The organism is Pseudomonas sp. B14-6 (assembly GCF_013260315.1).
Lineage (GTDB): Bacteria > Pseudomonadota > Gammaproteobacteria > Pseudomonadales > Pseudomonadaceae > Aquipseudomonas > Aquipseudomonas mandelii.
The window spans coordinates 5,179,320-6,102,065 of record NZ_CP053929.1; the positions used below are offsets into that span (position 1 = coordinate 5,179,320).

801 protein-coding genes, 7 tRNA genes, 3 rRNA genes, 1 other RNA gene and 43 pseudogenes (2 of these 855 running past the window's edge) are annotated in these 922,746 nt (G+C 58.8%); 466 read left to right on the forward strand and 389 right to left on the reverse strand.

Annotation, left to right across the window (positions count from 1 at the left end; translation table 11 throughout):
• From HP062_RS23595 to HP062_RS23625, 7 genes and pseudogenes are all read left to right on the forward strand, one after another.
• Positions 1–767: pseudogene (locus HP062_RS23595) on the forward strand (NAD(P)/FAD-dependent oxidoreductase) (it extends 516 nt beyond the left edge of the window).
• A 364-nt stretch (positions 768–1,131) separates the two neighbouring features.
• Positions 1,132–2,265 carry an ABC transporter substrate-binding protein gene (locus HP062_RS23600; RefSeq protein ID WP_010464151.1) on the forward strand — a complete coding sequence of 378 codons (1,134 nt, stop codon included), beginning with the start codon at positions 1,132–1,134 and terminating at the stop codon, positions 2,263–2,265.
• A gap of 168 nt (positions 2,266–2,433) precedes the next feature.
• Entirely contained in the window at positions 2,434–3,348 is a 915-nt protein-coding gene (locus HP062_RS23605; RefSeq protein ID WP_010464150.1) for a branched-chain amino acid ABC transporter permease, read from the forward strand.
• Between the two features lie 3 nt (positions 3,349–3,351).
• Positions 3,352–4,635 (forward strand): high-affinity branched-chain amino acid ABC transporter permease LivM, encoded by a 1,284-nt coding sequence (gene livM / locus HP062_RS23610; RefSeq protein WP_010464149.1) that lies wholly within the window; start codon positions 3,352–3,354, stop codon positions 4,633–4,635.
• Positions 4,632–5,507: an ABC transporter ATP-binding protein gene (locus HP062_RS23615; protein WP_010464147.1), complete on the forward strand. Its 876-nt coding sequence runs from the start codon at positions 4,632–4,634 to the stop codon at positions 5,505–5,507. Before livM ends, HP062_RS23615 begins: the two co-directional genes overlap by 4 nt.
• The gene (locus HP062_RS23620) at positions 5,504–6,220 is read left to right on the forward strand and encodes an ABC transporter ATP-binding protein (protein WP_077748934.1); all 717 of its coding nucleotides are present in this window, start codon (positions 5,504–5,506) and stop codon (positions 6,218–6,220) included. Before HP062_RS23615 ends, HP062_RS23620 begins: the two co-directional genes overlap by 4 nt.
• An 842-nt stretch (positions 6,221–7,062) precedes the next feature.
• A complete protein-coding gene (locus tag HP062_RS23625) occupies positions 7,063–7,830 on the forward strand; it encodes an SDR family oxidoreductase (RefSeq protein ID WP_010464142.1) in 768 nt (255 codons plus the stop codon).
• A 133-nt stretch (positions 7,831–7,963) separates the two neighbouring features.
• Here HP062_RS23625 and HP062_RS23630 read toward each other — a convergent pair whose 3' ends face one another.
• The 7 genes from HP062_RS23630 to HP062_RS23660 form a co-directional block, all read right to left on the reverse strand.
• A complete protein-coding gene (locus tag HP062_RS23630; protein WP_077748936.1) occupies positions 7,964–9,091 on the reverse strand; it encodes an AGE family epimerase/isomerase in 1,128 nt (375 codons plus the stop codon).
• A 165-nt stretch (positions 9,092–9,256) separates the two neighbouring features.
• A complete protein-coding gene (locus tag HP062_RS23635; protein ID WP_154502824.1) occupies positions 9,257–9,829 on the reverse strand; it encodes a HupE/UreJ family protein in 573 nt (190 codons plus the stop codon).
• A gap of 29 nt (positions 9,830–9,858) precedes the next feature.
• The gene (gene ureG, locus HP062_RS23640; protein ID WP_010464137.1) at positions 9,859–10,473 is read right to left on the reverse strand and encodes an urease accessory protein UreG; all 615 of its coding nucleotides are present in this window, start codon (positions 10,471–10,473) and stop codon (positions 9,859–9,861) included.
• Between the two features lie 23 nt (positions 10,474–10,496).
• On the reverse strand, positions 10,497–11,171 hold the full coding sequence (locus tag HP062_RS23645) for an urease accessory protein UreF (protein ID WP_077748939.1): 675 nt from the start codon (positions 11,169–11,171) through the stop codon (positions 10,497–10,499).
• Complete coding sequence (gene ureE / locus HP062_RS23650) at positions 11,168–11,668, reverse strand: urease accessory protein UreE (protein ID WP_010464135.1); 501 nt, start codon at positions 11,666–11,668, stop codon at positions 11,168–11,170. Before ureE ends, HP062_RS23645 begins: the two co-directional genes overlap by 4 nt.
• A 268-nt stretch (positions 11,669–11,936) precedes the next feature.
• Positions 11,937–12,569 carry a TetR family transcriptional regulator gene (locus HP062_RS23655; protein WP_010464134.1) on the reverse strand — a complete coding sequence of 211 codons (633 nt, stop codon included), beginning with the start codon at positions 12,567–12,569 and terminating at the stop codon, positions 11,937–11,939.
• A 174-nt stretch (positions 12,570–12,743) separates the two neighbouring features.
• Entirely contained in the window at positions 12,744–13,241 is a 498-nt protein-coding gene (locus HP062_RS23660) for a hypothetical protein (RefSeq protein WP_077748940.1), read from the reverse strand.
• A 385-nt stretch (positions 13,242–13,626) separates the two neighbouring features.
• On the opposite strand from HP062_RS23660, the gene HP062_RS23665 reads away from it, so the two are divergent.
• Positions 13,627–15,702 carry an AsmA family protein gene (locus tag HP062_RS23665; protein WP_172792101.1) on the forward strand — a complete coding sequence of 692 codons (2,076 nt, stop codon included), beginning with the start codon at positions 13,627–13,629 and terminating at the stop codon, positions 15,700–15,702.
• Positions 15,703–15,804: 102 nt separating this feature from the next.
• Here HP062_RS23665 and HP062_RS23670 read toward each other — a convergent pair whose 3' ends face one another.
• Together HP062_RS23670 and HP062_RS23675 are read right to left on the reverse strand one after the other, a co-directional pair.
• Positions 15,805–16,335 carry a bacterioferritin gene (locus tag HP062_RS23670; protein ID WP_010464129.1) on the reverse strand — a complete coding sequence of 177 codons (531 nt, stop codon included), beginning with the start codon at positions 16,333–16,335 and terminating at the stop codon, positions 15,805–15,807.
• Positions 16,336–16,463: 128 nt separating this feature from the next.
• Positions 16,464–17,366 (reverse strand): LysR substrate-binding domain-containing protein, encoded by a 903-nt coding sequence (locus tag HP062_RS23675; RefSeq protein WP_077748943.1) that lies wholly within the window; start codon positions 17,364–17,366, stop codon positions 16,464–16,466.
• A gap of 117 nt (positions 17,367–17,483) precedes the next feature.
• Between HP062_RS23675 and HP062_RS23680 the strand changes: the two genes are divergently transcribed.
• The 3 genes from HP062_RS23680 (at position 17,484) to HP062_RS23690 (ending at position 19,426) form a co-directional block, all read left to right on the forward strand.
• Positions 17,484–18,122, forward strand: coding sequence for an FMN-dependent NADH-azoreductase (locus HP062_RS23680; protein ID WP_010464126.1), 639 nt, complete (start codon positions 17,484–17,486; stop codon positions 18,120–18,122).
• Positions 18,122–18,427 carry a multidrug efflux SMR transporter gene (locus HP062_RS23685; protein ID WP_077748944.1) on the forward strand — a complete coding sequence of 102 codons (306 nt, stop codon included), beginning with the start codon at positions 18,122–18,124 and terminating at the stop codon, positions 18,425–18,427. The genes HP062_RS23680 and HP062_RS23685 overlap by 1 nt, the downstream gene beginning before the upstream one ends.
• Positions 18,428–18,535: 108 nt before the next feature.
• A complete protein-coding gene (locus HP062_RS23690; RefSeq protein WP_077748945.1) occupies positions 18,536–19,426 on the forward strand; it encodes a triacylglycerol lipase in 891 nt (296 codons plus the stop codon).
• A gap of 43 nt (positions 19,427–19,469) precedes the next feature.
• On the opposite strand, the gene HP062_RS23695 is transcribed toward HP062_RS23690, so the two are convergent.
• On the reverse strand, positions 19,470–20,357 hold the full coding sequence (locus HP062_RS23695; protein ID WP_010464117.1) for a DMT family transporter: 888 nt from the start codon (positions 20,355–20,357) through the stop codon (positions 19,470–19,472).
• Positions 20,358–20,454: 97 nt separating this feature from the next.
• Between HP062_RS23695 and HP062_RS23700 the strand changes: the two genes are divergently transcribed.
• The 4 genes from HP062_RS23700 to HP062_RS23715 all read left to right on the forward strand — a co-directional run bounded on the left by HP062_RS23700 (position 20,455) and on the right by HP062_RS23715 (position 27,449).
• Positions 20,455–21,237: a helix-turn-helix transcriptional regulator gene (locus tag HP062_RS23700; protein ID WP_172792102.1), complete on the forward strand. Its 783-nt coding sequence runs from the start codon at positions 20,455–20,457 to the stop codon at positions 21,235–21,237.
• Between the two features lie 148 nt (positions 21,238–21,385).
• Entirely contained in the window at positions 21,386–25,819 is a 4,434-nt protein-coding gene (locus tag HP062_RS23705; RefSeq protein ID WP_256665926.1) for a dermonecrotic toxin domain-containing protein, read from the forward strand.
• Between the two features lie 64 nt (positions 25,820–25,883).
• A complete protein-coding gene (locus tag HP062_RS23710; RefSeq protein WP_010464113.1) occupies positions 25,884–26,189 on the forward strand; it encodes a PsiF family protein in 306 nt (101 codons plus the stop codon).
• 246 nt (positions 26,190–26,435) lie between these two features.
• Positions 26,436–27,449, forward strand: a complete 1,014-nt coding sequence (locus tag HP062_RS23715) for an AI-2E family transporter (RefSeq protein ID WP_010464112.1) — start codon at positions 26,436–26,438, stop codon at positions 27,447–27,449.
• A 59-nt stretch (positions 27,450–27,508) separates the two neighbouring features.
• Here the strand turns inward: HP062_RS23715 and HP062_RS23720 are convergent, their stop codons facing one another.
• Positions 27,509–28,783, reverse strand: coding sequence for an Hsp70 family protein (locus HP062_RS23720; RefSeq protein WP_077748947.1), 1,275 nt, complete (start codon positions 28,781–28,783; stop codon positions 27,509–27,511).
• A gap of 294 nt (positions 28,784–29,077) precedes the next feature.
• Here HP062_RS23720 and HP062_RS23725 point away from each other — a divergent pair, with 294 nt between their 5' ends.
• Complete coding sequence (locus HP062_RS23725) at positions 29,078–30,025, forward strand: DnaJ C-terminal domain-containing protein (protein WP_010464109.1); 948 nt, start codon at positions 29,078–29,080, stop codon at positions 30,023–30,025.
• Positions 30,026–30,048: 23 nt separating this feature from the next.
• Positions 30,049–30,354: a chaperone modulator CbpM gene (locus tag HP062_RS23730; RefSeq protein ID WP_010464108.1), complete on the forward strand. Its 306-nt coding sequence runs from the start codon at positions 30,049–30,051 to the stop codon at positions 30,352–30,354.
• A gap of 141 nt (positions 30,355–30,495) precedes the next feature.
• On the opposite strand, the gene HP062_RS23735 is transcribed toward HP062_RS23730, so the two are convergent.
• Positions 30,496–31,623: a sensor histidine kinase KdpD gene (locus tag HP062_RS23735; protein WP_172792103.1), complete on the reverse strand. Its 1,128-nt coding sequence runs from the start codon at positions 31,621–31,623 to the stop codon at positions 30,496–30,498.
• Positions 31,624–31,860: 237 nt separating this feature from the next.
• On the opposite strand from HP062_RS23735, the gene HP062_RS23740 reads away from it, so the two are divergent.
• Entirely contained in the window at positions 31,861–37,146 is a 5,286-nt protein-coding gene (locus tag HP062_RS23740) for an NEL-type E3 ubiquitin ligase domain-containing protein (protein ID WP_172792104.1), read from the forward strand.
• Positions 37,147–37,208: 62 nt separating this feature from the next.
• Here the strand turns inward: HP062_RS23740 and ureC are convergent, their stop codons facing one another.
• The 11 genes from ureC to urtA all read right to left on the reverse strand — a co-directional run bounded on the left by ureC (position 37,209) and on the right by urtA (position 47,448).
• Complete coding sequence (ureC, locus tag HP062_RS23745; protein WP_010464104.1) at positions 37,209–38,909, reverse strand: urease subunit alpha; 1,701 nt, start codon at positions 38,907–38,909, stop codon at positions 37,209–37,211.
• Between the two features lie 139 nt (positions 38,910–39,048).
• Positions 39,049–39,354 carry an urease subunit beta gene (locus HP062_RS23750; protein WP_154502842.1) on the reverse strand — a complete coding sequence of 102 codons (306 nt, stop codon included), beginning with the start codon at positions 39,352–39,354 and terminating at the stop codon, positions 39,049–39,051.
• A complete protein-coding gene (locus tag HP062_RS23755; protein ID WP_010464097.1) occupies positions 39,354–39,887 on the reverse strand; it encodes a GNAT family N-acetyltransferase in 534 nt (177 codons plus the stop codon). The genes HP062_RS23750 and HP062_RS23755 overlap by 1 nt, the downstream gene beginning before the upstream one ends.
• Positions 39,888–39,893: 6 nt before the next feature.
• Positions 39,894–40,427: a GNAT family N-acetyltransferase gene (locus HP062_RS23760; RefSeq protein ID WP_010464096.1), complete on the reverse strand. Its 534-nt coding sequence runs from the start codon at positions 40,425–40,427 to the stop codon at positions 39,894–39,896.
• A 9-nt stretch (positions 40,428–40,436) separates the two neighbouring features.
• Positions 40,437–40,739 carry an urease subunit gamma gene (ureA, locus tag HP062_RS23765; protein ID WP_007907366.1) on the reverse strand — a complete coding sequence of 101 codons (303 nt, stop codon included), beginning with the start codon at positions 40,737–40,739 and terminating at the stop codon, positions 40,437–40,439.
• A 158-nt stretch (positions 40,740–40,897) separates the two neighbouring features.
• Positions 40,898–41,737: an urease accessory protein UreD gene (locus HP062_RS23770; protein ID WP_010464093.1), complete on the reverse strand. Its 840-nt coding sequence runs from the start codon at positions 41,735–41,737 to the stop codon at positions 40,898–40,900.
• A 30-nt stretch (positions 41,738–41,767) separates the two neighbouring features.
• Complete coding sequence (gene urtE, locus HP062_RS23775) at positions 41,768–42,466, reverse strand: urea ABC transporter ATP-binding subunit UrtE (protein WP_077748951.1); 699 nt, start codon at positions 42,464–42,466, stop codon at positions 41,768–41,770.
• A gap of 105 nt (positions 42,467–42,571) precedes the next feature.
• Positions 42,572–43,441, reverse strand: a complete 870-nt coding sequence (urtD, locus tag HP062_RS23780; RefSeq protein ID WP_010464089.1) for an urea ABC transporter ATP-binding protein UrtD — start codon at positions 43,439–43,441, stop codon at positions 42,572–42,574.
• Positions 43,438–44,517, reverse strand: coding sequence for an urea ABC transporter permease subunit UrtC (gene urtC / locus HP062_RS23785; RefSeq protein WP_172792105.1), 1,080 nt, complete (start codon positions 44,515–44,517; stop codon positions 43,438–43,440). Before urtC ends, urtD begins: the two co-directional genes overlap by 4 nt.
• Positions 44,517–46,019 carry an urea ABC transporter permease subunit UrtB gene (gene urtB / locus HP062_RS23790; RefSeq protein WP_102594498.1) on the reverse strand — a complete coding sequence of 501 codons (1,503 nt, stop codon included), beginning with the start codon at positions 46,017–46,019 and terminating at the stop codon, positions 44,517–44,519. The genes urtC and urtB overlap by 1 nt, the downstream gene beginning before the upstream one ends.
• A 163-nt stretch (positions 46,020–46,182) precedes the next feature.
• Positions 46,183–47,448, reverse strand: coding sequence for an urea ABC transporter substrate-binding protein (urtA, locus tag HP062_RS23795; RefSeq protein WP_010463931.1), 1,266 nt, complete (start codon positions 47,446–47,448; stop codon positions 46,183–46,185).
• Between the two features lie 292 nt (positions 47,449–47,740).
• On the opposite strand from urtA, the gene HP062_RS23800 reads away from it, so the two are divergent.
• Positions 47,741–52,288, forward strand: coding sequence for a DUF4329 domain-containing protein (locus tag HP062_RS23800; protein WP_172792106.1), 4,548 nt, complete (start codon positions 47,741–47,743; stop codon positions 52,286–52,288).
• Between the two features lie 60 nt (positions 52,289–52,348).
• On the opposite strand, the gene HP062_RS23805 is transcribed toward HP062_RS23800, so the two are convergent.
• The 11 genes from HP062_RS23805 to cbiE form a co-directional block, all read right to left on the reverse strand.
• Positions 52,349–53,359 (reverse strand): iron ABC transporter permease, encoded by a 1,011-nt coding sequence (locus tag HP062_RS23805; protein WP_102594500.1) that lies wholly within the window; start codon positions 53,357–53,359, stop codon positions 52,349–52,351.
• Positions 53,356–54,303, reverse strand: a complete 948-nt coding sequence (locus tag HP062_RS23810) for an ABC transporter substrate-binding protein (RefSeq protein WP_172792107.1) — start codon at positions 54,301–54,303, stop codon at positions 53,356–53,358. Before HP062_RS23810 ends, HP062_RS23805 begins: the two co-directional genes overlap by 4 nt.
• On the reverse strand, positions 54,300–55,088 hold the full coding sequence (locus tag HP062_RS23815) for an ABC transporter ATP-binding protein (RefSeq protein ID WP_172792108.1): 789 nt from the start codon (positions 55,086–55,088) through the stop codon (positions 54,300–54,302). The genes HP062_RS23810 and HP062_RS23815 overlap by 4 nt, the downstream gene beginning before the upstream one ends.
• A 196-nt stretch (positions 55,089–55,284) precedes the next feature.
• Positions 55,285–56,664 (reverse strand): PepSY domain-containing protein, encoded by a 1,380-nt coding sequence (locus HP062_RS23820; RefSeq protein WP_172792109.1) that lies wholly within the window; start codon positions 56,662–56,664, stop codon positions 55,285–55,287.
• Positions 56,665–56,794: 130 nt separating this feature from the next.
• The gene (locus HP062_RS23825; RefSeq protein WP_083375153.1) at positions 56,795–58,912 is read right to left on the reverse strand and encodes a TonB-dependent copper receptor; all 2,118 of its coding nucleotides are present in this window, start codon (positions 58,910–58,912) and stop codon (positions 56,795–56,797) included.
• An 84-nt stretch (positions 58,913–58,996) separates the two neighbouring features.
• Positions 58,997–59,446: a DUF2946 domain-containing protein gene (locus HP062_RS23830; RefSeq protein WP_145310668.1), complete on the reverse strand. Its 450-nt coding sequence runs from the start codon at positions 59,444–59,446 to the stop codon at positions 58,997–58,999.
• Positions 59,447–59,467: 21 nt separating this feature from the next.
• Positions 59,468–59,947, reverse strand: a complete 480-nt coding sequence (locus HP062_RS23835) for a copper chaperone PCu(A)C (protein ID WP_010463921.1) — start codon at positions 59,945–59,947, stop codon at positions 59,468–59,470.
• Positions 59,941–60,393, reverse strand: coding sequence for a DUF2946 domain-containing protein (locus HP062_RS23840; RefSeq protein ID WP_172792110.1), 453 nt, complete (start codon positions 60,391–60,393; stop codon positions 59,941–59,943). Before HP062_RS23840 ends, HP062_RS23835 begins: the two co-directional genes overlap by 7 nt.
• Positions 60,394–60,677: 284 nt before the next feature.
• On the reverse strand, positions 60,678–61,412 hold the full coding sequence (locus HP062_RS23845) for a cobalt-precorrin-6A reductase (protein ID WP_172792111.1): 735 nt from the start codon (positions 61,410–61,412) through the stop codon (positions 60,678–60,680).
• Positions 61,409–62,506: a cobalt-precorrin-5B (C(1))-methyltransferase gene (locus HP062_RS23850; RefSeq protein WP_083375149.1), complete on the reverse strand. Its 1,098-nt coding sequence runs from the start codon at positions 62,504–62,506 to the stop codon at positions 61,409–61,411. The genes HP062_RS23845 and HP062_RS23850 overlap by 4 nt, the downstream gene beginning before the upstream one ends.
• Complete coding sequence (gene cbiE, locus HP062_RS23855) at positions 62,499–63,710, reverse strand: precorrin-6y C5,15-methyltransferase (decarboxylating) subunit CbiE (RefSeq protein ID WP_154913226.1); 1,212 nt, start codon at positions 63,708–63,710, stop codon at positions 62,499–62,501. The genes HP062_RS23850 and cbiE overlap by 8 nt, the downstream gene beginning before the upstream one ends.
• 241 nt (positions 63,711–63,951) lie before the next feature.
• Between cbiE and HP062_RS23860 the strand changes: the two genes are divergently transcribed.
• From HP062_RS23860 to HP062_RS23890, 7 genes are all read left to right on the forward strand, one after another.
• Positions 63,952–64,623: a hypothetical protein gene (locus tag HP062_RS23860; RefSeq protein ID WP_010463916.1), complete on the forward strand. Its 672-nt coding sequence runs from the start codon at positions 63,952–63,954 to the stop codon at positions 64,621–64,623.
• 162 nt (positions 64,624–64,785) lie between these two features.
• Positions 64,786–66,093: a precorrin-3B synthase gene (cobG, locus tag HP062_RS23865; protein WP_172792112.1), complete on the forward strand. Its 1,308-nt coding sequence runs from the start codon at positions 64,786–64,788 to the stop codon at positions 66,091–66,093.
• Positions 66,086–66,712, forward strand: a complete 627-nt coding sequence (locus HP062_RS23870) for a precorrin-8X methylmutase (RefSeq protein WP_172792113.1) — start codon at positions 66,086–66,088, stop codon at positions 66,710–66,712. The genes cobG and HP062_RS23870 overlap by 8 nt, the downstream gene beginning before the upstream one ends.
• Positions 66,712–67,443, forward strand: coding sequence for a precorrin-2 C(20)-methyltransferase (locus HP062_RS23875; protein WP_010463910.1), 732 nt, complete (start codon positions 66,712–66,714; stop codon positions 67,441–67,443). The genes HP062_RS23870 and HP062_RS23875 overlap by 1 nt, the downstream gene beginning before the upstream one ends.
• Positions 67,443–69,146 (forward strand): precorrin-3B C(17)-methyltransferase, encoded by a 1,704-nt coding sequence (gene cobJ, locus HP062_RS23880; RefSeq protein WP_172792114.1) that lies wholly within the window; start codon positions 67,443–67,445, stop codon positions 69,144–69,146. The genes HP062_RS23875 and cobJ overlap by 1 nt, the downstream gene beginning before the upstream one ends.
• Positions 69,147–69,489: 343 nt before the next feature.
• Positions 69,490–74,322 carry a TcdA/TcdB catalytic glycosyltransferase domain-containing protein gene (locus tag HP062_RS23885; RefSeq protein ID WP_172792115.1) on the forward strand — a complete coding sequence of 1,611 codons (4,833 nt, stop codon included), beginning with the start codon at positions 69,490–69,492 and terminating at the stop codon, positions 74,320–74,322.
• Positions 74,319–76,694: a hypothetical protein gene (locus tag HP062_RS23890; RefSeq protein WP_172792116.1), complete on the forward strand. Its 2,376-nt coding sequence runs from the start codon at positions 74,319–74,321 to the stop codon at positions 76,692–76,694. The genes HP062_RS23885 and HP062_RS23890 overlap by 4 nt, the downstream gene beginning before the upstream one ends.
• Before the next feature lie 75 nt (positions 76,695–76,769).
• Here HP062_RS23890 and HP062_RS23895 read toward each other — a convergent pair whose 3' ends face one another.
• A complete protein-coding gene (locus tag HP062_RS23895) occupies positions 76,770–77,366 on the reverse strand; it encodes a MarC family protein (protein ID WP_010463905.1) in 597 nt (198 codons plus the stop codon).
• 258 nt (positions 77,367–77,624) lie between these two features.
• Between HP062_RS23895 and HP062_RS23900 the strand changes: the two genes are divergently transcribed.
• Both HP062_RS23900 and HP062_RS23905 read left to right on the forward strand, forming a co-directional pair.
• Complete coding sequence (locus HP062_RS23900) at positions 77,625–78,416, forward strand: hypothetical protein (protein ID WP_172792604.1); 792 nt, start codon at positions 77,625–77,627, stop codon at positions 78,414–78,416.
• 57 nt (positions 78,417–78,473) lie between these two features.
• The gene (locus tag HP062_RS23905; protein WP_172792117.1) at positions 78,474–79,196 is read left to right on the forward strand and encodes a hypothetical protein; all 723 of its coding nucleotides are present in this window, start codon (positions 78,474–78,476) and stop codon (positions 79,194–79,196) included.
• Between the two features lie 21 nt (positions 79,197–79,217).
• Here the strand turns inward: HP062_RS23905 and HP062_RS23910 are convergent, their stop codons facing one another.
• The 13 genes from HP062_RS23910 to gcbA form a co-directional block, all read right to left on the reverse strand.
• Positions 79,218–82,004 (reverse strand): hybrid sensor histidine kinase/response regulator, encoded by a 2,787-nt coding sequence (locus HP062_RS23910; RefSeq protein ID WP_154913238.1) that lies wholly within the window; start codon positions 82,002–82,004, stop codon positions 79,218–79,220.
• Between the two features lie 99 nt (positions 82,005–82,103).
• A complete protein-coding gene (gene purD, locus HP062_RS23915; RefSeq protein WP_083375139.1) occupies positions 82,104–83,399 on the reverse strand; it encodes a phosphoribosylamine--glycine ligase in 1,296 nt (431 codons plus the stop codon).
• Positions 83,400–83,584: 185 nt separating this feature from the next.
• Positions 83,585–85,192 (reverse strand): bifunctional phosphoribosylaminoimidazolecarboxamide formyltransferase/IMP cyclohydrolase, encoded by a 1,608-nt coding sequence (gene purH, locus HP062_RS23920; RefSeq protein WP_145310646.1) that lies wholly within the window; start codon positions 85,190–85,192, stop codon positions 83,585–83,587.
• Positions 85,193–85,272: 80 nt separating this feature from the next.
• Positions 85,273–85,593: a DNA-binding transcriptional regulator Fis gene (gene fis / locus HP062_RS23925; RefSeq protein WP_007907419.1), complete on the reverse strand. Its 321-nt coding sequence runs from the start codon at positions 85,591–85,593 to the stop codon at positions 85,273–85,275.
• The gene (gene dusB / locus HP062_RS23930) at positions 85,590–86,600 is read right to left on the reverse strand and encodes a tRNA dihydrouridine synthase DusB (protein WP_010463890.1); all 1,011 of its coding nucleotides are present in this window, start codon (positions 86,598–86,600) and stop codon (positions 85,590–85,592) included. Before dusB ends, fis begins: the two co-directional genes overlap by 4 nt.
• 185 nt (positions 86,601–86,785) lie before the next feature.
• Entirely contained in the window at positions 86,786–88,003 is a 1,218-nt protein-coding gene (locus HP062_RS23935; protein WP_172792118.1) for a DUF3426 domain-containing protein, read from the reverse strand.
• A gap of 30 nt (positions 88,004–88,033) precedes the next feature.
• Entirely contained in the window at positions 88,034–88,912 is an 879-nt protein-coding gene (prmA, locus tag HP062_RS23940; RefSeq protein ID WP_010463886.1) for a 50S ribosomal protein L11 methyltransferase, read from the reverse strand.
• A 278-nt stretch (positions 88,913–89,190) separates the two neighbouring features.
• Entirely contained in the window at positions 89,191–90,549 is a 1,359-nt protein-coding gene (gene accC, locus HP062_RS23945; protein WP_010463885.1) for an acetyl-CoA carboxylase biotin carboxylase subunit, read from the reverse strand.
• 17 nt (positions 90,550–90,566) lie between these two features.
• Positions 90,567–91,028: an acetyl-CoA carboxylase biotin carboxyl carrier protein gene (gene accB / locus HP062_RS23950; RefSeq protein WP_010463882.1), complete on the reverse strand. Its 462-nt coding sequence runs from the start codon at positions 91,026–91,028 to the stop codon at positions 90,567–90,569.
• A 24-nt stretch (positions 91,029–91,052) separates the two neighbouring features.
• Positions 91,053–91,508 (reverse strand): type II 3-dehydroquinate dehydratase, encoded by a 456-nt coding sequence (gene aroQ, locus HP062_RS23955; RefSeq protein WP_010463880.1) that lies wholly within the window; start codon positions 91,506–91,508, stop codon positions 91,053–91,055.
• Between the two features lie 131 nt (positions 91,509–91,639).
• The gene (locus tag HP062_RS23960) at positions 91,640–93,391 is read right to left on the reverse strand and encodes a protein-disulfide reductase DsbD (protein WP_010463878.1); all 1,752 of its coding nucleotides are present in this window, start codon (positions 93,389–93,391) and stop codon (positions 91,640–91,642) included.
• Positions 93,392–93,479: 88 nt separating this feature from the next.
• Entirely contained in the window at positions 93,480–95,426 is a 1,947-nt protein-coding gene (locus tag HP062_RS23965; protein WP_172792119.1) for a methyl-accepting chemotaxis protein, read from the reverse strand.
• 52 nt (positions 95,427–95,478) lie between these two features.
• The gene (gene gcbA, locus HP062_RS23970) at positions 95,479–97,149 is read right to left on the reverse strand and encodes a diguanylate cyclase GcbA (protein WP_010463874.1); all 1,671 of its coding nucleotides are present in this window, start codon (positions 97,147–97,149) and stop codon (positions 95,479–95,481) included.
• 288 nt (positions 97,150–97,437) lie between these two features.
• On the opposite strand from gcbA, the gene HP062_RS23975 reads away from it, so the two are divergent.
• The 7 genes from HP062_RS23975 to HP062_RS24005 all read left to right on the forward strand — a co-directional run bounded on the left by HP062_RS23975 (position 97,438) and on the right by HP062_RS24005 (position 104,993).
• On the forward strand, positions 97,438–98,505 hold the full coding sequence (locus HP062_RS23975; RefSeq protein ID WP_010463871.1) for a DUF2333 family protein: 1,068 nt from the start codon (positions 97,438–97,440) through the stop codon (positions 98,503–98,505).
• A gap of 3 nt (positions 98,506–98,508) precedes the next feature.
• Positions 98,509–99,066, forward strand: a complete 558-nt coding sequence (locus tag HP062_RS23980) for an NUDIX hydrolase (RefSeq protein WP_172792120.1) — start codon at positions 98,509–98,511, stop codon at positions 99,064–99,066.
• A 178-nt stretch (positions 99,067–99,244) separates the two neighbouring features.
• Entirely contained in the window at positions 99,245–99,616 is a 372-nt protein-coding gene (locus tag HP062_RS23985) for a translation initiation factor Sui1 (protein WP_010463867.1), read from the forward strand.
• 223 nt (positions 99,617–99,839) lie between these two features.
• Positions 99,840–101,753 (forward strand): arginine decarboxylase, encoded by a 1,914-nt coding sequence (gene speA / locus HP062_RS23990; RefSeq protein WP_010463866.1) that lies wholly within the window; start codon positions 99,840–99,842, stop codon positions 101,751–101,753.
• 232 nt (positions 101,754–101,985) lie between these two features.
• Positions 101,986–103,305 (forward strand): type VI secretion system Vgr family protein, encoded by a 1,320-nt coding sequence (locus HP062_RS23995; RefSeq protein WP_172792121.1) that lies wholly within the window; start codon positions 101,986–101,988, stop codon positions 103,303–103,305.
• Entirely contained in the window at positions 103,302–104,099 is a 798-nt protein-coding gene (locus tag HP062_RS24000) for a DUF4123 domain-containing protein (protein WP_145310629.1), read from the forward strand. Before HP062_RS23995 ends, HP062_RS24000 begins: the two co-directional genes overlap by 4 nt.
• 18 nt (positions 104,100–104,117) lie before the next feature.
• Complete coding sequence (locus HP062_RS24005) at positions 104,118–104,993, forward strand: alpha/beta hydrolase (RefSeq protein WP_172792122.1); 876 nt, start codon at positions 104,118–104,120, stop codon at positions 104,991–104,993.
• On the opposite strand, the gene HP062_RS24010 is transcribed toward HP062_RS24005, so the two are convergent.
• Positions 104,987–106,336, reverse strand: a complete 1,350-nt coding sequence (locus HP062_RS24010; protein WP_172792123.1) for an MATE family efflux transporter — start codon at positions 106,334–106,336, stop codon at positions 104,987–104,989. The genes HP062_RS24005 and HP062_RS24010 overlap by 7 nt on opposite strands.
• 63 nt (positions 106,337–106,399) lie before the next feature.
• A complete protein-coding gene (locus HP062_RS24015; protein ID WP_010463857.1) occupies positions 106,400–106,693 on the reverse strand; it encodes a hypothetical protein in 294 nt (97 codons plus the stop codon).
• A gap of 235 nt (positions 106,694–106,928) precedes the next feature.
• On the opposite strand from HP062_RS24015, the gene HP062_RS24020 reads away from it, so the two are divergent.
• The 5 genes from HP062_RS24020 (at position 106,929) to HP062_RS24040 (ending at position 111,205) form a co-directional block, all read left to right on the forward strand.
• Entirely contained in the window at positions 106,929–107,231 is a 303-nt protein-coding gene (locus HP062_RS24020) for a MazG-like family protein (protein ID WP_172792124.1), read from the forward strand.
• Positions 107,231–107,980 carry a methyltransferase domain-containing protein gene (locus tag HP062_RS24025; protein ID WP_172792125.1) on the forward strand — a complete coding sequence of 250 codons (750 nt, stop codon included), beginning with the start codon at positions 107,231–107,233 and terminating at the stop codon, positions 107,978–107,980. The genes HP062_RS24020 and HP062_RS24025 overlap by 1 nt, the downstream gene beginning before the upstream one ends.
• Before the next feature lie 12 nt (positions 107,981–107,992).
• Positions 107,993–108,610 (forward strand): DUF4136 domain-containing protein, encoded by a 618-nt coding sequence (locus HP062_RS24030; RefSeq protein ID WP_010463851.1) that lies wholly within the window; start codon positions 107,993–107,995, stop codon positions 108,608–108,610.
• Between the two features lie 54 nt (positions 108,611–108,664).
• Positions 108,665–109,222, forward strand: a complete 558-nt coding sequence (locus HP062_RS24035; protein WP_010463848.1) for a DUF4136 domain-containing protein — start codon at positions 108,665–108,667, stop codon at positions 109,220–109,222.
• A 141-nt stretch (positions 109,223–109,363) separates the two neighbouring features.
• Complete coding sequence (locus tag HP062_RS24040) at positions 109,364–111,205, forward strand: pilus assembly protein TadG-related protein (protein WP_172792126.1); 1,842 nt, start codon at positions 109,364–109,366, stop codon at positions 111,203–111,205.
• Here the strand turns inward: HP062_RS24040 and HP062_RS24045 are convergent.
• The gene (locus HP062_RS24045; protein WP_172792127.1) at positions 111,175–113,934 is read right to left on the reverse strand and encodes an ATP-binding protein; all 2,760 of its coding nucleotides are present in this window, start codon (positions 113,932–113,934) and stop codon (positions 111,175–111,177) included. The two genes, HP062_RS24040 and HP062_RS24045, sit on opposite strands and share 31 nt — an antisense overlap.
• Positions 113,931–114,371, reverse strand: a complete 441-nt coding sequence (locus HP062_RS24050) for a TadE/TadG family type IV pilus assembly protein (RefSeq protein WP_010463843.1) — start codon at positions 114,369–114,371, stop codon at positions 113,931–113,933. Before HP062_RS24050 ends, HP062_RS24045 begins: the two co-directional genes overlap by 4 nt.
• Positions 114,372–114,446: 75 nt before the next feature.
• Here HP062_RS24050 and HP062_RS24055 point away from each other — a divergent pair, with 75 nt between their 5' ends.
• The 3 genes from HP062_RS24055 to HP062_RS24065 all read left to right on the forward strand — a co-directional run bounded on the left by HP062_RS24055 (position 114,447) and on the right by HP062_RS24065 (position 116,872).
• Complete coding sequence (locus HP062_RS24055) at positions 114,447–114,917, forward strand: prepilin peptidase (RefSeq protein WP_077748982.1); 471 nt, start codon at positions 114,447–114,449, stop codon at positions 114,915–114,917.
• Positions 114,918–115,041: 124 nt separating this feature from the next.
• The gene (locus tag HP062_RS24060) at positions 115,042–115,824 is read left to right on the forward strand and encodes a response regulator transcription factor (RefSeq protein ID WP_102595315.1); all 783 of its coding nucleotides are present in this window, start codon (positions 115,042–115,044) and stop codon (positions 115,822–115,824) included.
• A 754-nt stretch (positions 115,825–116,578) separates the two neighbouring features.
• The gene (locus HP062_RS24065; RefSeq protein WP_172792128.1) at positions 116,579–116,872 is read left to right on the forward strand and encodes a hypothetical protein; all 294 of its coding nucleotides are present in this window, start codon (positions 116,579–116,581) and stop codon (positions 116,870–116,872) included.
• A 92-nt stretch (positions 116,873–116,964) separates the two neighbouring features.
• Here HP062_RS24065 and HP062_RS24070 read toward each other — a convergent pair whose 3' ends face one another.
• The 8 genes from HP062_RS24070 to cpaB are packed head-to-tail and all read right to left on the reverse strand — an operon-like array spanning position 116,965 to position 124,440.
• Positions 116,965–117,234: a DUF3613 domain-containing protein gene (locus HP062_RS24070; protein WP_010463836.1), complete on the reverse strand. Its 270-nt coding sequence runs from the start codon at positions 117,232–117,234 to the stop codon at positions 116,965–116,967.
• Positions 117,235–117,244: 10 nt separating this feature from the next.
• Positions 117,245–117,958, reverse strand: coding sequence for a tetratricopeptide repeat protein (locus HP062_RS24075; protein ID WP_172792129.1), 714 nt, complete (start codon positions 117,956–117,958; stop codon positions 117,245–117,247).
• Between the two features lie 10 nt (positions 117,959–117,968).
• Positions 117,969–118,859, reverse strand: coding sequence for a type II secretion system F family protein (locus tag HP062_RS24080; RefSeq protein ID WP_083375128.1), 891 nt, complete (start codon positions 118,857–118,859; stop codon positions 117,969–117,971).
• Positions 118,856–119,740, reverse strand: coding sequence for a type II secretion system F family protein (locus tag HP062_RS24085; RefSeq protein ID WP_172792130.1), 885 nt, complete (start codon positions 119,738–119,740; stop codon positions 118,856–118,858). The genes HP062_RS24080 and HP062_RS24085 overlap by 4 nt, the downstream gene beginning before the upstream one ends.
• A gap of 10 nt (positions 119,741–119,750) precedes the next feature.
• Complete coding sequence (locus HP062_RS24090; RefSeq protein ID WP_010463832.1) at positions 119,751–121,031, reverse strand: CpaF family protein; 1,281 nt, start codon at positions 121,029–121,031, stop codon at positions 119,751–119,753.
• The gene (locus tag HP062_RS24095) at positions 121,028–122,218 is read right to left on the reverse strand and encodes a pilus assembly protein (protein WP_154502920.1); all 1,191 of its coding nucleotides are present in this window, start codon (positions 122,216–122,218) and stop codon (positions 121,028–121,030) included. Before HP062_RS24095 ends, HP062_RS24090 begins: the two co-directional genes overlap by 4 nt.
• Positions 122,215–123,477 carry a type II and III secretion system protein family protein gene (locus HP062_RS24100; protein ID WP_010463830.1) on the reverse strand — a complete coding sequence of 421 codons (1,263 nt, stop codon included), beginning with the start codon at positions 123,475–123,477 and terminating at the stop codon, positions 122,215–122,217. The genes HP062_RS24095 and HP062_RS24100 overlap by 4 nt, the downstream gene beginning before the upstream one ends.
• A gap of 21 nt (positions 123,478–123,498) precedes the next feature.
• Positions 123,499–124,440, reverse strand: a complete 942-nt coding sequence (cpaB, locus tag HP062_RS24105) for a Flp pilus assembly protein CpaB (protein WP_172792131.1) — start codon at positions 124,438–124,440, stop codon at positions 123,499–123,501.
• A gap of 326 nt (positions 124,441–124,766) precedes the next feature.
• Between cpaB and HP062_RS24110 the strand changes: the two genes are divergently transcribed.
• The gene (locus tag HP062_RS24110) at positions 124,767–124,976 is read left to right on the forward strand and encodes a Flp family type IVb pilin (RefSeq protein WP_154502926.1); all 210 of its coding nucleotides are present in this window, start codon (positions 124,767–124,769) and stop codon (positions 124,974–124,976) included.
• Positions 124,977–125,044: 68 nt separating this feature from the next.
• On the forward strand, positions 125,045–125,455 hold the full coding sequence (locus HP062_RS24115; RefSeq protein ID WP_010463827.1) for a response regulator: 411 nt from the start codon (positions 125,045–125,047) through the stop codon (positions 125,453–125,455).
• A 107-nt stretch (positions 125,456–125,562) separates the two neighbouring features.
• On the opposite strand, the pseudogene HP062_RS24120 reads toward HP062_RS24115, so the two are convergent.
• Both HP062_RS24120 and HP062_RS24125 read right to left on the reverse strand, forming a co-directional pair.
• Positions 125,563–126,416, reverse strand: a pseudogene (locus tag HP062_RS24120) (MaoC family dehydratase).
• Positions 126,417–126,418: 2 nt separating this feature from the next.
• A pseudogene (locus HP062_RS24125) lies at positions 126,419–127,770 on the reverse strand (3-oxoacyl-ACP reductase).
• A 222-nt stretch (positions 127,771–127,992) separates the two neighbouring features.
• Here HP062_RS24125 and HP062_RS24130 point away from each other — a divergent pair.
• Positions 127,993–129,270 carry an acetyl-CoA C-acetyltransferase gene (locus tag HP062_RS24130; protein WP_077750209.1) on the forward strand — a complete coding sequence of 426 codons (1,278 nt, stop codon included), beginning with the start codon at positions 127,993–127,995 and terminating at the stop codon, positions 129,268–129,270.
• Here HP062_RS24130 and HP062_RS24135 read toward each other — a convergent pair.
• Positions 129,257–130,285, reverse strand: a complete 1,029-nt coding sequence (locus HP062_RS24135) for a bile acid:sodium symporter family protein (protein ID WP_077750210.1) — start codon at positions 130,283–130,285, stop codon at positions 129,257–129,259. The genes HP062_RS24130 and HP062_RS24135 overlap by 14 nt on opposite strands.
• 84 nt (positions 130,286–130,369) lie before the next feature.
• On the opposite strand from HP062_RS24135, the gene HP062_RS24140 reads away from it, so the two are divergent.
• Positions 130,370–131,161 carry a helix-turn-helix transcriptional regulator gene (locus HP062_RS24140; RefSeq protein ID WP_083375120.1) on the forward strand — a complete coding sequence of 264 codons (792 nt, stop codon included), beginning with the start codon at positions 130,370–130,372 and terminating at the stop codon, positions 131,159–131,161.
• 165 nt (positions 131,162–131,326) lie between these two features.
• Here HP062_RS24140 and HP062_RS31585 read toward each other — a convergent pair whose 3' ends face one another.
• Together HP062_RS31585 and HP062_RS31590 are read right to left on the reverse strand one after the other, a co-directional pair.
• Positions 131,327–132,094 carry a methyl-accepting chemotaxis protein gene (locus tag HP062_RS31585; protein ID WP_370655161.1) on the reverse strand — a complete coding sequence of 256 codons (768 nt, stop codon included), beginning with the start codon at positions 132,092–132,094 and terminating at the stop codon, positions 131,327–131,329.
• A 138-nt stretch (positions 132,095–132,232) separates the two neighbouring features.
• Positions 132,233–133,273 (reverse strand): annotated as a pseudogene (locus HP062_RS31590) (cache domain-containing protein); the annotation flags it as partial.
• A gap of 446 nt (positions 133,274–133,719) precedes the next feature.
• Here HP062_RS31590 and HP062_RS24150 point away from each other — a divergent pair.
• Together HP062_RS24150 and HP062_RS24155 are read left to right on the forward strand one after the other, a co-directional pair.
• Positions 133,720–134,613 (forward strand): PA4780 family RIO1-like protein kinase, encoded by an 894-nt coding sequence (locus HP062_RS24150; RefSeq protein WP_010463815.1) that lies wholly within the window; start codon positions 133,720–133,722, stop codon positions 134,611–134,613.
• Positions 134,614–134,750: 137 nt separating this feature from the next.
• Positions 134,751–135,968, forward strand: coding sequence for an MFS transporter (locus tag HP062_RS24155; RefSeq protein ID WP_172792133.1), 1,218 nt, complete (start codon positions 134,751–134,753; stop codon positions 135,966–135,968).
• On the opposite strand, the gene cueR is transcribed toward HP062_RS24155, so the two are convergent.
• The 3 genes from cueR to HP062_RS24170 all read right to left on the reverse strand — a co-directional run bounded on the left by cueR (position 135,922) and on the right by HP062_RS24170 (position 139,316).
• Positions 135,922–136,335 (reverse strand): Cu(I)-responsive transcriptional regulator, encoded by a 414-nt coding sequence (gene cueR / locus HP062_RS24160; protein WP_010463810.1) that lies wholly within the window; start codon positions 136,333–136,335, stop codon positions 135,922–135,924. The two genes, HP062_RS24155 and cueR, sit on opposite strands and share 47 nt — an antisense overlap.
• Positions 136,332–138,725, reverse strand: coding sequence for a heavy metal translocating P-type ATPase (locus HP062_RS24165; protein WP_172792134.1), 2,394 nt, complete (start codon positions 138,723–138,725; stop codon positions 136,332–136,334). Before HP062_RS24165 ends, cueR begins: the two co-directional genes overlap by 4 nt.
• A 207-nt stretch (positions 138,726–138,932) precedes the next feature.
• Positions 138,933–139,316 carry a hypothetical protein gene (locus HP062_RS24170; RefSeq protein WP_010463805.1) on the reverse strand — a complete coding sequence of 128 codons (384 nt, stop codon included), beginning with the start codon at positions 139,314–139,316 and terminating at the stop codon, positions 138,933–138,935.
• Between the two features lie 147 nt (positions 139,317–139,463).
• Here HP062_RS24170 and HP062_RS24175 point away from each other — a divergent pair, with 147 nt between their 5' ends.
• On the forward strand, positions 139,464–139,661 hold the full coding sequence (locus HP062_RS24175) for a cation transporter (RefSeq protein WP_010463804.1): 198 nt from the start codon (positions 139,464–139,466) through the stop codon (positions 139,659–139,661).
• 219 nt (positions 139,662–139,880) lie between these two features.
• On the forward strand, positions 139,881–141,077 hold the full coding sequence (locus HP062_RS24180; RefSeq protein ID WP_102595216.1) for a multidrug effflux MFS transporter: 1,197 nt from the start codon (positions 139,881–139,883) through the stop codon (positions 141,075–141,077).
• Between the two features lie 8 nt (positions 141,078–141,085).
• Here HP062_RS24180 and HP062_RS24185 read toward each other — a convergent pair whose 3' ends face one another.
• The 3 genes from HP062_RS24185 to HP062_RS24195 all read right to left on the reverse strand — a co-directional run bounded on the left by HP062_RS24185 (position 141,086) and on the right by HP062_RS24195 (position 142,749).
• A complete protein-coding gene (locus tag HP062_RS24185) occupies positions 141,086–141,259 on the reverse strand; it encodes a hypothetical protein (protein WP_010463800.1) in 174 nt (57 codons plus the stop codon).
• Positions 141,260–141,409: 150 nt separating this feature from the next.
• Positions 141,410–142,423, reverse strand: a complete 1,014-nt coding sequence (locus HP062_RS24190; protein WP_102595215.1) for a zinc-binding alcohol dehydrogenase family protein — start codon at positions 142,421–142,423, stop codon at positions 141,410–141,412.
• Between the two features lie 32 nt (positions 142,424–142,455).
• Positions 142,456–142,749: a putative quinol monooxygenase gene (locus tag HP062_RS24195; RefSeq protein WP_010463795.1), complete on the reverse strand. Its 294-nt coding sequence runs from the start codon at positions 142,747–142,749 to the stop codon at positions 142,456–142,458.
• A 117-nt stretch (positions 142,750–142,866) separates the two neighbouring features.
• On the opposite strand from HP062_RS24195, the gene HP062_RS24200 reads away from it, so the two are divergent.
• A complete protein-coding gene (locus tag HP062_RS24200) occupies positions 142,867–143,796 on the forward strand; it encodes a LysR family transcriptional regulator (protein ID WP_010463794.1) in 930 nt (309 codons plus the stop codon).
• A 297-nt stretch (positions 143,797–144,093) separates the two neighbouring features.
• A complete protein-coding gene (locus HP062_RS24205; protein ID WP_172792135.1) occupies positions 144,094–144,828 on the forward strand; it encodes a helix-turn-helix transcriptional regulator in 735 nt (244 codons plus the stop codon).
• A 97-nt stretch (positions 144,829–144,925) separates the two neighbouring features.
• Here the strand turns inward: HP062_RS24205 and HP062_RS24210 are convergent, their stop codons facing one another.
• From HP062_RS24210 to HP062_RS24220, 3 genes are all read right to left on the reverse strand, one after another.
• Positions 144,926–145,879 (reverse strand): adenosine deaminase, encoded by a 954-nt coding sequence (locus HP062_RS24210; protein WP_010463790.1) that lies wholly within the window; start codon positions 145,877–145,879, stop codon positions 144,926–144,928.
• Positions 145,880–145,961: 82 nt separating this feature from the next.
• A complete protein-coding gene (locus tag HP062_RS24215; protein ID WP_077750218.1) occupies positions 145,962–146,927 on the reverse strand; it encodes an isopenicillin N synthase family oxygenase in 966 nt (321 codons plus the stop codon).
• Positions 146,928–147,070: 143 nt separating this feature from the next.
• Positions 147,071–148,153 carry a BMP family ABC transporter substrate-binding protein gene (locus tag HP062_RS24220; RefSeq protein ID WP_010463786.1) on the reverse strand — a complete coding sequence of 361 codons (1,083 nt, stop codon included), beginning with the start codon at positions 148,151–148,153 and terminating at the stop codon, positions 147,071–147,073.
• 297 nt (positions 148,154–148,450) lie between these two features.
• On the opposite strand from HP062_RS24220, the pseudogene HP062_RS24225 reads away from it, so the two are divergent.
• The 6 genes and pseudogenes from HP062_RS24225 to HP062_RS24250 all read left to right on the forward strand — a co-directional run.
• Positions 148,451–149,296, forward strand: a pseudogene (locus HP062_RS24225) (calcium:proton antiporter); the annotation flags it as partial.
• 213 nt (positions 149,297–149,509) lie between these two features.
• Entirely contained in the window at positions 149,510–149,758 is a 249-nt protein-coding gene (locus HP062_RS24230) for a hypothetical protein (protein WP_172792136.1), read from the forward strand.
• A 739-nt stretch (positions 149,759–150,497) separates the two neighbouring features.
• Positions 150,498–153,557, forward strand: coding sequence for a hypothetical protein (locus HP062_RS24235; protein ID WP_172792137.1), 3,060 nt, complete (start codon positions 150,498–150,500; stop codon positions 153,555–153,557).
• 198 nt (positions 153,558–153,755) lie between these two features.
• Positions 153,756–154,079: a hypothetical protein gene (locus tag HP062_RS24240; RefSeq protein WP_172792138.1), complete on the forward strand. Its 324-nt coding sequence runs from the start codon at positions 153,756–153,758 to the stop codon at positions 154,077–154,079.
• On the forward strand, positions 154,060–154,539 hold the full coding sequence (locus tag HP062_RS24245; RefSeq protein ID WP_172792139.1) for a response regulator: 480 nt from the start codon (positions 154,060–154,062) through the stop codon (positions 154,537–154,539). Before HP062_RS24240 ends, HP062_RS24245 begins: the two co-directional genes overlap by 20 nt.
• On the forward strand, positions 154,536–155,759 hold the full coding sequence (locus HP062_RS24250) for a hypothetical protein (RefSeq protein WP_172792140.1): 1,224 nt from the start codon (positions 154,536–154,538) through the stop codon (positions 155,757–155,759). Before HP062_RS24245 ends, HP062_RS24250 begins: the two co-directional genes overlap by 4 nt.
• A gap of 216 nt (positions 155,760–155,975) precedes the next feature.
• Here HP062_RS24250 and HP062_RS24255 read toward each other — a convergent pair whose 3' ends face one another.
• Positions 155,976–156,671, reverse strand: a complete 696-nt coding sequence (locus tag HP062_RS24255; RefSeq protein WP_172792141.1) for an SOS response-associated peptidase family protein — start codon at positions 156,669–156,671, stop codon at positions 155,976–155,978.
• Between the two features lie 99 nt (positions 156,672–156,770).
• On the opposite strand from HP062_RS24255, the gene HP062_RS24260 reads away from it, so the two are divergent.
• Together HP062_RS24260 and HP062_RS24265 are read left to right on the forward strand one after the other, a co-directional pair.
• Complete coding sequence (locus HP062_RS24260; RefSeq protein ID WP_172792142.1) at positions 156,771–157,202, forward strand: LexA family transcriptional regulator; 432 nt, start codon at positions 156,771–156,773, stop codon at positions 157,200–157,202.
• A pseudogene (locus HP062_RS24265) lies at positions 157,189–158,468 on the forward strand (Y-family DNA polymerase). Before HP062_RS24260 ends, HP062_RS24265 begins: the two are co-directional and overlap by 14 nt.
• A gap of 53 nt (positions 158,469–158,521) precedes the next feature.
• Here the strand turns inward: HP062_RS24265 and HP062_RS24270 are convergent.
• Complete coding sequence (locus HP062_RS24270; RefSeq protein WP_172792143.1) at positions 158,522–159,748, reverse strand: hypothetical protein; 1,227 nt, start codon at positions 159,746–159,748, stop codon at positions 158,522–158,524.
• Positions 159,735–159,944, reverse strand: coding sequence for a hypothetical protein (locus tag HP062_RS24275; protein ID WP_172792144.1), 210 nt, complete (start codon positions 159,942–159,944; stop codon positions 159,735–159,737). The genes HP062_RS24270 and HP062_RS24275 overlap by 14 nt, the downstream gene beginning before the upstream one ends.
• A 517-nt stretch (positions 159,945–160,461) precedes the next feature.
• Between HP062_RS24275 and HP062_RS24280 the strand changes: the two genes are divergently transcribed.
• From HP062_RS24280 to HP062_RS24335, 12 genes and pseudogenes are all read left to right on the forward strand, one after another.
• Positions 160,462–160,890, forward strand: coding sequence for a hypothetical protein (locus tag HP062_RS24280; protein WP_172792145.1), 429 nt, complete (start codon positions 160,462–160,464; stop codon positions 160,888–160,890).
• Positions 160,891–161,246: 356 nt separating this feature from the next.
• Positions 161,247–161,591, forward strand: a complete 345-nt coding sequence (locus tag HP062_RS24285) for a hypothetical protein (RefSeq protein ID WP_256665946.1) — start codon at positions 161,247–161,249, stop codon at positions 161,589–161,591.
• 2 nt (positions 161,592–161,593) lie between these two features.
• Complete coding sequence (locus HP062_RS24290) at positions 161,594–163,441, forward strand: P-loop NTPase fold protein (RefSeq protein ID WP_172792146.1); 1,848 nt, start codon at positions 161,594–161,596, stop codon at positions 163,439–163,441.
• Between the two features lie 57 nt (positions 163,442–163,498).
• A complete protein-coding gene (locus HP062_RS24295) occupies positions 163,499–164,203 on the forward strand; it encodes a hypothetical protein (protein ID WP_172792147.1) in 705 nt (234 codons plus the stop codon).
• A gap of 1,041 nt (positions 164,204–165,244) precedes the next feature.
• Positions 165,245–165,982: an abortive infection family protein gene (locus HP062_RS24300; protein WP_172792148.1), complete on the forward strand. Its 738-nt coding sequence runs from the start codon at positions 165,245–165,247 to the stop codon at positions 165,980–165,982.
• A gap of 398 nt (positions 165,983–166,380) precedes the next feature.
• Positions 166,381–166,749, forward strand: coding sequence for a phosphonate transporter (locus tag HP062_RS24305; protein WP_172792149.1), 369 nt, complete (start codon positions 166,381–166,383; stop codon positions 166,747–166,749).
• The gene (locus HP062_RS24310; RefSeq protein ID WP_172792150.1) at positions 166,746–168,035 is read left to right on the forward strand and encodes a sensor domain-containing diguanylate cyclase; all 1,290 of its coding nucleotides are present in this window, start codon (positions 166,746–166,748) and stop codon (positions 168,033–168,035) included. Before HP062_RS24305 ends, HP062_RS24310 begins: the two co-directional genes overlap by 4 nt.
• 64 nt (positions 168,036–168,099) lie before the next feature.
• Positions 168,100–168,249, forward strand: coding sequence for an ATP-binding cassette domain-containing protein (locus HP062_RS24315; protein WP_172792151.1), 150 nt, complete (start codon positions 168,100–168,102; stop codon positions 168,247–168,249).
• Between the two features lie 365 nt (positions 168,250–168,614).
• A pseudogene (locus HP062_RS24320) lies at positions 168,615–168,719 on the forward strand (transposase); the annotation flags it as partial.
• 305 nt (positions 168,720–169,024) lie between these two features.
• Positions 169,025–170,017, forward strand: a complete 993-nt coding sequence (locus HP062_RS24325; RefSeq protein WP_172792152.1) for a TerC family protein — start codon at positions 169,025–169,027, stop codon at positions 170,015–170,017.
• A gap of 371 nt (positions 170,018–170,388) precedes the next feature.
• On the forward strand, positions 170,389–170,961 hold the full coding sequence (locus tag HP062_RS24330) for a TetR/AcrR family transcriptional regulator (RefSeq protein ID WP_172792153.1): 573 nt from the start codon (positions 170,389–170,391) through the stop codon (positions 170,959–170,961).
• Entirely contained in the window at positions 170,958–171,935 is a 978-nt protein-coding gene (locus HP062_RS24335) for a DMT family transporter (protein ID WP_172792154.1), read from the forward strand. The genes HP062_RS24330 and HP062_RS24335 overlap by 4 nt, the downstream gene beginning before the upstream one ends.
• A gap of 160 nt (positions 171,936–172,095) precedes the next feature.
• Here the strand turns inward: HP062_RS24335 and HP062_RS24340 are convergent, their stop codons facing one another.
• The 8 genes and pseudogenes from HP062_RS24340 to HP062_RS24375 form a co-directional block, all read right to left on the reverse strand.
• Positions 172,096–172,278, reverse strand: coding sequence for a DUF2256 domain-containing protein (locus HP062_RS24340; protein ID WP_084317986.1), 183 nt, complete (start codon positions 172,276–172,278; stop codon positions 172,096–172,098).
• Positions 172,275–173,813, reverse strand: coding sequence for a cryptochrome/photolyase family protein (locus HP062_RS24345; protein ID WP_172792155.1), 1,539 nt, complete (start codon positions 173,811–173,813; stop codon positions 172,275–172,277). The genes HP062_RS24340 and HP062_RS24345 overlap by 4 nt, the downstream gene beginning before the upstream one ends.
• A 25-nt stretch (positions 173,814–173,838) precedes the next feature.
• Positions 173,839–174,144, reverse strand: coding sequence for a DUF6482 family protein (locus HP062_RS24350; protein ID WP_084317984.1), 306 nt, complete (start codon positions 174,142–174,144; stop codon positions 173,839–173,841).
• Between the two features lie 14 nt (positions 174,145–174,158).
• Positions 174,159–174,869 carry an SDR family NAD(P)-dependent oxidoreductase gene (locus tag HP062_RS24355; RefSeq protein WP_172792156.1) on the reverse strand — a complete coding sequence of 237 codons (711 nt, stop codon included), beginning with the start codon at positions 174,867–174,869 and terminating at the stop codon, positions 174,159–174,161.
• 33 nt (positions 174,870–174,902) lie between these two features.
• Positions 174,903–175,460, reverse strand: a complete 558-nt coding sequence (gene folE, locus HP062_RS24360; protein ID WP_172792606.1) for a GTP cyclohydrolase I FolE — start codon at positions 175,458–175,460, stop codon at positions 174,903–174,905.
• An 81-nt stretch (positions 175,461–175,541) separates the two neighbouring features.
• Positions 175,542–175,988 (reverse strand): thiol-disulfide oxidoreductase DCC family protein, encoded by a 447-nt coding sequence (locus HP062_RS24365; RefSeq protein ID WP_172792157.1) that lies wholly within the window; start codon positions 175,986–175,988, stop codon positions 175,542–175,544.
• A gap of 62 nt (positions 175,989–176,050) precedes the next feature.
• Positions 176,051–176,746 (reverse strand): annotated as a pseudogene (locus HP062_RS24370) (transposase); the annotation flags it as partial.
• A 228-nt stretch (positions 176,747–176,974) separates the two neighbouring features.
• Positions 176,975–177,745, reverse strand: coding sequence for an alpha/beta fold hydrolase (locus tag HP062_RS24375; RefSeq protein WP_172792158.1), 771 nt, complete (start codon positions 177,743–177,745; stop codon positions 176,975–176,977).
• 155 nt (positions 177,746–177,900) lie between these two features.
• Here HP062_RS24375 and HP062_RS24380 point away from each other — a divergent pair, with 155 nt between their 5' ends.
• Both HP062_RS24380 and HP062_RS24385 read left to right on the forward strand, forming a co-directional pair.
• A complete protein-coding gene (locus HP062_RS24380) occupies positions 177,901–178,356 on the forward strand; it encodes a MarR family winged helix-turn-helix transcriptional regulator (RefSeq protein WP_172792159.1) in 456 nt (151 codons plus the stop codon).
• Between the two features lie 184 nt (positions 178,357–178,540).
• Positions 178,541–178,945: a nuclear transport factor 2 family protein gene (locus HP062_RS24385; RefSeq protein ID WP_109636002.1), complete on the forward strand. Its 405-nt coding sequence runs from the start codon at positions 178,541–178,543 to the stop codon at positions 178,943–178,945.
• 42 nt (positions 178,946–178,987) lie between these two features.
• On the opposite strand, the pseudogene HP062_RS31210 reads toward HP062_RS24385, so the two are convergent.
• The 3 genes and pseudogenes from HP062_RS31210 to HP062_RS31215 all read right to left on the reverse strand — a co-directional run.
• Positions 178,988–179,128 (reverse strand): annotated as a pseudogene (locus HP062_RS31210) (helix-turn-helix domain-containing protein); the annotation flags it as partial.
• 37 nt (positions 179,129–179,165) lie between these two features.
• A protein-coding gene (locus HP062_RS24390) for an IS3 family transposase (protein WP_372242693.1) occupies positions 179,166–180,385 on the reverse strand; the annotation gives its coding sequence in 2 pieces (ribosomal slippage) (positions 179,166–180,040 and positions 180,040–180,385; 1,221 coding nt in all).
• A 72-nt stretch (positions 180,386–180,457) separates the two neighbouring features.
• A pseudogene (locus HP062_RS31215) lies at positions 180,458–180,691 on the reverse strand (AraC family transcriptional regulator); the annotation flags it as partial.
• A 63-nt stretch (positions 180,692–180,754) separates the two neighbouring features.
• Between HP062_RS31215 and HP062_RS24395 the strand changes: the two are divergent.
• From HP062_RS24395 to HP062_RS24440, 10 genes and pseudogenes are all read left to right on the forward strand, one after another.
• Positions 180,755–181,225, forward strand: a complete 471-nt coding sequence (locus HP062_RS24395; protein ID WP_162556193.1) for a hypothetical protein — start codon at positions 180,755–180,757, stop codon at positions 181,223–181,225.
• Positions 181,226–181,639: 414 nt separating this feature from the next.
• Positions 181,640–181,921 (forward strand): hypothetical protein, encoded by a 282-nt coding sequence (locus tag HP062_RS24400; RefSeq protein ID WP_172792160.1) that lies wholly within the window; start codon positions 181,640–181,642, stop codon positions 181,919–181,921.
• Complete coding sequence (gene gorA, locus HP062_RS24405; RefSeq protein ID WP_109629134.1) at positions 181,918–183,279, forward strand: glutathione-disulfide reductase; 1,362 nt, start codon at positions 181,918–181,920, stop codon at positions 183,277–183,279. The genes HP062_RS24400 and gorA overlap by 4 nt, the downstream gene beginning before the upstream one ends.
• Positions 183,280–183,336: 57 nt before the next feature.
• Positions 183,337–183,492: pseudogene (locus HP062_RS24410) on the forward strand (glutamate-5-semialdehyde dehydrogenase); the annotation flags it as partial.
• Between the two features lie 17 nt (positions 183,493–183,509).
• Positions 183,510–183,836, forward strand: a pseudogene (locus HP062_RS24415) (LysR substrate-binding domain-containing protein); the annotation flags it as partial.
• Positions 183,837–183,972: 136 nt separating this feature from the next.
• Positions 183,973–184,602, forward strand: a complete 630-nt coding sequence (locus HP062_RS24420; RefSeq protein WP_172792161.1) for a glutathione S-transferase family protein — start codon at positions 183,973–183,975, stop codon at positions 184,600–184,602.
• 199 nt (positions 184,603–184,801) lie between these two features.
• Positions 184,802–185,722, forward strand: coding sequence for a LysR family transcriptional regulator (locus HP062_RS24425; RefSeq protein ID WP_109629139.1), 921 nt, complete (start codon positions 184,802–184,804; stop codon positions 185,720–185,722).
• Positions 185,722–186,633, forward strand: coding sequence for a LysR family transcriptional regulator (locus tag HP062_RS24430; protein WP_172792162.1), 912 nt, complete (start codon positions 185,722–185,724; stop codon positions 186,631–186,633). The genes HP062_RS24425 and HP062_RS24430 overlap by 1 nt, the downstream gene beginning before the upstream one ends.
• A 147-nt stretch (positions 186,634–186,780) precedes the next feature.
• The gene (locus tag HP062_RS24435; RefSeq protein ID WP_256665951.1) at positions 186,781–187,503 is read left to right on the forward strand and encodes a DJ-1/PfpI family protein; all 723 of its coding nucleotides are present in this window, start codon (positions 186,781–186,783) and stop codon (positions 187,501–187,503) included.
• A gap of 481 nt (positions 187,504–187,984) precedes the next feature.
• On the forward strand, positions 187,985–190,057 hold the full coding sequence (locus HP062_RS24440; RefSeq protein ID WP_172792163.1) for a pyridoxamine 5'-phosphate oxidase family protein: 2,073 nt from the start codon (positions 187,985–187,987) through the stop codon (positions 190,055–190,057).
• A 20-nt stretch (positions 190,058–190,077) separates the two neighbouring features.
• Here HP062_RS24440 and grxC read toward each other — a convergent pair.
• Positions 190,078–190,340: pseudogene (gene grxC, locus HP062_RS24445) on the reverse strand (glutaredoxin 3).
• A gap of 81 nt (positions 190,341–190,421) precedes the next feature.
• Here grxC and HP062_RS24450 point away from each other — a divergent pair.
• The gene (locus HP062_RS24450) at positions 190,422–190,961 is read left to right on the forward strand and encodes a cupin domain-containing protein (protein ID WP_109629145.1); all 540 of its coding nucleotides are present in this window, start codon (positions 190,422–190,424) and stop codon (positions 190,959–190,961) included.
• A 570-nt stretch (positions 190,962–191,531) separates the two neighbouring features.
• On the opposite strand, the pseudogene HP062_RS24455 reads toward HP062_RS24450, so the two are convergent.
• The 6 genes and pseudogenes from HP062_RS24455 to HP062_RS24480 form a co-directional block, all read right to left on the reverse strand.
• Positions 191,532–191,987 (reverse strand): annotated as a pseudogene (locus HP062_RS24455) (DUF1348 family protein); the annotation flags it as partial.
• A gap of 735 nt (positions 191,988–192,722) precedes the next feature.
• Complete coding sequence (locus HP062_RS24460; protein ID WP_172792609.1) at positions 192,723–193,196, reverse strand: DoxX family protein; 474 nt, start codon at positions 193,194–193,196, stop codon at positions 192,723–192,725.
• Positions 193,197–193,216: 20 nt separating this feature from the next.
• Positions 193,217–193,984 carry a DNA-binding domain-containing protein gene (locus tag HP062_RS24465; protein ID WP_172792164.1) on the reverse strand — a complete coding sequence of 256 codons (768 nt, stop codon included), beginning with the start codon at positions 193,982–193,984 and terminating at the stop codon, positions 193,217–193,219.
• Positions 193,981–194,835, reverse strand: coding sequence for a DUF692 domain-containing protein (locus tag HP062_RS24470; RefSeq protein WP_172792165.1), 855 nt, complete (start codon positions 194,833–194,835; stop codon positions 193,981–193,983). Before HP062_RS24470 ends, HP062_RS24465 begins: the two co-directional genes overlap by 4 nt.
• A 28-nt stretch (positions 194,836–194,863) precedes the next feature.
• The gene (locus HP062_RS24475) at positions 194,864–195,136 is read right to left on the reverse strand and encodes a DUF2282 domain-containing protein (protein ID WP_172792166.1); all 273 of its coding nucleotides are present in this window, start codon (positions 195,134–195,136) and stop codon (positions 194,864–194,866) included.
• Between the two features lie 36 nt (positions 195,137–195,172).
• Complete coding sequence (locus HP062_RS24480) at positions 195,173–195,310, reverse strand: hypothetical protein (RefSeq protein WP_172792167.1); 138 nt, start codon at positions 195,308–195,310, stop codon at positions 195,173–195,175.
• Between the two features lie 75 nt (positions 195,311–195,385).
• Here HP062_RS24480 and HP062_RS24485 point away from each other — a divergent pair, with 75 nt between their 5' ends.
• Both HP062_RS24485 and HP062_RS24490 read left to right on the forward strand, forming a co-directional pair.
• Entirely contained in the window at positions 195,386–195,958 is a 573-nt protein-coding gene (locus tag HP062_RS24485) for a sigma-70 family RNA polymerase sigma factor (RefSeq protein WP_172792168.1), read from the forward strand.
• The gene (locus tag HP062_RS24490; protein WP_172792169.1) at positions 195,955–196,596 is read left to right on the forward strand and encodes a DUF1109 domain-containing protein; all 642 of its coding nucleotides are present in this window, start codon (positions 195,955–195,957) and stop codon (positions 196,594–196,596) included. Before HP062_RS24485 ends, HP062_RS24490 begins: the two co-directional genes overlap by 4 nt.
• 101 nt (positions 196,597–196,697) lie before the next feature.
• Here the strand turns inward: HP062_RS24490 and HP062_RS24495 are convergent, their stop codons facing one another.
• Positions 196,698–197,720, reverse strand: coding sequence for a DUF4238 domain-containing protein (locus HP062_RS24495; protein ID WP_172792170.1), 1,023 nt, complete (start codon positions 197,718–197,720; stop codon positions 196,698–196,700).
• 48 nt (positions 197,721–197,768) lie between these two features.
• On the reverse strand, positions 197,769–198,032 hold the full coding sequence (locus HP062_RS24500) for a hypothetical protein (protein WP_172792171.1): 264 nt from the start codon (positions 198,030–198,032) through the stop codon (positions 197,769–197,771).
• Between the two features lie 467 nt (positions 198,033–198,499).
• On the opposite strand from HP062_RS24500, the gene HP062_RS24505 reads away from it, so the two are divergent.
• The 7 genes and pseudogenes from HP062_RS24505 to HP062_RS24535 all read left to right on the forward strand — a co-directional run bounded on the left by HP062_RS24505 (position 198,500) and on the right by HP062_RS24535 (position 206,283).
• Positions 198,500–198,841 (forward strand): hypothetical protein, encoded by a 342-nt coding sequence (locus HP062_RS24505; protein ID WP_172792172.1) that lies wholly within the window; start codon positions 198,500–198,502, stop codon positions 198,839–198,841.
• Positions 198,842–198,940: 99 nt separating this feature from the next.
• Positions 198,941–200,197 (forward strand): TolC family protein, encoded by a 1,257-nt coding sequence (locus HP062_RS24510; RefSeq protein WP_172792173.1) that lies wholly within the window; start codon positions 198,941–198,943, stop codon positions 200,195–200,197.
• Positions 200,194–201,678 (forward strand): efflux RND transporter periplasmic adaptor subunit, encoded by a 1,485-nt coding sequence (locus HP062_RS24515; RefSeq protein WP_172792174.1) that lies wholly within the window; start codon positions 200,194–200,196, stop codon positions 201,676–201,678. The genes HP062_RS24510 and HP062_RS24515 overlap by 4 nt, the downstream gene beginning before the upstream one ends.
• Positions 201,675–204,832, forward strand: a pseudogene (locus tag HP062_RS24520) (efflux RND transporter permease subunit). The gene HP062_RS24515 and the pseudogene HP062_RS24520 overlap by 4 nt, the downstream one beginning before the upstream one ends.
• Positions 204,829–205,044 (forward strand): annotated as a pseudogene (locus HP062_RS24525) (heat-shock protein HtpX); the annotation flags it as partial. The pseudogenes HP062_RS24520 and HP062_RS24525, both read left to right, overlap by 4 nt.
• Before the next feature lie 126 nt (positions 205,045–205,170).
• Complete coding sequence (locus HP062_RS24530) at positions 205,171–205,488, forward strand: hypothetical protein (protein WP_172792175.1); 318 nt, start codon at positions 205,171–205,173, stop codon at positions 205,486–205,488.
• A gap of 414 nt (positions 205,489–205,902) precedes the next feature.
• Complete coding sequence (locus HP062_RS24535) at positions 205,903–206,283, forward strand: histone-like nucleoid-structuring protein, MvaT/MvaU family (RefSeq protein ID WP_172792176.1); 381 nt, start codon at positions 205,903–205,905, stop codon at positions 206,281–206,283.
• A gap of 493 nt (positions 206,284–206,776) precedes the next feature.
• Here HP062_RS24535 and HP062_RS24540 read toward each other — a convergent pair whose 3' ends face one another.
• The gene (locus HP062_RS24540) at positions 206,777–207,034 is read right to left on the reverse strand and encodes a DUF6555 family protein (RefSeq protein WP_172792177.1); all 258 of its coding nucleotides are present in this window, start codon (positions 207,032–207,034) and stop codon (positions 206,777–206,779) included.
• A gap of 207 nt (positions 207,035–207,241) precedes the next feature.
• Here HP062_RS24540 and HP062_RS24545 point away from each other — a divergent pair, with 207 nt between their 5' ends.
• Positions 207,242–207,493, forward strand: coding sequence for a hypothetical protein (locus HP062_RS24545; protein WP_172792178.1), 252 nt, complete (start codon positions 207,242–207,244; stop codon positions 207,491–207,493).
• Positions 207,494–207,598: 105 nt separating this feature from the next.
• Positions 207,599–207,939, forward strand: a pseudogene (locus HP062_RS24550) (CinA family protein); the annotation flags it as partial.
• Positions 207,940–208,121: 182 nt separating this feature from the next.
• Here the strand turns inward: HP062_RS24550 and HP062_RS24555 are convergent.
• A complete protein-coding gene (locus tag HP062_RS24555) occupies positions 208,122–208,427 on the reverse strand; it encodes a helix-turn-helix domain-containing protein (protein ID WP_172792179.1) in 306 nt (101 codons plus the stop codon).
• Positions 208,428–208,454: 27 nt separating this feature from the next.
• Here HP062_RS24555 and HP062_RS24560 point away from each other — a divergent pair, with 27 nt between their 5' ends.
• The 6 genes and pseudogenes from HP062_RS24560 (at position 208,455) to HP062_RS24585 (ending at position 213,039) form a co-directional block, all read left to right on the forward strand.
• Complete coding sequence (locus HP062_RS24560) at positions 208,455–209,504, forward strand: hypothetical protein (RefSeq protein WP_256665956.1); 1,050 nt, start codon at positions 208,455–208,457, stop codon at positions 209,502–209,504.
• A 40-nt stretch (positions 209,505–209,544) separates the two neighbouring features.
• Complete coding sequence (locus HP062_RS24565; protein WP_256665957.1) at positions 209,545–209,991, forward strand: hypothetical protein; 447 nt, start codon at positions 209,545–209,547, stop codon at positions 209,989–209,991.
• A 107-nt stretch (positions 209,992–210,098) separates the two neighbouring features.
• Positions 210,099–210,406, forward strand: a pseudogene (locus tag HP062_RS24570) (late control protein); the annotation flags it as partial.
• 1,128 nt (positions 210,407–211,534) lie between these two features.
• Entirely contained in the window at positions 211,535–211,948 is a 414-nt protein-coding gene (locus tag HP062_RS24575) for a hypothetical protein (RefSeq protein WP_172792181.1), read from the forward strand.
• Complete coding sequence (locus HP062_RS24580; protein ID WP_172792182.1) at positions 211,941–212,537, forward strand: MbcA/ParS/Xre antitoxin family protein; 597 nt, start codon at positions 211,941–211,943, stop codon at positions 212,535–212,537. Before HP062_RS24575 ends, HP062_RS24580 begins: the two co-directional genes overlap by 8 nt.
• 4 nt (positions 212,538–212,541) lie before the next feature.
• The gene (locus HP062_RS24585; RefSeq protein ID WP_172792183.1) at positions 212,542–213,039 is read left to right on the forward strand and encodes a hypothetical protein; all 498 of its coding nucleotides are present in this window, start codon (positions 212,542–212,544) and stop codon (positions 213,037–213,039) included.
• 108 nt (positions 213,040–213,147) lie between these two features.
• On the opposite strand, the gene HP062_RS24590 is transcribed toward HP062_RS24585, so the two are convergent.
• Complete coding sequence (locus tag HP062_RS24590) at positions 213,148–213,342, reverse strand: hypothetical protein (RefSeq protein ID WP_172792184.1); 195 nt, start codon at positions 213,340–213,342, stop codon at positions 213,148–213,150.
• A 259-nt stretch (positions 213,343–213,601) separates the two neighbouring features.
• On the opposite strand from HP062_RS24590, the gene HP062_RS24595 reads away from it, so the two are divergent.
• Entirely contained in the window at positions 213,602–213,856 is a 255-nt protein-coding gene (locus HP062_RS24595) for a DUF1652 domain-containing protein (protein ID WP_172792185.1), read from the forward strand.
• Between the two features lie 63 nt (positions 213,857–213,919).
• On the opposite strand, the gene HP062_RS24600 is transcribed toward HP062_RS24595, so the two are convergent.
• The 3 genes from HP062_RS24600 to HP062_RS24610 all read right to left on the reverse strand — a co-directional run bounded on the left by HP062_RS24600 (position 213,920) and on the right by HP062_RS24610 (position 216,202).
• Positions 213,920–214,525: a hypothetical protein gene (locus HP062_RS24600; RefSeq protein ID WP_172792186.1), complete on the reverse strand. Its 606-nt coding sequence runs from the start codon at positions 214,523–214,525 to the stop codon at positions 213,920–213,922.
• 142 nt (positions 214,526–214,667) lie between these two features.
• Positions 214,668–215,546: a hypothetical protein gene (locus HP062_RS24605; protein ID WP_172792187.1), complete on the reverse strand. Its 879-nt coding sequence runs from the start codon at positions 215,544–215,546 to the stop codon at positions 214,668–214,670.
• 17 nt (positions 215,547–215,563) lie between these two features.
• A complete protein-coding gene (locus HP062_RS24610; RefSeq protein WP_172792188.1) occupies positions 215,564–216,202 on the reverse strand; it encodes a hypothetical protein in 639 nt (212 codons plus the stop codon).
• Positions 216,203–216,510: 308 nt separating this feature from the next.
• On the opposite strand from HP062_RS24610, the gene HP062_RS24615 reads away from it, so the two are divergent.
• A complete protein-coding gene (locus HP062_RS24615) occupies positions 216,511–217,416 on the forward strand; it encodes a DUF808 domain-containing protein (protein ID WP_172792189.1) in 906 nt (301 codons plus the stop codon).
• Positions 217,417–217,451: 35 nt separating this feature from the next.
• Here the strand turns inward: HP062_RS24615 and HP062_RS24620 are convergent, their stop codons facing one another.
• The 4 genes from HP062_RS24620 to HP062_RS24635 all read right to left on the reverse strand — a co-directional run bounded on the left by HP062_RS24620 (position 217,452) and on the right by HP062_RS24635 (position 223,753).
• Positions 217,452–218,621, reverse strand: a complete 1,170-nt coding sequence (locus tag HP062_RS24620; protein WP_172792190.1) for a tyrosine-type recombinase/integrase — start codon at positions 218,619–218,621, stop codon at positions 217,452–217,454.
• A 257-nt stretch (positions 218,622–218,878) separates the two neighbouring features.
• Entirely contained in the window at positions 218,879–219,439 is a 561-nt protein-coding gene (locus HP062_RS24625; RefSeq protein ID WP_172792191.1) for a hypothetical protein, read from the reverse strand.
• Between the two features lies 1 nt (position 219,440).
• Complete coding sequence (locus HP062_RS24630) at positions 219,441–221,639, reverse strand: hypothetical protein (protein WP_172792192.1); 2,199 nt, start codon at positions 221,637–221,639, stop codon at positions 219,441–219,443.
• Positions 221,640–221,641: 2 nt separating this feature from the next.
• Positions 221,642–223,753 (reverse strand): hypothetical protein, encoded by a 2,112-nt coding sequence (locus HP062_RS24635; RefSeq protein WP_172792193.1) that lies wholly within the window; start codon positions 223,751–223,753, stop codon positions 221,642–221,644.
• 136 nt (positions 223,754–223,889) lie between these two features.
• Between HP062_RS24635 and HP062_RS24640 the strand changes: the two are divergent.
• Positions 223,890–224,135 (forward strand): annotated as a pseudogene (locus HP062_RS24640) (calcium:proton antiporter); the annotation flags it as partial.
• Positions 224,136–224,259: 124 nt separating this feature from the next.
• On the opposite strand, the gene HP062_RS24645 reads toward HP062_RS24640, so the two are convergent.
• The 3 genes from HP062_RS24645 to HP062_RS24655 all read right to left on the reverse strand — a co-directional run bounded on the left by HP062_RS24645 (position 224,260) and on the right by HP062_RS24655 (position 226,868).
• Positions 224,260–225,618 (reverse strand): 8-oxoguanine deaminase, encoded by a 1,359-nt coding sequence (locus tag HP062_RS24645; protein WP_077750219.1) that lies wholly within the window; start codon positions 225,616–225,618, stop codon positions 224,260–224,262.
• A 187-nt stretch (positions 225,619–225,805) separates the two neighbouring features.
• A complete protein-coding gene (locus HP062_RS24650; protein ID WP_172792194.1) occupies positions 225,806–226,492 on the reverse strand; it encodes an SDR family oxidoreductase in 687 nt (228 codons plus the stop codon).
• Positions 226,493–226,517: 25 nt separating this feature from the next.
• Complete coding sequence (locus HP062_RS24655; protein ID WP_172792611.1) at positions 226,518–226,868, reverse strand: MerR family transcriptional regulator; 351 nt, start codon at positions 226,866–226,868, stop codon at positions 226,518–226,520.
• Between the two features lie 83 nt (positions 226,869–226,951).
• Between HP062_RS24655 and HP062_RS24660 the strand changes: the two genes are divergently transcribed.
• On the forward strand, positions 226,952–227,425 hold the full coding sequence (locus HP062_RS24660; protein ID WP_172792195.1) for a hypothetical protein: 474 nt from the start codon (positions 226,952–226,954) through the stop codon (positions 227,423–227,425).
• 39 nt (positions 227,426–227,464) lie between these two features.
• Here the strand turns inward: HP062_RS24660 and HP062_RS24665 are convergent, their stop codons facing one another.
• The 6 genes from HP062_RS24665 to HP062_RS24690 all read right to left on the reverse strand — a co-directional run bounded on the left by HP062_RS24665 (position 227,465) and on the right by HP062_RS24690 (position 233,974).
• Positions 227,465–228,391, reverse strand: a complete 927-nt coding sequence (locus tag HP062_RS24665) for an ABC transporter permease (RefSeq protein WP_102595209.1) — start codon at positions 228,389–228,391, stop codon at positions 227,465–227,467.
• Positions 228,391–229,497 (reverse strand): ABC transporter permease, encoded by a 1,107-nt coding sequence (locus HP062_RS24670; RefSeq protein WP_172792196.1) that lies wholly within the window; start codon positions 229,495–229,497, stop codon positions 228,391–228,393. Before HP062_RS24670 ends, HP062_RS24665 begins: the two co-directional genes overlap by 1 nt.
• Before the next feature lie 11 nt (positions 229,498–229,508).
• Positions 229,509–231,074 carry an ABC transporter ATP-binding protein gene (locus HP062_RS24675; RefSeq protein ID WP_077750223.1) on the reverse strand — a complete coding sequence of 522 codons (1,566 nt, stop codon included), beginning with the start codon at positions 231,072–231,074 and terminating at the stop codon, positions 229,509–229,511.
• A gap of 532 nt (positions 231,075–231,606) precedes the next feature.
• Positions 231,607–232,188: a YigZ family protein gene (locus tag HP062_RS24680; protein ID WP_102595206.1), complete on the reverse strand. Its 582-nt coding sequence runs from the start codon at positions 232,186–232,188 to the stop codon at positions 231,607–231,609.
• 7 nt (positions 232,189–232,195) lie between these two features.
• Positions 232,196–232,846 carry a TetR/AcrR family transcriptional regulator gene (locus HP062_RS24685; RefSeq protein WP_010463768.1) on the reverse strand — a complete coding sequence of 217 codons (651 nt, stop codon included), beginning with the start codon at positions 232,844–232,846 and terminating at the stop codon, positions 232,196–232,198.
• A 207-nt stretch (positions 232,847–233,053) separates the two neighbouring features.
• Complete coding sequence (locus HP062_RS24690) at positions 233,054–233,974, reverse strand: LysR family transcriptional regulator (protein WP_010463766.1); 921 nt, start codon at positions 233,972–233,974, stop codon at positions 233,054–233,056.
• Between the two features lie 139 nt (positions 233,975–234,113).
• Between HP062_RS24690 and HP062_RS24695 the strand changes: the two genes are divergently transcribed.
• The 13 genes and pseudogenes from HP062_RS24695 (at position 234,114) to HP062_RS24755 (ending at position 254,744) form a co-directional block, all read left to right on the forward strand.
• Complete coding sequence (locus HP062_RS24695; RefSeq protein WP_010463764.1) at positions 234,114–235,463, forward strand: aspartate aminotransferase family protein; 1,350 nt, start codon at positions 234,114–234,116, stop codon at positions 235,461–235,463.
• Between the two features lie 65 nt (positions 235,464–235,528).
• Entirely contained in the window at positions 235,529–237,022 is a 1,494-nt protein-coding gene (locus tag HP062_RS24700; protein ID WP_010463762.1) for a CoA-acylating methylmalonate-semialdehyde dehydrogenase, read from the forward strand.
• Positions 237,023–237,649: 627 nt separating this feature from the next.
• Positions 237,650–239,188: ribosomal RNA gene (locus tag HP062_RS24705) — 16S ribosomal RNA — on the forward strand.
• Positions 239,189–239,311: 123 nt separating this feature from the next.
• Positions 239,312–239,388: transfer RNA gene (locus HP062_RS24710), tRNA-Ile, on the forward strand.
• A 10-nt stretch (positions 239,389–239,398) separates the two neighbouring features.
• Positions 239,399–239,474: transfer RNA gene (locus tag HP062_RS24715), tRNA-Ala, on the forward strand.
• 238 nt (positions 239,475–239,712) lie between these two features.
• Positions 239,713–242,604, forward strand: a 23S ribosomal RNA gene (locus HP062_RS24720).
• Positions 242,605–242,762: 158 nt separating this feature from the next.
• A 5S ribosomal RNA gene (gene rrf / locus HP062_RS24725) occupies positions 242,763–242,878 on the forward strand.
• The 16S, 23S and 5S rRNA genes sit together here with 2 tRNA genes alongside, the layout of an rRNA operon.
• Positions 242,879–243,034: 156 nt before the next feature.
• Positions 243,035–246,487 (forward strand): exodeoxyribonuclease V subunit gamma, encoded by a 3,453-nt coding sequence (recC, locus tag HP062_RS24730; RefSeq protein WP_172792197.1) that lies wholly within the window; start codon positions 243,035–243,037, stop codon positions 246,485–246,487.
• Positions 246,484–250,172: pseudogene (gene recB / locus HP062_RS24735) on the forward strand (exodeoxyribonuclease V subunit beta). The gene recC and the pseudogene recB overlap by 4 nt, the downstream one beginning before the upstream one ends.
• Positions 250,169–252,280 (forward strand): exodeoxyribonuclease V subunit alpha, encoded by a 2,112-nt coding sequence (recD, locus tag HP062_RS24740; RefSeq protein ID WP_102595236.1) that lies wholly within the window; start codon positions 250,169–250,171, stop codon positions 252,278–252,280. The pseudogene recB and the gene recD overlap by 4 nt, the downstream one beginning before the upstream one ends.
• 113 nt (positions 252,281–252,393) lie before the next feature.
• Complete coding sequence (locus tag HP062_RS24745) at positions 252,394–252,969, forward strand: YfiR family protein (protein WP_172792198.1); 576 nt, start codon at positions 252,394–252,396, stop codon at positions 252,967–252,969.
• Entirely contained in the window at positions 252,966–254,234 is a 1,269-nt protein-coding gene (locus tag HP062_RS24750) for a diguanylate cyclase domain-containing protein (protein ID WP_077747329.1), read from the forward strand. The genes HP062_RS24745 and HP062_RS24750 overlap by 4 nt, the downstream gene beginning before the upstream one ends.
• Before the next feature lie 6 nt (positions 254,235–254,240).
• Positions 254,241–254,744: an OmpA family protein gene (locus HP062_RS24755; protein WP_172792199.1), complete on the forward strand. Its 504-nt coding sequence runs from the start codon at positions 254,241–254,243 to the stop codon at positions 254,742–254,744.
• On the opposite strand, the gene HP062_RS24760 is transcribed toward HP062_RS24755, so the two are convergent.
• The gene (locus HP062_RS24760) at positions 254,741–255,676 is read right to left on the reverse strand and encodes a LysR family transcriptional regulator (protein WP_172792612.1); all 936 of its coding nucleotides are present in this window, start codon (positions 255,674–255,676) and stop codon (positions 254,741–254,743) included. The genes HP062_RS24755 and HP062_RS24760 overlap by 4 nt on opposite strands.
• Before the next feature lie 174 nt (positions 255,677–255,850).
• Between HP062_RS24760 and HP062_RS24765 the strand changes: the two genes are divergently transcribed.
• Both HP062_RS24765 and mmsB read left to right on the forward strand, forming a co-directional pair.
• Positions 255,851–257,377 (forward strand): CoA-acylating methylmalonate-semialdehyde dehydrogenase, encoded by a 1,527-nt coding sequence (locus HP062_RS24765; protein ID WP_102595234.1) that lies wholly within the window; start codon positions 255,851–255,853, stop codon positions 257,375–257,377.
• 10 nt (positions 257,378–257,387) lie between these two features.
• Complete coding sequence (gene mmsB / locus HP062_RS24770; protein ID WP_172792200.1) at positions 257,388–258,275, forward strand: 3-hydroxyisobutyrate dehydrogenase; 888 nt, start codon at positions 257,388–257,390, stop codon at positions 258,273–258,275.
• Positions 258,276–258,493: 218 nt separating this feature from the next.
• Here mmsB and HP062_RS24775 read toward each other — a convergent pair whose 3' ends face one another.
• Entirely contained in the window at positions 258,494–258,838 is a 345-nt protein-coding gene (locus tag HP062_RS24775) for a cupin domain-containing protein (protein ID WP_007946320.1), read from the reverse strand.
• 519 nt (positions 258,839–259,357) lie between these two features.
• On the opposite strand from HP062_RS24775, the gene HP062_RS24780 reads away from it, so the two are divergent.
• From HP062_RS24780 to HP062_RS24830, 11 genes are all read left to right on the forward strand, one after another.
• The gene (locus HP062_RS24780; RefSeq protein WP_172792201.1) at positions 259,358–259,927 is read left to right on the forward strand and encodes an acyl carrier protein; all 570 of its coding nucleotides are present in this window, start codon (positions 259,358–259,360) and stop codon (positions 259,925–259,927) included.
• An 8-nt stretch (positions 259,928–259,935) separates the two neighbouring features.
• Positions 259,936–261,210 (forward strand): beta-ketoacyl-[acyl-carrier-protein] synthase family protein, encoded by a 1,275-nt coding sequence (locus tag HP062_RS24785; protein ID WP_172792202.1) that lies wholly within the window; start codon positions 259,936–259,938, stop codon positions 261,208–261,210.
• Position 261,211: 1 nt separating this feature from the next.
• Positions 261,212–262,270: a beta-ketoacyl synthase gene (locus HP062_RS24790; protein WP_172792203.1), complete on the forward strand. Its 1,059-nt coding sequence runs from the start codon at positions 261,212–261,214 to the stop codon at positions 262,268–262,270.
• Positions 262,267–263,562 (forward strand): beta-ketoacyl synthase, encoded by a 1,296-nt coding sequence (locus HP062_RS24795; RefSeq protein WP_172792204.1) that lies wholly within the window; start codon positions 262,267–262,269, stop codon positions 263,560–263,562. Before HP062_RS24790 ends, HP062_RS24795 begins: the two co-directional genes overlap by 4 nt.
• Entirely contained in the window at positions 263,559–264,776 is a 1,218-nt protein-coding gene (locus HP062_RS24800) for a beta-ketoacyl synthase N-terminal-like domain-containing protein (protein WP_172792205.1), read from the forward strand. The genes HP062_RS24795 and HP062_RS24800 overlap by 4 nt, the downstream gene beginning before the upstream one ends.
• Positions 264,777–264,821: 45 nt before the next feature.
• Entirely contained in the window at positions 264,822–267,692 is a 2,871-nt protein-coding gene (locus HP062_RS24805; protein WP_172792206.1) for an aminotransferase class III-fold pyridoxal phosphate-dependent enzyme, read from the forward strand.
• Positions 267,693–267,701: 9 nt separating this feature from the next.
• Positions 267,702–268,439 carry a 3-oxoacyl-ACP reductase family protein gene (locus HP062_RS24810; RefSeq protein WP_172792207.1) on the forward strand — a complete coding sequence of 246 codons (738 nt, stop codon included), beginning with the start codon at positions 267,702–267,704 and terminating at the stop codon, positions 268,437–268,439.
• On the forward strand, positions 268,436–269,200 hold the full coding sequence (locus HP062_RS24815) for an SDR family NAD(P)-dependent oxidoreductase (protein ID WP_172792208.1): 765 nt from the start codon (positions 268,436–268,438) through the stop codon (positions 269,198–269,200). Before HP062_RS24810 ends, HP062_RS24815 begins: the two co-directional genes overlap by 4 nt.
• 2 nt (positions 269,201–269,202) lie before the next feature.
• Complete coding sequence (locus tag HP062_RS24820) at positions 269,203–270,501, forward strand: DUF1302 family protein (protein ID WP_010463724.1); 1,299 nt, start codon at positions 269,203–269,205, stop codon at positions 270,499–270,501.
• Between the two features lie 69 nt (positions 270,502–270,570).
• Positions 270,571–271,407 (forward strand): outer membrane lipoprotein-sorting protein, encoded by an 837-nt coding sequence (locus HP062_RS24825; protein ID WP_010463723.1) that lies wholly within the window; start codon positions 270,571–270,573, stop codon positions 271,405–271,407.
• 33 nt (positions 271,408–271,440) lie between these two features.
• Positions 271,441–274,056, forward strand: coding sequence for an RND family transporter (locus HP062_RS24830; protein ID WP_083375103.1), 2,616 nt, complete (start codon positions 271,441–271,443; stop codon positions 274,054–274,056).
• A 64-nt stretch (positions 274,057–274,120) separates the two neighbouring features.
• Here the strand turns inward: HP062_RS24830 and HP062_RS24835 are convergent, their stop codons facing one another.
• From HP062_RS24835 to HP062_RS24845, 3 genes are all read right to left on the reverse strand, one after another.
• On the reverse strand, positions 274,121–274,531 hold the full coding sequence (locus HP062_RS24835; RefSeq protein WP_154914016.1) for a MerR family transcriptional regulator: 411 nt from the start codon (positions 274,529–274,531) through the stop codon (positions 274,121–274,123).
• Positions 274,532–274,730: 199 nt separating this feature from the next.
• Complete coding sequence (locus HP062_RS24840) at positions 274,731–275,306, reverse strand: NAD(P)H-dependent oxidoreductase (RefSeq protein WP_077747337.1); 576 nt, start codon at positions 275,304–275,306, stop codon at positions 274,731–274,733.
• A gap of 55 nt (positions 275,307–275,361) precedes the next feature.
• Entirely contained in the window at positions 275,362–276,252 is an 891-nt protein-coding gene (locus HP062_RS24845) for a LysR substrate-binding domain-containing protein (RefSeq protein ID WP_010463719.1), read from the reverse strand.
• Between the two features lie 209 nt (positions 276,253–276,461).
• Here HP062_RS24845 and HP062_RS24850 point away from each other — a divergent pair, with 209 nt between their 5' ends.
• The gene (locus HP062_RS24850; RefSeq protein ID WP_010463718.1) at positions 276,462–277,226 is read left to right on the forward strand and encodes a sulfite exporter TauE/SafE family protein; all 765 of its coding nucleotides are present in this window, start codon (positions 276,462–276,464) and stop codon (positions 277,224–277,226) included.
• Here HP062_RS24850 and HP062_RS24855 read toward each other — a convergent pair.
• Positions 277,216–277,530, reverse strand: coding sequence for a putative quinol monooxygenase (locus HP062_RS24855; RefSeq protein ID WP_169856493.1), 315 nt, complete (start codon positions 277,528–277,530; stop codon positions 277,216–277,218). The two genes, HP062_RS24850 and HP062_RS24855, sit on opposite strands and share 11 nt — an antisense overlap.
• Before the next feature lie 161 nt (positions 277,531–277,691).
• On the opposite strand from HP062_RS24855, the gene HP062_RS24860 reads away from it, so the two are divergent.
• The 8 genes from HP062_RS24860 (at position 277,692) to HP062_RS24895 (ending at position 286,423) form a co-directional block, all read left to right on the forward strand.
• Positions 277,692–278,282, forward strand: coding sequence for an NAD(P)H-dependent oxidoreductase (locus HP062_RS24860; RefSeq protein WP_172792209.1), 591 nt, complete (start codon positions 277,692–277,694; stop codon positions 278,280–278,282).
• A 136-nt stretch (positions 278,283–278,418) separates the two neighbouring features.
• Positions 278,419–279,330 carry a LysR family transcriptional regulator gene (locus HP062_RS24865; protein ID WP_145309814.1) on the forward strand — a complete coding sequence of 304 codons (912 nt, stop codon included), beginning with the start codon at positions 278,419–278,421 and terminating at the stop codon, positions 279,328–279,330.
• A 103-nt stretch (positions 279,331–279,433) separates the two neighbouring features.
• The gene (locus tag HP062_RS24870; RefSeq protein WP_083375098.1) at positions 279,434–280,327 is read left to right on the forward strand and encodes an NAD-dependent epimerase/dehydratase family protein; all 894 of its coding nucleotides are present in this window, start codon (positions 279,434–279,436) and stop codon (positions 280,325–280,327) included.
• Positions 280,328–280,532: 205 nt separating this feature from the next.
• Complete coding sequence (locus HP062_RS24875) at positions 280,533–281,978, forward strand: SulP family inorganic anion transporter (RefSeq protein WP_172792210.1); 1,446 nt, start codon at positions 280,533–280,535, stop codon at positions 281,976–281,978.
• Positions 281,979–282,249: 271 nt separating this feature from the next.
• Positions 282,250–283,599, forward strand: coding sequence for a gluconate:H+ symporter (locus HP062_RS24880; protein WP_172792211.1), 1,350 nt, complete (start codon positions 282,250–282,252; stop codon positions 283,597–283,599).
• A gap of 15 nt (positions 283,600–283,614) precedes the next feature.
• Positions 283,615–284,475 (forward strand): MurR/RpiR family transcriptional regulator, encoded by an 861-nt coding sequence (locus tag HP062_RS24885; protein WP_172792212.1) that lies wholly within the window; start codon positions 283,615–283,617, stop codon positions 284,473–284,475.
• Between the two features lies 1 nt (position 284,476).
• Positions 284,477–285,934, forward strand: coding sequence for an amidohydrolase family protein (locus HP062_RS24890; protein ID WP_172792213.1), 1,458 nt, complete (start codon positions 284,477–284,479; stop codon positions 285,932–285,934).
• A 120-nt stretch (positions 285,935–286,054) separates the two neighbouring features.
• Positions 286,055–286,423 carry a glyoxalase superfamily protein gene (locus tag HP062_RS24895; RefSeq protein ID WP_010463700.1) on the forward strand — a complete coding sequence of 123 codons (369 nt, stop codon included), beginning with the start codon at positions 286,055–286,057 and terminating at the stop codon, positions 286,421–286,423.
• Positions 286,424–286,540: 117 nt separating this feature from the next.
• On the opposite strand, the gene HP062_RS24900 is transcribed toward HP062_RS24895, so the two are convergent.
• Positions 286,541–288,460, reverse strand: a complete 1,920-nt coding sequence (locus tag HP062_RS24900) for a methyl-accepting chemotaxis protein (RefSeq protein ID WP_172792214.1) — start codon at positions 288,458–288,460, stop codon at positions 286,541–286,543.
• A gap of 263 nt (positions 288,461–288,723) precedes the next feature.
• On the opposite strand from HP062_RS24900, the gene HP062_RS24905 reads away from it, so the two are divergent.
• Positions 288,724–289,395 carry a histidine phosphatase family protein gene (locus HP062_RS24905; RefSeq protein WP_042932398.1) on the forward strand — a complete coding sequence of 224 codons (672 nt, stop codon included), beginning with the start codon at positions 288,724–288,726 and terminating at the stop codon, positions 289,393–289,395.
• A gap of 26 nt (positions 289,396–289,421) precedes the next feature.
• Complete coding sequence (locus HP062_RS24910) at positions 289,422–290,285, forward strand: phosphatase PAP2 family protein (RefSeq protein WP_172792215.1); 864 nt, start codon at positions 289,422–289,424, stop codon at positions 290,283–290,285.
• Here HP062_RS24910 and HP062_RS24915 read toward each other — a convergent pair.
• From HP062_RS24915 to HP062_RS24975, 14 genes are all read right to left on the reverse strand, one after another.
• A complete protein-coding gene (locus HP062_RS24915; protein WP_172792216.1) occupies positions 290,236–291,675 on the reverse strand; it encodes a glycosyltransferase family 39 protein in 1,440 nt (479 codons plus the stop codon). The genes HP062_RS24910 and HP062_RS24915 overlap by 50 nt on opposite strands.
• A gap of 84 nt (positions 291,676–291,759) precedes the next feature.
• Positions 291,760–292,347: a ribosomal protein S5-alanine N-acetyltransferase gene (gene rimJ, locus HP062_RS24920; RefSeq protein ID WP_172792217.1), complete on the reverse strand. Its 588-nt coding sequence runs from the start codon at positions 292,345–292,347 to the stop codon at positions 291,760–291,762.
• Positions 292,348–292,404: 57 nt separating this feature from the next.
• Complete coding sequence (locus HP062_RS31225) at positions 292,405–292,632, reverse strand: sensor histidine kinase KdpD (RefSeq protein WP_256665963.1); 228 nt, start codon at positions 292,630–292,632, stop codon at positions 292,405–292,407.
• Positions 292,629–293,426, reverse strand: a complete 798-nt coding sequence (locus HP062_RS24925; RefSeq protein ID WP_256665964.1) for a HAMP domain-containing sensor histidine kinase — start codon at positions 293,424–293,426, stop codon at positions 292,629–292,631. Before HP062_RS24925 ends, HP062_RS31225 begins: the two co-directional genes overlap by 4 nt.
• A gap of 9 nt (positions 293,427–293,435) precedes the next feature.
• Positions 293,436–294,893, reverse strand: coding sequence for an ATPase domain-containing protein (locus HP062_RS24930; protein ID WP_154502998.1), 1,458 nt, complete (start codon positions 294,891–294,893; stop codon positions 293,436–293,438).
• Positions 294,890–295,324: a hypothetical protein gene (locus tag HP062_RS24935; RefSeq protein ID WP_245006803.1), complete on the reverse strand. Its 435-nt coding sequence runs from the start codon at positions 295,322–295,324 to the stop codon at positions 294,890–294,892. The genes HP062_RS24930 and HP062_RS24935 overlap by 4 nt, the downstream gene beginning before the upstream one ends.
• Positions 295,325–295,569: 245 nt before the next feature.
• On the reverse strand, positions 295,570–296,976 hold the full coding sequence (locus tag HP062_RS24940; RefSeq protein ID WP_172792218.1) for a DUF2252 domain-containing protein: 1,407 nt from the start codon (positions 296,974–296,976) through the stop codon (positions 295,570–295,572).
• Between the two features lie 96 nt (positions 296,977–297,072).
• Complete coding sequence (locus tag HP062_RS24945; protein WP_077747352.1) at positions 297,073–297,480, reverse strand: hypothetical protein; 408 nt, start codon at positions 297,478–297,480, stop codon at positions 297,073–297,075.
• Positions 297,477–298,169: a DUF433 domain-containing protein gene (locus tag HP062_RS24950; RefSeq protein ID WP_077747353.1), complete on the reverse strand. Its 693-nt coding sequence runs from the start codon at positions 298,167–298,169 to the stop codon at positions 297,477–297,479. Before HP062_RS24950 ends, HP062_RS24945 begins: the two co-directional genes overlap by 4 nt.
• Before the next feature lie 308 nt (positions 298,170–298,477).
• The gene (locus HP062_RS24955) at positions 298,478–298,735 is read right to left on the reverse strand and encodes a hypothetical protein (RefSeq protein WP_077747354.1); all 258 of its coding nucleotides are present in this window, start codon (positions 298,733–298,735) and stop codon (positions 298,478–298,480) included.
• 34 nt (positions 298,736–298,769) lie between these two features.
• A complete protein-coding gene (locus HP062_RS24960) occupies positions 298,770–299,153 on the reverse strand; it encodes a DUF6124 family protein (RefSeq protein WP_172792219.1) in 384 nt (127 codons plus the stop codon).
• Positions 299,154–299,545: 392 nt separating this feature from the next.
• A complete protein-coding gene (locus HP062_RS24965) occupies positions 299,546–299,713 on the reverse strand; it encodes a hypothetical protein (protein ID WP_172792220.1) in 168 nt (55 codons plus the stop codon).
• Positions 299,710–300,435, reverse strand: coding sequence for a zeta toxin family protein (locus tag HP062_RS24970; RefSeq protein WP_077747356.1), 726 nt, complete (start codon positions 300,433–300,435; stop codon positions 299,710–299,712). The genes HP062_RS24965 and HP062_RS24970 overlap by 4 nt, the downstream gene beginning before the upstream one ends.
• 178 nt (positions 300,436–300,613) lie before the next feature.
• Positions 300,614–301,537: a hypothetical protein gene (locus HP062_RS24975; protein ID WP_172792221.1), complete on the reverse strand. Its 924-nt coding sequence runs from the start codon at positions 301,535–301,537 to the stop codon at positions 300,614–300,616.
• A 417-nt stretch (positions 301,538–301,954) separates the two neighbouring features.
• On the opposite strand from HP062_RS24975, the gene HP062_RS24980 reads away from it, so the two are divergent.
• From HP062_RS24980 to HP062_RS25025, 10 genes are all read left to right on the forward strand, one after another.
• Complete coding sequence (locus HP062_RS24980) at positions 301,955–302,887, forward strand: NAD-dependent epimerase/dehydratase family protein (protein ID WP_010463668.1); 933 nt, start codon at positions 301,955–301,957, stop codon at positions 302,885–302,887.
• A 62-nt stretch (positions 302,888–302,949) separates the two neighbouring features.
• On the forward strand, positions 302,950–305,763 hold the full coding sequence (locus HP062_RS24985) for a bifunctional glycoside hydrolase 114/ polysaccharide deacetylase family protein (RefSeq protein WP_172792222.1): 2,814 nt from the start codon (positions 302,950–302,952) through the stop codon (positions 305,761–305,763).
• On the forward strand, positions 305,741–309,334 hold the full coding sequence (locus HP062_RS24990; RefSeq protein WP_172792223.1) for a tetratricopeptide repeat protein: 3,594 nt from the start codon (positions 305,741–305,743) through the stop codon (positions 309,332–309,334). Before HP062_RS24985 ends, HP062_RS24990 begins: the two co-directional genes overlap by 23 nt.
• A gap of 28 nt (positions 309,335–309,362) precedes the next feature.
• Positions 309,363–309,881, forward strand: a complete 519-nt coding sequence (locus HP062_RS24995) for a hypothetical protein (RefSeq protein WP_010463662.1) — start codon at positions 309,363–309,365, stop codon at positions 309,879–309,881.
• A 5-nt stretch (positions 309,882–309,886) separates the two neighbouring features.
• The gene (locus HP062_RS25000; RefSeq protein WP_256665966.1) at positions 309,887–311,254 is read left to right on the forward strand and encodes a PelD GGDEF domain-containing protein; all 1,368 of its coding nucleotides are present in this window, start codon (positions 309,887–309,889) and stop codon (positions 311,252–311,254) included.
• The gene (locus HP062_RS25005; protein WP_010463659.1) at positions 311,232–312,221 is read left to right on the forward strand and encodes a lipopolysaccharide assembly protein LapB; all 990 of its coding nucleotides are present in this window, start codon (positions 311,232–311,234) and stop codon (positions 312,219–312,221) included. The genes HP062_RS25000 and HP062_RS25005 overlap by 23 nt, the downstream gene beginning before the upstream one ends.
• Positions 312,218–313,732, forward strand: a complete 1,515-nt coding sequence (pelF, locus tag HP062_RS25010; protein ID WP_172792224.1) for a GT4 family glycosyltransferase PelF — start codon at positions 312,218–312,220, stop codon at positions 313,730–313,732. Before HP062_RS25005 ends, pelF begins: the two co-directional genes overlap by 4 nt.
• On the forward strand, positions 313,733–315,103 hold the full coding sequence (pelG, locus tag HP062_RS25015; RefSeq protein ID WP_010463655.1) for an exopolysaccharide Pel transporter PelG: 1,371 nt from the start codon (positions 313,733–313,735) through the stop codon (positions 315,101–315,103).
• Positions 315,104–315,296: 193 nt separating this feature from the next.
• A complete protein-coding gene (locus tag HP062_RS25020; RefSeq protein ID WP_172792225.1) occupies positions 315,297–316,253 on the forward strand; it encodes an enoyl-CoA hydratase/isomerase family protein in 957 nt (318 codons plus the stop codon).
• Between the two features lie 37 nt (positions 316,254–316,290).
• Positions 316,291–316,713 (forward strand): organic hydroperoxide resistance protein, encoded by a 423-nt coding sequence (locus HP062_RS25025; protein ID WP_010463651.1) that lies wholly within the window; start codon positions 316,291–316,293, stop codon positions 316,711–316,713.
• Between the two features lie 118 nt (positions 316,714–316,831).
• Here HP062_RS25025 and HP062_RS25030 read toward each other — a convergent pair whose 3' ends face one another.
• Complete coding sequence (locus HP062_RS25030) at positions 316,832–317,209, reverse strand: DUF6124 family protein (protein WP_010463649.1); 378 nt, start codon at positions 317,207–317,209, stop codon at positions 316,832–316,834.
• Between the two features lie 520 nt (positions 317,210–317,729).
• Here HP062_RS25030 and HP062_RS25035 point away from each other — a divergent pair.
• The gene (locus tag HP062_RS25035; RefSeq protein WP_077747361.1) at positions 317,730–318,266 is read left to right on the forward strand and encodes a dihydrofolate reductase family protein; all 537 of its coding nucleotides are present in this window, start codon (positions 317,730–317,732) and stop codon (positions 318,264–318,266) included.
• 340 nt (positions 318,267–318,606) lie between these two features.
• Here the strand turns inward: HP062_RS25035 and HP062_RS25040 are convergent, their stop codons facing one another.
• The 10 genes from HP062_RS25040 to HP062_RS25085 form a co-directional block, all read right to left on the reverse strand.
• Complete coding sequence (locus tag HP062_RS25040) at positions 318,607–319,446, reverse strand: DUF4062 domain-containing protein (RefSeq protein ID WP_154911907.1); 840 nt, start codon at positions 319,444–319,446, stop codon at positions 318,607–318,609.
• A 112-nt stretch (positions 319,447–319,558) separates the two neighbouring features.
• Positions 319,559–319,621 carry a KTSC domain-containing protein gene (locus HP062_RS31230; RefSeq protein ID WP_256666185.1) on the reverse strand — a complete coding sequence of 21 codons (63 nt, stop codon included), beginning with the start codon at positions 319,619–319,621 and terminating at the stop codon, positions 319,559–319,561.
• A 244-nt stretch (positions 319,622–319,865) separates the two neighbouring features.
• Positions 319,866–320,258: a transfer-messenger RNA gene (ssrA, locus tag HP062_RS25050) on the reverse strand.
• A gap of 115 nt (positions 320,259–320,373) precedes the next feature.
• Entirely contained in the window at positions 320,374–320,625 is a 252-nt protein-coding gene (locus HP062_RS25055; RefSeq protein WP_010463560.1) for a hypothetical protein, read from the reverse strand.
• A gap of 366 nt (positions 320,626–320,991) precedes the next feature.
• The gene (locus HP062_RS25060; protein WP_010463558.1) at positions 320,992–321,267 is read right to left on the reverse strand and encodes a hypothetical protein; all 276 of its coding nucleotides are present in this window, start codon (positions 321,265–321,267) and stop codon (positions 320,992–320,994) included.
• Positions 321,268–321,473: 206 nt separating this feature from the next.
• Positions 321,474–324,284: an FAD-binding and (Fe-S)-binding domain-containing protein gene (locus HP062_RS25065; RefSeq protein WP_154503026.1), complete on the reverse strand. Its 2,811-nt coding sequence runs from the start codon at positions 324,282–324,284 to the stop codon at positions 321,474–321,476.
• The gene (locus HP062_RS25070; RefSeq protein ID WP_172792226.1) at positions 324,281–324,952 is read right to left on the reverse strand and encodes a lactate utilization protein C; all 672 of its coding nucleotides are present in this window, start codon (positions 324,950–324,952) and stop codon (positions 324,281–324,283) included. The genes HP062_RS25065 and HP062_RS25070 overlap by 4 nt, the downstream gene beginning before the upstream one ends.
• A complete protein-coding gene (locus HP062_RS25075) occupies positions 324,952–326,406 on the reverse strand; it encodes a LutB/LldF family L-lactate oxidation iron-sulfur protein (protein WP_172792227.1) in 1,455 nt (484 codons plus the stop codon). The genes HP062_RS25070 and HP062_RS25075 overlap by 1 nt, the downstream gene beginning before the upstream one ends.
• Positions 326,403–327,227, reverse strand: coding sequence for a (Fe-S)-binding protein (locus HP062_RS25080; protein ID WP_172792228.1), 825 nt, complete (start codon positions 327,225–327,227; stop codon positions 326,403–326,405). The genes HP062_RS25075 and HP062_RS25080 overlap by 4 nt, the downstream gene beginning before the upstream one ends.
• A gap of 151 nt (positions 327,228–327,378) precedes the next feature.
• The gene (locus tag HP062_RS25085) at positions 327,379–329,073 is read right to left on the reverse strand and encodes a lactate permease LctP family transporter (RefSeq protein ID WP_077747381.1); all 1,695 of its coding nucleotides are present in this window, start codon (positions 329,071–329,073) and stop codon (positions 327,379–327,381) included.
• A gap of 262 nt (positions 329,074–329,335) precedes the next feature.
• On the opposite strand from HP062_RS25085, the gene HP062_RS25090 reads away from it, so the two are divergent.
• On the forward strand, positions 329,336–330,103 hold the full coding sequence (locus tag HP062_RS25090; protein WP_010463546.1) for a GntR family transcriptional regulator: 768 nt from the start codon (positions 329,336–329,338) through the stop codon (positions 330,101–330,103).
• Positions 330,104–330,152: 49 nt separating this feature from the next.
• Here the strand turns inward: HP062_RS25090 and smpB are convergent, their stop codons facing one another.
• Positions 330,153–330,635: an SsrA-binding protein SmpB gene (smpB, locus tag HP062_RS25095; protein ID WP_007900551.1), complete on the reverse strand. Its 483-nt coding sequence runs from the start codon at positions 330,633–330,635 to the stop codon at positions 330,153–330,155.
• 118 nt (positions 330,636–330,753) lie between these two features.
• Here smpB and HP062_RS25100 point away from each other — a divergent pair, with 118 nt between their 5' ends.
• Genes HP062_RS25100 through HP062_RS25110 form a run of 3 tightly spaced genes read left to right on the forward strand, consistent with a single transcriptional unit; the run spans position 330,754 to position 332,906 of the window.
• Positions 330,754–332,157, forward strand: a complete 1,404-nt coding sequence (locus HP062_RS25100) for a sodium-dependent transporter (RefSeq protein WP_010463541.1) — start codon at positions 330,754–330,756, stop codon at positions 332,155–332,157.
• A 7-nt stretch (positions 332,158–332,164) separates the two neighbouring features.
• Positions 332,165–332,599: a type II toxin-antitoxin system RatA family toxin gene (locus tag HP062_RS25105; RefSeq protein ID WP_010463538.1), complete on the forward strand. Its 435-nt coding sequence runs from the start codon at positions 332,165–332,167 to the stop codon at positions 332,597–332,599.
• A complete protein-coding gene (locus HP062_RS25110) occupies positions 332,592–332,906 on the forward strand; it encodes an RnfH family protein (protein WP_102593595.1) in 315 nt (104 codons plus the stop codon). Before HP062_RS25105 ends, HP062_RS25110 begins: the two co-directional genes overlap by 8 nt.
• A 61-nt stretch (positions 332,907–332,967) precedes the next feature.
• Here the strand turns inward: HP062_RS25110 and HP062_RS25115 are convergent, their stop codons facing one another.
• Complete coding sequence (locus tag HP062_RS25115; RefSeq protein WP_010463534.1) at positions 332,968–333,495, reverse strand: outer membrane protein assembly factor BamE; 528 nt, start codon at positions 333,493–333,495, stop codon at positions 332,968–332,970.
• Positions 333,496–333,592: 97 nt separating this feature from the next.
• On the opposite strand from HP062_RS25115, the gene fur reads away from it, so the two are divergent.
• Positions 333,593–333,997, forward strand: a complete 405-nt coding sequence (gene fur / locus HP062_RS25120) for a ferric iron uptake transcriptional regulator (protein ID WP_003197684.1) — start codon at positions 333,593–333,595, stop codon at positions 333,995–333,997.
• 75 nt (positions 333,998–334,072) lie between these two features.
• Here fur and recN read toward each other — a convergent pair whose 3' ends face one another.
• Positions 334,073–335,746, reverse strand: coding sequence for a DNA repair protein RecN (recN, locus tag HP062_RS25125; protein WP_145309772.1), 1,674 nt, complete (start codon positions 335,744–335,746; stop codon positions 334,073–334,075).
• Between the two features lie 239 nt (positions 335,747–335,985).
• Here recN and grpE point away from each other — a divergent pair, with 239 nt between their 5' ends.
• The 8 genes from grpE to HP062_RS25165 all read left to right on the forward strand — a co-directional run bounded on the left by grpE (position 335,986) and on the right by HP062_RS25165 (position 346,452).
• Positions 335,986–336,552, forward strand: coding sequence for a nucleotide exchange factor GrpE (gene grpE, locus HP062_RS25130; protein ID WP_077747384.1), 567 nt, complete (start codon positions 335,986–335,988; stop codon positions 336,550–336,552).
• 103 nt (positions 336,553–336,655) lie between these two features.
• Positions 336,656–338,572: a molecular chaperone DnaK gene (gene dnaK / locus HP062_RS25135; RefSeq protein ID WP_077747385.1), complete on the forward strand. Its 1,917-nt coding sequence runs from the start codon at positions 336,656–336,658 to the stop codon at positions 338,570–338,572.
• Positions 338,573–338,869: 297 nt separating this feature from the next.
• A complete protein-coding gene (dnaJ, locus tag HP062_RS25140) occupies positions 338,870–339,994 on the forward strand; it encodes a molecular chaperone DnaJ (RefSeq protein WP_010463516.1) in 1,125 nt (374 codons plus the stop codon).
• 10 nt (positions 339,995–340,004) lie between these two features.
• The gene (gene dapB, locus HP062_RS25145) at positions 340,005–340,808 is read left to right on the forward strand and encodes a 4-hydroxy-tetrahydrodipicolinate reductase (RefSeq protein ID WP_010463514.1); all 804 of its coding nucleotides are present in this window, start codon (positions 340,005–340,007) and stop codon (positions 340,806–340,808) included.
• A gap of 258 nt (positions 340,809–341,066) precedes the next feature.
• The gene (gene carA, locus HP062_RS25150; RefSeq protein WP_010463512.1) at positions 341,067–342,203 is read left to right on the forward strand and encodes a glutamine-hydrolyzing carbamoyl-phosphate synthase small subunit; all 1,137 of its coding nucleotides are present in this window, start codon (positions 341,067–341,069) and stop codon (positions 342,201–342,203) included.
• Between the two features lie 121 nt (positions 342,204–342,324).
• Positions 342,325–345,546 (forward strand): carbamoyl-phosphate synthase large subunit, encoded by a 3,222-nt coding sequence (gene carB / locus HP062_RS25155; protein ID WP_172792229.1) that lies wholly within the window; start codon positions 342,325–342,327, stop codon positions 345,544–345,546.
• Positions 345,543–346,019, forward strand: a complete 477-nt coding sequence (gene greA / locus HP062_RS25160; RefSeq protein ID WP_010463507.1) for a transcription elongation factor GreA — start codon at positions 345,543–345,545, stop codon at positions 346,017–346,019. Before carB ends, greA begins: the two co-directional genes overlap by 4 nt.
• A gap of 28 nt (positions 346,020–346,047) precedes the next feature.
• Positions 346,048–346,452, forward strand: coding sequence for a hypothetical protein (locus tag HP062_RS25165; RefSeq protein WP_010463505.1), 405 nt, complete (start codon positions 346,048–346,050; stop codon positions 346,450–346,452).
• A gap of 9 nt (positions 346,453–346,461) precedes the next feature.
• On the opposite strand, the gene HP062_RS25170 is transcribed toward HP062_RS25165, so the two are convergent.
• Positions 346,462–346,770 (reverse strand): YhbY family RNA-binding protein, encoded by a 309-nt coding sequence (locus HP062_RS25170; protein WP_008057408.1) that lies wholly within the window; start codon positions 346,768–346,770, stop codon positions 346,462–346,464.
• 105 nt (positions 346,771–346,875) lie between these two features.
• On the opposite strand from HP062_RS25170, the gene rlmE reads away from it, so the two are divergent.
• From rlmE to HP062_RS25270, 21 genes are all read left to right on the forward strand, one after another.
• The gene (gene rlmE, locus HP062_RS25175; protein ID WP_008005470.1) at positions 346,876–347,505 is read left to right on the forward strand and encodes a 23S rRNA (uridine(2552)-2'-O)-methyltransferase RlmE; all 630 of its coding nucleotides are present in this window, start codon (positions 346,876–346,878) and stop codon (positions 347,503–347,505) included.
• A 202-nt stretch (positions 347,506–347,707) separates the two neighbouring features.
• Complete coding sequence (gene ftsH / locus HP062_RS25180; RefSeq protein WP_010463496.1) at positions 347,708–349,621, forward strand: ATP-dependent zinc metalloprotease FtsH; 1,914 nt, start codon at positions 347,708–347,710, stop codon at positions 349,619–349,621.
• An 8-nt stretch (positions 349,622–349,629) separates the two neighbouring features.
• A complete protein-coding gene (gene folP / locus HP062_RS25185; RefSeq protein WP_172792230.1) occupies positions 349,630–350,481 on the forward strand; it encodes a dihydropteroate synthase in 852 nt (283 codons plus the stop codon).
• A 16-nt stretch (positions 350,482–350,497) separates the two neighbouring features.
• Positions 350,498–351,835: a phosphoglucosamine mutase gene (glmM, locus tag HP062_RS25190; protein ID WP_172792231.1), complete on the forward strand. Its 1,338-nt coding sequence runs from the start codon at positions 350,498–350,500 to the stop codon at positions 351,833–351,835.
• 66 nt (positions 351,836–351,901) lie between these two features.
• A complete protein-coding gene (gene tpiA / locus HP062_RS25195) occupies positions 351,902–352,657 on the forward strand; it encodes a triose-phosphate isomerase (protein WP_010463491.1) in 756 nt (251 codons plus the stop codon).
• 4 nt (positions 352,658–352,661) lie between these two features.
• Complete coding sequence (secG, locus tag HP062_RS25200) at positions 352,662–353,045, forward strand: preprotein translocase subunit SecG (protein WP_010463489.1); 384 nt, start codon at positions 352,662–352,664, stop codon at positions 353,043–353,045.
• 22 nt (positions 353,046–353,067) lie between these two features.
• Positions 353,068–353,153: transfer RNA gene (locus HP062_RS25205), tRNA-Leu, on the forward strand.
• 96 nt (positions 353,154–353,249) lie between these two features.
• Positions 353,250–353,326: transfer RNA gene (locus tag HP062_RS25210), tRNA-Met, on the forward strand.
• Positions 353,327–353,464: 138 nt separating this feature from the next.
• Entirely contained in the window at positions 353,465–353,923 is a 459-nt protein-coding gene (gene rimP, locus HP062_RS25215) for a ribosome maturation factor RimP (protein WP_010463487.1), read from the forward strand.
• A 47-nt stretch (positions 353,924–353,970) separates the two neighbouring features.
• Complete coding sequence (gene nusA, locus HP062_RS25220; protein WP_010463485.1) at positions 353,971–355,452, forward strand: transcription termination factor NusA; 1,482 nt, start codon at positions 353,971–353,973, stop codon at positions 355,450–355,452.
• A gap of 27 nt (positions 355,453–355,479) precedes the next feature.
• Positions 355,480–358,008, forward strand: coding sequence for a translation initiation factor IF-2 (infB, locus tag HP062_RS25225; RefSeq protein ID WP_010463483.1), 2,529 nt, complete (start codon positions 355,480–355,482; stop codon positions 358,006–358,008).
• Positions 358,009–358,167: 159 nt separating this feature from the next.
• Positions 358,168–358,569: a 30S ribosome-binding factor RbfA gene (rbfA, locus tag HP062_RS25230; RefSeq protein ID WP_007942872.1), complete on the forward strand. Its 402-nt coding sequence runs from the start codon at positions 358,168–358,170 to the stop codon at positions 358,567–358,569.
• 3 nt (positions 358,570–358,572) lie between these two features.
• Positions 358,573–359,490 carry a tRNA pseudouridine(55) synthase TruB gene (gene truB / locus HP062_RS25235; RefSeq protein ID WP_010463480.1) on the forward strand — a complete coding sequence of 306 codons (918 nt, stop codon included), beginning with the start codon at positions 358,573–358,575 and terminating at the stop codon, positions 359,488–359,490.
• A 117-nt stretch (positions 359,491–359,607) separates the two neighbouring features.
• Entirely contained in the window at positions 359,608–359,877 is a 270-nt protein-coding gene (rpsO, locus tag HP062_RS25240) for a 30S ribosomal protein S15 (RefSeq protein WP_003176135.1), read from the forward strand.
• Positions 359,878–360,072: 195 nt separating this feature from the next.
• A complete protein-coding gene (pnp, locus tag HP062_RS25245; RefSeq protein ID WP_010463478.1) occupies positions 360,073–362,178 on the forward strand; it encodes a polyribonucleotide nucleotidyltransferase in 2,106 nt (701 codons plus the stop codon).
• Positions 362,179–362,306: 128 nt separating this feature from the next.
• Positions 362,307–362,382, forward strand: a tRNA-Thr gene (locus tag HP062_RS25250).
• Between the two features lie 111 nt (positions 362,383–362,493).
• Positions 362,494–363,348 (forward strand): integrase arm-type DNA-binding domain-containing protein, encoded by an 855-nt coding sequence (locus HP062_RS31235; protein WP_256665975.1) that lies wholly within the window; start codon positions 362,494–362,496, stop codon positions 363,346–363,348.
• The gene (locus HP062_RS31240) at positions 363,345–363,764 is read left to right on the forward strand and encodes a site-specific integrase (protein ID WP_256665976.1); all 420 of its coding nucleotides are present in this window, start codon (positions 363,345–363,347) and stop codon (positions 363,762–363,764) included. The genes HP062_RS31235 and HP062_RS31240 overlap by 4 nt, the downstream gene beginning before the upstream one ends.
• Positions 363,761–364,504, forward strand: coding sequence for a hypothetical protein (locus HP062_RS25260; protein ID WP_172792232.1), 744 nt, complete (start codon positions 363,761–363,763; stop codon positions 364,502–364,504). The genes HP062_RS31240 and HP062_RS25260 overlap by 4 nt, the downstream gene beginning before the upstream one ends.
• A 121-nt stretch (positions 364,505–364,625) precedes the next feature.
• On the forward strand, positions 364,626–364,829 hold the full coding sequence (locus HP062_RS25265; RefSeq protein WP_172792233.1) for an AlpA family transcriptional regulator: 204 nt from the start codon (positions 364,626–364,628) through the stop codon (positions 364,827–364,829).
• Positions 364,830–364,835: 6 nt separating this feature from the next.
• A complete protein-coding gene (locus HP062_RS25270) occupies positions 364,836–365,789 on the forward strand; it encodes a replication initiator protein A (protein WP_172792234.1) in 954 nt (317 codons plus the stop codon).
• Between the two features lie 531 nt (positions 365,790–366,320).
• On the opposite strand, the gene HP062_RS25275 is transcribed toward HP062_RS25270, so the two are convergent.
• The 5 genes from HP062_RS25275 to HP062_RS25295 all read right to left on the reverse strand — a co-directional run bounded on the left by HP062_RS25275 (position 366,321) and on the right by HP062_RS25295 (position 369,679).
• Positions 366,321–367,076 carry a DUF2971 domain-containing protein gene (locus tag HP062_RS25275; protein ID WP_172792235.1) on the reverse strand — a complete coding sequence of 252 codons (756 nt, stop codon included), beginning with the start codon at positions 367,074–367,076 and terminating at the stop codon, positions 366,321–366,323.
• A 152-nt stretch (positions 367,077–367,228) separates the two neighbouring features.
• The gene (locus tag HP062_RS25280; protein WP_172792236.1) at positions 367,229–367,621 is read right to left on the reverse strand and encodes a hypothetical protein; all 393 of its coding nucleotides are present in this window, start codon (positions 367,619–367,621) and stop codon (positions 367,229–367,231) included.
• A 582-nt stretch (positions 367,622–368,203) separates the two neighbouring features.
• Complete coding sequence (locus HP062_RS25285; RefSeq protein WP_172792237.1) at positions 368,204–368,518, reverse strand: hypothetical protein; 315 nt, start codon at positions 368,516–368,518, stop codon at positions 368,204–368,206.
• Positions 368,515–369,444, reverse strand: coding sequence for a site-specific integrase (locus HP062_RS25290; protein ID WP_172792238.1), 930 nt, complete (start codon positions 369,442–369,444; stop codon positions 368,515–368,517). The genes HP062_RS25285 and HP062_RS25290 overlap by 4 nt, the downstream gene beginning before the upstream one ends.
• Positions 369,437–369,679, reverse strand: a complete 243-nt coding sequence (locus tag HP062_RS25295) for a hypothetical protein (protein ID WP_172792239.1) — start codon at positions 369,677–369,679, stop codon at positions 369,437–369,439. The genes HP062_RS25290 and HP062_RS25295 overlap by 8 nt, the downstream gene beginning before the upstream one ends.
• 636 nt (positions 369,680–370,315) lie before the next feature.
• Between HP062_RS25295 and HP062_RS25300 the strand changes: the two genes are divergently transcribed.
• The 4 genes from HP062_RS25300 (at position 370,316) to HP062_RS25315 (ending at position 374,351) form a co-directional block, all read left to right on the forward strand.
• Positions 370,316–370,645, forward strand: coding sequence for a hypothetical protein (locus HP062_RS25300; RefSeq protein WP_172792240.1), 330 nt, complete (start codon positions 370,316–370,318; stop codon positions 370,643–370,645).
• A complete protein-coding gene (locus HP062_RS25305) occupies positions 370,642–372,579 on the forward strand; it encodes a hypothetical protein (protein WP_178119849.1) in 1,938 nt (645 codons plus the stop codon). The genes HP062_RS25300 and HP062_RS25305 overlap by 4 nt, the downstream gene beginning before the upstream one ends.
• A 795-nt stretch (positions 372,580–373,374) precedes the next feature.
• Complete coding sequence (locus tag HP062_RS25310; RefSeq protein WP_172792241.1) at positions 373,375–373,794, forward strand: hypothetical protein; 420 nt, start codon at positions 373,375–373,377, stop codon at positions 373,792–373,794.
• A gap of 47 nt (positions 373,795–373,841) precedes the next feature.
• Positions 373,842–374,351, forward strand: coding sequence for a hypothetical protein (locus HP062_RS25315; protein ID WP_172792242.1), 510 nt, complete (start codon positions 373,842–373,844; stop codon positions 374,349–374,351).
• Positions 374,352–374,509: 158 nt separating this feature from the next.
• On the opposite strand, the gene HP062_RS25320 is transcribed toward HP062_RS25315, so the two are convergent.
• From HP062_RS25320 to HP062_RS25330, 3 genes and pseudogenes are all read right to left on the reverse strand, one after another.
• Entirely contained in the window at positions 374,510–374,767 is a 258-nt protein-coding gene (locus HP062_RS25320; RefSeq protein WP_172792243.1) for a bacteriocin immunity protein, read from the reverse strand.
• Positions 374,768–374,771: 4 nt separating this feature from the next.
• Positions 374,772–376,129 (reverse strand): annotated as a pseudogene (locus tag HP062_RS25325) (S-type pyocin domain-containing protein).
• A gap of 121 nt (positions 376,130–376,250) precedes the next feature.
• Complete coding sequence (locus tag HP062_RS25330) at positions 376,251–376,814, reverse strand: recombinase family protein (protein ID WP_172792244.1); 564 nt, start codon at positions 376,812–376,814, stop codon at positions 376,251–376,253.
• A gap of 194 nt (positions 376,815–377,008) precedes the next feature.
• Between HP062_RS25330 and HP062_RS31245 the strand changes: the two genes are divergently transcribed.
• From HP062_RS31245 to HP062_RS30830, 4 genes are all read left to right on the forward strand, one after another.
• Complete coding sequence (locus HP062_RS31245; RefSeq protein ID WP_256665977.1) at positions 377,009–377,371, forward strand: hypothetical protein; 363 nt, start codon at positions 377,009–377,011, stop codon at positions 377,369–377,371.
• 494 nt (positions 377,372–377,865) lie between these two features.
• Positions 377,866–378,270: a hypothetical protein gene (locus HP062_RS25340; protein WP_172792245.1), complete on the forward strand. Its 405-nt coding sequence runs from the start codon at positions 377,866–377,868 to the stop codon at positions 378,268–378,270.
• 315 nt (positions 378,271–378,585) lie between these two features.
• Complete coding sequence (locus HP062_RS30825; protein ID WP_218585108.1) at positions 378,586–379,050, forward strand: hypothetical protein; 465 nt, start codon at positions 378,586–378,588, stop codon at positions 379,048–379,050.
• A 50-nt stretch (positions 379,051–379,100) separates the two neighbouring features.
• Positions 379,101–379,622, forward strand: a complete 522-nt coding sequence (locus tag HP062_RS30830; RefSeq protein WP_218585109.1) for a hypothetical protein — start codon at positions 379,101–379,103, stop codon at positions 379,620–379,622.
• An 88-nt stretch (positions 379,623–379,710) separates the two neighbouring features.
• Here HP062_RS30830 and HP062_RS25350 read toward each other — a convergent pair whose 3' ends face one another.
• Together HP062_RS25350 and HP062_RS25355 are read right to left on the reverse strand one after the other, a co-directional pair.
• The gene (locus tag HP062_RS25350; protein WP_172792246.1) at positions 379,711–380,235 is read right to left on the reverse strand and encodes a hypothetical protein; all 525 of its coding nucleotides are present in this window, start codon (positions 380,233–380,235) and stop codon (positions 379,711–379,713) included.
• 360 nt (positions 380,236–380,595) lie between these two features.
• A complete protein-coding gene (locus tag HP062_RS25355) occupies positions 380,596–380,916 on the reverse strand; it encodes a hypothetical protein (protein ID WP_172792247.1) in 321 nt (106 codons plus the stop codon).
• Positions 380,917–381,828: 912 nt separating this feature from the next.
• Between HP062_RS25355 and HP062_RS25360 the strand changes: the two genes are divergently transcribed.
• Entirely contained in the window at positions 381,829–383,163 is a 1,335-nt protein-coding gene (locus tag HP062_RS25360; RefSeq protein ID WP_172792248.1) for an O-antigen ligase, read from the forward strand.
• Positions 383,164–383,253: 90 nt separating this feature from the next.
• Here the strand turns inward: HP062_RS25360 and HP062_RS25365 are convergent, their stop codons facing one another.
• The 3 genes from HP062_RS25365 to HP062_RS25375 all read right to left on the reverse strand — a co-directional run bounded on the left by HP062_RS25365 (position 383,254) and on the right by HP062_RS25375 (position 387,070).
• Positions 383,254–384,321 carry a hypothetical protein gene (locus tag HP062_RS25365; protein ID WP_172792249.1) on the reverse strand — a complete coding sequence of 356 codons (1,068 nt, stop codon included), beginning with the start codon at positions 384,319–384,321 and terminating at the stop codon, positions 383,254–383,256.
• A gap of 2 nt (positions 384,322–384,323) precedes the next feature.
• A complete protein-coding gene (locus tag HP062_RS25370; protein WP_218585110.1) occupies positions 384,324–385,775 on the reverse strand; it encodes an MBOAT family protein in 1,452 nt (483 codons plus the stop codon).
• Positions 385,776–386,029: 254 nt separating this feature from the next.
• Positions 386,030–387,070 carry a hypothetical protein gene (locus HP062_RS25375; RefSeq protein WP_172792250.1) on the reverse strand — a complete coding sequence of 347 codons (1,041 nt, stop codon included), beginning with the start codon at positions 387,068–387,070 and terminating at the stop codon, positions 386,030–386,032.
• A gap of 314 nt (positions 387,071–387,384) precedes the next feature.
• Here HP062_RS25375 and HP062_RS25380 point away from each other — a divergent pair, with 314 nt between their 5' ends.
• A complete protein-coding gene (locus tag HP062_RS25380) occupies positions 387,385–387,690 on the forward strand; it encodes a DUF6388 family protein (protein WP_077747454.1) in 306 nt (101 codons plus the stop codon).
• 90 nt (positions 387,691–387,780) lie between these two features.
• Here HP062_RS25380 and nadC read toward each other — a convergent pair whose 3' ends face one another.
• Entirely contained in the window at positions 387,781–388,629 is an 849-nt protein-coding gene (gene nadC / locus HP062_RS25385) for a carboxylating nicotinate-nucleotide diphosphorylase (protein ID WP_172792251.1), read from the reverse strand.
• A 283-nt stretch (positions 388,630–388,912) separates the two neighbouring features.
• On the opposite strand from nadC, the gene HP062_RS25390 reads away from it, so the two are divergent.
• The 4 genes from HP062_RS25390 (at position 388,913) to HP062_RS31595 (ending at position 394,938) form a co-directional block, all read left to right on the forward strand.
• A complete protein-coding gene (locus HP062_RS25390) occupies positions 388,913–391,120 on the forward strand; it encodes a DUF1631 domain-containing protein (RefSeq protein WP_154503034.1) in 2,208 nt (735 codons plus the stop codon).
• Between the two features lie 64 nt (positions 391,121–391,184).
• Positions 391,185–391,760 carry a 1,6-anhydro-N-acetylmuramyl-L-alanine amidase AmpD gene (gene ampD / locus HP062_RS25395; RefSeq protein WP_010463469.1) on the forward strand — a complete coding sequence of 192 codons (576 nt, stop codon included), beginning with the start codon at positions 391,185–391,187 and terminating at the stop codon, positions 391,758–391,760.
• Positions 391,757–392,593, forward strand: a complete 837-nt coding sequence (gene ampE / locus HP062_RS25400) for a regulatory signaling modulator protein AmpE (RefSeq protein WP_010463467.1) — start codon at positions 391,757–391,759, stop codon at positions 392,591–392,593. Before ampD ends, ampE begins: the two co-directional genes overlap by 4 nt.
• A 1,640-nt stretch (positions 392,594–394,233) precedes the next feature.
• Positions 394,234–394,938: a methyl-accepting chemotaxis protein gene (locus HP062_RS31595; RefSeq protein ID WP_371857853.1), complete on the forward strand. Its 705-nt coding sequence runs from the start codon at positions 394,234–394,236 to the stop codon at positions 394,936–394,938.
• A 48-nt stretch (positions 394,939–394,986) separates the two neighbouring features.
• Here HP062_RS31595 and HP062_RS25410 read toward each other — a convergent pair whose 3' ends face one another.
• Both HP062_RS25410 and cra read right to left on the reverse strand, forming a co-directional pair.
• Complete coding sequence (locus HP062_RS25410) at positions 394,987–395,763, reverse strand: TatD family hydrolase (protein ID WP_172792253.1); 777 nt, start codon at positions 395,761–395,763, stop codon at positions 394,987–394,989.
• A gap of 3 nt (positions 395,764–395,766) precedes the next feature.
• Complete coding sequence (cra, locus tag HP062_RS25415) at positions 395,767–396,762, reverse strand: catabolite repressor/activator (RefSeq protein ID WP_010463461.1); 996 nt, start codon at positions 396,760–396,762, stop codon at positions 395,767–395,769.
• A gap of 291 nt (positions 396,763–397,053) precedes the next feature.
• On the opposite strand from cra, the gene ptsP (HP062_RS25420) reads away from it, so the two are divergent.
• The 4 genes from ptsP (HP062_RS25420) to HP062_RS25435 all read left to right on the forward strand — a co-directional run bounded on the left by ptsP (HP062_RS25420) (position 397,054) and on the right by HP062_RS25435 (position 404,314).
• Positions 397,054–399,915 carry a phosphoenolpyruvate--protein phosphotransferase gene (gene ptsP / locus HP062_RS25420; protein WP_010463459.1) on the forward strand — a complete coding sequence of 954 codons (2,862 nt, stop codon included), beginning with the start codon at positions 397,054–397,056 and terminating at the stop codon, positions 399,913–399,915.
• Complete coding sequence (gene pfkB, locus HP062_RS25425) at positions 399,915–400,856, forward strand: 1-phosphofructokinase (RefSeq protein ID WP_172792254.1); 942 nt, start codon at positions 399,915–399,917, stop codon at positions 400,854–400,856. Before ptsP (HP062_RS25420) ends, pfkB begins: the two co-directional genes overlap by 1 nt.
• An 11-nt stretch (positions 400,857–400,867) precedes the next feature.
• Complete coding sequence (locus HP062_RS25430) at positions 400,868–402,607, forward strand: PTS fructose-like transporter subunit IIB (RefSeq protein WP_172792255.1); 1,740 nt, start codon at positions 400,868–400,870, stop codon at positions 402,605–402,607.
• 165 nt (positions 402,608–402,772) lie between these two features.
• The gene (locus HP062_RS25435) at positions 402,773–404,314 is read left to right on the forward strand and encodes an alkaline phosphatase (protein ID WP_102593602.1); all 1,542 of its coding nucleotides are present in this window, start codon (positions 402,773–402,775) and stop codon (positions 404,312–404,314) included.
• A 131-nt stretch (positions 404,315–404,445) separates the two neighbouring features.
• On the opposite strand, the gene HP062_RS25440 is transcribed toward HP062_RS25435, so the two are convergent.
• Together HP062_RS25440 and HP062_RS25445 are read right to left on the reverse strand one after the other, a co-directional pair.
• The gene (locus HP062_RS25440; RefSeq protein WP_172792256.1) at positions 404,446–406,974 is read right to left on the reverse strand and encodes a sulfite reductase flavoprotein subunit alpha; all 2,529 of its coding nucleotides are present in this window, start codon (positions 406,972–406,974) and stop codon (positions 404,446–404,448) included.
• 231 nt (positions 406,975–407,205) lie between these two features.
• Positions 407,206–409,520, reverse strand: a pseudogene (locus HP062_RS25445) (TonB-dependent receptor).
• A 206-nt stretch (positions 409,521–409,726) separates the two neighbouring features.
• Here HP062_RS25445 and HP062_RS25450 point away from each other — a divergent pair.
• Both HP062_RS25450 and HP062_RS25455 read left to right on the forward strand, forming a co-directional pair.
• On the forward strand, positions 409,727–410,407 hold the full coding sequence (locus HP062_RS25450) for a Fe2+-dependent dioxygenase (RefSeq protein WP_077747399.1): 681 nt from the start codon (positions 409,727–409,729) through the stop codon (positions 410,405–410,407).
• Positions 410,404–411,180 carry a tetratricopeptide repeat protein gene (locus HP062_RS25455; protein ID WP_145307008.1) on the forward strand — a complete coding sequence of 259 codons (777 nt, stop codon included), beginning with the start codon at positions 410,404–410,406 and terminating at the stop codon, positions 411,178–411,180. Before HP062_RS25450 ends, HP062_RS25455 begins: the two co-directional genes overlap by 4 nt.
• Positions 411,181–411,255: 75 nt before the next feature.
• Here the strand turns inward: HP062_RS25455 and HP062_RS25460 are convergent, their stop codons facing one another.
• Entirely contained in the window at positions 411,256–412,419 is a 1,164-nt protein-coding gene (locus HP062_RS25460; protein WP_010463443.1) for a type III PLP-dependent enzyme, read from the reverse strand.
• Between the two features lie 1,070 nt (positions 412,420–413,489).
• Here HP062_RS25460 and HP062_RS25465 point away from each other — a divergent pair.
• A complete protein-coding gene (locus tag HP062_RS25465; protein WP_256665982.1) occupies positions 413,490–414,959 on the forward strand; it encodes a DUF2599 domain-containing protein in 1,470 nt (489 codons plus the stop codon).
• Positions 414,960–415,020: 61 nt separating this feature from the next.
• On the opposite strand, the gene HP062_RS25470 is transcribed toward HP062_RS25465, so the two are convergent.
• Genes HP062_RS25470 through HP062_RS25485 form a run of 4 tightly spaced genes read right to left on the reverse strand, consistent with a single transcriptional unit; the run spans position 415,021 to position 418,471 of the window.
• Positions 415,021–416,178 (reverse strand): betaine/proline/choline family ABC transporter ATP-binding protein, encoded by a 1,158-nt coding sequence (locus tag HP062_RS25470; protein ID WP_172792257.1) that lies wholly within the window; start codon positions 416,176–416,178, stop codon positions 415,021–415,023.
• Complete coding sequence (locus HP062_RS25475) at positions 416,175–416,828, reverse strand: ABC transporter permease (RefSeq protein WP_010463438.1); 654 nt, start codon at positions 416,826–416,828, stop codon at positions 416,175–416,177. Before HP062_RS25475 ends, HP062_RS25470 begins: the two co-directional genes overlap by 4 nt.
• A gap of 12 nt (positions 416,829–416,840) precedes the next feature.
• Complete coding sequence (locus tag HP062_RS25480; RefSeq protein ID WP_172792258.1) at positions 416,841–417,734, reverse strand: glycine betaine ABC transporter substrate-binding protein; 894 nt, start codon at positions 417,732–417,734, stop codon at positions 416,841–416,843.
• 20 nt (positions 417,735–417,754) lie between these two features.
• A complete protein-coding gene (locus HP062_RS25485) occupies positions 417,755–418,471 on the reverse strand; it encodes an ABC transporter permease (RefSeq protein WP_010463434.1) in 717 nt (238 codons plus the stop codon).
• 364 nt (positions 418,472–418,835) lie between these two features.
• Here HP062_RS25485 and HP062_RS25490 point away from each other — a divergent pair, with 364 nt between their 5' ends.
• From HP062_RS25490 to HP062_RS25510, 5 genes are all read left to right on the forward strand, one after another.
• Positions 418,836–420,419 carry a peptide chain release factor 3 gene (locus tag HP062_RS25490; protein WP_010463432.1) on the forward strand — a complete coding sequence of 528 codons (1,584 nt, stop codon included), beginning with the start codon at positions 418,836–418,838 and terminating at the stop codon, positions 420,417–420,419.
• A gap of 377 nt (positions 420,420–420,796) precedes the next feature.
• Positions 420,797–422,182 (forward strand): DUF6002 family protein, encoded by a 1,386-nt coding sequence (locus HP062_RS25495; protein ID WP_010463428.1) that lies wholly within the window; start codon positions 420,797–420,799, stop codon positions 422,180–422,182.
• Between the two features lie 14 nt (positions 422,183–422,196).
• Entirely contained in the window at positions 422,197–423,231 is a 1,035-nt protein-coding gene (locus HP062_RS25500; protein WP_256665983.1) for a hypothetical protein, read from the forward strand.
• A complete protein-coding gene (locus HP062_RS25505) occupies positions 423,224–424,408 on the forward strand; it encodes an MFS transporter (RefSeq protein ID WP_172792259.1) in 1,185 nt (394 codons plus the stop codon). Before HP062_RS25500 ends, HP062_RS25505 begins: the two co-directional genes overlap by 8 nt.
• Before the next feature lie 179 nt (positions 424,409–424,587).
• Positions 424,588–424,839, forward strand: a complete 252-nt coding sequence (locus HP062_RS25510; protein ID WP_154503056.1) for a hypothetical protein — start codon at positions 424,588–424,590, stop codon at positions 424,837–424,839.
• Between the two features lie 177 nt (positions 424,840–425,016).
• On the opposite strand, the gene HP062_RS25515 is transcribed toward HP062_RS25510, so the two are convergent.
• From HP062_RS25515 to HP062_RS25555, 9 genes are all read right to left on the reverse strand, one after another.
• Positions 425,017–425,997: a peptide ABC transporter ATP-binding protein gene (locus tag HP062_RS25515; protein WP_010463420.1), complete on the reverse strand. Its 981-nt coding sequence runs from the start codon at positions 425,995–425,997 to the stop codon at positions 425,017–425,019.
• On the reverse strand, positions 425,997–426,965 hold the full coding sequence (locus tag HP062_RS25520) for an ABC transporter ATP-binding protein (protein WP_010463418.1): 969 nt from the start codon (positions 426,963–426,965) through the stop codon (positions 425,997–425,999). The genes HP062_RS25515 and HP062_RS25520 overlap by 1 nt, the downstream gene beginning before the upstream one ends.
• 10 nt (positions 426,966–426,975) lie before the next feature.
• Positions 426,976–427,905 carry an ABC transporter permease subunit gene (locus HP062_RS25525; protein WP_370654429.1) on the reverse strand — a complete coding sequence of 310 codons (930 nt, stop codon included), beginning with the start codon at positions 427,903–427,905 and terminating at the stop codon, positions 426,976–426,978.
• Between the two features lie 7 nt (positions 427,906–427,912).
• Positions 427,913–428,923 carry an ABC transporter permease subunit gene (locus HP062_RS25530; protein WP_038978933.1) on the reverse strand — a complete coding sequence of 337 codons (1,011 nt, stop codon included), beginning with the start codon at positions 428,921–428,923 and terminating at the stop codon, positions 427,913–427,915.
• Positions 428,924–428,995: 72 nt separating this feature from the next.
• Entirely contained in the window at positions 428,996–430,591 is a 1,596-nt protein-coding gene (locus tag HP062_RS25535) for an ABC transporter substrate-binding protein (protein ID WP_077747406.1), read from the reverse strand.
• Between the two features lie 78 nt (positions 430,592–430,669).
• Positions 430,670–432,088 (reverse strand): OprD family porin, encoded by a 1,419-nt coding sequence (locus HP062_RS25540; protein WP_010463411.1) that lies wholly within the window; start codon positions 432,086–432,088, stop codon positions 430,670–430,672.
• A 172-nt stretch (positions 432,089–432,260) separates the two neighbouring features.
• On the reverse strand, positions 432,261–433,862 hold the full coding sequence (locus HP062_RS25545; protein ID WP_010463409.1) for an ABC transporter substrate-binding protein: 1,602 nt from the start codon (positions 433,860–433,862) through the stop codon (positions 432,261–432,263).
• 307 nt (positions 433,863–434,169) lie between these two features.
• Complete coding sequence (locus tag HP062_RS25550; RefSeq protein WP_083375031.1) at positions 434,170–435,795, reverse strand: ABC transporter substrate-binding protein; 1,626 nt, start codon at positions 435,793–435,795, stop codon at positions 434,170–434,172.
• A gap of 1,387 nt (positions 435,796–437,182) precedes the next feature.
• A complete protein-coding gene (locus tag HP062_RS25555) occupies positions 437,183–438,526 on the reverse strand; it encodes a hypothetical protein (RefSeq protein ID WP_172792260.1) in 1,344 nt (447 codons plus the stop codon).
• Positions 438,527–439,014: 488 nt separating this feature from the next.
• Between HP062_RS25555 and HP062_RS25560 the strand changes: the two genes are divergently transcribed.
• Complete coding sequence (locus tag HP062_RS25560) at positions 439,015–439,383, forward strand: DUF6124 family protein (protein WP_172792261.1); 369 nt, start codon at positions 439,015–439,017, stop codon at positions 439,381–439,383.
• Between the two features lie 309 nt (positions 439,384–439,692).
• Positions 439,693–439,881: a hypothetical protein gene (locus HP062_RS25565; RefSeq protein ID WP_172792262.1), complete on the forward strand. Its 189-nt coding sequence runs from the start codon at positions 439,693–439,695 to the stop codon at positions 439,879–439,881.
• Positions 439,882–440,052: 171 nt separating this feature from the next.
• Here the strand turns inward: HP062_RS25565 and HP062_RS25570 are convergent, their stop codons facing one another.
• The gene (locus tag HP062_RS25570) at positions 440,053–440,769 is read right to left on the reverse strand and encodes an SIMPL domain-containing protein (protein ID WP_010463403.1); all 717 of its coding nucleotides are present in this window, start codon (positions 440,767–440,769) and stop codon (positions 440,053–440,055) included.
• A 343-nt stretch (positions 440,770–441,112) separates the two neighbouring features.
• On the opposite strand from HP062_RS25570, the gene HP062_RS25575 reads away from it, so the two are divergent.
• The 4 genes from HP062_RS25575 (at position 441,113) to HP062_RS25590 (ending at position 445,751) form a co-directional block, all read left to right on the forward strand.
• Positions 441,113–442,375, forward strand: coding sequence for an ATP-binding protein (locus HP062_RS25575; RefSeq protein WP_010463401.1), 1,263 nt, complete (start codon positions 441,113–441,115; stop codon positions 442,373–442,375).
• Positions 442,368–442,928, forward strand: a complete 561-nt coding sequence (locus HP062_RS25580; RefSeq protein WP_007901386.1) for a response regulator transcription factor — start codon at positions 442,368–442,370, stop codon at positions 442,926–442,928. Before HP062_RS25575 ends, HP062_RS25580 begins: the two co-directional genes overlap by 8 nt.
• A gap of 96 nt (positions 442,929–443,024) precedes the next feature.
• Positions 443,025–444,752, forward strand: coding sequence for an ABC transporter ATP-binding protein/permease (locus HP062_RS25585; protein WP_010463398.1), 1,728 nt, complete (start codon positions 443,025–443,027; stop codon positions 444,750–444,752).
• A gap of 252 nt (positions 444,753–445,004) precedes the next feature.
• Positions 445,005–445,751, forward strand: a complete 747-nt coding sequence (locus HP062_RS25590; protein ID WP_010463396.1) for a FadR/GntR family transcriptional regulator — start codon at positions 445,005–445,007, stop codon at positions 445,749–445,751.
• A gap of 42 nt (positions 445,752–445,793) precedes the next feature.
• Here HP062_RS25590 and HP062_RS25595 read toward each other — a convergent pair whose 3' ends face one another.
• Positions 445,794–446,192 carry a hypothetical protein gene (locus tag HP062_RS25595; protein ID WP_077747409.1) on the reverse strand — a complete coding sequence of 133 codons (399 nt, stop codon included), beginning with the start codon at positions 446,190–446,192 and terminating at the stop codon, positions 445,794–445,796.
• A 124-nt stretch (positions 446,193–446,316) separates the two neighbouring features.
• Between HP062_RS25595 and HP062_RS25600 the strand changes: the two are divergent.
• Positions 446,317–446,499 (forward strand): annotated as a pseudogene (locus tag HP062_RS25600) (FCD domain-containing protein); the annotation flags it as partial.
• A gap of 140 nt (positions 446,500–446,639) precedes the next feature.
• Here HP062_RS25600 and HP062_RS25605 read toward each other — a convergent pair.
• The 3 genes and pseudogenes from HP062_RS25605 to HP062_RS25615 form a co-directional block, all read right to left on the reverse strand.
• Entirely contained in the window at positions 446,640–446,984 is a 345-nt protein-coding gene (locus HP062_RS25605) for a hypothetical protein (protein WP_154911877.1), read from the reverse strand.
• 280 nt (positions 446,985–447,264) lie between these two features.
• Positions 447,265–447,455: pseudogene (locus HP062_RS25610) on the reverse strand (hypothetical protein).
• A gap of 14 nt (positions 447,456–447,469) precedes the next feature.
• A complete protein-coding gene (locus tag HP062_RS25615) occupies positions 447,470–448,771 on the reverse strand; it encodes a phospholipase (protein ID WP_172792263.1) in 1,302 nt (433 codons plus the stop codon).
• Between the two features lie 236 nt (positions 448,772–449,007).
• On the opposite strand from HP062_RS25615, the gene kdgD reads away from it, so the two are divergent.
• The 4 genes from kdgD (at position 449,008) to garD (ending at position 454,521) form a co-directional block, all read left to right on the forward strand.
• Entirely contained in the window at positions 449,008–449,919 is a 912-nt protein-coding gene (kdgD, locus tag HP062_RS25620) for a 5-dehydro-4-deoxyglucarate dehydratase (protein WP_010463384.1), read from the forward strand.
• 58 nt (positions 449,920–449,977) lie between these two features.
• The gene (locus HP062_RS25625) at positions 449,978–451,423 is read left to right on the forward strand and encodes an aldehyde dehydrogenase family protein (RefSeq protein ID WP_010463382.1); all 1,446 of its coding nucleotides are present in this window, start codon (positions 449,978–449,980) and stop codon (positions 451,421–451,423) included.
• Positions 451,424–451,588: 165 nt separating this feature from the next.
• Positions 451,589–452,956 (forward strand): MFS transporter, encoded by a 1,368-nt coding sequence (locus HP062_RS25630; RefSeq protein ID WP_010463380.1) that lies wholly within the window; start codon positions 451,589–451,591, stop codon positions 452,954–452,956.
• Positions 452,957–452,967: 11 nt separating this feature from the next.
• The gene (garD, locus tag HP062_RS25635) at positions 452,968–454,521 is read left to right on the forward strand and encodes a galactarate dehydratase (RefSeq protein WP_010463378.1); all 1,554 of its coding nucleotides are present in this window, start codon (positions 452,968–452,970) and stop codon (positions 454,519–454,521) included.
• Between the two features lie 207 nt (positions 454,522–454,728).
• On the opposite strand, the gene HP062_RS25640 is transcribed toward garD, so the two are convergent.
• Positions 454,729–455,235, reverse strand: a complete 507-nt coding sequence (locus HP062_RS25640; protein ID WP_172792264.1) for a hypothetical protein — start codon at positions 455,233–455,235, stop codon at positions 454,729–454,731.
• Positions 455,236–455,481: 246 nt separating this feature from the next.
• Here HP062_RS25640 and HP062_RS25645 point away from each other — a divergent pair, with 246 nt between their 5' ends.
• The gene (locus HP062_RS25645) at positions 455,482–456,423 is read left to right on the forward strand and encodes an AEC family transporter (protein ID WP_010463375.1); all 942 of its coding nucleotides are present in this window, start codon (positions 455,482–455,484) and stop codon (positions 456,421–456,423) included.
• 101 nt (positions 456,424–456,524) lie between these two features.
• Here HP062_RS25645 and HP062_RS25650 read toward each other — a convergent pair whose 3' ends face one another.
• From HP062_RS25650 to gatC, 6 genes are all read right to left on the reverse strand, one after another.
• Positions 456,525–456,905 carry a carboxymuconolactone decarboxylase family protein gene (locus tag HP062_RS25650; RefSeq protein WP_010463373.1) on the reverse strand — a complete coding sequence of 127 codons (381 nt, stop codon included), beginning with the start codon at positions 456,903–456,905 and terminating at the stop codon, positions 456,525–456,527.
• Positions 456,902–457,960, reverse strand: coding sequence for a calcium/sodium antiporter (locus HP062_RS25655; RefSeq protein ID WP_077747414.1), 1,059 nt, complete (start codon positions 457,958–457,960; stop codon positions 456,902–456,904). The genes HP062_RS25650 and HP062_RS25655 overlap by 4 nt, the downstream gene beginning before the upstream one ends.
• 50 nt (positions 457,961–458,010) lie before the next feature.
• Positions 458,011–458,385, reverse strand: a complete 375-nt coding sequence (locus HP062_RS25660; RefSeq protein WP_102594410.1) for a septal ring lytic transglycosylase RlpA family protein — start codon at positions 458,383–458,385, stop codon at positions 458,011–458,013.
• Between the two features lie 148 nt (positions 458,386–458,533).
• Positions 458,534–459,979, reverse strand: coding sequence for an Asp-tRNA(Asn)/Glu-tRNA(Gln) amidotransferase subunit GatB (gene gatB / locus HP062_RS25665; protein ID WP_172792265.1), 1,446 nt, complete (start codon positions 459,977–459,979; stop codon positions 458,534–458,536).
• Positions 459,980–459,989: 10 nt separating this feature from the next.
• Positions 459,990–461,441 (reverse strand): Asp-tRNA(Asn)/Glu-tRNA(Gln) amidotransferase subunit GatA, encoded by a 1,452-nt coding sequence (gene gatA, locus HP062_RS25670; RefSeq protein WP_077747416.1) that lies wholly within the window; start codon positions 461,439–461,441, stop codon positions 459,990–459,992.
• A 16-nt stretch (positions 461,442–461,457) separates the two neighbouring features.
• Positions 461,458–461,745 (reverse strand): Asp-tRNA(Asn)/Glu-tRNA(Gln) amidotransferase subunit GatC, encoded by a 288-nt coding sequence (gene gatC, locus HP062_RS25675; protein ID WP_007901429.1) that lies wholly within the window; start codon positions 461,743–461,745, stop codon positions 461,458–461,460.
• Between the two features lie 210 nt (positions 461,746–461,955).
• Between gatC and mreB the strand changes: the two genes are divergently transcribed.
• The 8 genes from mreB to tldD all read left to right on the forward strand — a co-directional run bounded on the left by mreB (position 461,956) and on the right by tldD (position 473,278).
• Positions 461,956–462,993, forward strand: a complete 1,038-nt coding sequence (gene mreB / locus HP062_RS25680) for a rod shape-determining protein MreB (protein ID WP_002555108.1) — start codon at positions 461,956–461,958, stop codon at positions 462,991–462,993.
• 188 nt (positions 462,994–463,181) lie between these two features.
• Positions 463,182–464,267: a rod shape-determining protein MreC gene (gene mreC, locus HP062_RS25685; RefSeq protein WP_372242829.1), complete on the forward strand. Its 1,086-nt coding sequence runs from the start codon at positions 463,182–463,184 to the stop codon at positions 464,265–464,267.
• A complete protein-coding gene (gene mreD, locus HP062_RS25690) occupies positions 464,267–464,758 on the forward strand; it encodes a rod shape-determining protein MreD (protein ID WP_010463359.1) in 492 nt (163 codons plus the stop codon). The genes mreC and mreD overlap by 1 nt, the downstream gene beginning before the upstream one ends.
• A 43-nt stretch (positions 464,759–464,801) precedes the next feature.
• Positions 464,802–465,398, forward strand: a complete 597-nt coding sequence (locus tag HP062_RS25695; protein ID WP_172792266.1) for a nucleoside triphosphate pyrophosphatase — start codon at positions 464,802–464,804, stop codon at positions 465,396–465,398.
• A gap of 57 nt (positions 465,399–465,455) precedes the next feature.
• The gene (rng, locus tag HP062_RS25700) at positions 465,456–466,913 is read left to right on the forward strand and encodes a ribonuclease G (RefSeq protein WP_010463355.1); all 1,458 of its coding nucleotides are present in this window, start codon (positions 465,456–465,458) and stop codon (positions 466,911–466,913) included.
• Positions 466,914–466,988: 75 nt separating this feature from the next.
• Positions 466,989–470,792, forward strand: coding sequence for a YhdP family protein (locus HP062_RS25705; RefSeq protein WP_172792267.1), 3,804 nt, complete (start codon positions 466,989–466,991; stop codon positions 470,790–470,792).
• Between the two features lie 178 nt (positions 470,793–470,970).
• Positions 470,971–471,831 carry a carbon-nitrogen hydrolase family protein gene (locus HP062_RS25710; protein WP_172792268.1) on the forward strand — a complete coding sequence of 287 codons (861 nt, stop codon included), beginning with the start codon at positions 470,971–470,973 and terminating at the stop codon, positions 471,829–471,831.
• A 4-nt stretch (positions 471,832–471,835) separates the two neighbouring features.
• On the forward strand, positions 471,836–473,278 hold the full coding sequence (gene tldD / locus HP062_RS25715) for a metalloprotease TldD (RefSeq protein WP_154503114.1): 1,443 nt from the start codon (positions 471,836–471,838) through the stop codon (positions 473,276–473,278).
• Positions 473,279–473,327: 49 nt separating this feature from the next.
• Here tldD and yjgA read toward each other — a convergent pair whose 3' ends face one another.
• Complete coding sequence (yjgA, locus tag HP062_RS25720; protein WP_010463348.1) at positions 473,328–473,852, reverse strand: ribosome biogenesis factor YjgA; 525 nt, start codon at positions 473,850–473,852, stop codon at positions 473,328–473,330.
• Positions 473,853–473,960: 108 nt separating this feature from the next.
• On the opposite strand from yjgA, the gene pmbA reads away from it, so the two are divergent.
• The 6 genes and pseudogenes from pmbA (at position 473,961) to HP062_RS25750 (ending at position 479,318) form a co-directional block, all read left to right on the forward strand.
• Positions 473,961–475,307 carry a metalloprotease PmbA gene (gene pmbA, locus HP062_RS25725; RefSeq protein ID WP_010463346.1) on the forward strand — a complete coding sequence of 449 codons (1,347 nt, stop codon included), beginning with the start codon at positions 473,961–473,963 and terminating at the stop codon, positions 475,305–475,307.
• A 248-nt stretch (positions 475,308–475,555) separates the two neighbouring features.
• Entirely contained in the window at positions 475,556–475,969 is a 414-nt protein-coding gene (locus HP062_RS25730; protein ID WP_077747419.1) for a FagA protein, read from the forward strand.
• On the forward strand, positions 475,944–477,326 hold the full coding sequence (locus HP062_RS25735; protein ID WP_172792269.1) for an aspartate ammonia-lyase: 1,383 nt from the start codon (positions 475,944–475,946) through the stop codon (positions 477,324–477,326). The genes HP062_RS25730 and HP062_RS25735 overlap by 26 nt, the downstream gene beginning before the upstream one ends.
• Positions 477,327–477,353: 27 nt before the next feature.
• Positions 477,354–477,781, forward strand: a pseudogene (locus HP062_RS25740) (hypothetical protein).
• A 1-nt stretch (position 477,782) separates the two neighbouring features.
• Positions 477,783–478,394: a superoxide dismutase gene (locus HP062_RS25745; protein ID WP_083375016.1), complete on the forward strand. Its 612-nt coding sequence runs from the start codon at positions 477,783–477,785 to the stop codon at positions 478,392–478,394.
• Positions 478,395–478,424: 30 nt separating this feature from the next.
• The gene (locus tag HP062_RS25750) at positions 478,425–479,318 is read left to right on the forward strand and encodes a ZIP family metal transporter (protein ID WP_010463335.1); all 894 of its coding nucleotides are present in this window, start codon (positions 478,425–478,427) and stop codon (positions 479,316–479,318) included.
• An 8-nt stretch (positions 479,319–479,326) separates the two neighbouring features.
• Here HP062_RS25750 and HP062_RS25755 read toward each other — a convergent pair whose 3' ends face one another.
• From HP062_RS25755 to HP062_RS25800, 10 genes are all read right to left on the reverse strand, one after another.
• Positions 479,327–479,602: an HPr family phosphocarrier protein gene (locus tag HP062_RS25755; protein WP_010463334.1), complete on the reverse strand. Its 276-nt coding sequence runs from the start codon at positions 479,600–479,602 to the stop codon at positions 479,327–479,329.
• A 15-nt stretch (positions 479,603–479,617) separates the two neighbouring features.
• Complete coding sequence (gene rapZ / locus HP062_RS25760; protein ID WP_010463332.1) at positions 479,618–480,475, reverse strand: RNase adapter RapZ; 858 nt, start codon at positions 480,473–480,475, stop codon at positions 479,618–479,620.
• 2 nt (positions 480,476–480,477) lie between these two features.
• Positions 480,478–480,942 carry a PTS IIA-like nitrogen regulatory protein PtsN gene (ptsN, locus tag HP062_RS25765; protein ID WP_056742951.1) on the reverse strand — a complete coding sequence of 155 codons (465 nt, stop codon included), beginning with the start codon at positions 480,940–480,942 and terminating at the stop codon, positions 480,478–480,480.
• A gap of 12 nt (positions 480,943–480,954) precedes the next feature.
• Positions 480,955–481,263: a ribosome hibernation-promoting factor, HPF/YfiA family gene (hpf, locus tag HP062_RS25770; RefSeq protein ID WP_007941242.1), complete on the reverse strand. Its 309-nt coding sequence runs from the start codon at positions 481,261–481,263 to the stop codon at positions 480,955–480,957.
• A gap of 74 nt (positions 481,264–481,337) precedes the next feature.
• On the reverse strand, positions 481,338–482,831 hold the full coding sequence (locus HP062_RS25775) for an RNA polymerase factor sigma-54 (RefSeq protein ID WP_010463324.1): 1,494 nt from the start codon (positions 482,829–482,831) through the stop codon (positions 481,338–481,340).
• 184 nt (positions 482,832–483,015) lie between these two features.
• Positions 483,016–483,741, reverse strand: a complete 726-nt coding sequence (gene lptB / locus HP062_RS25780) for an LPS export ABC transporter ATP-binding protein (protein WP_010463322.1) — start codon at positions 483,739–483,741, stop codon at positions 483,016–483,018.
• Positions 483,741–484,289: a lipopolysaccharide transport periplasmic protein LptA gene (lptA, locus tag HP062_RS25785; RefSeq protein WP_042932376.1), complete on the reverse strand. Its 549-nt coding sequence runs from the start codon at positions 484,287–484,289 to the stop codon at positions 483,741–483,743. Before lptA ends, lptB begins: the two co-directional genes overlap by 1 nt.
• Positions 484,276–484,848 (reverse strand): LPS export ABC transporter periplasmic protein LptC, encoded by a 573-nt coding sequence (gene lptC, locus HP062_RS25790; protein ID WP_010463318.1) that lies wholly within the window; start codon positions 484,846–484,848, stop codon positions 484,276–484,278. The genes lptA and lptC overlap by 14 nt, the downstream gene beginning before the upstream one ends.
• Before the next feature lie 7 nt (positions 484,849–484,855).
• A complete protein-coding gene (locus HP062_RS25795; RefSeq protein WP_007941249.1) occupies positions 484,856–485,380 on the reverse strand; it encodes an HAD family hydrolase in 525 nt (174 codons plus the stop codon).
• Positions 485,380–486,354, reverse strand: coding sequence for a KpsF/GutQ family sugar-phosphate isomerase (locus HP062_RS25800; RefSeq protein ID WP_010463314.1), 975 nt, complete (start codon positions 486,352–486,354; stop codon positions 485,380–485,382). Before HP062_RS25800 ends, HP062_RS25795 begins: the two co-directional genes overlap by 1 nt.
• Positions 486,355–486,631: 277 nt before the next feature.
• Here HP062_RS25800 and HP062_RS25805 point away from each other — a divergent pair, with 277 nt between their 5' ends.
• The 10 genes from HP062_RS25805 (at position 486,632) to hisC (ending at position 494,585) form a co-directional block, all read left to right on the forward strand.
• Positions 486,632–487,441 (forward strand): ATP-binding cassette domain-containing protein, encoded by an 810-nt coding sequence (locus HP062_RS25805; RefSeq protein ID WP_010463312.1) that lies wholly within the window; start codon positions 486,632–486,634, stop codon positions 487,439–487,441.
• Positions 487,441–488,238, forward strand: a complete 798-nt coding sequence (gene mlaE / locus HP062_RS25810) for a lipid asymmetry maintenance ABC transporter permease subunit MlaE (protein ID WP_010463310.1) — start codon at positions 487,441–487,443, stop codon at positions 488,236–488,238. Before HP062_RS25805 ends, mlaE begins: the two co-directional genes overlap by 1 nt.
• Entirely contained in the window at positions 488,238–488,705 is a 468-nt protein-coding gene (mlaD, locus tag HP062_RS25815) for an outer membrane lipid asymmetry maintenance protein MlaD (RefSeq protein WP_010463308.1), read from the forward strand. The genes mlaE and mlaD overlap by 1 nt, the downstream gene beginning before the upstream one ends.
• Positions 488,706–488,716: 11 nt before the next feature.
• Positions 488,717–489,370 (forward strand): phospholipid-binding protein MlaC, encoded by a 654-nt coding sequence (locus tag HP062_RS25820; RefSeq protein ID WP_010463306.1) that lies wholly within the window; start codon positions 488,717–488,719, stop codon positions 489,368–489,370.
• Positions 489,367–489,672, forward strand: a complete 306-nt coding sequence (locus HP062_RS25825; protein ID WP_010463303.1) for a lipid asymmetry maintenance protein MlaB — start codon at positions 489,367–489,369, stop codon at positions 489,670–489,672. Before HP062_RS25820 ends, HP062_RS25825 begins: the two co-directional genes overlap by 4 nt.
• 114 nt (positions 489,673–489,786) lie before the next feature.
• The gene (locus HP062_RS25830; protein ID WP_007912386.1) at positions 489,787–490,026 is read left to right on the forward strand and encodes a BolA family protein; all 240 of its coding nucleotides are present in this window, start codon (positions 489,787–489,789) and stop codon (positions 490,024–490,026) included.
• A gap of 22 nt (positions 490,027–490,048) precedes the next feature.
• The gene (gene murA / locus HP062_RS25835; RefSeq protein ID WP_010463300.1) at positions 490,049–491,314 is read left to right on the forward strand and encodes a UDP-N-acetylglucosamine 1-carboxyvinyltransferase; all 1,266 of its coding nucleotides are present in this window, start codon (positions 490,049–490,051) and stop codon (positions 491,312–491,314) included.
• 128 nt (positions 491,315–491,442) lie between these two features.
• The gene (hisG, locus tag HP062_RS25840) at positions 491,443–492,078 is read left to right on the forward strand and encodes an ATP phosphoribosyltransferase (RefSeq protein WP_007901570.1); all 636 of its coding nucleotides are present in this window, start codon (positions 491,443–491,445) and stop codon (positions 492,076–492,078) included.
• Between the two features lie 126 nt (positions 492,079–492,204).
• The gene (gene hisD / locus HP062_RS25845) at positions 492,205–493,530 is read left to right on the forward strand and encodes a histidinol dehydrogenase (RefSeq protein WP_077747426.1); all 1,326 of its coding nucleotides are present in this window, start codon (positions 492,205–492,207) and stop codon (positions 493,528–493,530) included.
• Between the two features lie 2 nt (positions 493,531–493,532).
• Positions 493,533–494,585 (forward strand): histidinol-phosphate transaminase, encoded by a 1,053-nt coding sequence (gene hisC / locus HP062_RS25850; RefSeq protein ID WP_169856353.1) that lies wholly within the window; start codon positions 493,533–493,535, stop codon positions 494,583–494,585.
• A 74-nt stretch (positions 494,586–494,659) separates the two neighbouring features.
• On the opposite strand, the gene HP062_RS25855 is transcribed toward hisC, so the two are convergent.
• The 4 genes from HP062_RS25855 to algW form a co-directional block, all read right to left on the reverse strand.
• A complete protein-coding gene (locus HP062_RS25855) occupies positions 494,660–495,049 on the reverse strand; it encodes a hypothetical protein (RefSeq protein WP_172792270.1) in 390 nt (129 codons plus the stop codon).
• A gap of 280 nt (positions 495,050–495,329) precedes the next feature.
• Positions 495,330–496,058 carry a DUF4198 domain-containing protein gene (locus HP062_RS25860; protein WP_010463290.1) on the reverse strand — a complete coding sequence of 243 codons (729 nt, stop codon included), beginning with the start codon at positions 496,056–496,058 and terminating at the stop codon, positions 495,330–495,332.
• 12 nt (positions 496,059–496,070) lie between these two features.
• Positions 496,071–498,176, reverse strand: a complete 2,106-nt coding sequence (locus HP062_RS25865) for a TonB-dependent siderophore receptor (protein ID WP_172792271.1) — start codon at positions 498,174–498,176, stop codon at positions 496,071–496,073.
• 86 nt (positions 498,177–498,262) lie between these two features.
• A complete protein-coding gene (algW, locus tag HP062_RS25870) occupies positions 498,263–499,423 on the reverse strand; it encodes a Do family serine endopeptidase AlgW (RefSeq protein WP_010463285.1) in 1,161 nt (386 codons plus the stop codon).
• Between the two features lie 102 nt (positions 499,424–499,525).
• On the opposite strand from algW, the gene HP062_RS25875 reads away from it, so the two are divergent.
• The 4 genes from HP062_RS25875 to cysN all read left to right on the forward strand — a co-directional run bounded on the left by HP062_RS25875 (position 499,526) and on the right by cysN (position 503,847).
• Entirely contained in the window at positions 499,526–500,284 is a 759-nt protein-coding gene (locus HP062_RS25875; protein ID WP_172792272.1) for a Nif3-like dinuclear metal center hexameric protein, read from the forward strand.
• A 247-nt stretch (positions 500,285–500,531) separates the two neighbouring features.
• On the forward strand, positions 500,532–501,449 hold the full coding sequence (cysD, locus tag HP062_RS25880; protein ID WP_172792273.1) for a sulfate adenylyltransferase subunit CysD: 918 nt from the start codon (positions 500,532–500,534) through the stop codon (positions 501,447–501,449).
• 104 nt (positions 501,450–501,553) lie between these two features.
• Entirely contained in the window at positions 501,554–501,895 is a 342-nt protein-coding gene (locus tag HP062_RS25885; protein ID WP_010463279.1) for a four helix bundle protein, read from the forward strand.
• A gap of 53 nt (positions 501,896–501,948) precedes the next feature.
• Positions 501,949–503,847, forward strand: coding sequence for a sulfate adenylyltransferase subunit CysN (gene cysN, locus HP062_RS25890; protein WP_010463277.1), 1,899 nt, complete (start codon positions 501,949–501,951; stop codon positions 503,845–503,847).
• A 179-nt stretch (positions 503,848–504,026) separates the two neighbouring features.
• Here cysN and HP062_RS25895 read toward each other — a convergent pair whose 3' ends face one another.
• The 3 genes from HP062_RS25895 to HP062_RS25905 are packed head-to-tail and all read right to left on the reverse strand — an operon-like array spanning position 504,027 to position 507,428.
• On the reverse strand, positions 504,027–504,929 hold the full coding sequence (locus HP062_RS25895; protein ID WP_077747431.1) for an acyltransferase: 903 nt from the start codon (positions 504,927–504,929) through the stop codon (positions 504,027–504,029).
• Positions 504,930–507,029 (reverse strand): phosphate acetyltransferase, encoded by a 2,100-nt coding sequence (gene pta / locus HP062_RS25900; RefSeq protein WP_010463273.1) that lies wholly within the window; start codon positions 507,027–507,029, stop codon positions 504,930–504,932. It lies immediately after the preceding gene.
• 60 nt (positions 507,030–507,089) lie between these two features.
• Positions 507,090–507,428, reverse strand: coding sequence for a DUF3565 domain-containing protein (locus tag HP062_RS25905; protein ID WP_042932938.1), 339 nt, complete (start codon positions 507,426–507,428; stop codon positions 507,090–507,092).
• On the opposite strand from HP062_RS25905, the gene HP062_RS25910 reads away from it, so the two are divergent.
• The 3 genes from HP062_RS25910 to HP062_RS25920 all read left to right on the forward strand — a co-directional run bounded on the left by HP062_RS25910 (position 507,397) and on the right by HP062_RS25920 (position 509,780).
• Positions 507,397–507,882 (forward strand): peptidylprolyl isomerase, encoded by a 486-nt coding sequence (locus HP062_RS25910; RefSeq protein ID WP_010463269.1) that lies wholly within the window; start codon positions 507,397–507,399, stop codon positions 507,880–507,882. The genes HP062_RS25905 and HP062_RS25910 overlap by 32 nt on opposite strands.
• Positions 507,883–508,005: 123 nt before the next feature.
• Positions 508,006–508,488 carry a glutathione peroxidase gene (locus tag HP062_RS25915; RefSeq protein ID WP_010463268.1) on the forward strand — a complete coding sequence of 161 codons (483 nt, stop codon included), beginning with the start codon at positions 508,006–508,008 and terminating at the stop codon, positions 508,486–508,488.
• Positions 508,489–508,676: 188 nt separating this feature from the next.
• The gene (locus HP062_RS25920; protein ID WP_154911870.1) at positions 508,677–509,780 is read left to right on the forward strand and encodes an NADH:flavin oxidoreductase; all 1,104 of its coding nucleotides are present in this window, start codon (positions 508,677–508,679) and stop codon (positions 509,778–509,780) included.
• Between the two features lie 117 nt (positions 509,781–509,897).
• Here the strand turns inward: HP062_RS25920 and HP062_RS25925 are convergent, their stop codons facing one another.
• A complete protein-coding gene (locus tag HP062_RS25925) occupies positions 509,898–511,097 on the reverse strand; it encodes a glycosyltransferase family 1 protein (protein WP_042932370.1) in 1,200 nt (399 codons plus the stop codon).
• Between the two features lie 40 nt (positions 511,098–511,137).
• Entirely contained in the window at positions 511,138–511,890 is a 753-nt protein-coding gene (gene cysZ, locus HP062_RS25930) for a sulfate transporter CysZ (protein WP_010463261.1), read from the reverse strand.
• Between the two features lie 314 nt (positions 511,891–512,204).
• Here cysZ and trxB point away from each other — a divergent pair, with 314 nt between their 5' ends.
• Entirely contained in the window at positions 512,205–513,167 is a 963-nt protein-coding gene (gene trxB / locus HP062_RS25935; protein ID WP_010463259.1) for a thioredoxin-disulfide reductase, read from the forward strand.
• A 158-nt stretch (positions 513,168–513,325) separates the two neighbouring features.
• Here trxB and HP062_RS25940 read toward each other — a convergent pair whose 3' ends face one another.
• From HP062_RS25940 to HP062_RS25990, 11 genes are all read right to left on the reverse strand, one after another.
• Positions 513,326–514,609, reverse strand: coding sequence for an FAD-binding oxidoreductase (locus tag HP062_RS25940; RefSeq protein WP_172792274.1), 1,284 nt, complete (start codon positions 514,607–514,609; stop codon positions 513,326–513,328).
• Positions 514,610–514,759: 150 nt separating this feature from the next.
• The gene (locus HP062_RS25945) at positions 514,760–515,593 is read right to left on the reverse strand and encodes a transporter substrate-binding domain-containing protein (protein WP_077747458.1); all 834 of its coding nucleotides are present in this window, start codon (positions 515,591–515,593) and stop codon (positions 514,760–514,762) included.
• Positions 515,594–515,639: 46 nt separating this feature from the next.
• A complete protein-coding gene (locus HP062_RS25950) occupies positions 515,640–516,368 on the reverse strand; it encodes an amino acid ABC transporter ATP-binding protein (RefSeq protein WP_010463253.1) in 729 nt (242 codons plus the stop codon).
• Positions 516,369–516,437: 69 nt separating this feature from the next.
• Entirely contained in the window at positions 516,438–517,412 is a 975-nt protein-coding gene (locus tag HP062_RS25955; RefSeq protein WP_077747437.1) for an amino acid ABC transporter permease, read from the reverse strand.
• Between the two features lie 128 nt (positions 517,413–517,540).
• Positions 517,541–518,791, reverse strand: a complete 1,251-nt coding sequence (locus HP062_RS25960) for an aspartate aminotransferase family protein (protein ID WP_172792275.1) — start codon at positions 518,789–518,791, stop codon at positions 517,541–517,543.
• 272 nt (positions 518,792–519,063) lie between these two features.
• Positions 519,064–519,402, reverse strand: a complete 339-nt coding sequence (locus HP062_RS25965; RefSeq protein WP_172792276.1) for a HopJ type III effector protein — start codon at positions 519,400–519,402, stop codon at positions 519,064–519,066.
• Positions 519,395–519,691 carry a DUF1244 domain-containing protein gene (locus HP062_RS25970; protein WP_008150700.1) on the reverse strand — a complete coding sequence of 99 codons (297 nt, stop codon included), beginning with the start codon at positions 519,689–519,691 and terminating at the stop codon, positions 519,395–519,397. Before HP062_RS25970 ends, HP062_RS25965 begins: the two co-directional genes overlap by 8 nt.
• Positions 519,692–519,788: 97 nt before the next feature.
• Positions 519,789–520,160: a dihydroneopterin triphosphate 2'-epimerase gene (gene folX / locus HP062_RS25975; RefSeq protein WP_007970304.1), complete on the reverse strand. Its 372-nt coding sequence runs from the start codon at positions 520,158–520,160 to the stop codon at positions 519,789–519,791.
• Between the two features lie 2 nt (positions 520,161–520,162).
• Positions 520,163–520,738 (reverse strand): GTP cyclohydrolase I FolE, encoded by a 576-nt coding sequence (gene folE / locus HP062_RS25980; protein WP_172792277.1) that lies wholly within the window; start codon positions 520,736–520,738, stop codon positions 520,163–520,165.
• Between the two features lie 22 nt (positions 520,739–520,760).
• Positions 520,761–521,471 carry a dihydromonapterin reductase gene (folM, locus tag HP062_RS25985; RefSeq protein ID WP_010463235.1) on the reverse strand — a complete coding sequence of 237 codons (711 nt, stop codon included), beginning with the start codon at positions 521,469–521,471 and terminating at the stop codon, positions 520,761–520,763.
• An 81-nt stretch (positions 521,472–521,552) separates the two neighbouring features.
• On the reverse strand, positions 521,553–522,122 hold the full coding sequence (locus tag HP062_RS25990; RefSeq protein WP_010463233.1) for an antibiotic biosynthesis monooxygenase: 570 nt from the start codon (positions 522,120–522,122) through the stop codon (positions 521,553–521,555).
• A 210-nt stretch (positions 522,123–522,332) separates the two neighbouring features.
• Between HP062_RS25990 and HP062_RS25995 the strand changes: the two genes are divergently transcribed.
• Positions 522,333–523,292, forward strand: coding sequence for a MerR family transcriptional regulator (locus HP062_RS25995; RefSeq protein WP_102594611.1), 960 nt, complete (start codon positions 522,333–522,335; stop codon positions 523,290–523,292).
• 2 nt (positions 523,293–523,294) lie between these two features.
• Here HP062_RS25995 and HP062_RS26000 read toward each other — a convergent pair whose 3' ends face one another.
• Together HP062_RS26000 and HP062_RS26005 are read right to left on the reverse strand one after the other, a co-directional pair.
• Entirely contained in the window at positions 523,295–523,900 is a 606-nt protein-coding gene (locus tag HP062_RS26000; protein ID WP_010463228.1) for a hypothetical protein, read from the reverse strand.
• 54 nt (positions 523,901–523,954) lie between these two features.
• A complete protein-coding gene (locus tag HP062_RS26005; RefSeq protein WP_010463226.1) occupies positions 523,955–524,434 on the reverse strand; it encodes a PAS domain-containing protein in 480 nt (159 codons plus the stop codon).
• Positions 524,435–524,533: 99 nt separating this feature from the next.
• Between HP062_RS26005 and HP062_RS26010 the strand changes: the two genes are divergently transcribed.
• On the forward strand, positions 524,534–524,989 hold the full coding sequence (locus HP062_RS26010; protein WP_172792278.1) for a flavodoxin: 456 nt from the start codon (positions 524,534–524,536) through the stop codon (positions 524,987–524,989).
• On the opposite strand, the gene HP062_RS26015 is transcribed toward HP062_RS26010, so the two are convergent.
• Positions 524,970–525,866, reverse strand: a complete 897-nt coding sequence (locus tag HP062_RS26015; protein ID WP_172792279.1) for a LysR family transcriptional regulator — start codon at positions 525,864–525,866, stop codon at positions 524,970–524,972. The genes HP062_RS26010 and HP062_RS26015 overlap by 20 nt on opposite strands.
• Before the next feature lie 96 nt (positions 525,867–525,962).
• On the opposite strand from HP062_RS26015, the gene HP062_RS26020 reads away from it, so the two are divergent.
• From HP062_RS26020 to HP062_RS26040, 5 genes are all read left to right on the forward strand, one after another.
• A complete protein-coding gene (locus HP062_RS26020; RefSeq protein WP_172792280.1) occupies positions 525,963–526,349 on the forward strand; it encodes a CidA/LrgA family protein in 387 nt (128 codons plus the stop codon).
• The gene (locus HP062_RS26025; protein ID WP_172792281.1) at positions 526,339–527,052 is read left to right on the forward strand and encodes an LrgB family protein; all 714 of its coding nucleotides are present in this window, start codon (positions 526,339–526,341) and stop codon (positions 527,050–527,052) included. Before HP062_RS26020 ends, HP062_RS26025 begins: the two co-directional genes overlap by 11 nt.
• 103 nt (positions 527,053–527,155) lie before the next feature.
• Positions 527,156–527,938, forward strand: coding sequence for a class II aldolase/adducin family protein (locus HP062_RS26030; RefSeq protein ID WP_010463216.1), 783 nt, complete (start codon positions 527,156–527,158; stop codon positions 527,936–527,938).
• On the forward strand, positions 527,938–528,840 hold the full coding sequence (locus HP062_RS26035; RefSeq protein ID WP_010463214.1) for an alpha/beta fold hydrolase: 903 nt from the start codon (positions 527,938–527,940) through the stop codon (positions 528,838–528,840). Before HP062_RS26030 ends, HP062_RS26035 begins: the two co-directional genes overlap by 1 nt.
• A 110-nt stretch (positions 528,841–528,950) precedes the next feature.
• Positions 528,951–529,862 (forward strand): SDR family oxidoreductase, encoded by a 912-nt coding sequence (locus HP062_RS26040; protein ID WP_010463212.1) that lies wholly within the window; start codon positions 528,951–528,953, stop codon positions 529,860–529,862.
• Between the two features lie 41 nt (positions 529,863–529,903).
• On the opposite strand, the gene HP062_RS26045 is transcribed toward HP062_RS26040, so the two are convergent.
• Both HP062_RS26045 and HP062_RS26050 read right to left on the reverse strand, forming a co-directional pair.
• The gene (locus tag HP062_RS26045; protein WP_145306943.1) at positions 529,904–530,167 is read right to left on the reverse strand and encodes a bacteriocin immunity protein; all 264 of its coding nucleotides are present in this window, start codon (positions 530,165–530,167) and stop codon (positions 529,904–529,906) included.
• A 1-nt stretch (position 530,168) separates the two neighbouring features.
• On the reverse strand, positions 530,169–532,481 hold the full coding sequence (locus HP062_RS26050; protein ID WP_256665988.1) for an S-type pyocin domain-containing protein: 2,313 nt from the start codon (positions 532,479–532,481) through the stop codon (positions 530,169–530,171).
• A gap of 665 nt (positions 532,482–533,146) precedes the next feature.
• Between HP062_RS26050 and HP062_RS26055 the strand changes: the two genes are divergently transcribed.
• From HP062_RS26055 to HP062_RS26070, 4 genes are all read left to right on the forward strand, one after another.
• The gene (locus tag HP062_RS26055; protein ID WP_042932362.1) at positions 533,147–534,940 is read left to right on the forward strand and encodes a DUF1302 domain-containing protein; all 1,794 of its coding nucleotides are present in this window, start codon (positions 533,147–533,149) and stop codon (positions 534,938–534,940) included.
• Between the two features lie 23 nt (positions 534,941–534,963).
• Positions 534,964–536,331, forward strand: coding sequence for a DUF1329 domain-containing protein (locus tag HP062_RS26060; protein ID WP_102594599.1), 1,368 nt, complete (start codon positions 534,964–534,966; stop codon positions 536,329–536,331).
• Positions 536,332–536,471: 140 nt separating this feature from the next.
• Positions 536,472–539,027: a LuxR C-terminal-related transcriptional regulator gene (locus tag HP062_RS26065; RefSeq protein WP_172792282.1), complete on the forward strand. Its 2,556-nt coding sequence runs from the start codon at positions 536,472–536,474 to the stop codon at positions 539,025–539,027.
• Positions 539,028–539,414: 387 nt separating this feature from the next.
• On the forward strand, positions 539,415–542,912 hold the full coding sequence (locus HP062_RS26070) for a dermonecrotic toxin domain-containing protein (RefSeq protein ID WP_172792283.1): 3,498 nt from the start codon (positions 539,415–539,417) through the stop codon (positions 542,910–542,912).
• Positions 542,913–542,964: 52 nt separating this feature from the next.
• Here the strand turns inward: HP062_RS26070 and HP062_RS26075 are convergent, their stop codons facing one another.
• On the reverse strand, positions 542,965–543,768 hold the full coding sequence (locus HP062_RS26075; RefSeq protein ID WP_154503164.1) for an IclR family transcriptional regulator: 804 nt from the start codon (positions 543,766–543,768) through the stop codon (positions 542,965–542,967).
• A 165-nt stretch (positions 543,769–543,933) separates the two neighbouring features.
• Here HP062_RS26075 and hmgA point away from each other — a divergent pair, with 165 nt between their 5' ends.
• Genes hmgA through maiA form a run of 3 tightly spaced genes read left to right on the forward strand, consistent with a single transcriptional unit; the run spans position 543,934 to position 547,194 of the window.
• Positions 543,934–545,238, forward strand: a complete 1,305-nt coding sequence (gene hmgA / locus HP062_RS26080) for a homogentisate 1,2-dioxygenase (RefSeq protein WP_102594597.1) — start codon at positions 543,934–543,936, stop codon at positions 545,236–545,238.
• A gap of 3 nt (positions 545,239–545,241) precedes the next feature.
• Positions 545,242–546,546: a fumarylacetoacetase gene (gene fahA, locus HP062_RS26085; protein ID WP_010463193.1), complete on the forward strand. Its 1,305-nt coding sequence runs from the start codon at positions 545,242–545,244 to the stop codon at positions 546,544–546,546.
• Between the two features lie 12 nt (positions 546,547–546,558).
• Positions 546,559–547,194, forward strand: coding sequence for a maleylacetoacetate isomerase (maiA, locus tag HP062_RS26090; RefSeq protein ID WP_145306935.1), 636 nt, complete (start codon positions 546,559–546,561; stop codon positions 547,192–547,194).
• 113 nt (positions 547,195–547,307) lie between these two features.
• Here the strand turns inward: maiA and HP062_RS26095 are convergent, their stop codons facing one another.
• Entirely contained in the window at positions 547,308–548,111 is an 804-nt protein-coding gene (locus HP062_RS26095) for a SirB1 family protein (protein WP_010463189.1), read from the reverse strand.
• Positions 548,112–548,294: 183 nt separating this feature from the next.
• Here HP062_RS26095 and HP062_RS26100 point away from each other — a divergent pair.
• Positions 548,295–549,313 (forward strand): annotated as a pseudogene (locus HP062_RS26100) (Glu/Leu/Phe/Val dehydrogenase dimerization domain-containing protein).
• 176 nt (positions 549,314–549,489) lie between these two features.
• On the opposite strand, the pseudogene HP062_RS26105 reads toward HP062_RS26100, so the two are convergent.
• Positions 549,490–549,729: pseudogene (locus tag HP062_RS26105) on the reverse strand (YebG family protein); the annotation flags it as partial.
• Between the two features lie 355 nt (positions 549,730–550,084).
• Between HP062_RS26105 and HP062_RS26110 the strand changes: the two are divergent.
• Entirely contained in the window at positions 550,085–550,585 is a 501-nt protein-coding gene (locus HP062_RS26110) for a phosphate-starvation-inducible protein PsiE (protein ID WP_172792284.1), read from the forward strand.
• Here the strand turns inward: HP062_RS26110 and HP062_RS26115 are convergent.
• From HP062_RS26115 to HP062_RS26125, 3 genes and pseudogenes are all read right to left on the reverse strand, one after another.
• Positions 550,582–550,899 (reverse strand): DUF3509 domain-containing protein, encoded by a 318-nt coding sequence (locus HP062_RS26115; RefSeq protein ID WP_010463182.1) that lies wholly within the window; start codon positions 550,897–550,899, stop codon positions 550,582–550,584. The genes HP062_RS26110 and HP062_RS26115 overlap by 4 nt on opposite strands.
• 216 nt (positions 550,900–551,115) lie before the next feature.
• Positions 551,116–552,416 (reverse strand): annotated as a pseudogene (locus HP062_RS26120) (HAAAP family serine/threonine permease).
• Positions 552,417–552,478: 62 nt separating this feature from the next.
• Positions 552,479–553,855, reverse strand: a complete 1,377-nt coding sequence (locus tag HP062_RS26125; RefSeq protein WP_077750196.1) for an L-serine ammonia-lyase — start codon at positions 553,853–553,855, stop codon at positions 552,479–552,481.
• 135 nt (positions 553,856–553,990) lie between these two features.
• On the opposite strand from HP062_RS26125, the gene HP062_RS26130 reads away from it, so the two are divergent.
• The 8 genes from HP062_RS26130 (at position 553,991) to HP062_RS26165 (ending at position 562,227) form a co-directional block, all read left to right on the forward strand.
• Positions 553,991–554,938 carry a LysR substrate-binding domain-containing protein gene (locus HP062_RS26130; protein ID WP_010463175.1) on the forward strand — a complete coding sequence of 316 codons (948 nt, stop codon included), beginning with the start codon at positions 553,991–553,993 and terminating at the stop codon, positions 554,936–554,938.
• Between the two features lie 213 nt (positions 554,939–555,151).
• The gene (locus HP062_RS26135) at positions 555,152–555,559 is read left to right on the forward strand and encodes an HPF/RaiA family ribosome-associated protein (protein WP_010463173.1); all 408 of its coding nucleotides are present in this window, start codon (positions 555,152–555,154) and stop codon (positions 555,557–555,559) included.
• A gap of 265 nt (positions 555,560–555,824) precedes the next feature.
• Positions 555,825–556,130 (forward strand): DUF3649 domain-containing protein, encoded by a 306-nt coding sequence (locus HP062_RS26140; protein WP_010463172.1) that lies wholly within the window; start codon positions 555,825–555,827, stop codon positions 556,128–556,130.
• The gene (locus HP062_RS26145) at positions 556,127–557,707 is read left to right on the forward strand and encodes a PepSY domain-containing protein (RefSeq protein ID WP_172792285.1); all 1,581 of its coding nucleotides are present in this window, start codon (positions 556,127–556,129) and stop codon (positions 557,705–557,707) included. The genes HP062_RS26140 and HP062_RS26145 overlap by 4 nt, the downstream gene beginning before the upstream one ends.
• A complete protein-coding gene (locus HP062_RS26150) occupies positions 557,708–558,031 on the forward strand; it encodes a DUF3325 domain-containing protein (RefSeq protein WP_077750199.1) in 324 nt (107 codons plus the stop codon). It begins immediately after the preceding gene.
• Positions 558,031–558,594, forward strand: coding sequence for an RNA polymerase sigma factor (locus tag HP062_RS26155; RefSeq protein ID WP_172792286.1), 564 nt, complete (start codon positions 558,031–558,033; stop codon positions 558,592–558,594). The genes HP062_RS26150 and HP062_RS26155 overlap by 1 nt, the downstream gene beginning before the upstream one ends.
• Positions 558,591–559,580 (forward strand): FecR family protein, encoded by a 990-nt coding sequence (locus HP062_RS26160; RefSeq protein ID WP_172792287.1) that lies wholly within the window; start codon positions 558,591–558,593, stop codon positions 559,578–559,580. The genes HP062_RS26155 and HP062_RS26160 overlap by 4 nt, the downstream gene beginning before the upstream one ends.
• A 217-nt stretch (positions 559,581–559,797) precedes the next feature.
• Positions 559,798–562,227 (forward strand): TonB-dependent receptor, encoded by a 2,430-nt coding sequence (locus HP062_RS26165; protein ID WP_172792288.1) that lies wholly within the window; start codon positions 559,798–559,800, stop codon positions 562,225–562,227.
• A gap of 118 nt (positions 562,228–562,345) precedes the next feature.
• Here the strand turns inward: HP062_RS26165 and HP062_RS26170 are convergent, their stop codons facing one another.
• The gene (locus HP062_RS26170; protein WP_172792289.1) at positions 562,346–563,221 is read right to left on the reverse strand and encodes an AraC family transcriptional regulator; all 876 of its coding nucleotides are present in this window, start codon (positions 563,219–563,221) and stop codon (positions 562,346–562,348) included.
• Positions 563,222–563,359: 138 nt separating this feature from the next.
• On the opposite strand from HP062_RS26170, the gene HP062_RS26175 reads away from it, so the two are divergent.
• Positions 563,360–564,262, forward strand: coding sequence for a DMT family transporter (locus HP062_RS26175; protein WP_172792290.1), 903 nt, complete (start codon positions 563,360–563,362; stop codon positions 564,260–564,262).
• Positions 564,263–564,283: 21 nt separating this feature from the next.
• Here the strand turns inward: HP062_RS26175 and HP062_RS26180 are convergent, their stop codons facing one another.
• From HP062_RS26180 to HP062_RS26195, 4 genes are all read right to left on the reverse strand, one after another.
• Positions 564,284–564,793: a DUF2165 family protein gene (locus tag HP062_RS26180; RefSeq protein WP_172792291.1), complete on the reverse strand. Its 510-nt coding sequence runs from the start codon at positions 564,791–564,793 to the stop codon at positions 564,284–564,286.
• Positions 564,794–564,935: 142 nt separating this feature from the next.
• Positions 564,936–565,910: a D-glycerate dehydrogenase gene (locus tag HP062_RS26185; protein ID WP_077750202.1), complete on the reverse strand. Its 975-nt coding sequence runs from the start codon at positions 565,908–565,910 to the stop codon at positions 564,936–564,938.
• A gap of 696 nt (positions 565,911–566,606) precedes the next feature.
• Positions 566,607–566,984, reverse strand: coding sequence for a DUF6124 family protein (locus HP062_RS26190; protein ID WP_172792620.1), 378 nt, complete (start codon positions 566,982–566,984; stop codon positions 566,607–566,609).
• 336 nt (positions 566,985–567,320) lie between these two features.
• Positions 567,321–568,289 carry a LysR family transcriptional regulator gene (locus HP062_RS26195; protein WP_077748258.1) on the reverse strand — a complete coding sequence of 323 codons (969 nt, stop codon included), beginning with the start codon at positions 568,287–568,289 and terminating at the stop codon, positions 567,321–567,323.
• Between the two features lie 279 nt (positions 568,290–568,568).
• On the opposite strand from HP062_RS26195, the gene HP062_RS26200 reads away from it, so the two are divergent.
• The 4 genes from HP062_RS26200 to HP062_RS26215 all read left to right on the forward strand — a co-directional run bounded on the left by HP062_RS26200 (position 568,569) and on the right by HP062_RS26215 (position 573,512).
• On the forward strand, positions 568,569–570,080 hold the full coding sequence (locus tag HP062_RS26200; protein ID WP_102595395.1) for an efflux transporter outer membrane subunit: 1,512 nt from the start codon (positions 568,569–568,571) through the stop codon (positions 570,078–570,080).
• 175 nt (positions 570,081–570,255) lie between these two features.
• Entirely contained in the window at positions 570,256–572,448 is a 2,193-nt protein-coding gene (locus HP062_RS26205; protein WP_010463144.1) for an FUSC family protein, read from the forward strand.
• On the forward strand, positions 572,438–572,638 hold the full coding sequence (locus HP062_RS26210) for a DUF1656 domain-containing protein (RefSeq protein WP_007896379.1): 201 nt from the start codon (positions 572,438–572,440) through the stop codon (positions 572,636–572,638). The genes HP062_RS26205 and HP062_RS26210 overlap by 11 nt, the downstream gene beginning before the upstream one ends.
• 25 nt (positions 572,639–572,663) lie before the next feature.
• The gene (locus tag HP062_RS26215; protein ID WP_010463139.1) at positions 572,664–573,512 is read left to right on the forward strand and encodes an HlyD family secretion protein; all 849 of its coding nucleotides are present in this window, start codon (positions 572,664–572,666) and stop codon (positions 573,510–573,512) included.
• Positions 573,513–573,540: 28 nt separating this feature from the next.
• Here the strand turns inward: HP062_RS26215 and HP062_RS26220 are convergent, their stop codons facing one another.
• The 16 genes from HP062_RS26220 to yaaA form a co-directional block, all read right to left on the reverse strand.
• Positions 573,541–573,939, reverse strand: coding sequence for a hypothetical protein (locus HP062_RS26220; protein WP_010463136.1), 399 nt, complete (start codon positions 573,937–573,939; stop codon positions 573,541–573,543).
• Positions 573,940–574,061: 122 nt separating this feature from the next.
• Positions 574,062–574,886 (reverse strand): SDR family oxidoreductase, encoded by an 825-nt coding sequence (locus HP062_RS26225; RefSeq protein ID WP_172792292.1) that lies wholly within the window; start codon positions 574,884–574,886, stop codon positions 574,062–574,064.
• 33 nt (positions 574,887–574,919) lie between these two features.
• On the reverse strand, positions 574,920–575,384 hold the full coding sequence (locus tag HP062_RS26230) for a multidrug transporter (protein ID WP_083374963.1): 465 nt from the start codon (positions 575,382–575,384) through the stop codon (positions 574,920–574,922).
• A 201-nt stretch (positions 575,385–575,585) separates the two neighbouring features.
• A complete protein-coding gene (locus HP062_RS26235; protein ID WP_010463132.1) occupies positions 575,586–577,037 on the reverse strand; it encodes a mannose-1-phosphate guanylyltransferase/mannose-6-phosphate isomerase in 1,452 nt (483 codons plus the stop codon).
• Positions 577,038–577,251: 214 nt separating this feature from the next.
• On the reverse strand, positions 577,252–577,905 hold the full coding sequence (locus HP062_RS26240) for an alginate O-acetyltransferase AlgF (protein WP_042932354.1): 654 nt from the start codon (positions 577,903–577,905) through the stop codon (positions 577,252–577,254).
• A 17-nt stretch (positions 577,906–577,922) separates the two neighbouring features.
• The gene (locus HP062_RS26245; RefSeq protein WP_010463127.1) at positions 577,923–579,098 is read right to left on the reverse strand and encodes an alginate O-acetyltransferase; all 1,176 of its coding nucleotides are present in this window, start codon (positions 579,096–579,098) and stop codon (positions 577,923–577,925) included.
• 11 nt (positions 579,099–579,109) lie between these two features.
• Complete coding sequence (locus HP062_RS26250) at positions 579,110–580,675, reverse strand: MBOAT family protein (RefSeq protein ID WP_077748261.1); 1,566 nt, start codon at positions 580,673–580,675, stop codon at positions 579,110–579,112.
• A 195-nt stretch (positions 580,676–580,870) separates the two neighbouring features.
• Positions 580,871–582,004, reverse strand: a complete 1,134-nt coding sequence (locus HP062_RS26255) for a mannuronate-specific alginate lyase (protein WP_010463124.1) — start codon at positions 582,002–582,004, stop codon at positions 580,871–580,873.
• Between the two features lie 11 nt (positions 582,005–582,015).
• Positions 582,016–583,476 (reverse strand): alginate O-acetyltransferase, encoded by a 1,461-nt coding sequence (locus tag HP062_RS26260; protein ID WP_010463122.1) that lies wholly within the window; start codon positions 583,474–583,476, stop codon positions 582,016–582,018.
• A gap of 10 nt (positions 583,477–583,486) precedes the next feature.
• Complete coding sequence (algG, locus tag HP062_RS26265) at positions 583,487–585,076, reverse strand: mannuronan 5-epimerase AlgG (RefSeq protein ID WP_102595392.1); 1,590 nt, start codon at positions 585,074–585,076, stop codon at positions 583,487–583,489.
• 26 nt (positions 585,077–585,102) lie between these two features.
• Entirely contained in the window at positions 585,103–586,590 is a 1,488-nt protein-coding gene (locus HP062_RS26270; RefSeq protein WP_010463117.1) for an alginate export family protein, read from the reverse strand.
• Positions 586,587–587,993, reverse strand: a complete 1,407-nt coding sequence (gene algK / locus HP062_RS26275) for an alginate biosynthesis TPR repeat lipoprotein AlgK (RefSeq protein ID WP_010463115.1) — start codon at positions 587,991–587,993, stop codon at positions 586,587–586,589. Before algK ends, HP062_RS26270 begins: the two co-directional genes overlap by 4 nt.
• Before the next feature lie 9 nt (positions 587,994–588,002).
• Positions 588,003–589,172 (reverse strand): alginate biosynthesis protein Alg44, encoded by a 1,170-nt coding sequence (locus HP062_RS26280; protein ID WP_010463113.1) that lies wholly within the window; start codon positions 589,170–589,172, stop codon positions 588,003–588,005.
• Between the two features lie 36 nt (positions 589,173–589,208).
• A complete protein-coding gene (gene alg8 / locus HP062_RS26285; protein WP_370654476.1) occupies positions 589,209–590,690 on the reverse strand; it encodes a mannuronan synthase in 1,482 nt (493 codons plus the stop codon).
• A gap of 227 nt (positions 590,691–590,917) precedes the next feature.
• Positions 590,918–592,234 (reverse strand): nucleotide sugar dehydrogenase, encoded by a 1,317-nt coding sequence (locus HP062_RS26290; RefSeq protein WP_010463110.1) that lies wholly within the window; start codon positions 592,232–592,234, stop codon positions 590,918–590,920.
• Positions 592,235–593,042: 808 nt separating this feature from the next.
• The gene (gene yaaA, locus HP062_RS26295; RefSeq protein WP_010463107.1) at positions 593,043–593,822 is read right to left on the reverse strand and encodes a peroxide stress protein YaaA; all 780 of its coding nucleotides are present in this window, start codon (positions 593,820–593,822) and stop codon (positions 593,043–593,045) included.
• Positions 593,823–594,087: 265 nt separating this feature from the next.
• Between yaaA and HP062_RS26300 the strand changes: the two genes are divergently transcribed.
• The 6 genes from HP062_RS26300 to HP062_RS26325 all read left to right on the forward strand — a co-directional run bounded on the left by HP062_RS26300 (position 594,088) and on the right by HP062_RS26325 (position 599,443).
• Positions 594,088–595,212, forward strand: coding sequence for a polysaccharide deacetylase family protein (locus tag HP062_RS26300; RefSeq protein ID WP_042932353.1), 1,125 nt, complete (start codon positions 594,088–594,090; stop codon positions 595,210–595,212).
• Between the two features lie 347 nt (positions 595,213–595,559).
• Positions 595,560–596,954, forward strand: a complete 1,395-nt coding sequence (locus HP062_RS26305; protein ID WP_145306896.1) for a PhoH family protein — start codon at positions 595,560–595,562, stop codon at positions 596,952–596,954.
• 238 nt (positions 596,955–597,192) lie between these two features.
• Entirely contained in the window at positions 597,193–597,666 is a 474-nt protein-coding gene (moaC, locus tag HP062_RS26310) for a cyclic pyranopterin monophosphate synthase MoaC (RefSeq protein WP_059406245.1), read from the forward strand.
• Positions 597,663–597,905 (forward strand): molybdopterin converting factor subunit 1, encoded by a 243-nt coding sequence (gene moaD / locus HP062_RS26315; RefSeq protein WP_010463101.1) that lies wholly within the window; start codon positions 597,663–597,665, stop codon positions 597,903–597,905. Before moaC ends, moaD begins: the two co-directional genes overlap by 4 nt.
• A 1-nt stretch (position 597,906) precedes the next feature.
• Positions 597,907–598,359, forward strand: a complete 453-nt coding sequence (gene moaE / locus HP062_RS26320; protein WP_102593963.1) for a molybdopterin synthase catalytic subunit MoaE — start codon at positions 597,907–597,909, stop codon at positions 598,357–598,359.
• A 307-nt stretch (positions 598,360–598,666) separates the two neighbouring features.
• Positions 598,667–599,443: an ABC transporter substrate-binding protein gene (locus tag HP062_RS26325; RefSeq protein WP_010463099.1), complete on the forward strand. Its 777-nt coding sequence runs from the start codon at positions 598,667–598,669 to the stop codon at positions 599,441–599,443.
• A 75-nt stretch (positions 599,444–599,518) separates the two neighbouring features.
• Here the strand turns inward: HP062_RS26325 and HP062_RS26330 are convergent, their stop codons facing one another.
• The 5 genes and pseudogenes from HP062_RS26330 to HP062_RS26350 all read right to left on the reverse strand — a co-directional run bounded on the left by HP062_RS26330 (position 599,519) and on the right by HP062_RS26350 (position 604,814).
• Positions 599,519–600,145 carry a transcriptional regulator gene (locus HP062_RS26330; RefSeq protein ID WP_010463098.1) on the reverse strand — a complete coding sequence of 209 codons (627 nt, stop codon included), beginning with the start codon at positions 600,143–600,145 and terminating at the stop codon, positions 599,519–599,521.
• Positions 600,146–600,235: 90 nt separating this feature from the next.
• On the reverse strand, positions 600,236–601,363 hold the full coding sequence (locus HP062_RS26335) for an FAD-binding oxidoreductase (RefSeq protein WP_154911848.1): 1,128 nt from the start codon (positions 601,361–601,363) through the stop codon (positions 600,236–600,238).
• A 148-nt stretch (positions 601,364–601,511) separates the two neighbouring features.
• Positions 601,512–602,459 (reverse strand): ornithine cyclodeaminase family protein, encoded by a 948-nt coding sequence (locus tag HP062_RS26340; RefSeq protein WP_172792293.1) that lies wholly within the window; start codon positions 602,457–602,459, stop codon positions 601,512–601,514.
• A 126-nt stretch (positions 602,460–602,585) separates the two neighbouring features.
• A pseudogene (rhlB, locus tag HP062_RS26345) lies at positions 602,586–604,072 on the reverse strand (ATP-dependent RNA helicase RhlB).
• 85 nt (positions 604,073–604,157) lie between these two features.
• Complete coding sequence (locus tag HP062_RS26350) at positions 604,158–604,814, reverse strand: alpha/beta hydrolase (protein WP_010463094.1); 657 nt, start codon at positions 604,812–604,814, stop codon at positions 604,158–604,160.
• 468 nt (positions 604,815–605,282) lie between these two features.
• On the opposite strand from HP062_RS26350, the gene HP062_RS26355 reads away from it, so the two are divergent.
• The 6 genes from HP062_RS26355 (at position 605,283) to HP062_RS26380 (ending at position 611,714) form a co-directional block, all read left to right on the forward strand.
• The gene (locus HP062_RS26355) at positions 605,283–606,314 is read left to right on the forward strand and encodes an amino acid ABC transporter substrate-binding protein (RefSeq protein ID WP_010463093.1); all 1,032 of its coding nucleotides are present in this window, start codon (positions 605,283–605,285) and stop codon (positions 606,312–606,314) included.
• A gap of 65 nt (positions 606,315–606,379) precedes the next feature.
• Positions 606,380–607,561 (forward strand): amino acid ABC transporter permease, encoded by a 1,182-nt coding sequence (locus tag HP062_RS26360; protein ID WP_010463092.1) that lies wholly within the window; start codon positions 606,380–606,382, stop codon positions 607,559–607,561.
• 10 nt (positions 607,562–607,571) lie between these two features.
• Positions 607,572–608,669, forward strand: coding sequence for an amino acid ABC transporter permease (locus HP062_RS26365; protein WP_083374957.1), 1,098 nt, complete (start codon positions 607,572–607,574; stop codon positions 608,667–608,669).
• A gap of 10 nt (positions 608,670–608,679) precedes the next feature.
• Complete coding sequence (locus HP062_RS26370) at positions 608,680–609,444, forward strand: amino acid ABC transporter ATP-binding protein (protein ID WP_010463090.1); 765 nt, start codon at positions 608,680–608,682, stop codon at positions 609,442–609,444.
• A gap of 313 nt (positions 609,445–609,757) precedes the next feature.
• Positions 609,758–610,417, forward strand: a complete 660-nt coding sequence (locus tag HP062_RS26375; protein ID WP_010463089.1) for a FadR/GntR family transcriptional regulator — start codon at positions 609,758–609,760, stop codon at positions 610,415–610,417.
• Positions 610,407–611,714: a CynX/NimT family MFS transporter gene (locus HP062_RS26380; RefSeq protein ID WP_010463088.1), complete on the forward strand. Its 1,308-nt coding sequence runs from the start codon at positions 610,407–610,409 to the stop codon at positions 611,712–611,714. Before HP062_RS26375 ends, HP062_RS26380 begins: the two co-directional genes overlap by 11 nt.
• A 1-nt stretch (position 611,715) precedes the next feature.
• Here the strand turns inward: HP062_RS26380 and HP062_RS26385 are convergent, their stop codons facing one another.
• The 7 genes from HP062_RS26385 to HP062_RS26415 all read right to left on the reverse strand — a co-directional run bounded on the left by HP062_RS26385 (position 611,716) and on the right by HP062_RS26415 (position 618,961).
• Positions 611,716–612,366, reverse strand: a complete 651-nt coding sequence (locus HP062_RS26385; RefSeq protein ID WP_172792294.1) for a DUF1120 domain-containing protein — start codon at positions 612,364–612,366, stop codon at positions 611,716–611,718.
• A 74-nt stretch (positions 612,367–612,440) separates the two neighbouring features.
• The gene (locus HP062_RS26390; RefSeq protein WP_010463086.1) at positions 612,441–613,061 is read right to left on the reverse strand and encodes a DUF1120 domain-containing protein; all 621 of its coding nucleotides are present in this window, start codon (positions 613,059–613,061) and stop codon (positions 612,441–612,443) included.
• Positions 613,062–613,143: 82 nt separating this feature from the next.
• Entirely contained in the window at positions 613,144–614,286 is a 1,143-nt protein-coding gene (locus tag HP062_RS26395; RefSeq protein WP_172792295.1) for a DUF1120 domain-containing protein, read from the reverse strand.
• 10 nt (positions 614,287–614,296) lie between these two features.
• Positions 614,297–616,762 carry a fimbria/pilus outer membrane usher protein gene (locus HP062_RS26400; RefSeq protein ID WP_172792296.1) on the reverse strand — a complete coding sequence of 822 codons (2,466 nt, stop codon included), beginning with the start codon at positions 616,760–616,762 and terminating at the stop codon, positions 614,297–614,299.
• Positions 616,763–616,879: 117 nt separating this feature from the next.
• Positions 616,880–617,596 carry a fimbria/pilus chaperone family protein gene (locus tag HP062_RS26405; protein WP_010463083.1) on the reverse strand — a complete coding sequence of 239 codons (717 nt, stop codon included), beginning with the start codon at positions 617,594–617,596 and terminating at the stop codon, positions 616,880–616,882.
• A 46-nt stretch (positions 617,597–617,642) separates the two neighbouring features.
• Positions 617,643–618,266: a DUF1120 domain-containing protein gene (locus HP062_RS26410; RefSeq protein ID WP_010463082.1), complete on the reverse strand. Its 624-nt coding sequence runs from the start codon at positions 618,264–618,266 to the stop codon at positions 617,643–617,645.
• A gap of 182 nt (positions 618,267–618,448) precedes the next feature.
• Entirely contained in the window at positions 618,449–618,961 is a 513-nt protein-coding gene (locus HP062_RS26415) for a DUF1120 domain-containing protein (RefSeq protein WP_256665998.1), read from the reverse strand.
• Positions 618,962–619,315: 354 nt separating this feature from the next.
• Between HP062_RS26415 and HP062_RS26420 the strand changes: the two genes are divergently transcribed.
• The 4 genes from HP062_RS26420 to HP062_RS26435 all read left to right on the forward strand — a co-directional run bounded on the left by HP062_RS26420 (position 619,316) and on the right by HP062_RS26435 (position 621,897).
• On the forward strand, positions 619,316–619,948 hold the full coding sequence (locus HP062_RS26420; RefSeq protein ID WP_077748275.1) for a response regulator transcription factor: 633 nt from the start codon (positions 619,316–619,318) through the stop codon (positions 619,946–619,948).
• Between the two features lie 102 nt (positions 619,949–620,050).
• Positions 620,051–620,521 (forward strand): nuclear transport factor 2 family protein, encoded by a 471-nt coding sequence (locus tag HP062_RS26425; protein ID WP_172792297.1) that lies wholly within the window; start codon positions 620,051–620,053, stop codon positions 620,519–620,521.
• A gap of 40 nt (positions 620,522–620,561) precedes the next feature.
• Entirely contained in the window at positions 620,562–620,873 is a 312-nt protein-coding gene (locus tag HP062_RS26430) for a GIY-YIG nuclease family protein (RefSeq protein WP_172792298.1), read from the forward strand.
• A gap of 88 nt (positions 620,874–620,961) precedes the next feature.
• Positions 620,962–621,897, forward strand: a complete 936-nt coding sequence (locus HP062_RS26435; RefSeq protein ID WP_172792299.1) for a glutathione S-transferase family protein — start codon at positions 620,962–620,964, stop codon at positions 621,895–621,897.
• A 71-nt stretch (positions 621,898–621,968) separates the two neighbouring features.
• Here HP062_RS26435 and HP062_RS26440 read toward each other — a convergent pair whose 3' ends face one another.
• Together HP062_RS26440 and yejK are read right to left on the reverse strand one after the other, a co-directional pair.
• On the reverse strand, positions 621,969–622,319 hold the full coding sequence (locus HP062_RS26440; protein WP_010463076.1) for a glutaredoxin family protein: 351 nt from the start codon (positions 622,317–622,319) through the stop codon (positions 621,969–621,971).
• Positions 622,319–623,323, reverse strand: a complete 1,005-nt coding sequence (yejK, locus tag HP062_RS26445) for a nucleoid-associated protein YejK (RefSeq protein WP_010463075.1) — start codon at positions 623,321–623,323, stop codon at positions 622,319–622,321. Before yejK ends, HP062_RS26440 begins: the two co-directional genes overlap by 1 nt.
• 394 nt (positions 623,324–623,717) lie before the next feature.
• Here yejK and HP062_RS26450 point away from each other — a divergent pair, with 394 nt between their 5' ends.
• On the forward strand, positions 623,718–623,999 hold the full coding sequence (locus tag HP062_RS26450; RefSeq protein WP_007905514.1) for an HU family DNA-binding protein: 282 nt from the start codon (positions 623,718–623,720) through the stop codon (positions 623,997–623,999).
• Positions 624,000–624,206: 207 nt separating this feature from the next.
• Here HP062_RS26450 and rlmF read toward each other — a convergent pair whose 3' ends face one another.
• The 5 genes from rlmF to HP062_RS26475 form a co-directional block, all read right to left on the reverse strand.
• Positions 624,207–625,229: a 23S rRNA (adenine(1618)-N(6))-methyltransferase RlmF gene (gene rlmF, locus HP062_RS26455; RefSeq protein ID WP_010463074.1), complete on the reverse strand. Its 1,023-nt coding sequence runs from the start codon at positions 625,227–625,229 to the stop codon at positions 624,207–624,209.
• Positions 625,230–625,477: 248 nt separating this feature from the next.
• Positions 625,478–628,324, reverse strand: a complete 2,847-nt coding sequence (locus HP062_RS26460; RefSeq protein WP_010463073.1) for a valine--tRNA ligase — start codon at positions 628,322–628,324, stop codon at positions 625,478–625,480.
• Positions 628,325–628,589: 265 nt separating this feature from the next.
• A complete protein-coding gene (locus tag HP062_RS26465) occupies positions 628,590–628,976 on the reverse strand; it encodes a hypothetical protein (RefSeq protein WP_010463070.1) in 387 nt (128 codons plus the stop codon).
• Positions 628,977–628,984: 8 nt separating this feature from the next.
• On the reverse strand, positions 628,985–629,413 hold the full coding sequence (locus HP062_RS26470; RefSeq protein ID WP_102593949.1) for a DNA polymerase III subunit chi: 429 nt from the start codon (positions 629,411–629,413) through the stop codon (positions 628,985–628,987).
• Between the two features lie 60 nt (positions 629,414–629,473).
• On the reverse strand, positions 629,474–630,964 hold the full coding sequence (locus tag HP062_RS26475; protein ID WP_154503203.1) for a leucyl aminopeptidase: 1,491 nt from the start codon (positions 630,962–630,964) through the stop codon (positions 629,474–629,476).
• Positions 630,965–631,271: 307 nt separating this feature from the next.
• Between HP062_RS26475 and lptF the strand changes: the two genes are divergently transcribed.
• The 8 genes from lptF (at position 631,272) to pdxJ (ending at position 639,688) form a co-directional block, all read left to right on the forward strand.
• A complete protein-coding gene (gene lptF, locus HP062_RS26480) occupies positions 631,272–632,390 on the forward strand; it encodes an LPS export ABC transporter permease LptF (protein WP_010463065.1) in 1,119 nt (372 codons plus the stop codon).
• A complete protein-coding gene (gene lptG / locus HP062_RS26485; protein WP_172792300.1) occupies positions 632,383–633,444 on the forward strand; it encodes an LPS export ABC transporter permease LptG in 1,062 nt (353 codons plus the stop codon). The genes lptF and lptG overlap by 8 nt, the downstream gene beginning before the upstream one ends.
• A gap of 171 nt (positions 633,445–633,615) precedes the next feature.
• Positions 633,616–635,415, forward strand: coding sequence for a translation elongation factor 4 (gene lepA, locus HP062_RS26490; RefSeq protein WP_042932348.1), 1,800 nt, complete (start codon positions 633,616–633,618; stop codon positions 635,413–635,415).
• Positions 635,416–635,420: 5 nt separating this feature from the next.
• The gene (gene lepB / locus HP062_RS26495) at positions 635,421–636,275 is read left to right on the forward strand and encodes a signal peptidase I (protein ID WP_010463058.1); all 855 of its coding nucleotides are present in this window, start codon (positions 635,421–635,423) and stop codon (positions 636,273–636,275) included.
• A gap of 184 nt (positions 636,276–636,459) precedes the next feature.
• Complete coding sequence (rnc, locus tag HP062_RS26500; RefSeq protein ID WP_010463056.1) at positions 636,460–637,149, forward strand: ribonuclease III; 690 nt, start codon at positions 636,460–636,462, stop codon at positions 637,147–637,149.
• Positions 637,142–638,044 (forward strand): GTPase Era, encoded by a 903-nt coding sequence (era, locus tag HP062_RS26505; protein ID WP_010463054.1) that lies wholly within the window; start codon positions 637,142–637,144, stop codon positions 638,042–638,044. The genes rnc and era overlap by 8 nt, the downstream gene beginning before the upstream one ends.
• Before the next feature lie 166 nt (positions 638,045–638,210).
• Positions 638,211–638,894 carry a DNA repair protein RecO gene (gene recO, locus HP062_RS26510; RefSeq protein ID WP_010463052.1) on the forward strand — a complete coding sequence of 228 codons (684 nt, stop codon included), beginning with the start codon at positions 638,211–638,213 and terminating at the stop codon, positions 638,892–638,894.
• A gap of 47 nt (positions 638,895–638,941) precedes the next feature.
• Positions 638,942–639,688 carry a pyridoxine 5'-phosphate synthase gene (pdxJ, locus tag HP062_RS26515; RefSeq protein ID WP_172792301.1) on the forward strand — a complete coding sequence of 249 codons (747 nt, stop codon included), beginning with the start codon at positions 638,942–638,944 and terminating at the stop codon, positions 639,686–639,688.
• Between the two features lie 129 nt (positions 639,689–639,817).
• Here pdxJ and mltF read toward each other — a convergent pair whose 3' ends face one another.
• Complete coding sequence (mltF, locus tag HP062_RS26520; protein WP_010463047.1) at positions 639,818–641,278, reverse strand: membrane-bound lytic murein transglycosylase MltF; 1,461 nt, start codon at positions 641,276–641,278, stop codon at positions 639,818–639,820.
• A 274-nt stretch (positions 641,279–641,552) separates the two neighbouring features.
• Between mltF and purL the strand changes: the two genes are divergently transcribed.
• Positions 641,553–645,449, forward strand: a complete 3,897-nt coding sequence (gene purL / locus HP062_RS26525; protein ID WP_172792302.1) for a phosphoribosylformylglycinamidine synthase — start codon at positions 641,553–641,555, stop codon at positions 645,447–645,449.
• A 5-nt stretch (positions 645,450–645,454) separates the two neighbouring features.
• Positions 645,455–645,766: a YqfO family protein gene (locus HP062_RS26530; protein WP_102595436.1), complete on the forward strand. Its 312-nt coding sequence runs from the start codon at positions 645,455–645,457 to the stop codon at positions 645,764–645,766.
• An 81-nt stretch (positions 645,767–645,847) separates the two neighbouring features.
• Here the strand turns inward: HP062_RS26530 and nagE are convergent, their stop codons facing one another.
• The 7 genes from nagE to HP062_RS26565 all read right to left on the reverse strand — a co-directional run bounded on the left by nagE (position 645,848) and on the right by HP062_RS26565 (position 654,510).
• Positions 645,848–647,563, reverse strand: coding sequence for an N-acetylglucosamine-specific PTS transporter subunit IIBC (gene nagE, locus HP062_RS26535; RefSeq protein WP_172792303.1), 1,716 nt, complete (start codon positions 647,561–647,563; stop codon positions 645,848–645,850).
• Between the two features lie 46 nt (positions 647,564–647,609).
• Entirely contained in the window at positions 647,610–650,126 is a 2,517-nt protein-coding gene (gene ptsP, locus HP062_RS26540; RefSeq protein ID WP_172792304.1) for a phosphoenolpyruvate--protein phosphotransferase, read from the reverse strand.
• 35 nt (positions 650,127–650,161) lie between these two features.
• Positions 650,162–651,172 (reverse strand): SIS domain-containing protein, encoded by a 1,011-nt coding sequence (locus tag HP062_RS26545; RefSeq protein ID WP_372242830.1) that lies wholly within the window; start codon positions 651,170–651,172, stop codon positions 650,162–650,164.
• Entirely contained in the window at positions 651,165–652,271 is a 1,107-nt protein-coding gene (nagA, locus tag HP062_RS26550) for an N-acetylglucosamine-6-phosphate deacetylase (RefSeq protein ID WP_077748285.1), read from the reverse strand. Before nagA ends, HP062_RS26545 begins: the two co-directional genes overlap by 8 nt.
• Before the next feature lie 31 nt (positions 652,272–652,302).
• Positions 652,303–653,034: a GntR family transcriptional regulator gene (locus HP062_RS26555; RefSeq protein WP_010463034.1), complete on the reverse strand. Its 732-nt coding sequence runs from the start codon at positions 653,032–653,034 to the stop codon at positions 652,303–652,305.
• Between the two features lie 356 nt (positions 653,035–653,390).
• Positions 653,391–653,894, reverse strand: coding sequence for a murein L,D-transpeptidase family protein (locus tag HP062_RS26560; RefSeq protein ID WP_083374948.1), 504 nt, complete (start codon positions 653,892–653,894; stop codon positions 653,391–653,393).
• A gap of 64 nt (positions 653,895–653,958) precedes the next feature.
• Positions 653,959–654,510 carry an NUDIX hydrolase gene (locus HP062_RS26565; RefSeq protein WP_010463029.1) on the reverse strand — a complete coding sequence of 184 codons (552 nt, stop codon included), beginning with the start codon at positions 654,508–654,510 and terminating at the stop codon, positions 653,959–653,961.
• A 218-nt stretch (positions 654,511–654,728) separates the two neighbouring features.
• On the opposite strand from HP062_RS26565, the gene HP062_RS26570 reads away from it, so the two are divergent.
• The 5 genes from HP062_RS26570 (at position 654,729) to purT (ending at position 658,108) form a co-directional block, all read left to right on the forward strand.
• Positions 654,729–655,328 carry a CoA pyrophosphatase gene (locus tag HP062_RS26570; RefSeq protein WP_010463027.1) on the forward strand — a complete coding sequence of 200 codons (600 nt, stop codon included), beginning with the start codon at positions 654,729–654,731 and terminating at the stop codon, positions 655,326–655,328.
• 54 nt (positions 655,329–655,382) lie between these two features.
• Complete coding sequence (locus HP062_RS26575; protein WP_007944857.1) at positions 655,383–655,907, forward strand: gamma carbonic anhydrase family protein; 525 nt, start codon at positions 655,383–655,385, stop codon at positions 655,905–655,907.
• The gene (locus HP062_RS26580) at positions 655,904–656,119 is read left to right on the forward strand and encodes a DUF1289 domain-containing protein (protein WP_010463023.1); all 216 of its coding nucleotides are present in this window, start codon (positions 655,904–655,906) and stop codon (positions 656,117–656,119) included. The genes HP062_RS26575 and HP062_RS26580 overlap by 4 nt, the downstream gene beginning before the upstream one ends.
• 236 nt (positions 656,120–656,355) lie before the next feature.
• The gene (locus HP062_RS26585) at positions 656,356–656,823 is read left to right on the forward strand and encodes a preQ0 transporter (RefSeq protein ID WP_010463021.1); all 468 of its coding nucleotides are present in this window, start codon (positions 656,356–656,358) and stop codon (positions 656,821–656,823) included.
• Between the two features lie 103 nt (positions 656,824–656,926).
• On the forward strand, positions 656,927–658,108 hold the full coding sequence (purT, locus tag HP062_RS26590; protein WP_172792306.1) for a formate-dependent phosphoribosylglycinamide formyltransferase: 1,182 nt from the start codon (positions 656,927–656,929) through the stop codon (positions 658,106–658,108).
• A 104-nt stretch (positions 658,109–658,212) separates the two neighbouring features.
• Here purT and HP062_RS26595 read toward each other — a convergent pair whose 3' ends face one another.
• The 3 genes from HP062_RS26595 to HP062_RS26605 form a co-directional block, all read right to left on the reverse strand.
• Complete coding sequence (locus tag HP062_RS26595; RefSeq protein ID WP_010463018.1) at positions 658,213–659,526, reverse strand: MFS transporter; 1,314 nt, start codon at positions 659,524–659,526, stop codon at positions 658,213–658,215.
• A 308-nt stretch (positions 659,527–659,834) separates the two neighbouring features.
• A complete protein-coding gene (locus HP062_RS26600) occupies positions 659,835–661,067 on the reverse strand; it encodes a transporter associated domain-containing protein (RefSeq protein WP_145306856.1) in 1,233 nt (410 codons plus the stop codon).
• Positions 661,068–661,079: 12 nt separating this feature from the next.
• Positions 661,080–661,892 carry an inner membrane protein YpjD gene (locus HP062_RS26605; protein WP_172792307.1) on the reverse strand — a complete coding sequence of 271 codons (813 nt, stop codon included), beginning with the start codon at positions 661,890–661,892 and terminating at the stop codon, positions 661,080–661,082.
• Positions 661,893–662,102: 210 nt separating this feature from the next.
• Between HP062_RS26605 and ffh the strand changes: the two are divergent.
• From ffh to HP062_RS26660, 11 genes and pseudogenes are all read left to right on the forward strand, one after another.
• Positions 662,103–663,478 (forward strand): annotated as a pseudogene (gene ffh, locus HP062_RS26610) (signal recognition particle protein).
• A 249-nt stretch (positions 663,479–663,727) separates the two neighbouring features.
• On the forward strand, positions 663,728–663,979 hold the full coding sequence (rpsP, locus tag HP062_RS26615) for a 30S ribosomal protein S16 (protein ID WP_010463010.1): 252 nt from the start codon (positions 663,728–663,730) through the stop codon (positions 663,977–663,979).
• Positions 663,980–663,984: 5 nt separating this feature from the next.
• Positions 663,985–664,521, forward strand: coding sequence for a ribosome maturation factor RimM (gene rimM, locus HP062_RS26620; RefSeq protein ID WP_010463008.1), 537 nt, complete (start codon positions 663,985–663,987; stop codon positions 664,519–664,521).
• On the forward strand, positions 664,503–665,276 hold the full coding sequence (gene trmD / locus HP062_RS26625) for a tRNA (guanosine(37)-N1)-methyltransferase TrmD (protein ID WP_154503229.1): 774 nt from the start codon (positions 664,503–664,505) through the stop codon (positions 665,274–665,276). The genes rimM and trmD overlap by 19 nt, the downstream gene beginning before the upstream one ends.
• 45 nt (positions 665,277–665,321) lie before the next feature.
• The gene (gene rplS, locus HP062_RS26630) at positions 665,322–665,672 is read left to right on the forward strand and encodes a 50S ribosomal protein L19 (RefSeq protein ID WP_003175895.1); all 351 of its coding nucleotides are present in this window, start codon (positions 665,322–665,324) and stop codon (positions 665,670–665,672) included.
• 99 nt (positions 665,673–665,771) lie between these two features.
• Positions 665,772–666,668 carry a site-specific tyrosine recombinase XerD gene (gene xerD, locus HP062_RS26635; RefSeq protein ID WP_172792308.1) on the forward strand — a complete coding sequence of 299 codons (897 nt, stop codon included), beginning with the start codon at positions 665,772–665,774 and terminating at the stop codon, positions 666,666–666,668.
• Between the two features lie 314 nt (positions 666,669–666,982).
• Positions 666,983–667,714 (forward strand): bifunctional protein-disulfide isomerase/oxidoreductase DsbC, encoded by a 732-nt coding sequence (dsbC, locus tag HP062_RS26640; protein ID WP_010462985.1) that lies wholly within the window; start codon positions 666,983–666,985, stop codon positions 667,712–667,714.
• Between the two features lie 133 nt (positions 667,715–667,847).
• Positions 667,848–669,152 (forward strand): homoserine dehydrogenase, encoded by a 1,305-nt coding sequence (locus HP062_RS26645; RefSeq protein WP_010462982.1) that lies wholly within the window; start codon positions 667,848–667,850, stop codon positions 669,150–669,152.
• Positions 669,153–669,260: 108 nt separating this feature from the next.
• Positions 669,261–670,670 (forward strand): threonine synthase, encoded by a 1,410-nt coding sequence (gene thrC, locus HP062_RS26650; protein WP_172792309.1) that lies wholly within the window; start codon positions 669,261–669,263, stop codon positions 670,668–670,670.
• A gap of 121 nt (positions 670,671–670,791) precedes the next feature.
• The gene (locus HP062_RS26655; protein ID WP_172792310.1) at positions 670,792–672,147 is read left to right on the forward strand and encodes a transporter substrate-binding domain-containing protein; all 1,356 of its coding nucleotides are present in this window, start codon (positions 670,792–670,794) and stop codon (positions 672,145–672,147) included.
• 162 nt (positions 672,148–672,309) lie between these two features.
• Complete coding sequence (locus HP062_RS26660) at positions 672,310–672,597, forward strand: DUF3509 domain-containing protein (RefSeq protein ID WP_010462977.1); 288 nt, start codon at positions 672,310–672,312, stop codon at positions 672,595–672,597.
• A 169-nt stretch (positions 672,598–672,766) separates the two neighbouring features.
• On the opposite strand, the gene HP062_RS26665 is transcribed toward HP062_RS26660, so the two are convergent.
• Together HP062_RS26665 and HP062_RS26670 are read right to left on the reverse strand one after the other, a co-directional pair.
• Complete coding sequence (locus tag HP062_RS26665) at positions 672,767–673,726, reverse strand: TIGR02285 family protein (protein ID WP_172792311.1); 960 nt, start codon at positions 673,724–673,726, stop codon at positions 672,767–672,769.
• A pseudogene (locus HP062_RS26670) lies at positions 673,674–674,872 on the reverse strand (CaiB/BaiF CoA transferase family protein). Before HP062_RS26670 ends, HP062_RS26665 begins: the two are co-directional and overlap by 53 nt.
• Positions 674,873–675,019: 147 nt before the next feature.
• Here HP062_RS26670 and HP062_RS26675 point away from each other — a divergent pair.
• From HP062_RS26675 to HP062_RS26685, 3 genes and pseudogenes are all read left to right on the forward strand, one after another.
• Positions 675,020–675,562, forward strand: a complete 543-nt coding sequence (locus HP062_RS26675) for a YaeQ family protein (RefSeq protein WP_008151638.1) — start codon at positions 675,020–675,022, stop codon at positions 675,560–675,562.
• A gap of 66 nt (positions 675,563–675,628) precedes the next feature.
• Complete coding sequence (recJ, locus tag HP062_RS26680; RefSeq protein ID WP_077748292.1) at positions 675,629–677,338, forward strand: single-stranded-DNA-specific exonuclease RecJ; 1,710 nt, start codon at positions 675,629–675,631, stop codon at positions 677,336–677,338.
• Positions 677,339–677,605: 267 nt separating this feature from the next.
• A pseudogene (locus HP062_RS26685) lies at positions 677,606–678,711 on the forward strand (NADH:flavin oxidoreductase/NADH oxidase).
• 208 nt (positions 678,712–678,919) lie between these two features.
• Here HP062_RS26685 and HP062_RS26690 read toward each other — a convergent pair.
• Positions 678,920–680,545 carry a glucan biosynthesis protein D gene (locus HP062_RS26690; RefSeq protein WP_077748293.1) on the reverse strand — a complete coding sequence of 542 codons (1,626 nt, stop codon included), beginning with the start codon at positions 680,543–680,545 and terminating at the stop codon, positions 678,920–678,922.
• Positions 680,546–680,936: 391 nt separating this feature from the next.
• On the opposite strand from HP062_RS26690, the gene HP062_RS26695 reads away from it, so the two are divergent.
• Positions 680,937–681,122: a hypothetical protein gene (locus HP062_RS26695; RefSeq protein WP_010462962.1), complete on the forward strand. Its 186-nt coding sequence runs from the start codon at positions 680,937–680,939 to the stop codon at positions 681,120–681,122.
• Positions 681,123–681,180: 58 nt separating this feature from the next.
• On the opposite strand, the gene HP062_RS26700 is transcribed toward HP062_RS26695, so the two are convergent.
• Complete coding sequence (locus HP062_RS26700) at positions 681,181–681,690, reverse strand: Bro-N domain-containing protein (RefSeq protein ID WP_145306848.1); 510 nt, start codon at positions 681,688–681,690, stop codon at positions 681,181–681,183.
• A gap of 440 nt (positions 681,691–682,130) precedes the next feature.
• Between HP062_RS26700 and HP062_RS26705 the strand changes: the two are divergent.
• Together HP062_RS26705 and HP062_RS26710 are read left to right on the forward strand one after the other, a co-directional pair.
• Positions 682,131–683,383 (forward strand): annotated as a pseudogene (locus tag HP062_RS26705) (ATP/GTP-binding protein).
• A gap of 2 nt (positions 683,384–683,385) precedes the next feature.
• Complete coding sequence (locus tag HP062_RS26710) at positions 683,386–684,012, forward strand: RloB family protein (RefSeq protein ID WP_172792312.1); 627 nt, start codon at positions 683,386–683,388, stop codon at positions 684,010–684,012.
• A gap of 44 nt (positions 684,013–684,056) precedes the next feature.
• On the opposite strand, the gene HP062_RS26715 is transcribed toward HP062_RS26710, so the two are convergent.
• The 8 genes from HP062_RS26715 to HP062_RS26750 form a co-directional block, all read right to left on the reverse strand.
• A complete protein-coding gene (locus HP062_RS26715) occupies positions 684,057–685,541 on the reverse strand; it encodes an APC family permease (RefSeq protein WP_169856294.1) in 1,485 nt (494 codons plus the stop codon).
• A 228-nt stretch (positions 685,542–685,769) separates the two neighbouring features.
• On the reverse strand, positions 685,770–687,194 hold the full coding sequence (locus HP062_RS26720; protein WP_172792313.1) for a gamma-aminobutyraldehyde dehydrogenase: 1,425 nt from the start codon (positions 687,192–687,194) through the stop codon (positions 685,770–685,772).
• A gap of 177 nt (positions 687,195–687,371) precedes the next feature.
• Positions 687,372–688,196 (reverse strand): ABC transporter permease, encoded by an 825-nt coding sequence (locus HP062_RS26725; protein WP_172792314.1) that lies wholly within the window; start codon positions 688,194–688,196, stop codon positions 687,372–687,374.
• On the reverse strand, positions 688,186–689,133 hold the full coding sequence (locus HP062_RS26730; protein WP_077748299.1) for an ABC transporter permease: 948 nt from the start codon (positions 689,131–689,133) through the stop codon (positions 688,186–688,188). The genes HP062_RS26725 and HP062_RS26730 overlap by 11 nt, the downstream gene beginning before the upstream one ends.
• Before the next feature lies 1 nt (position 689,134).
• Complete coding sequence (locus HP062_RS26735) at positions 689,135–690,172, reverse strand: ABC transporter ATP-binding protein (RefSeq protein ID WP_010462946.1); 1,038 nt, start codon at positions 690,170–690,172, stop codon at positions 689,135–689,137.
• A gap of 235 nt (positions 690,173–690,407) precedes the next feature.
• Entirely contained in the window at positions 690,408–691,559 is a 1,152-nt protein-coding gene (gene ydcS / locus HP062_RS26740) for a putative ABC transporter substrate-binding protein YdcS (RefSeq protein ID WP_172792315.1), read from the reverse strand.
• A gap of 82 nt (positions 691,560–691,641) precedes the next feature.
• The gene (locus HP062_RS26745) at positions 691,642–693,129 is read right to left on the reverse strand and encodes a gamma-aminobutyraldehyde dehydrogenase (RefSeq protein WP_077748302.1); all 1,488 of its coding nucleotides are present in this window, start codon (positions 693,127–693,129) and stop codon (positions 691,642–691,644) included.
• Positions 693,130–693,228: 99 nt separating this feature from the next.
• Positions 693,229–694,143 (reverse strand): LysR family transcriptional regulator, encoded by a 915-nt coding sequence (locus tag HP062_RS26750; RefSeq protein WP_010462940.1) that lies wholly within the window; start codon positions 694,141–694,143, stop codon positions 693,229–693,231.
• A 176-nt stretch (positions 694,144–694,319) separates the two neighbouring features.
• Here HP062_RS26750 and HP062_RS26755 point away from each other — a divergent pair, with 176 nt between their 5' ends.
• From HP062_RS26755 to HP062_RS26825, 15 genes are all read left to right on the forward strand, one after another.
• Positions 694,320–695,042: a tellurite resistance TerB family protein gene (locus HP062_RS26755; RefSeq protein ID WP_083374935.1), complete on the forward strand. Its 723-nt coding sequence runs from the start codon at positions 694,320–694,322 to the stop codon at positions 695,040–695,042.
• A 263-nt stretch (positions 695,043–695,305) separates the two neighbouring features.
• Positions 695,306–696,928 carry a methyl-accepting chemotaxis protein gene (locus tag HP062_RS26760; RefSeq protein WP_010462936.1) on the forward strand — a complete coding sequence of 541 codons (1,623 nt, stop codon included), beginning with the start codon at positions 695,306–695,308 and terminating at the stop codon, positions 696,926–696,928.
• Positions 696,928–697,464 carry a chemotaxis protein CheW gene (locus HP062_RS26765; RefSeq protein WP_172792316.1) on the forward strand — a complete coding sequence of 179 codons (537 nt, stop codon included), beginning with the start codon at positions 696,928–696,930 and terminating at the stop codon, positions 697,462–697,464. Before HP062_RS26760 ends, HP062_RS26765 begins: the two co-directional genes overlap by 1 nt.
• A complete protein-coding gene (locus HP062_RS26770) occupies positions 697,461–698,720 on the forward strand; it encodes a protein-glutamate O-methyltransferase CheR (protein ID WP_172792317.1) in 1,260 nt (419 codons plus the stop codon). The genes HP062_RS26765 and HP062_RS26770 overlap by 4 nt, the downstream gene beginning before the upstream one ends.
• Positions 698,717–699,400: a chemotaxis protein CheW gene (locus HP062_RS26775; protein ID WP_010462930.1), complete on the forward strand. Its 684-nt coding sequence runs from the start codon at positions 698,717–698,719 to the stop codon at positions 699,398–699,400. Before HP062_RS26770 ends, HP062_RS26775 begins: the two co-directional genes overlap by 4 nt.
• Positions 699,397–701,697: a hybrid sensor histidine kinase/response regulator gene (locus HP062_RS26780; RefSeq protein ID WP_172792318.1), complete on the forward strand. Its 2,301-nt coding sequence runs from the start codon at positions 699,397–699,399 to the stop codon at positions 701,695–701,697. The genes HP062_RS26775 and HP062_RS26780 overlap by 4 nt, the downstream gene beginning before the upstream one ends.
• Positions 701,694–702,704 carry a chemotaxis response regulator protein-glutamate methylesterase gene (locus HP062_RS26785; RefSeq protein WP_172792319.1) on the forward strand — a complete coding sequence of 337 codons (1,011 nt, stop codon included), beginning with the start codon at positions 701,694–701,696 and terminating at the stop codon, positions 702,702–702,704. The genes HP062_RS26780 and HP062_RS26785 overlap by 4 nt, the downstream gene beginning before the upstream one ends.
• Positions 702,705–702,752: 48 nt before the next feature.
• Complete coding sequence (locus HP062_RS26790; protein ID WP_010462924.1) at positions 702,753–703,754, forward strand: diguanylate cyclase domain-containing protein; 1,002 nt, start codon at positions 702,753–702,755, stop codon at positions 703,752–703,754.
• A 271-nt stretch (positions 703,755–704,025) separates the two neighbouring features.
• Complete coding sequence (gene prfB, locus HP062_RS26795) at positions 704,026–705,120, forward strand: peptide chain release factor 2 (RefSeq protein WP_172792320.1); 1,095 nt, start codon at positions 704,026–704,028, stop codon at positions 705,118–705,120.
• 101 nt (positions 705,121–705,221) lie between these two features.
• Positions 705,222–706,724, forward strand: a complete 1,503-nt coding sequence (lysS, locus tag HP062_RS26800; protein ID WP_010462916.1) for a lysine--tRNA ligase — start codon at positions 705,222–705,224, stop codon at positions 706,722–706,724.
• 102 nt (positions 706,725–706,826) lie between these two features.
• Positions 706,827–707,543, forward strand: coding sequence for a TetR/AcrR family transcriptional regulator (locus HP062_RS26805; RefSeq protein WP_172792321.1), 717 nt, complete (start codon positions 706,827–706,829; stop codon positions 707,541–707,543).
• Positions 707,544–707,700: 157 nt separating this feature from the next.
• A complete protein-coding gene (locus HP062_RS26810; RefSeq protein ID WP_010462911.1) occupies positions 707,701–708,261 on the forward strand; it encodes a hypothetical protein in 561 nt (186 codons plus the stop codon).
• Between the two features lie 36 nt (positions 708,262–708,297).
• Entirely contained in the window at positions 708,298–709,575 is a 1,278-nt protein-coding gene (locus HP062_RS26815; RefSeq protein WP_010462909.1) for a flavohemoglobin expression-modulating QEGLA motif protein, read from the forward strand.
• Between the two features lie 148 nt (positions 709,576–709,723).
• Entirely contained in the window at positions 709,724–710,638 is a 915-nt protein-coding gene (locus tag HP062_RS26820; protein ID WP_154503267.1) for an alpha/beta hydrolase, read from the forward strand.
• Complete coding sequence (locus tag HP062_RS26825) at positions 710,635–710,964, forward strand: hypothetical protein (protein WP_010462905.1); 330 nt, start codon at positions 710,635–710,637, stop codon at positions 710,962–710,964. Before HP062_RS26820 ends, HP062_RS26825 begins: the two co-directional genes overlap by 4 nt.
• Before the next feature lie 195 nt (positions 710,965–711,159).
• On the opposite strand, the gene HP062_RS26830 is transcribed toward HP062_RS26825, so the two are convergent.
• From HP062_RS26830 to HP062_RS26840, 3 genes are all read right to left on the reverse strand, one after another.
• Positions 711,160–711,948 (reverse strand): OmpA family protein, encoded by a 789-nt coding sequence (locus tag HP062_RS26830; RefSeq protein ID WP_172792322.1) that lies wholly within the window; start codon positions 711,946–711,948, stop codon positions 711,160–711,162.
• 55 nt (positions 711,949–712,003) lie between these two features.
• Positions 712,004–712,417, reverse strand: coding sequence for a DUF4398 domain-containing protein (locus HP062_RS26835; RefSeq protein ID WP_010462902.1), 414 nt, complete (start codon positions 712,415–712,417; stop codon positions 712,004–712,006).
• A 376-nt stretch (positions 712,418–712,793) separates the two neighbouring features.
• Positions 712,794–713,138 carry a hypothetical protein gene (locus tag HP062_RS26840; RefSeq protein ID WP_010462899.1) on the reverse strand — a complete coding sequence of 115 codons (345 nt, stop codon included), beginning with the start codon at positions 713,136–713,138 and terminating at the stop codon, positions 712,794–712,796.
• A gap of 214 nt (positions 713,139–713,352) precedes the next feature.
• Here HP062_RS26840 and ppc point away from each other — a divergent pair, with 214 nt between their 5' ends.
• The 7 genes from ppc to HP062_RS26875 all read left to right on the forward strand — a co-directional run bounded on the left by ppc (position 713,353) and on the right by HP062_RS26875 (position 720,685).
• Positions 713,353–715,983, forward strand: coding sequence for a phosphoenolpyruvate carboxylase (ppc, locus tag HP062_RS26845; protein ID WP_077748312.1), 2,631 nt, complete (start codon positions 713,353–713,355; stop codon positions 715,981–715,983).
• Between the two features lie 289 nt (positions 715,984–716,272).
• Complete coding sequence (gene adk, locus HP062_RS26850) at positions 716,273–716,920, forward strand: adenylate kinase (protein WP_010462894.1); 648 nt, start codon at positions 716,273–716,275, stop codon at positions 716,918–716,920.
• A gap of 93 nt (positions 716,921–717,013) precedes the next feature.
• Positions 717,014–717,688 (forward strand): tRNA (adenosine(37)-N6)-threonylcarbamoyltransferase complex dimerization subunit type 1 TsaB, encoded by a 675-nt coding sequence (tsaB, locus tag HP062_RS26855; RefSeq protein ID WP_010462892.1) that lies wholly within the window; start codon positions 717,014–717,016, stop codon positions 717,686–717,688.
• Positions 717,689–717,966: 278 nt separating this feature from the next.
• Positions 717,967–718,272 (forward strand): hypothetical protein, encoded by a 306-nt coding sequence (locus HP062_RS26860; protein ID WP_010462890.1) that lies wholly within the window; start codon positions 717,967–717,969, stop codon positions 718,270–718,272.
• Positions 718,272–719,132 carry a DUF72 domain-containing protein gene (locus HP062_RS26865; protein WP_172792323.1) on the forward strand — a complete coding sequence of 287 codons (861 nt, stop codon included), beginning with the start codon at positions 718,272–718,274 and terminating at the stop codon, positions 719,130–719,132. The genes HP062_RS26860 and HP062_RS26865 overlap by 1 nt, the downstream gene beginning before the upstream one ends.
• Positions 719,133–719,165: 33 nt before the next feature.
• The gene (locus tag HP062_RS26870; protein WP_145306828.1) at positions 719,166–719,987 is read left to right on the forward strand and encodes an oxaloacetate decarboxylase; all 822 of its coding nucleotides are present in this window, start codon (positions 719,166–719,168) and stop codon (positions 719,985–719,987) included.
• A 2-nt stretch (positions 719,988–719,989) separates the two neighbouring features.
• Positions 719,990–720,685, forward strand: a complete 696-nt coding sequence (locus tag HP062_RS26875; RefSeq protein ID WP_172792324.1) for an extensin family protein — start codon at positions 719,990–719,992, stop codon at positions 720,683–720,685.
• Positions 720,686–720,701: 16 nt separating this feature from the next.
• On the opposite strand, the gene HP062_RS26880 is transcribed toward HP062_RS26875, so the two are convergent.
• Complete coding sequence (locus tag HP062_RS26880; RefSeq protein WP_172792325.1) at positions 720,702–721,322, reverse strand: energy transducer TonB; 621 nt, start codon at positions 721,320–721,322, stop codon at positions 720,702–720,704.
• Between the two features lie 93 nt (positions 721,323–721,415).
• Here HP062_RS26880 and HP062_RS26885 point away from each other — a divergent pair, with 93 nt between their 5' ends.
• Positions 721,416–722,198, forward strand: coding sequence for a class I SAM-dependent methyltransferase (locus HP062_RS26885; RefSeq protein ID WP_010462878.1), 783 nt, complete (start codon positions 721,416–721,418; stop codon positions 722,196–722,198).
• 108 nt (positions 722,199–722,306) lie between these two features.
• Here the strand turns inward: HP062_RS26885 and HP062_RS26890 are convergent, their stop codons facing one another.
• Entirely contained in the window at positions 722,307–722,951 is a 645-nt protein-coding gene (locus tag HP062_RS26890) for a TetR/AcrR family transcriptional regulator (RefSeq protein WP_102593520.1), read from the reverse strand.
• A gap of 93 nt (positions 722,952–723,044) precedes the next feature.
• Here HP062_RS26890 and HP062_RS26895 point away from each other — a divergent pair, with 93 nt between their 5' ends.
• The 3 genes from HP062_RS26895 (at position 723,045) to HP062_RS26905 (ending at position 728,153) form a co-directional block, all read left to right on the forward strand.
• Positions 723,045–724,145 carry an efflux RND transporter periplasmic adaptor subunit gene (locus HP062_RS26895; protein ID WP_172792326.1) on the forward strand — a complete coding sequence of 367 codons (1,101 nt, stop codon included), beginning with the start codon at positions 723,045–723,047 and terminating at the stop codon, positions 724,143–724,145.
• Positions 724,146–724,151: 6 nt separating this feature from the next.
• Positions 724,152–727,217: an efflux RND transporter permease subunit gene (locus tag HP062_RS26900; protein ID WP_145306825.1), complete on the forward strand. Its 3,066-nt coding sequence runs from the start codon at positions 724,152–724,154 to the stop codon at positions 727,215–727,217.
• 546 nt (positions 727,218–727,763) lie between these two features.
• The gene (locus HP062_RS26905) at positions 727,764–728,153 is read left to right on the forward strand and encodes a DUF6124 family protein (protein WP_077748318.1); all 390 of its coding nucleotides are present in this window, start codon (positions 727,764–727,766) and stop codon (positions 728,151–728,153) included.
• A 69-nt stretch (positions 728,154–728,222) separates the two neighbouring features.
• Here the strand turns inward: HP062_RS26905 and HP062_RS26910 are convergent, their stop codons facing one another.
• The 3 genes and pseudogenes from HP062_RS26910 to plsB form a co-directional block, all read right to left on the reverse strand.
• Positions 728,223–728,912 (reverse strand): DUF4197 domain-containing protein, encoded by a 690-nt coding sequence (locus HP062_RS26910; RefSeq protein WP_172792327.1) that lies wholly within the window; start codon positions 728,910–728,912, stop codon positions 728,223–728,225.
• Between the two features lie 28 nt (positions 728,913–728,940).
• Positions 728,941–729,339 carry a YbaY family lipoprotein gene (locus HP062_RS26915; RefSeq protein WP_010462866.1) on the reverse strand — a complete coding sequence of 133 codons (399 nt, stop codon included), beginning with the start codon at positions 729,337–729,339 and terminating at the stop codon, positions 728,941–728,943.
• 54 nt (positions 729,340–729,393) lie between these two features.
• A pseudogene (plsB, locus tag HP062_RS26920) lies at positions 729,394–731,894 on the reverse strand (glycerol-3-phosphate 1-O-acyltransferase PlsB).
• A 167-nt stretch (positions 731,895–732,061) separates the two neighbouring features.
• Between plsB and HP062_RS26925 the strand changes: the two are divergent.
• Complete coding sequence (locus HP062_RS26925) at positions 732,062–732,271, forward strand: cold-shock protein (RefSeq protein WP_010462862.1); 210 nt, start codon at positions 732,062–732,064, stop codon at positions 732,269–732,271.
• 121 nt (positions 732,272–732,392) lie between these two features.
• Here HP062_RS26925 and HP062_RS26930 read toward each other — a convergent pair whose 3' ends face one another.
• From HP062_RS26930 to HP062_RS26945, 4 genes are all read right to left on the reverse strand, one after another.
• On the reverse strand, positions 732,393–732,770 hold the full coding sequence (locus tag HP062_RS26930; protein ID WP_010462860.1) for a hypothetical protein: 378 nt from the start codon (positions 732,768–732,770) through the stop codon (positions 732,393–732,395).
• Positions 732,771–732,845: 75 nt separating this feature from the next.
• A complete protein-coding gene (locus HP062_RS26935) occupies positions 732,846–733,655 on the reverse strand; it encodes a putative RNA methyltransferase (protein WP_172792328.1) in 810 nt (269 codons plus the stop codon).
• On the reverse strand, positions 733,655–734,806 hold the full coding sequence (dapE, locus tag HP062_RS26940; protein ID WP_010462857.1) for a succinyl-diaminopimelate desuccinylase: 1,152 nt from the start codon (positions 734,804–734,806) through the stop codon (positions 733,655–733,657). The genes HP062_RS26935 and dapE overlap by 1 nt, the downstream gene beginning before the upstream one ends.
• A gap of 196 nt (positions 734,807–735,002) precedes the next feature.
• Positions 735,003–737,594, reverse strand: a complete 2,592-nt coding sequence (locus HP062_RS26945; protein WP_010462855.1) for a glycosyltransferase — start codon at positions 737,592–737,594, stop codon at positions 735,003–735,005.
• A 217-nt stretch (positions 737,595–737,811) separates the two neighbouring features.
• Here HP062_RS26945 and tcdA point away from each other — a divergent pair, with 217 nt between their 5' ends.
• Complete coding sequence (tcdA, locus tag HP062_RS26950) at positions 737,812–738,624, forward strand: tRNA cyclic N6-threonylcarbamoyladenosine(37) synthase TcdA (RefSeq protein ID WP_010462854.1); 813 nt, start codon at positions 737,812–737,814, stop codon at positions 738,622–738,624.
• Positions 738,625–738,712: 88 nt separating this feature from the next.
• Here the strand turns inward: tcdA and HP062_RS26955 are convergent, their stop codons facing one another.
• The 4 genes from HP062_RS26955 to HP062_RS26970 form a co-directional block, all read right to left on the reverse strand.
• Positions 738,713–739,117: a SufE family protein gene (locus tag HP062_RS26955; RefSeq protein ID WP_010462851.1), complete on the reverse strand. Its 405-nt coding sequence runs from the start codon at positions 739,115–739,117 to the stop codon at positions 738,713–738,715.
• A complete protein-coding gene (locus HP062_RS26960; RefSeq protein ID WP_169856273.1) occupies positions 739,114–740,319 on the reverse strand; it encodes an aminotransferase class V-fold PLP-dependent enzyme in 1,206 nt (401 codons plus the stop codon). The genes HP062_RS26955 and HP062_RS26960 overlap by 4 nt, the downstream gene beginning before the upstream one ends.
• A 148-nt stretch (positions 740,320–740,467) precedes the next feature.
• Positions 740,468–741,502 (reverse strand): 2,3,4,5-tetrahydropyridine-2,6-dicarboxylate N-succinyltransferase, encoded by a 1,035-nt coding sequence (dapD, locus tag HP062_RS26965; protein ID WP_172792329.1) that lies wholly within the window; start codon positions 741,500–741,502, stop codon positions 740,468–740,470.
• A 33-nt stretch (positions 741,503–741,535) separates the two neighbouring features.
• Positions 741,536–741,844, reverse strand: coding sequence for an arsenate reductase (locus tag HP062_RS26970; protein ID WP_229801834.1), 309 nt, complete (start codon positions 741,842–741,844; stop codon positions 741,536–741,538).
• A 265-nt stretch (positions 741,845–742,109) separates the two neighbouring features.
• On the opposite strand from HP062_RS26970, the gene HP062_RS26975 reads away from it, so the two are divergent.
• Positions 742,110–743,753 carry a Na+/H+ antiporter gene (locus HP062_RS26975; protein WP_172792330.1) on the forward strand — a complete coding sequence of 548 codons (1,644 nt, stop codon included), beginning with the start codon at positions 742,110–742,112 and terminating at the stop codon, positions 743,751–743,753.
• Positions 743,754–743,776: 23 nt separating this feature from the next.
• Here the strand turns inward: HP062_RS26975 and HP062_RS26980 are convergent, their stop codons facing one another.
• From HP062_RS26980 to map, 4 genes and pseudogenes are all read right to left on the reverse strand, one after another.
• Positions 743,777–744,520 (reverse strand): M12 family metallopeptidase, encoded by a 744-nt coding sequence (locus HP062_RS26980; protein WP_172792331.1) that lies wholly within the window; start codon positions 744,518–744,520, stop codon positions 743,777–743,779.
• 369 nt (positions 744,521–744,889) lie between these two features.
• Positions 744,890–746,089 carry a succinyldiaminopimelate transaminase gene (gene dapC / locus HP062_RS26985; RefSeq protein WP_010462840.1) on the reverse strand — a complete coding sequence of 400 codons (1,200 nt, stop codon included), beginning with the start codon at positions 746,087–746,089 and terminating at the stop codon, positions 744,890–744,892.
• 122 nt (positions 746,090–746,211) lie between these two features.
• Positions 746,212–748,913: pseudogene (locus HP062_RS26990) on the reverse strand ([protein-PII] uridylyltransferase).
• Positions 748,914–748,963: 50 nt separating this feature from the next.
• On the reverse strand, positions 748,964–749,746 hold the full coding sequence (map, locus tag HP062_RS26995) for a type I methionyl aminopeptidase (protein WP_010462836.1): 783 nt from the start codon (positions 749,744–749,746) through the stop codon (positions 748,964–748,966).
• Positions 749,747–750,119: 373 nt separating this feature from the next.
• On the opposite strand from map, the gene rpsB reads away from it, so the two are divergent.
• From rpsB to ispD, 23 genes and pseudogenes are all read left to right on the forward strand, one after another.
• The gene (rpsB, locus tag HP062_RS27000) at positions 750,120–750,857 is read left to right on the forward strand and encodes a 30S ribosomal protein S2 (protein WP_007907989.1); all 738 of its coding nucleotides are present in this window, start codon (positions 750,120–750,122) and stop codon (positions 750,855–750,857) included.
• Between the two features lie 190 nt (positions 750,858–751,047).
• Positions 751,048–751,911, forward strand: coding sequence for a translation elongation factor Ts (gene tsf / locus HP062_RS27005; protein ID WP_010462832.1), 864 nt, complete (start codon positions 751,048–751,050; stop codon positions 751,909–751,911).
• 209 nt (positions 751,912–752,120) lie between these two features.
• Positions 752,121–752,864: a UMP kinase gene (gene pyrH, locus HP062_RS27010; protein ID WP_003172271.1), complete on the forward strand. Its 744-nt coding sequence runs from the start codon at positions 752,121–752,123 to the stop codon at positions 752,862–752,864.
• The gene (gene frr / locus HP062_RS27015) at positions 752,861–753,418 is read left to right on the forward strand and encodes a ribosome recycling factor (RefSeq protein ID WP_010462824.1); all 558 of its coding nucleotides are present in this window, start codon (positions 752,861–752,863) and stop codon (positions 753,416–753,418) included. The genes pyrH and frr overlap by 4 nt, the downstream gene beginning before the upstream one ends.
• A 13-nt stretch (positions 753,419–753,431) precedes the next feature.
• Positions 753,432–754,187 carry a polyprenyl diphosphate synthase gene (uppS, locus tag HP062_RS27020; protein ID WP_010462822.1) on the forward strand — a complete coding sequence of 252 codons (756 nt, stop codon included), beginning with the start codon at positions 753,432–753,434 and terminating at the stop codon, positions 754,185–754,187.
• On the forward strand, positions 754,187–754,993 hold the full coding sequence (locus HP062_RS27025; RefSeq protein ID WP_010462821.1) for a phosphatidate cytidylyltransferase: 807 nt from the start codon (positions 754,187–754,189) through the stop codon (positions 754,991–754,993). The genes uppS and HP062_RS27025 overlap by 1 nt, the downstream gene beginning before the upstream one ends.
• Positions 754,990–756,180, forward strand: a complete 1,191-nt coding sequence (ispC, locus tag HP062_RS27030; protein WP_010462818.1) for a 1-deoxy-D-xylulose-5-phosphate reductoisomerase — start codon at positions 754,990–754,992, stop codon at positions 756,178–756,180. The genes HP062_RS27025 and ispC overlap by 4 nt, the downstream gene beginning before the upstream one ends.
• A gap of 53 nt (positions 756,181–756,233) precedes the next feature.
• Positions 756,234–757,586, forward strand: a complete 1,353-nt coding sequence (rseP, locus tag HP062_RS27035) for a sigma E protease regulator RseP (protein WP_010462816.1) — start codon at positions 756,234–756,236, stop codon at positions 757,584–757,586.
• Positions 757,587–757,660: 74 nt separating this feature from the next.
• On the forward strand, positions 757,661–760,036 hold the full coding sequence (gene bamA, locus HP062_RS27040) for an outer membrane protein assembly factor BamA (protein ID WP_077748329.1): 2,376 nt from the start codon (positions 757,661–757,663) through the stop codon (positions 760,034–760,036).
• Positions 760,037–760,081: 45 nt separating this feature from the next.
• A complete protein-coding gene (locus tag HP062_RS27045; RefSeq protein ID WP_010462812.1) occupies positions 760,082–760,585 on the forward strand; it encodes an OmpH family outer membrane protein in 504 nt (167 codons plus the stop codon).
• Positions 760,586–760,588: 3 nt separating this feature from the next.
• Entirely contained in the window at positions 760,589–761,644 is a 1,056-nt protein-coding gene (lpxD, locus tag HP062_RS27050; protein ID WP_077748330.1) for a UDP-3-O-(3-hydroxymyristoyl)glucosamine N-acyltransferase, read from the forward strand.
• Positions 761,645–761,752: 108 nt separating this feature from the next.
• Positions 761,753–762,193 (forward strand): 3-hydroxyacyl-ACP dehydratase FabZ, encoded by a 441-nt coding sequence (fabZ, locus tag HP062_RS27055; RefSeq protein ID WP_008154051.1) that lies wholly within the window; start codon positions 761,753–761,755, stop codon positions 762,191–762,193.
• Positions 762,190–762,966, forward strand: coding sequence for an acyl-ACP--UDP-N-acetylglucosamine O-acyltransferase (gene lpxA, locus HP062_RS27060; protein ID WP_010462807.1), 777 nt, complete (start codon positions 762,190–762,192; stop codon positions 762,964–762,966). The genes fabZ and lpxA overlap by 4 nt, the downstream gene beginning before the upstream one ends.
• A 2-nt stretch (positions 762,967–762,968) precedes the next feature.
• Positions 762,969–764,099 carry a lipid-A-disaccharide synthase gene (gene lpxB, locus HP062_RS27065; protein ID WP_145307565.1) on the forward strand — a complete coding sequence of 377 codons (1,131 nt, stop codon included), beginning with the start codon at positions 762,969–762,971 and terminating at the stop codon, positions 764,097–764,099.
• Between the two features lie 11 nt (positions 764,100–764,110).
• The gene (rnhB, locus tag HP062_RS27070) at positions 764,111–764,737 is read left to right on the forward strand and encodes a ribonuclease HII (RefSeq protein ID WP_010462803.1); all 627 of its coding nucleotides are present in this window, start codon (positions 764,111–764,113) and stop codon (positions 764,735–764,737) included.
• Between the two features lie 76 nt (positions 764,738–764,813).
• Positions 764,814–768,335 carry a DNA polymerase III subunit alpha gene (gene dnaE, locus HP062_RS27075; RefSeq protein WP_172792332.1) on the forward strand — a complete coding sequence of 1,174 codons (3,522 nt, stop codon included), beginning with the start codon at positions 764,814–764,816 and terminating at the stop codon, positions 768,333–768,335.
• A gap of 139 nt (positions 768,336–768,474) precedes the next feature.
• On the forward strand, positions 768,475–769,422 hold the full coding sequence (locus HP062_RS27080; protein WP_010462799.1) for an acetyl-CoA carboxylase carboxyltransferase subunit alpha: 948 nt from the start codon (positions 768,475–768,477) through the stop codon (positions 769,420–769,422).
• A gap of 133 nt (positions 769,423–769,555) precedes the next feature.
• Positions 769,556–770,883, forward strand: a pseudogene (gene tilS, locus HP062_RS27085) (tRNA lysidine(34) synthetase TilS).
• Positions 770,884–771,157: 274 nt separating this feature from the next.
• On the forward strand, positions 771,158–772,789 hold the full coding sequence (locus HP062_RS27090) for a CTP synthase (RefSeq protein WP_010462795.1): 1,632 nt from the start codon (positions 771,158–771,160) through the stop codon (positions 772,787–772,789).
• Positions 772,790–772,794: 5 nt separating this feature from the next.
• Entirely contained in the window at positions 772,795–773,640 is an 846-nt protein-coding gene (gene kdsA / locus HP062_RS27095) for a 3-deoxy-8-phosphooctulonate synthase (RefSeq protein ID WP_010462794.1), read from the forward strand.
• A gap of 156 nt (positions 773,641–773,796) precedes the next feature.
• A complete protein-coding gene (gene eno / locus HP062_RS27100) occupies positions 773,797–775,086 on the forward strand; it encodes a phosphopyruvate hydratase (RefSeq protein ID WP_010462792.1) in 1,290 nt (429 codons plus the stop codon).
• 171 nt (positions 775,087–775,257) lie between these two features.
• Positions 775,258–775,536: a cell division protein FtsB gene (ftsB, locus tag HP062_RS27105; RefSeq protein ID WP_008028992.1), complete on the forward strand. Its 279-nt coding sequence runs from the start codon at positions 775,258–775,260 to the stop codon at positions 775,534–775,536.
• Positions 775,533–776,240, forward strand: coding sequence for a 2-C-methyl-D-erythritol 4-phosphate cytidylyltransferase (gene ispD / locus HP062_RS27110; protein ID WP_010462788.1), 708 nt, complete (start codon positions 775,533–775,535; stop codon positions 776,238–776,240). Before ftsB ends, ispD begins: the two co-directional genes overlap by 4 nt.
• Positions 776,241–776,376: 136 nt before the next feature.
• Here the strand turns inward: ispD and HP062_RS27115 are convergent, their stop codons facing one another.
• Positions 776,377–777,273 carry a LysR substrate-binding domain-containing protein gene (locus tag HP062_RS27115; protein ID WP_172792333.1) on the reverse strand — a complete coding sequence of 299 codons (897 nt, stop codon included), beginning with the start codon at positions 777,271–777,273 and terminating at the stop codon, positions 776,377–776,379.
• Between the two features lie 107 nt (positions 777,274–777,380).
• On the opposite strand from HP062_RS27115, the gene HP062_RS27120 reads away from it, so the two are divergent.
• The 8 genes and pseudogenes from HP062_RS27120 (at position 777,381) to rpoS (ending at position 784,514) form a co-directional block, all read left to right on the forward strand.
• Positions 777,381–778,493, forward strand: coding sequence for an S-(hydroxymethyl)glutathione dehydrogenase/class III alcohol dehydrogenase (locus HP062_RS27120; protein WP_010462785.1), 1,113 nt, complete (start codon positions 777,381–777,383; stop codon positions 778,491–778,493).
• A gap of 8 nt (positions 778,494–778,501) precedes the next feature.
• Positions 778,502–779,346, forward strand: a pseudogene (fghA, locus tag HP062_RS27125) (S-formylglutathione hydrolase).
• A gap of 43 nt (positions 779,347–779,389) precedes the next feature.
• On the forward strand, positions 779,390–779,863 hold the full coding sequence (gene ispF, locus HP062_RS27130) for a 2-C-methyl-D-erythritol 2,4-cyclodiphosphate synthase (RefSeq protein ID WP_010462780.1): 474 nt from the start codon (positions 779,390–779,392) through the stop codon (positions 779,861–779,863).
• Positions 779,860–780,918: a tRNA pseudouridine(13) synthase TruD gene (truD, locus tag HP062_RS27135; RefSeq protein ID WP_077748334.1), complete on the forward strand. Its 1,059-nt coding sequence runs from the start codon at positions 779,860–779,862 to the stop codon at positions 780,916–780,918. The genes ispF and truD overlap by 4 nt, the downstream gene beginning before the upstream one ends.
• Positions 780,906–781,655: a 5'/3'-nucleotidase SurE gene (surE, locus tag HP062_RS27140; protein ID WP_077748335.1), complete on the forward strand. Its 750-nt coding sequence runs from the start codon at positions 780,906–780,908 to the stop codon at positions 781,653–781,655. Before truD ends, surE begins: the two co-directional genes overlap by 13 nt.
• Positions 781,656–781,696: 41 nt before the next feature.
• Entirely contained in the window at positions 781,697–782,332 is a 636-nt protein-coding gene (locus HP062_RS27145) for a protein-L-isoaspartate(D-aspartate) O-methyltransferase (protein WP_010462773.1), read from the forward strand.
• Positions 782,333–782,543: 211 nt separating this feature from the next.
• Positions 782,544–783,401, forward strand: a complete 858-nt coding sequence (locus HP062_RS27150; protein WP_083374911.1) for a peptidoglycan DD-metalloendopeptidase family protein — start codon at positions 782,544–782,546, stop codon at positions 783,399–783,401.
• A 105-nt stretch (positions 783,402–783,506) separates the two neighbouring features.
• On the forward strand, positions 783,507–784,514 hold the full coding sequence (gene rpoS / locus HP062_RS27155) for an RNA polymerase sigma factor RpoS (RefSeq protein ID WP_010462770.1): 1,008 nt from the start codon (positions 783,507–783,509) through the stop codon (positions 784,512–784,514).
• 474 nt (positions 784,515–784,988) lie between these two features.
• On the opposite strand, the gene fdxA is transcribed toward rpoS, so the two are convergent.
• Positions 784,989–785,312: a ferredoxin FdxA gene (gene fdxA, locus HP062_RS27160; protein WP_008154011.1), complete on the reverse strand. Its 324-nt coding sequence runs from the start codon at positions 785,310–785,312 to the stop codon at positions 784,989–784,991.
• Between the two features lie 142 nt (positions 785,313–785,454).
• The gene (mutS, locus tag HP062_RS27165) at positions 785,455–788,022 is read right to left on the reverse strand and encodes a DNA mismatch repair protein MutS (RefSeq protein WP_172792622.1); all 2,568 of its coding nucleotides are present in this window, start codon (positions 788,020–788,022) and stop codon (positions 785,455–785,457) included.
• Positions 788,023–788,233: 211 nt separating this feature from the next.
• Between mutS and HP062_RS27170 the strand changes: the two genes are divergently transcribed.
• From HP062_RS27170 to recX, 25 genes and pseudogenes are all read left to right on the forward strand, one after another.
• Positions 788,234–788,968: an XRE family transcriptional regulator gene (locus HP062_RS27170; RefSeq protein WP_077748338.1), complete on the forward strand. Its 735-nt coding sequence runs from the start codon at positions 788,234–788,236 to the stop codon at positions 788,966–788,968.
• 496 nt (positions 788,969–789,464) lie between these two features.
• Positions 789,465–789,812: a phage holin family protein gene (locus tag HP062_RS27175; protein WP_010462762.1), complete on the forward strand. Its 348-nt coding sequence runs from the start codon at positions 789,465–789,467 to the stop codon at positions 789,810–789,812.
• 131 nt (positions 789,813–789,943) lie between these two features.
• Positions 789,944–790,528 carry a hypothetical protein gene (locus tag HP062_RS27180; RefSeq protein ID WP_172792334.1) on the forward strand — a complete coding sequence of 195 codons (585 nt, stop codon included), beginning with the start codon at positions 789,944–789,946 and terminating at the stop codon, positions 790,526–790,528.
• Complete coding sequence (locus HP062_RS27185; RefSeq protein WP_010462758.1) at positions 790,525–790,707, forward strand: DUF2635 domain-containing protein; 183 nt, start codon at positions 790,525–790,527, stop codon at positions 790,705–790,707. Before HP062_RS27180 ends, HP062_RS27185 begins: the two co-directional genes overlap by 4 nt.
• A complete protein-coding gene (locus HP062_RS27190; protein WP_010462756.1) occupies positions 790,707–792,203 on the forward strand; it encodes a phage tail sheath subtilisin-like domain-containing protein in 1,497 nt (498 codons plus the stop codon). Before HP062_RS27185 ends, HP062_RS27190 begins: the two co-directional genes overlap by 1 nt.
• Before the next feature lie 80 nt (positions 792,204–792,283).
• Complete coding sequence (locus tag HP062_RS27195) at positions 792,284–792,631, forward strand: phage tail tube protein (RefSeq protein WP_109628232.1); 348 nt, start codon at positions 792,284–792,286, stop codon at positions 792,629–792,631.
• Positions 792,628–792,924 carry a phage tail assembly protein gene (locus tag HP062_RS27200; RefSeq protein ID WP_172792335.1) on the forward strand — a complete coding sequence of 99 codons (297 nt, stop codon included), beginning with the start codon at positions 792,628–792,630 and terminating at the stop codon, positions 792,922–792,924. The genes HP062_RS27195 and HP062_RS27200 overlap by 4 nt, the downstream gene beginning before the upstream one ends.
• A 184-nt stretch (positions 792,925–793,108) precedes the next feature.
• A complete protein-coding gene (locus HP062_RS27205) occupies positions 793,109–794,932 on the forward strand; it encodes a hypothetical protein (protein WP_256666019.1) in 1,824 nt (607 codons plus the stop codon).
• On the forward strand, positions 794,919–796,154 hold the full coding sequence (locus HP062_RS27210) for a DNA circularization protein (protein WP_172792337.1): 1,236 nt from the start codon (positions 794,919–794,921) through the stop codon (positions 796,152–796,154). Before HP062_RS27205 ends, HP062_RS27210 begins: the two co-directional genes overlap by 14 nt.
• Before the next feature lie 2 nt (positions 796,155–796,156).
• Positions 796,157–797,200 (forward strand): phage baseplate assembly protein, encoded by a 1,044-nt coding sequence (locus tag HP062_RS27215; RefSeq protein WP_010462746.1) that lies wholly within the window; start codon positions 796,157–796,159, stop codon positions 797,198–797,200.
• Between the two features lie 74 nt (positions 797,201–797,274).
• Positions 797,275–797,784, forward strand: coding sequence for a phage baseplate assembly protein V (locus HP062_RS27220; protein ID WP_010462745.1), 510 nt, complete (start codon positions 797,275–797,277; stop codon positions 797,782–797,784).
• Positions 797,784–798,182 (forward strand): phage GP46 family protein, encoded by a 399-nt coding sequence (locus HP062_RS27225; RefSeq protein WP_172792338.1) that lies wholly within the window; start codon positions 797,784–797,786, stop codon positions 798,180–798,182. Before HP062_RS27220 ends, HP062_RS27225 begins: the two co-directional genes overlap by 1 nt.
• Positions 798,172–799,197 (forward strand): annotated as a pseudogene (locus HP062_RS27230) (baseplate J/gp47 family protein); the annotation flags it as partial. The gene HP062_RS27225 and the pseudogene HP062_RS27230, both read left to right, overlap by 11 nt.
• Before the next feature lie 4 nt (positions 799,198–799,201).
• A complete protein-coding gene (locus HP062_RS27235; RefSeq protein WP_010462739.1) occupies positions 799,202–799,801 on the forward strand; it encodes a YmfQ family protein in 600 nt (199 codons plus the stop codon).
• Positions 799,802–799,812: 11 nt separating this feature from the next.
• The gene (locus tag HP062_RS27240) at positions 799,813–800,964 is read left to right on the forward strand and encodes a hypothetical protein (protein WP_010462737.1); all 1,152 of its coding nucleotides are present in this window, start codon (positions 799,813–799,815) and stop codon (positions 800,962–800,964) included.
• Positions 800,961–801,476 carry a phage tail protein gene (locus tag HP062_RS27245; RefSeq protein WP_145307551.1) on the forward strand — a complete coding sequence of 172 codons (516 nt, stop codon included), beginning with the start codon at positions 800,961–800,963 and terminating at the stop codon, positions 801,474–801,476. The genes HP062_RS27240 and HP062_RS27245 overlap by 4 nt, the downstream gene beginning before the upstream one ends.
• 125 nt (positions 801,477–801,601) lie before the next feature.
• On the forward strand, positions 801,602–802,696 hold the full coding sequence (locus tag HP062_RS27250; protein ID WP_145307549.1) for a phage tail protein: 1,095 nt from the start codon (positions 801,602–801,604) through the stop codon (positions 802,694–802,696).
• Positions 802,697–802,703: 7 nt separating this feature from the next.
• Positions 802,704–803,263: pseudogene (locus tag HP062_RS27255) on the forward strand (tail fiber assembly protein).
• A gap of 39 nt (positions 803,264–803,302) precedes the next feature.
• Positions 803,303–804,514, forward strand: coding sequence for a carbohydrate-binding protein CenC (locus HP062_RS27260; protein ID WP_145307545.1), 1,212 nt, complete (start codon positions 803,303–803,305; stop codon positions 804,512–804,514).
• An 11-nt stretch (positions 804,515–804,525) separates the two neighbouring features.
• Entirely contained in the window at positions 804,526–804,930 is a 405-nt protein-coding gene (locus HP062_RS27265; protein WP_172792339.1) for a phage tail assembly chaperone, read from the forward strand.
• 3 nt (positions 804,931–804,933) lie between these two features.
• Positions 804,934–805,497 (forward strand): glycoside hydrolase family 19 protein, encoded by a 564-nt coding sequence (locus tag HP062_RS27270; RefSeq protein WP_172792340.1) that lies wholly within the window; start codon positions 804,934–804,936, stop codon positions 805,495–805,497.
• Entirely contained in the window at positions 805,479–806,015 is a 537-nt protein-coding gene (locus HP062_RS27275; RefSeq protein ID WP_172792341.1) for a lysis system i-spanin subunit Rz, read from the forward strand. The genes HP062_RS27270 and HP062_RS27275 overlap by 19 nt, the downstream gene beginning before the upstream one ends.
• Positions 806,016–806,095: 80 nt before the next feature.
• Complete coding sequence (locus tag HP062_RS27280; RefSeq protein ID WP_010462721.1) at positions 806,096–806,596, forward strand: CinA family protein; 501 nt, start codon at positions 806,096–806,098, stop codon at positions 806,594–806,596.
• A gap of 83 nt (positions 806,597–806,679) precedes the next feature.
• The gene (recA, locus tag HP062_RS27285) at positions 806,680–807,732 is read left to right on the forward strand and encodes a recombinase RecA (RefSeq protein WP_007907270.1); all 1,053 of its coding nucleotides are present in this window, start codon (positions 806,680–806,682) and stop codon (positions 807,730–807,732) included.
• An 8-nt stretch (positions 807,733–807,740) separates the two neighbouring features.
• Complete coding sequence (gene recX, locus HP062_RS27290; protein ID WP_010462714.1) at positions 807,741–808,208, forward strand: recombination regulator RecX; 468 nt, start codon at positions 807,741–807,743, stop codon at positions 808,206–808,208.
• A 56-nt stretch (positions 808,209–808,264) separates the two neighbouring features.
• Here the strand turns inward: recX and HP062_RS27295 are convergent, their stop codons facing one another.
• Positions 808,265–809,383: a TIGR00730 family Rossman fold protein gene (locus HP062_RS27295; protein WP_083374902.1), complete on the reverse strand. Its 1,119-nt coding sequence runs from the start codon at positions 809,381–809,383 to the stop codon at positions 808,265–808,267.
• Positions 809,384–809,861: 478 nt separating this feature from the next.
• On the opposite strand from HP062_RS27295, the gene HP062_RS27300 reads away from it, so the two are divergent.
• Positions 809,862–810,056, forward strand: coding sequence for a hypothetical protein (locus HP062_RS27300; protein WP_010462709.1), 195 nt, complete (start codon positions 809,862–809,864; stop codon positions 810,054–810,056).
• Here HP062_RS27300 and HP062_RS27305 read toward each other — a convergent pair whose 3' ends face one another.
• The gene (locus HP062_RS27305) at positions 810,057–810,482 is read right to left on the reverse strand and encodes a PA3611 family quorum-sensing-regulated virulence factor (protein WP_008153984.1); all 426 of its coding nucleotides are present in this window, start codon (positions 810,480–810,482) and stop codon (positions 810,057–810,059) included.
• A 184-nt stretch (positions 810,483–810,666) separates the two neighbouring features.
• On the opposite strand from HP062_RS27305, the gene HP062_RS27310 reads away from it, so the two are divergent.
• The 3 genes from HP062_RS27310 to HP062_RS27320 all read left to right on the forward strand — a co-directional run bounded on the left by HP062_RS27310 (position 810,667) and on the right by HP062_RS27320 (position 812,722).
• Positions 810,667–811,425 (forward strand): tRNA-uridine aminocarboxypropyltransferase, encoded by a 759-nt coding sequence (locus tag HP062_RS27310; RefSeq protein ID WP_145307539.1) that lies wholly within the window; start codon positions 810,667–810,669, stop codon positions 811,423–811,425.
• A 208-nt stretch (positions 811,426–811,633) separates the two neighbouring features.
• The gene (gene erdR / locus HP062_RS27315) at positions 811,634–812,284 is read left to right on the forward strand and encodes a response regulator transcription factor ErdR (protein WP_010462704.1); all 651 of its coding nucleotides are present in this window, start codon (positions 811,634–811,636) and stop codon (positions 812,282–812,284) included.
• Positions 812,285–812,359: 75 nt separating this feature from the next.
• Positions 812,360–812,722, forward strand: coding sequence for a diacylglycerol kinase (locus tag HP062_RS27320; protein ID WP_010462702.1), 363 nt, complete (start codon positions 812,360–812,362; stop codon positions 812,720–812,722).
• Here HP062_RS27320 and HP062_RS27325 read toward each other — a convergent pair.
• Positions 812,719–813,645, reverse strand: a complete 927-nt coding sequence (locus tag HP062_RS27325; RefSeq protein WP_010462700.1) for a LysR family transcriptional regulator — start codon at positions 813,643–813,645, stop codon at positions 812,719–812,721. The genes HP062_RS27320 and HP062_RS27325 overlap by 4 nt on opposite strands.
• Positions 813,646–813,767: 122 nt before the next feature.
• On the opposite strand from HP062_RS27325, the gene fpr reads away from it, so the two are divergent.
• Positions 813,768–814,547, forward strand: coding sequence for a ferredoxin-NADP reductase (gene fpr, locus HP062_RS27330; RefSeq protein WP_003443014.1), 780 nt, complete (start codon positions 813,768–813,770; stop codon positions 814,545–814,547).
• Between the two features lie 132 nt (positions 814,548–814,679).
• Here the strand turns inward: fpr and tsaA are convergent, their stop codons facing one another.
• The 6 genes and pseudogenes from tsaA to rimO form a co-directional block, all read right to left on the reverse strand.
• On the reverse strand, positions 814,680–815,378 hold the full coding sequence (tsaA, locus tag HP062_RS27335; protein ID WP_010462693.1) for a tRNA (N6-threonylcarbamoyladenosine(37)-N6)-methyltransferase TrmO: 699 nt from the start codon (positions 815,376–815,378) through the stop codon (positions 814,680–814,682).
• 184 nt (positions 815,379–815,562) lie between these two features.
• Positions 815,563–816,332: pseudogene (locus HP062_RS27340) on the reverse strand (SDR family oxidoreductase).
• A gap of 191 nt (positions 816,333–816,523) precedes the next feature.
• Positions 816,524–816,994 (reverse strand): DUF1456 family protein, encoded by a 471-nt coding sequence (locus HP062_RS27345; RefSeq protein ID WP_083374900.1) that lies wholly within the window; start codon positions 816,992–816,994, stop codon positions 816,524–816,526.
• Positions 816,995–817,069: 75 nt separating this feature from the next.
• Positions 817,070–817,780, reverse strand: coding sequence for an rRNA pseudouridine synthase (locus tag HP062_RS27350; RefSeq protein WP_172792342.1), 711 nt, complete (start codon positions 817,778–817,780; stop codon positions 817,070–817,072).
• Positions 817,781–817,971: 191 nt separating this feature from the next.
• The gene (locus tag HP062_RS27355; RefSeq protein WP_010462685.1) at positions 817,972–818,445 is read right to left on the reverse strand and encodes an acetyltransferase; all 474 of its coding nucleotides are present in this window, start codon (positions 818,443–818,445) and stop codon (positions 817,972–817,974) included.
• A 113-nt stretch (positions 818,446–818,558) separates the two neighbouring features.
• The gene (gene rimO / locus HP062_RS27360; protein WP_010462684.1) at positions 818,559–819,896 is read right to left on the reverse strand and encodes a 30S ribosomal protein S12 methylthiotransferase RimO; all 1,338 of its coding nucleotides are present in this window, start codon (positions 819,894–819,896) and stop codon (positions 818,559–818,561) included.
• Between the two features lie 289 nt (positions 819,897–820,185).
• Here rimO and HP062_RS27365 point away from each other — a divergent pair, with 289 nt between their 5' ends.
• Positions 820,186–822,087, forward strand: coding sequence for a potassium transporter Kup (locus tag HP062_RS27365; protein ID WP_172792343.1), 1,902 nt, complete (start codon positions 820,186–820,188; stop codon positions 822,085–822,087).
• Positions 822,088–822,292: 205 nt separating this feature from the next.
• Here HP062_RS27365 and HP062_RS27370 read toward each other — a convergent pair whose 3' ends face one another.
• Positions 822,293–822,619 carry a DUF3077 domain-containing protein gene (locus tag HP062_RS27370; protein WP_010462680.1) on the reverse strand — a complete coding sequence of 109 codons (327 nt, stop codon included), beginning with the start codon at positions 822,617–822,619 and terminating at the stop codon, positions 822,293–822,295.
• Positions 822,620–823,145: 526 nt separating this feature from the next.
• On the opposite strand from HP062_RS27370, the gene HP062_RS27375 reads away from it, so the two are divergent.
• From HP062_RS27375 to HP062_RS31600, 3 genes and pseudogenes are all read left to right on the forward strand, one after another.
• Positions 823,146–823,436 carry a type II toxin-antitoxin system Phd/YefM family antitoxin gene (locus HP062_RS27375; RefSeq protein ID WP_145307532.1) on the forward strand — a complete coding sequence of 97 codons (291 nt, stop codon included), beginning with the start codon at positions 823,146–823,148 and terminating at the stop codon, positions 823,434–823,436.
• Positions 823,437–823,447: 11 nt separating this feature from the next.
• Entirely contained in the window at positions 823,448–823,735 is a 288-nt protein-coding gene (locus tag HP062_RS27380) for a type II toxin-antitoxin system RelE/ParE family toxin (RefSeq protein ID WP_038979200.1), read from the forward strand.
• A 159-nt stretch (positions 823,736–823,894) separates the two neighbouring features.
• Positions 823,895–824,016: pseudogene (locus tag HP062_RS31600) on the forward strand (MarR family transcriptional regulator); the annotation flags it as partial.
• 96 nt (positions 824,017–824,112) lie between these two features.
• Here HP062_RS31600 and HP062_RS27385 read toward each other — a convergent pair.
• From HP062_RS27385 to HP062_RS27400, 4 genes are all read right to left on the reverse strand, one after another.
• Entirely contained in the window at positions 824,113–825,408 is a 1,296-nt protein-coding gene (locus HP062_RS27385; RefSeq protein ID WP_172792344.1) for a virulence factor family protein, read from the reverse strand.
• Positions 825,408–828,050, reverse strand: a complete 2,643-nt coding sequence (gene mprF / locus HP062_RS27390) for a bifunctional lysylphosphatidylglycerol flippase/synthetase MprF (protein WP_169856256.1) — start codon at positions 828,048–828,050, stop codon at positions 825,408–825,410. The genes HP062_RS27385 and mprF overlap by 1 nt, the downstream gene beginning before the upstream one ends.
• Before the next feature lie 279 nt (positions 828,051–828,329).
• Positions 828,330–828,406: transfer RNA gene (locus HP062_RS27395), tRNA-Met, on the reverse strand.
• Positions 828,407–828,612: 206 nt separating this feature from the next.
• Positions 828,613–828,689: transfer RNA gene (locus HP062_RS27400), tRNA-Met, on the reverse strand.
• Positions 828,690–828,990: 301 nt separating this feature from the next.
• Here HP062_RS27400 and dinB point away from each other — a divergent pair.
• Positions 828,991–830,052 (forward strand): DNA polymerase IV, encoded by a 1,062-nt coding sequence (gene dinB / locus HP062_RS27405; RefSeq protein ID WP_010462672.1) that lies wholly within the window; start codon positions 828,991–828,993, stop codon positions 830,050–830,052.
• Positions 830,053–830,135: 83 nt separating this feature from the next.
• Here dinB and HP062_RS27410 read toward each other — a convergent pair whose 3' ends face one another.
• The 4 genes from HP062_RS27410 to HP062_RS27425 all read right to left on the reverse strand — a co-directional run bounded on the left by HP062_RS27410 (position 830,136) and on the right by HP062_RS27425 (position 834,910).
• On the reverse strand, positions 830,136–831,089 hold the full coding sequence (locus tag HP062_RS27410) for a hypothetical protein (RefSeq protein WP_077750278.1): 954 nt from the start codon (positions 831,087–831,089) through the stop codon (positions 830,136–830,138).
• Positions 831,090–831,106: 17 nt separating this feature from the next.
• Positions 831,107–832,822 (reverse strand): proline--tRNA ligase, encoded by a 1,716-nt coding sequence (locus HP062_RS27415; protein WP_010462669.1) that lies wholly within the window; start codon positions 832,820–832,822, stop codon positions 831,107–831,109.
• A gap of 130 nt (positions 832,823–832,952) precedes the next feature.
• A complete protein-coding gene (locus HP062_RS27420; RefSeq protein WP_010462667.1) occupies positions 832,953–834,512 on the reverse strand; it encodes an AmpG family muropeptide MFS transporter in 1,560 nt (519 codons plus the stop codon).
• Positions 834,513–834,556: 44 nt separating this feature from the next.
• Positions 834,557–834,910 carry an MGMT family protein gene (locus tag HP062_RS27425; RefSeq protein ID WP_077750279.1) on the reverse strand — a complete coding sequence of 118 codons (354 nt, stop codon included), beginning with the start codon at positions 834,908–834,910 and terminating at the stop codon, positions 834,557–834,559.
• Between the two features lie 163 nt (positions 834,911–835,073).
• On the opposite strand from HP062_RS27425, the gene HP062_RS27430 reads away from it, so the two are divergent.
• Positions 835,074–836,081 (forward strand): DUF481 domain-containing protein, encoded by a 1,008-nt coding sequence (locus tag HP062_RS27430; protein WP_042932327.1) that lies wholly within the window; start codon positions 835,074–835,076, stop codon positions 836,079–836,081.
• Positions 836,082–836,190: 109 nt separating this feature from the next.
• Here HP062_RS27430 and HP062_RS27435 read toward each other — a convergent pair whose 3' ends face one another.
• The gene (locus HP062_RS27435; RefSeq protein ID WP_002554837.1) at positions 836,191–836,400 is read right to left on the reverse strand and encodes a cold-shock protein; all 210 of its coding nucleotides are present in this window, start codon (positions 836,398–836,400) and stop codon (positions 836,191–836,193) included.
• 354 nt (positions 836,401–836,754) lie between these two features.
• Here HP062_RS27435 and dcd point away from each other — a divergent pair, with 354 nt between their 5' ends.
• Together dcd and HP062_RS27445 are read left to right on the forward strand one after the other, a co-directional pair.
• Entirely contained in the window at positions 836,755–837,321 is a 567-nt protein-coding gene (gene dcd / locus HP062_RS27440) for a dCTP deaminase (protein ID WP_010462661.1), read from the forward strand.
• A 106-nt stretch (positions 837,322–837,427) separates the two neighbouring features.
• A complete protein-coding gene (locus HP062_RS27445; protein WP_010462659.1) occupies positions 837,428–837,637 on the forward strand; it encodes a hypothetical protein in 210 nt (69 codons plus the stop codon).
• 112 nt (positions 837,638–837,749) lie between these two features.
• Here the strand turns inward: HP062_RS27445 and pdeM are convergent, their stop codons facing one another.
• The 10 genes from pdeM to HP062_RS27495 form a co-directional block, all read right to left on the reverse strand.
• A complete protein-coding gene (gene pdeM, locus HP062_RS27450; RefSeq protein WP_172792345.1) occupies positions 837,750–838,409 on the reverse strand; it encodes a ligase-associated DNA damage response endonuclease PdeM in 660 nt (219 codons plus the stop codon).
• Positions 838,409–840,895, reverse strand: coding sequence for a ligase-associated DNA damage response DEXH box helicase (locus HP062_RS27455; RefSeq protein WP_172792346.1), 2,487 nt, complete (start codon positions 840,893–840,895; stop codon positions 838,409–838,411). The genes pdeM and HP062_RS27455 overlap by 1 nt, the downstream gene beginning before the upstream one ends.
• A 196-nt stretch (positions 840,896–841,091) precedes the next feature.
• On the reverse strand, positions 841,092–841,856 hold the full coding sequence (locus HP062_RS27460; protein ID WP_010462652.1) for an ABC transporter ATP-binding protein: 765 nt from the start codon (positions 841,854–841,856) through the stop codon (positions 841,092–841,094).
• A gap of 13 nt (positions 841,857–841,869) precedes the next feature.
• Positions 841,870–842,988 (reverse strand): succinylglutamate desuccinylase/aspartoacylase family protein, encoded by a 1,119-nt coding sequence (locus HP062_RS27465; RefSeq protein ID WP_154912956.1) that lies wholly within the window; start codon positions 842,986–842,988, stop codon positions 841,870–841,872.
• A gap of 29 nt (positions 842,989–843,017) precedes the next feature.
• On the reverse strand, positions 843,018–843,728 hold the full coding sequence (locus tag HP062_RS27470) for an ABC transporter permease (protein WP_077750283.1): 711 nt from the start codon (positions 843,726–843,728) through the stop codon (positions 843,018–843,020).
• Entirely contained in the window at positions 843,725–844,453 is a 729-nt protein-coding gene (locus HP062_RS27475; protein ID WP_077750284.1) for an ABC transporter permease, read from the reverse strand. Before HP062_RS27475 ends, HP062_RS27470 begins: the two co-directional genes overlap by 4 nt.
• Positions 844,454–844,509: 56 nt before the next feature.
• The gene (locus tag HP062_RS27480; RefSeq protein ID WP_010462646.1) at positions 844,510–845,292 is read right to left on the reverse strand and encodes a transporter substrate-binding domain-containing protein; all 783 of its coding nucleotides are present in this window, start codon (positions 845,290–845,292) and stop codon (positions 844,510–844,512) included.
• A gap of 318 nt (positions 845,293–845,610) precedes the next feature.
• Positions 845,611–847,299, reverse strand: a complete 1,689-nt coding sequence (locus HP062_RS27485) for an ATP-dependent DNA ligase (RefSeq protein ID WP_172792347.1) — start codon at positions 847,297–847,299, stop codon at positions 845,611–845,613.
• On the reverse strand, positions 847,296–848,330 hold the full coding sequence (locus HP062_RS27490) for a ligase-associated DNA damage response exonuclease (protein ID WP_154912954.1): 1,035 nt from the start codon (positions 848,328–848,330) through the stop codon (positions 847,296–847,298). The genes HP062_RS27485 and HP062_RS27490 overlap by 4 nt, the downstream gene beginning before the upstream one ends.
• A 192-nt stretch (positions 848,331–848,522) precedes the next feature.
• A complete protein-coding gene (locus HP062_RS27495; protein ID WP_172792348.1) occupies positions 848,523–850,973 on the reverse strand; it encodes a penicillin acylase family protein in 2,451 nt (816 codons plus the stop codon).
• 179 nt (positions 850,974–851,152) lie between these two features.
• Here HP062_RS27495 and HP062_RS27500 point away from each other — a divergent pair, with 179 nt between their 5' ends.
• On the forward strand, positions 851,153–851,710 hold the full coding sequence (locus HP062_RS27500) for a cysteine hydrolase family protein (RefSeq protein WP_083374892.1): 558 nt from the start codon (positions 851,153–851,155) through the stop codon (positions 851,708–851,710).
• Between the two features lie 121 nt (positions 851,711–851,831).
• Here HP062_RS27500 and HP062_RS27505 read toward each other — a convergent pair whose 3' ends face one another.
• The 4 genes from HP062_RS27505 to HP062_RS27520 are packed head-to-tail and all read right to left on the reverse strand — an operon-like array spanning position 851,832 to position 853,557.
• Positions 851,832–852,041, reverse strand: coding sequence for an SEC-C metal-binding domain-containing protein (locus HP062_RS27505; protein WP_007906737.1), 210 nt, complete (start codon positions 852,039–852,041; stop codon positions 851,832–851,834).
• Positions 852,038–852,532: an LEA type 2 family protein gene (locus HP062_RS27510; protein WP_010462638.1), complete on the reverse strand. Its 495-nt coding sequence runs from the start codon at positions 852,530–852,532 to the stop codon at positions 852,038–852,040. Before HP062_RS27510 ends, HP062_RS27505 begins: the two co-directional genes overlap by 4 nt.
• Positions 852,533–852,578: 46 nt before the next feature.
• Positions 852,579–853,055, reverse strand: coding sequence for a YchJ family protein (locus tag HP062_RS27515; RefSeq protein ID WP_083374889.1), 477 nt, complete (start codon positions 853,053–853,055; stop codon positions 852,579–852,581).
• Positions 853,056–853,059: 4 nt separating this feature from the next.
• Positions 853,060–853,557 carry a DUF6231 family protein gene (locus HP062_RS27520; RefSeq protein WP_010462634.1) on the reverse strand — a complete coding sequence of 166 codons (498 nt, stop codon included), beginning with the start codon at positions 853,555–853,557 and terminating at the stop codon, positions 853,060–853,062.
• Positions 853,558–853,746: 189 nt separating this feature from the next.
• On the opposite strand from HP062_RS27520, the gene HP062_RS27525 reads away from it, so the two are divergent.
• From HP062_RS27525 to HP062_RS27540, 4 genes are all read left to right on the forward strand, one after another.
• Entirely contained in the window at positions 853,747–854,442 is a 696-nt protein-coding gene (locus HP062_RS27525; protein WP_083374888.1) for an OmpA family protein, read from the forward strand.
• A 90-nt stretch (positions 854,443–854,532) separates the two neighbouring features.
• Positions 854,533–855,246: an OmpA family protein gene (locus tag HP062_RS27530; RefSeq protein WP_010462630.1), complete on the forward strand. Its 714-nt coding sequence runs from the start codon at positions 854,533–854,535 to the stop codon at positions 855,244–855,246.
• A gap of 147 nt (positions 855,247–855,393) precedes the next feature.
• A complete protein-coding gene (locus HP062_RS27535; RefSeq protein WP_010462628.1) occupies positions 855,394–855,672 on the forward strand; it encodes a DUF1145 domain-containing protein in 279 nt (92 codons plus the stop codon).
• The gene (locus HP062_RS27540; protein WP_010462626.1) at positions 855,665–856,423 is read left to right on the forward strand and encodes a collagen-like protein; all 759 of its coding nucleotides are present in this window, start codon (positions 855,665–855,667) and stop codon (positions 856,421–856,423) included. Before HP062_RS27535 ends, HP062_RS27540 begins: the two co-directional genes overlap by 8 nt.
• 121 nt (positions 856,424–856,544) lie before the next feature.
• Here HP062_RS27540 and HP062_RS27545 read toward each other — a convergent pair whose 3' ends face one another.
• Positions 856,545–857,009: a CopD family protein gene (locus HP062_RS27545; RefSeq protein WP_083374886.1), complete on the reverse strand. Its 465-nt coding sequence runs from the start codon at positions 857,007–857,009 to the stop codon at positions 856,545–856,547.
• A gap of 99 nt (positions 857,010–857,108) precedes the next feature.
• Between HP062_RS27545 and dinG the strand changes: the two genes are divergently transcribed.
• The 5 genes from dinG to pdxH all read left to right on the forward strand — a co-directional run bounded on the left by dinG (position 857,109) and on the right by pdxH (position 865,083).
• The gene (dinG, locus tag HP062_RS27550) at positions 857,109–859,253 is read left to right on the forward strand and encodes an ATP-dependent DNA helicase DinG (protein WP_077749573.1); all 2,145 of its coding nucleotides are present in this window, start codon (positions 857,109–857,111) and stop codon (positions 859,251–859,253) included.
• 96 nt (positions 859,254–859,349) lie between these two features.
• Complete coding sequence (locus HP062_RS27555; protein WP_172792349.1) at positions 859,350–861,848, forward strand: beta-galactosidase; 2,499 nt, start codon at positions 859,350–859,352, stop codon at positions 861,846–861,848.
• A 197-nt stretch (positions 861,849–862,045) separates the two neighbouring features.
• Positions 862,046–863,191, forward strand: coding sequence for a serine hydrolase domain-containing protein (locus tag HP062_RS27560; protein WP_077749571.1), 1,146 nt, complete (start codon positions 862,046–862,048; stop codon positions 863,189–863,191).
• Between the two features lie 113 nt (positions 863,192–863,304).
• Complete coding sequence (locus tag HP062_RS27565; RefSeq protein WP_172792350.1) at positions 863,305–864,411, forward strand: OmpA family protein; 1,107 nt, start codon at positions 863,305–863,307, stop codon at positions 864,409–864,411.
• A gap of 24 nt (positions 864,412–864,435) precedes the next feature.
• Positions 864,436–865,083: a pyridoxamine 5'-phosphate oxidase gene (gene pdxH / locus HP062_RS27570; RefSeq protein WP_010462613.1), complete on the forward strand. Its 648-nt coding sequence runs from the start codon at positions 864,436–864,438 to the stop codon at positions 865,081–865,083.
• Positions 865,084–865,088: 5 nt separating this feature from the next.
• Here pdxH and HP062_RS27575 read toward each other — a convergent pair whose 3' ends face one another.
• Positions 865,089–865,325: a hypothetical protein gene (locus tag HP062_RS27575; protein ID WP_077749569.1), complete on the reverse strand. Its 237-nt coding sequence runs from the start codon at positions 865,323–865,325 to the stop codon at positions 865,089–865,091.
• 166 nt (positions 865,326–865,491) lie between these two features.
• On the opposite strand from HP062_RS27575, the gene HP062_RS27580 reads away from it, so the two are divergent.
• On the forward strand, positions 865,492–865,956 hold the full coding sequence (locus HP062_RS27580) for a glycine zipper 2TM domain-containing protein (protein ID WP_010462609.1): 465 nt from the start codon (positions 865,492–865,494) through the stop codon (positions 865,954–865,956).
• A gap of 321 nt (positions 865,957–866,277) precedes the next feature.
• On the opposite strand, the gene HP062_RS27585 is transcribed toward HP062_RS27580, so the two are convergent.
• From HP062_RS27585 to nhaA, 3 genes are all read right to left on the reverse strand, one after another.
• Entirely contained in the window at positions 866,278–866,508 is a 231-nt protein-coding gene (locus tag HP062_RS27585; protein WP_172792351.1) for a hypothetical protein, read from the reverse strand.
• Positions 866,505–867,692: a colicin E3/pyocin S6 family cytotoxin gene (locus HP062_RS27590; RefSeq protein WP_172792352.1), complete on the reverse strand. Its 1,188-nt coding sequence runs from the start codon at positions 867,690–867,692 to the stop codon at positions 866,505–866,507. The genes HP062_RS27585 and HP062_RS27590 overlap by 4 nt, the downstream gene beginning before the upstream one ends.
• A 120-nt stretch (positions 867,693–867,812) precedes the next feature.
• Positions 867,813–869,000: a Na+/H+ antiporter NhaA gene (nhaA, locus tag HP062_RS27595; RefSeq protein ID WP_010462602.1), complete on the reverse strand. Its 1,188-nt coding sequence runs from the start codon at positions 868,998–869,000 to the stop codon at positions 867,813–867,815.
• Positions 869,001–869,237: 237 nt separating this feature from the next.
• On the opposite strand from nhaA, the gene HP062_RS27600 reads away from it, so the two are divergent.
• On the forward strand, positions 869,238–870,335 hold the full coding sequence (locus HP062_RS27600; protein ID WP_172792623.1) for a PLP-dependent cysteine synthase family protein: 1,098 nt from the start codon (positions 869,238–869,240) through the stop codon (positions 870,333–870,335).
• A 115-nt stretch (positions 870,336–870,450) separates the two neighbouring features.
• On the opposite strand, the gene HP062_RS27605 is transcribed toward HP062_RS27600, so the two are convergent.
• From HP062_RS27605 to HP062_RS27615, 3 genes are all read right to left on the reverse strand, one after another.
• Entirely contained in the window at positions 870,451–872,064 is a 1,614-nt protein-coding gene (locus HP062_RS27605; protein ID WP_077749565.1) for an NAD(P)/FAD-dependent oxidoreductase, read from the reverse strand.
• Between the two features lie 94 nt (positions 872,065–872,158).
• Positions 872,159–872,812 (reverse strand): COG3650 family protein, encoded by a 654-nt coding sequence (locus HP062_RS27610; protein ID WP_010462597.1) that lies wholly within the window; start codon positions 872,810–872,812, stop codon positions 872,159–872,161.
• Positions 872,813–872,993: 181 nt separating this feature from the next.
• Entirely contained in the window at positions 872,994–873,593 is a 600-nt protein-coding gene (locus HP062_RS27615; RefSeq protein ID WP_172792353.1) for a short chain dehydrogenase, read from the reverse strand.
• A 105-nt stretch (positions 873,594–873,698) separates the two neighbouring features.
• On the opposite strand from HP062_RS27615, the gene HP062_RS27620 reads away from it, so the two are divergent.
• A complete protein-coding gene (locus tag HP062_RS27620) occupies positions 873,699–874,613 on the forward strand; it encodes a LysR family transcriptional regulator (RefSeq protein WP_172792354.1) in 915 nt (304 codons plus the stop codon).
• A 120-nt stretch (positions 874,614–874,733) separates the two neighbouring features.
• Here HP062_RS27620 and HP062_RS27625 read toward each other — a convergent pair whose 3' ends face one another.
• The 9 genes from HP062_RS27625 to HP062_RS27665 form a co-directional block, all read right to left on the reverse strand.
• Positions 874,734–875,228, reverse strand: coding sequence for a DoxX family protein (locus tag HP062_RS27625; RefSeq protein WP_077749563.1), 495 nt, complete (start codon positions 875,226–875,228; stop codon positions 874,734–874,736).
• Entirely contained in the window at positions 875,225–875,986 is a 762-nt protein-coding gene (locus tag HP062_RS27630) for a DUF2063 domain-containing protein (RefSeq protein ID WP_172792355.1), read from the reverse strand. The genes HP062_RS27625 and HP062_RS27630 overlap by 4 nt, the downstream gene beginning before the upstream one ends.
• Positions 875,983–876,837, reverse strand: a complete 855-nt coding sequence (locus HP062_RS27635; RefSeq protein WP_172792356.1) for a DUF692 domain-containing protein — start codon at positions 876,835–876,837, stop codon at positions 875,983–875,985. Before HP062_RS27635 ends, HP062_RS27630 begins: the two co-directional genes overlap by 4 nt.
• A gap of 26 nt (positions 876,838–876,863) precedes the next feature.
• Positions 876,864–877,172 carry a DUF2282 domain-containing protein gene (locus HP062_RS27640; RefSeq protein WP_010462585.1) on the reverse strand — a complete coding sequence of 103 codons (309 nt, stop codon included), beginning with the start codon at positions 877,170–877,172 and terminating at the stop codon, positions 876,864–876,866.
• A 302-nt stretch (positions 877,173–877,474) separates the two neighbouring features.
• Positions 877,475–878,176 carry an ABC transporter ATP-binding protein gene (locus HP062_RS27645; protein ID WP_010462583.1) on the reverse strand — a complete coding sequence of 234 codons (702 nt, stop codon included), beginning with the start codon at positions 878,174–878,176 and terminating at the stop codon, positions 877,475–877,477.
• Positions 878,177–878,944, reverse strand: coding sequence for a high-affinity branched-chain amino acid ABC transporter ATP-binding protein LivG (gene livG / locus HP062_RS27650; RefSeq protein ID WP_010462581.1), 768 nt, complete (start codon positions 878,942–878,944; stop codon positions 878,177–878,179).
• Positions 878,941–880,197, reverse strand: a complete 1,257-nt coding sequence (locus HP062_RS27655) for a high-affinity branched-chain amino acid ABC transporter permease LivM (protein ID WP_010462580.1) — start codon at positions 880,195–880,197, stop codon at positions 878,941–878,943. The genes livG and HP062_RS27655 overlap by 4 nt, the downstream gene beginning before the upstream one ends.
• Positions 880,194–881,117 (reverse strand): high-affinity branched-chain amino acid ABC transporter permease LivH, encoded by a 924-nt coding sequence (gene livH, locus HP062_RS27660; protein ID WP_010462578.1) that lies wholly within the window; start codon positions 881,115–881,117, stop codon positions 880,194–880,196. The genes HP062_RS27655 and livH overlap by 4 nt, the downstream gene beginning before the upstream one ends.
• Positions 881,118–881,349: 232 nt before the next feature.
• Positions 881,350–882,477, reverse strand: coding sequence for a branched-chain amino acid ABC transporter substrate-binding protein (locus tag HP062_RS27665; protein WP_010462576.1), 1,128 nt, complete (start codon positions 882,475–882,477; stop codon positions 881,350–881,352).
• 350 nt (positions 882,478–882,827) lie between these two features.
• Here HP062_RS27665 and HP062_RS27670 point away from each other — a divergent pair, with 350 nt between their 5' ends.
• A complete protein-coding gene (locus HP062_RS27670) occupies positions 882,828–883,133 on the forward strand; it encodes a DUF2288 domain-containing protein (protein WP_010462574.1) in 306 nt (101 codons plus the stop codon).
• 298 nt (positions 883,134–883,431) lie between these two features.
• Here the strand turns inward: HP062_RS27670 and HP062_RS27675 are convergent, their stop codons facing one another.
• Positions 883,432–885,627 (reverse strand): hypothetical protein, encoded by a 2,196-nt coding sequence (locus HP062_RS27675; protein WP_077749561.1) that lies wholly within the window; start codon positions 885,625–885,627, stop codon positions 883,432–883,434.
• Positions 885,628–885,824: 197 nt separating this feature from the next.
• Between HP062_RS27675 and HP062_RS27680 the strand changes: the two genes are divergently transcribed.
• The gene (locus tag HP062_RS27680; protein WP_172792357.1) at positions 885,825–886,730 is read left to right on the forward strand and encodes an NAD(P)-dependent oxidoreductase; all 906 of its coding nucleotides are present in this window, start codon (positions 885,825–885,827) and stop codon (positions 886,728–886,730) included.
• On the opposite strand, the gene HP062_RS27685 is transcribed toward HP062_RS27680, so the two are convergent.
• Together HP062_RS27685 and HP062_RS27690 are read right to left on the reverse strand one after the other, a co-directional pair.
• Positions 886,683–888,893: a bifunctional diguanylate cyclase/phosphodiesterase gene (locus HP062_RS27685; protein ID WP_154503399.1), complete on the reverse strand. Its 2,211-nt coding sequence runs from the start codon at positions 888,891–888,893 to the stop codon at positions 886,683–886,685. The two genes, HP062_RS27680 and HP062_RS27685, sit on opposite strands and share 48 nt — an antisense overlap.
• Before the next feature lie 131 nt (positions 888,894–889,024).
• Positions 889,025–889,390: a YkgJ family cysteine cluster protein gene (locus HP062_RS27690; protein ID WP_172792358.1), complete on the reverse strand. Its 366-nt coding sequence runs from the start codon at positions 889,388–889,390 to the stop codon at positions 889,025–889,027.
• Positions 889,391–889,748: 358 nt separating this feature from the next.
• Here HP062_RS27690 and HP062_RS27695 point away from each other — a divergent pair, with 358 nt between their 5' ends.
• Positions 889,749–891,098 carry an MFS transporter gene (locus HP062_RS27695; RefSeq protein WP_010462564.1) on the forward strand — a complete coding sequence of 450 codons (1,350 nt, stop codon included), beginning with the start codon at positions 889,749–889,751 and terminating at the stop codon, positions 891,096–891,098.
• Positions 891,099–891,275: 177 nt separating this feature from the next.
• Here HP062_RS27695 and rapA read toward each other — a convergent pair whose 3' ends face one another.
• The gene (rapA, locus tag HP062_RS27700) at positions 891,276–894,122 is read right to left on the reverse strand and encodes an RNA polymerase-associated protein RapA (protein WP_010462562.1); all 2,847 of its coding nucleotides are present in this window, start codon (positions 894,120–894,122) and stop codon (positions 891,276–891,278) included.
• A gap of 218 nt (positions 894,123–894,340) precedes the next feature.
• Here rapA and HP062_RS27705 point away from each other — a divergent pair, with 218 nt between their 5' ends.
• The 3 genes from HP062_RS27705 (at position 894,341) to ccoM (ending at position 895,174) form a co-directional block, all read left to right on the forward strand.
• Positions 894,341–894,682 (forward strand): hypothetical protein, encoded by a 342-nt coding sequence (locus tag HP062_RS27705; protein WP_010462560.1) that lies wholly within the window; start codon positions 894,341–894,343, stop codon positions 894,680–894,682.
• A 72-nt stretch (positions 894,683–894,754) separates the two neighbouring features.
• Positions 894,755–894,916: a hypothetical protein gene (locus tag HP062_RS27710; protein ID WP_007935839.1), complete on the forward strand. Its 162-nt coding sequence runs from the start codon at positions 894,755–894,757 to the stop codon at positions 894,914–894,916.
• Positions 894,917–895,060: 144 nt separating this feature from the next.
• Positions 895,061–895,174: a cytochrome c oxidase subunit CcoM gene (gene ccoM, locus HP062_RS31355; protein ID WP_010462558.1), complete on the forward strand. Its 114-nt coding sequence runs from the start codon at positions 895,061–895,063 to the stop codon at positions 895,172–895,174.
• A 631-nt stretch (positions 895,175–895,805) separates the two neighbouring features.
• On the opposite strand, the gene HP062_RS27715 is transcribed toward ccoM, so the two are convergent.
• Entirely contained in the window at positions 895,806–897,281 is a 1,476-nt protein-coding gene (locus HP062_RS27715) for an inorganic phosphate transporter (RefSeq protein WP_010462556.1), read from the reverse strand.
• Positions 897,282–897,657: 376 nt separating this feature from the next.
• Positions 897,658–897,858, reverse strand: coding sequence for a hypothetical protein (locus HP062_RS27720; protein ID WP_007935837.1), 201 nt, complete (start codon positions 897,856–897,858; stop codon positions 897,658–897,660).
• 679 nt (positions 897,859–898,537) lie between these two features.
• Here HP062_RS27720 and pcaR point away from each other — a divergent pair.
• From pcaR to pcaC, 11 genes are all read left to right on the forward strand, one after another.
• Positions 898,538–899,380, forward strand: coding sequence for a pca regulon transcriptional regulator PcaR (gene pcaR / locus HP062_RS27725; protein WP_010462552.1), 843 nt, complete (start codon positions 898,538–898,540; stop codon positions 899,378–899,380).
• A gap of 128 nt (positions 899,381–899,508) precedes the next feature.
• Positions 899,509–900,855: an MFS transporter gene (locus tag HP062_RS27730; RefSeq protein ID WP_010462550.1), complete on the forward strand. Its 1,347-nt coding sequence runs from the start codon at positions 899,509–899,511 to the stop codon at positions 900,853–900,855.
• A 282-nt stretch (positions 900,856–901,137) separates the two neighbouring features.
• On the forward strand, positions 901,138–901,995 hold the full coding sequence (locus HP062_RS27735) for a CoA transferase subunit A (protein WP_010462548.1): 858 nt from the start codon (positions 901,138–901,140) through the stop codon (positions 901,993–901,995).
• Positions 901,995–902,774 carry a CoA-transferase subunit beta gene (locus tag HP062_RS27740; RefSeq protein ID WP_010462546.1) on the forward strand — a complete coding sequence of 260 codons (780 nt, stop codon included), beginning with the start codon at positions 901,995–901,997 and terminating at the stop codon, positions 902,772–902,774. The genes HP062_RS27735 and HP062_RS27740 overlap by 1 nt, the downstream gene beginning before the upstream one ends.
• Complete coding sequence (gene pcaF / locus HP062_RS27745) at positions 902,771–903,976, forward strand: 3-oxoadipyl-CoA thiolase (protein ID WP_172792359.1); 1,206 nt, start codon at positions 902,771–902,773, stop codon at positions 903,974–903,976. Before HP062_RS27740 ends, pcaF begins: the two co-directional genes overlap by 4 nt.
• 35 nt (positions 903,977–904,011) lie before the next feature.
• Complete coding sequence (gene pcaH / locus HP062_RS27750) at positions 904,012–904,716, forward strand: protocatechuate 3,4-dioxygenase subunit beta (protein ID WP_010462543.1); 705 nt, start codon at positions 904,012–904,014, stop codon at positions 904,714–904,716.
• Position 904,717: 1 nt separating this feature from the next.
• Positions 904,718–905,284, forward strand: a complete 567-nt coding sequence (pcaG, locus tag HP062_RS27755) for a protocatechuate 3,4-dioxygenase subunit alpha (protein ID WP_077749557.1) — start codon at positions 904,718–904,720, stop codon at positions 905,282–905,284.
• 186 nt (positions 905,285–905,470) lie between these two features.
• The gene (locus HP062_RS27760; protein WP_010462539.1) at positions 905,471–906,775 is read left to right on the forward strand and encodes an MFS family transporter; all 1,305 of its coding nucleotides are present in this window, start codon (positions 905,471–905,473) and stop codon (positions 906,773–906,775) included.
• Positions 906,776–906,820: 45 nt separating this feature from the next.
• Complete coding sequence (locus tag HP062_RS27765) at positions 906,821–908,185, forward strand: 3-carboxy-cis,cis-muconate cycloisomerase (protein WP_172792360.1); 1,365 nt, start codon at positions 906,821–906,823, stop codon at positions 908,183–908,185.
• Positions 908,186–908,196: 11 nt separating this feature from the next.
• Complete coding sequence (gene pcaD, locus HP062_RS27770) at positions 908,197–908,988, forward strand: 3-oxoadipate enol-lactonase (RefSeq protein WP_010462535.1); 792 nt, start codon at positions 908,197–908,199, stop codon at positions 908,986–908,988.
• A 10-nt stretch (positions 908,989–908,998) separates the two neighbouring features.
• On the forward strand, positions 908,999–909,391 hold the full coding sequence (gene pcaC, locus HP062_RS27775) for a 4-carboxymuconolactone decarboxylase (RefSeq protein ID WP_010462533.1): 393 nt from the start codon (positions 908,999–909,001) through the stop codon (positions 909,389–909,391).
• 194 nt (positions 909,392–909,585) lie between these two features.
• Here the strand turns inward: pcaC and HP062_RS27780 are convergent, their stop codons facing one another.
• The 7 genes and pseudogenes from HP062_RS27780 to HP062_RS27810 all read right to left on the reverse strand — a co-directional run bounded on the left by HP062_RS27780 (position 909,586) and on the right by HP062_RS27810 (position 919,657).
• Positions 909,586–910,398, reverse strand: a complete 813-nt coding sequence (locus HP062_RS27780) for a methyltransferase domain-containing protein (protein WP_172792361.1) — start codon at positions 910,396–910,398, stop codon at positions 909,586–909,588.
• A 21-nt stretch (positions 910,399–910,419) separates the two neighbouring features.
• A pseudogene (locus tag HP062_RS27785) lies at positions 910,420–910,784 on the reverse strand (DUF1641 domain-containing protein).
• Positions 910,785–910,811: 27 nt separating this feature from the next.
• Complete coding sequence (locus HP062_RS27790; RefSeq protein WP_172792362.1) at positions 910,812–912,002, reverse strand: FAD/NAD(P)-binding oxidoreductase; 1,191 nt, start codon at positions 912,000–912,002, stop codon at positions 910,812–910,814.
• A gap of 190 nt (positions 912,003–912,192) precedes the next feature.
• Positions 912,193–913,451: pseudogene (locus HP062_RS27795) on the reverse strand (OprD family porin).
• Between the two features lie 438 nt (positions 913,452–913,889).
• Positions 913,890–915,350, reverse strand: a complete 1,461-nt coding sequence (gene emhC, locus HP062_RS27800) for an efflux RND transporter outer membrane subunit EmhC (protein ID WP_010462522.1) — start codon at positions 915,348–915,350, stop codon at positions 913,890–913,892.
• Positions 915,347–918,496, reverse strand: a complete 3,150-nt coding sequence (gene emhB / locus HP062_RS27805) for an efflux RND transporter permease subunit EmhB (RefSeq protein WP_172792363.1) — start codon at positions 918,494–918,496, stop codon at positions 915,347–915,349. Before emhB ends, emhC begins: the two co-directional genes overlap by 4 nt.
• A gap of 3 nt (positions 918,497–918,499) precedes the next feature.
• Entirely contained in the window at positions 918,500–919,657 is a 1,158-nt protein-coding gene (locus HP062_RS27810) for an efflux RND transporter periplasmic adaptor subunit (protein ID WP_010462517.1), read from the reverse strand.
• Positions 919,658–919,922: 265 nt separating this feature from the next.
• Between HP062_RS27810 and emhR the strand changes: the two genes are divergently transcribed.
• Positions 919,923–920,555 carry an efflux system transcriptional repressor EmhR gene (gene emhR / locus HP062_RS27815; protein WP_010462515.1) on the forward strand — a complete coding sequence of 211 codons (633 nt, stop codon included), beginning with the start codon at positions 919,923–919,925 and terminating at the stop codon, positions 920,553–920,555.
• Between the two features lie 249 nt (positions 920,556–920,804).
• On the opposite strand, the gene HP062_RS27820 is transcribed toward emhR, so the two are convergent.
• Positions 920,805–921,854: an alkene reductase gene (locus HP062_RS27820; protein WP_010462513.1), complete on the reverse strand. Its 1,050-nt coding sequence runs from the start codon at positions 921,852–921,854 to the stop codon at positions 920,805–920,807.
• A 23-nt stretch (positions 921,855–921,877) separates the two neighbouring features.
• Positions 921,878–922,746: the 3' portion of an MFS transporter gene (locus HP062_RS27825; protein WP_172792364.1), read on the reverse strand. 298 nt of this gene lie beyond the right edge of the window; 869 of the gene's 1,167 nt are visible here — the last part of the coding sequence; its start codon lies beyond the right edge, outside the window; its stop codon occupies positions 921,878–921,880.

Here is a 922,746-nt window from a genome sequence, read left to right on the forward strand (position 1 = left end):
CTGCTCGACAAGCGTGCCGGCACGATCAATCCGATGGCTTACACCACGGGGCTGGCCAAAGCGGCCATCAGCCTCGGGGCCAACTGTTCGATCATTCTCCGGTGACCCGACTTGAACGTCAGGGCCAACGCTGGTCGGTGCAAACCGCTCAGGGATCAGTGCTCGCCGAGCAAGTGGTCATCGCCTCCAACGCTTATACCGAAGGTGACTGGACGGAGTTGCGGCGCAATTTCTTCCCCGGTTATTACTATCAAGTGGCGTCGGTCCCGCTGACCGAAGACGCCGCGCAGCAAATTCTGCCCGGCGGCCAGGGTTCCTGGGACACGCGCCAGGTACTGAGCAGTATTCGTCGCGACAAAGACGGCCGTCTGTTGCTGGGCAGCCTCGGTAACGGCAATCAGAAACCGGCCTGGTTCCTCAAGGCCTGGGCCGATCGGGTGCAGCAGCACTATTTCCCCTACCTCAAACCCGTGGAATGGGAATGCACCTGGACCGGTTGCATCGCGTTTACCCCGGACCATTTGATGCGTTTGTTCGAGCCGGCGCCCGGTTTAGTGGCAGTCACCGGTTACAACGGCCGGGGCGTGACAACGGGGACGGTGGTCGGCAAAGCCTTTGCCGATTATCTGTGTAACGGAAATCCTGAGGCGCTACCCATTCCCTTTGCCCCCATGCAGCCATTGGCCGGGGTGGGTTTGCGCAGTTGTTTGTACGAGGCCGGTTTCTCGCTGTATCACGCAGGCCAGTGCTTGCGGATCGTTATTTGATTGTTGAAATTTGTTGCTGGGAGCGGCGCTTTTTCGCGCAGCGACTAGCCTGTAAAAGGTGCGGGTTGTAGCAGTTCCGCACCAGCAGTGTGCACTTCGGTGACGCACGTTGTTACAGGCTGGTTGCACGTCGTTTGGCGCCGCGGTTGCAATGATGGCGCACGCGGGTTGCGCCTTTAAAAATAAATGGTTTCACCTTCTGCGGTTTAGACGGTTGCACGCCCAATGAAAATGGGATCGAAACAGTCGAAATAACAATAAAGCAGCGACTTTTTTCAGAATAAAAAACCGATGGCACGGCCCTTGCTCTGAGCATTCAGAGAAGTCGCAGTGCCAACTAAAAAAAACCTTGGAGCACCACCTCATGTCCCAGACGTTTTACAAGAAAGGCTTTCTGGCCCTCGCAGTGGCAACTGCGTTGGGTGTTTCTGCGTTTGCACAGGCTGATGTGAAAATCGGTGTGGCGGGTCCGATGACAGGTGCCAACGCGGCATTTGGCGAGCAGTACATGAAGGGTGCACAGGCTGCAGCCGACGCGGTCAACGCGGCGGGCGGCGTTAACGGGGAAAAAATCGTACTGGTGAAGGGCGATGACGCCTGCGAACCGAAACAGGCTGTGACGGTCGCCAAGGACCTGACCAACCAGAAAGTCGCCGGCGTAGTCGGTCACTTCTGCTCCTCGTCGACCATCCCGGCCTCCGAGATCTACGACGAAGCGGGCATCATTGCAATCACTCCGGGTTCCACCAACCCAGCGGTTACCGAACGCGGCCTGAGTGCCATGTTCCGTATGTGCGGGCGTGACGATCAGCAAGGCATCGTGGCCGGTGACTACATCGTCGACGTGCTCAAGGGCAAGAAAGTCGTTGTCCTGCACGACAAGGACACCTACGGCCAAGGCCTGGCGGACGCTACCAAGGCCCAACTGGAAAAACGCGGCGTGAAGCCTGTGCTGTATGAAGGCCTGACCCGTGGCGAGAAAGACTTCAGCACCATCGTCACCAAGATCCGCGGCGCTGGCGCCGATGTCGTCTACTTCGGCGGTCTGCACCCGGAAGCCGGTCCTCTGGTCCGTCAACTGCGTGAGCAAGGCCTCAAAGACGTCAAGTTCATGTCCGATGACGGCATCGTGACCGACGAACTGGTCACCACTGCTGGCGGTCCGCAATTCGTTGACGGCGTACTGATGACCTTCGGCGCCGACCCACGCCTGCTGCCAGACAGCAAAACCGTGGTGGACGAGTTCCGCAAGAAAGGCACCGAGCCTGAAGGCTACACCCTGTACGCCTACGCTTCGGTCCAGACCCTGGCCGCAGCTTTCAACGGCGCCAAGTCCAACAGTGGCGAGAAAGCCGCCGAGTGGCTGAAGAAAAACCCGGTCAAAACCGTGATGGGCGAGAAGACCTGGGACGCCAAGGGCGACCTGAAAGTCTCCGACTACGTCGTTTACGAGTGGGACAAGGACGGCAAATACCACCAGCTGGAAAAACAGAAGTGATATGACCTGATCTGCCCGGTGCCTGTTGCACCGGGCAGTCTATGAACATGTCTGTGCAGTACCTGTCTTTTCTCGTAGAGCTGCACACAACCGTGTTGCCCCGGCGGCTGAACCCTGGTCCGTTGCACCCGGCTTCTGTGCAGTCTCTCAAATGCGTGAGATTGCGTTATGGATGGTATTTTCCTGCAGCAACTGGTCAACGGCCTGACCCTCGGGTCGGTCTATGGCCTGATCGCCATCGGCTACACAATGGTCTATGGCATCATTGGCATGATCAACTTCGCCCACGGCGAGGTTTACATGATTTCCGCTTACCTCGCGGCAATCAGTCTGGCTCTGCTGGCGTACTTCGGTATTGAATCCTTCCCGCTGTTGATGCTCGGCACCTTGATCTTCACCATCGTGGTCACGGCGGTGTATGGCTGGGTCATCGAGCGCGTCGCCTACAAGCCCCTGCGCAACTCCACCCGGCTGGCACCGCTGATCAGCGCCATCGGGATTTCGCTGATCCTGCAAAACTATGCCCAGATCGCCCAAGGTGCCAAGCAACAGGGCGTTCCGACCTTGTTGACGGGGGCCTGGCGCGTCGAAATCGGCACCGGCTTCGTGCAGTTGACCTACACCAAGGTGTTTATCCTGATTGCCGCATTCGCCGGCATGGCCCTGCTGACCTACATCATCAAGTACACAAAGCTCGGCCGCATGTGCCGCGCCACCCAGCAAGACCGCAAGATGGCCTCCATCCTGGGGATCAACACCGACCGCGTGATTTCCTACGTGTTCATCATCGGTGCAGCGATGGCGGCCCTGGCCGGCGTGCTGATCACCATGAACTACGGCACGTTCGACTTCTATGCCGGCTTCATCATCGGCATCAAGGCGTTCACGGCCGCGGTACTTGGCGGCATCGGCTCGCTGCCTGGTGCGATGCTTGGCGGGATCATTCTCGGGATCTCCGAGTCGCTGTTCTCAGGTTTGGTCAACTCGGACTACAAAGACGTTTTCAGCTTCTCGCTGCTCGTTCTCGTTCTGGTCTTTCGGCCCCAAGGCCTGCTCGGCCGTCCTCTTGTGTCGAAGGTGTAAGCGATGTCTTCAACCACTAAAAAAACCATTGATCTCAAAAGAAGCCTGGTTGACGCGATTCTTGCCGGCCTTGTCGCCCTGATTGTGTTCGGCCCGATTGTCGGCGTGGTCCTTGACGGCTACGGCTTCAATCTGGAAACGACCCGGGTGGCCTGGATTGTCGCCATCGTCATGGCTGGCCGGTTTGCCCTGAGCCTGTTCCTGCAAACGCCCAAGGGTCTGAAAATCCTTGAAGGCTTTGAAAGCACTGGTTCCGGGGTTCATGTACTGCCGCCTGATTACAAATCCCGCCTGCGCTGGATCATCCCGCTGGTGATCCTCGTTGCCGTGGTGTTCCCGTTCTTCTCCAACTCCTACCTGCTGGGCGTGGTCATTCTCGGGCTGATCTACGTATTGCTCGGCCTGGGCCTGAACATCGTGGTCGGCCTGGCCGGCCTGCTCGATCTGGGTTACGTGGCGTTCTACGCCATCGGTGCCTACGGCCTGGCGCTGGGTTATCAATACCTCGGCCTGGGTTTCTGGACGGTGCTGCCGCTGGCGGCAATCACCGCGGGCCTTGCCGGTTGCATCCTCGGGTTCCCGGTGCTGCGATTGCACGGTGACTACCTGGCGATCGTGACCCTGGGATTCGGTGAAATCATTCGCCTGATCCTCAACAACTGGTTGTCCCTGACCGGCGGCCCGAATGGCATGGCGGCTCCATTGCCAACCTTCTTCGGTCTCGAGTTCGGCAAGCGCGCGAAGGAGGGGGGCGTCCCGTTCCATGAGTTCTTCGGCATCGCCTATAACCCGGACGTGAAGTATTACTTCATCTATGCGGTGTTGTTCCTGGTGGTGCTGGCCGTGCTGTACATCAAGCATCGTCTGGTCAAGATGCCGGTCGGCCGCGCTTGGGAAGCCTTGCGTGAAGACGAAATCGCCTGCCGCTCCATGGGCCTGAACCACGTACTGGTCAAGCTCTCGGCGTTCACCATCGGTGCCTCGACGGCCGGCCTGGCCGGGGTGTTCTTCGCCACGTATCAAGGCTTCGTCAACCCGACCTCGTTCACCTTTTTCGAATCGGCGCTGATCCTCGCCATCGTGGTCCTCGGCGGAATGGGTTCGACCATCGGCGTGGTGATTGCAGCCTTCGTGCTGACCGTTGCCCCGGAACTGCTGCGCGGCTTTGCGGAATATCGCGTGCTGCTGTTCGGCGTGCTGATGGTGTTGATGATGATCTGGCGACCGCGCGGCCTGATTCGGATCAGCCGTACCGGTGTGACGCCGCGTAAAGGAGTAGCGCCATGAGCGAAGTCGTACTCTCGGTCGAGAAGCTGATGATGCACTTCGGCGGCATCAAGGCGTTGAGCGATGTCAGCCTCAAGGTGCATCGCAACTCGATCTTTGCCCTGATCGGCCCCAACGGCGCCGGCAAGACCACCGTGTTCAACTGCCTGACCGGTTTCTACAAGGCCTCCGGTGGCAGGATCGAACTCAATACCCGCGGCGAACGCACCGATGTCATCCAGCTGTTGGGCGAGTCGTTCAAAGCCACGGATTTCGTTTCGCCGAAAAGCTTCATCACCCGGATGCGCTACAAAATGTTCGGCGGCACCCACCTGGTGAACCGTGCCGGGCTGGCGCGCACCTTCCAGAACATTCGCCTGTTCAAGGAAATGTCGGTACTTGAAAACCTGCTGGTAGCCCAGCACATGTGGGTCAACCGCAACATGTTGGCCGGCATCCTCAATACCAAGGGCTACCGCAAGGCCGAAAGCGACGCGCTGGACCACGCCTTCTACTGGCTGGAAGTCGTGGACCTTGTGGACTGCGCCAACCGTCTGGCCGGTGAACTGTCCTACGGCCAACAGCGCCGCCTGGAAATCGCCCGGGCCATGTGCACCCGGCCGCAGATCATCTGCCTCGACGAACCGGCGGCCGGCCTCAACCCTCAGGAAACCGAAGCGCTGAGCGCGATGATCCGTTTGCTGCGCGACGAGCACGATCTGACCGTGGTGCTGATCGAACACGACATGGGCATGGTAATGAGCATTTCCGACCACATCGTGGTGCTGGACCACGGCGTCGTCATCGCCGAGGGCGGACCTGAAGCGATTCGCAACGACCCAAAAGTGATTGCGGCCTATCTGGGCGCTGATGAAGAGGAAGTGGTGCTATGAGTCAACCCATCCTCGAACTCAAGGATCTGGATGTGTTTTACGGGCCGATCCAGGCTCTGAAAAAAGTCTCGCTGCATATCGAAGAAGGTGAAACCGTCAGCCTGATCGGCTCCAACGGCGCCGGTAAATCGACCTTGCTGATGTCGATCTTCGGCCAGCCGCGAGCGGCTAGCGGGCAGATCATTTATCAGGGCGTGGACATCACCCACAAGTCGTCGCACTACATCGCGTCCAACGGCATCGCTCAGTCGCCTGAAGGCCGACGGGTGTTCCCCGACATGACCGTCGAGGAAAACCTGCTGATGGGCACCATCCCTATCGGTGACAAGTACGCTTCCGAGGACATGCAACGCATGTTCGAGTTGTTTCCACGGCTCAAGGAGCGCCGTAACCAGCGGGCCATGACCATGTCCGGCGGTGAGCAACAGATGCTCGCCATCGCTCGTGCGTTGATGAGTCGGCCCAAGCTGCTGTTGCTTGATGAACCGAGCCTTGGACTGGCGCCGATCGTGGTGAAACAGATCTTCGCGACCCTGCGGGAACTGGCGAGTACCGGCATGACCATCTTCCTGGTCGAGCAGAACGCCAACCACGCGTTGAAGCTGTCGGACCGGGCATACGTGATGGTCAACGGCGAGATCCGCATCACGGGCACCGGCAAGGAGCTGCTGGTCAACGAGGAAGTGCGTAACGCCTATCTCGGCGGGCACTGACACGCTGCCGAAATATCCACAGCCCCGACGAGCAATCGCCGGGGCTTTTTTACACCTCGAATACACCACGAATCCTCCTGTGGGAGCGAGCCTGCTCGCGAAAGCGGAGTGCCAATCGACAGGTGTTTCACTGGCCCACCGCTTTCGCGAGCAGGCCCGCTCCTACAAGGGCCAAGTGTGCTTTCCGGAAATTGTGGAAAACAATATTCACAAGCTCTCAAAGCGCGACATAAAGCCGCTGCAAATAGTTGTTTTGTCACGCTTTTGACTTGTCCCCGTTTACTGTGGAGCTGGCTGTGAATAACGTGGGAGTAGCTGTCTGAGAGCCTTTGAATCCGTGGCTTGCAGCGATGTGGTTGTTTTTTGATCAGGCGTTTTTGCTTGACCCGGAACAGGCTTTGTCAACCTTTTTGTTGGATGGCAAAGTGGCTGGAAATGTAATGGGCCAGCCTGTGGATAAGTCTGTGGTTAAACTCTGGAAAGACTCGGCTGAGGGCCGTAGTTACTGGCTTGGCGCCATCGTCGGTTTGCCCATCACATCGTGCAAAATGCCATGGGCTACACAGCTGGTACCCGAGGGTCAAGCAAAAAACTTTGTAATCTACCCGCAAAGCCTTGTGGATAGCGGCTTGCAGGTTTTCCACTTGCCCCCGGAAACTGTGGACCGGCCTGTGGATAAGGTGCGTGTACATGGCTGCAAGCCACGGTGCCTGTGGCTTTGGAAGGACTGGTTGTTTTTTGTACAGTTTTTGCGGCGGTTGCCGCTGTGGGCAAGGCCGGGCATGCTGCCAGCTGATTTTCTATTCCAATGGCTGTCGATCAGCCGAAGCAAGGAGAACACGATGTCCAACACCCTGTTTATTACCGGCGCGACCTCTGGTTTTGGTGAAGCCTGTGCCCGTCGTTTTGCCGAGGCCGGCTGGAAACTGGTGCTGACAGGCCGTCGTGAAGAACGCCTCAATGCCCTGTGCGCCGAGTTGTCGAAGCAGACCGAGGTGCATGGCCTGGTGCTCGACGTGCGTGATCGCAAGGCCATGGAGGAGGCGATCGCCAACTTGCCGCCGTCCTTTGCCAAGCTGCGCGGGCTGATCAACAACGCCGGTCTGGCGCTGGGCGTTGACCCGGCACCTAAGTGCGATCTCGACGATTGGGACACCATGGTCGACACCAACATCAAAGGCCTGATGTACGCCACTCGCCTGCTGTTGCCACGCCTGATCGCCCACGGCCGCGGTGCCGGTATCGTCAACCTCGGCTCCGTCGCCGGCAACTATCCGTACCCGGGCAGCCATGTTTATGGTGGGACCAAAGCATTCGTTGGCCAGTTCTCGCTGAACCTGCGTTGCGACCTGCAAGGCACTGGCGTGCGTGTCAGCAATATCGAGCCGGGCCTATGCGAGAGCGAGTTCTCGCTGGTGCGTTTCGCCGGTGACCAGGAGCGCTACAACGCGACCTACGCCGGTGCCGAGCCGATCCAGCCGCAGGACATCGCCGATACCATTTTCTGGGTGCTTAATGCCCCGGCGCACATCAACATCAACAGCCTCGAATTGATGCCGGTGAGCCAGACGTGGGCCGGGTTTGCGATTGAGCGTAATGCCAAGGGTTAAGACCGCATAACGGCTTTCGCGGGCAAGCCGCGCTCCCACAAGACTTGTGTTGAATCGTCATTTCGCGAACGACAAAAAACCTGTGGGAGCGGCGGTGCGGCGATCCGATTTGCCCGCGATAGCTATCTGTCAGTCAGCCGAGATAATCGACCAGCCCTCGATAGCAAGTGGCCAAGTGATAAGGCGTGGTCGATGGCATGTCCTTGCGGCTGACTTCGCCCTGCTCGTCGCGACATTCATACCACCCTCCCGCATGCAAAAAGCGTTGCTGCAATGCCTGCAATTGGCGTTGCACCGAGCCTTCGCTATTTGGACGCAAGGTCAGGGCGCGCAGGTATTCAGCCTGGGCCCAGATGCGTTGAGTGGCATCCTTGGCAGAGCCATTCAGATCGAGCATCGCCGTCACCGCACCCGTTTGTGGATCAACGCCCAGTTGTTCGGTGAGTACAAACGCGCGCTCCAGCGAAGCATGCAGTTTTGAGCCGTGCAGCAGTGGCGAAGACTCCAGCAGGAAATACCACTCGAACTGATGCCCCGGTTCAAACCAGTTATCCACAGCGCCCAGCGGTTTTTCCATCAGCACGCTGTGGTGCGGGTCAATAAAACGCTTCTGCATGGCTGTGCATAACTCGACCAGCGCGCGCTGTACGGCGATGTCTTCTCGCACCGACAGGGTCGCGAGGAAAGCTTCGGCCAGATGCATCAAGGGATTTTGCAGGGGGCCGGAGTCGAGCGAGGACCAGTCGCGGTCGAGGCTGGCTTCGTACAGGCCGTCGCCTGTGGCGAAGCGCTGCGCCAACACTTCCAGTGTCGCGTTGAGGACCGATTCCACTAGCGGCTCGCGCACCTTGCCCCAGTAATGGGCGCAGGCGAACAGGATAAAGGCGTGGGTGTAGAGGTCTTTGCGCTGATCCAGTGGCGCACCTTGCGGGTCGATGCTGTAGAACCAGCCACCGTGCTCGGCGTCGTGAAAATGCTGTTGCAAGGAACGGAACAGCGCCGCGGCGCGTTCCTCGGCGGCCGGCACCTGGCCGATCAGGCTGGAAAACAGATACAGCTGCCGCGCGCAGGCCATCGCTCGATAGCGTTGGGGCGGCAGCGGTTGATGCCCGGCGTCCAGCGCTTCATAAGGCAACGCCATGTCGGCATTCCAGCCGGGGCCTTGCCAGAGCGGCACGATCACGTCCTGGAAATGCTGTTGCACCGAGGCGAACAGAGCGGTCAATTCAGGCTGGGAGGCAGAGCGGGAAACAGGCGGCATTGGCTGGCGTCGTCACGGCAGGGTTGATTGCGCGACATGTTAGCAGGCCTGAGAGATGCGGTGTCTGTCAGGCCGTCTTCGCGAGCAGGCTCGCTCCCACAGGTGTACGCATTCCAATGTGGGAGCGAGCCTGCTCGCGAAGGGGCCATCACAGGCAATAAAAGATCAACCTGCGAGCAACCACGCACCAGTCGCCGCCGAAGCCGCACCGGCCAATCGAACCAACGGCGCCGCCGCTTGCGGCAACACGCGCACCACGGCATAACCCGCAGCATGCAACGCCGCCGTCGCCGCCACAAACCCTGCGGCATACGCCCAAGGGCTCGACATGTCCGGCAACTCCAGCCCATGGGCCACACCATGGAACAGCGCAAACAAAGCCGTCGCACCGACTGCCATGCTCAGCGGCGGACGCACGGCCAGGGCCACGGCCAGGCCCAGCGCCAGCACCGACGCCGCAATGCCGCCTTCCAGCGCCGGCAGGTTCAATCCTTCAAAACCCAGCAGTCCTCCAATCAGCATGGTGCCCACGAAGGTGCACGGCAGCGCCCAGCGCGCGGCGCCTTTTTGCTGCGCCGCCCACAAACCCACCGCCACCATCGCCAGCAAGTGATCAAGGCCGCCAATCGGGTGGCTGATGCCGGCGATCAAACCGTTGTCGCCGTGACCCGGGTGCGCGAAGGCGATGGCCGGGGTCAGCAGCAGGGCCAGGGTGCCCAGGATGCGTTTCAGTGTCATGGATAAGCTTCCTTGTTGATAAGTCGTGATCAGGCTGCGGTCAGCAGGCCTTGGCGTTCGATGAAGGCGATGATTGCTTCCAGGCCCAAGCCGGTTTTCTGATTGCTGAAGACAAACGGCTTGCCGTTGCGCATGCGCGTGGTGTCGCTGTCCATCAGTTCCAGCGACGCGCCCACCAGCGGCGCGAGGTCGACCTTGTTGATCACCAGCAAGTCGGACTTGCAGATCCCCGGCCCGCCCTTGCGCGGCAGCTTGTCGCCCGCCGAAACGTCGATCACGTAAATGGTCAGGTCGGACAGTTCCGGGCTGAAGGTCGCCGACAGGTTATCGCCGCCGGACTCCACCAGAATCAGATCCAGCCCCGGAAAGCGGCGGTTCAGTTGATCCACCGCTTCGAGGTTGATCGAGGCGTCTTCGCGGATCGCCGTGTGCGGGCAGCCGCCGGTTTCCACGCCGATGATGCGCTCAGGGGCCAGGGCTTCGTTGCGCACCAGGAAGTCGGCGTCTTCGCGGGTGTAGATGTCGTTGGTGACGACGGCCAGGTTGTAGCGGTCGCGCAGGGCCAGGCAGAGCGCCAGCGTCAGGGCGGTTTTACCGGAACCGACCGGTCCGCCGATGCCGACGCGCAGGGGTTGTGTGTTCATGTGATTCTCCAAGTAAAAAGGCCCTAGGAACGGAACAGACGGCTGTACTGGCGCTCATGGGCCATGCACGCCAGGGACAGGCCGAACGCGGCGCTGCCGTAGTGTTCGGGGTTGATTCGGGTGGCGTCCTGCTGGGCTTGTTGCAGCAGTGGCAGCAGTTCGCTGGTCAGGCGTTGCGCGGCTTGCTGGCCCAGCGGCAGGGTTTTCATCAGCACCGCCAATTGATTTTCCAGCCAGCTCCAGAGCCACGCCGCCAGCGCATCTTGCGGGCTGATCTGCCAGGCGCGAGCGGCAAGCGCCCAGCCGAGGGCCAAATGCGGCTCAGGGCGCTGCTGGAGAAAGGCGCGGGCCGGCGCATCGAGTTCCGGCAAGCCGTTGAGCAGTTGTTGCAATGAATAGCCCATCTGTCGGCTTTCCTGATGCAGCTCGCGGGTTTCCCGGCTGGCACGATGTTCTTCGCAGCGTTGCAGCAACTGGCCCCAGTTCTCATCAACGGCAGCGGTGCAATGGGCGAGCAGCAGCGGCGCTTCGAAGCGTGCCAGGTTCAGCAACAACTGATCGCTGATCCAGCGTCGCGCGCTGTCTGCATCGTTCACCCGGCCGTTATCCACCGCCATCTCCAGGCCTTGCGAATAGCTGTAGCCGCCAATCGGCAGTTGTGGACTGGCCAGGCGCAACAGCGCCCAGGCCGGGTTCATAACCGGACGCCGAACTGGTGCAATTTCGGCGGGTAGTTGAAGTCCTCGTCGCCGTGGCGGGAATGGTGATGGCCGCCCCCATAGGCGCCGTGTTCCGGCTGGAACGGTGCCTCGATGTTGTCGACGTTGGCCTCCAGCTGTTCGAGCATGGCCTTGAGTACGTAATCATCGAGCAGGCGCAACCAGCCATCACCGACTTGCAGGGCGACGTGGCGATTGCCCAGGTGATAGGCCGCGCGAGTCAGTTCGAACGCGTTGGCGCACGTAACATGCAGCAATTGTTCGGGGCGGGCGCAGACGCGGACGATGCGCCCATCTTCGGCTTGCAGGCACTCACCGTCATACAGTGGCGGCTGACCGCGCTCCAAAAACAAACCGACGTCCTCGCCTTCGGCACTGAAACAGCGCAAACGGCTTTTGCTCCGGGCCTCGAAAGTCAGGTGCAACTCGGCGGCCCAGACGGGTTGAGGGTCGATTCTGCGATGAATCACCAGCATCGGAAGGCTTCCAGCAATGGACGATGTTCAGGCTAGAGCAAGGGGCTTGCCAATCGGGCGATACGTAGGAAATACCTGTCGGAGCGTAGTGGGTGGCTCAGGCTGTTGCGGGATTTTGAACTGGAATGGTGCGGGGATTTTTCGGTGGCACCAAATTGATGCCTTGACTGGTTTTGTGGACGTGAGCCTGCTCGCGATAGCGTCGGCACAATCAACATTTGATGTGGCTGACATTCCGCTATCGCGAGCAGGCTCGCTCCTACAGGGTTTATTCAGTGCTGCCGAGGCCTTGCCAATGCTTGAGGCCGATGAAGATGAAGCGCAGTTGTTGAGTGATTTTTGCCTGTGGCGTCAGGTGCTCAGGCAGCGCCTCGGCCGGTGGATCGATAATGTCCGGCAAGGTCGCGAACACACTTTTGACGATCAGGTCCGCCATGACGCTGAGGCCGGCGATGTCCAGATGCTGCAATTTCGGCATCAAGGACAGGTCGGCCGCGAGGTCCGAGCTGATGTCTTCCCGCAGGCGACCAATGGCCTGGCGCACGGGCAGCGATCCGCCGTACTGCTCCCGGGCCAGAAACAGGAACTGTGAGCGATTGGCCGAGACCACGTCGAGAAAGATCCGAACCGAAGCGTCAATGATGCCGCCCATGACGAACTCGTTATGGCGCACCAGGCGAATGGTCTCGCGAAAGGTCTGGCCGACTTCGCTCACCAGTACCAGGCCCAGTTCGTCCATATCGGCGAAATGCCGGTAGAAACCGGTGGGCACGATGCCGGCGGTTTTCGCCACTTCGCGCAGGCTCAGGCTGCCGAATCCTCGACCACATTCCATCAGGTGACGGGCAGCGTCCATCAGGGCGTTGCGGGTTTGTTGTTTCTGTTCGGCGCGGGGCAGCATCGCAAGGGTGTTTTTCTGGACAGGGACAGCGGCGCACTCTAGCAAATCGGCTTCGCTGGCGTCGAACGACTATCGGGGGATCAAGCGGGGATGTACAACTTCCAATGAGGCAAAACCCTATAAAGTCAAAAGCCCAATCCGGGGATTGGGCTTTTTTTCAGGGCCGCCATGGGCTCAGCTCACAGCGCTGTTGCGTTCGATGACACGGTCACCACCACCTTCGGCGAGTGTTTGGCCTGGAGTGCGGTCGGAACCATCGGCAGCCAGTGTTTGACCTGGGGTGCGGTCGGAACCATCGGCAGCCAGTGTTTGGCCTGGGGTGCGATCGGAACCATCGGCAGCCAGTGTTTGGCCTGGAGTGCGGTCGGAACCATCGGCAGCCAGTGTTTGACCTGGGGTGCGGTCGGAACCATCAGCGGCGAGAACCTGGCCTTGTGGCGTTTTGTCATAACCGTCTTCAGTGATCAGGCCTTTTTCTTTCAAGCGATCATTGCCACCTTCGGCAAGGGTCTGGCCTTGTGGAGTGCGGTCGGAACCATCGGCAGCGACGGTTTGGCTGAACACCGAGCGGCTGTCTTTGACTTGTGGAGTGGCCTGGTCAGCAGCAGGCAGAGCGAAAGCGGTGCTGGCCAGCATTGAGAGGGTAAGGCTAAGCAGTAATTGGCGTTTCATGATGGGTTGCTCCTTGGGGGGCGATAAAGTGGGTACGAGGGCAATGCTACTCTCGATAAGTCGATATAAAAGTTCATAAACGCAATGGTAATAATCAACGGAATTGATTGTTCTGCCGAAGCGCTCTAGAACGGGTGTCTCCGGCGATCGCTTTTGCACTGGAGTGGGTATTTTCGACCCACTGATGCCGCACAAAAGTGCGGGGGCGGTAACGCTGGATTCGGGGGCAGTCTCTCCCCGGTCGATTATTTGAGGATTAATCGATGTTTCGGTTAAACCTGCGGGCCGTTTTTCAGTCGTAGATTCCATGGCAGGCCGGTTCTGGCCTGTCGTTTCACACGTGCGTCGCAGTCAGGGCGCTCAGTCGTATCAGGAGCCCTGTGCAATGACGCGCACTCGTAAAATTGTTACCTGGACCTTCGCCAGCCTGATTGTCTTGCTGGCGGTATTGGTTCTGATCATCGCGTTCTTCGATTGGAACCGGATCAAACCGCCCCTTAACGCCAAAGTTTCTGAAGAGCTGCATCGTCCGTTCGCCATTAATGGCAACCTCGCGGTGGTCTGGCAGCGCGAGCCCGACGAGGGCGGTTGGCGGGCGTGGGTGCCGTGGCCGCACGTGGTGGCCGAAGACCTGAGCCTGGGCAACCCGGACTGGTCGAAAAAACCACAGATGGTCACCCTCAAACGCGTCGAGCTGCGTATTTCACCCTTGGCATTGCTGGCGCAACGGGTGGTGATCCCGCGTATTGACCTGACCGAGCCGAATGCCGACCTTCAGCGCCTGGCCGATGGCCGTGCCAACTGGACGTTCCAGTTCGACCCCAAAGACCCGAACGCCGAGCCTTCGAGCTGGGTGGTGGATATCGGTGCCATCGGCTTCGACAAGGGCCACGTCACCCTCGACGACCAGAACCTCAAGACTCAGCTCGATGTGCTGATTGATCCGTTGGGCAAACCCATTCCATTCAGCGATATCGTCGGCGACAAAGCCGCAAAAACCGCGCAGGAGAAAGGCGCGGCTCCCCAGGATTACGCGTTCGCGCTGAAGGTCAAAGGCCAATACCACAATCAGAAACTCGCGAGCGAAGGCAAGATCGGCGGGTTGCTGGCATTGCAGGATGCGGCCAGGCCGTTCCCGCTCCAGGCGCAAGTGAAGATCGCCGATACCAGTGTCGAACTGGCCGGAACGCTGACCGATCCGCTGAACCTCGGCGCCCTGGACCTGCGCCTGAAACTGGCCGGTACCAGCCTGGGCAATCTCTATCCGCTGACCGGTGTGACGCTGCCGGATACGCCGCCCTACGAGACCGACGGGCATTTGATCGCCAAACTGCATGAGCCGGGTGGTGCGGTGTTCCGCTATGAAGCATTCAACGGCAAGATCGGCGAGAGCGACATCCACGGCAGCCTGGCCTATGTCGCCAGCCAGCCGAGGCCGAAACTCAGTGGTTCGCTTGTTTCCAACCAACTGCTGTTCGCCGACCTGGCCCCGTTGATCGGCGCTGACTCCAACGCCAAGCAAAAGGCCCGTGGCGGCGAAAGCAAGCAGCCGACGGACAAGGTGTTGCCGGTCGAGGAGTTCAAGACCGAGCGCTGGCGTGACATGGACGCCGACGTCGAATTCACCGGCAAGCGCATCATCCACAGCGAAAAATTGCCGTTCAATGACCTCTATACGCACCTGGTGCTGACCGACGGTGTTCTCAGTCTGGAGCCTCTGCGTTTCGGCGTGGCGGGCGGCAACCTGGATGCGCAGATTCGCCTCAATGGCCGCACCGAGCCGCTGGAAGGCCGGGCCAAACTGACCGCGCGCAAGTTCAAGCTCAAGCAGCTGTTCCCGACCTTTGAACCGATGAAAACCAGTTTCGGCGAACTCAACGGTGATGCCGACATCACCGGCCGTGGCAACTCGGTGGCCAAGCTGCTGGGCAGCGCCAATGGCAACCTGAAAATGCTGATCAACGATGGCGCCATCAGCCGCGAGTTGATGGAGCTGGCCGGGCTCAACGTCGGCAACTATGTGGTGGGCAAGATCTTTGGGGACAAGGAAGTGAAGATCAATTGCGCGGCGGCCGACTTCGATATCAAGACCGGTTTGGCCACCACCCGACTGTTCGTCTTCGATACCGAGAACGCGATCATCTATATCGACGGCACGGCGAACATGGCGACGGAGCAGCTGGACCTGACGATCACCCCGGAATCCAAAGGCTGGCGGTTGATTTCGTTGCGCTCGCCGCTATACGTGCGGGGCAAGTTCATCAAGCCGGATGCGGGCGTGAAGGCGGTGCCGCTGATTTTGCGTGGCGCCGGGATGGTTGCATTGGGCGTGATTGCAGCGCCAGCGGCGGGGCTGTTGGCGTTGGTGGCACCGAGTGGGGGTGAGCCGAATCAGTGTGCGCCATTGTTGGAACAGATGAAGGCAGGCAAGGCGCCGGTGACCGTTAAACCAACGAAATAATGGGGTGTCAGTGTGGCTGCCTTCGCGGGTAAGCCTCGCTCCTTCAGGAGAATACTAAACCTGTAGGCGCGAGGCTCGCCCGCGAAGGCGATCTGAAAGGCGCTAAAGATCTTTCAGAATGTCAGCCATGTCATCCGCATGCTCTTCTTCCTGAGCCAGGATGTCTTCAAAGATGCGCCGGGTGGTCGGGTCTTTTTCGCCGATGTACTGAATGATCTCGCGGTAGCTGTCGATGGCAATCCGCTCGGCGACCAGGTCTTCGTAGACCATCTCTTTAAGGGAATTGCCCGCCACATATTGCGCGTGGGAGTTTTTCGACAGCAAGTCAGGGTTGAACTCCGGCTCACCGCCCAGTTGCACGATGCGCTCGGCCAGTCGGTCGGCGTGCTCGGCTTCCTGGGTTGCGTGCTCGAGGAACTCGTCGGCCGCGACGTTGGCTTTCAAGCCGCTGGCCATGAAGTAGTGGCGCTTGTAGCGCAACACGCAGACCAGTTCCGTGGCCAACGACTCGTTCAGCAGGCGCAATACTTCTTCACGGTCAGCGCTGTAGCTTTCGGTCACCGCGCCGTTCTCGACGTTCTTGCGGGCCCGTTCGCGAAGGGTGGTTACGTCAGACAAATGCATGTCACTCATCTCGTTCTCCTGGAGGCTAATCCGGTTTGCGTCACCTTCTGGGGAAGTGATCGCTACTTAAGGTGTGAGTGATGAGCGCGGCGAAAAGTTTTATGCCATTTGTCCATCGTAAAAAGCGCCCGAAATGGTCACGCCAACCCATGCCCGGACAGCAGCGCCTCCTCGCGCAGCCACGCAAAAAACGCCCGCACCGGCGGATGCCGTTCGCGTCCCGGCACACAGAGTGCGCTATAGCCGGCGCCATCGACCTGGACCTCGCCCCGGTAGGCGACCAGTAAACCGTTGGCCACGCTTTCCGACACCAGGATATTGCTCGCCAGCACCAGCCCCTGCCCGGCGATCGCGGCTTGCAGGGCGTAATGCTCTTCGTCGTATTCACGGACCGCCGGTTGCCCTGTCAGCCAACTTTCGCCGGACTGCGCGCACCAGGCCGCCCAGCCGTGGGCATAGAGTTTGGAGTTGTGCCAGCGCACGCTGATCAGCGTGGGTACCCGCTCAGCCGCCAGGGCCACCTGCCCGGGCGAGCCATAGACGCCGAACGATTCGTCGAACAGGCACAGCCCATAAAGGTTCGGGTAATCACCCAGGCTGTAGCGCACCACCAAATCGACGCTGGCGTCCTGATGCAGATCGATGACTTCGCAGTGGGTGTCCAGGCGCAGGTTGATGTTCGGATGGCGGGCGTAAAACCGACCCAGACGCGGCACCAGCCACAACGCCGCGAAGGCCGCCGTGGTGGAGATCGTCAGGCTCGCGCCGCTGCGTTGCGGGCGCAGGGTGTCGACGCTTTGCGCCACTTCCAGCAGCGCGCCGTGCAGGCTGCGGAACAACCGTTCGCCGCCGTCGGTGAGGCGCACCTGCCGTGGCAGCCGCTCGAACAGCGGCACGCCGAGCCAGTTCTCCAGCGAACGAATCTGGTGCGACACCGCTGTGGGCGTCACCGAAAGTTCTTCGGCGGCGGCCTTGAAACTCAGCAGGCGCGAGGCGGATTCGAAGGCGCGCAGGGCGGTGAGCGGCAACGAGGCAAACATTCAAATACTCCATGGATGAAATGGATTCATCCAGACTGATTTCTACTCAGTTGAAGAAGGGCGGCTGTGAGCTTCAATCTGCGAGCCACAGGCAGTTTAGCCCTTAAGGAGATTCAGATGAGCAAGATTCTTGCGATCCATGCCAGCCCCCGTGGCGAGCGTTCCCATTCCCGGCGTCTGGCGGAAGTGTTTCTTGGCGCTTGGCAAGCGCGACATCCTCAGTCGCAGCTGACTCGCCGGGAAATCGGTCGGGCATTGATACCGCCGGTTAACGAGGCCTTTGTGGCCGCGGCCTTTTACCCCGAGCCCCAGGCGCGTCCCTTGTCGATGCAGGCCGACCTGGCGTTCAGCGATGAGCTGGTCGGCGAGTTGCTCGGTCACGATTTGCTGGTGATTTCCACGCCGATGCACAACTTCAGCGTACCCAGCGGCCTCAAGGCCTGGATCGATCAGATTGTGCGGCTCGGGCTGACGTTCAATCACACCCTGGACAATGGCGTGGCGCAGTACGAGCCGTTGGTGCACGGCAAAAAAGCCTTGATCGTCACCAGTCGCGGCGGCTTCGGTTTCGGGCCGGGCGGCGAGCTGGAGGCGATGAACCATGCCGATCCGTTGCTGCGCACTGCGCTGGGGTTCATCGGCATCACCGACATCACCGTGGTGGCCGCCGAAGGCGAAGAGTCGGCCGAGCGCACGTTCGAGATTTCGCTGGCCGAAGCCGAGCAGCGTTTGCTGACGCTGGCCCGGGAGTTCTGATGGCCTGGCTGTTTCTGCTGATCGCCGCCGGGTTCGAAGTTACCTTCGCCATGGGCATGAAGTACGCCGAAGGCTTTACCCGGCTCTGGCCATCGCTGATCACGGTGGCGGCCGCCGTCGGCGGGATTTACTTCCTGACCCTGGCCATGCGCGAGTTGCCGGTGAGCATCGCCTACCCGATCTGGACCGCCATCGGTTCACTGGGCACGGTGTTTCTCGGCTTTGCGCTGCTGGGTGAAAGCTTGACGGCGATCAAACTGGTGTCGGTGGGGCTGATCGTGGCAGGCGTGGTGGGGCTGAAGTAGGGTGGATGTCATAGACTGGTCGTCGAGTTGTCATCTTGGGTGACGATGCTTGGCTGACGTCTTGCATCGCGCCTTGCTTCATCTCACCGATCACAAGGATGTCCGTCCATGTCGCAAGGTTCTGCCACGCGTTATCCGTTGGTGCTGGTCCCGGGAATGCTCGGGTTTATCCGTCTGGTGCTGTATCCGTACTGGTACGGGATCATTTCGGCGTTGCGCCGGGGTGGGGCGACGGTGTTTGCGGTGCAGGTCTCGCCGCTCAACTCCAGCGAGGTGCGCGGCGAGCAGTTGCTGGCGCGGATCGAGGAGATTCTGCGGGAAACCGGGGCCGAGAAGGTCAACCTGATCGGCCACAGCCAAGGCTCGCTCACAGCCCGTTACGCGGCCGCCAAACGTCCGGATCGCGTGGCGTCCGTCACGTCGGTCGCAGGGCCGAATCATGGCTCGGAGCTGGCGGATTATCTGGAAAAGCATTACCCGGCCGACACGTTCAAAGGACGGGTTCTCAGCGTGTTGTTGCGCTGGATCGGCGCGTTGATGAGCCTGCTGGAAACCGGCTATCGCGGGCCGAAGTTGCCTGTGGATATCCCGGCTTCACACCATTCGCTGACCACTCAAGGCGTGGCGCTGTTCAATCAGCGTTATCCACAGGGCCTGCCTGAAACCTGGGGCGGGCACGGGCCGGAAGAGGTCAACGGCGTGCGCTATTACTCCTGGTCCGGGACGTTGCAACCGGGCAAGACGGACCGCGGCGGTAACCGGTTCGACGGCACGAACCGCAGTTGCCGGCTGTTTGCCAGAACCTTTGTGCGCGAAACCGGGCATTGCGACGGGATGGTCGGGCGTTACAGCTCGCACTTGGGGACGGTGATTGGCGATGAGTATCCGATGGATCACTTCGACATCGTCAATCAGTCGCTGGGGCTGGTGGGGAAAGGGGCGGATCCGGTGCGGTTGTTTGTCGAGCATGCGGCCCGATTGAAAGCGGCTGGCGTGTAAACGTCAGTTGGACCGCGTTATCGTTCTTCGCGGGCAAGTCGGGTCAGGCAACGCTGACCTTACGGCCCAACACGGTAGTCCAGCGCTCCGAAAGCACCACCCCACCCAGCGTCAACACCCCACCCACCAGGTGATACATCGCCAACTGTTCATTCAGTACCACCGCCGCAATCAACGCCGTAATCAACGGCAGCAAATTGAAAAACAGCGTGGTCCGGCTCGGTCCCAGGCGCACCACGGCCTGCATCCACGCCAATGGCGCCAGCATCGAAGCCAGCAAACAGGCATAAAGCACCAGCGGAATATTCTGCAAGGTCGGTCCGACCTTCGGTGAAGCGACAAACAGCGGAAACAGCACCACCACCGCCACCAGCACCTGCAAATACAACAACACCAGTGGCGGCAAGCGCAGCTGCCATTTTTTCAGCAGCGTGCTGTAGATCGCGTAGGCCAGCGTGGCGATCAGCATCATCGCGTCGCCCAGGTTCACGCCGTGCTCAAGCAGTGCGCCGAGGCTGCCGGACGACACCACCACCAACACGCCGGCGAACGACAACACCGCGCCGGCCAATGCGCCCGCAGTCAGGCGCTGACCGAGGCTGACGATAGCCATGGCCAGCGACATCAAGGGCATCAGCGACAAGATGATCCCCATGTTGGTAGCTGTAGTCAGCGTTGCGGCGAAGTACGCCAGGCTCTGATAGACGGCCATGCCGAGCACGCCAAGGATGAAAATCTTGCCCAGGTTCGGGCGAATCTGCGGCCAATGCGCGATCACCGGTTTGAGCATGAACGGCGTGAACAGAATCCCGGCCAGCAGCCAGCGATAGAAGCCGATTTCTGCGGGGAAGATCGCGCCGACCGCCAGTTTGTTGATCACGGTGTTGCCAGCCCAAATGAAAATGGCCAGCAGGGGATAAGCGTATTGCATCAGAAAAACCATCAGCGTTAGTGAGGAGCGATTATCCGCCTGTCTGGATGCAAGCCTATACTTCAATCCAGACAACCTGCCCTTGATGACGGACAGCATGACCAGTAAACACATCGACCTGCTCGAGTTCGCAGAATTGCCGTCCCCGGTCTATTTCCGTTATGCCGACTTCGACACCCATGAATATGCCTCGACCCACCGTCACCCGTGGGGCACCCTCGAGTATTCGGCCAACGGTGTGTTGCACATGGAAATTGGCAGCAGCCGCTTCATGTCGCCGCCGCAATACGCGGTGTGGGTGCCGCCACAGACCGAGCACAGTTTCTACAGCAATCAACCGATCAACTATCGCGCGGTCTGCCTGGCGCCGGTGTTGTGCACCGCGTTGCCACAACAAGCGTGCACGCTGGCAATCAGCGACATTCTCAAGGCGATCCTCAAGGACTTCGCCGCCCGCGACGTGAAAATTCCCGACCACGATGCGGACAAACGTCTGGCGCAGGTGTTGGTGGACCAGTTGCAACTGGCACCCATCCAGGAGTGTTATTTGCCTTACGCCAGCAGCTCGGGATTGCTCGTAATACTTGAAGCCCTGCAAGCCGAGCCCGGGGACAATCGGCCATTGGCGCACTGGGCTGCGCAGATTCATGTCAGCGAACGCACCTTGGCGCGGCAGTTTGTCCGTGAGCTGGGCATGAGTTTCGGCGAGTGGCGGCAACGCTTGCGTTTCCTCGCGGCGATCGAAGCGCTGGACAATCAACGCAGCATTCAAAACATTGCCTTCGACATGGGTTACAGCACCGGTTCGGCATTTATTGCGATGTTTCAACGTCAGGCCGGGTGTACGCCTGAGCAATATCGTCGGCAACGAATTATCTGAGATAAATAAGTCAGTGGATGTTAGAAGTTTTAAGTGGTGAAGTTTCTTACAGGCTAATCGGAATTGAACTTCATTTGATTGAGTGATTAACGTTGTACGCTAGTTGCATAAGCCGTTTCTGTTCAGCAAACTTATGCAGAGTATCAATGTGACCACTTCAATCCGGATCGATGAAATATCAGCAACCGCAATACAACAAAAAAGCAAACATCACGAACTTATAAAAAATGCTATCCCGGAATGGATGCGCCAAACTTCACCCCACAGAATCAGCGCGTTAAAAACCGTGATAGCCCCACTTCCGGAATGGATTAGCACCGCTTCACCGATGCAGCTCGCAGCCCTGCAGCGCGCCTCGGAGGAAAGCTGGCGGGCACAAAACGATGTCGACCAGATGCTGAGCGAGACGCAAGATGTCTACGCCTTTGCTGAACCGCTGCTTCGTCAGGCGCTGAAAGATCAATACGGTGTAGACGTCGATGTAAAGGAAACTTTCTTGCAGTTGTTTTCTCCGCCCCATTTATCCCCTTGGGCCAACAATTTCAATAACGGCGTGGAATCGCGCATTGTTTCGTTGCTGGATGCGGCATTACATAATTTTTCGGATAAAGAAGTATTAACTTCTGATTCGCAGTTTATTACCCGGCCGGACAAATCGAATCGATTCGATATAACCGGTGTTCGTTACAACATGAGTGTCGACCAATTCAAGACACTTTGCCGCACTCTGGATATCGGCGCTCACTATAAAGCCCATCTTGAAGGCTATGTGCGCCCTGTCGACGGGCTGGTGCGTAGTGTGGTGCAGCAAACAGTCATAAAAAGCCAAAAGGCTGCGTTAAAAGCAGCCCTGTATCTGGCCAGCCTTAAAAATGACATCTCGGCCAGTGGCTACCTGGCCGTACAAAGCCTGCTCAAGGATATTAAAGCGTGGAAGATGGATGGCCTTCCCGTTCATTACTATCAGCTGAAAATTCTCGATGTCCAGTTGAGAGGCATCGTGCTGATCGCCCCTGATCTGCATATCCACGACAGCGCCGCCCGGCGAGTCATTGTCTATGTGCCACATGACCCGGAGCATCCACTGAAAGAGTACGCCTCGAAGGCCGAGTTCGCCCGTGAGCTCACTCGCCAATTGCGGGATGCCCCAAGGAATTCCACAAACAGTTATCAGCAGTTCTTCAGCCGTTTTGTCGACCATCAACAACGGGGGCGCTTCTTCTCGGCACTCAATGCCGCGCTGGTGGAAATAACCCAACACGACAAAGTTCCGGGCGTCGATCAGCCGGTATGGCGCGAAACGCCCATCGAGAATCCGCGCCTGCACTTTGAGCACGTTCGGTTCGAGAACGACATCCATACCTTTTTTACGGGCGACCCTTGGCTTTATCTCTACCAGCAACAGCAAAACAAAATCCTGAACGACGCCCGGGAGATGGTCATTTCGACGCAAGATGCCGATCGTATGGAGCGTTGGGCGTGGTTCGACAACCTGGAAAAAATGCTTTCCGACGTCTTCAATGCCGCGTTAATGGTGGTGGGGCCTTTCATACCCTTTGTGGGCGAGGTAATGATGGGTTACATGGTTTATCAGTTGGTCAGCGAGGTCGTCGAAGGCATTGTGGATTTGGCTGAAGGTCTCTATCTGGAAGGGGCCGAGCACATCATTGGGTTTGTCGAAAGCCTGGTCCAGTTGGTGGCCTTCGCCGGCGGCATGAAAATCGGCAGTGAGGTGGTACTGCCCAAGTTGTCATCGTTCATCGAGTCGACAACACCGGTCACGCTCGCCAACGGCGCCAAACGCCTGTGGAGCCGCGACCTTGAGCCCTATCAAAAACAAAACCTGACCCTGACTGCGGATTCAAAGCCTGATGAAACCTGGCTGCACCGGCATGAGGGCAAGCCGATTCTCAAGCTGGACACCCGGCACTTCGAACTGACGAAAGATCCACAGAACGGTAAACACAGGGTTAAACATCCGACCCGCTCCGACGCCTATCAACCCGTGGTGGAGAGCAACGGCGAAGGTGCCTTCGTGATTGAAGGCGAGCAACCCCATAGGTGGGATGACTCGACCTTGATGGCGCGACTCGGCCCGGACATGGGTGAACTGGCCGATGCCTACGGCGACATCCGCACGGTCAGCCAGACCGATGCCAGTGCGATCCGCCAAATGTATGCCGACAATGAGCGGCCATCGCCGTTGCTCAGCGATACCGTGACCCGGTTTCGTATCGACCGTGACATCCAGACCTTCATCGAGCAGATGGGCAGCGAGCGTGCGCAAGATTACTCAAGCGCCGATCCCGAGATGCAATTTCAGCTGCTCGATGGTCTGTGGCCCGGCAATGCTATTGAGCTGGTAGACGCCAGGGGCGAAGTGCTTCGGGTCATCGGTCGCGCGGGCGGGCCGGGTGTCCAGATAAACAGCAATCGTCTGGCTGACGTCGATCTGCTCAAGACGCTGTTATCGCACCTGGATGAAGCACAACTGAACACCTTGTTGGACGTCGAGTTCCATATCACGCCCAGCACGCTGGAACTGAACGCCAAAAATCTGCGGGCCGAGTTGGCGATACGGGCCAGGAGCAAGCGCACGTCGCTGTTCAACGCACGTTATCGTCGTGTCGAAGCTGCCACGAGTGACAGCGCAAAAACGATCCAGGCCCAAGTGCCGGGCCTGCCTGGCACTGTCGCCCGGGAGTTGCTGTCCATCGCCACGCCCTCCGAAGTCCAGGCGATTGAGCGCGGGCAGTTGCCCGCAAGGCTGGAAAACCTCGCGCGTTGGGCGCTGCGAGACGTGCGCATGAGCCGTGCTTATGAAGGTTTTTACCTCGACTCGGTCGACAGTCCCGACATGGACCGGCTGGCGCTGCACTCCCTTGAGCATCTTCGCGGCTGGAATCCCGATGTGCGCATTGAGGTCCGACGGTTCGAGTACGACGGAACCCTGCTCGACAGTATCGGCCAGGACGACGCAGGGATTCGCCGTACGCTCGTCGAGCTTCATGACTCGACATTCGTCGCTTATGACGAAGACGCAAATGCCCTGCATTCGGGCATGGATCTGTTTTCCGCTATTTTGCAGGCGTTGCCGGACGCCGAGCGTAACGCGCTGAACATCTATATCGGCCAGGGGGCCAAACTGAAGCTGGCCCTGCGCGACAACGCATTGCAGCCCTATCAGTTGCTGAAGGTGCTGGACGGTCTGCCGGTTCTTGATCCGCTCACTTACGATCCTCAATTGATGCGCCTGCGTGGTGGCTCGCCGGGCGCGGGCGGCGAACGTGCAGTCCTGGAAGACATCGGCGGCCAATACAGCGACCTGGTCACGGTAGCGTTCCATCCTTCTGTTTCGGCATTCAAGCGATTCGATTATCTGCGCGGCCTGAAACTGATTCACGACAGCCTTCCACAGGATTATCTTTTCGACCTTTTCGAGGCGCTGAACGCAGCCAATGCGACCGGAGAGGCCGGGCCAGGCCTGCGGATCGTCCAAAGTATCGAGGCGTTGCCTGATCTGCAGAAGCTGATGCTGCCAGAGCAGTTCAACGCGTTGACCGGGCGCCTGTTTACCAAAGAGGGCCTGGTGCCGCTCACGGAACTGGAACGAAACCTGGGGTTGAATGCGCGCAATCTGGAACAGACCGGGCGGGCCAATGCCTACCAGGCGCTGTTACATTCAGTCCGGGAGAACGGTGTAACGCCAAGTCCGGAGCTGGCTGATTTAAGCAGCTATGGGGAGTGGTTTTCCCAGGCTGTGGTCGAGACCGAAGGGCCGGTTCAGGTATCGCCTCAAACCATGGCCAACTTGAAAATGGCGCAGGACGCGATCTATCGAGCCAAGGAGCTCCTGCCGTTATCGGGGAATCAGTTGCCAAGCATGTGGGAAAACGGCGGTTCGGCGATTGCCAAAATCAAAGGCCTGCGAGGGATGGACCTTGAGGAGGGCGGGTTCTCCGCAAAACTGACCACCGCTGAGGCCGCTCGCAAAGCCATTGATATCAAGGGCGGGAATTGTTCGGAGAACTCGAAGGTCACGTTTTCGATTCTCGCCAGCCAGCCCCGGACGTCCAGCATTCACATTGTCAGGGCCACCCGTTTTGATCATCAATATGTAGTGATAGGAGATGATCTGAGCAATCTTGATGCTCTGGTCGTCGCTGACTCGTGGCCGGAATTTCCCGCAGCGCACTTGGCCAGCAATGCACACTTCAATTTCGAAATGCCGCCGGTGACCACACTGACCCCCGGGCCGGCCGTGGCCGAGTACGCCTTTATCAATGAAGCCGCGCCAGGGCCGGCGGTATTGCCTGCGGTTTCCGAGGCGAACACGTTCCGGCAGATAAAAATCAACAAGCTCTATGAGGAGGGTGCGGCATATGCCCAATGGACGTCGTTGCGTGAGCTTGGACAGACTTATGCGGTCGAGGGGGCACGCCGGTCTTGTTCGAGCGGATGCCCGCGTCGGTCATTGATAACCGGGTTGATGCTTATCAGCGATACCGGGAAGCCTTTAAAGATCTTCTGGAATCGGAGGCTGATTGAGGGCCATCGGTTGCGTCGGTGGATGAATGTGTAACAGGGGTTGTCTACACTCCAGATTGAGGCCGCGCCCCTCGGTGCGGCAACAAGGAGAAAACTCCATGATGATGTTGCGTGTCCCTTTGTTGATGATCGGTTTGCTGCTTAGTGCCCAGGGCTTCGCCGCCACTGAGCAACAGAACAAGATGACCACCTGCAACGCTGACGCTACCGCGAAAGGCCTCAAGGGCGACGAGCGCAAAGCCTTCATGAGCACCTGCCTCAAGGCGGCACCGGCCGCCAATGACGCCAAGACCTTGACCCCTCAGCAAGAGAAAATGAAAACCTGCAACGCCGATGCGGCGACCAAAGCGCTTAAGGGTGACGAGCGCAAAGCGTTCATGAGTGATTGCCTGAAGAAAAAATAAATAACTGAGTCATAACGGGCGGCAGATTGTGGTGGCTGTGAGGGCCCCTTTGCGAGCAAGCCCGCTCCCACAATGGAACTGTGTTCGCAGGACTGATGTGGGAGCGAGCCTGCTCGCGAAGGGGCCAGCATGGCCGCTATAAAAAATCGCCCACGCCCCACTAAGGTCGCCCTACACAATCCCTAGTGCTGGCCTGCGAACGCTGGCAGACTGCCAATCCTTTTACGTCGTTCGTTTTGAGGCTGTATGCCAACGTTTTCTCAACGCCACGTTTTGCTGCTGATCAGTTGGGTCATCATCTTTGGTGGTTTGCTGCTGGTGATCCCGCTGCGACTGCTGCCTAGCCTGCTGGCCGGGTTGCTGGTGTTCGAACTGGTCAACATGCTCACCCCGCAGTTGCAGCGGCTGATCGAAGGTCGACGCGCGCGCTGGCTGGCGGTGGCGTTGCTGGGGACGTTAGTGGTCAGCGTGTTGACCCTGATTTTTGCCGGCGCCATCAGCTTTTTGCTGCACGAGGCGGAAAACCCGGGCGCATCGCTCGACAAATTCATGCACGTGGTTGACCGCGCGCGCGGGCAGCTGCCGCCGTTCATCGACGCCTATCTTCCGGCCAGTGCCGCGGAGTTTCGCGTGGCCATCGGCGAGTGGATGAGCAAGCACCTGAGCGACTTGCAACTGGTCGGCAAGGACGCGGCGCACATGTTTGTGACGCTGCTGATCGGCATGGTGCTCGGGGCGATCATCGCCTTGCAGCGCATACCGGACGTGACCAAGCGTAAGCCGCTGGCTGCCGCGTTGTTCGACCGCCTGCACCTGCTGGTCCAGGCGTTTCGCAACATCGTCTTCGCCCAGATCAAGATTTCCCTGCTCAACACCTTCTTCACCGGGATCTTCCTGGCGGTGATCCTGCCGATGTTCGGCGTCCAGCTGCCGCTGACCAAAACCCTGATCGTGCTGACCTTCCTGCTCGGTCTGTTACCGGTGATCGGCAACCTGATGTCGAACACGCTGATCACCATCGTCGGCTTGTCGCTGTCGATCTGGGTCGCCATGGCGGCGCTGGGTTATCTGATTTTTATCCACAAGCTCGAATACTTCCTCAACGCGCGCATTGTCGGCGGGCAGATCAGTGCCAAGTCGTGGGAGTTGCTGCTGGCAATGCTGGTGTTCGAGGCCGCGTTCGGCCTGCCGGGGGTGGTGGCGGGGCCGATTTATTACGCGTACCTGAAGAGCGAGTTGAAGCAGGTGGGAATGGTGTAACCACCCCATGATCGTTCCCACGCTCTGTGGTGGGAACGATCACTTCCTCGGGTTGCGAATCAGTCCATCGTGCCGTAACGCTTCATCGCCTCGATCGCCAACCCGCTGCCGATGCTGCCGAAGATGTTCCCTTCCACATGCCGCGCATTCGGCAACATCGCCGACACGCTTTGGCGCAGCGCCGGAATGCCGCTCGAACCGCCCGTGAAGAACACCGTGTCGACCTGATCGACCCGCACGTTGGCGTCGTTCAGCAGTTGGGTCACGCTGTTGCGCACGCGCTCCAGCAGGTTGTCGATGGCCGACTCGAACAGTGCGCGACTCAGCTCAACGCTCAAGCCCGGCTCGATGCGGTCCAGCGGCACATGGCGGCTGTCGGCGTGGGTCAGCTGGATCTTGGTTTCTTCTACTTCCATGGCCAGCCAGTGTCCGGCGCGCTGGTCGATCAGCTTGAACAGGCGATCGATACCGCCGGTGTCTTCGATGTCGTAGCGCATGCTGCCCAGGGCCAGGGTCGACTTCTGCGAGTACACCGAGTTGATGGTGTGCCAGGTCGCCAGGTTCATGTGGTGGCTGGTGGGCATGTAGGCGCCGCTCTTCATGCGGCTGCCGTAGCCGAACAACGGCATCAGGCCTTGCAGGCTCAACTGCTTGTCGAAGTCGGTCCCGCCGATGTGCACGCCGCCGGTGGCGAGGATGTCGTCGTGACGGTTGTCGTGGGTGCGGCGCTCCGGGGACAGGCGCACCAGCGAGAAGTCGGAGGTACCACCGCCGATGTCGACGATCAGCACCAGCTCTTCCTTTTCGATGGTCGACTCGTAGTCGAATGCCGCCGCAATCGGTTCGTACTGGAACGACACATCCTTGAAGCCGATGGCGCGCGCCACGTCCACCAGGGTGTTCTCGGCTTCCTGGTCGGCCATTTCGTCGTCATCGACGAAGAACACCGGGCGGCCCAGCACCACTTCCTCGAATTCCCGACCGGCGGCCGTCTCGGCGCGCTTCTTCAACTGGCCGATAAACAGCCCGAGCAGGTCCTTGAACGGCATCGCCGTGCCGAGGACGCTGGTGTCGTGCTTGATCAGCTTGGAGCCCAGCAGGCTCTTGAGCGAGCGCATCAGCCGGCCTTCGTAGCCTTCCAGGTACTCGTGCAGCGCCAGCCGACCGTACACCGGGCGGCGTTCTTCCATGTTGAAGAACACCACCGACGGCAGGGTGATCTTGTCGTCCTCCAGCGCGATCAGCGTTTCCATGCCGGGGCGCAGCCAGCCGACGGTGGAGTTGGACGTGCCGAAGTCGATACCACAGGCACGGGCTGGAGATGCGTTTTTCATGACTTTCAGGTTCCGGTTAAAAAACGGCCGCGCAGTGTATGTCAGTGCGGCGCAGATTCGAAGGCCGACTATCCGCTAAATACACCAATGGCGCCTTGATAAGATGGCCGGATGCCCCAAACTTGTCTGCATTGAGCCTGGCAGCCATCGGACGGTCGCAAGAACCGCCCACTGCTGCCGATAAACTTCTGACGCGCTACCCGGTCACAAACTTGAGATCGGTCAACCCGGCGCCTGGAAATACGCGCAGACTACGGTGACGGCGCGATATCGATAACGGATGGTGATCCTTAGATGGACTTCAAAGACTATTACAAGATTCTCGGTGTGGAACCGACCGCGGACGATAAGACGATCAAGGCGGCTTATCGGAAACTGGCGCGCAAATACCACCCCGATGTCAGCAAGGAAAAGGACGCCGAGGCCAAGTTCAAGGACGCCTCGGAAGCTTATGAAGCGCTGAAAAGTGCCGACAAGCGCGCCGAATATGACGACTTGCGCAAATACGGCCAGCACGGCCAACCGTTCCAGGGGCCGCCAGGTTGGCAGGGCCGTGGCGGCGGTGGGTTCGGCGGTGGTCAGGACACGGGCGATTTTTCGGACTTCTTCAGTTCGATCTTCGGCAACCGTGGTCCGGGTTTTGGTGGTGGACAGTCGGGCCGCAGTGCCGGGCGCCGAGGGCAAGACGTGGAAATGGAACTACCGATTTTTCTGGAAGAAAGCCTGTCGAACGAGTCGAAGAAGGTCTCCTTCCAGGTGCCGCAGTACAACGCGGCCGGCCAGCACGTCAGCAACACCAGCAAAAGCCTGAACGTGAAAATCCCGGCCGGTGTGACCGACGGCGAGCGCATCCGCCTCAAGGGCCAAGGGGCGCCGGGCATCGGTGGCGGGGCCAACGGCGATCTGTTCCTGATCATTCGCTTTGCGCCGCACCCAAAATTCGACGTCGAAGGCGAGAACCTGATCATTACCTTGCCGCTGGCGCCCTGGGAGTTGGCGCTGGGTACCGAAGTCGCCGTGCCTACACTGACCGGCAAGATCAACCTCAAGGTCCCGGCCGGCAGCCAGAACGGCCAGCGCATGCGCGCCAAGGGGCACGGTCTGCTGAACAAGGCGGGCGAGCGAGGCTACCTGTTCGTGCAATTGAAAGCCGTGATGCCCAAGACTTCGAGCGACGAGGTCAAGGCGCTGTGGGAAGAACTGGCGAAAAAAGCCGCTTTCGACCCGAGAGAAAATTTCTGATCCAAGAGACGGAGTAGCCCATCATGAGCAAGCCCCTGATCGTTCAACTGGACATGGCAGAATTCTGTGAGGCGACCGAGCTGTCGGACGTCTACGTGATCGAAATCGTCGAGCACGGCATCCTCGAACCTCAGGGCAAGCAGCCCAAGGATTGGGTTTTCAACGATTACGAGCTGGCTCTGGCCAAGCGCGCCGCCAAGCTGCGGCGCGATCTGGAGCTGGAGTGGGAAGGCGTCGCCCTGGCGCTGGACCTGCTTGAAGAGGTCCAGCAGCTGCGGGCGGAGAATCGCATGCTCAAGCAGCGGTTGGGGCGGTTGGTCGTCGAGTAGTGTTCTGCTGGTTTTGTGTCGTTTGACACGGCTCCTTCGCGAGCAGGCTCGCTCTCACATTGGATCGGGTTCTTCCAGAAGGAATACGGTCAACTGTGGGAGCGAGCCTGCTGGCGATGAACGATGACGCGGTCCGTGGTATTAAACCTTGCGCGGCAACACCACGGTAAACAGCGTGCCGTCCGCTTCGCTGGAACTGACCTCGATCGTCCCGCCGTGTGCATCGACCACTTCCTTGACGATAAACAACCCCAAACCAAGGCTGGTGGAGGGTTGGCCGAGCTGCTCGTCAGCGCTGCGCACCAGCGGATCGAATATCGTGCCGATCGCTTCCTCGGGGATCGGAGCGCCATAGTTATGCACCGTGAGGCGAACCGTGTCCGGCTCGCCCGTCAGGGTCACCGTCACGTCACGCTTGTTCAACCCATGCTGCAAGGCGTTGCCGACCAGGTTCTGCAACAGTTGACTCACTCGTCCGGCATCCCAGGCGCCTCGGGTGTCACCCTTTACGTGGACCGTCGGATCGCACTCGGGGTTACCGGCGCAGGCTTCGGCAATCGCCGCATGGGCGGCATCGGCCAGGTCCATGGGGGCCCGTTCGATCGGCAGGCTTTTACCCAGGCGACTGCGCACCAGCTCCAGTAAATCGCCTACCATCGCCGCCATGTGCCGCGCGCCGTGCTTGATATTGACCGCGCAGGTCAGCGCATCGCCTTCAAGCTTGGCTTTGCGCAGCAGTAATTCGGTGGACATGCTCACCGCTTGCAAGGGCGCCCGCAGGTCATGCCCCAGGATCGCCAGAAAGATATCCCGCGAACGATTGACCTGCTCGGCGTAGGCCGCGGTGGATTCGGCGAGTGCTTCGTCAATGGCTTCGTTGAAACGGATCATGTCCTGGAAATAGGCCATGTCCGGAGACGCCAGGCTGTCGACCCACAAACGGATGACGCAGGCACGCAAATGACGGAATTCCGATGTCATCTGTACCAGATCAAACCCCACGGTATGCCGCAGTTCGCCATGACTGGCACCGGCCTCGTCCAGGCTCGGGGTTTTTTCCGGGCCTTCGCCCTTGGCCTTGGCCATCTGTTCGCTGGAGGTTTGCGCGGTGGTCATGTCACGCGCGGCGGCCAGCAAAATGACCTTGGCGTGATCGCGCAGGGCGACCTTGTCCATGTGCTCGGCCGCCGGGGTAATGGTGCTGGCGAACTGCTCCCATTCATCGACGATACGGTCTACGTGTTGCCTGATGAAATCGGGTAGGCGCATGTCCGGTTTCCTGATGGGAATTCTGGCGCATCTTAGCCCCTTTGCTGTCCGCTAAAAACTACCATTACGCGGGGGAGCACTTTTGTACGGGGTTCGGGTGGTAATTGCCTGTTTTTTTGATTCTTAAATCGAATGCGACGTTGATGTATTCGTGATTTTGGCGTTGTTTTTTGAGCTTTTGTTTTCGTCGCCAGCCAATAATCTGGTGGTTCAATTCGTCGCATAAGGATTTGCGAAATGAGTGAACGTTCGGACAGCCCGGGTCGGCCAGCCATTGCCGGGCAGGCAAGAGAAGTGAATAACAATGTGTATCGTGATTATCTGCTGGGCAAACTGCCCGCGCCGGTCAAAGACGCGCCCACCTCACGCCTGGTTGCCTTTGCCCATTCGAAACCGGAGTTTCCTGAGTGGTATTTGAATTCAAGCGCCATTGATCGCCAGTACCTCAAGGAGTTGATCGACGAGCGCTGGCGCCTTCAGGGGCCATTGGACGCGGCGCTGAAGAATGTACAGCAGGACATTCTTGCCTTCGCCGAGCCCTTGCTGGTCCAGGCTTTGAAAGAGCATTTGAACCTGGAACTGGACGTCAACGCGACGCTGATTCGGCTGTACGTCCCCGCCAATCTGGCTATTGGCATCGATACCCATGCCAGTCGGCTCAGGCAATCATCATTGCTGGAAGCGGCCCTGCACAATTTCGAGGCCCCCGAAACGCAGGAGGGCGCGTTTCGCGATGGCTCGGGCATCTTCATCAGGGACGACGAAAACGAACTTCAGCGGCATACGCTGACGGTCGAAAGATTTGCCGCCCTGTGCCGCACGCTCGATATCGGTGCGCACTATCAGCGTCACATCAAGGCATTGCTGATGCCCGAAGAGGTGACGGCCAGAGCGAACGTCGTGCAGCAATGCACGGCCAGTGAAAAGGCCGCGTTTCACGAATCGGCGCTGATCGCGTATCTGAAAAAAGACATCACGTCCTATGGCTACGGGAAACTCCGGCAGATTCGTGACAACGAACAAGGCATTTTGATGGGCCGTCGGCCCCTGCAGTGCCACCGGCTGGCGATTATGGGGTTCAGGCTGTCCGGCATTGTGTTGTTCAGTGCAGTGGCGGACCCTTCGAAAATCAAACGGGTTTACGACGCGCTGATTCCACAGCATCAACGAACGATGCTGGAATGGTCGCGACGTCTGACACTGCTCCCGGGGCAGGAGTTTGATCAGTTCAAGTTGCTCCAGGCGTTTTTCGCCAATGGCCCCAGCGGTCTCGTTGAGGCCATGTTGCAACGGGACGATGCTTATCAACAAAGTCGTCTGGAGGGGACGCTGATTGCGTATGTCCCCGATGATCCCGACCACCCCTTCAAGGAATACGAGTCCTTCACTGACTTCATGAAGGCGCTGACGAGCCAGTTGCGCTCGCCGAGTTATCAACAGTTTTTCAGCCGTTTTGTCGCGCAAAAAGACCAGGGCAAGTTTTTTGCCCGGGTTCGCGAGCGCCTCTCGACCTTCACCTGGAAACAGCGCGAGCCGCTGGACATGGGGCCGTGGTGGCGGGAGAGCGCCGTTGAAAATGCCAACGCAGAGCCTGTCACCCATATCATTTCGGGCGATCTCTGGGCGCAAACAAGACTTTGGCGCAGGGAAAAAGCGATTGCCGATGCGCGGCACATCGCCGTGCCGACCGGCGATGAAGACGCCACCACCCGTTGGAACCGGCTGATCAGCTATCTGAACATCGGCTGGAACGTGTTCAATTTCGGCGCCATGCTGGTGCCCGGCCTGGGCGAAGCGATGCTGGCCGCCATGGTCGGGCAGATGGTCCTGGAAACCCTGGAAGGCTTCGAAGACTGGAGCAAGGGCGACAAGGAAGACGCGGCGTCCCATCTCACCGGCGTCATGATCAATTTCGCGCAGTTGGCCATTATGGGCGCCGGGCATGTCTTGCCGGCCGGTGCGGCGGCGTCGGTCAAACCATCGGCGTTTATCAACCGGTTGAAAAAGGTTGATCTGGCCAACGGCCAGACGCGCCTCTGGAAGCCGGACCTTTCACCCTACGCCCATGACATGGTGTTGCCCGCCGAGGCGAAGCCAAGCGAGCAGGGTCTGTATCGGCACAGCGAAAAGGACTTCCTCAAGCATGAAAACCAACACTTCGAAGTGATCAACGATTCACGCACCGGCCAGCCACGCTTGCAACATCCGGCCCGGCCACAGGCTTATCAGCCAACACTGGAGCACAACGGTGGCGGCGCGTGGAAAACCGAACTCGACCGTCCCATCGAGTGGGACAAAACCACCCTCATGCGGCGCCTGGGCCCGACGGTCGAGGGCTTTTCTGATAACACCCTGGAGCATATTCGTCTCGTCAGCGGCATGGAGGAGGACGAATTGCGTCGCTTGCATGTGGTCAGCGAACCGCCGCCCGCGTTGCTGACCGACACGATCGAACGCTTCCAGGCCTGGGCCGAAGTGCAAAAACTACCCGGGCAGATAAGGCTCAACGAGGTTCCGCAAGCATTCGTCGAGCAGGTGCCCCGCTTGCTGGTTGAATGGCCCGGATGGCCCGAGCAAAAAGGCATCGAGCTGTTTGACGGCCCTGGGCATAGCGGGCGCTCGATCAAATTCGGCAACGTCGATGCTCTGCCCGCAGACACGCTGAAGATAAGTCGTGCCGAGGTTCGTTCAGGGAAACTGCCGGAGCGTGCCGTGAAGTTTGCGAACGAGGCCGATATCCACGCGCTGCTCGGGCAGGGCATTTCAACGGACGAGCAAACCCGCATCGCTGCCTTGAAAAACCTGCTGGCCGGGCGAGCAGACAGTCGCCGCGCAGCTCTGTTTGACGCGCTGAGTCGCCGTTTGCAGCAAACCGACAACCCGCAGGTGCAGGTGCTTCAGGATGCGTTCAATGGGCTCCCCGCTGCGGTAGCCCGGGAACTGCTCGCCGACATCGAGCCGCAAGACCGGCTCGACATCACCGAGCCGTCGCGCATCCCCTTGCGACTCAGGGAGCGGGTAAGAGTGGCCTTGCGGGCCATACGAACCGCGCGCGCTTATGAAGGGCTCTTTCTCGACGCGTCGCTCGGTGTGGACACCGAGCGGCTGGCGTTGCACTCGATGCAGGCGCTACCCGGCTGGCCCGAAAACGTGCGGATCGAAATCCGTGAGTTTTCATTCGATGGCCCGTTGCGCGACAGCGTCGGCCCGACGGACGCCACCCACCGCAGAATCCTGGTCAGCGAGGACGGCCAATACCAGGCGCGCGATACCGATGATCTGCAATTGCACGGGGCCGATGATTTATACGCGTCGGTGTTGCATGCCTTGCCGGATGCCGAGCGAAACGCGCTGGGGTATCACGTCAACCAAGGTGCCACGCTCAAGTCCGCCATTCAAAAAACGCCATTGCCACGGGACAGGTTCAGCGCGCTTCTGGGCGATAACCCTGTACGCAAACCGGCGTATGACCCCGTCACGATGCGCCTGCGTGGCGGCATGCGCGGGGTGGCTCATGGGCTAAGTCGAATCAACGAACCCATGACGCCGCAAGAGCGGGTGCGAGTTGTCCGCCCCGGATGGACGGAGGCCGAAGCCTTGGCCTATCTGCAGATGAGTGGCAGCGAACTCAGTCTGGAGCAGAGGGCCAGCGCACTCGAAGCGGAATTCGATCGGCTCAACGCCAATTTTCAACGCTGGTTGAAATCGCCGACCGAAGCGTACAGCTTCACGCCTGCCGGCGTCGCCGAATGGCAAGCCAGAAACGCTTTATACAAAGAGATCAGGGAATGCTGGCAGCACACCGGGTTGCGCCACGTGGATTCATTCGGTCATCTGCAGGGCGTTGTGCTCGACCTGGAAAACATCCCGCTGGGGCGTCATCTGCGCACCATGCCTGCCCTGGAAGGTAATTTCGATCACGTCACGCGCCTCAATCTGACCCTGTCCGAATTGACCGACGCACACAGTTCCTTTCTCGATCATTTTCCCCGCTTGCGTTCGCTCAACCTCAACGGCAATGCGTTCTCCGCTGTTCCCGGTGCCATCCGCCGCATGCGCGCGCTGACGGAACTCAACATGCGAGGCAACCGTATTGTCCTGGATGCACAAGGCGTCGCGGACCTGCGCAACCTGACACGACTGGAGGTCCTGGACCTGTTTGGCAATCCGTTGGGGCAAGTCCCGGATATTGGCGGCATGAGAAGGTTGCATACGCTGATCCTGGCGGACACCGGCGTGCACACCTGGCCGCAGGGGCTGTTCGCACAACCGCGGTTCCGGCATTTTTTCCTGGATTTGCAGCGCAACGAAATCACCCACATTCCGGCAGTGCCCCCTGGCTCCGCTCAGGCGGAATTGCTGGCGCGCACCTTGCTGAGCCGAGAGCCGCAGTGGTTGGCCGAGGCCAATCTGCAAACGCTCAGGGACTACATCGAGTCCATCGGCATGGACCCCGATCGACCTTATCCTCCCCGTGGTGTGCGTGACAGTCTCGACTGGGAGGAGGGCATGACACGGCCGGAATGGGTGGCGAAGCAAGCGGTCTGGAACAGTGTCGAGGATGAGCGCGGATCGGTCGGTTTTTTCAACGAAATCCGCAAACTCACCGAGTCGGGGCACTTCAAGCACGACCTCGGGTTTCGGGTCGATATGACCGCCAAGGTCTGGCGCATGCTCGAGGCGATGTCGAAAAATACCGAGCTTCGGCAAAAACTCTTCACCATGAGTACGGTGCCCACAACGTGCGTCGATGCGGGCGCGCAGCTGTTCAATGCCATGGGCCTGGAGGTGCTGATTCATGAAGCCTATGAGTTGGCCAATCCTTCGCTGGTGGAGGGTGAACTGGTCACGCTGGCGCGAGGCAAGTCACGTCTGGATGAACTGAGCAGGATTGCCCGCAAAACCATTTCCGAACGCGAGGCGATGGGCGAGGAGTTCAGGCGTGTCAATGCCATGGGGGAGGTGATGGGCACGATCGATGAGGTGGAAGTTCACCTGGCGTTCATGACCGATCTTGCCGAACGGCTGGACTTGCCCTGGCAGTCTCGAAACATGCAGTTCCGAGGGATCGCGGGTGTCACCTCGGCGATGACCGACAATGCTTACCTGCGTGTGCTCGACCTTGAGGAAGGTGAGCTGCTCGGTGATTTGCTTGTCGAGCAGCCGTTCTGGTCATCCTATGTCGAGGGTGTCAACCGACGGGCTTTCAAAGTGTTCAGGCGCCGGATCGATGCCACGACAGACTTCTATATGGCCTTGGACCAGCGTGCGAACGACACAACGCTGACCCTTGAGCAAAAGGCTCGGCTGAAGGAAGCGCTCAGGGTGCTCGGCGCGGAACTGAACAAGCCGGAAAGCGACTTTGCACCGGGACGCATCATGACCGATGCGCAATACGCTGCTGAGTTGAAGACGATCGATGAAGAGCAAAAGGCGTTGCTCAAAACCTTCACCCAACAGGCGATCGACCGGGCAAAACTGCAAAGGGTAGAACTGCCCTTTGTCGTGCAGCCGGACAGTTGATTGCACCTGTTTTCCCCGGGGCTGGTACGCCAGGCCCCGGGTTTGTCAGGCAGACAGAACGGTCAAAACAGGAAGTATCGCTGGGCCATCGGCAGCACATCGGCGGGCTCGCACCACAGCAGGACACCGTCGGCCTTGACTTGATAGGTCTGCGGGTCGACATCAATGGTCGGCAGGTAGTCGTTGTGGATCAAGTCGGTTTTCTGCACCTCGCGGCACCCTTTGACCACTGCGATTTTCTTCTTCAAACCCAAGGCCTCGGGAAGACCTGCTTCTTGGGCTGCCTGGCTGATGAAGGTCAGGCTGGTGGCGTGCAACGAGCCGCCGTAGCTGGCAAACATCGGACGGTAATGCACCGGTTGCGGCGTCGGAATGGAAGCATTGGCATCGCCCATCAAGCTGGCCGCAATGGCCCCGCCCTTGAGGATCAAGGTCGGCTTGACGCCAAAAAACGCCGGACGCCAGAGCACCAGATCCGCCCATTTACCCACTTCCACCGAGCCCACCTCATGGCTGATGCCATGGGTGATCGCCGGGTTGATCGTGTACTTGGCGATGTAGCGTTTGGCGCGGAAGTTGTCGTTGCCTTCGCCATCCCCGGGAAGCGGGCCGCGCTGCTTTTTCATCTTGTCGGCGGTCTGCCAGGTGCGCGTGATGACTTCGCCGACACGGCCCATGGCCTGGCTGTCGGAGCTGATCATCGAGAACGCGCCGAGGTCATGCAGGATGTCTTCGGCGGCGATGGTTTCGCGACGGATACGGCTTTCGGCGAAGGCCACGTCTTCGGCAATGCTTGGGTCCAGGTGGTGGCAGACCATCAGCATGTCGAGGTGTTCGTCGATGGTGTTGCGGGTGAACGGCCGGGTCGGGTTGGTCGAGCTCGGCAGCACGTTGGCAAAGCCGCAGGCCTTGATGATGTCCGGGGCATGACCGCCCCCCGCGCCTTCGGTGTGATAGGTGTGGATGGTGCGGCCCTTGAAGGCGGCGAGGGTGGTTTCGACGAAGCCCGACTCGTTGAGGGTGTCGGTATGGATCGCCACCTGCACATCGTACTGGTCGGCGACGTTCAGGCAGTTGTCGATGCTCGCCGGGGTGGTGCCCCAGTCTTCGTGCAGCTTGAGGCCGATGGCGCCGGCCTTGACCTGCTCGATCAACGGCTCCGGCAGGCTCGCGTTGCCCTTGCCGGTAAAGCCAATGTTCATCGGGAATGCATCGGCAGCCTGGAGCATACGCGCCAGGTGCCACGGCCCGGACGTGCAAGTGGTGGCGTTGGTGCCGGTGGCCGGGCCGGTGCCGCCGCCGATCATGGTGGTGACGCCGCTCATCAATGCTTCTTCGATCTGTTGCGGGCAGATGAAATGGATGTGTGTGTCGATGCCGCCAGCGGTGAGGATCATGCCTTCACCGGCAATGACTTCGGTGCTGGCGCCGACCGCGATGGTCACGTCCGGCTGGATGTCCGGGTTGCCGGCCTTGCCGATGGCGGCGATGCGGCCGTCTTTGAGGCCGACGTCGGCTTTGACGATGCCCCAGTGGTCGATGATCAGCGCGTTGGTGATCAAGGTGTCGACCACTTCGGCGGCCAGTAATTGACTCTGCCCCTGGCCATCACGGATGACTTTGCCGCCGCCGAATTTCACTTCTTCGCCGTAGGTGGTGAAGTCTTTTTCCACTTCGATCCACAGCTCGGTATCGGCCAGACGGACCTTGTCACCGACGGTGGGGCCGAACATGTCGGCGTAGGCCTGACGGGAAATCTTCATTCGTTCGCCTTGAGATTCAATTGAATTTGAAATCGTTCGCTGCGCTCACTCTCGCGAGCAGACTCGCTCCCACAGGGGAATGCGATCAGCTGTGGGAGCAAGCCTGCTCGCGATGGGGTCGGTGCAGACACCGCATTCCTTAGAGGTCACCCATGATCCTGCCGGCAAACCCGAACACCCGACGATGCCCGGCCAGGTCCACCAGCTCGACCTCGCGACTCTGTCCCGGCTCGAAGCGCACGGCGGTGCCGGCGGGGATGTTCAGGCGCATGCCGCGACTGGCGGGGCGGTCGAAGGTCAAGGCGTCGTTGGTTTCGAAGAAGTGGTAGTGCGAGCCGACCTGGATCGGCCGGTCGCCACTGTTGGCCACTTTCAGGCTGACAGTGCGACGGCCAACGTTGAGTTCGATGTCGCCGGGCTGGATCTGGTATTCACCGGGAATCATCAGTGGGCTCCCTGAAGAATCTTGTAGTAGAGGGCGGTCGGTTTGTACTGGCCGCTCGGGTCGCAGGCGTAATCAGGGATTTGACCTGCCTTGGTGTAACCCAGGGCCTTGTAGAAGTCTTCGGCGGGGGAGCCGGCTTCGGTGTCGAGATAGAGCATGCCGCGCTTGTGCTGGAGCGCGGCCTGTTCCAGCGCGCTCATCAATTGTTGGCCCAGGCCGCGGCGGCGCGCATGTTCGCGCACCAGCAGTTTCTGCACTTCGGCACGGTTCAGGCCGTTGGCTTTCTGGCACAGGGTCAGTTGCACACTGGCCTGCACTTGCTCGTCCTTGACCACCACCCACAGCAGTACGTTGCCCTTGTTCAGGTTGTCCTGAACCTCATCGAAATAGGCGCGGGCCTGAGTGGCGTCCAGATTGGCCATGAACCCGACACTGGCGCCATAGCCGACGGCGTCGAGCAGCAAATCAATCAAACCCTGACGATAGTGCGCAAAGCTTTCAACATTGACGCGGCGCAGTTGGGCAGCGTTCATCGGCAATTACTCCTTGTTGGCGGGCGGCGGCTCCGCGCCAGGATTGAGGGTCAGTTGCATGAAGGTCAGGTCCAGCCAGCGGCCGAACTTGGTGCCCACCTGCGGCATTTGCCCGGTGGTCACGAAACCGGCCCGTTCATGCAAACGGATGGAAGCGGCGTTGCCGCTTTCGATGGCAGCGACCATGACATGTTTGTCGCAGTCTTTGGCGCGCTCGATCAGCACCGTCATCAATTGCGGGCCGAGACCGTTGCCACGCTGGTCGCTACGCACGTAGACCGAGTGCTCGACGGTGTGGCGGAAACCGTCGAACGGCCGCCAGTCACCAAATGAAGCGTAGCCCAGCACACTGTTATCGCCGTCGACGATCACCAGGATCGGATAACCCTGGGCTTGCCGGGCGCTGAACCATGCCTGACGGTTGCCCAGGTCCACGGCCTGTTCGTTCCAGATCGCCGTGGTGTTGAGCACGGCGTCGTTGTAGATGTCGCGGATCGCCGGCAGATCGGCGTGCAGCGCGTCGCGGATGTGATAGGTCATGACGCGTCCTCAGGCGATGGGTTGGTGAACGGTGACCAGTTTGGTGCCGTCGGGGAACGTCGCTTCGACCTGGATCTCCGGGATCATTTCCGGGATGCCTTCCATCACTTGTTCGCGGCTGAGCAGGGTGGTGCCGAAGTGCATCAGTTCGGCCACGGTCTGGCCGTCACGCGCGCCTTCGAGCAGCGCAGCGGAGATGTAGGCCATGGCTTCCGGGTAATTGAGTTTCACGCCGCGCGCCAAACGCCGCTCGGCCACGAGGCCTGCGGTGAAGATCAGCAGCTTGTCTTTTTCGCGTGGGGTCAGGTCCATCGTTTGGAATCCATCAGGGCAGTTAAAAAGGTCATTGGAACTGTGAGTACAAACCTTGTGGGAGCGAGCCTGCTCGCAAAGGCGGCGGGCCAATCAGCATCTATGTTGAATGACACCGCGCCTTCGCGAGCAGGCTCGCTCCCACATTGGAAAGTGTTTCAGGTGCTCCATATTCTGGGTGGGACCGCTTCCCTGCCGAGCAACGCAGGTCTCAGCAACCGCCACAAATCAATCATCCAGCCCCGCGCCAACAGCGCCTCACTGGCCAGACACCGAGCCACCAGAAGCCCCGGCAATTGCGTCAGATCCCCGCGCACTTCATTGGGCAGCGAGCGACAGGTTTCCAGCAGTTCGCTATCGATCTCACCCGTGACCAGCAACGTCGCAAACACCGGCTGCCCATCCAGGCCAATCGGCGAGTCGAGCAGCCCGTCATCCCCGACAATGCGCTGGCGTTCGTGCCAGAGCAACTGGCCGTCGCGGCGGATGTCCAGTTGCGCCTGAAAATGCCCGAGGTCGAAGCGCTCGCCACTGGCCGGGCGACCCAGCGCCACGACGTCCCAGTAAAACAGCCGGGCGTCGCCCTCCAGATCAATCGAGGTGCCGAGTTCGGCCTGGGCGTCGCTGAAGATAATCGTCTCTTGCGGCAGCCATTCCAGTGTTGCACCGCACGCCACTTTCAACGTCAGCTGCTGATAGGCGGGCCCCGCCGCGCGATACCATTTGGCAGCGCCCGGGCTGGTGATTTGCGCCCAGGCATCCGGGCCGACGCTGGCCGAGATGTCCAGTCGATCACCGCCTGCGATGCCGCCCGGCGGATGAACGATGATGTGCTGGCACACTTGCGGCCCTTCGGCATACAGGTGCTTCTGCACCCGCAGCGGGCCTTTATGTCGGCGCTGGACCGGTCGCGTGCTGTCGCCGAACCGGGCGTAGCCCAATTCCAGCTCGGCATGCCAGCTCGGGGTAAACAGGGCAGTGGGGAGAGGTAAGTTCATGTCTTCTAGTTATCGTCAGGACGCTTCAGATTAGATCGTAACCAGACCGCGTACACCCTCGGCTTCCATATTTTCGCCGCGACCTTGCTGCACGATCTCGCCGCGGGACATCACCAGGTACTGGTCGGCCAGTTCGGCGGCGAAATCGTAGAACTGCTCGACCAGCAGAATCGCCATGTCGCCCCGGGCCGCGAGCTTCTTGATCACCACGCCGATCTCCTTGATCACCGACGGCTGGATGCCTTCGGTGGGCTCATCGAGAATCAACAGCCGTGGACGGCTGGCCAGTGCGCGACCAATCGCCAATTGCTGCTGTTGGCCGCCGGACAAGTCACCGCCACGCCGTTGCTTCATTTGCAGCAATACCGGGAACAGCTCGTAGATGAAGGCCGGCACTTCCTTAGCCTCAGAACCAGGAAATCGCGAAAGACCCATCAGCAGGTTTTCTTCCACGGTCAGGCGGCCGAAAATTTCGCGACCCTGAGGCACATAGGCGATCCCGGCATGCACCCGCTGGTGCGGCTTGAACGTGGTGATCGGTTTGCCTTCCCAGTTCACCGCGCCTTCCTTGGCCGGCAGCAAACCCATCAGGCATTTGAGCAGGGTGGTCTTGCCCACGCCGTTGCGCCCCAGCAGGCACGTCACTTCACCGACCTTCACGTCAAACGTCAGGCCCCGCAGAATGTGGCTACCACCGTAATACTGGTGCAGTTTGTCGACTTGCAGCATCTTCAAATTCCCCTCAAATCCCTGTAGGAGCGAGGCTTGCCCGCGAAGGGGGCCTGGAGGCCGCCAAAAGCTTCGCGGGCAAGCCTCGCTCCTACGGGAGCAAAATCATCTTCCGAGATAAACCTCGATTACACGCTCGTTTTCCTGCACCTGTTCCAGCGACCCTTCGGCCAGCACGCTGCCCTGGTGCAACACGGTGACGTGGTCGGCAATCGAGCCGACAAAACCCATGTCGTGCTCCACCACCATCAGCGAATGCTTGCCGGCCAGGCTTTTGAACAGTTCGGCGGTGAACTCGGTCTCGGCATCGGTCATGCCCGCCACCGGCTCGTCGAGCAGCAGCAGTTGCGGGTCTTGCATGAGCAGCATGCCGATCTCAAGAAACTGCTTCTGGCCGTGGGACAACAGGCCCGCCGGGCGATTGACCGAGGCCGTCAGGCGAATGGTTTCCAGCACCTCGCTGATGCGATCTTTCTGTTCGCCACTGAGGCGAGCCCGCAGGCTGGCCCACACCGACTTGTCGGTTTTCTGCGCCAGCTCCAGGTTCTCGAACACGCTCAAGGCTTCGAACACCGTCGGCTTCTGGAACTTGCGGCCGATGCCGGCCTGGGCAATCTGCACTTCGCTCATCGACGTCAGGTCCAGGGTTTCACCGAACCAGGCTTTGCCGTGACTGGGGCGAGTCTTGCCGGTGATGACGTCCATCAGCGTGGTCTTGCCCGCGCCGTTGGGGCCGATGATGCAGCGCAATTCGCCGACGCCGATGTACAGGTTCAGAGCGTTGAGCGCCTTGAAACCATCGAAGCTGACGCTGATGTCTTCCAGGGTCAGGATCGTGCCGTGGCGTGTGTCCAGGCCAGGGCCGACACGTTGCCCCAGGCCGATGGCATCGCGGCTGCTGCCGGCATCCTTGTTGGGCTCCACAGGAAAAAATGCCGGTTCGAGCATGAATTCAGCCGTCGCAGTGACTCTCATTGCTCACCTCTCTTTTTCAGCAGACCGATCACGCCTTTGGGCAGGTACAAGGTCACGACGATGAACAGAGCTCCGAGGAAGAACAGCCAGTATTCGGGGAATGCCACGGTGAACCAGCTCTTCATGCCGTTGACCACACCAGCGCCGAGCAGCGGACCGACCAGCGTGCCGCGACCACCGAGGGCCACCCATACGGCCGCTTCAATGGAGTTGGTCGGCGACATTTCACTCGGGTTGATGATTCCGACTTGCGGCACGTACAGTGCGCCGGCCAGACCACACAGCACCGCACTCAAGACCCAGACAAACAGCTTGAAACCCCGCGGGTCGTAGCCGCAGAACATCAGGCGGTTTTCCGCATCGCGCAACGCGGTCAGCACCCGGCCGAACTTGCTCTGCGCCAGGCGCCAACCAATAAACAGACTCGCCACCAGCAACACCACCGTGGCGAAAAACAGCACCGCGCGCGTGCCCGGCTCGGTAATGCCAAAGCCGAGAATGGTGCGGAAGTTGGTGAAGCCGTTGTTGCCACCAAACCCGGTTTCGTTGCGGAAAAACAGCAGCATCCCGGCGAAGGTCAAGGCCTGGGTCATGATCGAGAAATACACGCCCTTGATCCGCGAACGGAAGGCGAAAAACCCGAAGACCAGCGCCAGCAACCCCGGCGCCAACACCACCAGGCACATCGACCAGAGAAAGCTGCTGGTGCCGGTCCAGTACCACGGCAGTTCGGTCCACGACAGGAAGGTCATGAACGCCGGCAAGCCATCGCCTGAGGCCTGGCGCATCAAGTACATGCCCATCGCATAACCGCCGAGGGCGAAGAACAGGCCGTGACCGAGGGACAGCAGGCCGGCGTAGCCCCAGACCAAATCGAGGGCGAGGGCGACGATGGCGTAGCAAAGGATTTTTCCCACCAGCGTCAGGGTGTAGGCCGAGACGTGGAACACACTGTCCGGCGACAACAGTGAGAACAGCGGCAACGCCAGCAGCAGAACCAGAATCACCGCGCCAACAGCGATGGTGACTTTGGGGCCGGCCTTTTGGCTGGCCGTGAGCATCAGGGGCTGGTTCATCAGTCGATCACCCGTCCTTTCAGTGCGAAGAGGCCTTGCGGACGCTTCTGGATGAACAGAATGATCAGCGCGAGGATCAGGATCTTGCCGAGCACGGCGCCGATCTGCGGTTCGAGAATCTTGTTGGCGATGCCCAGGCCGAACGCGGCCAGGACACTACCGGCCAACTGACCGACACCGCCGAGCACCACCACCAGGAACGAGTCGATGATGTAGCTCTGTCCAAGGTCCGGGCCGACGTTGCCGATCTGGCTGAGCGCTACGCCGCCGAGCCCGGCAATGCCGGAGCCGAGGCCGAACGCGAGCATGTCCACGCGCCCGGTCGGCACGCCGCAGCACGCGGCCATGTTGCGGTTCTGGGTGACGGCGCGCACGTTCAAACCCAGGCGCGTCTTGTTCAGGAGCAGCCAGGTCAGCACGACCACGAACAAGGCGAAGGCGATGATCACGATGCGGTTGTACGGCAGCACGAGGTTGGGCAGCACTTGTATCCCGCCCGAGAGCCAGGCCGGGTTGGCCACTTCGACGTTCTGCGCGCCGAACACCAAACGCACCAGCTGAATCAGCATGAGGCTGATGCCCCAGGTCGCGAGCAGGGTTTCCAGCGGGCGGCCGTAGAGGTGACGAATCACCGTGCGCTCCAGCGCCATGCCGATTGCGGCAGTGACGAAAAACGCCACCGGCAACGCGATCAGCGGGTAGAACTCGATGGCTTGCGGGGCAAAGCGCTGGAACATCAGCTGCACCACGTAGGTCGAGTACGCGCCGAGCATCAGCATTTCGCCGTGGGCCATGTTGATCACGCCGAGCAGACCGAAGGTGATCGCCAGTCCCAGGGCGGCGAGCAGCAGGATCGAGCCCAGGGACATGCCGCTGAACGCTTGCCCGAGGATTTCGCCGATCAGCAGTTTACGTTTGACCTGGGCCAGGCTGGTTTCGGCAGCGGTGCGCACGCTGGCGTCTGTTTCAATGCCCGGCTCCAGCAGGCTTTCGAGGCGGGTGCGGGCCAGCGGATCGCCGGTTTCGCCGAGCAGGCGCACCGCCGCGAGGCGCACGGCCGGGTCGGTGTCGACCAGTTGCAGGTTGGCCAGCGCCAGGCTCAGGGCTGCGTGGACGGTTTCATCTTTTTCGCCGGCCAGTTGTTGGTCGAGGAATTTCAGCTGGGCCGGTTTGGCACTTTTCTGCAATTGCTGCGCGGCGGCCAGACGGATTTTGGCGTCGGCGGCGAGCAATTGGTGGCTGGCCAGCGCGGTGTCGATCAGACCCCGCAGACGATTGTTCAGGCGCAGGGTTTTGGCTTGGCCGTCGACGGTCAACTCGCCTTGTTGCAGGGCGTTGATCAGTTCGATGCGGGCAGGATCGGGCTGCGCAGCCCAGGACTCCAGAAGCTTGGCTTGCTGCACGGGATTGGCGGCGACGAAGTCTTCGGCGTCGCCGGAATGCGCGGCCATCGGCAGTAAGAGCGCGAGTGCAAAGATCAAGCGGTAAAGGGCGGTGGGCATATGTAAGGCCTTGCGCGGGCTAAATGTAGGAGTGAGCCTGCTCGCGATAGCGGTCTATCAATCAACAGGTCTGTTGTCTGTCCCACCGCTATCGCGAGCAGGCTCACTCCTACAGGGATTTGTGTCGGTCCTGAATGAAGTGCTCAGGCCGACATCCAGTGACTCAGTTGCTCTTCACCGCATAATCCGGCTTCTTGTCGTTACCCGAAATGAACGGGCTCCAAGGCTGGGCACGGATCGGCCCTTCGGTCTGCCACACGACGTTGAACTGACCGTCGGCCTGTATTTCGCCGATCATCACGGGCTTGTGCAGGTGGTGGTTGGTCTTGTCCATGGTCAGCGTGTAACCCGACGGCGCGGCAAAGGTCTGGCCGGCGAGCGCTTCGCGGACTTTGTCGACGTCGGTGGATTTGGCTTTCTCAGCCGCTTGCGCCCACATGTGGATGCCCACGTAAGTGGCTTCCATCGGATCGTTGGTCACCGCTTTGTCGGCGCCCGGCAGGTTGTGTTTCTTCGCGTAGGCTTTCCAGTCGGCCACGAATTTCTTGTTCGCCGGGTTCTCGACCGACTCGAAGTAGTTCCAGGCCGCGAGGTTGCCCACCAGCGGTTTGGTGTCGATGCCGCGCAGTTCTTCTTCGCCGACCGAGAACGCTACAACCGGAACGTCAGTCGCTTTCAGGCCCTGGTTGGCCAGTTCTTTATAGAACGGCACGTTGGAGTCGCCGTTGACGGTGGAAATGACCGCTGTCTTGCCTCCGGCCGAGAATTTCTTGATGTTGGCCACGATGGTCTGGTAATCGCTGTGGCCGAACGGGGTGTAGACCTCTTCGATGTCCTTGTCCGCTACGCCTTTGGAGTGCAGGAACGAGCGCAGAATCTTGTTGGTGGTGCGCGGGTAAACGTAGTCGGTGCCCAGCAGGAAGTAACGCTTGGCGCTGCCGCCTTCTTCGCTCATCAGATACTCCACCGCCGGGATCGCCTGTTGGTTCGGCGCGGCACCGGTGTAGAACACGTTCGGCGACATCTCTTCGCCTTCGTATTGCACCGGGTAGAACAGCAAGCCGTTGAGTTCTTCGAACACCGGCAACACCGATTTACGCGACACCGACGTCCAGCAACCGAACACCACGGCGACCTTGTCCTGGGTCAGCAACTGACGACCCTTCTCCGCGAACAGCGGCCAGTTCGACGCGGGGTCCACGACCACCGGTTCCAGCATCTTGCCGTTCACGCCGCCCTTGGCGTTGATCTCGTCGATGGTCATCAACGCCATGTCTTTGAGCGAGGTTTCGGAGATCGCCATGGTCCCGGACAACGAGTGCAGAATACCGACCTTGATGGTCTCGGCGGCCTGGACGGTCCAGGTCATGCCCATCGCGGCAATGCTTGCCGTGAGTGTGAAAGCCTTGATCAAGCTACGACGCTTCATTGTGCGATCTCCATGAACATTAGAATTTTTTCTGGGTTGGCAGATGCGGACTACTGAAGGGTCTTTAGCAAGGGCTGTGCCTGTTCGGAAAAGGCAGGGAAATATTGAAATAGAGCCCTCGGTGAACGTGATGACGCACCAGACTGGGGCTTGATGAAGGCGCGGGTGCACCGCCGTGCGCAGCATTGGTGCCGGGTGCGGCAAAGCAAAAAAAACGGTAGCGATATATATGTACCACCTGCCGCGCTCCGGGATCTTGATCATCGTGGCTTCTCAGTTGAGTGAGCAGCGCATGAACGGCATCTCTATCAGTACACCTTCAGCACCCCGACGCGGGGCAACCTTTCCTGCCCTGGGGCCGACCTTCATCAGCGCGGATGACGCGGCCTACTGGGCTCACCGGCAGATCGGCGCGCGCCATGACAAGACTTACGGCGGTGTGATCTTGCAGCGTGGCGACGGAAAATTTCAGCCCACATTGCCGGTGGCGGGAAGGATGAGGCATTTCGATTTCGACTTTCTGTCATCTTCTGAAAACCCCCAAGAGCTGTTTGCCCCACCCGGCTACAGGGGCGCGGCGTATTACTTGTCCCACGCGGCCAGTCACGCTGACGTCCAGCGTATTCATCCGCGCTGGACGACTGAGCAGATCACGTTGAGCCTCGGATTTTTTTCCAGAGCACATCTCCTGAGTCACATGCAGGACCCGGGCGCCTATGGCCAGCGTCATTATTTGTCGGGGCCGGATGGCTCGTTGATCAAGTACGAGTCCACTCAGCCGGCAGAAGAGGAAGAACTCATTGAGCTGGGCGTCAAGGCTTTCGGGCCGTTCTCCGACGTTGAGCAACTGATTCAGAAAGTCGCCCAGACCGGCACCCTGAGCGTACTGGTAGCCAATGCACCGTGGGGAGGCGTGCGAGGAAACGTGCCGACGAACTGGACGCTCGGTACGGCTGCGGTGAGAAGTTCGACGTCTGTACAGCCGTTTTTTTGTGCGGTGTTCGACCAGGTGGACAAGGCCATCGAAGCGGCCGCCGCCACGGTAACCGCATCCACCGGCAGCGTTTATCTGGGGTTTGTCGTGACCTCTGCCGGCAGCGCGCAGTGCATGGCGACCTATCCGGTGCTTTCCAGCGATCCGGCAGCCGAACTGTTCAAGTCCTTCCCGATGAATGCCGATCGCACGCTGGAGCGCCTGCTCGATTTCGACCTGAACGGCGTCTACTTCATGCCGCAGGGTGATGCGTCTCAGAGCGCCGGCGAGCCCTGGCTTTATGAGCGCTTTTTTTCACCGCAGGAGTTGGCTACGGGCATCAGGTTTTCGCTGGAAGATGTCCACCGGCAGGAGTACCCGGACTACCTCAAGGTGTACGCCCGGACCCGGGACGGCGCCGTGTTGCAATACCGACCTTCGGCGCACCTGCGTGAAGTACCGCTGGAGGACAGCGCGGATCTCAACGTGCGACTGAAGACCGGTACGCTCAAGCCTGCGGATTACATCGGACAGGTGGCAGCGGCTGGCGAGCTGACGGTGCTGAAGGACAGCGCGCTTTGGGATGTTGTCGGGATCGTGGGGCCTGACTGGCAACCCTATGCCCGGTCGAGGCGCTTGAGTCCCGCTTTCCTCATGGCGGACGATGCCGCCCGTTTTGCTCATGAATATATTGGCAGCCGGCGTGAACAGGGCTTCGTCGGGATGGTTTTGCAGGATCGAAACCAACGTTTCGTCGCCACCGAGCCGGTGTTTGCCGCAAAACGGTTTGCACTGGACAGGCTCTGCCCCCTCGACGCTACCGGGGCACCGATCGTGTTGGTCGAGGGTCACTCTTTTCATGGGCTGTACGCCTCGCGTTGGCAAGCGGATGCCGGAGCCATTGTGCGTACTGACTTGCAAGAGCAACTGATCCACGCACAAATGTTCACCACCGAAGACATTCGCTCGGTGTTCGACAAGCGTGCGCATGTTGTTGATTTCTACCTGTCCGGCTCGGCCGACGCCCTGTTGGTTTACAGCCCCGATGTATCGAAAGTGGCGGCTCGCAACCGCCTGCAACAGCGGGCGGCCGTACTCGCCGATGGCAAAACGCTGATAGACCAGGAGCTGGCGGCCGGCACACTTGAGCCCAGTGCAGTGGTCGACGAACTGGCCGGCACCGGCAGATTACGCGTGGTGGTCGGCAGCGACGTGTGGGGGCCGCGGGGAACGGTGCTGGGTGATCAGTCAAATAACGAGGCCGCCCGCACAGTCATTGCCGCTCCCGTGCTGGGGGCGATTTTTACCAGTGCCGAAGACGCCGTGTTGAACGCCCGCCATCGTGCCCGGCTCGACTACCGCGCAGCCGCGGCGGGTTGGGGATTCATCCTCAAGCACAAGGCGCGCGAGGAGTACGTGGCAACCGAAACGGTTACGCCGAGGGGCCTGGGAGCGCTGAATCAGGCGAGCGACTTTGGCGCTCCGGTATTGATCGACGAGTTCAGGACCCTCGGGCTTTATTACGCGGCAAGCTGGATGCCTAAAGGGTTATCGACCACGGAGGCCTGGTTTGCCCGGCATTTTGCGTCCATCAGCGATTTGGCTGCAGCGATCTACGACGACAAGGGCACGCAACGTCTGACGCATTTTCAGGACCTGAACATTTTTATCGCAACACTGGATGGGGCATTGTTGCGTTACCAGTACTCGGCCTCCTCAACACAACTCGACAATCAGGGTGTGCAGCAACTGACGTCAGCATTAGGCAAGGACACACGACCCTATGCCAACGTCATTCAAATGCTCGCCAAGGCCGGAGAACTGAAGGTGCTGCGCACCAGTGAGCTGTGGGACGAGCCGGGGAGTGTCGGACCTGACTGGACACCTTTCGTGCAGATCCAGCGGCGAGCCCTCAGCCCGGTCTTTGTGTCGCAGGACGATGCCGCGGGCTATGCGCTGGCGCAGTTGGGCTCACGGCGTGAGCGGGTCTACGGCGGCCTGGTGCTGCGTCGCGCCGATGGCTTGTTTGTCGCAACGTTGCCGGTGGCCGTGGAGGTCGAGAACTTCCCTGCCAACTGGATTCGTCTGGATGAATTGATTGAACAGGGTTTGTTTCTGACCGGGAGTACGGTCGTCGCCCGGTACCATTCCAGAATCCCGATCGAACCGATTTTCGCGCTGTCGAACCGCGAGCGGGACGTGTACCAGGCGATGTTTTCCACGGATTTTCTGGCGGACATTCTGACCGGCTCCGGGGGTTCCCCGTCTCTGTCGCCCGGCAAGGAATACCTGCTGGGGCTCGACGGCAGCCTGATCAGCTACACCCTCAGTGCAAGCGCCAGCGAAAAGCAACTCGCTCGGGCATTGGCGCCACCCAGCCAATTGCAGCGCCGGCATACCCCGATAGAACTGCAGATGCGCAACGGCACGCTAACACCGAGCGAGTATGTCAATCAGGTTGCAAGGGCCGGCCGGTTGCAAGTGATTCGGGGGAGCCGACTGTGGGGCGAGGCCAGGCAACTGTCGCACTGGAGTGCTTATCCGGGGATTATCTCGTCGGACGTGCATCGATTTGCCATTACCGAGCCGGCGCTCAGCCCGGTCTTCACGCAGGTAGACGATGCCATGCGCCATGTCCATCGCACGGTAGGCGCCCGTGCCAGCCTGATGTTCGGCTTTGTGCTCAAGGGACTGAACGGTGAACGGTACGTGACGACGCTGCCGATCGACGGGCGGCAAGGGCATCTCACGGTCGAGCGGGTATTTCCCCAAGGGTTGCTACCGTTGGGGTATCGAGTCGAGGGCATTTATTTGTGTCCGTCGACAAGCCCGGGACGATTGCCCCATGACGTGACGCAGAGCTTCATCTCGCCTCGAGACCTGTCCTACGGGCTGGGCGCTGTCGGTGTGCGCACGGCTGAAGGATCCACGTACCTCAACGTCTACATCTCCTGCGCCGACGGCGCCTTGTTGCGCTATGCCCCCAGGGCCAAGGCACCTGAGTGGACCCTGTTTCATGCCACGGTGGCCTACGAGAAAATCCTGCAATCAGGCCGGGAATCGCTGATTGACTACCTGCGCAAAGTCATCGCCAACGGTGAGTTGCAGGTCGTGGTGCGCAGCGCTTTCTGGTCGCCGCTCAGGGTTGATGCCCAGGGTGTCAAAACCGGCATCGAGCTGATCAAGTGGGAGCAGGACAACCGGTTTGCGCTCGGCCCCGTCTTCGCCCATGCCGATGATGCGGCTCGCTTGGCGCAGCGATTGATTGGCGAGTACGTCGGCCAACCGTATCTGGGTGGCGTGCTGATCCATCAGGCGTCTTCTTCGTTCGTGGCCGTCGAGCCGCATGAGGACGGCGTCAACAGTGGGGCTGCCAGTACGCTGTTTTACTCAGGGCCGGGTGGGCCCATTGCACCGGTCACGGTGCCGGGTGCGCAGCCTTTGCCGTTGCCGGTTTTTCCGCAGGACTACAAATGGGCGGCTGTTCATCAGTTCTACAAACGCTTCAACCTGTTCGTGAAGGACCCCACTGCGTCTGATCGATTACTGATGGATAACCTGGCCTTGGCCGACCTGTGGTTCTGCAGAGATGTTGTGAAAAAGAGCGGTGTCTCCGGGGGCTGTTGCTATTTCACCGGTCGTGGCGGGGCCCTGTTCAAATTCACCCCCAGCTTCTCGCCACAGGAAACGGCCTTGTTCAACGAGGAGGCGAAGGACGGGGTCGCTGCGTACCTCGCCGCGCTCGCCAGTGTCGGATTGCTTGAGGTACTGGACACCGATGGTTACTGGCAACGTCGCGGGCGATTGAATGCGACCTGGCAGCCCCCTGTGCAACCGGCGACGAAGCCAGATCGTGACGAACTGTGAAGTGCAGCGTTCATTGATCTGAGCGCAGGATGAGCCGTGCCCCCCTCCGGTTGGCATGGCTCAGCGACGCTGCATGAGACCGATGAAAAACAACCCGCCAATCGCCGCCGTGGCCACGCCAATCGGCAAGTCCTCGGGGGCGATCAGGGTGCGCGCGGCGACGTCGACCCATACCAGAAACACGCTGCCCAGCAATACACACGCCGGTAACAATCGCCGGTGCTCGGCCCCGACCAGTCGACGGGCAATGTGCGGCACCATCAGCCCGACAAACCCGATCGACCCGCTGATCGACACCAATACGCCGGTCATCAGCGACGCAATCAGAAACACCCGCAAGCGCACGGTACGCGCATTCAAGCCAAGGGTGACGGCGGTCTGTTCGCCGGCCATCAGCGCATTCAACGGTCGGGCCATGCCTAGCAGCAAGACCAATCCCAGCAACACGCTGGCGGCCGGCACCGCAAGCAACTCCCAACGCGCCAACCCGAGCCCGCCGAGCATCCAGAACATCACCGCCGAACTCGCCCGGTGGTCGCCGAGGAACAGCAGCAAATTGGCAATCGCCATCATCACGAAAGACACCGCCACGCCGCACAGCAGTAGCCGGTCACTGTCCAGACGACCGTTGCGATTGGCGATCATCAGCACGGTCAACATGCTCAGCAGCGCGCCGATAAACGCCGCGATCGGCAAGGTCAGCAGGCCGACGATTTCACCGACGTGCAGCACCACAATCACCGCGCCAAGGGTCGCACCGGAAGTGACCCCGAGCAGGTGCGGGTCGGCCAATGGATTGCGCGTCACCGCTTGCAGCACCGCGCCGATCAGCGCCAGGCCAGCACCGACCAGCGCACCGAGCAGCATGCGCGGCACGCGGATCAGCCAGACAATGTGTTCCTGCCCTGCAGTCCAGCTCACTTCACCCACACCGAACACCTTGTGCAGCAAGATCCGCCCCACCACGTCCACCGGAACCCGCGCCGGACCGAAGCCCAGCGACACCACGCACGAGACCAGCAACAGCGCGGCGAGCATCACCAGCAGCAAGACATAGCGACGATCCATCATTCGCCGTGGAAACCTTTGGCCAGGGTTTCAACCGCCAGCACGTTGTCGATGCCCGGCGTGGCCTGCACATACGGAATCACGATGAAACGCTGGTTCTTGATCGCGTCCACCGATTGCAGCGCCTTGTTGCTGAGCAGGAATTGCTCCTTCTGTTCGGCGGTGACTTCGCCGTAGTCGACGATCACGATCACCTGAGGGTTACGCTCGACCACGTCTTCCCAGTTGACGCGGGTCCAGCTCGCCTCGACGTCGTCCAGAATGTTGCGCCCGCCCGCGGCGTCGATCAGTGCCTGCGGCATGCCGAGGCGGCCGGACGTCATGGCGCGGTCTTCGCCACTGTCGTAAAGGAAGACCCGAGGTTTATCGGCGGGCAGACCCTTGCGCACCTCGGCGACTTGCGCCTGCATTTTGGCGATCAAGGCATTGGCGCGGTCCTGCACGTCGAAGATCTTGCCGAGGTTGCGCAGGTCGTTGTAGGTGTCTTCCAGGCTGGCCGGTGGACGCTTCATGACAAAGGCGCAGGACTCGGTCAGCTCGTAGACATTGATGCCCAGCGGTTGCAACGTTTGAGGCGTGAGGTCGCCACCCACGCGCATGCCGTAATCCCAACCGGCGAAGAAGAAGTCGACGTTGGCATTGAGCAGGGTTTCCACCGACGGGTATTTGGCTGCCAGCTCGGGCAAGCCGTCGAGGATGGTCTGCATTTCGGGCGTGACTGACTTCCAGCCGGACACGCCGCTGTAGCCGGCCATGCGCGGTTTGAGGCCAAGGGCGAGCATCATCTGGGTCATGTTGATGTCGTGGCTGACCGCGTGTTTCGGCGCCTGCGTGAAGGTCACTTCGCGGTTGCAGCTCTGGATCGTCAACGGGTAGTTCGTGGCCTCGGCCAGCGCGTGGGCACTGCCCAGCAACAGCGTGAAGCAAAGCAGGGAACGCAAAGTCATGGTTGGGTTATCCAGGTAATTCGTGGGTAGCCGTGCAAGGGGTGTTCATCGATCAGCGCTTCGACGCCGAACACGTCGCGCAGCAGCGGGGCGCTCAGGACTTCTTTCGGCGTGCCGCTGGCGACGATGCGACCGTGATGGATCACGTACAAACGATCGCAGAAAGCGGCCGCCAGATTGAGGTCGTGGATGCTGGCCAGGGTGCCGATTTTCAGGCGTTTGACCAGCTGCAACAGTTCCAGTTGATAGCGTGGGTCGAGGTGGTTGGTCGGCTCGTCGAGGATCAGCAATTGCGGTTGCTGGGCCAGGGCGCGGGCGAGGATCACACGTTGTTTTTCACCGCCGGAGAGGGTGGCGAAGGCGTGGTCTTCGAATCCTTTTAGGCCGACGGACTCCAATGCTTGAGTTGCCAGATTCCGGTCTTCAATCGTGTCGCCACCGAACAGGCCTTTGTGCGGCGTGCGGCCCATGGCGACCACCTCGTCGACGGTCAGGCCGAAGGCATCGGGGAACTCCTGCAACACCACGGCGATGCGTTGGGCGCACCAGCGCGAGGATTGCTTCCAGACGTTATGGTGGTCGAGCCGGACCTCGCCGCTCTCGGGCTTGCTGAAGCGATAAGCGCAGCGCAGCAGGCTGGTCTTGCCGCTGCCGTTGGGGCCGATCAACCCGACGAACTCACCGGCGGCCACCTGCAGGGACGCCTCACGCAGCTGGAACTGGTGATGGCAGTGGCCGTGGCCCAGGGGTGTCCAAGCGAGGTTTGAGAGGTTAAGCGAGGTCATGCAGTTGCTCTGAGAGAGTGGGTGATGCTGATGACGCCATTACGGGCAAGCGCGCTCCCACAGGGATCGCGCAAATCCTGGGGAGCGAGCCTGCTGATCAAAACACTGTATTTGAGTTATACAGTAACACTAAAGATGATGCCGAGCTAAGCGCGGCAAGTCTACAGATTCGTCTAAATCGCTCATCTCGCCTGCTTCATGAAGAAGGTGAGGCCGATTCAGTTTGCCGGGTGAATCGCGAAAACAGCACGCGATCCAGCACCCACACCACCACCAGCGAAGCCCCCACCAACGGAAACGCCACGGCCAGAGCGAACATGATGACCATCGCGGTTTTCCATCTCGGCAGGTCGTGGCGCAGCGGTGGAACACCGAACTTGCCTTGTGGACGCCGTTTCCACCAGATCACCACGCCGCTCACCGCGCTGAGCAAAATCATCAGGCAGATCAGCAGCACGACGATCTGGTTGAACACGCCAAACATCTTGCCTTCGTGCAACATCACGCCGATCTCTGTGGCGCGGGCGACGGTCCCGTATTGCTCGTAGCGCACGTCGGCGAGGACATCGCCGGTGTACTGGTCGACATGCAAAGTGGCGTCATTGCGCGGGTCGTCCGCGAACACGGCGATGGTGAACACGCCGGTGTCGGTGGTCGGGAAGGTGATGCTGTAACCCGGCTCGACCTTGCGTTGCACGGCGATGTTCTGCACGTCTTGCAGGCTGATGGTCGGTGCGGCGGGGCCGGCTTTGGCGCCATCGTGGGCCATGTGTTCGGCGTGGTCGCCGGACATCGGCATCGGCGTGTTTTCCATCGCCCATGGCACGGTCTGGCGAGTGGCAGTGTTGAGGCTGCGGGCCTCGACATCGGATTTGGGCACGTTGTCCCACATTGCCGCCGGAAACACGTTCCACACCTGCGCATATTTCTGGCCCCAGAACCCGGTCCAGGTCATGCCGCTGAGCAGCATCACCAGCAGCAACGATGCGCCCCAGAACCCGGCCACAGCATGCAAATCACGCCACAGCACACGACCGCGACTGGTCAGGCGCGGCCACAAAATACCGGCCGCCTGGCCACGCGGCCACCACAGGAACACGCCGGAAACCACCAGCACCACGCCCCAGCCGGCCGCCAGTTCGACCAATCGATCACCGACGGTGCCGATCATCAATTCACCATGAATCGCTCGCGCCACCGCTTGCAGATTCTTCTTGGCGTCTTGCTCGCCAAGGATGTCGCCCTGATAGGGATCGACGAATACGTTGAGTTCGCTACCGCCATTGATCACGACAAACTGAGCGCTGCGCTCGGCGTTGACCGGCGGCAGGTACTGTTTGATCGTGGCGTGTGGGTACACCTGTTTCACCCGTTTGAGCAGGTCGTCGGCCGGGATGCTGTGATGCCCGGCCGGTACGTTCATCAGGCTGCCGTACATCATCGGATCGAGTTGCGGCTTGAACAGGTAGATGACGCCGGTCAAGGCCAGCATCACCATGAATGGCGCGACGAACAGACCGGCATAGAAATGCCAGCGCCAGGCCAGGTTGTAGAAATTTACTTTGGGCTGTTTCATCACGTGTGCTCCGCTTTGGCATGGTTCTTTTAGTTGTTTGTTTTGCGGTTGCTGCGCAACCGATCGCGAGCAGGCTCGCTCCCACAGGTTCTCCACTGTCCATGTGGGAGCGGGCTTGCCCGCGATACTCTTAGAAGCTCATGTCCACCTTGGTCCAGAGCGTTCGCCCCGGTTCTTTGATGGCCTGCGGGTCATTGGCCGGGTAGCCAAAACCGGCGTTGCCGGCCAGGTTCAAATGCTCGGCGTAAGCCTTGCCGAACAGGTTGTCGACGCCACTGCTGACCTTCCAGTTTTTGTTGATACGGTAGGCGCCATTGAGCGAGAACACGCCAAAACCGGAGGTCTTGTCGAAGTCCTTGCCGACCACGTTGCCCTTGTTCTGGTCGATGCGGTTTTGCGCCGCGACCACTCGCCACAGGGCACCGGCACTCCAGTTGTCTTCGCTGTAGGTCAGGCCGAAACGCGCGTCCAGCGGCGGCATTTGCGGCAATGCGTTGCCATCGCTGCTGTTCTTGCCCCAGGCGTAGGCCAGGGTCGCGTCGGCCTTCCAGTTGCTGGTCAGCTGGTAGGCCGCGCCGAGTTCGCCGCCCATGATTCGCGCGTCGATGTTCTGCGCCTGGGAGGTGGTGCCCATCATGGTCGGGGTGTAGTTGAACAAGATGTAATCGCGCACCTGGCCGACATAACCCGAGGCCCAGGCTTCGAGGTCCTCGGTCTTGTATTGCAGGCCGAAATCGAGCTGGGTGGTTTTTTCAGGCTTGATCGAATCGAAGGCATTCACCGATCCGGCGGGGCCGGACTTGGGCGAAAACAGTTCCCAGTAATCGGGGAAACGCTGGGTGTGACCGAGGCCGGCGTAGAGGGTGGTCGGGCTGTCGGCGAGGTCATGCTCGTAGCGCAGGAAGCCGCTTGGCAATGTGTCGGCGCGGGTTTCGTCGGCGGTCGGGTTGGGGCGAGTCATCATCCCGGAACCGGTGGTCTGCCGGTAATCCTTGGCCGATGCACGGTCCAGGCGTGCACCAGTAATCAACCGGTCACGGTCGGCGGCGTACCAGGTCAGTTCGCTGAACACGCCATAGTTATGGAAGTCGGCGTCCTTGGTATACGGCAGGTCCTTGTAGGTATCGACGCCCATGCTGCCGCGTTGGCGATGCTCGTTGGTCTGCGCATCGATGCCGCTGATCAACTGCACATCGGCCCAGCGCCAAGTCGCCTTGATCCGCGCGCCGAGGGTGCGGCGGTCGACGTTGGAAGCCATTGGGCCGGCCATCATCCCGGTGCCCGATGGCGTGCGCAGCGTGTAGTTGTCCATCACGTGGTCGGCGTAGTTGTAGTAGATCTGCGCTTCGACCTTGTCCAGCACCTCGCCGATGTTCGATTTTTCGAACCGCAGGCCCAGGCTTTCACGCTTGAATTGCGAGCCGTCCATGCCGCGCCCGGCGTAACGCGCTTCACCATCGCCCTTGCCGGCGGTCAGCTCCAGCAGGGTGTCGGCGTCCGGCGTCCAGCCGAGCGCCACATCGCCGTTCCACTTGTCGTAGCGCGACGGCACGGTGTCGTTGTTGCCGTCCTTGTAGTCGTCGGCGTGCGCGGTGTTGCCGATCACGCGCACGTAGCCCAGCGGCCCGCCGGCAGCGGCGTCCACCACTTTGTCAAAACGGCCGTTGGAGCCGGCCAATACGCTGGCGTTCACGCGGGTACCGAGTTCGCCGAAGCTTTCCGGTTCACGCTCGAACAAGATCGTGCCCGCCGATGCGCCCGGTCCCCACAGTACGGTTTGCGGACCTTTGATGACGGTGAGTTTGTCGTAGGTTTCCGGCGAGATGTAGGAGGTGGGCGCGTCCATCCGGCCGGGGCAGGCGCCGAGCAATTGGCCGCCGTTGGTGAGGATGTTCAGTCGCGAACCGAACATGCCGCGCAGCACCGGATCACCGTTGGTGCCGCCGTTGCGTACCAGGGCGAAGCCGGGGATGGTTTTCAGGTAGTCGCCACCGTCGCTGGCCGGAACGGGTTGGCGCGGGTCCTTGGGGTTGGTGACGATGGTCAGCGGCGAACTCGGCGCAATGGCGGTGATCACCGTCGGGCTCAGTTCTTCACCGTGGCCCGCGTGTTCGTTGGCCAGCACCGTGGATGTCAGCAATGCGCTGCAAAGGACGGCGGTGGCGTGCCTGAAACGAATACTCGATTCGTTCGGGGCAAAAGAAGCTTGGGCAGGGCTCAAGCGTGTGTCAGCAGCAAACCTGGACATGACAATTTCCATCGAACAGTCATAAACGACACGGCGGACAGCCTGTGGCTGTCCGCAAAACCGTGTGAAATCAGAGGTGCGTGTTTACGCGACGATGGGTGGGGCGCGGGTTCGGGCGCCGGGGAAGACGGTGTGCCGGGCATGGCCCAGGCGAGGGGAGGGAGTGGTAAAGGTGGTGGCTGTTGGTGTGTCGAACGCGACGAAGGTCTGGCCGCCGGTCAGCGCCGGGCAATTGAACAGCAGGCTGCAATAGCCGCATTTTTCCCAGAGCGCGTGGTGCGAGGCCTTGGGCGGGCAGTGCTCGGCGGCGGGTTGCGCGCCGTGGTTGGCGTGCTCCATGGCCGACATGTCCATGCTCATGTCCATCGACATGCTCATCGACATCGACGAGGCGCGTTGATCCATCGGCATCGACTGAGAAATCAGCGGGCCGATAAAGATCATCAGCATGGCGAACAGGCTGATCCAGCTGCCGTGCGTCAGGCTTGACGACTGACGACGGTGTGCGGATGACCTGGCGCTAAGCGGGCGCATGGGTGTGTTCAGCTCAGTGATTTACTGGGCGTGGGTGTGCATCTGCATGACTTCTGGTGGCTTCTTCTGCACCGCGACTTCGACCGTCACGTCACCGGATTTTTCGAAGTGCAGGGTCAGCGGGAAACGCTTGCCGTCGCTCAGCAGGCTGCGGTCTTTCAGATTCACCAGCATCACGTGATAGGCCATTGGCGCAAACGTGACGTTGCCACCGGCAGGAATCTCGACGCTCGGCACTTGCTGCATTTTCATCAGGTCGTTTTGCATGATGTGCTCATGCAATTGCGCTTCACCGGCAATCGGCGAGTCGACGCTGAGCAGACGGTCGGCGGCTTTTCCGGTGTTCTGAATAACAAAATAGGCCGCTACGGTTGGCGCGTTGGGCGGCAACTCCTGGGACCACGGGTGAGCGATCTGCAGTTCGCCGACCTTGTATTCGTGGGCATTGGCAAAGCAGGCAGGCAGCAGCAACGCAGCCAGAACGATGAGTTTGTTCAACATGGCAGTTCTCCAGAGCGATTCAAGACGCAGTTCAATTGCGAGAAGGAATCACACGAGAGGGGACGCGCGGGGTTGAGGCTCGGCCATTGCTGGCGCGGGGTGGGGGTGTCGAGAGCGGTGGCAGGCACGCTTCGATTGGCTTCGAAACGAGCGAAATACAGTTGTGGCGCATGCCCCGGCAACGCCACCAACGGCGCGGAACCTGAACAGCACCAGCAATGTTGCATGTTGGAATGGTCGTCGTTCTGCGGGGCTTTTTGCTCAAGGTCGCCCAGGGAAATCGCCACCATCTTCGTGCCGCTGGACGTACAGAAACTGCCCCACAACAATTGCTCGGCGGGTGATTTCGCCGACTGCGCCATGGCTCCGGTCATCGGCATGGCGAGCATGTTGAACAGCACTGCGAAGCAGGCGATCCAGGCAATTGCTAGCCGTTGTCGGGACATGGGACAAAATCCGTTGGGTGGGCGATCAGTCGCGGCTATTTAGCCTGATCAGGGCCGATAAGTAAAAAAGCGGCGTGCGGTGTGGTGTCGCAGTGCACGTTCAAAAGAGTGTAGCGGCTATGATTCGAAATGCCGGATGAATTGCGGTCGGCATACAACCCTGTGGCGAGGGAGCTTGCTCCCGTTGGACTGCGCAGCTGTCCCCTTTTTTTGGGGGGGGATTAAGGCCGCTACGCCCGAACGCGGACCGGCCCAACGGGAGCAAGCTCCCTCGCCACAATTACTTAGGCGTCCGGCAGATTGCATTCCGCCAGTGCAGCAAACAACTCACTCACCGATCCAAACTCCCGATCCACACCCGGCAACACCGGCCGCTGCAACACAATCACCGGCACCCCACGCTCCCGCGCCACTTCCAGTTTCGGTTCGGTCGCGGTGCTGCCGCTGTTCTTGCTGATCAGCACATCAATCTGCCGACGTTCAAACAGCTCCCGTTCATCCTCGATCAGAAACGGCCCGCGCGCGCCGATGACTTCGCAGCGTTCGTTGCCCGGGTAAGCGTCCAGGGCGCGCAAGGTCCAGAATTGCTCCAGCGGAATTTCGTGCAGGTGCTGCAACGGTTCGCGGCCGAGGGTGAACAGCGGTCGGCGGAAGGGTTTCAGGGCTTCGATCAGTTCGGCCCAATCTTTGACGTCGCGCCAGTCGTCCCCGGCCTGTGGCTGCCAGGCAGGGCGGCGTAACGCCCAGCATGCAATGCCGCTCAGCTGCGCGGCGGCCTTGGCGTTGTGGCTGATTTGTGCAGCGTAGGGGTGGGTCGCGTCCAGCAGCAGATCGATCCCTTCATCGCGAATGAACTGCGCCAGGCCTTCGGCACCGCCGTAGCCGCCAACGCGCACCTGGCAGGTCAGGTCCGTCGGCACGCGACCGACACCGGCCAGGCTATAGATGTGTTCCGGCCCTAGCGTGCGGGCGATGGCCAAGGCTTCGGTCACGCCGCCCAGCAGCAAAATACGCTTCATTGAAAAGCCCCTGCATGGCCGACAATTCCGCCCTGGCGATCGATGGCAAAGACTTCAACCTGAACCTGCGCCGGCACCACGCTGCGGGCGAAGTCCAACGCGTGCTGACACACCGCATCTCCAAGGGCGATGCCCGCCGCGCTGGCCATCGCCAAGGCTTGCTGGCTGGTATTGGCGTCGCGAATGCCTTGCTGCAGCGCCTTGTCGGCGCCCATTGTGGCGGCCCATTCGGCCAGTTGCGGCAGGTCGATGCTGGAATGCCGGCTGTGCAAATCCATGTGCCCGGCCGCCAGTTTGCTGATCTTGCCGAAGCCGCCGCACAGGCTGAGTTTATCCACCGGCACTTTGCGCAAGTGTTTGAGCACGGCGCCGACGAAGTCGCCCATTTCGATCAGGGCGATTTCCGGCAGGTCGTAGACGCGGCGCATGGTGTCCTCGCTGGCGTTGCCGGTACAGGCGGCGATGTGCAGGTAACCGTTGGTTTTGGCCACATCGATGCCCTGGTGGATCGAGGCGATGTAAGCCGCACAGGAAAACGGCCGGACGATGCCGCTGGTGCCGAGGATCGACAACCCGCCCAGAATGCCCAGTCGTGGGTTCATGGTTTTCAAGGCCAGCGCCTCGCCGTCCTCGACGCTGACCGTGACCTCGAAACCGCCGCCATAGCCGAGTTCTTCGGCCAACAACGTCAGGTGCTCGGTGATCATTTTGCGCGGCACCGGGTTGATTGCCGGCTCGCCGACGCCCAGCACCAGCCCCGGCCGGGTGACCGTGCCGACGCCACGCCCGGCGCTGAAACGGATACCCGGCTCGTCGCGCAGTCGCACCTGGGAATACAGCAACGCGCCATGGGTCACGTCGGGGTCATCCCCGGCATCCTTGATCGTCCCGGCTTCGGCGCCGTCGTCGATCAGGCGGCAGAATTCCAGGCGCATCCGCACCTGCTTGCCCTTGGGCAGCACGATCTCCACGGCGTCAGCGCTCATCCCTCCCAATAACAAACGGGCCGCTGCCAGACTGGTCGCGGTGGCGCAACTGCCCGTGGTCAGGCCGCTGCGCAGCGGGGCGGGTTGTTCGGCGGTTTCGTCACGCATCGAGGGGCTTCGTCACGTCCAGCAAGGTAATCGGCAGCGCCTGACGCCAGGTGTCGAACTCCCCCAGCGGCTGGGCCTGGGCAACGTGAATGCGGGTCAGCTCGCCGCCGTGGCGTTCGCGCCAGGTCATCAGGGTGACTTCGCTTTGCAACGTGACGGCGTTGGCGATCAATCGGCCACCGGGTTTGAGTTGCGCCCAGCAGGTGTCGAGCACACCTTCACGGGTGACCCCGCCACCGATAAAAATCGCATCCGGGAGTTCGAGCCCGGCCAGGGCCTGCGGCGCACTGCCGCGAATCAATTGCAGACCGGGCACGCCGAGGGCATCGCGATTGTGTTCGATCAACAGCTGCCGACCTTCATCGGCTTCGATGGCCAGCGTGCGGCAACTGGGGTGGGCGCGCATCCATTCGATGCCGATCGAGCCGCTGCCGGCGCCGACATCCCACAGCAGTTCGCCGGGTACCGGGGCCAGGCGCGCAAGGGTGATCGCGCGGACGTCGCGTTTGGTCAGTTGACCGTCGTGCTGGAAGGCCGAGTCTGGTAGGCCGGCCAGTCGTGAGAGCCGCGGGGTGTCCGGCGCGGCGATGCATTCGATGGCGATCAGGTTCAGATCGGCGACCGCTGGATCGTTCCAGTCATTGGCCACCCCATCGATGCGCCGTTCGTTTGCGCCGCCCAAATGTTCCAGCACGCTGAGACGGCTCGGACCGAAACCGCGTTCACGCAACAATGCCGCAACGGCGGCCGGGCTTTGGCCATCGTTGCTCAGCACCAGCAAACGCACGCCGCTGAACAACTGCGCGTTCAGTGCGGCGAGGGGCCGGGCTACCAACGAAAGCGTCACCACCTCCTGCAAGGGCCAGCCCATTCGCGCCGCCGCGAGTGAACAGGAGGAGGGCGCGGGCTGGATCAGCATTTCAGCGTCAGGCACTTGCCGGGCCAGGCTGGCGCCGACGCCGAAGAACATCGGATCACCGCTGGCCAGCACGCAGACCGGTTCGCCACGCAGCGCCAGAACGGGGTCAAGGGAAAACGGACTGGGCCACAACTGCCGCTCGCCACGAATGCACGCTGGCAACAAATTCAGTTGCCGCTGGCCGCCGAAGATTCGCGAGGCGCCCAACAGGGCGCGACGGGCATTCTTGCCCAGGCCCTTGAAGCCGTCTTCACCGATTCCCACAACCGTTAGCCAGGGTGCCATGCCGTTCCTTAATCCAGGGTTCATGTTCAAGGGCGGCATGATAACGCGGCTTCTGTTATCTGGCGCTGCTCCATTGCCGGAGCAGGCGGCGTTTTTTTGAAAACTTATGTGGTTGAAAACTTGTTTGGTGTTGGGTTGGTTTTGTTATTTTTGTTTTTGGGTCAAGTTTAAAATTTGCTGTAAGGCATGCTTGATTTGTTTTCGAATAACTACTTTTCAAGTTAGATGGATAGTCGCCTTTATGGCGTTAATGGATATGGATATGACTGTGATAACGGATGATATGAAACATAATGCAGCCTTGGTGGGGGATATCTTGCTGACCGGTGTTCAAGGACAGTCGCGCGAGGATTATCGTTTCGCATTGAATTGTACTTATCTGGCACAGCGGCAAGCGGACAATACTTACAACAGCGCAATCCGGCCCGGGCGCTGGATCGATTATTACGCTGATGTACTGTGGTCGCATGGCTGGAATCGTGATCATCCGCCGATTGAGCATGTTCAAACGCAGTTTTATGGAAGTGTGCGGCAGGTCTGGTCGAAGCTGGCTTCTCCGATTCTCAGCCGTGACCAGGTGGAAGGGGTGAATCTGGGACTTGCTGCACTGGAAAAAGACGTTGAACTGTTAAAGAAGGTCAAGGGGGTGAGTGGAAAGGCCTTCGACTTTAAGATAATGCCGATTAGCTACAACGCAAATGGGGATATGGAGTTAGTGGTCAGTAATATCAGGTTCATCAAGTCAAGCATGAATACCGAATACCTTTTTTGGGATATATCGCAAGTCATGAATCAGCTGGATGTCCTGGCTCGAAAGGTGGTGATCTCACGGAGGGTGATGGACGCTCGTCGATCCAGCGTGGAAGAGGCGCTGGCAGGCATTAAATTCAACTTCGAGGACTATGAGCTGTAAACCGCCCAAGGGACGGGGCAGTCGTTACGCTTTCGGATGGCCTGAAACACGAATTCCGACCGGCAGGCATTTTCATGCGCTCGGGCAAAGCAGGCATAATGGCGACCTTTCGCCCACCACGGCGCTGCCAGCCAGCCGGTCCATCCCTTGAACGAACGCCCGATGTCCACCGTTTTACGCCCCTCGGCCTGTCCGGGGTTGTTGCGTATCGTCCAGGCACTGGACGGCGGCATCTGCCGGATCAAGTTGAATGGCGGTTCGATCAGCGCGGCTCAGGCCGAAGCGGTGGCGAATGCAGCCGAGCATTTCGCCGGCGGAGTGATCGAGGCAACCAACCGCGCCAACCTGCAGATTCGCGGGATCGGCAGTGAGCACGCTGCCTTGATCGACAGCCTGATGGCGGCCGGACTCGGCCCGACCAGCGCGGCGGGCGATGACGTGCGCAATCTGATGCTCAGCCCCGGCGCCGGCATTGATCGGCAGATGCTGATCGATACGCGCCCGCTGGCCGAACAGATCCTCGCCACGCTGCAAAGCGATGAACGCTTTCACGACCTCAGCGCCAAGTTTGCGGTGCAACTGGATGGCGGCGAAGGGCTGGCAATGCTCGAACACTCGCATGATCTTTGGTTGTCCGCTGCTGAGCGCGACGGTGAGCGAGTGTTTGTGTTCGGCCTGGCGGGTTGCCTTGTCGACCTGCCCGCAGGCGCGGTGTCGCTGGAGCAGGGGCATGCGCTGGTAGTTGCAGTGCTGGAGCTGTTTCTGGAGCTGGCGCGCCCCGAGCAGACTCGCATGCGACACCTGCTCGCCGAATGTTCGCTCGACGTGTTTCTCGCGCGTCTCGCCGAGCGAGTGCCGTTGATGCCCATCGAGGCGTGGCGGCGCGAGGCAAATCCAGATGCGTTGCACATCGGCGCTCATCCACAGCGTGATGCCGGTCGTGTCTACATCGGCGCAGTGCCGCCGCTGGGCCGCCTCAACCCAGCGATGCTCCGAGGCGCTGCACAACTGGCCCGCGAACAGGGCGACGGCACGCTGCGTTTCACGCCCTGGCAAAGCCTCTTGGTGCCCGGCGTCCATGGCAGCAAGGCGCCTCACGTTATCCACAGCCTTGAACACCTCGGCCTGCGCTGCTCGGCCGACGATGCCCTGGCGCATCTCATCGCCTGCACCGGCTCGACCGGCTGCGGCAAAGGCCTGGCTGACACCAAGGGCGATGCCCGGCAACTGGCGGCGCTGTTGCAACGTCACGGCCAGACGCTGAACGTGCACCTGTCCGGCTGCCCGCGTTCCTGCGCGGCGGCGCACATCGCGCCGGTCACGTTGCTGGCGGTTTCTTCCGGTCATTACGACCTCTATTTTCGCGATACAGCGCAGCCGGGTTTCGGCGCGCTGCACGCACGCAATCTTACTATTGAAGCGGTCGCGGCCTTGCTCGACGCCCGCTCACGGAGCTCCTTAGATGCTTGATTACATCCGCGACGGTCAGGAGATCTATCGCAACTCCTTCGCGATCATTCGTGCCGAGGCCAACCTCGAGCGAATCCCGGCCGATCTGGAAAAACTCGCGGTGCGGGTGATCCACGCCTGCGGCATGGTCGACGCCATCGACGGCCTGCAATTTTCGCAGGGCGCGGGCATGGCCGGGCGTGAGGCGCTCGCCGCCGGCGCGCCGATCCTGTGCGACGCACGGATGGTCAGCGAAGGCGTGACCCGCACGCGGTTGCCGGCCAACAACGAAGTGATTTGCACCCTGCGAGATGAAAGCGTCCCAGCGTTGGCCCGAGAGTTGGGCAACACCCGTTCCGCCGCCGCCCTGGAGCTGTGGCGTCCGCATCTGGAAGGCAGCGTGGTGGTGATCGGCAACGCCCCGACCGCGCTGTTCTATTTGTTGGAAATGCTCGATGCCGGCGCCCCCAAGCCGGCGCTGATCCTCGGCTTTCCGGTCGGCTTCGTCGGCGCTGCCGAATCAAAGGCGGCGCTGGCGGCCGACAGTCGCGGCGTGCCGTTTGTCATCATGCAAGGCCGGCTGGGCGGCAGCGCCATGGCCGCCGCCGCCGTCAATGCCCTCGCCACGGAGATTGAATGATGCAGCAGCCTGGACGCTTGATCGGCCTGGGCGTCGGCCCCGGTGACCCGGAGCTGATTACCGTCAAAGCCCTGCGCTTGCTGCGCGAGTCACCCGTGGTGGCGTACTTCGTCGCCAAGGGTAAAAAGGGCAACGCCTTCGGCATCATCGAAGCGCATTTGCAGGACGCACAAACGCTGCTGCCGCTGGTGTATCCGGTGACCACTGAAGCGTTGCCGGCGCCGCTGTCTTATGAGCAAGTGATCAGCGATTTCTACGATGCGGCGGGCGAAGAACTCGCTGCGCATCTGGATGCCGGTCGCGACGTGGCGGTGATCTGCGAAGGTGATCCGTTCTTCTACGGCTCCTACATGTACTTGCACGATCGTCTGGCCGAACGATACGAAGCCGAAGTGGTGCCGGGTGTGTGCTCCATGCTCGGCGGCGCTTCGGTGCTGGGCGCGCCGTTGGTGTATCGCAATCAGAGCCTGTCGGTGCTCTCGGGCGTATTGCCGCACGAGGACCTCAAGCGTCGTCTGGCCGATGCCGATGCGGCGGTGATCATGAAGCTGGGACGCAACTTTCCCAAGGTCCGTCAGGTGCTCGAAGAGCTGGGGCTGGCGGAGCGGGCGCTGTACGTCGAGCGCGCGACCATGGCCAATCAGAAGATCGTGCCGCTGGATCAGGTCGAGCCGATGTCCTCGCCGTACTTCTCGTTGATCATCGTTCCCGGCGAACGGTGGCAAGGTTGATGGCCCGTCCAGTTCCGGCGATTGTCATTCTTGGCAATGGCAGCCTCGCGACCGCACGCAAGATCCAGCAGGTCTACCCCGGCGCCTTGATTCATGGCCTGGCCGGACGGGTTGAAGGCGCGGACCGTGTCTATCACGAGTTTGGCGCGACCGTGCGTGAGTTCTATCAGCAGGACACGCCGATCATTGCCTTGTGTGCGGCCGGGATCGTGATCCGCACCCTGGCGCCGTTACTGCTGGAGAAGGGCGCCGAGCCACCCGTGCTGGCCGTGGCCGAAGACGGCAGTGCCGTGGTGCCGCTGCTGGGTGGCCTCGGTGGCGTGAACGTCATGGCGCGGGAGATTGCTGCCGGTCTTGAGGTGGCAGCGGCGATCACCACCAGCGGTGAACTGCGCTTCGGCACCTGCCTGCTCAATCCACCCAGCGGCTACGCCCTCGGCGATCTGGAACTGGGCAAACGTTTTGTCTCGGATCTGCTCGCCGGCCAAAGTGTGCGCATCGAAGGCACCGCGCCGTGGCTGGCGCAAGCGCAGCTGCCGGAAGATCCGCAGGCGCCGTTGTCGATTCATGTCGGCAGTGCCGAGCGCACGCCGGCGGCCAATGAATTGCTGATCTACCCGCGCAGTGTGCTGGTGGCGGTGAACGCCGAGGTGGCGGATCTGCCGAACGCGATTCGCGGCGCGCTGCATCAGGCAAACATCGCCGTGCAATCGCTGGCGTGCCTGCTGGCCAGCGATCTGCACATGGCCAACCCTGCGTTACGCGACGCGGCGCTTGAGCTGGGTGTGCCGCTGCGGTTTGCCTCGGTCAGCGGCGGCGTCAGCGAGCTGGCCCGCGACACCGCGCCGAACGCTACCGTCGTGGCGGCGGATACGGGCATCGCGATCGCGGTGGCCAGTCAGCCACTGGAGGTTGCACAGATCGGGCGTGCGCGCGGTCGTCTGGCCGTGATCGGCCTGGGCCCTGGCGCCGCCGAACTGATGGTGCCGGCGGTGAAGGATGAACTGGCGCGCGCCAATGACGTGCTGGGTTATGAAACCTACGTGCGCATGGCCGGGCCATTTCGCGAGGATCAAGTGCTGCATTGCACCGACAACCGCGAAGAAATGCAGCGCGCTCGCCACGCCTTTGAACTGGCGGCCCAAGGGCGGTCGGTGGTGGTGGTTTCGTCGGGAGATCCGGGCGTATTCGCGATGGCGGCCGCCGTGCTCGAAGCGCTGCACGAGTCGAGTGAGCCAGGTTGGCACAACGTCGATCTGGAGATTCTTCCAGGCGTCTCCGCGTCCCTGGCAACGGCCGCCCAGGCCGGCGCGCCATTGGGGCACGACTTCTGCGTGATGTCCCTGTCGGACAACCTCAAGCCTTGGGCAATCATCGAGAAGCGGCTGGACCTCGCGTCTCAGGCCGACCTGGCGCTGGCGTTCTACAACCCGATCTCGCGGTCGCGTCCTTGGCAACTGGGTCGGGCACTGGAGATTGTCGCGCAGCACCGCACCGCTGAAACGCCAGTGGTGTTGGGGCGGGACATTGGTCGTCCAGGCCAGACATTGCGTGTCACCACGCTGGGTGATCTGACCCCCGATCAGGTCGACATGCGCACCATGGTGCTGGTCGGCTCTTCCACCACCTGCGTGTTCCCGCGTGCCGAGGGTGGCCAGTGGGTGTATACGCCTCGTTGGTACGGCGACAAGCCAGCCGGGTAAGTCTTGGCGGCCAGCGATGCTGGCCGCAGTTCCGCCCCCCTTCCAGTGCGTAAGATTTTTCACCGCGCATCGACCGAAAGATTCCTTGATGCCCGCCGTACTTTAACTGGGCTCACCCGGAAAGTGCGTGCGAGTGCCTCAGACAATTCAATATCCGCGTTTCATGTTCTGATACAACCGACGCAGGCCGTTTGATTCGCGGCTGTGCGCAGTGTGTTAGTAACCGTTTCCGACAAAGATAAAAGTTACACTTGTTTGTCCGGCTTAAGTGTAATTAATTAATTGCGCTGTTGTTGGATTGAGGTTGTTATTTTTATCGCATAGTATTTTTTGGGTGGGCAGCTTGGGCAGTTTTTTGCCTGCTGTTTCTGTGGTTAGCGTATTAGCAATGCCAGTGCTTTCGGCGCTGGTTTTAAATATCAGTTCAGGTTCGCAAACATCGACGGATGGCGTGTGCGCGACGCTGTGGGCTACGTGTATTCAAGTTTGTTATAAGGGCATGGATGTGATGAATCAATATCAGGGATCAAACACGGCGGGTAAGTCGTTTCTTCAGTATTTCAGACTCGATGATATTCAAGCACTCTCGAACGAGTTTCGCGCCGCGCCGGAATATGAAGCGCTGGTTGGCTATTACTCAGCGTGCGCAAAAGATCAGCCATGGGCTGACCAGATGGCGCCATTGTTATTGCTCAAAGAGACGCTCGACTCACTGATTGGCCAGCGCGCCGGACCGATTTCCGCCGCGTTGGCCGACCTCTCTGCGCGGCTTGAAAACTATACAAACCGGCTGGTCCAGACCGTGCGAATGTTGAATCCGGTTGCGTCCGAAGTGCCGAAAATAATGCACTTCGTTTGGGTCGGCGGGAGCGCGGTTGGCGCTATTCAGCGAGACTACATCAATATATGGAAGGCGGTCATGGTCAAGGAAGGCCATACGTTCAACCTCTGGTACGACAGTGATGCAGTACTGGCCTTCGAGATGAATCGAGTGATCCTGGAAAGTGCCAGGGCGCATGCCATGGAGTCAGGGGGAGCCACTATCGCCACGCCTGTGGAGCTGGCCCGGATGATCGAACATCGAGCCCGGGTGCTGAAAATGCAAATGTCGGCTCACCTCAGGCAGGAGCGCTGGGCCGGAAAGGCGGATGAAGCGCGTATTGATCTGATGGTTCGCGCCTATGGCAAGGACGAGGCCACCCTCATTGCGTTCAGACAAAAATGCCTGGACAGCCACTTGGCCATGGTTGATCAACATCTGCGGTTACGCGACGTGCGTGAAGTCTTCAAAGAACACCTTTTATGGGACGTCTATGAACGCGAAGTGGCAGGGCGAGGCAACTTTGCTGCGGCCAGCGATGTGGTTCGCCTGCAGGTCGAAGCACTGGAGGGCGGTCGTTACAGTGACGTGGATTACTTGCCGCAACTGAAAAACGTATTGGGCGGAGTCGATATTACGGCGTTCGATGAAAGTGCACGAATTGGCGTATTACAACTCCTGCTCAATAACAACGAATCGCTGATGCCTGGGCGCGACCCCAGTCGATACCCTGACCGCACAATGAGTATTCCTGAACAGCACAGGACAGCATTAAGCGAGTTTGCACTGCTGGGTCCGGGGCCCTCCGACATATTTTCTGCGCCGGGGAATAGTCAAACGCCCACGGACGGTATTCGCATGGCCGTCCAGATCAACAGTGAAATGAACTCTCATATCGTCGCGCATGCCGGCGCTGGCTCGACCCAGGCGATTATCGAGTTGATCAGGTTCAACTACGACTTCCTGTCAGAGTTTGAGTCTCGATTGAACGCGACGGCTGTGGACTGGAGCGACAGTGCAGCCGTACAAGATATTCTCGTGGCGATGGTGAATGAAAAGATTGCCGAGGTGCCTGGACTGTCGAAAACGCGCCGAGGGTATTTAGGCAAGCTGGTTAGCGCCATTGGCGCTTACTACAGTGACGGTATTCGTTATGAATCCCGTGGGACCATTGATTTGACCGGGCCTGGAGCGGCGATTACAGGGCTTGAGGAGTATGTGGAAAAGCATCTCCTGTTTGATGGGAAAAACGAAATACGAGACCGATTGAAATTGTCGGATGGTTACAACGTGGCCACCGAAGAAGAGAAGGTTTCTGGCTGGACGATCAACGCTACACCGCAAGAATGGCTGCAAAAAGAACAAGCAAACTGGGCCAACGGCAAATTACAAACACGTTATCAGGGGACTTTTTCAGAGCTGTTGAAAGGGCGCACCATCAGCTTCGAAAAAGGCTGGCCGATCATGGAAGGGCGCCCGGTTTTGTTGACCGCCATCCTGCAGCGCTGGATGGATGAGTTGGGGGAGCCCTTCATCCGTGCGATGAACGAAAAGCTCAGCGGTGAGTTGAATTTCGCTAAACCTTTTTCCCTGGACTTTGATGACCGGCAAAGGATTCTGAACCAGCCTGTAGCCGAGCTACCGGTTTCCCATGGTTTCTATCCGATTGGCAATCTGAATGAAATGATCGTTCGCATCGGTCATGGGACTCTGCCGCTCGATCAGTTGAGTCCGGTACATCGGGTGGTGCTCGGTGGCCTTTTCGGCGCATCGACGCTGGACGAAACCGGTTTCGCCGACGCCTGGCAGCAGCTCGGCGCGCTCGCGGAAAGTACGGCCGACCGGGGTATATCCGAGCGGTACATGTCTATCGAGCAGGTGTTGCTTTCGCTCAAAAGTCCCGAGTTCGAAACGGCGTTTGCCGCCGTCAAAACGCCAGTTGACTCCTCCACGGAGAGCGCTCAGGTACTCAAGATTCTTTCATTCGAGAATTCGTTGACGCTTCGTCAATGGGGCGAGAGCGTGGCTCGCATCAGGCACCAGACGGACTACGAGCTACGCCGATACATTCTCCAGCGCAGTGCCTCGGTGCGAAAAACGCTCCTGGAGGCGGGCGCGTCAATGGCCAAGTTAATGCCTCAGGGGTTGCTGGTCAGGGGCGATGGCGACCCCGGAAGACGCTGTTATCCACTGGCGCTGCTGATGGCGGCGGCGACTCATCAGGGCCGCGATGCGGTACAGGCACTGAGCGGCAGACTGGCCAATGCGCATTTCTCGCCCGGTGAAAGTGATACCCATGCATTTCTTCAGGCGCTCGACGAATTGCGCGCCATACCCCAGGCTGATTTTGGCGACAAGCTCGGCACGTTGAGTTTCGATGGCATCTTTGAGGTGTTGGCGGCTAAACCTGCACCTTGCACGTTGATGCTCAATACCGAAAACCATTCAATGATGGTGGCCAGGACCGGGACGGCCGAACACAGTAGCTGGTCTTTCTACGATCCCAATTTCGGTGTCTTTGGTTTCGATCGGATAGACCACCTCAAGCTTGGGATGAAGGCCCTGTTCAACACGTCCGACCTGGCCAGGCAGTATGCGATCGAGTCGACGGATCGCTCGCCCTTCAATGTGATCGAGCTGGACGGCGATCGCCTCGCCAGCAAGCACTTACCCTCGGAACTGCCAGTGTCGAAGCTGTTGGGCAATGAATCCTTGAGCTCAGGAAAAAGCATCGCACCCTGGTCCCATCACGCCCAATTACGCTCACGCGCGCTGTCTGAAAATGCGCGATTGGGACGGGGTCTTTCCGAACGGGATGCCAGCGTCTGGGCGAGCAAAATCGATCAGGTGACAAACCGGGTGAGATCGGCGAACGGACTCGGGAGCGAGTACGTCCCGGTGTTCGCAACCCTGCAGGCTCAACCGGATGACGGTTACGCACTGTCGTTCATGGACATCAAAACGCAACAGATCCGCGTGGTGAAAACCAACGAACCGTTTCTCGGGCGAATCAAGTCGTTCCTGGACACGAGTATCGAGTACCTGGCCGGCAGCAACGATGGACATAAACCTGTTGATCCAACGGATGTTTCCGAGGGTAGCCGGCTGAGTTTTGCGTTTGGTTTCCAGGCGTTGATCACCGAACTTCGAAACCGCGATCAACTGGCGCAGCCTGGAACAGAATCGAACCTGGCCGTCGCCGTTCGCCTTCATGGCTACCTGGGCCATGCACAGTTAGTCCACGGTATCGGCCTCGACACGCTGCAAATGGCGAACCTGGTTCGACAGCTGGTGAACGCCGAGCGAGCGATAGCGGTCAGGACCGCTTCGGCGGGCGGGCGACTCCTGGCGCGAATCGCTGGCCCGGGGTTGGGGCAGGTATTGGGCGTGGTCAATATCGGTTTTGATATTTACGAGTTCTACAACGCCGAAAACCACGAGCAGCAAGCGCGTTTCGGCACTCAACTGCTGTTCGATGTCAGTGCGCTTGTGCTCGACGGCGTTGCGCTGGTAGTCGGCGGGACGGCGGGTGCGGTCGCAGGTTTTCTGTCGGTACCATTGCTTGGCATCGGAATCGGCGTCACGGCGATTGCCGGCAATCTCGGGCAAATCATGGACAAGGCAGAGAAAGTTGCCGAATTGTTTACCCGGTTCAAAACGGCGTACAGCCCGCAGGCTTTCTCGGTCAAGCAAGGGGTCGTATCGATCATGCCCGAGTCGGTGGTGGACACGGTTGATCTTCGCGAAGGGGTCATCGTGTTCGGCAGCCAGGGGCTCTTTCGCTCGCTGGGTGGCTCGGGGCTCCCACGGCCCGATGGGAACAAACAGAACGCTATTGTCGTTCGAGAAAGCATGGGGCTGCCAAAACAGGTCGCGATTCCTGGCCCGCGTGTTCATGGTCGATTTAACGCTGTGCCGGCAGAATCGGCCTTGCTGCTTCCGGGTACTCCAAAGTGTTATTACGGTTACGAGTATCAACTGGGTTCCGATCCGCAGGTCTTTGAGTGGAGCAACCTGCTCCTGAACGTTGTCGGCGGCTCGAGCGTCCTGCCTCGTAAGATGTATCCGCAATATGACGTGTTGCGTGAACTTGAAGCCAGGGAGGAAGGTTTTTTCTTCACCCACGCCAGACCTTTCCCGCACATCCTGTACAAACTCAACCCTGTCTATGAGCCCACGACCATTACCGTGCGCGTTGGAAATGAAACCCGGGCGCTGTACGTTCCTGAATTACCGCGAGAGATGCGGGGCAAGGTTTCTTACCGCATCGACACGCTAAGGGGGCTTACTCCCTCGCACTTAAACCAGGACTCGTGTCGGTCCATCTCAGCGCACTTCCCGGTGACGGAAGCGTGAGCTGGGTGTTGAGCGCCGACTGGATCACGCCACAACACATCAGTGTCGGCGCGGCGGGGTTGAACATCGACGGTATCGAGCTGAGCATCGAGGCCGACATCGACGTATATGTTCGAACAAAGAACCTCGAAACCTACCGTGTTGACCGCGAACATCGGCAACTGTACCTGGCGTCACTTCAAGCGGCTGACGGACATTACTCGCAGGCGGAGCTTGACCGTTTGAAGGTGCTTCACCGGCAGCAGCGCATGGGCAATGCCTTAATTCCTGCGGGCAAGTTTCTGCTGCCTTTTGGCAATCCAGAAAAGCCGCAATACACCGCCGGTTGGTACGACGTGGCAAAGGAACGGTTCGTTTATGGCCGTCAATTCCTGGGTCCGGTCAGCGAGAAACTTCAACTGGCGGCAGTGCAAGACGATAACGCTTACTTCTATCACCCGGATCAACCCCTGATATGGCGCGTCAATGCCGTCACAGGTTTGACTACTTGGCGCTACAGCGTTTTCAATCGTGGAAGTGAAGAGGCGCAGATCATTGGCTGCCTTGATCGGGGCGCTGGCGTTGTTCAAGTCACTCAGCGGGTACGCCTGAGCAAGACCCAGCGTTACGTGGTGATTTATCTGATTCACGGCGAGGAAATCTCGTTGGTTTCGGTATCGAGCGAACCACCGGACTATTTCGATACCTTGAAGGACGTCATTGCCCTGTTACAGCAGGTTGATATTGCGGTTGTTACTGAAGGCGCCGACGCCGAACGGCAAACGTCCTGGAGGCCTGCGTCCTTTGTGACGGTAACGTCCGGCGACCTCGACAAGCCGTCGCTGCCGAGATGGATCAACGGGCAGAGCCACCAGCTCCTGACCCCGCACTTGCCCGTCAGCGAAACCGCCTCGACGCTGCCCCAGATAAGCTTGCTGCCACCGAATGATCCTGATGCTGCAGCGTTCCTGTTTCACGACGCACACAGTCAAAACCTCTATCACCAACCCTTTACCGGCGATGAGGCACAACGGGTGCCATTGCCAGGCAGCGTCAAGCTCAGGATCAGCGACGGCGGGTACCTGGTCGTCAATGAGTCCGGGCTGATGTTTGACGTTCGTCAGGACGCGAGCTTTTTCCTTAGCGGCGTGACGGGGGATTGGCTGGATGCCCATCCATTGTGGATGAGCGATCTGGAGGCCCTTGGCAAGGAGCATGCGGTTTCGCTGATTTCGCTTTCCGGATTATCGGACGTCACCGGCCAGGTGCCTGTCTACGCGCGCTACCTGAACAACAAGCTGTTGGTAACCGACCTGATGGCTGAAAAAGGTTGCCGTCTGTTGTCCGTCACTCGTGATGGCAAGCACGCCTGGTTACTTGGCCTGAGCAGCGGCCACCTTTATCGTCAGGCGTTTATCGAGCCTGAGCAGCTGAGCCGCGCGTTCGGCAGTGGCAGGCGGCTGATCAATGCCGACGCGCTGCCACTACCAGAAAAGGTCTGGGGAACCTGGGCATTTTCTGACGTGCTGCCTTACGGCACCGGTTTGCGGGGCCGCACTCGGGACGGGGTCAATTTCGAACTGATTGAAGGTGAGCCGGCCCGAATCATCAGTGTCGAGAACGCCTGGTCTTATCGTTACAGGGAGTCGCCTGAAGCGCTGACAAAACGCCTGAACGATTTAGTGTCCGGTCAGGCTCATGCGCCTTTTTTGCCGATTGGCCACTCGACCAACCGCTACGCGTATTACGTACCCGAACTCAATCGTGTCTTTGAGGTTAACGGCAGAGCGGATGGACAGTGGGCAAACTTCCTCGGGACGAAACAAGGGAGTGTTCCGCTGTTGTTTGATCCGGTGGACGGCGTGATCTTCAACCGCAATACAAAAGAGGTTGTGTGGGTGGCGGCGAACAAGGCCAGTCGAGAGGGGGATGTCATGACGCTGGAGATCGCGGGAGAGGTAAAAGACCTGCTGGCTCTGGTGCCCGACGGTGTCAGTTCATTGATTCTGGGAGGCGCTGAAACGGGGTCGATTTACCACGTGTCGGAGACCGCCTGGCAGCACCTCGATTGCATCGTGGTCGATTGCACTGACTGGCCGGACATTGACGCCATACCCTCGCGGCTGATTCTGGCGACCGGAGCGCAGGATGACTGGCGTGTCGATCGGGCAGACAACCATCTGCTGCTCACCGACCCCGACAACGGCAGCAGCCTGGTTTTCCGTTCGGCACAATCTGAGGAGTGGGCATTGGCCCAGTCGCTGAACCTGAGTGTGCAAGTTCTTGGCAATACGCTTGAGGTCAGCGTCCATGAACTGTGGCAAACGATGTTCGATCTTGGGGAAAGCAGCCTTGAGTTAAAAGTGCTCGTCGAGAAGTTGAGTTCGGTCTAAAAAACCGAGGGTGGAGATCCGGGTTCCGAACGTTTCGCAACGTTGTCAATTCACAACGTTGCGCTCCCTGGCTGATCAGGGCACCAGGTAACCTTTTACGCCCGTGAAGATAATCTGTGCCGCCAGCGCGCACACAAACAATCCCATCAGCCGGCTGACAATCTGCAAGCCCTGGTCACCGAGAATCCGTTCGATGCGGCTGGACAAATAAAGGACCACGCCAACCGTAAAGCTGGCCAGGGCAATGCTGAGAATGGCCGTGAGTTTGTCGTCCCAATGTGGCTGGCTCACGCCCATAACCAACAAGGCACCGATGGTGCCGGGGCCGACCGTCAATGGAATCGTCAGCGGGACGATCGTCACGTCCTGCTGCACATTGTCGGTCTGCACCGCCGACTTGCCTTGGGCCATGCCCAGTGCCGAGATAAACAGCACGCTGCCGGCGCCGATGCGGAACGCGTCCACAGTGATGCCGAAGACACTGAAAATCACCCGTCCGAACAAGTACAGCAGGACGCTGGACACCAGCGTGGCGGTGGCCACTTTCCAGGCCAGTCGACGTTGTTCCTTGCGTGAATAACCGCGGGTCAGGCTGATGAAGCAGGACAACACGAAGAACGGGCTGTAGAGCACCAGCATCTTCAGGTAAACGCTGAATAACACGTGGAGCATGGTTTCGGCTCGCATCAGGAGTGAGGATGACGAGGAGTCTATCAGTCAGTTAATTGCTTGTGGGTGTGAGTTGTGACAGGCGCGTCAGTTAATTTTGCGATTGGGTGTTTTTATTAGTTGCTTGGGTGTTGTTGTAACTTATGTTTATTGAATGGATATGGTGTTACAGGTTTTAGTTTGTCGTTGTTCGTTTGTTTGGTTATTGTTTTATCGCAAGTTCATGAGGAACTTGTCTGGTATTTTTATAAGGAATTCATTGTGTATAATCAAGCTATTCGTGAAAGTTATGTTACTGCCTGTATTGAAGCGATTGAAGCGTGTGATATCGACGAGCAGATCATTATCCGCCCTCGTGGTCTTATGGTTGTGGGCGACGAGATCGAAGCACCGTCGAAAGGCTCCGTTGTGGGTGAAGGCACGTTGGGTTTTTCTGGCAAGCTCAGTGCTGAAAACAAGTCGGACGCTCAAAACGCCTTTCTCTTTGCATCCCGTGCAGCGAACAAACTATACCCTGAAGAACATCAGGGCAAAGAGTGGTACTTGCGGTTCCGGGAAGTCATGACCCTCGCAGGCTGGACGCCTGTCAGCAAGTACTACAGCGATCTGCACGTCAGCGGCACCAGCGTCCGCATGGACAAACTGGTGCTGGAGATTCTCGGTGCGGTGGTTGCCGGCGTTGCATTGCCTGGTCCGACGACTGCGTTGATGCTCAAGGTGGCGGGTGATGCGATCGCGGCCCTGCAAAAGCGTGACACGGCTGCCCTGACTGTTTATGAGCGAAATCTGCTGGAAAATGGCGTCGGGGGAATCTCGGCAGGTGCGTGTGTCGAAGTCGAGGGTGAGGCAATCATGGCCGTGGGTGCAGTGCGTTTTCTTCGCAAGAACAGTTCCACCCAAGTAATGTTTACGGATGTGGATATCCGAAATGTGAACCTGTATCGCGGCGAAACGGTATTTGCCAAAAATACATTGGTCGCTGATGCAGTCCGTGAGTCCATCAAGAGCAAACTTGTTCCACATAAAGACCAGATCGTAGACATTGATATCTAATTGATCTAAATCGGCAGCCGGTTGTCGGCTGCCTTTTTTATTGTCGAGGGAGTTGATATGAGTTGCGAATATTCTGTGTTGATCGTTGGCGCTTGTGTCGTGATTATTCCGGCTGCGGATGGGGCGGCGCAATATAAGGATCTGGTCGATTCCGTGTTGCTGGCGCAATTGATTGCCAATAAGAAGATTGAAAAAGCCCCGGATGTCGACTGGTACAACGCTTATGTGGAATTTCTGGATGACTACTGGCTGCGACGTACAAGAGCGCGACAGGAATGGCTGATTACCCAGGACAGTGTCGAGTCTGTCAGCGACTGGGTCATTGCAGCGATTTCACTAGGTGCTGTGGATAAAGGAGGCGCTACGGCGGCAACAGTGCAGCGGCTGGCAAGGTTGTCCGGCAACGAGCCCGCAATGGGTTTGCTGCGCGATCACATGCAGAAAATATCCACGGACGAGTCGGGTGATGTTCTTGCGCCCGCAAAGGCTGTGCGTTTGCTGGTGGTTATAGCGCAGACGCCGACATCGCTCACAAGTGTGTACATCGAGCTTAAGACCCGCCAGATCATCAGTGCCAATCCGCTGGCCCAGCGACATCTGGCCGAGGATGTACAGGGCAGCGTTTGCATGCGCTGCGCCAGTGCTGACTTGTCCGGAATCCTCTACGGCCCCGTGCGCGACGCCATTGCCTTGAAGATCAGCGACAGGTATCAGGACAACGTCGCGATGTTGACGTTGACCGATGATGCTTCGACCATGGAGATCTGCGCAGCAGATTGAGTCATGCCGGCGTTGATTGCCCTACACGCCTGCCTGGAGCGTGGAGGTCGTGCGATTCTGCTGATCACGCTGGGCAACCCAATGCTCGATCAGATCGCGCAGTTGCGACAGCTCGACCGGTTTGGCCATGTGCCCGTCCATGCCGGCCTGGCGTGCGCGCTCTTTGTGCTCGGCGAGGATGTGCGCGGTCAACGCCACAACCGGGGTGCGAATCCGCTGGTTGCCGACTTCCCAGGCACGTAACTGCTGGGTGGCAGAGAAGCCATCGAGGATCGGCATTTCACAGTCCATCAGGACGAGGTCATAGCGCTGGGCTTTCATTGCCTGCAAGGCTTCTTCGCCATTGCTGGCGGTGTCAGGTTGCAGGTTGAGCTTGCCGAGCATGCCGCGAATCACCTTGGTCGAGATGTTGTTGTCTTCAGCCACCAGAATGCGGAAATCACTCGGAACCTTGACCGGAAGCGTCGGACCGGAGGGCTGGTACGGCGAGACGGTCGGGCCCTTGTTGCGCTGGTTCAGTTCGTCCGCCAGCGTGGTCTTGAGGGTGTAGCCAGCCACCGGTTTGGCGAGGATGCGTTTGATCCCGGAGTTGCGTGCGATGATCTTGCTCGGCGCGTTGCTGATGCCAGTGAGCATGATCAGCAGAATGTCGTGGTTCAGGCTCGGGTCTTCCTTGATCTTGGCCGCCAGTTGCATGCCGGTCATGCCGGGCATGTTCTGGTCGAGCAGGACCACGTCGAAATAATCGCGCAGGTGAGCTTTGGTGCGCAGCAATGCCAGTGCCTCTTTACCGGACGGCACGGCACTGACGTTCAGGCCCCAGGCGCTGCATTGCTGCACCAGCACTTTGCGGCACGTGTCGTTATCGTCCACCACCAGCACACGCGCACCTTGCAGCGGCCCGTCGAGGTCGGAGGTCGGGTGCTCGAGACGATCAGGGTCCAGCGGCAGGGTCAGCCACAACGTGCTGCCTTGGTTGGCGCCAATCTTGATGCCGAATTCGCCCTGCATAAGGCGGATCAACTGACGGGCAATCACTAGCCCCAGGTTGCCGCCCAGGCTGGTTGCCGAGAGAAAATGTTTGCTGTGCAGCTCGGCGTGCATCAGTGCGTCGCGTTCTTCGGCCTCCATCGGCACGCCGCTGTCTTGCACGGCGATGCGCAGGCGCGGTTGGGCGCTGCGTTCGTCAAGCGCGACGACGATCAGGATCTCGCCCTCGTCGGTTTTCTTCAGGGCGTTTTCCAGCAGGCTCAGCAAGGTCTGGCGCAGACGCGTCGGGTCGCCGCTGATGACGCGTGGCACTTGCGGCTGGATGAAACTGATCAGCTCGACGTTCTGCTGTTCGGCCTTGGCGCGGAAGATGCTCAGGCAGTCTTCGATCAAGGCATTGAGATCGAATTGAACGTCGTCCAGTTCTATCTGCCCGGACTCGAGCTTGGAGATGTCGAGTATCTCGTTGATCAGGGTCAGCAATTCGTTGCCGGCGCTGTGGATCGTCTGCACATAGTCACGCTGCTTGACCGACAACGGTGTGCCCAGCAGCAGTTCAGTCATGCCCAGTACGCCGTTCATCGGGGTACGGATTTCGTGGCTGATCTTCGCCAGGAACTCGGCCTTGGCGTTGATCTCGGCATTGCTGGCCGCCAGGTCGCGACTGACGCTGAAACGATCTTCGGTGATGCTGCGCTGACGTTCGCTCAGCGCAATGCTCATCAGCACGCCGCTGATGCAGATAAACCCCAGCAGCGTCATGATCAAGCCCTGCGGCGCGACCAGCGTCAGCCCCAGCAGGGCAGGCAACATGATCAGCGTGCCAATGTTGAACACGACCATCGCCGCGACGAACAGGCGCGCCGGGCGATAACCTTTTTGCCAGTGATAGGCACTGACGAACAACATGCTAAGACCTGCCAGGGCGACCAGGGCGTAGGTCATGATGTTCAGCGGCAGCGTATTGACGAACAGCAGCAGCAAGCCGCACATCACGATGAACAGAATGTCACCCAGCAGCAGCTTGTTCAGCGGGTGCGGGCCGAGTGGCGCAAAGAAACGATAGGCGAACATCAGGCCGCACGGCGCCGTCAGCAGCAGGGCGAGGTAGGCGCCGGGTGTCTGCACCGCGTGCCAGTTTGGCAGCCAGGGCCCCGCCAGATTCAGCAACAGCAGCAGGCTGAGCATCAACAGTGCTTCGCATGCGGCCAGCCAGAGACTGCTGCGCGAGCGCGTATAGGCGTAGCGGACGAGGCTGTGCAGGATCAGCATCCCGAGGCAACCGAACAGAAGGCCGTAAATCAGCATCTGGTTCTGATTGGCCGCGGTCATGATCGCCGATTGCAGGGTGATGTACGGCCGTAACTGGTGTTCGGACACCAGCCGCAGGTAGACGTCGAGGGGTTTGTCGCTTTGTGGCAGCGGCAACATGAATTCGCTGCTGGGCAGGGGACGGTCAGCCTGGGGCTGCCCGGTGCCGGTGTTCAATTGATCGATCAGCGTGTCGCCGTCGAGCACGTACAGATTGAGGCGCGACAGGTCGGGGGCGAACACTCGCAGCAATTGCTCGTGTTTGCCGGGTGCGAGCCGGAAGCGCAGCCACAATGCACCTTCGGGCTCGGCCGCGGTGAGGCGGTCAAGTTCGATGGGGCTGAATTGATTGGTGTAGCGCGCGGAACGGATGTCGCTCAGCTGCAGGTCGCCCTGTTCGTCAAGCAATACCGCCCAGCCACTGCCTTGCGCGGCCTGGGCCGGGAGCATGCAGAGCAAGGTCAGCAGCGTGACAGTGAAACCTATGGCAATCCTGAGCCAGCGCACGGCGAAATCCCTTCGTAGGTTGATGCCAGATTATAACTATGCGCGGCGCCGGAACAGTCCGGCAAGGGCCTGAAGCACAAGCCCTGCCGAACGGATCGCTTATTCCTGATTTTCGCCACGTTCGCGGGCAATGGCACGGTAACCAATGTCCTTGCGATAGAAACAGCCTTCCCAATCAATCTTTGCCGCCAGTTTGTAAGCCTGTTGCTGGGCAGCATCAACGCTGGCGCCCATGGCGGTAGCGCAAAGCACACGACCACCGGCGGTCACCACTTGACCGTCCTTGAGCGCAGTGCCGGCGTGGAAGACTTTGCCTTCCAGTGCGGCGGCTGCATCCAGGCCGTTGATGGCGACGCCTTTAGCGTAGTCGCCAGGATAGCCGCCAGCCGCCAGCACGATGCCGACGCTCGGACGTGGATCCCATTGCGCTTCGACCTTGTCCAGGGCTTGCGCCAGGGCCGCTTCGACCAGCAACACCAGGCTCGACTGCAAACGCAGCATCACCGGTTGGGTCTCAGGATCACCGAAACGGCAGTTGAACTCGATAACTTTTGGGTTACCAGCCTTGTCGATCATCAGGCCGGCATACAGGAAACCGGTGTAGACGTTGCCTTCATCGGCCATGCCGCGCACGGTCGGCCAGATCACCAGGTCCATGACGCGCTTGTGGACTTCAGCGGTCACGACCGGGGCAGGGGAGTAGGCACCCATGCCGCCGGTGTTCGGGCCGGTGTCGCCGTCGCCGACGCGTTTGTGGTCCTGGCTGGTGGCCATCGGCAGTACGTTCTTGCCGTCGACCATGACGATGAAGCTGGCTTCTTCGCCGTCCAGGAACTCTTCGATCACAACGCGCGAGCCGGCGTCGCCGAATGCGTTGCCCGCGAGCATGTCGCGCACAGCGTCTTCCGCTTCGGCCAGGGTCATGGCAACGATCACGCCTTTACCGGCGGCCAGGCCATCGGCCTTGATCACAATCGGCGCACCTTTTTCACGCAGATAGGCCAGGGCCGGCTCGATCTCGGTGAAGTTCTGGTAATCGGCGGTCGGGATCTTGTGGCGAGCCAGGAAGTCCTTGGTAAAGGCTTTCGAACCTTCCAACTGGGCCGCACCGGCCGTCGGGCCGAAGCAATCCAGGCCACGGGAGCGGAACAGGTCGACGACGCCAGCGACCAGCGGCACTTCCGGGCCAACGATGGTGAGGGAAACGTTTTTCTCCGCGAAATCTGCAAGCTGCTCGAGGGCCAGCACGTCGATAGCGACGTTCTCGCACTTGGCTTCAATGGCGGTGCCGGCGTTGCCCGGGGCAACGAATACTTTCTGCACACGCGGATCCTGAGCCACTTTCCAGGCCAGGGCGTGTTCACGGCCACCGCTGCCAATGATCAAAACATTCATTTCAAAAACCTCGGATGACGCTAATTCTGTGGGGGCAGCCTGAGCTGCCTGGCTAACGGTACGCGGCATCCGCCACCACCGAACCTGTAGGAGCGAGGCTTGCCCGCGAAGGGCTCGCCTCGGTCTTGTTGATACACCGTGGCGAGCCCTTCGCGGGCAAGCCTCGCTCCTACAAGAGCGAAAAATCAGTGACGGAAGTGGCGCATGCCGGTGAAGACCATGGCGATGCCGGCTTCATCAGCAGCGGCAATCACTTCCGCATCACGCATCGAGCCACCCGGCTGGATCACCGCGGTGATACCGACCTTGGCCGCGTTGTCCAGGCCGTCGCGGAACGGGAAGAACGCATCGGAGGCCATCACCGAGCCTGCCACTTGCAAACCGGCATGTTCAGCCTTGATCGCGGCGATACGGGCGGAGTTCACGCGGCTCATCTGGCCAGCGCCGACGCCGATGGTCTGACGGTTCTTGGCGTAGACAATGGCGTTGGATTTAACGTATTTGGCGACTTTCCAGGCGAAGATCAGGTCGTTGATTTCCTGCTCGGTCGGGGCACGCTTGGTCACGACTTTCAGGTCGTCGGCGCTGATCATGCCGATGTCGCGGCTCTGTACCAGCAAACCGCCGTTGACGCGTTTGTAGTCCCAGGCAGCGGCGCGATCAGCCGACCACTCGCCGCAGGCCAGCAGGCGCACATTGGCTTTGGCCGCCACGATGGCGCGGGCTTCTTCGCTGACGCTAGGGGCGATGATCACTTCGACGAACTGACGCTCGACGATGGCCTTGGCGGTTTCAGCATCCAGCTCGCGGTTGAAGGCGATGATGCCGCCGAACGCCGACTCGGTGTCGGTGGCGTAAGCCAGTTCGTAAGCCTGACGGATACCGCCTTCTGCGTCCGGGCTGACCGCAACGCCGCACGGATTGGCGTGCTTGACGATCACGCAAGCCGGCTTGACGAAGCTCTTCACGCATTCCAGCGCGGCGTCGGTGTCGGCCACGTTGTTGTACGACAGCTCTTTGCCCTGCAGTTGGGTCGCGGTGGCGATACCGACTTCGGCAGGCTTGGCTTCCACGTAGAACGCCGCGCTCTGGTGCGGGTTCTCGCCGTAGCGCATTTCCTGAGCCTTGACGAACTGGCTGTTGAACGTGCGCGGGAACTCGCTGCGACCGGAGGTCGAGAGGGTGTCAGCGGCCTGGTTCACGGTGCCCATGTAGTTGGCGATCATGCCGTCGTAGGCCGCGGTGTGTTCGAAGGCCTTGAGCATCAGGTCGAAACGCTGAGCATAGGTCAGGCCGCCAGCCTTGAGGCCTTCAAGGACGCTGGCGTAGTCGCTGGCATTGACCACGATGGCCACGTCTTTATGGTTTTTTGCCGCCGAGCGGACCATGGTCGGGCCGCCGATGTCGATGTTTTCGATGGCGGTCGGCAGGTCGCAGCCTGGCTTGTTGATGGTGGCCTCGAACGGGTACAGGTTGACCGCGACCAGGTCGATCGGCTTGATGCCGTGCTCGTTCATGATGGCGTCGTCGATACCGCGACGACCGAGGATCCCGCCGTGGATTTTCGGGTGCAGGGTTTTCACCCGACCGTCCATCATTTCTGCGAAACCGGTGTAGTCCGCGACTTCCACTGCGGCAACACCGTTGTCGCGCAGCAGCTTGAACGTTCCGCCGGTGGAGAGAATCTCGACGCCCAGGGCTTCAAGCTCTTTGGCGAATTCGAGGATCCCGGTCTTGTCGGAAACGCTGATCAAGGCGCGGCGGATCGGCAGGCGGGTAGTCTGGTCGGTCATTTCAATTTCCATCAAAAGCAAAGGAGTCAGCAAAAAGGCGACCGTTTTTACGCGGGCGCCTTTCTGGTTTGATTGAATGCTTACAGCAAATCGTACTGCTTGAGTTTCTTGCGCAGCGTGCCTCGGTTCAACCCGAGCAGCTCGCTGGCCTTGGTCTGGTTGCCCTTGACGTAGTTCATCACGCACTCGAGCAGGGGCGCCTCGACTTCGGAGAGCACCAGGTTGTACACATCCGTGACGGCAGCGCCCTCAAGGTGGGCGAAATAATTGTGCAGCGCCTTCTCGACACTCCCGCGAAGGGTCTGACCTTCTTCGCTCGGCGTATTGAGGTGCTGTTTCAAATTCACGTTGTCGCTCACGGGTGTTGTTCCACTCACTAAAGTCTCGGTCATCATCGTCATGCGGCCACCCCTTCTCCGTCCCCTGTCAGGCTCTTGTAACGTTCGGCGAAGAAGCCCTGAACGTTGGCGCATTGTGCTTCCGTATCTTCCAAACGATTGAAGTGGGCGCGAAACTCCCTGGCGCCCGGCAAGGTTGCGAGATACCAGCCCACATGCTTTCGAGCGATACGGACGCCCATCACGTCTCCATAGAAGACATGCAGTGCAGCCAGATGCTCTAGCAGAATGCGTTCCACCTCGATCAATTCCAGCGCCGGGAGTTTTTCGCCGGTACGCAGGAAATGATCGATCTCACGAAAAATCCACGGCCGCCCCTGGGCGGCCCGGCCTACCAGCAGGCCATCGGCACCGGTCGCATCGAGCACGTACCGGGCCTTCTCGGGTGAATCGATGTCGCCGTTGGCAAAGACCGGCATCGACACCGCCTGCTTGATCGCGGCAATGGTGTCGTACTCGGCTTCACCGGTGTACAGGTCGGCACGGGTGCGGCCATGAACCGCCAACGCCGTAATGCCCGCTTGCTCGGCGATCTTCGCCACCGTCAGACCGTTCTTGTTGTCCCGGTCCCAGCCGGTGCGGATCTTCAAGGTGACCGGCACATCAACCGCAGCCACGACGGCTTGCAGGATCTCGGTCACCAATGCTTCATCCTTCAACAGCGCGGAACCGGCGGCCTTGTTGCAGACCTTCTTCGCCGGACAGCCCATGTTGATGTCAATAATCTGTGCGCCCAGTTCGACGTTGGCCCGGGCCGCATCCGCCAGCATCTGTGCATCACCCCCGGCGATCTGGACCGAGCGGGGCTCGGGATCACCTTCGTGGATCATGCGCATCCGCGATTTGCGGGTGTTCCACAAGCTCATGTCGCTGGTGACCATTTCCGAGACTACAAGCCCTGCGCCCAGTCGCTTGCACAGCTGACGAAAGGGCTGGTCGGTGACGCCCGCCATGGGGGCGAGGATCAAGCCGTTGTGCAATGTATATGGACCGATGCGTACCGCCGACATAGGACTTCCCTGTTGTGGGGCCGGATCATGAGAGTTCGAAAAAGGGTTGGCATGATACCCGCTCTCGATGACTGGATAAAGGCTGAATTGAACAAAATCTGAACAGTAATTCTGTTATCGCCAGCGGTTTGGTATGAGCGGTCAAAGTCAGAAATATGCCGTCAATGCCGTAACACTGAAGCGTTTCACTCGGGCGAATGAAAGCTCAGGCTGTAATTCACCGCTTTGGAGCCTGGATCGAGGATATCCAGTGCGATGTGGATCGGCGTTTGCGGCGGCATCTCTGCCAAGCCTTCGAGGTCGCCGTTGAGGTACTCGCCGGGTTTGAAGCGCCGGCTGGCGATCAGGTGGCCGTTAAGGTCGGCGAAGCGCAGTTCCAGCAGCGGGAAGGGCTGGGAGAAGGGCGCGCGGTTGTAGATGATCGCATCCACCACCAAGGCACCGTTGAAGTCGGGGTGACTGCGGACCACCAGGTTGCTGCTTTTGATTTTCGCGATATCAACTTTCGATGGCACCGTGCAGCCGACTTGCGGGCACAGTTGCTGGAACCATGGACGGTATTGATCCTGGCGCGCCAGTTCGTCGAAGTGGTAAGCGATGTATTGGCCGGCGAGAGCACCGGCACCGATCAGGACCAGCAGCAGCCAGAAAAGCCGTCGGCCCCAGGGGGAGCGACGTTTTTGCCAATCCAGTTGCAGCGGATCGTCGGTCAGGTCCTGCAGGGCGTCGGCACGTTCGGTCGACTCGCTGCGTTCGTGTCGCTTGCGCAGAGGGGCAATCGGGGGCAGGTCGTCGTCAGGTGCATCGGTTGCCGACAGGCGATCATGGTGCAGGGGCGTGTCGAGCGGATCATTCAGGCGCAGTTGCGGCACCTGGGGCTCGTCGTCCAGATCAACCGGTTCCAGCGAGAATGACGGTTCGGTGCGCGAGTGCTTGCTCGGTACTGGCTGCGTTTCCCGTGGTTCGGCTTCGACCGCCTGGGCACGATCGGCCGCCGATTCGCTGAAGAGACTGTCGGACCAGGGTTCATCGTCGTGCTCGACAGAGTCGCGGCGAGCACTGAGACCGTTTTCGCGGTGCTGGCCGAATTGCGTGGTGGGCTGGATTTCCCGCTGTTCGAGCCGGGCGAGTTCTTCGTCCAGGTCCAGGCTGTCCAGATCCATTTCGGCGGCGGACCATTGCTTTTGGCTGATGGCGCGCTGTACCGGCGGTTCGACAATGGCCGGGGCTACCGGCTGGACAGTTTCCTTGGCGCCCCGTTGCTCAAGCAGCTGCTTGGCGGCGTTGAACACCTGCAAGCACGAGCCGCAACGAACCACTCCACGGGCCACGCTCAATTGAGCATGGCTGACGCGGAAGCTGGTTTGGCAATGCGGGCACTGGGTGACGAAGCTGTCGGTCATGCGGCGATCCGGTTTATGCAGGCGTTCATTCTAGCGCCGACGGCCAGTGATGCGCACCCAGCCATCGCGATTGGCGATCGGGTCCAGATCGAAATCTTGAGCGTAGGCTTTGGCGACTTCTTCGCCTTGCTCGGCGAGGATGCCCGACAACGCCAGACGACCGCCAGGCTTGACCAGGCTGGACAATTGCGGCGCCAGGGACACCAGCGGTCCGGCCAGAATGTTGGCCACCAGCACATCGGCTTGAACCTGTGGCAGATCTTCCGGCAGGTACAGCGGGAAGAGCGCGTCGGCAATATTGTTGCGCCCGGCGTTGTCGCGGGAAGCTTCCAGCGCCTGCACGTCGATGTCGGTGCCGACGGCTTCCTTGGCGCCCAGCAGCAGGGCGGCAATCGCCAAAATCCCCGAGCCGCAACCGAAGTCGAGGACGTGGCAGTCCTTGAGGTCCTGACCATCGAGCCATTCCAGGCACAGTGCAGTGGTCGGGTGGGTGCCGGTGCCGAACGCCAGGCCCGGGTCGAGCAGAATGTTCACAGCGTCGGGTTCAGGGGCAGCGTGCCAGCTTGGGACGATCCACAGGCGTTGACCGAAGCGCATTGGCTGGAAGTCGTCCATCCAGCTGCGTTCCCAGTCCTGGTCTTCGATGACTTCGCTGTGATGCTCGGGCAGCGGGCTGCCGGTCAGCAACTCAAGATGAGCCAGCACACTGGCCGCTTCAGTGCCGCCTTCGAACAGGGCCAGCAGATGAGTGTGCGACCATAACGGCGTGGTGTTGAGTTCAGGTTCGAAGATCGGCTGATCTTCGGCGTCCATGAACGTCACCGACACGGCGCCCACTTCAAGGAAAGCGTCTTCGTAGGTTTCGGCTTGTTCTGGGCTGATGGCGAGACGGACTTGCAGCCAAGGCATGGCGGGCACCTTTGAAAAATATTGATTGCAGCCTAGCGGGCTGCGAGAAGCGCGCAAGTTTACGCGAGCGCGCGGCAGAAGACGACAAGGCCGACACTGGTATGCAGTTTGTAGGAGCGAGGCTTGCCCGCGAAGCGCGATGACGCGGTGACGCGGTGACGCGGTGAGTCTGCAATACCTCGGCGTATGGTTCGCGGGCAAGCCTCGCTCCTGCAGGAGTTGTAACCTCCAGAAACAACAAAGCCGCCCGAAGGCGGCTTTGTTGGACGGGCTAAAGCTTAATGCTTGTCGCCAGCCAGCTTGTGTTCCAGGTAGTGGATGTTGATACCACCTTTGCAGAAGCCTTCATCGCGGACCAGGTCGCGGTGCAGCGGGATGTTGGTCTTGATCCCGTCGACAACGATTTCGTCCAGCGCATTGCGCATGCGCGCCAATGCTTCGTCACGGGTTGCGCCGTAGGTGATCAGCTTGCCGATCAACGAATCGTAGTTCGGCGGAACGGCATAACCGCTGTACAGGTGCGAATCGACGCGAACGCCGTTGCCGCCTGGAGCGTGGAAATGCTTGACCGTGCCTGGGCTCGGCATGAAGGTTTTCGGGTCTTCGGCGTTGATCCGGCATTCCAGGGCATGGCCGCGGATAACCACGTCTTCCTGGGTGTACGACAGCTTGTTGCCAGCGGCGATGCTGAGCATCTCCTTGACGATGTCGATGCCAGTGACCATTTCCGAAACCGGGTGCTCAACCTGAACGCGGGTGTTCATTTCGATGAAATAGAACGCGCCGTTCTCGTACAGGAACTCGAAAGTACCCGCGCCACGGTAGTTGATGTCGATGCAAGCCTTGACGCAGCGTGCGAGGACTTCAGCCCGTGCCTTCTCATCGATGCCCGGTGCCGGCGCTTCTTCGAGAACCTTCTGGTGACGACGTTGCAGCGAGCAATCGCGGTCGCCCAGATGGATGGCGTGACCCTGGCCGTCGGAAAGCACCTGGACTTCCACGTGACGTGGGTTAGTCAGGAATTTTTCCAGATAGACCATCGGGTTACCGAACGCCGCGCCTGCTTCGGTGCGGGTCAGTTTGGCGAAGGAGATCAGGTCTTCTTCTTTATGCACAACGCGCATGCCGCGACCACCACCGCCGCCAGCGGCTTTGATGATCACCGGGTAACCGACTTCGCGACCGATGCGCAAAGCGGTTTCTTCGTCTTCAGGCAACGGGCCGTCGGACCCCGGAACGGTTGGAACGCCAGCAGCGATCATGGCGTGCTTGGCCGATACCTTGTCGCCCATCAGGCGAATGGTGTCGGCTTTCGGGCCAATGAACGCGAAGCCGGAGTTCTCGACCTGTTCAGCGAAATCAGCGTTTTCCGCAAGGAAACCGTAGCCTGGGTGAATGGCGGTGGCGCCGGTCACTTCGGCCGCGGCGATGATGGCCGGAATGTGCAGGTAAGAGTGGGCGGCCGAGGCCGGACCGATGCAGACGGATTCGTCTGCCAGGCCCAGGTGCATCAGCTCTTTGTCGGCCTTGGAGTAAACGGCGACAGTCTTGATGCCCATCTCTTTGCAGGCACGCAGGATCCGCAGGGCAATCTCACCGCGGTTGGCGATCAGAACTTTTTCCAACTTCGCAGTCATCAAAGTTTCTCCGCGTTTCAAACGATGGTGAACAGCGGTTGGTCGTACTCAACCGGCTGGCCGTCTTCGACGAGGATGGATTCGATCACACCGCTGGTTTCAGCTTCGATGTGGTTCATCATCTTCATGGCTTCGACGATGCACAGAGTGTCGCCTTTCTTCACGGTCTGGCCGACTTCAACGAAGGACGGCGAGCTTGGCGAAGATTTGCGATAGAAGGTGCCGACCATCGGCGAACGGGCAACGGTGCCGTTCAGCACTGGCGCGACGGGAGCCGCAGGCGCTGCAGCGGCAACCGGAGCAGCAGCCACTGGCGCAGGCGCCTGTGCATGCATCGGAGCCGGTGCGTAGAACTGCTGAGCCGGGGTCTTGCTATGACGGCTGATGCGTACGGACTCTTCGCCTTCCTTGATCTCGAGCTCGTCGATGCCGGACTCTTCCAGCAGTTCGATCAGTTTCTTAACTTTACGGATATCCATGAATCATCAACTCCCAAGGGTCGGTCAGGGGCGTATAGCTTGTTGTTCAAGCTGTTCCAGGGCGGCCTCCAGGGCCAGTCGATAACCGCTGGCGCCAAGGCCGCAGATCACTCCCACCGCTACGTCGGAGAAGTAAGAGTGATGGCGGAAAGGTTCGCGTTTGTGCACGTTAGACAAATGCACTTCGATGAATGGGATGCTCACCGCCAGCAGCGCGTCACGTAATGCGACACTTGTGTGCGTAAAAGCTGCTGGGTTGATCAGAATGAAGTCCACACCTTCGCCTTTTGCGGCGTGGATGCGGTCAATCAATTCGTACTCGGCGTTGCTTTGCAGGTACAGCAGATGATGGCCGGCTTCACGGGCACGGCGTTCCAGGTCCTGGTTGATCTGCGCCAGTGTCGTAGCGCCATAGGTGCCCGGTTCGCGGGTGCCGAGCAAGTTCAGGTTGGGTCCGTGCAGAACCAATAGCGTCGCCATCTGCTGTTCCTTGTTATCTGTGTGCAGTTGTCAGAACCCGGCGACTATGCCGCAAAGCCTTTGTGACTGTCCAGTTCTATGCAAAAGCCAGCACGATGGCCGATGTTTGCGCGAAATATGTGACCGGCCTGTTAAATCCGGTCATTTGCTTTCGCAACACGTTCGGCGAAGTCTGTCGCGCTGATCTCGCCGATCACTCGCACATCGGCGCGTTCGACACCGTCCTTGCCGAAAAACATCAGGGCCGGAGGGCCGAACAGTTTGTAGCGATCGAGCAGGGCACGTTGTTCGGCGTTGCTGGCAGTGATATCGAAACGCACGAGGCGATAGCCTTTCAGGCGTTCGATGACGGTGGCGTCGTTGAGCACTTCGCGTTCGATGACTTTGCAGCTGATGCACCAGTCGGCGTACCAGTCGAGCAGCAGCGGGGTGTTGGCGGATTTGGCCTCGGCGAGGACGCGATCCAGGTCTGCCGGGGTGCTGATGGTTTGCCAGGCGCTGGTGTTTTGCGGCTGTTCGGTGCCGGCAATGATGCGCGGTTGGCCAATCGGGTTGAACGGGTCGGTCTGCCCGCTGAACGCCCCGAACCAACAGGCCAGTGCGTAAAACAGCAGAAACATCCCGAGCAGTTGGCCGAGGCGTTTTCGTGGCGGTTTGTAGACGAATTCCAGCGCGCCCATGAACAAGCCGACGCCACCGGCCAGCAAACCGATCAGCAGCAAGGTGATTTGCCCCGGCAATACGCGACTGACCAGCCCGATTGCCAATCCCAGCAACAACACGCCAATGGCATTTTTTACATAGACCAGCCACGGCCCGCTTTTCGGCAGCCAGGCTGCGCCGCCGGTGGCCACGAGTAACAACGGCGCCCCCATGCCGAGGCCGAGCATGAACAGTTTCAAGCCTCCCCCCAGTGCATCGCCGCTGGCGCTGATATAAAGCAATGCACCGGCCAGCGGCGCCGAGACGCAAGGCGACACCAGCAGGCTGGACACCACGCCCAGGACCGCGGCGCCCCATAACGAACCGCCTTCGGTACGCCCGGCGATCCGGTCCAGGCGACTGCTGATGGCATGTGGCAGCTTGAGTTCGAACACGCCAAACATCGCGAGGGCAAACACCGCAAAAAACATCGCGAACGGCACCAGCACCCACGCCGATTGCAGACGCGCCTGAAGGTTGAGCTGGGCGCCGAACATTCCCATCAACGCACCCAGCAGGGCGAAGCAGGCGGCCATGGGCAGTACATACGCGAGCGACAGATTGAAACCGCGCAACCCACCGATCTGGCCGCGCAAAACCACGCCGGAGAGGATCGGCAGCATCGGCAGTACGCACGGGGTGAAGGTCAGGCCCAGACCCGCAAGGAAGAACAAGGCGAGCTCGCGCCAGCTCCAGCTCTGGGCCGTGGCGGGCGTCGTTGCGCCAATGCCATCAATGTTCAGTCGTTCGGTTTCGGGCGGATAACACAGGCCTTTGTCGGCGCAGCCCTGATAGGTCACGGCCAGCGTGAAGGCGCGGGGATCGGTGCGTGGCACTTCGACGTCGAGCACGCCGTGATAGACCTCGACGTCGCCAAAGTACTCATCGTGCTTTTGTTCGCCCTTGGGCAATTGCGCCGCGCCAAGGCCAACTTCGGCCGGTTCGGCGCGAAACTGAAAGCGGTGCCGATAGAGGTAGTAACCCTCGGTGGCGACAAAACGCAGCTTGATCGATTGCGGCGTGCTGTCGACCAGGCTCAGCTGAAATGCCTCGCGCACCGGCAGGAAGTCGGCACTGTTGTTGATCGAGCCCAAGGTGGAACTGGGTCGACTCTCCAGCAACCCGGCGGCGTTTGCCGGCAGGGCGAGCACTAAAAGCAGCAGGCAGAGCAAACGGCGCATGACAATCTCGCGTATCGGAATTGGGGGCATGATAGCGGACAGTCGCGCGGATTGCCCCGCCCCTGTAGGAGCGAGGCATGGCGGTCTATCAGACGCGGAAGGCTTGAACGGCGGTATGCAAGCGTGCGCCCAATACCAGCAGGTTCTCCCCTTGTACGCGCCCCTCGCCAATGCGCAACAAATTATCCCCACCCAATTGGTGAATTCGCTCACTGTGATCACGGATCTCACTGACCGCACCACTCTGCTGCGCAGTGACATCGGCAATGCGCACGGCGGTGTCGGAAATGGTCTGGATCGCCCCGACGATTTTATCCAATGCACCGTCGGCAGCCTGAGCCTGATTGGCCGTGGCTTCGGCGTGTTCGACCTGGGCGCGCATGCCTTCCACCGATTGCCGCGCGGCGGTTTGCAGGCCGGCGATCAAGGTCTGGATCTCTGCGGTGGCCCCGGCCGTGCGTTGCGCCAACGAGCGAACCTCTTCCGCCACCACCGCAAACCCACGACCCATTTCCCCGGCGCGGGCGGCTTCGATGGCGGCGTTCAGGGCCAGCAGGTTGGTCTGGTCGGCAATCGAGCGGATGACCGTCAGCACGCCGCCGATGGTCGCCGATTCTTCTGCCAGGTGTTCGATCATCTGCGCATTGCCTTGCACTTCACCCACCAGCGCATGCAGGCCGGTGAGGCTCAGGCCGATAACTTTCTGGCCATGCTCGACCGCGATTCCGGCATGACGACTGGCGTCGGCGGCCTGGCTGGCATCGCCAGCAACTTGTTGGATCGTTGCTTCCAGTTCGCCGAGAGAATCGCGGATCAGCGCGGTGTCGCCGGCCTGATGTTCGGCACCGCTGTGCAAGTCGTTGCTCAACTCGGCCAAAGTGCGGCTACTGCCGGCGACCTGCTCGGCATTGAGACGAATAGTCCCGACCAGGTCCGCCAGGTATGCGCGCAAGCGGTTGAGCGAGGCTTCAATGTCATGCAGTTCGCGATTGGTCTTGCCCAATTGAATTTCCTGGCTGAAGTCGCCTTCGGCCCAGGTCGACAGGGCCGGAGCGAGGTTGGTCAGTGTCCGGGCCAGCTTGCGTTGCAAGGTGTCGATCAACAAGGCGATCAGCAGAATCAGGCCGATCATCACGCCCTGCATCAAGCGTACTTCGCCCTGGATCTGCCCGTGCTGGGCGCGGACCACCGGCTCCAGTCCGGCAATGGCGTGCTGTACGTCGGCGATCTTCAGGTGCGTCGCGGTGCTGAGGTCGGTGCGTTTCTGGATTTGCTCGCGAGTGCGCGCCAGTTCAGCGGGGTAACGCGTCAGCAAGCTGTTGAGTTCCCGTTTGAGGGCGACACCGGCATCTTCGGCGACGGTTTTTTCGGTGTTCTCCAGCCCCATCATCGCGGCGAAATCATCGGTGCCGGATTCGCTGCTGGCGGCCACCCCGAGCAGCGGCAAGGCGCCTATCAGCTCGGACTGCGCACGAATGCTGGCGACTTCGCGTTCGACATCGGCGGCCAGTTCACTGCGACCGCTGCTGACCAGTTTGTCCCGCGCCAGCGACAGTTTGCCCAGGTGCTGGGACGCGGCGAGCAAGGGCGCGAGGTACGCTGCGTTCCCGCTGGCGTATTGGCTGAGCTGATCGAGGCTGGCGCCGAGTTCACGTTCAGCTTGCAGCAGCAAGGCTTGAGGGTCCCCGGCAAGTTTGCCGGCAGCCAGCAGGTCGGTCTTGCTGAATTCACTCAGGTTCGACAGGCTCGGACGCAAGGTGTCGGCCAGGGCTGGCGGTAATTCACCGAGTTCCTTTTGCAGGCTGTCGATGGCCTGGCTGGCGCTGCTCAGGCGCAGGGCATCGCCGCTGGCGAGATAATCCTCGACGTTGCGCGCCACTTCATTTTGAAATTGCTGGGACAAACCGAGGTAACGCTCCATCAGCAGATAGGGGCGTTCGAGGGCTTTTTGCGACCACCAGAGCGTCGCGCCAAGGGCCACGCACACGGCGACTAAAAGGAGGGTGTTGAGATTGGTCAGCAGCTTCAGGCGCATCGCGGGTCTACCAACGGCAGAATGGTAAGCGCCTGAAGTTATTGCGTTTCTGTTACAGGGTTATGACCGAATGGGTCCATTCCGATGAAAAAGTGGCACTTTGCTTTGATGTCCGCGCAGCCTGCACGCGGTTGCGTCCACCGTCCTTGGCGCGGTACAGCGCTTCGTCCGCCTGGCTGGCCATCATCAGGCTGTCGGAGTGGTCGCACAGCTCCACCACCCCGGCGCTGAACGTGCACCACAAATCCTGGGGCTGGGCCGGGTAGTGGATTTCGGCAAACCGCTGACGGATTTCATCGAGCACTCTGTGGGCCGCTTCGAGATCGGTGTCCGGCATGACGATGGCGAATTCCTCGCCACCGTAGCGGCCGATGAAATCTGTTTTGCGCAACCGCTGCTTGAGAAACAGCGCCAGGCTCTTGATGACCCGGTCGCCCATGGGGTGGCCGTGGCTGTCGTTGACCCGTTTGAAGTGGTCGATGTCGAGCATCGCAAAACTCAACGGCTTGCTCTCGCGGCGGGCGCGGAAGCTGCAGTCCTCGAGCAATTGCAGGATGTGGGTGTGGTTGTACAAACCGGTCAGGCTGTCGCGCACCATCCGTGCTTTCAGATTGCGTGCCCGCGCCGCGCGGTTGCGCACAGTGGTGATCAGGTGCCGCGGCTTGATCGGTTTGGTCAGGAAGTCGTCGCCGCCTTCGCTCATGGCGTCGAGTTGCTTGTCCAGATCATCTTCGGCGGACAGGTAAATGATCGGTACGCTCACGTAGCGGTCGTTGTGCCGGATCACCTTGGCCAGTTCCGTGCCGGTGCAGGTCGGCATGTACATGTCGAGGATGATCAGGTCCGGCTGAAAGTCCGCCAGTTCGGCCATGGCCTGAATCGGGTCGATCAGGGTGCGCGTGACGATTCCGGCGCTGTTCAGCAGGCGCTCGGTGTGCAAGGCCTGAGCGCGGGAGTCGTCGATGATCAGCACTTTATAAGGTTCGTACTGGGCGACACAGGTCAGGACTTCGATCTTCTCCAGCAGGCTCGAGGCTTCGAGGGTGCCGGTGAGAAACTCCTGGCCACCGGCGCGCACGGCGGCGAGGCGGGTCGGGGTGTCTGTTTCGAGCAAGCTGAAGAACAACAGCGGTAAAGGCTCATCCAGTCCGACCTGGGCTTCGGCGGCCAGTTTCAGGCCGATGCCGGCGCCACTGAAGTCCACGTCCATGACGATGGCGGCGGGCAGGCGCTCGATCATAGAGGAGCGAAACGCCGCGACGCTGTCCAGGGATTGGGCGCTGAGCCCGAAAAATTCCAGCTGCTTGGCCAGGCGCTCGGCGCGGTCGTGATCCTGCAACATCACGTAGATCGGCTTGCGCAGCGGTGGCAGAAAGGTTTGTTCGAGCTGATCGCCGTGGCGCAGGCCGGTGCGCGACAGGCGCTGCATCAAGCGATTGAGGTCGGTGATCAGGCCACTGCTCAGGCGTCCGCGATTGGCGTCGACAGCCTCCAGCGACTGGCCGATGTGACGCGCCAGTTGCGTGTGTTCCGGTTGTTCGAAACGTTCGGCAAAGCGCAGCAGGCGCAGGTTGGCCTCGCTCAGTTCCGACAAATCGGTGTTGGACCACTCGCTGCGTTGCAGGCGCTGCCATATCTCAAGAATCTGACGTGCCTGATGAATTACCCGCTGGGCAAAGTGGTGCTTGAGGCGCTCACGGCTGGGGTCTTCTGGCTCGGTCATATCCTGACTACTAGTTAGGGTGCATGCTGAGATCGACTGGTGGCTCTATGCTAGCACCTCTTTTCAATCCCATGAGCATCGTGTGTCAATAATCTGCAAAGCGGCCTTATTCAGTTTCTGACTGGATGGTCGCATAGGCTCGCGGCTGTGCTTCATTTATAGTGGCCCCTGATCGCGGTCATTGTAAGTCCCGCCATTTCCCGCAGGATTTAATGCGCGGCAAACGAGGCACGATGGCGTAGGGTTGTGGTCGAACCGATGAACTCAAGTGATTGAAAGGATATCGCCATGCTGGACTGGAAGAATCGCGCGGGCAGCGCGCCTGAACGTGCCGCTGAACCGAAATCGGCCACCCGCAGTTACGTCGGCGGTCTGTTGTTCAGCCGGGCGCTGGCGACGCTGATTGGCCTTTACCTGCTGGTGACGATCGGGCTGGGCTGGTATTGGAGCCAGGAGCCGGCACTGTTCCCGGTTCAACAGAATGCGCAAGTGGCGGCCGAGAAAGAAGGCAAGCAAATGGTGGTCGGGTACACCACGGTGGAAACCCTCAAGACCGTCGCTGGTACATTGCTGAGCAAGCCAGGTGGCTATATTTCCAACGACCGTTTCCCGCCGGGTCTGTGGATGGACAATACGCCGAGCTGGGAATATGGCGTGCTGGTCCAGGTTCGCGACCTGAGTCGTGCAATGCGTAAGGACTTCGCCCGTTCCCAGTCGCAGTCCACCGAAGACGCTGACCTGGCCAAGGCCGAGCCGCGTTTCAACTTCGACAACAAGAGCTGGGTGCTGCCCTCCAGTGAGTCCGAATACCAGGAAGGCATCAATTCCCTGAGCCGTTACCAGGCACGCCTGTCCGACCCGAGTCAGAAAAGTGCGCTGTTCTATGCCCGCGCCGACAACCTGAACAACTGGCTGGGCGATGTCGGCACCCGTCTGGGTTCGCTGTCGCAACGGCTGTCGGCCAGCGTGGGCCGAGTCAAACTCAACACCGCGCTGAAAACCGAAGTCCTGGCGCCGGGTCAGGTGCCACAGGTCGATGAAGAAATCGTCGAAACCCCGTGGATGCAGATCGATAACGTGTTCTATGAAGCCCGCGGCCAGGCCTGGGCGCTGTCCCACTTGCTGCGCGCCATCGAAGTCGATTTCGCCGATGTGCTGGCCAAGAAGAACGCCACGGTCAGCGTGCGTCAGATCATTCGTGAGCTGGAAGCCTCGCAAGAGCCGGTCTGGAGCCCGATGATCCTCAACGGCAGCGGCTTCGGTGTGCTGGCCAACCATTCGCTGGTCATGGCCAACTACATCTCCCGTGCCAACGCGGCAGTGATCGATCTGCGTCAATTGCTCAATCAGGGCTGAGTCATGGTCGATAACGCCAAAGAGGCTGCCCATCGCGCGGCCTCGGATGCCGAACACATCGCCTGGGTCGACGAACAGGACAACCTGCTCGGCGCCCTGGTCCGTTCTGACCTGCGCGATCGGGGGCTGATCGGGCGTGGCACCTACATCATGCTGTTCAACTCGGTCGGTGAACTGTGCGTTCACCGTCGAACCCTGAGCAAAGCCATTTACCCCGGTTACTGGGATGTGGCGGCGGGCGGCATGGTGCTCGCCACCGAGACGTACGTCGAATCGGCTGCCCGTGAGCTGGAAGAAGAGTTGGGCGTGAGCGGTGTGGAATTGACCGCCCATGATCACTTCTTCTTCGAGGACACCGGCAATCGTCTCTGGTGTTCGGCGTTTTCGGCGGTGTGGGACGGCCCGTTGATCCTGCAACCGGAAGAGGTGCTGGAAGCGCGTTTCATCCCCATCGAGCAGGTCATGCTGGAAATCCAGCAAAAGCCTTATTGCCCGGACTCCCTGGCCGCGTTGAAGCGTTATCTGCGCGCCCTTGGGAAGGGCGTCGCAAAAGAGCAGTAAATTGGCGCCGATTGGCTCTTAGCAAGTCGGCTTTTTGCCGTTACACTGCGCGACCTTTTCAAACTGAGCCAGCGTTGTCTGGCCCAGTAGCGCTGCCCCTGCCTGAGTGGGGCTTCGCGGTCGATGGCAGCTTCCCAAGTTGCCGCGACCAGTCTTTGTCCTCCCAAGAGGATTGCCGGTGGCCAAAAAAGCCGCATCCTTCGCCGCCCTTGGTGGCCTGGTATTTTCCACCGACGCAGGTCGTCATTGCCCGGATTGCAGTAAACCGGTGGACGCCTGCATCTGCAAACAGACCGTTATCCCGGCTGGCGACGGCATCGCTCGCGTGCGTCGCGAAAGCAAGGGGCGTGGCGGCAAGACGGTGACCACCATCACCGGCGTGCCGTTGGCGGAAGAAGCGCTCAAGGACCTGGCCACCACGTTGAAGAAACGCTGTGGCACCGGGGGTGCGTTGAAAGACGGAATCATCGAAATCCAGGGCGATCATGTCGAGCTACTCTTGGCTGAACTGATCAAGCTGGGTTTCAAAGCGAAGAAGTCCGGCGGCTAGCAGCCTCTGTGAAAACCACCCTCGGCTTGATCCAGTCCTGATTCAACTCTGGCCTGGCGTCGTCTACATGGTTTTCACAGAGCCTGTTCTGACCGGTTTCTAAACTCAGCGCTGAATGTGAGGTCTATGGCCCTTGCATGCAGGCTAATCGTCATTTTCATTCTTTAGACTGCGCCGGCCTGAACCCAGGCGACGCTCTATGACTTCTTTATAGGGGACTTCAATGTCCGTACGACGCACACGCAAAGACGATGGCAGCCAATGGACAGTTGCGGACAGCCGCAGTGTTTACGGGATTCGCCATTGGGGGGCCGGGTATTTCGCGATCAATGACGCCGGTCGCGTCGAAGTTCGTCCGAACGGTCCGACCAGTTCGCCTATCGACCTCTTCGAGCAAGTCGACCAGCTGCGCAAAAGCGGCCTGTCCTTGCCGCTGCTGGTGCGTTTCCCTGACATTCTGCAAGACCGCGTGCGTCAGCTGACCGGCGCGTTCGATGCCAACATCGAGCGCCTGGAATACCAGAGCAAGTACACCGCGCTGTACCCGATCAAGGTGAACCAGCAGGAAGCGGTGATCGAAAACATCATCGCCACCCAGGATGTGTCCATCGGCCTGGAAGCCGGCTCCAAGCCTGAGCTGCTGGCCGTATTGGCCCTGGCGCCAAAGGGCGGCACCATCGTTTGCAACGGTTACAAGGACCGCGAGTTCATCCGACTGGCGCTGATGGGCCAGAAGCTGGGCCACAACGTGTTCATCGTGATCGAGAAAGAATCCGAAGTTGGCCTGGTGATCGAAGAAGCCGCTTCGCTGAAGGTCAAGCCTCAAGTCGGCCTGCGTGTGCGTCTGTCGTCCCTGGCCTCAAGCAAGTGGGCGGACACCGGCGGAGAGAAGTCCAAGTTCGGTCTGTCGGCGGCGCAGCTGTTGTCGGTGGTCGAGCGTTTCCGCGCGGCTGGCCTGGATCAAGGCATTCGCCTGTTGCACTTCCACATGGGTTCGCAGATCGCCAACCTGGCGGACTACCAGCACGGCTTCAAGGAGGCGATTCGTTACTACGGCGAACTGCGTAACCTCGGCTTGCCGGTTGACCACATCGACGTCGGTGGCGGTCTGGGCGTCGACTACGACGGCACGCACTCGCGCAACGCCAGTTCGATCAACTACGACATGGACGATTACGCCGGTGTCGTGGTCGGGATGCTCAAGGAGTTCTGCGATGCACAGAGCCTGCCGCACCCGAACATCTTCTCCGAAAGCGGCCGCTCGCTAACCGCTCACCACGCCATGCTGGTGGTGCAAGTGACCGACGTCGAGAAGCACAACGACGACGTGCCGAAGATCGACAACAAGGAAGAGCTGCCGGAGACCGTGCAGTGGCTGGTTGACCTGTTGGGCCCGACCGACATCGAGATGGTCACCGAAACCTACTGGCGCGCCACGCACTACATGAGCGACGTGGCCACCCAGTACGCCGATGGCAAGCTGACCCTGGCCGAGAAAGCCCTGGCCGAGCAATGCTATTTCGCCGTGTGCCGTCGCCTGCACAACTCGTTGAAGGCGCGTCAGCGTTCGCACCGTCAGGTGCTCGATGAACTCAACGACAAGCTGGCCGACAAGTACATCTGCAACTTCTCGGTCTTCCAGAGCCTGCCGGACACTTGGGCCATCGGCCAGGTCCTGCCGATTCTGCCGCTGCACCGTCTCGACGAAGAGCCGCTGCGCCGCGCCGTGCTGCAGGATCTGACCTGCGACTCCGACGGCAAGATCAAGCAATACGTCGACGAGCAGAGCATCGAAACCAGTCTGCCAGTCCACGGTTTGAACGAAGGCGAGGACTACCTGCTGGGTATCTTCCTGGTCGGCGCCTACCAGGAAATTCTCGGCGACATGCACAACCTGTTCGGTGACACCGACTCGGTGAACATCTACCAGAACGCCGACGGTAGCGTGTATCACGCGGGTATCGAAACCCACGACACCATCGAAGACATGCTGCGTTACGTGCACTTGTCGCCGGAAGAACTGATGACCCACTACCGCGACAAGTGCGCAAGTGCGCGCATCACTGCCGCCGAGCGCACCCAGTTCCTCGACGCTCTGCGCCTGGGCCTGACCCGTTCGTCTTACCTGTCTTCTTGAGGTAAGGCACTGGTCTCATCAGGTTGTCGGAAAATGTTCCGCGCGCTGCGGAAATTTCAGATGACCTGGTGGGACGCCTCCCTGAATTCAAGCGAAATGGCTCACATCCTCGCTATCCAAGCGACGTGGTCCTTTTTTCGCGTAGGTCATTTCCTAAGTTGTACTTCGGCTCTCTACTCGGCCAACTCTCTCGGAGAGAATCCCCGGCCGCCCCTCCTGTAGAGAATCGCCGATGTTCGATCCAGTCAACGAGCCGCCATTTCGTCTGGATGTAGAGGGTCTGCCCGACCCCGTTGAGGTCTTGGCCTTTACCGGCAGTGAAGCGATCAGCGAACCCTTTGTGTTTGACGTGGATCTGCTGATCGAAGACCCGACACTGGACCTGGCAAGCCTGCTGTACCGTCCAGCCTTTTTGCATTTCGGGCCGCCGGGGACCGGTTTTCACGGGCAGTTGCATGAGCTCGTCCAGACGGGTCATGGTGCTGCGCCCAGGCTTTGCCGTGTGCGCCTGAAGCCGAAACTGGCTTGCCTGGCCCAGCGTTTCAGCCAGCGCATCTTCAGCAACCGTTCAGTGCCCGAAATCCTCGCCCAGGTGCTCAAGGAGCATGGCATTACCGGTAAGAATCGGCGCTTTGACTTGAGCGGCGATTACCCGCCGCGTGATTTCTGCACGCAGTACCGGGAATCGGATCTGCAGTTTCTCCAGCGCCTGTGTGCCCAGGAACGGCTCCATTACCACTTCGAGCATCACCCGCGCGGGCACTGTCTGGTAGTTGGTGATAGGCAGGGGCCCTTTCAGCAGGGCGCCGAGATGGTTTTTGCACCCGACCCCGAACAGCCTGGGGTGCGCCGCTTCAAGGTTCACGGCAACACGCAGGCGGGCGAAGGTCAGACGAATTTGACCACGTTGCGCAGCGGCCAGCGGGTTCTGCTGTCCGGCCATCCGTGTACGGACTGGAACCGTCGCTGGCTGTTGATCCAGGTCGAGCATCAGGGTGGGCAGACACCGGGGTTTGCCTACGGCAACAAGATCCACGTTGCCGGGGCGGTACCGCTTGCGGCGCCTCATTCGGTCATGAACCCCAGGATGCACAGCCTGCAGCGGGCGTGGGTGGTCGATGTCGATGAGCCGCAACCCGATTCAACCAGGCCCGTTGCCGTGCAATTTGACTGGGTCTATCAGGGCGAAGGCGCTGCGCCCAGCCACTGTTGGCTGCCATTGGCGCCGGAGTTGGGCGGCGCGCATGCCAAGCCGTTGAGAGAAGGCGCGCAGGTACTGGTGAGCTTTATCGAAGGCGATCCGGATCAACCGTTAATCACCGGGTATCTTCCCGGCCCCTCTTTCACCCACGCGTCAGGCTTGTCTGAACCTCCACCCACCACGACAACAGATGCCGACACTGCCAGCGTCGGATTGCTGCGTTTGTTGCAATCCAGCGAACCGATCGTGCTGCTGTGTCTGTTGCCTGGCGGGGGTAGTTTCAGCCATTGCGCGCAAGCCTTTTGCACCTGCCGGGCCGCGACAAGGCTTGGCCAGAGCGGTGCGGCATGATCGTCGCTCAGGCGCCGGACTCAACCGCACAATGGCTGTTGCTCGACGTACCGGGGCAGCCCCGCGCCGGCGCGAGGCTGATCCAGCAGTTTGCGCAGGCCCGACGGTTCTGGCTGTTCGATAGCACCGAGTTGCAGCCGTTACGCGAGCACGGTCCGGTGTTGGTCGACCTCAAGGGATGCCCGGCGCTGGCCGAGCTGTGCCTGCGCGAACCGCACCTCTGGAGCGGTTTGTTATTGGTCAGTGAGGCTTCGCCGTCGCAGTTGCTCGAGCATTTGCGTCGCATGCTGACCGTCACTTTTGGCCTGCATCACCGTGCTTTGTTGAGTTACTACAACCCCCACACCGCCAGTTACTTTTTTGATGCTTGCGATGCCCTGGAATTGAGTCGCTGGCTGGGGCCGATCAGTCAGTTGCGCTGGTTCGGCGGAACCTGGGCCGACCGGGCAATCGGCAGTCAGGGTTGGCAGCAGTTGTTCAATCCCGGGCTTGCCGTCAGCCCGTTGGCCATCGAAGAAAACCTGACGCCCCGGCAGCGTGACACCTTGCAAACCTGCCTGCTTGAACAGCACGTCTGGCATTGGAGCCGGTCCACCGGGACCGACTACAACAGTCTGTGGGCCCTCGTGCAGGAAGGGCTGGCGCTGGGTTTCAGCGAACGCCCGGTGCTCGATGGCTGGTTATGGCTACGCTTGCAGTATCCCGACGCTTCACCCGTGCAGCCGCTACCGGGTATCACTCAGCAGGAACGTCTCGATAGCTTGCGCAATCTATGGCAGAACGATCAACCCTGAACACGAGGTTCGACATTGATGGCGAGCACAACGCGCTGGCTGTTCGGCCTGACCATGGGCATTTGTTTGCTGACCGTGATAACGGCGTGTTCACCGCTGAAAATGCTCAATGCGCTGACCCCCGACAGCACGTTCGACAAGACCGAAGGGATTGCCTATGGCGATGATCCGCGGCAGAAACTCGATGTGTATGTGCCTCGTCACCCTCCGGAGAATGCCCCGGTGGTGGTGTTTTTCTACGGCGGCAGCTGGAACAGCGGTTCACGCAGTGATTCCTCTTTTGTCGGCGAGGCGCTGGCGTCGCGCGGAGTGGTTGCGGTGCTGGCGGACTATCGACTGTATCCACAGGTACGCTATCCCTTGTTCCTGGAGGATGGCGCTAAAGCCGTGGCCTGGACTCACGATCACATCCACAGGTTTTCCGGTGACCCGCAACGGTTGTACCTGATGGGCCACAGCTCCGGGGCCTATAACGTCGCGATGCTGGCGTTGGACCCCGGTTTGCTGGGGGCCGTGGGGATGTCGCCGCACGATCTGCGCGGCTGGATCGGTCTGGCCGGGCCTTATGATTTCCTGCCCATCCAGAATCCGGACGTGCGGCCCGTGTTTTTCTGGCCGGATTCTCCGCCGCAGTCGCAACCGATCAATCTCGTCAGTCGAGGCGCGCCGCCGGCGTTGTTGATGGCTTCGCGCGACGACGATCTGGTCAACCCGACGCGTAACACTGGCGGCCTGGCGCGCAAGCTGCGCCAGGCCGGAGTGCCGGTTCAGGACTTCTATTTCGCCCGCACCGGCCACGCCACGCTGGTGGCGACACTGTCTCGGCCCATGCGGGGTTTGGCGCCGGTGCTGGATGAGGTCAGCGCCTTCATCAGAGCCACGCCGACTCAGTAAACCTTGCCCGCGAACCAGCCGTCGTTCTTGCGCAAGTACCAGGCGAAAGCACCGAGGGTCAGGCTGCGCAGCAACATGAACAACAGGAACGTTATCCACAGCCCATGGTTGCCAAAACCTTGCAGTGCCCAGGCGAACGGCAGCAGCAGAACGACCGTCAGCAGCATGCCGTTGCGCATTTCCCGGGCCCGCGTGGCGCCGATGAACAGTCCGTCGAGCAGGTAACTCCACACGGCAATCAGCGGCAGCGCGGCGAGGTAGGGCAGGTAGATAAACGCGGTGTCGCGCACACTCTGGATGTCGGTCTGCATCTCAATGAACAAATGCCCGGCGAAGGCGAACAGCACGACAAAACCCAGGCTCGCCAGCAACGACCAGCCGCAGGCGACCACCAATGAGCGACGCAGCGCCTCTCGATCGCGCGCGCCGATGGCATGCCCGCACAGGGCTTCCACGGCATGGGCCAGACCGTCCAGCGCGTGGGCCGTCAGTAGCAAGCCGTTGAGCAGCAGGGCGTTGGCGGCGACGGTGGCATCACCGAGCCGTGCGCCCTGCACGGTGATCAGGAAAAACACCGATTGCAACGCCAGGCTGCGGATGAAAATGTCGCGGTTGACGGCCAGCAGTGGCCGCCAGCTCTGCCACAGCGCCAGCGCGGCCCAGGCGATGTGGCCGGGATAAGCGCGCAGGGCTTTGCGGGTCATGAACAGGCCGATCAGGGCCCCGGTCCATTCGGCGATCACCGACGCCCGGGCTGCACCGACTACGCCCCAGTCCAGTCCGAGCACGAACCACAGGTTCAGCGCGATGTTCACCAGGTTGGTGCTCAGCAGAATCGCCAGCGGGGCCCGGGCGTTCTGGGTGCCCAGGAACCAGCCGACCAGGGCATAACTGGCCAGCGCCGCCGGCAGGCCGAATAGCCTTGTATGGAAAAATTCGCGGGTGAGTTGGTCAAGCTCGGCGGAGGGTTGCATGAAGTGCAGCGCGACGCCGCTCAACGGAACGCCCAATGCGCCCAAGACAATCGCCAGCCCCATCGCCAGCAACAAGCCCTGCAACAAAATCTGCCGCAACGCCGCGCCATCCCCGCGCCCGGCGGCCTGGGCGGCAAAACCGGTGGTGCCCATGCGCAGAAAGCCCATGCCCCAGGCCAGAAAGGTATACAGGCTGGCCCCGACCGCGACGGCGCCCAACTGATGGGCGTGGGGCAGGTGGCCGATGACGGTACTGTCGACCAGTGCCACCAGCGGAACGGAAATGTTCGAAAGAATCATCGGCGCAGCCAGCGCCCAGACCCGACGATGGGTAGGGCGGTCGCGCCAGTCGGCAATCAGGTTGGACATGCAGGCTCCTTGAGGAGCGGGCATTGTAGCGGGAGGTGTCGTACTAATGTGGGAGCGGCGGTGTCAGTGGATGATCCAGCTCAGCAGCCAAAGGCCCAACACCAACCAGATAATCCCCATGATGATCGACGCATTCATGAACGCCCGGATCGCCGACCACAACAGCATCAGCCCCAGGATCAGCGCAATGATGCTGATGATCGATGTGTCCATGCCCAGTGCCCGGGACAAGCCTTCGACAAAATTGCTGCCGGCATGGCTCAGCAGGTTGAACAAGCCGCTGAGGCCATCAACGATAAACCGGATGACCGAACCGAGTGCCTGGCCGAGCCATTCGAAGAAACTTTCTACCTGCATGTCGTGAACGTCCTGATGTAAGTGGTGGCGTGCTTGCCGGACTTGGGCCATGGATTACGGTGCCGAGTTCTCCACAAGCATAGAGCGTTGCATCGACCCTGTGGGAGCGAGCTTGCTCGCGATGGCGTTTTGTCAGTCAACATCCGGGCTGGATTAAGTCCGCGCTCTCACATTCAACTGCCCACTTGCCATCCCCGGTCATCCCCCCGAAGCTATACGCCTTCAGGAGAGCCCGATGAACCTTGTTGAACTGACCGAACGCCTGCACGCCATCCGTGACCGCAACGACTGGCGGCAATTTCACAGCCCGAAAAACCTGGCCATGGCCGCGAGCGTGGAAATGTCCGAGCTGGTGGAGATTTTCCAGTGGCTGACCGAAGACCAGTCGCGCCAGTTGCCGGTGGACAAACTGGCCCACGCCGGGCAGGAAGTGGGTGACATCGTCCTCTATCTATTGCTGCTGTGCAGCGAGTTGGGGCTGGACATGAATGAAGTGGTACGCAACAAACTCGCTGACAGCGAAAAGAGGTTCAGCTGATGAGCGATCGTCATTTCGATCAACTGGCGACCCGGTTTGCCGAAAAAATCTACGGCGGGGCGAAAGGTGCGATCCGCCTGGCGGTGCTTCAGGCCGACCTGGCCGAAACCCTGCCGGACCGGCCGCTGCGCGTGTTGGATATCGGCGCGGGCCTGGGCCACATGTCGTTGTGGCTGGCCCAGCGTGGCCATGACGTCACGCTTGCCGAACCCGCCGAACCGATGCTCGAAGGCGCCCGCCAGCGGTTCGCCGACGCCGGGCAGAGCGCCACGTTCATTCAGGCACCGTGGCAGGAATTGCTCGGCCAGCTCACCGAGCCCTATGACCTGGTGCTGTGCCATGCCGTGCTGGAATGGCTTGCCGAACCCCATGCCATCCTGCCGGTGCTGCATCAACTGACCAAACAGGACGGCTGGCTCTCCCTGGCCTTCTACAACCGCGACGCGCTGATCTACCGCAACCTGCTCAAAGGCCATTTCCGCAAGATGCGCAAGAACGACATGGCCGGCGAGAAGCAGAGCCTGACCCCGCAGCAACCTCTCGATCCGCGCGAACTGGCGGCGCAACTTGAGGGCCTGTGGCAGGTCGAAACCCAGAGTGGGGTGCGGGTTTTCCACGACTACATGCCAGTGGAATTCCAGGCCCGCGCCGAACTCGTGGACTTGCTCGAAATGGAGCTGGCCCACCGCCGTCACCCGAGCTTTGCCGGGCTTGGGCGCTATTTGCACTGGATCTGTCGGCCGGTCTGATCGGAGCGCAACATGAAAAGTCGTTCAGGGTTACTGGTGATCTGTCTCGGGTTGGCGGCCTGCCAGGGCAGCAATCCCTATGTGGCGACCTCCAAGCCCTTGCCGCCGGCACCGCCTCAGGCGGCCAACACCTTCGACCGCAGCGCCTACCCGGCACCGCCGCGTGACTATGGGCGTTACCGCAGCTGGGCCTGGCTCAACGGGCAGCTGCCACCGGGCAGCGCCTGGGCAGACTCGGCCCAGGTCGCCGAAGCGGTCAGCAACGCCCTCGATCAGCGCGGCCTGCGTCCGCTGCACGACAACACCCGCCCGGCCGACCTGTTTGTCAGCGCCGATCTGCACCTGGAAACCCGGTTGCGCCAGGTTCGGGACGACTACGGTTATTACGGCGGTGGTTATGGCGGCTACAACCGCTACGGCACCGGTTATGGCATGTACAACACGGTGCCGATCGTGCGCACGTATCAAGAACAGGTCGTGGTGGTGCGAGTGGATCTGTTCGATGCGGGCACAGGCCAGCCAGTGTGGAGTGCCAGCGCCGAAACCGGCAGTCGGGGCAGTCAGAGTGAGCGTGGCGATGCGATACGTGAGGCTGTGGAAAAGGCCATGTCGGCGTATCCTCCCAGTTAACTTCTCACGTTGAGAGGGCGTTCACAGGTTCATGTCTTCAACCGGAGAACCATCATGATCCGTCGTTTCGCTTTACTGGCTGTGGCCGCGCTGCTCAGTGCCTGCGCCGCCAACCAGGTCAATAATGACTTCGATGCCAGCCGCGACTTCGCCGCCTATCGCACCTGGAGCTGGAAAGAACCTGCACTGCAATATCGCCCCGACGACCCACGGATCAAGAGCGACCTGACCGAACAGCGCATTCGTCAATCGGTGGCCGATCAACTGGATCAGCGTGGCCTGCGCCCGGCCGCCGCTGGCAGCAAGGGTAATTTGGACGTCCAGACTTACCTGATCGTCGAAGAACGCCAGCAACAGGTGACCACCAACTATGGCGGCGGTTGGGGTAATCCATGGAATGGCTACTGGGGTGCGCCGATGTACAACGAAACCCGCAGCGTCAGTTACAAGGTGGCGACCATCCAGATCGATTTGCTCGATGGCAAGGACGGCAAACTAGTGTGGCGTGGCAGCGATGAGCAATTGCTCAGCCGCACGACGAACCCCGCTGATCGCAGCAATGCGATACGCGAAACCGTCGCACGAATCCTCGCCAACTATCCACCGCACTGACCATCCACCCAGCCTGAAACACAAGCCCGCTCCCACAAACGGTTGTGGGGTGGCTTGTTGCCAGCAGCCTTGCCCAGCGTTGTCTACACTGTTTTTCCATGGAGGTAACCCCCCGACGGTTCACCGGCAAAGGAGTGCATGATGTCTCCACGCTTGCAATTTTGCGGCCCGTCCCGGCAACGGGGGGCGATAGGCTTGATGGCGGCGCTGACATTCGCATTGGCGCTGGTGTTCCTGCTGGTGGTGATCGACAGCGGCCGGCTCTACCTGGAAAAGCGCAACCTGCAGCGCGTCGCTGACATGGCCGCGCTCGAAGCCGCCACCCGTGGCGGCGACTGCGGCGTCGGTACAACCGCGCTCATCTACGCCACTGCCAGCGCCCAACGCAATAATTTCACCGTGCCCGGCGCGGATCGCACACTGGCCGTTGCCTGTGGTGCGCTGACCGTCGGCGCCAACAACCTTCGGGTTTTCGGCGTTGACCCGAGCAAAAGCGAAGCCATCCGCGTGATCGCCAGCCATGGGGTGCCGCAAAGTCTCGTCGGTGGAATCGGCGCAATGTTCGGGGGCGCACCCGCCAACTCGACCATCACCCTCAGCGCCACTGCGGTGGCCGGGCTGCCGGGGCCGCCGGTCGCCCAACTGACCATTCGCAGCACCCTGGTCGACGTCAATTTGTTGAACGGCTTCCTTTCCGCGCTCGCGGGAGCGTCCATCAACCTGCCTGTCGCGAGTTGGAACGGGCTGTTGGGCGCCGACATCAACTTGCTTAAATACATGGACCAGTTGGCCATTGACCTGCAGGTCACGGCAGGCGATTACACGGGGCTGCTCGGTGCTCATGCCACCGTGGGCCAGTTACTTCAGACCGCTGCCACGGTGGCGCGACTCAATGGGGCGACGGCGGACGTGCAGGCCGGTTTCGACAGCTTGGCCATCGCGGTCGTCAGCCCGCTCAAAGTGCATTTGGGGGACCTGTTGAAAATGCAGACAGGCACCACGTCTGCCGGCCTGAACGCCAACGTGAACGCGCTTCAACTGGTGCAGGCCTTTATCGAACTCGGCAACAGCAAGAGCGCCGTGGCAGGCACCATTCCGGTGAATCTGCTGGGGCTTGGCGTCGGGGCCAGCGCAAAGATCAAAGTCATCGAACCCCCGCAGTGGTCGGCGGTGGGCAATCCCGCACTGGCAAAAATGGCGCCCTTGGGCGCCAATCGAATCTATGTGCGCACCGCTCAAGTCCGGGTGCTGGTGACATTGGATTTGTCATTGGTCACCGGTCTGCTTGGCGCGGTGACGGGGACTTTGTCCGTGGTCACCGGGTTGCTCGGGCTCGACTTGTACGTGTTGCCCAGCCCCAACCTGGACGTCAGCCTGGAAGCCGGTGGCGGCAACAGTTACGTCACCGATTACACCTGCCCCAGCGAAATCAATAAAAGCCTGACCGTGAATACCACGACCACCGTGGCTGAATTGCGCGTTGGAAGGGTCAATGCGGACTGGGATTCATCGTCCGTGCCCCTGACGGTCACGCCGGTCACCCTGCTCGATATCCGCAAGGCGGGTGTACCCTTTTCCGGCGGTGGCGCTGAGCTGCAAATTTACAGTCCCGTGCTGCCGGCCAATGCCACCTCGACGTTCATCAACCCGCCGAAAGTGGGTTTGCCCCCGTCGGATCCGCCATACACCTTGACTGCTACCAACGCGGTTTCCGGATTGTCGCAAACCGTCAATGACGTGAACCTGATCGTCCACGCGCCGTCATTCACGCCCAACTTCCTGTTGGCCGCGACCTTCGAATTATTGAAAACACTGCTCAATGGCGTGATGTTGTTGCTGAAGACGACACTTGAATCAATCCTCGGTCCGCTGCTGGATAACCTGCTCGACACGCTTGTGAAAACCCTGGGAATCGAGGTCGGGAAAATCCAGGTCGGTGCCAACCTCAGTTGTTACTCCGGGCGGCCGGCGCTGGTGATCTGATCCACGGGGACCACCGGCAACTCAATGCAAAACAGCGCACCCTGCTCCGAGTTACGCACACTCAGCCGCCCCTCCATGTTCTCGATGATGCCGTAACTCACCGACAACCCCAGCCCGGTGCCGATGCCCACCGGTTTAGTGGTGAAAAACGGCTCGAAAACCTTCTCCATCAACCTCGGATCTATCCCGCCACCGTTGTCCTCGACCCATATCCGCACGCATCGCTCATCCCGTTCGGCGTATAGCGCAATCCACGGATTGAACTCACGGTCGGCTTCGCGTTTGCTCAGCAGCGCATCCCGGGCGTTGACCATCAGGTTGATCAGCACTTGCTCCAACTGGTCGATAAAGCCGCGGACCTGCACGGCAAAACCAATCTCGCCGATGCGCAATTCAACCCCTTTGCCGCGCATGCCTTCGGCGAGCAGCGACAGCGTGCCTTCGATCGCGTCGGCCGGGTTGAACGGTTGCTGCTCGATGTCCGAGCGACGGCCAAACACGCGCATATGATCAACCACCCGTGCGGCGCGCTGGACCTGTGAATCGATGCGGTTGAGCTTGTCTTTCAAGTAATCGATCTGCACGTCGCCATTGTTCAAGCGCTTGAGCACATTGACGATGGCCATGCGCATCACGTTCAGCGGCTGATTGATTTCGTGAGCGAGTCCCGTGGCCATTTCGCCGAGGGTGGCCATTTTCGCGCTCTGGGTGAGTTGCTGCTGCGAGCGGCGGACTTCGGTGTTGTCGCGGCCGACTGCCTGCACTTCCAGCAAGCGACCCTCGGCGTCGAACACGCCGCGGTCCGACCAGACCCACCAGGCGTGTTCCCGCCCCGGCAGTTGCAGATAGATTTCAGCGGTACTGACCGGGGCTCGAGGCGTCAGTTGGCTGAGTCGCAGCACGAATGCCTGGCGCTGATCGTCCGACATCCAGTGGCCCAGGTTCACGCCGGGCAGTTGATCGGGCTGACATTCCAGATACGTCGCCAACGGCCGGTTGCCGAAGGTCAGGGTCAGGTCCGGGCGATAGCGGCAGATCATCGCCGGGGAGTCCTCCACCAGGATTCGATAGCGCTCTTCACTCTGTTTCACCTGTTCGGTGGCGAGGGTCGCTTCGGTGACGTCCAGCCACAAGCCGACAGCTTCCACCGGCAGGCCGAGGTCGTCGCGCAACACCTTGGCTTCGTCAAGCAGCCAGTGGTACTCGCCGCGGCTGTCGCGCAACCGGTAACGGGCGCGCACCGTGCCTTCACGCAGCAGCCGTCGGGTGCGCTCGAAATAGTGCTCGCGGTCTTCTGGATGCACCCTTTCTATCAAGGCTCCTGCGGTGCAATCGGCGAGTGTCAGGCCGAGCAACGGCAGCAGGCTGGCGCTGAAAAACGTCGGCAAGAGCGCGCCTTCAACATAGCGCTGCACGTAAATAACGGCCGGCGAGCTGGCGATCAGGTTGTCCAGTCTGGCATGGGCGGTGGCGGCGTTCTGTTCCTGGTTTTTGATGTCGCTGATGTCGAGCATGAAACCCACCAGCCGGCGGTTTTTACCCATGCCAATGGCCTGGCCTTGCAGCCGATACCAGACGGGCGCTTGCTCACAGTGCCAGCGCACGCAGAGCAGCAACGGGGTGCCGGCGTCCTCCAGGGCGTGCAGTCGGCTGCGCAGTTCTTCGCGGTCGGCAGGGTGCACGTGATCGAGCCATTCGCCGAGCGTCAGGCGGGGGCACGCCAGGTTCAGCGAGCTGGCCAGCGAAGGGGCCAGTTGCATTTCGGCACTGTCGCTGAACACTTCCCACCAACCGGTGCCGAGTAGCGCTTGCAGCGATGCCAGGCGCTCCAGTTGCAAATGATGCCGATGCTCGCGCAAGCGTTCCAGCAGGGGGCTGGCGAGGGCGGCGGTGAGCTGCAACCAGTCGCCATCGTTCAATTCGGGCGCCCGCTGCTGCGCGGTGTAAAAACCGCAGAGTAACCAGGTGGCCACGCCGTGAGCATCGTAATAGGGCACCGCTAGTCCTTCGGCATGCCCGAAGATTTCTTGCAAACGCGGGTGCTCGCCACGCGCCAGGTGTTGCGGGAAAGAACCGTTCAGGCTGTCGAGCCCGGAACCCAGGCGCTGTCCGTTCTGCCACAGCATCGGTGCATCGAAGGCCGCGTAATACTGATGGATTTGCCAGCCCTGTTCCTGCTCATCAAGCAGCGCCACCGCAATGCACGGAATGTGAAAGCGCTGAGCCAATACCTGAAGCTGCTCCTGCAACACATCGGGCAGACGGGTGAGGCTGCACAGGCGCAACTGTTCGCTGATCCTGGCCGCGAGAAGCTGGTTCTGTTCGCGGCGGCACGATTGTCGACGTTCAACCAACACATCGCTGATGTCCAGCAACTGCAACAGCCAGTTGTCCACCAGTGGAAGGACCCAGCCGCGCAGGTGCAGTGGGGGCCCGCTTACGCTGTGAAAGTCCAGGTCGAGGATTTGGCCTTGCCAGTCGGCGGGGATACCTTCGATGACCAGGCTGCTGTGGGGCATCAGGTAATCGAGCAGCGGTGGTGCCTGTGTGCAGAGCGGTTGCGGGGCGAGCGTATGGCGCAATGGGCCGGTCAGGTGTAGCACCCGGCCTTCGCCATCCAGGTGCACCTGCAAGCCGACACTCGGCACGCTCAGGGTGTCCGGCGCAACCTGAGGTGGTGGCGATTGGCGGTTGAGCAGACGCCCGAAGAGTTTTTCCCCGGAATTCAAAATTGCAGGCTCGAACTGGCCGAGAGGGTCGTCGGCAGGTTAGGCACCGCGCCGATGCCCGGCAGCACCAGAAACGGCAGCACCTGGTTGAGTTTGGTGGTGGGGTAATCGATGTTGACCTTGAGCATGCCGCCGACGAAGGTGATGGTCGAATCGGTGGCGACATTGAAGTTCAGTGCGGCGGGAATCCACGCCAGTTGCCGGGTCAGTTCGGCTGAGGCTGTGGCTTGGACGTTGGCGGCGTAACCGGGCGTACCCGGGTCCACCGCCACGCTGCGACGCACCGCTTCGGCGGTCGACTGGTTGAACGACTGCATCAGCAACAGCGGCAGGCTGTAACTGACAATGGCGTAAAACACAGCGAAAAAAATCACGAACACCAAGGCGAACTCAATCGCTACGGCGCCTTTTTGCTGGCGGGGGAGGCTCGAATTCATGACTGCGTCTACCCTGACTGTCACTGCGTAATATCAGCATAGAATCATTCAGCCAAAAGGGACTTTTTTTACGCAATGCAAACTTTTGTCCTACTGATCTGGCTGACGCTTTGCGCAGCGCAGGATGCCCGCGAAAAGCACATTGCCAACTCGTTGACCCTTGGCGCGGGGGTGTTGGCGTTGGCGTTTCTGCTATGGACCGACACCACTTGGCTGGGGGCAGAAGGGGCGCAGGGCGGCTGGGCTGCTTTTCTGGCACTGGCCTTCACGTTGCCCGGTTACGCGCTGAGGCGATTGGGCGCCGGGGATGTGAAATTAATGACAGCCTTGGGTTTGGCGACGGACGGAATGCATCTGCTGGGCAGCTTTGTCGGGGCCGCGCTGGCCAGCGTGTGCTGGCTGCTGCTCGCGCCAAAAGTATGGCCTCATATGAGTCAACGGGTTAGGGAGCGTCTTCGATATTTAGGCCCTGGGCTGTCAAAAAAGCAGCCATTTGCGCCGTTCGTGCTGATGGGTTTTTCATTGGCACTGCTTTGGATTCGCTAGTCATGTTGTTCCATCCCCTCTATGTACATAGTCGGAAAGTGCGTCTACTTTTCAGATTGATAGTCGTACGGCCAGTGGCTTTCGTACAGAAACGGTCAACTGTAGACCGAGCATGGAGTGGCGCGTGAACAAATTCACCTCGGCAGTAAAAGTCCTCGTGGTTGATGATCAGGCGTTGATTGTTGAAGAACTTTGCGAGTTTCTGGAGGCGAGCGGCTATCGCTGCGTTCCCTGTGAATCGAGCAAGCAAGCCATTTCCCGTTACGGCGAAGACCTGCAAATCGGCCTGGTGCTGTGTGATTTGCATATGCCTGACATGGACGGGATTGAGCTGGTGAAGGAGTTGCAGCGGATGTCCGGCAAGCACCGGGCCTTCGAGGCGATCATGCTGACTGGGCGTGCGGACAAGCAGGATGTGATCAAGGCCTTGCGGGCAGGGATTGCCGATTATTACCAGAAGCCGATTGATCTCGATGAGTTGCTCGAAGGGGTTCAGCGACAAGAGGTGGCGTTGCAAGATCGGCAGAAGAACCTGCAGTTGGGGCATTTGAATCAGAAGCTGCAGTACCTGACTGAGTCGATCGATGATTTGTATCAGGATCTGGATAAGGTGCGGCGTGGTCCGCAGGGGGCGGATTCTTCCGGGGCTGATGTCAGTGATGTGGATCGGGTGGAGATCCCGGCGATTTTCAATCAGTTGTCGCCCCGGCAGCTGGATGTGGCGCGGTTGGTGGGGAAGGGGCAGACCAATTATCAGATTGCCTGTGAGTTGGGGATTACCGAGAACACGGTGAAGTTGTATGTGTCGCAGGTGTTGCGGTTGACGCATATGCATAATCGGACGCAATTGGCGTTGGCGTTGTCGCCCGGTAACTCCGGGATGCGCCAGCGGGTTACGGCTCACTGAGTGTGGTGGGTCGCTTTTGGCGGCCTTTGGGCCGACCATGTTCTTGGTGGTTGTGTGCATATCCATTTTTGCGGTAACGGCGGCTGGCGGTTTCGCCCTTACGGCGACTCACTTTTTTTACAAGCGCCTAAAAAAAGTAAGCAAAAAAACGCTCGCCCCAAGCGTCCGGGCCCTCGCTAAGGCTCGGCGTACCTTCGCTCCGGTATCCATCCGGGGACACTGCCCTCCGGTCTGCTTCGCGACGACCTACATGCAGCGTGTTCGACTGCGTCGAACGGCGCTGCGCGCCACTCCCCGGATGAACACCTCCACTCAGCCTCCCGAAAGGGGCGGGTGGATCAAGATCAAGAGCTGCAGGCGAGCTAACGCTCGGCCTGATGAGTGGTGAGAATCAAAAGCTGTACGCTGAATTCTTGTAGGAGCGAGGCTTGCCCGCGAAGGCGGCCTGACAGCCGGCCAATCTCTTGCAGGTACACACATTCCACTGTAGGAGTGAGCCTGCTCGCGATGGCGGCCTGACAGCCGACCATTTTTTTGCAGATGTACACCAAACCCTGTGGGAGCTGGCCTGCCAGCGATGGCGGAGTGTCAGACGACGTGAATGCCAGATGCCGGACCGCAATCGCGAGCAGGCTCGCTCCCACAGGGGGAATGTGTGTGGATTTGAGGGCTGTGTTTAATAGTGTTTAGCGTTACTTCCTGAAAGCTACAGTTTCTTGCTCCTTTGCCTACTACTACGCCAGAATCCGCCGACTTGTGCGCTTTGACCCTGGTCTTTATCGTTTCCCCCTACGATCCGCTCAATCCCAAAAAGCTCAACGAAGCCGCCGACCGCGCGCTGGATCACTACCTCAATCCGTCTGACCTCAAGGCCCCCGTCATCCGCAAGGTCAGCACTATGTTCATCGTCGCCCCCGATATCGATAACGAAAGCCTGTTGGCCCACGCTTGCGAGTCCTTGGCGTTGGCGATCCAGCAGGTCATCATGCTGGCTGAGTTGGCGGTGAATCGAGCGCTGGATAATGTGGATGTGCCGCAAGCGGTGTAGTACCGGTTAGACCGCGTCATCGTTCTTCGCGGGCGCGTCGGATCGCTGCACCGCTCACGAAGGCGATGAATCCGATGCAAGAAAGCCTGACGCTACCCCCCCGCCCCACCGTTCACTGTCCCCCCTTCCTCCTGATCGAAAAACATCGGAATCTCATGCTGATAGCTCTTCAGCCAGCGCTGCATGCTCAGCTCTCGTTCGGTCGCGGTTGAGGTCTGTGGGGTGTGTGAGGCAGCCTGGTGGCTGATCTGCAATTTCAACCAGCCTTCGGTTTCCTGTTGTTGTGGTGAGGCGGGGCCGTCGAGGGCGTTGGCGGTGAGTGGCAGGGCCAGCAGGGCGAGGTAAAGGAGGATCGGTTTCATCTGTCTGCTCCTATTGAAGGCCCGACGTCGCGACGGCGGCGACCTGGTTTGCGGGTGTCGGAGTCACCTTGGTCGGGGCCTTGAGTTTTTGTGCGCGTTCCTGGGCTTCGGTAACTTGGGCGGGGCTCAGGCCGATGCGGCTGACGAGTTCGGCGGCGCGGCTCCAGTCGTCCTGGTAAATCAGCAGCGTCACCATGTTCAACGCCGCCAGTCGATCGCTTTGCTTGAGCTCCATGGCCGTCAGGAATTCGAAGCGTGCATCGTCGACGCGCCGTTGGTTGAGGTAGACCACGCCGAGGTCGTTGCGGATTTTTTCATCGGTTGGCGCCAGTCGGGCGGCGCGTTGCAGGTGGGCCTGGGCCTGGCCGTTGTCGCCCCTGGCTGCCGCGAGCTGGCCGAGGCCGTGTTCGGCAGCGGCGGCGAGGCAGGTGCCGAGCAGGCTGCGGTAAAGTGGCTCGGCTTCGCTGCGACCCAGCAGCCGGTTTACCTTGGCCCGGCGCAAGCGCACGTCGGCGACGTTGTCGGGCAGGCTTTGCAGGTTGGCGAGGCTCGCGTGCAGTTTGCCGTCGTTGGCCATGTCATCGGCCAGGTTCAATTTCAGCTGTTCATCGGAGCCCAACTTGCTGCAACTGGCGCTTTGGGTCAGGGCGTTCCATGGCGCCTGGCCGTCGGTGGCGCAACCGCTCAACAGGAGCAAACTCAAACCGGCAATCATTGCTTTCATCGCGATCCCTCTATGAGCCAATGGCCCGGGCCAGGGCGGTGAAGCCCGGGCCGGCCAGGACGATCAATAACGCCGGGAAGAGAAACAGCATCATCACGACGGACATTTTGGCGGACATCTTGGAGATGTATTCCTGCAAGCGCGTGAGGCGCCGGTCATCGAACAGTTGCTTGAGCGCCAGTAGCGATTTCATCGCACCACCACCCTGGTGGATCAGCTGTTGAAGGATCACGCAGGTGTCCGTGAATTCGTCGACCGCCAACAAGCGGCTGGCCTTGCTCAGCTCTTCGCCCAACTCCAGGCCGGAATCGACACGGGCCAGAACCAGGCGCAGTTCGTGGGTCAATGCGGGCATCAGTTGCTTGCCTTCCTGGCTCAGCACGCGCAGCGATTGCTCGACGGCCATGCCCGATTCAAACAGGATGCGCAGCAGCGGAATGAAGGTCGATATCTCCAGGGCCAACTGTTTTTGCCGGCGTTGAGACGCGGCGGCGAGCAGGCGTTTGGGCAGCAGGTAACCGATGGCCGTGGCGAAGAGCGGGGCGATCCAGTGGTTTTGCACGCTGGGGTAGAACACGCTTTGAATCAGCAATGCCAAGGCCAGCGCCAGCACCGGCACTCCCACCTGGAACGCCGCGAACTGTGAGCGGCGGCGGGCGCTGCGCCAACCCAAGCGGTTGAGCAGGGTTTGGGTTTCGTTGTCCAGATTGACCGAACGCTGACCGATGCGGCTGTTGCCCAGCGCTTGTAGCCAATGACCCATGCGGTCGTGGTCAACAGCTTTGCCGTCCAGCCGTTGAGCCACCTGACGCGCACGCCGGCGCTGGTCCAGCAGGCTGACGAGCAGCAACAGCGCAGCCGCCATAAACAGCAGGGCACTGATCAGCAGCGGTATTTTCATACGCTGCGCAACATGCGCCAAAGCGCCAGGCTGCCCACCGCCTGCAAGCCAAACGCGCTCGCGAGCATCATTTGCCCTGAGCTGTCGTGCCACATTGCAAGCAGGTAAGCGGGGTTGGCGGCCAGGAAATAGGTGGCCAGGCCCAGCGGCAAACTGCCTAGCACCCAGGCCGTCACGCGGGTTTCACCGGTCATGGCGCTGAGCTGGCGGGCGGCCTGTTCGCGTTCACGGATCATCTTGATCAGGTTCTCCAACAATTCGCTGGCATTGCCGCCGTAGCGGTGATTGACCTTCAGGCCGAGGGCAAACAGGCGCAGTTCATCCTTCTCATACAGCTCGGCGAAGTCCGACGCGGCATCCGGCAGGCTGACGCCCAACTGCACGTTGCGTTGTACCCGGCCCATGGCCTCTTTGAGCGGGTTGTCGGCGGCATGGATAGCGCCCAGCACCGCGTCGGCCAGAGTGCGACCGGACTTCAGGCTGCGCACGGTGTGATCGAGCAACGTCGGCAGTTGTTCGATCATGCGCTTGAGCCGGCGCTGATAACGCCAGCTTATGAACAGCCGGAACGCGAGTGGCGGTACCAGCAAACACACCACGAGCCCGATCCAGCCACCGGCGGCGAAGCCGATCAACGTACCGAACGCCCACAGCAGCATCCAGCGTCCCAGCTGTTCGTTCGGGCGCCCAAGGCCCGCGCGCAGGAACGTCCGTTCCAGGCCTGCCCAAGAGATTTTTTCCACCACCAACTGCGGTTGCCCCTGGGCCAGGCGATTGAGCACGCGCTCGGTGCCAGTCTGGCGCAAGCCTTTGAGCAGCAGGCGAATCGACACGCCGAGCATGATCAGGCAAACGAGGATGAGCAACGCCGGTTTGAGCATGCCGTGAGCCTCAGTACGGTGATGGCGGGAGCGCCGACTCGCGGCGCAGTTTATCGCCGGCCGGGTTGACGGCCTCGCGCAGAAACCCGAATCCGCTGCGCCGGTCGAGCCGGAACAGCGTATTGGTGACGTAGACATCGTCACGGACGCCCACCACCTCCACCACTTCACTGACGCAGCGTCGACCATCGGGCATGCGCGTCAACTGGATGATCACGTCCAGTGCCGCGCAGATCATTTGCCGCAAGGTCTTTTCGGCAATGACGCGACCGGTCAGGCCGACCAGGGTTTCCAGGCGCAGCAGCGCATCCTGGGCGTTGTTGGCGTGCACGGTGCTCATCGAACCGTCGTGGCCGGTGTTCATTGCGGTGAGCACGTCGAGCACTTCGACACCGCGAATTTCGCCGAGGATGATCCGGTCCGGGCGCATCCGCAGGGCGTTGCGGATCAAGTCGCTGGACTTCACTTCACCGTGGCCCTCGGCATTGGGAGGACGGGTTTCCAGGCGCACGACATGCGGGTGGCCGAGTTGCAATTCGGCGACGTCTTCGATGGTGACCAGCCGCTCGTGTGGGTTGATCAACTGGCTGAGAATATTCAACAGCGTGGTTTTACCGGTGCCGGTGCCGCCGCTGATCAAGACGTTGCAGCGCTTGCCCACGGCTTCCTGGAGGAAATCGAAGATCGGCTGATCGATGGTTTGCATCGTCACCAGGTCGTTGCTCTTGAGCATGTCCTTGCGAAATTTGCGAATCGACAGGCAGGGGCCGTCGAGGGCGATCGGTGGAATGATCGCGTTGACCCGGCTGCCATCCGGCAGGCGAGCATCGACCATCGGCGAAGACTCATCGAGCCGCCGACCCAGTGGTGCGAGAATCCGTTGCATGACGCGTTCGACGTGGTGCGCATCAATGAAGCGCAAGTCACTTTGATGCAGCACACCGTCGCGCTCGATGAATACCCGGTGCGGGCCGTTGACCAGGATCTCGGTCACCGCCGGATCGCGCAGCAGCACTTCAAGCGGACCGAAACCGGTGAGTTCGTCGACCAGTTCTTCGGCCAGTCGCTCCATTTCATAACGGGAAATTGCCAGGTGCAGTCGCGCGATGTACTCGGCCACTTTGTCGGTGACGAATTGCGACAGTACCTGACGCGAACCCTCCAGCAGGTTTTTTCCGGACTCTTCGATGGCGTCGATGATGAAACGGTGCAACACCAGTTTCAGGCCTTCATGGTCGGCGTTGGCGCTCGAAGCGCGTTGCGGCGCACCGAACAGTTTTTCACTGCTCATTGCGCACCTCGAAGCCGGTTGAGCCAACCGGTCCTGGGTTTGGCCAAGGCTTCGGAGCGCTTGGCCAGACATTCACCGAGGGCCCGCAGGCCTTGGCTCAGGCCTTCGCGAGGGGCCAGTTCGAACAGGCTGACGCCCTGATTCTTGGCGTTGAGCCGCACTTCCGGGCTGTAGGCGAGGGTGGCGATGATCTCCATGCCGAAACTTTTACCCAGGGTTTCCGAGTCCGGCGCGACGTGGCGCAAGTAGCGGTCGATGAGCAATCTGGCGTGGTCTAGCTTCATGCCTTTCTCCCGCCACAGATTCAGCAGCGCGAGATTGCGGCGACAGTCGAGCACGTTCTGATCGGTGTACCAGAGCAGCTTGTCGCAATGGCTGATAAATGTGCGCAGTGCCTCGCTGTCCGGCTGGCCGGTGAGGTTCACCACAATGTGCTGGAAGTGTTGGCGCAGGGCGCTGAGCAGCATGTAAAGCTCGGCGGCGCTGGTGTGTTCCAGCGGTTCGTCGTGACTGGCGTACGCCAGAATCCGCAGTCCGTCACCGTCGCTGGTGAACGCACTGTCGATCAGCGTTGCGTCCAGCCGCCGCAAATGGCGCAGGGCATCGCCGAAGTGAAACGAGCTCTCCAGGCCGAGCAGGGCCAGGCTGTCGCCGCGTGGCAGGCCGAGGTCGAGCAGCAAGGTTTGCTGTCCGCTCTTTTGCACCACCTGCGCCATATGGTTGGCGAGCAGCGCGCCGTCGGCACTGCTTTGCACGCCATATAGCACGGTCAGGCCACCCAGGTGGGTATTTGGAGCCACCGGTGGCAGGCGTTTACTGAGACGCCGCACCAGCCCCGCGACTTCGCTGGAGCGCGAGCCATACGCGACGAAATCCCGGGCGCCGGCCCGCATCGCGTTGAGCACGAGCTGGTTGTCCATGCCGTCGCCCAGCGCGACGATGGCCAGCATCGGTTTGGCTTCAAGTGCACCCTCGATCAGGGTGCTCTGCGCCACCACGTGTTCGCGATCCAGCCCCACGAACACCAGGCTGGCGAAGGTCACGTCGACCAGCGTCAGCAGTTCGTCGAGGCTGCCGCCACCGGCACTGACGACCTGGCCCAACGGGGCGAGGGCGCCTTGCAGCCATTCAAGGTCGGTGGGGTTGCGGGTGATCGCCAGGAAGGTCTGGCTCAGGTTCTGGCTCATTGCGATAACCCGCTGCGTTTATCGAAGTTGCCGTTTTCGAGGAAGTACATGCGATAGAAACCGGGGTCGTAGTTGCGCAGTTGTTCACCGGGCAGCGACGGTAATTTCGCGTTGGCCGCCAACGGCTGCACCAAGTGCGGCGTGACGATCATCAGCAGTTCGCGCTCCTCGCGCTTGATCGATGAACTGCGGAAAAACGCACCGAGTATCGGGATGTCGCCAAGACCGGGAAATTTGTCGACCTGCGAGGCGTTTTGCGTGCTGATCAAACCGCTGATGACGAAACTTTCGCCATCGGCCAGGGAGATGCTGGTGTCAGTACGGCGGATGGTGAGCGCCGGGACTGTGGTGCCGCCGATGGTGACGCCGTTGTTGTAATCCAGCTCACTGACTTCCGGTGCCACTTTCAGGGCGATGCGTTGGTTGCTGACGACGGTCGGTGTGAGTGTCAGGCGAATGCCGAATTCCTTGTATTCGATCGAGTAGCTGTTGCTGTTGGCGCTGGGCACCGGAATCGGGATTTCACCGCCGGCCAGAAAGCTCGCGCTCTGCCCGCTGATCGCCACCAGGCTCGGCCGCGCCAGGGTGTAGGCGAAGCCGCTGCCTTCCATGGCGTTGATGATGGCGAGGAAATTACCGCCGCCGGCGACGATGTTGTACATGTCGTTGGCCAGCGGAATGCTCGGCACGGCAATGCGTGGATCGATGTTGCGCAGCGGCAGCACACGCGGTGTGACTGCCGTATTGGGCACGGTGCCGGGTGAGCCGAACAGGAAGTTCGAGTTTTTACCGTAGATCGAGGTGCTGGCCTCTTTCAGTTTGGTCCGGCTGACCTCGACGAAGCGAATATCGGTCTGCACTTGCGACGCCAGCATCGGGTCTTCGGAGGGCATCGACGCCGCGCCGGTCATCGCTGCTGTGGCCCGGCCCTGAACGAACACCATGCTTTGGCGCGGTGTGCTGGCGCAGGCGGTCCAGACCATCAGGCTGGTGGCGCCCGGCGCCATGCCGGTGAGCAGAAACGCCTGATTGCCGTTGACGCGCACGTCGGCGATTTTCGGATCGCCCACGGCCAGTCGCGTGATCGCTACCGGCGATTGCAGTTCCTGCTGCAACCCTTCACCGACTTCCAGCACCGCCGGCAGGGGCCCTAATGCAGAGCAATTGCCCGCGGCGGCGAATGTCATGCCGAGCGGTTGAGCGCCCAGCAAGGAGACACAGAGCAGGCCTTGGAACATGGACATGGAACGTCTGCGCATTTAAAGGCGTCCTTGCTCGACTCAGGGGGTTTGTTGGGAGACTTGGTTGCCGCGAATGACTTCCACGCCTGATTTGCGCGGTGCCGTGCTGCCGAGGGTAAGTGCTTTGGGGGGGCCGACGAGGGCCAGTTGGCTGAACTGCACCAGGTCGCGATCAGCCCGGGCAAGGTGGGCGTTTGAATCGTTTTCGCCGGCCCAATATTGCGCCAGGCGTTTCTCTTCGGCACTGCGCACGGCCAGGCGCAGCACCCCGGCCTGGGTCGCCAGCATCAGCCGGCTCAGCAGCGACTCGGGCACGGCGAGCACCACCGAACGGGCGTTGGTGCGCTGTGGCTCCTGCTTGAGTTGTTCTTCGTTGCTGCGCACCGGCTTGGCCGGGCGCCCATCGTTGGTCAGTCCCAGTTGTTCGCCGACGCCGAGCACCCGCAACGCGGGGATGACGACCTGAGCCGACGGCTGAACGTTGTTGGCGTCTGCACGCAGAAACAGCATCACGTCGACATAATCGCCAGGGCTCAGTTGCCCGCCGGCATTGATCACTTCATCCACCGCGACGGCGAGCGCACGTTCATCGGGCCGGATCATTCGCGACAATGCACTGCCGGCTTCGAAGCTTTCAGCGTTGAGCCAGGTGCCTGCGGTCAGTGCGCGCCACGGCGTGCGACCAATGGCCTGATCGAGTCTGGTCAGACTGCCGGCCGGGGCGGTGCGCAGTTTTTCCAGGGTCACGTCGGCGGCGGTGATTTGAACGAAGGGCGCCACATCGCGCAGCAGCACGACAACGGGTTGGCGGGTGGGATCGTCTACCGGCGCAGGTGCCGGGACAGGTGCGGTGGCGACAGCGTTCGGCGGGGTGACGGGGGCGGGGGCCGGTTGTCGACTCAGTGTCAGCCCCCAATAACCGGCAATGATGGCACCCACCAGAAAAAAACCGGCCAGACCCATGGTGACTCGGCTGTTCATCACGGCTCTCCCTTTCCTGCTGCTTGATGACTCGTAAGGTCCAACGAGATAACTTCGCAATCAGGCAGCTTTGACCTTCTAACTATTTCGCTATTTGACGTTAGCGCAGGTAGATCAAAATGCCATTACTCCTTGGAAAATATCTAACGAAAGTAAGAGGCTATCGTGCCAAACCTGGTTTTTTGGCGTCGATTGGCCGGTTAATACTTAAGTATTAATTCGTTCTTACAGTTGTTGGTAAGCGGAATGCCGACAATGCTGATGCTGGCACAGGGGAATCATGTTGCGGCCATGCAACACCCGGCACCCTCCAAGGAGAAAACGTCATGTCCCTCACTCAGTTTGTTCAGCGGCTGAAGTCTGAAGTCGTCTTCTACATCAACCTGGCGAAAGACACCGAAGGGGCTTCGGGTATTGAGTACGCCATTATCGCGGGGATGGCGGCGGTCGCGCTGGCAGCCTTCATGACGCCGATCTCGGGTTCGATTACTTCGATCTTTAACAGTATCAAGGCGGTACTGCCGGCGGCGCCTTGATCGATGCCGTTTGCCAGCGGGCCTGAGTAGTTCTAACGTCAGCGCTTAGTCCAACGCAGGAAAACCCTATGAACGCTCTCGCATTCCCACGCCAACAACTCCTTCTGGTCGATGACGAAGAGGATGCGTTGCTGGAACTGGCGGAGCTGCTTGAGGGCGAGGGCTTCAATTGCTTTACCGCAACCTCGGTCAAACTCGCCCTGAATCATTTGACCCGCCATCCCGATATCGCCCTGGTGATCACTGATCTGCGCATGCCGGAGGAAAGCGGCATGTCGCTGATCAAACGGCTGCGCGAGCACACCTCCCGCCAACATTTACCCGTGATCGTGACATCCGGCCATGCAGACATGGAGGATGTCAGCGACATGCTACGCTTGCAGGTGCTCGACCTGTTCCGCAAGCCGATCTATCACGTGCGGTTGCTGGAGACGCTCAATAACCTGTTTCCGCAGCCAAGCGCGCACTTCAATCACTGAACCAGCCCTTTTCGCGAGCAGGCTCACTGCCTCAGACGACTCGCAAACGCGGTCCCCTGCAGGCGTGAACCTCCTCGCAACGGCGATTTCACAGATGATCAACCGGTTCAGGCAATCGGCCGCCAATGTCCCACCATATGTTCAAGATCCCCCGCCCCAGCAGCTGGAAATCCCCACTGGACCCCGCCGCGCTGGCCAGCAACGTCACCTCACTCGGCAACCGCACCGGTTTCCTGAACTGCACCGCCATCTCGACATTCGCCGTGGGCAGATGCTCACTCAACGCTGCCAATGTCCGGGCCTTGTTCCACAACCCATGAGCAATGGCCGTCGGAAAACCAAACAGCTTGGCGCTCGCGGCACTCAGGTGAATCGGGTTGTAGTCCCCGGATACTTTTGCGTACTGCCGGCCGATGTCCGCCGGCGCATTCCAGCGAGCCACTTGCGTCATCTCCAGGGTTGATGCCAACACGTCCTCGACCGGTTCGCCTTCGAGCTTGACCCCGCGGCACAGCATCTGGCTTTCAGCTTCCCACAACGGCCCCAACTGATCGTCAAGCGACGTCACCAGATCGAACGTCGCACCCTTGGCATGGGGTTGCAGGTTCTGCACCTGCACGCTGACCCGAACGCGGTTGACCCCACCCATGGGGCGCAATACACGAATGCGATTGCTCAGGTGAATCAGCCCCAGCAGCGGGAACGGAAAGTCCTTGGCCGTGAGCAATTGCATCTGCAAGGCAAACGCCAGGATGTGTGGATAGGTCGGCGGCAGCAAACCGTTATCGGCAAAACCACAGACCTTGCGATACGCCGCCAGGCGTTTCGGATCGACCTCGAGCCAGCAGCGCAATCCCGTGTCGGGCAACGTGGTGCCGGTGATTTTGCGCCGTGTTGCCGCCTTCACGTACAGCCCCGTCAGGCTCGGTTCGCGGTTGAGGGTGTGCCAATCGGTGATCATGTTCATGCCCCCAGGACGCTTTGGCCGCAGACTCGCAACGCTTGCCCGGTGAACGCGCCGGTCCCCGGCTGAGCAAGCCACGCGACGGCTTCGGCAACGTCTTGTGGCAGGCCGCCCTGGCCCAAAGAACTCATACGTCGCCCGGCCTCACGGATGCCGAACGGCAGGTGCGCGGTCATCTGGGTTTCGATGAACCCCGGCGCCACCGCATTGATGCTGATGCCGCGTTGACTCAGCAGCGGCGCCCAGGCCTGGGCCAGACCGATCAGCCCTGCCTTGCTCGCCGCGTAATTGGTCTGCCCGCGATTGCCGGCGATGCCGCTGATGGACGCCAACAGAATCACCCGCCCGTTGTCATGCAAGGCGCCGCTGTCGAGCAGGGCCTTGGTCAGCACTTGCGGCGCGTTGAGGTTGACGGCGAGCACCGCGTCCCAGAATTCGGGGGTCATGTTGGCCAGGGTTTTGTCGCGGGTGATGCCGGCATTGTGGACCACGATGTCGACGCCGTCGGGCAGCAATTCGATCAGCTGCGCGGCGGCGTCTTCGGCGCAGATGTCCAGGGTGATGCTGCGCCCGCCGAGGCGCGCAGCGAGTGCATCGAGGTCGGTTTTGGCCACAGGTACGTCAAGCAGGATGACCTCGGCACCGTCACGGGCCAGGGTTTCGGCGATGGAAGCGCCAATGCCGCGCGCGGCACCCGTGACCAGCGCCTTGCGCCCGGCCAGTGGGCGAGTCCAGTCCGACACCTGCGTATCGCAAGCCTTCAAACGAACCACCTGGCCTGACACAAACGCACTTTTGGGCGAGAGGAAAAACCGTAGCGGCCCTTCGAGTTGATCCTCGGCGCCGTCACCGACATAGATCAGCTGCAAGGTGCCGCCGCTGCGCAATTCCTTGGCCAGCGAGCGACTGAAACCTTCCAACGCACGCTGTGCGCTGGCGGCGAACGGGTCGGTCAACGTCTCTGGCGCACGCCCCAGAATCACCAGGTGCGCGCTGTGATCAAGGTTCTTGATCAGCGGCTGGAAGAACTCGCGCAACTGTTTGAGCTGATCGGTATGCACCAGGTCACTGGCGTCGAACACCACGGCTTTGAGCTTGGGGCCGTGGCCGGGAATCCACGCGGTGGCCAGCGAGGGGTCAGTGCCGTAGCTGTAGATCGCATCGGTCAGGCGATTGGCAAAAGCGCTGACTTTCTCTGTCAGCGGGCCGCCGCCAATCAACAGCGCCCCTCGACAGGCCGCAGTCGGCCTGCTTGCCACCGCTCCAGGCGTACCGGAGACGGCAGTCCCATGGCCCCGACCAGACGATGGCCGATGGAGGAATTGGCGAAGTCGATATAACGGTCAGACATGGAACGCACTCCGGCAGCTGGGGTTCAAAGTGTGGACCACGAATGGCAATCAGTCGTTCGATCCACGATATAAGGCCTACGCTTGAACAGTGTAGGAGCGAAGCTTGCTCGCGAAGACGATGTTTCATTCAGAGGAGATATTGAATGTGCCGGCGCCTTCGCGAGCAAGCTTCGCTCCTGCAGGGCCGGTGTTTACATCTGATTTTTTGACAGGAGCTTTTCATGACCCAGCTGCGCCGCGTCGCGATTATTGGCGGTAACCGAATCCCCTTCGCCCGCTCCAACGGGCCTTACGCCACCGCCAGTAACCAGGCGATGCTCACCGCAGCGCTCGAAGGCCTGATCGAACGCTACAACCTGCATGGCCTGCGGATCGGCGAAGTGGTCGCGGGGGCGGTCCTCAAGCTGTCCCGAGACATGAACCTGACGCGCGAGTGTGTGCTCGGTTCACGGTTGTCCCCCGGCACCCCGGCCTATGACATTCAGCAGGCGTGCGGCACGGGCCTTGAAGCGGCGTTGCTGGTGGCGAACAAGATTGCCCTGGGACAGATCGAGTGCGGCATTGCCGGTGGCGTCGATACCACCTCGGATGCGCCGATCGGCGTCAGTGAAGGTTTGCGCAGGGTGCTGCTGCAAGCCAATCGCGCCAAGACCACCGGCGACAAACTGAAAACCTTTCTGCAGCTGCGTCCCCGGGACTTGATACCGGAGTTCCCGCGCAACGGCGAACCGCGCACCGGTTTGTCCATGGGCCAGCACTGCGAGTTGATGGCCCAGACCTGGAGCATCCCCCGCGAAGAACAGGATCAGCTGGCGCTGGAGAGCCATCGGAACCTGGCCGCGTCCTACGCCGAAGGCTGGCACAACGACCTGATGACACCGTTCCTCGGCCTGACCCGCGACAACAACCTGCGCCCGGACCTGACCCTGGAAAAACTCGCTTCGCTGAAACCGGCCTTCGAGAAAAGCGCCAAGGGCACGATGACGGCGGGCAACTCCACGCCGCTCACCGATGGCGCGTCACTGGTACTGTTGGGCAGTGAAGAATGGGCGAAGGAACGTGGCTTGCCGATCCTCGCCTATTTGCGTGACGGCGAGGCCGCGGCAGTGGATTTCGTCAACGGCGCCGAAGGGCTGTTGATGGCGCCGGTGTACGCGGTGCCCCGTTTGCTGGCGCGCAATGGCCTGACCTTGCAGGACTTCGATTACTACGAAATCCACGAAGCCTTCGCCGCGCAGGTGCTCTGCACGTTGAAGGCCTGGGAAGATCCGGAGTATTGCAAAACCCGTCTCGGCCTCGATGCGCCGCTGGGCTCCATCGACCGCAGTCGCCTCAACGTCAAAGGCAGTTCACTGGCGGCCGGGCATCCGTTTGCTGCGACCGGCGGGCGCATCGTCGCCAACCTGGCGAAGTTGCTCGACGCGGCGGGCAAGGGCCGAGGCCTGATCTCGATCTGCGCCGCTGGCGGCCAAGGGGTGACGGCGATTATCGAGCGCTGATCAGTTCGGCGTTCTGCTGCGCGATGCGTTCACGGTTGCGGTTGGCGTAGCTCTCGGCCATCACCGAGCAGACGATCAACTGCAACGGGTGATAAATCATGATCGGCAGCAGAATCAGGCCCAGGCCAGGATTGGCGCCGAAGATCAGCGCCGCCATCGGCGCACCGGCCGCGAGGGATTTCTTGCTGGCGCAGAACACCGCAGCGATCTCATCCGCCGGGCTGAATTTCAGTGCGCGAGCGGTGCGGGTAGTCATCCACAGGATGACTGCCAGCAGCATCACGCTGCCGATCAGTGCGCTGAGAATTACGCCGTTGCCCTGTTGTTGCCACATCCCCGAGACCATCGAGTTGCAGAACGCCGAGTACACCAGCAACAGAATCACCAGCTTGTCGACGATGTTGGTGTAGCGCTTGTGGCGTGCGAAGAACTTGCCGAACATCGGCCGCAACAGTTGGCCGAGCACCAGCGGCAACAGCAACATGGCGCAGAGGTCGAGCAGCGTCGACCCCAGATCGATGCCGCCAGCACCGCTGCCGACTACCAGGCTCACCAGCAACGGCGTCAGGAAAATCCCCAGCACGCTGGACAGGCTCGCGTTGAGAATCGCCGCCGGCACGTTGCCGCCCGCGCTGCCAGTCAGGGCCACAGACGACGAAATGGTCGACGGCAGGGCGCAGAGGTAGAAGAAGCCAAGCATCAACAGCGAAGGCACGTGCGAACCCAGCAGCTTGTCGCTCAGCAACCAGATCAGCGGGAACACCATGAAGGTGAAACCCTGGACCATCACGTGCAGCTTCCAGTTCTTCAGGCCATGGCTGATCTGCTCGCTGGAGAGGTTGACCCCGTGCAGGAAGAACACGAGGAACACGCCGATGTTGATCACATATTCCGCGTGCATCCCGCCACCCGTGGCGCCAAAGACCGGGAAGAAATACGCCAGCAGCGTGGCGATCAGCATGCCGCACAAGAACCAGTCGGTGACCACGCGTTTGAGGTGTTTGAAGGCATGCATAACGGCCACCGAATACATTTGTAAGAATTGATGACTTAGCCTAACGTCGGCCCTATCTGCCGTCTTGCGACATAAGGCCAATCAATGCCGGCTAACGGACAACTTTCCCTCGAACGGGCCATTCCGACGCTGAAGGCGCTACCGCGTCCGCTGTTCGCTCGGGCGGAAAGTCTGAATGCCGGGTCGTGGACGCCACCTCATCGCCACGATTGGGTGCAGTTTTCCTACGCCATCAGCGGCGTTCTCGGCGTGCACACGGCTGAGGGCAGTTTCTTTGCGCCGCCGCAGTGGGGGATCTGGATTCCGGCGGACCTCGAACACCAAGTGGTGACCTCGATGCGCGCCGAAATGCGCAGCCTTTACGTGCGCCGCGAGGACTGTGAGTGGGCCGACGGGCGTTGTCGGGTGCTGGAAGTCACGCCGCTGGCCCGGGAGCTGATCAAGCGTTTTTGCTTGCTGCCGGTGGAGTATCCGCAGGGCGATAGCCCGGAAACGCGGCTGGTGAATGTGCTGCTGGATCAGTTGGCGAATCTGCCGGAGGTGGGGTTTTCCCTGCCGTTGCCGCGTCATGAACGGCTGCTCGGGTTGTGCAATGAGCTGATCGAACGTCCGGAGCTCAGTGTGACGTTGCAGGAATGGGCGCAACGCCTGGGCACCTCGGAAAAGACGCTGATGCGCTTGTTCCAGCGCGAGACCGGGCTGAGCTTTCGCGGGTGGCGACAGCGAATGCGGTTGCTGTCGTCGCTGAGTTTGCTGGAGGAGGGCGACAGCGTGACCCATGCCGCGCTGTCTTGTGGGTATGACTCGACGTCGGCGTTTATTGCGGCGTTCAAGGGGTTGTTCGGCTTCACACCCGGTGAATTGTTCAAACAGTAATTGTGGCGAGGGAGCTTGCTCCCGCTGGAGCGCGAAGCGGTCCCAATTCAGTAAACACGCTGTATCAGGTATTCCGTGTTTACCGGTTTGCGACCGCTTCGCGGCCGAGCGGGAGCAAGCTCCCTCGCCACAGGTATCGGTTTTCGACCCGTTAGATCAGCGACCTCAGGTCCTGAAGCGACGAACCAACCCGTCCAGTTCATTCGACAGCCCGGCCAGGCTCTGCGAGTCCAGGCGCGCCGAGTTCGCCAGTTCTGCCACCAACTGCGCGTCGCCATGGATCTGGCTGATGTGCCGGTTGATGTCTTCGGCCACCTGATGCTGTTCTTCCGCCGCCGTGGCGATCTGCGTGTTCATGTCGCGAATCACATCCACCGACTCACGAATCAGCCCGAAACTGCTGCGCGCTTCACCGATGCGGGTCACCGATTGTTGCGACACTTCCAGGCTCGCATGCATCTGTTGAGTCACTTGGCTGGTGCGCTTGGCCAGGTTGCCCAGCAAGCCATCGATTTCCGCCGTGGAATCCGCCGTGCGTTTGGCCAGTGCCCGGACTTCATCCGCCACCACTGCAAACCCGCGACCTTGCTCACCGGCCCGTGCAGCCTCAATGGCGGCGTTCAGGGCCAGCAGGTTGGTCTGTTCGGCAATCGAGCGAATGGTCCCCAGGATCGACTGGATGTCGTTGCTGTCGCGTTCGAGCTGTTGCATCGACTGCGCCGACTGTTCGATTTCCTGGCTCAGGCGATCAACGCTGGTCACGGCCGCATCAATCTGTTGCTGACCTTGACGCGCCTGGCGCTGGCCACTGTCGGCGGATTCTGCCGCCTGGCTGCATGAGCGCGCGACTTCGTTGGCGGTGGCGACCATTTCATGGAACGCCGTGGACACCATGTCCACCGCCTCACGCTGGCGCCCGGCGGCTTCAGCCATGTCGCTGGAAACCTGGGTCGAGCTTTTGGAGGTGGCGAGGATCTTGGTCGCGGCACCGCCGATGCTTTGGATCAGGTTACGAATCGCCGTCAGGAACTGATTGAACCAGTTGGCCAGTTGCGCGGTTTCGTCGCTGCCACGGATTTCCAGGTTTTTGGTCAGGTCGCCTTCACCTTGGGCGATGCCTTCCAGGCCGCTGGCCACGCTGCGGATCGGTCGCACGATGACACTGGCGAAACTGGCGCCAATGATGGCGAAGAACACTGCCAGAACGGCGGCGATGATTGCGATCAGCCAAGTCAGTTGAGTCGCGGAGCTCATCACATCGTTTTGCTTGATCAGGCCGATAAAGGTCCAGCCCAGTTGCTCCGACGGCCAGACGTTGGCCATGTAGCGTTCGCCGTTCAACTCGACTTCCACCAGGCCTTTGCCGGCCTTGGCCAGTTGCGCATAACCTTCGCCGAGGCTGCTCAGGGCTTTGAAGTTGTGTTCCGGTTGTTTCGGATCGACCAGCACGGTGCCGGTGTTTTCCAGCAGCATCAGGTAGCCGGTTTCACCCAGTTTGATCTGCTTGACGATCTCGGTGAGCTGCTTGAGCGTCACGTCGATACTGACCACGCCGCCGTTGGTGCCCAATTGGTTGTCGATGGTGCGCACGGTGCTGACGTAGGTCGCATCGTCCTGGGCCCAGTAATAGGCCTCGGTGCGAAATGGTTTGCCCGGCTTGGCCTGGGCCGCCTTGTACCAGGGGCGCTGGCGCGGGTCGTAATTGTTCAGCTTCGCGTCGTCCGGCCAGGACACGTAACCGCCCGCCGCAGTGCCGAGGATGGCATAGGCGTAGGACGGATGGCTGTTGCCCAGGTCCTGCAGGAGGCTGAAGACCTTTTTGTCCATCTCGCCCTGGGGAATGCTCTCGGCGTTGGCGCTCATGTAGGTCTTGAGGCTGTCGTCGGAGTTCTTGATCAGCGGTTGTCTGGCCAGGTAGTCGACGTTCTGGCTGATGCCGTCGAAGAACAATTGCATGGCGTTGCTGACCTGACGAATTTCACGACCACTGCTGTCGACGAAATTCTCCTTGGCGTCACTGCGCAGATTCAGCACCACGAGGGGGGCGACCAGCACCACGGGCAGGCAGGCGATGATTGCAAACGCCCAGGTCAACTTCTGTTTGATGTTCATCCGCGCTCCAGATTTTTCTTGTAGGCCCACGCAGTGCAGATGACTCGCGGATTATTGGCAGCCGTAAACGTATTTGATCAACCCGGATCCCTGAGCGCGCCATCGTTTTTGTGGTCGGAACGATTGTCGGACAAATCACTCTGTCACTGAGGACTTCGGCTGAATTAATGGGAAATTGAGGCTTTGTGAGAAATATCCTACGAAGGGTGTGAATTAAGGTGTCAGCTTCTGTCGCAAATGCCCTCGCACCCCTTCGCCACACAGGGGTGCAGGCTCAGCTATGATCTCGGGCGGCCGATGACGACCGAAAGGAGTTGGCCGATTAATTCGGCACATTGTGTGCATCACGACGTTCATAGGTCGGCAACCCCTCCCCGAACGAGTGGATTGCCGTATAACGAATGACTTTCGCGTGTTTGGTAATAAAGGACCCACAATAAAAGCTGATGAAGACTCCAAAACGCATTGAACCCCTGATCGAGGACGGTCTGGTCGACGAGGTGCTGCGCCCACTCATGAGTGGTAAAGAAGCAGCTGTTTATGTGGTGCGCTGCGGTAACGAGCTACGTTGCGCGAAGGTCTACAAGGAGGCGAATAAACGCAGTTTCCGTCAGGCGGCCGAATATCAGGAAGGCCGCAAGGTGCGCAACAGCCGCCAGGCTCGAGCGATGGCCAAAGGCTCGAAATTCGGTAAGAAAGAAACCGAAGACGCCTGGCAGAACGCCGAAGTGGCGGCGCTGTTCCGTCTGGCCGGTGCCGGTGTTCGGGTGCCCAAGCCGTATGACTTCCTCGAAGGCGTACTGCTCATGGAGCTGGTGGCCGACGAGTACGGCGATGCCGCGCCGCGTCTGAACGACGTGGTGCTGGAGCCGGACCAGGCGCGCGAATATCACGCGTTCCTGATTTCGCAGATCGTGCTGATGCTGTGTACCGGTCTGGTGCACGGTGACCTGTCCGAGTTCAACGTGCTGTTGACCCCGACGGGCCCGGTGATCATCGACTTGCCGCAAGCGGTAGACGCGGCGGGCAACAACCACGCGTTCAGCATGCTGGAGCGGGACGTGGGCAACATGGCGTCTTACTTCGGCCGGTTTGCGCCAGAGTTGAAAAAGACCAAATACGCCAAGGAAATGTGGGCGCTGTACGAAGCCGGCACCTTGCACCCGGCCAGCGTGTTGACGGGCGAGTTCGACGAACCGGAAGAATTGGCCGACGTCGGCGGTGTCATACGCGAAATCGAGGCGGCACGCCTGGATGAAGAGCGTAAACAGGCGGTGCGCGCGGCAGATGACGCGCCACCGGGCAAAACCGAAGAGCCGCCTCCACCGTGGATGCAGTGATCGGTTGACGAAAACCCGGCTTCGGCCGGGTTTTTTGTAAATGCTGATCCCTAAACACTGGAGATCATTTGTGGGAGTGAGCCTGCTCGCGCCTACAGTGGATTGTTCCCTGCGACTCCCACACTCAAGGACTGAATGTGAACCCCTCCACCCGCAATGCCCAACTGATCATCGCGGCCCGTCTGGTCTCGGACTTCGGCGCCTTTCTCAACATGGTCGCCCTGGCCACTTACGTCTACCTGCTCAGCAACAGCGCCATGAGCGTTGGCATTTTCCTCGCCAGCCGGGTGGGCGGAGGGGTTTTCGCCAGCTTGATCGGCACCTCGTTCTATCGCCGCTGGGCCGGGCGCATGCCGCTGATTGCCTTTGATTTGCTGCGCGCAGGGTTGTTGGGCCTGTTGCTGGTGCTGCCGGTCGCCCAGCAAGCGCTGCTTTTACCGTTGATCGCGTTCGGCCTGGGGTTCGGCAACTCAATGTTCGCCATCGGCCTCAACAGCCAGTTGCCGCACCTGATCGAAGGCGAGCACTTGCTCAAGACCAACGCCTGGATCACCTCGGCCTCGTCGGCGGCCATGGTCGGTGGGAGCCTGGTGGCAGGACTGTTGGTGGCGGCCTTCGGCTTTGAAACGGTGTTCGCATTGAACGTGGTCACTTATCTGCTGGCCGCGTTGTTCATCCTGCCGTTGCGGTTTTCCCGACCAGCATCCGATCCCGAACAAGCCCAGCCTCGTAGTGAGTGGCACGCCTTGCGCCAGGGCTTGCGCAGTACGCCCGTGGTGGCCGCGATGCTCGCCGTCACCATGGCCGACACCTTGGGCAGCGCGGCGCACAACGTCGGCTTTCCGATCATTTCCCGGCTACTGACGCCCGAGTCGGCCAGCACCACGCTGGGCCTGATGCTGGCCGTCTGGGCGTGCGGAAAGCTGGTCGGCGCGCGAATCGCCAGTCGCCTGAAAGGGGCGGACAATGCACACCTGGAGCGGCGATTTTTCTTCGGGGTATTGCTGATGTCCTGCGGTTTTATCCTGATGTTCCAGCAGCAGACCCTCTACGGTTTGCTGTTGTTCTCGTTACCGGCCGGATTGGGTGACGGCTTCTCCGAGGTCGGCCTGATGTCGCGTCTGCAACGTGAACCGGACAGCCTGCGCCTGCCGATCTTCAGCTTGCTGACACTGCTGCAAATGACCGGTTTCGGGGTCGGCATGTTGATCGCCGCGCCGTTCTATTCGTGGTGGACGCCGGGGGCCGTGGTGCTGCTGTTCCACGGCGTTCCCCTGACCACGTTGCTGGTGGTGAAGGTGCTCGCGATCAAGGGCGAACGGGTGACGCGCAGCAGCCCGACTCCAGGTTCTTGAGGATCGGACAATCGGGACGATGGTCGCCCTGACAGTGTTCGACCAGGTCCTGCAGGGTGTCGCGCAACTGACCCAACTCGCGGATCTTCTGGTTCAGCTCGTCGATGTGCTGGCGGGCCAGGGCTTTCACGTCGGCGCTGGCCCGTTGGCGGTCCTGCCAGAGGGTCAGCAACTTTCCCACTTCTTCCAGCGAAAACCCCAAGTCCCGGGAGCGTTTGATGAACGCCAGCGTGTGCAGGTCATCGTCGCCATAAATGCGGTAGCCGCTGTCGGTGCGGTGGGCGGCCTTCAGCAAGCCGATGGACTCGTAATAACGAATCATCTTCGCGCTCAGGCCGCTGTGCCGCGCTGCTTGGCCGATGTTCATCGATTGTCCTCCAGGTCCTTGGGTTTCCAGGTTTTCAACAGTAACGCATTGCTCACCACGCTGACGCTGGACAGCGCCATCGCCGCGCCGGCCAGCACCGGGTTGAGGAAGCCGAACGCTGCCAGCGGAATGCCGATCAGGTTATAGACGAACGCCCAGAACAGGTTTTGCCGGATCTTTGCGTAGGTCTTGCGGCTGATTTCCAGCGCGGCGGGCACCAGTCGTGGATCGCCGCGCATCAGGGTGATGCCGGCCGCGTGCATGGCAACGTCGGTGCCACCGCCCATAGCGATGCCGATGTCGGCAGCCGCCAGGGCCGGGGCGTCGTTGATGCCGTCGCCGACCATCGCCACCACGCCGGTCTTTTTCAGTTCGGCGACGGTGGCGGCTTTGTCTGCCGGCAAGACTTCGGCGTGGACATTGGTAATGCCCAGCGCTTCGGCAACCACTTTGGCACTGCCGCGGTTGTCGCCGGTCAGCAAGTGGCTGCTGATGTGGCGTGCGCTGAGCTGTTGCACCGCGTGCAGCGCGCCGGGTTTGAGGGTGTCACCGAACGCGATCAGGCCCAGTACCTTTGGCTCGGGGTTTTGTTCGATCAACCAGGAGAGGGTACGGCCTTCGGTTTCCCAGGCGGTTGCGGAGTCGGCCAGATCCCCTGCGCTCAAACCGCTTTCTTCCAGCAGCCTGCGATTACCCAAGGCCAAACGACGGCTGTCGAGCGTGCCGGCGATGCCGCGACCGGTCAGCGATTGACTGTCGCTGACGTCGGCCACGGTCAAAACCCGTTCGGCGCAGGCGTCCAGAACCGCCTTGGCCAGCGGGTGTTCACTGCCGCGTTGCAGGGCGCCGGCCATTTGCAGCAGGGCGGCTTCGTCACCGTTAATGGCACTCAGATGAGCGATTCGCGGCGAACCCGAGGTCAGCGTGCCGGTCTTGTCGAACACTACGGCGCTGACTTCATGAGCGCGTTCGAGCGCTTCGGCGTCCTTGATCAGAATCCCATAGCGGGCCGCGACGCCGGTGCCGGCCATGATCGCGGTCGGCGTGGCCAGCCCGAGTGCGCAAGGGCAAGCGATGACCAGCACGGCGACGGCGTTGATCAACGCGGTTTCAATCGGCGCGCCGTACAACCACCAGCCAATCAGCGTCGCCAACGCGATCAACAGAACGGTAGGCACAAATACCTGACTGACTTTATCCACCAGCTTCTGAATCGGCGCTTTGGCGGCCTGGGCGTCTTCGACCAGACGGATGATTCGCGCCAGCACGGTTTCCGCCCCCAACGCTTGAGTGCGAACCAGCAACCGGCCTTCGCCATTGATGGCACCGCCCGTGACCTTGTCACCGGGTTGCTTGGGCACCGGCAGGCTTTCGCCGCTGATCAGCGCTTCGTCGGCGTGGCTCTGGCCTTCGACCACTTCACCGTCCACCGGGAAGCGTTCGCCGGGTTTGACCATGACCAGGTCGTTGAGGCGCAAGGCGCTGATGGCAACGTCCTGCTCGCGGCCGTCGATCACCTGAATGGCGCGTTCCGGGCGCAAGGCTTCGAGGGCGCGGATGGCGCTGGCGGTCTGGCGCTTGGCACGGCTTTCCAGGTATTTGCCCAGCAACACCAAGGCAATCACCACCGCCGAGGCTTCGAAATATAGATGAGGCATGCGCCCGGCCGCCGTGGCCCATTCATAAAGACTCAAGCCATAGCCGGCGCTGGTACCGAGGGCGACCAGCAAATCCATGTTGCCAGCCCCGGCGCGCACGGCTTTCCAGGCGGCCACATAAAAACGTGCGCCGAAAATGAACTGCACCGGCGTGGCCAGCGCGAATTGCACCCAGGCCGGGAGCATCCAGTGCACGCCAAACGGTTGCAGGAGCATTGGCAACACCAGCGGCAGGGCGAGGGCGATCGCCATGATCAACGCCCAGCGCTCACGGTGCAGGCGCTGCTGTTGCTGATCGGGTTGCGGGTGTTCGACTTCCCAGACGCTGGCGCTGTAACCGGCTTTGGTGACCGCGGCGATCAAGGTTTGCGGATCGATGTGTCCGAGCAGTTCCAGATGCGCCCGTTCGTTCGCCAGGTTGACGCTGACGCTTTTCACCCCGGGCACTTTGGCCAGCGCCCGTTCGACGCGGCCGACGCAGGAAGCGCAGGTCATGCCGTCGATGCTCAATTCCAGACTTTGCTGCGGCACGCTGTAGCCGGCCTGCTGCACCGCGTCGATCAAGGCCGGCAGGCTGTCGCCGGGCGCCTGGACCCGCGCCTGCTCGGTGGCGAGGTTGACGCTGACGGCAGAAGCGCCGATGACTTTGCTCAAGGCACGCTCGACACGCCCCGCGCAACTGGCGCAGGTCATGCCGGCAATCGGCAGATCGAACGTAGTGGATTCGGACATCGGTCGCGCTCCCTGTAGAAGATGTCTACAGGATCAACCTTGCCATGCTGGCAAGGTCAAGCGCCATGTCTCAGATCAAAAGACCTGATCGTTCCCACGCTCTGTGTGGAAATGCAGCCGGGACGCTCCGCGTCCCATTTAAAAGCCCAACGCAGAGCGTCCGTTGAGGTGTTCCCCCGCAGAGCATGGGAACGATCGGTGTGGCGATTAGTAGTCGAGAGCGGTGGGCTTCAGGTACATCCCTTCCTGCGTCATCGCAATCCGGAACTTCAACACGTCCCCGGCCTTGAGCGTGATGTTCTGCGAACCCGGTGCGAGCATGCCCGGGTTGCAACCCGGTGCCTGGCCCGGCAACAGTTTGAGGCGCAGGGACACAGTGCCCGGCGGCAGGTTGAACGAGGTGCTTTGTTCCTGGAACAGCCGCGCCGACAGTTGGTCCTGGATATAGACGCCGATCTCGCAGGAGGTCGCGACTTCGAGACGCTCGCGAGAAATGATCAGTACGCCATAGTCCTCCCCGGCGGCTTGAACCGAAGGTGTCGCGGCAAATAGGCTGAGGAAGCCAAACAGGCTGAGAGCTGACCAGCGCATGGCTGAATCTCCTGAAGTCGAGTCATTGATGCACGCAGCTTGGCCGAGCGCGACACCGATTGCCAGCCCGGCAGATTTCGGCAGAACTTGACCTTGCTATGGTGGCAAGCCCGAGACTGCTCGCAACCTCATAAAAGGAGCCACACCATGCAAGTGTTCAACGTTCAAGGCATGTCCTGCGGTCACTGCGTCAAAGCCATTACCCAGGCGCTGCAAGCCAAGGATCCTGCGGCCAGCGTGCGGGTCGATCTGGCAGCCGGGGAAGTCGGTGTGGAAAGCGCGCTGACGACCGAGCAAGTGATCGCAGCGATCACGGAAGAAGGCTACGACGCCAAACTCGCTTAAGCCCAGGCACAATCCCCTGTAGGAGCGAGCCTGCTCGCGATAGCGGTGTGTCATTCAGCGTTGATGTTGACTGGCACTGCGCTATCGCGAGCAGGCTCGCTCCTGCAGGTTTTATATTTATCCAATGATATTTAATAGTTAGCGAGCTATCGGAATGTTCAAGGCGTCCATGCGCGGCTAGACTGTCGGGCTGCCGACCCATGCCCAACTGGATGCCTGATGAACTTCCGTACCATTTTGATTCTTGGCGCCCTGAGCGCTTTCGGTCCGCTGGCAATCGATTTCTATCTGCCGGCGTTCCCGGCGATGGCACTCGCGTTCGGTACCGATGAGAAACACGTCCAGCTGACCCTGGCCGCGTACTTCCTGGGCCTGTCCCTGGGTCAACTGGCATACGGACCGGTGGCGGATCGCTTCGGGCGAAGGATTCCGTTGCTGACAGGCGTCGGGTTGTTCACCGCGGCGTCCCTGGCCTGCGCGTTTGCGCCAAATCTGGAATGGTTGATCGGCGCGCGATTCATCCAGGCCCTCGGTGGTTGCGCCGGGATGGTGATCGCCCGTGCGGTGGTCAGTGACAAATGCGATGCGGTGGGCTCGGCGAAAGTCTTTTCGCAACTGATGCTGGTGATGGGCCTGGCACCGATTCTCGCGCCCATGCTCGGTGGACTGCTGGTCAACACCACCGGCTGGCAGTCGATCTTCCTGGTGCTGACCGGATTCAGTGCACTGGCAGGGTTGGCCGTGGCAATCGGGTTGCCGGAAAGCCTGCCGGCACACGTTCCGCGTCAACCGCTGTCGGGGGCGTTGCGTCAGTACGGTCGGCTGTTGTCGGATCCGGTCTACCTCGGCCACGCCTTGACTGGCGGTATCGCCATTGCCGGGATGTTTGCCTACATCGCCGGTTCGCCGTTCGTCTTCATCAAACTCTACGGGGTCCCGGCCGAGCATTTCGGCTGGCTGTTCGGGACCAACGCGGCGGGTTTCATTCTGGTGGCGCAGGTCAACGCACGACTGCTGGCCAAGCGTGGCCCGGCATTTCTGCTGGTGCGTACCGTGTGGATTTACCTGGGGGCAGGCCTGACGCTGCTCGCCGTCAGTGCGCTGCACACCGAACAGTTATGGCCGCTGCTGATTCCGCTGTTTATCTGCATCGCCAGCCTCGGTTGCATCCTCCCCAATGCCTCGGCCTGCGCCATGAACGGGCAGGGCGCTCGCGCCGGCAGTGCGTCGGCGATGCTCGGGTGCCTGCAATTTAGCGTCGCCGCCGGAGCGGCCGCATTGGTCGGTGTTTTACACGATGGCAGCGCCGTGCCGATGGCCATGGTCATCAGCCTGTGCGGGATTCTGGTGGTGAGCGCGGCGGTGCTCACCCGGCGTTTGCAAAATGCCCGGGCATTAGCGCAAACCCAGGTCTGAGGGCGGACTCAGCCAGCGGCGCGCTGTTGTTGGCGGTCGGGAATTTGATGGGGCGCGAGCAATCGCGCTTCAAGGGTCTTGGTGAAGGCTAGCGCTTCAGCTTCGCTACGGAACGTAACAGCGTGTTGGTCCAGACGAACCTGCCACTGGGATTTAGCCACTTCTTTAATCAGGATCTTCATTGCTGAACTCTCCTCTTTTAAAAGATGTTGCGTAAAAGATTGCATCGCAGAGGTTTCGATTGTAGACCCGAATACGATCGTAATTGTGACATGGGTCAATTCTCGGACTGACGGTGTCGTCCATCCGGACGACACTTGTCTCAATCTGTTTCAGAACCCTTCGAGCACAATCTTGCCCTTGGCCTTGCCGCTTTCCAGCAGCTCATGGGCGCGTCGCAGGTTGGCCGCGTTGATGGTCCCGAAGTGCTCGCCGACCGTGGTTTTCAGCGTCCCGGTGTCGATCAGCCCGGCCACGCGGTTGAGTAAGTGGTGCTGCTCGATCATGTCCGCCGTTTCGAACAGCGAGCGGGTGTACATGAATTCCCAGTGCAGCGACAGGCTCTTGCGCTTGAGCTTGGTCACGTCCAGCGCTTTCGGATCATCGATCAGCGCCAGTTTGCCTTGTGGCGCCAATGCCTCGACCAGTTGATCCAGGTGATGATCGGTCTGGGTCAGGCTGGCGACGTGGGTCACATGGTCTACGCCTGCGCGTTTGAGTTCTTCACTCAACGGCTGGCTGTGATCGATCACCAGATCGGCGCCCAGTTCGCGTACCCAGCTCTGGGTTTGCGCACGGGAAGCGGTGCCGATGACCTTCAGCCCGGTGAGTTGGCTGGCCAGTTGCGTGAGGATCGAACCCACACCGCCCGCCGCGCCGACGATCAGCAGGCTCTGGCCTTCATCGGTTTTACCTTCGCGCACTTGCAGGCGTTCGAAGAGCAATTCCCAGGCGGTGATGGCGGTCAGCGGCAGTGCGGCGGCTTCGGCGAAACCGAGGGTTTTCGGCATATGGCCGACGATGCGTTCATCCACCACGTGCAATTCGCTATTGCCCCCCGCTCGGGCGATAGAGCCCGCGTAAAACACCTTGTCGCCAGCCTTGAACAGCGTGACTTCGCTGCCGACAGCCTTGACCACACCGGCCACGTCCCAACCCAGCACTTTCGCCGCGCCGCCTTCAGGCTGGACGTTCTGGCGGACCTTGGTGTCGACCGGGTTCACCGAGATGGCTTTGACTTCCACCAGCAGGTCGCGCGGACCGGCAACCGGTTCTGGCAGTTCGATGTCTTGCAGGGCATTGGCGTCGCTGATCGGCAACGAGGTGTAGTAGGCGATGGCTTTCATGTGGGGCTCCTGAACAGTAATAGATGAAGGGATCAAGCCACGGTGCGCAGGCGCTTGAGGTCGAAGTGCTCGAGAAAGTCGCCGGCCTTGGCGCGGAAGTTCTGTACATGGGCGCTGGCGTCATGGGCTTGCAGGGCTTCGTCGCTGCTCCAATGTTCAATCATGTAAAACGCCAATGGATTGGCCAGGTCCTGATGCAAATCGTATTGACCGCAACCGGCCTCGGCGCGGGTCGGCTCCACCAGCGCACGCAGGTGTTGTTCGAGGGCGTCTTGCTGGCCGGGTTTGGCAATGAGGGTGGCAATGGCGGTGAAAGGCTGGGACATGGTCGCTCCGCAAACAGGTTGATTTCGATGGGACAGATGATTGGCTATTTCTCTGCAAGATAAAACCCGCTAAAAGAGCAGTCTCTTTCAATATTTTTTTGATAATCGGGGCTGAGAATGCTGCGTTTCGATGACTTGCAGTTATTCGTCCGGGCTGCAGACCTGGGGAGTCTGTCGGCGGCGGCTCGGGTGATGGACATGTCGGCGGCGGTGGCCAGTGCGGCGTTGAAGCGCATCGAACAGCAACTCGGCGCGCGCTTGTTGGCGCGCTCCACCCGCAGTTTGCGTCTGACCGCCGAAGGTGAGGGCTTTCTGGAATATGCCCGGGCCGCCCTGAGCAATCTCGACGAGGGTCGTCGCTTACTGGCCAGCGGTCAGGATCAGGTCAGCGGGATTCTGCAGTTGTCGGCACCGTCGGACTTTGGCCGCAACCTGTTGCTGCCGTGGCTCGACGAGTTCCAGCGCGAGCACCCTAAACTGACCGTGCGCCTGTTGCTGGGGGACCGCATCGCCGACCTGTTCCGCCAACCGGTGGACATTGCCCTGCGTTACGGCGAGCCGGAAGACTCAAGCCTGGTGGCACTGCCCATCGCGGCGCAGAACCGCCGAGTGCTCTGCGCCGCGCCGAGTTATCTGGCCAGGCACGGCGAGCCGCGGCATCTGGAACAACTGGCGCAGCACAATTGTTTGTTGTTCATGCTCGGTAGCCGGGTCCATGACCATTGGAGTTTCCACGACGGCAAGCGCGAAGTCGGGCTGACCGTCAGCGGCGATCGCTTCAGTGACGACGCCGATGTCGTGCGGCTGTGGGCAGTGGCGGGGGCCGGGATTGCTTACAAGTCCTGGCTCGATGTCGCCGCCGATGTGCTCGCCGGCCGGTTGAAAGTGCTGATGCCGGAGTTGCTCTGTGAGCGCGCACCGCTGAATTTGCTGTGCGCCCATCGCGCCCAATTGAGTAAGCCGGTGAACCTTCTACGGGAAATGCTTGCCAGCCGATGCGCTCTTTTAGGCAGTCAATTTCCGACAATATCGGGCATCGATCATTAGTCGCAGGCAAATAGCGAAATTTCTGTCAGGAACTATCACCACCCGCGCTTTCCCAAGGGCAGGAACCGGCGGTTAACCCGCTTATACTAGCGCCCGCCTCATGTACGCACCGTCGACCTCGCGATGGCGATGGCCTAACGGTCAAGCATCCGACCTTCGGCGCACCTGCGAAGCAATGGCATGGGGGAGAAGGGGCTTTGCCCGGCTTATGGCGGTTTCCGCGTCTTGGCCGACGACACATTACTGGTCAAGATGTCTCTGAGCAGCAGACGAAACGATTCAACAGGGAGTGAATACATGGAACATGCACCTTGCATCAGCCAGATCGCCACGTTGCTGGCTGACCCCAAGCGCAGCGCAATGATGTGGGCCTTGATGGATGGCTCGGCGCGGCAGACCGAAGAGCTGGCGCTATTGGCCGGCCTGTCACCGTCTTCGGCCAGTGCACACCTGGGGCGTTTGTCCACCGGAGGTCTGTTGAAAGTCGAAATCCGTGGGCGCAAACGCTTTTTCCGCCTGGCCGCGCCTGAAGTGGGCGCGGCAATCGAAGCACTGGCCAGCGCGACGCTGGCCAGCACGCCGCAACCCGTCCCGGACGTCTTCAAACGCACCAGCCCCATTGCCAAACCTCAGGCGGCGCCATCGTCGTTGTTGCGGGCCCGACTGTGCGATGACCATTTGGGAGGCACCCTGGCCGCCGATCTTTACCAGCGGCTGCTGGATGCCGGCTGGATCGAGCAATTCGAACAGCGCGTCATGATCACCCACAAGGGTTCCACACAATTGGCTTCGCGCGGGGTGTTCATCCAGGCCCTGGCTCATCGCAACAGTCGAGTGGCCTGTGCGTGTCCCGACTGGAGCGAAAGACGCCCGCACATGGGCGGTTCGCTGGGCGCTGCGTTGTTGCAGCTGTTCATGCAGTCCGGCTGGCTGAGCCTGCCCAATGATTCGCGCGCCTTGCAGATCACGGCCGCGGGGCAGCGGGAGATCCATCGATTCGCCAAGGAAACCGAGCTGGAAATGGCGCTTTAGAGCTGTTTGATTGACTGAATCGCTAGCTGGCTGAACACAGAGCCTGTGGGAGTGAGCCTGCAACAAAGACTCTCCCACAGGGGAGCTGCGCTAAGGCTTATGGTTTTACCAACCGCGCATCCAGGCTGTTTTGCGCCAAACGCTTGGCCTGATCCTGGGTCATGCCCAGGTCGGTGTACAGCGCATGGAAGTTCTCGGTCACATACCCGCCAAAGTACGCCGGGTCATCCGAGTTCACGGTCACTTTCACGCCACGCTCAAGCATGTCGAGGATGTTGTGCTGGGACATGTGATCGAACACCCGGAGCTTGGTGTTGGACAGCGGGCACACGGTCAGCGGGATCTGCTCGTCGATGATCCGCTGCATCAAACGCTCGTCTTCGATGGCGCGCACGCCATGGTCGATGCGCTGGATTTTCAGCAGGTCGATGGCTTCCCAGATGTACTCAGGCGGGCCTTCTTCACCGGCGTGGGCGACGGTCAGGAAGCCTTCGTGGCGGGCACGATCAAAAACACGCTGGAACTTGCTCGGCGGGTGGCCCATCTCCGAGCTGTCCAGGCCGACGGCCACAAACGCTTCGCGAAACGGCAGCGCCTGGTCGAGGGTTTTCTGCGCTTCGTCTTCACTCAGGTGGCGCAGGAAGCTCAGGATCAAACCGCTGGTGATGCCCAGTTGCTGCTCGCCATCCTTGAGCGCCGCCGCGATGCCGTTGAGCACCACTTCAAACGGAATGCCACGGTCGGTGTGGGTCTGCGGGTCGAAGAACGGTTCGGTGTGAATCACGTTCTGCGCCTTGCAACGCAACAGGTAGGCCCAGGTCAGGTCGTAGAAATCCTGCGAGGTGCGCAACACGTCGGCGCCCTGGTAATACAGGTCGAGAAACTCTTGCAGGTTGTTGAAGGCATACGCCTTGCGCAGGGTTTCTACATCGCTCCAGGGCAGGGCGATCTTGTTGCGTTCGGCCAGGGCGAACAGCAACTCGGGCTCCAGCGAACCCTCGAGGTGCAGGTGCAGTTCTGCCTTGGGCAGGGCGTTCAGCCAGTCGTACATAGTCTTTTCTCATCAGGTGCAGATGGCGAGCATTCTACAGATGCCCGTAGAAACAATTAGCAAAACCTGACCAGCCGGTTCATCACACCACGGCCTGTTCCCGTCGATAGGCGTAGGTCTCGGCGAAGCGCGAGAGAAGGAATTCAGCGCAGGTAGTGGCCGGGTACTTCGCCGGGTGCGATTCGTCCTGGCAACCGGGCAGGCATTCAATGGGCGTATCGGGGTGTGGTTCGGCGAAGAATGGCATCGAGTAACGATCGACGCCCAGCGGGCTGATCACCCGGTGCGGCGTCGACAGGTAACGGTCATTGCTCCAGCGGGCCATCATGTCGCCGAGGTTGACCACGAACGTGCCTTCGATCGGCGGCGCATCGATCCATTCGCCTTTGACGTTGCGCACTTGCAGGCCACCGGCGGCGTCCTGGTACAGCAGGGTAATGCAGCCGTAATCGGTGTGGGCGCCGGCGCCTTGCTGCTCCTCGGAGCTGGCGGTATGTCGCGGCGGATAATGGATCATCCGCAGCACGCTGACCGGTTCATTGAAGCGCGTGTCGAAGAAGTCGCGCTCGATGTTCAGCGCCAGGGTCATGGCACGCAGTAGGGTTTGGGCGAGGGCCTGCATGTCGATGTAATGCTGTTCCATCAGCACTTCCCAGCCGGGCATCGAGGGATGGCGGTTGGGACCGCGCAGCGGTTTTTCCGCCAGTACTTGCGGGTGGTCGGCCGGCAGGTGCAGGCCCATGTCGAAGGTTTCTTTCAGGTCGCTGGGTTTGCTCGGGTCGAGTTGCTCGGTGGCGATGGCACCGTAGCCGCGATGGTGGCGAGTCTGGGTGATGTCGATCTTGAGCTTTTCGGCGGTGGGCAAGGCGAAGAAGCGTTGGGCATGGTCGAGCACAGCGTGGATGCGTGACGCGGAGATCGGATGCCCCTTGATGTAGAAAAAGCCCCAGTCGCGGCAGGCGCGGTCGATCTTTTCGGCAACGGACTTCCAAGCGTGTTGGTCTTCGCTATAGAGCGGGGCGATGTCGATGATCGGAAGTTGGTTCATGCGCAATTCTCAAGGACGCTGAAAATTCATTGTAGGAGTGAGCCTGCTCGCGATCGCGGCGTGTCAGTCGACATTGATAGCGTCTGACACTCCGCCATCGCGAGCAGGCTCACTGCTACAAGGTTTTGTGTTGGGTTGGGGAGCTACTTCGGAATATCGGCCTTCATCCCTTCAACGTAGTAATTCATCGACGCCAGTTCCGCATTGCTTGCCGTCGCGCCCGTCGGGATTTTTTCGGTGCCGGCCTGATCCTTGATCGGTCCGGTGAACGGGTGGAAGGCGCCGCTCTTGATGTCCGCAATGATCTGCTCGGCCTCGGTTTTCACCGCCGCTGGCACCAGGTCGCTGATCGGCAGTTCAACCGTGCCTTCTTTCAAACCGCCCCAGTAATCCTGCGATTTCCAGGTGTGGTCGAGCACGCTTTGGGTCGCTTGAATGTAATGCGGGCCCCAGTCGTTGACGATCGACGTCAGCACCGCTTTCGGCCCGAAGTGCGCCATGTCCGAAGCGTAGCCCACGGCATACACGCCGCGGCGTTCGGCCGCCTGAATCGGTGCCGGGCTGTCGGTGTGCTGGAACACCACGTCGACGCCCTGGTCGATCAGCGCGTTGGCGGCGTCGGCTTCCTTGCCCGGATCGAACCACGAGTTGACCCATACCACCTTGATCTCGGTGCCTGGGTTGTATTTGTTCAGGGCCAGTTGAATAGCGTTGATATCGCGGATCACTTCCGGGATAGGGAAGGACGCGACGTAGCCGATCTTCTTGGTCTTGGTCATCTTCGCCGCGAGGAAACCGCCGACGTAGCGACCTTCATACGTGCGCGCCAGGTAGGTGCCGAGGTTCTTGTCCTGCTTGTAGCCGGTGGCGTGTTCGAAGGTCACCTTGGGAAACTGCTTGGCGACTTTCAGGGTCGGGTTCATGTAGCCGAACGACGTGGTGAAGATCAGGTCGTAGTTGTCCTTGGCCATGTTGCGGATCACTCGCTCGGCGTCGGCACCCTCGGCGACGTTCTCCACATAGTTGGTGGTGATCTGATTGCCGAACTTCTCGGCCAGCGCCTTGCGCCCCTGTTCATGCTGATACGTCCAGCCGTGGTCACCGATCGGGCCGATATAGACGAAGCCGACTTTCAGCGGGTCGGCGGCGCTGGCGGTCAGGCTCGCGCTCAGACCAATAGCCGCGGCAACGGCGCAAAGCAGCTTCTTCAACGGACGTTTGTGCATGAATTCGAACTCCATGTTGTTGTGAGGTGGGCAGAGGCAATGCAAATTGCTGACCAACAGGACAACAAAAACGCCGAAACCGTGTAATGGCCTTCGCGGGCAAGCCTCGCTCCTACAAGAGCGACGCCAACCTGTAGGAGCGAGGCTTGCCCGCGAAGAGCCCCCAAGGCCAATAAAAGTGCACGTGTCAAACCTGCTGCCATCCACTGGTGCGCTAAGGTGTAACGAAACGTTAGCGCCGCCCCGCAGTCAGTAGCTCATCACCCTGATCGCTTCACTCGGCACAAAAGGCCCGCAATGCTCACACTCCTCAAGCAAGAAAAGTTTCTGTTGCTGGCCGTGATTGCCGCGCTCGTCGCTTATCCACTGGAACACTGGATGCTGCACAGCGGCCAGCCCATCGCGCTGACCGCTGGCCTGGTGCTGATTGCCTTCATCGTCGTCGCCTCCATGCGTGTCGCCCATCACGCCGAACTGCTCGCGGAAAAAGTCGGCGACCCTTACGGCACCATGATCCTGACCCTGGCCGCCGTGCTGGTGGAAGTGGTGATCCTGGCGATCATGATGAGTAACGAAGCCTCGCCAACCCTGGTGCGCGACACGATTTACTCGGCGGTGATGCTCGACATCAACGGCATCCTCGGCCTGGCCGCGTTGATGGGTGGGATCAAGCACGGTGAGCAGTCGTACAACGACGACTCGGCCCGCAGTTACAGCGTGATGATCCTCACCGCAATGGGCGTTTCCATGGTGGTGCCGGAGTTCATTCCCGAAGCTAACTGGAAGCTGTATTCGGCGTTCACGATTGGCGCGATGGTCGTGCTCTACACCCTGTTCCTGCGTATGCAGGTCGGGCCGCACAGTTACTTCTTCAGCTACAGCTACCCGGAAAAACGCCGCAGGAAAGTCCCGGAGGAGGAACCTGAACCGGTCAATCTGGCGCTGAGTATCGGTACGTTGGTGTTCGGCGTTGTGGTGATCGGCGCCTTGGCCGAAGTGATGTCCAAGACCCTCGACCTGGGCCTGGAAGGCACGGGTGCTCCGCCGGTGATTACGGCGATTCTGGTGGCGGCCATTTCCGCGGCGCCGGAGATCCTGACGGCATTGCGCGCGGCCTTGGCCAACCGGATGCAATCGGTGGTCATTTTCCAGACAGACCCCTCCACAGTGTCAAATCCCATGATCTCTCTTATCTGCTTCTAAGAGGCTTCAATCTAAAGGTTTTGGCAAATCAGGGCTTGCGAGAGGCATGGTGGGGCTAGCAAAGGAGATTTTATGTGGGGCGGAGAGACTCGAATAATGAGCCTGTCCATAGGGTAGCTAGGCAATGAAGCTTGTCAATTTTAGGTGAATAGCATGAACACATTTTCTTTCCGAGCAGATTGCTTGGCTGACGTACTGGATCTACTTGGTTCCACCAGAATGGAGGCATTGAGACGAGTCACCATCATCCCCGATGGGACGTTCCCGGACGTCGAAGTCGAGTTGGATTCCGGCATGACTCAAAAACAGCTCCTAAGCCTAATGGGAGGTGTCGAGGATGGCCACGTCATGAGTGAGACCTTGCGCATGTGCAATCTGCGCTCGAATCCAATGGAGCGCTGAATGAAAGCGAGACAGGAGAGGCTCTGAGGGCCTCCAAGACATCTCTGTGCGCCAAGACTAAGACTCATCGACTCCCACCACCATGCCGCTCTTGGCGCTCACACGGTACTGATGGGGCGACGTAAGCCTCCATCTGCAACCAACAAAATACCTCCTGGATGATCTGGTGTCATTCCTCGCTGACAATGAGAGGGTGGTCATTTTCCTGCTAAGCGATGGGGGAAAATCGGTCAGTATCACCCGGCTGTTTTCTCCCCATAGCGACCGGTCATTTGTGCCTTGAATCAGGGGGTGTTGGCAGTGATTGAAAACTGACCCACCCTGCCGATTGAAAAACTACCCTAGTGATGATCACGTTAGTGTGCTCGTAGAGCCTGGACGGGAGGGGAAACAGCAGCGCACCTACCAAAGCCTGCTACTGGGTAATAATGGCGAGTTGCGCAGTACTCTTCAGTCCAATTCATGACCGCTCTGAAACAGGCTCGCAGTCTTTACTGGAGTCATGGAGTTTTAATTTATGCTGGGTTATGACTCTTGCCAATCGGGCGAATATGATTTAGTGACTGGACAAAGGTAGCTCGTCATGATATCAGAAAGCCTTCATGCCCGGCCTGTTTAGGGAGAAATTCTATGCCGGTGTTGGGATGCGACGATTAGTGCGCCATATCCATCTCGTCAAGAACTGGCATGACCGCGTCTGTCTTATCGCATAGCAAAATTAACAGGTCGGAATGGAATCATGGCGAAACGAAACCCAGCTAAAAATAAGTTAAAACCGGTTAATCAAGCCAAGGCTAAACTTCGAGGCGTGATAGCTGCTGCGCGGAATGCAACTACTTACAATATTGGCGGGGCATGTAGTTACGATTTTGATAAGAGAAAAACCTATTTCACGCAGTCTTTGAATGTGAACCTCCTTTTGGCTAGGCAAGAGCTTCCGTTTAATGACTACGATGTTTTTCTAGAGTGGGCAGATACTCAGCAGGATCATTTGCTGCCAAAGTCATTTAAGGAAGTCAAACCAACGCTTTCTAGTTTAAGCTTTGTCCGTGAAACAAAAGAAATTTCTTTAATTTCTGAAGCGTTTTGGCTGTCGCACCGACTGTACCGAGAACGTGAAACAATTGCAGAATTTTTGAGGCTCAGAGGACAAATTGAAACACATTTTTGGTCAGGTGATCTCGAATCTATCTACCACCTGTTCAGAGGTATGACGGACAAGCTAGGTCAGTCAGTATGGTTAGTAGAGGCAAGGTTATCTGTAGAACAGGCATTTAAAGGCCTGGAGAGTCAAAAAAAGATTCTCGAAGAAATTCGAAAAGAGGCAGGCCGGGGATTTATCAGATTTCTATCACATCGCATGAGTATGCGAAACGAGATGGCCGTAACAACACAGCGTTTTGCCTCGAATCTCAACTCCTATATCACCTCCAGACCAAATCTAAAACCAGAAACTGCTGAGTATTTAAGGTTCAAGCTGTGTCATGAGGTTCCAGTGACAGAATCTAAAATCTGCTCAATCATAAGATTTCAACAGAATCACTCAGTAATCGACTGTTACGAGGGATTGGTAAATATTGTTCAAGCGCTAGTCGGTGCTGATGGGGGAGAGGAAACTCTCAAGGTCCTATTCAGTGCTTTACTTAGGGTTGGTGTGGACGACGACCGCATTTCGAAACTTGAGATGGTATATGGTCGGCGTGACGTCGAAGTTAGCTACTTGTCGGATATCAATGCAGCGGGACTGTTGCTGAAAGGTGAGAACAAGGCAGCCAGTAGATACGCGTTGAAAAACTTTAGGGCAAATAGCACGAAAGATATATTCCAGCTATATATTTCTGCGCAGGCACACTCTTTTAGTGGAGAACGGATTAAGGGAATAAAAGACAAGGAACGCAGGCCAGAGCACGATTATATTCGACGATTATCGAGCGTAATTGCGAAAAACGCGGATTCGGCCCGCTCATACGATTTCCTAGAGAAAACCCTCCGGAACTTTCAAATATTCCCGACTTGTAAGGCCTTTTTAGATGTCGTGCGTAGAGAACATGATCCGATCCCGTTTAGGAAAGAAAAAGCCAAACTATACTTTTTTCTTAATAATCCAAAATTTTCACCTATTGATGCCCCTTCCGGCTCTAATATCGAAAATCTTCTCTATGGAGAAAGCTCCGAGTCTGCGGTGACAGTTAAAGATTACATAAGTATTTGCCAATCAATAAAAACCGAAAGCCATGCATTGACTTCAATGGCATTCACGATTGCTGTTTTAACAGGAGCTTTTCAGCGAAGCGATCACAAACTTATTCTCGAAACTCTTTCCGCACGCAGAGTTGATGGCGAGTTTCAGTTAATTGAGCCAAGATTCAAAGTCATTGAGGTCGATTCTCTTATTTCGGTAGGGGAGACAAGAAATGCTATTCGGATATTTGGAGATGTTATTTCTACGGGTAGAAGTTACGTTGATCTCCTGCCATTCAATTCTTTAGTAAACAAGGCCGTAAAGTGGGCTGACTTGCGTCAATATTCAGATGAAATCGCTTTGCCAATACTTCTGAATCAAGTTTACAAGTTTAGTCCGAGTAACGCATTAGCTACACTTCGTCGTACGGCAGTGGATTCCTTCCTTCGCAGCAATAATTTAGATAAGCCCTCAAGCTTAGCGGATCAAATTGATCGTTTTGGTAAAGCAAACATTATTTATTTCCTGAAAAATCTATGCACGTCTTCAATTTTAGATATGTGCAAGTGCCTCGACGGTACCAAGGCTGTAGATGAAGAGCGGTTGAGAGTTCTAGGTTCCCTATTAGAATTAGATTCTCATAGTTCTGAGCTGTATGAGGGTGAGATTCTCACACTCTCCAGTAGTCTTAGAATTAGAGAGGGATTGAAAGTTGTTGATGGTAGTAGAATTCATGTTGACCTCGAAGGGATTTCAAGGTGGGTGCATGCTGAGCTTCAGGAAAGTTTATCTCGATATAAGAGTCTAGTTGAAGCTGGCGTAGGCATTGCTGAGGACATTGATGATGTGATCAAGGAGTTCATGGTTCAGTCAAGTCCAAAAGCTTATTTGGATGCTCCTAAGAGTGAAGCTGACGACATTGTTGTTTCGATGCTTTGGGAGCTGAGAGAGAGATTTCTTTTTGATAAGCCGCATGGATTGAATAGCTACCTTAGCAAGCGTGTTCGTCACAATTCGATTGCGGGATACCTAAGGGGCGCGCTAGACAAAGACTCTTTGATAACGCCAATTTCAGCGGGTAGTTATCGTGAGAATATCCATTGGCAGATGATTTTGCGAGATCGTGGCTATTCGTCACAAGATGTAAATATTACTCTAGAATTACTCCGGGATTTTGGTTCTAAGTTTGATAACATAACATCGCATCTTAAAGATTCAGTGCTTCACATTAAAAGGCCTGAATACCCGCATGGATTGATCGATCTGCCTTTACTACCTGCTGTAGTATATGTCGCACGCTCCGCATTGCAGTCGTCCAATTATGATCTCGGATCGTGGTTTGAGGTAAGTATAGCGATGTTCTGGCTTAGGCTAGAGCCTTCGCTTTTTCGTGTGAGAGAAGTGCTTTCAAAAGAATATAAAGCAAAAGTCGTCGCCTTATTTGATAACCTTCGAGCAGATCTGGTCAAAGCGCTAGGGCGTGACCGTCAATGCCACGAGTTAACGAGCGCCATCAACGACGCGTCCATCGAACTTCAAAATCTAATTGATAGGGCGGCTGATTGGTTCAATAAGCGCCAAGGTGAATTGAGTAAATATGCGTACTCTCTTAATTAAGTTATTGATATTTCGATTCAGTCTGCTTTGACTAGGCATAGAAGCTGCAAAATCGATATCGAAAAAGAAGTTTTCCAGACAATAGAGTTGAGAGCGGATGCTTTAGTTGTCGTTGCCGATATTATACTGGTAGTTATCGCCAATATTTCTGACCACTCTGGTTGTAGGGACAATGCGAAACTAAAAATTCTCGCGCGAATGAACGAAGAAAAAAATCTCATAAATTTTAGATTTGAAAGCCTAGTCGGTTCAGAAGAGATAACAGATAAGAATTTAGAAGTCATTGAAGCGACTAGGGCGGACATCAATTCTGGTGCTTATTTAGATAAGATTGCTTTGGATCGTCGTAGTGGGTTGTCTAAAGTTGCTTCCATTGTCAAGCCCGAAGCTGGAGGACGAATTGAGTTCGGATTCCAAACTCCTACATGTTTTTTTCTTGATATAGACTTGGCTCTGACAGTTGAGAGTGTAAGTTTGAATCCTTATTCTTCGGAGCCGAACAATGAGATTGTTGCTTGTTGAGGATGAGGGCCCTAAGTCCGAGAAAATCGCCTCGTGTCTCTTAGATGAGTTTCCGGGGGTCGATATCCACACTGCGAAGTCCGTACGCTCGGCGCTCAAAAAGCTGGATCAGTTTCCCTATGATTTGGTTGTTCTAGATATGTCTTTGCCTACCTTTGATATAAGTGAGGATGAACATGGCGGGCGGCCGCAAGGATTTGGAGGCGTCGAGGTAATGCGTGATATGAGTAACTACGAAATAATTGCTCCAGTAATTGTAGTTACAGCGTATGAGTACTTCTCAGTAGATAGCAGCGAAGATTTAGCGCATGGCAAGGAATCTACTCTGCCGGAACTGAAACAAGAGTTGGGCGATGAGTTTCCAGAGATTTTTGTAGACTTAATTAAGTATGATACTTTTTCTGATGAATGGCAGGCCCAGTTAGTGGCCGCTATTAGAGCCATCGTGGGGTTATTTTGAATATTTTGATCATTGACGACAATCGCGCAAAAGTATTGCCTCTTATAAAAGGAATGATTGCGCTAAATATACCTAGAGAAAATATTCATACCGCCGAATCAGCATCAGATGCGCGTTTAAAACTCCGAGTAGAAATATATGACTTGGTTGTGCTAGATCTTTGTTTGCCTGAAGTCATAGAAGACGATCCATCCCTCGATGTCGTAAAGCGATTGATCGAAGACTTGTACAGCGAAGAAAAAGAATTACTGAGGCCGAAACTCATTGTTGGTTTTTCAGCTTATGAATCTTATATTTCTGAAATACAAGGTATACAAAGCTTCGGATCGATGGTCTTCCATCATTATGATGAAAAAACAGAAAGCTGGTTGCATGGAATAATTAACTGTGTCCAGTATCTCCTCAATTTACAAGACGGGAAAGAAACTCAGCCTGAAGCTGTTGACCTATGCGTAATTGCTGCTCTTTATACCCCAGAATTTACTTCAATTCTCGATTTGCCATGGGCCTGGGGAGAGCCTGAGTTACTTGATCAGTGCACCTCAATTCGGCGAGGAAGTTTCACCTCGGGAAGAAAAACTTATTCTGTGGTAGCCGCGCACAGCCTGAGAATGGGCATGGTAGCTGCGACTATATTGGCGACTAAACTAATCGCACTATGTAAACCTAGGTTTTTAGTGATGCCTGGAATTTGCGCGGGAGTCCCTGGAAAGACTAACTATGGAGATGTATTACTCGCGAACCCTAGCTGGGATTATCAGTGCGGTAAGCGTCTTTCAAATGAAGAAGGTTCGCAATTCTACATTGCGCCCCATCAGCTTCATGTTAGTGAGGCAGTTGAATCTCGTATTTTACAGATTTCCAGGACGCCAGGGCTTTTAACACAAATAAAAAGCAATTGGCGTGGTGAAAAGCCTGATGCAGAGCTTCGGCTTCACTCTGGGCCAGTCGGATGTGGCTCCGCAGTCTTGGCTGATTACTCAATTGTGGAAGACATAATCGAAAATCAGCAAAGAACTTTGCTTGGTATTGAAATGGAAATTTACGGAGTATACAGTGCTGCCAATAGTGCACCCGAGCCCCGGCCAATTGCATTCTCAGTTAAATCTGTGTGCGATCATGCAGACAATCAAAAAAATGACACTTATCAAAAATACGCCGCGTATACAAGCGCGCAAGTCATTAAGGAGTTTTTTGAGCGATTTATGTCGGAGTTTTGATGGAAGATACACGCTTCATGTAAACGCTCAATAACTACATTTGATTTTTCTATATTGATATTATTTGTATTAATGTAGTGATTTTCTCTGTTGCACTTAGGAGGCTACTTATCGATGATTCTGGTCGATCCGCCAATTATGGGTCGGTTATGCCGCCCTACTGTGAGCGGCCGTTCAGATGGCAATGCAACATGGATCGCGAATTGTTGTGCCTAACTACTCGGGAATCAGGGGGGCGATCAGTTCAGCCCCCTGATTCCGCACGTTGCCCACCTCCGTGCCAACCGGATACCACGCGAACTCAGAAACATCCAGGCAGCACTCCCTGGCAAGCTCCTCAGCGCGTAGTGCTGAGGTATTCGGATCAACCCACTCCCGTGCATGCTCGGCGCTCAGGACAACGGGACGGCGGTCATGAATGTCGACCATTCCTTGGTCGCTATCAGCCGTGATAATCACAAAACCGTCTCGCTCGTCCGGTTCAAGCCCTGGCCGAACTTGGCCGAGTGCAGCGAAGAACATCGGGCGCTCATCCCTGAGCCTGATGAAGAACGGCTGTTTCTTTTTCGGGTCTGTTGCGTCTTTCACCCACTCGAACCAGCCATTTGCCGGCGCAAGCATCCGGCCATGTGGCCAAAGCTCCTTGAAGAACTTTCCTGTCATCACTGTCTCGACTCTGGCGTTTATTGGGTCAGGCCGCTTTCCCTTTGCCCAGAATGGCGACCATCCCCAGCGCACTTTGTCGATGCTTATCCCATCCTCCACCGGCCGAATAATTTCCACGCGGGTGGTTGGAGCAACGTTGTAGCGCTCTATCGGCCAGATGTCGTAGCCGTTGATGATGAGCTGCTTAGGCGCCAGCTCCTTGAGGTAGTGGTCCATGGAATCGTAAATCGAATAACGCCCGCACATGCTGTCACCCGTCGAAATTTTCTACATATGAGATTGACCTCAAGCGAGGCAAATCGTTAACTGTATATATATACAGTAATCCAGCGCAGAGCGTGTCTCATGAGCATCACCTTCCTAGGACCGCTATCGTCTGGCGGCGAGAAGCTCCCTTTCTATTCCTTCCAGGTACCGGCGGGTTTTCCATCCCCTGCGGCCGATCACATTGAAAAGCACATCTCACTGGATGAACTGTTCAACATCCGGGCGCCTCATGTGTACTTGGTCAAGATTGAAGGCGACAGCATGCAGGGAGCCGGCATCTATGGGGGAGACCTGGTGATCGTCGACCGTAGCGTGTACGCGGAGCACGGTGACATCGTGATCGCAGCGCTAAATTCAGAGCCCATTTGCAAGCGTCTGCATATGCGTCAGCACGAAGTGATTTTGATGTCCGAGAACCCGAAGTACCCCGCGCGGCATGTAATGGAAGGCGACGAGCTATTGATCTGGGGTTTGGTGAAGTACAGCGTGCGCAGTCATGAAAAAACCTGAACCGGTTTTTGGACTGATCGACTGCAACAGCTTCTACGCGAGCTGTGAGCGCGTCTTTCGACCAGATCTTGCCAAGACACCCATCGTAGTACTGTCGAACAACGATGGCTGCGTCATCGCCCGCTCATACGACGCGAAACCCTTCGTGAAGATGGGGGCGCCATACTTTCAGATCAAAGACCACCTTCGTCGTAACGGCGTGGTGGCGTTCAGCAGCAACTATGCGCTTTATGGGGACATGAGCGAGCGTGTGATGACCATCATCGAGTCCCTAGTACCTGCCCTTGAGGTTTACAGCATCGACGAAGCGTTTGCGGATCTCACAGGGATACCTGGCGATCTGACAGCATTTGGTCGCAAAGTCCGAGCAACGATTTTCAAGCAAACAGGCATACCTGTTGGAGTGGGGATCGCTCGTACCAAGACCCTTGCGAAATTGGCCAACCACACCGCTAAACGTCTGCTCGATAAGACCGGCGGCGTAGTGGATCTTTGCGATCAATTTAAATGCGATTGGACACTGCGTAACACTGATGTGGGAGAAGTCTGGGGCGTTGGCAAACGTATGAAGGCACACCTCGAATCTCTCGGAATCAAGACGGCGATGGACTTAGCCAACGCTGATCCAACGATGCTCAGGCAGAAGTTCAGCGTGGTCATTGAGAAGACCGCTCGCGAGCTTGCCGGTACTCCTTGCCTGGAGCTTGGGGAGGCCGACCCACCGAAACAGGAAATCTGTTGCAGTCGAATGTTTGGGACTCGCCTAACAAACATCGAGCCAATCAAGGAGGCGGTGGCGACATACACCCAGCGTGCTGCCGAGAAGCTTCGGGCGCAGAACTCTCTCTGCAAAAAGATACGAGTCAGTATCCGCACTGGAATGTTCAACCCAGAAGAAGCGAAGTATGCAAACGGCGCATTGGTCGAGCTACCGTATCCCACCAATGACGTAAGGTTGATGACGAAGGCTGCAACTGAGGCAGTCAATCGGCTGTTCCGGTTTGGGTTCAAATACAGCAAAGCAGAAGTGTTACTCATGGATCTGCGGCAGCCCGGTGAATTTACCGATGACCTGTTCGCCTATTCGCAACCTGCTGCGGTGGGCAAGGTGATGGGTGTTCTTGATGAGATTAATGGCAGGTGGGGCGGGGGACATTGCGTGCAGCAAGCGTTCCAGCAGATCCGCAATGGTCTATGCGGCGGGATTTGATGAGCCAAAGCTTTACTACAAAACTCGACCAGTTATGGATCGTCAAATCTCAATGAGATAGAGGCGTTCGAGTTGCTTACAAACATCGTGAATTTTTCGCAATGGCTTGCTAATCATCGTACCCAGACATGTAGAACGAGACCCCTAAGAGGCGCTCTAGGGTTTCGCACGCTGCTTTGCAGGCTGCCTCATTAACGTATCGAGACATTGAGTTATGGATGCCAGCTAGATGTAAAATTGCATAATCATCGAACGTTTCAACAAGCCCGCTCCGAATCATATGCTGAACTATTGGATGTGTGATCTCAAAAGTTTCTACATGCGCACCTCCGCATGGCCAGCTAGGTTCTCCAAAAGCGGTGAGGAAATCACTCGCAGCATTCTTGCCATGTTTTATTGCTTCTTCTATAGCCTCAGAGATTCTCGCATCAATCTTGGAGTCAAAAACTGTCAAATTGTCTACTGCTTGGACTATGGCATTAGGATGATATAGCTCTATATCTTCTATAGTGAGCGATTGGTCTGCCGGAAAGAGCAGTTCATCAGTGATTATGATTTTTGTATCTAAAAGCCTTTGTTCAGAGAAAGCTATTCCGGAGCAGTTGAATTGCGCATGATATAGTCCGGTCGCCAGATTCTGGATGGATTCTGCGTACTTTCTTTCATCGACTATGAGGTATACTTTTGATATGTGGCAGTTATCTTCGTCACTACCGAATAATCTAATGGCTGGCAATCGCACCTTATGAAATGACGGGCTCAATGCGTTGTAGAGTTCAATGGGACTATGGATCTCGATTGAAGTAGGCTGCCAGTACAATTTCTTACTCTGGAAGGTGACTTCTGAAGGTGAGGGGCGGATTTGGATACCTGCAATAGCATTGATCTCAGATTGGATGAACTCGATTGCGATATCCTGACTGATATCGTGGTTATGTAGATCGTCAGGTAATAGCTCCGTGTCATAGTTTCTAATGACCGGTAGAGGACTTTCCAGGGCTCCTGCACTGATCAATTCTGACTTGAGCAAGGCAATTGCAATTGGCTTGTACGGCAACCTCTTACGCAGAATGTATTCGCCGGTAGGGTAGATTCCTTCTGCTTCGAAGAGCAATGCAGCGCTATAACCGTGGCCGCAGCAATCCCCATGTATTAGGGGGTATAGCGGAGATAACCCGCCAAATTTCATTACCGAATATAAAGCAAGGAAGGCTTCCCCCTCGAAGTCCAGAAGCAGTATTTCCGCAGCATCGTAATACCATGCTGGAGCGCTTCTACAATCAGTGCTCACGTCAAGGTTATGGAAGTGATGAAGCATCCACTTAGAGTTGCTCATCTTCTTTGGTTTCTTGTAGGGCCAAGTCGAAGTAATATTCCAGGTGCTGTTTTGCCATATGCCCGGTCATGTATTCAATCATTTGATTGATGTTTGTGTGTTTCAACATGAGTCGGCGCGCGAGGCAGCGTCTTAATTCGAGGCCTTCGATGGGCCTCCTAGTATCATGCGTCTGCGGGTTTTTTGGGGCTTTCATGTCAATCACTCATTGGTTATCCAATATGAACTTGAATGAAAGTTTAGTGTGCTCGAATTGTCAAGGTGTGTTAGAGACCGAAAAAACAAAGGCTGATGTTTTTTGTTTATTAATTAGGTTGTGATTCTGTTAGCTTGTGTTTTGTCCTGGTATATAACTAATTGATTTTCCATGATGGTAAGGCTTGTCTCGCTGCACGAAAAGCGAGAAGCGTTTATTAGAAAAACAATTTTCGCTATTTCTGGGTGCGCAATAAAGAGCGGGGTATTCAAAATTTCCCGATAGTCGGTATTGTGATTGGTGCATGCCGATTTGTCTGTGGGCAAATTCTTGAATTTTGTTAAGCTATGGTCTTGTATTGCTCGTAGCTATTAAGGATAGGTACGAATATATGTTAATCAGAAATGAGTATTCAAGGTATTCCAGGTTTTTCTTTACAGAATACGAGCAAAGCGGGCCTTTCATTAATGAGGACCAATGTGGGTACAGCATCTTACAGGCTGTTCAATGGAGAACTATGGACGGAAAACCGTTAATGGTCCGAAGCATTCAGCGGATAGCGGTGGCCTGGTGTGCGCTGAGTGAGCCCAATTTGTTCCTGTGGCTAGAAGACGCTTTAGCGAGAGGGATTTTGTCTCCAGTGCTTTTTGTCTGTGCGCGATCGGGCAGCGTAACGTTGGTGGTTGATGCGGGAAGTGAGTTGGAGAGATCGGATGAGTTCAGACAGGAATGGAATGACGTTTTCGGCGTCGCAGAAGACCCTTATTGGTGGAACGTCAGTTTTGAATGTTTTGACAGGGATAGGTTCCAAGTGGAAATTATGCCAGTGATAACCGATGAATATGTGAGGAACATAAATCATCACTGGAAGCTCGGAATTCGCAGTTACGAGCCCGCAGTTCTAGTTTCTCCTGAATACGTTCGTCCTGATTATTTTATACCGTGATGTTCGTTCGACAAGCGAAAGCTACGCTATAGGCGAATGTATAGGCGCGAGCATCATGGCCCCAGCGGCACGGCATTATGCAGCTTCCTTCTCTCATCCACCTGTGTGATTGAATAGCGCTCAACAAAAGGCTCTCGGTAATCCGAAAGCCTTTTCACATGCCCCGTTTTTTGACCATCTTGATCGACAAAATTTGCAGAGTGCGACATCCCTGCATTGTCTTGACAGCAGCGCAAGCGCTGAAGGTGCCAGTGGGGGGCTGGGAGTTGCTGTGTGGCTCTACCCGGTATCACCTGATTTAGAGAAGTTGAAGTCTTTCCCAGGAATGAGCATCTGGTAGAGTTCGAGGATTGAAAATGACGGCACAAGGCCTTCATCTGACTCTTCTTCTACCTTCAGGCTTCGATCACTTCATGAGCACCTTTTCTTTCCGAGCGGACACGATTCATCACGTGTTCGAGCTGATGCTTGCGCCTGGCATGAAGGTAGTGCACCGACTCACGATTCTGCCTGACCCAATCTTCCCTGACGTCGAAGAGGAACTGCTGGCCGAGATCACCCAAGACAAGTTGATGGGGTTAGTTGCCAGCGTAGACGACGCTCACGTCATCGTCGATACGCTTCGCCAATGTGACCTGAAATCCAACCGGCTCCAGAGTGGTGAGAACCCATACGAGCTACTAAGCATCCCGGAGTTTTAGCCATGGCGAGCAGCCAATCCAACGAAGCGACCAAACTGCTGGACTATTACCTTGATGATTCTGTCGATACAGAATACGCAATTATGCTCTCTGCCCCATGGGGAGCTGGGAAAACTCACTTCATCAGGAAATATCTGGACCACCGTTCGGCTAGTCTGACCGAGGAAAAAGCCCCTTACTACCTGTATGCGAGCCTTTTCGGCGTCACGGCTATCTCTGCGATCAAAGATCAATTCTTCGCCCAGATTCATCCCCAGCTCAATTCAAAAGGTTTTCAGCTTTTCGGAAATGTGGCCTCTGGGGTCTTAGAAAAGCTTTCCGGCGCTAAGGGTGGCACTCAGGCTTTGAAGGAGTTGCTGCTGAATCTGGACGGCAAGATTCTGGTAATCGATGACCTAGAACGCTGCTCGATGAAGATCTCGGATGTCATGGGCTTCATCAACACTCTGGTCGAGCATGAGAAGCTAAAAGTGATCATCCTCGCCAACGAGATCGAGATCCCAAAAGCCCAGCGTGAAGACTACGACAGGCAGAAAGAGAAGCTTGTAGGCAAGACCATTGAGGTAAAGGCAGATCCTGCTGAGGTCCTGGACAAGCTAACGAGCGACCTGAAGTCAGGCGCTGTTAAGGAGATCGTGTCTGCTGAAAAGACTGCGTTGCTGGCCACTTTCAACGCCTCGAAGAAGCCTAATTATCGCAATCTGCGCGCCGTGCTAGCGGACTTCGAGCGCTTGGTGGGGGTAGTGGATAAGCGGCTGAGCGATGCTCCAGATGCACTGAAGCAGCTCCTGTTGTACATGACCGCGACGGGATGTGAGGCCCGCAGTGCAGACTTGAACGAGGCTATGCTCCGGCAGCTTTCGACTACCGCTTTCTCAATGGGATGGCTGTTCTCAAAATCAGAAAAAACTCCTACAGCGCAAGCCTTTGAGATGCTCAATAACCGCTACCCTGAGGTCCGTTGGGCGGACCCTATCGTCAGCCCTAAGCATCTGGCTGATCTGTTCTTCAGCGGCAAAATCGGAGTAGATGCAATCAACGAGGAGTTAGCCCGCCATCCAGATGTAGTCGGGCACGCTCATATCCCGGCATGGAGGCGTCTCTGGGATTGGTCACGCATGAGTAAATCGGAGTATGAGAAAGCCAGGGCTGAGCTGTTGAGTGAACTTGCTGAAGAAAAGCTTACTCATCCAGGTGTGATTCTGCACGTGGCAGGAATCGCCATTACCCTAGGTGGATATGGTGATCAATTGATAGGCGGCGAGGGGAACCTACTTAATTACTTCACTGAGTATGTGTCCAGGTTGGCAGACGGCGGTATGTTGATACCAAACAAGGGCGTTTATGGCTTCGACAGCATGAGCGCTGTTGGGCTCGGATACTCTTCTTATAACGACCCAGAATTCACCTCGATCTATACGATGGTGAAGGACGCCAGTGCAGAAGTTTTACGCAGGCAGTTGAAGGTAAAAGCGCAGAGCTACGTGGCGCGCCTGGCGACTGGGCCTGATAACTATTCTTCGCTATATGAGTACGGCATTGAGGACGAAAACTATGGCGGCTCACCGTTTCTGCACCATACAAAGGTGGATGATCTGGCGGATATCCTGATCGCCGATTCTCGCACCAATGACCAGCTTTTCGCCTCGCTCGTAAAGCGATACGAGCATAATCTTCAAACTGGCCAATCCCTGAAAGATGAGTACGAGTGGGTTGAGAATTTGAGGACTCATTTGATAGCAATGGCCGATGCTGACACTGCGCCGTTTGCAAAAATGCTCCGTGATCGTGTGAGCTACTATTTCGAAAAAATTGGAGAGGGAATCGGTCGGCCCGCAACCACCAGCTAACCCTCTGGCTTCGTTCGGGCGGGTGCTCTGTCCGCCCGGTTTTTACAAGGAAAGGGAATGAGCGAAATCAACGTTCCGGCTGAGCAGCGAAAGTCTATCGCCGCATTGGATATCAGCCATCTTGGCAACCTCCTCGACCAATCTCTGCGGGAAGAGCGCCTAGTCGGACTGAGCGATCTTCGTCTCTACGACTGTGGCGATTACATCGGCGAACAATTGAGGATATTTGAGAGGGCAGTGCAAGGACACGCGACAGCGAAGGCTCCGAAAAAACGTGCCCAAACGGAACAGGACGTTCGGCGAGCTGGGAGTGCATTGATTTCTGCTGTGCAGCTGATGCAGGGCAGGGTCGAACAGGAGCAAATAGAAGCTGAGTTATTTGTTGTTGATGATTACGTAGGGCAGCCTTATTTGCACAGCAATCGTCTGTCAGTGTCTGTTAGCTACCGCTGGCGTAACCAAGCCACGGAGCATTGGGAGATTGGCAGCATTAAATTCACTCATACGCATAATCTCGCACCGGCATATCTGTCTTCTCAGCCAAAGAGAAAACCTAGCGCGGCGGCTCAAGCTACAGAGAAGGAGGCTGAGTTGCATCGCGTCTGGGATCACTTGCGGCGCCTAGCCTTGCACTCTGTGAAAGAGTATTTCCAGGAGGGCGGCGACGGCAGCAAGATCCCTCAAGCCTTCCAAGCCAAACACGGTGCATACGGAGAAGGCCTGAATAACTTCAGCCTCTCGTTCTGGAACGACAAACGCTAAGTCTTTTCAGACTCATCACCTCCATTGAACGGACCAGAAGACATACAACGTGGCCAGACGTAGAAATAGGAAATCCCATCCGGATACTGCCAGCAAGCCAGATGATTTTGGGCTATTTAAAAAGGCTCGTCTTGCAGTCATTTCTGCAACCGGTGGCGTTTTCTTGGGGGCTTACACAAGCCTCATCACTGGATACGTCGGACCTTTTCTGACATCGATGGTGGAATGGACTCAAGACCACCTTCTACCGATGCCTGCTGACCAACAAATCGTTGCAGAGGCCCATTTCTTCGTTGCCAAGAAGTCCGGAACACCTCGCTCTGGCGAGGTGATGGGTGTCGCGTTGAGGGGATCGATTGCCTCAAGCCAGGCGGCGCCAGTGATTACAAGTTGTATGAATTTGGTGACGAAGTCGTATACACGAACGCTCTTCTGCACACCACGTGCCGACCTTCAGGCAAAACCAAGGTGACAATCACCCCGCGCAACGGCAATCCAGTGGTCCTGTTCAACGGCTTCATCAACGGCAGGGAGCAGGTTGAAATTGGAGGTGTTGAAGGTAGCTATGAATACGGGATGCTCACAGTTTCGTATGTAGGTACGAAAGAGCCAACCGGACCGTACAGGCCTCTCAATCAGACACCGCCCCCGCTTGCTGAAAACCGACAGTAAAAGTGTGGAAAGCTCTAGGAGGGTAGGGGCTCAGGGGCCCTTGGCTTCGATGGGGCTGAAAGAGACCGGAGGCCAGATACCGCGCACGTTGCCGGTGAGTGGGTCGATAAATCCGTGGTCGAGCTGGCCGTGTCGAGCCTCAGACACCAGAAGCAAGGGGGATAGCGAAATAAGACTGAGCGCAATCCCAAGGCACCTGTTTCACTCCTTGTCAGTTTGAGACAGAGGGGCGATCAGTTCTGGCCTTTGATTCCTGACATTGCCAAGGGCTTTGCCGACTAGATACCAATGAAAGTCGGCGACCGGTCACAAACGTGTGCGGGCTGCTATAACGGGTTGGTACTACAAGACGGTGAAGGTGCGAAAGCCATGGCTCTCATTGATGACGTTGACGGCTTGCAATCGATCTACATCAATCGTGCCACCGGAAACGGGAACGACGACGATGAGCGGGATTACCCTCTTTACCGGCAGAGCGTTCTTGATGACCCTCGTGTGGCCTCACTGGTTCCCGCGTGGGTGCGTCGTTACAGGAACTTGGATCAGTTTTGGGGGTTCATCCAGCCAAAATTTCCAAGCTACGCTGAGCGTAGGAAGTTCATCTGGGATGGAGCGCTCGTGGATTTTGCTGAATCAGATGGTGCCCACCCCTCTGATATCGTTGTTTCAGAGGCTCTGGCCCGCATTGACGCTGAGCACGTTCGGATCGCATGGACGAAAGCGCTTGAAAGGCGCTCAACCGATCCTGAGGGAGCTATCACCATGGCTCGTACTCTTCTGGAATCGGTATGCAAACACATTCTTGACGAAGCCGGAGAAAGCGACCATGAGACGACTCCTGACCTTAACAAGCTCTATAAGCAAACCGCTACGCTTCTAAATCTTACTAAGGCACAGCATGAAGAGGTTGTGTTCAAGCAAATCCTTGGTGGCTGCACAGCAGTTATAGAGGGGTTGGGGGCGCTTCGGAATCGTTTGAGCGATGCCCACGGAAAAGGAAAGGGCGGGGCGAAGGCCGCCCCACGCCATGCTGAACTGGCAGTGAATCTTGCCGGCTCGACTGCGCTTTTTTTGCTCGCCACATGGGAGGCAAAGAACGGTGATTGAGTGGGGCATTGCTCAATAAGGGGGCGGATAAATAACTTCAGCGAAGGGAGTTGCCAATTGCTGTCAGCAGCCACGGACAGAAATCGACCCAAAACAGCAATTCGAGTGCACCCAACCAACCCCAAGGTGACAGTCAGGCATTGGCTAAAATGCAGTTGGTGGGCGGCATAATAAAAATGAGTAGCTATTCTTGATTTGATAGTAGACTCTTTTTGAAACGCTTCAAAGGTGGGCGCTTGAGATATGAAACATTGGAACAGGGGGGATATTAATTTGGAAGGTGGCTATCCGTACTTTATAATTTAATGCTAGAACGGGGTTGTTGCTATATGGAAGGTTGAGTATAGCGCGTCTGGGCTTTTAAATATTAATGTTATACTTTGCGAGTGAGTGTGGAAATGAATCTTACATTCGAAGAAACATCGATACAAGCATTGTTGGGCGCGCCTGATCAGCTAGATACTCTGAATTTCGGCATAATTGGCTTTAACGACGCTTCGGAAGTTGTAATCTACAATGCTTTTGAAGCTAAAAGCGCTGCCTTACGACAGGAACGTGTTTTAGGTAAGAATTTATTTTTGGAAATTGCGCCATGCATGAATAACGCTATGGTCGCTCACAGATTTGAGAATGAAACTGCGTTAGACGTGATCATTTCTTACGTTCTGGCGCTTAGAATGCGGCCAATCCCCGTTAGGTTAAGGCTGCTTAAAGAAAGTGATGCTAGCACCCGCTTTCTATTAGTTGATCGGGCAGCTTCAAAATGATTAGTGATGAACAAGACAATGGTTCAATTGAATCAGAATATGAGGCACTACTGTCATTTATGTATCTATCGCCCGTAGGGTTGGTAAGAACCGACCCATACGGCAAGATTGACATGCTCAATCCCATGGCAACTCAATTGTTAATGCCGTTAGTTAAGTCCCTAGGACTTGAAAACTTATTTGAGACGCTTGCTTCAGTGGCGCCTGAGTTACGTAACCTTGTAACGAGTTTTAGAGAGTCGTGCGGATCAATATGTGTAAATCATAGAATCCACGTGTCGTCCGCAGCCGACGGAGGTATTGTACTCGCATGTACTATTGTAAAGGTCAACGACGAGGTACTGATAACAGTTCTGACTGATATCTCTTCTCAAGTTGCAACTGAAAGGAGACTAAGGCAGACAGACTCATGGCTGGACGCCATCTATACGATTGTTAACGATTTCGCAGTCCTCGGCTTGACCAAGGAGGGAGTAATTAATAGTTGGAGCCCTTCGGCAGAGCGTTTAACCGGTTACACGGAATCCGAGGCTATTGGTGAGACGTTGGGCCGCTTCTATAGCTTGTCCGCCTTGGAAGTTGATGTTTTGAAGGAACAACTTACATTTGCACGTGAAGAAGGTTGGCATTCACGAGACTATCTTTGCCAGCACAAATCAGGACACAATTTTTTTGCTCAAGCAATGATTGCCGTTTTGCGCGACGAAAGTGATGAGTTTTCTGGCTATACCGTTGTATTTCGAGATATCACTGAGCGAAAAGTGTCGAGTGATAATCTGGCCAATTTGCTCACTAAGGACCACCTCACAGGTGCAGTTAATCGCGCTCACTTTTTCAACTTGGCAGAGAAAGAGTTAGCTCGGGCAAGTCGATACGAGCACTCAATATCGATAATCATGCTAGACGCCGATCATTTCAAGCAAGTTAATGATAGCTGGGGGCATCCCATTGGCGACGAAGTTCTTAAGTCTATAGTCAAAATTGCTGAGGGAGTTCTTCGCCCCGGAGATACTATAGCTAGGTTTGGAGGCGAAGAATTTATCATCATGTTGCCTAAGAGTAATAGCGTCGAGGCTTCAGTGATTGCTGAGCGACTAAGGAGCAGCATTGAAGCATCTAGTGTTGATGCTGGTGATGAGGAAGTAAAAATCACAGTCAGTATTGGGTGCGCCTCGACGAGTCAATCGCGATCCACTCTAAAACAGTTGTTAGTCTCAGCAGATAGCGCGCTCTACCAAGCAAAATCTAGGGGTAGAAACTGCATAGTTGATATTGATTACTGCTAATTTATGGCATCTCGTGGGTTAACAAGAGATAGGTCGCAAAGCCATTGCTGAAGATATCGCGGATATGTGCCAGCTGCTCCCGATATCGAAGGAAAGAAGCGAGCAGCAGGCTGGCGCCATATCTGGCGGCGAGCAACAAATGCTTTCTATTACCAGGGCGGTGATGTTCTGTCCTAAGTTGTTGGTTTGGGATGAGCCGACAAAGTGGCTTTAACTGAAAATGAACGATGCTGTGCCTATATATCCTTCGATAGATCCGATCGCGTAATACGCCTGTCCCGCTATTCGAATAGAACACAGTGGAAGCCATCCAGATGGCGACCCAGGTGTTTAAGCTTCGCGTCGGGCCATCGTTTCCGTGTTGGCGGGGAAAAGCGTGACCGAAGAATCTTCGAAAGACATCTATCTAAGCTCGTTCAGGAGTTTGGAAAGATACGGATCTCTATATGCATCACTGGCCTTTGCGTTTTCTGCTGTCCAAGTAGGGGTGTGCGATCCTGCGCTTCGAGCGAAGCATCATTTCAAAGTGACCCCAGATGGAAGCCCTGATCACCATCCGCTTACAGCCTTAAACGCTGACCAGCGCTGTCGCACTACCTCGACGATAGGTCTATACCGGTTGATAATAATCGGACCGAGAACCAAGAGCGGCCATGGGCTCTGGGACGTAAGAATCGGCTCTTCATCGTAAAACCCTCTGAGGTTGTAGCTCAGGTCAACCGCCAGTGTTAGCTGATCCTCGTCTAGCTCGTTTGGATCGAACGGCCTCAAGAGTAGGCAAGCGTGCAACGTTGTTATAGATTTTCTACCTCGACATTCCGACCTTTGAGGCGGCCTCCCACATTGAAATAACTTGCAACTCTTGCGTGATTGAGAAATCCCACGTCTCTCTCTAAATTTTTTTCCACAACACCGGGTCCCTCTGACAGCGAATCGCTGCCATGTCGGAGTTGTAGTTTTCACAACTTCGACACTTAGAGGAGGGGCTCATGACTGCCCTAGAACCGTTCTTCCTGGCCGAGTTCCTCGGCACCGCCACTTGGTTGTGGCTAGTCTTTATAAGCATCGTGATAGGCCTGTTAGTCTTCGACCTCGGGGTTCTCCACCGTGAGCAGCGAGAAATCGGCGTTACTGAAAGTCTGCTGCTGTCTGCTGGCTATATCACGGCTGGCTTGCTGTTCGGCCTCTGGGTCTGGCAGGTCAAGGGTGTTGACGCCGGGATCGATTTCTACACCGGTTTTCTGATCGAGAAATCGTTGTCGATGGACAACGTGTTCCTGATGGCGATGATCTTCAGCTTCCTCTCTATCCCGCGTAGGTATCAGCACGAGGTGCTGTTCTGGGGCATTCTCGGTGTCATCGTGCTGCGCGCGATCATGATTGGCCTGGGGGCGGCGCTGATCGCCGAGTTCAGCTGGATTCTGTATGTGTTCGGCATCTTCCTGCTGTTAACTGGAGTGAAGATGTTGTTCAGCAAGGTCGATGCCCATCCAAACCTTAGCGAAAACCTGCTGGTGAAGTTCCTGCGCAAACACATGCGGGTGACCGAGCAACTGCATGAAGGGCGCTTCTTTGTCCGTCAGGCAGATGCCAGCGGCAAGTCCGTGGTCTGGGCGACGCCGTTGTTCTTAGCCTTGGTGCTGATCGAGTGTGCCGACCTGGTGTTCGCCGTGGACAGCGTGCCAGCGATTTTCGCCATCACCCAGGACCCCTTCATCGTCTACACCTCCAACATCTTCGCAATCCTTGGCCTGCGTGCGTTGTATTTCGCCCTGGCGGCTATGATTCACCGCTTCGCCTATCTCAAGTACGCCTTGGCGCTGGTTTTGGTGTTTATCGGCGGCAAGATTTTCATGGTCGGTATCATCGGCAAGATTCCGGCGGTCATCTCCCTGAGCGTGACCGTGGCTTTGCTGCTGGGCGGTGTACTGCTATCGCTTTGGAAAACCCGCGACCAGGCTTCTGCTGGCCCGCAGGTTTAGATCCAAACAAGTGGCGGCCGCCACATGAATACAGTAAACCCGGCGAGAGGGCCGGGTTTGGAGAATCGTTACCAGTTACGCTTGCAGCGGATATCGCCCAGGTTCCTCTCCCTTTCCGGGGGACTTTCCGTTACCAAGAAGAGTTGCCCTTCATAAAGGGGGACGAGGTCGATTCTGGGCTAAGCGCGATGTGGATGCAGGGCGTTGAGCTAGCGTAACGAACGTGCTGATTCGCCTAATCCTACGATTTAGTGCCGCGTTAGCATGCTGTGGCTTGTGTCGTAGCGGCCATGATTCAGGTCGTATTTGAGTACATCCAAATCTTACCGGTCAGTATAGTCAATTCCGTCCCTATGCCGGAGGGCCTTAAATTGGACAATACCCGCGAGCGCTTGATTGAATCAGCGCTGAAGCTGTTTCTGTCACAAGGTATATACATTACTGGTGTGATGGCCATCGCCGAGATGGCGGGAGTTACCAAGATGACGCTCTACAGCCATTTCCCTTCCAAGGATGCGCTGATAGTGGCTTGCCTTGAGAAGCGTGACCGATGCTGGCGTGAAGAGGTAGAGCGCACCTTGGCAGGGCATCCCGACCCGGTCTGTGGCATGCTCGCTTTTTTCGATTTGTATCAACGCTTTCTTTTGCAAGATAGCGAGCGCGGGTGCCTGTTCGTCAACAGTGCGGCTGAATTCCCCCAGTTTAGCCACCCTGTGCATTTGGCAGTGAGCAGGCATAAGCAAGGGATACGCGAAAACCTTGCTGCCTTGGCCATGAGCGCCGGTATAAGCGACCCTGACGCAGTTGCTGAGGGGCTGTTTATCTTGCTAGAGGGCAGTTTTGTCAGCGGCGCCTTGGGCCAGGATGTAAGGGTATTTGACACTGCCCGCCACGTAGCTCATTGCTGGATCCGCAAGCAGGCCCAACAGGAGCAGAGCGTATGACGCTGGGCCTATTAGCGGCCATTGCCGCCACTTTTTCCTGGTCACTGCTCTACATCTTTCCGGGGTTGGTCGGCGACTACAGCCTTTTTGATCTGGCTGTGGTGAGCTATGCCTTTGCCGGTTTAGGTAGCCTGCTTGTGCTGTTCGTTTACCGTAGCGAAGTGCGGCAATTGCGACTAAGCGACTGGGCCAGCGCCGCATTGCTGGGTTTCTTAGGTTACATCGGCTACTTCTTCCTGATCACCACTGCGGTCTTGGCAGCTGGGCCGGTGATTCCTCCGGTAATGATGGGGTCAGTACCGATCGTGCTCGCGATTGCCGGCAACATGCGAAGCTCCAGCGTGCCCTGGCGCGCCATTGCCGGGCCGCTGTTGGTCGCGGCTTTGGGCATAAGTCTGGTCAACCTGAGTGTGTTTGATTTTCGCAGCGCAACGGTGGTGCTCCCGACCGATTCGATACTGCTTGGGCTGCTCGCATCGTTAATCGCAATTGGATTTTGGACTGGTTTTGGATTGTTAAATGAAAGTGCTTTGGCTCAACGCCCAAGCATGTCTCCCATGTTGTGGTCAGCCATGCTGATCTTCATGTGCAGCGTGGAAATGCTGGCTTTCATCCCCGTTGGTCTGTACTTGAACCTGTCCCACTTCGCTAGCCATCCGAGCGGGTTAGCAGGTACTCAGGCGCTAATAGTCTGTGGATTGATTCAGGGGTTAGGGGCCACCCTTGCAGGTGCTTGGGCATGGTCAATCGCAACTCGACGTCTACCTCTGGCTCTAAGCGGGCAATTGATTGCCAGCGGAACCATTTATGCAACTACGATGGGCCTGCTCATCAATCAACGCTGGCCCTCTCCTATGGAAGCGCTTGGGACAGGGTTGCTATTCGTCGGCGTGGTATGGGCTATTCACGCCTTTTATCGCAGGCAACCACACCTCGTGACACGTGGTGGGATAACAGGCCTTGGCCAAAACTAATTCGACTGCGCCCGTATGGGCATTTGAGGTGTCCACTTTGGATTGATTTGGCATCATTGTGCTAAGTGCTGGGATCGGGAAGGGGTGTTTGGCGGACGGTTACGTTTATCCAATGTTTTGTAGCTATAAGGCACCGTGCCAAACGACCTGAATTCGAGGTTTATAAGCGTGCAGCACTTAGTCTTATATCTGGCATAAATACTCGGTTTTCAATGCGTCTGTGCCGCCGGCAACGCTCCGAGCAGTAGCGCACCTCGGCCCAGCAGCGCGCCCATTTTTTGCGCCAGGCGAAGGGCAATCCGCAGATCGCACAGGTTTTGATCGGGAGTTCACTCTTCTTCAAAACGACTCCCCGGCATCCAGTTTGGCGAGCAGTTTCTGGCCACGATCCCATAGCGCTTGCTGCTTTGATTCAGTCATGCGATCGAGGTTTTTGTAGACCATGCCCATGCGCTGATTGCTGCGCAAAAGGTCGCCGTGACGCATCAGAAAATGCCAGTAAAGCGAATTGAAAGGGCAGGCGTCGTCCGTCGTGCTTTCACCGACTTTGTACGCGCAATTACGGCAGTAGTCGGACATGCGCTTTATGTATTGGCCACTGGCGCAGTAAGGCTTGGAGCCCAGGTAACCACCATCGGCGTGCATGACCATGCCCAATGTATTGGGTAGTTCGACCCAGTCGAATGCGTCCATATAGATCGCCAGGTACCAGTCGCAAATCTGGGTCGGCGCGATGCCGGCCAGCAGTGCAAAGTTTCCGGTTACCATCAGCCTCTGGATATGGTGGGCATAGGCATGTTTCAAGCTTTGCCCGATCGCTTGGCCCATGCAATTCATCCTGGTATCGCCCGTCCAATAGAACTCTGGAAGCGGTCTGTCGTTGCCAAACAGATTGCCGTCGGCGTAGTCGGGCATCTTCAGCCAGTAGACCCCCCGAACGTATTCACGCCAGCCGATGAGTTGGCGGATAAAGCCTTCGGCTGCATTCAGCGCAATGCTGCCTGAGCAATAGGCGCCCTCCACATCGCTGCACAGCTGACGCAGATCCAGCAGGCCAATATTCAGCGCGGCGCTGATCCGCGCATGAAACAGGAAGGGTTCATCACTGGCCATCGCATCTTGGTAGTCGCCGAAGGCTGCCAGACCCCAGTCGAGGAAGTAGTCCCAAAGCGCTTGGGCATCGGCGTGGTTTACCGGGTAGTCAAAGGTTTCAACGGCACCGTAGTGGCCGGAGAAGTTTTTTGCGACCAGCGCCAGCACGTCCTGGGTTATCGCATCGGCCGAAAAGCGCATGGGCGAGGGGGCTCTTAAGCCTTTGGGAAGTGCCTTTCGGTTTTCAGCATCAAAGTTCCAGGCACCGCCGACCGGGCTACTGTCACCATTGAGCAACAAGCCACTCTTGCGTCGCATCTCTCGGTAGAAGAACTCCATACGCAGCTGCTTTTTGCCTTCGGCCCAGGACGCAAATTCTAGTCGGGTGCAGAGAAAACGAGTATCGGTATGCCACTGGATTGCCAAGCCACAATCTTTGAGCGACTGCTCCAGGCGCCAGTCACCACATTCTGTAAGGTGCAACTCATCCGGCGCTAGCAATGCGTGCCAGCGCCTCAACTCACCCGACACTGAACCGCTGTTCTGCGGATCATCGAGAGTCACGTACTGCACGCGAATGCCGCGCTGCTGCAACGCATCGGCAAAGTGGCGCATGGCGCTGAAGATGAATGTGATTTTTTGTGGGTGATGGGGCACATGGCTGGCTTCCTCCATCACCTCGACCAGCAACACCGTATCGTGCTCGGCGTCCAGGCCCTGCAAAGAGGCAAGGTCAAACGATAACTGGTCGCCCAGAACCAGACGAAGGCGGTGGGTGTTTTTCATGCGCGATGGTCCAGATGCATACGACTCACAACGGCGCCGTAAGTGAAAAGGGAATGCGCAACGAATCTATGGGGCCTTCACGTACGCCGCACATTTCATCGTGCACGCACTGCTGCACCAGCACGCAGGGAAATGGCGGAGCCAGTTGCAGTAATTCACGCAGGTGACTGACGGAACGAAGGTGCAGTGGTTTCGCGGCATCGTTGAGCAGCGTGAACTGACCGTGATCCTGCGTGACGCGCGCGACATAAAAACCACCCTCCAGCGACAGCAACTCCAGCTCACGGATTTCGCCCTTCGAAGCTAACTCGATCAACGCTTGCAGATTCAAGGTGTACTCCTTGCCTACCAGGGTAGGCGTTCTCCGGTGTAAGCAAAGAAATGACCGCTGTCGGCTGGCGCCAAGCGGTCAATCAGTGACAACAATTCTCGGGCCGCAATGCTTGCAGGCCTGGCAGCAGAGGCGCCCCGAAAGGGCTGTGACAGACTTGAAATAACAGTGCCAGGATGAAGGCTCAGCAAGCGGGTCTGAGGGCGGGTGCGTGCAAGTTCGATTGCCGCTGTTTTAATCAGCATGTTCAACGCTGCCTTGGAGGCGCGATAGGCATACCATCCACCCAGCCGGTTATCGCCAATGCTGCCGACCTTGGCGGAGAGCACCGCCATCGCGCCTTGTGTATCAAGCAAGGGAAGGAAGTGGCGCAATACAAGAGCAGGCCCGAATGTGTTGACTTGGAAGACAGCCTGAAACGCATCCACTTCAATCGCGCAATAACTTTTTTCAGGCTTGATTTCGTCGCGGTGGAGCAGGCCAGCGGCGTGCACAATCAATTGATAGGGTGCTTCGGGCGCTAATTCGATAGCAGCTCTGGCGATACTTTCAGGCTCTTCTAGATCCAATCCAGGAACACTTTTGCGCCCCAGCTCACGAACGCCTGCACAGCTTGGATCTGCCTTTAGCCATTCACAAAAAGCCGAGCCGAGTGCTCCGCTGGCGCCGATCACCAAGGCTCGGTAGCCATCGCCAAGCGAGTTCATCGTGAAAGAATTGTTCATTAGCCTCTCCCACAGAAAAGCGCGATTGCGTTGCTAGCGGCGCCCGATCAATTGCAGAAATTCCTGACGCGTGGTGGATGACTCGCGAAAGGCGCCCAGCATCACCGAGGAGGTCATCACCGAGTTTTGCTTCTCTATGCCGCGCATCATCATGCACATGTGCTGTGCTTCGATGACCACAGCCACCCCGGCGGAATCGGTGATGCGCTGGATGGCGTCGGCAATCTGCTTTGTCAGGTTTTCCTGAATCTGTAAGCGGCGGGCGAACATTTCGACCACTCGCGCAACCTTCGACAGGCCCAGGACACGTCCGGTGGGGATGTACGCCACATGCGCCTTGCCGATGAAGGGCAGCATGTGGTGCTCGCACAATGAATACAGTTCTATGTCGCGCACGATGACCATTTCATCGTTTTGTGACTCGAACAGTGCGCCGTTGATCAGCTCTTCCAGGTTCATCGTGTAGCCATTGCACAGGTACTGCATGGCTTTGGCTGCGCGTTTTGGCGTGTCCAGCAGTCCTTCTCGCTCAGGGTTCTCGCCGACGCCGACGAGAATTTCACGGTAATGCTCGGATAGAGATGGGTCCACGTTGATGTTCTCAGTGATGCTGCATTTCATGAAAGGGAAATCCCTGGCAGCAGGGGCGTGCAGGTCACTTCAGTTTTGTTTTCACAGCCGGCGGTTCGCGGGCTCTGGTGCTGGCGGCTTCACCGCACAGCGGTAATCGCGACAGCGGCGGCTGCCATCCGGATGAGGCAAGCATGCCAAATACGGGCGTACGCGGCAGAACAGGCGATATCCGACGGTAAGTAGCGGCCGGATCGCAGGCCAGGTCAGCGGTGTGGCCCAAAAGCCCAGACCGGCTGCTCGCCAGCTCCACAGCGTGGCGTCCAGGCCCTTCATCCAGCGACCATCCGCGAATCGGGCATGCAGGGATGACTGCATTTGCTCGAACGTGAACCCTAAGGCCGTTGAGTCGAAATCAGCGTCGTTGATGTCAACAAATCGTAGGCGGGTGTCTAAGGCGCGCTGGCTGAGAAATTTGATTTCCCGGGCGCAGAGCGGGCATTCGCCGTCAAAGTAAAGCGTGAGTGGCCACTGCTTTTTATTGTACATGTCAGGCAGCCTTGTATAGGTTTTGTATAACATAGGCCGAAAAATCCCGACTGACAATGGCCGTCATTCAGGTGCTCATCGTCTTCGGCCAGCACGGTATCGCGCAATGCATCCACGAGCGGCTGAAGTTGCCGGCCTGTTTGTCCAACACACCGGGCCAGCGTTGAGCGTGCAATCGGCAGGCCGGCGCGACCGAAAGTCTTCTCCTGCCGATAAAGCGGCAAGTGGTCGGCGAATTTCGCCACCATCACGTGAGGGAGCAAGCCTGTGGTCGGGATGCTTTTGTCGATGACCTGCGCAGGAACGGGTGCCTGGATCAGGGGTTCGCACTGACGGCAGGCCCATTTCCCGCACGCATGCTGCTAGATGGTCAAGACGCCGGGTGTGTAATTCAGCTTCTCGTTGAGGTCCTCGCCGATGGGCTGAAGCTGGCAGCCGCAAGCGCACTGGGTCTTATTTGGCTCGTGCTGCATCACGGTGCGCGGGAGCTGCGCAAGCAGCGGCGCACGCTAGGGCTTCTCACGTGGCTTGGCCGGTACGGCTGGCGGATTGACCGCGTTCAGCGCGGCTTCGATGGCCGCGAGGTCGGTGTCGAACAGGTCGTCTAGGAGGCTGCCTTGATCAGGGCTCAGTTGTTCACTGCGCTTGGCAAACTTGTGGCGTTTAAGGATCGCGATCTCATGGGCAAGTTGTTCATTGACCGTTTCGAGGCGGTGGATCTTCTGGCCCATCGAGTCGACCTGGGACAGCAACTGCAAAGATTATTCGACCAAGTATTCGACACATCAGTCGCTAACCTCGCGACATAACAGGCTCAAGCACTTAGGCAAAGAAAAGCCCGCGTGGGGAGCGCGGGCTAAAGGGTTTAGAAGGAGCTGGGATTAATCTAGTCAGATGCGTGTGAAAAAACTGTGAATCAAGAGCATCTGTCATTTCCAATAACAGGCCGCTGTCAATCGGTAAACCTCATGGCAGCTATTTCAAGTTTATTTTGCCGCCTTCTCAATCAGGTCAGCTACGGCCTTTGGATTGGATACCATAACAACGTGTGAGCCACCCTTGACCACGACAGTTTGCTTGGAGTGCGCACGCTCAGCCATGAACGCCAGGGCCTGAGGTGGGATGTTCTTGTCTTTGTCGCCGTAAACAAACCACGATGGAACGGTTTTCCAAGCCGGTGTGGTGGCTGCTTCATTCAAAGCAGCGACGGTGACAGGGCGCTGACCAGCAGCCATCAGCCGAGCGTCAGCTTCGGATACATCGGCAGCAAACTGTTTATGGAATTTATCCTGCTGGATGTAGAGATCTTTCCCACCGTCAGCAAGATCAACTGGTGCAGCTAGCGCAGATGCAAGCGTTCCGCCTGGGAACCGCCCAGACAATTCCGCTGCCGTTTCGCCAGCCTCTGGTGCAAACGCTGCGACGAATACCAAGCTCTTCACGTTTGAGTTGCCATAAGCAGCTTCAGAAATCACAGGTCCACCATACGAGTGACCGACCAAGACAACAGGCGTCTTGATGCTTTTGACGATGCTTGCAACGGACTGAGCGTCACTTGTAACACCACGCAGTGGATTCGCCGCTGCGATGACGGGGTAGCCGTCCTTTTCCAGAATTTTCACAACACCATTCCAGCTCGACGAATCAGCGAAAGCGCCGTGCACAAGGATCACGGTTGGCTTTACGTCAGCAGCGTGTGCAAGGCTTGCGGCAGTGATGGCGGTTGCGAGAGCCAAACCCGAGAAGATCTTTTTCATATTGATGTCTACCAGTGAGGGGGACTGCTAAATATTTTGCGCGCTAATCAATCGCTCAGGTAGTAATCGTGCGACAGATAATATTTTTTGTCAACAGCTTGCGATTGAATAGCGCACGTAATAATTTGCTTTCCTGCGTAGCAAGGGAGAAGCAGGTGACCAAGTTCAAAATTCCGGAAGACGATTTCGCGCCTCTGAATGAGTTTTTATGCTTCACGATCTACTCAACGGGACATGCGCTTACGCAGTTCTACCGTCCGATATTGGAGGCAATAGGCCTGACGTATCCGCAGTATTTGGTGATGGTGGCGCTTTGGGCAAAGGATGATCAGATCATCAAGGATCTGGGTAGCAGGCTATTTCTGGAGTCGAGCACACTGACGCCATTAGTTAAGCGTATGGAAAGCGCGGGACTTATAAGCCGCTGCCGGGATCCGAAAGATGAGCGTCAGGTGCGGGTCAAACTGACAGACAAGGGCAAAGCATTGAAGTCGGATGCACTCAAGGTTCCAGGCTGCATTCAGTCGGCAGTAGGGATGACAGCAGAAAATGTCATGGAGATTCAGGCTGCGGTTGCTGGTATCCGTGACCGGTTAATTGAGGGGAGATAACCTTATCTTGTTGGCGCTGATTGAAAATTGACCCACAAGGCATGCGGCAGGGTGTTTATGGTGCAGATCAAGACGGTTTATCGTCCTCGATACTCCTAGGGCACTTACCAACTGGTAAGTACTAGAAAAGCGCCTACCCATTATTCGACAATGACTTCTCAAAACGACCAGAGACTTAATGATCATGAATGGGCAAAACAATCTAGAATTTGCGCAGAACTTCTTACAAAAACTGGGTGCTGGAGACTCTCAAGCACTGGCGCATCTATTTGCTGAGGACGCGCGTTGGGAAATTGCGGGTGATGAGGGGGCACTGCCATGGCTTGGTAAAAAAACAGGCCGAGAGGCTATTGTTGACTTCGTAAGAGATACTGCGGCGTTGATAACAAGCGAGAGTCTCAACGTCCACGATATCCTTGCGAATGAGCATCGCGCATTGATACTTGGTGACCTTGCGTCAGTCGTAAAAGCCACGGGTAAACGTATTGAAACGTCATTTGTACTGGTGCTAGAGGTAGATGACGGATTGATTACGAGCTTTCGAATGTTGGAGGATAGCTTTACCGTATCCCAAGCCGCACGAGGCTAATAAATCTTCCTCATCGTCCGGCATATGGAAATGTCGGAGATGTTACATCCCCCGTCTCACTCTCCCAGGTGCTTCACCGTATATTTCCTTGAGTTCTTTGCTGAAAGCCGCTTGGGATTGATACCCGACTTAGGAAGTAATGTCGCTCAAACCCAAATGTGAATGGTTTAGCAGGTTGACCGCTGGACTTGCCCCTACCAAACCGGACACCAACTCCCCGTTAAATTGATGTTCCCGCTAAGCGCCTGAACTCCCTCGGTGAACGATATTTCAAGGCGCTGTGCGGATGCTGCTCGTTGTAATGCTCGAAGGCAATTGCCAGGTTGCGCAGCGCCGTTTCTCGATCCGGCTTGGGCATGTGCGCCACATAATCACGTTTGAGCGTCTTCACGAAGCTCTCGGCCATGCCGTTGCTCTGCGGGCTGCGAACTGGGGTGGTCACCGGCTGCAAACCGATCTGTCGAGCAAACAGGCGTGTCTGTTCGGCGGTGTACGCCGAGCCGTTGTCGCTTAGCCATTGCACCGGCGTAGCGGGCAGTTGATCACCAAAGCGCTTCTCCACGCTTTCCAGCATCAAGTCGCGGATATCATCGCCGCTGTACCCGGTCGGGCTCGCGACCCAGCCGATGGCTTCGCGATCACAGCAATCGAGGGCGAAGGTCACGCTCAGTTTGGCGCCGTCCTCACAACGGAACTCAAAGCCGTCCGAGCACCAACGCGTATCACTGGTTTCCACCGCAATACGGCCTTCGTGCCGACGCGGCACGCCGGGCTGTTTGATCCGGCGTTCAAGCAAAAGGTTGTGGTCACGCATCACCCGGTAAACCCGTTTCACGTTGACCGCCGGCAGCGACCGCTTTTCACGTGCACGACGCAGCAGTCCCCAGACGCGACGGTATCCATAGCTGGGCAGTTCGCTGACCTCTTGCTGGATTTCAGCGACCAGCTCAGCATCGTTCACAGGCCTGCTTCGCCGCACTTTGGGCGATACCGATTGCTTGATTCGAACCGTTAATTGCGAGCGCGCCACACCGAGACATTCGCTGACCAGCTTCACTGGTCGTCCCCCGGCAACAAGGGTGAGTGCGCAATCCATTTTCGCGACCGGGCGATCTCCACGGCCTCTTTGAGGATTTCGGCTTCCATCGTTTTCTTGCCCAGCATCCGTTGCAGTTCACGGATCTGCTTGAGCGCATCGCTCAGCTCGGAGGCAGGCACCACGGCTTCGCCAGCACTGACCGCCGACAGGCTGCCGTCCTGATACAGCTTGCGCCACAAGAACAACTGATTGGCATTGATGCCGTTGCGCCGAGCGACGACCGACACACTTTGTCCTGGCTCAAGGCTCTCGCGAACCATGGCCAGCTTTTGCTCTGGACTCCAGCGGCGCCGCCGCTCCTGGCCCAAAAGCTCCCCACTCTTGTCGTTGCTATTAGTCATAAACATAACCGTTTGCCTATCCCTTATCGTAAGGGGGAAACGGTGTCCTGTCTTTCATGGGGCTCGTTCAACCGCCAACTCCATTCGGACCTGAGTCAATAATACCCAAGGTGAAACTCCAGCCACCCGTACGAAGGCTAGCATAAACGTTGCGCGAGACATGCTTGCGGTTTCAGCGAGACCGTCAACGGTCCACTCATGCGCAGGATCCGCCAGCATGGACTGCCAATCGCGACCTAGCCGCTTATCAGACAGCAACGCCAAGGTGCATGTGTGTTGGCCATGGCTCGCGATGTGCGCGCGGAGGAATTTGACCTTAAAGTACTTTTAGCCCATGTCGATAAAGTAGGGACAAAAAAGGAGACTCTCATGGAAATCAATGCCACTACACGCGCTTCGACTAGAATCACAGAACCCGCAAATACTCCCAAGGCTGTGCCGAGCGAGGCTCCAGGTAACTCCGACCTATCGGCAGTTACCGAAGGTGTAAAAGTGACCTTGTCCGCTGAAGGGGCAGCGAAAGCGTCAAGTGAGAGTGAAAAAAATGCGGACATCGATGCTAGCAATCTGCCGGATGGTGTGAAAAAAATTCTCAAAGTGATCAGAGACATCCAAGAAAAAATTCAAAAGAAAATGGAGGAGTTGGATGCCATTAAGAACGATCACTCTCTGAGCGAAAAAGATCGTGAAGGAAAGGTTCAGGGCATTTTGGCGGAGTTAGGTATTCTCACTAGCCAGCTCACCACTACAACGAATGATCTGCACCGTACAGAAAACGAAATGAAGCTTTCGTCGTCGATGAAAAAACTTTCGAACTCCCTTTCAGCTCCGAGGGACTGACGCACAATGCCGCTGATTGACCCTTCACTACACGTCGCTGGAAAGCTGTGGAGGCGTAACCTGCTTTCAAGGCACCATCGACAGAAGGTTGGTGTACATCTCACTCGCTAATCATTGGCCCCACTGACACGGTCTAGGGCTATCGGTTGAATTGCGACCAACCCCGCCAGTTGACCCCACCGTACCCACGTCGACAGTCATGCGTAAGCGATCTCATGCTACGTATCGCTCTGGGTCTTTTGGACGGGTAGGTTGGATGCGTGTTCGCAAAGCTCTATTAACATTGTTTCACCCTGCACAATTAAGCCATGACATATCTGCCCATTCTCTAAAGCGCCTTTGTTGGTGAAACTGATCCTAGAAGCGATCAACCACTGGAGTTGTCGCAGCGTTCTCCATAACTGGGAGATTCCAATGTTCGGCACTACTCAATCCTGCCCTGGCGGCTCCTATCCGGATACTTCGATCGTTCTTCATCGTGAGCACGAAGCGGGCTTTTTGCTTCCCCAATTCATGGGAGCTTTGGCAAGCGAGGCTAGCGGATTAGGCATGACTGATATGTGCCAACCACGTTCAGACGAAGGTTTTTTTTCAAGGCTTTGTGCCTCACTGATGAAGTCGCTGAAGCTCCGGTTGTTATTCATAAATGATATTGGACAGCCGGGTGCTGTGCATTCTTACAGAGAACTGAAATGAGCCACGACTTCGATCTATTTGTCATTGGTGCCGGCTCGGGTGGAGTACGGGCTGCACGGTTTGCAGCAGGTTTTGGTGCAAAAGTAGCGGTTGCCGAAAGTCGATACTTAGGCGGCACATGTGTAAATGTCGGCTGCGTTCCAAAAAAGTTGTTGGTTTACGGTGCCCATTTTGCTGACGACTTCCAACAGGCTGAAAGCTTCGGCTGGACAGCTGGCAAGGCGAATTTCGACTGGCCATCGCTTATTGCGAACAAGAACCGTGAGATCGACCGTCTCAATGGCATCTACCGTAAGCTTTTGATTAACAGCGGCGTCACGTTGCTCGAAGGCCATGCACGATTAGCAGATGCGAACCATGTCGATGTAAACGGCCAGCGTTTCAGCGCTGAGCGGATTTTGATTGCGACTGGCGGGTGGCCGCAGATTCCGAAAATTCCGGGACATGAATATGCGATCACTTCAAATGAAGCGTTCTTCCTGGAAGAGCTGCCCAAGCGAATCTTGGTGGTCGGAGGTGGTTATATTGCTGTGGAATTCGCTGGCATTTTCAACGGGCTAGGAGCCGATACTCGGCTGCTGTATCGAGGCGATCTGTTTTTGCGAGGATTCGATCAATCAGTGCGTATTCATTTGGCAGAGGAGCTGACTAAGCGCGGTCTGCGATTAGATTTCAATACTGACATTGTCCAAATTGAGAAGCAGGCCGATGGAAGCTTGCTCGCGACGCTTAAGGATGGGACGCAATTGGAAACTGACAGCATCTTCTATGCCACTGGTCGTAGGCCAATGCTCGATAACCTGGGGTTGGAAAATACGCGCGTAGAGTTCAACGAGGCTGGCTACATTGACGTGAATGAGCACTTTGAAACTCGCGAGCCTTCCATTTTGGCTCTGGGTGATGTCATTGGCGGTGTCCAGTTGACACCCGTTGCGACAGCAGAGGGCATGGCAGTTGCCCGTCGGTTGTTCAAGCCTGAGCAGTATCGACCGGTCGACTATCGCCATATTCCAACTGCTGTGTTCAGCCAGCCAAATATTGGTACGGTAGGACTCACCGAACAGCAAGCGATTGAGCAAGGCCACAAAGTGGTGGTGTTCGAGAACCGGTTCCGACCCATGAAATTGACTCTCACCCAGTCGCCTGAACAGACGCTGATGAAGCTGGTAGTGGACGCAGAATCTGATCGAGTGTTGGGATGCCACATGGTCGGTCCGGACGCGGGGGATATCATTCAAGGCTTAGCGATTGCTCTTAAGGCGGGTGCCACCAAACGACTTTTTGATGACACTATTGGCGTTCATCCGACCTCCGCAGAAGAGTTCGTTACCCTCCGTGAGGCGGTTAGTAGCAGGTGACGGAGGATGGCGATTCCTATACATTTTGCGGCCACCTCTTGATGGTAAACCTGCTCCATGTCTCTCGCGCTCGAACAACTAGTCGCTGGTACACAGATCCCTTTCGCTGGTAGTCGTGTGACTGTCGTCAGCCCAGAACTGGCAGCGCGTTTCCAGCCGGGGGACCATTTGCTGGTAGAGCAAGTCAGTGGCGAGCTATTGCTGATCCCCCTGCACTCACGACGGCTCAGTTAGCTCAACTGGATTTTGCTTTGCTGACCTCTGACTTCGCTACGCGCATTTGTATCGATGAGTACTTCACCAACGCGAAAATCACGCCAAAGGTGACGATTCAGGTCAACTCCGTAAACACGTTGCTTGAAGTCATCCGAAACACCGCGGTCGCTACCATCCTTCCGAAACCCATCGCCATGCAGGATCGCGCTCTTCAAAAACTGGCCTTGCTCGATAAGGCGCCTCAACGTGGCGTGTCGATTCTCAGGCGGAAAAATAACTACCACAGTACAGCGGCGGTCGCGTTCATGAATTTGATGCTTGGATCCCCGGCAGTGGACTGAGAATAGAGTGCTGACCATTACTCCCAGTGAAATGCTGGATTGTAAATAATGGTAATTCCGCTGTTTGGTAGGGAAGAGCAAGATGACGCCATCGACACGATCACCGGGTCGAATCCAAAAACAACCGGAGTACGTCATGTCCCAACAACCAATCAAGCTTTATCGTCACCCATTGTCTGGCCACGCGCATCGTGTCGAATTGATGCTCTCACTGCTCGGCCAGCCAACAGAGTTGATATTTGTGGATCTGATGAAGGGCGCGCACAAGATGCCCGAATTCTTAGCGCTCAACAGCTTCGGCCAAGTACCGGTGATCGATGATAACGGCACCGTTCTAGCTGACTCGAACGCGATTCTGGTCTATCTCGCTGCTAAATACGGCAACGGTGAGTGGCTGCCCAGTGATCCCTTAGCGCAAGCAAAAGTACAACGCTGGTTGTCAGTCGCGGCCGGACAGATCAACTCAGGCCCGGCTACGGCTCGACTGATTACCGTGTTCGGTGCCGGTTACAATGCGGAAGATGCGATCAGCAAGTCCCACAGCTTGCTCACGGTCATGGAGCAAGAGTTGGGTAAAAGTAAATTCCTGGCTGGCGATAAACCGACCGTCGCTGATGTAGCAGCTTATACCTACGTGTCCCACGCCCCGGAAGGTAATGTTGCACTGACTGACTATCCTAACGTCCGTGCTTGGTTGAGCAGTATAGAGGCATTGCCAAATTTCGTTGGTATGCAACGTACTGCTACGGGCTTGCAGCAAGCTTGATCGAAATGACGGAGCTACCCGGGAAACATTCCGGGTAAGCTCTGCTGATCGTCTGCGATTTGTCTTCGAATTTTTTGCCTGTCGCGCTAGTCATCTGGACAGGGTTTGCGCGGGTCGCCATTGGCGACACTCTTGGCATTTATGTCTGCTCGCTCTCGCGTTCAGATCTTGCTGTCCCTACGCCACGGCAGAGTCGCCTATGGATCGCTTTCAAGAAATGCAGATATTCATGACGGTGGCTGAAGAAGAAGGCTTTGCCGCCGCCGCACGTCGTCTAGATATTTCACCCCCCAGCGTTACTCGTGCCATTGCTGCCATGGAGGAACGCATCGGCACTCAGCTGCTCTCACGGACCACACGTAGCCTGCACTTGACAGAGGCCGGGCAACGATACTTGGATGATTGCCGGCGAATACTCGGTGAGGTCGATGAAGCGGAGGAGGCTGCTGCTGGCAGCTACTCAATTCCATGTGGGCATCTGACTGTGACAGCTCCCGTGCTTTTTGGTGAGTTGTACATTGCGCCTTTGCTAGCTGAGTATTTGGATCAATTTCCTTCTGTACATCTCAACGCGTTACTGGTTGACCGCGTGACGAGCATGGTTGATGAAGGTATCGATGTGGCGATCCGTATCGGCCATCTGCACGAGAATAATCAGCACGGCATCAAGGTTGGCGAGGTGCGCCAAGTGATTTGTGGCACCCCCGACTATTTTGAGCGATTCGGCAGGCCCCGCCACCCTGGCGAATTAAGCTCCGCCAAAATCGTTATGTCGTCCGCGAGCCATTTGTTAAGCGATTGGCAATTTGAGAATGACGGGAATGCATTGAGCTTTCGCTTCGATCCGCGGTTGGTCGTGACCGCCAATCAAGCTGCTATCAATATTGCCTGCTTGGGCTGGGGCGTGACACGTGTGTTGTCCTACCAGGTGGCTAGTCAGGTAGCGGCCGGTGAATTGGAGGTAGTGCTCCAGGATTTTGAACCACCCGCTTTGCCCATCCAGGTTGTTTATCTTAAGAGCACTCGCGTACCAGCGAAGGTACGTACCTTTGTGGATTTCCTCACGGAACGTCTGGGATGTGATACAGCGCTTAGACCCACTGTTAAAAGTACGCTTTGATGGACCGCTATCATGAAATGCTCATGTTTGAAGCGCTCTCAGAGCGCCCAAGCCTAGCAGCGGCAGCGCGCCGTCTTAATGTCTCTGGCCCGACGGTAGTTCGCGCGATTGCCCGGTTGGAGACGCGTCTCGGAGTGCCGTTATTGCAGCGAAGCACTCGTGGAGTGTCGTTGACTGAGTCGGGTGCGGCATTCATGGCCGATTGCTCCCGCATCCTCAAGGAAATCGAAGACGCAGAAGCATCTGCGAAAGGCCTTCATGTTCAGGCCCAGGGAAATCTGACCGTGTTGCTTCCACTTCTTTTCAGCCGCTATGTGATGACGCCTTTACTCGCGAATTACATGGAGGTTTATCCCGAAGTAAAAGTATTCGCTCATTACCATGATCGTTTTCCGAACATGAACGAGGAAGGTCTTGACGTGGCAGTGCTGGTGGGACATTTGCCCAGTTCATCGTTGATCGCTAGGCCTGTTGGCCATGTTCGTTCGATCGTTTGTGGCAGTCCTGCATACCTCGAAGCCCATGGTGTGCCCGCCGAGCCGGAGGACCTCAAAAGTCATCGGTTGATTGGCATACAAGCTTATCGGGAGAAGATCCACTGGGAGTTTTCCAAACAAGGCATTCAGAACACCATTAAGGCCCGATCACGGGTCAGTTGCACCACTGTTCAAGCTGCCATGGATGCGGCTGCTCATGGTGCGGGGCTTACGCGCTGCTTGAGTTATCCAGCCTACGATTATTTGAATTGCGGTCGATTGCGCCGGGTACTGCAACCTTTCGAGCTGCCAGCGCTTCCAGTACATGTCGTTTACCGAGAAAGGCGTAGGGCCTCGATGAGAGTGCGCAGTTTTGTCGACTACATTGTCGAGGGGCTGCGCGAACATCCGGCAATGCTACCGGATGCTCTTTGAACGATCAGCGACCCACTTTGGCTAGCTGTGTCCCGTATGTGTCCAGGTTTACAGTGTTACGCGTGGAAACGTGTCTGATACCACCTTTGCTACAAACCGACAAACGCACTCCAGCATTTCAGTGAGCGAAACATTGGATTGTGTTTTGTGTTCGTTCTCATCGAAGCGATTAAAGCGGAGCATGCGTTTCAAGCAGTTTATTTAAAGCCTCACCGCGGAGATTACTACCCGATGAAACGAGTACTCATGCTGCTAGCCAATGGCGTCGAGCCGATGGAAATGGCTGCGTTTACCGACGTGCTCGGCTGGGCCGATTTGCTCGGTGATTTTCCTCTTGAGTTAGTGAATGCAGGCCTTCGTAGAAAGATCGTAACCACGTTTGGTCTTACGATTAATCCACGTTTTCTGTTGCGCGATTTGGATATGAGTAGCTTTGACGCTTTGGCATTGCCGGGTGGTTTTGAACCGTCGGGATTTTATGAAGAAGCTTTAAGTGAGCCCTTTCTGGAGACCATTCGCTATTTTGTCGAAGCCGGCAAACCCGTTGCCAGCGTTTGTGTGTCGTCGGTATGTCTGGGTGTAGCGGGCGTGTTGCGTGGCAGAAATGCGACGACCTATCACCAGGAAGGTGGAAAGCGCAAGAATCAGTTAGTGGAAACAGGTGCTCTGTTCGTCGATCGACCTGTCGTGGTTGACGACAACATCATTACTTCGAGCGGACCAGGCACGGCCACTGAAGTCGCTTTTTTGCTGCTGGAAAAACTCACAAGTTCTGAGAACGCGACGTTTATCCGTCAGAAAATGCGCTTTGCCACTCCTGATCGTAACTGGTTTGAGACGCCACAAGTTCCCGAGGCCCTTATTCAGTAATCAAAAGAGACCGAGCGACTGTAGAAGGTAATGGAGCAGCAGTTGAGCCATCACCCGTTCATTGCAGGCGAGTATTCGATCGCTGACATGGCGATCTAGCCATGGTTGCTTCAACACGAGAAACAAGGAATGCATTGGACGCCTACCCGCACATTTCCACTTGGCTAGCGAAAATCACTGAGCGTCTGGCGGTGATCCGGGCCTACGCTAAAGGAGAGGAAGTTCGCCCATCAGGTCACATCGGTGAAGATAGGAAAAAGTTCTAAAGCTGTCATAGGCACGGTCGCGGGCGACTGATGTAAATGATGTAAAGGCGCGCGGGACGCCGTTGTGTCTCGCAAAACCGTGCAGTGCTCCGACCTGCAAGACGCTGGGTTGATGGTATCTAGTGGATGTGTGGTTAGACACATCACGGGGCATCAATCAATACACGTTGGGCAGCGAGTGAACTGCACCTGTTTACGAATACGTAGAGGTGATCATGAATAAAACTGACGAGCCGGGGGGATCACCTTGGCATGCCGGTGAGCGGCACTTGCAGGAAAGCGTCGGCGTGGCGCAGCAGATGGAGCAATTTGGGCGAAAGGTTGTACGTGACTACATGCCGGATCAGCATCGTTCATTTTACAGCCAGCTCCCGTATCTAGTCCTAGGTGCTGTCGATGAAAAAGGCATTCCTTGGGCGACGTTAATAGAGGGCCCTCCAGGGTTCGTTAACTCTCCCGATTCACGCATTTTGCAAATCGACCGGGTTCCCGCGGATGGTGATCCAGTCAAAGGAGCATTAGATACCGGTGCCGCAGTCGGGCTGCTCGGCATCGATCTAAAGACCAGAAGGCGCAATCGAATGAACGGCAATATCAGCACCGTCTCATCTGGCGGTGTTGCCGTTTCTGTCGTGCACGCTTTCGGCAACTGTCCGCAATACATCCAGTTGCGAAGTGTTGAGCCGGTTAGCGTTGGTCGTTCCTCATCCGATGTTGCAGCGGAATGCCTGAGCGAATTGGACGAGGCTGCAAAAGAGATGATTCGAAAAGCCGATACATTCTTTCTCACCAGCTACGTCGACCTGGACGGCGACTCATCCAGGCGCTCGGTGGACGTTTCGCACCGCGGTGGTAACCCAGGTTTTGTCAGGGTCGAAGGCAATGTGCTGACGATTCCCGATTTTGCCGGCAATCTGCATTTCAATACGTTGGGCAACTTGTTGCTCAATCCCAAGGCCGGTCTGGTTTTTGTCGATTTCTCGTCAGGTGATGTGCTTCAGGTGGCCGGACGCACGGAGCTTATTCTTGAGGGGCCGGAAATCGCAGCATTCCAAGGTGCCGAAAGACTCTGGACCTTAACGGTGGAGCAGGTCGTCAGAAGGCGCGCAGTGCTGGCCCTGCGCTGGGCATTCGAAGGTTTCTCGCCTAACAGTTTGATGACCGGCAGTTGGGAGAAAGCAGAGGGTCGTTTACAGGCTGATACCCTGCGCGATCAATGGCGGCATCTGCGCGTGACCCGTATCGTTGAAGAGAGCAGCACCATCAGCTCTTTTTATCTGGAACCTGACGATGGCGCGGGGTTGCCGCGTTTCGAGGCGGGGCAGCATTTACCGGTACGGTTTAGCCTGGTTGAAGGGCAGCCTCCCCTTGTCAGAACTTACAGTTTGTCGAGCGCACCTTCTGACAACTTCTTCCGGATCAGCGTCAAGCGCGATGGGTTAATTTCGTCGCACTTGCACGACCAGATTCGGGTCGGGGATATCATCGAAGCCCGCGCCCCTCAGGGACGATTCACAGTGCAGGCCGATGAACATCGGCCATTGGTTCTATTGGCGGCCGGCGTGGGGGTCACGCCCCTGCTATCGATGCTGCGCGAAGTCATTTATGAAGGAGAGCGAATTCGGCGCACCCGGCCGACCTGGTTTATCCAGAGCGCGCGCAGCCTGGCGGAGCTGGCATTTCGGGACGAACTGTTTGAACTGGCGACCCGTGCGAAAGACAAGATTCGCGCCCTGCGACTTTTGAGTCAGCCCGAGCAGCACGCCCGCGAGGGCGAAGACTTCGAGTTGGCCGGTCGTGTGGATGTCGCGCTGCTCAAGGCACTGTTGCCACTGGACGATTATGATTTTTACTTGTGTGGTCCGGGCGCGTTCACCCAGGCTTTATACGATGGGCTGCGTGAATTACGCATTGGCGACGATCGCATTCACGCTGAGACTTTCGGCCCTTCGACGCTGGTGCGGTTGCGCGACCAGTTGACACCGGCAGTCGAGCAAGTCCCGGCGGCCAGTAGCCCGGTCAAAGTGCTGTTCTCGACGTCTGCGAAGGAGGCGCGTTGGGAGCCGGGAAACGGCAGCTTGCTGGAACTGGCTGAGAGTAGGGGTTTGAACCCGGACTTCAGTTGCCGCGGCGGCTCGTGTGGAACCTGTCGTACGAAGTTGATCAGCGGGCAGGTGCACTATCTGAACTTGCCCGCCGAGATGCCGGAGCAGGGAGAGGTGTTGATTTGTTGCGCAGTCCCTGCGCAGAGCAAGGAGGGCGATGCCCCCCTGGTGCTGGACTTGTAAACGAAATAACGACGGTCTGTTCATCCTGCTGGATGCGGCTGGAGAGCTTCGGCCAATCCGCCTTCGCGCTGGAGTTGGGCCAAATCGTTGTAACCTCCGACATGGCGGTCCCTATGAAAATCTCGGGGACCGTACGCCGACTACTGCGTTTCACCATTTCCTGCTTGATGTTTTGAGTTCCCACATTGGTTTCTGTGTACGGGATCCCTTTGGAGTCCAGCAGCTGCTTCGCACCATTGCAGTACGGGCAGGTACTGGTTGTATACATCGTGACTTTACGCATGAAGAGTACTCCTCGTTTTCGATTACTTTTAGGCAGCGGTTTTTTTAAGCGGGCTTGTACCGCACAGGCATTGGAGTGCTCATGAACGTTGAAAACTCGGAAGCAATCCTGCTGATTCCTGGCGGCTACTGGGTTTGGATTGATGTGGATGAGGCCAGCATCGGAGGAACAGGTACTGCTATGCGCTTCGAGTTGCCCTTGCATGCTCACAACCTGCCGTTGATGCATAGCCACGAAACAAAGCTCGTAGTGGCGCTAAGGGGGGAGCTGGATATTCGTATTGGTCGACATAGAATTGCATTGCTGCACGAGGGCGATGCCATACAACTTGAACCGGGAATTGCGCACCGCATCCATCAAGCCGGATCAACCCCGAGTATCGTTGGTGCAGTGCTCTGGCCTGGCGCAGTTGAAGGAGCTTTCCGAGAAATTGCCGCGTTGGTCGAGCGAGGCACCTATCAACGTAGCGAGATGATTCGAATCCTCTCTCGATACGGCGTGATTTGGGCTGAACAACCCCTAACAAATAGTCATCAAACAGTTGTTGTTCGACCTTTCTTCGATTTCATGCGCGAAATGCCTAGTCCGCTGGCTCATGCGCTTGAGCAAATATGGAAATAAGGGGGTGTTTTATCAATTTAGCGTTCAGGGATAGCAAGAGAAAAGAGCCCGCGGATGGCGGGCTCAGTGGCAACAACTGCATCTATTGGGGGGAGGGGGCGTGCAGTCGGTTTCCTCTAACTTCGACCTGTTGACCGATGGCAAACTCTTTGCGCGGCGAGCGCACCACTCGTTCTTCACCGGTATTGCTTCGGACAGCGTAGGCTCGCTCCTCTAGACCTGTAGCCTTTTGCACTTCCCGGCCACCGAAAATCCCTAGTGCAGCTCCGATTAATGCGCCTAAAGGGCCGCCAGCGGCTCCGCCAATTAGAACGCCAGTGCCTGCACCAAATGCTGCCCCTGCCGTAGTGTCCTCAGCTTGCGAGAGGACTTCGTCAGCGCTTGCGTGAGAGAGTGGGAACAGGGAAATTCCAATTGAGAGAGTGACTGCATAAAATTGTCTCATGCTACCTCCGATTGATTAGCATGACAGTATTAGCCATGCAGATCTGGTTAGCGTGCTAATCAACTCGCCGTCTAGCGCTGCTTTTCTATGCGTCTTCGTCAGTTAGCGCAGGTACTCCGCCCTCCTCAAAGACCCAGGTCGGAAAGGCTTGGATGGTCATCCGGGCGACGGCCCAGAGGCCAATGAAACTTTCGTTCTGACTCTTTGATGGGCATGTCGTTGATGCACGCAAAACGGTGCGCCATCAAACCGTTCTCTGCGAACTCCCAGTTTTCATTTCCGTATGAGCGATACCAATTCCCGGAATCGTCGCGCCACTCATAGGCGTATCGCACAGCAATACGGTTTTCGGTGAACGCCCATAACTCCTTGATAAGTCGATACTCCAACTCCTTATTCCATTTTCGCGTAAGGAGCGCTTGAGCCTCAGCCCGGTTGACTGCAAAATCGACGCGATTGCGCCATCTGGTGTCGGGGGTGTAGGCCAATGCGACTTTTTCCGCATCTCGACTGTTCCATCCATCTTCAGCCAGACGAACTTTGAGTGTCGCAGACTCACGGTCAAACGGTGGTAGGGGGGGCGGGTCTCAGATTCAGCCATGATGACTACTCCACATTGAGGTACATCGGGGATAAAATTTATGGTTCGCTAGAAGCTTAGTTAGGTTAGGAACGATTGGGGCATCTATCGAACATGTTTAGACTAAATAAATCAGCTGGTGTGAAAAGCGACTTCTGGAACTGATAAACCTTCAATTAATGCTCCATTGCTTGCACTCAATGTACAAGTAGGTTTTTAGTAATGATGTTAGGGTGGCGGTTTAGAGCAGTCAAAGAACCGAAAGAACTAATGCTGGTTTGGTTATGTAAGATAGGTCTAACGTAAGTTAAGCTTCGTGCTAGATAACATACAGCTGGATGGCATGCCAGCAGTTTCATCTTTCACTTAGTGCAATAGTGAGGGGGTTTACTATTCAATTGATGAGCAAAATATTATGCTGCTTCCTTGGCTGAAACAAGGTGCCCGATGGCTGCACCTTTTTCACAAAGATGACTACTGATACGGGAACGTAACCAGCGTTCACTAGGATCCGTATCTGAAGTCGCACTCCATGACATCGATAGGTCGAGCGCAAGGATGCTCAACGGAAGGGCATCCATCCGCAGGTAACCTTAGCGAATCATAGTCTTAGCTACGTAATCAGGAATGACCGCAACCATTTGCGTGTCCTCGATCAGGGTTTTTAGCGCACTATATTGCGGCACAGCCAAAACGACTTGGCGTTGCCCCAAGAGTTTCTCCATATGTGAATCGTTCACCGGATGCCCAGTCTGCGATCCAGCGAAAGTGTTCCTGCACCGCGCGCGACGATGAGCAACAGCAAGCCAGCCCAGGAAAGATGAGTCGGCCAAGCATCGGGGTAAACGAAAACCTGGATGACAAAGGTCATGCACAGCAATGCCAAGGCGGATAAACGGGTGAACAGGCCGAGCACCAGGAGCAGTGGAAATAGGTGCTCGCTGTAAGTCGCAAGGTGTGCCGCCAGTTCTGGAAAGATCAGGGGCAAGGCGTATTCCGTTCGGAACAGTTCGTAGGTACTCGGTGTAATCGTCAGAATGTCGCTGACTTTGGTGCGCCCTGACATGAAAAAAATGGCGGCGATGGCGATGCGCGCCACCAACACCAGAAACGAATCGCTGATCAGATCGCCCAATCGGGTTGTAACGCGGTTCCAAAGGCCACGCAGGGAATTGTCGTCGACAGGTGGGCGGGTGTGGATGGTATCCATGCTGTGCTCCGTTGATGGCTTCAGCAATTGGTTGTCGGGAGTTCCGCCGTTACAAACGCGTCAGCACTCACCAGGCGAATAATGAGGTTTTCCAGGTTCAGGTCGGGCTCGACACCAATGGCCCAGTCAGCAGCGACATCGAGGGGCAGGTGCGCCGCGCAGGCGTCGAGAAAGGCGCAGTCTGCGGCACTGGCAGCCTGCCAATGCACGCGGCCGGACTTGCGTGTCAGTAGTGCACCTTCACCTTGCCATTCGAGTTTTTCAGGCATTTCCCGTTGTTCACGATTGACGCACCAGATCGTGTAGGCGGGACAATCCGGCAACCAGACCCAACGGGCGGTGTCCCGTGGTTTAAGCCGCAAGTTGCCCAATTCCGTAGCGGGAATCTGCGCCAAGTCGTTCAGCCCAAGACCAGGCTCATCAGCGGTGCAATGAACCTGTGTCCAGAGCAGGTCCAGACGGGCGACGTCGCCCAGATACGGCATGTCTTGCGCGTGCTCGAATTTGTCGAGAAAGTCGGGGAAGCCCGCTCCGTAATTCAGTAAACGTGCATCTGTTGGCGGTGAAAGCCGGGCATGTATGGCGGCGGCGCTTTTAAGCCAGTCAGTGCCCACGAGGCGCTCTACGGTAGGGAAGTTGGCTAGCAACGCATCCGTCGTGCCTTTGAGTACGGTATTGCGATAGACCGCAAAGCCTGGTTGTTGGGTCAGCGAATCCATCGTGGATGATTCAGTGCCGTATAACGCATCGACGAAGGCATCCTGAAAGCTTGCGAGAGAGGGCTTCATATCGCCACCTTCATTCGCTGATTTTGCCCAAGGTTCAATAACGTCTGCGCTCGGTTGCGCTCGGCCAGTAAAACGTCGAAAGCGGGGATATGGTCGTCGCGTTCGATCAGTGTCGGACGCTGGCCGATCCGCTCGATCAGCCGCTGGTACAGTGACCAGACATCTTCGGCGACAGGGGCATCATGGCTGTCGATCAGTAACGAGGATTCACCCGGATCCTTGGTGAACCCCGCCAGATGAATCTCCATGATGGCGTCGGCCGCAAAGGCATCCAGATAATCGGCGGCGTTAAAACCCAGGTTGTGCGCACTGATGTGCACGTTGTTGACGTCCAGCAACAAGCCGCAGCCAGTCACCGTGCTCAATTCGGTGAGAAATTCCAGTTCGCTGTAGTCATGCCCGTCCAGGTGCAAATAATGGGTCGGGTTTTCGATGGCAATGCGACGTCCGAGGGCGTCTTGTGTGCGCTGGATATTGCTTGCTATACGCTGTAACGCTTCATTTGTTCGGGGAAAAGGCAACAGGTCGGGGTGGTATTGGTCGCGCCAGGCTGACCATGCCAGGTGCTCGGAAATCAGTGCCGGTTGAACGCGATCAGCGAGCTGTTTCAGGCGTTTCAAGTGCTCCGGGTCCGGCGGGCAATCAGCCGCCAGCGAAAGTGACACCCCGTGCAACGACAACGGGTGCCGGTCGCCAATGGCCTCCAGCCACGCCAAGCGGGGGCCACCACCAACCATGTAGTTTTCCGGATGAACTTCGAACCAGAGCCCTTCGACCGTGCAGTCGTGGGCCTCCTGATAATGGTTCGGTTTGAGGCCGAGTCCGGCCCCGATCTGGAATGGTTTGTTCATGATTAGTGTGTGCCCCGTGGTGTTGACGTTACATAGGTGTGAGGCTGCCGGTGCCTTTTGGCGTCTTGATGGTGGTGCAAGTACCGACTGGAACGTTTTTCCAGGCGTTCGGCTGGTAATCCATTTTGGCGGTGCCTGCGCAGGTGGTACCTGCACCGGCCTTGCAATCGTTTTGACCGGCCATGGCGACGCCGTAGCATTTTTCCATGGCGCCGGCGGCGGCTGGGGTCTCGGCGGCAATGGCGCCGGCAGCAAAGGAGGAAAAGGCAACGGCTATGGCAGCAAGCTTCAGATTGTTCATGGTTATTCTCCGGGATCATGAGGGTGGGTCGTCGCATCAGTGCAGGAGTGCGCTGTGCTTCAGATCCGAAAGGTAGTTCGCTGAGTTTTCAAATCCGGTTACAGCCATCGCAAAATATTTTTTAGAACCGCAAAATGAATCTGCTTGTTGCCTTATGGCTTTGGCGGCAAGCATGATCCATCGCCCGTTATTGGCGCTGGCGTTATGCAAGTACAGAATACTTTCATCCTCGTGTAACCAGAGTGGACGATGGAACGAACTACACATAACGACGCATTGCGCAGCCGGGAAATTCATCTTCAGACCTTGTTCCTTGCGGGCCTGGGTGGAGACGAGCGGGCTTATGGCACTTTCCTCAAGGAGCTGAGCGGTCATATTCGCGGCTTTGTTCGAACCCGACTTCAGCGACAACCGGGTGAAGTCGAGGATTTGCTGCAAGAGGTTTTACTGGCCGTCCATAACGGTCGACAAACGTACCGTGCGGACCAACCGCTGACGGCCTGGGTGTTTGCCATCACCCGCTACAAACTCACGGATTTTTTTCGTGGCAGGTCGCGCAATGAAGTGCTCAATGACTCGCTCGACGATGTGGCGGAGCTGTTTGCCGAGCCTCATCTAGAGCCGGAGCAGGCCCATCGCGACCTCGGCAAGTTACTAGAGCAACTGCCTGACCGGCAGCGTTTGCCGATTCAGCAGGTGAAGCTTGAAGGCTTGTCGGTCGCCGAGTCCGCGCAAATGACCGGGCTTTCGGAGTCCGCGGTAAAGATTGGCATCCATCGCGGGCTTAAGGCGTTGGCCGAGAGGATTAGAGGTACACGATGAAAACTGACGATCTTATTTCCATGCTGGCGACCGGTGTTACACCGGTCGACCGGCATGCGCTCGCCAAGCGTTTCGGCGTCGCGGTGCTGGTCGGCCTGATAACGGCCTTCTTGCTGGTGATGGTCATGTTCGGCGCACGTCCGGATCTGGCCGCAGTGGCGGCAACTCCGATTTTCTGGGCGAAGATTGCCTTACCCCTGTGCCTGATGGTCGGCGCGTTGAGCCAGGTTGTGCGCCTCGCGAGGCCCGGACTTACGCCTGGCGCCGGACAACTGCTGGTCATTACTGCGGTTGCAGCGGTTTGGGCCGGCGCCCTCTATGTCCTGATGACAGCAGCCCCGGACGTGCGTGCTTCGATGATCTTCGGTAAAACCTGGCGCATGTGTACGCTGAACATCACCTTGCTTTCGATTCCGGGGTTCATTGCTGTCTTTTGGGCGCTGCGCGGGTTGGCACCCACTCGCCTGAGACTGGCCGGCGCCTGCGGCGGACTGCTTTCAGGGGCGATGGCTACCATTGCTTATTGCCTGCATTGCCCTGAAATGGAAGTCCCGTTCTGGGGCGTCTGGTACTTGCTTGGCATGTTGATACCAACCGTTATCGGTGCGCTGCTCGGACCGCGCTGGCTTCAATGGTAGTGGGGTTGAAAGTCGCTAGTTATACAGCGACTCCACAACTGACCATCGTCGCAAATTTGAGATGAGTACATTATTGCCAGCTCACATCCCAGAGTGACAATTTATCGCTTTAGCTCTATTTCGGCTTGGCACTGAGAGCGATGCCAGTTCTGCCAGGTCTCCAGTTCATTTGCATAGGTCTTCGGGCAAACCAGTCTGGGTCTAATCAAGTGGATATCACCGGGGGCTTGAGCGAAGACATATCGATCAGCGTGCTCGATTATGATCTTTCGTATCAGCCCATAGGTCTTAAGATCAGGTGTCGTACCTCGGCGCCATGCTCGGTTACCGATGGACGTGTGAAGGAGGTGTTTCGGGCTCAAAGGCAGGAGTATGTCTCCGTTCTTGACTCCCCAACCGCCACCAAAGTCATAGTTTTCTGAGTCTTGGAAATTAAGACGTATTAGTGGGTTGTCTGATGTCGGCCATGACATGCCAGGCGGAGCATGCAAAATTGTCCATTTGTGTGCCGGTACACGACCTAAAGTTTTTGTTAACAAATGCCTCATTTGCCATATCCACATCCGTCTGCCGATGATGGTCTCCGCTTTTACCTGTCCGCCGCCGTCCTGTAGAGGCTCGATAGATATCTTGAAGAGGGAGAGAGCATCGTCATCCTCTGAGCCACATGCAAGCCGCTCGTTCCTTCCAACTGCCTCTTCCATATCGCGGACTGAACGTTGCATGGTCTCATCCATCAACGCTTCCAATGTCTCGTTCTGGTTACGAATGAACTGCCTAAGGCGAGCGGGAGTGCGGACATCTAAGGCAGCCGCGAAACGTACAAGCCGTCTCCAGTGTTCAGGTAAAAGGCGCTCTTCACGGACAACTCGGCGGATGGCTTCTTCAGCAGGATTTTCAAATTCACTGTCGAGCCAACGTTCGAACTCATCCGTCTCTTCTTGGCCTGCCAAGTAGGTGTAGAGATGTTGGTGGTAGGCGATTCCTTTCAGGGATTGCTCCCTCCAGAGGGGAACGTTTTCATTCTGTACTAGCAAGCGATAAGTAGGGGTTTTGCCGTTGTTCGCCCATTGTTTCAGGTAGAGCTTTGGTACGTAGTGATTGTCTTTGCGTAGTTGCGGCATTCCAAGATCTCGCAAATTTGAAGAATCCGGCCAGTGCGATCATATCTGTTACTGATGGGTGGGCTGGCTGAATTCACTCTTGGTTTTTGGAGACAACGAAACCTTTTTTGTCTGATTGTTGCCTTCCACGAAAGCCTGTAATCGACCCAAAGCCGCCCTTTGTGAAGGACAGTTGACGGAAAAAGTAAGCCATAACTCCAATGCCAGCACCAGCACCAGCACCAGCACCAGCACCAGCACCAGCACCAGCTTCGGCAACTCAGCAGCGTATGTAGGGAAAGTCCCCCGCTTTTTTGGGGGGGCATTAAGCAATATGAGTCTACCGTCCCCGAAGAGGGCGTTTCGTCGCAATGTCGTAATGTCTATACCTGATCCTACCAACTGGCTTGGTAATTGCTCGCATGGTTGTACTCACCATTCGTTGAGTAGTCGAAACGGGAGATTAGCCTTGTGGAAACGTGCTCAGCTTATCGTGGTTACCCTTGGAATTGGAGTCCTTACATTCGGTTTGGCTGTCAGCACTGTCCTTATGCAATGGCAGCTGAGATAACCAATTGACGCAACCGTTCAGGTGAAGTCCTGCGTCACGGCTGGATTGGCTTGAGTGGCGCCTAGATCTGTTTTGAACAAATTGCAGATCCAGAAACTGCATGTCAGATACTTTTGTTTAAGGTCGGTAATATTGGCTTAATTCAGGCTGTGTTTTATCGCATCACTCGGCCATTGGGGTCGACTTCATCCGATTGTAAGAGCCATTTGCAGCGACTACACTCCAGCCCATGAAACGCTATCTGCGGTTTTGCATCATCTTCATGATTAGCTTGGCGCTTCCCCTCAGTGGGATGGCGGGCGTTCAGGCACCGACAGAACCTTGCCCCATGAAAACGATGGGTATGGCGATGATGGACGACATGGCGATGGACTGCTGCACCGACATGAAAAGCCCTTCCGAGCACGGCAAACCTTGTAAGCCGGGCCAGGAATGCAAGACAGGCGGCATGCTGCAAGTCTCGATCTTCAAGCCTCCTGTAACCGTATTTAGCCCCGTAGTGATTTCCTTCTTCAGCAATTCCCTACCCGTACAGACCCCGTCCGGGGTATGGCGACCGCCTCGCGTTTGATTCCTGTCCTACATTGAGCCTCATTCCGCATTGGCGGGATGGACCAGCTGCGTGCATGTCTTTTGACTCGTGCAGTGGATGATCACAGGAATCATAAACATGAACTCCAAGTGCTATTGCACAGGTTGGTCCCTCGTGGCCGGTCTGGCGGCAAGCGTACTGGCATTGCCGAGCTTCGCTGCCGCATTGACACTCGATGAAGCGTTGCGGCTGGCCGAAAACAATGCGCCGTCGCTGACCGCACAAGACGCGAAAATTCAGGCTGCCAGCAGCGCGGCTATTCCAGCTGGTGAGCTACCTGACACCAAACTGCTACTTGGTGTTCAGAACTTCCCCATTGGCGGTCCGGATCGCTGGAGCATCGACCAGGACTTTATGACCATGCAAATGGTCGGGGTCAGGCAGGAGATGCCAAACAGCGACAAGCGAAAAGCGCGGATTGAGGTCGCTGATGCTGCCGTTGATCGCGCTGCTGCGGAGCGTCGAGTCGAACTTCTGAAGGTACGCCAGTCCACGGCTTTGGCCTGGATCAGCAGCTACTCGGTTGAGCGCAAAGATGCGCTGTTCCAGGACTTCTACAAAGAAAATCGTCTGCTGACCGATATCGTCCGGGCCCAGATTGCCGGTGGTCGCGCTCAACCCGCTGATGCGGTGACACCCAAGCAGGAAGCGGTTCAACTGGCGGAGCAACAGGACGATCTAATTCTCCAAAAAGCACAGGCCCGAGCGGCCCTCAAACGCTGGATTGGTTCCGCCGCCAACGACAAGCTTGTGGGCAGCTTGCCTGAATGGCCTGTCGAGACCTCAAGCTACTCCCATAAACTGCAACACCATCCCGAGTTGGTCGCGTTTGCGCCGATGACCCGTCAAGCGCAAGCCAAAGTTAATGAAGCGGTGTCGGAGAAGCAGTCAGACTGGAGCTGGGAACTGGATTACCAGCGCCGTGGCCGTGAGTTTGGCGATATGGTCAGCGTGCAATTTTCCTGGGACCTGCCGCTGTTTCCTGACTCGCGCCAAAACCCCAAAATTGCAGCCAAACAGGCTGAACTCAGTCAGCTTGAGGCCGAGCGCGAAGCCCTGTCTCGCGAGCACACCCAGCAACTGGAAAACGAACTGGCTGACTATGAGCGCCTGAATCGTGCTGTGCGCCGCAACCAGGAAAGCCTGTTGCCGCTGGCCAAGGAAAAGGTCGAACTCAGCATGGCAAGTTATCGCTCGGGCAAAGGCGATTTAAACGCCGTTGTTGCCGCCCGACGTGAACTCATAGAGGCCCGCCTCAAACAGATCGACGTGGAAGAGCAGCGAGCGCTGACCAGTGCGCGGCTGTATTTTGCTTATGGGGAGTCCAGCCAATGAGACTTAAAAAAGGGAACGGGGCATTGCTGGTTGGCATCTCGATGGCATTAGGTGTTGTGGGTGGTTACTGGTTCGCACATCAACGCATGAGCGGAGTACCCAATACCGCCTCGGAGCAGAGCCTCAATTCAACGGGCGAACGCAAAGCGCTCTATTGGTACGACCCCATGTACCCGCAGCAAAAGTTCGATAAGCCGGGTAAGTCACCCTTCATGGACATGCAACTGGTCCCGCAGTACGCCAGCGGCGCAGGGGACCAAGCGACTGTCAGCATCGATCCAAGTCTGACCCAAAATCTCGGCCTGCGTTTTGCGACAGTCACCCGTGGGATCTTTGATTCCAGCCTCGACGTGACAGGTGTCTTGGTGTTCAACGAACGTGATGTCGCTGTGATTCAGGCACGCACCGCTGGCTTTGTGGAGCGGGTCTACGCACATGCTCCAGGCGATGTGCTCAAAGCCAATGCGGCATTGGCGGATATTCTGGTGCCGGAATGGGCGGCTGCCCAGACAGAGTTTCTTGCGCTGAGGCGCTATGGAGATGCTGACTTGTTGGCTGCGGCCCGACAACGACTGCGGCTCACAGGGATGCCGGCAACACTGATTACTCAGGTAGAGCGCGGCGGTAAGGTTCTGCCGTACCTGACTCTTACCAGTCCCATTGCCGGTGTGCTGCAAGAGTTGAGCGTACGCACGGGGATGACCGTGGCGACCGGCGACACCCTGGCACGCGTCAATGGCTTGAGTAGTGTCTGGCTCGCGGTGGCCGTACCAGAATCGGATGCCGGATCGATCACCGTGGGACAGGCAGTCGAAGCGCGTCTGCCAGCTTTTCCAGGGACAATGCTCAATGGCAAGGTCAGTGCGATTCTGCCCGAGACCAATCCAGACAGCCGCACCCTTCGCGTGCGGGTGGAACTACCCAATCCGGACGGGCGCCTCAGACCGGGTTTGACGGCGCAGGTACGCCTGAACCGCTCGACCGAGCAAAGTGTGTTGTGGGTGCCGAGCGAAGCGGTGATTCGCACGGGCCGACGTGCTCTGGTGATGCTCGCCGCAGACGCGGGTCGCTACCGCCCTGTTGAAGTGCAACTCGGGCAGGAAAGCGATGGCAAGACGGCGATATTGAAAGGTCTGGAAGAAGGCCAGAAGGTGGTTACCTCTGGCCAGTTCTTGCTCGACTCGGAGGCCAGTCTAAAGGGCATTGTTGCAAGCTCGGAGGAAGAGTCACCGCCCAGCGCAGCAGCCTCCAGCTTTCATGAAGCGGATGGGCAGATCTTTGAGATCAACGACAAAGAAGTCACGCTTGCCCATGGTCCCTTCAAGACGCTGGGCATGCCTGGTATGACGATGACGTTCCCACTCGCTAGTCCGGCGCTGATGCAGGGCCTCAAAACGGGCGATAAGGTTCGGATTGCGGTGAGTCAGACCGATGATGGTTTGCGTGTTGAGCGCCTGGATAAATCGGGGAGCCAACCATGATCGCTGCCCTGATTCGTTGGTCAGTGGCCAACCGATTCCTGGTGCTGCTGGCGACGCTGTTTGTCACGGCTTGGGGCATTTGGTCGGTGCAGAGCACGCCCATCGATGCGCTGCCAGATCTCTCGGATGTCCAGGTGATCATCCGCACCCCTTATCCGGGACAAGCGCCGCAGATTGTCGAGAACCAGGTGACCTATCCGTTGGCCACCACCATGCTCTCAGTACCGGGAGCCAAGACCGTGCGTGGCTATTCCTTCTTCGGCGACAGCTTCGTTTATGTGCTGTTCGAAGACGGGACTGACCTGTACTGGGCGCGCTCGCGGGTGTTGGAATACTTAAGCCAGATACAAAGTCGGTTGCCGGCCAGCGCCAAACCGGCGTTGGGACCGGATGCCACGGGCGTAGGTTGGATCTATCAGTACGCACTGGTGGATCGCAGTGGCGGACACGATTTGGCACAGCTTCGCGCACTTCAGGACTGGTTCCTCAAGTTCGAACTCAAGACCCTGCCCAACGTTGCGGAAGTGGCCACCGTGGGTGGCATGGTCAAGCAGTACCAGGTCCAGCTTGATCCCCTCAAACTAGCCAGCCTCGGTATCACTCAGGCTGAGGTGACCGAAGCTATCGGCAAGGCCAATCAGGAAACTGGTGGCGCGGTGCTGGAGATGGCAGAGACCGAGTTTATCGTGCGTGCTTCCGGTTACCTTAAGACGCTCAATGACTTTCGGGCGATCCCGCTCAAGCTGGCTTCGGGAGGAGTGCCGGTAACCCTTGGCGATGTCGCCACGATTCAGTTGGGACCGGAAATGCGGCGTGGCATTACTGAACTCGACGGCGAAGGCGAGACTGTCGGCGGCGTAGTGATTTTGCGCAGCGGCAAGAATGCTCGCGAGACCATTGCGGCGGTCAAGACCAAGCTCGACGAACTGAAAAGCAGTCTGCCGGCCGGGGTGGAAATCGTCACCACCTACGACCGCAGCAAGCTGATCGACCGCGCGGTGGAAAATCTCAGCCACAAGCTCATCGAAGAGTTCATCGTCGTCGCGTTGGTGTGTGGGATCTTCCTCTGGCACCTGCGCTCATCCCTGGTGGCGATCATTTCGCTGCCGGTGGGGGTGCTGATTGCCTTCATCGTCATGCGCTACCAGGGCATCAACGCCAACATCATGTCCTTGGGCGGGATAGCCATCGCCATCGGCGCCATGGTCGATGCCGCCGTGGTGATGATCGAGAACGCCCACAAGAAGATTGAGGCTTGGCACGCGGCCAATCCGGGGGAAGAACTGAGGGGTGAACGTCATTGGCATGTAATGACCGAAGCAGCGGCAGAGGTAGGCCCGGCGCTGTTCTTCTGTCTGTTGATCATCACCCTGTCGTTCATTCCGGTGTTCACGCTGGAAGCTCAGGAAGGACGGTTGTTCGGCCCTTTGGCTTTCACCAAGACCTACGCCATGGCCGCAGCGGCGGGATTGTCAGTGACCTTGGTGCCGGTGCTGATGGGCTACTGGATTCGAGGACGAATTCCCAGTGAACATCAGAACCCGTTGAACCGGTGGTTGATTCGGATCTATCAGCCAGCCCTGGATGCAGTCTTGCGTCGACCAAAGATCACGCTGCTGGTGGCGCTAGTGGTTTTTGCCAGTGCGCTATGGCCAATGTCTCGCTTGGGTGGCGAGTTTCTCCCCCGTTGGACGAAGGCGACCTGCTCTATATGCCTTCCGCTCTGCCAGGGCTGTCGGCACAGAAAGCGGCGCAACTGCTGCAACAGACTGACCGTCTGATCAAGACTGTGCCTGAGGTCGAACACGTCTTCGGTAAAGCGGGGCGCGCTGAAACCGCCACCGACCCCGCACCGCTGGAGATGTTCGAAACCACCATCCAGTTCAAGCCGCACGAGCAATGGCGCCCAGGCATGACCCAGGAAAAGTTGGTGGAAGAGCTGGATCGAGTGGTGCGAGTTCCTGGGCTGACCAATATCTGGATACCACCGATTCGCAACCGAATCGACATGCTGGCTACGGGGATCAAGAGTCCTATTGGGGTGAAAGTTGCCGGCACCAACCTGGCGGAGATTGATGCCGCGACTCAGGCGGTCGAGCGAGTGGCCAAGGGCGTACCCGGTGTCAGTTCGGCTCTGGCCGAGCGGCTGACCGGTGGCCGCTATATCGACGTGGATATCGACCGCAAAGCCGCCGCCCGCTACGGACTGAATATCGCCGATGTGCAATCCATCGTGGCCGGTGCTATCGGCGGTGAGAACGTCGGGGAGACCATTGAAGGGCTCGCTCGTTTCCCGATCAATGTGCGTTACCCACGGGAGTGGCGTGACTCGCTCGGCGCCTTGGAGCAATTGCCGATCTACACCCCGTTAGGGAGCCAGATCACCCTCGGCACTGTGGCGAAGGTCAAGGTCAGCGACGGCCCGCCGATGCTCAAAAGCGAGAACGCACGACCCTCTGGTTGGGTTTACATCGACGTGCGTGGCCGGGACATTGCCTCGGTAGTCGCCGATCTACGCCGGGTCGTCAACGAGCAGGTCAAGTTGCAGCCCGGCATGAGCCTGAGTTATTCAGGGCAATTCGAGTTTCTGGAACGGGCCAACGCACGACTCAAACTGGTGGTGCCTGCCACGCTGTTGATCATCTTCGTGTTGCTCTATCTGACGTTCGCCCGCTTTGATGAGGCCTTGTTGATCATGGCCACGCTGCCATTCGCTCTCACGGGTGGGGCATGGTTCCTCTATCTGTTGGGATTCAATCTGTCGGTCGCCACCGGGGTCGGCTTCATCGCCTTGGCCGGTGTGTCAGCCGAGTTCGGTGTGATCATGCTGCTCTACCTGAAAAATGCCTGGGCCGAACGTGAAGACCTCGGCGACAGCACTGAGCGCGGTCTGGTTTCGGCGATTCGTGAAGGCGCCGTGCAGCGTGTTCGACCCAAGGCCATGACCGTGGCCGTCATCATTGCTGGCCTGTTACCCATCTTGTTGGGCAGCGGTACCGGCAGCGAAGTGATGAGCCGCATCGCTGCGCCCATGGTTGGCGGCATGATCACGGCGCCCTTGCTGTCCCTGTTTGTCATCCCGGCGGCCTATCGCCTGATGCGGCGACGGCACCTCAGAGTTGAACCCATCAACCCTCAAGGAAAAGTCGTATGAAGCTGACCCTGATTGCATTTACCAGCACTATTATTGCACTGTCAATTTCAGCGCAAGCAGAGGACATGCCGGGCATGAAAGTGGACGGTATGGACGGTATGGACGGTATGCAGATGAAGCAGGAAACAACGCAGGCTCAAGTCGCCACCGCCGATGGAACGATCAAGGCTATCGATACTACGAAGCGAACTGTGACCATCGCTCACGTCGCAGCAGCGATTAAGTTAGAATTCGCCCAATGAATCCGATCCATCTGTTGCTCCTGAAGCGCTGCGGTCGATACTGAGTTCTTAGCCATTCAATACTGATCAACCAACAAGAGCACACGAGACACCTGCATGAACGAGAATCTGAGCGAAGAAGAAATGCGCCAAGCGCTTTTCGGCACGACGAACAATGATGCCGTACCGGAAGCTCCTGATTTGCGAGTTACTTCAGATCAACAGCATGTCTCGAAAGCCCGGCCGGCTCCGACTTCTCGCTCTCCGAAATTGAAGGTGACGCTTCGTGTAACGGCGGAATTTGAGGGCAAAGCTGAGATGTTTGTTTACGAGGCAAGCACGCTGAGTAGCCTCATTGCTGAGCAGGAAGCGAAAGCGGAAGCGAAGAAGCGCAAGTTTAAGTACTTCGAACTGGTTTCGATTGAATCTGTTTAACTACTTTGCTCGCATCGCCTTCAATTCTCGTTTCAACCAGCAGCTGCGACAGGGCCCGTCAAAACATTATTGATGCATTTTTGAGTACCAAGCAAAGCAGTGAAAAAGCTGTAGATCGTCAAGGGCAATGGCCGAAACCAGTCAAGCGGTTCGCTCGCATAGAATGGTCGGATGGGAATTTTCCAATCTCGCCACAGTCATTTACATAACATCAACTGAAAACGACTTGCTGGTTTCCATTTTGCCTTTGTTTGTTCAGAGCGCAGTCTCCGGTATCGGGCGGTGCTCAGGATAGATGCAGTAATGAGCCGCGCAAGATCTGCTAGATTACCTTTACCACTTGGCTGGACCAGCTTTCACGTCGCGCGAAAGCAAACTTGACTAGCAGTGACCATTCGACCTGAGGAGCATTACATGTCCAAACTTGCAGAATATCGTCAGTTAGAAAAACATTTGGCCGAGCAGTTAGAGGCCCTTGAAGCATTGAAGGGTGACGCCGGACTGAAAAAAGAAATTGAATTTGAAACGAAGCTTCGCGATTTACTTGCGAAATATGGCTTCAGTCTCAAGGACGTCGTTAACCTTTTGGACCCAAAAAGCGCACGTCGGGGTGCTGGCGCTGGCACTGCCGCTGATGCTCCGAAAGCTGGGACTCGGAGAGCGCGCGAGGTGAAAATCTATGAACATCCAAAAACGGGTGAGCGCGTTGAAACAAAAGGTGGTAACCACAAGATTTTGAAGCAGTGGAAATCTGAGCATGGGTCTGCGACCGTCGAGTCGTGGCTCAAGAAGTAAAGAACGCGACTATGACCGAAGGCCCTGTAGGGCCTTTTTTCTGGTCCGAAATCGGCCTGGAATGACTGCGGTGGCTCCCAGTAGCCTCGATTTTTATGCCTGAACGTTCAGGAGAATTGATAGTCAGGCAATCAGGGATGGGTGGCGCCGCAAGCAGAATTTATAGGGAATTATAGAGCGATTATATAGAGGTGCTGGAGACGGCATCTTCACGATACTGGACGGTTAGCTACCAACGCATCATGCGACTGTTCAGGATAAAGTGGAGTTTATAAGTTGCCCGTGAATGCGCAGCGGATCCTGCTGCGCTTCCGTACGTTTAGCATCGGCCAGAGCCTTAGCTTCAGTAAAACGCTCCCAGGAAATGGCACTCGTCGAATCGTCCTCAAGTAGGCTGTAGGCGTACGCCTCCAGCCGGTCTGCTTCGAAAAAGAGGCCGCGTTACGAGCCAGTTCATCATCGCCCTGCGATACCACCGGCGGCGTCTCCTGATTCATGTTGTAACGGCCTCCGTCCAATCCACTTTGGTGGTCTCGCGCCATCTCACATCCGTCACGCCGAACCTTTCAGCCATGGGCTTGCTGAACACCCTGAGTGGTGCCTTCCCAGGTTTGGGAATAGGTGCCAGGTCCGCGTCGCAACATGCCCAATGCCAAGCATCCGCGTTCCGCATTTTTGGCGAGCGAATAACAAACGATTTCGGCTTACCATGAAGCCGGTATTCAATGACGTACAGATCAGTGCGACTCATGAGGCCCTCCTTTTGCTCATATGCAAAGGAGCAATCCGCTGATGAAAAATTCCAAAAAAAATTACCTGTTTTGGTTTTCCTGTAATGCCGTCCTTTCCGCATAAAAAGCGATTCTCCAAGGCTTCGGTCTGTCCTCTGGTCGGCTTCCCTGAACTGTCTCGAAATTAGCAGGTTCAACTGGCAAACCATGTCGAAGAGATCATCGCCATGAACACCTGTAAAAGCCTTTTCTCTCCCGACCAGGAAGCCAAGCTTCGCGCCTATGATCGCTGGCACCGAGCGCTGGACGACTGCTCGATGCGGACGGACTGTCCGGATGCCTACCATGACAAACTCTTGCGTCAGGCTGATGAAATGGACCGACTGGGTATCGTGACTTGGCAGGAGTGGCGTGACCTGCGAATTGAGGCCGATAAAGCCTACATGGAGGCTGTGGCAGGTGCGGACTACCGCACATGAATCCGAATCAGTCCAAGCCACCATGGTCATTTCTTCGCTTGCGGAGATGTGGGTATGTCCAATGCTGACCTCACTGCATCTTACCTTCGCGATCACGCATCATGATTGACGACTGCTAAGTCGTGCACGGTGGGCAAGATCGTCGCGCTGCTGTCTGAAGTCGCAGGCAGTGGCGAACTGATCTAAAGGGGTTATATGGTTTATTGGCCTGAGGCCAAACAGCGCTTATTAAATGTCAGTCCCAATACCATTGAGACATTCAACCTGACCCGCTGCGAGGGTTGCCGAGAAATGGCGTTGGGTGCGTTATGCGACAGTCCCGCGAATGTTGCTTTGGCATCAACCGGTAACCTAGGCCCGGACGATATCGACGGCATCCCGCGGGCATCATCTGTTTCGCATGGGCCTTCCAAACCGAACCTGGACAGAGCGTATTGTCCGGTCAGCCCCCTTAACGTGGGCTTCTCGACAATTGCTGTCTCAGCTTTAGCCTAATTAGCGCCAGCGGTACTTGCATCGAAGACGTTACAGCCGCGCAGCCATCCTTCGATGGCCTCTCAACCAGCACGCAGGTATGCAGTCTTGAGCGCCCCTGCTGGATCTTTTCGGAAAGTGATTGAGGCAGGGATTATTCAAGTTTATTGAGATAAGCCATCAACCGCTCCTTCCCAGACTCGCTAAGCCGATAGTAACGCTCAAGCAGCTCCGCTTCATCATGACGGTAGGCGTAGAAGTAAGCTGCGGGCAGATTCAGTTCAACTGCGACTCGTTCTATCAACTCAGGGGCTGGAACGCGTTTGCCAAGCTCGTAGCGATTCATACGCGTACTCGCCGAAGCAGGCTCAAGGCCAATGCGTATGCCCAGCTCTTCCTGCGAGAGGTTGGCACGCAACCGCGCATATTTAAGCCTAATGGATAGCGTGCTACTCGTCATGACGTCGTCTAGTAAATCAGTAGCGCCATGGTGCAATTTGCTGCTTTTCTAAATACTACCGATTTGGTAGCTTTGGCCGGCGATGGCAAATCAGTGGCTCAGAAGCGCTCAATTGGCCGTCATTCTGGAAATTTTATAGGGATACAATCCATGGTCCTTGGCCAATATTCGCTGCTAGGGCGCAGGCTGCTTGCGCTCGCAATACCTGCCGGCTGCATGTTGTTAGCAGGATGTGGGGGAGAAAGTGAGCCGCCTAGAGCTGAAAACTCTAAGGCTTCTGCAAACCCTGCGGCGGTTGACGCGAAGGCGTCTGACCAAGCGGTCTTGCAACAACTCGCTCAAGAAAACGCTCCACGCGTGGTCGTATTCCAAGATCCGGGGGTAGGAGAGCCAAATGCCTATCTTGACGCAAAGCAACCAATGACGACATTCAATCTGTACAACGCGAAACGCGATTGGGACGAGTCGCCCGAGGATATTGCCGACTCCATCGCTGATGCGTTCAATCTCCGGAAAGCAAATCCCGAGCTTTATCGGTTGGCGTCACAACGACTTTCTGAGCAGGACTCGTTTAAGAAGAAAGATCTGACAACAGCGATAGGCCTATTGGTTGGAGAGGAGGCCGAAAAATCAAAGCAGTACAATTTGGTAAAATTAAGCTCTGATGATTGGACGCCAATTTCACTGAGCAACTATGATCAGCAAGCGAAAGGTTTTCGGATAGATAACTGTTTGTTTTCGGATAAGTTGGAGTATTCCGACGAAGAGAAGCGCAACTCTACTTCTATGGCGCGGGCTCCCAAGCTTCGCTGCTACATAAATCCTGGCCCAAATTCTTACTACCTTGGCTTTCAAGGTGGTTCAGAGTTACTGCTAGATGTTCCAGATGAAGCACTTGCTCATACCTTAGAAGCTACAAGAGAAAGCTTGAAAATCGACATCTACGGCTACGTGAAGTCCGTGGAGCGAGAGCGTTTCGCCGGACAGTTCGGTCCTCAGCGGTTTGTATTGATCGGCCCACAGCGCATTGATTTAAAAGATGCCAATGGGAAGATCGTTTACTCGAAGAATATTTAATATCCGTAAAATAATGTCTTTCACAAAGGTGGCGTGTTATATGGCACTTGTAATACTAGACGGCGTCATTCAAGAAATCGGCTTCGGCTCTTATATTGATGGGCAAAGGATTATCTCGTTTGTAAAAATAAACGGAGTTCGCGTAAAAGATGTCATTTGTGATGACTACATGCGTTCATTTTTGGTGGTAGGGCGAACGGTTAAGCTCGCGTTCGTCCGTCGACTCCAGGGTGTGCATGTTTTGTACTCAGCTCAGCTTGAAGACGGTGAAGTCGTTTCCAAAGGTAAGGGACTAGCTGTCGCGTGGGTAATAATGCTTGGATTCGCTTTTTCCCTTTTGATGAGTCCAATATTCATAGCTATCTTGCGCGCAACTCACTCGATCATGGTTTCATTAATAATATTGGTGGGAGCTGGAATGGGGATTGCGTATTTCATAATGAAAGATCACTTCAAAGCCCGCAAAGCATTCAATATCACACGTTAACGAGCTTGTGGGATTGACCTCGATCGTTGCCGGCGACGCGTTGCGTCACGCGTAACGGCCTTATGTTTTTCCGCCCGCCTTGTGCGGGTATTTTTTGGATGAAATCCATAATTCCGACTTTTCGAATCGTTGCCGACGATGCGGATGTTAGGACCAAGATCAATGATCGGTTGTTGTTGCTGCGCACCTCGGACAAGCCGGGATGGACTCCGACGAATTTGAGTTTCGTATCGATGACCGAGACGGCCGGGTGGTGTTACCTCGGCGCGGCAGCTCTATCGAAATCTACATGGGTTATCCCGAAACGTCCTTGGTGCGCATGGGTCGTTACGCGGTGGACACGGCCGATGTGTCCGGCCCATCGGATACGATCGTGATCAAGGGCAAGGCCAGCGATATGCGCGGCAGCGGGAAACATTCGTTTGATTCGGGATGCCCTCACCCAGTCGTTAGCCATTTAGCACTGTAGGGTGGTCGCGTATGAAATTGATGACCCGGAAAGCGCCTCAAACCATTTAGGCACCCATTTACATCCATTTAATGACATCTATGAATTAGACGGCCCGTTGGCAGGTCGACCATCAAGAGCTGGCATAGGGTCTATCTGGACACCCCCCGCGACGCTAGCCCATGCCGAGTACGCAGAGCTTTGTCGTGCGAACGCTTCATCCCAACGACTTCCAGAGAGTTCTCCAGCAACAACCAGCATCATCAGTTGGTTCGTTGCGGCATCAAGTTCGACAAGAAGTACGTGTGCTTGGAATCTAAAATCGTATTCGGAAATCATCGTGGTGCTCAATTTTTTTGAAGATGGGGTATAAGCCGTTTGCTGATTTGATCTCACTATCTAAAGTGTGGCACAGAAACCTATACGTGCAACTCGGATTTGTACAGGTTTTGTACAGTAAGATGCATGAATTACACCTGTACTCCACCCCTTTGAAGACCAAAAGACGGTCACGCGGCGTGCGATGAAACTCACCCGCTATTAACGGCGAACTGTGGCAGGTTTCCCGCTCAGGTTGGAGCGATAGGAATAGAGAGCCCGCTATGCCAAGTCATACGCAGAGGCGTGGCATTCGGGTAGAGGCGGCCCGTTCAATCAGCTCTGGGGCCGGCACAGGCTTACCAAGCTTCTATCGATTCACGCGCGTGCTTGCGGAGGTAGGCATCAAGGCCGAATGCATATGACCAGCTCTACCTGAGATACGTGGGTACGGTGTCGCGCGTCCTTGAGCCGGATTGCTATCGCGCTACTGGTCATAGTGTTTTCTCCTAAATCAGTAGCGCCCTGGGTCGATTGTTGCTTTTCTAAAGGCTACCATTTTGGTAGTTTTAACCTAAATTTCAAACCAGCGGCTCACAAGCGCTCAAGTAGCCGTCTTTCTGAAAACCTCATAGGGAGGCGGATCACGGTCTTGGGCCAAAAAGTTGCTAATGCGCCGGTTGCTCGCCGTCACGATACCCGCTCGATTTGCATTCATAGCGGGGTGTGGCGGTGAAGGTGAGTCGCCTAACGCAATGAGTTATCTGGAGAATCAGTATGTTCGAAACTCACGAGCAAGCACGTGTGCAAAATCCTTTCTTCGTGCTTGAGGAAGGCGCACGCCGCTGGAAGTACATCTCGCAAACGTCGAATGACGAGTGGTTTTTTGTCACCTATGAAACAGCGGGGGCGGAGGGTTCTTCGCAGCAACAGTTCATGATTTCGAAGGTGCAATTCCTCTTGGATTTGGCCTCAAGAGATACGCCCGGGCAGTTCATTCATGAGGTTCAGCTCGTATCGCCCCCTTGGCTAAACCAAAAGGATAAATGGCTGATGGAGCCAATTCGGGAGATTCAGGAAGTGGACGAGCGGGTCTGTTACGAATTGATGGATGGACAGGTTTATCCATCGGCATTGCTCGGGCAGAACCGAGACCCGTTGTGGTCAAAGCGGTCAAAGGGTAATGAATAATTCCATCGAAATGCACCTCGTCACCCACTACCGATCTCTGCTCTTCACGCAGGACTACTGCGGACAGTCTACATTCGGTTTTGAATGCAATGACGGGTGGGCGAATCTCATCGAAGCGACTCTTCGGCTAACCCAGCAACATGCTGAGCTGAAGGCGCTCGACGTAAAGGTCACCCAGGCGAAAGAGAAGTTTGGTCAGCTCAGGATCTACCATCGCGGAGGGGACGAGAGCATCGGTGCCGCTTTCGAGATCGCGGAGTCGGTATCAGGTAGTGTTTGTGAGATGTGCGGGATGCCAGGTGGGGCGATATGTATTGATGGTTGGCTCCAAGCGCGATGTGGCCACCATTCGGGGCCGCATCAGATAGCTCGGGATGAAAACCTTAAGAGCGACGAAAACTACATCGCCAGCTACGTCGAGGCCGTGAACTTGATTTTGTCATTTTTCGGAGAAGGCGCAGTGCTTTGGGTACAGCAAGAACGCACCGCTTTTGCTGGTCGGCGACCTTGCGGAATGCTGGCGACGGAAGAGGGGTGTCAGACGATTTTCACTTTTCTGAATCGGTTGGAACATGGGGTTGGCGTGTGACTTTATGGAACTGATTACTGCTCCAACTGTGGTGATGGCGGATCATCCAAATCTACAGGATCATTTGCGCCGCGAACTGGAATGGGATTTCAGCCAAGGTCCTGTAGATTTGCGGTATGTGCGAAGTCTCGTATCCTCGCCGAGGTTGAGGTCGTTGTTCGTCCGTGTTTTCAGCCATTGCGCATTAGCCGAAGCTGGCGACACGTTTTTGGATTCGCGCACGCTGTTGGCGGACTACCCTCAAAAAACCATGGCTATATCGCTCACGAATTATCTGCTTTTGGAGGGCACGGTAGAGGTTGTCGATAAATACAGTCCCAGTGACGCGTCGGTGATGAAACTTCAAGTCTGGCCATTCGAGCCAGGAGATCTGAATGAGTTTGCTATGGCGGTCGCGGTGGCGTTGAGTTACACGCCTGCGGAGCTGATGGCTGAATCCAGAATCTCGGCCGCTTTAGACGATTTGGTTAGTGAATGGGGCTACTACACCGATGAATTCTGAACCACCTTTCACAGCTAAGGATTCTTGCCTTCGGCACGGCGGCACGCGTGTTGGCCAGGTCGCGCGACTAGAATGATGATGTATCAGTCGGCTGGCATATCGGCTGCTTCAAATCTCCAGCCCCACCGATGCCATTTTTTCCCAAGCTTCGTCTCGACTGTTCTCGGGTGTTTCCGCTATCAGGATCTCAAGGGAAAGCTTCTTACGCTTCCTAGGAGAGCAAGAACGAACCTCTACCAGCGGTTCCATAGCTTGTTCTACTCTCGGCTCTTCTGGGTTGATCGCTGGTTTTTTTCGTGTCATCTGAGCCTCCAGGCTTTGCTCGTACGAGTTTAGTCTCCGCTGGTTAGGAAGGGCATCAGGGTGATGGATGGCAGGGTTTGAGTGGCCCCGCTTCTCGATTCCTCCATTAGAGCTTCGGATGCAGCCTTCCTAAATCTGCTTCACGCTTAGCGGCCATCGAAAGCAGTCCAATGTGATGTGGTTCCAAGCAACCCATTGAGATCACCTGCTAAGGTTCATAGGTAAGATTTCCATTCAGCTGACCCTAGGGACGCAAGTCATGATTTCCACACTTGAGCTTCGCCACATTATTGAATGTGGCTTCCAACCCCTCTCTTGCACATGCTCGGTCAATCCGGATGGCTCATTGATGATCAAGGTATTTGATCCGACGTCGGGCCGCGTTGATCTGTTAGTCACAGGGGTGGTGACCAGTCAATTAACCTCCAGCCGAGCGATTGCAAATTTAATTGCTGAACTTCGTTCTGAAATGGAGGCACGCAATGCGGCGAGCGCAGAGGTGTACGCGAAATAGCCGCCATCCCAGCCACCGTGTTCGGTCGGAGCAGCATTTGCCGGCGACGTAATTGGGGTGGCCTCACGGTACCAAAACTGGTGCATCCAGATACTCGGGCGGGACGAGAGTGCCCAAACAGACATGTCTCATTTTCAGGTTTAGACGTCCCCACACGTCGCTTTCCCAAGGTGACCGTCTTAGAAGATCACAGTAATCGCGAAGAGAAGCTTCGAGCGCAGATAGAAATCGTGTGGCATCAATCACCAAGTTTTCCGCGTCAAACAGTTGAGAAGTATCTCTTCGAATTCGCCACCCCCCGGTGGTTTCACCCTGATGCATGATTCCGCAACGGACGTGCTTGTAGAAGAGTCTGCCGTGTTCTCGCAGCGATGAAAAATGATCAACACGGTCGAAGAAGTGGCTGAAAGCAACTCCGCTGAGACCAGACTTTGCGGAGCCAGTCCAGAAAGCCTCTAACGTTTCGATCATGAGGCACGCACATGCCATCATCGCAAAGCCGTGCTTATGCTCCTTAGACTCAAAGGGCTTGAGATAACGCTCCTGAAATCGTTGGTACACAAAATCAGCAATGCTTTCCTTGTCCTTTGCCCGTTTGAAAGCTCGGTAATCGGCGACGGTGACTGTGCTCGAAAGCGAAACATCTTGGGGGGCGCGCTTAACCATCATGAGTAGATCCGAGGAGAATTTGTGGTTTTAGGATTTACGTCGGCCAGGAGCCCTGAAGCAGAAGACTTACAGGGCGATGTTTTGAAGGCCTGAGTCGTGTGGTCGACGCGGGGCTTTGCTTCTCATTACCCACTGGTTTAAATCAGATTTGACTCAGCACACGGGCTCGGGCTTTCGTCCATAGGGTAGGAATAGGAACAAATAATAGTGATACTGCTTTCAAAAATAGTGGCAACTTCTTCCCGAACGGAGTGATCGGCTCGCTCGCAATGTGCATCGTGAATAGATAGCGATACACTCGACGTCTACTCAGAGGTAATAGTCCAGCCTGCTCCAAAATAGAAGGTCCAATTTGACCTACCATCCCAGTAACCATAATCCATAGAAGTATTAGTTCGGCGAGCAAAACGGTCGAAATTAGAATGTTGGCCACTATCGTTTTCCAGTCTTGCAGTGCCTCGAAAAATGAATCGATGTTGCTTCCGAGTGTCACGACAGTGGCAAAAATTGCGGCAATAGCAGTCAACAACCCTATGAATCTCGCGGGGTCGGGAAGTCTTACGAATGCAGCGAAGCGCGGCCCCATCGTGTCGTCGCTAGCCAAGTTCCGGATTTCCTCGCGCTCCTCCCACAGGAGTCTAATCTCCCGTGCTTTGTCTAAGAGCTTTTCTGGCGTGCATTCATAACGAGCGCACAGCCACTGTTGCTTTAAGTGCAAGCGTTCGGTAAGCGAGGTGGTAGGGCTTGCTCCGAGGCGCGTTGCGCGCACCTGTGATGATACTTCCCCCATGTGAATCGCGCATATCATCGTGATTATCAATATCGGGAGTAGAGTAGGGATGAAATCAGTAAGCATTACATTAGGAACAGTTACCAAGGCCCATAGAAGAGCTATCAAGACCGTTCCCGTCCAAATCAAACAAACCTTTGCATCTCGCCTCTGCCAAGCAGCTCTGAGCGGAACACGCTCAAATAGCTGAAAGTGTTCATCAATATCTATCTCAAGCTGCTTGATATTCATTACCATTGATCTCTGGATTAATCTTGCCTTGGGAAATAGAAATCCAAGCTAAGATCCGGATCATTTGCGCATACCTCTAAAGCGAAGTCTTTAAGAGTTTTCATGGATTTTTTCACGTAATGATCGCGGGGGTGAGGATCTATGAAGGTTTCGATGTTAGATGATGTGATTTCTTGAGTTTTTGGATGTACTAAATTATTTCTTAGCTGGAATGTTTCAAGTACGCCTTTCGCCAATAGGTCGCTTGGAGGTTCTCCAAACACTGTGAGGAATATTTTTTCAAGTTTCTTAGCAATAGGTAATCTTTCAATTTCTGCTTTGTAATATGGTTCACCCAACCTCCTCACGCCATAAAAATTGAGGAAGCCTTCCATTGCTAGACATGCGTAGAGGTGAGTCGACGTAGCTGCACGATATGAAGCTTGGTGCAAATCAGAGGTTAGGTGAAAGACGAGGCTCTCACAGGTATTTCCCTTTTTTTGGTGCCGTTTTTCGGATTTGGTGAGTCTCTTAGTGAGGGTGGCGTAGTCGCTATAGTAGTGCCATGCATTCTGATGGTGTGACATATACGCGCTGTTCCATGCGCCGCTCTCGGCCATGCTGTAAATTTCCGTTTTTTCCATTTCATCTTCATCAAAAATATTCAAGGTAAACATGATTTATTAGTTTTTAATATATTTCAATCTGTAGCGAATATTTTTTTGCAGATGTGAGCGACTAATCTCTAGTCATCTTGAAGTGTTGGTAGATCGAAGCCCGGTAAAAATTGAAGCGGAGTTTTTTTGCAGTCAGTGACGATATCACCATGGTGCAGTGAATAATCGCGTGATCGGACTTGCTGCGATGGTATGCGTCTGGGCGAATTGACTAGCCCCCTGCATTCGCTAGCAAATCGTCTATCAACTGCCGATCAGAACGTCCGGCCGCCACTGATGTCTAGGGAGTGGGCCCAAGGAGTTAACTGATGGCGAGCAGTTTTTTTGCATTATTTGACGACATAGCAACGCTGCTGGACGACATCTCCGTGATGAGCAAGGTGGCGGCAAAGAAGACGGCGAGCGTCCTCACCGATGACCTGGCAGTAAATGCGGAGAAGGTCGTTGAACTCAAAGCTGATCGCGAACTGCCGGTAGTGTGGGCCGTTCTCAAGGGATCGCTTGTTAACAAGGCTATCCTGGTCCCTCTGGCGCTTGGGTTGAACTACATCTCCCCAGTGATCGTGCACGGGCTTCTGGTCGTCGGTGGCATATACCTCTGCTATGAGGGCATCGAGTCTTTGATTGAGAAGCTCACTCCCAAAGACAAAGGGGATGGCGCGCGCAAGGTGAAGGTGCTCAGCGAAGAAGAGGCGAAGAGGTATGAAGCCAAGAAGATCAAAGGCGCAATCACTACGGATTTCGTGTTGAGCGCTGAAATCGTAGTCATCACGTTGAATGTTGTATCTGAAGCGCCTTTCCTTCAGCAAGTCGCTACTCTGAGCCTGATCGCCCTGTTGGTCACGTTTGGTGTTTACGGCCTGGTCGCCGGCATTGTCCGGATCGATGACCTGGGGTTGCGCATGAAGAAAGTCACCACCCATGGCGTCTTCGCGCAAGCGGTACGAAGCGTAGGGGGAGGGCTTATTGCTGTCGCACCCAAGCTGATGAAATTGCTGTCCTGGATAGGGACAATAGCGATGTTCTTTGTTGGGGGATCCTTTATCAGTGAAGCAGCTCTGTCCTTGCCAGATTGGTTTTTGAACGCCGATATGAAGTCGTACCTGCACGGCTACATCGCCCAAGCCGTTTTGGGCTTAGCTGTGGGTGCTGCGGTGTCTTGCACAGTAAACGATATCAAATACGCGAGATCGTCCACCAATCAAGACGCATAGCGCTCACATGGGCAGACTCGAAGGTGAAAGGACGGTCAATCAAAGATATTCATCTTCGCGCGGATGGCGGCCATGTCCTTCTCAATGTCAGTAAGCTCTTTACTGCGTAGCGCTTGATTCCCGTAAGCCTTCCTTTGATCATATTTCAATCTTTGAAGTTTATCTTCCGCGTCACCTATTTGCTCCATATTAGCTAGGGCTCTGTCCACAGATTTCCAGAAATCTATGGCTTCAAACGCATCATCGAAGTAGTGCCAGATTGAATCGCCTAATTTGTGTCCGGTTTTTTTTCGAATCCTGTTTTCTATGCTTTTAACTACCGGTACTGTGAGCATATCCATGGTTGGGCGGTTGCTCCCGAATAACTCCTTGAGATGTTCTAGTATTTCAAGGGTTATGAAACGGTGGCGAAACATCGAGAAGCAAACCCTTACATCTGTTAATCCTGCTCGTTTTGCCACCCGGCCAAAGTCTTTCGCCATTGAGTCTGCGCTGAGTGGAAGGCCGGTTTCTGTCAGGAAAAAGGACGTTGATGAGGTCGTTTTGTTCGTAGCTTCGCCGTATCTAGTAATAAAATCTTCGCGTGCATCGAGATAATATTTGACGGTCAAGGCGCCATCATTTGTAGTCTTGAATGGCCGTAATACTACTGAATCAGTGCGCAACTTTTTAGTAGGTATATATAGAATTAATGAGTTTACCACATTCAGGTTGTCATCCAGTGGCATCTCGGCAAGTTCGGATGGCCTAAGCCCGAGTCGTTTAAAGGCCCACATGATCATGACGCGCCTTTGATACAAGTATGCTTGTTGTATTAAGGTTTTTTTGTCCGAGTTATTGTATCGATGTTTATAAATACTTGGATATAACTCTGGGTCGCTTTCTAAGAAGGTCTGATCCTCGATGGCTTGAATAGATTTTCGGGGCATTGCATCTTTTTTGTGGAGGGGAGAGCTGACCTCTAAAAATGAGTCGTGATACAAATATGACTTTCCATATTTGTTCTTTTTTTCGACTACGCAAATATTCGGCGAGTCAGCTTTAAATCCTACTAGATTCCTATGATTGGTCGGGTTGCCATGAAGTTGAATCCATGACAGAAAGACGATAATGTTGCTGAGGATGGAGTTTACATAATCGTTTTGTTTCTTCGGGCTGCCGTTTTCTAATTTTTCAGCTGCGAGCGTGTATGAGAGTTCATTCATATGCTCGTCGTTGAAGTCGACGAGAGAGATCCCTTTATCATAGCAGTAACGTACATAAGGGGTCATGCCGACACAATATTGTTTTAATGTTTTGCCCGTAGTTCGTGTTGCCGAGTCAGTAAGCCAATAGTTTACTAAGGTGCACGGCTTTCCATTTGGCCAGGCTAATAAGGCAAACCATGGTTTCGTTTGAGATCCGCTTCTTCCGTTTCGTGGCAGAAGACAATTCCGATATTCCGAATAGAGCTGCCGGCCCATTATGTGTTTGCCTTTACGATTGTTAGCTTTGGTGTAGGTCTTTCTGGCTCGGATGAGATAATTTGCTTATAGGTAGACCATGATTTTTTGAGAGCTTTTTCTAACCTTTTGTAGTCCAGTTCGAGGTCCCCGTTGGTTTTCAAGATGCCCTGAACATCTCTTCTGAGTTGTAAGTAAGCATTTGCGCACAGGTTGGCGTGCCACAGTGCGTTTCGATGCGCAAGCTTATAATCAATAGGAGTGTCCGATGCACGGGCCGTTTTTGATTTTCCTGATCTGGCCAACAGAAGTGAATGCGCTTTCTCGCGAAGAGATAGAAAGTATGACCAATTGTCATTAAATGTGTGATTTCTAAAGTGGTCGTTGGGAGCAGTTTTCAGGCACGCTTTCAACGTGTTATATGAGAGTGCGGTAAACTGGCTATCAATTTCAAGCGAGCAGAAAGATTTAGCGTCTTGGAGTTGTTCTGCATTTATTGCGTGCATATTCTTTTTTTCATTTAGGATGTCTTGAAGCCAGTTGATGCGGTTCGTGGCATTCTGTAGTTTGCTCAAATTCATTTTAACCATCCTTGCCAATAATGACGGCGAGATCAGTAAACTCTGTATCCCCTGGAGTAATCGTTCTTATTTTGATTGGTTTTGCGGAGAGATGTCCTGACGCTACGGCATTTCTCACATAAGATGAGAATTTATCCGGTGCCAGCCCTGAGATTGAATCCACTTTTAGCTCTTTTAGAATTTTGCGGTATGTTGCGGCGGTTGGAGAGTCGATTCCGTTTCCCCTAGAAAATTCGATATCAATTATTTTGCTTTCGATATACCTAGCCTCCAAGTCCGACAACTCGGCACCATCTATATTTGCATCTGTGTATGCTCGCGTGTAATCAGCGTCTCGATGGGCGGCCATCCAGGCTGCCAACTCATCGCCGTGATATTTCTCATCCCAGGAAAGCGTTAAGAGAAAAAACTTGCGAAGCTCATGAATGCGAAAGTATTGTCTACGACCGTGTTTATCTAAAGGTATGTTTAGATGGTCGCAGAAATAGTCCATGCACCTAGTGATAGCTTTTCCCAACGCACCGCTCGAAGTTCCTTTGATGGGCGGGGACATACCATCATTCCATGAGGCGAAATAGAGTAAACGGGTTGGTTTAGCATCTAGACCGAAAAAGTGCTTGGCTGTAACATTTCCAATTTTTTGTAGCAGAAATACCGCCTTGTAGGTCAAATAGGGAATGGGTCGGTCGACTTCTGTTGAATATCCAAGTACTGCTGATTTTTCATTCGGTACCGTAAGCCAGCAACCGTTTGTTAGATTATTGCGAAGTACACAGTTATATGGGATTGTCGCTATCTCTCCCTCGCGCATCGGTTTCATCATGCCGAGAGCGTAGGTGCAAGCGCCGATTAAAATGTAAATTGCTTGTACTAAGGTGAGGTTGCCGGGGACGATGTCGCGACTATCTCTCTTGTTGGCCAGATTCAACCCCGCAAATTCAATGATGCTCGATGACCCCGAATTTTCGGCTGGCTTCACAGTATAATTAGCAATAAGAGCATCAAACTTTTGCTTTTTTTCTGCCGCTAAAACATTGTAATCCACACCCTCCATTCTGCTATCTATCTCGTTGGAATTCGTTAAGTGCTGGCTATATATGCCTATCAGGTCATCGCCGAAATTTATGATCCATCTCGCGGCTTCATTCAGGACTGCCAGGCCATCATTGATCTGTATAAGTCGCTGATGTTCAGATGGTGCTAGATTTTGGTTTAACTCGTTAACTACGTCTTTTGCTGTTCTTTCGATATATGGAATACATGTATGCTCGATCTGGTACCCCGCTAGGAAGTAGTCGAAAAACATACGATGTGCAAGCATGTTTTTCTCTGAAACCCGGAGATTTTCCACTTCGTCCCTGTGGCGAGCGTTTAATGTTGGATGATTGGTTAGAGTTCTGCCGCATAACAATAGTGGCTCAGAAGCCAATCCCTCTTCAAACTGTCTCAGAAATGCTCTGACTTTTTCGCTGCGAAAGCCTTCTTGCGTGTGCTGAATTAAATTGGCTAGGAATACTCTACACACAAGCGATTCGGGTTTTGGTGTGTAATCTTTATATAATCCTTCGGACCTCAATTTGTTTTTAATTCTGACAGTTGTTAGAGCATCTACATATGGCAAGGCAGATAGAGCCTTTTTGGTTGGCTTTCGATTAAATGTAAGCTTGTAAAGAGCTGTAAATAGTCTGGGAGTTATTTCAAGAGCTTCTGACCAATTATCTAAAGAAAGTTGATAAGTTAATTCTTTGATGTCTTCTGAATCCAGAAGGCTGAAGCCGAACTTTTGCGGTTCCAGTGTATCGGCGCGCAGATATATCCATGATGTCAGGCTCAGTCCCCACCGGACAGCTGCTTGCCAACTAGTAGGTCCTGGTGAGTAACCGAGGAACCCGGACCGTAGAGCGAAAGCCCATCGTTGCAAACCATGCAGGGGTATTGAGTTTTCTGGGTCTGTGAGCAGAGTATTGTTCGGTAGACGATGTGCAAAATTTACATTTATGGTTCCTTTCCATTCGCCATTTACCTGATACTCATGGCCAGCATTCTGGGTTTTCCATACATGAGAGCCAATGTCTCCTTCCAGCAACCAATCCGCTTTAATGTCGTTCACTGTGGGTTTCGGGGCGTATAGCGCACTGGCAGCCTCGATAAGTTTCTCGACGTCACTTTGTGAGTATTCACGAGTGGTATATTTGGCCATCGCTATAACCTGTCATCTTCGATGATTTTAGAGTTATATGTTTCTACAAGTCTGCGCGATTTCTGCCAAATAAATTTTAGTTGCGCCATGGATGTTCCACGAAGTAAGTCGTGGATTGATTCGTCGATGAAGCTTTCATCTGCGGAATTCACTGCGCTGGAAATTAGATGGAATAGCCCCATTAAACATTCCGGTTCAAGTTCATTGTCTCGGTGAGGTCCTGGCTCCTCCGAATTCTTATATTTTGCACAAAACACTTCTAGCGATGCTATCGCTTCTGGGGACAAGCAGAGATAGAGATCTTTATTTTTCAAAGGCCCGTTTGAGTTTTCCCCTGAGCTAAAGTCTTTAGAGTATGTGTGGTGAAATGCGTCTGAGAACGGATTGCCGTATTTATCCTCAGTTAAAATCTGAACAATGAACGCATGCAGCTGTTCGATTGTTTCAAAGTCTGATGCTGCTAATTGCCAGTCTGACCCAGCGGTTGCTAGTACGATCGTTTTTTGTTGAAATTTTCTAACGATACGGGCGTGCATCCGGTGTAGCAGCCAAGGTGGTAAGTAACAGGCTAAAACAGTATCAACCGAGTTTCCCATTACGCTTGCCATAGCGGCTACTGAAGTGGTTTTAATCCAAACAAGAATACCCTGTGTATTACGTATCCTGCTCAGACTCAATGTGTCACGGGTGATACCAGCCGCTTCGAATTGTGTTTGTTTCAGAGAAAAAAGGTTCGTGCATTCATTTGAATTCAGTGCGTTACATAGTTTGCCGACACGGCCGTAGCCATTTCTGGTCGCAACTAAAAATAGCTTTCGAGAGGTAGATGGCAGACTTCGATCGGTTTTGATTCGTAGGCGGCGGTTATTCTCCCATACTTTTTCAATCACATCTGAGGCGAGTTCCGTGAGCATGCCCCCCTTGCGCTTGTGTGCCCGTCGTTTATCGACCGTAAATGTATAATGACTTCCCGATGTAGCGGCAACGGATAACAAAAGTTTCCCATTCTTGTCGTATAAATCGGCGTCTTCTAAAGCGTCAGGGTTAAACTTCGGCTGTTCATGTATCAATATGGCAGCAGCTACCGAACAGTCCATTGTACTGAATAATCCCAACGATCTCCCAAGGATTTCAGGGAACTGAGCCCCGACAAGTGTGTTAGCAGTTTCGTTGATGAGCTTTTCTTTTATTATTTTTTGAATTCTGTGGCAGGTGGTTATGGGGGCTAAGAAGGGTATGCTTTTAAGACTTACCCAGTTAAGCTCATTCAGACTATCTGTTTCAAGAAAATAATAGTTCACGGCGGCAAGAAAAAATGCGAGTCCTCGTTCTGTGCGCGGGTCAGCGATATGAGTTGTTTTTCCATACCGGGCCTTATGCCACTTTGGATCAGCAAGAGCGCTAAGTAATTCTGTACGGGATATTTGACTGGATAACGATTTACTTAGGTCGTGGGTATTAACCATATCCTCCCAATAATCTACGCAAATTTTATGCGTTGCGGCTAATGGGGCACTTAGGCTCTTGGCTATATCGTCAAAAAAGGTCTCACTATCCTCTGTATACGAAAGATCCGTGATAAATGACTTAGGCCAAGCTAAGTCCTCAACCGCCTCAGGTGGAGGCACTGACTCATATTTCTCACCAAGAACGAGATTCGCAGCAGATTCGTTCACTGGCGTACTGGCCGGAAGTGATGCAGCAGGAACAGGGCAGGACGGGATAACACCGTCTCGCATCAGCCGTAATAGTAGGAGGCGGATATTGCCCCAAGTCGCACGGCAGGATTGCACAGTTCTTCCTGCATCAGCGGCACCTTCACCGTAGTGATGACAGTACAAGTTGAAAATGGTCATGGGCCACTGGTCTTTGACGGGCCAGTTTGGGGAGTGGCGTTTCAAAAAGCCTAATACCGAGGCAGCAGCATTTATGTAAGACCCTTCGGTGTAGAACGCCATGCCAGCTGTTAACCCTACCAAGGCTTCGCCGATCCTGCTCAGGTCGGCACTGGAGGAGTTGGCTGGCCCCGTGATGGTTCTCTTACAATGCCCGCGTCTGAAGCGGACATCATCTCGGAGCAAGATCAGCCTGTTGTCTTCGATGACAAACCTCATACGCCCACCACCCCAGAGACATTAGGGTAAACCTAGTAGGTGTTTGGACGGTGTCAAAAGCCGGTGTCACAGATAATTCTATCTATCTGAAAACGTTGATAAAAAAATAGACAGACGGTTGACAGTACGGAAAACACTTAACATCGCCATGGGCGCGTCATTGTCGACGGTGATCCTGACGGTGCCGGTGATGGAAGCGATGGCGCTCTACACTGGCCAGCCGTTTCAGATGGCGATGACCCCGGTGCAGACGGTGATGATCTTCCTCACCCTGATCGTCAGCGCAATCAACCTCAACGACGGCGAAACCAATGCCATCGAAGGCATGACCCATTTTGTGTTGTTTGCGACGTTCATCATGTTGTCGCTGCTGGGCCTCTAAACACACCACAAATCCCCTGTAGGAGTGAGCCTGCTCGCGATAGCGGCGTGTCAGTCGACATTGAGGGTGTCTGACACACCGCTATCGCGAGCAGGCTCACTCCTACAGTTTGATTTGTGTTGTATCAGACGCCGGCGATTAGCTGCCGGGCCGCCTGGCTGTGATCGGCGATCAGGCCTTTGAGATCCAGCCCTTCAACCTGCCCGTCAATCACCCGCCATTTGCCACCAATCATCACCCGATCCGCGCGATCGGCACCGCACAGCAGCAACGCCGACACCGGATCATGACTGCCGGAGAAGCGCAGCTCATCGAGCTTGAACAACGCCAGATCCGCCTGCTTGCCCACCGCCAGTTCGCCGATATCGGAACGCCCCAACAAACTCGCCGAACCCTTGGTTGCCCACCCCAGAACCAGTTCCGGGGTGATCTTCTGCGCGCCATAACGTAGCCGCTGAATGTAAAGCGCCTGACGGGTTTCGAGCATCATGTTCGACGCATCGTTGGACGCCGATCCATCCACGCCCAGGCCGAGCAACGCACCGGCAGCGGTCAGGTCCAGGGTCGGGCAAATGCCGGAGGCCAGGCGCATGTTCGAACTCGGGCAATGGCAGATCCCGGTGCCGGCGGCGCCGAGGCGGGCGATTTCGTCCGGGTTGAAGTGGATGCCGTGCGCGAGCCAGGTGCGTGGCCCGAGCCAGCCGACGCTGTCCAGATAATCCACGGTTCGCAGGCCGAAGCGTTGCAGGCAGAAGTCTTCTTCGTCGAGGGTTTCGGCCAAGTGCGTGTGCAGACGCACGTCGAGTTTGTTTGCCAGTTCGGCGCTGGCGGACATGATTTCCGGTGTCACCGAAAACGGTGAACACGGCGCCAGGGCGATCTGGATTTGCGCACCATCACCACGCTCGTGGTACTCGGCGATCAAGCGCTGGCTGTCCGCGAGGATCACTTCGCCTTCCTGCACGGTCTGCTGCGGTGGCAGGCCGCCGTCCTTTTCACCCAGGCTCATGGACCCGCGCGTCAGCATGGCGCGCATGCCCAGTTCGCGAACGCTTTCGACTTGCACGTCGATCGCGTTCTCCAGGCCTTCCGGGAACAGGTAGTGGTGATCGGCGGCGGTGGTGCAGCCGGACAGCAGCAACTCAGCCAGCGCGACTTTCGTGGCGAGGGCGAGTTTTTCAGGGGTGAGGCGGGCCCAGACCGGGTAGAGGGTTTTCAGCCACGGGAACAACGGCTGATTGACCACCGGCGCCCAGGCGCGGGTCAGGGTTTGATAGAAGTGGTGATGGGTGTTGATCAGTCCCGGCAGGATCACATGCTCGCGGGCATCGAAGACGTGTCCGCAGGGCGCGGACGGTTGCTGGCCAGCGGCGAGCACTTCGACGATCACGCCGTCTTGCACCACCAGGCCGCCACGGGCATCGAGGTCATTGGCAGTGAAAATGGCGAGGGGATTTTTTAGCCAGGTACGGGTCGCAGGCATGTTGGCCGGCTCCTCTGAAAGTGGGGTTCAGGTTAGCCAGCTCAGTGATTACCCTGTCTGCTGATCCAGGGTCGCCGCGGGGACGAGGTGCGGAGTTTCAAACAAAACCGCCTGGCCGGCAAGTCCTGCCCGACCAGACGACGCAAACCTTATGTGGAATGAAATCCTGTAGGCGCGAGGGTGGTGTTTACCAGGGAATGGTTTCGCCTCTGTAGTTCACGAAGTGATGTCCACCCTTGCCGGTGTACGCATTCACCTGATCGACCAACCCGCGCGTACTGGTTTCCACGTCGATATCGGCGCCTTCACCGCCCATGTCGGTCTTCACCCAACCCGGATGCAACGACAGCACGGTGAGTTTCTGCTCGCCCAGTTGCGTAACGAAGCTGTTGGTCATGGAATTCAGCGCCGCTTTACTGGCCTTGTACAACGCCAGCTCCGGCGCGTCCGGCATGGTCACGCTGCCCAGCACCGAGCTCATGAACGCCAGCACGCCGGTCTCCGGGCGAATCTGCCCGGCAAAACGTTGTGCCAGGTTGATCGGCGCCACGGCGTTGGTGAAGAACAATTGACCGACCTCGGCCAACGTCGCGCCGCCCGGCGTCTGAACCTCCGGCCCCTTGACCCCGGCATTCACGAATAGCAAATCGAACACTTCACCCTTGAGCTGTTGGCTCAGGGCGATGACCGCCTGCTGATCGTCCATGTCGAGCTTCTCGATCCGCACCTTGCCCAACGCCTGCAGCGCCTCGGCGTTCTGCGGGTTGCGCACGGTGGCGGTGACTTGCCAGCCGTCGGCCAGCAGGGTTTTCACCAGGCCGAGGCCCAGGCCCCGGGAGGCACCGATGATGAGTGCGGTTTTTGCCTTGGACATGAGTGGCTTCCTTGATAAGTGAGGATCATGGGCTCAGTGGACAACGCTGACCGAGCCGTTGTTGCAACTCGTGGCGCAATGCACCGAGTTCGTCCATACGGGTTTCAATCAGCTTGAGTTTGTCTTGCAGCAACTGCGTGACGGCGCTGTCAGGGTCCGGCGATTGCCATACCGTGGCAACGCTGTTGCCGATCTCGCCGAGGGTAAAGCCCAACCGTTGAGCTGTCTTGATGTACAACACCAGTTGCACCATGTCTGGCGGGTAGTCGCGATAGCCGTTGGCACTGCGTTGTGCGGCGATCAGTCCGCGCTGCTCGTAGAAGCGCAGCGTGTCGCGGCTGACGGCGCTGGCCTGGGCTAATTCACCGATGCGCATCATGACGTCTCAAGAGGGGCTTGACCCTGGAGCATACTCCAGGCTTTAGCCTTGTTGCTCCCTGAATTTATGGAGCAAGGCCGATGTGGACTTCAACGCAATATCGCCGGGTGGTGCGGGGCAGCGCCTGGTATGACTTGATCGTGACGGCAGCGTTTATCACGCCGTGGAGTTTTGCCGCGTTGCACGGGGTGTTGTTGAGTGTGAGTCAGGCGTTCGATTTGCCGGGCGCGTTGCCGCCGTTCGAGCCGATGCACATGTTGATGGCGAATCTGCTGGGGTCGATTGTGTGTGTCTGGGCGGTGCTGCGGATTCGTGATCCGCAGCAGGTGTTTGGGCGGTATGACGCGGTGGGGCGGTTTCTGTTTTCGGCTTGGCAGCTTTATGCCTTGGTCCATGGCGCCAGTTCGCTGTTGGTGATTTTTCTGATCTTTGAATTGGCGTGGGGCGTGGCTCAAGTGTTGCCGGTTCGGCAGCCTTCGCGGGCAAGTCGGATCGCCGCGCCGCTCGCTCCTACAGGTCCAGTGCCGATTTCACCGATTGCGCAAAACCTGTAGGCGCGAGACTTGCCCGCGAAGAGGCCGGCCGGGTCAACCTTAATGCCCCGCCTGCCACGGCTGCCCCAACGACACCGGCGCATACAACCGTGTGCGCACCGCGTCCCGCGACAACAGCACCAACACCACAATGGTCGCGACATACGGCAACATCGCCAACAGGCTCGACGGAATCGCCAGCCCCAACCCCTGCGCCACCAGGTGCAGGATGCTCGCGAGCCCGAACAGGTACGCCCCCAGCAGCAATCGCCACACTCGCCAACTGGCAAACACCACCAGCGCCAAGGCAATCCAGCCACGGCCGGCACTCATGTTTTCCGCCCACATCGGCGTATAGGCCAGGGACAAATAAGCCCCCGCCAAACCGGCCATCGCGCCGCCAAACAGCACCGCCAGTGCACGCACACCCAACACCGGCAAGCCCATGGCACTGGCCGCCTCCGGGCTTTCCCCGACCGCTTGTATGATCAGCCCGACGCGACTTTTCAGAATCACCCACGCTACCAGCGCAAACAACGCGAACGACAGATACACCAGCAAATCCTGCGCGAACAGCATTCGCCCGATCAAAGGTATTTCACTCAGGTAAGGAATCACCACCGGCTCAAAACCGGCCAGTGGTTTACCGACCCACGCCGCGCCGACAAACGTCGACAGGCCCACGCCGAAAATCGTCAGCGCCAATCCGGTGGCCACCTGATTGGCATTGAACACCAGCGCCACCAGCGCAAACAGCGACGACAACAGCATCCCGGCGAGCATCGCCAGCAACACGCCAAGCCACAGGTTGCCGCTGTTCAGGGCGACGATGAAACCGATCACTGCGCCAAACAGCATCATGCCTTCCTGACCCAGATTCAGGACGCCGCTTTTCTCACAGATCAATTCGCCCAGGGCCACCAACAGCAACGGCGTGCCGCAACGGACCATGGCGTAGAAAATATTGCTCAGCAGATCGATATCCATCACAGCGCTCCGGCGTGTGCAGCGGTGGCTTGTGTGCGGCGAGTCCAGCGCAGGTTCAAACGCGGTCGGTAAAGAATCAGCACGTCACTGGCCAACAGGAAAAACAGCATCATTCCCTGGAACAACTGGGTGATGGCTTGCGGCAGGTTCATGCTCATCTGCGCGCTCTCGCCGCCGATGTACAGCAACGCCATCAGCAGGCTGGAAAACAGAATGCCGATGGGGTTGAGCCGCCCTAGAAACGCCACCGTGATAGCGGCATAGCCATAACCCGGCGAGACCTGCGGCACCAGTTGGCCGATCGGCCCGGTGACTTCGCTTACTCCGGCCAGCCCTGCCAATCCGCCGCTGATCAACAGCGCCAGCCAGATCAGCCGCTTCTCGCGAAACCCGACGAAACCCGCCGCGCGCTTGTCCAGCCCGAGCACTTTTATCTGGAAACCGACAAAGCTTTTCTGCAGCAAAACCCAGACAGCCACCAACGCGAGCAGGACGAAATACACCCCGGCGTGAACCCGGCCGTCTTCCATCAACAGCGGCAAACGGCTGGCATCGCCGAACATCGCCGACTCCGGAAAGTTGAACCCGGCCGGGTCCTTCAACGGCCCATGCACGCAGAACAGCAGCAGGTTCAGCGCGATGTAATTGAGCATGATGCTGGTGAGGATTTCGTTGGCATTGAAACGCGTGCGCAACCACGCCGTCAGCCCGCCCCACGCAGCACCGGCCAACGTGCCGACCAGCAGGATCAGCACCAGCGCCCAGCGACTTTGCATAGTGATGATATTCACCGCCAGCGCACTGCCAGCCAGGGCGCCGAGCAGCAATTGGCCTTCGGCGCCGATGTTCCAGATCCGCGCCTGATACGCCACGGCCAGCCCCAGCGCGCAGAGCAAAATAGGCAAGGCTTTGACCAACAGTTCGGAGACACCATACAAGTCGCTGACCGGCGCAATCAGCAGGGTGTGCAGCGTGAGCAGCGGGTCATGACCCAACGCAATAAACAACAGCGAGCCGCAGCCCAATGTCAGGGCCGCGGCCAGCAACGGCGAGCACCACAGCATCAGGCGCGATTGCTGGCCACGGGGTTCGAGAGAAAGCAGCATGTGAAACTCCGTTAAACCGTTGCGGATGCGAGTGTTTGAGGGGCGTCGAACTGGCCGGCCATCCAGCCGCCGACATCGATCAGGCGCGTGTCGACCGTGGCCCTGAGCGGCGACAGGCGTCCGCTGCACAAGGCACCGAGCCGGTCGCTGATCTGGAACAATTCGTCGAGGTCTTCGCTGATCACCAGGATCGCCGCACCGGCATCGCGCAAGGCAATCAACGCTCGGTGAATGGTGGCGGCGGCGCCGACGTCCACGCCCCAGGTCGGGTGCGCGGCCACCAGCAATTTCGGTTGCTGAAGGATCTCGCGGCCGAGGATGAATTTCTGCAAATTGCCGCCGGACAGACTGCGGGCCGGCGCTTGGGTATCGGGTGTTTTCACGCCAAAGCGGCGGATGATTTCTGCCGCCAAGGCTTCGACCTTGGCCCTCTGAATCAGGCCGTTGCTGACCAGCCCTTGTTGAAACGCGGTGAGCAGGGCGTTGTTGGCGAGGCTCAGTTCGGGCACCGCACCGTGGCCCAAACGCTCGGCGGGAACGAACGCGAGGCCGAGGTGGCGTCGCGCATCGGGCCGCAAATCGGCGACCGGCTGCCCGCCGAAACGGATCGTCCCGTTATCGTTTCGGCTCAACCGTTCTTCACCGCTGAGCAGGGCCAGCAATTCATCCTGACCATTGCCTGCAACACCGGCGATTCCGACGATCTCGCCGCTGCGCACTTCGAGACCAATGTCCGTCAGGGAGCAGCCGAACGGGTCCGGGTTGTGCCACGACAATCCGCTCACATTCAAAAACGAGTCACCGCCGATCACCTTCGGATAATCGGTAATCAGCTCGGCGGCTTCCCCCACCATCAACCTCGCCAATTGCTGATCCGAACACTCGGACGGCACGCAATGCCCGGCCACCCGACCGCCGCGCAGCACCGTAGCGCTGTGACATAACGCGCGCACTTCACCGAGCTTGTGGCTGATGAACAGAATGCTGCAACCCTCGGCCGCGAGCCGGCGCAGGGTGATGAAGAGGTCGTCAGCCTCCTGCGGCGTAAGCACGGAAGTCGGCTCATCGAGAATCAGCAGGCGGATGTCCTGCATCAGGCAACGAACGATTTCCACCCGTTGCCGCTCGCCGATCGACAGGCTATGGACAAGGCGCTCCGGTTCCAGCGCCATGCCGTAGCGTCGGGAGACTTCACGAATTTTTGGCTCAAGCTGCTTCGGCGTGCCGGACGCCGCACCCATTGCCAGGGCAATGTTCTGCGCCACGCTGAGGGTTTCGAACAGCGAGAAGTGCTGGAACACCATGCCGATCCCCAGTGCGCGAGCCTGCGCCGGATTGCGCATGTTCACGCGGCCGCCCTGCCAGATCATTTCCCCGGAATCGGCGTGTGTGACGCCATAGATGATCTTCATCAACGTACTTTTGCCCGCGCCGTTTTCGCCGAGCAGGGCGTGGATTTCACCGGGAGCAATGCTCAGGTCGATGGCGTCGTTGGCCAGGCAGCCGGGGTAACGTTTGCTGATTTTGCGCAGTTGCAGTCGAGGCGTTTGATCGGGGATCGGCACGGGGTTGGGCATGACAGGCTCGGGTCGATAGGAGTTATGCCTGTGGATAAAGCAATTTCCTGGCCATTGAGTCAGGAAAACCGAAAATCCTTGCTGGCAAAGGCATTGAGGGCGCGGCCTCGCCATCTTTTGATCGTCGATCAAGCACTACTTAGGGGCAAAGTGCTTGATCAGGCTCTGCTTTTGCCCGTCGGGTATTGATCAAAAAACGAGCAACACACCGCAACCTATGCCGGATATAGGGCAGAGCCAGTCATGAACGGGTTATCCACAGGTTGTTCCACAGTATTTGTGCGCAAGCCGAAAGCACGGGCATAAGCACTGTGCGGCTATCTTCTAAAGGTGATAACCGACGCTAACTGTTTGTTTTTTCGTGAAATTAGTGGTTTGTATGGAATGTTGGACGAAAAATGAGCAAAGCCCGCAAAGCCGCATGACAGAAGGGTTACAGCAGGATGTGCTCAGGTTATCCACAGCCGGGTGCACAGCAGATGTGGGCATCTGAACAGGCTCGATAAAAGGGCGGTGAACGGTGTTGGTGCGATCAGTGCTGCAACACAATGCGCCCGCGACTCAGGTCGGCGAGCTGAGTTTGCAGGGTCGTGATGTGCTCTTTGCCGATCGCCAATTGCAAGTCCACGCCGTTGGCTGTGAAGGTTTCTTCCACCACCAAACCACCCGATTCAGCGACGCGCAGTTTCACCAGCGCCAACTCACCAAACGCACAGGTACAGCTCACCGGCACCCGACTGATCAGCTCGACTTTTGCCGCGCCTTGCAGGCACTTGTTGGCGCCACCGCCATAGGCCCGGGCGAGGCCGCCGGTGCCCAATTGAATGCCGCCGTACCAACGAATCACCAGCACTGCGACCTGATCACAATCCTGCGCTTCGATGGCCGCCAGAATCGGTCGTCCTGCGGTGCCGCCCGGTTCGCCATCGTCATTGCTGCGGTATTGGTCGCCGAGCTTCCAGGCCCAGCAGTTGTGCGAGGCATTCAAGTCGCTGTGCTGATCGATGAACGCCTGGGCGTCGGCAGGGCTTGCGATCGACGTGGCGAAAGTGATGAAACGGCTTTTGCGAATCTCTTCGCGGTATTCGCAAAAACCGCTGAGGGTAAAAGGCATAAGTGTCTTAGATAGCTGGCGTGAGGCCGCAGCCCTTGAGGATGATGCGGATCAGGTTGTTGCCGGCGTCTTCCATGTCTTGCTTGGTCAGCTTGGTGCGGCCGCTGACACGGCAGATCTGGGTGGCGAAGTCGGCGTAATGCTGGGTACTGCCCCACAGCAGGAAGATCAGGTTTACCGGGTCGACCGGGTCCATCTTGCCGGCGTCGATCCACGCCTGGAACACCGCCGCCCGGCCCTGGAACCAGGCGCGATAGTCCTGATTGAAATACTCGGTCAGGCATTCGCCGCCACTGATCACTTCCATGGCGAAGATCCGCGAGGCTTGCGGCTGGCGACGGGAGAATTCCATTTTGGCGCGGATATAACGCGTCAGCGCTTCGGCCGGATCATCCTCGGCAGTCAAGGTATTAAAGGTGCTGTCCCATAACTCAAGGATGTTGCTCAACACCGCCACGTACAAACCGAGTTTGTTGGTGAAGTAATAATGCAGGTTCGCCTTGGGCAACCCGGCATTCAAGGCGATGGTGTTCATGCTGGTGCCTTTGAAACCGTGACGGGCAAATTCGTCTTCGGCGGCTTTGATGATGGTCTCTTCGTTCTTCTGACGAATGCGGCTGGCGGGTTTGCCGCCGTGAGCGGGGACTTCAAAGGTCATAGGCACTTCCGGACAAGTGGATGGGTGTAGCCACTGCGTTGATAGCGCACCCACAAGCTCCAGACAAGTCCTGACGCAATAAAACCTGAACACCACAATTCCTGTAGGCGCAGTGCTTGCTCGCAAAAGCGATGTGTCAGTCGACATTAATGCAGCTGACACACAGCCTTCGCGAGCAAGCTTCGCTCCTGCAGGCTTTCGCCACTTTCAACGTGTCGCGGCCAGGCTTTCGAGGAAGCTTTCCAGCACCAAATGTGGGCGCCGGCCCTTGCGCGTGACCGATGCGAGGCTCAGGTCATAAAAACGCACGTTGGGTTTCAGCGCCCGCAATCGACCTTGCTGCACCCAGAGGCTGGCGTAATGGTCCGGCAGGTAGCCGATGAAGCGCCCGGTCAGGATCAGGAAGGCCATGCCCTCACGGTCCGAGGCACTGGCGGTGCAATTGAGCGCCTGGTAATGGGCCTGGATTTCCGCGGGCAAACGGAAGGTCGGCGCGATGGCGTCCTGGCTATTGAGGCGCTCGTCATCCAGTTGTTTATCGTCGACATAAAACAACGGATGACCGACTGCGCAATACAGCAGCGAGCGTTCGCTATAAAGCGGCTGATATTCCAGCCCCGACAGTGCGCTGGCCTGCGGCACCACGCCGACATGCAATCGACCGTCGAGCACCCCTTGTTCAACTTCATTTGGCGCGATCATGCGGATCTGAATCTGCACGTCCGGCCCGCGTTCCTTCAGTTGTGCCAGCGCGTGGGTGATGCGCATGTGGGGCAGGGTGACCAGGTTGTCGGTCAGGCCGATGGTCAATTCGCCGCGCAAGTGTTGGTGCAGGCCGTTGACCTCAGTGCGAAAACTTTCCAGCGCACTTAATAGCTGCAAGGCCGATTGATAGACCTCGCGACCTTCCTCGGTCAGGGAAAATCCGGCGCGACCGCGTTGGCATAAACGCAGGCCGAGGCGCTGTTCCAGATCGCTCATCTGCTGGCTGATGGCCGAGCGGCCGATCCCCAATACCGACTCTGCCGCAGAAAAGCCTCCGCACTCCACCACACTGCGAAAGATCCGAAGCAGGCGGATATCAAAGTCACTGACTTGCGCCAGCGGATCGGGGCGACGGCTGCTCATGCTTTAATTACTCAAAGTTTAGTGGAGGGCTGACTGAACGTTAGAAGAGTTGGATTTCACCGACTTTATCCTCGTGGCAATTTAGCTGCAAGAACGCTTTTGATCTCTATGCCGCTTATTGCCCTGCGAGGTTTTGCCCATGAACTTGCCCGAAAACGCCCGATCTCCTTTGGCCAGCCAGCTCAAGCTCGATGCCCACTGGATGCCCTACACCGCCAACCGTAATTTCCAGCGCGATCCACGACTGATCGTTGCTGCTGAGGGCAGTTGGTTGACGGACGACAAGGGGCGCAAGGTCTACGATTCGCTGTCGGGTCTGTGGACCTGCGGCGCCGGGCACACTCGCAAGGAAATCCAGGAAGCGGTTGCCAAGCAGTTGGGCACCCTCGATTACTCGCCAGGCTTCCAGTACGGCCATCCGTTGTCGTTTCAACTGGCCGAGAAAATCACCGATCTCACGCCGGGCAATCTGAATCACGTGTTCTTCACTGACTCGGGCTCCGAGTGCGCTGACACGGCGGTGAAGATGGTGCGTGCTTACTGGCGTCTGAAAGGCCAGGCCACCAAGACCAAAATGATCGGTCGTGCCCGTGGCTATCACGGTGTGAACATCGCCGGCACCAGCCTCGGTGGCGTGAACGGCAACCGCAAAATGTTCGGTCAGGCGATGATGGATGTCGATCACCTGCCGCACACCTTGCTGGCGAGCAATGCCTATTCCCGTGGTATGCCGACGGAGGGCGGTATCGCCTTGGCCGATGAACTGCTCAAGCTGATCGAGTTGCATGACGCTTCGAACATCGCCGCCGTATTCGTCGAGCCAATGGCCGGTTCCGCTGGCGTGCTGGTTCCGCCGCAGGGTTATCTGAAGCGTCTGCGCGAGATCTGCGATCAACACAACATCCTGCTGGTGTTCGACGAAGTGATCACCGGTTTCGGCCGTACCGGTTCGATGTTCGGCGCCGACAGCTTCGGTGTGACCCCGGACCTGATGTGCATCGCCAAGCAAGTCACCAACGGCGCGATTCCGATGGGTGCGGTGATTGCCAGCTCCGAGATCTACCAGACCTTCATGAACCAGGCGACGCCAGAGTACGCGGTGGAATTCCCGCACGGTTACACCTACTCCGCGCACCCGGTGGCTTGCGCCGCTGGCCTGGCTGCACTCGACCTGCTGCAAAAGGAAAACCTGGTGCAGAACGTGGCTGAAGTCGCGCCACATTTCGAAAATGCGCTGCACGGCCTGAAGGGGTCGAAAAACATTATCGATATTCGTAACTACGGTCTGGCAGGCGCGATCCAAATCGCACCGCGTGATGGCGACGCCATCGTGCGTCCGTTCGAAGCGGGCATGGCTCTGTGGAAAGCCGGGTTCTACGTGCGCTTCGGCGGCGACACCCTGCAGTTCGGCCCAACCTTCAACAGCAAGCCGCAAGACCTTGATCGTCTGTTCGACGCGGTCGGCGAAGTGCTGAACAAAATCGACTGATTTTCCCTTCTATATAGAGGCGCCCCTTGAAGGGCGTCTCGTGGACAAATTTTCAGGAGCCCCGCATGAGCCTTATCCCGCATTTGATCAATGGCGAACTGGTGACCGAAGACGGTCGCACGGCCGACGTGTTCAACCCGTCCACCGGCCAGGCCATCCACAAGCTGCCTTTGGCCAGCCGCGAAACCATTCAGAAAGCCATCGACTCGGCCAAGGCTGCGTTCCCGGCCTGGCGTAACACGCCGCCGGCCAAACGTGCTCAGGTGATGTTCCGCTTCAAGCAACTGCTGGAGCAGAACGAAGCGCGTATCGCCCAGTTGATCAGTGAAGAGCATGGCAAGACCCTGGAAGATGCTGCCGGTGAACTGAAGCGCGGAATCGAGAACGTTGAGTTCGCCTGCGCAGCGCCGGAAATCCTCAAGGGCGAGTACAGCCGTAACGTCGGTCCGAACATCGATGCCTGGTCGGACTTCCAGCCGTTGGGCGTGGTGGCGGGTATTACTCCGTTCAACTTCCCGGCCATGGTTCCGCTGTGGATGTATCCACTGGCGATCGTCTGCGGTAACTGCTTCATCCTCAAACCGTCCGAGCGCGATCCAAGCTCGACGCTGTTGATTGCTCAACTATTGATCGAAGCCGGCCTGCCTAAAGGTGTGCTGAGTGTGGTGCATGGCGACAAGGCGGCGGTGGACGCGCTGATCGAAGCGCCGGAAGTCAAAGCGCTGAGCTTCGTTGGCTCGACGCCGATTGCAGAATACATCTACGCCGAAGGCACCAAGCGCGGCAAACGCGTCCAGGCACTGGGCGGCGCGAAGAACCATGCGGTGCTGATGCCGGATGCGGATCTGGACAACGCGGTCAGCGCACTGATGGGCGCGGCTTACGGTTCTTGCGGCGAGCGTTGCATGGCGATCTCGGTGGCCGTGTGTGTGGGCGACCAGGTGGCGGATGCGTTGGTGGCCAAGTTGGTACCGCAAATCAAGGCGCTGAAAATCGGTGCGGGTACTTCCTGTGGGCTGGACATGGGGCCACTGGTTTCCGGTCAGGCTCGTGATAAAGTCAGTGGCTATATAGAAGACGGCGTTTCTTCGGGCGCGTCCCTGGTGGTTGATGGTCGTGGATTGAGCGTGGCCGGTCATGAGGAAGGTTTCTTCCTGGGTGGCTGCCTGTTCGACAACGTCACGCCAGAGATGCGCATCTATAAAGAAGAGATCTTCGGGCCAGTGTTGTGTGTGGTTCGGGTCAACAGCTTGGAAGAGGCGATGCAACTGATCAACGATCACGAATATGGCAACGGCACCTGCATCTTCACCCGTGATGGGGAAGCGGCGCGGTTGTTCTGTGATGAGATCGAAGTCGGCATGGTCGGCGTCAACGTGCCGTTGCCGGTGCCGGTTGCTTATCACAGCTTCGGTGGCTGGAAGCGTTCGCTGTTTGGCGATCTGCATGCGTATGGCCCGGATGGCGTGCGCTTCTATACCCGTCGCAAGGCCATTACCCAGCGCTGGCCGCAGCGTGCGAGCCATGAAGCGTCGCAATTCGCATTCCCTAGCTTGTAAGTAGAAGGGCAGAAGGCCGAGCCCCTTGGGGCTCGGCCTTCGTGTTTTCGGGCTTTTTTGACCTATATGACAGAAATGTGAAGATAGGTGTTGACGGCAGATTCTGGAAGTCTATAATTCGCCCCACTTCCGGCGCAGTCGAAACGGAAAACTCCTTGGTAAACAAAGAGTTACGCAGTTTTCGACAGCGAGTTGCTTCAGGTCATCGAAGTCCAGAAGGAGTTGATCAGGCGGGGTTGTTTGGCTTGGTTGACGGTTCGATCTTCTCGGTCGAAAGCGGAGAAAAAGAGGTGTTGACAGCAGCGAGTAACGCTGTAGAATTCGCCTCCCGCTAACGAGAGATCGGAAGCGCAAGTGGTTGAAGTTGCAAAGGAAACTTTGAAAACTTCTGAAAATAACCGCTTGACAGCAACAGAGGCTGCTGTAGAATGCGCGCCTCGGTTGAGGCGAAAGATCTTAACCAACCGCTCTTTAACAACTGAATCAAGCAATTCGTGTGGGTGCTTGTGGAGTCAGACTGATAGTCAACAAGATTATCAGCATCACAAGTTACTCCGCGAGAAATCAAAGATGTAACCAACGATTGCTGAGCCAAGTTTAGGGTTTCTTAAAAACCCAAAGATGTTTGAACTGAAGAGTTTGATCATGGCTCAGATTGAACGCTGGCGGCAGGCCTAACACATGCAAGTCGAGCGGCAGCACGGGTACTTGTACCTGGTGGCGAGCGGCGGACGGGTGAGTAATGCCTAGGAATCTGCCTGGTAGTGGGGGATAACGCTCGGAAACGGACGCTAATACCGCATACGTCCTACGGGAGAAAGCAGGGGACCTTCGGGCCTTGCGCTATCAGATGAGCCTAGGTCGGATTAGCTAGTTGGTGAGGTAATGGCTCACCAAGGCGACGATCCGTAACTGGTCTGAGAGGATGATCAGTCACACTGGAACTGAGACACGGTCCAGACTCCTACGGGAGGCAGCAGTGGGGAATATTGGACAATGGGCGAAAGCCTGATCCAGCCATGCCGCGTGTGTGAAGAAGGTCTTCGGATTGTAAAGCACTTTAAGTTGGGAGGAAGGGCGGTTACCTAATACGTATCTGTTTTGACGTTACCGACAGAATAAGCACCGGCTAACTCTGTGCCAGCAGCCGCGGTAATACAGAGGGTGCAAGCGTTAATCGGAATTACTGGGCGTAAAGCGCGCGTAGGTGGTTTGTTAAGTTGGATGTGAAATCCCCGGGCTCAACCTGGGAACTGCATTCAAAACTGACAAGCTAGAGTATGGTAGAGGGTGGTGGAATTTCCTGTGTAGCGGTGAAATGCGTAGATATAGGAAGGAACACCAGTGGCGAAGGCGACCACCTGGACTGATACTGACACTGAGGTGCGAAAGCGTGGGGAGCAAACAGGATTAGATACCCTGGTAGTCCACGCCGTAAACGATGTCAACTAGCCGTTGGGAGCCTTGAGCTCTTAGTGGCGCAGCTAACGCATTAAGTTGACCGCCTGGGGAGTACGGCCGCAAGGTTAAAACTCAAATGAATTGACGGGGGCCCGCACAAGCGGTGGAGCATGTGGTTTAATTCGAAGCAACGCGAAGAACCTTACCAGGCCTTGACATCCAATGAACTTTCCAGAGATGGATTGGTGCCTTCGGGAACATTGAGACAGGTGCTGCATGGCTGTCGTCAGCTCGTGTCGTGAGATGTTGGGTTAAGTCCCGTAACGAGCGCAACCCTTGTCCTTAGTTACCAGCACGTAATGGTGGGCACTCTAAGGAGACTGCCGGTGACAAACCGGAGGAAGGTGGGGATGACGTCAAGTCATCATGGCCCTTACGGCCTGGGCTACACACGTGCTACAATGGTCGGTACAGAGGGTTGCCAAGCCGCGAGGTGGAGCTAATCCCAGAAAACCGATCGTAGTCCGGATCGCAGTCTGCAACTCGACTGCGTGAAGTCGGAATCGCTAGTAATCGCGAATCAGAATGTCGCGGTGAATACGTTCCCGGGCCTTGTACACACCGCCCGTCACACCATGGGAGTGGGTTGCACCAGAAGTAGCTAGTCTAACCTTCGGGAGGACGGTTACCACGGTGTGATTCATGACTGGGGTGAAGTCGTAACAAGGTAGCCGTAGGGGAACCTGCGGCTGGATCACCTCCTTAATCGACGACATCAGCTGCTCCATAAGTTCCCACACGAATTGCTTGATTCATTGAAGAAGACGATAGAAGCAGCTTTAAGCTCCAAGCTGATAGCTCCAAGCTAACAGTTGCGCGCTCGAAATTGGGTCTGTAGCTCAGTTGGTTAGAGCGCACCCCTGATAAGGGTGAGGTCGGCAGTTCGAATCTGCCCAGACCCACCAATTTTGTTATGGGGCCATAGCTCAGCTGGGAGAGCGCCTGCCTTGCACGCAGGAGGTCAACGGTTCGATCCCGTTTGGCTCCACCATATAACTGCTTCTGCTGTTAGAGTTTAGAAATGAATATTCGGATGAATATTGATTTCTAGTCTTTGATTAGATCGTTCTTTAAAAATTTGGGTATGTGATAGAAAGATAGACTGAACGTTACTTTCACTGGTAACGGATCAGGCTAAGGTAAAATTTGTGAGTTGCTCTTAATTGAGTATTATCGAATTTTCGGCGAATGTCGTCTTCACAGTATAACCAGATTGCTTGGGGTTATATGGTCAAGTGAAGAAGCGCATACGGTGGATGCCTTGGCAGTCAGAGGCGATGAAAGACGTGGTAGCCTGCGAAAAGCTTCGGGGAGTCGGCAAACAGACTTTGATCCGGAGATGTCTGAATGGGGGAACCCAGCCATCATAAGATGGTTATCTTAAGCTGAATACATAGGCTTAAGAGGCGAACCAGGGGAACTGAAACATCTAAGTACCCTGAGGAAAAGAAATCAACCGAGATTCCCTTAGTAGTGGCGAGCGAACGGGGACTAGCCCTTAAGTGGCTTTGAGATTAGCGGAACGCTCTGGAAAGTGCGGCCATAGTGGGTGATAGCCCTGTACGCGAAAATCTCTTAGTCATGAAATCGAGTAGGACGGAGCACGAGAAACTTTGTCTGAATATGGGGGGACCATCCTCCAAGGCTAAATACTACTGACTGACCGATAGTGAACTAGTACCGTGAGGGAAAGGCGAAAAGAACCCCGGAGAGGGGAGTGAAATAGATCCTGAAACCGTATGCGTACAAGCAGTGGGAGCCCACTTTGTTGGGTGACTGCGTACCTTTTGTATAATGGGTCAGCGACTTATTTTCAGTGGCGAGCTTAACCGAATAGGGGAGGCGTAGCGAAAGCGAGTCTTAATAGGGCGTCTAGTCGCTGGGAATAGACCCGAAACCGGGCGATCTATCCATGGGCAGGTTGAAGGTTGGGTAACACTAACTGGAGGACCGAACCGACTACCGTTGAAAAGTTAGCGGATGACCTGTGGATCGGAGTGAAAGGCTAATCAAGCTCGGAGATAGCTGGTTCTCCTCGAAAGCTATTTAGGTAGCGCCTCATGTATCACTGTAGGGGGTAGAGCACTGTTTCGGCTAGGGGGTCATCCCGACTTACCAAACCGATGCAAACTCCGAATACCTACAAGTGCCGAGCATGGGAGACACACGGCGGGTGCTAACGTCCGTCGTGAAAAGGGAAACAACCCAGACCGTCAGCTAAGGTCCCAAAGTTATGGTTAAGTGGGAAACGATGTGGGAAGGCTTAGACAGCTAGGAGGTTGGCTTAGAAGCAGCCACCCTTTAAAGAAAGCGTAATAGCTCACTAGTCGAGTCGGCCTGCGCGGAAGATGTAACGGGGCTCAAACCATACACCGAAGCTACGGGTATCACTTAGGTGATGCGGTAGAGGAGCGTTCTGTAAGCCTGTGAAGGTGAGTTGAGAAGCTTGCTGGAGGTATCAGAAGTGCGAATGCTGACATGAGTAACGACAATGGGTGTGAAAAACACCCACGCCGAAAGACCAAGGTTTCCTGCGCAACGTTAATCGACGCAGGGTTAGTCGGTCCCTAAGGCGAGGCTGAAAAGCGTAGTCGATGGAAAACAGGTTAATATTCCTGTACTTCTGGTTATTGCGATGGAGGGACGGAGAAGGCTAGGCCAGCTTGGCGTTGGTTGTCCAAGTTTAAGGTGGTAGGCTGGAATCTTAGGTAAATCCGGGATTCTAAGGCCGAGAGCTGATGACGAGTGTTCTTTTAGAACACGAAGTGGTTGATGCCATGCTTCCAAGAAAAGCTTCTAAGCTTCAGGTAACCAGGAACCGTACCCCAAACCGACACAGGTGGTTGGGTAGAGAATACCAAGGCGCTTGAGAGAACTCGGGTGAAGGAACTAGGCAAAATGGCACCGTAACTTCGGGAGAAGGTGCGCCGGTGAGGGTGAAGCATTTACTGCGTAAGCCCATGCCGGTCGAAGATACCAGGCCGCTGCGACTGTTTATTAAAAACACAGCACTCTGCAAACACGAAAGTGGACGTATAGGGTGTGACGCCTGCCCGGTGCCGGAAGGTTAATTGATGGGGTTAGCTAACGCGAAGCTCTTGATCGAAGCCCCGGTAAACGGCGGCCGTAACTATAACGGTCCTAAGGTAGCGAAATTCCTTGTCGGGTAAGTTCCGACCTGCACGAATGGCGTAACGATGGCGGCGCTGTCTCCACCCGAGACTCAGTGAAATTGAAATCGCTGTGAAGATGCAGTGTATCCGCGGCTAGACGGAAAGACCCCGTGAACCTTTACTATAGCTTTGCACTGGACTTTGAATTTGCTTGTGTAGGATAGGTGGGAGGCTTTGAAGCGTGGACGCCAGTTCGCGTGGAGCCAACCTTGAAATACCACCCTGGCAACTTTGAGGTTCTAACTCAGGTCCGTTATCCGGATCGAGGACAGTGTATGGTGGGTAGTTTGACTGGGGCGGTCTCCTCCTAAAGAGTAACGGAGGAGTACGAAGGTGCGCTCAGACCGGTCGGAAATCGGTCGTAGAGTATAAAGGCAAAAGCGCGCTTGACTGCGAGACAGACACGTCGAGCAGGTACGAAAGTAGGTCTTAGTGATCCGGTGGTTCTGTATGGAAGGGCCATCGCTCAACGGATAAAAGGTACTCCGGGGATAACAGGCTGATACCGCCCAAGAGTTCATATCGACGGCGGTGTTTGGCACCTCGATGTCGGCTCATCACATCCTGGGGCTGAAGCCGGTCCCAAGGGTATGGCTGTTCGCCATTTAAAGTGGTACGCGAGCTGGGTTTAGAACGTCGTGAGACAGTTCGGTCCCTATCTGCCGTGGACGTTTGAGATTTGAGAGGGGCTGCTCCTAGTACGAGAGGACCGGAGTGGACGAACCTCTGGTGTTCCGGTTGTCACGCCAGTGGCATTGCCGGGTAGCTATGTTCGGAATAGATAACCGCTGAAAGCATCTAAGCGGGAAACTAGCCTCAAGATGAGATCTCACTGGGACCTTGAGTCCCCTGAAGGGCCGTCGAAGACTACGACGTTGATAGGTTGGGTGTGTAAGCGCTGTGAGGCGTTGAGCTAACCAATACTAATTGCCCGTGAGGCTTGACCATATAACACCCAAGCAATTTGCTGACCTGAAAGGGCACCAGATTGCGGTGTGTGAAGACGAAACGAACCGAAAGTTCGATTGTTCACAAACACCGAGATCTATCACATACCCATTCGCTGGAGCGTGTGCCGTAAGGCAAACGACCTGGCTACCGAATTTCTTGACGACCATAGAGCATTGGAACCACCTGATCCCATCCCGAACTCAGCAGTGAAACGATGCATCGCCGATGGTAGTGTGGGGTTTCCCCATGTGAGAGTAGGTCATCGTCAAGATTAAATTCCGAAACCCCTATCTGCGTATGCAGGTAGGGGTTTTGTTTTGTCCGCAGGAAAGTTCGTACAGCAACATCGGACGGCTCCCGGCTGTCACAGTCTCCCGACAATGCTAAGGTTCGGCCCTAGCTTTTGTATTTTTCCAAGGAAGCCTTTATGCCGGACGCGACGTCCCTCAGTGCTGGTTTTATGGTGGTTCACGGTAACCGCCTGGGCGAGTTGCGCAGTCTGGTGGTCAGCTGGATGCGCCGCTACCCGCTGGCTCCCTTGGAAAATGAAATCGCCCTGGTACAGAGCAACGGCATCGCCCAGTGGCTGAAACTGGCTCTGGCTGAAGACCCTGAAGAAGACGACATGGGTGGCTGCGGCATTGCGGCAGCCATCGACGTTCAACTCCCAGGCAGCTTCATGTGGCAGCTCTATCGCATGGTTCTGGGTCGTGATGAAATTCCGGTCAAATCCCTGCTCGATAAAGCTCCGCTCACCTGGCGTCTGATGCGTCTGCTTCCCCAGTTGATCAATCAACCGCACTTCGAACCGCTGCAACGCTTCCTTACCAATGACACTGACCTGCGCAAACGCTACCAACTGTCCGAGCGGCTGGCTGATCTGTTCGACCAATACCAGGTATACCGGGCCGACTGGCTTGAAGATTGGGCGGACGGTCGTCATCAATTGCGAAACGGCCGAGGCGAAGCCAAGCCCCTGACCCCAGCCAACTGCTGGCAGGCAGAGTTATGGCGGGCTCTGTTGCTGGATGTGGGTGAGCAAGGCATGGCGCAAAGCCGTGCCGGTGTTCATCAACGGTTCATCGAGCGCATCAACAGCCTCGACGTGGCCCCCAGCGGATTACCTTCCCGGGTCATCGTTTTCGGGATCTCCTCTCTCCCGGCGCAAGCGCTCGAAGCTCTCGCCGGACTGGCGCGATTCAGCCAGGTTCTGCTTTGCGTACACAACCCATGTCGTCATCATTGGGCAGACATCGTCGCCGATAAAGACCTTCTGCGGCATCAATACAAGCGTCAGGCTCGCAAGAGCGGAATGCCTGTTGTGCTTGATCCGCAAACCCTTCACCAACATGCACACCCGCTATTGGCGGCATGGGGCAAACAGGGGCGGGACTACATCAATCTGCTCGACAGCTACGACGATCCCAACAGCTACCGCTCGGCATTCCGTGATGGGCGCATCGACTTGTTCAGTGATAGCCAGCCACAGACCATGCTCAACCAGTTGCAGGACGACATCCTTGAACTGCGCCCCTTGAATGAAACCCGCGAGCTCTGGCCGCCTGTCGATCTCAATCAGGACGAATCCATTCGTTTCCACATCGCCCATAGCGCCCAGCGCGAAGTGGAAATCCTCCACGATCAGTTGCTCGCACGCTTCAGTGCCGATCCAGACTTGAAGCCTCGCGACATAATCGTGATGGTTCCGGACATCGACAGCTACGCTCCGCATATCCGTGCAGTCTTCGGTCAACTTGATCGCTTCGATCCGCGCTTCATCCCCTTCACACTGGCGGATCAAGGCCAGCGCGGTCGTGATCCGCTGCTGATTGCTGTCGAACATCTACTCAAACTGCCCGACAGCCGTTTCCCCGTCAGTGAGATCCTCGATTTGCTGGATGTTCCTGCACTGCGCGCTCGCTTCGGTGTCGAGGAACGTGACCTGCCCACCCTGCATCGCTGGATCGAAGGCGCTGGTATTCGCTGGGGAATGAATGCCGAGCAGCGCGCGGGTCTGGGTTTGCCTCAAGAACTGGAGCAAAACAGTTGGCGTTTTGGCCTGCGCCGGATGCTGCTTGGTTATGCCGTCGGCAGCGCCGCTGCTTGCGAAGGCATTGAGCCTTACGACGAGATTGGCGGTCTGGATGCTGCGCTCATCGGTCCTTTGGTTGCGCTGCTGGACGCGTTGGAGATTGCCCATCAGGAACTGACTCAACCTGCACCGCCTAAGCAATGGGGCGTCAGGATGCAAGCTTTGGTGCAGTTGTTCTTCCAGGCCAGCAATGAACATGACGACTACTTGCTGGGTCAACTTGAAGAACTGCGGGAAACCTGGCTCGAGACCTGCGAATCAGTGGGCTTGCATGATGAGCTGCCCTTGACCGTGGTCCGTGAAGCCTGGCTGGCAGGCCTCGACCAGGGCCGGCTGTCCCAGCGTTTTCTGGCCGGAGCCGTCAACTTCTGCACCTTGATGCCGATGCGGGCGATCCCCTTCAAACTCGTCTGTCTGCTCGGGATGAATGACGGAGATTACCCGCGTGCACAACCGCCGCTGGACTTTGATCTCATGGGCAGTGATTACCGCCCGGGTGATCGTTCCCGTCGCGAGGATGATCGCTATCTCTTGTTGGAAGCCCTGTTGTCGGCACGTGACCAACTCTATATCAGTTGGGTCGGCCGTAGTATTCGGGACAATAGCGAGCGCCCAGCCTCGGTACTGATTGGTCAACTGCGCGATCATCTTGCCGGTGGTTGGCGATTACAGGTCGACAGTGAAAAGCTGCTGGAATCGGTGACTCAGGAACACCCGCTGCAACCCTTCAGCGCACGCTATTTTCATGAAGGTAATGACTTGTTCAGTTTCGCAAGCGAGTGGCAGGTGCTTCATCAAGCCAGTGAACAGGCAACGGGCATCAAGCCCCTTGATGCCTATGTTCAGGAAGAGCCGCTGAGCCTCGGTCATTTGCAGGATTTCCTGCGCAATCCCGTGCGACATTTTTTCAGTCAGCGACTCAAGGTGTTCTTCGAAGCGGCTGAAGCCCCCTTGGCCGACGAAGAGCCCTTCGTACTCGACGCTCTCCAACGCTATAGCCTCAGTGACAGTTTGCTCGAAGCGGCGCTCGGGCAACTGGATCACGTCGATCATGCGCTTGAGGCCCGTGCTAAACGTTTGCAAAACAGTGGGCTCTTGCCCATGGCCGGTTTCGGCGAATGCCTGCAGCGAGAGTTGATCGAACCGCTGCCGGATCTGTTGCAGCGTTATCAACAACTCCTTACGTTGTGGCCAACGCCGCTGACTAGTGCGTTGCCTGTGAATCTGGAACTGGAAGGCCTGCGCCTGGAAGGCTGGCTCAGTGGCCTGCACCAGCGTGCGGATGGTGGCCTGTTGTCGATTACCACGATTCCCAACAGCATTGGTTCGATCAAGACCCGCAAGTGGCATCGGCTGACGCGACCTTGGGTCAATCACCTGGTCGCTTGCGCCAGCGGCATGTCGATGACCACCGCGCTGGTCGCCAGTGACGACAGTCTGCTACTGGCCCCTTTGGAGCAGGGCGCTGCACGTCATGCCTTGAGTAACCTGTTGCAAGCATGGCAAACCGGCATGCGCCAACCCCTGCCGATTGCCGTGAAAACCGCCTTCGCGTGGCTCTCTCAAACTGACCCGGCCAAAGCCGACACCGCTGCTCGCAAGGCCTATGAAGGCGACGGTCAAACCACCGACGGCGAACGCCGCGAAAGTCCGGCACTGGCACGACAGTTCGCTGATTACGACGCGCTGACCGCCGAGGAGACTTTCCCCGATTGGTGCAACGCTTTGTACAAACCGATGCTTGAAGCCCCCTGGCGTTCATTGACCAGCGAGGAGGCGTGCTCATGACCACGAAAACACCGCTGGCCCTGGCTTTTCCCCTGAGCGGCAGCCAACTGATCGAAGCCAGCGCCGGTACCGGCAAGACGTTCACCATTTCTGCGCTGTACTTGCGTCTGGTCCTTGGTCACGGTGGCGAATCGAGTGGGTTTGGGCGTGAACTCTTGCCGCCGCAAATCCTTGTGGTCACGTTCACTGATGCCGCGACCAAAGAGCTGCGCGAGCGTATTCGTACCCGACTGGCCGAAGCGGCCCGATACTTTCGTGACGAGACCCAGGCACCCGATAGCCTCATCGCGGAGTTGCGTGACCAGTACCTCCCGGAACAGTGGTCCGGCTGTGCAAACCGTCTGGACATTGCCGCGCAGTGGATGGATGAAGCCGCCGTCTCGACCATTCACAGTTGGTGCCAGCGCATGTTGCGTGAGCACGCGTTTGACAGTGGCAGCCTGTTTACCCAGACCCTGGAAACCGATCACAGCGACTTGCTGGGTGAAGTCCTGCGTGATTACTGGCGGCTGTTCTGCTATCCGATGCAAGGTGATGCGCTGAACTGGGTGCGGGGTAATTGGGGAGGGCCAGCGGCGTTATTACCGCGAGTACGTAGTTTATTCGCCAGTGAGCGTGACAGCACTGAAGGCAAGGAGCCTGCCGAGCTGATCGCCGAGTGCTTGCAGGAACGGCGACTGGCCTTGCTCGAACTCAAGATGCCCTGGCGCCAATGGGCGGACGAACTGCTTGCCATCTGTCACCAAGGTGTTGCGAGCAAAAGTGTCGATGGTCGAAAGATGCAGGCACGTTATTTCGAACCCTGGTTCGAAAAGCTCAAAGCATGGGCTGAAGATGAATCCCTTGAGCAACTGGATATCGGCACGGGCTTCACTCGCCTGACGCCTGACGGCATGGCTGAAGCCTGGAAAGGCGCCGCCCCCAGTCATCCGGGGCTGGACGCCATGCCCGGGCTCAAGGCCAGCCTCGACGGCTTGCCAACCCCCGACGCGGCCGTTCTGCAACATGCTGCGCAATGGGTCGGGGCACGGTTCGAAGAAGAAAAACGCCGCCGCGCGGAAATGGGCTTCGACGACATGTTGCTGCGCCTCGATGCGGCGTTGCAATCCGAGGGTGGTGAACGCCTGGCGACCTTGATCCGCGAACAGTTTCCGGTGGCGCTGATCGATGAGTTCCAGGACACCGACCCGGTGCAGTACCGGATTTTCGAAAGCATCTATCGCATCGAAGACAACAACCCTGAAGGCGGCCTGTTTCTGATCGGCGATCCCAAGCAAGCGATCTACGCCTTTCGTGGCGCCGACATCTACACCTACTTGCGAGCCCGCCAGGCCACCGCCGGCCGTCTGCATACCCTGGGTACGAATTTCCGTTCCAGCCATGGCATGGTCAATGCGGTGAACCATGTGTTCGAACGCGCGGAGTCCCGTGAGCTGGGGCGCGGCGCGTTTCTGTTTCGTGAAAAGAACGGTGAGAACCCGGTACCGTTCCTGCCCGTCGAGTCCCAAGGGCGCAAAGAAGTTCTGCACATCGATGGCCAGCTCGTGCCGGCTCTGAACATCTGGCACCTGTCCGCCGATCAGCCGCTGTCCGGCGTGGAATACCGACAAAAACTCGCCGCCGCGTGCGCCAGTGAAATCACTGCGTTACTTAATGGTGGCCAGGAAGGTCGGGCAGGTTTCATTGAGAAGGACATGGACTTCCGGGGCCTGCTACCCGCGGACATCGCGATTCTGGTTCGCGACGGCAAAGAGGCCCAGGCCGTGCGTGGCGAACTGTCTGCACGCGGGGTGCGCAGCGTTTATCTGTCGGACAAGGATTCGGTGTTCGCCGCTCAAGAAGCCCACGACCTGCTGACCTGGCTCAAAGCCTGTGCCGAGCCGGATGTCGAGCGACCGCTGCGAGCCGCATTGGCCAGCATCACGCTGAACCTTTCCCTGGCGGAACTGGAGCGGCTGAATCAGGACGAACTGGCCTGGGAAGCGCGGGTCATGCAGTTCCGCGGTTATCGCGAGCTGTGGCGCAAGCAAGGCGTGCTGCCCATGTTGCGGCGCTTGCTGCATGACTTCCAGTTGCCTCGATCGTTGATCGCCCGCAGCGACGGTGAACGGGTACTGACTAACCTGCTGCACCTGTCCGAGTTGTTGCAACAAGCCGCCGCCGAACTCGACGGCGAGCAAGCGCTGATTCGTCATTTGTCCGAGCATCTGGCGTTGTCCGGTCAGGCCGGCGAAGAACAGATCCTGCGTCTGGAAAGCGACGAGCAACTGGTTAAGGTCGTGACCATTCACAAGTCCAAGGGCCTTGAGTATCCCTTGGTGTTTCTGCCGTTCATTTGCTCGGCAAAACCGGTGGATGGCAGCCGTTTGCCGCTGCATTACCACGATTCAAACGGCAAGGCGCAGGTGACCTTGAAACCGACTGCGGAGTTGATCGCTCTCGCCGATGATGAACGTCTGGCGGAGGATCTGCGTTTGCTCTATGTCGCCCTGACCCGGGCGCAACATGCCTGCTGGCTGGGTGTGACCGATCTCAAGCGCGGCAATAACAACAGCTCGGTGCTGCACCTTTCTGCATTGGGTTACTTGCTCGGCGGTGGTGCCCTCTGGCCGAGTCCGCAGGTTTGAAACGCTGGCTCGAAGACCTCCAGCAGGACTGCCCGGCGCTTCTGTACGGTGATATGCCGCCAGCGACGGCCGAGCATTACCATCCGCCACGCAATGACGCGACGTTGCTTGCGCCGCTGATACCCAAGCGCAAGGCCAGTGAAAACTGGTGGATTGCTTCGTACAGCGCTTTGCGTATCGGCGACAGTCTGAGCGTAGGCAGTGACGAGGCCCCGGAGAACCCGCAGGCGCAAAAGCTCTTTGACGATGAACGTCTCGATCCGCAGGCGCCACGAGAAGTGGCCGTCGGTGGTGCCGATATCCATCGGTTCCCCCGCGGCCCCAACCCCGGCACCTTTCTCCATGGTTTGCTGGAGTGGGCCGGTGATGAAGGTTTTTCTGCTGCACCACAAGTCGTGGAAGATGCCATTGCCCGCCGCTGCAACCGCCGAGGCTGGGAAGGCTGGATCACCACGCTGAGTGATTGGTTGCAGCACTTGCTCAAGTCTTCGTTGCACCTCGGCGGGGGGCAGCCTCCGGTCGTGTTCGAGCAGCTCACTCAATACCGCGTCGAGATGGAATTCTGGTTCGCCAGCCATAAAGTCGACGTGCTCAAGCTGGATGAACTGGTGCGCCAATACACCCACAACGGCGTCGCCCGGGTCGCCGCTGAACCGGTCTCGCTCAACGGCATGTTCAAGGGTTTCATCGACTTGACGTTCGAACACGACGGCCGATATTACGTTGCCGACTACAAATCCAACTGGCTGGGCCCAGATGACGCGGCATACACCGAGCAGGCCATGGAGCAGTCGATTCTCGACAATCGTTACGACCTGCAATACGTGTTGTACCTGCTGGCCCTGCATCGCCAGCTCAAGGCGCGGCTTGCCGACTACGATTACGACCGGCATGTCGGTGGCGCTCTGTATTTGTTCTTGCGCGGCACACGGGCATCCACCCAGGGCGTCTATTTCTCCCGTCCGCCCAGAGAGCTGATCGAGCGTCTGGATCGACTCTTCCAGGGCAAGCCAGAACCCAAGGCCGAACCCGCCTGGGAACAGGGAGTATTGTTATGAGCCGCACCTTCGCCGATTTGCTGCCCACGTCATTGGCAGCCGAAACCATGGCGGATCTGGCACCCCTGAGTCGTGCCGATGACTTGTTGCTTTTACTCTCGCGCTGGGTCGAACGCGGCTGGCTGCGGGCGCTGGACAAAGCCTTCGTGGCCTTCCTCCACGAGCTTGCCCCCGACGACGATCCGTTGGTGTTGCTTGCCGCCGCATTGACCAGCCACCAACTGGGTCACGGCCATGTCTGCCTGGACCTGTTCGAGACGCTCAAAGAGCCGGATTTTGCCCTGTCGCTGCCACCCGAAGGCGATCTGCAAAGTGGTGCGATGCTGTTGCCGTCGCAACTGCTTGAGGCGCTGGATGGCGCCCATTGGTGCAAGGTCCTGGCGTCCAGCCGTCTGGTGGCTCTGGCGGTCGATGGTCGTGAGGCTGCGCAATCACGGCCCTTGGTGTTGTCGGGCAAGCGCCTGTACCTGCGTCGCTACTGGGTTTACGAAAGACGCATCGACAACGCCCTTCGCCTGCGCCTGGCTGAACACGAAACAACGCCGAATGACTTGCCCCAGCGACTCACTGGTTTATTCGGTCCAGCCAGGCCCGGCGAAGTGATCGATTGGCAGAAACTCGCCTGTGCCCTGGCTACCCGCAGTGCGTTCAGTATCGTCACCGGCGGCCCGGGGACCGGTAAAACCACCACGGTCGTGCGGTTGCTGGCATTGCTCCAGGCGCCAGCGGTGGAGGCCGGCAAACCGTTGCGAATTCGCCTTGCCGCACCCACCGGTAAAGCGGCGGCACGGCTGACAGAATCCATCAGCCAGCAAGTCCGGACGCTGGAAGTCGATGAAAACGTAAGAAACAAGATCCCCTCTGACGTGACTACCGTGCACCGCCTGCTTGGCAGTCGCCCCGGTACCCGGCACTTCCGTCACCATGCCGGTAATCGCTTGCCGCTGGATGTGCTGGTGGTGGACGAAGCCTCAATGATTGACCTGGAGATGATGGCGAACTTGCTCGACGCGATGCCGGCTCATGCCCGGCTGGTGTTGCTCGGTGACAAGGACCAACTGGCATCGGTGGAGGCCGGCGCCGTGCTTGGTGATTTGTGCCGCGACGCCGAGGCCGGTTGGTACAGTCCGCAGACGCGCCAGTGGCTGGAGACGGTCAGTGGTGAAAGCCTGCTGGCCAGCGGTTTGCAGGAAGACACTGACGCGACTCACCCCCTGGCCCAGCAAGTGGTGATGCTGCGTCACTCGCGCCGGTTCGGTGAAGGCAGCGGCATTGGCCAGTTGGCGCGATGGGTCAATCAGCAGCAACCGGAGGAAGCCCGCACGTTGCTGGCTGCTCGAAGTCACGCCGACGTGTTTTCCCTGCCCCTCAAAGGTGAGCACGACCGGGCGCTGGAACACTTGCTGCTCGAAGGCCATGGCGACGGACCGCAAGGTTATCGCCACTACCTGAGTGTGCTTCGCAGCCAGCGGCCACCGCTCGACAGCCTGCTCGAAGACTCCCGCTGGACCGATTGGGCGCGTCAGGTATTGCAAGCTTTCGACGCCTTCCAGTTGTTGTGCGCGGTACGCAAAGGGCCGTGGGGCGTGGAGGGATTGAATCAACGTGTAACCGCCGCGCTGCTCAAGGCTCGAGTGATCGACAGCGACCAGCAGTGGTACGAAGGTCGACCGGTATTGATGACGCGTAATGACTATGGCTTGGGGTTGATGAACGGTGATATCGGTATTGCCCTCAAACTGCCGGAACGTGATGGGCCTGAAGCTGGCAAGCACGTACTGCGTGTGGCGTTCCCGCGCAATGATGGCCAGGGTGGCGTGCGATTTGTTCTACCGAGTCGACTCAACGATGTCGAGACGGTTTATGCCATGACCGTACACAAATCCCAGGGCTCGGAGTTTGCCCATACGGCGTTGATTCTGCCGGATGCGCTGAACCCTGTACTGACCAAGGAGTTGATCTACACCGGGATCACCCGGGCCAAGAACTGGTTCACCTTGATCGAGCCACGGGCCGGAGTGTTTGAGGAGGCCGTGCGGCGCAAGGTCAAGCGCTTGAGCGGGTTAATGCTGGAGTTGGACGATGGGGTTGAGCCGAGCCATCGATAGGCTGGCGTGTGCGCCGGAAACTGTCCGAAGTGCCGTAGTGCACCGCCTCGCTGGGGGGTAAACGCTATGCTATCGTTGCGACATTATTTCGTAATATCGAAGAGAATCCCCGCATGAAGGTGGCTGTCTTGACGACAGGGCGCGTCGTTAGCCGCAAGCAAGTGCTGCTCGCGGGGCTCCTCTGCTTGCTGACCGGTGTCGTGTTCGCTCAATCGGAAACCCCGGTGAGCATGGCCGACCAACGTGCCAGATCGGTCACTCAGGTTGTCCTCGGGATTCTCAGTTATGCGCGCTGGCCTGTTGAGCCTGCGCAACTGCGGCTGTGCGTGGTCGGCCCCACCGAATACACCGACGACCTGGTCAAGGGCACAACCCAAGCCACCGGCCGGCCCGTCACTGTGCGCCGGCTGTTGGCCGACAATCCGTCGATCGTCGGTGAGTGCGATGCGGTGTACATCGGCAAATTGACCGACGACGAGCGCCGCCAACTCTTTGCTTCGCTGACAGGACGCCCGGTGTTGAGCATCAGCGAGAGCGATGATCAATGCACCGTCGGCAGTCTGTTTTGCCTCAGGGTCACTGATGATCAGGTATCTTTTGAGGTCAACCTCGATTCCGTCGCCCGTAGCGGCGTGCGCATTCACCCCAGTGTGCTGCAACTGTCCCGCCGCAAGCCGGCGGCGCCATGAGTCTATTCAAGCCGGGTAGTCGTCCAACGTTGCGCTCGGTCATTGGCCGGGGACATTTGATCGTCGCCCTGGTCGCCGTGGCCATGGCCAGCGTCTCGCTGACACTGCTGGGTGTATTGGCGTTGCGGGTGTATGCCGACCACAACCTGCACCTGATCGCACGCTCGATCAATTACACCGTGGAAGCCGCGGTGGTGTTCAACGACAAAGCCGCTGCCACTGAGGCCCTGGCATTGATCGCCTCCACTGAAGAAGTCGCTGACGCCAGGGTGCTGGATGAAAAAGGCCGGTTACTGGCCCGTTGGCAGCGACCGGAAAGCGGCTTGCTCTCTGATCTGGAATTGCAGATCGCCAAAGCCTTTCTGGAAAAACCCATCGACATGCCGATCGTTCATCAAGGTCGGGAAATCGGCAGCATTCAGCTCACCGGTCACGGTGGCAGCTTGATGCGTTTTCTGCTCAGCGGCCTGATGGGCATTATTCTGTGTACGGCCATCAGCGCCTGGGTCGCACTCTATCTGGCACGCCGACAACTTCGCGGAATCACGGGGCCTCTGCGAAGCCTGGCCGCCGTAGCCCACGCCGCCCGCAGCGATCGAGCCTTCGACCGGCGCGTGCCACCCGCCGATATCGCTGAACTCGACAACCTGGGCAACGACTTCAATGCCTTGCTCGATGAACTCGAGTCCTGGCAGACCCACCTGCAAAGCGAAAACGAAACCCTGGCGCACCAAGCCAGCCACGACAGCCTCACCGGATTGCCAAACCGGGCGTTTTTCGAAGGCCGTCTGATGCGTGCACTGCGCAATGCCCACAAGCTCAATGAGCGCGTGGCTGTGCTGTTTCTCGACAGTGACCGGTTCAAGGAAATCAATGACAGCTTCGGTCATGCCGCCGGCGACGCCGTGCTGGTTGCCGTCGCCAGCAGGGTTCGGGCGCAGTTGCGTGAAGAGGATCTGGTGGCGCGGCTGGGTGGTGACGAATTTGCGGTGTTGCTGACGCCGCTGCATAAAACCGAAGACGCCGAGCGGATCGCTGACAAGATCCTTGCCAGCATGGAAGAGCCCATCCCGTTACCGGGTCATACCCAGGTCCTGACTTCACTCAGTATCGGTATCGCCGTGTACCCGGATCATGGTGCCACCCCGGGCGCATTGCTCAATGCCGCCGATGCGGCGATGTACCAGGCCAAGCGCCTTTCCCGAGGTGCGCAGCACACGTCCGGGGCGGAGCACCCGGTCGCCCACGTACACACCAGGAGCTAAATTGCCGTGTTCTCATTTACCCAGCGTTCCCCGCGATTTTTCGCAATCACCTTGTTCATGGCCGTCCTGGCATTGACCGGGTGCCAGACCGCACCGCAAAAGGGGCTGACCCCGGCGCAAATCACTGTACTCAAACAGCAAGGCTTCGAGCTGACCGATGAGGGCTGGGCGTTCGGTCTATCCGGCAAAGTGCTGTTTGGCAGTGACGATGACAGCCTGAACGCCGCCAGTACCGGGATCGTCCAACAGATCGGCAAGGCCTTGCTGGGTGTCGGCATCGAGCGAGTGCGGGTCGACGGTCACACGGATGCCTCGGGCAAAGAGTCCTATAACGAACAACTTTCCCTGCGTCGCGCGAAAAGCGTCGGCAAAGTGTTGACCACGGTGGGCATGAAAGAAGAAAACATCCAACTGCGCGGTCTTGGCAGCAGTCAGCCGGTGACGTCGAACGACACCGCCTCTGGCCGCACCGAAAACCGCCGGGTATCGATCGTGGTGAGCGCCGATTAGTCGGCGAACAACATCTCCCGGCTTTCGCCCATCAACAGACTCTGATTCTGCTCGGTGACCGAACGGATGTAATCCCACAACAGGGTGATCCGCTTGAGCTTCCTCAGATCCTCCCGGCAGTACATCCAGAACTGCCGCGTGATGTTGATCTCTTCCGGCAACACCGGAAGCAAGCGCGAGTCCTGCGCCGCGAGGAAGCACGGCAGAATCGCCAATGACCGTCCTTGCTGCGCCGCCACGAATTGTGCGATCACGCTGGTGCTGCGCAAGTTGGCGCTGGCGCCGGGCAACACATTCGCCAGGTACAACAGCTCCGAGCTAAACGCCAGATCGTCGACATAACTGATGAATGAATGCTTGCCCAAATCTGCCGGGCGGCGGATCGGCGGGTGCTTGTCCAGATAATCCTGCGTCGCATAAAGCTGCAGTTTGTAGTCGCAGAGTTTGCAGCAGACGTAAGGGCCATGTTCCGGGCGCTCCAGGGCGATGACGATGTCCGCCTCGCGCTTGGACAGGCTGATGAAGTGCGGCAGCGGCAGGATGTCCACCGAGATCGCCGGGTAGGCGTCGACAAAATGGCTCAGCTGCGGGGTGATGAAAAAACTGCCGAAGCCTTCGGTGCAACCCATGCGCACATGCCCGGACAGCGCCACGCCGGAGCCTGAAACCTGTTCGCAAGCCATGTGCAGCGTGCTTTCAATCGATTCCGCGTAACCAAGCAATCGCTGACCTTCGGTGGTCAGGACAAAACCGCTGGTCCGGGACTTCTCGAACAGCAATGTACCCAATGCCGCTTCCAATGAACTGATGCGCCGCGACACGGTGGTGTAGTCCACCGCCAGGCGCTTGGCCGCGGTGCTGGCCTTGCGGGTGCGGGCGACTTCGAGGAAAAACTTGAGGTCATCCCAGTTCAATGAGCCTAACGACGTGATGTTTTTTGCATGATGGACCGGCTTTTATGTGCGTTCTTATTAGAAGTTTGCACATCTATACTCCAAAAACAGTCCGACAACCAATTCGTGACACACGCCTCATCTCAAGGCTGCTATCTCGCCTTGGCTCTCAAGATAGTTCTCTAGATAACAACAACGTCCCGGAGACCCAACATGAACGCATCGCTCACGCCAAACGAAACCACTGTGCAAACGGTCAAGCTGTTGATCGACGGCGAGTGGGTCGAGTCCCAGACCGCCGAGTGGCACGACATCGTCAACCCGGCCACCCAGCAAGTGCTGGCCAAGGTTCCGTTCGCCACCGCGCAGGAAGTGGACGCCGCGATCAGTGCTGCCCATCGCGCCTTCCAGACCTGGAAGCTGACGCCGATCGGCGCGCGGATGCGCATCATGCTCAAGCTCCAGGCGTTGATTCGCGAGCACTCCAAGCGCATCGCCGTGGTGCTCAGCAACGAGCAGGGCAAAACCATCGCCGACGCTGAGGGCGACATCTTCCGCGGTCTGGAAGTGGTCGAACACGCTTGTTCCATCGGCACCCTGCAAATGGGTGAGTTCGCCGAAAACGTCGCCGGCGGCGTCGATACCTACACCCTGCGTCAGCCCATCGGCGTCTGCGCCGGCATCACCCCGTTCAACTTCCCGGCGATGATTCCGCTGTGGATGTTCCCGATGGCCATCGCCTGCGGCAACACCTTTGTGCTCAAGCCGTCCGAACAGGACCCGATGTCGACCATGCTGCTGGTGGAACTGGCGATCGAGGCCGGCGTTCCAGCGGGCGTGCTCAACGTGGTGCATGGCGGCAAGGACGTGGTCGACGCGCTCTGCACCCACAAAGACATCAAGGCTGTTTCCTTCGTCGGTTCGACTGCGGTCGGTACTCACGTCTACGACCTGGCCGGCAAACACGGCAAGCGCGTGCAATCGATGATGGGCGCGAAAAACCACGCCGTGGTTCTGCCTGATGCCAATCGCGTACAAGCACTGAATGCGCTGGTCGGCGCCGGTTTCGGCGCAGCGGGCCAACGTTGCATGGCCACGTCCGTGGTGGTGCTGGTGGGCGCGGCCAAACAATGGTTGCCGGACCTGAAAGCGCTGGCGCAAAAACTCACCGTGAATGCCGGCAGCGAGCCGGGCACTGACGTTGGCCCGGTGATCTCGAAAAAAGCCAAACAGCGGATTCTCGACCTGATCGAGAGCGGCATCAAGGAAGGCGCCAAGCTGGAGCTGGATGGTCGCGACGTCACCGTTCCAGGCTTCGAGAAGGGCAACTTTGTCGGCCCGACCCTGTTCTCCGGCGTGACCCCCGAGATGCAAATCTACACCCAGGAAATCTTCGGCCCGGTGCTGGTGGTCCTGGAAGTCGATACCCTCGATGAGGCCATCGCACTGGTCAACGCCAACCCGTTCGGCAACGGCACCGGCCTGTTCACCCAAAGCGGTGCGGCCGCGCGCAAATTCCAGACCGAAATCGACGTTGGCCAGGTCGGCATCAACATCCCGATTCCGGTGCCGGTCCCGTTCTTCAGCTTCACCGGTTCGCGCGGCTCCAAACTGGGTGACCTCGGTCCGTATGGCAAGCAAGTGGTGCAGTTCTACACTCAGACCAAGACGGTCACCAGTCGCTGGTTCGATGACGACAGCGTCAACGACGGTGTGAACACCACCATCAACTTGCGTTAAGGAGCGGGACATGAAAATCGCTTTTATCGGTCTCGGCAACATGGGCGCGCCGATGGCGCGCAACCTGATCAAGGCCGGCCATGCACTGAGCCTGGTGGACCTGAACAAAACCGTTCTGGCGGAGCTGGAACAACTGGGCGGCAGCATCAGCGCTTCGGCACGTGAAGCGGCGCAAGGCGCGGAACTGGTGGTCACCATGCTGCCCGCCGCTGTGCATGTCCGCAGCGTCTGGCTGGGTGAGGACGGCGTGCTCGCCGGTATCGGCAAAGGCGTGCCAGCCGTGGACTGCAGCACCATCGATCCGCAGACTGCGCGCGATGTGGCAGCCGCTGCGGCCAAGCAAGGCGTGGCCATGGCCGATGCGCCAGTCTCTGGCGGTACGGGCGGTGCGGCGGCGGGGACGCTGACTTTCATGGTCGGCGCCACGCCTGAACTGTTTGCGACCCTGCAACCGGTGCTGGCGCAGATGGGCCGCAACATCGTTCATTGCGGTGAAGTCGGCACCGGGCAAATCGCCAAGATCTGCAACAACCTGCTGCTGGCGATTTCCATGGTCGGCGTCAGTGAAGCCATGGCGTTGGGCGATGCCCTCGGCATCGACACCACCGTGCTGGCCGGGATCATCAACAGTTCCACCGGGCGTTGCTGGAGTTCGGAGATGTACAACCCGTGGCCCGGCATCGTCGAAACGGCACCGGCCTCGCGCGGTTATACCGGTGGTTTCGGTGCCGAACTGATGCTCAAGGATCTGGGGCTGGCCACTGAGGCGGCACGTCAGGCGCACCAACCGGTGGTGCTCGGCGCGGTGGCCCAGCAGTTGTATCAGGCGATGAGCCAGCGTGGGGAGGGTGGCAAGGACTTCTCGGCGATCATCAACAGCTATCGCAAACCCCAGTAAGAAGTTTTCCGGGGAGTGTGATTAAAGGCTTTTGTGGCGAGGGAGCTTGCTCCCGCTGGTTCGCGAAGCGGACCTGATGCCCGTGAACGAGGTGCGTCAGATAAAACGCAGTTGCTGATTTTACGGCAGCTTCGCAACCGAGCGGGAGCAAGCTCCCTCGCCACAAGGAATGCGTATTTACCGGGAGACCACGTCGGGTGGTCTCCCGGTTTTTTGCATCAGGCAAACACGAAATACTTGCGCACGGTTTCAACCACTTCCCACGTGCCTTTCATCCCCGGCTCAATGACGAAAATATCACCGGCACGCAGATGGATCGGCTCTTTGCCTTCCGGGGTGATGATGCAATACCCCTCGCGGAAATCGCAGTATTCCCACTTCACGTATTCCACATACCACTTGCCCGGCGTGCAGATCCAGGTGCCCATGATCTTGCTGCCGTCTTCGCTGGTGTAGGCGTTGAGGTTGACGGTGTGCGGGTCGCCTTCGAGTTTTTCCCATTTGCAGGCGTCGAGCACCGGCAGCGGATGAGTGTCGCGAAGAACGGTAATAGGTGCGGTCATGTGGACTCCGGGGCAGTGGATTAGAGAACTGAAGCCGCACCCTATAGCGCCCCGCACTCGGTCAGTTGTCTGTGCTCGACACTCAGTTACCCAGAAGCGCTGTGCCGATTTGCCTGATCGGCTTCTAAATCCTCAAGGCGCATTATCTAAGGGCTAGGTTGAAAGTTATGAAGTTATAACTGTTTCTTATCCGGTTTTTATTATTGGTACGTCTGTGCTGTCAGCCAGAAGTTAATACTTTCGAGCCTCTCTCTATTTAGCCGGCGATACAGTGTGCACCCCACCATACGCAGCCTTTGTTAAGTAAATAAGTCGACAGGCATGGGGCTTCGCACCAATCGAGTGCGGTGCGCAGGCCTGTTAGGACGTCTGTCTCAAGTGGTTAAAAAACTTTGAATAGTTCGTTGACTCTCCCCTTAAGGGCAGAGTTTAGATTTCCGCCGCGTCAGAAGTTGCTGTGGGAAAAGTTACTTCTCACATACGGAATTCATGAAGCAATCACGATATAGGGAGATAGAGATGAACAATCCATTGGAGTTGGAAAACGTCATTGTCAGCACCCGCGAGATCCTCGCGCAACTGTTGGTGATGAGCGTCGATGATATCGATGAGAACAGCAGTATCGTCGAGGATCTCAGCGCCGATTCGCTGGACATCGTCGACCTGAGCTTTCAACTGGGCCGTCAGTATGGCTGCACCTTGCCCAAAACCAGCGTGCTCGATCACGCCGTCGCTGTCTGCGGCGACGCCGGCGAGTTCCTGGCCAGCGGTCGCATCACTGAAAACGGCAAGGCCTTGCTTGAACAGAGCCTCAGCGCCTACTCCCCGGATCAACTCCAGTCCGGCATGCAACCGGCGCAGGTATTTGCCGCCACCACCGTGCGCAACTGGGCGCAACAGTGCCGCAACCTCTTCAACTATCTGCCGCAGAACTGCCCCGATTGCGGCGCTCAAAAAGCCGTGCTGAACGAACGTCAGCAAGTGGTCTGTGACGCGTGCAGTGCGCGGCTGGTGCCGGCCGACGGCGACGAGGTTTCACGCCAACTGGTGGAGCAATTTGTGGCCACTCACGTCAATGAGACGGTGTAGGAGTTCTCATGCGGGCACGAGAAGTCTATGTGACCGGATTCGGTCTGGTGGCGCCCATGGCACTGGACGCCGCCACGTTGTTCGAGCGGATCTGCCAGAAGCAGTCCTGTGTTCGCGAACATCCACGGTTCAAGGCGCTGGGCTTCAACAACAGCGCTGCCGGGTTTATCGATGACGGCCAGTGGCAGCAGATCGCCGCGGGTTTCGGCGGCAATGCTGCGCTGCATCCACGGCAAAGTGTGCTGGCCGAGTTCGTCGCTCGACAAGCCATTCAGCATGCCGGTCTGACCCCGACAGCCTTTGCTCACGCCCGCAGCGGATTGTTCCTGGGGGCCAACAAGTACTGCGCGGACAGTCACGATCTGCACCGGGCCAGTCGCTGCATGGATGAGGCCGGGCGTGTCGATCTGGATCAACTGCTGGATAACCCGGCGGCGTCGAGCGCGGTCTTCGGGCGCCGGGTCGATCAGCAGACCCAGCACCTGGCCGAGATGCTCGGTATCCGCGATCACATTTCGACCCACTCCGATGCCTGCGCCGCCGGCACCATGGCGATCGGCAGCGCCTACCGGGCGATCGAGCGCGGTGAAATCGACCTGGCCATTTGCGGTGCCGTCGAACTGATGGCCAACGAGTTGCCGTACTACATGTTCAACAGCCTGGGCGCGCTGTGCCAGGCCGACCTGCCGGCAAGCGAGCAGAGTCGACCGTTCATGCCGGACCGCTGTGGCTTCGTGATCAGCGAGGGCGCGGCCATGATCATTCTCGAATCCGCCGAGCATGCGCAACGTCGCAAAGCCGCGCCGTTGGGGCACGTGCTGGGTTACGCGAATATGTGCGAGGCACAAAAAATGACCTCCAGCAGCCGGGACGGCAGCAAATACGAGGAATGCATGGAAGCTGCAATCGAAGACGCCGGGCTGCTCAGCAGCGCCGTGCAACACGTCAACACCCATGGCACGTCTACCCAGGCCAACGACAGCTGCGAGGCTTTGGCCTTGCAGCGCGTGTTCGGCGAGTGCCAGGAACATGTGACGTTCACTGCCAACAAATCGGCCATCGGTCATTCCCTGGCGGGCAGCGGCGCGATTGAAGCGGTGCTGTCATTGATCAGCCTGCGGGACGGCGTGCTGTTGCCGACCTTGAACTACGATCACGATCGCGCCGAATACCCCTCATTGAAGTTTCTCAGCGAGCCGGTGCGCCAGTCGATCAATGTGGTGATGTCCAATTCGTTCGGGTTCGGCGGCGTCAACAGCTCGCTGGTTCTGGGGAGGGCATGACATGAGCATTGCCGTTTTCATCCATTCTGCCGCCGTGCTGAACGCCGCCGGCAGCGAATGTGCCGACCTGCTCGGAACGCCACCTTCGCCGCAACCGCTGGCATTTGACGCGACGCGACGGGCATACCCGCTGCCGACACCGCGTCTGGCCAGCGATCTGTTCGACCGCAAAATCCAGCGTAGCGTCGAACCACAAGGCCTGCGGCTTTTGCATTGCACGGCGCGCCTGGCGCCCGCGCTGGCGGCCCTGCAACTGCCTCCGGCACGGATTGCCCTGACGGCGGCCATTCCAGAAGTCGACGCGCCAAGCCCTTGCTGGGACGCGGTGCAAGCGATCGGCGAGCAACCGCAAAAGCCACTGGCGCAACTGTTGGCCAATACACCGCCGCTGCATGCCCTGATGCTGCTCAACAGCAGCGTGATGGCCTACGTGGCCGAAGCGTTGCAATGCCACGGGCCGATGGGTGGGTTCTGTTCCCAGGAAAACGCCGGGCTCGATGCCTTGATCGAAGCCTGCCAGCAAATTGTCGAGCAACGTGCCGAAGCGGCGCTGGTGGTCAGCAGCAGTCCGAACCTGACGCCCGCCCTGTATCTGCGTGAACCCTATCAGGCAGACGAGCCGACTTATGGCGAAGGCGCCGCGGCACTGCTGCTCGGCTCGACGCCTTCGCGCACCAACCCGATGGCCTTGCGCATTGCCGGGTTCGCCCGGGGTTACAGCGCTGATCCGCAACGGGGCGCAGCGGTTGCCCGGCGGGTGATCGACCAGGCACTGAGCCTGGAAAAACTGTGCCTCGGTGACGTCCAGCAAATCGTCGCCAACCCCGAGGATGCGCAACTGATGAGCCTGTTCGCCGACCGACCGCAGGACGTTCGCAGCACTCATGCCATGACCGGCGATCTTGGCGCCAGCGCCTTGCTGACCGAAATCGCGCTGGCCTTGCACCTTACCCACAACGCTTCGGCGACACCGGGCTATACGCTGTTGGTCAGCCATAGCCGCGCCGGTCATTGGGGCGCCTTGCTGCTGGCCAGTGAAACCATGGAGAAGCACACATGAGTGCGACACGGATTGTGATTACCGGCATGGGCGCCGTGACCGGGTTCGGTTTCGAATGGCAGACCCTCTGGGAAAAAATGCTTGGCGCCGAACATTGCGTGCGTCCATGGCAGCCCGACGGGGTGGAAGACGGCACGTTCCCGGTGCGCTACGCCGCGGCCGTGGATATGAGCCTGTTGCCTGAGGCCCTGCAGGACCACCCGGCCTGGACCGTTGCATTGGAAAAACGCAGCCGTTTTGGCTGGGTGGCCGCCACCCAAGCAGTGAAAGACAGCGGACTTGCTCCTGAACAGCTACGTGAAGCCGCCGTGCTCTGCGCTTCGGGCGCGCCCCAACACATGCTGGCCGACATGCTGTTGACCCAGGCACCGGATGGCTGCACCCCGGGCTGGCAACACCTGATGCCCCGCGCCGGGCAGGTCAGTACCGAGGGCTCGCTGCGTCAGAGCAATGATCGACTGGCTCGGGTGATTGCCGACGGTTTGGGTTGCGAAGGCCCGGTGATCAATATCAGCAGCGCATGCGCCGGAGCCTCCCAGGCCATCGGCAATGCTTTTCAGATGATTCGTCGCGGTGAAGTGAACGTGGCGATTGCCGGCGGCGCCGATTCGGTGCTGAACCTCGACACCATGGCCGCGCTGTACCTGCTCGGCGCGGCATCGAGCGAACAGCGCTGGGGTGTCGATTTGTGCCGGCCATTCGACCGTGATCGCAGTGGCCTGATTGCCGGCGAGGGCGGTGGTTTCTTGATACTGGAAAGCCTTGAGCATGCGTTGGCGCGAGGAGCGACGCCGTATGCCGAAGTGCTCGGTTTCGGCAGCAGCCTGGACGCCTACAAAGTCACCGCCCCGCAACCCGAAGGTCGGGGCGCGGCGCTGGCGATGCAAGCCGCGCTGGACGACGCCGGCCTGCGTGCGCAACAGATCGATCTGATCAACGCCCACGGCACCTCGACGCCGCTCAATGACGTCGCCGAAACCCTGGCGATCAAAAGTGTGTTCGCCGAGCACAAGCACTACCGGTCACTGGCCATCAGCGCCAACAAGTCGCAGTTCGGGCATTTGATTGCCGCTGCTGGCGCACCCGAATGCATGATCACCGCGCTGGCGTGCCTGAACGATCTGGTCACGCCGACAGTGAACCTGCATGAGGTCGATGAGCAATGCGACCTGGACTATTGCGCCGGACAAGCGGTCAGCCGCCGGGTGGATTTTGCCTTGAGCAACTCCTTCGGTTTTGGCGGCCTCAACACTTCGCTGGCCTTGGGCAAATATCGGGAGCACGGACAATGACGGGCGCTACTGTGCGCGTTGCCATCGCCGGCAGCGGTTGCGTATTACCCAGCGGCTGGGGCGTGCAACGCTTTTGGTCAGCGGCCAGTGAAGCCCGCAGCGGTATCGCTTTGCTGCAGTCGAAACTGTTCCACAGTGAGCGCGTGAAGGCGTTCGGGCATGTCAGTGATGAAGACCATCAAACCAGTCGCCAGGACGTGGCCCAGAACCTCCAGCGTTACTGCCCGCCGGCCGTGATCTGGGGCGTCAGCGCGGTGCGTCAGGCGTTGGTCGAAGCCGGGCTTGAACCAGGCAATGACGAGCTGCGCTACGGCCTCTATTGCTGCCAGGGCGGTTATACCCATCCGTCGTTGGCGGCCTATGGCGAGTTGCTCCACGAGTGCCGCGATGAGTCCGGTGCCGACATGCGGCGCCTTGCTCAACGGGTGTTGCGGGAGCGCGCGCTCGACCCGTTCCTGGTGCTCAAGAGCCTGAGCAACGGCTTGCTCGGGGTTGTCAGTCTGGCGCTGAAACTGGAGTGCGAATGCAACGCCTACATGCAAGGCGTGGCCGGCAATCTGGCGGCGTTGCGCGAGGCATGCGCGGCGTTGCAAAGCGGTCGTATCGATGCGGCGATTGTGGTCGGCGCCGGCAGTGAACTCGATCCGTTGGCGCTGGCCGCACTGGCCGAGGCTGGCGTGATCAGCACCGACGGTTCGCAAACCTTGCGTGCATTCGATCGCCAAGGCACGGGTGGGATTGCCGGTGAAGGCGCGGCGGCATTGATTTTGCGCCGGGCCGACGATCTACCGGATGGGCCGCAGACCTGCCTGTCGGGACTCACCGCCCATCCACGACTGGGGTCGTTGAACCTGCCGGACAAGCAGGTCGATCTGCTGGTCAGCAGCGCCAGTGGCGATCCGCACAAGGACACCGACCTGGCACGGACGCTGGCCCGCGCCGGTGCCTCGCATATCACCAGTAGCGTGCCGGTGACCGGCATTCTCAGCGGCGCGCCGAGCCTGGTCGACCTGATCCTGGCCCGTCATGCACTGCAGGACCAGCGTGTGCCGCCGATCATCGGGTTGCAGCAACCGGTGGAACCGCAGCTGCCGTTTGTGCTCGGTGAGGGCCGGGACGCGGTGCTGCGCGACTGCCTGATCATCAACCGTGACGACAACGGTTTCAGCGCCTGTTACCAGCTCGACTATCAGGCGGCCGGTCAGCCGTTTTGAACGTAATGAATCGCTTCTATTTTCTGATCAAGGGATATGACTTTTATGGATTACCGCGATTACGTACGACCTAAATTCGTTGAATTGATGCAGGCCCTGGGCCTGGAATGCCAGTTCCACCGGGCGCTGGGCAGCAAGCTGTTTTACCTCGACAAACAAGGCGCAGAGGTGACCGTCACCGACTTTCTGGGCGGTTACGGTGCGGCGTTGTTTGGCCACAATGACCCGCAGTTCGTCGACCAACTCTGCGGCCTGTTGCGCGCCGATGTGCCGTTCAATGCGCAGATGTCCGTGCGTGGCGCCGCCGGTATGCTGGGGCGCGAACTCAGCGAGGCGTTCAATCGGGAGTTGAACAACAACGAGCACTACATTTCGACCTTCTCCAACAGTGGCGCCGAATCGGTGGAAATCGCCGTCAAGCATGCCGAATACCGCCGTCAGAAAACCTTGCAGAAGCAGTTCGACGAACGGGATTTCGCCCTGGCCAACCTGACCGCCAGCGACAAGGCCTATGTCGAACTGGACGTTGATGACCTCGACCTGCCCGCCGGATTGCTGCCGGAAAATCTGTCTTACGTGACCGTGCGCCAAGTGGTGGAAGCGGTGCGTCAACACAACCTCGCGCAGTTGCATGTCGAGCCGGTATTCGTCGCCCTGCGTGGCAGCTTTCACGGCAAACTGGTGAACACCGTCCAGCTGACGTACGGCAAACAGTACCGTCAGCCGTTCGCCCGTTTTGGCCTTAACGTCGAGTTCATCGATCCGCAGCAACCCCAGCAGCTCTTGGATTTGCCGGCCCGCCACACGCGGCATTGGCTTAGCCTTGAGTGGAGCGGCGAGACCTTGCAGGTACGTCGTGACGCTTTCAGCGCGATCACGGCGGTGTTGCTCGAACCGATCCAGGGCGAGGGCGGCATCAACGAGTTCGCCAACGAGTTCTACCTGGGCCTGCGTCGCCTGTGCAACGAGCAGCAATGCCCGCTGATCATCGACGAAGTGCAATCGGGTTTCGGCCGCACCGGCACTTTGCTCGGCGCCAGCCATTTCAATTTGCAGGGCGATTACTACTGCCTGTCCAAAGCGTTGGGCGGTGGCCTGATGAAAATTGCCGCGACGGTCATCCGTGCCAGCCACTACGAAAACGATTTCAGCTACATCCACAGCTCGACCTTCGCCGAAGACGATGCCTCGTGCCATATCGCCCTGTCGGCATTGCGCCGCTTGTTTGCCAACGACAGCGCGATGCTCAAGGAGGTGAACAGGAAAGGCGAATACCTCAAGTCGTCATTGCTCGAACTCAAAGCCGCGTACCCGGACGTGATTGCCGACGTGCGTGGTCGAGGGTTGCTGCTGGGGTTCGAACTGCACGACCTGACCGGCACCAGTTCGCTGGTGCAGGCGTCGGCGCAGTACAACGATGCGCTGGGTTACATCATTGCCGGCTACCTGCTGCAATTCGAATCGCTGCGGGTCGCGCCGTCGGGCAGCAACGCCAACGTGATTCGCCTGGAGCCGCCGGTGTGCATCACCTTCGAGGAAATCGACGGCTTGATCGGCTCGTTGCAAAAGGTCTGCGACATGCTGCGTCGCCGCGATGCCTTTCCGCTGGCGGCGGGTGTTTGCGCCGACAGCATCCCCGAAGTACCGGCCCGCGAGGTGAGCTTCAAGCAGCCTGAACACCTCCCAAAGCCTGACGAGAACGTTCGCGTGGTGGCGCGCGTGGCGTTCATCAATCACCTGATCGATTCCGACATGCTCAGTGATGTTGACCCGTCGCTGTCGACCCTCAGCGCCGAACAGAAGCGCGAGTTCATCAAGCGTATGGCCCCGGAGCGGCGTGCTGCGCCAATCGGCCCGGTGCTGATTCGTTCGAAACTTGGCACCGCCGTGGAATTCACCCTGTACCCGTTGTGCATGGACTCCGATGCCATGGCTGCGTACATCGCCAGTGGCGACCTGGACACCATCCGCGACGAAGTCGGTAATCGCATCCGTGATGCCCGGGCGGATGGCTGCAGTGTGGCCGGTCTGGGCATGTACACCTCGATCGTCACCAACAACTGTCAGGCGCTGAAAATCCCCGACATGGCGCTGACTTCCGGCAATGCGCTGACCATCGGCATGGGCCTGGAAGCGATCGAGCAAGGCTGCAAGCAGCAAGGCCTGGAACTGAGCCAACAGACGGCGGCGGTGGTCGGTGCGGCGGGCAACATTGCTTCGACTTACGCTTCGTTGCTGTCCACCAGTGTCGAACACCTGATCCTCATCGGCAGCGGTCGCGACGGCTCACTGCGGCGCCTGGAGAAGACCGCCCAGCTGATTTACGCCGAGGCCGCCCGCGCGATTCTCAAAGGTGTCGCCGAGCACGACCGCCTCGCCAGCCGCTTGCAGAAACTCGACGGCATCGACGCGTTGTTACAGGCCCACGGTGCTGGCGCCGACCTCGGTTTGCGAGTGCAGCGTCTGGTCGAAGAGCACCTGGGTGCGAATGCGTTCATCACGGTCAGCAATGACCTTGAGGTGCTGAAACAGGCGCGCATCGTGCTCTGTGCGGCGAATGCCCCTCAACCGTTTCTCGGTGCCGATCACTTCGCCGAAAACAGCGTGATCTGCGACATCGCGGTGCCGCTGAACGTCGATCAGAACCTCTCCGGGCAACGGGCTGACGTGTTGTACATGCACGGCGGGATTGTCCAGACCCCATTGGGCGATGGCCTGATTCGTAACGTGCGCGCCTACCTCAAGGAAGGCCAGTTGTATGCCTGCATGGCGGAGTCGGTGTTGATGGGGTTGTCCGGGATGAAACAGCACTACTCCTACGGCGATATCAGCCGCGAGCAAGTGCAGCAGATTCGTGCCCTGGCCGCGACCCACGGCTTCAGCCTCGCGCAGTTCAAGACTGACAACTCACTCTAAGGAACGGTCATGCCGAATAAAGTAGCAGTGGTGACCGGTGGCAGTCGTGGTATCGGCCGGGCGATTGTCCTGGCCCTGGCCGGCGCGGGCTATCAGATCGCATTCAGTTATGTACGCGACGAAGTGGCCGCCATGTCCTTGCGTGACGAGGTTCAGGCACTGGGCCTCGAGTGCCTGACGCTGCAATGCGATGTCAGCAGCGGCGACAGCATCAAAGGCTTTTTCGAACGGGTCGACGAGCATTTCCAGCGCGTCGATCTGCTGGTCAACAACGCTGGCATCACCCGTGACGGGTTGCTGGCGACGATGCCAAGCCGCGACATCGTCGAGGTGATCCAGACCAACCTGATCGGCACCTTGCTCTGCTGTCAGCAAGTGGTGCCGGGCATGATGCGCCAGCGCAGCGGTTGCATCGTCAACATCAGCTCGGTGGCAGCGCAGAAACCCGGCAAGGGGCAAAGCAACTATGCCGCGGCCAAGGGCGGTGTCGAAGCGCTGACCCGTGCCCTGGCAGTGGAACTGGCGCCGCGCAACATTCGGGTGAATGCGGTGGCGCCGGGCATCGTCAACACCGAAATGAGCACGGCGCTGATCGGCAGTCAGGAACAGGAAATCCAGTCACGGTTGCTGATCAAGCGTTACGCCGAACCTCATGAGATAGCCGAGGCGGTGCTGTACATCGCCGATCGCGGTTTGTACCTGACGGGTGAGGTCCTGCCGGTCAACGGCGGGTTGAAGATGCCATGAGTCGGACCATTCTGATTACCGGTGCCGCCAAAGGCATCGGCCGGGCGGTGGCAGAAAATTTTGCCGCCGACGCCGGGCACCGCTTGATCCTGCTGGATCTGGATTTACCGGAACTGCAACGCTGGGTCGACGAGCAACACGGGCAGATCAAGGCCCGTGTCGAAACCCATTCGGCGAACATTGCCGACCTGGAGGGCATGGAAGCCTTCTTCAAAATGCTCGCCAAACAGGTGGACTACGTCGATGTGCTGGTCAACAGCGCCGGCATCTGCAACGAGAACGAACCGGAAGATTTGCACAACTGGCGCAAGGTGATTTCGGTCAACCTCAACGGTACGTTCTACGTCACTTCTTTGTGCCTGCCGTTGATGCCGGACCGCGGGCGGATCATCAACATGTCGTCGATCCTCGGCCGCGCCGGCAAGGTCCGCAACACCGCGTACTGCGCTTCCAAGCACGGCATCGTCGGCATGACCAAAGCCCTGGCGCTGGACCTGGCACCACGGTTGATCACCGTCAACGCGATTCTGCCCGCATGGATCGACACGCCCATGCTGCAAGGTGAACTGGCGGCGCAAGCGGCCATTGCCGGGCTGACCCAGGAACAGATCCTGCGCAACGCCAAGAAAAAACTGCCGATGCGCCGCTTCATTCAAAGCGAAGAAGTCGCGGCGATGGTGCGTTACCTGGCCAGCCCCGAAGCGGGCGGGGTGACTGCGCAGAGCCTGGTGATCGACGGCGGTGTCGGGTTGGGAATGTAACCATGCCGGGATCACACATTAACCGTGCCGCGTGGGCGGTATTGGCCTGCATGGTCGCGCCGCCGGCGCTGGCTGAATTGACGGTCGACGACCTCAAGCCGGATTACGCCGACGCCGAGGTCGGCGTCGCCACCGCATTGCGCCTGCACGGTGACGACCAGATCACCCAGAAGGCCATGTATTTCAAGGCCAACCTGGAAGACAACTGGGACGGTGGTTACTACAAGGCCAAGGGCCGGGTGCGTTACGACGCCCGGTATGACGGCAACAATCCGTACAGCGAGCGGGCGCGGGACAAATACCGCTTCGACGCCGACTGGCGGCATTTGTACTGGGGCCAGTCGGTGGGCGACGGCGAGGTGACTGTCGGCTGGCAGCAAGTGGTCTGGGGGCGTGCCGATGAGTTGCGGGTGCTTGATCAGATCAACCCGGTGGACTATCGCGATGGCCTGACTCCGCTACTGGAAGACAGCCGGATCGCGGTGCCCATGGTGCGGTTTGCGCAACCGGTGGGCGAGTGGGAACTGGAGGCGCTGTGGGTCACCGACTTTGTGAAAAACCAGCCGCCGGTGGCAGGCAGCGAGTTCGACGCGCCGCTGTTTGCCGCGCCGGATCCTCAGTATTTCCTGCTCGATTCCAAGCCCGGCTACGACGGTGACAAGGGCTTTTCGTATGGCCTGAGCGCCAACGGCCGCATCGGTTCGGTGGACACCAGTTTCGTCGCACTGAACGCGCGCCAGCAGGACCCAGTGTACGCCGTCGAAGGCCTGGCCGATGACGGCCGCACGCGACTGGAACGCCAGTTTCCCCGTTACACCATGGGCGGCGCGGGGCTGGCGATCGACGCCGGTCACAGCATCGTAGTGCGCAGCGAAATTGCCTGGTTCGACAACTGGCGGGTGACCAATCCGACCCGCGCTTACGGCGCCGACAGCACCTCGATGGTCAAGTCGTTGCTGGGCGTCGACTACTTGCTGCGTGACTGGCTGATTTCCGTGCAGTGGCAGCAACAGCAATTGCTCGACTGGCAGGACGGCATGCTGCAAGACAAGCGCGAGCACCTGTTCACCTTATCCGCCGAGGGCACCCATTGGCAGGACCGACTCAAGAGCCGGCTGGTGGTCGCCGCCTCGCCACCGTTTAACGACGATGCGCTGTTGCAAGGCATCTTCACTTACAAACCGGTGGACTGGATCAAGCTCGGGCTGGAAGTGGATGTGTTCTTCGGCAAGCCCGACAAGCCCTTCGGCGAGTACGACAACCGCGATCAAGTGCGGCTGTCCGCCGGTTACCTGTTTTAACCCTATGACGCCTGCGTGCCCCTGGCGCATGGGCTCGACCATATTCATCTGACGAAAAGGGAAGTTCCCATGTTGCCGCTATTCAAAAGTCTGACCGCCGCCGCATTGATCCTGAGCGGCGCTTGCGCCACCGCCGCCGACGGCAAGAATGCCGATGAAATCATCCGCCAGGTGCGGGATCGAAACGACGGCAAAAGCTTCATGTCCCAAGTGTCGCTGATCCTCCACGACAAAAAGGGCAATACCCGGGTTCGCGAGTTCACTTACCTGCAAAAGGATTACCCGGACAGCGACAAATTCAGCATGTATTTCTCCGCCCCCACTGACGTGCGCGACGTGGCTTTTCATATCGAAAACCCCCACGAAACCCTGGGCCAGGAAGACAGCCAGTGGATGTACTTGCCGGTCAGCCGCCAGACGCGGCGGATCTCCACCACCGACAAGCGCGGCTCGTTCATGGGCAGCGAGTACTCCTACGCCGACCTGGACAAGATCCGGGTCAAGGATTACACCCAGACGCTGGTCGGCGAAGAACAGGTCAAGGGCCGCGACTGCTACGTGATCGAGCGTGAACCGGCGTCGCCCGAGGTGCTGGCCAAGACTGGCTACAACAAGCTGAAAGTGTGGATCGACAAGCAGAATTTCCTGGTCATGCGTCAGGACTTCTTCGACGTCAAAGGCGTGCTGGTCAAGCAGATGCGCACGCAAAAGGTCGACACCATCGACTCGATCGACAGCATCGTGTTGAGCGAAACCGAACACTTCATCGACGGCACGCGTTCGGAGATGCGCTTCAACCACCTGCAATACAACGTGCAACTGGAAGACCGTTTGTTCACCCAGACCGCCATCAAGCGCGGGCTGAAAACCGGCGATGTGCCGGACTTTGCCGTGTCTGCCCGCTAAGCACCGATCCCGACGACCCTGGAACGCATGATCATGGAAAGATACCTGAACTTCGTCGAGCGCTATGCGCGGGCGATCGTTTTCCTGCTGGTGGCGGTCACGGCGTATTTCACCTATACGCTGGGCTCGCTGATCTCCGACACCAACCCTTACTTGCTCAAGGAAACCCATCCGGCGCGCAAGACCATCATCGACTTGCAAAGCGAATTCACCGGCACGTTTGACTCGGTGATGGTGGCAATCAACAACCCGCAGACGGTGTTCAACAAGCCGACCCTCAACGCACTGTTTTCGATGTCGCAATCGGTGCGCAAGATGATCCTGGCCAACGACGCCGACAAGGAACAGTTGACGCAAATCGTTGCGAAGCACCCAGACGACAGTCGTGCACAGTTGCTGGCGCGGGACATTCTGGAGAACGGTTTTTCCCAGAACGACTACGCCCAGGCCAAGGCCCTGCGTGATTACGCCAAGAGCCAGAACTGGGATGCCCATGATCAGCTGTTCCTGACTTTTCTCGCCGAGCGAATCAACCCGATCCGTGAAATGGCGTCGATGGGCGACCTGGAAAACATCGTGCTGACCGGCGATGGCGAGTTGCTGATCCACAAGACCCTCAACGCCTACGACATGGACCCGGCGCTGGTCGAGTCGCAGATCATGGGCAACGAGCTGATGGTCGACGGGGTCGTCTCCAAGGACAAGAAAGTCGCGATGCTGGTGGCCGAGCTGGGCACCAAGCAAGACGACGCCCAGGCGCAACTGCGCGCCTACCAGATCGTGCGCGGCATTGTCGCGGACTATCAGGCAGCGCACCCGGAGTTCAAGGATGAGATCTTCATTGCCGGCATGCCGATCTTCATCGCGGCCCAGCAGGAGATCATCGACCATGACCTGGCGGTGCTGTTTCCGATTGTCTTTTTGTTGATCACCCTGCTGTTGATTTTCTTCTTCCGCAAACCGCTGGGCGTGCTGTTGCCGCTGTTCAATATTCTGTTCTGCACCATCTGGACACTGGGCCTGATGGCTTTGTTGCGGGTGCCGTTCGACTTGCTGACCAGTGTCCTGCCGGTGTTTCTGTTCACCATTTGCTGCTCGGATGCGATCCATGTGATGGCCGAGTATTACGAACAGAAAAACGCCGGTAAAAGTAACCGTGAAGCCAATCGCGAGACGCAACGGCTGATGGTGGTGCCGGTGGTGTTGACGACGGTGACTACCATCGCCACCTTCATGATTTCCACGACCAACAACATCGTCAGCATCCGCAATTTCGGCGTATTCATGTCCATCGGCCTGACGGCGGCGCTGATTATTTCACTGTTGCTGATTCCGGCCTGGATTTCGATCTGGGGCAAGGACCAGACTCCGAAAACCCTCGCTGCCGTGCACAAGGAATCGATCATTTCGCGTTATCTGGTGGCGTTCTGCGCGCGGTTGATCCAATGGCGCAAACCGATCTTGATCGTGACGCTGCCCTTGCTGATCTTGATGACGGTGTTCACCTTTCGCGTCGATATCGAAGACTCTGGCATCGCCTACTTCAAGCCCGAGAGCCATATTCGCGTTTCGGACGAGTTCATCAACCAAGCCGGGGTCGCGGGCACGGCACCGGGCTGGATCGCCATCGACAGCAAAGAGCCGCGCGGCGTGCTGACCACTGAAGTGGTGCAGTTCATCGACAAGCTCGACCACTTCATCAAGCAGCAACCGCACGTCAGTTACGGCTATTCCCTGGCGACTTACGTCAAGCGCATGAACCTGGTGCTCAACGACATGAACCCCGACTACTTGCGCGTGCCCCAGGCGCTGGAGCAGGTGACGTCGGTCAATGATGAGGGGCAGGTCGAGCGGTTCGAGGTGCCGGGCAACTCACTGATCGAGCAACACGTGATGCTGTTCGAGAACGGCGGCGGCTCGGACCTCAATAACGTGCTCAATGCCGACTATTCCAAGGCGTTGACGCTGTACACCATGACGTCGTCGGTGGCCAGCGACTACCAGGCCATGCTGGATCAGCTCGATGCCTGGTTGCTGGTGAACAAACCGGCCAATCTCGAAGTGACGCACGCCGGCACGCCGTTGATCTGGACCGGCGTGTTGCAGGAAATCACCCAGGGCCAGGTCTTGAGTTTTTCCCTGGCGTTGCTGGTGGTCACGCTGATGATGATGTATTGGCTCAAGTCGGTACGGTTGGGCGTACTCGGCATGCTGACCCTGTTGACCACCTCGGTGACAGTCTATGGCTTCATGTTCCTGTTCGGCATCGAGCTGAACATCGGTACGACGCTGGTGACCTTCCTGGTGGTGGGTGTGGTCGATTACGCGGTGCACCTGCTGTCACGGATCAAACTGTTGGTGCAGCAAGGCATTCATATCGACGCGGCCATTTTGCAGGCGATGCACAGCGTCGGCCGTTCGACCGTGGTCAACGTGGTGATTTTCTCCGTGGGATTCATGGCGCTTCTGTTTTCCGACTTCAAGCCGATTGTCGATTTGGGCGCACTGGTGGCGATGGCGCTGTTTTCCAGCGGTGTCATGACCATTCTGCTGGTGACGCTGGTGTCGCCGTGGTTCTTCGCCGCGATTGTTCCGGTAGCGCCGCTGCCGGAAAAAGATCGAGCCGCAGGGAAGCCCGCCTTGATCTGACCTGATGACCGGCAGCGCAGGCGCGCCAGTGACATGCGAGGGATCATCCTGTGCAGCAGGGTAGTCAGTTCAGCGTATTGCCCGGGTTTTTTTCGCCATAGCGGGCGATACGCTCGAACTGACATTCATCTCGGGCATCGTTGAGGTTGTTTTCGAATTCTTCGAGGCCGTTGTGCAGTTGCTGTAGAGCGCCGATCTGGGAGACCAGCTCGGCCTTTTTTTCGGCGATCGCTTTTTGCGCCATGTCCCACGGGAATTCGTCACCTTGGTAGTTGTTCAACATCAACCGCAGCTCTTTGAGCTTGAAACCCAGTTGCTGGGCGCACTTGATGAACGTCAACACCTCGACACTCTGCTGGCTGTAGATACGGTATTTGCCTTCACGCTTGGGCTCGGGCAATAGGCCGATTTCTTCGTAATGGCGAATGCTTTTGACTGTGGTGCCCGACAGCTGGGCGGCTTTGCCGATATACATAAAGATCCGTCTCGATGATCAAACAGGGCGTAGCGCGACCAGACCTCATGCCTGATCGGAGCGAATAATATAGTGAATAACATTCAATGGTTGCAGCGGCGTGTAAATGACGCGCACAGCCGACGAACGACCGCTTGAGAGGGAACGTGAGGACGGACTGACGGCGAGGGTGCGCCGTCAGCAGGCAGCGAAGGGTGCGTCAGCTACCGGCGGTAACCCGGGCCTGTTCGAGCCAGGCGTCACGCTGGGTCGACTTCGAACCCAGGATCGGCCCGAAAGTCAGGGTCTTCAACGGCTTGATGCCGCAGAACTCCAGGGTCGTCTTGCGCATCTGGTGCAGGCCGGGCATGTGATAGACCCATTTGTAATACCAGGGCGGCGTGTCCATGGTCACCAGCAGATGCGCGGTCCGGCCCTTGAGCAGTTTGTCGGGGAAGGCCTTGCCCTCACGGTATTTGAAAGCAAAACCGGGCAGGAAAATGCGGTCGAGAAAGCCCTTCATCAACGCCGGTATGCCGCCCCACCAGATCGGATAAACGAACGTCAGGTGTTCGGCCCAGGTGATATCGGCCTGGGCTTGCAACAGGTCCGGCTCCAGCGGCTGGATAGTGTTATAGCCGTGGTGCAAGACCGGATCAAAGTCCAGCGCATCCAGACGCAGCAGGCGCACGTCATGTCCGGCATCCTTGGCGGCCTGGACGTAAGTTTCGCTCAACGCCCCGCAGAAACTGTCGGTGGAGGGGTGGCCCAGAATCACGAGCATTCGTTTGCTCATCGCGTGTACTCCTGAAATGAAGCCCGCAGCATAGAGTCTGCCCCTTACGGTAGAGTCAAGGCGTTCCCGGCGTCAGTGCCTCCAGCAAGGCCCGGGCGTAACCGGGCAGGCTGTCGACATCACGGGCACAGATTTTCAAGGTGCGGTTGGCCCAGTCTTCGGGAAGAGCGCGGGTCGTGACCCCTTGTACCTGTGGCCAGCGCTCGATGGCCACCCGCGGCACGATGGCCAGTCCTGCGCCGCGCGCAACCATGCGAATGACCCCATCGAAGCCGTCGGCACGAATGCGGATCGGCATGCGCTGGCCAATGTGCAGGGCCTGTTCTTCCACGTGGATGGCCAAGGCACTGCTGGCGCCCAGGGCCACATAGTCGTGGTTCAAGGTGTCGGCGAAGGTCAATGATGGCTGGTCGGCCAAGGGATGATCAGGAGGCAGAATCAACACCAGCGGGTCCTCGCGAAACGGCCGGGTGTGCAGGTCATCGGTGTCCACCGCGTCGGACACGATGCCGAGGTCTGCCGCCCCTTGGCGCAACGCATGGGTGATGCGGGCGCTGGGCAATTCTTGAAGGTCGATGTCGAGGTTCGGATGCTCGCGCAGAAAGTCGGCGAGCAACTCCGGCAGGTATTCGGTGATCGCGGTGGTGTTGCACAGCAATCGCACCTGACCTTTGACCCCCTTGGCGTATTCGGCCAGATCCTGTTGCAGGCGCTCGGCTTGTTGCAGCAGGGCACGGGCGTGTTTCGCCAGGGCTTTGCCGGCCGGGGTGGGTGTGACACCGCGCCGGCCACGCTCCAGGAAGTCGATGCCGAGGGAGGATTCCATGGCCCGGATTCGGGCGCTGGCCGCTGCCAGGGATAAGTGGCTGCGGGCGGCACCGGCGGTGATGTTGCCAGTGTCGAGGATGTTCAGGTAGAGGCGCAGGTCGGTCAGGTCGAAGTGCATGGCAGCAACCTCTCAATATGTGTTGCCTGGAAGGGCGCTTTCGCGAGCAGGCTCGCTCCCACATTGGGAAATGTGTTTTAACTGTGGGAGCGAGCCTGCTCGCGAAGGCGTCAGTCGTAACGACGCAGTTGTCAGCCTCTTGTCAGGCAAGAGGCAGCCTCAGTATATGGCAGATTTTCAACCCGCCAATCCAGGCTCACCATGGCCCCATGAATACTCTCTCTGCGTTCTATCAAAACCTCGGTCTGACCCTTTCCTTGCTGGTGATCGCCACATTCCTGCTGGCTGGGATGATCAAAGGCGTGATCGGCCTCGGATTACCCACCATCGCCATGGGCCTGCTCGGTCTGGCTATGGCCCCGTCACAGGCTGCCGCGCTGCTGATCATCCCGGCAACCCTCACCAATGTCTGGCAACTGGCATTCGGTGGGCATTTGCTCGGTTTGATCAAACGGTTGTGGCCGATGCTCCTGGCGATCTTCATTGGCACCGGGGCCGGCACGGTGTGGATCGGCATGGCCGGTGGTCAGTGGGTGGTGCGGGCGTTGGGCGGGGCGCTGATGCTCTATGCACTGAGCGGTCTATTCCTGCCGGCCTTGCGCGTGGGTGGTCAGAGCGAACGCTGGCTTGGTCCGCTGTGTGGAGTTGTGACGGGCGTCATCACCTCGGCCACCGGCGTCTTCGTGATTCCGGCGGTGCCGTATCTGCAAGCACTGGGTTTGAGCAAGGATGAACTGGTGCAAGCCCTGGGCCTGTCGTTCACCGTCTCGACCCTCGCCCTGGCCGCCGGCCTGTTATGGCGCGGCGTCCTTGGCGGTGGTGAACTGAGTGCGTCGTTGCTGGCGTTGATCCCGGCAGTGCTCGGCATGTTGCTCGGCCAATGGCTGCGTCAGCGGATCAGCGCCGTGCTGTTCAAGCGCGTGTTCTTCATCGGCCTCGGTGTGCTCGGCGGCCATTTGCTAATCAACGGGTAGCGGAGGAAGGGCTAAGCATCTCGATGGCGCGGATATCAAAATCCCGTTCCAGGTATTCCATGCGCATGTCGCGGAACTGCTGCATGTGCGGCAGGTTCGAGTGCACGTCGAGGTGCGCCTGGGACTGCCAGATCTCGTAGAAGATAAACAGGGTCGGGTCCTGTTTGTCGCGCAGCATGTGGTACTCGATGCAGCCGGGCTCGGCGCGACTCGCTTCTACATGGCCGCGGAAAAACGCTTCGAAGGCGTCGGATTTTTCCGGGCGGGTCTTGGCGTGCAGGATGAAGCCTTGCAGTTCACTCATCAGAAATCTCCTCAAGTTCAGAATCGGCGCAAGTTTATGGCAACAATCCCCTGTCTATTCGTGCGTATTGGTCAAATGTGTTTTGCGAATTCAGCGCTTATTCCGCGCGAGGCAGCTCGTTACTCTGCCGCCATCGAATTCCTGACCTTCCGAGATTTCTCATGAAAAAAGTCCTGTTGCTCAATGGCGGTAAAAAGTTCGCCCACTCCGATGGCCGCTACAACACCACCCTGCATGACGCCGCGTTGAGCGTGCTGGATCGCGGCGGCATCGATGTAAAAGCCACCTTCATCGACGAGGGCTACGACGTTGCTGAAGAAGTCGCCAAATATCTCTGGGCCGACGTGATCATTTATCAAATGCCCGGTTGGTGGATGGGCGCACCGTGGACGGTGAAGAAGTACATCGACGAAGTCTTCACTGAAGGCCATGGCAGCCTCTACGCCAGCGACGGCCGCACCCGTTCCGACGCCTCGCAAAAATACGGCAGCGGCGGTTTGGTGCACGGCAAGCAATACATGTTGTCGCTGACCTGGAACGCACCGCAGCAAGCCTTTGACGACCCGACCGACTTCTTCGAAGGCAAAGGCGTGGACGCGGTGTACTTCCCGTTTCACAAGGCCAACGAATTTCTCGGCATGAGCGGTTTGCCGACCTTCCTGGCGGTCGATGTGATGAAACGTCCGAATATCGAGGCTGATGTGGCGCGTTATGAACAGCACCTGACCGAGGTGTTCGGCCTCAAGGCGTGAGCTCGGTTACTATCGATACCTGAAGCCAGAACCTGGAGGAGCCAGGCTTGCCGGCGAAGGCGTTTTAGCAGACGCCTTCGCCGGCAAGCCTGGCTCCTACAGAGGCCGGCGCTGAATTGATCGATGAGGGGCGTCCGTGAAAGCCAGATCCGATGAGTTGCAGATTTTCGTCTGCGTGATTGAGTGCGGGTCAATTTCCGCGGCAGCCGAACAGGTTGGGCAGACGCCTTCGGCGGTCAGCCGCACGCTGTCGCGGCTGGAGGCCAAGCTCGATACCACGCTGATCAACCGCACCACGCGGCGCATGGACCTGACGGAGGAGGGCAAGTATTTCTTCGAGCACGCCAAGCTGATTCTGGATCAGATGGACGAGCTCGAAGAACGCCTGACCTCACGCCAGCAAACCCCGTCCGGGCGTCTGCGGATCAACGCCGCCTCGCCGTTCATGCTGCACGCCATCGTGCCGTACATCGACGAGTTCCGCCGCCTCTACCCCGACATTCAGCTCGAACTCAACAGCAACGACCTGATCATCGACTTGCTCGAACAAAGCACCGATATCGCCATCCGCATCGGCGCACTGGCCGATTCAACCCTGCACGCACGCTCACTGGGTTGCAGCCCGCTGCACATCCTCGCCAGCCCGGCGTACCTTGAGCAACACGGCACGCCAACGGCGGTTGCAGACCTGGCTGGGCATGCGTTGCTGGGCTTTACCCAGAACGAGGGCCTCAACCAGTGGCCGCTACGGTATGTGCACGGTGATCGCTGGCCGATTCAGGCGTCGATCAGCGCCTCCAGCGGCGAGACGATCCGGCACCTGGCGCTGGAAGGCCAGGGCATTGCCTGTCTGTCGCACTTCATGACGATCGACGACATTCGTGCCGGTCGGTTGCAGGTGCTGCTGGCGGATTTCAACAGCGGCTATCGCCAACCGATCAACGCGGTGTACTACCGCAACTCGCAACTGGCCCTGCGCATTCAATGCTTCCTGGACTTCATTCAGGGCAAGTTGGCGGCTTATGCGAATGCGGACTTCACAGGCTGATTCGTGATCCCTGCGCAAGAGTGATTTGGGTCAGCGGGTCTGTTTCACCACGGGACGGTCCTCGATACTCAATGCATCACTTATTCACGCAGGGAGTTTCTCCATGAACGTATTCGTTACCGGCGCTGCTGGTTTCATCGGCGGCTCCATTGCCACCGGTCTTGTCCGGGCGGGCCATAAAGTCACCGGCCTGGTTCGCAACGCCGACCAAGCCACTGAACTGAGCGCAATCGGTATCATCCCGGTGATCGGCACTCTTGACGACAGCGCACTACTGGCTGAACAGGCCCGCGCCGCCGATGCCGTGATCAACGCTGCCAGCAGCGACCATCGTGGCGCGGTGGAAGCCTTGCTCAATGCGTTGCGCGGCTCCCACAAAGTGTTCCTGCACACCAGCGGTTCGAGCATCGTCGGCGATGCCTCCGGCGGTAAAGCCAGTGACGTCATCTACTTCGAAGACAACCTGCCGGAACCGACCGTCGACAAGGCTGCCCGTGTGGCCATCGACAACCTGATCCTCGCCGCGGCGAAAGACGGCGTGAACTCGGCCGTGATCTGCAACACCCTGATTTACGGCCACAGCCTGGGCGTCAATCGCGACAGCGTGCAATTGCCGCGCTTGCTCAAACAGGCGCGTAAAAGCGGTGTGGTCCGACATGTCGGCACGGGTCAGAACATCTGGTCCAACGTACACATCGAAGACGTGGTGTCCCTGTATCTGCTGGCACTGACCAAAAACGTCCCGGGGACGTTCTACTTCGTCGAAAGCGGTGAAGCGTCCTTCATCGACATGACCACGGCCATGGCTGAAGCCCTGAAACTGGGCAAGGCGCAAGACTGGCCGTTGAAAGACGCCGAAGCCGAATGGGGTTATGAAATGGCCAACTATGGCCTGGGCTCCAACAGCCGGGTGCGCGGCAAGCATGCGCGTGAATTGCTGGGCTGGGTGCCGAAACGGACGTCGGTGGTTGAATGGATTCGGGACGAGATGGTTTGAGTTCGCTTTAGACCGCGTCGCTGCAATCGCGAGCAGGCTCGCTCCCACAGTTTGATCTTCACAGGACACAGATTTTGTGTGTAACGGAGATCCACTGTGGGAGCGAGTCTGCTCGCGATTGCGTTTTCAGCAACCCGACAACTGGCCGGGTCGCCCCCGATTCCGTAACATCCGCACCCTCTCTCCCTGTCGTGTTCGATTCTCCATGAAACCAAAACGTCTGCGCGCCGATGTCCTGGCCGGACTCACCACTTCTTTCGCCCTGCTCCCCGAATGCATTGCCTTCGCGTTGGTGGCCCACCTCAATCCGCTGATGGGGCTTTACGGCGCGTTCATCATTTGCACCCTGACCGCGCTTTTCGGCGGGCGGCCGGGGATGGTGTCCGGTGCAGCGGGTTCGATGGCGGTGGTGATCGTCGCGCTGGTGGTGCAACACGGCGTGCAGTATCTGCTCGCGACCGTGTTGCTCGGAGGCCTGATCATGCTGGCATTCGGGCTGCTGAGGCTTGGCAAACTGGTGCGCATGGTGCCGCACCCGGTGATGCTTGGGTTCGTCAACGGCCTGGCGATCATCATTGCGCTGGCGCAACTCGAACACTTCAAGGATGGCGAAACCTGGCTCAGTGGCACGCCGTTGTACCTGATGACCGGGTTGGTGGTGTTGACGATGGCGATCGTTTACCTGCTGCCGCGCCTGACGCGTGCCGTGCCGCCGGCGCTGGTGGCGATCCTGAGTGTCGGGCTGGCGGTGTATCTGCTCGGCCTGCCGACGCGCACCTTGGGCGACATGGCGCACATCGCCGGCGGCTTGCCGACGTTCGCGCTGCCAGACATTCCCTGGAGCCTGGACACCCTGCGCATCATCGCCCCCTACGCGATCTTGATGGCGCTGGTCGGCCTGCTGGAAACCCTGCTGACCCTGAACCTCACCGATGAGATCACCGAAAGCCGTGGCTTCCCTGATCGCGAGTGCGTGGCGTTGGGCGCGGCCAATATGGTCTCGGGGGTTTTTGGCGGCATGGGTGGCTGCGCGATGATCGGTCAGACCGTCATCAACCTCAGTTCCGGTGGTCGTGGCCGGCTGTCCGGGGTGGTGGCCGGGGTGCTGATTCTGCTGTTCATTCTGTTTCTGTCGCCGCTGATCGAGCGCATCCCGTTGGCCGCGCTGGTCGGCGTGATGTTTGTTGTGTCGCAGCAAACGTTCGCCTGGGCGTCGTTGCGGGTGGTGAACAAGGTGCCGCTGAACGATGTGTTGGTGATTGTGGCGGTCACAGTCATCACCGTGTTCACCGACCTGGCCACTGCCGTGTTGTGCGGGATCATCATCGCGGCGCTCAATTTTGCCTGGCAGCAGGCGCGCGAGCTGTATGCCGATGCTCATCTCGAAGCTGACGGAAGCAAGCACTATCACCTGCATGGCACGTTGTTCTTTGCCTCGACTACGCCGTTTCTCAATCAGTTCGACCCCGCCAACGATCCGCCTGTCGTGACCATCGACTGCCGCCACCTGAGTTTTGTCGACTATTCGGCCATCGCCGCGCTGAAGACTTTGCGTGAACGCTACGCCAAGTCCGGCAAGCATCTGCGGGTGCTGCATTTGTCCGAGCGCTGCAAGAAGCTGCTCAAACGTGCCCGCGTGAATCACGACTGAACATCCTCCCGCCGATCGTTCCCACGCTCTGCGTGGGAATGCCTCACCGGACGCTCCGCGTCCGCTTTTTGGGACGCAGAGCGTGGGAACGATCTATGGGAGCGGATGTAAATCCGCCTGCCTGATTTTCATATCCACCGACCTGGCATACCTCTGCGCGACATCCCTTACCTCTGCACGAAAATAACTTTCACCTCGTTTGAATGTCACGCCTCGAAATGATTTAAGAGTTTCGCAACCCATTCGACGTGACCCTTTCGAGGAGTACCGCATGACCCTGTCCTTCGGCTATTGGCTGCTGGTGTATGCCGCCATCGCCATCATTGCCCTGATCGTTCTGATCGCCCGCTACCGACTCAATCCGTTCATTGTCATTACCCTGGTCTCCATCGGCCTCGCGCTGATGGCGGGCATGCCGGCGTCCGGGGTGGTCGGCGCTTACGAGGCAGGGGTCGGCAAGACCCTGGGGCACATTGCACTGGTGGTGGCGCTGGGCACGATGCTCGGCAAGATGATGGCCGAGTCCGGCGGTGCCGAGCAGGTGGCGCGGACCTTGATCGACCGTTTTGGCGAAAAGAACGCGCACTGGGCGATGGTTTGCATCGCCTTTCTGGTCGGGCTGCCGCTGTTCTTCGAGGTCGGTTTTGTATTGCTGGTGCCGATCGCTTTTACCGTGGCGCGGCGCGTGGGCGTTTCAATTCTGATGGTCGGTTTGCCGATGGTCGCTGGCTTGTCGGTGGTGCATGCGCTGGTGCCGCCGCACCCGGCAGCGATGCTGGCGGTGCAGGTGTATGGGGCGTCGGTCGGACAGACCTTGATGTACGCGATTCTGATCGGCATTCCGACCGCAATCATCGCAGGTCCCTTGTACGCCAAGTTCATCGTGCCGCGCATTCAACTGCCGGCGGAAAACCCGCTGGAACGCCAGTTCCTCGACCGTGAACCGCGCGACAGCCTGCCGGGGTTCGGCATCACCATGGCGACCATTCTGTTGCCGGTGGTGCTGATGCTGATCGGTGGCTGGGCCAACCTGATTTCCACGCCGGGCAGCGGTTTCAACCAGTTCCTGCTGTTCATCGGCAACTCGGTGATCGCGCTGCTGCTGGCGACGTTGCTGAGCTTCTGGACCCTCGGCATCGCCCAGGGCTTCAGCCGCGAATCGATCCTCAAGTTCACCAACGAATGCCTGGCGCCAACCGCCAGCATCACCTTGCTGGTCGGTGCCGGCGGTGGCTTGAACCGGATCCTGGTGGACGCCGGGGTCACCGATCAGATCGTCAGCCTGGCCCACGAATTTCACCTGTCGCCGCTGATCATGGGTTGGCTGTTTGCGGCGTTGATGAGGATCGCCACCGGTTCCGCCACCGTGGCCATGACCACGGCCTCGGGCATCGTCGCGCCGGTGGCCATCGGTCTGGGGTATCCGCACCCCGAGTTGCTGGTGCTGGCGACCGGCGCCGGGTCGGTGATTTTTTCCCACGTCAACGACGGCGGCTTCTGGTTGATCAAGGAATACTTCAACATGACCGTTGCCCAGACCTTCAAGACCTGGACGGTGCTTGAAACCATTATTTCGGTGGTGGCTTTCGCGCTGACCGTGGGTCTTTCTTACCTGATCTAACCGGAGCCGCCTGCCATGGACATCCTCTACCAGATCCGCGCCCGCCAGGATTCCTTCAGCGCCGGTGAAGGACGCATCGCGCGGCTGATGCTCAACGACGTCGGCTTTGCCTCGGCCGCCAGCCTCGATGAGCTGGCGCAGAGGGCGGAGGTCAGCACCGCCACGCTGTCGCGGTTTGCCCGCACGGTGGGCTGTCGCGACCTGCGTGATCTGCGCCTGCAACTGGCCCAGGCCAGCGGCGTCGGCAGCCGCTTCCTTGACCCGGCGGGGACGCCGGATCAGTCGGCGTTCTATGGGCAGATCGTCGGCGATATCGAGTCGACCCTGCGTCAGCATCTGTCGGCGTTCGACGAGTCGCGGTTCGCCGATGCCGTGAAACTGCTGGGCAAGGCGCGGATGATTCATGCGTTCGGCCTGGGCGGTTGTTCAACCTTGTGCAGCGATGAGCTGCAAGTGCGGCTGGTGCGATTTGGCTACCCGATTGCGGCGTGCCACGACCCGGTGATGATGCGCGTCACCGCCGCCAGCCTTGATGTCGAACGCGCGGTCATTGCCTGCTCGCTGACCGGCATCACCCCCGAACTCATCGACGCCGTCGAACTGGCCCGTAACTACGGTGCACGGATTATCGCCATCACCCGGGCCGACTCGCCGCTGGCGCAATTGGCCGATGTGCTGCTGCCGCTGCAAGGCGTCGAAACCTCGTTTATCTACAAACCGACGGCGGCGCGCTACGGCATGCTGCTGGCCATCGACGTGCTTGCCACCGAGCTCGCGCTGGCCAACCCTGAAGGCAATCAAGAACGTCTGCGGCGGATCAAACTCGCCCTGGACGATTACCGCGGCGGCGACGATCGCTTGCCGCTGGGAGACTGACATGATGTACGACACGCTGATCCGCAACGCCTTGGTCATCGATGGCAGCAACAGCCCCGGTTACCCTGCCGATGTGGCGATTCAGAACGGCCGCATCGCGCGCATCGGCGACTTGCATGAGGCGACCGCCCGCGAGGAAATCGACGCTGCCGGCCGCGTGCTGGCGCCGGGTTTTATCGACGTGCACACCCATGACGACACGGTGGTGATCCGCCAGCCGCAGATGCTGCCCAAGCTCAGCCAGGGCGTGACCACGGTGATTGTCGGCAACTGCGGGATCAGCGCGTCACCGGTGAGCCTGCGTGGCGATCCGCCCGATCCGATGAACCTGCTCGGCACCTCGGCAGCCTTCGTTTATCCGACGTTCAGCGCTTACCGCGCAGCGGTCGAAGCGGCGAACACCACGCTGAACGTCGCCGCATTGGTGGGCCACACCGCGCTGCGCAGCAACCATCTCGACGACCTGTTTCGCACCGCCACGCCTGATGAAATCAGCGCGATGCGCGAGCAGTTGCGTGAAAGTCTTGAGGCGGGCGCCTTGGGGTTATCCACCGGTCTGGCCTACGCCAGCGCGTTCTCGGCGTCCACCGACGAAGTGATGCAACTGACTGAAGAGCTGACGGCGTTCGGCGCCGTGTACACCACCCATTTGCGCAGTGAATTCGAACCGGTGCTGGAGGCGATGGACGAGGCGTTCCAGATCGGCCGGCATGCGAAATCCCCGGTGATCATTTCCCACCTCAAATGCGCGGGGGCCGGTAACTGGGGGCGCAGTCCGCAATTGCTGGCCTCGCTTGAGGAAGCGGCGAAAACTCACCCGGTGGGCTGCGATTGTTATCCCTACGCGGCGAGTTCTTCGACCCTGGACCTCAAGCAAGTCACCGATGCCCATCGCATCACCATCACCTGGTCCACGCCACACCCGGAATTGGGCGGCCGCGACTTGATGGACATCGCCGCCGAATGGAGCGTGCCGTTGCTTGACGCTGCACGCCGTCTGCAACCGGCCGGCGCGGTGTACTACGGCATGGACGAGGCCGATGTGCGAAGAATCCTCGCCCATCCCTTGTCGATGGTGGGGTCCGACGGATTGCCGGAAGATCCGTTCCCGCATCCGCGCTTGTGGGGCGCTTTCCCACGTGTGCTCGGACATTTCAGTCGCGACGTCGGCCTGTTTCCGCTGCATACCGCCGTACACAAAATGACCGGATTGTCGGCGGCACGTTTTGGCTTGAAGCAAAGGGGTGAGATTCGTGAAGGGCATTGGGCGGACCTGGTGTTGTTCGATCCGCTGAGCATTCGCGACGTGGCGGACTTCAGTGACCCGCAACAGGCGGCCGAGGGGATTGAAGGTGTATGGGTCAACGGCGTGTTGAGTTACAGCGATGGCCAGGCGAACGGGAAACGGGAAGGGCGGTTTCTGGCGCGGGAAGGGGATTTGCGTGACGGGTTTCAGTAGGCATTCCGAGAAATACGTCACAGTGATGGCACATTGCGATTAAAGAAAGCCAACGCCAAGCCGAAGCGCTGACATCCAGCCCAACTTCAACGGGTGTCTTTTCAGTCAGGGAGCAACCCAATGAGCTTCGGCAAAACCACCTCGATCCTGCGGATTTTCGACGAGGCCAAGGCATTGGAATTCTACGTCGACTTTCTGGGGTTCACGGTCGACTGGCAGCATCGCTTCGAGCCGAATTCCCCGCTGTACCTGCAAGTCTCCCGTGGCGAATGCGTGCTGCACCTGTCCGAGCACCATGGCGACGGCACGCCGGGTTCGGCCCTGCGCATCGAGACCGATGAGCTCGAGGCCTTCCAGCAGCAACTGCTGGCGAAGGCGTATCCGTTTTCGCACCCGCAGATCCAGGCCATGCCCTGGGGAAGCCAGGACATGACCATCAGTGATCCGTTCGGCAACCGGTTGGTGTTTACCAACGCGATCTGCCTGTAAAAAGCTTCATCAGTTCCTCCAAATCACCCGTGAGCGTTACGGACGGATAAATGCTCCGTAAAAATGACGAAGCCCTTTATTTAAAGGGCTTCTGCGGGGCTGGAGAGCGGCGGTGCTTTAAACCCTGAAGTGACTGACCATCATCTGCAACTGATTCCCCAACCGCGCCAGCTCAACACTGGACTTGGCCGTTTCATCGCTGGCGGCGGCGGTTTGCTCCGACACGTCGCGCACGTTGATGATGCTGCGGCTGATTTCTTCGGCCACGGCACTTTGTTGCTCGGCGGCGGCAGCGATCTGCTGGTTCATCGACTGGATGTTGGACACCGTGCGGGTGATGTTTTCCAGCGACGTGCCAGCCTTGCGGGTCAGGGCCACGCTGCTGTCGGTCAGGGCGCGGCTGTTGTTCATCACGGTCGACACTTGTTGGGTGCCATTCTGCAGACCGGCCACCAGGCCTTCGATTTCCTCGGTGGACTTCTGTGTGCGCTGGGCCAGGCCACGGACTTCGTCGGCCACCACCGCAAAACCACGACCGGCTTCACCGGCGCGCGCGGCTTCAATGGCGGCGTTGAGGGCCAGCAGGTTGGTCTGTTCGGCGACGGCCTTGATCACGTCCATGACGCTGCCGATCTTGTCGCTTTCCTGTTGCAGCACACTCATGGCTTCGGTGGAGCGCGCCACTTCAGTGGCCAGGCGTTCGATCTGGGCGATGGCTTCGTTGACCACTTTATCGCCTTCGCGGGCTTCACCATCAGCGGCGGCTGCGGCCTGGGAGGCTTCTTCGGCGTTGCGCGCGACTTCCTGTACGGTGGCGGTCATCTCGTGCATGGCGGTGGCCACTTGATCGGTTTCGATCTTCTGGCTGTTGACGCCGGCACTGGTTTGCTCGGTGACGGCGGACAGTTCTTCCGCGGCGCTCGCGATCTGGGTGACACCGTCGCGGATGCCGCTGATCAAGTCACGCAGGGTCACGCCCATGCGTGCGATGCCTTGCTGCAACACGCCGAGTTCATCGCGGCGCGTTACTTTGACGTCCTGGGACAGGTCGCCGCTGGCGATGCGTTCGACCACGGCCAGGGTGTCGCGTAGCGGGCCGGTGATCTGACGGGTGATGATCACGGCTGCAATGATGCCCACCAGCAATGCCAGCAATGTGCTGATCAACTGCAGTGTGCGCGCCTGGGCGCTTTCGGCGTCGCGACGGTCGAGCTGGATCTGATACAGCTGCTCGCTCAGGGTCACGATGGCGGCGCCCTGGTCGGTCATTTCCTTGCGCGCCTGCACGGCATCGCTGTTGGCGGCTTTATAGGCGATCAACGCGCTGCGGTAATTGCCCAGTGCGGTTTCCAGCTGACGCAGGGCATCTTGCTGGGTCTCGGCGAAATGCACGTTCAGCGGTTTCAGGCTGGCAATTGCTGAATCCAGTTGGGCGATGGCTTTTTGCTCGGTTTCGGCATTGGTGGTGGCGGTGTAGCCGCGCACTTCGTAGCGGGCCAGGATGAACGCTTCCTTGGCGGCGGTGACGGCCTGGAATTGTTCGAAACGCTGGTCACTCAGGGGCATTTGTTGCACGCGGGTGCTGATGGCGTCGATTAGCGTGCTGGCTGTTTCAGCATTGGCGGCCATGGTGTCGCGGGCGCTGTTGCCGGTGCGGTAGGCGCTGCGCATTTTGTTCAGCGACGTCTTGTAAGCGTCGATGTAAGTGCCTTGCTCTTTGAGCAGCTTGAGGTTTTCCGGGCTCTTGAACTTCGACAACAGCGATTGTTGCTGAGCGGAAAAGGCGTCAAGGGTGGTCTGTACGTTCTGAGCGGCGGTTTCGTCGCCGTTGGTCAGCATGTATTGCAGGCGAACCACACGAAGCTTGGTCAAGCCGGAGTTGAGCTGGGTGATGTCGCTCATCCAGTTGCTGCGGTCAATCAAGCCGCCCAGGCTCGTCCACCCGGTCAGGGCCAGTACGCAGGTCAGTGCCAGGACCAGGCCGAACCCCAGGCCCAGTTTCATGTTCACGCTGATGTTGCCGAACCAGCTATTCATCAAATTCCTCCAGGAACGTTGCGCTTTCGATCGTCAGTTGGCTGGAAGATTGTTGTTTTTTTAGGTGCCAGCAAGGGTGTGTAGCAGGCCTGTATCGGCAGCAATCGCGAGAGCTGAAAGGTTTTTGTCGGACTGATTCTGTAACAAGGTTTTTGTGAGCGGCTTAAGCTTTTTTTCACATGGGTTTCACCGGCTGCCGACGCGCGCCTCTCTACCCTCGCGGCTTCGAATAACAATGGTGCATGCCGGCGAGGCGGCTTGATGTGGAATTGAGACTGAGTCTGTTCGGGATAAAACGCTCAATTAACCTGAGCTGTTTGACCCGCCATCGAAACACCGTAGTGGTGCTGGCCTCGGCGCTGCTGGTCATTCCATTGATCGTATGGCTGTTGCAGCCGGCCGCTGTGCCGGACTTGGCCCATGGCAATGTGGCGGGCGCACGAACGTTGGCCACCGAATGGGCCAAAGGCGACGTCATCGTGCTGGTCCGCCATGTCGAGCGCTGCGATCACTCGAAAGCCGCGTGCCTGAGTGGCAACGATGGCATTACCGATCGCTCGCGCAGCGTCGCAGTCAGTGTCGGTGCGCGGTTCGAACAGTTGGGGTTGGACAAGACCGATATCTACAACAGCCCGATGATGCGCACGTCACAGACGGCCGGCTACATGTTCAACAAGGTCGGTGTGGGCGAGGATTGGCTGGTGAGCTGCAAGGGCACGATGCTGCGCGACGCCCTGGCGCACAAAGTGGCGGGTCGCAATTTGATCCTGGTGACCCACAGCGAATGCATGGCGCAACTTGAAAAAGACCTCAAGGTGTCGACCTCCACGCTCGGTTATGGCGCTTCATTGTTTATTTCCGCCAGAAAACCTCTGACACCGAAAATGCTCGGCTTCATTGAAGCCTCTGACTGGCGTTCGGTGACCACCGAATGAATTTTTCCTATGGATCTGGACAGACGATGCTGACTTCTTCCCGCAACCACTTTTATTGGATGAACTTCGGTATTCCGTTGGCCTGCGCGGCCCTGGTTTTCCTGATGTTCGACATGACCCGGATCGACATCGCCTTCAGTAATCTTCTGTTTGATCCGGTTGCTCAGATCTTCCCGCTCGACAAGGTTCACTTCTTCGAAAAGCTCACCCACAAGTGGGCGCGCATCATTCCGAACTGGACCGCCGAGATTGCCTTGATCGGTGCGATGCTGTCGTTTGTCTGGCCGCTGATCAACACTTCAAAGCATCCTCGCCTTGGTGGTTTTCTGGAACGGAGCAAGGCGGCATCGGTGTTGCGATTTGCCAACGAACATCGTCGGGATTTTCTGTTCGTCGTCTTCGCATTTGCCATCTGCACCGGCGTGATCCACTTCCTCAAGGCGCACACCAGCGTGTACTGCCCGATCGAAACAACCCTCTACGGTGGGAAATTGCCCCACGTGGAGTGGTACAACAACTTCCAGCTGTTCAGGGAGGCCGGTGATGGCCGTTGCTGGCCGGGTGGCCATGCTTCCGGCGGTTTTACCATGCTCGCGCTGTACTTCGTGGCTCGCCGCTACCGCTGGCGCTACTCCAAGGCGCTGATGTACGGAGCGTTGCTGCTCGGTTTCGTCTATGGCACGACACGTGTCCTGCAAGGCTGGCACTACATGTCCCACACCTTTTGGGCCGGGATCTTCGTGTGGCTGGCCTGTTTGCTGACGGCGTTGCCATTTTACGGACGAGCGCTGCTGGAGATGCCGGTGCTGCAAAAGGCTGAAGCGCCAACCGTCGAGCCGCTTATTGGTTCACAAAGTAGTAAGCCTGACGCCCCACCTTCATGCTCTTGAGCACTTTCAACGGCGCGGCCGGTTCGATTTCACCAGACATGACCGCCACGTTGCTGGGTGAGGCCGCCAGAAACTCATGCAGTTGCGCCTCGGTGTCCAGGCCCTTGAGCACTTGTCGGGTGTAGAACACGCTGGCACCGCCCACCCGTTCGTTGGCCTGGAACAGGGCGATGTGTTGCCCGTTGGCCTGCATCGTCTGGATCTGTGCAGTCAACGGCAGGAAGGACAGTTTGCGGTCCGCATGGGGCAGCGCCCATTGAGCGGCGGCCAGGTAGCTGCCGATCACCAACGCGATCACGCCAATGGCTGCGCCGCGTCGATGCCGTGCGATGTGCCCCAAAAGGTTCGAGGCCCCTTCGCGCATCTTCAGCCGCTCGAACAGAACGCCCGCATACTCCGCCGCAATCACCGCCGCCGCAGGCGTCATCGACATGAGATACACCGTGCGCTTGCTCGCCGCCAATGTCAGCATCACAAACTGCGCCACGATCCACAGGGTGAAAAACAGCAAGTAACGATTGGCCATCAAGCTTTTGCGAAAATGCCACAGCCCCAGGTACACCAGAATATTCCACGGCAGAAACGCCTGGGGCAGCTTGGCCAGGTAGTAGTAGTACGGTTCGTAATGCCCGGCCTCGACGAAGGATCCACTGAAGCGCCCGACACTGTTGGTCAGCAGCACTTCCCCCACGGCCTGCGCGCCACCACGCTGGTACAGCACGGCGAGCCAAATCATCAGCGGGATCAATCCAGCCAGCGTCAGTAAACCGGGACGCAACCAGTCACGGATTTTCAGGCGCCTGTCCATCAAGGTCTCGGCCAGCAGATAGGCGAAAATCACCACGCCCGGCATCGCCAGGCCGAGGACGCCTTTGCTCAGTGTGGCGATAGCGATTCCCGAGGCGAACAGCAGCGCGTTGCCGGGCGTCGATTGACGTTGCCCCTGAAAGAACGCCAGCAACGCCAGGGTCACGCCGAGGGCGAGCAACGCGTCTTCACCGACGCCGCGTACGTTGCTCCAATAACTGGCCATGGTTGCCAGAAAGATTCCCGCCGTCCAGGCAATCGCCTTGGGCCGGCCGAACCGCCGCAGCATCGCGTACAACAGCATCACGCTGAACAGCCCGGCGAACGCCGAGGCCAGTCGCACCGCCCACGGCGTGCCGCCAAATGCACGGATGGCGCCGGCATCGAGCCACAAGCTCAAAGGTGGTTTTTCCAGAAACGGTTCGCCGAACAAACGGGGCGTCACCCAGTCGTTGTCCAAGTGCATCTGCATGGCGATCCCGGCCACCCGGGCCTCGGTGGACCCTTGCAGTTGATGATTGCCCAAGGCAAAGAAAAACAGCAGGGCGGCCAGCAGGAACAGTGAAGTGGCGGGACGCGACATAGGCTTCTGGCTACCGAGCAGGTGGACCGGGAAGCCCGAGCATACGGTGCGAATGCTTAATGAATTGTGAACGGCCGCGAAATATTACGAGAGGCGCCTGGACCAGCGCTGTTCCGGGGTTTCAAAGCGATCATTGATCAACGCGGTCAACACGTGATCCTGCCAGCGCCCGGCGATACTCAGGTAGGCCTTGGCGTAGCCTTCACGTTCAAATCCCAGACGTTCCAGCAGCCGCGCGCTGCGTTCGTTGCCAGGGATGTAATTGGCCATGATCCGGTGCAGTTTCTGCTCATCGAACATGTAGCCGATGCCTGCTTCCAGTGCTTCCTGCATCAAGCCTTGGCCCTGACGGGATTCGTCGATGTGGTAACCGAGATAACACGCCTGAAACGCTCCGCGAGTGATGCCGCTGAAATTGCAGGCGCCGATCATCTGGCCGTTGTCCGGGTCCAGCAGCGCGAAATGCACCGCCAGGCCGGCCTCGAACGCACTGGCTTGCACCTCAAGGCGCGGACGAATGTTTTCAGCGCTGTGGTAGTCGGAGGGGCGAATCGGCGACCACCGGGCAAGGTGCCTTTGGTTGCGCCGGTAGAAATCGCTATCCAGCGCCGCCTGTTCGGGGGCGAGCACCGCCAGCGTCAAGCGTTTGCAGGGCAGGGACAACAACGGCATAGGGCGCTCCGGTTCGGGGGGATCGTCGCGCAAGCATTACGCGACCAACGGAAAAACTCAAACCGCCAGGGGCAATGTCACGATAAAGGTGCTGCCTTTGCCGTCGCCGTCACTGCTGCCGATCACCGTTCCGCCATGGGCTTCCACCAGCTCGCGCACCACCGTCAGGCCAATGCCCAGGCCTGCACCGTTGAAGCCGATGGCGTGCACGTCTTGCACGAACGGCTCGAAGATAAACGGCAAGGCTTGAGCGGAAATACCGATGCCGTCATCGCGAATGCTCATCTCCAGCACATTGTCCCGGGCGGTGACCGCCAGCGTGACATGGCCCCCGAGGGCGTGTACTTGGCCGCATTACCCAGCAGGTTGCCGAGGATTTGCGCCAGCCGCACCGGGTCGCCGTCCACCGACAGCGCGCACGTGGGCAGTTCGACGGTGAAATGCAGTTGTCGGGTGTTTATCACCGGGCGGCACACTTCGATGGCCTCGTGGATAATCGGCACCACGTCGACGATCCGGCATTCGAGGCGCAGCTTGCCGGTGCTGGCGCGGGACACGTCAAGCAAGTCATCCACCAGCCGCGACATGTGCTGCACCTGGCCCTCGATCAACGCCTGCATGCGCGGCAATTCTTCACTGGGCACCCGCACCAGTCGGCCGGCGATCATGCTGATGGGCGTCAGCGGGTTGCGCAGTTCATGGGCGACCAGCGTGAGGATGTTGCGTTGCTGCGCCAGCGTATGTTCCGCCGAGGCTTGCAGGTTCTGCGCGCTGAGGGCGGCGATCACCAATTGCGCGTTGGCCTCGCGCATCTCCAGAAACAGCCGTTGCTCTTCTTGCGAGCGATGGGGTTTTTCCGCATCCGATTGCGCCAGCAGAATGGCCAATACCAGTTGCTGATTGGCTTCGACCAATTGTTCGATTTGCTGGGCATCCACCAGCCGGTTGTTGGTATCGCTCAATTCCTTTTTCAGCGCCGCCAGCACCGCACGTGCTTCCACGGTTTTCTGGCCGAGCAGGAACAACTCACGAGCGGCGGTGGCCATCGTTTGTGCGTTCGTGCCATTGGCCTCGGTCATGGTCCTGGTTTACACCTCGTCCTTGCTGAGCTGCCGGGTGGGCCGGCCCCCGAGTAAGCCTTCCTGATCCGGCAACATTTCGCCGATCTGCAGGCCGTTATCATCGATGCTGTACAGGCGCAATTCGTCGGAGTGGGCGCTGGCCCGAACCTTGACCACCGCCATGATGCGCAACAAGCGGCTCTGCACCTCGATGTAGCGCTGGACAATGATTGCATCGGTGAGAAACGCCGTGCCGTAAGGGCTGAAACGCAGGTCGGTGTAGCGGTCTTCCAGTTCCGAGGTCAGCAACACACTGACACCGATGCTCGTCAGTGCGGTGACCATGCGCGACAGCGATTCGCGAAAGTCTTCGCGGAAGGTCGGCGCCAGCGCCAGTTCGAAACCGGACAGCGAATCGATTACCACACGGGTGGCTTTCAGTCGGCTGATCTCGCTGAGCAGCAATTGCACGATTTCGTCGATGGACAGGTCCGGCGCACGGCTGTCCACCAGACCGACCTGACCGCTCTGAATCAGCTCCGCCAGGGTGGAGTTCTGGGAGTGATTCGGGCGTTGTTCAAACACCGCGATCACGCCGGTTTCGCCATTGCGCGCGCCTTCGGCCAGGAAGGTCGCCGCCAGAATGCTTTTGCCCGACCCCGACGGCCCCGCCACCAGCAACGAATAACCACGGGGCAGGCCGCCACCAAGCATCTTATCGAGCTGCGGTACGCCCATTTTCAGGCGCTTGATCGGCAATTCCAGTGGGGCTTCAATCAGGTTGACGGCGGCGGGTGCAAACACCTTGATCCCCGACGTAGCAATTCGGAAAGTATGCAGGCCTGGCAACGTCGGCTGCCCGCGCATCTTCATGATTTCCATCTTGCGCACCATGGAGTTGCGCTGGACGCTCTGGCGCAACCAGATCAGGCCATCGGCCACGGTGAAAATCGGGTTGGTGTCGGTTTCGGTGAAATATTCGCCAATCAGGAAGGTGGTTGCCTGCCAAGTGGTCATCAACATGCCCAGTTGCTGAACGAACTGCGGCAGGTTGTTGTTGGGGTTGTCCTGTGTCTGGCTGGCCAGCACCACGGAGCGGAACGAATCGACGAACACCAGCGCCGGTGAGTGAGCCTCCACCTCGCTGACAATGCGCCGCAGCACCTCGTCCAGGTTCCCCGCCAACGTGTCGGCGGCCAGGTTGATATAGCGAATCGAATGGTTGATCGCTTCGCTGTCGAAAAAATCGAATTGCTGCTGATAGCGCAGCATCTTCAGCGGCGGCTCTCCCAACACGGTAAAAAACAGCGCCGGGCGTTGAGGCGTCGCCAGGGCGAACATCATCTGATGCGCGAGGGTAGTTTTGCCGCAGCCGGGCGGACCTGCGATCAGGTTGAACGAAAACTCCGGCAAACCTCCGCCCAGCACCTCGTCCAGTCCTGGCACGCCGGTAGCCAGTCGGTTGATAGTCACTTTGGTGCTCATGGCGAATTTTCCTGCGAAGGGGTGTCGCTCAAAGAAGGTTCCCACATGCCACGAAGCAAACGTGCGGTGAGCGAGGGCCCGATCAGCGTGGTGAGTAGCTCGTAAAAGGTGGTCAGCAACACTTCACCAAAAAACAGCGCATCGACGTCGCTTTGCTCAACAATTACGGACTTGAGGGCTGTCAGGTCCATGCCGGCCGGCACTTTGTCGCGGGTGCTGGCTAAACGCGGATGATTAGAGGCGCACAGGTGAAGGCTGCGGCGATAAAGCGCGGCAACCCCTTGCTGGCCGATGATGGGCGTGAGGGCTACTTCCATATCCCGCAAGGTTGAAATGATCGCTTGGGCGATCCTTGCGATGTCAGCGTCGGGGCCAACACGGTGCGCCAGAGAAGCAACGATCTGACGGCTCTCTTCGCTTTGCGTGGACATGGCTAACTGATATCTGATGGACAGACATCGAGGGTACACCCAATTAGGTGGTTGGACGTGATTTGCGACAGTTCCAGAGGAGACACTGGGTGAAGCCGACCGCCGCTGGTCGATCAAAAGGCAAAAAAAAGCCCGCGGGAGGGCGGGCAAACCGTAGTTTCTTGAATGAGCGGGAGCACTGTACCGGTTGGGGGTAGGTGGTGGGGTGAAGAAAAGTTCATGTGTGGATGGACCGCGTTACCCGCTTAGGGCAAATGATCTGCCGCAAAGTCTGCCTCGGAGCGAGCTTGTAACCGGCCCTTGCGGCAGGCCTGCTGGAATCGCTCAAAGTCTTGCTCATTCTGCGTTGCATAACTTTTCGCATACTTGAACAGCGCGTCGGCCAGCGCATTGCTCTTGCCGATGTAACCGCTGATCTGCGCGGCCTGCCCGGACGATTTGGCATGCGCGCGAGCGAGGGCTCGACCACAGACGCGACCATACGCGGCGAAGGTGTCCGCATCGAACGTCTCGAGTTCGGCCGAGATTTTCATGTCGCGCAATTGCCGCACGTAGAAGTGTCGACCGCTGGGGCCGGTGGTCCAACCGAGAAACAGGTCACTGGCCGATTGCATCAATCGTTGACCCTCAACCACCCGCTGACCGTTATGCCGCACTGTTGATTTCGTCTTCACGTAATCGGCCAGCACCGAGCGCCGTGCTTCCTTGAATTGCAGGAACAGCGGGAATTCCTGATCGTCGGTCAGCAAGACCACCAGACAACGGGTGCCAACACTGCCGACCCCCACCACTTTGAACGCCATGTCCTGGGCGTGAAAACGTGAAAACAACGCCCGTCGGTCAGCCTGCAGCGTGCCGGGATACTCGCGCATGAAGGCGTCGTAGATTGGCCGCCAATCCGAGTGGCGTAGCCAGTCATCATCGGCATCCAGCAATGTGGTGTTTTTGTGCAAGTGGAAAATTTCCGGCAGGTCATCGCGAATGATCAGACGACCATGGGCGTCACGTTCGCTGATTTTCGGCAGTAGCTCGGCGTGGGATCGGCCCTCGGCCTTTTCGATGGCACGCTCGATATGCTCCAGCGTTTTTTTGTTCGCCTGCTTGCGCAAGTCGTCGTAACGGATGGACTCGTACCAGGTTTCCAGCGAGCTTTGTTCGGCGCACTCGAGCATGGTTTCCTGATAAGCGCTGACCACTTCGCGGCAGACCGTCTCTTCGATCGTTTCGCCATGACGCAGATCGCGGGCGGCCACTACGATACTCGCCACCAGCCGTTTAACGTCCCACTCCCAAGGGCCGGGATGGACCTCGTCGAAGTCGTGGACGCCGAACAACAGATTGCGTTCGGGCGTGGCGAACCCGCCGAAATTCATCAGGTGGCAATCGCCGCAGATCGGTGAGGTCAGTCCCATGTTCGGCGTGGAAGCCAGGTCGTGAGCCTGCAAAAGCGCGGTGCCGCGATAAAAGCTGAAGGGGGAGACGAGCATGCGGCCGTAGCGGAGTTCGATCAGGGACTTGATTCGGCCTTCGCTTGAGGCTTTGATCAGTGGGAGCGGGTCGCGGTTGGTTTTTCCCGTGGACGCATGGGAATTGCGGGGGCAATTCTTGCGGGCGTCCTTGCCTTGCTTCAAGCGGTCTTTGAGGGTGGTCATGGGGGCTCGCTGTAGGCGGTGTGCGGATTGAGTGTAGAAGGCCATACAGAGCGCGAAATATTCGATGAAATAAAAAGCCCGATTATTAGTCGGGCTCTAAATTTTTATCTGATCAAATTTCCCGTGTGAAGGAAATTTCCACGGGACGCGGAATGCTGCGCCGCCTCTGATCAAGTTTGCTTGAGTTGTAATGGCGGGCCACCAACGCACCAAATTATGGGCCTTGTTCCAATAGGATTCGTTTCCCCAGTGTTTAGCCAAGCAAAACACGGGTAGGCCACATTCGCGAAACGCTCGTTTTTCAATATCGCCTTTTGTAAATTTATCTTGAGAGATAACGGCCCAGCCGCCTTCGTCGCTCAGTACTGAAATCCAATCAACGTCCGTGGTGTTCTGCGGAAATTTATCCTTCAGTGGCAATACCGAATGCCCGTCTGCTTTGGTCAGCTCATTTAATGCGCGGGCAAGGGCGGGGGGAAGATTGTTGTCCAGTAGGAAATTCAAGCAGCATTCCTTTGCTCAAAATTGACCGCCGCTTCAACTGCTGCAGCAGGAATCTCATAGAGAAGTGCCACACGTTTGGTGTTTTCCCCTTCTGTCTTGTAGGCGCTAAAAATTGCCGCCGTATCGATTCCCGTGTTTGCAAGAACTGGTTTCCCAAAGTTCCGGGAGGGATCCAGAACGATCGCTTTACTGCGTTTTACCGGATACCAGCGCTGAGCGGCTTCTGATCCCGTGTAATCAATGCCTTCATACAACGAAGGTTTGATGACCTGCTCAAACGCGTACTGTCGTTTGATCAGGTCGAGAAGGGATTCATCCCCTGTTTCGCTCATGACCGTGGCGAAAATACGCCGACCATCGGTTTGAAAACGTTTGCAGGTAAATGGATAGGCTTGATTGAACATCTCTTTTGCTTGCTGCGAGGCATTGCGGATGGCTTGCAGGCTTACACCGTGCTGGCGGAAGGCATGGACGAAACGAATTTCCAGGAGGTCATGAAAGCCTAGTACGCACTCATCCAGGTCGGCCAGTTCCGAGCTCCAAAGCCCCGAATGCTGAACACCATGCGCGGTATATCCGAAAAGCCAACGGCGGATATCGGCAGCTGGAATCCCCGTGTAAAGGGAGGCTTCCGCCGGTGTGTATAAGCCAATACCGACAAGGCGGCTAGGCAGTTTGATGTTTTGCATGTTGGCCTCCTTGTCATCAGGTGATTCGGCGAGGGGATTCTGGTCGTAAGGATGAACTCAAGCAACCAGTCGGGGACGAACAGCCGTTTTGTTTGTTCAGCGTAGATTTAAAGCGTGATCATCACAATCAGCTCAGAGCCGATATGGCTTGCAGGAAATTTCCGAAGAACTTGTCCTGCAATTCGCTCTTGCGACGGATCGAGGGGCCGGGAGTCAATTGAGTCGACAGAAAGTTACAGTTTATGAAACCTTCTGTTGAGTCAAAGCCCAAAAAAGGCACCTGCGATTCTCGTCAGGTGCCTTTTTTGTTACATCGACGAAACCTGCGCCTGCAATCTTCGCCCAACGACATCCATCAAATCGCAGCCATCGCGCAGCGAAGTCACCAACACCCGCGCCAGTTCACTGTGAACCCCCTCGTTCACAGCAAAACTCTCCAGCAATTGAGTTGCCGTGCGGATGCGGTAAGCCGCAGTTTCGTGCAATACGTCCAGCGGTGCTTCGGTGTCGATCAGCAGTGACGCGATGGTGCAGTCGATGCCGGTGACAGGCATGTATCGATCCATGACAAAACCTCTATTTGGTAAAAGAGCGCGACCCTCAGTGGTGGCGGGCGGACGAAACTTCCGACAAGCCATCGGGCGGGTCGAGATTGTCCAGCGCTCGGTTTACCAACAGTTCGCCCAGCACCGCCAACTGCTGAATCGCCAGTGCCACGTTGCGGCGCGAGCCTTCGAGGTCGCAGGCCAGGTCGGTGGTCATGACGTTGAGTGAGGCGAGGGTTTCGCAGGCGTGAGCGAGCAGGGTTGGCGTGTCGACGGCGGGGAGGAGGGTAAAGACGTGACTGATGGGATCGGGGTGGTTCGGGTTGCGCAGGCGTGCGCTGATGATGCGTTCGGTGGTTTCGGAGAGTTGGCTTAAATCGGGTGCGTCTGCTTCTGAAAGTGCCGCAGATTCGGGCGGATTTGGGGTGATCTTTTTCATGATGGAGCTCCTTGCGTTGGTGGGAGCTGCCAGTCCCCTGCTGTCAAACAGGATTGGGTGGCGGCTGTACGCGGGTTGACAGACCGGAAACGCAAGCATCCAGTGCACCCGAAGATGCCCCACGCACAGCCACCAGAACGGAACTGCACACGTGAAAGGATGCCGTTTTATCCGGAGGAGTGAAAGCTTGCGGTTCTTCAGCCTGTCAAAGCCGATCGCTGATTTGCAGCGATACCTGAAGGCTATCGATGCAGAACCGCTTCCGCCAGTTCATGAAAGCCGATACGAGTTGCGGGAAGTTTCCTAGGACGGACTACACGCCTCTCAGGCCCGCGTTCATACAAATAAAAAAAGCCCGGCGCTTGGCCGGGCTTCTTTATCAGAACCGTGAGTTAACCTCGTTTGGCTTCAGCTTCCATCATCACGAGGTTTTGCTGCTTGGTAGCCTCCGTCAGCACTTCACTGTAGACACGCTTTTTCTGCTCCGACTTGGCGTTACGAATAAAGTCGGCAAAGGGGCTCTTGGTGCCCTTAGTAAAACCTAGCTTGATCGATATCATGAATGTGCTCCTGATCCTAACCCGAGCTGAGCCATTAAATCGGCTCGCGTGTGTCGCTCAGGGATATGGTAGTCAATTTTATCGACCCCAGCTTTGTAGAGACGTCCCGAATTGTCGATGTGCTTGAGCAGCAAATCCACGTGAACGTTTCCGCCGTACTCTAGCTTAAGAGCATTTACCACGTCACGTGCGGCGAAATATTGATCGACGAAATGCTCTGGCCGAATTCTTCTGCCTTCGGCTTCTTCACGGGCTTTGACGAATTCCCATGCCAAGAGCGGATTTTGGTAGACGTAAAGGATTTGCACGAATCTACCCCTTCCAAGGGATCGCTCCACATTCCTTCTCGCCACATCAATATTAGAAAGTGTTCCATCCAGTACAAAAGACTGTCTCTGGTCGAAAGCACAATCTAGAATTTTTTCGACCAAAATCGACACTCCGCTTTGGAAAACCCAGGCGTTTCCTCCCGCATAGTCAGTAAATTCGCTGCGTAGCTCATCAGGGTCAATTCTAAGGATTGCTGTATCAGCAAATAGATTCACTAAGGCAATTGATGCCTCTGTCTTCCCTGCTCCTGGTGAGCCAGCCATAAATACTGACACGGGATCTTGCTCCGGAGGGTACAACAATTTGTCGGTCCGGCGCCTAGCTATGGCTTTCTTATTCGATCGCGCAAAATAGATAGCTTCGTCTCGCATGAGCTGTTCAGCAGGAGTCATTTGTTCATTCCTGTGCTAAGCAAAATGTCAGGGGGAACAGAAAACGACGACGAATCTGTTTGGACGAAAGAATAACGATTTGCTTGCAAAGCTCCAGTTCATGGCAATCGCCAAAACTTGAAGGAAATCTCCTAGGACCGTATACCGACGTTGTGCAGGCTCTCCAGTTACCGAATGCTCAATACACGATAACTTCACCCCTCCGCAAAACCCATCCAGCCTCCCCAGCCATCAACCGATACCGAACCTCGCGCATCTTCCCCGTCCTCCCGGCCCCGGCGTCCGCACTCTCATAAACCGGAAAGCGCCGCACCAGCACATTTTCCACCACCGCAAACTCATCCTCTCCCTGATAGCCCTCGGCTGCCTCGACGTCCTCACTCACCGGCGGAAGATAAATCTCGCTGAGCGATTTTTTGCGATTCGCCGAATAGGCGACGAGTTCACCCGGCAATCCGCGTCCCGGTGATCGGGCAAAGACGTAAAGCTCTGGCGAGCCATCCCGATCAAGGTCCGCCACCTCGGCCCGGACGACGTTTCCCGTCAATGGCCGTGTGAAGTCTGAATTATCGGTTTCCAGCCCTTGAGGTGAAATACGCAGCACACGGTGGTCATCGATCCCCTCCGTCGTCACATGAAACCGGATGCCCTGTAATTCAAGCGTCTGGTCAAACGGCCGAGTGCTGTCCGAGGCATCAGCGGGGCTGAGGTTCAATGAAAGGTTGTAGTTCGCCACCTCATTGCGTCGTGCGGCGTTGCGCATGAGGTACACCTGAACCGTGTACTCACCATCGGCGGGTAACGGACCCATGAAATGGTTGCCCATGATCGAGCCGTTAAACAGCGCGTAGTCCGCGCCTTTGGCGGTGATGTTGAAGTAGGCAGATGTATTGGAAGGCTTGAGGTCGACGGTCAGTATTTGGCCCGCCTTTGCACTCACTCGGTATTGCGCGGTGAGCGGGCCCTGGATGGACTGGTTGAACTCGACAGCGTCGGCGCCTTTTTCGAAAGTGACTCGTTCGACTCGTGGCGTAACTTTAGTGGCCGCTTGTGCAGACAGGGAAATAATGGCCGCAAGCGCGGCGGCAAGCCAGATGTTCATGTTTGATTTCCTGCAAGCGCGACAGCGCTCAATAGCCCGACCCAAATTGATTACAGCTCATCTGATCATATCGTGTGCTTGAAATGATGCTCCCAAGGCTTCACGCCAGCGCGCCGGTCTGATTCGCGAAGCTGAGCTGAAGCGTCGATGATGAGGAGGGCTTGAAGCCTGGCGTGAGTTCCGGTGCAGACGGAGTTTGCGGGTCAGAAGTGGCAATTGTATGACGGCCTGTAACTGATAACTGCCGTCAAATAAGTGACGATTTTAGGGGTGAATTACCGCTCGGCGATAAATTAGACAAAGTATTGACAGTGCCAATCTGATCTCCCATTATCGGCCGCGTTTTGATGGCCTTGCGCCACAAAGTTGGCGGACTTCAACCACTCGTATCCGCTCTAATGTTCAGGGAGAGATTTCATGTTTGTTGAGCGAATACTGGTGACTGGCGGTGCCGGTTTTATTGGGTCGCACCTCGTAGAAGCCTTGTTGGGCAAGGGCTACAAGGTTCGCGTGCTGGATAATTTGTCGACTGGAAAAGTCAGCAATCTACCGATGGACAATGCCAATCTGAACCTGGTCATCGGTGATGTCGCGGACGGCGCCGTAGTGGCACAAGCCATGCGCGATTGCGGTGCTGTCGTTCACCTGGCCGCAGTGGCCTCGGTGCAAGCGTCGGTGGATGATCCGGTCAGCACCCATCAAAGCAACTTCGTCGGCACCCTCAACGTGTGCGAAAGCATGGTGAAGGCCGGGATCAAGCGCGTGGTATTCGCGTCCAGCGCCGCTATCTACGGCAACAACGGCGAAGGCACGGCGATTCACGAAGACACGCCAAAATCCCCGCTCACGCCGTATGCCAGCGACAAACTGGCCAGCGAGCAATACCTCGATTTCTATCGCCGCGAACATGGTCTGGAACCGATGATCTTTCGGTTCTTCAACATCTTCGGCCCACGCCAGGATCCGTCATCGCCGTACTCCGGCGTGATCAGCATCTTTACCAAGCTGGCCTTGGCCGAGCAGTCGGTGGCGATTTTCGGCGACGGTTCGCAGACCCGCGACTTCGTCTATGTCCAGGACCTGGTGAGCATTCTCGTGCAGTCCCTGGAAGTCAGTGAACCGAGCCCCGGCGCGGTAAACGTTGGCCTGAGTCGTTCCACCAGCCTCAACGATCTGATCGCCGAATTGGGCACCGTCACCGGCAGCCCGTTGAAGGTGATTCATCACGCGCCACGTCAAGGCGACATTCGCCATTCGCGCGCCAACAACAGTCGCCTGCTGGAGCGTTTCAAGCTCCCGGAACCGACCGCCATCGGCAAGGGGCTGTCGCAGCTTATTCGCAGCCTGTAACCCGGCCGGTTCCACTGTCCGACATCCAAGCAGTATCGGTTCAGTCCATTCAAGAGTGAGTTATGGAAATCGTTTTTCGCAGGACGCGTGTCCGCGCGGCCGCTAAACGGCTGCTCGCCGCTTTAGCGTTGTTCGTGAGTGGGCCCGCTGTTCAGGCCGCAGCATTGCCGCAACCCGCCAGCGTGGTTTTCTGGTACGCCGATCAACCACCCATTTCCGAGTTGGCTCAGTTCGAGTGGTCAGTGGTCGAGCCGGGGCATCTGACCGCGGGCGACGTCAAAACCCTGCGCAAGTTGGGCAGCCAGCCGTTCGCCTACCTGTCGGTGGGCGAGTTCCATGGTGGCAAGGCCGAACTCGACAAAGCCTCTCTCACCGGGGCGGTCAGCCCGGTGCGCAATGGCGCGTGGGACAGCCAGGTCATGGACCTCGCGGCACCTGCCTGGCGTGAACATTTGTTCGGCCGAGCCAAGGCGTTGCAGGCTGAAGGCTACGCCGGGTTGTTCCTCGATACCCTCGACAGCTTCCAGTTGCTGCCGGAGTCGGCACGAGAAACACAGCGTGTGGCACTCGCCGGTTTCCTGCGGGAATTGCATCAGCGTCAGCCAAACCTGAAGCTGTTTTTCAACCGTGGCTTCGAAGTGCTGCCCGACCTCGATGGCGTGGCCGCCGCCGTTGCGATCGAATCGATTCATGCCGGTTGGGATGCTTCCGCCAAGCGTTATCGCCCGGTACCGGAAGCCGACCGCGAATGGCTGGAAACCCAGATCCAGCCGTTGCGCGCCAAAGGTATTCCGCTGGTAGCGATTGACTATCTGCCGCCGGAGCGCCGCGATGAAGCGCGCAAACTGGCCAAGCGTCTGCGCGATGAGGGCTTCATTCCCTATATCGGCACGCCAGAGCTGGACTCGATGGGCATCAGCAGCATCGAAATCCAGCCGCGCCGAATCGCGCTGCTTTACGACCCGCGCGAAGGCGATCTGGTGCGCAACGCCGGGCACACCTTGCTCGGCGGTTTGCTCGAATACCTCGGCTACCGGGTCGATTACCTGCCGGTCGACGGCTCGCTGCCGGAGCACCGTTTCAGCGGTTTGTACGCCGGGATCGTGACCTGGATGACCAGCGGCCCGCCGCAGGACGCATCGGCTTTCAATAGCTGGATCGGCAAACGTCTGGACGAACAGGTGCCGGTGGTGTTCTTTTCCGGCCTGCCGATTCAAGACCCGCTGCTGCTCAAGCGCCTGGGCCTGAACCGCTCGGCGCCGATCGGTACTCAGGCCTTGACCATCAGCTATCAGGACAAGGCGCTGATCGGCGCGTTCGAAGCCCCGGTGCAGCCCCGGTCCCGTGACCTGACCGCAATCTCCCTGCTGCCCAAAGGCCCGAAAGCCGCGTTGCTGCTGACCGCTGCCGACGGCCAGACATTTGCCCCGGTGGCGACGGCCGAGTGGGGCGGTGTTGCCCTTGCGCCGTACATTCTCGAAACGAATAACGAGCGCAGCCGCTGGATTCTCGATCCGTTCGCTTTCCTCCAGGCCAGCTTGCGCCTGCCGGTTCAGCCACGCCCCGACACCACCACCGAAAACGGCCGCCGCATCGCCACCGTGCACATCGACGGCGATGGTTTTCCGTCGCGCGCTGAAGTGCGCGGCACGCCGTATGCCGGCAAGCAGGTGCTCGACGATTTCATCCGGCCCAACCCGTTCCTGACTTCGGTGTCGATCGTCGAAGGCGAGATTTCACCGCGCGGCATGTTCCCGTTCCTGGCGCGCGAACTGGAACCCATTGCCCGTGAGTTGTTTGCCAACCCGAAAGTCGAAGTCGCCACCCACACCTTCAGCCATCCGTTTTTCATGCAGCCGGAAGTGGCGCAGAAACGTGAGAACTTCAACCCGGAATACGGCTTGAAGATGGCCATTCCGGGCTACGACAAAATCGATTTCCGCCGCGAGATTTTTGGCTCGCGCGACTACATCAACCAGCAGCTCACCACCCCGGAAAAACCGGTGAAGCTGGTCTTCTGGCCGGGCGATGCCTTGCCCTCGGCAGCGACCTTGAAGCTGGCCTACGACGCGGGCCTGAAAAACGTCAACGGCGCCGAGACCATGCTGACCAAGGCCAACCCGTCGCTGACCGGTCTCAATCCTTTGCTGCGTCCCACCGAAGGCGGCCTGCAGTACTACGCGCCGATCATCAACGAGAACCTCTACACCAACCTGTGGAAGGGGCCGTATTACGGTTTCCGCGATGTGATCGACACCTTCGAACTCACCGACAGCCCACGGCGCTTGCGCGGCCTGCACCTGTATTACCACTTCTATTCGAGCACCAAGCAAGCCTCGATCAAGGCGATGAACGAGATCTACGGCTACATGAAGGACCAGCAACCGATGTCGCTGTGGATGAGCGACTACCTCGATCGTGTGCACGGTTTGTATCAGGCCAGTCTGGCGCGCACCGCCGAGGGTGACTGGCAGGTTCGCGGCATGGACGCGCTGCGCACCCTTCGACTCGACCCGCAAATGGGCTGGCCGGACCTGCTGCGTTCGCAAGGCGTTGCCGGTGTTCGTGACTTGCCGCAAGGCCGGTATGTGGCGTTGAGCAGCGACCAGGCGTTGCTGGTGTTGCGTCCCGACCGGGATGAACGGCCGGCGCTGGAGGAGGCCAACCTGCCGTTGGTGGACTGGAAATATGTGGATGAAAAACACGTGAGCTTTTCGTTTGCCGGTCAAGTGGACCTGAGCTTCTCCGTGCGCTCGGCGAGCAGTTGCCGGGTGGAAGTGGACGGGCAAACTTTTGCAGGCAAGGCATCCGCCGGTCTGTGGACTTTTCAATTACCAATGAAGCAGGTGAGTCATGGTCAGCTCTACTGCATCTAACGCCTCAGCAACTAAAAGCCGCCGCCTGCTCAATCCCTGGGCATTGGCGGTGGTGGCGGTGGCCGTGGGCGGCCTGTTGTGGCTGACGTTCCAGCGCGAAGAAGTGTTCCAGCCGGACGGCCGTGAGCCCGATGCGGTCTCGGCCAATTACGCCGAATTGCTGCTGGCCGCGCACCCGGATGACGATCACCTGCGCTTGCAGCTGGTCGATCTGCTGATCCGTCTCGGCGACTACCCGAAAGCGCGCCTGCACCTTGAGAACTGGCCGAAACCGGTCGTTGAATTGCAGGCCTATTACCGGCTGGAACTCGATGCATTGGAAGCGGCGAAAGCCGATGATCCGATCGCGCAGAAAGCCTTGATCGAACGCCTGCAAAGCTTCGATCACCGCCTGTTGCCGCTGCCGCAATTGCACAACCTGGCCAAGCTGGCGCTGACGCTACAAGCGCCGGCGTTTGCTGCCAGCGTCTACGAAGAAATTGCTGATCGCGACCCGGCCCAGCGCATCGCTTCGCTCAAGTCCGCCGCGCAGTGGTACCTGGCCGGTGAGCAACCTGGTCGCGCCGCCGACATTTATCTGCTGCTCAAACAGGACAGCCAACAAGCGTCCGAGCGTCGCGAATACGCGCAACTGGCATTCAACAGTCTGTTGGCCGCCGGTCGCGGTGAACAGGCTGCGCGCGTACTGGCCGATGAACTGGATCAGCTCAAGGATCCGCAAACCGATTCGCCGTGGCTGGAGCAAGGCGTCGACGTTGCCGTTGGCAGCAAACGCTTTGATCTGGCGCAGCGCTTTCTGGATCAGTGGCGCGTGTTGCAGCCGGACAACCCACAAATCCTGCGCAAGGAATTCAGCATGCGCCTGGCCCTCGGCGATTTGGCCGGTGCGTGGGACAGTGGTCAGCAGCTGGTGGCTGAGCACCCGGATGAGTTGGCATTGCTCGAGCAAATGGGGCATCTGGGCGAATGGCGTGGCGACAGTCAGGCGGCCCTCGGCTACTGGATTCGCCTGCTCAAGCTGCACGAAGACCCGCAAACCCGTGAACACGCCTGGCGTCTGGCGAGTCAGCAGTTCGACTTTGACCATGCGATTCCCTTGCTCGCCGAGATCATGGAGCAACGTGCGCTGACCGACGTCGAACTCGATGCGCTGATCTACGCTCACGAATCGCGCGGCACACCGGCCCAGGCCGAAGCCTGGTTGCACGCCTACTTGCGCAAGTACCCGGCGCATCGCCTGGCCTGGACACGCCTGCTGCAGAACCTGGAAAACACCGGGCAGTTCGCACAGAAAACCGAGGTCTATCAGCGCTACTCGAAACGCTTCGCGCTGACGACGACCGAGCGCATCGACTGGGCCAATACCGACCTTAAGCTGTTTGATAATCAGGCGGCGTGGGAGGTATTGCAGGTTGATAACCGCAAGATCACCGATGAGGGTTACTGGCGCTTGCGTGCTGCGCTGGCGTGGGATCTGGAGCTCGATGACGAGCTGCAGTTTTCCCTGGAGAAACTCCTCGCGCTCAAGGGTTCGCTGAACAGTGGCGACGAGAGTCAGCTGATCACGATGTACCGCACCAGCGATCCGAAGCGGGCGCTGACCATGATGGTCGGCAGCTGGAAGCGCACCCGGGATCCGCAGCGTCTGGTTGAATCCTTGCAGCAAGCCCAGGAATTGCAGGACTGGCCGCAAGTGGTCGCGCTGCTCAAAGACGCCGAGCAATACCCGGAAGCCAACGAGCAAGCACAAGTGCTGGCGATTCGCGGTGCCTTGGCGGTGCAGCAGGGAAATATCGACGAGGCGCAGCGTTTGTACCTGTTGGGCCTGTCGCGTTTCCCGGATGACAACCTGTTCCGCGAGCGCCTGATGTGGCTGTACGTTGATCAAGGCAACACCGCCGCGCTCAAGCCTTTGCTGACGGAATGGAAACCCCAGGCGCGTCAGGACCGAATCCTCTGGCTGCCGTTCGCCAGTGCCAGCCAGATGCTCGGTCGCGATACCGAAGCGTTGGCCTGGTATCGGATGTACCTCAAGACCAGCCCACAGGATTGGCTGGTGCGTGCGGCCTACGCCGATGCTTTGGAAAGCGCCGGTTATCAGGACGCGGCCCAACGGTTGCGCCTGAAGCTGCTGCGCAGCCCCGAAGGCGAAGACATTCAGCCATCGTCCCAGCGTTATGCGATCTGGTTGCGCTTGATGGCCAGCAGTTATTCGCCGGCCAAGGCACAGCAGGAGGTGGCGAAGTGGAAAGACGGCTCGCCGGCCATGCTGCAATTGTGGTTCGAGCGGTTGCTGGCGCGTCTCGACGCGACGAACCAGGAATCGCAGAAAGACCAGTGGCTGGAGTGGGCGCGCAGCCAAGGCTTGAAGGTTCAGCGTTACGAAGAAATACAGCAGGCGCTGCGCAGCCGCAACAAGGCGCAAATCGAAACGCTGTTGGCCAGTAGCGACCTCAACCCGGCGCAACGCGCCCAGGCCTTGAGTCGTCTCGGCCGCTTCGACGAAGCTCTAGACCTCAGCCAGTCCGCGCTGGGTGACGATCAACCGGCTGCCGTGCGCGAGCAGTTGCGCCGTCAGGCTGCCGAGTTGCAGGAATTGACGCCGCAGGGCGCGCAGCTGTCCTGGCATCAACAGGATTTCGGTGGCCTGGAATTCAACACCCCGCGCCTGCAAATCGCGCACAACCTTGGCGCTCAGTGGTACGCCAATCTTGAGTTGGAGAATGGCACCTACAACAGCGATCAGCTGATCGAATCGCGCATGGGCGATGAGCGCAACGCTGCGCTGACCCTGCAACGTTCGGTGGAAGACGGCGGCTACAAACTGTTCGCCGACACCAGCCAGCGCAAGGACGACGACCGAAATGGCCTGGGCCTGTCCCGGACCTGGCAGTTGAGCGCCAGTGACCAGATCGAGACCGGTCTGGACTGGCATCGCAAAAGCGAAGACAGCGGCCTGATGCGCGCTTTCGGCCAGCACGACAGTGTGTGGGTCGGCGGTCGTCACGGGTTCTCGGCGCGGGATCAGATCAGCTGGGAAGTGGCGCAGAAATCGTTCTCGACTCGTGCGGGCGATTCCTTGGGCAACGGCCAGGCGCTGAAGATGGAATACAACCACACGCTGGAATTCGCCGGACCTAACTGGACCGTGCGCAGCGGTGTCGATTATCAGCACAACAACGTCAAGGACCGCACGCTGGAGTACCTGTCCAGCGCCAACGACGGTCCGGTGAAAAGCGTTGATGACTCGGACGATCCCGCGATCGTGACGGCCAACGATCTGCTGCAAAGCCGTTACGGCCAACTGTATGTCGGTAGCTCATGGCGTCGCGGCTTGCCGGGCGCCCTGGTGCGTACTCGCCCGCAATACACCTGGCTGGTGGACGTGACGGCGGGCTGGCAATGGCTGGATCAAACCTTCAACTACGGCATCAACACCGGGATCGGCGTCGAAGTGCTGGGCGGTGACGAATTGGCCCTCACCGTTGGCTACCAATCCGCGCCACAAGGCGGGGACGGTCAGGCGGGCGGAACACTGGGTGTGAGCTACGGCGTGCGATTCGGACGCTGATCATGAAATGTTTACGGGAGAAAAACTGATGCAAGCAATTCGTAATCTGAGCCTGGCTCTGGCAGTCCTGTTCGTCGCCGGTTGCGCCAGCTTCACCGGCGACACCAGCCCAAACTTTGCGCGTACTGCGAAGTGGGGCACCGTGCCGATGATCAACTACTCGCAAACCCCGCAAGCCGGCGAGCGTGCCGAGCAGATCCTGCTCAGCGTGCTCAGCAGCCACGGTCTGCAACCACGTGTTTACCCGGTCAGTACGCAAGGCGAACAAGCGCTGATGGACGACAACGAACGCTTGGCCGGCGCCCTCGATTGGGCACGTGATCAGAAGCTTGATTACGTGGTCGCTGGCAGCGTTGAAGAGTGGCAGTACAAGAACGGACTGGACGGTGAGCCAGCGGTAGGCATCAGCCTGCGCGTGCTTGAGGCCAGCAGCGGTCGTGTGCTCTGGAGCAAGAGCGGCGCGCGTGCGGGCTGGTCCCGTGAAAGCCTCGCCGGCACCGCGCAAACGGTGCTCGACACACTTGTTGGCGCCCTTCGGTTCGAGTGAATGCAATGAATTCTCCTCACATGGATTACAGCCTCGCGCCGCGTGCCAGCGGCCCGGTGTCTTGGCTGGAAACGCTGTTGGTCACCGGCGGGGCGATTGGCCTGGGCTTGTGGCTCACCCCGCAAGACCCGTTGCAAATGCACGCCGGTTTTCCCTGGCCGGTGCTGGCGCCGCTGCTGTTGGGTGTGCGCTACGGTTTCGTGCGCGGCTTGCTCAGCGCCAGTCTGCTGGTGATGGCGTTGTTCGCCCTGCGCTACAGTGGGCATGAAGCCTACGCCCAGCTTGATCCGTCATTCATTGTTGGCGTGCTGGTCAGCGGCATGCTGGTGGGCGAGGTTCGCGATCTGTGGGAACGGCGCTTGCAGCGTCTGCAGATGGCCAACGATTACCGCCAGTATCGACTCGACGAATTTACCCGCGCGCACCAGATTTTGCGGGTCTCCCACGACCTGCTGGAGCAGCGCGTGGCGGGCAGCGATCAAAGCTTGCGCAGTTCGTTGCTGGGCTTGCGCGACAAACTGCGGGTGATGCCGGACGAAGGCGATGCACTGGCCGCACTGGCCGACCCGATCGTGGCCATGCTCGGTCAGTACGGTGCGCTACGCGTGGCCGGGCTGTATCGCGTCGATGAACGCGAAGAGAACGTGTTGCCCGAAGCCTTGGCGACCATCGGCGTCATGGGGCCGTTGGGCACCGAAGACGGTCTGGTCAAGCTGTGCCTGGAACGCGGTGAACTGGTCAGCGTGCGTCAGGAACTGATTGATGCCGGCAGCTCGGCGCAATTCTCGTCATTGCAGGCCTGCATTCCGCTGATCGATGCCGAAGGTCGTTTGCTGGCGATTCTGGCGGTGCGGCAGATGCCGTTCTTCGCCTTCCAGGATCGCACGCTGAGCCTGTTGGCGTTGCTCGCCGGGCACATCGCCGACCTGCTGCGCCGCGACCCGCAAGTGCTGCAACTGGCCGACGCCGATGCGCAGCAGTTCACGCTGCAACTCAAGCGTTCGCTGGTGGATGTCGAGCAGCACAAACTGGCGGCCGGCCTTTTTGCCTTCGAATTGACCCGCCCCAACGATGAGCTGTCGCGCCTGTTCGAGCGCAGCCAGCGTGGCCTCGACCTGCAATTGCCGCTGCGTAATAACCGCGATCATCAGCTGTTGCTGGTGCTGTTGCCGTTGACCAGTCCGCAAGGCACCGAAGGTTATCTGGCGCGGATGAACCTGATGCTGCACGAGCACTTTGGCATTGAAAGCAGCCTCGACAGCCTCGGCGTGCGCGTGTTGCCGTTCAACCTGGAGCCTGGCTGTGAACGCAACGGGCTGCGTAATTTCCTGTTCAACGAGTGTGGCCTGAATGATCAGCAAGTGGCTGTTTAGCGGAGCCTTGTTGTTAGAGGCGGGCAGTTGGGCCAGCTTGTGGCTCACCGCGCCCGAGTTGCAACAATTGCTGGTGTTCACCCTCAGCCACGGCCTGGCGTGCGTGATGTTGTGCGCGGCCGTGTGGCTGTTGCTGCCGGCGCGCTACCGTTCGCCGCTGCCGTGGAGCCCGCTGTTTATCTTCAGCCTGGCGTTCTTCGTGCCGGTGCTCGGCGCGGTCGGCGTGGTGGCGGCGATTTTCCCGGCGCTGTACCTGCCGCGCAAACGCGACAAGCAAGCGTGGCAAGCGGTGGGCATCCCGAAACTGCCGTTCCGCGCGCAATTGCAACTGCACTCGCCGATCTTTGCCGATGGCGGTTTGCAGGACGTGTTGCGCCATGCCCCGGATCCGGATCAGCGTCTGGCCGCCCTCTTGGCGACTCGGCGCATGCCCGGCAAAGAAGCGGTGCCGATCCTCAAACTGGCCCTCGGTGACCCGAGTGACGATGTGCGGCTGCTGGCGTATTCGATGCTCGACAAGCAGGAAAGCGACATCAACCTGCACATCCAGATCGCGCTCGGCGAACTGGTCAACGCCAACGCCAAAACGGCGGGTGCGCTGCACGGCCGGCTGGCGCGCTGGTATTGGGAGCTGGCGTATCTGGGCCTGGCGCAAGGTAGCGTGCTTGATCACGTGCTGACCCAGGCCAGCGAACATGCCGAGCAAGGCTTGAAAGCGGGCGAGGGCGGTGAGCTGTTCCTGCTGGCCGGGCGCATCGCGCTGGAGCGTGGCGATGTCGAGCGTGCCGAAGTGCTGCTGAGTCAGGCTCAAGAGAACGGCATGGGCGCGGCGCAGGTGCTGCCGTTTCGCGCCGAGCTGGCGTTCGAGGCCGGTCGTTACCACGAAATTCCCGGTTTGCTCGCCCGTCTTCCCGAGGAAACCCGTCAGCGGCCGCCGTTCGCCGCATTGGTCAGGAGCTGGACATGAGTCACAAGGAACAGGCACCGGTTGCCGACATCTGTCTGCTGCTCGAAGGCACCTGGCCTTACGTGCGTGGCGGCGTTTCCAGCTGGATTCACCAGATGATCCTCGGCCTGCCGGAACTGACCTTTTCGGTGATGTTCATCGGCGGCCAGCGTCAGGCCTATCCGACCCGGCGCTACGAAATACCGGCCAACGTGCTGCACATCGAAGAAGTGTTCCTCGAAGATGCGACCCATCCGACCAACACGCACGTAGAGCCGCGCGAGGCTGACCCGCAGCAAATGCAGGATTTGTATCGCTTCCTGCATCACCCGGATGCGCCAGCCCCGGCCCTGGGCGAACGCTTGCTCGACTGCATCGCCCAGGGCCACATGACCCTCGACGACGTGCTGCGCAGCCGCGCCAGTTGGGAGTCGCTGAGCGAAGGCTATCGCCAGCATTGCGCTGATCCGTCCTTCGTCAATTATTTCTGGACCTTGCGCGCGATGCAGTCGCCGTTGCTGATGCTCGCCGAAGCCGCGCAACGGATGCCGAAGGCGCGGGTGCTGCATTCGATTTCCACCGGGTACGCGGGCTTTCTGGGTTGCATCCTCAAGCAGCGTTGGAATTGCACCTACTTGCTCAGCGAGCACGGGATCTACACCAAGGAACGCAAGATCGACCTGGCCCAGGCCAGCTGGATCGCCGAGAGTTCCGGCCAGGCGCTGAACCGCAGCCTCGATGCCGGCTCGGGTTACATCCGCACCTTGTGGGTGCGTTTCTTCGAGCGCATTGGTCAACTGACCTACAACAGCGCCGACAACATCATCGCGCTCTACGACGGCAACCGTCAGCGCCAGATCAAGGACGGCGCACTCGCGACCCGCACCCAGGTCATTCCGAATGGCATCGACCTGCCGATGTGGACCGCAGCGCTGGAATCCCGCGCTCACGGCATTGCGCCTGTGGTCGGTTTGATCGGCCGTGTAGTGCCGATCAAGGACGTGAAAACCTATCTGCGTGCGATGCGCGGCGTGATCAGCGCGATGCCGCAAGCCGAGGGCTGGATTGTCGGCCCGGAAGAGGAAGACCCGGAATACGTCAGCGAATGCCGCAGCCTGATGGCCAGTCTGGGCCTGGAAGGCAAGGTGCATTTCCTCGGCTTCCAGCGCATTCAGGACATCCTGCCGAAACTCGGCCTGATGGTGCTGACCTCGATCAGTGAAGCGCAGCCGCTGGTGATCCTCGAAGCCTGGGCCGCCGGTACGCCGGTAGTCAGCAGCGACGTGGGGTCGTGCCGCGAGTTGATCGAAGGCGGCAGTGCCGAAGACCGTGACCTCGGACACGCCGGCAAAGTGGTGGCGATTGCCGACCCACAAGCCACGTGCGCCGCGATCCTTGAACTGTTGCGCAGCCCGCGACGCTGGCAGGCCGCCCAGGCCAGCGGCTTGTTGCGGGTCAATCGTTACTACACCGAAGCCTTGATGCTGCAGCGTTACCGCGACCTGTATCAAGCCGCCATGGAGAACAGCTAAATGGCCGGTATTGGCTTTGAACTGCGAAAAATCCTTTCGCGTGATTCCTACACGGCGACCTTGCACGCCTACGTCTACGCCGGGCTGATCAGCTCCGGGCCGTGGGTGTTGTCGATCATCAGTGTCATGCTGGTGGGCATCATCAGCATCGGCCTGTTGCTGCCGAACATGCTGGTCGGGCAGTTCCTGGTGACGGTGACGTACCTGATGGCCACCTCGTTGATCCTGACGGGCGGCTTGCAGCTGTTCTTCACGCGCTTCGTCTCCGACCGCTTGTTCGAGCACAAGTACGATCAGATCCTGCCCAACCTGTTGGGGGTGTTGTTGCTGGTCACCCTCGGCGCCGGGTTGTTGGGGATCGTCGTGCTGGGCTTGTTGTTCGATGAGCCGCTGATTTACCGCGTACTGGTGTTGGCGAACTTCGTGGTGCTGTGCAACTTGTGGCTGGTGATCATCTTCCTCTCGGGGATGAAGGCCTATAACCGCATTCTGCTGGTGATGCTGGTGGGTTACACGCTGATGGTCGCGAGCGCCTACCTGTTGAGCTTTTTGCAGATGCCGGGCTTGCTGCTGGCGCTGTTGATCGGGCACAGCACGCTGCTGTTCCTGTTCCTCTACGACATCCTGCGCGAGTACCGCGCCGAGAAACTGATCGCCTTCGATTTCCTCGACCGGCGCAACGTTTTCCTCAGCCTGCTGGCCACCGGTTTCTTCTACAACCTGGGGATCTGGATCGACAAGTTCCTGTTCTGGTTCAACCCCGGCACCTCCAACGAAATCGTCGGCCCGCTGCGCGCTTCGATCCTCTACGACTTGCCGATCTTCCTCGCGTACCTGGCGATCATCCCCGGCATGGCGGTGTTTCTGGTGCGCATCGAGACCGACTTTGCCGAGTGGTACGACCGCCTGTTCCGGGCGATCCGCGAAGGTGAAACCCTGCAACACATCGGGCAACTGAAAACCGAGATGACCTTGTCGATCCGCCAGGGCCTGCTGGAAATCTGCAAGGTGCAGGGGCTGACGGCGGTGCTGTTGTTCCTGTTCGCGCCGCGCCTGCTGGAATGGCTGGGTATCTCCAGTTATTACCTGCCGCTGTTCTACATCGACCTGATCGGCGTGAGCATCCAGGTGGTGTTCATGGCGTTGCTCAACGTGTTCTTCTACCTCGACAAGCGCACCGTGGTGCTGGAGCTGTGTGTGCTGTTTGCGGTGTTGAACGCGATGCTGACGTTGTTCAGCATGTACCTGGGGCCAAGCTTCTTCGGGTATGGGTTTACGCTGTCGTTGCTGATTTGTGTATTGCTGGGTTTGCACAGGCTTTCGACGGCGCTGGAAGATCTGGAGTACGACACTTTCATGCTGTCTCGCTGACGTTACGGTTCAGGCAAAAAAGGCACTGGCGATCATCGCCAGTGCCTTTTTTTTGTCCGACTGACGTCACTTGTCAGCCGGAGTTGCGCTGCTAGGCTTGTTCAGCCGGACCTTTCCGGCATGCCCATTATCTGCTTCAGACTGTAGAACGTTGTTCGCGGGGACCACATGTTTTTCAACTGGAGGTTTTCCCATGAGACTGCAGCTATTCAATGCCGCGATCATTGTCGCCAGCATGGCGGCCACCGACCCGTCTCTCGCCGGTGAAGCATCGACCGCATCCGCTTCACCCGACAAGACCCCGTCCACCCACGCAGCAAAACAGGAGATCAAGCTCACCCGCCTCACCCCCGAGTATTGGCGCGTCACCTTCCACAATCCGCCGTACAACATCTACGGCCCCGAGACCATGCCGCAACTGAATGAGGTCGTCACGGCCATCGAGACCGATCCGAAAGTGGTGGTCGTAGTCTTCGACAGTGACGTTCCAGACTTCTTCCTCACCCACTACGACTTCGTCCCGCCGCTGACCGACACCACCAGCCTGCCCAACGGCCCCACCGGCCTGCCACCGCTGCCCGATATGCTGGTTCGCTTGAGCAAGGCGCCCGTGGTCTCGATAGTGTCCATTCGCGGTCGCGCAACCGGCGTCGGCAGCGAACTGGCCCTGGCCAGCGACATGCGTTTCGCCAGCCGCGAAAAAGCCATCCTCTCGCAATGGGAAATCGGCGCCGCCCTGGTGCCCGGCGGCGGTCCGATGGCGCGCCTGCCACGGCTGATGGGCCGTGGGCGCGCGCTGGAAGTGCTGCTCACCGGCAACGACATCAATGGCGAACTCGCCGAACGCTACGGCTACGTCAACCGTGCGCTGCCCGATGCCGAACTCGATGCATTCGTCGACACCATGGCCCGGCGCATTGCCCGGTTCGACAAACAGTCGATCGCCGACATCAAGCGCCTGGTCGACGCCGCCAGCCTGCCACCCAACGAAGCCATCGCCGCCGAATGGGACGGTTTCATCGGCTCGGTCAAACGGCCGGCGGCGCAGCAACGCATCACCCAACTGATGGAGCTTGGCCTGCAGAAAAAAGCCGACGTCGAAAAACGCCTGGCGCACTACACCGGCACCCTGGGCGAGGCCTCGAAATGAGCTCGCCGTCGTTCAATCCTGATCAGGAGTCACTGTCATGAGTGCTGCACTGGAAACCGTTCTCTACACCGCAAAAACCCACACAGTCGGCGGCCGCACCGGCACCGGCAAATCCAGCGACGGCGAGCTGGACGTCAAATTCAGCTCGCCCGGCTCGGGCAAGCCGGGCACCAATCCGGAGCAACTGTTTGCGCTGGGGTATTCCGCCTGCTTCATCGGCGCGATACAGGTGGCGGCGGGCAAGATGAAGATCAAATTGCCGGAAGACACGTCGGTGGATGCCGAAGTGGATCTGGGCAAAACCGGCGCTGGGGATTTTCAATTAGCGGTCAGGTTGAACGTCAACTTTCCCGGGTTGGAAGAGAGGGTGAAACGGGAACTGGCTGAGGCTGCGCACGAGATGTGCCCATATTCGCGGATGACGCGGGGGCATGTGTCGGTGGATTTGAAGGTGCTTTGAGTCCCGCCACCCACCGGACTAATGTGGGAGCGAGCCTGCTCGCGAATACGGTTTGTCATTCAACAACAATGTCGACTGATTCGCCAATTTCGTGAGCAAGCCCGCTCCCACAGGGGTATCAACTGCGTGGTGAAGATCTCGGCACTTCAACGTTATCCAGCATCCGATTCACCGCCAGTTCAGCCAGCATCACAATCTGCTGAATCGCCATCGCCGTGTGTCGATGCGGACCTTCCAGATACCCCGCAAAATCACCCGCCATCACACTGGCCTGGGCCAACGATTCACAGGTATGGGCGAGCAGGTCTTCGTCCTTGATATCCGGCGCAACGAGAAACATCGTGCTCGGCTTGCGGGCCATGGGGGATTTCAGGGCGCAGGGGTTCAGGTAGTGATCGAGCGCACGGTCGGCGGCTTCGTGGAGTTTTTTTGAATCGATGGATTCGTAGGGGGAAACGTCGTCCGGGGCGGGCGGGTTTGGTGTTTCTTTGATCATGGTGTAACTCCTTCTGCGTAATGGAGCTACCAATCTTTCGTTCCAAGCGAAAGGGTGGCAGCTATGCGCGGGCTGGAAACCGAGGCAGAAGGAGCCCGGCAGACCCGAAGGTCTCCCTCGCACAGCCGCCATAATGGAGAACTGCAATCAAAAAATCGCCGCAGTATCCCATTTGTTGAGCTGTTACGCCTTCAATACCTCGGGTTTCCAGGCCCGGTCGCTGATGTGCAGCGACCGACAAAGCCTATCCGCTGCGCTTCCTACCCGACAACCGCCGGAACCTGTCGGAAACGTCCCTGAAAATCACAGCGTCTGTAGGACCCAACCCGGATTTTTTGTTTAAAAATGCTTCCATGGTCAGAAGTTTCTGTCGGCCCCTGGCCTGGTTCGAAGCCCCTGCGCGAAATTTCAACCCGCCCACATTCCAGCACTCCCACGACTTCGTATAACTGCCAAGCGAAGGCGAGCCGCTTATTCGGCTTATGATCCTGCGTAAACGTCGTTTAATAAGGAGGTCCCGATGGCCACTGCACATGTTTTTATCGCCGTCAGTCTGGACGGCTTCATCGCCCGGCCAGATGGCGACATCGACTGGCTCCTGCAACGTGATGATCCAACTGAAGATCATGGCTACTCTGCCTTCATCGCCGACAAGGAGGTCATCGTGATGGGGCGGGGAAGCTATGAGAAGGTGCTGACCTTCGACACATGGTTTTACGACCGGCCCGTCGTGGTGCTTTCTGCACAGCTGGCCAATTCGCCGGTGCCCGAGGCCTTGAAGGGCAAGCTGCGTTTCTCGAACCTTGCCCCCAGGGACGCGATGGCGGAACTGGCGAGGCAGGGCGTGCATCGGGTCTATGTCGATGGCGGGCAGTTGGTGCAATCCTTCCTGCGCGATGGATTAGTCGCCGATATGGTGATTACCACTGTGCCCGTGCTGATCGGATCGGGAAGGCCATTGTTCGGAGCCCTTCAGCAGGACATTGGATTGAAACTGGTATCCAGCCGCAGCTTTCCTTCAGGTCTGGTGCAGTCCACCTATCGGTTGGCGCCATGACCCGCTCATAGTGCTAACGAGGTGGCAGGCACGCGTTTCAGGTCGCTTTGCAGCCGCCACCACCCATCCGACAGGCCCACAGGAAGGGGGTGCACTGATTCTCGCGGTGTTGACGGGACAGAACGAGAACTGGCGTATACGAGCGCATGAGCATGTGACGCGCTGGATTTTCAGGCACAAAAAAAGACGTCCGTGGACGTCTTTTTTCGTTGAAGTGGTGGACCGGGGGCGTTTGAACCCGGTCGTCAAATGCCTGTATTTCTTGGTCTTTCTTGATGTGACTATTTCAAGGGATACATGTGGGGATACACGAGTCGTCTTGCTGGGCTCTTTTGTAGCCTCAGAGCTCAATCATATCGGCGATTTGATAGCCAAGATTTGTGACTTCGTAAATTTCACCTTTGTGTCCTCTCGCGACGATGAGGCGCTGACCCTCTAGCTCGGTTATCGCTTGCTCCCATTTTGCTGTTTCGCGTCTATCATCTTGGGTAATGAGATTTTTACCATTTGTTTGGACATCAGTTCCGCTCATATGGCGTATATGCATGATCGTGCCATGAGGGTCTAGGCTCGACTCCTTGAGCAGCACTCGGGCTTCGTTGGATAAATTTGGAATCGAGGTCTTGGATTCGACGGGTTCAGCTATAGCCAAGCCTTCCGCTTTGTTAAATAAAGGATGCTCATTGACCTTTAACTGAAGGTGGCGATACAGCTTTGTTCTAAAGTCGGCCAAGCTATCGTAGCTTTCATAAAGCCCTCGACGTTGGCATTCAGACTTGAATTTTTTGACGCTTGCCACCTGGTCCAAGTCGGCCGTATCCATTGCTACAGGCTGAGATGAAAAATAGAGCATTGTCGGCTTGCCGGACTCAATGTGCCTTTCCAGTTCCTCAACGGTTCCACTTGCATAGTCGTCTGTTGGGGTACCAATTCTTGTCCAAAACACACCTACCATCAGGTCGCATTTTCCTAGAATTTGATCGTTGATGATGGCTTGCGGCTTGGAGCCCATTTCTGGAGATGAGTGCGATTCCCAGCCAACAGGAAGCAACACAATTTTGCGAGTATTCGAGTTCACCGCGTTCCATTCGTAGATCACGTCGCGAACGATTGAACGTTCGGAGGCAACGTCGCCGGGAGACGCGATCATCACATTGAAGGTTTCAGCGCTGTAGCTCATTGCACATCCTCTGTGTTGGAAGGGAGAACCGATAGGTTTGAGCTCATGGAAGGTAGCCGCACTTCCCATACCGTCAAATGGATCAACTACCTTATCTCCTCAAAACGCGTCCTCAGCATTGATATCGATCACGTATATATCGGTTGTAGTAAGAACCTTTAGACGTCGCAGACATCAACCCCTCATGAGTTGATGGGGGGACATTGCAAAAGTCTTAGGAGTGCCCCTGTTGAAAGCGAATCTTCAGTTTTCTCGAACCCGCATCGTAGCCAACGGCAGTCATCGCTTCTGAATGCGCCGCAACCATTTCGGAATAAGGGGAAATATTTATTTAAGGCCGCGCTTTGGGAGGGAGACAAATCACCAACCTCCAGATGCAACAAAACCCGCACTTGGCGGGTTTTGTCTTGCTTCGTATTTGGTGGAGCCGGGGGATTTGAACCCCCGTCCGCCAGTACTCCGCTGTCGGTACTACATGCGTAGCCGTTTCTATTAAGTTAACCCTCAGCGACCCGAAGGGCAGGGTGCTTTGGGCGAGTTGTGTAATTTTTAGCCGCTTCGTCCACAACGTACTGCACGGCGATTCTGTTCTATATGACAATCACTTTGGGTTTACAGACATCCCCTGATGATTGCTGGACCCGAAGGTACCAGGAGGGAAGGGCTAAGGCTGCTTACGCAGCGAGAGCGTATTCCCCGTAGGTTTCGTCATTGGCAACTATAGAAAGTTGCAACAGTGGATTTACGAGTTCTGTTACCAACTCGGCATGCACCTAAAGTTTCGCAACCGGCGTCGAATCCTAAACGGCCCCGAGCCTGTTGCTCGGTGAATCAAAGTGAGCAACAAGCCTGCGCATTGTACGCCAACACGCGTGAGAAGGCCAACCCGAAGGTTGGCCGCGAGTGGTTACTGGTTGGGTTCGTTGCTCAGTTTGTCAGCGCCAATGCCTGGATGGCCTCGGTGGCGCATTTTTTGTCGTCCCCGGCGGCTTTTGAAGTTTTGGCGCTGGCCAGCAGTCTTTTGATCTCCGGTGCGTTGGTGGAGGTCGCTGGTAGCGCATTCACTTTGGCTTCGAGTTCCTGCAGTTTGCTCGTGCAAAGGTCGTTGTCCGCTGCAAATACGGGAGAGGCCAACACTGCAGCAGACATGAACAAACCCGCGAGTGCGGTACGTTTCATGGATATCTCCTTGTACTGACGGTCTCGGTGCTGCCGTATGAGCGGGCGGCTCGGGCGAGTCCGAAAAATAAGCCACGATTGATTAGGGCCTACCTAAAAGACTACGACACCGCGCAGAAATTCGGTTTTTTCAGAATGGCTATGAAAAAACTGTTTGATAGTCGATGGGTGCAGTGGCACTAAAAATGGGGGCAATTGCCTCTGTATCGCGGGTGGGGTTGTTAAGTTTTAGCTGCTTGAACCGGCGTCAGATCCTGAACGGCCCCGAGCCTGTTGCTCTGTGATTCAAAGTGAGCAACACGCCCGCGCCGTGTGCGCCACCGCGGTGGATAAGGCCAACCCGAAGGTTGGCCTGGTCACACGGGATTACTTGTTGGTTGGGTTTCGCGTTTGAATTTTCTCAAGCAAACCGCTAGTGATTCCAACGCACCCCTTGTCGTCCCCTGCGGCTTGGGCTGCTTTTGCTTTGTCCAAACCGGCTTGTATGTTGTCCTTGGCGTTTTCTGATGTGGCGGGATCAGAGTCCAGTACCTGCTGAATTTGGCTTATGTTTTGTTTGCAAAGGTCTTTATCTGCCGCAAACACCGGCGAGGCCAACAGTGCGGTGGTGATGAACAATCCAGCAATTGCAGAGTGCTTCATGGGTATCTCCTTGCGCATGAGGGCTCGGTGCTGCCGGTGAAGTAGGCTGCTGGCCGAGGTGGTTATAAGCCCGTTCACAGGGCCTAGCTAAATGACTATAGCCGCATGCTGGAGTTCGGTTTTTTTTTGAAGGCGTGTCGAGAAGATTGGCGCAACAGCAGTGCATGAAAAAGGGGCGAAATCGCCCCATTTTCACCAAAGTGCCCTCAAGCCGGACGCACTTGCGTCACACGATCCACCAAGTAAACCAGACCGTGATAGTCGATCCCGCCATGTTGGCTCAGGCCGATTTCGCAGGTGCGGCTGGTGGAAATGCCTTCTGCGCAGAACTGCACGGCGTCTTTCAGGCTGCGCAGTGAGTGAGCGTTCAGTTCGGGGGTGGTGAAGCCCTTGTCCCCCGCAAAACCACAGCAGTGAATGCCCTCTGGAATGACCACGTTTTTGCTGCATTTACGCGCCAGATCAATCAGCGCCTGACTCTCGCCAAGGTGCTGGGTGCTGCAAGTGACGTGCACCGCGATCGGCGCTTCCTGCGGTGTGAAATCCAGGCGATCCATCAAATGCGTACGGATGAATCGCACCGGGTCGTAAAGGTCGAGTCGGACTTCGCCCAAATCCTGAACCAGCCGTAACGTGCACGGGCTGGTGTCGCAATAGATCGGATCGAGCCCGCCGCGACTGGCGTGCAGCAATGCGCCGATCAGTTCCTGACGTTTGTGCTCGGCCTGTTCCGCATAACCTTTGGAGGCAAATGGCTGACCGCAGCAGAGGCTGTCCTGATTGTCGGGAAAGACGACCTGGTAACCGGCTTTTTCCAGCAGCCCACGGGTTTTGTCGTACAGCGACATCTGCTCTTTATCACCCGCTGCCGGGCCCATGACCCGCGAGACACACGCCGCCAGATACACCACACGAGGGCGTTGGTCCGATACGACCGGGCTGAAGCGAATGGCTTTTTCTGGCTGCGGCATAGCGTTGGTCCACTGCGGGACCTGACCTTTGGACAACTTGGTCAACGTCGCCGACAGCTTCGCCAGACGCGGTGCGCCCAGCAGCATCCGCGCACCGTTGGCGACATGCAGGGTGAAACGCGCGCCTTGCAGTGCCGTGGCGAAATTGCCTTCAAGCCAGTTGGCGGTTTTCGTATGCGTCGCCTTGCGGCCGCGAAGCTTTTTCACCAGCTCGCCGGTGTTGATGCCTACAGGGCAACGTTGTGCACACAAACCGGTGGCGGCGCAGGTGTCGATGCCTTGGTATTCGTAGGCGGCTTCAAGTTCGGCGGTGTCGACGCCTGCGCGTTTCTTCGCCTGAATATCGCGCCAGATCACGATGCGCTGGCGCGGGCTCAGGGTCAGTCCTTTCGACGGGCAGACCGGTTCGCAGAAACCGCACTCGATGCACTTATCCACAATCTCGTCGGCGGCCGGCAGCGGTTTCAGGTGCTTGAGGTGGATCTGCGGATCTTCGCTGAGCACCACGTCCGGGTTGAGGATGCCGTTAGGGTCGAGCAGCCGTTTGAGTTGCCACATCAGTTGATAGGCATCGCTGCCCCATTCCAGCTCGACAAAGGGCGCCATGTTGCGGCCGGTGCCGTGCTCGGCCTTCAACGATCCGCCAAACTCTACCGCCACCAACTGCGCCACGTCGTCCATGAATGCCTGGTAGCGTGCGACTTCTTCCGGGTTGTTGAAGCCTTGGGTGAAGACGAAGTGCAGATTGCCTTCCAGGGCATGGCCGAAGAGGATCGCCTCGTCGTAGTGGTGTTTGTCGAACAGCTCGATCAGGCGGTTAACGCCAATGGCCAGCTGTTCCACCGGAAACGTCACGTCTTCGATGATCACAGTGGTGCCGGTTTTGCGCACCGCACCGACGGCAGGGAAGGTGTCTTTGCGGATCGCCCAAAGTCGAGCGTTTTCCACGGGGTCCTCGGTGAAGTCGACTTGTTTTTCCACCGGGAAAGAAGTCAGCGACGCCATGATCTGCGCCAGTTGTTCCTGTAGCAAAGTGGACGATGCGGCGCGGGATTCGATCAGCAAGGCGCAGGCATTGTTCGACAGCTGTTGTACGAAAGCGGGCATGCCGGGTTTGTCCTGCACCGAGCGCAGGCTGCGACGGTCCAGCAGTTCCACGGCGGACACCGGCTGGCTTTTCAGCACGGTGACGGCGTTGCAGCAGGTCTCCACATCCGGAAACACGATCAGCGCCGAAGCCTTGTTCGGGTGGTCGATGACCGTGTCGTAGGTCACCGCGCTGATGAAGCCGAGCGTGCCTTCGGAGCCCACCAGCAAATGGCTCAAGATATCCACAGGCTCGTCAAAATCCACCAGCGCATTGAGTGACAGGCCGGTGGTATTTTTCAGGCGGTACTTGTGGCGGATTCTCGCAGCCAGTTCGGCATTGGCGCGGGTTTCGCGGCCCAATGTCGCCAGACGCTCGAGCAGCGCGGCGTGGCTCTGGTGAAACGCGGCAACGCTCGCCGGATCTTCGGTATCGAGACGGCTGCCGTCGGCCAGGACCAGACGAATACCGGCCAGCGTGTGGTAGGTGTTCTGCGCGGTGCCGCAGCACATGCCGCTGGCGTTGTTGGCTACGATGCCGCCGATTTTGCAGGCGTTGATCGAGGCCGGATCTGGACCAATCTTGCGCCCGAACGGCGCCAGCCAGGCGTTGGCCTGCGCGCCGATCACGCCCGGTTGCAGGCGGATTTGCGTGCCTTGGCCGCGGATCTCGCGACCGTTCCAGTTATCCCCAAGCACGATCAGCACCGAATCGCTGATGGCCTGGCCGGACAGGCTGGTACCAGCCGCGCGGAAGGTCACCGGGACCTGGTCACGTTGCGCCAGTTTCAGTAGCGCCACCACTTCGTCTTCGGACTCGACACGGATCACCAGTTTCGGAATCAGTCGATAAAAACTGGCGTCGGTGCCGAAGGCCAATGTCGACAATGGGTCGTCGAAGCGCCGCTCTTGGGGGATCAGTTGCTGCGCATCTCGCAGGAAAGCCGCCGGTAGAGTCATTGGTCCTCCAGAATCAAAACCACCAGGTCTTTCGGACCGTGCGCACCGTAGGCCAGGACTTGCTCGATGTCGGCCGTTTTCGACGGGCCGGACACCAGCAGGGCGTTGGTCGGCATGCCTTTCGCCCAGTCGAATTCCTGTTGGACCTGATAGAAGTTATCGCGAATTTCACTGGCTTTCAGCAGGGCAAAATGCACGGGCGGAACCAGGCTCATCAAGCGCGGTTCCTCCCGTGTTGGCCAGAGAATCAGACTTCCGGTGGCGGCAATTGCGCCGAGGGTGGTGGTCAGGCTGGCCGGGGTGTCGTTGAACAGCTCGGCTTTCCACTCTTCAACCGGACGGTCGTAGGACTTGAGTGTCGGTAGATCAGGATTATTCGCCCAGTGTTGCGTGACGCGTTGCCCATGAGGCGTAGTCGGCGCGATCAACAAGCTCGGCAACTGACGGTCTCGCAACAACTGTGCGAGCAGCGCCGGCCAACCTTCGCCGGACGTGAGGTGGATCTCGGTGTGCACCGCTTCCATCAGTTTGCGCAATTGCGGGATGCGTTGCTCGGCGGTGTAGGTGTAAGGCGCAGTCACCAGCTCGACGTCGAATTCGTCGGGCACGGGCGTGGTGCCTGTCAGACTTTTCCGTAGCTTGGCGAGGATGTTTTGCTTGGAGCTCATCAACGATCTCCCTGTTTGGCCAGATGCTCACGGGCCATGTCATGCAGTGAGCGGGCAGCGGGTTTCGGTGCGCTGTGGTTTTGCGTCCACGGGCCAACATTGTTCGGTGCCAGGGCACGCAGTCGTGTGGCGAAAAAGCCGAACAGACGATACAGCGTCGGCGAGCTGTTGAGTCTGGCCCAGGCGTTCCAGATAAAACGTTCCTTGCGCGAATATTTGCTGCCCTGACCGCGCATGACTTGATGCGCACTGTCCGGGGCTTTGACGTTCTCTTCCCGCAGGCGACGCAGCAGTGCCGGGATCGGAATTTTTACCGGGCAAACTTCACCGCAAGCACCGCAGAGCGACGATGCGCTCGGATGGTCCGGGACGTTCGCCAGGCCGACCATGTGCGGGGTGATGATTTTTCCGATAGGCCCAGGGTAAACCTCCCCATAGGCGTGACCGCCAATTCGGGTGTACACCGGGCAATGATTCATACAAGCACCGCAGCGGATGCAGTTCAGGGTCTGGCGCAATTCGCTGTCGGCGAAGGCCTGGCTGCGACCGTTGTCGAGCAGGACCAGATGCACTTCCTGCGGACCGTCGAGTTCATGTTCCTTGCGCGGGCCGGAGATCATGTTGACGTAGGTGGTGATCGGCTGGCCGAGGGCCGAGCGGGTCAACAGCGATAGCAGCGGGACCACGTCGCGCAGGTTTTCCACGACTTTTTCGATGCCGGTCACCGCGATGTGCACCGGCGGCACCGTGGTGGTCATGCGGCCGTTGCCTTCGTTTTCCACCAGCAGCAAGGTGCCGGTTTCGGCCACGGCGAAGTTGACGCCAGAAACGCCGATGTCCGCTTCGAAGAATTTCTGTCGCAAGACTTTGCGACCGATCTGAATGAGTTGGTCAACGTCCTTGGTGTACTCCACGCCAAGTTTGTCGTGGAACAAGGACGCGACCTGACCGGCATTCTTGTGGATCGCCGGCATAATAATGTGTGAAGGCTTCTCGTGATCGAGCTGGACGATGTACTCCCCCATGTCCGACTCCAGGCATTCAATGCCTTGAGCTTCGAGGACATGGTTCATCTCCATCTCTTCGCTGACCATCGATTTGCCCTTGATCACTTGCCGCCCCTCGTGAGCGCGGATGATCGATAGGACGATGCCATTGGCCTCGTCCACCGTTTCCGCCCAGTGCACTGTCACACCGTTGCGGGTCAGGTTCTGTTCCAGCTGCTCGAGCAGGTCGGGCAACTTGGATAACGCACGGGCACGGACTGCATTGCCCAGCGCTCGTAAATGTTCTCTTTCATGGGCATCGCTGAAGGACGCTGCCCGTTTTGTCATCAGAGAATCCATCGCAGTACGAAAGTTGTTTCGCAGCTGCTTGTCACCCAAAGCCTTGTGAGCCCGGGTGCGAAAGTCTTCTTCCACGGCAACCGTAGGAATAATCGCGGAAGCGTTCATAGAACACCTCCGGTTCGCTGCCAAAGGAAACTGGCCAGGTGTTGGCCGCGCAACGCTTCCTTCTGTTTCTCCAGCGAGCCGTTGATGTTCATCAGGCAACCACAATCGGCACTGAGGACCTTGTGTGCGCCGGATTCCTTCAACGACCTTGTCTTGTCAGCCACCATCGCGCCGGAAATATCTGGCATACGGACGCTGAACGTTCCACCAAAGCCACAGCATTCACTTTCGTGGCTGTGGTCGACTCGCTCCACGTTGCTCAGTTGCGACAACAACTCGCGACCATGCAAGTGGGTGTTCATTTCACGCCGTGCCGAACACGAGGTGTGCAACGCCACTTTTACCGGCTCGCCGCCGTCCTTGAGCTGCACCTTGCAGACAAACAGCAGGAACTCGGCCAGTTCGTAAGTCCGGGCCGCCAGCGCCTGAACCTGCTTCAACGTCTGCGGCTCGTCTTTGAACAAGTCGGCGTAGTGTTCGCGCAACATCCCGGCACAGGATCCCGACGGCACCACCACCGGGTAATCCCCGACGAACAGCGCCAGTTGCGAGCGCGCCACGGTCCTTGCCTGCTCGGTGTAACCCGAGGTGTAGGCCGGTTGTCCGCAGCAGCTCTGCCCTTGCGGGTACTCGACACGGATACCCTCGCGTTCCAGCAAGTGAATCGCGTCCATCCCGGCTTCGGGGTAGAACAAGTCCACCACGCAGGTCCCGAACAGGTAGACCCGTGACGGTTTCTCGCTGGGGTATTGCCGAGGCTCGGGCAGTGGCGGGGCGACGCGGGTCGCATTCGGCACGGCGTTGTAAAAAAGCTCGCTCATCAGGCGTGTCTCCGGGTGGACCCGGTTATCCGTCTGCTGAGGCTGCTGAATATAGAGAGGGAAACTTTCAGCAGCCTTACAGACCGGGTTGTGAATAGCTGACGCCGGAATCGTGGTCCGGCGTCGGTTTTTTCGATGTGGCTTGTAGTCCCTAGTGCACCAACATGCCAGTGAGCCAGTAGGCCTGGATGTAGGTGATCAGGCCGACGATGGTTGCAAAGAACAGGCTGTGCTTGAGGGTGAAGCGGAACAGGTCCGATTCCTTGCCCACCAGACCGGTCGCGGCGCAGGCCACGGCGATCGATTGCGGCGAGATCATCTTGCCGGTCACGCCGCCGCTGGTGTTTGCCGCCACCAACAGCACATCGCTCACGCCGATCTGGTGCGCGGTGGTTGCTTGCAACGAACTGAACAGCGCGTTGGACGAAGTGTCGGACCCGGTCAGGAACACGCCCAGCCAGCCGAGGAATGGCGAGAAGAACGGGAATGCCGCGCCAGTGCCTGCCAATACCAGTGCCATGGTCGAAGACATGCCCGAGTAGTTGGTGACGAAGGCGAACGCCAACACCATGCCGATCGACAGAATCGGCCAGCGCAGCTCGTAGAAGGTCTCTTTCAAAGTGGTAAGACCAGTTTTGATGTTGATCTTCAGCACCAGCATCGAGATCAGCGCGGAGAAGAAAATCGCCGTGCCGGTCGCGGAAATCGGATCGAGTTTGAACACCGCTGTAATGGCGGTCGGCGCAGTCACGATCGGTGCGACCTTGATCACCATCTGATCCAGGTGCGGGATGGCGAAGTTGAACACCCAGCTGTACATCGAACCGCCGGCGGCGAACATGGCCTTGAACGGTTTCAGGGTCCAGATGGTGACCAGCACGGTGAGGATCAAGAACGGCGACCAGGCTTTGACGATTTCAAACAGGCTGTAAGGCGACGCTACGCTGGTGCGCGGCTGACCGAAACCGCCGGCGCTGGCGGTCACCACGGAGGCCGAGACGGCACCGGCGATGTGTTGGCCGGCGGCGCGTTTTGGCTGCCAGACTTTCAGGAACAGCGTCAGGGAAATCAGGCTGGCCAGGGCCGAGGTGATGTCCGGCAACTCAGGGCCGATGAAGTTCGACGTGAAGTATTGGGTGATGGCAAAGCTCAAGCCGGCCACCAGCGCAGCAGGCCAGGTTTCCCGAACGCCGCGCAGGCCGTCCATCATGAACACCAGCCAGAACGGCACGAACAGCGACAGCAACGGCAGTTGGCGGCCGGTCATGGCGCCGATCTTGAACGCGTCAATGCCGGTCACTTGCCCGGCCACGATGATCGGAATCCCCAGGGCACCGAAGGCCACTGGCGCGGTGTTGGCGATCAGGCACAGGCCAGCGGCGTACAGTGGGTTGAAGCCCAGTCCTACAAGCAGCGCGGCGGTAATCGCTACCGGTGCACCGAAACCAGCGGCACCTTCCAGGAACGCGCCGAAGCAGAAACCGATCAGCAGCACCTGCAAACGCTGGTCGTCGGTGATCGACAATACCGAGCTGCGGATCACTTCGAACTGACCACTCTTGACCGTCAGTTTGTAGAGGAACACGGCCGCGACAATGATCCAGGCAATCGGCCACAGACCGTAGGCAAAGCCATAGCCTGCGGCGGCGAAGGCCATATCGACCGGCATCTGGAAGGCAAAGATCGCAACGGCGATGGACAACGCCAGGGTGATGCTGCCGGCCACATGGCCTTTGAGGCGGAACACCGCCAACGCCAGGAAGAAAAACACGATGGGAATAACGGCCGCGAGCGCGGAAACGCCAAGGCTGCCGAGCGGGGTATAGAGCTGTTGCCAGGTTTGCATATGGGGTGGCCCCTAATTGTTGTTGGTCAGGCACTGGTCAGCGTTCTTGGATAATTGGTAATACCAATTTACAATCGCTGTTGGCTAGGGTAAAAGCCTTGTATGCGGTGTGTCAATTTGTCGCCCTGAAACTTTTGTCGAATAAGTGCTGAATAGTGGGCGTGATCCGCTTTAACAAATGCCGTCTGGTAGGTGCTGGCACAGCGCCGATAGGCCAGAATAGAGGGCCCGGCGAGCCGTCGGGACCGTGGAGAATTGAGTTATGGGGTTTGATCAGATTCGTCAGCGCCGTTTGTCTGACGATATTGTCGAGCAACTCGAGGGGATGATCCTCGAAGGCACGTTGAAGTCTGGCGAGCGCTTGCCGGCCGAGCGCGCATTGGCCGAGCAGTTCGGCGTGTCACGCCCCTCGTTGCGCGAGGCGATTCAGAAACTGGCGGCCAAAGGCTTGTTGGTCAGTCGCCAGGGCGGCGGCAATTATGTGGTGGAGTCGCTGGGTTCGACCTTCAGCGATCCGCTGTTGCATCTGCTGGAAAGCAACCCGGAAGCCCAGCGCGATCTGCTGGAGTTTCGTCATACGCTGGAGGCGTCCTGCGCCTATTACGCGGCACTGCGCGCCACGGATGTCGATCGCGAGCGGCTGACGGCGGCATTCAATGAATTGCAGGACTGCTACACGCGTCACGATGAGGTGAGCCGGGCGGAAGAGGGCGCGGCGGATGCGAAATTTCATTTGGCGATTGCCGAAGCCAGTCACAACGCTGTGTTGCTGCACACCATTCGCGGGCTGTTCGATCTGCTCAAGCGCAACGTGGTGACCAACATTGGCGGCATGTACAAGCAGCGCACGGAAACCCGCGACATGCTGATCACGCAACATCGGGAGCTGTACCTGGCGATTATCGAAGGGCGGGCGGAACAGGCGCGGGAAGTCTCCAGCCGACATATTTTGTATGTGCAGGAAGTGCTGGAAGAAGTGCGTCAGGAAGTGCAGCGCATGGCCCGGGCGGAGCGGCGCAAGGGGATGTAGCCATGATCGTCCCCACGCTCCGCGTGGGAACGATCATCAGACCGAAAGATTAATCTTCCTTGCCCTTGTTGCGCACCGCACGCTGCAACTCGCGACCGGCGTCGCGTTCGCGTTCGGTATCACGCTTGTCGTATTCCTTCTTGCCCTTGCCCAGAGCGATCTCGCACTTGACCATGTGCTTGCTCCAGTACCAGGACAGGCACACGCAGGCATAGCCTTTTTGCTGCACGGCGGCGGCCAGCTTTTCAAGCTCGCGGCGGTTGAGCAACAACTTGCGGGTGCGGGTCGGATCGGCGATGACGTGGGTGCTGGCGGTCATCAGCGGCGTAATGTGGCTGCCGAGCAGCCAGGCTTCGCCATCCTTGAGCAGCACGTAACTGTCAACCAGTTGCAGCTTGCTTGCCCGCAGACTTTTTACTTCCCAGCCGGCCAGGACCAGACCAGCCTCGAACTTATGCTCGATGAAGTAATCGTGTCGCGCCTTTTTGTTTTGCGCGATGGTCCCTGTTGGGTGTTTCTTCTGTTTAGCCATAGGGGCGGCATTATAGGGAGTTGCACGCGAGTCGGCTACGGTATCGCTACGTGCTTGAGCAGGTTGATTGAATCCCGGACAATGCGGCCTCTTTTTTGAACGCTTGGGCGTGATAACGATGTCGACAGACAAGGTTTCTGTCCACGGCAGTTGGGCTAGCCGCTGGGTCTTCATACTCGCCGCGACCGGTTCGGCCGTGGGCCTGGGTAGTATCTGGAAATTCCCGTACATGGTCGGCGTCTACGGCGGCGGCGCCTTCGTGCTGATGTTCCTGGCCTGTATCGCGCTGATCGGCGTGCCGGTCATGCTGGCCGAAACCCTGATCGGCCGCCGCGCGCGGCAGAGCCCGGCCAACGCCTTGAAGGTGCTGGCGGTGGAAGCAGGGCATTCGGGCAAGTGGTCCTGGGGCGCATTCGCCGGGATGATCACGGCGTTGCTGATCCTGTCTTTCTATAGTGTGGTCGGTGGCTGGTCGCTGGATTACATCATCGACATGGGCCGTGGCGACTTCCAGGGAGCAACGCCCGATCAGGTCGGCGCGTACTTTGGCAATGTGATCGCCGATCCGTGGCGCCTGACACTTTGGCACACGATTTTCATGCTGCTGTCTGCCGTCGTCATCGCCAAAGGCGTGGTCGCCGGGCTTGAACGCAGCCTGCGGATCATGATGCCGCTGCTCTTCGTGATGATTCTGGTGCTGCTGGGCTACAGCATGACCACCGGCCATTTCATGGAAGGCGTGCATTTCATGTTCGACTTCCACCCGGAAAAAGTCCTCGACGGCTTGTTGCCGGCCATGGGGCACGCGTTCTTCTCCCTGAGTGTGGGCGTTGGTTCGATCATGATTTACGGCGCTTACATGCCCAAGCATTCGTCGATCTCCGGCACCGTGGTCGGCGTGGCGCTGCTCGACACTTTCGTTTCCCTGGTGGCTGGTCTGGCATTGTTTCCGATTGTGTTCGCTGCGGGCTTGAACCCGAGCGAAGGCCCGGGCCTGATGTTTGTCAGCCTGCCGTTCGCCTTCGGTAACGTAGCGTTCGGCCAGTTGATGGGCGTAGTGTTCTTCGTACTGGTCGCGGTGGCTGCCTGGAGCTCGGCGATTTCCCTGCTCGAGCCGATGGTGGCTTACCTGGTCGAGCGCACGAAAGTCAGTCGCGCCTGGGTGACTTTCTGGCTGGCGTTTATCTGCTGGTTCGTGGGGTTGGGCACGGTGTTTTCCTTCAATATCTGGAAGGAAGCCAAATTTTTCGTGAACGAAGGCGGGATGTTCCATCTCTATCAATGGGGTGCCGCAGGCGGCCTGGATTTCTTTGGCGTGATCGATTTCTTCACGTCTCGGATCATGTTGCCACTCGGTGGTTTGTGTTTCGTGGTGTTTGCGGGCTGGGTGATGGGGCGTGAAGCGGTGCGCGACGAGTTGTCGGTCCGCAACCCTGCGCTGTTCGCCCTGTCCTTGTTCTTGATGCGCTATGTGGCGCCCATCGGCATTCTCGTAGTGTTTGCCGCACAGCTGTGGAAGTGACGCTGACATGACGACACACATTCAACGTTCGGCTCTGCTGCCTTACCCGGCGCAAGCGCTGTATGACCTGGTCAACGACGTGGCGCGTTACCCGGAATTTCTGCCGTGGTGTTCCACCGCTGAAGTGCTGGAAAGCACTCCCGAGCACATGCGTGCCAGCGTGGGCGTGGCCAAGGGTGGGTTGAGTCAGCATTTTGTTACCAGAAACACTTTAGTGCCCGGCCATTCGATCGAGATGAACCTCGAGGAAGGACCTTTCACCCAGTTGCATGGCATTTGGGTGTTCAAGCCGTTGGGCGAAAAGGCCTGCAAGATCAGTCTGGACCTGTCCTTCGATTACGCCGGGCCGATTGTTCGCGCAACCTTGGGGCCGCTGTTCAATCAGGCCGCAAACACGTTGGTGGACGCGTTTTGCCAGCGCGCCAAACAAATGCATGGTTGAGTCGAAGGTTGACGTCGAGGTGGTCTACGCCGCAGTTGATCGTCAGGTGCTTCTCGCAGTGTCGGTGCCAGCAGGAACGACGGTGCGCGCGGCTTTGCTGGCGTCAGGCGTTGGCGAGACCTTCGCGGAGCTGGATCTGACCCATTGCCCGGTGGGGATCTTCGGTAAAGTAATTACTGATGCGGACACTCGTCCTGTGCAGGCGGGTGATCGCATCGAGATTTACCGGCCATTGCTGGCAGATCCGAAAGAGGTTCGTCGGCTGCGTGCCGCCAAGGCTGCTGAGGCCAAGGCCCGGAATCAGTAAGCCGCCCAAGCGCCAGACAATAAAAAACCCGGACATGCCGGGTTTTTTATTGCGTCGCAAATTATTGCGGCGACGTTTCCAGCGGTTCTGGCGTCGGGACCGGAACGGTTTCTACACCGTCTACGTCCTTCTGGATCTGGTCCAGCAACGAGCCTGGCTTGACCGGTTTTTCCGGTTTCGGCTTCTCGGCGTTTTCTGCTGGTGCAGTGACTGTTGTGCCACTGTCCTTGCCGAGAATGGCTTCGTCGCGGCTCACGCCTGGCATGAAATCACCAGAGAGGCTGACAAGTTGGTCATTTGGGTTGAAGATAACGCTAATGCGTTCCTGTTGGCGTTCACCGCCACCCGGTTGCAGGCTGTACAGATAATCCCAGCGATCGGCATGGAACGTGTCGGTCAGCAGAGGGTTGCCCATGATAAACCGTACTTGCTTACGGGTCATTCCCGGGCGTAACTGGTTTATCATGTCCTGCGTGACGACATTGCCCTGCTGGATGTCGATTTTGTAAACCCCGGGGAATGAACAACCGGCGAGTGCGAGCAGTCCCACAAAGGTGAAACTGGTTAGCAAGAGCTTGGTGTTTTGCATCGGTGGGCGACTTCCACTATCTTGGCTGGGACAACGTAAACGCCGATCATACCCGCATTAAGAGAAGCTGCGAAGCAGCATCGCGAGAAAGCTGACCATGGTTGAAAATAGCGAACTACGCAAAGCCGGCCTCAAAGTGACCCTTCCACGGGTCAAAATTCTGCAAATGCTCGATTCCGCCGAGCAACGCCACATGAGTGCCGAGGATGTTTACAAGGCGCTGATGGAGGCTGGTGAGGACGTCGGTCTGGCCACGGTTTACCGTGTACTGACTCAGTTCGAGGCAGCTGGCCTTGTGGTGCGGCACAACTTCGACGGAGGCCATGCGGTCTTCGAGCTGGATGACGGCAAGCATCACGACCATATGGTCAACGTCGAAACCAGCGAAGTGATCGAATTCTTCGACGAAGAAATCGAGCGTCTGCAGAAAGCCATCGTCGATAAGTACGGCTTCGAGATGGTTGATCACAATCTGGTGCTGTACGTGCGCAAGAAAAAGTAAGCATGTCGCGCGAATTTTACATTCGCGAAACGAGCGAAGGCGACCCAAGGGTCGCCTTCGTGCTTTCTGCCGTCCTTAAATTTTTGCGGTGACGACCATTTTTTTCGCGTGAGCCAGGGATTCCTTGGTCAGATCGATGCCACCCAGCATCCGCGCTACTTCTTCGACGCGATCATTCTTGCTCAGTTTGGAAACAGCCGTGTGGGTCGCCTCTTCGCCGCGCACCTTGTGCACGAATAGATGTTGATGGCCCTGGGCGGCCACTTGCGGCAAGTGGGTCACTGTCAGCACCTGCCCGCGTTCACCGAGGCGACGTAGCAGTTGGCCAACGATCTCGGCGGTGGGGCCTCCGATGCCCACGTCCACCTCATCGAATACAAGTGTCGGCACACGTGAGGTCTGTGCGGTGATCACCTGAATAGCCAGGCTGATCCGTGACAGTTCGCCACCCGAGGCCACTTTGGCCAAGGCTTTTAATGGCTGACCCGGGTTGGCGCTGACCAGCAGCTCGACCTGCTCCAGTCCATTAGGCAGCAGTTCGTCGCTGCTGTTAGGACGTAATTCGATAGTGAAGCGCCCGCCGGGCATGCCCAGTCGCTGGATTTCCTGTTCCACGGCGCTGGCCAGGCTGTTCGAGGCTTGATGGCGCAGGTCGCTTAGTTCTCGAGCCTTCTCCTGATAATGACGGGCATAAGAAGCCAGCTCATCGCTCAGTCGCTCGATGGATTCATCGTTGGCGTTCAGGGTTTCGATTTCATCCAGCAAGCGCTGCTGCATCTCGGCGACTTCGGTCGGCTGGATGCGGTGCTTGCGCGCCATGGTGTAGATCGCATCCAGGCGTTCTTCCAGGTATTGAAGGCGTGCCGGGTCGGCGTCGAAGTTGTCGAGAAAGCGGTTGAGCTCGCCCACGGCTTCTTCGACCTGTATCTGTGCGCTGGTCAGCAGGCTGCTGGCTTCACCCAGTGCGCCGATCGAGTTATTGACGCTCGATAGACGATTGAGGCTGGCGGTCAGCGCGTTCAGGACATTCCCGGAATCACTTTCGCTGCATTGCTCGACCACTTGCCGACAGATACCCAGCAGGGTTTCTGCGTTGGTGAGGTTCTTGTGCTCCTGTTCCAGGTGTTCCAGCTCGTTTTCGCCGAGGCCGAGGTTTTCCAGCTCTTCGAGCTGATAGCTGAGCAATTGATGGCGAGCGCGCTGCTCGTCGCCGGAATTGGAGAGGCGCTCCAGCTCCTGGCGAGTCTGGCGCCAGCGTTGGGCGGCCAGATGTACCTGGCGGGCAAGATCAGTGGCGCCGGCGTATTCGTCGAGCAAGCGGCGGTGAGTGTCGGTCTTGAGCAGGGATTGGTGTTCGTGCTGGCTGTGGATATCGATCAGCAGTTCGCCGAGGGCTTTGAGGTCGCCGAGCGGGCAGGGCGTGCCGTTGATATAGCCACGAGAGCGTCCTTCGGCGGTGATGACCCGTCGCAAGATGCACGGGCCGTCGCTTTCCAGGTCGCGCTCTGCCAGCCAGGCGCTGGCTTCCGGGATGTCGACCAGGTCGAAGGTTGCAAGGATGTCGGCCTTGTCGGCGCCGGGACGGACCACGCCGCTGTCGGCACGGTCGCCCAGGGTCAGGCCGAGGGCGTCGAGCATGATCGACTTGCCGGCACCGGTTTCCCCGGTTATCACGCTCATCCCGCGATCGAGCTCGAGATCGAGATGTTCAACGATGGCGTAGTTATGTACGGACAGGTGCACCAGCATAAAGGCCGCTCCCAGGCTTTAGGTCTGGTTATTTATACAGTGTTTTATTTGCGGCTGACAATGCCCCTGAAGTGCTCGATCGCCTCGGTCTGACGAAATGCCTGGTCGTCGCGTAATCACAATGCAGCGTTTTTTGTAGGGTTAATCGCAACCCGCCCCTTGAAGCTGATTTTTGCGGCCCCATATACCGGGACAGAAGCGCGAGTTGAGCTCGCGGACGTTATTGAAAGGAGAATTCTATGGCTGACGAACAGACAGTGGATACGCAAAATCTAGACGCCGATCAGGCTGCCCCGGATTCGGGTGATGAACTGGCGGCTCGCGTACAAGTGCTCGAGGAGCAATTGGCTGGCGCTCATGATCAAGCTTTGCGTGTAGCGGCTGATCTGCAGAACGTCCGCCGTCGAGCCGAGCAGGACGTAGAAAAAGCGCACAAATTCGCCCTGGAAAAATTTGCTGGCGATTTGTTGCCGATCATCGACAGCCTGGAGCGTGGCCTGGAGTTGTCCAACCCGGATGACGAAAGCATCCGCCCAATGCGCGAAGGCATCGAGCTGACCCTGAAAATGTTCCAGGACACCCTGAAGCGTTATCAGTTGGAAGTGATCGATCCGCATGGCGAGCCGTTCAATGCCGTTCAGCACCAGGCAATGGCCATGCAGGAAAGCGCCGACGTTGAGCCGAACAGCGTGCTCAAGGTGTTCCAGAAAGGGTATCAGCTCAACGGTCGTCTGCTGCGCCCGGCCATGGTTGTGGTGAGCAAGGCCCCTGCGCCAGTTTCGCCTTCTATTGATGAGCAGGCTTGAAATTAGCCACAAGGCCCCCATTTAGAAGTCAAGCGTTTAAGTGCTACCGCAGTTAGCCACCACTGCTGCGGCAACCAAATCCAAAAGTTTCGGGAGAATAAACATGGGCAAAATTATCGGTATCGACCTGGGGACTACCAACTCCTGCGTCTCCGTGCTTGAAAACGGCGTAGCCAAAGTTATCGAAAACGCTGAAGGCGCGCGTACCACGCCGTCGATCATCGCTTACGCCAACGACGGCGAAATCCTGGTTGGTCAGTCCGCCAAGCGTCAAGCTGTGACCAATCCGCATAACACCCTGTACGCGGTGAAGCGTCTGATCGGTCGTAAGTTTGACGAAGAAGTCGTACAGAAAGACATCAAGATGGTCCCGTACAAAATCGCCAAGGCTGACAACGGCGACGCATGGGTAGAAGTGAACGGCCAGAAAATGTCGCCGCCACAGATCTCGGCTGAAATTCTGAAGAAAATGAAGAAGACCGCCGAAGACTACCTCGGCGAGCCAGTGACCGAAGCGGTCATCACCGTTCCGGCTTACTTCAACGACAGCCAGCGTCAAGCCACCAAAGACGCCGGCCGTATTGCTGGCCTGGACGTAAAACGTATCATCAACGAACCAACCGCGGCCGCTCTGGCCTACGGTATGGACAAGGCGAAGGGCGATCACACCGTGATCGTTTACGACTTGGGCGGCGGTACCTTCGACGTTTCCGTGATCGAAATCGCTGAAGTCGATGGCGAGCACCAGTTCGAAGTATTGGCCACCAACGGTGACACTTTCCTGGGCGGTGAAGACTTTGACATTCGTCTGATCGACTACCTCGTCGACGAATTCAAGAAAGAAAGCGGCATGAACCTCAAAGGTGACCCGCTGGCCATGCAGCGCCTGAAAGAAGCCGCTGAAAAAGCCAAGATCGAACTGTCCTCGAGCATGTCGACTGATGTGAACCTGCCGTACATCACTGCAGACGCCACCGGTCCTAAGCACTTGAACGTGAAAATCTCCCGCGCCAAGCTCGAAGCGCTGGTAGAAGACCTGGTTCAGCGCACCATCGAACCTTGCCGCATCGCGCTGAAAGACTCCGGTATCGACGTTGGCGCCATCAACGACGTGATCCTGGTGGGCGGTCAGACCCGTATGCCACTGGTTCAGAAGTTGGTGACCGAGTTCTTCGGTAAAGAAGCACGTAAAGACGTGAACCCGGACGAAGCCGTTGCCATGGGTGCTGCTATCCAGGGTGCCGTACTGGCCGGTGACGTGAAAGACGTTCTGCTGCTCGACGTCAGCCCGCTGACCCTGGGTATCGAAACCATGGGTGGCGTGATGACCGCGCTGATCGAGAAAAACACCACGATTCCTACCAAGAAATCGCAAGTGTTCTCGACTGCCGACGACAACCAGGGCGCCGTGACCATTCACGTGCTGCAAGGTGAGCGTAAGCAAGCGGCACAGAACAAGTCCCTGGGCAAGTTCGACCTGGCCGAGATTCCACCAGCACCACGTGGCGTGCCACAAATTGAAGTGACCTTCGACATCGACGCCAACGGTATCCTGCACGTAGGCGCCAAAGACAAGGCCACCGGCAAGACTCAGTCGATCGTGATCAAGGCCAACTCCGGTCTGTCCGAGGAAGAGATTCAGCAGATGATTCGCGATGCTGAAGCCAACGCCGAAGAAGACAGCAAGTTCGAAGCACTGGCCGCAGCCCGCAACCAGGGCGATGCACTGGTTCACTCGACTCGCAAAATGGTCGCTGACGCCGGCGATAAAGTGACGGCTGAAGAGAAGACTGCAATCGAAGCCGCTGTTGTTGCTCTGGAAGCCGCTGTCAAAGGCGACGACAAGGCTGCAATCGAAGCCAAGGTTGAAGAGTTGTCCAAAGTCTCCGCACCAGTGGCGCAGAAGATGTACGCCGAACAGGCCCAGCCTGCCGAAGGCGCGGCACCTAACGACGAAAAAGCCGAAAAAGCCGACGACGTTGTTGATGCCGAGTTCGAAGAAGTCAAAGACCACAAGTAAGTTGTTGGTCGCCCGGTTGACTGCCTTCTGGCGGTGACTGGTAGGATGTCGCCGCGCGGGAGCTTGCTCCCGCGTTGGCGTGTCTGGAGTTAGCGAATTTTTACAGCATGCGACAACGCTCGAATGCTGGCGGTATGGCCGGGAATGCTCCTGCTTCTCGAGCTGAAAGTACCGCATTGAATCAAAGACCAGGATCGTTGAATTGACGTGAGTTGGGTCCGGGCCTGTATTGGGGCTCAACGAGTTTGGCGAGGCTCAGGAGGGGTTTGCCGGACGTCCTTAAGAGTGCAAAGACTTATGGCAAAGCGTGACTATTACGAAATATTGGGTGTTGAGCGTGGGTCAAGCGAAGCAGACCTGAAAAAGGCCTACCGTCGCCTGGCGATGAAGCATCACCCGGACCGTAATCCCGATGACAAAGCGTCGGAAGAGATGTTCAAGGAGGCCAACGAGGCCTACGAAGTCCTGTCCGATTCCAGCAAGCGCGCGGCCTACGACCAGTACGGTCATGCCGGCGTCGACCCGAGCATGGGTGGCGGCGGTGCCGGATTTGGCGGTCAGAACTTCTCCGACATCTTTGGTGATGTCTTCAGTGACTTCTTCGGTGGTGGTCGCGGCGGTGCCCGTGGCGGCGCTCAGCGTGGCAGCGACTTGCGTTATACCCTGGAGCTGAACCTGGAAGAAGCGGTGCGCGGCACGACCGTGAATATCCGCGTTCCGACACTGGTCAACTGCAAGCCCTGCGACGGCTCGGGTGCCAAGAAAGGCTCCTCGCCAGTGACCTGTCCGACATGCGGCGGTATTGGCCAGGTGCGCATGCAGCAGGGCTTCTTCTCGGTGCAGCAGACCTGCCCGCGTTGCCATGGCCAGGGCAAGATCATTTCCGACCCGTGCAACTCCTGCAACGGCGAAGGCCGTGTCGAAGAGTACAAAACCCTCTCGGTGAAAGTGCCGGCCGGTGTGGATACCGGTGATCGCATTCGTCTGTCCGGCGAAGGCGAGGCGGGTGCGCAGGGTGGGCCGACGGGCGATCTGTACGTGGTGATCAATGTGCGCGAGCACGCGATCTTCCAGCGCGACGGCAAGCACCTGTTCTGCGAAGTGCCGATCAGTTTTGTTGATGCTGCGCTGGGCGGCGAGCTGGAGATTCCGACCCTTGATGGTCGAGTCAAACTGAAAATCCCTGAAGGGACCCAGACCGGCAAGCAGTTCCGTGTTCGCGGCAAAGGCGTTGCGCCTGTGCGTGGCGGTGGAGCCGGTGACTTGATGTGCCGTGTGGCGGTCGAAACCCCGGTCAACCTGGGTCGTCGTCAGCGCGAATTGCTGGAAGAGTTCCGCAGCTCGCTGGCGGATGACAACAGCCATTCGCCGAAAACCACCGGTTGGTTCGAAGGCGTAAAGCGCTTCTTCGGCGATTTGTAAGGAGACAGGCATGCGACGTATTGCAGTGATGGGCGCCGCCGGGCGCATGGGCAAAACCCTGATCGAGGCCGTGCAGCAACAGCAGGGCGCGGGTCTGACGGCGGCCATTGATCGTCCGGACAGCTCGCTGGTCGGCGCAGATGCCGGCGAACTGGCTGCGCTGGGTCGTATCGGTGTGCCGCTGTCGGGTGATCTGGATCGCGTGGTCGACGAGTTCGACGTGCTGATCGACTTCACGCACCCGACGGTGACGCTGAAGAACCTCGCGTTCTGCCGCAAGCATCACAAGGCGATGATCATCGGTACCACCGGTTTCAGCGTTGAGGAGAAGCAGTTGCTGGCGGAAGCGGGCAAGGACATTCCGATTGTCTTCGCGGCCAACTTCAGCGTCGGCGTTAATCTTTGCCTGAAGCTGCTCGACACCGCTGCCCGGGTGCTGGGTGATGATGTCGATATCGAAATCACTGAAGCCCATCATCGGCATAAAGTCGATGCGCCGTCCGGTACTGCCGTGCGCATGGGTGAAGTCATTGCCGATGCGCTGGGGCGTGATCTGAAGAAGGTGGCGGTTTACGGTCGTGAAGGCCAGACCGGCGCCCGCGCTCGCGAAACCATCGGCTTCGCCACGGTGCGTGCCGGTGACATCGTCGGTGATCACACTGTGCTGTTCGCCGCTGATGGTGAGCGTGTCGAGATCACGCATAAAGCGTCCAGTCGCATGACCTTTGCCAAGGGTGCAGTACGTGCCGCCTTGTGGCTTGATGGGCGCGAGCCGGGTCTTTATGACATGCAAGACGTGCTCGACCTGCGTTAAGAAGTGCCTGAAATCGGGTTCAAACACGGCGTTTGAGCCCGGTTTTACTCCGCCAAGCGACGTCCTGTCGCATTCTCCGGCCTTTAAGGCTCATTGGCGGTAGACCGAAAATGCCTTTTTCTGTAAGCTACAGCTTTAGTGTGTTCACTAAAAGCGCGCAGAATAATTCAGTGAATGAGCGGGGTGACGTGTCCATACGTCACTCCGCTTTTTTACACCTGCGATCGCCCTTTCAGGCTTTATTTACGGGAGGTCTTCTTGACTAAGCCAGCCATACTCGCCCTTGCTGATGGCAGCATTTTTCGCGGCGAAGCAATTGGAGCCGACGGTCAAACCGTTGGTGAGGTGGTATTCAACACCGCCATGACCGGCTATCAGGAAATCCTTACCGATCCTTCCTACGCCCAACAGATCGTTACCCTGACTTACCCGCACATCGGCAACACCGGCACAACGCCGGAAGACGCCGAGTCCGACCGCGTATGGTCCGCTGGCCTGGTCATCCGTGACCTGCCACTGGTTGCGAGCAACTGGCGTAACACGATGTCCCTGTCCGACTACCTGAAAGCCAACAACGTAGTGGCAATCGCCGGTATCGATACTCGCCGCCTGACACGCATTTTGCGTGAAAAAGGCGCGCAGAACGGCTGCATCATGGCAGGTGACAACATCTCCGAAGAAGCCGCCATCGCCGCCGCCCAGGGTTTCCCTGGCCTCAAAGGCATGGACCTGGCGAAAGTCGTCAGCACCAAAGAGCAATACGAGTGGCGCTCGACTGTCTGGGATCTGAAAACCGACAGCCACGCGACCATCGAAGCCTCCGAGCTGCCCTACCACGTGGTTGCCTACGACTACGGCGTCAAGCTGAACATCCTGCGCATGCTGGTCGAGCGCGGTTGCCGCGTGACCGTGGTGCCGGCCCAGACTCCAGCCGCTGACGTTCTGGCGATGAAGCCGGACGGCGTGTTCCTGTCCAACGGACCTGGTGATCCGGAGCCTTGCGACTACGCGATCCAGGCGATCAAGGACGTGCTCGAAACCGAGATTCCGGTCTTCGGCATCTGCCTCGGCCACCAACTGCTGGCCCTGGCCTCCGGTGCCAAGACCCTGAAAATGGGCCACGGCCACCACGGTGCCAACCACCCGGTCCAGGATCTGGATACCGGTGTAGTGATGATCACCAGCCAGAACCACGGTTTTGCGGTAGACGAAGCGACCCTGCCGGCCAACGTTCGCGCGATTCACAAATCGCTGTTCGACGGCACCCTTCAAGGCATCGAGCGTACCGACAAAAGCGCCTTCAGCTTCCAGGGTCACCCTGAAGCCAGCCCTGGCCCGAACGACGTAGCGCCATTGTTCGATCGCTTCATCAACGAAATGGCCAAGCGACGCTAATCGCTCGCCTTGATGTTGCAAAGCTTGAGGGGCGGTCCCGAACATCGGCGGCCCCCCTCAAGGCTTCACAGATTGAACAAGACGGCTTGCCGACTGACCTGCGGATTTGAGTGACAAACCCATGCCAAAACGTACAGACATTAAAAGCATCCTGATTCTCGGCGCTGGCCCGATCGTGATCGGCCAGGCCTGCGAATTCGACTACTCCGGCGCCCAGGCCTGCAAAGCCCTGCGCGAGGAGGGCTACCGCGTCATCCTGGTGAACTCCAACCCAGCGACCATCATGACCGACCCGGATATGGCTGACGCCACTTACATCGAGCCGATCAAGTGGCAGACCGTTGCCAAGATCATCGAGAAAGAGCGTCCGGACGCGCTGCTGCCGACCATGGGTGGCCAGACTGCTCTGAACTGCGCCCTGGACCTGGAGCGCGAAGGCGTTCTGGAGAAGTTCGGCGTAGAGATGATCGGTGCCAACGCTGACACCATCGACAAGGCCGAAGACCGTTCGCGCTTCGACAAGGCGATGAAATCCATCGGCCTGGACTGCCCGCGTTCGGGTATCGCCCACAGCATGGAAGAGGCCAACGCAGTGCTCGAGAAGCTTGGCTTCCCGTGCATCATCCGTCCGTCCTTCACCATGGGCGGCACCGGTGGCGGTATCGCTTACAACCGCGAAGAGTTCGAAGAAATCTGCGCCCGCGGTCTCGACCTGTCGCCGACCAAGGAACTGCTGATCGATGAATCCCTGATCGGCTGGAAAGAGTATGAGATGGAGGTTGTCCGCGATAAGAAGGACAACTGCATCATCGTCTGCTCCATCGAAAACTTTGACCCGATGGGCGTGCACACCGGTGACTCGATCACCGTTGCTCCGGCACAAACCCTGACGGACAAGGAATACCAGATCATGCGTAACGCCTCTCTGGCGGTACTGCGCGAGATCGGCGTGGAAACCGGCGGCTCCAACGTCCAGTTCGGCATCTGCCCGGACACTGGCCGCATGGTAGTCATCGAGATGAACCCGCGTGTATCCCGCTCTTCGGCACTGGCCTCGAAAGCCACTGGTTTCCCGATTGCGCGTATCGCTGCCAAGCTGGCGATCGGCTACACCCTGGACGAGCTGCAGAACGAAATCACCGGCGGCGCTACTCCTGCATCCTTCGAGCCGTCCATTGACTACGTCGTGACCAAGTTGCCACGCTTCGCCTTCGAGAAATTCCCGAAAGCCGACGCGCGCCTGACCACTCAAATGAAGTCGGTCGGTGAAGTCATGGCGATCGGCCGGACCTTCCAGGAATCCCTGCAGAAAGCTTTGCGCGGTCTGGAAGTGGGCGTTTGCGGCCTGGACGAGAAGCTCGACCTGAGCAATCCGGAAAGCATGAGCATCCTCAAGCGCGAACTGACCGTGCCGGGTGCCGAGCGTATCTGGTACGTGGCTGACGCGTTCCGCGCCGGTCTGTCGGTCGAAGACATCTTCGGCATGAACATGATCGACCCGTGGTTCCTGGTGCAGATCGAAGATCTGATCAAGGACGAAGAGAAGGTCAAGACCCTGGGTCTGGCTAGCATCGACCGCGACTTGATGTTCAAGCTCAAGCGCAAAGGCTTCTCCGACATGCGTCTGGCCAAGCTGCTGGGCGTGACCGAGAAGGCGCTGCGTCGCCACCGTCACAAGCTGGAAATCTTCCCGGTCTACAAGCGCGTTGACACCTGCGCGGCCGAGTTCGCCACCGACACCGCCTACATGTACTCGACTTACGAGGAAGAGTGCGAAGCCGCACCGACGGGCCGCGACAAGATCATGATCCTGGGCGGCGGTCCTAACCGCATCGGCCAAGGCATCGAGTTCGACTACTGCTGCGTACACGCGGCACTTGCCCTGCGCGCCGACGGTTACGAGACCATCATGGTCAATTGCAACCCGGAAACCGTTTCGACCGATTACGACACCTCCGATCGCCTGTACTTCGAGCCGGTGACCCTGGAAGACGTGCTGGAAATCTGCCGCGTCGAGAAGCCAAAAGGCGTGATCGTCCAGTACGGCGGCCAAACCCCGCTGAAACTGGCTCGCGCCCTGGAAGAAGCTGGCGTGCCAATCATCGGCACCAGCCCTGACGCCATCGACCGTGCCGAAGACCGTGAGCGTTTCCAGCAAATGGTTGAGCGCCTGAACCTGCGTCAGCCGCCAAACGCCACCGTGCGTAGCGAAGACGAAGCGATTCGTGCTGCCGCCAAGATCGGTTACCCGCTGGTGGTTCGTCCGTCCTATGTTTTGGGCGGCCGTGCGATGGAAATCGTCTACGAAGAAGAAGAACTCAAGCGCTACCTGCGCGATGCGGTGAAGGTGTCCAACGACAGCCCGGTGCTGCTCGACCACTTCCTCAACTGCGCCATCGAAATGGACGTGGATGCGGTCTGCGACGGCACCGACGTGGTGATCGGCGCGATCATGCAGCACATTGAGCAGGCCGGCGTTCACTCCGGTGACTCGGCGTGCTCCCTGCCGCCGTACTCGCTGCCTGCGCACATCCAGGACGAGATGCGCGAACAGGTCAAGAAAATGGCCCTGGAACTGGGCGTTGTCGGCCTGATGAACGTGCAGTTGGCGCTGCAAGGCGAAGACATCTACGTCATCGAAGTCAACCCGCGCGCTTCCCGTACCGTACCGTTCGTGTCCAAGTGCATCGGTGTTTCCCTGGCCATGATCGCGGCACGCGTGATGGCCGGTAAAACCCTGAAAGAAATCGGCTTCACCAAAGAAATCATTCCGAACTTCTACAGCGTTAAAGAGGCGGTGTTCCCATTCGCCAAATTCCCTGGTGTGGACCCGATCCTGGGCCCTGAGATGAAGTCCACCGGTGAAGTGATGGGCGTGGGTGACACCTTCGGCGAAGCGTTCGCCAAGGCCCAGATGGGCGCCAGCGAAGTGCTGCCGACCGGCGGCACCGCGTTCATCAGCGTGCGTGACGACGATAAGCCACTGGTTGCAGGCGTGGCCCGTGATCTGATCAGCTTGGGCTTCGAAGTGGTCGCCACTGCCGGTACTGCCAAGCTGATCGAAGCCGCAGGCCTGAAAGTGCGCCGTGTGAACAAGGTGACCGAAGGTCGTCCGCACGTGGTCGACATGATCAAGAATGACGAAGTCACCCTGATCATCAACACCACCGAAGGTCGTCAGTCGATTGCTGATTCGTACTCCATTCGTCGTAATGCCCTGCAGCACAAGATCTACTGCACCACGACTATTGCTGCTGGCGAAGCCATCTGCGAAGCGCTCAAGTTCGGTCCCGAGAAGACCGTACGCCGCTTGCAGGATCTACACGCAGGATTGAAGGCATGATCAAGTACCCTATGACCGTCCAGGGCGCGAAAGCCCTGGAAGAAGAACACGCTCACCTGACCAAGGTCGTCCGTCCGAAGCTCAGCCAGGACATCGGCACGGCCCGCGAGTTGGGTGACTTGAAGGAAAACGCCGAATACCACGCTGCCCGTGAGCAGCAAGGGATGGTCGAGGCGCGGATTCGTGACATCGAGGGCCGGATTCAGAATCAGGTGATCATCGACGTCACGACCATTCCTCACACCGGCAAAGTGATTTTCGGTACCACCGTTGAAATCGCCAACGTCGAGACTGATGAAAGCGTCACTTACCACATTGTGGGTGAGGATGAGGCTGACTTTAAACTCGGCAAGATTTCGGTGGGCTCACCACTGGCCCGCGCCTTGATTGCCAAGGAAGAGGGTGACGTGGTTGCCGTGAAAACGCCTGGCGGCGTTATCGAGTACGAGATTGTCGAAGTACGCCACATCTAAACGCAGGCGCCCGCTCCGTGCGGGCTCCATGCTTTGGCAGCTCACTCAGATGTTGTGGGTGGGCGGCTTGTGGCTGTTACACATCGGTCTGCTGCCGGTGCTGGGCCAGATTGGTCTGGCGCCGCTGCTGATTGACGAAATTGCAGGCATGCTTGATGCGCTGATGGTGGGTTTCGCCACAGCGTGTGTGATTTTTCAGGCTTTGGTGCTGATTCAGGCCGAGGGCCTTGTCAGTCTATGGCGCGATATTCGTGGGCAACTGCTGCTGATGGCGCTGTATGCGTGCGGGATGTTCTTCGCGGTGCGCGTCGGTTGGCCGGATGCCGTGCGCTGGCAGGTGTTCAGTTACCTTGTTCTGGGCTTTTCCGGGGTGGTGCTGGTGTTGCAGCCGGTGCCAGGATGGAGTGGCAGGGTGCGCGAAGCACACCCTTGACCCTTGCCATCACTTGAAGCGATGAACGTTCGACAGCTGCTTGTTGACGCTGAAGTTCTTGCGGTAAATCAGTGCCATCTTGCCGATGACCTGAACCAGGTCCGCTTTGCCGACCTTGCACAGTTCTGCAATGTTCGCCAGGCGCGACTCGCGATCGAGGATGTTGAGCTTGATTTTAATCAGCTCATGATCCGCCAAAGCGCGTTCAAGTTCGGCTAACACACCTTCAGTCAAACCGTTGTCAGCCACAATCAAAACTGGTTTCAGATGATGGCCAATGGATTTGTACTGTTTCTTCTGCTCTTGAGTGAGCGGCATAATCTGACCCCTGCGTCTGATCTTGTAAAAAGCGGCGGCCAGTTTACCCGAGCGAGTCCGGGACCGCCCAGTTAATCACGACCCGTTTTATTTTCGAGGTGGCCCGTGGCCCGTTCCAAGACAAGCCTTAAATGGCTGCAAAGACATGTCAATGATCCCTATGTGAAGCAGGCGCAGAAGGATGGTTATCGCTCGCGTGCGAGTTACAAGCTTCTGGAAGTCCAGGAGAAATACAAACTGATCCGTCCGGGTATGAGCGTTGTCGACCTGGGAGCGGCGCCCGGCGGCTGGTCGCAGGTCACCAGTCGGCTGATCGGTGGTCAGGGGCGACTGATCGCCTCGGACATCCTGGAAATGGACAGCATTCCGGACGTGACTTTCATCCAGGGTGACTTCACCCAGGACGAAGTGCTTGCTCAGATCCTCGAAGCCGTGGGTAATTCGCAGGTGGACCTTGTGATTTCCGATATGGCCCCCAATATGAGTGGTACGCCTGAGGTGGATATGCCCAAAGCCATGTTTCTATGTGAGCTGGCTCTTGATCTGGCGGCTCGGATACTCAAGCCGGGTGGTAATTTCGTGATCAAGGTGTTTCAGGGCGAAGGGTTTGATGCTTACGTGAAGGACGCTCGTCAGAAATTCGACAAGGTCCAGATGATCAAGCCGGATTCTTCCCGCGGCAGTTCCCGCGAGCAGTACATGCTGGCTTGGGGCTACCGTGGCCGTAGCGAGTAAATCGAGGTTTTTTTGCGGGTCGATAGGATTTTCGTATTTCGCCCCGTGAGCATTAGCGAATATTGTGTAGAAAGTGTTTCACAAAGGGTTACAGACGGCGCCTGCCAGAGTCGTAGGTAATGTAGTAAGTTAGGCCGGTGAATATCATGCGAAGCGCGCGCCATTAGCGGAGCTTGCTTCAGAGGGTAGTTAATTGAACGATATGGCAAAGAATCTGATCCTGTGGTTGATCATCGCGGCTGTCCTGGTGACGGTGATGAACAACTTCTCCAGCCCTAACGAGCCGCAGACCCTCAACTATTCCGACTTCATCCAGCAGGTCAAGGATGGCAAGGTCGAGCGCGTAGCAGTTGACGGCTATGTGATTACCGGTAAGCGCACCGATGGCGATAGCTTCAAGACCATTCGTCCTGCCATTCAGGACAACGGTCTGATCGGCGATCTCGTGGATAACCACGTCGTGGTCGAAGGCAAGCAGCCTGAGCAGCAAAGCATCTGGACTCAACTCCTGGTCGCCAGCTTCCCGATCCTGGTGATCATCGCCGTGTTCATGTTTTTCATGCGGCAGATGCAGGGCGGTGCGGGCGGCAAGGGCGGGCCGATGAGCTTCGGCAAGAGCAAGGCACGCCTGCTCTCCGAAGATCAGGTGAAAACCACCTTGGGTGACGTTGCCGGTTGCGACGAAGCCAAGGAAGAGGTCGGTGAACTGGTCGAGTTCCTACGTGATCCGGGCAAGTTCCAGCGACTGGGCGGCCGCATTCCACGCGGCGTGCTGATGGTGGGTCCTCCGGGTACCGGTAAAACCTTGCTGGCCAAGGCGATTGCCGGCGAAGCCAAAGTGCCGTTCTTCACCATTTCCGGTTCCGATTTCGTCGAGATGTTCGTCGGTGTCGGTGCCAGCCGTGTTCGCGATATGTTCGAGCAGGCCAAGAAACACGCACCCTGCATCATCTTTATCGATGAAATCGATGCTGTCGGTCGTCACCGTGGCGCCGGCATGGGTGGCGGTCATGACGAACGCGAGCAGACACTCAACCAATTGCTGGTTGAGATGGATGGCTTTGAAATGAATGACGGCATCATCGTCATTGCTGCAACCAACCGTCCCGACGTACTGGACCCTGCGTTGCTGCGTCCGGGCCGTTTCGACCGTCAGGTTGTGGTAGGTCTGCCGGATATTCGTGGTCGTGAGCAGATTCTCAAGGTTCACATGCGCAAAGTGCCAATGGGTGACGACGTCGCTCCTGCGGTGATTGCACGTGGTACGCCTGGTTTCTCTGGTGCCGACCTGGCTAACCTGGTGAACGAGGCCTCGTTGTTCGCTGCCCGTACCGGCAAGCGCATCGTCGAAATGAAAGAGTTTGAACTGGCGAAAGACAAGATCATGATGGGCGCTGAGCGCAAATCCATGGTCATGTCGGAGAAAGAGAAGCAGAACACCGCTTATCACGAAGCGGGTCACGCCATCGTCGGTCGTGTCGTGCCAGAGCACGATCCGGTCTACAAGGTGTCGATCATCCCGCGCGGTCGTGCGCTGGGTGTGACGATGTTCCTGCCGGAAGAAGATCGCTATAGCCTGTCCAAGCGTGCGCTGATCAGCCAGATCTGCTCGCTGTACGGTGGCCGTATCGCTGAAGAAATGACCCTGGGCTTTGACGGTGTTACCACCGGCGCGTCCAACGACATCATGCGTGCCAGCCAGATTGCGCGGAACATGGTGACCAAGTGGGGCCTTTCGGAAAAACTCGGTCCGTTGATGTATGCCGAAGAAGAGGGCGAAGTATTCCTTGGTCGCGGCGGCGGTGGTCAGGGTGCGAGCTTCTCTGGTGAGACAGCCAAGCTGATTGACTCCGAAGTGCGCAGCATCATTGACCAGTGCTACGGCACGGCCAAGCAGATCCTCACGGATAACCGTGACAAGCTCGACGCCATGGCGGATGCCTTGATGAAGTACGAGACGATCGATGCCGATCAGATCGATGACATCATGGCCGGACGTACCCCTCGCGAACCACGCGACTGGTCGGGTGGCGGCACCGGTACTTCCGGGACACCTCCGGTGGTCCAGGATGAGCGTCCGCAAACACCGATCGGCGGTCCGGCTGCTGACGTCTAAGGTTTGAAATGACTTCTGTTCAGTCCTCGACCCGGTTGCCTTGCGGCAACCGGGTTCTTGATTTGGCCCAGACGCATGTCATGGGTATTCTCAATGTCACTCCCGATTCCTTTTCTGATGGCGGCCGATACAGCCAGCTCGACGCGGCCCTGCGCCACGCCGAGGCGATGGTAGCGGCGGGCGCCACGCTGATCGATGTCGGTGGCGAATCGACCCGGCCCGGTGCAAGGGCGGTTTCGCCACTTGAAGAGCTGGAGCGCGTGGCGCCTATCGTTGAACTCATCAATCGCGAACTGGATGTGATTATTTCGGTTGATACCTCCACTCCGGCGGTCATGCGCGAAACCGCACGGCTCGGAGCGGGCTTGATCAATGATGTGCGCTCGCTGCGCCGAGACGGTGCCCTGGGTGCGGCAGCCGCCACCGGATTGCCGGTGTGTCTGATGCATATGCTCGGTGAGCCGGGCGATATGCAGGACAATCCGAGCTACGGGGACGTGACCAGGGAGGTTGGCGAGTTTCTCGCTGAGCGCGTGGCCCAGTGTGCGTTGGTGGGAATCCCTGCTGAGCGGATTATTCTTGATCCGGGGTTTGGGTTCGCAAAAACCTTGCAGCACAATCTAAGCTTGTTCAAACATATGGAAGACCTGCATGCCTTGGGGCGGCCCTTGTTGGTTGGGGTTTCGCGAAAGAGCATGATAGGTCAGGCCTTGAATCGCCCGGTTGGAGAACGCCTGTTTGGTGGTCTGGCGCTCGCGGCGCTGGCTTCGGCCAAGGGTGCGCGTATATTGCGCGTCCATGATGTAGCCGAAACAGTGGACGTGGTGCGGATGATCGCCGCAGTGGAATCAGCCGAATAAGAATGATGGAGCACTTATGAGCAAAAAATACTTTGGCACCGACGGTATCCGTGGTCGGGTCGGCGAATACCCGATAACTCCTGATTTCATGCTCAAGCTCGGTTGGGCTGCGGGCATGGCGTTCCGCAAAATGGGCGCCTGCAAGGTGCTGGTTGGCAAGGACACCCGGATCTCCGGTTACATGTTTGAGTCCGCGCTCGAGGCTGGTCTGACGTCGGCAGGTGCTGACGTGATGCTGTTGGGCCCGATGCCAACGCCGGCGATCGCTTACCTGACGCGTACCTTTCATGCTGAAGCCGGTATTGTGATCAGTGCCTCGCACAATCCTCATGATGACAACGGCATCAAGTTCTTCTCCGGAAAGGGCACCAAACTGCCGGATGAAGTCGAACTGATGATCGAAGAGTTGCTCGACACCCCGATGACCGTGGTTGAGTCGAGCAAGATCGGCAAAGTTTCGCGAATCAACGATGCCTCTGGCCGCTATATCGAATTCTGCAAGAGCAGCGTGCCGACCGGTACCAACTTCGCCGGCCTGAAAATCGTGATCGACTGCGCTCACGGCGCGACCTACAAGGTTGCACCTAGCGTGTTCCGCGAGTTGGGTGCCGAAGTCGTTGTGCTTTCTGCTCAGCCAAACGGCTTGAACATCAATGACAATTGCGGTTCGACCCATATGGGGCAGTTGCAGGCTGCGGTATTGGCCGAACACGCCGATCTGGGTATTGCCTTTGACGGTGACGGTGATCGCGTCTTGATGGTCGATCACACAGGCGCCATCGTTGATGGTGACGAGTTGCTGTACATCATCGCCCGCGATCTGCATGAGCGCGACAAGCTGCAAGGCGGCGTGGTTGGTACATTGATGAGTAACCTGGGGCTCGAATTGGCCCTGGCGGATCTGTCGATTCCTTTCGTGCGTGCCAACGTTGGCGACCGTTATGTGATCGCTGACTTGCTGGAGCGTAACTGGTTGGTAGGCGGTGAGAACTCGGGTCATATCGTCTGCTTCAATCACACCACCACAGGTGATGCGATCATCGCGGCGTTGCAGGTGCTGATGGCGCTGAAAACGCGCTCGGAAGGTCTTGCTCAGGCCCGTCAGGCGCTGCGCAAGTGCCCTCAGGTGCTGATCAATGTCCGGTTCGGCGGGGGCGCGAGTCCGCTCGACCATCCGGCGGTCAAGGAAGCCAGCGACCGTGTCACCCAGGCTATGGCCGGTCGCGGGCGCGTGTTGTTGCGCAAGTCCGGGACGGAGCCGTTGGTGCGCGTGATGGTTGAAGGCGAGGACGAAACACTGGTCCGTGGCTACGCCGAAGAGCTGGCAAAACTGGTTACTGAAGTTTCTGCCTGAATTCGGCTTGCCAGCCATGATTGTGTTGGGTAACATCTGCGCCCACTTTGACCGACGAGGTACAGCATGCGTCGCCCTATGGTAGCTGGTAACTGGAAGATGCACGGTACCCGCGCCAGCGTCGCTGAGCTGATCAATGGCCTTCGTCATCTGGCCTTGCCGAGCGGTGTTGATGTAGCGGTATTCCCGCCTTACTTGCATATCAATCAAGTGATTGATGGCTTGAACGGCAAGTCGATTTCGGTCGGCGCGCAGAACTCTGCGGTGGAAGCCATGCAAGGTGCACTGACCGGTGAAATCGCGCCGAGTCAATTGGTGGATGCAGGTTGTTCCCTGGTTCTTGTCGGGCATTCCGAGCGCCGCCAGATTATGGGCGAGCAGGACGGTGTGCTGATTCGCAAGTTCGCAGCGGCGCAGGCATGTGGCTTGATTCCGGTGCTGTGCATAGGGGAAACCCTTGAGCAGCGCGAAGCCGGTAAAACTCTAGAGGTTGTCGGGCGTCAGCTAGGCAGTATCATAGAGGAGCTGGGTGTAGGTGCCTTTGCAAATGCAGTAATTGCTTACGAGCCAGTCTGGGCCATTGGCACTGGGCTGACTGCTTCGCCGCAACAAGCGCAGGATGTGCATGCAGCCATTCGCGCTCAGTTGGCGGCAGAGAATTCTGAGGTCGCACAAGGTGTGCGGCTTCTATACGGCGGCAGCGTGAAGGCGGCCAATGCGGTCGAACTGTTCGGCATGCCGGATATCGATGGGGGGCTCATTGGTGGAGCTTCCCTGAATGCAGATGAGTTCGGTGCGATTTGTCGCGCCGCGGGAAACTGAAAAAATGCTGGAAACAGTCGTAGTCGTTTTTCATCTGCTGGGTGCATTGGGCGTAGTTGCTCTGGTATTGCTGCAGCAGGGTAAAGGTGCGGATGCTGGCGCGTCTTTCGGAGCAGGTGCTTCAAATACTGTGTTCGGAAGCCAAGGTTCCTCTACCTTTCTTAGTAAGTTTACTGCTATACTTGCCGCCGGTTTCTTCATAACCAGCTTAGGGTTAGGTTACTTTGCTAAAGAGAAAGCTCAGCAGCTGACTCAAGTAGGTTTGCCAAACCCGGCAGTGTTGGAAGTTCCAAAGCAACAACCGGCTTCTGATGATGTACCGGTGCTTCAAGAGCAAAAGTCGGCTACTCCAGCGACTGACGTGCCTCCAGCTCAAGAGCAAAAGTAAGAAGGGTTTCAAACGTAGTATTGCCGAGGTGGTGGAATTGGTAGACACGCAACCTTGAGGTGGTTGTGCCCATAGGGTGTAGGGGTTCGAGTCCCCTTCTCGGTACCAATTATCAGGAGAGCCCGCTGTTGCGGGCTTTCTTGTAGGTGGAAGGTTACATTGACCCTGTCAGGGATCGGTCGTATACTTCCGCCCCAGCTTTGTCGCGGGGTGGAGCAGTCTGGTAGCTCGTCGGGCTCATAACCCGAAGGTCGTCGGTTCAAATCCGGCCCCCGCAACCAGTTTAAGGAGCCCCTTTTAAGGGGCTTTTTGTTAGCTGGACACTTTCTACGCCGCTGTTCGACGGCGTTTCAAGGATGGGCGTTTCGCCCATTTTTTTATTTTGCATAGCATGCACATACATGCACGAGGGGGTTCAGGTGTCGAGCAAGCTAGAAGAGTTGCAGGCCTTGTTGGCCCCGGTGGTCGTGGCCCTGGGCTATGAATGCTGGGGTATTGAGTTTTCGGCTCAAGGTCGCCACTCAATGTTGCGCGTTTATATTGATAAAGAGGGCGGTGTGCTGGTGGACGATTGTGCCATCGTCAGCCGTCAGATCAGCGGTGTCCTGGATGTTGAAGATCCAATCGCCGTTGAATACACCCTTGAAGTTTCCTCGCCTGGCATGGAACGCCCGCTGTTCACTATTGAGCAGTTTGCAAAATTTGCCGGTGAACAAGTGAAGATCAAGCTGCGCTCGCCTTTTGAGGGACGACGCAACTTTCAGGGCCTTCTGCGCGGTGTAGAAGAGCAGGACGTCGTGGTGCAGGTAGAAGACCATGAGTTCCTGTTGCCGATCGATATGATCGACAAGGCCAACATTATTCCCAGTTTTGACTGAGACGCGGATCCCGCGGATCCAATGGCTTGCGAAAGGCGAGGCGTACGATGAGCAAAGAAGTACTGCTGGTTGTTGAGTCGGTATCCAATGAAAAGGGCGTACCGGCAAACGTAATTTTTGAAGCGCTGGAGCTGGCCCTGGCCACTGCTACCAAAAAGCGTTTCGAGGACGAAGTCGATCTGCGTGTGGAAATCAATCGCCACACCGGTGCTTACGAGACATTCCGTCGCTGGACGGTCGTCGAAGAAGCAGACCTGGATGATCCGGCCATCGAAACCTGGCCGAGCAAGGTTGCCGAAACGCACCCGGGCGCCCAGGTGGGTGATGTAGTCGAAGAGAAAATCGAATCCATCGAGTTCGGCCGCATTGCTGCACAGACTGCCAAGCAAGTCATCGTGCAGAAAGTTCGCGAAGCCGAGCGCGCTCAAGTCGTTGACGCTTATCGCGAGCGCCTGGGGGAAATCATCTCCGGCACCGTGAAGAAAGTGACCCGCGACAACGTGATCGTCGACCTGGGCAACAACGCTGAAGCGTTGCTGGCTCGTGAAGACATCATCTCTCGCGAAACCTTCCGGGTTGGCGTGCGCTTGCGTGCGTTGCTCAAGGAAATCCGCACCGAGAACCGCGGCCCGCAGCTGATCCTGTCGCGTACCGCGCCGGAAATGCTGATCGAGTTGTTCCGCATCGAAGTGCCGGAAATCGCTGAAGGCCTGATCGAAGTAATGGCAGCCTCCCGTGACCCGGGTTCGCGTGCCAAGATCGCGGTCCGCTCGAAAGACAAACGCATCGACCCGCAAGGCGCTTGCATTGGTATGCGCGGTTCGCGCGTCCAGGCAGTGTCGGGTGAGTTGGGCGGTGAGCGTGTGGATATCGTCCTGTGGGATGACAACCCGGCTCAGTTCGTAATCAACGCCATGTCCCCGGCTGAGGTTGCGGCAATTATCGTTGACGAAGATGCCCATGCAATGGACATCGCCGTTGGCGCAGACAATCTGGCTCAGGCCATCGGTCGCGGTGGTCAGAACGTGCGTCTGGCTAGCCAGTTGACTGGCTGGACCCTGAACGTGATGACCGAATCGGACATCCAGGCTAAGCAGCAAGCAGAAACCGGCGACATCCTGCGCAACTTCATCGACGAGCTGGAAGTCGACGAAGACCTTGCACAGGTGCTGGTAGATGAAGGCTTCACCAGCCTGGAAGAGATTGCCTACGTACCGTTGGAAGAAATGCTCAACATCGAAGGCTTTGACGAAGAAACCGTCAACGAGCTTCGCGCTCGCGCCAAGGATCGTTTGTTGACCAAAGCCATCGCTACTGAGGAAAAGCTGGCAGACGCCCATCCGGCCGAAGACCTGCTCTCGCTTGAGGGTATGGACAAGGATCTGGCGATGGAACTGGCGGTGCGCGGCGTAATTACCCGCGAAGACCTGGCCGAGCAGTCTATTGACGACCTGCTCGACATCGACGGCATTGACGATGATCGTGCCGGCAAGTTGATCATGGCCGCCCGAGCCCACTGGTTCGAGTAATTAGGCGCGGCCTGAGGAGAGAAGTGCATGACGCAAGTCACGGTGAAACAACTGGCCGATGAGGTCAAAACACCGGTAGAGCGCCTGTTGCAGCAGATGCGTGAGGCAGGTCTGCCGCACACCGCCGCCGATGAAGGTGTGAGCGATAGTGAGAAGCAGTCTTTGCTGACTCACTTGAAGAGCAGCCACAAGGCGAAAGTGGAAGAACCGCGCAAGATCACACTGCAGCGCAAAACCACCAGCACCCTGCGTGTTGCTGGCAGCAAAAGCATCAGCGTTGAAGTACGCAAGAAGAAAGTCTTCGTACAGCGCAGCCCGGAAGAAATTGAAGCCGAGCGCAAACGCGAACTGGAAGAACGTCGCGCAGTAGAAAATGCTGCTCGTCAGAAGGCTGAAGAAGAAGCCAAGCGTCGCGCCGAAGAAGAAGCGCGTCGCCAGCCTGCTGCTGCGCAATCCGCTACTAACGACGCCGTTGCAGCCCCTGCTGCAGTTGCCGAGCCAGTACGCGAAAGCGCGCCGGTTGTAGCCGCTGCTCCAGCACCGTCTGCTGACGTTCGCAACAAGCAGAACGAACAGCGCCGTCCGGACAAACCACGCGCCGACGATAACAATCGTCGTGGCAGTGGCGATGGTGAGCGCAAAAACGCTCCGCATCGTGCTTCGGTTAAAGAGAAAGCGCCTGCTCCCCGCGTTGCCCCACGTACTACCGACGAAGAAAGCGATGGCTTCCGTCGTGGTGGTCGCGGCAAGGCCAAGCTGAAGAAACGCAACGCCCACGGTTTCCAGAGTCCAACCGGCCCTGTCGTGCGTGATGTGCAGATCGGCGAGACCATCACTGTTGGCGATCTCGCCAATCAGATGTCGGTCAAGGCTGCTGAAATCATCAAGTTCATGTTCAAACTGGGTACGCCAGCGACTATCAACCAAGTGCTTGATCAGGAAACTGCTCAACTGGTAGCCGAAGAACTGGGCCACAAAGTGACCCTGGTCAGCGACACCGCCCTGGAAGATTCCCTGGCCGAGTCCCTGAAGTTTGAAGGTGAGACGTTCTCCCGTGCGCCAGTCGTGACCGTAATGGGCCACGTTGACCACGGTAAGACGTCGCTGCTCGACTATATCCGTCGTGCCAAGGTAGCTGCTGGCGAAGCCGGCGGTATCACCCAGCACATCGGTGCGTACCACGTTGAAACTGATCGCGGCATGGTCACTTTCCTCGATACCCCGGGTCACGCCGCGTTTACCGCAATGCGTGCCCGTGGTGCCAAGGCGACTGACATCGTGATCCTGGTGGTTGCAGCGGACGACGGCGTAATGCCGCAGACCATTGAAGCGGTCCAGCACGCCAAGGCTGCCGGTGTTCCACTGGTTGTTGCAGTGAACAAAATCGACAAGCCGGGCGCTGATCTCGATCGCATCCGTAGCGAGCTGTCGGTTCACGGCGTGACTTCGGAAGAGTGGGGCGGCGACACCCCGTTCGTATCGGTTTCGGCGAAAGTCGGTACTGGCGTGGACGAGTTGCTCGAAGCTGTTCTGCTGCAAGCCGAAGTTCTGGAACTGAAAGCGACGCCTTCGGCTCCTGGCCGTGGTGTGGTGGTTGAATCGCGTCTCGACAAGGGTCGTGGCCCGGTTGCAACCGTTCTGGTTCAAGACGGTACCCTGCGCCAAGGCGACATGGTCCTGGTCGGTTCGAACTATGGCCGTGTACGCGCCATGCTCGACGAGAACGGCAAGCCGATCAAAGAAGCCGGTCCTTCCATCCCTGTCGAGATCCTCGGCCTGGACGGTACCCCGGACGCTGGCGATGAGATGAGCGTGCTGTCGGACGAGAAGAAAGCCCGTGAAGTGGCTCTGTTCCGTCAAGGCAAGTTCCGTGAAGTCAAACTGGCTCGCGCTCACGCCGGCAAGCTGGAAAACATCTTCGAAAACATGGGTCAGGCAGAGAAGAAGACGCTCAACATCGTCCTCAAATCCGACGTCCGTGGTTCGCTGGAAGCGTTGAACGGTGCCTTGAACGGCCTGGGTAACGACGAAGTGCAAGTGCGTGTTGTCGGTGGCGGCGTCGGTGGTATCACCGAGTCCGACGCTAACCTGGCACTGGCCTCCAACGCTGTACTGTTTGGCTTCAACGTGCGTGCCGATGCTGGCGCTCGCAAGATCGTCGAACAGGAAGGTCTGGATATGCGTTACTACAACGTGATCTACGACATCATCGAAGACGTCAAGAAAGCCCTCACCGGTATGCTGGGCAGCGATGTTCGCGAGAACATCCTGGGTACCGCTGAAGTGCGTGACGTGTTCCGTTCGCCGAAGTTTGGCGCGATCGCCGGTTGCATGGTTATCGAAGGTGTTGTTCACCGTAACCGTCCAATCCGTGTACTGCGTGAAGACATCGTTATCTTCGAAGGCGAGCTGGAATCCCTGCGCCGCTTCAAGGATGACGCTTCCGAAGTACGTGCCGGCATGGAATGCGGTATCGGCGTGAAGAGCTACAACGACGTCAAAGTCGGTGACAAGATCGAAGTCTTCGAGAAGGTTCAGGTTGCTCGCAGCCTCTAACTCGCGCACTTCAAGGGCCACGCCAAGCCGCCGCATGCAAATGCGCGGCACCGCGTCAGGACTCTAAACGCAACGCCCGGTCTGGCTTTTGTCAGGCCGGGCGTTTGCCGCTTTCAGACCCCTCGGGTTTCACCGTGGGGCAGTAACAGGTAACAAGACATGGCAAAAGAATACAGCCGTACCCAACGTATCGGCGATCAGATGCAGCGTGAGCTGGCACAGCTGATCCGTCGTGAAGTCAAAGACCCGCGCGTCGGTCTGGTCACCATTACCGCTGTTGAAGTCAGCCGTGACGTCGGTCACGCCAAGATCTTCATCACCGTGATGGGCCAGGACAACGCCGAAGACATCGCGCAAAGCATCAAGGTGCTCAACTCAGCCGCCGGTTTCCTGCGCATGCAGTTGGCTCGTGAAATGAAGTTGCGCAGCGTTCCGCAGTTGCACTTCCACTACGACGAAAGCGTCGTGCGTGGCGCGCACCTGTCGGCCCTGATCGAGCGTGCGGTGGCTGAAGACAATCAGCACCCGGTAGCGGCTGAACCCGAAGACGCCAAGGAGTAATCGGTGGCTCAGGTCAAACGTATCCGTCGTAACGTCAGCGGTATCATTCTGCTCGACAAGCCATTGGGGTTCACCTCCAACGCCGCGTTGCAGAAGGTTCGCTGGCTGCTGAACGCCGAGAAAGCCGGTCACACCGGCAGTCTCGATCCGCTGGCCACCGGCGTGTTGCCGTTGTGCTTCGGTGAGGCCACCAAGTTCTCGCAGTACCTGCTCGATTCCGACAAGGGTTACGAAACCCTGGCGCAACTGGGCAAGACCACCACCACGGCCGATGCCGAGGGTGAAGTTTTGCAGGAGCGTCCGGTGACCGTTGGTCGCGCAGATGTCGAAGCTGTTCTGCCGAATTTTCGGGGGCAAATCAGTCAGATACCGCCGATGTACTCGGCGCTCAAGCGTGATGGCCAGCCGCTGTACAAGCTGGCCCGTGCAGGCGAAGTAGTGGAGCGTGAACCGCGTTCTGTTACTATTGCGCGCTTGGAATTGCTGGCCTTTGAAGGTGATACTGCGCGGCTTGCGGTGGATTGCAGCAAAGGCACCTATATTCGCACCCTGGTGGAGGATATCGGTGAGCAACTCGGTTGTGGCGCTTACGTGGCTGAATTGCGACGTACCCAGGCCGGGCCTTTCACGCTGGCGCAGACGGTCACGCTTGAAGAGTTGGAAGCGGTACATGCCGAAGGCGGCAACGAAGCGGTCGACCGCTTCCTGATGCCATCGGACAGCGGCCTTCTGGATTGGCCACTGTTGCAGTTCTCGGAGCACAGTTCGTTCTACTGGCTTAACGGCCAACCGGTACGAGCCCCGGATGCACCGAAGTTCGGCATGGTACGGGTACAGGATCACAACGGTCGCTTCATCGGTATCGGTGAAGTGAGCGAAGACGGGCGCATCGCGCCACGTCGACTGATTCGGTCAGAATGACCGGACGAGGGTGGCTGTTAACAGGCACGGTCACTACTCATTTTTAGATACAGGGATTTGTCCCTGGCCTGTTGAAGCTGTTTCTTTGAAACAGTTTCCTGATAAAAGGATTGCCTCATGGCTCTCGACGTTCAAGAAAAAGCTCAAATCGTAGCTGACTACCAGCAAGCTGTTGGTGACACTGGTTCGCCAGAAGTGCAAGTTGCACTGCTGACCCACAACATCAACAAGCTGCAAGGTCACTTCAAGGCCAACGGTAAAGATCACCACTCCCGTCGTGGTCTGATCCGCATGGTTAACCAGCGTCGTAAGCTGCTGGACTACCTGAAAGGCAAGGATCTGGGTCGTTATCAGGCTCTGATCGGTCGCCTGGGTCTGCGTCGCTAATAAGCGATTGCGCTAGAGGTTGGTTGTCTGTCGTGCGCCAGTGGGTTTCCCGCTGGCACATGGCAGGCTCCCAGCCTCAAGTTTTATCTGGATAGTCGTTTTACCCTGGACAGGCGTTGGGCCGATTCCCGACATTGCCCAAGAATTTCGCAAGAAGACAAGTTCCCCAAGAGCCACAAAAGAAGGTAGGACACCGTGAACCCGGTAATCAAAAAATTCCAGTTCGGTCAGTCGACCGTTACCCTCGAGACTGGCCGTATCGCCCGTCAGGCCTCCGGCGCAGTATTGGTCACCGTTGACGACGACGTCAGCGTGTTGGTGACTGTGGTCGGCGCCAAGCAAGCCGATCCAGGCAAGGGCTTCTTCCCTCTGTCCGTTCACTACCAGGAAAAGACTTACGCTGCCGGTAAGATCCCTGGCGGTTTCTTCAAGCGTGAAGGCCGTCCTTCCGAGAAAGAAACCCTGACTTCCCGACTGATCGACCGTCCGATCCGTCCGCTGTTCCCAGAAGGCTTCATGAACGAAGTGCAGGTTGTCTGCACCGTCGTTTCCACCAGCAAGAAAACCGATCCGGACATCGCTGCGATGATCGGTACCTCGGCTGCGTTGGCTATCTCCGGTATTCCTTTCGATGGCCCGATCGGCGCTGCCCGCGTTGCGTTCCACGAAAGCACTGGCTACCTGCTGAACCCGACTTACGAACAACAGAAAGCTTCGAGCCTGGACATGGTCGTTGCCGGTACTTCGGAAGCCGTGTTGATGGTTGAATCGGAAGCCAAAGAGCTGACCGAAGACCAGATGCTGGGCGCGGTACTGTTTGCTCACGACGAGTTCCAGGTGGTGATCAACGCCGTCAAGGAACTGGCCGCCGAAGCTGCCAAGCCGACCTGGACCTGGGCTCCACAGCCAGAAGCCACTGCTCTGCTGGGCGCTATCCGTGCCGAGTTCGGCGACGCGATCTCCCAGGCTTACACCATCACCATCAAGGCCGACCGTTACGCTCGCCTGGGTGAGCTGAAGGACCAGGTGGTTGCCAAGCTGTCCGGTGAAGAAGGCCAGCCTTCGTCCAGCGAAGTCAAAGCCGCTTTCGGCGAAATCGAATACCGCACCGTTCGCGAAAACATCGTAAACGGCAAGCCACGTATCGACGGTCGCGACACCAAGACTGTACGTCCTTTGAACATCGAAGTCGGTGTTCTGCCAAAGACTCACGGTTCGGCTCTGTTCACCCGTGGCGAAACCCAGGCGCTGGTTGTTGCAACACTGGGCACCGCCCGTGACGCACAGCTGCTGGACACCCTGGAAGGCGAGAAAAAAGACCCGTTCATGCTGCACTACAACTTCCCTCCGTTCTCGGTAGGTGAGTGTGGTCGCATGGGTGGCGCTGGCCGTCGCGAAATCGGTCACGGCCGTCTGGCCCGTCGTTCGATTGCAGCCATGCTGCCTGCTGCCGACGTGTTCCCATACACCATTCGTGTTGTGTCGGAAATCACCGAATCCAACGGTTCGAGCTCGATGGCTTCCGTTTGCGGCGCTTCCCTGGCTCTGATGGACGCCGGCGTTCCGATGAAGGCACCGGTTGCCGGTATCGCCATGGGTCTGGTTAAAGAAGGCGAGAAGTTCGCCGTCCTGACCGACATCCTGGGTGACGAAGACCACCTCGGCGACATGGACTTCAAAGTAGCCGGTACCGCCAAAGGTGTTACCGCGCTGCAGATGGACATCAAGATCAAAGGCATCACCGAAGAAATCATGGAAATCGCTCTGGGCCAAGCCCTGGAAGCGCGCCTGAACATCCTCGGTCAGATGAACCAGATCATTGGTCAGTCCCGCACCGAACTGTCGGAAAATGCTCCGACCATGATCGCGATGAAAATCGACACCGACAAAATCCGTGATGTCATCGGTAAAGGCGGCGCGACCATTCGTGCGATCTGTGAAGAGACCAAGGCTTCGATCGACATCGAAGACGACGGCTCGATCAAGATCTTCGGCGAAACCAAGGAAGCGGCTGAAGCAGCACGTCAGCGCGTTCTGGGCATCACCGCAGAAGCTGAAATCGGCAAGATCTACGTTGGTAAGGTTGAGCGCATCGTCGACTTCGGCGCATTCGTCAACATCCTGCCTGGCAAGGACGGTCTGGTACACATCTCGATGCTGAGTGACGCTCGCGTTGAGAAAGTGACCGACATCCTGAAAGAAGGCCAGGAAGTGGAAGTACTGGTACTGGACGTGGACAACCGCGGCCGTATCAAACTGTCCATCAAAGACGTAGCAGCGGCCAAGGCTTCGGGCGTTTAATCACCCCCGCTTGATTGCTTCAACGTTATAAAAAATGCCCCGCAGTGAAAGCTGCGGGGCATTTTTTTGTCTGTAAAACAGGGTGTGAAGTTGCTGGCTTTCGAACCCGGTGCTAGGTTTAGCCCACCGCCCGTGTAGCTCAGCCGGTAGAGCAGCGCACTCGTAACGCGAAGGTCGCAGGTTCGATTCCTGTCTCGGGCACCATTGACCAGATTCATGCAGTGCCAAGCAGTGTCATGAATTCTCATTAAGCCCGCCTAGCGCGGGCTTTCTATTTAATGCGGTGCCATCCGGTTTCATCCAAGCGCTTGTTTTGTGAGTACCTACCTGAGTACTATTAGCCCATTCAATAATCTATGGGTACTCGGCATGGCTTTGACGGCTCTGCAGGTGAAGAATGCTGCTCCACGTGAGAGGGACTATGGCCTTGCCGATGGCGGTGGCCTATTCCTTTGGGTTCGGGCGGCAGGCGGCAAGTCTTGGCGCTTCCGATTCCGTCTGGATGGCAAGCAGTCTCATATTTCCCTTGGCACCATCGACAAGGTAACCCTCGCACAGGCGCGTCAGCTTGCTTTTGAAGCTCGCCAGCTTGTGACACAGGGGCGGCATCCTGGGCTTGAGCGGAAGGTTGTGCGGGCCAAGGCGGCTATCTCTCGCGCTAATACGTTCAAGAGCCTTGCGCTGGAGTGGCACCAACATAAGTCGTCACGATGGTCGGTAGGTTATGCCACTGACGTTATGGAAGCTTTCGAGCTGGACATCTTTCCCCAAGTAGGAAGTTTGCCGCTGACCGACATTAAGCCCATGCAGTGGTTACAGGTTTTTCGCCGTATAGAGTCGCGAGGTGCTTTGGAGAAGCTGCGCAAGGTTCGGCAACGCTGCCAAGAGGTCTACCGTTTCGCGATTGCCACTGGTCGTGCTGAGTACAACCCAATCGCAGACATCGGAGGGGCACTTCAGGCACCGACCTCCCGGCACTATCCCTTCTTGCCCATTGCAGAAATCCCGGAGCTCATAGGCAGTATTCAGGCGTGTCCGGGGCATGATGTAGTTAAGATCGCCACCCGCCTGCTGATTTTGACGGGGGTGCGTACGGCTGAGCTGAGGGGGCTCCTTGGTCGGAGTTTGACCTCGATACGGCGCTCTGGCTGGTCCCTGCTGCGCGTATGAAGATGCGCCGCGCTCATCTAGTCCCACTCTCCAAGCAGGCGGTGGCGGCACTGCGTGAGCTGGAAAACATTACTGGTGGCTACACGCTCGCGTTCACTGGCCGTAACGATCCGGCAAAGCCCATGAGCGAAGCTGCAATTAACCAACTGCTGAAACGCTCCGGCTATGACGGGCGTGCCACTGGTCATGGATTTCGCCACACGATGTCCACCACTTTGCATGAGCAGGGATATCCCAGTGAATGGGTCGAAACCCAGTTAGCGCATGTGGATAAAAACAGCATACGCGGCACGTACAACCATGCTCAGTATCTGGAGGCGCGGCGAGAGATGCTTCAGTGGTATGCCGACCATTTGGATGTTTTGTCATGCAGCAGTGCCGGAGCTTCCATCGCAGGGGTGGAGAACGCCGTATGAATGATGATCTGATGCGTCTACCTGATCTGGTGTCTGAGTACGCTCGTTACTATGAGGTTGATACTCAAGAGGCTGCACACGCTCTTCATGAGCTGATCCAAGAATTGTATTTGGAGTACAGCGTGCGCCAAGGAAAAGTGGCGCTGCCCGATCACATATTCTGGGTCGGAAGGGTAGGCTCCTCTCAACGCTCAAACAGGATTTATAAACTGTTTTTTGAAGGGCTGATTAAGTACTTCGATGATTTGTGTGATCCGCTACCTGGGATTGATAAAGACCTCGTGCGTTCATACTGTGAGAGCGATTCTTCCACTAAAGACATTCCGGTCGGCCTCATATATTTGTCTAGAGTCGCCCTTGGTGAGTGGATTCTGGACGCGGGAATTGAACCCCCAGACTACATGTTGATCGGTAATGCAGATAAGGGAGCTAAAGGAAGTGAGGGAGGGGAGAAGTTTCAAGCAAAAGAGTTGGGCTCCATCAGCTTGATCCTCAACGGTTTGATTAATCTAATCAAGGAGGTTGATAAGGCTCATACCGAGCAGCCCCTTGATGATGCATCTGGGAAGCGGGCAGATACTATTAAGCGTCGTGCTTTAGGACTCCGCTCGGTACGTAAGAATTTTGATCCCTGTTTGGCAATTCTGTCGCTAGCAGAGGCTGCGGAAGTTGAAATGCCGAAAAGTCACAAGACCCTTAGGAAGTTCATGAAGGGACATTTTCAAGGTGATGAAGGTTAGTCTGCATAAGGTGTGAAAATTTCTGGCATTTCCCTGAAAAACTGGCAATTGCCACGACTCCTTGCTTGAGGTGCCATTAAATCCCTAGCCATCCAATCCGGTTCTAAGGAGACCCGTCCAAATGGCTAGTCAATCTGTCTCACCTCTACTGCTTCGCCTTCCTAGTGTCTGTGCCCTGGTGGGGCTGAGCAAATCCCAGATATATCGCCTGATTCGGGCGGGCGAGTTCCCTGCTGGGGTTTCGCTCGGCGCGAACTCCGTGGCATGGCCTGCTGAGCGTGTGAACGCTTGGATCGCTGAAAAAATTAATGCGTCACAGGGTTGATTCAGCTTGTCGTCCTTTAGGCAGCGCGTCCAAGCTGAGGCGCGTCCAGGCGAGTCCTGGGATGAGGCTACCGCTAGGCTGCGTGGAACTAGCGTAAACAAGGTTGTGGCGGAGGAGGGAGAGTTAGCTGATTTTTTTGTTTCGGCAGATGGCATCTCGACAAAAGACAGTCGTCATTTTATGGATGTTGCGCTGTTTCGCATGTCCAAGCGGGAAAGTCGTGCTGGTGAAGTCATGCGCCATGACTTGGCAGATGGATATATTGAAGTAAAAGCCGGGCCAGATGGCATGGCGTCGATCTGGGACTACGACATTGTACTGATGCTAATTTCACATTTAACCGAGTCGATGAATCTCTATAAAAGAGGTCGAGGTGCAATGCCGAGCCGTCTTTTTACGCCGCACGTCTCAGACATTCTGAAATTTTGTCAGCGTGGCGATGGCGGCAATCAGTCGAAAAGAATCGAATCAGCATTAGATCGCTTGAAAGGAACAACGATCAAGAGAGTGCTCCATCGTCCCTCACGCAATTCTAAATGCGTTACGCGCGAGGTCAAAAGTGAGAGTCTAATTAGTGGGTATCGCGTGCTTTCTGAAACCGTCAGCGGCAGAGTAGATCGAATTGAGATTGAGGCACCGAATTGGATCTATAGAGAAGTAATCGATAGTCATGGATCTGCGGTTCTTACTGTTAATCAAGACTACTTCTTGATTGATTCAGCCATCGCTCGCTTCATCTATCGTTTAGCTCGACGTGCAGCGGGAAATGACGGAGCTAAGTGGGGGTTTAAAACAATATATGAGCGAAGCGGAGTGACCTGTTTCAAGGAATTTTGTCGCATCCTACGGCGTCTCATTAGGTCTGATAACCTACCCGAATATCATTTATACGAAGAGGCTGGCCTGTCCGGGCCGCAGTTGATCATGACACGCAGGAGCACAGAACCGGGCTGTGGATAATCCGTACATTGCCCACCAACCTCCGTACATTACCCACCACCTCCTGTACATTGCCCACCAAATTCCGTCTATTGCCCACCTGAAATCTGCGTAAATGGTTGAAAATATTCAATTTAATTTGTTTTTCTCAATCTAAATCTTTAAATCGTTTAAAACAAATTTAAAACGGGTACCTCGTCAGCCGCCCGCCAGTGGTGATATCCAACGCGGCAAACAGGATGTTGTTCCATCCATCGAGGCGCAGCCGGTGAAATCGAACTCGCCAGCGTGAGATTGTGTGTACACCAATGCCGAGCCAACTGGCGATGGGGTCGATAGCGAAAACGGACAAAATCGTACGCTAAGCATTCAGCCTGTCAGGTTGAGGCCATAGCGATTGATGCCTTGCAGATGGGTAATTGCACAGACTTGCCCACCCATTTGCATTCGGCCTGACCAGTCATTTGCAAGTGCGATGCAAATACGCACCTTGACATTCGGAAGGGAGAATTTCAGGGTTAGGCCTCGACTTCGTGAGCCTTGAGTGCCCGTTCACTCTCTCAGCCCCAACTTTTTCGCCTGCAAGTAGGAAGTATAGGTGAACTCCTCGAAAAGGACTCGAAACTCAGTTGTGCTTCTGGAACCCTGGTAAAGGCGGACGTTTTCGTTCTGACCTGCCAGGACAAGGCACACAATTTCTAATGATTCCTTGTCAATATCGGGGCCAAAGTAGACGCCTTTGAGTGCTTCGACGGGATAGACGTACTGGGTTCCGGCTACGTTATGCAGCGCTCGCCATTCATTCTCATAGCACCATGGTTTCGACTTTGTACAGAAGAGTTCGACTACGTGGTCGAAGTCTTTGTTCAATAGGATGCTCGCGACATCAAGTTGAGGGAGGGTAGACAAATACTTTACAGGCTTTACTTTGGAGAATGGTTCAATCTTCGTATCAAACTCAAGACAGATTCCTCGATATCGACCTCCATAGTGCGACCACATCAGTAGGTCGTCGTTCTTCTCAGAGAAACAGGTGACCCCGCGATTCTGAAGGAACGCGTCAGTTGCTTGTTTGATCGCACCATGCGCTGCGCGTAGCAGGATCTCGCGTAGTTCTTGAGTGGTCTTCGTCTTGAATTCACGCCGCGCCTGGTCGGTGATCCTCTCTTGAGAGAGATAGGCAGCTCTTACGGCCTCCGTTTCTTCGTCTGTCGGTGACTTGATGTTGGGCGTGAGTGCACAGTCGTACGGATCATTGAAGGATAACGGCGATCCAAAGTACAGGATCTGCCCTTTGATGTTCTGCAAAGTCCGAGTTGTGACCGACTCGTACTTATAGAGACGCAACGGTGGTGGCATTCGGGGCCTAGCGTTTAGGTTAAGGTGCCGCAGAACGCGGGTTCCGAGTGAGCGAAGCGAACGGCCTTGAACCGTTTGTTAGATCGCTCTGCGATACTCTGTTAGTTGGTTGCAGATTTTTTTGCAATTATTGTTGCGCCTTCCGTATAGCTATAGCCATATCCATAGCTGTAGCAGGTTGAGGCTCCACTATTGCCGGATGAGCTGTATTTATCCCATTTGTAATTATATGCCCCAGATGCCACGGACTGGACGGCAATGACTTCGTAACCTTCTGCATTAAGCTTCTCAACGGCTGAGCTTATGTCGTTAGAAAGACGCTCTCCATCAATTTCACAGTCAGACCAACCGGTTTGTTGCCACTCTTTTTCCTTTACTGTTACTTCCTTTACGCCGCCAAAAAGCCCCTTTTTCGTTTCTCCGGTTGGAACTTTTACGGTGACCTCTTTTCCTACTGGCTTAAATTTGGCTTTGACGTAAACAACTTTGTTCAAGGTTACCTCCTAAGGTCTAACTACTATTAGATGTCATCCAATGTCGCGATGACGTGTCGTACAACGTTCCTTGTCGCCCTGTAAGTCCTTGTCTAGCTTAGAGGTGGTCGCAGCAAACGCGACATTGCTCGGGGAGAAACGCGACATGGATGACGGCGAGCCCTGCTGCCCCTAGAGCCGCAAGCAGAATCCGTGACACTACCCATTTGCCATCACCGTGTCCACCGTCCACGTTTGGCCGTTCTCTGCCGATCATGTTTACAAAGCGTGCTGGTCAAATCTGATGCAATCGTTGAAGTGCAATGGAACAGAAAGTGCGCATAAGTGGGACTGGATTAACGTACGATTTTTTCCGAATTCTGCTGGTTCCCCTAGAGGGTTTTGGCTACGCAGGCATGTCATCCATTCGAGGGGAGCCCCAACGAGCTTGCATCTTGGTGGTGGCATGATCTGCTCTAAGAGCGTGCATTACAGCTGTCGCCGTCTCATCGTTGCCCACTGCCCATGACGACATTAACGTGGAGAAGTGATCAACTTTTTCTTGCAGCATGTCGACGTGACGTTGAGCCCTGGAGGCCGTGTTCAGCGCTTCATCCCGATCTTGATCAGAGATAGCAAGAATCCCCGTAAGGCTTCCACTTCGTTGTGATGCGCTTTCGCAACGATCGCCAATGTCTCCTGATGCCTTTGCTCGATTATTCCGATCTCTGCACGTTGTTCCAGGAGCAACACTTTGTGTCGAGCTACGCTGCCTTCCAAAGTGGCATCTACCTTCGTTTTCGCTCTTTTGGCATCTATGAGCAGCAGTACCAGCACAACGGCGACAATCAAAAGTACGCCGATTACAAATAGCAGGCTGCCATTCAGCCAACTGGAGTCGATATTTATGGGTGTCATCGTAGATAGATCTCGGTAATTTCTGGACGAAAGTGCCCAAGCTCCTGAGAGACGACGCGCTTTGCTTCTTCACGTGTGAGATAGCGTTGCATCGTGCTAAGGCGTTCCTGGGCATAGCTGTGACGGAGCCCATGGGCTCCGTTGGACCAGCCGAGCGCTGTTTTTGAAGCCGCACCGAATGATTTGCTCCAGGGCTGACCGCCGCCAAGATCGTAGAACTGCTGATAGCGGACACCTCGATCCGTAACGCTACGAGCCTCTGGTAGACGTGTCGCTTCTAGGCGCTTGGCCAGGTGGATCGGAATACGTACCTCGCGGGTAAGACCCCCTTTACCGTGGACGGTGTAGGCAATGGAGTCTTCCCGGATGCCGGAAAACTTCAAAGCATGCGCAGGGCGAACATCTGGGGCTTTGTGGTGGATACGGCGCAGCGTTAGTAACTCATGGGCACGCAGGCCTGATGCATGGGAAATCTCGGTTGCTAGGGCGTTGTGTGACGACTGGCGAGCAGCGATGAGATTCACTTGCTCACTAGTGTATGACCTCGATTGCTCGGCCAATCGGCGACCTAATGTTGGCTGACCGGCCTTTCCTTTTTGGGTTGCCGGTGCGGTGCTTTTGATGACAACCAGAGTTTGACCTGGCGGGAGCTGATGAGTGACGTGCTGCATCATTGCTTGCAGAGCTTGCCGCTCCATATCCAGCGTCTTTTGGCCAACAACTTCGGCACGTTGTCGTAGATATTCGAGGGCACGAGTCGGAGTCATATCACGAAGGCTGCCCAGGCGGTGCTCTTGGAGATGGACAGTGATCTGCTTTAAGCGTTGCTCATAGTTCCGTACGGTGCTGACCGATTTGATGTAGCTGCCTTGCAGCTGCTTCATCACGGACGCTGCTTGCTTCGCCGGTTTGGCGAACTTAGCCATGCTGGCGGTTCCGATGTAGCCAGCGGTTCACGGTCGAGCGTTCGACTGTAATGCCTTTCTCGGCTATCCAGCGCTGTAACTCGCTGCCATTGCAACCTACTGCATCAAGCTGCAACAGCTCGTGTTTGTAGTTATCAAGTAATGAGCGCCGCTGGGCATAAGTTCGGGGCTTTCTCCGAATCCTAGACTCGGATTTGAGGTGCGCAGCAATGGTCTGCGCATCGAATTCGCTCATGGGGAAGCTCTCTGGTTGTGTAAGAACTTCTGACCGTTGCCGGTTCAGCGACACACCATCCGAAGATGGTTCGTTGTGTGCCTGTTCGCCCCCCTTTGCACTGGTGTGCAGGCGGGGACTGTTCACGCCTATTCGGAGTCTCCGAGCGGGTTCCTGATTAACCGTTCAGGTGCGGTTGCCCTTGTTGGTCTGGCTGACCTGGTTAGGTTGTCGTTTCTCCTCTGTTGGTCGTTGATGTTCCCGATAAATCGGTCGGGGCCAAGCCGGTTACGCGAGCGATGACGCGGCGCGTAATCGATAAGGCCCTGCCTGCGATGACGCAGAACAGGAGCCCTCTGCCATTGCCTACACCCATGAACAACACGGGCACGAGCGGCCGGGCAGGGCGGTTTTGAGCCTGATCAGCTTACGAGAGCCTAGGGGAATGACGCAATCGTTTAGGGTTGCGTTATGTTTGTTGCGCTAAATCATAGATATCAAGTAAGCCCGCTATGTAAAGCGCCGATTAGGCGCGTTACATAGCGGGCTTGTATCGATAAATTTGACGCACCATAGCAAGTGCAGTGACTTGAGTGGAGATGCAGTGGGATGCCCCCTTAGGCTGGCTACAGCCAATACAAATGAGGGAGGTGGCGAATGTCGAAACTGCAAAAAATCGCAGGAATTTTGGACGCGGCATATGAGCGGATGCCGGCGATCACTAAATGGGTCGGTTGGGCCGGCATAGTACTTGGGCCTGTTCTTGGGTTTTTCCACGTAGCGGCGATGTTTTTAATGCCCGGTGCGTATGGAAAGCGCGTCCTGGAAGAGTACGACCTTGTGCAGAGAACCGGCGATGTGCTGGTCGCTCCATTCGCCCAGTACCTGATACTCATCGGTTTCACGTTGTGCGTGCTGTGGATCGGTTTATGGGGGGTGAGGCTGGTTCTGGCTGTACGTTGGTGGCTGGTGAGGCGTTCCGCATGAGCGCCTCTGCAACCCCGGAGGGGTACGCCGGGTTCAGCTGGATATTTGCGCTTTGGGAAGATGTCGGCATGACGATGCTCGCAGCCACCCAGCCGATTTTCACCGCCCTTAACAACAGCAGTTCAACACTGGTCTTCAGCGTGGGAATCATATGGCTGATCATGATTATGCTGAGGGTGGCTGACGGCGGGCTGGCTCGTGGCCTGGCGGGAGGCGTGGTCATTTTTTTTGTCATGCTTTTAGGGATGAAACCAGCGACCGTTCAATTGCCCAGCGGGGTCTCGGTTACATTAATTGATGCGCAGGCAACGACCCTGAAAGTGGCTATGGCCGTGCATCGCATGTACAGGTCCGCTCTGGATGGCGTCCTCAGCGAACACACCATTGCGGGATCGATTGTGCCGGCACAGGCGGCAGTTGATGACATTGCAGCGAGGGGCGCGCAGATCTATCAAGGCACCGATTTGGCCCGATTGATACACGACTACAACACCAGCTGTGCACCGAGTCGGGCCGAACTGGGAGGGGCTGGGCATGCGACGAAAATTGAGGCAATGCATGCTGTCGGCCTGCTCGGCGGCGGCGGGTTGGGGATTCCTGATGAGCAAATTAGTCTGATTGCTCAAGCTAAGGCGGCGGGCGGCGGCATCACGACCTATATGACCGGATCGGCTGAGGAAAACGGCGGGTGGCTCAACTACCTTCTGGGTGGCGGTGCCGCCCGGAAAGGGATTGAGAAAGCGGTAGACCTTGGTTCGGTTCAAGCGCGCCGTGAGGCAGGAATAGCCGCATTGGGCAGCGCTGGGCCTTTTATGGGAGACCGTTACGCACTGCCGACCAAAGTCCATTGGCAAGCGCTATTCGCTGGGCAGCCGGATTCAACACCCTCGTATCTACCCATAACGTTGATTCCAGGTCAGAAGTCTCAGGTTGTCGGGGCTGATGCTAATGCGATGATGTTCCAACCAACCAGTTGCCTAGAGGCCTATAAAATTGCTCAGTTGGGGGCTGAGCAGGCCTACCTAGCCTTAGAAGAAGTTGGGGGAACAATCGCAGGTGGCCAGCGGGTAAGTGCTGAGGTGGGCGCCGTGAGCACTGCCGTGGCCTGGCAGCGTTTCATGACGCGATCACTGGAGAAAACCACCGGCCTTTCGCCGGATGGCGCCGAAGTCGGAGCTGGCATTCTTGCCAGTGTTCAAATGTTCAAGGATTGGTCTGGCTGGCTAGATCTTCAAACCCTGCTGCCGGGATACGTGCTGTTGTCAGCATGGCTGTTCTGGATCGTATTACTCGCTGCGCCGTTGGCGCTGTTGCTGGCTCCGTTGCGTGGCGTTGGAGTATTGATCAGCTGGCTCTCCCTCTTATTTTTTCCCGTGATCGCGATGCTGTTTGCGCACGCACTAATTGTGGCTGTATCCCTCGTCATGGCCGCTGTCGCCATCGGCCAGGCTGCCGCTGCTAGCGGTTGGTCTGGATCAGGTGCTGATTTTGATGCGGTACGTGGGTTTATGGGCGCGATTGCAGCCATTCTGCTGACTATTACGACCTGGATTGCATCGAGTCTGACTGGCGTTTCAGTGGGCGGCCTGGCTGGCAGCCTGACAGGGGCTATGGCCACGGCCAGTGGTGTCGGTGGGTTTGTTACACGTGCTGTGGGAACTGTTATGGCGATTAGCCGGCTAGGTGCTTTAGGCGCTGCTGGTGGCAAGGGGAGAAGTCCTGGTGGTGGTTCTGGTGGTGCGACTCCCCCACGACCGATCCCGCCAAGCCCTACAGGATCTAGCTCGGCACCACACGCTCGTCCGGCGCGAGATCCCAATGCTTCCGGTAGCGTGGCAAGGGCGTATTGGCCCACGACCCCCACTACAGATAGATCGATTGGAACGCGTCGCTCGGCTCTGATTCCACCAAAGAAGGTTCCACCGAAGCAGTGATGTTTTAGGGCAGGAGGCTCACCGGTCGAGTGAGCTGGTGCGGCGGGGGATGCGCTTGGTTAGGCACACCGCAGCGCAGGCCCATCTATCCAATTGAGTGCATTGGTTTCTGATCATGAGGGATGGGCATGTGATGCTGTGTGTCGATTTCCGACATCCTCAGCATCACCAGCTCACTCGGTCGGTGAGCCTCTTGCCCTCACTGATCATAACGGCTGACTTTCCATACTCTCCGCGGGCACTCATTATTTTTTTTCTCTTGGGTAAAACTCAGGAGGCCTTCAGAAATCCTGCAAATACCACTGAGAAACCACCTGTGCTCACAGCCATTCCTTTTAAAAGCTGCTTGAAATCTCTGTGCAACCACTGGGTTACGCAGGGGATCACAATGGGCATACAGTCAGCCCACTGTGCTGCGCTGGGAAAGTCCTGCGAGCCACTAGCAATCACACAAATTCCACTGAGAAATCACCACTATTCACAGTGGCGCCCATTACTTTCTTTTTGATGCCGTTGCCCTTCCCAGGTATCCCATCGCGACACTCTCAATTCCCATTAGGGGAACTGACGATTTTTCAGCAGCAGCGCCATGAAACCGAAAATTTCGGGTTAGCGTCGTCTCTCCAACGTAAATGAAGGGCACGTTTATGAGGCGAATGTTGGTAACGATTGTCTGTGTGGGGGCCGGATTTTGGCTGGGCGCCAATCGTCTGGTGCCGTTATGGGGACTCTGTGCGCTGGCTGTCTTAGGGGGCGGTCTGTGGGGCCTGGTGAAATGGCGTGAGGCAAAAGGGCATGACCATGATCAGGATTAGCAACGATCTAGCGCTTCTCGACCTCGATGCGCTGGACGCCATACAACGATCAGCACGACGCACGCTAGAGGCGGTCGAGCAGCATCTGGAGCGGATCAATAGTGGCCGGGCGGATCTGCAAGAATTCCAGCTGGGTGAATTGGTGTTCTATGCAGTAGAGCTGATCGACGGGGTTCTGGTTGACCCGGCACTGCCGGTCGGATTCGACACAACGAATCATCTGCTACGCGGTGAGGTGCAGCGTTCGCGCTGGTGGGATAGGCCCTTCATCGAGCGTATTGGGGCCGATCATGAAGTGCGATGCCTTGATGGTACGGCACCGGAACGCCCATCTATCTGGGGCGTGTTTGGCTCGATGGACGAGGCACTTATCTGCGCTGTGAATCGGTGGAAGCCGTAAGCCAAAAATGTAGATAATGGCAAATTGAAATCAATGGAGTGGCCACAGTGAATAAATGGAAATCGGCTTTAATTTGTATGGCGTCTTTGTCTCTCAGTGCTTGCTGGAATGACTCCTATGAGTTTGAAGGAAAGTATTTTTTGACAGAAGGTGATGAGTGCTCTGTTCCTTCCAGTCAGGGAGACAGGAAGCAATTCTTTCTGGAGATCATTCCTCAGATCAAGGATGGGAAAAAACAGTACATTGCCAAGATGCCATTGGCATCTCAAATGGGTGCGCCAATTTCGAGCAGTGAAAGCTCTGAGCCGACCGATAAAAACGAAATTATATTCAACTTCTCTAAGCCGGAAGAGAAAGGGGTTTTCTCTGGTTCTCCTGGCATAGATATGATGGTTTATGCCAAGCCGAATGCAGATAAGAGCGGCTACATCTGGATTGAGAAAATAGAAATAACTGTTGCCCGGAGAGGCCGTGTTAAGGAGGAGTCCTTAGTCGAAAGCTTAAGGAGAACTACGAACATCGGAAGCGAAGGGATTTGCTTACATAAAGTATCTTAATAGTCGATCTAGGCTTTGCGATGGGGGCGGGAGCGATGGAACCAAAAACCAACGTAAGCCCTATCCCCCGCAATAGCCAAAGAATCTCACCTCGGCCCTTCTGTTGACGCTGCGGCTATGTACCGCCTAATGCCCTGCGGGCAGGTCGAGGTATGGCCTCAGGCGTCTTTAAACCCCGGCAAGCCATTGGCCGCACGCCAAGCTTTGACCATTTGCGTGATCGCTTCCGGGGTGCATTCCTCATCAGACGCAGCGTAGTAAATCAAATCAGACCCATCCGGATGGCCTGTTAAGGCCCGAAACTGATCGAGCAGAACATCAAGTTTTTCGTCCGAGTCAGCCTCATTTTCCCTAAAAATCTCCTCCATGAATTGGATGAACTGCTCTTCGGTGTACTCAGAAATACTCTCTTTCATAGCCCTATTGACCTCGGTGTATATCGATATGGTTTTTGGGCGTAACGACCCCAAGATTGTCGACGTTGTAGACCTCACCACCTTCCGACACTTTGTCTACATGGTGAAGCTCGAATACGCCTCTGCCCCCGACCATATCCCGCTCGCGGGTTTTGGGGCATTACCAACAAGCATTCGCTTTCGATTGGCAACAATGAACTGGCTGCTTAGCTCTGAATCACTGGCTACGGCCTTCCAAAACGCCTTCCGGAATGCGTCGAAACTGGCAAAGCTTTTACCCCGGAGCTGGTCCGCAATACGAGTTGGAATCGGCGCACCAAGCCCAACCCCGGCACCGGCTAGCCAGATGCCTATAATGTCCTGCCCCTGCCCTGACACTGTGCCCGGATCGAGGCGTACGTTCATCACAATGTACAGGGGGTTTATGCCCGAATTAGCCGGGAAAACGAGGATGAAATCCTTGTAATCAGGCGGATGAATCGGGTCAACGATCATGTTATCCGCTTGTTCGGTCGGCGGATAAATCCAGATTTGCGGGGCTTGCGGTGCGGCTTCCAGTGCTGGAATCCCCAGCGTGTCGGTAGGGTTAACCGCAGGGGTCCAAATCAACGTAACGCCGTCGCCAAAATCGGCGACCTGCTGAGCGCCCTGGGCAACGAACTGCACGACCGGAATCATTTCCCAATCGCGGCGCTTCTGGGTGTTGTAACCGTAACCTTTCAGCGTGCCGTCGGCTTGTTGCTCGACATGCAACCGAACCCTTGTACGGCCTGTCTTGAGCGATTTCAGTTGGTCATCCGTGTACAGACTGCTATCGCCGAGGCTTGTCGGCCAGAGCAGTGCAACCACACCGGCCAAGGCACCGGCAGCAACACCAGCCGTGACTACGCCTGCTCCAGTCGCCGCGCCGGTGGAAGCAGTCCCCGTACCCGCAGCAACAACCGCTCCAGCGGTGCAAAGACCACCACAGGAGGCACCGGCGGTAGCCATAGCGGTTCCGCCGAGTAAGAGGGTTCCCAGTGCCGAAGGTAAGGCGCTACCACTGATTTTTTTCAGCGTGATGTTGCCTGCTGCATCCGTTTCACGGCCGCCCAATAGGGATAAGTTTCCATACTCGCTGACCGCAGCGGTAGGAATCGATCCACCGGGACGGACATAGTTGATGCTGCCATCAGGCAACTCGCAGGGCTTGGTGAAAGTGCAGCCCACCGGATCAGGTTTAGGCGCAGGCGGATTTTTAACTGGCGCCGGTTCTGACTGTCGAGTTTCGGCGATGCTGACGGGAACGGTTTTACGTGGCGTATTGCTTGGAGCAGGTCTTAAAACATTGGGGACCGGTCCTGGTCCTTGGCTACTGGCCATAGGCGCTTCCTTGTTTAGAGCAAGAAGGATAGCGATTGCGAAACAGTTCTAAAATGATGGCTGATGGCCAGTTTTGGCGGGCTCTTGTGTAAGGGAGCATTTGACGACTGTCCCGTTCTACCTATTGAGGTAAGGCACGATATAGCGTTGCTCGATGTACCCCCAGAAGACGTGCAACCTCGGACACTGACTGCCCCTTATTAATCAACAGTCGTGCATGGTCTACCTGTTCAGGAGTCAGAATAGGCTTCGGCCCAAATCGAACACCTTTGGCTTTGGCTGCCGCTCTGCCTGCACTGGTGCGCTCACCGATTAGGGAGCGCTCGAAGTCAGCAATCCCGGCGAAGATCGTTAGAACCATACGCCCAGCTGGTGACGTGGTGTCGGCCCATGGCTCAGCAAGTGAACGCAGACCTGCCCCTATGGTTTTGAGCCGTTCTGCAATGTGGAGCAGGTCTGTCGTTGACCTGGCCAAGCGATCCAGCCGCGTCACTGTCAGCACATCACCTGGTCGCAAATGATCGAGCAGCCGACCCAGTTCGGGACGGTCTCGCTTAGCCCCACTGACCTTCTCTTCAAAAATTCTCTGACAACCGTTTTGCCCTAGGGCAGTTCGTTGCTGCTCCAGATCCTGACCTTGCGTCGAAACCCGAGCGTAACCAATCTGCTGTCCTAAATTTTCCATGAAGTACCTGTCGCATATATTGTCGCAAGCAATTTACAACGTGCGACAGATTTATGCGACAGCCAAAACCTCGCAACTCCAGGGCCGGCGTGCGTGTCGCCTAACTTAGGAATTATGCGACTGTTGCGGGGTGAAGTGACAGACATCTATCGTTCATTTGGCTACATTGAGAAATGTGGAGATGGAGGAACCGTATGCTGGATAAAATGTGTGATGGTACATGGGCAATATATTGTGATGAGTGCGGAGCCTATGTTTCGGATTTTCCGGATAAAGATGATGAGGCCGAGGAGGAGGTCATTTGCCGGGACTGCTTAGACAAAGATGAGGATGAAGACCACTTGATTGCGGTAGATGACTGGCGTCAGAAGGCTGCTCACGCTCTGGAGGAGGCTTATGGGCCTTGCCCGTACGGACAGAAAGCGCTGCTCAAGTGGATTGGTGATGAGGTCATGCGTTTGAAGGCTCGTGGTGTACCTGGCGGTGAGGCTGCCACAATGGAGCTGGGATTGAGTTATTGGCAGTGGCTTGGTGATGAATCTGGTGGGCCACTTTAACTAATGTCGATGGGTGTCAGACGACAAATCCTTTAAGTAGCAAACCGGTAGTTCTGATCCTGTCCGGGTTTACCATAAACGCCAATTATGCGAAGCATTCTATACGGGCCTGAGGGGCTCTGGTGGTCAGATTTGAAGGCAGGCACTGCTTCTTACGCATCACCTGGTCCAGCTTGCTGCTCGGCGATGTAACTCACAATTAATACATCCTGCGATCCGCGCTCCTTGTGATAACCAACCACGTTGGCCAACGTCTACCGCAGCTCCCTCATCAAAATCGGGTCAGAGGATTTAGTCCACCACTAGAGATAGTGGACCCTGTTGCGCAGGGAGTGCCCAATTCCCTACCCTCCTTCACGCATTCTGAACTGGTTTTCCAGCTTTTTTCGCGCGCGCGAAAATGAGGTTTTTAACGCGAACTCAATGCGTTAACCTCGCAGGAGTCCCAGTCAGCGGCTGTTTAAGCCGCTAAAGGTCCCTCTAAGGAAGTAACCATGGCATCAGATAAAAAGCAGGCCAAACGGGCTAAGCGCGCCAAAGCGAAAGCCAAGCAGGCACGGACAGTTCGCAATGGCTCACCTCAGGGCGAGTATGTGGAAACGGTCGAGGTCGCCGAGGGAATGGTCAGCTTACTCGTGCGGATGGCAGAAGCCGAGGCAATTAGCCAAGTCGAAATGCTTACCACCTTGATCAGTGACTCGGGCATGTCCAAAGCGGAAACATTAGACGACGAAGTCGATATGCAGATCGTGCTTCTCAAGGTGTACGGAAGGAAGATCGAAGGAAGGACAGAGGATTGGATGGAAGACGCTGGATTCCTTGAAGCCTATGCACAAGCTGCACGCAGGCTCGGCCGGGAAGAACTCATCGAGGCTTGGCATGACGCTCACGACTTTTAATAGTTAGTCGCTGGAAAATCGGACCTGCCGGGACCTGTGCAGATGCGGCGCTACACGTCATGGGGCCGCGGAGGCTACCGCAGAAAATACGTGCGGTCGGCGTTGCCGAGTGTCGGCGCGGAAAGACTAGCTTTTCACGGTGAGAAATCATGGCGCCTAATGTCCTTCGGGCAGTCGAGGAACGCCTTATTTTCAGTGTACAGCCTGAGGGATGTTTCGCGCCGGAGGCTCAGCCGGAACCCTTCCCTGATAGGTCGTTTGGATTGTGATCGAGTAGTCTAGGAAGAGGCATAGAACTGAACTCATGGAGAGAAAATGCAAGAGAAGCCAAACGATCACGTTCAGGCACTGAACTACTGCGCTCACGCAATCGAAGACTTACGCGAAACCGAAAGCATGTTCCGAAGCTTGGCTCCCAAATCAGCCGTAGCGCTTCACCGCATTATCGACATGCTGCAAAGCAGCGTTAAATTCATCTTGCCGAACTGTTGCAACCTCGTTGACCCGGCAGAAATGCGGCAGGCTCATTTGGATCTTGTTCGCCTTCCCTTTCCTTGCATTGCTTTTGAAGCCCCATGGGACAAGGAAGAAGACGGCCCGGAACATATCGGCGATTTCAAACAGACACCTGCAACGAAGCGCATTGCCCTGTGCTGGGAAGCGCTCCCAGAATTCGAAATTCTGCCAGGCTTAAACAGTGAAGTCCTGAACGCTTTTCCTGAAGGCGGTGTTTTCATCTTGCCCATCTACTGGGGCCAGAACAGAAAAAATGGACCGTAACGATGGGCGGATCCTTTATCCCGTATGGAGGTGAGATCCGGGATTTAGCAATGGATCAACAGTTGCCAGCAACTCGCATTGCGCACGCCGCCAAGATCGAGGCAGGCCAAGCCAATCAGAAAGGTAAGGAGTTCAGAGCCGAGCCCTTCTATGTGCTGCCGGAGTTTTTCGAAGAAGCGGCATCAGTCTATGGCGACCGAGAGAAGGCCTACGCCCAAATCATCCTGGACTGTCACGATGAAACGATGGTGCTGATTCAGGCATGCAGCGTCATCAACTGCGCAAACGTCACAACTGCGGAGGTTGCGGCACCTGCCGCACTGAATAAAAAACGTCGTGAAAAAGGTAAGCAGCCCTTCTTTTCTTACAAGGTTTTACAGCTTACAGAAGACCGCAAAAGCAGCGGCCAGAGTGGAGCTAAAGGCCAACACAACAGCCCTCGAATGCACCTTCGGCGTGGACATTTGCGGCGACTGGAAAACAAAGTTGTTTGGGTGCGACCAGCGATGGTGAACGCTGAATCGAAGAGTGGCGTTGTATTAAAAGACTACGCGGTGCCGCAGAAACGCTGAGTGAGACAACGCGAAACTATGCCAGAAACTTCTGATAACTGGGGGTATCAGAAATCTCAGCAACCCTTGCCAAGCTGAAATCACTCATTTACTCAGGAGAAAATTCAATAGAAAACGTGTGCCCTTCCTCTCCGGGAATGAAGGCAAGGGAAAGTTTTGAAAGCTCGATAATTTGCATGTCTGAGCCATCAGGTTTCCATGATGCCTTGAAAACCCCCTCATTTGAAAACTCTAGGGTTTGATAAGCCCGATCACCATCACGAACCGTATCCCCTACGTGATTGAGCAAAAAGTGTGGAGACATGCTCGTGCTCCAGCCCGTGAAAATGTAATCAGATTGAAGATAAGCCGACGTGGACAGGTCGAGAGCAGGCTGAGCAGCCTTTTCAATGAGCAAAACAGCAGCGTCGTGAGCATCAATGAGGGTCTTACGAAGAGCCATGTTCTCGTGCTTCAGCTCGTCGAGCTGAGTCTGCAAATGCCGAATCCGACTCTTAAGTCCAGGGTATTGAACAGCTGCCGAGCGATAAGCTCCAGTGACAGTACCAAGTCCAGTCGCTGCCAAAAGTCGGTCATGAAATTCTTCGTTGTCGGATTGAAATTTTATAAGCATGCAAATCTCCAAAGGTACCAAATACTTCCCCTGGTGGATTCGCCAGGCCTGAAGAATGGTACCTTTTGGATGGTGGAAAAGGTACATTTTTCTTAAGTAAAGATGATTTAATTATTATAAAAGGTACGTTTTGCATCGCGTAATGGACGTTTTAGGCAAGTTCAGCACCGGGGGCTTCGCTATTTTACCGGCGCTTGCATCTGCTCGGCGGTTTGTTGGGGCGTACTCATCTTGGGGGAATTCCTTTCAGGGGCACAGTTTTCCAGTTAGGCGTAAAGTTTTTCGGGATGCACCCTTCATAGCACTGCGCTCGTCTTCCACCTCTCCAGCTTGGAGCTCCACTGGGGCGTTTCTCTCAACTTAACCAGAATATGTCGCATTAGAATTTCTATATTGCTGGAGCAAAACCTCAAGGAACGTCGTAACAGCAGAGTCGTCCTGGAGAAACGCTTTTACATGCTCCTTTTCGTCCTCATCCAGATCCTCCGTATCCTCGTCTAAAGTGCCGGCCCAATCCGAAAGCACGTCCTGCCATTGCACGTCCTCCTCTTCGGATATCCCAAAGTGCTCCTTCAGCCACGCGTAGGCTTCAAGCTCACCGCCGAACCCCTTTGGACCCCAGACTCGCTCCATTTCAGTAAGTATTGATTCGATTAAATCCGATCTGGTTATAGGTTTCATGGCTCGTTTCCCTTTGGCTCAGACTTTAGGAATGAAGGATCAAGCTATTGCGAGTAGCCCGGATGCTGAATCATCAGGATGAGGAATACATGCGCAGCCTGACTGTAGTTATGGAACAGTAGCCCAAGCGTATTACCTGGGCTAAGCTGAGGTCGCAAGCAGCTAAAGCTGATGCAGGATTCAGTTTTTGCTGAGTGCCCAAATGAGTGCCTTTTTTATATTTGTATCTAAAAGGCTTACCGTTTTCACTGTGCTAGGGTCGAATGGTTCGATTCCTGTCTCGGGCACCAATTCAAATTCCACCGGGTGCCGGTGAGCAACAGTTTGGAATCACGGACGAAAGCGTCATCAACTGGTTTTGAACGACGGAAATCAGCTGCTGGATATCATGTAGAACTCAAGATCGACAATGAAGGGGGCGGCACTACGACTGCTCCCCTTATTACGGTATCTTGCTCGACACAGGCGCGGTACGCCGATATAGAAAATAACCAGTTCGATAGTGGCACCACACTGTCAATCTTTTACTGGATAACGTCCTTAAGCGCCGGTCGGGATCTCAGGCTACGGTTTTCGGTGCGATGCCGAGGCAATCAACCAAGAGGATCGACAACCAAATCACGAACTCGAGATTGTGAATGTGAAGGTGAATGTGTCCTTGAGCAAGTATGTGATCGGTGATGAGGCCGTATGACGAACGGGGGCGGAATTACTGCAGCAGGCTGGCTGGAAACTGAAACCTAGAGAAACATTTTTGCCTGATGTATCCTCGGTGCGCCGCTGACGCTTTTTTCCAAGGATTCGGTACCTTGTGCCGCACCTTGCCAGCAGCACTTAGGGCAGATGCAAAGCTGTTTGGCTTCCTCGATACAGACTTGCATCAGCTCATTTATATTTTCAGGAAGAGTTAGAATGTCTCTCGCGCAAACGCTGAATTATTCAAATACCAGGAGCGGGGTACTTGTACCTGTGATTGGGGCTGCAATGTCGTTACCAATAGTGATGTTTTCGCTAATGGGCTATGATATTAATCCGGCATTTCTGCTTGCTCCTATTATTGGAGTCGCATTTTTGATGACCTTCGGCCGCACTGCGCTTGCGTATATTGCGACAATGGTTTTTGGCCTAATTTCAATATTCGCGGCCAATAAAATATCCCCTGACGGAGATGTGGTTAAACATATTTTTTCACTAGTGTTAATTATGTTCGCACCGTCTTTCTTGTTTCTTGGTAAATATGTCTCTAAAACTCATGAGATAGGAAAAGTTTTTTACTGGCTGTCACTCTTTTCTGCTCTATTTTTGATCGTGGTTACTACCCGCATACTTTACCTTGAGCAGGACGTTCGCATTTATATTGGCACCCAAGGTCTCGCGGCAATGAATGCCGAATTCTTTGGCCTTCCAGTGTTTGCAACGTTTGGCGTTCTGAGCCTCGCACACCTGGTGTGCTTGCAGGCAGTGATTCTTTGCGGAACTCTCATTGGTGGTAAAGCCAGCAAGCCGGTATCAGTATTGCTGTGGGTTGCGCTGTTCTGCGCATCCTTCCTGATCATCGGCAGCGATTCTCGAAGCGCCCAGATTCTGTTGGTGTGGATTCTTGGGGCTGTGGTGGTTTACGCATTCCGTAATGCTGACGCTCGGCGTGCTTGTGTCGTCGTCATTCTCACTATCCTGATGGCGTTTGCGGTGACGTACGCGCGGGGCATGAACGAAAGCCGCATGTTGTCTTCCATTGAAGCTATCAGAACTGATTCTGGAAATGACGTTTTGGCCGGCTACGAGCCGCTCGGTTCGCCGCAGGGCCAAATTGTTGATAAGAAGTGGGAGAAACAGGCCGATCAGTTTGCAACTGGCCGTGTAGAGTTGGCTATCGCTGGCTTTAATGAAGTTAAAGCGAGCCCAATCATCGGCAGCGGGTTCGCTGGCTACGGTCGGTATTCGACAGAGGGGCTGTCCAAGGCTTTGGAAGCTAACACCTCAACCCACGTTTATTACCTTACACTGCTGTGGAAAGGCGGGCTGATATTCTTCATTCCAATTGTGGTGATGCTCCTCCTAAACTTGAAGGCCGCGATAGCCGTAACGAAAACCACTGCCCGCTCTGCTGAGCGATTCTTTGCATGGGCTGCTGTTTTGATGGCGTTCGGACCAATGGCAATGGCTTGGGATATCCTGATCGTACCGAGCGCGGGGGCTTTGGCCTTCTTCCTGTTCGGATTGCTGGCGACAACGAAAAAAGCTTAGCTGCCCCATTAAGTTCAGCCGCCTTCGGGCGGCTTGTTTGTTTAGAAAAAGGGCGAGCATAAGGCCCCGTCGATCTTTTCTGGCAATCCGCTAGTTGGTGGCTCTGGGTGAAGCTGTCAGAGTCGTCTTTGGGAGGTAATCTTTTATTATGGTGTATAGCCTGCTAGTGCGCTCAACCGTGTTCTCACAATTTATATGAAATGCGGTGTCATAAAAACTGGATAAAGGGAAATAGAAGTCATCCGGGTTGCCCACGATAGGAACACCAGCAGCCCTTATTTGCTCCATCATAGTCATCAAAGCTTTGTGGTAGGACTCTTTGTTCGATCGTTCATCTTGAACGGTTACGCTTGGCGCAATGTAAAATGCAACACCTTTGCTTTTGAGCTCTTTTGCGGTATCTGAGAGCAGTTCTAGTACGTTCTTATTGACTTTTGGGTTTTGAGGGATATCAATGCTCACCATATTTGCTATGGGGTGAGTACCGCACGCGCCTTGAATGTCTCCAGAGGAGTTCATGTTAAGGTATGAATAGGAGAACGGTTGCGGGGCGGTTCGATCGATTTTTTCGTATTGGACTCTAATCTCATCCATAGTCAGAGCCCTGCGATAAGGAAACTCCTTCAATACAGCATCTTTCTTGGATTTTACGTCCATGTTTGTGTAAAGAGTCTTCATGTCAATCGCGGACATGTATTTGAGTTTCGTCAAAAAGGGAAGACTATAAAAATAGTCACCATACCAAGCTACCATTTCTCTTAAGATCCAATCCTCAGGCGTTCGGTAGTCTTTGAAGTAGTATAGCCACACCAAGGACATTACGACCGTGTCCCCCTCGCGGGAGTTTTTGATGACCGATTTGGTAAGGGCATCTAACGGAAGGCCGCCATGTAGCGCCATATTGGCAACTGGCATGCCAGTCTTTTTAGATAACAACTCGCTGTTAACGCCAAATACTGTGCTTGAATCGCCAAATAATAATATTCGTTTACCTGGTGTATTGACCCCTACCAGATTCTTATAAGTATTCCAGTTGGCCGCGTCATATCCGGATGGTATCGGCGCGTCAAACTGATACAGAAATGCAGCATAAAACGCACCAAAGGAAACAATGGTCGCGCAAGCCGCAGAAATGATGAATTTTCTATATAGGGTCATGGTCAGAATTGGAAATAGAGGAAAGGGCTGATGACGTTTGTTCCGAAAGTAGACAACATGCTTGCGCCTATCACCGCCACGCAGACGATCCCGGCTGTGACGCAGACCATCGAACTTACTCTATGACCTTCATCACCGTTAATCTGAATTCGTTTATGTAGCAGGTCTAATACCTCATAAACGTTTGGAAATGCCCAGATAATCAGCATTGATATTGAAAAGTAAGCGAGCAATGGCAGAAAGCTTATCGTTTTGAATATGGCCTCCCACGCAACTGGCTCTTCGAAACCCGCCATTGCGACAATTATAGTTTGGGCTGAATGGATGCTCTCGGCGCGGAAGAATACCCATGCGATGACAACCACGCAGAACGTTAGCAAGACACTCGCCGGAATTGTAATCGCTGCAGGAAGCAACCCTGACATCCTTAGGGGGGGCGGTATCTTCTGAAACATATGGTTGATGCATAGATAAGCGCCATGAAGAGCGCCCCAGATGACAAAGGTCCAATTCGCACCATGCCAAAGGCCACCAAGCAGCATCGTGAGCATTAGATTGACCAGGCGGCGTGTTTCTCCCTTTCGATTCCCGCCTAAGGGGATATACAGGTAGTCCCTTAAAAATTGGGACAGTGTCATATGCCAGCGGCGCCAGAATTCAATGATGTTTCGGGCTTTGTAAGGTGAGTTAAAGTTTATAGGGAGGTGGATTCCGAACAACATGGAGAGGCCGACAGCCATATCCGAGTAGCCAGAAAAGTCAAAGTAAATTTGCAACGTATAAGCGATGGCCCCGACCCAAGCAATCATTGGCCCAATCGCCTGTCCAGTGGCGGCCGCATGAAATACCGGGTCCGCATAGGTACTGATGGGATCAGCAAGCAATAATTTCTTACCGAGCCCGACCGCGAATAACGCAACACCAATAGAGATGTTCCTTGACCGGATGCGGTAGATCTCCGGGTCTTTGAATTGAGGCATCATTTGCCCGTGGTGCAAGATCGGACCCGCAATCAGGTGGGGGAACCAGGTTACGAACAGCAGGTAGTGCCAAAAATTGTATTCTTGGGCTTTGCCTTTCCAGGCATCAACGAGGAAAGCGATCTGGGTAAATGTGAAAAAAGAAATACCGAGCGGTAGCACGAGTTCAAGGGTCGGCATGTGGACGCCGGTAGATCGGGCAACCTCACCTAGAAAGAAATTGGAGTATTTGTAGTAGCAGAGCAGCAGTAGATTGCTGATGACTCCAACATACAGGGCTGCCTTAGATTTTGCCCGGGCTCGCTCATGGTTTTTCGCAATGATGTATCCAACGGTGTAGTTGAACACGATCGATGCCAGTAGGAGCGGGATATAGGTTGTGCTCCACCAGCCATAAAAAAACACAGACGCTGCTGCCAACCAAATCGCTGCAAACTCTTTGCCTACAGTGCGTGCCAGAAGGAAAAATCCCAAGAGCACGATCGGAAGAAAGAAAAAATGAATTCAAACGAAGTAAAAAGCATGACATCGCTGTCTCTTATATTTTCGACGCGCGAGTCTACGTGAGTTTAGTCAAAAAAAAATAGCCATTTGCTACCTTGATGAAGCAGAGGAATGCAGTCAGTCGAACCAAAAAAATTGCAATGACGGGGGGGGGAAGGGTGGTGCCCAGAAAAAGCAGGGTTAAATCGGTGTTATGCGATTCCTGTCCAGGCACCGTTCCCTTGTTATTTCACCTTTCTGCTCAAATCTTCCACGGTGCGTTTCAGCTGATCCAGTTGGTTGTCCTGATCGCTGACTTCCCGCTTAAGGCTGGACAGGTCGCTGGAGCTCGAGCTGGAACTCGATCCGGCGCTGCGCTTGAGGTCTTCCACCTGGCTGGCAAGCCTTTTCAAGTCGTTTTCCTGTTCATTGACGGTACGCTTGAGGTCGTTCACTTCGCTGGAGCTTGAACTTGAACTGGAGTTCGAGCCGCCGCTGCTGCGCTTCAGATCGTCCATCTGACTGGCGAGCTTTTTCAGACCGTTTTCCTGTTCGCTCACCGCGCGTTTCAGATCACTCACTTCGCTTGAGCTAGAGCTTGCGCTTGAGCTGGAATTCGAGCTGCTGCTGTGCTTGAGGTCGTCCATCTGGCTGGCGAGCTTTTTCAGTCCGTTGTCCTGTTCGCTGACCGTACGCTTGAGGTCGCTGACTTCGCTGGAACTGGAGCTGGAATTCGAGCTGCTATTGCGTTTGAGTTCGTCCACCGCCTTGGCAAGGTTTACCAAACCGGTGTTCTGTTCGCTGACCGTGCGTTTCAGGTCGTTCACTTCGCTGGCGCTGGAACTGGAGCTCGAACCACTGTTGCGTTTGAACTCGTCCATGGCCTTGGCGAGGTTTTTCAGCGCCGTGTCCTGATCACTGACGGTGCGCTTGAGTTTATCCACTTCGCTGGCAGTCGAACTCGAACCGGACACCGTGTTCTTTTTCAACTCTTCGATGAGCCGCGCCTGTGTACTGACGGTTTTCTTCAGCTCTTCAAGATCTGCCGTATCGGTTTTAACCATTCTTTGTAATTTTTCCACGTCTTCGATACTGAGGCCTGATTTGACCATCACGTCTGTGCCGTAATAGTTGTGGAAAACCAAAAATTTATCGGAAGAGTTTGCGCTGTCGAATTTGTACTCCAGACCGGCTTGAGCCGAATCGGGCATTGCCAGGCTGCCGAGAAGAAGGGCAGCCATGCCGGTTGCAAACAGGGTAGATGGAAGCTTGGGAAAATTGCGCATCACCGATTCCTTGTGAAGTGCCTATATGGCACATCGCTATGACTTTACCTTTTGAACGTTGTTCCTGGGTAGCGAGGGAAAATTTTCAGAAAGGCCGATCAACGGTTTTTTTGTAGATTTGATGTAAAAGTCCATATAAATCGTCGACCAAACGTCCTATATTCGGACGTTGCACACGTACCACTTTGCAGTTTTCAGATGATCCCCGAATGGTTCTGAAGGCCAGACAAACCGGGCTTCACACGGTTTTTTGCGTCAGAGAGATCCTTGATGATCCAGATCCATCTTCCATTCCCCAGATCAGCGAGAACGCCATGACCGTTAAAGAATTGACCCAAGAAGCCAGACACGAAGAAGCGCTTAAAAAGTACCTGCTTGAATCACCCCAGCTAGCGGAAGAGATCAAGGACCTGCCCGCCGACGATCAGAAAGACCAGATCCAGTGGGCGTTCGAGGATGAGGCGGAGTCCCAGGGCTTGCAGCCATGGGAACTGACGCTCAAGTACACCTCGACCCCTGAAGAGTTCGAGGCTGCGCGCCTGGTGCTGCACAAGGAGGCGGCCGAGGTGTTGGGCGTCGAGTGGGAAGAGTACTGCGAGATGAACAATCTGGTGGTTTGAGAGCAGCTTCAGGCTTCAGGCTTCAAGCGGTAAGCTGCAAGTACAAGCAAAACTGCTTGAAACTTGGAGCTTGCCGCTCGAAGCTGCGTTTTAGAGGCTTAAGCGCATCGACAGGTCGACAGCCTTCACATCCTTGGTCATCGCACCAATCGAAATGTAATCCACCCCGGTTTCGGCGATCGGCAGCAGCGTGTTTTCGTTGATACCACCGCTGGCTTCCAGTTTCGCCTTGCCCGCGTTCAGGCGCACGGCTTCACGCATGTCATCCAGGCTCAACTCATCGAGCATGATGATGTCGGCACCCGCCGCCAGGGCTTCTTTCAATTCCGCCAGGCTTTCCACTTCAATCTCGACCGGCTTGCCCGGGGCGATCTTGTGCGCGGCGTTGATGGCCTCAGGAATGCCACCGCAGGCGGCGATGTGGTTTTCCTTGATCAGGAAGGCGTCGTACAGGCCGATGCGGTGGTTGTGGCAACCGCCGCAGGTCACGGCGTACTTCTGCGCCAGACGCACCCCCGGCAGGGTTTTACGGGTGTCGAGCAGCTTCACCTGGGTCTCGGCGACAAAATCCGCCAGGTATTGCGCGCGCGTGGCCACGCCCGAGAGCAATTGCAGGAAATTCAGTGCGCAGCGTTCGCCGGTCAGCAGCGAGCGTGCCGGGCCCTCGAGGTGAAACAGCGCCTGATTGGGTTTCACCCGTTCGCCGTCACGCACCTGCCAGTGCACCGCGACCCGTGGATCGAGTTGCCGGAAAACGGCATCGACCCATGCGGTGCCGGCAATGACCGCGGCGTCGCGGGTGATGATGGTGGCTTTTGCCAGGCGTTCGGCCGGGATCAGCTGTGCGGTGATGTCGCCGCTGCCGATGTCTTCGAGCAACGCACGGCGCACGTTGGCTTCGATTTCGGCGGTCAAATCGGCGAGACGTAGATTCGGCATAACGGGCTCCACAAACAAAGTGGCCCGATTATAGGGCCATGGCGCGAGGCAACCCAAGGCATCAGAGGCGTTCCTCTCACCTGCAAACCTGCATTTGGTCGATTCCCTTGAATCATCGGCGCTAAGTCAACGTCTTTCCTATGCGTCTATTTCGATACGAAGCACAGAGTCTGCTGGTACACGGGAGCGCTTTTGCAAGATAATCCGCCTTGCTTTTGACGTCATGGCTTTGACGTTCGTTTGGATACGACTATTCGTAGAATCACCGTTTCAGGAGGCTTGGATGCACAACGACGGGAATGTAGTGCCTTTGCACAAGGCGGCTACCGGTCAGGCGACGCAATCGCCGCTCGCCCGCCTGCCTGTGATTCTGCTTCAGGTTCGCGACAAGGCCACTCAACAGCTCAGGCATGGCTTGCAGGAGCTGTTTGATAACGCCGACGACACGCTGTTCGAAATGGCTGATCGGGCCCGCAGCGATGTCGAGCAGAACCTCTTTTTCGAAGCCATGCGCGACTTGCGACTCAAGCGGAAAAGCATCGAACGTGGTTTTCTCGAACACTTCTTCGAGGCGTTCGTCAGTCTCTCGCAGCACGACAGCGCCCAGGCGGCCTTGCCTCAGGCATTGGCATTTGAAACCGATGCATTGCCCAATGACGATCTGGAACGCAGCGTCGCGGTGGACGCCATGGTCAGCAAAGTGCTGAACCGCGACGGGTTCGCTCTTGACCAACTGACAGCCCGACTCAGTGCTTTGCTGGGCAAGGCGCTGGACGATGAGCACAACCCGCTGGGGCCTGCGCGGCTCTGCGAGTATTTCTTGCAGGCCTGGCGCAACCTGGGGGTGGAGATCAAGGTCAAGCTGATCATTCTCAAACTATTCGATCGCTACGTGCTCAGCAGCACTGATCAGCTGTACGCCGAAGCCAATCAACTGCTCATCGCGACCGGCGTGTTGCCCGACCTCAAGCCCGCTCCCACGCGGCGAGCCAGCGATCATGCCGCCGCCAGCGCCTATGCCGAACCGATCGAAGTCGGCATCCACTCGGGCCATACACCGGTCGACGATGGCGTGCAGGAAGTCTTTGCCGCGTTGCAGGAGCTGCTGCTACACGTGCGCGGCAGTGTCGCGCCGACCCTCGAAGCCAGTGCCCAGACACAGCCCATTTCCACCCGAGACCTGTTGCGCCTGCTCTCGCACTTGCAGCAATACGTGCCGGCGCTGGCGACCCAGGACGACTTCGATCTGCGTAACCAGCTCGAACAGCTGCTAACCCGGGTCAGCGTCAAAAGCGGCAAGTCGCGCGTGGTCGGCGTGGCTGACGAAGACGTGATCAACCTGATCGCCATGCTCTTCGAATGCATCCTTGATGACCGCAACCTGCCTGACTCCCTCAAGGCGCTGATTGGTCGGTTGCAGATTCCGATGCTCAAAGTGGCGGTGCTCGACAAGAGCTTCTTCAGCCGGGCCAGCCACCCGGCCCGGCGTCTGCTCAACGAAATCGCTGCCGCCGCGATGGGCTGGGGGGAGTGCGATGACCACGAGCGTGACAGCCTGTACCTGCGCATCGAGCAAGTGGTCCAGCGCCTGTTGAACGACTTTGTTGATGATCCGGCGATCTTTTCCGAATTGCTGGCGGATTTTCTCGCCTTCACCAGTGATGAGCGCCGCCGCAGCGAACTGCTGGAACAGCGTACCCGTGACGCCGAGGAAGGCCGCGCCAGGACCGAACTGGCTCGCCAGCGTGTCGAGCAGGCGCTGAATCAGGCGTTATTGGGCAAAGTGCTGCCCCAGGCTGTGGTGGTCTTCGTGCAGGAGGCCTGGAGTAAAGTGCTGTTGTTGACCTGCCTCAAACATGGTGATGCGTCGGCGCAATGGCAGGCCGATGTGCAGACTATGGAGCAATTGATCTGGAGCGTGCAGCGCCATGACGAGCCCGATGCCGGCCTGCGTTTGTTGGCGCTGGTGCCCGGGCTGCTGAAGGCCTTGCGCGACGGATTGAGCAGCTCGGCGTTCGATCCGTTCGCCACCAGTGAGTTTTTCAGTGAGCTGGAAACCTTGCACGTGCAACTGTTCGAGCGCCCGGGTCAGACGGCTGAACAACCCGTCGACCCGCCGGTTATGGTCGAAGTGCTGCAGCAAATCGTGCTGCACACGGCGGACGAAGGCCTGGCCGATGTGGTGTCTGTGCGGTTGCCGGCAGACGATGCCGGTTTGCTTCAGGTCGATCAACTGCGTCCGGGCTGCTGGGTCGAGTTTCAGGAAGACGATGAAAACACCCTGCGTTGCAAGCTGGCAGCGATCATCGATTCCACCGGCAAATACATCTTTGTCGACCGCACGGGAATGAAAGTGCTGGAGCGCAGCCGCACCGGCCTGGCCCTGGAATTTCGCCGTGGCGCGGTGCGGGCGCTGGACGATACCTTGCTGTTCGACCGGGCCCTGGAGTCGGTGCTGGGCAATCTGCGGCGTCTCAATCGCGGCAAGTGATCGCGCCCCGAGGGCCTATCGCGGCATACTGGGCGCCAACACAGTCGTCGTTGAAGGAACCTGTATGCAGTTGGACCCCGCGAGCGGTTGGTGTCAGGGCGTGCGTGTATGCCGCTCGCCCAACTTCAATGCGCGCCCCTCGGGCGAAATTTCCCTGCTGGTGATCCACAACATCAGCCTGCCGCCAGCGCAGTTCGCCACCGGCAAGGTGCAGGAATTTTTCCAGAATCGTCTGGATGTCACGGAGCATCCCTATTTTGCAGGTATTGCTGACCTGCGGGTGTCTGCGCACTTTCTGATCGAACGTGACGGCACTGTTACTCAGTTTGTCTCTTGTCTTGAGCGCGCCTGGCACGCCGGTGTCTCGAGTTTCGAGGGGCGGGAGACCTGCAACGATTTTTCTGTGGGCATCGAACTTGAGGGCACGGATGATCTTCCGTTCGAGGACGCCCAGTATCAGGCGTTGACGACTCTGACCCGACAACTGCAAAGCACATTTACGGCGATCACGGCGCAACGCATCTGCGGGCATAGCGACATCGCACCGGGGCGCAAGACGGATCCGGGACCCGCGTTCGACTGGGCACGCTACCGCGCCGCCTTGGCAAAAGCCGCTTTGGAACAAGAGGAACAACGATGAGTTTTCTGGTGTTGCTGTTGGCCGTCTGGATCGAGAAATTCTCGGCCTTGCGCCATCGGGTCCAACGTGACGGCGGTTGGGTGCGTGAGCTGAACAAGCTTGAAGTCAGCCCGCGCCTGATCGATCGGCCATGGCTGGTATTGGTGGTGCTGGTGTTGTTGCCGGTGGCGCTGCTGGGTTTGTTGCTGGTGGTGCTTGAACCGGTGGCCTACGGGTTGCTGGCGTTGCCGGTGCACCTGCTGGTGGTGATTTACAGTCTGGGTCGCGGCGATTTGCTGGCTGGCCTGGGACCGTTTCGCGATGCCTGGCGCCGGGAAGACCTGCAAGCCGCCGCCCATGTGGCGAAGCGCGACGTGGACATCTGCGCCGATAGCGGCGAGCAACTGCTTGAGCGGGTCGAAGGGCATTTGCTGTGGGAGGCATACCAGAGCTTTTTCGCGGTGATTTTCTGGTACTTCGTGCTGGGCCCGGTCGCCGCACTGAGCTACCGGCTGCTGGCGCTGGCTGAAGAGCACGGGCAGAACCCTGCTGTGGTCGAGCGCGCTGCACAGTTGCGTCATGCGTTTGATTGGGTGCCGGTGCGTCTGTTGGCGGCCAGTTTCGCGCTGGTCGGAAATTTTGTCGCGGTCAGCCGCGTCATGCTGCATGAACTGCTGAACTGGAACATCAGCGCTGCCCAGTTGATCGAGAAAGTTGGCCTGGTGGCTGGCGAAATTCCTGCACCGGTCGTCGGACCGGATGGTATCAACAGCCTGGACCGGATCTGGGAACTGCTGCTGCGCGCGGCGGTGCTCTGGTATGCAGGTTTTGCGTTGTGGACGGTCCTTCCGTAAACCAACGGCTGTCTTGTGTGAACGTCTTTGTGGGAGAGGGGGCTTGCTCCCGCTGGGCGCGCAGCGCCCTCAAACGGCCAGGCGAATATGTCAGGAAAACCCGCTCGCCTGCATTGCGTCTGCTTCGCAGACGAGCGGGAGCAGGCTCCCTCGCCACAAGATGATCATCGATCTCAAGTCCGGCGATCTGCCGTTAACCTTAAGTTACAAAACCCTCAGCCGATTTAAGCTATACAGGGATAGCGCTGAATAGTGGCTATCTGCCGTCGACCCGCGCCTGCCAATAAAAATAAGAATCAAAAGGGAGACTTCCAGTGAAGAGCTTGCTCTATCCCGCCGTCGCGCTGATGAATCGCCTGAGCTTCGGCATGAAGTTCAGCCTGATCAGTGTGCTGTTCCTCGTGCCGATGCTGGTGACCAACTTCTATCTGGTCCGCGACTCCTATCGTGAATTCCAGGGCACACAAGTCGAGCTGCAAAGCCTCGACCTGCTCGGCAGCAGCCTGACCCTGCGGCGTGATCTGGAAACCCTGAACAACCTGGTGCAAATCAACGTCACCCTTGGCCAGTCCGGCAAGGCCGGTAACGTCGAGACGAAGATCAGCACTCTGGAGCAAAGTGTTCTGGCCCGCCTGCAAGGGCTGACGGCGATGACCACTGATCCGGAGCAGATCACGGTTTTCGATGGCAAGCGCGATGAAATGATCGCGGCGTTCAAGGCCCAGCAAGCGGAAAACTCCCTGCAAAGCAAAAGTGGGATGATCGGCAAGTTGCTCGGCAGCGCGCAGATTTTCAGCCAGATCATCGCCAGTCAAGCCGGCCTGAGCCGCGATACCCAGAGCGACATGCGTCAGCTCAGCGAACTCATTACCAACGTCACTCCGCCTGTGACGCAGATCCTGGGCGACGGCCGGGCGATGGGTTCCTATTCGCTTGGGCAAGGTTTTCTGAATTCGTCGTCGAGCACCCGATTTGATGAGCTGCTGGCGCAGATCGAAAAGCTCCAGGGCGAATACGGTCTGAAGCTCAATGATGCATTGGGTTCCAGCAAAGCGGCGCGTGACACCCTGGCCGCCCAGGCCGAGAGCAGCAAGGCCTCGCTGAAAAAGGCCAGTGAACTGTTCGAAGAACAGGTGGTGATGGCCGACACCCTCGATGCGCCATGGCAGGCCTTTTACGACCAGGTCACCGGCCTGATGGACCAGACCTACCAACTCAACGAAGCCACCCTGACATTCCTCGGCACCCAGTTGCAGCAGCGACTGGAGCAGAACCGCACCCATATGATCTTGCAGGCCGTGGCGCTGTCGGTGGTGTTTGTGTTGATTTTCTACCTCTACGGCGGCTTCTACGCCTCGACCCGCACCACCCTCAAACGTCTGGGCGCGACGCTGGACAAAGTTGCAGCGGGCGACATGACCGTCACCTTCCGGGCCGAAAGCCGCGATGAGTTGGGCGAGTTGGGCGAGGTGTTCAACGGCACCGTGAAGAAAATCCATGACCTGATCGAGCGGGTAGGCCAGACCGTCAATGAGGTCGAGCGCCAGGCCGGACAAGTCGAAAGTGTCTCTGCCCAAAGCAACCAGGCGGTGGCGGGGCAGCGTTCGCAGATCGAGCAGGTCGCCACGGCCATGAACCAGATGTCTGCCACCTCCCTTGAGGTGGCGCGCAGTGCCGCCGCAGCAGTCAGCAGTGCCCACAGCGTCAACGACGAAACCATCAGCGGTCGCGGCCTGGTGGCGTCCCAGCAGGGCAGCATCGCGCAACTGGCCAGCGAGATCGATCAGTCGGTGCGGGTGGTCAACCAATTGGCCAGCGACAGTCAATCCATCAGCCGCGTGCTGGAAGTGATCAAGAGCATCGCCGAGCAGACCAACCTCTTGGCGCTCAACGCCGCGATCGAAGCCGCTCGGGCCGGTGAGCAAGGGCGTGGTTTTGCGGTGGTGGCCGATGAGGTGCGGACCCTCGCCAAGCGCACTCAGCAATCGACCGAAGAAATCGAGCAGATGATCACCAAGCTCCAGAATGGTGTCGGCGCGGCGGTGAAAGCCATGGGCGTCAGCCATCAGGTGGCCGATGGCACCGTCGGGCAGTCGGAAAAGGTCCAGCAGGCGCTGGAAAACATCCTCGGTGCCGTCGGCATGATCGTCGACCAGAACCAACAGATCGCCGCCGCGGTGGAGCAGCAGACGGCAGTGGCCCACGACATCGACCAGAACATCGTCGAGATCAACCGCGCGGGTGAACGTACCGCCGAAGGGGCGCACCAGACCGAGGATGCCAGTCGAGCATTGTCGGCCCAAGTGTTGGAACTCAAACAACTGATCAGCGCGTTCCGGGTCTGATGACACACAAGGATCAAATGTGGGAGCAGGTTTTTGTGCAGGGCTGATTTACCAGTTGAACAACTCGCAGGCATTGTCCGTGCTTGCGGCCGCCAATCGCTCGGGGCTGATCGCCATGATGCCGGCCAGCGCCGAGCAAATCGCCGGCAGGTGCGCCGGGCTGTTGCGTTGACCGGGAAACATGGCGGGCGCCATGTCCGGTGAATCGGTTTCCAGCACCACTGATTCCAGGGGCAGGTCAGCGAGGACGCGGTGCATGCGCAGCGCCTGCGGCCAGGTCGCGGCGCCGCCCAGGCCCAGTTTGAAACCGAGCCTGATGTATTCGCGCGCCTCTTCCTTGCTGCCGGCGAAGGCATGAATGATGCCCGCGCGTTTCAATCGAAACCGTTTGAGCGTGGCAATCACCGCGGCATGGCTGCGCCGCACATGAATCAGCGCCGGAAGATTGAAGTCCACCGCCAGTTGCAGTTGCGCGTCGAACAAGGCCTGCTGGCGCTCACGGTCGAGGGTTTCGATGAAGTAATCCAGACCGATCTCGCCCACGGCACACAATTGCCGATGACCCGCCAGGCGGGTCAGCCAGTCACCGAGTTCGAGTAAATCGTCAGGGCGATGCTGGTCCAGGTACACCGGGTGCAAACCGAGCGCCGCATGCAGGTCGGGGTCGCTCTGCACCAAGTCCCAGACCCGCTGCCAATTGCCCTGATAAACCCCCAGCACCACCATCCGCCGTACCCCGAGGGCGCGGCTTTCGGCGAGCAGCGCCGTGCGGTCCTCGTCGAAGTCCGGAAAATCCAGATGAGTGTGGCTGTCAATCAGCTCCACGGTTCAGTCCTGGCGAATACGCTGCTTGAAGGTCCGCGCGATGGCTTGCACGCCGGGTTGGTAGTCGGACTGCTCGATGGCGGCCAGCGCCAGCGCCAGGGCCTTGTCGGCAATCAACTGATGCTGCTGGGCCATGGCGTTGACCGGCAGCGGCAAGAAGTCCAGCAACTGCGTGTCGCCGAAGGTGCCTAGGCGCAGCGGACGGGTTTTCAGCGGGAAGTCGTGCAAGGCATCGAACACGCCTTGAAGCAGCACGTAAGACGTGGTCACCAGTGCATCCGGCAAATGCCCAAGGCGCTGTAACAATTCCTCCATCAACTGCTTGCCGCACTCACGGCTGAACGATTCGCCGTGCTCGATCAGCACGTCGCCTTTGAACCCGCTTAACGCCTCCTTGAACCCGGCGGCACGTTCCTGGCTGATGCTCAGCTCGGGGCGGGCACCGATCAGCGCGATTTGCTTGGGCAGCGGGTCGAGCAGACTGCGGGTCAGTTGCAGGCTGGCCTCGCGATCATCGCTGATCACCGAACAGAAATGCTCAGGCTCCATCACCCGGTCGATGGCGATGATCGGAATGCCTTTGGCCTGCAACAGACGATAACTGTCATCACCGGCCGGCAGGCAACTGGCGACGATCAAGGCATCACAGCGCCGGGCGCGGAACAGTTGCAGCAATTGCCGCTCACTGTCCGGCGCATCGTCGGAACTGGCGATCAGCAATTGATAACCGCGCGCCCGGGCGCCTTGCTCGAGCAGTTTGGCGATTCTTGCGTAACTGGGGTTTTCCAGGTCCGGCAGAATGAAGCCCAAAGTGCGGGTGTGCCGACTGCGCAGCCCCGCCGCCTGAGGGTTGGGCGTGAAGCCATGTTGTTCGACGACCGCACGAACGCGCTCGACGGTGGCACTGCTGATACGTTGCTGCTCGGCCTTGCCATTAATGACATAACTGGCGGTGGTAACGGACACACCGGCCAACTGTGCGATATCACTGAGTTTCAACTCGGGATTTCCTTGTTTGTTCGAGCTTGCCCCGACATTTTCGACAATCCTACCCGATTCGGGCAGACGACCATTGTCGCAACGCTTCCGACAAGTTGGACTTCAAGGATGGGACATAATCGAGTAACGTGCCAATCATTCTAGATTAAACGTTTCAGCAAGCGTATTTTCTACGTTATAAGCGCATTTGGCCGGTTCTGCCGTGAAACCGCCAAAAATGATGACGAAGCGCCTAAGCTGGAATCATCCAAAACAATACCTGGCGCCCACAGACGCCAAAAAGGAGAAAGCATGCTCGAGCTCACCATAGAGCAGATATCCATGGGCCAGTCGGCTGTGGATAAGTCCGAAGCCTTGCAATTACTGGCCGGGCATCTGGTCACCGATGGCCTGGTGGCCGAGGGTTATCTCGCCGGTTTGCAGGCGCGGGAAGTCCAGGGCTCGACCTTTCTCGGTCAAGGTATTGCCATCCCCCACGGTACGCCGGAAACCCGCGACCAGGTGTTTTCCACCGGTGTGCGGCTGATGCAATTCCCCGAAGGCGTGGACTGGGGCGACGGCCAGATCGTTTACCTGGCGATCGGCATTGCCGCCAAATCCGATGAACACCTGCGACTGCTGCAACTGCTGACCCGTGCCCTCGGAGAAACCGACCTGGGCCAGGCCCTGCGTCGCGCCAGTTCCGCCGAAGCCTTGTTGAAACTGCTGCAAGGGGCACCGCAGGAACTGGCGCTGGATGCACAAATGATCGGCCTTGGTGTCTCCGCCGATGACTTCGAAGAACTTGTATGGCGCGGCGCGCGTTTGCTGCGCCAGGCCGATTGCGTGAGTAACGGGTTCTCCGCCGTCTTGCAACAGGTCGAAGCGCTGCCGCTGGGCGATGGCTTGTGGTGGCTGCACAGCGAACAAACGGTCAAGCGTCCGGGCCTGGCGTTCGTCACGCCGGACAAGCCCATGCGCTACCTCGGCCAGCCCCTCAGTGGCCTGTTCTGCCTGGCCAGCCTCGGCGAGGCGCATCAGGCTTTGCTCGAACGCCTGTGTGCGCTGCTGATCGAAGGCCGTGGCCATGAATTGGGTCGCGCCACCAGCAGCCGTAAAGTCCTCGAAGTGCTGGGCGGTGAACTGCCGGCGGACTGGCCGAGCGCGCGCATTGCGTTGGCCAACGCCCACGGTTTGCATGCCCGCCCGGCGAAGATCCTCGCGCAGTTGGCGAAAAGTTTTGAAGGCGAAATCCGCGTGCGCATCGTCGATGGCCAGGACAGCGCCGTGTCGGTGAAGAGCTTGAGCAAACTGCTCAGCCTCGGCGCCCGGCGCGGTCAGGTATTGGAGTTCGTCGCTGAACCGAGCATCGCCGCCGATGCCTTGCCAGCCTTGCTGGCCGCCATCGAAGAAGGCCTCGGTGAAGACGTCGAGCCGTTGCCCGCCGTGAGCCAGCAGCGCGAGGTGTTTGCCGATGTCGCCGAAGTGCTCCTGGCGCCAGCGTCCGGCAGTCTGGTCCAGGCCATTGCCGCTGCACCGGGCATCGCCATTGGCCCGGCGCACATTCAAGTGCTGCAAACCATCGAATACCCGTTGCGTGGCGAGTCTGCCGCCATTGAGCGTGAACGTCTCAAGCAGGGCTTGGTGCACGTGCGCCGCGACATCGAAGGCCTGATCGAACGCAGCAAATCCAAAGCCATCCGCGAGATTTTCATCACCCACCAGGAAATGCTCGACGACCCGGAATTGACCGATGAAGTCGACACCCGCCTCAAGCAAGGCGAAAGCGCTGAAGCGGCGTGGATGGCGGTGATTGAAGCGGCGGCCAAACAACAGGAATCGTTGCAGGACGCCTTGCTCGCCGAACGGGCTGCCGACCTGCGCGACATCGGTCGTCGGGTGCTGGCGCAACTCAGCGGCGTCGAAACCCCGAGTGAACCCGATCAGCCGTACATTCTGGTGATGGACGAAGTCGGCCCGTCCGACGTTGCCCGTCTCGATCCGACCCGTGTGGCCGGCATTCTCACGGCCCGTGGCGGCGCGACCGCTCACAGCGCGATTGTCGCCCGGGCGCTGGGCATTCCGGCCTTGGTCGGCGCTGGTGCGGCGGTGTTGCTGCTGGCGCCGGGCACGCCGTTGCTGATTGATGGTCAGCGCGGTCGCCTGCATGTGGACGCCGACGCGGCAACCTTGCAGCGCGCCACCGAAGAACGCGACACCCGCGAACAACGCCTGAAAGCCGCCGCCGAACAACGCCATCAACCGGCGCTGACCACCGACGGCCATGCGGTCGAAGTGTTCGCCAACATCGGCGAAAGTGCCGGCGTGACCAGCGCGGTGGAGCAGGGTGCCGAAGGCATCGGCTTGCTGCGCACTGAACTGATTTTCATGGCCCATTCCCAGGCGCCGGACGAGGCCACCCAGGAAGTCGAATACCGCCGCGTCCTCGACGGCCTGGCCGGTCGTCCCCTGGTGGTTCGCACCCTCGATGTCGGTGGCGATAAACCACTGCCGTACTGGCCGATTGCGAAAGAAGAAAACCCGTTCCTCGGCGTGCGTGGCATTCGCCTGACCTTGCAGCGTCCGCAGATCATGGAAGCGCAATTGCGCGCCTTGCTCCGTGCAGCGGACAACCGTCCGTTGCGGATCATGTTCCCGATGGTCGGCAGCGTCGATGAGTGGCGCCAGGCGCGGGACATGACCGAGCGTCTGCGTCTGGAAATCCCGGTGGCTGACCTGCAACTGGGGATCATGATCGAGGTGCCATCGGCGGCCTTGCTGGCGCCGGTGCTGGCCAAGGAAGTCGACTTCTTCAGCGTCGGCACCAATGACCTGACTCAATACACCCTGGCCATCGACCGAGGGCATCCAACCTTGTCGGCCCAGGCTGACGGCTTGCACCCGGCGGTGCTGCAACTGATCGACATCACCGTGCGCGCGGCCCATGCCAACGGCAAGTGGGTCGGCGTGTGCGGCGAGCTGGCAGCCGATCCGCTGGCGGTGCCGGTGCTGGTCGGTCTCGGCGTGGACGAACTCAGCGTGTCCGGTCGCAGCATTGCCGAGGTCAAGGCACGCATCCGCGAACTCAGCCTCAGCCAAACCAGAATTCTCGCCCAACAGGCCCTGGCCGTGGGCAGCGCCAATGAAGTGCGCGCATTAGTGGAGGCCCTGTAATGGCCAAAATCCTGACCCTGACGCTCAACCCGGCGCTGGACTTGACGGTGCAGTTGCCGCGCCTCGAGCCCGGCCAAGTCAATCGCAGCGACGAAATGCACACCCACGCCGCCGGTAAAGGCGTGAACGTGGCGCAGGTGCTCGCCGACCTCGGCCATCAGCTGACGGTCAGCGGTTTCCTCGGTGAGGACAACCTTCAAGCGTTCGAAACCCTGTTCGCCAAACGCGGTTTTGTCGATGCGTTCATCCGGGTGCCCGGTGAGACGCGCAGCAACATCAAACTGGCGGAAAACGATGGGCGGATCACCGACATCAACGGTCCGGGGCCGATGGTCAATGCGACGGCTCAGCAGGCGCTGCTGGATCGACTCGAGCAGATTGCGCCCGGTCATGACGCGGTCGTGGTGGCCGGCAGCCTGCCGCAGGGCATAAGCCCGCAGTGGTTGCAGGCGTTGATTGAACGTTTGAAAAACCTCGGTCTGAACGTTGCCCTCGACAGCAGCGGCGAAGCCTTGCGTGCAGCGCTCAAGGCCGGCCCGTGGCTGATCAAGCCGAACACTGAAGAGTTGGCCGACGCGCTGGGCTGCGAGGTGATATCGGTGGCGGCACAAGCCGAAGCGGCGAGCCGTTTGCACGCTCAAGGCATCGAGCATGTGGTGATCTCCCAGGGGGCCGATGGCGTGAACTGGTTCAGTGTCGGCTCGGCGATGCACGCCACGCCGCCCAAGGTCAGTGTCGTCAGCACCGTGGGCGCAGGCGATTCGTTGCTGGCCGGCATGCTCCACGGTTTGCTCAGTGCCGACACGCCTGAACAGACCCTGCGCACCGCCACGGCAATCGCCGCGATGGCGGTCACGCAGATCGGTTTCGGAATTGGCGATGTCGCGCAGTTGGCGCGGCTCGAACAGGGCGTGCGCATCCGCACCCTGACAGAACAATAAGAGGGTTTGTCATGAAGTTAGCCATTGTTACGGCCTGCCCGAACGGCATGGTCACCAGTGTGCTGTGCGCCCGTTTGCTCGATGCAGCGGCCCAGCGTCAGGGCTGGAGCACCAGCGTCGAAGTGGTCGATGCCGCGCATCCGGAACGTCAGCTGTCGGCTGCCACGATTGAAGCGGCCGAGTGGGTGTTGCTGGTCACCAGTGCGCCGGTGGATATGTCGCGATTCGTCGGCAAGAAAGTGTTCCAGAGCACGCCCGCGCATGCCCTGCAGGATGTCGAAGCGGTGCTACGACGCGGGGCTGAAGAAGCTCAGGTGTATGTCGCGCCCGAAGCTGTCGAGCAACCTGCTACCACCGTTCAAAACGCGCCACGCCTGGTGGCGATCACGGCGTGTCCGACCGGTGTCGCTCACACGTTCATGGCAGCCGAAGCCTTGCAGCAAGCGGCCAAGCGTCTGGGCTACGACCTGCAAGTGGAAACCCAAGGCTCGGTCGGTGCGCGCAATCCACTCAGCGCTGCAGCGATTGCCGATGCCGATGTGGTGCTGCTGGCGTGCGATATCGAAGTCGCCACCGAGCGTTTTGCCGGCAAGAAAATCTACCGTTGCGGTACTGGCATTGCGTTGAAGCAAGCCGAGGCGACGCTGAATAAAGCGCTGGCCGAAGGCAGGCAGGAAACCGCGTCGACCGGTGCCAAAGGCCCGGCCAAACAAGAGAAGACCGGTGTCTATAAACACCTGCTGACGGGCGTGTCGTTCATGCTGCCGATGGTGGTGGCGGGCGGTCTGATGATCGCCTTGTCGTTCGTGTTCGGCATTTCCGCATTCAAGGAGGAAGGCACACTCGCCGCCGCACTGATGCAGATCGGTGGCGAGACTGCGTTCAAGTTGATGGTGCCGCTGCTGGCGGGTTACATCGCCTACTCGATCGCCGACCGTCCGGGCCTGGCGCCGGGGATGATCGGTGGCCTGCTGGCGAGCACCCTCGGTGCCGGTTTTATCGGCGGGATCATTGCCGGTTTCATTGCCGGTTATGCGGCGCAGGCGATCAATCGTTATGCGCGCTTGCCGCAAAGTCTTGAGGCACTGAAACCGATTCTGATCATCCCGTTGCTGGCGAGCCTGTTCACCGGCCTGGTGATGATTTACATCGTCGGCAAACCGGTGGCGGGGATGCTCGAAGGGCTCACGCACTTCCTCGACAGCATGGGCACCACCAACGCGATTCTGCTCGGTGTGCTGCTCGGCGGGATGATGTGCGTCGACCTTGGCGGGCCGATCAACAAAGCCGCGTATGCGTTCTCGGTGGGGCTGCTGGCCTCGCAAAGTTATGCCCCGATGGCCGCGACCATGGCCGCCGGTATGGTGCCGCCGATTGGCTTGGGTATCGCCACGTTTATCGCACGGCGCAAATTTGCCCAGACCGAGCGCGAGGCCGGTAAAGCGGCGCTGGTATTGGGGCTGTGTTTCATCTCCGAAGGGGCGATCCCGTTTGCCGCCAAAGACCCGTTGCGAGTGATTCCGGCGAGCATTGCCGGTGGCGCATTGACCGGTGCGTTGTCGATGTATTTCGGCTGCAAACTGATGGCGCCGCACGGTGGGTTGTTTGTGTTGGCGATCCCGAATGCGATCAATCATGCGCTGTTGTATCTGCTGGCGATTGTGGCGGGGAGCCTGCTGACGGCGGTGGCGTATGCGCTGCTCAAGCGGCCGGAAGCTGTTGAGATGGCACTCGAACCCGCCAAAGCCTGACACCACGTTGTAGGAGCGTGGCTTGCCCGCGAAGACGGTTTAACATTCAACAAACAGGTGTCTGTCAGATCGCCTTCGCGGGCAAGCCTCGCGTCTACAGGGGGGAGCGGTGTCACATCGGTTTCATGCGCACGTGCTTTAGTTTTCCTTTTCAGGGAGAACACCATGAGCGAATTCGACCTCGGCCGTCGCCGTGTCATGCAAGCCGTCGGCGCCGGGCTATTGCTTCCAGGGCTGGCGCCGGCCGTTATCGCCTCGGTCAAGGACCGTCCGCAGCTCACCGATGGCGTGCAGTCCGGCGATCTGATGGGCGACCGGGCGATGATCTGGAGCCGCAGCGACCGACCGGCGCGGATGGTGGTCGAATGGGACACCCGCAGCCTGTTTGGCAACCCACGCCGATTCGTCTCGCCATTGGCCGATGCGCGCAGCGATTTCACCGCACGGGTCGAGCTCACGGGGCTGCCGGCCGATCAGGCGATTTTCTATCGCGTGTATTTCGAAGACGCCCAAAGCGGTGTCACCAGCGAACCCTGGTTCGGTCATTTGCGCAGCGTGCCGCAAACCCGGCGCGACCTCCGTTTTGTCTGGAGCGGCGACACCGTTGGCCAAGGCTTCGGCATCAATCCGGACATTGGCGGCATGCGCATCTACGAAGCCATGCGTCTGCGCCTGCCCGACTTCTTTATCCACAGCGGCGACACCATCTACGCTGACGGCCCGGTGCCGGCGCAACTGGCCACCGAAAGCGGCCGGGTGTGGCGCAATATCACCAGCGAAGCCAAGAGCAAGGTCGCCGAGACACTCGACGATTATCGCGGCAACTACCGCTACAACCTGATGGACGAGAACATCCGTCGCTTCAACGCCGAAGTCCCGCAGATCTGGCAGTGGGATGACCACGAAGTGGTGAATAACTGGTCACCGGGCAAGCAATTGGATGAGCGCTACAAGAGCAAAGATATCCACAGCCTGGTCGGTCGCGCCCGCCAGGCCTGGCTCGAATATGCACCCATGCGTTTGCAGAGCGCCGATGGCGGCGGGCGGATTTATCGCAAGCTCGGCTACGGGCCGATGCTGGATGTGTTCGTGCTGGACATGCGCAGCTATCGCGAAGCCAATGACGACAACCTCGGCACTGCCAAACCGTTTCTCGGTCGTGAGCAACTCGACTGGCTCAAGGCTTCGTTAAAAGCCTCCAGTGCCCAATGGAAGGTCATCGCCGCCGACATGCCGATCGGCCTCGGCGTCCCCGACGGAGAAGTCAGCCCCGGTGTGGCGCGCTGGGAAGCAGTGGCCAACGGTGATCCAGGACCGGCCCAGGGGCGTGAGCTGGAAATCGCTGAACTCTTGGGCTTTTTACGGGCGCAGCAGGTGCGCAATTACGTGTTCCTGACGGCCGATGTGCATTACTGCGCAGCCCACCATTACCACCCGGACCGCGCCGCATTCCAGGACTTCGAACCGTTCTGGGAATTTGTGGCCGGGCCGTTGAATGCCGGGAGCTTCGGACCCAATCCGCTGGACAAGACCTTCGGGCCCGAGGTGGTTTTCGAGAAAGCACCACCGGCGCAGAACACCTCGCCGTTTGCCGGGTTCCAGTTTTTTGGCGAGGTGAATATCGATGGGCAGACGGGGGAGATGAGTGTGGTGTTGCGGGATCTGGATGGGGTGGCGGTGTTTGAGCGCAAGCTTCAGCCAGCCTGACCGTTTCCACCAACAACACACAACCAATGTGAGAGCGAGCCTGCTCGCGAATGCGGTTTCACATTCAACAGCGTCGTTGTCTGACCCACCGCTTTCGCGAGCAGGCTCGCTCCCACAGGGATTGTGGTGGTTCAGTAGACGTCGCGGCGGTAGCGGCCCTGCTCGATGAGGCGGTCGACTTCTGCAATCCCGAGCACTTCATTCAGTACGTGATCCACCCCTGATGCCATTCCCTGCAAGCTCCCGCAGATGTAAATCACGGCGCCGTCAGCCAGCCATTGCTTCAATAGATCGGCCGACTCACGCAGCCGATCCTGCACATAAATCTTCTCGGCCTGATCCCGCGAGAACGCCAGGTCCAGTCGCTCCAGATCGCCTGAAGTCAGCCATTCCTCAAGCTCATCGCGGCACAGATAGTCGTATTCCCGATGACGCTCACCGAACAGCAGCCAATGCCGTTGCTGCCCATCGGCAATGCGTGCCTTGAGCAAACTGCGCAGTCCAGCCAGCCCGGTGCCGTTGCCCAGAAGGATCATCGGCACCGGCTCGGTCGGCAGGTGAAACCCGCTGTTGCGCCGCACTCGCAGGCTGATGGTGCCACCCACCGGCGCGTGTTCGGTCAGCCAGCCGGAGCCGATGCCCAGGCTGCCATCGGTGTGCATTTCCTGGCGCACGATCAGTTCCAGAATGCCGTCAGCCGCAATCGAAGCAATGGAGTATTCGCGCATGGCCAACGGCACCAGTGCATCGACCAGTGCCTGAGCGTGCAGGCCGACCAGATGGGTTCTGTTTTCCGGCAGTTGTCGGCTGGCGAGGGCGTGCTCCAGCGGTTGCGACAAGCCACTGAAGGTCACCATCGCCCGGCCTTCAATACCCAGGCCATCAAGGAAATGCTCGATTGCCCACGGGCAATTGCGGGGCAGGACTTCCACCAGATCCCCCGCCAGCCAACTGCTGGTGGTCGGTGCGGTGAGGCCCAGCAAGTACACCGGTGAGCCGCTGCTGTCCGGGTTCATCAACTCGCGGCGGGTCAGTGTCCAGTTGTCGTAGCTCGGCGCCTGCCAGGTGTCGACCGGTGCTTGCCCGGTCAACAGGCCGAGTTGCTGCTGCCAGTGACGCAAGGCGTAAGGGTCGCCGCTGTCGACTTCCACTGGGGCGAACAACGTCTTGCCGCCATGCTCGCCAAGCCAGGTGTGCAAGCGTCGGGCGAAGCCGCAGAAGTGGTGATATTGGCGATCACCGAGACCCAATACCGCGTAGTTCAGGCTTTCCAGGTTCGACGCTTGGCCCAGCACCTTGCGTTCGAAACCGCGGGCGCTGTCCGGCGCTTCGCCGTCGCCGAAGGTGCTGACTACGAACAGCGCATTGCTGGATTCACGCAAATCCTGTTCGCTGACATTCGCCAAGGGTTGGACTTTTACCGGCAGGCCGGCCGCCTGCAATTGCCCGGCAGTTTGCCACGCCAGTTGCTCGGCAAAGCCGCTTTGGCTGGCGAAGCCGATCAACCAGGCTGGCGCATTGTTGCCCGTTTGCGCGAAGTTTTTGCGGGCGTCCTTGATCTGCTTTTTCTTGCGGCGACGGTCCAGGTACAACAACCAGCCAGTGACAAAGAACAGCGGCATGGTCAGCGCGGTGAGGGTCAGGATGATCCGCCCGACGATGCCGAAGTAACTGCCCACGTGCAGCGCGTAAATGCTGGTCAGCAGTTGTGCCTTGAGGCTCTTGTCACTGTAACGGTCATGCCGTTTGACGAGGCCGGTGGCCGGATCGAGGCTGATCTGGTTCAGCGCACGGTCATGGGGCGAGGAGTTCAACAGGTAGAAGACCGTCGCCGGTTGGCCGGCCACGGGTGGCATGCGGATGTTGTAGGCACTGAGTGCCGGACCTGCGGCGCTGTAGATACTGCTCCACATGGCGGCGTAATCGGCGGTGGGCGCCGGGCCGCTTGGGGCAGGACCTCGACCGCCGCGCACGCGCTCGTTCTGCGGAGAGTCGGACAGCAATTGGGTCAAGCCCTTGTTGTACCACTCATAGGACCAGGACAACCCGGTCAGCGCTGACAGGAGGTAAAACACCAGGCACCAGGTGCCGGCCACCGAGTGCAGGTCCCAGTTGAAACTGCGGCCCTTTTTCTTCCAGTCGAGGGTCAGCCAGGCGCGCCAGTTTTTCCATTGGCGCGGCCAGCGCAGGTACAGGCCGGACAGGCAGAAAAATACCAGGATCAGCGTGCAGGCCCCGGTGATCTGCCGCCCGGTATCGCCCATGGCGAGGAAGCGGTGCAGTTGCAGCATCAGGCCGAAGAAGTCCTGACCGGTGGCTTCACCCATGAACTGGGCGGTGTACGGATCGAAGTAGCGCATCTCGCCCCGGCGTTCGCCCGGTGGCGGGGTGAAACTCACCCGCGCGGCGTTGCCGCTGTCGGTCTCGACCCAGAGCATCGCGACTTTCTTACCGGAGGCGCCCTCGATTTTTTCCACCAGTTCGGCGGGCGGCAGGACGCCGGCAACCTGCTTCTCGACCTGCAACACAGAAGGATTGAGCACGCTGAGGATCTCATCCTCAAACGACACCATCGCCCCGGTGATGCCCATCAGGGCCAGGACCAGCCCGGCACTGATGCCGAAAAACCAGTGCAACTGGAACAGGGTTTTCTTCAACACGTCGCTCGCCTTGTTCGTTCGAAATAATCATCACGGCGCGCATTATGCCGTGGGTTTCTGAGAAACATTCTTTTTTACGTACAAAAGCCCCGTTCATGCAGATGAACGGGGCCTGACCTTATATCGCCGGCTGCTTTATGTGGGAGCGAGCCTGCTCGCGAAGGCTGTAGCCGTCGCCACAGATGAGGTGCGGCAACCATCCATTCGCGAGCAGGCTCGCTCCTACATTGATCAGAAGTGGAAGTTGGTGCTCAGCAATGCCGTGCGGCCAGCCGCCTGGTTGGCGAAGTGGGTCGAGAAGGCTTTGTCGTAGTAGGTTTCGTCGGTCAGGTTCTGCACGTTCAGTTGCAGATCGACGTTTTTGCTCAACTTGTAGGCAGCCATTGCGTCGTAACGAACATAGGACTCGACCATGGTGGTGTTGGCCACGCTGCCGAAGACGTCGTCGACATAGAACGCACCGCCACCGATGGTCAGCTTCGGCGTGACCTGATAGGTCGTCCACAGGCTGGCACTGTTTTTCGGGGTGTTCGGCAGTTCGTTGCCATCGTTGGCTTTACCCAGCGGGCCGCCGTCTATTTGCTCGCTGTCCATGTAGGCGTAACCGGCGAAGACTTGCCATTTTTCGGTGATCTTGCCGCTGGCCGACAATTCGATGCCCTGCACGCGGGTTTTACCGGCGTTTTCATAGGACGTGGTGTCGACCTGGACGCGGGCGTTGTCTTTTTCGGTGCGGAAGATATCGGCGGTCAACGACAGGCGATCGTTCAGCAAGTCCCACTTGGTGCCGATTTCGTAGTTCTTGGTGGTTTCCGGCTCCATGTCGCTGCTCAGCAGATTGCCGTTGCGATCCGGCGTGCCGCCCAACGGGTTGCCTTCCTGACCTTCGCCCAGCGTGTTGCCCGGTGGCGTGGCGGAGGTGGCGTAGGACGCGTAGATGCTGCCGTTTTCGGCCGGTTTGTAAACCACGCCGAACTGGCCGGTCACGAACTCGCTAACGTCATCCCCTTTGGACGTGGTCACGCTGGACGCGTTGTAGGTTTTGTATTTGGTGTCGAAATGGTCGTAACGCAGGCCCATGTTCACCAGCCATTGCTCGGACAACTCGAGGGTGTCGAACACATACAGCGCGTAGGTATCGGACTCGGTATCAGTGCCGGCGTAGTTCCGCGAGATCGCACCGTTCCATGGGTCGTTCGGGTTCGGGTTGGCCAGCGAGGTGCAGTTGTAGCCGCTTGGCGCGCCGATCAGTGCCGGCGAGCAGTTGGTGGTCGACGCCGCGGTTCGAGGGGTGGTGTCGACGTTGACGTTGTACGAGGATTTCTGGCTTTCCTCGCGGCTCAGCTCGATGCCGGTGGCGAAGCTGTTCTTGAAGCCCGCAATGTAGACGTCACCAAACAGATCGGTCTGGTTCGTGGTGGTCTCGGTGTTGCTCACGCGAGTGTTGGCCCGGCGCCAGACGCTGCCGTTGTTCACGTTGCCCTTGCTGTCGTCCGGCTGGGTCAGGATGTAATCCTGCATGCTGCTGCCGTGGCGCAGGGTGTTCTTGACGGTCAGCGCATCGCTCAGGTCGTGCTCGATGGCAAAGGTTGCCGTGTCGGTGCGGCCCTTGCGGAAATCGCGATCCAGCCCGTAGAAGTTGCTGTGATCGCCGCCGGCGAACGGCTTGTCCGGATTCGACTTGGTGCGGGCGGCGGAACCTGCGACAGGGATGGTGTACGGAATGCCCGAGTCTGGCGTGTCGTTGCTTTCCAGATGGTAGTAATCGAGGTTGACCCGGGTGTCGGTGCCCAGGCCGAATGCCAGCGACGGCGCGATGCCCCAGCGGTCGTAATCGACGCTGTCACGGCCGGCGACATTGCTTTCGTGGCTCATCAGGTTCAGACGGCCAGCGGCGGTGTCGGTGAACTGGTAGTTGCCGTCCAGGGTGTAACGCTGGGTCTGGTCCGAACCCCAGGTAAAACCACCGTCGAACGAGTCGCCCAAGTGGGCCTTTTTGCTCACCAGGTTAATGCTGCCGCCCGCCGCGCCACGGCCGCCAATGGCCGAGTTCGGACCTTTGCTGACTTCGATGGATTCTACGGCGAAGATCTCGCGGCTCTGCGAACCGGTGTCACGCACGCCGTCCAGATAGGTGTCGCCCTGAGCGTCAAAACCACGAATGAACGGACGGTCGCCTTGTGGGTTTCCACCTTCACCGGCACCAAAGGTGATGCCCGGAACGGTGCGCAGCGCATCCTGCATATTGAGGGCGCCGGTGTCCTTGAGCACTTGCTGCGGGATGACGGTGACCGAGCGCGGTGTGTCCACCAGCGGTGCGGTGTACTTGGGCGAGGAGGCTTTTTCAACGTTGTAGGAAGTCGCATCCTGGGCTTCGCCAGTGATGGAGGTCGCCCCAGGGAAATCGCATTGCCCGGCGCTTTTTCGTCGGCCTTTTCGGCTGCGAAAACCATGTGGCCGGCAGAACCGGCCGTGATCGCCACGCCAATTGCAGACGCGAGCAAACGCGGTGAACTGACCGGTAAATGTGAGTGTTGGCGTGACATGTGAATTCCCCTCCCCAAGGATTTGAGGCCGCGGAATATAGGGTAGACGCGTATTTGTATCAATTGCGAAACGTTACTATTCGCGAGGAATTTACATTCTTTACAATTTGACCTTACGGTTTTTGATGATTGGTTCGTCGTGGGGGTTTTACACAGTCAATAAGAATCAATACCATTGCCGCCTCTTTACCTCCAGGTGTCCTCCCATGCTGCTGCACATTCCCGGCGTGTTCGCGAAAGAAGAAGTGCAGCGCATCCGCGAGGCTCTGGAGCAGGCGGATTGGGCCGATGGCAAAATCACCGCCGGCTACCAGTCGGCCAAAGCCAAGCACAACCTGCAGCTGCCTGAAGGTCATCCGCTGGCCAAGGAAGTGGGTGCGGCGATGCTTGAGCGGCTGTGGAAAAATCCGCTGTTCATGTCCGCGGCTTTACCGCACAAAGTGTTTCCTCCGTTGCTGAACTGTTACACGGCGGGCGGCAGTTTCGACTTCCATATCGACAACGCCGTGCGTCAGCCCAAGGGCGGTATCGAGCGGGTCCGCACCGACCTGTCGGCGACGCTGTTTTTCAGCGAACCGGGGGACTATGACGGCGGCGAACTGGAAATCCAGGACACCTTCGGCACCCAGCGCGTGAAATTGCCGGCCGGCGACATGGTTTTGTATCCCGGCACCAGCCTGCACAAGGTCAACGCCGTCACCCGCGGCACCCGCTATGCGTCGTTCTTCTGGACCCAAAGCCTGGTGCGCGAAGACAGTCAGCGCGCGTTGCTGTTCGAGATGGACGGGGCGATCCAGCAATTGACTCAGGACATGCCCGATCACCCGTCGTTGATCCGCCTCACGGGCACATATCACAACCTGTTGCGTCGTTGGGTCGACGTATGAGTTTCCAATTGCGCCGCGAGGAAGTCCTCGACGGTGATTCGCTCAAAGCCATGCTGGAAGAAAGCCCCGCTCGTGCAGCCCAGGCGATTCTGATCGCTGCCCGTGAAAATATTCTCGATGCTCAAGCCTTGCTCGGGCAGATTCTGCTGGACGGGAATGGCATCGGGCAGGACCAGCCGCTGGCCGTGCGCTGGTTCGGGATTGCCGCCCGGCGCGGGCATCTGATGGCGCGCAACATGCTCGGTCGTTGTCATGAGCATGGCTGGGGGTGTGCGGCGGACGCTTCGGTTGCCGCGCAGCATTATCGAATCGCCGCCGACGCCGGGCTGGATTGGGCGATGTACAACTACGCCAATCTGCTGGCGACCGGGCGAGGTGTGATGGAGGATCAGGTGCAAGCGCTGAGTTTTTATCGTCGCGCCGCAGAACTGGGCCATGCGAAGTCGATGAACCTGTTCGGTCGTTATCTGGAAGAAGGACGGGGCTGTCCGGCGGATCCGCAAGCTGCGCGTGAGTGGTATCGGCGCTCGGCGGTCGGTGGTGATTTTCGTGGGCAGTTCAGTCATGCCGCTGTGCTGGCCGACGAGGGGCATATCGAAGAAGCGCTGGGTTGGTTACGCAAGGCGCGGGACGGCGGAAATATAAATTTCCTGCGGGTGGCGAGTCAGACGTTGTTGACTGCGCAGAACGGGCAAGTTCGCGAATTGGCTACCGATTACGCTCAGCGCTGCGCCGACCTTGAGCGGGAGCTCGTCCCCCTGCAAGCACTGTAGAGTGCCGGGGGAGAGGATTTCAGACACAAAAAAGCCCATGACACGTCATGGGCTTTTTGATTGTCGCTTTAGCGCTTACAGGTAAAACGATTTCAACGGCGGGAAGCCATTGAATTCAACCGCGCTGTAACTGGTGGTGTAGGCACCGGTCGACAGCCAGTACAGACGATCACCGATGGCCAGGTTCAGCGGCAGACCGTACTTGTAGTTCTCATACATGATGTCGGCGCTGTCGCAGGTTGGGCCGGCGATGACCACTTCTTCCATCTCGCCTTTCTTCTCGGTCCAGATCGGGAACTTGATCGCTTCGTCCATGGTTTCGATCAGGCCGGAGAACTTGCCCACATCCGTATAAACCCAACGCTCGACGGCGGTACGGGATTTACGCGCCACCAGCACCACTTCACTGACCAGGATGCCGGCGTTGGCGATCAACGAACGGCCTGGCTCCAGGATGATTTCCGGCAGGTCATCACCGAAGTCTTCCTTGAGGAAACGGATGATTTCTTCGGCGTAGGTTTCCAGGCTGTTGGTGCGAGTGATGTAGTTGGCCGGGAAGCCGCCGCCCATGTTGATCAGCTTGAGGTGGATGCCGTCTTCTTCTTTCAGGCGTTCGAAGATCACTTTGACCTTGGCGATCGCCGCGTCCCAGACGCTGATGTCGCGCTGTTGTGAACCAACGTGGAACGAGATGCCGTAAGGCACCAGGCCCAGGTCGCGGGCGAGGATCAGCAGGTCCATGGCCATGTCGGTCTGGCAGCCGAATTTGCGCGACAAAGGCCAGTCAGCCGTGGTCGAGCCTTCGGTGAGGATGCGCACGTAGACTTTCGAACCCGGCGCAGCCTTGGCAATGTTGCGCAGGTCTGCTTCGGAGTCGGTGGCATACAGACGCACGCCCTTGTCGTAGAAGTAGCGGATGTCCTTGGATTTCTTGATGGTGTTGCCGTAGCTGATGCGATCCGGGCCAACGCCCTGGTTCATCACTTTGTCGAGCTCGTAGATCGACGCGATGTCGAAGTTCGAGCCTTTCTCTTTGAGCAGGTCGATGATTTCGACGGCTGGGTTGGCCTTGACCGCGTAGTAGACCTTGGCGAATTCGAAACCGGCGCGCAGGTCGTCATAGGCCTGGCTGATCATCGCGGTGTCGATCACCACGAACGGGGTTTCTTGTTTGTCGGCAAACGCCTTCATTTTGTTGAAGGTATCGCGCGCGAAATAGTCTTCGACGTTGATCGACATGCTGGGAACTCCTACTGGCAAACTGAAATTAACAATGGGTGCGAGGGTGTGTCATCAATGAAATCGCGAGTGCGTTGCGCCTGAGCGCGTGCCAGGCAAGGCGCAGGCCGCCGCTAATGGTCATTCCCTTCGCAAGGCCTGCAACGCAGCATGGCGCGCGCTCAGGCACAACCCGAAGGGCCGGGCCTGCTTTTGCGCAGGGCTGCGTTGCTCGTCCCTTATTTGGAACAACCAAACCGCGGGCCTCGCGCCTTGCCCTGCGCAAAAGCAGGCTCCGGCGCACTCGTGATTTCATTGATGACACACCCTCCTGAACGTCCTCCGTATCCCCACTTTGGTTCGCCTACTTCCCAAGGCATGTCGCCGAAAGCAAAAAGGCCACGGGAGGCGGTGCTTTCCCTTGGCCTTGCTGTCTCGTCGTCAGTACTTGAGCCGGATGGATCGTTTCCAGCATGGACGTTCGGCGCGAACTTTAGGGCGTGAGGGGCTTGAGATCAACAAAAAATGTCGCGTTTTTGCACGCTTCCGTCGTGCGGTCCTGGATAGCTACTGATGTAACCGACCTGCATGACAGTGTGATGTTCCCTTGGTAGGGAAATTTGAGGGGGGCAGCGGGATTTGTGGTGCGCCATCACGATTCTGCTCGCGAAGGCACTAGATCCGGCGACAGCAGGGTTGGCCGACCCTTAGGTACTTGCCCAAACACCGGTAACTCTCTAATTGTTGAGTTATCTTCATGCGGATCCCCTCCACGGAAACAAATTGAGCACCGCATAAGTAATGATCGTTTGAATATCTCTCTATAGTCGAAAAGGTAATATAAACTTTCCGGGTGTTTCGAAAATGATATTAAAAACTACTGTAACCTGTTATTTGTGTCAGTAGATCGCTCTCCTCATCTATCCGATACTCGAGATCGAAAGTGAGTTGAAAATTTCGATCGAATGGAATTCGCTCGTACGGTCATAGATGCATTGCCATTATTAGGGTGAGTACTTCCCTGCGCGTTTTAGTGTGTCGGATTTCGCACGTGTCTTGCGTTTTCCTAAATAACGCAATGGGAGACTAATGTGTTTAATAATGTATTGTTAAAAGCGGCGCGCGTCACTTTGATGGTAGGAGTTGCCGCTGGCTCTCCTCTCTTGCAAGCAAGTCCCGGCACAGATACGGCAACGCTGATGGAGTATTGGTATCGTCTCACCGCCAGGGATTGTGGCAGCGGAAGGCTTGCATCTGACTGTTCCGGATTGATTCTTCGGGGGACGGACAGCAAAAAAGAATTCCGTCCATGGAATGCTGGTCCGAACTCGCATAACGCTGAGGCGGGTGGCAACGGTGTTGTTTCCAATGGAGGCGTGTCTGCTTCCTATCTGCGCAAGGACGCGGAATACGATGGTCTGGGTTTGCTTAAGTTTAATGGTTTTGCTTTGATACCTAATGATTTTATAAATGAAAATGACCAATTCAAAGTCACAGTGCTTTGTGCGTTTCCTATTGATGCCTGGACTTATAATCGAAACAATAACGGTTGTGGTGATTATTTTCAGGATGGCGACATCAATAATACCGTTGGTGTTCAAGAGGATTATTGTCAAAAGCTTAAGATCAGTAGCGCCTCGGGCTGGATGGCGTATTTTGATCGTCAGACCAAGGATCCAGATCCTATCAAGGCTCATCGATTTCAATGTGGGTTCGATACGACCGCAGATTATTTTGGAACGTTCAATAAGGCGGATGCTTTTAATGCCTTTATTGAAGGGCGGAAATTGATAGCCCATGATCCTGAAGAAAAAATCAGAGCTCAAACCACTCAAACGGAGTTGCGACTGCGCGTTTGGCCTGACGATAATTTTTGGAAAAGAGACTGGAACCTCAGAAGGCCCCATTTTGATTCTCCCGACCCAGATGATACAAACCCGGCGACAGTTGCAAATCAGGTATTTAAGGCACTGCCTATCGCAGCATTTACGTATATCGGTGGCATCGACATCGTTGAGACGAATGGCAAAAGCTTCGCGGGTCGCGCGCTCGCTCAGGATGACCAGCGTAGATGGAACGAGGAGATTCCATCTGGTAAAGGCGGCTGGAAACCAGTCATAAAAGTACAAATGCCGCGCACGATCGTCGAGGATGCCAAATTTGCCTATTACCCGGGCGATCAGGTCGTTGCACCGCCGGTCGACAATCGGTCCTGTGACAAATACATCGAGAAGGCTGTGTGGATTGACGACTACAAAGAGCCAGTGCTGGGAACCATCTCATCACTGACGGTGACACCAACCGAGTGCGGAAGGAAAGCCGGAGTGGGGAAAACAAATGTGGTATTTGCGGAATTAGCCAATCTGGCGGCTAACAATTCCAGTAAGGAATGGAATTTCGATCACATCGGCAGCACCATGCGCCGTCAACTCGCCTGTCATCTTGATTCCCCTGACATCGCCGCGAACAAGGCGACCTGGAGCCTTGAACCGCGTCGCCCGTACGTCGCTCATGAGGTAATAATGGAGCTGCAGGGTGACAATAAATGCAACCCTCACTAAGACGTTGAAAGCGGCGTCCATATCGCCGCCTGGTTATCAAACAGGCGGCGACAGATTAGGGTCAGGCCAGCGCAGTCTCGGCCGGCGAAACAATGCTGGTCTTGCCCCCACGGGACTTGCCGGAACTCAGGTACTCGGCAATCGATTCCTGAGTCACTTCCCCCAGGAACACCCGCTCCGCATCCATCACCGGCAGCCACGAGCGGTTGAACTCGTACATGCGCGACAGCAGGATGCGCAAATGCTCGTCAAACGCCGCCGTGGCGTTGAACTCACGCAAGTACTGCGCGCAAGTCCCTGTCTGACGGTGCAGGTCGCGACGTCGTACATAACCCAGCGCCTTGTTCTCACCATCGGTGACCACCACATAGCGACGGTCCAGTTCGTCCATCAACTCCAGGGCTTCGGCCACCGCGGTTTCCGGGCTGACCGACGGCGCGTTGTCCGCCGCGTCTTCGGCTTTCACCAGCAACAGACGCTTGAGGGTGCTGTCCTGGCCGACGAAGTTGCTGACAAAGTCATCCGCCGGGTGCGCCAGCAGCGTGTCCGGGTGATCGATCTGCAGCAGCTTGCCAGCGCGGAAGATTGCAATCTTGTCGCCCAGCTTGATCGCTTCGTCGATGTCGTGGCTGACCATGATCACAGTCTTGTTCAGCGCCCGTTGCATCTCGAAGAACTCGTTCTGGATCATCTCGCGATTGATCGGGTCGACCGCGCCGAAGGGTTCGTCCATCAGCAACAACGGCGCGTCGGCCGCCAGTGCCCGAATCACACCGATCCGCTGCTGCTGACCGCCGGACAACTCACGCGGGTAGCGATTCAGGTACTGCTTGGGTTCCAGCTTGATCATGCTCATCAACTCGCGGGCGCGGTCGTGGCATTTCTGTTTGTCCCAGCCCAACAGGCGCGGAACGATGGTGATGTTTTCCTCGATGGTCATGTTCGGGAACAGGCCGATCTGCTGGATCACATAACCGATGTTACGGCGCAAGGTCACGGCGTCGAGGTCGGTGGTGTCTTCGCCGTTGATCAGGATCTTGCCCGAGGTCGGTTTGATCAAGCGGTTGATCATCTTCAGCGTGGTGCTTTTGCCGCAGCCCGATGGCCCGAGGAATACGCAGATTTCGCCTTCATTGACGGTCAGGCTTACCGAGTCCACGGCTTTCACATCTTTGCCGTTGCTTTGGAAGGTCTTGCTGAGGTTTTGAAGTTCGATCATTTGAGCAGTCCTTTTGGAGTCAGCGTGCGTTGCAGCCATTGCAGAAGCAGGTCGGCGAAGATGGCCAGGAGACTGACCAGCACGGCGCCGACGATCAGCATCGACATATCGCTGCGGCTGATTGAAGCGAGAATAAGTACACCGAGGCCACCGGCACCGATGGTTGCGGCGATGGTCATGACGCCGATGTTCATGACCACGGCGGTGCGCACACCGGCCAGAATTACCGGCACGGCGATGGGCAGTTCGACCATGCGCAGGCGCTGGCCGAAGGTCATGCCGATGCCGCGAGCGGCTTCGCGAATGCCCGGTTCGACGCCGGTCAGCGCCAGGTAGGTGTTACGCATGATCGGCAGCAGCGAGTACAAAAACACCGCCGTGATTGCCGGCATCGGACCGAGGCCCTGGCCGAATTTCGAGTAGAACGGCAGCAACAGGCCAAACAGCGCAATCGACGGCACGGTCAGCAGCACCGTGGCGCTGGCTTGCAGCGGGCCGGCGAGGGTCGGGAAGCGCGTCATCAACACGCCCAACGGCACGCCCACGAGGATCGCCAATGTCACGGCGATGCCGACCAGGGTGATGTGCTGCCAGGTCAGGTGCAGCACCAGCGGCCAGTCGAGATGGGAAAAGGCGTTCAGAAATTCCATGTCTTTTCCTCCTCAGTTCAAGGGATGCTGGCGCAGAAAGTCTGCGGCAACGGATGAAGGGCTTTCGTGATCGACATCGACCCGCGCGTTGAGCTGGCGCATGGTGGCGTCGTCGAACAGTTCAGCCAGCGGCCTTATTTCTTCCGCCAGTTTTGGATGGGCGTCGAGGTAGTCCTGACGCACAACTGGCGCGGCGGTGTAGTCCGGGAAGTAGTGCTTGTCGTCTTCGAGCAGTTTGAGCTTGAAGGCGTTCAAGCGACCGTCGGTGGTGTAGACCAGACCGGCAAACACCTGGCCATTGCGCAGGGCGGTGTAAACCAAACCGGCATCCATCTGCCGAATGTTCTTGCGGGACAGGTTCATGCCGTAGAGATCGACCATGCCGTCCAGACCGTCGGAACGGTTGGCGAACTCAGTATCCAGCGCCACCAGATGATTGGTCTTGGCTTCAGCCTGCAGCACCGTGTTCAGCTCGCTGATGGTGTTGATCTGCGGGTAAGCCTTAGCGGTGGTTTCCGGCAGGGCCAGGGCGTAGGTGTTGCTGAATTTCGACGGAGTCAGCCAGATCAGGCCTTTTTTCGCGTCGAGTTCCTTCACCTTGGCGTAGGACTGCGCACTGTCGAGCTTCTCGGTGATGTGGTTGTAAGCCACCAGCGAGACGCCGGTGTATTCCCACATCAAATCCAGCTGACCACTTTCGTGGGCGCTTCGGGCCAGGTTGCTGCCCAGACCGCCGGTCACCTGAGTGTCGTAACCCTTGGTGCGCAGGTATTGGGAGGTGATTTCCGCCAGCAGGGTTTGTTCGGTGAACACCCGGGCGCCGATGCGGATGACCGGTTTTTCTGCGGCTTGGGCGATTCCTGCGAACAGCAGGGCGCAGCCTAGAAACAAGCATATTTTTTTCATGAGATTTCCTTTGCCGAGGCTTAAGACGGGCGCAAGCCGCGTTCGAGCCAGAGGCGGCTGGCGAGTGTCACCAGGCCGTCGAGCAGCAAGGCCAGCAGGGCGGTGCAGGCCGCGCCGAGCAGCAGTTGCGGCTGATTGTTCAAGGCGATGCCAGGGAAAATCAGGCTGCCCAGGCTGTTGGCGCCGATCAGGAACGCCAGCGGTGCCGTCCCGACGTTGATCGCCAAGGCCACGCGCACGCCGCCGATGATGATCGGTACAGCGTTCGGCAGTTCGACCCGCCACAGCACTTGCGTCGGTGTCATGCCGATGCCGACGGCCGCTTCCTTGAGGGAACCCTGAACGTTTTTCAGGCCTTCATAGGTGTTGCGCACAATCGGCAACAGCGAGGCGAGGAACAGCGCGAAGATCGCGGGGCCGCTGCCGATGCCGAGGATCCCCAGGGCGATGGCCAGTACGGCAAGAGGCGGCACGGTGTTGCCGATGTTGAAGATCTGCATGAAGCGTTCAGCGCGGCCCACCATGCTCGGGCGGCTGAGGAAAATACCGGCGGGGATGCCCACAACGAGGGCGGCCAGCATGGAGACAAGGACGAGGATCAAGTGAGCTTGCAGGTAAAACAACAAATCGTCGCGGTAATGTTCGATCGTGTTGATGCCAATCCAGTGGACCAGCAGGGCCAGGAGAGCGACGACAACCGCACCTCCTATCAGCCCCTTGCCATAGCGAATAGCCACAGGCGGACTCCTTTTTTCTTTGTCGGCGAACGCAGTCCCGTGTGGCATGCCATTCCTGGCTGCCGGGAAAAACAACGTTCGCGAGAAGCAGCTCTTCATGCTGATGCAACCGCATGAGATCGAGCCATAAGCGCAGCCTCGTCAGGCTAACTTGCAGGTTTTTCAAACCCTGCTACGAGAGCTGTAACAGGGGAGTGGACGTCTGCACCTTTTAAAAGGTTCCATAATTAGCAGCAATTAGCCACCCTTGATCTCCCTTTGGACCTGTCGATCGCCATGGGCGAGAGGGCGAACGGTGGTCCGTGACGGTCGGTTTGCGCTATACTCGCCGCCCTTTTTTGAATCACCTGCCAGGCGATTTCCCATGACCAAACAGGCCGCCGAAGTCGCGAAACGCCGCACTTTCGCCATTATTTCCCACCCCGATGCCGGTAAAACCACCATCACCGAGAAGCTCTTGCTGATGGGCAAGGCGATTGCGATTGCGGGCACGGTGAAATCACGTAAATCCGACCGCCATGCCACCTCCGACTGGATGGAAATGGAAAAGCAGCGTGGTATCTCGATTACCACGTCGGTCATGCAGTTCCCATATCGCGACCACATGATCAACCTGCTCGACACCCCGGGCCACGAAGACTTCTCCGAAGATACCTACCGCACCCTGACGGCGGTGGACTCGGCCTTGATGGTCCTCGACGGCGGTAAGGGTGTAGAGCCTCGGACCATCGCGCTGATGGACGTCTGCCGTCTGCGTGACACGCCGATCGTCAGCTTCATCAACAAACTCGACCGTGACATCCGCGACCCGATCGAACTGCTAGACGAAATCGAAGCGGTCCTGAAGATCAAGGCGGCGCCGATCACCTGGCCGATCGGTTGCTACCGTGACTTCAAGGGCGTTTATCACCTCGCCGACGATTACATCATCGTGTACACCGCGGGCCACGGCCACGAGCGCACCGATGTCAAAATTATCGAGAAGCTCGATTCCGACGAAGCTCGCGCGCACTTGGGCGATGAATACGACCGCTTTGTCGATCAGCTGGAACTGGTGCAGGGCGCCTGTCACGAATTCAATCAACAGGAATTCCTCGACGGCCAGCTGACGCCGGTGTTCTTCGGTACTGCCCTGGGCAACTTCGGTGTCGATCACGTGCTCGATGCCGTGGTCAACTGGGCGCCGAAACCGTTGGCCCGTGTTGCCAACGAGCGTACCGTCGAGCCAGTCGAAGAGAAATTCACCGGCTTCGTGTTCAAGATCCAGGCGAACATGGACCCTAAACACCGCGACCGTATCGCCTTCATGCGTATCTGCTCCGGCAAGTACGAAAAAGGCATGAAGATGCGCCACGTGCGCACCGGCAAGGACGTGCGGATCGGCGACGCGCTGACCTTCTTCTCCTCCGAGCGCGAGCAACTGGAAGAAGCGTTTGCCGGCGATATCATCGGCCTGCACAACCACGGCACCATCCAGATCGGCGACACCTTCACCGAAGGCGAAGCCCTGAGCTTCACCGGTATCCCGCACTTCGCCCCGGAACTGTTCCGTCGCGTGCGCCTGCGTGATCCGCTGAAATCCAAGCAACTGCGTCAAGGCTTGCAGCAATTGGCGGAAGAGGGCGCCACCCAGGTGTTCTTCCCCGAGCGCAGCAACGACATCATCCTCGGCGCCGTCGGTGTGCTGCAGTTCGATGTGGTGGCCAGCCGCTTGAAAGAGGAATACAAGGTCGAGTGCTCTTACGAGCCGATCACCGTCTATTCCGCTCGCTGGATCGATTGCGACGATAAGAAGAAATTCGAGGAGTTCCGGGTCAAGGCCGTGGAAAACCTGGCGGTCGATGGCGGTGGTCACCTGACGTACCTGGCGCCGACGCGGGTCAACCTGGCGTTGATGGAAGAGCGCTGGCCGGACGTGAAATTCCGTGCGACGCGTGAGCATCATTAAACGCTGAGTTGCAAAATCAAAAGCCCCGGTCGCGAAAGCGCCGGGGCTTTTTCATGCCCGACACAATTCCCTGTGGGGGCGAGCCGGCTCGCGATGGTGGTCAGGACGCCACGGGTTATCAGGCGGCCCGCATTCTCGTTGACGTCTTTCGCGAGTGCTGGCCGGACGTGAAATTCCGCAAGGCGGGCGAACGTCATCAAGCGATGAGTCAGTACGCGTATGTCAGGCATTTCTGTAGGCGTTTTTACGGAGTTCTGTAGCTGGGCTCTGCTTTTTACTTCTCTAGTCTTTTACGCGAGACATGGAAGTCGTTGACGTCTAGCTTTCGGTGGACATTTCGCAAGTAGCGACTTTCCACGAGCAGGAGCACAAGACAAATGGACGTAATGAAAACCGATGCGGCTGCACTGACAACCCAACGACCTCTGACTCCCATTTCTGTCATCGAACGTTACTACGATCTGATCGTCAGCAGTGCTCCCTGTTTCGAAGTCAGCATCCGTGACGACGCTTTTGAGCCTTCCATGAAGCTGCCCGAAATGGAGCCGCGAATGCAGGCCTTTCTTTCTGTCGCCACTGCGCAATTTTTTGAGGTGGGCCGTTACCGAGGTATGCCGTTGCGTTTGTTCGACCTGAGGCAAAACGCAAATACTCAAACCACAAAGACCTTTGCCTCGACGTTGATCGTTGCGCGCGCCATTCGCCATATTCAGGATACCGGCGACAGTATTGTGTTGTTTTCCCCCTCATCCGGAAACAAAGCCATCGCTCTACGTGATGCGGTTCTACGGGCACTTAAAAACAAGCTGGTCCACCCAGAGCAGTTACGCATTGTCACGCTGACGCCTGCCCTGACGACTGAAAAGTTGCGTAGATCCGAACTTTACGACGATCCTCGATTGCGTGCTTTGAATCCTGTGTTCGTGCTGGATACTGAGTCGCCGGAAGCAGTAAAGGTTGTTGGTCAACAGTTCAAGGATCTCTTCAATCGTCGTCCATTGGGTGATTCGAAGTTGTGGCATTCCCTCCGGCTCGAGAACTACCGGTTTTCTGATCAAGCCCGGGCTTTTTTTGATTTTGAGTATGGTGACGCCTGGGACACTGACCGCAAGACCGTGCATGTGCATGCTGTGTCGAGTGCTTATGGTCTTCTGGGATATTGCTCAGGTGTGGATGTGATGAAGCGTCACGGGACACAGGTTTCCACTCCGTCATTTTTGTTGGTTCAACATCTCGCAACCAGCGACATGGTTCTGCACTTGCTCGACGGAAATTTTGAGGGTGCTTCTGCTCCACGCTATAAGCAGGGGGCCGACGGTTTATGGGTGCAGTCGGAGTCTGCGCACTTTCCTGCCACAACATGGAGTCCAGACGAAGTACTCGAACACACTTTTTATACACACCTGCCACCTACCGCAGTGGAAATGACTGCGCGGGTCAGGGCCAATGGCGGCTCGGGAATAGTCGTTTCGCTTCATGAGTGCATGCAGCGCTACAGTGAATGCGCTCAATTTCTCGCGAATACGCCCGTCAGCTTGCCAGCCGATCCTCGTGATCTGAAAGAGTGGTCATTGGTGATGGCCATGACAGGTTGCCTGAATGCAATTGATCGACAACTACTTGAGGGTATGGACGGTTGCACCATCCACGCGTCGGGCACCTATTGCGGGCGGGATTTTGAAGGCATTCCCACAGAGGGTTTGTCTTTTATTGATAGTGCTGAAGAGATGATGGAGATCCTTCGCAGCCCTTGTAATCCATGAGCTTTGATCCTCACATGATCAGCAAAGCGCTCTGCCATTTTCGCGTTTATCGGGGCGACTCCAGAGCTGGAGAATCGGCATGCCTGGTTTATGCAGGAGTGGCGGAAGGTTTGGTTTATATCGCACCGTTTGTGGCGCAGTGTTTTTTTGAGAAGCCGTATATAGAGCAGGAAGGAACTCTGGAGTGGCACCAGCTTGAGGGTTTCATAAAGCAGGATCATACCGACTTGTACTTGTTGATGGCTCCCTTGGAGGTCATTCAGCAATACCGGCAGCCTGGCGATATTGTCGGCGTGAGCAGGATTCACCAGCAAGTTGATGTTTCAGCTGGATGGCAGCAGGTACTGAGCCAATTCTCCCATCGAGAAAACAAGCGTCGCACTCAATTGGCCGGACAAGGTTTTGATTTCGATGTGTCGTTTGAAGATAAAGACTTCTTTGCGTTCTATCGGTCGATGCACGTCCCGACAATGAGCGCCCGTTACGGGTGTTTTGCGCGAAGCGTGCCGGAGCAAGCGGCTTATCTCGACTTATTTAAACAAGGCGTGTTGTTTCGAGTTCATTTAAAGGGTGAGTGGGTGGCGGGCAGTATTTCCCAGATTAATGAATCGACACGCACCTTGAATGCGCGGTTGATCGGAGTGAAGGAGGGAGCCGCCGTCTACCGGGCCAATGGAGCGCAGAATTATGTCTACCACGCGATCCTTGAGTGGGCATCCGACCATCCAGCGATTGATTGTGTCGACTTCCAGGGCTGCGAGCCATTTCTGAGCAAAGGAACATTCCAGTACAAGAAACGCTTTGGGACGACGGCAGTTGTTCCTGAAAACGCATTCGGTCAATGGCGGTTGTTGATTCGAACAAGGGCGCTTTGTGTGTCCACCAGACACTTTCTGATCAATAACCCTTTACTGGGGCTGGATGCCGAGGGGCGGTTACAAGCGCAATATTTTTTTGATGCAGAGCATGAGGTTCGCTCGGATATTCCTTTCGCTTCAAAGGGCATCCAAAGCGAAGTAAGGCGCAACCTGGATCAATGGGATGACTGATCGGTACATTTACCCGATTCGGCTCAGTGGCTATTTCTGCCCAATGGCCTGGGTGCTTGCTGCGTTGATTTTTATCAGCCGTTTGAGCGCCATGGTGAAGCTGTTCATGGCGTTGTACCTGCGTCAGGCGTTGGCGTTGCCGATTGAAACCGTTGGATGGTTGTTGTCCGGGTACGGAGCCGGCTTGTTGATAGGGTCGATGGGGGGAGGACTGCTGAGTGAGCATTTCCCGACGGCTCGACTCACTGCCGCGCTGTTTTTTGTTTCAGCGTGGATTTTGGTCTTGTTGGGACTGGTTACAGATGTGCTTTTGTTGGCAGGTCTGCTTCTGTTCAGCGGGATACTTGATGGTGCGATTCGCACCCTTCATCAGCGGTTGATCATGGAGTATTGCGAGGTTGCACAGCGGACTCGCTCGCAGTCATTGAACCGTGTTGCCAGCAATTTGGGCATGGCAGTTGCCGGAGTGGTGGGTGGCGTCCTGGCGCAGACGGATTTTCGTTGGGTATTTTTTCTCAGTGCCGCCATGTCTCTGCTGGCCTTGGTCTGGTTTGTTCGGGCGACACATCAGCGAGATATTCTGAGGCAGGATGAGGACTCCGAGGGGGCTTCAGGTTCTTGCGTACCGTATCGCGACAAGCCTTTCCTCTGGCTGTTGGGGGCCTCAGTCTTGCTCGGTCTTGCCTTTGAGCCGGTCTACAGCATGTTGGGCAACTATTTACTTGATTACTATCGGTTGGGTGCTGAAGTCATTGGTTGGCAATTTGCGCTCAACGCAGTGCTGGTGGTGGTACTGCAAATCCCGATATCTCATTGGAGCGAGCGATGGAGCGCACGCTGGCGGCTGCTGGCAGGCAGCATTTTGCTGGCCTGCGGGCTTGGCATGTTGCCCTTGGGCGCCGGTGTGTTTTATCTCTGCCTCTCGACCGCTATCTGGACGCTTGGCGAAATTCTCTTCATGCCTACTTTGAACGTGATGGTCATGAAGCGCGCACAAGCGGGAAAAAGCGGGCACTACTTTGGTCTTTTCTCAATGTGTTGGAGCGCGAGTGTGCTGCTTTCTCCGACGCTTGGAGGCCACCTTTATGGCCACTTTGGTGGGCATAGTGTCTGGCTTGGGTGTGCGGCCTTGGCGATCTTGTCCATGCCACTGGTTTGCCAGGCAACTCGCAGATAGCTCGCGTAATTTAGCTGATCTGGTTATAGGCATTATTCAAATCCGTTCTCCCCACCCACTGCATTTCCCGCGCATCGTTAGAGTCCTATCTGGAGAACCCAACCCGCCCCATCGGGACCGGATGTCTACCAGTGCCGTCGGGCCACCACGTTTCACCTGCGATAAGGATGGAATCAGCCATGAGCATTTTTCAACGCATTGTGTTGTTGCTGAAAGTTTGGGTACTGCTGTTGGTTGGCATGTCAGCGGCCTGGGCGGAATGCCCGGACCATGGTGAGCAGGCTTCGAGTGGGCAGGTGACGCACACTGGGCTGATGATCGCCGCGTCCGAGTCGGAGCCAGGCGACCAAGGGCAGGGCGGCAGTGCGGACGACGATGATTCGACCACTGATGAACCGGACAGCGATGATGAAGGCGACAGCCAGACATAAACCGCAGGCAAATGAAAACCCCTTCTTTCCCGGCTGATGCGCAGCCGGGGCAGAAGGGGTTATTGAACAGCTCACCTATTGCTGTGGGAGCGAGCCTGCTCGCGAAAGCGGCGTGTCAGTCGACATTGATGTTGACCGGGTTAACGCCTTCGCGAGCAGGCTCGCTCTCACATTTTTTTATGCCGCGCCGTCGAGGAACTGCTCGGCGTAGTGGCAAGCCACCTGACGGCTGTCGAGCAGGCGCAGGGCCGGCTCTTCGGTGCTGCAGCGCTCGGTCGCGTAAGGGCAGCGCTTGTGGAATGCGCAGCCGGACGGCGGGTTCAGCGGGTTGGGCAGTTCGCCGACGATCTTGATCTTCGGCTTGTTCGGGTCCGGGTGAATGGTCGGGGTGGCCGACAGCAGCGCCTGGGTGTACGGGTGCAGAGGACGCTCGTAGATGTCGTTCTTCGGACCCATTTCCACCGGGCGGCCGAGGTACATCACCATCACGTCATCGGCGACGTGTTGAACCACCGCCAGGTTGTGGGAGATGAACACGTAGGCGGTGTTGAACTCTTGCTGCAAATCCATGAACAGGTTGAGCACCTGCGCCTGAATCGATACGTCCAGCGCCGAGGTCGGTTCGTCCGCGACCAGCACTTTCGGTTGCAGCATCATCGCGCGAGCGAGGGCGATCCGCTGGCGCTGACCGCCGGAGAACATGTGCGGATAACGCTGATAGTGCTCAGGACGCAAGCCTACCTGCTTCATCATCGCCTGTACTTTCTCGCGACGTTCCGAGGCGCTCAGGCTGGTGTTGATCAGCAGCGGCTCGGCGAGTTGATCACCGACTTTCTGCCGAGGGTTCAACGAGGCGTAAGGGCTCTGGAACACCATCTGCACGTCTTTGCGCAGTTGTTTGCGCTGAGCCTTGTCGGCGCCGGCGACTTCCTGCCCGGCGATTTTCAAGGAGCCGGAGGAGGGCTCTTCGATCAGCGTCAGGGCGCGGGCCAGGGTGGATTTGCCGCAGCCCGACTCACCTACAACGGCGAGGGTCTTGCCGGCTTCCAGTTCGAACGACACACCGTTCAGGGCGCGCACGGTCGCATGGCCCTTGAACAGGCCACGGGACACTTCGTAGTGACGGGTCAGGTCGCGGGCGGTAAGTACGACGGCCATTACGCCACCTCCTGATTCAGCGGGTAGAAGCAGCGGGCGAGGCTGTTGCTTTTCGGGTCCAGGGCTGGACGCTGGGCGCGGCAGCTGTCTTGCACATACGGGCAGCGTGGCGACAGCAGGCAACCCTGCGGACGGTCATAGCGACCGGGAACGATGCCCGGCAACGTGGCCAGGCGCGTGGCACCCAGGCTGTGTTCCGGAATCGCCTTGAGCAGCGCTTCGCTGTAAGGGTGTGCCGGAATGTCGAACAACTGAGGAACCTGACCCACTTCAACCGCCTGGCCGGCGTACATCACGCACACACGCTGAGCGGTTTCGGCCACGACCGCGAGGTCGTGCGTGATCAGCACCAGGCCCATGTTCTGCTCTTTCTGCAACGCCAGCAGCAGGTCCATGATCTGCGCCTGGATCGTTACGTCCAATGCCGTGGTCGGTTCGTCGGCGATCAGCAGTTTCGGTTCGCCGGCAATCGCCATGGCGATCGCAACACGCTGGCTCATACCGCCGGAAAGCTGATGCGGGTAGGCGTCCATACGACTGGCGGCGCCCGGGATTTCCACTTTTTCCAGCAGTTCGATGGCGCGTGCGCGGGCCTGCTTGCCGGACATTTTCAGGTGCAGGCGCAGCACTTCTTCAATCTGGAAGCCGACGGTGTAGCTCGGGTTCAGCGCGGTCATCGGGTCCTGGAAGACCATGGCCAGGTCTTTGCCGACGATTTGCCGACGCTGACGGTTGCTGAGCTTGAGCATGTTCTTGCCGTCGAAATTCAGCGCGTCGGCGGTGACGATCCCCGGGTGCTCGATCAAGCCCATCAGCGCCATCATGGTCACGGATTTACCGGAACCCGACTCGCCAACGATGGCCAGGACTTCGCCCTTGTCCACGGTAATGTCGAGCCCGTCGACCACCGGAACCGCGTTCTTGTCGCCGAAGCGAACGTTGAGATTCTTGATTTCTAACAGTGACATTTGAATCTCCTCAGGCGGCGTTCTTGAGTTTCGGGTCCAGCGCATCGCGCAGACCGTCGCCCATCAAGTTGATTGCCAGCACGCTGAGCAAAATGGTCAAACCAGGCAGACTTACCACCCACCAGGCGCGTTCGATGTAGTCGCGAGCCGAAGCCAGCATGGTGCCCCACTCAGGGGTTGGCGGTTGTACGCCAAGGCCGAGGAAGCCCAGTGCCGCGGCATCGAGAATCGCCGAAGAGAAACTCAGGGTGGCCTGAACGATCAGCGGCGCCATGCAGTTGGGCAGCACGGTGACGAACATCAGGCGTGGCAGACCGGCACCGGCCAGACGCGCGGCGGTCACATAGTCGCGGTTCAATTCGCCCATCACCGCAGCGCGGGTCAGACGAACATAGGACGGCAACGAAACCACGGCGATGGCAATAATGGTGTTGATCAGGCCAGGGCCGAGGATGGCGACAATCGCCACCGCCAGCAGCAGGGACGGCAGGGCCAGCATGATGTCCATCAGACGCATGATGGTCGGGCCGAGCAGTTTCGGGAAGAAGCCGGCGAACAGGCCCAGAAGGATGCCCGGAATCAGCGACATCACCACCGACGACAAGCCGATCAGCAGGGACAGGCGCGAACCGTTGATCAGGCGCGACAGCAGGTCGCGACCCAGTTCATCGGTGCCGAGCAGGAACTGGATCTGCCCACCCTCCAGCCAGGACGGCGGGGTCAACAGGAAGTCACGGTATTGCTCGCTCGGGTTATGCGGAGCAACCCACGGCGCGAAAATCGCACAGAAAATCACCAGCAGCATGAACATCAGGCCGGCAACGGCGCCTTTGTTCTTGGAAAACGCTTGCCAGAATTCTTTGTAAGGGGACGGGTACAGCAGGCTTTGATCGACTGTTACCGCTTGATTTTGAGTTGAAGCTGGAGTGGTCATGGTCATGATGATCTCAGCGCTGGTGACGAATGCGTGGGTTGGCAAAGCCGTAGAGGACGTCCACGACGAAGTTCACCAGAATCACCAGGCAGGCGATTAACAGGATGCCGTTCTGCACCACGGGATAGTCCCGTGCGCCAATGGCTTCGATCAGCCATTTGCCGATGCCGGGCCAGGAGAAGATGGTTTCGGTCAGAACCGCACCGGCCAGCAATGTGCCGACTTGCAGGCCGACCACGGTCAATACCGGGATCAGCGCGTTGCGCAGGCCGTGAACAAAAACCACGCGCGACGGCGACAGGCCTTTGGCGCGGGCGGTACGGATGTAGTCTTCGCGCAGCACTTCGAGCATCGACGAACGGGTCATCCGCGCAATCACCGCCAGCGGGATGGTGCCGAGCACGATGGCCGGCAGGATCAGGTGATGCAGGGCATCAAAGAACGCACCGACGTCATCGGCCAGCAGCGTGTCGATCAGCATGAAGCCGGTCCGCGGCTCGATGTCATAGAGCAGGTCGATCCGCCCGGACACCGGGGTCCAGCCCAGGGATACCGAGAAGAACATGATCAGGATCAGGCCCCACCAGAAGATCGGCATCGAGTATCCCGCCAGGGAGATGCCCATCACCCCATGGTCGAACAGGGATCCTCGCTTGAGTGCCGCGATCACCCCGGCCAGGAGGCCCAGGATGCCGGCGAACAACAGCGCGGCCATGGACAGTTCCAGGGTCGCGGGGAATAGAGAGCTGAACTCGGTCCAGACACTTTCACGGGTACGCAGGGATTCGCCAAGGTCGCCGTGGGCCAACTTGCCGATGTAGTCCAGGTACTGGGCATACAGCGGTTTGTTCAGGCCAAGGCGTTCCATTGCCTGAGCGTGCATTTCGGGGTCGACCCGACGTTCGCCCATCATCACTTCCACGGGGTCGCCAGGAATCATGCGAATCAACGCGAAAGTCAGCAAGGTGATGCCGAAGAATGTGGGGATCAATAACCCCAATCGGCGGGCAATAAAACTAAACATCTTGTGTGGTACCTCATCAGCCGGTTAGGCGTGCCCGGCATTCCTGGGTCAGGAATGCCGGTAGTTTCTTATCTACTTCACCTGGGTGGTGGCGAAGTTATTAGTGGTGAGGGGGCTAATGTGATAGCCCTCTACGTTGTTGCGCATTGCGGTAAACATACGGGTGTGCGCCATGTTGATCCATGGCTGGTCCTGATTGAAAACCTCCTGGGCTTGCTCGTAGAGCGCTGCACGTTCCGCCGGGTTCACTTTAGCCCGTGCCTGGTCAATCAGGGTCTGGAATTTCTCATTGCACCAGCGCGCGTAGTTTTCGCCGTTCTTGGCGGCTTCGCAACTCAGATTAGGCGTCAGGAAGTTGTCCGGGTCGCCGTTGTCGCCCGCCCATCCGGCGGAAACCATGTCGTGCTCGCCGTTTTTGGCGCGTTTGAGCATTTCACCCCATTCCATGACGCGAATGTCGACCTTGATCCCGACCTGGGCCAGGTCAGCCTGCATCATCTGCGCGCCGAGCATCGGGTTCGGGTTGGTCGGCCCGCCGCCGTTACGGGTGAACAGCGTGAAAACAGTGCCCTCCGGCACGCCCGCTTCCTTGAGCAGGGCACGAGCCTTGTCCAGATCACGTGGCGGGTTTTTCAGCTCGTGGTTGTAACCCAACAGGGTGTCCGGGTACGGGTTGACCGCCACTGTTGCGTTGCCTTTGCCAAACAGCGCGTTGACATAAGCCGCCTTGTCGAACGCGATGTCGATGGCCTTACGCACACGCACATCGCTCATGTATTTGTGCGAGGTGTTCATGGCGATGTAGGAAACGGTCATCGCGTTCATCTCATCAACCTTCAGGTTGGTGTCTTTCTTGATGCTCGGGATGTCATCCGGTTTCGGATACAGCGCGACCTGGCACTCGTTGGCCTTGAGCTTTTGCAGGCGCACGTTGTTATCGGTGGCGATGGCCAGGATCAGCGCATCAGCCGGTGGCTTGCCACGGAAGTAGTCCGGGTTGGCCTTGAAGCGAACCTGGGCATCTTTGTTGTAGCGCTGGAAAACGAACGGGCCGGTGCCGACCGGTTTGTTGTTCAGGTCGCCGGTCTTGTTGGCCTTGAGCAACTGGTCGGCGTACTCGGCTGAGTAGATCGAGGAGAAGGCCATGGCGACGTCCGCCAGGAACGGCGCTTCGCGACGGGTCAGGGTGAATTTGACGGTGTTGTCGTCAACTTTCTCGACGCTTTTCAGCAGTTCCTTGAAGCCCATGCTTTCAAAGTACGGGAAGCCCACGCTCGACAGTTTGTGCCATGGGTGGTTCGGGTCCAGCTGACGCTGGAAACTCCAGACTACGTCGTCGGCGTTCATGTCGCGGGTCGGCTTGAAGTATTCGGTGGTGTGAAACTTGACGCCTTTACGCAGGTGGAACGTGTAGGTCAGACCGTCCTCGCTGATCTCCCAGGAGTCGGCCAGTGCCGGAATCACTTCAGTGGTGCCGGGCTTGAAGTCGGCCAGACGATTGAAGATGGTTTCGGCCACCGCATCGGCTGTGACTGCAGTCGTGTACTGGACCATGTCGAAGCCTTCCGGACTGGCTTCGGTGCAGACCACCAGGGGTTTGGCCGAGACGCCAACAGCGACACTCAGCAACGCGGCTGCAATGGCCGCACGTAGGGGAAGCATTTTCATCAAGAACCCTCTGCAATCGGTTAAAGGACAAAAGCCGAACGGCCGATTCGTCACTGAATCAGCCGTTCGGCAGGTGTATTACAGAATGTTGAACGGGATGGTGGTCACGAGACGGAACTCGTTGAGGCTGCCATCCGCCTGGTTATCACTGGCGCGGTGAGCGGTGTAGGTCGCGCGGATAGCCGTGGCCTTGAGCGGGCCGCTCTGTACGGCGTACGAAGTACCAATGCCGTATTCATAGTGGGTTTCGCCGTCCATCGACTGCACGCCGTCGTAACCGCCGCCGGCATAGTGAGTACCGTCGATGCCCCAGCCACGAGCCTGGTAGATGTTGAACTTCAGGCCTGGAATGCCGTATTCAGCCATGTTCAGGCCGTAGGCGATCTGGAAGGATTTCTCGTTCGGGCCGTTGAAGTCCGACAGCAGGGAGTTGGCCAGGTAGATGCCGTTGGTTTCGTGCAGGTAGTCGAAGTACTCGTTACCGTTCACTTCCTGGTACGAGAAGGTCAGGCTGTGGGCCTGGTGAGTCAGGCCCAACGACAGGGAGTAGGTGTCGTTGTCGATTTCGCCCAGCAGCTTTTTGCCTTCGTCGACGGTTTTGTAGTAATTCAGGCCGGTGGTCAGGCTCAGTACCGAGCTGTCACCCAGAACGTGGGTGGCGCCGAAGTAGTACTGGTTCCACAGGTCTTCGGCCTGGGTGCCCCACAGGCTGGTGGTCAGGCTGGCGAACGGCGTGTAGGTGATACCGGCGGTGTTGACGTGATCGGCTTCAGCGGTACCGTCGCCGTATTCGGAACGGAATTTGCGCTGGCTCTGTTCGGTACGCGGCGAGTTACGGTCAAAGGTGGCGATGTCGAAAGTCAGGTTTTCCAACTCTTCGCTGTGCAGACTGACACCCTCGAAGCTCGAAGGCAGTGGACGGTTGCCGATGACATCTACTTGCGGGCTGCTGAAGTTCTGGCGACCGGCAGTCAGTGTGGTATTGGAGAAACGCGCCTTGACGTTGGCCAGGCCCAGTTTGCTCCACTGATCAACAGCGTCACCGCCATTTTCAGTCAAAGTACGGTTGTTGCCACGGCCGCCACGACCTGGCTCGGGAGCACCACCGTTACCGGATGCGAGGTCTTTGCGATCGCGGTCCAGAGCAATGGCGTTGTACGCCGCCACTTCGGTGCTGAAACCGACAGTACCCTCGGTGAAGCCCGAGTTGTACTTGATGATCGTGCCTTGAACCCAGTTGATTCGACGGTCAGTCGTACGAGTCTCACCATTTTTACGATAGTTGAGCGTCGCGCCCCGCTTGAACGACTCATTCGCATACCAGTTACGCGTGGAACCGGTGATCGATTGGCCTTCAACAAAGCCGGTGGCTTCGCTTTGGGCGCTTTTCTCTTTCACGGTAACCGGGGTGAAAGCCTGGCTTTGGGTTTCTGCGTAAGCCGAGGCGGTTACGCTGCTGATGGCCAGGGCCAATAACGCGGTGCTGCTCAGTTTCATGGGTGAAGCTCCTTACTTTCTTTTTTTTAATGCCGGTCTTTTTTGGTGATCCGGCTATTTGGTTTAGAACTCATACAAGGCTTCGCAAACGTTTGCTTTATGCCGGATTGGCGAATTACGGCAATACGTTTGCGTGAGGGCGCAATGCGCCCCCAGCGTTCTGGCTAATCGGTTATTGGTCGATACTGACGCCCGAGAACACGTTACGACCGAATGGACTCACCTTGAATCCTTCGATTTTGGCGCTCAACGGCTGGTTAACCGTCGAATGGGCGATAGGCGTGATCGGCACTTGTTGCTTGAGGTAGTGCTGCGCCTGTTTGTAGAGCACGGTGCGCTGGTCGCGGTCGGTGACGACCTTGGCCTGCTTGATGAACTTGTCGTAAGCCGGATCGCACCACATGGAGTAGTTGTTGCCACCAATGGCGTCGCAGCTGTAAAGCGTGCCGAGCCAGTTGTCCGGGTCCCCATTGTCGCCGGTCCAGCCAATCAGGCTGACGTCGTGTTCGCCATTCTTGGTGCGCTTGATGTACTCGCCCCATTCATAGCTGACGATCTTCACTTTGAGGCCGATTTTTGCCCAGTCAGCCTGGAGCATTTCGGCCATCAACTTGGCGTTCGGGTTGTAAGGGCGCTGAACGGGCATCGCCCACAAGGTGATTTCGGTGCCTTCTTTCACGCCGGCAGCCTTGAGCAGTTCCTTGGCTTTTTCCGGGTTGTAGGCAACGTCCTTGATCGTGTCGTCGTAGGACCATTGGGTCGGTGGCATGGCGTTGACGGCCAATTGACCGGCGCCTTGGTAAACGGCGTTGAGAATGCCCTGCTTGTTCACCGCCATGTCCAGCGCCTGACGCACTTCGAGCTGGTCGAAAGGCTTGTGGCGCACGTTGTAGGCGATGTAGCCCAGGTTGAAGCCGGGCTTCTCGATGAGCTTGAGTGCCGGGTCGTTCTTCAACGCGGGAACGTCGGCGGGGCGCGGGCTCAATGTGATCTGGCACTCATTGGCCTTGAGCTTCTGCACCCGCACCGACGCGTCGGTGTTGATCGAGAAGATCAGGTTGTCGAGCTTGACCCGGCTCGGGTCCCAGTACTGCTTGTTGCCGGTGTAGCGGATGTTGGAATCTTTCTGGTAGCTCTTGAAGGCGAACGGGCCAGTGCCGATCGGCTTCTGGTTGATGTCGCTCGGCTTGCCTTCGGCCAGCAGTTTGTCGGCGTATTCGGCGGACAGAATAGCGGCGAAGCTCATGGCGATGTTCTGGATGAACGCGGCGTCGACGCTGTTGAGCGTCATGACCACGGTCAGCGGCCCGGTCTTCTCGACCTTGGCGATGTTCTTGTTCAGGCTCATCCCGTTGAAATACGGGAACTCGGTCGGATAAGCCTTACGGAAAGGTTGTTGCGGATCGAGCATGCGATTGAACGTGAACAGCACGTCATCGGCGTTGAAATCTCGGGTCGGCGTGAAGTACTTGGTCGTGTGAAATTTCACACCTTCGCGTAGGTGAAAGGTGTACTTGAGGCCGTCCTCGGAAATATCCCAGCGAGTGGCCAGGCCGGGTACGACGTTGGTGGCGCCTTTTTCAAACTCTGCCAATCGGTTGTACAACGGCTCGGCGGCATCGTTGTCGGTCGATGTCGTGTACTGCGCAGTGTCGAAGCCAGCCGGGCTGCCTTCGGAGCAGAACACCAGGCTGTTATTGGCGGCCTGGCTGATGGAAGTGGCGGCCAACAGGCCGGTGCCCAGCAATGCGGATAAAACCAAGGTATGGCGCATGACGCTCCCTTTTCTTGTTCTCTAAGTGTCTTCAATGAACCGCCGTCCCGTCCGCGGACGTGGAGGCATCACTGAGTTCAAACCATGCCATGCAGCAAAACCGAGAGCCCACGCATGAACTGGTCAGATCCCGACGGTATGAGCCGTGGGTCCGGCAGTAAATGCGTAGAGTCCGAAAGACTTGTGGGAAAAGGCAACGCATCCGACATCACGATGGTCATCCGTGACGGAATTGGATGTAGGCGTTTTCCTACTTTCTCGGCAGATAAAACAACGGCGACGTTAAATACGTCGCCGTTGCAGAACCTTATTTGCTGACGCTGACGCCGTAGAAGGAGTTCAAGCCAAACGGGCTGATCTTGAAGTCCTGCACGTTGTCGCGCATGGGTTGGAACACCGTCGAGTGAGCGATAGGTGTCATTGGAACAGCGTCTTTGAGGACGTGCTGCGCCTGTTTGTACAGTTCGGTGCGCTTGCCCTGATCGGTCGTGCGCTTGGCCTCTTTGACGATGCCGTCGAACTTCTTGTCGCACCACTTGGAGAAGTTGTTGCCCTGCAGCGAGTCGCAGCCGAACAGCACGTTCAGCCAGTTGTCCGGGTCACCGTTGTCGCCGCTCCAGCCAATCAGCATCGCGCCGTTTTCGCCGCCTTTGGAGCGCTTGATGTACTCGCCCCACTCGTAGGTCACGATCTTGGCCTTGATACCGATCTTGGCCCAGTCGGACTGCAGCATTTCAGCCATCAGTTTGGCGTTCGGGTTGTACGGACGCTGTACCGGCATCGCCCACAGGTTGATCTCGGTGCCTTCCTTGACGCCGGCTTCCTTGAGCAGCTCTTTGGCTTTCTCAGGGTTGTACGGCGCGTCCTTGATGGTGGTGTCGTAAGACCACTGGGTTGGCGGCATGGCGTTGACAGCCAGTTGACCAGCACCCTGATAAACGGAGTCGATGATCTGCTGCTTGTTGACGGCCATGTCCAGTGCCTGACGCACTTTCAATTGCGCCATCGGGTTCGGCTGATCGCTGCCCTTGATCTTGTCCATCACGTTGTAGGCGATGTAACCCAGGTTGAAACCAGCCTGGTTAGGCACCTTCAAGGTCTTGTCTTCTTGCAGCGCCTTCAGGTCGGCTGGACGTGGGAACAGAGTGATCTGGCACTCGTTCTTCTTCAGCTTCTGAATACGCACCGACGGGTCGGTGGTGATGGCGAAGATCAGGTTGTCGATCTTGACGTCGTCAGGCTTCCAGTAGTCCTTGTTCCCGGTGTAGCGGATGTTGGAGTCTTTCTGGTAGCTCTTGAACACGAACGGACCGGTGCCGACCGGCTTCTGGTTGATGTCGGCGGCCTTGCCTTCCTTGAGCAGCTGGGCAGCGTACTCGGCGGACTGGACGGAGGCGAAGCTCATGGCCATGTTCTGGATGAACGCGGCATCAACTTCTTTAAGGGTGAACTTGACGGTGTGGTCGTCGACTTTATCGATCTTGGTGATGTTGGTATCCATCCCCATGTCGGTGAAGTACGGGAATTCGGTCGGGTACGCTTTGCGGAACGGGTCGTTCTTGTCAATCATCCGATTGAAGGTGAACAGCACGTCGTCGGCGTTGAACTCACGAGTCGGCTTGAAATACGGGGTGGTGTGGAACTTCACGCCTTCACGCAGGTGGAAGGTGTAAGTCAGGCCATCATCGGAGATGTCCCACTTGGTTGCCAGACCAGGAATCACGGCGGTGCCGCCACGCTCGAACTGGGTCAGGCGGTTGAACATGGTTTCTGCAGAGGCGTCGAAGTCGGTTCCGGTGGTGTACTGGCCTGGGTCGAAACCGGCCGGGCTGCCTTCGGAGCAGAACACCAGGTTAGTCGCAGCGGATGCGAAAGGTGCGGAGGCTAACAAGCCTGCGCCGACTAAAAACGGAATGACCGCGTGTTTAAGCATGTTGGCCTCATGATTTGTTGTCATTTTTGGAATTAGAGGACGACCTCGTGAGCCGTGCCTGCGGATACTTATGCAGGGGCCATACCCATTGCAAGATCCAGAGCGACCACAGGCGTTAAACGGTGGCACGAACGTACCTTAATGTCGCATATGTATAAATTCATGCGCATTTGACCGTTTGCGCAGGGTTTTTTCGGTGCATCTGGCGCACCGCGACGGGGCAATCGGCACGACTTTCGCACCCGGTTGGAGCGAGGTGTTACTTATTTATACCCATCTTTGATGGGCGTGGATGAGAGGTGTGGGCGTGAATGAGATTGAGTTGTAGTTGGGTGGGTAGGTGTTTGTTGTTTAAAGGGTTGTTGTGTCTGTAGGGGCAGATTGTTGCGTTACTGTCTGGCAGTGGACATCTGGGGGGATGATTTGGATCCGGGAGGTGATTGGAGGCTACTTGGGCGTGGTGAGGTAGTACCGGGGGTGCAACCTTTTTGCCGCTAGCGGTAGCACTATTGGCTTTTTCAAAGTGTTGAACGTCTTGTAAATGAGCATTGTGACGGGTACATATCCATTCCTTCGGTAACGGCGGCTGGCGGTTTCGCCCTTACGGCGAGGCACTTTTTCAAACGCCAAAAAAGTACCCCAAAAGGCTCGCCCCAAACGTCCGGCCCCTCGCTAAGGCTCGGCGTACCTTCGCTCCGGCGTCCATCCGGGGACACTGCCCTCCGGTCTGCTTCACGCCCTGAGCGTTTCCGTCAACACGGCGCTGCGCGCCACCCCCCGGATGAACACCTCCACTCAGCCTCCCGAAGGGGCGGGTGGATCAAGATCAAAAGCTGCAGGCGAGCTAACGCTCGGCCTGTTGAGTGGTGAGAAGCGAAGCGTGTACACCGAACCCTTGTAGGAGTGAGCCTGCTCGCGATGGCGGCCTGACAGCCGACCAATCTCTTGCAGATGTACCCCATTCCCCTTGTCAATGGAGCGCCAATACCTCGATAGGTCAGTTACCGTTGAATTTATTCGATGAGGTATCGGACAAACCAAAGTGAGATCCATCCGGCCATCAGCCAACTCAGACTGGTACTCGGAATTTGAACCCAGTTTCTGAGGTGTTTGGGTAGTCCGATTACGTCGTCGTTTGCTGGCGGATCTTCGCGGTGAAAGCGCTTCGGCCGGGTGATCAATCCACTTATCTGGGACAGCCTGTAGAGGCGCCCGATTGGATCATTCCCTAAAAACTTTCGATTTATGCTCACGAGTCGGGAGCGCGAAAATTTTTGCTCAATTTCTTCAAGTTTGAAAAAGGCGACGTACAGCAGAATGCTCAGATTGATCAAAATGAGCATTAAAAAAGTGCCAGATACAAGATTAAGAACCAGCTCTGGTCTGTTCATTGAGTTGTGAACTCATAAAGTGCTTCGCCAAGTAGTTCGGCCTCATGACTTGCGCCATTGCCCACTAGGCTTGCTGTGGATCCGGCCACTATAAGTGCGCAGACAACACCTCCGACTCCGAATGTTTCCACACCAACCGCAGCGCAAAGACCGTATTTCATCAATTGTGTCGAGACAATGCCTGCTGCAACGCCTCCTCCTACGGTCCCCAAGATTTTTCCACCTTCAGTGAACTTCACTTTCCTACAGGCTTTTTCTGTACCCGTGCGGCATACCTCATCGATCCTCATTCCTGCCGCACCGGTCGCTAAGCCGATGCCTAAATATCCTCCTGCCTTCATGTATTTCACTGCCCGAGCAACACCCTCAATGTTCGTTGCATATCCCGGCAACTGTGTCGCAGTTCCTGCTTTGTTCCAATGATGAACCGTGCGGCGGGACGACAACCTCAATGCGCGTTTGAGTTTGGGATGATCCGGGATACCGGTACCCTTTCGCACCAACGGTCCCATGCTGGCGTTCAGTTTGGCCATCATGCGCTTACGTTGGGCAAAGAATTCAGATGAGCGCAAGTGGCCGTGTTGGCGGTAGTGCTGCTGATGTAGTTCTTCCAGATTTTTCAGGGTGGCTTTCAGGTTCTCCAAATGCTGGCCCACCATGAATGATGCGACGCCCAGCGACCCCGCCGATACCTCCAGAAATGGCTCTATCACTTCATGGTGCTCAACCATGAAAGAAGCTTCTTCATCACTCAGATCTTTGATCGCCTCATTGACCTTCTCGGCCGCGATCATTAATTGGGCCTCTTCACGACGGCACATGTAGTGCCGTGAATCGCTGAAGATGACCATTTGCCCAGGCTTCACCCGTTCGCCGAGATGTCGGTTCAACGAACGAAACTGCTTACTTAGGACTTCGCCAGGCGGGTTCTCGTACAGCGAACGCTCCAAGGCTTCAAGGGGCATGGGTTTCTGGATGATGTGAAATCCCGATTCCGCCGGTTTGGGAAGAGTGAACGCGTGTTCTTCGACCAAGTGTTGTGCTGGCGGCGGTTCGGGTTTGGCTTTGAAGCCGTTCCAGGAGGCGCCGCCATTATCGGAATTGACGCGCTGCTTCACGATGACCCAATCGCCATTGCTCACTGCGCTGATTAGTTTCTGTTGATTAGCTGATTGCATGTAATTGGAGCGGTTGGCCCCGATTGCACTCAGCAAGTCGTCGAAACCCGACAGCTCGTCGGGGTAGCTAAGGGCCTGACGCAGGTCGTCGGTGGCTTGGTAGCTGTCGAGTATTTGGCTGCGCTGACCGGCGAGCAGGTCTTTGGGTATGAGTCTTTTCACGCTCGCTTCCTGTTCTTTGGAAACGAGCGACTTTGGCAAGTGAACTCAAGCAGGGATGCCGGGGGATTCGATTTTGGGTGTAGGGGAAGTCCGAGTTTTTTTGGGTGCAGTCCATTTCGCGTGGGAATGCCACCCGGGACGCTCCACGTTCAATTTTTGTGTTGAACGATGTGTAAAAAACACAGCGCTTTCCCACGCATTTTTCAGGTTGCCGGGTAGGAAGCCGTCCTTCTAACCTTTGGCCGTCGCTGCAATTTCAGCGACCGGGCGTGGAAACCTGGATCTCTTAGTAGCCGCATAGCTGGACCATCGTATTCGTTGCCGACGTCTTCTTTCGTCTGCAAACTGCGTCATGGCGGCTGTGCGTGGGCAGACTTCGGTCTGGCCGGGTCCTACTAACCGGTATTTCCACCCTGCGTGCAGCCGCCACCTATTTGTCGTGTGGAAACGACAATGGATGGCTCCCATTTTTAAGTAGGAGTTTTTCCATGGATAAGTTAATTCCCGATCCACCTGTTAACACCACCAATTCCAGTGCCGAAGACACGCAAGCCGAAGCACTCCTCAGGGACCGCGAAGCCATAAAACGCGCCCTCGATTATTACCTCGATCCACCCGACCAATACGCCCCTAAACCCCGTAGTCCCAGCACCATGTTCATGATCGCCCCAGACTTGGATTCCGAAAGCCTCCTGGCTCAAGCCTGTGAGTCCCTGGCCTCCGCCAGTGTCATGACCAGTGATTTCGCCGCTAACCTGATCGGGCCGCAGCGCAATACGGTGTTGGCTATTCAGCAGATCATCATGCTGGCGGAATTGGCGGTGAATCGGGCACTGAATAACGTCGATCCGGCGTAGACCGCGTTATCGTTCATCGCGAGCAGGCTCGCCCACGGCAACTTTATAGTAGCGAGTCTGTTCGCGATGGCAGTGAGGATGTCCAATCGGCTCAACACATAAAATATACTTTGAATAGGGTGTTTTAAGTTGTTGGTCTGCATTGTTATTCTAAAATAATATCGATAAGTCGTGAGTATTCTGATTTACCTGTTATTTCTGACAGTAGACATTTTTTTCTTAATTCAGTTGAATGTGTCGAGAGGATAGCGGTTTTTTCAGAAGGGCCGCTTACTGTCTAGGCTGTTGTTAACTTATAAGGAAATGATAATGAGCTATCCAGAAATTACTGAATATGAAGGCTTTCTAATTTATAAGTATGATCCGGCTTATCAAGCAAATCCGTATCAGGTTTATAACAAGGATAACCAATCAGTCAGCATGTTTTTGGCAACAAAAGCTGACGCTGAACAACAAATTCGATCATTTAAACCACGACCACCAGGAGCTCACGGGTAACAGCTCCGGGAGGGACCGCACTCTTGTTATTCGGGATGGCTCATTCCGGGCAGTGTCTCGAAGATAGCGTAAACCATTCCCCCAACACTTGATGGGCTTGCTCGGTTTTGAAAGACATAAAAAAACGGCGATCACTTCAGTGACCGCCGTTTCTGTGTACGGGTTATCGAATCAAGGCATCAACACTTCAATCGCACCATCCGCCGTCATGCTCACCTGGCTGGTGCCGGCCTCAACCTCTGGCGTCACCGGAGCGCCATCCATGCCGGCCGCTTTCATCATCATCGGCCCACGCATGTACGGCTGTGGATAACCGTTGCTGTTCAGGTTCAGGCTGACGATTTTGTAACCCTTGCCACCCAACGCATCGGTTGCCAGCTGCGCGCGGGCCTTGAAGGCGGTGACAGCTTCTTTAAGCAGCGCATCTTCGCTGGCCTTGCGCGTTGGCGTGGCGATGGCGAAGTCCATGCCACCCATTTTCAGGTCGGTCAGCAGTTCGCCGGTCAGCTTCGACAGTGCGGCGAAGTCGGAGCTTTCCATGCGCAGTTCGGCGCGTTCACGCCAGCCGGTGATTTTCTGGCCCTTGGTGTCGTAGATCGGGTAGCTGTTGCGGCTGCCCTGGCGCAGGGTGACTTCCTTGACTTGTTTGGCCTGGGCCAGCGCTTTGTTCATGGTGGTGCTGACGTCGGCGGCGAGTTTGGCCGGGTCGGTGTTCTGTTCTTCGGTGTAGAGGGTCACGATCATCTGATCGCGGGCCACTTCCTGGCTGACTTCGGCACGCAGGGCGATCTGGTTGTAATGAAGTTCGTCGGCGGCCAGGGCCGGGAGGCTGGCGACGGTGCCAACGCTAAGGGCAAGAAGGGCGGCGCTGCGGCGGAAACTGTGCATGAAAACTCCTTGGAGGTGCGCAGGGGTTAAGGTCCGAGCCTGCGTGAAACCATCAGACTCTAACTTTATTGATCCGGTTCGCACAGTTACAACTTCCATACAGATGGAATGGGGGAGACCGTGTCGAGGCCATTCGCGGGCAAGCCTCGCGCCTACAGGAATGTGTCGTACGCCAATCCTTTGAACGACACATTCCTGTAGGCGCGAGGCTTGCCCGCGAAGGCGTCCTTATAGACGCAGCAGAACTTCCTGCCATGTGGCTGTTTGCCGCACTTTTGCCTGCCAGCCCCCGTGCTTGGTTATACTCCGTGCGATCCGCCTGGAGCGCTCATCAGGAGAGCTCATGCTCGCCCCCGTTCAAATCACTTCCGCCACTCGCCAGAACCTTTGGCGGCTGACCTTCATCCGAACATTGGTACTCGCCGCTCAGGCCGGTTCCGTAGGCCTGGCCTACTGGTTCGATCTGCTGCCGTTGCCGTGGGTGCAACTGGCGATGACCCTCGGCTGCTCGACGCTGCTGTGCGCGTTCACGGCGGTTCGCCTGCGCACCTCGTGGCCGGTCACCGAGCTGGAATATGCCCTGCAACTGGCCTGTGATCTGTTTATCCACAGTGCCTTGCTGTATTTCTCCGGCGGTTCGACCAACCCGTTCGTTTCCTATTACCTGGTGCCGCTGACCATCGCCGCCGTGACGTTGCCGTGGCGCTATTCGGTGATTCTGTCCGGTATCGCGCTGGCGCTTTATACGTTGTTGCTGGCGCGGTTCTATCCGCTGGAAACCTTCCCCATCGCCCGGGAAAACTTGCAGATCTACGGCATGTGGCTGAGTTTCGCCCTTGCCGCCGCCGTCATCACATTCTTTGCCGCGCGCATGGCCGAAGAGCTGCGCCGCCAGGAAGAACTGCGCGCCATCCGTCGTGAAGAAGGCCTGCGCGACCAGCAATTGCTGGCCGTCGCGACCCAGGCGGCCGGCGCCGCCCATGAGTTGGGCACGCCGTTGGCCACCATGAGCGTGTTGCTCAAGGAAATGCGCCAGGACCATCCCGACCCGCTGTTGCAGGATGATTTAAGCGTGTTGCAAGATCAGGTCAAACTCTGCAAAGAGACCTTGCAGCAACTGGTGCGCGCCGCCGAGGCCAATCGACGCCTGGCGGTGGAAATGCAGGACGTCACCGACTGGCTCGACGAAGCGCTGAACCGCTGGCACTTGATGCGCCCGGAAGCCAGTTACCGTTTCCAACGGCTGGGCCAGGGCACGGTGCCACGCATGGCACCGCCGCCAGACCTGACGCAAGCCTTGCTGAATTTGCTCAACAACGCCGCCGATGCGTGCCCCGAAGGGCTGCAAGTGACGCTGGACTGGAATGCCGAGGACCTGACCATCAGCATTCGCGACCATGGCGCCGGCGTGCCGCTGGCCATTGCCGAACAGATTGGCAAGCCGTTTTTTACCACCAAGGGCAAAGGTTTCGGCCTCGGCCTGTTTTTGAGCAAGGCCAGCGTGACACGCGCCGGCGGCTCAGTGAAACTCTACAGTCATGAGGAAGGCGGCACGCTCACCGAGCTGCGCCTGCCCCGTGTCGCCCGAGGAGACGAACATGAGTGACGAGATCCAAGTTGAAGGCGAAGAACTGCCGCATTTGCTGCTGGTAGACGACGATGCAACCTTTACCCGTGTGATGGCCCGCGCCATGGCCCGCCGTGGTTTTCGCGTCAGCACCGCCGGTTCCGCCGAAGAAGGGCTGACCATCGCCCAGGCCGACATCCCGGATTACGCCGCGCTGGACCTCAAAATGGACGGCGACTCAGGCCTGGTGTTGCTGCCCAAACTGCTCGAACTTGACCCGGAAATGCGCGTGGTGATCCTCACCGGCTACTCGAGCATTGCCACCGCCGTCGAGGCCATCAAGCGCGGCGCTTGCAACTATCTTTGCAAGCCGGCTGACGCTGACGACGTGCTGGCCGCGCTGCTTTCCGAGCATGCCGACCTCGACACCCTGGTGCCAGAAAACCCGATGTCGGTGGACCGCCTGCAATGGGAGCACATCCAGCGCGTACTGACCGAACACGAAGGCAACATCTCCGCCACTGCCCGCGCCTTGGGCATGCACCGCCGCACGCTGCAGCGCAAACTGCAAAAGCGTCCGGTCCGCCGCTGAACGGACGCTGAACGATTAACGCCAGCCCTCGCGATAACCCGAACCGATCATCTATGATCGGTTCGGGTGTGTTCTTTTCTTTATCGAGCCTTTTCCATGAATCAGAACGCTGAGTATTCCGCGGTCAACGATGCTGTGCGCGGGCAGTTTTTTCGCAAAGTCTGGGCGATGACCACGCCGTATTGGCGCAGCGAAGAGAAGGGCAAGGCCTGGACATTGCTGATCGCGGTGATTGCGCTGTCACTGTTCAGCGTGGCGATTTCGGTGTGGGTCAACAGTTGGTACAAGGATTTTTACAACGCCCTGCAAAAGAAGGACGAAGCGGCTTTCTGGCAACTGATTCTGTACTTCTGCGGGATCGCGGCGGTGGCGATTCTCGGTGCGGTGTATCGGCTCTACCTGACGCAGATGCTGACGATTCGCTGGCGGGCCTGGCTCACCGAGCAGCACTTCGCCCGTTGGCTCGGTCATAAAAACTACTACCAACTGGAGCAGGGCGGTTACACCGATAACCCTGACCAGCGGATTTCCGAAGACCTCAATAGCTTCACCTCCAATACGCTGGGCCTGGGGCTGGGCCTGATCCGCAACGTCGTCAGTCTGGTGTCGTTTTCGATCATTCTGTGGGGCGTGTCGGGCAGCATCGAAGTGTTCGGTTTCACCATCCCCGGCTACATGTTCTGGTGCGCTCTGGTTTATGCCGCCGTCGGCAGCTGGCTGACGCACTTGATTGGCCGTCGTTTGATTGGCCTCAACAACAATCAACAACGCTTCGAAGCTGACCTGCGTTTTTCCATGGTGCGGGTTCGCGAGAACGCGGAAAGCATCGCTCTGTACAACGGCGAACCCAATGAAAACCGCCGTCTGAGCGGGCGCTTCGGGCTGGTCTGGCATAACTTCTGGGACATCATGAAAGTGTCCAAGCGCCTGACCTTCTTCACCTCCGGTTATGGCCAGATCGCAATCATTTTCCCGTTTATGGTCGCCGCGCCGCGTTACTTCGCCGGCAAGATCGAGCTTGGCGAGCTGATGCAAATCAACTCAGCGTTCGGCAACGTGCAGGAGAACTTCAGCTGGTTCATCAGCGCCTACCAGGACTTGGCCGCTTGGCGAGCCACCTGTGATCGTCTGCTGAGTTTCCGCCAGGCGATGACCGACAACGAAGAGCGAGCGCCGGCGATTGATGTGCAGAATTCGGGTACAGCCTTGAAGGTGCACAACCTGGGCCTCGATCTGGCCGACGGTCGTCACTTGCTGACCAACGCCGACATGACCGTGGAGGAGGGCGAGCGCGTCATGCTCAGCGGTCGTTCCGGCAGCGGCAAGTCGACCTTGCTGCGGGCGATGGGGCACCTTTGGCCGGCGGGTCATGGCAGCATTCGTCTGCCGACGGCGCGTTACCTGTTCCTGCCACAAAAGCCGTATCTGCCGATTGGCACGTTGCGCGAGGCACTGAGTTATCCACAGGCCGGCGGGACTTATCCGCACGAGCGGTATGTGCATGTGCTGGAAACTTGCCGCTTGCCGCACCTTGTTGCGCGCCTGGACGAGGCCAATCACTGGCAGCGCATGCTGTCGCCGGGTGAACAGCAACGGCTGGCCTTCGCTCGTGCGCTGCTCTATGCACCACAGTGGTTGTACATGGACGAGGCGACGTCGGCGATGGACGAAGAGGATGAGGCTTCGCTGTATCAGGCCTTGATCGATGAGATACCGGGGTTGAGCATCGTCAGCGTTGGGCATCGCAGCAGTCTGAAGCGTTTCCACCCACGGCATGTGCGCATTGAAAATGGACATCTGGTGGACCAGACCGTGATCGCATAACACCACAATCCGTGTGGGAACGAGCTTTTGTGGCGGGGGATTTATCCCCGTTCGGCGTCGCAGCCGTCGCAAAACCACTGCACTCGGCATACCTGATGCACCGAGGCTGTGGGTTTTGGGATGGCTGCGCCATCCAACGGGGATAAATCCCCGCGCCACAGGTTGCTCTTACAATAGTGGGTGGTGGTGATCGTACAACCGCGTTGAGCTATGATGCGGTTTCAGCCGCAATTTTCGAGACAGACGTTCACCATGGAAAACCCGATCGACGCACCACGCCTCCCTCGCAAGCGCCGCAGCCTCGCACAGGAATTGGTGACGGTGCTGTCCGAGCAGATCCGCGACGGCCACCTCAAACGTGGCGACAAATTGCCCACCGAGTCGGCGATCATGGATGCCCATGGCGTCAGCCGAACCGTGGTTCGCGAAGCAATTTCACGTTTGCAGGCCGCTGGCCAGGTGGAAACCCGTCACGGCATCGGCACCTTCGTGCTCGACACCCCGAGCCCGAGCGGTTTTCGCATCGACCCGGCGACCGTGGTCACCCTGCGTGACGTATTGGCGATTCTGGAACTGCGCATCAGCCTCGAAGTGGAGTCCGCCGGCCTCGCTGCACAGCGCCGCAGCCCGGAACAGTTGGCCTTGATGCGCGCTGCGCTGGACGCCTTGAATGAAAGCGCCGCCCACGCCAGTGATGCCGTGGCGTCCGACTTCCAGTTCCACCTGCAAATCGCCCTGTCGACTGGTAACCGCTACTTCACCGACATCATGACCCACCTGGGCACCAGCATCATTCCGCGCACCCGCCTGAACTCCGCGCGCCTGGCCCATGATGATCAGCAGCACTACATGAGTCGCCTGAGCCGCGAACACGAAGAGATTTACGACGCGATTGCGCGCCAGGATTCGGATGCGGCGCGGGCGGCAATGCGTTTGCATTTGACGAACAGTCGGGAGCGGCTGCGCCACGCGCATGAAGAGGCTGAGGCGCAGCGCTGAGAGTTGCGGTTGGTGGGACCCAGTTTTTTTGTAGCGCTTTTGCTAACGCACCACGATGAGACGAAGGGGGTGTGATTCTTTTTTGATCCCGTCAATTTCTACCTCATACCAAAACTCAGCCGTACTTTTGTTAACAATGGTATCGAATATAGACGTGGTGATTTTTTTGATGTGCTGTTCCATGCCTGTAATAGAAAATTCGCCTCGCCAGAGCATTTCGTAACCGCCCTCATCTTGAAATTTTATAAAGAACATGCATTCTTGCCCGCCAGTTTGACCTGTATATTGAACGGCGAAATTAAACCTAAATTGATGGATTTCTCCGAAGTCCTTTATGTAAAGGGTAGTTCCATCTGTTCCAGGGGCGGTGGGCGCGGCTAATTCTGGTGATACTGGCGATTTTACAGGTTTTTCCACTTTTGTTAGTTCGACAGTGCTCATGGCGAATCTCCATATATAAAAAGTAATTTTGCGATAACTTATCCGCGACATCAGTTCATCAGATGCTTTTAATGTTGGCTACTGTCAGAAATGACAGTTGCGACCAGGGGTCGTTACGCACTGGAGCGCGCGCGTAGCCCATGACGATCAACAGCGCATGAGTCGCCTGAGCCGCGAACACGAAGAGATTTACGACGCGATTGCGCGCCAGGATTCGGATGCGGCGCGGGCGGCAATGCGTTTGCATTTGACGAACAGTCGGGAGCGGCTGCGCCATGCTCATGAAGAGGCTGAGGCGCAGCGTTAATGCTTTTTATCGCCGATAGCTGAGTTTTGTATAAGTCGCAATATTCCAAAGCGCCGGGTTAATCAGGTGGTGCGTGCGCTGTAGAAGATCTCGGTGGCCATAGCGGACAGTAATCTGATTAACAGAACTGTCCGCGTCTCTTATTGTACGAGCCTAAATTTCACCTTAGGGGAGTGTCTCACTCCCCCATCTCTTGTCACAGTGTATTGCACTTCAACACTGGCGCCTTCTGCCAAACCTTTTTCGAAGAAGTTTTTTTCGGCTCCGTATCCGTATGCATCTGATGGACGTTCTATAGTCACTGAATACACGATGGAGTCGCCTGTAGAGGTTTTTACAATAAATGCTAATTTATCCCCCTCGATCGCATCTGCGATGGGTTCCACTGTTATTGAGACTGATCCAACAATTTGGCTAACGCTCAAAACACCTTCTTTAACATTTTTAACTTTTGGGGGCGCCAAGTCGTTCTTTTGTACTGTCATGAATAAAGTCCTTCAACAATAAGTCGAACCATTTTGATAAACGCTCTTTTATAAGCGTTCTAAGGGGCCGGTTCGTTAACTCCTGAGGTGATTAAGTCACCGCAGTTGATGTCGTGCTACTGTCAGAATTTACAGTTCAGACGAACGGTCAGTGTTTTGTGTCGTGTGTTTACTTGTCCCGAGATTTGCGTTCAAAGGCAGGCTCGCTTCCATTTGGGATCTAATCAGTGGAATACCAAAGACTAATGGGTGCGAGCCTGCTCGTGATGGGGCAATCGCCTCAGCCGGTTTTCAGAACTGAACGATCCACCCGTACCGCCAATTCAGTCTTCGCCGATTTAATCTCGAAGGTCACACCCCCTGCTTATCCACATTTCCGCGGGCAATGGGCACACCCTTGGACAACAACTCCAACGGCGCACCCTCCAGCGATTGCCCTGAAGCCAGTTCCAGTTTCAATTTAATCGTCATCATCAATCTCCTTATCAAGCCACGTTGCCAGTGGGGTTGTAATCCTTGAGCAGCAAGTAAGTACTCCAGCCCCACCAGTCATCGACGGTGGCGGTGTCGTTCAGGTTGTTGACGTCCTTGCGCCGCAGCACCTTGCTGCCTTCAACCCGGAACAACGGTGAAAAGTTGTTCGCAGGATTCAATACGGCTTGCAGATCCGGGGTCTTTTTCAAGGCGCCAAAATTATCGGGAACCGTGACGGTGCCGCTGAGATACGCCGCAAACACTTCATCCGCCGACACCTGCACCGCCTGATTCACCTGGACACGATTGGCGCTGTCGATGGCGTCGAAGTAGCGTTTGTCGCCGTACCCACGCCAGTGATCGCCGGTGCCGTTGCGCACATTGAGGCCGAACTTGCTGTCTTCGTCGTGCATGAAGCGGGTAATCAGTGAGCCCAGATCACTGGGCGTGACCACCGCAGCCAACTGTTTGCGCGGTACTCGCAAATGGCCGGCAGAAAACAGGTCGGTCAGGTAGTGATCGGCAAACGCATTCATCGCGTAGGCCAGTTCCAGCTGCTTTTCATCGTTGCTGCTGTGAGCCTTCACCGCTTGTTGCAGAGCTGCCGTGTGCCCGGAGATATAGGCCAGCAGCGCCCATTCGGCAAAGTGGTCAGCATTATTGGCGGCCAGTTTCAGATAGCGCCCCAAGGGAAACAGCGCCGAGACGAAACTGCCGCCGCCCGTGATTCTGTTCCACTCTTCTGACAACGTATCTCCGAGTGCGTCATACGCCTCGTGAGGCTGTTTGCCGTCTTTGATTGCCTGTTTAACTGCGGCGATTTCCTTCTGCATGACGCCGAGGATCAGCTTGGCTTCGGCATTGGACGCCGGCAGCACCGCCAGCGAGTTGAAGGCATTGGTAAAGCGCTGGACGCGGTCGGCAGGCGTGGCGCCTTCGCTGACTGGTTGATCGGGAATGCCATAAAAGTCACCGCCCAGAGCGATGACCTGACCGTAAGTCAGCGCCAGTCCATTGGGTAAATGCAGCGCTACCTGCGAGGCGGGCACAGCGGGCGCGTCCTTGATAAAACGCAGCAACGTACCGTCACCGATGGCGGTGTGCTCGCCGCCCTCAAACCTCAGCTGTGGCTTGCCTTTCAAGGCGTTGCCAGGCGTAGCGTTAGTTGTTAGAGGTGCGTCGTGATGTTCGCCGAGCTTCAGCATAAGCGAGCTGTTGGCGGTGACGGCGATACCGTCTTCAGTAAAAAGATCGTCCAGGTTCGCGATGATCTGTTCTGGTTTTCCCTGCGGTTGAGCGTGTAGACCTGACATTTCTGGCTCCTTGATATGTCGTCGGTATGATTCAAGACAGCTGTATGTATATACAGCTAATCAGAGCTTAGGTCAGAAATTTCCTACGTCAAGAAAATCCCCTTCCGACACAAATTTCCAGGCGCGACGATGAAATGCAGTTGACGGTTATTATTTAAGTTGTACGATGACCTACAACTCGGCCACAGGCTGAACGCTTTTCTCACACAAACGTTGCTACCCAGGGTGTTCGAATAATGAATCCACAAGAACTGAAGTCCATCCTCTCTTCTGGCCTGCTGTCTTTCCCGGTCACCGATTTCAATGCTCAGGGCGACTTCCATCGCGCGGGCTATATCAAGCGTCTCGAATGGCTGGCCCCATACGGCGCCACGGCGTTGTTCGCCGCAGGCGGCACCGGTGAGTTCTTCTCTCTGGCGGCCAGCGAATATTCGGAAATCATCAAGACCGCCGTCGACACCTGCGAAAACAGCGTGCCGATTCTGGCTGGTGTGGGCGGTTCGACTCGCCAGGCCATCGAATACGCACAGGAAGCCGAGCGCCTGGGCGCCAAAGGCTTGTTGCTGCTGCCGCACTACTTGACCGAAGCCAGCCAGGACGGCGTTGCCGCCCACGTTGAAGCCGTGTGCAAATCGGTGAACATCGGCGTGGTGGTTTACAACCGCAACGTCTGCCGCCTGACCGCGCCATTGCTGGAACGCCTGGCCGAGCGCTGCCCGAACCTGATCGGCTACAAGGATGGCCTGGGCGATATCGAGTTGATGGTATCGATCCGTCGCCGCCTCGGTGATCGCTTCAGCTACCTGGGCGGTTTGCCGACCGCTGAAGTCTATGCCGCTGCTTACAAGGCATTGGGCGTACCGGTCTACTCCTCGGCGGTGTTCAACTTCATCCCGAAAACGGCGATGGATTTTTACCACGCCATTGCCCGCGAAGATCACGCCACCGTTGGCAAGATCATCGACGACTTCTTCCTGCCGTACCTGGACATCCGTAACCGCAAAGCCGGTTATGCGGTGAGCATCGTCAAGGCCGGGGCAAAAATTGCCGGTTATGACGCAGGTCCTGTGCGTGCACCGCTGACCGATCTGCTGCCAGAAGAGTACGAAGCTCTGGCCGCGCTGATCGACAAGCAAGGTGCGCAGTAACACACCCGATTAATAAGGCCGCTGAGCAATCAGCGGCCTTTTGCGTGAGGAGATTGTTGTGGCTGATACAAAGCGTTTCGATAACTACATCAACGGTGAATGGGTGGCGGGCAGTGATTACTGCGCCAACATCAACCCGTCCGAACTGACCGACACCATCGGCGACTACGCCAAGGCTGATCTGGCCCAGGTCCACGCCGCCATCGACGCCGCTCGCGCTGCGTTTCCGGCCTGGTCGACTTCGGGCATTCAGGCTCGCCATGATTCACTGGATAAAGTCGGCACCGAAATCCTCGCCCGCCGCGAAGAGCTTGGCACCTTGCTGGCCCGGGAAGAGGGCAAGACCCTGCCTGAAGCCATCGGCGAAGTGACCCGCGCCGGTAACATCTTCAAGTTCTTCGCCGGTGAGTGCCTGCGCCTGTCCGGTGACTATCTTCCGTCGGTGCGCCCGGGTGTGAACGTCGAAGTCACTCGCGAAGCCTTGGGCGTCGTTGGCCTGATCACCCCGTGGAACTTCCCGATCGCGATCCCTTCGTGGAAAATCGCCCCGGCCCTGGCCTACGGCAACTGCGTCGTGCTGAAACCGGCCGATCTGGTGCCGGGTTGCGCCTGGGCGCTGGCGGAAATCATCTCCCGCGCAGGCTTCCCGGCCGGCGTCTTCAACCTGGTGATGGGCAGCGGTCGCGTGGTTGGCGATGCGCTGGTGCAGAGCCCGAAAGTCGACGGCATCAGCTTCACCGGTTCTGTCGGTGTCGGTCGTCAGATCGCCGTCAGTTGCGTCTCGCGTCAGGCCAAGGTTCAGCTGGAAATGGGTGGCAAGAACCCGCAGATCATTCTCGACGATGCCGACCTGAAGCAAGCGGTCGAGCTGTCGGTGCAGAGCGCGTTCTATTCCACCGGTCAGCGTTGCACGGCGTCGAGCCGCTTCATCGTCACCGCCGGGATTCACGACAAGTTCGTCGAAGCCATGGCCGAGCGCATGAAGTCGATCAAGGTCGGTCACGCGTTGAAAACCGGCACCGACATCGGTCCGGTCGTCTCGCAAGCGCAGCTTGAACAGGACATGAAGTACATCGACATTGGCCAGTCCGAAGGTGCTCGTCTGGTCAGCGGCGGTGGCTTGGTGACTTGCGACACCGAAGGCTACTACCTCGCGCCAACGCTGTTTGCCGACAGCACAGCTGCGATGCGCATCAGCCGTGAAGAGATCTTTGGCCCGGTGGCGAACATCGTTCGCGTCGCCGATTACGACGCCGCGCTGGCCATGGCCAACGACACCGAATTCGGTCTGTCAGCGGGCATCGCCACCACGTCGCTGAAGTACGCCAACCACTTCAAGCGCCACTCCCAGGCCGGGATGGTGATGGTCAACCTGCCGACGGCGGGCGTGGATTACCACGTTCCATTCGGCGGGCGTAAAGGTTCATCCTATGGTTCCCGCGAGCAAGGTCGCTACGCGCAAGAGTTCTACACGGTCGTGAAGACCAGCTACATCGGTTCGTAACGCAACACCCTCTGTGGGAGCGAGCCTGCTCGCGAAGGTCTTGAGGACGCGACGGTAAACCTGATGCCCCGCGTCATCGTTGACCACCATCGCGAGCAGGCTTGCTCCCACAGAAAAACCAAAGATTCACCCGCGCATAAAAATAATCAGTGGGAGTACATGTACATGCAAGCGACCAAGCCGACTCACGTCCGCTATTTGATTTTGCTCATGCTTTTCCTGGTGACCACGATCAACTACGCCGACCGGGCCACTATCGCCATCGCGGGCTCCAGCCTGCAAAAAGACCTCGGCATCGACGCGGTCACCCTCGGTTACATCTTCTCTGCATTCGGTTGGGCTTACGTGGCCGGGCAAATTCCCGGTGGCTGGCTGCTGGACCGTTTCGGCTCGAAAAAGATCTACGCGCTAAGCATTTTCACCTGGTCGCTGTTCACCGTTCTGCAGGGCTATGTCGGCGAATTCGGCATGTCCACCGCAGTGGTTGCGCTGTTCATGCTGCGCTTCCTGGTGGGCCTGGCCGAAGCGCCATCCTTCCCGGGTAACGCCCGTATCGTCGCGGCCTGGTTCCCGACGGCTGAACGCGGCACGGCCTCGGCGATCTTCAACTCGGCGCAGTACTTTGCCACCGTGTTGTTCGCACCGCTGATGGGCTGGATCGTCTACAGCTTCGGCTGGCAGCACGTGTTTATCGTCATGGGCGTGATCGGCATCATCTTCTCGGGGATCTGGCTGAAGGTGATCTACAGCCCGCGCCAGCACCCAATGATCAACGACGCCGAGTTCAAGCACATCGCCGACAACGGCGGCATGGTCGACATGGACCAGGACAAAGGCAAAGGCAAAAAAGGCGACGGTCCGAAGTGGGACTACATTCGCCAGTTGCTGACCAACCGCATGATGCTCGGCGTGTATCTGGGCCAGTACTGCATTAATGGCATCACGTACTTCTTCCTGACCTGGTTCCCGGTGTACCTGGTGCAAGAACGCGGCATGACCATCCTAAAGGCCGGTTTCATTGCTTCGTTGCCGGCGATCTGCGGCTTTATCGGGGGGGTGCTTGGCGGGGTGATTTCCGATTACCTGCTGCGCAAGGGCCATTCCCTGACCTTCGCTCGCAAGGCACCGATCATCGCGGGTTTGCTGGTCTCCAGCAGCATCGTGGCGTGCAACTATGTTGATGTTGAGTGGATGGTCGTCGGCTTCATGGCCCTGGCCTTCTTCGGCAAAGGCGTGGGTGCGCTGGGTTGGGCGGTGGTGTCCGACACCTCGCCGAAACAGATTGCCGGCCTGAGCGGTGGCCTGTTCAACACCTTCGGCAACATCGCTTCGATCACCACCCCGATCGTGATCGGCTACATCATCAGCTCCACCGGTTCGTTCAAATGGGCGCTGGTGTTTGTCGGTTGCAACGCACTGGTTGCAGTGTTCAGCTACCTGGTGATCGTCGGTCCGATCAAACGTGTGGTGCTGAAAGAGCCGCCAGTCAGCGGTCCTGAAACCAATAACAAATTGTCTCAAGCGCATTCCTGAGGAGCGGCGTCATGCAGTTGATTGAACATTCCGACTCGCCGCGCTACATCCGCCTGCACGAGCGGGACAACGTCGTGATCGTGGTCAACGACCAAGGCGTACCGGCCGGTACCGAGTTTCCAGATGGCCTGGTGACGGTGGACTTCGTGCCGCAGAGCCATAAAGTCACCCTCGAGGACATTCCTGAAGGCGGCCAGGTGATTCGTTACGGCCAGACCATTGGCTATGCGTTGCAGCCGATTCCGCGCGGCAGCTGGGTCAAGGAAGATCAACTGCGCATGCCCACCGCGCCACCGCTGGACAGCCTGCCGCTGTCCACCGAAGTGCCTGCGGCCCAGGCACCGCTGGACGGTTACACCTTTGAGGGGTATCGCAACGCCGACGGTACCGTTGGCACGCGCAATATTCTCGGGATTACGACGACCGTCCAGTGCGTGACCGGCGTGCTCGACCATGCGGTCAAGCGCATCAAGGATGAATTGCTGCCCAAGTACCCGAACGTCGATGACGTGGTGGCGCTGACCCACAGCTACGGCTGCGGGGTGGCGATCACTGCCACTGACGCGTACATCCCGATCCGCACCGTACGCAATCTGGCGCGCAACCCGAACCTGGGTGGCGAAGCCTTGGTCATCAGCCTGGGCTGCGAGAAATTGCAGGCCGGGCAGGTGATGCACGAGGGCGACAGCTCGGTGGATTTGAGCGAGCCGTGGTTGTACCGCTTGCAGGATTCGAGTCACGGTTTCACTGAGATGATCGAGCAGATCATGGCGCTGGCCGAGACCCGTTTGAAGAAGCTCGATCAGCGTCGCCGGGAAACTGTGCCGGCGTCCGAGCTGATCCTGGGCATGCAGTGCGGCGGCAGCGATGCGTTTTCCGGCATCACCGCCAACCCTGCGCTGGGTTATGCCTCTGATTTGTTGTTGCGCGCTGGCGCGACGGTGATGTTTTCCGAAGTTACCGAGGTGCGCGACGCGATTTATCTGCTGACCTCCCGCGCGGAAACTGAGGAGGTTGCTCAGGAACTGGTGCGGGAAATGGACTGGTACGACCGTTACCTGGCCAAGGGTGAGGCGGACCGCAGCGCCAACACCACGCCGGGCAACAAGAAGGGCGGGTTGTCGAACATTGTCGAAAAGTCCTTGGGCTCGATCGTCAAATCCGGTAGCAGTGCGATCAATGGCGTGCTCGGCCCTGGCGAGCGCTTCAAGCGCAAAGGGCTGATCTTCTGCGCGACCCCGGCCAGTGATTTTGTCTGCGGGACGTTGCAGTTGGCGGCGGGGATGAACCTGCATGTGTTCACCACCGGGCGCGGCACGCCTTATGGTTTGGCGATGGCGCCGGTGGTCAAGGTATCGACCCGGACCGAACTGGCACAGCGCTGGCCGGACCTGATCGACATCGATGCCGGGCGTATTGCGACCGGACGCGCTTCGATTGAAGACCTTGGGTGGGAGTTGTTCCACTACTACCTGGACGTGGCGAGCGGCAAGAAGCAGACGTGGGCCGAGCAGCACAAACTGCATAACGACATCACCCTGTTCAACCCGGCGCCGATAACATGAGATAGCGCTGGGTGAACTATGCTGGATTCGACTCGGAATGCGATCACCCAAGTAGAGTTCACCGGCAGATAAGGCGCGCCGCCTCTCCATCGCTACAGCGATTACTGATCGTCAGTAGCAATGGAGGATGGCTTTCGATCAGCACCCTAAATACCTTGTCGATCAAGTGTTAATGCGGTGCTTTTAGCTTTTTATGGATGCCTCAGACTAAACTAATGACCACGCCAGATTATCCAGATAAAGGTTGCCAGCGGTCACGGATAATTTGCCAGAAAAGCCGGCGATCAATAGTACGTCAAAGGGTATTTCTGCAATTTCGAACGCTTTGTCTTCGGAACTGATAGGGGCGCCGTATACGACTTCTTCTTTCTTCATTGCAATAATATAGGCAGTACCACTTTCATTGCCGCCAGCTGCCTTGATCTGGAACCTCAGGCTATTCACATAGTTTCCAAATGAAAGTTTCAATCTGGAACCACTTGGCAAATATAGACTTTTATCGCCGAAGCCCGCCCCATCGGGAGCTTTTACTATTCCTGACGTTTTATCGTCCGGTTGATCTTCGACAGTAACGATTAAATTGTTACTGAATTGCACGGGTAGTTGCAACAAAAAAGACTGGAGGGGTTCTCTTTCCCAGTCCTCCTTGTTCTCTGAGACAGTACCGGTTTTTGAAGCGCCTGAAAATTTATCGCCTGTTGATTTAACTGACATATTTTTTACTCCTGTAATTTGTTTTATTTGCGGGATTATTAAGTGCCCGATGACTAAGCATTGGCTACTGTCAGATCTGACAGTAGCGACGAACGGTCCACATAAATATCAGCTCGAAATCAGTGGGATTTATAGAAAATCAGTGCAGGACGTGACCATGTCAGCGAAGTCGTTCTCTCACACGCAAAGGTCCCCAGTCGCTTATCATTAGCCCCCTAACGACGCCCACCCAAGGTTCCCCCCGGCATGCTGGCTATCTTCCTCGAAACCCTGAACATCACCGCGCCGGTGTTTGCCATGCTGTTTCTAGGGGTGTTGCTCAAGCGCATCGACTGGATCAACGACAACTTCATCCACACCGCGTCGGCCCTGGTGTTCAACGTCACCATGCCGGCGCTGCTGTTTCTAGGCATCCTGCATGCCGACCTGCACGCCGCGTTGCAACCGGCGCTGCTGATCTACTTCTCGCTGGCCACCCTGGCGTGTTTTGCCATCGCCTGGGGCTGGGCGATCTGGAAGTGCCCGCGTGAAGATCGAGGGATTTATACCCAAGGCGCTTTTCGCGGCAACAACGGAGTCATCGGCCTTGCGTTGGCGGCCAGCATGTACGGCGATTACGGGATTTCTCTCGGGGCGATTCTCGCGGCGCTGGTGATCCTGTTTTACAACACGCTCTCGACCATTGTGCTGGCGGTGTACAGCCCGGTGATCAAGTCCGATCCGTGGAGCATCTGCAAAAGCGTGATGGTCAACCCGCTGATCATCAGCGTGTTGGCGGCGGCGCCCTTTGCCTATTTCAAGATCGGCTTGCCGGGATGGCTGGAAACGTCTGGCCAGTACCTGGCGCAAACCACGTTGCCGTTGGCGTTGATCTGCATCGGCGGCACGCTATCACTGGCGGCATTGCGCAAAAGCGGCAAGATGGCGCTCAGCTCAAGTCTGGTGAAGATGATCGGCTTGCCAGTGTTGGCGACGTTGGGGGCATGGCTTTGGGGATTTCGCGGGGCTGAGTTGGGGATTCTGTTTCTGTACTTCGGCAGCCCGACCGCCGCGGCCAGTTTTGTCATGGCCCGCCAGGCCAACGGCAATCATGAACTGGCGGCGGCGATCATCGTGATCACCACGTTGATGGCGGCGGTCACCACCAATGTCGGAATCTTTTTGTTGCAGTGGGGGGAGTGGATCTAGCGTCGGGATTTTCGCTGGTGTCCAGGGCTGGCAAGCCTCGCCCTGTAGGAGCGAGGCTTGCCCGCGAAGGCGCCAGTCCTGTCACCACAACTTTTGAAGACTCACTCAGGCTTCTGATAGCTGTCGATCACTTCCTGCGCCGCCCGAAACGCATCAATCGCCGCCGGCACACCGGCGTACACCGCGCAATGCAGCAACGCCTCGCGAATCTCTTCCACGGTGCAGCCGTTGTTCAGCGCGCCGCGGACGTGGCCTTTCAACTCCTGCGGGCACTTCAACGCCGTCAGCGCGGCGAGGGTGATCAGACTGCGGGTTTTCAGCGGCAGGCCTTCGCGGTTCCACACGGCGCCCCAGGCGTGTTCATTGACGAAGTCCTGCAGCGGCTGGGTGAACTCAGTGGCATTGCCCAGTGCGCGGTCGACGAACGCATCGCCCATCACCTGGCGGCGGACTTCTACACCAGGCTTTTTGTTGTCAGTCATGGCATTTCCCTCTTGTGGTGTTGGCGACGCCAGGCGCGCAGCGATGTGAACAGCAGAAACGCCACCAGCGCCGGCAGGACGAAAAACAGCATCAAGTGTTCAAGCTTGCCGGCCAGGGGCATGCCGGTGGTGAACGACACCACGTGCAGACCGTAAGCGAGATACAACCCCAAAAACAGCAGACCTTCGGCGCGGGTCACCCGGTAACCGGTGTAGAACAGCGGCAGGCACAGCACCGCCACACCGAGCATCACCGGCAGGTCGAAATCCAGGGCATTGGGCGAGACCGACAGCGGCGAGGGGGCGACAAGCGCGGTCAGGCCGAGTACGCCCAGGAGGTTGAACAGGTTGCTGCCGATCACGTTACCCACGGCAATGTCCCGCTGACCGCGCAAGGCCGCGATCAATGAGGTGGCCAGTTCCGGCAGGGAGGTGCTGATGGCGACGATGGTCAGGCCGATGACCCGCTCCGACAGACCCAGATCGGTCGCAACCGCCACGGCGGCGCCCAGCAACAAATGGCCGGCGTAGACCAGCATCGCCAGTCCGGCGACGATCATCAGCACGCTGCTGAACCACGGTGCCTGGGGGGTTCCGTCGTGGGAGGGCGGACGGGTCGAGTGCCGCGACTGGCGCAGCAACAAGCCCAGGTACAGCGCCAGGGCCGCCAGCAGAACGATGCCGTCCATGCGGGTCAGCTCTTCATTCCACGCCAATACAAACACCAGCAGGCTGGCGCCGATCATCAGTGGAATATCCAGGCGCACCAGTTGCCGTGAAACCCGCAGCGGAATGATCAGCGCCGAAAGCCCCAAGGTGACGAGGATGTTGAAGATGCTGCTGCCGATCACACTGCCGACGGCGATGTCGGCGTTTTGCGCCAGGGTGGCTTGCAGGCTGACCGCCATCTGCGGTGCGCTGCTGCCCAAGGCGACGATGGTCAGCCCGATGATCAGCGGCCGCACCTGCAAGCGCGCCGCCAGGCGCACGGCGCCACGGACCATCAGTTCGGCACCGGCGATCAGCAACAGCAGGCCGCCGAGCAACTCAATCAGGCTGATCAGGGGTAAATCGGCAAGTCCGAAAATGGTCGGGGCTCCGTCTGTTAATCGTCGAGGGCTTGCACGCGAACCCGTGCGGTGCCGCTACGGAGCATACCCAGTTGTTCGGCGGCCTCGTGTGAAAGATCAATCAGGCGCCCGCGGGTGTGCGGCCCGCGGTCGTTGATTCGGACCACGCAGGACTTGTCGTTATTCAGATTGGTGACCTTCACCCGCGTGCCGAACGGCAATTGGCGATGGGCGGCGGTCAGGGAATTCTTGTTGAAACGCTCGCCGCTGGCGGTGCGTTTGCCTTGGTGTTTGGCGCCGTAATAGGACGCCGTACCGGTCTTGTCGTAGCCGTGTGGGTCGATGACGTCGTTACTGGCGCAACCGGCCAGCAGAGCGAGCAGGGCGCAGGCACCCAGTAGACGCTTCATTTAAAGGTATCCACATACAAATGTGGGAGCGAGCCTGCTCGCGATGGCGGGCTGTCTGACACATCAATGTTGGATGTGCTGCCGTCATCGCGAGCAGGCTCGCTCCCACAGGGATCGGAGCCAGGCTTTAAATCTGGCTCCATGCTCATCAGCCTTCGAGCTTGCTTTTCAGCAGTTCGTTGACCTGTTGCGGGTTGGCCTTGCCTTTGGAGGCTTTCATGGCCTGGCCGACGAAGAAGCCGAACATCTTGCCGCGTTTGGCTTCGTCTGCCGCGCGGTATTGCTCGACCTGCTCGGCGTTGGCCGCGAGCATTTCGTCCAGCACCGCCGAGATCGCGCCGCTGTCGGTCACTTGCTTGAGGCCGCGCTTGTCGATGATCTCGTCCGCGCTGCCTTCGCCGTTGGCCATCGCTTCAAACACCACCTTGGCGATCTTGCCGGAGATGGTGTTGTCCTTGATGCGCAGCAGCATGCCGCCCAGTTGCTCGGCCGAGACCGGCGACTGGTCGATTTCAACGCCTTGCTTGTTCAGCAGGCTGCCCAGTTCAACCATCACCCAGTTGGCCGCCAGCTTGGCGTCGCCGCTGATGCTCACGACTTTCTCGAAGTAATCGGCTTGCTCGCGGCTGGTGGCCAGGACGCTGGCGTCATACACCGACAGGCCGAACTGCGCCTGGAAGCGCTCGCGTTTCTGTGGTGGCAATTCCGGCAGCGTGGCGCGTACTTCGTCGAGGAACGAGTCCTCGATGATCACCGGCAGCAGATCCGGATCGGGGAAGTAACGGTAGTCGTTAGCTTCCTCTTTGCTGCGCATCGGACGGGTTTCGTCCTTGTTCGGATCGTACAGACGGGTCTGCTGGATCACTTTGCCGCCGTCTTCGATCAGCTCGATCTGACGACGCACTTCGCTGTTGATCGCCTTCTCGATGAAGCGGAACGAGTTGACGTTCTTGATCTCGCAGCGCGTGCCGAATTCAACCTGGCCTTTCGGGCGGATCGACACGTTGCAGTCACAACGCAGCGAGCCTTCGGCCATGTTTCCGTCGCAGATGCCCAGGTAACGCACCAGCGCGTGGATGGTCTTGACGTAGGCCACGGCTTCCTTGGCGCTGCGCATGTCCGGCTCGGAGACGATTTCCAACAGCGGCGTGCCGGCACGGTTCAGGTCGATGCCGGTGGCGCCGTTGAACTCTTCGTGCAGGCTTTTACCGGCGTCTTCTTCCAGGTGCGCACGGGTGACGCCGACACGTTTGATCGTGCCGTCTTCCATGGCGATGTCCAGGTGGCCCTTGCCGACGATCGGCAACTCCATCTGGCTGATCTGGTAGCCCTTCGGCAGATCCGGGTAGAAATAGTTTTTACGGGCGAACACGTTGTGCTGGCCGATCTCGGCATCGATCGCCAGGCCGAACATCACGGCCATGCGCACGGCTTCCTGATTCAGCACCGGCAGTACGCCAGGCATGCCGAGGTCAACGAGGCTGGCCTGGGTGTTCGGCTCGGAACCGAACGTGGTGGAGCTACCGGAAAAGATTTTCGACCGGGTGGTGAGCTGGGTATGAATCTCCAGCCCGATCACGACTTCCCATTGCATGTGTTTCTCCTCAGAAGCCGGTTGGGGTGCGGGTGTGCCAGTCAGTGTTCAATTGATACTGATGGGCAACGTTCAACAGGCGACCTTCCTGGAAATACGGGGCGAGCAATTGCACGCCGACCGGCAGGCCATCGACGAAACCGGCAGGCATGGACAAGCCCGGCAGACCCGCGAGGTTGGCGGTGATGGTGTAGACGTCTTCCAGGTACGCAGCCACCGGGTCGCTGTTTTTGGCGCCGAGCTTCCAGGCCGGGTTCGGCGTGGTTGGGCCGAGGATGATGTCGACCTCATTAAAGGCTGCCATGAAGTCGTTCTTGATCAAGCGACGGATCTTCTGCGCCTTCAAGTAGTAAGCGTCGTAGTAACCGGCCGACAGCGCGTAGGCACCGACCATGATCCGGCGCTGCACTTCCGGGCCGAAACCTTCGCCACGGGAACGCTTGTACAGATCGATCAGGTCTTTCGGGTTCTCGCAGCGATGGCCAAAGCGCACGCCGTCGAAACGCGACAGGTTGGAAGACGCTTCCGCCGGGGCGATCACGTAGTACGCCGGGATCGCGTGCTGCATGTTCGGCAGGCTGATTTCCTTGATCACGGCACCGAGCTTTTCCAGCTCCTTGATGCTGTTGTGGATCAGATCGGCAATGCGCGGGTCGAGGCCGGCGCCGAAGTATTCCTTGGGCACGCCGATGCGCAGGCCTTGCAGCGAGCCGTTGAGGCTGGCGCTGTAATCAGGCACTGGCTCGTCGATGCTGGTGGAATCTTGCGGGTCGAAACCGGCCATGCCTTGCAGCAGGATCGCGCAGTCTTCGGCGGTGCGAGCCAGAGGGCCGCCCTGATCGAGGCTGGACGCGTAGGCAATCATGCCCCAGCGCGAAACACGACCGTACGTCGGTTTCAGGCCGGTGAGGTTGGTCAGTGCGGCAGGCTGGCGGATCGAGCCGCCGGTGTCGGTGCCGGTGGCTGCCGGCAACAGACGAGCGGCAACGGCTGCAGCCGAACCACCGGACGAACCGCCCGGAACGTATTCCAGGTTCCACGGGTTTTTCACCGGGCCGTAGTAGCTCGACTCGTTGGCCGACCCCATGGCGAACTCGTCCATGTTGGTCTTGCCCAGGGTCACTGCGCCGGCAGCCGCCAGTTTGGCAACGACCGTGGCGTCGTACGGGGCTTTGAAGTTGTCGAGCATCTTCGAGCCACAGCTGGTGCGGATGCCCAGGGTGCAGAACAGGTCTTTGTGGGCGATCGGCGCGCCGAGCAGGGCGCCGCTCTCACCTTTGGCGCGGCGTGCGTCAGCGGCTTTCGCCTGCTGGAGCGCCAGGTCTTCGGTGAGGCTGATGAAGCTGTTGAGCTGCGGATCGAGCTGGGCGATACGCGCCAGCAGGGTTTTGGTCAGCTCTTCGGAAGAAAACTTTTTATCGGCGAGTCCGCGGGCGATCTCGGCCAGAGTCAATTGATGCATTGCAGGCTCTTTCCCTTTAGTCGATGACTTTCGGAACCAGGTACAGGCCGTTTTCGACCGCTGGTGCGATGGACTGGTAGGCCTCGCGATGATTGGTCTCGGTCACGACGTCTGCACGCAGGCGCTGGCTGGCTTCCAGTGGGTGGGCGAGCGGCTCGATACCGTCGGTATTGACCGCCTGCATTTCGTCGACCAGCCCGAGAATGCTGTTCAGGGCTGAAGTAATGTGTGGAAGATCGGCATCATTGAGGCCAAGGCAGGCCAGATGAGCGATTTTTTCCACGTCGGAGCGTTCAAGCGCCATGGGAATCTCCAGTGGAAAACAGAACGGACGGCGTCCGTGTGTTAGATTGTCGGAACACTACCGCATTTCTACGGTCATAAGGCCGCGATTGTGGGGGTTGGTGCACAGAAAAGCGGCCAATTTAACATATTGGCGCCTTGCCCAAAATCCCTGTCGTTGTTAGAGTTTGCCGCACTTTTTTACCCACGCGTTGCCTAGGGTCCCTTTCCCATGTTCAAGAAACTGCGTGGCATGTTTTCCAGCGATCTTTCCATTGACCTGGGCACTGCCAACACCCTTATTTACGTGCGCGAGCGCGGTATCGTCCTGAATGAGCCATCGGTTGTGGCTATTCGGACACACGGTAACCAGAAAAGTGTCGTTGCTGTCGGCACCGAGGCGAAGCGTATGCTCGGCCGTACGCCGGGCAACATTGCTGCCATTCGTCCGATGAAGGACGGCGTGATTGCCGACTTCAGCGTCTGCGAAAAGATGCTGCAATACTTTATCAACAAGGTTCACGAAAACAGCTTCCTGCAGCCAAGCCCGCGTGTGCTGATCTGCGTTCCGTGCAAATCCACCCAGGTTGAGCGTCGTGCCATCCGTGAATCGGCCCTTGGTGCCGGTGCACGTGAAGTGTTCCTGATCGAAGAGCCGATGGCTGCCGCGATCGGTGCCGGCCTGCCGGTTGAAGAAGCACGCGGTTCAATGGTCGTCGATATCGGTGGCGGTACCACTGAAATCGCGCTGATCTCCCTGAACGGTGTGGTGTACGCCGAATCCGTTCGTGTTGGCGGCGACCGCTTCGACGAAGCGATTATCACCTATGTGCGTCGCAACTACGGCAGCCTGATCGGCGAATCCACCGCCGAGCGCATCAAGCAGGAAATCGGTACGGCCTACCCGGGCGGCGAAGTGCGTGAAGTCGACGTTCGTGGCCGTAACCTGGCCGAAGGCGTTCCACGTGCCTTCACCCTGAACTCCAACGAAGTGCTGGAAGCTCTGCAAGAGTCCCTGGCCACCATCGTTCAGGCTGTGAAAAGTGCGCTGGAGCAATCGCCTCCGGAACTGGCTTCCGACATCGCCGAGCGTGGCCTGGTACTGACCGGTGGTGGCGCCTTGTTGCGTGACCTCGACAAGTTGCTGGCCCAGGAAACAGGTCTGCCGGTGATCGTTGCCGAAGACCCGCTGACCTGCGTTGCTCGCGGCGGTGGCCGTGCATTGGAAATGATGGATAAACACACCATGGACCTGCTGTCGAGCGAGTGATCTCGCCCGATGCATCTATGCTGTTGAGCGCGCAGGCGGCACTTTGCAGTGCTGCCTGTTTGCGTTTACCTTCTGTCAGTCTGTATCCAGGCCGGTCTGCCGTATGAATAAACAAAACATTTGCCTGGGAGGAGCGGCTTATTAAACCGCTTTTCACCAAAGGGCCTTCACTGGGCGTGCGCTTGTTGGTGCTGGTCGTGCTATCGGTCGCGCTGATGGTGGTCGATGCCCGCTTCACACTGCTCAAGCCAGTGCGTAGCCAAATGTCGCTGGTACTGATGCAGTCTTACTGGATCACGGACCTGCCGCAGCGGCTATGGCAGGGGGTGGCCAGCCAGTTCGGCAGCCGTACCGAGCTCGTCGCCGAAAACGAAAAACTCAAGACCGAAAACCTGCTGTTGCAGGGTCGCATGCAAAAGCTTGCCGCCCTCACCGAGCAGAACGTTCGGCTGCGCGAGTTGCTCAATTCCTCTGCGCTGGTCAACGAGAAGGTCGAAGTGGCCGAGTTGATCGGCATGGACCCTAACCCCTTCACCCATCGCATCATCATCAATAAAGGTGAGCGTGACGGTGTGGTCCTCGGTCAGCCGGTGCTCGATGCCCGCGGCCTGATGGGCCAGGTGGTCGAATTGATGCCTTATACCTCCCGTGTGCTGTTGCTGACCGACACTACCCACAGTATTCCGGTGCAGGTAAACCGCAACGGTCTGCGGGCGATTGCCAGCGGCACCGGCAACCCGGAGCGCCTGGAACTGCGTCACGTCGCGGACACGGCTGATATCAAGGAAGGCGATCTGCTGGTCAGTTCCGGTCTCGGTCAGCGATTCCCTGCGGGTTACCCGGTTGCGACGGTCAAGGAAGTGATCCACGATTCCGGCCAGCCGTTTGCCATCGTGCGTGCCGTGCCGACCGCGGCGTTGAACCGCAGCCGTTACCTGCTGCTGGTGTTCACCGACGGTCGCACAGCCGAAGAGCGCGCCAACGATGCTGCCCAGGCGCAAGAAGCGCTGGACCAGCACGGCGGCGGGCCGATCATTCCGGCGACCGTGCCTAAACCTGTGCCGGCGACCGTGGTGGTGCCCGCGCCTGCTGCTACGCCCGCCGCAACACCGGCAGCACCAGCACCGGCGGCACCCCCGGCCAAACCTGCGGCCGCCAAGCCCCCTGCATCGCAACCTGCCGCAACCAAACCGCCGGCCACTCAACCGGCCGCGGTGAAGCCTGCCACCAAACCGCCTGTCTCCGCGCCGGCTTCCACAGGGGGACGAGAATAATGGTCGGTGCAACCGCATCCCGAAATGACTGGATGATCTGGCTGACGTTTGCCATTGGCATGCTGCTCAGCGTTTCACCGCTGCCGCAATTCATGGAAATCCTCCGTCCGCTCTGGCTGGCCTTGCTGCTGGCCTTCTGGGCGTTGTACTTGCCGCAGAAGGTCGGCATGGTCACCGCGTGGTGCCTGGGCCTGGCCGAAGACGTGCTGTACGGCACGTTGCTGGGCCAGAACGCGTTGATCCTGACCCTGATCACCTTCCTGGTGCTGTCGCTGCAACAGCGCCTGCGCATGTTCCCGATGTGGCAACAAAGCCTGGTGATCCTGGTCATCTTCGGCCTCGCGCAGCTTGTTCAACTATGGCTCAGCGCTTTGACCGGCAATCGACAGCCCACACTGGCGCTGGTCTTGCCAGCACTGGTCAGTGCATTACTCTGGCCGTGGATCAGCTACGGTTTGCGCGGTTTGCGTCGGCGCTACAAGATCAATTAATTCGGTCAGGCATCTGCCAGTACCTCGACAGGGAGATGTCTAGATGAAAGTGCTTTACCTCGCCTCAGGCTCGCCGCGTCGGCGTGAACTGCTCACGCAGATCGGCGTGCCGTTCTCCGCCATCAGCGCGGACATCGATGAAACCCCTTTAACTCAAGAATCCCCGTCGGACTATGTCGAGCGCCTGGCGCGCGGCAAAGCCGAGGCCGGGCGCGGCGCGGTCGTGTCCGACGCCGATTTTTGCGTGCTGGGCGCCGACACCGCCGTGGTGCTCAACTGGAAAATTCTCGGCAAACCGGTGGACGAAGCCGATGCGTGCGCCATGCTTATGATGTTGGCCGGTCAGGAACACGAAGTGTTGACCGCCATTGCGGTGCTCGACGGTGAGCGTTGTGAGTCCCGGGTAGTACGCAGTCTGGTGCGTTTTCGCAACATCGCTCACGATGAAGCGGCGGCCTACTGGGCCAGTGGCGAACCCCGTGACAAGGCCGGTGGTTATGGCATTCAAGGACTGGGCGCGGTGTTTGTCGCCGGGCTCAATGGCAGTTACTCGGCAGTGGTTGGACTGCCGCTGTGCGAAACCGCTGAGCTGCTCGGCCATTTCGGCATACCCTGTTGGCAAACCCTTAACGCGCGCTGAGCGTCGTACTGACAAGATGCGGCCATTATCGTGAACATGCCTGGACGAGACCCTGCCATGAGTGAAGAGATTCTGATCAACATCACGCCGATGGAATCGCGCGTGGCAGTGGTCGAAAACGGTGTCCTGCAAGAGGTCCACGTCGAGCGCACGCAAAAGCGCGGGATCGTCGGCAACATCTATAAAGGCAAGGTCGTGCGGGTATTGCCGGGCATGCAAGCCGCCTTCGTCGATATCGGCCTGGACCGCGCCGCGTTCATTCACGCCTCGGAAATATCCCTGCGCGAAGGCCCGGCGGTGGAGAGCATCAGCGCACTGGTTCACGAAGGCCAGAGTCTGGTTGTCCAGGTCACCAAGGACCCGATCGGCTCCAAAGGCGCACGCCTGACCACTCAGCTGTCGATTCCGTCGCGCTATCTGGTGTACATGCCGCGCACGGCCCACGTCGGCATTTCGCTGAAGATCGAAGACGAAGCCGAGCGCGAACGCCTCAAGCAAGTCGTCACCGATTGCGTGGCCAAAGAAGGCATCAAGGAGGCGGGCGGTTTTATCCTGCGTACCGCCGCCGAAGGGGCCGGTGCCGATGAAATCCTCATGGACATCCGCTACCTGCGCCGTCTCTGGGATCAGATCAACGAGCAGATCAAAACCATCGGTGCGCCGAGTGTGATCTACGAGGACCTCGGCCTGGCGTTGCGTACGCTGCGCGACCTGGTCAGCCCGAAGATCGAGAAGATCCGCATCGACTCTCGGGAAACCTTTCAGAAAACCACGCAGTTCGTCGCCGAACTGATGCCGGAAATCGCCGATCGTCTTGAACATTATCCGGGCGAGCGGCCGATTTTCGACCTGTACGGCGTCGAAGACGAAATCCAGAAAGCCCTCGAGCGCAAAGTGCCGCTCAAGTCTGGCGGTTATCTGGTGGTTGACCCGGCCGAAGCCATGAGCACCATCGACGTCAACACCGGGGCGTTCGTCGGCCATCGCAACCTCGAAGAAACCATCTTCAAGACCAACCTCGAAGCCGCGACCGCCATTGCCCGCCAGCTGCGCCTGCGCAATCTGGGCGGGATCATCATCATCGACTTCATCGACATGGAAGACGAAGAGCACCAGCGCCAGGTGCTGCGGACCCTCGAGAAGCAGCTCGAGCGCGATCACGCCAAGACCAACATCATTGGCATCACCGAGTTGGGCCTGGTGCAGATGACGCGCAAGCGCACCCGTGAAAGCCTCGAACAAGTGTTGTGCGAACCGTGCAGCAGCTGTCAGGGCCGCGGCAAGCTCAAGACGCCGGAAACGGTCTGCTATGAAATTTTCCGCGAAATCCTCCGCGAGGCGCGTGCCTATCAAGCGGAAGGCTATCGTGTATTGGCGAACCAGAAAGTCGTCGACCGTTTGCTTGATGAAGAGTCGGGTAATGTCGCTGAGCTTGAAGGATTTATCGGACGCACCATTCGTTTCCAGGTGGAAACCATGTATTCCCAGGAACAATACGACGTGGTGCTGCTCTGAATCGCTGTGTTTCACCCTTACTAGAACGGCTGGCCTCAGCTTTTTGCAGTATTTTTGCCATGGGAGCCAACTGACATGGAACGTCTGACACGCATTTTGGCCGCACTGACCCGCTGGGGTCTTGGCCTGTGCGCGTTGGTCCTGGTGTTGATGGCGTTGTACGTCAGCCTCGGCCGGGAGCTGACGCCTCTGGTGGCCGAATACCGCGCCGACGTCGAAACCAAAGCCAGCGCCGCCTTGGGCATGCCGCTGCAGATCGGCAAGCTGGAAGGTAACTGGAGCGGCTTCGCGCCGATTTTGCTGGCGCACGATGTGACGGTCGGCGAGGGCGCCAACGCCCTGCACCTGGATCAGGTGCGAGCGGTGCCAGACCTTTGGGAAAGCCTGTTGGCTCGCGAAGTGCGCATTGCCCACCTGGAACTCAACGGCCTGAAGATCAGCCTCAAGGAAGGCGCGGACGGTCAGTGGGCGCTGGAAGGGTTGCCCGTGCAACAGGACCAGCCGCTTGATCCGGAGCAACTGCTCAACCGCCTGCAAATGGTCCAGCAGCTATCGGTAATCGACAGTCAGGTGACGTTGCAACCTGTGGACCACTCGCCGCTGACCCTGACCTACGTTGGCCTGAATCTGAAAACCGGCGTCTCCCGCCAGCGCCTCGATGTCCGTCTTAATCTGCCAGATGGTCAACCGGTGGCCATGAGTGTGCACACGCGGATCCGCGCCAGCCAGTGGAAGGATGGCGAGGCCGAGGCCTACCTGAGCCTGCCGCAAAGCGACTGGTCGAAATGGTTGCCCGAGCGCCTGACTCGGCAATGGAACTTCTCCGAGCTCAAGGCCGGCGGCGAGCTTTGGGTGAACTGGGGCAAAGGCGCGCTGCAAAGCGGTGCCATTCGTTTGAACGCGCCGCAACTCAAGGGCGCCTTCGGCGAACGCAAGCCGATCCAGATCAACAATCTGGCGCTCAACGGTTATTTTCAGCGCAGCACCGAAGGCATGCTGGTGACCCTTGATTCTCTGGCCATGAACTTCGGCGAGACCCGCTGGGAGTCGCGCTTGCAACTTCGACAAACCGTCGCCACCGACAAGGCTGAAGAACTTTGGCACTTGCAGGCCGACCGCCTCGACCTCACTCCGCTCACGCCGCTGATTAACGCCTTGGGGCCGCTGCCCGAAGGCGTTGCCACCGCGGTCGAGCGACTCAAGGTGACCGGTGGGCTGCGCAACGTGCTGATCGATCTGCGTCCCAATGCCACCGATGACAGCAAGTTCAGCTTTGCTGCCAACCTCGATCAGGTCGGCTTCGACGCGTATCACGGCGCTCCGGCAGCGCGAAATGTCAGCGGCAGCATCAGCGGTGACCTCGGTCAGGGCGAACTGCGGATGGACAGCAAGGATTTTGTCCTGCACCTGGATCCGATTTTCGCCAAGCCGTGGCAATACATTCAGGCCAACGCCCGGCTGACCTGGAAGCTCGACAAGGAAAGCTTCACCCTGATCGCGCCGTACCTGAAGGTGCTGGGGGAGGAGGGCAAGATTGCCGGCGACTTCCTGATCCGCCTGCATTTCGACCACACCCAGGAAGACTACATGGACCTGCGGGTCGGCCTGGTGGACGGCGACGGTCGCTACACCGCCAAGTACCTGCCGACCATGCTCAGCCCGGCGCTGGACGAATGGTTGCGCACGGCGATTCTCAAAGGCGCGGTGGACCAGGGCTTCTTCCAGTATCAGGGCTCGCTGAACCACGGCGCCGCCGACACCGCGCGCAGCATCAGCCTGTTCTTCAAGGTGCACGATGCCGAACTGGCCTTTCAGCCGGGTTGGCCGCATGTCAGCAAGGTCACCGGTGATGTGTTCGTGGAAGACAGTGGCGTGCGAGTTCTGGCCAGTAAGGGCCAATTGCTCGACACGCAGGTTCGAGACATTTACGTCAATATTCCCCATGCGCCGGAAGGGCAAAGCGTTCACCTGTTCCTCGACGGCGGGTTTTCCGGCGGGTTGGGTGATGGCCTGAAGATTCTCCAGGACGCGCCAATCGGCACGGCTGAAACCTTTGCCGGATGGGAAGGCGAGGGCGATCTGCAAGGCAAGCTGAAGCTGGATATTCCACTGGTCAAAGGCGAGCAGCCGAAGATTCTTGTCGACTTCAAGACCGGCAAGGCGCGGTTGAAGCTGGCCGAGCCTTCCCTGGAGTTGACGCAGCTCAAAGGTGATTTCCGCTTCGACAGCGCCAAGGGCTTGAGCGGACAGAACATCACCGCGCGTGCCTTCGATAAACCGGTCACCGCGCAGATTTTTGCCGATGGCAGCGCGGGCAATCTCAAGACTCGTGTGACGGCCTCCGGTCAGGTCGAGGTCAAGAAGCTCACTGACTGGTTGAGCGTCACCCAGCCATTGCCGGTGTCCGGCCTGATCCCGTATCAACTGCAACTGAGCCTGGATGGCCCTGACAGCCAGCTCTCGGTCAATTCCAGCCTCAAAGGCGTGGCGATCGACTTGCCGGCGCCGTTTGGCATGACTGCCGATGCTGGCCGCGACACTACGTTCCGCATGACCCTGCAAGGGCCGGAACGCCGCTACTGGGTCAATTATGGTGCGCTGGCAGACTTCACGTTTGCGGCGCCGCCCGGCAATTTTGCCGACGGTCGTGGCGAGTTGTTCCTGGGCGGCGGCAGTGCCGTGCTGCCCGGCGCCAAAGGGCTGCGAGTGCGCGGCGTGCTGTCGGAACTGGATGTCGGGCCATGGAAGGATCTGGCGGACAAGTACGCTGGCCAGGATCCGGGCGGCAGTGCCAAGCAGTTGCTCAGCAGTGCAGACTTCAAGGTTGGCAAGCTCAGCGGTGTCGGCACGACGCTCGATCAGGCCTCGGTGCAGTTGAACCGCAAACCGGCTGCGTGGGCCTTGCAACTCGACAGTCAGCAGGTCAAGGGCAGCGCGAGCATCCCTGATGCGAAAGGCGCGCCGATTGCGATCAATCTGCAAACCGTGCGGTTGCCGGCACCCGACCCGACGGTCCTCGCCGACGAAAACTCACCGGATCCACTGGCCTCGGTGGACCCGACCAAGATCCCGGCGCTGGACATCACCATCAATCAGCTGTTCCAGGGGCAGGACCTCGTCGGCGCCTGGTATCTGAAAGTCCGTCCGACTGCCAAAGGTATTGCGCTCAATACTCTGGACCTGGGCCTCAAAGGTATTTTGTTGCAGGGCAGTGGCGGCTGGGAGGGCATACCTGGCAGCTCCAGCAGTTGGTACAAAGGACGGATCAGCGGCAAGAATCTCGCTGACGTGCTCAAAGGCTGGGGTTTCGCGCCGAGCGTCACCAGTGAAGAGTTTCACATGGATGTCGACGGTCGCTGGCCGGGTTCACCGGCGTGGCTGGCCACCAAACGTTTCTCCGGCACCCTCGATGCTTCGTTGAATAAAGGCCAGTTCGTTGAGGTCGAAGGCAGCGCCCAGGCCCTGCGGGTGTTTGGCCTGCTCAACTTCAACTCGATCGGTCGTCGTCTGCGCCTGGACTTCTCCGACCTGTTCGGCAAAGGCTTGAGTTATGACCGGGTCAAAGGTCTGCTGGCCGCGACCAACGGGGTTTATGTGACGCAGGAACCGATCCTGCTGACTGGCCCGTCGAGCAACATCGAACTGAACGGTACCCTGAACCTGGTGGCCGACCAGGTTGACGCGAAACTGCTGGTGACTTTGCCGGTGACCAACAACCTGCCGATTGCCGCGTTGATTGTCGGCGCACCGGCCATCGGCGGTGCGCTGTTCCTGATCGACAAGCTGATCGGTGACCGCGTGGCACGTTTCGCCAGCGTCAAATACACCGTCAAAGGCCCATGGAAAGAGCCGAAAATCACCTTCGACAAGCCTTTTTGAAAAGCCACTCTCCAGATCTATGGAGTAGCATGGTCCTCGGTTCTGATGCTACGCCCCTGATCTTTGTAGGAGCGAGGCTTGCCCGCGAATCGACGCACCGCAGTGTGTCAGGCAAGATGCCTTCGCGGGCAAGCCTCGCTCCTACAGGGTTGTGTTGATTCCCGATAAGGAAAAGGCCATGTCTTTTGCGGTGATTCAAATGGTCAGCCAGAGCGATGTGCTGGCCAACCTGGCCCGGGCCCGGCATCTGCTCGAAGAGGCGGCGGCGGGTGGCGCGCAGCTGGCGGTGCTGCCGGAAAACTTCGCCGCCATGGGCCGTCGCGACATTGCTGACATCGGCCGCGCCGAGGCGTTGGGTGAAGGTCCGATCCTGCCGTGGTTGAAACAGACCGCCCGTGACCTCAAGTTATGGATAGTGGCCGGCACGTTGCCGTTGCCGCCGTTGGGCCATCCGACGTCCAAGGCGCATGCCTGTTCGTTGCTGGTCAATGATCAGGGCGAAACGGTGGCGCGCTACGACAAGCTGCACCTGTTCGACGTGGATGTGGCAGACAATCGCGGGCGTTATCGCGAATCCGATGACTATGCTTATGGCAGTGGGATTGTGGTGGCGGACACGCCCGTCGGCCGGGTCGGCCTGACAGTGTGTTACGACCTGCGTTTCCCGGAGTTGTACAGCGAATTGCGGGCTGCGGGCGCGCAATTGATTACCGCACCGTCGGCATTTACCGCGGTGACCGGCGCAGCACATTGGGAGGTGCTGATTCGCGCGCGGGCCATCGAGACGCAATGTTATGTGCTCGCGGCCGCCCAGGGTGGGACGCATCCGGGACCGCGAGAAACCTGGGGGCACGCTGCAATCGTCGACCCTTGGGGACGCGTGCTGGCACAACAGGATCAAGGCGAGGCCGTGCTGCTGGCCGAACGCGATAGCAGCGAACAGGTGTCCATCAGGACGCGGATGCCGGTGTCCAGTCACCGGCGCTTTTTCTCGCAGGGCGCACAGCGACCTGCCCGGAACGACGAATTTAAGGCGTAAACATATGAGCGAGTTGTTGTCCTCCGTCAGTGAACACCTCCTGGCGCCCGGTGGCGTAACGATCGAGAGCCTGCAAGGTGTGCTCGGCGATCTGGCCGGTCCGGGCATCGATGCGGCGGATCTGTATTTCCAGGGGCAGATTTCCGAGTCCTGGGCGCTGGAAGACGGGATCGTCAAGGAGGGCAGCTTCAACCTCGACCAAGGCGTGGGCGTGCGTGCGCAATCGGGTGAAAAAACCGGTTTCGCCTACAGCAATGCCATCACCCTGGAAGCCCTCGGCGCTGCGGCCCGGGCGGCACGTTCGATCTCTCGCGCCGGGCAGAATGGCACGGTGCAGGCGTTCACCTCGGCTGACGTCGCCCAGTTGTACGGGCCGGACAACCCGCTGGAAGTGATGAGCCGCGCGGAAAAAGTCGAACTGCTCAAGCGCATCGACGTCGCGACTCGCGCCCTCGACCCGCGTATCCAGCAAGTCACCGTAAGCATGGCCGGCGTCTGGGAGCGCATTCTTGTCGCTTCGACCGACGGTAGCCTGGCCGCCGATGTGCGGCCGCTGGTGCGCTTCAACGTCAGCGTGATCGTCGAGCAAAACGGTCGCCGCGAGCGCGGTGGTCATGGCGGTGGCGGTCGTACCGATTACCGCTATTTCCTCAGCGATGACCGTGCCATGGGCTACGCCCGTGAAGCGCTGCGTCAGGCGCTGGTCAACCTTGAAGCCATTCCTGCGCCGGCCGGTACGTTGCCGGTGGTGTTGGGTTCGGGCTGGTCCGGCGTGCTGCTGCACGAAGCGGTCGGCCACGGTCTGGAAGGTGATTTCAACCGCAAGGGCAGTTCGGCCTACAGCGGGCGCATGGGCGAGATGGTTGCGTCCAAGTTGTGCACCATTGTCGATGACGGCACGCTGGCCGGTCGTCGTGGTTCCCTGAGCGTCGACGACGAAGGCACCCCGACCGAGTGCACCACATTGATCGAAAACGGCGTGCTCAAGGGTTACATGCAAGACAAGCTCAACGCACGCCTGATGGGCGTGGCCCGCACCGGCAACGGTCGTCGTGAGTCCTATGCGCATCTGCCGATGCCACGGATGACCAACACCTACATGCTGGCCGGCGAAAGCGACCCGGAAGAAATCATCAAGTCGGTCAAGCGCGGCATCTATTGCGCCAACCTCGGCGGCGGGCAGGTGGACATCACCAGCGGCAAGTTCGTGTTCTCCACCAGCGAGGCGTACCTGATCGAAGACGGCAAAATCACTGCCCCGGTCAAAGGCGCGACGTTGATCGGCAACGGCCCGGAAGCCATGAGCAAGGTGTCGATGGTCGGTAACGATCTGGCGCTGGACAGCGGTGTGGGGACGTGTGGCAAGGATGGGCAGTCGGTGCCGGTGGGTGTCGGCCAGCCAACGCTGAAAATCGATGCGATCACTGTGGGTGGCACAGGATCGTAAAAGGATGGAGCTTCGGGTGAGCCGCTTGGCGACTCACCCGATTCGAGATTTAACGCAGGCCGCGTTGAGTCTCGTCCAGCTCACGGATGTACTTGAAGATTTTACGGCTCGATGCCGGTGGCTTGTTGGTCGCCAGTTCGTGCTGGGCCTGACGGATCAGGGAGCGCAACTGCTGACGATCAGCCTCCGGGTAGTCGAGCACGAACTTCTCCAGGACCGCATCGTCGCCCGCGATCAAGCGATCGCGCCAGCGTTCCAGGCCATGGAAACGTTCGTTGTACTGCCGGGTGGAGGCATCGAGTTGATCGAGCAGCGCCAGAATGGCGTCAGTGTCCTGATCGCGCATCAGTTTGCCGATGAACATAAGGTGCCGTTTACGCGCGATATTCGCGGTGTGCTTGGGCGCATCAGCCAGTGCCCGGCGCATAGCGTCGGTCAACGGCAGTTTTGCCAGCAAGTCAGGCTTGAGCGTTGTAAGGCGCTCGCCGAGGTCAACCAGAGCATGAAGCTCGCGTTTAACCTGGGATTTGCTTTTTTCTCCCGTATCGAGGGAGTCGTCGTAAGAATCAACCATGGTGGCCGTCCGCAAAGAAACGCCGCCATGATAACCAGTCGGGGGCCGCTTGTCCGGCCCGGTCGCTCGAAGGCCCCAGCCGAAAGCAGAATTTGAGTGGAGAACAGCATGAGTGCAGTTGAAAGCGTCGGCCCACAAGCGTTGCCGGCACTGCAAGAACAAGTCGAGCAGATCATCGCTGAAGCCAAGCGTCAGGGGGCCAGTGCCTGTGAAGTGGCCGTGTCCCTGGAGCAGGGCCTGTCCACCTCGGTGCGCCAGCGTGAAGTCGAAACCGTCGAATTCAACCGCGACCAGGGCTTTGGCATCACCTTGTACGTCGGTCAGCGCAAAGGCTCGGCCAGCACCTCGGCCAGTGGTCCTGAGGCGATTCGTGAAACCGTCGCGGCGGCGTTGGCCATCGCCAAGCACACCTCCGAAGACGAAGCTTCCGGCCTGGCAGATGCCGCGCTGATGGCCAGGGATCTGCAGGATTTCGACCTGTTCCATGAATGGGACATCACCCCGGAGCAGGCCATCGAGCAGGCGCTGACCTGCGAAGCCGCGGCATTTGCCGCCGACAGTCGGATCAAGAACGCCGACGGTACGACTCTCAGCACCCATCAAGGCTGTCGCGTTTACGGCAACAGCCACGGTTTTATTGGCGGTTATGCGTCGACCCGGCACAGCCTGAGCTGCGTGATGATCGCCGAGGCTGACGGCCAGATGCAGCGCGATTACTGGTACGACGTGAACCGTCAGGGTAACTTGTTGGCCGACCCGGTGAGCATCGGCCAGCGTGCCGCGCAACGGGCCGCGAGCCGATTGGGCGCGCGTCCGGTGCCGACCTGTGAAGTGCCGGTGCTGTTTTCCGCGGAACTGGCCGGTGGCTTGTTCGGCAGCTTCCTCTCGGCGATTTCCGGCGGCAGCCTGTATCGCAAATCGTCGTTCCTTGAAGGCACGCTGGGTCAGAAACTGTTCCCGGAATGGCTGACCATCGATGAGCGTCCACACTTGATGCGCGCCATGGGCAGTTCGGCGTTCGACGGTGATGGTCTGGCGACTTACGCCAAACCGTTCGTCGAGAAAGGCGAGTTGGTGTCCTACATCCTCGGCACTTACTCCGGGCGCAAGTTGGGCATGCCGAGCACCGCCAACGCGGGTGGCGTGCACAACCTGTTCGTCACCCATGGTGATGAAGACCAAGCCGCCTTGCTGCGCCGCATGGGGCGTGGCTTGCTGGTCACCGAGCTGATGGGCCAGGGCCTGAACATGGTCACCGGCGATTACTCCCGGGGCGCGGCGGGTTACTGGGTCGAGAACGGCGAAATCCAGTTCGCGGTCCAGGAAGTGACCATCGCCGGCAACATGCGCGACATGTTCAAGCAGATCGTTGCCGTCGGTAATGACCTGGAATTGCGCAGTAATATTCGCACCGGTTCGGTGTTGATCGAGCGGATGACCGTCGCGGGCAGCTAAACCCTTACCGCTAAGCAAAAAAGCGCGCCACCCATCAGGTGGCGCGCTTTTTTTATGTGCCATGCACCGTTCCCTGTGGGAGCGAGCCTGCTCGCGATAGCGGAGTGTCAGACGACACAGATATTGAATATTCGGTCGCCTTCGCGAGCAGGCTCGCTCCCACAATGGATTTCGGTGCGTGCTCTCGGGGTTGTTTTGGTTCTCATTATCATCTAATAATAAATCTCATTACCGAATGAGCCCGGATCATGAGTTCTGCCTTGCACGAGCAGCCTTACCTCGAAAGCTGGCGCTGGATGAGTCGCCAGATCCGTTGCGCGATGGACCCCGACGAGCCGCGCCTGATCGAACATTACCTGGCTGAAGGCCGGTATCTGGCGTGTTGCACGGCCACTTCTCCCTGGACCATCGCCGAGACGTCCTTCCGTTTGTTGCTCGACACCGCCGCCGATGTCGCGCTGCCGTGGCACTGGCGGACTTACTGCCTCGACCAAGCCTGGCGCCCGCTGCGCGAACTCGAACGCCTCTCTCTGTGCAAATGCCGCCTCAAACGCTGGCAAAGCTACACCTGGCAACTGGCGATCTGCGAGTTACAGCCCTCGATTCCCCTAAACGAACTGGTGCAAGGATTTTCTGATGACAGACCCTCAGACTCGTATTGAGCGCGACAGCATGGGCGAGCTTCAAGTCCCGGTGGACGCCCTCTATGGCGCACAGACCCAACGTGCGGTGGATAACTTCCCGATCAGCGGCAAGCCGATGCCAGTGCAGTTCATCCGGTCGCTGATTCTGGCCAAAGCCGCCGCTGCCCGTGCCAATGTCGAGCTCAAGCAAATCAGCGAATCCCAGGGCAAAGCCATCGTCGATTCGTCACTGGGGCTGCTTCAGGGCGACTTCATGCAGCACTTCCCGGTGGACATCTTCCAGACCGGTTCCGGCACCAGTTCCAACATGAACGCCAACGAAGTGATTGCCACCCTGGCCAGCCGCTTGCTTGGCGAGCCGGTGAACCCTAATGATCATGTGAACTGCGGTCAAAGCAGCAACGACATTGTCCCGACCACCATCCATGTCAGCGCTGCACTTGCCTTGCATGAGCAGCTGCTGCCGGCGCTGGTGGGTCTGGTGCAGGTCATCGAGCGAAAGGCTGAAGAGGTTCATCACCACGTCAAAACCGGTCGCACGCACTTGATGGACGCCATGCCGGTGCGCATGAGTCAGGTCCTGAATGGCTGGGCGCAGCAGCTCAAGGCCAACATCGGTCACTTGCAGGACTTGCTGCCGAGCCTGCAATCCCTGGCTCAGGGCGGTACGGCGGTCGGCACCGGGATCAATGCACATCCGCAATTCGCAGCGCGTTTCAGCCAACAGCTGAGCGAGCTGACCCACGTTCAGTTCACGCCGGGCAAGGATCTGTTTGCGCTGATCGGCTCCCAGGACACTGCGGTGGCGGTCTACGGCCAGCTTAAAGCGACAGCGGTTTCTTTGATGAAAATCGCCAACGACCTGCGCTGGATGAACTCCGGCCCGCTGGCCGGCCTTGGCGAAATCGAACTTGAAGCCTTGCAGCCGGGCTCTTCGATCATGCCCGGCAAGGTCAACCCGGTGATCCCGGAAGCCACTGCCATGGTCGCCGCCCAGGTGATCGGCAATGACACAGTCATCACCATCGCCGGTCAGTCAGGCAATTTCGAGCTGAACGTGATGCTGCCGATCATCGCCCAGAACCTGCTGAGCAGCATCGAATTGCTGGCCAACTCCAGTCATCTGCTGGGTGAGAAGGCCATCGCCAGCTTCAAGGTCAACGAATCTCGAATCAAAGAGGCGCTGTCGCGCAACCCGATTCTGGTGACCGCACTCAACCCGATCATTGGTTACCAAAAAGCCGCTGAAATCGCCAAGAAGGCCTATCAACAGGGGCGTCCGGTGATCGATGTCGCCCTGGAGCACACCGACCTGACGCGCAGCCAACTGGAAGAATTACTCAACCCAGAGAAGCTCACCGCAGGCGGCGTGTAATCACCGCTACCGCTTTGGAGGCTCACCATGGAGCACTGGAAACGCACGATCGAAAGGGCCAATCGCCATTTCATGCTGGGCGAATTGGTCGATGCCCGCGAGGCTTACTTGCAGGCACTTGCCCTGGCCCAGGTGTTGTTCGAGCGCTGGGCGGATGCCGACGAAGCGGTGGCGGCCTGCGTGATTTCCCATCACAACCTGGCGGATCTGCATTTGCGTCTGAACCAGCCGGAGGAGAGCGCCGAATATTTGTGCGCGATCCATCAGCGGTTGTTGCAAACCCTGCAGGACCCGCGCCTGCCCCGGCACTGCGTGAAGCCGCACAGCGCCAAAGCAGCAAAACCTATGTCGAGCTGCTGAATTTCATCAGCGACCACGGCGAATATCCGCGCACCCACCGTTTGCTGCACACCGATACCGCATCGTCTGCGCCTCTACACCATGGAGTCCATTGAAATGGCTTTTACCTTGCCTGCCCTGCCTTACGCTTACGATGCCCTGGAACCGCATATCGATGCGCAGACCATGGAGATCCATTACACCAAGCACCACCAGACCTACATCAATAATCTCAACGCCGCGGTCGAAGGCACCGAATTTGCCGAGTGGTCGGTGGAAAAACTGGTCGCCAGCGTCCGGCAGCTGCCGGAAAAACTCCGCGCGGCGGTGATCAATCAGGGCGGCGGCCACGCCAACCATTCGCTGTTCTGGGAAGTGATGGCGCCTCACGGTGGCGGCAAACCCGAAGGTGCGCTGGCCAAGGCGATTGATGAGCAACTGGGTGGCCTGGACAGTTTCAAGGATGCCTTCACCAAAGCTGCGCTGACCCGCTTTGGCAGTGGCTGGGCCTGGCTCAGCGTCACGCCGCAAAAGACCCTGATAGTGGAAAGTAGCGGCAACCAGGACAGCCCGCTGATGAATGGCAATACGCCGATCCTTGGCCTGGATGTGTGGGAGCACGCTTACTACCTGCAATATCAGAACCGTCGTCCGGAATACATCAATGCGTTCTACAACGTGATCAATTGGCCTGAAGTCGCTACGCGTTATCAGGCTGCGCTGGTTTAAGTCCTCTATAAAAACAATCCAAGGCTGACTATGGGCACTGAAACACTGGCGTTTGGCAGCGGACGAATGTTTCGTTACGCGTTGGGATCGCTGTTGCTGCTGGCGGGCATGTCGTTGTTGGTCGCGCACGGACTGGCGTGGCTCGATCTCGAACCCAAGCTACTGCGTGCACTGCAGGGCGGGGCGATTTGTGCCCTGGGCACTGCGTTGGGTGCGGTTCCGGTGCTGGTGATTCGCCGCATGCCGCAGGCGGTCAGCGATACGTTGCTCGGTTTTGGTGCCGGAGTGATGCTCGCGGCGACGGCGTTTTCGCTGATCGTTCCGGGGATCTCGGCTGCTGAAAGCCTGGGGCTGACACCCTGGGCGGCCAGTGGCCTTATCAGCTTCGGCATCATGCTTGGCGCGTTCGGGCTGTTTCTGGTGGACCGTAAAGTGTCGGGCGCCTCGCCGGAAATGCTCGTTGGAGCCCTGGAGCGCCCGGTCATCCCGCCACGGATCTGGTTGTTTGTATTTGCCATCATTGCCCATAACATCCCCGAAGGCATGGCAGTCGGGGTTTCGGCCGGTGGTGGGATGCCGGATGCTGACAGCCTGGCCATGGGCATTGCGTTGCAGGATGTGCCGGAAGGGTTGGTGATTGCGCTGGTACTGGCAGGGGCGGGGATGTCGCGGGTCAAAGCTTTCCTGATCGGTGCGGCATCAGGTCTGGTGGAGCCGGTCTTTGCGCTGTTGTGCGCCTGGCTGGTGAGCCTGGCCGAATTGCTGTTGCCGTTAGGGTTGGCGTTGGCGGCGGGGGCGATGTTGCTGGTGGTCACCCATGAAGTGATTCCCGAGTCGCGGCGCAATGGTCACGACAAGCTGGCGAGTCTTGGGTTGTTGATCGGGTTTTGTTTGATGATGGTGATGGATACGGCGCTCGCTTAGGCGAATGTTCAACCGCCTTCGTCGAAGAAGTTATTGATCAGTGCGACCAGCGCATCCATCGCTTCCTGTTCCTGCTCGCCTTCAGTGCTCAGGTGGATTTTGGTGCCCTTGCCGGCGGCGAGCATCATCATGGCCATGATGCTTTTGCCATCGACCGCGGATTCTGGCGTACGACCTACTCTGATGGTGCAACCCGGGAACTGACCCGCAACGCCAACGAATTTTGCCGAAGCGCGGGCATGAAGGCCCAGCTTGTTGATGATTTCAATTTCCCGAGCAGGCATCGCGATGTGAATCCTTTAGCTGAGGTCGCGGTGGCGAACCTGGACGTTCTTCAGGGATTGTTGCAGGACCTGGCCCAGACGTTCGGTCAGGTAGACGGAGCGGTGGTGCCCGCCGGTGCAGCCAATGGCGATGGTGACATAAGCGCGGTTGCTGGCGGCAAAGCGCGGCAACCACTTGAGCAGGTACGTGGAGATGTCCTGGAACATCTCTTCGACGTCCGGTTGTGCCGCCAGGTATTCGGCCACCGGTTGATCAAGCCCGGATTGGTCGCGCAATTCCGGCTTCCAGTAAGGGTTGGGCAGGCAGCGCACGTCGAACACCAGGTCTGCATCAACCGGCATGCCCCGCTTGAACCCGAAAGACTCCACCAGGAACGCCGTGCCCGCTTCCGGCTGGTTCAGCAGACGCAGCTTGATGGTATCGCGCAGCTGATATAGGTTCAGGTTGGTGGTATTCACCTTGAGGTCCGCCAGATCGGCGATCGGACCCAGCAGGGCACTTTCGTCCTGAATTGCCTCGGCCAGCGAGCGATTGGCGTTGCTCAGCGGGTGGCGGCGGCGGGTTTCCGAGAAGCGTTTGAGCAACGTTTCTTCGTCGGCGTCCAGGTACAGCACATCACACTTGATATGCCGGCTGCGGACTTCTTCAAGCAATTCCGGAAACCGTGACAGGTGACTCGGCAGGTTGCGAGCATCGATGGATACCGCGACCAGCGGTTGTGCCAGCTCGGTATGAATCAGCGCGCGCTCGGCCAGTTCCGGCAGCAATCCGGCGGGCAGGTTGTCGATGCAGTAGTAGCCGTTGTCCTCGAGAACATCGAGTGCGGTACTTTTACCTGAGCCGGATCGGCCACTGACGATGATCAAGCGCATGGTTAATGACCGTTTTGCTCGTCCAGGACAACCTGATACAAGGCTTCATTGCTCGGGGCGCTGCGCAGTTTTTCGCGCACTTCCTTGCGGTCGAGCATGCTGGCGATCTGGCGCAGTAACTCCAGGTGCGCATCGGTAGCGGCTTCCGGGACCAGCAGAACGAACAGCAGGTCGACCGGGGCGCCGTCGATGGCGTCGAAATCAATGGGTGCATCAAGGTGCATCAGGGCGCTGATGGGCGAGGTGCAGCCCTTCAGGCGGCAGTGGGGAATGGCGATGCCGTTGCCAAAACCGGTTGAGCCGAGTTTTTCACGGGCAATCAGAGCCTCGAAGACATCTTGCATCTCCAGATCCGGCACTTCTTTGTGGATAAGGTTGGCAATTTGCTCGAGGGCTTTCTTTTTACTGCCGCCCGGCACGTTCACGAGGGAACGGCCGGGGGTCAGGATGCTTTCAAGTCGGATCATGGGTTGGGAGTGTTAACGACCGGTCGCGCCCTGAAGGAGGCTTTGGGTCTTTTCCTTATGCTTTTTGAGTTGTTTATCCAGCTTGTCGGTCAGTGCGTCGATCGCCGCGTACATATCGGTATGCTCCGCGTTTGCGACCACTTCATTGCCGGGAATATGCAGCGTGGCTTCGATTTTCTGCTTGAGCTTTTCGACCGTCATCGTGACCTGCACGTTGGTGATCTTGTCGAAATGCCTCTCTAATCGTTCGAGTTTTTCGCCGATGTAGGTGCGAAGAGGTTCGGTCACTTCCAGTTGGTGTCCACTGATGTTGACTTGCATACAGCTTCTCCTTCGTTGCCAGTGCATAAAGCGGCAGGCAGAAATGCCTGCCACTGGAACGCTGTGGCGTGGCTCTACATCAACCGCTTGCGTTCGCTCGAAGGCGCGATCCCGAGGGATTCGCGGTACTTGGCGACGGTGCGGCGAGCCACCTGAATGCCTTGTGCCTCCAGTAAACCAGCGATCTTGCTGTCACTCAACGGCTTTTTCTGATTTTCCGCGGCAACCAGTTTTTTGATGATCGCGCGGATCGCTGTGGACGAGCATTCACCGCCTTCGGAGGTGCTGACGTGGCTGGAGAAAAAGTATTTCAGTTCATATATGCCCCGAGGGGTATGCATGAATTTTTGCGTGGTGACCCGTGAAATCGTCGACTCGTGCATCCCCACCGCTTCGGCGATGTCATGCAGGACCAGCGGCTTCATCGCTTCGTCGCCGTATTCAAGAAAGCCGCGCTGATGCTCGACGATCTGAGTGGCTACTTTCATCAGGGTTTCGTTGCGGCTTTGCAGGCTCTTGATGAACCAGCGAGCCTCTTGCAACTGATTGCGCATGAAGGTGTTGTCGGCGCTGGTGTCGGCGCGGCGCACAAAACCGGCGTATTGGGCGTTGACCCGCAGCCGTGGCACCGATTCCTGGTTCAGCTCGACCAGCCAGCGCTCATTGTCCTTGCGCACGATCACGTCAGGGACAACATATTCGGCTTCACTGGACTCGATCTGCGAGCCCGGGCGCGGGTTGAGGCTCTGCACCAGCTCGATGACCTGGCGCAGTTCATCTTCCTTGAGCTTCATGCGACGCATCAGCTGGCTGTAATCGCGGCTGCCGAGCAGGTCGATGTAGTCGGTGACCAGGCGTTTCGCTTCGGCCAGCCAAGGCGTCTTGGCAGGCAGTTGGCGCAATTGCAGCAGCAGGCATTCGCCCAGGTTGCGGGCGCCAATGCCGGCCGGTTCGAATTGCTGAATGCGGTGCAGGACGGCTTCGATTTCGTCCAGTTCGATGTCCAGTTCCGGATCGAAGGCCTCGAGAATTTCCTCGAGGGTTTCGTCCAGGTAGCCCTGATTGTTGATGCAGTCGATCAGGGTCACGGCGATCAGACGATCGGTGTCGGACATCGGTGCCAGGTTCAGTTGCCACAACAAATGGCTTTGCAGGCTTTCACCGGCCGATGTGCGGGTGGTGAAATCCCACTCGTCGTCATCGTTGCTCGGCAAGCTGCTGGCACTGGTCTGGTAGACGTCTTCCCACGCGGTATCAACGGGCAGCTCGTTGGGAATGCGCTCGTTCCAGTCGCCTTCCTCGAGGTTATCTACCGTCGGGGCGGTTTCCTGGTAGGAGGGTTCCGAAATGTCGGCGTTGGGGAGCTGTTCGGCTTTGTCGGCCAAGGGGTCGGCGTTATCGAAGTCGTCGCCTTCTTCCTGGCGTTCGAGCATCGGATTGGACTCCAGGGCCTCCTGGATTTCCTGTTGCAGGTCCAGGGTCGACAATTGGAGCAGGCGGATGGCCTGTTGCAGCTGCGGTGTCATCGTCAGCTGCTGGCCCATTCTCAAGACTAGCGATGGTTTCATGGCAGGGGCTTAACACCTTATTCGCCGGCGCACATGCGCCATCCACTACAGGGCGCCGGAGCGCCAAACATAAGCAAATTATATGCCCGAAACTGCAGCGTTTGCCTAGAGCGCTGTAACAATAAAAAAGTATTGATTTTTTATCGAGACGAGCGCTCGGACAATCAGCCAGACACCTTACTGCTTAAAGGCGGAATTCATGGCCCAGATACACTTCCTTGACCAGTTCGTTGGCCAGGATGGTGGCGGAGTCACCTTCGGCGATCAGTTGACCATCGTTGACGATGTAGGCGGTTTCGCAGATATCCAGGGTTTCACGGACGTTGTGGTCAGTGATCAGCACGCCAATGCCTTTGGCCTTGAGGTGGTAGATGATCTGCTTGATGTCGCCCACCGAAATAGGGTCCACACCGGCGAATGGTTCGTCGAGGAGGATGAATTTCGGGTTGGTGGCCAGTGCCCGGGCGATTTCCACCCGACGACGTTCACCACCGGACAGGCTCATGCCTAGGTTGTCGCGGATGTGGCTGATGTGGAATTCCTGCAGCAGGCTTTCCAGTTCCTTGCGACGCTCGGCCTTGTCGAGTTCCTTGCGGGTCTCGAGGATGGCCATGATGTTATCGGCGACCGAGAGTTTGCGGAAGATCGACGCTTCTTGCGGAAGATAGCCGATACCGGCCTTCGCACGACCGTGCATTGGCTGGTGGCTGACGTCCAGGTCGTCGATCAGCACGCGACCCTGATCGGCCTGCACCAGGCCGACGATCATGTAGAAACAGGTGGTCTTGCCGGCGCCGTTAGGGCCTAGCAGGCCGACGATTTGACCGCTGTCGATGGACAGGCTGACGTCACGCACGACCTGGCGGCTCTTGTAGCTCTTGGCCAGATGCTGAGCTTTCAGAGTTGCCATTAAGGAGCCTTTTTCGCGTCGTTTTTCGGCTTGGGCTGGATCACCATGTCGATGCGCGGACGCGACTCGGTAACCTTGCTACCCGTAGCACGCCCGGCGCTCGCAAGCTTTTTCTGGGTGTCGTAGACGATTTTCTCGCCCTGGGTGACGTTGTTGTCCTTGTCGACGACTTTTGCCTTGTCGATCAGCACGACGCGGTTTTGCGAGGCGTGGTACTGGATGGTCACGCCCCAGCCCTGAACAGGCTTGGTGTCGCCGGCCGTCTGCATCTGCTCGAAGTAGGCGAGGTTGCCCACCGAGGTCACCACGTCGATGTCGCCAGCCGGGGTACGGGTGATGGTCACGGTATTGCCGGTGACCTTCATCGAGCCCTGAGTGATGATCACGTCACCTTTATAGGTGGCAACGCCATTCTTGTCGTCCAGTTGGGCGTCGTCGGCCTGAATGCGGATAGGCTGCTCTTGATCGTTCGGCAGAGCCCAGGCGCTCACGCTTCCCAGTGCTGCGCCCAGACTGAGCAAAATAGGGAGAGTTTTAACGAGCCTCATACTGTCCTCTTACGTTCGATAGCAGGTGTATCCTGCTTTCTTTCAAATACGCTTTCATTCCGTTGCCTGTCGATACACCGCCAGCGCCGTCGATTCTAACGGGTTGATCGGTCTGCGCATATTGCTGCTGCGGGAACACCGTCATTCGGGTGGTGGTAATCAGGGTTCGGCGGTTTTTCTCGTCGAAACGGGTGATGCGCACCGAGTCGATCAGCTCGACCTGAGTGCCGTCCGGGTTGACTTCGCCGCGCTCACTCTGGACGTGCCACGGAAACTGCGTACCGCGAAACATGTTCAGGTCAGGGTTGGTCAGCAACGTCACCTCGCTCGCTTTCAGGTGTTCGACCTTGTCGGACGTCATTTCGTATTGCAGTTTGCCGTCCGGCAGGTACTGAACGCTGTGGGCGTTGAGGGCGTAATAGTCGATTGCGCTTTCATCGACCGTGACCACCGGCTTGTCGAGGAAGCGTTCCGGGCTGATGTTCCAGTAGCCGACCGCGGCGAACAGCGCCGCGATGCAGCCGAACACCAGGATGTTACGAATCTTTTTGCTCAGCATAATGGGCTCACAGGTACGCGGCGTTGGCCGCATCGAGGCGGCCCTGGGCGCGCAGGATCAATTCACAGAATTCGCGAGCGGCACCCTCGCCACCACGGGCCAGGGTGATGCCATGGGCGTGTTCACGCACGAAGCTGGCAGCGTTTGCTACGGCCATGCCCAGACCCACGCGGCGAATCACCGGCAGGTCCGGCAAGTCGTCGCCCAGGTAGGCGACCTGTTCATAGCTTAGGTTGAGTTGTGCAAGAAGTTCGTCGAGCACCACCAGTTTGTCTTCACGACCCTGGTAAAGGTGTGGAATGCCGAGGTTCTTCGCCCGCCGTTCGACCACCGGGGTCTTGCGGCCGCTGATGATAGCGGTCTGCACGCCGGCTGCCATCAACATCTTGATGCCTTGACCGTCGAGGGTGTTGAACGTCTTGAATTCGCTGCCGTCTTCGAGAAAGTACAGGCGCCCGTCGGTCAGTACGCCATCGACGTCGAACACCGCGAGTTTGATCTGTTTGCCGCGTTGCAGCAGGTCCGTGCTCATTACATTACTCCTGCACGCAGCAAGTCGTGCATGTTCAAGGCGCCGACCGGGCGGTCTTCGCTGTCGACCACGACCAGTGCGTTGATCTTGTGGTCTTCCATGATTTTCAGGGCTTCGGCGGCGAGCATCTCGGCGCGAGCAGTCTTGCCGTGCGCGGTCATGACCTGATCGATGGTGGCGCTGTGGATGTCGATGCTGCGGTCCAGTGTGCGGCGCAAGTCACCGTCGGTGAAGATCCCGGCCAGTTTGCCATCGGCTTCCAGGATCACGGTCATGCCCAGGCCCTTGCGGGTCATTTCCATCAGCGCATCCTTGAGCAGCGTACCGCGCTGAACCTGCGGCAGCTCCTGGCCGGCGTGCATGACGTTTTCGACTTTCAGCAGCAGGCGTCGACCCAGCGCGCCGCCCGGATGGGAAAAGGCGAAGTCTTCAGCGGTAAAGCCCCGGGCTTCCAGCAGCGCAACGGCCAGGGCATCGCCCATGACCAGCGCGGCGGTGGTCGACGAGGTCGGTGCCAGGTTCAGCGGGCAGGCTTCGTGCTCTACGTGAACGTTGAGGTTGACCTCGGCGGCCTTGGCCAGCGGCGAGTCAGGGTTGCCGGTCACGCTGATCAATTTGATGCCCAGACGCTTGATCAGGGGCAGCAGGGTGACGATTTCATTGGTGGAGCCGGAGTTCGACAGCGCGAGGATGATGTCGTCGCGGGTGATCATGCCCATGTCGCCGTGGCTGGCTTCGGCCGGGTGCACGAAAAAGGCCGTGGTGCCGGTGCTGGCCAGGGTGGCGGCGATCTTGTTGCCGATGTGCCCCGATTTGCCCATGCCGACCACGACCACGCGGCCTTTGCTGTCCAGAATCATCTCGCAAGCGCGTACAAAATCTGCGTCGATATGGGGCAGCAAGCCTTGTACGGCTTCCAGTTCGAGGCGGATGGTGCGTTGTGCAGATTGAATCAGGTCGCTGGATTGGCTCATGTCAGAAATCGTATAGCCTGATGAAAAGGCGGCGATTATAGCGGTAATGATCAAAACCCTCACGCAAGTTCGTCACGCTTTGTCATTCCCTGTTACTGAATCCCTTCTGAACAAGGCTTTTTGCCTGTCAAGTTGCTGAACATGGGCCGGCGTGGGCCTTGGGCGCTTGGCCTTTGCAGTGATATAGTTCGCCGCCAGTTCGGCCTGCCCGTGGAGGTATGTGCTTTCGTCAGAAAGACAGGCGTCCGAGTGTGAGGCTGCATCGCAAGGAGTTTAGATGAGTGCCGATAACGCCTACGCGGTCGAGCTGAAGGGACTGTCCTTCAAGCGCGGTGCGCGCAGCATTTTCAATAACGTCGATATCCGTATCCCGCGCGGCAAGGTCACCGGCATCATGGGGCCTTCCGGGTGTGGCAAGACCACGCTGTTGCGGTTGATGGGCGCGCAGTTGCGGCCCACCAAGGGCGAAGTCTGGGTCAATGGCCAGAACCTGCCAAAGCTGTCGCGCAGCGATCTGTTCGATGCGCGCAAGCATATGGGTGTGCTGTTCCAGAGCGGCGCGCTGTTTACCGACCTCGACGTGTTCGAGAACGTCGCCTTTCCGCTGCGCGTTCATACCGAGCTGCCGGAAGAAATGATCCGTGACATCGTCCTGCTCAAATTGCAGGCCGTGGGGTTGCGTGGCGCCATCGAGCTGATGCCCGACGAACTGTCCGGTGGCATGAAGCGCCGTGTCGCGCTGGCGCGGGCGATTGCCCTCGATCCGCAGATCCTCATGTATGACGAACCCTTTGTCGGCCAGGACCCTATCGCCATGGGCGTGTTGGTGCGCCTGATCCGCTTGCTCAACGATGCGTTGGGCATCACCAGTATCGTGGTCTCCCATGATCTGGCCGAGACCGCCAGCATCGCCGACTACATCTATGTGGTGGGCGACGGCCAGGTGTTGGGGCAGGGCACTCCCGAGGAGCTGATGAACTCGCAGGAACCGCGGATTCGTCAATTCATGACCGGCGATCCCGACGGTCCGGTCGCATACCACTTTCCAGCGACGGATTACCGCGCAGATCTTCTGGGGAAGCGTTGATGCGCAAGATTTCACTATTGGAACGCGTGCGTCGGTTCGGCCATGCCGGCATCGATGTGCTGGCGGTGTTCGGCCGTTCGGCGATTTTCCTGTTTCATGCCTTGCTCGGTCGCGGTGGTATCGGCGGCGGCTTTGGCCTGCTGATCAAGCAACTGCATTCGGTGGGCGTGATGTCCCTGGTGATCATTGTGGTCTCCGGGGTGTTCATCGGCATGGTGCTGGCGCTGCAAGGCTTCAACATCCTGTCCAGCTACGGTTCGGAGCAGGCGGTGGGGCAGATGGTTGCGCTGACGCTGTTGCGCGAACTCGGCCCCGTGGTCACGGCACTGCTGTTCGCCGGGCGTGCAGGTTCGGCGCTGACCGCCGAAATCGGCAACATGAAGTCCACCGAACAGTTGTCCAGTCTGGAAATGATTGGCGTCGACCCGCTCAAGTACATCATTGCCCCGCGCCTGTGGGCCGGCTTCATTTCCCTGCCAGTGCTGGCGATGATTTTCAGCGTGGTGGGTATCTGGGGCGGTTCGTGGGTGGCTGTCGACTGGCTGGGTGTCTATGAAGGTTCCTATTGGTCCAACATGCAGAACAGCGTGACGTTCACCGATGATGTGCTCAACGGCATCATCAAGAGCATCGTCTTTGCCTTCGTCGTGACCTGGATCGCCGTATTCCAAGGCTATGACTGCGAGCCCACTTCCGAGGGGATCAGTCGTGCCACTACCAAGACCGTGGTGTACGCCTCTTTGGCTGTGCTCGGCCTGGACTTTATTTTGACCGCCTTGATGTTTGGAGATTTCTGATGCAAAACCGCACCCTGGAAATCGGTGTCGGCCTTTTCTTGCTGGCTGGCATCCTGGCTTTGCTGTTGCTAGCGTTGCGGGTCAGTGGCCTGTCCCCAAGTGCCACCACCGATACTTATAAACTTTATGCATATTTCGACAATATCGCCGGTTTGACGGTCAGAGCTAAAGTGACCATGGCCGGTGTGACCATCGGCAAGGTCACGGCGATCGATCTGGACCGCGACAGTTTCACCGGTCGAGTGACGATGCAGCTGGAAAAGCGCGTAGATAACCTGCCGACCGACTCCACTGCATCTATCCTGACCGCTGGCCTGTTGGGCGAGAAGTACATCGGCATCAGCGTGGGCGGCGAAGAAGGCTTGCTCAAGGATGGTGGAACCATCCACGACACCCAGTCGTCGCTGGTGCTCGAGGACCTGATCGGTAAATTCCTGCTCAATACCGTTAGCAAAGACGCCAAATGAGGAGCTTTTGAATGATCTCTACCTTGCGACGTGGCCTGTTGGTATTACTCGCGGCCCTGCCGTTGATGGCTAACGCCGTGGCAGCGCCCTCAGCGCACGAAATCGTGCAGGACACCACGACTCGGTTGCTTGCAGACCTGTCGGCCAACAAAGAGAAGTACAAGCAGGACCCACAAGACTTTTACACGGCGCTGAACACCATCGTCGGGCCGGTCGTGGATGCCGAGGGCATTTCCAAAAGCATCATGACGGTCAAATACTCGCGCAAAGCAACGCCGGCGCAGATGAAGACCTTTGAAGAAAACTTCAAGAGAGGTCTGTTCCAGTTCTATGGCAACGCCTTGCTCGAGTACAACAATCAGGGCATCACCGTCGACCCTGCCAAGGATGAGTCCGGAGACCGTACCAGCGTTGCCATGACGGTCAAAGGCTCCAACGGCTCGATCTATCCTGTGTCTTACACACTCGAGAAGATCAACGGCGAGTGGAAACTGCGCAACGTGATCATCAACGGCATCAATATCGGCAAGCTGTTCCGCGATCAGTTCGCCGATGCGATGCAGCGCAATGGCAATGACCTGGACAAGACCATCAACGGTTGGGCCGGGGAAGTCGCCAAGGCCAAGGATAAAACCGCAGACGCCTCCGAGAAGTCTGCCCAATGAGTGTGTCGGCCATTCGCATGAGCGAAACCGGCGAGCTGCGACTGAGCGGCATGCTGGATTACCGCACCGGCCCTGGTCTGCGCAAGCAGGGGCAGGCGTTGATCAAGTCCAGCAAGGCCGCCGAACTGGTGGTTGATTGTTCGGCAGTGTTGAAGTCCAGCAGCGTAGGCTTGTCCCTGCTGCTGTGCTTCATGCGCGATGCAGAGGCGGCCGGCAAGGCGCTGAGCATCCGCGGAATGCCAGAAGACATGCGTGAAATCGCTCAGGTCAGCGAATTGACCGAGCTGTTGGCGCATCCCTAACCAGCATCTATAAAGAAGCCCCCCGTCAGAGTCCTGCTTCGCGGGGTTCGCAGGCGCGGGGCTTTTTTGTATGATGTCCGACCCGCGCGCACAGGGCGCCGATTGAGGTTGAGCATGCAGGCCGTAGAAGTGAAGAGCTTCCTTGAAGGAAAGCTGCCCGGAACGTTGGTAGAAGTTGAGGGCGAAGGCTGCAATTTCCAGCTGAACGTGATTAGCGATGAACTGGCGGCGTTAAGCCCGGTGAAGCGTCAGCAGCAGATCTATGCCCATTTGAACCCATGGATCACCGATGGCAGCATCCATGCGGTCACTATGAAATTTTTCAGCAGCGCGGCCTGGGCCGAGCGCACCTGAGCCCAAGGGCGTCGAGATTCTTATGGATAAATTGATTATTACTGGCGGCGTTCGTCTTGATGGCGAAATCCGCATCTCCGGGGCGAAGAACTCTGCCCTGCCGATCCTGGCTGCAACCCTGCTGTGCGATGGCCCGGTAACGGTTGCCAACCTGCCGCACCTGCACGACATCACCACCATGATCGAGCTGTTCGGCCGCATGGGCATTGAGCCGGTGATCGACGAGAAGCTCAGCGTCGAAATCGACCCGCGTACCATCAAGACCCTGATCGCACCGTATGAGCTGGTGAAAACCATGCGCGCATCGATCCTGGTGCTGGGCCCGATGGTTGCTCGTTTCGGTGAAGCCGAAGTCGCCCTGCCTGGCGGTTGCGCCATTGGTTCGCGTCCGGTTGACCTGCACATCCGTGGTCTCGAAGCCATGGGCGCGGTCATCGACGTCGAAGGCGGCTACATCAAGGCCAAGGCGCCAGAAGGCGGCTTGCGCGGTGCGCACTTCTTCTTCGACACCGTCAGCGTGACCGGTACCGAAAACATCATGATGGCCGCCGCCCTGGCCAAGGGCCGCAGCGTGTTGCAGAACGCCGCTCGCGAACCTGAAGTCATCGACCTGGCGAACTTCCTGATTGCCATGGGTGCCAAGATCACTGGCGCCGGCACCGACACCATCACCATCGATGGCGTTGAGCGTCTGCACCCGACCACCTACAAAGTGATGCCTGACCGTATTGAAACCGGCACCTACCTGGTGGCGGCAGCCGTCACCGGCGGTCGCGTGAAGGTCAAGGACACTGATCCGACCATCCTCGAAGCGGTTCTTGAGAAACTCAAGGAATCGGGCGCGGAAATCACCTGCGGCGAAGACTGGATCGAGCTGAACATGCACGGCAAGCGGCCAAAAGCCGTCAACGTGCGGACCGCTCCGTACCCGGCGTTCCCGACCGACATGCAGGCGCAGTTCATCTCCCTCAACGCCATTGCCGAAGGCACGGGCGCCGTGATCGAGACGATCTTCGAAAACCGCTTCATGCACGTTTACGAGCTGCACCGCATGGGCGCCAAGATCCAGGTCGAAGGCAACACGGCCATCGTCACCGGTACCGAAAAGCTGAAAGGCGCGCCAGTGATGGCCACCGACCTGCGTGCTTCGGCCAGCCTGGTAATCTCGGCACTGATCGCCGAAGGCGACACCCTGATCGACCGCATCTACCACATCGACCGTGGTTACGAGTGCATCGAAGAGAAACTGCAGATGCTCGGCGCCAAGATTCGCCGCGTACCGGGCTAGTTTCTGCTGCATGGGCGCAGGGACGCGCCCGTTGAATTTGTTTCAAGTCGAGCCAGTTTCTGGCTCGATGTGTGTCCGGCGCCGTTTGCGACCGGGCATCAGTAGCCTGATAAGGACTGACGTTTCCCATGTTGACCATCGCACTGTCCAAGGGCCGCATCCTTGACGACACCCTGCCGCTTCTGGCTGAAGCGGGCATCGTGCCGACCGAGAATCCGGACAAGAGCCGCAAGTTGATCATCCCCACGACCCAGGCCGACGTGCGCCTGCTGATCGTGCGCGCCACCGATGTGCCGACCTACGTCGAGCATGGTGCCGCGGACCTGGGCGTCGCCGGTAAAGATGTGCTGATGGAATATGGTGGCCAGGGTCTGTACGAACCGCTGGACTTGCGAATTGCCCTCTGCAAGCTGATGACCGCCGGCCGTGTCGGTGATGTCGAACCCAAGGGCCGCCTGCGGGTGGCGACCAAGTTCGTCAACGTTGCCAAGCGTTACTACGCCGAGCAGGGCCGGCAGGTCGACATCATCAAGCTCTACGGCTCGATGGAGCTGGCGCCGCTGATCGGTCTGGCGGACAAGATTATCGACGTGGTCGACACCGGTAACACCTTGCGTGCCAATGGCCTGGAACCCCAGGATTTCATCGCTGACATCAGCTCCCGGCTGATCGTCAACAAAGCGTCGATGAAAATGCAGCACGCCCGTATCCAGGCGTTGATCGACACCCTGCGCAAGGCAGTGGAGTCTCGACACCGCGGCTGATTCACCTGCGCGACGTTAAGTCGCGCCCGTCTATCCGCCTCATAGCCAGAATTCTCAGGTGCCCAAGCGGAAACGACTGCTAAGTTAGGGCGCCTGAGTTTTTGCCATTCCTATGAGGCTCTCGCTATGACCGCACCGACTGCAATTCGCCGACTCAATGCTGCTGACCCGGATTTCGCGCATCATCTGGATCATCTGCTGAGCTGGGAAAGTGTGTCTGACGACTCGGTCAATCAGCGAGTGCTGGACATCATCAAAGCCGTGCGCGAGCGTGGCGACGCAGCGCTGGTGGACTTCACCCGGCAGTTCGACGGCCTGGATGTTGCGTCCATGGCGGATCTGATCCTGCCGCGCGAACGCCTGGAACTGGCCCTGACCCGCATCACCGTGCCTCAGCGTGAAGCGCTGGAAAAAGCCGCGGCCCGCGTGCGCAGCTACCACGAAAAACAGAAACAGGATTCCTGGACCTACACCGAAGCTGATGGCACGGTGCTGGGCCAGAAGGTCACGCCACTGGATCGCGCCGGTCTGTACGTCCCGGGCGGCAAGGCGTCGTACCCATCCTCCGTGTTGATGAATGCAATTCCGGCCAAGGTCGCCGGCGTGACCGAAGTGGTCATGGTGGTGCCGACACCGCGCGGTGAAATCAACGAGCTGGTGCTGGCGGCGGCGTGCATCGCCGGTGTTGACCGCGTTTTCACCATTGGCGGCGCGCAAGCGGTTGCCGCATTGGCTTACGGTACCGAAAGCGTGCCGAAGGTCGACAAGGTGGTTGGCCCGGGCAATATCTATGTCGCCACCGCCAAGCGCCATGTGTTCGGCCAGGTCGGCATCGACATGATCGCCGGTCCGTCGGAAATCCTCGTGGTGTGCGATGGCCATACCGATCCGGACTGGATCGCCATGGACCTGTTCTCCCAGGCCGAGCACGACGAAGACGCCCAGGCGATTCTGGTCAGCCCGGACGCAGAGTTCCTCGACAAGGTCGCGGCCAGCATCGCCAAACTGCTGCCGACCATGGAGCGCGCCCAGATCATCGAAACCTCGATCAATGGCCGTGGTGCGTTGATCAAGGTTCGCGACATGGAGCAGGCCATCGAAGTGGCCAACCGCATTGCGCCGGAACACCTGGAGTTGTCGGTCGCCGATCCGCAAGCCTGGCTGCCGCTGATCCGTCACGCCGGCGCGATCTTCATGGGCCGTCACACCTCCGAAGCCCTGGGCGATTACTGCGCAGGCCCGAACCACGTGTTGCCGACGTCCGGCACCGCGCGGTTCTCTTCGCCGCTGGGTGTGTACGACTTCCAGAAACGCTCGTCGATCATCTTCTGCTCCGAGCAGGGTGCGTCCGAACTGGGCAAGACCGCTTCCGTGCTGGCCCGTGGCGAGTCGCTGACTGCCCACGCCCGCAGCGCCGAATACCGCATCGTTGATGAGCAAAAGGGGAACTGAACATGAGTAAATTCTGGAGCCCGTTCGTCAAGGATCTGGTGCCTTACGTGCCGGGCGAGCAGCCGAAACTGGCGAAACTGGTGAAGCTCAACACCAACGAAAATCCTTACGGCCCATCGCCAAAAGCGCTGGCGGCGATGCAGACCGAACTCAACGACAACCTGCGTCTGTACCCGGACCCGAACAGCGATCTGCTGAAAAACGCCGTGGCTACGTATTACGGCGTGCAGACCAACCAGGTGTTCCTCGGCAACGGTTCCGATGAAGTCCTGGCGCACATCTTCCACGGCTTGCTGCAACACGACAAAGCGGTGCTGTTCCCGGACATCAGCTACAGCTTCTATCCGGTCTACTGCGGGTTGTATGGCATCCAGTTCGACGCGGTGCCGCTGGACGAGCAGTTCCAGATCAACCCGGCGGACTACGCCCGGCCAAACGGCGGGATCATCTTCCCGAACCCGAACGCACCGACCGGTTGCCTGCTGGCACTGGACGCGGTTGAGCAAATCCTCAAGGCCAGCCCGGATTCGGTGGTTGTGGTGGATGAGGCCTACATCGACTTCGGTGGCGAGACGGCGATCAGCCTGGTGGACCGTTATCCGAACCTGCTGGTGACTCAGACCTTGTCCAAATCCCGCTCGCTGGCCGGCCTGCGGGTGGGCTTGGCGGTGGGGCATCCGGATTTGATCGAGGCGCTGGAGCGGATCAAGAACAGCTTCAACTCCTATCCGCTGGATCGCCTGGCAAATGTCGGGGCGGCGGCGGCGTTCGAGGATCGCGAGTACTTCGACAAGACGTGCCGGTTGGTCATCGAGCATCGTGAGTGGGTGGTTGCGCAACTTGAAGCGAAGGGCTTTGAAGTGCTGCCGTCGGCGGCGAACTTCATTTTTGCCCGTCATCCAAAGCACGACGCGGCCGGGCTGGCGGCGAAATTGCGCGAGCAAGGCGTGATCGTCCGGCACTTCAAGCAAGAGAGGATTGCCCAGTTCCTGCGGATTTCCATCGGCACGCCGGAACAGAACCAGGCACTGATTGATGGTTTGGGGAATTTGTAAGACGTCGGTCGGTAATGGGTGCACTGATCGGGCTCGGTATAGTGAGCACCGATCAATGCGTTTGAGGTGAAGGATCAGCCTTGAATGTCAAACTCGCCCGTAATCGTCCGGGGCGATGGATCATCTATGCTGCATTCAAATTCACCTTTGGCGTTTTTCATGTTCTCGGTGAATGTCACTGTTATCCAACCGGTTTTAACCTGGTGTTTGTTCTCACCATCATGGAAGGTCCACTCCATATAATTATCGGTGAAATCGTCTGGGTATTGTTTTGTTACTCGCTGATCGTCGCCGATTCCAGGCGGAAATCCGATATAAATTGTACCTTTGTCTTTTTCCCCGCTGATATATCCGCCAGGAGTTACTCCGGTAAACTTGTGAAGCGTAACGTTGGTTGCAACAAAGTTGGTAACAATCTTTGCAGTAAAAGTACCTGAGTCCTTCTTGGATTTTTGTGTGGCCATGAATAAAGCTCCCTTCGGTCAAATTAAGAGTGGAAGACAAAAGCGTCATTCCTCCTGCGGTATTAACGTTAACGACGGGAGCTTTCGAAAGGTACTGTCATAAATGACAGTTCATTAGCTTTATTTGGAATAAGTTTCTGTTCTTTGTATATCAAATACTTCAGGTGTGGCAGGAAGATAGTTCTGGCCGCGAAGAACCCTGACGCGATGTAGCTGTTACGCCACGCCATCGTTCTCCACGGGCAAGTCGGACCGCCGCACCGTGCGCGCCTACAGAGGGTTACTCGTGATGCGGTTCGCCCAGAAACGTCAGCGAACTGAACACCCCCCGCGTCGCCACATCCGGATTGTCCTTCAGCACGATCTCCATCTGCGCCGAAATCACGTTCAACCCTTCATTACGCACCACCACCTGCGCACGCCCGTCCTTATCTGTCTCGGTACTCAACGTATTCGGCGCACTTCGATAGTCGCCAATCAACTTCACCCCCGCCGCCGGCTTCCCATCCAATAACACCTGCACGGGCAGCAACTTGCCCGGTCCGACCGTCAGAGGATCAACCTCCGGCAGAATCAGCAGTTTCATCTGATCAAGCTTGGGTAACTTCGCCCCAGGCTGATAAATCGCCAGGCTGTATTTGAACGTCTGTGTCGACTCGATGGCCCCCGGCACTTTGCTGCGTCCTTCGTTGATCCATTTTTTATCCGCCGTTTGCGACCACATGCCGTTGTCCAGCGCCACCGCCATCACGGCAGGCGGCTTCAGCGGTTGCAGACGTGCGTGATCGGCCAGGCGCTGGACGGTCACCGGGATCATTTTGCCGTTGACGTCATAAGCCCAGGCGCCGCTGATTTTTTGTGCCTTGAAGGCGTTGTCTTCGGCGCCGTGGCCGTAAATCACTTCGATGTTGCCGCGACGTTGTTCGGTCCAGAGGCCATGGGCCGAGACCTGGCCGGTAAACAACAGGCCGAGCAGCAGGCTTAGCAGTGCGGGTTTGAGGTTTTGCATGGGAACTTCCTTTTACAGATTGAGTGTGAGGCTGACGGTGAAATTGCGCGGCTCACCGGGGTTGACCCAGTAATTGCTGTAGGAGCGCTCGTAGTATTTCTCGTCGAAAAGGTTGTTCAGGTTCAGGCCGACAGTGACGTTTTTGCTGGCCTTGTAATGGGCCAGAAGGTCGACGGTGTGGTAGGACGGCAGCTCGAAATCGCTGCCGGATTCGCCTGAACGATCGCCGACGTAAGTGAACGCCGCGCCGACGTCGGAGCCTCGTAAATGGCCATCCTGAAATTCATAAACGCCCAGCAGGCTGCCGCTGCGCTTGGCGACGCCGAGGATTCGGCTGCCGGTGGGAATTACCTTGTCGCCCTCGGTGACCTCGGCGTCGATGTAGGCGAAGGCACCGATCACCCGCACGGCGTCGGTCACTTGCCCGGTGACTTGCAGGTCGAATCCCTGGCTGCGGGCCTTGCCCATGGCGCGGCTGGTGTCCGTGCCCGGGTCTAGTGCAAGGACGTTTTCCTTTTCAATATGGAAGGCGGCGAGGGTGGTGCTCAAGCGGTCGTCGAACAGCTCGCTCTTGATCCCGACTTCGTAACCGACGCCTTCTTCCGGGTCGAAGGATTGGCCGCCAGCGTCCAGGCCGTTGTTCGGCTTGAACGAGGTGGAGGCGTTGGCGAACAGCCCGACTTCGGGTGTCAGCTGATAAAGCAGGCCGGCCCGTTGGGTCAGTGCGTCGTGGCTTTGGCGGCTGGTGGCACCGCGGCTGTGATCGTCGATGCTTTGCTCGAAATGTTCTAAGCGTGCACCGAGCATGCCGCGCAGTTTGTCGGTGAAGACAATCTGGTCCTGGAGGTTCAGCGCCCGGCTTTCGACGTGTTCAAAAAGGTCGGTGCCGGAGCGCTTACCGTTGGGTTTCGGCTGACCGTAGACGGGTTGATAAATGTCGATAGCGTAGGGGCCGCCGGCAATGGTCGTGACCCGTTCGTTCTTGCGGAAGTTTTCATACTCGCTGCCAATCAGCAGTTCGTGCTGCCAACTGCCGAGGTCGAACAGACCGCGCAATTCGAGTTGGGTGATGCTGTCGTGCCAGTTTGTGTCGCGCTCGCGATAGCGCCGATTCACAGTGTGGCCGTCGGCATTCAGCGGGCGACTTTCGGAAGCGTAGCCCCAGAGTTTGCCTTCCTTGTAATGGCTGGCCAGGCGCAGCTTCCAGTTGTCATTGAGATGGTGTTCGAGGGCTGCTTGCAGCAGGTTGTTGTGGTTGTCGATGTTGCCGTCATTGGGTTCGCCAAGGAACGTCGAACGGGACACGCCACTCCATTTGTTGTTCGGCGCGACGATGCCGCGATCGAACGTGGAGCTGTGACGGACGAATTCGCTCTCCACCAAGAGGCTGGTGTCCGGGTTCAGTTGCCAGCTGAAGGAGGGCGCGACAAACACTCGCTGGCTGTCGACGTGATCGCGGAAGCTGTGGTTGTCCTCGACGGCCAGGTTGATTCGCGACAGCACGTTGGCTTCGTCATCCAGCGGCGTGTTGACGTCGAGGGCGGTGCGATAGCGGTCCCAACTGCCGGCGCTGGTTTGCAGGGTGGTGAATGCTTCGGGCTGGGGTTTCTTGGTGACGATGTTCACCGTGCCGCCCGGATCGCCGCGCCCGTAGAGACTGGCGGCGGGTCCTTTGAGTACTTCGATGCGCTCGATGTTAGCGACGTCCGGGGTGCTCGGATAACCCCGGTTGGCGCTGAAGCCGTCCTTGTAGAATTCCGAGGTGGTAAAGCCGCGCACGCTGTATTCGTAAAGCGTCAGGCCACCGAAGTTGTTCTGCTTCGACACACCGCCAGCAAAATCCAGGGCGCGCTCGACACTGGTGCTGCCCAGGTCATTGAGCACACTGACGGGAATCACGCTGATGGATTGCGGGATGTCGCGGATCGCGGTATCGGTTTTGGTCGCGCTGGCAGACCGCGTGGCACGGTAGCCCTGGACCGGGCCGGTGGGCGATTCGTAGTCGGAGGTGACGCTGATGGCGTCCAGTTCGAGGGTGCCGGGCTCTTCGGCAAAGACCGGATCCACCAGCAGGCCGAGGGCAAGACCTGCCACGGAAGCCATTGTTCGAGACGACATGTTATGTTGTTCCAATAGTGATATTGAAACAATATAACATGCCTAATGAGAATGTCTGCTGTTAGCCAGAGATCCTCGGACCAGGGTCAGTTTTCTTCTTTCTCTTTAACCGGCGCCGGCGGCGGACGCAGGCCGATTTCAGCCGTGAGCTTGAGCTCTTTGCCGTTGCGCATCACCTGAATGGTGACCTTGTCGGTCGGTTTGATCCGCGCAACCTGGTTCATCGAGCGCCGACCATCACCGGCCGGTTCGCCGTCGATGCTGAGGATCACGTCACCCAATTGCAGGCCAGCCTTCTGCGCCGGACCGTCACGGAAAATCCCTGCGACCACAATGCCCGGGCGCCCCGACAGACCAAACGACTCCGCCAGTTCCTGACTCAACGGTTGCACTTCGATGCCGAGCCAGCCGCGAATCACCTGCCCGTGTTCGATGATCGACTTCATCACTTCCATGGCCAGTTTGACCGGGATCGCAAAACCGATGCCTTGCGAGCCGCCGGACTTGGAGAAGATCGCCGTGTTGATGCCGGTCAGATTGCCGTTGGCATCCACCAGCGCACCGCCGGAGTTACCGGGGTTGATCGCAGCGTCGGTCTGGATGAAATCTTCGTAGTTGTTCAGGCCCAACTGGTTACGGCCAGTGGCGCTGATGATGCCCATGGTCACGGTCTGACCGACGCCGAACGGGTTGCCGATGGCCAGGGCGACGTCACCGATGCGGATGTTGTCGGAGCGACCGACGGTGATCGACGGCAGGTTTTTCAGGTCAATTTTCAGCACCGCGAGGTCGGTTTCCGGGTCGCTGCCGATGACGCGGGCCAGGGTTTCGCGACCATCCTTGAGCGCGACCACGATCTGGTCGGCGCCGCTGGTGACATGGTTATTGGTCAGCAAATAACCTTCCGGACTCATGATCACCCCGGAACCCAGGCTCGACTCCATGCGCTTCTGTTTGGGCGAGTTGTCGCCGAAGAAGCGCCGGAACTGCGGGTCTTCAAACAAGGGATGGTTCGGTTTGTTGATGACTTTGGTGGTGTACAGGTTCACCACCGACGGCGCGGCGATGGTGACCGCGTCGGCATAGGACACCGGACCTTGCTGCGTCGTGGTGGTTTGCGGGGCTTGCTGCAGGTTGACGTCGAGGCTCGGAAGCCCGACCCACTGCGGGTAACGCTGGATGATCAACAGAGCGATAAGCACGCCGGCCAACAGCGGCCAGCCGGAAAAACGCAGCGCCTTGAGCATTAAGCACGTCCTGAGAGGTTGCAGGCGGCATGAGACCGCCCATAATGTCGCGCATTATACGAGGCGCAGCTCGCCTCTGAACGGGATATTTAGGAGTCTTTTATGGCCGTCGCCTTGAGCACCCTGGTCGAAGAAGCCGACCGTTACCTAAACAGTGCCAGGATTGCCGATTACTGCCCCAACGGCTTGCAGGTCGAAGGTCGGCCGCAGGTGATGCGCATCGTAAGCGGCGTCACGGCAAGCCAGGCGTTGCTGGATGCCGCGGTCGAAGCTCAGGCCGATCTGGTGCTGGTGCATCACGGCTATTTCTGGAAAGGCGAGAATCCGTGCATCACCGGTATGAAGCAGCGTAGGTTGAAAACCCTGCTCAAGCACGACATCAGCCTGCTGTCCTATCACTTGCCGCTGGACCTGCACCCGGACGTCGGTAACAACGTGCAACTGGCGCGTCAGCTCGACATCACGGTCGAAGGCCCACTGGATCCGGACAATCTCAAGGTTGTCGGCCTCGTTGGCTCGTTGAGCGAACCGATGACGCCCCGTGATTTCGCTCACCGAGTGCAGGAAGTCATGGGCCGCGAGCCGTTGCTGGTCGAAGGCAGCGAGATGATCCGCCGGGTCGGCTGGTGCACCGGTGGCGGCCAGGGTTACATCGATCAGGCCGTGCTGGCTGGCGTCGACTTGTACATCAGCGGTGAGGCGTCCGAGCAGACCTTCCACAGCGCCCGGGAAAACGACATCAGCTTCATCGCCGCCGGCCATCACGCCACCGAGCGCTATGGCGTGCAGGCGCTGGGTGATTACCTGGCCCGGCGGTTTGCCCTTGAGCACATCTTCATCGATTGTCCGAATCCGATCTGATTACCACCAAGAATCAAATGTGGGAGTCTGCTGGCGATCACTGCATCACATGCGACATCGATGTGACAGATACACCGCAATCGCGAGCAAGCTCGCTCCCACTGGGTCTTTGGTGCCCAAACGAGGGGGTATATTCATATACCCTTTCGATCTAGCTCGCGTCCTGATTAGAAGAGGACGCTGTGCTAGGATTCCTCGCTCGAACACGGCCCGCTGGCCGTCCATAAGATCGTTTTCGTGAGTAGCCATGGTCGACAAACTGACGCATCTGAAACAGCTGGAGGCCGAAAGCATCCACATCATCCGCGAGGTCGCCGCCGAGTTCGATAACCCGGTGATGCTGTACTCCGTCGGTAAAGACTCCGCCGTGATGCTGCACCTTGCGCGCAAGGCATTCTTCCCGGGCAAACTGCCGTTCCCGGTGATGCACGTCGACACCCGGTGGAAGTTCAAGGAGATGTACGCGTTCCGCGACCGCATGGTCGAAGAACTCGGCTTTGACCTGCTGGTACACGTGAATCCCGATGGCGTCGCGCAGGGCATCAACCCGCTGACCCACGGCAGTGCCAAGCACACCGACATCATGAAAACCGAAGGCTTGAAACAAGCTCTCGACAAGTACGGCTTCGACGCCGCTTTCGGTGGCGCTCGCCGCGACGAAGAGAAGTCCCGTGCCAAAGAGCGCGTGTACTCCTTCCGTGACACCAAGCACCGCTGGGACCCGAAAAACCAGCGCCCGGAACTGTGGAACGTCTACAACGGCAACGTCAACAAGGGCGAATCCATTCGTGTGTTCCCGTTGTCGAACTGGACCGAACTGGACATCTGGCAGTACATCTACCTCGAAGGCATCCCGATCGTGCCGCTGTATTTCGCCGCTGAACGCGACGTCATCGAGATGAATGGCACCTGGATCATGATCGACGACGAACGCCTGCTCAATCACCTGAGCGACGAAGACAAGGCGCGCATCGTCAAGAAAAAAGTCCGTTTCCGCACGCTGGGTGACTACCCGCTGACCGGTGCGGTCGAGTCCGAGGCCACCAGCCTGACCGACATCATTCAGGAAATGCTCCTGACGCGAACTTCCGAACGCCAGGGCCGGGTCATCGATCACGATGGCGCAGGCTCGATGGAAGAAAAGAAACGTCAGGGGTACTTTTAAGCTTCGAGTTACAAGCGGCAAGCTGCAAGTTAAGGGCGGTATGCGTAATTTCGTAGTTTGGTGCTTGTGGCCGGTTGCTGCGAGCCGTTATCGGATGACTCGCAATGGATTTCGAGAAGCTGATTGTCTGGCAGAGAAGTAAGTGTTTGGCGGTAAGGATCTACAGGGAGTTTGCGAGATGTGGGGATTTTGGCTTCAAGGATCAAATTACCCGCTCCGCACTATCGGTGCCTTCCAATATTGCTGAAGGGATGGAGCGTTGTGGTGCCAAGGAAAAAGTACATTTTCTTTGGGTGGCAAAAGCCTCGTGTGGTGAGTTGCGCACTCAGATCCTCATCGGCCGTGATATTGCCTACATTACTGATCCTCTGGCTGACGATTGGATTAAAGAAACCCGCGAGCTTTCAAGAATGCTATGCGGCTTGATCAACAAAATTTCTGAGTAGCTGTACGCCGACAAGCTTGCCGCTTGAAGCTTACAGCTTGGAGCTCGAATGCAATGAGTCACGCATCTGATTTGATCAGCGAGGACATCCTCGCCTACCTGGGCCAGCACGAACGCAAGGAAATGCTGCGCTTTCTGACCTGTGGCAACGTCGACGACGGCAAGAGCACCCTGATCGGGCGCCTGCTGCACGACTCCAAGATGATCTACGAAGATCACCTGGAAGCCATCACCCGCGACTCGAAAAAAGTCGGCACCACCGGCGAAGACATCGACCTGGCGTTGCTGGTCGACGGCCTGCAGGCCGAGCGTGAGCAGGGCATCACCATCGATGTCGCCTACCGCTATTTCTCCACCGCCAAGCGTAAATTCATCATCGCCGACACCCCCGGCCATGAGCAGTACACCCGCAACATGGCCACCGGTGCGTCCACCTGTGACCTGGCGATCATCCTGGTCGACGCCCGCTACGGCGTGCAGACCCAGACCCGCCGCCACAGCTTCATCGCCTCGTTGCTCGGCATCAAGCACATCGTGGTCGCCATCAACAAGATGGACCTCAACGGCTTCGACGAAACCGTGTTCGAGTCGATCAAGGCCGATTACCTGAAGTTCGCCGAAGGCATCGCGTTCAAGCCGACCACCATGGCCTTCGTGCCGATGTCGGCATTGAAAGGCGACAACGTGGTGAACAAGTCCGAGCGCTCGCCGTGGTACACCGGCCAGTCGCTGATGGAGATTCTCGAGACCGTCGAGATCGCCAACGACCGCAACTACACCGACCTGCGTTTCCCGGTGCAGTACGTCAACCGTCCGAACCTGAACTTCCGTGGTTTCGCCGGCACTCTGGCCAGCGGCGTCGTGCACAAGGGCGACGAAGTCGTTGTGCTGCCGTCGGGTAAGAGCAGCCGCGTGAAATCCATCGTCACTTTCGAAGGTGAGCTGGAACACGCAGGTCCTGGTCAAGCGGTGACGCTGACCATGGAAGACGAGATCGACATCTCTCGCGGCGACTTGCTGGTGCACGCCGACAACCAGCCGCAAGTGACCGATGCTTTCGACGCCATGCTGGTGTGGATGGCCGAAGAGCCGATGCTGCCGGGCAAGAAATACGACATCAAGCGCGCCACGAGTTACGTGCCGGGTTCGATCACCAGCATCGTCAATCGTGTTGACGTGAACACCCTGGAAGAAGGTCCTGCCAGCTCGTTGAACCTGAACGAGATCGGTCGGGTCAAGGTCAGCCTCGACGCAGCCATCGCACTGGACGGTTACGCCAGCAACCGCACCACCGGTTCGTTCATCGTCATCGATCGGTTGACCAACGGCACCGTGGCCGCCGGCATGATCATCGCCCAGCCGTTGGCGCATGGCAGCAGCACGCACCACGGCAAACTGGCGCACGTGGCCACCGAAGAACGCGCCCAGCGTTTCGGTCAGCAACCGGCCACCGTGTTGTTCAGCGGCTTGTCGGGCGCGGGCAAAAGCACCTTGGCTTACGCGGTTGAACGCAAACTGTTCGACTTGGGTCGTGCGGTGTTTGTCCTTGATGGTCAGAACCTGCGTCACGACCTGAACAAAGGTCTGCCACAGGATCGCGCCGGGCGTACCGAAAACTGGCGTCGTGCCGCGCACGTTGCGCGTCAGTTCAACGAAGCCGGTCTGTTGACCCTGGCGGCCTTCGTGGCGCCGAGTGCAGAAGGTCGTGAGCAGGCCCGTGAACTGATCGGCAAGGAGCGTCTGCTGACGGTCTACGTCCAGGCCTCGCCGACGGTCTGCGCCGAGCGTGATCCGCAAGGCTTGTACGCGGCGGCGGGGGATAACATCCCGGGCGATTCCTTCCCGTATGACGTGCCGCTGGACGCCGACCTCATCGTCGACACCCAGTCGCTGTCGCTGGAAGAAAGCGTCAAGCAAGTGCTGGATCTGCTGCGTAAGCGTGGCGCGATCTAAGCGTTAGCCGTTAATAAAAAACCCGCCAATGAGTGATCATCGGCGGGTTTTTTTGTTTCTGTTCGGACGCCTTCGCTGCACGCCTCGCTCCTACGGGTTTGTGTCGCGTCATAGGTTGCGATCACCCCAAATCCGTAGGAGCGAGGCTTGCCCGCGAAGAGGCCGGCACAGGCGCCTGATTACTTCGCCGGATACTCCCGATGCATCTGCCCAAGCAACGCATCCTTGTCTTCCCACAACTGATTGATCCAGCCCTGAAACTGCAACCGATACTCCCCATCCTGGTCGTAGTTCTTGCCAATGAACTGCGGCGGAATCTTCAGTTCCTGAAAGTGCACCACCACATCCTTCACATTCCCGCACAGCAGATCCCAGTAACCGGGACGCCCGGCCGGGTAGTGAATGGTCACGTTGACGATCGACTCAAGCTGTTCACCCATCGCATCCAGCACAAACGCAATGCCGCCAGCCTTGGGCTTGAGCAGGTACTTGAACGGTGATTTCTGCTGCGCATGCTTGCCTTCAGTGAACCGGGTGCCTTCGACGAAATTGAAAATCCCCACCGGGTTATGGCGGAACTTGTCGCAGGTCTTGCGGGTGGTTTCCAGGTCTTTGCCTTTCTTCTCCGGGTGCTTTTCCAGGTAGGCCTTGGAATAGCGCTTCATGAACGGAAAACCGAGCGCCCACCAGGCCAGGCCAATCACCGGCACCCAGATCAGTTCCTGTTTGAGGAAGAATTTCAGCGGCTGGATGCGCCGGTTGAGCACGTACTGCAACACCATGATGTCCACCCAGCTCTGGTGGTTGCTGGTGATCAGGTACGAGTGCTTATAGTCCAGCCCTTGCAGGCCACTGAGGTGCCAGCGGGTGCGGCAGACCAGGTTCATCCAGGCCTTGTTGTTGCTGATCCAGGCTTCATGGGTGTGGCTCATCAACCAGAGCGAGAAGCGCTGGGTGAGGGCAAAGGGCAACACCTTGATGATCGCTACGCAGAACAGAAACGAGCACAGCAGAATGGTATTTAACGCCAGCAACAACGATGCAATCACGCCGCGCACGGCGGCAGGTAGAAAAGCCAGCATTTAAAGATCCAAAGGTCGGTTGGCAGCTTGAATCGCGGTCAGCGCGATGGTGTACACGATGTCATCGACTTGCGCGCCGCGCGGCAGGTCGTTCACGGGTTTGCGCAGGCCTTGCAGCATCGGCCCGAGGCTGACGCAATCGGCACTGCGCTGCACAGCTTTGTGCGTGGTGTTGCCTGTGTTCAGGTCGGGGAACACGAACACCGTGGCGCGCCCGGCGACCTGACTGTTCGGCGCCAGTTGCCGGGCCACGGTTTCGTTGGCGGCGGCGTCGTATTGCAACGGGCCGTCGATCAGCAGCGAATTCTGTTGTTCGTGGGCGAGCAGCGTCGCTTCGCGAACCTTTTCGACTTCTTCGCCGCTGGCCGATTCACCGCTGGAGTAGCTGATCATCGCCACGCGCGGGGTGATGCCGAATGCGGCTGCCGAGTCGGCGCTTTGCAGGGCGATCTCGGCCAGTTCGCTGGCGCTCGGGTGCGGGTTCATCACGCAGTCGCCGTAGACCAGCACTTCTTCGGGAAACAGCATGAAGAACACCGACGACACCAGCGTGCAGCCCGGCGCCGTCTTGATCAGCTGCAGGGCCGGGCGGATGGTGTTGGCGGTAGAGTGGATGACCCCGGAGACAAGACCGTCGACTTCATCCAGCGCCAGCATCATGGTGCCGATCACCACGGTGTCTTCCAGTTGTTGCTCGGCCATCGGTGCGTTGAGGCTTTTGCTTTTGCGCAGCGCAACCATCGGTTCGACGTAGCGCTCGCGAATCAGGTCCGGGTCGAGAATCTCCAGGCCCGGCGGCAGCTCGATGCCCTGGGCGCGGGCCACGGCTTCGACGTCTTCCGGTTTTGCCAGCAACACGCAACGGGCGATGCCGCGCGCCTGACAGATCGCCGCCGCTTGCACGGTCAGCGGCTCGCTGCCTTCGGGCAGGACGATGCGCTTGTTGGCGGCCTGGGCACGCTGGATCAGCTGATAACGGAACACCGCGGGCGACAGGCGCATTTCGCGCGGAGTGCCGCAACGCTGGTGCAGCCAGTTGGCATCCAGGTGACTGGCAACGAAGTCGGTGATGATCTCCGCACGCTCGCGGTCGTCGATCGGGATTTCCTTGTTCAGACCGTTCAACTGGTTGGCGGTGTCGTAGGAGCCGGTGCTCACCGACAACACCGGCAAGCCCGCCTGCAATGCGCCACGGCACAGGTCCATGATGCGCGGATCGGGCAGGGTGTCGCTGGTCAGCAACAGGCCGGCCAGCGGCACGCCATTCATGGCGGCGAGGCTGACGGCGAGGATGATGTCGTCGCGATCGCCGGGGGTCACCACCAGCACGCCGGGCTTGAGCAGCTCCACAGTGTTGCGCATGGTGCGGGCGCAGATGATGATTTTGGTCATGCGCCGGGTTTCATAATCGCCGGCATTGAGAATCTGCGCGCCCATCAGGTCGGCGACGTCGCGGGTGCGCGGCGCGTTCAATTCCGGCTGGAAAGGAATGCAGCCGAGCAGGCGAAAATCACCGCTGCGCAGCAACGGCGAATGTTCCTTCAAGCGCGAAGCGAACGCCTCCATGCTTTCGTCGGTCTTGACCTTGTTGAGGATCACGCCGAGGACTTTCGGATCTTTGGGGCCTCCGAACAATTGCGCCTGCAATTCCACTCGGCCAGACAGTTCGGTCAGCACTTCGTTTTCCGGTGCCGAGACCAGGATCACTTCGGCGTCGAGGCTTTTCGCCAAGTGCAGATTCACCCGCGCGGCGTAACTGGCGCTGCGGGTCGGGACCATGCCTTCGACGATCAGCACGTCCTTGCCGACGGCCGCTTGCTGATAAAGGGTGATGATTTCTTCGAGCAGCTCATCCAGCTGACCGTCGCCAAGCATACGCTCGACGTGAGCCAGACCGAGTGGCTGCGGCGGTTTCAAGCCGTGGGTGCGCGCCACCAGTTCGGTGGAGCGTTCCGGGCCGGTGTCACCCGGATGCGGCTGGGCGATCGGTTTGAAAAAGCCGACTTTGAGGCCGGCGCGCTCAAGGGTGCGCACCAGCCCGAGGCTGATGGAGGTCAGTCCCACACCAAAATCGGTGGGTGCGATAAAAAAAGTTTGCATGCGGATTCTCTAAGGGTGCATGGCAATGGCGATCATCTATAGCTGACGATCTACCGAAATTCAGTCGCCAAGGTTATCGCTAACCGAGGCCTGTGCGCACCAACCGCAATCAAAGGGCTGGCCTATTTTTTCAATACGTTGCGCGGGGTCCAGGACCCAGGCGCGAGATTGCCACGGCGGCTGGTGGCGCAGGTGCTGGGTGTGACCGCAGGAAAGCTCGGCCACCCAGTGCCCGTCCTCATCTTGATGGAAGCCTGTGACCGTCGAGCCTTTCGCCGTCATCCGTCTGTCCGGGTTGTGTTCGCTTTCGGGCGATTGCTTCGCTAAACTTGGCCATTCTTCATTCTTATGCAAAAGGTCTCGCCCCATGCTGATCGCCGCCAATAAGGCTGTCTCCATCGACTATACCCTGACCAACGACGCTGGTGAGGTCATCGACAGCTCCGCCGGCGGCGCGCCGCTGGTCTACCTGCAAGGCGCAGGTAACATCATCCCGGGCCTGGAAAAGGCACTGGAAGGCAAAGCAGTCGGCGACGAGCTGACCGTAGCCGTTGAACCTGAAGATGCCTATGGCGAATATGCTGCCGAACTGGTCAGCACCCTGAGCCGCAGCATGTTCGAAGGCGTCGACGAACTGGAAGTGGGCATGCAGTTCCACGCTTCCGCGCCGGACGGCCAGATGCAGATCGTTACCATCCGCGATCTGGACGGCGACGATGTCACCGTCGACGGCAACCACCCGTTGGCCGGTCAGCGCCTGAATTTCCAGGTCAAGATCATCGCCATCCGTGACGCCAGCCAGGAAGAAGTCGCTCATGGTCACGTCCATGGCGAAGGTGGCCATCACCACTGATTTTCTGCGCTAAGCTCAGAGAACTGGAGAGGCGCCCGAGGGGCGCCTTTTTAGTCCGCGGCTGTCCCTGGCGACATCGCCAAGTGGCTGTTTCGAGTAGAACACGGGAATCTGGAGTTCGTCATGAGTGCTTTTCACGACCTTAAATTGACAGCCCTGGATGGACAGGAGCTACCGCTGGCACCCCTCAAGGGGCACGTCGTGCTTGTGGTCAACGTCGCTTCCAAATGTGGCTTGACCCCACAATACGCGGCGCTGGAAAACCTCTACCAGCAATACAAGGACAAAGGCTTCAGCGTGCTGGGCCTGCCGTGCAACCAGTTTGCCGGGCAGGAACCGGGTACCGAGCAAGAGATCCAGGAATTCTGCAGCCTCAACTATGGCGTGACCTTTCCTTTGTCCAGCAAGCTGGAAGTCAACGGTCATGATCGTCATCAGCTGTACCGTTTGCTCGCGGGCGAGGGTGCGGAGTTTCCGGGGGACATCACCTGGAACTTCGAAAAATTCCTGCTGGGCAAGGACGGCCGAGTGCTGGCGCGGTTCTCGCCACGCACAGCGCCGGATGATCCGACGGTCATCCATGCGATTGAAAAAGCGCTGAGCTAAATAAAGAAACATCAAAAGATCGCAGTCTTCGGCAGCTCTTACGGGTGTTCACCTTCCCCTGTAGGAGCTGTCGGAGGCTGCGATCTTTTGCTTTTGGATCTTAATCACCCAAATCAATAGTGCTGTTCAAGGCTTGCGACTCTCCATATTATCGCCGTCATAAAGTCATTTACCCCGTGGAGCGTCCCATGCCCGTCAAAGCCCTGTTCAAACCGTTCCACCTCGGCAGCCTCGAACTGCCGACCCGCGTCGTCATGGCACCGATGACCCGCTCCTTCTCCCCGGGCGGCGTACCCAATTCCAAAGTGATCGAGTACTACCGTCGTCGCGCCGCTGCGGGCGTCGGCCTGATCATCACCGAAGGCACCACCGTCGGGCACAAGGCCTCTAACGGCTATCCGAACGTGCCGCATTTCTACGGTGAGGCCGCGCTGGCCGGCTGGAAGAAAGTGGTCGACGCAGTCCACGCCGAGGGCGGCAAGATCGTTCCGCAGTTATGGCATGTGGGCAGCGTGCGCCGCATCGGCACGGAGCCGGATGCCAGCGTGCCGGGTTACGGTCCGTCGGAGAAATTGAAGGACGGTCAGGTCGTGGTTCACGGCATGACTGAACAAGATATCCAGGACGTGATCGCCGCGTTCGCCCAAGCCGCTAAAGACGCCCAAAGCATTGGCATGGACGGCGTGGAAATCCACGGCGCCCACGGTTACCTCGTGGACCAGTTTTTCTGGGAAGGCAGCAACCAACGCACCGACGAATACGGCGGCAGCCTGGCCAACCGTTCGCGTTTTGCCATCGAATTGATTCAGGCTGTGCGTGCAGCCGTCGGCGAAGGCTTCCCGATCATCTTCCGTTTCTCGCAGTGGAAGCAGCAGGATTACACCGCGCGCCTGGTGCAAACACCGGAGGCGCTGGGGGAATTCCTCAAGCCGCTGTCCGACGCCGGCGTGGACATTTTCCACTGCTCGACGCGTCGGTTCTGGGAGCCGGAGTTCGACGGTTCCGAGCTGAACCTGGCCGGCTGGACCCGCAAGCTCACAGGCAAGCCGACCATCACAGTGGGCAGCGTTGGCCTGGATGGCGAGTTCCTGCAGTTCATGGTCAACACTGACAAGATCGCGCAGCCGGCCAGCCTGGAAAAACTGCTGGAGCGCTTGAACAACGACGAGTTCGATCTGGTGGCGGTAGGGCGTGCGCTGCTGGTCGACCCGGACTGGGCGCAGAAAGTGCGTGATGGTCGTGAGGAAGACATCCTGCCGTTCAGCCGTGAGGCGTTGATGACCCTGGTTTAAGCAGCGACTGGAAGGGCCTCTTCGCGAGCAGGCTCGCTCCCACAGGTTTTGTGCATGACGCAGAACCTTTGTGGGAGCGAGCCTGCTCGCGAAGACGGATTCAATGTCACCCACCAGTCAGGATAAGGTCTGTGCCTCAGGCACCGCCAACTCCCTCACACAAGCCCCTCGCAACTGCCCCTCGAACTGCTCGATAATCGCCGCCCAGCCCTGACGACTCGCATGCTGGCGCGCATTGAGCCGCACGCAACGCAAGGTTTCGCGCTCCTCCAGCAACCACGTCGCAGCATCGCAGAACGCCTCTTCGTCGCCCGGCATCGCCAACACGCCGTTATAGCCATGACGGATATGTTGAGCGGCGGCCGCCTGATCGTAGGCCACCACGCCCAATCCCGAGGCCAGCGCTTCAAGCACCACATTGCCGAAGGTTTCGGTCAGGCTCGGAAACAGAAATACGTCCGCTGACGCATAGTGACTGGCCAACGCTTCGCCTCGTTGTGAGCCGCAGAAAATCGCGTCAGGCAGCTCCTTCTCCAAAAAACCTCGCTGCGGCCCGTCGCCGACCACGATCAATTTCAGTTTGCGCTGTGGATAAGTGGCCTTCAGGCCGTCAAAACAGCGCTTGAGCAAGCCGAGGTTTTTCTCCTGCGCCAGGCGTCCGACGTGGATGACCGCGATGTCTTTCTCGGCGAGTCCCCACTGTTCGCGTAAAGATTGCAGGCGTTTGACCGGATGAAACAATTGGCTGTCGACCCCTCGGGACAACAACGCCAGACGTTCGAAATGGCGCCGTTCCAGTTCCAGTCGCTGGCTGATGCTGGGCACCAGAGTCAACGTCGAACGGTTGTGAAACCAGCGCAGGTAATGAGTCAGCAAGCGCGACAGCAAGCCGAGCCCGTATTGATTGGAGTACTGCTGGAAATTGGTGTGAAAGCCGCTGACCACTGAAATCCCCAAACGCCGCGCCGCTCGCAACGCCGACAATCCCAGCGGCCCTTCCGTGGCGATGTAGAGCACGTCCGGACGATGACGTTTCCAGCGCCGCAGCAGCTTGTGCATCGACGACTGACCCCATTGCAAACCCGGATAGCCCGGCAATGGCCAGCCGCGACACAGCAACAGCTCATCGCTGCTGGCCGCCAGAAGATCGCAGCCCTGACGCGGCCGCACCAGTTCGACCTGATGCCCGCGCGCGCGCAAGCCATCGCACAAGCGGCCGAGGGTATTGGCCACGCCGTTGATTTCCGGTGGGAAGGTTTCGGTGATGAGGGTGATATGCAGAGCTGTCGTCATGACCCCAGTGTCGGCTGGGGGCATGTCGTCATTGTGGCGTTTCGATGATGGGTTTGTGACGGTGTCAGCGTTGGGTCACCAGATTCTCTGCGCCGCGCTCACGCACCCAGAACAGCGTCGCACCGGCCACGGCCGCCGGCATCATCAGGATGTTGACCACCGGAATCAGCAACACCAGATACACGATCCCGCCAAAACTCATGCTCTGCCAGCGCTTCTCGCGCAGCCAGGCGAGCATTTCGTTCCAGCCCAGTTTGTGGTTGTCCGCCGGGTAGTCGATGTACTGGATCGCCATCATCCACACCCCGAACAGCAGCCACAGCGGCGCGGCGATGATGTTGACCACGGGGATGAACGAGAGAATGAACAATCCGATTGCCCGCGGCAGGAAGTAGCCGAGTTTGCGCATTTCCCGGGACAGAGTGCGCGGGATCATGGCGACCAGTTCACCCCAACTGAACGCCGGGAAGTCATCGGTGCCACGCACCACCACTTCGACCTTCTCCGCCAGGAAGCCGTTGAACGGCGCGGCGATGACGTTGGCGAGCATGGTGAAGGTGAAAAACACCATCAGAACCACCAGCACGACAAAAATCGGCCAGAGGACGTAACTGAGAAAACTCAGCCAGTCGGGCAGGGACGGCATCAGCGTATCGACCCACAGGCTGAATTGATGGCTGGCCAGGTAGATCAATCCGACGAACAGCACGAGGTTGATCACCAAGGGCAACAATACGAACAAACGCAGGCTGGGGCTCAAGACCAATTTGAGACCTTCGCGCAGGTATTGCGGGCCGGACAGAACGGGGGCGGGCATAACGTGCTCCGAGCAAAGGGTAAACGCGCCGACCTTACCGGCTTTGCCTGACAGGCGAAAGCGCGGCAGCGACATCGACATTAACTGTAACAAAGGCGCCTATAAATCCATCGTGACCGGATAGAGACCGCCTATGAGCTGGATTGTTAAACCGTATTTCCTTAATCTTCGCCCCCTCGATACGCTGCACCCATTCTTTTTACAGGACTGTCGAACCCGAGCCTTCCCCAAGGCTTTCAACGGTCCTTTTTTATTCCCGCCGGTAACCCGGCGTTCCGTGCCAGGTGTTCCGGGCCGGTCAACAGGAGCAGGTCATGTCTGAAGTCCGTCATTCGCGAGTGATTATTCTCGGTTCCGGCCCTGCCGGTTACAGCGCAGCGGTCTATGCCGCCCGTGCCAATCTCAAGCCACTGCTGATCACCGGCATGCAGGCCGGCGGTCAACTGACCACCACCACCGAAGTCGACAACTGGCCGGGCGACGTCCACGGCCTGACCGGCCCGGCGCTGATGGACCGCATGAAAGAGCACGCCGAGCGTTTTGAAACCGAGATCGTTTTCGATCACATCAATGCCGTGGACTTCGCTGCCAAGCCGTACACCCTGATCGGCGACAGCGCGACTTACACCTGCGACGCCCTGATCATCGCCACCGGCGCCAGCGCCCGTTACCTCGGCCTGCCTTCGGAAGAAGCGTTCATGGGCAAAGGCGTATCGGCCTGCGCAACTTGCGACGGTTTCTTCTACCGCAACAAGCCAGTGGCTGTGGTCGGCGGCGGCAACACCGCTGTTGAAGAAGCGCTGTACCTGGCCAACATCGCCAGCACCGTGACCCTGGTCCACCGTCGCGAAACTTTCCGCGCCGAGAAGATCCTGATCGACAAACTCAATGCCCGCGTTGCCGAAGGCAAGATCATCCTGAAGCTGAACGCGAACCTGGACGAAGTCCTGGGCGACAACATGGGCGTCACCGGTGCCCGCCTGAAGAACAACGACGGCAGCTTCGACGAGCTGAAAGTCGACGGCGTGTTCATCGCCATCGGCCACACCCCGAACACTTCGCTGTTCGAAGGCCAGCTGACGTTGAAAGACGGCTACATGGTTGTGCAGGGCGGCCGCGACGGCAACGCAACGGCCACCAGCGTCGAAGGCATCTTCGCTGCCGGTGACGTGGCTGACCACGTTTACCGTCAGGCCATCACCTCGGCCGGCGCCGGTTGCATGGCGGCACTGGATGCCGAGCGTTACCTCGATGATCTGCAGAACGCCAAGTTCTGAAATCGTTGAAATGAAAAAACCGGCTTCGGCCGGTTTTTTTGTGCCCACAGCAAAAGCGTTCACCAGGCCCCTGCAGGAGCGAGGCTTGCCCGCGAAGGCGTCGTGTCAGTGGACGTCGCCTTCGCGGGCAAGCCTCGCTCCTGCAGGGATTGTGTTGGTCAACCGCGAAACCGTTCCTGGACGAAGTCCATGACCTTCAGCGATTGATAGATCGCATTGGCGGCAACGCGCCCGAACGGCCCACCGTTCCAGTCCAGCAAGTACGGCTTGAGCAGTTCATGCCGAGCAGTTTCCCCGCACACCGCTTCAGCAATCACCCTGCCGCCAATCGAACCGGTATTCAGTCCATGACCGCCAAATGAAGTGCACGCCCAGACACCTGGTTCCAGCCATCCCAGGTTGGGCATTTTGTTGGTGGAATACCCCATCAGACCGGACCAGGCCAATTCGATCCTGACCGGCGCCAGTTGCGGATACACCGACACCATGTCGGCCTTGAGCATGGCCGCCAGGGCTTTTTCATTCTGTTCGTGACGGGTCGTGATACGTCCGCCCCACAACAGGCGATCGCCTTCGACAATGCGGTAATAGTCCGAGGCGCGACGGTCATCGGAAAACGCGGCGCCTGACTCGAGAACGCTTTTGATCGAATCGCCCAGGTGTTCGGTCAGCACCACGTAGGTGGCAATCGGCAGGTAGGCGCGGCTGAGCTTTTGCAGCTCCGGCCCGCCGTAACCGCCGGCGCAGAACACCAGGTCCTGACAGCGCACGCTGCCGTGAGCGGTCTGGACAATCTTGTCGTTCCCTTCGCGACGCCAGGTGAGCATTTTGGAGTGTTCGAAAATGCGACTGCCCGCCGCTTCAATGGCAAGGGCCAGGCCCAGGCAATAATTCAACGGGTGGAAATGCAGGGCGTTCGGGTCCTCCACACCCTGGAAATAACGTTGGGTGTGCGCCCGTTCGCGGACCTGGGCGGTGTCGAGGAAGTTGAGTTCGTAAGCGAAGTCGCGGCGCATTGTGTCGATGTGGTTTTTCACGCTGGCGCTGTCGTCGTAGCGCTTGACCCGGATTGTGCCGGCGGACGGATTGCAGCCGGTGAGGGCCAGTTCGGCGATGTTGCGGCGGACAATCTCTACCCCTTCAACCGACATCTGGAACAGCGTTCTGGCGTTTTCCAGTCCCAGTTTTTTGCGGATCGCTCCAGACCCTTCGGCCCAGCCCGGCGAGACCACGCCGCCATTGCGGCCGGAGGCTCCCCACGCGACCTGATGGGCTTCGAGGATGATCACACGCTTGCCGCGCCGGATCAGTTCGAGGGCGGCGGTGAGGCCGGCGATGCCGGCACCGATGATGCAGACGTCGCAGGTTTCGTCGGTGTTCAATTCTGGCCTGGCCGCACGGGGCAGCGAGGTTTGGGAATACCAGGTGTTGGGGAAGGACATGGTCGATCCTTGATAAGTTGCCGGACATTCAAGCGAGGGCTGGCCTTCGTGGGAGTGAGCCTGCTCGCGATGGCGGTCGAACATTCAACATTAATGCTGAATTTGATGGCCTCATCGCGAGCAGGCTCGCTCCCTCAGGGGAGGGCAGTGTTACTTGATGGTCGAGTAGTCGACGCCGTACCACTTGTCCGACAGTTTGGTCAGCGTGCCGTCCTTGTGCATTGCGCCGATGATTTCACTCAGTTTCGCCTTCAGCTCCGGGTCACCCTTGTCGGTGGCAACGGCCAACGGTTCGTAGAACACCACGCCGTTGTCGACAGCGCGTAATGGGTAACCCTTCTTGACGGCCGCATCCAGCGTGCTGCGTTGGGTGAGGATGGCGTCCAGTCGAGCACCGTCGCCCAGGCGCAGATCGTCCAGCGGTCCGACGGAGCCGGCGTAGGTCTTCATTTTTTCGGTTTTAACGTCGTAGACGACGGGTGGCACGTCAGTGGTTTCGATGGCCAGTGCCTGGCTGAAATAGTCCTCGGACGTCGTGCCGCCCTCGACGCCGATGGTTTTGCCATTCAACGCCTTGTGGTCGGTGACCGTGGATTTGTTGTGCACCGCAAACACGTAGGGCACGTAGTAGTAGGTGCCGGGAAAGTCGAGAATCCGCGCACGGCTCTTGGTGGCGGTCATCGAGCCGACGGACACGTCCCAGCGGCCATTCCACTTGCCGGCGGTAATCACATCCCAGTCGGGCGTGATGAATTTGGCCTCGACGCCGAGACGCTTGGCGATCTCCTTGGACACGTCGATATCAAAACCGTCGATTTCATTCTTGTCGTTGATGAACCCCTGCGGGGGCCAGGTCGCCGAGGTGGCGACGGTCAACGTCTTGCTGCTCTCGATCTTGTCCAGAACGGCACCGGCGTTCGCGGCGCCGACGAACAACAGTGACAAGGCGGCAGCAAGGGTGATTGCGGGTTTTTTACTGAGCATGTCCATCTCCACTTTTCGTTATTGTTATGCGGGGGTAAAGCGCTTCTCAGTGCCCGATGATCTGCGACAGGAATTTCTGTGCGCGTTCGGTCTGCGGGTTTTTGAAAAACTCGGCCGGGGTGGCTTGTTCGATCACCTGGCCCTGATCCATGAACAGCACTCGGTCGGCGACCTTGCTGGCAAAGCCCATTTCGTGGGTCACGCAAATCATCGTCATGCCGTCGGTGGCCAGCTCGCCCATCACGTCCAGCACCTCGTGGACCATTTCCGGGTCCAGCGCCGAGGTTGGTTCATCGAACAGCATCACTTTGGGGTTCATGCACAGCGCCCGGGCAATGGCCACGCGCTGCTGCTGGCCGCCGGACAGTTGCGACGGATATTTGTGGGCATGCTCGGCAATCCGCACCCGCTCCAGATAGACCTGCGCGCGTTTTTTCGCCTCGGTGGCCGACACGCCTTGCACCAGCTGCGGGGCCAGAGTCAGGTTGTCCATCACGCTCAAGTGCGGGAACAGGTTGAAGCTTTGGAACACCATGCCGATTTCGCTGCGCACGGCGCTGACACTTTCCGCTTCACTGGTGAGCGTGATGCCGTTGACCTGAATGTGGCCCTTCTGGAAATTTTCCAGGTGGTTGATGCAGCGAATCATTGTCGATTTGCCCGAACCCGACGGGCCGCACACCACCAGGATTTCGCCAGTGGCGACGTTCAGGTCGACGTCGCGCAGGGCGTGAAAGTTGCCGTACCACTTGTTCAGGCCGGTGATTGAAATCATCGAGGGACTGGTCTGCGCAGCAGGGGCCAGGTCGCGTTGTTGGGCGGTATCGGTACGAGTCATCACGCATCAACCCCTTGCCACGGATCGATTGACCCGTTTTTCGATTCGCGCCTGGACCCGTTCCAGAATGAACGACAGGGCCCAGTAAATCATCGCGGCGGTGATCAGCATTTCCAGGTGGCGGAAGTCTGCGCGCCCCTGGGTCTTGGCCAGGTACATCAGTTCCCAGACACCGATCACCGACACCAGCGAACTGTCCTTGAGCATGGCGATGAACTGGTTGCCGGTGGGTGGAATGATCACCCGCAAGGCCTGCGGCATGATGACCCGGCTCAGGGTCTTGAACGGGCTGATGTTCAGCGCCCGCGAGGCTTCCCACTGGCCGACCGGAATGCTCTGGATGCCGGCCCGGAAAATCTCGGTCATGTAGGCGCCGTAACACAGGGACAGCGCGAGGATACCGGCAGGCACTGCATCGACCACGTAGCCCAGTTGCGGCAGACCCAGGTAAATCAGGTAGATCTGAATCAGCAACGGCACGCCGCGAAAGAACGAGGTGTAGAACGAGGCGAGGGCATTGGCCAGGCCGTTGTTCGACAGCTTGGCCACTGCGCCGACCAGCGCCAGCACAAAGGCCAGGACGATGGCCACTGCAGAGATGTACAAGGTGGTTGCAGCGCCCTGGATGATCAGGAAACCGATCTTGTCGAGGATGAAGCTGTAAGACAGGTCGAAGGTGTCGAAGAACGCCAGAAACAGGATCAGTAGTTCGATCCACACCACCGTAGTCTGCACTTTGAACTTCAGGCGCCCGAGGACGTGGAAGTTCAAGGTGCCCAGTACGGCAATGCCCAGCCCGATGGCGACGTTGCGTGCCGTCAGGCTGTCCGGGGCATTGCCCAGCAGCGGATGCAGAAAATGACTGAGGGCGCTGTTGCCCAGGTTCATCAGGTAGGCGCCGAGGAACAGCACCACGGCTACGCCGAGCAGGAAGTGAGGATCGTTAGACTTTTTCTTATAAATTATATTATCGTGATACATGTCTGCCTCAGCTTGTCGGTGGTGATGTTCTCGCTAGGTAAAAGGGTCTTTGGTCAGTATTGCGACGTCGATTCCGGGACCACAAGCGAACTTAATTCGCTACGTCAGTCCCGGAACGCACTTCGCTGTCAGGACAGTCTTGCCAGGCACGCCTCGAGGATATCCAGCCCTTCCTCCAGCACCGTCGCCTCGGTGGTCAACGGCGCCAGTAGCCGAATGATGTGCCGTGATTTGCCGCTCGGCATCAACAGCAGACCCGCGTCACGCGCCAACGCCAGCAATTGTGTGAGCTGCGCCGAGGCGGGGGAGCCGTCGGCATGGGTCAACTCGATACCGCGCATCGCACCGACGCCGGTCAAACGACCCAGATACGGTGAAATTTTGCTTGCGCGCCAGGACTCGTAACGGCTGACAATCGCTTCTTCCTGTTGCGACCCCCAGGCTTGCAGGTTGGCATCCGTCATTTCATCCAGCGTTGCCAATGCGGCGGCGCAGGCGATGGGGTTGCCCGAATAGGTGCCGCCCAGTCCACCTTTGGGCAAGGTGTCGAGCAGCGACTTGCGCCCGACTACCGCGCCCAGTGGCACGCCGCCAGCGATGCTTTTGCCCAGCAGGATCAGGTCCGGCTCGATGCCCAGGCGCGAAAAGGCAAAACGCTCGCCGGTGCGGCCGAAGCCGGACTGGATTTCATCGGCGATCAGCAGAATATTTTTTTCATCGCAGAACGTGCGCAGCGCCTGTGCGAACTCGACATCCATCGCCAGAAATCCCGCTTCACCTTGAACCGGTTCGACGATAAAACAGGCCACGTCATTGACGTCGATTTCGACGCTGAACAGTCGATCCATCGCCTTCAGCGCTTCGGCGCTGGTCACTCCGTTGTCCTTGCTTGGAAAGGGCAGGTGATACACAGGCCCCGGCAGCGCGCCGACTTTCTGTTTGTACGGTGCGACTTTGCCGTTGAGGTTGAGGGTGGCGAGCGTGCGGCCATGGAAGGCACCGTCGAAGGCAATGACGGCCGTTCGACCGGTCGAGCCGCGGACGATCTTCAGGGCGTTTTCCGCCGCTTCTGCGCCGCTGTTGGTGAGCATGCCACTGACAGCGTAGTCCACCGGAATGAACGCCGTCAGGCGATCCATCAGTTCGATGTAGGGCATATGCGGTGCGGCGTTGAACGCGTAGTGCGTCAGCCGCGTGGCTTGTTCGCGAATGGCCTCGACGATGCGCGGATGGCAATGGCCGAGGTTCAGTACGCCGATGCCGCCGACGAAGTCGATGTAGCGTTTGCCATCGGTGTCCCAGACCTCGGCGTTTTTGCCGTGGCTGAGCGTGACGGGATGAACGACGTTGATCGACTGGCTGATGGTTTCGCTGCTCATGGATGACCGACTCTGAAGAAGGGATGCTTCTTTTTATCTAAGCCGTGAGCAGTGGGTGGGGGCAAACGAAATAAAGTGGACGGGTCAATCTTAAAAGTCGGGATGTGTGCGAATAAGAGATGGGCATGCAAAGCGTAACCTGTGGCGAGGGAGCTTGCTCCCGCTGGGTCGCGCAACGGCCCCAAAAAAGAGGGACCGCTACGCAGTCCAGCGGGAGCAAGCTCCCTCGCCACAGGTTCAGTGTCGCTCGTGAAGCGTTTCGCGGACTTTGATTAACGGCGAGTCAGCGGTTGTTGGGTGAATTTCACGCCCGCCAGACCCTGCGCAATCAACGCACGAATGTTGCCGTGGTCGTTGCCTTCAGGCGTGGCCACGACCGAGCGGTAATGCTCGCCAAAGGCCAACAGCGCCTCTTCATCGGTCAGGTCTTCCAGCAGCGCCAGGCCCAGGGTCTTGCACGAACCTTCGTTCTGCCCGGCGGCGTTTTCCACGCCGCCGTTGTTGAAAGCCTGAGGCTGGTAGTCGTAACCCGTGGCGATGAACGCCAGGGTGTCGGCGAAAACATGCTCACCGCTCTTGAGGCTGGCGCGCAGGGTGTTCAAATCACTCATTGGGTTTTCCTTTGGCGAACGCCGCTTGTTGTTCGGCGTTGGCTTCTTGCTGGTATTGGGCTTTCCACTCGGCGTAAGGCATGCCGTAAACCACTTCGCGGGCGTCATCGAGGCTGACCTCGATCTGGCGTTCGTCGGCGGCGGCCTTGTACCACTTGGACAGGCAGTTGCGGCAGAAGCCCGAGAGGTTCATCAGGTCGATGTTCTGCACGTCCTTGCGGCTGTCCAGGTGGGCGACCAGCCGGCGAAAGGCGGCGGCTTCAAGTTCCAGGCGTTGTTGATCGGTCATGGGGGCCTCTGCGAGGCAGCTTCGAGCGGTAAGCTTCAAGCTGCAAGATGGGTTGCGATGGCTTGTAGCTTAACGCCTGAAGCTTGAAGCTTGAAGCTTAGCGGCTTGCAGCGAGCGTAATCGACACCGACTCGGCGAATCGCAGGGCGTGGGGTTTGTCGACTTCAACTTCGGCGTACAACACCGACGCGTTGGCCATGACCAGATCGAGGATCTCCTGGGTCAGGCGTTCGAGCAGGGCGAAGCGATTGCCTTCCACGTGGGCGATGATCGCCTTGGTGATGGTCCGGTAATTCAGCGCGTGATCGATGTCGTTGTCACGCACCGCTTCCTGAGCGGCATACAGGATGGTCAGGTTGATCAGTACATCCTGCTTGTTGAGGATTTCATCCTCGTTGATTCCGATGAAGGTCCGCAGGCACAGGTCCTTGACCCGGATGCGTGCCATTCCTGGTTGAAGTTGTGGCATTGCTACTTGCTCCGTCCAATCAATTGCAGGAACTCCTGGCGGGTGGTGCTCGACTCGCGGAAGGCGCCGAGCATCACCGAGGTGTTCATGGTCGAATTCTGTTTCTCGACGCCGCGCATCATCATGCACATGTGCCTGGCTTCGATGACCACCGCGACACCGGCCGCGTCAGTCACCTGTTGCACCGCATCGGCGATCTGTCGGGTGAGGTTTTCCTGTATCTGCAGGCGGCGGGCGAACATGTCCACCAGCCGCGCGATCTTCGACAGGCCCAGCACCTTGCCCGTCGGAATATAAGCCACATGGGCCTTGCCAATGAAGGGCAGCAGGTGATGTTCGCACAACGAATACAGTTCGATGTCGGCGACGATGATCATCTCGTCGGTGTCTGACGCAAACAGTGCGCCGTTGACGATCTCCTCGACACTCTGGTCGTAGCCGTGGCAGAGGTACTGCATGGCTTTGGCTGCGCGAACCGGAGTGTCTTGCAGTCCTTCGCGGTCGGGGTTTTCGCCGAGACCGATGAGAATTTCGCGATAGCTCTGGGACAGGGCGTTCTGGTGCAGGGATAACGTCATGGAACATCCTCGCGGGGGCTGCTTATTTGAGGTGCCGTCCGCCATTGACGGTCAGGGTCGTGCCAGTGACATAAGGGTTGTCGAGCAAATAACGCAGGCTCTGGTAGATCACTTCGCTGCCGGGTTCGATGCCCAGCGCGGACTTGGCCAGGGCCTTGGCGCGGTATGCCGCGTTGTCGTCGGGGTTGAACATTAGCAGGGCTGGCGCGATACCGTTGACCTTGATTGTCGGCGCGTATTTCGCGGCGAAGGACAGGGTGAGGCTGTCGAGCCCGGCTTTGCTGGCGCAGTAGCCAATGTGTTTGCTGCTGCCCTTGCGGGTCACGTCGTCGCTGATGTGCACGATGTCGGCGGGGCTTGAGCGTTCGAGCAAGTCGGCACAGTGCAGGTTGATCAGGTAGGGCGCCAGCATGTGCACGCTGAACATGCGGGTAAAGGCCTCGGCGTCGGTGTCCGGGGTTTCGGCCAGCCATTCGGAAGCGTTGTGGACAATGGCTCGCAGGCTGTCGGTGTGGGTTTTCAGTTGGGTGATGAACGCGAGGATCCCCGCTTCAGTGGAGAAGTCGGCAAATACCGCGGTGGCGCCCAGGTCGCGCAATGTCTGCACGCCTGGGCGTTCGCTGCGGTAACTGAAGATCACCGGATGGCCGTCTTCGAGCAAACGTTGCGCACAGTGCAGGCCGACACGCTGGCCGGCACCGGTGATGAGGATCGGAGCTGCGGAAGAGGTCATGAACGGCTCGCGTCGCGGTAAGAGCAAAACTATACCAGCGCACAGCGGCATTCACCTATCGCGGGGCTCCCACAAGGAGGATCAGTGGTTTTGGGGAGTGGGCTTGGCGGGCAACGGGCGTGCTGGCGTGCTGTTCAACCAGCTGGCCAGCAGGCGGGTCGATAGCGGAATGAAGAAGTAGACCATCAACGGCGTCAGGCACAAGGTGCTGATGAGCACGCGGGGCAGCAGGCTCATGTCGTCGAGCAACGGCCCCAATACAAAGTTGAACAGCAGGGAAACCGGAAAGAATGCCAGCCAGATTGCCACCGCCTGCTTCCAGCGGGGTGGGCGCTGGCCGACCGCGCCGAACCAGCCTTCAATGCCACTCACGCGATGTTCCGTCTTGTGCGCAAACAGATCGCTGCCGCGCGCCAGCCATGCGGTACGCGAAGCGGAATGCTCCCAGGCGTGCATGGTTTGCTCGTTGGCAAAGCGGAAAATAATCTGGAATTCGTTATCGCCGGGCGGCGGAGCGAGCACACCTGAGCCGAGATAACCGGGGAAGTCGGTGGCCAGTTGTTCGCCTTCGCGCAACCAGGCCATCAGGTCCTGATAACGCCCATCGGCGACGCGGCGCGCAACCATCAGCGTGACGGGTGAGGTAGACATGGTGAATCTCCGTATAACAGATGCGTCACTCCGGGTAAGAGTTTCGCCAGGCGCAGCGCCGGGGTGATGGGCTGCGTCTTGAGACAAGCAAGGATTATTCCTGATTCTGACGGATACGCCAGCGACATTCGTCGTTTATCAGTCTTGAACAAGCATGGGGTGGAAGAGTTAGAATGGGATCCAATTTTGCGCGCGGACTTCAATTGCCACATGCCTGTCCTGACTGAAGGTGTCCCAGATTTGCAGCGAGGAGCTGCACTGGAACAGGAAGAGCTGTTTCCCATCCGTGAAGTAGCGCGCCTGACGGGTATCAACCCCGTTACGTTGCGGGCATGGGAGCGACGATATGGCCTGATTCAGCCCACACGCACCGAAAGCGGGCATCGGCTGTACTCGATGGCGGATATCGAAAAGGTCCGCAGCATTCTCGGCTGGATTGATCGCGGCGTCGCGGTCAGCAAGGTCGGCAAGATACTGGCCAAGACCGAGCCGCTAAAAGCCCTGGCGAAAATCATTCCCGACGAACTCGTTCAGGCCGACTACGCCCAGTGGCAGCAGGAGGTTCAGGTGGCGGTGACGGCGTTTGACGAGGTTAAGCTGGAGCAAGTCTATGGACAGATTTTTTCCAGTTACCCCCTGACCGTGGTGTTCCAGGACATCCTGATGCCGATCTGGAAGCTGATGCTGCAGCGCCATCACGCGTTCGGTCAGACCAGCGAATGGCTGTTTCTGGATGGTTTCCTGCGTTCTCGTGTGTTGCAGCGCATGTTGCTGGTGCGCGTCATGCAGCCTCGACGCGTGATTGTCTGCGCCTTGGCCGATCAGGCTCATGAACTCGAAGTGCTGGTCACGGCGCTGTACCTGAGCAGTGTCGACTCGGCTATTCAACTGCTGTCGATCGGTCAGCCCTTCGACGAGTTGACCCTGGTTTGCGAGCGTATCAAGCCCACGGCACTGGTGCTGGTGTCCAACCACGCGCCGGCCCCCGAGTTGCCTCGACGTCTGAATCGACTGGCCTTGAGCCTGGATTGTCAGTTGCTGCTGGCTGGCGATGCGTCGGACCTGGCACAGGACAGCCTGGCCGGATCGTCGATCGGTTGTCTGGGAAATGAGGGGATGGTGATGCGTCAGCGTTTGAAACAGTTCCTGGCAGGAAACCTGGATACCTGAGATCAGATGTGCAGGGCGGGATGTGTCAGACGATGTTGCTGAAGGATGTACTGACGCAGACGTTCGGTCTCATCCTTGTCGCTCTGGCTTAATTCGTAAGCGTAGAAACCTTGCTCGGTTTCACGCTCGAAGGTGCCGCGCAATGCAATCCGCTCATAGCCTGACGGACTGAACCACAACGCGAAGTGTTTGGGCGGTTTGGTCTTGTTGCGAACTTCCAGCAAAACCCCTTTGAACGATATTTCATGCACCCACATCGTGCCGGGCTGGCCTTTGGCATTTTCCAGTGCCACCGGCTCTTCAAGCGTCAGGCGCCATGGTCGTACCATTGGCCCGTCTTCATAAATACTCGGCACGCCCAGACGCAAATGCAGCGCATGAAATTCGTCTTCCACCAGATGCAGCGGAAAGGTCATTTGCTGGTTTTCGAAGTTGGCCTGGATGGTGACTTGCTCATGGGCCGCCAGGCGCGTGAGCAAATCACGGATTTGCGATCCACCGTTGACGAGCAGACTCGACGTCGCATCCCGCACATTGAGCTGGGGGTTGTGTTGCATGGTCTGGATAAAATCCAGCTCATCCTGTGTCAGGAGTGCGTCGCGTTGCATGGCTTGCTCGAAAGGAATAGTTACAAAGTCATCGGTGATTGTAGTTAATGACCATTAATTCGCTGTTTTGTTTTTACCGTTCGTCGCTTTAAGCGCGGCAAGCTCGGCCTGCATCTCAGCCAATTGTGCTTCCAGTTGCGCAACTCGCTGCTGTGCCTTGACCTGCACCGTAACGTCTTTCTGCACGCCTACAAAATAAGTTTGCCCATCGCTTTCGTTCTTCACTGTAGAAAGGGACAGTTCATTCCAGAACGGGGTGCCGTCCTTTCGGTAGTTTCTCAGGATTTCCCGGCAGGAGCCGCCAAGGGTCAACGCTTTGCGAATTGCGGTGAGGGCTTCTTTTTGATCCCGGTCACCGGCCTGCAGGAAACGGCAATCCTGGTAAAGAATTTCTTCGCTGGTGTAACCCGTCAGCCGCTCGAACGCCGGGTTTACGTAAATCAGGATGTTGTCCTGGTCACCTTCCTTTTCGGCAATCACGATGCCGTCGTTGGAGGCGTTGATTACCATTTGCAACAGTTGAGCGTTGATCATCGGAGAATCCTTTCCGTATTGATAGGGATTTGCATTCTAAAAGATCAAACGAGCCTGTGCTGTTAATATCTGTGTCTTTTACAGCTTCAGGATCGATTGATGAAAGTTGCCATCATTTCCGGCTCGGTGTACGGCACGGCAGAAGAAGTTGCCCGCCACGCCGCCTCTCTTTTAAACGGCGCGGGTTTCGAAACCTGGTACAACCCGCGCGCGACACTGGCCGATGTCCAGGCCTTCGGCCCGGAAGCATTTCTGGCGGTGACGTCGACCACCGGCATGGGTGAATTGCCGGATAACCTGCAACCCCTGTATTGGATGATCCGTGACCAATTACCTGCTGCCTGGCGCGGTTTGCCGGGAGCGGTGATCGGCTTGGGCGATGCAAGTTACGGCGATACGTTCTGCGGCGGCGGCGAGCAGATGTGTGAGTTGTTCGCCGAACTGGGCTTGCGTGAAGTGCTGCCGATGTTGCGTCTGGACGCCAGCGAAAGTGTGACTCCGGAAACCGATGCCGAGCCTTGGCTGGCGGAACTGATCAGCGCGCTAAAGGACTGACCGGCCGCTCGCGCAGCAGGGCAAGCCAGGCTTGTGCAGCCTTCGACAAGTACGCACCCTGCCGCCAGATAAAGGCAATGTCCCAGCGTAACGAATCCGGGGCATTCAAGGTCAGGCGCACCACGCCTGGCCTCACCAGCCCACGCGCCACCACGCTGGGCAGCAGCACCACGCCTTGGCCGGCGACCACCAGTGCGGCAAGAAAATCCGCCTGGCCGCTGCGCCCACCTTCCTTGGGTGTGAACCCCAGCTGATGACAAGCCTGCAGCAACCGGTCGTTGAGCACGAAGCTGCGCTGATACAGCAGAAACGGCGTATCGGCCAATTCCTCCAGTCCGATCACTGTCTTGGTCGCCAACGGATGATCGGCGGGCAGCAGCGCATCCAGCGGCTCATCGCAGAAAGGCTGAAAGGCGAACTGCGGATCCTTCGGCAACAGACTGCCACCGAGTTCGAGCTCACCACTCAACACCGCCTGTTCGATGTTCAGGCTACCGCCCTCCAGTAACTGAATGCTGATGTTCGGGTAGCGCCGCCGGTACTCGGCAAACAGCCCGGCGAACAGCGCATCACTGCCCAACAGTGGCAGTCCCAGACGCAATTCCCCGCGAGCCAGTTGGCTCAAATCGTCCAACTCACTGAGCAACTCGTTGCGCAGCCGCAGCATGCCTTCGGCCCGTTGCAGCACCACGCTGCCGGCGGCGGTCAGGCGCAGTTGCGAACCCAGGCGTTCGAGCAACGGTGTGCCCAGACTTTGTTCCAGCTGGGCGACTTGCTTGCTCACCGCCGATTGGCTGATGTGCAGAGTCTTGGCGGCTTGGGTGAAACCCCCTTGGTGCATCACTTCGACGAAGCTGCGTAGCTGCTTGAATTCCATGCGCCTGATTCCAGATTGGAATAGAGCCGAGTCTAACAATTCGTTTCGGGGATAGCAGCCCGCTCCGTAAAATGAGCATCTGTGAGGACCGAAACCATGAATTCATCCATCTTCAAACGCCTGGCTCGATTGACCGCTGAACTGGCCGTGCTGCTCGGCATCTACCTGCTCGGCTGCGAAATTGCCGCGCGGTTGGCTTGGCCGATCCCGGGTGGCGTCATCGGCATGGCGCTGTTGCTGCTGGCTTTCGCGGTTGGCGGGATCAAACCGGCGGCGTTGCAAATGGGGGCCGGCCTGTTGATGGCCGAGATGCTGCTGTTTTTTATTCCTGCGCTGATGAGCCTGCTCGATTACGGCAGCCTGATGCGCGACGACGGTTGGCGGATTCTGCTGGTGATCGGCGTGAGTACGCTGATGGTGATGCTGGTCACCGCGTTTACCGTGGAAGGGGTGGTGCGGTTGCGGAGGTCCCATGAAGCTTGAGCTGATGCCGATGTTCTGGCTGGCCTTCACGCTGTCGGCCTATTTATTCAGTCGCTGGATCTACCGGCGCACCGGGCGTTATCTGCTGTCGCCGCTGATTCTGGTTCCGGCGCTGCTGCTGGCCCTCGCTGTGCCGCTGCATACCGCGTACTCGGAGTATTCGAGCAACACCCATTGGCTGATGTGGGTGCTGGGGCCGGTGACCGTCGCGTTCGCCGTGCCGATCTGGCAACAGCGGCAGATGCTGATGCGGTATTGGTCGGCGTTGTTGCTCGGAATGCTGGCGGGCAGTGCGGCGTCCATCGGCACCTCGTTCGGTCTGGCCAAGGCGCTGGCGCTGGACAGTTCGGTGACGATGTCGCTGGTGCCACGCTCCATCACCACGCCGTTTGCCATGCCGCTGGCTCACGACCTCGGTGGCGTGCCGGAACTGACGGCGGTGTTCGTGATGTTCACCGGCGTGTTCGGGGCGATGCTCGGCGGCATTCTGCTGAAGTGGCTGCCGTTGCGCAGCGCCCTTGCGCGCGGTGCGTTGTTTGGCGTCGGCGCGCACGGTGCCGGTGTCAGTCGGGCCCATGAAGTGGGCGGTGAGGAAGGCTCGGTCGCGGGGCTGGTCATGGTTCTGACAGGGCTTTTGAACCTGTTTGCCGCCCCTTGTTGGCGGCGGTCCTTTGACATGGATCCAGTCTTTTTCCTGAACTGACTCGTTAGGCCACCAAGCTGGCTGCCAATGCAACTACGCGAAATCCGGGGGCGACTAGACTGCGGTAACGACAGTAAAACTATAAGAACAGGAGGTCCTTGCCGTGAAAGTTGCTCCCGTCCAATCCCCCCAGAGTGTCAAAGACCAGGTCAGTGCCGCCGAGTGGCAGACCCGCGTCGACCTGGCGGCCTGTTATCGTCTGGTGGCCTCCCATGGTTGGGACGATCTGATCTTTACGCATATCTCGGCCAAGGTGCCGGGCACCGAAGACTTCCTGATCAACCCGTTCGGGCTGATGTTTCACGAGATCACTGCGTCGAGCCTGGTCAAGGTCGATCAGGCCGGCAACAAGCTGATGGACAGCCCTTACGAAATCAACCCGGCGGGTTACACCATTCACAGCGCCGTGCATGAAGTGCGTCACGATGTGGTGTGCGTGTTGCACACTCACACCGCTGCGGGTGTGGCGGTGTCGGCACAGAAGCAGGGCATTCTGCCGATCAGTCAGCAGTCATTGTTTGTGCTGTCCAGCCTTGCGTATCACGCCTACGAAGGCGTTGCCCTGAACCATGAAGAGAAGGCGCGCCTGCAAGCCGACCTGGGTGAAAACAATTTCCTGATGCTGCACAACCACGGCCTGCTGACCTGTGGCAGCACCATCGCCGACACGTTCCTGATGATGTTCACCTTTCAGCGCGCCTGCGATATCCAGGTGCTGGCGCAGAATGGTGGCGCCGAGCTGATTGCTATTGAGCCGCAGATTCTGGCGGGCGCCAAGGCGATGATTGCCGGCGTGACCAAAAGTGCTCAAGGGATGGGCGGCGCGTTGGCCTGGCCGGCGTTACTGCGCAAACTCGATCAACTAGACCCGGGTTATAAATTCTAATGGCACTTGCCGAGATCCCCCTGTGTGTCTGGCGAAAGCGCGGCCAGACGTTCGTATTCCGTGGCCAGACCATCCATTACTGGACGGCGGGGCAGGGTGAGCCGTTGCTGCTCATCCATGGTTTCCCGACCGCCAGTTGGGACTGGCATTACTTGTGGCAACCGCTGGCGCAGCGCTATCGGGTAATTGCCTGCGACATGCTCGGCTTCGGCGACTCGGCCAAACCGGTCAACCATGAATACAGCCTGTTGGAGCAGGCCGATCTGCAACAGGCGCTGCTCGCGCACCTGAACGTCGAACAGCCGGTGCATGTGTTGGCCCACGATTATGGCGACAGCGTGGCTCAGGAACTGTTGGCCCGGCATTACGAGACGCGCGTCGATATCGCCAGTTGTGTTTTCCTCAACGGCGGCCTGTTTCCTGAAACCCATCGCCCGGTGTTGATGCAAAAACTGTTGCTCAGCCCCTTGGGCTGGATGATCGGGAGAGCTTTTACCCGCGACGGACTGGTGAAAAGTTTCCGGCAGATATTTGGTCCGCACACTCGACCCACCGAAAGCGAGATGGACGATTTCTGGGGCCTGATCGACAGCAATCACGGCCCGCGAATCATGCATAAGCTCATCGCTTATATTCCTGAGCGGCGTGTTCAGCGCGAGCGCTGGGTCAGCGCCATGCAGCGTGGCGAGGTTCCGCTGCGGGTCATCGATGGTGAAGTCGATCCGATTTCCGGCGCGCACATGGTCAAGCGCTATCGGGAACTGGTCCCCAACCCGGACACGGTGCTGCTGCCTGATATTGGCCATTACCCGCAGACTGAAGCGCCGGCGCAGGTGCTCAAGCATTATCAGGCGTTTCGGGATCGGCTGATTTCTCCGCCGCGCAGGGCGGCCTGTTCCTGACTATCCCCCAGCCTTATCAAGCACTATTCAGCTTTACCTGTGTTTATTGTGACCAGCAGCCTGGTGCCTGACACTCGGACGTATTGTCCTTGGTCTGCTGGAGTTCCCCCATGAATGAGTCTGTGCGCTTCGAAGATAAAGTTGTGATCGTCACGGGGGCCGGCGGCGGCCTGGGCCGGGCTCACGCGCTGCTGTTCGCCAAACAGGGCGCCAAAGTGCTGGTCAATGATCTCGGCGGCTCGGCGCAAGGGGAGGGCGCCAACGCCTCGGCAGCCGACCGCGTGGTGGCGGAAATTCGTGAGGCGGGCGGCATCGCCGAAGCCAACCACGACTCCGTTACCGATGGCGACAAAATCGTACAGCATGCCCTCGACGCCTTCGGCCGCATTGATGTCGTGGTCAATAACGCCGGGATCCTGCGCGACAAGACCTTCCACAAAATGGACGACGCCGACTGGGACCTGGTTTACCGCGTCCACGTCGAAGGCGCCTACAAAGTCACCCGCGCCGCCTGGCCGCACATGCGCGAGCAGAACTATGGCCGGGTGATCTTCACCGCATCGACCTCGGGCATCTACGGCAATTTCGGCCAGTCCAACTACGGCATGGCCAAGCTTGGCCTCTATGGCCTGACCCGCACACTCGCCATCGAAGGTCGCAAGAACAACATCCTGGTCAATGCCATCGCACCGACGGGTGGCACCCGCATGACCGAAGGCCTGATTCCGCCGCAAGTGTTCGAGCAACTCAAACCGGAACTGGTGAGCCCGTTGGTGGTGTACCTGGCCAGTGAAAACTGCCAGGAAACGTCCGGGTTGTTCGAAGTCGGTGGCGGCTGGATGGGCAAGGTGCGCTGGGAACGCAGCCTGGGCGCCGGGTTTGATCCGCGGGTGGGCTTCTCGCCGGAGGATGTGGCGGCGCAGTGGGAGCAGATTTGTGATTTCGAAGGGGCGGCGCATCCGAAGGACAATATTGAGGCGCTGAAGGAGATGATGGGGAATTTGCAGAGGTATTCGATTTAAGAGTGTAAGGGGAGCAAGCATGAATGCTTGCTCCCTTATGTTTATTCTTCGGGTTTGAAGCCTGGTTTGCCGTTGGCGGCTCGCCATTCCTTGATGGCTTTTAGTACGCCGGCAGGGCTGTCTTCAACGCCCGTGTCGGGATAATACAAAATGCCTGTTCCGTTTGGATGCTCTGAAGTACTTACGATGTGGTCGACAATTGCGTCGTGTTCTTTCTCCGATGAGTAGTCACCTTCAATTAATCGGTTTATTAGGCTTACATATTCGGATTCTGTGTATTCTTCGAATTTTTTTTGAAAGGTCATCTCATTTATCTCCTTTTTTGGAGTGGATTTTGATGTGCTGTTTTGGTGTTAGTACTCGAAGATTATCTAGATCGTCGACCGAACCACCTTCGCTGATTGGCTTGATGTGGTGAATTTCAAACTTTTGCCGTCCACCCACTTGCTCTGATGGCAGAGCGCTTGGAGAAAGCCCTCTCCTGATATCAATCTTGTTGAAGAAGGAGAATTGGTCCATCAGAAGCTCGTCATTCGCCACCTTCCTCCAAAACACTCTCCGAAAAGCATCGAAACTCGAAAACTCCCTCCCACGAAGTTTATCCGCAAGCTGCTTGGGTATCGGCGCGCCTTCCAGTGTCGCGGCCGCACCCAACCAATTTCCTGAAACCGACTGACCCGCGCCGCTGGCAATACCAGGATCCTGCCGTCGATCCCTGAGCAGGGTGAAGATCGGTGGAAGGCCTGAGTCGATCGGAAAGACGGTGATGAATCCGCCAAACCCGTAGCGATCCAGCTCTGGAAATGGATTCACTCGTCCGGTGTTGGGAGTGACAGTAGCGCCTTCATAGATCGGCAGATCTGTTTCGGTCAGCGGAAGATCAGTCGAGGGGTTTATGGGTTCCACCAACGGTGTCCAAGTGATGACTGGACCGTTGGCGACAGTGCTGCCCGATACGTAAACATTCTTGCCAGCATCAAAGTGGGCCAGATTCACCGGCACACTGGCGGGAACTGTCACGCCGTCTGTGGTGACAACGACGATCTCAACCCTATGACCTATTGACTTCGAACCGAGGGTAACCGGCAGGTCGATTGTTCCCCCGGCGACTGCTTGTTCGTACAGATGGGCAGTTGGAACTGGCGAAAGTTCTGACAGCGGAACACTGACAGAAAACAGATCACCGTTACCTAGCCGTGATGGAGCGAAAAGGGCGGCGAATCCTACGAGAACTGGAGCGGCTGCTGTCGCAAGAGTTGCGGTGACAGCGGATACGGCTGTGCGAAGCGCGGTCTTTAACGCCAGAGAGGTCGCAGGGCTATTGCCGATAGTTCCGGTCGTGCCGGTAAACGCTGAGCCGAATGCTGCGGTCGAACCGACATTGGCAAACGTAGGGCTTTGCCACCTGGCCTCCGTTTCCTCTGACCCCAAGAGGCGGGCTTGCTCAAGTTTTCGTCGAGTCTCATCCTCTGCCGTCAGACGACCCTGTTGCCGCTCGCGCTCTTGCGCTTGCCTTTCCTTCAACTGCTGAACTATCAGATTCACCCGTTGAACGTGGCGTTGAGCCACGGCAGTAGCTGAATCAATGACTTTGAGGCGAGTCTCCAGACGCTGTCTTTCCGTCTCTAGCTGCCTTTGTATCTGCTCGATTTGCTGTTCCATTTCAGCTTGGAGACGAGCCTGTTCGGCTGCGAAATGCTGAGCAGCTGCTTTCGCATTAGCCTCAGCCTCGGCCAGGGCTGTATTCAATTCTGCAATACGTGCCTGTTCTTGAGCCTGAGCTTGAGCTTTCGCTTCAAGACGAGCCTGTTCCGCAGCGACCTGCTGCGCCGCTGCTTGCGCCGCAACCCGAGCTTGCTCAGTAGCCACCCGCCGCGCATTTTCCAATGCTGCAAGTCGCGCTTGTTCTCGAGCCCGAGCTGCTGCTTCCTCATTTACGCGCACCAACTCTGCAGCTGCTCGCTGGGCTTGCTCATTGGCCTGCACAGCACTGAGGAAGTTCTGCACATTGACGTTTTGCTGCCTGAGCAATTCGAGACCTTGAGCCAACAATCTTGCATCGTGGGCCGCCCGAAGAGACTGAAACAACGCCTGCATGGCAGCGCCGTCCGGTGTAGGCCTCTTTTCGATAGTTGTAGCCTTCTTCATGAATTCGTTGATGTGCCTGTTAAATGGATCTCCTCCATAAAAAGAATGGGCAATAGCTGTTTTATTGTGGAACTCGGCTGTTTTTCGAGCAGTGAGTCTGTTTCGTACATCCAGTTCGCGAATTATCGATTGTGCAGGTGGAAGTGGATCAGTTGGACCCTCAAGCCGAGTGGCGGCCAGTTCATTTTCAATGGTTTGCGGCAATTGGCTGGACTTGGTTTGATATTCTTGCTCCAGCGCTTGGGAGGTGGCTTTAATGGTATTGAGATTTTGGTAATAAACAGGTATTCCGTGCCCGTGTGGACCCGTTGTGACAATGTTTGATGTTAGAGGCGTGGGTGTCATGTGGTCCGGAGCAACGCCTATCGTATGGATGGGCGTGCGAATATCAAGAGAACCTGGCCTTGGAGGCTTTTGCATATTCATATCCTTTTGAATGTGCATATGGATGACGTGTTGCCAGTCAGCCATTAAAAAATGGTTGTCGGTTATTGCGTCGTGCCATTAAAAATTACAACAGAAGTAGAAAATCTGGGTCCGAGACTTGCGTCAGACCTTACATATAAAGCAGCGAGAAATTTCGATGAGGCAGGAATAAAGGCAGGATTGTCTTTTGCGTAAAGAGATATTTCTTATGTTGTTATAGGAAATATCTTGTAGGAATGTCGCCCATAAAAAAGGCCGCTGCAAACGCAGCGGCCAAAGCAAGACGTTGGATCAAGGAGCTACAAATCAACGTCAGTGAACACAGGGCGATCAATCGAAAAAGCGTCGATTCATCTGGATTCTGTCGCCAATGGCGTGGACTGAACACACGCCATCGATTCGCGCTTTCTGGCGGTTTGCCGTCAAAGCCTGGCAAGAATAAGCCGTTGAGCCGAAAGGAAAAACAGCGATTCGCGACATGCACTGTTGCAGTCTGAGCAATAGTCCGACGCGCCACGTCCCCTGTAGCAGCTGCTGCCATGCATTCTGCTGATAGTCCCCCATCCAGCCCATCCATACCCGGCGCAAACCCCCGTCCCATCCGGCCATTCATCCTTTAGAGGTACACCACGAATACCTCCTTGGTGCGCTTATCGCTCCCAACGTGCGGCAGTAGGGTGGGGCCTTCTGTCACTCACCGGGGAAGACGCATGACAAAAACAACAATGCGCGCCATCTTCACACCGCAAGCGCTGGCCGCTGCGGTTGCCTTGGGCTGCTGTGCCCAGGCGCAGGCTGTTGCGTTCAACATTGGCGAAATCGAGGGTACTTTCGACTCCTCGCTGTCCGTCGGCGCGAGTTGGGGCATGCGCGATGCCGATAGATCTTTGGTGGGCACCGTCAACGGCGGGACCGGTCAGTCTTCGACCGGTGATGACGGCCGGCTGAACTTCAAGAAAGGCGAAACCTTCTCCAAGATCTTCAAGGGCCTGCACGACCTCGAATTGAAATACGGTGACACCGGCGTCTTCGTCCGTGGCAAGTACTGGTACGACTTCGAGCTGAAGGACGAAGACCGCGAGTTCAAGCCGATCAGCGACAGTGGCCGCAAGGAAGGCGCCAAGTCCTCCGGTGCGCAGATTCTCGATGCCTTCGTTTATCACAACTATTCCATCGCCGATCTGCCGGGCACCGTGCGCGCCGGCAAGCAGGTGGTCAGCTGGGGTGAAAGTACCTTCATCGGTAACTCGATCAACAGCATCAACCCGATCGACGTCTCAGCGTTCCGTCGGCCGGGCGCCGAGATCAAGGAAGGGCTGATTCCGGTGAACATGCTGTTCGCCTCCCAGGGCCTGACTGATCAGCTCTCGGTGGAAGGTTTCTATCAACTGGAGTGGGACCAGACCGTCGTCGACAACTGCGGCACCTTCTTCGGCAACGACGTGGTGGCGGATGGTTGCAACAACAATTACACCGTCGGCAGTCCGGCGATTGCACCCTTGGCGCCCTTGGCATCGGCTTTCGGTCAGCCACTCCAGGTGACCCGCGAGGGCGTGGTCGTTCCCCGGGGTGGCGACCGAGATGCGCGGGATTCCGGGCAGTGGGGCACAGCATTGCGCTGGCTCGGTGACGACACCGAGTACGGCCTGTATTTCATGAACTACCACAGCCGCACGCCGACGGTCGGCACCACCACGGCCGGCCTGTCGACACTGGCCAGCCTGCCGGGGATGGTGAGTGTGGCCAACCGTCTGGCGCCGGGCAGCGGTGCGGGGCTGGCGCAAAGCGTGATGCTGGGGCGCGGTCAGTACTACCTCGAATACCCGGAAGACATTCGCCTTTACGGCGCAAGCTTCTCCACTACCTTGCCGACCGGCACCGCGTGGAGCGGCGAGATCAGCTATCGGCCGAATGCACCCGTGCAGGTCAGCACCAACGACCTGACCCTGGCCTTGCTCAACCCGATTGCCGGTGGCGCTGCATCACCGATCGCCACCACCCCGGGCGCTGACAACAAAGGCTATCGCCGCAAGGAAATCACGCAGATCCAGAGCACCCTCACGCAATTCTACGATCAAGTGTGGGGTGCCCAGCGCTTGACCCTGGTCGGCGAAGCGGCGGTGGTTCACGTCGGTGGCCTGGAGTCGCGCAGCAACCTGCGTTACGGCCGCGACTCGGTGTACGGCCAGTATGGTTTCGGCGGCGATACCGACGGTTTCGTCACCTCGACCTCCTGGGGCTACCGTGCCCGGGCGATCCTCGATTACGCCAACGTGATCGGCGGGATCAACCTCAAACCCAATCTGTCCTGGTCCCATGACGTCGCGGGTTATGGCCCCAACGGGCTGTTCAACGAAGGCGCCAAGGCCGTCAGCGTCGGTGTCGATGCCGACTACCGCAACACCTATACCGCGAGCCTGAGTTACACCGATTTCTTCGGCGGTGACTACAACACCCTGGAAGACCGCGATTTCCTGGCACTGAGCTTCGGCGTGAACTTCTGATCTGGCTGAGAAGGATGAATTTGATGCGCAAGATGATTCTGCAATGCGGCGCCCTGGCCTTGAGCCTGCTGGCGGCCAACGTGATGGCGGCGGTGTCGCCGGACGAAGCGAACAAACTCGGTACCTCCCTCACGCCGCTCGGCGCCGAGAAGGCCGGTAACGCCGACGGTTCGATCCCGGCGTGGACCGGTGGCATCCCGAAAAACGCCGGCGCGGTGGACAGCAAAGGCTTCCTGGCTGACCCGTTCGCCAGCGAAAAACCGCTGTTCGTGATCACCCCCGCCAACGTCGACAAGTACAAGGACAAACTCTCGGAAGGCCAGGTGGCGATGTTCAAGCGCTACCCGGAAACGTACAAGATCCCGGTCTACCCGAGTCACCGCACCGTGGCCGTGCCACCGGAAATCTACGAGTCGGCCAAGCGCAGCGCGCTGAACGTGAACAGCATCAACGACGGTAACGGCCTGGCCAATTTCACTGGCAACCGTTACTACGCGTTCCCGATTCCGAAGAACGGCGTGGAAGTGTTGTGGAACCACATCACCCGTTATCACGGCGGTAACCTGCGACGCATCATTACCCAGGTGACGCCGCAGACCAACGGCAGCTACACGCCGATCCGCTTTGAGGAAGAGATCGCCGTTCCGCAATTGATGAAGGACCTGGACCCGGAAAAAGCCGCCAACGTGCTGACCTTTTTCAAGCAGTCGGTAACGGCGCCGGCGCGTCTGGCGGGGAACGTGCTGCTGGTGCACGAAACCCTCGATCAGGTGAAAGAACCGCGCCTGGCATGGATCTACAACGCCGGCCAACGTCGCGTGCGCCGCGCCCCGCAAGTCGCCTACGACGGGCCGGGCACTGCCGCTGACGGCCTGCGCACATCCGACAACTTCGACATGTTCTCCGGCGCGCCGGATCGCTATGACTGGAAACTGGTCGGCAAGAAGGAAATGTACATCCCCTACAACAGCTACAAACTCGACTCGCCAAGTCTCAAGTACGACGACATCATCAAGGCCGGCCACATCAACCAGGACCTGACCCGCTATGAGCTGCACCGGGTCTGGGAAGTGATCGGCACGGTCAAGCCGAACGAGCGGCACATTTACGCCAAACGCCACATGTACATCGACGAAGACAGCTGGCAAGTGGCGCTGGTGGATCACTACGACGGTCGCGGTCAACTGTGGCGAGTGGCCGAGGGGCACGCCCAGTATTACTACGATCACCAGACCCAGGCGTACACACTGGAAGCGCTCTACGACATCATTGCCGGTCGATACATTGCGCTGGGGATGAAGAACGAAGAGAAGCACAGCTTTGAATTCGGCTTCGAAGCCAAGGCGGCGGACTACACGCCATCGGCGTTGCGTGCCGAGGGCGTCCGGTAAGGGCGTTGATACATTCGCAGTGCAGAAGGCGACCGGTGGGTCGCCTTTTTTATGGCTGCCAATCAGCGTTCTGAATACTTCTCAACAAGCGGGTTGGAGAGGGCTAGGGTTGCCGGACAATTATAAATAGGCACGCCGCAATGACCGCCATGACCCCGTGTCTTGACCGTTCTGGATTCCTGCCCCGTCTGTCCTCTCATCACCTGTCGCGTGATCGATTGACCGGTCCCTTGTTAGCGTCCACGTCCCGGGTGAAATTACTCTGCGCGCCCGCCGGCAGTGGCAAGACTGCGCTGCTCGCCGACTGCCTTTTACAGGCGCCGCCGCCATGCCGGGTGTGCTGGTTGCCGTTATCTGGCATAGCGATGAGCACGGTGGATTTTCGTCAGCGAGTGGCAGAAGCGCTGGGGCTGGCTTCGGCAGAAGAGCCGGCGATGCTCGGTGCGCTGGCTCGATTGCAGGTGCCGACCTGGCTGTTTCTCGATGACTATTGCCGCGTTCCGAACCCGGAGCTCGATCAACTGCTGGATCGCATGCTGGCCGTCAGCAGCCCGGCGCTGATCTGGTGGCTGGGTGCCCGCCGTCGCCCGCAATGCAACTGGCCGCGGTTGCTGCTCGATGATGAATTGTACGAATGCGAGCGCGCCACGCTGGCCTTCAATCAAACGGAGATTGCCTCGCTGTTGCGCCACCTGACACCGGCCGATGCCAGCACCGCTGCCAGCAAGATTATCCAGCGCAGTGGCGGCTGGTGCGCCGGTGTACGCATTGCGCTGCTGCAAAAATGCGACTGGTCGCGCAACGACCCGCATCACAGCCGACCTGACACATTGCTTGATTACCTCGAGCACGAACTGTTTTCCGGCCTGACCCCGGAGTTGACGGAAGCCTGGCGGGTACTCGCGCATTTGCCACGCTTCAACGCTCGGCTGTGCGATCACCTGTTTGGCGCAGGGGAGGGCGCGCAATGCCTGAAGACGTTGCAGGATCTGGGGTGCTTTATCGAGCCCTGGCAGGACTCCGCCGACTGGCTGCAGATCTTCTCCCCACTCACGCAATTGATGCGCGATGAACAATGGCCGGCCGGACGCTCCTGGCATCGCCGCGCCTGTCAGTGGTTTGCCGCCGAGCAGGACTGGAAAGCTGCGTTCGAACAGGCCTTGCTGGCCGAAGAGTTCGAGGTCGCGGTCAGCCTGTTGCAGCATTTCAGTTTCGAGCATTTATTCGAGGAGCAGACCGTCGTGCTGTTGTTGCGGTTGTACGAGCAACAAGGTGACGCGCTGATGTACGGTTCGCCGCAACTGGTCGGGTTGATCACGGCGGCGTCGTTGTTTGCCGGGCGGTTTGAGCAAGCCGCCGATTGCATCGAGCAGTTGTCACGATTCATCCCGCAGCCCTCGGCGATTCTGCAGCGGCAACTGATCGCACGATGGCAGGCGCAGCAGGGTTGGCTGCTGCATCTTCAAGGGCGGATGGACAGTTCAAGCGCGCATTTTCTCGATGCGCTGAACGTGCTCGGTCCTGACCTCTGGCCCGTGCGCTTGATGTGTCTGTCGGGTTTGACGCAACAGGCCCTGCTCAGGGGCGAGCTCGAAGTGGCGCAGGCGATAAACCGCGATGCGTTGTGCCTGGCGCGTGCGCAAGGCTCGCTGGTTTTCGAAGGGCTGCTGGAACTTGATCATGCGCAATTGCTGGAGCAACGTGGTGCTCCTCAACGAGCCGACCATTTGCTCGCCAACGTTCAGAACATGCTCACTCAACAGCAGCGGATTGCCGAACCCCTGCTGGGGCGAATTGCCTTGCACCGTGGGCGCTTGAGTTTATGCCAGGGCTTGGATACGCAGGCTGTTGCGTGTTTCGAAGCGGGGCTGTCTATCTGTATGCGCAACCACGACAAACGGGTGCTTTACGGTTTCCTCGGTTTGGCGCAGGTGGCGGCCAATCAGCGCGACTATGCCCAAGCATTTGTCTATCTGCGCGAGGCCGAGCGCTTGATGCAGCAACGGCAGATTCCCGACACCGTTTACCGCGGTGTGCTATTGCAGATCAGCAGTCAATTTTGGCTACAGCAGGGGCGCCCGGAACTGGCCCATGAGGCGCTCAGTCGAGTACTGCGCCACTATCGTGGCCCGCATGCACGGCAGGCGCCTCCCGCGACCCTGATGTTGATCGCGCGGATCGATTATCTGTTGGTGTTGGCAAAGGTCGACCTGCACCAGGCCAAAGACCCGCTGAGCCATTTCGCCGAGGCACTCGAACAATCGCAGCTCGCAGGCATGCTGGCGCTGGAGGTCGAATTGCTGTTCGGCGCAGCCGAAGTCGCGTGGCAGAACGGTGACAGCGTCGGTGCCCGAGATTGGTTGCGCAAAGGGTTGAATCTTTCTGAGCACCATGGGCTTCGCCAAGCGCTTGTTGAGTTGCAATTGCGAAAGCCTGATCTTCTGCCAGTACTGGATGAAGGTTGGGATCGTTCGGAAAAAAATCTGCAGGTGAGTGAAGTCAATCCGCTCAGTCAGCGTGAAGTGGAGGTGCTCAAGCTGATTGCTCTGGGCAATTCGAATCAACAAATAGCCGAGCAGTTGTTTATCTCCTTGCATACGGTGAAAACACATGCACGGAGAATTCACGGGAAGTTGGGCGTGGAACGCCGGACTCAGGCGGTTGCGAAAGCCAAGAGTGTCGGTTTATTGGATTGAAGAGCGCAAAACTTTTTATTGAGGGGGCGCCCACAGAGTGCGAATAGTCGGTTCTGTTTTACGTTGTTTTCAGGTTGGGAAAAATTGCACTGGGAGATGTTTCATCTTATATGTAAGGTCTGGTGTTTTAATGATTGATTGAAGGTTGGGGTGAGGCGGTTGTCACAGTGTAAAACTCAGCGGTGGCTGAGTGCGTCGCTTTGTTGTGAGGGGTACGGTTTCATCTATTTCGTTTTTTCTTTATGTGTCGCTTCTGTGTTTAAGTTGCTTGTACAAATGTTGAAAGATTTTTTGAGTTTTTAATAATAAGGCGATCTGTTTTAGTTTGGTCTCAAGTTAATCGGCAGCAACGTGCCGTTTTTTATGATCAAACTAACGAGATTTCTAATGCAAGACGAGCAAGCAACAAATGCAATGCTGGAACAAGTACGTGAAGCACGTAACAATTTACTCGAAGCACTCAGGAAAATTCCTTCGTTCAAGGCGGTTCTTCAGGTTGTCCTGACGACCGAATTTCAGAAGATGGATTCAGAGGGCTCTATAGCACGCCGTTTTGTAAATCTTCGTTCGGGTGCAAGTCCAACATCTGCGGAACCCACCGGCAACCTGCTAGATGTGTTTTTTGAGTGCTTAAAGCGCGGCAGGCCACCCCAATATACTGCTGATATATATGGGATGTATGAGCTGGATAATATCGGCACAGAAACCTTCAGGCTGAAATATCTGGATGTGGCAAACATCGGAAAAATGATCGCCGAACTGATGCAAAACCTGCCTGAGAAATGCAGTTCCGTATTAGGTGAATATTGGCGCGTATCCTCTCTGGTTGATAGTAAAAATCGTCCTTTACCGTCGCCTAAACAGGAGTTGCGCACTCTTCAGGCGCGACTTTTCTGGCGCGAACTGGACCTGGCGGCCAGCGAGAATCTGTTGTCCAAAGGCGACGTCGCGACCATCAATGGTTTAATCGGTTCGGGGCTGCCAAGTACCTGCTATGCCGTCTCGGTTGAAAAACAACAGGGGGTTTTTTCCACGCTGGCATCCACCTTTGTGATTTCTCTTTCTGGCGCTGTTGCAAATGAACTGAATCCAGCAGTCAGTCAAGAGGTTGTTCTTTATTCACCATTCGGTGGATTGGAAAAATTCGGCACCGTAAGTGACCTTCATAAAACGTTGCAACAGCGGTTATCCGATGCGTCAAACCGCACCGAACTTTTGCAGGGGCTGCCGGAGGACGAGCGAGCTCTGGTATCGAGTGTTCCAGCGATTCGCTACGCGAGAATCCTTGAAGATCTGTTTGAGCATTGCAATAACGGCGTGCTGGCGAGGCAAAGTCGTGATGTCATCTATCAAGTACGAAAATTAGTGACCGTCGGCGCGCATACCGAGGCGGCGTGGGTACCGCTGGATTCTGTTCTGTCCATGGATACATTTGTACGCTCTGAAAATGCGCGAAATGTGCTCTTGATCAAGGCGATGCTGGAGAACGCTCGGCCCGAGTGGTTTAAGAAGGCCTATGTCACCAATCAGCAGCTATATGTCGGTCTGGAGAAGAACTTGCTTGAAAGCCAGATTCAGCTTCATGAGTTGACCAAAGACGTGGTGACTCTTGCAGCTTATGCCCGACAGGCCGTGGAGGCGTTTATCTCGCCGGGAACCGACGAGCGAATCGATCCTGACACGGTGTTCGTGAATATTCAGCACTCGGTCAGGATGGCGAATGGCAAACGGGTAGAACACATTGAGCGGAAAACACTGACCCAAGCGTTCATGTATGGGGCACATGATCAGGCTGGGCGCTACACGATTACGCTGGAGAAAAACTATGACCTCGCCAGACTGACGCCTGAAAACATAATGCGAGCCATTGAAACGCTGGATCTGCGTCTGGCGTACAGCCCCGCACGGCAGCGAGTGTATGGCCAGCAGAACGTCAAGGAAGCGATGCGGGAAGTGTTGGGTCGAAAGACGGCTTTGACCCTGTTCGGCGCCATCTTGCAAAAACATGTCACCTCGACTGCGCAGGATATTGTTCAGCGTTACAACTTTGGTGATCCCTCTATTGAAGCGTCTGGGATTGCGTTAAGCGCTTTCTATAACTTCAAGCCCTTGAAGGATCTTATTGTCTACCGGAGGAAAGCAGGAGACTCGAATCTCAAAACGTACGTGCTCTATGCACCGGGCTCCCCGATGAATAAAGACTGGTACGAATTCTCCGATCTGGACAGTCTGCAACGGTATATAGGGTTGTGGGCCCTTGAAGAAGAGGGACGCACCTACCTTCGAACCCAAGTGCATGTGAGTGATCGACATAACCTGGAACATGAAGTGTTCGGCAAGGAATGGCCGCGTGGTGAACCGAGGGAGAGGATTCAGGGCAGAGCATGGTGGGACCAGGTCAATCTTGTTGCCTGGGTTGAAAGTGAAATGTTAAAGGGCAGTATTCAAAGTGTCCTTGACTGGGAAGACGCGGAAGAAAAGGCCGTCACGCCCCATTGGTACCGAAACGCCCCTACGTCTGATCGCCGGCTGTTCAATCGATTGACCACGGACTTCAAGGCCATCTATAACGCGTCAAAAGACATATTTCATATTGAGGGCTTTCAAAAGTTTTCTCGTGAATTGGTCATGAACCGTTTGAATGAGTATCTGGGCCGGGCGGGCGATCGCCGAATCGATCCTGATCGAGTCATGGTGAAGTTTCATAAAGGCGCAATGACGCTGACACAGTTATTTATCAATTGGCATCTGTGGCGCAGCGATACGAATGTGTTCGAGAAAATCTTACTGCCTGGATCGAATACGCTTAGAGACAGTATCCGGGTGTCTGAGTTCTGGTGGAAGGACACGGGCGAGCCAATGACTGAGCTGAATTCCAGTACGCTCAATCAGCTAATCGACTTGATGCCAGGCAAGCATTACAGCCATTATCTGAAATCAAACTTTCTATGGACGCCGGATATTGATCTGCGGGCAAACCTGTACCGGGAGCTCAAGAAAAACGAGATGTTCAGGGCGGCACTGACGCAAAAGCTCAATGGCACGTTGCCGTCGGCGCATTATGATTGGCTGATCGAGTCAATCAAGGGGCTGGATCGAGACACAAGGACGCCAGACGGTGTTTCACCCGGCAGTGAACCTGGCGAAGGGGTTTATGAATTCTGGCTTGAAGGTGCCCGCATAGCGGGGGGGTACGTTTTTGGTGAGGGGCATGTGAAGTTTGCCTATATCCCGAATTCGCCTGGCAAGTCCTTTATCTGGGTCGGTGATTTATCCAAGGCTATCCAGAACGATCGACTTTTGGGCGAGCATCTTCGGAGTCTGGCCGGTTTACGTGGACTGGACAGGGTCGGCGCCTACATCAGCAAGTCCGGAGATCCGCAAGGTTCGCTGCCAGTACCGGGGTTGGGCGGAACCCATCCGGTCTACAACTTCAAGGCCGAGTACGAAAGTCTGATTAATCGAGCACTTGATGATCTGGATGTCCTGACCACCACGCCAGTCGAAGCGTTTTGGCAGGAGACTAAGATTCTTCTCGAAGTGGCATTGGATGTGATCTCGATCTTTGTCCCGCCGGTGGGATTCGTCGTCAGTGTGTTGAAGATCAGTCATTCGATCGTGCAAGGCATCATTGCATCCAGCCATGGGGATTCTGCAGGCGCCAATGCGCATTTTGCTGCCGCATGGCGTGGGGCAATCCTCATGTACTTGGGTAAGGTCGCTTCGGTAGGATCGGCGGCCTCTGCACTTGGTCTGCTGTCCACAATCAGGGATCTGACCGACGTGCTCTCGGCCGTCACGGGCGTTCCGGTTGGAATCAGTTATGTCACTGCGGTGGCTGTGCCGCACTGGACCCCCGAGAGTTCGACCCGCGTGATCGGTTGATGGTCGGGACCCACATCAAGGCGTTATCCAGAGCATAAATGATCGGAGCTGATCAGTTCCGATCTTCAGACATCGGCGGTGTCTCATACCCCATCCGCCAACTCACGGCCCGTGTCGCCGCCAGCAATCGCTGCGCCGCCGGGCCGTTTTCGTCAGCGTGAAACAGTGAGGTCGGGCCGACAATGGTCAAGACCGCCGCCACGTTCCCCACCGCGTTGAATACCGGTGCCGACAAGGCGTCCACCCCCGGCATCAATAACCCATGCACATGATGCAGGCCGCGTTCGCGGATCTGTTCGCACAACTCCGCATACGCCTGATCATTCGCCAAGGCGTGGTCGGCAGTGTCTTTCAGTTCCTGGTCGCGCAAGTCCACGGTTTCGCGCTTGGGTAGAAACGCGCCAAACACCAGGCCGGTGGACGAGCTGAGCAACGGCAGCACCGAACCCAATTGCGTCACCACCGTCACCGCACGCACCGCCGGTTCGATGTGCACCACGGTCGCGCCCTGATTGCCCCATACCGCCAGAAAGCAGGTTTCGTTCAGTTCATCGCGCAACTCGGCCAAGGGCAGGGCGGCGACTTTCAGCACGTCCATACTGTTGAGGGCGGCGAGGCCGACGCGCAAGGCTTCACGGCCCAGGCCGTAGTGGTTGGTTGCTGCGTTTTGTTCGGCAAAACCGCTGGCGATCAGCGCCTGCAAATAACGATGGACCTTACTCGCTGGCATCTGCACGTGTTCGGCCAGGCGCGACAATGAGGTCGAGGGCGACAACTCGGCCAGGGCCTTGAGGATGTCGGTACCGACCTCGGCCGAGCGGACTTTCTGCTTATCGTTGTTGCGCGGCGTTTCCATGGAGGCGATGTGATCCCGGGACGAATGGGCGTCTTTATAGCTTGACGGTCAATACCAATCAAATTACGTTATGCGTAATCGAATTACGATAAAAATAACCCTGGCGTGCCGAGACCTCTGCAGCAGAGCGACAGGCCATTGCCTACTCCCTGTTCAGGAGGCTCCATGAACCTCGATTCAACGGCGCCAGCGCTGGCTTATCAGTCAGGCTTCGGCAACGAATTCAGCAGCGAAGCGTTGCCCGGCGCATTGCCCGTCGGCCAGAACTCCCCGCAAAAAGCCCCTTACGGCCTCTACACTGAACTGTTCTCCGGCACCGCGTTCACCATGGCCCGCAGCGAAGCGCGACGCACCTGGATGTACCGCATTCAGCCGTCGGCCAACCACCCGGCGTTCGTCAAACTGGAGCGGCAACTGGCCGGTGGTCCGTTGGGGGAAGTGACTCCCAATCGCCTGCGCTGGAACCCGTTGGACATCCCGACCGAGCCGACCGACTTCATCGACGGGCTGGTGAGCATGGCCGCCAACTCGGGCGCGGAAAAACCCGCCGGGATCAGCATCTACAGCTACCGCGCCAACCGTTCCATGGAACGCGTGTTCTTCAATGCCGACGGTGAACTGTTGCTGGTGCCCGAGCAGGGTCGCCTGCGCATCGCCACCGAACTGGGCCTGCTGGACCTGGAGCCGCTGGAAATCGCCGTGCTGCCGCGCGGTCTGAAATTCCGCGTCGAATTGCTTGACCCGCACGCTCGCGGCTACATCGCTGAAAACCACGGCGCACCACTGCGCCTGCCGGATCTGGGGCCGATCGGCAGCAATGGTCTGGCCAACGCGCGAGACTTCCTGACCCCCGTCGCGCATTACGAAAACCTCAAGCAACCGACCACCCTGGTACAGAAATTCCTCGGCCAGTTGTGGGGCTGCGAGCTCGATCATTCACCACTGAACGTGGTCGCCTGGCACGGCAATAACGTGCCTTACAAATACGACCTGCGCCGTTTCAACACCATCGGCACGGTCAGTTTCGATCACCCGGATCCCTCGATCTTCACCGTCCTGACCTCGCCGACCAGTGTCCACGGTCTGGCCAATCTGGACTTCGTGATCTTCCCGCCACGCTGGATGGTGGCCGAGAAAACCTTCCGGCCACCGTGGTTCCACCGCAACCTGATGAACGAATTCATGGGCCTGATCAAGGGCGAGTACGACGCCAAGGCCGAAGGCTTCTTGCCCGGCGGCGCGTCGTTGCACAGTTGCATGAGTGCTCATGGCCCGGATGGCGAAACCTGCACCAAGGCAATCAACGCTGACTTGGCGCCGGCGAAAATCGACAACACCATGGCGTTCATGTTCGAGACCAGCCAGGTGCTGCGCCCGAGCCGTTTCGCCCTGGATTGCCCGCAACTGCAAACCAATTACGACGCCTGCTGGGCCTCGCTGCCCGCCACTTTCGACCCGACCCGGAGATAACCCATGACTCAGACTTCCATCACTCGTAGCTGGGTTTCTTCCGCCAACGGCCACGCTGATTTCCCACTGCAAAACCTGCCGCTGGGCGTGTTCAGCGTGAAGGGTTCGGCACCGCGCAGCGGTGTGGCCATTGGCGAACATATTTTTGATCTGGAAGCGGCACTGGACGCCGGCCTGTTCGACGGCCTGGCAAAAACCGCCGTAGAAGCCACCCGTGGCGGCCAGCTCAATGCGTTTTTCGAATTGGGCCGTGAGGCTCGCGTGGCGCTGCGCGAACGTCTGCTGGAACTGTTCGCTGAAGGCAGCACCCTGCATGGCAAGATCGAAGCCCAAGGCGCAAAACTGCTGCCACTGGCGGCGAATTGCGAGATGCACCTGCCGGCGAAAATCAACGATTACACCGACTTCTACGTCGGCATCGAGCACGCACAGAACGTCGGCAAACTGTTCCGTCCCGACAACCCTTTGCTGCCGAACTACAAGTACGTACCGATTGGTTATCACGGTCGTGCCTCGACCATTCGCCCCTCCGGCACCGACGTTCGCCGCCCGAAAGGCCAGACCTTGCCGGCCGGTCAGACCGAGCCGACCTTCGGCCCGTGCGCACGTCTGGATTACGAGCTGGAACTGGGCATCTGGATCGGCCCGGGCAACGAGATGGGCGACTCGATCGCCATTGGTGATGCGGCCGATCACATTGCCGGTTTCTGCCTGCTCAACGACTGGTCGGCGCGCGACATCCAGGCTTGGGAATACCAGCCGCTGGGGCCGTTCCTGTCAAAAAGCTTTATCACCAGCATCTCGCCGTGGGTAGTGACGGCCGAAGCGCTGGAGCCGTTCCGCCGTGCTCAGCCGGCACGTCCGGAAGGCGATCCACAGCCGTTGCCGTATCTGTTCGACAAGCGCGATCAAGCCGCAGGAGCGTTCGATATCGAGCTGGAAGTGCTGTTGCTCACCGAAGGCCTGCGCGAGCAAAAACTCCCGGCCCATCGCCTGACCCTCAGCAACACCAAACATATGTACTGGACCGTGGCGCAAATGGTCGCGCACCACAGCGTCAACGGCTGCCAGTTGCAGGCCGGTGACCTCTTTGGCTCGGGCACGTTGTCGGGGCCGGAAAGCGGTCAATTCGGCAGCTTGCTGGAAATCACCGAAGGCGGGAAAAAGCCGATCGAGCTGGCGTCGGGCGAGGTGCGCAAATTCCTCGAAGACGGCGACGAAATCATCCTGCGCGCCCGTTGCAGCCGCGACGGTTTTGCCTCCATCGGTTTCGGCGAATGCCGTGGCAAAGTGATCGCGGCGCGCTAAGAGGATCCGGTCATGGAGCTTTATACCTACTACCGTTCGACGTCGTCGTACCGGGTGCGTATCGCGTTGGCGCTCAAGGGCCTGGATTACCAGGCACTGCCGGTCAACCTGATCGCACCGCCAGGTGGCGAGCATCGGCAAGCGCCGTATCTGGCCATCAACCCACAAGGGCGCGTGCCGGCCTTGCGAACCGATGAAGGCGAACTGTTGATCCAGTCACCGGCGATCATCGAGTACCTGGAGGAACGTTATCCACAGGTGCCGTTGCTGTCCAAAGACCTGGCCGCGCGCGCTCACGAGCGTGGTGTTGCGGCGGTAATCGGCTGCGACGTGCATCCGCTGCATAACGTCAGCGTGCTCAACAAGCTGCGGCAGTTGGGCCACGATGAACCGCAGGTGGTGGAGTGGATCGGGCACTGGATCAGCCAGGGGCTGGCGACGGTGGAGCAGTTGATCGGTGATGACGGTTACTGCTTTGGCAACGAACCGGGCCTGGCGGATGTGTATCTGATCCCTCAGCTCTATGCCGCCGAACGTTTCAATATTTCGCTTGAGGCGTATCCACGGATTCGCCGAGTGGCGGCGTTGGCAGCTACGCATCCGGCGTTCATCAAGGCGCATCCGGCCAACCAGCCAGACACCCCTTAAAGCCCCGCGCGCCCCCTGTAGGAGCGAGGCTTGCCCGCGAAGAACGATAACAAGGTCGTGCTGACAGACCGAGGCGCCCGGTTCGCGGGCAAGCCTCGCTCCTACAGGGGGCGTTAGTGGACGATTGAGTTGGGCGGCAAATGCCCCAGTCGTTCAGTCAGGCGAATCCGCTGGATCGGGTCATCACTGAGCAGCAGCGCATGCTCTAGGTCGAAACGCTCGGCGTTCGGGCAATCCAGACGTTGATAGAGGCTGGCCCGGGCCAGGTAATCGGCGGCGTTGGCGTTGCCCAGTGCCAGCACGCGTTCAGCGTCGATCAAGGCGCCGATGTAGTCATCGTGGGCAAGGTGCAACTGACGCAGATTGCGTGACAGCCGTTGCAGCATCTGCACCGGGTCGGCGGTCAGCATGTGCTCGGCGTTGAGTTGCATGTTCGGGCCGTACTGGCGTTGCAGCAGTTCACGGCAATCATTGGGGTACAAGCGGCGGCCACCGCAGGGGTCCAGCAGATGATCGGCGCCCGGCACCCGCAGCAGGAAATGACCGGGGAAATTGACCCCGACCAAAGGGATCTCCAGGCGCTTGGCCAACTCCAGTGCGATCAGCCCCAGGGACAACGGTTGGCCGCGCCTGAGTTCCAGCACTTTGTTGAGCAGGGCCACTTGCGGGCGCAACGGGGTGAAATCGTCCTGGGCGAACCCCAGGTCATTCATGCGACGCAGCAGCGGCTGGGCCAGTTCGCTCACCGGCAGCATCGGCAAGCCATGGCTGACCCGCTGTTGCAGGTCTCGGAAGTCTGCCAGCACCTTCTCGGCATCCACCTCTTTGTCATGTTCGGCCGCCATCCACAGCGCGGCCTCGAACAGCGCGGGTGGTGATCGTTGCAGGCAGTCAAAAAAACGTTGGCGCGGCGTCATCGAAATCTCCGGGCAATGCCTCGTTTTAGCCCCGTCGCCGGCATTCGTCCAGTACCGCACACATGAGGTCGCAGGTTATGCCCGAAAGCCTGCAATGCAGCGCCGCTTATTCCGGTGCGCTTCTGCAAATTTTGGGCGCAAGCCTATACTGGCGACTACAAGAAGTGATTCGGGAGCCCGACGATGTTCGCTCTCATGCAAAGCACTCGCCTTGAATCGCTGCATCTGAGCGTCGACCCGGTCACCGGGTTGAAGGCGGTCATTGCCATTCATAGCAGCCGCCTGGGGCCTGCCCTGGGGGATGTCGTTACCTTGCCTATCCCAGCGACGAGTCTGCGGTCGAGGATGCCATTCGCCTGGCGCAGGGCATGAGTTACAAAGCTGCGTTGGCCGGCCTGGCGCAGGGCGGCGGGGTGGCGGTAATTGTTCGACCGGTCCATGTGGAAAACCGCGCGGCGCTGTTCGAAGCCTTCGGCCGCTGCATCAATCAGCTCGACGGGCGCTACATCACGGCGATCGACAGCGGCACCTCGGTGGCGGACATGGATTGCATCGCCCAACAGACCCAACACGTCACCAGCACCACCTCGGCGGGCGACCCCGCGCCTCACGCAGCGATGGGGGTGTTCACCGGCATCCGTGCCACCGCCATGGCCCGTCTGGGCAGCGATAACCTCGAAGGCCTGCGAGTGGCCATCCAGGGGCTGGGTAACGTCGGTTACGCCTTGGCCGAACAGCTGCATGCGGCCGGTGCCGAACTGCTGGTCAGCGACATTGATCATGGCAAGGTGCAATTGGCGATGGAGCAATTGGGCGCTCACCCGATCGCCAATGACGCGCTGCTCAGTACGCCGTGTGACATTCTCGCGCCCTGCGGCCTGGGCGGTGTGCTCAACAGCCACAGCGTGACGCAATTGCGTTGCTCGGCAGTGGCCGGTTCTGCGAACAATCAGCTGACCCATCTGGAAGTCGCCGATCAACTGGAGCGGCGCGGCATTTTGTATGCGCCGGACTACGTGATCAATTCCGGCGGGCTGATCTACGTTTCACTCAAACACCGTGGCGAAGAGCTCACAACCATTACCGCCCACCTGTCGAAAATCGCCTCGCGGCTGACCGAAGTCTTCGCCCATGCCCAGGCGGAAAAACGCTCTCCGGCGCGGGTGGCGGACGAGTTGGCGGAAAAAGTGCTGTACCGCTGAGCCATGCCTTTACTGCAGACATGAAAAAGGCCCTGAGTCCATTGGACTCAGGGCCTATTCAATTCGGGCATTGTTTACTTCGGTGTCTTGGCGGCTTTGGCTGGCTTGGTCGGCGCAGCGGCTTCACCCTCTTCGACCGGTTCAACCTTTTCAACCACTTCAACCGGCGCATTCAGCAGTTCGGACAACGCGTCCGGCTGGCTCTTGAATGCCTTGGCAAATACATCGCGATTCTTCGCCATGTAGATCCCGGCTTCTTCCACTTGCTGTTCGGTCAGGGACGGAACGGCTTTCTGCAACACTTCAGCCAGCAATTCAGCCAGTTCGAGCATTTTGTCATGACGGTCAGCTTCGGCTTTATCCATGAACAAGCGCTCCAGATCTCGGCTGCTGCGGTATACCACTTCGACGGCCATTCACCACCTCACATGCCTTCACATTAGTTGTCTGTTTCGACCACTGTATTTATATACAGCGAAAAGGATAAGCGAATCCCTGCGCTTTGGGTAGTGGCTTTTAAATGTAGACCGAAATCAGCATTTGTCAGTTAAACCGTGTTGCTCCATTCGCGGGCAAGTCTCGCTCCTACAGGTTGATGTGATCTGTAGGAGCGAGGCTTGCCCGCGAAGGGCCCGACGAGACACCAAAAAAGTGCCCCGTGGCAGCCCATCGCCATCTCACCCAACAGCCCCTGGCCTTTTTTCTGCATGCAGAACAACCGTCACGTCAAAACCGCATTATCCGCTCGAACCGAGCTAAGGAAGAATCATCGTGAAAATCAACTGGGCCGAGAACCTGCGGCAGAACGTGCATCAATTGGCAGAGTCCCTGGGCAACCTGTTCGTCGAGACCTTCCATTACCTGGCGCTGTTCGCCATCGGTGCAGTGACCGCGTGGGCGGCGGTGATGGAATTTCTGGGGATGATCGAAGAAGGGCACATCAAAATCGATGACATCTTGCTGCTGTTCATCTATCTGGAACTGGGGGCGATGGTCGGGATTTACTTCAAGACCAACCACATGCCGGTGCGCTTCCTGATCTACGTGGCGATCACGGCGCTGACGCGGCTGCTGATCTCCAACGTCTCGCACCACAATCCGCCGGACCTGGGGATCATCTACCTGTGCGGCGGGATTCTGCTGTTGGCGTTTGCGATCCTGGTGGTGCGTTACGCTTCTTCGCAATTCCCTTCGGTGAAGATCGAACACCCGCAACGCAAGATCGGTACGGGTTCCGGTGAGCATCCAGAAGTCGAGAAGGGCGAGATTTAAAGGCCCATGGTCGGGCGAGGCCGGGCTTTGGCCAAGGGTGGCGGCAGGTTGCGATTGTCGCCATCGGTCATGGCTTCGAGGATGGCCACGGCGCTGTGGCCCTGTTCAATGGCGATGCCGAACTGAATGCTTTGCACCAGGCGCTTGAGGCGCTTGGGGTCATTGCGCTGTTCGGCGCTGATCATCCGCTTGGCAACCACATGGCCGCTGTTGGAGAGGGTCAGCATGATGCTGCCGTCCAGACCTTGAATGCTCAGGTTGATCTGATAATCCGCTGCAAAGGCATCGGTAATGAGCTGAAAAGGGTTGTCCATGATGCGTCACCGCCTGATTGAACGTGCAGTTGTTGACCGGCCATGATCGGGTTGGTTCGCGTTACCGGACCATCGGCAAGCCGCTCGCTGAGGTTTTCAAAAGTCCTTTTGCCTCGCAGGTGATGTAGCAAGGGCCATGCCGGAAAAATTGTCGAACAATGATCGCGGCCAAAAAAAGGCGGGCACCTTGGCCCGCCTTCTTTTTGCCTGCCCGTTTCAGGGCATGAACGAGTAGATGATCGCAGACAGTGCAATCAAACCGATCAACACCACGAACACGTTCGACACTTGCCCTGAGTACTGGCGCAAGGCCGGCACGCGGCGGATGGCGTACATCGGCATCAGGAACAACAGGCACGCAATGATCGGCCCGCCGAGGGTTTCGATCATGCCGAGGATGCTCGGATTGAAGGTCGCCACGGCCCAGCAACTGAGGATCATGAACAGCGCCGTGATGCGGTTCAGCCAGCTCGCCGACATCACCCGGCCACGGCCGCGCAGGCTTTTCACGATCAGGCCCTGAAAGCCTTCGCTGGCGCCGATGTAGTGGCCGAGAAAGGATTTGGTGATCGCCACCAGCGCAATCAGCGGCGCGGCATAAGCGATGACCGGGGTCTGGAAGTGGTTGGCCAGGTACGACAGGATCGAGATGTTCTGCGCCTTCGCCGCCGCCAGGTCAGCCGGGGACAGTGCCAGCACGCAGCTGAAGCAGAAGAACATCACCGTCACCACCATCATCGCGTGGGCGATGGCGAGGATGCCGCTGCTCTTGCGTTCGGCCTGTTCGCCGTAACGCTGTTTCTGGTCAACGGCGAACGCAGAAATGATCGGCGAATGGTTGAACGAGAACACCATCACCGGAATCGCCAGCCACAGGGTTTTGAAGAACAGCGGCAACGGCATGCCTTCGCTGGCAGTGGCGAAGAACGCGCCGTTCCAGTTCGGGATCAGGCTGACGCCGAGCAGCAGCAACGCCGCGACGAACGGGTAAACCAACACGCTCATGCATTTGACGATGACGCCCTGGCCGCAGCGCACGATCGCCATCAGACCGAGAATCAACACCAGCGACAGAATCGCTCGTGGTGGGGGGCGATGTGCAACTGATGCTCCATGAAGCTGCTCAAGGTGTTGGTCAGCGCCACGCTGTACACCAGCAGAATCGGGAAGATCGCGAAGAAATACAGCAGCGTGATCAGCTTGCCTGCACCGATGCCGAAGTGTTCTTCAACGACTTCGGTGATGTCCCCGGAACGGCCGGACAGCACGAAGCGGGTCAGGCCCCGGTGAGCGAAGTAGGTCATGGGGAATGCCAGCACTGCCAGGATCAGCAGTGGCCAGAAGCCACCCACGCCGGCGTTGATCGGCAGGAACAGCGTTCCGGCACCAATCGCCGTGCCATAGAGGCCGAGCATCCAGGTGGTGTCGTGTTTGCTCCAGCCCTTGTGGGTTATTTCGCTATTGCGTGTCAGGTCTACAGCGGGGTTTTCGGCAGCAGGTGTACGTACATCGGTCATCGTTTGGCCTCGTTATTGTTCTTGCTCGGGCTCACGTGTTGCAGGCGGTCAGGGAATGCTCCTCAGCACTCCACCCAGCTCACTGCCAGGCCGCCCCGTGAAGTCTCTTTGTATTTGTCATGCATGTCGGCGCCGGTATCGCGCATGGTGCGGATCACCCGGTCCAGGGAAATGAAGTGTTTGCCGTCGCCGCGCAGGGCCATTTGCGTGGCATTGATGGCCTTCACCGCCGCGATGGCGTTGCGCTCGATGCACGGCACTTGCACCAGGCCGCCGACCGGATCGCAGGTCAGGCCGAGGTTGTGTTCCAGGCCGATTTCGGCGGCATTTTCCAGTTGCTCGGGCGTGGCGCCGAGCACGTCGGCCAGGCCGGCGGCGGCCATGGCGCAGGCGGAACCGACTTCACCCTGGCAGCCGACTTCGGCACCGGAGATCGACGCGTTTTTCTTGCAGAGAATGCCTACGGCCGCCGCAGCCAAAAAGAAGGCGACCACGTCATCGTCCGACGCGTCCGGGTTGAATTTCATGTAGTAGTGCAACACTGCCGGAATGATCCCTGCTGCGCCGTTGGTCGGTGCCGTGACCATGCGCCCGCCCGCCGCGTTTTCTTCGTTCACGGCGAGGGCGAACAGGTTCACCCACTCCATGGCCGACAGCGTGGAGGTGATGACATTCGGTTTGCCGATTTCCAGCAGGCTGCGGTGCAGTTTCGCCGCGCGGCGCGGAACATTCAGACCACCGGGCAGGATGCCTTCGTGCCGCATGCCTTGCTCGACGCACTCACGCATCACCGACCAGATGTGCAGCAAGCCCTGACGGATCTCGGCTTCGCTGCGCCAGGCCAGTTCGTTGGCCATCATCAACTCGGAAACCCGCAAGCCGTGCTGGTTGCAGAGCTTGAGCAATTCGGCGGCGCTGGAGAAATCGTAGGGCAGCACCACATCGCTGGCCGGCGCAATGCCGGACTCGGCTTCCGCCGCTTCGATGATGAAACCGCCGCCGATCGAGTAGTACGTTTGCTCCGACAGCTCACCGGTTTCGCCGAAGGCTGTCAGCGACATGGCGTTAGGGTGGTAAGGCAAACTCTCGTCGAGCAGCAGGAGATCGCGTTGCCAGTTGAAGGCAATGGTCTTGTTGCCGGCCAGAGTCAGTTCGCCGGTTTCGCGCAAGGTCTGGATTCGGCTGTCGATGGTGGTCGGATCGATGCTGTCCGGCCATTCGCCCATCAGGCCCATCACGCAGGCGCGGTCGGTCGCGTGGCCGACGCCGGTGGCGGAAAGAGAGCCGTAAAGGCGGATTTCTACCCGACGGACGGCGTCGAGCAAATTCTGGTCAATCAGTGCCTGGGCGAAGGTCGCGGCGGCGCGCATCGGGCCGACGGTGTGGGAACTGGACGGACCGATGCCGACTTTGAAGAGATCGAAAACACTGATAGCCATGCTAAAGCCTATACAAGCAATGGAAGAGAAATCGCTGCCATTTTTGTAGGACAAGCGCAATGTCGGCGATACTGCCGACCTCGGTCCTACATGACCAACGAAACTTCCTAAGACAGCCTTTAGCAGGACTAAACAATGAGTCGCCAATTGCACGCCCAGACTTACGTCTGGCTGCACGTGTTTTCCTGTGCCGCGCGGCACTTGTCGTTCACCCGCTGCGCCGAAGAGCTGCACATCACGCCGGGTGCGGTCAGTCAGCAAATTCGCCAACTGGAAGAGCGGCTGGGCTTTCGCTTGTTTCACCGTCGTGCGCGCGGCGTGGAATTGAGCGCCGAGGGCCAGCGACTGGCCATCACCGTCAACGAGGCTTACGGCAGCATCGATGCGGAATTGCGACGACTGGACGCCGGAATGATCAGCGGAATTCTGCGGGTGCGTTCGATTCCATCGTTCCTGAGCAAGTGGCTGACGCCGCGCCTGCCACGTTTGCAGCAGCGCTTTCCGGACATTCAATTGCGCCTGGTGGCCGAGGACAGCAGCGTGCCGTTGCATGAAGGGGACTTCGACCTGGCGATCGACCTGAATGACGGCAGTTATCCCGGGTTGTTGTCCACAACCTTGCTCGACGAGCAGATATTCCCGGTCTGCGCCCCGAGCCTGCTACGTGGCCGACCGCCGCTGCACGGTCCGGCGGGCCTGGTGCACTTTCCGTTGCTGCACGACATCACCGCCTGGCGCGGCAGTTACGAGTACGCGGAATGGGAGTTCTACCTCAATGCCATCGGCTTCGAGGGCGCGGACGTGCGGCGCGGGCATACCTTTAATCGCAATCACTTGACCATCGAAGCGGCGATTGCCGGCATGGGCGTGGCGATTGCGCGGCGCACGTTGCTTAACGATGAACTGGAGCGGGGGACGTTGATTGTGCCGTTCGGGCTGGCGGTGCCCAATCACAAACGCTACGTGCTGCTCTATGCGCCAGGGGCGCTGAGCCATCCGGGCGTGCGTGCGGTGCATGACTGGCTGGTAGAAGAGGCGGGGATTTTCCGCAGTCTGCACCCGCTGGCGGAGCGACAGATGTGAGCAATTGTGACTGGGGAGAGAGGCGACCCAACTCCCGACCTTAACAGCGCTTTTGGTGGTTGTCCGACTTTTTTTGCGAATCCATATTTATCTTTTTTTAGGGGTTGAAATGTTCTTCGCGCAGACCGATTGTGTAAGTAAGAGGTCACGGTGATGACGCCCAAGGGCCAGCCGATGCGCCTCTCGCGAGCTAGCTGAAATAAGGGATGAACTATGCAAATCCAAGTCAACAGTGATAACCATATTCAAAGCAGCATCCGACTGGAGGAGTGGGTACGTACTACCATTGAGAGCACGCTCGAACGTTATGAAGAGGACCTGACACGCGTCGAGGTTCATCTGCGGGACGAGAATGGCGACAAGCCAGGTCCCCATGACATGCGCTGCCAACTGGAAGCGCGGCCAAAAGGCCACCAACCGATTTCTGTCACTCATAAAGCCGACACCCTGGAGCAAGCAATCGACGGTGCGGCGGAAAAACTCGAACATGCGCTTGAGCATCTGTTCGGCAAACTGCGGGGCAAACCACGTGCCGCTTTGGTGCCGTTCGAAAGACCCACTGCCGATGCGCTGCTGGAAGATGAATTTCTCGAGAACGAACAGGCTGCGCAAAACGGCTGAAGCCTGATCCACATTTAACCTTTCCGCTCTCCACCCTTAAAAACGGGCCTGCACATGCAGGCCCGTTTTCGTTTTGCCGATCAATCAACTGATCGTTCCCGAGCCCGCGGATCAGCGGCTCGGCACCCCTCGCATCGCAATCGGACTGTCCGGAACAGTCGATCTCATAGGAACTCTTTTGCGTATGAGAATATTTATCATTAATATTGCGGTCTTGTTGGCCCCATGACTTTCATGCGGCCTCACCTGGTTTCAAGGTCGAACCATGAAAGGCAAAACCCGCACGCTCCCCGTTCCTTATCGATTGGCCGTCACTTCCCGAGTGCTGGCCGCGGTGTTGGGCGGCTATATCGTCGCAGCGCTGGCCAGTGTCAGCTTGAGCTCATGGTTGCCGATGGCCCGGGCCGAAGCGGTGGTGACCGGGATGATGAGCTCGTTTCTGGCCTACCTGATCGCGGTGCTGTGGTGTTTTGCCTGTCGCAGTGCCTGGCGAGCCTGGTTCGGATTGATCGTGGCGAGCCTGCTGCTGGCGGCGGTGTCGGGGTTGGCTAATTGGATGGGCCACGCATGAAAGAGGGATTTCGTCAGGCGATGGCCTGGTTGCACACCTGGGCCGGGTTGACCTTCGGCTGGTTGTTGTTCGCGATTTTCCTGACCGGCACGCTCGCCTATTTCAAGGACGAGATCAGTCACTGGATGCAGCCCGAGATACCGGCACGTGCGGTGACCTCCGAAGCCAGTCTGACGCTGGCGCAAAACTACCTCCAGCAACACGCGGCCGGCGCCTCGCGCTGGTTGATCGACCTGCCGAGTGCCCGGGAACCGGGCCTGTCGGTGCGCTGGCAACAAACCCCGGCCAAGCCCGGCGAGCGCGGGCAATTCACCGAGAAACTGCTCGACGCGCAAACCGGCAGCGAAGTGCAGGGCCGCGAATCGATGGGCGGCGATTTCTTCTATCGCTTCCACTTCCAGCTGCAAATGCCCTATCCGTGGGGCCGCTGGTTGTCGACCATCGCGGCCATGGTGATGTTCATTGGCCTGATCACCGGGATCATCACCCACAAGAAAATCTTCAAGGACTTCTTCACCTTCCGCCCGCGCAAAGGCCAGCGTTCCTGGCTAGACGGGCACAACGCGGTGGGCGTTCTGATGTTGCCGTTTCACCTGATGATCACCTACAGCAGCCTGGTGATTTTCATGGCGATGGTGATGCCGGCGAGCATCCTGGCTTCGTACAAAGGCGATCCCCGCGCGTTTTACGCGGAGGTATTCCCGGCCTCCGGCACCCCCGAACTGGCCGGCAAACCGGCGGAACTGGCACCGATGGCGCCGTTGCTGGAGCGGGCGCGCGCGCAGTGGTCGGGCGGCCGGGCGGAACGGCTGACGGTGAACAATCCGGGGGATGCGAATGCTTCGATTGTCGTCTCAAGGGATGATGCAGACCGCGTGATTTATGACGCCAGCAGCGCGGTCACCTTCCACGGCGTGACCGGCCAGCAACTCAGCGCCACGCCACAGCAACCGGTGCCGATGGCCATCGCCGGCAGTTTCTATGGCTTGCACATGGGCCATTTCGCGAGCCCCGTGCTGCGCTGGCTGTACTTCATCTGCGGGTTGGCGAGCACGGCGATGATCGGAACCGGTCTGGTGATCTGGCTCGGCAAGCGTCAGCTCAAGCATGTGAAAAGCGGCGTGATGCCCTTCGAACTGCGGCTGGTGGAAGTGCTGAACATTGCCAGCATGTCCGGGCTGGTGGTCGCGGTGGCGGCATTTTTCTGGGCCAATCGGTTGCTGCCGGTGGAGATGGCCACCCGGGCGGATTGGGAAGTGAACAGCTTCTTCATCGTCTGGGGCTTGAGCGTGGTTCACGCAGTGTTCCGCTGTGGTCGCGCGGCATGGATCGAGCAGTTGGCACTGGCCGCGTTGCTGTTCTGCGGGGTGCCGCTGTTGAACGCGCTGACCACGCCGTATCACTTGGGCGTGACGCTGGCTCAAGGTGACTGGACGCTCGCCGGGTTCGATCTGACCTGCCTGGGCAGTGGCCTGTTCCTGGCTTGGGCTGCCTGGAAAATGCAGCGCACCGGGCAGACCGTTCGCGTCGCCAAAGAACGCGCCCGATTGATCATGCTTGAGCAAAAGGTGAACTGAATGCTGTTGGCCCTGTTGCTCTGCTACGGCGGTTTCACCGCGCTGTGTTTATCAATGGATCGGCATCACGGCGAACTGCTGGGGCGCCAGCCGTCTGCCCGGCGACGCAAAACGTTCAAGTTGGGCGGCTGGTTGCTGCTGGCAGTTTCGTTATGGGCGGCGGTGGCGAAAACCGGTTGGGGGCTCGGGTTGGTGGAGTGGTTTGCGGTGTTGATGCTCAGCGCCTTGATGCTGGTGTTGTTGATGCCTTATCGCCCGCGACTGGCCCTGGCGTTGGCTGGGTTGAGCCTGCTTGCCAGTCCCGTCGCCGTGTTGGCGCAGTGATGACCAGCGATCCCCCGAAATCCCGCGACGACGAATATCGCGGCGCCCGTGCGCATTTCCTTCAGGTGTTCCTGTCCCAGCGTTCGCAGATGGAAGCGCTGGTGAGCCGGCGTGTCGGCTGCCGCGCGACCGCCGCCGATCTGGTGCAGGACTTGTTTCTGCGTTTCTGGCGGCGTCCGCTGGTGCAGGTCGAGGAACTCAGCACTTACCTGCTGCGTTGCGCCGGCAACATCGCCATCGACCATTTGCGCAGCGAAGGCACGCGGGTGCGGGTCAACGAAGGCTGGATGCCGGATCAACCGGACAGCCAGGGCAGCGAACCACAAGCGGCGCTGGAGGCGGGCAACGACCTGCGTCACGTCGAAGCGGCGTTGCGCGCATTGCCGGAACGTACCCGGCAAATCTTTCTGCTCAACCGCATCCATGGCCGCAAATACGCGGAGATCGCCAAGGCCATGGGCCTGTCCCAAAGCGCCGTGGAAAAACACATGATGCGCGCCCTCGATGCCTGCAAGGCCAGTTTGCGGGAACCGCCAACGCGCATGCCAGGGAAAGCACCGTGAATCAACTCGACCGCGTCACCCCGACGCCCGCTCAAGAGCAGGCTGCACTCGCCTGGTTGAGCCTGTTGCACGACCAACCGAGCAGCGGCGATCAACTCACTTTCAGCCGCTGGCTCCAGGCCGATCCCGCCCACGCCGAGGCTTATGCCCAGGCGCAAGTGCTGTGGGAGTTGAGCGAAATGCCCGCACGAACCCTGGCCGATGAAGACGCTTTCGCCTTGCAGGGTTACCTCAATGCGATGAACCGATCCCGACGCACCGGCGTGCGGCGCTGGTCTGGCGCGCTGGCCATGGCCGCGTGCCTGGTGCTGATGATCGGCATCGGCGCGGGTTGGCAGCCGATGCGCTGGATCGATGATCTGGGGGCGGACTATGTGTCTGCGCCAGGTGAAATTCGCACCGTGACGCTGGCCGATCAGTCGCAAGTGACGCTGGACGCCGACAGCGCCATTGCCGTGGATTTCAGTGGCGGCGAGCGCCACGTTCAGCTGCGTCGCGGTGCCGGATTCTTCAGCGTGACCCACACGGGCGATCCGTTTGTGGTCGACGCTGAAAAGGGCCAGGCCCGGGTGCTCGGCACTCAGTTCGAAGTACGTTTGCAGCCCCATGGTGCGCAGGTCACGGTCCTGTCAGGACGGGTCGGCGTGACAGCGGACAGGCACGCCGAGCAGCAGATTCTGACCGCTGGCCAGCAAGTGGCGTATGGCGAAGGTTCGGCGCAAAAGCTGCGTGTGGTTGATAGTGAAGCGCAACTGGCCTGGCGTCAGGGGTGGCTCAATTACTACAAGGTCACCCTGGCCGATGTGGTGCAGGATCTGGGGCGTTATTACCCGGGGCGGATTGTGCTGCTCAACGATGAACTGGCCGCGCGGCGGGTCAGTGGCAGTTTTCCGAGCAAGGATCCGCAGGCGGTGTTGGGTTCGTTGCAGGGCGTTTTGGGGTTTGAGCAGACCAAGGTGATGGGGCATCTGATTATTTTGCGGTGAGGCTGCCGGCCCCATCGCGGGCAAGTCCGCCCCCCTACAGGTTCGCGCGATCCTTGTAGGAGCGAGGCTTGCCCGCGAAGGCGTCAGGCTTAACGCCACATCACCCCGCAAAAAATTATTTTCAAAATTATGATGAGGTAAACCCAACCCCCATCCGTGTAGTGACTGAAACTGCGAGTCATTCGCATCCCGTAGGTTCTACACAGGTCAATGAGCAATGAAGTCCAGGGCAAAACCGGGTTCGGTCAAACAGTGGTTGGGTGCTTCTGCACTGAGTATGTCGGCGTTGGCCTTGCTGCCTTCGAGCGTCGCATCGGCCGCTGAGGCGGGCAATACGCAGCCGCTTACGCCGTTCAGCTTCGCCATCGCTGCCAAGCCGCTGCCCCAGGCCTTGAGCGACTTCAGCCGCGTCACCGGAATCAGCGTGGTCTACACCGATGAAGCGCCTTACGGGCTCACCGCCCCGGCGGTCAATGGCCCGTTGAGCGCCGAGCAGGCCCTGCAGCGTTTGCTCAGCGGTTCGGGCTTCACCTTCCGCCGTAGCGATGCTCACACCCTGGTGCTTGAACCGCTGCCCAGCGCCGGCACATTGAATCTGGGCACCACCACCATCAACTCGGTGGCCGATCAGTCCATGAGCTATCAGCCGCCGCCCACCAGCTCGGTGATGCGCTCGTCGGCCTTGCTCCAGGACATCCCGCAGACCGTCAACGTCATTCCGGCCCAGGTCATTCGCGATCAGGCGCCGCGCAATCTGGATGATGCGCTGGCCAACGTCAGCGGCATCACTCAGGGCAACACGCTGGCGAGCACCCAGGACTCGGTGATGACCCGCGGTTTCGGCGACAACCGCAACGGCTCGATCATGCGCGACGGCATGCCGATCGTGCAGGGCCGCGGCATGAATGCGACCGTGGACCGGGTCGAAGTCCTCAAGGGACCGGCCTCGCTGCTGTACGGCATCCAGGACCCGGGCGGCGTGGTCAACATGGTCAGCAAGAAACCCGAGCTTGAGCAATACAACGCCCTGACACTGCGCGGTTCGACCTACGGCGACGGTAAAAACGGCAGCGGCGGTGGCCTCGACAGCACCGGCGCACTGGGTGATTCCGGCTTTGCATACCGTATGGTGCTGGACCACGAAGACGAAGATTACTGGCGCAACTTCGGCACCCACCGCGACACGCTGGTGGCGCCGTCACTGGCGTGGTTCGGCGAAAGCACCACGCTGTTGTTTTCCTACGAACACCGCGAGTTCCTGACCCCGTTCGACCGCGGCACGGTCATCGATCCGCGCACCAACCATCCGTTGGACATCTCGCGCAATGAACGCCTGGACGAGCCCTTCAACAACATGGAAGGCCGCTCGGACCTTTACCACTTCGAGGCCGATCACGAGCTCAACGACAATTGGAACGCTCATTTCGGCTACAGCTGGAACCGTGAAACCTACGACGCCAGCCAGGTGCGCGTCACCGCCATCGACACCCGACGCGGCACGCTGACCCGCAGTATGGACGGCACTCAAAACGCGATCAGCACCGACCGTTTCACCACCGCCAGCCTCGAAGGCAAGGTGAACGTGTTGGGTATGCAACACGACCTGGTGTTCGGCATCGATGACGAATACCGCAAGATCTACCGCGAAGACCTGATCCGCCAGAAAAGCCTGAGCACCTTCAGCTACGTCAACCCGGTCTATGGCCGCGAAGTCGCCGGCACCACGGTCAGCCCGGCGGACAGTGCGCAGACCGATGAACTGCGCAGCGATTCGATCTTCCTGCAGGACTCGATCCACCTCACCGATCAATGGATTTTCGTCGCAGGCGCACGCTTCCAGGAATACGACCAATACGCCGGCAAAGGCGTGCCGTTCCAGGCCAACACCGACAGCAACGGTCAGAAATGGGTGCCGCGCGCCGGTCTGGTCTATCGGTTCACCGATGAACTGTCGTTCTACGGCAGCTACACCGAATCGTTCAAACCCAACTCAACCATCGCGCCGTTGAGCGGCAGCAGCACCGTGCTCGACGGCAGCGTCGCGCCGGAAGAAGCCAAGTCGTGGGAAATCGGCGCCAAGCTCGACATGCCTGGGCGCGTGACCGGCAACGTCGCGCTGTTCGACATCAAGAAACGCAACGTGCTGGTGGCCAACTCCGAAGGCCCGGTGACGATTTACAGCGCCGCCGGTGAGGTACGCTCCCGGGGTCTTGAAGTGGATTTGAGCGGCCAGCTCAGCGACCGCTGGAGCCTGATCGGCAGCTATGCCTACACCGATGCCGAGGTCACCGAAGACCCGACCTACAAGGGCAAAAAACTGCAAAACGTCGCGAAGAACAGCGGCTCGCTGTCGGCGGTCTACGACTTCGGCACCATTGTGGGCGGCGATCAACTGCGGGTCGGCGCGGGCGCGCGGTATGTTGGCGAGCGGGCGGGTAACGCGGTCAACGATTTCGACCTGCCGAGCTACACCGTGGCCGATGCGTTCGCGACCTACGACACCAAAGTCGAAGGGCAGAAGGTCAAGTTTCAGCTCAACGTGAAGAACCTGTTTGACCGCACCTACTACACCTCGGCGGCGAGCCGGTTCTTTGTGTCGATGGGGGATTCGCGGCAGGTGTCGCTGTCCAGCACACTGGAATTCTGATCGCAGACCGCGTAATCGTCCTTCGCGGGCAAGCCTCGCTCCTACACGTTTTACGTTGTCCTTGTAGGAGCGAGGCTTGCCCGCGAAGACGGCATGACGGGCGCTGCAAATGTCGGGACTAACGCAAAAACGCCTGCCGATACTCGCCGGGCGTTCCACCCAAAACCTGCCGAAACCGATTGGTGAAATGGCTCGCACTGGCAAAGCCGCACGCCAATGCAATCTCTCCCAAAGGCTGCGATGTCGAACGCAACAACTCCCGCGCCCGGCCCAGTCTGCGCGCCAACACATACTGATGCGGTGGCAAGCCAAAGCTCTCCCGAAACATCCTCGCAAAGTGATACTCCGACAGCGTGCACAACGCCGCCAATTGCCCCAGGCTGATCGCCTCGGCCAACTGATTGTCGATGTACTCCACCAACTGCCGCCGCTGGTGCGCCGCCAATCCGCCTTTTAACCGCAAGCCCTCACGCATCCCGACCTGGCCGAGCAACATGTGGCTGAGCATTTCGTGAGCCAGGCTGCTGGTGAGCAGGCGCTCGCCGGGTTCGTCCCAGCTGAGGGTGAGCATCTGCCGAAAGCGTCGGGCCTGCGCTGGATCGTCAAGGAAAGTGGCTTCGCGCAATTGCAGTTCGCGAGGCTCGCGGTCCAGCAGCGTGACGCAGCCGAGGGCGAATTGTTCGGGGCTGAAATACACATGGGCGAGGCGAATGTCGCCGTTGATCACCCAGCCCGACTGATGCTCGGCCGGCAGGATGCACAGCTTGTCCGGGCCGCCCTTGGTGCCGGGCTGGTCGCGGCGGAACGTGCCGGTGCCGCCAGCGATGTAGCACGACAGTGTGTGGTGGCTCGGCGCTTCGTAATCCTGGGCGTCGTGATGGTTGGTCCACAAGGCTGCAGCCATGCCGTCACCGAGCTCGGCGCTTTGCTCCAGACGAGCATTGGGCGAGCGGTTGAGGGCTTGAAAGACTTGCAGGGTTTCCAGTGTGGGCATGATGGCTTCTCTCCAACGCCTTGCATCCTACTCCGTAGACCATGCGCTGCCAGCCTCTGCCACGACAAAAGCGCAAGTTTATGCAAGTGCGCCCACGCTGGTCGCAGGACACTGAGTTCCTATTGAGGAGCCTTAGTCATGAACCTTTCGCTGTATTTATTGACCGTGCTGATCTGGGGCACCACCTGGATTGCCTTGAAATGGCAGTTGGGTGTGGTGGCCATTCCCGTGTCGATCGTTTATCGCTTCGGCCTCGCGGCACTGGTGCTGTTCGTCCTGTTGCTGCTCAGCCGGCGCCTGCAAGTGATGAACCGTCGCGGGCATTTGATCTGTCTGGCACAGGGCTTGTGCCTGTTCTGCATCAATTTCATGTGTTTCCTGACGGCCAGTCAGTGGATTCCCAGCGGGCTGGTCGCCGTGGTGTTTTCCACGGCCACGTTGTGGAACGCGCTCAATGCACGGGTGTTCTTCGGCCAGAAAATCGCCCGCAACGTTTTGATGGGCGGTGCGCTGGGCTTGTCCGGGCTTGGCCTGTTGTTCTGGCCTGAGTTGGCCGGCCACACCGCCAGCCCGGAAACCTTGCTCGGCCTGGGCCTGGCACTGCTCGGAACTTTGTGTTTCTCGGCCGGTAACATGCTCTCGAGCCTGCAACAGAAGGCCGGTTTAAAGCCGTTGACCACCAACGCCTGGGGCATGGCGTATGGCGCCGCGATGTTGTCGGTGTGGTGTCTGGTCAGGGGCATTCCGTTCGACATGGAATGGAACGCGCGTTATATCGGCTCGCTGCTGTACCTGGTGATTCCGGGTTCGGTCATCGGCTTCACCGCGTACTTGACGCTGGTCGGGCGTATGGGCCCGGAGCGAGCGGCCTATTGCACCGTGCTGTTCCCGGTTGTGGCGCTGAATGTCTCGGCGTTTGCCGAAGGCTATCAATGGACCGCGCCGGCATTGGCGGGGCTAGTGTTGGTGATGCTTGGCAACGTACTGGTGTTCCGCAAACCCAAGGCGCCGATAGCGCAAGGCAATGTCAAACTCGCCTGAATACGTCGGGGCCGAGTGCGCTTAGCGCTCGGTCCGGAGTGCGACGAATATCAGCAGCGGAAGTATGAAGTCGACAATATGCCGGGCCCAGTCCTTGGCATTCCAGGTTTGTGATTCGTCCATGTTGAACCATTCAACGCCGATCACTTGCAGGCAAACGTAGTAGACAAATATGGCGATCAATAATCCGATGATTGAAAACTTCTTGGCCTCATGGAATTCCTCGGCCGGCGCATTCCTGTAATGGAAAAGATAATAGGCACCAATCAGGCAGAAGGCCGTGTAGATCACTTCAAGTGTAATGATGAACCAATAGATCCGGTGGTGGAGCATGGGTGAGGTGATTGCCCGGTAGTTCAGGTTGATATTTTCCCGGGTGGTGTCCATGCTCAGAATATGACTGACGTACTCATAGTTGGATGCGTAGTCGGTGAAGTTGCTGTACATCACCAGCAGGCCAAAAAAGCTTATATAAATCATTAGTGCCAGCTTGCTGTATCTGATGATCTTGTCGGTAGTAATGCTGTTCAAGGTTAGAGTGCTCCATCACTGCTTTCCGTGGGTCGGATAAGTGGTGGTGAGTGTATAGCGCTTGAACTATTTTAGTGGGCTGACTGAATTGCAAGTTATGTAAGGAGCGGGCAGAGACTTTATAAGTCTCTGCTCGTTTTCGTTAGCCTTTCCACACTTGCGGGTTGACCAGATCTTGCGGGCGCTCGCCCAGCAGTGCGCTGCGCAGGTTAGCCAACGCACGGTTGGCCATGGCCTCGCGGGTTTCATGGGTGGCGGAGCCGATGTGCGGCAACGTCACCGCGTTTTTCAGCTGGAACAACGGCGACTCGGCCAATGGTTCTTTCTCGTAGACGTCCAGCCCGGCGCCGCGAATGCGGTTGTTTTGCAGCGCTTCGATCAGGGCGGCCTCATCCACGACCGGACCGCGCGCGATGTTGACCAGGATGGCGCTCGGCTTCATCAGGGCCAGTTCGCGGTGGCTGATCAAGTGCCGGGTTTTCTCGCTGAGCGGTACCACCAGGCAAACGAAATCGGCTTCGGCCAGCAGTTCGTCAAGGCTGCGAAATTGCGCGCCGAGTTCTTGTTCCAGCTGAGTCTTGCGGCTGTTGCCGCTGTAGAGGATCGGCATGTTGAAGCCCAGCCGCCCGCGACGGGCAATGGCCGCACCGATGTTGCCCATGCCGACGATGCCCAGGGTTTTGCCGTGTACATCGCAGCCAAACAGCGGTGCGCCGACGGTGGCTTGCCATTGTCCGGCCTTGGTCCAGGCATCGAGCTCGGCGACGCGGCGGGCGCTGCTCATGAGCAGGGCGAAGGCCAGGTCGGCGGTGCTTTCGGTGAGGACATCCGGCGTGTTGGTCAGCATGATCCCGCGTTCGTTGAAGTAGGCGACGTCGTAGTTGTCGTAGCCGACGGAGACGCTGGAGACGACTTCGAGTTTGGCGGCGTTTTCCAGTTGTGCGCGGCCAAGTTTGCGGCCGACACCGATCAGGCCGTGGGCGTGGGGCAGCGCTTCGTTGAACTGGGCGTTGATGTCGCCGTTTTTCGGGTTGGGGACGATGACGTCGAAGTCTTGCTGGAGGCGCTCGACCATTTCCGGGGTGACGCGGCTGAAGGCGAGGACGGTCTTTTTCATGGGAGGAGGGCTCGTCGGGGCTTGGTGAATGCCAAGCACGCTAACATTCTTTCCCGTTGTTGCGCGAGTCCGCGGATTGCCCGGGAGTTTCTGTGGGCGCTGGCCTGTCAGCGATGGCGGCCTTCGGGCGACCATGTTGTGGTTGACCGGGTACATATCCATTCCTGCGGTTACGGCGGCTGGCGGTTTCGCCCTTACGGCGACTCACTTTTTTTTCAAACGCCAAAAAAAAGTAAGCAAAAAAAGGCTCGCCCCAAACGTCCGGCCCCTCGCCTGGGCTCGGCGTTCCTTCGCTCCGGTATCCATCCGGGGACACTGCCCTCCGGTCTGCTTCGCGACGACCTACATGCAGCGTGTTCGACTGCGTCGAACGGCGCTGCGCGCCACTCCCCGGATGAACACCTCCACTCAGCCTCCCGAAGGGGCGGGTGGATCAAGATCAAGAGCTGCAGGCGAGCTAACGCTCGGCCTGATGAGTGGTGAGAATCAAAAGCTGTACGCTGAGTTCTTGTAGGAGCGAGGCTTGCCCGCGAAGGCGGCCTGACAGCCGACCAATCTCTTTTGCAGGTACCCACCAATCCATTGTGGGAGCGAGCCTGCTCGCGAAGGCTGTTTAACATTCGACATTGAAGTCGTCTGACTCACCGCTTTCGCGAGCAGGCTTGCTCCCACAGGGAAACAGTTCACACCGGAGGATCAGCTATGTGGCGCAGGGTTGGGTACTGCGACGTTATCGAGCATCCGGTTTGCGGCCAGTTCGGCCAGCATGACGATCTGCTGAATGGCCATCGCCTTGTGCCGGTGCGGGCCTTCCAGATAGTCCGCGAAGTCGCTCGCCATCACGCTGGCCTGGGCCAATGACTCGCAGGTGTGGGCCAGCAGGTCTTCGTCTTTGATGTCCGGTGCGATCACAAACATGGTGCTGGGTTTGCGGATGGCTGGGGATTTGAGGGCGGCGGGGTTGAGGTAGTGATCCAACGCGCGTTCGGCGGCGTCGTTGAGTTTTTTGGAATCGAGGGATTCGTAAGGGGAAACGTCGTCGGTTTCCGGAGGGTTCGGTGTTTCTTTGATCATGCGGAAGTTACTCATTGGCAGATGAAGTGGAACTGCCATCTTTCGTTTTCCAGACGAAAGGGTGGCAGCCATGCGCGGACTGGAAAAACCGGGACACCCACCAAAACCCGGTAGACCCGAAGGTCTCCCGCGCACAGCCGCCATAACAAGGATTTGCGTGCAGAAAAAAGCGCCGCAGTATGCCATGGGGTTTGGTAAGTGTTCGCCAGGTTTTCCAGACCTGGCCGCTGATTTTGCAGCGACCCACAAAGCCTACCCATTTCCCGTCTGACCCAACAACCGACAGAACCCGTCGGAAACATTCCCCAAAATCACTGCGTCTGTAGGACCGTGAAATCAGTTCGCCACCCGAGCCCCACCCAGACTCCCACTCAATTCATACGCCACCAATTCCGCCTGATGCGCCGCCAATATCTCCGGCAACGACCCGCGCAAGTACTCGACCCAGGTCTTGATCTTCGCGTCCAGGTACTGGCGCGACGGGTAGATCGCATACAGGTTCAGTTCTTGCGAGCGGTAGTTCGGCATCACCCGCACCAGTGTGCCGTTGCGCAGGCCTTCAATCGCCGCGTACACCGGCAACACGCCGACGCCCATGCCGCTGATGATTGCGGTTTTCATCGCGTCAGCCGAGTTCACCAGGAACGGCGAGCTGTTGATGGTGACCATTTCCTGGCCTTCCGGGCCGTCGAAAGTCCACTTCTCCAGCGGGATCACCGGGCTCACCAGGCGCAGGCACGCGTGGTTAAGCAAGTCGCTGGGCTTGTGCGCGCAGCCGTTGGCTTTCACATACGCCGGCGAGGCGCAGACGATGCTGTAGGTGATGCCCAGGCGCTGGGAGACGAACCCTGAGTCCGGCAGTTCGCTGGCGAGCACGATGGAAACGTCGTAGCCCTCGTCGAGCAGGTCCGGCACGCGGTTGGCCATGGTCAGGTCGAAGGTCACGTCGGGGTGGGTCTTGCGATAACGGGCGATGGCGTCGATCACGAAGTGCTGACCGATGCCGGTCATGGTGTGCACTTTGAGCTGCCCGGCCGGGCGCGCGTGGGCGTCGCTGGCCTCGGCTTCAGCCTCTTCGACGTAGGCCAGGATCTGCTCGCAACGCAATAGATAGCGTTTGCCGGCCTCGGTCAGGGCGATGCGACGGGTGGTGCGGTTGAGCAGGCGGGTTTGCAGGTGGGCTTCCAGGTTGGAGACCGCGCGCGAGACGTTGGCCGTGGTGGTGTCCAGTTGCACGGCGGCGGCGGTGAAGCTGCCGGCCTCGGCCACGTAACTGAAGGCGCGCATGTTTTGCAAAGTGTCCATGGGGTGCTCTCGGGTGCGATGGCAAATTGTGACACAAGGTTTCAGAGTCTGAGACCCCGACCAAGGGATTATCGCGTTAACGGTAACAAAGATTCACAGGATTCCCAGCTTATCGCCGTACAGACCGCCCCCTAGAATTGCGCCGGTCATTGTAGGAGCGAGGCTTGCCCGCGAAGGCGGCGTGACAGTCACCAACGATGTCGACTGATTCGCCGCTTTCGCGGGCAAGCCTCGCTCCTACAGGACTTCGTACGCCCCTTCTCTCAGGAAATCGCAGCAGTGCCGCGTCGCATCAACAGAGCGCTTCAGACGCTCAGTGTTCTGGCTTTATCCCTGACCCTCGGCGGCTGCATCGGCACCGGAGGAATTGCCCCGCAGGGCAAGGCACTGGAGGCCAATTCACTGGCCACCGACGACGCCATCCAGAGCGCCGCGCAGGACGCTCACTGGCCCACCGCACAATGGTGGCAGGCCTATGGCGACCCGCAATTGAACCGCTGGATCGATCTCGCCGTACAAGGCAGCCCGACCATGGCCATGGCCGCCGCGCGGGTGCGACAGGCCAGGTCCATGGCCGGCATCGCCGAGTCTGCCGAGTCGTTGCAGATTAATGGCGAATCCACCCTCAAGCGCCACAACTGGCCGACCGATCAGTTTTACGGGCCGGGCGAGTTGGCCAACACGACCACCTGGGACAACAACGCTGCACTGGGTTTCAGCTACGCCCTCGACCTTTGGGGCCGCGAAAGCAACGCCACCGAGCGCGCCGTGGACATGGCGCACATGACGGCCGCCGAAGCGCGTCTGGCCCAGCTCGAATTGCAGAACAATATCGTGCGCGCCTACATCGAACTGTCGCTGCATTACGCGCAGCGGGACATTGTCGAGGCGACCCTGAAACAGCAGCAGCAAATTCTCGATCTGGCACAAAAACGCCTGAACGGCGGCATCGGCACCCATTTCGATGTCAGTCAGGCTGAAACGCCGCTGCCGGAAACCCATCGCCAGATCGACGCGCTGGACGAGGAAATCGCCCTGAGCCGTAACCAACTGGCCGCTCTGGCGGGGAAAGGTCCAGGCGAGGGCGCGCAGTTGGAACGGCCCACGCTGTCGTTGGCCGCGCCACTGAAACTGCCGTCGTCATTGCCCGCGCAATTACTTGGGCAACGCCCGGACGTGGTCGCCAGCCGCTGGCAAGTGGCGGCCCAGGCGCGGGGCATCGATGTCGCCCACGCCGGTTTCTACCCCAACGTCGATCTGGTCGGCAGCCTCGGCTACATGGCCACTGGCGGTGGGGCGATGGAGTTTTTGACCGGCAAGAAACTCAACTACAGCGTCGGCCCGGCGATCTCGTTGCCGATCTTCGACGGCGGGCGCTTGCGTTCGGAGCTGGGCGAAGCCTCGGCCGGGTATGACATCGCCGTGGCCAAGTACAACCAGACGCTGGTCAACGCGCTGAAAAACATCTCCGACCAGTTGATCCGCCGCGAGTCCATGGACAAGCAGCAAACCTTCGCCGCCGAGTCGGTGGCCGCTGCGCAGAAGACTTATGACATCGCGATGGTCGCCTGGCAGCGCGGGCTCACCGACTACCTCAACGTGCTCAATGCGCAGACCTTGTTGTTCAAGCAGCAGCAGGTCCAGCAGCAGGTTCAGGCCGCACGCCTGAGTGCCCACGCCGAATTGGTGACAGCGCTGGGTGGCGGGCTGGGTGCAGGAAATGATGTGCCGAAGGACAGCCAGACCCAGGCACCGAAAACCCCGGCCCTTTTAAAGAGCCTCTCGAATTGAACACGATGTTCCAGGTACATCCGCATTTGTGGCGAGGGAGCTTGCTCCCGCTTGAGTGCGCAGCACTCACAACATGTGAGGTGGCTGCCCGAATATTGGGGCCGCTACGCAGCCCGGCGCGAGCAAGCTTGCTCGCCACAGAATCTCTTTTGCCTCACGTGCTTCCAGGATACTCATGACTCCCTCGCCCGCACCTCTGCGCTGGCTGTATTCCCTTGAATGGCGCCGTGGTTTTTTTGACTGGGCACGCAGCGACGGCGTGACCTGGGTCTACATTTTCAAAGTGCTGTTCGCCGCGTTCCTGACCCTGTGGCTGGCGATGCGCCTGGAGTTGCCGCAACCGCGCACGGCGATGATCACCGTGTTCATCGTCATGCAACCGCAAAGCGGCCAGGTGTTCGCCAAGAGTTTTTACCGCTTTCTCGGCACGCTGGCCGGGTCAGCGGTGATGGTCGCGTTGATTGCCTTGTTCGCCCAAAACACTGAACTGTTCCTCGGCTCGCTGGCGATCTGGGTCGGTCTCTGCTCGGCCGGCGCGGCGCGTTATCGCAATTTTCGCGCCTACGGTTTCGTGCTCGCCGGGTACACCGCCGCGATGGTCGGTTTGCCCGCGTTGGCCCACCCGGACGGCGCGTTCATGGCGGCGGTCTGGCGGGTGTTGGAGATCTCGCTGGGGATTCTTTGCGCCACCGTGGTCAGCGCCGCGATCCTGCCGCAAACCGCCAGCGCGGCGATGCGCAACGCCTTGTATCAGCGCTTTGGTGTGTTCGCCTTGTTCGTTACCGATGGCTTGCGCGGTCGCAGCAAACCCGAGGCTTTCGAAGCCAGTAACGTGCGCTTTATTGCCGAGGCTGTCGGCCTGGAAGGGCTGCGCAGCGTCACCGTGTTCGAAGACCCACACATGCGTCGACGCAACGGACGACTGAGTCGCTTGAACAGCGAATTCATGGGCATCACTACGCGCTTCAACGCCTTGCACCAATTGCTCGAACGCTTGCGCAGCAGCGGCGCTGACCACGTGGTGGCGGCGATCAAACCGGGGTTGCAGGACCTGGCGGAATTGCTCGATGGCTTCAGCGGTCGCGCCTTGACCAGCCCCGATGCCGCACGCCTGGCCAGCGCCTTGGCGACTTACAAGGAAAACTTGCCGGCGCGGGTTCGCAGCCTGCGGGCGACCTTTCAGGAAAGTGGTCCGAGCGACGCCGAGCAGCTCGATTTTCATACCGCCTACGAACTGCTCTATCGCTTCGTCGACGAGTTGCACAGTTATGCACAGACCCACGCTTCACTGGCCGATCACAGCCATGCGCGCGAGCAATGGGACGAACCGTTCACCCCGCAAACCAACTGGATGGCCTCGGCGGCGTCGGGGATACGGGCGGCGTTCATTCTGGTGGTGCTGGGCAGTTATTGGGTGGCGACGGCGTGGCCGAGCGGGGCGACCATGACGCTGATCGCTGCGGCCACCGTCGGCCTGTCCGCGGCGACACCGAACCCGAAACGCATGGCGTTCCAGATGGCCTGCGGCACATTCCTCGGGGCACTGATCGGCTTCGTCGAGATGTTTTTCATCTTCCCGTGGATCGACGGTTTTCCCTTGCTGTGCGTGATGCTCGCGCCGGTGATCGTGCTCGGTTCGTTCCTCACGTCGCGGCCGCAATACGCCGGTGTCGGCCTCGGCTTGCTGATCTTCTTCAGCACCGGTTCGGTGCCGGACAACCTCACCGTCTACAACCCTTACGCGTTCATCAACGACTACATCGCCATGGTGCTCGGCATGCTGGTGTGCGCGGCGGCCGGGGCGATCATTCTGCCGCCGAACAGCCGCTGGTTGTGGCGCCGGCTCGAGCAGGATTTGCGTGGGCAAGTGGTGTATGCGATCAGCGGCAAGCTCAAGGGCCTGGCTTCGAGTTTCGAAAGCCGCACCCGGGACTTGCTGCATCAGGCTTACGGCCTCGCGGTGGGTCAGCCGCAGGTGCAACGGGATTTGCTGCGCTGGATGTTCGTGGTGCTGGAAGTCGGCCACGCGATCATCGAGTTGCGCAAGGAACAGGCGATTCTGCCGGTGCATCCGGCCTACGCCGAATCCCAGCCGTGGCGCCAGGCAATCCGCGTGATGGGGCGCTCGCTGGTGCGGCTATTTCTGCAACCGAGCCCGAGCAATCTGGAACGCGGCCTGATCGCGGTCGACCATGCCATCAGCCGCGTGCAAGCCACCGATGAACCGTTCGCGCCGCACTTCGACACCTCCGCCTTGCGGCGGGTGAAGAGCTATTTGCACTTCATCCGCACCTCGCTGCTGGACCCGCAATCACCGCTCGCCGCCTACGCCGGGACCCGGCCCCAAGGACTTGAACATGCCTCGTGAAATCGCCTTCCACGGCGTGTACATGCCCACCATGACGCTGATGTTTTTCATCGCCGCGGCGCTGGCCTGGGCGCTGGACCGGTTCCTGTCCGGGTTCGATCTGTACCGCTTCTTCTGGCACCCGGCGCTGCTGCGCCTGAGCCTGTTTACCTGTCTGTTCGGCGCTCTGGCGCTGACGGTCTACCGTTGACTCTCTATTTCTGAAGAAGGCCCTGATGAAAAAGCTTTTCAGCCTGCTCGCCACGTTGCTGGTACTGGCCCTTGCGATATGGATCGGCCGGACCCTTTGGGTGCATTACATGGACACGCCGTGGACCCGCGACGGCCGGGTGCGCGCCGACATCATCAACGTTGCCGCCGACGTCACCGGGGAAGTGGTGGACGTGCCGGTGCGCGACAACCAGCAAGTGAAGAAGGGCGATCTGCTGATGCGCATCGACCCCGAGCACTACCGCATCGCGGTCAAACAGGCGCAGGCCCTGGTGGCCTCGCGCAAGTCGACGTGGGAGATGCGCAAGGTCAACGCCCATCGCCGCGCCGACATGGACGCCTTGGTGATCTCGAAGGAAAACCGCGACGACGCCAGCAACATCGCCGACTCGGCCCTGGCCGATTACCAGCATGCTCAGGCACAACTGGAAGCGGCTGAACTGAACCTCAAACGCACCGAGGTCCGTGCTGCGGTGGACGGCTATGTCACCAACCTCAACGTGCATCGCGGTGACTACGCGCGCATCGGCGAAGCGAAAATGGCTGTGGTCGATATGAACTCATTCTGGGTGTATGGCTTCTTCGAAGAAACCAAACTGCCGCATGTGCGGGTGGGCGACAAGGCCGACATGCAGTTGATGAGCGGCGAGGTGTTGAAGGGGCATGTGGAAAGCATCTCCCGTGGCATCTACGACCGGGACAACCCGGAGAGCCGCGAGCTGATTGCGGATGTGAACCCGACGTTCAACTGGGTGCGCCTGGCGCAGCGAGTGCCGGTGCGGATTCACATTGATGAAGTGCCGGAAGGTGTTCTTTTGGCGGCGGGGATTACGTGCACGGTCGTGGTTAACTGACTCGGTCCGTCAGGCATAAGACAAAGGCTCAGCCCTTGCAAAACGTCTCATGCAAATGTCGCCAAACCACCTTGCCACCGGCCTGTTTCTCAAACACTACTGTCGAGCGGCGATCCGAGTGCAGGCCCGTCGCATCGGTCTGCTGCTCGCGATAACCCACCACCGCGCCACCGTCGTACAGTGCAATACCCCGCAACTCGCTGAGCTCGATCCTGAAGCCAAGCTTCTTCCCGCCGGCCAGCAAGAACAACTCGCTCAACGCTTCGAAATCCAGCACCCGGCCGAGGGGCGAGATCATGGAAAACTGTGGTGAAAACCGGCTCAGCAGTTGTTCAAGTGCCGAGTCGTCTCGTTCTTCGGCCAGCCATTGTTCGATGGCGACGTGGGCCTGGATGACTTCGTCGAAGTAGTCGGTGTAGTCGGTCATGGTTGTTTCCTGAGTTTTTACAGCGTCTGGTCTGACGTCTTCGCGGGCAAGCCTGGGCAAATATTGCGAACGACGCGAGCCTGTAGGCGCGAGGCTTGCCCGCGAAGGACGATAACGCGGTCCTACAGTTGCCCCCTAAGCCCGAACCGCTTCATCAACCCCGCCTCCAGCAACCCTTTAGGCAGCAACCCCGCCAACAACGGCAACGCCCGGCTGCCATTGCCCAGACGAATCAGGCGCGGAGGTTTGCTCTGCTGCACAGCCTTGAGCAAACCACCGGCAAACTCCTTGGCCGGGGTCGGTTTATCCTGAGAGGCCTTGGCCCGCGCACGAATACCTTCGCGCAAGGGAAACCACGGCGATTGCTCGGTGATCAACTGCTCCGCTTCATGCCCGGCATTCTTGGCGAAGCTGGATTCGATGGCGCCCGGCTGTACTTCCATCACGCGCACACCGAACGGCGCCAGCTCCATGCGCAATGCATCGCTCAAGGCATGGACAGCGGCTTTCGAGGCGCAATACGCGCCGGCAAACGGGGTGACCAACACCCCGGAAACGCTGCCGATGTTTACCACGATCCCTTTGGCCCGACGCAACACCGGGAACAGCGCGCGGGTCACGCCAACAATCGCGAACACATTGGTTTCGAATTGGCGCTGCATCGCCGGCACACCGCCATCGAGCAGCGGCCCCATGGCGCCATAGCCGGCGTTGTTGATCAGCACATCGAGGCCGCCATGTTGCTGGTTGATCCGCTCGCTCAGCTGTTCCAGCGCCGCGCCGTCGTTGACGTCCAGCTGTAAGGCCGTGAATCCGGCGGCGGTTAACGCGGCCACATCTTCAGCCTTGCGGGCGCTGGCCCAGACTTCGTATCCGGCCCCTTTGAACACATCGGCGAGGGCGCGGCCGATGCCGCTGGAACAACCGGTAATCAACGCAACGGGCATGGCGCGGTCCTTGTGCAAAAAGAAGTAGGGGGATCAGTCGGAGAAACTACCCTGCAAACGCTCGGCGCGAAACTCCAGGGTTTGCGGGCGATAGCCAGGGCGCAGCGGCGGCAGGGGCAAGCAGTCTTCCCAGTTGGCGCCGGCTTGCAGTTCGCCGGGGCCGCGATAGCGCGGGGCGGTGTATTGATTGTCGGCCAGATTGACCGTATCGCCCGGCGCATACGCGGCGACACGCCAGCGCAACTCGGTCAGCGGCACGTCGTTGCCGTTGTTCATGGTCAGTTTCAACGGCCGGTCTGCCGGGCAGTGTTCCGGCGCGTAGGTGATGCGCAACTCCAGGCGCGCCAGTTGCTTGACCTCGCGGTTGTCCATCCAGATCACCCACGTGGCCACCAGACCCAGGCCGATGGCGGCCGCCACCGAGACGGGCAAGGCCTTGGCCGGGTAGCGCAGCAACAGGATCAGCCAGGTAATAACCAGCAAAACGCCGATGAACATGTTTGAACGCTCCTTGAACTCATGGCCACCATCCTACCGAAGGGCTGAGGGAATGGACATTGCGCGTTCCAATGGGACGCGGAGCATCCCGGGCTGAACTCCCACGCAGAGCGTGGGAACGAACAAAAAAGCCCCCGACCAACCCGCTGCGGATAGGGAAAACGCAGCGGACTGGACGGGGGCTTTTGTTTTACTGAACGCTTACTGCGCGATGGTTTTCACCGACACGCCGCGTTCGATCGGGGTGGAGCGACCGTAGATATCTTCGAACCGCTCGATATCGTCTTCACCCAGGTAGCTGCCCGATTGCACTTCGATGATCTCGAGTGGAATCTTGCCCGGGTTGCGCAGGCGGTGAACCGAGGCGATCGGGATGTAGGTCGACTGGTTCTCGCAGAGCAGGAACACGTTTTCGTCGCAGGTCACTTCGGCCGTGCCGCTGACCACGATCCAGTGTTCGGCGCGGTGATGGTGCATTTGCAGGGACAGGCACGCGCCCGGCTTGACCGAGATGTGCTTGACCTGGAAACGGCCGCCCATGTCCACCGAGTCGTAGGAGCCCCACGGACGATAGACTTCGCAGTGGTTCTGGGTCTCGCTGCGGCCCTGCTCGTTGAGGGTGTTGACCATCTGTTTGACGCCTTGGACCTTGTCCTTGTGGGCGATCATCATGGCGTCCTTGGTTTCGACGACCACGATGTTTTCCAGGCCGATCACCGACACCAGTTTGCCGTTGCCGTGGATCATGCAGTTCTTGCTGTCCTGAATGACCACGTCGCCTTTGGTGACGTTACCGTTGGCGTCTTTTTCGTTCACTTCCCACAGCGACGACCAGCAACCGACATCGCTCCAGCCGGCGGTCAGCGGTACGACGCAGGCGCGTTGGGTTTTTTCCATGACCGAGTAATCGATGGAATTGTCCGGGCAGCAGGCGAAAGTCGCTTCGTCGATGGTGACGGTGTCGGCATCCTGTTCGCTGCGTTCAAGCGTCAGCAGGCAGGTGTCGTAGATGTCTGGATCGTGTTTTTTCAGCTCTTCCAGGAAGCGGCTGGCACGGAACAGGAACATGCCGCTGTTCCAGAAGTAACCGCCGGACTGGACGAACTCGGTGGCGCGCTTGACGTCCGGTTTTTCGACGAAGTGCGAGACGCGGCTGACGCCTTCGGGCAGCAGGGAGTCAGCGGTCGATTTGATATAGCCGTAGCCGGTTTCCGGTTTGGTGGCCGGAACGCCGAACAGCACCATTTCGCCGTTTTCGGCAGCGACGGTGGCCAGGGCCAGCGCACGTTGCAAGGCTTTCTGGTCATCCAGCACGTGGTCGGCCGGCAGCACCAGCATCAACTCGTCGCGACCTTCATTGACCAGCATCATCGCGGTCAGGGCCACGGCCGGCGCCGTGTTGCGGCCGAACGGTTCCATCAGGATGCGCTGGGTTTCCAGTTTACGGTTGCTCAGCTGCTCGTTGACGATGAAGCGGTGGTCTTTGTTGCAAACCACGATCGGGGTGTCCATGCCTTCAAACACCAGGCGTTCCAGGGTTTGCTGGAACAGCGTGTGTTCGCCGGTCAGGGCGAGGAACTGTTTAGGGAATTGCTTACGCGAAAGCGGCCAAAGACGTGAGCCGCTACCACCTGACAAGATCACCGGAATCATGTTGTTACTCCTTGAAAATCGTATGGGTCAGAGCTACTGCGTTCTGTCGTTTCACTCTTGTTCTTATTCCGTGTCCCGACTGGCACTGCGGTTCAATGTGGGAGCGAGCCTGCTCGCGAAGGCGGCGTATCAGTCGACATCAATGTTGAATGTCAGACCGCTATCGCGAGCAGGCTCGATCCCACAAGGGAACAGCGTCAGTCAGGCAAAATGTTTAGCGCGTCGAAACCGGGCGTTTTACCCAGACTGGCGACAGGCTGCTGCCTTTACCGGTGACGTACAGCACGGCGGCTTCACCGCGTTCCAGGGCAACCGGTTTCACGTCGCCGACTTTGGTCGCGCCGTCGTACAGGGCCAGGCTGACTTTGACCGGGTTGATTTCACGTTCGCCACGGCCCTTGGCCGCTACGGATGGAACCACTTCGGTCTTGCCATCAGCGGTTTTCAGGGTCAGGGCCTTGTCGCTGAGGTTCTGCACGCGAACCAGGGATTTCTGCTTGTTCTTGAACGGCGGCTCTTCGATCAGTTGCGGCGCGCCGCTGGCGTTGTTGACCAGGGTGTAATAGTGATCACCGGCCAGTTTCACCGGCAGGGTCTGGCTGCCGACCTTGGCGCTGTAGTCGCCGCCCGGCATGAAGCTGAAGTCGGTGCTGGACAGCGGCGCGACTTCGGCCAGGTTGGTGCTGCCGACGGTGGCGCTGACTTCAGCGTTACCGGCGTTGTAGACACGGACGAAGCTCGAACCTTTCGGTGCAGTCGGGCCGTAGAGTGCAGCGTCACCAGCAAAGGCGGACATCGACAACACGCTCATGCCAGCAACAAGTGCGAAGGTCTTGGCGAGACGGCGAGGAGTAGTAGTGAAAGTCATGGTAGTACCTCTCTCTTTCAGTTTTGCGCCCGGTCGGGCGTCTCGGATTTAGTGTTTGCGGCTACGTTTTGTTGGCGGGCGCCGGCTTCTTTGAGCTCTGCGACCCACTGCGGGTCGGCGTCGCCTATTTCGTTGTTCACAGGCAGATAACGTTCAGGGAACTCCCAGATCAGCACCTGTGGCGGGCTGTTCTTGAAAGCATCACTTTTCAGGTAGCTGAGCATCGGCAGAATCGGGCCGTGGCCGTCTTCGGCGTAATTGACCACGTCGCTGTTCAGCGCTTGTTTCAGCGCCCCGACGAAGTTCCAGTTAGGGTTGGCGCTGTAGCTGGTGCCGATCAGGGCCACCGGCACTTCGGTGTTGGCGAACAGCGCGTCATCACCGGCAGGCTGGTCTTGCGCGACCACGGTGTTGCGCTTTTGCAACGGCTCGGTCTTCGGCATCAGGTTTTCGAACAGCGGGTCCAGCGGCAGGAACAACCGCAGGTCGCCCTTGTGCGTGACCTTCTCCGCAGGTTCGGTGACGAAGCGTTGCGGCTCGCCACTGAGCGGGGTTTTCTCGGCAATGGTTTTGGCCAGGGTCTCGGCGGCGATTTGCGCGCCTTCCGGGGTCCAGTGGGTGTCGGTGCGCAGGAACACTTGCTCGCCGTCCAGCTTGGCTTTGAGCATCGGGCCGAACAGGTCAGGCGCGATGATCTTGTTGGCTGCCACGCGAGCGTGGAAGTCTTCATAGAGGTTGGCGTGAATGCTCGAAGGTTTCACTGCGCCCAGGTGTTCCGGGTACAGGCGAGTCTTGGCCGGCACAATCGCCATCACCAGTTTCACGCCTTTGGCCTTGAGTTCCTGGCGTACGCCTTCTACGAGCGCGTAGTTGCCTTGCAGGTTCAACTCTTCGTTGACGATCGGGTTGAATTCTTCATCGCTGTACAACCATTGATCGCGGCCGAGCACAACGCCCGGACGACCTTCGTTGAACAGTTTGAAATCCAGCGCGGCCCAAAGGTTGGTGCCCAGGCGCTTGATCGGGAACTCCTCGTCGTAGTGCGTTTCCACAGCCTTGGCCCAGCGGCCATTGAGCACCGTCGCATCGGCGTTGGTGCTGAAGCCGAAGAAGCTGCGCGTCGACCACAGGCCCAGCACCAGCAGGGTCACCATGAACAGGGCGATGTAGAAGATACGTAATGAGCGGGTCATGGTCAGATCCCTCAGAACTGGAAGTAAAGGAACGGCGAGAAGCTTTGCGCCGAGAGTTTGAAAATCGAGGCGATGAACAGCACCAGTACCAGCGTGCGCATCACGTAGCGGGACCAGTCCGCGGTCCAGTAGGCCGGTTGCACGGTGGCTTCAACGCCAACGGTGTAGCCAGGCTCGTGGATGCTGGTCGGGTTGTCGCCCGGTACGGCTTTGATCATTCCAGGCGTGGCAGCGGCCGGGCCGTCGGCCTCGACGTTGACCACAGGCTTGGTCTTCTCAGGCGGCAGGTTGCTGTAGAAATCGCGGATGCCGAAGAACGCCAGGGTCATGTAAGCCACCACCAGGGTCGCCACTTGCAGGCCGGTGAGGCTGGCCGCGTTGAGTTCCGACAACGACCATTCGCCGAAGCTGAACATCGCGCCGTACATGCGACCGGCGACGTGCAGGTTTTCCGAACGGAAGATCACCCAGCCCATGACCACGAGCAGGAAAGTCAGGGCCCAGCGGATCGGGTTGATGCTGCGTGGCGAGGTGTTCAGGCCCAGGGCCTTTTCGATCGCCAGCCACATGCCGTGCCACGCACCCCAGATGATGTAGGTGATGTTCGCGCCGTGCCACAGACCACCGAGCAGCATGGTCAGGAACAGGTTGCGATAGGTCATCAGCGTGCCTTTACGGTTACCGCCGAGGGTGATGTACAGATAGTCACGCAACCAGGTCGACAGGCTGATGTGCCAGCGACGCCAGAACTCGGTGATCGACTGGCTGATGTACGGCTGCTTGAAGTTTTCCATGAAGCGGAAACCCATCATCAAGCCCAGGCCGATGGCCATGTCGCTGTAGCCGGAGAAGTCGAAATACAACTGCGCGGTGTAGGCGAGGGCGCCCAGCCAGGCGTCGCCCGTGGTCGGGTTCTGCAAGGCAAAGCAATGGTCGGCCACCACCGCGAGGGTGTCGGCGATAAAGACCTTCTTGATGAAACCCTGCATGAACCGCGTGGCACCTTCGGAGAACTTGTCGAGGGTGTGGGTGCGATTGTTGAACTGGTCGGCGAGGTCGCGAAAACGCAACACCGGGCCGGCGATCAAGTGCGGGAAGATCGCCACGAATGCGGCAAAGTCGATCAGATTGCGGGTCGCCGGGGTGTCTCCCCGATAGACGTCGATGATGTAGCTGATGGACTCGAAGATGTAGAACGAGATCCCGATCGGCAACAGCACGTGGGTCAGGATGAACGGCGACAGACCGACCGACGTCATCATCGCGTTGATGCTGTCGACGCCGAAGTTGGCGTACTTGAAGTAGCCGAGAATGCACAGGTCGACGGCCACGCCCAGCAGCAACCAGCGTTGTGCCGGTTTGGTCCGAACGCCTGCGGCACCGACTTTGAGGCCGATCCAGTAGTTCCACAACGTGACGGCTGCGAACAGCGCAAGGAAGTCCACACGCCACCAGGCATAGAACACGTAGCTGGCGAGCAGCAGCAGCAGGTTGCGATAGCGTATTCCGCTCAAGTAGTACATGCCGAGAAAGATCGGCAGGAACAAAAACAGGAACACGTTGGATGAAAATACCATCCCGGTCTCTCCATGTTTAACCAACAGTCAAGGGCCAACGGCCCCCCCAAACCCCCCATCAAAATCCAGAGGGCAACATCACTTCATTGTGGGAGCGAGCCTGCTCGCGAAAGCGGTGTTTCAGTCGACATCTTTAGTGAATGTCAGGCCGCATTCGCGAGCAGGCTCGCTCCCACAGGGGTTTTGCGTTTGGCTCTAGGAGCCTTTTTTGCCTTTCTCGTTGGCCGGGTCGTAGACCTTGGTCAGGTCACCCCCGAGGCGGAAGGTCTTGAACGGCTGCATCTCGTGTTTTTTCTCGAGTACATCCGGCGAGCAGGTGTAGAGCGTGCAGAACGGTTCGAGCCAGGCGAATTTCGAGTCGACCTTGAGGTCGGTCATGTCCTGTTCCTTGCCGTTCTTTTTCTCGAACTCGTCCGGGTCTTTAACCCCCGACAACACCCGGTCACCCAGGCGTTTCAGCGCGCCGTTGTTTTCCTGACGCAAGTCCACACCGTTGACCTGAGCGAAACTGGCGATCATCGCGAGCGGCGGGAGGGCGTAGTTGTGGTAGGCGAGGGCGCGTTGCTGGCGCTTGAGTTCGTTGGGCAGGAAACCCTGGGCGTCAATCTGATTGGCGCCGACTTTGTATTCCTTCACTGCCCAGTCGAACAGGTCGCGACGGTTGGTGGCGATGGACGTTGCCATCACCGACCAGGCGGACCAGTACGAGTGGTTGTTGGTTTTTTCCAGCGGCAGGTTGTCCCAATCGCTGACCACCTGATCCGCCATTTTGCTGAACCAGGCTTCGATCAACTGCGACTCTTGCTGATGGTTGGCCAGCGGTTGCGAATCGGAGAACTTCAGGCGAATGTAAGCCGACGCCATGCTGCCCAATGCCCATTTGCGCATGGACTTGCCGGTGTGGTTGAAGTCCTTGGACATCAACGCATCGGACTTGGCCCAGGCGGTCAACCAATTCAGGGTGCATTCCAGTTGTTCCGGACGACCGTCACGCATGTACTGCATCACGCGCTTGCTGGTGCCGCGCTCCATCTTGGTGATGTCGGCGGTGGTGTCGCGGAAGGCTTTTTCCGAGGCCTCGTTCAGGGTCGAACGGGCCTTGTCGGAGCCTTCATACTTGCTGCGAAATTGCAGTGAGCCGGTGTACGGCGTCGGCATCGCATCACAGCCTTCGCTCTTGTCGCCGGTTTTGACTTTTTCAATCGGCGCGAAGTAACCCTGTGGCGGGCGCAGTGGCGCGGCGGCCTGGGTGGCGCCGGCGAACATCGCCAACGTCAGCAGGGAGGGCGCGAGTAACTTTTTCAAAGTTCGGGTTTGCATGCATGTCATAAGAGGTTGCCTCATTGCCCGGCTTGAGCGGTACGCTGCCCAGCGCCAGGGAATACATTGCGTTTGCAGATTTTCGCTTCGACTTTCTGTGGCGTGGCACCTGCTTCAGGGCCCTGGATTTCGACGGCCAGCAGATTCTGCGTGGCCCAGTCTTCGTCCGTGCGCAACTCAAAGGCAAAGCGCCCGTCGGTGTCGGAAGTTTCCGGTTTTTCGATTTTGATGTCCTCGTGGCGACCGTTCATGTACCAGAGGGTGGCTTGCAAAGTTTTCACCGATGGATCGGCGAAGCGGATGTCGACCTGGTGACTGCCGTTTTGCAGGTTCAGGTTCTTGCTGTTGACCATTAATTCGTTCTTGCCCGGTTTCAACGTGGTGCTGCCGGTCATCTGTGCATCCTTTCCTTCGCAACCGTTGTCCAGCAGCGCCATCATCTGGCGGTAGATGGTTTCCTGGTCGAGGCGATAGAGCGGCGAGAATTCCCAGATCAGAATCTTCGGCGGCTTGGTCTGGAACTCTTCGCTGCCCAGGTACTGCAGCATCGAACCTTCCAGGCCACCGCCGGGGAACGCCACGTTGAGGATGTCGGCGCCGATGGCCTCTTCGAGGAAACCGGCGAAGTTGTAGTTCTTGCCACTGTGGCTGGTGCCGACCAGGGTGATCTCGGGATTGCCCGAGTCACTGAACAGGTCGCCGTCGGCCGCTTCGCCCTTGGGCTCGGTGGTGAACTGATCCATGTACTGGATCGCGTAGCTGGTGCCACAGAGTTGACCGGCCATGTTGTGTAATGTTCCGGTCTTGCCCATGCGACCCGACTTATGGCTCTCGAATTCGCGCTTGGGAATGTCAGCGAACTCAGGCAGTTGCTTGATTTTCTCGCCGACGATTTTCGCCGTGCGCTGGGCGCCATACGGCGTCCAGTGTTGGTCGCCGCGGAAGTAGAAGTCGTGGGCCGGCAAGGTGTCGGGCAGCGATTCGTTGGTCAGCGGCGACAGGTCCGGAACCACGTAGCCCATGGCGGCGAAACGGCCGAGCATGGTCTTGTAGTTCTTCAGCGCCTTGTCGAAATCGTATTTGGCTTTTTCTTCCGGATTCAGTTTGTTGCGGTTCACCAGACCACGGGTGGGCTGGTAAACGATGACCAGTTCCACGCCTTTGCTCTTGAACGCATCGTGCAGCTCTTTCATGCGTTTGTAGCCGGCGGGGGTGGTGTCGAATTCGGTGCGCAAGTCTTCCTGGGTCCGGAACAGCCAGTCGCCCTGAGCCTGCACCAGCGTGGTGAAGTTCTGCTGATAACGCGTGGTGTAGTTCTTCGCGTCATGGGCTTCGGGGCACAGGTTGCAGCACGGTTCGGCGCTGAAGCTCGGCGGACTTACTTTACTGGCAGCTTCATCGGCACGGACGCCGGCGCTGGCCGCGAGAATGCCGGCGGTCAGGGCCGACAGGCTGAGTAATTTGATCAAGTGTGGGTGCATAAAATTATCCTCAGTCCTGCATTTCGGTCTGGCGTTCGACAGGGTCGATCAGCACGGCTTTCTGCTGGCGCACCAGCAAGTCGAGAATTTCATCCTGGCGCTCGCCAAGAATCCCGTTGAAGCTGATGCCGCTGGATTTGGTCGGGGCGAGCATGGACACGCGATACAACTCGACGCTCAGCGGCGAGTCGATGGACAGCGGTCCGCTGCCGTTGCCGGCCAGTTCGCCACCGACGATGATCAGCGACACCTGGGCGTCGAACGGGTCGAGCTTGATGTCCCGGTCGGTGTCGCTCAGGTCTTTGATGTGGCCGTAGACGCCGGTCAGGCCGTTGGCCATGGCGAGGTTTTCGTAGAGGCGGATGTTCACGCTGTTACGAATACGGATGCCGTGGCGGCGATTGCTGATCACCTTGTTGCCCCACAGCAGGTTGTCAGCACTCTCGTAGAGGGTGATGCCGTCGGTGTGGTTCTTGTAGATCTCGTTGTAGGCGATGACGTTGTTCACGCTGTTACGGTCAATCACCATGCCTGACAACTTGTTGTCGTAGCTGCGGTTGTTGAAGATGAAACTGTCGTTGACCTCACGGGAAATAATGATCCCGTGCTTTTTCTTGGTCCCGAATACGGTGTTGTCCGCGATGATCAGTCCGTGGGAACGGTCATGCGGGTCAATGCCGTAGACGATGTTGTCTTTGTAAGTGTTGCCCTTGACCACGAAGTCGCGGGTCTCGTAGCAGTAGAAGCCGTACCACATGTCCGAGAACTCGGAGCCGACGATCCAGCCGGTCGGTTCAGGACGCTTGAGCACCTTGGCCATGTTCGGCGTGTACTGGGAAATACTCACGCCGTAAGACTTACTGTTGGCGTAGCCGAAACTGGCGATCTTGCTGTTGGCGATGTAGGTCTGGGTGCCGCCCCAGGACAGCAGGAACGGACGGAATTCCTTCGGCGACTTGAAGGCCGCCGGGCCGTTTGCCTTTTCGCTCCAGCCAGTGATTTTGGTATCACGCACAAACAGCTGGCCGTCGTTGACCAGGAACGAACCGGACTCTTGGGACAGGCGCAGTTCCTGGGTCTGCTTGTCGATTTCCAGGATGCCTTTCTCACCTACCACGATCGGCAACTTCGCCAGGAACACACCCGGCGAGGTTTCGCTGAAGTACTGCTTGGGCAGTTTCTTGGCCAGATCCTTGAGGTTCATGTAGCCGTCGTCGACGAAGATCGCCTGTGGGATGCCGTGCTGACGCACCACCCACTCGGCCATCTTGTTATCGCCGCCGATGAAGTCCTTCAGGGCGTTCTCCTGCATCATCCGGCGCACGCTGATTTTGCCGGCCTTGGTGCGCACGACTTTCGCGGCGATGGCTTCGGCGGTGTAGCCGGAGGTGTCCGGCAGTTTCGGCGCTGCCAGTTCCAGCGGCTCGGTCGGCGCGCTGTTGACGGTGTAGGTCTTGGCCTGTTGCAGCCCCTTGGCAATGGTCGCCGGCTGCCCTTTCTGCGCGGGCGCTACCGGCTCCGCAGTGGCGAAGGCCGCCGAGCTGGCCAGCAGCATCGCGCCGGCCAGCAAGGTCAACGAGCCTCTCTTCGGACTGTTCATGTCAGGAACTCCCTTCGCGGTTCGCATCAGAAGCGCCAGATCACGTCGATAAACGCGCGGTGCATGTACGAATCGACGCCTTTGCCATACGCATCGCCCGGCTTGAACACACCGCCACGCAAGCGCACGAGGGCCGAAGGCTCATCGATCGACTGACTCAGGGAGGCCGGCAGCAGGCCTTGCTTGAAGTACTTGGTGACGACCACGTCCATTTCCTGGCCGAGGTCTTTGTTGCCATCTTCCAGCGGCAGGGACGTGCTGGAGAGCACGGCGCCGGTCACGTCGTCGGTGTCGTTCTGCACGGCGTTGATGCCGTTGCTGCCGACCGGCTTGTTGCCGTCGACACGCCAGAATTTGTGGTAGATCACGCTGGCGTCGTATTCGTCGTTGAGCATCCACGAACCGAACAGCGTAGCGGTCTGCATGTTGTTCATTTCGCCACGGAAGGCTTCGCCGAAACGGTGAACCCGCGAACGGGTACCGGTGTAGTTCGAGCGATTGCTTTCCAGGCCGTTCTGTTCGTAATCGGCGCTGGCGCGGGCATAGGCTGCACCGACTTGCCATTGCGGATCGAGGCGCAGACGCACGCCCAGATCAGTGGCCCAGCCATCGACGTTGCCGCTGGTCTTGGCTTGTGCCGGCGGAGTGCCGTCGGCGTTCAGCGGATTGACCGTGTCGCGGTCGCCGCTCATGCCGGTGACGCTGCCCCAGTAATTGACGGTGTTGGTGTTGCGCCAGTTGTAGGCATCGCTGTCGGCGGTCAGGCCGATCCAGCTGATGTCGCCGTTCTCTTTCTTGTCCAGAGAATCGGCCGGAACACCAGGTTGCGGATAGTCAAGCTTGCCGTCATCGTGGGTGTGATGACCACGAATGCCGACCCAGTTGCCCGGCGTCCACTGATACGCCGCATCGGCGTAAGCATGCAGGCGATCCTTGTCTTTCGGAGCCAGCTCGGTGAGGTCGGTGCGGTATTCGCTGAAGCGTTCGGCCACACCGGCGTTGGCACGCAACAGGGTGGTGTCGAAGGTCCAGTTCAGGGCTTCGATGTTGGTGTCGCGCCATTGGCCATCGTCGTTGCGCAGGCGCTGGCGACCGAGCTTGAGGATCTCGCCAGGGTACGGCGTCAGGCCGCTGTAGCCGACCCAGAACTCGCGCATCGCCAGGTAGTTTTTCTTGCTCTTGCGATCACCGTTGTCGGTGGTCTGGGTGCCGTCGCTGTCGGACTGCTGCAGCGTGTCGGTCTCGATGATGTCGGTGGACGTCACGGCCTGACCCATGGCGTAGCCGCTCCACGCGCCGCTCTCGCCGTAGATCCATGGACGCAGGTCGAGGCCGACGCCGTTGACGTCGCCGCCGCTTGCGGTGCCCAGATCGGTGTCGTCTTGGGACTGGCCGGTGATTTTCACATCAAGGCCGTAGTTTTTGCTTTCAGTCAGGGCCGCCAGGGTCGGGCACGACCACAACAGGGCGAACGACAGGCCAATACCGGCCTTCACGAATGGATTCAGCTTCATAGGGATTCCTCGCCGTCTTCTTCTTGCAGGGCATGCAGTTCCAGCGTGTTCTGGCTCAAGGCACCACGAACGTCCTGTTCTTGTTTCAACAGACGTTTGGCCTCGGCGAGCTGGGCAGGCGGCAGTTGGGCTTCGAGTGTTTGCGCAAGCTCGGTGGCTTGCGGGGTGTTCTGCGTCTTGGCCAATTGGCTGAAGACGTAAGCGTTAAGCGGGTCGGGCTTGGTGCCCTTGCCTTGGGAAAACAGTTGGGCAATGGCGAAGTCGGCGCTGTTCTGGCCGTTGCGCGCAGCCTTGAGCAGGTGGTCCAGCGCTTTCTGCGAATAGACCTGGCCCAGGTAACCGCGACGGTAGATCTGGCCGAGGTAGTAATCGGCGGCCACTTCTCGGTCGACGGCTTTCTTGAAGTGTTCTTCGGCAGCCTTCGCGTCGGCCGGCACCATTTTGCCTTCGTAATAGAGCTTGCCCAGCAACAGTTCGGCGCGCGGCTGGTCGGCGGCGCGGCCGTTGTCCAGATACTTCATCATCGTGTCGACGTCGCCCAGTTCCGGGAAGTCGTAGAGCAATTGTGCGAGGCTGACCCAGGAAGCGGGGTAGCCCGGAGCGATGCCTTCGAGCAGCGACTGAGCGGTTTTCTCGTCGGTCTTGCCCAGGCTCGCATCGCCCAATACGCGAGCCACACTGTCCACGCGTTGAGCGGTGACCGTGCCGCGAGCGTGAGCGGCTTGCATCTGCTTGATCAGCTCGGCCTGTTGCTCAGGCTTGGCCTGTTTCTGATAGACCGTGGCCAGTTCGACGTAGCAGATGTCGGTGGTGTTCAACGCCGCTTTGCAGATGGTTTCCACTTCGTCCAGATGCTGGTCGTAAGTGCCCTGGGTGCGATAGAGCAGCACTTGAGCCAGGCCCGCTTCCGGTTTGCCCTCGGCGCGCCATTGGCTGATCTGCTGCTGGGCGTTGACGTTGGGGAAACTGTGCGGGTATTGCAGGTACAGCATCGCCAGCGGGATCAGGGTGTTGCCTTCACCAGCGGCCGAGGCTTTTTTCAACAGGCCTTCGGCTTCGTGCTGTTCGGCTTCGGTGGAGCCGGGTTTGGCCACCAGCAGACGACCCAGGCGAGCCTGGGCCCGCGGCGAGACGCTGGCCGCGGCGCGATAAGTCGCCTCGGCCTGTTTGATCTGCGCCGGGTCACGACTATCGACCTGGATATCGGCCAGGCCAACCTGTGCTTCGCTGTAGCCCAGGTCTGCCAGTTGCTGGTAATTCTGCGCCGCCAGCGCGGTGTCACCGCGCTTGAGGGCTTCGTTAGCCAGACGTTGGTCTGGAAGGCCGGCACAACCGGCCAGAGCAATTGCCATGGCCAGGGTCAGCGGGACCGGCAGGATTCTGAGTGGGCTAGTCACGGGCATGTCCTCTGCTTAAATACCGGCGGCCATGGCTTTGTCGATCAGCCAGTTCAGGTTCGGACCACGGGTGCTGTTCACTTCAACCGGGCGACCGGCGAACTTGCTGTCGAGTGGCTCGTCAGGCTGGATCAGCACGCGGATGTCCGAGGAAAGGTCGGCGCTTTTCAGGCTGGTGCTGCTGACGATCTTGCCGCTGCGGGTTTTGTCTTCACCGGCGATCTGGAAGCTGACCGTGTTGCCTGGCAGCACATCGCCGAACTGGCGATAGGAGAAGCGCGCTTCAACATTGGCTTCGCTGTTGCGCGGCACCAGTTGGAAGATCACGTCGCCTTTGCTGGCGTACTGACCGTTGGCGACCAGTTGCTGGGCCACGGTGCAATCGCACGGCGAGGTCAGGGTGCCGGTCATTTGCTTGCCGAACAGTTCTTCAACCTTGGCCGGTTGCAGTTGGTTGTCGTCCAGATGGCCCTTGAGTACGTCGAGCATGCTGGTGCTGAACGTTGCGAGCGGCGCGCCTTTGGCAGCAACGCCGTCGGCCTTGATCAGGCTCTGCACGGTGCCGTCGCGGGGCATGGTGATGTTCATGCCTGCCACGCTGACCAGGCCCGCCTGGGCGTGGCTGACGAAGTACATGCCGTACACCGACTTGAAGATGAAACCGAACGCCGCGAGGCCGACGATGAAAATCGCCAGGCTGAAGGTCACGGCGCGCAGACGACCGAACGCGGTCATGCCGTGGCCGCCGTCCTTCATCTTGCGCGCCTTGGTGAAGTTGTCGCGCTGCAGGGTCGCCAGCACTTCACCCATGCTGACGATGTCGCCGGCCAGGTGCGAGGTGATCAGGTGACGCAGGGTGGAAATATCCTGGGGTTCCAGGTTCTGGAACTGACAACCGATGCGGCCGGTCTGGCGGTCGACGGAGCGGATCAGCAATTCCACGTCCATGGCCAGGCCGAGGTTATCGATGACGAATTGCAGGCGCGCCTTGTACACATCGCCGGTTTTCAGCGGCAGCTGACCGGCGTTGAAGGCCAGGCCGCCAGCGGAGAGGTCGATCACTCGAGCTTCTACCGGGGTCCGGTCGGGACCGAAGAAACGCAGCTTGGCCGGGATTTTCACTCGGGCGTGTTGGCGCTGGGCTTCTGACTCATGCACTACGTTGGCGTTGACGGCGGTATTCATAGGGGCGTTTTCCTGGTTAATTCAATAAGGGGGCGGTCAGACCATCATCAGCAGCACGGCAACAAAAATGCTGCCGGCGGAGAAGGTCATGGTCCGAGACGACCAGGTGTTGAACCAACGTTGAAAGCTGGCGAGGTCACGGGTCAGGGAAGTGGGCTGGCGAGTCCAGGACTGTTGGTCGAGGCGGAAGAACACGTAGATCTTCACCAGCGCGCCGACGATCTGGTTGTAATAGAGAATCGCCGGGTAGGCCGGGCCGATCCGGTGACCGGACAACGACAGCAGCACGGTCAGGATCAGGCGGGTAATGCCGATCCACAGCAGGTACACCAGGATGAACGCGGTGCCGTACTTGAAGCTGGCGATCAGCGCGACCGTCAAGCCCAGCAACGAGGTCCACATCGACACGCGCTGATCGAACAGCACCACCGAGGTGAACAGACCGAGGCGTTTAACCCCCAGGCCCAGGGCGCGGGCGTTCTGGCGCAGGTTGTTGCCGTACCAGCGGAACATCAGTTTGCGACTGGCCTTGATGAAGCTTTTTTCCGGCGGATGCTCCACGGTGTGGATCGCGGCGTCCGGCACGTAGAACGTGTCGTAGCCCAGGCGCATCAGGCTGAACCAGCTCGACTTGTCGTCACCGGTCAGGAACTTGAAGCGGCCCAGGCGCCAGTGTTGCAGCGAGTCGCTTTCCACGTCGGCGATGAAGTCCGGGTTGGTGACCACGGTCGCGCGAAACACCGACATCCGGCCGGTCATGGTCAGTACGCGCTTGGACAAGGCCATCGAGCACATGTTGATGTGGCGCTGGGCGAATCGCAGTTTGTGCCATTCGCTCATGATGTAGCCGCCGCGCACTTCGCAGAACTCGTTGGTGGTCAGGCCGCCGACATTGCCGAACAGCTGGAACCACGGCACGGTCTTGAGCACGGTGCCCTCGGCGAGCACGGTGTCGCCATCGATCACTGCAACCACTGCGCGGTCGTCCGGCAGGTGGCGGGAGATGGCGCGGAAACCGTAGGCCAGGCCATCACGCTTGCCGGTGCCGGGAATGCGCACGAAGTCGAGCTTGACCCGATCCGGCGGATTCATTTTCGTCCAAAGGCTTTTCACCAGCTTCTCATCGGACATTTCGACGATGGAGCAGACCATGGTGGTCGGCAGGCCGCAGTCGATCGCTTCGCGAATGACGGAGGCGTAGACCTGGGCGGTGGTCAGCGCGTCGATACGGAAGCTGGTGACCATCAAGAAAACATGGGACGGGTTTGCCGCGTCACCCAGCTTGCGCACTTTGCGCCGCAGGTGCGGGTAGACCACGTACAGAAACAGCATCCCGCGCACAAAGTGCGTGGCGCCCATCGAGTAGCGCCAGATGCCGATGAAACCGATGAGGAAGATAAAATCCTTCGAATCGGAATCGAATGTGGACGCAGGCAACGCCATGGCGATGCCCATCAATAAACTTAGGTAAAACAGCCAACCGGCGGCCTGAAGTAGGCCGTGCTTTAGCCTGTGCATAATCTGCATCCGTCTCTATCTCGGGCGAGCCTGTGGGGTGGCCCGATGGGGTTAAGGCAGGCATAAAAAACCGTAGGAGCGAGGCTTGCCCGCGAAGGCGGTGTGCCTGACACACCGCGTTGCCTGGTTCGCCGGCAAGCCTGGCTCCTACAGGAGCCAGGCGGTGTACCTGACACATCAAGTCGTCTGGTTCGCCGGCAAGCCTGGCTCCTACAGGGAACGGCTTGTTACCAGCAGATGCCTTCGGTACGACCGCTGACGCTGGTGGCTTTGGACATGAAGCCAACCAGGTCGACGACTTGCTTGCCGTGTGGAGCGTTCTGCGCCAGGGCGCGGAATTTCTCGTCACGGTTGCCGAGGATGATCACGTCGGAGTTGGCGATCACGTCGTCGAAGTCAGCGTTGAGCAAGGACGAGACGTGAGGGATCTTCGACTCGATGTAATCCTTGTTCGCGCCGTGGACACGGGCGTATTCGACGTTGCTGTCGTAGATGCTCAGGTCGTAGCCCTTGCCGATCAGCATTTCCGCCAGATCTACCAGCGGGCTTTCGCGCAGGTCATCGGTGCCGGCCTTGAAGCTCAGGCCCAGCAGGGCGACTTTGCGTTTGTCGTGGCTGGAAACGATGTCGAAGGCGTTCTGCACCTGGGACTCGTTACTGCGCATCAGCGAGTTCAGCAGCGGTGCTTCCACGTCCAGCGAGCCGGCGCGGTAGGTCAGGGCGCGAACGTCCTTCGGCAGGCAAGAGCCGCCGAACGCGAAGCCAGGACGCATGTAGTACTGGGACAGGTTCAGCGTCTTGTCCTGGCAGACCACCTCCATCACTTCACGGCCATCGACGCCGACAGCCTTGGCGATGTTGCCGATCTCGTTGGCGAAGGTCACCTTGGTGGCGTGCCACACGTTGCAGGTGTACTTGATCATCTCGGCGACAGCGATGTCCTTGCGGATGATCGGTGCGTCGAGCTCTTCGTACAGCGATTGCAGAACGTCGCCCGAGGCCTTGTCGAACTCGCCGATGACGGTCATTGGCGGCAGGTCGTAATCGGCGATCGCGGTGCTTTCACGCAGGAACTCAGGGTTCACTGCAACGCCGAAGTCGACACCGGCTTTCTTGCCGGAGCAGTCTTCGAGGATCGGGATGACAACGTTTGCGACAGTGCCCGGCAGCACGGTGCTGCGAACCACGATGGTGTGGCGGGTGGTCTTGTCGCGCAGGACAAAACCGATCTCGCGGCATACCGCTTCGATGTAGTTCAGTTCCAGGTCGCCGTTCTTCTTGCTCGGCGTACCGACGCAGATCATCGACAGGTCGGTGTCGCGAATCGCTTCGGCGAAGTTGGTCGTGCCGCGCAATTTGCCCGTCTCGATACCCTTCTTCAGCAGTTCGCCCAGACCCGGTTCAACGATCGGCGAACGGCCGGCGTTGATCATATCGATTTTGTCTTTGGCAACATCGACGCCAACGACGTCATGGCCCCGTGCAGACAGGCAACCGGCACATACTGCGCCGACGTAACCCAAACCAAATATGCTGATGCGCATCGCAATTACCTCTGTGTTTATCAAGCCATTACATGGCCGGAGTTAATGGTGTTCATCGTTATAGTGCACTCGCAAGTGCGGCCTTACGGGCGCCGCAGTGCCGCGTGCAGGCATACAAAGTTCCGAGTGTCTAAATAAGTGCACTCAAGATGTGCGCAACTAGGCCTTATTATTCTGATATGCCCTGTTATGCAGCCGATCTTCTAATCAGAGGACCGTGTGCAAAGGTCTTGCGCGCTCAATGCCAGGCAATAAGCCCGTAAATCAAGCGGTTGGGTGCTCAGGTGAGCACGTTTATAGGGGCGCAGCCTTGGCCTTGAAGGGGATATTGATAAGCGTATCTCCTGTCCTGTATGTGTTGCCCAAATTAGAGGTCCGGTCTGCAGAAGTTAATGTGACAACTTCGCTATGTGACGCTCTTCTCTGCGTAAGTTATCTCGTACATGCATCGAGAAAATCGTTACCGGTGGTATGAGCTACGCATTTGGACATAGTTCCTGCCCGCCCATCGCCGATTCTGAAATTTCTTGAAATATTGGGAAAGATGGCACTGCTCTCAGATTGATAGCACTTGCCGTTTGGCCCTTTATATATAGGCTTATTATCGAGTCAGATAGTTTTGTGCCACTACTGATAAAAAATTTCAGTGCCACTACTGAAAAAAAACATCAAAGTCGAGTGAAACTAAAGTTAGAAAATCAGGCGATGGATTTCTGGCGCCAATAAGTCGGCGAACAAGGTGGGGAATTGTTGGACGATCAGACGTCGACGCACGACGATTTTTTGCCGTCGTGCGCCGGTCAGGTGCTTACTCTGGCGCGTGATCGCGCAGGAACACCAGATGGTCCGGTTTAGACTGTTCGGCGCTGTAGCGATAGCCTTGAACGTCAAAGTTTTTGAGGTCTGCCGGGTCGTTGACGCGCTCTTCAATGACAAAACGACTCATCATTCCGCGCGCTTTTTTCGCGTAGAAGCTGATGATCTTGTATTGGCCGTTCTTAAGGTCCTTGAAGTCGGTATTAATAATGCGTGCGTTAAGGGCACTGCGTTTGACCGCCGAGAAGTACTCGTTGGAGGCCAGGTTCAACAACACGTCGTCGCCCTGATCGGCCAGGGCTTCGTTCAGCCATTCGCTGATCCGGGTGCCCCAGAACGCGTACAGGTCCTTGCCACGGGCATTCGCCAGTTTGGTGCCCATCTCCAGACGATACGGTTGCATCAGGTCCAGAGGACGCAGCAGGCCGTACAGGCCTGAGAGCATGCGCAAGTGCTGTTGCGCGTAATCGAAATCGGCTTCGCTGAAAGTTTGTGCGTTGAGGCCGGTGTAAACGTCACCCTTGAAGGCGAGCAATGCCTGCTTGGCGTTTTCCGGTGTGAACGCTGGCGTCCAGCTGCCGAAACGCGCGGCGTTGAGGCCGCCGATCTTGTCGGAGACGTGCATCAACTCACTGATCTGCGCGGGCGTCAGGTCGCGCAGTTGCATGATCAATTCCTGGGAGTGGTCCAGGTATTGCGGCTGGGTGAAGCGCTGGGTCGCCGGCGGTGTTTCGTAGTCGAGGGTCTTGGCGGGGGAAATCACCATCAGCATGAAGTCGTCTCCTTTAATCGTGGGGGCGATTCTAGGGGGTTGGACCGGTTGACTCCAGCTATCAAGTCCATAGGTGATCGGTGGTGTTGCACAAACCCTGCAGGAGCGAGGCTTGCCCGCGAAGGCGGTGTGCCAGTTACCGGTGATGCCAACTGACACACCGCCTTCGCGGGCAAGCCTCGCTCCTACGGGGGTCAGTGCGGCTGCGGGAATATGGGCAGGATCAGCTATAGTGCCGCGCGGGTTTTGTTATGGAGACATCCCATTGCGTATCGTTTTTCTATTATCGGCCTGGCTATTGAGCTTTGGTGCCATGGCGGCGCCGGGCGATGTGGCGACGCTTGATCGCAGCACCTGGCCGGAAAAGCTCAGCAGCCCGACGCTGTTCGACGTGGCATCACGCGCCGAAATCCTCATGTTTTCGCGGGTGCTGCTGGCGAGCGAGTCGCTGGATGAAGCGAGCCTGGCCCAGCGTCTGGGCCTGCGCAAGATTAATCTGGAGGCCGTCAACAACCTGCGCCAGCGCCTGTGGCAGCGACTGCTGACCAACTACAACTTCGCCCAGCAGAGCTGCGATCAGGATGCCTCCTTCTGTTTCCTCGTCGAGGACATGGACACCCTGCGCCAGCAAGCGGCCAAGTTTCAGGTCAGCGACGACAGCTATTACATCAAGTGGTCGGAGCCGAGCCGGTTGTTCCACGCCCAGTATCTGGATGAGCAACTGCGCAAGGCGGCCCTGTTTCCGCAGAGCAGCAGCGAAGTCGATCGTTTTGGTGACTATGAGCGCAACGGCGAAGAGATGCATGACCGGCTGTTTTTGCTGACGTTCGACAGCGCCGCCAATATCACGCCGGACAACACCGGCTGGGTCACCGAGTACCTGCGCAAGTCGAACATGAGCGGCACCTTCTTCGTGCTGGGCAAAGACATTCAGGCGCGTCTGGCCGAGCGCTCGGTGGCCAGTCTGCAAGCGACCTATTCAACGCAGTGCATTGGCGTGCAAGGCTGGGAGTTTCGCTCCCACAGCCACTGGCAGGACTGGCAGGACTCGGTGCGCCGCAGCGTCGAGCTGGTCAAAAGCAAACTGCCGGAGAATTACGTGCCGCTGTTCCGTCCGCCCGATGGCCAGCGTCGTTCTGACGCCGAAGGCTTCTTCAAGGCTCAGGGTTTGCAGGTGGCACTGTGGGACATCGATGCCCAGGATGGCGCCGGCAAGCTCAAGGGCAACCCGAGCGCCCAGCGCGTGTTGACGCTGATGCTGCTATGGCGACATGGGGTGATCAACTTCAATGTGAAGCAGGATGCGGTGAAAACGGCGATGCCCTGGCTCATCACGCAAACGGCGCAAAGCGGGATCGGTTGGGAGGACTGTCAGGACGCGTTTCGCTGAAACCGTAAAAAGCCCGGAATCATTGGGGAGGAGGGCGTGGCGGGGTGATTTTCGAGCAGATTTCGATGCAGGCGGACTTCCGACTTTAACGGGGTGATGGCCATCCGCCTAGTGCTATTGGTCACTCTGAAAAATAAACTTCAAAAAAACGTCAAAGTACTTTTTTCTGTCATGGGTTTTGGAGTATTACGAAGACAGACCGCCGAAACCTGCAACACAGGTGGCGTCTTCCAAGACCCTACTTGTTCGCAGTTCACTTGAATCCTCGCAGGTGAATTCGGTGGCCACTTCGAGGCGCAGCACTGTCACGGTATTGCGTCGAATGGCTCCCACAAAGGTGACCGAGTATGGATGATCACGGACGTAGTTCTTCCTCCAACCAGCCAATCCTTTATGTACTCGATACCAACGTATTGATTCACGATCCAAACGCCCTGCTTAATTTCGAAGAACACCACGTTGCCATCCCGATGACCGTGCTTGAGGAGCTGGACAAGCTCAAGAGCGGGCATCACAGCGTGGCCGCAGAATGCCGTCAGGCGATTCGCCTGATCGACAAGACCCTCGGCGATGCCAGCCCCGAAGACGTCGAGCTCGGTGTGCCGATCCAGCGCGGCAAGAGTGGGCCCAAGGGTTTGCTGTCAATTCTGATGAGCAAGCGTGCCGAACCGAACATCATTCTTCCCGAACACCTGAACGACAACATCATCATCAACCAGTTGATCGACCTGCACGCGCGCGAACCAAAGCTGCCCGTGGTGCTGGTCACCAAAGACATCAACATGCGCCTCAAGGCCCGGGCTTGCGGGATCGCGGCCGAGGACTACAGCACCGACCAACTGGTCGATGATGTGTCGCTGCTACCCAACGGTTATCACAACATGGACGGCTCCTTCTGGGACCGGGTGAGGAATGTCGAAACCCGTCAGGATCACGGTCGCACCTGGCATCAGGTGCAATTGATCGACAACCTGCCGGCCGTCCACATCAACGAGTTCATCATTGACGAACAGGGCTTCGTCGGCTGGATCAAGGAGATAGAGGAAGACCGGCTGCTGATCCTTGACCTGCACCAGGAACCGCTGCTGCACCAGGAAGCGTGGGGCCTTAAACCCCGTGACATCTATCAGAGCCTGGCGCTATACGCCTTGCTTGACCCGGACATCCACCTGGTCAACCTGTCGGGTGCTGCCGGCTCCGGTAAAACCATCCTGGCCCTGGCGGCGGCGATCGAGCAGACCATGGTCAGCAAGCGCTACCGCCGGATCATCGCGACGCGCAGCGTGCAGGGCCTGGACCAGGAAATCGGTTTCCTGCCCGGCACCGAAGCGGAAAAAATGGAGCCTTGGCTGGGCGCCATCACCGACAACCTTGAAGCCTTGCACATGGATGACGAAAACACCCATGGCAGCGTCGATTACATCCTCAGCAAAGTCCCGTTGCAGTTCAAATCCCTCAACTACATTCGAGGTCGCAGCTTCCAGCAGAGTCTGATCCTGATTGATGAATGCCAGAACCTGACACCGCACCAGATGAAAACCATCATCACCCGTGCCGGCGCCGGTTCCAAAGTGGTGTGCCTGGGCAACCTGGCGCAGATCGACACCCCTTACCTGTCCGCGACCAGCTCCGGATTGACATACCTGACCGAACGCTTCAAGGATTTTCCCAACGGTGTACACATCACCCTGCAAGGGGTGCCACGTTCGATTCTGGCCGAATACGCCGAAACGCATTTGTAACTACGTCACCAGAACCGGGCGGCCCCAAAAGCCGCCCGGTTTTTTTATGCCCAACACAAATCCCCATGCAGGAGCGAGGCTTGCCCGCGAAGACGACCGCACATTCAACATCAATCTGTCTGACACGCCGCCTTCGCGGGCAAGCCTCGCTCCTGCAAGGGCCATTCATCCAATAATCAAACGTGCGGAAATTTGACCCACAGGTTTACAATCGACGCTCCTGATCAGGAGTAAACCTGTGCTGACTCATCTCGATTCCCAAGGTCGCGCCAATATGGTCGACGTCACCGAAAAAGCCGTGACGTTCCGTGAGGCAACCGCTCAAGCGCTGGTGCGCATGCTCCCCGAAACCCTGCAGATGATCGTCAGCGGCGGTCACCCCAAGGGTGATGTGTTCGCCGTGGCGCGCATCGCCGGCATTCAGGCTGCGAAGAAGACCAGCGATCTGATTCCCCTGTGCCATCCGCTGATGCTCACCGGCGTCAAGGTCGAGCTGAGTGCCGAAGGCGATGACACCGTGCGCATCGTCGCGCGCTGCAAGTTGTCGGGACAGACCGGCGTCGAGATGGAAGCCCTGACCGCCGCCAGTGTCGCCGCGCTGACGATCTACGACATGTGCAAGGCCGTGGATCGTGGCATGACCATCGAAAGCGTGCGGCTGCTGGAAAAACTCGGTGGCAAGAGCGGCCATTTCCAGGCAGATCAACCATGAACGTCACCGTGAAGTTTTTTGCCCGCTACCGCGAAGCGCTTGGCGTGGACTCAATCAAGGTTGAAGGCGATTTCGCCACGGTCGACGACGTCCGTGCATTGCTGGCTCAGCGTGACGGTGCCGAGGTGCTGAGCGAGCAGAACTTGATGTGCGCCCGCAACGAGGACCTCTGCCAGCTCGACGAACCGGTGACTGACGGTGACGAAGTGGCGTTCTTTCCGACCGTGACCGGGGGCTGACATGGCGATTCGCGTGCAGTCCACGGCCTTCGATCCGGGTGCGGAAGTCAATGCCATGCACGCCGCCAATGTTGGCGTCGGGGCGGTGGTGAGTTTTGTCGGCTATGTGCGCGACTTCAATGACGGGCTCGATGTGTCCGGGATGTTTCTCGAGCACTATCCGGGCATGACCGAAAAAGCCCTCGGCAAAATCGCCCTGGAGGCTGAACAGCGCTGGCCGCTGCTCAAGCTTGAAGTGCTGCACCGGATCGGCGCCCTTGAACCGGGCGAACCGATCGTCTTCGTCGGCGCCGCCAGCGCCCATCGCCAGGCGGCGTTCGACGCCTGCGCCTTTGTCATGGACTACCTGAAAACCCGTGCGCCGTTCTGGAAGAAGGAAAACACCCGAGACGGACCGCGTTGGGTGGAAGGGCGTGACAGCGATCATGCGGCGGCGGATCGCTGGAAGCAGTGATTCCTGCGGTGTCTGCCAGTATGCCTTCGCGGGCAAGCCTCGCTCCTACAGGTTTTGTGTCGTGCGCACATTTTGTGAACAACACAAAACCTGTAGGAGCGAGGCTTGCCCGCGAAGAGGCCATCAGCAACACCAAAAATCCCAATGACCCTCGCCCGACCACCGGCCGGCACATCTCCATTCTCCCCAATTGACGATCAATACATAAAAGTCCAGTATGGAATTATAAGTACAAAAAAGGCGTTTCCCCGTTTCCAGCTCTTTCTTCTGTCTTGCCAAACCAACAACAACCCGCGAGAGAACGAACATGAAGAAATTCCCCCTCATCACCGGTCTGGCGCTGAGCCTGTTCGCGTGCAGCACGCTGTTCGCCGCCGAAAAAACCCTGCGCATCGGCATCGAAGCCGCTTATCCGCCCTTCGCGTCGAAAACCGACAAGGGCGAGATCGTCGGTTTCGACTACGACATCGGCAATGCCCTGTGTGCGCAAATGAAGGTCAAGTGCGTGTGGGTCGAAGGCGAGTTCGACGGTCTGATTCCTTCCTTGAAAGTGAAGAAAATCGACATGGCGCTGTCGTCCATGACCATCAACGAAGACCGCAAGAAGTCGGTGGATTTCTCCCACAAGTACTACTTCACTTCATCGCGTCTGGTGATGAAGGAAGGCGCGTCCGTGGATGACCAATACGCCAGCCTCAAGGGCAAGACCGTCGGTGTGCAGCGTGCCACCACTACCGACCGTTACGCCACCGAGGTGTTTGAACCGAAGGGCATCAACGTCAAGCGCTACGGCAACAACGAAGAAATCTACATGGACCTGGCAGCCGGTCGCCTCGACGCCATTTTTGCCGACACCATCCCGTTGAGTGACTTCCTGGCGATGCCGCGTGGCAAGGGCTATGCCTTTGTCGGGCCGGAGTTGAAGGATCCGAAGTACGTGGGCGAGGGTGCCGGGATTGCGGTGCGCAAGGGCAACACCGAGCTGGTGAGCCAGTTGAATACTGCCATTGATGGCATTCGTGCGAGTGGCGAGTATCAGAAGATTTCCGAGAAGTACTTCAAGGCTGACATCTACGGCGATTGATCAACCGCATCGCAGGAACGCCGCCGGGCGGCGTTCCTGCGATGGCGTCAGATCAGGCAACAAACACCTCAGGGCTCAGCCCTTCAATTCCTTCAAATGCTTGTAAACAGTCGCCCGCCCCATGTTCAGCACATTGGCCACATAGTTCGAAGCGCTTTTGCCCTTGAAGGCCCCTTCGGCGTGCAACGCCAGCACCAGTTCGCGTTTGTGGTCGCGCGTCAGCAGGTTCAGGCTCAGCTGACGTTCGCGCAGCCAGGCGTGCAGGAAGGTATTGATGCGCTCCTGCCAGTCATCACGAAACAGTGAGTCCGGCTGCGGAATCAGTTTGCTTGGTGACAGGAACAGGTCGAGCGCGGCCTTGGCATTTTCGAACAGCGAGATGTTCAGGTTGATGCACAGCACCGCCAGTGGGTGGCCATCGCTGTCGCGCAAGACACTGCTCAGGCTGCGAATCTTCTGGCCATCCCAATTGAGCTTTTCGTAGGGCCCGATGTTCCGTTCGCTGACATCGTCGCTGAGCATGTCCTCGAGTGCCGCGTCATCGCCCACTTCCCGCTTGGACAGATTGTTGGCGATGTAATCGATTTTTTGCGTGCGCAGATCGTGCAGCACCACCTCGGCATGAGGGAAGAACAACGTAGCGATCGCATCGGCGATCGCCCGGTAGTTGTCCATGGCCGGGTCTTTTTCAGGTGCGTTCATACGGTGGAACTCCAGGCAGCGTCAGCGCCCTGCAAAAAGGGCGCTGGAAGTTTGCCGCAATCGGGTCGACACGTCACCTGAGGACGAAAATCAACCCAGGCGGGCAGGGGAGAGCATCTCGGCGTCCAGGCCGAAACGGCTGAGCTGTTCGGGCAAGGCTTCACCGCGTACCAGCGCTGCGCTGGCCTGGCCCATGGCAGGTGATGTCTGGATGCCGTAGCCGCCTTGCGCCGCGACCCAGAACAGCCCTGGCACATGTTGATCGAAGCCGCAGATCAGGTCTCCGTCCGTTACGAAGCTGCGCAGACCGGCCCAGGTGCGGGTCGGACGGCGGATGGTCAGGGTGGTGGCTTCTTCGATCTGGTAGATGCCCATCGCGATGTCCAGCTCTTCGGGCTGCACGTCGTGCGGCTCCACCGGGTCGGCGTTGGCTGGCGAGCCGAGGAACATTCCGGCGTCGGGTTTCATGTAGAACGATTCGTCGAGGCTGACCAGCATCGGCCAATGGTGGATGTCCACGCCCTCGGGGCCGGCGAAGATGAACGCCGCGCGCCGCTTCGGTTGCAGGCCCAACGACTTGGCGCCAGCCAGCTCGCCGATCTTGTCGGCCCACGCGCCTGCCGCGTTGATGATGATCGGTGCGCTGAAAGTCTGGTTGTTGGTTTGAACCTGCCACATGCCTTCTGCATTGCGGGTCAGGCTCAGCACTTCGCTGTCGGTGTGGACTTCGCCTTTATTGCGACGGATACCGCGCAAGTAACCCTGATGCAGGGCATCGGTGTCGATGTCGCTGGCAGTCGGGTCGTAGATCGCACCATGGACTTTTTCACGGCGCAGTATCGGCAGGCGCGCGCAGGCTTCGTCGGCACTGAGCAGTTGCATTTCCGCCACCGTGGCCTTGGCGCTCAGGTATTGATTGTTCAGCTCGGCCGGGTCGCCGGTGAAGTCCACGGTCATCTCGCCACGCGGGGTCAGCAGCGGGTGTTCGCAGAAACCGACTGGCGGGGCGTCGAAGAATTCGCGGCTGGCTTGGGTCAGCGCGCGAACCTGCGGTGTGCCATACGCGGCGGTGTAGAGCGCAGCGGAGCGTCCGGTGGAGTGATAAGCCGGATGGGATTCGCGTTCGAGCACAATCACCCGAGCATGCTGCGACAGCCAGAAACCGGTGGAAGCGCCGGCAATCCCGCCGCCGATGATGATGAAATCTGCCTGGCTCATGAACGTCTCCTGTCGAGCGCAAATGCCGAAATTGTGGAAGTCCCCTGTGGGAGCGAGCTTGCTCGCGATAGCGTTGGATCAGTCGAAACCAATGTTGACTGATTAACCGCTATCGCGAGCAGGCTCGCTCCCACAGGGGATTGTGGTGTCAGGGTTGTAGGCGGTAGATGGCATTGGCCAGTGCGATGTCTTCCAGGCCCAGGCCGATCGAACGAAAGAACACATGACGATCGTAGTCGGGACGCGGGACCTTTTCGCTGAGCAAATCAGGCAGGTCGCCGACAATCAAGCACTTGTCCCAGCCATGTTGTTCCCCCGCAATCAGCATTTCGCCCGCCGAGCCCGGGGTAGTCAGACGATAGTCGCAGAACACCTGCATGTCATTGAGGCTCTGCGGCGGGACTTCATGGGCGCGCGGGGCGTTGGTGCTGATGGAGGTGATCAGCGCCGGTTTGCTCAGCTTCGAGGGATCGATCACCGGGCCGGCGGACGAGGTGCACAGCATGATCACGTCGGCATCTTCAATCGCCGCTTCGCGACTGTCGGCGATGGTCAGGCGTGGATCGAGGCGTTTTAGCTGTGCCAGCGTTTCAGGGTTTTTATCGCTCAGGCTCGGGGAATAGAGGCTGATGCTTTGCCAGTCACGCAGATCTTTAACGTAATGCAGGTGTGCCTGAGCCACCTTGCCGCTGCCGATAATCGCCAGGCGCTGCGCCTTCAGCGGAGCGAGGGCATCGACGGCGACGGCGGTGGTCGCGGCCGTGCGTGCGGTGGTCAGTTCGCCGGCATCGCACAGCAGTAACGGTTGGCCGGTCTGCATCGACATCAACAATGTCCAGGCCGTCACCAGCGGACCTTGTTCGCGCACGATGTACGGCGAAGTCTTGACCCCGTAGACGCCATCTTCAGCCAGCACGCCCAGATAGTTGATGAAGTCGCCGGCACCCTGAGGGAATTCCACCAGCTGCTGCGCCGGTTGCACCGCTTGCCCGGCCGCCAGGTCGCGAAACAGCTTGCGCAGGATCTGCGGCACGTCGACCTGCGCCAGCAGTTCGCGGGCCTGGGGTTGGGTGATCACATAAGGCGTACTGGACATGGTCGGCTCCGGGCGCTGAAAGTAAACTAATTTGTCCATTATGGACTTTTAGTTGTATCGGGCAACATCGGGACGAAAAAAAAGCGCAGTCCGTTTCCGGCTGCGCCTCTTTCAGCAAGGGCCGAGTTACGGGCGCTTGCGCTCAACCGCCCGCAGTAGATGCGTCGGCGGTGTTTCACAGCTGATTTTCCGACCCAGCAATGCCTCGATGGACGGTAGCTGGTAGGAGTCATCTTCACCGGCGAAGCTGATAGACACGCCCTCTGCGCCAGCACGACCGGTACGGCCGATGCGGTGCACGTAGTCGTCCGGGACTTCCGGCAGGGTGAAGTTGATCACGTGGCTGATGCCGTCGATGTGGATGCCGCGACCGGCCACATCAGTGGCGACCAGCACGCGGATCTTGCCTTCGCGGAAACCTTCCAGGGTCTTGATGCGCTTGTGCTGCGGCACGTCGCCGGACAGTTGCGCGGCGTTGACGCCGTCACGCACCAGGCGCTCTTCAATGCGCCGCACTTCATCCTTGCGGTTGGCAAACACCATCACCCGCTCCCAGCCGTTGTCGTTGACCAGGTTGTAGAGCAGTTTGTATTTGTCGGCACCGGCAACGGCGTAGATGTGTTGCTCGACGTTTTCGCTGGCCACGTTCTGCGATTCGATCTCGACGATCGACGGGTCGGTGGTCCATTGCTTGGCGAGATTCATCACGTCTTCGGTGAAGGTTGCGGAGAACAGCAGCGTCTGACGTTCGTTCTTCGGCGGCGTCTGGCGAATGATCTGGCGCACTTGCGGGATGAAACCCATATCGAGCATGCGGTCGGCTTCGTCCAGCACCATGACTTCGACCATGTCCAGATGCACGTCACCGCGCTGGTTGAAGTCGAGCAGGCGGCCCGGGGTGGCCACGAGGATGTCGCAGTGACGGGCTTCGAGGTGCTTGAGCTGCTTGTCGAAGTCCATGCCGCCGACAAACGTCATGACGTTGAGGCCGGTGTACTTGGTCAGGTCGGCGGCGTCCTTGGCGATCTGCACCACCAGCTCGCGGGTTGGCGCGATGATCAGCGCCCGCGGTTCACCCATGTAGCGTTCCTTGGGTGGCGGGGTTTCCAGCAGTTGCGTGATGATCGAAATCAGGAACGCGGCGGTTTTGCCGGTGCCGGTCTGGGCGCGACCGATGGCGTCTTTGCCCGCGAGGGTGAAGCCCAGCACTTGCGCCTGGATCGGCGTGCAGTACGGGAAGCCCAGGTCCTGGATGGCGTGCATCAATTCCGGGGCGAGTTTGAAATCGTGGAAACGGGTTTTGCCTTCCTGGGGTTCAACGGCGAAGTCTTCGAGTTTCCAGGGAATGACCGGCGCTTTCGGTTTCGGTTCGCGACGCGGTTTTGCCGGTTTCGGCGATTCGCTGCGCGGTGGCTCGGCGGCGACAATCTCGACAGGGGGGCGGCCGGTGTGGTCACAGGCTCGTGTTTCGGTGCCGCTACGGTTGCGGTCCGGCCAGGCTGATTACCGTCGGTGCGGTGGCTGGGGATATGAGACGGAGCGCTGGGAACTGGCGCGAGCTGCTCAGTCTCGCTTTTACCGAACATTTTCTTGAGTGCTTTGAGCACGGTCATCTCATCAATTGGTTAAGGAATATACGCCGGCCAGTGTAATGCAAGAATCGGGCGCGGCGTAGTGGGATGGATCAATGGGTAGCTTTTAGCGTAAACGCTCGGCCAGCCAGACGCCGATGTCGCGAATTTCTTCGGGTAACACTTCGTGGCCCATTGGGTATTCCTGCCATGTCACGGTGACACCATGCTGCTTTAAAAACTCGTAGGCGGTGCGGCCCATCGAGTTTTGAACGACGTCATCGTACTGGCCATGCAACGACAGCACGGGAATGCGTTGCTGGCTGGCCGAAAGCTCCATTTCATCGCTGAAGGTCGGTGCGTAAGTCGAGAGGGCAAGTACGCCACCCAGCGGCCCCTGCCACTTCAGGAAAGCGGTGTGCAAGACCACGGCGCCACCCTGGGAAAAACCTGCCAGAAAGATACGCGAGGCGTCTATTCCGCTGGCGCGCTGCTCTTCAATCAAATCAAAGACTCTCTGCGCCGACGTTTCCAGCTGCTCACGACTGATCGCGCGCGCCGGGCTCATGGCCAATATGTCGTACCAGCTTGGCATCTCGTAACCGCCGTTGATGGTCACGGCGCGGGTCGGTGCCTGGGGCAGAACGAAGCGGGTGGTCAGCAGGGTTTCCTGCAAGGCTTCGGCAACCGGCAGAAAGTCGTAGCGGTCGGCGCCCAGGCCGTGCAGCCATATAACGCAGGCGTCTGCGGGCTTTACGGGTTGAAGAATCAAGGGCTCGGTCATGGCTGCTCCAATTTTGTGCGTGCGCTCTCATTAAGTGCGTGATGTGAGTGCGCGTCGGGTTGATCCGTTAAGAAGATGTCGCAAGGTTACAAGTTTTGCTATTGACCTGTCCCTTAACCGCATCGGCAAGCGGTCTGGTACGGGCTTTGCTATGTGAAAGCGGTGCAACCCATCTCGCGCCTTGCGGTAACACTATCAGTGTACTGCTGGCAGCGGGATAGCAAAGAATCCGGTGATGGATGTTCGCCAGTGGCCGCTACGGGCTTCGCGAACGTGAAAGGGCTACAGCCCGTTCGGCCGATTGGTGAGAAGTGAGTTGTCCATGATGTGGATTTTCTCTTACTAGACTCATAGCTAAGGTCTTTACGTCGGTTGACCCCAAAAAAAGCCAACACGGGTCGACTACGCCTCATAAGGGTGCGACTGGACTCACGCTCCGACACAACAAGAGCAAAACTGGAGGTTTGAATGAAGATGTTGAAATCCACCCTGGCCATCGTGACTGCAGCTGCAGTGCTCGGTGTCAGCGGGTTCGCTCAGGCGGGTGCAACCCTGGATGCAGTGCAGAAGAAAGGTTTCGTACAGTGCGGTGTCAGTGACGGTCTGCCGGGTTTCTCGGTTCCGGACTCCACTGGCAAGATCATCGGTATCGATGCTGACTTCTGCCGCGCTGTGGCCGCTGCCGTTTTCGGCGATGCGACCAAGGTCAAGTTCAGCCAGTTGAACGCCAAAGAGCGCTTCACCGCGCTGCAGTCCGGCGAAATTGACATTCTGTCGCGCAACACCACCATGACCAGCTCCCGTGACGCGGGCATGGGCCTGAAGTTCCCAGGCTTCATCACCTACTACGACGGCATTGGCTTCCTGGTAAATAGCAAGCTGGGCGTCAAGAGTGCCAAAGAGCTCGACGGTGCGACCATCTGCATCCAGGCCGGTACCACCACTGAGCTGAACGTTTCCGACTACTTCCGCGGCAACGGTCTGAAATACACCCCGATCACCTTCGACACCTCCGATGAAAGCGCCAAGTCGCTGGAATCCGGTCGTTGCGACGTACTGACCTCGGACAAGTCCCAACTGTTCGCTCAGCGCAGCAAGCTGGCTTCGCCGAAGGACTACGTGGTTCTGCCGGAAACCATTTCCAAGGAACCGCTGGGCCCGGTCGTGCGTAACGGCGACGACGAGTGGCTGGCCATTGTTCGCTGGGTAGGCTACGCCATGCTCAACGCTGAAGAGGCTGGTGTCACTTCGAAGAACGTCGAAGCCGAAGCCAAGTCCACCAAGAATCCGGACGTCGCACGTATGCTGGGTACCGACGGTGAATACGGCAAAGACTTGAAAGTGAAGAAGGACTGGGTCGTCCAGATCGTCAAGCAAGTGGGCAACTATGGCGAAGTGTTCGAGAAAAACCTCGGCAAAGGCACTCCGCTGGAAATCGACCGCGGGCTGAACGCCTTGTGGAACGCTGGCGGCATTCAATACGCACCACCAGTGCGCTGATGGTTCTATCACCCGGTGGGCCAACCACCGGGTGATGTTCTGTTCCATTACATCCGGGGCACTTCATGCAAAATTCAATCGGCGCACCAAAGCAGAGGCTCAGCCTCAGCGATCCCAAAGTGCGTGCGTGGCTATTTCAGATCATCACCATTGTGGCGGTGGTCTCCATGGGCTGGTATCTGTTCGATAACACCCAGACCAACTTGCAACACCGGGGCATTACTTCCGGCTTCAGCTTTCTGGAGCGCAGTGCCGGTTTCGGCATCGCTCAAACCCTGATCGACTACACCGAATCGGACAGCTATGCCCGAGTGTTTGTCATCGGCCTGCTCAATACCCTGCTGGTGACCTTCATCGGGGTCATCCTGGCGACGCTCCTCGGTTTCATCGTCGGCGTTTCACGCCTGTCGAAGAACTGGATCATTGCCAAGCTGGCGACTGTTTATGTGGAAGTCTTCCGCAACATTCCGCCGCTGCTGCAAATCCTGTTCTGGTACTTCGCGGTGTTCCTGACCATGCCAGGGCCACGCAACAGCCATAACTTCGGCGACACCTTCTTCGTCAGCAGCCGCGGCCTGAACATGCCGGCCGCGTTGACGGCGGATGGTTTCTGGCCGTTTGTGGTCAGCATCGTCGTGGCCATTGTCGCCATCGTGCTGATGAGCCGCTGGGCGACCAAACGCTTCGAAGCGACCGGCGTACCGTTCCATAAATTCTGGGTCGGCCTGGCGCTGTTCCTGGTGATCCCGGCGCTGTGCGCATTGATCTTCGGCGCGCCCGTGCACTGGGAAATGCCGAAGCTGCAAGGTTTCAACTTCGTTGGTGGCTGGGTGCTGATCCCGGAACTGCTGGCGCTGACCCTGGCCCTGACCGTGTACACCGCGGCGTTCATCGCCGAGATCGTGCGTTCGGGTATCAAGTCGGTCAGCCACGGCCAGACCGAAGCGGCGCACTCGTTGGGCCTGCGCAACGGTCCGACCCTGCGCAAGGTGATCATCCCGCAAGCCATGCGCGTGATCATTCCACCGCTGACCAGCCAATACCTGAACCTGGCGAAGAACTCCTCGCTGGCGGCCGGTATCGGTTATCCGGAAATGGTGTCCTTGTTTGCCGGTACGGTGCTGAACCAGACCGGGCAGGCGATCGAGGTGATTGCCATCACCATGAGCGTGTACCTGGCGATCAGTATCAGCATTTCCCTGCTGATGAACTGGTACAACAAGCGCATTGCGCTGATCGAGCGGTAAGGAAAAGCGCATGAGTACTCATACTTTCAAACCCGACATGCCACCACCGAGCAAAGTCTTCGGGCCGATGGCGTGGATGCGCGCGAACATGTTCTCCAGCTGGCTGAACACCGCGCTGACCCTGTTCGCGTTCTACCTGATTTACCTGGTGGTGCCGCCGATCCTGCATTGGGCGATCCTGGACGCCAACTGGGTCGGCACGTCCCAGGCCGACTGCACCAAGGAAGGCGCCTGCTGGGTGTTCATCCAGCAGCGCTTCGGCCAGTTCATGTACGGCTATTACCCGCCGGTACTGCGTTGGCGCGTAGACCTGACCGTGTGGCTGGCAGTCATCGGCGTGGCACCGTTGTTCATCTCGCGCTTCCCGCGTAAAGCGGTTTACGGCCTGAGCTTCCTGGTGCTGTACCCGATCATTGCCTGGTGCCTGTTGCATGGCGGCGTTTTCGGCCTGACCCAGGTGGCGACCAGCCAATGGGGCGGCCTGATGCTGACCCTGGTGATCGCCACCGTCGGTATTGCCGGTGCGTTGCCGCTGGGGATCGTGCTGGCGCTGGGCCGTCGTTCGAACATGCCGGCGATTCGAGTGGTCTGCGTGACCTTCATCGAATTCTGGCGCGGCGTGCCGTTGATTACGGTGCTGTTCATGTCCTCGGTGATGCTGCCGTTGTTCCTGCCTGAAGGCATGAACTTCGACAAACTGCTGCGGGCGCTGATCGGCGTGATCCTGTTCCAGTCGGCCTATGTTGCCGAAGTGGTGCGTGGCGGTCTGCAAGCGATTCCCAAAGGTCAGTACGAAGCAGCCGCAGCGATGGGCCTCGGTTACTGGCGCAGCATGGGGCTGGTGATTCTGCCGCAAGCCCTGAAGTTGGTGATTCCTGGCATCGTCAACACCTTCATTGCGCTGTTCAAGGACACCAGCCTGGTGATCATCATCGGCCTGTTCGACCTGCTCAACAGCGTCAAACAAGCTGCCGCCGACCCGAAATGGTTGGGCATGGCCACCGAAGGCTATGTGTTCGCGGCCCTGGTGTTCTGGATTTTCTGTTTCGGTATGTCGCGCTATTCCATGCATCTGGAACGCAAGCTCGACACTGGCCACAAGCGTTAGGAGTTCTGTAATGAGCGAAGCAATCAAAAAGCCTGTGAGCCCTGAAGGCATTATTCAGATGCAGGGCGTGAACAAGTGGTACGGCCAGTTCCACGTGCTGAAAGATATCAACCTGAACGTCAAGCAGGGCGAGCGAATCGTCCTGTGCGGCCCGTCGGGTTCCGGCAAGTCGACCACCATCCGCTGCCTCAACCGTCTGGAAGAACACCAGCAGGGGCGCATCGTGGTCGATGGCGTGGAATTGACCAACGACCTCAAGCAGATCGAAACGGTCCGTCGTGAAGTCGGCATGGTGTTCCAGCACTTCAACCTGTTCCCGCACCTGACCATCCTGCAGAACTGCACGCTGGCACCGATGTGGGTGCGCAAGATGCCCAAGCGCCAGGCCGAAGAAATCGCCATGCATTACCTGGAGCGCGTCCGCATTCCGGAACAGGCGCATAAATTCCCGGGACAACTGTCCGGTGGTCAGCAGCAGCGTGTGGCGATTGCCCGTGCTTTGTGCATGAAACCGAAAATCATGCTGTTCGACGAACCGACTTCGGCACTCGACCCGGAAATGGTGAAAGAGGTGCTCGACACCATGATCGGCCTCGCCGAAGACGGCATGACCATGCTCTGCGTGACCCACGAAATGGGCTTCGCCCGTACCGTGGCCAATCGTGTGATCTTCATGGACAAGGGTGAAATCGTCGAGCAGGCTGCGCCGAACGACTTCTTCGACAACCCGCAGAACGATCGGACGAAGATGTTCCTGAGCCAGATCCTGCATTGATCGGCACTTGGCAGTGAAATAAACCCGGACAGTGTTCCGGGTTTATTTTTGTCTGCGGTTTGCAGTCAGGATGCGAGCGCGGAGGGGGGATGATCGATCGAGGTCCACCAATAGACGTTGCAAGTCTGCACCCTCTTGAAGTATTTGCACGTCGCCCAGTAATTCTGGATGCCGATCAAGCAAAGGGTAATTCTTACTAATCGAAAATCCCGCTTCCTCTCCTGCCCTTTGAACTTGGGCGGTTGCCGTCCTACGCATAGCTGACTAACATGTCAGAAAATTCATCCTATGATTGGATGAAAGGGCGAATCCTATGTCAGACATTTCTCCACTCGTTAAGCGATCCCTGGTCGATCAGGCGCTGGATCAACTGCGCCAACGCATCAACGCTGGCGCCTGGCAGGTCGGCCAGCGTTTACCCACAGAGCCAGAGCTGTCCGCCGAGTTGGGCATCAGCCGCAACACCGTGCGTGAAGCCATGCGTGTATTGGCGTTTTCCGGTTTGATCGAAATCCGTCAGGGCGACGGCAGCTATTTGCGGGCGGTGATCGATCCACTGGACACCATGAAAGCCTTGTCGCGCTGCTCCCATGAACAGGCCCGCGAGACCCGGCACATCCTTGAAGTCGAAGCCATCGGTCTCGCTGCTCTGCGCCGAACGGATGAGGATCTGGTGGCCTTGCGCGAAGCATTGGGTGTCAGCGGCAGCCACTATCACGGCGATCTCGACAGCTACATCGCCTGCGATCTGGTGTTCCACCGCCGTCTGGTGGACGCCGCGCACAACCCGACCCTCAGCGAGCTGTATCGCTATTTCTCCAGCATCGTCGGCGCGCATTTGCGCCAGACCCTGAACATCACCCCGCGACGCCAAGAGGTGTTCGACCTGCATATCGAACTGCTTGATGCCGTCGAGCAACGCGACCCGGAACGGGCCAAAGCCCTGTCTAGGCAGTTGATCAATGAACCTTGAAACCGAGAACTCCATGTCGAGCCGCAACAGCAACATCACTCAACCCAAGCGCACGGCAGAACTCGAAGAGCTGCTGATCGACGCCGAGGCCGATGACGAAGAGGTCCAGCAGCGTCATCCCGTCCTGCGTCGCCCATGGCTGTTGCTGCTGGGGCTGATCCTGGTGGCGCTGAACCTGCGTCCGGCGTTGTCGAGCATGGCGCCGATGCTGAGCGAAGTGTCGAAGACCCTCGGCCTGTCGGCGGCCCAGGCCGGGTTGCTGACGACGTTGCCGGTGCTCTGTCTCGGCTTGTTTGCTCCGCTAGCGCCCTTGCTGGCGCGACGTTTTGGCGCCGAGCGCGTGGTGTTGGGCATTCTGTTGATGCTGGCCGGCGGAATCATCCTGCGCAGTTCCTTCGGTGAGATCGGCCTGTTCGCCGGCAGTGTGCTGGGCGGCGCGAGCATCGGTGTGATTGGCGTTTTGTTACCGGGCATCGTCAAGCGCGACTTCCCGAAACAGGCCGGCACCATGACCGGCGTGTACACCATGGCCCTGTGTCTGGGCGCGGCGATGGCGGCAGGGGCGACCGTGCCGCTGAGCGAGCATTTCGATAACAGCTGGGCCTTGGGCCTCGGCTTCTGGGTAGTGCCTGCGCTGGTCGCGGCGGTTTTCTGGTTGCCGCAAGTGGGGCAGAAACACGGCGCACATAACGTCGCGTATCGGGTTCGCGGCCTGTTGCGTGATCCGCTGGCCTGGCAAGTCACGTTGTATATGGGCCTGCAATCATCCCTGGCGTACATCGTCTTTGGCTGGTTGCCCTCGATCCTGATCGGTCGCGGCCTGACTCCGACCCAGGCCGGTCTGGTGCTCTCGGGTTCGGTGATCGTCCAGTTGGCCAGTTCTCTGGCGGCGCCCTGGCTGGCGACGCGCGGCAAGGATCAGCGGCTGGCGATCGTGGTGGTCATGCTGCTGACCCTCGGCGGCCTGTTCGGCTGTCTCTATGCACCGATCGAAGGCCTGTGGGGCTGGGCGATCCTGCTCGGCCTGGGCCAGGGCGGTGCATTCAGTCTCGCGTTGACCCTGATCGTGCTGCGCTCGCGCGATGCCCATGTGGCGGCCAACCTGTCGAGCATGGCCCAGGGTTTCGGTTACACCCTGGCGTCGATGGGGCCGTTCGCGGTCGGGATCGTGCACGACTGGACGGGCGGCTGGACCGCGTTGGGCTGGATCTTTGGCGTGATCGGCCTCGGCGCCATCGTTGCCGGCCTCGGCGCCGGGCGTTCGCTGTACGTTCAGGTCGTCAGCGAAAAGGTCTGAACTACAGGTAAACAACGTCCAGGGTCGCCGAGCCGTCGAGTTGCACTTCGGCACTCAGGTCCAGTTCGGAGGTGGGCGCGATGACCGTTTCGACCGTCACCCGGCTGGTCAGGTTGCGGATGGCTATCGGGCCGGCGCTGCTGCCTGCGCTGTCGGTAAAGCCGAGATAGCTTCGGGAGCCCATCGGGATGGGCTGGCTGTTCGACGGGCTCCAGGCTTTGCCCCCCGTGGTCGAGTCGGTTCGATAGACCTGCGTCAGGTCGTCCACCACCGTGCTGGCAGGATCGAAGTTCAGCGAATACAAGCCGATTTTATTGTGGCTGTGGTCGTGGTTCAGGCCGTAGTAAATCTCGCTGTTGACGATGGCCGAGCCGTCGCGGTTGTCGCGCATCAGCAGAGCAAAACGCGTGAGCGCATTGCACTGAATGTTGAGGTCGAGTGTCTGGTCGCGCAGTCGAGTGCGTTTGTCGACGTTCAGGTCTTGCCGGGAGATTTTTCCGTAATCGACGAGGCCGCTGTTGGACAGCATCGGGGTGCAGGCAAGTGGGGTGATGAGGCCTGTGACCCTCAGGCCTGTCGATGAGGTGGCCAAGGTGAGCGGCGACGTCAGGACGAAGATCGCCATCGTCAGCGCGTGTGGAGTCTTTTTCATGGGACAGGTTTCGCTGTGTGTGGTGAGCGGAATCAGTCCTTGCCCGAAGCAGGACCTCGGGCAAGATGCACGGCTTACAGGTACTTCATTTCAAATGTGGCTGAACCGTCGATAGTGACATCGTCGGTTAAGGTGAGGCTATCGGCGCGGGCAATGAAGGTGTAGATCATCAGTTCCATCGTGAGGTCTTTCACGGAGATTGGCGTGAGAGTGCCGACAGCGCTTACCGATGTGAGGTTATCCTTCAGGATCTGATAGATGCGCGTCCAACTCGCACCGTTATCAGTTGATCTGATCGAGTGCACAGGTTGTCCGTCCGCAAGCGCGCTTTGGATCGATGGCGTGAAATAACCTATTTTTTCGTTATTGCTGGTCAGGCCCAATCCGAAATACAGGTTGGACGATGATGTTCCGGCTTTGTTATCAATACCGTTAAGTGCAAATGGCGTTGACGCGTCACACGCGACCGTCAGCTGTATTGGATGACTGCCTACTATCGTGTCACTTGTCAGGTTGAGGTCTTTTGCCTGCACCTGGCCGACGTCGACCGTTCCTCCATCGGACAACGAAGGAGTGCAAGCTCTCGGCGTGATGAGACCTGTGACAGTCAGGTCAATGCTCGAAGCCGCCACTGCATAAGGCGCAACGCCAATCAGTGCGGTGGCGGAGAGTGCTGCAAAGTACTTTTTGATCATTATTTGCTCACTTCTAGGGTTGTGTCCTGACTGCCCCGGGCCGCTCAAGTGCGCCGCGAAACCAGCAGGATCGGGCTGGGTGTTACAGGTAAATAATCTCGATCGTCCCCGCGCCATCGAGCTCGATGGCGCGGCTCAGGTCCAGGCTTTGGGTGGGGGCGATAACGGCGTCGACGGTCACGGTGGTGCTGAGGTTCTGGATCAGCACCGGGCCGGCACTGCTGCCGTCGTTGTCGGTGAACGCCAGGTAACGGCTTTTGCCGATAGCGATCGGGTTGGCGCTGCCGGTGTTCCAGGCTGTGCCGGCGATGCTGGAGTGGGTTTGATAAAGGCGGGCGAAGCCGTCGGCATTGGCGTCGGCCGGGTCGACGTGCAGTGAAAAACGGCCAATCCTGTTGCCGCTGCCGTCCTTGCCCAGGCCGTAGTCGATCTCGCTGTCGAGCATCGCCGAGCCTGAGCGGTTGTCGTGCATGATCAAGGCGAAGGACGTCGGCGCGTCGCAGCCGACCCTCAGCGTCAAGGACTTGGGCGGCAGGCGTGTGTCCTGGTCTGCGTGCAGGTCTTTTTTCGACAGGGTGCCGAAGTCGACCACGCCGCCGTTGGACAGCACCGGCTCGCAGGCCGCCGGAGCGAAGCGGGCGCGCAAGGTCGCCTCGCGGGTGCGTCCGGCGGCGACGGCGTCGAACACCCCGAAGGCTTCCCAGGTCACCGCGTCACGCACCTGCATGCCTTGCTCTTGAACCCAGGCCGTCAGCTGAAGCTGCGCCGAGAAACTGCGCCCTTGCACCGCCACGCCGGCCTGCACCGGGACGATCCCGTGCTCCGGTCGCCAGATCAGGCTCGACGCCATTTCTGCCGGCGGCTGACCGACCCCGGCAATCAACCCGATCTCGACCGATTGGCCATCGAGCACGGCATCGCGAATACGCATCTGATAGCTGCCGCGTTCGGCAAAGTGAAAGCGTTCGGCGGTCGCGGCCATCGCCCGGTAGAACAGGCTCATGTCGATGGGCTGCGCACAGCTCAAGGTCAGGCTGAGCTGGCGTTCACCGAGGTTGCGCTCCGGTGCGGCATCCGGCCGTATCGCCCGGTTCATCAGCCCGTAATCGAGCACCGGCTGGCTCAGGTTGAACTGGCAGTCGTCCATGGACGCCGAGGCCACTGGCGTGAATCCACTCAGTGCCAGGAGCGCGAGGGTCAATAGCAGAAAGCGCAACAGGTTCATGAAGTCATCCTCAGAGGGCTCGGCACTTGGCGGGGGCGGTTTCGTAGTACGCGTCGGCGTCGGCGTCGGTGGGCAGCTCGAAGCGCAGTTCGCAGCGCTCCAGCTCCGGCGCGCTGATCCACAACGCACGGCGGTCGAGCGCGTTGGGCAAGAACACCAGGCCGCCGTCCTGCACCAGGGTCACGAACTCGCCATCCTCGGTGTTCACGGAGGCACCGCGCGGCAGGGGCGCGCCGTTGGCGGTGGTGGCCTTGAGTAAGGCCCGGCGGGTCATCGTGATGCCGAATTCAACGTTGTCGACGGCGCCGCGACCGGCCGAAATCACCGCCAGCCCGTTGTGAATGTCGGCGTTGCGCGGCAGGGTTTTGGTGTCGACTTCCACCGGGCTTTTGCCATAAGCCGTCACTTGCGGGATCACCGCCTGACCTTGCCAGTCGGTCCACACCGGACCGCTGGGCGTCGACACTTTGATGGAGCCCATGTCACCGACCGACAGCAACGCAAAGGTGTCGCTCACCGGGTACGGCGACAGCGTCACGCCACCGCCATGCAGCACGGCACCACCGCGAGCGCTGGCCTGATAGCTGGAGCGCTCGGCATCGGCGCGGGTGTAATTGAGATCGAGCTGGGTGTAGCGCGGCAGCAGCGACACGCCGGCCGTGGATTGCACCTGTTTGTCGCGCGTGTCGTGTTCGACGCCAACCCGGTAACCCAGCTGATCGTTGACCCGTTCACTCAAGCCCACGCCGCTGCGGTATTCGCCGGCGGAACGGCGCACCCAGCTGCGTGCCCGGCGGTTCTCGCCCAGGGGAATGCTGAGGTTCAGGTAGATGCTGTCATCGTTGCCGTTCGAACCGCTGAGCTGCCATTCGGCGGTCGCCGAGACGGATACGCCCGCGATGCTGGTGCCCCAGGATGCGAGGGCGCGGCTGCTGCTTTGGCCGTCGAACGAACTGGACCGGCTGAAGCCGCTGCTGAAGGCGCCGAGCCATGGATGCGACCATGACAGGGCCGCGCTTTGCTGATCGCGGTAACGTGACTGGCTGTTGTCGGACGTGTTGGCGAACACCGCCTCCTCCAGTTCCCGGTAGCCCAGGGTTCGGTAAGAACTGCCGGCACTGAGCGCCCACTGCTCGTTCAACCGATGCGAGATGCTCAGGTCGGCTTGAAGCCCCTGGCTGGCGTGTCTGCCGCTGGCGTCCGCGCCGGTCAGCGTGGCTTGCACCTGAGTGAAAGGCGAGGGCAACAGGCCGACGCTGGCACCCGCCGCGCGATAGTCGGCGGCGCCGGTGAGGCCGGCGCTGAGCAATAGTTGCGGGGCGAGCGCACCGCTCCAGCCGCCGCTGATGACCCATGGATCGCCTCCCTGAGCGTCACCGACACTGCGCACCTGACCGGCGCCCAGCGAATAACCGGGCGCTGGCAAACTGACCCCCAACATCGCGGCCGGCACGGTAAAACGGCGCTCGCTGCCATCGGTCTCCTTGATCGTGACTTCCACGTCGGAACGCGTGTTGAGCCGCCGCACGTTGGTGAGCACGAACGGGCCGGCGGGTACCACCGTGGAATGGATCAGCGAACCGTTTTGCCGGACCTCGACCTGGGCCTGACTGTTGGCGATCCCTTCAATGACCGCGCTTTGCCCTTCGACCTGCAGGGCATGTTCATTCAGCACTTGCACGCCGGTGATCTGCGCACCGGCGAGCACCGGGTTGTAGAGGTTGATCTGACCCGCCTGCAACACCGCTTCCTGGCTGGCGAAAGTCCGCTGGGCGTAGGCCGCAATATGAGTCGTTGTGGACACGTCGTCCTGCCAGGTCTGCACCTGGCGGCTGCGCACGATCCAGTCACCGGCATTGAAGCCGAGTTCGGTATTGGCCGAGGCGTAGCGGCTGGTGCTGTCGCCGGAACGGCTGTGCAAACCGGTGACGTCGTAGTTGATCAAGCCGGCGACACCACCGGTTTGATAGCCGGAAAAATCCCGGGCAGTGGGGCGTATCGCATCGGTGGGCACGATCAGCGACAGGGCCAGGCCAGCGGGATTCGGTTCGATGACGGTCTGCGGCGCGCGGCCTAGAAAGTCGTGGCATGGGCCATCGTCCAGCGTAAGCGCGGGCACCGTAAGGTTCGCCGCATCGAGCAGCGTGCGATCGAAGCACAACGCCCCTTCGCGATCGAACGTGACGTCGACCCGGCCATGACGCTGGCCGTTGACGGTGAGCGTGACCGGGTGGCGGCCGGCCGTGAACTGCGGCGCCTGCATCAGCAGCGTCGCCAGCGCCGGATCGATGCCGCGCTGCCGTAACGTGTCTTTGTCGAACGATGCTGGCATCGACACCTCACCATAGGCATCGAGCATCATCAGCGCGTTGCTCAGCAGCACCGCCAATATGGTTCGCTGCCATGGATGAGGGCGAGCGCCGTCGCGAATAACGGGCACGGCTTCGCCATCACGGTAATTCGATACTGTGTTCATCAGGATCACTTGGGTTATTGCGGCGTGCGGTTACAGGCACGCCTGTGTCGACGGCCTGGGGGCCGTCGCCTTGAAACATGGGCGCTCATCGTTCCTTGATGACGCCGTCAGGGTGGTTCAGGACTGGATGGGCGCCTCGTAATGCGGCACGGCAAAGCCGTAGACCGTCGCCGGTTGAAAACGCACCTGCGTGGCGGCGCCTTCGGGCACCTTGATGCTGATGTGCTCACCGGGCAGCACGTAGGTTTTCGGCAGCATCGCGTTGCCCGCGGCCGGTAACAATTGCACTTCCTGGCCCAGACGCACCACGTAAGGCGTGTCGTTGCGCACGGTCAATTGACCGTCTTTCAGCGACCATTGCAGGTCGGTCCACGGCGTGCGATTGGGCGCCAGGCCTTTGGGGTGCAGGATCACCGGCAAGTTCTGGCGCACCGTCACGCCGACACGGGCCTGACCTGCCTCGGCAGGCGCTTTGCCTTGGGGGATGCCTTCGAAGATCACCCGCTTCAAGCGCTGAGTGAGCAGCGGTTTGTCCGTTTGCAGAATGAACCGCACTAATTGGGTTTTGCCCGCTTCGACGCGCGCCAGGGGGGGCGTCACGAACACCAGCGATTCGCTGTCTTCGGCAATGTCTTCGAGGGTGACGTGCATCAACGCCAGGTTGGCATCGGTGTTGGTCACCGACACGGACGCTTCGCCGTCAGCCTCGTTGACGATGACCACCGAAGTGTTCGGCACCATGCCGTCGGCCTGGGCGTGTGCGGTCAGCAGCAGGGCGAATGCGCCGATGCCCGAATGGAACAGATGACGGGTGACACTGGAAAACATCGTCATGACGTGTCTCGTTGAAAGTTTTAAAAAAGGAGCCTGGATTACCGGCCTATCGATAATTCAGCTGCACGGTGACATGCCCGTCGATGGGGATTTCGTCGGTCAGCGTCAGGTCGTTCGCGCGAACGATGGTGGTAAACGCCGTGAGCCGCGCGCGCAAATTCTTGATGGCGATCGGTGTACCCAGGTCGTTCAACGCCGCGAACGCTGTCCGGCCGGCGTGTCCCAGGTAGGAAGACACTCGCCAGGAGGCACCGTCGTTCAAGGACATGATGGTTTTCACCGCCGCCCCATCGGCCACCGTATCGAACAGGCCGAACGCAACACTGCCCAGGTTTTGGTCGTCATTGACGACGCCCAGCCCGTGACTGTTAGGGTGAAAGACGGAAGAGCCTTCGCGATTGTCGATCGTCGTCAGGGTAAACCGCGTGGCGGCATCACAATTCACCTCCAGATACAGCGTGCCGTTTTCCAGGGCCGTGGGCTGGTCAGGTCTCAGATCTTTCACCGTCACTTTGCCGTGGTCGACGATGCCGCCGCCGGACAGGCTGGGCGTGCAGGCGCCGGGTGTAATCAGGCCGGTGACGCTCAGCTCGGTGCTGCTGGCGGCCAGGGCTGCGGGGGCACAGATGAGCAACAGGGGCGCCAATCGAGCGAGGGAGCATCTTTCCATGATGGTTCGTCCTTTGAGTGAGCGGGCATTGCCGTGGGCCGGGCGTTGCTCGTTGATGACGGAGGGTTACAGGTACTTGATCTGTAGGGTTGCGGAGCCGTCGAGCGTCACTTCGTCGGTCAGGGTCAGGCCGTTGGTGGGGGCGATGCCGGTACGCACATACAGATCAAGGCTCAACTCCTTCATCGCGATGGGAGCAATGACGGTCCCCTGAGCACCGACACTCCAGATGTTGTCGACCCCCAGAATGCTGTCGACCCTTCCTTAAGCCAGGTCTTGCCGCCATCAGTGGAGAGAATGGCTTGAGCTTGGGTGGCGTCCGCCATCACATTGCGCGGAGCAACGCGAAAGTGGCCCAGCTTTTCGTGGGTATTGATCAGCCCCAGACCAAAGTAATTGCCCGACGTGCCTGTGCCTGCACGGTTATCAATCGGGCTGATCGCAAACGGCGTAGCCGCATCGCAGTTCACTGTCATTTGCATGATTATTTCAGGCAAGTAAGTGTGCTTGTCGGGATTGAGGTCTTGTACGGAAAACTTGCCGTGATCGGCAATACCGCCGCCGGCCAGTGCTGGTGTGCATGCATTTGGCGTGATCAGACCCTTCACGGTCAGGTCCGTGCTGGAGGCTGCAATAACGGACGATGCGCCAGTCAGCAGCAAAGTAGCCGTCAGGAGGGTTATGTATTTGTTCATGCGTCGACGCTTCCTTGATGAAAGATGATTGAGGAGTTGCCCGGAGCGGGCAGGGCGCAATCTATCGGTCGAGGTCGCCGGACGAAATGCAACTAATACGAAAAAGGCGGGGCGAGTGTATGAAAGGTCAGGGCGGGCTACAGATCGTCATCGTTCGACCTGTTGTCTGTAGTCTTTTGGTGTGAGCTGCGTAGCTTTAAAACGTAGGGCGGTTCCTTTTGTTTTATCAGAGAAAGGACAGGGGCCCGGATCCGTTGAGGACGGTGGTTGAGCGGTCGAGATTGGTCGTTGTGGTCGGAATAGGACGGCGTTACTTTTCGCGTATTCCAGTCACCACACAGGATAAATCCGACAATGCGCGTAATTATTGCTGACGACCATCCTGTCGTCCGCATCGGGTTACGGATGCTCATCGATCTAAGCCGGACGTGTGTGATCGTGGGTGAGGCCGATGGCCCGGACAGCCTGTTGAGCCTGCTCTCGACCACGCCGTGCGATCTGTTGATCACGGACTTCTCCATGCCGGGCAACCAACAGGCCGACGGACTGAAGATGCTGAGCACGGTTCGACGTCACTACGCTTCGACGCCGATCATTCTGGTCACCATGTTTGCCAACGTTGCGACGCTCAGGGTGGCATTCGCGCAAGGCGTGATGGCGATCGTGGCCAAGGATGCCTCGGCGACGGAGCTCCCTCTGGCAATCAAATCAGTGGGTGAAGGGCGGCGTTTCATCAGCGAGTCCTTGCGTACCGCGCTGGCTCAGGCAGACGTCGAGGCTCATTCGCATTCCCCTTCGCTGTCGGCCAAAGAACATGAAGTGGTGAGAATGCTCGCCAGCGGCATGACCGTCAGTGAGATCGCGAGCTATTTCAAACGCAGTGTGTCGACCATCAGTAAACAAAAAAGCATGGCCATGCAGCGGCTGGGCATTTCCACGGATGTGGATCTCTTCGCTTACGCCCGGGACAACGGCATGGTGCACTAGGCGACAGCGCACCCCAGGGTATTCCCGCCACGAATGCCGATAGTGTTCCGCGCATTTGTTGACTATCGTGCAGGCAATCCTTCAAACGTCCGGAGCCTGCCCATGAGTGAAGCCAACCGCGCATTGATCACCCAGTTCTACCAAGCCTTCCAGCGGCTGGATGCCGAGGCCATGAGCGCCTGCTATACCGACGATGTGCTGTTCAGCGATCCGGCATTCGGCGAATTGCGCGGACGCGATGCCGGGGACATGTGGCGCATGCTCACGACTCGGGCGAAGGATTTTTCCCTGACGTTCGACAACGTTCGCGCCGAGGACCGCACGGGCGGCGCGCATTGGGTCGCGACCTATCTGTTCAGCCAGACCGGCAACACGGTGGTCAATGATATTCAGGCGCAGTTCGTGTTTCGTGACGGCAAGATCTGCGAGCACCATGACAGCTTCGATATGTGGGCCTGGTCGCGCCAGGCGCTGGGTTTCAAAGGCCTGCTGCTGGGCTGGACTCCGGCGGTAAGAAATGCCGTTCGCGCTCAGGCGTTGAAGGGGCTGAAGGCATTCCAGGCCAGTCGCTGATAAGATCGCGGCTTGTTTCCTTTCAAGCCTTGATCGTGACGTGACTACCCTCAGCGAAATCCCCGCCGACGCCGACACACCGGTGAGTAAACTCTGGTTCGTCTACCTCGTTCGCGCGGCCAATGGTTCGCTGTACTGCGGGATCAGCGACGATCCTGTGCGCCGCTTCGCTACTCACCAAAGTGGCAAGGGCGCACGCTTCTTCCTCTCCAGCCCTGCCGTTGCCTTGGTCTACACAGAAGTCTGCCGCGACAAAAGCGAAGCCTTGCGTCAGGAACGCTTGATCAAAAAACTCAGGAAAAGTGCCAAGGAATGTCTGGTCGCAAGCGCCGCCGCGGGCTTATCAACCTGACTGATAAGTGCCCATCAGGCAGACCTGTAGGCTGCTCCCGAATTGCGCGCTAAGCTGCGGATTCCTAATCCGTGCGGCGGAGCCGAGCATGTCCGAGTTGATTCTTCATCATTACCCGACGTCCCCTTTCGCCGAAAAGGCCCGCTTGCTGCTGGGTTTCAAGGGGTTGTCCTGGCGCTCGGTAAAGATCGCGCCGGTCATGCCAAAACCTGATCTGACCGCCCTGACCGGTGGCTACCGCAAGACGCCAGTGCTGCAGGTTGGCGCGGATATTTACTGCGACACATCGCTGATCGCCCGTCGACTGGAGCAGGAGAAAGCCTTGCCGGCCTTCTTCCCGGAAGGCCAGGAAATGATCGCCGCGACGTTCGCCGCCTGGGCCGATTCGGTGGTATTCCAGCATGCCGTGAGCCTGGTGTTTCAACCGGAATCGATCGCGGTGCGTTTCGGCAATCTGCCACCGGAAGCGATCAAGGCGTTTCTGGCTGATCGCGCCGGACTCTTCAGTGGTGGCAGCGCGACAAAGTTGTCCGCCGAGCAAGCCCGGCATCAATGGCCGACAATCATGGCGCGCCTGGAGCAGCAGCTTGAGCGCGAGCAGGGCGACTTTCTGTTCGGCGAGCCATCGATTGCCGACTTCGCGCTGGCCCATCCGATGTGGTTCCTCAAGGCCACGCCCGTGACCTCGCCGTTGGTTGATGCATATCCGGCGGTGTCGGCGTGGTTGGGTCGCGTGATGGGGTTCGGGCATGGCGCGTTCAGCGAGATGACATCCGAGGCCGCGCTGGACGTTGCGCGTAATGCCACACCCGCCGCGTTACCGGACGAGCAGTTCGATGAGCCGAACGGGTTTGAGCCTGGCCAGCAGGTGGTCATCGCGGCAACGGATTACGGCGTTGATCCGGTGGCGGGTGAGTTGTTGTTTGCGGGCAGAGAGGAATTGATTCTGCGTCGTGAAGACGAGCGGGCCGGAGTGGTGCATGTGCACTTTCCGCGGTTTGGGTTCCGCCTCGAAAAACACTGATACACCGACCTGTGGCGAGGGGTTCGTCGGAACGCCGCCCCCTTGCCACAGGGGTTGAGTGAGCCAATGGGTTACTTCAACGCGGCGAGGATTTCATCCGGGTCATACCCGCGAATCAACGTCCCGTTCACATCGATCAGCGGAATCCCGCGTCCACCCAGCGCTTCATATGCCTTGCGTGCCTCGGCATCCTTTTCGATATCGAATTCCTTGTACGGAATGCCTTTCTGATCGAGAAAGCGTCGGGTCAGTTTGCAGTAGCCACACCATTCGGTCGCGTAGAGCACGACGTTGGCCTTGGCCTGGGTCTGCTCGGACACCACTTGGCTGGGACTGAACACCCGCTCGATCTTGCCCCAGTTCTGGTAAACCACGACCACCAGCAGGATCAGCAGGAATTTCTTCAGCACGCCGTTCAGCATCAGTTGCGTCGCTTCAGCTGATCGGTCAGCTGAGTGGGCAGGCCCTTGATAATCAGTGTGCCGGCCTCTTCGTCGTATTCGATCTTCGAGCCCAGCAGGTGCGCTTCGAAGCTGATGGACAGGCCCTCGGCGCGGCCGGTGAAGCGGCGGAACTGGTTCAACGTGCGTTTATCCGCCGGGATCTCCGGAGACAAGCCGTAATCCTTGTTGCGGATGTGATCGTAGAAGGCTTTCGGGCGCTCTTCGTCGATCAGTTCGGAGAGTTCTTCCAGGCCCATCGGTTCGCCGAGCTTGGCCTGGCTGCTGGCGTAATCGACCAGGGTCTTGGTTTTCTCGCGGGCGGATTCTTCCGGCAAATCTTCGCTTTCAACGAAATCACTGAAGGCCTTGAGCAAGGTACGGGTTTCGCCGGGGCCGTCGACGCCTTCCTGGCAACCGATAAAGTCGCGGAAATACTCCGACACCTTTTTCCCGTTCTTGCCTTTGATGAATGAAATGTACTGCTTGGACTGCTTGTTGTTCTGCCACTCGGACACGTTGATCCGCGCGGCCAGGTGCAACTGGCCCAGATCCAGGTGACGGGACGGGGTCACGTCCAGCTGATCGGTCACTGCAACGCCTTCGCTGTGGTGCAACAGGGCGATCGCCAGGTAATCGGTCATGCCCTGCTGGTAATGCGCGAACAACACGTGGCCGCCCACGGAGAGGTTCGACTCTTCCATCAGCTTTTGCAGGTGTTCCACCGCCACCCGGCTGAACGCCGTGAAATCCTTGCCGCCCTCGAGGTACTCCTTCAGCCAGCCGCTGAACGGATGCGCCCCGGACTCGGCATGGAAGAATCCCCAGGCTTTGCCTTGTTTGGCGTTGTAGCTCTCGTTGAGGTCGGCAAGCATGTTCTCGATGGCGCTCGATTCGGCCAGTTCCGAGTCGCGGGCGTGGAGAACTGCAGGTGTGCCGTCGGGTTTTTTGTCGATCAGGTGGACGATGCAATGACGGATCGGCATGGGCTTCTCGGCTGATTGAAGAGAGGAGGGCGTGCTCCCCCAAAAAGTGCCAAGTGTACCGCAACCACTGGTTTTGGCGCGGTTCGTAGGGTAATTCGCAGCCGTGCGACTGCCCTTATGCAGTTTTTTCCCGTTTTAGAGCAATAAAGCTGACCAAATGGGTAGCTAGAGGCGGATATTTCCCCGTCTCTGTGCTAGTTTTGCCCCGTCTTACGCGAAGTCACTGCGTTAAGCGTGCATTCAGCATTTGTCAGGTCGAACCAAACCCTGATTTCGGTATCTATAACCCCGATCCAGTGGTTATTGGCCGAGGGTGCCAGATCCAGAAGATCGGGCTCGATGGCTGACACTGCACTCTGCAATCCATATGAATTTGATAGGGAAGGAACACTACATGGCTCTTACTAAAGACCAACTGATCGCCGACATCGCTGAAGCTATCGACGCGCCAAAAACCACCGCGCGTAACGCTCTGGACCAACTGGGCCAAATCGTTGCCGATCAGCTGGAAAACGGCGGCGAAATCACTCTGCCAGGTATCGGCAAACTGAAAGTGACTGAGCGTCCAGCCCGTACCGGCCGTAACCCTTCGACTGGCGCTGCCATCGAAATCGCTGCCAAGAAAGTTATCAAGCTGGTTGTGGCCAAAGGCCTGACCGACGCTGTTAACAAGTAAGACGCAGTAAAAAAAGCCGTGCTCCGGAGCAATCCGGGCACGGCTTTTTTGTGTCTGTGATTCAGTGGCTGACCTGAAAACACCACTAACCCCATGTAGGAGTGAGCCTGCTCGCGATGGCGCTGCATCAGTCGACATCATCGTTAACTGACACGCCGCTATCGCGAGCAGGCTCACTCCTACAGTTGATCTGCGGTGGTCAGTGACTCAGCTCTTGCGAGCCCAACGTTCGCGCCAGACCTGCTGCTCGGACTTGGTCTGGAAGGTCCAGGCGACGAAGCGGCTTTGCTTCTGCCCCTGGGACATTTCCACGACCTGGCTTTCCAGAACACCGGCCTTTTTCAGCGCCGTCTGGATCGAAGGCAGGTTAGAAGCCTTCGACACCAACGTGCTGAACCACAAGACCTTGTGCTGGAAGTGCGCACTCTCGGCGATCAGTTGTGTCACAAACCGTGCTTCGCCACCCTCACACCACAATTCTGCCGATTGACCGCCAAAGTTCAGCACCGGCAGTTTGCGTTTAGGATCGGCGCGGCCCAAAGCGCGCCATTTACGCTCGCTGCCTTTGGTCGCTTCGTCCATCGAAGCATGGAACGGCGGGTTGCACATGGTCAGGTCAAAGCGTTCGCCGGGTTCCAGCAAGCCCAGCAGAATGTGCTTGGGATTGCTTTGCTGACGCAACTGGATGGCTTTGTTCAGTCCGTTGGATTGCACGATGGCTTTGGCCGCAGCCACCGCAGTCGGGTCGATTTCCGAACCGAGGAAGTGCCAGCGGTAGTCGCTGTAGCCGATCAACGGATAGACGCAGTTGGCGCCCATGCCGATATCGAGCACTTTGACCGGTGCGCCACGAGGGATTTCGCCGTCGTTGACGCTGGCGAGCAGGTCGGCCAGGAAGTGCACGTAATCGGCACGGCCCGGAACCGGTGGGCAGAGGTAATCGGCCGGGATATCCCAATGGGCGATACCGTAGAACGACTTGAGCAGCGCCCGGTTGAACACCCGCACCGCATCCGGGCTGGCGAAGTCGATGCTTTCCTTGCCATAGGGGTTGATGATCACGAACTTCGCCAGTTCCGGCGTGGTTTTGATCAGCGCCGGGAAGTCGTAGCGACCCTGATGGCGGTTGCGCGGGTGCAGGCTGGCCTTTTCGCGCGGCTCAACGGCTTTGGCCGGTGTCGCGGTGTCGGGCTTCTTGCGCGCAGGTCTTGGAGTGCGGGGGGCGTTCATGGGCGTGGTCGATTCGGGTATGGCTAAAAGTGGCGGGTATTGTCCCACAGTCGATAGCCGCGTGGGGATCCTGTAGGAGCGAGGCTTGCCCGCGAAAGCGATCTGTCTGCCACCTCAATGCCAGACATGACGGCCCCTTCGCGGGCAAGCCTCGCTCCTACAGGAAGCGGTTTGCGGTGTATGGGGGGAATGTGGCGGGCATAAAAAAGGGAGGCCGCTTGGCCTCCCTTTTTCATCGCGATTGACCGTTACAGGCTGGCAATCCGCGCATGTTGCTCGGCCAACTTGCCCAAAGCCTGTTCAGCCTCAGCCAGTTTGGCGCGTTCTTTCTCGATGACTTCGGCCGGAGCCTTGTCAACGAAACCGGCATTGGACAGCTTGCCGCCCACCCGCTGAACTTCGCCCTGCAGACGCAGGATTTCCTTGTCCAGGCGTGCCAGTTCGGCGTCCTTGTCGATCAGGCCGGCCATCGGCACCAGCACTTCCATCTCGCCCACCAGTGCGGTGGCGGACAGCGGTGCTTCTTCGCCGGCAGCCAACACCGTGATCGATTCGAGGCGAGCCAGCTTCTTCAGCAGGGCTTCGTTCTCGGTGAGACGACGCTGGTCTTCGGCGCTGACGTTCTTCAGGAACAGGTTCAGCGGCTTGCCCGGGCCGATGTTCATCTCGGCGCGAATGTTGCGCGTGCCGAGCATCAGCGTCTTCAGCCACTCGATGTCATCTTCGGCACCTTGATCGATGCGCGCTTCATTGGCCACGGGCCAAGGTTGCAGCATGATCGTCTTGCCTTCGATACCGGCCAGCGGCGCGACGCGCTGCCAGATTTCTTCGGTGATGAACGGCATGAACGGGTGCGCCAGGCGCAGGGCAACTTCCAGCACCCGAACCAGGGTGCGGCGGGTGCCGCGCTGACGTTCGACCGGGGCGTTTTCGTCCCACAGCACAGGCTTGGACAGTTCCAGGTACCAGTCGCAATACTGGTTCCAGATGAACTCGTACAAGGCTTGTGCGGCCAGGTCGAAGCGGAACTGGTCGAGCTGACGGGTTACTTCGGCTTCAGTGCGTTGCAGCTGCGAGATAATCCAGCGGTCCGCCAGCGACAGTTCGTAAGCCTCGCCGTTCTGGCCGCAGTCTTCGCCCTTGTCCAGAACATAACGCGCGGCGTTCCAGATCTTGTTGCAGAAGTTGCGATAGCCTTCTACGCGGCCCATGTCGAACTTGATGTCGCGACCGGTGGACGCCAGCGAGCAGAAAGTGAAGCGCAGGGCGTCGGTGCCGTAGCTGGCGATGCCGTCGGCGAACTCTTCGCGGGTCTGCTTCTCGATCTTTTTCGCCAGTTTCGGCTGCATCATGCCGGAGGTGCGTTTCTGCACCAGCTCTTCGAGCTCGATACCGTCGATGATGTCCAGCGGGTCCAGGACGTTGCCCTTGGACTTGGACATCTTCTGGCCCTGGCCATCGCGGACCAGACCGTGAACATAAACGGTCTTGAACGGAACCTGCGGCGTACCGTCTTCGTTCTTCACCAGGTGCATGGTGAGCATGATCATCCGGGCGACCCAGAAGAAAATGATGTCGAAACCGGTCACCAGCACGTCGGTGGAGTGGAATTTCTTCAGGAATTCGGTCTGCTCCGGCCAGCCGAGCGTGGAGAAAGTCCACAGGCCCGAACTGAACCAGGTATCCAGAACGTCGTTGTCCTGTTGCAGCGCAACGTCCGGGCCGAGGTTGTTCTTGGCACGCACTTCGGCTTCGTCGCGACCGACATAGACCTTGCCCGACTCGTCGTACCAGGCCGGAATCCGGTGGCCCCACCACAGCTGACGGCTAATGCACCAATCCTGGATGTCGCGCATCCACGAGAAGTACATGTTTTCGTATTGTTTCGGCACGAACTGAATGCGGCCGTCTTCAACCGCAGCGATGGCCGGCTCGGCCAATGGCTTTGTAGAGACGTACCACTGGTCGGTCAGCCACGGCTCGATGATGGTGCCGGAGCGGTCGCCTTTCGGCACTTTCAGGGCATGATCGTCGACGCTGACCAGCAAGCCGGCGGCATCGAAGGCGGCCACAATCTGCTTGCGCGCTTCGAAACGGTCCAGACCGGCGTATTCGGCCGGAAGCGTGCCGTCGATGCTTTCGTTGAGCGTGCCGTCGAGGTTGAACACCTGACAGGCCGGCAGTACGGCGGCGTTCTTGTCGAAGATGTTCAGCAGCGGCAGGTTGTGGCGCTTGCCGACTTCGTAGTCGTTGAAATCGTGGGCCGGGGTGATTTTCACGCAACCGGTGCCGAATTCAGGATCGCAGTAATCGTCGGCGATGATCGGGATGCGGCGGCCGACCAGCGGCAACTCGACAAATTTACCGATCAGGGCCTGGTAGCGTTCGTCGTTCGGGTTAACCGCGACGGCGGCGTCGCCGAGCATGGTTTCCGGGCGAGTGGTCGCGACGATCAGGTAGTCCTTGCCTTCGGCCGTCTTGGCGCCATCGGCCAGCGGGTATTTCAGGTTCCACAGGAAACCTTTCTCGTCGTGGTTTTCCACTTCGAGGTCGGAAATCGCCGTGTGCAACTTGGTGTCCCAGTTGACCAGGCGCTTGCCGCGATAGATCAGGCCGTCTTCGTGCAAACGCACGAACGCTTCTTTAACGGCTTCCGAGAGGCCGTCGTCCATGGTGAAGCGCTCGCGGCTCCAGTCGACGGACGAGCCGAGGCGGCGGATCTGACGGCTGATGTTGCCGCCGGACTGATCCTTCCACTCCCAGACTTTCTCGAGGAATTTTTCCCGGCCCAGATCGTGACGATTCTGGCCCTGGGCTTCGAGTTGGCGTTCCACCAGCATCTGCGTGGCGATACCGGCGTGGTCAGTACCCGGCTGCCACAGGGTGTTGCGACCCTGCATGCGGCGGAAACGGATCAGGGCGTCCATGATCGCGTTGTTGAAGCCGTGACCCATGTGCAGGCTGCCGGTGACGTTCGGCGGCGGGATCATGATGGTGTAGGACTCGCCCGCGCCTTGCGGGGCGAAGTAATTCTCTGACTCCCAAGTGTTGTACCAGGAAGTTTCAATGGCGTGCGGCTGGTAGGTCTTATCCATGCGCGGCGGGACCCTATTGGCATTTATTCAGGAAAAGCCGGCAAGTATAGCGGGGCATGGGGCAGAGGGCGAGCAGGGGCAGACCGGGCGCAGATCAAATGTGGAATGATCCTGTGGCGAGGGAGCTTGCTCCCGCTGGGGCGCGAAGCGGCCCCGATAACAGCAAGTCAGGTGTGTCAGGTACACCGTGTGTTCAGGTTTTGCGGTTGCTTTGCAACCGAGCGGGAGCAAGCTCCCTCGCCACAGACGCCCGCTCGACTCAGTGTTATTCGTACTGGCTGAGCAACCGTTCCATCCGCGCATCCAGTCGGCGCTTGATCTCGGTTTCGATATGCGGTGCGAAGTCGTCGATCACGTCTTGCATGATCAACAGCGCTGCCGCACGCAGTTCGCTGTCCAGGTGCAGCAAGGCGTCGGGGCCTTTGCTGGCCGCAGGTGCCGGTTGCGCGGCAGGGGCGGGCGGTGTCGGTTCGACGGTCTGCGGCGCAGCGCTGACGGAGTCGAACAGCATGGGAATCTGTTCCTGGTCACCTTCGATGACCGTGTCGGTCAGCAGCGGCGGTTGCAGGTTGTCATCGCCGAGCAATTGGCGGATTGACTCGAGGTCATCCAGCAGGTGCGCGGACTTTTGTTGCGGTTTTGGAGTGTCCATCGGAATGCTCAGAGTCGCTGTAAACGGTGATCTTGCAGAGGATAGCCCTGTTCGCGATAGAAACGGAAACTCTCCCGCGCGGCCGCTCGAATCGTCGGATCCTCCACCACCACTTCCGCTACACGGGCGAACTTGCTGGCAAAGGCCGGGACTTTCAGGGCAAGGTTGACCAGCAGATCCTGATGCGGACCGCAGTCATCGCCAAGACCCAGGACAATCAAGCTATCCGGCTCGCTTTCGGCAGGACCGTGAGGCACGAAGCTTTCGCCCTTGAAGGCCCACAAACGCGCGTCGAGATCCTCGCGTTGGGCGGCATCGCTGCAATGCAGGTAAATGCGGTGGCCCATGCGCCAGGCTTTTTCGGTGAGCTTGCAGGCGAAATCCAGCCGTGCCGATGGATCGGCGCTGGGCAGGACATAGAAGTCGACTTTGGTCATTGCGGTTCCTGAGCCCGGGGCTGCGTCACTCGAAAGCAACGCAGCCCGAGGTCATCGGTTTCAGGCTTTGGCGCGGTCCAGCAGGTATTGGGTCAGCAACGGAACCGGACGGCCAGTGGCGCCCTTGTCCTTGCCGCCGCTGGTCCATGCGGTGCCGGCGATGTCCAGGTGCGCCCAGTTCAGGTTCTTGGTGAAGCGCGACAGGAAGCAGGCGGCGGTGATGGTGCCGGCTTTCGGGCCGCCAATGTTGGCGATGTCGGCGAACGGGCTGTCCAGCTGCTCTTGGTACTCATCGAACAGCGGCAGTTGCCAGGCGCGGTCGTCGGCGGCCTTGCCGGCGCTCAACAGTTGGCCGATCAGCTCGTCGTTGTTGCCCAGCAGGCCGGAGGTGTGCGCGCCCAGTGCAACGACGCAAGCGCCGGTCAGGGTCGCGATGTCGATCACGGCTTGCGGCTTGAAGCGCTCGGAGTAGGTCAGGGCATCGCACAGCACCAGACGGCCTTCGGCGTCGGTGTTGAGGATTTCCACGGTCTGGCCGCTCATGGTGGTGACGATGTCGCCCGGGCGCGAAGCATTGCCGCTCGGCATGTTCTCGGCGCACGCCAGGATGCACACCAGGTTGATCGGCAGTTTCAGCTCGAGCACGGCACGCAGGGTGCCGAACACGCTGGCTGCGCCGCCCATGTCGTACTTCATTTCATCCATGCCCAAGCCAGGCTTGAGGCTGATGCCGCCGGTGTCGAACGTGATGCCTTTGCCGACCAGTGCGTAAGGTTTCTCGGATTTCTTGCCGCCGTTGTATTGCATGACGATCAGGCGCGGTGGCTGGGCGCTGCCCTGGCCCACGGCGTAGAACGAGCCCATGCCCAGGTCCTTGATCTTCTTCTCATCGAGGACTTCGACTTTCAGGGTCTTGAATTCCTTGCCCAGGTTCTTGGCTTGTTCGCCAAGGAAAGTCGGGTGGCAGATGTTCGGCGGCAGGTTGCCCAGGTTGCGGGTGAACGCCATGCCGTTGGCAATCGCAGTGGCGTGGGCCACGGCGCGCTCGACTTCGGCCTGTGCAGCCTTGATGGTCACCAGGGTGATTTTCTTCAGGGAGCGAGGTTCGGCTTTCTGGCTCTTGAACTGGTCGAAGGTGTATTCGCCATCCACCAGGGTTTCGGCCAGCAGGCGGGTCTTGCCGTAGCTGTCGCGGCCCTTGACCACGATTTCGTCCAGCGCCAGAACGGCGTCGGTGCCGCCCAGGCCTTTAAGGGTATTGAGGACGCCGGCGATGATTTTACGGAACGGGCGGTCGCCCAGCTCTTCGTCCTTGCCCACGCCGACCAGCAGAACGCGTTCGGCCTTGAGGTTCGGCAGGCTGTGCAGCAGCAGGCTCTGGCCGACTTTGCCGGCCAGGTCGCCGCGCTTGAGTACAGCGCTGAGGGCGCCGCCGCTCAGTTCGTCGAGTTGTCTGGCAGCGGCGCCGAGCTTGCGGCCTTCGCCGACGGCGACCACCAGAGTGGCGGTCTTCAACGTTTCTGGGCTAACGCTCTTTACAACCAGTTCCATGTCCGGGTCCCTGAATGAATGGTCAACGTGCGCGGGCAAAACGGCGGCGCACAGACGCTTGCTTATAGATAGAAAGACGCAGGTCACGGCCCGCGACAAAGGCCGCAGTTTGAACCTCGCTCCCTGCGCCTGACAACCCTCGGTTGTACGATCTTCAACGCATTACCCGCCTGCTTGAGCATGCGCAGTGACAGGCGCACTCAATCACAGGATAATGCGCCAACTTTTTCGGCGGCTCTGCCCTGCGGGCTGTCTGATACGTTTGCTTGTTTGGCCGCCTTAGCCTGACAACCCTGGAGTGTCTGGTTTGATTGTCTTCCGTTATCTGTCCCGCGAAGTCCTGTTGACCTTGAGCGCCGTCAGCGCCGTGCTGCTGGTCATCATCATGAGTGGGCGCTTCATCAAATACCTTGCCCAGGCGGCCTCGGGCCTGCTGGATCCGGGCTCCCTGTTCCTGATCATGGGCTTTCGTCTGCCAGGTTTCCTGCAACTGATCCTGCCGTTGGGCCTGTTTCTCGGGATCCTGCTGGCCTACGGTCGCCTGTACCTTGAAAGCGAAATGACCGTGTTGTCGGCCACCGGCATGAGCCAGCAACGTCTGTTTGCCATGACGCTGTTTCCGGCCACGCTGGTTGCGCTGGTCGTGGCCTGGCTGAGTCTGAGCCTGGCGCCACAAGGTGCCAATCAGTTCCAGTTGCTGCTGAACAAGCAGGATGCGCTGACCGAGTTCGATACCCTTGAGCCGGGTCGCTTCCAGGCGCTACGTGACGGGACTCGGGTGACCTACACCGAAACGCTGTCGGATGATCGCATCAACCTCGGTGGCGTGTTCATTTCGCAAAAGAACATCTCGTCCGATAAGAAGGATCGCGGGATCTCCGTGCTGGTGGCCGAGAAGGGTCGTCAGGAAATCCGCCCTGACGGCAATCGCTACCTGATTCTCGACAATGGCTATCGCTACGACGGTAACCCGGGGCAGGCCGACTACCGGGCGATCAAGTACGAGGAATACGGCGTATTGCTGCCCAAGCCGGACGTCAGCGACGAAGTCACCGACCGCGATGCAATGACCACCCGTTCCTTGATCGGCAGCGATGACATTCGTTCGCGCACTGAACTGCAATGGCGTCTGTCCCTGCCGTTGCTGGTGTTCATCGTGACCTTGATGGCGGTGCCGCTGTCGCGGGTCAATCCACGTCAAGGCCGTTTCCTCAAGCTGCTGCCGGCGATTCTTCTTTATATGGCTTACCTGAGCATCCTGATTGCCGCGCGCGGCGCCCTCGAAAAAGGCAAGATCCCGCCGGCGCTGGGGTTGTGGTGGGTTCACGGCATCTTCCTGGCCATTGGCCTGGGCTTGCTCTACTGGGAGCCGTTGCGCTTGAAGATGGCGAGTCGCCGCAGTGCGCTGGAGGTGGCTCGTGGTTAAGCTCGATCGCTACATTGGTAGCAGCGTATTCGTAGCCATCCTGGCGGTGCTGGGGATTATCCTTGGCCTGGCGACCCTGTTTGCCTTCATCGATGAGATGAGTGAGGTCAGCGACACCTACACCTTGGTGGACGTCTTGAGCTACGTCTTGCTGACCGCGCCCCGTCGTTTGTACGACATGTTGCCGATGGCGGCACTGATCGGTTGCCTGATCGGCCTTGGTAGCCTGGCCAGCCACAGCGAACTGACGATCATGCGCGCCGCCGGTGTGTCGGTCGGCCGGATCGTCTGGGCCGTCATGAAGCCGATGCTGGTGCTGATGGTGGTGGGGGTGCTGATCGGCGAGTACGTCGCGCCGGCCACCGAAGTCACCGCTCAGGCCAACCGTTCCCTGGCTCAGGGTGGCGGCGATGCACAGAGCGCCAAGCATGGCTTGTGGCATCGCCAGGGTGACGAGTTCATTCACGTCAACTCTGTGCAGCCGAACGGTCTGCTGTACGGCGTCACCCGTTATCGTTTCGACAATGAGCGTCATATGCTGTCGTCCAGCTTCGCCAAGCGGGCGAAGTTCGATCAGGATCACTGGCAGTTGAGCGACGTCACCACCACGCTGTTCCATGAAAAGAGCACCGAAGTGGTCACTGCACCGGAAGAGCGTTGGGATGTTGCCTTGAGTCCGCAACTGCTGAGCACGGTGGTGATGTCGCCTGACACGCTGTCGATCAGCGGTCTGTGGGGTTACATCCACTACCTGGCTGACCAGGGCCTGAGCAACGGCCGTTACTGGCTGGCATTTTGGGTCAAGGTGTTACAGCCGCTGGTGACCGCCGCGCTGGTACTGATGGCGATTTCCTTCATCTTCGGGCCATTGCGCTCGGTGACCCTTGGTCAGCGGGTCTTCACTGGCGTGCTGGTCGGCTTCACCTTCCGCATCGTCCAGGATTTGCTGGGGCCTTCGAGCCTGGTGTTCGGTTTTTCGCCGCTGTTTGCGGTGCTGGTTCCGGCGGGTGTCTGTGCCCTGGCGGGTGTCTGGCTGTTGCGCCGAGCCGGCTGATCAGGGCGTTCCCCCGACCTCGCTGGTGATAAAAAACGCCCCTGTCGCAAGACCGGGGCGTTTTTGTAGGTGCCGTCTGACCTGCGAACGTGACGCTTGCGCCGTGGATCAGGTACAATTCCCGGCTATTTTTCGGCGGGCTATGCCTGCAGCCTTTTTGAGTGTTGATCCGTGAGTGATTTGAGTCATATCCGCAATTTCTCCATCATCGCCCACATTGACCATGGCAAGTCGACGCTGGCCGATCGCTTCATCCAGATGTGCGGCGGCCTTGCCGAGCGCGAAATGGAAGCCCAGGTGCTGGACTCCATGGACCTGGAACGTGAACGCGGGATCACCATCAAGGCCCACAGCGTCACCCTGTATTACACCGCCCGCGATGGCATCAAGTACCAGCTGAACTTCATTGACACCCCGGGCCACGTTGACTTCACCTACGAAGTCAGCCGGTCGCTGGCGGCCTGTGAAGGCGCGTTGCTGGTGGTCGATGCCGGTCAGGGCGTTGAAGCGCAGTCTGTAGCCAACTGCTACACGGCGATCGAGCAGGGCCTTGAAGTCATGCCGGTCCTGAACAAGATCGACCTGCCACAGGCCGATCCGGATCGCGTCAAAGAAGAAATCGAAAAAATCATCGGCATCGATGCCACCGATGCGGTCGAGTGCAGTGCCAAGACCGGCCTGGGTGTCGACGAAGTGCTCGAACGCCTGGTTCACACCATTCCTGCGCCGACCGGCAACTACGAAGATCCGCTGCAAGCGTTGATCATCGACTCCTGGTTCGACAACTACCTGGGCGTCGTTTCCCTGGTCCGCGTGCGTCACGGTCGTGTGAAGAAGGGCGACAAGATCCTGGTCAAGTCCACCGGCAAGATCCACCTGGTGGACAGCGTCGGTGTCTTCAACCCGAAACACACCGCCACCGTTGACCTGAAAGCCGGCGAAGTGGGCTTCATCATTGCCGGCATCAAGGACATTCACGGTGCACCGGTCGGTGACACCCTGACCTTGAGCTCCACGCCGGACGTTGACGTGCTGCCAGGCTTCAAACGTATCCAGCCGCAGGTCTATGCCGGCCTGTTCCCGGTCAGCTCCGACGACTTCGAAGATTTTCGTGAAGCCCTGCAAAAGCTCACGCTCAACGATTCGTCCCTGCAGTACACCCCGGAAAGCTCCGACGCCCTGGGCTTTGGCTTCCGTTGCGGGTTCCTCGGCATGCTGCACATGGAAATCATCCAGGAGCGCCTGGAGCGCGAGTACGACCTGGACCTGATCACCACGGCGCCGACCGTAATTTTCGAGCTGTTGCTGAAAACCGGTGAAACGATTTACGTCGATAACCCGTCGAAGCTTCCAGACCTGTCCTCGATCGAAGACATGCGTGAACCGATCGTGCGGGCCAATATTCTTGTGCCGCAAGAGCACCTGGGCAACGTCATTACCCTGTGCATCGAAAAGCGTGGCGTGCAGCACGACATGCTGTTCCTCGGTACGCAGGTCCAGGTGACCTACGATTTGCCGATGAACGAAGTGGTCCTCGACTTCTTCGACCGTCTGAAGTCCACCAGTCGCGGCTATGCTTCGCTGGATTATCATTTCGATCGTTACCAGTCGGCTAATCTGGTGAAACTGGATGTGCTGATCAACGGTGACAAGGTCGACGCCCTGGCGCTGATCGTGCACAAGGATAACGCGCACTACAAAGGTCGCCAGTTGACCGAGAAAATGAAAGAACTGATTCCGCGCCAGATGTTCGACGTCGCGATCCAGGCCGCCATTGGCGGGCAGATCATTGCGCGGACCTCCGTCAAGGCACTCAGAAAGAACGTATTGGCCAAATGCTACGGCGGTGACGTTAGCCGTAAGAAAAAACTGCTTGAAAAGCAAAAGGCCGGTAAGAAACGCATGAAGCAAGTCGGCAACGTGGAAATTCCACAAGAAGCCTTCCTTGCGGTGCTCAGGTTGGATAGTTAGGTCCTATGTCACTAAATTTCCCGCTGTTGCTGGTCATCGCCGTGTTCGTCTGCGGCCTGTTGGCGTTGCTCGATCTGCTGTTCCTGGCGCCTCGGCGCCGGGCTGCCATCAACTCCTATCAGGGGAGTGTCAGCCAGGCTGACATGGTGGTCGTCGAGAAACTGAACAAAGAGCCGCTGCTGGTCGAATACGGCAAGTCGTTCTTCCCGGTGTTGTTCATCGTGCTGGTGCTGCGTTCGTTCCTGGTGGAGCCGTTCCAGATTCCTTCCGGCTCGATGAAACCGACCCTGGACGTCGGCGACTTCATTCTGGTGAACAAGTTTTCTTACGGGATCCGCTTGCCGGTGATCGACAAGAAAGTCATCGAAGTCGGTGATCCGCAGCGCGGCGATGTGATGGTGTTCCGCTACCCGAGCGATCCGAACGTCAACTACATCAAGCGTGTGGTGGGCCTGCCGGGTGACCAGATTCGCTACACCGCCGACAAGCGTCTGTTCGTCAACGGTGAATCGATTGCCGAACAACTGGTCGGCTCCGAGCCGGGCACGTTGGGCAGTGCCGAGCTCTACAAGGAAAAACTCGGTGTCGCCGAGCACCTGATTCGCAAGGAGATGAGCCGCTATCGCGCATCGCCGGACCGTTCATGGACCGTGCCGGCCGGGCACTACTTCATGATGGGCGACAACCGCGACAACTCCAACGACAGTCGCTACTGGGACGATCCGAGCATTCCCAAGGATCTGCTGGGCATGGTTCCCGACAAGAATATCGTCGGCAAGGCCTTCGCAGTCTGGATGAGCTGGCCGGAACCCAAACTCAGTCACCTGCCGAATTTCTCGCGGGTTGGCCTGATCAAGTAATCACACACGGCGCTGTTGAACACAGCGCCGAATGCATTTCTGGAGTCGGCACAATCGGCGCCAGAGGCATGAAAACAACGATATTCAGGACGTAATTTTTGAACACAGCGTTAATTGTCCCAAGCCTGCGTCGTATCACGGCCATGGCGGTGGAATCCAGCCACGAACTCAGCGTGGGTAAACCGTGAGCGTCTCCTTAAGCCGTCTAGAGCGTCAGCTCGGCTACACCTTCAAGGATCAGGAGCTGATGGTCCTGGCCCTGACTCACCGCAGTTTTGCCGGGCGCAACAACGAACGCCTGGAATTCCTCGGTGATGCCATCCTCAACTTCGTCGCTGGCGAGGCGCTGTTCGATCGCTTCCCGCTGGCCCGTGAAGGCCAGTTGTCGCGTTTGCGCGCACGTCTGGTGAAAGGTGAGACGCTGGCCGTACTGGCCCGCGGTTTCGATCTGGGCGAATACCTGCGCCTGGGCTCCGGTGAGTTGAAAAGCGGCGGGTTCCGTCGCGAGTCGATTCTGGCCGATGCCCTCGAAGCGTTGATCGGTGCGATCTACCTGGACGCTGGCATGGACATGGCGCGCGAACGCGTGCTGGCCTGGCTGGCCGGTGAGTTCGAAGGCCTGACGCTGGTCGACACCAACAAAGATCCAAAAACCCGCCTGCAGGAATTCCTGCAATCGCGTGGGTGCGAGCTGCCGCGTTACGAAGTGGTGGATATCCAGGGTGAGCCGCATTGCCGGACGTTCTTCGTCGAATGTGAAATCACCTTACTGAATGAAAAAAGCCGAGGTCAGGGTGTGAGTCGTCGTATTGCCGAACAGGTAGCGGCCGCCGCAGCACTGATTGCCCTGGGTGTGGAGAATGGCAATGACTGATTCAACTGCAACTCGCTGTGGCTATGTTGCCATCGTCGGCCGTCCCAACGTGGGCAAGTCCACGCTGCTGAACCACATCCTGGGTCAGAAACTGGCGATCACCTCGCGCAAGCCGCAAACCACCCGCCATAACATGCTGGGCATCAAGACCGAAGGCGCCATCCAGGCCGTCTACGTCGACACCCCGGGCATGCACAAGGGCGGCGAAAAGGCCCTGAACCGCTACATGAACAAGACCGCCTCGGCGGCGTTGAAAGACGTCGACGTGGTGATCTTCGTGGTGGATCGCACCAAGTGGACCGACGAAGACCAGATGGTCCTCGAGCGCGTCCAGTACGTGACCGGCCCGCTGATCGTGGCGCTGAACAAGACCGATCGCATCGAAGACAAAGCCGAACTGATGCCGCACCTGAGCTGGTTGCAGGAGCAGCTGCCGAACGCGCAGATCATGCCGATCTCGGCCCAGCACGGGCACAACCTTGAAGCGCTGGAGCGGGTGATTGCCGGTTACCTGCCGGAAAACGATCACTTCTTCCCGGAAGACCAGATCACCGACCGCAGCAGCCGTTTCCTCGCCGCAGAACTGGTGCGCGAGAAAATCATGCGCCAGATGGGCGCCGAGCTGCCGTACCAGATCACCGTCGAAATCGAAGAGTTCAAGCAGCAGGGCAAAACCCTGCACATCCATGCCTTGATCCTTGTCGAGCGTGACGGCCAGAAGAAAATCATCATTGGCGACAAGGGCGAGCGCATCAAGCGCATCGGCACCGAGGCGCGCAAGGATATGGAATTGCTGTTCGACTCCAAGATCATGCTTAACCTGTGGGTGAAAGTGAAAGGCGGCTGGTCCGACGACGAGCGCGCATTGCGTTCGCTGGGCTACGGCGACCTGTAACACCGGATCCAGATACACCGAAGAACCCCTGTGGGAGCGAGCCTGCTCGCGATGAGGACCTGAAATTCAACATCACTGTTGACTGGCAGACCGCAATCGCGAGCAGGCTCGCTCCCACATTGGTTTCTGGTTGTTTATAAGATCGCGTTTCATCATTGAGAACTTCATGTCCCAGCCCATTGGCCAACCCGCCTACGTCCTCCACTCCCGCGCCTACCGCGAAAGCAGTGCGTTGGTGGACTTCCTCACGCCGCAAGGTCGGCTACGGGCGGTGTTGCGCAGCGCGCGGGGCAAGGCCGGGACATTGGCGCGGCCCTTCGTGCCGCTGGAAGTGGAGTTCCGCGGGCGGGGTGAGCTGAAGAACGTTGGGCGAATGGAAGCCGCCGGTGTTTCAACCTGGCTCAACGGCGAGGCGCTGTTCAGCGGCCTCTACCTCAACGAACTGCTGATCCGCTTGCTGCCCGCCGAAGACCCGCACCCTGGTGTGTTTGATCACTACGCTGCGACGTTGCTGGCGCTGGCCGAAGGCCGACCGCTGGAGCCGTTGCTGCGATCTTTCGAGTGGCGCCTGCTCGACGACCTCGGTTACGGTTTCGCCCTGACCACCGACATCCACGGCGAGCCCATTGCTCCGGACGGTCTGTATCGTTTGCAAGTGGATGCTGGCCTGGAGCAGGTCTATCTGCTGCAACCCGGTCTGTTCAACGGCACCGAGCTGTTGGCCATGGCTGAGGCTGACTGGACCGCACCCGGTGCGCTGTCCGCCGCCAAGCGTCTGATGCGTCAGGCATTGGCTGTTCACTTGGGCGGTCGTCCGCTGGTCAGTCGCGAGCTGTTTCGCAAGCCGTAGTCTCCCCGTATGCTGTGCGCCGAATCTTTAAATTCAGGAGCGCTTCCGTGACCACCAGCAATCGCATTCTTCTTGGCGTGAACATCGACCACGTTGCCACTCTGCGTCAGGCCCGGGGCACTCGTTACCCGGATCCGGTCAAGGCAGCGCTGGACGCGGAAGAGGCGGGGGCTGACGGCATCACCGTGCACCTGCGCGAAGACCGTCGACACATCCAGGAACGCGACGTGCTGTTGCTAAAGGATGTACTGCAAACCCGCATGAATTTCGAAATGGGCGTCACCGAAGAAATGATGGTGTTCGCTGAGCGCATCCGCCCGGCGCACATTTGCCTGGTCCCGGAAACCCGTCAGGAACTGACCACCGAAGGTGGCTTGGACGTGGCAGGGCAAGAGGCGCGGATCAAGGCGGCGGTGGATCGCCTGTCGAAGATTGGCTGTGAGGTGTCGCTGTTCATCGATGCAGACGAGCGGCAGATCGAAGCGTCCCGTCGTGTGGGTGCGCCGGCTATCGAATTGCACACCGGTCGTTATGCCGATGCCGAGACACCGACCGACGTGGCGCAAGAGCTGCAGCGTGTGGCGGATGGCGTAGCGTTTGGCCTGGCTCAGGGGCTGATCGTCAATGCCGGCCACGGCCTGCATTACCACAACGTTGAAGCAGTGGCCGCGATCAAGGGCATCAACGAACTGAACATCGGCCATGCGCTGGTGGCGCATGCGTTGTTTGTCGGGTTCAAGTCGGCGGTGTCCGAGATGAAAGCATTGATCTTGGCTGCGGCCTTGAAGGGCTGAGACCGAGGTGCTGCCTTCGCGGGCAAGCCTCGCTCCTACAGGGCCGGTGTCGTATGCAAAGTTGCGGCACAACACGGACCTGTAGGAGCGAGGCTTGCCCGCGAAGGCGTCCTCAAAAGCAACCCAGATTTAAAGCTGCGGGGTTTCCTGATTCGGCTTGGTCTTGTCGACCCCAGGCACATGCAGGTTGCCTTCAGCCACCTGATTGCCTTCAAGCTGAGGCTGCGTGACCCACGTCAGGATGTCGTAGTAACGACGGATGTTCGCCACGAAGTGCACCGGCTCGCCGCCCCGGGCGTAGCCATAACGCGTCTTGCTGTACCACTTCTTCTCTGACAGGCGCGGCAGGATCTTCTTCACGTCCAGCCACTTGTCCGGGTTCAGGCCTTCTTTCGCCGCCAGTTTGCGCGCGTCATCCAGATGGCCGCTGCCGACGTTATAGGCCGCCAGTGCAAACCAGGTGCGATCCGGCTCCTGGATCGATTCGTCCAGCTGATCCTTCATGTAGGCCAGGTATTTGGCACCGCCCATGATGCTTTGCTTGGGGTCGAGGCGATTGGATACGCCCATGGCCTGCGCGGTGTTCTGGGTCAGCATCATCAGCCCGCGAACGCCGGTCTTGGACGTGACCGCGGCTTGCCATAACGACTCCTGATAACCGACGGCCGCCAACAGGCGCCAGTCGACTTTCTCTTTCTTGGCGTAGGCCTTGAAGTGTTGCTCGTACTTGGGCAGGCGTTGCTGCAAGTGTTGTGCGAAGGTGGTGGCGCCCACGTAACCCAGTACGTCGACGTGCCCGTAATAGCGGTCCTTCAGGCGTTGCAAGGTGCCGTTTTTCTTCACCTTGTCGAGGTAGGCATTGATCTCGTTGAGCAAGCTGTTGTCGTCGCCAGCGGCCACCGCCCAGCTCTGGTTACTGGAGTCACCGAGGTCGAAGGCTACTCGCACGTTGGGGAAGTAGACCTGGTTCATCGCGACTTCGTTTGAATCGACCAGGGTCAGGTCGATCTGATCTTCATCGACCATCCTCAGCAAGTCGACGACTTCAACGGCGTCGGACTCTTCGTATTCAATGCCGGGGTATTTCTTTTTCAGCTCCGCCAATTGCTCGGCGTGGGTGCTGCCCTTGAGCACCATGATCTTCTTGCCGACCAGGTCGCCAGCATCGGTCGGCCGCGATTGGCCGTTGCGGTAGATGACCTGTGGGGTGACTTCGAGATAGGAGTGGGAAAACCGCACCTGTTGTTTGCGTTTCTCGCTGCTGACCAGACCGGCAGCAGCCAGCACCGGGCCGTTAGGCTTGCCCACCTGATTGAACAGGTCGTCGAGGTTGTCGGCGGTCTCGATCTTGAGTTCCACCCCCAGATCGTCGGCGAAGCGCTTCACCAGCTCGTATTCGAAGCCGGTTTCACCGTTGCGATCCTGAAAGTAGGTGGCGGGGCTGTTTCGGGTAACCACCCGCAGCACACCATCCTCCTTTACGCGCTCCAGCGTGTTGGGTTTATCAACACAGCCACTGAGCATCAGGAAGAGTCCGGTTGCGATCAGCCATTTGGCGAACCGCGGACGCAAAGCCGTTGGGGAAAACATCTGCGCAGTATACGCAAAGGACCACGAGCGCCATATCTCGACAGCGAAGGGCTTGTCTGCTAGGCAGCGTAAAACCCGCTTGGAGCCCGCAGGAATGGGCCCGAACGGTAATTTGTGACATAAAAAATAACCCTCGGCGAACCGCTGTTTAAGGTGCAAATGCCCGGCCCGACGTTCGGGTGCACCCGCGCGCACCGTTTCGGGTGATGTCGCGGGCGGTTTAGGCTAGAATGCACGGCCTCAAAGCACACCCCTTCCCGAGGCTGTCCCGAAGATGTTGATCCTGCGCGGCGCTCCTGCCCTTTCTGCCTTTCGCCACAGCAAACTCCTTGAGCAACTGAGCCAGAAGGTCCCGGCTGTCAGCGGCTTGTATGCTGAATTCGCTCACTTCGCCGAAGTCACCGGCGTCCTGACCGGCGACGAACAGCAGGTGCTCGCGCGCCTTCTGAAGTACGGCCCAAGTGTTCCGGTACAAGAGCCGACCGGTCGTCTGTTCCTGGTGTTGCCACGTTTCGGCACCATCTCGCCGTGGTCCAGCAAGGCCAGCGACATCGCTCGCAACTGCGGCCTGAGCAAGATCCAGCGCCTGGAACGCGGCATCGCGTTTTACGTGGCCGGTCAGTTCAGTGACGCCGACGCGCAACTGATTGCGGACGGTCTGCACGACCGCATGACTCAAATCGTGTTGGGCAACCTCGAACAAGCCGCCGGCCTGTTCAGCCACGCCGAGCCGAAACCGCTGACCGCGATTGACGTGCTGGGTGGCGGCCGCGCCGCGCTGGAAAAAGCCAACACCGAGCTGGGCCTGGCCCTGGCCGAAGACGAGATCGACTACCTGGTCAACGCCTTCGTCGGCTTGAAGCGCAATCCTCACGACATCGAACTGATGATGTTCGCCCAGGCGAACTCCGAGCACTGCCGTCACAAGATCTTCAACGCCAGTTGGGATATCGACGGTCAGAGCCAGGAAAAAAGCCTGTTCGGCATGATCAAGAATACCTACGTGATGCACAGCGAAGGCGTTCTGTCGGCTTATAAGGACAACGCTTCGGTGATCGTCGGTAACGTAGCCGGCCGTTTCTTCCCGGACCCTGAAACCCGCCAGTACGGTGCGGTGCAGGAACCGGTGCACATCTTGATGAAAGTCGAAACCCACAACCACCCGACCGCGATTGCCCCGTTCCCGGGCGCGTCCACCGGCAGTGGCGGCGAGATTCGCGACGAAGGTGCTACCGGTCGTGGCGCCAAGCCAAAGGCCGGCCTGACCGGTTTCACCGTCTCCAACTTGCAGATCCCGGGCTTTGAACAGCCGTGGGAAGTGCCGTATGGCAAGCCTGAGCGCATCGTTACTGCGCTGGACATCATGATCGAAGGCCCACTGGGTGGCGCTGCGTTCAACAATGAATTCGGCCGTCCAGCCCTGACCGGTTACTTCCGTACCTTCGAACAGTCGATCACCACCCCGCGTGGCGACGAAGTTCGCGGCTACCACAAGCCGATCATGCTGGCCGGCGGTATGGGTAACATCCGTGCCGAACACGTACAGAAAGGCGAGATCACCGTTGGCTCCAAGCTGATCGTCCTCGGCGGCCCGGCAATGCTCATCGGCCTGGGCGGCGGCGCAGCTTCCTCCATGGCCACCGGCACCAGCTCGGCAGACCTGGACTTCGCTTCGGTACAGCGCGAAAACCCTGAGATGGAACGTCGCTGCCAGGAAGTCATCGACCGTTGCTGGCAACTGGGCGACAAAAACCCGATCAGCTTTATCCACGACGTCGGCGCGGGTGGTCTGTCCAACGCCTTCCCGGAACTGGTCAACGATGGCAACCGTGGTGGCCGCTTCGAACTGCGCAACATTCCAAACGACGAGCCGGGCATGGCCCCGCACGAAATCTGGAGTAACGAATCCCAGGAACGCTACGTTCTGGCGGTCGGCCCGGCCGACTTCGAACGCTTCCAGGCGATCTGCGAACGTGAGCGTTGCCCGTTCGCCGTGGTTGGCGAAGCCACTGCTGAGCCGCAACTGACGGTCACCGACAGTCACTTCGGCAACAGCCCGGTGGACATGCCGCTTGAAGTGCTGCTGGGCAAAGCCCCGCGCATGCACCGTTCGGCCGTTCGTGAAAACGAACTGGGCGACGATTTCGATCCGTCGACCCTCGACATTGCCGACTGCGTCGAGCGCGTGCTGCATCACCCGGCCGTGGCGAGCAAAAGCTTCCTGATTACCATCGGCGACCGCACCATCACCGGCCTCGTGGCCCGTGACCAAATGGTCGGCCCGTGGCAGGTTCCGGTGGCCGACGTTGCCGTCACCGCCACCAGCTTCGACGTCTACACCGGTGAAGCCATGGCCATGGGCGAGCGTACTCCGCTGGCACTGCTGGACGCTCCGGCGTCGGGCCGCATGGCCATCGGCGAAACCCTGACCAACATTGCCGCTTCGCGCATCAACAAGATCTCCGACATCAAACTGTCGGCGAACTGGATGTCCGCTGCCGGTCACCCGGGTGAAGACGCGCGTCTGTACGACACCGTGAAAGCGGTCGGCATGGAGTTGTGCCCGGACCTGGGCATTACCATTCCGGTGGGCAAGGACTCCATGTCCATGGCCACGCGCTGGAACGACGAAGGCGTTGACAAGACCGTGACCTCGCCGATGTCCCTGATCGTGACCGGTTTCGCGCCAGTGGCTGACATCCGTCAGACCCTGACCCCGGAACTGCGCATGGACAAGGGCACCACCGACCTGATCCTGATCGACCTGGGCCGTGGCCAGAACCGCATGGGCGCCTCGATCCTGGCCCAGGTTCACGGCAAGCTCGGTTCGCAAGCGCCGGACGTCGATGATGCCGAAGACCTGAAAGCTTTCTTCGCCGTGATCCAAGGCCTCAATGCCGACGGTCACCTGCTGGCCTACCACGACCGTTCCGACGGTGGTCTGCTGACCAGCACCGTGGAAATGGCGTTCGCCGGTCACTGTGGCCTGAGCCTGAACCTCGACGGTCTGGCTGAAACCTCCGCCGACATCGCCGCGATCCTGTTCAACGAAGAACTGGGCGCCGTGATCCAGGTTCGCCAGGACGCCACGCCGGACATCCTCGCGCAGTTCAGCGCTGCCGGTCTGGGCGAGTGCGTGTCGGTGATCGGTCAGCCGATGAACAACGGCCAGATCAACATCACCTTCAACGGCGAAACCGTGTTCGAAGGTCAGCGTCGTCTGCTGCAACGTCAGTGGGCTGAAACCAGCTACCAGATCCAGCGTCTGCGTGATAACGCCGACTGCGCCGAGCAAGAGTTCGACGTGCTGCTGGAAGAAGACAACCCGGGCCTGAGCGTCAAGCTGAGCTACGACGTCAACCAGGACGTCGCCGCGCCTTACATCAAGAAAGGCATCCGCCCACAGGTTGCCGTGCTGCGTGAGCAGGGCGTCAACGGTCAGGTGGAAATGGCGGCCGCGTTCGACCGCGCCGGTTTCAACGCGATCGACGTGCACATGAGCGACATTCTGGCCGGCCGTGTCGACCTGAATGAGTTCAAGGGTCTGGTGGCTTGCGGCGGTTTCTCCTACGGCGACGTATTGGGTGCCGGTGAAGGCTGGGCCAAGTCCGCGCTGTTCAACAGCCGTGCTCGCGATGCGTTCCAGGGCTTCTTCGAACGCAACGACAGCTTCACCCTCGGCGTGTGCAACGGTTGCCAGATGATGTCTAACCTGCACGAGCTGATCCCGGGCAGCGAGTTCTGGCCGCACTTCGTGCGCAACCGCTCCGAGCAGTTCGAAGCGCGTGTGGCGATGGTTCAGGTCCAGGAGTCGAACTCGATCTTCCTGCAAGGCATGGCCGGTTCGCGCATGCCGATCGCCATCGCTCACGGTGAAGGTCATGCCGAGTTCGCCAGCGAAGAAGCGTTGCTGGAAGCCGATCTGTCGGGTTGCGTGGCGATGCGTTTCGTCGACAACCACGGCAAGGTCACCGAAAACTACCCGGCCAACCCGAACGGCTCGCCGCGCGGGATCACCGGTTTGACCAGCCGCGACGGTCGCGTAACGATCATGATGCCGCACCCGGAACGCGTGTTCCGCGCTGTGCAGAACTCGTGGCGTTCGGAAGACTGGAACGAAGACGCTCCTTGGATGCGTATGTTCCGTAATGCGCGCGTCTGGGTGAACTAAGGGCTGTGTACAAGCTCAGCTTTTTTGTTCCGGCCAGCCATGTCGAGTTGGTCAAGAGCGCTGTATTCGCTGCCGGTGGCGGGCGGATCGGGGCTTATGATCATTGCGCGTGGCAGGTGCTTGGGTTAGGCCAGTTTCGGCCTTTGGACGGCAGTCAGCCGTTTATCGGGGAAGCGGGGCAGGTCGAGCAGGTTGAGGAATGGAAGGTTGAGCTGGTGGTGGCGGATGAGTTGATCGTGGCCGTAGTGGCCGCGCTGAAACTCAGCCATCCCTATGAGACGCCGGCTTATGAAGTGTGGCGGTTGGAGGATTTCTGATCTTTCTGGCCGCTGTAAAAGAAACCCGCTGATGCAGATCAGCGGGTTTTTTATGTGTAGCGGGAATGACGCCCTATCAAATTAAACCTTGGCACTCACCTCATTACGATTAACCAACGTCTCCAGCGCCCCACTCAAACTCGGCGCCTTATCACCAACCAGCAGGTGCCAGATGCCGCCTTCCAGCTGACTGACTCCCTGACAACCCAGCGCCTTCAAATCACTCTCTGACAACGCTTTGCCATCCGCCAGGTGCAGTCGAATCCGGGTCATGGCCACGCAATCCATCTGCAGCACGTTGTCCCCACCGCCCAAGGCATCCAGCCATTGCTGCGCTTCTGCATTTGCCACCGCCGCAGGTTTCGGTGCATCGATCACCGCGGGAGGAGAGGACACCAGCGCACGACCCAGCGCCGGCATCGCCAGACGAATTTCATCGGCAATGCTATCCGCCATCGGCCCGACCACCACCTGCAAGCTCCCGCCCTTGCCGGGACGCACGACCGCCATCGCCCCCAGCGCTTTTAACTCCGCATCGTTGGCCTTGTTGCGATCCACCATGTCCAGCCGCAACCGTGTGGTACATGCCCCGACGGTGATCAGATTCTGTGCCCCGCCCAGTGCCTTGATGTATGCCCCGGCTCGTTCATTCTCGGTGACCACAATCTTGTCACCCGTCGGCACCTCTTCACGCCCTGGCGTCTTGAGGTTGAAGCGGCGAATGCAGAAATCAAACACCCCGTAATAGACCACCGCATACGCCAAGCCTACCGGCACCACTAACCAGCCGTTGGTGGATTTCCCCCATCCGAGCACCATGTCGATGAAGCCGCCCGAGAAGGTGAAACCCAGGTGGATGTTCAGCGCATTGGTGATCGCCATCGACAACCCCGTCAGCAGCGCATGGAGCAAAAACAGAAACGGTGCGAGGAACATGAACGCAAATTCGATGGGTTCGGTGACGCCGGTCAGGAAGGAAGTCAGCGCCATCGACAGGAAGATCCCGCCCATGACTTTGCGGCGTTCCGGCAGGGCGTTGCGGTACATCGCCAGGCAGGCGGCGGGCAGGCCGAAGATCATCACCGGGAACATGCCGGTCATGAATTGGCCGCCCTTCGGATCACCGGCGAAGTAGCGCGACAGGTCGCCGGTGACCATGGCGCCCGTGGTTGGGTCGGTGAAGTTGCCGAAGACGAACCACGCCATATTGTTGAGGATGTGGTGCAGGCCAGTGACGATCAGCAACCGGTTGAACACGCCGAAGACGAAGGCGCCGATGCTGCCGCTCTCCATCATCAGTGCGCCGAAACCGTTGATGCCGTGCTGGATCGGCGGCCAGATCAAACCGAAGATCACGCCCAGACCGACGGCGGCGAAGCCGGTGACAATCGGCACGAAGCGCCGTCCGCCGAAGAACGCCAGGTACTCCGGCAGCTTGATGTCCTTGAAACGGTTGTACAGCGCGCCGGCCATCAAGCCGCTGACGATCCCGGCGAGCATGCCCATGTTGATGCTCGCATCCAGCACCTTGAGCGTGGAGATCATCACCAGGTAACCAATCACCCCGGCGAGGCCTGCGGTGCCGTTGTTGTCCTTGGCGAAACCGACCGCGATGCCGATGGCGAAGATCATCGCCAGGTTGGCGAAGATCACCTGGCCGGCGTCATGGATGATGGCGATGTTCAGCAGGTCGGTGTCGCCCAGACGCAGCAACAGGCCGGCAATCGGCAGGATCGCGATCGGCAGCATCAACGCGCGGCCGAGACGTTGCAGGCCCTCGATGAAATATTGGTACATGGCGGTGCTCCCTGTGCTCTTTTTGTTTGAGAGGTGTTGTAGTTGTTCAGCTCAGAGGCCATTGCTGGTGACAGGCGTGACGCACCGCCCCGGCGCTGCTCAGCTTGAGCAGGTCGTGGCTGACGCGTCGGCATTGCGCGGCGTCGAGGTGGCGCACGCGATCCTTGATTTCACCGATCTGCACCGGGCTGACCGACAGCTCGCTGACGCCCAGGCCGATCAGGACCGGCGTGGCCAGCGGATCGGACGCGAGTGCGCCGCAGACGCCGACCCAACGGTTATGCACCGCCGCACCGGCGCAGGTCTGGGCGATCAGCCGCAGCAGGGCCGGGTGCATGGCGTCGACGCGCGAGGCGAGGCCGGCGTGGTCGCGGTCCATCGCCAGGGTGTATTGCGACAGATCGTTGGTGCCGATGGACAGGAAGTCCGCATGCTCTGCAAGCTGCTCGGCCAGCAGCGCAGCGGCCGGGACTTCGATCATCACCCCCAGCTCCGGGCGTTCATTTACCCCGAGTTCAAGGCACAACGCATCGAGGCGCTGGCGGATGTGCAGCAACTCATCGACCTCGGTCACCATCGGCAACAGGATCCGGCAGCGCGACAGCGGGCTGACGTGCAACAGTGCGCGCAGTTGCTGATCGAGCAATTCCGGCCGCACCTGAGCCAGGCGAATGCCGCGCAAGCCGAGCACCGGATTGGCTTCGACCGGCAGTGGCAGGTAGTCGAGTTGCTTGTCGCCGCCAACGTCGATGGTTCGGATGATCACCGACTTGTCACCCATGGCGTCGAGCACGGCTTGATAGGCGAGGCGTTGCTCCTGTTCGTCTGGCGCGGTGTTGCGGTCGACAAACAGAAACTCGGTGCGCAGCAGACCGACGCCATCCGCGCCGTTGGCCAGCGCATCGGCCGCTTCTGCGCTGGACGCGACATTGGCGGCGATTTCGATGTGCACGCCATCGCGTGTCAGTGCCGGGGTGTGCGCCTGAGATTGTTGAAGCGCACGGCGTTGCTGATGATCGCGTTGCGCCTGATGCACGTCGGCCAGGCGTTCGGCCGTCGGCGCCCATTCGAGACGACCACCGTCGGCATCCAGCACCACCGCCTGGCCTTGCGCCTGATCCAGCAGCGCCGAACCCAGCGCCACCAGGCACGGCAAACCTTTACCCCGCGCCAGAATCGCGACGTGGGACGTCGCGCCACCCTCGGCCATGCACAACCCGGCGACCCCTTGCTCGCTCAGTTGCAGCAAGTCCGACGGCGTCAGCTCATGGGCGGCGACGATGGCGCCGGCCGGCACGTCGTAGTGCCAGGCTTCGCCGAGCAAGGCGCGCAGCACCCGTTGCTTGAGATCGCGCAGATCGTTGGCGCGTTCGGCCAGCAACGCGCTGCCGAGTTGTTGAAGGACGTCGCACTGCACGTCGATCGATTGGCTCCAGGCGTGCGTCGCGGCCATGCCTTGAGCGATGCAGGCGTTGGCCGCGTCCAGCAGCGCCGGGTCTTCGAGCAAGGCGAGGTGCGCGGTGAAAATCGCTTCTTCGTCAGTGTTTTTGTGTTTCCTGGCCTGGGCCAGGGTGTGCTCGATTTCGCCGCGCACGACGGTCAATGCGGTATCGAGGGCGTGCAGCTGTGGTTCGGGAACGTGGTGGCCGGCATCTACCGGCAGGCTGATGGTATTCAAGCGAAACAACGGCCCACCGACCAGACCGGGCGCGGCGCAAACGCCGTGCAGCACACCCGCTTCGGCAGTCCGAGTGCGTCGGGTGATCGGCGCAGGCGCAGCGGCATGGCTGTCTTCGGCCAACGCCGTGGACAAGGCGATCAGCAACGCTTGCAATGCCGCCTCGGCGTCCGGGCCCTGGCAGCTGACCTGAACCTCATCCTGCTCGCCGACGGCCAGGCTCATGAGCCCGATCAAGCTGTCACAGGTCGCCGATTTGCCAGCGAAATGCAGCTGCGATTTGCTCTTGAACCCTTGTGCGGTCTGACGAATCAGCGCAGCAGGGCGAGCATGCAGACCGCCGCGATGAGCGATGCGCACGTGACCGAAATGCGCTTCAGCCGAAAGGTCCGCCTCTGCCTGGGCGCCCGGCGCCGCCCGGCGAATGATGTGCAGCAGCGGGTCGCCGACTTTGACCGATTTCAGCGTGATGGGCCGCGCCTGAAACTCCTGGCTGTTGGTCAGGATCATCAGGCTGACCAGGCTTTTGCACTGCTGCGCGACCTTGTCCAGGTCGTAGCGCAGCAACGGTTGGCCATTGCTGACGCGGGCGCCTTCCTTGACCAGCATCGAGAAGCCTTCGCCCTGCAACTCGACGGTGTCGAGGCCCAGGTGCAGGAGCAATTCGGCACCGTTGTCGGCACGCAAGGTGACAGCGTGACCGCTACGGGCCACGTGCACCACGACGCCGGCGCAGGGGGCGTGAAGGGTGTCGTTCAGTGGATCGATCGCGATACCGTCGCCCATCGCGCCGCTGGCGAACACCGGGTCCGGGACTTTGGCGAGCGTGAGCACCGGGCCGCTGAGCGGGGCGCTGAGGGTCAGCTCTTTATTGTTGTTATGCATGGCTCGGTCTCATCAGGAAATCGTTCGGGGCGGACTTAGTGCGTGCGCGTCACTTTGCTCAAATGCCGCGGCTGGTCCGGGTCCATGCCACGGGCCACGGCCAAACCGGCGGCCATGACGTAGAAACTCTGGATCGCCAGAATCGGGTCCAGGGCCGGGTGTTCGGCGCGGGTCAGCGTGAGGTCACGTTCGGCAATGTCGTCCGGTGCCGCCAGCAGAACGCGAGCGCCGCGCTGGCGCATGTCGGCAGCAAGGCTCAGCAAACCGGCCTGCTCGGCACCCCGTGGAGCGAAGATCAGCAAGGGATAATTCTCGTCGATCAATGCCATCGGGCCGTGACGCACTTCGGCGCTGCTGAAGGCTTCGGCCTGGATCGCCGAGGTTTCCTTGAACTTGAGGGCTGCTTCCTGAGCGATGGCAAAACCGGCACCGCGGCCGATTACCATCAAGCGTTGGCAATCGCGCAGGGCGTCGATGGCCAGGCTCCAATCCTGTTGCGCCGCCTCGCGCAGACCTTCCGGCAAGGCGTTGCCGGCTTCGAGCAATTCCACGTCTTCTTTCCAGTGGGCGATCAGACGGGCGCTGGCGCTGAGGGTGGCGATGAAACTCTTGGTGGCGGCAACGCTGCTTTCTGTTCCTGCGCACAGCGGCAGGCTGAATTCGCACGCGGATTCCAGCGGCGAGCTTTCGGCGTTGACCAGGGCAATGCTCAGGGCCCCGCGTTTGCGTAACAGGCGCAGGCTGTTCACCAGATCCGGACTTTGCCCCGACTGCGAGAACGCGAACGCCACTTGGCCGCTGACCTTCAATGGTGCTTGCAGCATGGTCACCACCGACATCGGCAGCGACGCCACCGGGTAGCCCAGTTGCTGCATGGTCAGGTAGGCAAAGTAACTGGCGGCATGATCTGAACTGCCGCGAGCGACGGTCATCACGACTTGCGGCGGCTGACGGCGCAGGCGCCCGGCGATCTCGATCATCTGCGGGTCGAGTTGCTGCAGTTGGGCTTGCACGGCCTCGAACGAGGACAGCGCCTCTTCAAGCATTTTTGAAGTCAATGTCTTCTCCTTCGACCATGACGGCGGTGAGTGTGAGTGAGCGATCCAGTCGCACGCAGTCGGCCCAGCTGCCGGGTTGCAGGCGGCCGCGTTCTTCGAGGCCGAGGTAATCGGCGGGGAATTGCGAAAGACGTTGCGACGCCTCGGCGATCGGCAGACCGATTTTCACCAGGTTGCGCAGGGCCTGATCCATGGTCAGTGTGCTGCCGGCCAGGGTGCCGTCGGGCAAGCGCACGCCGCCCAGGCACTTGGTGACCGTGTGGCTGCCGAGCTTGTATTCGCCGTCCGGCATGCCGGCGGCGGCGGTGGAATCGGTGACGCAATACAGGCACGGGATCGCGCGCAGGGCGACCCGCATGGCGCCGGGGTGCACGTGCAGCAAATCCGGGATCAGCTCCGCGTATTTGGCGTGGGCCAGCGCCGCACCGACGATGCCCGGCTCGCGGTGATGCAACGGGCTCATGGCGTTGTAGAGGTGAGTGAAACTGCTGGCGCCGGCCGCGAGCGCGGCGACGCCTTCCTCGTAACTGCCAAGCGTGTGACCGATCTGCATGCGAATGCCACGCGCACTGAGGGTGCGGATCAAGGCGTCGTGGCCGGCGATTTCCGGGGCGATGGTGATCACGCGGATCGGTGCCAGCGTGAGGTAGTCCTCGACTTCGGCCATCAGCGCGGTATGGGCAAAGTTCGGCTGGGCGCCGAGTTTGCCGGGGTTGATGTACGGGCCTTCCAGGTGCACGCCGAGCACCCGGGCACAGCCTTCCGGCCGCTGCTCGCAGAACTCGCCGACGGCTTTGAGCACGCTGGAAATCTCCTCCGGCGGCGCCGTCATGGTGGTCGCCAGCAGCGACGTGGTGCCGAAACGCACGTGGGTCTTGCTGATGGTTTCGAAGGCGGTTGCGCCTTCCATGATGTCCTTGCCGCCGCCGCCATGGACGTGCAGGTCGATGAAGCCGGGCAGCAGATAGGGCAAGTCGTTGTCGGCCGGATCGCACGGCACGCCTTCGATGGACATGACCTTGCCGTGTTCGTGAATCAGCCGGCCGCGAACCCAGCCGTGGGCGGTGAGGATGTTGTCTTCGGACATGATCGGTTCTCGGTTTTAGCGGCGAAGCGGGTTAGCGACGAAGCTCTGCAACAAAGTCGTAGTAGTCGTTGCGGCAGTAGGTGTCGGTGACTTCGATTGGCGTGTTGTCTTCCAGGTAGCCGACCCGGGTCATCAGCAGCATGGCGGTGCCAGGGGCGATGCCGACGAGGGCGGCGAATTCGTCCGAGGCGTTGATCGCCTGAATGTGCTGCAAGGCGCGGACGATCGGTTTGCCGATGCCGTCGAGGTATTCGTAGAGCGAATCGCCCACCGCTTGCGGCTTGGGAATGATCGAGGCGGGCAGGGTGCTCATCTCGATCGCCATCACCGTGTCGTCGGCTTTGCGCAGACGTTTGAGCCGCGCGACCTTGTCGTTGGGCGAGAGGCCGAGGCGGATCAGTTCTTCGTGGGTCGGCGGGGTAATCTCGCGTTCCAGCCATTGCGAGCCGGGAACGAAGCCCTTGAGGCGCAGCATCTCGCTGAAACCCGAGAGGCGCGACAGCGGTTGTTCCAGGCGCGGCGTGATGAACGTGCCGGAGCCTTGGTTGCGGCGGATCAGACCCTGTTCGAACAAGACTTCCAGTGCCTTGCGGGCGGTGACGCGGGAGATGCCTAGCAGCTCGCTGAGGTTGCGCTCCGAAGGCATGGCCTGCTCGGCTTTCCACTGCCCGGCATGGATCGCCGCTTCCAGATTGCGCGCCAGTTGCAGGTAGAGGGGCGTGGGCTGGGTGTCGTCAGGGCGTAGGGCCTGGAGGTCATTCATGTCAGGGATGTCCGATGCGGATATTGGAGTGTTGTGTTCCGCGAATGGCCGAAAATTAATACCACTTGAATACCATGTCAATGCCAGTATTTTGCCGTTGGCGTGGGAAAGGCGGCCCTGTTGAGTGCGGGAAATGGGGTTTGGTATCAAGTGGTATTAGAGGTGGGGGTTTTGAGCGCAAAGATCGCAGCCTGGGGTAACGCTTGCCGGGGAGATTGGTATCTTCCCGGCAGTCATTACTGCAGGCGGCGATCTTTTGAATTTATTTTTCGAGGAGCGACCGAAGGTAGCGCTAAGAAGAAGGACTCGGTGCTTTTGTGGCGAGGGAGCAAGCTCCCTCGCCACAGGTAAAGGGGTTACGGGCGAATCTCGATCATCGTGCCATCCGGCACCAGGCCCCAGACCTCACGCATGTCCATGTTGCGCATGGCAATGCAGCCGTCGGTCCAGTCCAGGGTGTGGAACAGGTCTTCCGGGTTTTCTTCGGTATCTGGTGTGCCATGGATCATGATCATGCTCCCCGGATCGACGCCTTCACGCCGGGCGCGGGCAGCGTCGCTGATGTTGGGGTAGGAGATGTGCATCGACAGATTGAATTTATCGCTGACCTTGCGCCAGTCCAGCCAGTAAAAACCTTCAGGCGTGCGTCTATCGCCTTCCATCAGCTTTTGGCCTTTCGGATTTCTGCCCAGGGAAATGCGGTAGGTCTTGAGCGGCTTGCCGTCATTGATCAATTGCAATTGGTGGGCGGATTTGAGCACCAAAACTTTTTCGATGACTTTGCCGTTCAGGGTTTCCGCAACGGAAGCCTGTGACAGAGTGACGAACGACAAGCAAACCACGGCAAGCAACCAGCGCATTGAAACGATATCCCTGAAAGGTGTCGCGACTATTTAGTTATAGGTGATTCTGGAGCCAGGAGCTTTAGGTGATGGCAGGCTGAGCAAGCGGCGGGATCGACTCGGACCGCACGGGGTAGACCTCGGTCCGCCGGTCAGCGAAGAAGCATTCTAAGGTACGACCCACCGTGCGGAAAGCCAACTCGGACCACGGGATGTCGGCTTCGTCGAAAAGCTGCACTTCCAGGCTTTCGGGGCCGGCAGAAAAATCCGGGTCCACCAGCTCCGCGCGAAAGAACACATGCACCTGACTGATGTGCGGCACGTCGATCAACGTATAGATGCTCAGGTTGCGCACCCGCGCACAGGCTTCCTCGGCGGTCTCGCGAATGGCCGCCTGCTCGATGGTTTCACCGTTTTCCATGAAGCCGGCGGGCAGGGTCCAGTAACCGAGCCGAGGCTCGATGGCGCGTCGGCACAGCAACACTTTCGAGCCCCAGGTCGCCACGCAGCCGGCGACGATATTGGGGTTCTGATAGTGAATCGCCTGACAGCTGTCACAGACAAAACGCAGGCGCGAGTCGCCTTCGGGAATGCGTTGGGTGACCGGGTTACCGCACTGACTGCAAAATTTCATGCTGGGGTTCCTGAATGCTGCGCCTATCTTGGCGTGCGGCGGTGTCTGTCGGCAAGTTGTCGTTTAGCGACATGCAGTGGTTATGGGGTTGGGCGGCCGGTTCGATTGGTGCATGATGCATAGGGTCTGTTGACGTTTGCTGACGAACTGCGTTGGCGCGCAACGCGGTTCGTCAGCAAACGTCAACAGACCCTACGGCCAACAGATCGAGAAGACTCATGCTGGACGAGCTACTGCATCGAGTAAGCAACCACACCCCACGCACAATGGAAACCGACAAACGTTTCCCCGAAGCCGCGGTATTGGTACCCATCACCCGTAGTGACGAACCGGAGCTGGTTCTGACCCTGCGCGCCAGCGGGCTCTCGACCCATGGCGGTGAAGTCGCTTTCCCGGGTGGGCGGCGCGACCCCGAAGACCCTGATCTTATTTTCACCGCGCTACGGGAGGCTGAAGAAGAAATCGGCTTGCCACCGGGGCTGGTCGAGGTGATCGGCCCGCTGAGCCCGTTGATCTCCCTGCATGGCATCAAGGTCACGCCGTATGTCGGAGTGATTCCGGGTTTTGTCGAGTACCTGGCCAACGATGCCGAGATCGCCGCCGTGTTCAGTGTGCCTCTGGAGTTTTTCCGTGAGGACCCAAGGGAGCACACCCACCGCATCGATTACCAGGGGCGCAGTTGGTACGTGCCGAGTTATCGTTACGGCGAGTATAAAATCTGGGGCCTGACGGCAATCATGATTGTCGAGTTGATCAACCTGCTCTATGACGCCGACATCAGCCTGCACCACCCGCCCAAAAGCTTTATCAATACTTGAAGCCATCGTTCGTATGGCGTGAACCGCGGCTGCCTGAGCCTTGAGGACAACAAGATGAAATATCGCCTGGGCGATGCCCGCGTCGAAACCCATCCGCAGAGCTGGGTTGCACCCAATGCCGTGCTGGTGGGCAAGGTCAAACTGGAAGAGGGCGCCAACGTCTGGTTCAACGCCGTGTTGCGTGGCGACAACGAATTGATCCTGATTGGCAAGAACAGCAACGTCCAGGACGGCACGGTGATGCACACGGACATGGGCTACCCGCTGACCATCGGCACCGGCGTGACCATCGGCCACAACGCCATGCTTCACGGCTGCACCGTGGGCGATTACAGCCTGATCGGTATTAATGCAGTGATTCTCAACGGCGCGAAAATCGGCAAGAACTGCATCATCGGCGCCAACTCGCTGATCGGCGAGGGCAAAGAGATTCCCGACGGTTCGCTGGTCATGGGCTCGCCCGGCAAAGTAGTGCGTGAACTGACCGAGCAGCAAAAGAAAATGCTGGAGGCCAGCGCCGCGCACTATGTGCACAATTCGCAGCGTTACGCCCGTGATCTGGTCGAGCAGGAAGAATGAACGCCACCGAACGACCGGTCCTCTCGCCATGCGTGAACATCTGCGCGTTGGACGAAGATGATATTTGCACCGGGTGTCAGCGCACGGTCGAAGAAATCACGCGCTGGAGTCGCATGGACAACGAAGAACGCCGCAGGGTGTTGGGGCTGTGCCATGAGCGGGCCAAGTCGAGCGGGTTGATCTGGATGTTGCCTTCCAGATCCGATTCCTGAGCCTTGTGAGCCTTGTGAGCCTTTGTGGCTGATGAGGTTTCTTGTGGCGAGGGAGCTTGCTCCCGCCGGGCTGCGAAGCAGCCCCATAGCTGACAAACACATTCAACCTGACACACCGCGCCCCCTGACTCCAGGGCCGCTGCGCGACCCAGCGGGAGCAAGCGCCCTCGCCACAGGTTATTTGTAAAGCCGAGATGGTAATCTGTGCGCCAAATTGACAGGTATCCCGCCACCTCATGTTCTTCCTGATCGCCTATATCAGCAGCGTCGTGCTGATCAACTACGCCTTCTCCACCGCCCCGCACCTGGACATCATCTGGTCGGCCTGGGGCGGGTTGGTGTTTGTCCTGCGCGACATGGTGCAAACCCGCTTCGGCCACGGCGCGATCGCGGCGATGCTCGCAGCGTTGGTCCTGTCCTATGTCACTTCCGATCCGTCCATCGCGCTGGCCAGCGCCACGGCCTTCGCGGTGTCCGAATGCATCGACTGGCTGGTGTTCAGCATCACCAAGCGTCCGTTGCACGATCGCCTGTGGATAAGTTCGGCCCTGAGCATTCCCCTCGACACCTTCATCTTCTTCGGCATGATCGATGCTTTCACCCCGGCCGTAATCCTTACCGCCATGGGCTCGAAGTTCGCCGGCGTGACGGTCGTGTGGCTGATCATGGCCTGGCGCTTGCGCAAACAGGCTGTCGCCAGCTGAAGCCAAACCTTGCGGTTCATGTAAAATGCCGCGCTTTCTCCCCATGGGAAGCGCGCCAGGCAGGCGCCGCGACCCTCGATGATCCGCTTCTTGAGGACCTGAGATGACCCGTATCGGAACTCCATTGTCGCCAACCGCGACCCGCGTATTGCTGTGTGGCTGTGGTGAGTTGGGCAAGGAAGTGGTAATCGAGCTGCAACGCCTGGGCGTTGAAGTGATTGCCGTCGACCGTTACGCCAACGCGCCGGCCATGCAAGTTGCGCATCGCAGCCACGTTATCAACATGCTCGACGGCGCCGCCCTGCGTGCCGTGATCGAAGCCGAAAAGCCGCACTTCATCGTGCCGGAAATCGAAGCCATCGCCACCGCGACCCTCGTGGAGCTGGAAGCCGAAGGCTTTACCGTGATCCCGACCGCGCGCGCCGCGCAGCTGACCATGAACCGAGAGGGCATCCGTCGCCTGGCCGCCGAAGAGCTGGACCTGCCGACCTCGCCGTACCATTTCGCCGACACTTTCGAGGACTACAGCAAGGCCGTCCAGGATCTGGGCTTCCCGTGCGTGGTCAAGCCAGTGATGAGTTCGTCGGGCAAAGGCCAGAGCCTGCTGCGCAGCGCCGATGACGTGAAAACCGCTTGGGATTACGCTCAGGAAGGCGGCCGCGCCGGTAAAGGTCGCGTGATCATCGAAGGCTTTATCGACTTCGACTACGAAATCACTCTGTTGACCGTGCGCCACGTCGGCGGCACGACCTTCTGCGCACCCGTCGGTCACCGGCAGGAGAAGGGCGACTATCAGGAATCCTGGCAGCCACAAGCCATGAGCCCGATTGCCCTGGCCGAATCCGAGCGCGTTGCCAAAGCCGTCACCGAAGCACTGGGCGGTCGTGGCCTGTTTGGTGTCGAGCTGTTCATCAAAGGTGACCAAGTGTGGTTCAGCGAAGTGTCGCCGCGCCCGCATGACACCGGTCTGGTCACCCTGATTTCCCAGGACCTGTCGCAGTTCGCGCTGCACGCACGGGCGATCCTGGGCCTGCCGATTCCGTTGATTCGCCAGTTCGGGCCATCGGCGTCGGCGGTGATTCTGGTGGAAGGGCAGTCGACCCAAACTGCGTTCGCCAACCTCGGTGCTGCGTTGAGCGAACCGGATACGGCACTGCGTCTGTTTGGCAAACCAGAGGTCATTGGCCAGCGCCGGATGGGCGTGGCGTTGGCGCGGGATGAGTCGATCGAAGCGGCTCGTGCCAAGGCAACCCGTGCTTCTCAGGCTGTCGTGGTAGAGCTGTAAACCGAGGCGCGGCAGGCTAGCTCTCACAGGGTTATTGGTTGGTCACAGATTTTGTGTACACCCTATTTCCATGGGGGAGCCAGCCTGCTGGCGATGCTTCTGCTTCAGGTCACCCGATTCAAATCGTTATGTCGCGTCTCCTTCAGACACAGCACCGCAATCAAGCTCAGCACCGCCGCCCCAGACACATACCCTCCGACATAACTCAGACCGCCCATCGCCACCAGTTTCTGCGCGAAAAACGGCGCCGCCGAGGCCCCGACGATTCCGCCCAGGTTGTAGGCTGCGGACGCGCCGGTATACCGCACATGCGTTGGAAACAGCTCCGGCAGCAACGCGCCCATCGGTGCAAACGTCACGCCCATCAGAAACAGCTCGATGCACAGGAAAAGCGCCACGCCCCAGGTCGAGCCTTGGGTCAGCAGCGGTTCCATCAAGAATCCCGACAGGATCGCCAAGACGCCGCCAATGATCAGCACCGGTTTGCGCCCGTAGCGGTCGCTGGCCCAGGCTGACAACGGCGTGGCGGCGGCCATGAACAGGACGGCGAAGCACAGCAGCCCAAGGAAGGTTTCGCGGCTGTAGCCGAGTGTCGACACGCCGTAACTCAATGAAAACACCGTCGAGATGTAGAACAGCGCGTAGCACACGACCATCGACCCTGCCCCCAGCAACATCGGTACCCAGTACTGGCTGAACAGCTCGACCAGCGGGATCTTCACTCGCTCCTGACGTGCCATGGCGTTGGCAAACACCGGGGTTTCGTGGAGTTTGAGGCGCACATACAGGCCCACCATCACCAGCGCGGCGCTGAGCAGGAACGGAATCCGCCAGCCCCAAGAGCGGAACTGCTCGTCATTCAGGGTCATGGCGAGGGTCAGGAACAGACCGTTAGCCGCCAGAAAGCCAATCGAGGGGCCGAGCTGCGGGAACATGCCGAACCAGGCGCGCTTGCCTTTGGGCGCATTCTCCGTCGCCAGCAGGGCCGCACCGCCCCATTCGCCGCCTAGCCCCAGTCCTTGGCCGAACCGCAGCACGCAGAGCAGGATCGGCGCCCAGGCTCCGATGCTGTCGTAACCCGGCAATACGCCGATCAACGTGGTGCACACACCCATCAATAGCAGCGAAGCGACCAATGTCGATTTGCGCCCGATGCGGTCACCGAAGTGCCCAAACAGCGCCGATCCCAAGGGGCGGGCGAGGAATGCGATGCCGAAGGTGAGGAACGCCGACAGCATCTGGGCGGTGCCGGAGGTCTGCGGAAAGAACACCGGACCGATCACCAGCGCCGCAGCGGTGGCATAGACGTAGAAGTCGTAAAACTCGATGGCGGTGCCGATAAAACTCGCCGTGGCCACGCGGGTGGCGGAGTTCGTCGGTTGGGTAGGCGCGTCGCTATAAGTCGTGCTGGTCGTCATGCGGTTATCCCTGACAGTCATGTGCCCCAGTGGAGCGAATTATTATGGTCGAACACCCAGGGATGTGGGAGTGAGGCGCGGCCGCTGTTCAAGGTAGGAACAGTCGTCGGTGTGGTGCGGAAAGTGCCGATGGTCTGGCCGGAACCTGCTGCGTGCGGGGTAAGCACGTGGTTCGGCCGGGGCTTGGGTAAGCGGATTCGATTATAGGAAGGTGGCTAACGATCTAACAAGGGGCTTGGGATTGGCGAGGTCTTTTTGGCGAGGGGGCGTTCCGACAAGCCTCTCGCCACGGTGTTATGTGTCCGACATCAAATCACTGTCGGAACGGAGCTGGTATGCCAGATCAAAACCTGAGTAACCCGATTGTCTTCCGTCTCCAGAATTTCCAGCCGATAACGCCCGATCTTCAGGCATACCGCACTGTCCGGAATGGTCTCCAGTGCCTCGGTCACCAAGCCGTTCAGGGTTTTCGGGCCGTCGCTGGGCAGGTGCCAGCCCAGGCTCTTGTTCAATTCGCGAATCGACGCCGCACCTTCGATCATCAGTCGGCCATCCGCCTGCGGGTGGATGTGCGGGTTGTCCAGGCTGTGCTGACTTTCGAATTCGCCGACGATTTCTTCGAGAATGTCTTCCAGGGTCACGATGCCAAGTACTTCGCCGTACTCGTCGACCACCATGCCCAGGCGCCGCTGCTGTTTGTGGAAATTCAAGAGTTGCAGTTGCAACGGCGTGCTTTCCGGCACGAAGTACGGTTCGTGGCTGGCGGCCAGCAACGCTTCCAGGGTCAGGCTCGCATCGGGTAGCAAGTGGCGGATCTGCCGGGTATTGAGCACGGCTTCGACCTGATTGATGTCGCTGTGAAACACCGGCAGGCGGGTGCGCTTGTTGTTGCGCAGTTGCTCGACGATCTCTGCGAGGGAGTCGTCGAGATTGATCCCGTCGACGTCACTTCGCGGCACCAGAATGTCGTTGACCGTGATGTTGTCGAGCGCGTGGATGCCCGTCAGCGGGTGAGGGCGGCAGACGGCTTCGTGATCGTCCTTGCGCTCGCTGGGGCTCTCGTCTTCGCTCTGTTGCACCACCTTGACCTTGCGGGCAAACGGTCGCATCAGCAGCCGGGTGAAGCCATTGAGCAGCCAGGCGGCCGGGTAGATGATTTTCAGCGGCGCACCGAGCAGCGTGTTGCCCAGGGCCAGGACAGCGTCGGGATAGCGCACGGCGAGGGCGCGCGGCAGGTAGTCGGCGAACACCAGCAGTGCGATCCCGGCGCCCAGGCAGGCAATCCACGGGCCGTTTTCCGCCCAGATGAAGATCGCCAGCAAGGTGCTGATAACCACTGCCAGTGCGCGGCACAGGGTATTGCAGAAGATCAGGCTGTTGAGCGGGAAGCTGAGCTTCGCGACCGGTTTGTCGCTGGAACGCGAGGCGGTGCGCTGGGCCAGCAAATGCTGTTGTGCGGATTCGATGGCGGTAAACAGCCCCGACCATAAAATCAGCAGGGCCAATACCGCGAGCATCGGCCCTATGGGCAAGTCGTCCATTAATGCCGCCCGTCAGATGTGCAGGATGTATTCACGGACCAGCTTGCTGCCGAAGTACGCCAGCATCAGCAGGCAGAAACCGGCGAGGGTCCAGCGAATGGCCTTGTGTCCGCGCCAGCCGAGGCGGTTACGTCCCCATAGCAGCACGCTGAAGACGATCCAGGCCAGGCAAGCCAGCAAGGTTTTGTGCACCAGATGCTGGGCAAACAGGTTGTCGACAAACAGCCAGCCAGAGAGCAGCGACAACGACAGCAGGGTCCAGCCGGCCCAGAGGAAGCCGAACAGCAGGCTTTCCATGGTTTGCAGCGGCGGGAAGTTCTTGATCAGGCCCGACGGGTGTTTGTGCTTGAGCTGATGGTCTTGCACCAGCAGCAGCAAGGCTTGAAACATCGCGATGGTGAACATGCCGTAAGCGAGGATCGACAGCAGGATGTGCGCGAGAATGCCCGGCTCTTCGTCGATGACCTGCACCGTGCCGGCAGGGGCGAACTGCGCCAGCAGCACCGTGGCGGCACCGAGCGGGAACAGCAATGTAAGCAGGTTTTCCACCGGGATCCGCGAACAGGCCAGCAGGGTCAGGGCGATGACCGCCGCCGCAATCAGGCTGGCGGCGCTGAAAAAGTCCAGGCCCAGGCCGATCGGGGTCAGCAGGTGGGCGAACAGGCTGGCACTGTGAGCCAGCACGGCAAGCACGCCAAGCGTGACCAGCAGGCGTTTGTTCGCCTTGGCACCAGTGGCCAGGCGAGTGCCTTGATAGATAGTCGCAGCGGCATATAAGCAGGCGGCGGCGAGGGTAGTCAGCATACTGGGTGACAAGGGGAGCATAAATCCTGTTAGGCAAGCCCGAAAGGCGCTGAGTTTGGCATAGAACCCCCGCAGCACGAAAGACCATGCAACCTGACGACGAGGTGTCCGCCAGACGCAGTCTTCGCTATAATCCGCGACCTGCCCACGCCGCAGGCTCGCCGAGCACATGTTTATTCCGGTCTGGGCCGCCATTATCCCGGTCTACACAGGGCCTGAAAGGATCGCGCAATGTTTGAAAACTTAACCGACCGTCTCTCGCAGACGCTGCGCCATGTCACCGGCAAGGCCAAGCTGACCGAGGACAACATCAAAGACACCCTGCGCGAAGTGCGCATGGCGTTGCTCGAAGCCGACGTCGCCTTGCCGGTGGTGAAAGACTTCGTCAATTCGGTCAAGGAACGCGCCGTCGGCACCGAGGTGTCTCGCAGCCTGACGCCGGGCCAGGCCTTCGTGAAGATCGTCCAGGCCGAACTCGAAAGCCTGATGGGCGCCGCCAACGAAGACTTGAACCTGAGCGCCGTTCCACCGGCCGTGGTCCTGATGGCCGGTTTGCAGGGGCGGGTAAAACCACCACCGCCGGCAAACTCGCGCGTTTCCTTAAGGAGCGCAAGAAGAAGTCGGTCATGGTCGTGTCCGCGGACGTTTACCGTCCGGCGGCGATCAAGCAGCTGGAAATGCTCGCCGGTGAAGTCGGCGTCACCTTCTTCCCGTCCGACCTGAGCCAGAAGCCGGTCGACATCGCGCAAGCGGCTATAAAAGAAGCAAAGCTCAAGTTTATTGATGTGGTCATCGTCGATACCGCCGGTCGTCTGCACATCGACGAAGAGATGATGGGCGAGATCAAGGCCTTGCACGCCGCGATCAACCCGGTCGAAACCCTGTTCGTGGTCGACGCCATGACCGGCCAGGACGCCGCCAACACGGCCAAGGCCTTCGGCGACGCCTTGCCGCTGACCGGTGTGATCCTGACCAAGGTCGACGGCGACGCCCGTGGCGGTGCCGCGCTGTCGGTTCGCGCCATCACCGGCAGGCCGATCAAGTTCATCGGTATGGGCGAGAAGAGCGATGCGCTCGAACCGTTCCACCCGGAGCGTATTGCTTCGCGCATCCTCGGCATGGGCGATGTGCTCAGTCTGATCGAGCAGGCGGAAGCGACCCTCGACAAGGACAAGGCCGACAAACTGGCCAAGAAGCTGAAGAAGGGCAAGGGCTTCGACCTCGAAGACTTCCGCGATCAGCTGCAACAGATGAAGAACATGGGCGGCCTCGGTGGCCTCATGGACAAACTGCCGAACATCGGCGGCGTCAATCTGGCGCAGATGGGCAATGCCCAGGGCGCGGCAGAGAAACAATTCAAGCAGATGGAAGCCATCATCAATTCCATGACCCCGGCCGAGCGCCGCGACCCTGAGCTGATCAGCGGTTCGCGCAAACGCCGGATCGCCATGGGTTCCGGCACCCAGGTGCAGGACATCGGTCGCTTGATCAAGCAGCACAAGCAGATGCAGAAGATGATGAAGAAATTCTCCGCCAAAGGCGGAATGGCCAAAATGATGCGCGGTATGGGCGGTATGTTGCCCGGCGGCGGCATGCCGAAAATGTAAAGAATTCGCGCAAGGGCTTGCTCTTGCGCAGCCCACACGGAAGTGGGATCTCCAGCAAACCCGCACTTGGCGGGAGCTGACTGGCCGTTTTCAACGACGGCTCTATAGCAAATCTTGATGGCGACCGGAAGGCCGCCGGAAAAAGACATTTGCAAAAGTCCGGATATTCCTTAGAATATGCGGCCTTTCGGGCACCTATGCCCGCTGTGCCTTTAGATTTGCAGCACCGACTACAGGAACGATGTTCACATGCTAACAATCCGTCTTGCCCTTGGCGGCTCCAAAAAGCGCCCGTTTTACCACTTGACCGTAACCGACAGCCGCAACCCGCGCGACGGTTCGCACAAGGAACAGGTTGGTTTCTTCAACCCTGTTGCTCGTGGTCAAGAAGTCCGTCTGTCCGTGAACCAAGAGCGCGTAGCCTACTGGCTGAGCGTTGGTGCACAACCTTCTGAGCGTGTTGCTCAGTTGTTGAAGGATGCATCTAAGGCTGCGGCCTGAGCAATATGAACGCGACGCCTGCCATTGCTGATGATTTGATCGTTATCGGCAAGATTTATTCTGTTCATGGCGTTCGCGGCGAAGTGAAGGTTTATTCCTTTACTGATCCGACTGAAAACCTGTTGCAGTACAAAACCTGGACGCTCAAGCGCGAAGGCAATGTGAAACAGGTCGAGCTGGTCAGCGGACGTGGGAACGACAAGTTCCTGGTCGCAAAGCTCAAGGGTCTTGATGATCGTGAAGAAGCTCGTCTTCTGGCCGGTTATGAGATCTGCGTGCCGCGCAACCTGTTCCCTGAATTGACCGACGGCGAGTACTACTGGTACCAGCTGGAAGGTCTGAAGGTTATTGATCAACTCGGGCAATTGCTCGGGAAAATCGATCATCTTCTGGAAACCGGCGCCAATGATGTAATGGTGGTCAAGCCTTGCGCTGGCAGCCTGGATGATCGCGAACGCCTGTTGCCCTATACGGAGCAATGCGTGTTGGCCGTTGACCTTGCCGCAGGCGAGATGAAGGTGGAATGGGATGCGGACTTCTAAGCGTGGCTAACTTGCGCGTAGAAGTGATCAGTTTGTTTCCCGAGATGTTCTCCGCCATCAGCGAGTACGGCATCACCAGTCGTGCGGTGAAACAGGGGCTGTTGCAGCTCACCTGTTGGAATCCGCGAGACTACACGACGGATCGGCATCACACTGTGGACGATCGCCCATTTGGCGGTGGTCCGGGCATGGTGATGAAGATCAAGCCCCTGGAAGATGCTCTGGTTCAGGCCAAGGCAGCAGCCGGGGAGGCGGCGAAGGTGATTTACCTGTCCCCCCAAGGCCGTCAACTGACTCAGTCGGCGGTACGCGAGTTGGCGAATCTGGATGCATTGATCCTGATTGCCGGCCGCTATGAAGGCATTGACGAGCGTTTTATTGAAGCTCATGTCGATGAAGAGTGGTCGATTGGCGACTATGTACTGTCTGGCGGCGAGCTGCCGGCGATGGTCCTGATCGATGCGGTTACACGACTGCTGCCTGGAGCTTTAGGGCATGCGGACTCCGCCGAGGAAGATTCCTTTACGGATGGTTTGCTGGATTGCCCGCACTACACCCGACCGGAGGTGTATGCGGATCAGCGTGTTCCCGACGTGTTGCTAAGTGGCAATCACGCGCATATCCGGCGTTGGCGTTTACAGCAGTCCCTTGGTAGGACCTTTGAACGACGCGCCGATCTTCTGGAAAGCCGCTCGCTTTCTGGAGAAGAGAAGAAGCTGCTCGAGGAATACATCCGCGAGCGGGACGATAGTTAACAACGTATCGATGGTAGATCCGACGATCTACCTTAGGAGCACAGCATGACTAACAAAATCATCCTTGCACTCGAAGCAGAGCAGATGACCAAAGAGATCCCTACCTTTGCCCCGGGCGACACCATTGTCGTTCAGGTGAAAGTGAAGGAAGGCGACCGTTCGCGTCTGCAAGCGTTCGAAGGTGTTGTTATCGCCAAGCGTAACCGCGGCGTAAACAGTGCTTTCACCGTTCGTAAAATCTCCAACGGTGTTGGCGTAGAGCGTACTTTCCAGACCTACAGCCCGCAAATCGACAGCATGGCCGTTAAACGTCGCGGTGACGTACGTAAAGCCAAGCTGTACTACCTGCGTGACCTGTCCGGTAAAGCAGCTCGCATCAAGGAAAAACTGGCTTAAGTCCAGCTTCCGATGCAGAAAAAAGCAGCCTACGGGCTGCTTTTTTGTTGCCTGCGATTTATCTTTCGTGACCGTACTGTCGGTCTTGCCTGAGCTTATATGCCCGCCATCGATCATTCATTGATAGACCAATTTCTCGACGCTCTGTGGCTGGAAAAAGGTCTTTCCGATAACACTCGCGATGCCTATCGCAGCGACCTGGCCTTGTTCAATGGCTGGTTGCAGGAAAAGGGTCTGGAGCTGATCAGCGCCGGCCGCGAGTTGATCCTCGATCACCTGGCCTGGCGTCTGGAACAAAACTACAAACCCCGTTCGACGGCGCGATTCCTCTCCGGTGTGCGTGGGTTTTATCGTTATCTACTCAGGGAAAAGCTGATCGCGGTCGATCCGACCTTGCGCGTCGATATGCCCCAACTCGGTAGGCCTTTGCCTAAGTCTCTGTCGGAAGCAGACGTGGAAGCGCTGCTGAAGGCGCCGGACTTGAGCGAAGCTATCGGTCAGCGGGACCGTGCCATGCTCGAAGTCCTTTACGCGTGCGGCTTGCGGGTGACGGAGTTGATCAGCCTGACGCTGGAGCAGGTCAATCTGCGTCAAGGCGTGCTGCGGGTCATGGGCAAAGGCAGCAAGGAGCGCCTGGTTCCGATGGGCGAGGAGGCGATTGTCTGGGTCGAGCGATACATGCGCGATGGCCGCCAGGAACTGCTCGGCGGGCGTCCCAGCGATGTCATGTTCCCCAGCCAACGCGGTGAGCAGATGACTCGCCAGACCTTCTGGCATCGCATCAAGCACCAGGCCAAGGTCGCCGGGATCGGCAAGTCGCTGTCGCCGCATACCTTGCGCCATGCGTTCGCCACGCACCTGCTCAACCACGGCGCGGACCTTCGGGTGGTGCAAATGCTGCTCGGCCACAGCGACCTTTCGACCACCCAGATCTATACCCACGTCGCCCGCGCACGCTTGCAGGACTTGCACGCCAAACACCACCCGCGCGGCTGACGGATGGAACAAATCACCGGTGGCGAGGGCGCTTGCTCCCGCTGGGGCGCGAAGCGATCCCAAAACTATGGACCACGGCTAATCAGGAAAATCGAGGTGCCTGTCTTACGACTGCTGCGCAGTCGAGCGGGAGCAAGCTCCCTCGCCACAACACGTGTTATCAGATACGCACCATTATGTGTGTTGCGTCAGGCGCATTCGGCCACAGGAGCCTTATGTGGTAGGCTTTGCCGGTTTGCACGATGGGCGGTTATGACCCGGTGTTTCGGCACGGGCGTTCTGATCGTCCCATTTGTCCGCCTTCAGGAGTTCTCATGCGTCTGACCCAGATTTTCGCCGCCGCAGCCATTGCGTTGGTCAGTACCTTTGCCGTCGCCGATGACGCGGCCGACAAAGCCATTCGTAAAAGCCTGGAAAATCTCCAGCTGGAAGTACCGGTAGAAAGCATCTCCGCCAGTCCGTTGCCGGGCCTGTATGAAGTCAAACTGCAAGGCAGCCGCGTGCTTTACGCCAGCGCCGACGGCCAATACGTGGTGCAGGGCTACCTGTTCCAGCTCAAGGACGGCAAGCCGGTCAACCTGACCGAGAAGACCGAACGCCTGGGCGTGTCCAAACTGGTCAACGCCATCCCGGTTGCAGAAACCGTGGTCTACCCGGCGATCGGCGAAACCAAATCGCACATCACCGTGTTCACCGACACCACCTGCCCGTACTGCCACAAACTGCACGCCGAAGTGCCTGAGCTGAACAAGCGCGGCATCGAAGTGCGTTACGTCGCGTTCCCGCGCCAGGGCCTGGGCTCGCCGGGTGACGAACAGTTGCAAGCGGTCTGGTGCTCGAAAGACAAGAAAGCTGCCATGGACAAAATGGTCGACGGCAAGGAAATCAAGGCCGCCAAGTGTGATAACCCGGTTTCCAAGCAGTTCGCCCTCGGTCAGTCGATCGGCGTCAACGGCACACCGGCCATCGTTTTGGCTGACGGTCAGGTCATTCCGGGCTACCAGCCTGCGCCACAAGTCGCCAAACTGGCGCTGGGCGCGAAATAATTCGCATCGTCACGGCCAGCCTTTGACGATCATGGTCCGGCGGTACCATTTGCCGGGCCATTAATAGAGAGCCGCGAGCATGCGGCTGTTTTCACGGCCGGCCTTGAGTCGGCCGTTTTATGGGGAGTTCACAGTGAAACCGGTCAAAGTAGGCATCTGTGGGTTAGGGACCGTCGGTGGCGGTACCTTCAACGTACTTCAGCGTAACGCCGAGGAAATTGCTCGTCGTGCCGGGCGTGGAATCGAAGTGGCACAAATTGCCATGCGCACGCCAAAGCCTCAGTTCCAAACGACCGGTATTGCGATTACCAACGATGTCTTCGAAGTGGCCACGAACCCTGAGATCGACATCGTTATAGAGCTGATGGGCGGCTACACCGTTGCCCGCGAGCTGGTACTCAAGGCCATCGAGAATGGCAAGCATGTGGTCACCGCGAACAAGGCACTGATCGCCGTTCACGGTAATGAGATTTTCGCCAAGGCACGTGAGAAAGGCGTGATCGTGGCGTTCGAAGCGGCTGTGGCCGGTGGCATTCCGGTGATCAAGGCGATCCGTGAAGGCCTGTCCGCCAACCGCATCAACTGGGTCGCCGGGATCATCAACGGCACCGGCAACTTCATCCTCACCGAAATGCGCGAGAAGGGTCGCACCTTCGAAGACGTACTCGCCGAGGCGCAAGCCCTGGGTTACGCCGAAGCCGATCCGACCTTCGACGTTGAAGGCATCGATGCGGCCCACAAGCTGACGATCCTGGCCTCCATCGCCTTCGGCATCCCGCTGCAGTTCGACAAGGCTTACACCGAAGGCATCACCAAGCTGACCACCGCTGACGTGAACTACGCCGAAGCGCTGGGTTATCGCATCAAGCACCTCGGCGTCGCCCGTAGCACCGCGTCCGGTATCGAGTTGCGCGTGCACCCCACGTTGATCCCGGCCGATCGCCTGATCGCCAACGTCAACGGCGTGATGAACGCGGTGATGGTCAACGGTGATGCGGCCGGTTCGACCCTGTTCTACGGCGCGGGCGCCGGCATGGAGCCGACGGCTTCGTCGGTGATCGCCGACCTGGTGGACGTGGTTCGCGCCATGACCTCCGACCCGGAAAACCGTGTGCCGCACCTGGCCTTCCAGCCGGATTCGTTGTCGGCGCACCCGATCCTGCCGATCGAAGCGTGCGAAAGTGCTTACTACCTGCGCATTCAGGCGAAAGACCATCCGGGCGTACTGGCCCAGGTCGCGAGCATTCTGTCGGAGCGTGGCATCAACATCGAATCGATCATGCAGAAAGAAGTCGAAGAGCATGACGGTCTGGTGCCGATGATCCTGCTGACTCACCGTGTGCTGGAACAGCACATGAACGACGCGATCGCCGCGCTGGAAGCCCTGGCAGGCGTGGTCGGTCCGGTCGTCCGGATCCGCGTCGAGCATCTGAACTAAACAAAAGCAGCGGCAAGCTGCGAGCTTCAGCGACAAGTCAAAGGCACTCTGGCTTTTACTTGCCGCTTGTAGCTTGAGACTTGAAGCTCAAACCAAAGGTTTGCCCCTATGCGTTATATCAGTACCCGCGGCCAGGCACCGGCCCTGAATTTCGAAGATGTCCTGCTGGCCGGTCTTGCCACCGACGGTGGTCTGTACGTCCCGGAAAACCTGCCACGTTTCACCCAGGAAGAAATCGCTTCCTGGGCTGGCTTGCCGTATCACGAGCTGGCCTTCCGGGTGATGCGCCCGTTCGTTACCGGCAGCATCCCTGATGCCGATTTCAAAAAGGTCCTTGAAGAAACCTACGGTGTGTTTTCGCACAGCGCCGTGGCACCGTTGCGTCAGCTGAATGGCAACGAATGGGTGCTCGAGCTGTTCCACGGCCCGACCCTGGCGTTCAAAGACTTCGCCCTGCAACTGCTCGGTCGTCTGCTCGACTACGTGCTGGAAAAACGCGGCGAGCGCGTCGTCATCGTCGGCGCGACCTCCGGTGACACCGGTTCGGCCGCCATCGAAGGCTGCAAGCACTGCGAAAACGTCGACATCTTCATCCTGCACCCGCATAACCGCGTGTCCGAAGTGCAGCGTCGCCAGATGACCACCATCTTCGGCGAGAACATCCATAACATCGCCATCGAAGGCAACTTCGATGACTGCCAGGAAATGGTCAAGGCCAGCTTCGCTGACCAGAGCTTCCTCAAGGGCACGCGTCTGGTGGCGGTGAACTCGATCAACTGGGCGCGGATCATGGCCCAGATCGTTTACTACTTCCACGCAGCCCTGCAGTTGGGCGGCCCGGCGCGCTCGGTATCGTTCTCGGTGCCGACCGGCAACTTCGGCGACATCTTCGCCGGTTACCTGGCACGCAACATGGGCCTGCCGATCAACCAGTTGATCGTCGCCACCAACCGCAATGACATCCTGCACCGCTTCATGAGCGGTAACCAGTACGTCAAGGAAACCCTGCACGCCACGTTGTCGCCGTCGATGGACATCATGGTGTCGTCGAACTTCGAGCGTCTGCTGTTCGATCTGCACGGTCGCAACGGCGCAGCGATTGCCGGTTTGATGGACAGCTTCAAGCAGGGCGGCGGTTTCAGCGTCGAACAGGAACGCTGGACCGAAGCCCGCAAATTGTTCGATTCCCTGGCCGTGGATGACGCGCAAACCTGCGAAACCATTGCCGAAGTCTACGAGCAAACCGGCGAACTGCTGGATCCGCACACCGCCATCGGCGTGAAGGCCGCGCGCGAATGCCGTCGTAGCCTGGATATTCCAATGGTGATCCTCGGCACGGCCCATCCGGTCAAATTCCCGGATGCAGTGGAGAAAGCCGGCGTAGGAAAAGCGCTTGAACTACCTGCACATCTTTCTGATTTGTTCGAGCGAAATGAGCGTTGCACCGTGTTGCCGAATGATTTGAAAGCCGTGCAGGCCTTTGTCAGTCAGCATGGCAACCGCGGCAAGCCGCTGTAACCACTCAAAGCTGTCACATTTTGAAGCCCGTCTCCTGACGGGCTTTCTCATTTCTGCATGCCACACTTGTCGTGTTTTCGCCCCAGAAAGGATGGGCGAGTTGATTGCGAAGGAAGTGGTAATGCGGTTTTTCAGAGGGTTCAAACCAGCCGTGTGCTGGATGTTTTTGATCGGCGTCCTGGGCTTGGATCAAGCAGGGACGGCCGCGCAATTGGCGACGCCCGAGTCCAGGGGGGCGGGCGTCGGCGCAATCATCGAACTGGATGCTCAGGAACTGAGGTGGGTTGCCGAGCATCCGCAAGTCATCGTCTCGTCGGTGCAATACCCGCTTTATCTGTTCAAGGATGAACACGGTCAGTGGAGCGGTCTGAACAACGATCTGCTCAATCGCATCAGTGCCATGACGGGTTTGCAGTTTGTTCACGAGGAGTCGTTTTCCACCGACCAACTGCTCGGGCGTCTGGAAAGTGCCGAGGCGGACATGAGCACAACGCTGGCGATGAATGACGAGCGTAAGGTGTTCCTGGATTTCAGTCATGCGTTCGGTGGCGCTGGATGGGTGTTTGTCGGACGGGCAGACGCACCGGTCGTGCACTCCCTGGCGCAGTTGGCGAAAAGAGTGCTGGTGTTGCCGGCCCGGCACGCACTCGAAGGCACGATTCGCCGCGACTACCCGGCGATAGAGTTGCGCACGGTCAAGACTTACGCCGAGGCCAGGGCGCTGGTTGAAAGTGGTGAAGCCTTTGCCACCATCGAAAATGAAATCGGGGCGCAGCTCTATCCGTTGGGGCAACTCAAGGTCGGTCGCGCCGTGGAGGGCAAGTGGGAGGCTGATCACCTCGCGGTACGCAAAGGCCAGTCGCCGCTGCTGAGCATTCTCAACAAGGCGCTTGAGGCCTTTCCTGCGGCCGACTTGCGGGCCATTCGCCTGAAATGGCTCAGCGGTATCGCGCCCGTCGAGTCGCCTTCTCGCTGGCGGCAGCTGACTCACTGGTTTTGCTGGGGCATGTTTATCGTCAGCCTGTTCGGTCTGCTTTCCTTGCTCTGGAATCGCAGGCTCGCGGCACTGATCAAGCAGCGCGCAGACGCTGAGAAGGGGCTGGGCGATCAGCTTGCGTTCCAGCATGCGTTGATCGACGCCATGCCCGATCCGATGTTTGTTCGTGATCTGCAAGGGCGTTTGATCATGTGCAACAAAAGTTATGAGGAGAGCCTCTGCACCCGTTTTGACCAGGTTCAAGGGCGACGGCTGGTTGAGCTCGATGTCCTGCCGGCGGAAACCGCAGCGCTGCTGCATGCCGAGTTCATGGCGCAGATGGAGACTCGAAAGCCACGCTTCAGTGAACGTCAATTGCTGTTCAACAACGGGGTCAGGGACATCTACCAATGGACGGTGCCGTTCTACAGCGTCGACGGCCAATTGCGAGGGTTGCTGGGGGGATGGACTGATATCGGTCACCGGACAAGGCACCTGTGAACAGGCTGTTTTTTCCCTGTCATCTTTTCCGTGCATGCTCTATCGACCAGGGACGCCGACGCGTCTGCACCTGGAATCCAGAACTTTCTTCTCGGGTCGGTGGTCATTTACTGTGAACACACCCCAGGCACTTTGTTTTCGGACTATTGAGTGGTGATCGAGATGGAAAGTATCAGTCTATTGCTCGGTGAGGCTCTGAGCCCGTATCAGGTCAAGCTGACCCCGTCGGGCGCCCATGGCGAATGCCTGGTGACACTGAAGAATGCGACCGGCGCGATCGTGGTCGAACGGGCGTTCAATCAAGCCCAGTTAACCGATTACCGTCTGCTGACGGATGTCGTCGACGGCTTGCACCGCGACGTGCTGATTGCCGAAGGACGGCTGGAACCCTGCGTCATCGCGGCGCTGCGCAATGCGGCTCAGGATAAGGTCCTGGCCAGTCGAAATTGAATTGTTCTTTTGTGGGAACCTTCCTGCGCTCAGGTCGTCAGACCATGTAACAGCAGGATCAAGCATTGTGCTCCGGTGCTTGTAGCTTGCTGCCACTGGTCTTTATGTAGGCCACGTTTAACCCCGAGTCGTCTCCCCACTTCTCGGGGTTTCTTTTGCCTGCGATTTGTCATTGCCCGGCCTGATTCTCGAAAAAGGCTTTGGCTTCTTTCAGGTAGTCGTTGCGTCTTTCGGGGTCCAGCCACTCAGCGTACAGCTGGTCCAGTCGCTCATGGGGCAGGGTGCGTAACAGTTCATTGATCTCTTGGATGGCCTTGCGGCCCTGGACTGTACCGGAGCAGCCAATGTGCCCCGACAGGTATTTGCCCGTGCCCTTCACCGGGTAAAATTCCAGCTGATCGTCGGCGATGTGCTCTCGATTAGCCTGATAGCGAATTTCCGGCCAGTACCCCAGAACCATTTGCAAACGGCCCAGGCGCTGCATCTGCAACAGACTGGCAAGGGCATCGTTGCCGTAATGGGGAGCCAGTGCGTCCGGTGGCGCCAGTTTCAGCAGCGTGTCGAGGACTTGGCCGTAACTGCGCTCGGCGACGACCCCGATTTTCTTTTGGCCACTGGCCAGCAGAGCCGCAAGATCGACTTCGCCGTCGATCAGAAAAGGATCCAGCTGCGCGCGGTCTTCCCGGCGGACGACAAGTCCATTGCTCACCGCGCGGAAGGCCGGAATGGAGAACGCAATCCATTGTTCGCGCTCTTTGGTCCAGACCAGTGACGGATCGCAGGTAAACGATTCTTCGCGGAGCATTTGCATGGCGCGGGCCCGGTTGACTCGCATCAGGGTGTGCTCGTATTGCGGCATCCCGGCTATCAACAGCGGCAGGATCTGATCGACAATCCCCTGACCTTTTTTCGGACCTTCAAAGATCATCGTGGGTGGCAAGTCGCGGAGTAACCAGATCAGCGTCGATTTGGGTTGTGCCCAAACGGGTGTCGCCAGCGCGGCCAATAGCCCCAATACCGCCGCTGTACGCCAGTTGCGGGTGTTGTGAGTGGCTGTTGAAAGCAGGCGTTTCAGCTTAGATGGCCCCGTCTTCGCGCAGCTTGGCAATCTGTTGCGGGTCGTAACCAAGATCGTTGAGTACCTGCGCGTTGTGCTCGCCTAACTGCGGCCCGACCCATGCGCAATCGCCGGGTGTCTCAGAGAGTTTCGGCACAATCCCCGGCATCTTGAAGTCTTTGCCGTCCGGCAGCTTGGCCTGCATGAACATTTCCCGGGCCAGATACTGCGGATCACTGAACATGTCTTCGGCGCTGAAGATCCGACTGACAGGCACATCGGCCTGATTCAGCTGCGTGAGCACGGTGTCCAGCGGCTGCGAATTGACCCAGCGATCGATCACCCCGTAAATCTCGTCACGGCGGCTGTCGCGGCCATCGTTGCTGGCCAGCACCGGGTCGTTGGCCAGGTCTTCGCGACCGATGACCAGCATGAAGCGTTTGAAGATTGCATCGCCATTGGCGCCTATCTGCACATGCTTGCCGTCGGCGCTGGTGTGGATCGAGGAGGGCGTGATGCCTGGCATGATGTTGCCGGTGCGCTCGCGAATGAAACCGAACACATCGAACTCCGGCACCATGCTTTCCATCATGGCGAAGATTGCTTCATACAGGGCCACGTCCACCACCTGGCCCTGGCCACCGTTGACCTCGCGGTGACGCAACGCCATCAGTGCGCCAATCACGCCCCATAGCGCGGCAATCGAGTCACCGATGGAAATCCCGGTGCGCACCGGTGGCCGGTCTTCGAAACCGGTGATGTAGCGCAGGCCGCCCATGGATTCACCAACGGCGCCAAAACCGGGTTGATCCTTCATCGGCCCGGTCTGGCCAAAGCCCGACAGCCGTACCATCACCAGTTTCGGGTTGAGGGCGTGCAAGACGTCCCAGCCCAGGCCGAGTTTTTCCAACACGCCCGGGCGAAAATTCTCGATCAGGATGTCCGCTTCGCCCAGCAGCTTTTTCAGGATTGCCAGGCCGTCAGGGTGTTTCAGGTTCAGGGTCAGGGACTTTTGTTGCGGGCCTGGACGAACCACCACAGCGAGGTGCCTTCGTAGAGTTTTCGCCATTTGCGCAGCGGATCGCCGCCGTCGGGGGATTCGATCTTGATCACTTCGGCGCCGAATTCACCGCAAATACGCGAGGCAAACGGGCCGGCGATCAAGGTGCCCAATTCGATGACTTTCAGACCTGAGAGCGGTTTGGCGGTGAGCGGCATGCTGGATCCTGTAGGACAAAGGCTGAGCGGATATAGCCTTTTAACATAGCCCAACGTCAGACGACCAAGGTTGATCGCCTTCTATTCGTTGATTGCCTACTGCATCGGTTAGACTTGCCGCCTTTCCTCGTATCAAGAAGCCCGTTCATGGCCCAGCCGTCCACGACCTACAAGTTTGAACTGAACCTCACCGACCTCGACCGCAGCGTCTACGAGAGCGTGAAGCAGACCATCGCCCGTCACCCTTCGGAAACCGAAGAGCGCATGACCGTGCGGCTGCTGGCCTACGCCTTCTGGTACAACGAGCAACTGTCGTTCGGTCGCGGTCTGTCAGACGTGGATGAACCGGCCCTGTGGGAAAAGAGCCTGGACGACCGTGTCCTGCACTGGATCGAAGTCGGCCAGCCGGACGCCGATCGCCTGACCTGGTGCTCGCGCCGTACCGAGCGCACCAGCCTGTTGGCTTACGGCAGTCTGCGCGTCTGGGAAACCAAAGTGATCCCCGCGATCAAGAACCTGAAAAACGTGCACATCGCAGCCGTGCCTCAGGACGTCCTGGAAACCCTGGCCAAAGACATGCCCCGCGTTATCAAGTGGGACGTGATGATCAGCGAAGGGACGATTTTCGTCACCGACGACCGGGGTCAGCATGAAGTCCAGTTGCAGTGGCTGAGCGGCGAGCGCGGCTGATTTTTCGCCGTTTGTCCGTTTGATCCGGTTTTATCCTACGTATTCAAGAGAAGCACCTGTCACCCCATGCGCATCGAACCTCGCCTGTTGCCCGACACCCTGCCATTCCTCGGCGATCTGCCGCCGCTGCTGACGCGTCTTTACGCGGCGCGTGGCGTGCAATCCGAGGCGGAACTGGACAAGAGCCTGGCGCGGTTGATCCCGTTCCAGCAGCTCAAGGGCATGGATGCGGCGGTGGATTTGCTGGTCACGGCGTTGGAACAGCGCCAGCGGATTCTGATTGTCGGCGACTTCGACGCCGATGGCGCGACCGCCAGTACCGTGGGCGTGTTGGGTTTGCGGCTGCTGGGCGCGGCACATGTCGATTATCTGGTGCCGAACCGCTTCGAGTATGGCTATGGCCTGACCCCGGAAATCGTTGAGGTGGCGCTGACGCGCACGCCGCAGTTGCTGATTACGGTGGACAACGGCATCTCCAGCGTCGAAGGCGTGGCGGCAGCGAAAAAGGCAGGCCTGAGCGTGCTGGTCACGGACCACCACTTGCCCGGCGACGAACTGCCGTTGGCCGATGCCATCGTCAATCCGAACCAGCCGGGTTGCGAATTTCCGAGCAAGGCACTGGCCGGCGTCGGGGTGATTTTCTATGTATTGATGGCCCTGCGCGCACGCTTGCGTAGCCTCGGTTGGTACGCGAGCACGCCGCAGCCGAACATTGGCGAGCTGCTGGACCTGGTGGCGCTGGGCAGCGTCGCCGACGTGGTGCCGCTGGATGCCAACAATCGGATTCTGGTGCACCAGGGCCTGGAGCGGATTCGCGCCGGCCGCGCCCGTCCGGGCATCAAGGCGATTCTCGAAGTCGCCAAGCGCGAACCGGCACGCATCACCTCGACCGACCTGGGCTTCATTGTCGGTCCGCGCCTGAATGCGGCGGGGCGCCTGGATGACATGAGCCTGGGCATCGAATGCCTGATCACCGACGACGCCGGGTTGGCGCGGGAAATGGCCGTGCAGCTCGACGGCATGAACCAGGACCGCAAATCCATCGAGCAGGGCATGCAGCGTGAAGCGCTGGCTCAGCTCAAGGATTTGCCGGTCGAATCGATGCCGTTTGGCCTGTGCCTGTTTGATCCCGAGTGGCACCAGGGCGTCATCGGCATCCTCGCTTCGCGTATGAAAGAGCGCTATTTCCGTCCGACCATTGCCTTTGCCGATGCTGGCGATGGTTTGCTCAAAGGGTCGGGGCGTTCGGTTCAGGGCTTTCATATTCGTGACGCCTTGAGTGTGGTGGCCGCGCAGCATCCGAACCTGATCAGCAAGTACGGCGGCCACGCCATGGCGGCCGGTCTGACCTTGCCGGAAGCAAATTTTCCGTTGTTCGCCGAGGCCTTTGACGCTGAAGTGCGCCGGCAATTGCGCGAAGAAGACCTGACCGGGCGTCTGCTGTCGGACGGGGTTTTGGCGGTCGAAGAATTCCATCTCGAACTGGCCCGTGCGCTACGCCATGCCGGGCCTTGGGGGCAGCACTTCCCTGAGCCTTTGTTTCATGGCGTGTTTCAGTTGGTTGAGCAGCGCGTCGTCGGCGAGCGACACCTCAAAGTGGTGCTCAGAAGCGAATGTGGCTCGGTGAAGCTCGATGGCATTGCCTTCGGCATCGACCGCGACATTTGGCCGAATCCGACCATCAAGTGGGTGGAATTGGCCTACAAACTCGACCTCAACGAGTTTCGCGGGAACGAGACGGTGCAGCTGATGATTGCCCACATCGAACCGCGTTGAGCCCTTCGCGAGCAGGCTCACTCCTACAGGATTTGCACAAACCCTGTAGGAGCGAGCCTGCTCATGAAAGCGATCTTTCTGACACCGAATCCCTCGGAACCCTCCCTCATCCCCCGATGTCGACTAGGCTCTAAGCACTGCTTGATTATCCTTGTGACGTCTTGTCCAATTTTTGCCCGCGGGGGCGGGTGCTGCGCCTTTTTCCTGTCACTCGTCGACTTTTCAAACAGAACCCTGGAGCCTGCCCACTGATTCGAGAGGTGCCCCATGAGTCTGCTGCTTGAACCCTATACCCTTCGTCAATTGACCCTGCTCAACCGCATTGCCGTATCACCGATGTGCCAGTACTCCAGCGTCGATGGGCTGGCCAATGACTGGCACTTGGTCCACCTCGGCAGCCGCGCCGTCGGCGGGGCCGGCCTGATTTTTACTGAAGCCACGGCGGTCACGGCCGACGGGCGCATCACCGCCGAGGACCTCGGCTTGTGGAATGACGAACAAATCGAACCCCTGCAACGCATCACGCGCTTCATCGCCGCTCAGGGCGCGGTGGCCGGTATTCAACTGGCGCACGCCGGGCGCAAAGCCAGCACCCATCGGCCGTGGATCGGCAAACATGGCAGCGTCAAACCCGAAGACGGCGGCTGGGTGCCGGTAGGGCCGTCGCCGATTGCTTTCGACCCGCAGCACACACATCCCAAGCAGCTGGATGAAAGCGAGATTGCTGAGGTCATTCAGGCCTTTGTCGCCTCAGCCAAGCGAGCGCTGACTGCCGGTTTCAAAGTGGTCGAAGTCCATGCCGCTCACGGTTACCTGCTGCATCAGTTTCTTTCGCCACTGAGCAATCAGCGACGCGATCAATATGGTGGCTCGTTCGAGAACCGGATTCGGCTGGTGCTGCAAGTCACCGAAGCGGTACGTGCGGTCTGGCCTGAGGAGTTGCCGGTGTTTGTGCGAGTGTCGGCCACCGATTGGGTGGAAGATGGCTGGAACCCTGATGAAACAGTGGAGTTGGCGCGGCGCCTGAAAGATCTGGGTGTGGACCTGATTGACGTCTCGTCGGGGGGACGGCGGCCAACGCCGAAATTCCTACAGGGCCGGGTTACCAGACCCGCTTTGCCGAACGGGTGCGCAAGGAGTCAGGCATCGCCACCGGCACGGTCGGAATGATTACCGAACCGGCCCAGGCCGAACACATCTTGCGCACCTGCCAGGCGGACATCATCTTCCTTGCGCGGGAACTGTTGCGTGATCCGTATTGGCCGCTGCATGCCGATGATGATCTGGGCGGTCGCAAGGCGATCTGGCCGGCGCAGTATCAGCGGGCGACCCATCGGGATCAGCCGATTCATGAGTCGGATTTGCGCGACTGAATTCGGCTGTAAAAGCAAAAAGCCCCGATCGCTGTGATCGGGGCTTTTGTGTTTCTGGGCCGGGATTTTTGTAAGTCTGGACCGGCCCCTTCGCGAGCAGGCTCGCTCCCACACTGGAGCTCCATGGAACACAATTCTGTGTACGCCGCAGATCAACTGTGGGAGCGAGCCTGCTCGCGAAGGGGCAAGCCCAGACAACCTATTGCTTTCAGGTGTACTTACGCTTATCCGGCGCTGGCGGGAAATACTGGTACAACCAGGTCTCACTCAACGTCCGGTCATTAGTGCGAATGAACAACCGCAGCTCAACCGGCGCCACGCTGTCATTGGTCGGGTACCAATCGAAGGTGATCCGATAGCCCTTGATGTCATCCAGCACCAGCACGTTGAAGTCCTTCACCTCGCCGTTCGAGCAGGTCACCACGGGCTCGATCCCCGCGCCTTCCGGCAAGCGATCCAGGCCGCCACCGTTGAAGTCCACGGCAAAGCGTCGAGCCCAGACTTCCGGGTAATGCTCGCCCGGCGCCCAACCTTCGATAAACCCGCCCATGCCCGAACGGGTCGCATTGACCCGCGCCAGCGGCGTGCTCACCGGTGGCAGGGCGCTCCAGTAGAGCTTGTAGCCGTAGTTCAGGGAATCACCGGCCGCGACCGGCTTCTTCGGAGTCCAGAACGCGACGATGTTATCGAGGGTTTCGCCGGTTGTAGGAATTTCCAACAGATCGATAGAGCCTTCGCCCCACGCGGTCGTAGGTTCTACCCACAGGCTTGGACGCTTGCTGTACCAGTCAACGGTGTCCTGATAGTTGGCGAACTCGTGATCGGTCTGCACCAGGCCGAAACCTTTCGGGTCGGTGTCGGCGAAGGCGTTGAACTGCAGGGTCGCCGGGTTGTTCAGCGGACGGCAGATCCACTCGCCGTTACCGCGCCACATGGCCAAGCGATCCGAGTCGTGGATTTGCGGGTGAATGGTGTCGCACATGCGGCGCTCGTGGGTGCCGCAGCTGAACATGCTGGTCATCGGTGCGATGCCCAGTTGTTCGATGGCGGTACGCGCGTTGATGTGGGCGTCAATCTCCATCACCACGCGTTCGGCCTGGCAATCGATGTCAAAGCGATAGGCGCCAGTGGCGCTCGGCGAATCCAGCAGCGCGTAGACCACAAAGCGGGTGCTGTCCTTGCCCGGGGTCTCGAACCAGAATTTGGTGAAGTCCGGGAATTCCTCACGCTTCTTGGCGTAGGTATCGACGGCCAGGCCGCGGGCCGACAGACCGTACTGGCCAGTGGCGTCTACCGCGCGGAAATAACTGGCGCCGAGGAAGGACAACACATCGTGCCTGTCCAGTTCCGGGGCCTTGAACAGCTTGAACCCGGAAAACCCCAGGTCGCCGGTGAGCTGCTTGGTGTCGACCGTGGTTTTTTCATAGTTGAACAGGGAAGGGCGGAAATGCACTTCCCGGGCCTGGCGGGTCTTGGGATCGACGCTGTACATGCGCACCGGCTGCTTGAAGCCCATGCCGACGTGGAAGAACTGCACGTCCAGCTGACCGTTCAAGTCTTTCCACAGAGAGTGGTTGCCGTCGTAGCGGATCGCGTTGAAATTCTGCGGCGTCATGGTCGCCAGCGTCGGCGGCAGCACCTGCTTGGTGTCCTGATAGCGATTGCCGGCGAGTTGCTTGGCCTGAATCTTCAGCGTCTCGAAATCGAACGCCTGGGCTGCGCCATCAGCGGTGCCGCTGGCCGCCCAGGCACGGGAGGCGAGCAGGCCGGTGGCCGACAAACCGGTGTAGGCAGCGATGGCCATGGACGCTTTGAGCAAATTCCTGCGATGCATAAGTACAACCTGTCGTGAACAATCCCGCGCCGTTCCTGGCACGTGCTGGATCAAAAATATCGGTTCGGACATGCCTTCGGCCAAACGCAACGGACTTTAAACAGATAACAAATAGCTTAAACCGTTCGGTTGCAGAGAAAAAATGATTGGTAGCACTTTGATGATGCGGCAATGAAACAAGAAATGTCGGTGAATTTTTCCGACAGCACTTTCTGATTTATAGGGCATTTCTGCTTTTTTTGACTAATTACTCTAAAAACCGCTTTTCAGCGCCGGGAATGTTCCTATCCTGTGTTCATGACCGGTTTCTGCCCTTCAGGCCGGCGGCTAATAAAAGGATAGGGCGATGCGGTTTTTGAAGTTTTCTCGGGCTTATAGAAGGACATCGTCCATGACGAAAGTACAAGGCATCACAGAAATGTTGGGAATCTTCCCTTGCCTGGCCACCGGGCGGCGAAGGCATCGCCTCAGTTCGGACGAAATGAAGCTGCTGGAGCGGTATCGCGAGCTGTCGGAAAACGACCGGATTGCGATGCGGTATCTGGTGGATGCGATGCGGAGTGTTTCGCGGTTTTGAGCGCTAAGCCAAGGGGCGGACTGTAAAGTCTGCCCCTTTTTCATTTTTCACCCTGCCTTCAACTGCAAGTGCCCACGATCGTGAACGGTCGCTGTGCCTGCATCAGATCCGGCATGTCGCGCCACTTGATCCAGGCTTGATGCTGCCAGTGCAGCAGCGGCACCGAGATGCCTGCCCACTGCAACGAACTCAGGCTTGGAATGTTATCCACAGCCGCTCTCGACTCACGCAGCGTCGGGATGACTTCGTTGCTTAGCCACTGACGCAGGTTTCGGTTTTCCGGGATGAAATGGTGGACTAGCAATGCATACATTCCCGATTCGCTGACCATCAACGATTCGACGGTTTTGCCATCCTTCAGCAACCAGACGTATCGGCGTTGATCGGGATCGAGTTTCAGGGTGAGACGTTGGTCCAGCGGACGGCCCATCAAGCGACCGAGGTCCTGGACGCAGAACCAGGCTTGGTTGTCCTGCATGAAGGCGTGGAGGAAGCGGTTGTGGCGGGTGAAGACGGTAGGGATGAAATGAGGATGGGTTTCAGACGGATTTAGCGGGTGCTTGAGCATTTTTCGACTCCATGTTGAAAAGGGAGCCGCCACTAATCCTTCGACAGATTATGGGTGGCGGACCGTGCGGCGTTCGAAGTCGGGACATTCTCGATCAACATGCAAGCCAAGAGGCCCGCGCCACACGGCCCACCATAAAGCAAAACTGAAAGGCAAAAAATTGCCCCAGTTCATATGGGGGCGCGGATGCGCCATGTTGATGATTTACCGGCTTCGACACCGGGTCGCTGATTTGGCAGCGACGAGGTAAAGCCTATCGTTCAGGCGCTCGCGGCGCCAAGTCTACTCTGGCGCCGCGCGTTGTAGGAATTGGAGCTTCTAACGGAAGGCTCGGTCTGTAGGAATTTCCTGTTTTTGCGTGAAGTGCAGTGCGACTGCGCCGAACGGCTGTTTTTTCCTTTATTTTTTGGCCTTTCAGGACTGAACTGCGGGTTCGCTGCATGCTGATTGAATTTTCTGTTTCCAACTATCGCTCCTTCCGCGACAGGCAAACCCTGTCCATGGCTGCGACGCCGCGCTTGAGTAAAAAACGCAACCTGTTTACGCCGCCCTTAAATGGAGAAAAACTACCGGATTTGTTGAAGGTGGCTGCGATCTACGGGCCGAATGCGTCCGGTAAATCTTCGCTCATCCGGGCGATGGGGATCATCGGACAGCTGCTCACCGCATTACCTTCCTCAAATGATGAACCGCTACCGGTCTCGCCATTTCGTTTTGACTCGCAACTTCAAAACGAACCCAGTTCTTTTGAGTACAACTTCATTCAGCGCGGGCTCCGATATCGCTTTGTTCTACGCCTGACGGCTCAGCGGATTATCGAGGAACAACTGATTTCCTATCCCAACGGTAAGGAAACGCTGCTGTATCAGCGTCTTTTGGGGGAGAAGGGGAGCAATATGCCTTTGGGGCAAGTCTTGAGGGTGGTAAAGAAGTCCACAGTGCATGGCGGCGCCTGACGAGCCCAAAAATGTTGTTTATTTCACAGGCGGTGGCGAACAGTAGCGAAGAGCTGACCCAGTTGCGGGCCCCGTTTAGCTGGTTTCAATCAGGTCTGTTGGTTATTGAGCAGAACAACATGATGGGGCTGTCTGCTGCGTCCATCAGATTTCTGAAGATGGCCTCGGATCACACTGGCAATTTGCGAGACTTTCTAAAGGAAGTGGATATCCCGGTGTCAGCTATTCACCTCAACACCGAAGACGCAGAATCTTTTCACCGTACAAAAAAACTCACACTTAAGGAGTTCTTTGCGGAGACCCAAAAAGACAAAGTCACCCTGACGCATACGAGCCTTTTAGGAAAAGCCGAGTTCGATTTTTCAGAGGAGTCCGGCGGTACAAAAAACCTGATCGGTTTCTGGCTGCCCTGGTTCATGATCAATCACGCCGATGGGAGCGGGATTCTTTCTGTCGATGAATTGGACAGCAGCCTTCATCCCTCAATAGTCGATGGTCTGATTGAGAAACACTTGGACAGTGGGCTAGGTACTCAACTGATCTTTACCACCCACGACACTCATCTAATGAATACCAAAGCACTTCGGCGCGATCAGTTCTGGATTACCGAACGCGATGCTAAGGGTGCGACCTGTCTTTTTTCGGTTCACGATTTTGAAGGCAGGGAAGGAGAAAACGTCGAAAAACGCTACTTTGAGGGCCGTTATCGTGGGTTACCGTTGATAAGGCGAGGTTGAACATGGCGCGTTCAATACGGCTGTTTGATCGGAAGGCACCCCGGTTCAAGCCTCAACCCAAAGTGCTGATTCTCTGTGAAGACAGCAAGTCAGGAAAACGATATCTGGAGGAGGCCGCATTCCATTTTCGTGCCAGCGCTCTAGTAGAAATTGCCCACTGCGGCATCACACACCCAAGCGGCATTGTTGAAACAGCTATCGTCCGTCAGAAAGGCTTCGACAAGGTGTTTTGTGCATTGGATCGCGATACGCATTTGTGTTTTGAGCGAGCCATCAATCTGGCGAGACCGCATCCGAAAATCAAAGTCATCGCGTCGTATCCTTGCTTTGAGTTTTGGCTGCTTCTGCACTTCGGATTCAATCGAAAGCCTTTCCGTGCAGTCGGGAAGCGTTCTCCCGGCGACCTGGTCGCCAAGAGCCTCAGAAAAAAGCCCAACATGGATAAGTACGCCAAGGGCGAAGATGTCAACTATTTCGCCCAACTCCTGGGTGAGCCATTTCAAAAGGCGAGAGCTTTAGCGCCAAAGATTATCGAGGATGTCGCCATCAGCGGCGAACCCAACCCGAGCACCGAAATCCATTTGCTGATGGACGAATTCGAAACCCTCTCCAAACTTCAGCCGATCTAACACCAAGCGTCCAGCCGGCATCGCTGCGGGCTGGACACTGGTTATTACCGACTAACCTTCCACGCATCCCCCGCTGGCGCAGTCCCGTGGTCATACGGCTTGGCCAACCACATGTACAACAACCCCAACCCAATAACGATCGCTGTACTCAACACCATCGCATAGTTGATGTACCACGCCGCATCCGGTGTGCGCGGCCAGGCCATGTTGATGATCGCGCCGACGCCATAAACCAGCGCGCCGATGTTCACCGCCCACCCCCAACCGCCGAGGGTGAATTTGCCGCTTGGTTTCCAGCCTTTCAGGCGTGCGTATAGCGCGGCGAGGACGATCATCTGGAACGCCAGATAGATGCCGATCGCCGCGAAACTGACGATGGTGGCCACCGCATCTTGCAGGAAGAAGCCGAGAATGATGATCAGGGCCGGCAGGACGCCGGACACGAACAGCGCAGCCACAGGCACTTGGGTCGTAGGGGAAATCTTCTTCAGCAGTGAACTGCCAATGACCATTTCATCTCGGGCGTAGGAGTACAGCAGACGACTCGCCGCCGCTTGCAGGCTGATGACGCAGGAGATGAAGGAGATCATCACCACACCCATGACCACTTTCGAGCCGACCGGGCCGAAGGCGTTGTTGAGGATGGTGGTGACCGGGTCTTTGTCGGTGCCGTTGATTACCGCTTGCATGTCCGGCACGGCGAGGATCAGCGCCAGGCAGGCGAACATCGCCGCGATGCCGCCGATGTAGATGGTCATGCGCATGGCCACCGGAATCTGCTTGCTTGGGTTCGGGGTTTCTTCGGCCACGTCGCCGCAGGCCTCGAAGCCGTAGTACAGGAACATCCCCGCCAGCGAGGCGGTGAGGAAGGCCGGCAGGTACGAGCCGTCAATGCTGATATCGAAGGTGTTGAACAACACGCTGATCGACTGGTGACGCTCGAAGATCAGCAGGTAGACGCCAACGATCACTGCGCCGACCAGCTCGCAAAGGAAGCCGAACATGGCGATCCGCGCCAGCATTTTGGTGCCGCTGAGGTTGACCAGGGTGGCGAACAGCGTCAGGAACAGCGCGATGACGATGTTGGTGTTATTGCTCGGTTCAAAGCCCATCATTGCGGCCAGGTACGGACCGGCACCGACGGCAACGGCAGCGATGGTCACGCACAGGGCGATGGAGTAGATCCAGCCGACCATCCACGCCCAGCGCTTGCCCACCAAGCGACGAGCCCAGGGGTACACGCCGCCGGAAATCGGGAACTGCGAAACCACTTCACCGAAGATCAGGCACACCAGCAACTGGCCGCAACCGACCAGTAAATAAGCCCAGAACATCGGCGGTCCACCGGCGGCCAGGCACAGGCCGAAGAGGGTATAAACCCCGACGACCGGGGAGAGGTAAGTGAAGCCCAGGGCGAAGTTTTCCCACAGGCTCATGCTGCGGTTGAAGTTCGAGGTGTAACCCAGCTTGCGTAGCTGCTCGGCGTCGCTGTCGGCAACGGCTACAGAGAGTTCGGGTGATGCGCTCATGGTGTGTCAGCTCCGGAAAATCGGCAGATTTCGGATGTCCGAAACCGTGGCGGGGCCTTGGAGGCGCTGCCCGGATCGGTGGTTATTGTTTTGGTTTTCTGGCGTTGAACCCTGGTGGTGCGTGGTGCCGGTTTCTACCTTGAAACCGAGGTGATGCCTTCGCGGGCAAGCCTCGCTCCTACAGGTACTGCGGCGAACCTGTAGGAGCGAGGCGTGCCCGCGAAGCTTTTAATGCTTGAACATTACATGCCGCACAACGGTGTAATCCTCCAGCCCATACATGGACATGTCCTTCCCGTAGCCAGACAGTTTCTGACCGCCATGGGGCATTTCGCTGACCAGCATGAAGTGCGTATTCACCCAGGTGCAGCCGTATTGCAAGCGGGCAGACAAGCGATGCGCGCGACCGACGTCAGAGGTCCAGACCGACGACGCCAGGCCGTAGTCCGAATCGTTTGCCCAACCCAGCACCTGCGCTTCATCGATGAATTTGGTCACCGACACCACGGGCCCGAACACTTCGCGACGGACGATTTCGTCGTCCTGTTGAGCGTCCGCAAGCACCGTCGGCTCGAAGAAGAAACCATTCCCCTCCACAGACTTGCCACCGGTGACCAGGCGGATATGCGGTTGCGCCACGGCACGTTCGACAAAGCCGGCCACGCGGTCACGGTGCTGCGCAGTGATCAGCGGCCCCAGCTCGGTCGACGGGTCATCCTGCAACCCGTACTTGATGCTGCTGACCGCTTCGCCAAGCTTCTCGACGAATTTGTCGTAGATGCCTTCCTGCGCGTAGATGCGGCAAGCTGCGGTGCAATCCTGGCCAGCGTTGTAGAAACCGAAGGTGCGAATGCCTTCCACGGCGGCGTCGATGTCGGCGTCGTCGAAGATGATCACCGGGGCCTTGCCGCCCAGTTCCATGTGCATGCGTTTGACGCTGTCGGCGGTGCTGGAAATGATGTTCGATCCGGTGGCGATCGAGCCGGTCAGCGAGACCATGCGCACTTTCGGGTGCGTGACCAATGGGCTGCCAACGGTAGGACCACGGCCGAAGACGAGGTTGAGCACGCCGGCCGGGAAGATTTCCGACGCCAGTTCCGCCAGACGCAGCGCGGTCAGCGGGGTTTGTTCTGACGGCTTGAGCACCACGGTATTACCGGCGGCGAGGGCCGGGGCGATTTTCCAGGCGACCATCATCAGCGGGTAGTTCCACGGCGCGATGGAGGCGATCACGCCAACCGGGTCGCGGCGGATCATTGAGGTGTGGCCGGGCAAGTATTCGCCGCCCGCCGAACCGCTCATGCAACGGCTGGCGCCGGCGAAGAAACGGAACACGTCAGCAATCGCCGGGATCTCATCGTTCAGCGCAGCGCTGTAGGGTTTGCCGCAGTTGTCCGACTCCAGCTTGGCCAGCTCTTCGCCGTGGGCTTCAATGGCGTCGGCGAGTTTGAGCAGCAGCAGCGAGCGTTCCTTCGGCGTGGTTTGCGACCAGCTTTCGAAGGCGCTGTCGGCGGCTTGCACGGCGGCATTGACCTGGGCTTCGCTGGCTTCGTTGATTTCCACCAGCACACGGCCGAGGGCCGGGTTGAACACCGGTTGGGCGGGGCCGTCGCCGTCGATCAGTTGGCCGTTGATCAAGAGTTTGGTTTGCATGGCATTGTCCTCTTCAAACTATTGTTTTTCTCTGAAGGAACCGGTTCAAACTGTGGGAGCGAGCCTGCTCGCGAATGCGGTTTAACATTCAACATTGATGTTGGCTGACACACCGCTTTCGCGAGCAGGCTCGCTCCCACATTCGATTCGGTTACGACAGGGAGTAATCGTTGTTCGTTATTTCCCGCCGCTACCCGCCACGCTCTCACCGCCCCGGGTCAGGTAATAAGCACCGAGAATCGGCAGCATGGTCACCATCATCACCAGCATCGCGACAACGTTGGTCACTGGCACGTCCCGTGGGCGGCTGAGCTGGTTGAGCAGCCACAGCGGCAGGGTGCGTTCATGGCCGGCGGTGAAGGTGGTGACGATGATTTCGTCGAACGACAGCGCAAACGCGAGCATGCCGCCGGCCAGCAGCGCCGAGCCAAGGTTCGGCAGGACGATGTAACGGAAGGTCTGCCAACCGTCGGCGCCGAGGTCCATCGACGCTTCAATCAAACTGTGCGAAGTGCGGCGTAAACGGGCGATGACGTTGTTGTAGACGATCACCACGCAGAAGGTCGCGTGGCCGACGATGATGGTGAACATCCCCGGTTCGATCCCCAGTGTCTTGAAGGTCGCCAGCAACGCGATCCCGGTGATGATCCCGGGCAACGCAATCGGCAGGATCAGCATCAACGAGATGCCTTGCTTGCCGAAGAAATCCCGCCGGTACAACGCCGCCGACGCGAGGGTGCCGAGGACCATCGCAATCAGTGTCGCGATGGCGGCGATTTCGGCCGACAACTTGATCGCTTCCAGTACATCGGGCCGAGAAAACGCCACGCTGAACCAATGCAGGGTGAAGCCCTTGGGTGGAAAGCTGAACGCCGCTTCTTCGGTGTTGAAGGCGTAAAGGAAGATGATCAGGATCGGAAAGTGCAGGAACACCAACCCGCCCCAGGCTGCGATTTTTAATCCCATAGAAGCCTGCCCCTGTGATGAAGAGTCAGAGTGCATCGAAGGCCCCCAGTCGTTTGACGATAGTCAGGTAAATGGCGATTAACACAATCGGCACCAATGTGAAGGCCGCGGCCATCGGCATGTTGCCGATTGCGCCCTGCTGCGCGTAAACCATGCTGCCCACAAAGTAGCCCGGCGGGCCCACCAGCTGCGGCACGATGAAGTCGCCCAGGGTCAGCGAAAAGGTGAAGATCGAACCAGCCGCGATGCCTGGAATCGACAGCGGCAGAATCACCTGCATGAAGGTCTGGCGTGGCTTGGCACCCAGGTCCGCAGACGCTTGCAACAACGACGGCGGCAGGCGTTCCAGCGAAGCCTGGATTGGCAGGATCATGAACGGCAGCCAGATGTAGACGAACACCATGAAACGGCCCAGGTGCGAGGTCGATAAAGTGCTGCCGCCTACGCCGGGAATGCCCAGCACGAATTGCAACACCGGCTCCAGCCCCAGGTGTTGAACGAACCACTGCGCGACGCCGCCCTTGGCCAGCAGCAAGGTCCAGGCATACGCCTTGACGATGTAACTGGCCCACATCGGCAGCATCACCGCGATGTAGAAAAACGCCTTGGTTTTGCCAGTGGTGTAACGCGCCATGTAATAGGCGATCGGGAACGCAACGATCGCGCTGGCGAGCGAGACGGCGACGGCCATGCTCAGCGTGCGCAGGATGATGTCGAAGTTCGACGGCTGGAACAGCGCTGCGAAGTTCGCCAGGGTCAGGTCGGGGGTGACCGCCATGGTGAAGTCATCGAAGGTGTAGAAGCCTTGCCACAGCAGCACCAGCAGCGAGCCGAGATAAATTGCACCGAACCACAGCAGCGGCGGCACCAGCAGCAGCGACAGGTAAAAATTCGGTCGGCGATACAGCAGGTTGGAAAACCTGCGCAACGGCGAACCGCCGGCCGGGGTTTGAGGGATAGCCACGCTGGTCATCTCACACCCCACCGACAACGTTGTCGTGCAGCGGGACCATCGCCTCGCGCGCCCAGCGTGCGCTGATGCGTTGCCCGGTCTGGTGCTGGGCGCTGACGTCCAGCCACTGCACGTTGGCCTGGCTGATGTTCAGGGTCTGGCCGTTTTCCAGTTTCAGTTCATAGCGCGTGGCGCTGCCCTGGTACTGAATGTCGTGGAGCAAGCCGCTGACTTCAATCTCGTGGCTGGCCAGCGGGCCTTCGGCAAAACGCACGTGTTCCGGGCGAATCGAAAACGGCTGTGGATTGCCACTCAATTGCTTGGCCAGATCGCCGCGAATCACGTTGGACGTGCCGACGAATTCCGCGACGAACGTGGTGGCCGGTTTCATGTACAGGTTGCGCGGGGTGTCGACCTGCTCGATGCGTCCTTTGTTGAACACTGCCACACGGTCGGACATCGACAGCGCTTCAGTCTGGTCGTGGGTGACGAAGATAAAGGTGATGCCGAGCTGGCGTTGCAGCTTCTTCAACTCACTCTGCATCTGTTCGCGCAGCTTCAGATCGAGAGCGCCCAACGGCTCGTCGAGCAGCAGCACGCGAGGGCGATTGACCAGGGCGCGGGCCAGGGCCACACGCTGGCGCTGGCCGCCGGACAGTTGCACCGGCTTGCGCTCGCCGTAACCGCCGAGGGCAACCATGTCGAGGGCTTCTTCGGCACGTTTCTGCCGTTCGGCTTTACCGACGCCTTTGACTTTCAAGCCATAGGCGACGTTGTCGAGCACGTTCATGTGCGGGAACAGCGCGTAATCCTGAAACACCGTGTTGACGTCACGCTCATACGGCGGCAGTCCGGCGGCTTCCTCGCCATGAATACGGATGGAGCCAGCACTCGGTTGTTCGAAACCGGCGATCAGGCGCAAACAGGTGGTCTTGCCCGAGCCGGAAGGGCCCAGCATGGAGAAGAACTCGCCGTCCTGGATATCGATGGAAACCCGGTCAACGGCCTTCACTTCGCCGAATTGACGGGAAACGTTGGTGAACTGGACTGCAAGCGTCATGGTGCGGTGCTCCAAAAAGGCGAGGGCCGTCACAGCGGCCCTGCCTGGACTTCTGAAAAATCTGAATCAACTTTCTGGTTGGAAAACTTATTGTGGCGAGGGAGCTTGCTCCCGCTGGAGTGCGCAGCACTCCCAAAAGGACTGATGCGGCCTCTCTGATAGACCGCATTAACTGGTTTTGGGGCAGCTTCGCCACCCAGCGGGAGCAAGCTCCCTTGCCACAGGGGCCGGTGTGTTAGCGGCCGCCCATAATCGCGATGTAGTCCTGGGTCCAGCGGCTGTAAGGCACGAACTTGCCCCCTTCAGCCTGCGGGGTTTTCCAGAAGGCGATTTTCTCGAACTGGTCGAAGCCGTTGGTCTTGCAGCCTTCGGCACCCAGCAATTCACTGCCGGTACAGGCCGCTGGCACCGCTGGCAACGAACCGAACCAGGCCGCCACATCACCCTGGACTTTCGGTTGCAGTGACCAGTCCATCCACTTGTAAGCGCAGTTCGGGTGCTTGGCTTCGGCGTGCAACATCGTGGTGTCGGCCCAACCGGTGGCGCCTTCTTTCGGGATGGTCGAGGCGATCGGTTGTTTCTCGTTGATCAGACCGTTGACCTGATACGGCCAGGCGCTGGACGCGACCACGCCTTCGTTTTTGAAGTCACTCATCTGCACGGTGGTGTCGTGCCAGTAGCGATGGATCAACGGCTGCTGGGCGCGCAACAGATCGAGTACTGCCTTGTACTGGGCTTCGGTGAGTTGGTACGGGTCCTTGATGCCCAGTTCCGGCTTGGTGCTTTTCAGGTACAGCGCCGCGTCGGCAATGTAGATCGGGCCGTCGTAAGCCTGCACGCGGCCCTTGTTCGGTTTGCCGTCCGGCAGGTTCTGCGCATCGAACACCACGCCCCAGCTGGTCGGCGCAGTTTTGAATACGTTGGTGTTGTACATCAGCACGTTCGGGCCCCACTGATACGGGGTGCCGTAGGTCTGCTTGTTGACCACGTACCACGGCGCATCTTTGAGGCGTGGGTCGAGGCTTTTCCAGTTCGCAATCAACGCCGTGTTGATCGGCTGTACACGCTTGCCGACGATCAACCGCAACGAGGCGTCGCCCGACGCCGTCACCAGGTCATAACCGCCCTTGGCCATCAGGCTGACCATTTCATCGGAAGTCGCCGCGGTCTTCACATTGACCTTGCAGCCGGTTTCCTTCTCGAAACCGGTCACCCAGTCGTAGGCCTTGTCGCTTTCGCCACGTTCGATGTAGCCGGGCCACGCCACGATATCCAGCTGGCCTTCGCCGGCACCGACGGCTTTCAGTGGTTCGGCGGCCTGGAGACTGGCGCTGGCCAGCAGCGCCGTGGTGATTGCACTGAGCAGTGCGGTCTTGTGCACGAACATGGGGATTCCCTCTTCTTTAATTATGGTCGGGGCAGTTGTGAACGTGGTGAAGCATGCCGTTAGCGGCTTGTTATTAGCGTAGTCAGAGATGCTGTCCGTGGCGCGCCATGATGTGCCGCACCACGCTGTAGTCCTGAAGCGAATCGCTGGATAAGTCTTTGCCATACCCGGACCGCTTGAGGCCGCCGTGGGGCATTTCGCTGACCAGCATGAAATGGCTGTTGATCCAGGTGCAGCCGTACTGCAACCGCGCCGCGACCTGCATGGCCTTGTCGAGGTTCTGCGTCCAGACCGAGGAGGCGAGGCCGTATTCCGAATCGTTGGCCCAGTCCACGGCTTGTTCGAGCTGATCGAAACGGGTCACGGTGACCACCGGCCCGAATACTTCGCGCTGGACGATCTCGTCGCTCTGCTTGCAACCGGCCAGCAGCGTCGGCTGGTAATAGAAGCCGGCACCGGAATGCACCGCCGCGCCGGTCACCCGCTCGATGTGCGGCTGGCCGAGGGCGCGCTCGACGAAACTGGCCACGCGGTCGCGCTGGCGGGTGCTGATCAGCGGGCCGATTTCGTTGTCGGCGTCGCGTTTACCGGCAAAGCGCAGGCTGCTGACCGCCGCGCCGAGTTCCGCCACCAGGCGGTCGTGAATCCCGGCCTGTGCATAAATCCGGCAAGCCGCGGTGCAATCCTGCCCCGCGTTGTAATAACCGTAAGTGCGCACGCCTTCGACCACGGCTTGAATGTCGGCATCGTTGCAGACGATCACCGGCGCTTTGCCGCCGAGCTCAAGGTGCGTGCGCTTGAGGGTTTTTGCTGCAGCCTGGAGGATTTTCTGCCCGGTGACGATATCGCCGGTCAGCGACACCATGCGCACTTTGGGATGGCTGACCAAGTGGCTGCCGACGCCTTCACCGCCGCCGCAGACGATGTTGATCACGCCGCGTGGAAGGATCTCGGCCAGCGCCGGCGCCAGGGCCAGAATCGACAGCGGCGTGTGTTCGGACGGTTTGAACACCAGCGTATTGCCGGCGGCGAGGGCCGGGGCGATTTTCCACGCGGCCATCATGATCGGGTAGTTCCACGGCGCAATCGAGGCGACCACGCCAATCGGATCGCGCCGGACCATGCTGGTGTAGCCCGGCAGGTATTCGCCGCTGAGCTGGCCGGTCTGGCAACGCACGGCGCCGGCGAAGAAGCGGAACACATCGACCGTCGCGCTCAAGTCGTCCTGACGGGCCAGGTGCAACGGTTTGCCGCAATTCAGCGATTCGAGTCGGGCGAGGAGGTCGGCTTGTTTTTCGATGGCGTTGGCGATGTCCAACAACAGGTTCGAGCGTTGCTGCGGTGTGGTCCGCGACCAGCCGGCAAAGGCGCGGTGGGCGGCAAGGATGGCGGCTTCGACTTGCTCGGTGCTGGCTTCGGCGATGTGAGTCAGCACTTCCCCGGTGGCGGGGTTGAGGATCGGCTCGACAAAACCCTGACCCGCGACCAATTCGCCATCGATCAACAACGCGGTGAACAACGGGGTCTGCGCGCCAGCCATTTTTCGGGTTCTCTTTTCTTGTGTGGCCATGGTGCTCCCAGTGACTGGGCCCGGCCGTCTTATTGATGGAGCAAGACTAGTGCGCGGGCCCGAGGTCGACAAATTCTAAATACTGAAGGTGGCGTTCGATTAAATAGATGGCTTGCGCCCGCCGTGGGGTTGTTCGCGGGCCACGGTCAAAAACGGGTCCACCAATGCCGGACGCGCCGTGCCACGACGCCATGCCAGGCCGACATCAAGGGTCTGGCTCAGGTCGGCAATCGGGCGGGCTTCGATGATGTCGCCCTCCAGTGACCAGGGGCGGTAGGTCATGTCGGGCTGGATCGATACACCCAGACCTGCGGCCACCAGGCTCCGAACGGCTTCCGTCGACGCGGTTTTCAGGGTGATGCGCGGTTGCAGCCCGGCACCGCTCCACATGCGGTGGGCGTTGCGGTCCATTTCGTCGACGTTGAGCTGAATCAGTGGTTCGCGGGCCACATCGGCAAGGTTGATGCTGTCGTGTTCCAGCAGCGGATGCTGAGCCGGCAACCACAACCGGTGGGGCGAATGAGTCAGCACTTCAGTCTGCAAGGCATGGCGGTCTTCGAGGTTGGACAGGATCAGCACGCCGACATCGATCTCACCGCTGACCAGCAAATGTTCGATGTATGGGCGTTCGTCCTCCATCACCCGGATTTCAACGTTGGGATAGGCGCGCTGGAAACGGGTGAGCAAATCCGCAAGGTAATAACCGGCCACCAGGCTGGTCACGCCGATGATCAGCTGCCCGGCGACCTGATCGGTGCTTTGTTGCAGGCTGCGTTTGGCGTTGTCCACCGTGGCCAGAATCAGGTGCGCCTGGCGCAGGAATTGGTGGCCCTGATGGGTCAGGCTCATGCCCTTTGCGTGTCGGTTGAACAGGCCGACGCCAATCTCCTCTTCCAGTTGCTGGATCGCCAGGGTCAAGGTCGATTGGGAAATGAACGCGGTTTGCGCGGCGGCGGAGATCGATCCGGTCTCGGCCACGGCGATGAAGTGACGGATCTGACGCAAGGTCATCATGGGGAGTTACCCAGTGGGCGGTTTTTATAGATTCGCTTGAGTGTATATCGCTTTAATCGATGGCCCGTTTTTTTCAGGCAACATCCAGAAGCACTCTCGTCCCCGGTCGCCGGGCACTTTCGTTCTAGGCTGGTGGCCTTATGTGTCCGGTTAACCCCTTTCGTGGAGGCGGCAAAATGAATACGCGTGGATTGCTCGATCAACTACTCAAGTCCGGTCAGGACCTGATGCAGAACAAGGCCGGCGCAAATCAAAACAAGTCGTCCAGCGGTGGATTGGGCGGATTGCTCGGTGGCAGCGGTGGTTCGGGCGGCCTCGGCGGTTTGCTCTCAGGCGCGGGCGGTGGTGCCTTGGCGGCTGGTGCCATGGGCCTGTTGCTCGGCAGCAAAAAGGCCCGCAATGTCGGCGGCAAAGTCGCCATCTACGGTGGTCTCGCGGCGCTCGGCGTGATTGCCTACAAGGCTTACGGCAACTGGCAGGCCCAGCAGGGCACCGCGCCGAAGACAGAGCCGCAGACGCTCGACCGCCTGCCACCTGCGCAAGTCGAGTTGCACAGCCAGGCGATTCTCAAGGCATTGGTGGCTGCGGCCAAAGCCGATGGCCACGTTGATGATCGCGAGCGTGCATTGATCGAAGGCGAATTCACCAAGCTCGACAACGATCAGGAATTGCAGCAGTGGCTGCATGCCGAACTCAGCAAGCCGCTCGACCCGACGGAAGTCGCCCGCGCGGCCAGCACGCCGGAAATGGCGGCTGAGATGTACATCGCCAGCGTGATGCTGGTGGATGAGGAGAGCTTCATGGAGAAGTCCTACCTGGATGAACTGGCACGGCAGTTGAAGCTGGAGCCGGGATTGAAGGCGGAGCTGGAAAAGCAGGTGCGGCAGGCTTCCCTTTAATTGCGCAGTCAGGTCAGTTAAACCGTGTCATCGTTTTTCGCGAGCAGGCTCGCTCCCACAAAGGACCGCGTTCGATTGATCAACCCGGTCAATGGAGCGAGCCTGCTTGCGAAGGCGTTTGCTTCTCTCATCCCGTGATCCATTCACCGCACGCGCCTGCCAATTCGCTTTCATCGCGACGAAATAGAAGCATGACACCCGTCTTATAAATGAAACACCCTCAGCTATACTCCCCGGCATTTGAATCGCCCGAGGATTGACCCGTGAAGAACTGGACGTTGCGCCAACGCATCTTGGCGAGCTTTGCGGTGATTATCGCCATCATGTTGTTGATGGTGGTTGTCTCCTATTCGCGGCTCTTGAAGATTGAGGTCAGCGAAGCCAGTGTGCGTGAGGACGCGTTGCCCGGGTTGTATTACAGCTCGATGGTTCGCAGTGCCTGGGTCGACACGTACCTTCGAACCCAGGAGATGCTCGGTTTGAAAGAGGGGCAGGGTTTCAGCGCAGAAGAAGCCGACAGCTTCAAAAGCTTCGAAGCTCATCTGCAGGAGCAAATGAAGAACTACCAGGCCACCGTCACCACGGATGAAGACAAGGTCGAATACGCCGTTTTTGAAAAACTCCATGCCGATTACAACAAGGTCCTGGCCGCTGTGCTCGACTTGCACAAGCGCAATCAGGGAGCCGACGCGATCAAACTGTTCAACGAGCAACTGACCCCGGCCTGGACCGCAGGTCGCATGAAGCTCAATGACATCATCCGCGAAAACAAAGCGGTCGCCGACCAGGACATCGCGGCCATTGATGACGCCGTGATCACCGCGAAAGTCATCATGGGCATTTCCCTGTTGGTCGCGGTATTGGCCGCCGGCCTCTGCGGTTTGCTGTTAATGCGCGCGATCATGGCGCCGATGAACCGGATTGTGCAGATCCTCGAAATCATGCGCACTGGTGATCTCAGCGGCCGTCTGAACCTGGAACGCAAAGACGAATTCGGGGCCGTGGAAACCGGCTTCAACGACATGATGACCGAACTCACCTCGCTCGTGTCCCAGGCCCAACGCTCCTCCGTCCAGGTCACCACGTCGGTGACCGAAATCGCCGCCACCTCCAAGCAACAACAAGCCACCGCCACCGAAACCGCCGCCACCACCACCGAAATCGGCGCGACGTCCCGCGAAATCGCGGCCACCTCCCGTGATCTGGTGCGCACCATGACCGAAGTCTCCACCGCCGCCGACCAGGCCTCGGTCGCGGCCGGGTCCGGGCAGCAAGGCCTGGCGCGCATGGAGGAGACCATGCACTCGGTGATGGGCGCGGCCGATCTGGTCAACGCCAAACTGGCGATCCTCAACGAGAAGGCCGGCAACATTAACCAGGTGGTGGTGACCATCGTCAAAGTCGCCGATCAGACTAATCTGCTGTCTCTGAATGCCGCGATCGAAGCCGAAAAGGCGGGTGAATACGGGCGCGGGTTTGCCGTGGTCGCCACCGAAGTGCGGCGTCTGGCGGACCAGACCGCCGTGGCCACGTATGACATCGAGCAAATGGTCCGTGAAATCCAGTCGGCGGTGTCAGCCGGGGTCATGGGCATGGACAAGTTCTCTGAAGAAGTGCGGCGCGGCATGTCCGAAGTGCAACAGGTCGGCGAGCAGTTGTCGCAGATCATCCACCAGGTTCAGGCGCTGGCGCCGCGGGTGTTGATGGTCAACGAAGGCATGCAGGCGCAGGCCACCGGTGCCGAACAGATCAATCACGCGCTGGTGCAGTTGGGGGATGCCAGCAGCCAGACCGTCGAGTCCCTGCGCCAGGCCAGTTTCGCCATTGACGAGCTGAGCCAGGTGGCCGTCGGGCTGCGGGGCGGCGTCTCGCGATTCAAAGTCTGATGAGCGAACTCGCGGCCAAACACAGCACGGTGATGCCGGCCAGACAGGCGTTGTTTCTGCTGTTTCGGATCGGCAACGAGCGTTATGCCTTGCAGGCGCGCGAGGTAGCCGAGGTGCTGCCGCGTCTGCCATTGAAGCCGATTGCCAAGGCGCCTGACTGGGTCGCCGGGGTGTTTGCCTATCGCGGCGCGGTGGTGCCGGTGATCGACCTCAGCGCGCTGACCTTTGGCGAACCGGCGCAATCGCGCACCAGCACACGGCTTGTGCTGGTGCACTATTGGCCGGACGAGCAGACGCCTTCACAGTTGCTCGGACTGATTCTTGAGCAGGCCACCGACACCTTGCGTTGCAATCCGGCGGAATTTAAGCCCTATGGCCTGGACAATCGCCAGGCGCCGTACCTGGGGCCGGTCCGTGAAGATGCCCAAGGCTTGCTGCAATGGGTGCGGGTGGCCGATCTGCTCGATGAGCAGGTGCGCGCGCTGCTGTTTCCTTCGCCACCGCTGGCCACAGCGCTGCTTGAGGACCGGTCATGAGCAGCGATCAGCGGTTCTTCGATTTCCTCAAGGAACGCATCGGCCTCGACGTGACGTCGGTGGGGCCGGCAATCATCGAGCGCGCGGTGCGCCAGCGCAGCTCCGCCTCCAGGGTGCTGACGGCCGACGAGTATTGGCACACATTGCAAGGTTCGCAGGACGAACAGCAGGCGTTGATCGAAGCGGTGATCGTTCCCGAGACCTGGTTCTTCCGCTACCCGGAATCCTTCGCAACCCTGGCGAAACTGGCCATCCAGCGTTTGGCCGACATCAATTACATGCGCGCGCTGCGGATTCTCAGTCTGCCGTGCTCCACGGGCGAGGAGCCGTACTCCATCGCCATGGCCTTGCTCGATGCCGGACTCAAGCCGCATCAGTTCAAGGTCGAAGGCATGGACGTCAGCCCGCTGTCGGTGGAAAAAGCCAAGCGTGCGCTGTACGGCAAGAATTCGTTTCGTGGCCAGGACATCGAATTTCGCGAGCGACATTTCAGCGCCGAAGAAGACGGCTACCGCCTCAACGAGCGAGTGCTTGAACAGGTGCGTTTGCAAGTCGGCAATCTGCTGGATCCGGCGCTGCTGGCCAGCGAGCCACCCTATGATTTTGTGTTCTGCCGCAACCTGCTGATCTATTTCGATCTGCCTACCCAGCAACAAGTCTTCGAAGTGCTCAAGCGCCTGACCCATGTCGACGGCGTGCTGTTTATCGGCCCGGCCGAAGGCAGTTTGCTCGGTCGATTCGGCATGCGCTCGATTGGCATCCCGCAGTCGTTTGCCTTCAGTCGTCAGAGTGCGCCCGAGCCTCTGCCTGTCTTTGTTCCGACACCGCTTCCAGTGCGTCAGCCGGTGCGTAGCGTGACTCCGCCGCCCGTGCGCCATCGTCCGTTCGCAACGCTCACACCGCCGGCCGTCACGCCAAAAGCTTCGGACGCTGCCGCCTTGCTGGCCAACATCGCTGCCCTCGCCAACGAAGGCAAAAGTGCCGAAGCCCGCGCCGCCTGTGAAGGTTATTTGCGCAGCCACGAGCCTGTGGCCCAGGTGTTTTATTGGCTGGGACTGCTCAGCGATGTCGCTGGTCGAGCCCTCGAAGCCCAGGGATTTTATCGCAAGGCCCTGTACCTCGAACCTCAACATCCCGACGCGTTGATGCACCTGGCAGCCTTGCTGCAATCCCAGGGCGACACGGCGGGTGCGAAAAGATTGCAGGACCGCGCCGCCCGCAGCGAACGCGCCGCCGACAGTGAGCGTAAACGATGAACGCCTCCGACACTTTGAACCTCACCCATAAAGATGCCCAGGCCATCGATGATTGCTGGAACCGCATCGGAATCCACGGCGACAAGTCCTGCCCGCTGCTGATCGAACACATTCACTGCCGCAACTGCGCGGTGTATTCCGCCGCGGCCACGCGCTTGCTCGACCGCTACGCCTTGCAACAGGACGATCGCGAGCAGGTCTCGGTGGCGGTGGAAATCGACGTGAAAACCCGCTCGCTGCTGATGTTTCGACTTGGCGAAGAATGGCTGGGCCTGGCCACTCGCAGCCTGGTCGAAGTGGCACCGCTGCAAGCGATTCATTCGTTGCCGCACCAGCGCTCTCGGGCCTTGCTCGGCGTGGCGAATGTGCGCGGTGCGTTGGTGGCGTGCCTGTCGCTGGTGGAACTGCTCGGTCTCGATGGCACTGCCAGCGTGACGTCAGGCGCGCGCGTGATGCCGAGGATGCTGATCATCGCCGCCCACGGCGGGCCAGTGGTGGTGCCGGTGGACGAAGTGGACGGGATTCACGCCATCGACGAACGCATTCTCGAGGCCGCCTCGCAGTCCGGCACCCAAGCCAGCGCCAGATACACCCGGGGCGTGTTGCAATTCAAGGGTCGCAGCCTGCGTTGGCTGGATGAAGAACAGCTATTGTCCGCCGTGACCCGGAGCCTCACATGACCCCCGAGCAACTGCGCGACGCCTCGTTGCTGGAGCTGTTCAGCCTCGAAGCCGAAGCCCAGACCCAGGTGCTGAGCGCAGGTCTTCTGGCGCTGGAACGCGATCCGACCCAGGCCGATCACCTCGAATCGTGCATGCGCGCGGCTCACTCGCTCAAAGGCGCGGCGCGGATTGTCGGGGTTGATGCCGGCGTCAGCGTCGCCCATGTGATGGAAGATTGCCTGGTCAGCGCGCAGGAAGGGCGCCTGTACCTGCGGCCCGAGCACATTGACGCCTTGCTGCAAGGCACTGATTTGCTGATGCGCATTGCGACGCCGAGTAACAATCCCGAATCGGCGGATATCGAGGCCTATGTGGCACTGATGGCGCGGTTGCTGGATCCAAATGCGCTGGCCGCGCCGATCAGCACGCCGATCGCCCCGTTCATGACCGAGTCCGAGTCCGAGCCGGAGCCTGAAGCACTCGCGCCCAAAGTCGAGGAACTGATTCCGGTCGCCGAACCGCCACCCGTCGAACCGCCGAGAAAGCTCCGGCGCACCACTGAAAATGGCGAACGCGTGTTGCGCGTCACGGCCGAACGCCTGAACAGCCTGCTCGATCTGTCGAGCAAGTCCCTGGTGGAAACCCAGCGACTCAAGCCGCACCTGGCCACGATGCAACGCCTCAAGCGCATGCAGAACAATGGCCTGCGGGCGCTGGAAAACCTCAACGTCCACCTCAAGGAACATGCCTTGAGCCTCGAAGCTCAGGAGGCCCTGGGCGATGCCCGGCGGCTGCTGGCCGAAGCGCAGCAATTGCTGGTGGAAAAAAACGCCGAACTGGACGAGTTTGCCTGGCAGGCCAGTCAGCGGGCGCAGGTCTTGTACGACACTGCACTGGCCTGTCGCATGCGGCCGTTTGCCGACGTGTTGAGCGGGCAAGTGCGCATGGTCCGCGACCTCGGTCGCAGCCTCGGTAAACAGGTGCGACTGGAGATCGAGGGCGAGAAAACCCAGGTCGATCGCGACGTCCTGGAAAAGCTCGAAGCGCCGCTGACGCATTTGCTGCGCAACGCTGTCGATCACGGCATCGAATCCCCCGAGCAGCGTTTGCTCGCCGGCAAGCCTGAAGAAGGGCTGATTCGTCTGCGCGCCTCTCATCAAGCCGGTCTGCTGGTGCTGGAATTGAGCGATGACGGTCACGGCGTCGATCTGGAAAAGGTCCGTCGCAGCATCATCGCGCGGCAATTATCCCCGGCTGAAACTGCCGCGCAGCTCAGTGAAGAAGAGTTGCTGACGTTCCTGTTCCTGCCGGGTTTCAGCCTGCGCGACACGGTCACGCAAGTGTCCGGGCGCGGTGTCGGCCTGGACGCGGTTCAGCACATGGTCCGTCAGTTACGCGGCGCGGTGGTGCTGGAGCAGACCGCAGGCGAGGGCAGCCGCTTTCATCTCGAAGTGCCGCTGACGCTGTCGGTGGTGCGCAGTCTGGTGGTGGAAGTCGGTGACGAGGCGTATGCGTTCCCGCTGGCGCACATCGAGCGCATGTGCGACCTGGAGCCGGCGGACATTGTTCAGGTCGAAGGGCGCCAGCACTTTTGGTACGAAGGCCGGCATGTCGGGCTGGTCGCTGCCAGTCAGCTGTTGCAGCGTCCGACGGGTGCGAGCAGTCAGCAAACCCTGAAAGTCGTGGTGATCCGCGAGCGCGAGGCGATTTACGGGGTGGCGGTCGAGCGGTTTATCGGCGAGCGGACATTGGTCGTATTGCCGCTGGACGAACGTCTGGGCAAGGTGCAGGACATTTCCGCCGGGGCCTTGCTCGACGACGGGTCGGTCGTGCTGATCGTCGACGTCGAAGACATGCTGCGCTCGGTGGACAAGCTGCTCAACACCGGGCGTCTGGAGCGGATTGCCCGTCAGAGCAGCCAGGCCGTCGAAGCGGCCCGCAAACGGATTCTGGTGGTCGACGATTCGTTGACCGTTCGCGAGTTGCAGCGCAAGTTGCTGCTCAATCGCGGCTACGACGTGGCCGTAGCGATCGACGGTATGGATGGCTGGAACGCCCTGCGTTCGGAGGATTTCGATCTGCTGATCACCGACATTGATATGCCGCGCATGGACGGTATCGAACTGGTGTCTTTACTGCGCCAGGATAATCGCCTGCAATCGCTGCCGGTTATGGTGGTGTCCTATAAAGACCGCGAAGAAGACCGTCGTCGTGGACTGGACGCCGGAGCCGACTATTATCTAGCCAAAGCCAGTTTTCATGACGACGCCCTGCTTGATGCAGTGGTTGAGCTCATCGGAGGAGCGCGGGCATGAAAATAGCGATCGTCAACGACATGCCCATGGCGGTTGAGGCCCTGCGCCGCGCCCTGGCATTCGAACCGGCGCATGAAGTGGTCTGGGTCGCCGGCAATGGCGCGGAGGCGGTGCAGCGTTGCGCCGAAAATACCCCGGACCTGATCCTGATGGACCTGATCATGCCAGTGATGGACGGTGTCGAGGCCACCCGGCGGATCATGGCCGACACTCCCTGCGCCATCGTCATTGTCACGGTTGACCGTCAGCAGAACGTGCACCGGGTGTTCGAGGCCATGGGCCACGGTGCGCTGGACGTGGTCGACACCCCGGCCCTCGGTGTCGGCAATGCCCAGGAGGCCGCGGCGCCGTTGTTGCGCAAGATCATGAACATCGGCTGGCTGATTGGTGACAAGGGCAATCGTGAGCGATCGGCCCCCAGCCCGCTGCGTAGCTCGGCCTCGCGCCAGCGCCTGATTGCGATCGGCTCGTCAGCAGGCGGACCAGCGGCGCTGGAAGTCTTGCTGAAAGGGCTGCCACGGGATTTTTCCGCCGCGATCGTGCTGGTGCAACATGTTGACCAGGTGTTCGCCGCCGGCATGGCCGAATGGCTCAGCAGCGCCAGCGGCCTGAAGGTGCGCCTGGCTCAGGAAGGCGAGCCTCCTTTGGCCGGCACAGTGTTGCTGGCGGGCACCAACCACCATATTCGCTTGCTGAAAAACGGCACGCTGGCCTATACCGCCGAACCGGTCAACGAGATCTATCGGCCCTCGATCGACGTGTTTTTCGAGAGCGTGGCCAGTTACTGGAATGGCGATGCCGTGGGCGTATTGCTCACCGGCATGGGACGCGACGGCGCGCAGGGGCTTAAACTCATGCGCCAACAGGGCTACCTGACCATCGCGCAGGACCAACAAAGCAGTGCGGTTTACGGAATGCCGAAAGCGGCAGCGGCCATCGACGCCGCCGTGGAAGTTCGCCCACTGGACAAGATAGCGCCACGATTGCTGGAGATTTTCCAAAAATGAAGACTTTTCGCAGCAATCCTGGCCCAAGCAGTATTCAGGTGACCGCACATGACTGACCTACAGCTCGACGACTTCAAGACCGACGAAAACGCCGCCATGGTGTTGCTGGTGGACGATCAGGCGATGATCGGCGAGGCGGTGCGCCGCGGGTTGTCGAATGAAGACAATATCGACTTCCACTTCTGCGCCGACCCACACCAAGCCATTGCGCAGGCGATCCGCATCAAGCCAACGGTGATCCTGCAGGATCTGGTGATGCCCGGGCTGGACGGCCTGAGCCTGGTACGTGAGTACCGTAATCATCCAGCGACGAAGAACATTCCGATCATTGTCCTGTCGACCAAGGAAGACCCGCTGATCAAGAGCGCGGCGTTCGCGGCCGGGGCCAATGATTACCTGGTCAAGCTGCCGGACAACATCGAGCTGGTGGCGCGAATTCGCTACCACTCGCGGTCCTACATGACGCTGTTGCAGCGCGATGCGGCCTACCGCGCGTTGCGGGTCAGCCAGCAGCAGTTGCTCGACACCAACCTGGTGTTGCAGCGGTTGATGAACTCCGACGGCTTGACCGGGCTCTCGAACCGCCGGCACTTCGACGAATACCTGGAGCTGGAATGGCGCCGCTCCCTGCGTGATCAGAGCCAGCTGTCGCTGCTGATGATCGATGTCGACTACTTCAAGTCCTACAACGACAGCTTTGGCCACCTCGAAGGCGATGAAGCCCTGCGTAAAGTCGCGACCGCGATTCGCGACGCGAGCGCCCGGCCCTCGGACCTGCCAGCCCGTTACGGCGGGGAAGAGTTCGCCTTGGTGTTGCCCAACACCACGCCGGGCGGGGCGCGGCTGGTGGCGGAAAAACTCCGCCTCACCGTGGAAGCGCTGAAGATTCCGCACATTGTCCCCAGCGAAGGCTCTGGCCTGACCATCAGCATCGGCCTGTCGACCATGATCCCGCAGCCGGGCAGCGATTGCCGGCAACTGATCTCGGCGGCGGACAAGGGGCTTTACCTGGCGAAGAACAATGGGCGCAATCAGGTGGGCATCGAGTAGCGGACGACCGAAATTGCGAATATTGATCTCTTGGATGGCAAATACCCCCAGTGGCGAGGGCGCTTGCCCCGCTGGGCCACGAAGCGGCCCCTCTTCTGCGCAAAAAGAAGGGGACTGCTGCGCAGTACAACGGGAGCAAGCTGCCTCGCCACAGATTACTCGGCGTCCGCTTTAATCATTCGCCCCTAAAGCCGCCAGGCGGGCTGCCGTGACAGCTTGATTACGTTATACTCGCCGGCTTTCAAAAGTTCGCCAACGAGTGCTGCCCGCCATGGAAATCAACCCGATCCTTAACAGTATCAAGGACCTGTCCGAGCGCTCCGAAACTATTCGGGGTATCTTTGACTACGATCAAAAGCATGAGCGTCTGACTGAAGTCAATCGCGAGCTTGAAGATCCGAGTGTCTGGAACAACCCGTCGTACGCTCAGGAGCTGGGCCGCGAGCGGTCGCTGCTGGCTCAGATCGTCGAAACCCTCGACGAAATGCACAGTGGTCTGGCCGATGCCAAAGACCTGCTGCTGATGTCCGCCGAAGAAGAAGACCAGGCCGCCGTCGATGACCTCGCTGCCGAAGTCGAGCGCCTGCGCGAGTCCCTGGAAAAACTTGAATTCCGTCGCATGTTCAGCGGTGAGATGGACGCCAACAACGCCTACCTGGACATCCAGGCCGGCTCCGGCGGTACCGAGGCTCAGGACTGGGCCAACATCCTGCTGCGCATGTACCTGCGTTGGGCTGATAAACGCGGTTTCGACGCGACCATCATGGAGCTGTCGGCCGGTGAAGTCGCCGGTATCAAAGGCGCTACCGTTCACATCAAGGGCGAATACGCCTTTGGCTGGCTGCGTACCGAAATCGGCGTGCACCGTCTGGTGCGCAAGAGCCCGTTCGACTCCGGCAACCGTCGTCACACCTCGTTCTCGGCCGTGTTCGTGTCGCCGGAAATCGATGACAACATCGAAATCGACATCAACCCGTCGGACCTGCGCATCGACACCTACCGCTCCTCCGGTGCCGGTGGTCAGCACGTAAACACCACCGACTCGGCCGTACGTATCACCCACGTACCGACCAACACCGTGGTCAGCTGCCAGAACGAACGCTCCCAGCACGCCAACAAAGACACCGCGATGAAAATGTTGCGGGCGCGCTTGTACGAGCAGGAAGTGCAGAAACGCAACGCCGCCTCCCAGGCCCTGGAAGACACCAAGTCGGACATCGGCTGGGGTCACCAGATTCGCTCTTACGTGCTCGATGCGTCGCGAATCAAGGATTTGCGCACTAACATCGAACGCAGTGACTGCGACAAGGTGCTCGACGGCGATATCGACGAATACCTGGTGGCGAGCCTGAAACAAGGGCTTTAACGCACGCCCTGCGGGGGTCAATACGACCCTGTAGGAGCGAGGCTTGCCCGCGAACCCCGGCGAATGCCGGGGGCAACGAACCTGATGGAATATTTAAAGACATGAGCGACCTACAACTCGACCCGCAAGCCCTGCAACAGGAAGAAAACTCCCTGATCGCCCTGCGCAAGGAAAAGCTTGCTGCCGAGCGCGCCAAGGGCAATGCCTTCCCCAACGACTTCCGCCGCGACAACTACTGCGAAGACTTGCAGAAACAGTACGCGGACAAGACCAAGGAAGAGCTGGCAGAGGCTGCAATCCCGGTCAAGGTTGCCGGTCGCATCATGCTCAACCGTGGCTCGTTCATGGTGATCCAGGACATGACCGGGCGCATCCAGGTCTACGTCAACCGTAAGACCCTGTCCGAAGACACCCTGGCCGCTGTGAAGACCTGGGACATGGGCGACATCATCGCAGCCGTTGGTACCCTGGCCCGTTCCGGCAAGGGCGACCTGTACGTTGAAATGACCGAAGTGCGCTTGCTGACCAAGTCGCTGCGCCCACTGCCGGACAAGCACCACGGCCTGACCGACACCGAACAGCGCTACCGTCAGCGTTACGTTGACCTGATCGTCAACGAAGAAGTGCGCCAGACGTTCCGCGTTCGTTCCCAAGTGATCGCGCACATCCGCAGCTTCCTGATGAAGCGTGACTTCCTCGAAGTCGAAACGCCGATGCTGCAAACCATCCCGGGTGGCGCAGCAGCCAAGCCGTTCGAGACGCACCACAACGCGCTGGACCTGGAAATGTTCCTGCGTATCGCGCCTGAGCTGTACCTCAAGCGTCTGGTGGTTGGCGGTTTCGAGAAAGTATTCGAGATCAACCGCAACTTCCGTAACGAAGGCGTTTCGACGCGTCACAACCCTGAATTCACCATGTTGGAGTTCTACCAGGCGTACGCCGACTACGAAGACAACATGGACCTGACCGAAGAACTGTTCCGCGAACTCGCGCAACTGGTCCTGGGCAGCACCGACGTGCCGTATGGCGACAAAGTGTTCCACTTCGGCGAACCGTTCGTGCGTCTGTCGGTGTTCGACTCGATCCTCAAGTACAACCCCGAGCTGACCGCTGACGACCTGACGGACATCGAGAAGGCTCGCGCCATCGCCAAGAAGGCCGGCGCCAAGGTGCTGGGCTTCGAAGGTCTGGGCAAGTTGCAGGTGATGATTTTCGAAGAACTGGTCGAGCACAAGCTGGAGCAGCCGCACTTCATCACTCAGTACCCGTTCGAAGTGTCGCCGCTGGCCCGTCGTAACGACGACAACCCAAGCGTCACCGACCGTTTTGAACTGTTCATCGGCGGCCGTGAAATCGCCAACGCCTACTCCGAGTTGAACGACGCGGAAGACCAGGCCGAGCGCTTCATGGCGCAGGTGGCCGACAAGGACGCGGGCGACGACGAAGCCATGCACTACGACGCCGACTTCGTTCGCGCGCTGGAGTACGGCATGCCGCCAACGGCCGGTGAAGGGATCGGTATCGATCGTCTGGTGATGTTGTTGACCAACTCACCGTCGATCCGCGACGTGATCCTGTTCCCGCACATGCGGCCACAAGCGTAAGTGTTTCAATAAAAAAGCCGCCTATAACAGGCGGCTTTTTATTGCCTGTCTGGTACAAACGTATCAAATGGTTACTTTTGAAGTAAGAGAGGAATACCTGTCGTGAACCGTGCAATTGCTCAAGAAGGTGCAGCGGGCGTCGCCACTGCGGTCGCTGAAAGCGTTCAGTACCAGGGCCGCAAGGCCAGCCGACAGGGCAGCGAGCAGCGTCGACAGGACATTCTCGATGCGGCGATGCGCATTGTCGTGCGCGATGGCGTGCGGGCCGTGCGTCACCGAGCGGTAGCGGCCGAAGCCGGTGTGCCGCTGTCGGCCACCACTTATTACTTCAAGGATATCGATGACTTGCTCACCGATACCTTCGCCCAGTACGTGGAACGCAGCGCCGCGTTCATGGCCAAGTTGTGGATCAATAACGAGGGCCTGCTGCGCGAGATGGTGGTCAGCGGCGACGGCAGCCCCGAGTCGCGCTCGCAGCTGGCGGACGACATTGCGCGGTTGATGTCGGACTACGTTCACCGGCAACTGATCAACCGTCGCGAGCACTTGATGGCCCAACAGGCGTTCCGCCAGGAAGCGCTGCTGAACCCGCGCCTTGCTGAGCTGGTACGGTCACATCAGCAGATTCTGCTCCAGGGCACATGCCAGCTTTTCCAGGTATTGGGTTCGCGCGAACCACAACAGGATGCCAAAGTGTTGACGGCGATTATCGGACGGATGGAATATCAGGGCCTGCTCAACGACGCCGAGCCTGTCGCCGAAGCCGAAATGCTCGGCATCCTGACCCGCTACATGCATTTGGTATTGGCGTCGGTGTAATTCCTGCGGGGCACTCGACCCTGTAGGAGCAAGGCTCGCCCGCGAAGGCGGTATAACATTCAACCTATGTGTTGACTGACACAACGCCTTCGCGGGCAAAACTCGCTCCTGCAAGGTCGGTGACCATTCGGGGCTGTGTGTTCATAGGGAGTGTTGAATGAAAGCCTGGCGTGTCGTTGTGATCGCCTTGTCGTTCCTGCTGCTCAGTGGCTGTCTGGTGACCTTCAGGGACCCACTGCCCGCCAGCGACCCCGCGCCCAAAGGTCTGCTCGGCAAATGGACCAGCACCAACGCCTGGGGCGAGCCGATGAACCTGGAGCTGACCCGTCTGGGCGACAGTCGTTACCAGGCGGTCAGCTACCTCAAGGCCAAACCCAAAGAGCGCGAGGCCTACCCCTTTACGGTGTCGCGCCATGGCAGCCGCTGGTACCTGTCGGCGAAGGTGCCGGCGCAGTTCGGCGGGCATTTCATCATCGCCGGGTTTGAACTGACCGATAAGCACGAATTGGTGGTCTACAACCTCGATCTCGAACAGATCAATCAAGCCCTCGGACAAAAAGTCCTGAGCGGTGAAGGTTTCCAGACCGATGATGGCGACGGCGTATTGATCAACAGCAGCATGGATCAGGTCTTTGCCTACCTGGATGACCCGGCCAATTCCGATGTCTTCGTCGAGGCCGTGCGCTATCAGCGCCTGGCCAAAGCCAACGTTAAATAAAGCCAGCACCTAACGGTTTTTCTACAGGAGTTTCGGGTGGACGATTACCAGCAGACGATACGCATTTTGTCCGATCGCATTGTGCTGGCGCAGACGCCGATTCGCGTCCTCGATGCGGTCAAGTGGGACGACAGCATCCGCAAGGGGTTCCTCAAGGCCAAGGGCAAGGAAATGCCCGCTGTAGATCGCGATTATTACCTCAATCGGCCGCTCTCGTTCGATTCCAGCAAAGTGAAGCTGGAGTTCCAGAACATCGAGCGTGACATCACCCGTCAGCTCGGCCAGTTCAACCCGGTCGGCCAAATCATGCGGCGCATGTGCAAGGAATACCGGATGGTGGTGCGCATGCTCGAAGCGCGCGGCACCGAAGATTTCGGCCTGATTTCCCAGGAGTTGTACGGCGCTGCGTCCGACGCGTTTCATGCCGGTGACCCGACCCTGTCCGACCTCGGCCTGATGCTCTCCGATTACCTGAACAACATCGATGGCCGGGGTGACCTGAAGGACGAGCCGAAAATCCTCACCGCCAAGGATGCCGTGCATTTGTTGCAAACCCGGCTGAGCAAAGTGTTTGGCGAGGCCGAAGAGACCATTCGGGTGTTCGAGTCCGACGGCATTGTCGCCGATGCGGCGGCCGGCGCCGACTACATCAAGATTCGCACCGACGCGATGTTCAACGAACGTGACGTGCGCGCCCTGGAAGTTCATGAAGGGCTGGTCCACGTCGGCACCACGCTCAACGGGCTGAACCAGCCGATCTGCACCTTCCTGTCCAAAGGCCCGCCGTCGTCGACGGTGACCCAGGAAGGGCTGGCGATCCTGATGGAAATCATCACCTTCGCGTCGTACCCGAGCCGCCTGCGCAAACTGACCAACCGCACCCGGGCCATTCACATGGTGGAGGAGGGCGCGGACTTCTTGCAGGTCTTCGAATTCTTCCGCGAGCAAGGCTTCGAAATGGCCGAAAGCTACGGCAATGCCAGCCGGGTGTTCCGTGGTTCGATACCGACCGGCCTGCCCTTTACCAAAGACTTGTCCTACCTCAAGGGCTTTATCATGGTTTACAACTACATTCAGTTGGCCGTGCGTAAGGGCAAGCTTGAACAGATTCCACTGCTGTTTTGCGGCAAGACCACGCTGGAAGACATGCGTACCTTGCGTCAGTTGGTGGACGAAGGGCTGGTGGTGCCGCCGAAGTATTTGCCGGATCAGTTCCGCGACCTGAACGCACTGTCGGCGTGGATGTGCTTCTCCAACTTCCTCAACCACCTGAGCCTGGACCGGATAGAAGCGGATTACTCCAACATTCTCTAACGATCACGAAATCCCCTGTGGGAGTGAGCCTGCTCGCGATAGCGGCCGAACATTCAACATTGATGTTGTCTGACACACCGCCTTCGCGAGCAGGCTCACTCCTACAGGGCAATGTGTTTCAACTCCAATTCTTGCGAGGTTTCAACGGATGAGAATCCTCGGCATCCTTTGCCTTCTCCTGACCTTGAGCGGTTGCAGCTCCCTGCTGTTCTACCCTGAGCCGGGCCAACTGTTCACCCCGGAAAAAGCCAAGCTCGACTACCGCGAAGTGACCCTGACCACCGCCGATGGCCTCAGGCTGAACGCCTGGTGGCTGCCGGCGAAAAAAGGTGTCGAGGTCAAGGGCACGGTGCTGCATCTGCACGGCAATGGCGGCAATCTGCCGATGCATCTGGGCGGCAGTTGGTGGTTGCCGGAGGAAGGCTATCAAGTGCTGTTGATCGATTATCGCGGTTACGGGTTGTCCGAAGGCGAACCGAGTCTGCCGGCGATATATCAGGACATCGACGCCGCGTTCAAGTGGCTCGACCAGGCACCGGAAGTCAAAGGCAAGCCGTTGATCCTGCTGGGCCAGAGCCTCGGCGGTTCCATGGCGGTTCACTACCTGGTCCAACATCCCGAACGGCAGAAACAACTCAAGGCTTTCGTCCTCGACGGCGTGCCCGCCAGTTATCGCAGCATCGGCCGGTTCGCCCTGAGCAATTCCTGGCTGACCTGGGCGTTCCAGGTGCCGCTCTCGTGGCTGGTGCCGGACGGTGACAGCGCGATTAACTCCATGGCGCAGCTCAACGACGTACCGAAACTGATCTACCACAGCATCGACGATCCGATCGTGCCCCTTTCCAACGGCATCCGTCTGTATCAAGCTGCGCCGCCGCCACGCGTGCTGCAATTGACCCGCGGTGGCCATGTGCAGACATTTGCCGACCCGGTCTGGCGCAAGGTCATGCTGCGTTATCTCGACGACCCGCAGCATTTCAACGGCCTGCGCCGCTTGGGTGAAATCCCCAACTACCCGGCACCCCCGAATTCAGAAGATGAACCATCAGAGAGTCCGCAATGAGTGAAGAACGTAACGCCATCCCGCTGATCATCACCGGTATCTGCAGCATCCTCGGCACGGTGGGTGCCCTGTGGTTCTACGGCTACCTGCACTTCGCCAAACCGGAAGATGCGCTGCTGCTCAGCGACTTCACCATGATCAAGACCGTGCCGGGAGAGGACTACAAAGTCTCCCTGGAGCCTGCCTCGCAAGTGGCCCAGTGCATCGATGGCGTGCTGGTGATGTTTGACACTGAACAGAAAGGCCTGACGGGCGTCTTGGTCAACAACAAGAAAAAAGCCGTGCGCTGCATGGGCGAAGAAACTCCGCAGAAGCTGGAGCAGTAACCCGGTCCTGCATTCACTGAAGATCCTTGTAGGAGTGAGCCTGCTCGCGATAGCGGTTTAGCATTCAACACTTCTGTTGTCTGACACACCGCTATCGCGAGCAGGCTCACTCCTACAAGGGGTGTGTGAACTGCGGACATAAAAAGCCCCGCCTGATCGACTCAGGCGGGGCTTTTGTGTTTCAGCGGGTGAAGCTTAGTTCGAGCTGATCGCCGAACGCGGCATCACGGGCTGGTTGTCGTTGGAAATGGTCACTTCCACACGACGGTTCATCGCACGACCCGAGGTGCTGGTGTTTTCCGCAACCGGGTATTCCTTGCCATAACCCTGCGCAACGACGCGCGCTGGATCAACGCCCATCTTCACCAGCGCCATGCGCACGGAACCGGCACGACGCTCGGACAGCGACTGGTTATGCGAAGCCGTACCGGTGCTGTCGGTGTAGCCTTCGACGATCACTTTGCGATCAGGGTTTTCCTGAAGGAACTGCGCCAGTTTGTTGATGTTCACCAGACCGCTGGATTTCAGGTCGGCACGGTCAGTGGCGAACAGCACGTCACCGAAAGTCACCAGCGTACCGCGATCGGTCTGCTTGGCGTTGAGGCTGTCTTGCAGCTGCTTGATCTGCTGATCGCGAGCGTCGAGGCGGGCCTGGGCACGTTGCGCCGAAGCATTTTTCAGGTTGGCTTCAGCGGTGCGCAGGGCGATGGTTTGCTTCGCCACTTCAACACGCTGGTTGGTCAGGTAAGCCAGTTGGTCGACCTCGTTCGGGTCTTTCTTGTCCATATAGGCCTTGTCGGCCTTGTCCAGGTAATCGCTGGCGTCTTTGGTTTCCAGTGCCGCCACTTTGCTGGCTTGCGGGTTGGCTTGCAGGCCGCTGTAGTTGGTGCGGGCCTGTTCCAGGTTCGCGTTAGGCGGCGTGGAGCAGGCAGCCAGTGCAACGCTTGCGGCCAGGAGAGCGGGGATCATCAATTGTGTACGCATAATAATTCGTCCTTTCTATCGATAAGAGCTTCAAGTCTGGTGTCGGGATGCGCGCTTACTGCACGGTGCGCTGGCTTTCCTGACGCAGTTCCTGAACCCCTTTCTGAGAGTCCTTCACAGCTTGTTCGGCTTTCATCGCCTGAGCTTTGCGTTCGGCTACGCGAGCGTCCCACTCAGCCTGCTCGGCCAGCACTTTGGCCTCGGCATACTTTTTGTCGTGCATGGCGATTTCGGCTTGCTTGAGCTTGTCCTGCGCGGACTTCATTTCCACGGCGGCGAACTCGGTGCCGCCGGCGCTGACGGCGCCATTCACAGCCGATTGGGTCACGGCGAATTGCTCGGTCGGCGGATTGCCAGCACAACCGGCCAGTACGAAGCTGCTGCCGATTGCCAGGGCAGCCAGTTTCAGACTGCGCAGGTGGGTGAACGAGGATTTGGCAGTTCGGGTCTTCATGGTCTTCAACTCCATTGGTGTAACTCCTGAAAAACTTAAAATCCATGCTGGGCAAGGAGCCGTAACCGTCAATTTCCGGGGGTGTTTTGAAACGGCCGTCCCAGGCGTGGTTAATGGCTGTGACCCGAGGGGTTTTTCAAAAGTTCAGAGAAGATGGCCTATCGCCCGAAAATACTTTGACCGAACGGACAAGGCTCTAAATCGGGAACTTTGGCGATGTGCAGCGGTATGCCCGACCTTTTCAAGGCTCGGGAACACGCGATTATCGAAGGGATACGCAGGCTAAATGTAGGAGCGAGCCTGCTCGCTAGCGGTGTATCAGCCAACAGAAATGTTGAATGTTCAACCGCATTCGCGAGCAGGCTCGCTCCCACAGGGTTCGGCGGGGGGATCAGTGTTTCTGCTTGTCATCGCTTGATGACAAATCGTGCAAATGACGCCGTGACAACGCGAGAAAACGCGGGGTCGGGCCGATGTCTTCGTACAGCGGATCACCTTCTTCATCGGTGGCGACCACGGTCGATCCCTTCACGTATGGAAAGCTCTTTTCGAGCTCTTCCAGCGCGGCGCCGATCAGTTCGCCAAGCAGTTCTTCGGGTTGGCGTTTGGGATACATCTCGGTAATCGCCGCCAGCCGTGCGGCCGCTTCCATGTCCAGATGAATCCTGTAACCGGTGTCGGTCAGGCGACCCTTGGCGTTTTCTTCCCAATGCTGGGCAAGTTCGCGGATTTTCATAAAAACCTCATTTCGCTCCTGCTCGTGGCAGGCGTGTGAGTGTCCGCCAGTGGCCGGCGGCAAGCCGTTGTACGGCTTACTCTTCAGACTAGCTCGTACCCATAAGGTTTACCGCCCCTTCGTCGTCTGCTTGTAAGAAGCGCTTTAGAGCGGCACTCTCTGTTAACAGAGCATGGCATTCATAGACACCCGGATTTTCGCTGGAGAACTGCTGATGACCGATATTGATGCACGCTTGCGCGAGGACGTTCACCTGTTGGGTGAGCTGTTGGGCAACACCATTCGTGAACAGTACGGGGACGGCTTTCTCGACAAGATCGAGCAGATCCGCAAGGGCGCCAAAGCCGACCGTCGCGGTTCGATGGACGCCGAGCTGAGCGCCAGCCTCAACCAATTGAGCGAAGACGAGTTGTTGCCGGTGGCGCGGGCGTTCAACCAGTTTCTCAACCTGGCCAATATCGCCGAGCAGTATCAGTTGATTCACCGCCGGGAAGAGTCGCAACCGGCGCCGTTTGAAGCACGGGTGTTGCCGGAACTGCTCGCGCGCCTGCGTGCCGAGGGACATAGCGCCGAATCCCTGGCCCGGCAACTGGGACGGCTTGAAATCGAGCTGGTCCTCACCGCGCACCCGACCGAAGTGGCGCGCCGCACGCTGATCCAGAAGTACGACGCCATCGCCGCGCAACTGGCCGCACAGGATCATCGCGACCTGACGACAGCCGAACGCGAGCAGATCCAGGCGAAGTTGCAGCGCCTGATCGCCGAAGCCTGGCACACCGAAGAAATCCGCCGCACCCGCCCGACGCCAGTCGACGAAGCCAAATGGGGTTTCGCGGTGATCGAGCATTCGTTGTGGCAGGCGATCCCCAACTACATGCGCAAGGCCGATAAAGCCCTGCACGCCGCCACCGGCCTGCATCTGCCGCTGGAAAGCGCGCCGATTCGCTTTGCCTCGTGGATGGGGGGCGACCGTGACGGCAACCCGAACGTGACGGCCGCCGTGACCCGCGAGGTGTTGCTGCTGGCGCGCTGGATGGCTGCGGATTTGTACGTGCGCGACATCGATCACCTCGCCGCTGAACTGTCGATGCAACAGGCCAGCGATGCACTGAAAGCCAAGGCAGGGGACAGCGCCGAACCTTATCGCGCGGTGCTTAAGCAGTTGCGTGAACGTCTGCGGGCGACGCGTAATTGGGCGCATGCCTCTTTGACGGCCACCACCCCGGCACCGGCTGATGTGCTGCAAAACAACCGCGACCTGCTGGATCCGCTGGAGTTGTGTTACCACTCCTTGCACGAGTGCGGCATGGGCGTGATCGCTGACGGTCCATTGCTCGATTGCCTGCGTCGGGCGGTGACCTTCGGGCTGTTCCTGGTGCGGCTCGATGTGCGCCAGGATTCGTCCCGTCACACGGCGGCGATGACTGAAATTACCGACTACCTCGGCCTCGGTCGCTACGAAGACTGGAGCGAGGAAGAGCGCATCGCCTTCCTGGTGCGTGAGCAGAACAATCGGCGGCCGTTGCTGCCAGCGTACTTCAAGCCGTCGGCCGACACCGCCGAAGTGCTGGCGACGTGCCGGGAAATTGCTGCCGCCCCGGGGGCCTCGCTCGGCTCTTATGTGATCTCCATGGCCGGTGCCGCTTCCGACGTGCTCGCCGTGCAACTGTTGCTCAAAGAGTCCGGCGTATTGCGGCCGATGCGCGTGGTGCCCTTGTTCGAAACCCTCGCCGACCTCGACAACGCCGGCCCTGTGATTGAAAAGCTGTTGCTGCTGCCGGGCTATCGCTCGCGCTTGCAAGGGCCACAGGAAGTGATGATCGGCTATTCCGACTCGGCCAAGGACGCAGGCACCACCGCCGCGGCCTGGGCGCAGTATCGGGCGCAGGAGCGTTTGGTCGACATCTGCCGCGAGCAGCAAGTCGAGCTGCTGTTGTTCCACGGTCGCGGCGGCACCGTGGGGCGCGGTGGTGGTCCGGCGCATGCGGCGATTCTGTCGCAGCCACCCGGTTCAGTGGCGGGGCGTTTCCGCACCACCGAGCAGGGGGAAATGATTCGTTTCAAATTCGGCCTGCCGGACATCGCAGAGCAGAACCTCAATCTGTACTTGGCGGCGGTGCTGGAAGCGACACTGTTGCCACCGCCGCCACCGGAACCGGCGTGGCGCCATTTGATGGACGAATTGGCCGCCGACGGCGTCAAGGCTTACCGCGCCGTGGTGCGGGAAAATCCGCAGTTCGTCGAGTACTTCCGCCAATCCACCCCGGAGCAGGAGTTGGGTCGCTTGCCGTTGGGCAGCCGCCCGGCCAAGCGCCGCGCCGGCGGGATTGAAAGCCTGCGCGCCATTCCATGGATCTTCGGCTGGACCCAGACGCGCCTGATGTTGCCGGCCTGGCTCGGCTGGGAAGCGGCGCTGAGCAAGGCGTTGGAACGTGGCGAGGGCGAGTTGCTGGGGCAGATGCGCGAACAGTGGCCGTTTTTCCGTACACGCATCGACATGCTGGAAATGGTCCTGGCTAAAGCGGACGCTGACATCGCCCGATCCTACGATGAGCGTCTGGTCGAGCCTGATTTGCTCCCTTTGGGTGCGCATTTACGCGACCTATTGTCGCAGGCGTGCGCTGTGGTCCTCGGGTTGACCGGTCAGTCTCAGCTACTGGCACATAGCCCAGACACCCTCGAATTCATCCGCTTGCGCAACACCTATCTCGACCCGCTTCATCTATTGCAGGCCGAACTGTTGGCGCGTTCGCGGCAACAGGAAGTGGCGCAGGGCAGCCCGGTAGAACAGGCGCTGCTGGTGTCTGTGGCGGGGATTGCTGCCGGTTTGCGAAATACCGGCTAAGGTTTTCGTCGTGGGGGGAAGGCACCCGGCGCGAGCTTCGGGTGCCGGTGGACAAGGGGCTGAAAAGGTCTGACAAGCGACAGTTAATGACGGGGTTGCGACTAGGAGTACCCCGTCCCAAGGTCACGCAAGGCGCGGGTTTCTCCGACTTTCGGCGGCTTGTGTGGTCCGGGCCTGCTGTGTATCTTGATCAGCCTTTGGCCGTTTGGGCGGTCACGACCCTGTTTTTGAGATTGGCCCCACGAGGCGAATCCGTTGTTATCTATATAAAAAATTGAGGAGCACATCGATGCGCGTCATTCTGCTGGGAGCTCCCGGGGCCGGTAAAGGTACTCAGGCTAAGTTCATCACCGAAAAGTTCGGCATCCCGCAAATCTCCACCGGCGACATGCTGCGTGCCGCTGTCAAGGCTGGCACCGAGCTGGGCCTGATCGCCAAGAGCGTCATGGACAGCGGTGGCCTTGTGTCCGATGACCTGATCATCAATCTGGTCAAGGAACGCATCAGCCAGGCCGATTGCGCCAACGGTTTCCTGTTTGACGGTTTCCCGCGCACCATTCCCCAGGCTGAAGCCCTGGTGAAAGCCGGCGTCGAGCTGGATCACGTGGTCGAGATCGACGTCAAGGACGAGGACATCGTCCAGCGTATCGCCGGTCGTCGCGTGCATGAGGCTTCAGGTCGCGTGTACCACATCGTCTACAACCCGCCGAAAATTGCCGGTAAGGACGACATCACTGGCGAAGAGCTGGTACAGCGCAAAGACGATACCGAAGAAACCGTGCGTCATCGTCTCTCCGTCTACCACGCTCAGACCGAGCCTTTGGTGAAGTTTTACCAGGAGCTGTCCACCGCTCAAGGCAAACCGAAGTACAGCCACATCGAAGGTGTTGGCTCGGTTGAAGCGATCACCGGCAAGGTGCTTGAAGCGCTGAACTGAAAAGTCTGAATCGCTTCATCTTCTACGGCCCGCTTGCGGGCCGTAGTTGTTTATACTGGCGCACTTTTTCTGACCTCTCTTACGGAAACATCGATGAGCACCTTGCTGGCCCTGGACACCGCGACTGAAGCTTGCTCCGTTGCCTTGCTGCATGACGGCAAGGTCACGAGCCATTACGAGGTGATCCCGCGCCTGCATGCGCAAAAGCTGTTGCCGATGATCCAGCAGTTGCTCGCCGACGCCGGGACCACCCTGCAAGCGGTTGATGCCATCGCCTTCGGTCGTGGCCCGGGCGCATTCACCGGCGTGCGGATCGCCATTGGTGTGGTGCAGGGCCTGGCGTTTGCGCTGGATCGCCCGGTGTTGCCGGTCTCCAACCTGGCGGTACTGGCACAACGGGCTTATCGCGAACACGGCGTCAGCCAGGTCGCAGCCGCCATCGATGCGCGCATGGATGAGGTGTATTGGGGGTGCTACCGCGAAACGGCAGGGGAGATGCGCCTGGTCGGCAATGAAGCGGTGTTGGCGCCGGAAGTGGCCGCATTGCCGGCTGATGCCAGCGGTGAATGGTTCGGCGCCGGCACGGGCTGGGGGTATGCCGAGCGCATCGCTGTCAATCTGAGTGGGCAGGATGCAGGCATGCTGCCGCACGCCGAAGACCTGCTGACGCTGGCGCGGTTTGCCTGGGCGCGTGGAGAGGCAATCGTGGCGGACGAGGCTCAGCCGGTTTATCTGCGCGACAAAGTGGCGACGCCGAAAGCGCGTTGATCCCAATGCTGTTGTGGCGAGGGAGCTTGCTCCCGTTGGGTTGCGAAGCGACCCCAGGATTCCATCAGCAACACCGAGTCGGCAGGTTTTGCGACGGCTGCGCAGCCGAACGGGGGCACGCTCCCTCACCACAATGAACATTCCAACTGCGGCCAATCGTCGATTTATCCCCCAGCTTTTAAACCTTTTCGTATTTCTGTGTTCTAGTTATCACTCGGTGGTTTGCGAAGTGGGTTATGTGCCACTAAACTGCCATTACTGATACCGGACATGTACTTATGCGTATAGACGGCCTTTCCTCCCAGTCCTACCCCCTCAAGCGCAAGCCTCGCAAAGGCCCTGTGGCGGATGACGACTACGTCGATATCGACGGCGAGCTGGAAATCCCATCCGAAGAGCAAATGGCCGCCCGTGCCGCCAAGGCTTCCGCGCAACGCCTGAGCAATCTCCCGGCCCGTCAGCAAGACATGATCTACCACCGCGCCATGAGCAAAAGCGTCGCCACGGCACTCGCCAGCTACCTGAGCACCGCCGGTTTTGTCGATTGGGATACCGATGTAATGGGCCTCGACCTGTACATCTGATGCGGCTGCCTTATTACCTCGGCTGCCCTTCCTGGAGTGAAAACGCCTGGCGCGATTATCTTTATCCGCCAGATGCCAAGCCCGCTGACTTCCTGAATCTCTATTCCCAAGTATTCAACGCCGTAGAAGGCAATACGACCTTCTACGCGAGCCCGGCTGCCAGCACCGTGCAGCGCTGGGCCGAAATCATGCCCGAACACTTTCGCTTCACCGCCAAGTTTCCCGGCGACATCAGCCACGGCGGTGACCTGCGCGAGCAACTGACCGCCGCTGACACCTTCCTGCAATTGCTCAGCCCGCTCGGTGAACGGGTTTCGCCCCTGTGGCTGCAACTGTCGAAAAGCTTCACGCCACTCCGATTGCCCGAACTGGCCGGCTTCATCGATGCACTTGAGCGACCGCTGGCCGTTGAAGTGCGGCATGACGAGTTCTTTGCCAAAGGCGATAGCGAGCGCCGGCTCAATCGTCTGCTGCTGGATCGGGGCGTAGAACGCATCTGCCTTGATCCGCGAGCCCTGTTCAGTTGCACGTCGACCGATCCTTCGGTCCTCCACGCTCAGTCGAAAAAGCCCAGGGTGCCGCCACGTCCGGCAGCGTTTACCCAGTTTCCGCAGGTGCGTTTCATCGGCCATCCGCAGCTTGAGGCGAACGATCCGTTTCTGGAGCCATGGGTCGAGAAAATCGCTTTGTGGATCGAAGAGGGCCGCACGCCCTACATCTTCCTGCACACTGCCGATAACTTGCTGGCGGCCAAACTGGCGCAACGTTTTCACGCAAAACTGATGGTGCGTTTGCCTGGCTTGCCGCCGTTGCCTGAGCTATACAGAGAACCCGCCGCCGAGCAACTTGGCCTGCTCTGAGGCGGATTCGTTCCCCTTTTCAGGAGCCTGCCAATGGATGCGCAAACCCTTCGAGCCCAGGCGTTCAAAGCACTGCACGAACGCGAGGGCGCTTTTGTCATTCCCAATCCGTGGGACGCCGGCTCGGCGAAGATGCTCGCCAGCCTGGGTTTCGAGGCGCTGGCGACCACCAGTGCCGGTTATGCCTTTTCCAACGCACGCCCTGATGGAGGGTTGACGCTCGACGATACGCTGGCGAACGTGCGAGCGATTGTCGCGGCCACCGATCTGCCGGTGGCAGTGGATCTGGAAAACGGTTTTGCGGACGACCCGGCTGAGTGCGCACAAAGCATTTTGGCGGCCGCGGCGGCCGGTGCGGTCGGGGGCTCGATCGAAGATGCCACCGGTCGTGAAGACGCGCCGATCTACTGTTTCGAACATGCCGTGGCGCGCATTGAAGCCGCCGTCGCAGCGGCTCGCAGCCTACCTTTCCCTTTTATGCTGACCGCCCGTGCCGAGAATTTTCTGCACGGCAATCCTGACCTGGCCGATACCATTCGCCGTTTGCAGGCGTTCGCTGAAGCGGGCGCGGACGTGTTGTACGCGCCGGGGCTGCGCAGCGCTGAAGACGTGTTGGCGGTGGTCCGCGCCGTGGCGCCGAAACCGGTCAACGTGTTGATGTCCGGGGGGCTCAAATTGACGGTGGAGCAATTGAGTGAGATGGGCGTCAAACGCATCAGCGTCGGCTCGGCCCTGGCCTTGGCGGCCTACGGCGAGTTTTTCCGCGCGGCCGAAGAGATCAAGACGTCGGGCACCTTTGGGTTCACGTCACGGTCGATGCCATACGCCAAGGCCAATCAATTGTTCAAAGGCTGACGATGCGGTTTCGGTGGTGGCTGTTGTTGATGCTGTTAATGATCGGTGCGGCGGGCGTGAGCGTCTGGCGCGGCTGGATCTCGCTGCCACCCCAGTGGAACCCTTGGGCGCCGCTGGACGTGAAGGCCGCCCCGAACTTTCTGACACGCTACAAACTGATGCGCCTGCGCGATGATCCGCAATTGTGTGATCAGGCCTTGAGCAGCTCCGGTTTACGCGTTGCGCATCAGGCCGACAGCCCCGGCGCGACGTGCCCATTGATCAACACCTTGCGTGTCCAGGGCGGCGATGTGGCGTTGAGCAGCAGTTTTCTCGCCAGTTGCCGTTTGGCGGTGTCGTTTGCCCTGTTCGAGCACCACGCCCTGCAACCCGCCGCGCAAGCGGTGTATGGGCAGCCTGTCAGCCGGGTCGATCATCTTGGCAGCTTCGCCTGTCGCAACGTCTATGGCCGCGAAAACGGCAGGCGAAGCCAGCACGCCAGCGCCGATGCGCTGGACATCGCCGGTTTCCGCCTGGCGGATGGTCGCTCCATCAGCTTGCTCAAGGATTGGCCCAAGGATAATCAGGACGCCCAGTTTCTGCGCCAGGTCCGCGATGGCGCCTGTGGCGTGTTCAGTGTGGTGTTGAGCCCGGACTACAACGCCGCCCATCGCAATCACTTTCATGTCGATGTCGGGCCGTGGTGGGTGTGTCGCTGAGGGCTTTTGTTGAAGGTCAGGCGGCGATGCGCAGGTTTTGCAGGACGATCGGGCGAGCCCAGCCGGTATCGAAATCGAAGTGTTTTTGTTGCTCGACCAATTCTTCGGGGGAGAACGGCGGGAACGGTTTGTCCAGCAGGTCGAATTCGAATTCGGCGATCGGCAAGTGCAGAGGACGCGGTTGTGGTGCCGGGCCGGCTTCTGGCGCAGGCTGGCCGGCGGTGAGCACGATCGGCCGCACCCAGCCACTTTCAAAGTCTTGTTGCTTCTGCTGGGCGACGATTTCTTCAGCCGGGAACGGCGGGAAAGGCTTGTCGGCCAGGTCCATTTCGAACTCGGCAATCGGCAGGAACAGCGGCTCGGGTGGTTTGACCTCGGTTTCTTTCACATCGCATTCGCGTTGGCTGACGATGTGCGCCAGCAGTTCGCTGCCGACGGTCGGCTCCACCGGGCTTTCGAGATCAACCGGAGGAAACGTGCCACACGCCGGCACCACATCCGTCGACTGTTCGGCCAGGGCCTGGGCAAAAAAATCCTGCCACAGGTGACTGACGCCGCTCAGTGCCTGGGAATTTCGCAGGCCATAATCGCCATGACGCGATATGTAGCCTACGGATGTGGATTGAATGCCTGACATTTTTCTCGGTCGACGCTCAGCTCTGGCAAAATGCTCGTTAGTTTTGTTATCGGCCGTTTTTGCCGATCATTAATTTTTTGAGCGTGTTTCCCCATGATTGAGCAACCTGCGGCCTGCCGCATCCATGTCGAGGCCTCAGCCCCGGCGTTTCAGCCACAAGCCGAGCAGTGGGCCGAACGCCTGGGCTTGCCTTTGCACGTGGATGACGGCGAGTTTGCCTTGCAGGTGGGCGAACAAGGTTTGCAGCTGCAACAACTGGGGCCGGACGCACCGGGGCCGGTGCGGGTGGACTTCGTCGAGGGTGGCGCGGCGCATCGGCGGTTGTTCGGCGGTGGCACTGGGCAAATGATCGCCAAGGCGGTGGGCATCGCCCAAGGCGTGCGTCCGCGTGTGCTGGATGCCACGGCGGGGCTGGGCAAGGATGCGTTCGTGCTGGCGAGCCTTGGCTGCGAGATGAGCCTGATCGAGCGTCAGCCGCTGATTGGCGCGTTGCTCGAGGATGGACTGGCCCGTGGCGCGGAGGATTTCGACGTGGCGCCAATCGTGGCGCGGATGAAGTTGCTCAAAGGCAACTCAATCGAGGTCATGCGCAACTGGGAAGGCGAGCCGCCGCAAGTGATCTACCTCGACCCGATGTTTCCGCACCGTGAGAAAACGGCGTTGGTGAAGAAGGAAATGCGTCTGTTCCGGCCGTTGGTCGGCGATGATCCCGATGCGCCGGCACTGCTCGAGGCCGCATTGGCACTGGCCAGCCATCGGGTGGTGGTCAAGCGTCCGCGCAAGGCGCCGTGTATTGCCGGACCCAAGCCCAGTCATGCGCTGGACGGCAAATCCAGTCGGTATGACATTTATCCGAAGAAAGCGCTCAAGCCGTAGGACCGCGTTGCACCATTCGCGGGCAAGCCTCGCTCCTACAGGGTCTGTGTTAAACCTGTCGGAGCGAGGCTTGCCCGCGAAGGCGACAGACCAGACAACCAAGCCTTATCAGGCTGTCTCTGGTCGATAAGCCCGCATAAACAACCCCACCACCTCCCGTACATGTTCCTCAGCCGCATCGCCCGTCACCGGCTCTCCGCAGCCATACAGCAAGCGGAAATTGCCCGCGCCCTTGAGCAGGCAGAAGAAATGCTCGGCCGCATTGCGCGGTTTATCGATGCTCAACGCGCCGCTCTGATCAACCTTGGTCAGCAACCGCTCCATGCCATGCAACATGCGTTGTGGCCCGGCCTCGAAGAAGATCAGTGAGAGTTTCGGGTCCTGGCTGCCCAAGGCCATTATCAGCCGATGCAGGTTCACCGATTCATCGCTGTTGATCAGCTGGTGAAAGCCGCGTGCGATGTTCAGCAGCACCGTTTCTACCGAAATGCCGTCCGGCAACTCGAAAAACAGTGTGGGCAACTGCTCTTCGCACTTGGCGATCACGGCGGCGGAGAACAGCGTCTCCTTGTCGTTGAAATGGCTGTAGACCGTCAACTTCGACACGCCGGCTTCAGCCGCCACGGCATCCATGCTGGTGCTGGCGTAACCATTACTCAGAAACAAAATTTTCGCCGCATCGAGGATGGCCTGGCGCTTGGCCAGATCCTTGGGGCGGCCCGGGCCGTTGGGTGCTGAAAGATTGTTCGACATTCTTCGCTTTAATACTGGACTGGTGAGTTTGCTATTAATAACATACTCGCCAGTATAATTATTCCAAGCACCATTAGCGAAAGGTCCTTCACCATGTTCCGCTATGCCTTGCCCCTCGCGTTGCCAGTGTGTCTGGCGTTTCTATTGTCTGCGTGTGGCCACGAAGAGGCGCCGAAAACCACTGTCCGCCCGGCCATGGTGGTACAGCCAGAGCCTTCGGCCCAGGCAATGGAAAGCTATCCGGGTGAAGTGCGGGCTCGTTATGAGCCGGACCTGGCGTTTCGCATCGGCGGCAAGGTAAGTCGACGACTGGTAGAAGAAGGGCAGCGGGTCAAGGCCGATCAGCCTTTGGCCGAACTCGATCCCCAGGACGTGCGCCTGCAACTGGAAGCCTCCCGTGCCCAAGTGGCCGCCGCCGAGGCCAATCTGAGCCTGGTGCGCGCCGAGCGTGATCGCTACAAGACGCTGATGGACCGTCAGATGGTCAGCCGTTCGCAGTACGACAACGCCGAAAACCTTTACCGATCCGGTGAAGCACGCCTCAAGCAAATCAAAGCCGAATTCAACGTCTCCACCAATCAGGCCAGCTACGCGGTGCTGCGAGCGCCTCAGGATGGCGTGGTGGCCAAGCGTGCGGTGGAAGTCGGGCAAGTGGTGGCGGCCGGGCAAACCGTGTTCACCCTCGCCACCGATGGCGAGCGTGAAGTGTTGATCAGCTTGCCGGAGCAGAGCTTCGGCCGCTTCAAGGTTGGTCAGCCCGTCTCGGTAGAACTCTGGACCCAGCCCGATCAGCGTTTTGCCGGGCGCATCCGTGAGCTGTCGCCCGCTGCCGATCCAAAGTCCCGCACCTTCGCTGCCCGGATTTCATTCACCGGCGGCAAGGTCCCGGCCGAACTCGGCCAGAGCGCCCGGGTGTTCGTCCAGACAACTGACGTGATACCGCTGTCCGTACCGCTATCGGCACTGACGGCGGAAAACGGCGCGACCTATGTCTGGGTCGTCAGTGCCAACAATACCTTGAAGAAAACCCCGGTCCGGGTCGGTGCCTTCGGCGAAAAAACCGTCCCGGTGCTCGAAGGCCTGAATGCCAGCGACTGGGTGGTGGCCGCTGGCGTCCATGTTTTGCTTGAAGGGCAGCAAGTGCGCCCGGTGGATCGCTCCAACCGCGTGGTCAATCTGGCGGACAAGGAGTAATCCCCGATGGGTTTCAATCTTTCCGAATGGGCGCTGCGCAATCGCCAGATCGTACTGTTCCTGATGCTCTTGCTGGCTGTCGTCGGCGCGCTTTCCTACACCAAACTCGGCCAGAGCGAAGACCCGCCGTTCACCTTCAAGGCCATGGTGATCCGCACCAACTGGCCGGGCGCCACGGCGCAGGAAGTCTCGCGCCAGGTCACCGAGCGCATTGAAAAGAAACTGATGGAAACCGGGGAATACGAACGCATCGTGTCGTTCTCCCGTCCGGGCGAATCCCAGGTGACGTTCATTGCTCGTGACTCCCTGCATTCGGTGCAAATACCGGACCTTTGGTATCAGGTTCGCAAAAAGGTCAGTGACATTCGGCATACGTTGCCGCCGGGCATCCAGGGGCCGTTTTTCAACGATGAATTCGGCACCACCTTCGGCAATATCTATGCGCTGACCGGCGAGGGATTTGATTACGCGGTGCTCAAGGATTACGCCGACCGCATTCAGATCCAGCTGCAGCGGGTGAAGGATGTGGGCAAGGTCGATCTGCTCGGGCTGCAAGACGAGAAGGTCTGGATCGAACTCTCCAACGTCAAACTTGCCACGCTCGGTCTGCCATTGGCCGCGGTGCAGCAAGCCCTTGAAGAGCAGAACGCGGTGTCCACCGCCGGGTTCTTTGAAACCACCAGCGAGCGATTGCAGCTACGGGTCTCGGGGAATTTTCAGACAGTCGATGAGATCAAGAACTTCCCGATTCGCGTCGGTGATCGCACTTTCCGTATTTCCGATGTGGCGGACGTGCGTCGCGGCTTCAACGATCCACCGGCGCCTCGAATGCGCTTCATGGCGGAAAACGCTATCGGTCTGGCCGTGGCGATGAAGGACGGCGGCGATATTCTGGTGTTGGGCAAGGCGCTGGAGATCGAGTTTGACCGCATCCAGAAAAACCTTCCGGCCGGCATGCAGCTGCGCAAGGTTTCCGATCAGCCCGCAGCGGTGAAAACCGGTGTCGGCGAGTTCGTTCAGGTGTTGGTGGAAGCCCTGGCGATTGTGTTGCTGGTGAGCTTTTTCTCCCTCGGTGTGCGCACCGGCATGGTAGTGGCGCTGGCGATTCCGCTGGTGTTGGCGATGACCTTCGCCTGCATGTATTACCTTGGCATCGGCCTGCACAAGATTTCCCTCGGCGCGTTGGTGCTGGCCTTGGGCTTGTTGGTCGACGACGCGATCATCGCCGTGGAAATGATGGCGATCAAAATGGAGCAGGGCTTCGACCGTATCAAGGCCGCCAGTTATGCCTGGACCAGCACCGCGTTCCCGATGCTTACCGGCACCCTGATTACCGCCGCCGGATTCTTGCCCATAGCCACGGCGCAATCGGGCACTGGGGAATACACGCGCTCAATCTTCCAGGTGGTGACCATCGCGTTGCTGGCTTCGTGGATTGTGGCGGTGGTGTTTGTGCCGTACCTGGGGGAAAAACTCCTGCCGGACCTGGCGAAGATTCATGCCGCCAAACATGGCACGGGTCAGCCCGACCCTTATGGCACGCCGTTCTATCAACGGGTCAGGCGCTTGGTGGAGTGGTGCGTGCGCTGGCGTAAAACTGTCATCGTGCTGACCGTGGTGTTGTTCATCGGCTCGATCGTGCTGTTCCGCTTTGTGCCGCAACAATTCTTCCCGGCCTCGGGTCGACTTGAATTGATGGTCGATCTGAAACTCGCCGAAGGCGCGTCCCTGAGCAACACCGCCGACGAGGTTAAACGCCTTGAAGCCTTGCTGAAGGATCACGCCGGTATCGACAACTACGTGGCCTACGTCGGCACCGGTTCGCCGCGTTTCTATCTGCCGCTGGATCAGCAACTGCCGGCGGCCAGCTTTGCTCAGTTTGTCGTCCTGGCCAAGACCATCGAGGAGCGTGAAACCCTGCGCACCTGGCTGATCGAAACCCTCAACGAACAATTCCCGGCCTTGCGCTCTCGGGTCACACGCCTTGAAAACGGTCCGCCGGTTGGCTATCCGGTGCAGTTCCGGGTGACCGGTGAGCACATCGAGGAAGTCCGTGCATTGGCCCGCAAAGTGGCGGCCAAGGTTCGCGAGAACCCGCACGTGGCGAACGTCCATCTGGACTGGGAAGAACCGAGCAAAGTCGTCTACCTGAACGTCGATCAGGACCGCGCCCGGGCCTTGGGCGTGAGCACGGCGAACCTGTCGAAGTTCCTGCAAAGCTCCCTGACGGGGTCCAGTGTCAGCCAGTACCGCGAAGATAACGAGTTGATCGAGATCCTGCTGCGCGGCACCCTGCATGAGCGCACCGAACTGTCGTTGCTGCCGAGCCTGGCGGTGCCGACCGACAACGGCCGCAGCGTCGCGCTGTCTCAGGTCGCGACGCTTGAATATGGCTTTGAGGAAGGCATCATCTGGCACCGTAATCGCCTGCCGAACGTGACGATCCGCGCCGACATCTACGGCAAGGAACAGCCGGCGACGCTGGTGCAGCAGATCTTGCCGACCCTCGACCCGATTCGCGCCGAATTGCCGGACGGTTACTTGCTGGACGTCGGCGGCACGGTGGAAGACTCGGCCCGTGGCCAGAACTCGGTGAAGGCCGGCGTGCCGCTGTTCATTGTGGTGGTGCTGACCTTGCTGATGCTGCAACTGCGCAGTTTCTCGCGCACGGTGATGGTGTTCCTGACTGCACCGTTGGGTCTGATTGGCGTGACGCTGTTCCTGATGGTGTTTCGTCAGCCGTTCGGTTTTGTCGCGATGCTCGGGACCATCGCACTGTCCGGGATGATCATGCGTAACTCGGTCATTCTGGTGGACCAGATCGAGCAGGACATCGCCGCCGGGCTCAAGCCGTGGCAAGCAATCATCGAAGCCACGGTGCGACGCTTCCGACCGATTGTGCTGACCGCGCTCGCGGCGGTGCTGGCGATGATTCCGCTGTCTCGCAGCGTATTCTTTGGGCCAATGGCGGTAGCGATCATGGGCGGGTTGATCGTGGCGACGGCACTGACATTGCTGTTTTTGCCGGCGTTGTATGCGGCGTGGTTCAGGATCAAGAAAGAGTCGGTGTAATCTCGGCGGCCTTCGGGCCGCCCGCTCTCTTGCTGACGTTCACCGCTCTAAATTGTGGGAGCGAGCCTGCTCGCGATGGCGTCGTGTCAGGCAATACATTTCGCAAATGGACGACCGCTTTCGCGAGCAGGCTCGCTCCCACGGTTAATCTTCTGAATACAAATACCGTGTACGACACAAAACCCTGTGGGAGCGGGCTTGCCCGCGATGGCGATCTGGCAGGCGACTATGTTTAAAGATCTGCCAAAACATCAGAACCTTCCCACGAAATTTTCAGGTTGTCTGTCGGAAGCGCGATCTCTAGGCTTTTGGGTGTCGCTGCAAAAAGCAGCGACCGGGTTTCGCAGCCCGGTTAAACTTCAGACGCACAGCGTCCACCATCCGAAAGCGGGCGTTTTTTTATGCCTGTGTTATGGCGGCTGTGCGCGGGAGATCTTCGGGTCTGCCGGGTTCCTGAAGTCCCGGTCTGCGAACCTGCGTACAGCTGCCACCTTATGTTCGTTTCGCAGCGAACGGTGACAGCTCCACTACTTCAGGAGTTACACGATGATTAAAGACAGCCCAAATCCTCCAGACACGGAAGCAGAACTGGAAAAAGAAACCGACCCGGTTTCCCCTTACGCCTTTCTCGATTCCAAAAAACTCCACGACGCGGCAATTCGCGCTCTTGATCACTATTTGGCGCCACCACCCGAAAAAAAGGCTAAAGCTGACCGTCGTCCCAGCTCGGTTTTCGTCATCGCCCCCAACGTTGATTCCGAAACCCTTTTGGCTCACGCCTGCGAAACCCTCGCTTCGGCAAATGTGATGGCCAGTGAGTTAGCCTTCGGTCTGAACGGACCGACATGCAATCTTATGTTGGCGGTTCAACAGATGATTTCGCTGGCGGAGTTATCGGTAAATCGCGTTCTGGATCAGGTTGATCCGCACCAGTAGCGCAAACGGAAAAAGCCCACTGACCTGTAAAGACCAGTGGGCTTTTTTGCGAGTTTCAATTGCCTGGAATTAAAGCGTACCAAACACCTTCTTCGCCAGACTCGTCGCCGCCGCCGCAGGGTTCTTGCGAATGGCTTCTTCCTGTTTGCCGATCATCTCGAACAAGCCGTTCAGTGCCTGCTCGGTCACGTAGCTTTCGATGTTGGCGTTCTTGGTATCCAGCACGCCCATGGTCGCTGCCTGGCCTGCGAAGGTGTTGTATTGCTTGGCCAGGCCGACCTGGTCGGTGGCTTGTTTCACGATCGGCAGGAACTTGACCCGAATCTGTTCGCGGCTGGTTTTGCTCAGGTACTGGGTGGCCGAGTCGTTGCCGCCGCTGAGAGTCCCTTTGGCGTCATCGACGCTCATCTTCTTCACGGCATCCACCAGTATTGGCTGGGCCTGGGTCACGGCGGTTTCGGCCGCTTTGTTCATGCTGGTTTCCAGCTCAGTGACCTGATCGCCCATGCCGAACTGTTTCATTTTGCTGGCGACTTTGCCCAGTTTGCCCGGCAGTTCGATTTTCACGTCCGGGTTGTTGCTGAAGCCGCCCGGCGTGCCGAGTTGTTTGACGGCCAGTTGCGCGCTTTGGGTCAGGGCATCCTTGAGGCCACCGGTGGCGTCTTTTTGCGACAGGTCATTGAGCGACAGCGCCAGTGCGCTGGCGGAGATCATCAAGCCTGCACACAGGCCGGCGAAGCGAAGGGTAGGGCGGAGCATGGCGGCTTCCTTGTTCAAAAAAGAGACATTAGCGAATGGCGTCGACGCGGATTTTCAGTGGCTGCGGATCGCTGCCATCCAGCTGTACGGCGTGGTGTTCGGTGGTGATGAACATCAGTTTGCCGCCGACTTCGATGCGCGCGCTGACGGAGTAGCGATGGCCGGGTTTGACCTGGGCCGGATCGTAACTCAGATGAAACGGCAGCGGCACCTGGCCTTTGACCGGGCCTTTCTGTTCGTCGAGGACCACGGCAGGTGCATCGGCCAGGGACACGTCCTGCAAGCTGACGCTTAAGGTGGCGCTCGGTGGCAGGGCAATGCGTTGCAGGTAGAAGACTTCACCATCGAGGGCGGTTTTAGCGGCGGGTTGCATCGTCTGACAGGCGCCCAATAAAGTGGTCATTGCCAACAAAGAGAGTTTTTTCATCGCCGATCTCCGGTCAATGTGGGCGCGAGCAAGCTCGCTCCCACAGGGATTACATTAAGCCTCGGGCTGAGGGGCGACCTGATCCGCCGCATCTTCGCTGCGATGCAACGCCACCTGACGGATCGACAAACGGATCTCCGCCGGCAACACCCGTTTCGCCGCGCCTTCGGCCAGTTCGCCCAGCAGTTCGTGATAACTCAGCTTGCCGGCTTCGTCGCGTTTGAGCACGTCAAGATCCAGCATGGTTTGAATGAAGTGGCGGAACAGGCTCTTGTCGAAGAACTCCGGGGCATTCAGCCCGTGCAGGATCGACAGGCGCTGGGCCATGACGGTGCACAGGTCTTCCAGTTCTTCGGCGCTGATGCTGTTCTGGCCGCTGTTGAGCAGCAGGGACACAGTCATGTAGAAGCGTTGCAGTGTCTGGGCGATGCTCTTCGACAACAACGTCAGCAACACGAAATGCCGCGAACTCGGCGCCGGGCGCAGGTACACGTCGTTCTCGAAACGCAGTAACCCTTGCTCGACGAACGCTTCGAGCCATTGATCGATCACGCCATCCAGCTCGTCCAGCGACCAGCGAATGAACAGCTCCGATTGCAGGTACGGATACAACGCCCGGGTGTAGCGCAGGATCTGTTCGCGGCTCATGCGCGAGGCGCTCTGGAAGAAACTCGCGAGCAAGGCGGGCAGGGCGAAGATGTGCAGCACGTTATTGCGGTAGTAGGTCATGAGGACGGCGTTCTGCTCGTCCAGATACAAAATCTTGCCCAGGGCATCGCTTTGCTCGGACAACAGGTCCATGTCCTTCACATGCTCGATCAACGCCCGGCCGTCACCGTCCGGCAGCGTGGTGTGCGGCGAATACGGGACCTTGCGCAACAGCGCCAGATACAAATCAAGCACCCGCGCCATGGCGCGATCATCCAGCGCCAAGCGGGTGGTGGACAGCAACGCCAGGGCCACCAGGTTGACCGGGTTGATCGCCGCCGCCTCGTTCAGATGCTGTGCGACTTTTTCGCCGAGACGGTTGGTGGTTTCGTTGAGCCAGGCCGGTTTGAACTGCGGGCCGAGTTCCTGTTTACGCCAGTCGGGCTGTTCGCTGTCGAGGAATTCCGCGAGTTTGATCGGTTCGCCGAAGTTCACCGCCACCTGGCCGAAACGCTGCTTGAGCGCACCGATGACTTTGAAGATGTCGAAGATCGATTCTTTCTTCTTGCTCGCACCACGCAGTTCGCCGAGGTAGGTTCGGCCTTCCAGCACACGCTCGTAGCCGATGTAGACCGGAATGAACACGATGGGCATGCGCGATGAACGCAGGAAGCTGCGCAGGGTAATTGCCAGCATCCCGGTTTTCGGTTGCAGCATGCGCCCGGTGCGCGAGCGGCCGCCCTCGACGAAGTACTCGACCGGGAAACCTTTGGTGAACAGAGTGTGCAGGTATTCGTTGAATACCGAGGTGTACAGCGGATTGCCCTTGAAGGTGCGGCGCATGAAGAACGCGCCGCCACGACGCAGCAGGCTGCCGATCACCGGCATGTTGAGGTTGATCCCGGCGGCGATGTGCGGCGGGGTCAGGCCATTGCGGAACAGCAAGTAGGACAGCAGCAGGTAGTCGATGTGGCTGCGGTGGCACGGCACGTAAATCACTTCGTGGCCCTGGGCAACTTTCTGCACGCCTTCGATGTGGTTGACCTTGATGCCGTCGTAGATCTTGTTCCAGAACCAGCTCAGCACTACTTCCAGGAAGCGGATCGCGGTGTAGGTGTAGTCCGAAGCGATCTCGTTGCCATAGCGCAGCGCCTGGGCCTTGGCTTTCTCCGGAGAGATGTTCTCGCGCTCGGCTTCGTCGAGGATCGCTTGCTTGACCAGCGGTTGATTGAGCAGGCCTTTGACCAGGTTGCGACGGTGGGAAATGTCTGGGCCGATCACCGCGGCTTTCAGGTTGCGGAAGTGTACCCGCAGGATCCGCTGGGCCATGCGCACCGTGCGCTCGTGGCCTTTGTTGTGGTCGATCAGCTCTCGCAAGTGAATCGGTGCCGAGAACTGCACGCGGGTCTTGCGCCCCAGCACGATGACGCTCAGCAACCGACGCAGGCGACCGGTAACGGCCCAACTGTCGGCGAAGAGCAATTTCCACGGGCTCGATTCGCTGTCGGGTGACTGCCCCAGAACACGCTGACCGGAATGATCTGCGCGTCTTCGGCGGCGTTCTGGCTCAGGGCACTGACCAAGCGGGTCAGGGTGGGCGGCGCACCACGTTTGTCCTGTCGGCCGAGCCAGTCGGGCTCCGGTGTCAGGTAGAAAAATGCGGCGGGTTCCACCAGATTACCCACCGACACAGGCAGCACCGGACGGGGCAGGCCGGCTTTGCTGCATTCGGTGTCGACCACGGCCAGGTCGGTCAGCGAAGGGTTTTGCAGGACGTAGAACACCGGACGACTGCGGTCGAGGTTGAGGGTGAACGACGACTGGTTGATCGTCTCCGAGCGAACCCAGAGATAGAGCAGTCGGCGCAGGGTGCCAAAAACAAGACGGCGGAACGGGGAACGGGTCATACGGCTTCTGCGTGAGTGAGTAAAACCAAGCAATTGCTCGGGCGGCCGATAGTGTGCCGTATTCGTCGAAAATCGGCAAAAAAGCGGGTAAGTAAAGTTGAGTTGAGAGTTTTGGCGCCTGTCATATACTCGGCGCCTCAACAATAAAAAGAAGGGGGTATCAATTCATGGCTACGCGCGAAACCGGCAATGTGAAGTGGTTCAACGACGCCAAGGGCTACGGCTTCATTCAGCGCGAGGACGGGGTGGACGTGTTCGTGCACTACCGCGCGATCCGCGGCGAAGGGCATCGCTCGCTGGCTGAAGGTCAGCAGGTGGAATACGCCGTGGTGACCGGCGAGAAAGGCTTGCAGGCAGAGGATGTGGTGGGTTTGTAACCCCGCTCCTCATATCACACAAAAAACCTGTGGGAGCGAGGCTTGCCCGCGAAGGCGTCATCACTGGCGCTAAAAGCTTCGCGGGCAAGCCTCGCTCCTACAAGTTTTGTGGGAACCTGGATTACGCGGTTTTCCAGATGATTTCTTCTTCACCGTCAGCGCTGATGCGCATCCAGCGATCGGCCGTTTCTTCACCTTCTTCCTCAACCCAGCTGCCCGGTGCGCAACGCACTTCGACATTCAGTGCGGCAAACGCGGCGCGGGCGCAGGCGATGTCGTCTTCCCACGGGGTCTGGTCGCTGTCCAGGAACAGGCTGTTCCATTTGCCCACGGCTTTCGGCAGCCAGGTGACCGACACGTTGCCGGCCTTGCACTTGTAGGTCTGGCCCTTCTTGACCCATTCACTGCACTGGCCCAACGCTTCGCTAAGCCAGTCTGCAACGGCCTTGTAGTCGACGTCAGCGTCTTTCAGGTAAATCTCGATATCGGGTTGGCGCATGGATGTCCTCACTGCGGTCTTGAAAAATCCATTCGCGGATTTAGCCGGCCTCAAGCTGTTGCTCAAGACCAAAAATTATTGAAGTACGAAATAATCGTAGCGCATCGACACGGTGACCTCGAACGGCTCCGCCTGCTCGATGACCGCCGTCCGGCGTTCGGCACTGGCACGCCAGCCATGGGGCGTCATGGCCAGCAGGTTGGCGCGATCCTGACCCTTTTCCAGCGTCAGTTTGAATTCCAGGGTTTCGCTGTGTTGCAGCGCCATGCCTTCCGGCACCAGGGCCAGATGCTTGTCGTCGGTGTATTCACGGACTTCGTCGTACAGCCGCTCGCGCAATTCCATCAGATGGCCGCTGGTCGGCCCGACTTTCATCAAGCCGCCACCAGTGCTGAGCAAGCGCTTGGCTTCCTCCCAATCCAGCGGACTGAAAACGCTGGCGAGAAACTGGCAGCTCCCCGAAGCCAACGGCACCCGCGCCATGCTGGCGATCAACCAGGTCAGCTGCGGGTTGCGTTTGCAGGCGCGTTTGACCGCTTCCCGGGAGATGTCCAGCGCGTAACCGTCAGCATTCGGCAAGGACTCGGCGATTTGCGCGGTGTAGTAACCCTCGCCGCAACCGATGTCCAGCCAGCGCTGGGGCGCGTACTGCGCCGCCAGTTCCGCCAGACGCTTGGCGACCGGCGCGTAATGGCCGGCGTTCAGGAAGTCGCGACGGGCTTCGACCATGGCGAGGTTATCCCCAGGGTCGCGGCTGTTCTTGTGCTGCACTGGCAGCAGGTTCAGATAACCCTGCCGCGCACGGTCGAAACGATGCCCGGCGGGGCAGGCCACGCCGTTGTCCACCGCGTTGAGCGGTTCGCTGCAGATCGGGCAGGCGAGCATCAGGCGAGCAACTTGATCAGGGTCTGGTAGTAGATTTCGGTCAGCACATCGAGGTCGGCGGCCAGTACACGCTCGTTGACCTGGTGAATCGTCGCGTTGACCGGGCCCAGTTCAACCACTTGGGTGCCCATGGTTGCGATGAAGCGCCCGTCGGAGGTGCCACCGCTGGTGGAGGCTTTGGTTTCGCGCCCGGTGATGTCCTTGATGCTCGACGCCACGGCATCCAGCAATGCACCCGGCTCGGTCAGGAACGGCAGGCCGGACAATGCCCAGTCGATGTGCCAGTCCAGGCCATGTTTGTCGAGGATGTCGGCGACGCGCTTTTGCAGGCCTTCAACGGTGGACTCGGTGGAGAAGCGGAAGTTGAACACCGCCACCAGGTCGCCCGGAATCACGTTGGTCGCGCCGGTGCCGGAATTGACGTTGGAAATCTGGAAACTGGTCGGCGGGAAGAAATCGTTGCCGTGGTCCCAATGCTCGGCGGCCAGTTCGGCCAGGGCCGGGGCAGCGAGGTGGATCGGGTTCTTCGCCAGGTGTGGATACGCCACGTGACCTTGCACACCGCGAACGGTCAGCTTGGCACCGAGTGAACCGCGACGGCCGTTCTTGACCACGTCACCCACCAATGTAGTGCTCGATGGTTCGCCGACGATGCACCAGTCCAGACGTTCCTTGCGCGCGGCGAGGCGTTCAACCACGGCCTTGGTGCCATGGTGCGCCGGGCCTTCTTCGTCGCTGGTGATCAGGAACGCGACCTTGCCCTTGTGATCCGGGTAGTCGGCGACGAAGCGCTCGGCGGCCACGGTCATGGAGGCCAGGCTGCCTTTCATGTCGGCCGCGCCACGACCGCAGAGCATGCCGTGTTCGTCGATCAGCGCGTTGAACGGGTCGATCTGCCAGGCAGACACCGGGCCGGTCGGCACCACGTCGGTGTGTCCGGCGAAGCACAGCACCGGGCCGTCGTGTTTACCGTGGGTCGCCCAGAAGTTATCCACATCTTCGATGCGCATCGGCTCCAGGGTGAAACCGGCATCGCCCAGGCGCTGCATCATCTGCTTCTGGCAATCGGCGTCGACCGGCGTCACGGACGGACGGCGGATCAGGTCGATGGCGAGTTGAAGGGTCGGCGAAAGGTCGGCGTGGGCCGTCATGTAAGACTCCGGAGCTTTATTTGTAGGAGCGAGGCTTGCCCGCGAAGAACGATAGTGAGGTGTATCTGTTACACCGAGTCGCTTCATTCGCGGGCAAGCCTCGCTCCTACAGGAATTGAGGCAAGGCGCGCAAAATGGCGGTTATCTTAAAGCAAAACGGCGGCCATTGGCCGCCGTTTAGTGCATCTGTACTGATTTAGACAGCCGGTGCGGTCGCGGCTTCGGCCACCGGTTTCGGCAGCGAAGACAGGAACGCCATGATCAGCGCCGCCAGGTACGGCAGCGACTGCACCAGCAACATGGTCACCCAGAAGCGCATGTCGTTGCTCGGCATGCCGTTCACCAGGTAAATCCCCAGCGCCGCACCCCACAACAGCAGCATGATGAACACTTCTTCGCGGGCCTCCGAAATCGCCACCCAGAAGCCGTGGTTATCGGCGTTCTTTGGTGTGCGGAAAAACGGAATGCTGCTGGTGAAGAAACCGTACAGCACTGCTTTGGCGATGGTGTGCGACAACGCCAGCCCGGCCAGCGCCGCGCAGAACGCATCCTTGAGGTTGACCCCGACCGCACGACGGTAGAGGAAGATGATCTTGCCCACCTTGAATACGAACAGCGCCAACGGCGGGATGGCGAAAATCAGCAACGGCGGATCGACCCGCTGCGGCACGATAATCATCGCCGCCGACCACAACAGGGCGCCCACGGTGAAGAAGATGTTCATGCCGTCCGCTACCCACGGCAACCAGCCCGCGAGGAAGTGGTAACGCTGGCCACGGGTCAGCTCGCTGCCTTTGCCGCGCAGCAGGCTGGTGGTATGACGCTTGATGATCTGAATCGCACCGTAAGCCCAGCGGAAACGCTGTTTCTTGAAGTCGATAAAGGTATCGGGCATCAGGCCTTTGCCGTAGCTGGTGTGGTAATACGCCGCCGACAGGCCTTTTTCGAACACCCGCAGACCCAACTCGGCGTCTTCACAGATGCACCAGTCGGCCCAGCCCAGTTCCTCGAGCACCGAACGTCGGGTCATGGTCATGGTGCCGTGCTGGATGATCGCGTCACGGTCGTTGCGGGTGACCATGCCGATGTGGAAGAAGCCTTTGTATTCCGCGTAGCAGAGCTTCTTGAACGTGCTTTCGTTCTGATCGCGGTAATCCTGCGGCGACTGCACCACGGCGATTTTCGGGTCGGCGAAGTGCGGCACCATGTGCTTGAGCCAGTTCGGGTCGACGCAGTAGTCCGAGTCGATCACCGCGATCACTTCGGCATCCTTGGCGGTGTGCGGAATCAGGTAATTCAGCGCGCCACCCTTGAAGCCGGCCAGTGGTGCGACGTGGAAGAACTTGAAACGCGGGCCCAGGGTTGCGCAGTAATCGCGCACCGGTTCCCAGACCGCCGGGTCCTTGGTGTTGTTGTCGATGATCAGGACTTCAAAGTCCGGATAGTCGAGGTTGGCCAGGGCGTTGAGGGTCTGTTTGACCATCTCCGGCGGCTCGTTGTAGCAAGGGACATGAATCGACACTTTCGGTCGGTAGTCCGATTCGCCCACCACCGGCAGGAATTCGCGCCGACGCTTGTGGGTCCAGACCGCTTCGGCCAGTTCATGCGCTTCGGTCAGCAATACGATAAAGACCCCGAGTGCGCCCAAGGCAAGGAGAAATCCTATCGTCAGGCTGAACCAGGTGCTGTATTGCAGGCTGTAGTCGTAACCGATCCACACCAGCACCGATCCGCAGAGGAAGGCGATAAAGGTCAGGAAGGTACGGCCGCGTTGACGCAGCGCCGAGCCGTCGATCATCAGCAGGGTCAGGGACAGCAGCGCCAGGACCACCGAGCCGACCGCCAGCACGCGCCATTGCGGAATCGCGACAACCGGGCCTTCGAAGTTGAATTTCTGCTGGCGCGCGGCGTTGAAAACACCCCAGTAAGCGCCCACCGAACCTTCGTCGCTGGCCTTCCAGGGTTGGTCAAACGCTTCGATCACGAAGTAGTTGAAACCCTGGCGGTTGAGCTTGTTGACCAGCGTGCGCAGGTAAATCGCCTGGTCTGCCGGCGACGCATCGGCGCCTCCGCGCATACGGCCGTTGCTCGGCCAGCCGACTTCCGACAGCAACAGCGGTTTTTTCGGGAACATCTTTTTCAGATCACGGGCACGGTCGAGTACGAACTGCCCGGATTGCTCCATCGGCACATGTTCCCAATACGGCAAGACGTGGGCAGCGATCAGGTCGACGTGCTTGGCCAGGCTCGGGTTTTCTTCCCATACGTGCCATTGCTCGGACGTGGTCACCGGCACTTTCACTGCCGCGCGGACGCGATCCAGAATGATGCTGAGTTCCGCGGCGGTAATTTCCTTACGGAAGATCGCCTCGTTGCCTACAACCACGCGAACCACGCTGCGGGAGGTGTTGGCGAGTTCGATGGCGCGCAGGATCTCACGCTCGTTGCGTTCCTCGTCCGGGCTGATCCAGATACCGAGGGTGACCCGCAAGCCGAATTCTTCCGCCAGTTTGGGAATGTCTCCCAGGGAGCCGTCGACCGAGTAAGTACGGATGTTGTCCGTCAGCTTGCTCATGATCTCCAGGTCGCGACGCATTTCATCGTCGGTCGGGTACTGCTCCTTCTGCGGATACTGGCCTTGCTGGAACGGCGAGTACGAGAAGCCGGAGATCTGTTCGGGCCAGTTGGGGGCGGTGACCGGGCGATTGATCAGCGCCCAGAAGCCGGTAAACAAGGCGGCGATGGCGAGCACCACGACCAGGTTGAGTCCAAATTTACGCGATGACATAGCTATTTCAGGTTCCAAAGGCTGTGGAACGAAGGACCGGTCGGCGTGTGCCAAGGGGCGCGCATCCTACACCGGGCATTCCCTGAGCGTATAGCTGACAGGGAAATGCCCTACGTTTGGCAATCCCGTTTCGCATAAGTTCTTACACTTGTCGCGGGAACTTAGATCTTGTCGCTGTCTGGCCCTATAATGCGCGCCGGTTTTTGGGGTTATGGTCATGAGTACAGAAGATCCGCGGTTTGCAGGCATCGCCCGTTTGTATGGCATCGAAGGCTTGGAGCGTCTGCGCGCAGCCCATGTGGCCATCGTCGGTGTCGGTGGCGTCGGTTCCTGGGCAGCGGAAGCCATTGCCCGTTGTGGCGTCGGCGAGATTTCGCTGTTTGACCTGGACGACGTCTGCGTCAGCAACGCCAACCGCCAACTGCACGCGCTGGACAGCACTGTCGGCAAACCCAAAGTCGAGGTGATGGCCGAGCGGTTACGCGGGATCAACCCGGACTGCACGGTGCACGCGGTGGCGGATTTTGTGACGCGCGAGACCATGGCCGAGTACATCACGCCAAACATCGACTGCGTGATCGATTGCATCGACAGCGTGAATGCCAAGGCAGCGCTGATCGCCTGGTGCAAGCGCCGCAAGATCCAGATCATTACTACCGGCGGGGCAGGCGGGCAGATCGACCCGACACTGATCCAGGTCTGCGACTTGAACCGCACCTTCAATGACCCGTTGGCATCGAAAGTGCGCTCGACCCTGCGCCGTGACTACGGCTTCTCGCGTACCGTGACGCGTCATTACAGCGTGCCGTGCGTGTTTTCGACCGAGCAACTGCGCTACCCGAAACCGGATGGCAGCATCTGTTTGCAGAAGAGTTTTGTCGGCGATGGCGTGAAGCTCGACTGCGCCGGCGGGTTTGGCGCAGTGATGATGGTGACGGCGACGTTCGGCATGGTCGCGGCGACCAAGGCTGTGGATAAGATTGTGGCGGGTGTGCGGCGGCCGGCGGATCGGGTCAAGCCTGAGGTTTAAGGTTGCAGTTGTCGGCCTCATCGCGAGCAGGCTCGCTCCCACAGGTGAACGCGTTCCAATGTGGGAGCGAGCCTGCTCGCGATGGCGATTAACCAGCCAACTCATTCATCCGCTGAAGCACTGCATTGAGGCCATTACTGCGCGAAGGCGACAGTTGCCGCGAAAGCCCAAGCTGATTGAACCACTCCGGCAAATCCACCTGGCGCAACTCATCCGCCGACAAGCCGTTGACCCGCGCCAGCAGCAACGCCACCAACCCGCGGATCAACCGCGCATCGCTGCTCGCTGCAAACTGCCAGTGACCGTCATTCAACGAACCCACCAGCCACACCTGACTTTCACAGCCATGCACGCGGTTGGCGTCGACTTTATCCACATCACTCAACGCAGGCAGACGGTCGCCCCATTGCATCAGCAGCCGCGCCCGCTGCTCCCAACCGGCGGCAGCCTGAAAGGTGTCGAGTGCCATGACGGCATCAGCCGGTAAGCTCATCGCAACAACTCCAGCGCCTGATCCAGCGCTTCAAAGAACCGTTCGAGGTCTTCGGAGTCGTTGTACAGCGCCAACGACACCCGGATCGCCCCGGCCAGTTCGAAGCTTTTGAGCAACGGCATCGCACAGTGATGACCGGCGCGCACGGCGATGCCCTGTTCGGTCAGCAAATGCGCCAGGTCAGAGTTATGCACACCCTCGACGACAAAACTGGCCAACGCCAATTGCGGTTTGCCCAGCAGTCGAATGCCATTGCGCGCTTCAAGCCCTTTCAATAAATAGTCATGCAGCGCCGCTTCATGGGCCGAGACCGCGTCCTGATCAAGCCCCGCGAGATAATCCAGCGTCGCTCCCAGGCCGATCACACCGGCAATCGGCGGAGTACCGGCCTCGAAACCCAGAGGCGCGGGGCGAAAGCGTGCGCTTTGGTAATCCGCATCCAGCACCATTTCACCGCCGAATTGCCAATGGCGCAGTTGTTTCAGCGCCTCATTGCGACCGAACAGCACGCCCAGACCGTCGGGGCCATAGAGTTTGTGGCTGGAAAATACATAGAAGTCGCAACCCAGCGCCTGCACGTCATGCCGACCATGAACCACGCCTTGCGCGCCATCGACCACGGTCAACGCGTCGTGCGCCTTGGCCATCGCCAGCAAGGCGGGTAACGGCTGCCAGACACCGAGCACATTCGACAGCTGACTGACCGCCAGCAAACGGGTTCTTGGGCCGATCAATTGTGTGGCGGCGTCGAGGTCGATCACCCCGTCGGCGTCCAACGGCAGGACCACCAGTTTCAAGTCGCGCCGGTGCGCCAGTTGCTGCCACGGCAGCAGGTTGGCGTGATGCTCCAGGGCGCTGATGACAATCTCATCGCCCGGATTGAATAGATGCTCAAGGCCATAGGCCAGGAGGTTCAGCGCGGAGGTCGCGCCGTGGGTAAAGATGATCTGCCCGCAATCGCCGGCATTCAGCCATTGCGCGACTTTGCTGCGGCTGGCCTCGAATGCCTGGGTGGCATGGGCGCCGGGCAAGTGTTGCGCCCGATGTACGTTGGCCGCGCCGTTGGCGTAGTAATGCGTCAGCGCATCCAGCAAGGCTTGAGGTTTTTGCGTGGTGGCGGCGTTATCCAGATAGGTCTGGTCTTGCCGTTGGAGCGCGGCGATAGCCGGAAAGTCGGCGCGCCAGGGAGAGAGAATCATCATGCTGTCGGGCCCTGGTCAACATGGGCGGGTGAACACCTGACCTGATGGTCTGGTCTACGCCGAACCTGTAGGCGCGAAGCTTTTGGCAGCCTCAAGGGCCCCTTCGCGAGCAAGCTTCGCGCCTACAGGGTAATCCGTGTGACGCCGCTTAGTTGTGAGCGTGCAGCGCTTCGTTCAGTTCGATCGCCGATTTGTGGGTTTTGCATTCCACGGCACCGGTTTCCGAATTGCGACGGAACAGCAAGTCAGGCTGGCCAGCAAGTTCACGGGCCTTCACGACTTTCACCAGCTGGTTCTTTTCGTCCAGCAGTGCGACTTTGGTACCGGCGGTCACGTACAGGCCCGACTCGACGGTGTTGCGATCGCCCAACGGAATGCCGATACCGGCGTTCGCACCGATCAGGCAGCCTTCGCCCACCTTGATCACGATGTTGCCGCCGCCCGACAGGGTGCCCATGGTCGAGCAACCGCCACCCAGGTCAGAACCCTTGCCGACGAAGACGCCAGCGGAAACGCGGCCTTCGATCATGCCCGGGCCTTCGGTGCCGGCGTTGAAGTTGACGAAACCTTCGTGCATCACGGTGGTGCCTTCGCCGACGTAGGCGCCCAGACGAATTCGTGCCGCGTCAGCGATACGCACGCCGACCGGAACCACGTAGTCGGTCATTTTCGGGAACTTGTCTACCGAGAACACTTCCAGCAGCTCGCCGCGCAGACGGGCTTCCAGTTGGTGTTCGGCCAGTTCGGCCAGGTCGATGGCACCCTGGCTGGTCCAGGCTACGTTCGGCAGCAGCGGGAACACGCCCGCCAGGTTCAGGCCGTGCGGCTTGACCAGACGATGGGACAGCAGGTGCAGCTTGAGGTAGGCCTCAGGCGTGGAGGTCAATGGGGCGTCTTCGGCCAGGATGGTCGCGACCAACGGCTTGTGGCTCTCGGCCAGACGGGTCAACAGGGCGGCTTGGGCAGCGTCGACGCCTTTTAGCGCTTCAGCCAGTTGCGAAGCTTGGGCGGTGCTGAATGCGATGGCCTGATTGCCTTCGGTGTAGCCCAGAACCGGCGCGATGGCCGCGACCAGTTCGGCTGACGGGTTAAGCAGTGGCTGTGCGTAAAACACTTCCAGCCATGCGCCTTGACGGTTTTGAGTGCCGACACCAAAGGCCAGGCTGAACAGGGTAGTGGACATGTAAATACCTCTAACAAAATTGAACGGGCAGGCTTACTTGAGCGCCGCCGCGTAGATATCTGGCTTGAAGCCAATCAGGGTTCGGTCACCGAGATCGAGCACCGGGCGCTTGATCATCGAGGGTTGTGCGAGCATCAGTTCGATCGCTTTCGCTTGGTCGAGATCGGCTTTGCGTTCGTCGTCGAGCTTGCGAAAGGTCGTGCCTGCACGGTTCAACACCACTTGCCAGCCGTGCTCGTCGCACCATTGGGTCAGGTGTTCACGGTCGATTCCGGCCGTCTTGTAATCATGGAAGTCATAGCTGACAGCGTGTTCATCGAGCCAGGTGCGCGCCTTTTTCATGGTGTCGCAGGCTTTGATGCCGAAAAGGTGCAACGTTTTGCTTGAAACGGTCAAGGAATTGCCCCCTTTGCAGGTGCTGGAAATAAAAGGTGAAGGATTATGCCATGACCGGACGGTTTCGCGGCGGCCGCGGTCGTTTAGTCATCGTAAGCCCGCTGGGTTTGCGCTGTTTCAGGGTGATGCGACATTGGTGCAACGGTCAGCCCGCAGTCTAAGCGGCTAATATGGCACTTCAATGCTGTCGATTACCTGGGAACCGCGCTTTATGCAAACCGCCTACACCGTCCTGATCCTGCTGATCCTGCTGATGCTGGTGGGCCTTTCACGCCTGATCGGACGGGTGATCCCGCTGCCGTTGCCCTTGGTGCAAATTGCCGCGGGTGCGTTGCTCGCCTGGCCGACCCTGGGTCTGCATGTGGCGCTGGATCCGGAATTGTTCCTCTTTCTGTTCCTGCCGCCGCTGCTGTTCTCCGACGGCTGGCGTATGCCCAAACGTGAACTGTGGCGCCTGCGCGGGCCGATTCTTACCCTGGCGGTGGGGCTGGTGTTGTTTACGGTGGTCGGCGCTGGCTATTTCATACACTGGTTGTTGCCGAGTATTCCTCTGCCGGTGGCCTTTGCGCTGGCGGCCGTGCTGTCGCCGACGGATGCCGTGGCGGTCTCGGCGATTTCCCAGAACCGCTTGCCGACGCCGCTGATGCACATGCTGCAAGGCGAGGCGTTGATGAACGATGCCACGGGCCTGGTGACGTTCAAGTTTGCGTTGGCCGCAGCGGTGACCGGGGTGTTTTCGCTGGCGAATGCCAGTGTGACCTTTGTGCTGGTGGCGCTCGGCGGCCTGGCCGTCGGTGTGGCCTTGAGCTGGCTGGTGGGACGCCTGCGTTCCTGGATGATCGCTCGCGGCTGGGATGATCCGGCGACGCATGTGGTGTTCATGTTGCTGCTGCCGTTCGCGGCTTATGTGCTGGCTGAGCGTCTTGGCGCTTCCGGCATCTTGTCCGCCGTGGCTGCGGGGATGATGCAGAGCTGGCTCGACCTGCTCCCGCGCCAGACCAGCACTCGATTGCTCAACCGCAGCGTCTGGTCGTTGCTTGAGTTTGCTTTCAACGGCTTGATCTTTCTGCTGCTGGGATTGCAACTGCCGGACATCATCAAGGCGGTGGTCAGCCACGAAACATCGCTATGGCCGACGTTGCTGTATCGCTGTCTGGACGTAGTGGCGATTTTTCTGGTGCTGCTGTTGTTGCGGTTTGTCTGGGTACAGAGCATCTGGCGCTTGTCTGTTTTGCTGCGACGCCTGCGCGGTAAAGGCGAAGTGACTCAAGTGCCGACCGCGCGCTCCTGCTGGCTGCTGACGGTCGGTGGTGTACGCGGGGCGGTGACACTGGCAGGCGTGCTTTCGGTGCCGCTGCTGATGGGTGGCGACGCATTTCCCGAGCGGGACCTGCTGATTTTCATCGCCGCCGGGGTGATTCTGCTGTCCCTGATCGCCGCCTGCATCGCTTTGCCGCTGTTGCTGCGCGGCATCGAAAAAAGCCCTGACGACAAGCGCCGCAATGAAGTGCGTGATGCCTGGCGCAAAACCGCTGAAGCGGCGATTCATGCACTGGAAGTCGAGGAAGCCAAGCCTGCGGATGCGGCCGAGGCCGCGTTGGCCGTCGAACTCAAAGCGCGGATCATGTCCGAATATCGGCATCAACTGGAGGTCTTCAATGACTCGGCCGAGGCCCAGGCATTGGCATTTCAGATGGACTTGCTGGAGCGGCGTCTGCGGTTGAAGGCGCTGCGAGCGCAGCGCCTGGAGTTGTACAAACTCAGTCGTCATCACCAGATTGGTGATGACGTGTTGCGAGAAGTGTTGGGTGAGCTGGATTTGAGTGAGGCCAACCTGGGTCAAGTGAAGGCATGAGCGAAGGGGCGACCTGACGGTTTTCAGCGTGGGTAAACCGAGCTGATGAACTTGATATCTTGCTCGGACAGTTGGTTGTTTTGAGGGACTTCGATCTTGTCCCACATGACACTCGCAGGAAAGGCGTAGTGCATGATTGATTTCGGGTCGTAGGGTGTTTGCCGGGTGTGGCTGTAATCAAATTTTTTCAGGACATTCCGGTAAATCTCTTCTTCGGTCCAGCCGTGTTCTTTGAATTCGCGATAGAGAGCGGATAAATTCCAGTCCAGTGGCGCGTCGGGATGCTGATGTTCATGTTCAACCCCTAGTGCATGGCCGAACTCATGCATGGCAGCTACCGTGAAAAAAGAAGATTGGTAGTCGGTGCCCAGTATCATTGTGGGCAGGTGCGGGAGAATGTCTCGTGCGTCTGTCCCAATGACAGAGCTGCCTGCGCCATCTTTGAAGTGAGACAGTAATATTCGTATGTCCCCGTCATACAACTCGTCGTTATCGTCCAGCTCGATGAATTCAAAGTTCAGGTTTACGTGGGGCGCCCATTGGTTGATGGCGGCGACGACGGTCTGGAACATGGCTTCGTCATAGCGTGTGATAGAAATGCGCAGCGTTTGGCCGTTGGTCCAGAATTTGGCGGGCGCCGCGACGCTTCGTGTCGTGCGGGACTGGGAGTTGCCAATAGCCTCGTGATCGAGTGCTTCGGAGGCGTTAGTAGTAGAGCCGGCATCGATGAGGCCGTAAGTGCGGCAGCAGGGTTTTGGGATATTCATATATTATTGCTACTTGTGGGTGTTTAAATATTTTGATGTTTTTAAGGCGCAAAAAAACTGCTCGCATGGCAGTTACATGTGTTCTGCGTTCGATAAGTAGTAATCGATATAAAGACAAGTAGCGAATATTGTGGTGTTTCAGTATGTTTTGGTTTGATGGTGTCGTGTTGTGCGTCGTGAGTACTAAAGGTTGTTTGTGTGGTTATATAGTTAGGAGTGGCTATATATACTGGGTGGTGTCTTTTATTTCGAGTATGCAGAAGTGCTACTGGTAAGAAGTGCATTCAAGTAATTTGAATGTCTGTAACGGGGTGAGTTCGGCTTTATAAACAAGCCCCGCGCCATGGGGTATGGCGCGGGGTGTCAGAGTTATTTATGGCGCGTAATAAAGGCGCGGATGCGTTCTGCGGCTTCTATGCATTCTGCCAGTGGCGCAACCAGCGCCAAGCGTACACGGCCTGCGCCCGGGTTGAAGCCATCAACTGCGCGGGACAGATAAGAACCCGGCACCACGGTCACGTGTTCTTCCACAAACAGATCACGGCAGAACGCCTCGTCATCGCCTTCAACATTCGGCCACAGGTAAAAACCACCATCCGGACGCTGCACGTCCATCACCGGGCTGAGGATTGCCAGCACCGCATCGTACTTCTCGCGGTACAGCGCACGGTTGGCGCGCACATGTACTTCGTCATTCCACGCGGCGACGCTGGCCAGTTGGGTTTGAACGGGCATGGCGCAGCCGTGGTAGGTGCGATAGAGCAGGAAGCCCTTGAGGATGTCGGCGTCACCGGCGACAAAACCTGAACGCAGGCCCGGCAGGTTGGAGCGCTTGGACAGGCTGTGGAACACCACGCAGCGTTTGAAGTCCTTGCGGCCCAGTTCCACGCAAGCGCTGAGCAGGCCCGGCGGCGGTGTCTGTTCGTCGAAATACAGCTCGCTGTAGCATTCGTCAGCGGCGATCACGAAGTTGTATTCGTCAGCCAGGGCGATCAGTTTTTTCAGGGTGTCGAGCGGAATCAGCGCGCCGGTCGGGTTGCCTGGCGAGCACAGGAACAGGATCTGGCAGCGTTTCCAGATGTCCGGCGAGACAGCGTCGAAATCCGGGTTGAAGCCGTTTTCGTCCAGGCACGGCAGATAGTGCGGCTTGGCCCCGGCGAGGAACGCCGCGCCTTCGTAGATCTGATAGAACGGATTCGGGCTGACCACCAGCGCGTCTTCGCCACGGTTGACCACGGTCTGGGTGAAGGCAAACAGTGCTTCTCGGGTGCCATTGACTGGCAACACGTTGCGCGCCGGGTCGAGCCAGCCGGTCGGAACGCTGAAGCGGCGTTCACACCATGCAGCGATAGCTTCACGCAGGGCCGGGATTCCGAGGGTAGTCGGATACACGGCCATCTGATCCAGATTGCTTGCCAGGGCTTCAGCGACAAAGCTTGGCGAACGGTGCTTCGGCTCGCCGATGGACAGCGCGATGGCGCGCTTTTCCGGGTTTGGCGTGACGCTGCCGAGCAGGGCGCGGAGCTTCTCGAACGGGTAGGGCTGCAACTGGTTCAGAGCGTTGTTCATGAGGGGGCCTCGTTCATTGTGGGAGCGAGCCTGCTCGCGAAGGCGGTGTGTCAGAAACGATGATGTTGACTGACCCTCCGCTATCGCGAGCAGGCTCGCTCGCACAGGGGAAAATTGTGAGTTCAGATACTGATGCGTGACAATTTGATATCGGGTTCGTTACTGACGGTCAGCTGTTCAACGATCGCATCTTGCAAGCGGGTACACAGCAGCGGGTCGGACAATGGCTGGTTGTTCGCGTCGGTGATAAAGAACACGTCTTCCACGCGTTCGCCCAAGGTCGCAATCTTGGCGTTCTGCAGCGACAGGTCGAACTCGAGGAAGATCGTGCCGATCCGCGCCAGCAGACCCGGACGGTCCGGAGCACTGAGTTCCAGCACCGTCACCGGACGCTGAGCGTCGTTGTGGATCGTCACCTGTGGCGCAAACGCGAAATGCTTGAGCTGACGCGGCACGCGGCGCTGGATGATGGTCGGGTAGTCGTCCGGGTTGCGCAGGGCTTCGGTCAGACCCTCGCGGATCTGTTTGACCCGCGCCGGGTTATCACCGATCGAGTCGCCGTCAGTGTCGAGCACGATATAGGTGTCGAGGGTGAACTGGCTGCTGGAGGTGATGACCCGGGCGTCGTGAATGTTCAGGTTGAGCTGGTCCATCGCGGCCACGGTCACGGCGAAGAAGTCATGCTGGTCAGGTGCGTAGATGAAGATCTGCGTACCCCCTCGAATTCACGCTGGGTGGTTTCCTTGATCAGCACCAGCGGCCCGCCATCGGCCGGTTGCTGGAGGATCGCGTCACTGTGCCAGGCGACGTCGCCGGCGGTGTGACGCAGGAAGTAGTCATCGCCCAATTGCGACCACAGCTGTTCGACATCGTCCGGGTCGGTACCGCCGCGCACCAGGATGTCCAGGGCGGCGCTCTGAGTCTGGCGGATCTGCATTTCGCGGTCCACCGGGTTTTCCAGGCCGCGTCGCAAGGCGCGCTTGGTCTCGGTGTAGAGCTGGCGCAAGAGGCTGGCGCGCCATGAGTTCCACAGGGTCGGGTTGGTGGCGTTGATGTCGGCAACGGTCAATACGTACAGGTAGTCGAGACGGGTTTCGTCGCCGACGGCCTGGGCGAAATCGTGGATCACCTGCGGGTCGGACAAGTCCTTGCGCTGGGCGGTGGTCGACATCACCAGGTGATTCTGCACCAGCCAGACGATCAGGCGAGTGTCCCATACCGGCAATTGGTGGCGCTGGCAAAAGGCTTCGGCATCCACCGCGCCGATTTCCGAGTGGTCGCCATGCCGGCCTTTGCCGATGTCGTGGTATAGGCCTGCCAGGTAAATCAGCTCGGGCTTGGGCAGCTTGGCCATGAGCTTGCTGGCCAGCGGGAATTTTTCCGATACCTGGGTGTACTGCAACTTGCGCAGGTGCTTGATCAGATTCAGGGTGTGGGCGTCGACCGTATAGATATGAAAGAGGTCGTGTTGCATCTGCCCGACAATGAAGCCGAACTCCGGCAGGTAACGCCCGAGGATGCCGTAGCGGTTCATCCGGCGCAGGTTGCGGTGGATACCGATCTTGCACTTGAACAGCTCGATGAACAGGCTGGTGTTGCGAATGTCATTGCGGAAATCGTCGTCGATCAGGTGACGATGCTCGCGCAGCAGACGAATGGTGTCGGCGCGCACGCCTTTGATTTCCGGTTGCTGGGCCATCAGCACGAAGATCTCGAGCATGGCGAACGGCGTGCGACGGAACACGTTGTCGTTGCGCGCTTCGATATAGCCATCGTGTAGCTGGAACCGCGAGTTGATCGGCTGCGGCGGCGCTTCGTCTTCCGGGGCGAGGATGACTTCTTCGAAGTGCTGAATGATGAGGTCGCTGAGCTGGGCAATGCTCATGACCACCCGGTAATACTGCTGCATGAAGTTTTCGATGGCTTGCTTGGCGTCATCGCCCTCGAAACCCAGTAGCCCGGCAATCGAGCGCTGGTGGTCGAACAGCAAGCGGTCTTCGGAACGACCGGCGAGCATGTGCAGCGCGTACCGGACCTTCCACAAAAACTCCTGGGACGAGGCGAGCAGGGCGTTTTCGCTTTCGACCAGAAAGCCTTCGCCGGCCAGTGCTCGCAGGTTCAGGGTGCCGTATTCGCGACGGGCCACCCACAGAATCGTCTGAATGTCCCGCAGGCCGCCGGGCGAACCTTTGACGTTGGGTTCCAGGTTGTATTCGGTGTCGTTGTATTTGTGGTGACGGGCCTTTTGCTCGGCGCGCTTGGCCAGGAAGAACTCCTTGCTCGGCCACATGTGCGCGGTGCTGGTGACGTCAAGCATGCGCTGGCGCAAACGCTCGGGACCGCAGATGGTGCGGCTTTCCATCAGGTTGGTGACCACCGTCAGGTCGGCGCGGGCTTCAATGGCGCATTCGTCCACCGAGCGAACGCTCTGGCCGACTTCCAGGCCGATGTCCCACAACAGCGTCAGAAAACGCTCGATGGAATCGCGGAAAACTTCGTGATCGGCGCTGTCCAGCAGGATCAGCAGGTCGATGTCGGAATAAGGGTGCAACTCACCGCGACCGTAGCCACCGACCGCGACCAGCGCGATGTCGGCGTCTTCGCTCCAGTTGAACTGCTCCCAGGCCTTTTGCAGGATGTTATCGACGAACCAGGCGCGATCCTCGATCAGCCGGCGAATGTCCCGGCCGCTGCGAAAGCGCCCGTCGAGCACCTCGCGGGCCTGGCGGATCGCCTTCTTGAAGGCCGCGATCGGGCTTGCCTTCAGGGCCAGTTCAGCCTGGAACTGGCCGCGGTCGAAGAGTTCGGGATCCACCTGCGGCATCGATTGGCTTTCCTATCTAACTATAAGGCTGGGAGCTGCCTGGGTTCGGATCAGGCCGAAACGCGCGGGATGGTGTCATCGGCGCGCAAGGTGAAGATCTCGTAACCGGTCTCGGTCACCAGCAGGGTGTGCTCCCACTGGGCCGACAACTTGCGGTCCTTGGTGATCGCGGTCCAGCCGTCGCCCAATACCTTGGTGTCAGCCTTGCCCTGGTTGATCATCGGCTCGATGGTGAAGGTCATGCCCGCTTTCAGCTCCATGCCGGTGCCGGCGCGGCCGTAATGCAGGATTTGCGGCTCTTCGTGAAACACCTTGCCGATGCCATGGCCGCAGAACTCGCGAACCACCGAGAAACCGTTCTTTTCAGCGTGTTTCTGGATGATTTCACCGATGTCGCCCAGGCGGCAGCCGGGTTTGACGATCTCGATGGCCTTGTACATGCATTCCTGAGTCACTTGCGACAGGCGCTCGGCCCAGACCGGCACGCTGCCGACGTGGAACATGCGGCTGGTGTCGCCGTGGAAACCGTCCTTGATGACGGTGACGTCGATGTTCAGGGTGTCGCCATCCTTCAGCGGCTTCTCGTTCGGGATGCCGTGGCAGACCACGTGGTTGATCGAGGTGCAGATCGACTTCGGGTAGCCTTTGTAGTTGAGCGGGGCAGGGATGGCTTTCTGCTCGTTGACGATGTAGTCGTGGCAGATGCGGTCCAGCTCTTCGGTGGTGATCCCCGGCTTGACATGTTCGGCAATCATTTCCAGCACATCGGCGGCCAGTTTGCCGGCGACACGCATCTTTGCGATGTCCTCGGGGGTTTTGAGGGTGACGGTCATACAGGCTCTCTCTGCGCTCAATGGCGCTTGCTAAAACGAAATGGGCATTGCGCGTTCGATCTTCGCGGCCCTGAAAAACGCAATTCTAACAGACGATCAGCGCAAATCTGAGCCTCTGTGCATCGCTTCTCTCTATAGATTGGCGCATTCTTGGGCGATTCCAAGTGCGCGGTTGAAGTCACGCATCAGGAATTGAGAATCCGGGTTCCGTTTTTTGCATCCCTGTGATATAAAATGCGCCGCTTTCCGGGGATACCCCGAAAGGCTTAAATCCACACACGTGTCGACACGATGACCTGGGTGCCTTCAGCTGATGCTGCTGGTTGGTCATTGGGATACGTGGAGGCCAAACCCGACTTATTAAGGAACTATCATGTCCCAAGTCAACATGCGCGATATGCTGAAGGCCGGTGTGCACTTCGGTCACCAGACCCGTTACTGGAACCCGAAAATGGGTAAGTACATTTTCGGCGCGCGTAACAAGATTCACATTATCAACCTTGAAAAAACCCTGCCAATGTTCAACGAAGCTCTGACTTTCGTAGAGCGTCTGGCCCAGGGCAAAAACAAGATCCTGTTCGTCGGCACCAAGCGTTCCGCTGGCAAGATCGTTGCTGAAGAAGCAGCACGTTGCGGTTCGCCGTACGTCGATCACCGCTGGTTGGGCGGCATGCTGACCAACTTCAAAACCATCCGTGCTTCCATCAAGCGTCTGCGTGACCTTGAAGTGCAAGCCGAAGACGGTACTTTCGCCAAGCTGACCAAGAAAGAAGCGCTGATGCGCACTCGCGATCTTGAGAAGCTCGATCGTTCCCTGGGTGGTATCAAGGACATGGGCGGTCTGCCAGACGCTCTGTTCGTTATCGACGTTGATCACGAGCGCATCGCGATCACCGAAGCCAACAAGCTGGGCATCCCGGTTATCGGCGTAGTCGATACCAACAGCAGCCCGGAAGGCGTTGACTACATCATCCCAGGCAACGATGACGCAATCCGCGCTATCCAGTTGTACATGGGTTCGATGGCTGACGCAGTCATCCGCGGTCGCAACCACGTTGCTGGCGGCACCGAGCAGTTCGTTGAAGAAGCTCCGGCGGCTGCAGCTGAGTAATTGACGCCCTGGCGTTGACTCAGTAAGCAAAAAGGGGGCTTGGCCCCCTTTTTGCCACCTCGAAAACCGTTTGTGGGCAGCGCAGCTACAGCCTTTGTAACGTGCAGCCGCTAACAAATGGGGTCGGGAAGAATTGATCGCCCGTTTGATCGGGTGGAATGGTTGAAAACCTATCCAAGAGGATTTTGAAATGGCAGAGATTACTGCAGCGTTGGTTAAAGAACTGCGTGAGCGTACCGGCGAAGGCATGATGGATTGCAAAAAGGCCTTGACCAAGGCCGGCGGCGACATCGAAAAAGCCATTGATGACATGCGTGCTTCCGGCGCCATCAAGGCTGCCAAGAAAGCAGGCAACGTAGCTGCTGAAGGCGCTATCGCTCTTAAAGAAGACGGTAAAACCGCCGTTCTGTTGGAAGTTAACTCGCAGACTGACTTCCTGGCCCTGCAAGACGACTTCAAGGCATTTGTTGCTTCCAGCGTTGAAAAAGCGTTCGCTGACAAGCTGACTGATGTCGCTCCGCTGATCGAAGCTCAAGAAGCCGATCGCCTGGTTCTGGTCGGCAAGGTTGGCGAAAACGTTAACATCCGTCGCCTGGCTCGCGTTGAAGGTGATGTTGTTGGTGGTTACCTGCACGGCAACAAGATCGGTGTTGCGGTTGTTCTCAAAGGCGGCACCGTTGAGCTGGCCAAAGACATCGCCATGCACGTAGCGGCCACCAACCCTGAATTCCTGCTGCCATCGGAAGTTTCCGCTGAAGCGGTCGAGCGCGAAAAAGGCGTTTTCCTGACCCTCAACGCTGACAAGATCGCTGGCAAGCCAGAAAACATCGTTGAAAACATGGTCAAAGGCCGTATCAGCAAGTTCCTGGCTGAAGCGAGCCTGGTTGAACAGGCGTTCGTCAAGAACCCTGAAATCAAGGTCGGCGAACTGGCCAAGAAAGCCGGTGCTGAAATCGTTTCTTTCACCTACTTCAAAGTAGGCGAAGGCATCGAGAAGCCGGTCGACAACTTCGCTGAAGAAGTTGCTGCCCAGCTGGCTGCCGCCAAGCAATAAGACGGTTTTTAACTGTCGCCCTGAAGAGGCTGCCCGCTTACGCGCGCAGCCTCTTTTCAGATGGGGCACCAATTTTTATTGGTTTCCCTTTGGAACTGGCTTACAAAGCCATGTTCCGATGGCGCTGAAGCAGCGCCAAGCTAGAGTGAACGCCAGCTGTAAACAGCTCGCAAAGAATTTTTAAAAATACGCCGCAGGAGAGATTCGCAATGGCTCAGCAGGGCAGTGGTTATCAGGCTCGCTATAAACGCATTCTACTCAAGCTTAGCGGCGAGGCCCTGATGGGCTCGGAAGAGTTCGGGATCGATCCGAAAGTTCTGGATCGCATGGCGCTTGAAGTCGGCCAACTGGTCGGCATCGGTGTTCAGGTCGGTCTGGTGATCGGCGGTGGCAACCTGTTCCGCGGTGCAGCGCTGAGCGCGGCCGGCATGGATCGGGTAACGGGCGACCACATGGGCATGCTGGCCACTGTGATGAACGCCTTGGCCATGCGCGATGCGCTGGAACGTGCCAATATCTCGGCCATCGTGATGTCGGCCATTTCCATGGTGGGCGTGACTGATCACTATGATCGTCGCAAAGCCATGCGTCACCTGAACGCCAAGGAAGTGGTGATTTTCGCCGCCGGTACCGGGAATCCGTTCTTCACTACGGATTCGGCAGCCTGCTTGCGAGCAATCGAAATCGACGCCGATGTCGTGCTCAAGGCGACCAAGGTCGATGGCGTCTACACCGCTGACCCATTCAAAGACCCGCATGCCGAGAAGTTCGATCATCTGACTTACGATGAAGTGCTGGATCGCAAGCTGGGCGTGATGGATTTGACGGCCATTTGCCTGTGCCGCGACCACAAGATGCCGTTGCGCGTCTTTAACATGAACAAGCCCGGCGCCCTGCTGAACATCGTGCATGGCGGCGCTGAAGGGACCCTGATCGAGGAAGGCCAACAATGATCAATGAAATCAAGAAAGACGCTCAAGAGCGCATGAAAAAATCCGTGGAATCGCTGCTGCACAACTTCGGCCGTATTCGTACCGGCCAGGCGCACCCAAGCATTCTTGAAGGCGTGATGGTGCCGTATTACGGTTCCGACACCCCGATCAAGCAGGTGGCGAACATCACCGTCAAAGACGCCCGTACCCTGCAAGTCGTGGCCTTTGAGCGCAACATGCTGGGTGCTGTCGACAAGGCCATCGGTAGTGCGGGTCTGAACCTCAACCCGACCAACCTGGGCGAGTTGTTGCTGATCTCCATGCCGGCCCTGACCGAAGAAACCCGCAAGGGCTTCACCAAGCAGGCTCGTGACGTCGCTGAAGATGCCCGTGTTGCCGTGCGCAACATCCGTCGCGATGCCAACAGCTCGCTGAAGGATCTGGTCAAGGAAAAAGAAATCAGCGAAGACGAAGAGCGTCGCGCCACTGGCGAGATCGACGATTTGACCAAGAAGTATGTGGCTGAAATCGACGCACATCTGGCACAGAAAGAAAAAGACCTGATGGCCGTATAAGGGTCGCGTTTTCATGGAAAAGACTAAGCAGACTGCGCCGTCCGCGGTGCCGCGCCATGTCGCGATCATCATGGATGGTAATAATCGCTGGGCGAAAAAACGCTTTATGCCGGGTGTCGCCGGGCATAAAGCGGGCGTGGATGCAGTTCGCGCAGTGATTGAGGTGTGTGCCGAGGCCGGGGTCGAGGTATTGACCCTGTTCGCCTTCTCCAGTGAGAACTGGCAGCGCCCGGCCGATGAAGTCAGTGCCTTGATGGATCTGTTCTTCAAGGCGTTGCGTCGCGAGGCCAAGCGCCTCAATGACAACAACATCAGTCTGCGCATCATCGGTGATCGTTCGCGCTTTCATCCCGAGCTTCAAGTGGCCATGCGTGAAGCCGAGGCGATGACTGCTGGTGCCAACCGCTTTGTCCTGCAGATTGCCGCCAACTACGGCGGCCAGTGGGACATCGCGCAAGCCGCGCAGCGTCTGGCGCGGGAGGTTCAGGCCGGGCACCTGCGTCCTGAGGACATCACTCCGGAGCTGTTGCAGACCTGTCTGGCCACGGGCGATCTGCCGTTGCCAGACTTGTGCATCCGCACCGGTGGCGAGCACCGCATCAGTAACTTCCTGCTCTGGCAACTGGCTTATGCCGAGTTGTACTTCTCCGACCTGTTCTGGCCGGACTTCAAACACGACGCCATGCGTAACGCGCTGGCCGATTTCGCTTCTCGCCAGCGCCGCTTCGGTAAAACGAGCGAGCAGGTCGAGGCTGGAGCCCGGGTTTAATGCTCAAACAACGAATCATCACCGCGCTGATCCTGCTGCCGATCGCTTTGTGCGGGTTTTTCCTGCTCGAAGGCACAGGCTTTGCGCTGTTCATCGGGCTGGTCGTGACCCTCGGCGCGTGGGAATGGGCTCGCCTGGCAGGCTTCAACGCCCAGCCGATTCGCGTGGCCTACGCGGTTGTGGTCGCCTTGATGTTATTTGTCATGCACATCCTGCCGGGGCTCGCGCCCTGGGTATTGGGCGCTTCGGTGCTCTGGTGGGGTGTGGCGACGTATCTGGTGCTGACATACCCGCGTTCCAGCGAGCACTGGTCCAGCGCCGCCTGCAAGCTGGTGATCGGTTTGCTGATCCTGCTGCCGGCCTGGCAGGGGCTGGTCCAGATCAAGCAGCAACCTTTGGGTAACTGGTTGATCATGGCGGTGATGGTCCTGGTCTGGGGTGCCGATATCGGCGCGTATTTTTCCGGCCGGGCCTTTGGCAAGCGCAAGCTGGCGCCGCAGGTCAGTCCTGGCAAGAGCTGGGAAGGCGTGTACGGCGGCTTGCTGTTGAGTCTGGTGATCACGGCGATCGTTGGTTTTGTGCGTGACTGGAGTTTCGTGCAAATGCTGATGGGCCTGATCGGTGCGGCAGTGATCGTTTTCATCTCGGTCGTGGGCGACCTCACCGAGAGCATGTTCAAGCGTCAATCGGGGATCAAGGACAGCAGTAACTTGCTGCCGGGCCACGGCGGGGTGCTGGATCGCATCGACAGCCTGACGGCCGCGATCCCGGTCTTTGCCGTGTTGTTGTGGATGGCTGCACCGTGAACCGCCCACAACAAATTACCGTTCTGGGGGCGACCGGCTCCATCGGTCTGAGCACCCTGGACGTGATCGCTCGCCATCCCGAGCGTTATCAGGTGTTCGCCTTGAGCGGTTTTACTCGCCTGAGTGAGCTGCTGGCTTTGTGCGTGCGTCATACGCCGCAGTTTGCCGTCGTGCCGGAAGCGGGCGCAGCCCGAGCCTTGCAGGTCGACTTGCGCGCCGCAGGCCTCTCGACCCGCGTGCTGGTTGGGGAGGAGGGGCTGTGTCAGGTGGCTTCCGACCCTGAGGTCGATGCGGTCATGGCGGCCATCGTCGGCGCGGCGGGCTTGCGTCCGACCCTGGCGGCAGTCGAGGCGGGCAAGAAGATTCTGCTGGCCAACAAAGAAGCGCTGGTCATGTCGGGTGCGCTGTTCATGCAGGCCGTGCGCAAAAGCGGTTCAGTGCTGCTGCCGATCGATAGCGAGCACAACGCGATTTTTCAATGCATGCCACAGGATTTCGCCCGCGGACTTGGCGCGGTGGGCGTGCGTCGGATTCTGCTGACTGCTTCTGGTGGTCCGTTCCGACAGACACCGATGGCCGAACTGGTGCATGTTTCCCCTGAGCAAGCGTGCGCTCATCCGAACTGGTCCATGGGGCGTAAGATTTCGGTTGATTCGGCCAGCATGATGAACAAAGGGCTCGAGTTGATCGAGGCCTGCTGGCTGTTCGACGCCAAGCCATCCCAGGTCGAAGTGGTGATTCATCCTCAGAGCGTGATTCATTCGCTGGTCGACTATATCGATGGCTCGGTACTGGCCCAGTTGGGCAATCCTGACATGCGCACGCCGATCGCCAACGCCCTGGCCTGGCCAGAGCGCATCGATTCTGGTGTGGCGCCACTGGATCTGTTTGCCATCGCGCGACTGGACTTCCAGGCGCCCGATGAAGAGCGTTTCCCTTGCCTGCGCCTTGCGCGTCAGGCTGCCGAAGCCGGCAATAGCGCGCCGGCCATGCTCAATGCGGCGAATGAAGTGGCTGTCGCGGCGTTTCTCGACGAGCGGGTTCGCTACCCGGAAATCGCGAGTATCATCGAGGAAGTGTTAAACCTTGAGCCGGTCGTTGCGGTGGATGATCTCGAGGCGGTGTTTACCGCCGACGCGAAAGCGCGGGTACTCGCCGAACAATGGTTGAGTCGTCACGGGCGGTAAGTGCTGCAATACGTTGACCCATGCGGCATTGGACAGGATTGCGGAGAAAGTAGATGAGCGCGCTCTATATGATTGTCGGCACCCTGGTTGCACTGGGCGTGCTGGTCACCTTCCACGAGTTTGGCCATTTCTGGGTCGCACGTCGCTGTGGGGTCAAAGTGCTGCGTTTCTCCGTAGGCTTCGGCATGCCGCTGCTGCGCTGGCACGACAAGAAAGGCACCGAGTTCGTGGTGGCTGCCATTCCGTTGGGCGGCTACGTGAAGATGCTCGACGAGCGCGAAGGTGATGTGCCAGCCGATCAGCTCGATCAATCCTTCAATCGCAAATCGGTCCGCCAGCGCATTGCCATCGTGGCTGCCGGACCGATCGCCAACTTTTTATTGGCAATGGCTTTTTTCTGGGTATTGGCCATGCTCGGCAGCGAGCAGGTGCGGCCGGTCATCGGTGCGGTCGAGTCCGGCAGTATCGCCGCCAAGGCCGGTCTGGGTGCTGGTCAGGAAATTATTGCCATCGATGGCGAGCCAACTTCTGGCTGGGCCGCAGTGAATCTGCAGCTGATCCGTCGTCTTGGCGAGAGCGGTTCTATTCAATTGCTGGTGCGTGAGCAGGGCTCCACGGCGGATTCACCCCGTGAGCTGATGCTGGATAAATGGCTCAAGGGGGCTGACGAACCGGATCCGATTCGTTCGCTGGGTATTCGCCCTTGGCGTCCGGCGTTGCCGCCCGTCCTGGCTGAACTTGATTCGAAAGGGCCGGCACAGGCAGCGGGCCTGAAGACCGGTGATCGGCTGTTGGCCCTTGATGGCAAGTCACTTGATGACTGGCAGCAGGTGGTCGACACGGTCCGTATGCATCCGGATACCAAAATCATGCTGCGCGTTGAGCGTGATGGTGCTCAAATCGACGTCCCTGTGACCTTGGCCGCTCGCGGCGAAAGCAAGGCGCCCACCGGTTATCTGGGCGCGGGGGTGAAAGCGGTTGATTGGCCACCAGAGATGATTCGCGAGGTCAGTTATGGCCCTGTGGCCGCAATTGGCGAGGGTGCACGACGCACCTGGACCATGAGCGTGCTGACCCTCGATTCGCTAAAGAAAATGTTGTTCGGCGAGCTCTCGGTAAAAAACTTGAGTGGACCGATAACCATTGCTAAAGTGGCGGGCGCTTCTGCCCAGTCGGGTGTCGCTGATTTCCTGAATTTCCTTGCTTATCTGAGTATTAGCCTGGGGGTTCTGAATTTGTTGCCCATTCCTGTACTGGATGGGGGACATTTGTTGTTTTATCTGATCGAGTGGGCGCGTGGTCGTCCCTTGTCGGATCGGGTGCAGGGTTGGGGGATACAGATCGGTATCAGTTTGGTGGTCGGGGTGATGTTGCTTGCTCTGGTCAATGATTTGGGCCGTCTGTAACACTTCGCTGAATTGCGAATCTGCCGCATTTTGCGGCAGTTTGTTTATTGCCAGTTGGAATAAGAAAGGACTTCATGAAACGTCTGCTGCTAACTGCGGTTCTCACCGTATTGATGATCGCCGAAGTTCACGCCGAGTCCTTCACTATCTCTGATATTCGCGTCAATGGCCTCCAGCGGGTCTCCGCGGGTAGCGTCTTTGGTGCTTTGCCGTTAAACGTCGGTGAACAGGCGGATGATCGTCGCCTGGTGGAATCCACTCGTGCGCTGTTCAAAACCGGGTTCTTTCAAGATATCCAGCTGGGCCGCGATGGCAACGTCCTTGTCATCACGGTAGTCGAGCGCCCGTCAGTCGCCAGTATCGAGATCGAAGGTAACAAGGCGATCTCTACTGAAGACCTGATGAAGGGACTCAAACAATCCGGTCTGGCCGAAGGCGAGATCTTCCAGCGTGCCACCCTCGAAGGTGTGCGTAACGAACTGCAGCGCCAATATGTCGCCCAGGGTCGCTACTCCGCCACCGTCGACACCGAAGTGGTGCCGCAGCCGCGTAACCGCGTCGGCCTGAAGGTCAACATCAACGAAGGCACCGTTGCGGCAATCCAGCACATCAACGTGGTGGGTAACACGGTCTTCCCTGACGAAGACCTGATCGACCTGTTTGAATTGAAGACTACCAACTGGCTGTCGTTCTTCAAGAACGATGACAAGTACGCCCGCGAAAAACTGTCCGGTGACCTGGAGCGTCTGCGCTCCTACTACCTGGACCGTGGCTATATCAACATGGATATCGCTTCGACCCAGGTGTCCATTACTCCAGACAAGAAACACGTCTACATCACCGTCAACGTCAACGAAGGCGAGAAGTACACCGTTCGTGACGTCAAGCTGAGCGGCGACCTGAAAGTCCCTGAGGACCAGGTCAAGTCCCTGCTGCTGGTTCAGAAAGGCCAGGTGTTCTCGCGCAAGCTGATGACCACCACGTCCGAGCTGATCACCCGTCGCCTGGGTAACGAGGGTTACACCTTCGCCAACGTCAGCGGCGTGCCTCAGCCGAACGATGAAGACCACACGGTCGACATCACTTTTGCTGTCGATCCGGGCAAGCGTGCTTACGTCAACCGCATCAACTTCCGTGGCAACACCAAGTCCGAAGACGAAGTGTTACGCCGTGAAATGCGTCAGATGGAGGGCGGCTGGGCTTCGACCTACCTGATCGACCAATCCAAGACCCGCCTTGAGCGTCTGGGCTTCTTTAAAGAGGTCAACGTCGAAACCCCGGCTGTACCGGGTGTCGACGACCAGGTTGACGTGAACTACAGCGTTGAAGAACAGGCTTCCGGTTCGATCACCGCCAGCGTCGGTTTCGCTCAGAGCGCCGGTCTGATCCTCGGTGGTTCGATCACCCAGAACAACTTCCTGGGTACCGGTAACAAGGTCAGCATCGGTTTGACCCGCAGTGAATACCAGAGCCGTTATAACTTCGGTTATGTCGACCCGTACTGGACTGCTGATGGCGTGAGCCTGGGCTACAACGCTTTCTATCGCACCACTGACTACAAAGACCTTGATGTCGACGTAGCCAGCTATGCCGTAGACAGCCTGGGTGCTGGCGTCAACGTCGGCTACCCGATCAGCGAGACGTCGCGACTGACCTTTGGCCTGAGCGCGCAACAGGACAAGATCAAGACCGGTCAGTACACCGTTGACGAGATTTTCGACTTCGTGAACAAGGAAGGCGACAACTACCTGAACTTCAAGGCATCGGCCGGTTGGTCCGAGTCCACCTTGAACAAGGGTGTGTTGGCAACCCGCGGTCATTCCCAGAGCCTGACGTTGGAAACGACCACTCCGGGTAGCGACCTGTCGTTCTTCAAACTTGATTACCGTGGCCAGTTGTTCCAGCCATTGTCTGATAACTACACCGTACGTCTGCACACCGAGCTGGGCTATGGCGACGGTTACGGTTCGACCGACGGCTTGCCGTTCTATGAAAACTACTATGCTGGTGGTTTCAACTCGGTTCGTGGCTTCAAGGACAGCACCCTGGGCCCGCGCAGTACGCCTAGCCGTGGCACGAACCCGGGCACATTGGCCGATCCGGACCAGGATCCGCTGCCATTTGGTGGTAACGTCCTGATCCAGGGTGGTGCAGAGCTTCTGTTCCCGCTGCCGTTCGTCAAGGATCAACGCTCCCTGCGTACCTCGGTATTCTGGGATGTGGGTAACGTTTTTGACTCGCAGTGCAAAGACACCACCAATGCAAACGGTTCGGCGTCCAATACAAAGTGCAACGACATCAGCCTGAGCAACATGGCCAGTTCCGTCGGTGTGGGTGTGACCTGGGTCACCGCACTGGGTCCTCTGAGTTTCGCGTTGGCCATGCCGATCAAGAAACCGGATGACGCTGAGACTCAAGTGTTCCAATTCTCTCTCGGCCAGACGTTCTAAGCGTCTGCCCCAAAATAACGACAATGGATTTTGTAGGAGTACATCGTGCGTAAGTTGACTCAATTGGTTCTCCTGGCGACCGTACTGGTAGCAGGTCCGGCTTTTGCCGACATGAAAATCGCCGTTCTGAACTATCAGATGGCCCTGCTGGAATCCGACGCGGCCAAGAAATACGCCGTGGACGCCGAGAAGAAGTTTGGTCCGCAACTGTCCAAGCTCAAGACGCTGGAAAGCAGCGCCAAGGGTATCCAGGACCGTCTGATGGCTGGCGGCGACAAGATGCAGCAAGGCGAGCGTGAACGCCTTGAGCTCGAGTTCAAGCAAAAGGCCCGCGACTTCCAGTTCCAGTCCAAGGAGCTGAACGAAGCCAAAGCCGTTGCCGACCGTGAAATGCTGAAGCAGCTCAAGCCGAAACTGGACAGCGCTGTGGAAGAAGTCATCAAGAAAGGTGCTTTTGACCTGGTCTTCGAGCGTGGCGCAGTGATTGATGTCAAACCTCAGTACGACATCACTCGCCAGGTTATCGAGCGCATGAATCAGCTGAAGTAATCCATGACAGCGACTATAAAGCTCGGCCAGTTGGCCGAGTTCCTCGGCGCCACGCTACGTGGCGACCCGGAGAAAGAAATTACTGGGCTAGCCACTTTGCAAGAGGCTGGCCCAGCTCAGTTGAGCTTTCTCGCAAACCCCCAATACCGAAAATACCTGGCGGACTGCCGGGCTGCAGCGCTGTTGCTGAAGGCCGCTGACGCTGAAGGTTATGCCGGTAATGCGCTGGTGGTGCCTGATCCGTATCTGGCCTATGCGCGTATTTCCCATCTGTTCGATCCCAAGCCCAAGGCGCCGGCCGGTATTCATCCGACAGCGGTAGTGGCCGCGGACGCAGTGGTTGATCCGGCTGCGAGCATCGGTGCCTTTGCGGTGATCGAAAGCGGCGCGCGTATTGCTGCCGGTGTGACCGTGGGGGCGCATTGCTTCATCGGTGCCCGTAGCGAAATCGGCGAAGGCGGCTGGCTGGCCCCGCGGGTCACGCTGTACCACGACGTGCGCATCGGCAAGCGGGTAGTGATTCAGTCCGGTGCCGTGCTCGGTGGCGAAGGCTTCGGCTTTGCCAACGAGAAAGGTGTCTGGCAGAAAATCGCCCAGATCGGAGGTGTATTGGTCGGTGATGATGTGGAGATTGGCGTGAATACCGCTATCGATCGCGGTGCGCTGGCCGATACCGTACTGGGTAACGGTGTGAAGCTCGACAATCAGATTCAGATCGCCCACAACGTACAGGTTGGTGATCACACCGCCATGGCCGCGTGTGTGGGGATCTCCGGCAGCACCAAAATCGGCAAGCATTGCATGCTCGCCGGGGGCGTTGGGCTGGTGGGGCATATCGAAATTTGCGACAACGTTTTTATCACCGGGATGACCATGGTGACCCATTCGATTACCGAAAAGGGTTCCTATTCTTCCGGTACGGCGATGCAACCAGCCGCCGAATGGCGCAAAAGCGCGGCCCGTATCCGTCAGCTCGATGACATCGCGCGACGTCTGCGACAGCTGGAAAAGCGTGTAGGGGACGTGACCCCTGACGGTAATGCTTCATCAGATGGCTGATACCATTTCCATATCAAGTGTGCACAGCCGCTAGACTGCCTCCTTGATTTGCTAGAGGGGTGCGCGTCAGTCGCGCGCTCCCAATCTTTACATAGGCTTCCCCCCGAAATGATGGACATCAACGAGATTCGCGAATACCTGCCTCACCGTTACCCGTTCCTGCTGGTGGATCGGGTCGTGGATCTGGATGTGGAAGGCAAGCGCATTCGCGCCTACAAGAATGTCAGCATCAACGAACCGTTCTTCAATGGTCACTTCCCCGCGCATCCAATCATGCCGGGCGTACTGATCATCGAAGCGATGGCTCAGGCTGCCGGTATCCTTGGTTTCAAAATGCTCGACGTGAAGCCTGCCGACGGCACGCTCTACTACTTCGTCGGCTCCGACAAGCTGCGTTTTCGCCAGCCCGTCACTCCAGGCGATCAATTGATCCTCGAAGCCCGTTTCATCAGCTGCAAGCGTCAGATCTGGAAGTTCGAGTGCCAGGCTTCGGTCGATGGCAAGCCAGTCTGCTCCGCTGAAATCATCTGCGCGGAACGCAAACTATGAGTTTGATTGACCCTCGCGCAATCATCGATCCGACGGCCGTTCTGGCTGAAGGTGTCGAGGTCGGCCCATGGTCGATCGTCGGCGCAGGTGTGGAAATCGGCGAGGGGACAGTGATCGGGCCGCATGTGATTCTCAAGGGCCCGACCCGAATCGGTAAGCACAACCGCATCTACCAGTTTTCCTCGGTAGGTGAGGACACGCCCGATCTGAAATACAAAGGCGAAGAAACCCGCCTGGTCATCGGTGACCACAACATCATCCGTGAAGGCGTGACGATTCACCGTGGCACGGTTCAGGACCGTTCGGAAACGACCCTGGGCGATCACAACCTGATCATGGCCTATGCCCACATCGGCCACGACAGTGTCATCGGTAACCACTGCATCCTCGTCAACAACACTGCGTTGGCTGGCCATGTGCACGTTGAAGACTGGGCGATCCTGTCCGGCTTTACCCTGGTTCACCAGTATTGCCACATCGGCGCCCACAGCTTTTCCGGCATGGGTACCGCCATTGGCAAGGACGTTCCAGCCTACGTCACGGTGTTCGGCAACCCGGCCGAAGCCCGTAGCATGAACTTCGAAGGCATGCGCCGTCGTGGTTTCAGCGAAGACGCGATCCACGCCCTGCGTCGTGCCTATAAGGTGGTTTACCGCCAAGGCCTGACGGTTGAGCAGGCACTCACCGAATTGGCCGAACCTTCGGACCAGTTCCCGGAAGTCGCGGTGTTCCGTGATTCCATCCAGTCTTCGACCCGCGGCATCACACGTTAATCATGGCTAATCTGCGTATTGCGCTGGTGGCGGGTGAGGCTTCCGGTGACATTCTGGGCGCGGGCATCATGCGCGCACTCAAGGCTCAGCATCCGGCAGTGGAGTTCATCGGTGTCGGTGGTCCGCTGATGCAGGCCGAAGGCCTGACTTCGTATTTCCCGATGGAACGTCTTTCGGTCATGGGCCTGGTGGAAGTGCTGGGTCGATTGCGTGAACTGATGGCGCGTCGCAAAAAGCTGATCGCCCACCTGATCGCCGAAAAGCCGGACGCATTTATCGGCATCGATGCCCCGGACTTCAACCTCACTATCGAACTCAAGCTGCGTCAGGCCGGGATCAAGACCGTGCATTACGTCAGCCCGTCGGTTTGGGCGTGGCGGCAGAAGCGGGTGCTGAAGATTCGCGAAGGCTGCGACCTGATGCTGACGCTGTTTCCATTCGAAGCGAAGTTCTACGAAGAAAAGGGCGTGCCGGTGCGGTTTGTCGGGCATTCCCTGGCTGATGCGATCCCGCTTGAAGCCGATCGCGCCGCCGCTCGGGCCGAACTCGGCTTGCCGGACGGACCGCTGGTTGCGTTGATGCCGGGCAGTCGTGGCGGCGAAGTCGGTCGTCTCGGTGCGTTGTTCCTCGATACCGCCCAACGCCTGCGGGCCTTGCGCCCCGGCGTTCGGTTCGTCATGCCTTGCGCCAGCCCGGAACGCCGCGCGCAGCTTGAAGAGTTGCTGGCCGGTCGCGATCTGCCGCTGACCCTGCTCGATGGCAAATCCCATCTGGCTCTTGCCGCCTGCGACGCCGTGTTGATTGCCTCCGGCACGGCGACCCTTGAAGCGCTGTTGTACAAGCGGCCGATGGTGGTCGCTTATCGCCTGGCGCCGCTGACGTTCTGGATTCTCAAGCGCATGGTGAAAAGCCCCTACATCTCGTTGCCGAACTTGCTGGCCCAACGCCTTTTGGTGCCCGAGTTGCTGCAAGACGACGCAACGGTCGAAGCCCTGGCCCAGACCTTGTCACCGTTGATCGAGGGTGGCGAAGAACAGACCCGTGGCTTCGACGAAATCCACCGGACCTTGCGTCTGGATGCCTCCAACCAGGCGGCGGATGCCGTGCTGAAACTGATTGGCCCAGTACAATGAGTAAAACAAGCATGCAAATGGGGCTGGATTTCACCTTGGTCGCTGAAGTGGAAGATCTGGTTGCCGGTGTCGACGAAGTCGGTCGCGGCCCGCTCTGCGGCGCCGTGGTCACGGCTGCGGTAATTCTCGATCCGAATCGGCCGATTCTTGGTCTGAACGACTCGAAGAAACTCACCGAGGCCCGCCGCGAAAAGCTCTACGACGAAATTTGCGAAAAAGCCCTGAGCTGGTGCATCGCCCGGGCCGAAGTTGAAGAAATCGATGAGCTGAATATTCTGCATGCCACCATGTTGGCCATGCAGCGCGCGATCGAAGGGCTGCACATCCAGCCGAAACTGGCGATGATCGACGGCAACCGCTGCCCGAAACTGTCCATGCGCGCCGAAGCGGTGGTGCAGGGTGACGGCAAGGTGCCGGCCATCGCTGCGGCGTCGATTCTGGCCAAGGTCAGCCGTGACCGTGAAATGGCCGCTTTCGAACTGATTTACCCGGGTTACGGGATCGGCGGCCACAAAGGCTACCCGACCCCCGTTCATCTGGAAGCTCTGGCCCGATTGGGGCCAACGCCGATTCACCGTCGTTCTTTCGCCCCGGTGCGCCTGGCTTACGAGGCTCGCGAAAACCTGATCGAGAGTTAGTCGCGAGGCTGATGTTTTACTCAAGGCCCGGTACAATCCGGGCCTTGTTGTCTTCACGTTTCTAGACAGGATCACTATGCCGGCTTCATTCGTTCATCTACGCCTGCACACTGAATATTCCCTGGTCGACGGTCTGGTGCGGATCAAACCGCTGGTCAAGACCCTGGTCGGCATGAACATGCCTGCCGTCGCGGTCACCGACCAGAACAACATGTGTTCCCTGGTCAAATTCTATAAAGCCGCCATGGGCGCAGGCATCAAGCCGATCTGCGGTGCCGACCTGTGGTTGTCGAACAAGGACCCGGACAACGCCCTGAGCCGGATCAGCCTGCTGGTGATGAACGCTGTCGGCTATCGCAACCTCACCGAACTGATTTCCCGCGGCTTCATCGACGGCCAGCGCAATGGCTCGGTCATTATCGAGCGCGAGTGGGTGGCCGAAGCCAGCGAAGGCTTGATCATGCTGTCGGCGGCCAAAGAGGGCGAGATCGGCCTGGCCATGCTCAGCGGCAATCCGGCAGAAGCGGAAAACCTCGCGCGCGAATGGATGGCGGTGTTCCCGGATCGTTTCTATCTGGAGATCCAGCGCACCAACCGCCCCAACGACGAAGAGCAGTTGCACGGCGCCGTGGCGCTGGCCGAGAAGATCGGTGCGCCGCTGGTCGCCACCAACGACGTGCGTTTCATCAAGCAGGAAGACTTTGCCGCTCACGAAACCCGCGTCTGCATCGGTGAGGGCCGCGCCCTCGACGATCCGCGGCGTTCGAAGAATTACAGCGATCAGCAATACCTCAAAAGCGCCGAGGAAATGGCCGAGCTGTTCAGCGACATTCCCGAAGCGCTGGCCAACACCGTCGAGATCGCCAAGCGCTGCAACATCGAAGTGAAGCTGGGCACTCACTTCCTGCCCAACTTCCCGATCCCTGATGGCATGACCATCGACGAGTATTTCCGCAAGGTCTCGTTCGATGGCCTGGAAGAGCGCCTCAGCGTTCTGCTGCCCCGAGACACCACCGAAGACTACGAAACCAAGCGTCAGGTCTACGTCGACCGGTTGAATTTCGAACTGGATATCATCATCCAGATGGGCTTCCCCGGTTACTTCCTGATCGTGATGGACTTCATCCAGTGGGCCAAGAGCAACGGCGTGCCGGTCGGGCCTGGCCGGGGGTCGGGTGCCGGGTCGCTGGTGGCCTATGTGCAGAAGATCACCGACCTCGACCCGCTGGAATATGACCTGCTGTTCGAACGTTTCCTTAACCCGGAACGGGTTTCCATGCCCGACTTCGACGTCGACTTCTGCATGGACGGTCGTGACCGTGTGATCGACTACGTGGCCGAGAAATACGGCCGTAATGCGGTGAGCCAGATCATCACCTTCGGTTCCATGGCCGCCAAGGCGGTGGTCCGAGACGTGGCGCGGGTGCAGGGCAAGTCCTACGGTCTGGCGGATCGTCTGTCGAAGATGATTCCGTTCGAAGTCGGCATGACCCTGGAAAAAGCCTACGAGCAGGAAGAAATCCTGCGCGACTTCATCAAGGTCGATGAAGAAGCCGCAGAAATCTGGGAAATGGCGCGCAAGCTTGAAGGCGTTGTGCGTAACGTCGGCAAGCACGCCGGTGGTGTGGTGATCGCGCCGACCAAGCTGACTGACTTCTCGCCAATCTATTGCGATGAGGCCGGCGACGGTCTGGTGACCCAGTTCGACAAGGACGACGTTGAAGCCGCCGGCCTGGTGAAGTTCGACTTCCTGGGCCTGCGGACCCTGACGGTCATCGACTGGGCACTGAAAACCATCAACCGCGACCGCGCCAAGGTTGATCAGCCGCCGCTGGATATCGCGTTCATCCCGCTGGATGACAAACCGACCTACCAGCTGCTGCAAAAAGCTGAAACCACCGCGGTGTTCCAGCTTGAGTCGCGCGGCATGAAAGAGCTGATCAAAAAGCTCAAGCCCGACTGCCTGGAAGACTTGATCGCACTGGTGGCCCTGTTCCGTCCGGGCCCTTTGCAGTCGGGCATGGTGGACGACTTTATCAACCGTAAGCACGGTCGCGCCGAACTCGCGTACCCGCACTCGGATTACCAGTACGACGGCCTCAAGCCCGTATTGGCACCGACTTACGGCATCATCCTGTATCAGGAACAGGTGATGCAGATTGCCCAGGTCATGGCCGGTTACACCCTCGGCGGCGCGGACATGCTGCGACGGGCCATGGGTAAGAAAAAGCCGGAAGAAATGGCCAAGCAGCGCGGCGGTTTCATTGACGGTTGCAAGACCAACAATATCGACGCCGACCTGGCCGGTAACATTTTCGACCTGGTAGAAAAATTCGCCGGTTACGGCTTCAACAAATCCCACTCCGCCGCTTATGGCCTGGTTTCATACCAGACCGCTTGGCTGAAAACGCACTACCCGGCGCCGTTCATGGCCGCGGTACTGTCTGCGGATATGCACAACACCGACAAGGTCGTGACCTTGATCGAAGAAATTCGCACCATGAAGCTGCGTCTCGACGCGCCGGATGTGAATACTTCCGAGTTCAAGTTCACGGTGAATGACGAAGGCCGGATTATTTACGGCCTCGGTGCGATCAAGGGGGTGGGCGAAGGCCCGGTCGAGGCGATTACCGAGGCGCGTCAGGACGGTCCGTTCAAGGACCTGTTCGATTTCTGTGCCCGTGTCGACCTCAAGCGAATCAACAAGCGCACCCTGGACGGTTTGATCCGCAGCGGTGCACTGGATCGTCTGGGGCCTTATTTCCATGACGAGCAGAAAGCCTATCAGGCCAATATCGACCGTAACCGGGCGGTCTTGCTGAACGCCATGGAAGGGGCGATCAAGGCGGCCGAACAAACCGCGCGTACTCATGACAGCGGTCATGTCGACCTGTTTGGTGGTCTGTTCGTTGAAGAAGATGCCGACGTCTACGCCAATCACCGCAAAGCCAAGGAGCTGACCCTCAAGGAGCGCCTGAAAGGGGAGAAAGACACCCTCGGCCTGTACCTGACCGGTCACCCGATTGACGAGTACGAAGGCGAGATCCGCCGTTTTGCTCGTCAGCGCATCATCGACCTGAAGCCGGCTCGTGATACGCAAACCGTCGCCGGCATGATCATCGCCTTGCGGGTGATGAAGAACAAAAAGGGCGACAAGATGGGGTTCATCACCCTCGACGATCGCTCCGGGCGGATCGAGGCTTCGCTGTTTGCCGAAGCGTTCCACTCGGCGCAATCGCTGTTGCAGACCGATGCGATGGTGGTGGTCGAAGGCGAAGTCAGCAACGACGACTTCTCCGGCGGCCTGCGGCTGCGGGTCAAGCGGGTGATGAGCATGGAAGATGCGCGCACCAACCTCGCCGAAAGCCTGCGCCTGAAGCTGCAGACCAAGGATTTGAAGGGCGATCAGCTACGCTGGCTGGGTGAGTTGTTCAAACGTCATCGCGGCGCGTGCCCGATCACCATGGAGTACACGAGCCCCGATGCGAAGGCCTTGTTGCAGTTTGGCGAGACCTGGCGGATCGATCCGGCGGATGCGTTGATTCAAGCCTTGCGTGACCAGTTCGGGCGAGACAACGTCTTCCTCCAATACCGTTGACGGTCGGGGCTGTCTGTAGGCTCCGATCTCGACCAGAATTTTTAATCTCGACCTGAACGCGCCTGTCCCTTAAGGTAGGGCGCGAATAGACAACCGGCCGGCCCAAGCTCTCTTGGACGTCGACCCAAGACGGACGCCTATGAACCCGAATTTTCTAGATTTCGAACAGCCGATCGCCGACCTGCAAGCCAAGATCGAAGAGTTGCGCTTGGTCGGTAACGACAATTCGCTGAATATCGGCGATGAGATCTCCCGCCTGCAGGACAAAAGCAGCACGCTGACCGAAGACATCTTCGGCAAGCTGACCAGCTGGCAGATCGCACGTCTCGCGCGTCACCCGAAACGTCCGTATACCCTGGACTACATCGAACACATCTTCACCGAGTTCGACGAACTGCACGGCGACCGTCACTTCTCCGACGACGCTGCGATCGTGGGCGGCATTGCCCGTCTGGACGATCAGCCGGTGATGATCATCGGCCACCAGAAAGGCCGTGAAGTGCGCGAGAAAGTCCGCCGCAACTTCGGTATGCCGCGTCCTGAAGGCTACCGCAAGGCGTGCCGCCTGATGGAAATGGCCGAACGTTTCAAAATGCCGATCCTGACCTTCATCGACACGCCGGGCGCTTACCCTGGCATCGATGCTGAGGAGCGTAACCAGAGCGAGGCGATTGCCTGGAACCTGCGCGTCATGGCCCGCCTGAAAACCCCAATCATCGCCACCGTGATCGGTGAAGGTGGTTCGGGTGGCGCGCTGGCGATCGGCGTCTGCGATCAACTGAACATGCTGCAGTACTCGACCTACGCGGTGATCTCGCCGGAAGGTTGCGCCTCGATTCTGTGGAAAACCGCCGAGAAAGCGCCGGACGCGGCTGAAGCCATGGGCATCACCGCCGAGCGCCTGAAAGGCCTGGGCATCGTCGACAAAGTGATCGGCGAGCCATTGGGCGGCGCTCACCGCGATCCGGCAGCGGCGGCGGCTTCGATCCGTGCCGAGCTGAGCTCGCAACTGGCGATGCTGAAGAAGTTCGATAACGAGGCGCTGCTGGCCCGTCGTTACGAGCGTCTGATGAGCTACGGTCTCTGATCTGACCGCGCTTCACCCATGTGGGAGCGAGCCTGCTCGCGAAAGCGGTATAACAGCCAACAGATAAGTTGAATGTTAAGCCGCCATCGCGAGCAGTCTCGCTCCCACATTTGATTTGTGCGAAGTGATCGATATGAGTCTGCCAACCCGTGATCTCTCCACCAGGCTTCTGCTGAATCTCGCGCCGTGGCGCAACGCCACAACCTGGCGCGTCGCCTTCTCCGGCGGACTCGACTCCACCGTCCTGCTGCACCTCCTTGCCCACCTCGCAAAAACCCAATCCCTGCCGGCGCTCAGCGCCATTTATGTTCACCACGGCCTTCAGGCTGCGGCTGATGCGTGGCCGCAACATTGTCAGTCGGTCTGTGACGCGCTGGGTGTGCCGCTGCAGGTGGTTCACGTTCAGGTTCAGCCCGGCGCCAGCCTTGAGCGTGCCGCCCGGGATGCGCGCTATGGCGCCTTCGTTGAAGCCACTCAAGCCAATGAGCTGCTTCTCACCGCGCAGCACCGGGACGACCAAGCGGAAACCCTGTTGTTTCGGCTGTTGCGCGGGGCAGGGGTGAGGGGCTTGTCCGGCATGCCGCGCGAGCGCGTCCTGGGTCGCGGGCATCTTTTGCGTCCGTTGCTCGATGTCACACGCGCCGAGCTTGAGGCTTATGCGGCCGAGCATCGGTTGAGCTGGATCGAGGACCCCTCGAACCAGGACCGCCAGTTCTCACGCAACTACCTGCGGCATCAAGTGTTCCCGGTATTGACCGAGCGCTGGCCGCAAGCGACGGCGACCATGGCTCGCACTGCCGCGCATCTGAGCGAAGCGCAGGGGTTGCTCGATGAGCTGGCCCACATCGATCTGGCCAGCGCCAATACCGCCAATGAATTCGATTGGCTGGGTTTGCCATCCCTGGAGTTGGCACCGCTGGTCAGGCTTTCTGCCGCGCGCCAGCGCAACGCATTGAGTCACTGGCTTGCAGCATTGACGCGGCTGCCGGATAGCGACCATTGGTCGGGTTGGGATGATTTGCGCGATGCCACGGGTGATGCCCGTCCGGTCTGGCGATTGGCGGAGGGCGAATTGCATCGGGCGGGCGGGCGTATCTGGTGGCTGTCGGGTCGTTGGCTGCGCGTTCCCCCCCAGTCGGCCTTTGGACTGATCCTTCGACAACGCTGGTTTTACCGGAAAACGGCGAGCTTACGATCACCGGCCAAATCCCCGCCGGCCTGCTGCAAATCCGCTATCGTGAAGGAGGCGAGGTCATGAATCTGCCTGAGCGCGGCCACCGGGATCTCAAGCGTTTGCTCAACGAACGCGGGGTTCCGGGCTTCGTCCGTGGCAGATTGCCGCTGCTTTACCGGGGCGCGCAATTGCTGGCGGTGGCCAATCTGCGGGGCCTCGATGGCAACGAGCAGGAGGGCTGGCATTTGCAGTGGGACCCACTGAGCGAAGATCAAGGTTTGAGCTGAAAGGGGCTTTCCGGTAGACTACGCTCCCTTCTTGATACAACTTCTGTGGATTCGCCTGAATTACAGAAGTTGCCGATTACCAAGCAGTCTTTGCTGGGCGATTCCAAAAAATGTGTAGCGAGCAACGTACCGGTGTTTCATCTGCCGGTCTGTCCCAACGCGGCGGTTTTTTTGAAAGGTGCACTGTGATTAATGCAGGTGATCGGGGGCTTCGGCCTTCCTTCGCTTTCCCCGGCGGCTCGGACCGCTTTAACGCAGACTTCTAGGGTTTTTCATGACGCGCTACATATTCGTCACGGGCGGTGTTGTTTCTTCATTGGGGAAAGGCATTGCCTCGGCTTCATTGGCGGCCATCCTGGAGGCGCGGGGACTTAAGGTCACCATGCTGAAGCTGGACCCGTACATCAACGTTGACCCGGGCACCATGAGCCCGTTCCAGCACGGTGAAGTGTTCGTCACCCACGACGGCGCCGAGACCGACCTGGACCTGGGTCACTACGAGCGGTTCATCCGCACGACCATGACCCAGAACAACAACTTCACCACCGGCCGTGTCTACGAACACGTCCTGCGCAAAGAGCGCCGTGGTGATTACCTGGGTGCAACCATCCAGGTAATCCCGCACATCACCGACGAAATCAAGCGCCGCATCATCAAGGGTGCCGGCGATGCTGACGTGGCGATGGTCGAGATCGGTGGCACCGTGGGTGACATCGAGTCGCAACCGTTCCTCGAAGCGATCCGTCAATTGCGTTTCGAAGTCGGCGCCAAGCGCGCGATGCTGATGCACTTGACGCTGGTGCCGTACATCGCCACTGCCGGCGAAACCAAAACCAAACCAACCCAGCACTCGGTCAAGGAACTGCGTTCCATCGGCCTGCAGCCAGACGTGCTGGTGTGCCGTTCCGATCACCCGATCGACATCTCGTCGCGTCGCAAGATCGCGCAGTTCACCAACGTTGAAGAACGTGCGGTGATCGCGCTGGAAGATGCCGACACCATCTACAAGATCCCGGGCATCCTGCACTCCCAGGGCCTGGACGATTTCGTCGTCGAGCGTTTCGGCCTGCAATGCGGCAGCGCGGACCTGTCCGAGTGGGAAGCGGTGGTTGACGCCAAGCTGAACCCGGAACACGAAGTCACCATCGCGATGGTCGGCAAGTACATGGAACTGCTGGACGCCTACAAGTCGCTGATCGAAGCGATGAGTCACGCCGGCATCAGCAACCGCACCAAGGTCAACCTGCGCTACATCGATTCCGAAGACATCGAAAACCAGGGCACCGCGCTGCTGGAAGGTGTCGACGCGATCCTCGTACCGGGCGGCTTCGGTCTGCGTGGCGTGGAAGGCAAGATCACCGCCGTTCAATACGCTCGCGAAAACAAGGTTCCGTACCTCGGCATCTGCCTGGGCATGCAAGTGGCCGTGATCGAGTTCGCTCGTAACGTGCTGGGCTGGAAAGACGCCAACTCCACCGAGTTCGATCGCGCCAGCGGTCATCCGGTCGTGGGTCTGATCACCGAGTGGGAAGATGCCACCGGCGCCGTCGAAACCCGTACCGAATCGTCCGACCTGGGCGGCACCATGCGCCTCGGCGCTCAGGATTGCCTGCTGGAACCGGGTTCCCTGGTGCACGATTGCTACGCCAAGGACGTGATCGTCGAGCGTCACCGTCATCGCTACGAAGTGAACAACAACCTGCTGCCGCAAATCATGGAAGCCGGCCTGAAAATCTCCGGTCGTTCCGGTGATGGCGCGCTGGTCGAAGTGGTTGAAGCCCCGGATCATCCATGGTTCGTCGCTTGCCAGTTCCACCCTGAGTTCACCTCGACACCACGCGACGGTCACCCGTTGTTCAGCGGTTTCGTTAAAGCAGCTTTGGTTCAACACCAGAAGAAGGCGTAAATCCGATGGCGCAGAAGATCATCCGTGTAGGCGATATCGAGATTGCCAACGACAAGCCAATGGTGCTTTTCGGTGGCATGAACGTGCTGGAAAGCCGCGACATGGCGATGCAGGTCTGCGAAGAATACGTAAAGGTCACCGAGAAACTCGGTATCCCTTACGTGTTCAAGGCCAGCTTCGACAAGGCCAACCGTTCCTCCGTGGCCTCTTACCGTGGCCCCGGCCTGGAAGAGGGCATGCGGATTTTCCAGGACATCAAGCAAGCCTTCGGCGTGCCGATCATCACCGACGTCCACGAGCCTGACCAGGCCGCGGTCGTCGCTGAAGTCTGCGACATCATCCAGCTGCCGGCCTTCCTGTCGCGCCAGACCGACCTCGTGGTCGCGATGGCCAAGACCGGCGCGGTGATCAACATCAAGAAAGCCCAGTTCCTCGCCCCGCATGAGATGAAACACATCCTGAGCAAATGCGTGGAAGCGGGTAACGATCAGTTGATCCTCTGCGAACGCGGTTCGAGCTTTGGCTACAACAACCTGGTCGTCGACATGCTTGGCTTCGGCATCATGAAGCAGTTCGAATACCCGGTGTTCTTCGACGTGACCCACGCGCTGCAAATGCCCGGTGGTCGCTCCGATTCCGCCGGCGGTCGTCGCGCCCAGGTCACTGACCTGGCCAAGGCAGGCATGAGCCAGTCGCTGGCCGGTCTGTTCCTCGAAGCCCACCCGGACCCGGACAACGCCAAGTGCGACGGCCCTTGCGCCTTGCGCCTGGACAAACTGGAGCCATTCCTGGCCCAGCTCAAAGCCCTGGACGAACTGGTGAAGAGTTTTCCGACGGTAGAGACCGCGTAAACCTCGTTTCTCCGGTAAAGTACCGCACGATTTGTTGCTCAGGCCCTCGGGCCTGAGCCTTATCGTCCGCAAGTCTGCCTGCTGCACACCACTTGCCGACGGTAAAAGATTTCCTCTAGCTGCGTCGTTTTCGTCAACTTTGGAGTGTTTACAACAATGGCAAAAATCGTCGACATCAAAGGTCGTGAAGTTCTCGACTCCCGTGGCAATCCCACCGTGGAAGCGGACGTGCTTCTCGATAACGGCATCATCGGTAGCGCGTGCGCGCCGTCCGGTGCTTCCACTGGCTCGCGTGAAGCGCTCGAGCTGCGTGATGGCGACAAGAGCCGTTACCTGGGCAAAGGCGTACTCAAAGCCGTTGCCAACATCAACGGTCCGATCCGCGATCTGTTGCTGGGTACAGACCCAAGCGACCAGAAAGCACTGGATCACGCGATGATCAAGCTTGATGGCACCGAAAACAAAGGCTCCCTGGGCGCCAACGCGATCCTCGCCGTTTCCCTGGCCGCCGCCAAGGCCGCCGCACAGGACCAGGACCTGCCGCTGTACGCGCACATCGCCAACCTGAACGGCACCCCGGGTGTCTACTCGATGCCGGTTCCGATGATGAACATCATCAACGGTGGCGAGCACGCCGATAACAACGTCGACATCCAGGAATTCATGGTTCAGCCGGTTGGCGCCAAGTCTTTCTCGGAAGGTCTGCGCATGGGCACCGAGATTTTCCATCACCTCAAAGCTGTTCTGAAGGCCCGTGGCCTGAGCACCGCAGTGGGTGACGAAGGTGGTTTCGCACCGAACCTGGCTTCCAACGAAGACGCGTTGAAAGTGATCTCCGAAGCCGTGGCCAACGCCGGTTACAAGCTGGGCACCGACGTGACCCTGGCACTGGACTGCGCGGCCAGCGAATTCTACGAAGACGGTAAATACAACCTGTCCGGCGAAGGCCAGGTGTTCACCGCCGAAGGTTTCGCTGACTACCTGAAAGGCCTGACCGAGCGTTATCCGATCATCTCGATCGAAGACGGCCTGGACGAGTCCGACTGGGCTGGCTGGAAAATCCTCACCGACAAGATCGGCGAGAAGACCCAGCTGGTGGGCGACGACCTGTTCGTGACCAACACCAAGATCCTGAAAGAAGGCATCGATAAAAAGATCGCCAACTCGATCCTGATCAAGTTCAACCAGATCGGCACCCTGACCGAAACCCTGGAAGCCATCCAGATGGCCAAGGCCGCTGGTTACACTGCCGTGATCTCGCACCGCTCCGGCGAAACCGAAGATTCGACCATTGCCGACCTGGCGGTGGGCACTGCGGCTGGCCAGATCAAGACCGGTTCCCTGTGCCGTTCGGACCGCGTGTCCAAGTACAACCAACTGCTGCGTATCGAAGAGCAGTTGAATGGCAAAGCCAAGTACAACGGTCGCAGCGAATTCCGCGGTTAATCGTTAACTGGTAAAAAGACACCGGATTGTGTCGGAAAAATCGCTACAGCGATGGATTTGCCACTAATCTGATGCCTTATAAGCACAAGCCTGGGTCTTCCAGGCTTCGTGCTATCAGAAGCTTCAAAGTTTTGGCATGGCTGTCTTTTTTCACTGGATACCTGATATTCGATGCGCAGTCCCAATTGGTTGTTCCTCGTCTTGCTCTTGTTGCTGGCTGGCCTGCAATACCGCCTGTGGGTGGGAAATGGCAGTCTGGCGCAAGTGGCTGAGCTGACTCAGCAGATCGCAGATCAACACGCTGAGAACGAAGGGTTGCTGGAACGCAATCGGGTAATGGACGCCGAAGTCAGCGAGTTGAAAAAAGGCATGGAGACCGTGGAAGAGCGGGCTCGTCATGAGTTGGGCATGGTCAAGGACGGTGAAACCCTTTACCAGTTGGCTCAATGAATAACTCTTTACCGGCCTTCTGGGCCGTGATTCCTGCCGCGGGCGTCGGTGCCCGTATGGCCGCAGACCGTCCCAAGCAATACTTGCAATTGGGCGGGCGCACTATTCTCGAACACAGCCTTGGCTGTTTCCTTGATCATCCTGCCCTGAAGGGGTTGGTGGTCAGTCTTGCTGTTGATGATCCCTACTGGCCGAACCTGGCGTGTGCTGCCGATCCGCGTATTCAGCGGGTCGAGGGCGGCGACGAGCGTTCCGGGTCAGTGCTCAATGCCTTGCTGCATCTGCACGCTCAAGGTGCTGACGATGAAGACTGGGTGCTGGTTCACGATGCTGCACGGCCGAATCTTTCGCGTGATGATCTTGATAAGTTGCTGGGTGAGTTGGCGGACGATCCAGTGGGCGGGCTGCTGGCAGTTCCTGCCCGCGATACGCTCAAACGGGTCGACAAGCACGGTCGTGTGGTTGAAACCGTGGATCGCAGCGTGATCTGGCAGGCGTACACGCCGCAGATGTTTCGCCTCGGCGCGTTGCATCGGGCATTGGCGGACAGTCTGGTGGCGGATGCCTTGGTGACTGATGAAGCTTCGGCCATGGAGTGGGCTGGATTGGCGCCGCGTCTGATTGAAGGGCGGTCCGATAATCTCAAGGTTACTCGCCCTGAAGATCTTGAATGGCTTCGCCAGCGTTGGGCTAATCGCCGCTGAGTCGCTCATTGGCTGTTCAACCGCCATCGCGAGCAGGCTCACTCCTGCATTGGAATGAATTTCCCTGTAGCACTGAGCCTGCTCGCGATGGCGTTCTATCAGTCAGCAAAACTGTCACTGAAAGCGGCAATCCGAGCTAAGTTCGATACTCCGGCCGCTCAGCCAACCCTTGCTTCAAATAATCCACCAACTTGCGCACCTTCGGCGACAGATGCCGTTGCTGTGGATACAGCGCCCAAACCGCCGTGTTCGGTGGCTGGTGCGCCTCCAGCAATGAAATCAATTCGCCGTTTTTCAGGTGCTCCAGCACGTAATAGTCTGGCAGCTGACACAACCCGACACCCTGTAGTGCCGCATCCAGAACCGCTTGCCCACTGTTGCAGCGCCAGTTTCCCTGCACCCGTTGCGAAAATTCCCGCCCGTTCTGCTCCATTTGCCACATGTCCGAACTGCCGATCAGGCAATTGTGGCGGCTGAGTTCCGACAAACTGTGTGGGCGACCATACCGTTCCACGTAGGACGGCGACGCGCACAAATACATCCGCCGTGGTGCCAGGCGCGTGGCGACCAGTCGCGAATCCTGGAGACGCCCGAGGCGGATTGCCAGGTCCAGCCCTTCGTGCACCAGGTCGAGAGGACGGTTGCTCAATTCAATGTCGACGCGCAGTTGTGGATAAAGGCCCATGAAACGGGTCACCAGTGGCACGATGAAGCGTTCTCCATACGCCACGGCGCAGGTCATGCGCAGCATGCCCTTAGGCTCGCTGGTCAGGTCGCCGACCGCGCGCAAGGCTTCTTCGCGACCGTCCTGCAAGCGCTGGCAATGTTGCAAAAAGGTTTGCCCGGCTTCGGTCAGCGTCACCCGGCGAGTGCTGCGGTAAAGCAGTCGCGTCTGAAGGCGCTCTTCGAGGCGTGCGATTTGTCGACTGATGTGAGAGGAAGAAACTCCAAGGCGCTCCGCCGCCGCCGTGAATTGGCTGCATTCGGCCACGGCGACGAACTCGTCGATTCCTTCCCAGCGGTTTTCAGACATCCAGGATTATCCCTGTGTGGCAATAATGTTTTGCTTTTGCCCGGATTATTCCTCGTAGCGCGCTGTATTACACTCCTTGTCTCGTTTTTATTCACTGGAGAATCCACATGATCAAGTCGCGCGCTGCCGTTGCCTTCGAGGCCAAGAAACCCCTCGAGATCGTCGAAGTCGATGTCGCCATGCCCAAGGCCGGTGAAGTTCTGTTGCGAGTGGTGGCCTCCGGTGTCTGCCATACCGATGCCTACACCCTGTCGGGCGCTGACCCGGAAGGCATCTTCCCGTCGATCCTCGGTCACGAAGGTGGCGCGGTGGTTGAGGCGATCGGTGAGGGCGTGACCTCCGTCGCGGTCGGCGACCATGTGATCCCGCTGTACACCCCGGAATGCCGTCAGTGCAAATTCTGTCTGTCGGGCAAAACCAACTTGTGTCAGGCGATTCGCGCGACTCAAGGCAAGGGCCTGATGCCGGATGGCACTTCGCGCTTTTCCTACAAGGGCCAGCCAATTTTCCACTACATGGGGACCTCGACATTCTCCGAGTACACCGTGCTGCCGGAAATCTCCGTCGCCAAAATTCCAAAAGAAGCACCACTGGAAAAAGTCTGCCTGCTGGGCTGCGGTGTCACCACCGGTATCGGTGCAGTCCTCAATACCGCCAAGGTAAAACCAGGTGATACCGTCGCCATTTTCGGTCTGGGCGGCATCGGTTTGTCAGCCATCATCGGTGCGGTCAAGGCCAAGGCTGGTCGCATCATCGCCATCGACATCAACCCGGCGAAGTTCGAGATCGCCAAGCAGCTCGGTGCAACCGACTGCGTGAACCCGAAAGATTTCGACCGTCCGATCCAGGAAGTCATCGTCGACATGACTGACGGCGGCGTCGACTTTTCCTTCGAGTGCATCGGCAATGTGCAATTGATGCGTGCGGCCCTTGAGTGCTGCCACAAGGGTTGGGGTGAGTCGGTGATTATCGGTGTGGCCGGTGCCGGCCAGGAAATCTCAACCCGTCCATTCCAGCTGGTGACCGGTCGTGTCTGGCGCGGTTCGGCATTCGGCGGCGTGCGCGGTCGTACCGAATTGCCAAGCTACGTCGAGATGGCCGAAACCGGCGAAATCCCGCTGGATACGTTTATCACCCACACCATGGGCCTGGAAGACATCAACAAGGCTTTCGACCTGATGCACGAAGGCAAAAGCATCCGTAGCGTCATCCATTTCTGAGGTCGGTCATGAGCCTGGAAAATATCTCCTGCCAGAAAAGCTTCGGCGGCTGGCACAAACGCTACAAGCACCGCTCCGATGTCCTCGGCTGCGACATGGTGTTCGCCGTGTACCTGCCGCCGCAGGCGGAGCAGGGCGGCAAGTTGCCGGTGCTGTATTGGTTGTCCGGCCTGACCTGTACCGACGAAAACTTCATGCACAAGGCCGGCGCGATGCGCATGGCCGCCGAGCTTGGGTTGATCATCGTTGCGCCGGACACCAGCCCTCGCGGACCCGATGTTCCAGGTGATCCGGACGGCGCCTGGGACTTCGGTCTCGGTGCCGGATTTTATCTGAATGCCACGCAGGAACCCTGGTCCCGGCACTATCGGATGCATGACTATGTCGTGCAGGAATTGCCGGCATTGGTCGAAGCCCATTTCCCGGCGTCGGACAAGCGCGGCATCAGCGGTCACTCCATGGGTGGCCACGGGGCGCTGGTCTGCGCCTTGCGCAATCCGGGGCGTTACCAATCGGTGTCGGCGTTCTCGCCGATCAACAATCCGATGGATTGCCCGTGGGGTCAGAAAGCGTTTTCCCGCTACTTGGGGAGGACCGCTCGAAGTGGCGCGAATGGGATGCCTGCGCACTGATCGCCGAGGCCGACGAAAAGTTGCCGTTGCTGGTCGATCAAGGTGACCGTGATGATTTCCTGGCGACTCAGCTCAAGCCTGAAGCCTTGCAACAGGCGGCCAAACTGGCCGGTCATCCGCTGACGTTGCGCCTGCAACCGGGCTACGACCACAGCTATTTCTTCATCGCCAGCTTCATTGACGACCACTTGCAGCATCACGCACGCGCTCTAGGCACCTAATGCAGGTAGAATCACGCCCTGACAAAAATCGGGGCGTTTTTTTATGCGTATTGGCCACGGCTATGATGTGCACCGTTTCGCTGAAGGCGATTTCATTACTCTGGGCGGTGTGCGCATTGCACACGGCTTCGGGCTGCTCGCTCACTCCGACGGTGACGTCCTGCTGCACGCCTTGAGCGATGCCTTGCTCGGCGCCGCTGCGCTGGGTGATATCGGCAAGCACTTCCCGGACACCGACCCGACATTCAAGGGTGCCGACAGCCGCGTGCTGTTGCGTCACGTCGTCGCACTGATCCACGCCAAAGGCTGGAAAGTCGGCAACGTCGATAACACCATCGTCGCCCAGGCGCCGAAAATGGCCCCGCATATCGAATCGATGCGCGCGCTGATTGCCGCGGATCTTCAAGTTGAGTTGGATCAAGTGAACGTGAAAGCTACCACCACCGAAAAGCTTGGCTTTGTCGGTCGCGAAGAAGGCATTGCCGTGCATTCCGTTGCCTTGTTGCTGCGCGCATGAACGAAGCGCAATTGCTCGGCCCGCGAGCCTATGGCGACGCCCTCGGTACGGCGGTTCTGAAAGCCACGGCAGAAGATTTTCAGGTCGATGAAGTGCTCGATATCCCCCTCAGTGGCGATGGCGAACACTTGTGGATCTGGGTGGAAAAGCGCGGTCTCAATACCGAAGAAGCGGCACGGCGCATTGCCAAGGCGGCGGGTGTGCCATTGCGCACCGTCAGCTATGCAGGCCTCAAGGATCGTCAGGCGCTGACTCGCCAGTGGTTCAGCGTGCAGCTGCCGGGCAAGGCCGATCCTGATTTGTCGGCGGCCGAAAACGACACGCTGAAAATCCTCAAGACCGGTCGGCACAAGCGCAAGCTGCAACGCGGTGCCCATTCGGCGAATGGCTTCACTTTGCGCCTGACGCAATTCGCTGGCGACAAAGCCGCGATTGAAGAGCGGCTGCAGCTGATCGCCAAGCAAGGTATTCCCAATTATTTCGGTGCCCAGCGTTTCGGCTTTGATGGCGGTAACGTGGTCGATGCCCGTGCCTGGGCCGCGCGAAAGGCGTTGCCGGAGCAGCGCAATGTCCGTTCGCGTCTGCTCTCCACTGCCCGCAGCTTCCTGTTCAACCAGGTATTGGCGGCGCGTGTGGCCGATGGCACCTGGCAGCAAGCGCAGGTCGGCGATCTGCTGGCCTTCACCGACAGCCGCAGTTTTTTTCCGGCAGGTGAAGCCGAGTGCAGCGACCCGCGCCTGGCAATTCTCGACCTGCACCCGACCGGTCCCCAGTGGGGCGAAGGTGACTCGCCGGCGACCGGCGCTGTCCATGTACTGGAGCAGGCAATCGCCGCTCGCGAAGCGGATCTGCGCGATTGGTTGATTAACGCCGGAATGAACCACGAACGTCGCATCCTGCGGCTGCCCATTGGTGGGTTGACGTGGCATTATCCGGAGCCTGACATTCTGCAACTGGAATTCGTCCTCCCGGCCGGATGCTTTGCCACCGTATTGGTGCGCGAGCTTGTTGATCTGGTGCCGGTGGGGCAGACGGACAGCCCATGCGTATTCTGATTTCTAACGACGATGGGGTAGCCGCACCCGGTCTCGCCGCGCTTTATGCTGCGCTGGCGGATTACACCGAGTGCGTGGTTATCGCCCCGGACCAGGACAAAAGCGGCGCCAGCAGTTCGCTGACGCTCGACCGTCCGTTGCACCCGCAAACCCTGGCCAACGGCTTTATCAGCCTGAACGGCACACCCACCGATTGCGTGCACCTGGGCCTTAACGGCTTGCTGGAGCGCGAACCGGACATGGTGGTTTCCGGCATCAACCTGGGCGCCAACCTGGGCGACGACGTGCTGTATTCCGGCACCGTTGCGGCGGCACTCGAGGGGCGTTTCCTTGAGCGTCCTTCGTTCGCCTTTTCGTTGGTCTCACGGCAAGTGGAGAACCTTCCCACGGCCGCTTACTTTGCGCGCAAACTGGTCGAGGCTCATGCTGACCTCGACTTGCCACCGCGTACGGTACTGAGCGTGAATATTCCCAATTTGCCGCTGGACCACATTCGCGGTATTCAGCTGACCCGTCTCGGGCACCGCGCACGTGCTGCGGCACCGATGAAAGTGGTCGACCCGCGCGGCAAGTCCGGTTACTGGATCGCCGCCGCCGGGGACGCCGAGGATGGTGGCCCGGGCACCGACTTTCATGCGGTGATGCAGGGCTTTGTCTCGATTACTCCGCTGCAACTGGATCGCACCTTCAATGATGCCTTCAGAAGTCTCGATGGCTGGTTGGAGGGGTTGCGCTAATGGCTCGTGAACAAGACGATATTCTGCGTCGCGGCATCGGGATGACCTCGCAACGAACCCGCGAGCGCCTGATTCAGCGTCTGTATGAGGAAGGGGTTTCCAACGCCAAGGTGCTGGAAGTCATCCGTCGTACACCGCGTCACCTGTTCGTCGACGAAGCGCTGGCTCATCGCGCCTACGAAGACACGGCCCTGCCGATCGGACACAACCAGACCATCTCCCAGCCTTATATGGTGGCGCGCATGAGCGAGCTGCTGCTGGAGGCCGGTCCCTTGGACAAGGTGATGGAAATCGGTACCGGCTCGGGTTACCAGACGGCAGTGCTGTCGCAGCTGGTTGAACGGGTGTTCTCCGTGGAGCGCATCAAGGTGTTGCAGGACCGGGCCAAGGAACGCCTGGTGGAGCTGAATCTGCGCAACGTTGTGTTCCGCTGGGGCGATGGTTGGGAAGGCTGGCCGGCACTGGCGCCATACAACGGCATTATCGTGACCGCAGTGGCGACCGATGTACCCCAGGCGTTGCTGGATCAATTGGCGCCTGGCGGGCGACTGGTGATTCCTGTCGGCTCCGGTGAGGTGCAGCAACTGATGCTGATCATCCGCGAAGAACAAGGCTTTTCACGTCGTGTTCTGGGGTCGGTTCGCTTCGTGCCACTGCTCAACGGGCCGCTGGCCTGAGCATTTGTTCAAGTACGCTGAATTCTCTTCGATTGCCCGGGTCTTACAGCGGCATAGATGGGTTAAACAGGATTCATCGGCAGGCAGCAAACGTGTGCGCGAAGCGATTTCGCTTCATTAAAGGTAAAGCCTGTTCGGCCCGTTATACTTGCGACATTTCGTGCCGAAACACGGCAATCCACTATTTCAGCCACCAAAAAGGGAGCGGCGGGTGAGTCTCACAGTCATTGCGCAGCGTATGGGTACAAAGAGCTTTCAGCGCCTGGTGACTGGCCTCGTCTTGAGCACCTTGCTGGTCGGTTGCTCCAGTTCCAAAACGAGTGACGTGCGTGTCGTCGATCGCAACAAGTCCGTCGCCCAGCGTCCGGCGGTGACCACGGGTCAATACGTCGTTCGACCAAAAGATACGTTGTTCTCGATCGCTTTTCGCTACGGCTGGGACTACAAAGCCCTCGCCGCACGGAACAATATTCCTACGCCGTATACGATCCATCCGGGTCAGACAATTCGCTTTGACGGTCGCACCGGATCAACGTCGGCGCCGGTAGCCAGTGCTACCGATTCAACGCCTTCGTCGTCGCTGAAAACCACGGTAATCCGGCGCCAGCCAAATGGCGCAACCACCAGCACAGCGGTGGTTGCACCGTCCGTCGCCAGCAAACCGACCCCCGCTCCGATGCCTCCTGCCGGCCCAGCCCCGACCGGCTGGGGATGGCCATCTAATGGCATTCTGATTGGAAAGTTCTCCTCAAACGGTAGTTTGAATAAAGGAATTGATATCGCCGGGGATTTGGGACAGCCTGTTTTAGCTGCGTCTGATGGGACGGTGGTATACGCCGGGAGTGGCTTAAGGGGCTACGGCGAATTAGTCATCATCAAACACAGCGACACCTACGTCAGTGCCTACGGACATAACCGCAGGCTGTTGGTTCGGGAGGGGCAGCAGGTCAAGGTCGGACAGACAATTGCCGAAATGGGGTCAACGGGTACAGACCGGGTGAAACTGCATTTTGAGATTCGCCGACAAGGTAAACCTGTAGATCCACTGCAGTTCCTGCCACGTCGTTGATTTGTTACCAGCCTGTTCCGTCACGTAGAGGGGACAGGCTCCAGCGTTGCCAAGGATAAAGGCGCCGCTTGAGCTTGGGGTCGAACTCACCAAAGGACTATAACAATGGCTCTCAGTAAAGAAGTGCCGGAGTTTGACATCGACGATGAGGTTCTCCTTATGGAGACCGGCATCGCTACGGATTCGATGTCGAATGATGAAGGGGCTGCTCCACCTTCCGTTCGTGCCAAATCCAAACACTCCGCTTCGCTAAAGCAACACAAGTACATCGACTACACGCGGGCACTTGATGCCACGCAACTGTACCTCAACGAAATCGGCTTTTCCCCGCTGCTCTCCCCGGAAGAAGAAGTTCATTTTGCGCGTCTGTCGCAAAGTGGTGATCCGGCCGGGCGCAAACGCATGATTGAAAGCAACCTGCGGCTGGTGGTGAAAATCGCCCGGCGTTACGTCAATCGTGGGTTGTCGCTGCTGGACCTGATCGAAGAGGGCAACCTCGGACTGATCCGGGCAGTGGAGAAATTCGATCCTGAGCGCGGCTTCCGCTTTTCAACCTACGCAACCTGGTGGATTCGTCAGACCATCGAGCGCGCAATCATGAATCAGACCCGGACCATCCGGTTGCCGATCCATGTGGTCAAAGAGCTCAACGTGTACCTGCGGGCTGCACGAGAGCTGACCCAAAAACTCGATCACGAACCCTCACCCGAAGAAATCGCCAACCTGCTGGAAAAACCAGTGGCAGAGGTCAAGCGCATGCTCGGCTTGAACGAGCGGGTTTCTTCGGTCGACGTCTCGCTGGGTCCGGATTCGGATAAAACCCTGCTGGACACCCTTACAGATGACCGACCAACCGATCCATGTGAGCTGTTGCAGGATGACGACCTGTCCCAGAGCATCGATCAATGGCTTTCGGAACTGACCGACAAGCAACGCGAAGTGGTGGTACGCCGCTTCGGCCTGCGCGGTCACGAGAGCAGCACACTTGAAGACGTGGGCCTGGAGATCGGCCTGACCCGGGAACGGGTCAGACAGATTCAGGTGGAAGGCCTGAAACGTCTTCGGGAGATTCTCGAGAAGAACGGCCTGTCGAGCGAGTCGCTGTTTCAGTAAGCAACGCGCTTGAGTAGCATTAAAAAACCTCGACTGGTTCGGGGTTTTTTAATGCCTGGGAGATGGCTGGCAAGCGCCTCAGGATTGTAGTTTCGCGCTGTAAGTCTTTGCTTACTCTTTCGTAAGTGTTCGTTATTTTTACAGTGTGGCAGTCGCTCATCTGATACGTCTGCTCGAGTTATCTAATTGATTTATATGGTTATTAATAAAGATTAAAAGCATATGACAGAGAGTTTTGCGGATTGGGAGCGATTGCGCTTGGTGGGGAACTCTCTAGTATCTGAACTGTGTCAACGGACAGACACACCCTTCAAGGATGAGGGGAATGGACATCGCAGGGAGGCGATTCATCAGGACGATGAAAAGGAACACAGGGAATAGGGAAAAAATGTGGGCGGGTCAAACCGCCCCTTTTTTTTTCCTGCAGAAAAGCAAAAAGGCCCCCTAGGGGCCTTTTCGAGAACGCGGGGGAAATCAGCGTTCGAGGTCTTTGATCTTGCCTTTGACGCCATCCCACTCTTCAGCGTCGGGCAGCGATTCTTTCTTCTCGGTGATGTTGGGCCAGATTTCGGCCAACTCAACGTTCAGCTGAATGAACTGCTGCATGTCTTCCGGGACTTCATCTTCAGAGAAGATGGCCACGGCAGGGCATTCTGGTTCGCACAATGCGCAGTCGATGCACTCATCCGGGTGAATCACCAGGAAGTTCGGGCCTTCGTAAAAGCAGTCCACCGGACAGACTTCTACGCAGTCGGTGTACTTGCACTTGATGCAGTTGTCGGTGACGACGAAGGTCATTTCTAATTTTCTCCTCAGGCGGCGGCAGCGGAGCCCCTTCTTGTTGGGGTCGCCAGGTTTGGGAGCGATAGTCTGCAGGCCAGGCTATTAGCCTGCAGCATCCCAAACCGCGCGAGATTCTAACAGCTTGCAGGCAAGTGCGTTAGATCCGTGTCTTTAGTGTATAGAGCATTTCTAACGCGCGACGCGGTGTCATGTCATCCAGATCCAGTTTGGCCAGTTCATCCAGCACCGGATGCGGCAGGCTGGCGAACATATCGCTCTGCTGCGGCGCGGCCGGTTTGCCTCTGGTTGGTTTCGGAACTTCATGGGGCAGGGCAGTCGCTTCCAGTCGGCCCAGGTGCTCGCGAGCACGCACGATCACTTCACTCGGCACACCGGCCAACTGCGCAACTGCCAGGCCGTAGCTCTGGCTGGCAGGCCCGGGCAGCACGTGGTGCAGGAACACGATGCGCTCGTTGTGCTCGGTGGCATTAAGGTGAACGTTGGCCACCAGCGGCTGGGCTTCCGGTAACACCGTCAGCTCAAAGTAGTGGGTGGCAAACAGCGTGTAAGCCCGCAGATGCGCCAGACGTTCGGCGGCAGCCCAGGCCAGGGACAGGCCATCGAAGGTGCTGGTGCCGCGACCGACTTCGTCCATCAGTACCAGGCTACGTTCGGTGGCGTTGTGCAGAATGTTCGCGGTTTCGCTCATTTCGACCATGAAAGTCGATCGCCCGCCCGCCAGGTCATCGCTGGAACCGATCCGGGTGAAGATCCGGTCCACCAGAGACAATTCGCAACTGGCTGCCGGCACGAAACTGCCAATGTGCGCCAGCAGCACGATCAACGCGGTCTGGCGCATGTAGGTGGATTTACCGCCCATGTTCGGACCGGTGATCACCAGCATGCGCGTGTTGTCGTCGAGGCTCAGGTCGTTGGCCACGAACGGCGTGGTCAGCACTTGCTCGACCACCGGGTGGCGACCCTGGGAGATGCGCATGCACGGCTCGTCAACGAAGCGCGGGCAGTTCAGGTCGAGGTTCAGCGCACGTTCGGCAAGGTTGCTCAGCACGTCCAGCTCGGCCAGTGCCGCGGCGGTGTCTTGCAACGGCGGCAATTGGGCGATCAGGTCTTCGAGCAGCGCTTCGTACAGCATCTTCTCGCGGGCCAGTGCGCGGCTCTTGGCTGACAACGCCTTGTCCTCGAACGCTTTCAGTTCCGGCGTGATGAAGCGCTCGGCACCTTTGAGCGTCTGGCGGCGGATGTAGTCGGCCGGTGCCGATTCAGCCTGCTTGCTCGGCAACTCGATGAAGTAACCGTGAATGCGGTTGTAGCCGACCTTCAGGTGCGACAGGCCGGTGCGAGCCTTCTCCCGTGCTTCCAGGTCGATCAGGAACTGCCCGGCGTTTTCGCTGAGCGATTGCAAGTCGTCCAACTCGGCGTCGTAACCGGTCTTCAACACACCGCCGTCACGGATCACCGCCGGCGGGTTGTCGATGATGGCTTTTTCCAGCAGCGCCGCAAGTTCCGGGTAGGTGCTGGTGGTCTTCGCCAGTTGAATGATGTGCGGCGCTTCCAGTTCAGTCATCGCCACTTGCAATTCTGGCAATGCACCGAGCGCATCGCGCAGGCGAGCCAAGTCGCGAGGACGGGCATTGCGCAGGCCGATCCGCGCCAGAATCCGCTCGATGTCACCGATTTCCTTGAGCTGCGGTTGCAGTTTTTCGAAACGGTAACCGTCGAGCAGGCAGGTGATCGAGGTCTGTCGCGCCAGCAATACGGTCAGATCCCGCAGCGGACGGTTCAGCCAGCGGGTCAGCAGGCGGCTGCCCATGGCGGTCTGGCAGCGGTCTACCACCGACTGCAACGTGTTGTCGCGGCCTCCGGCCAGGTTGGTGTCCAGTTCCAGGTTGCGACGGCTCGCGCCGTCCAGCACCACGGTCTCATCCAGGCGTTCATGGCGCAGGCTGCGCAAATGGGGCAGGGCGGTGCGCTGGGTTTCCTTGGCGTAGCTGAGCAGGCAACCGGCGGCGCCGATGGCCAGGGTCAGGTTCTCGCAACCGAAGCCTTTCAGGTCCTGAGTGGAGAATTGCTGGCAAAGGCTTTTCAGTGCCGAGTCGCGTTCGAAATCCCACGGCGCACGGCGACGAACCCCGCGACGTTTTTCCGCCGGCAGGTCCTTTGGCCAGTCATCGGGAATCATCAGCTCCACCGGATTGACCCGCTCCAGCTCCGCCAGCAGGTTTTCCCAGCCCTTTATTTCCAGCACGGTGAAGTTGCCGCTGGTGATGTCCAGCACCGCCAGACCGAACAGACGTTCGTCACCCAACACCGCCGCGATCAGGTTGTCCCGACGCTCATCCAGCAGCGCTTCATCGCTGACCGTGCCCGGCGTGATGATCCGCACCACCTGACGATCCACCGGCCCCTTGCTGGTGGCCGGATCGCCGACCTGTTCGCAGATCACCACCGATTCGCCAAGCTTCACCAGTTTCGCCAGGTAGCCTTCGGCGGCGTGGTAAGGAATCCCACACATCGGAATCGCCTGACCGGCCGACTGCCCACGGGCCGTCAGGGTGATGTCCAGCAACTTGGCGGCCTTCTTCGCGTCTTCATAGAAGATCTCGTAGAAGTCGCCCATGCGGTAGAACATCAGCTGGTCGGGGTGCTGGTTCTTCAGGCGCCAGTATTGCTGCATCATTGGCGTGTGGGAGGACAGATCGGACAGTGCTTTATTCATCGGATATCAGGCAAATTCGTTGAAAGGTGTAGGGCAAAGGAGGGACATCAGCCCGGCTTTTCCGCGATGGGCGCAAGGTTAACATGAGCGGTCTGCCGGACGCAGGCATGAAAGCCCTGCCGCACATTTCCAATGTTTATGCATGATTTATGCGAATCAGCATTTGTCTTCCGAAAAAAGTTCAAGCACTATGCCCGTTATGCAAAAACGCAATGTTTCTACCGTCTTAAGAGCGCTGCTCGATCAGCACGGGATCTCCCCCACGGAGCTTCACCGTCGCACCGGCGTGCCTCAATCCACTCTCTCGCGAATCCTCAGCGGGAAGATCGTCGACCCTTCGGATAAACACATTTCGAAGATCGCCGAGTACTTCGCTGTGAGCACCGATCAGTTGCGCGGGCGCGCGGATGTCGCTGCCATCGCCAATACCGGGCGCGATCAATTGCATTCCGAACTCAAGGACATAAGTCTGTGGGACGACGACACGCCCGTCGATGATGACGAGGTGTCGGTCCCCTTTCTTCGCGAGGTTGAATTGGCTGCTGGATCAGGAAGATTCGTCATCGAAGAAAGCGAGCGCTCTAGCCTGCGCTTCGGCAAGCGCAGCTTGCGCCATAACGGTGTGCAATTCGATCAGGCCAAATGCGTGACGGTGCGCGGCAACAGTATGCTGCCGGTGCTGCGCGATGGCGCCACCGTTGGCGTGAATGCGGGCAAGTGCGGGATTGGCGACATCATTGATGGCGACTTGTATGCCATCAATCACAATGGCCAATTGCGGGTGAAACAGCTTTATCGCTTGCCGACCGGTATTCGCCTGCGCAGCTTCAATCGGGATGAACACCCGGACGAGGACTACACTTTTCAGGAAGTCCAGGAAGAGCAAATCGTCATCCTCGGTCACGTCTTCTGGTGGGGCATGTACGCCCGTTAACCTCACCGCCCTGCAATAAAACCCGCCACCGAGCGGGTTTTTTTTCGCCTGCCACAAACCGTCAGCGCCTTTGTTTGCAGGGCTTTCATGCGCCAGTGCATTTATAGTGCATAAATAAATGCATTTTCGCATTGACTGTATATGCATCCATGCATATTCTTTGTCTCAAGCCGCTCAACAAAGCAGCTCGAAACGAAGCTCTTTAGTTCCACCACAAAAGGCAGCGATGAACCGGCCTCAACGGTTCAGAGGGTTGGCAACTGACCCGGGTGTGCAGCGTAAAGCACCAGAAGCAGTTATCCGGCGGGCAGGGACCGCGGTCGGAAAAACAATCTGTATGGACTCGTACCGCGCCAGTAGCGCCGAAAAGTCAGCAGGACCGCATTACTGAAAAGCCCGGAACGCTCCGGGCTTTTTGGAATGCCTACCTATCGTTAGGCACCTCAAGAGACACCGTTTGAAAAAAACACACATCAATCACCCCGGGAGGCGTGACATGACAAACGAGCAACAAGCGTTGCTGGACATGCCGATCTGGCTTGTCATCGTCCTCGCCCTGGTGGGCGGGGTGTCCGGCGAAATGTGGCGCGCCGACAAGGACGGTGCCCGCGGCTGGTCACTGCTTCGGCGTTTGGCCTTGCGCTCCGGGGCCTGCGTGATCTGCGGGGTCTCGGCCATCATGCTGCTGTATGCCGCCGGCGTGTCGATCTGGGCCGCTTGCGCATTTGGCTGCCTGACGGCGATGGCCGGGGCGGACGTGGCCATTGGTCTCTATGAGCGCTGGGCAGCCAAGCGGATTGGCGTTTGCGAAGTGCCGCCGCGCGATTCTCGCCAGGATCACTGAAACCCAAGACCAATGGATTGGCGAGCAGCGGTGCCGACCGGCATCCGACCCTCAAGGACGCGGGTTTCCCATGGCCAGTACCTTTGAATCAAACCCGCCCTCAGCGGGTTTTTAATGCCCGGTGAAAACCCATGAAAATCACTCCACTGATTTCGCAACTGCGTGATCACTGCCCAACCCTCGCCAATCGCGTGGCCGCCGGCATCGACCTCACCACACTGCAAGCCGACAACCCACTGCAAACCCCTTGCGCCTACGTCGTACCGATCGCCGATCTGGCGAGCAAAAGCGTGGCGCAGAACCTGAACCTGCAACCGATCCGCGACAACTTTGAAGTGACCCTGGTGCTCGACACCACGGACGCTACAAAAGCGCTGGATCTGATGCACGACCTGCGGGCCGAGCTGTGGCGTGCGCTGGTGGGTTTCAAGCCCGGCAGCGACTACCAGGCCATCGCGTATGACGGTGGCGAACTGGTTTCCATTAACAGCAGCCGTGCGCTGTATCGCCTGCGCTTTTTTACCGAGTTCCAGCTCGGCCGCAATCTGCCTGGTCAGCCTGCGGAGAGCTGGCACGAACGTGAACTGGACGGCTTGTCGTCCTTTACCGGGGTCACGGTGCGGATCGATGCGATCGATCCGGCGGACCCCAATCTGAAACGCCCGGGGCCCGATGGGCGCTTGGAACTGACTTTCTCTGGAGACGTAACCCCATGAGCAAACGCATCACCGTGCTGCCGGCCCCAGGCCGTGCCGTGCCCGACCCGGAAGCGGGCGATCTGTTGCCCCTCGAGGGCCGTGAAGTGCCGGACAACGCCTGGTGGCGTCGACGTCTGGCTGATGGCGATATCACTACCAAAGCCGTGAAAGCGGCAAAACCACAGGGAGCCCAATAATGGCGATCGGATTCAGCAACATCCCCGCGGACATTCGTGTTCCGCTGTTCTACGCCGAGATGGATAACTCGACGGCCAATAGCGCATCCTCGGCCATGCGCCGTCTGATCGTCGCCCAGGTCAACGACAACATTGCGCCGGCCGACGTCGGCAAGCTGGTGCTGGTGTCCAGCGTGGCGCTGGCCAAAAGCATCGGTGGCCAAGGCTCGATGCTGGCCTCTATGTACGAGACGTTTCGCAAGACCGATCCGGTCGGCGAGATCTGGTGTCTGCCGCTGCACAACACAGAAGGCAGCATTGCCAAAGGCGTGCTGACCCTGACTGGCGCGGCCACCCAAAGCGGTGTGCTCAACCTCTATGTGGGTGGCGTTCGCGTTCAAGCGGCCATCGTCAACGGCGCGACGGCGACTCAAGCGGCAACGACGCTGGCGCTGAAAATCAACGCAGCTGCCGATCTGCCGGTCACCGCCGCCGCGGCTGAAGGTGTCGTGACCCTGAGTGCCAAGTGGACCGGCGACAGCGGCAACGACATCAGCCTGCAATTCAATCGCCTGGGCAAGAGCAATGGCGAAGAAACGCCGGCCGGCCTGACCTCGGCAATCACCGCCATGACCGGCGGCGCCGGGGTCCCGGATCAGGTTGGAGCCGTGGCAGCGCTGGGCGATGAGCCGTTCGAGTTCATCTGCATGCCGTGGTCGGACCTGTCGACCCTCAACACCTGGCAAGCCGTCATGGATGACAGCACCGGTCGTTGGTCCTGGGCCAAGCAATTGTTCGGTCACGTCTACAGCGCCAAGCGCGGCACTATCGGAACACTGGTTGCCGCTGGTCAGGCGCGTAACGATCAGCACATGACCATTCAGGCGCTGGAACCGGGCGTACCGCAACCGTTCTGGGTTCAGGCCGCTGCACTGGCTGCACGCACGTCGGTGTTCATCTCCGCCGATGCCAGTCGTCCGACTCAAAGCGGTAGCCTGCCAGGTCTCGATCCGGCTCCGGCGAGCGAACGTTTTACCCTGACTGAGCGTCAGTCGCTGCTGAACTACGGCATCGCCACTGCCTACTACGAAGGCGGCTACGTGCGCATTCAGCGCTCGATCACCACCTACCAGAAGAATGCCTACGGCCAAGCCGACAATTCCTACCTGGACAGCGAAACCATGCACCAGTCGGCGTTCATTGTGCGGCGCCTGCAAAGCGTGATTACCAGCAAGTACGGTCGCCACAAACTGGCTTCCGACGGCACCCGTTTCGGCGCCGGCCAGCCGATTGTGACCCCGAGCACTATTCGCGGTGAGCTGATTGCCCAGTACGCCAAGCTCGAACTGGAAGGCCACGTCGAAAACGCCGAGCTGTTCGCCCAGCACCTGATCGTCGAGCGCGACGTGCAGGACCCGAGCCGGGTCAACGTGCTGTTCCCGCCGGATTACATCAACGGCTTGCGCGTGTTCGCGCTGCTCAACCAATTCCGTCTGCAGTACGACGACGCGGCGTGATCGCTGCCGTTCTCTGACTGTAAAGACTGTGTGATTTCAGCCCACCGCGCGTGGGCTTTTTATTTGAAGGGAGAAACACCATGGGTCAACTGATTGCAGGCACCTGCTACGTCAAAGTGGACGGCGCTCAACTGACCATCAACGGCGGCTGCGAAGCGCCTCTGATGGCGGTGAAACGGGAAACCGTCGTACCCGGCTTCTACAAGGAAACCGATATCGCACCGTCGTTTAAAGTCACAGCGCTGCACACCGCGGACTTCCCGCTCAAACAGCTGGTAGCCGGTTCCGACATGACCGTCACCTGCGAGTTCAGCAACGGCAAAGTCTACGTGCTGGCCGGTGCCTATCTGGTTGAAGAGCCAGCCTCCAAGGGCGATGACGCCACCATCGAACTGAAATTCGAAGGCATCAAGGGGACCTGGCAATGAGCGGCGCCGTGAAGCTTCAGGTTGCGATCGAAGCTCACGGCGAGCCCTTGACCGAACTCAACCTGCGCCGTCCGACGGTGCAGGAAGTTCGAGCGATAAAGGCGCTGCCGTACAAGATCGACAAGAGCGAAGAAGTGAGCCTGGACATGGACGTCGCGGCCAAATACATCGCGATCTGCGCCGGCATCCCGCCGTCGTCGGTCAACCAGTTGGACCTGGCTGACCTCAACGCGCTGAGCTGGGCCGTCGCCAGTTTTTTCATGAGTGCGGCGTCGGCGCCATCACCGACCTGATCGCAGTCGCCTATGACCTGGCCTGGTTCTGGAAGGTTGACCCCGAACAGATGATGGCCAGGCCACTGGATGTGCTCCGCGAATCGCTGGAGCACGCGCAACGGATCAATGCGATGCAGCAGGTGCAGTGATGGCGAATACACAGATAAACATGAGCCAGACGAATATCCAGGCCACGGTGAACATGATCGTGGTGATGCAGGGCGCCAAGAAACTGGACGCCGAGCTGAAGGGCATTCGTGGCAAGGTCGCATCGTTTAAAAAGAGCATGGAGGACAGCGGTCTCAAGCCGCTGGATCTCTCTGGATTTATCTCCGGCGGCGGTTTGCTGAAGCCGTTTCAGGACAGCATCAAAAAAGCGATCGCGTTTCAGGATGAGTTGGCGAAAAAGGCCAGCAGTCTCAAAGGGGTCAAAGTCCCCAAAGTCGGCCTCGGGGAAACGTCCGCCAACCTCGCCAAATTCAACAAGGCGCTGGATGACATTTCGTTGAAAGTCGGCCAGGCATTGCTCCCGGCCCTCAACAGCATCGTCACTGCGCTCGCGCCGGTAATGACCTCTATCGGCGAGTTTGTGGCGGCCAACCCTTATCTGGTGGAAGGATTGGCCGCCGCCGCGGTGGCTTTCACCGTTGTCACGGTGGCAGCGATGGGCCTGGCCACGGTGATGGGCATTTTGACCTCGCCGATTGGCTTGATTGCCGCTGCTGTCGCGGCGGTCGTCGCGGTCCTCGTTATCGGCGCCCGATTGATAATGGACAACTGGCAGCCGATTTCAGGATTTTTCACCGGGCTCTGGCAAGGCATTTCAAGTGAGTCCGACGCTGCGATTACCCGGGTCAAGGCACTGTTCGACTGGAAGCCGGGTGAAGTTGTGAAGAAATATTGGAATGAAGCGGGCGACTATATGTCCGGCGCCATAGACAGGGGTGGCGCCTTCACCCGCAAGTCACTGGATGAGGTGAAGTCTGCCTTCTTCGAAGCCGGTATCAGCGTCACCACCACGGTTGCCGGATGGCTGGGCACAATCAAACCCTACTTTGACTGGTCGCCAAAAGAGCAGGTCGACAAGGCGATTGGGGCGGTCGTTCGTATTTACAACGATGTCGGTAACAACTTGATCAACACAGTTGCCGGATGGCTGGACACACTCAAATCGTACTTCGACTGGTCGCCAAAAGGGCAAATCGACAAGGCGATGAGCGCGGTCGTCGGCGTCTATACCGATGTCTTTGACGGCATTACCGCTCGTGTCGTTGCGGGGCTGGAAACCCTCAAGTCAGTGTTCACCTGGTCGCCCAAGGCGCTCATCGAAGAAACCTGGCAACCGGTGGCGGGTGTTTTCGCTGCGCTATGGGACGTCATCTGGGCACTGAGCGCGCCGGTGGCGGACCGTCTCAAAGGTTTGTTCGATTGGTCGGCGCAGGAACGGGTCCGCGTTTGCTGGGAAGGCGTGGAAGGTTTTTTTGCCGGTTTGTGGGAATCCTTGACTGGCCCGCTACAGACAGTAAAAGACCTGTTCCAGTCGCTATTCGGTTGGTCGCCCAAGGACCAGTTCACAGCAAACTGGGAACCCCTTTTGGGTTGGTTCAGGGATTTGTCGGCGAAACTACAGGCTGTGATAGGGCCAATCAGAGCGCTGCTGGATGGCAACCTTTCCGGTTTTGTCGCGACAATCACCGGCAACGTTGACAGTGTCACCGAGCAGAGTGGCAAGCCAGGTGCTGACGGCGAAAATGGCCTGGCGCCTTCGTTCTTCCGCAAGAACACGCCGGCCCCGCAAGCGACTTCAGTGTCGTCCGGCAATCTCCCCCAACACTCCAGCGCCCTGATCCAGCAAACCGCTACCAACAACCGCACGCAACTCGAAGGCGGCCTGACCGTGCGCTTCGAAAATGCGCCGGCGGGCATGCGCACCGATCAACCACAAACCAATCAACCGGCGCTGGCGCTCACTTCGCGCATCGGCTACCGCTCACTTTCACTTGGAGGTTCCAATGAGCTGGCGTGATCGTTTGATGCCGGCGTCCTTTCGGGGTGTCGGATTCTGGGTTGATCAGGCGAAATCCCCGGTCGGCCAAAAAGGCCAGTTGCACGAGTATCCGCAGCGAGACCTGCCGTACTTCGAAGGCCTTGGCCAACAGGCGAAGATTCACGATCTGATGGCGTTCATCGTCGGCCCCGATTGCCTGGAGCAGCGCGACAAGTTGCTCAAGGCGCTGGAGCAGGGCAGTGGCGAGCTGGTCCATCCGTGGCTCGGACGGCTACAGGTCAAGGTCGGCGAATGCGACATGACTCACACCCGCCAGGACGGCGGGTTGGTGACGTTTGCCCTGAAGTTCTACCCGGATGTGCCGGTGCCGTTTCCGGTCGCGGCGATCAGTACACAGAAACTGTTGCTGGCGTCCGCGGACACTTTCCTGGGCTCGGCGGTGGCGCGCTTCGAAGATGCCATGAGCCTGATCCAGGCGGCGCGGATCGGCATTGCCGACCTGCGCAACAGCATCAAGGACATCTACGGGGTGATCCAGCAACAGCTGCAACCGTTGATCGACCAATACCGCCAGATCAGCGACCTGGTCAAAGCCGTGAAGGAATTGCCCAAGGAAGTAGCGGCGGAGTTCAAGGCGTTGCTCGGCGACATCAAGGAGCTCAAGGACTTCGCTCGTGAGGGGTATCGTGGCGTGATTGCCAACGTCTCCCAGCAGGTCGAAGCGATCCGCAAGGCCGATGCACCGAAGCTGACTACCGGCAAAGACACCATGGCCGCGGCTCAGGCACTGACCAACCTGGTGCAGGATGCCTTGGTGGTGCAGGCCGCCAAATGGGTGGCCTTGTTGCCGATTGCGACGTTGCCGGTGAAGGTTTCTCCGTCACCGCTGGATCTGCAGGTAGAGCAGCCGGTCACCCGCCCGGAGGTGCCGGTGATTGATGATGTGCAAAGGGCGCTCAAGGAAATTGAAGAGGCGATCAAACTGGTCGAGGACAAGGCCAATCCTGCGCACTATCAGGCCGCGGCTGATCTGCGCCAGAAGCTGAAAGCGCACCTCAAGGCCGTTGCATCGTCTGGCATCAGGCTGGTGAGCAAGTCTTTTCAGGACAGCCTGCCGGCGCTGGTTGCGATCTACAGACAGGTGGCTGACGCCACTCGGGTCCTGGAAGTGACTCAGCGCAACGGCATTGTCCACCCAGGCTTTCTCCCGCCGCGCGAACTCAAGATCTCCGGGGAGTAGCCATGAACGAGCAGGATAACCGCGTCACGCTGACCGTCGACAATCTGGAATACGGCGGGTGGAAAAGCGTAGAAATCACGGCGGACCTGGAGCGTCAGTTCCGCACCTTCAAACTCGACATCACCTGGCAATGGCCGGGGCAGACCGAGGTGCGCCGGATTCAGCCCGGCGCACCCTGCGAAGTGCGCATCGGCAGTGATCTGGTGCTGACTGGTTATGTGTTCAAGGCCCCCATCAGCTATGACGGGCAACGCATCAGCCTGAGCATTGAAGGCAGCTCAAAGACCCAGGACCTGGTGGATTGTGCCGCGACCAATAAACCCAACCAGTGGCACCAGCAATCGCTGCTGCGAATCGTGCAAGACCTGGTCTCGACCTACGGCGGTTATGTCGTCAGTGAAATCCCGGAAACGGCTCGGCGAGACAGTCACACCATTGTGCCCGGCGAGACGGTTTTCCAGTCCATCGACCGATTGCTGTCGTTGTTCCGAGTGTTTTCCACCGATGATGCGCAAGGCCGGGTCGTGCTCGCTCGGCCGGGCAGCGGTGGGCGTGCCAGTGAAGCGCTGGAGTTGGGCAAGAACATTCTCTCGGCCAACGCGCCGACGGACTACAGCCAGGTGTTTTCCGAATACCGGGTGATTGGCCAGCAGAAGGGTGACGACAAGAAAAGCGGGGCGGCGGTCAGCGAGGTCGAGGCGGTTTCCACGGACCTTGGCTTCAAGCGACGGCGAACCACGGTGATCAATGAAGGCATGCAGATCACCCCAGAACTGGCCCTGCAAAGGGCCAATTGGGAAAGCGCCACCCGTATGGGCAAGGCCTTGACCACGACCTATCAAGTGCAAGGCTGGCGGCAAGCGAACGGCGATTTGTGGCGACATAACACACTGGTGCGGGTCAAGGATCCGGTGCTGGAAGTGGATGGCGACATGCTGATTTCCAAGGTCACTTACTCGCTTTCGCAGCAGGGCTCAATCACAACCCTGCAAGTCGCGCCACCTCACACGTTCGACGCCAACCCCGCGCCGCCCAAGAAAGCCTGAACTTGGCGCCGGATCTTCCGTGCGGCCCATTCTGTGAATGATCGCGTTCGGCCCGATTATCCGAAGGAAACCCAATGAGCCTACTGACACGCCTCCTGGCGCGCGGCACCGTCGTGCTCGCCAACTCGGCCACCAAGCTTCAATCGCTGCAAATGCGCCTCACCGCCGGCGAAGTGAACGACGACATGGAGCACTTTGAACCCTACGGTTTCACCAGCAACCCGCTGGCCGGCGCCGAAGGTATCGCCACGTTTCTGGGCGGTGACCGTTCCCACGCCATCGTGTTGGTGGTCGCCGACCGTCGCTATCGCCTCAAGGCCCTGGCCCAGGGCGAAGTGGCGATCTACACCGACGAGGGCGACAAGATCCACTTCAAGCGCGGGCGGGTCATCGACATCGAAACCGCGACCCTGAACATCCGCGCCAGTACCGCCGTAAACATCGACACGCCGGTGATCAATCAGACGGGCAAGGTCGTCTCCACTGGCGATCAGATTGCCGGCGGCATCAGCCAGATCAAGCACGTGCACGTCGGCGTGCAGGCGGGCAATGGCCAGACCGGTGTACCGGCAGGAGGGCAGTGATGTTCATCAGTCAGAACCTCCACGCCGCGCTGACCCGTTCAGTGCTGATCAGCCTGTTCACCTGGCGCCGCGCCGCCGATGACGATGCCCTCGATGACGAAGAACGTTTCGGCTGGTGGGGCGACACCTTTCCGACAGTGGCGGACGACCGGATCGGCTCGCGGCTGTGGCTGCTGCGCCGGGTCAAGTTGACCCGCCAGACCCAGATGGACGCCGAGTTCTATGCCCGTGAAGCCTTGCAATGGCTGCTCGATGACGGCCATTGCAGCGCCATCGACATCATCAGCGAACGCCTCGACGCCCAGCGCCTGAGCCTGCGCACGGTCCTGACCCTGGCCGACGGCGAGCGCCTGGACATCAATCCTGATAACAGTTGGCAGGTGATTTATGCCGTTTGAAACTCCTTCGCTGCCGGTGCTGATCAAACGCGCCCAAAGCGACCTGGCCAGCGATTCGCTGCGCCAGTCCGATGCGCAAGTGCTGGCCCGAACCCTCGGCGGCGCGGCTTATGGTCTGTATGGCTACCTTGACTGGATTGCCGAGCAGATTCTGCCAGACAAAGCCGATGAGTCGACGCTGGAACGGATCGCCGCATTGCGCCTGAACCAGCCACGTAAAGCGGCGCAAGCGGCGACGGGCAGTGTCAGTTTTACCGCCAGCGCCGGTGCTGTGCTGGACGTCGACACGTTGCTGCAATCGAGCGACGGTCGCACGTATAAAGTCACCGCTTCACGCACCACCAGCAATGGCCTCAACAGCACGACCATCGCAGCGCTCGACGCTGGCAGCCTGGGCAATGCCGACGCCGGCCTGACGCTGATTCCGGTGCAGCCGATTCTGGGCATTGTCGGCAGCAGCTTCACTGTTGAGGCTCCGGGATTGATCGGTGGTGTCGCGCAGGAAAGTCTGGAGTCCCTGCGGTCCAGGGTGATCAGTTCCTATCGCATCATCCCCCATGGTGGTTCGGCGCAAGATTACGAAACCTGGGCGCTGGAATTTCCCGGGGTCACCCGTGCCTGGTGCCGCGGCAGTTACCTGGGCCCAGGCACCGTTGGCTTGTTCATCATGCGCGATGACGATCCACAACCGTTGCCCACCCCCGTGCAACTGGCTGAAGTCCAGGCCTACATCGAACCGCTGCGCCCGGTTACCGCCGAGTTGCACGTGTTGCCACCGGTACAAAAGCCAGTCACCTATCAACTGAGTCTGACGCCCGATACCAGCGCTGTCCGCGCCGCTGTCGAGGCGCAACTGCGCGATCTGCACAACCGCGAAGCCGGCCTGGGTGACACCTTGCTGATCAGCCACATCCGTGAAGCGATCAGCAGCGCCACGGGTGAAAGCGATCATGTACTGGCCAGTCCGTCAGCCAATGTGCAAGCCGCCGTCAACCAGTTGCTGACCTTCGGGGGTGCGTATGGCAGTGATCAGAACCGCCGCGCAGTACCAGGCGCAACTGCGCAGTTTGCTGCCCAGCGGCCCGGCCTGGGATCCCGAACGAGTGCCGGAACTCGAGGAGGTCCTCGAAGGCGTGTCTCAGGAACTGGCTCGCCTTGACGCTCGCGCCGCCGACCTGCTCAACGAGATGGACCCGGCAGGCGTCAGCGAACTGGTGCCGGACTGGGAGCGAGTGATGAACCTGCCCGACCCGTGTCTTGGCGCCACGCCGCTGTTCGACGACCGACGACTTGCCGTGCGCCGCCGACTGCTCGCGGTCGGCAGTCAGGCCGTCAGCTACTACATCGAGATCGCCCGCACTCAAGGCTACCCGAACGCGACCATCACCGAACACGAAGCCCCGCGGATGGGGCGCGCACGATTCGGTGCGGCGCATTTTGGCACATGGCAGGTGCAGTTCATGTGGACGCTCAACACTGGCGGGCGTTTGTTGCTCGGTCGACGTTTCGGTGCCAGTTACTGGGGCGAACGCTTCGGCATGAACCCGGGCTCTGCCCTGGAATGTCTGATCCACCGCAGTGCCCCGGCGCATACCAAGGTGCACATCAATTATGACTAGGAAGTAGAGAGATGGATTTTCCAACGAAAGTGCCCAGCGCCGGGTTGGTGGACGGCAAGTTTATCGATGAGAACCCGATGACCGGGACGCCGGGGTCACTGATTCCGGCAAGCTGGGGCAATGGGGTGACGCAGGAAATTGTGAACGTGATTAAGGCCGGAGATTTGACACCGGACGAGACGAAGTATGACCAATTGCTGCAAGCCATTCAGAGCGTTTCGGCCAAGGGCTGGAATCTCGATTCAGCGTTGCCGATTGGCTCGCTGCCGACACCCACTGTGGCTACAGCTGACGGGCGTCTGTCGGTGACTCCGATGGCGGTGTCTACCAGCGGCGGGAAAGTGTCAATTCCGGCCGGGGTGTTGGTCAGCCTGGGCCAGGAAGTGGTGGCGGGGCAGTTGGGACGGTTACGCACGTTTACCACCCAGGCCTGGAGCAGTGCGGAGATGTTGCCGAATGCCTGGTATTTCTTGAGGGCTCAGGTGGTGGGGGGTGTGCTCAAGTTCTATACCCAGCGCGGCAGTCTGTATGACCTTGCCCCCGCTTCCTTGAAAGGCACGCCAGATGGGGCGGGGGGAGGCGGTTTTCAATCGACTCCGCTGGACATGTGTCTCGCCTGGATCATTAGCAGCACACCTGGATCGGTGCCGTCAGTGTTCCCTATTTACAACCGTTCGCGACTCACTTGGACACAAACCGTAAATGGCACAGGCGCCATTTATCTACCTCTCGATCCCCATGCGCGTTCGGCACGCCTGATCGTCGGTAACCCGACGCCCTCGTCGACGGATATCTCCGGTGTAGCTTTTGCGCTGTCGGGTTGGGTGGGTGGCAACTACTGCTTTCTCTCACCGGCGCTGACGACCAGCTCCAACCATGACGGCGGTTGGACAACACCGCTGCCGTGTACGATTTTCACCAATAACTTTGTCAACGATGTAACGGTTACCACCCTGACCGCCAGTTTTGACCATTCGCAATTACGCTCGTTGTGGCAGTCCTACCAGGCGGAACACACATTGGGTTCGACCAGTGCCGTCAGCGATGAACTGTTGTTCAGCATGGGCATCAAGAACCATCCCGTGACTGACTATGTTTCGGGTATCGCGGTCAATTTCAGTGCCGCTGTCAATATCAGTTTTTCCTGGGAGCTGATTCGATGAACGTTATTCAAGAGCTTCATCAATTCGAGGACGGACTTCGTCCCCCACAACCTTCTGTTGCGCACGCATGGGATGGAGAAAAGTGGGTGCCGGATGCTTCGAAAGTCGCGCTAATGGAACAGCTGAACATCGAACGCCTGTGCGCCGGAGTTGATGCGGCGGCGGACTATGCGCGCAATGCTCTGGCCGGTGATCCGCTCAAGGCCATGGAATACGCACAAGCCGCTGCCGAGGCTCAGGCTTACATAGACGAAGGCTATCCGAAAAAAGCGGTGCCCCTCTCGGTGTCTGCCTGGGTCGTCAAAGGACGTACCGCCAGGCAGGCGGTAGATCAGATCATTGCCAAGGCAGCTCGATTCAAGGAGGGGCTGCTGACACTTCGAACCCTTCGTTTGAAAGCGAAAGAACAAATCAAAGTTCATATCGCCAAGGGTAAAACCGATCTCGCCAATCAAGTCAGTGAAGACGCGATTGCCGCAATACGTGCTGTGGCGAACGACCTCGCTGGCTAATCCATTCGAAATATCCGCTGTACCCAACGCCCACCCTTCCGTGGGTGTTTTTGTTTTTTTTCAAACATGACCTGCATTGCCGTTGTGCCATGGCCATGCAGGACTTTATTACAGGGAGCAGAACGATGGATTATCCAAAAAGCATCCCCAGTGTCGGATTGGTGGCCGGCCGGTTTGTCGATGAAAACCCGGTGGCCGGTACGCCGGGATCTTTGATTCCGGCGGTGTGGGGCAACGCAGTTACGCAAGAGATTCTGGGTGTTGTGGCCGGGGCCGGAATGGCCGCGTCGGAAGCGGACAACGGTCAGTTGCTCAAGGCGATCCAGGCGATTATCGGCGTGACCAGTCCGATGCGCTCGGTGGTCACCCGACTGGCTGCATCGAAAATGCTGGTGCCAGAAGAACTTGGTCTGGTGTTGATTGACGCCAGCTCCGGAGCCGCCACTATCACGCTTGCGCCGGCCAACGTTGCCATGGGCGTTCGCGACGTCATTGTGCGACGCGTGGACAACAGCGGCAACCGACTGGTTATCCAGGCTGCCGGCACTGATCGCATCAGATTTCACACCCATTTATCTGCGACCGGTTACACGTTCCTGGTGTTGATGGGTGGCGGCGACTGGTGGCATTTGCGCAGCGATGGCGCCGGTAGTTGGTGGCCTGTGGGGCGGTTTGACAATACCCCTTTGGGTCGACCGTTTTTCGAAACCACCACGTTGCTCAGCCCCGGTGGCTATGGGGCGCTCAACGGTACGGTCATGAACCGTGCGCAATGGCCTTGGTTGTGGGATCACGCCCAACAATCGGGAATGCTTGGCTCCGAGGCTGCGCGAGTGGGCAACGAAGGCAAGTGGACCAGTGGTGATGGTGCGTTGACGTTTCGTGGTCCTGAAAACCGCGGGGAGTTCTTGAGGGTTCTGGACGAAGGACGTGGCGTTGATACGGATCGGGCCATGGGTGCCTTCCAGCGCGGCTCGATCCATTCCTATGCACAAGGGGCTAACGGTGGCGGTGCGGTGGGTTCGCGATGGTCCGATAGCCTGGCCGCATTTGGCGCAGATACCCGTGAGGAAATTCAGTATGTATCGGGGTTAAGCAACGGTGGTCCTATCTACCCTGCGGGCACCTCTTACCAAATGGATGCTGCCAATACCTTGCTTTTCGCCTTCAAATCCCGCCCTCGCAACATCGCCTATCCCGGCCGCATCAAACTTATCTGAGGTGTCCATGTTTAATTATCTGATTGATAACTCGGGGCCTTGTCCGGGCCTGTCGAGTTTTTTGTGACGCCGGGTATCGGCATTCAACTTCCTGGTAATGCCGTGGAGCTTTCATTTGAATTACCTCCGGCGGAACAAGGCCGTAGCTGGGCGCTGGTCAATGATGTTCCGCGCGAAGTGATTGACCGGCGTGGCGTGGTTTATTGCAAAGAAGGTGGAGCCCGGCAGGTCTGGAATGAACTCGGGGAGTTGCCCGACACCTTTACTACTGCTCCGTGGCCGGGAGAGTTTTATATCTGGCGCGATAACACCTGGGAGTTGGACGAACAGGCGCGGTTGGCAGATTTGAGGAATCAGTTGCTGGCCAAGCGCGACGCACTGCTTGGTGACGCGGTCTTGCGCATAGCCCCTCTTCAATATGCCGAAGATATGGGTGACGCCACTCATGATGAGCAACTGGCATTGATGGAGTGGAAGCTCTACAGCGTTGAGTTGAATCGTCTTGAACGGCAAGCAACCTTTCCAGCTGAGATTGACTGGCCGCAACTTCCAGGTTCGACCGAGTGACCCCAACAGCCTCTATGCCCTACAACCAGAGTAGATAAGATGGACTATCCAAAAAGCGTAACCAGCGCGGGGCTGGTCAACGGCCAATTTGTCGATGAAAACCCGGTCGCCGGAACCCCCGGTTCCCTGATTCCTGCCACTTGGGGCAATGCCGTCACCCAGGAAATCGTCAACACCATCACAGCTGCCGGACTGATGCCTTCCGAAAATCAAACGGATCAGTTGAGCCTGGCCATTAAGGAGTTGGCGAAACTCGACCCGCAACAGAATTTTCCTGTACAGGTTTATCGCAAAAACCTGCTGATTAATGGCAACTTCGATATCTGGCAGCGCGGGACAGCCAACTTGGGACCTTACACCGGGGCCTATATTGCTGACCGTTTTCGTTGCGACTGGAACGGGAGCGCCGGGGTGAATATTTCCAGGCAGAATTTTGCACTGGGTCAGACCGAGGTCCCCAATGAACCCCGTTACTTTATGCGTTGGCAGCAAATCACCGCGGGAGTTGGCGCCAGCGTACATAAGATCTCCCAGGCTATCGAATCGGTCAGGACCTTGGCGGGAAGAGCCGCGACGTTGACGTTCTGGGCCAAGGCCGACACGGCGCGTCAAATCAATGTGACGATCGCACAGTATTTCGGTGCGGGCGGTAGCGTGGATACGGTGACGCCGGTGGGCAGCTTTCAACTCAAGACTTCGTGGTCCCGATACAGTGCAACGATTCAAGTTCCGTCCTTGGCGGGTAAGTCATTAGGAAGTAGTGGTAATGACTTTCTGCGGCTGTCCTTCGACCTGCCTATGAATGTTTTGCAAGTCATTGACCTGGCGCAGGTTCAGTTGGAAGAGGGGCGAGTGTCAACGCCGTTCGAGCTCCGTAGCCCGGGCGATGAGTTGATGATGTGCCAGCGTTATTACGAAAAAACCTACAGTCAGGATGTGCCGCCGGGCACCGTGACAGGTCCCTACGGTGCACTGATATCCACAGTGAAACAGGGGCAAACAGGGTTCGCCTCACAGCCCTTGGCTCAGTGGACTTTCAAGGTTGAAAAGAGAGGTACTCCAAGTCTCAGTTTGTATACCACCACGTCAAAGGGAGTTGCTGGGCAATGGCGTTCGGGAAGTGACGATATGTCATCGGCTAATGCGCGGGCGCTTGGGGTTTCGACTCGCGGCGTCTGGGTGGATAACTCCGATATCGGGTTGATCGCTCAGTCGTACTACATCCACGTCACCGCCGACGCCGAACTTTAAGGAGGTTTCATATGAGCTATCAACTTACTCAAGATCCGGACACTGTCATCCGTCTGCCTGACGGGGCAACCGTTCCCCTTCATCACCGTTTCTGGGATGAATATCAGCAATGGTTGGCGAGCGGTGGTGTGCCGTTGCCTGTGATTCTGGACGGTGCTTCAGAAGCGAAACCCGAACCAGAGACTGTTGCTCGAGCCTGGCGGGATCAAGCGTTGGCCGCCAGCCAATGGCTGGTCGACCGTGATCGCGATCAGCAAGCGGCGGGCACTCCGATGACCTTGAACAGCGATCAATATCATGAACTGCTGGATTACCGGCAGGATCTGCGTGACTGGCCCTCAACGGCCAACTTTCCAAAAGACTCCAGCAAACCCTTGGCGCCTGTCTGGTTAAAAACAACGGCCAATGGAACATGACCCATGTCTCTCACTTCAGCTCAGTTACGACAAATATTTCCTAACGCCCGCTCCCAAGCGGGCGTTTTCATTTCTGCCCTTAACAGCGCCATGATCCATCGAAGTATCAATACGGCGAAACGCATCGCTGCGTTCCTCGCACAAGTCGGCCATGAATCCGGGCAGTTGCAGTACGTGCGTGAATTGGGCAACAGCCAATACTTGAGCCAATACGACACCGGCACTCTGGCCTTGCGTTTGGGCAACACGCTGGAAGCCGACGGTGACGGGCAGAAATACCGCGGTCGGGGCCTGATCCAGATTACCGGGCACTACAACTATCGCCAGTGCAGCCTCGGCCTGTTTGGCGATGAACGTTTGCTGTCGCTGCCTGAACTGTTGGAACAACCCCAATGGGCCGCCGAATCAGCCGCGTGGTTCTGGGAGCAAAACGGCCTCAATGAACTGGCCGACCGCGATCAGTTCAACAGCATCACCCGCCGCATCAACGGTGGGCTTAACGGTCTGCAAGATCGTCTGCAGCTGTGGGCGCGGGCGAGGGCGGTGCTATGCCAGCCTTCGGTCTGATCCCGGTTTCTTACCGGGCAATCGGCCTTGTTGTGTTACTGGCAGTGCTGGCCGGCGGATCGGCGGCGCTGGCCTGGCACTTTCAGGATTGGCGCTATGGCCGGCAACTCGCGGAGCTGGCCAGGCTGCATGCCGAGGCACTGAATCAGCTGACGCTGGCCGCCGCCACGCAGCAACAGGCCGAGCAGGACAAGCGTCTGGCGCTGGAGCAGCGTCTGTCGGCCAGCGAACAAACCCATTACCGAGCGCTTAGCGATGCCCAACGTGATCAAGGTCGCCTGCGCGATCGTCTTGCCACTGCTGATGTGCGCTTGTCAGTCCTCCTCGATGCCAATGACGCTGCCTCAGGCTGTTCAATGTCAGCCACCTCCGGCGCCGGCGGCGTGGATCATGGAGCGGCGCGAGCCCGACTTGACCCGGCGCATGCTCAACGAATTATCGCCATCACCGATGCCGGCGACAGCGGACTGATTGCCTTGCAGGCTTGCCAGGCCTATGTCAGAGCCATCGCTCGATAACATTTTGACCGATCCTGTGCCTTGCAAGCGCAATCTGCTCGTGTACGGTAGTGCTCATTCCGCTCGCTCAGGAGATGACCGTGAAAGAAATCACTCAACTGGCCGCTGAACTTGGTAGGCGCTTGCAGGTTCTGAATGCCCACGTCGCCGCAGCCGAGTCGTGTACCGGCGGCGGGATCTCAGAGGCGATCACTCGCATTCCGGGGAGTTCGGCGTGGTTCGAGGCCGGTTATGTGACGTATTCCAACCGACAGAAAACCGAGCAGTTGAACGTGCCTCCCGAATTATTCGAAACGGTCGGCGCCGTCAGTCGCGAGGTGGTCGAGGCGATGGTTCGCGGCGCTCAGGAAAAAAGTCAGGCGCATTTTGCCGTGGCGGTCAGCGGTGTGGCCGGCCCCGATGGCGGTTCGCCGAACAAACCGGTCGGCACGGTCTGGCTGGCCTGGGGCGTCGGTGAGCAGGTGTTCAGCGAGGTGCAGCACTTCGCCGGTAACCGCGATGAGGTCCGCCGACAAACGGTTAAGGCCGCGCTAGAGGGGCTGCTGCGTCATGCCGCTGGAGAAATCTCAAATCAGGGGTAGGCGATCCTGAAACGCTGTGGAATAATACTGGCTACTTATACAGGTGTTGGCCGTCAGGCCTTATTGATTACGTGAGGACTTTAATGGACGACAACAAGAAGAAAGCCTTGGCTGCGGCCCTGGGTCAGATCGAACGTCAATTCGGCAAGGGTGCCGTAATGCGTATGGGCGATCAGGACCGTCAGGCGATCCCGGCTATCTCCACTGGCTCTCTGGGTCTGGACATCGCGCTCGGCATTGGCGGTCTGCCAAAAGGTCGTATCGTTGAAATCTACGGTCCTGAATCCTCCGGTAAAACCACGCTGACGCTGTCGGTGATCGCCCAGGCTCAAAAAGCCGGCGCGACCTGCGCATTCGTCGACGCCGAACACGCCCTCGACCCTGAGTACGCCGGCAAACTGGGCGTCAACGTCGACGACCTGCTGGTTTCCCAGCCGGACACCGGCGAGCAAGCCCTGGAAATCACCGACATGCTGGTGCGTTCCAACGCGGTTGACGTGATCATCGTCGACTCCGTGGCCGCGCTGGTTCCGAAGGCTGAAATCGAAGGCGAAATGGGTGACATGCACGTGGGCCTGCAAGCCCGTCTGATGTCCCAGGCGCTGCGTAAAATCACCGGTAACATCAAGAACGCCAACTGCCTGGTAATCTTCATCAACCAGATCCGTATGAAAATCGGCGTGATGTTCGGCAGCCCGGAAACCACCACCGGTGGTAACGCGTTGAAGTTCTACGCTTCGGTTCGTCTGGACATCCGTCGTACCGGCGCGGTGAAAGAAGGTGATGAAGTCGTCGGTAGCGAAACCCGCGTCAAAGTCGTGAAGAACAAGGTGGCTTCGCCGTTCCGTCAGGCCGAGTTCCAGATTCTTTACGGCAAGGGCATCTACCTCAACGGCGAGATGATCGACCTGGGCGTGCTGCACGGTTTCGTTGAGAAGTCCGGCGCCTGGTATGCCTATGAAGGCACCAAGATCGGTCAGGGCAAGGCCAACTCGGCCAAGTTCCTGGCAGACAATCCGGAAATTGCCGCCAAGCTCGAGAAGCAACTGCGTGACAAGTTGCTGACCCCGGCGCCGGACGTCAAAGCATCGCCAGTCAAAGAGACGGCTGATGACCTGGCTGACGCTGATATCTGATTGATCCGATGACCGCCGTACTCGATACACTCGTCGCAGTGCGGCGAACCGCCATGGACCTGCTCGCACGACGCGAGCACGGTCGAGTCGAGCTGACGCGTAAACTGCGTCAGCGCGGTGCTCTCCCTGAAATGATTGACACAGCACTCGACCGTTTGACGGAAGAGGGCCTGCTGTCCGAAGCCCGTTACCTCGAAAGCTTCGTTTCCTACCGTGCGCGCTCCGGCTACGGCCCTTTGCGTATTCGTGAAGAACTGAGTCAGCGCGGCCTGCAACGTAACGACATCGAACTCGCCTTGCGCGAGAGCGGTATCAATTGGCAGGAGCAACTGGAAGATACCTGGCGGCGCAAATTTGCCGGGCATCTGCCGATAGACGTTCGGGAACGTGCCAAGCAAGGGCGTTTCCTGAGTTATCGGGGATATTCCATGGAAATGATCGGCCGCTTGTTCAGCGGTCGGGGAATGGATGATTGAATAAAAACGGCCCGCTATTTCGATAGCGGGCCGTTTTTTTTTGCCTCGATTTTGCCTCACGTCACCTTGGACGGCTCTCGCGTGCGCTGTTGCGCCTGGGGTTTGGAGTCGGCCCAGTTTTCCGGCAGGTTGATATAGTCCACCAATTCCCGCAGGCGGCCATGATCCCTGGCGTTGAAGTTGAAGGCCAGTCGCGCCAGATGACTGAACTGCGCTTCATCGTGCTCCTCGCCGCTATAGGCGTGCTGATGAAAGTGATCGCTCAGGCACAGGTCGGCGAACGCTTCCTGCATGTGTTCGAGCGCCTGGTCGCTGAGCTTGTGGTTCATGCGGATCACGAACTGATGCTTGAGCCAGCGACTGGAGTGGAAGTTGCCGTAGAACTGATTGATCTGCTCTACCGCTTCTTCGGCGCTGTAGACCAGGCTCACGAGCTTCATGTCGGTGGGCAGGATGTAGCGATTTTCCTCCAGTTGATGATGAATAAAGTCCAGCGCGCCTTGCCAGAACTTGCCGCCCGGCGCATCCAGCAGCACTACCGGCACCAATGGGCTTTTGCCGGTCTGAATCAACGTCAACACCTCGAGTGCTTCATCCAGGGTGCCGAAACCACCTGGACACAGGACCAGCGCATCGGCTTCCTTGACGAAGAACAGTTTGCGGGTAAAAAAGAAGTGGAAGGGCAGCAGGTTGGCGGTGCCTTGAACCGTGGGGTTGGCATGCTGCTCGAAGGGCAGGGTGATATTGAACCCCAGGCTGTGTTCCAGACCGGCACCTTCATGGGCCGCCGCCATGATGCCGCCACCGGCACCGGTGATGACCATCAGGTCCGAGCGTGCCAGCGCCGCGCCGAGTTCCCGGGCCAGGCCATACAGCGGGTGTTCGATCGGTGTGCGCGCCGAGCCGAAAACCGTGACCTTGCGTCGCCCCCTGAACTGTTCGAGCACACGAAAGGCATGCTCCAGTTCGCGCAGGGTTTGCAGGGTGATCTTGGCGTTCCAGCGGTTGTGGTCTTCCTGGGCCATGCGCAGCACGGTCAGGATCATGTCGCGGTAAATCGGAGTGTTGGGGCTGTTGGGTGAAACCAGGTTGAGTTGCTCTTCGACCTTGCTGATGAGGTCGTGGCCGCTTTCTTCGAAATGACGGCTCAGGAGGTCATTCGGTTGGTAAGGCATTCAACTTCTCCTTCTGCACAGAACCCTTGGCACCGACAAAACAGTCGTCAGCGCCGCGACACTTCATGTGTCGCTGTCTGCCCAAGCCCATGCCTGGGCGCTCCACTCGACTCGGTTCGAGTCGTCCATACAGGCTCTGTTTTTCCCTTGGATGAAAGAAACGTTCGCACAACAAGACACGCGATGGGCAGCCCCTTTCCTGCCCTGAAAAGTGATCGTGAACACTCTGAATCTAGACCCTTGCAGAGATTCTCGCTGCCTTGATCATTGCGCCGCAAAGTCTTTCCTGGCAACCGCTTATTGACGATTTGCAAGGTGAATTCACCGTTCGTCCGAACGCAAGCCGCAGGCCTCGCGCTCTGATTTACTAAGTTACAGGCATGACACGACAACTTTGCGTCAAAGGCAGGGCGCACGGTTCAAGCGGTTTAAGGATTTTTCGCTCAAAAAGGGGCGAGGTGCAGGGAGGCTGGAAGCTATGGCCAGAGTCATTCTGGAAATCGATACGCATCTGTATCGATTACTGAAGTCATCCGCCGAGACCAATCATTTGAGTCTTGAGGAGGAGTGTTGCCGGCGTCTGGAAGGCGCCGAGCGGCGTTCGCGATACTTGCAGGCGTTGGTGGCAGAACTGCGCGCCGAGGATGAACAGCGGCGCGCAAATTCCCGATGATTACTTCTTCTTGGCCGGTGCTGCTTTCGGGCAATCCGATTCCTGATAGCTGGCGGAGCCGACGGAACGGTTGGTCTTCACTTCAGTAAAGTCGTAGCGCATGACTGCGCCCTTGGCCATCAGTTTACGGAACGATGGGTTGTTGCACACAGAGGCGCCCAGCTGGAAATACACGGCTTTGGGGTCGGCGCGCATCTTGTTGGCGTGGCTGCTTTGTACACTCAGGTGGTTGATCAGCGTGTTGCCTTCAACGGTGTAGCCCTGATCAAGAATGTCTTCGTTGATCGCCCGTGGAGTACCGACACTGCTTTGTGTGGCGACGTTTCGCAGTTCTCTGTTGAGATTCTGCTCACTCAAGGACGCAGCCTGAGCGCTGAAGGACGACGCCAGCAAAATGGCAGCGGTGGGAACGATAAGGCGCAGCATGAAACTCTCCTGGTTCAGTGACTGATGGTTCGACCCGTCACATGACTGTGCGTTCAGTGGCGGCGAATTATAGGGGACGAGGCCTGGACGGTACAGGCTTGCGCCGGCCGCTCTGATAAACTGCCGCCACTTTCTGACTTGCCGAGCGTTATTCGTGTCGATTTCCCCTCCGGTGCTGCCTGCGATGAGCCCTGTAACCCCAACCTTTGCTGCAAACGCCGTCGCCCGCTTGCGCGACGAGCGAGAGGAGGAGGGCATCAAGCCGATCCAGGCCCGTGGCTGGAGGGCGCCGCGTTGCCGTGCCTGCCGCGTGATCGAGAGTCACTGCCTGTGCGCCTGGCGTCCGCAGGTTGAGGCCCGCTCCGGCGTGTGCCTGATCATGACTAACAAAGAAGTGTTCAAGCCGAGCAACACCGGTTGGCTGATCGCCGATGTGGTGCGCGACAACCATGCCTTTATCTGGTCACGCACGGAAACGGATCCGCAGTTGCTGGCGTTGCTGGCCGACCCGCAATGGCAACCGTATCTGGTCTTTCCGGGTGAGTACGTCGAGCCTGAGCGAGTGACGAACACGGTCGAAGCCGATAGCACCAAGCGGCCATTGTTTATTCTGCTCGATGCGACCTGGACCGAAGCCCGGAAGATTTTCCGCAAAAGCCCTTACTTTGATCGGTTGCCGATTCTGAGCCTGTTGCCCGAGAAGCTGTCACGGTACCGGTTGCGCCGCTCGACCCGCAGCGAGCACTTGTGCACCGCCGAAGTGGCGGCACTGTGCCTTGATCTGGCGGGCGATACCGAGGCGGCCTCGGCGCTGGACGCTTATTTCGACGTGTTCAGCCAGCATTACCTTGATGCGAAACATCAGCTGGACATGAACGTGGCAACGCCGGCCCACACCGAACTGATGCCTTTCGTGCAGAACGCGGCGCCGGTGGCCTGCTGATTGTCGCCCATACTGCAAAGAACTGTACCGGCCATGCACCTTGACCACCCCGGTTTCGCTGGGCATGCTTGGCGCCGATTAGGGCGCGGCCAAAGTTTGATACGCCGTATTCTTTGCGTGATAGCCACGTAATTGGCGTTGAACGTGCCCTGCTGGTGCAGCTCCGTGGCTGTGCCTTGAGTTGTTTGAAAACAGGATCATTAGAAAAATGGCCACATACGAAATCCTGATTGCCGATGACCACCCTCTTTTTCGTAGCGCCCTGCATCAAGCGTTGACCCTGGGCCTGGGTCCGGATGTCCGTCTGGTGGAAGTGGCAAGCATTGCCGAACTGGAAACCCGGCTGGACGAAAAGTCTGACTGGGACCTGGTACTGCTCGACCTCAACATGCCGGGGGCCTACGGTTTTTCCGGGCTGGTGCTGCTTCGCGGTCAATACCCGCAGATCCCGGTGGTGATGGTGTCGGCTCAGGAAGAGGCCTCGATCATGGTGAAGTCCCGTGAATTCGGCGCCAGCGGCTTCATTCCCAAATCCAGTGACCTGAGCGTCATCCAGAAAGCCGTGCGAGCGGTGCTCGATGGCGATGTGTTCTGGCCGCCTCAGGCGTTCGAAGCCGTCAGTGTCTCCGCTGAAGCCAAGGCAGCCAGTGAAGGCCTTGCCAGCCTGACACCTCAGCAGTTCCGGGTGCTGACCATGGTCTGTGAAGGGCTGCTGAACAAGCAGATTGCTTATGAGTTGAGCGTTTCCGAAGCGACGATCAAGGCGCATGTTACGGCTATATTCCGCAAGCTGAATGTGCGCACTCGCACCCAGGCGGCGTTGCTTCTGCAACAACTTGAGTCAATTTCAAGCCACTAAGCGTTGGCATCTTCACGCTTTTTTGACTTTGGTTGATCTAGCTTTCCCACTCCTTTTTGGTCAGTTGCCCACTCTATGTCACCTTTCAAAGGCCAAACCGGCCTCAAACGCATTCTCAACGCTTCCGGTTACTCGCTGGATGGCCTGCGCGCAGCCTTCACCGGTGAAGCGGCTTTTCGGCAGCTGGTGTTGCTCAATGTCATCCTGATCCCGCTTTCGTTCTTTCTGAACGTCAGTCGTGTCGAGCAGGCATTGCTGATCGCGGTCTGCCTGTTGGCGTTGATCGTCGAGCTGCTGAATTCGGCAGTGGAAGCGGCCATCGACCGCATTTCCCTTGAGTTGCACCCGCTGTCCAAGAACGCCAAGGACATGGGCAGCGCCGCTCAATTCGTGGCGTTGAGCATGATCGGGCTGGTGTGGGCGGTGATTCTGCTTTAAGCGATGCTGGGCAGCACGATCTCGTCGCTGCGCTGAACCCCGGCGGTGAACGCGCGGCACAGGTCGAGGAATTCGCGCATCGCCGAGGTCTGATATTTCTGTTTGTGCCAGATGAAATAGAACTGCCGCGCCAAGTCCAGATCCGGTGTCTCCACCGGCACCAGACTGCCGCGGCGGAACGCATCGCGCAGCGCCAGACGCGAAATACAGCCAATCCCCAGGCCTGATTCCACCGCGCGCTTGATCGCTTCGGTGTGTTCCAGCTCCAGTCGGATATTCAGCGCGCTGCGATGATGACGCATGGCCTGGTCAAAGGTCAGCCGCGTGCCAGAGCCTTGTTCCCGCAGAATCCAGGCCTCGTGGGTCAGTTCTTCCATGCTCGCGCTGCCACGCTGGGCCAGCGGATGCTGCGGCGCGCAGAACACCACCAGCTCATCCTCGACCCAGCTCTGTACCTCGATGTCCGGATGACTGCAATCGCCTTCGATTAGACCCAGATCAATTTCATAGTGCGCGACTTGCTGCACGATGTTGGCAGTGTTCTGCACATGCAGCTTCACCTGACTTTCCGGATGGCGCTGCATGAAGCTACCGATCAGCAAGGTGGCCAGGTAATTGCCGATGGTCAGGGTCGCGCCGACGGCCAGGGAGCCGAAACCGGACTTGCCGTTGAGCAGGTCTTCGATTTCCTTGGCTTGGTCGAGCAGTGCCACAGCTTGTGGCAATAGCTGTTTGCCGAGGGCGTTAAGGCTCAGCCGTTTGCCGGCGCGGTCGAACAGCTGGCAGCTGCACTGACGCTCTAGCTCGGTGATCGAGGTGCTCGCCGCCGATTGCGAAAGGTTGAGCGTCAGGGCAGCACGGGATACGCTTTCCTGCTGGGCGACGGCGACGAATACTTGAAGTTGACGGAGAGTAAATCGCATATCTATATAACCGATAACCCTTATCTTAATAATCCATTTAACAGATATTGTCGCTGCCATTAGAATGCGATGCAATTGCGCACATCAGCGGCGCAGGCAAAATCTCCAGGAGTCCCACGTACATGAGCAACATGAACCACGAGCGTGTCCTCAGTGTTCATCACTGGAACGACACTCTGTTCAGCTTCAAGTGCACCCGCGATCCGGGCCTGCGCTTCGAGAACGGTCAGTTCGTGATGATCGGCCTGCAACAGCCCAACGGCCGGCCGCTCATGCGCGCTTACTCGATTGCCAGCCCGAACTGGGAAGAGCATCTCGAGTTCTTCAGCATCAAGGTGCCTGATGGCCCGCTGACTTCCCAGTTGCAGCATCTGAAGGAAGGCGACGAGATCATCATCAGCAAGAAGCCTACCGGCACCCTGGTGTTGGATGACTTGAAGCCTGGCAAACATTTGTACCTGCTCAGCACCGGTACTGGCCTGGCGCCGTTCATGAGCGTCATCCAGGACCCGGAAACCTACGAGCGTTTCGAAAAAGTGATCCTGTGCCACGGCGTGCGTTACGTCAACGAAGTCGCTTACCGCGAGTTCATCACCGAGCACCTGCCGCAGAACGAGTTCTTCGGCGAGGCGTTGCGTGACAAGTTGATCTACTACCCGACCGTGACACGCGAGCCGTTCGAGAACGAAGGTCGCCTGACCGATCTGATGCGCAGTGGCAAGCTGTTCAGCGACATCGGCCTGCCACCGATCAACCCGCAGGACGACCGCGCCATGCTGTGCGGCAGCCCGAGCATGCTCGACGAGACCAGCGAAGTGTTGAACAGCTTCGGCCTGAAAGTTTCGCCGCGGATGCGCGAGCCGGGTGATTACCTGATCGAGCGTGCGTTCGTCGAGAAGTAAGCACAACGCCTGACGGCTTTGCTTTCCCTGTGGGAGCGAGCCTGCTCGCGATAGCGGTGTATCAGTCAGCATTATTGCCGACTGCCACACCGCTATCGCGAGCAGGCTCGCTCCCACAGTGGTTTCTGGCGTTCAGGTTTTTGCGGGAATGACTTCCAGGACGCGGATGACGCCCGCCTCGGGATAATGCCAGCGCACATCCAGATCCCAGAACTGCGCTCCATATTCCCGCTCAGGTGTAGGCGTCTGGTACGCCGGACGTGGGTCTTGTGCCAGGCATTGATCAATCAGGGCAACCAACGGCTCGCCGAGGCGCTGAGCGTGCTCGTGAGCTTGTTGCAGCGCTGTCTCCGTCCACCGCACAGGAATCAACTGCGGCGCGGCGCTGGCGATGCTGTTGGAGGCGCTGTCGATGATGTCGGCGTAAGGCACGTAGGGTTTGATGTCGAGAACCGGCGTGCCGTCCAAGAGGTCGATACCGGAGATAAACAACCGGTTGGCTTCGACCTTGTCCAGTTTCACCACGGATTGGCCGATGCCATTGGGCCGATGTGTCGCACGGGTGGCGAACACGCCCATGGATTTGTTGCCGCCCAGGCGAGGAGGGCGGACTTTCAGGCGTGGCTTCTCTTCCAGGGCCTGATGAAACAGGAACAGCAGCCAGACGTGGCTGACCTGCTCGAGACCTTGCACCGCATCGCCCTGATCGAACGGCGCCACCAGTTCCAGTACGCCACGAGCGGCCGGGGCCAGCTGAGGCTGGCGCGGGATGGCAAACTTCTCCTTGAAGCAGGAGCGCACGAAGCCGATGGGGGAAACGCTGTAGGTCATGGTTTGGGTCGAGGCGGGATAGGGCGGGCATGATAACCCGGCGGGCCTCAAGGCGGGGGGTGACTGAGCGGGCCTCTTCGCGGGCAAGCCTCGCGCCTACTGGGTTATCGAGCGAACACGGCGTTTGTGTACGCCAAAGAACCTGTAGGAGCGAGGCTTGCCCGCGAAGGCCGCACCGCCAATCTCAGAGACTGAACCCACCATCCAGCGGAATAACATTCCCGGTCATATAAGCCCCGCCGTACTTGCCAGACTGATTGCCAGCGCCGCCATCTCTTCCTCCCGGCCCCAGCGCTTCATCGGAATCAGCGCCGTATCCTCCGCCAGCGCTTGCTCATCGTTACCAATGTGCTGCGTCATCTTGCTCGGGAAGCGCCCCGGCGCAATCACGTTGACGTTGATGTGCTGGCTCACCAGCTCCCGCGCCAGAATCCGCGACAGTTGATGGAGGGCAGCCTTGCTCGGCCCGTAGGCATACGCCTGTTCGCCAAAGGACGAAATCCCCGCCACCGAACCGATGTTGATGATCCGCGCCGGATTCGCCTCTGAACCCGCCTTGCGCAGCAAAGGCAAAAACTGCTGGATGCAGTTGAAGACCGAGGTCACGTTAAGCTGCATGACCTTCTCCCAGCCCTTGACCGGGTAGCTTTCCAGCGGAGCGCCCCATGTGGTGCCAGCGTTGTTCACCAGAATGTCCAGATGACTGATTTGCTCGCCCAGCCGCATGGCCAAGTGCTGCACGCCTTCTTCGGTCGCCAGATTGGCGGCCACGGCATGGCAGGTTCCCAAGGCGCTCAACTCGTCAGCCGTTTGCTGACACGCTTCGGCATCCCGGGCACAGACGTACACGGTGGCGCCGGCCTCGACATACGCCTTGGCGATCATTTTGCCGATACCACGGGTGCCACCGGTCACCAGAGCGGTGCGGCCTTGCAGGGAAAAGTACGGGTGCATGGCGAATCCTGAGAGCTGAGGGTCAATACACCCTAGTCGTCAGCCGCCAGAAGCGGAGCCACTATTTTTGCGAGGAATGAACATCTATACAGATTCGCCTGCGACCGCTCTTGCAGGAGCCTGCTTGCTGGCGATGGCGTTTTGAAGATCGCCATCGCCAGCAAGCCGGCTCCTACAAGAGCGCGGAGCGCTTACTGCGGGCGAACGCGCAGGGTCAGGCCCTTGAGGAAGTTGCGCAGCAACTGGTCGCCGCACGGGCGATAGTTGGTGTGGCCGAACTTGCGGAACAGCGCGCTTAGCTCAGGTTTGGACACCGGGAACTCGGACGCCTTGAGGATCGCGTGCATGTCGTCTTCTTTGAGTTCGAAGGCCACGCGCAGTTTCTTCAGGATGATGTTGTTGGTCACCGGCACTTCGATCGGCTGCGGCGGACGGCTTTCGTCCTTGCCGCGCTTGAAGATCACCAGGCCGTCGAGGAAGTGCGCCATGACTTCGTCCGGGCAGCGCACGAAGCCTTCCTCGTCTTCCTCTTTCTTGTCGAGGTAGGTCAGCAGGTCTTCCAGGGACACGTCCATGCCGCCGATCTTGATGATCTCGATGACTTTCTTGTCGCTGATGTCGAGCATGTAGCGCACGCTGCGCAGTACGTCGTTATGAATCATGGTGTGCAATCCTGATATTCAGCAGTGGGCGCCGCGTAAACAGCGGCGCCGGAATGTGTGGCGGCGTGAAAAGTCTCAGAACTTCTCTTTGCCGGACAGGTAGCGCCATTGCCCCAACGGCACTTTGCCGATGGACACGCCGCCAATGCGGATGCGGCGGATGGCGACGACCTTCAGGCCAACGGCCTGGCAAAACAGGGCGATCACGCCCGGTTGCGGGTTCTTCATCGCAAAACGCAGGCGGTTTTCGTTCTGCCAGCTGGCTTTGACCGGCGGCAGTTCCTTACCTTTGTAGGTCAGGCCGTGGTTCAGGCGGTTTAGGCCGTGAGCCACCATGTCGCCTTCTACCTCGACGACATATTCTTGTTCGATCTTGGCGGAGTCGGCGGTGAGCTTGCGCAGGATCTTCCAGTCCTGGGTGAACACCAGCAGACCGCTGGCGTTGGCCTGCAAGTCGGTGCTGGGGGTCAGGCGCAGGAAGTGGCCCTTGAGCGGACGTTTGCTGAAGCGGTGTTCTTCGCTCAGGGTCTCGGCGCTGATGGTCGCCATTGCGGTTTCCGCGTCCATGCCCACGGGCACGTTCAGCAGGATGGTCACCGGTTCCGGCGCAGTGGCCTTGGCCTCGGGGTCGAGCTCGACTTTCTGGGTGTCGACCTTGAATTGCGGCTCGTCGATGACTTCACCGTCCACGGTGACCCAGCCGCCCTCGATGAACAGCTCAGCCTCCCGACGGGAACAGCCGACGAGTTCGATGAGGCGTTTGGAGAGACGAATCGGGTCAGTCATGACAGGGCCGTAACAAAAAAGGGGTGGGCATTGTACCTGCTGGGCGCTGGTTAATCCCGGCTCCATTTGCCGCAGGTGCTTTTAATGTGGGAGCGAGCCTGCTCGCGAAAGCGTCTTCAGCTTCAACTTCAATGTCGATTGATAGACCGCTTTCGCGAGCAGGCTCGCTTCCACAAGGGTTTCATGTTGTGTCAGCCGTTGCGGGTCTTTTGTTGCGCCTGGCGCAAACGCATGTGCAGCAACGGATAAGGCTGGCCCATGCCATCGACCTCCGAACGACCAATCACCTCGAACCCCTGCTTGAAGTAAAACCCCAAGGCCTGCGGGTTCTGCTCGTTGACGTCCAGCTCGTTGGCGTTCAGGTGTTCCATGGCGTAACGCAGCAACTGCTTGCCCAAACCCTGACCCCGGTGGGCCGGGTCGATGAAGAGCATCTCTATCTTGCCCGCCGCCACCCCGGCAAACCCGGTGATGCGCTGGCGCGAGTCCTTGGTGCAGATCAGCATCACCGCGTCGAGGTAGCGGGTCAGCACCAGGTTCTTCAGCAATTCAATGTAGCTGTCCGGCAGAAAGTCATGGGTGGCGCGCACCGAAGCTTCCCAGACTTGTGTGAGTTCTTCGTAGTCGCTCTGTTTCGGCGTGTGGATGACCGAATGTTGGCGCATGGCCGGTTGCCCCTTTTACCGTGGAGTGTGCGAGTCCTTTCTTCCACAAAACGATAGACCTAAAAAAGCCCCGCATCTCGTCAAGAGAGCAGGGCTTTTCGTATTTTTTGCGTTTAGATCTGTTCAGCCCACAGGTCGTATTCGTCGGCGTCGGTCACTTTGCACCAGACCTTGTCGCCTGGCTTGAGGTTGCTGCCGTTGTCGATGAACACGTTGCCGTCGATTTCCGGGGCATCGAAGAAGCAGCGGCCAACGGCGCCTTGCTCGTCGACTTCGTCCACCAGCACTTCGATTTCACGGCCGACGCGCATTTGCAGGCGCGCCGAGCTGATGGCCTGCTGGTGCGCCATGAAGCGATCCCAACGGTCTTGCTTGACGTCGTCCGGCACGATGGCCGCGTCCAGCAGGTTGGCCGGTGCGCCTTCGACTGGTGAGTACTGGAAGCAGCCGACGCGGTCGAGTTGCGCTTCGGTCAGCCAGTTCAGCAGGTACTGGAAGTCTTCTTCGGTTTCGCCGGGGAAGCCAACGATGAAGGTCGAACGGATGATCAGGTCCGGGCAGATCTCGCGCCAGTTCTTGATGCGCGCCAGGGTCTTGTCTTCGAAGGCCGGGCGTTTCATGGCTTTCAGGACTTTCGGGCTGGCGTGCTGGAACGGGATGTCCAGGTACGGCAGGATTTTCCCGGCGGCCATCAGCGGGATCAGCTCGTCGACGTGCGGGTACGGGTAAACGTAGTGCAAGCGGACCCAGACGCCGAGGGTGCTCAGGGCTTCGCAGAGTTCGGTCATGCGGGTTTTCACCGGCGCGCCGTTCCAGAAACCGGTGCGGTACTTCACGTCGACGCCGTAGGCGCTGGTGTCTTGCGAGATCACCAGCAGCTCCTTGACGCCGGCCTTGACCAGGCGCTGGGCTTCGTCGAGCACGTCACCGACCGGACGGCTGACCAGCTTGCCGCGCATCGACGGGATGATGCAGAAGCTGCAACTGTGGTTGCAGCCTTCGGAAATCTTCAGGTAGGCGTAGTGGCGCGGGGTCAGCTTGATGCCTTGCGGCGGCACCAGGTCGATCAGCGGGTTGTGATCCTGGCGCGGTGGCACGGCGTCGTGCACGGCGTTGACCACTTGCTCGTACTGCTGCGGACCGGTCACGGCCAGCACGCTCGGGTGCACCTTGCGGATGTTGCCTTCTTCGACGCCCATGCAGCCGGTCACGATGACCTTGCCGTTTTCCTTGATGGCTTCGCCGATCACTTCCAGGGACTCAGCCTTGGCCGAGTCGATGAAACCGCAAGTGTTGACCACCACGACATCGGCGTCCTCGTAAGTGGACACGACGTCATAGCCTTCCATGCGCAGCTGGGTAAGGATGCGCTCGGAGTCGACCAGTGCTTTGGGGCAACCCAGGGATACGAAGCCAACTTTTGGATTGGCCGGCGCAGGAGTGGTGGACATGTCTAACCTCGGTATTTGGGACGCCTCCAGCCGAAGACGGCAAGGCGACAGACGGGCGCTATGTTGCGCCTCTGGTCAAAAAGTGCGCAATTCTAGCGATGAGACGCGCACTTGACCAGCTTTATGCAGGGAAATACGACGAGTGCTGCGCTATGCTTCGCGCCTTTACGCTTTACCGATTTTTTACAGTCAATGAAACGTCTGTAACGTCATGTAAAACAGCGCATGCTGCACGGCAAAGCATAGTGCTTCTTATAAGAAGTCCGGGTCTGAGTAGTAGGAGTTTTGGATGGGGCAGGCAAGTAGTCAGGCAGCGGGTGCCGAGCATTCGGCGGCAAAGCCGATCGGCATGCTGGTCGCGGCGGTCGGGGTGGTTTATGGCGATATCGGCACGAGCCCGCTGTACACCCTCAAAGAAGTGTTTTCCGGTGGCTATGGCGTACCGGTCAACCATGACGGCGTGTTGGGCATCCTGGCACTGATCTTCTGGTCGCTGATCTGGGTCGTCTCGATCAAATACATGATGTTCGTGCTGCGTGCCGACAACCAAGGCGAAGGCGGGATCATGGCCTTGACCGCGCTGGCCCGGCGAGCAGCAGCGGGGCATCCGAAGTTGCGGGCGTTGCTGGTGGTGTGTGGGTTGATCGGTGCGGCGCTGTTCTATGGCGACAGCATGATCACCCCTGCGATTTCGGTGCTCTCGGCGATTGAAGGCTTGGGGCTGGCGTTCGAAGGCATCGACCATTGGGTGGTGCCGCTGTCCTTGGTCGTGCTGGTGGCGCTGTTCCTGATTCAGAGCCACGGCACCGCGCGCATCGGCATTTTGTTCGGGCCGATCATGGTCACCTGGTTTGTGGTGCTCGGGGCACTGGGTGTCCACGGCATCTTGCAGCACCCGGAAGTATTGCAAGCGCTGAACCCGGTCTGGGGCGTGCGTTTCTTCACCCAGCATCCGGGCATGGGTGTGGCGATCCTCGGCGCGGTGGTGCTGGCGTTGACCGGTGCCGAAGCGCTGTACGCCGACATGGGCCACTTCGGGCGCAAGCCGATTGCCCGTGCGTGGTTCATCCTCGTGCTGCCGGCGCTGGTGCTGAACTACTTCGGCCAGGGAGCGCTGTTGCTGGGTGATCCGGAAGCCGCTCGTAACCCGTTCTACCTGTTGGCGCCAAGCTGGGCGTTGCTTCCGTTGGTGGGATTGTCGACGATGGCCACGGTGATTGCCTCGCAAGCGGTCATCTCCGGCGCGTTCTCCCTGACCCGTCAGGCGATCCAGCTCGGCTACATTCCGCGCATGCACATCCGCCACACCTCCAGCGCCGAGCAGGGCCAGATCTACATCGGTGCGGTCAACTGGGCATTGATGGTCGGCGTGATCCTGTTGGTGCTGGGCTTCGAGTCCTCAGGCGCCCTGGCCTCGGCCTACGGCGTGGCGGTGACCGGCACGATGCTGATGACCACCATCCTGGTGTCGGCGGTGATATTGCTGCTGTGGAAATGGCCGCCGGTGCTCGCTGTTCCGCTGTTGCTCGGCTTCTTGTTGGTGGACGGTCTGTACTTTGCCGCCAACGTGCCGAAAATCATTCAGGGCGGGGCGTTCCCGGTAATCGCCGGTATCGCGCTGTTCGTGCTGATGACCACCTGGAAACGCGGCAAACAACTGCTGGTGGAACGCATGGACGAGGGTGGCCTGCCCCTGCCGATTTTCATCAGCAGTATCGCCGTGCAACCGCCGCATCGCGTGCAGGGTACCGCCGTGTTCCTGACCGCACGCCCGGATGCCGTACCGCACGCGCTGTTGCACAACCTGCTGCATAACCAGGTACTGCACGAGCAAGTGGTGCTGTTGACCGTGGTCTACGAAGACATCCCGCGGGTACCGTCGAGCCGACGCTTCGAAGTCGATTCCTACGGCGAAGGGTTCTTCCGGGTGATCCTGCACTTCGGCTTCGTCGACGAGCCGGACGTGCCGCAAGCACTGAAACTGTGCCACCTCGATGACCTCGACTTCAGTCCGATGCGCACCACCTACTTCCTCAGCCGCGAGACGGTGATCGCCTCCAAACTCGAAGGCATGGCCCGTTGGCGCGAGGCGCTGTTCGCCTTCATGTTGAAGAATGCCAATGGCAATTTGCGCTTCTTCAATCTGCCGCTGAACCGGGTGATTGAGCTGGGCACTCAGGTCGAGATGTAAGCCCCATTGAAAAGCCCCCGTTGCCAGTGCGGCAGCGGGGGCTTTTTTGTGCCTGGAATCTCGCCCTGAAGGCCAAGAAGGTCCCTTGTGGGAGCGAGCCTGCTCGCGAAAGCGGTGTATCAGCCAACCTTGATAGTGGCTGACACGACGCCTTCGCGAGCAGGCTCGCTCCCACAAGGGGCGGCGGTGTTTCATGTCTGTGCGCTTACTGGCACTCAGGCAGCCCTTCTTCTGATTCGGTCTTCGTCCGGGCCGGTCGCGGCGTCAGCACCTTCACAACATCATCAATCACGGCTTTGCCCATCGCCGTCAGATAGTGAGCGGCCCAGGCGTGGCGGTCGGTGTCTCTTGCGTAGGCAGCATCCTCGGCAAATGATTTGCCGAGGAACAGCAGGTCAGAGGCTTGTGACAAGGCATCAACGATGGGGACGCCGGCGCGGACGTTGAACAGCGCCTGATCTGGGCAGTAGATGAGTGGGGTGTAGCCTATGGTTTTTAATTCTGAGATCGCAGTTGAATCAATTTTAGTCATGGTCATTCTCCAGCATTAGAGGAGTCGCCACGTTCGTTTCCAAGCGAATGGGTGGCGGCTGTACGCAGGTTGGAAACCGGGGACCATAGAACCGGCACGCCCGAAGGCGTCCCACGCACAGCCGCCATAACACCAGGTTCGCAGTCGTTAAAACGTCTGGAATCGAGGTGGAGGTGCTGTTGCGCTGTGATCCGACGGGTTTCCAAGCCCGATCGCTGAATGGTCAGCGACGTCCGGAGAGTATCCCGTCGAAGAAAAACGCAACAAGGCGGCAAAGTGCCCAAACACGAGATTCGGAGTTTGCCTACAAGGTCCGCGGGCGTCTTCCGATATTGCGACACGTTAAGTAAACGACAGCTAAACACTGAGAGAGCGCTTATACGTTGATTGGCTCATTTTTTTGTCGGCACGAATCACGCGGGTTGATAGATTCGCGTTTTTTGCAGCTTGCTGTATGTCGAACTCAACGCAATACTCTGCGTAGAACTGTGTGTTCAAATTTGCATGAATGTGTAGAGAGGTGAGTATGACGGCATTACTGGAGCGTGCTGACCAAGCGATTTCGGTGACTGCGATGGTCAGGGGGTTTAGTGCGAGGCTAAAGGAGATTTCCAGCCGAGCCACCGAGCGGCTGGTCATTTTCAAAGATAATCAACCCGCAGCGGTCATTATCAACGTCGATGCGTATCAGGAAATGCTCGACGAGCTTGAGGACCTTCGAATTGAAGCGGCGGCTCGAGAGCGACTGATTGGTTTTGATCAGGCCAAGGCGGTCAGCCATGACGATATGCGGGCGCGGTACGCCAAGAAAGACTAAAGGAGCTGTGGATGGTTTGGGGCGTTATCTATCATCCGGAGGTTCAGAAGGATCTGGATCTGCTGGGAGCTGTGGCGGCGAACCGCATTCTTGATGTTATCGAAGAGCGGATTATCAACGGTGAGCCGGACAAGAGCGGCAAACCCCTAAGAGCCAGCCTCGCGGGCTGCAGACGGATTCGCACAGGCGATACGCGGATTGTCTATCGCGTCGATGGTAAGGCCATTCAAGTGTTGATTGTCGCAGTCGGGGCCCGACGTGACGAAGAGGTCTACGACGCCGCAGAGCGTCGCCTATAAGTTGTAAGCCCCCGTTGCCGTGAAGGTAGCGGGGCTTTTTTTCTTTCAGACAGTTCTTCTTCAGATTGGTCTTTGTCCGAGCTGGTCGCGAGGTCAGGACCTGTCGAAAGGTCTGACGGCTCGATATTTTCAAAGAAAAAAGTGTCCACGTTTTATGGAATGTGGACACTTGGAGTTTCTGGCTTGATGAAGAGTCAAGACGTTTTGCTTTTGTTTAAGTTCGCCAGCCTGCACGCCCAAGAAGAAAAACGATTTGGGAAATGGAGTCTGAATCGAATTCGACCTAAAGTCCGGCAGCTAGAAGCGCTTCATGTCGCATGTAAAAAAGCCCCCACAACCAAACAGTTGCGGGGGCTTTTTCGTGGGCGCGCCTCAGATCACTCCTGAGCCGTCTCACCCTTGGCCTGACGCTTCTCGATGATGTCCACCAAACGCTTTGCCAGCGCCGGGTAGTTCTCGTCGAAGTGGTGGCCGCCCGGTAGCTTCATCGATTCGCCCACGGCGGTCTTGTCGGTGCAGCCGCTTTCGTCGACTTCTTCTTCACCGTAGATGCACACCACTTTTTCCGGTGGCAGCTTGGCCATTTCCGGGCCGGTGGCGGCTTCTTTGCCGGCGTTGCCGAGCCAGCCTTCGACTTCGATTTCGAAGCTGCCGGTGCGGGCGAAGGCGAGCAGGATGATGGCGTCGACGCGTTGTTGTTCTGCGGGTTCCAGGCGGTTGTAGATCGCTGGCAGGACATCGGCGCCGAACGAGTAGCCGGTCAGGATGAAGCGCTTGGTGCCCCATTTCTGCCGGTAGTGTTGCATCAGCTCGGCCAAGTCCAGAGCGCTTTGCTCCGGGCTCTTGTGCTGCCAGTAGTAGCGCAGGGTGTCGATGCCGACCACCGGGTAGCCGATCTTGGCCATCTCGCCCGCGACGTCGCGGTCCAGGTCACGCCAGCCGCCGTCACCGGACAGGAACAGGGTCACGGTGTCCTTGGCTTGGCCGGCCGGGACTTCGACCACGGGGATTTGCAGGCCGCCAGCGGCTTTGTCGCCGCCGACCAGGAGTTTACGCAGTTCGTTGTTCAGCACTTGCGGCAGGTTGATGTCGTAGTCGCTGATGCTGGTTTCGGCGTTGGCTTGATCGCGCACGAAGCCGGCGCTGGTGTCGTCCGGGTTGTCGTTCCAGGCCACCAGCCAGTGACCGTGAGCGGCACTTTTTGGCAGCAAGTGGGTGCAGCCGGGTTTTTCCAGTGCCAGGTCGACGGAGACAGCCTGGGCCTTGTCGTCCTTCTGCTCGGACAACCAGCGCCACGCCAGCACCGCGCCAGGGCCGATACCGCTGACCAGGGTCGCCGGGCCTTTGAGTTCTCGCAGGCCTGATTGCAGGGCACGACTTTGCAGCAGGCAGTCCTTGGGCAGGATCACCTGAACAATCTGCGCCGAGCCGGTGCGGCTCAGGGTCATCAACTGTTTGTCGCTGAGTTTCTGGTCTTCATTGACCGCCACCAGCACCTGCGCGCGTGGCGTGTTGCCGGGAATGACGCGCGTCATCGCCGTGCCATCAGCCGGCTTCAGCTGTTCGAGGGTCGGTTCGGGGGCCGGGCGCTTCAGGTACCAGTAACCGCCACCGATAATCAGGGCCAACACGACCAGTGTGCCCAGTACGTACCGCAAGGAGCGTTGAATCATCAGCGTTTCACCAATCCAGTCAAGCCGCCCGCAATCAGGGCAGCAGTATCGGCCAGGGCAACCAGCGGATCGAGTCCGGCGGGCACGGCCATATAACGGGGTTCCCAGTCAGGCTGGAATTTGTCTTTGAAGCGGCGCAAGCCTTGGAAGTTGTAGAGCTGCTCACCACGGCGGAAAACCATCGAGCCCAGGCGCTGGGTCAGCGGTGCACCACGCCGGGGTTGCAACCCCGACAGCGGCACCATGCCCAGGCTGAAACGCGCGTATCCATGATTTTTATAATGTTGAATCAGGCCGACCATCATGAACTCCATGGTCAGCTTGGGCGCGTCCGGGTGCGCGCGCATCAGGTCGAGGCTGGCCAGGTCATGGCCGTAAGTCTCGAGCAGGTTGGCAAATGCCACCGGGCGCCCTTCGAAACGAATCACCGCGACGCGGAAATGCTTGATGTAATCGTCACTGAAACGCCCGAGCGAGAAGCCTTTCTCGCGCACGTTCTTGCCGGTCAGCCAGGCATCGGAAATCACCTTGAGCTCATCCATCGGCGCATGGCCCGGTTCAAAGATCTCCAGCGACAACCCATCACGGGTCCCGCGATTCCAGGTGTAACGCAGGTCCTTCATCTCTTTGCCCTTGGCTTCGAGATCAAAACGTTTCAGGTCGACCCGGGCTTCTTCGCCGAGCTTGATCGCGGTCAGGCCGATGTCCATGTAGTACGGCAGGTTTTCGGCGCGCACTTGATAGAACACGGGGCGGGCGTGGTGGACGTCGCAGAGGTCGCGGAACTGCCAGATCATTTCCGCCCGTTGCTGGGTCGGGCCGATCGGGTCGTACAAGGCCACCAGGCTGCGGCCACGGCGGGCGTACATCAGGAACGCCTCGTCGTTGGGATGAAACAGCAGCGCCTTGTCACCGGTCAGGGCGAGGCCGCCGTCCGGTTGGGAGGAGGCCATCAGGATCTTTATGGCGCGATCCAGCTCGTCAGGCGTCGGCAAGTGAATCACCGGGCGCGCGGTGCGCAGCAACCAGGTCAGCGACACGACCACCAGCAGGACGGCGGCCCCCAACAATGAGCGCAAGCCACGCGGAGCGTCGGCGTCGAGGGTGAATTGCCACCAGAGTTGATGGCTGTACGGGACGTCCTGGTACGCAAACAGCAGCAACCAGATCGAGGCGCCGAGCACGCACAGGCTGGAAACCAGATAGAGCGGCGAGAACGGCAATTCAGTCAGGCGACTCGGGCGGTAGAACGAGCGGCGAAATACGCCCAGCAGGCTTGCTGTCAGGGTCATCAGGCAAGCTTCTTCCCAGTCAAAGCCTTTGAGCAGGGAGAGCAGGGCGCCGACCAGCAATAGAATGGTGGTCAACATCCAGGCGGCGGACAGACGTCGACGCAGACCTTGAGCCAGCAACAGGCACAGCACGCCGACCAGACTGGCACCGAAGTGCGAGGCGTCGACCAGGCGGTGCGGGATCAGAAAGCCGATGTGTTCCAGCCGGGTGTCGATTTCCGGGGTGACGCCGGAGAACAGCAGCACCACGCCGGACAGGAACACCAGCACCGCCAGGATCGGCGCCGCCAGACCGGAAGCGGCCCGCAGGGACTGGCGCGACTGAAACAGACGCTGGCCTTCGTTGATCAACAGGAGCACACACGCCACCAGCAGCGGCAGCACGACGTAGATCAGGCGATAGAGCAGCAGCGCAGCGGCCAGTGGTGCGGCGCCGAGCGTGTCGGCGAAGGCGGCCAACAGAATGGCTTCAAATACGCCGACCCCGCCGGGCACATGGCTGAGCACACCGGCGGCCAGGGCTAGCAGGTACACCAGCAGGAACGCACCGAAGGGCGGCGCTTCCGGCAGCAACAAATAGAGCACGGTCGCGGCGGCGGCCACGTCCAGTGCGGTGATGATCAGTTGCAGGAAAGTCAGGCGGCGACCGGGGAGGCGTAAGGTGCGGCGTCCGACCTTGACCAGCAGGTTATCCGGGGAAGGTTGTTCCGGCAGGCGACGGCGGTAGATGCCGATGGCCAATACGCCGAACAGCAGCAAAACCGCCGCGGCAACGCCCCCCAGCAAACCTTCGGACAATCCCAGGGCCGCCGAAGCAGCAGGCAGATTGCTGAGGGTCGCCAGGGCGGCCAGTGGTGGCAGTGCGCAGCCGAGCGAGAGGCTGGCGAATAACGTCATGTGAGCGACATCTGACGCCCCCAGACCGTGCCGTGCATATAAACGGTAGCGGACCGAGCCCCCCGAGAGCATCGAAAGACCGATGGCGTTGCCGATGGCAAATGCCGTGAAGCCCCCCAGCGCAAGAATTCGCGGCGCCAGCGTCACGCCCGCGTAGCGACTGGCGGACCATTCATACCCCAGCAGAATGATGAAGCCGACCACGGTCGCCGCCAATGCGCCCAGCAGTGCCGGTTTAGGGACTTCAAGAATCGAGTCGTGCAAAGCGTACAGATCGAGTTCGCTCAGCAGATGACGACAGGCAATCAGCGCGATAGCGAACAACAGCAGCGTCACCGCCAGGCCGATGGGCTGGCGATATTTGCTGGCCAGATCCAGCAAGCGCAGGCGCTCTGCCTTGATCGGTTGGGTCGCTGTGACGGTGTCTTGTGGATCAGACGAGTTGGCGCGCATCAATCACCTCTTGGATTGTGCGCGACAGGATGGGGGTATCCAGCCAAGTTACCAATCCCTGTAGAAAAAAATAATCACAAATATTAACGCCTCTCACCGGTTGACGGCGATGGCATGTCATTGGGCGTCGGGGGGATTTGTCTGCGAATCAGCATAGTCTGAACTCATCGCATTGGAGATCCCGAACGCTTCGCTACACAGTGACAGGTCATTGTTGCGAAAGGACTTTTTCAACAGATACAAAAAAGGCCACTCTTTCGAGTAGCCTTTTTTGATGTTTGGTTGCGGGAGCCGGATTTGAACCGACGACCTTCGGGTTATGAGCCCGACGAGCTACCAGACTGCTCCATCCCGCGTCTGTGTGGCGGCATTCTATAGAGATACGCCTGTGTGTCAACCGTTAATCTGCAACCGGGTCAAATAAGCGTAAATAAGCGGCGAACGGTCGCGGAGCAGACTTAAGTTTCGGAATCAGAACGATTTCTCGCATCTGTTCATGAAGAGGGCACAAAACAGGCGCGCACAAAAAAGGCCACTCTTTCGAGTAGCCTTTTTTGATGTTTGGTTGCGGGAGCCGGATTTGAACCGACGACCTTCGGGTTATGAGCCCGACGAGCTACCAGACTGCTCCATCCCGCGTCTGTGTGTCGGCATTCTACAGAGGATCGCTGGGCTGTCAACCTTCAATCCAGATAAAACCTGTTCTGGTTCAATCGCTTAGCGGCAAGGAAGGGCAGGGCGATCGTCTGCGAGGCAGGCATGGCAAGGCTTGCAGCTCTATCGAGTGACGCTTTTCGATTGAGAAAATAAATTCATCGGTTACTTTTCCTACCGGTGGGGAATAAGATTCAGACTACTGGTGCTATATACAGGTGTCAGTGAGATACTGCCGATCCGGCACGCCATGACTCCATTTCTTCACCATGAACACCGCTTTTATATGAGCCAGCGAAAAATCATCCACGTCGATTGCGACTGCTTCTACGCTGCCATCGAAATGCGTGACGACCCGCGCCTGGCGGGTAAACCGCTGGCGGTGGGTGGTTCTGCGGACCGGCGCGGGGTGATCGCCACTTGCAACTATGAGGCGCGGGCCTACGGCGTGCGCTCGGCCATGTCTTCCGGGCAAGCCCTGAAGCTGTGTCCGGACCTGACCATCGTCAAGCCGCGCATGGACGCCTATAGAGAAGCGTCGAAGGAAATTCATACGATCTTTCGCGATTACACCGACCTGATCGAGCCGCTTTCCCTCGACGAGGCTTACCTCGACGTGTCGGACTGTGCGCATTTCGGTGGCAGCGCCACGCGCATCGCCCAGGACATTCGCCGCCGAGTCTCTAATCAGTTGCACATCACGGTCTCGGCTGGCGTGGCACCGAACAAGTTTCTGGCCAAGATCGCCAGTGACTGGAAGAAGCCCAACGGTTTGTTTGTGATCACGCCTGATCAGGTTGAAGACTTTGTCAGTGGTTTGCCCGTCAGCAAGCTGCATGGCGTTGGCAAAGTGACCGCCGACAAGCTGGGCAGGCTCGGCATTGTCGATTGCTCGCATTTGCGCGAGTGGGGCAAGTTGGCGCTGGTGCGTGAATTTGGCAGCTTCGGCGAGCGACTCTGGAGCCTGGCCCGGGGGATTGATGACCGTCAGGTGCACAACGACAGCCGCCGGCAATCGATCAGTGTTGAAAACACCTATGACGTGGACCTGCCGGATCTGGTCAGCTGCCTGGATAAACTACCCGAGCTGCTGGAAACGCTGGCGGGGCGCATGGCGCGGATCGACAGCAGCTATCGGCCGGGCAAGCCGTTCGTCAAAGTGAAGTTCCATGACTTTACCCAGACGACGCTGGAACAAGCCGGGGCAGGGCGGGATTTGGGCAGTTATCAGTTGTTGCTGACCCAGGCGTTCAATCGCGGCGGGAAACCGGTGCGGTTGTTGGGGATTGGCGTGCGGTTGGAGGATTTGCGGGGTGGGTTTGAGCAGATGGAGTTGTTTGAGCGGTAGTTTTGCGGTGAATGTGAGGGCCTCTTCGCGGGCAAGCCTCGCTCCTACAGGTATCGCATCTTGTAGGGGCGAAGCTTTTGCTTTTAATTCGGTCCAGGATCCGCCACCAGTCGCCCGGCATCCTTGGTCAATGACTTGAGGAATTCGGTCTGCAACTCTGGATCGTTGCGGGTCAGTTCGATCAGGCTTTGTTCCAGCTCGCTGGCTTCTTCTTCAAGACCCAGTTCCGACAAGCGCTTGACCCGGTGTACCCACTGGCTCACTTCGTCGTCTTCGAGGTCGTCATAAATCAGGCCATGGGCTTCGAGCAGTTTGCCGCGCAATGAACTGCTGACTGCCAGGGACGAATCGCTGTGTACATCGTCCTGGCCGTCTTCGACGCTGATCAGCAGTCGGCTCAGATGATTGATGTCATGTTCGGCGAATGGGCTGTCCAGCAGGTTCAGGCGCAGAACACCGTTTTTGTCGGTGCTCAGATCAAACGTTTCCTTGCCGGCTTTCACCACCACCGGGCGCTCGCTCCAGGGCAGGCTCGAGTATTCGGTGCGCTTGTCGAGCTGGATCTCATCGATCCCGGCCAGGTTTTGTTGCGCCCGACCGTTGGACTGCACGTTCATGAGCGGGTTGAGCCCGGCAAAACCGTAGCTCAGCCAATCCTTGGTCACGCTGTCCGGCAGACTGCCGAGGGTGAATACGTTGACCACATTCGCCCCGACACCGCCCACCACCGCGACCGCGCCCAGCGGAATCTCGTAGACCTCCCGCCAGGGTTGGTAAGGCGTGTAGCGATCATAGTGACGCGTGACTTCGAATTCGGTGACTTCGAACGTTTTCTGCTCGTGGATTTTCACCCGACGTTGCGGCAACTCAAGCACCTTGGGCTCGCCGACATCGATCTGCAGGCTGTGATCGAGCAATTTGCGCTCGACACGCTCCTCGTGCTCGCTGCGTTGCGACATGTGATTGGCACAGCCGCTGACCAGCAGGGTGACGCACAGGGCGCCACCACCGAGGCCTAAGGTGTTTCGCTTGAACATGACTTCTCTATCTGGTGTCAGCGGCGGATACGGGCCTGGAGGAAAGACAGCACGTCAGCAACCGGCAGCGCTTGCGCTTCAGGTTCGGTACGGCTCTTGTATTCCAGATTGCCTTCGGCGAGGCCGCGGTCACTGACCACGATCCGGTGAGGAATGCCGATCAGCTCCATGTCCGCGAACTTGATGCCCGGGCTGGTTTTCTTGTCGCGATCGTCCAGCAGCACTTCGAAGCCGGCTGCAGTCAGTTCTGCATACAGCTTGTCGGTGGCTTCACGAACCTGTTCGGTTTCGTAGCGCAATGGCACCAAAGCGACTTGGAATGGAGCCAGTGTGTCGCTCCAGATGATCCCGTTGGCGTCGTTGTTCTGCTCGATGGCCGCAGCCACCACGCGGGAAACGCCGATGCCGTAGCAACCCATTTCCAGGGTAACCGGCTTGCCGTTCTCGCCCAGCACTTCGCACTTCATCGCCTTGCTGTACTTGTTGCCCAGCTGGAAGATGTGCCCGACTTCGATGCCGCGCTTGATTTCCAGGGTGCCCTTGCCATCCGGGCTTGGGTCGCCGGCGACAACGTTACGCAGGTCGGCAACGGTCGGAACCGGCAGATCACGCTCCCAGTTCACGCCGAAGTAGTGCTTGTCGTCGATGTTGGCACCGATGCCGAAGTCGCTCATCAGCTCGACGGAACGGTCGATGATGATCGGCAATGGCAGGTTCAACGGGCCGAGGGAACCGGCGCCGGCGCCAATGGCGTCGCGCAATTCGCTTTCGGAAGCCATGACCAGCGGGCTGGCAACGCCTGGCTGGTTGCCGGCCTTGATTTCGTTCAGCTCGTGGTCGCCACGGATGATCAGGGCAATCAGCTTGCCTTGCTCTTCAGCGTGAACCACGAGGGTCTTGATGGTCTTTTCAATCGGCAGGTTGAAGCCTTCGACCAGTTGCGCAATGGTCTTGGCGTTCGGCGTGTCGACCAGGCGCAGTTCTTCAGTCGGTGCGGCGCGGGAGGTTTCACGCGGCACGGCTTCGGCTTTCTCGATGTTCGCGGCGTAGTCGGAACCGTTGCTGAAGACGATATCGTCTTCGCCGGACTCGGCCAGTACATGGAACTCGTGGGAGCCGGCACCGCCGATGGAGCCGTTGTCGGCTTCTACAGGGCGGAACTTCAGGCCCAGACGGGTAAACACGTTGCAGTACGCCTGGTGCATGCGGTCGTAGGTGATCTGCAGCGAAGGCTGATCAGCGTGGAACGAATAGGCGTCCTTCATGATGAACTCGCGGCCGCGCATCAAACCGAAGCGTGGGCGGATTTCGTCACGGAATTTGGTCTGGATCTGATACAGGTTGATCGGCAGCTGCTTGTAGCTGCTCAATTCGTTGCGCATCAGGTCGGTGATCACTTCTTCGTGGGTCGGGCCGGCGCAGAAGTCGCGACCGTGGCGATCCTTGAAGCGTAGCAATTCAGGGCCGTATTCTTCCCAGCGACCGGATTCCTGCCACAGCTCAGCCGGTTGGGTGCTCGGCATCAACACTTCGAGAGAGCCTGCGGCGTTCATTTCTTCACGAACGATGGCTTCGACCTTGCGCATCACTCGCAAGCCCATCGGCAGCCAGGTGTAGAGGCCCGAGGCGAGTTTGCGGATCATGCCGGCGCGCAGCATCAGCTGATGGCTGATGACGACCGCGTCGGAAGGCGTTTCTTTCTGTGTGGCGAGCAAAAATTGACTGGTGCGCATGGTTGGCCGTTGTCGGTTGCTGATGACGAGAAATGACGGAGCATTGTACGGGCGAGATCCGCTGGCGTACAGGCGTGCGGTCGGCGGTGTGGCACGAGGGCGGGAATCGTCGCGCCCTCTGCGAAATGTCCTACGATTCTTCCGCGACCTGGGTCGGCACCGGTTCGGGTGTCGGCGTCGGACCTGCGCGACGGCTCTCCTGGTACCAGTGCAGGGCGATCAACAGCAGGGTCGGAACACCCAACAGCGCCGTGATCAGGAAGAAGTTGTGGTAACCGAATTTCTCTACCATGACCCCTGAATAACCGCCGATCAAGCGTGGCAGCAGGAGCATGATCGAGCTGAGCAGGGCGTACTGGGTGGCCGAGAATTTCAGGTTTGTCAGGCTCGACAGGTACGCGACGAACGCTGACGTCGCCAGGCCCGAGCTGAAGTTGTCCAGGGAAATGGTCAGGATCAGCATGTTCAGGTTGGCGCCCATGTCGGCGAGCATCAGGAACAGCAGGTTGGTGCCGGCCGATGTAATGCCGCCGATGAGCAGGATCGGCAGGATGCCGAAACGCACGATCAGCAGGCCGCCCATGCCGGCGCCGACCAGGGTCATGATCAGGCCGAAGATTTTGCTGACACTGGCGATCTGGTCCTTGGTGAAGCCCTGGTCGATGTAGAACACGTTGGCCATCACGCCCATCACCGTATCGGACATGCGGTAGGTGGCGATCAGCCCGAGCAGCAGGAACGCTTGCCAGCGGTAACGCAGAATGAAGTCGTTGATCGGCGTCAGCACCGGTGCCAGGCCGCGACGGCCCATGGCCGACAGGCACATAAACGTGAGCGTGGTGTAGAGGATGGCCCGCAGGAAGGCGCGGTCTTCGAGCAGCAGGTCGAGCGGGCTCGCGCCTTCGAACAGCACGCTGGCGAAGTCGGTGTTGTAGAGCTGGGTAAACATGGCCGGCACGGACACCAGCAGCACGATCAGCACGAACACCGACATCAGTTGATGCATAAAGCTGTAGCGGCCGGCTTGAAGTTGGGTACGCAGGGGAACAGGCGGTTCGCGCATGAACAGCGTCGTCAGCAGCGCCGGGACCATCAGGGCGCCAAACAACACGTAGGTACCGGCCCAGGCCGAATGCTGGTAATTGAAACCCGTGGAGCCAAAGCCTTCTGCGAAAAACAGCGCGCCGGCCGTCGCCAGCAGCGCGGCGATCCGATAGCCGGACATGTAGCTGGCAGCGAGCGCTGCCTGGCGAGTGTCGTCGGCGATTTCCAGGCGATAGGCGTCAACCGCAATGTCTTGCGTCGCCGACGCGAAGGCGACGACCACGGCGATGGCGATCAGCCAGGACAAGTGCTTTTGCGGGTCGCAGAAACCCATCCCGATCAGACCGAGGATCACCAGTGCCTGGGAGAGCACCAGCCAGGAACGTCGTCGACCGAGTTTGCCGAGAAAGGGCAGGCGCCATTGGTCGAGCAGCGGGGACCAGACCCATTTAAAGGCATAGGCCAAGCCGATCAGACTTGCATAACCGATGGTTTCGCGGGCCACACCGGCCTCACGCAGCCAAACGGAGAGCGTCGAAAACACCAGCATGTAGGGCAGGCCGGCGGCGAAACCAAGCAACAACAACACAAGCGTCGAGGGGCTGGCATAGGCGGCGAGCGCGGCGCGCCAGGTTTTACGGGGCATGGGCTGGAGTCTGCCTCAAGAGTTACGGAAACAAAGCGCGCACTCTAACCGCTGTGCTCTACCGGGCGCCAGCCATGGCGCTGAATATCAACACGATTGTTCAGGATACTGACGCCTTCGGAGCGCAATCGCGCGCGCTGCTCATCCCCTGAAGGGCTGCCTACGGGCAGGCTGATCCGACCGCCGGCACCCAGTACGCGGTGCCATGGCAGCTTGGTGTCGCCGGGCAGCTGGCTCAATGTGCGTCCCACCCAGCGCGCGGCTCGGCCCAGTCCGGCCAGTTCGGCGAGTTGACCATAGCTGACCACTTTGCCTTCGGGCACCTGCGCGAGGGTCAAGTAGAGCGCCGTGCGTCGGATTTGCGCTGCACTTTCGGTTTCAGTGGTTGGGTCGGTCACGTCCGTGGTTCCTGAAAAAATTCGCCTTACCGTCCGTAGAGTAAGTCCTGGATGCGCAATTGAGAAATGAACTCAATAGAAATAGTCGGGTCAGTCCTTGCTAGGGTCTTATTCCCAGGGATAATGCCGACTTTTTTTCGCAAACTTGAGCCTGTATTTGCTTATGGTATCCAGAACCCTGCTGTGCCTTGCTGTCATGAGTGCCTCCACGCCGTTGCTCGCTGATACCGTCTGGTTGAAGAACGGTGACAAACTGAGCGGCAAGATCACGCTGTTCGATGGCGGTAAATTGCTGATACAGACCGAATATGCCGGTGCGGTTCCGATCGACTGGAAGCAGGTCAAGACCCTGGAAAGTGATCAGGAGTTGCTGGTCAAGCAAGATGCCTACACCGGCGAGAAGGCCAAGTCGCTGCATGCAGCAGACGACGGCAAGGTGACGCTGGAAAACGGCGAAGCGCCGAAGACGGTCGAGCTGGCGAGTATCCAGCAGATTCTCAAGCCCAAGCCTGTGGTTGAAGATCTGGTGTGGAAAGGCAATGTCGACGCGGCGCTGGATTACCAGCGGGCGGAAAAAGACACCGATGACTACGACATCGACTTCAAGACCACGGCGCGCCATGGCAAATGGCGGCACACGGCGGAAGGCGAGTACAACCGCGAATTCCAGGATGACGTGGTCACTACCGACAACTGGCGGGGCGAATACTCGCTCGACCGTTTCCTGACCGAGAAGTGGTTCTGGCAAGGCCGCGCGGTCTATAAGCGCGACAAGGTAGAAGACCTCTCCCGTCAGCGCACTGTCGGTACCGGTCCGGGTTACCAGTTCTGGGATAACGAACTCGGCGCATTCTCCCTGGGCTCGCTGGTCAACCGCACGGACTATGAGTTCTCCGACGGCAGCAAGGAAAACTTCTATTCCCTGGCGATGAAGTGGGACTACAACCGTTACCTGATCGGCAAGAAGGTGGAGTTCTTCACCAATGGCGAAGTGGGCAAGCCGTTGTCGGGGGTAGCGGATTACGCGCTCGATGCCGAAATGGGCTTGCGCTACAAGGTCACCGAGTGGGCTTCGCTTAACCTCAAGGCCGAGCGAGACATCATCAGCGGTACCGACGATGCTGATCTGGACAAAACGCGTTACACCGCAGGGTTTGGTGTGGCCTGGTAAGACGCAAAAAATCGCAGCCGTGGGCTGCGATTTTTTTTGCCTGCAAAACACACAGACACAAAAAAGCCCCGCTTTTGAGGGCGGGGCCTTTTACTAAAGCAAGTACAAGTTAGATAACTTGAACTTCTTCAGCTTGCATGCCTTTCTGACCGCGGGTAGCGATGAAAGAAACCTGTTGGCCTTCTTTCAGGCTTTTGAAGCCGTCGGATTGGATAGCTTTGAAGTGAACGAACAGGTCGTCACCGGATTGTGGAGTGATGAAGCCGAAGCCTTTTTCATCGTTGAACCACTTAACGGTACCAGTTTGGCGATTAGACATGGTGTAACTCCTTGAACAAAGATAACTGCGACGCAGGAAGAACCCTGGCCGAGACTGAGTGCAAAGAGCAGGAAAAATTCTTGTAGATGGTTGGATCGAAATTCAACATATCGTGTAGAGATTCTCAGTGACACAAGCAGCACAGTGGCGCCACCTTAACCCTTTTTCCGGAACGTGCCAATGCTTCCGGTGAAGGTTTCTCTGATTTCATGACTGACGGTCCGCCAATTTACGGCGAAGGCCCAGATATCACAGGGGATCGGCGAGAATTATGCCCCGGACTTTGAACCCGGAGCGCGCGCCCGGTAAGATGCCGGACAGAATTTTTCCACCTCGCTATTCAGGACACCCGCCATGAGCATCAAATCGGACAAGTGGATTCGCCGCATGGCGCAGGAACACGGCATGATCGAGCCGTTCGTCGAGCGCCAGGTGCGCGGCAGCGACGATAACCGTGTGATCTCCTACGGCGTGTCGAGTTACGGTTACGACGTTCGTTGCACTAGTCATTTCAAGGTGTTCACCAATATTAATTCGGCCATTGTCGACCCGAAAAATTTCGATGCCGGCAGCTTCGTCGACATCCATAGCGACGTCTGCATCATCCCGCCGAACTCTTTCGCCTTGGCCAGCACCGTCGAATACTTCCGTATTCCGCGCAACGTATTGACCATCTGCCTGGGCAAAAGCACCTACGCCCGCTGCGGCATCATCGTCAACGTCACCCCGCTTGAGCCAGAGTGGGAGGGGCACGTGACCCTGGAATTCTCGAACACAACCAACCTGCCTGCGAAAATCTATGCCAACGAAGGCGTGGCGCAGATGCTGTTCCTTGAATCCGACGAAGAGTGCGAAGTGTCCTATAAGGACCGTGGCGGCAAGTATCAGGGCCAACGCGGCGTCACCTTGCCACGCACCTGATCCATTCATCTGGCAGGTCGCGGGAATTCTTGAGCGGGTAGACACTCTATTGGGTGTACTGCCCGGTTCGCGTACAGCGGACGGGGCCATCGCTCAGGAGTGCTTTATGAAGATCGATCCGCGAATAAGTGCCGAACTGGCAAGGCTTGAGCCCAATCAGATTGGCGTCCTGGCCTGGTCCTTGTTGGCACATCCAGCCATCAGCATGGCAGGGGGCATCCCCGGCCAGCCTGATCCTGATACCCCGAACGAGCAGCCTACCGAGCCCGGCGAGCCTACCCTGCCGGATGAGCCACCTCCCGCGCCCGTAGCCTGATTGCTATTACCTGCAGGGGCGAAGCTTGCTTTGGACGGAGTTCCGACGAAGGCGTTGTGTCAGACAACATCATCCTTATCTGACACACCGCCTTCGCGAGCAAGCTTCGCTCCTACGCGCTGACTGGCCATATTTCGTTGTCGCCGATGACAAAGATCCTGCAGCTGTCGTCCCGTTCGATCTGATAGCCGCCGGTAAACGCGCCGAAGGCCGGGAGCAGGCTGATGTCCTCGCCCAATCTGAAACACGCCAGGCGCAAACGTTGCCGACCTTTGCCGTTCAGCCGATAAACCGGATGCACATGCCCGGCGAGTACATGCCGGTGCGGATGCGGATCGGGCTCATGCTGCAAGGCGAACGGTCCGAGCAACAACGGTTCGGGCACTACGCGTATGTTTAACGAAGCCGGCGGGTCCCCGGCGCGTTTGTCGTGGTTGCCGCGGATCAGCGTCATTGGCAGATCCGGGTGCCGCGCTCGCCACTCAGCCAGGGCGCTTAACGTGCCGCAAGCATGGGAGCCGGGCCCGTGCAGAAAATCCCCAAGGAAAATCAGCTGACGGCAGGGTAGGGCGGCCAACATTCCGTCCAGCACCGCGACATTGCTGGCGGTGGTGCCATGGGGCACCGGCTGGCCAAGGCTGCGATACGCCGCCGCTTTGCCAAAATGCACATCGGCGATCAGCAGGGCTTGTTGCGCCGGCCAGTAAATGGCTTTTTCCGGCAGCAGCCACAGTTCTTCACCGGCCAGACTCACGGGATAGGGCGTACTCATCAGGTTTTCCCGGTTTCGGCGGTTTTCTCAAGGTCGGTGACCATGCGACGGATACGGTCCGCGAGTTTTTCCGAGCTCATGCTTTCCCGCATGCGTTCAACCAACAGGGGAAACCCCAGCGGCGTAGGACGTTTGATCTGATGCAGGTCCAGTTTCAGGCGATTGATACGCGCCAACGTCTGTTCCAGACGATGAATATCCAGTTCTTCCCGTAGGACTTCTTCCCCGGCCTGCGCCAGCAATAGATTCCCCGCGTCGTACTGCTTGAACACCTCGAAGAACAGTCCGCTGGAGGCTTGAACCTGCCGTGTGCTTTTCGGTGCGCCGGGGTAGCCGGCAAACACCAGTCCGGCAATTCGGGCGATTTCCCGAAAGCGGCGAAGCGCGAGTTCGCCGGCATTCAAGCTCGCGAGGACATCGTTCAACAAGTGCTCGGCGCTCAACAGGCCTGGGTTCAACACCTGCGACCAATCCACAGAGGTGGCGCTGAGTAACTCCAGCCCGTAATCATTGACCGCGATGGAAAACGTCACCGCCTGCTGCTGGCTGACCCGCCACGCCAGCAAACTCGCCAGGCCCAGATGCACCTGACGCCCGGCAAAGGGGTACAGGAACAGGTGCCAGCCTTCGCGGGATTTCAGTGCTTCGGCCAGCAACGAGTTCGAGGTCGGCAACCCGGACCAGCGTCGCTGCACCTCCAGCAGCGGCCGCAGAGCCCGCATCTCCGGGCCGATGAACTCGCCTTGCTCCGCTGCACTGAAACGCGCGACCACCGCCTGCGCCAGTTCGTTGGAAAGGGGCATCCGCCCGCCATTCCAGCGCGGCACCGCGGCTTTTTTCGCGGTGCTGCGTTTGACATAAGCGGTCATGTTTTCCACCCGCACCAACTCCAGCAAGCGCCCCGCGAACAGGAAACCGTCGCCCGGCTTCAGTCGCGCAATAAAACCTTCCTCGACACTGCCCAACTGCTTGCCGCCGCCGCCCTTGCTCCAGAACTTCAGCTGAATGCTCGCATCGCTGACGATGGTGCCGATGCTCATGCGATGTCGCCGCGCCAGCCGCGCATCGGGTACACGCCAGACGCCAAACTCGTCAGGCTCGACCCGGCGATAATCCGGATAGGCTGTCAGGGAAAGCCCGCCATGGCGTACAAACGCCAGCGCCCAAGTCCAATCCGCCGCCGTCAGGTCTTGATAAGCCCAGGTTCTACGGACTTCTTCATACAATTCGTCGGGAACAAACCCACCGCCCAGCGCCATGCTCACCAGGTGTTGAACCAGCACATCCAGCGGTTTGTGCGGCGACTCCCGGGGCTCGATGCTGCGTTGCGCCACGGCATCTTGAGCCGCCGCCGCTTCGATCAGCTCCAGGCTGTGGGTCGGCACCAACGTCACCCGTGACACTCGCCCCGGCGCATGACCGGAACGCCCGGCCCGCTGCATCAGGCGCGCCACACCTTTGGCCGAGCCGATTTGCAGCACCCGTTCCACCGGCAGGAAATCCACCCCCAGGTCCAGGCTTGAGGTACAGACCACTGCTTTGAGCTGGCCTTCCTTCAGCGCTCGCTCGACCCAGTCGCGGGTGTCTCGCGACAGTGAGCTGTGGTGCAAGGCGATCAGCCCGGCCCAATCGGGGCGCGCCTCCAGCAACGCCTGATACCAGATCTCGGATTGCGCGCGAGTGTTGGTGAACACCAGGCTGCTGGGGCTGGAGTCTATTTCGGCGACGACTTGCGGCAACATCTTCAAGCCAATGTGGCCGGCCCAGGGAAATCGCTCGATGGCCGGCGGTAGCAACGTGTCGACCCGCAGTTCCTTGGACGTCTGGCCTTGAACACTGATGCCGCCACCTTGTGGGATCAACACCTGTTCGGCGTGGGCCTGATTACCCAGCGTCGCGGAAACGCCCCACACGATCAGGTCCGTACTCCATCGACGCAAACGGGCGAGGGCCAGTTGCAGCTGCACGCCGCGTTTGTTGCCGAGCAGTTCGTGCCATTCGTCGACCACCACCATGCGCAAGGTCGATAGCGCTGCTTGCGCATCGGCACGGGCGAGCATCAGGGTCAGGCTTTCAGGGGTGGTGATCAGCGTGGTGGGCAGGCGTCGGCTCTGCCGCGCACGTTCGCTGCTGCTCGTGTCGCCGGTGCGCAGGCCGACGCTCCAGGGGATCTGCAGGTCGTGCAGCGGTGCTTCAAGGGCGCGAGCGGTGTCGGCGGCCAAGGCGCGCATGGGGGTTATCCACAGCACCGTCAGCGGTTCGGCCAGCGGTTTTCGTTTGCGAGGTTTTTCAACAGGGGCAATGGACGTGGCGTAGCGATTGAGCGCGGCAAACCAGACTGCATAGGTTTTACCGGCACCCGTGCTGGCATGCAGTAATCCGGACTCACCGCGCTTGACGGCCGTCCACACTTGCTTCTGAAAGGCGAATGGCTTCCAGTCGCGGGCGCTGAACCATTGTGATGCGTAGTCGGTGGACGATCCCATGCCGGCGGTGTGCGCTCTGAAAGTCTTCTTTCAGTGACCGCGGCGTGGGTGAACAAGTTTAATCGCAGTACTGCTGATCGGAATCTGAACCCAGTAGGAGCGAAGCTGGCTCGCGAAGGCGGAGTGTCAGGCAACGATGATGTCGGCTGATACTCCGCCTTGGCGAGCCAGCTTCGCTCCTACAGGCTTTGCAGTGTTACTTGAGGTTGCCGCTCAGGAACTGCTGCAACCGCTCGCTCTTCGGGTTGCCCAGCACGTCTTCCGGCGCGCCTTCTTCCTCGACCAGGCCCTGATGCAGAAACAGCACCTGGCTCGACACCTTGCGGGCGAAGCTCATTTCGTGAGTCACCATGATCATGGTCCGGCCTTCTTCGGCCAGGCCTTGAATCACCCGCAGCACTTCACCCACCAGCTCAGGGTCGAGCGCCGAGGTCGGTTCATCGAACAGCATGACTTCCGGTTCCATGGCCAATGCCCGCGCAATCGCCACGCGTTGTTGCTGGCCACCGGAAAGAAACGCCGGGTATTGATCCGCCACGCGCGCCGCCAGCCCGACCTTGTCGAGGTAACGCCGCGCGCGGTCTTCGGCTTCCTCTTTGCTGCAACCCAGCACCCGGCGCGGGGCCATGGTGATGTTTTCCAGCACCGTCATGTGGCTCCACAGGTTGAAGTGCTGGAACACCATGGCCAGGCGGGTGCGGATTTTTTGCAGTTCATCGGGGTCAGCCACGTGCATGCCGTGGCGGTCCTTGATCATGCGGATGTTCTGGCCGTCCAGGGTCATGGCGCCGTCATTGGGCTGTTCGAGAAAGTTGATGCAGCGCAGAAAGGTGCTTTTGCCCGAGCCGCTGGCGCCGATAAGGCTGATGACGTCGCCGGTGTTGGCCTTGAGTGACACGCCTTTGAGCACATGATGATCGCCATAGCTTTTATGCAGGCCTTCGATGGTCAGTTTGTACATGGGGCATGCATCCTCAAGGCGAAAGTAGGTAGCCGCTGCGATAGGCCTCGGTGCCCGCGACGTGCGCGATCACCATGCCGGCAGTGGCCATGCGCCGCAGCGAGCGGGCGTACATCAGGCCGGCGGCGGTGCAATGAACGGGTGTGACGCGATCGTTGATCGGGTCGATGATTTCGGCGATCAGTTGCCCGGCTTCGAGGTATTCCCCCGGCAGTGCGGTGAACACCAGCAGACCGCCTACCGGTGTCGACACCGGCTCGACGCCGGCCAACGGGGTGGCGGGGTAGGGTAGCTCGGGCAATGGCGCCGCTTCGCCGGCAATGGCGCCGAAGTGAATCAGGTAGTCGATCAGCGCCTGGCAGTCGAGACTGGCCAGAGGATGATTGACGTCGCCCTGGCCGCGCAACTCGACGGTGACCGAGAAACTCCCCAACGGGATGTTGAACTGTTCGCCGAAGCGTTCTTTCAACTGCCACCAGAGCAGGGTGAAACATTCATCGAACGACTGACCGCCGGAATCGGTGGCCAGCAGGCTCGCTTCGGCGCCGATGTAACGGGCCAGCGGCTCGACCTGCGGCCAGGCTTCGGGTGTGGTGTAAAGGTGGGCGACTGCTTCGAAATCGCAATGCAGGTCCAGCACCACGTCCGCATCGCAGGCCAGCCGTTGCAGGGTCAGGCGTTGGGATTGCAGCTGAGTACTGGCGGTTTGCCGAGCGAGGGCGTTGCGCAGGCTTTCGCGGATCAACTCGAGGTTGCGCTGCGGCTCATCGCCAAGCTGGCCTTCGATTTCGTTGCCCACCGCTTCGCTCAAGTCGACGAACCAGCGATTGAAGTTCTGCCCGCTTTCCAGCTCGTAGCGGCCCAGCGGCACATCCATCAGCACCTGTTCCAGGCCGACCGGGTTCGCCACCGGCACCAGCACGATTTCGCTGCGCAGGCGGCCGGCGGCTTCAAGTTCCGCCAGGCGCTGCTTGAGGTGCCAGGCCACCAGCATGCCGGGCATTTCATCGGCATGCAGGGACGACTGGATGTAGATCTTGCCTTTGGCCGACGTTGGGCCGAAGTGGAAACTGTGAATCTGTCGAGCGGTCCCCGGCAGCGGGGCCAGCAAGTCATGTATCTGGTGGCGCATGTTTGTCTCTTTATTCCTGAAAGCGGGTCCTAGTGGGTCGGCCCGAGGAACGCCAGCCATCGGCGTTCGGCGAGGCGGAACAGGCCGACCAGCGCGAAGGTAACGGTCAGGTAGATCAGCGCAGCGATGCCGAACGACTGGAAGGTGAGGAAGGTCGCCGAGTTGGCGTCCCGCGCGACTTTCAGGATGTCCGGGATGGTCGCGGTGAACGCCACGGTGGTCGAGTGCAGCATCAGAATCACTTCGTTGCTGTAATAAGGCAACGAGCGACGCAGGGCCGACGGCATGATCACGTAGGCATACAGCTTCCAGCCTGTCAGACCGTAGGCCTTGGCCGCTTCGACTTCACCGTGGGCCATGCTGCGGATCGCCCCGGCGAAAATCTCCGTGGTGTAGGCGCAGGTGTTCAGGGCGAACGCCAGGATCGTGCAGTTCATCGCATCGCGAAAGAACGCATCCAGTACCGGTTGGGCGCGCACGGCGGCCAGGCTGTAGATGCCGGTGTAGCAAATCAGCAACTGGATATACAGCGGTGTGCCGCGGAACAGGTAGGTGTAGAACTGCACCGGCCAGCGAATGTAGAAGTGCGGCGAGACCCGGGCGATGGACAGCGGGATCGACACCAGGAAACCGATGACGATCGAGGCGGTCAGCAGCCACAGGGTCATGGCCAGGCCCGTGATGTTGTAGCCGTCGGTATAAAGGAAGGGTTTCCAGTATTCCTGCAAGAGTTCGATCATCGTACGGCCTCCCGGGAACCGGCGGCGTAGCGGCGTTCGAGCCAGCGCAGGACGAAGTTGGAAGCGCTTGTGATGAGCAGGTAAATCAGCGCGGCAAGCACCAGGAAGTAAAACAGTTGATAGGTGCTCTTACCGGCGTCTTGCGCTGCTTTGACCAAATCGGCGAGGCCGATGATCGACACCAGCGCGGTGGCCTTGAGCATCACCATCCAGTTGTTGCCGATACCCGGCAGGGCAAAGCGCATCATCTGCGGGAACACCACGATTCGAAAGCGCTGGCCACGTTTGAGGCCATACGCGGTAGCCGCTTCGACCTGGCCCCGAGGCACGGCGAGAATCGCCCCGCGGAAGGTTTCGGTGAAATACGCGCCATAGATGAAGCCCAGGGTGATGACCCCGGCGCTGAACGGGTTGATCTCGATGTATTCCCATTCCATGAAATCGGTAAACGACGTCAGCCAGGTTTGCAGGCTGTAGAAAATCAGCAGCATCAGCACCAGGTCCGGCACGCCGCGAATCAGCGTGGTGTAGATCTGGGCTGGAACCCGCACCAGTTTGACTTTTGACAGTTTGGCGGTGGCGCCGAGCAGGCCGAGCAATACGGCCACGAGCAGCGACAATGCCGATAATTTGATGGTCATCCAGGTGCCTTCCATCAGCAACGGACCGAAGCCCTTGAGGCTGAAGGCTGAGAGCCCCAGGTTTTGTAATAGGTTTTCGAACATAAATCAGCAACCTGATCGGGTGAAAAAAGCGCCCATCGCAAGATGGGCGCCGGGCATTATTTGCCGCTGTACAGATTCAGATCGCCAAAGTGTTTCTTCTGAATGGTGGCGTAGGTGCCATCGTCGTGTAACGCTTTGATACCTTTATTCAAAAGCTCTTTGAGGTCTTTGTTACCTTTAGAGATACCGATAGCTGTTTTGGCCGGCAGCAATTCGCTGTCAACCGGCTTGCTGACTTCGTAGCCTTCGCCCTTTGGCGACTTCAAGAAGCCCAGTTCGGCTTGCAGCATGTCCTGGATCGCAGCGTCGAGACGACCCGACATCAGGTCGGAATACACCTGATCCTGGTTCTGATAGGCCTGGGTCTTCACGCCGGCCTTGTCCAGCACGGCCTTGGCGTACGCTTCCTGGATGGTGCCTTGCTCGTAACCGACAGTCTTGCCTTTCAGAGAAGCGACGTCTTCGCTCAGGCCGGAACCCTTCTTGAATACATAGGCGGTTGGGCCGGAGAAGAGTTCGTTGGAGAAGTCGATGACTTTTTCGCGGGCCGGGGTGACGGTCATCGAAGAGATCACACCGTCGAATTTATTGGCCTTGAGGCCCGGAATCATGCCGTCGAAATCGCTTTCGACCCATTTGCACTTGACCTTCAGCTCGGCGCAGATCGCGTTCCCCAGATCGATGTCAAAGCCCACCAGGCTGCCGTCGGCCGCTTTCGATTCGAACGGAGCATAGGAAGGGTCAACGCCAAAACGCAGTTCTTTGTATTCCTTTGCCATGGCGGAGCCAGCAGCCATGCACAACGCCAGTGCAGAAAGGGTCAGCAATGCTTTTTTCATTTTTCAATCCCTAAGAACCAATATGAGCGCTTGTGGCGCAGAATTATTGTTACTGGAAAGCGTAAGACCCATTGAAAGTAGCAATTTCCGAACCAGAGTCCCGAACAAGCGTTTTAAAAGGTGATACAAGAAATGGCAATAGGGGATTTGTGCACGGAATCGGGCATCGGAAAATAGCCGCACCAAATCAGGTCATGGAGGCGCAAGTCCTGTGACGAGGGAGCTTGCTCCCGCTGGAGCGCGAAGCGGTCCCGCTGTAGAAAATTTGCGACGGCTTCGCAGCCGAACGGGAGCAAGTTCCCTCGCCACAAAGTTCTTTCAGCCCAACAAATCTTGCAGCGTTGCGAGGTTGTCGGCTTCTTCCACTGACTTGTCCTGCCGCCACCTCAACATCCGCGGAAACCGCACGGCAATCCCGCTCTTGTGGCGTTTCGACAGGGCAATGCCCTCGAACCCCAGCTCAAACACCAGGCTCGGTTTCACACTGCTCACCGGCCCGAACTTCTCCACCGTGGTTTTGCGCACGATGCTGTCGACCTGGCGCATTTCCTCGTCGGTCAGCCCTGAATAGGCTTTGGCGAAAGGCACCAGGGTGCGTTCGCTGGCGTCCGGCGGGCCATCCCAGACCGCGAAGGTGTAATCACTGTAGAGATTCGCCCGGCGACCATGGCCGCGCTGCGCATAAATCAACACCGCGTCGACGCTGAAGGGGTCGACTTTCCATTTCCACCAGACGCCCATATCCTTGGTCCGGCCGACGCCATACAGCGCATCCCGGGCCTTGAGCATCATGCCCTCGACACCGAGGCTGCGGGAGGCCTCACGTTGTCTGGCGAGGTCGAACCAGTCTTCGCCGGTCAGCACCGGGGAGGGAAGTAATACCGGGTTGTTGCAGGTGGCGATCAGTTGATCCAGCTGATCGCGGCGCCTGGCCTGAGGCTGGCTGCGCCAGTCCTCGCCTTGCCATTCCAGCAAATCGTAGGCGAGGACCACCACCGGCACTTCTTCGAGAATTTTCCTGTCCAGGGTTTTGCGGCCGATCCGCTGTTGCAACAGTGCGAAGGGCAGCACCGCCGGAGCGGACGGCGATTGTGGATTGAAGGCATCGTCAGTGTTGGGGCGAGGGGCTTTCCAGGCGACGATTTCACCGTCGATCACCGTACCGTCAGGCAGTCCGTGCAACAGGCTGTCGAGTTCGGGGAAACGCTCGGTTACCAGTTCTTCGCCGCGTGACCAGACCCACAGGCGCCCGTCACGCTTGATCACTTGGGCGCGGATGCCGTCCCACTTCCATTCCACCTGCCACTGGCTGGCCGGGCCGAGCACGGCTTCGAATTGCTCGACCGGTTGTGACAGGGCATGGGCCAGGAAAAACGGGTAAGGCTGACCACCTCGCTGGGCATGTTCGTCGGGCGATTCGGCCGCGATCAATTTCAGGTAACTGACGGCGTTCGGGCGATTGGACAGGTCGGTGTACCCGACCAGCCGCTGGGCCACGCGTTTGCTGTCGAGTCCGGCCATGGCTGCCAGGGCTCGCGTCACCAGCAGTTTGGAGACGCCGACGCGGAAACTGCCGGTAATGAGTTTGATGCAAAGCATCAGGCTGTGACGGTCCAGTTGTGCCCAGAGTGCGGGCAATCGTGCGGCGAGGACTTCCGGGGATTCGCCACGCAGGGGCAGCAGCTTGTCTTCAATCCACACCGCCAGCCCGTCGGTGGAGCTGTGCAGGGTTTCAGGCAGGACCAGCGAAATGGTTTCCGCCAGATCGCCAACCGCCTGATAACTTTCTTCGAACAGCCACGGCTCAAGGCCGGAAAACTCGACGGCCAGCTCACGCAGCACGCGCACCGGCACCAGCTGCCGAGGTCGCCCACCGGACAAAAAGTACACCGCCCACGCCGCATCTTCGGGGGCAGCCTGGGCGAAGTAAGCCTGCATCGCGGCCAGTTTGGCATTGCTTGACGTGGTGGCGTCGAGTTCGGCATACAGCTCGGCGAAGGCCTTCATGTCGCCACCTCGGCGTGCTCGGTTTCGACGGCCGCGTTGTCTTCCTCATCGTCGCCGTATTCGGTGCTGAAACCCATGGCATCAAGGCCCTGTTCGCGCAGATGCCGCACCAGCACCGCCACCGAACCGTGGGTGACCATGACTCGTTCGGCGCCGGTTTGTTCGATGGCCCAGAGCAGGCCGGGCCAGTCGGCGTGGTCGGACAATACAAAGCCACGGTCCACGCCGCGTCTGCGCCGCGTGCCGCGTAATCGCATCCAGCCGCTGGCGAAGCCGTCGCTGTAGTCGCCAAACCGGCGCATCCAGTTGCTGGCGCCAGCCGATGGCGGGGCGATGACCAGCGCCTTGCGCATCATCGGATCGCTCTTTTGCACGTCGCCAGCGTAGATCGTCGGCGGTATATAAACGCCGCTCTCGCGGTACACCCGGTTCAGCGGGTCCACCGCGCCATGCACCAGAATGGGGCCGAGGCTGGCGTCAATGCCATGGAGAATGCGCTGGGCCTTGCCGAAGGAATAGCAGAACAGCACGCTGGTTTTGTCGGCGGCGGCATTGGCCTGCCACCACTGATTGATCTCGTCAAAGATCTGCGCCTGGGGTTGCCAGCGATAGATTGGCAGGCCGAAGGTCGACTCGGTGATGAAGGTGTGGCAGCGCACCGGCTCGAAGGGTGCGCAGGTGCCGTCGGGCTCGATCTTGTAATCCCCCGAGGCGACCCAGACTTCGCCGCCGTATTCAAGGCGCACCTGGGCGGAGCCGAGGACGTGGCCGGCAGGGTGAAAACTCAGGGTGACGCCGTGGTGCCGCAAGCGCTCGCCATAGGGCAGGGTTTGCAGGCTGATGTCCTGGCCCAGTCGCGCACGCAAAATCCCTTCACCGGGCGCGGCCGCCAGGTAATGCTGGTTGCCTGTGCGGGCATGGTCGCCATGCGCGTGCGTGATGACCGAACGCTCGACCGGCCGCCACGGGTCAATATAGAAATCGCCGGCGGGGCAGTACAAACCTTCAGGGCGCGCGATAACAAGATCCATGTTGTTACCAAAATGGGGGGGCTTGTTAGCTATGAGGTTGGCGCGAAGCGAGAAGTTCTATCGATTTTCGCGCGCTGATCGTTCCCATGCTCCGCGTGGGAATGCAGCCCGTGACGCTCCGCGTCACTGGACGCGGAGCGTCCCTAGAGGCATACCCACGCAGAGCGTGGGAACGATCAGTGGCGAAAGGGGTTACTTGCCGGGTGTCAGGGTCAACCGTGTCTTGCCGTACACCTTGTCAAAGTTCTGCGGTTGCATCGGCAGGCTCATGTATTGCCCCTTCAGCCATGGATCAATGCTGTCGAGGTAGTGCGGGCTCGCCGGGTTGCCGGACTGACCGGTGCTGTTCTGCCCCATCAGCGGTTCTGCCTGGCTGAAGTCCACGATAAAGCGCATGGCTGGCGCCAGCGTCGTGTTGAAGTCCTGACCCCAGGTGAAGGCCGCCGTGTTCAGCGTCGTGTGATCGCCGCCGGCCGCGAGCGGACCGCGCACGGTCTGGCTGCTGGCATTCTTCCACTCATAGCGGTGCAACTTGCCCCACTGCCAGGCTTTGTGATCGCCGCCCAATTGACTGTCACCGGCGCTGATCGCCGCCGCCAGACTGCGAGCGAGGATTGCTGGCTTGTCTTCTTTCTGCGGCGTGCGTGCGTCATCCCAGAACGGACTGTCTTCACGGCCCAGCAAGTGATCGGCCTGAGCCGCGTAGGACAACTTGCCGTTGGCGATAAAGGCTTTCCACGCCGGGCTGCTTTCCGGGCCCAGTTCGTCGAGGAAGATCTGTTTGGTGCTTTCTTGCAGGAACAGCTCGTAGATCGCCGCATCCGCAGAGGTCGGGCTGAGTTTGCCGTCGAAGGCCATCAAGCGGGTGTACGCCTCGCGAGCCTTGCCGCGATCGGCAACCGGCAGGGCTTCGATGGCTTGTTTGAGCGGCTGGGCCATGCCCGGCGCTTCAAACATTTTTTTCAGTTTGGCGGCGAACGTCGTGGTCTGGTCGTATTGCATCGCGATCACGCTACGCGTGTCGTGTTTGCCCACGCCCGCCAGTTCGGCCAGGCGTTCGCCACGCTCCGGAGCCGACCAGGAATTGGACAGCTGCATGCCGTAGCCATGGGGAATGACCCGCTGGTTGGCGGTGCCGAGCCAGCCTTGGGACGGGTCCTGGTCATACGGGTGGAGCATCGGGTCGGCGTAGCCGTCCCAATCGTAGCGACCTTCCCAGCCCGGCGACGGCAGCAGGCCTTCGCCTTCGCGACGGTTCGGGTAACGCCCGGTGACTTGCCAGCCGATGTTGCTGGCGTCGGCGAACACCAGGTTCAAGGCGATGGCGCGGATTTCACGGCTGGCGTCCGAGGCTTTCTCGACGGTCTGTGCCCGGGACAGGTCGAAAAACGCGTCCAGGGTTTTATCGTCGGTGAAATTCGGCGTCTGCAAAGCCAGGCCGAAACCATTGGCCAGCGTCATGCCCTGGGCGCTGTTGAGCAAAGGACCGTGGCGGGTTTCGTACACCACTTCGCGAATCGGCCGCTGGCCTTTGACGAAGTAGGTTTCGTTGCGCACGATCGCCGGCTGCCATTTGCCGCCGACTTCATAGGTGAGGCCGTTGCCCTGGCGTTTGATTTTTTCCAGGAACAGGTCCTGGTTGTCGCCCATGACCGAGGTCATGCTCCACGCCACTTTGCCGTTGAAACCGCCGAGCACCATGGGCAAACCGGCAATCGTCACGCCAGAGGCCTGGTACTTCGGTGCACGAATCTGCACGTAGCTGAACAACGACGGCACACCCAAAGGCCCATGGCTGTCGCTGGCCAGCAGGCTTTTGCCACTGCGACTGCGTTGCGGGCCGATGGCCCAGTTGTTCGACGAGGTGGCGCCCAGCAGATTCAGGTCGAACAGTTGCGCGGTGGCTTTGCTGATTTGCGTCAGGCCCGGGATGGCGCCATTGAGCTTGATGCCCTGCAGTTTTTCAGCTTCGCCCAGCGGCAGTTTTTCGTCGGGGGCGGACGGCGTCAGCCACCCGAGTTTGTCCGTGGTGACGGTCTGGGCCAGCATCAGCGCGTTGATTTCTTCCGGCAGGTTGGCCGACTGACTGAAGTTCATCAGGCAGAAAATCAGCGCCGAGTCTTCCGGTTGCCAGTATTCAGGCTTGTAACCGCTGGCGGCGAGGTCGGCCGGCAGCTTGTCGCGGAAACGGAACAGGTAGGCGTTGACGCCGCGCGCATAGACTTCGAAGAAGCGTTTGAGGCGCGGCGACGATGCCTTGTACAACTCGCCCGCGCTTTTCTTCAGATTGACGGCGCGCATGTAGCGGTCGGCGTCCAGCAGGTCCGAACCGGACATCTCTGACAAACGGCCCTGGGCCAACAGGCGCAAGGTGACCATTTGCGTGATGCGGTCGCTGGCGTGGACGTAGCCGAGGGCGAACAGGGCATCGTGGAAGCTGTTGCTCTCGATCAGCGGCATGCCCATGGCATTGCGGCGCACCGAAACGTTCTGCGCCAGGCCCTTGAGCGGCTGTACGCCGGTGGTCGGCGGGAGGGTGTCCTGGGTGTTCCAGGTCTGACAACCGGTCAGGCTCAAAACACCGGCCACTGCTGCGGCAACGCCGAACCGGGGAAGAAAATGTGTAAGGGCTGGCGAGGCCATGGCAAAGCTCCTGCGGGGGGGTAGCGTCATTAAAGGCGCTACGTTAGTGAGCAGGAGGAGGGCGCGCAAGCAGGGTGTCAGGTTATTTCAGGATTTGTCCGATAAACACAATCTTGCCTGTAAGCGGAAGTGATGCTGAAGTGCCTGAAATTCAATGACCTGTTGTGAGAAAAGTCGGCATGGAGCTTAAGACCAACGCAGCACTGATCATCATCGACCAACAAAAAGGCATCTTGCAGCCCCGGCTCGGTCGCCGAAATAATCCTCAGGCCGAGGAACGAATTGTCGATTTGCTGGCGTATTGGCGGCGAACCGGACGGCCGGTGATTCATGTGCAGCACCTGTCCCGTTCACCGGAATCGGTGTTCTGGCCGCAGCAAGCAGGCGTTGAGTTTCAGGAACGCTTCATGCCCCAGGCCGGCGAACAACTGATTCAGAAACAGGTACCGGATGCATTTTGTGCGACCGGGCTGGAGGCGAGTTTGCGCGAGGCGGGGATCGAGCAGTTGATCATCGTTGGCGTTGCGACCCATAACTCGGTGGAGTCCACGGCGCGAACGGCCGGGAATCTGGGATTTGACGCGTGGGTGGCGGAGGATGCGTGCTTTACGTTCGACAAGGCCGATTATTTTGGCCATGCGCACTCAGCCGAGGAAGTGCATGCGATGTCGCTGGGGAATTTGCACGGGGAATATGCGACGGTCGTGAGTACTGCACAGATATTGAAGGCTGGCTGAGTTCCGTGTGGGAGCGACGCACCGTCGCTCCCACAGGGGGGATGCGTGCACAGAACCAATGTGGGAGCGGGCTTGCTCGCGAAGTCGATTCAAGCGGCGAAGAAGTTCTTCGCCCGAAGCATCAAGCGCCGTGGCACTTCTTGAATTTCTTGCCGTTGCCGCATGGGCAAGGGTCGTTGCGGCCGACATCTTTCAGGGCGTTGCGCACCGGTTCCTGGTGGGCGTGGCCGCAGTTCGGGCCGTGGACATGGCCGTGGTCGTGATCATGGTGGTCGTGATGGTCATGATCGTGGTTGCAGTCAGGGCCATGGACATGGGGTTGCTGGGTCATCGGTTTTGCTCCGGAATTAAATCGGCGGGGATTATCACGCCATTGCGCGCCAGGTGCACGTAGTGCGCGATGAATAAACCGGTTTCCATTTCACCTTCCAGACGATAGGGGATGGGCTGATCGGGTTTTTTCAGCATTTTCACCAGGTCCCGCACCTTGGGCCACAGGTTGGTGCGGATCGGCACCTTGAAATAGGCACTGCGTTTGGGGCCGACCGTGAACCAGTGTTCATGCTCGCCTTCGGCCAGCAGCATGTCGCCCAAGTGAATACGGTACTCGAGGCCGCGCACCGTCAGGTCGCTGTCATTGGGATTGTCGACGCGAAAGTGCAGGATGAATTTCTGCTCCAGCAGTTTGGCGCGGACCACTTCAACCTTCACCAGGTGCACCTGCGGGTCCGGCAGATCGTCTCCGAACCAGGACGCGCAGCCGCCGAGCCCCAGAAAGAGGAGCGAGGTGAAGAGAAAAAGTGCAAGGCGCCGGGTGATCATGGTCGTGTTTCTCCATAGAACGCCAGTCTAGCCCTTTGGAATCACCTCACGCGCCGAAATACCCCGCGCAACACTTCTTGAATTTCTGCCCGCTGGCGCACGGGCAGGCATCGTTGCGTCCGGCCTTGAGTGGCACGGTGGGGTCGATGAAGTACCAGTGCCCGCCGTTCTGCACGAACGAGGAGCGCTCGCGGTGGCTGTGTTCTCCGCCACCGTCGTGCCAGCGTGCGGTGAACGTGACGAATGCGTGTTCCGGTTGACCGCCCAATACCTCGGAGCTTTCCACCTCCAGACCCAGCCAGGTGCTTTGCGCGCTCCAGTCGCTGATGGACTGACGATCCAGGCCGGCCTGTTGCGCGGGCAGGGTGGTTGCCACCAGATAGTCGATCAAACCCAGCACATAGGCGCTGTAGCGCGAGCGCATCAAGGCTTCGGCGCACGGCGCCGGATGCCCGGCATGGTAATGGCCGCAGCAGGCATCGAGCAGGGTGCCGCTGCCGCAAGGGCAAATGGATGTACTCATTGCGTTACCACCAATATTTCCCGAAGTTTTCCGGATTGGCCCAGAACCGCGAGTTGAGCCAGTCGGGCACCTGTTTATAGTCAAGCAGATCGTAGGTGAACAGCGTCAGCACTTGTTCATCGCGCTGGAAGCGTTCACTGGCTTGCAAGGCCAGGGAAAAGAAATCCGTCTCCTGCCAGCCGCTGGCCGGCAAATCCGCCAGCACCGCAATGCGGCTGGCGTTCAGATTACGGATCCCGCCTAAAAGATTCAGACCGTCACGCTTTGGCAGGTGTTCAAGGCAATCGACCACCAGCGCCAGATCAAAGCGGCGCGCCGCCAGTTCGGCCGGCAGTGCACCCGGTGCCGCATGCGCCACGCAGCTGTCCGGGTGCGCGAGCTTGAACGCCTCAAGTGCGGGGAATTCGCTGGCGCCGATCAACAACAGGCGCGCGGGGGCGTATCGATCAAGCAAAGCGGCCAACGCCTGCTGGGGCGTGCGCGAAGAAATACCTGCAATCATCAGAGTTCCTCAAAAAGAGCACCAAGACTAGCCTGCCCAAACGTGCGGGCCTAGAGCGGGTTTGCACCAAAATCGGCGAACGGCCGTGAATACGTGACTAAACAGCGGTGGCCTATTGCTGGCGGAGATTAAAACTCCGGTCTTTACTCCCTGAATCGGTTTCAAGCCGATCCCTCAGGAGAAAACTAGATGAGCATAGTTCGGACAGCATTACCCTTGGTTCTGCTAACCAGTGTGTTGACTGGTTGCGCAGGTTTGCAGAAAACCGACTGGCCGACCTGTGCAGGGGTCGGTGGTGTCATCGGTGCGGGTCTCGGTGCGACCGAGAGTACGGCATGGGCGGGGTATGGCGCGCTGGCCGTCGGCAGTTTCGCCGCGGCTTATTGCTGGGTGCATGGCGATGGCGACGAAGACGGCGATGGTGTGCCGGACAGTCGCGACAAGTGTCCGGGTACGCCTCGAGGCGTGAAGGTCGATGCCGACGGCTGCCCTCCACCGGTACCTGCGCCAGTGGTCGAAGAAGTCGTGGTGGTCAAGGAAGAAGTCATTGTCATCCGCGATGTCCACTTCCAGTTCGACAAAGCCACACTCACGCCTGCCGATAAAGATGTACTCAACACAATCGCCACGCGCCTGAAACAGGAAGCCTCCACCGCTCAATTGACCGTGACCGGCCATACCGACAGCGTGGGCAGTGATACCTACAACCAGAAACTGTCGGATAAGCGTGCTCACTCGGTGGTTGAATACCTCATCCAGCAAGGCGTCCCACGCAGCAGCTTCGTGTCTGTGACCGGTGCCGGTGAAAGCCAGCCGGTGGCTGATAACAAAACCGCTGACGGCCGTGCGCAGAACCGTCGCACGGAAATCAAAATCAACCGCTAAGTCCCATCCGCTCCGCGGCTTGTGCAGTCGCGGATGCGGGTCTTTACTCCTGTGTAACCGGTATGGGCCGGTAACACAGGAGCTTTTACAATGAGCGTTCTCACAAGGACCGTCTTGCCGGTTCTGCTGCTAGGCAGCCTGTTGACCGGTTGCGCCACTCACAGCGATGGCACCGCCCCTCTCAATCAACGTACCTGGCCGATCTGCAGCCTCATCGGCGGACTGGTCGGCGGCGGTCTGGGCGCGATTGAAAGTGCCGGCTGGGCAGGCGGTGGCGCAGCACTCGGTATCTTGACCGGTGGCTTGATCTGTTACGCCCAGGATGGCGATGAGGACGAAGACGGCGTTTTCGATCGGCGTGATCGTTGCCCCGATACCCCGGCCAATACGCCTGTCGAACACCATGGTTGTCCGCTGCCGCAGTACCCGGCCAGCGTGAAACCTGTCGAAGTTGTTGAGCCCGAAGTCATCACGCTGCCCAGCGACGTGCTGTTTGCCTTCAACAAGTCTGACCTGAGTCCCGCCGCGCAGAGTCAATTGGATTCGCTGATGTCCAAACTGCAATTCGCCGATGTGGTGAGCATCAAGGTGATCGGTCATACCGACAGCGTCGGTTCGGATGAATACAATCAGGCACTTTCGGAGCGTCGCGCCAGCAGTGTGGCGGCTTATCTGTTGAGCCAGGGCATTGCGCCGAGCAAACTCACCAGCGAAGGCAAAGGCGAAAGCCAGCCGTTGGCCGACAACGAAACGGATGAAGGACGCGCGAAAAACCGTAGGGTGGAGTTACACATTAATCGCTAAGCCCCGAAATAGAGCCGTCGGACAACAGTGGCTGTTGATTCGACGGCCATTCGGCGGCCTTCATGAAGAATTTTCTGTTGCCCTCTGGCTTATCCCTCGCGGAAGCCGTTACTGTGCGCGCAAAGAATAATTCTCAACGGGGGGCGTATGAAGGTGTTTTGGGGGCTGGGGAAGTTGTTGACCCTGCTGTTTTGGCTGGTGGTGCTGGTCAATCTGCTGATGCCGTTTGTCAATCCGTTGCACCTGCTGGTCAATCTGGCTGGCGGCGTGTTGGCGTCTCTTCATCTGCTTGAGGCGGTGTTCTGTTTCCGCAGCCTCAGAGGTCGCGCCCACCCTTGGCGTGATCGCTTGAAGATCCTGTTTTTCGGCGTATTCCACCTGCAAACCCTCCCGGCTCCGACCGTATCGAAGGCTTCCCATGCGTAAACTCTGTCTGCTCGCCGCACTCATCAGCCCATTGGCCTGCGCCCAGGTGGTCAGTGTCGAAACCAATTCATTGATGCGCCTGCCCAACACCGCCAGCACCTTGCAGCTTGAACGCCTGGAAGTCGCCGATTACGGCACTTTGTTGATTCCTTCGAACGTGACCGAAGTCACCGTCGGCGAATTGCATCTGGGGCGTGAGGCGCGGATCGCCATCGTGCCAAGTGAACAGGTACTGGAGTTGAAAGTCAGTCGTGCCGAATTGTCTGAAGGCAGCCAGATCACGGCTCGTGGGGCGCCGGGGACTTACCTCAAGGCCGCTCGCTCCGGACGCAACCTGAATTTGCAGATCAAGGCACTGAATGCACCGCTGTTGTCGGTAGACGCTCGCGGTGGCGCGGGCGCGCCAGGTTTTGTCGGCCTCGATGGGGCCAACGGTCAGGCGCCGGGTTGCACATGGGGCCAGGCCGGCCGCGGTGCCGATGGCAGCAATGGCAGTGATGGTCAGCCGGGGGCGCCGGGGGCGCTGGTCAGGCTGGAAGTGCCACGGGATTATCCGGCTGAACAGATCAAGGTTCAGGTGGCGGGTGGTGCCGGTGGCATCGCGGGGCCTGGCGGCAAGCCGGGCGCGGGCGGCAAGGCCAAGGGCTGCCTCGTTTACGAGGCCGATGGCGGCAAAAGCGGTCGTCCTGGGATTGATGGACAGCCGGGGCCTGCGGGTGCGGCGGGTTCGGTGACCGTTCAAAGGTTGTAAGAACGACCGAGATCCTGTGGCGAGGGAGCTTGCTCCCGCTGGACTGCGCAGCAGTCCTATTTTGGGGCCGCTTCGCAACCCAGCGGGAGCAAGCTCCCTCGCCACAGTTGTACTGTTTGCTTTAGAACATCGGTCTGGCCGCAGCAATCGCCACCAGCACCAACCCGACAATCAAATTGATCCCCACCAGTTTGCGAATCTTCCCCAGCGTCGCAGCCCCGGTCGGCCAATCCTGTGCGCCCACCGCCGTGCGCAACTCTGGCAGCAGCAACGCTTGAATCCGGATAAACAGCGCGGTCATCACCACATACAAGCCCATCATCACCTGCACATACCGCGGCGCCGCCTCAAACCCGGCGTATTGCAGATGAATCATGCCCACGCCACTGATCGGCAATAGCACCACCGCGACCCAGACCCAGCGGAAAAAACCTTGAAACACTTCCACCCACAGCTTCAAACGGGCAGGCCCCTCCAGCGCCTTCATCGCTGCAGGCCGCAAGACCATCCAGGCGAAAAACATACCGCCGACCCACACCAGGGCGGACAGGACGTGCAGGGTGTAAACGATGCCAAAAGGTGTCATTGAGGTACTCCGTTCTGCGCGGGATTAATTAGCGGGGTATGATAGCGGCCCATACGAACCACTGAAAATTTATCCAGCGTTTTTTGCGCCCGACAATCCATGATCAGCACCGAACTCAAAACCACGATCCAGGGCGCCTACTCGCGTTTTCTTGAAGCCAAGAGCCTCAAACCGCGCTACGGCCAACGCCTGATGATCGCCGAAATTGCCAAAGTCCTCGGTGACATCGACACCGACGACGAAGGCCGGCGCAGTGGCGACCCCGCGATTGTCGCGGTGGAAGCCGGCACCGGTACCGGTAAAACCGTGGCCTACAGCCTGGCGGCGATACCCACCGCCAAGGCCGCCGGCAAACGCCTGGTCATCGCCACGGCCACCGTGGCCCTGCAAGAGCAGATCGTCTACAAGGATTTGCCCGACCTGATGCGCAACAGCGGGCTGAATTTCAGCTTCGCCCTGGCCAAGGGGCGTGGGCGCTACATGTGCCTGTCCAAGCTCGACATGTTGCTCCAGGAAGGTCACGCGCAAACCGCCACGGCTCAGCTGTTCGAAGAAGAAGGTTTCAAGATCGAGGTCGATGAGGCCAGTCAGAAGCTCTTCACCAGCATGATCGAGAAGCTCGCCGGCAATAAATGGGACGGCGACCGCGACAGTTGGTCCACCGCCCTGGAAGACGCCGACTGGGCGCGCCTGACCACCGATCACAGCCAGTGTACTAACCGTCATTGCCCCAACTTCGGCCAGTGCGCCTTCTACAAGGCCCGCGAAGGCATGGGCAAGGTTGACGTGATTGTCACCAACCACGACATGGTCCTGGCAGACCTGGCGTTGGGCGGCGGCGCCGTGCTGCCGGACCCGCGCGATACCATTTACGTATTCGACGAAGGCCACCACCTGCCGGACAAGGCCATCGGCCATTTCGCCCACTACACGCGCCTGCGTTCCACCGCCGACTGGCTGGAAACCACTGCCAAGAACCTCACCAAACTACTGGCCCAGCATCCGCTGCCGGGTGACCTGGGCAAGTTGATCGAGCAGGTGCCGGAGCTGGCTCGCGAGATCAAGACCCAGCAGCAGTTCATGTTCACCGCGTGCGAGCAGGTGGCCGATTTCAAGCCCGGCGAAGACGTCGAAGGCCGCGAACGGCCGCGACATCGTTTCGTCGGCGGGGTGATTCCCGAGCACATGCGCGAAATGGGCGTCGAGCTGAAGAAGGGCTATGCCCGTCTGACCGACCTGTTCACCCGGCTCACCGAACTGCTCAAGGAAGGCATGGACGGCGAGGTCAATATCGGCATCGCCAGCAACCAGGCCGAAGAGTGGTATCCGCTGTTCGGCAGCCTGTTGTCCCGTTCTTCGGGCAACTGGGAATTGTGGGTCGCGTTCACCGCTGAAGACCCGGAAGACAACCCGCCCATGGCCCGCTGGCTGACCCTGGCCGAAAGCGGTTCGCTGTTCGACATCGAGGTCAATGCCAGCCCGATCCTCGCCGCGGAAATGCTCCGGCGCAACCTGTGGAACGTCGCTTATGGCGCACTGGTGACTTCGGCGACCCTGACCGCTCTCGGCACCTTCGACCGTTTCCGCATGCGTGCCGGCCTGCCAAAAAAAGCCGTGACTGCCGTGGTCCCGAGCCCGTTCCATCACGCCGACGCCGGTGTGTTGCGGGTGCCGGACCTGAAAGCCGACCCGCGTGACGCACCGGCCCACACCGCCGCGATCATCCGTGACTTGCCAGCCTTGGTGGAAGGTTCGCGCGGCACCCTGGTGCTGTTCTCCTCGCGCAAACAGATGCAGGACGTGTTCGACGGCCTGGACCGCGACTGGCGCAAGCAAGTGTTCATTCAAGGCAACCTGTCGAAACAGGAAACCCTGAACAAGCACAAGGCGCGTGTTGATGGCGGAGACTCCAGCGTGCTGTTCGGCCTGGCGAGTTTTGCCGAAGGGGTCGACTTGCCCGGTGCGTATTGCGAGCACGTGGTGATCGCGAAGATTCCGTTCTCGGTGCCCGACGACCCGGTCGAAGCGGCCCTGGCCGAATGGATTGAAGCCCGTGGCGGCAATCCGTTCATGGAAATCTCCGTGCCCGACGCTTCGCTGAAACTGGTCCAGGCCTGCGGTCGCTTGCTGCGTACCGAGGAAGACCGCGGCACCATCACCCTGCTGGATCGGCGCCTGGTCACCCAGCGTTACGGCAAAGCAATCCTCAACGCATTGCCGCCATTCCGTCGCGAAATTTCCTGAAACACCGGTGGGCTTTTTTGCCCACCGCGTTGTCTATCGTTCAGCCACCACCTTTCCATTGGCCCATTGAGGGTCGTTCGGGAGAAACACGTTCCTATGATTCGCTGTTCGTTGCCTGCTGTTTTCGCCCTGATGTTCGCAGCCCCTTTGCTGGCAGCCCCTGCCGGCCAACAGACGCTGTTCAACTTTGTGCGCCCCGCCGATGTGGTCCAGGTGGCAACTCAGGATGCCAGCCTGCCGCAATCCAATGCGGAGCAAACGGCCGAAGGTGAAGTGCTGCGTCGGGTGACGTTCAACCCGGTGGCGCAACCGACCTTGCGTCTGACCCCGCAAACCGGCGCCTGGGACTGGTCCCAGTCAGGTGTCATGAGCTTGCGCATTCAGAGCGCGATGGACTGGGCCGTGACCCTGTACGTGAAAATCCAGAGCAACGATGGCAAGACCCTGATCAGTCGTGTCGATTTGCCGGCCGGACCGGCGCAGACCCTGTTGGTGCCGCTGCAACCGAGTTCGCCGCTGAGCCAGGGCATGAAGGCCGGGCCGCCGATGCCGATGACGTTTGACGGCCAACGGGTATTGCTGGCCAGCAGCGCCGGTGAGCTGGATCGCAGCCAGGTGGTGTCGGTGACGTTGTCGATGGATCAGCCGAAAGTAGCCCAAAGTATCTTGCTTGAGCGCTTTGGCGTGCAGGACGGTGAAGCGGTGACCAAGGCGGCATACGGCGGCCTGGTGGACGCTTACGGTCAATCGACCCGGGCCAAATGGCCGGAGAAGGTCGGTAGCGATGAGCAACTGAAAAGCGCCGCCGCCAAAGAGCAGCAACAAACCAGAACCTGGCTCGCCGAGCGCCAGAAGTTATCCCTGGACAAGTTCGGCGGCTGGAACAAAGGCCCGACGTTCAAGGCCAGCGGTTTTTTCCGCACGGAAAAACGTGACGGTCGCTGGTACCTGGTGACCCCGGAAGGGCATCCGTTCTATTCGCTGGGGGTCAATACCGTTACCCCGAACGTCAACCAGACCTACATCGCCGGCCGCGAGTGGATGTTTGAATCCCTGCCAAAACCGGAAGAACCCTTGGCCAGTCATTATGGCGAAGGCGACAACCGTGGCGGCAACGGCGCCGATCAGGGCCGTGGTTATAACGCCGGTCGCTGGTACGATTTCTATGGCGCTAACTTGCAGCGCCTGTACGGCGAACCGTGCGCGCTGGGCAGCGACACCAAGGCCGGTGTCGCCGAAGCGGCCAAGGCTGATGCGGTCGAGGCCACGGCCGACAAGGCCGCCGAGCAACCTGTCGCACCTACGACTGCCGAATCCGGCGTCGCCGAAGCCGCCAAGACCGGCGCGGAGGAAGCGACCGTCGCCAAAGCCGTCGAGCAAAAACCTGCTGAACCCTGCAAAGCCGTGGTTGATGAACAACGCTGGGCCAGCCATACCCTGGACCGCCTGCAAGCCTGGGGTTTCAACACGGTCGGCAACTGGAGCGCTCCGGCGCTGGCCAATGCTGACCGTGTGCCGTACACCTTGCCGCTGTCGATCGTCGGCGATTACGCCAGCATCAGCACCGGCACCGATTGGTGGGGCGGCATGCCCGACCCGTTCGACCCACGCTTCGCCATGGCCACCGAACGCGCCGTGGCCATCGCCGCCCGCGACCATCGCGACGATCCCTGGCTAATCGGTTACTTCGCCGACAACGAACTGGCCTGGGCCGGCCCCGGCGACGATCCGAAAGCCCGTTACGCACTGGCCTACGGCACCTTGAAAATGACCACCGACGTGCCGGCCAAACGGGCGTTTCTCAAGCAATTGCGCGACAAATACCGCAATCAGGCCGGCCTTTCCAAGGCCTGGGGCATCGACTTGCCGGCCTGGGAATTGATGGAAGACCCGGGTTTCGTGCCGCCGCTGCCGAGCGCCGAACACCCGGAAATCGAGGCTGATTTCAAATACTTCCAGAAGGTCTTCGCCGATACCTACTTCAAGACCCTTTCCGATTCGCTCAAGTGGCACGCTCCGAACCAGTTGCTGCTGGGCGGTCGCTTCGCCACCAGCACCCCGGAAGCCGTTGAGTCCTGCGCCCAGTACTGCGACGTACTGAGCTTCAACATGTACACCCTGCAACCGCAAGACGGCTATGACTTCGCCAAATTGCGCAGCCTGGACAAACCGGTGCTGATCACCGAGTTCAACTTCGGCTCCGCTGATCGCGGTCCTTTCTGGGGCGGCGTGACGCAGTTGGCCAAGGAAGAAGACCGTGGCCCGGCTTATGCCAACTTCCTCAAACAGGCGTTGAGCGAACCGTCGATTGTCGGCGTGCACTGGTTCCAGTACCTCGATCAACCGGTGACCGGACGTCTGCTGGATGGCGAGAACGGTCACTTTGGCCTGGTGGGCATTACCGATCTGCCGTTCCAGGGCTTTGTCGACAGCGTGCGCAAGAGCAACCTGGCGACCGTTGACCAGTTGGGCAAGGAGGCTGAGAAGGCCAAGGCTGAAGCGGATAAAGCCAGCCATGAAGGCGAGGGCGGTAAAAAAGGTGATGCGGGCAAAGGCGTGGGCCATGCCGGCGGCCATTCGGCCAACGGTCACTGAGTCCTGCTCGACCGCGTTATCGTTTTTAGCGAGCAGGCTCGCTCCCACCATGGTCCTGCGTGATCCTTGGGGAGCGAGCCTGACGACAAATTTCTGATCCAATCCACGGGCAACCGACCGCCCGGCTCACGCCTGTTCCCAAAACCTTCAATGGCTGGAACAATGCGGGCCACTTTGTAGATTTCGGGGAGTTGCGGGTGCAGATTCAGGGTCATTACGAGCTTAAGTTCGAAGCAGTACGCGAAGCGTTCGCGGCGCTGTTCGACGATCCTCAGGAACGTGGTGCGGCGTTGTGCATCCAGGTCGGTGGCGAAACCGTCCTCGACCTCTGGGCCGGTACCGCCGACAAGGATGGCCTTGAAGCCTGGCACAGCGACACTATCGCCAACCTGTTCTCCTGCACCAAGACCTTCACTGCCGTCACCGCCCTGCAATTGGTGGCCGAAGGCAAGCTGCAACTGGATGCCCCGGTGGCGCGCTACTGGCCCGAATTCGCCGCCGCCGGCAAAGACTCCGTCACCTTGCGCCAGTTGCTCTGCCATCAGGCCGGTCTGCCGGCACTGCGCGAGTTGCTGGCACCCGAAGCGCTCTACGACTGGTACACCATGGTCGATGCCCTTGCTGCCGAAACGCCGTGGTGGACACCGGGCGAAGGCCACGGTTACGCGGCAATCACCTATGGCTGGCTGGTGGGCGAGTTGCTGCGCCGTGCCGACGGTCGTGGGCCGGGCTCATCGATTGTGGCGCGGGTCGCCAAGCCGTTAGGGCTGGATTTCCATGTGGGCCTGGCGGACGAAGAGTTCCATCGCGTGGCGCACATCGCCCGCGGCAAGGGCAACGTTGGCGATGCGGCGGCCCAGCGCTTGCTGCAAGTGACTATGCGCGAGCCGACCGCCATGACCACCCGGGCCTTCACTAACCCGCCGTCGATCATGACCAGCACCAACAAACCCGAATGGCGCCGGATGCAACAACCCGCCGCCAATGGCCACGGTAACGCCCGTAGCCTTGCTGGTTTCTACGCCGGCCTGCTTGATGGCAGCCTGCTGGAAAGCGAAATGCTCGAGGAGCTGACCCGCGAACACAGCCTTGGCGAAGACAAGACTTTATTGACCCGGACCCGTTTTGGCCTGGGTTGCATGCTCGATCAACCGGACGTTCCCAATGCGACCTACGGCCTCGGCCCGCGTGCATTCGGCCACCCTGGCGCTGGCGGCTCCATCGGTTTTGCTGACCCGGAACATGATGTGGCCTTCGGATTTGTGACAAATACACTGGGGCCTTACGTCTTGATGGATCCGCGCGCGCAGAAGCTTGCGCGGGTACTGGCCACTTGTCTGTAATACGCACTCTCGGGCTCCAGGGCCGGAACCCGAAGGCCATTATGGTTTCCAACCGTCTGTTTATCCGGTCACGCCGGCCTGATTTTTTATGATTTCATTTTTGTGGATATCCAATGTCATTCAATAAAACCACCCTTGCCTTGGCCCTGTGTGTCGCGATCACCGGTTGTGCACAGACCCCACAAAGTGATTCGGATGGCAGCAGCTGGTGGCCGTTCGGCTCCTCCGACAAAGTCGCGGCGAAAGAGCCGGCTCCGGCCCCGACCCCAGCTCCTTTGAAAACGGCCGCCGCGGCTCCAGTGACCAAAGCTGAAAGTTCCAACCCTTGGTACTGGCCGTTCGGCTCCGATGAAGCGCTCGACAAAAAGCCCGAAGTAAAACCCGAAGCCAAGCCTGTCGAAGTGGCCAAGGCTGAAGCTGAAGCCGGTGGAAAGTGGTGGTGGCCGTTCGGGGGTAAAGATCAACCCACCGCCAAAGCCGTGCCGATGCCGGATCCTAAAGTCACTCAAGCCTGGCTCGACGACTACGAGCCGCGCCTGCGTGAAGCGATCAAGGACAGCAATCTGCAACTTGAGCGTCGTGAAAACGTATTGGTCGTGACCGCGCCGGTAGAAGGCTCGTTCAACCCGGACCGTCCGGCCATGTTGCTGCCCGTGACCCTAGGCCCGTTCACTCGCGTCGCGAAAATCCTGGAAGTCGATCCTAAGACCGCCGTCCTGGTACTGGGGCACAGTGATACCTCGGGCGCCGCACCGGCCAACGTCAAACTGAGCCAGGAGCGTGCGCAAGCCGTCGCTGCGATCTTCCGCCTCAGCGGTTTGCAGCGTGATCGCCTGATGCTGCGCGGCATGGGCGGTGAAGCCCCTCGTGCAGCCAACGACAGCAACGAAGGTCGCGCCTTGAACCGTCGTGTGGAATTGCTGGTGACTCCGCAAAACACCATGGTCGCGTTGCTGAGCAAGTACAACATGCCGGCTCCGGCGCCCGTTCGCCTGGTCGCTGCCCAGGACGTCAAGCCAGTGGTCAAGCCTGTCACGCCTGCACCTGCGGCGAAAAAAGCGGCTGTGCCTGCTGCGAAAAAAGCCCCGGCCAAGAAAGCCGCCAAGGCTCCAGCCAAGAAGACACCGGCTAAAACCGCGACCCCGGCGAAAAAGACTACCCCAGCAAAAGCCGCAGCGGCTGACAAGAAAGTCGCCGCTGCCGATGCTGCAAAGAAGTGATTCGTTAACCAAAAGGAATGCGCCATGACCCAGGGCCTGGCTGATATGCGTCGCGACTACACCCGTGACGGTCTGACCGAGGCGCAAGCCCCGGCCGAGCCGTTCGGACTGTTCCATCAGTGGTTTGCGGACGCGGTAAAAACCGAGCAACCGCCGGTGGAGGCCAATGCCATGACCCTGGCCACCGTCGATCAGGACGGTCGGCCGCATTGCCGCATTCTGCTGCTCAAGGGCCTGGACGAAGAGGGTTTCACCTTCTTCACCAACTACGACAGCGCCAAAGGCCAGCATCTGGCGGCAAACCCGTTCGCCGCCATGACGTTTTTCTGGCCGACCCTGGAGCGCCAGGTGCGCATCGAAGGGCGGGTGGTGAAGGTTACGGCTGAAGAGTCCGACGCCTATTTCCAGGTCCGCCCGCTGGGCAGTCGTCTCGGTGCCTGGGCTTCGCCCCAGAGCCGGGTGATCGCCGATCGTGCTGAACTGGAAGCGCTGCTCAAGAACACCGAGCAACGCTTCAGCGACACTCAACCGCACTGCCCGGAGCACTGGGGCGGTTACCGCTTGCTACCCGAGCGCATCGAGTTCTGGCAAGGCCGTCCGAGCCGCCTGCACGATCGCCTCAACTACCGTTTGCAAGGCGCCGACTGGATTCTTGAACGTCTGGCACCTTAAGCAGTCTACCGATCGGGATAGCCTGCCGCAGCGGCTTCAAGCCACTGGGGCAGGTCCCGGCGCTTGATCTTCTGCGCCTGAGCGCTTGCCAGTTGCTCGAGCATGAACGCTTTTTTCTGCTCGTCTTTACCCGCCAGCGCCAACGCCAGATCGCGGTCCATCCAGCGCTTGATCCGCACGTACAGCCACCAGTGGAAGTACAAACCGGCGACCGTGGTGACAACAATGATGAAGTAATCCATGAAAATCCTTGGGTCAGTGGGGCAGGTTTTTCGGTTTGCCGCTACTGTGTGGTGAGTTCCGAGGCGCCTGTACCGAGCCTGAATGAAACCAATTTTATCCGGGCGATGCCGTGACAGACGTCAAGCTGCGGAGTTTAATGAATACTTGTCCTTTGGAGTTGATGCTATGCGTAAGTCTGTTCTGCTGGTTGCTTCCTTTTCCACGATGGCGATGTTGCTCACCGGCTGCCAATCGAGCCTGACCGGTGACTCCTATTCCCGTGACGAAGCGCGTCGTGTGCAGACCGTTCGCATGGGCACCATCGAATCCTTGCGTCCGGTGAAAATCGAAGGCACCAAGACCCCGATCGGCGGCGCAGCGGGCGCAGTGGTCGGTGGTGTCGGCGGTAGCGCCATCGGCGGCGGTAAAGGCAGCATCGTCGCTGCGGTCATCGGCGCCGTGGCGGGCGGCCTGCTCGGTTCAGCCACTGAAGAAGGCCTGACCCGCACCCAAGGCGTGGAAATCACCGTCCGTGAAGACGACGGCAGCATGCGCGCCTATGTGCAGCAGGTTCAGGAGAATGAAGTGTTCCGCGTGGGCGAGCGGGTGCGGATTGCGACTGTTGACGGTACGAGCCGCGTTACGCACTAAGCGGGAACGGGTGGTAAAAGGAAACCCCGGCCGGGTGACTGGTTGGGGTTTTTTGTGCGAGTAGAAAATTACTTGCTTGCATGGCTTCCGATCTGAAAATCGTACTGCGGGTCGTAGAACGTAATGCCGATCAGAGCTTCCAACTGCGTTATCTGAGCACTATCAAGATCGTAACCATAGATTTTGTCTTCTGGTTCGCCCCATTTCATTACTAGTATCGGTTGTTCAATATTCTCCCTGGGGATGGCACTTCAAACACTAAAAACTCTTTTTTTTTATCGAAGACCTCAACTGCATGGCGTACATCTGGATAGCTCCGAGTCATTCTGTGCATACCAGTTGTACGATGTTATTTGCACCCATGAGGGATTTTCCTGTCCAGTCTTCCAATACCTTTACTTGTTCTGCAGACAAGTCGTGACCGTCGAATTCGTCGTCCGGTTGCTGCCAGTTCATCAGCACTCTCAAATCTTTACGTCGACTGGCAGGGACCTCTACGGTAAGAAGCAGATCTTCAGTCTGACGGTCGAAAACCTCTATTACATGTTTCATTTTTCTACTCTCCTTGCCGGGTCGGCAGGTTTTGTCTGCTCTCCGGTTTCCGGGTTGTACTCTCCCAGATGTTTTCCTTGTTTCGTGTACAACTCAACCTTGCCATGTTGTGAGTCCCATTCATAAATTCTTCCTGACGGATCCTTCCAGCGTCTGCGTTTTTTGCCGCCGCCCCGCACGGAAGTTTTCATCGGCGCAGGTTTTATATCTGGAAAAGCTGGTAATGCTGTTGGCGCAGGGTAGTACTTCAGGTCTCCCGCGACACTCAGAACGATGTAGACCGGTTGCACCCCCGACCCCACCGGAAACACAAGAATGAAATCCTTGTAATCAGGCGGATACACCGGATTCACAATAATCCCGTCAGCCGCTTTCGTCGGCGGATACACCCAAATATGCGGCGCTTGCGGAGCAGCCTCCAGCGCCGGAATCCCGAGAATGTCCGAACCATCCACTGCCGGTGTCCAGATCAGCTCAACCCCATCCCCTAGATCCGCCACCTGCTGACTGTCGCGCAAGGTGAACTGCACAACATCAACCATTTCCCAACCGCGGTTCTTGCCGGTGTAGAAGCCATAACCCTTGAGACGGCCATCCGCCTGTTGCTCGACCTGCAAGCGAACGCGGGTCCTGGCCTGTTTCAGAGCGCGCAACTGATCTTCGGTATACAGCGCGCTGTCGCCCAAGCTTGGCGTCCAGAACAGCGCGACCACCGTAGCCAGCGCGGTGGCCCCGGCGGCACCGATTGCGGCCACCGGAGCCGCGAGCGTCGGAGCACTCAGCGCGAGTCTGCCAATGCCGAGCGAGAGCGTACTGCCGCTGATGGTTTCGAGATTCAGCAGCCCGGCATCGTCCGCTTCGCGGGCACCTAGCCAGGCGATTTCCCCGTAATCCTTGAGGCTGTCGGTGGGCACCATGCCCGAAGGATTCGAGTAGTCGATGATGGCGTCCGGCAGTTTGCAGGACTTGGCGAAGACGCATCCGGCACGAACCGATTCGTCCTTTTTGGGGGCGATCTCACGACTGAGCTCGAAGGCATCTTGCCTGGCGAGCATGGCGTCGTAAGCGTTTTGTCGGGCGTCCCGCTCGGCCAGGTCGGAGGCCGTCATGAAGCGGTGAGTGACGTGGTGTCCGTCGCCGGACGGTGGGTTTTTAACCCGGGGGATATCCTTGTTTCCAGCCATTGATCTTCCTTGCGCTCGCACATCGACAGCCCCGGACAAGGGGCTGTGCGACGTTAACGAACGAGGTCAAACGTGGCTGTAGGACGAATCCTGATTGTCGTTAAGAGGGTTCTCTTTCGCTCAGGATGGCAGCGCGGTGCGCTTGCGGCTCGCTGCCGCTGTCACCGCGTAACCGATCAATGCCGCCAGAATCGAACCGGTCAAAATACCCATCCGGTCCATTCCGGCGTATTCACTGACACCCGGCTCGAAGGCCAGGGAGCCGACAAACAGGCTCATGGTGAAGCCGATACCACAGAGGATCGCGACACCCAGCACCTGGCCCCAGTTGGCGCCTTGGGGCAGGGCGGCGATGCCGATTTTCACGGCCAGCCAGGTCAGGCCGAACACACCGACGGTTTTGCCCAGCAGCAGGCCCACCGCAATGCCCATCGGCACGTGGTGAGTGAAGCTTTCCATGGTCACGCCGCTGAGCGACAGGCCGGCGTTGGCGAAGGCGAACAGCGGCAGAATGCCGTAGGCCACCCAGGGATGCAGGGCGTGTTCGAGGGTCAGCAGCGGTGACGGTTCGGCATTTTTTGTGCGCAAGGGAATGCAGAACGCCAGGGTCACACCGGCCAGCGTCGCGTGGACGCCGCTCTTGAGCACGCAGACCCAGAGGATCAAACCGATGATCATGTACGGCCCGAGCTTGACCACGCCGAGCCGGTTCATCGCGATCAAGGCGACGATGCACGACGCAGCCAATGCCAGCGAAAGTGTCGACAGCGTGCCGGAGTAGAAGATCGCAATGACGATAATGGCGCCGAGGTCGTCAATGATCGCGAGGGTCATCAGGAACAGTTTCAGCGACACCGGCACGCGCTTGCCTAGCAGGGCGAGAACGCCGAGGGCGAAGGCGATGTCGGTGGCCATCGGGATGGCCCAGCCACTCAGGGCTGCCGGGTTGTCACGATTGAGGAACCAGTAGAGGAGTGCCGGAACGACCATGCCGCCAATCGCTGCCGCGCCGGGCAGGACGATCTGCGAAGGTTTCGACAGCTGGCCGTCGAGGACTTCGCGCTTCACTTCCAGGCCGATCAGCAGGAAAAACAGGGCCATCAGGCCGTCGTTGATCCACAGCAGCGCCGGTTTGGCGATTTGCAGCGCACCGATCTGCGCCACCACCGGCGTGTCGAGGAAACTGCTGTACAGCCACGACAACGGGGAGTTGTTGATGATCAAAGCCAGGGCTGCCGCGGCGATCAATAACAGACCGCTGGCAGCTTCCAACTGAAAGAAACGCGTGAAAGTGCTACGCAGAGGCAAGGTCGCTCTCCATCGAAAAATCAAAAAGGTGGCACACCCTAACCCGTACCGTTGGTTGTTAAAACAAAAGTTATATTCTTTTTTGTTATATACCGTTACAGCGCGAGGGGTTGGCACGGAGATGAGCCTAGCAGTTGCCAAACGTATTGGGCCTCAGCTGTATCTGTGCGTGGCGTGGGATTTTTCCTAAGCTTATGGGCTGAGCCTTGCACGAAGGCCGACTCAACGAGAAAAACCATCATGAGCGACAACCGACAGTGGGCCCGCGAAGCCATCCGGATCATCGAAGCCGACTTCCAGCGCAGCGCCGACACCCACCTGATCCCTTTGCCGCTCCCGGGGTTTACGGGCATCGAGCTGTACTTCAAGGACGAGTCCAGCCATCCCACCGGCAGCCTCAAGCACCGACTGGCGCGCTCGTTATTCCTCTATGCCTTGTGCAACGGCTGGCTCAAACCCGGCGCGCCGGTGATTGAAGCGTCCAGCGGTTCGACGGCGATTTCCGAGGCTTACTTCGCCAGGTTGCTGGGCTTGCCGTTCATTGCGGTGATGCCGGCGACCACGTCCAAAGAGAAGATCGCGCAGATCGCGTTCTACGGCGGCAAGAGTCATCTGGTCGACGATCCGACGCAGATCTACGCCGAGTCCGAGCGCCTGGCCCGCGAACATGACGGGCATTTCATCGACCAGTTCACCTATGCCGAACGCGCCACTGACTGGCGGGCAAACAACAACATCGCCGAGTCGATCTTCCAGCAAATGCGTTTTGAACGGCACCCGGAGCCGAGCTGGCTGATTTCCAGCCCCGGCACCGGCGGCACCACCGCGACGCTGGGTCGATACGTGCGTTATCGCCAGCATTGCACCCGCGTGTTGTGCGCCGATGCCGAGCGTTCGGTGTTCTTCGATTTCTACCAGACGGGGGATGCCAGCCTGCGACTGGACCATGGTTCTCGGATTGAAGGCATTGGCCGGCCACGGGTCGAGGCGTCGTTTCTGCCCAAGGTGATCGATGCGATGGTCAAGGTGCCGGACGCGTTGTCGCTGGCAGCCATGCATTACCTGGCGCAACATTTGGGACGGCGTGTCGGCGGGTCGAGCGGGACCAACCTGATCGGTGCCTTGATGGCGGCCGGGCAGATGGCAGCGGCGGGGGAGTCGGGGTCGATCGTGGCGATTCTGTGCGACGGCGGCGAGCGGTATGAGACCAGCTATTACGACCAGGATTGGCTCAAGGCCCAAGGGTATGAGTTGAGTGGGTTGATGGAGGTTGTGGCGGGGAGTGTCGAGCGCGGTGAACCGCTTCCCGCCAACGTTTTACGCGCGAATATCTGATACCCCCCCCCTGTAGGAGCGAGGCTTGCCCGCGAAGAAGTTGACGCGGTCTTCCTAAAAGACCGCATTATCGTTCTTCGCGGGCAAGCCTCGCTCCGACAAGTGGGGTGTTGTTTCAGGCCTCCAGGCCGAGGATGTCGCGGGCCACGGCTTCGGCGATCCGAATCCCGTCGACACCCGCCGACAGAATCCCGCCCGCATAACCCGCGCCTTCACCCGCCGGGAACAGACCTTTCACGTTCAGGCTCTGCATCGACTCGTTGCGGGTAATGCGCAGCGGCGACGAGGTGCGCGTCTCGATCCCGGTCAACACCGCGTCATGCAGCGAGTAACCGCGAATCTGCTTTTCGAACGCCGGCAGAGCTTCACGAATGGCTTCAATGGCAAACGCGGGCAGAGCCAGCGCCAGATCACCCAAGGCAACACCCGGTTTATAGGACGGTTCTACGCTGCCCAACTCGGTGGACGGCTTGCCGGCGATGAAGTCACCGACCAACTGCGCCGGGGCTTCGTAGTTGCTGCCGCCCAACACGTAAGCGTGGGATTCCAGGCGTTCCTGCAACTCGATACCCGCCAGCGGGCCGCCCGGGTAATCGACTTCCGGGGTGATCCCGACGACGATCCCGGAGTTGGCATTACGCTCATTACGCGAGTATTGGCTCATGCCGTTAGTGACCACGCGGCCCGGCTCGGATGTCGCCGCTACCACGGTGCCGCCCGGACACATGCAGAAGCTGTACACCGAGCGACCGTTCTTGGCGTGGTGCACCAGTTTGTAGTCGGCCGCCCCGAGTTTCGGGTGGCCGGCGTACTTGCCCAGGCGTGCGCGGTCGATCAGCGACTGCGGGTGCTCGATGCGGAAGCCCACCGAGAACGGCTTGGCTTCCATGAATACGCCACGGCTGTGAAGCATGCGGAAGGTGTCCCGGGCGCTGTGGCCCAAGGCAAGAATCACGTGTTTCGAATGAATCTGTTCGCCACCATTGAGCTCGACGCCGACCAGTTGGCCATCCTCGATCAACACGTCGGTGACCCGCTGCTGGAAGCGCACTTCGCCGCCCAGCGCGCGAATCTGCTCGCGCATGTTCTCCACGACGCCGGTCAGTCGGAACGTACCGATGTGCGGTTTGCTGACGTAGAGGATTTCTTCCGGGGCGCCGGCCTTGACGAACTCGTGCAGGACTTTGCGACCGATGAATTTCGGGTCCTTGATCTGGCTATAGAGCTTGCCGTCGGAGAATGTCCCCGCGCCGCCCTCGCCAAACTGCACGTTGGATTCAGGGTTGAGTACGCTTTTGCGCCACAGGCCCCAGGTGTCTTTGGTGCGCTGACGCACTTCGGTGCCGCGTTCGAGGATGATCGGCTTGAAGCCCATTTGCGCCAGCAGCAGCCCGGCGAAAATCCCGCACGGACCAAAACCCACGACGACAGGACGTTGTTCAAGATCCGCCGGCGCCTGGCCGACCACTTTGTAGCTGACATCCGGTGCCACGTTGACGTTACGGTCATCGGCGAACTTGTGCAGCAACGCGGCCTCATCCCTGGCGGTGAGGTCGATGGTGTAGATGAAGCACAGTTCAGAGGACTTTTTGCGCGCGTCGTAGCTGCGCTTGAACAAGGTGAAATCGAGCAGGTCATCGCTGGCGATGCCCAGGCGCTGCACGATGGCAGGGCGCAGGTCTTCATCGGGATGGTCGATCGGCAACTTGAGTTCGGTGATTCGTAACATGACGGGATCCGGTTCGCGGGGCGCACAACTGCGCCAAGGCGTTTGAAGGCGGCGATTATAAGCCCCAAACGCCGGTCCCGTGAGGCAAAAACGATCAGTCGTTACGCGAGCCGCCGAAATACCCGCAACCGCGTTGCACCTGACCATCGATGCGCAGCTCGGCGCTCATGTGCTGGACGCTGCCGGTGGTGCTGTCGACGCAACGTTGCGGCGCGACCCACAGTTCGATGTGCTGGTTATTGGCTTCGGTGCTGAGATTGAAACGGCCATCGCCCAGCTGTTCTTCAACATAGGGCACGGCCAGGGGCGGCTGGCCGGCACGGTCGATAACCATGCCTTTGCCGCTGACCTTGACGTTCCACTCTGGCGAGTGGCCGGCGGCGCGCAGGATCAGCAATTTGAAATTGGGATCGTCGCAGGCGGCGCCGGAGCGTTCGACGCGGTACAGCTGTTCAAGATCAAGGCGACTGTCGACGATTTGCCCACGCACGTCGGCGAACAGCTTGCCCTGGGCATCGGCGAGGGCCGCGGCCTCTTGCAAGACGCTGGTGCCACCGCTGTCATTGACCACATAACTGCGCTGTTCATTGCACGGCTGGAACAGCAACTTGCCGTCCGCTGCCGTCAACTGGCCCTGCAGGCGGGTCTGGCCCACGTGGGAGGCGCTTTCACGCGGGCCATCAAACAATTGGCAGGCGGCAAACAGCGGAAGCAGGGCGACAAGGACTAAGGAACGGGCAACACGCATCTTTGGCTCTCCAGACAAGTGCCGCCACGTTACGCAGCCTGACCGTTCATCACAACCCCGGCGATGTTCGATCTCCTGTAGGAGCGAAGCTTGCTCGCGAAGGGACCAGTGCATCCAGCATCGTCATGAATGACAGAACGCTTTCGCGAGCAAGCTTCGCTCCTACAGTGAGGGTGGTGTGTCAGCCGACGTGAAAGGTCTGGCCGGTCTGTAGGCCCTCTACGCTTTTGGCGTAGGCCAATGCCACATCCGCTGCGGGAACCGGCTTGTAGCCCCGGAAGTACGGCGCGTAACTGCCCATGGCTTCGAGCAGAACGGTCGGGCTGATCGAGTTCACCCGCAAGCCGCGGGGCAGTTCGATGGCCGCCGCACGCACGAAGCTGTCGAGCGCGCCGTTGACCAATGCCGCCGAGGCGCCGCTGCGAATCGGGTCGTGGCTGAGCACGCCAGTGGTCAAGGTGAACGAGGCGCCGTCATTGGCGAATTCACGGCCGATCAGCAGCAGGTTGACCTGGCCCATCAGCTTGTCTTTCAAGCCCAGCGCAAAGCTTTCTTCGCTCATTTCATCCAGCGGTGCAAAGGTCACGTTGCCGGCAGCGCAGACCAGCGCATCGAATTTACCGGTTTGCTCGAACAGTTTGCGGATCAAGGCGCTGTCGCTGATATCCACATTGAAATCGCCGCTGTTACGGCCGATGCGGATGATGTCGTGGCGCTGGGACAGTTCCTTGTCGACCGCTGAACCGATGGTGCCACCTGCGCCTATCAAAAGAATTTTCATCGTGCTGTTCCTCGAAGTGGTTGAACGAGGTTGCAGTCTAGAGTGGTTTTTTCCATTGATAAGCGCGCTAATAGGCAACCTTTGGTTTTCAAATGGAAACAATCCATGAGCGAGATGGATGATCTGGCGGCGTTCGCGGTGTTGGTCGAAGCGGGCAGTTTCACCCTGGCGGCGCAGCAATTGGGCTGCAGCAAGGGGCAGTTGTCCAAGCGCATCAGCTTGCTGGAAACACGGTTCTCCGTTGTCTTGTTGCAACGCACCACCCGCCGTTTGAGTTTGACGGCGGCGGGCGCGGCGCTGTTGCCTCAAGCCCAGGCGCTGGTGGTTCAAGTCGAGAAGGCGCGTCAGGCGTTGGCGCGGTTGAAGGACGACATGGCCGGGCCGGTGCGCATGACGGTTCCGGTCTCGCTGGGGGAAACCTTCTTCGATGGCTTGTTGCTGGAATTTTCCCGCCAGTATCCCGAGGTGCAGATCGAGTTGGACCTCAACAACAGCTTTCACGATTTGTCCCGAGACGGTTTTGACCTGGCCATCCGCTCCGAAGTGGCCAATGACCAACGCTTGGTCGCGCGTCCTCTGCTGGCCTGGCACGAAATGACCTGCGCCAGCCCGGCCTATCTCGAACAGTACGGTGAGCCGCAGACGCCCCAGGCCTTGGCCGACCATCGCTGCCTGCTCAACAGCCATTACAGCGGTCGCGAAGAATGGCTGTATCACCAGCAGCACGAGTTGCTGCGGGTGCGGGTGTCGGGTCCGTTTGCCAGCAATCACTACAGCCTGTTGAAAAAAGCAGCGCTGGCAGGGGCCGGCATTGCGCGGTTGCCTTCCTACCTGCTGCAAACGGAATTGGCTGATGGGCGATTGCGCTGGCTCCTGCGTGATTATCAGACGCGGAGCATGCCGATGTACCTGGTGCATCCGTATCAGGGCGGACTGCCCAAACGCACGCAGGTGTTGGCGGACTACTTGATTGATTGGTTTAAACGCAGCGGCGAGGCATTGGCGCGTCTCCAGCAATAGCCGCCCACATCCAACCCCTTGTAGGGGTGAGCCTGCTCGCGATAGCGGTGTGACATCCAGCATTGATGTTGACTGACACAGCGCTATCGCGAGCAGGCTCACACCCACAGGGGAAGGTGTTTACCGGGCGAAATGTCGGGCGATCAGATGATCGATCGACAATTTCCCCGGCCCGGTCGCCATCAGGTACAGCAACACCGCCGCCCAAGTGCCATGGGTCGGGTAGGCGTCGGGGTACACGAACAGTTGAATGGTCAGGGTCATGCCCAGCAAAGCCAGCGCCGAAAATCGCGTGGCGAAGCCGATCAGGATCAGCATCGGGAAGACATGCTCGGCGAAGGCGGCCAGGTGCGCCGCCAGTTCCGGGGACAGCAATGGCACGTGGTACTCGCTCTGGAACAGCGGGATGGTCGAGTCCGCCAGATGCGGCACGCCAAGCTGGAAGGAGCCGTCAAACAGGTCGATGGCCAGGCCTTCGACCTTGGTTTGCCCGGACTTCCAGAACACTGCCGCAATCGAGAAGCGCGCGATAAAGGCGATCAGACTGCGGGGAATCATCTCCAGTAACGCGATGGCGCGAACGATGGGGTTCTGTGATTCGGTCCGGATGTTCATGGCGATACCTTGTTGTTATGCAAGTGAGTGATGGCGTTGCGGCTGATCAGCAGCGCCAGGGTTTGGCTGAGGTCGAAGGCGGGGGCGGCTTCCAGCGCCTGCATCAGTGACTGGCCGTTTTGCAGATTCTGAATGAACGCGCTGGCACCTTGATCAAGGGCGAATACTTCAACGTCCAGGCCATTGCGTAACACCAGCGCGTGTTGTCCCTGGCTCAGGTCAATCCCCGCCAGCGTTGTTTCCTGTTGATGCGCCGCCCAGATCGCCACCACCGCGAAGGCAGAACTCAACAGGTTGAGAGAGGGATGAAGTTCGACGGTGAGCTCGCTCAGGGCTTGCGGGTCGACCAGTGCTGCGGCGATCTGTTCATGCTCCAGGGGCTGCGCATCGGCCGCGTGATACGCGATGACGCGCAGGCGCTCCAATCGGGCGACATCGGCCAGATACGGCACGCTGGCGGCGGGCGCAAAGCCTTCGATGAAGGCTGCGAAATCATGCCCGTAGTCATTCATCAGCGGGCTGCGGGGCGGGGAGCCTTGCACATGAACACCGGCCATGGCCCGGAAGAATTCATCGCCGACCAATTGCACAACCACGGGGTAACTGTCCGCCAACGCGTTGATCAGCGAGGCCTGCACATTGTTGCGATACACCGCGAAACGGCTGGCCGGATCGGCGCCATTGACGCTGAATAATCCGTCAGGGCAGGGCCGCTCCGGATCAAGCAGGGCGGCGGCGAAATCGGCGTGATTGCTCATGACCGGACCTCGGCGCATCGCAACAACTCATCGGCCTGACGCGCTTCGGCGTGTAATACGCCGAAGGCTGGCACCTGATTGTCGCGTTCGATCAGCGTTGCTACTGGTCCGACACGCTCCAGCACTTGCACGTACAGCGCCCACACGGCGTTGTCGATGGGCGCGCCGTGATCGTCGATCAACAGACGGTCACCGAGGCTGTCGGTGTCTTCGGCAAATCCGGCCAGATGAATCTCGCCGACGGCATGAAGGGGCAGGGCATCGATGTAGGCCACAGGATCGCGTTGATGATTGATGCTCGACACGTAAACGTTGTTCACGTCCAGCAACAGCCCGCAGCCTGTGCGGCGAATGACTTCGCTGATGAAGTCGGCCTCATCGATCGTCGAGCGTTTGAACGCCAGGTACGTCGCCGGGTTCTCCAGCAGCATTGGGCGTTTGAGAGTGGTTTGCACCTGGTCGATGTGTTCGCAGACGCGGTTCAACGTCGCGTTGTCGTAGGCCAGTGGCAGCAAGTCATTGAGAAACACCGGGCCATGGCTGGACCAGGCCAGGTGTTCGGAAAAGGAGTGGGGTTGGTAGCGCTCGATCAGCTCGGCAAGGCGTTGCAGGTGTTGAACATCCAGCGGACCTTCGGCACCGATGGACAGGCCAACGCCATGCAGCGACAGCGGATACTGCTCGCGGATCAACCCCAGGTAATGATGAAAAGGGCCGCCGGCCACCATGTAGTTTTCGGCGTGGACTTCGAAGAAGCCGATGTCCGGCTTTGAACCGAGCACTTCACGCAAGTGCCCGGTCTTGAGCCCCAGCCCGGCGCGGGGCGGGAGCCCGAACAGTGAATTGTTCATGGTCGACACTCAGGCTGGGAGGCGGATCAGGCTTTGGCTTTGAAGGCTTCCATCTGACCGAAACCGGTCGGCGAGGTTTTGCTTTCGGTGGTGGCGCAAGTGCCTTTCGGAACGAGTTTCCAGGCGTTTGCCTGGTGGTCCATCTTGGCAGTACCGGCGCAGGTGGTGCCTGCACCTGCGGCGCAATCGTTATGACCTTTCATGGCCACGCCGAAGCATTTTTCCATGTTGCTGTTGTCGGCGGCCTGGACGGTGGAGACAGCGGCCATGCTCAGCGCAGAACCAAGGGCCAGAACGAGGGCGGTGGCGGACAGGGTGCGGGTGGTAGCAGTCATGATGTTTCTCCGTTGTTTGAGTTTTGGTAAGCCGCGTGTGTGCTGGCTTACCCCTCTAGAGAGAGGTCATCGCGATGCGTTACAGCCCAGTGCAAAACTTTTTAAAAAACCTCAAAACACCACCGACCCCTTGTGGGAGTGAGCCTGCTCGCGATAGCTGTTTCGCCTTCAACGGTTTTGTTGACTGACACTCCGCTATCGCGAGCAGGTTCGCTCCCACAGGGGGTCTTTATTGCCGTGAAGGTTTATGGCGGGCACAAAAAAAAACGGCCCGAAGGCCGTTTTTTGTTTACCGCAATTGCTTAGCCGCCGAGATACGCTTCGCGCACTTTCGGATCAGTCAGCAGTGCTTCCCCCGTGCCGGTCATCACCACCCGGCCGTTCTCCAGAACGTAGGCACGGTCGGCAATTTTCAGCGCCTGGTTGGCGTTCTGCTCTACCAGAAACACCGTCACGCCATCCTTGCGCAGCTGTTCGATGATGTCGAAGATCTGCTGGATGATGATCGGTGCCAGGCCCAACGATGGCTCGTCGAGCAGCAGCAGTTTGGGTTTGCTCATCAGCGCACGGCCGATGGCGAGCATTTGCTGTTCGCCGCCGGACATGGTGCCGCCGCGTTGGGCAAAGCGTTCTTTCAGGCGTGGGAAAAGTCCGAGAACCTTGTCCATCTGTTCCTGATAATCGCCCTTGCTGGTAAAGAATCCGCCCATGGACAGGTTCTCTTCCACGGTCAGGCGGGCGAACACTCGACGACCTTCCGGCACGACCGCAATGCTTTTACGCATGATCTGCGACGAGTCTTGGCCGACGAGCTCTTCACCCATGTAGCGGATGCTGCCGCTGTGGGCTTGCGGCGAACCGCAGAGGGTCATCAGCAAGGTCGACTTGCCGGCACCGTTGGCGCCGATCAGGGTCACGATCTCGCCCTGGCGGACTTCGACGTTGACGCTGTGCAGCGCCTGGATCTTGCCGTAGAAGGTGGAAACGTTTTCAAATTGCAGCATTTACGCTTCCCCCAGGTAGGCTTTGATCACTTCAGGATTGTCGCGGATCTGTTCCGGCGTGCCGTCGGCCAGAGGCGTGCCCTGGTTGATCACGACGATGTGGTCGGAAATGCTCATGACCAGTTTCATGTCGTGTTCGATCAGCAGCACGGTGACGTTGTGCTCTTCACGCAGCATGCTGATCAGCGCCTTGAGGTCCTCGGTTTCCTTCGGGTTCAGGCCGGCGGCCGGTTCGTCGAGCATGAGGATCCGCGGGCGGGTCATCATGCAGCGAGCGATTTCCAGACGGCGTTGCTGACCGTAGGCCAGGGTGCCGGCCGGGCGGTTGGCGAACTGCGTGAGGTTGACCTTATCCAGCCAGAACTCGGCAAACTCCATGGCCTCGCGTTCGCTTTTGCGGAATGCCGGGGTCTTGAACAGACCAGACAGGAAGTTGGTGTTCAGGTGACGGTGTTGCGCGATCAAGAGGTTCTCGACCGCGGTCATGTCCTTGAACAACCGCACGTTCTGGAAGGTGCGCACCACGCCTTTGAGGGCGATCTTGTGGCCCGGCAGGCCTTCGATCGGCTCGCCGTCCAGCAGGATGCTGCCACCACTCGGCTTGTAAAAACCGGTCAGGCAGTTGAACACCGTGGTTTTGCCGGCGCCGTTAGGGCCGATCAATGCAACCACCTGTTTTTCTTTCACGGTCAGGGCCACGCCGTTGACCGCCAGCAAGCCGCCGAAGCGCATGCTCAGATTTTCGACTTTAAGGATCTCGCGGCTCATTTGCGCAGCTCCATGTGAGGACGTTGCATGGGCAGCAGGCCTTGAGGACGCCAGATCATCATCAGCACCATCAAGGCGCCGAACATCAACATGCGGTACTCACTGAACTCACGCATCATTTCCGGCAGCAGGATCATCACCACGGCGGCCAGGATCACACCCAACTGCGAGCCCATGCCACCCAATACGACGATGGCGAGGATGATCGCCGACTCGATGAAGGTGAACGACTCCGGTGTCACAAGGCCCTGACGGGCAGCGAAGAAACTGCCGGCGAAACCTGCGAAGGCGGCGCCCAGGGTGAAGGCGGAAAGCTTGATGACCGTAGGATTCAGACCCAGCGCACGGCAGGCGATCTCGTCTTCACGCAACGCTTCCCACGCACGGCCGATCGGCATGCGCAGCAAACGGTTGATCACGAACAGCGCAGCCAGGGCCAGCAGCAGTGCAACCAGGTACAGGAAAATCACCTTGTTGATCGAGTTATAGGCCAGGCCGAAGTACTCGTGGAACGTCTGCATGCCTTCTGCCGCTTTGCGCTCGAAGGTGAGCCCGAAGAACGTCGGCTTCTCGATGTTGCTGATGCCGTTCGGGCCACCAGTGATATCGGTGAGGTTACGCAGGAACAGACGGATGATTTCACCAAAGCCCAGGGTCACGATCGCCAGGTAGTCGCCGCGCAGACGCAGTACCGGGAAGCCGAGCAGGAAACCGAAAGTGGCCGCCATCAGGCCGGCGATCGGCAGACAGATCCAGAAGCCCAGACCCAGATAGTGCGACAGCAATGCATAGCTGTACGCCCCGACGGCATAGAAGCCGACGTAACCCAGGTCGAGCAGGCCGGCCAGGCCGACCACGATGTTCAGGCCGAGGCCGAGCATCACGTAGATCAGCACCAGCGTGGCGATATCCACCGCACCACGAGAGCCGAAGAACGGCCAGACCAGGGCACCGGCGATCAGCGCAATGATGATCCAGCGTTGGGTGGTCGGCAGGGTCAGGAAGTTACTGGCCTTGGCCGGAATCAGCGGCATGTTTGGCGACGAGCGCCAGGCCGAGCTGATCTGTTGATCGAACAGCACCCGCAGGAACATCAGCACCGAGCACACCGCGATAGTGATCAGTGTGGCGCTGCTGGTGCCGTGCACTTCGAGGTGGATGCCGACGATGGTCAGTTTCAGACCCAGTACCGGGTAGGCCACGGCCCACACCAGCAAAGCACTGAACAGTGCCTGTTTAAGATTCCTAGTCATACTTTTTCAACCTCCGGACGGCCAAGGATGCCGGTCGGCCGGAACAACAGAACCAGAACCAACAAGCCGAAAGCCACGACGTCCTTGTACTGGTCGCCGAAGATATCGGCACCAAAGGCTTCCGCCACCCCTAATACCAGCCCGCCGAGCATGGCTCCCGGGATGCTGCCGATACCGCCCAGTACCGCTGCGGTGAACGCCTTGAGTCCAACGAGGAACCCGGCGTTCGGGTTGATCACACCGTATTGCATGCTCAACAAGACGGCCGCGATGGCCGCCAATGCGGCACCGATGACGAAGGTCAGGGCGATGATGTTGTTGGTATTGATGCCCAGCAAGTTGGCCATCTTGATGTCTTCGGCACAGGCGCGGCAGGCACGTCCGAGACGAGAGCGGGAGATGAACATTGTCAAGCCGAGCATGGCGACGAAGGTCACCACGAATACCACGATTTGCATGTAGGAAATCAGCACTTCATGTGCGCCACCTGGCCCGAAGGTGAAGCTGCCGGGGATCAGGTTGGCTATGGATTTGTCCTTGGAGTCTTGCGCCAGCAGAACCGTGTTCTGCAGGAAGATCGACATGCCGATGGCGGAAATCAGCGGGATCAGACGGTTGCTGCCGCGCAAAGGGCGGTAGGCGACGCGTTCGATGCTGTAACCGTAGGCACTGGTCACGACGATGGTCGCGATGAAAGCAGCGGTAATCAACAGCGGAACGCTGTCGAGTCCCAGCATGGCCAACCCGGCGATGGCGATGAACGCCACGTAGGAGCCGATCATGTACACCTCGCCGTGGGCGAAGTTGATCATTCCAATGATGCCGTAAACCATCGTATAGCCGATGGCGATCAGGGCATACGTACTGCCAATGGTCAGGCCATTAACCAGCTGTTGGAGGAAGTGATAGATGTCAGGCATTACAGCGCTCCTAAAAACCTGATACGCATTTCACTGGTGGAGTCATTTTCCCGCTCGAGCCCCGTGGATCTGCATCCACTTCGAACGCGAGGTTTGCCAGCGAACCGCTGATGACGGTTTTGAGATTTTCAGGTGGGGAGACTGGCGGATCACGCCAGCGCGGCCCAATACATTCGTAAAACAAAGCCCACGGCACGCCGTGGGCTTTATTGGCAGTCAGTCAGGCAACGCCTTACTGAGGCTTGGCTTCAGTTTTTGGTTTGCCGAAGTGCCACTCGTAAACCACAAATTTGAAGTCTTTCAGGTCGCCCTTGTCGTCGAAGCTCAGGTCGCCGGTAGGCGTCTTGAAGGTGCCTGCGTGGATGGCAGCAGCCACTTTGGCAGTGTCTTCGGACTTGGCGGCCTTGATGCCTTCGGCAATCACTTCCACAGCCGAGTAGGCCGGGAACACGAACGGACCGCTCGGGTCTTCTTTCTTCGCTTTGAACGCATCAGCCAAGGCGATGTTGGCCGGATCCTGGTCGAAGGATTTCGGCAGCGTCACCAGCAGACCTTCCGAAGCTTTCTGAGCGATCTGCGAGATCGAGTCGTTACCCACGCCTTCCGGACCCATGAACTTGGCTTTCAGGCCTTTTTCATCCGCCTGGCGCAGGATCAGACCCAGCTCAGGGTGGTAGCCACCGTAGTAAACGAAGTCGACGTTGGCTTGCTTGAGTTTCTGGATGATCGACGAGAAGTCCTTGTCGCCGGCGTTGATGCCTTCGAACACGGCAACCTTGGTGCCTTTTTTCTCGAGGGTTTGTTTAACGGCGGTGGCGATGCCTTCACCGTATTGCTGTTTGTCGTGCAGGACAGCAACGATCTTCGGTTTTACGAAGTCGGCGATGTAGTTACCGGCGGCAGGGCCTTGGGCGCTGTCCAGACCGATGGTGCGGAACACCATTTTGTAACCACGGGCGGTGATGTCCGGGCTGGTGGCAGCCGGGGTGATCATGATCACGCCTTCGTCTTCGTAAATGTCCGAAGCCGGTTGGGTGGAGCTGGAGCACAGGTGACCGACCACGAACTTGACGCCGTCGTTGACGACTTTGTTCGCGACCGCTACCGCTTGTTTTGGATCACAGGCGTCATCGTATTCAACGGCTTCGAGTTTCTTGCCGTCTACGCCGCCTTTGGCGTTGATCTGTTCGATGGCCATTTTGGCGCCACTGAACTGCATGTCGCCGTATTGGGCTACAGGGCCGGTTTTAGGGCCGGCGATGCCGATCTTGATGGTGTCAGCTGCGAACGAATGGCTGGCAACCCCGGCCAGAACCATAGCGGCAAACAGTTTGGAAATCTGCTTAGTAGCCTTAGTCATAGTGCTCCACTCTTACTGTTGTAGTTTTTATAGTCCTGGCGCCGTAGCAGCAGAACCGGGTCAGATATCTTCGATATCCTCCGGAAAATGCCCCCGACAACTGTACCGGTACAGTGTAGAGCGCCAATTGTTAGCCTGGGAAGCTGGCGCCGGGGGGCAAAACCTGAGGGTGTCGCTTAATTGAAAGAAAAAGACAGAATAGCGGCGGGATGTTAGCTGGCTAATTGCTTGATTCAGCAGCATTCCCTGGCTTTCCTGCTCTTTTCTTTCGGTGACTCAATTGCATCCGGGTTTTTCTGCCAGACCACCGACGTTATCATTCGCGTCGATTTCTTTTCCGGACAGTGCCCATGAATGAAGAACCTAGCACCCTCTATGCCAAGCTGCTTGGTGAAACCGCATCTATTACGTGGAAAGAGTTGGAGCCCTTCTTTGCCAAGGGTGCCCTATTGTGGGTCGATCCCGGCCTGGATTTGATCGCTGCTGCCCAAGCTGTTGCGACGGATGAAGGCGAGAAAGTGGCTGCCTGGCTGGCTGCCGACAAGGTCGCCAAGCTGTCTGAAACGCGGGCGCTGGATCTTTTTGAACGCGACCCGCAGCTGTGGGCTGTGGTGGTTTCGCCGTGGATTCTGATCCAGGAAAGGGCGACGAGCTGACTGTCCGCACTTTATTGGTGCGCCTGGCGGGCGACCAAAAGTGTGTAGGTGAGTAGCGTGATGGCATGTTGCCGTAGAGAAAGGCCACAGAAGGGTCTTGGCGAGGGTGACGTAAACGTAACGGGAACAGTTTATTGAGCAGCGTTCGGGCTGCTTAATTGTTTCTGGATGTTGGGTTTTTCGGTGAATCCGATGCCGCCATCGCGAGCAGGCTCGCTCCCACAGTTAACCGCGTTTCTTCAGAAGAAATGCGATCCCTGTGGGAGCGAGCCTGCTCGCGATTGGGCGCGACGCGGTTTTAGAAGGTTTTACCGGTATGGTTATTCAGCGAAATAACCTTGGTCTTGCCAATCCGGTGACGGTAGATCTCACGCAGGTACTTGATCGCCTTCTTCACGCAGTCGCGCGACAGGCGAATGTCGTTGATCGAGACGAATTTGTCCTTGTCGTTGATCAGCTCGCGGTACTTCTTCTCGTACATCGGTTTGATCGCGTACCAGTTGGTGTCGAGGATCTTCGCCGGGTTCTCGAACTCGTTCAGCAGATCGTCGATCAGGTCTTCGTCGAAGTCTTCATTGATGATGAAGTCGAGGATCGAGTTATCCAGGGTGTCGTCGAAGCGGTACGGGTTCTTCGCGAAGCAGCGCTTGATGAAGGCCACGATCAGCGTCAGGAAGTCGTCCGACAGGCACGGGCTCTTGGCAATCAGGGTGGTCAGCGACAAGTTGGCCGAAGCGCCGATCACCAGGGCATAACGCTTGAGCGTAGTGTTGGGGAACAGGCTGTTGAGGTGGGTCTTCAACCGGTTCAAGTCCATGTAGGACAGCTTGTAGTCTTTCGGCAGCGAGACAATCGACACCACCGACGAGCAGTTCTTGAAGAAGTGCAGGTCGTGCAACGCGGCCGCGTCGTAACCGGAATTCTTGTACTGCTCCAGCGAGGCCCGATAGCGCTTGGACTCGATCGGCAACAGGCTGATGCCTTCGATCGCCTGGGTCACTTTGTTGAAGTGCGGCAGGTCGATGGAACGGAAGAACAGGTCGTCGATGTTCAGACGCTGTGGCTCTTTCTCGAACACCTTGAACTTGTCGCTGCTCGGCGGCGGGGTTTCCGGCACCACGGACTCGGCGTAGGCAATCGCCACCGGGCCGGCCAGGCTCATGAACAGGTCGTTGGCGTCGAGGCGAATGGTTTCGCCGATGTCGATGCCAGCGCGACGGAAATAGTTCTGGTCGTAGTCAGTCGTGACCGCCTGCGCCGTCAGAATGTTGAAGATCTGCTGCGAGATGTATTGGTTGGCGTGCTTTTCCATCGCGTTGACGTCGATGTTCTGAATGTTGCCGTCATCGCTTTCTTCGGCATACCGCATGATGTCGTTGGAGATCAGCATCATGGCGTTCCATGGGCGGATCCGGCCCATGACGCTGGCTTCGCTGCTGTCTTCGTTGGCGAAGTTATAGGAGAAGTCCCACTCTTCCGACAGGTATTTGCACAGCAGGCGACCGGCGTTGATGTGCAGCGCCTCGGACATTTCGCTGCGGTGATCGGAAATGTTCGGCAGCACGCAGATGCCGCTGGTGAAGATCGGCTCGAAGACGAAGGAGTGACCACTCTTGCCGTCGTGTTCATCCATCGGCTTGGTGTCGAACGTCTTGTTCATGTACGAGTGTTGCTGGGCCAGGCCGAATTCCGAGGCCATGCCCGAACCGGTACCGCCGCCGGCACTGAAGATCGAGAAATACAGGCGCGACTGGTTGGCCTTGATCCCGCAGCTGTCGATCAGGTACGAGTGAATCATTTTCCAGTCCGGGCTGGAGAAACGCTGGGTGTCCTTGTTCAGGATGATCTTGGCCAGGTATTGACCGAGGATCGGCGCGTTACCGGCGCCACCGGCGTGGACTTCCGACAAGTCCATGATCTTCATTTTGCTGTAGTCGCGCAGGAAGCCACTCTTTTCGCCCTTGCGCGAGAAACGGATGCGACCGGCGATGTCTTTGTCCAGGTCGCCGAGCATCACCAGCGGCTCGACCAGGAACACCGGTTTGGTGGCCTTGTTCGGCCCCAGGCGCAGGTTGTTGCGAATCCACTGCGCCGGGCTGTAACCCTTTTCGGCGTAACGTTTGTCCGGCGACAGGCGGTCTTCGTTGTTGAATTCGTTGAGGTAAAACTTGCGGGCGTTGTACACCAGCTCCGCGACGTCCAGCGCAATGTTCGATCCGCAACGTCCCAGGCCGATCAGGCACACCGACGGGAATTCCTGATCGCTGTGCTGTTCGTTGTCGCCTTCCAGGTGCGGTGGGCGCGGGAACACCATGTCGCGCAGGCCATCGAGGTTATCGAGGATGCGGTCGGTGTTGGTTTCGGTGAAATACAGGTATTGCTGACTGGCCAGAGGACGTGACGGGATCAATGGCTTCGACGATGAGGGGCTGTTCGCCGCGGGGCTCAGTGTCAGGTCGGAAACCGTAGTGGCCGGATTATTTTTAGAGGTCATTGGGCGCCATGTACCTGGGCTGGTTAGCTCGGCGACACGGTGTCGTCGAACCTTCACGGAATAGGAACTCGCGTTTTTTTAGCGCGTATTTTGCCCAAGCGTCAGGGACTAAGCCTGAGCGTCGCTCGGGGGAATCCTTTCCTTAGTCATGATGAATCGGCCAATATTCTGCGATCTTTAATCAAAAAGAAGGCTAAATGATGTCAACGCTACCTTCGTTGAGTTTTGCCGGAATCGGCCTGATGGGCTTGCCCATGTGCCGCCGCCTGTTGGCGGCGGGGTATCCGCTGACGGTGTGGAATCGCAACCCGGCCAAGTGCGCAGCGTTGGTCGAGGCCGGCGCCCTGCAAGTGGCGACAGCGGCCGAATTGGCTCGGCACGCCGAAGTTGTGATGCTGTGCCTGGCGGACACGGCGGTGGTGCGCGAAGTGGTTTTCGGTCCGGCTGGCATTGCCGAGGGGGCGAAAAGCGGTCAGTTGCTGGTGGACTTTTCCAGTCTGGAACCGACGGCGACGCGGGACATGGCATCGGCGCTTGTCGACCAATGCGGCATGCGTTGGCTGGACGCTCCGGTGTCCGGCGGGGTCGTCGGTGCCGAGGCCGGTAGCCTGGCCATTATGGTCGGCGGCGAAGCGGCAGACCTTGAGCGAGTCAGGCCGGTGCTGTTGAACCTCGGTCAGCGGGTGACTCACATGGGCGGTGTCGGCGCCGGGCAGGTGACCAAGGCCTGCAATCAGATGATCGTTGCCTGCAATGCACTGGTGATTGCTGAAGTGGTGGCACTGGCCGAGCGCTCCGGGGTTGACGCCAGCCTGATCGCCGAGGCGCTGGCGGGAGGGTTCGCCGATTCAAAACCGCTGCAGATCCTCGCCCCGCAAATGGCCGAGAGTCGTTTCGAGCCGGTGAAGTGGCACGTGCGTACGCTGCTCAAAGACCTCGACACCGCGGTGAAATTCTCCCGCGAACAGGGCTCGGCCACGCCGATCAGCGGCTTGGCCGCACAACTGATGCGCCTGCATGGGGGGCAGGGCTTTTTGGAAAAGGATCCGTCGACGTTAGTGCAGTTGTACCGTAGCCAGGCTCAGAGAACTGACACTGCGTGAATGTTTGCGCTGATTGATTTCGGCCAGCACCGCAGGCAGCTCGGCCAGCGGTACCGGGCGGCTGAGCAGGTGGCCTTGAACCAGGTCGCAGCCCTGGCGTTCGAGAAAGTCATGTTGCTCGGGCGTTTCGACGCCCTCGCTGACGACCTGTAAATGCAGGGTGTGGGCCATGATGATAATGGCGTGGACGATTTCCATGTCCTGGGTGGCCTTGGGGATGTCCTGAATGAACGAGCGGTCGATTTTCAGTGTGTTCAGCGGCAGGCGCTTGAGGTAGGCCAGGGATGAATAGCCCGTGCCGAAGTCGTCGATCGAGAGCGAGACGCCGAGAGAACGGATCTGCTTCAACAACGCCAGGGTGTTGGCGAGATTGCCCATCAGCGCGTTTTCGGTGACTTCGAGTTCCAGCCGTTGTGGTGACACTCCGGCGATGCGCAGGGCGTTTTCGATTTCATCGGCCAACTCTTCGCGGGCGAGGTTCAGCGGCGAGCAGTTCACGGCGATCTTGAGTTCTTCGCGCCCCTGGCGAGACAGCACTCCAAGGTCCTCACAGGCCTTGTGCAATACCCAGTTATCCAGTTCGTTGATCAGGCCGTTGGCCTCGGCAATGGCAATGAACCGATCCGGTGCCAGCAACCCGTGAACCGGGTGTTGCCAGCGAATCAGCGCTTCGAGTTTGGTGACCTGGCCGCTTTTCAGGTCGTAGATCGGTTGGTAATAAAGGATCAGACCGGCGTCGTTGCGCAGGGCGTACCGCAGTTCTTCTTCGAGTTGCAGCTCCAGCGTGGCACGGTTTTTCATGTGTGGACTGAAAAAATGCAGCCCGTTGCGCCCGCAGCCCTTGGACTGGTAAAGCGCCAGGTCGGCGTTTTTCAGCAGCTCCTCGCAGGTCGTACCATCTTGCGGAAAAACGCTGATGCCGATGCTGGTGGTCATGACCATGCTGCGGCCGGACAGCTCGATGGGCTCTTTCATCTTCAGCATGATGCGTTGGGCCATGCTCCGGGCTTCTTCAAGGTCATGCAGGCCGATGAGGATGCAGAACTCGTCCCCGCCAAAGCGCGCCACCACATCGTCATGGCTGCGTACCGAATCCTTGATATGGCTGGCCAGGACCTTGAGCAATTCATCGCCGGCGTCATGGCCCAGGCTGTCGTTGATCCGCTTGAAGTGGTCGATGTCTAGGAACATCACGGCAAGCATCCCGCCTTCGTTGGTCTTTTCGAGCAGTTTTTCGGCGAAAATCTGATTGAAGCCACGGCGGTTGATCAGGTTGGTCAGCGCGTCGTAGTGCGCCACCTGTTGCAGCGACAAGCGCGCCTGATCCAGTTGGCTGAGCAGGATGTTGACCCGCTTCAGGTCGGATTCCTTGTGTTGCAGCTTCTTGTCGGCCAATGCCGCGCTGATGCTGCTGCCGATGATCAGCAAGGTCATTACCGCCACCGTCAGCCCCAGTTGCAGGTGGGTGTTGTCGTCGGGCAGTGGCTGGGGGCTATCGATGGGAAGTACCAGGTTGAGCGCCGCCATGCCAGTGAAATGCATGCTGACGATGCCGGCTCCGAGCACCAGGCTGGCGGTGTATTTGAGCAGTTGATGAACCACGCCGCTGCCCTCGCACAGGTGACGGGAAATCAACAGGGCCGCCAGGCTGGCGCCAATTGCGATCACGATAGAGAGCGCGAACAGGGCAGGGTTGTAATAGGCCGTTGCGTAGGAGCGCATCGCGGCCATACCCACGTAATGCATGGTCGCGATACCCAGGCCGATCCATACCGCGGCCCGCAGTGTTTTCCAGAAAGTCAGATGAGGATGGCTGAGGGTATGCATCGCCAGCCACGAAGCTGTCAGTGCAAACAGCAACGAGATCAGGGTGACGGGTAACTGATAATGGATTTCGATCGGGGCCTGGAAGGCCAGCATGCTGACAAAGTGCATGGCCCAGATACCGCCCGCCAGACACCCGGCACCAACCCAGCGCCACAGACGTTGGGACGCCGCTTTCTCGGCGTGGCCGATCCGCTCGGTGATGTCCAGTGTGGCGAAGCCGGTCGCACAGGCGACCACATAGGCCAGCAACACCAGAAAGGGGTTATGGGTGCAATTGAGGATGACCTGGCCAGTCTCAGGCAGTTGAGTCGTGAAATATAAAGCTGGCCACTCCATCGGACGCCTCGTATTTATCCAGCCGACACCATGAACCCTGGCGAATGTCTTGGAGTATAGAGGTCACACAAAGAGTGCAAACGGTAGTGGCACATTGCATTCGAACATTTTGTAATTACAGGCGCTGATATTCAGGCGATCTGCTCATAAGGGAACTCGAATTCCGGTTGCAGGGCCGGCAATCCGAACGCTGCCCGTGCCACATCGCAATCCACATTTGCCTCGCCGTTGGCCCAGGAGGCGTCGAACTCCCGACAGGTGCTGGAACGTTGGTCGTAAATCGAGCATTGCACGGTGCTGCCGACTTCGCCGACCAGCCCGACGCAGCGAGTGGGTTTGCAGTCCGTGCCCAGCATGGCCACCCGGCTGGGGCTGATGGGTGCGACTAGCTCGTCAGGCACCGTTCCCCCGGCCGAGGTGCATTCACCCCAGAAAAAAGACACGCGAAAATGAGAACAGCAGGCACCGCAATTCAGACACGGACTGGCTTCGGACATGGGCGATAATCAAAGAGGGATAGGGGATTGGTGGGGCAGGCAAGGCCGCTATTCTAGGCTTCGCTTTGAACTTGGGAAGGGGGCGAAAAAGTATTTTTTCATGTGACCAATGGCGAGAAATACTTGCCTTGCAGAATCCCTTGTGGGAGCGAGCCTGCTCGCGAAAGCGGCGGATCAGTCACCCTCTGTATTGAATGTGCCGGCCTCTTCGCTAGCAGCTCGCTCCCACAGGTTTGGATTTGGCTCCATGGGTTGATATCAGCATTACGAATAATTACAGACAGCTCCGGCGGGCCTGTCTAGATTGGAGGTTCCGGGGACAGCGAAGCCCCAATAACAATAAAAGAGACGGACCCCCATGCAGAACTCGACCCAAGCGGCGAATGCCTGGCGCATTCTGTTCCTGCTGTTCCTGGCCAATCTGTTCAACTTCTTCGATCGCACCATCCCGGCCATCATCATCGAACCCATCCGCATGGAATGGCACCTCAGCGACTTTCAGCTGGGGATCATCGGTACTGCATTCACCATCGTCTACGCCATTGCCGGCTTGCCCCTGGGGCGCATGGCCGATACAGGTTCGCGCAGCAAGCTGATGGGCTGGGGCCTGGCGGCGTGGAGCGGTCTGACGGCGGTCAATGGTCTGGTGGGCAATTTCTGGGCGTTCCTGATCGTGCGCATGGGCGTCGGCGTCGGCGAAGCCAGTTACGCGCCGGCCGCCAACTCGCTGATCGGCGACCTGTTCCCGGCGCATCGTCGCGCACGGGCCATGGGCATTTTCATGCTCGGTCTGCCACTGGGCCTGCTGCTGGCGTTCTTCACCATTGGCGCAATGGTCAAAGCGTTCGACAGCTGGCGTGCACCGTTCTTCATCGCGGCGGTGCCAGGGCTGATCCTCGCGATCTTCATGTTCTTCATCAAAGAGCCGAAGCGTGGCGCGGCAGAAACCGTGCAGGTCTCGCAAGAGAAAGTCGACAAGCCGATCCGGCGAATTCTGGCAGTGCCGACCTTTCTTTGGCTGGTCATGGCCGGGTTGTGCTTCAACTTCGCTACTTATGCCTGCAACTCGTTTCTGGTGCCGATGTTGCAGCGTTACTTCCTGATGCCGTTGCAGGAAGCGGCGGTGGCGACCGGCGTGATCGTCGGCGTGACCGGTTTGTTCGGATTGACGCTCGGTGGCTGGGTCGCCGACAAGATTCACCAGCGAGTGGCCAATGGGCGCCTGCTGTTTGCGGCGTTCAGCCTGATCATCTCGACGGTGTGTACCGCGTGGGCGCTGCAGGCCGGACGGATCGAGATCGGGGTGTTCGTGGCAGTGTTCAGCGTGGGTTGGCTGTTTGCTTACAACTTCTATACCTGCGTTTACACGGCGATTCAGGACGTGGTCGAACCGCGCTTGCGGGCCACGGCGATGGCGCTGTTCTTCGCCGGGTTGTACTTGCTGGGCGGTGGTTTGGGGCCGGTGGTGGTGGGTGGTTTGTCCGACCACTTCGCGCACACGGCGATGGCCGCGGCAGGCACCGAGCAAATGACCGAGGCGTTCAAGGCGGTCGGCTTGCATGACGCGATGTACTTGATCCCGGTGGCGCTGTTTTTCACCATGGTGTTTCTGTTTTTGGCTTCGCGGTGTTTTGTTCGGGATTCGAAGCGGATGAAGGAAGGGTTGGTCGCTGTGGGTGAATCTGATGTTGCAGTGGCGACTGCATAATCGCTATCGCCAGCAGACTGGCCCCCACATTGGATCTACAGCGTTAACAAATCCCCTGTGGGCGCTACTGCTCCTGCTAGCGATGCGGCCATCAGCATCACTGCCTCAAATTTCAGGCAATAAAAAAGGCCCGCATCACTGCGGGCCTTCTTGTTTTCAGTGGTGGAGCAGGGCGGTTTAACCCGCCACCAACACCCGAATCGCTTCCAGCCGCAACGCGGCTTTATCCAGCATCGCCAGACCCTGCTCGCGTTGTTTGCGCAGGGCAACCAGTTCGCTGTCGCGCACGGTCGGGTTGACCGCTTGCAGTGCGGTCAAACGTGCCAGCTCTTCGTCGGTATCGGCCGCCAGACGACGTTGCGCTTCGGCAACCCGTTCGGCGTGACGCGGGAAGATCTTCTCTTCGCCGGCGTTGATCCGTGGCGTCAGTTGATCGCGCTGAGCCTGGATGAACTTGTTGGCACTGGCGCGGGGCACGCTTTCCAGTTGATCGTTCAGGGTTTCGAACGACACCCGTGCCGACAGGTCGTTGCCATTGGCATCGAGCAGGCAGCGCAGGGCGGCCGGCGGCAGGTAACGGCCCAGTTGCAGCGAGCGCGGCGCAACCACTTCGCTGACGTAGAGCAGTTCCAGCAACACGGTGCCCGGTTTCAGCGCCTTGTTCTTGATCAGCGCCACGGCGGTGTTGCCCATTGAACCGGACAAGACCAGGTCCATGCCGCCTTGCACCATCGGGTGTTCCCAGGTGATGAACTGCATGTCTTCGCGAGACAGCGCCTGGTTACGGTCGTAAGTGATGGTCACGCCTTCGTCGTCGCCCAGCGGGAAACTGGCGTCGAGCATTTTTTCGCTCGGCTTGAGGATCAGGGCGTTTTCCGAATGGTCTTCGCTGTCGATGCCGAATGCGTCGAACAGGGTTTCCATGTAGATCGGCAGGGCGAACTGATCGTCTTGTTCGAGAATGTCCTCGACCAGCGCATCACCTTCGCCAGCGCCGCCGGAGTTGAGTTCCAGCAAGCGGTCACGGCCGGTGTGCAGCTCGGCTTCCAGACGCTCACGCTCGGCGCGGGCTTCGTCGATCAGCGCTTGCCACTCGCCATCGTCGGCATTTTCCAGCAGCGGCAGCAGGCGCGGGCCGAACTGATGCTGCAAGGCGTTGCCGGTCGGGCAGGTGTTGAGGAACGCGTTCAGCGCCTCGTGGTACCACTGGAACAGCCGTTCTTGAGGGCTGGTTTCCAGATACGGCACGTGCAGTTCGATGATGTGCTTCTGGCCGATCCGGTCCAGACGACCGATACGCTGCTCGAGCAAGTCCGGGTGGGATGGCAGATCGAACAGCACCAGGTGGTGCGAGAACTGGAAGTTACGACCTTCACTGCCGATTTCCGAGCAGATCAGCACCTGTGCGCCAAATTCTTCGTCGGCGAAGTAGGCCGCGGCGCGGTCACGCTCAAGGATGTTCATGCCTTCGTGGAAGACCGTGGCCGGAATACCGGAGCGCACACGCAGGGCGTCTTCCAGGTCCATGGCGGTTTCAGCGTGGGCGCAGATCACCAGCACTTTGGTGCGCTTGAGCATCTTCAGCTGATCGATCAGCCACTCGACGCGCGGGTCGAATTTCCACCAGCGTTCTTCTTCGTTGGCGTCCGGCTGGGCCTGGAAGCTGACTTCCGGGTACAGCTCGGCGTGATCGCCCAGCGGCAGTTCGAGGTATTCGTCCGGGCACGGCAGCGGGTACGGATGCAGTTTGCGCTCCGGGAAACCCTGCACGGCGGCGCGGGTGTTGCGAAACAGCACGCGGCCGGTGCCGTGGCGGTCCAGCAGTTCGCGGACCAGGCGGGCGCTGGCTTCGATGTCGCCATCATTGACGGCGGTCAGCAGTGCTTCGCCTTCGTTGCCGAGGAAACCGTGAATGGTCTTGTGCGCTTCCGGCGACAGGCGCCCTTTGTCCAGCAGCTCCTGAACGGCTTCGGCCACCGGGCGATAGTTTTCGCTCTCGGCGCGGAAGGCGTGCAGGTCATGGAAACGGTTCGGGTCAAGCAGGCGCAGGCGCGCAAAGTGGCTGTCCTGACCCAGTTGTTCCGGGGTCGCGGTCAGCAACAGGACGCCGGGAATGACTTCGGCCAGTTGCTCGACCAAGGTGTATTCAGGGCTGGCCTTGTCTTCGTGCCACACCAAGTGGTGCGCTTCGTCGACCACCAGCAGGTCCCAACCGGCGGCGAACAGCGCGTCCTGGGCCTTTTCGTCGTCCACCAGCCACTCGAGTGCAACCAGCGCGAGCTGGGTGTCTTCAAATGGGTTGGCGGCATCGCTTTCGATGAAGCGTTCTTCGTCGAACAGCGCGACTTGCAGGTTAAAGCGGCGGCGCATCTCGACCAGCCACTGGTGCTGCAGGTTCTCCGGCACCAGGATCAGCACGCGGTTGGCGCGGCCCGAGAGCAGTTGGCGATGGATCACCAGGCCGGCTTCGATGGTTTTGCCCAGGCCCACTTCATCGGCCAGCAGAACCCGCGGCGCAATGCGGTCGGCGACTTCACGGGCGATGTGCAACTGGTGCGCGATCGGTTGCGCGCGTACGCCACCGAGGCCCCAAAGCGCGGACTGCAATTGGCGGCTGGTGTGTTCCAGGGTGTTGTAGCGCAGGGAGAACCAGGCCAGCGGGTCGATCTGCCCGGCGAACAACCGGTCGCTGGCCAGGCGGAACTGAATGAAGTTCGACAGTTGGGTTTCCGGCAGGGTAACCACTTCGTTCTGCGCGTTGAGGCCGTGGTAGACCAGCAGGCCATCGACGTCGTCGACTTCCTGGACGGTCAGCTTCCAGCCTTCGAAGTGAGTGATGGAGTCGCCCGGCGAAAACCGCACGCGGGTGAGGGGCGCATTCCGTAGCGCGTACTGGCGAGTCTCGCCAGTGGCCGGATAGAGCACGGTCAACAAGCGGCCGTCCTGTGCCAGAACGGTGCCTAAACCCAGCTCGGCTTCGCTGTCACTGATCCAGCGTTGCCCCGGTTGATACTGCTGCGCCATGCTGCCTGACTCCCACCTTGAAAAAGCGGGCTATCTTAACGGAATGAGGGCTTCAGGGCCAAAGGACTCTCATAAAAACTCGCACTCTTACGTTAGCCCAGCGACGCGATGCTTGCAGGTCGGGGCACCAATTGGTGCCAAACCGGTCACAGTTTGCGACCGATGGCTCAAGTCGCCATCCCCGCAGCCGACAGCCTGCTGACAGGAGACTAATAATTATGCTGCCACCGATGCTCCCTTTGAGTGCCGTGCCGATCACGTCACAGCAGGACCCGATCCGCCAGCGCCCGGATATTCCGCCTGTCGTGCCGGTGCAGGAAAGCTCCAACGAAAACACCATCGACCTGCAACAGCGAGATCCCGAAGAGGCGGCTTTTCAGCTGCGCGAGGAACAGCGGCGCAAGCAGGAGCGGGAACGGCGTCGTCGTGAGGCTGATGAAGATCCGGAAGAGCATCTGGCGATTCCCGGTAACGAGCTCAATGCCGACAATACCGTGCCGGTGGCGCCGTTGATGGAAGATCAGCCGCGCCAGGGGTTGTGGGTCGATATCCAGATTTGAGGTTGTGGCTGGTCAGCGCTGCCGTGAGACCGCATTATTGTGACAACCCTGCCATACGATGTACTGAGCACCATGAGCCAAGACGACAAGCTGATTGATCTCAATTCCGAACGCGCCAAGCGGGTTCATGACCTTAATGAAAAGCGTCTGAATGAAGTGCGTCAGGCGTTTGAGCAGGCGATGCCGTTGGGTAAAGCCAAGAAGAAACCGAAGAACAAGCCGAAAAAGCGCTGAAACACCCTGCATCCGTTGATGCAGGTCAGTTATTTCCCCTCCTTTACGCCCTGTCTTGGGCGACATTGATCCTGGTCAATTTTCTCTTCTGCCTGATTGGTTAACTTAGCCCTATCGCAACAGGGCAAGTGCAGGAGAGCCGTCATGTTTTTCGACAACGTGGTGATCGCCGGGGTGCTGACAGTCGGCCTCATGGTTCTGTTTTTCGCAGGGTTCGGATTTTTTATCTGGAAGGATTCGCATAAGCGTAAGCCGTAGTTCTTTCTGGATGTAATGAGCACGCAAGGCATTTTGGGCAACTTCGGTTGCCCTTTTTTTCGCCTGCGATTTGGTAATGGGGGGCTGTGGGAGTGAGCCTGCTTGCGAAGGCGGCCTGATAGCCGACCTTTCTCTGCGTGGTGTACATATCCATTCCTGCGGTAACGGCCGCTTATGGTTTCGCCCTTACGGCGACTCACTTTTTTTTCAAACGCCAAAAAAAAGTAAGCAAAAAAAGGCTCGCCCCGAACGTCCGGCCCCTCGCCTGGGCTCGGCGTTCCTTCGCTCCGGCATTCATCTGGGGGCATCGCCTCCGGTCGGCTTCGCTTCGACCTCCTCTCGATGTGTGCGGCTTCGCCGCACGGCGCTACGCGCCCACCCCCAGATGAACGCCTCCACTCAGCCTCCCGAAGGGGCGGGCAGATCAAGATCAAAAGCAGGCGAGCTAACGCTCGGCCTATTGAGTGGTGAGAAGCGTTCGGTGGGCACCGTCCCACTGTAGGAGCGAGGCTTGCCCGCGAAGGCGTCCTCACGGCCAACCATCTCTTTCAACAGACCCGGCAATGCCGGACTGCAGGCCATAAAAAAGGCGCGAACCTTACGGAACGCGCCTCTTTGTCGCAGCCATGTATCAGCTGCCCAGTGCCTTCGATGCCAGCCAGAACAGGCCGGCCGACAAGGCCACTGTCGCGGGCAGGGTCAGGACCCAGGCCAGCAGGATGGTTCTCACGGTGCCGCCTTGCAGGCCGCTTTTATTGGCGACCATGGTGCCCGCCACACCCGAGGACAGGACGTGGGTGGTGGAGACCGGCAGGCTGAAGATGTTGGCCATGCCGATCAGGCTCGCGGTGGTGATCTGTGCCGACATGCCTTGGGAGTAAGTCATGCCCTGCTTGCCGATCTTCTCGCCGATGGTCAGCACCACGCGTTTCCAGCCGACCATGGTCCCCAGGCCCAGGGCCAGGGCGACCGCCAGAATCACCCAGAACGGGGCGTATTCGGTGGTGGTGGTCAGGTCTTTGCGCAGTTTGTCCAGGTCAGCCTTTTCACGGGCAGCGAGGCCAGGCAGCTTGCCGACTTTCTTCGCCGTGTCATCCAGGCAGAGCAGATAACGACGCACTTCGATGCGGCTTTCCGGCGACAGCGAGTGGTAATCCGCTACACCTTTAAGGGTGTCGAGGAGGGCGGTGATGGTCGGTTCGGTCTGTTGCGGGTTGCAACGGAATTTCTCCGGCAGATCGCCTTCCACGCTTTTGCCCAGGGCCAGGTACTCGCCCAAGGTGTCGGCGTTACGCTTGTAGAACTGGCTCAGGTGCAACGTCGCATCGCGGGTCCGTTCGATCTGGTAGGTCGTGCTGCCCAGGTCGAGAACGAACTGCGCCGGCACGATACCGATCAGCACCAGCATGATCAGGCCGATACCTTTCTGGCCATCGTTGGAGCCGTGCACGAAGCTCACGGCCATGGCCGAGATCACCAGCACCAGGCGATTCCAGAACGGCGGGTGTTTCTTGTCGTCGATCTTGCGGCGCTGTTCCGGTGTCTTGTGCATCTTCGACAGAGGACGCCACCATTTAAGACCGATCAATATCAGCGCTGCGACCAGGAAACCCGCCATCGGCGAGAACACCAGGGACGCCCCGATGTCGATCGCTTTCTGCCAGTTCACGCCATCGGCCAACGCAATGTCGTTGATCAACGCGTTGGCCAGGCCGACACCGAGGATCGAACCGATCAGCGTGTGGGAGCTGGAGGCCGGGATACCGAAGTACCAGGTGCCCAGGTTCCAGGTGATGGCGGCGGCGAGCAGCGAGAACACCATGGCCAGCCCGTGACCGGTGTTCACATTGATCAGCAGTTCTACCGGCAGCAGGTGGACGATGGCATACGCCACGCCGACACCGCCCAGCAGTACGCCGAGAAAGTTGAACACACCGGAAAAGAACACCGCCAGATGAGGCGGCATGGCTTTGGTGTAGATAACGGTGGCCACCGCGTTAGCGGTGTCATGAAAGCCGTTGATGAACTCGAAGGCGAGGACAAAGGCCAGGGCGAGCAAGAGGCTCACAAGCACCCAAGCATCAAGTCCGCTGAATAAATCGATCATGAAGGTTTTCTGACCCGGTCATAAGGGGGCGCGATTATGCCAGAAAAGACTGCAAATCGATGCACTAGGTGCTCATCGGTAACATTCTTCAACGAATTAATTTGTGACGATGGCCTATCGGCGAGGTTTTTACCGGGTTTTGCAAGTCATTGAATTCAGATGAAAAGGCCGCAGCCACAAGGGTTTCTCTCGTGAGGCCGAGAGGCTTGAACACTTGTGTGAAATATCTGAGAAGAGGGTCAGGCAAGTGCCATTTGCCTCATCCGTAGGGTGAGGTGACCGCTGCCCGCTTGTAGCGGGCGCGAAAGGCATCATCAGAACACCCCGCTTTTAACGGGTGCCGATGCAGACCCTTGAAGGATTCAGGCCGAGGTATTCAGGGTTCTTCGGCTTTGAGTTCCTTTTCCATCTTCTGCAATTCCTGGGTGAATGCCTGATCCTGAACGGTGGCGCGTTTACGCCATGGCTTACGTTCGGGTTCGGGCTGAGCGGCGTAGGTGGTGACTTCCCCGCCGTAAACTTCCTTGTAACGTTGTTCCTGGCGCTCAAGTTCCGCGCGCAGTTCGTCTTTCGTCACAGTGCTACCTGTATGAGTTGAGATAAATTCTGGTGAAACGCGCTGCATGGAACCTATTGACCACACCCGTCGAAAGGCCAATACCCGATAAAGGCATCGTTTCTACGGCGTGCGAAAAATACTTCCATGTTGCAGGCGGCCACGGCACCAGAGAAAAACAGCTGACGTAGCATCAGTTACCTGTTTCAGCGAGCGCGTTGGCGGAGCATATGAAATGAGCGTCAAGCGCTTGCTGCAGGCAGCGACGATAGAATACCGGGCTGCCGGGTAGCGGGATCGGCACGTAAAAACCGCTTCGCCACTGAGGTGCATTATAGCGGTCGATCCGAAGAACACTATCGCTTGAGAGTTAAAAGTAGTTCTACCTGTGTGATTGTTTTGTTACTCACAACTTTCAGAGGTAACTAGGGTGTGGGTGATGTCACAGTGCAACGATGTCTTTCTGACGCCATAAAGTCGAACAAGTTAATCCCACTACATCAGCCCTTAATCAGTAAAGAATAAAAGCATGTTGCGGGCGCTGCGCAAATCAGCGCGCGCAGGTAGCCATCGTCTGTGAGGTCGATTGCGATTATCGGTCGATGGTTCGATAATCGCCCAATCTTGCAGCCTGTGGCTTGTGTGCCGGACCCGAAGCCGCTTGTAATAGCCGCTGATCCGTGTGGGAAAAGGACCTGATATGAACGATCAAATGCGCAATTCCTTCGCTTCAGTGGCGCCGCCGATCGTGGCCTCGCCCGCCAAGCGAATCCAGGCCCTGACCGGCGATCCGGATTTCATGACGTCCCTGGCCCGGGGATTGGCGGTGGTTCAAGCGTTCCAGGAGCGCAAACGGCACCTGACCATTGCCCAGATCAGCCACCGCACGGAAATTCCCCGCGCCGCTGTGCGACGTTGCCTGCACACCCTTATCAAACTCGGCTACGCCACCACCGACGGTCGCACCTATTCGCTGCTGCCCAAAGTGCTGACGCTGGGCCATGCCTATTTGTCCTCAACGCCTTTGGCGGTGTCCGCCCAGCCGTATCTGGACCGTATGAGTGAGCAACTTCACGAGGCCTGCAACATGGCCACGCTGGAGGGCGACGACATTTTGTACATCGCCCGCTCGGCGACCACCCAACGCCTGATTTCCGTCGACCTGTCGGTGGGCGGGCGGTTGCCAGCGTATTGCACGTCGATGGGCCGGATTCTTCTTGCGGCACTGGACGACACCTCGCTGCGCGAATACCTCGACCATGCGGAGTTCCAGGCCAAGACCAGCCGAACCTTGCACACACCCGAGGCGTTGCTCGAATGTCTGCAGGAAGTGCGGCAACAAGGCTGGTGCATCGTCGATCAGGAACTGGAGCAGGGCCTGCGTTCGATTGCCGTTCCGGTGTACGACGCTTCGGGCCAGGTGGTGGCCGCGCTCAACGTCAGTACCCACGCCGGACGAGTCAGCCGCAACGAGCTGGAGCAGCGTTTCTTGCCCGGTTTGTTAAGTGCCAGCCGTGACCTCAGCGCCCAGTTGTTTGCCTAAGCTGTTCGATAAACGCACAGACTCGCGTTTATCGAATTGACGCTGTTTCCCCGGGATCATTACTGTCGCGGCAGCGCCAGCCCTGAGCTGGCACCTGTCCGACTGCGTTCTTGCGTGGAATAAAAATAATGAACCAGCCTCAGTCTGCTGTAGGAAACTGCCTCGACGTGCAGTCCTTCATCAATGCTCAACCCATCTCGCGCTACCAGTGGCGAGTGGTGATCCTGTGTTTCCTGATTGTCTTCCTTGATGGCCTCGATACCGCGGCCATGGGCTTCATCGCGCCGGCCCTGTCCCAGGACTGGGGCATTGATCGCGCCAGTCTCGGCCCGGTGATGAGTGCCGCGCTGATCGGCATGGTCTTCGGCGCACTGGGCTCCGGTCCCTTGGCTGACCGCTTTGGGCGAAAAGTCGTACTGGTCGGCGCGGTATTGTTGTTCGGGGCTTTCAGCCTGGCCTCGGCGTACAGCACTAACGTCGATCAACTGCTGGTGCTGCGCTTCCTCACCGGCCTGGGCCTTGGCGCCGGGATGCCGAACGCCACCACGCTGTTGTCGGAATACACCCCGGAGCGCAAAAAATCCCTGCTGGTGACCAGCATGTTCTGCGGCTTCAACCTCGGCATGGCCGGTGGCGGGTTTATCTCGGCCAAGCTGATTCCGGCCTTCGGCTGGCACAGTCTGCTACTGATCGGCGGGATTCTGCCGTTGATCCTGACCGTCGTCTTGCTGTTCTGGCTGCCCGAATCGGCGCGTTACCTGGTCGTGCGCAACCGTGGCACCGACAAAGTGCGCAAGGCTCTCGCACCGATCGATCCGACCGTCGTCGCTCAGGCGTCGAGCTTCAGCGTACCGGAGCAGAAAACCGTGAAGGCGCGCAATGTGTTCGCGGTGATCTTCTCTGGCACCTATAGCACCGGCACCTTGCTGTTGTGGCTGACCTACTTCATGGGGCTGGTGATTGTTTACCTGCTGACCAGTTGGCTGCCGACGCTGATGCGTGACAGTGGCGCGAGCATGGAACAAGCGGCGTTCATTGGTGCCCTGTTCCAGTTTGGCGGGGTGTTGAGCGCAGTGGGCGTGGGCTGGGCGATGGACCGGTTCAATCCGCACAAGGTCATCGGCATTTTCTACCTGCTGGCCGGGGTGTTTGCCTACGCGGTAGGGCAGAGCCTGGGCAATATCACGATTTTGGCGACATTGGTGCTGGTGGCCGGGATGTGCGTCAACGGTGCGCAATCGGCGATGCCGTCGCTGGCAGCGCGGTTTTATCCGACTCAAGGGCGAGCGACCGGGGTGTCGTGGATGCTCGGGATTGGTCGTTTCGGCGCGATTCTCGGGGCCTGGATGGGTGCGACATTGCTGGGCCTGGGCTGGAACTTTGAACAAGTGCTGACGGCGCTGGTGATTCCGGCGGCGGTGGCAACCATGGCGGTGGTGATCAAGGGCATGGTCAGTCATGCGGATGCGACCTGAGTCCAGGCTCCGGAATCTTCGGCGGGTTTGATGGCCTCTTCGCGAGCAGGCTCGGTCCTACAGTCAATCGCGTTCTTCTGTAGGAGTGAGCCGGCTCCGGGCGGCGTTCCGACGATGCTTTTTGGGATCGATAGTGAGACAACAATATGTTCGATAAACGAACACTTAGTCGATTATCGGATTGTTTGGCGTTTTGCACAGGCTTAACCTTCAGTCATTCCGGCGCTGCGCATCGCGCCTTTTTCTACCACTGTCGGTTCATCACAAACGGGAGCCTGCCCCATGGCTGAAATCCTTTCGCTGCACGACGCGGTGAAGCAATTCGTCAACGACGGCGATACCGTCGCGCTCGAAGGCTTCACTCACCTGATCCCTACGGCGGCCGGTCACGAAATCATTCGCCAGGGCAAGAAAGATCTGACGCTGGTGCGGATGACGCCTGACCTGATCTACGACCAGTTGATCGGCGCCGGTTGTGCTCGCAAGCTGATTTTCTCCTGGGGCGGCAACCCGGGTGTCGGTTCGCTGCATCGTCTGCGTGACGCGGTCGAGAAGCAGTGGCCGCACGCGCTGGAAATCGAAGAGCATAGCCACGCCGACCTGGCCAATGCCTACGTCGCTGGCGCCTCCGGCCTGCCGTTCGCGGTACTGCGTGCCTACGCCGGTTCCGACTTGCCGAAGGTCAACCCGCTGATCAAAACCGTCACCTGCCCGTTCACCGGCGAAGTGTTGGCCGCCGTGCCTTCGGTACGCCCGGACATCACCGTGATTCACGCGCAGAAAGCCGACCGCAAAGGCAACGTGCTGCTTTGGGGCATTCTCGGCGTTCAAAAAGAAGCCGCGCTGGCGGCCAAGCGTTGCATCGTCACCGTCGAGGAAATCGTCGACGACCTCAATGCACCAATGAATTCTTGCGTGCTGCCGACCTGGGCCTTGAGCGCGGTCTGCCATGTGCCTGGCGGCGCGCATCCGTCCTACGCCCACGGTTACAACGAGCGCGACAATCGTTTCTACCAGGCTTGGGACCCGATTGCCCGCGACCGTGAAACCTTCACCGCGTGGATCGACGAATACATCCACGGCTGCGCTGACTTCAGCGAGTTCCAGGCCAAACTGGCCGCTGCTTCGGAGGCCAAGTAATGACTTACACCACCAACGAAATGATGACCGTCGCCGCTGCCCGCCGCCTGAAGAACGGTTCGGTGTGCTTCGTCGGCATCGGCCTGCCGTCGAAAGCCGCCAACCTGGCGCGCCTGACGTCTTCGCCGGATGTGGTCCTGATCTACGAATCGGGTCCGATCGGTGCCAAGCCAAGCGTACTGCCGCTGTCGATCGGTGACGGCGAACTGGCGGAAACCGCCGACACTGTCGTCCCGACCGGTGAGATTTTTCGCTACTGGTTGCAGGGCGGGCGCATTGACGTCGGTTTTCTCGGCGCCGCGCAGGTCGACCGCTTCGGCAACATCAACACCACCGTGGTCGGTGATTACCACGCACCGAAAGTCCGCCTGCCCGGTGCCGGTGGCGCGCCGGAAATTGCCGGCTCGGCGAAAAGCGTACTCATCATTCTCAAGCAATCGGCGCGCTCCTTCGTCGACAAACTCGACTTCATCACCTCGGTCGGTCATGGCGAGGGCGGTGATTCGCGCAAGCGTCTCGGCCTTCCGGGCGCCGGGCCAGTCGGCATCATTACCGACCTGTGCATCATGGAGCCCGAAGCGGACACCCATGAATTCGTAGTCACCGCGCTGCACCCGGGCGTGACTCGCGAGCAAGTGATTGCCGCCACCGGCTGGGCAATTCGCTTCGCAGGCAATGTCGAAAATACGGCTGAGCCAACGGATGTTGAGCTTAAGGCGCTCAGGGATCTGGAAGCCCGCACCGCCGCCGCCCACGGCCAGACACCGGGAGAAGCGTGATGCGCGACGTTTATATCTGCGATGCGATTCGCACCCCCATCGGCCGTTTCGGCGGCGGCTTGTCAGCGGTGCGTGCAGACGACCTCGCCGCCGTGCCGATCAAGGCCTTGATGGAACGCAACCCGTCGGTGGACTGGAACGCAGTGGACGAGGTGTTCCTCGGCTGCGCCAACCAGGCCGGCGAAGACAACCGCAACGTCGCCCGCATGGCGCTGTTGCTGGCCGGGCTGCCGGAAAGCATTCCCGGCGTCACGCTCAATCGCCTCTGCGCCTCGGGTATGGATGCGATCGGCACCGCCTTCCGCGCAATCGCCAGTGGCGAAATGGAGCTGGCAATTGCCGGCGGCGTCGAGTCGATGTCCCGCGCACCCTTCGTGATGGGCAAGGCCGATGCGGCGTTCTCGCGCAACATGAAGCTGGAAGACACCACCATCGGCTGGCGCTTCATCAACCCGTTGATGAAAGCGCAATACGGCGTCGATGCGATGCCGCAGACCGCCGACAACGTGGCCGACGATTACGAAGTGTCTCGCGAGGATCAGGACGCTTTCGCCCTGCGCAGCCAGCAGCGCACCGCCGCCGCGCAAGCTGCAGGATTTTTCTCTGAAGAAATCGTCGAAGTGCGGATTGCCCACAAGAAAGGCGAAACCGTCGTCAGCCAGGATGAGCATCCTCGTGCCGACACCACGCTGGAAACCCTGGCCAAGCTGAAGCCCGTCAACGGTCCAGGCAAAACCGTCACCGCCGGCAACGCTTCCGGTGTGAACGACGGCGCAGCGGCGTTGATTCTGGCCTCCGCTGAAGCAGTGAAGAAACATGGCCTGACCGCCCGCGCCAAAGTGCTGGGCATGGCGAGCGCGGGTGTCGCGCCACGGGTAATGGGCATCGGCCCGGTGCCGGCGGTGCGCAAATTGACCGAGCGCCTCGGGCTGGCCGTCAGCGATTTCGATGTGATCGAACTCAATGAAGCCTTTGCCAGCCAAGGGATAGCGGTACTGCGTGAGCTGGGCTTGGCGGACGACGCGGCCCAGGTCAACCCGAACGGTGGCGCCATTTCCTTGGGCCATCCGTTGGGCATGAGCGGTGCGCGCCTGGTCCTGACCGCGTTGCATCAGCTTGAAAAAACGGGCGGCAACAAAGGCCTGGCGACCATGTGCGTCGGTGTCGGCCAGGGTCTGGCCTTGGCCATCGAACGCGTCTGACGCCCGGCAGACTAATAAGAACAGAGGAAAGCGAAATGACTGACAAGCCTGGTTACCGTCGCCCGCAGGAAGGCACCCAGCCGGACTACCTGCACCCGACTTATCAATCCACCAACCTTCGCGCGCCGTCCAAGCCGTTGGTGTTTTTGCCGCATTCGTTGTCGGAAATTACCGGCCCGACCATCGGCGCCGAGCGTATCAACGAGAAGGACAACGACCTGACGGTGCAGCACGCGGGCGAACCGTTGGGCGAGCGCATCATCATCCACGGCCGCGTGCTGGATGAAGACGGCTTGCCGGTGCCGGGGATTCTGGTGGAGATCTGGCAGGCCAATGCCGCCGGGCGCTACAACCATGCCCGCGACCTGCACGACGCGCCGCTGGACCCGAACTTCACCGGTACCGGTCGCACCGTGACCGACGCCGATGGTTGGTATCAATTCCAGACCATCAAGCCCGGCGCTTACCCGTGGGGCAACCACCACAACGCCTGGCGTCCGGCGCACATTCATTTCTCGCTGTTTGGGCCGAGCATCCTGACGCGGCTGGTCACGCAGATGTATTTCCCCGGCGACCCGCTGCTGGCTTATGACCCGATCTACAACTGCGTACCGGACACCAGCGCCAAAGAGCGTTTGATCGCCAGTTTCGACCTGGAAAAAACCATCCCTTCCTATGCCCTCGGTTATCGCTGGGACATCGTCTTGCGCGGCCGTGAAGCCACGCCGATGGAGAAATAAGATGACGCTGAACGCGACCACATCCCACACCGTCGGGCCGTATTACCACATTGGTTTGACCTGGCTGAACCGCGAAGACCTGACGGTCGAACAAACCCTGGGCGAGCGCGTGGCGATCACCGGGCAAGTCGTCGATGGCAATGGCGATTTCGTTAACGACGCGATGCTGGAAGTCTGGCAGGCCAACGCGGCCGGCAAGTACGACCACCCCGAAGACGACCAGGCCAAACCCCTGGACCCGAATTTCGAAGGCTTCGGCCGGGTGCCGGTGGACGCCGAAGGGCGCTTTCGTTTCACCACGATCAAACCCGGAACGGTGGAAGGCCTGAAGGGCTCGACCCAGGCGCCGCACCTGGTGGTGCTGGTGTTCGCTCGCGGGTTGGTGAAGCACTTGCTGACGCGGATTTACTTTGAGGGCGAACCGGCGAACGTCGACGACCCGTTGCTGGAGTGTGTGCCGGCCGAGCGCCGGGGTACGTTGCTGGCGAAGCAGGATGCGTCGGGTGTGTACCAGTGGAATGTGATCCTGCAAGGCACCGATGCCGAGACGGTGTTCTTCGACTACTGAAAACACCGCAGATCCCTGTAGGAGTGAGCCTGCTCGCGATGGCGGTGTATCAGTGCCTTCAGTGCTGAATGACACTCCGCCATCGCGAGCAGGCTCACTCCTTACAGAGGACAGTATTGCCAACTGTGGAACGGGACTGTTGCAAAGTGTGTCTAGAATGTCATGGTCCCCAAAGAGTGAAAAACAATGACAACTCCTACCGCTATTCCAGCGCACTACACCGGCGAAGAGCGCAGCAAACGGATCTTCGCCATTGTCGGCGCCTCGTCCGGCAACCTCGTTGAATGGTTCGACTTCTACGTCTACGCCTTTTGCGCGATCTACTTTGCGCCGGCCTTTTTCCCGTCCGATAACCCGACTGTGCAGCTGGTGAATACCGCCGGCGTGTTTGCGGCCGGGTTCCTGATGCGGCCGATTGGCGGCTGGATTTTCGGCCGTGTCGCGGACAAGCACGGGCGCAAGAATTCGATGCTGATCTCGATTCTGATGATGTGTTTCGGTTCGTTGCTCATCGCCTGCCTGCCGACCTACAAGGACATTGGCGTCTGGGCGCCGATCATGCTGTTGTTCGCCCGTTTGCTGCAGGGCTTGTCGGTGGGCGGTGAGTACGGCACCACCGCAACCTACATGAGCGAAGTCGCCCTCAAGGGCCAGCGCGGGTTCTTCGCCTCGTTCCAGTACGTGACGCTGATTGGCGGGCAGTTGCTGGCGGTGTCGCTGGTGGTGGTCCTGCAACAGTTCCTCACTGAAGATGACCTGCGTGCCTACGGCTGGCGGATCCCGTTTGTGGTCGGCGCCGTGGCTGCATTGATCTCGCTGTTCCTGCGTCGTTCGCTCAAGGAAACCACCAGCAAGGAAATGCGTGAAAACAAGGACGCCGGCAGCATTCGCGCGTTGTTCCGCGACCATAAAGCGGCCTTTATTACCGTGCTCGGTTACACCGCCGGTGGCTCGCTGATTTTCTACACGTTCACCACGTACATGCAGAAGTACCTGGTGAACACCGCCGGCATGCACGCCAAGACCGCCAGTTACATCATGACCGGCGCGCTGTTCCTTTATATGTGCATGCAGCCGCTGTTCGGCATGCTCGCGGACAAGATCGGTCGCCGTAACTCGATGCTGTGGTTCGGTGCATTGGGTACGTTGTGTACTGTGCCGATTCTGCTGAGCCTGAAAAGTGTCAGCAGTCCGTTCCTGGCCTTTGTGCTGATTACCGTGGCGCTGGCGATCGTCAGTTTCTACACCTCCATCAGTGGCCTGGTAAAAGCCGAGATGTTCCCGCCGGAAGTGCGCGCACTCGGTGTCGGCCTGGCGTATGCGGTGGCCAACGCGATCTTCGGTGGTTCGGCGGAATACGTCGCCCTGAGCCTTAAAGCCGCGGGCATTGAAAACTCCTTCTACTGGTACGTGACGGTGATGATGGCGGTGGCGTTCCTGTTCAGCCTGCGCCTGCCGAAACAGGCCAAGTATTTGCACCACGACCTTTGATCCAACCGCGTGGGCCCGACCGGCCCACGCCTTCAGGGACTGTCTATGAATCAGCGACCGGGCAATCAATTGTTCGATGCCTATTTCACGGCACGCGATATGCGTGAGGTGTTTTGTGATCAAGGCCGGGTGCAGGCCATGCTTGATTTCGAAGCGGCACTGGCGCGGGCCGAGGCGAGCGCGGGTTTGATTCCGCTGTCGGCTGCCGCCTCGATCGCAGCGGCTTGTCAGGCTGGGCATTACGACTTTTCAGCACTCGGCGAGGCGATTGCCACGGCGGGCAATTCGGCGATTCCGTTGGTCAAGGCGTTGGGTAAACAGGTCGCCGCCAACGATGCCGAAGCAGAACGCTACGTGCATCTGGGCGCCACCAGTCAGGACGTAATGGACACGGGCCTGGTGCTGCAACTGCGCCGCGCGCTGGCGCTGATCGAAAGCGATCTGGCGCAACTGGGCGAAACCTTGGCGACCCAGGCGTTACGCTTCGTCGCCACGCCGCTGGCCGGGCGCACCTGGTTGCAGCACGCCACGCCCGTCACCCTCGGCATGAAAATCGCCGGTTGGCTGGGCGCCGTCACTCGCAGCCGCCAACGTCTGCAAGAACTCAAGCCTCGGTTGCTGGTGCTGCAATTTGGCGGCGCCTCCGGAACCCTGGCAGCCCTCGGCGAGCAAGCGATGCCGATTGCCGAAGCCTTGGCCGGTGAGCTGCAACTTACCCTGCCGGACCAACCCTGGCACACCCAGCGAGACCGGTTGGTGGAGTTCGGCGCGGTACTCGGTTTGATCGCCGGCAGCCTCGGCAAACTCGGCCGCGACATCAGTCTGTTGATGCAGACCGAAGCCGGCGAAGTGTTCGAGCCGTCGGCACCGGGCAAGGGCGGTTCCTCGACCATGCCGCACAAACGCAACCCCGTAGGCGCCGCGGTGCTGATCGGTGCGGCGACCCGCGTTCCCGGTTTGCTCTCGACCCTGTTCAGCGCCATGCCGCAGGAACACGAGCGCAGCCTGGGCCTGTGGCATGCCGAATGGGAAACCCTGCCGGAGATTTGCTGCCTGGTGTCCGGCAGCCTCAAGCAAGCGCTGCTGGTGGCGGACGGGCTGGAAGTGGACGCCGACCGCATGGCCCGCAACCTCGACCTGACCCAAGGCCTGGTGCTGGCCGAGGCGGTGAGCATCGTCCTCGCCCAACGGGTTGGCCGCGACACTGCGCACCATCTTCTGGAGCGCTGCTGCAAACGTGCGGTGGCCGAACAACGTCATCTGCGAGCGGTGCTCGGCGAAGAGCCGCAAGTGACCGCCGAGTTGTCGGCCCTGGAACTCGATCGTCTGCTGGACCCCGCCCATTACCTTGGTCAGGCCCATACTTGGGTCGAGCGGGCGGTGGCTGAACATTCTGCGTTGACTGCCTGAAGGAGATTGCTGTGGCTTTTGTACAACTCGCCGAGGGCGAACTGCATTACCAACTTGATGGCCCGGCGGATGCCCCGGTGCTGGTGCTGTCCAACTCGCTGGGCACCGACCTGCACATGTGGGACGCGCAGATCGCCGCGTTCTCCGAGCATTTCCGGGTGCTGCGTTTCGACACCCGTGGCCACGGAAAATCGCTGGTCACGCCGGGGCCATACAGCATCGAGCAACTGGGCCACGACGTGCTGGCGCTGCTGGATGCGCTGCACATCGAACGTGCGCATTTCTGCGGCCTGTCCATGGGTGGCTTGATCGGCCAGTGGCTGGGCATCAATGCCGGTGATCGATTGAATAAGTTGGTGGTGTGCAACACCGCCGCGAAAATCGGCGATCCATCGGTGTGGAATCCACGGATCGAAACCGTGCTGCGTGACGGTCAGGCGGCCATGGTCGCCTTGCGCGATGCGTCGATTGCGCGCTGGTTTACCCCCGACTTTGCCGAGGCCAACCCGGCCGCCGCGAAGCGGATTACCGACATGCTCGCGGCCACTTCGCCAGAGGGTTATGCCGCCAACTGCGCCGCCGTGCGCGATGCCGACTTCCGTGATCAGCTGTCCGCGATCAAGGTGCCGCTGCTGGTCATTGCCGGCACCGAAGACGCGGTCACGCCACCGTCCGGAGGGCACTTTATTCAGGAGCATGTGCCGGGCGCCGAATACGCCGAGTTCTACGCCGCGCACTTGTCCAACGTTCAGGCCGGTGCTGCGTTCAGTGACCGGGTCCTGACGTTTTTGTCAGCTGATTAAGGGGATTGTTGTGGACGAGAAACAACGTTACGACGAAGGCCTGGAAGTCCGTCGCGCGGTGCTCGGCGACGCCCATGTCGATCGCAGCCTGAATGCCCTGACCGAGTTCAACTCGGAGTTCCAGGAAATGATCACCCGCCACGCGTGGGGCGACATCTGGACCCGGCCGGGCCTGCCACGCCATACCCGCAGCCTGATCACCATCGCCATGCTGATCGGCATGAACCGCAACGAAGAACTCAAACTGCACCTGCGCGCCGCCGCCAACAACGGCGTGACCCGCGGCGAGATCAAGGAAGTGATCATGCAGAGCGCGATCTACTGCGGCATCCCGGCGGCTAATGCGACGTTCCATTTGGCGGAGTCGGTGTGGGATGAGCTTGGGGTTGAATCGCGGGAGTGATCCTGGCGATTTGCGGTGTCTGAGCTGACGCCATCGCGAGCCGGCTCGCTCCTGCAGGGGATGTCCGGTGAGTACATGACTTGTGTTCACACAGGACCCGTGTGGGAGCGAGCCTGCTCGCGAGCGCGGTGGGTCAGCTTGCATCGATGGTGAATGACACACCGCCATCGCGGGCAAGCGCGGTGACCACAGGGTCAAACGGTGGCGACAATGAAGATCCGCTTGAACGGAAACAACGTGCGCCCATCGCATTCTCGCGGGTAATGCGCATGCACCCGCATCATGAAGTGATAAATGAACCGCGCCTGTTCGTCATCCTTCAAGCCTTGCATCACCGCCCGCAAGGCCGAGACCTTGATCCAGTCATAAATCGGCGACTTGCCGTCCACGACCTGCAACTGCTCGGTCTCCCAGATATCCAGCGTCCGGGTGATCGGAGCAAGCAATCGGTGGTAATTTTCCAGTGACAGCAACGGCCGCGCCGCCATCCTCTCGCGCACTTGCGGGGAGCCGAGCGGTTTGCCGTCGGAGCCTCCATCGTTGAGGGTGTCGAGCACCAGCTGATACCACACCGCATCCCGCCAGTCGGGCATGTGCGCCGCCAGACAACCACCCGGGTTGAGATAGTCGAGCAAGCGCGGCAGCAACTGTTCGTGACTGTCGATGAAGTGCAGCACGGCGGCGGCAAAGAGCAGGTCGGCGGGTTGCTCCGGCTGCCAGTTCTGTAGATCGCACTGCTTCCACAGCGCCTTGATCGGCAAGCCTCTGGCCTCCTGAAGCATTTGCTCCGAACTGTCGATGCCCATCAGGTGCGCACGGGGCCAGCGTTTGGCCAAAGCTTGAGTCGCAATGCCGGTGCCACAGCCGAGGTCGTAGATGCGTTTGGGGTTTTCAAGGTCGACGCGGTCGAGTAGCTCGTTCACCGGCCGTTGTCGAAGACGTGAGAATTGCTGGTAGGCCGTGGCGTCCCAGTCAGCCGTCCTTGCTCTTTGCAGTTTGGTGCTCATGAGGTTGTCCTCTCTGGACGTTCAAAGTTGTCTTCCAATGACGTTGAGGGTTTTGAGTGCAAACCCCACCCTCGTCGTGTGTCGGGTTCGCGCAACAATTTCAGTAGCTGGTAAAAGCCAGGGGGCTGCTCGTTTGCTGTGCTATCGGCTTTTGCCATGCGCACGGCATTGCTGACGCTCCAGGTTGCCTCGGTCGCGCCTTCGAACAGCCGCGCCAGTTTCTCCACCATGGCCGGGTCCAGTAGATCGACGAGGTCGCTGATCAGTGAAAGCAGGTCCACCAGGTTGTCCAGTCGACCGCCGTCAATCAAGGGTTTGAGCTTTTCCATCAGCGCGTCTGATCCAGGGCTGATGAGGGGGGTGATTGATTCATTTGAGACGCTCATTACGATTTACTCCTCTCCCCGGGCCGATCAAAGCATTGCGCGGGCAACCGCCCAGTACAGTCCACGGTTGAATCCGTTTCTGAGCAACCCGCCGAGCTTGGTGGCCGGGGTGGGCCGGACATCGTGCTGGTAGTCGTACCAAAGCGGCATGCCGGCATCCAGGCCCATTTGTGCCACGGCCTGAACACGTCCGTCGTAGACGGCGATGGGGGTGCCCAGACGAATTTCGGCAGCGATGTTGTTGGCGATCACCGGCGCCTGGTTATGGCATGCCCCGCCGGCTTTGCTGACAGGCAAGTCGACGGTATCACCGATGACGTAGACGTTTTCCAGGCCGTAGACCTGCAACGTTTCATGGTGGGTCGGCAGCCAGCCTTCGTCGTTGGGCGCTTGTGAGGCGCCGGACTCAAGCACAGCGTCCACGGCCCTGATCGGTGGTGTCGCCATCAGAATGTCGAAGGGTTGCTCGTCACCTTCCTCGGAGTACGCGATTTTTTTATCCGGATCGACTCGTTTGAGCGTGAAGCCGCGTTGAAAGCGAATATTTTTCCGTTCAAAGATACCCGGCAGAATTTCCCCGGTCGGGCGTTGCAGGAACAGGCAGTTGCGCAGTAGTTGAGCCGTGGTCGGGTAGGTGTAGACGATTTCCACCTGGTCTCTCACCCCACGACGCCGCAAGAAATCATCGAGCATCAATGTGGTTTCGATGGGCGCGATACCGCATTGATGCGGGACATTGGGTGTTTTCGGGAAGGACACGGTAATGAAGATGCGGCCTTTTTCGATCGTGCTCAGTTTTTGCGCCAGTTGCCTGGCGGGCGCGTACTGATAGAAATGATCGCCGGCTTCTTTCAAGCCTTCGATACGTTCCGGGGCCGGCACACATCCGGTGGCGATGACTAAAAAGTCATAGCCGTAACGCTTGCCGCTGCGGGTTTGCAGGTGTTGTCGATTGAAATCGAAACGCACGACTTCATCGACATGGAACTCGATTTCCGGGCGCAACAGTGAACGTTCCGGGCGCTTGAGTTCTTCTTCAAAGAACAGGTTGAACGCCACGTACATGAACGCAGGTTTATAGAAGTGATCGGGGGAATTGGACAGCAGTGCAATCGAGACTTCGCCGCGCAGGATTTCCGGATACAGCTTGCTGGCCAGTTGATTGGCCAGCATGGTTCCACCAACGCCGCCACCGACGATAACTATTCGCTTGCTCATACCTGACCTCCTGGGTCATGGCAGCTTCGCGTACAGCATCCGGAGATAACGGAAGAAAACAGGGGCTCCTACAGCAGTGATGGAGAATTAAACGCTTTTTGACTGTATCTGCCCACTCGCAAAACGCCAGGCAAGCCGACAGGTGGTTACAGGCAGCGGCCTTTTGACTTCGACCGCTGCCAGGGTGCGGTTACAACAAACTGATCGGATAGCTGACGATCAACCGGTTCTCATCGAACTCGTTGTTGCTGAAGTCCCGACGAATGGTCGAGTTGCGCCATTTAACGTTGAGGTCTTTAAGCGCGCCGCTTTGCACGGTGTAGCCCAATTCGCTTTCGCGGCCCCATTCCTTGCCGTCGGTGATTGTGCCGGTGTGCACGTTGTCGCCGCTGATGTAGCGGTTCATCAGGGTCAGGCCGGGAATGCCAAAGGCGACGAAGTTGTAGTCATGCCGTACCTGCCAGGATTTTTCTTTCGCATTGTCATAACTGGCGTTGTAACTGTCGTTGGCCAGGGTGCCGCCGCTGGTGCCATTGACCCGCATCCACCCGCTGTCGCCGGTGAGTTTTTGCAGGCCGACGTAGAAGGTGTGGCCGCCGTATTTGGCCGAGAACAGGCCCGACCAGGTCTTGTTGTCCAGATCGCCGGCCCGGGCACTGCCATCTTCCTTGCCATAGAAGAAACCCAGGTTGGCGCCCAGGGTCCAGTCGCCGAGGGGTTGGCTGTGAATCAGGTTCACGTATTGCTGGCTGTAGATGTCCTTGAGTTCGGCGTTCCACACACCGATCTGGGTGCGCTTGTCGTTGAAGGCGTATTCGCCGCCCTGGAAGTTGAAGCGGTCGGAGGTAAACGCCGGTTTTCCGGTCATCGACATATCGCTCATGCTGCTGTCGTCACGGGGGCTGTTGGCGCGGAACTGGCCGCCGTAGAGCGTCAGGCCGGCGATTTCTTTCGAGGTGATCTGGCCGCCACGAAAGGTTTGCGGCAGGGAGCGACCGTCGTCCGAGCGCAGGATCGGCAGCACCGGCATCCATTCACCGACCTTGATTTCGGTCTGCGACAGCCTGGCCTTGAACGCCACGTTGGTGCGACCAAAGCTGTCCGCCGGGCGACCGTCGTGATCCAGCGGCAGCAACTGAGTCCCCCCGTGCCTTTGCCGCCGTCGAGCTTCACCGAATACAAGCCCAGCACATCCATGCCGAAGCCGACGGTGCCTTGGGTGAAGCCGGATTTGGCGTCGAGAATGAAACTTTGTGTCCATTCTTCAGCCTTGCCCTGGGCCTTGGTCGGGTTGGTGAAGTTGCGGTTGATGTAGAAATTGCGCAGGTTCAGGTTGACCTTGGCACCTTCGACAAAACCCGACTCCTCGGCCATGGCAGGCAGGGCCGCGCAGGCCAGGGCGATGGCTATCAGGCTTGGGAAGTAGTACGGCGTGGTGGAAGGCGTCATGGGCTCGGGTCTCTCTAATTGTTAGGGATGAAACGGGGCGCTGCCGCAACGTGGCCGTTGCAGACAAGGGATTCGATATCGTGAAAAACGGGGTGGGATCAGCCGGACAGGGCAGGGCGCGGGGGCATGGTGTCGAACCTGATGTTATTGGTCTTGTGCGACGAATGGTGCGGGGGATGGGCTGGAGGGTTCAATCGGGGAAAGCGGGTTTTGGGCGGTTATCGAACGCATGTTGGTCTGAGGTTTTTGTGTTTATGGGCTGGCGTCTTCGCGGGCAAGCCTCGCTCCTACGGGGTGTGCGGGTTTCATGGAATATGATTCGGCGCGGACACTGCAGGAGCGAGGCTTGCCCGCGAAGAGGGGATTACTGACACCACACCTTTTCCCGCAGACAACAAAAAGCCCACCAAAAGGTGGGCCTCTTGTCTTACAGCGCTATCAGAACAACTTCATCTTCGGCGCTTCTTCTTTCAGCGGTTCGACTTTCGCCGTCTGCTCGTTCCAGCCACCACCCAGTGCCTTGTACAGATTGACCGCACTGATCAGCTGCGCCAGACGATCAGTGATCAGCACCTGCTGGGCGCTGAACAACTGACGCTGGGCGTCGAGGAAGGTCAGGTTGCTGTCGACACCGATACGGTAGCGACGCTCGGCCAGACGGTAGTAGTCCTGGTTGGCGGTGACGAAATCACGCTGCGCCTGCAACTGATCGGTGTAGGTCTGGCGGGCGGCCAGGCCGTCGGCGACTTCCTGGAAGGCCGTTTGAATGGACTTCTCGTAGTTCGCCACGCCGATGTCTTTCTGGATTTTCGAGTAATCCAGGCTGGCGCGCAGGCTGCCGGCATTGAAGATCGGCAGGTTGATCTGCGGCGAGAACAACCAGGTGCCCGAGCCGCCCTTGAACAGACCGGACAAGTCCGGGCTCAAGGTCCCGGCATTGGCCGTCAGGCTGATGCTCGGGAAGAACGCCGCCCGTGCCGCGCCGATGTTGGCGTTGGCAGCTTTCAGGTTGTACTCGGCCTGGAGAATATCCGGACGACGTTGCAGCAAGTCCGATGGCAGGCCGGGCGGTACGTCGCTCAGCAGGTTGTCAGATAGCGGTTTGGCTTCTCGCAGATTGGCCGGGATGCCGGTGCCGAGCAGCAGCACCAGGCTGTTTTCGTCCTGCGCGACCTGACGGGTGTACTTGGCCAGTTGCGCCCGGGCGTTTTCCACCGAGGTACGCGACTGGGCCAGGTCCAGGGCCGAGGCCACACCGACTTCGTTGCTGCGCGCGGTGAGCTTGTAGCTCTCCTCGAACGCACCGAGGGTGTCCTGGGTGAGTTTCAGCAGTTCCTTGTCGGCCTGCCAGGTCAGGTAGGCATTGGCCACACTGGCCACCAGACTGATCTGCGTGCTGCGACGGCCTTCTTCTGTAGCGAAGTACTTCTGCAGGGCTTCTTCGCTGAGGCTGCGAACCCGACCGAACAGGTCGAGTTCATAAGCACTGATACCGACCGTAGCGGAGTAGGAACTGCTGATGCCCGCTTGACCGGTCTGCGACGCGTCAGCCGGAAGACGCTGACGGCTGCCGGTGCCATTGGCCGAAACGGCCGGGAACAGATCGGCGCGCTGGATGCGGTATTGAGCCGCGAACGCGTCGATGTTCAGGGCGGCGACACGCAGGTCACGGTTGTTTTCCAGCGACACCTGAATCAGCTGTTGCAGTGCCGGGTCATGGAAAAACTGCTTCCAGCCCTGTTCCGCAGCCGCCTGATTCGGCGCCTGGGCCGACGAGTACGCCGGACCTTGCGGGTATTGGCCCGCCACTGGTGCCTCAGGTTGCTGATAGTCGGGAATCAGCGAGCAGCCGCTCAGCACGAAGGCGGCAACTGCGATGGAGAGTAGCGACTTGCTCATTGGCCAGCCTCTTTAGAAGGTTCAATTGCGTCATCCTGGTCGGCTTTTTTGCGCTGGCCAATGGACGACACGGTAACGAAGAACAGTGGGACCCAGAAGATCGCCAGGACGGTGGCGGTGATCATACCGCCAATAACGCCCGTGCCGATTGCGTGCTGGCTACCTGAACCGGCGCCCGTGGAAATCGCCAGCGGTACCACACCGAGCACGAAGGCCAGCGAGGTCATGATGATCGGTCGCAAACGCATCCGGCACGCTTCAATCGCCGCTTCGCGAAGGCTACGCCCTTGCTCATGCAGTTCCTTGGCGAACTCGACGATCAGAATGGCGTTTTTCGCTGCCAGACCGATGGTTGTCAACAGGCCCACCTGGAAGTAAACGTCATTGGAGAGTCCCCGCAGACTGGTGGCCAACAGTGCCCCGATGATCCCCAGCGGCACCACCAGCATCACCGCGATCGGAATCGACCAGCTTTCGTACAGCGCCGCCAGGCACAGGAACACCATCAGCAGCGACAACGCATACAGCGCCGGCGCCTGTGAGCCCGATAGCCGTTCTTCGTATGACAGACCGGTCCAGGAAATACCGACACCGGCCGGCAGTTTCTTGGCCAGGGCTTCGACTTCAGCCATGGCTTCACCGGTGGAATAGCCCGGGGCCGGGGCACCGAGAATTTCCATCGCTTCTACGCCGTTGTAACGCGAGAGCTTCGGTGCACCGTAAATCCACTCGCCCTTGGCGAAGGCGGAGAAGGGCACCATGGTTCCGGCGGCGTTACGCACATACCATTTCTTGATGTCTTCCGGGCTCATCCGCGAACCGGGTTGACCTTGCACGTAGACCTTCTTCACCCGACCACGGTCGATGAAGTCGTTGACGTAGCTACTACCCAAGGCAATCGACAGGGTGCTGTTGATGTCGGTGAGGGTCAGGCCCAATGCACTGGCTTTCTCGTCATCGATTTCCAGCTGGTATTGCGGCTCGTCGTTCAGGCCGTTCGGACGCACCTGATAAAGCACCTTGCTCTGTGCCGCCATGCCGAGGAACTGGTTACGAGCCTCCATCAACTTGTCGTGACCGATGCCGGCGCGGTCTTGCAGGAATACGTCGAAACCGGTGGCGTTACCCAGCTCCAATACCGCCGGTGGTGCAAAGGCGAACACCATCGCATCGCGGAAGGTGAAGAAGTGCTGCTGGGCGCGGGCGGCGAGTTTGAACACGCTGTTTTCCGCATCCCGCTGATCCCACGGCTTGAGCATGATGAACGCCAGGCCCGAGCTTTGGCCGCGACCGGCGAAGTTGAAGCCGTTGACGGTAAACACCGAGGCCACGGCGCTCGATTCCTTGTCCAGCAGGTAGGAGCGCATCTCATCGATCACCACCTGCGTGCGTTCGGCGCTGGAGCCGGCCGGGGTCTGCACCTGGGCAAACAGCACGCCTTGGTCTTCTTCCGGGAGGAACGCCGTTGGAATGCGGGTGAACAGCCAGATCATGCCGACGACAATGATCAAGTAGGCCAGCAGGTACGGCGCCTTGTGCGTCAGCATGTTGCCCACGCCACGCTCGTAGCTTTTGACGCCACGGTCAAAGCTGCGGTTGAACCAGCCGAAGAAGCCGCGTTTCGGCGTGCCGTGCTCGCCTTTCGGAATTGCCTTGAGCATGGTGGCGCACAGTGCCGGGGTGAAGATCAGCGCAACCAGTACCGACAGGGCCATGGCCGAGACGATGGTGATCGAGAATTGCTTGTAGATCACACCGGTAGAGCCACTGAAGAACGCCATCGGCAGCAATACCGCCGACAGCACCAGGGCGATACCGACCAGTGCACCCTGGATCTGCCCCATGGATTTCTTGGTGGCCTCCTTGGGTGACAGACCTTCTTCGCTCATGACCCGTTCGACGTTTTCCACCACGACAATGGCATCGTCCACCAGCAAGCCGATGGCCAGCACCATGCCGAACATGGTCAGGGTGTTGATGCTGAAACCGAACGCCGCGAGGATCCCGAATGTACCCAGCAACACCACCGGCACGGTCATCGTGGTGATGACGGTGGCGCGGAAGTTCTGCAGGAACAGGAACATCACCAGGAACACCAGCACGATCGCTTCGACCAGGGTTTCAACCACGCCCTTGATCGACTCGGTCACCACCGGGGTGGTGTCGTAGGGGAAGACCACTTCCATGCCTTGCGGGAAGAACGGCTTGAGCGTGTTGAGGGTGTTGCGCAGCGCTTTCGCGGTGTCGAGGGCGTTGGCACCGTTGGCCAGTTTCACCGCCAGACCGGAAGCCGGTGCGCCGTTGAACTGGGCGTTGATGCTGTAGTTTTCACCGCCCAGGCCTACATCGGCGACATCGGACAGGCGTACTTGCGAGCCGTCCTTGTTGACTTTGAGCAGGATCTTGTTGAACTGCTCGGCAGTCTGCAGACGTGTCTTGCCGATGATGGTGGCGTTCAACTGCTGGCCGGGCGCAGCAGGCAGGCCGCCCAGTTGACCGGAGGACACCTGGATGTTCTGCGCCGCGATGGCCGCTTTTACGTCCACCGGCGTCAGGTTGAAGTTGTTCAGCTTGGCAGGGTCGAGCCAGACACGCATCGCGTACTGGGAACCGAAGACCTGGAAGTCACCGACACCGGCGGTCCGCGAGATCGGGTCCTGCATGTTCGACACGATGTAGTTGGACAGGTCGTCCTTGGTCATGCTGCCGTCGCGAGATACCACGCCGATCACCAACAGGAAGTTTTTCACTGCCTTGGTCACGCGGATACCCTGTTGCTGCACTTCTTGTGGCAGCAGCGGGGTGGCCAGGTTCAGTTTGTTCTGGACCTGAACCTGCGCGGTATCGGAGTTGGTGCCCTGCTCGAAGGTCGCGGTAATGGTCATGCTGCCGTCGGAGTTACTTTCCGAGGAGACATAACGCAGGTTATCGATACCGTTGAGCTGTTGTTCGATGACCTGCACCACGGTGTCCTGCACGGTTTGTGCGGACGCGCCTGGGTAGGTGACCTGGATCGCAATGGCCGGAGGCGCAATGCTCGGGTATTGGTTGATCGGAAGTTTGAGAATCGAGAGTGCCCCGACCAGCATGATCACCAGGGCAATTACCCAAGCGAAAATCGGACGGTCGATAAAAAATTTCGACATGGTTTACTCCCCTTTGCCGCTGGAAGCCTTGTCAGCTGCCTGTGCGGGGGCCGGGTTCTTTGCGCCAACGTTAGTCGCTTCACTGGCTTTGACTTCGACGCCAGGTTTGACGAATTGCAGTCCTTCGGTGATCAGACGATCGCCGGCCTTCAGGCCGTCTTCGATCAGCCATTGGTTGCCGACGGTGCGGCTGGCCTTGAGCTGACGCAGTTCGACCTTGTTGTCCGCACCGACGACCAGTGCGGTCGGCGAGCCTTTGAGGTCGCGGGTTACGCCTTGTTGCGGCGCCAGAATGGCAGCGGCGTTCACACCGGATTTGAGCTGAGCGTGTACGAACATGCCCGGAAGCAGCGTGTGATCCGGGTTCGGGAACACTGCACGCAAGGTCACGGAGCCGGTGGTCTGGTCAACCGAGACTTCGGAGAATTCGAGCTTGCCTTCCTGTTTGTACTGGCTGCCGTCTTCGAGCGTCAGCTTGACCGCCGCTGCCGTGTCGCCAGCCTTTTGCAGGCGACCGCTTTCCAGTTCGCGACGCAGCTCAAGCAGCTCGACCGAAGACTGGGTGACGTCGACGTAAATCGGATCGAGTTGCTGGATCACCGCCATGGCATCGACCTGGCCGTTGCTGACCAGCGCACCCTCGGTCACGTTCGAGCGGCCGATGCGGCCGGAAATCGGCGCGTAGACCTTGGTGTACCGCACATTGATCTGAGCGGTTTGCAGCGCGGCTTCCGATTGCATGCGGTTGGCCACGGCCGTGTCGTATTCCTGACGGCTGACGGCCTGTTCGTTGACCAACTGCTTGTAGCGATCCGAGATCGACTTCGTCTGTTGCAGGTTGGCTTGGGCGCTTTTCAGCGTAGCGTCATAGACCGACGGATCGATCTGATACAGCTGCTGGCCGGCCTTGACGTCACCGCCTTCCTTGAACAGACGTTTGAGAATGATGCCATTGACCTGTGGGCGAACTTCGGCGATGCGGAACGCACTGGTGCGCCCCGGCAGTTCGGACGTCAGGGTAAAGGCTTGAGGTTGCAGGGTGACCACGCCGACCTGAGGAGGCGGTGCGGCGGGTGCCGCTTCTTCCTTTTTGCATCCGCTGAGCAGTGATGCCAGGGCGACGGCGGCGACCAGAGCGGTAACAGCTGGCTTGAATTGCATGAAAATCCTCGGGTCAGGCGCGCAAGAAACGCACTAGAAATGTGAAAGGGTAAAAAATGAGTGCTGAGTGGATAAGTAGCTTGCTAAGGAATATACTTACGTTCATGGTTGTTTGTAAACACCTTGACTGCGTATCCACCCCGTTACCAACGCCCGTCAAAGGTTCGAATTGTAAGCCGGGGACGAGTCCCAAGAGCGCTCGCCCCACTTTTGTTCAGCGGCTGTTCAGACATCGCTGAAGCATCCCGATTGAGGTTTTACTGCCATGGTCCGTCGTACCAAAGAGGAAGCTCAAGAAACCCGCAGCCAGATACTGGAAGCGGCAGAGAAAGCCTTTTATGAAAGAGGCGTGGCGCGCACTACGCTGGCGGACATCGCGACTCTGGCCGGCGTGACTCGCGGCGCCATCTACTGGCATTTCAGCAACAAGGCGGATCTGGTGCAGGCCATGCTCGATAGCTTGAAAGAGCCGCTGGATGAAATGGCCAGGGCCAGTGAAAGCGAAGATGAGCTCGATCCGCTGGGCTGCATGCGCAAACTGCTGATTCATTTGTTTCATCAAGTTGCCCTGGATCCGAAGACCCGACGCATCAATGAGATTTTGTTTCATAAGTGTGAATTCACCGATGAAATGTGCGATCTGCGTCAGCAGCGTCGTGAAGTCAGCCTCGATTGCAATGTGCGAATCGCCCTGGCCCTGAGTAATGCGGTGAATCGGGGGCAAATGCCCGAGGACCTCGACACAGTCCGCGCGGCCATCAGCCTGCACGCCTACATCGATGGCATGCTGTACCAGTGGCTATTGGCCCCGGACAGTTTTCAACTGCACACCGAAGCCGAGCGATGGGTCAATACAGGATTGGACATGCTGCGCCTGAGCCCCAGCCTGCGCAAATAAAACAAAATGCGTAATTGGATCCGTTTATGTCAACCATTAAGGCGAGCGTTGATCCCTTCAATGTTCGCCTTAATGCACCGGGATGCTTTTATATACGCACGCTCGTCAGGTTGAAAGGTAGCGAGCTACGTATTTTGTAGTGATTTTGTGTCGTGCGTGTGAATCGGTGTGAAGCCCTGTGAATAAACATGGCGCAACAAAAAGCCCCGGCTCTTTCGAGTCGGGGCTTTTGCATTTCAAGGGAGATGCTTACATCACGGGATAGTCGATGTAACCCACGGGCCCCTTGGCGTAGAACAGCTCGGGACGCGCTTCGTTAAGCGGCGCATCCGCCTTCAAGCGTGCCGGCAGGTCCGGGTTGGCAATGAACGGAACGCCGAAGGCGACTGCATCTGCCTTGCCGCTGGCCAGCCAAGCGTTGGCGCTGTCCTTGGTGAAGCGTTCGTTGACGATGTACGGGCCGCCGAACGCTTCTTTCAATTGTGGACCCAGGCTGTCGCCGGCTTCTTTCTCACGGGAGCAAATGAACGCGATGCCACGCTTGCCCAGTTCGCGAGCGACGTAAGTGAAGGTCTCGGCCAGGTTGTCATCGCCCATGTCGTGGGAGTCGGCACGCGGAGACAAGTGCACGCCGACGCGGCCAGCGCCCCAGACTTCGATTGCGGCGTCGGTTACTTCCAGCAACAGGCGCGCACGGTTTTCCAGGGAACCACCGTAGTTATCGGTGCGCTGGTTGGTGCTGCTTTGCAGGAACTGATCGAGCAGGTAACCATTGGCACCGTGGATTTCCACGCCGTCAAAACCGGCAGCCTTGGCGTTCTCGGCACCGGTGCGGTAGGCGTCGACGATGTCGGCGATTTCAGCGGTTTCCAGTGCGCGCGGGGTTGGGTAGTCGGACAATGGGCGAACCAGGCTGACGTGACCCTTAGGCTGGATGGCGCTCGGTGCGACTGGTGCTTCACCGTTCAGGTACGACTCGTGGGAAACCCGGCCGACGTGCCACAGTTGCAGGAAAATCTTGCCGCCCGCACCGTGGATCGCTTTGGTCACGTTCGCCCAGCCACGCACCTGATCGTTGGACCAGATACCCGGAGTGTCCGGGTAGCCGACGCCCATCGGCGTGACCGACGTGGCTTCGCTGAGGATCAGGCCGGCCGAGGCGCGTTGTACGTAGTATTCGGCCATCAGGGCGTTTGGCACCCGGCCTTCGTCGGCGCGGCAGCGGGTCAGCGGCGCCATGATGATGCGGTTGGCCAGCTCGATGTCGCCCAGTTTGATCGGATCGAAAATAGTCGTCATTTAAGTACAACCCTCGTGAAGTATCAGTTGATAGCAGGGGCCAGTTCGGGATTACCGCGCTGACGGAAAGTAATCAGGGTCACCAGCAGGGCGAGTACCGCCAGTGCTGCTGCCGCGAGTGGCACGCTGGTCAGGCCGAAACCGTGGGCGATGACGCTGCCGCCGACCCAGGCGCCCAAGGCGTTGCCGATGTTGAAAGCGCCGATGTTCAGGGTCGACACCAGGTTCGGCGCGTCCTTGCCGTAGGTCACCACGTTCACTTGCAGGGCGGGGACGGCGGCGAAGCACGCGGTGGCCCAGAGGAACAGGGTGATTTCGGCCGGGATCAGCGCGACGCTGGTCCAGGTCAGTACGGTCGAGATCACGGCCATCGAGATGAAGACGCCAATCAGCGTTGCGGCCAGGCCTTTGTCAGCCAGCTTGCCGCCGATGATGTTGCCGACCGTCAGGCCCAGGCCGATGAGCATCAGGGTCCAGGTCACGCCTTTGGGCGAGACGCCGGTGACATCACCGAGCAGCGGGGCGACATAAGTGAACAGGGTGAATACCGACGCCGCGAACAGCGCCGTCATGCTCAGCGACAGCCAGATCCCGGCGCCTTTGAGGGCGCGCAGTTCGGCGCGCATGTCGAGTTTCTCTTCATCGCGCTTGGCCGGCAGGAAGCGGATCAGGCCAATCAACGCGATCACACCAATCACGGTCACTGCCCAGAAGGTCGAGCGCCAGCCGGCTTCCTGACCGAGCGCGGTGCCCAACGGAACGCCGAGCACGTTGGCCAGGGTCAGGCCGGTGAACATCAAGGCCACGGCGGAGGCGCGTTTGTTCGCCGGAACCAGACCTGCCGCCACCACCGAACCGATACCGAAGAACGCACCGTGGCAGAGGGCCGTGA

Excerpts from the sequence above, each read along its gene's own strand:
- HP062_RS23600 (WP_010464151.1), top strand. The coding sequence starts at position 1,132 with ATGTCCCAGACGTTTTACAAGAAAGGCTTTCTGGCCCTCGCAGTGGCA.
- HP062_RS23605 (WP_010464150.1), top strand. The coding sequence starts at position 2,434 with ATGGATGGTATTTTCCTGCAGCAACTGGTCAACGGCCTGACCCTCGGG.
- livM (WP_010464149.1), top strand. The coding sequence starts at position 3,352 with ATGTCTTCAACCACTAAAAAAACCATTGATCTCAAAAGAAGCCTGGTT.
- HP062_RS23615 (WP_010464147.1), top strand. The coding sequence starts at position 4,632 with ATGAGCGAAGTCGTACTCTCGGTCGAGAAGCTGATGATGCACTTCGGC.
- HP062_RS23620 (WP_077748934.1), top strand. The coding sequence starts at position 5,504 with ATGAGTCAACCCATCCTCGAACTCAAGGATCTGGATGTGTTTTACGGG.
- HP062_RS23625 (WP_010464142.1), top strand. The coding sequence starts at position 7,063 with ATGTCCAACACCCTGTTTATTACCGGCGCGACCTCTGGTTTTGGTGAA.
- HP062_RS23630 (WP_077748936.1), bottom strand. The coding sequence starts at position 9,091 with ATGCCGCCTGTTTCCCGCTCTGCCTCCCAGCCTGAATTGACCGCTCTG.
- HP062_RS23635 (WP_154502824.1), bottom strand. The coding sequence starts at position 9,829 with ATGACACTGAAACGCATCCTGGGCACCCTGGCCCTGCTGCTGACCCCG.
- ureG (WP_010464137.1), bottom strand. The coding sequence starts at position 10,473 with ATGAACACACAACCCCTGCGCGTCGGCATCGGCGGACCGGTCGGTTCC.
- HP062_RS23645 (WP_077748939.1), bottom strand. The coding sequence starts at position 11,171 with ATGAACCCGGCCTGGGCGCTGTTGCGCCTGGCCAGTCCACAACTGCCG.
- ureE (WP_010464135.1), bottom strand. The coding sequence starts at position 11,668 with ATGCTGGTGATTCATCGCAGAATCGACCCTCAACCCGTCTGGGCCGCC.
- HP062_RS23655 (WP_010464134.1), bottom strand. The coding sequence starts at position 12,569 with ATGCTGCCCCGCGCCGAACAGAAACAACAAACCCGCAACGCCCTGATG.
- HP062_RS23660 (WP_077748940.1), bottom strand. The coding sequence starts at position 13,241 with ATGAAACGCCAATTACTGCTTAGCCTTACCCTCTCAATGCTGGCCAGC.
- HP062_RS23665 (WP_172792101.1), top strand. The coding sequence starts at position 13,627 with ATGACGCGCACTCGTAAAATTGTTACCTGGACCTTCGCCAGCCTGATT.
- HP062_RS23670 (WP_010464129.1), bottom strand. The coding sequence starts at position 16,335 with ATGAGTGACATGCATTTGTCTGACGTAACCACCCTTCGCGAACGGGCC.
- HP062_RS23675 (WP_077748943.1), bottom strand. The coding sequence starts at position 17,366 with ATGTTTGCCTCGTTGCCGCTCACCGCCCTGCGCGCCTTCGAATCCGCC.
- HP062_RS23680 (WP_010464126.1), top strand. The coding sequence starts at position 17,484 with ATGAGCAAGATTCTTGCGATCCATGCCAGCCCCCGTGGCGAGCGTTCC.
- HP062_RS23685 (WP_077748944.1), top strand. The coding sequence starts at position 18,122 with ATGGCCTGGCTGTTTCTGCTGATCGCCGCCGGGTTCGAAGTTACCTTC.
- HP062_RS23690 (WP_077748945.1), top strand. The coding sequence starts at position 18,536 with ATGTCGCAAGGTTCTGCCACGCGTTATCCGTTGGTGCTGGTCCCGGGA.
- HP062_RS23695 (WP_010464117.1), bottom strand. The coding sequence starts at position 20,357 with ATGCAATACGCTTATCCCCTGCTGGCCATTTTCATTTGGGCTGGCAAC.
- HP062_RS23700 (WP_172792102.1), top strand. The coding sequence starts at position 20,455 with ATGACCAGTAAACACATCGACCTGCTCGAGTTCGCAGAATTGCCGTCC.
- HP062_RS23710 (WP_010464113.1), top strand. The coding sequence starts at position 25,884 with ATGATGATGTTGCGTGTCCCTTTGTTGATGATCGGTTTGCTGCTTAGT.
- HP062_RS23715 (WP_010464112.1), top strand. The coding sequence starts at position 26,436 with ATGCCAACGTTTTCTCAACGCCACGTTTTGCTGCTGATCAGTTGGGTC.
- HP062_RS23720 (WP_077748947.1), bottom strand. The coding sequence starts at position 28,783 with ATGAAAAACGCATCTCCAGCCCGTGCCTGTGGTATCGACTTCGGCACG.
- HP062_RS23725 (WP_010464109.1), top strand. The coding sequence starts at position 29,078 with ATGGACTTCAAAGACTATTACAAGATTCTCGGTGTGGAACCGACCGCG.
- HP062_RS23730 (WP_010464108.1), top strand. The coding sequence starts at position 30,049 with ATGAGCAAGCCCCTGATCGTTCAACTGGACATGGCAGAATTCTGTGAG.
- HP062_RS23735 (WP_172792103.1), bottom strand. The coding sequence starts at position 31,623 with ATGCGCCTACCCGATTTCATCAGGCAACACGTAGACCGTATCGTCGAT.
- HP062_RS23740 (WP_172792104.1), top strand. The coding sequence starts at position 31,861 with ATGAGTGAACGTTCGGACAGCCCGGGTCGGCCAGCCATTGCCGGGCAG.
- ureC (WP_010464104.1), bottom strand. The coding sequence starts at position 38,909 with ATGAAGATTTCCCGTCAGGCCTACGCCGACATGTTCGGCCCCACCGTC.
- HP062_RS23750 (WP_154502842.1), bottom strand. The coding sequence starts at position 39,354 with ATGATTCCCGGTGAATACCAGATCCAGCCCGGCGACATCGAACTCAAC.
- HP062_RS23755 (WP_010464097.1), bottom strand. The coding sequence starts at position 39,887 with ATGAACGCTGCCCAACTGCGCCGCGTCAATGTTGAAAGCTTTGCGCAC.
- HP062_RS23760 (WP_010464096.1), bottom strand. The coding sequence starts at position 40,427 with ATGACCTATCACATCCGCGACGCGCTGCACGCCGATCTGCCGGCGATC.
- ureA (WP_007907366.1), bottom strand. The coding sequence starts at position 40,739 with ATGGACCTGACCCCACGCGAAAAAGACAAGCTGCTGATCTTCACCGCA.
- HP062_RS23770 (WP_010464093.1), bottom strand. The coding sequence starts at position 41,737 with ATGAACTTACCTCTCCCCACTGCCCTGTTTACCCCGAGCTGGCATGCC.
- urtE (WP_077748951.1), bottom strand. The coding sequence starts at position 42,466 with ATGCTGCAAGTCGACAAACTGCACCAGTATTACGGTGGTAGCCACATT.
- urtD (WP_010464089.1), bottom strand. The coding sequence starts at position 43,441 with ATGAGAGTCACTGCGACGGCTGAATTCATGCTCGAACCGGCATTTTTT.
- urtC (WP_172792105.1), bottom strand. The coding sequence starts at position 44,517 with ATGAACCAGCCCCTGATGCTCACGGCCAGCCAAAAGGCCGGCCCCAAA.
- urtB (WP_102594498.1), bottom strand. The coding sequence starts at position 46,019 with ATGCCCACCGCCCTTTACCGCTTGATCTTTGCACTCGCGCTCTTACTG.
- urtA (WP_010463931.1), bottom strand. The coding sequence starts at position 47,448 with ATGAAGCGTCGTAGCTTGATCAAGGCTTTCACACTCACGGCAAGCATT.
- HP062_RS23800 (WP_172792106.1), top strand. The coding sequence starts at position 47,741 with ATGAACGGCATCTCTATCAGTACACCTTCAGCACCCCGACGCGGGGCA.
- HP062_RS23805 (WP_102594500.1), bottom strand. The coding sequence starts at position 53,359 with ATGATGGATCGTCGCTATGTCTTGCTGCTGGTGATGCTCGCCGCGCTG.
- HP062_RS23810 (WP_172792107.1), bottom strand. The coding sequence starts at position 54,303 with ATGACTTTGCGTTCCCTGCTTTGCTTCACGCTGTTGCTGGGCAGTGCC.
- HP062_RS23815 (WP_172792108.1), bottom strand. The coding sequence starts at position 55,088 with ATGACCTCGCTTAACCTCTCAAACCTCGCTTGGACACCCCTGGGCCAC.
- HP062_RS23820 (WP_172792109.1), bottom strand. The coding sequence starts at position 56,664 with ATGAAACAGCCCAAAGTAAATTTCTACAACCTGGCCTGGCGCTGGCAT.
- HP062_RS23825 (WP_083375153.1), bottom strand. The coding sequence starts at position 58,912 with ATGTCCAGGTTTGCTGCTGACACACGCTTGAGCCCTGCCCAAGCTTCT.
- HP062_RS23830 (WP_145310668.1), bottom strand. The coding sequence starts at position 59,446 with ATGCGCCCGCTTAGCGCCAGGTCATCCGCACACCGTCGTCAGTCGTCA.
- HP062_RS23835 (WP_010463921.1), bottom strand. The coding sequence starts at position 59,947 with ATGTTGAACAAACTCATCGTTCTGGCTGCGTTGCTGCTGCCTGCCTGC.
- HP062_RS23840 (WP_172792110.1), bottom strand. The coding sequence starts at position 60,393 with ATGTCCCGACAACGGCTAGCAATTGCCTGGATCGCCTGCTTCGCAGTG.
- HP062_RS23845 (WP_172792111.1), bottom strand. The coding sequence starts at position 61,412 with ATGAAGCGTATTTTGCTGCTGGGCGGCGTGACCGAAGCCTTGGCCATC.
- HP062_RS23850 (WP_083375149.1), bottom strand. The coding sequence starts at position 62,506 with ATGCGTGACGAAACCGCCGAACAACCCGCCCCGCTGCGCAGCGGCCTG.
- cbiE (WP_154913226.1), bottom strand. The coding sequence starts at position 63,710 with ATGGCACCCTGGCTAACGGTTGTGGGAATCGGTGAAGACGGCTTCAAG.
- HP062_RS23860 (WP_010463916.1), top strand. The coding sequence starts at position 63,952 with ATGGCGTTAATGGATATGGATATGACTGTGATAACGGATGATATGAAA.
- cobG (WP_172792112.1), top strand. The coding sequence starts at position 64,786 with ATGTCCACCGTTTTACGCCCCTCGGCCTGTCCGGGGTTGTTGCGTATC.
- HP062_RS23870 (WP_172792113.1), top strand. The coding sequence starts at position 66,086 with ATGCTTGATTACATCCGCGACGGTCAGGAGATCTATCGCAACTCCTTC.
- HP062_RS23875 (WP_010463910.1), top strand. The coding sequence starts at position 66,712 with ATGCAGCAGCCTGGACGCTTGATCGGCCTGGGCGTCGGCCCCGGTGAC.
- cobJ (WP_172792114.1), top strand. The coding sequence starts at position 67,443 with ATGGCCCGTCCAGTTCCGGCGATTGTCATTCTTGGCAATGGCAGCCTC.
- HP062_RS23895 (WP_010463905.1), bottom strand. The coding sequence starts at position 77,366 with ATGCTCCACGTGTTATTCAGCGTTTACCTGAAGATGCTGGTGCTCTAC.
- HP062_RS23905 (WP_172792117.1), top strand. The coding sequence starts at position 78,474 with ATGAGTTGCGAATATTCTGTGTTGATCGTTGGCGCTTGTGTCGTGATT.
- purD (WP_083375139.1), bottom strand. The coding sequence starts at position 83,399 with ATGAATGTTTTGATCATTGGCAGCGGTGGCCGTGAACACGCCCTGGCC.
- purH (WP_145310646.1), bottom strand. The coding sequence starts at position 85,192 with ATGACCGACCAGACTACCCGCCTGCCGATCCGCCGCGCCTTGATCAGC.
- fis (WP_007907419.1), bottom strand. The coding sequence starts at position 85,593 with ATGACGATGATGACCGAGACTTTAGTGAGTGGAACAACACCCGTGAGC.
- dusB (WP_010463890.1), bottom strand. The coding sequence starts at position 86,600 with ATGTCGGCGGTACGCATCGGTCCATATACATTGCACAACGGCTTGATC.
- HP062_RS23935 (WP_172792118.1), bottom strand. The coding sequence starts at position 88,003 with ATGACCGACAGCTTCGTCACCCAGTGCCCGCATTGCCAAACCAGCTTC.
- prmA (WP_010463886.1), bottom strand. The coding sequence starts at position 88,912 with ATGCCTTGGCTGCAAGTCCGTCTCGCCATCAGCCCAGAACAAGCCGAA.
- accC (WP_010463885.1), bottom strand. The coding sequence starts at position 90,549 with ATGACTGCGAAGTTGGAAAAAGTTCTGATCGCCAACCGCGGTGAGATT.
- accB (WP_010463882.1), bottom strand. The coding sequence starts at position 91,028 with ATGGATATCCGTAAAGTTAAGAAACTGATCGAACTGCTGGAAGAGTCC.
- aroQ (WP_010463880.1), bottom strand. The coding sequence starts at position 91,508 with ATGGCGACGCTATTGGTTCTGCACGGACCCAACCTGAACTTGCTCGGC.
- HP062_RS23960 (WP_010463878.1), bottom strand. The coding sequence starts at position 93,391 with ATGCGCCGTTTGCTCTGCCTGCTGCTTTTAGTGCTCGCCCTGCCGGCA.
- HP062_RS23965 (WP_172792119.1), bottom strand. The coding sequence starts at position 95,426 with ATGCGCCTGAAGCTGCTGACCAATCTCAACACCCTCCTTTTAGTCGCC.
- gcbA (WP_010463874.1), bottom strand. The coding sequence starts at position 97,149 with ATGACCGAGCCAGAAGACCCCAGCCGTGAGCGCCTCAAGCACCACTTT.
- HP062_RS23975 (WP_010463871.1), top strand. The coding sequence starts at position 97,438 with ATGCTGGACTGGAAGAATCGCGCGGGCAGCGCGCCTGAACGTGCCGCT.
- HP062_RS23980 (WP_172792120.1), top strand. The coding sequence starts at position 98,509 with ATGGTCGATAACGCCAAAGAGGCTGCCCATCGCGCGGCCTCGGATGCC.
- speA (WP_010463866.1), top strand. The coding sequence starts at position 99,840 with ATGTCCGTACGACGCACACGCAAAGACGATGGCAGCCAATGGACAGTT.
- HP062_RS23995 (WP_172792121.1), top strand. The coding sequence starts at position 101,986 with ATGTTCGATCCAGTCAACGAGCCGCCATTTCGTCTGGATGTAGAGGGT.
- HP062_RS24000 (WP_145310629.1), top strand. The coding sequence starts at position 103,302 with ATGATCGTCGCTCAGGCGCCGGACTCAACCGCACAATGGCTGTTGCTC.
- HP062_RS24005 (WP_172792122.1), top strand. The coding sequence starts at position 104,118 with ATGGCGAGCACAACGCGCTGGCTGTTCGGCCTGACCATGGGCATTTGT.
- HP062_RS24010 (WP_172792123.1), bottom strand. The coding sequence starts at position 106,336 with ATGTCCAACCTGATTGCCGACTGGCGCGACCGCCCTACCCATCGTCGG.
- HP062_RS24015 (WP_010463857.1), bottom strand. The coding sequence starts at position 106,693 with ATGCAGGTAGAAAGTTTCTTCGAATGGCTCGGCCAGGCACTCGGTTCG.
- HP062_RS24020 (WP_172792124.1), top strand. The coding sequence starts at position 106,929 with ATGAACCTTGTTGAACTGACCGAACGCCTGCACGCCATCCGTGACCGC.
- HP062_RS24025 (WP_172792125.1), top strand. The coding sequence starts at position 107,231 with ATGAGCGATCGTCATTTCGATCAACTGGCGACCCGGTTTGCCGAAAAA.
- HP062_RS24030 (WP_010463851.1), top strand. The coding sequence starts at position 107,993 with ATGAAAAGTCGTTCAGGGTTACTGGTGATCTGTCTCGGGTTGGCGGCC.
- HP062_RS24035 (WP_010463848.1), top strand. The coding sequence starts at position 108,665 with ATGATCCGTCGTTTCGCTTTACTGGCTGTGGCCGCGCTGCTCAGTGCC.
- HP062_RS24040 (WP_172792126.1), top strand. The coding sequence starts at position 109,364 with ATGTCTCCACGCTTGCAATTTTGCGGCCCGTCCCGGCAACGGGGGGCG.
- HP062_RS24050 (WP_010463843.1), bottom strand. The coding sequence starts at position 114,371 with ATGAATTCGAGCCTCCCCCGCCAGCAAAAAGGCGCCGTAGCGATTGAG.
- HP062_RS24055 (WP_077748982.1), top strand. The coding sequence starts at position 114,447 with ATGCAAACTTTTGTCCTACTGATCTGGCTGACGCTTTGCGCAGCGCAG.
- HP062_RS24070 (WP_010463836.1), bottom strand. The coding sequence starts at position 117,234 with ATGAAACCGATCCTCCTTTACCTCGCCCTGCTGGCCCTGCCACTCACC.
- HP062_RS24075 (WP_172792129.1), bottom strand. The coding sequence starts at position 117,958 with ATGAAAGCAATGATTGCCGGTTTGAGTTTGCTCCTGTTGAGCGGTTGC.
- HP062_RS24080 (WP_083375128.1), bottom strand. The coding sequence starts at position 118,859 with ATGAAAATACCGCTGCTGATCAGTGCCCTGCTGTTTATGGCGGCTGCG.
- HP062_RS24085 (WP_172792130.1), bottom strand. The coding sequence starts at position 119,740 with ATGCTCAAACCGGCGTTGCTCATCCTCGTTTGCCTGATCATGCTCGGC.
- HP062_RS24090 (WP_010463832.1), bottom strand. The coding sequence starts at position 121,031 with ATGAGCAGTGAAAAACTGTTCGGTGCGCCGCAACGCGCTTCGAGCGCC.
- HP062_RS24095 (WP_154502920.1), bottom strand. The coding sequence starts at position 122,218 with ATGAGCCAGAACCTGAGCCAGACCTTCCTGGCGATCACCCGCAACCCC.
- HP062_RS24100 (WP_010463830.1), bottom strand. The coding sequence starts at position 123,477 with ATGCGCAGACGTTCCATGTCCATGTTCCAAGGCCTGCTCTGTGTCTCC.
- cpaB (WP_172792131.1), bottom strand. The coding sequence starts at position 124,440 with ATGAACAGCCGAGTCACCATGGGTCTGGCCGGTTTTTTTCTGGTGGGT.
- HP062_RS24110 (WP_154502926.1), top strand. The coding sequence starts at position 124,767 with ATGTCCCTCACTCAGTTTGTTCAGCGGCTGAAGTCTGAAGTCGTCTTC.
- HP062_RS24115 (WP_010463827.1), top strand. The coding sequence starts at position 125,045 with ATGAACGCTCTCGCATTCCCACGCCAACAACTCCTTCTGGTCGATGAC.
- HP062_RS24130 (WP_077750209.1), top strand. The coding sequence starts at position 127,993 with ATGACCCAGCTGCGCCGCGTCGCGATTATTGGCGGTAACCGAATCCCC.
- HP062_RS24135 (WP_077750210.1), bottom strand. The coding sequence starts at position 130,285 with ATGCATGCCTTCAAACACCTCAAACGCGTGGTCACCGACTGGTTCTTG.
- HP062_RS24140 (WP_083375120.1), top strand. The coding sequence starts at position 130,370 with ATGCCGGCTAACGGACAACTTTCCCTCGAACGGGCCATTCCGACGCTG.
- HP062_RS31585 (WP_370655161.1), bottom strand. The coding sequence starts at position 132,094 with ATGGCTGAAGCCGCCGGGCGCCAGCGTGAGGCGGTGGACATGGTGTCC.
- HP062_RS24150 (WP_010463815.1), top strand. The coding sequence starts at position 133,720 with ATGAAGACTCCAAAACGCATTGAACCCCTGATCGAGGACGGTCTGGTC.
- cueR (WP_010463810.1), bottom strand. The coding sequence starts at position 136,335 with ATGAACATCGGCCAAGCAGCGCGGCACAGCGGCCTGAGCGCGAAGATG.
- HP062_RS24165 (WP_172792134.1), bottom strand. The coding sequence starts at position 138,725 with ATGTCCGAATCCACTACGTTCGATCTGCCGATTGCCGGCATGACCTGC.
- HP062_RS24170 (WP_010463805.1), bottom strand. The coding sequence starts at position 139,316 with ATGCGCTGGTCAGCTCTCAGCCTGTTTGGCTTCCTCAGCCTATTTGCC.
- HP062_RS24175 (WP_010463804.1), top strand. The coding sequence starts at position 139,464 with ATGCAAGTGTTCAACGTTCAAGGCATGTCCTGCGGTCACTGCGTCAAA.
- HP062_RS24180 (WP_102595216.1), top strand. The coding sequence starts at position 139,881 with ATGAACTTCCGTACCATTTTGATTCTTGGCGCCCTGAGCGCTTTCGGT.
- HP062_RS24185 (WP_010463800.1), bottom strand. The coding sequence starts at position 141,259 with ATGAAGATCCTGATTAAAGAAGTGGCTAAATCCCAGTGGCAGGTTCGT.
- HP062_RS24190 (WP_102595215.1), bottom strand. The coding sequence starts at position 142,423 with ATGAAAGCCATCGCCTACTACACCTCGTTGCCGATCAGCGACGCCAAT.
- HP062_RS24195 (WP_010463795.1), bottom strand. The coding sequence starts at position 142,749 with ATGTCCCAGCCTTTCACCGCCATTGCCACCCTCATTGCCAAACCCGGC.
- HP062_RS24200 (WP_010463794.1), top strand. The coding sequence starts at position 142,867 with ATGCTGCGTTTCGATGACTTGCAGTTATTCGTCCGGGCTGCAGACCTG.
- HP062_RS24205 (WP_172792135.1), top strand. The coding sequence starts at position 144,094 with ATGGAACATGCACCTTGCATCAGCCAGATCGCCACGTTGCTGGCTGAC.
- HP062_RS24210 (WP_010463790.1), bottom strand. The coding sequence starts at position 145,879 with ATGTACGACTGGCTGAACGCCCTGCCCAAGGCAGAACTGCACCTGCAC.
- HP062_RS24215 (WP_077750218.1), bottom strand. The coding sequence starts at position 146,927 with ATGAACCAACTTCCGATCATCGACATCGCCCCGCTCTATAGCGAAGAC.
- HP062_RS24220 (WP_010463786.1), bottom strand. The coding sequence starts at position 148,153 with ATGCACAAACGTCCGTTGAAGAAGCTGCTTTGCGCCGTTGCCGCGGCT.
- HP062_RS24230 (WP_172792136.1), top strand. The coding sequence starts at position 149,510 with ATGAACACATTTTCTTTCCGAGCAGATTGCTTGGCTGACGTACTGGAT.
- HP062_RS24235 (WP_172792137.1), top strand. The coding sequence starts at position 150,498 with ATGGCGAAACGAAACCCAGCTAAAAATAAGTTAAAACCGGTTAATCAA.
- HP062_RS24240 (WP_172792138.1), top strand. The coding sequence starts at position 153,756 with ATGAACGAAGAAAAAAATCTCATAAATTTTAGATTTGAAAGCCTAGTC.
- HP062_RS24245 (WP_172792139.1), top strand. The coding sequence starts at position 154,060 with ATGAGATTGTTGCTTGTTGAGGATGAGGGCCCTAAGTCCGAGAAAATC.
- HP062_RS24255 (WP_172792141.1), bottom strand. The coding sequence starts at position 156,671 with ATGTGCGGGCGTTATTCGATTTACGATTCCATGGACCACTACCTCAAG.
- HP062_RS24260 (WP_172792142.1), top strand. The coding sequence starts at position 156,771 with ATGAGCATCACCTTCCTAGGACCGCTATCGTCTGGCGGCGAGAAGCTC.
- HP062_RS24270 (WP_172792143.1), bottom strand. The coding sequence starts at position 159,748 with ATGAGCAACTCTAAGTGGATGCTTCATCACTTCCATAACCTTGACGTG.
- HP062_RS24275 (WP_172792144.1), bottom strand. The coding sequence starts at position 159,944 with ATGAAAGCCCCAAAAAACCCGCAGACGCATGATACTAGGAGGCCCATC.
- HP062_RS24280 (WP_172792145.1), top strand. The coding sequence starts at position 160,462 with ATGGACGGAAAACCGTTAATGGTCCGAAGCATTCAGCGGATAGCGGTG.
- HP062_RS24285 (WP_256665946.1), top strand. The coding sequence starts at position 161,247 with ATGACGGCACAAGGCCTTCATCTGACTCTTCTTCTACCTTCAGGCTTC.
- HP062_RS24290 (WP_172792146.1), top strand. The coding sequence starts at position 161,594 with ATGGCGAGCAGCCAATCCAACGAAGCGACCAAACTGCTGGACTATTAC.
- HP062_RS24295 (WP_172792147.1), top strand. The coding sequence starts at position 163,499 with ATGAGCGAAATCAACGTTCCGGCTGAGCAGCGAAAGTCTATCGCCGCA.
- HP062_RS24300 (WP_172792148.1), top strand. The coding sequence starts at position 165,245 with ATGGCTCTCATTGATGACGTTGACGGCTTGCAATCGATCTACATCAAT.
- HP062_RS24305 (WP_172792149.1), top strand. The coding sequence starts at position 166,381 with ATGAATCTTACATTCGAAGAAACATCGATACAAGCATTGTTGGGCGCG.
- HP062_RS24310 (WP_172792150.1), top strand. The coding sequence starts at position 166,746 with ATGATTAGTGATGAACAAGACAATGGTTCAATTGAATCAGAATATGAG.
- HP062_RS24315 (WP_172792151.1), top strand. The coding sequence starts at position 168,100 with ATGTGCCAGCTGCTCCCGATATCGAAGGAAAGAAGCGAGCAGCAGGCT.
- HP062_RS24325 (WP_172792152.1), top strand. The coding sequence starts at position 169,025 with ATGACTGCCCTAGAACCGTTCTTCCTGGCCGAGTTCCTCGGCACCGCC.
- HP062_RS24335 (WP_172792154.1), top strand. The coding sequence starts at position 170,958 with ATGACGCTGGGCCTATTAGCGGCCATTGCCGCCACTTTTTCCTGGTCA.
- HP062_RS24345 (WP_172792155.1), bottom strand. The coding sequence starts at position 173,813 with ATGAAAAACACCCACCGCCTTCGTCTGGTTCTGGGCGACCAGTTATCG.
- HP062_RS24355 (WP_172792156.1), bottom strand. The coding sequence starts at position 174,869 with ATGAACAATTCTTTCACGATGAACTCGCTTGGCGATGGCTACCGAGCC.
- HP062_RS24365 (WP_172792157.1), bottom strand. The coding sequence starts at position 175,988 with ATGTACAATAAAAAGCAGTGGCCACTCACGCTTTACTTTGACGGCGAA.
- HP062_RS24375 (WP_172792158.1), bottom strand. The coding sequence starts at position 177,745 with ATGAAAAAGATCTTCTCGGGTTTGGCTCTCGCAACCGCCATCACTGCC.
- HP062_RS24385 (WP_109636002.1), top strand. The coding sequence starts at position 178,541 with ATGAATGGGCAAAACAATCTAGAATTTGCGCAGAACTTCTTACAAAAA.
- HP062_RS24395 (WP_162556193.1), top strand. The coding sequence starts at position 180,755 with ATGGAAATCAATGCCACTACACGCGCTTCGACTAGAATCACAGAACCC.
- HP062_RS24400 (WP_172792160.1), top strand. The coding sequence starts at position 181,640 with ATGTTCGGCACTACTCAATCCTGCCCTGGCGGCTCCTATCCGGATACT.
- gorA (WP_109629134.1), top strand. The coding sequence starts at position 181,918 with ATGAGCCACGACTTCGATCTATTTGTCATTGGTGCCGGCTCGGGTGGA.
- HP062_RS24420 (WP_172792161.1), top strand. The coding sequence starts at position 183,973 with ATGTCCCAACAACCAATCAAGCTTTATCGTCACCCATTGTCTGGCCAC.
- HP062_RS24425 (WP_109629139.1), top strand. The coding sequence starts at position 184,802 with ATGGATCGCTTTCAAGAAATGCAGATATTCATGACGGTGGCTGAAGAA.
- HP062_RS24430 (WP_172792162.1), top strand. The coding sequence starts at position 185,722 with ATGGACCGCTATCATGAAATGCTCATGTTTGAAGCGCTCTCAGAGCGC.
- HP062_RS24440 (WP_172792163.1), top strand. The coding sequence starts at position 187,985 with ATGAATAAAACTGACGAGCCGGGGGGATCACCTTGGCATGCCGGTGAG.
- HP062_RS24450 (WP_109629145.1), top strand. The coding sequence starts at position 190,422 with ATGAACGTTGAAAACTCGGAAGCAATCCTGCTGATTCCTGGCGGCTAC.
- HP062_RS24460 (WP_172792609.1), bottom strand. The coding sequence starts at position 193,196 with ATGGATACCATCCACACCCGCCCACCTGTCGACGACAATTCCCTGCGT.
- HP062_RS24465 (WP_172792164.1), bottom strand. The coding sequence starts at position 193,984 with ATGAAGCCCTCTCTCGCAAGCTTTCAGGATGCCTTCGTCGATGCGTTA.
- HP062_RS24470 (WP_172792165.1), bottom strand. The coding sequence starts at position 194,835 with ATGAACAAACCATTCCAGATCGGGGCCGGACTCGGCCTCAAACCGAAC.
- HP062_RS24475 (WP_172792166.1), bottom strand. The coding sequence starts at position 195,136 with ATGAACAATCTGAAGCTTGCTGCCATAGCCGTTGCCTTTTCCTCCTTT.
- HP062_RS24480 (WP_172792167.1), bottom strand. The coding sequence starts at position 195,310 with ATGCTTGCCGCCAAAGCCATAAGGCAACAAGCAGATTCATTTTGCGGT.
- HP062_RS24485 (WP_172792168.1), top strand. The coding sequence starts at position 195,386 with ATGGAACGAACTACACATAACGACGCATTGCGCAGCCGGGAAATTCAT.
- HP062_RS24490 (WP_172792169.1), top strand. The coding sequence starts at position 195,955 with ATGAAAACTGACGATCTTATTTCCATGCTGGCGACCGGTGTTACACCG.
- HP062_RS24495 (WP_172792170.1), bottom strand. The coding sequence starts at position 197,720 with ATGCCGCAACTACGCAAAGACAATCACTACGTACCAAAGCTCTACCTG.
- HP062_RS24505 (WP_172792172.1), top strand. The coding sequence starts at position 198,500 with ATGAAACGCTATCTGCGGTTTTGCATCATCTTCATGATTAGCTTGGCG.
- HP062_RS24510 (WP_172792173.1), top strand. The coding sequence starts at position 198,941 with ATGAACTCCAAGTGCTATTGCACAGGTTGGTCCCTCGTGGCCGGTCTG.
- HP062_RS24515 (WP_172792174.1), top strand. The coding sequence starts at position 200,194 with ATGAGACTTAAAAAAGGGAACGGGGCATTGCTGGTTGGCATCTCGATG.
- HP062_RS24530 (WP_172792175.1), top strand. The coding sequence starts at position 205,171 with ATGAACGAGAATCTGAGCGAAGAAGAAATGCGCCAAGCGCTTTTCGGC.
- HP062_RS24535 (WP_172792176.1), top strand. The coding sequence starts at position 205,903 with ATGTCCAAACTTGCAGAATATCGTCAGTTAGAAAAACATTTGGCCGAG.
- HP062_RS24540 (WP_172792177.1), bottom strand. The coding sequence starts at position 207,034 with ATGAGTCGCACTGATCTGTACGTCATTGAATACCGGCTTCATGGTAAG.
- HP062_RS24545 (WP_172792178.1), top strand. The coding sequence starts at position 207,242 with ATGAACACCTGTAAAAGCCTTTTCTCTCCCGACCAGGAAGCCAAGCTT.
- HP062_RS24555 (WP_172792179.1), bottom strand. The coding sequence starts at position 208,427 with ATGACGAGTAGCACGCTATCCATTAGGCTTAAATATGCGCGGTTGCGT.
- HP062_RS24560 (WP_256665956.1), top strand. The coding sequence starts at position 208,455 with ATGGTGCAATTTGCTGCTTTTCTAAATACTACCGATTTGGTAGCTTTG.
- HP062_RS24565 (WP_256665957.1), top strand. The coding sequence starts at position 209,545 with ATGGCACTTGTAATACTAGACGGCGTCATTCAAGAAATCGGCTTCGGC.
- HP062_RS24575 (WP_172792181.1), top strand. The coding sequence starts at position 211,535 with ATGTTCGAAACTCACGAGCAAGCACGTGTGCAAAATCCTTTCTTCGTG.
- HP062_RS24580 (WP_172792182.1), top strand. The coding sequence starts at position 211,941 with ATGAATAATTCCATCGAAATGCACCTCGTCACCCACTACCGATCTCTG.
- HP062_RS24585 (WP_172792183.1), top strand. The coding sequence starts at position 212,542 with ATGGAACTGATTACTGCTCCAACTGTGGTGATGGCGGATCATCCAAAT.
- HP062_RS24590 (WP_172792184.1), bottom strand. The coding sequence starts at position 213,342 with ATGACACGAAAAAAACCAGCGATCAACCCAGAAGAGCCGAGAGTAGAA.
- HP062_RS24595 (WP_172792185.1), top strand. The coding sequence starts at position 213,602 with ATGATTTCCACACTTGAGCTTCGCCACATTATTGAATGTGGCTTCCAA.
- HP062_RS24600 (WP_172792186.1), bottom strand. The coding sequence starts at position 214,525 with ATGATGGTTAAGCGCGCCCCCCAAGATGTTTCGCTTTCGAGCACAGTC.
- HP062_RS24605 (WP_172792187.1), bottom strand. The coding sequence starts at position 215,546 with ATGAATATCAAGCAGCTTGAGATAGATATTGATGAACACTTTCAGCTA.
- HP062_RS24610 (WP_172792188.1), bottom strand. The coding sequence starts at position 216,202 with ATGTTTACCTTGAATATTTTTGATGAAGATGAAATGGAAAAAACGGAA.
- HP062_RS24615 (WP_172792189.1), top strand. The coding sequence starts at position 216,511 with ATGGCGAGCAGTTTTTTTGCATTATTTGACGACATAGCAACGCTGCTG.
- HP062_RS24620 (WP_172792190.1), bottom strand. The coding sequence starts at position 218,621 with ATGAATGAACTCTCATACACGCTCGCAGCTGAAAAATTAGAAAACGGC.
- HP062_RS24625 (WP_172792191.1), bottom strand. The coding sequence starts at position 219,439 with ATGAATTTGAGCAAACTACAGAATGCCACGAACCGCATCAACTGGCTT.
- HP062_RS24630 (WP_172792192.1), bottom strand. The coding sequence starts at position 221,639 with ATGGCCAAATATACCACTCGTGAATACTCACAAAGTGACGTCGAGAAA.
- HP062_RS24635 (WP_172792193.1), bottom strand. The coding sequence starts at position 223,753 with ATGAGGTTTGTCATCGAAGACAACAGGCTGATCTTGCTCCGAGATGAT.
- HP062_RS24645 (WP_077750219.1), bottom strand. The coding sequence starts at position 225,618 with ATGCCTGCGACCCGTACCTGGCTAAAAAATCCCCTCGCCATTTTCACT.
- HP062_RS24650 (WP_172792194.1), bottom strand. The coding sequence starts at position 226,492 with ATGTCCAAGGCAAAAACCGCACTCATCATCGGTGCCTCCCGGGGCCTG.
- HP062_RS24655 (WP_172792611.1), bottom strand. The coding sequence starts at position 226,868 with ATGCGCATCGGTGAATTAGCCCAGGCCAGCGCCGTCAGCCGCGACACG.
- HP062_RS24660 (WP_172792195.1), top strand. The coding sequence starts at position 226,952 with ATGTGGACTTCAACGCAATATCGCCGGGTGGTGCGGGGCAGCGCCTGG.
- HP062_RS24665 (WP_102595209.1), bottom strand. The coding sequence starts at position 228,391 with ATGGATATCGATCTGCTGAGCAATATTTTCTACGCCATGGTCCGTTGC.
- HP062_RS24670 (WP_172792196.1), bottom strand. The coding sequence starts at position 229,497 with ATGCTGCTTTCTCTCGAACCCCGTGGCCAGCAATCGCGCCTGATGCTG.
- HP062_RS24675 (WP_077750223.1), bottom strand. The coding sequence starts at position 231,074 with ATGCCCAACCCCGTGCCGATCCCCGATCAAACGCCTCGACTGCAACTG.
- HP062_RS24680 (WP_102595206.1), bottom strand. The coding sequence starts at position 232,188 with ATGCCTTTTACCCTCAGCGGTTTTTGCGAATACCGCGAAGAGATTCGC.
- HP062_RS24685 (WP_010463768.1), bottom strand. The coding sequence starts at position 232,846 with ATGACCTTTGAAGTCCCCGCTCACGGCGGCAAACCCGCCAGCCGCATT.
- HP062_RS24690 (WP_010463766.1), bottom strand. The coding sequence starts at position 233,974 with ATGAGCAGCCGTCGCCCCGATCCGCTGGCGCAAGTCAGTGACTTTGAT.
- HP062_RS24695 (WP_010463764.1), top strand. The coding sequence starts at position 234,114 with ATGAACTTGCCCGAAAACGCCCGATCTCCTTTGGCCAGCCAGCTCAAG.
- HP062_RS24700 (WP_010463762.1), top strand. The coding sequence starts at position 235,529 with ATGAGCCTTATCCCGCATTTGATCAATGGCGAACTGGTGACCGAAGAC.
- recC (WP_172792197.1), top strand. The coding sequence starts at position 243,035 with ATGCCGGACGCGACGTCCCTCAGTGCTGGTTTTATGGTGGTTCACGGT.
- recD (WP_102595236.1), top strand. The coding sequence starts at position 250,169 with ATGAGCCGCACCTTCGCCGATTTGCTGCCCACGTCATTGGCAGCCGAA.
- HP062_RS24745 (WP_172792198.1), top strand. The coding sequence starts at position 252,394 with ATGAAGGTGGCTGTCTTGACGACAGGGCGCGTCGTTAGCCGCAAGCAA.
- HP062_RS24750 (WP_077747329.1), top strand. The coding sequence starts at position 252,966 with ATGAGTCTATTCAAGCCGGGTAGTCGTCCAACGTTGCGCTCGGTCATT.
- HP062_RS24765 (WP_102595234.1), top strand. The coding sequence starts at position 255,851 with ATGAACGCATCGCTCACGCCAAACGAAACCACTGTGCAAACGGTCAAG.
- mmsB (WP_172792200.1), top strand. The coding sequence starts at position 257,388 with ATGAAAATCGCTTTTATCGGTCTCGGCAACATGGGCGCGCCGATGGCG.
- HP062_RS24775 (WP_007946320.1), bottom strand. The coding sequence starts at position 258,838 with ATGACCGCACCTATTACCGTTCTTCGCGACACTCATCCGCTGCCGGTG.
- HP062_RS24780 (WP_172792201.1), top strand. The coding sequence starts at position 259,358 with ATGAACAATCCATTGGAGTTGGAAAACGTCATTGTCAGCACCCGCGAG.
- HP062_RS24785 (WP_172792202.1), top strand. The coding sequence starts at position 259,936 with ATGCGGGCACGAGAAGTCTATGTGACCGGATTCGGTCTGGTGGCGCCC.
- HP062_RS24790 (WP_172792203.1), top strand. The coding sequence starts at position 261,212 with ATGAGCATTGCCGTTTTCATCCATTCTGCCGCCGTGCTGAACGCCGCC.
- HP062_RS24795 (WP_172792204.1), top strand. The coding sequence starts at position 262,267 with ATGAGTGCGACACGGATTGTGATTACCGGCATGGGCGCCGTGACCGGG.
- HP062_RS24800 (WP_172792205.1), top strand. The coding sequence starts at position 263,559 with ATGACGGGCGCTACTGTGCGCGTTGCCATCGCCGGCAGCGGTTGCGTA.
- HP062_RS24805 (WP_172792206.1), top strand. The coding sequence starts at position 264,822 with ATGGATTACCGCGATTACGTACGACCTAAATTCGTTGAATTGATGCAG.
- HP062_RS24810 (WP_172792207.1), top strand. The coding sequence starts at position 267,702 with ATGCCGAATAAAGTAGCAGTGGTGACCGGTGGCAGTCGTGGTATCGGC.
- HP062_RS24815 (WP_172792208.1), top strand. The coding sequence starts at position 268,436 with ATGAGTCGGACCATTCTGATTACCGGTGCCGCCAAAGGCATCGGCCGG.
- HP062_RS24820 (WP_010463724.1), top strand. The coding sequence starts at position 269,203 with ATGCCGGGATCACACATTAACCGTGCCGCGTGGGCGGTATTGGCCTGC.
- HP062_RS24825 (WP_010463723.1), top strand. The coding sequence starts at position 270,571 with ATGTTGCCGCTATTCAAAAGTCTGACCGCCGCCGCATTGATCCTGAGC.
- HP062_RS24830 (WP_083375103.1), top strand. The coding sequence starts at position 271,441 with ATGGAAAGATACCTGAACTTCGTCGAGCGCTATGCGCGGGCGATCGTT.
- HP062_RS24835 (WP_154914016.1), bottom strand. The coding sequence starts at position 274,531 with ATGTATATCGGCAAAGCCGCCCAGCTGTCGGGCACCACAGTCAAAAGC.
- HP062_RS24840 (WP_077747337.1), bottom strand. The coding sequence starts at position 275,306 with ATGAGCAAACGAATGCTCGTGATTCTGGGCCACCCCTCCACCGACAGT.
- HP062_RS24845 (WP_010463719.1), bottom strand. The coding sequence starts at position 276,252 with ATGCACTTCGACCTGACCGACCTGCGCCTCTACCTGAACATCCTCGAC.
- HP062_RS24850 (WP_010463718.1), top strand. The coding sequence starts at position 276,462 with ATGAATACTCTCTCTGCGTTCTATCAAAACCTCGGTCTGACCCTTTCC.
- HP062_RS24855 (WP_169856493.1), bottom strand. The coding sequence starts at position 277,530 with ATGAGTGAACTGCAAGGCTTCATCCTGCACGCCAAGACCCGCCCGGAA.
- HP062_RS24860 (WP_172792209.1), top strand. The coding sequence starts at position 277,692 with ATGAAAAAAGTCCTGTTGCTCAATGGCGGTAAAAAGTTCGCCCACTCC.
- HP062_RS24870 (WP_083375098.1), top strand. The coding sequence starts at position 279,434 with ATGAACGTATTCGTTACCGGCGCTGCTGGTTTCATCGGCGGCTCCATT.
- HP062_RS24875 (WP_172792210.1), top strand. The coding sequence starts at position 280,533 with ATGAAACCAAAACGTCTGCGCGCCGATGTCCTGGCCGGACTCACCACT.
- HP062_RS24880 (WP_172792211.1), top strand. The coding sequence starts at position 282,250 with ATGACCCTGTCCTTCGGCTATTGGCTGCTGGTGTATGCCGCCATCGCC.
- HP062_RS24885 (WP_172792212.1), top strand. The coding sequence starts at position 283,615 with ATGGACATCCTCTACCAGATCCGCGCCCGCCAGGATTCCTTCAGCGCC.
- HP062_RS24890 (WP_172792213.1), top strand. The coding sequence starts at position 284,477 with ATGATGTACGACACGCTGATCCGCAACGCCTTGGTCATCGATGGCAGC.
- HP062_RS24895 (WP_010463700.1), top strand. The coding sequence starts at position 286,055 with ATGAGCTTCGGCAAAACCACCTCGATCCTGCGGATTTTCGACGAGGCC.
- HP062_RS24900 (WP_172792214.1), bottom strand. The coding sequence starts at position 288,460 with ATGAATAGCTGGTTCGGCAACATCAGCGTGAACATGAAACTGGGCCTG.
- HP062_RS24910 (WP_172792215.1), top strand. The coding sequence starts at position 289,422 with ATGCTGACTTCTTCCCGCAACCACTTTTATTGGATGAACTTCGGTATT.
- HP062_RS24915 (WP_172792216.1), bottom strand. The coding sequence starts at position 291,675 with ATGTCGCGTCCCGCCACTTCACTGTTCCTGCTGGCCGCCCTGCTGTTT.
- rimJ (WP_172792217.1), bottom strand. The coding sequence starts at position 292,347 with ATGCCGTTGTTGTCCCTGCCCTGCAAACGCTTGACGCTGGCGGTGCTC.
- HP062_RS31225 (WP_256665963.1), bottom strand. The coding sequence starts at position 292,632 with ATGAGCATTCGCGATGACGGCATCGGTATTTCCGCTCAAGCCTTGCCG.
- HP062_RS24925 (WP_256665964.1), bottom strand. The coding sequence starts at position 293,426 with ATGACCGAGGCCAATGGCACGAACGCACAAACGATGGCCACCGCCGCT.
- HP062_RS24930 (WP_154502998.1), bottom strand. The coding sequence starts at position 294,893 with ATGAGCACCAAAGTGACTATCAACCGACTGGCTACCGGCGTGCCAGGA.
- HP062_RS24935 (WP_245006803.1), bottom strand. The coding sequence starts at position 295,324 with ATGTCCACGCAAAGCGAAGAGAGCCGTCAGATCGTTGCTTCTCTGGCG.
- HP062_RS24940 (WP_172792218.1), bottom strand. The coding sequence starts at position 296,976 with ATGACCACCCTCAAAGACCGCTTGAAGCAAGGCAAGGACGCCCGCAAG.
- HP062_RS24950 (WP_077747353.1), bottom strand. The coding sequence starts at position 298,169 with ATGCAAAACATCAAACTGCCTAGCCGCCTTGTCGGTATTGGCTTATAC.
- HP062_RS24955 (WP_077747354.1), bottom strand. The coding sequence starts at position 298,735 with ATGGATCGATACATGCCTGTCACCGGCATCGACTGCACCATCGCGTCA.
- HP062_RS24960 (WP_172792219.1), bottom strand. The coding sequence starts at position 299,153 with ATGAAAAAGATCACCCCAAATCCGCCCGAATCTGCGGCACTTTCAGAA.
- HP062_RS24965 (WP_172792220.1), bottom strand. The coding sequence starts at position 299,713 with ATGATATCGATCAAGCTAGGTTTTACTAAGGGCACCAAGAGCCCCTTT.
- HP062_RS24970 (WP_077747356.1), bottom strand. The coding sequence starts at position 300,435 with ATGACTCCTGCTGAACAGCTCATGCGAGACGAAGCTATCTATTTTGCG.
- HP062_RS24975 (WP_172792221.1), bottom strand. The coding sequence starts at position 301,537 with ATGAACATCTGGCTTGCCGCCGCGCTTGCGGCCATTATTTCCCTGTCT.
- HP062_RS24980 (WP_010463668.1), top strand. The coding sequence starts at position 301,955 with ATGTTTGTTGAGCGAATACTGGTGACTGGCGGTGCCGGTTTTATTGGG.
- HP062_RS24985 (WP_172792222.1), top strand. The coding sequence starts at position 302,950 with ATGGAAATCGTTTTTCGCAGGACGCGTGTCCGCGCGGCCGCTAAACGG.
- HP062_RS24990 (WP_172792223.1), top strand. The coding sequence starts at position 305,741 with ATGGTCAGCTCTACTGCATCTAACGCCTCAGCAACTAAAAGCCGCCGC.
- HP062_RS24995 (WP_010463662.1), top strand. The coding sequence starts at position 309,363 with ATGCAAGCAATTCGTAATCTGAGCCTGGCTCTGGCAGTCCTGTTCGTC.
- HP062_RS25000 (WP_256665966.1), top strand. The coding sequence starts at position 309,887 with ATGAATTCTCCTCACATGGATTACAGCCTCGCGCCGCGTGCCAGCGGC.
- HP062_RS25005 (WP_010463659.1), top strand. The coding sequence starts at position 311,232 with ATGATCAGCAAGTGGCTGTTTAGCGGAGCCTTGTTGTTAGAGGCGGGC.
- pelF (WP_172792224.1), top strand. The coding sequence starts at position 312,218 with ATGAGTCACAAGGAACAGGCACCGGTTGCCGACATCTGTCTGCTGCTC.
- pelG (WP_010463655.1), top strand. The coding sequence starts at position 313,733 with ATGGCCGGTATTGGCTTTGAACTGCGAAAAATCCTTTCGCGTGATTCC.
- HP062_RS25020 (WP_172792225.1), top strand. The coding sequence starts at position 315,297 with ATGAGACTGCAGCTATTCAATGCCGCGATCATTGTCGCCAGCATGGCG.
- HP062_RS25025 (WP_010463651.1), top strand. The coding sequence starts at position 316,291 with ATGAGTGCTGCACTGGAAACCGTTCTCTACACCGCAAAAACCCACACA.
- HP062_RS25030 (WP_010463649.1), bottom strand. The coding sequence starts at position 317,209 with ATGATCAAAGAAACACCAAACCCGCCCGCCCCGGACGACGTTTCCCCC.
- HP062_RS25035 (WP_077747361.1), top strand. The coding sequence starts at position 317,730 with ATGGCCACTGCACATGTTTTTATCGCCGTCAGTCTGGACGGCTTCATC.
- HP062_RS25040 (WP_154911907.1), bottom strand. The coding sequence starts at position 319,446 with ATGAGCTACAGCGCTGAAACCTTCAATGTGATGATCGCGTCTCCCGGC.
- HP062_RS25055 (WP_010463560.1), bottom strand. The coding sequence starts at position 320,625 with ATGAAACGTACCGCACTCGCGGGTTTGTTCATGTCTGCTGCAGTGTTG.
- HP062_RS25060 (WP_010463558.1), bottom strand. The coding sequence starts at position 321,267 with ATGAAGCACTCTGCAATTGCTGGATTGTTCATCACCACCGCACTGTTG.
- HP062_RS25065 (WP_154503026.1), bottom strand. The coding sequence starts at position 324,284 with ATGACTCTACCGGCGGCTTTCCTGCGAGATGCGCAGCAACTGATCCCC.
- HP062_RS25070 (WP_172792226.1), bottom strand. The coding sequence starts at position 324,952 with ATGAGCTCCAAGCAAAACATCCTCGCCAAGCTACGGAAAAGTCTGACA.
- HP062_RS25075 (WP_172792227.1), bottom strand. The coding sequence starts at position 326,406 with ATGAACGCTTCCGCGATTATTCCTACGGTTGCCGTGGAAGAAGACTTT.
- HP062_RS25080 (WP_172792228.1), bottom strand. The coding sequence starts at position 327,227 with ATGAGCGAGCTTTTTTACAACGCCGTGCCGAATGCGACCCGCGTCGCC.
- HP062_RS25085 (WP_077747381.1), bottom strand. The coding sequence starts at position 329,073 with ATGCAAACCTGGCAACAGCTCTATACCCCGCTCGGCAGCCTTGGCGTT.
- HP062_RS25090 (WP_010463546.1), top strand. The coding sequence starts at position 329,336 with ATGGGGTTTGATCAGATTCGTCAGCGCCGTTTGTCTGACGATATTGTC.
- smpB (WP_007900551.1), bottom strand. The coding sequence starts at position 330,635 with ATGGCTAAACAGAAGAAACACCCAACAGGGACCATCGCGCAAAACAAA.
- HP062_RS25100 (WP_010463541.1), top strand. The coding sequence starts at position 330,754 with ATGTCGACAGACAAGGTTTCTGTCCACGGCAGTTGGGCTAGCCGCTGG.
- HP062_RS25105 (WP_010463538.1), top strand. The coding sequence starts at position 332,165 with ATGACGACACACATTCAACGTTCGGCTCTGCTGCCTTACCCGGCGCAA.
- HP062_RS25110 (WP_102593595.1), top strand. The coding sequence starts at position 332,592 with ATGGTTGAGTCGAAGGTTGACGTCGAGGTGGTCTACGCCGCAGTTGAT.
- HP062_RS25115 (WP_010463534.1), bottom strand. The coding sequence starts at position 333,495 with ATGCAAAACACCAAGCTCTTGCTAACCAGTTTCACCTTTGTGGGACTG.
- fur (WP_003197684.1), top strand. The coding sequence starts at position 333,593 with ATGGTTGAAAATAGCGAACTACGCAAAGCCGGCCTCAAAGTGACCCTT.
- recN (WP_145309772.1), bottom strand. The coding sequence starts at position 335,746 with ATGCTGGTGCACCTGTCCGTACATAACTACGCCATCGTTGAACATCTC.
- grpE (WP_077747384.1), top strand. The coding sequence starts at position 335,986 with ATGGCTGACGAACAGACAGTGGATACGCAAAATCTAGACGCCGATCAG.
- dnaK (WP_077747385.1), top strand. The coding sequence starts at position 336,656 with ATGGGCAAAATTATCGGTATCGACCTGGGGACTACCAACTCCTGCGTC.
- dnaJ (WP_010463516.1), top strand. The coding sequence starts at position 338,870 with ATGGCAAAGCGTGACTATTACGAAATATTGGGTGTTGAGCGTGGGTCA.
- dapB (WP_010463514.1), top strand. The coding sequence starts at position 340,005 with ATGCGACGTATTGCAGTGATGGGCGCCGCCGGGCGCATGGGCAAAACC.
- carB (WP_172792229.1), top strand. The coding sequence starts at position 342,325 with ATGCCAAAACGTACAGACATTAAAAGCATCCTGATTCTCGGCGCTGGC.
- greA (WP_010463507.1), top strand. The coding sequence starts at position 345,543 with ATGATCAAGTACCCTATGACCGTCCAGGGCGCGAAAGCCCTGGAAGAA.
- HP062_RS25165 (WP_010463505.1), top strand. The coding sequence starts at position 346,048 with ATGCTTTGGCAGCTCACTCAGATGTTGTGGGTGGGCGGCTTGTGGCTG.
- HP062_RS25170 (WP_008057408.1), bottom strand. The coding sequence starts at position 346,770 with ATGCCGCTCACTCAAGAGCAGAAGAAACAGTACAAATCCATTGGCCAT.
- ftsH (WP_010463496.1), top strand. The coding sequence starts at position 347,708 with ATGGCAAAGAATCTGATCCTGTGGTTGATCATCGCGGCTGTCCTGGTG.
- folP (WP_172792230.1), top strand. The coding sequence starts at position 349,630 with ATGACTTCTGTTCAGTCCTCGACCCGGTTGCCTTGCGGCAACCGGGTT.
- glmM (WP_172792231.1), top strand. The coding sequence starts at position 350,498 with ATGAGCAAAAAATACTTTGGCACCGACGGTATCCGTGGTCGGGTCGGC.
- tpiA (WP_010463491.1), top strand. The coding sequence starts at position 351,902 with ATGCGTCGCCCTATGGTAGCTGGTAACTGGAAGATGCACGGTACCCGC.
- secG (WP_010463489.1), top strand. The coding sequence starts at position 352,662 with ATGCTGGAAACAGTCGTAGTCGTTTTTCATCTGCTGGGTGCATTGGGC.
- nusA (WP_010463485.1), top strand. The coding sequence starts at position 353,971 with ATGAGCAAAGAAGTACTGCTGGTTGTTGAGTCGGTATCCAATGAAAAG.
- infB (WP_010463483.1), top strand. The coding sequence starts at position 355,480 with ATGACGCAAGTCACGGTGAAACAACTGGCCGATGAGGTCAAAACACCG.
- rbfA (WP_007942872.1), top strand. The coding sequence starts at position 358,168 with ATGGCAAAAGAATACAGCCGTACCCAACGTATCGGCGATCAGATGCAG.
- rpsO (WP_003176135.1), top strand. The coding sequence starts at position 359,608 with ATGGCTCTCGACGTTCAAGAAAAAGCTCAAATCGTAGCTGACTACCAG.
- HP062_RS31240 (WP_256665976.1), top strand. The coding sequence starts at position 363,345 with ATGAAGATGCGCCGCGCTCATCTAGTCCCACTCTCCAAGCAGGCGGTG.
- HP062_RS25260 (WP_172792232.1), top strand. The coding sequence starts at position 363,761 with ATGAATGATGATCTGATGCGTCTACCTGATCTGGTGTCTGAGTACGCT.
- HP062_RS25265 (WP_172792233.1), top strand. The coding sequence starts at position 364,626 with ATGGCTAGTCAATCTGTCTCACCTCTACTGCTTCGCCTTCCTAGTGTC.
- HP062_RS25285 (WP_172792237.1), bottom strand. The coding sequence starts at position 368,518 with ATGACACCCATAAATATCGACTCCAGTTGGCTGAATGGCAGCCTGCTA.
- HP062_RS25290 (WP_172792238.1), bottom strand. The coding sequence starts at position 369,444 with ATGGCTAAGTTCGCCAAACCGGCGAAGCAAGCAGCGTCCGTGATGAAG.
- HP062_RS25295 (WP_172792239.1), bottom strand. The coding sequence starts at position 369,679 with ATGAGCGAATTCGATGCGCAGACCATTGCTGCGCACCTCAAATCCGAG.
- HP062_RS25300 (WP_172792240.1), top strand. The coding sequence starts at position 370,316 with ATGTCGAAACTGCAAAAAATCGCAGGAATTTTGGACGCGGCATATGAG.
- HP062_RS25305 (WP_178119849.1), top strand. The coding sequence starts at position 370,642 with ATGAGCGCCTCTGCAACCCCGGAGGGGTACGCCGGGTTCAGCTGGATA.
- HP062_RS25310 (WP_172792241.1), top strand. The coding sequence starts at position 373,375 with ATGACCATGATCAGGATTAGCAACGATCTAGCGCTTCTCGACCTCGAT.
- HP062_RS25320 (WP_172792243.1), bottom strand. The coding sequence starts at position 374,767 with ATGAAAGAGAGTATTTCTGAGTACACCGAAGAGCAGTTCATCCAATTC.
- HP062_RS25330 (WP_172792244.1), bottom strand. The coding sequence starts at position 376,814 with ATGGAAAATTTAGGACAGCAGATTGGTTACGCTCGGGTTTCGACGCAA.
- HP062_RS31245 (WP_256665977.1), top strand. The coding sequence starts at position 377,009 with ATGCTGGATAAAATGTGTGATGGTACATGGGCAATATATTGTGATGAG.
- HP062_RS25340 (WP_172792245.1), top strand. The coding sequence starts at position 377,866 with ATGGCATCAGATAAAAAGCAGGCCAAACGGGCTAAGCGCGCCAAAGCG.
- HP062_RS30825 (WP_218585108.1), top strand. The coding sequence starts at position 378,586 with ATGCAAGAGAAGCCAAACGATCACGTTCAGGCACTGAACTACTGCGCT.
- HP062_RS30830 (WP_218585109.1), top strand. The coding sequence starts at position 379,101 with ATGGATCAACAGTTGCCAGCAACTCGCATTGCGCACGCCGCCAAGATC.
- HP062_RS25350 (WP_172792246.1), bottom strand. The coding sequence starts at position 380,235 with ATGCTTATAAAATTTCAATCCGACAACGAAGAATTTCATGACCGACTT.
- HP062_RS25355 (WP_172792247.1), bottom strand. The coding sequence starts at position 380,916 with ATGAAACCTATAACCAGATCGGATTTAATCGAATCAATACTTACTGAA.
- HP062_RS25360 (WP_172792248.1), top strand. The coding sequence starts at position 381,829 with ATGTCTCTCGCGCAAACGCTGAATTATTCAAATACCAGGAGCGGGGTA.
- HP062_RS25365 (WP_172792249.1), bottom strand. The coding sequence starts at position 384,321 with ATGACCCTATATAGAAAATTCATCATTTCTGCGGCTTGCGCGACCATT.
- HP062_RS25375 (WP_172792250.1), bottom strand. The coding sequence starts at position 387,070 with ATGCGCAATTTTCCCAAGCTTCCATCTACCCTGTTTGCAACCGGCATG.
- HP062_RS25380 (WP_077747454.1), top strand. The coding sequence starts at position 387,385 with ATGACCGTTAAAGAATTGACCCAAGAAGCCAGACACGAAGAAGCGCTT.
- nadC (WP_172792251.1), bottom strand. The coding sequence starts at position 388,629 with ATGCCGAATCTACGTCTCGCCGATTTGACCGCCGAAATCGAAGCCAAC.
- HP062_RS25390 (WP_154503034.1), top strand. The coding sequence starts at position 388,913 with ATGCACAACGACGGGAATGTAGTGCCTTTGCACAAGGCGGCTACCGGT.
- ampD (WP_010463469.1), top strand. The coding sequence starts at position 391,185 with ATGCAGTTGGACCCCGCGAGCGGTTGGTGTCAGGGCGTGCGTGTATGC.
- ampE (WP_010463467.1), top strand. The coding sequence starts at position 391,757 with ATGAGTTTTCTGGTGTTGCTGTTGGCCGTCTGGATCGAGAAATTCTCG.
- HP062_RS31595 (WP_371857853.1), top strand. The coding sequence starts at position 394,234 with ATGTCTGCCACCTCCCTTGAGGTGGCGCGCAGTGCCGCCGCAGCAGTC.
- ptsP (WP_010463459.1), top strand. The coding sequence starts at position 397,054 with ATGCTCGAGCTCACCATAGAGCAGATATCCATGGGCCAGTCGGCTGTG.
- pfkB (WP_172792254.1), top strand. The coding sequence starts at position 399,915 with ATGGCCAAAATCCTGACCCTGACGCTCAACCCGGCGCTGGACTTGACG.
- HP062_RS25430 (WP_172792255.1), top strand. The coding sequence starts at position 400,868 with ATGAAGTTAGCCATTGTTACGGCCTGCCCGAACGGCATGGTCACCAGT.
- HP062_RS25435 (WP_102593602.1), top strand. The coding sequence starts at position 402,773 with ATGAGCGAATTCGACCTCGGCCGTCGCCGTGTCATGCAAGCCGTCGGC.
- HP062_RS25450 (WP_077747399.1), top strand. The coding sequence starts at position 409,727 with ATGCTGCTGCACATTCCCGGCGTGTTCGCGAAAGAAGAAGTGCAGCGC.
- HP062_RS25455 (WP_145307008.1), top strand. The coding sequence starts at position 410,404 with ATGAGTTTCCAATTGCGCCGCGAGGAAGTCCTCGACGGTGATTCGCTC.
- HP062_RS25460 (WP_010463443.1), bottom strand. The coding sequence starts at position 412,419 with ATGTCGATCAACGTCGAAGACTATTTCGCGCGCGATACCTTCAACAAA.
- HP062_RS25470 (WP_172792257.1), bottom strand. The coding sequence starts at position 416,178 with ATGATCGAACTTCAAAACCTCAGCAAGACCTTCCAAAGCAACGGCAAA.
- HP062_RS25475 (WP_010463438.1), bottom strand. The coding sequence starts at position 416,828 with ATGGAATTTCTGAACGCCTTTTCCCATCTCGACTGGCCGCTGGTGCTG.
- HP062_RS25480 (WP_172792258.1), bottom strand. The coding sequence starts at position 417,734 with ATGAAAAAAATATGCTTGTTTCTAGGCTGCGCCCTGCTGTTCGCAGGA.
- HP062_RS25490 (WP_010463432.1), top strand. The coding sequence starts at position 418,836 with ATGACCAAACAGGCCGCCGAAGTCGCGAAACGCCGCACTTTCGCCATT.
- HP062_RS25495 (WP_010463428.1), top strand. The coding sequence starts at position 420,797 with ATGGACGTAATGAAAACCGATGCGGCTGCACTGACAACCCAACGACCT.
- HP062_RS25500 (WP_256665983.1), top strand. The coding sequence starts at position 422,197 with ATGATCAGCAAAGCGCTCTGCCATTTTCGCGTTTATCGGGGCGACTCC.
- HP062_RS25505 (WP_172792259.1), top strand. The coding sequence starts at position 423,224 with ATGACTGATCGGTACATTTACCCGATTCGGCTCAGTGGCTATTTCTGC.
- HP062_RS25510 (WP_154503056.1), top strand. The coding sequence starts at position 424,588 with ATGAGCATTTTTCAACGCATTGTGTTGTTGCTGAAAGTTTGGGTACTG.
- HP062_RS25515 (WP_010463420.1), bottom strand. The coding sequence starts at position 425,997 with ATGGCCGTCGTACTTACCGCCCGCGACCTGACCCGTCACTACGAAGTG.
- HP062_RS25520 (WP_010463418.1), bottom strand. The coding sequence starts at position 426,965 with ATGTCACTGTTAGAAATCAAGAATCTCAACGTTCGCTTCGGCGACAAG.
- HP062_RS25525 (WP_370654429.1), bottom strand. The coding sequence starts at position 427,905 with ATGACCATGACCACTCCAGCTTCAACTCAAAATCAAGCGGTAACAGTC.
- HP062_RS25530 (WP_038978933.1), bottom strand. The coding sequence starts at position 428,923 with ATGTTTAGTTTTATTGCCCGCCGATTGGGGTTATTGATCCCCACATTC.
- HP062_RS25535 (WP_077747406.1), bottom strand. The coding sequence starts at position 430,591 with ATGAAAATGCTTCCCCTACGTGCGGCCATTGCAGCCGCGTTGCTGAGT.
- HP062_RS25540 (WP_010463411.1), bottom strand. The coding sequence starts at position 432,088 with ATGAAACTGAGCAGCACCGCGTTATTGGCCCTGGCCATCAGCAGCGTA.
- HP062_RS25545 (WP_010463409.1), bottom strand. The coding sequence starts at position 433,862 with ATGCGCCATACCTTGGTTTTATCCGCATTGCTGGGCACCGGCCTGTTG.
- HP062_RS25550 (WP_083375031.1), bottom strand. The coding sequence starts at position 435,795 with ATGCTTAAACACGCGGTCATTCCGTTTTTAGTCGGCGCAGGCTTGTTA.
- HP062_RS25560 (WP_172792261.1), top strand. The coding sequence starts at position 439,015 with ATGGATAAGTTAATTCCCGATCCACCTGTTAACACCACCAATTCCAGT.
- HP062_RS25565 (WP_172792262.1), top strand. The coding sequence starts at position 439,693 with ATGAGCTATCCAGAAATTACTGAATATGAAGGCTTTCTAATTTATAAG.
- HP062_RS25570 (WP_010463403.1), bottom strand. The coding sequence starts at position 440,769 with ATGCACAGTTTCCGCCGCAGCGCCGCCCTTCTTGCCCTTAGCGTTGGC.
- HP062_RS25575 (WP_010463401.1), top strand. The coding sequence starts at position 441,113 with ATGCTCGCCCCCGTTCAAATCACTTCCGCCACTCGCCAGAACCTTTGG.
- HP062_RS25580 (WP_007901386.1), top strand. The coding sequence starts at position 442,368 with ATGAGTGACGAGATCCAAGTTGAAGGCGAAGAACTGCCGCATTTGCTG.
- HP062_RS25585 (WP_010463398.1), top strand. The coding sequence starts at position 443,025 with ATGAATCAGAACGCTGAGTATTCCGCGGTCAACGATGCTGTGCGCGGG.
- HP062_RS25590 (WP_010463396.1), top strand. The coding sequence starts at position 445,005 with ATGGAAAACCCGATCGACGCACCACGCCTCCCTCGCAAGCGCCGCAGC.
- HP062_RS25595 (WP_077747409.1), bottom strand. The coding sequence starts at position 446,192 with ATGAGCACTGTCGAACTAACAAAAGTGGAAAAACCTGTAAAATCGCCA.
- HP062_RS25605 (WP_154911877.1), bottom strand. The coding sequence starts at position 446,984 with ATGACAGTACAAAAGAACGACTTGGCGCCCCCAAAAGTTAAAAATGTT.
- HP062_RS25615 (WP_172792263.1), bottom strand. The coding sequence starts at position 448,771 with ATGTCAGGTCTACACGCTCAACCGCAGGGAAAACCAGAACAGATCATC.
- kdgD (WP_010463384.1), top strand. The coding sequence starts at position 449,008 with ATGAATCCACAAGAACTGAAGTCCATCCTCTCTTCTGGCCTGCTGTCT.
- HP062_RS25630 (WP_010463380.1), top strand. The coding sequence starts at position 451,589 with ATGCAAGCGACCAAGCCGACTCACGTCCGCTATTTGATTTTGCTCATG.
- garD (WP_010463378.1), top strand. The coding sequence starts at position 452,968 with ATGCAGTTGATTGAACATTCCGACTCGCCGCGCTACATCCGCCTGCAC.
- HP062_RS25640 (WP_172792264.1), bottom strand. The coding sequence starts at position 455,235 with ATGTCAGTTAAATCAACAGGCGATAAATTTTCAGGCGCTTCAAAAACC.
- HP062_RS25645 (WP_010463375.1), top strand. The coding sequence starts at position 455,482 with ATGCTGGCTATCTTCCTCGAAACCCTGAACATCACCGCGCCGGTGTTT.
- HP062_RS25650 (WP_010463373.1), bottom strand. The coding sequence starts at position 456,905 with ATGACTGACAACAAAAAGCCTGGTGTAGAAGTCCGCCGCCAGGTGATG.
- HP062_RS25660 (WP_102594410.1), bottom strand. The coding sequence starts at position 458,385 with ATGAAGCGTCTACTGGGTGCCTGCGCCCTGCTCGCTCTGCTGGCCGGT.
- gatB (WP_172792265.1), bottom strand. The coding sequence starts at position 459,979 with ATGCAATGGGAAGTCGTGATCGGGCTGGAGATTCATACCCAGCTCACC.
- gatA (WP_077747416.1), bottom strand. The coding sequence starts at position 461,441 with ATGCATCAATTGACTCTGGCCGAGATCGCCCGCGGACTCGCCGATAAA.
- gatC (WP_007901429.1), bottom strand. The coding sequence starts at position 461,745 with ATGGCGCTTGAACGCTCCGACGTGGAAAAAATCGCTCATCTGGCCTGC.
- mreB (WP_002555108.1), top strand. The coding sequence starts at position 461,956 with ATGTTCAAGAAACTGCGTGGCATGTTTTCCAGCGATCTTTCCATTGAC.
- mreD (WP_010463359.1), top strand. The coding sequence starts at position 464,267 with ATGGTCGGTGCAACCGCATCCCGAAATGACTGGATGATCTGGCTGACG.
- HP062_RS25695 (WP_172792266.1), top strand. The coding sequence starts at position 464,802 with ATGAAAGTGCTTTACCTCGCCTCAGGCTCGCCGCGTCGGCGTGAACTG.
- rng (WP_010463355.1), top strand. The coding sequence starts at position 465,456 with ATGAGTGAAGAGATTCTGATCAACATCACGCCGATGGAATCGCGCGTG.
- HP062_RS25705 (WP_172792267.1), top strand. The coding sequence starts at position 466,989 with ATGGAACGTCTGACACGCATTTTGGCCGCACTGACCCGCTGGGGTCTT.
- HP062_RS25710 (WP_172792268.1), top strand. The coding sequence starts at position 470,971 with ATGTCTTTTGCGGTGATTCAAATGGTCAGCCAGAGCGATGTGCTGGCC.
- tldD (WP_154503114.1), top strand. The coding sequence starts at position 471,836 with ATGAGCGAGTTGTTGTCCTCCGTCAGTGAACACCTCCTGGCGCCCGGT.
- yjgA (WP_010463348.1), bottom strand. The coding sequence starts at position 473,852 with ATGGTTGATTCTTACGACGACTCCCTCGATACGGGAGAAAAAAGCAAA.
- pmbA (WP_010463346.1), top strand. The coding sequence starts at position 473,961 with ATGAGTGCAGTTGAAAGCGTCGGCCCACAAGCGTTGCCGGCACTGCAA.
- HP062_RS25730 (WP_077747419.1), top strand. The coding sequence starts at position 475,556 with ATGAGTTCTGCCTTGCACGAGCAGCCTTACCTCGAAAGCTGGCGCTGG.
- HP062_RS25735 (WP_172792269.1), top strand. The coding sequence starts at position 475,944 with ATGACAGACCCTCAGACTCGTATTGAGCGCGACAGCATGGGCGAGCTT.
- HP062_RS25745 (WP_083375016.1), top strand. The coding sequence starts at position 477,783 with ATGGCTTTTACCTTGCCTGCCCTGCCTTACGCTTACGATGCCCTGGAA.
- HP062_RS25750 (WP_010463335.1), top strand. The coding sequence starts at position 478,425 with ATGGGCACTGAAACACTGGCGTTTGGCAGCGGACGAATGTTTCGTTAC.
- HP062_RS25755 (WP_010463334.1), bottom strand. The coding sequence starts at position 479,602 with ATGCCTGCTCGGGAAATTGAAATCATCAACAAGCTGGGCCTTCATGCC.
- rapZ (WP_010463332.1), bottom strand. The coding sequence starts at position 480,475 with ATGCGCTTGATCATCGTCAGTGGCCGATCCGGCTCAGGTAAAAGTACC.
- ptsN (WP_056742951.1), bottom strand. The coding sequence starts at position 480,942 with ATGATCCGACTTGAAAGCATCCTGACCCCCGGCCGTTCCCTCGTGAAC.
- hpf (WP_007941242.1), bottom strand. The coding sequence starts at position 481,263 with ATGCAAGTCAACATCAGTGGACACCAACTGGAAGTGACCGAACCTCTT.
- HP062_RS25775 (WP_010463324.1), bottom strand. The coding sequence starts at position 482,831 with ATGAAACCATCGCTAGTCTTGAGAATGGGCCAGCAGCTGACGATGACA.
- lptB (WP_010463322.1), bottom strand. The coding sequence starts at position 483,741 with ATGGCAACTCTGAAAGCTCAGCATCTGGCCAAGAGCTACAAGAGCCGC.
- lptA (WP_042932376.1), bottom strand. The coding sequence starts at position 484,289 with ATGAGGCTCGTTAAAACTCTCCCTATTTTGCTCAGTCTGGGCGCAGCA.
- lptC (WP_010463318.1), bottom strand. The coding sequence starts at position 484,848 with ATGCTGAGCAAAAAGATTCGTAACATCCTGGTGTTCGGCTGCATCGCG.
- HP062_RS25795 (WP_007941249.1), bottom strand. The coding sequence starts at position 485,380 with ATGAGCACGGACCTGCTGCAACGCGGCAAACAGATCAAACTCGCGGTG.
- HP062_RS25800 (WP_010463314.1), bottom strand. The coding sequence starts at position 486,354 with ATGAGCCAATCCAGCGACCTGATTCAATCTGCACAACGCACCATCCGC.
- HP062_RS25805 (WP_010463312.1), top strand. The coding sequence starts at position 486,632 with ATGAGTGCCGATAACGCCTACGCGGTCGAGCTGAAGGGACTGTCCTTC.
- mlaE (WP_010463310.1), top strand. The coding sequence starts at position 487,441 with ATGCGCAAGATTTCACTATTGGAACGCGTGCGTCGGTTCGGCCATGCC.
- mlaD (WP_010463308.1), top strand. The coding sequence starts at position 488,238 with ATGCAAAACCGCACCCTGGAAATCGGTGTCGGCCTTTTCTTGCTGGCT.
- HP062_RS25820 (WP_010463306.1), top strand. The coding sequence starts at position 488,717 with ATGATCTCTACCTTGCGACGTGGCCTGTTGGTATTACTCGCGGCCCTG.
- HP062_RS25825 (WP_010463303.1), top strand. The coding sequence starts at position 489,367 with ATGAGTGTGTCGGCCATTCGCATGAGCGAAACCGGCGAGCTGCGACTG.
- HP062_RS25830 (WP_007912386.1), top strand. The coding sequence starts at position 489,787 with ATGCAGGCCGTAGAAGTGAAGAGCTTCCTTGAAGGAAAGCTGCCCGGA.
- murA (WP_010463300.1), top strand. The coding sequence starts at position 490,049 with ATGGATAAATTGATTATTACTGGCGGCGTTCGTCTTGATGGCGAAATC.
- hisG (WP_007901570.1), top strand. The coding sequence starts at position 491,443 with ATGTTGACCATCGCACTGTCCAAGGGCCGCATCCTTGACGACACCCTG.
- hisD (WP_077747426.1), top strand. The coding sequence starts at position 492,205 with ATGACCGCACCGACTGCAATTCGCCGACTCAATGCTGCTGACCCGGAT.
- hisC (WP_169856353.1), top strand. The coding sequence starts at position 493,533 with ATGAGTAAATTCTGGAGCCCGTTCGTCAAGGATCTGGTGCCTTACGTG.
- HP062_RS25855 (WP_172792270.1), bottom strand. The coding sequence starts at position 495,049 with ATGGCCACACAAAAATCCAAGAAGGACTCAGGTACTTTTACTGCAAAG.
- HP062_RS25860 (WP_010463290.1), bottom strand. The coding sequence starts at position 496,058 with ATGCAAAACCTCAAACCCGCACTGCTAAGCCTGCTGCTCGGCCTGTTG.
- HP062_RS25865 (WP_172792271.1), bottom strand. The coding sequence starts at position 498,176 with ATGTCGTCTCGAACAATGGCTTCCGTGGCAGGTCTTGCCCTCGGCCTG.
- algW (WP_010463285.1), bottom strand. The coding sequence starts at position 499,423 with ATGCTCAAGGCGCTGCGTTTTTCCGGCTGGCCGCTGTTGGCCGGCGTG.
- HP062_RS25875 (WP_172792272.1), top strand. The coding sequence starts at position 499,526 with ATGGCCGTCGCCTTGAGCACCCTGGTCGAAGAAGCCGACCGTTACCTA.
- cysD (WP_172792273.1), top strand. The coding sequence starts at position 500,532 with ATGGTCGACAAACTGACGCATCTGAAACAGCTGGAGGCCGAAAGCATC.
- HP062_RS25885 (WP_010463279.1), top strand. The coding sequence starts at position 501,554 with ATGGATTTCGAGAAGCTGATTGTCTGGCAGAGAAGTAAGTGTTTGGCG.
- cysN (WP_010463277.1), top strand. The coding sequence starts at position 501,949 with ATGAGTCACGCATCTGATTTGATCAGCGAGGACATCCTCGCCTACCTG.
- HP062_RS25895 (WP_077747431.1), bottom strand. The coding sequence starts at position 504,929 with ATGCTGGCTTTTCTACCTGCCGCCGTGCGCGGCGTGATTGCATCGTTG.
- pta (WP_010463273.1), bottom strand. The coding sequence starts at position 507,029 with ATGCAAACTTTTTTTATCGCACCCACCGATTTTGGTGTGGGACTGACC.
- HP062_RS25910 (WP_010463269.1), top strand. The coding sequence starts at position 507,397 with ATGCTGATCGCCGCCAATAAGGCTGTCTCCATCGACTATACCCTGACC.
- HP062_RS25905 (WP_042932938.1), bottom strand. The coding sequence starts at position 507,428 with ATGGAGACAGCCTTATTGGCGGCGATCAGCATGGGGCGAGACCTTTTG.
- HP062_RS25915 (WP_010463268.1), top strand. The coding sequence starts at position 508,006 with ATGAGTGCTTTTCACGACCTTAAATTGACAGCCCTGGATGGACAGGAG.
- HP062_RS25920 (WP_154911870.1), top strand. The coding sequence starts at position 508,677 with ATGCCCGTCAAAGCCCTGTTCAAACCGTTCCACCTCGGCAGCCTCGAA.
- HP062_RS25925 (WP_042932370.1), bottom strand. The coding sequence starts at position 511,097 with ATGCCCCCAGCCGACACTGGGGTCATGACGACAGCTCTGCATATCACC.
- cysZ (WP_010463261.1), bottom strand. The coding sequence starts at position 511,890 with ATGCCCGCCCCCGTTCTGTCCGGCCCGCAATACCTGCGCGAAGGTCTC.
- trxB (WP_010463259.1), top strand. The coding sequence starts at position 512,205 with ATGTCTGAAGTCCGTCATTCGCGAGTGATTATTCTCGGTTCCGGCCCT.
- HP062_RS25940 (WP_172792274.1), bottom strand. The coding sequence starts at position 514,609 with ATGTCCTTCCCCAACACCTGGTATTCCCAAACCTCGCTGCCCCGTGCG.
- HP062_RS25945 (WP_077747458.1), bottom strand. The coding sequence starts at position 515,593 with ATGCTCAGTAAAAAACCCGCAATCACCCTTGCTGCCGCCTTGTCACTG.
- HP062_RS25950 (WP_010463253.1), bottom strand. The coding sequence starts at position 516,368 with ATGATTTCAATCACCGGCCTGAACAAGTGGTACGGCAACTTTCACGCC.
- HP062_RS25955 (WP_077747437.1), bottom strand. The coding sequence starts at position 517,412 with ATGTATCACGATAATATAATTTATAAGAAAAAGTCTAACGATCCTCAC.
- HP062_RS25960 (WP_172792275.1), bottom strand. The coding sequence starts at position 518,791 with ATGAGCAGCGAAACCATCAGCCAGTCGATCAACGTCGTTCATCCCGTC.
- HP062_RS25965 (WP_172792276.1), bottom strand. The coding sequence starts at position 519,402 with ATGAGTGATTTGAACACCCTGCGCGCCAGCCTCAAGAGCGGTGAGCAT.
- HP062_RS25970 (WP_008150700.1), bottom strand. The coding sequence starts at position 519,691 with ATGACCGATCAACAACGCCTGGAACTTGAAGCCGCCGCCTTTCGCCGG.
- folX (WP_007970304.1), bottom strand. The coding sequence starts at position 520,160 with ATGCCACAACTTCAACCAGGAATGGCACGCATCCGGGTCAAGGACCTG.
- folE (WP_172792277.1), bottom strand. The coding sequence starts at position 520,738 with ATGACGTTATCCCTGCACCAGAACGCCCTGTCCCAGAGCTATCGCGAA.
- folM (WP_010463235.1), bottom strand. The coding sequence starts at position 521,471 with ATGACCTCTTCCGCAGCTCCGATCCTCATCACCGGTGCCGGCCAGCGT.
- HP062_RS25990 (WP_010463233.1), bottom strand. The coding sequence starts at position 522,122 with ATGTCTACCTCACCCGTCACGCTGATGGTTGCGCGCCGCGTCGCCGAT.
- HP062_RS25995 (WP_102594611.1), top strand. The coding sequence starts at position 522,333 with ATGCCTGTCCTGACTGAAGGTGTCCCAGATTTGCAGCGAGGAGCTGCA.
- HP062_RS26000 (WP_010463228.1), bottom strand. The coding sequence starts at position 523,900 with ATGCAACGCGACGCACTCCTGACACAGGATGAGCTGGATTTTATCCAG.
- HP062_RS26005 (WP_010463226.1), bottom strand. The coding sequence starts at position 524,434 with ATGATCAACGCTCAACTGTTGCAAATGGTAATCAACGCCTCCAACGAC.
- HP062_RS26010 (WP_172792278.1), top strand. The coding sequence starts at position 524,534 with ATGAAAGTTGCCATCATTTCCGGCTCGGTGTACGGCACGGCAGAAGAA.
- HP062_RS26015 (WP_172792279.1), bottom strand. The coding sequence starts at position 525,866 with ATGGAATTCAAGCAGCTACGCAGCTTCGTCGAAGTGATGCACCAAGGG.
- HP062_RS26020 (WP_172792280.1), top strand. The coding sequence starts at position 525,963 with ATGAATTCATCCATCTTCAAACGCCTGGCTCGATTGACCGCTGAACTG.
- HP062_RS26025 (WP_172792281.1), top strand. The coding sequence starts at position 526,339 with ATGAAGCTTGAGCTGATGCCGATGTTCTGGCTGGCCTTCACGCTGTCG.
- HP062_RS26035 (WP_010463214.1), top strand. The coding sequence starts at position 527,938 with ATGGCACTTGCCGAGATCCCCCTGTGTGTCTGGCGAAAGCGCGGCCAG.
- HP062_RS26040 (WP_010463212.1), top strand. The coding sequence starts at position 528,951 with ATGAATGAGTCTGTGCGCTTCGAAGATAAAGTTGTGATCGTCACGGGG.
- HP062_RS26045 (WP_145306943.1), bottom strand. The coding sequence starts at position 530,167 with ATGACCTTTCAAAAAAAATTCGAAGAATACACAGAATCCGAATATGTA.
- HP062_RS26050 (WP_256665988.1), bottom strand. The coding sequence starts at position 532,481 with ATGGCTGACTGGCAACACGTCATCCATATGCACATTCAAAAGGATATG.
- HP062_RS26055 (WP_042932362.1), top strand. The coding sequence starts at position 533,147 with ATGACAAAAACAACAATGCGCGCCATCTTCACACCGCAAGCGCTGGCC.
- HP062_RS26060 (WP_102594599.1), top strand. The coding sequence starts at position 534,964 with ATGCGCAAGATGATTCTGCAATGCGGCGCCCTGGCCTTGAGCCTGCTG.
- HP062_RS26065 (WP_172792282.1), top strand. The coding sequence starts at position 536,472 with ATGACCGCCATGACCCCGTGTCTTGACCGTTCTGGATTCCTGCCCCGT.
- HP062_RS26070 (WP_172792283.1), top strand. The coding sequence starts at position 539,415 with ATGCAAGACGAGCAAGCAACAAATGCAATGCTGGAACAAGTACGTGAA.
- HP062_RS26075 (WP_154503164.1), bottom strand. The coding sequence starts at position 543,768 with ATGGAAACGCCGCGCAACAACGATAAGCAGAAAGTCCGCTCGGCCGAG.
- hmgA (WP_102594597.1), top strand. The coding sequence starts at position 543,934 with ATGAACCTCGATTCAACGGCGCCAGCGCTGGCTTATCAGTCAGGCTTC.
- fahA (WP_010463193.1), top strand. The coding sequence starts at position 545,242 with ATGACTCAGACTTCCATCACTCGTAGCTGGGTTTCTTCCGCCAACGGC.
- maiA (WP_145306935.1), top strand. The coding sequence starts at position 546,559 with ATGGAGCTTTATACCTACTACCGTTCGACGTCGTCGTACCGGGTGCGT.
- HP062_RS26095 (WP_010463189.1), bottom strand. The coding sequence starts at position 548,111 with ATGACGCCGCGCCAACGTTTTTTTGACTGCCTGCAACGATCACCACCC.
- HP062_RS26115 (WP_010463182.1), bottom strand. The coding sequence starts at position 550,899 with ATGGACAACCCTTTTCAGCTCATTACCGATGCCTTTGCAGCGGATTAT.
- HP062_RS26125 (WP_077750196.1), bottom strand. The coding sequence starts at position 553,855 with ATGGCTATCAGTGTTTTCGATCTCTTCAAAGTCGGCATCGGTCCGTCC.
- HP062_RS26130 (WP_010463175.1), top strand. The coding sequence starts at position 553,991 with ATGAGTCGCCAATTGCACGCCCAGACTTACGTCTGGCTGCACGTGTTT.
- HP062_RS26135 (WP_010463173.1), top strand. The coding sequence starts at position 555,152 with ATGCAAATCCAAGTCAACAGTGATAACCATATTCAAAGCAGCATCCGA.
- HP062_RS26140 (WP_010463172.1), top strand. The coding sequence starts at position 555,825 with ATGAAAGGCAAAACCCGCACGCTCCCCGTTCCTTATCGATTGGCCGTC.
- HP062_RS26145 (WP_172792285.1), top strand. The coding sequence starts at position 556,127 with ATGAAAGAGGGATTTCGTCAGGCGATGGCCTGGTTGCACACCTGGGCC.
- HP062_RS26150 (WP_077750199.1), top strand. The coding sequence starts at position 557,708 with ATGCTGTTGGCCCTGTTGCTCTGCTACGGCGGTTTCACCGCGCTGTGT.
- HP062_RS26155 (WP_172792286.1), top strand. The coding sequence starts at position 558,031 with ATGACCAGCGATCCCCCGAAATCCCGCGACGACGAATATCGCGGCGCC.
- HP062_RS26165 (WP_172792288.1), top strand. The coding sequence starts at position 559,798 with ATGAAGTCCAGGGCAAAACCGGGTTCGGTCAAACAGTGGTTGGGTGCT.
- HP062_RS26170 (WP_172792289.1), bottom strand. The coding sequence starts at position 563,221 with ATGCCCACACTGGAAACCCTGCAAGTCTTTCAAGCCCTCAACCGCTCG.
- HP062_RS26175 (WP_172792290.1), top strand. The coding sequence starts at position 563,360 with ATGAACCTTTCGCTGTATTTATTGACCGTGCTGATCTGGGGCACCACC.
- HP062_RS26185 (WP_077750202.1), bottom strand. The coding sequence starts at position 565,910 with ATGAAAAAGACCGTCCTCGCCTTCAGCCGCGTCACCCCGGAAATGGTC.
- HP062_RS26190 (WP_172792620.1), bottom strand. The coding sequence starts at position 566,984 with ATGATCAAAGAAACACCGAACCCTCCGGAAACCGACGACGTTTCCCCT.
- HP062_RS26195 (WP_077748258.1), bottom strand. The coding sequence starts at position 568,289 with ATGGACACTTTGCAAAACATGCGCGCCTTCAGTTACGTGGCCGAGGCC.
- HP062_RS26205 (WP_010463144.1), top strand. The coding sequence starts at position 570,256 with ATGACTCCCTCGCCCGCACCTCTGCGCTGGCTGTATTCCCTTGAATGG.
- HP062_RS26210 (WP_007896379.1), top strand. The coding sequence starts at position 572,438 with ATGCCTCGTGAAATCGCCTTCCACGGCGTGTACATGCCCACCATGACG.
- HP062_RS26215 (WP_010463139.1), top strand. The coding sequence starts at position 572,664 with ATGAAAAAGCTTTTCAGCCTGCTCGCCACGTTGCTGGTACTGGCCCTT.
- HP062_RS26220 (WP_010463136.1), bottom strand. The coding sequence starts at position 573,939 with ATGACCGACTACACCGACTACTTCGACGAAGTCATCCAGGCCCACGTC.
- HP062_RS26225 (WP_172792292.1), bottom strand. The coding sequence starts at position 574,886 with ATGCCCGTTGCGTTGATTACCGGTTGTTCCAGCGGCATCGGCCGCGCC.
- HP062_RS26230 (WP_083374963.1), bottom strand. The coding sequence starts at position 575,384 with ATGTTCATCGGCGTTTTGCTGGTTATTACCTGGCTGATCCTGTTGCTG.
- HP062_RS26235 (WP_010463132.1), bottom strand. The coding sequence starts at position 577,037 with ATGATTCCGGTGATCTTGTCAGGTGGTAGCGGCTCACGTCTTTGGCCG.
- HP062_RS26240 (WP_042932354.1), bottom strand. The coding sequence starts at position 577,905 with ATGACTTTCACTACTACTCCTCGCCGTCTCGCCAAGACCTTCGCACTT.
- HP062_RS26245 (WP_010463127.1), bottom strand. The coding sequence starts at position 579,098 with ATGACCCGCTCATTACGTATCTTCTACATCGCCCTGTTCATGGTGACC.
- HP062_RS26250 (WP_077748261.1), bottom strand. The coding sequence starts at position 580,675 with ATGGTATTTTCATCCAACGTGTTCCTGTTTTTGTTCCTGCCGATCTTT.
- HP062_RS26255 (WP_010463124.1), bottom strand. The coding sequence starts at position 582,004 with ATGACATGCATGCAAACCCGAACTTTGAAAAAGTTACTCGCGCCCTCC.
- HP062_RS26260 (WP_010463122.1), bottom strand. The coding sequence starts at position 583,476 with ATGCACCCACACTTGATCAAATTACTCAGCCTGTCGGCCCTGACCGCC.
- algG (WP_102595392.1), bottom strand. The coding sequence starts at position 585,076 with ATGAACAGTCCGAAGAGAGGCTCGTTGACCTTGCTGGCCGGCGCGATG.
- HP062_RS26270 (WP_010463117.1), bottom strand. The coding sequence starts at position 586,590 with ATGAAGCTGAATCCATTCGTGAAGGCCGGTATTGGCCTGTCGTTCGCC.
- algK (WP_010463115.1), bottom strand. The coding sequence starts at position 587,993 with ATGCCCGTGACTAGCCCACTCAGAATCCTGCCGGTCCCGCTGACCCTG.
- HP062_RS26280 (WP_010463113.1), bottom strand. The coding sequence starts at position 589,172 with ATGAATACCGCCGTCAACGCCAACGTAGTGCATGAGTCAGAAGCCCAG.
- alg8 (WP_370654476.1), bottom strand. The coding sequence starts at position 590,690 with ATGCACAGGCTAAAGCACGGCCTACTTCAGGCCGCCGGTTGGCTGTTT.
- HP062_RS26290 (WP_010463110.1), bottom strand. The coding sequence starts at position 592,234 with ATGCGCATCAGCATATTTGGTTTGGGTTACGTCGGCGCAGTATGTGCC.
- yaaA (WP_010463107.1), bottom strand. The coding sequence starts at position 593,822 with ATGCTGATGGTGATTTCCCCCGCCAAGACCCTCGACTACGAAACACCG.
- HP062_RS26305 (WP_145306896.1), top strand. The coding sequence starts at position 595,560 with ATGGATGATCACGGACGTAGTTCTTCCTCCAACCAGCCAATCCTTTAT.
- moaD (WP_010463101.1), top strand. The coding sequence starts at position 597,663 with ATGAACGTCACCGTGAAGTTTTTTGCCCGCTACCGCGAAGCGCTTGGC.
- moaE (WP_102593963.1), top strand. The coding sequence starts at position 597,907 with ATGGCGATTCGCGTGCAGTCCACGGCCTTCGATCCGGGTGCGGAAGTC.
- HP062_RS26325 (WP_010463099.1), top strand. The coding sequence starts at position 598,667 with ATGAAGAAATTCCCCCTCATCACCGGTCTGGCGCTGAGCCTGTTCGCG.
- HP062_RS26330 (WP_010463098.1), bottom strand. The coding sequence starts at position 600,145 with ATGAACGCACCTGAAAAAGACCCGGCCATGGACAACTACCGGGCGATC.
- HP062_RS26335 (WP_154911848.1), bottom strand. The coding sequence starts at position 601,363 with ATGAGCCAGGCAGATTTCATCATCATCGGCGGCGGGATTGCCGGCGCT.
- HP062_RS26340 (WP_172792293.1), bottom strand. The coding sequence starts at position 602,459 with ATGTCCAGTACGCCTTATGTGATCACCCAACCCCAGGCCCGCGAACTG.
- HP062_RS26350 (WP_010463094.1), bottom strand. The coding sequence starts at position 604,814 with ATGACCGAGCCCTTGATTCTTCAACCCGTAAAGCCCGCAGACGCCTGC.
- HP062_RS26355 (WP_010463093.1), top strand. The coding sequence starts at position 605,283 with ATGAAGATGTTGAAATCCACCCTGGCCATCGTGACTGCAGCTGCAGTG.
- HP062_RS26360 (WP_010463092.1), top strand. The coding sequence starts at position 606,380 with ATGCAAAATTCAATCGGCGCACCAAAGCAGAGGCTCAGCCTCAGCGAT.
- HP062_RS26365 (WP_083374957.1), top strand. The coding sequence starts at position 607,572 with ATGAGTACTCATACTTTCAAACCCGACATGCCACCACCGAGCAAAGTC.
- HP062_RS26370 (WP_010463090.1), top strand. The coding sequence starts at position 608,680 with ATGAGCGAAGCAATCAAAAAGCCTGTGAGCCCTGAAGGCATTATTCAG.
- HP062_RS26375 (WP_010463089.1), top strand. The coding sequence starts at position 609,758 with ATGTCAGACATTTCTCCACTCGTTAAGCGATCCCTGGTCGATCAGGCG.
- HP062_RS26380 (WP_010463088.1), top strand. The coding sequence starts at position 610,407 with ATGAACCTTGAAACCGAGAACTCCATGTCGAGCCGCAACAGCAACATC.
- HP062_RS26385 (WP_172792294.1), bottom strand. The coding sequence starts at position 612,366 with ATGAAAAAGACTCCACACGCGCTGACGATGGCGATCTTCGTCCTGACG.
- HP062_RS26390 (WP_010463086.1), bottom strand. The coding sequence starts at position 613,061 with ATGATCAAAAAGTACTTTGCAGCACTCTCCGCCACCGCACTGATTGGC.
- HP062_RS26395 (WP_172792295.1), bottom strand. The coding sequence starts at position 614,286 with ATGAACCTGTTGCGCTTTCTGCTATTGACCCTCGCGCTCCTGGCACTG.
- HP062_RS26400 (WP_172792296.1), bottom strand. The coding sequence starts at position 616,762 with ATGAACACAGTATCGAATTACCGTGATGGCGAAGCCGTGCCCGTTATT.
- HP062_RS26405 (WP_010463083.1), bottom strand. The coding sequence starts at position 617,596 with ATGACGATGTTTTCCAGTGTCACCCGTCATCTGTTCCATTCGGGCATC.
- HP062_RS26410 (WP_010463082.1), bottom strand. The coding sequence starts at position 618,266 with ATGGAAAGATGCTCCCTCGCTCGATTGGCGCCCCTGTTGCTCATCTGT.
- HP062_RS26415 (WP_256665998.1), bottom strand. The coding sequence starts at position 618,961 with ATGAACAAATACATAACCCTCCTGACGGCTACTTTGCTGCTGACTGGC.
- HP062_RS26420 (WP_077748275.1), top strand. The coding sequence starts at position 619,316 with ATGCGCGTAATTATTGCTGACGACCATCCTGTCGTCCGCATCGGGTTA.
- HP062_RS26425 (WP_172792297.1), top strand. The coding sequence starts at position 620,051 with ATGAGTGAAGCCAACCGCGCATTGATCACCCAGTTCTACCAAGCCTTC.
- HP062_RS26435 (WP_172792299.1), top strand. The coding sequence starts at position 620,962 with ATGTCCGAGTTGATTCTTCATCATTACCCGACGTCCCCTTTCGCCGAA.
- HP062_RS26440 (WP_010463076.1), bottom strand. The coding sequence starts at position 622,319 with ATGCTGAACGGCGTGCTGAAGAAATTCCTGCTGATCCTGCTGGTGGTC.
- yejK (WP_010463075.1), bottom strand. The coding sequence starts at position 623,323 with ATGCCGATCCGTCATTGCATCGTCCACCTGATCGACAAAAAACCCGAC.
- HP062_RS26450 (WP_007905514.1), top strand. The coding sequence starts at position 623,718 with ATGGCTCTTACTAAAGACCAACTGATCGCCGACATCGCTGAAGCTATC.
- rlmF (WP_010463074.1), bottom strand. The coding sequence starts at position 625,229 with ATGAACGCCCCCCGCACTCCAAGACCTGCGCGCAAGAAGCCCGACACC.
- HP062_RS26460 (WP_010463073.1), bottom strand. The coding sequence starts at position 628,324 with ATGGATAAGACCTACCAGCCGCACGCCATTGAAACTTCCTGGTACAAC.
- HP062_RS26465 (WP_010463070.1), bottom strand. The coding sequence starts at position 628,976 with ATGGACACTCCAAAACCGCAACAAAAGTCCGCGCACCTGCTGGATGAC.
- HP062_RS26470 (WP_102593949.1), bottom strand. The coding sequence starts at position 629,413 with ATGACCAAAGTCGACTTCTATGTCCTGCCCAGCGCCGATCCATCGGCA.
- HP062_RS26475 (WP_154503203.1), bottom strand. The coding sequence starts at position 630,964 with ATGGAACTGGTTGTAAAGAGCGTTAGCCCAGAAACGTTGAAGACCGCC.
- lepB (WP_010463058.1), top strand. The coding sequence starts at position 635,421 with ATGTCACTAAATTTCCCGCTGTTGCTGGTCATCGCCGTGTTCGTCTGC.
- era (WP_010463054.1), top strand. The coding sequence starts at position 637,142 with ATGACTGATTCAACTGCAACTCGCTGTGGCTATGTTGCCATCGTCGGC.
- recO (WP_010463052.1), top strand. The coding sequence starts at position 638,211 with ATGTCCCAGCCCATTGGCCAACCCGCCTACGTCCTCCACTCCCGCGCC.
- mltF (WP_010463047.1), bottom strand. The coding sequence starts at position 641,278 with ATGTTTTCCCCAACGGCTTTGCGTCCGCGGTTCGCCAAATGGCTGATC.
- purL (WP_172792302.1), top strand. The coding sequence starts at position 641,553 with ATGTTGATCCTGCGCGGCGCTCCTGCCCTTTCTGCCTTTCGCCACAGC.
- nagE (WP_172792303.1), bottom strand. The coding sequence starts at position 647,563 with ATGTACCAATATTTCATCGAGGGCCTGCAACGTCTCGGCCGCGCGTTG.
- ptsP (WP_172792304.1), bottom strand. The coding sequence starts at position 650,126 with ATGCATAACAACAATAAAGAGCTGACCCTCAGCGCCCCGCTCAGCGGC.
- HP062_RS26545 (WP_372242830.1), bottom strand. The coding sequence starts at position 651,172 with ATGCTTGAAGAGGCGCTGTCCTCGTTCGAGGCCGTGCAAGCCCAACTG.
- nagA (WP_077748285.1), bottom strand. The coding sequence starts at position 652,271 with ATGTCCGAAGACAACATCCTCACCGCCCACGGCTGGGTTCGCGGCCGG.
- HP062_RS26555 (WP_010463034.1), bottom strand. The coding sequence starts at position 653,034 with ATGAATGACCTCCAGGCCCTACGCCCTGACGACACCCAGCCCACGCCC.
- HP062_RS26560 (WP_083374948.1), bottom strand. The coding sequence starts at position 653,894 with ATGCGCTGGTTGCTTGCCGTGGTTTGCTTGTCGTTCGTCACTCTGTCA.
- HP062_RS26565 (WP_010463029.1), bottom strand. The coding sequence starts at position 654,510 with ATGAAATTTTGCAGTCAGTGCGGTAACCCGGTCACCCAACGCATTCCC.
- HP062_RS26570 (WP_010463027.1), top strand. The coding sequence starts at position 654,729 with ATGCTGGACGAGCTACTGCATCGAGTAAGCAACCACACCCCACGCACA.
- HP062_RS26575 (WP_007944857.1), top strand. The coding sequence starts at position 655,383 with ATGAAATATCGCCTGGGCGATGCCCGCGTCGAAACCCATCCGCAGAGC.
- HP062_RS26580 (WP_010463023.1), top strand. The coding sequence starts at position 655,904 with ATGAACGCCACCGAACGACCGGTCCTCTCGCCATGCGTGAACATCTGC.
- HP062_RS26585 (WP_010463021.1), top strand. The coding sequence starts at position 656,356 with ATGTTCTTCCTGATCGCCTATATCAGCAGCGTCGTGCTGATCAACTAC.
- purT (WP_172792306.1), top strand. The coding sequence starts at position 656,927 with ATGACCCGTATCGGAACTCCATTGTCGCCAACCGCGACCCGCGTATTG.
- HP062_RS26595 (WP_010463018.1), bottom strand. The coding sequence starts at position 659,526 with ATGACGACCAGCACGACTTATAGCGACGCGCCTACCCAACCGACGAAC.
- HP062_RS26600 (WP_145306856.1), bottom strand. The coding sequence starts at position 661,067 with ATGGACGACTTGCCCATAGGGCCGATGCTCGCGGTATTGGCCCTGCTG.
- HP062_RS26605 (WP_172792307.1), bottom strand. The coding sequence starts at position 661,892 with ATGCTCCCCTTGTCACCCAGTATGCTGACTACCCTCGCCGCCGCCTGC.
- rpsP (WP_010463010.1), top strand. The coding sequence starts at position 663,728 with ATGCTAACAATCCGTCTTGCCCTTGGCGGCTCCAAAAAGCGCCCGTTT.
- rimM (WP_010463008.1), top strand. The coding sequence starts at position 663,985 with ATGAACGCGACGCCTGCCATTGCTGATGATTTGATCGTTATCGGCAAG.
- trmD (WP_154503229.1), top strand. The coding sequence starts at position 664,503 with ATGGGATGCGGACTTCTAAGCGTGGCTAACTTGCGCGTAGAAGTGATC.
- rplS (WP_003175895.1), top strand. The coding sequence starts at position 665,322 with ATGACTAACAAAATCATCCTTGCACTCGAAGCAGAGCAGATGACCAAA.
- xerD (WP_172792308.1), top strand. The coding sequence starts at position 665,772 with ATGCCCGCCATCGATCATTCATTGATAGACCAATTTCTCGACGCTCTG.
- dsbC (WP_010462985.1), top strand. The coding sequence starts at position 666,983 with ATGCGTCTGACCCAGATTTTCGCCGCCGCAGCCATTGCGTTGGTCAGT.
- thrC (WP_172792309.1), top strand. The coding sequence starts at position 669,261 with ATGCGTTATATCAGTACCCGCGGCCAGGCACCGGCCCTGAATTTCGAA.
- HP062_RS26655 (WP_172792310.1), top strand. The coding sequence starts at position 670,792 with ATGCGGTTTTTCAGAGGGTTCAAACCAGCCGTGTGCTGGATGTTTTTG.
- HP062_RS26660 (WP_010462977.1), top strand. The coding sequence starts at position 672,310 with ATGGAAAGTATCAGTCTATTGCTCGGTGAGGCTCTGAGCCCGTATCAG.
- HP062_RS26675 (WP_008151638.1), top strand. The coding sequence starts at position 675,020 with ATGGCCCAGCCGTCCACGACCTACAAGTTTGAACTGAACCTCACCGAC.
- recJ (WP_077748292.1), top strand. The coding sequence starts at position 675,629 with ATGCGCATCGAACCTCGCCTGTTGCCCGACACCCTGCCATTCCTCGGC.
- HP062_RS26690 (WP_077748293.1), bottom strand. The coding sequence starts at position 680,545 with ATGCATCGCAGGAATTTGCTCAAAGCGTCCATGGCCATCGCTGCCTAC.
- HP062_RS26695 (WP_010462962.1), top strand. The coding sequence starts at position 680,937 with ATGACGAAAGTACAAGGCATCACAGAAATGTTGGGAATCTTCCCTTGC.
- HP062_RS26700 (WP_145306848.1), bottom strand. The coding sequence starts at position 681,690 with ATGCTCAAGCACCCGCTAAATCCGTCTGAAACCCATCCTCATTTCATC.
- HP062_RS26710 (WP_172792312.1), top strand. The coding sequence starts at position 683,386 with ATGGCGCGTTCAATACGGCTGTTTGATCGGAAGGCACCCCGGTTCAAG.
- HP062_RS26715 (WP_169856294.1), bottom strand. The coding sequence starts at position 685,541 with ATGAGCGCATCACCCGAACTCTCTGTAGCCGTTGCCGACAGCGACGCC.
- HP062_RS26720 (WP_172792313.1), bottom strand. The coding sequence starts at position 687,194 with ATGCAAACCAAACTCTTGATCAACGGCCAACTGATCGACGGCGACGGC.
- HP062_RS26725 (WP_172792314.1), bottom strand. The coding sequence starts at position 688,196 with ATGCACTCTGACTCTTCATCACAGGGGCAGGCTTCTATGGGATTAAAA.
- HP062_RS26730 (WP_077748299.1), bottom strand. The coding sequence starts at position 689,133 with ATGACCAGCGTGGCTATCCCTCAAACCCCGGCCGGCGGTTCGCCGTTG.
- HP062_RS26735 (WP_010462946.1), bottom strand. The coding sequence starts at position 690,172 with ATGACGCTTGCAGTCCAGTTCACCAACGTTTCCCGTCAATTCGGCGAA.
- ydcS (WP_172792315.1), bottom strand. The coding sequence starts at position 691,559 with ATGTTCGTGCACAAGACCGCACTGCTCAGTGCAATCACCACGGCGCTG.
- HP062_RS26745 (WP_077748302.1), bottom strand. The coding sequence starts at position 693,129 with ATGGCCACACAAGAAAAGAGAACCCGAAAAATGGCTGGCGCGCAGACC.
- HP062_RS26750 (WP_010462940.1), bottom strand. The coding sequence starts at position 694,143 with ATGATGACCTTGCGTCAGATCCGTCACTTCATCGCCGTGGCCGAGACC.
- HP062_RS26755 (WP_083374935.1), top strand. The coding sequence starts at position 694,320 with ATGAATACGCGTGGATTGCTCGATCAACTACTCAAGTCCGGTCAGGAC.
- HP062_RS26765 (WP_172792316.1), top strand. The coding sequence starts at position 696,928 with ATGAGCGAACTCGCGGCCAAACACAGCACGGTGATGCCGGCCAGACAG.
- HP062_RS26770 (WP_172792317.1), top strand. The coding sequence starts at position 697,461 with ATGAGCAGCGATCAGCGGTTCTTCGATTTCCTCAAGGAACGCATCGGC.
- HP062_RS26775 (WP_010462930.1), top strand. The coding sequence starts at position 698,717 with ATGAACGCCTCCGACACTTTGAACCTCACCCATAAAGATGCCCAGGCC.
- HP062_RS26780 (WP_172792318.1), top strand. The coding sequence starts at position 699,397 with ATGACCCCCGAGCAACTGCGCGACGCCTCGTTGCTGGAGCTGTTCAGC.
- HP062_RS26785 (WP_172792319.1), top strand. The coding sequence starts at position 701,694 with ATGAAAATAGCGATCGTCAACGACATGCCCATGGCGGTTGAGGCCCTG.
- HP062_RS26790 (WP_010462924.1), top strand. The coding sequence starts at position 702,753 with ATGACTGACCTACAGCTCGACGACTTCAAGACCGACGAAAACGCCGCC.
- prfB (WP_172792320.1), top strand. The coding sequence starts at position 704,026 with ATGGAAATCAACCCGATCCTTAACAGTATCAAGGACCTGTCCGAGCGC.
- lysS (WP_010462916.1), top strand. The coding sequence starts at position 705,222 with ATGAGCGACCTACAACTCGACCCGCAAGCCCTGCAACAGGAAGAAAAC.
- HP062_RS26810 (WP_010462911.1), top strand. The coding sequence starts at position 707,701 with ATGAAAGCCTGGCGTGTCGTTGTGATCGCCTTGTCGTTCCTGCTGCTC.
- HP062_RS26820 (WP_154503267.1), top strand. The coding sequence starts at position 709,724 with ATGAGAATCCTCGGCATCCTTTGCCTTCTCCTGACCTTGAGCGGTTGC.
- HP062_RS26825 (WP_010462905.1), top strand. The coding sequence starts at position 710,635 with ATGAGTGAAGAACGTAACGCCATCCCGCTGATCATCACCGGTATCTGC.
- HP062_RS26830 (WP_172792322.1), bottom strand. The coding sequence starts at position 711,948 with ATGCGTACACAATTGATGATCCCCGCTCTCCTGGCCGCAAGCGTTGCA.
- HP062_RS26835 (WP_010462902.1), bottom strand. The coding sequence starts at position 712,417 with ATGGAGTTGAAGACCATGAAGACCCGAACTGCCAAATCCTCGTTCACC.
- HP062_RS26840 (WP_010462899.1), bottom strand. The coding sequence starts at position 713,138 with ATGAAAATCCGCGAACTTGCCCAGCATTGGGAAGAAAACGCCAAGGGT.
- ppc (WP_077748312.1), top strand. The coding sequence starts at position 713,353 with ATGACCGATATTGATGCACGCTTGCGCGAGGACGTTCACCTGTTGGGT.
- adk (WP_010462894.1), top strand. The coding sequence starts at position 716,273 with ATGCGCGTCATTCTGCTGGGAGCTCCCGGGGCCGGTAAAGGTACTCAG.
- tsaB (WP_010462892.1), top strand. The coding sequence starts at position 717,014 with ATGAGCACCTTGCTGGCCCTGGACACCGCGACTGAAGCTTGCTCCGTT.
- HP062_RS26860 (WP_010462890.1), top strand. The coding sequence starts at position 717,967 with ATGCGTATAGACGGCCTTTCCTCCCAGTCCTACCCCCTCAAGCGCAAG.
- HP062_RS26865 (WP_172792323.1), top strand. The coding sequence starts at position 718,272 with ATGCGGCTGCCTTATTACCTCGGCTGCCCTTCCTGGAGTGAAAACGCC.
- HP062_RS26870 (WP_145306828.1), top strand. The coding sequence starts at position 719,166 with ATGGATGCGCAAACCCTTCGAGCCCAGGCGTTCAAAGCACTGCACGAA.
- HP062_RS26875 (WP_172792324.1), top strand. The coding sequence starts at position 719,990 with ATGCGGTTTCGGTGGTGGCTGTTGTTGATGCTGTTAATGATCGGTGCG.
- HP062_RS26880 (WP_172792325.1), bottom strand. The coding sequence starts at position 721,322 with ATGTCAGGCATTCAATCCACATCCGTAGGCTACATATCGCGTCATGGC.
- HP062_RS26885 (WP_010462878.1), top strand. The coding sequence starts at position 721,416 with ATGATTGAGCAACCTGCGGCCTGCCGCATCCATGTCGAGGCCTCAGCC.
- HP062_RS26890 (WP_102593520.1), bottom strand. The coding sequence starts at position 722,951 with ATGTCGAACAATCTTTCAGCACCCAACGGCCCGGGCCGCCCCAAGGAT.
- HP062_RS26895 (WP_172792326.1), top strand. The coding sequence starts at position 723,045 with ATGTTCCGCTATGCCTTGCCCCTCGCGTTGCCAGTGTGTCTGGCGTTT.
- HP062_RS26900 (WP_145306825.1), top strand. The coding sequence starts at position 724,152 with ATGGGTTTCAATCTTTCCGAATGGGCGCTGCGCAATCGCCAGATCGTA.
- HP062_RS26905 (WP_077748318.1), top strand. The coding sequence starts at position 727,764 with ATGATTAAAGACAGCCCAAATCCTCCAGACACGGAAGCAGAACTGGAA.
- HP062_RS26910 (WP_172792327.1), bottom strand. The coding sequence starts at position 728,912 with ATGCTCCGCCCTACCCTTCGCTTCGCCGGCCTGTGTGCAGGCTTGATG.
- HP062_RS26915 (WP_010462866.1), bottom strand. The coding sequence starts at position 729,339 with ATGAAAAAACTCTCTTTGTTGGCAATGACCACTTTATTGGGCGCCTGT.
- HP062_RS26925 (WP_010462862.1), top strand. The coding sequence starts at position 732,062 with ATGGCTACGCGCGAAACCGGCAATGTGAAGTGGTTCAACGACGCCAAG.
- HP062_RS26930 (WP_010462860.1), bottom strand. The coding sequence starts at position 732,770 with ATGCGCCAACCCGATATCGAGATTTACCTGAAAGACGCTGACGTCGAC.
- HP062_RS26935 (WP_172792328.1), bottom strand. The coding sequence starts at position 733,655 with ATGCTCGCCTGCCCGATCTGCAGCGAACCGCTCAACGCGGTGGACAAC.
- dapE (WP_010462857.1), bottom strand. The coding sequence starts at position 734,806 with ATGACGGCCCACGCCGACCTTTCGCCGACCCTTCAACTCGCCATCGAC.
- HP062_RS26945 (WP_010462855.1), bottom strand. The coding sequence starts at position 737,594 with ATGTCATCGCGTAAATTTGGACTCAACCTGGTCGTGGTGCTCGCCATC.
- tcdA (WP_010462854.1), top strand. The coding sequence starts at position 737,812 with ATGAGTACAGAAGATCCGCGGTTTGCAGGCATCGCCCGTTTGTATGGC.
- HP062_RS26955 (WP_010462851.1), bottom strand. The coding sequence starts at position 739,117 with ATGAGCTTACCGGCTGATGCCGTCATGGCACTCGACACCTTTCAGGCT.
- HP062_RS26960 (WP_169856273.1), bottom strand. The coding sequence starts at position 740,319 with ATGATGATTCTCTCTCCCTGGCGCGCCGACTTTCCGGCTATCGCCGCG.
- dapD (WP_172792329.1), bottom strand. The coding sequence starts at position 741,502 with ATGTCCACTACCCTGTTCAGCCTGGCCTTTGGTGTCGGCACTCAAAAC.
- HP062_RS26970 (WP_229801834.1), bottom strand. The coding sequence starts at position 741,844 with ATGAAAAAGGCGCGCACCTGGCTCGATGAACACGCTGTCAGCTATGAC.
- HP062_RS26975 (WP_172792330.1), top strand. The coding sequence starts at position 742,110 with ATGCAAACCGCCTACACCGTCCTGATCCTGCTGATCCTGCTGATGCTG.
- HP062_RS26980 (WP_172792331.1), bottom strand. The coding sequence starts at position 744,520 with ATGAATATCCCAAAACCCTGCTGCCGCACTTACGGCCTCATCGATGCC.
- dapC (WP_010462840.1), bottom strand. The coding sequence starts at position 746,089 with ATGAACAACGCTCTGAACCAGTTGCAGCCCTACCCGTTCGAGAAGCTC.
- map (WP_010462836.1), bottom strand. The coding sequence starts at position 749,746 with ATGACCGTCACCCTCAAAACCCCCGAGGACATCGCAAAGATGCGTGTC.
- rpsB (WP_007907989.1), top strand. The coding sequence starts at position 750,120 with ATGTCCCAAGTCAACATGCGCGATATGCTGAAGGCCGGTGTGCACTTC.
- tsf (WP_010462832.1), top strand. The coding sequence starts at position 751,048 with ATGGCAGAGATTACTGCAGCGTTGGTTAAAGAACTGCGTGAGCGTACC.
- pyrH (WP_003172271.1), top strand. The coding sequence starts at position 752,121 with ATGGCTCAGCAGGGCAGTGGTTATCAGGCTCGCTATAAACGCATTCTA.
- frr (WP_010462824.1), top strand. The coding sequence starts at position 752,861 with ATGATCAATGAAATCAAGAAAGACGCTCAAGAGCGCATGAAAAAATCC.
- uppS (WP_010462822.1), top strand. The coding sequence starts at position 753,432 with ATGGAAAAGACTAAGCAGACTGCGCCGTCCGCGGTGCCGCGCCATGTC.
- HP062_RS27025 (WP_010462821.1), top strand. The coding sequence starts at position 754,187 with ATGCTCAAACAACGAATCATCACCGCGCTGATCCTGCTGCCGATCGCT.
- rseP (WP_010462816.1), top strand. The coding sequence starts at position 756,234 with ATGAGCGCGCTCTATATGATTGTCGGCACCCTGGTTGCACTGGGCGTG.
- bamA (WP_077748329.1), top strand. The coding sequence starts at position 757,661 with ATGAAACGTCTGCTGCTAACTGCGGTTCTCACCGTATTGATGATCGCC.
- lpxD (WP_077748330.1), top strand. The coding sequence starts at position 760,589 with ATGACAGCGACTATAAAGCTCGGCCAGTTGGCCGAGTTCCTCGGCGCC.
- fabZ (WP_008154051.1), top strand. The coding sequence starts at position 761,753 with ATGATGGACATCAACGAGATTCGCGAATACCTGCCTCACCGTTACCCG.
- lpxA (WP_010462807.1), top strand. The coding sequence starts at position 762,190 with ATGAGTTTGATTGACCCTCGCGCAATCATCGATCCGACGGCCGTTCTG.
- lpxB (WP_145307565.1), top strand. The coding sequence starts at position 762,969 with ATGGCTAATCTGCGTATTGCGCTGGTGGCGGGTGAGGCTTCCGGTGAC.
- rnhB (WP_010462803.1), top strand. The coding sequence starts at position 764,111 with ATGCAAATGGGGCTGGATTTCACCTTGGTCGCTGAAGTGGAAGATCTG.
- dnaE (WP_172792332.1), top strand. The coding sequence starts at position 764,814 with ATGCCGGCTTCATTCGTTCATCTACGCCTGCACACTGAATATTCCCTG.
- HP062_RS27080 (WP_010462799.1), top strand. The coding sequence starts at position 768,475 with ATGAACCCGAATTTTCTAGATTTCGAACAGCCGATCGCCGACCTGCAA.
- HP062_RS27090 (WP_010462795.1), top strand. The coding sequence starts at position 771,158 with ATGACGCGCTACATATTCGTCACGGGCGGTGTTGTTTCTTCATTGGGG.
- kdsA (WP_010462794.1), top strand. The coding sequence starts at position 772,795 with ATGGCGCAGAAGATCATCCGTGTAGGCGATATCGAGATTGCCAACGAC.
- eno (WP_010462792.1), top strand. The coding sequence starts at position 773,797 with ATGGCAAAAATCGTCGACATCAAAGGTCGTGAAGTTCTCGACTCCCGT.
- ftsB (WP_008028992.1), top strand. The coding sequence starts at position 775,258 with ATGCGCAGTCCCAATTGGTTGTTCCTCGTCTTGCTCTTGTTGCTGGCT.
- ispD (WP_010462788.1), top strand. The coding sequence starts at position 775,533 with ATGAATAACTCTTTACCGGCCTTCTGGGCCGTGATTCCTGCCGCGGGC.
- HP062_RS27115 (WP_172792333.1), bottom strand. The coding sequence starts at position 777,273 with ATGTCTGAAAACCGCTGGGAAGGAATCGACGAGTTCGTCGCCGTGGCC.
- HP062_RS27120 (WP_010462785.1), top strand. The coding sequence starts at position 777,381 with ATGATCAAGTCGCGCGCTGCCGTTGCCTTCGAGGCCAAGAAACCCCTC.
- ispF (WP_010462780.1), top strand. The coding sequence starts at position 779,390 with ATGCGTATTGGCCACGGCTATGATGTGCACCGTTTCGCTGAAGGCGAT.
- truD (WP_077748334.1), top strand. The coding sequence starts at position 779,860 with ATGAACGAAGCGCAATTGCTCGGCCCGCGAGCCTATGGCGACGCCCTC.
- surE (WP_077748335.1), top strand. The coding sequence starts at position 780,906 with ATGCGTATTCTGATTTCTAACGACGATGGGGTAGCCGCACCCGGTCTC.
- HP062_RS27145 (WP_010462773.1), top strand. The coding sequence starts at position 781,697 with ATGACCTCGCAACGAACCCGCGAGCGCCTGATTCAGCGTCTGTATGAG.
- rpoS (WP_010462770.1), top strand. The coding sequence starts at position 783,507 with ATGGCTCTCAGTAAAGAAGTGCCGGAGTTTGACATCGACGATGAGGTT.
- fdxA (WP_008154011.1), bottom strand. The coding sequence starts at position 785,312 with ATGACCTTCGTCGTCACCGACAACTGCATCAAGTGCAAGTACACCGAC.
- HP062_RS27170 (WP_077748338.1), top strand. The coding sequence starts at position 788,234 with ATGCAAAAACGCAATGTTTCTACCGTCTTAAGAGCGCTGCTCGATCAG.
- HP062_RS27175 (WP_010462762.1), top strand. The coding sequence starts at position 789,465 with ATGACAAACGAGCAACAAGCGTTGCTGGACATGCCGATCTGGCTTGTC.
- HP062_RS27180 (WP_172792334.1), top strand. The coding sequence starts at position 789,944 with ATGAAAATCACTCCACTGATTTCGCAACTGCGTGATCACTGCCCAACC.
- HP062_RS27185 (WP_010462758.1), top strand. The coding sequence starts at position 790,525 with ATGAGCAAACGCATCACCGTGCTGCCGGCCCCAGGCCGTGCCGTGCCC.
- HP062_RS27190 (WP_010462756.1), top strand. The coding sequence starts at position 790,707 with ATGGCGATCGGATTCAGCAACATCCCCGCGGACATTCGTGTTCCGCTG.
- HP062_RS27195 (WP_109628232.1), top strand. The coding sequence starts at position 792,284 with ATGGGTCAACTGATTGCAGGCACCTGCTACGTCAAAGTGGACGGCGCT.
- HP062_RS27200 (WP_172792335.1), top strand. The coding sequence starts at position 792,628 with ATGAGCGGCGCCGTGAAGCTTCAGGTTGCGATCGAAGCTCACGGCGAG.
- HP062_RS27205 (WP_256666019.1), top strand. The coding sequence starts at position 793,109 with ATGATCGTGGTGATGCAGGGCGCCAAGAAACTGGACGCCGAGCTGAAG.
- HP062_RS27210 (WP_172792337.1), top strand. The coding sequence starts at position 794,919 with ATGAGCTGGCGTGATCGTTTGATGCCGGCGTCCTTTCGGGGTGTCGGA.
- HP062_RS27215 (WP_010462746.1), top strand. The coding sequence starts at position 796,157 with ATGAACGAGCAGGATAACCGCGTCACGCTGACCGTCGACAATCTGGAA.
- HP062_RS27220 (WP_010462745.1), top strand. The coding sequence starts at position 797,275 with ATGAGCCTACTGACACGCCTCCTGGCGCGCGGCACCGTCGTGCTCGCC.
- HP062_RS27225 (WP_172792338.1), top strand. The coding sequence starts at position 797,784 with ATGTTCATCAGTCAGAACCTCCACGCCGCGCTGACCCGTTCAGTGCTG.
- HP062_RS27235 (WP_010462739.1), top strand. The coding sequence starts at position 799,202 with ATGGCAGTGATCAGAACCGCCGCGCAGTACCAGGCGCAACTGCGCAGT.
- HP062_RS27240 (WP_010462737.1), top strand. The coding sequence starts at position 799,813 with ATGGATTTTCCAACGAAAGTGCCCAGCGCCGGGTTGGTGGACGGCAAG.
- HP062_RS27245 (WP_145307551.1), top strand. The coding sequence starts at position 800,961 with ATGAACGTTATTCAAGAGCTTCATCAATTCGAGGACGGACTTCGTCCC.
- HP062_RS27250 (WP_145307549.1), top strand. The coding sequence starts at position 801,602 with ATGGATTATCCAAAAAGCATCCCCAGTGTCGGATTGGTGGCCGGCCGG.
- HP062_RS27260 (WP_145307545.1), top strand. The coding sequence starts at position 803,303 with ATGGACTATCCAAAAAGCGTAACCAGCGCGGGGCTGGTCAACGGCCAA.
- HP062_RS27265 (WP_172792339.1), top strand. The coding sequence starts at position 804,526 with ATGAGCTATCAACTTACTCAAGATCCGGACACTGTCATCCGTCTGCCT.
- HP062_RS27270 (WP_172792340.1), top strand. The coding sequence starts at position 804,934 with ATGTCTCTCACTTCAGCTCAGTTACGACAAATATTTCCTAACGCCCGC.
- HP062_RS27275 (WP_172792341.1), top strand. The coding sequence starts at position 805,479 with ATGCCAGCCTTCGGTCTGATCCCGGTTTCTTACCGGGCAATCGGCCTT.
- recA (WP_007907270.1), top strand. The coding sequence starts at position 806,680 with ATGGACGACAACAAGAAGAAAGCCTTGGCTGCGGCCCTGGGTCAGATC.
- recX (WP_010462714.1), top strand. The coding sequence starts at position 807,741 with ATGACCGCCGTACTCGATACACTCGTCGCAGTGCGGCGAACCGCCATG.
- HP062_RS27295 (WP_083374902.1), bottom strand. The coding sequence starts at position 809,383 with ATGCCTTACCAACCGAATGACCTCCTGAGCCGTCATTTCGAAGAAAGC.
- HP062_RS27300 (WP_010462709.1), top strand. The coding sequence starts at position 809,862 with ATGGCCAGAGTCATTCTGGAAATCGATACGCATCTGTATCGATTACTG.
- HP062_RS27305 (WP_008153984.1), bottom strand. The coding sequence starts at position 810,482 with ATGCTGCGCCTTATCGTTCCCACCGCTGCCATTTTGCTGGCGTCGTCC.
- HP062_RS27310 (WP_145307539.1), top strand. The coding sequence starts at position 810,667 with ATGAGCCCTGTAACCCCAACCTTTGCTGCAAACGCCGTCGCCCGCTTG.
- erdR (WP_010462704.1), top strand. The coding sequence starts at position 811,634 with ATGGCCACATACGAAATCCTGATTGCCGATGACCACCCTCTTTTTCGT.
- HP062_RS27320 (WP_010462702.1), top strand. The coding sequence starts at position 812,360 with ATGTCACCTTTCAAAGGCCAAACCGGCCTCAAACGCATTCTCAACGCT.
- HP062_RS27325 (WP_010462700.1), bottom strand. The coding sequence starts at position 813,645 with ATGCGATTTACTCTCCGTCAACTTCAAGTATTCGTCGCCGTCGCCCAG.
- fpr (WP_003443014.1), top strand. The coding sequence starts at position 813,768 with ATGAGCAACATGAACCACGAGCGTGTCCTCAGTGTTCATCACTGGAAC.
- tsaA (WP_010462693.1), bottom strand. The coding sequence starts at position 815,378 with ATGACCTACAGCGTTTCCCCCATCGGCTTCGTGCGCTCCTGCTTCAAG.
- HP062_RS27345 (WP_083374900.1), bottom strand. The coding sequence starts at position 816,994 with ATGATTCATAACGACGTACTGCGCAGCGTGCGCTACATGCTCGACATC.
- HP062_RS27350 (WP_172792342.1), bottom strand. The coding sequence starts at position 817,780 with ATGACTGACCCGATTCGTCTCTCCAAACGCCTCATCGAACTCGTCGGC.
- HP062_RS27355 (WP_010462685.1), bottom strand. The coding sequence starts at position 818,445 with ATGCGCCAACATTCGGTCATCCACACGCCGAAACAGAGCGACTACGAA.
- rimO (WP_010462684.1), bottom strand. The coding sequence starts at position 819,896 with ATGTCCACCACTCCTGCGCCGGCCAATCCAAAAGTTGGCTTCGTATCC.
- HP062_RS27365 (WP_172792343.1), top strand. The coding sequence starts at position 820,186 with ATGGGGCAGGCAAGTAGTCAGGCAGCGGGTGCCGAGCATTCGGCGGCA.
- HP062_RS27370 (WP_010462680.1), bottom strand. The coding sequence starts at position 822,619 with ATGACTAAAATTGATTCAACTGCGATCTCAGAATTAAAAACCATAGGC.
- HP062_RS27375 (WP_145307532.1), top strand. The coding sequence starts at position 823,146 with ATGACGGCATTACTGGAGCGTGCTGACCAAGCGATTTCGGTGACTGCG.
- HP062_RS27380 (WP_038979200.1), top strand. The coding sequence starts at position 823,448 with ATGGTTTGGGGCGTTATCTATCATCCGGAGGTTCAGAAGGATCTGGAT.
- HP062_RS27385 (WP_172792344.1), bottom strand. The coding sequence starts at position 825,408 with ATGATTCAACGCTCCTTGCGGTACGTACTGGGCACACTGGTCGTGTTG.
- mprF (WP_169856256.1), bottom strand. The coding sequence starts at position 828,050 with ATGCGCGCCAACTCGTCTGATCCACAAGACACCGTCACAGCGACCCAA.
- dinB (WP_010462672.1), top strand. The coding sequence starts at position 828,991 with ATGAGCCAGCGAAAAATCATCCACGTCGATTGCGACTGCTTCTACGCT.
- HP062_RS27410 (WP_077750278.1), bottom strand. The coding sequence starts at position 831,089 with ATGTTCAAGCGAAACACCTTAGGCCTCGGTGGTGGCGCCCTGTGCGTC.
- HP062_RS27415 (WP_010462669.1), bottom strand. The coding sequence starts at position 832,822 with ATGCGCACCAGTCAATTTTTGCTCGCCACACAGAAAGAAACGCCTTCC.
- HP062_RS27420 (WP_010462667.1), bottom strand. The coding sequence starts at position 834,512 with ATGCCCCGTAAAACCTGGCGCGCCGCGCTCGCCGCCTATGCCAGCCCC.
- HP062_RS27430 (WP_042932327.1), top strand. The coding sequence starts at position 835,074 with ATGGTATCCAGAACCCTGCTGTGCCTTGCTGTCATGAGTGCCTCCACG.
- HP062_RS27435 (WP_002554837.1), bottom strand. The coding sequence starts at position 836,400 with ATGTCTAATCGCCAAACTGGTACCGTTAAGTGGTTCAACGATGAAAAA.
- dcd (WP_010462661.1), top strand. The coding sequence starts at position 836,755 with ATGAGCATCAAATCGGACAAGTGGATTCGCCGCATGGCGCAGGAACAC.
- HP062_RS27445 (WP_010462659.1), top strand. The coding sequence starts at position 837,428 with ATGAAGATCGATCCGCGAATAAGTGCCGAACTGGCAAGGCTTGAGCCC.
- pdeM (WP_172792345.1), bottom strand. The coding sequence starts at position 838,409 with ATGAGTACGCCCTATCCCGTGAGTCTGGCCGGTGAAGAACTGTGGCTG.
- HP062_RS27455 (WP_172792346.1), bottom strand. The coding sequence starts at position 840,895 with ATGGGATCGTCCACCGACTACGCATCACAATGGTTCAGCGCCCGCGAC.
- HP062_RS27460 (WP_010462652.1), bottom strand. The coding sequence starts at position 841,856 with ATGTACAAACTGACCATCGAAGGCCTGCATAAAAGCTATGGCGATCAT.
- HP062_RS27465 (WP_154912956.1), bottom strand. The coding sequence starts at position 842,988 with ATGCGCCACCAGATACATGACTTGCTGGCCCCGCTGCCGGGGACCGCT.
- HP062_RS27470 (WP_077750283.1), bottom strand. The coding sequence starts at position 843,728 with ATGATCGAACTCTTGCAGGAATACTGGAAACCCTTCCTTTATACCGAC.
- HP062_RS27475 (WP_077750284.1), bottom strand. The coding sequence starts at position 844,453 with ATGTTCGAAAACCTATTACAAAACCTGGGGCTCTCAGCCTTCAGCCTC.
- HP062_RS27480 (WP_010462646.1), bottom strand. The coding sequence starts at position 845,292 with ATGAAAAAAGCATTGCTGACCCTTTCTGCACTGGCGTTGTGCATGGCT.
- HP062_RS27485 (WP_172792347.1), bottom strand. The coding sequence starts at position 847,299 with ATGAAGGCCTTCGCCGAGCTGTATGCCGAACTCGACGCCACCACGTCA.
- HP062_RS27490 (WP_154912954.1), bottom strand. The coding sequence starts at position 848,330 with ATGGATCTTGTTATCGCGCGCCCTGAAGGTTTGTACTGCCCCGCCGGC.
- HP062_RS27495 (WP_172792348.1), bottom strand. The coding sequence starts at position 850,973 with ATGGCCTCGCCAGCCCTTACACATTTTCTTCCCCGGTTCGGCGTTGCC.
- HP062_RS27500 (WP_083374892.1), top strand. The coding sequence starts at position 851,153 with ATGGAGCTTAAGACCAACGCAGCACTGATCATCATCGACCAACAAAAA.
- HP062_RS27505 (WP_007906737.1), bottom strand. The coding sequence starts at position 852,041 with ATGACCCAGCAACCCCATGTCCATGGCCCTGACTGCAACCACGATCAT.
- HP062_RS27510 (WP_010462638.1), bottom strand. The coding sequence starts at position 852,532 with ATGATCACCCGGCGCCTTGCACTTTTTCTCTTCACCTCGCTCCTCTTT.
- HP062_RS27515 (WP_083374889.1), bottom strand. The coding sequence starts at position 853,055 with ATGAGTACATCCATTTGCCCTTGCGGCAGCGGCACCCTGCTCGATGCC.
- HP062_RS27520 (WP_010462634.1), bottom strand. The coding sequence starts at position 853,557 with ATGATTGCAGGTATTTCTTCGCGCACGCCCCAGCAGGCGTTGGCCGCT.
- HP062_RS27525 (WP_083374888.1), top strand. The coding sequence starts at position 853,747 with ATGAGCATAGTTCGGACAGCATTACCCTTGGTTCTGCTAACCAGTGTG.
- HP062_RS27530 (WP_010462630.1), top strand. The coding sequence starts at position 854,533 with ATGAGCGTTCTCACAAGGACCGTCTTGCCGGTTCTGCTGCTAGGCAGC.
- HP062_RS27535 (WP_010462628.1), top strand. The coding sequence starts at position 855,394 with ATGAAGGTGTTTTGGGGGCTGGGGAAGTTGTTGACCCTGCTGTTTTGG.
- HP062_RS27540 (WP_010462626.1), top strand. The coding sequence starts at position 855,665 with ATGCGTAAACTCTGTCTGCTCGCCGCACTCATCAGCCCATTGGCCTGC.
- HP062_RS27545 (WP_083374886.1), bottom strand. The coding sequence starts at position 857,009 with ATGACACCTTTTGGCATCGTTTACACCCTGCACGTCCTGTCCGCCCTG.
- dinG (WP_077749573.1), top strand. The coding sequence starts at position 857,109 with ATGATCAGCACCGAACTCAAAACCACGATCCAGGGCGCCTACTCGCGT.
- HP062_RS27555 (WP_172792349.1), top strand. The coding sequence starts at position 859,350 with ATGATTCGCTGTTCGTTGCCTGCTGTTTTCGCCCTGATGTTCGCAGCC.
- HP062_RS27565 (WP_172792350.1), top strand. The coding sequence starts at position 863,305 with ATGTCATTCAATAAAACCACCCTTGCCTTGGCCCTGTGTGTCGCGATC.
- pdxH (WP_010462613.1), top strand. The coding sequence starts at position 864,436 with ATGACCCAGGGCCTGGCTGATATGCGTCGCGACTACACCCGTGACGGT.
- HP062_RS27575 (WP_077749569.1), bottom strand. The coding sequence starts at position 865,325 with ATGGATTACTTCATCATTGTTGTCACCACGGTCGCCGGTTTGTACTTC.
- HP062_RS27580 (WP_010462609.1), top strand. The coding sequence starts at position 865,492 with ATGCGTAAGTCTGTTCTGCTGGTTGCTTCCTTTTCCACGATGGCGATG.
- HP062_RS27585 (WP_172792351.1), bottom strand. The coding sequence starts at position 866,508 with ATGAAACATGTAATAGAGGTTTTCGACCGTCAGACTGAAGATCTGCTT.
- HP062_RS27590 (WP_172792352.1), bottom strand. The coding sequence starts at position 867,692 with ATGGCTGGAAACAAGGATATCCCCCGGGTTAAAAACCCACCGTCCGGC.
- HP062_RS27605 (WP_077749565.1), bottom strand. The coding sequence starts at position 872,064 with ATGTTACGAATCACCGAACTCAAGTTGCCGATCGACCATCCCGATGAA.
- HP062_RS27610 (WP_010462597.1), bottom strand. The coding sequence starts at position 872,812 with ATGCGTGTTGCCCGTTCCTTAGTCCTTGTCGCCCTGCTTCCGCTGTTT.
- HP062_RS27615 (WP_172792353.1), bottom strand. The coding sequence starts at position 873,593 with ATGAAAATTCTTTTGATAGGCGCAGGTGGCACCATCGGTTCAGCGGTC.
- HP062_RS27620 (WP_172792354.1), top strand. The coding sequence starts at position 873,699 with ATGAGCGAGATGGATGATCTGGCGGCGTTCGCGGTGTTGGTCGAAGCG.
- HP062_RS27625 (WP_077749563.1), bottom strand. The coding sequence starts at position 875,228 with ATGAACATCCGGACCGAATCACAGAACCCCATCGTTCGCGCCATCGCG.
- HP062_RS27630 (WP_172792355.1), bottom strand. The coding sequence starts at position 875,986 with ATGAGCAATCACGCCGATTTCGCCGCCGCCCTGCTTGATCCGGAGCGG.
- HP062_RS27635 (WP_172792356.1), bottom strand. The coding sequence starts at position 876,837 with ATGAACAATTCACTGTTCGGGCTCCCGCCCCGCGCCGGGCTGGGGCTC.
- HP062_RS27640 (WP_010462585.1), bottom strand. The coding sequence starts at position 877,172 with ATGACTGCTACCACCCGCACCCTGTCCGCCACCGCCCTCGTTCTGGCC.
- HP062_RS27645 (WP_010462583.1), bottom strand. The coding sequence starts at position 878,176 with ATGCTGCAATTTGAAAACGTTTCCACCTTCTACGGCAAGATCCAGGCG.
- livG (WP_010462581.1), bottom strand. The coding sequence starts at position 878,944 with ATGAGCCGCGAGATCCTTAAAGTCGAAAATCTGAGCATGCGCTTCGGC.
- HP062_RS27655 (WP_010462580.1), bottom strand. The coding sequence starts at position 880,197 with ATGACTAGGAATCTTAAACAGGCACTGTTCAGTGCTTTGCTGGTGTGG.
- livH (WP_010462578.1), bottom strand. The coding sequence starts at position 881,117 with ATGCCTGACATCTATCACTTCCTCCAACAGCTGGTTAATGGCCTGACC.
- HP062_RS27665 (WP_010462576.1), bottom strand. The coding sequence starts at position 882,477 with ATGACTAAGGCTACTAAGCAGATTTCCAAACTGTTTGCCGCTATGGTT.
- HP062_RS27670 (WP_010462574.1), top strand. The coding sequence starts at position 882,828 with ATGAATGAAGAACCTAGCACCCTCTATGCCAAGCTGCTTGGTGAAACC.
- HP062_RS27675 (WP_077749561.1), bottom strand. The coding sequence starts at position 885,627 with ATGACCTCTAAAAATAATCCGGCCACTACGGTTTCCGACCTGACACTG.
- HP062_RS27680 (WP_172792357.1), top strand. The coding sequence starts at position 885,825 with ATGATGTCAACGCTACCTTCGTTGAGTTTTGCCGGAATCGGCCTGATG.
- HP062_RS27685 (WP_154503399.1), bottom strand. The coding sequence starts at position 888,893 with ATGGAGTGGCCAGCTTTATATTTCACGACTCAACTGCCTGAGACTGGC.
- HP062_RS27690 (WP_172792358.1), bottom strand. The coding sequence starts at position 889,390 with ATGTCCGAAGCCAGTCCGTGTCTGAATTGCGGTGCCTGCTGTTCTCAT.
- HP062_RS27695 (WP_010462564.1), top strand. The coding sequence starts at position 889,749 with ATGCAGAACTCGACCCAAGCGGCGAATGCCTGGCGCATTCTGTTCCTG.
- rapA (WP_010462562.1), bottom strand. The coding sequence starts at position 894,122 with ATGGCGCAGCAGTATCAACCGGGGCAACGCTGGATCAGTGACAGCGAA.
- HP062_RS27705 (WP_010462560.1), top strand. The coding sequence starts at position 894,341 with ATGCTGCCACCGATGCTCCCTTTGAGTGCCGTGCCGATCACGTCACAG.
- HP062_RS27710 (WP_007935839.1), top strand. The coding sequence starts at position 894,755 with ATGAGCCAAGACGACAAGCTGATTGATCTCAATTCCGAACGCGCCAAG.
- ccoM (WP_010462558.1), top strand. The coding sequence starts at position 895,061 with ATGTTTTTCGACAACGTGGTGATCGCCGGGGTGCTGACAGTCGGCCTC.
- HP062_RS27715 (WP_010462556.1), bottom strand. The coding sequence starts at position 897,281 with ATGATCGATTTATTCAGCGGACTTGATGCTTGGGTGCTTGTGAGCCTC.
- pcaR (WP_010462552.1), top strand. The coding sequence starts at position 898,538 with ATGAACGATCAAATGCGCAATTCCTTCGCTTCAGTGGCGCCGCCGATC.
- HP062_RS27730 (WP_010462550.1), top strand. The coding sequence starts at position 899,509 with ATGAACCAGCCTCAGTCTGCTGTAGGAAACTGCCTCGACGTGCAGTCC.
- HP062_RS27735 (WP_010462548.1), top strand. The coding sequence starts at position 901,138 with ATGGCTGAAATCCTTTCGCTGCACGACGCGGTGAAGCAATTCGTCAAC.
- HP062_RS27740 (WP_010462546.1), top strand. The coding sequence starts at position 901,995 with ATGACTTACACCACCAACGAAATGATGACCGTCGCCGCTGCCCGCCGC.
- pcaH (WP_010462543.1), top strand. The coding sequence starts at position 904,012 with ATGACTGACAAGCCTGGTTACCGTCGCCCGCAGGAAGGCACCCAGCCG.
- pcaG (WP_077749557.1), top strand. The coding sequence starts at position 904,718 with ATGACGCTGAACGCGACCACATCCCACACCGTCGGGCCGTATTACCAC.
- HP062_RS27760 (WP_010462539.1), top strand. The coding sequence starts at position 905,471 with ATGACAACTCCTACCGCTATTCCAGCGCACTACACCGGCGAAGAGCGC.
- HP062_RS27765 (WP_172792360.1), top strand. The coding sequence starts at position 906,821 with ATGAATCAGCGACCGGGCAATCAATTGTTCGATGCCTATTTCACGGCA.
- HP062_RS27780 (WP_172792361.1), bottom strand. The coding sequence starts at position 910,398 with ATGAGCACCAAACTGCAAAGAGCAAGGACGGCTGACTGGGACGCCACG.
- HP062_RS27790 (WP_172792362.1), bottom strand. The coding sequence starts at position 912,002 with ATGAGCAAGCGAATAGTTATCGTCGGTGGCGGCGTTGGTGGAACCATG.
- emhC (WP_010462522.1), bottom strand. The coding sequence starts at position 915,350 with ATGAGCAAGTCGCTACTCTCCATCGCAGTTGCCGCCTTCGTGCTGAGC.
- emhB (WP_172792363.1), bottom strand. The coding sequence starts at position 918,496 with ATGTCGAAATTTTTTATCGACCGTCCGATTTTCGCTTGGGTAATTGCC.
- HP062_RS27810 (WP_010462517.1), bottom strand. The coding sequence starts at position 919,657 with ATGCAATTCAAGCCAGCTGTTACCGCTCTGGTCGCCGCCGTCGCCCTG.
- emhR (WP_010462515.1), top strand. The coding sequence starts at position 919,923 with ATGGTCCGTCGTACCAAAGAGGAAGCTCAAGAAACCCGCAGCCAGATA.
- HP062_RS27820 (WP_010462513.1), bottom strand. The coding sequence starts at position 921,854 with ATGACGACTATTTTCGATCCGATCAAACTGGGCGACATCGAGCTGGCC.